General features: G+C 69.2%; 809 protein-coding genes, 6 tRNA genes, 1 other RNA gene, 2 pseudogenes and 1 riboswitch (2 of these 819 cut by a window edge). Of the genes and pseudogenes, 343 read left to right on the top strand and 475 right to left on the bottom strand.

Annotation, left to right across the window (positions count from 1 at the left end):
• From mhpD (SK095_RS20845) to SK095_RS20825, 5 genes are all read right to left on the bottom strand, one after another.
• Positions 1-78 carry the beginning of a 2-keto-4-pentenoate hydratase gene (mhpD, locus tag SK095_RS20845; protein ID WP_320547382.1) on the bottom strand. The gene continues 717 nt to the left of window position 1, outside the view, so the window shows 78 of its 795 coding nt (coding positions 1-78); the start codon lies at positions 76-78; its stop codon lies beyond the left edge, outside the window.
• Positions 79-447: 369 nt separating this feature from the next.
• Complete coding sequence (locus tag SK095_RS20840) at positions 448-1,311, bottom strand: alpha/beta fold hydrolase (protein ID WP_320547381.1); 864 nt, start codon at positions 1,309-1,311, stop codon at positions 448-450.
• Positions 1,312-1,328: 17 nt separating this feature from the next.
• A complete protein-coding gene (locus tag SK095_RS20835) occupies positions 1,329-1,886 on the bottom strand; it encodes a flavin reductase family protein (protein WP_320547380.1) in 558 nt (185 codons plus the stop codon).
• A 63-nt stretch (positions 1,887-1,949) separates the two neighbouring features.
• Positions 1,950-3,146, bottom strand: a complete 1,197-nt coding sequence (locus tag SK095_RS20830) for an acyl-CoA dehydrogenase family protein (RefSeq protein ID WP_320547379.1) — start codon at positions 3,144-3,146, stop codon at positions 1,950-1,952.
• 77 nt (positions 3,147-3,223) lie between these two features.
• Positions 3,224-4,162, bottom strand: a complete 939-nt coding sequence (locus tag SK095_RS20825) for a 3-carboxyethylcatechol 2,3-dioxygenase (RefSeq protein ID WP_320547378.1) — start codon at positions 4,160-4,162, stop codon at positions 3,224-3,226.
• Positions 4,163-4,590: 428 nt separating this feature from the next.
• On the opposite strand from SK095_RS20825, the gene SK095_RS20820 reads away from it, so the two are divergent.
• Positions 4,591-5,406 carry a DNA-binding transcriptional regulator gene (locus SK095_RS20820; RefSeq protein ID WP_320547377.1) on the top strand — a complete coding sequence of 272 codons (816 nt, stop codon included), beginning with the start codon at positions 4,591-4,593 and terminating at the stop codon, positions 5,404-5,406.
• Between the two features lie 194 nt (positions 5,407-5,600).
• Here SK095_RS20820 and metE read toward each other — a convergent pair whose 3' ends face one another.
• Positions 5,601-7,904 carry a 5-methyltetrahydropteroyltriglutamate--homocysteine S-methyltransferase gene (metE, locus tag SK095_RS20815; RefSeq protein ID WP_320547376.1) on the bottom strand — a complete coding sequence of 768 codons (2,304 nt, stop codon included), beginning with the start codon at positions 7,902-7,904 and terminating at the stop codon, positions 5,601-5,603.
• Positions 7,905-8,101: 197 nt separating this feature from the next.
• On the opposite strand from metE, the gene metR reads away from it, so the two are divergent.
• Positions 8,102-9,022, top strand: a complete 921-nt coding sequence (metR, locus tag SK095_RS20810) for a transcriptional regulator MetR (RefSeq protein ID WP_320547375.1) — start codon at positions 8,102-8,104, stop codon at positions 9,020-9,022.
• Between the two features lie 6 nt (positions 9,023-9,028).
• On the opposite strand, the gene SK095_RS20805 is transcribed toward metR, so the two are convergent.
• Complete coding sequence (locus tag SK095_RS20805) at positions 9,029-9,937, bottom strand: prenyltransferase (protein ID WP_320547374.1); 909 nt, start codon at positions 9,935-9,937, stop codon at positions 9,029-9,031.
• Between the two features lie 165 nt (positions 9,938-10,102).
• On the opposite strand from SK095_RS20805, the gene SK095_RS20800 reads away from it, so the two are divergent.
• Positions 10,103-13,240: a transglycosylase domain-containing protein gene (locus SK095_RS20800; RefSeq protein WP_320547373.1), complete on the top strand. Its 3,138-nt coding sequence runs from the start codon at positions 10,103-10,105 to the stop codon at positions 13,238-13,240.
• A gap of 10 nt (positions 13,241-13,250) precedes the next feature.
• Positions 13,251-15,062, top strand: a complete 1,812-nt coding sequence (locus SK095_RS20795; protein ID WP_320547372.1) for a gamma-glutamyltransferase family protein — start codon at positions 13,251-13,253, stop codon at positions 15,060-15,062.
• Positions 15,063-15,069: 7 nt separating this feature from the next.
• On the opposite strand, the gene SK095_RS20790 is transcribed toward SK095_RS20795, so the two are convergent.
• The 3 genes from SK095_RS20790 to putP form a co-directional block, all read right to left on the bottom strand.
• On the bottom strand, positions 15,070-16,662 hold the full coding sequence (locus SK095_RS20790; protein WP_320547371.1) for a sensor domain-containing diguanylate cyclase: 1,593 nt from the start codon (positions 16,660-16,662) through the stop codon (positions 15,070-15,072).
• Between the two features lie 169 nt (positions 16,663-16,831).
• A complete protein-coding gene (locus tag SK095_RS20785) occupies positions 16,832-17,056 on the bottom strand; it encodes a VF530 family protein (RefSeq protein WP_320547370.1) in 225 nt (74 codons plus the stop codon).
• A 166-nt stretch (positions 17,057-17,222) separates the two neighbouring features.
• Positions 17,223-18,716 (bottom strand): sodium/proline symporter PutP, encoded by a 1,494-nt coding sequence (gene putP, locus SK095_RS20780; protein WP_320547369.1) that lies wholly within the window; start codon positions 18,714-18,716, stop codon positions 17,223-17,225.
• Positions 18,717-19,077: 361 nt separating this feature from the next.
• Between putP and putA the strand changes: the two genes are divergently transcribed.
• The 6 genes from putA (at position 19,078) to cmoB (ending at position 28,550) form a co-directional block, all read left to right on the top strand.
• Complete coding sequence (gene putA / locus SK095_RS20775; protein WP_320547368.1) at positions 19,078-23,013, top strand: trifunctional transcriptional regulator/proline dehydrogenase/L-glutamate gamma-semialdehyde dehydrogenase; 3,936 nt, start codon at positions 19,078-19,080, stop codon at positions 23,011-23,013.
• A 184-nt stretch (positions 23,014-23,197) separates the two neighbouring features.
• Positions 23,198-25,597 (top strand): endopeptidase La, encoded by a 2,400-nt coding sequence (lon, locus tag SK095_RS20770; RefSeq protein WP_320547367.1) that lies wholly within the window; start codon positions 23,198-23,200, stop codon positions 25,595-25,597.
• Between the two features lie 107 nt (positions 25,598-25,704).
• Positions 25,705-26,112 (top strand): protease inhibitor I42 family protein, encoded by a 408-nt coding sequence (locus SK095_RS20765; protein WP_136488806.1) that lies wholly within the window; start codon positions 25,705-25,707, stop codon positions 26,110-26,112.
• Positions 26,113-26,198: 86 nt separating this feature from the next.
• Positions 26,199-26,768, top strand: a complete 570-nt coding sequence (locus SK095_RS20760) for a hypothetical protein (protein WP_201485369.1) — start codon at positions 26,199-26,201, stop codon at positions 26,766-26,768.
• Between the two features lie 64 nt (positions 26,769-26,832).
• The gene (gene cmoA / locus SK095_RS20755; protein ID WP_320547366.1) at positions 26,833-27,576 is read left to right on the top strand and encodes a carboxy-S-adenosyl-L-methionine synthase CmoA; all 744 of its coding nucleotides are present in this window, start codon (positions 26,833-26,835) and stop codon (positions 27,574-27,576) included.
• A complete protein-coding gene (cmoB, locus tag SK095_RS20750) occupies positions 27,573-28,550 on the top strand; it encodes a tRNA 5-methoxyuridine(34)/uridine 5-oxyacetic acid(34) synthase CmoB (protein WP_136488803.1) in 978 nt (325 codons plus the stop codon). Before cmoA ends, cmoB begins: the two co-directional genes overlap by 4 nt.
• A gap of 123 nt (positions 28,551-28,673) precedes the next feature.
• Here cmoB and pdxJ read toward each other — a convergent pair whose 3' ends face one another.
• The 11 genes from pdxJ to rpoE form a co-directional block, all read right to left on the bottom strand.
• Complete coding sequence (gene pdxJ / locus SK095_RS20745; RefSeq protein WP_320547365.1) at positions 28,674-29,420, bottom strand: pyridoxine 5'-phosphate synthase; 747 nt, start codon at positions 29,418-29,420, stop codon at positions 28,674-28,676.
• Positions 29,413-30,111: a DNA repair protein RecO gene (gene recO, locus SK095_RS20740; RefSeq protein WP_136488835.1), complete on the bottom strand. Its 699-nt coding sequence runs from the start codon at positions 30,109-30,111 to the stop codon at positions 29,413-29,415. The genes pdxJ and recO overlap by 8 nt, the downstream gene beginning before the upstream one ends.
• 94 nt (positions 30,112-30,205) lie before the next feature.
• The gene (era, locus tag SK095_RS20735; RefSeq protein WP_136488801.1) at positions 30,206-31,108 is read right to left on the bottom strand and encodes a GTPase Era; all 903 of its coding nucleotides are present in this window, start codon (positions 31,106-31,108) and stop codon (positions 30,206-30,208) included.
• Complete coding sequence (rnc, locus tag SK095_RS20730; protein WP_136488800.1) at positions 31,101-31,790, bottom strand: ribonuclease III; 690 nt, start codon at positions 31,788-31,790, stop codon at positions 31,101-31,103. Before rnc ends, era begins: the two co-directional genes overlap by 8 nt.
• A complete protein-coding gene (locus SK095_RS20725; protein ID WP_320547364.1) occupies positions 31,787-32,164 on the bottom strand; it encodes a DUF4845 domain-containing protein in 378 nt (125 codons plus the stop codon). Before SK095_RS20725 ends, rnc begins: the two co-directional genes overlap by 4 nt.
• A 33-nt stretch (positions 32,165-32,197) precedes the next feature.
• Entirely contained in the window at positions 32,198-33,052 is an 855-nt protein-coding gene (lepB, locus tag SK095_RS20720) for a signal peptidase I (RefSeq protein ID WP_201485366.1), read from the bottom strand.
• A 5-nt stretch (positions 33,053-33,057) separates the two neighbouring features.
• On the bottom strand, positions 33,058-34,857 hold the full coding sequence (gene lepA, locus SK095_RS20715) for a translation elongation factor 4 (RefSeq protein ID WP_320547363.1): 1,800 nt from the start codon (positions 34,855-34,857) through the stop codon (positions 33,058-33,060).
• A 156-nt stretch (positions 34,858-35,013) separates the two neighbouring features.
• A complete protein-coding gene (locus SK095_RS20710) occupies positions 35,014-36,438 on the bottom strand; it encodes a DegQ family serine endoprotease (protein WP_320547362.1) in 1,425 nt (474 codons plus the stop codon).
• 45 nt (positions 36,439-36,483) lie between these two features.
• Complete coding sequence (locus SK095_RS20705) at positions 36,484-36,951, bottom strand: SoxR reducing system RseC family protein (RefSeq protein ID WP_136488795.1); 468 nt, start codon at positions 36,949-36,951, stop codon at positions 36,484-36,486.
• 7 nt (positions 36,952-36,958) lie between these two features.
• On the bottom strand, positions 36,959-37,513 hold the full coding sequence (locus SK095_RS20700; RefSeq protein ID WP_136488794.1) for a sigma-E factor negative regulatory protein: 555 nt from the start codon (positions 37,511-37,513) through the stop codon (positions 36,959-36,961).
• A 29-nt stretch (positions 37,514-37,542) separates the two neighbouring features.
• Entirely contained in the window at positions 37,543-38,124 is a 582-nt protein-coding gene (gene rpoE / locus SK095_RS20695; RefSeq protein WP_136488793.1) for an RNA polymerase sigma factor RpoE, read from the bottom strand.
• A 330-nt stretch (positions 38,125-38,454) separates the two neighbouring features.
• On the opposite strand from rpoE, the gene nadB reads away from it, so the two are divergent.
• Complete coding sequence (gene nadB, locus SK095_RS20690; protein WP_136488792.1) at positions 38,455-40,074, top strand: L-aspartate oxidase; 1,620 nt, start codon at positions 38,455-38,457, stop codon at positions 40,072-40,074.
• On the opposite strand, the gene SK095_RS20685 is transcribed toward nadB, so the two are convergent.
• Positions 40,059-40,529, bottom strand: a complete 471-nt coding sequence (locus SK095_RS20685) for a protein YgfX (protein ID WP_320547361.1) — start codon at positions 40,527-40,529, stop codon at positions 40,059-40,061. The genes nadB and SK095_RS20685 overlap by 16 nt on opposite strands.
• Positions 40,513-40,770, bottom strand: coding sequence for a succinate dehydrogenase assembly factor 2 (locus SK095_RS20680; protein ID WP_320547360.1), 258 nt, complete (start codon positions 40,768-40,770; stop codon positions 40,513-40,515). The genes SK095_RS20685 and SK095_RS20680 overlap by 17 nt, the downstream gene beginning before the upstream one ends.
• A gap of 121 nt (positions 40,771-40,891) precedes the next feature.
• Here SK095_RS20680 and SK095_RS20675 point away from each other — a divergent pair, with 121 nt between their 5' ends.
• On the top strand, positions 40,892-41,827 hold the full coding sequence (locus SK095_RS20675) for a folate-binding protein (protein WP_320547359.1): 936 nt from the start codon (positions 40,892-40,894) through the stop codon (positions 41,825-41,827).
• Between the two features lie 6 nt (positions 41,828-41,833).
• Here the strand turns inward: SK095_RS20675 and SK095_RS20670 are convergent, their stop codons facing one another.
• A complete protein-coding gene (locus SK095_RS20670) occupies positions 41,834-43,228 on the bottom strand; it encodes a sensor histidine kinase (RefSeq protein WP_320547358.1) in 1,395 nt (464 codons plus the stop codon).
• Positions 43,221-43,892, bottom strand: a complete 672-nt coding sequence (locus SK095_RS20665; RefSeq protein ID WP_320547357.1) for a response regulator — start codon at positions 43,890-43,892, stop codon at positions 43,221-43,223. Before SK095_RS20665 ends, SK095_RS20670 begins: the two co-directional genes overlap by 8 nt.
• Positions 43,893-44,083: 191 nt before the next feature.
• Here SK095_RS20665 and SK095_RS20660 point away from each other — a divergent pair, with 191 nt between their 5' ends.
• From SK095_RS20660 to SK095_RS20640, 5 genes are all read left to right on the top strand, one after another.
• Positions 44,084-45,349 carry an OprD family porin gene (locus tag SK095_RS20660; RefSeq protein ID WP_320548934.1) on the top strand — a complete coding sequence of 422 codons (1,266 nt, stop codon included), beginning with the start codon at positions 44,084-44,086 and terminating at the stop codon, positions 45,347-45,349.
• Positions 45,350-45,388: 39 nt separating this feature from the next.
• Positions 45,389-46,366, top strand: a complete 978-nt coding sequence (locus SK095_RS20655) for a tripartite tricarboxylate transporter substrate binding protein (RefSeq protein WP_320547356.1) — start codon at positions 45,389-45,391, stop codon at positions 46,364-46,366.
• 87 nt (positions 46,367-46,453) lie between these two features.
• Positions 46,454-46,894, top strand: coding sequence for a tripartite tricarboxylate transporter TctB family protein (locus SK095_RS20650; protein ID WP_320547355.1), 441 nt, complete (start codon positions 46,454-46,456; stop codon positions 46,892-46,894).
• A gap of 4 nt (positions 46,895-46,898) precedes the next feature.
• The gene (locus tag SK095_RS20645; RefSeq protein ID WP_320547354.1) at positions 46,899-48,416 is read left to right on the top strand and encodes a tripartite tricarboxylate transporter permease; all 1,518 of its coding nucleotides are present in this window, start codon (positions 46,899-46,901) and stop codon (positions 48,414-48,416) included.
• On the top strand, positions 48,400-49,416 hold the full coding sequence (locus SK095_RS20640) for an AbrB family transcriptional regulator (protein WP_320547353.1): 1,017 nt from the start codon (positions 48,400-48,402) through the stop codon (positions 49,414-49,416). Before SK095_RS20645 ends, SK095_RS20640 begins: the two co-directional genes overlap by 17 nt.
• A gap of 695 nt (positions 49,417-50,111) precedes the next feature.
• Here SK095_RS20640 and tcuB read toward each other — a convergent pair.
• The 3 genes from tcuB to SK095_RS20625 all read right to left on the bottom strand — a co-directional run bounded on the left by tcuB (position 50,112) and on the right by SK095_RS20625 (position 53,798).
• On the bottom strand, positions 50,112-51,296 hold the full coding sequence (tcuB, locus tag SK095_RS20635) for a tricarballylate utilization 4Fe-4S protein TcuB (protein ID WP_320547352.1): 1,185 nt from the start codon (positions 51,294-51,296) through the stop codon (positions 50,112-50,114).
• Positions 51,283-52,737, bottom strand: a complete 1,455-nt coding sequence (tcuA, locus tag SK095_RS20630; protein ID WP_320547351.1) for an FAD-dependent tricarballylate dehydrogenase TcuA — start codon at positions 52,735-52,737, stop codon at positions 51,283-51,285. The genes tcuB and tcuA overlap by 14 nt, the downstream gene beginning before the upstream one ends.
• Before the next feature lie 116 nt (positions 52,738-52,853).
• Positions 52,854-53,798, bottom strand: coding sequence for a LysR substrate-binding domain-containing protein (locus SK095_RS20625; RefSeq protein ID WP_320547350.1), 945 nt, complete (start codon positions 53,796-53,798; stop codon positions 52,854-52,856).
• A gap of 207 nt (positions 53,799-54,005) precedes the next feature.
• Between SK095_RS20625 and SK095_RS20620 the strand changes: the two genes are divergently transcribed.
• Entirely contained in the window at positions 54,006-54,860 is an 855-nt protein-coding gene (locus SK095_RS20620) for a DUF6279 family lipoprotein (RefSeq protein WP_320547349.1), read from the top strand.
• Positions 54,861-54,862: 2 nt separating this feature from the next.
• Here SK095_RS20620 and ung read toward each other — a convergent pair whose 3' ends face one another.
• Positions 54,863-55,558 carry a uracil-DNA glycosylase gene (gene ung / locus SK095_RS20615; protein WP_320547348.1) on the bottom strand — a complete coding sequence of 232 codons (696 nt, stop codon included), beginning with the start codon at positions 55,556-55,558 and terminating at the stop codon, positions 54,863-54,865.
• Positions 55,559-55,744: 186 nt separating this feature from the next.
• Here ung and SK095_RS20610 point away from each other — a divergent pair, with 186 nt between their 5' ends.
• From SK095_RS20610 to SK095_RS20595, 4 genes are all read left to right on the top strand, one after another.
• Complete coding sequence (locus tag SK095_RS20610) at positions 55,745-56,983, top strand: ABC transporter substrate-binding protein (RefSeq protein ID WP_136488779.1); 1,239 nt, start codon at positions 55,745-55,747, stop codon at positions 56,981-56,983.
• Positions 56,984-57,183: 200 nt separating this feature from the next.
• Positions 57,184-58,431: an ABC transporter substrate-binding protein gene (locus tag SK095_RS20605; RefSeq protein WP_136488778.1), complete on the top strand. Its 1,248-nt coding sequence runs from the start codon at positions 57,184-57,186 to the stop codon at positions 58,429-58,431.
• A 199-nt stretch (positions 58,432-58,630) separates the two neighbouring features.
• A complete protein-coding gene (locus SK095_RS20600; RefSeq protein ID WP_201485358.1) occupies positions 58,631-59,449 on the top strand; it encodes an enoyl-CoA hydratase in 819 nt (272 codons plus the stop codon).
• Between the two features lie 23 nt (positions 59,450-59,472).
• Positions 59,473-60,585 (top strand): enoyl-CoA hydratase/isomerase family protein, encoded by a 1,113-nt coding sequence (locus SK095_RS20595; RefSeq protein WP_320547347.1) that lies wholly within the window; start codon positions 59,473-59,475, stop codon positions 60,583-60,585.
• 39 nt (positions 60,586-60,624) lie between these two features.
• Here the strand turns inward: SK095_RS20595 and SK095_RS20590 are convergent, their stop codons facing one another.
• Positions 60,625-60,855: a hypothetical protein gene (locus SK095_RS20590; RefSeq protein WP_201485356.1), complete on the bottom strand. Its 231-nt coding sequence runs from the start codon at positions 60,853-60,855 to the stop codon at positions 60,625-60,627.
• Positions 60,856-61,042: 187 nt separating this feature from the next.
• Between SK095_RS20590 and SK095_RS20585 the strand changes: the two genes are divergently transcribed.
• The gene (locus SK095_RS20585) at positions 61,043-61,768 is read left to right on the top strand and encodes a pseudouridine synthase (protein WP_320547346.1); all 726 of its coding nucleotides are present in this window, start codon (positions 61,043-61,045) and stop codon (positions 61,766-61,768) included.
• A gap of 49 nt (positions 61,769-61,817) precedes the next feature.
• Positions 61,818-61,891 (top strand) — tRNA-Gly (locus SK095_RS20580).
• A gap of 134 nt (positions 61,892-62,025) precedes the next feature.
• Here the strand turns inward: SK095_RS20580 and SK095_RS20575 are convergent.
• Positions 62,026-62,763 carry an HPP family protein gene (locus tag SK095_RS20575; RefSeq protein ID WP_320547345.1) on the bottom strand — a complete coding sequence of 246 codons (738 nt, stop codon included), beginning with the start codon at positions 62,761-62,763 and terminating at the stop codon, positions 62,026-62,028.
• Between the two features lie 263 nt (positions 62,764-63,026).
• On the opposite strand from SK095_RS20575, the gene SK095_RS20570 reads away from it, so the two are divergent.
• From SK095_RS20570 to SK095_RS20560, 3 genes are all read left to right on the top strand, one after another.
• Positions 63,027-65,510 (top strand): heavy metal translocating P-type ATPase, encoded by a 2,484-nt coding sequence (locus SK095_RS20570; protein WP_320547344.1) that lies wholly within the window; start codon positions 63,027-63,029, stop codon positions 65,508-65,510.
• 70 nt (positions 65,511-65,580) lie between these two features.
• A complete protein-coding gene (locus tag SK095_RS20565) occupies positions 65,581-66,258 on the top strand; it encodes a DUF4197 domain-containing protein (RefSeq protein WP_201485354.1) in 678 nt (225 codons plus the stop codon).
• A gap of 164 nt (positions 66,259-66,422) precedes the next feature.
• The gene (locus SK095_RS20560; RefSeq protein WP_201485353.1) at positions 66,423-67,289 is read left to right on the top strand and encodes a DUF2279 domain-containing protein; all 867 of its coding nucleotides are present in this window, start codon (positions 66,423-66,425) and stop codon (positions 67,287-67,289) included.
• Between the two features lie 214 nt (positions 67,290-67,503).
• On the opposite strand, the gene SK095_RS20555 is transcribed toward SK095_RS20560, so the two are convergent.
• The 3 genes from SK095_RS20555 to SK095_RS20545 all read right to left on the bottom strand — a co-directional run bounded on the left by SK095_RS20555 (position 67,504) and on the right by SK095_RS20545 (position 70,980).
• Complete coding sequence (locus SK095_RS20555; RefSeq protein WP_320547343.1) at positions 67,504-69,003, bottom strand: TAXI family TRAP transporter solute-binding subunit; 1,500 nt, start codon at positions 69,001-69,003, stop codon at positions 67,504-67,506.
• A 2-nt stretch (positions 69,004-69,005) separates the two neighbouring features.
• Entirely contained in the window at positions 69,006-70,196 is a 1,191-nt protein-coding gene (gltS, locus tag SK095_RS20550) for a sodium/glutamate symporter (RefSeq protein WP_320547342.1), read from the bottom strand.
• Positions 70,197-70,272: 76 nt separating this feature from the next.
• On the bottom strand, positions 70,273-70,980 hold the full coding sequence (locus SK095_RS20545; RefSeq protein WP_320547341.1) for a cupin domain-containing protein: 708 nt from the start codon (positions 70,978-70,980) through the stop codon (positions 70,273-70,275).
• A 281-nt stretch (positions 70,981-71,261) separates the two neighbouring features.
• On the opposite strand from SK095_RS20545, the gene SK095_RS20540 reads away from it, so the two are divergent.
• The 3 genes from SK095_RS20540 to SK095_RS20530 are packed head-to-tail and all read left to right on the top strand — an operon-like array spanning position 71,262 to position 76,504.
• Positions 71,262-73,889, top strand: coding sequence for a DUF4118 domain-containing protein (locus tag SK095_RS20540; protein WP_414153898.1), 2,628 nt, complete (start codon positions 71,262-71,264; stop codon positions 73,887-73,889).
• Positions 73,890-73,893: 4 nt separating this feature from the next.
• Complete coding sequence (locus tag SK095_RS20535; protein ID WP_320547339.1) at positions 73,894-74,607, top strand: response regulator transcription factor; 714 nt, start codon at positions 73,894-73,896, stop codon at positions 74,605-74,607.
• Positions 74,600-76,504 (top strand): potassium transporter Kup, encoded by a 1,905-nt coding sequence (locus SK095_RS20530; RefSeq protein WP_320547338.1) that lies wholly within the window; start codon positions 74,600-74,602, stop codon positions 76,502-76,504. Before SK095_RS20535 ends, SK095_RS20530 begins: the two co-directional genes overlap by 8 nt.
• Before the next feature lie 41 nt (positions 76,505-76,545).
• Here the strand turns inward: SK095_RS20530 and SK095_RS20525 are convergent, their stop codons facing one another.
• From SK095_RS20525 to SK095_RS20495, 7 genes are all read right to left on the bottom strand, one after another.
• Entirely contained in the window at positions 76,546-77,937 is a 1,392-nt protein-coding gene (locus SK095_RS20525) for a hypothetical protein (protein WP_320547337.1), read from the bottom strand.
• A 50-nt stretch (positions 77,938-77,987) separates the two neighbouring features.
• A complete protein-coding gene (locus SK095_RS20520; RefSeq protein WP_320547336.1) occupies positions 77,988-80,015 on the bottom strand; it encodes a TonB-dependent receptor in 2,028 nt (675 codons plus the stop codon).
• Positions 80,016-80,234: 219 nt separating this feature from the next.
• Positions 80,235-80,612, bottom strand: coding sequence for a DUF2946 domain-containing protein (locus SK095_RS20515; protein WP_320547335.1), 378 nt, complete (start codon positions 80,610-80,612; stop codon positions 80,235-80,237).
• 105 nt (positions 80,613-80,717) lie between these two features.
• Positions 80,718-81,527: an ethanolamine ammonia-lyase subunit EutC gene (gene eutC, locus SK095_RS20510; protein ID WP_320547334.1), complete on the bottom strand. Its 810-nt coding sequence runs from the start codon at positions 81,525-81,527 to the stop codon at positions 80,718-80,720.
• 108 nt (positions 81,528-81,635) lie between these two features.
• Entirely contained in the window at positions 81,636-83,033 is a 1,398-nt protein-coding gene (locus SK095_RS20505; protein ID WP_320547333.1) for an ethanolamine ammonia-lyase subunit EutB, read from the bottom strand.
• Between the two features lie 51 nt (positions 83,034-83,084).
• A complete protein-coding gene (eat, locus tag SK095_RS20500; protein ID WP_320547332.1) occupies positions 83,085-84,533 on the bottom strand; it encodes an ethanolamine permease in 1,449 nt (482 codons plus the stop codon).
• Positions 84,534-84,607: 74 nt separating this feature from the next.
• On the bottom strand, positions 84,608-86,128 hold the full coding sequence (locus SK095_RS20495; protein ID WP_320547331.1) for an aldehyde dehydrogenase family protein: 1,521 nt from the start codon (positions 86,126-86,128) through the stop codon (positions 84,608-84,610).
• A gap of 356 nt (positions 86,129-86,484) precedes the next feature.
• Here SK095_RS20495 and SK095_RS20490 point away from each other — a divergent pair, with 356 nt between their 5' ends.
• Positions 86,485-87,552 (top strand): AraC family transcriptional regulator, encoded by a 1,068-nt coding sequence (locus SK095_RS20490; RefSeq protein WP_136489355.1) that lies wholly within the window; start codon positions 86,485-86,487, stop codon positions 87,550-87,552.
• A 24-nt stretch (positions 87,553-87,576) separates the two neighbouring features.
• Here SK095_RS20490 and adhP read toward each other — a convergent pair whose 3' ends face one another.
• From adhP to SK095_RS21790, 3 genes are all read right to left on the bottom strand, one after another.
• Positions 87,577-88,605, bottom strand: coding sequence for an alcohol dehydrogenase AdhP (gene adhP, locus SK095_RS20485; RefSeq protein ID WP_320547330.1), 1,029 nt, complete (start codon positions 88,603-88,605; stop codon positions 87,577-87,579).
• A gap of 160 nt (positions 88,606-88,765) precedes the next feature.
• The gene (locus tag SK095_RS20480; RefSeq protein ID WP_136489353.1) at positions 88,766-89,095 is read right to left on the bottom strand and encodes a hypothetical protein; all 330 of its coding nucleotides are present in this window, start codon (positions 89,093-89,095) and stop codon (positions 88,766-88,768) included.
• 528 nt (positions 89,096-89,623) lie between these two features.
• On the bottom strand, positions 89,624-90,238 hold the full coding sequence (locus tag SK095_RS21790) for a PAS domain-containing protein (RefSeq protein WP_136489352.1): 615 nt from the start codon (positions 90,236-90,238) through the stop codon (positions 89,624-89,626).
• Between the two features lie 356 nt (positions 90,239-90,594).
• Between SK095_RS21790 and SK095_RS20465 the strand changes: the two genes are divergently transcribed.
• The 6 genes from SK095_RS20465 to zapE (SK095_RS20440) all read left to right on the top strand — a co-directional run bounded on the left by SK095_RS20465 (position 90,595) and on the right by zapE (SK095_RS20440) (position 98,302).
• Complete coding sequence (locus SK095_RS20465) at positions 90,595-91,965, top strand: flavin-containing monooxygenase (RefSeq protein WP_136489351.1); 1,371 nt, start codon at positions 90,595-90,597, stop codon at positions 91,963-91,965.
• A gap of 157 nt (positions 91,966-92,122) precedes the next feature.
• Entirely contained in the window at positions 92,123-94,462 is a 2,340-nt protein-coding gene (locus SK095_RS20460; protein ID WP_136489350.1) for a DUF1989 domain-containing protein, read from the top strand.
• Between the two features lie 48 nt (positions 94,463-94,510).
• The gene (locus tag SK095_RS20455) at positions 94,511-95,830 is read left to right on the top strand and encodes an ammonium transporter (RefSeq protein WP_136489349.1); all 1,320 of its coding nucleotides are present in this window, start codon (positions 94,511-94,513) and stop codon (positions 95,828-95,830) included.
• A 292-nt stretch (positions 95,831-96,122) separates the two neighbouring features.
• Positions 96,123-96,596: a hypothetical protein gene (locus tag SK095_RS20450; protein ID WP_136489348.1), complete on the top strand. Its 474-nt coding sequence runs from the start codon at positions 96,123-96,125 to the stop codon at positions 96,594-96,596.
• 113 nt (positions 96,597-96,709) lie between these two features.
• Complete coding sequence (locus SK095_RS20445; protein WP_320547329.1) at positions 96,710-97,165, top strand: nucleoside deaminase; 456 nt, start codon at positions 96,710-96,712, stop codon at positions 97,163-97,165.
• Positions 97,166-98,302, top strand: coding sequence for a cell division protein ZapE (gene zapE / locus SK095_RS20440; RefSeq protein ID WP_136489346.1), 1,137 nt, complete (start codon positions 97,166-97,168; stop codon positions 98,300-98,302).
• Positions 98,303-98,458: 156 nt separating this feature from the next.
• On the opposite strand, the gene SK095_RS20435 is transcribed toward zapE (SK095_RS20440), so the two are convergent.
• The 7 genes from SK095_RS20435 to SK095_RS20405 form a co-directional block, all read right to left on the bottom strand.
• On the bottom strand, positions 98,459-98,929 hold the full coding sequence (locus SK095_RS20435) for a hypothetical protein (protein WP_136489345.1): 471 nt from the start codon (positions 98,927-98,929) through the stop codon (positions 98,459-98,461).
• A gap of 163 nt (positions 98,930-99,092) precedes the next feature.
• Positions 99,093-99,437, bottom strand: a complete 345-nt coding sequence (locus SK095_RS20430; RefSeq protein WP_320547328.1) for a multidrug efflux SMR transporter — start codon at positions 99,435-99,437, stop codon at positions 99,093-99,095.
• Between the two features lie 175 nt (positions 99,438-99,612).
• Positions 99,613-100,746, bottom strand: a complete 1,134-nt coding sequence (locus tag SK095_RS20425) for an aminomethyltransferase family protein (protein ID WP_320547327.1) — start codon at positions 100,744-100,746, stop codon at positions 99,613-99,615.
• Positions 100,747-100,873: 127 nt separating this feature from the next.
• A complete protein-coding gene (locus SK095_RS20420) occupies positions 100,874-101,902 on the bottom strand; it encodes a DUF3445 domain-containing protein (protein ID WP_320547326.1) in 1,029 nt (342 codons plus the stop codon).
• Between the two features lie 15 nt (positions 101,903-101,917).
• Entirely contained in the window at positions 101,918-102,874 is a 957-nt protein-coding gene (locus SK095_RS20415; RefSeq protein ID WP_320547325.1) for a PDR/VanB family oxidoreductase, read from the bottom strand.
• Entirely contained in the window at positions 102,871-103,410 is a 540-nt protein-coding gene (locus SK095_RS20410) for a dimethylamine monooxygenase subunit DmmA family protein (RefSeq protein WP_320547324.1), read from the bottom strand. Before SK095_RS20410 ends, SK095_RS20415 begins: the two co-directional genes overlap by 4 nt.
• Positions 103,411-103,679: 269 nt before the next feature.
• Positions 103,680-104,225: a hypothetical protein gene (locus SK095_RS20405; RefSeq protein WP_320547323.1), complete on the bottom strand. Its 546-nt coding sequence runs from the start codon at positions 104,223-104,225 to the stop codon at positions 103,680-103,682.
• 178 nt (positions 104,226-104,403) lie between these two features.
• On the opposite strand from SK095_RS20405, the gene SK095_RS20400 reads away from it, so the two are divergent.
• The 3 genes from SK095_RS20400 (at position 104,404) to SK095_RS20390 (ending at position 107,645) form a co-directional block, all read left to right on the top strand.
• Positions 104,404-105,708 (top strand): ATP-binding protein, encoded by a 1,305-nt coding sequence (locus tag SK095_RS20400; RefSeq protein ID WP_320547322.1) that lies wholly within the window; start codon positions 104,404-104,406, stop codon positions 105,706-105,708.
• 1 nt (position 105,709) lies between these two features.
• Positions 105,710-106,618, top strand: a complete 909-nt coding sequence (locus SK095_RS20395) for a response regulator (protein WP_320547321.1) — start codon at positions 105,710-105,712, stop codon at positions 106,616-106,618.
• A 244-nt stretch (positions 106,619-106,862) separates the two neighbouring features.
• Positions 106,863-107,645: a TorF family putative porin gene (locus tag SK095_RS20390; RefSeq protein ID WP_201487136.1), complete on the top strand. Its 783-nt coding sequence runs from the start codon at positions 106,863-106,865 to the stop codon at positions 107,643-107,645.
• A gap of 63 nt (positions 107,646-107,708) precedes the next feature.
• On the opposite strand, the gene gstA is transcribed toward SK095_RS20390, so the two are convergent.
• Positions 107,709-108,317 (bottom strand): glutathione transferase GstA, encoded by a 609-nt coding sequence (gene gstA / locus SK095_RS20385; RefSeq protein ID WP_320547320.1) that lies wholly within the window; start codon positions 108,315-108,317, stop codon positions 107,709-107,711.
• Between the two features lie 25 nt (positions 108,318-108,342).
• Positions 108,343-108,651: a hypothetical protein gene (locus SK095_RS20380; protein ID WP_320547319.1), complete on the bottom strand. Its 309-nt coding sequence runs from the start codon at positions 108,649-108,651 to the stop codon at positions 108,343-108,345.
• Between SK095_RS20380 and SK095_RS20375 the strand changes: the two genes are divergently transcribed.
• A complete protein-coding gene (locus tag SK095_RS20375; RefSeq protein ID WP_136489333.1) occupies positions 108,650-109,516 on the top strand; it encodes an isocitrate lyase/PEP mutase family protein in 867 nt (288 codons plus the stop codon). The two genes, SK095_RS20380 and SK095_RS20375, sit on opposite strands and share 2 nt — an antisense overlap.
• Before the next feature lie 10 nt (positions 109,517-109,526).
• Here SK095_RS20375 and SK095_RS20370 read toward each other — a convergent pair whose 3' ends face one another.
• Positions 109,527-110,504, bottom strand: a complete 978-nt coding sequence (locus SK095_RS20370; RefSeq protein ID WP_136489332.1) for a hypothetical protein — start codon at positions 110,502-110,504, stop codon at positions 109,527-109,529.
• Between the two features lie 179 nt (positions 110,505-110,683).
• Here SK095_RS20370 and SK095_RS20365 point away from each other — a divergent pair, with 179 nt between their 5' ends.
• Positions 110,684-110,950, top strand: coding sequence for a DksA/TraR family C4-type zinc finger protein (locus SK095_RS20365; protein ID WP_136489331.1), 267 nt, complete (start codon positions 110,684-110,686; stop codon positions 110,948-110,950).
• A 58-nt stretch (positions 110,951-111,008) separates the two neighbouring features.
• On the opposite strand, the gene SK095_RS20360 is transcribed toward SK095_RS20365, so the two are convergent.
• The 5 genes from SK095_RS20360 to glnT all read right to left on the bottom strand — a co-directional run bounded on the left by SK095_RS20360 (position 111,009) and on the right by glnT (position 116,920).
• Entirely contained in the window at positions 111,009-112,283 is a 1,275-nt protein-coding gene (locus SK095_RS20360; protein ID WP_320548933.1) for an ammonium transporter, read from the bottom strand.
• Positions 112,284-112,512: 229 nt separating this feature from the next.
• Positions 112,513-113,835: an FMN-binding glutamate synthase family protein gene (locus SK095_RS20355; protein WP_320547318.1), complete on the bottom strand. Its 1,323-nt coding sequence runs from the start codon at positions 113,833-113,835 to the stop codon at positions 112,513-112,515.
• A gap of 93 nt (positions 113,836-113,928) precedes the next feature.
• Complete coding sequence (locus tag SK095_RS20350; protein WP_320547317.1) at positions 113,929-114,612, bottom strand: protein glxC; 684 nt, start codon at positions 114,610-114,612, stop codon at positions 113,929-113,931.
• Between the two features lie 11 nt (positions 114,613-114,623).
• Positions 114,624-115,526 (bottom strand): glutamine amidotransferase family protein, encoded by a 903-nt coding sequence (locus SK095_RS20345; protein WP_320547316.1) that lies wholly within the window; start codon positions 115,524-115,526, stop codon positions 114,624-114,626.
• A gap of 59 nt (positions 115,527-115,585) precedes the next feature.
• The gene (glnT, locus tag SK095_RS20340) at positions 115,586-116,920 is read right to left on the bottom strand and encodes a type III glutamate--ammonia ligase (protein ID WP_201487154.1); all 1,335 of its coding nucleotides are present in this window, start codon (positions 116,918-116,920) and stop codon (positions 115,586-115,588) included.
• A 253-nt stretch (positions 116,921-117,173) separates the two neighbouring features.
• Between glnT and SK095_RS20335 the strand changes: the two genes are divergently transcribed.
• The 3 genes from SK095_RS20335 to hepT are packed head-to-tail and all read left to right on the top strand — an operon-like array spanning position 117,174 to position 118,581.
• Complete coding sequence (locus tag SK095_RS20335) at positions 117,174-117,773, top strand: helix-turn-helix domain-containing protein (protein ID WP_320547315.1); 600 nt, start codon at positions 117,174-117,176, stop codon at positions 117,771-117,773.
• 3 nt (positions 117,774-117,776) lie between these two features.
• Entirely contained in the window at positions 117,777-118,172 is a 396-nt protein-coding gene (mntA, locus tag SK095_RS20330) for a type VII toxin-antitoxin system MntA family adenylyltransferase antitoxin (RefSeq protein ID WP_320547314.1), read from the top strand.
• Positions 118,162-118,581: a type VII toxin-antitoxin system HepT family RNase toxin gene (gene hepT, locus SK095_RS20325; protein ID WP_320547313.1), complete on the top strand. Its 420-nt coding sequence runs from the start codon at positions 118,162-118,164 to the stop codon at positions 118,579-118,581. The genes mntA and hepT overlap by 11 nt, the downstream gene beginning before the upstream one ends.
• A 118-nt stretch (positions 118,582-118,699) precedes the next feature.
• On the opposite strand, the gene SK095_RS20320 is transcribed toward hepT, so the two are convergent.
• Positions 118,700-122,167 carry a class I SAM-dependent DNA methyltransferase gene (locus tag SK095_RS20320; protein ID WP_320547312.1) on the bottom strand — a complete coding sequence of 1,156 codons (3,468 nt, stop codon included), beginning with the start codon at positions 122,165-122,167 and terminating at the stop codon, positions 118,700-118,702.
• A 311-nt stretch (positions 122,168-122,478) separates the two neighbouring features.
• On the opposite strand from SK095_RS20320, the gene SK095_RS20315 reads away from it, so the two are divergent.
• Together SK095_RS20315 and SK095_RS20310 are read left to right on the top strand one after the other, a co-directional pair.
• The gene (locus SK095_RS20315; protein ID WP_320547311.1) at positions 122,479-124,401 is read left to right on the top strand and encodes an FAD-dependent monooxygenase; all 1,923 of its coding nucleotides are present in this window, start codon (positions 122,479-122,481) and stop codon (positions 124,399-124,401) included.
• Between the two features lie 251 nt (positions 124,402-124,652).
• Positions 124,653-125,651, top strand: a complete 999-nt coding sequence (locus SK095_RS20310; protein WP_320547310.1) for an LLM class flavin-dependent oxidoreductase — start codon at positions 124,653-124,655, stop codon at positions 125,649-125,651.
• 207 nt (positions 125,652-125,858) lie between these two features.
• Here SK095_RS20310 and SK095_RS20305 read toward each other — a convergent pair whose 3' ends face one another.
• From SK095_RS20305 to SK095_RS20290, 4 genes are all read right to left on the bottom strand, one after another.
• Positions 125,859-126,071 (bottom strand): cold-shock protein, encoded by a 213-nt coding sequence (locus SK095_RS20305; RefSeq protein ID WP_320547309.1) that lies wholly within the window; start codon positions 126,069-126,071, stop codon positions 125,859-125,861.
• Positions 126,072-126,476: 405 nt separating this feature from the next.
• Positions 126,477-126,704, bottom strand: coding sequence for a DUF2798 domain-containing protein (locus SK095_RS20300; RefSeq protein ID WP_320547308.1), 228 nt, complete (start codon positions 126,702-126,704; stop codon positions 126,477-126,479).
• Entirely contained in the window at positions 126,701-127,300 is a 600-nt protein-coding gene (locus tag SK095_RS20295; RefSeq protein ID WP_320547307.1) for a flavodoxin family protein, read from the bottom strand. Before SK095_RS20295 ends, SK095_RS20300 begins: the two co-directional genes overlap by 4 nt.
• A gap of 37 nt (positions 127,301-127,337) precedes the next feature.
• A complete protein-coding gene (locus SK095_RS20290) occupies positions 127,338-127,835 on the bottom strand; it encodes a DUF2938 domain-containing protein (protein ID WP_320547306.1) in 498 nt (165 codons plus the stop codon).
• 81 nt (positions 127,836-127,916) lie between these two features.
• On the opposite strand from SK095_RS20290, the gene SK095_RS20285 reads away from it, so the two are divergent.
• The 3 genes from SK095_RS20285 (at position 127,917) to SK095_RS20275 (ending at position 131,297) form a co-directional block, all read left to right on the top strand.
• Positions 127,917-128,342 carry a helix-turn-helix domain-containing protein gene (locus tag SK095_RS20285; protein ID WP_320547305.1) on the top strand — a complete coding sequence of 142 codons (426 nt, stop codon included), beginning with the start codon at positions 127,917-127,919 and terminating at the stop codon, positions 128,340-128,342.
• A 128-nt stretch (positions 128,343-128,470) separates the two neighbouring features.
• A complete protein-coding gene (gene trhA, locus SK095_RS20280; protein ID WP_201485247.1) occupies positions 128,471-129,088 on the top strand; it encodes a PAQR family membrane homeostasis protein TrhA in 618 nt (205 codons plus the stop codon).
• Positions 129,089-129,230: 142 nt separating this feature from the next.
• Positions 129,231-131,297, top strand: coding sequence for an HD domain-containing protein (locus SK095_RS20275; RefSeq protein ID WP_320547304.1), 2,067 nt, complete (start codon positions 129,231-129,233; stop codon positions 131,295-131,297).
• A 58-nt stretch (positions 131,298-131,355) separates the two neighbouring features.
• On the opposite strand, the gene SK095_RS20270 is transcribed toward SK095_RS20275, so the two are convergent.
• From SK095_RS20270 to SK095_RS20260, 3 genes are all read right to left on the bottom strand, one after another.
• Positions 131,356-131,655 (bottom strand): putative quinol monooxygenase, encoded by a 300-nt coding sequence (locus tag SK095_RS20270; protein WP_320547303.1) that lies wholly within the window; start codon positions 131,653-131,655, stop codon positions 131,356-131,358.
• 14 nt (positions 131,656-131,669) lie between these two features.
• Positions 131,670-132,770, bottom strand: a complete 1,101-nt coding sequence (locus SK095_RS20265; protein WP_320547302.1) for an NADH:flavin oxidoreductase/NADH oxidase — start codon at positions 132,768-132,770, stop codon at positions 131,670-131,672.
• 237 nt (positions 132,771-133,007) lie between these two features.
• Entirely contained in the window at positions 133,008-133,688 is a 681-nt protein-coding gene (locus tag SK095_RS20260) for a type 1 glutamine amidotransferase domain-containing protein (RefSeq protein ID WP_320547301.1), read from the bottom strand.
• 107 nt (positions 133,689-133,795) lie between these two features.
• Between SK095_RS20260 and SK095_RS20255 the strand changes: the two genes are divergently transcribed.
• From SK095_RS20255 to SK095_RS20215, 9 genes are all read left to right on the top strand, one after another.
• Positions 133,796-134,716, top strand: coding sequence for a LysR substrate-binding domain-containing protein (locus tag SK095_RS20255; RefSeq protein WP_320547300.1), 921 nt, complete (start codon positions 133,796-133,798; stop codon positions 134,714-134,716).
• A 401-nt stretch (positions 134,717-135,117) separates the two neighbouring features.
• A complete protein-coding gene (gene purU / locus SK095_RS20250) occupies positions 135,118-135,984 on the top strand; it encodes a formyltetrahydrofolate deformylase (protein ID WP_320547299.1) in 867 nt (288 codons plus the stop codon).
• Positions 135,981-136,898, top strand: a complete 918-nt coding sequence (gene folD, locus SK095_RS20245; protein ID WP_320547298.1) for a bifunctional methylenetetrahydrofolate dehydrogenase/methenyltetrahydrofolate cyclohydrolase FolD — start codon at positions 135,981-135,983, stop codon at positions 136,896-136,898. Before purU (SK095_RS20250) ends, folD begins: the two co-directional genes overlap by 4 nt.
• Entirely contained in the window at positions 136,880-138,121 is a 1,242-nt protein-coding gene (locus SK095_RS20240) for an FAD-dependent oxidoreductase (RefSeq protein WP_320547297.1), read from the top strand. The genes folD and SK095_RS20240 overlap by 19 nt, the downstream gene beginning before the upstream one ends.
• Before the next feature lie 10 nt (positions 138,122-138,131).
• On the top strand, positions 138,132-138,440 hold the full coding sequence (locus SK095_RS20235) for a sarcosine oxidase subunit delta (RefSeq protein ID WP_136489306.1): 309 nt from the start codon (positions 138,132-138,134) through the stop codon (positions 138,438-138,440).
• Positions 138,437-141,343, top strand: a complete 2,907-nt coding sequence (locus SK095_RS20230; protein WP_320547296.1) for a 2Fe-2S iron-sulfur cluster-binding protein — start codon at positions 138,437-138,439, stop codon at positions 141,341-141,343. The genes SK095_RS20235 and SK095_RS20230 overlap by 4 nt, the downstream gene beginning before the upstream one ends.
• A gap of 2 nt (positions 141,344-141,345) precedes the next feature.
• A complete protein-coding gene (locus SK095_RS20225) occupies positions 141,346-142,026 on the top strand; it encodes a sarcosine oxidase subunit gamma (RefSeq protein WP_320547295.1) in 681 nt (226 codons plus the stop codon).
• A 100-nt stretch (positions 142,027-142,126) separates the two neighbouring features.
• Positions 142,127-143,512, top strand: coding sequence for an IS4 family transposase (locus SK095_RS20220; protein ID WP_320546382.1), 1,386 nt, complete (start codon positions 142,127-142,129; stop codon positions 143,510-143,512).
• Positions 143,513-143,632: 120 nt separating this feature from the next.
• On the top strand, positions 143,633-144,415 hold the full coding sequence (locus SK095_RS20215) for an IclR family transcriptional regulator (RefSeq protein ID WP_136489303.1): 783 nt from the start codon (positions 143,633-143,635) through the stop codon (positions 144,413-144,415).
• A gap of 221 nt (positions 144,416-144,636) precedes the next feature.
• Here SK095_RS20215 and SK095_RS20210 read toward each other — a convergent pair whose 3' ends face one another.
• The 24 genes from SK095_RS20210 to SK095_RS20095 form a co-directional block, all read right to left on the bottom strand.
• Positions 144,637-145,953 (bottom strand): tetratricopeptide repeat protein, encoded by a 1,317-nt coding sequence (locus SK095_RS20210; RefSeq protein ID WP_320547294.1) that lies wholly within the window; start codon positions 145,951-145,953, stop codon positions 144,637-144,639.
• A gap of 151 nt (positions 145,954-146,104) precedes the next feature.
• Positions 146,105-146,791: a spermidine synthase gene (locus SK095_RS20205; protein ID WP_136490276.1), complete on the bottom strand. Its 687-nt coding sequence runs from the start codon at positions 146,789-146,791 to the stop codon at positions 146,105-146,107.
• Between the two features lie 317 nt (positions 146,792-147,108).
• Positions 147,109-148,023: a transcriptional regulator FeaR gene (feaR, locus tag SK095_RS20200; protein ID WP_136490277.1), complete on the bottom strand. Its 915-nt coding sequence runs from the start codon at positions 148,021-148,023 to the stop codon at positions 147,109-147,111.
• Positions 148,024-148,432: 409 nt separating this feature from the next.
• Positions 148,433-149,920: an aldehyde dehydrogenase family protein gene (locus tag SK095_RS20195; protein WP_320547293.1), complete on the bottom strand. Its 1,488-nt coding sequence runs from the start codon at positions 149,918-149,920 to the stop codon at positions 148,433-148,435.
• Between the two features lie 121 nt (positions 149,921-150,041).
• On the bottom strand, positions 150,042-150,560 hold the full coding sequence (locus SK095_RS20190) for a cytochrome C (RefSeq protein ID WP_320547292.1): 519 nt from the start codon (positions 150,558-150,560) through the stop codon (positions 150,042-150,044).
• 15 nt (positions 150,561-150,575) lie between these two features.
• Positions 150,576-151,097, bottom strand: a complete 522-nt coding sequence (locus SK095_RS20185; RefSeq protein ID WP_136490280.1) for a methylamine dehydrogenase light chain — start codon at positions 151,095-151,097, stop codon at positions 150,576-150,578.
• A gap of 14 nt (positions 151,098-151,111) precedes the next feature.
• Positions 151,112-151,723 carry a methylamine dehydrogenase accessory protein MauD gene (gene mauD / locus SK095_RS20180; protein ID WP_320547291.1) on the bottom strand — a complete coding sequence of 204 codons (612 nt, stop codon included), beginning with the start codon at positions 151,721-151,723 and terminating at the stop codon, positions 151,112-151,114.
• A 3-nt stretch (positions 151,724-151,726) separates the two neighbouring features.
• Positions 151,727-152,266, bottom strand: coding sequence for a MauE/DoxX family redox-associated membrane protein (locus SK095_RS20175; protein WP_320547290.1), 540 nt, complete (start codon positions 152,264-152,266; stop codon positions 151,727-151,729).
• 11 nt (positions 152,267-152,277) lie between these two features.
• Complete coding sequence (locus SK095_RS20170; protein ID WP_414153862.1) at positions 152,278-153,375, bottom strand: amine dehydrogenase large subunit; 1,098 nt, start codon at positions 153,373-153,375, stop codon at positions 152,278-152,280.
• Between the two features lie 477 nt (positions 153,376-153,852).
• A complete protein-coding gene (locus SK095_RS20165; protein WP_136490283.1) occupies positions 153,853-154,332 on the bottom strand; it encodes a MarR family winged helix-turn-helix transcriptional regulator in 480 nt (159 codons plus the stop codon).
• A gap of 241 nt (positions 154,333-154,573) precedes the next feature.
• The gene (locus SK095_RS20160; protein ID WP_320547288.1) at positions 154,574-155,488 is read right to left on the bottom strand and encodes a flavin reductase; all 915 of its coding nucleotides are present in this window, start codon (positions 155,486-155,488) and stop codon (positions 154,574-154,576) included.
• Between the two features lie 48 nt (positions 155,489-155,536).
• A complete protein-coding gene (locus tag SK095_RS20155; protein WP_320547287.1) occupies positions 155,537-156,853 on the bottom strand; it encodes a TRAP transporter large permease in 1,317 nt (438 codons plus the stop codon).
• 4 nt (positions 156,854-156,857) lie between these two features.
• Entirely contained in the window at positions 156,858-157,376 is a 519-nt protein-coding gene (locus tag SK095_RS20150) for a TRAP transporter small permease (RefSeq protein ID WP_136490286.1), read from the bottom strand.
• 11 nt (positions 157,377-157,387) lie between these two features.
• Positions 157,388-158,326, bottom strand: a complete 939-nt coding sequence (locus SK095_RS20145) for a TRAP transporter substrate-binding protein (protein WP_320548932.1) — start codon at positions 158,324-158,326, stop codon at positions 157,388-157,390.
• 173 nt (positions 158,327-158,499) lie between these two features.
• Positions 158,500-159,465, bottom strand: a complete 966-nt coding sequence (locus SK095_RS20140; RefSeq protein WP_320547286.1) for a PDR/VanB family oxidoreductase — start codon at positions 159,463-159,465, stop codon at positions 158,500-158,502.
• Between the two features lie 10 nt (positions 159,466-159,475).
• Positions 159,476-160,231: an SDR family NAD(P)-dependent oxidoreductase gene (locus SK095_RS20135; protein ID WP_320547285.1), complete on the bottom strand. Its 756-nt coding sequence runs from the start codon at positions 160,229-160,231 to the stop codon at positions 159,476-159,478.
• Between the two features lie 11 nt (positions 160,232-160,242).
• Positions 160,243-160,725 (bottom strand): aromatic-ring-hydroxylating dioxygenase subunit beta, encoded by a 483-nt coding sequence (locus SK095_RS20130; RefSeq protein ID WP_320547284.1) that lies wholly within the window; start codon positions 160,723-160,725, stop codon positions 160,243-160,245.
• Positions 160,726-160,728: 3 nt separating this feature from the next.
• The gene (locus tag SK095_RS20125; protein ID WP_320547283.1) at positions 160,729-162,018 is read right to left on the bottom strand and encodes an aromatic ring-hydroxylating oxygenase subunit alpha; all 1,290 of its coding nucleotides are present in this window, start codon (positions 162,016-162,018) and stop codon (positions 160,729-160,731) included.
• Positions 162,019-162,069: 51 nt separating this feature from the next.
• Positions 162,070-162,588: a nuclear transport factor 2 family protein gene (locus SK095_RS20120; RefSeq protein WP_320547282.1), complete on the bottom strand. Its 519-nt coding sequence runs from the start codon at positions 162,586-162,588 to the stop codon at positions 162,070-162,072.
• 10 nt (positions 162,589-162,598) lie between these two features.
• Positions 162,599-162,961, bottom strand: coding sequence for an IacB protein (locus tag SK095_RS20115; RefSeq protein ID WP_320547281.1), 363 nt, complete (start codon positions 162,959-162,961; stop codon positions 162,599-162,601).
• A gap of 25 nt (positions 162,962-162,986) precedes the next feature.
• Positions 162,987-164,135 (bottom strand): acyl-CoA dehydrogenase family protein, encoded by a 1,149-nt coding sequence (locus tag SK095_RS20110; RefSeq protein ID WP_320547280.1) that lies wholly within the window; start codon positions 164,133-164,135, stop codon positions 162,987-162,989.
• 12 nt (positions 164,136-164,147) lie between these two features.
• Entirely contained in the window at positions 164,148-165,287 is a 1,140-nt protein-coding gene (locus SK095_RS20105) for an amidase (RefSeq protein ID WP_320547279.1), read from the bottom strand.
• 586 nt (positions 165,288-165,873) lie between these two features.
• The gene (locus tag SK095_RS20100) at positions 165,874-166,803 is read right to left on the bottom strand and encodes a transporter (protein WP_320547278.1); all 930 of its coding nucleotides are present in this window, start codon (positions 166,801-166,803) and stop codon (positions 165,874-165,876) included.
• Between the two features lie 143 nt (positions 166,804-166,946).
• A complete protein-coding gene (locus SK095_RS20095) occupies positions 166,947-167,495 on the bottom strand; it encodes a VOC family protein (RefSeq protein WP_201485227.1) in 549 nt (182 codons plus the stop codon).
• 379 nt (positions 167,496-167,874) lie between these two features.
• Between SK095_RS20095 and SK095_RS20090 the strand changes: the two genes are divergently transcribed.
• A complete protein-coding gene (locus SK095_RS20090) occupies positions 167,875-169,842 on the top strand; it encodes a sigma-54-dependent Fis family transcriptional regulator (RefSeq protein WP_320547277.1) in 1,968 nt (655 codons plus the stop codon).
• Between the two features lie 81 nt (positions 169,843-169,923).
• On the opposite strand, the gene SK095_RS20085 is transcribed toward SK095_RS20090, so the two are convergent.
• On the bottom strand, positions 169,924-170,640 hold the full coding sequence (locus SK095_RS20085; protein WP_320547276.1) for a lipoyl protein ligase domain-containing protein: 717 nt from the start codon (positions 170,638-170,640) through the stop codon (positions 169,924-169,926).
• 342 nt (positions 170,641-170,982) lie between these two features.
• Here SK095_RS20085 and lipA point away from each other — a divergent pair, with 342 nt between their 5' ends.
• The gene (gene lipA / locus SK095_RS20080; protein ID WP_320547275.1) at positions 170,983-171,912 is read left to right on the top strand and encodes a lipoyl synthase; all 930 of its coding nucleotides are present in this window, start codon (positions 170,983-170,985) and stop codon (positions 171,910-171,912) included.
• 31 nt (positions 171,913-171,943) lie between these two features.
• Entirely contained in the window at positions 171,944-172,120 is a 177-nt protein-coding gene (tatA, locus tag SK095_RS20075; protein WP_320547274.1) for a twin-arginine translocase TatA/TatE family subunit, read from the top strand.
• Between the two features lie 173 nt (positions 172,121-172,293).
• On the opposite strand, the gene SK095_RS20070 is transcribed toward tatA (SK095_RS20075), so the two are convergent.
• The 8 genes from SK095_RS20070 to SK095_RS20035 all read right to left on the bottom strand — a co-directional run bounded on the left by SK095_RS20070 (position 172,294) and on the right by SK095_RS20035 (position 179,782).
• On the bottom strand, positions 172,294-173,004 hold the full coding sequence (locus tag SK095_RS20070) for a 2-oxo acid dehydrogenase subunit E2 (protein ID WP_320547273.1): 711 nt from the start codon (positions 173,002-173,004) through the stop codon (positions 172,294-172,296).
• A gap of 3 nt (positions 173,005-173,007) precedes the next feature.
• Positions 173,008-173,241: a lipoyl domain-containing protein gene (locus SK095_RS20065; RefSeq protein WP_136490303.1), complete on the bottom strand. Its 234-nt coding sequence runs from the start codon at positions 173,239-173,241 to the stop codon at positions 173,008-173,010.
• Positions 173,242-173,244: 3 nt separating this feature from the next.
• Entirely contained in the window at positions 173,245-174,270 is a 1,026-nt protein-coding gene (locus SK095_RS20060) for an alpha-ketoacid dehydrogenase subunit beta (protein WP_320547272.1), read from the bottom strand.
• Between the two features lie 31 nt (positions 174,271-174,301).
• The gene (locus SK095_RS20055) at positions 174,302-175,291 is read right to left on the bottom strand and encodes a thiamine pyrophosphate-dependent dehydrogenase E1 component subunit alpha (RefSeq protein ID WP_320547271.1); all 990 of its coding nucleotides are present in this window, start codon (positions 175,289-175,291) and stop codon (positions 174,302-174,304) included.
• A gap of 22 nt (positions 175,292-175,313) precedes the next feature.
• Positions 175,314-176,894: a GMC family oxidoreductase gene (locus SK095_RS20050; RefSeq protein ID WP_320547270.1), complete on the bottom strand. Its 1,581-nt coding sequence runs from the start codon at positions 176,892-176,894 to the stop codon at positions 175,314-175,316.
• 38 nt (positions 176,895-176,932) lie between these two features.
• Positions 176,933-177,469, bottom strand: a complete 537-nt coding sequence (locus SK095_RS20045; protein ID WP_320547269.1) for a gluconate 2-dehydrogenase subunit 3 family protein — start codon at positions 177,467-177,469, stop codon at positions 176,933-176,935.
• Positions 177,470-177,737: 268 nt separating this feature from the next.
• Positions 177,738-178,709, bottom strand: a complete 972-nt coding sequence (locus tag SK095_RS20040; RefSeq protein ID WP_320547268.1) for a hypothetical protein — start codon at positions 178,707-178,709, stop codon at positions 177,738-177,740.
• Positions 178,710-178,783: 74 nt separating this feature from the next.
• Positions 178,784-179,782 carry an MBL fold metallo-hydrolase gene (locus SK095_RS20035; RefSeq protein WP_320547267.1) on the bottom strand — a complete coding sequence of 333 codons (999 nt, stop codon included), beginning with the start codon at positions 179,780-179,782 and terminating at the stop codon, positions 178,784-178,786.
• Between the two features lie 208 nt (positions 179,783-179,990).
• Here SK095_RS20035 and SK095_RS20030 point away from each other — a divergent pair, with 208 nt between their 5' ends.
• From SK095_RS20030 to SK095_RS20020, 3 genes are all read left to right on the top strand, one after another.
• Complete coding sequence (locus SK095_RS20030; RefSeq protein WP_320547266.1) at positions 179,991-180,542, top strand: histidine phosphatase family protein; 552 nt, start codon at positions 179,991-179,993, stop codon at positions 180,540-180,542.
• A 52-nt stretch (positions 180,543-180,594) separates the two neighbouring features.
• Positions 180,595-181,038: a GNAT family N-acetyltransferase gene (locus SK095_RS20025; protein ID WP_320547265.1), complete on the top strand. Its 444-nt coding sequence runs from the start codon at positions 180,595-180,597 to the stop codon at positions 181,036-181,038.
• A gap of 95 nt (positions 181,039-181,133) precedes the next feature.
• Positions 181,134-181,589, top strand: coding sequence for a hypothetical protein (locus SK095_RS20020; protein WP_320547264.1), 456 nt, complete (start codon positions 181,134-181,136; stop codon positions 181,587-181,589).
• Between the two features lie 13 nt (positions 181,590-181,602).
• Here SK095_RS20020 and SK095_RS20015 read toward each other — a convergent pair whose 3' ends face one another.
• Positions 181,603-182,355 carry a Mut7-C RNAse domain-containing protein gene (locus tag SK095_RS20015; protein WP_320547263.1) on the bottom strand — a complete coding sequence of 251 codons (753 nt, stop codon included), beginning with the start codon at positions 182,353-182,355 and terminating at the stop codon, positions 181,603-181,605.
• Positions 182,356-182,415: 60 nt separating this feature from the next.
• Positions 182,416-183,078, bottom strand: a complete 663-nt coding sequence (locus tag SK095_RS20010) for a hypothetical protein (protein ID WP_320547262.1) — start codon at positions 183,076-183,078, stop codon at positions 182,416-182,418.
• A 164-nt stretch (positions 183,079-183,242) separates the two neighbouring features.
• Between SK095_RS20010 and SK095_RS20005 the strand changes: the two genes are divergently transcribed.
• From SK095_RS20005 to SK095_RS19995, 3 genes are all read left to right on the top strand, one after another.
• Entirely contained in the window at positions 183,243-184,262 is a 1,020-nt protein-coding gene (locus SK095_RS20005; protein ID WP_320547261.1) for a M14 family zinc carboxypeptidase, read from the top strand.
• A gap of 2 nt (positions 184,263-184,264) precedes the next feature.
• Positions 184,265-185,035 carry an alpha/beta hydrolase gene (locus SK095_RS20000; protein WP_320547260.1) on the top strand — a complete coding sequence of 257 codons (771 nt, stop codon included), beginning with the start codon at positions 184,265-184,267 and terminating at the stop codon, positions 185,033-185,035.
• A 241-nt stretch (positions 185,036-185,276) separates the two neighbouring features.
• Positions 185,277-185,711: a hypothetical protein gene (locus SK095_RS19995; protein WP_320547259.1), complete on the top strand. Its 435-nt coding sequence runs from the start codon at positions 185,277-185,279 to the stop codon at positions 185,709-185,711.
• 35 nt (positions 185,712-185,746) lie between these two features.
• On the opposite strand, the gene SK095_RS19990 is transcribed toward SK095_RS19995, so the two are convergent.
• The 4 genes from SK095_RS19990 to purU (SK095_RS19975) form a co-directional block, all read right to left on the bottom strand.
• The gene (locus SK095_RS19990) at positions 185,747-187,351 is read right to left on the bottom strand and encodes a mucoidy inhibitor MuiA family protein (RefSeq protein ID WP_320547258.1); all 1,605 of its coding nucleotides are present in this window, start codon (positions 187,349-187,351) and stop codon (positions 185,747-185,749) included.
• A gap of 137 nt (positions 187,352-187,488) precedes the next feature.
• Complete coding sequence (locus SK095_RS19985) at positions 187,489-188,973, bottom strand: helicase HerA-like domain-containing protein (protein ID WP_320547257.1); 1,485 nt, start codon at positions 188,971-188,973, stop codon at positions 187,489-187,491.
• Positions 188,974-189,052: 79 nt separating this feature from the next.
• Entirely contained in the window at positions 189,053-189,475 is a 423-nt protein-coding gene (locus SK095_RS19980; RefSeq protein ID WP_201485210.1) for a CBS domain-containing protein, read from the bottom strand.
• 44 nt (positions 189,476-189,519) lie between these two features.
• Positions 189,520-190,371, bottom strand: a complete 852-nt coding sequence (gene purU, locus SK095_RS19975) for a formyltetrahydrofolate deformylase (RefSeq protein ID WP_136491314.1) — start codon at positions 190,369-190,371, stop codon at positions 189,520-189,522.
• 358 nt (positions 190,372-190,729) lie between these two features.
• Between purU (SK095_RS19975) and mvaT the strand changes: the two genes are divergently transcribed.
• Complete coding sequence (gene mvaT, locus SK095_RS19970) at positions 190,730-191,116, top strand: histone-like nucleoid-structuring protein MvaT (protein WP_136491315.1); 387 nt, start codon at positions 190,730-190,732, stop codon at positions 191,114-191,116.
• 84 nt (positions 191,117-191,200) lie between these two features.
• On the opposite strand, the gene sbcB is transcribed toward mvaT, so the two are convergent.
• Entirely contained in the window at positions 191,201-192,634 is a 1,434-nt protein-coding gene (gene sbcB / locus SK095_RS19965; protein WP_136491316.1) for an exodeoxyribonuclease I, read from the bottom strand.
• Positions 192,635-192,833: 199 nt separating this feature from the next.
• Between sbcB and SK095_RS19960 the strand changes: the two genes are divergently transcribed.
• From SK095_RS19960 to SK095_RS19915, 10 genes are all read left to right on the top strand, one after another.
• Positions 192,834-193,601, top strand: a complete 768-nt coding sequence (locus tag SK095_RS19960) for a hypothetical protein (protein ID WP_320547256.1) — start codon at positions 192,834-192,836, stop codon at positions 193,599-193,601.
• Positions 193,602-193,698: 97 nt separating this feature from the next.
• Entirely contained in the window at positions 193,699-194,406 is a 708-nt protein-coding gene (locus SK095_RS19955) for an RDD family protein (protein WP_320547255.1), read from the top strand.
• On the top strand, positions 194,403-195,371 hold the full coding sequence (locus tag SK095_RS19950; RefSeq protein ID WP_320547254.1) for a stage II sporulation protein M: 969 nt from the start codon (positions 194,403-194,405) through the stop codon (positions 195,369-195,371). The genes SK095_RS19955 and SK095_RS19950 overlap by 4 nt, the downstream gene beginning before the upstream one ends.
• Positions 195,372-195,445: 74 nt before the next feature.
• On the top strand, positions 195,446-197,029 hold the full coding sequence (locus SK095_RS19945; RefSeq protein WP_320547253.1) for a DUF4129 domain-containing protein: 1,584 nt from the start codon (positions 195,446-195,448) through the stop codon (positions 197,027-197,029).
• The gene (locus SK095_RS19940) at positions 197,026-198,192 is read left to right on the top strand and encodes a DUF4350 domain-containing protein (RefSeq protein WP_320547252.1); all 1,167 of its coding nucleotides are present in this window, start codon (positions 197,026-197,028) and stop codon (positions 198,190-198,192) included. The genes SK095_RS19945 and SK095_RS19940 overlap by 4 nt, the downstream gene beginning before the upstream one ends.
• Positions 198,189-199,277 (top strand): AAA family ATPase, encoded by a 1,089-nt coding sequence (locus SK095_RS19935; protein ID WP_414153861.1) that lies wholly within the window; start codon positions 198,189-198,191, stop codon positions 199,275-199,277. Before SK095_RS19940 ends, SK095_RS19935 begins: the two co-directional genes overlap by 4 nt.
• Positions 199,274-200,602, top strand: a complete 1,329-nt coding sequence (locus tag SK095_RS19930; protein ID WP_320547250.1) for a DUF58 domain-containing protein — start codon at positions 199,274-199,276, stop codon at positions 200,600-200,602. Before SK095_RS19935 ends, SK095_RS19930 begins: the two co-directional genes overlap by 4 nt.
• A 141-nt stretch (positions 200,603-200,743) precedes the next feature.
• A complete protein-coding gene (locus SK095_RS19925) occupies positions 200,744-201,664 on the top strand; it encodes a universal stress protein (protein ID WP_201485201.1) in 921 nt (306 codons plus the stop codon).
• A gap of 110 nt (positions 201,665-201,774) precedes the next feature.
• The gene (gene pyk / locus SK095_RS19920; protein WP_136491481.1) at positions 201,775-203,226 is read left to right on the top strand and encodes a pyruvate kinase; all 1,452 of its coding nucleotides are present in this window, start codon (positions 201,775-201,777) and stop codon (positions 203,224-203,226) included.
• A 209-nt stretch (positions 203,227-203,435) separates the two neighbouring features.
• Entirely contained in the window at positions 203,436-204,959 is a 1,524-nt protein-coding gene (locus SK095_RS19915; RefSeq protein ID WP_136491482.1) for a fumarate hydratase, read from the top strand.
• A gap of 58 nt (positions 204,960-205,017) precedes the next feature.
• Here the strand turns inward: SK095_RS19915 and SK095_RS19910 are convergent, their stop codons facing one another.
• Together SK095_RS19910 and SK095_RS19905 are read right to left on the bottom strand one after the other, a co-directional pair.
• Entirely contained in the window at positions 205,018-206,172 is a 1,155-nt protein-coding gene (locus SK095_RS19910) for a phosphatidylserine/phosphatidylglycerophosphate/cardiolipin synthase family protein (RefSeq protein ID WP_320547249.1), read from the bottom strand.
• 167 nt (positions 206,173-206,339) lie between these two features.
• On the bottom strand, positions 206,340-207,125 hold the full coding sequence (locus SK095_RS19905) for an MBL fold metallo-hydrolase (RefSeq protein WP_136491484.1): 786 nt from the start codon (positions 207,123-207,125) through the stop codon (positions 206,340-206,342).
• A gap of 239 nt (positions 207,126-207,364) precedes the next feature.
• Between SK095_RS19905 and olsB the strand changes: the two genes are divergently transcribed.
• Together olsB and SK095_RS19895 are read left to right on the top strand one after the other, a co-directional pair.
• On the top strand, positions 207,365-208,120 hold the full coding sequence (olsB, locus tag SK095_RS19900) for an L-ornithine N(alpha)-acyltransferase (protein WP_320547248.1): 756 nt from the start codon (positions 207,365-207,367) through the stop codon (positions 208,118-208,120).
• The gene (locus SK095_RS19895; protein ID WP_320547247.1) at positions 208,120-208,890 is read left to right on the top strand and encodes a lysophospholipid acyltransferase family protein; all 771 of its coding nucleotides are present in this window, start codon (positions 208,120-208,122) and stop codon (positions 208,888-208,890) included. The genes olsB and SK095_RS19895 overlap by 1 nt, the downstream gene beginning before the upstream one ends.
• 1 nt (position 208,891) lies before the next feature.
• On the opposite strand, the gene SK095_RS19890 is transcribed toward SK095_RS19895, so the two are convergent.
• A complete protein-coding gene (locus SK095_RS19890; protein ID WP_320547246.1) occupies positions 208,892-209,470 on the bottom strand; it encodes an ACP phosphodiesterase in 579 nt (192 codons plus the stop codon).
• A gap of 71 nt (positions 209,471-209,541) precedes the next feature.
• On the opposite strand from SK095_RS19890, the gene SK095_RS19885 reads away from it, so the two are divergent.
• Positions 209,542-210,591 carry an alkene reductase gene (locus SK095_RS19885; protein WP_320547245.1) on the top strand — a complete coding sequence of 350 codons (1,050 nt, stop codon included), beginning with the start codon at positions 209,542-209,544 and terminating at the stop codon, positions 210,589-210,591.
• A gap of 65 nt (positions 210,592-210,656) precedes the next feature.
• Here the strand turns inward: SK095_RS19885 and SK095_RS19880 are convergent, their stop codons facing one another.
• Positions 210,657-211,565, bottom strand: coding sequence for an ATPase (locus SK095_RS19880; RefSeq protein ID WP_320547244.1), 909 nt, complete (start codon positions 211,563-211,565; stop codon positions 210,657-210,659).
• A gap of 212 nt (positions 211,566-211,777) precedes the next feature.
• Between SK095_RS19880 and SK095_RS19875 the strand changes: the two genes are divergently transcribed.
• Positions 211,778-212,095 carry a hypothetical protein gene (locus SK095_RS19875; RefSeq protein WP_136488170.1) on the top strand — a complete coding sequence of 106 codons (318 nt, stop codon included), beginning with the start codon at positions 211,778-211,780 and terminating at the stop codon, positions 212,093-212,095.
• Positions 212,096-212,106: 11 nt separating this feature from the next.
• On the opposite strand, the gene SK095_RS19870 is transcribed toward SK095_RS19875, so the two are convergent.
• A complete protein-coding gene (locus tag SK095_RS19870) occupies positions 212,107-213,006 on the bottom strand; it encodes a LysR family transcriptional regulator ArgP (RefSeq protein WP_320547243.1) in 900 nt (299 codons plus the stop codon).
• Positions 213,007-213,106: 100 nt separating this feature from the next.
• Between SK095_RS19870 and SK095_RS19865 the strand changes: the two genes are divergently transcribed.
• The 3 genes from SK095_RS19865 (at position 213,107) to SK095_RS19855 (ending at position 216,718) form a co-directional block, all read left to right on the top strand.
• Complete coding sequence (locus tag SK095_RS19865; RefSeq protein WP_136488172.1) at positions 213,107-213,718, top strand: LysE/ArgO family amino acid transporter; 612 nt, start codon at positions 213,107-213,109, stop codon at positions 213,716-213,718.
• A gap of 171 nt (positions 213,719-213,889) precedes the next feature.
• Positions 213,890-214,471: a superoxide dismutase [Fe] gene (gene sodB / locus SK095_RS19860; protein WP_136488173.1), complete on the top strand. Its 582-nt coding sequence runs from the start codon at positions 213,890-213,892 to the stop codon at positions 214,469-214,471.
• Between the two features lie 168 nt (positions 214,472-214,639).
• Positions 214,640-216,718 carry a putative bifunctional diguanylate cyclase/phosphodiesterase gene (locus SK095_RS19855; RefSeq protein ID WP_320547242.1) on the top strand — a complete coding sequence of 693 codons (2,079 nt, stop codon included), beginning with the start codon at positions 214,640-214,642 and terminating at the stop codon, positions 216,716-216,718.
• A 6-nt stretch (positions 216,719-216,724) separates the two neighbouring features.
• Here SK095_RS19855 and SK095_RS19850 read toward each other — a convergent pair whose 3' ends face one another.
• A complete protein-coding gene (locus SK095_RS19850) occupies positions 216,725-217,624 on the bottom strand; it encodes a GIDE domain-containing protein (protein WP_320547241.1) in 900 nt (299 codons plus the stop codon).
• Positions 217,624-218,196, bottom strand: a complete 573-nt coding sequence (locus SK095_RS19845; protein ID WP_320547240.1) for a LemA family protein — start codon at positions 218,194-218,196, stop codon at positions 217,624-217,626. The genes SK095_RS19850 and SK095_RS19845 overlap by 1 nt, the downstream gene beginning before the upstream one ends.
• A 187-nt stretch (positions 218,197-218,383) precedes the next feature.
• Between SK095_RS19845 and SK095_RS19840 the strand changes: the two genes are divergently transcribed.
• The 4 genes from SK095_RS19840 (at position 218,384) to SK095_RS19825 (ending at position 223,535) form a co-directional block, all read left to right on the top strand.
• On the top strand, positions 218,384-219,727 hold the full coding sequence (locus SK095_RS19840; RefSeq protein ID WP_320547239.1) for an imelysin family protein: 1,344 nt from the start codon (positions 218,384-218,386) through the stop codon (positions 219,725-219,727).
• A 202-nt stretch (positions 219,728-219,929) separates the two neighbouring features.
• Positions 219,930-221,357, top strand: a complete 1,428-nt coding sequence (locus SK095_RS19835; protein WP_320547238.1) for a di-heme oxidoredictase family protein — start codon at positions 219,930-219,932, stop codon at positions 221,355-221,357.
• 10 nt (positions 221,358-221,367) lie between these two features.
• The gene (locus tag SK095_RS19830; protein ID WP_320547237.1) at positions 221,368-222,435 is read left to right on the top strand and encodes an imelysin family protein; all 1,068 of its coding nucleotides are present in this window, start codon (positions 221,368-221,370) and stop codon (positions 222,433-222,435) included.
• Positions 222,436-222,437: 2 nt separating this feature from the next.
• Positions 222,438-223,535 (top strand): DUF1513 domain-containing protein, encoded by a 1,098-nt coding sequence (locus SK095_RS19825; protein ID WP_320547236.1) that lies wholly within the window; start codon positions 222,438-222,440, stop codon positions 223,533-223,535.
• A 48-nt stretch (positions 223,536-223,583) separates the two neighbouring features.
• On the opposite strand, the gene SK095_RS19820 is transcribed toward SK095_RS19825, so the two are convergent.
• The 9 genes from SK095_RS19820 to SK095_RS19780 form a co-directional block, all read right to left on the bottom strand.
• Positions 223,584-223,811, bottom strand: a complete 228-nt coding sequence (locus SK095_RS19820) for a hypothetical protein (RefSeq protein WP_320547235.1) — start codon at positions 223,809-223,811, stop codon at positions 223,584-223,586.
• 94 nt (positions 223,812-223,905) lie between these two features.
• Entirely contained in the window at positions 223,906-225,429 is a 1,524-nt protein-coding gene (locus SK095_RS19815; RefSeq protein ID WP_320547234.1) for an ArnT family glycosyltransferase, read from the bottom strand.
• Positions 225,430-225,433: 4 nt separating this feature from the next.
• Positions 225,434-225,712, bottom strand: a complete 279-nt coding sequence (locus tag SK095_RS19810; RefSeq protein WP_136488183.1) for a lipid-A-disaccharide synthase N-terminal domain-containing protein — start codon at positions 225,710-225,712, stop codon at positions 225,434-225,436.
• A gap of 1 nt (position 225,713) precedes the next feature.
• Complete coding sequence (locus tag SK095_RS19805) at positions 225,714-226,496, bottom strand: glycosyltransferase family 2 protein (RefSeq protein WP_136488184.1); 783 nt, start codon at positions 226,494-226,496, stop codon at positions 225,714-225,716.
• Positions 226,497-226,498: 2 nt separating this feature from the next.
• Positions 226,499-227,464 (bottom strand): NAD-dependent epimerase, encoded by a 966-nt coding sequence (locus SK095_RS19800; RefSeq protein WP_136488185.1) that lies wholly within the window; start codon positions 227,462-227,464, stop codon positions 226,499-226,501.
• Positions 227,461-228,804 (bottom strand): UDP-glucose/GDP-mannose dehydrogenase family protein, encoded by a 1,344-nt coding sequence (locus SK095_RS19795; RefSeq protein ID WP_320547233.1) that lies wholly within the window; start codon positions 228,802-228,804, stop codon positions 227,461-227,463. Before SK095_RS19795 ends, SK095_RS19800 begins: the two co-directional genes overlap by 4 nt.
• 102 nt (positions 228,805-228,906) lie before the next feature.
• Positions 228,907-229,506 carry a class I SAM-dependent methyltransferase gene (locus SK095_RS19790; RefSeq protein WP_320547232.1) on the bottom strand — a complete coding sequence of 200 codons (600 nt, stop codon included), beginning with the start codon at positions 229,504-229,506 and terminating at the stop codon, positions 228,907-228,909.
• An 82-nt stretch (positions 229,507-229,588) separates the two neighbouring features.
• Positions 229,589-230,872, bottom strand: a complete 1,284-nt coding sequence (locus SK095_RS19785) for a HAMP domain-containing sensor histidine kinase (RefSeq protein WP_320547231.1) — start codon at positions 230,870-230,872, stop codon at positions 229,589-229,591.
• A complete protein-coding gene (locus tag SK095_RS19780; RefSeq protein WP_320547230.1) occupies positions 230,862-231,545 on the bottom strand; it encodes a response regulator transcription factor in 684 nt (227 codons plus the stop codon). Before SK095_RS19780 ends, SK095_RS19785 begins: the two co-directional genes overlap by 11 nt.
• 164 nt (positions 231,546-231,709) lie before the next feature.
• Here SK095_RS19780 and SK095_RS19775 point away from each other — a divergent pair, with 164 nt between their 5' ends.
• Positions 231,710-233,692 carry an LTA synthase family protein gene (locus SK095_RS19775; protein WP_320547229.1) on the top strand — a complete coding sequence of 661 codons (1,983 nt, stop codon included), beginning with the start codon at positions 231,710-231,712 and terminating at the stop codon, positions 233,690-233,692.
• Complete coding sequence (locus SK095_RS19770; RefSeq protein WP_320547228.1) at positions 233,689-234,432, top strand: phosphatase PAP2 family protein; 744 nt, start codon at positions 233,689-233,691, stop codon at positions 234,430-234,432. Before SK095_RS19775 ends, SK095_RS19770 begins: the two co-directional genes overlap by 4 nt.
• A gap of 68 nt (positions 234,433-234,500) precedes the next feature.
• Here the strand turns inward: SK095_RS19770 and groL (SK095_RS19765) are convergent, their stop codons facing one another.
• The 3 genes from groL (SK095_RS19765) to SK095_RS19755 form a co-directional block, all read right to left on the bottom strand.
• A complete protein-coding gene (gene groL, locus SK095_RS19765) occupies positions 234,501-236,141 on the bottom strand; it encodes a chaperonin GroEL (protein WP_136488192.1) in 1,641 nt (546 codons plus the stop codon).
• Between the two features lie 53 nt (positions 236,142-236,194).
• Positions 236,195-236,488: a co-chaperone GroES gene (locus SK095_RS19760; protein WP_201485190.1), complete on the bottom strand. Its 294-nt coding sequence runs from the start codon at positions 236,486-236,488 to the stop codon at positions 236,195-236,197.
• Between the two features lie 191 nt (positions 236,489-236,679).
• The gene (locus SK095_RS19755) at positions 236,680-237,120 is read right to left on the bottom strand and encodes an FxsA family protein (RefSeq protein WP_320547227.1); all 441 of its coding nucleotides are present in this window, start codon (positions 237,118-237,120) and stop codon (positions 236,680-236,682) included.
• Between the two features lie 281 nt (positions 237,121-237,401).
• Between SK095_RS19755 and SK095_RS19750 the strand changes: the two genes are divergently transcribed.
• Positions 237,402-238,160, top strand: coding sequence for an SDR family oxidoreductase (locus SK095_RS19750; RefSeq protein WP_136488194.1), 759 nt, complete (start codon positions 237,402-237,404; stop codon positions 238,158-238,160).
• A gap of 36 nt (positions 238,161-238,196) precedes the next feature.
• Here the strand turns inward: SK095_RS19750 and SK095_RS19745 are convergent, their stop codons facing one another.
• The gene (locus SK095_RS19745) at positions 238,197-239,201 is read right to left on the bottom strand and encodes a DUF481 domain-containing protein (protein WP_320547226.1); all 1,005 of its coding nucleotides are present in this window, start codon (positions 239,199-239,201) and stop codon (positions 238,197-238,199) included.
• Positions 239,202-239,347: 146 nt separating this feature from the next.
• Here SK095_RS19745 and SK095_RS19740 point away from each other — a divergent pair, with 146 nt between their 5' ends.
• Both SK095_RS19740 and SK095_RS19735 read left to right on the top strand, forming a co-directional pair.
• Positions 239,348-239,680, top strand: coding sequence for an MGMT family protein (locus SK095_RS19740; protein WP_136488196.1), 333 nt, complete (start codon positions 239,348-239,350; stop codon positions 239,678-239,680).
• Between the two features lie 37 nt (positions 239,681-239,717).
• Entirely contained in the window at positions 239,718-241,262 is a 1,545-nt protein-coding gene (locus SK095_RS19735) for an AmpG family muropeptide MFS transporter (RefSeq protein ID WP_136488197.1), read from the top strand.
• 69 nt (positions 241,263-241,331) lie between these two features.
• Here SK095_RS19735 and SK095_RS19730 read toward each other — a convergent pair whose 3' ends face one another.
• A complete protein-coding gene (locus tag SK095_RS19730) occupies positions 241,332-241,811 on the bottom strand; it encodes a YajQ family cyclic di-GMP-binding protein (protein WP_136488198.1) in 480 nt (159 codons plus the stop codon).
• Between the two features lie 143 nt (positions 241,812-241,954).
• On the opposite strand from SK095_RS19730, the gene SK095_RS19725 reads away from it, so the two are divergent.
• Genes SK095_RS19725 through SK095_RS19710 form a run of 4 tightly spaced genes read left to right on the top strand, consistent with a single transcriptional unit; the run spans position 241,955 to position 244,686 of the window.
• Positions 241,955-242,923 carry a response regulator gene (locus tag SK095_RS19725; RefSeq protein ID WP_136488199.1) on the top strand — a complete coding sequence of 323 codons (969 nt, stop codon included), beginning with the start codon at positions 241,955-241,957 and terminating at the stop codon, positions 242,921-242,923.
• Positions 242,920-243,837 carry a putative 2-dehydropantoate 2-reductase gene (locus SK095_RS19720; RefSeq protein ID WP_320547225.1) on the top strand — a complete coding sequence of 306 codons (918 nt, stop codon included), beginning with the start codon at positions 242,920-242,922 and terminating at the stop codon, positions 243,835-243,837. Before SK095_RS19725 ends, SK095_RS19720 begins: the two co-directional genes overlap by 4 nt.
• A gap of 49 nt (positions 243,838-243,886) precedes the next feature.
• Positions 243,887-244,465 carry a cob(I)yrinic acid a,c-diamide adenosyltransferase gene (locus SK095_RS19715; protein ID WP_320547224.1) on the top strand — a complete coding sequence of 193 codons (579 nt, stop codon included), beginning with the start codon at positions 243,887-243,889 and terminating at the stop codon, positions 244,463-244,465.
• On the top strand, positions 244,462-244,686 hold the full coding sequence (locus SK095_RS19710) for a DUF3820 family protein (protein WP_136488202.1): 225 nt from the start codon (positions 244,462-244,464) through the stop codon (positions 244,684-244,686). The genes SK095_RS19715 and SK095_RS19710 overlap by 4 nt, the downstream gene beginning before the upstream one ends.
• A 119-nt stretch (positions 244,687-244,805) precedes the next feature.
• Here SK095_RS19710 and SK095_RS19705 read toward each other — a convergent pair whose 3' ends face one another.
• The 4 genes from SK095_RS19705 to SK095_RS19690 form a co-directional block, all read right to left on the bottom strand.
• On the bottom strand, positions 244,806-245,747 hold the full coding sequence (locus tag SK095_RS19705; RefSeq protein WP_320547223.1) for a Nudix family hydrolase: 942 nt from the start codon (positions 245,745-245,747) through the stop codon (positions 244,806-244,808).
• 52 nt (positions 245,748-245,799) lie between these two features.
• Complete coding sequence (gene argJ / locus SK095_RS19700) at positions 245,800-247,017, bottom strand: bifunctional glutamate N-acetyltransferase/amino-acid acetyltransferase ArgJ (RefSeq protein ID WP_320547222.1); 1,218 nt, start codon at positions 247,015-247,017, stop codon at positions 245,800-245,802.
• Positions 247,018-247,124: 107 nt separating this feature from the next.
• A complete protein-coding gene (gene secA, locus SK095_RS19695) occupies positions 247,125-249,863 on the bottom strand; it encodes a preprotein translocase subunit SecA (RefSeq protein ID WP_320547221.1) in 2,739 nt (912 codons plus the stop codon).
• 115 nt (positions 249,864-249,978) lie between these two features.
• Positions 249,979-250,905 (bottom strand): M23 family metallopeptidase, encoded by a 927-nt coding sequence (locus tag SK095_RS19690; protein ID WP_320547220.1) that lies wholly within the window; start codon positions 250,903-250,905, stop codon positions 249,979-249,981.
• A gap of 74 nt (positions 250,906-250,979) precedes the next feature.
• Here SK095_RS19690 and SK095_RS19685 point away from each other — a divergent pair, with 74 nt between their 5' ends.
• Positions 250,980-251,435: a DUF721 domain-containing protein gene (locus SK095_RS19685; RefSeq protein WP_201485180.1), complete on the top strand. Its 456-nt coding sequence runs from the start codon at positions 250,980-250,982 to the stop codon at positions 251,433-251,435.
• A 73-nt stretch (positions 251,436-251,508) separates the two neighbouring features.
• Here SK095_RS19685 and lpxC read toward each other — a convergent pair whose 3' ends face one another.
• From lpxC to rsmI, 18 genes are all read right to left on the bottom strand, one after another.
• On the bottom strand, positions 251,509-252,420 hold the full coding sequence (lpxC, locus tag SK095_RS19680) for a UDP-3-O-acyl-N-acetylglucosamine deacetylase (RefSeq protein ID WP_136488208.1): 912 nt from the start codon (positions 252,418-252,420) through the stop codon (positions 251,509-251,511).
• Positions 252,421-252,531: 111 nt separating this feature from the next.
• A complete protein-coding gene (gene ftsZ / locus SK095_RS19675) occupies positions 252,532-253,701 on the bottom strand; it encodes a cell division protein FtsZ (RefSeq protein WP_201485179.1) in 1,170 nt (389 codons plus the stop codon).
• Between the two features lie 56 nt (positions 253,702-253,757).
• Positions 253,758-255,002 (bottom strand): cell division protein FtsA, encoded by a 1,245-nt coding sequence (gene ftsA, locus SK095_RS19670; RefSeq protein ID WP_136488210.1) that lies wholly within the window; start codon positions 255,000-255,002, stop codon positions 253,758-253,760.
• A 20-nt stretch (positions 255,003-255,022) separates the two neighbouring features.
• Positions 255,023-255,883, bottom strand: coding sequence for a cell division protein FtsQ/DivIB (locus SK095_RS19665; RefSeq protein WP_136488211.1), 861 nt, complete (start codon positions 255,881-255,883; stop codon positions 255,023-255,025).
• A gap of 4 nt (positions 255,884-255,887) precedes the next feature.
• On the bottom strand, positions 255,888-256,829 hold the full coding sequence (locus SK095_RS19660; RefSeq protein WP_136488212.1) for a D-alanine--D-alanine ligase: 942 nt from the start codon (positions 256,827-256,829) through the stop codon (positions 255,888-255,890).
• A complete protein-coding gene (murC, locus tag SK095_RS19655; protein ID WP_136488213.1) occupies positions 256,826-258,277 on the bottom strand; it encodes a UDP-N-acetylmuramate--L-alanine ligase in 1,452 nt (483 codons plus the stop codon). Before murC ends, SK095_RS19660 begins: the two co-directional genes overlap by 4 nt.
• A complete protein-coding gene (gene murG / locus SK095_RS19650) occupies positions 258,270-259,340 on the bottom strand; it encodes an undecaprenyldiphospho-muramoylpentapeptide beta-N-acetylglucosaminyltransferase (RefSeq protein WP_136488214.1) in 1,071 nt (356 codons plus the stop codon). The genes murC and murG overlap by 8 nt, the downstream gene beginning before the upstream one ends.
• Positions 259,330-260,544 carry a putative lipid II flippase FtsW gene (gene ftsW / locus SK095_RS19645; protein WP_136488215.1) on the bottom strand — a complete coding sequence of 405 codons (1,215 nt, stop codon included), beginning with the start codon at positions 260,542-260,544 and terminating at the stop codon, positions 259,330-259,332. The genes murG and ftsW overlap by 11 nt, the downstream gene beginning before the upstream one ends.
• Positions 260,544-261,905, bottom strand: a complete 1,362-nt coding sequence (gene murD / locus SK095_RS19640; RefSeq protein ID WP_320547219.1) for a UDP-N-acetylmuramoyl-L-alanine--D-glutamate ligase — start codon at positions 261,903-261,905, stop codon at positions 260,544-260,546. The genes ftsW and murD overlap by 1 nt, the downstream gene beginning before the upstream one ends.
• A 5-nt stretch (positions 261,906-261,910) precedes the next feature.
• Positions 261,911-262,993: a phospho-N-acetylmuramoyl-pentapeptide-transferase gene (gene mraY, locus SK095_RS19635; protein WP_136488217.1), complete on the bottom strand. Its 1,083-nt coding sequence runs from the start codon at positions 262,991-262,993 to the stop codon at positions 261,911-261,913.
• A complete protein-coding gene (locus SK095_RS19630; RefSeq protein WP_320547218.1) occupies positions 262,994-264,370 on the bottom strand; it encodes a UDP-N-acetylmuramoyl-tripeptide--D-alanyl-D-alanine ligase in 1,377 nt (458 codons plus the stop codon).
• Entirely contained in the window at positions 264,363-265,829 is a 1,467-nt protein-coding gene (locus tag SK095_RS19625) for a UDP-N-acetylmuramoyl-L-alanyl-D-glutamate--2,6-diaminopimelate ligase (RefSeq protein WP_201485175.1), read from the bottom strand. The genes SK095_RS19630 and SK095_RS19625 overlap by 8 nt, the downstream gene beginning before the upstream one ends.
• A complete protein-coding gene (locus SK095_RS19620; protein WP_136488220.1) occupies positions 265,829-267,565 on the bottom strand; it encodes a peptidoglycan D,D-transpeptidase FtsI family protein in 1,737 nt (578 codons plus the stop codon). The genes SK095_RS19625 and SK095_RS19620 overlap by 1 nt, the downstream gene beginning before the upstream one ends.
• Positions 267,562-267,855: a cell division protein FtsL gene (gene ftsL, locus SK095_RS19615; protein WP_136488221.1), complete on the bottom strand. Its 294-nt coding sequence runs from the start codon at positions 267,853-267,855 to the stop codon at positions 267,562-267,564. The genes SK095_RS19620 and ftsL overlap by 4 nt, the downstream gene beginning before the upstream one ends.
• On the bottom strand, positions 267,852-268,796 hold the full coding sequence (gene rsmH, locus SK095_RS19610; protein WP_320547217.1) for a 16S rRNA (cytosine(1402)-N(4))-methyltransferase RsmH: 945 nt from the start codon (positions 268,794-268,796) through the stop codon (positions 267,852-267,854). The genes ftsL and rsmH overlap by 4 nt, the downstream gene beginning before the upstream one ends.
• Position 268,797: 1 nt before the next feature.
• Entirely contained in the window at positions 268,798-269,253 is a 456-nt protein-coding gene (gene mraZ / locus SK095_RS19605; RefSeq protein WP_320547216.1) for a division/cell wall cluster transcriptional repressor MraZ, read from the bottom strand.
• Positions 269,254-269,572: 319 nt separating this feature from the next.
• An RNA gene (gene rnpB, locus SK095_RS19600) (RNase P RNA component class A) lies at positions 269,573-269,920 on the bottom strand.
• A gap of 40 nt (positions 269,921-269,960) precedes the next feature.
• The gene (gene rsmI / locus SK095_RS19595) at positions 269,961-270,848 is read right to left on the bottom strand and encodes a 16S rRNA (cytidine(1402)-2'-O)-methyltransferase (protein WP_320547215.1); all 888 of its coding nucleotides are present in this window, start codon (positions 270,846-270,848) and stop codon (positions 269,961-269,963) included.
• A gap of 89 nt (positions 270,849-270,937) precedes the next feature.
• On the opposite strand from rsmI, the gene SK095_RS19590 reads away from it, so the two are divergent.
• Genes SK095_RS19590 through SK095_RS19575 form a run of 4 tightly spaced genes read left to right on the top strand, consistent with a single transcriptional unit; the run spans position 270,938 to position 274,263 of the window.
• Positions 270,938-272,746, top strand: coding sequence for a penicillin-binding protein activator (locus SK095_RS19590; RefSeq protein WP_201485170.1), 1,809 nt, complete (start codon positions 270,938-270,940; stop codon positions 272,744-272,746).
• Positions 272,743-273,114, top strand: coding sequence for a YraN family protein (locus tag SK095_RS19585; RefSeq protein WP_136488226.1), 372 nt, complete (start codon positions 272,743-272,745; stop codon positions 273,112-273,114). The genes SK095_RS19590 and SK095_RS19585 overlap by 4 nt, the downstream gene beginning before the upstream one ends.
• Before the next feature lie 25 nt (positions 273,115-273,139).
• Positions 273,140-273,733 (top strand): phosphoheptose isomerase, encoded by a 594-nt coding sequence (locus SK095_RS19580; RefSeq protein ID WP_136488227.1) that lies wholly within the window; start codon positions 273,140-273,142, stop codon positions 273,731-273,733.
• Positions 273,730-274,263, top strand: coding sequence for a BON domain-containing protein (locus SK095_RS19575; protein WP_136488228.1), 534 nt, complete (start codon positions 273,730-273,732; stop codon positions 274,261-274,263). Before SK095_RS19580 ends, SK095_RS19575 begins: the two co-directional genes overlap by 4 nt.
• A gap of 60 nt (positions 274,264-274,323) precedes the next feature.
• Here SK095_RS19575 and SK095_RS19570 read toward each other — a convergent pair whose 3' ends face one another.
• From SK095_RS19570 to SK095_RS19520, 11 genes are all read right to left on the bottom strand, one after another.
• The gene (locus SK095_RS19570; RefSeq protein WP_320547214.1) at positions 274,324-274,725 is read right to left on the bottom strand and encodes a ClpXP protease specificity-enhancing factor; all 402 of its coding nucleotides are present in this window, start codon (positions 274,723-274,725) and stop codon (positions 274,324-274,326) included.
• 11 nt (positions 274,726-274,736) lie between these two features.
• Positions 274,737-275,354: a glutathione S-transferase N-terminal domain-containing protein gene (locus tag SK095_RS19565; protein WP_136488230.1), complete on the bottom strand. Its 618-nt coding sequence runs from the start codon at positions 275,352-275,354 to the stop codon at positions 274,737-274,739.
• Between the two features lie 86 nt (positions 275,355-275,440).
• Positions 275,441-276,223: a cytochrome c1 gene (locus SK095_RS19560; protein ID WP_320547213.1), complete on the bottom strand. Its 783-nt coding sequence runs from the start codon at positions 276,221-276,223 to the stop codon at positions 275,441-275,443.
• Entirely contained in the window at positions 276,223-277,434 is a 1,212-nt protein-coding gene (locus SK095_RS19555) for a cytochrome bc complex cytochrome b subunit (RefSeq protein WP_320547212.1), read from the bottom strand. The genes SK095_RS19560 and SK095_RS19555 overlap by 1 nt, the downstream gene beginning before the upstream one ends.
• Positions 277,434-278,027 (bottom strand): ubiquinol-cytochrome c reductase iron-sulfur subunit, encoded by a 594-nt coding sequence (gene petA / locus SK095_RS19550; protein WP_136488233.1) that lies wholly within the window; start codon positions 278,025-278,027, stop codon positions 277,434-277,436. Before petA ends, SK095_RS19555 begins: the two co-directional genes overlap by 1 nt.
• 250 nt (positions 278,028-278,277) lie before the next feature.
• Positions 278,278-278,670, bottom strand: a complete 393-nt coding sequence (gene rpsI / locus SK095_RS19545) for a 30S ribosomal protein S9 (RefSeq protein ID WP_136488234.1) — start codon at positions 278,668-278,670, stop codon at positions 278,278-278,280.
• Between the two features lie 15 nt (positions 278,671-278,685).
• Positions 278,686-279,114 carry a 50S ribosomal protein L13 gene (gene rplM / locus SK095_RS19540; RefSeq protein ID WP_090211330.1) on the bottom strand — a complete coding sequence of 143 codons (429 nt, stop codon included), beginning with the start codon at positions 279,112-279,114 and terminating at the stop codon, positions 278,686-278,688.
• Positions 279,115-279,361: 247 nt separating this feature from the next.
• Complete coding sequence (locus tag SK095_RS19535; protein ID WP_136488235.1) at positions 279,362-280,183, bottom strand: M48 family metallopeptidase; 822 nt, start codon at positions 280,181-280,183, stop codon at positions 279,362-279,364.
• Between the two features lie 76 nt (positions 280,184-280,259).
• Positions 280,260-280,874: an SOS response-associated peptidase gene (locus SK095_RS19530; protein WP_320547211.1), complete on the bottom strand. Its 615-nt coding sequence runs from the start codon at positions 280,872-280,874 to the stop codon at positions 280,260-280,262.
• Positions 280,875-280,904: 30 nt separating this feature from the next.
• A complete protein-coding gene (locus tag SK095_RS19525; protein ID WP_136488237.1) occupies positions 280,905-281,180 on the bottom strand; it encodes a putative signal transducing protein in 276 nt (91 codons plus the stop codon).
• Positions 281,180-281,362, bottom strand: coding sequence for a CPXCG motif-containing cysteine-rich protein (locus SK095_RS19520; RefSeq protein WP_136488238.1), 183 nt, complete (start codon positions 281,360-281,362; stop codon positions 281,180-281,182). The genes SK095_RS19525 and SK095_RS19520 overlap by 1 nt, the downstream gene beginning before the upstream one ends.
• A gap of 94 nt (positions 281,363-281,456) precedes the next feature.
• Here SK095_RS19520 and SK095_RS19515 point away from each other — a divergent pair, with 94 nt between their 5' ends.
• Positions 281,457-282,617 carry a 1-acyl-sn-glycerol-3-phosphate acyltransferase gene (locus SK095_RS19515; protein ID WP_320547210.1) on the top strand — a complete coding sequence of 387 codons (1,161 nt, stop codon included), beginning with the start codon at positions 281,457-281,459 and terminating at the stop codon, positions 282,615-282,617.
• A gap of 36 nt (positions 282,618-282,653) precedes the next feature.
• On the opposite strand, the gene SK095_RS19510 is transcribed toward SK095_RS19515, so the two are convergent.
• The 6 genes from SK095_RS19510 to SK095_RS19485 all read right to left on the bottom strand — a co-directional run bounded on the left by SK095_RS19510 (position 282,654) and on the right by SK095_RS19485 (position 288,427).
• On the bottom strand, positions 282,654-282,953 hold the full coding sequence (locus SK095_RS19510) for a hypothetical protein (protein ID WP_136488240.1): 300 nt from the start codon (positions 282,951-282,953) through the stop codon (positions 282,654-282,656).
• Between the two features lie 152 nt (positions 282,954-283,105).
• Entirely contained in the window at positions 283,106-284,308 is a 1,203-nt protein-coding gene (locus tag SK095_RS19505; RefSeq protein ID WP_320546462.1) for an ISL3 family transposase, read from the bottom strand.
• Positions 284,309-284,457: 149 nt separating this feature from the next.
• Positions 284,458-285,045 (bottom strand): YajG family lipoprotein, encoded by a 588-nt coding sequence (locus tag SK095_RS19500; RefSeq protein WP_136488241.1) that lies wholly within the window; start codon positions 285,043-285,045, stop codon positions 284,458-284,460.
• 101 nt (positions 285,046-285,146) lie between these two features.
• Positions 285,147-286,244 carry a cell division protein ZapE gene (gene zapE / locus SK095_RS19495; protein ID WP_136488242.1) on the bottom strand — a complete coding sequence of 366 codons (1,098 nt, stop codon included), beginning with the start codon at positions 286,242-286,244 and terminating at the stop codon, positions 285,147-285,149.
• Positions 286,245-286,421: 177 nt separating this feature from the next.
• Entirely contained in the window at positions 286,422-287,768 is a 1,347-nt protein-coding gene (locus SK095_RS19490; protein ID WP_320547209.1) for a tryptophan--tRNA ligase, read from the bottom strand.
• 23 nt (positions 287,769-287,791) lie between these two features.
• The gene (locus SK095_RS19485) at positions 287,792-288,427 is read right to left on the bottom strand and encodes an alpha/beta hydrolase (RefSeq protein WP_136488244.1); all 636 of its coding nucleotides are present in this window, start codon (positions 288,425-288,427) and stop codon (positions 287,792-287,794) included.
• Positions 288,428-288,542: 115 nt separating this feature from the next.
• Between SK095_RS19485 and SK095_RS19480 the strand changes: the two genes are divergently transcribed.
• The gene (locus SK095_RS19480; protein ID WP_136488245.1) at positions 288,543-288,968 is read left to right on the top strand and encodes a YhcB family protein; all 426 of its coding nucleotides are present in this window, start codon (positions 288,543-288,545) and stop codon (positions 288,966-288,968) included.
• A gap of 106 nt (positions 288,969-289,074) precedes the next feature.
• Here the strand turns inward: SK095_RS19480 and cysN are convergent, their stop codons facing one another.
• The 3 genes from cysN to SK095_RS19465 all read right to left on the bottom strand — a co-directional run bounded on the left by cysN (position 289,075) and on the right by SK095_RS19465 (position 292,793).
• A complete protein-coding gene (cysN, locus tag SK095_RS19475) occupies positions 289,075-290,976 on the bottom strand; it encodes a sulfate adenylyltransferase subunit CysN (RefSeq protein ID WP_136488246.1) in 1,902 nt (633 codons plus the stop codon).
• A gap of 12 nt (positions 290,977-290,988) precedes the next feature.
• The gene (gene cysD / locus SK095_RS19470; RefSeq protein ID WP_201485165.1) at positions 290,989-291,906 is read right to left on the bottom strand and encodes a sulfate adenylyltransferase subunit CysD; all 918 of its coding nucleotides are present in this window, start codon (positions 291,904-291,906) and stop codon (positions 290,989-290,991) included.
• A gap of 128 nt (positions 291,907-292,034) precedes the next feature.
• Positions 292,035-292,793, bottom strand: coding sequence for a Nif3-like dinuclear metal center hexameric protein (locus SK095_RS19465; RefSeq protein WP_201485164.1), 759 nt, complete (start codon positions 292,791-292,793; stop codon positions 292,035-292,037).
• Positions 292,794-292,899: 106 nt separating this feature from the next.
• Between SK095_RS19465 and algW the strand changes: the two genes are divergently transcribed.
• Positions 292,900-294,039 (top strand): Do family serine endopeptidase AlgW, encoded by a 1,140-nt coding sequence (algW, locus tag SK095_RS19460; protein WP_201485163.1) that lies wholly within the window; start codon positions 292,900-292,902, stop codon positions 294,037-294,039.
• Between the two features lie 56 nt (positions 294,040-294,095).
• On the opposite strand, the gene hisC is transcribed toward algW, so the two are convergent.
• From hisC to SK095_RS19410, 10 genes are all read right to left on the bottom strand, one after another.
• On the bottom strand, positions 294,096-295,154 hold the full coding sequence (hisC, locus tag SK095_RS19455) for a histidinol-phosphate transaminase (RefSeq protein ID WP_136488250.1): 1,059 nt from the start codon (positions 295,152-295,154) through the stop codon (positions 294,096-294,098).
• A gap of 112 nt (positions 295,155-295,266) precedes the next feature.
• A complete protein-coding gene (gene hisD / locus SK095_RS19450; RefSeq protein ID WP_201485162.1) occupies positions 295,267-296,574 on the bottom strand; it encodes a histidinol dehydrogenase in 1,308 nt (435 codons plus the stop codon).
• A gap of 160 nt (positions 296,575-296,734) precedes the next feature.
• Entirely contained in the window at positions 296,735-297,370 is a 636-nt protein-coding gene (gene hisG / locus SK095_RS19445) for an ATP phosphoribosyltransferase (protein ID WP_136488252.1), read from the bottom strand.
• A gap of 9 nt (positions 297,371-297,379) precedes the next feature.
• Entirely contained in the window at positions 297,380-298,645 is a 1,266-nt protein-coding gene (gene murA / locus SK095_RS19440; RefSeq protein ID WP_136488253.1) for a UDP-N-acetylglucosamine 1-carboxyvinyltransferase, read from the bottom strand.
• A gap of 21 nt (positions 298,646-298,666) precedes the next feature.
• Entirely contained in the window at positions 298,667-298,906 is a 240-nt protein-coding gene (locus tag SK095_RS19435; protein WP_136488254.1) for a BolA family protein, read from the bottom strand.
• A gap of 83 nt (positions 298,907-298,989) precedes the next feature.
• The gene (locus SK095_RS19430) at positions 298,990-299,298 is read right to left on the bottom strand and encodes a lipid asymmetry maintenance protein MlaB (protein WP_256658931.1); all 309 of its coding nucleotides are present in this window, start codon (positions 299,296-299,298) and stop codon (positions 298,990-298,992) included.
• Positions 299,295-299,939 (bottom strand): phospholipid-binding protein MlaC, encoded by a 645-nt coding sequence (locus SK095_RS19425; protein ID WP_136488255.1) that lies wholly within the window; start codon positions 299,937-299,939, stop codon positions 299,295-299,297. The genes SK095_RS19430 and SK095_RS19425 overlap by 4 nt, the downstream gene beginning before the upstream one ends.
• A gap of 12 nt (positions 299,940-299,951) precedes the next feature.
• A complete protein-coding gene (gene mlaD, locus SK095_RS19420; protein ID WP_136488256.1) occupies positions 299,952-300,425 on the bottom strand; it encodes an outer membrane lipid asymmetry maintenance protein MlaD in 474 nt (157 codons plus the stop codon).
• Positions 300,425-301,222 (bottom strand): lipid asymmetry maintenance ABC transporter permease subunit MlaE, encoded by a 798-nt coding sequence (mlaE, locus tag SK095_RS19415; protein WP_136488257.1) that lies wholly within the window; start codon positions 301,220-301,222, stop codon positions 300,425-300,427. The genes mlaD and mlaE overlap by 1 nt, the downstream gene beginning before the upstream one ends.
• The gene (locus SK095_RS19410) at positions 301,222-302,031 is read right to left on the bottom strand and encodes an ATP-binding cassette domain-containing protein (RefSeq protein WP_136488258.1); all 810 of its coding nucleotides are present in this window, start codon (positions 302,029-302,031) and stop codon (positions 301,222-301,224) included. Before SK095_RS19410 ends, mlaE begins: the two co-directional genes overlap by 1 nt.
• A gap of 205 nt (positions 302,032-302,236) precedes the next feature.
• Between SK095_RS19410 and SK095_RS19405 the strand changes: the two genes are divergently transcribed.
• From SK095_RS19405 to SK095_RS19360, 10 genes are all read left to right on the top strand, one after another.
• The gene (locus tag SK095_RS19405; protein WP_320547208.1) at positions 302,237-303,211 is read left to right on the top strand and encodes a KpsF/GutQ family sugar-phosphate isomerase; all 975 of its coding nucleotides are present in this window, start codon (positions 302,237-302,239) and stop codon (positions 303,209-303,211) included.
• A complete protein-coding gene (locus tag SK095_RS19400; protein ID WP_320547207.1) occupies positions 303,211-303,735 on the top strand; it encodes an HAD family hydrolase in 525 nt (174 codons plus the stop codon). The genes SK095_RS19405 and SK095_RS19400 overlap by 1 nt, the downstream gene beginning before the upstream one ends.
• A 10-nt stretch (positions 303,736-303,745) precedes the next feature.
• On the top strand, positions 303,746-304,315 hold the full coding sequence (gene lptC, locus SK095_RS19395) for an LPS export ABC transporter periplasmic protein LptC (RefSeq protein ID WP_320547206.1): 570 nt from the start codon (positions 303,746-303,748) through the stop codon (positions 304,313-304,315).
• Positions 304,302-304,847 carry a lipopolysaccharide transport periplasmic protein LptA gene (lptA, locus tag SK095_RS19390; protein ID WP_136488262.1) on the top strand — a complete coding sequence of 182 codons (546 nt, stop codon included), beginning with the start codon at positions 304,302-304,304 and terminating at the stop codon, positions 304,845-304,847. Before lptC ends, lptA begins: the two co-directional genes overlap by 14 nt.
• Positions 304,844-305,569, top strand: coding sequence for an LPS export ABC transporter ATP-binding protein (gene lptB, locus SK095_RS19385; RefSeq protein ID WP_136488263.1), 726 nt, complete (start codon positions 304,844-304,846; stop codon positions 305,567-305,569). Before lptA ends, lptB begins: the two co-directional genes overlap by 4 nt.
• 193 nt (positions 305,570-305,762) lie before the next feature.
• On the top strand, positions 305,763-307,253 hold the full coding sequence (locus SK095_RS19380; RefSeq protein ID WP_136488264.1) for an RNA polymerase factor sigma-54: 1,491 nt from the start codon (positions 305,763-305,765) through the stop codon (positions 307,251-307,253).
• Between the two features lie 69 nt (positions 307,254-307,322).
• Positions 307,323-307,631, top strand: coding sequence for a ribosome hibernation-promoting factor, HPF/YfiA family (gene hpf, locus SK095_RS19375; RefSeq protein WP_136488265.1), 309 nt, complete (start codon positions 307,323-307,325; stop codon positions 307,629-307,631).
• A gap of 10 nt (positions 307,632-307,641) precedes the next feature.
• On the top strand, positions 307,642-308,106 hold the full coding sequence (ptsN, locus tag SK095_RS19370) for a PTS IIA-like nitrogen regulatory protein PtsN (protein ID WP_136488266.1): 465 nt from the start codon (positions 307,642-307,644) through the stop codon (positions 308,104-308,106).
• 3 nt (positions 308,107-308,109) lie between these two features.
• On the top strand, positions 308,110-308,967 hold the full coding sequence (gene rapZ / locus SK095_RS19365) for an RNase adapter RapZ (protein WP_136488267.1): 858 nt from the start codon (positions 308,110-308,112) through the stop codon (positions 308,965-308,967).
• Positions 308,968-308,986: 19 nt separating this feature from the next.
• Positions 308,987-309,259, top strand: coding sequence for an HPr family phosphocarrier protein (locus SK095_RS19360; RefSeq protein ID WP_201485157.1), 273 nt, complete (start codon positions 308,987-308,989; stop codon positions 309,257-309,259).
• Positions 309,260-309,313: 54 nt separating this feature from the next.
• Here the strand turns inward: SK095_RS19360 and pmbA are convergent, their stop codons facing one another.
• The gene (gene pmbA, locus SK095_RS19355; protein WP_320547205.1) at positions 309,314-310,663 is read right to left on the bottom strand and encodes a metalloprotease PmbA; all 1,350 of its coding nucleotides are present in this window, start codon (positions 310,661-310,663) and stop codon (positions 309,314-309,316) included.
• Between the two features lie 95 nt (positions 310,664-310,758).
• Here pmbA and yjgA point away from each other — a divergent pair, with 95 nt between their 5' ends.
• Entirely contained in the window at positions 310,759-311,280 is a 522-nt protein-coding gene (gene yjgA, locus SK095_RS19350) for a ribosome biogenesis factor YjgA (RefSeq protein ID WP_136488270.1), read from the top strand.
• A 98-nt stretch (positions 311,281-311,378) separates the two neighbouring features.
• Here yjgA and tldD read toward each other — a convergent pair whose 3' ends face one another.
• The 8 genes from tldD to mreB all read right to left on the bottom strand — a co-directional run bounded on the left by tldD (position 311,379) and on the right by mreB (position 322,327).
• Positions 311,379-312,818 (bottom strand): metalloprotease TldD, encoded by a 1,440-nt coding sequence (gene tldD, locus SK095_RS19345; protein WP_320547204.1) that lies wholly within the window; start codon positions 312,816-312,818, stop codon positions 311,379-311,381.
• Positions 312,815-313,669 (bottom strand): carbon-nitrogen hydrolase family protein, encoded by an 855-nt coding sequence (locus SK095_RS19340; protein ID WP_320548931.1) that lies wholly within the window; start codon positions 313,667-313,669, stop codon positions 312,815-312,817. Before SK095_RS19340 ends, tldD begins: the two co-directional genes overlap by 4 nt.
• A 46-nt stretch (positions 313,670-313,715) precedes the next feature.
• Positions 313,716-317,552 (bottom strand): YhdP family protein, encoded by a 3,837-nt coding sequence (locus SK095_RS19335; RefSeq protein WP_320547203.1) that lies wholly within the window; start codon positions 317,550-317,552, stop codon positions 313,716-313,718.
• 14 nt (positions 317,553-317,566) lie between these two features.
• A complete protein-coding gene (rng, locus tag SK095_RS19330; protein WP_320547202.1) occupies positions 317,567-319,024 on the bottom strand; it encodes a ribonuclease G in 1,458 nt (485 codons plus the stop codon).
• A 43-nt stretch (positions 319,025-319,067) separates the two neighbouring features.
• On the bottom strand, positions 319,068-319,658 hold the full coding sequence (locus SK095_RS19325) for a Maf family protein (protein ID WP_136488275.1): 591 nt from the start codon (positions 319,656-319,658) through the stop codon (positions 319,068-319,070).
• A 45-nt stretch (positions 319,659-319,703) separates the two neighbouring features.
• Positions 319,704-320,195, bottom strand: a complete 492-nt coding sequence (gene mreD, locus SK095_RS19320) for a rod shape-determining protein MreD (RefSeq protein WP_136488276.1) — start codon at positions 320,193-320,195, stop codon at positions 319,704-319,706.
• Positions 320,195-321,205 carry a rod shape-determining protein MreC gene (mreC, locus tag SK095_RS19315; RefSeq protein ID WP_201485269.1) on the bottom strand — a complete coding sequence of 337 codons (1,011 nt, stop codon included), beginning with the start codon at positions 321,203-321,205 and terminating at the stop codon, positions 320,195-320,197. Before mreC ends, mreD begins: the two co-directional genes overlap by 1 nt.
• An 84-nt stretch (positions 321,206-321,289) precedes the next feature.
• On the bottom strand, positions 321,290-322,327 hold the full coding sequence (gene mreB / locus SK095_RS19310; RefSeq protein ID WP_136491813.1) for a rod shape-determining protein MreB: 1,038 nt from the start codon (positions 322,325-322,327) through the stop codon (positions 321,290-321,292).
• A 209-nt stretch (positions 322,328-322,536) separates the two neighbouring features.
• Here mreB and gatC point away from each other — a divergent pair, with 209 nt between their 5' ends.
• From gatC to SK095_RS19285, 5 genes are all read left to right on the top strand, one after another.
• Complete coding sequence (gene gatC, locus SK095_RS19305) at positions 322,537-322,824, top strand: Asp-tRNA(Asn)/Glu-tRNA(Gln) amidotransferase subunit GatC (protein ID WP_136491812.1); 288 nt, start codon at positions 322,537-322,539, stop codon at positions 322,822-322,824.
• Positions 322,821-324,275, top strand: a complete 1,455-nt coding sequence (gene gatA / locus SK095_RS19300; protein ID WP_320547201.1) for an Asp-tRNA(Asn)/Glu-tRNA(Gln) amidotransferase subunit GatA — start codon at positions 322,821-322,823, stop codon at positions 324,273-324,275. The genes gatC and gatA overlap by 4 nt, the downstream gene beginning before the upstream one ends.
• Positions 324,276-324,286: 11 nt before the next feature.
• Positions 324,287-325,735, top strand: coding sequence for an Asp-tRNA(Asn)/Glu-tRNA(Gln) amidotransferase subunit GatB (gene gatB, locus SK095_RS19295; protein WP_320547200.1), 1,449 nt, complete (start codon positions 324,287-324,289; stop codon positions 325,733-325,735).
• 111 nt (positions 325,736-325,846) lie between these two features.
• On the top strand, positions 325,847-326,236 hold the full coding sequence (locus tag SK095_RS19290; RefSeq protein ID WP_320547199.1) for a septal ring lytic transglycosylase RlpA family protein: 390 nt from the start codon (positions 325,847-325,849) through the stop codon (positions 326,234-326,236).
• A gap of 99 nt (positions 326,237-326,335) precedes the next feature.
• Positions 326,336-327,421, top strand: a complete 1,086-nt coding sequence (locus tag SK095_RS19285; RefSeq protein WP_320547198.1) for a calcium/sodium antiporter — start codon at positions 326,336-326,338, stop codon at positions 327,419-327,421.
• Between the two features lies 1 nt (position 327,422).
• On the opposite strand, the gene SK095_RS19280 is transcribed toward SK095_RS19285, so the two are convergent.
• The 3 genes from SK095_RS19280 to SK095_RS19270 all read right to left on the bottom strand — a co-directional run bounded on the left by SK095_RS19280 (position 327,423) and on the right by SK095_RS19270 (position 330,302).
• Positions 327,423-328,364 (bottom strand): AEC family transporter, encoded by a 942-nt coding sequence (locus SK095_RS19280; protein ID WP_320547197.1) that lies wholly within the window; start codon positions 328,362-328,364, stop codon positions 327,423-327,425.
• Positions 328,365-328,445: 81 nt separating this feature from the next.
• Positions 328,446-329,006, bottom strand: a complete 561-nt coding sequence (locus SK095_RS19275; RefSeq protein ID WP_201485152.1) for a response regulator transcription factor — start codon at positions 329,004-329,006, stop codon at positions 328,446-328,448.
• A 30-nt stretch (positions 329,007-329,036) separates the two neighbouring features.
• Positions 329,037-330,302, bottom strand: coding sequence for an ATP-binding protein (locus SK095_RS19270; protein ID WP_136489883.1), 1,266 nt, complete (start codon positions 330,300-330,302; stop codon positions 329,037-329,039).
• Between the two features lie 154 nt (positions 330,303-330,456).
• On the opposite strand from SK095_RS19270, the gene SK095_RS19265 reads away from it, so the two are divergent.
• The gene (locus tag SK095_RS19265) at positions 330,457-331,167 is read left to right on the top strand and encodes an SIMPL domain-containing protein (protein WP_320547196.1); all 711 of its coding nucleotides are present in this window, start codon (positions 330,457-330,459) and stop codon (positions 331,165-331,167) included.
• 65 nt (positions 331,168-331,232) lie between these two features.
• On the opposite strand, the gene SK095_RS19260 is transcribed toward SK095_RS19265, so the two are convergent.
• On the bottom strand, positions 331,233-332,624 hold the full coding sequence (locus SK095_RS19260; RefSeq protein WP_320547195.1) for a PhoH family protein: 1,392 nt from the start codon (positions 332,622-332,624) through the stop codon (positions 331,233-331,235).
• Positions 332,625-332,882: 258 nt separating this feature from the next.
• Between SK095_RS19260 and yaaA the strand changes: the two genes are divergently transcribed.
• Together yaaA and SK095_RS19250 are read left to right on the top strand one after the other, a co-directional pair.
• Positions 332,883-333,662, top strand: coding sequence for a peroxide stress protein YaaA (yaaA, locus tag SK095_RS19255; protein ID WP_320547194.1), 780 nt, complete (start codon positions 332,883-332,885; stop codon positions 333,660-333,662).
• Positions 333,663-333,681: 19 nt separating this feature from the next.
• The gene (locus tag SK095_RS19250; protein ID WP_320547193.1) at positions 333,682-334,146 is read left to right on the top strand and encodes a multidrug transporter; all 465 of its coding nucleotides are present in this window, start codon (positions 333,682-333,684) and stop codon (positions 334,144-334,146) included.
• 64 nt (positions 334,147-334,210) lie between these two features.
• Here SK095_RS19250 and SK095_RS19245 read toward each other — a convergent pair whose 3' ends face one another.
• From SK095_RS19245 to SK095_RS19210, 8 genes are all read right to left on the bottom strand, one after another.
• Positions 334,211-334,693: a phosphate-starvation-inducible protein PsiE gene (locus tag SK095_RS19245; RefSeq protein ID WP_320547192.1), complete on the bottom strand. Its 483-nt coding sequence runs from the start codon at positions 334,691-334,693 to the stop codon at positions 334,211-334,213.
• Between the two features lie 189 nt (positions 334,694-334,882).
• Positions 334,883-335,893 carry a lysylphosphatidylglycerol synthase transmembrane domain-containing protein gene (locus SK095_RS19240; RefSeq protein ID WP_320547191.1) on the bottom strand — a complete coding sequence of 337 codons (1,011 nt, stop codon included), beginning with the start codon at positions 335,891-335,893 and terminating at the stop codon, positions 334,883-334,885.
• Complete coding sequence (locus tag SK095_RS19235; RefSeq protein WP_320547190.1) at positions 335,890-336,630, bottom strand: SDR family oxidoreductase; 741 nt, start codon at positions 336,628-336,630, stop codon at positions 335,890-335,892. The genes SK095_RS19240 and SK095_RS19235 overlap by 4 nt, the downstream gene beginning before the upstream one ends.
• Entirely contained in the window at positions 336,627-337,940 is a 1,314-nt protein-coding gene (locus SK095_RS19230) for an FAD-binding oxidoreductase (protein ID WP_320547189.1), read from the bottom strand. Before SK095_RS19230 ends, SK095_RS19235 begins: the two co-directional genes overlap by 4 nt.
• Entirely contained in the window at positions 337,937-339,436 is a 1,500-nt protein-coding gene (locus SK095_RS19225; RefSeq protein WP_320547188.1) for a UbiA family prenyltransferase, read from the bottom strand. Before SK095_RS19225 ends, SK095_RS19230 begins: the two co-directional genes overlap by 4 nt.
• A gap of 94 nt (positions 339,437-339,530) precedes the next feature.
• Positions 339,531-341,189 carry a hypothetical protein gene (locus SK095_RS19220; RefSeq protein WP_320547187.1) on the bottom strand — a complete coding sequence of 553 codons (1,659 nt, stop codon included), beginning with the start codon at positions 341,187-341,189 and terminating at the stop codon, positions 339,531-339,533.
• 163 nt (positions 341,190-341,352) lie between these two features.
• Positions 341,353-343,176 carry a hypothetical protein gene (locus SK095_RS19215; RefSeq protein ID WP_320547186.1) on the bottom strand — a complete coding sequence of 608 codons (1,824 nt, stop codon included), beginning with the start codon at positions 343,174-343,176 and terminating at the stop codon, positions 341,353-341,355.
• 94 nt (positions 343,177-343,270) lie between these two features.
• Positions 343,271-343,669 carry a pilin gene (locus SK095_RS19210; RefSeq protein ID WP_320547185.1) on the bottom strand — a complete coding sequence of 133 codons (399 nt, stop codon included), beginning with the start codon at positions 343,667-343,669 and terminating at the stop codon, positions 343,271-343,273.
• Between the two features lie 228 nt (positions 343,670-343,897).
• On the opposite strand from SK095_RS19210, the gene pilB reads away from it, so the two are divergent.
• The 11 genes from pilB (at position 343,898) to SK095_RS19155 (ending at position 352,049) form a co-directional block, all read left to right on the top strand.
• Positions 343,898-345,598, top strand: coding sequence for a type IV-A pilus assembly ATPase PilB (pilB, locus tag SK095_RS19205; protein ID WP_320547184.1), 1,701 nt, complete (start codon positions 343,898-343,900; stop codon positions 345,596-345,598).
• Between the two features lie 2 nt (positions 345,599-345,600).
• Positions 345,601-346,842, top strand: coding sequence for a type II secretion system F family protein (locus SK095_RS19200; RefSeq protein WP_320547183.1), 1,242 nt, complete (start codon positions 345,601-345,603; stop codon positions 346,840-346,842).
• 3 nt (positions 346,843-346,845) lie between these two features.
• On the top strand, positions 346,846-347,715 hold the full coding sequence (locus SK095_RS19195) for an A24 family peptidase (protein WP_320547182.1): 870 nt from the start codon (positions 346,846-346,848) through the stop codon (positions 347,713-347,715).
• 197 nt (positions 347,716-347,912) lie between these two features.
• A complete protein-coding gene (gene coaE, locus SK095_RS19190) occupies positions 347,913-348,521 on the top strand; it encodes a dephospho-CoA kinase (protein ID WP_320547181.1) in 609 nt (202 codons plus the stop codon).
• Positions 348,521-348,721, top strand: a complete 201-nt coding sequence (gene yacG / locus SK095_RS19185; RefSeq protein WP_320547180.1) for a DNA gyrase inhibitor YacG — start codon at positions 348,521-348,523, stop codon at positions 348,719-348,721. The genes coaE and yacG overlap by 1 nt, the downstream gene beginning before the upstream one ends.
• 5 nt (positions 348,722-348,726) lie before the next feature.
• Positions 348,727-349,032 (top strand): MazG-like family protein, encoded by a 306-nt coding sequence (locus SK095_RS19180; protein ID WP_320548930.1) that lies wholly within the window; start codon positions 348,727-348,729, stop codon positions 349,030-349,032.
• Positions 349,029-349,796 carry a methyltransferase domain-containing protein gene (locus SK095_RS19175; protein WP_320547179.1) on the top strand — a complete coding sequence of 256 codons (768 nt, stop codon included), beginning with the start codon at positions 349,029-349,031 and terminating at the stop codon, positions 349,794-349,796. The genes SK095_RS19180 and SK095_RS19175 overlap by 4 nt, the downstream gene beginning before the upstream one ends.
• 153 nt (positions 349,797-349,949) lie before the next feature.
• Positions 349,950-350,537 carry a DUF4136 domain-containing protein gene (locus SK095_RS19170; protein ID WP_201485141.1) on the top strand — a complete coding sequence of 196 codons (588 nt, stop codon included), beginning with the start codon at positions 349,950-349,952 and terminating at the stop codon, positions 350,535-350,537.
• Between the two features lie 74 nt (positions 350,538-350,611).
• Complete coding sequence (locus SK095_RS19165; protein WP_320547178.1) at positions 350,612-351,178, top strand: DUF4136 domain-containing protein; 567 nt, start codon at positions 350,612-350,614, stop codon at positions 351,176-351,178.
• Positions 351,179-351,181: 3 nt separating this feature from the next.
• The gene (locus tag SK095_RS19160) at positions 351,182-351,544 is read left to right on the top strand and encodes a DsrE family protein (protein WP_320547177.1); all 363 of its coding nucleotides are present in this window, start codon (positions 351,182-351,184) and stop codon (positions 351,542-351,544) included.
• A gap of 25 nt (positions 351,545-351,569) precedes the next feature.
• Entirely contained in the window at positions 351,570-352,049 is a 480-nt protein-coding gene (locus SK095_RS19155) for a glycine cleavage system protein H (protein WP_320547176.1), read from the top strand.
• Positions 352,050-352,061: 12 nt separating this feature from the next.
• On the opposite strand, the gene SK095_RS19150 is transcribed toward SK095_RS19155, so the two are convergent.
• The 7 genes from SK095_RS19150 to fdnG all read right to left on the bottom strand — a co-directional run bounded on the left by SK095_RS19150 (position 352,062) and on the right by fdnG (position 361,395).
• Positions 352,062-352,157, bottom strand: a tRNA-Sec gene (locus tag SK095_RS19150).
• A 62-nt stretch (positions 352,158-352,219) separates the two neighbouring features.
• The gene (selB, locus tag SK095_RS19145) at positions 352,220-354,121 is read right to left on the bottom strand and encodes a selenocysteine-specific translation elongation factor (protein WP_320547175.1); all 1,902 of its coding nucleotides are present in this window, start codon (positions 354,119-354,121) and stop codon (positions 352,220-352,222) included.
• Entirely contained in the window at positions 354,118-355,524 is a 1,407-nt protein-coding gene (selA, locus tag SK095_RS19140; protein WP_136489920.1) for an L-seryl-tRNA(Sec) selenium transferase, read from the bottom strand. The genes selB and selA overlap by 4 nt, the downstream gene beginning before the upstream one ends.
• Entirely contained in the window at positions 355,521-356,444 is a 924-nt protein-coding gene (gene fdhE, locus SK095_RS19135; protein WP_136489921.1) for a formate dehydrogenase accessory protein FdhE, read from the bottom strand. The genes selA and fdhE overlap by 4 nt, the downstream gene beginning before the upstream one ends.
• Before the next feature lie 238 nt (positions 356,445-356,682).
• Positions 356,683-357,300 (bottom strand): formate dehydrogenase subunit gamma, encoded by a 618-nt coding sequence (locus tag SK095_RS19130; protein ID WP_320547174.1) that lies wholly within the window; start codon positions 357,298-357,300, stop codon positions 356,683-356,685.
• Between the two features lie 95 nt (positions 357,301-357,395).
• The gene (gene fdxH / locus SK095_RS19125) at positions 357,396-358,322 is read right to left on the bottom strand and encodes a formate dehydrogenase subunit beta (protein ID WP_136489923.1); all 927 of its coding nucleotides are present in this window, start codon (positions 358,320-358,322) and stop codon (positions 357,396-357,398) included.
• A 1-nt stretch (position 358,323) separates the two neighbouring features.
• A complete protein-coding gene (fdnG, locus tag SK095_RS19120; RefSeq protein WP_320547173.1) occupies positions 358,324-361,395 on the bottom strand; it encodes a formate dehydrogenase-N subunit alpha in 3,072 nt (1,023 codons plus the stop codon).
• A 132-nt stretch (positions 361,396-361,527) separates the two neighbouring features.
• Between fdnG and SK095_RS19115 the strand changes: the two genes are divergently transcribed.
• Positions 361,528-361,980 carry a DMT family transporter gene (locus SK095_RS19115; RefSeq protein WP_136489925.1) on the top strand — a complete coding sequence of 151 codons (453 nt, stop codon included), beginning with the start codon at positions 361,528-361,530 and terminating at the stop codon, positions 361,978-361,980.
• 14 nt (positions 361,981-361,994) lie between these two features.
• On the opposite strand, the gene pbpC is transcribed toward SK095_RS19115, so the two are convergent.
• Entirely contained in the window at positions 361,995-364,286 is a 2,292-nt protein-coding gene (gene pbpC, locus SK095_RS19110; protein ID WP_320547172.1) for a peptidoglycan glycosyltransferase PbpC, read from the bottom strand.
• Positions 364,287-364,330: 44 nt separating this feature from the next.
• Positions 364,331-369,226, bottom strand: a complete 4,896-nt coding sequence (locus SK095_RS19105) for an alpha-2-macroglobulin (protein ID WP_320547171.1) — start codon at positions 369,224-369,226, stop codon at positions 364,331-364,333.
• Between the two features lie 128 nt (positions 369,227-369,354).
• Between SK095_RS19105 and SK095_RS19100 the strand changes: the two genes are divergently transcribed.
• Positions 369,355-370,698, top strand: a complete 1,344-nt coding sequence (locus SK095_RS19100; protein ID WP_320547170.1) for an MATE family efflux transporter — start codon at positions 369,355-369,357, stop codon at positions 370,696-370,698.
• A gap of 46 nt (positions 370,699-370,744) precedes the next feature.
• Entirely contained in the window at positions 370,745-371,992 is a 1,248-nt protein-coding gene (locus tag SK095_RS19095) for a TIGR03862 family flavoprotein (protein ID WP_414153897.1), read from the top strand.
• A gap of 201 nt (positions 371,993-372,193) precedes the next feature.
• Here SK095_RS19095 and der read toward each other — a convergent pair whose 3' ends face one another.
• The 19 genes from der to trmJ all read right to left on the bottom strand — a co-directional run bounded on the left by der (position 372,194) and on the right by trmJ (position 388,886).
• The gene (der, locus tag SK095_RS19090) at positions 372,194-373,678 is read right to left on the bottom strand and encodes a ribosome biogenesis GTPase Der (RefSeq protein WP_136491489.1); all 1,485 of its coding nucleotides are present in this window, start codon (positions 373,676-373,678) and stop codon (positions 372,194-372,196) included.
• A gap of 98 nt (positions 373,679-373,776) precedes the next feature.
• Positions 373,777-374,919 carry an outer membrane protein assembly factor BamB gene (bamB, locus tag SK095_RS19085; protein ID WP_320547168.1) on the bottom strand — a complete coding sequence of 381 codons (1,143 nt, stop codon included), beginning with the start codon at positions 374,917-374,919 and terminating at the stop codon, positions 373,777-373,779.
• A complete protein-coding gene (locus tag SK095_RS19080) occupies positions 374,919-375,563 on the bottom strand; it encodes a YfgM family protein (RefSeq protein ID WP_136491491.1) in 645 nt (214 codons plus the stop codon). Before SK095_RS19080 ends, bamB begins: the two co-directional genes overlap by 1 nt.
• A gap of 28 nt (positions 375,564-375,591) precedes the next feature.
• Entirely contained in the window at positions 375,592-376,881 is a 1,290-nt protein-coding gene (gene hisS, locus SK095_RS19075) for a histidine--tRNA ligase (protein WP_320547167.1), read from the bottom strand.
• 9 nt (positions 376,882-376,890) lie between these two features.
• Positions 376,891-378,000, bottom strand: coding sequence for a flavodoxin-dependent (E)-4-hydroxy-3-methylbut-2-enyl-diphosphate synthase (ispG, locus tag SK095_RS19070; RefSeq protein ID WP_136491493.1), 1,110 nt, complete (start codon positions 377,998-378,000; stop codon positions 376,891-376,893).
• A gap of 1 nt (position 378,001) precedes the next feature.
• Positions 378,002-379,072, bottom strand: a complete 1,071-nt coding sequence (locus tag SK095_RS19065; protein ID WP_320547166.1) for a RodZ family helix-turn-helix domain-containing protein — start codon at positions 379,070-379,072, stop codon at positions 378,002-378,004.
• On the bottom strand, positions 379,069-379,830 hold the full coding sequence (pilW, locus tag SK095_RS19060; RefSeq protein ID WP_136490941.1) for a type IV pilus biogenesis/stability protein PilW: 762 nt from the start codon (positions 379,828-379,830) through the stop codon (positions 379,069-379,071). The genes SK095_RS19065 and pilW overlap by 4 nt, the downstream gene beginning before the upstream one ends.
• Positions 379,831-379,848: 18 nt before the next feature.
• Positions 379,849-380,997: a 23S rRNA (adenine(2503)-C(2))-methyltransferase RlmN gene (gene rlmN, locus SK095_RS19055; protein ID WP_136490938.1), complete on the bottom strand. Its 1,149-nt coding sequence runs from the start codon at positions 380,995-380,997 to the stop codon at positions 379,849-379,851.
• A 24-nt stretch (positions 380,998-381,021) separates the two neighbouring features.
• A complete protein-coding gene (gene ndk / locus SK095_RS19050; RefSeq protein WP_090211713.1) occupies positions 381,022-381,453 on the bottom strand; it encodes a nucleoside-diphosphate kinase in 432 nt (143 codons plus the stop codon).
• A gap of 214 nt (positions 381,454-381,667) precedes the next feature.
• Positions 381,668-381,868, bottom strand: a complete 201-nt coding sequence (gene iscX / locus SK095_RS19045) for a Fe-S cluster assembly protein IscX (protein ID WP_320547165.1) — start codon at positions 381,866-381,868, stop codon at positions 381,668-381,670.
• 15 nt (positions 381,869-381,883) lie between these two features.
• Positions 381,884-382,222 carry an ISC system 2Fe-2S type ferredoxin gene (gene fdx / locus SK095_RS19040; protein ID WP_136490935.1) on the bottom strand — a complete coding sequence of 113 codons (339 nt, stop codon included), beginning with the start codon at positions 382,220-382,222 and terminating at the stop codon, positions 381,884-381,886.
• A gap of 3 nt (positions 382,223-382,225) precedes the next feature.
• Positions 382,226-384,085 (bottom strand): Fe-S protein assembly chaperone HscA, encoded by a 1,860-nt coding sequence (gene hscA / locus SK095_RS19035; RefSeq protein WP_320547164.1) that lies wholly within the window; start codon positions 384,083-384,085, stop codon positions 382,226-382,228.
• Positions 384,086-384,127: 42 nt separating this feature from the next.
• Positions 384,128-384,646 carry a co-chaperone HscB gene (gene hscB, locus SK095_RS19030; protein WP_320547163.1) on the bottom strand — a complete coding sequence of 173 codons (519 nt, stop codon included), beginning with the start codon at positions 384,644-384,646 and terminating at the stop codon, positions 384,128-384,130.
• 8 nt (positions 384,647-384,654) lie between these two features.
• Positions 384,655-384,978 carry an iron-sulfur cluster assembly protein IscA gene (gene iscA, locus SK095_RS19025; RefSeq protein ID WP_320547162.1) on the bottom strand — a complete coding sequence of 108 codons (324 nt, stop codon included), beginning with the start codon at positions 384,976-384,978 and terminating at the stop codon, positions 384,655-384,657.
• Between the two features lie 11 nt (positions 384,979-384,989).
• Positions 384,990-385,376 carry a Fe-S cluster assembly scaffold IscU gene (gene iscU, locus SK095_RS19020; RefSeq protein WP_320547161.1) on the bottom strand — a complete coding sequence of 129 codons (387 nt, stop codon included), beginning with the start codon at positions 385,374-385,376 and terminating at the stop codon, positions 384,990-384,992.
• Positions 385,377-385,406: 30 nt separating this feature from the next.
• Positions 385,407-386,621: an IscS subfamily cysteine desulfurase gene (locus SK095_RS19015; RefSeq protein ID WP_320547160.1), complete on the bottom strand. Its 1,215-nt coding sequence runs from the start codon at positions 386,619-386,621 to the stop codon at positions 385,407-385,409.
• 33 nt (positions 386,622-386,654) lie between these two features.
• Complete coding sequence (gene iscR / locus SK095_RS19010; protein ID WP_136490929.1) at positions 386,655-387,155, bottom strand: Fe-S cluster assembly transcriptional regulator IscR; 501 nt, start codon at positions 387,153-387,155, stop codon at positions 386,655-386,657.
• Between the two features lie 148 nt (positions 387,156-387,303).
• The gene (cysE, locus tag SK095_RS19005) at positions 387,304-388,113 is read right to left on the bottom strand and encodes a serine O-acetyltransferase (protein ID WP_136490928.1); all 810 of its coding nucleotides are present in this window, start codon (positions 388,111-388,113) and stop codon (positions 387,304-387,306) included.
• On the bottom strand, positions 388,113-388,886 hold the full coding sequence (gene trmJ / locus SK095_RS19000) for a tRNA (cytosine(32)/uridine(32)-2'-O)-methyltransferase TrmJ (protein ID WP_320547159.1): 774 nt from the start codon (positions 388,884-388,886) through the stop codon (positions 388,113-388,115). The genes cysE and trmJ overlap by 1 nt, the downstream gene beginning before the upstream one ends.
• A 135-nt stretch (positions 388,887-389,021) precedes the next feature.
• Here trmJ and suhB point away from each other — a divergent pair, with 135 nt between their 5' ends.
• Positions 389,022-389,837: an inositol-phosphate phosphatase gene (gene suhB, locus SK095_RS18995; protein WP_136490926.1), complete on the top strand. Its 816-nt coding sequence runs from the start codon at positions 389,022-389,024 to the stop codon at positions 389,835-389,837.
• 110 nt (positions 389,838-389,947) lie between these two features.
• Here suhB and secF read toward each other — a convergent pair whose 3' ends face one another.
• The 5 genes from secF to queA all read right to left on the bottom strand — a co-directional run bounded on the left by secF (position 389,948) and on the right by queA (position 395,350).
• A complete protein-coding gene (secF, locus tag SK095_RS18990) occupies positions 389,948-390,859 on the bottom strand; it encodes a protein translocase subunit SecF (protein ID WP_136490925.1) in 912 nt (303 codons plus the stop codon).
• An 11-nt stretch (positions 390,860-390,870) separates the two neighbouring features.
• The gene (secD, locus tag SK095_RS18985) at positions 390,871-392,733 is read right to left on the bottom strand and encodes a protein translocase subunit SecD (protein WP_320547158.1); all 1,863 of its coding nucleotides are present in this window, start codon (positions 392,731-392,733) and stop codon (positions 390,871-390,873) included.
• A gap of 63 nt (positions 392,734-392,796) precedes the next feature.
• Positions 392,797-393,135, bottom strand: coding sequence for a preprotein translocase subunit YajC (gene yajC / locus SK095_RS18980; protein WP_136490923.1), 339 nt, complete (start codon positions 393,133-393,135; stop codon positions 392,797-392,799).
• Between the two features lie 38 nt (positions 393,136-393,173).
• Complete coding sequence (tgt, locus tag SK095_RS18975; RefSeq protein WP_320548929.1) at positions 393,174-394,289, bottom strand: tRNA guanosine(34) transglycosylase Tgt; 1,116 nt, start codon at positions 394,287-394,289, stop codon at positions 393,174-393,176.
• Positions 394,290-394,294: 5 nt separating this feature from the next.
• The gene (queA, locus tag SK095_RS18970) at positions 394,295-395,350 is read right to left on the bottom strand and encodes a tRNA preQ1(34) S-adenosylmethionine ribosyltransferase-isomerase QueA (protein ID WP_320547157.1); all 1,056 of its coding nucleotides are present in this window, start codon (positions 395,348-395,350) and stop codon (positions 394,295-394,297) included.
• 273 nt (positions 395,351-395,623) lie between these two features.
• Between queA and SK095_RS18965 the strand changes: the two genes are divergently transcribed.
• The 5 genes from SK095_RS18965 to SK095_RS18945 all read left to right on the top strand — a co-directional run bounded on the left by SK095_RS18965 (position 395,624) and on the right by SK095_RS18945 (position 401,273).
• Entirely contained in the window at positions 395,624-396,811 is a 1,188-nt protein-coding gene (locus tag SK095_RS18965) for an acetate kinase (RefSeq protein ID WP_320547156.1), read from the top strand.
• Between the two features lie 141 nt (positions 396,812-396,952).
• Entirely contained in the window at positions 396,953-399,082 is a 2,130-nt protein-coding gene (gene pta / locus SK095_RS18960) for a phosphate acetyltransferase (RefSeq protein ID WP_320547155.1), read from the top strand.
• An 82-nt stretch (positions 399,083-399,164) separates the two neighbouring features.
• Positions 399,165-399,251 (top strand) — tRNA-Leu (locus SK095_RS18955).
• A gap of 64 nt (positions 399,252-399,315) precedes the next feature.
• The gene (locus tag SK095_RS18950; RefSeq protein ID WP_320547154.1) at positions 399,316-399,810 is read left to right on the top strand and encodes an RDD family protein; all 495 of its coding nucleotides are present in this window, start codon (positions 399,316-399,318) and stop codon (positions 399,808-399,810) included.
• 71 nt (positions 399,811-399,881) lie between these two features.
• Positions 399,882-401,273 carry a hypothetical protein gene (locus SK095_RS18945; protein WP_320547153.1) on the top strand — a complete coding sequence of 464 codons (1,392 nt, stop codon included), beginning with the start codon at positions 399,882-399,884 and terminating at the stop codon, positions 401,271-401,273.
• 43 nt (positions 401,274-401,316) lie between these two features.
• Here the strand turns inward: SK095_RS18945 and lptG are convergent, their stop codons facing one another.
• The gene (gene lptG / locus SK095_RS18940; RefSeq protein ID WP_320547152.1) at positions 401,317-402,378 is read right to left on the bottom strand and encodes an LPS export ABC transporter permease LptG; all 1,062 of its coding nucleotides are present in this window, start codon (positions 402,376-402,378) and stop codon (positions 401,317-401,319) included.
• Positions 402,375-403,493: an LPS export ABC transporter permease LptF gene (lptF, locus tag SK095_RS18935; protein ID WP_320547151.1), complete on the bottom strand. Its 1,119-nt coding sequence runs from the start codon at positions 403,491-403,493 to the stop codon at positions 402,375-402,377. The genes lptG and lptF overlap by 4 nt, the downstream gene beginning before the upstream one ends.
• A 149-nt stretch (positions 403,494-403,642) precedes the next feature.
• On the opposite strand from lptF, the gene SK095_RS18930 reads away from it, so the two are divergent.
• From SK095_RS18930 to SK095_RS18915, 4 genes are all read left to right on the top strand, one after another.
• Positions 403,643-405,133: a leucyl aminopeptidase gene (locus SK095_RS18930; RefSeq protein WP_320547150.1), complete on the top strand. Its 1,491-nt coding sequence runs from the start codon at positions 403,643-403,645 to the stop codon at positions 405,131-405,133.
• 44 nt (positions 405,134-405,177) lie between these two features.
• Positions 405,178-405,597 (top strand): DNA polymerase III subunit chi, encoded by a 420-nt coding sequence (locus SK095_RS18925; RefSeq protein WP_320547149.1) that lies wholly within the window; start codon positions 405,178-405,180, stop codon positions 405,595-405,597.
• Positions 405,598-405,611: 14 nt separating this feature from the next.
• Entirely contained in the window at positions 405,612-406,040 is a 429-nt protein-coding gene (locus tag SK095_RS18920; protein WP_320547148.1) for a DNA polymerase III subunit chi, read from the top strand.
• 223 nt (positions 406,041-406,263) lie between these two features.
• Entirely contained in the window at positions 406,264-409,095 is a 2,832-nt protein-coding gene (locus tag SK095_RS18915; protein WP_320547147.1) for a valine--tRNA ligase, read from the top strand.
• A 54-nt stretch (positions 409,096-409,149) separates the two neighbouring features.
• On the opposite strand, the gene SK095_RS18910 is transcribed toward SK095_RS18915, so the two are convergent.
• Positions 409,150-410,352 carry an ISL3 family transposase gene (locus SK095_RS18910; RefSeq protein ID WP_320546462.1) on the bottom strand — a complete coding sequence of 401 codons (1,203 nt, stop codon included), beginning with the start codon at positions 410,350-410,352 and terminating at the stop codon, positions 409,150-409,152.
• A 224-nt stretch (positions 410,353-410,576) separates the two neighbouring features.
• Between SK095_RS18910 and nhaD the strand changes: the two genes are divergently transcribed.
• The 7 genes from nhaD (at position 410,577) to SK095_RS18875 (ending at position 417,249) form a co-directional block, all read left to right on the top strand.
• Entirely contained in the window at positions 410,577-411,932 is a 1,356-nt protein-coding gene (nhaD, locus tag SK095_RS18905; RefSeq protein ID WP_320547146.1) for a sodium:proton antiporter NhaD, read from the top strand.
• A gap of 13 nt (positions 411,933-411,945) precedes the next feature.
• Complete coding sequence (locus tag SK095_RS18900) at positions 411,946-412,242, top strand: winged helix-turn-helix domain-containing protein (RefSeq protein WP_136490679.1); 297 nt, start codon at positions 411,946-411,948, stop codon at positions 412,240-412,242.
• Positions 412,243-412,244: 2 nt separating this feature from the next.
• A complete protein-coding gene (locus SK095_RS18895; protein WP_320548928.1) occupies positions 412,245-414,074 on the top strand; it encodes an SLC13 family permease in 1,830 nt (609 codons plus the stop codon).
• 72 nt (positions 414,075-414,146) lie between these two features.
• Positions 414,147-414,590 (top strand): NfeD family protein, encoded by a 444-nt coding sequence (locus SK095_RS18890; RefSeq protein ID WP_136490680.1) that lies wholly within the window; start codon positions 414,147-414,149, stop codon positions 414,588-414,590.
• A gap of 25 nt (positions 414,591-414,615) precedes the next feature.
• Positions 414,616-415,476, top strand: coding sequence for an SPFH domain-containing protein (locus SK095_RS18885; RefSeq protein ID WP_201485113.1), 861 nt, complete (start codon positions 414,616-414,618; stop codon positions 415,474-415,476).
• 161 nt (positions 415,477-415,637) lie between these two features.
• Positions 415,638-416,660: a 23S rRNA (adenine(1618)-N(6))-methyltransferase RlmF gene (gene rlmF / locus SK095_RS18880; RefSeq protein WP_320547145.1), complete on the top strand. Its 1,023-nt coding sequence runs from the start codon at positions 415,638-415,640 to the stop codon at positions 416,658-416,660.
• A 4-nt stretch (positions 416,661-416,664) separates the two neighbouring features.
• Positions 416,665-417,249, top strand: coding sequence for a YigZ family protein (locus SK095_RS18875; RefSeq protein ID WP_320547144.1), 585 nt, complete (start codon positions 416,665-416,667; stop codon positions 417,247-417,249).
• 12 nt (positions 417,250-417,261) lie between these two features.
• Here SK095_RS18875 and SK095_RS18870 read toward each other — a convergent pair whose 3' ends face one another.
• Entirely contained in the window at positions 417,262-417,681 is a 420-nt protein-coding gene (locus SK095_RS18870; protein ID WP_320547143.1) for an Lrp/AsnC family transcriptional regulator, read from the bottom strand.
• A gap of 134 nt (positions 417,682-417,815) precedes the next feature.
• Here SK095_RS18870 and yjeH point away from each other — a divergent pair, with 134 nt between their 5' ends.
• The 3 genes from yjeH (at position 417,816) to SK095_RS18855 (ending at position 420,476) form a co-directional block, all read left to right on the top strand.
• Positions 417,816-419,069 (top strand): L-methionine/branched-chain amino acid transporter, encoded by a 1,254-nt coding sequence (gene yjeH / locus SK095_RS18865; protein WP_320547142.1) that lies wholly within the window; start codon positions 417,816-417,818, stop codon positions 419,067-419,069.
• Positions 419,070-419,221: 152 nt separating this feature from the next.
• Positions 419,222-419,767, top strand: coding sequence for a PQQ-dependent catabolism-associated CXXCW motif protein (locus SK095_RS18860; protein ID WP_320547141.1), 546 nt, complete (start codon positions 419,222-419,224; stop codon positions 419,765-419,767).
• A gap of 43 nt (positions 419,768-419,810) precedes the next feature.
• Complete coding sequence (locus SK095_RS18855) at positions 419,811-420,476, top strand: response regulator transcription factor (protein ID WP_136490686.1); 666 nt, start codon at positions 419,811-419,813, stop codon at positions 420,474-420,476.
• A 45-nt stretch (positions 420,477-420,521) separates the two neighbouring features.
• Here SK095_RS18855 and SK095_RS18850 read toward each other — a convergent pair whose 3' ends face one another.
• The 4 genes from SK095_RS18850 to SK095_RS18835 all read right to left on the bottom strand — a co-directional run bounded on the left by SK095_RS18850 (position 420,522) and on the right by SK095_RS18835 (position 426,414).
• A complete protein-coding gene (locus SK095_RS18850; RefSeq protein ID WP_201485107.1) occupies positions 420,522-421,175 on the bottom strand; it encodes a hypothetical protein in 654 nt (217 codons plus the stop codon).
• A gap of 102 nt (positions 421,176-421,277) precedes the next feature.
• Positions 421,278-423,917, bottom strand: a complete 2,640-nt coding sequence (gene nahK, locus SK095_RS18845) for a hybrid sensor histidine kinase/response regulator NahK/ErcS' (RefSeq protein WP_136490688.1) — start codon at positions 423,915-423,917, stop codon at positions 421,278-421,280.
• Positions 423,847-425,010 carry a nitric oxide-sensing protein NosP gene (gene nosP, locus SK095_RS18840; protein ID WP_320547140.1) on the bottom strand — a complete coding sequence of 388 codons (1,164 nt, stop codon included), beginning with the start codon at positions 425,008-425,010 and terminating at the stop codon, positions 423,847-423,849. Before nosP ends, nahK begins: the two co-directional genes overlap by 71 nt.
• 231 nt (positions 425,011-425,241) lie before the next feature.
• Positions 425,242-426,414 (bottom strand): porin, encoded by a 1,173-nt coding sequence (locus tag SK095_RS18835; RefSeq protein WP_136490689.1) that lies wholly within the window; start codon positions 426,412-426,414, stop codon positions 425,242-425,244.
• A gap of 324 nt (positions 426,415-426,738) precedes the next feature.
• On the opposite strand from SK095_RS18835, the gene SK095_RS18830 reads away from it, so the two are divergent.
• Positions 426,739-427,686 carry an AEC family transporter gene (locus SK095_RS18830; RefSeq protein ID WP_320547139.1) on the top strand — a complete coding sequence of 316 codons (948 nt, stop codon included), beginning with the start codon at positions 426,739-426,741 and terminating at the stop codon, positions 427,684-427,686.
• Here the strand turns inward: SK095_RS18830 and pqqF are convergent.
• The 6 genes from pqqF to SK095_RS18800 form a co-directional block, all read right to left on the bottom strand.
• Entirely contained in the window at positions 427,676-430,168 is a 2,493-nt protein-coding gene (pqqF, locus tag SK095_RS18825) for a pyrroloquinoline quinone biosynthesis protein PqqF (RefSeq protein ID WP_320547138.1), read from the bottom strand. The genes SK095_RS18830 and pqqF overlap by 11 nt on opposite strands.
• A gap of 170 nt (positions 430,169-430,338) precedes the next feature.
• Positions 430,339-431,034 carry an OmpA family protein gene (locus SK095_RS18820; RefSeq protein WP_320547137.1) on the bottom strand — a complete coding sequence of 232 codons (696 nt, stop codon included), beginning with the start codon at positions 431,032-431,034 and terminating at the stop codon, positions 430,339-430,341.
• Positions 431,035-431,129: 95 nt separating this feature from the next.
• Positions 431,130-431,771 carry an MBL fold metallo-hydrolase gene (locus SK095_RS18815; RefSeq protein WP_320547136.1) on the bottom strand — a complete coding sequence of 214 codons (642 nt, stop codon included), beginning with the start codon at positions 431,769-431,771 and terminating at the stop codon, positions 431,130-431,132.
• 169 nt (positions 431,772-431,940) lie between these two features.
• Entirely contained in the window at positions 431,941-433,800 is a 1,860-nt protein-coding gene (locus tag SK095_RS18810) for a DUF4105 domain-containing protein (RefSeq protein ID WP_320547135.1), read from the bottom strand.
• A gap of 84 nt (positions 433,801-433,884) precedes the next feature.
• Positions 433,885-434,373 carry a DUF3015 domain-containing protein gene (locus SK095_RS18805; RefSeq protein ID WP_320547134.1) on the bottom strand — a complete coding sequence of 163 codons (489 nt, stop codon included), beginning with the start codon at positions 434,371-434,373 and terminating at the stop codon, positions 433,885-433,887.
• Positions 434,374-434,494: 121 nt separating this feature from the next.
• Positions 434,495-436,084, bottom strand: coding sequence for a DUF1302 domain-containing protein (locus SK095_RS18800; protein ID WP_414153860.1), 1,590 nt, complete (start codon positions 436,082-436,084; stop codon positions 434,495-434,497).
• Between the two features lie 167 nt (positions 436,085-436,251).
• Between SK095_RS18800 and SK095_RS18795 the strand changes: the two genes are divergently transcribed.
• The 5 genes from SK095_RS18795 (at position 436,252) to dauA (ending at position 442,370) form a co-directional block, all read left to right on the top strand.
• Entirely contained in the window at positions 436,252-437,430 is a 1,179-nt protein-coding gene (locus SK095_RS18795; protein WP_320547132.1) for an acetyl-CoA C-acyltransferase, read from the top strand.
• 112 nt (positions 437,431-437,542) lie between these two features.
• Positions 437,543-438,499, top strand: coding sequence for a 2-hydroxyacid dehydrogenase (locus tag SK095_RS18790; protein WP_320547131.1), 957 nt, complete (start codon positions 437,543-437,545; stop codon positions 438,497-438,499).
• A 118-nt stretch (positions 438,500-438,617) separates the two neighbouring features.
• Complete coding sequence (locus SK095_RS18785; protein WP_320547130.1) at positions 438,618-439,616, top strand: class I SAM-dependent methyltransferase; 999 nt, start codon at positions 438,618-438,620, stop codon at positions 439,614-439,616.
• Between the two features lie 328 nt (positions 439,617-439,944).
• Positions 439,945-440,532 (top strand): TMEM165/GDT1 family protein, encoded by a 588-nt coding sequence (locus SK095_RS18780; protein WP_136490520.1) that lies wholly within the window; start codon positions 439,945-439,947, stop codon positions 440,530-440,532.
• Positions 440,533-440,630: 98 nt separating this feature from the next.
• Entirely contained in the window at positions 440,631-442,370 is a 1,740-nt protein-coding gene (gene dauA / locus SK095_RS18775) for a C4-dicarboxylic acid transporter DauA (RefSeq protein WP_320547129.1), read from the top strand.
• A 96-nt stretch (positions 442,371-442,466) separates the two neighbouring features.
• Here the strand turns inward: dauA and SK095_RS18770 are convergent, their stop codons facing one another.
• Entirely contained in the window at positions 442,467-443,024 is a 558-nt protein-coding gene (locus tag SK095_RS18770; protein ID WP_136490510.1) for a hypoxanthine-guanine phosphoribosyltransferase, read from the bottom strand.
• Positions 443,025-443,197: 173 nt separating this feature from the next.
• Between SK095_RS18770 and upp the strand changes: the two genes are divergently transcribed.
• The 4 genes from upp (at position 443,198) to SK095_RS18750 (ending at position 448,661) form a co-directional block, all read left to right on the top strand.
• On the top strand, positions 443,198-443,836 hold the full coding sequence (gene upp / locus SK095_RS18765; protein WP_320547128.1) for a uracil phosphoribosyltransferase: 639 nt from the start codon (positions 443,198-443,200) through the stop codon (positions 443,834-443,836).
• A gap of 79 nt (positions 443,837-443,915) precedes the next feature.
• Entirely contained in the window at positions 443,916-444,632 is a 717-nt protein-coding gene (locus SK095_RS18760) for a VC0807 family protein (RefSeq protein WP_178084073.1), read from the top strand.
• Between the two features lie 74 nt (positions 444,633-444,706).
• Positions 444,707-445,972: an Hsp70 family protein gene (locus SK095_RS18755; protein ID WP_320547127.1), complete on the top strand. Its 1,266-nt coding sequence runs from the start codon at positions 444,707-444,709 to the stop codon at positions 445,970-445,972.
• Between the two features lie 190 nt (positions 445,973-446,162).
• Complete coding sequence (locus tag SK095_RS18750; protein ID WP_320547126.1) at positions 446,163-448,661, top strand: cache domain-containing protein; 2,499 nt, start codon at positions 446,163-446,165, stop codon at positions 448,659-448,661.
• Here SK095_RS18750 and orn read toward each other — a convergent pair.
• On the bottom strand, positions 448,648-449,190 hold the full coding sequence (gene orn, locus SK095_RS18745; protein ID WP_136490505.1) for an oligoribonuclease: 543 nt from the start codon (positions 449,188-449,190) through the stop codon (positions 448,648-448,650). The two genes, SK095_RS18750 and orn, sit on opposite strands and share 14 nt — an antisense overlap.
• Before the next feature lie 105 nt (positions 449,191-449,295).
• Between orn and rsgA the strand changes: the two genes are divergently transcribed.
• The 5 genes from rsgA to SK095_RS18720 all read left to right on the top strand — a co-directional run bounded on the left by rsgA (position 449,296) and on the right by SK095_RS18720 (position 456,241).
• On the top strand, positions 449,296-450,327 hold the full coding sequence (gene rsgA / locus SK095_RS18740; protein WP_136490504.1) for a small ribosomal subunit biogenesis GTPase RsgA: 1,032 nt from the start codon (positions 449,296-449,298) through the stop codon (positions 450,325-450,327).
• A 157-nt stretch (positions 450,328-450,484) separates the two neighbouring features.
• The gene (locus SK095_RS18735) at positions 450,485-451,300 is read left to right on the top strand and encodes a rhodanese-like domain-containing protein (protein WP_320547125.1); all 816 of its coding nucleotides are present in this window, start codon (positions 450,485-450,487) and stop codon (positions 451,298-451,300) included.
• A 10-nt stretch (positions 451,301-451,310) separates the two neighbouring features.
• Entirely contained in the window at positions 451,311-452,174 is an 864-nt protein-coding gene (gene asd, locus SK095_RS18730) for an archaetidylserine decarboxylase (protein WP_320547124.1), read from the top strand.
• A 141-nt stretch (positions 452,175-452,315) separates the two neighbouring features.
• Positions 452,316-454,109, top strand: coding sequence for a molecular chaperone (locus tag SK095_RS18725; protein ID WP_320547123.1), 1,794 nt, complete (start codon positions 452,316-452,318; stop codon positions 454,107-454,109).
• 62 nt (positions 454,110-454,171) lie between these two features.
• Complete coding sequence (locus tag SK095_RS18720; protein ID WP_320547122.1) at positions 454,172-456,241, top strand: EAL domain-containing protein; 2,070 nt, start codon at positions 454,172-454,174, stop codon at positions 456,239-456,241.
• A gap of 61 nt (positions 456,242-456,302) precedes the next feature.
• Here the strand turns inward: SK095_RS18720 and serB are convergent, their stop codons facing one another.
• A complete protein-coding gene (gene serB / locus SK095_RS18715) occupies positions 456,303-457,517 on the bottom strand; it encodes a phosphoserine phosphatase SerB (RefSeq protein WP_320547121.1) in 1,215 nt (404 codons plus the stop codon).
• A gap of 131 nt (positions 457,518-457,648) precedes the next feature.
• On the opposite strand from serB, the gene SK095_RS18710 reads away from it, so the two are divergent.
• Positions 457,649-459,127 (top strand): histidine kinase, encoded by a 1,479-nt coding sequence (locus tag SK095_RS18710; RefSeq protein ID WP_320547120.1) that lies wholly within the window; start codon positions 457,649-457,651, stop codon positions 459,125-459,127.
• 76 nt (positions 459,128-459,203) lie between these two features.
• On the opposite strand, the gene SK095_RS18705 is transcribed toward SK095_RS18710, so the two are convergent.
• The 11 genes from SK095_RS18705 to nudF form a co-directional block, all read right to left on the bottom strand.
• Positions 459,204-459,905, bottom strand: a complete 702-nt coding sequence (locus SK095_RS18705) for a membrane integrity-associated transporter subunit PqiC (RefSeq protein WP_201485089.1) — start codon at positions 459,903-459,905, stop codon at positions 459,204-459,206.
• Between the two features lie 7 nt (positions 459,906-459,912).
• Positions 459,913-460,860: an MlaD family protein gene (locus tag SK095_RS18700; protein ID WP_201485088.1), complete on the bottom strand. Its 948-nt coding sequence runs from the start codon at positions 460,858-460,860 to the stop codon at positions 459,913-459,915.
• Entirely contained in the window at positions 460,857-461,627 is a 771-nt protein-coding gene (locus SK095_RS18695) for an ABC transporter ATP-binding protein (protein ID WP_320547119.1), read from the bottom strand. Before SK095_RS18695 ends, SK095_RS18700 begins: the two co-directional genes overlap by 4 nt.
• 2 nt (positions 461,628-461,629) lie before the next feature.
• A complete protein-coding gene (locus SK095_RS18690) occupies positions 461,630-462,763 on the bottom strand; it encodes an ABC transporter permease (protein WP_320547118.1) in 1,134 nt (377 codons plus the stop codon).
• A 121-nt stretch (positions 462,764-462,884) separates the two neighbouring features.
• The gene (parC, locus tag SK095_RS18685; protein ID WP_201485085.1) at positions 462,885-465,134 is read right to left on the bottom strand and encodes a DNA topoisomerase IV subunit A; all 2,250 of its coding nucleotides are present in this window, start codon (positions 465,132-465,134) and stop codon (positions 462,885-462,887) included.
• A 74-nt stretch (positions 465,135-465,208) separates the two neighbouring features.
• Complete coding sequence (locus SK095_RS18680; protein ID WP_414153859.1) at positions 465,209-466,219, bottom strand: esterase-like activity of phytase family protein; 1,011 nt, start codon at positions 466,217-466,219, stop codon at positions 465,209-465,211.
• On the bottom strand, positions 466,216-468,111 hold the full coding sequence (parE, locus tag SK095_RS18675; RefSeq protein WP_320547117.1) for a DNA topoisomerase IV subunit B: 1,896 nt from the start codon (positions 468,109-468,111) through the stop codon (positions 466,216-466,218). Before parE ends, SK095_RS18680 begins: the two co-directional genes overlap by 4 nt.
• Positions 468,112-468,167: 56 nt before the next feature.
• Positions 468,168-468,752, bottom strand: a complete 585-nt coding sequence (locus SK095_RS18670) for a YqiA/YcfP family alpha/beta fold hydrolase (RefSeq protein ID WP_320547116.1) — start codon at positions 468,750-468,752, stop codon at positions 468,168-468,170.
• A gap of 171 nt (positions 468,753-468,923) precedes the next feature.
• On the bottom strand, positions 468,924-469,739 hold the full coding sequence (cpdA, locus tag SK095_RS18665; RefSeq protein WP_320547115.1) for a 3',5'-cyclic-AMP phosphodiesterase: 816 nt from the start codon (positions 469,737-469,739) through the stop codon (positions 468,924-468,926).
• Positions 469,740-469,826: 87 nt separating this feature from the next.
• On the bottom strand, positions 469,827-470,360 hold the full coding sequence (locus SK095_RS18660) for a DUF1249 domain-containing protein (protein WP_320547114.1): 534 nt from the start codon (positions 470,358-470,360) through the stop codon (positions 469,827-469,829).
• Positions 470,351-470,968, bottom strand: a complete 618-nt coding sequence (gene nudF / locus SK095_RS18655; protein WP_136489691.1) for an ADP-ribose diphosphatase — start codon at positions 470,966-470,968, stop codon at positions 470,351-470,353. The genes SK095_RS18660 and nudF overlap by 10 nt, the downstream gene beginning before the upstream one ends.
• A 177-nt stretch (positions 470,969-471,145) precedes the next feature.
• On the opposite strand from nudF, the gene SK095_RS18650 reads away from it, so the two are divergent.
• A complete protein-coding gene (locus tag SK095_RS18650) occupies positions 471,146-471,898 on the top strand; it encodes an RsiV family protein (RefSeq protein ID WP_136489692.1) in 753 nt (250 codons plus the stop codon).
• 90 nt (positions 471,899-471,988) lie between these two features.
• On the opposite strand, the gene SK095_RS18645 is transcribed toward SK095_RS18650, so the two are convergent.
• From SK095_RS18645 to waaA, 3 genes are all read right to left on the bottom strand, one after another.
• Positions 471,989-472,063, bottom strand: a tRNA-Thr gene (locus tag SK095_RS18645).
• Positions 472,064-472,195: 132 nt separating this feature from the next.
• Positions 472,196-474,082 carry a phosphomethylpyrimidine synthase ThiC gene (gene thiC, locus SK095_RS18640; RefSeq protein WP_320547113.1) on the bottom strand — a complete coding sequence of 629 codons (1,887 nt, stop codon included), beginning with the start codon at positions 474,080-474,082 and terminating at the stop codon, positions 472,196-472,198.
• 70 nt (positions 474,083-474,152) lie between these two features.
• Positions 474,153-474,259, bottom strand: a riboswitch (TPP riboswitch).
• A 67-nt stretch (positions 474,260-474,326) separates the two neighbouring features.
• Positions 474,327-475,601: a lipid IV(A) 3-deoxy-D-manno-octulosonic acid transferase gene (waaA, locus tag SK095_RS18635; RefSeq protein WP_136489694.1), complete on the bottom strand. Its 1,275-nt coding sequence runs from the start codon at positions 475,599-475,601 to the stop codon at positions 474,327-474,329.
• A 142-nt stretch (positions 475,602-475,743) separates the two neighbouring features.
• Between waaA and SK095_RS18630 the strand changes: the two genes are divergently transcribed.
• From SK095_RS18630 to SK095_RS18620, 3 genes are all read left to right on the top strand, one after another.
• Entirely contained in the window at positions 475,744-476,919 is a 1,176-nt protein-coding gene (locus SK095_RS18630) for an NAD(P)/FAD-dependent oxidoreductase (RefSeq protein ID WP_320547112.1), read from the top strand.
• Positions 476,916-477,728, top strand: coding sequence for an aldo/keto reductase (locus tag SK095_RS18625; protein ID WP_320547111.1), 813 nt, complete (start codon positions 476,916-476,918; stop codon positions 477,726-477,728). Before SK095_RS18630 ends, SK095_RS18625 begins: the two co-directional genes overlap by 4 nt.
• A gap of 123 nt (positions 477,729-477,851) precedes the next feature.
• Positions 477,852-478,724: a metal ABC transporter ATPase gene (locus SK095_RS18620; protein WP_320547110.1), complete on the top strand. Its 873-nt coding sequence runs from the start codon at positions 477,852-477,854 to the stop codon at positions 478,722-478,724.
• 91 nt (positions 478,725-478,815) lie between these two features.
• Here SK095_RS18620 and SK095_RS18615 read toward each other — a convergent pair whose 3' ends face one another.
• From SK095_RS18615 to msbA, 3 genes are all read right to left on the bottom strand, one after another.
• Positions 478,816-479,745 (bottom strand): ketoacyl-ACP synthase III, encoded by a 930-nt coding sequence (locus SK095_RS18615; RefSeq protein WP_136489698.1) that lies wholly within the window; start codon positions 479,743-479,745, stop codon positions 478,816-478,818.
• A 115-nt stretch (positions 479,746-479,860) separates the two neighbouring features.
• Entirely contained in the window at positions 479,861-481,285 is a 1,425-nt protein-coding gene (gene hldE, locus SK095_RS18610) for a bifunctional D-glycero-beta-D-manno-heptose-7-phosphate kinase/D-glycero-beta-D-manno-heptose 1-phosphate adenylyltransferase HldE (protein WP_201485077.1), read from the bottom strand.
• 85 nt (positions 481,286-481,370) lie between these two features.
• Positions 481,371-483,149, bottom strand: a complete 1,779-nt coding sequence (gene msbA / locus SK095_RS18605) for a lipid A export permease/ATP-binding protein MsbA (protein ID WP_136489700.1) — start codon at positions 483,147-483,149, stop codon at positions 481,371-481,373.
• Between the two features lie 34 nt (positions 483,150-483,183).
• On the opposite strand from msbA, the gene SK095_RS18600 reads away from it, so the two are divergent.
• Positions 483,184-483,798: a lipopolysaccharide kinase InaA family protein gene (locus SK095_RS18600; protein WP_136489701.1), complete on the top strand. Its 615-nt coding sequence runs from the start codon at positions 483,184-483,186 to the stop codon at positions 483,796-483,798.
• 6 nt (positions 483,799-483,804) lie between these two features.
• Here SK095_RS18600 and SK095_RS18595 read toward each other — a convergent pair whose 3' ends face one another.
• Both SK095_RS18595 and SK095_RS18590 read right to left on the bottom strand, forming a co-directional pair.
• Entirely contained in the window at positions 483,805-484,452 is a 648-nt protein-coding gene (locus SK095_RS18595) for an acyltransferase (protein WP_136489702.1), read from the bottom strand.
• A 32-nt stretch (positions 484,453-484,484) separates the two neighbouring features.
• Positions 484,485-486,497: an acyltransferase family protein gene (locus SK095_RS18590; RefSeq protein ID WP_256659018.1), complete on the bottom strand. Its 2,013-nt coding sequence runs from the start codon at positions 486,495-486,497 to the stop codon at positions 484,485-484,487.
• Between the two features lie 231 nt (positions 486,498-486,728).
• Between SK095_RS18590 and rfbB the strand changes: the two genes are divergently transcribed.
• The 11 genes from rfbB to SK095_RS18535 are packed head-to-tail and all read left to right on the top strand — an operon-like array spanning position 486,729 to position 496,726.
• Positions 486,729-487,793 (top strand): dTDP-glucose 4,6-dehydratase, encoded by a 1,065-nt coding sequence (gene rfbB / locus SK095_RS18585; protein WP_136489703.1) that lies wholly within the window; start codon positions 486,729-486,731, stop codon positions 487,791-487,793.
• Positions 487,790-488,908: a GDP-mannose 4,6-dehydratase gene (gene gmd / locus SK095_RS18580; protein WP_136489704.1), complete on the top strand. Its 1,119-nt coding sequence runs from the start codon at positions 487,790-487,792 to the stop codon at positions 488,906-488,908. The genes rfbB and gmd overlap by 4 nt, the downstream gene beginning before the upstream one ends.
• Before the next feature lie 18 nt (positions 488,909-488,926).
• Positions 488,927-489,853 carry a GDP-L-fucose synthase family protein gene (locus SK095_RS18575; protein ID WP_136489705.1) on the top strand — a complete coding sequence of 309 codons (927 nt, stop codon included), beginning with the start codon at positions 488,927-488,929 and terminating at the stop codon, positions 489,851-489,853.
• Between the two features lies 1 nt (position 489,854).
• Positions 489,855-491,018: a DegT/DnrJ/EryC1/StrS family aminotransferase gene (locus SK095_RS18570; RefSeq protein ID WP_136489706.1), complete on the top strand. Its 1,164-nt coding sequence runs from the start codon at positions 489,855-489,857 to the stop codon at positions 491,016-491,018.
• 3 nt (positions 491,019-491,021) lie between these two features.
• Positions 491,022-491,492 carry a GDP-mannose mannosyl hydrolase gene (locus tag SK095_RS18565; RefSeq protein WP_320547109.1) on the top strand — a complete coding sequence of 157 codons (471 nt, stop codon included), beginning with the start codon at positions 491,022-491,024 and terminating at the stop codon, positions 491,490-491,492.
• Between the two features lie 25 nt (positions 491,493-491,517).
• Positions 491,518-492,933 carry a mannose-1-phosphate guanylyltransferase/mannose-6-phosphate isomerase gene (locus SK095_RS18560; protein WP_320547108.1) on the top strand — a complete coding sequence of 472 codons (1,416 nt, stop codon included), beginning with the start codon at positions 491,518-491,520 and terminating at the stop codon, positions 492,931-492,933.
• A 15-nt stretch (positions 492,934-492,948) separates the two neighbouring features.
• Positions 492,949-493,893, top strand: a complete 945-nt coding sequence (locus tag SK095_RS18555; RefSeq protein WP_320547107.1) for an alpha-1,2-fucosyltransferase — start codon at positions 492,949-492,951, stop codon at positions 493,891-493,893.
• Positions 493,893-494,768 (top strand): glucose-1-phosphate thymidylyltransferase RfbA, encoded by an 876-nt coding sequence (gene rfbA / locus SK095_RS18550; RefSeq protein WP_320547106.1) that lies wholly within the window; start codon positions 493,893-493,895, stop codon positions 494,766-494,768. The genes SK095_RS18555 and rfbA overlap by 1 nt, the downstream gene beginning before the upstream one ends.
• On the top strand, positions 494,765-495,169 hold the full coding sequence (locus SK095_RS18545; RefSeq protein ID WP_320547105.1) for an FdtA/QdtA family cupin domain-containing protein: 405 nt from the start codon (positions 494,765-494,767) through the stop codon (positions 495,167-495,169). The genes rfbA and SK095_RS18545 overlap by 4 nt, the downstream gene beginning before the upstream one ends.
• Positions 495,162-495,626, top strand: coding sequence for an acyltransferase (locus SK095_RS18540; RefSeq protein ID WP_136489711.1), 465 nt, complete (start codon positions 495,162-495,164; stop codon positions 495,624-495,626). The genes SK095_RS18545 and SK095_RS18540 overlap by 8 nt, the downstream gene beginning before the upstream one ends.
• Positions 495,623-496,726 carry a DegT/DnrJ/EryC1/StrS family aminotransferase gene (locus SK095_RS18535; protein WP_320547104.1) on the top strand — a complete coding sequence of 368 codons (1,104 nt, stop codon included), beginning with the start codon at positions 495,623-495,625 and terminating at the stop codon, positions 496,724-496,726. Before SK095_RS18540 ends, SK095_RS18535 begins: the two co-directional genes overlap by 4 nt.
• A gap of 38 nt (positions 496,727-496,764) precedes the next feature.
• Here the strand turns inward: SK095_RS18535 and SK095_RS18530 are convergent, their stop codons facing one another.
• From SK095_RS18530 to glnE, 13 genes are all read right to left on the bottom strand, one after another.
• Positions 496,765-497,334: an acyltransferase gene (locus tag SK095_RS18530; protein WP_136489713.1), complete on the bottom strand. Its 570-nt coding sequence runs from the start codon at positions 497,332-497,334 to the stop codon at positions 496,765-496,767.
• Positions 497,335-497,387: 53 nt separating this feature from the next.
• Positions 497,388-498,236 (bottom strand): glycosyltransferase, encoded by an 849-nt coding sequence (locus SK095_RS18525; protein ID WP_320547103.1) that lies wholly within the window; start codon positions 498,234-498,236, stop codon positions 497,388-497,390.
• Between the two features lie 26 nt (positions 498,237-498,262).
• Positions 498,263-499,225, bottom strand: coding sequence for a glycosyltransferase (locus tag SK095_RS18520; RefSeq protein ID WP_320548926.1), 963 nt, complete (start codon positions 499,223-499,225; stop codon positions 498,263-498,265).
• Between the two features lie 8 nt (positions 499,226-499,233).
• Positions 499,234-500,139 carry a glycosyltransferase family 2 protein gene (locus SK095_RS18515; protein ID WP_320547102.1) on the bottom strand — a complete coding sequence of 302 codons (906 nt, stop codon included), beginning with the start codon at positions 500,137-500,139 and terminating at the stop codon, positions 499,234-499,236.
• The gene (locus SK095_RS18510; RefSeq protein WP_136489717.1) at positions 500,126-501,880 is read right to left on the bottom strand and encodes a carbamoyltransferase; all 1,755 of its coding nucleotides are present in this window, start codon (positions 501,878-501,880) and stop codon (positions 500,126-500,128) included. Before SK095_RS18510 ends, SK095_RS18515 begins: the two co-directional genes overlap by 14 nt.
• A gap of 16 nt (positions 501,881-501,896) precedes the next feature.
• A complete protein-coding gene (locus SK095_RS18505; protein ID WP_320548925.1) occupies positions 501,897-503,336 on the bottom strand; it encodes a lipopolysaccharide kinase InaA family protein in 1,440 nt (479 codons plus the stop codon).
• A gap of 2 nt (positions 503,337-503,338) precedes the next feature.
• On the bottom strand, positions 503,339-504,076 hold the full coding sequence (locus tag SK095_RS18500; protein WP_320547101.1) for a lipopolysaccharide kinase InaA family protein: 738 nt from the start codon (positions 504,074-504,076) through the stop codon (positions 503,339-503,341).
• Entirely contained in the window at positions 504,073-504,888 is an 816-nt protein-coding gene (rfaP, locus tag SK095_RS18495; RefSeq protein WP_136489719.1) for a lipopolysaccharide core heptose(I) kinase RfaP, read from the bottom strand. Before rfaP ends, SK095_RS18500 begins: the two co-directional genes overlap by 4 nt.
• 79 nt (positions 504,889-504,967) lie before the next feature.
• Positions 504,968-506,089, bottom strand: coding sequence for a glycosyltransferase family 4 protein (locus tag SK095_RS18490; protein WP_136489720.1), 1,122 nt, complete (start codon positions 506,087-506,089; stop codon positions 504,968-504,970).
• Positions 506,089-507,147 carry a lipopolysaccharide heptosyltransferase I gene (gene waaC / locus SK095_RS18485; protein ID WP_136489721.1) on the bottom strand — a complete coding sequence of 353 codons (1,059 nt, stop codon included), beginning with the start codon at positions 507,145-507,147 and terminating at the stop codon, positions 506,089-506,091. Before waaC ends, SK095_RS18490 begins: the two co-directional genes overlap by 1 nt.
• Positions 507,148-508,197: a lipopolysaccharide heptosyltransferase II gene (waaF, locus tag SK095_RS18480; RefSeq protein WP_136489722.1), complete on the bottom strand. Its 1,050-nt coding sequence runs from the start codon at positions 508,195-508,197 to the stop codon at positions 507,148-507,150. It abuts the gene before it with no gap.
• Positions 508,198-508,366: 169 nt separating this feature from the next.
• A complete protein-coding gene (locus tag SK095_RS18475) occupies positions 508,367-509,290 on the bottom strand; it encodes a branched-chain amino acid transaminase (protein ID WP_136489723.1) in 924 nt (307 codons plus the stop codon).
• A gap of 49 nt (positions 509,291-509,339) precedes the next feature.
• On the bottom strand, positions 509,340-512,276 hold the full coding sequence (gene glnE, locus SK095_RS18470; protein ID WP_320547100.1) for a bifunctional [glutamate--ammonia ligase]-adenylyl-L-tyrosine phosphorylase/[glutamate--ammonia-ligase] adenylyltransferase: 2,937 nt from the start codon (positions 512,274-512,276) through the stop codon (positions 509,340-509,342).
• Between the two features lie 249 nt (positions 512,277-512,525).
• Between glnE and aceE the strand changes: the two genes are divergently transcribed.
• A complete protein-coding gene (aceE, locus tag SK095_RS18465; RefSeq protein ID WP_136491782.1) occupies positions 512,526-515,174 on the top strand; it encodes a pyruvate dehydrogenase (acetyl-transferring), homodimeric type in 2,649 nt (882 codons plus the stop codon).
• 10 nt (positions 515,175-515,184) lie between these two features.
• Positions 515,185-516,813, top strand: coding sequence for a dihydrolipoyllysine-residue acetyltransferase (gene aceF / locus SK095_RS18460; RefSeq protein ID WP_320547099.1), 1,629 nt, complete (start codon positions 515,185-515,187; stop codon positions 516,811-516,813).
• Between the two features lie 72 nt (positions 516,814-516,885).
• Here aceF and SK095_RS18455 read toward each other — a convergent pair whose 3' ends face one another.
• The gene (locus SK095_RS18455) at positions 516,886-517,473 is read right to left on the bottom strand and encodes a hypothetical protein (RefSeq protein WP_256659204.1); all 588 of its coding nucleotides are present in this window, start codon (positions 517,471-517,473) and stop codon (positions 516,886-516,888) included.
• A 199-nt stretch (positions 517,474-517,672) separates the two neighbouring features.
• On the opposite strand from SK095_RS18455, the gene msrA reads away from it, so the two are divergent.
• Positions 517,673-518,320: a peptide-methionine (S)-S-oxide reductase MsrA gene (gene msrA, locus SK095_RS18450; RefSeq protein WP_136491587.1), complete on the top strand. Its 648-nt coding sequence runs from the start codon at positions 517,673-517,675 to the stop codon at positions 518,318-518,320.
• A 185-nt stretch (positions 518,321-518,505) separates the two neighbouring features.
• On the opposite strand, the gene SK095_RS18445 is transcribed toward msrA, so the two are convergent.
• Positions 518,506-519,354, bottom strand: a complete 849-nt coding sequence (locus SK095_RS18445; protein ID WP_320547098.1) for a 23S rRNA (adenine(2030)-N(6))-methyltransferase RlmJ — start codon at positions 519,352-519,354, stop codon at positions 518,506-518,508.
• A 257-nt stretch (positions 519,355-519,611) separates the two neighbouring features.
• Here SK095_RS18445 and SK095_RS18440 point away from each other — a divergent pair, with 257 nt between their 5' ends.
• The 7 genes from SK095_RS18440 to SK095_RS18410 all read left to right on the top strand — a co-directional run bounded on the left by SK095_RS18440 (position 519,612) and on the right by SK095_RS18410 (position 531,146).
• A complete protein-coding gene (locus SK095_RS18440; protein WP_320547097.1) occupies positions 519,612-521,354 on the top strand; it encodes a potassium/proton antiporter in 1,743 nt (580 codons plus the stop codon).
• Between the two features lie 104 nt (positions 521,355-521,458).
• On the top strand, positions 521,459-524,794 hold the full coding sequence (gene mscK / locus SK095_RS18435; RefSeq protein WP_414153896.1) for a mechanosensitive channel MscK: 3,336 nt from the start codon (positions 521,459-521,461) through the stop codon (positions 524,792-524,794).
• A 55-nt stretch (positions 524,795-524,849) separates the two neighbouring features.
• Positions 524,850-526,313, top strand: a complete 1,464-nt coding sequence (selO, locus tag SK095_RS18430; protein ID WP_320547095.1) for a protein adenylyltransferase SelO — start codon at positions 524,850-524,852, stop codon at positions 526,311-526,313.
• A 191-nt stretch (positions 526,314-526,504) separates the two neighbouring features.
• Positions 526,505-528,295, top strand: a complete 1,791-nt coding sequence (locus SK095_RS18425; protein WP_320547094.1) for an SLC13 family permease — start codon at positions 526,505-526,507, stop codon at positions 528,293-528,295.
• A gap of 99 nt (positions 528,296-528,394) precedes the next feature.
• A complete protein-coding gene (locus tag SK095_RS18420) occupies positions 528,395-529,672 on the top strand; it encodes a bifunctional O-acetylhomoserine aminocarboxypropyltransferase/cysteine synthase (protein ID WP_320547093.1) in 1,278 nt (425 codons plus the stop codon).
• A gap of 123 nt (positions 529,673-529,795) precedes the next feature.
• The gene (gene trxC / locus SK095_RS18415; RefSeq protein WP_320547092.1) at positions 529,796-530,233 is read left to right on the top strand and encodes a thioredoxin TrxC; all 438 of its coding nucleotides are present in this window, start codon (positions 529,796-529,798) and stop codon (positions 530,231-530,233) included.
• Positions 530,234-530,357: 124 nt separating this feature from the next.
• Positions 530,358-531,146 (top strand): universal stress protein, encoded by a 789-nt coding sequence (locus tag SK095_RS18410; RefSeq protein WP_136491029.1) that lies wholly within the window; start codon positions 530,358-530,360, stop codon positions 531,144-531,146.
• A 7-nt stretch (positions 531,147-531,153) separates the two neighbouring features.
• On the opposite strand, the gene SK095_RS18405 is transcribed toward SK095_RS18410, so the two are convergent.
• A complete protein-coding gene (locus tag SK095_RS18405) occupies positions 531,154-531,918 on the bottom strand; it encodes a ParA family protein (protein WP_136491030.1) in 765 nt (254 codons plus the stop codon).
• Positions 531,919-531,981: 63 nt separating this feature from the next.
• Positions 531,982-532,905, bottom strand: a complete 924-nt coding sequence (locus tag SK095_RS18400) for a LysR substrate-binding domain-containing protein (protein ID WP_136491031.1) — start codon at positions 532,903-532,905, stop codon at positions 531,982-531,984.
• A 139-nt stretch (positions 532,906-533,044) separates the two neighbouring features.
• Here SK095_RS18400 and SK095_RS18395 point away from each other — a divergent pair, with 139 nt between their 5' ends.
• Positions 533,045-534,289 carry an MFS transporter gene (locus SK095_RS18395; RefSeq protein ID WP_136491032.1) on the top strand — a complete coding sequence of 415 codons (1,245 nt, stop codon included), beginning with the start codon at positions 533,045-533,047 and terminating at the stop codon, positions 534,287-534,289.
• Positions 534,290-534,416: 127 nt separating this feature from the next.
• Here the strand turns inward: SK095_RS18395 and hemE are convergent, their stop codons facing one another.
• The 11 genes from hemE to SK095_RS18340 form a co-directional block, all read right to left on the bottom strand.
• On the bottom strand, positions 534,417-535,481 hold the full coding sequence (gene hemE, locus SK095_RS18390; RefSeq protein WP_136491033.1) for a uroporphyrinogen decarboxylase: 1,065 nt from the start codon (positions 535,479-535,481) through the stop codon (positions 534,417-534,419).
• 133 nt (positions 535,482-535,614) lie between these two features.
• Complete coding sequence (locus tag SK095_RS18385; protein WP_201485047.1) at positions 535,615-537,033, bottom strand: FAD-dependent oxidoreductase; 1,419 nt, start codon at positions 537,031-537,033, stop codon at positions 535,615-535,617.
• A 100-nt stretch (positions 537,034-537,133) separates the two neighbouring features.
• Entirely contained in the window at positions 537,134-541,579 is a 4,446-nt protein-coding gene (gltB, locus tag SK095_RS18380; RefSeq protein ID WP_201485045.1) for a glutamate synthase large subunit, read from the bottom strand.
• A gap of 234 nt (positions 541,580-541,813) precedes the next feature.
• A complete protein-coding gene (locus tag SK095_RS18375; RefSeq protein WP_320547091.1) occupies positions 541,814-543,451 on the bottom strand; it encodes an AAA family ATPase in 1,638 nt (545 codons plus the stop codon).
• Positions 543,452-543,512: 61 nt separating this feature from the next.
• Entirely contained in the window at positions 543,513-544,610 is a 1,098-nt protein-coding gene (gene aroB, locus SK095_RS18370) for a 3-dehydroquinate synthase (RefSeq protein ID WP_320547090.1), read from the bottom strand.
• 98 nt (positions 544,611-544,708) lie between these two features.
• The gene (gene aroK, locus SK095_RS18365) at positions 544,709-545,227 is read right to left on the bottom strand and encodes a shikimate kinase AroK (protein WP_320547089.1); all 519 of its coding nucleotides are present in this window, start codon (positions 545,225-545,227) and stop codon (positions 544,709-544,711) included.
• Between the two features lie 3 nt (positions 545,228-545,230).
• Positions 545,231-547,354, bottom strand: a complete 2,124-nt coding sequence (gene pilQ / locus SK095_RS18360; RefSeq protein ID WP_320547088.1) for a type IV pilus secretin PilQ — start codon at positions 547,352-547,354, stop codon at positions 545,231-545,233.
• 55 nt (positions 547,355-547,409) lie between these two features.
• Positions 547,410-547,937: a type 4a pilus biogenesis lipoprotein PilP gene (pilP, locus tag SK095_RS18355; RefSeq protein ID WP_320548924.1), complete on the bottom strand. Its 528-nt coding sequence runs from the start codon at positions 547,935-547,937 to the stop codon at positions 547,410-547,412.
• Complete coding sequence (gene pilO, locus SK095_RS18350; protein ID WP_320547087.1) at positions 547,937-548,557, bottom strand: type 4a pilus biogenesis protein PilO; 621 nt, start codon at positions 548,555-548,557, stop codon at positions 547,937-547,939. The genes pilP and pilO overlap by 1 nt, the downstream gene beginning before the upstream one ends.
• Complete coding sequence (locus SK095_RS18345) at positions 548,554-549,144, bottom strand: PilN domain-containing protein (RefSeq protein ID WP_320547086.1); 591 nt, start codon at positions 549,142-549,144, stop codon at positions 548,554-548,556. Before SK095_RS18345 ends, pilO begins: the two co-directional genes overlap by 4 nt.
• On the bottom strand, positions 549,144-550,208 hold the full coding sequence (locus SK095_RS18340) for a pilus assembly protein PilM (RefSeq protein WP_136491091.1): 1,065 nt from the start codon (positions 550,206-550,208) through the stop codon (positions 549,144-549,146). Before SK095_RS18340 ends, SK095_RS18345 begins: the two co-directional genes overlap by 1 nt.
• Before the next feature lie 181 nt (positions 550,209-550,389).
• On the opposite strand from SK095_RS18340, the gene SK095_RS18335 reads away from it, so the two are divergent.
• A complete protein-coding gene (locus tag SK095_RS18335; protein ID WP_320547085.1) occupies positions 550,390-552,801 on the top strand; it encodes a penicillin-binding protein 1A in 2,412 nt (803 codons plus the stop codon).
• 59 nt (positions 552,802-552,860) lie between these two features.
• Here the strand turns inward: SK095_RS18335 and SK095_RS18330 are convergent, their stop codons facing one another.
• The 3 genes from SK095_RS18330 to rpmE form a co-directional block, all read right to left on the bottom strand.
• Positions 552,861-554,129: a malic enzyme-like NAD(P)-binding protein gene (locus SK095_RS18330; RefSeq protein WP_136491093.1), complete on the bottom strand. Its 1,269-nt coding sequence runs from the start codon at positions 554,127-554,129 to the stop codon at positions 552,861-552,863.
• Between the two features lie 181 nt (positions 554,130-554,310).
• Positions 554,311-555,138, bottom strand: coding sequence for a thermonuclease family protein (locus SK095_RS18325; RefSeq protein WP_320547084.1), 828 nt, complete (start codon positions 555,136-555,138; stop codon positions 554,311-554,313).
• Positions 555,139-555,141: 3 nt separating this feature from the next.
• The gene (rpmE, locus tag SK095_RS18320; protein WP_136491095.1) at positions 555,142-555,360 is read right to left on the bottom strand and encodes a 50S ribosomal protein L31; all 219 of its coding nucleotides are present in this window, start codon (positions 555,358-555,360) and stop codon (positions 555,142-555,144) included.
• A gap of 200 nt (positions 555,361-555,560) precedes the next feature.
• Here rpmE and SK095_RS18315 point away from each other — a divergent pair, with 200 nt between their 5' ends.
• The 15 genes from SK095_RS18315 to SK095_RS18245 all read left to right on the top strand — a co-directional run bounded on the left by SK095_RS18315 (position 555,561) and on the right by SK095_RS18245 (position 569,125).
• Positions 555,561-557,780: a primosomal protein N' gene (locus SK095_RS18315; RefSeq protein ID WP_320547083.1), complete on the top strand. Its 2,220-nt coding sequence runs from the start codon at positions 555,561-555,563 to the stop codon at positions 557,778-557,780.
• 96 nt (positions 557,781-557,876) lie between these two features.
• Positions 557,877-559,616 (top strand): arginine--tRNA ligase, encoded by a 1,740-nt coding sequence (gene argS / locus SK095_RS18310; RefSeq protein ID WP_320547082.1) that lies wholly within the window; start codon positions 557,877-557,879, stop codon positions 559,614-559,616.
• Positions 559,617-559,620: 4 nt separating this feature from the next.
• Positions 559,621-560,394, top strand: a complete 774-nt coding sequence (locus tag SK095_RS18305) for an SPOR domain-containing protein (protein WP_320547081.1) — start codon at positions 559,621-559,623, stop codon at positions 560,392-560,394.
• Between the two features lie 118 nt (positions 560,395-560,512).
• Positions 560,513-561,043: an ATP-dependent protease subunit HslV gene (hslV, locus tag SK095_RS18300; RefSeq protein ID WP_090349625.1), complete on the top strand. Its 531-nt coding sequence runs from the start codon at positions 560,513-560,515 to the stop codon at positions 561,041-561,043.
• Between the two features lie 23 nt (positions 561,044-561,066).
• Positions 561,067-562,407 carry an HslU--HslV peptidase ATPase subunit gene (gene hslU / locus SK095_RS18295; protein WP_136491613.1) on the top strand — a complete coding sequence of 447 codons (1,341 nt, stop codon included), beginning with the start codon at positions 561,067-561,069 and terminating at the stop codon, positions 562,405-562,407.
• 124 nt (positions 562,408-562,531) lie between these two features.
• Positions 562,532-562,903, top strand: coding sequence for a DUF971 domain-containing protein (locus SK095_RS18290; protein ID WP_320547080.1), 372 nt, complete (start codon positions 562,532-562,534; stop codon positions 562,901-562,903).
• Positions 562,904-563,078: 175 nt separating this feature from the next.
• A complete protein-coding gene (gene ubiE, locus SK095_RS18285) occupies positions 563,079-563,849 on the top strand; it encodes a bifunctional demethylmenaquinone methyltransferase/2-methoxy-6-polyprenyl-1,4-benzoquinol methylase UbiE (protein WP_136491611.1) in 771 nt (256 codons plus the stop codon).
• A complete protein-coding gene (locus tag SK095_RS18280) occupies positions 563,849-564,463 on the top strand; it encodes an SCP2 domain-containing protein (protein WP_136491610.1) in 615 nt (204 codons plus the stop codon). Before ubiE ends, SK095_RS18280 begins: the two co-directional genes overlap by 1 nt.
• A gap of 4 nt (positions 564,464-564,467) precedes the next feature.
• Complete coding sequence (ubiB, locus tag SK095_RS18275) at positions 564,468-566,048, top strand: ubiquinone biosynthesis regulatory protein kinase UbiB (protein WP_136491609.1); 1,581 nt, start codon at positions 564,468-564,470, stop codon at positions 566,046-566,048.
• Positions 566,049-566,124: 76 nt separating this feature from the next.
• A complete protein-coding gene (gene hisI / locus SK095_RS18270) occupies positions 566,125-566,529 on the top strand; it encodes a phosphoribosyl-AMP cyclohydrolase (protein WP_136491608.1) in 405 nt (134 codons plus the stop codon).
• Positions 566,522-566,869 (top strand): phosphoribosyl-ATP diphosphatase, encoded by a 348-nt coding sequence (locus SK095_RS18265; protein WP_136491607.1) that lies wholly within the window; start codon positions 566,522-566,524, stop codon positions 566,867-566,869. Before hisI ends, SK095_RS18265 begins: the two co-directional genes overlap by 8 nt.
• A 27-nt stretch (positions 566,870-566,896) precedes the next feature.
• A complete protein-coding gene (gene tatA, locus SK095_RS18260) occupies positions 566,897-567,136 on the top strand; it encodes a twin-arginine translocase TatA/TatE family subunit (protein ID WP_090349633.1) in 240 nt (79 codons plus the stop codon).
• A 32-nt stretch (positions 567,137-567,168) separates the two neighbouring features.
• The gene (gene tatB, locus SK095_RS18255; protein WP_201485019.1) at positions 567,169-567,603 is read left to right on the top strand and encodes a Sec-independent protein translocase protein TatB; all 435 of its coding nucleotides are present in this window, start codon (positions 567,169-567,171) and stop codon (positions 567,601-567,603) included.
• Complete coding sequence (tatC, locus tag SK095_RS18250) at positions 567,600-568,418, top strand: twin-arginine translocase subunit TatC (protein ID WP_320547079.1); 819 nt, start codon at positions 567,600-567,602, stop codon at positions 568,416-568,418. Before tatB ends, tatC begins: the two co-directional genes overlap by 4 nt.
• Positions 568,415-569,125: a 16S rRNA (uracil(1498)-N(3))-methyltransferase gene (locus SK095_RS18245; protein ID WP_320547078.1), complete on the top strand. Its 711-nt coding sequence runs from the start codon at positions 568,415-568,417 to the stop codon at positions 569,123-569,125. Before tatC ends, SK095_RS18245 begins: the two co-directional genes overlap by 4 nt.
• On the opposite strand, the gene SK095_RS18240 is transcribed toward SK095_RS18245, so the two are convergent.
• From SK095_RS18240 to SK095_RS18225, 4 genes are all read right to left on the bottom strand, one after another.
• On the bottom strand, positions 569,122-570,321 hold the full coding sequence (locus tag SK095_RS18240) for a YbfB/YjiJ family MFS transporter (protein ID WP_136490857.1): 1,200 nt from the start codon (positions 570,319-570,321) through the stop codon (positions 569,122-569,124). The genes SK095_RS18245 and SK095_RS18240 overlap by 4 nt on opposite strands.
• Positions 570,322-570,415: 94 nt before the next feature.
• A complete protein-coding gene (dtd, locus tag SK095_RS18235; RefSeq protein WP_320547077.1) occupies positions 570,416-570,853 on the bottom strand; it encodes a D-aminoacyl-tRNA deacylase in 438 nt (145 codons plus the stop codon).
• Entirely contained in the window at positions 570,850-571,821 is a 972-nt protein-coding gene (gene pip / locus SK095_RS18230) for a prolyl aminopeptidase (protein ID WP_136490859.1), read from the bottom strand. Before pip ends, dtd begins: the two co-directional genes overlap by 4 nt.
• Positions 571,822-571,920: 99 nt before the next feature.
• Positions 571,921-573,132, bottom strand: coding sequence for a benzoate/H(+) symporter BenE family transporter (locus SK095_RS18225; protein WP_201485260.1), 1,212 nt, complete (start codon positions 573,130-573,132; stop codon positions 571,921-571,923).
• A 130-nt stretch (positions 573,133-573,262) separates the two neighbouring features.
• Here SK095_RS18225 and SK095_RS18220 point away from each other — a divergent pair, with 130 nt between their 5' ends.
• Positions 573,263-574,153 carry a LysR family transcriptional regulator gene (locus tag SK095_RS18220; protein ID WP_136490860.1) on the top strand — a complete coding sequence of 297 codons (891 nt, stop codon included), beginning with the start codon at positions 573,263-573,265 and terminating at the stop codon, positions 574,151-574,153.
• On the opposite strand, the gene SK095_RS18215 is transcribed toward SK095_RS18220, so the two are convergent.
• The 3 genes from SK095_RS18215 to SK095_RS18205 form a co-directional block, all read right to left on the bottom strand.
• The gene (locus SK095_RS18215) at positions 574,154-575,758 is read right to left on the bottom strand and encodes an FMN-binding glutamate synthase family protein (protein WP_136490861.1); all 1,605 of its coding nucleotides are present in this window, start codon (positions 575,756-575,758) and stop codon (positions 574,154-574,156) included.
• A gap of 92 nt (positions 575,759-575,850) precedes the next feature.
• On the bottom strand, positions 575,851-576,369 hold the full coding sequence (locus SK095_RS18210; RefSeq protein WP_136490862.1) for an ATP-dependent zinc protease: 519 nt from the start codon (positions 576,367-576,369) through the stop codon (positions 575,851-575,853).
• Positions 576,370-576,536: 167 nt separating this feature from the next.
• Positions 576,537-577,004, bottom strand: a complete 468-nt coding sequence (locus SK095_RS18205; RefSeq protein ID WP_136490863.1) for an Lrp/AsnC family transcriptional regulator — start codon at positions 577,002-577,004, stop codon at positions 576,537-576,539.
• A 197-nt stretch (positions 577,005-577,201) separates the two neighbouring features.
• Between SK095_RS18205 and SK095_RS18200 the strand changes: the two genes are divergently transcribed.
• The 3 genes from SK095_RS18200 to SK095_RS18190 all read left to right on the top strand — a co-directional run bounded on the left by SK095_RS18200 (position 577,202) and on the right by SK095_RS18190 (position 583,252).
• Positions 577,202-580,669 carry an indolepyruvate ferredoxin oxidoreductase family protein gene (locus tag SK095_RS18200; protein WP_320547075.1) on the top strand — a complete coding sequence of 1,156 codons (3,468 nt, stop codon included), beginning with the start codon at positions 577,202-577,204 and terminating at the stop codon, positions 580,667-580,669.
• Between the two features lie 77 nt (positions 580,670-580,746).
• Positions 580,747-581,790: a Leu/Phe/Val dehydrogenase gene (locus SK095_RS18195; protein ID WP_320547074.1), complete on the top strand. Its 1,044-nt coding sequence runs from the start codon at positions 580,747-580,749 to the stop codon at positions 581,788-581,790.
• Between the two features lie 64 nt (positions 581,791-581,854).
• Complete coding sequence (locus SK095_RS18190; RefSeq protein WP_320547073.1) at positions 581,855-583,252, top strand: sodium-dependent transporter; 1,398 nt, start codon at positions 581,855-581,857, stop codon at positions 583,250-583,252.
• 58 nt (positions 583,253-583,310) lie between these two features.
• Here SK095_RS18190 and SK095_RS18185 read toward each other — a convergent pair whose 3' ends face one another.
• Complete coding sequence (locus tag SK095_RS18185) at positions 583,311-585,269, bottom strand: PhoX family phosphatase (RefSeq protein ID WP_320547072.1); 1,959 nt, start codon at positions 585,267-585,269, stop codon at positions 583,311-583,313.
• 197 nt (positions 585,270-585,466) lie between these two features.
• On the opposite strand from SK095_RS18185, the gene SK095_RS18180 reads away from it, so the two are divergent.
• Complete coding sequence (locus SK095_RS18180; RefSeq protein WP_320547071.1) at positions 585,467-585,898, top strand: CBS domain-containing protein; 432 nt, start codon at positions 585,467-585,469, stop codon at positions 585,896-585,898.
• Between the two features lie 3 nt (positions 585,899-585,901).
• Here SK095_RS18180 and bamE read toward each other — a convergent pair whose 3' ends face one another.
• Together bamE and SK095_RS18170 are read right to left on the bottom strand one after the other, a co-directional pair.
• A complete protein-coding gene (bamE, locus tag SK095_RS18175; RefSeq protein ID WP_136490869.1) occupies positions 585,902-586,159 on the bottom strand; it encodes an outer membrane protein assembly factor BamE in 258 nt (85 codons plus the stop codon).
• A 170-nt stretch (positions 586,160-586,329) separates the two neighbouring features.
• Positions 586,330-587,337 carry a class 1 fructose-bisphosphatase gene (locus SK095_RS18170; protein ID WP_136490870.1) on the bottom strand — a complete coding sequence of 336 codons (1,008 nt, stop codon included), beginning with the start codon at positions 587,335-587,337 and terminating at the stop codon, positions 586,330-586,332.
• Between the two features lie 185 nt (positions 587,338-587,522).
• Here SK095_RS18170 and SK095_RS18165 point away from each other — a divergent pair, with 185 nt between their 5' ends.
• The gene (locus SK095_RS18165) at positions 587,523-587,930 is read left to right on the top strand and encodes a YkgJ family cysteine cluster protein (RefSeq protein ID WP_136490871.1); all 408 of its coding nucleotides are present in this window, start codon (positions 587,523-587,525) and stop codon (positions 587,928-587,930) included.
• Positions 587,931-587,978: 48 nt separating this feature from the next.
• Here SK095_RS18165 and hpaD (SK095_RS18160) read toward each other — a convergent pair whose 3' ends face one another.
• Complete coding sequence (hpaD, locus tag SK095_RS18160) at positions 587,979-588,830, bottom strand: 3,4-dihydroxyphenylacetate 2,3-dioxygenase (RefSeq protein WP_320547070.1); 852 nt, start codon at positions 588,828-588,830, stop codon at positions 587,979-587,981.
• Positions 588,831-589,110: 280 nt separating this feature from the next.
• On the bottom strand, positions 589,111-590,154 hold the full coding sequence (locus SK095_RS18155; protein WP_320547069.1) for an AraC family transcriptional regulator: 1,044 nt from the start codon (positions 590,152-590,154) through the stop codon (positions 589,111-589,113).
• A gap of 236 nt (positions 590,155-590,390) precedes the next feature.
• Here SK095_RS18155 and SK095_RS18150 point away from each other — a divergent pair, with 236 nt between their 5' ends.
• The 4 genes from SK095_RS18150 to SK095_RS18135 are packed head-to-tail and all read left to right on the top strand — an operon-like array spanning position 590,391 to position 595,135.
• Complete coding sequence (locus SK095_RS18150) at positions 590,391-591,896, top strand: efflux transporter outer membrane subunit (protein ID WP_320547068.1); 1,506 nt, start codon at positions 590,391-590,393, stop codon at positions 591,894-591,896.
• Complete coding sequence (locus SK095_RS18145; RefSeq protein WP_320547067.1) at positions 591,893-594,031, top strand: FUSC family protein; 2,139 nt, start codon at positions 591,893-591,895, stop codon at positions 594,029-594,031. Before SK095_RS18150 ends, SK095_RS18145 begins: the two co-directional genes overlap by 4 nt.
• A 4-nt stretch (positions 594,032-594,035) precedes the next feature.
• Positions 594,036-594,236: a DUF1656 domain-containing protein gene (locus SK095_RS18140; protein WP_201485258.1), complete on the top strand. Its 201-nt coding sequence runs from the start codon at positions 594,036-594,038 to the stop codon at positions 594,234-594,236.
• Between the two features lie 17 nt (positions 594,237-594,253).
• Entirely contained in the window at positions 594,254-595,135 is an 882-nt protein-coding gene (locus SK095_RS18135) for an HlyD family secretion protein (protein ID WP_320548923.1), read from the top strand.
• Here SK095_RS18135 and SK095_RS18130 read toward each other — a convergent pair.
• Positions 595,123-596,058 (bottom strand): LysR family transcriptional regulator, encoded by a 936-nt coding sequence (locus SK095_RS18130; protein ID WP_320547066.1) that lies wholly within the window; start codon positions 596,056-596,058, stop codon positions 595,123-595,125. The two genes, SK095_RS18135 and SK095_RS18130, sit on opposite strands and share 13 nt — an antisense overlap.
• A 256-nt stretch (positions 596,059-596,314) precedes the next feature.
• Complete coding sequence (locus SK095_RS18125) at positions 596,315-596,569, bottom strand: DUF2790 domain-containing protein (protein ID WP_136491248.1); 255 nt, start codon at positions 596,567-596,569, stop codon at positions 596,315-596,317.
• Between the two features lie 260 nt (positions 596,570-596,829).
• On the opposite strand from SK095_RS18125, the gene SK095_RS18120 reads away from it, so the two are divergent.
• The 6 genes from SK095_RS18120 to SK095_RS18095 all read left to right on the top strand — a co-directional run bounded on the left by SK095_RS18120 (position 596,830) and on the right by SK095_RS18095 (position 601,131).
• A complete protein-coding gene (locus SK095_RS18120) occupies positions 596,830-596,985 on the top strand; it encodes a hypothetical protein (RefSeq protein ID WP_320547065.1) in 156 nt (51 codons plus the stop codon).
• 15 nt (positions 596,986-597,000) lie between these two features.
• Complete coding sequence (locus SK095_RS18115; RefSeq protein ID WP_320547064.1) at positions 597,001-597,210, top strand: hypothetical protein; 210 nt, start codon at positions 597,001-597,003, stop codon at positions 597,208-597,210.
• Between the two features lie 116 nt (positions 597,211-597,326).
• Positions 597,327-598,424: a WYL domain-containing protein gene (locus SK095_RS18110; RefSeq protein WP_320547063.1), complete on the top strand. Its 1,098-nt coding sequence runs from the start codon at positions 597,327-597,329 to the stop codon at positions 598,422-598,424.
• Positions 598,425-598,429: 5 nt separating this feature from the next.
• Entirely contained in the window at positions 598,430-598,573 is a 144-nt protein-coding gene (locus SK095_RS18105) for a hypothetical protein (RefSeq protein ID WP_320547062.1), read from the top strand.
• A gap of 78 nt (positions 598,574-598,651) precedes the next feature.
• Entirely contained in the window at positions 598,652-600,325 is a 1,674-nt protein-coding gene (locus SK095_RS18100; RefSeq protein ID WP_320547061.1) for a hypothetical protein, read from the top strand.
• A gap of 59 nt (positions 600,326-600,384) precedes the next feature.
• Positions 600,385-601,131 carry a hypothetical protein gene (locus SK095_RS18095; protein WP_320547060.1) on the top strand — a complete coding sequence of 249 codons (747 nt, stop codon included), beginning with the start codon at positions 600,385-600,387 and terminating at the stop codon, positions 601,129-601,131.
• A gap of 113 nt (positions 601,132-601,244) precedes the next feature.
• On the opposite strand, the gene typA is transcribed toward SK095_RS18095, so the two are convergent.
• Both typA and thiI read right to left on the bottom strand, forming a co-directional pair.
• Complete coding sequence (gene typA / locus SK095_RS18090; RefSeq protein WP_136491253.1) at positions 601,245-603,065, bottom strand: translational GTPase TypA; 1,821 nt, start codon at positions 603,063-603,065, stop codon at positions 601,245-601,247.
• A 141-nt stretch (positions 603,066-603,206) separates the two neighbouring features.
• Entirely contained in the window at positions 603,207-604,664 is a 1,458-nt protein-coding gene (gene thiI / locus SK095_RS18085; protein WP_320547059.1) for a tRNA uracil 4-sulfurtransferase ThiI, read from the bottom strand.
• A 325-nt stretch (positions 604,665-604,989) separates the two neighbouring features.
• Here thiI and glnA point away from each other — a divergent pair, with 325 nt between their 5' ends.
• The 6 genes from glnA to SK095_RS18055 all read left to right on the top strand — a co-directional run bounded on the left by glnA (position 604,990) and on the right by SK095_RS18055 (position 611,854).
• Positions 604,990-606,396 (top strand): type I glutamate--ammonia ligase, encoded by a 1,407-nt coding sequence (gene glnA / locus SK095_RS18080; RefSeq protein WP_320547058.1) that lies wholly within the window; start codon positions 604,990-604,992, stop codon positions 606,394-606,396.
• A gap of 171 nt (positions 606,397-606,567) precedes the next feature.
• Positions 606,568-607,113, top strand: a complete 546-nt coding sequence (locus SK095_RS18075) for a DUF4124 domain-containing protein (RefSeq protein WP_201485000.1) — start codon at positions 606,568-606,570, stop codon at positions 607,111-607,113.
• A 4-nt stretch (positions 607,114-607,117) separates the two neighbouring features.
• On the top strand, positions 607,118-607,732 hold the full coding sequence (locus SK095_RS18070; protein WP_320547057.1) for a DUF4124 domain-containing protein: 615 nt from the start codon (positions 607,118-607,120) through the stop codon (positions 607,730-607,732).
• 293 nt (positions 607,733-608,025) lie between these two features.
• The gene (gene glnL, locus SK095_RS18065; RefSeq protein WP_320547056.1) at positions 608,026-609,111 is read left to right on the top strand and encodes a nitrogen regulation protein NR(II); all 1,086 of its coding nucleotides are present in this window, start codon (positions 608,026-608,028) and stop codon (positions 609,109-609,111) included.
• Positions 609,108-610,538, top strand: coding sequence for a nitrogen regulation protein NR(I) (gene ntrC, locus SK095_RS18060; RefSeq protein ID WP_201484998.1), 1,431 nt, complete (start codon positions 609,108-609,110; stop codon positions 610,536-610,538). The genes glnL and ntrC overlap by 4 nt, the downstream gene beginning before the upstream one ends.
• 113 nt (positions 610,539-610,651) lie before the next feature.
• Positions 610,652-611,854: an ISL3 family transposase gene (locus SK095_RS18055; RefSeq protein WP_320546462.1), complete on the top strand. Its 1,203-nt coding sequence runs from the start codon at positions 610,652-610,654 to the stop codon at positions 611,852-611,854.
• A gap of 115 nt (positions 611,855-611,969) precedes the next feature.
• Here the strand turns inward: SK095_RS18055 and SK095_RS18050 are convergent, their stop codons facing one another.
• From SK095_RS18050 to hpaC (SK095_RS18040), 3 genes are all read right to left on the bottom strand, one after another.
• Positions 611,970-613,229: an MFS transporter gene (locus tag SK095_RS18050; RefSeq protein WP_320547055.1), complete on the bottom strand. Its 1,260-nt coding sequence runs from the start codon at positions 613,227-613,229 to the stop codon at positions 611,970-611,972.
• Between the two features lie 166 nt (positions 613,230-613,395).
• Positions 613,396-613,905, bottom strand: coding sequence for a 4-hydroxyphenylacetate 3-monooxygenase, reductase component (gene hpaC, locus SK095_RS18045; protein ID WP_320547054.1), 510 nt, complete (start codon positions 613,903-613,905; stop codon positions 613,396-613,398).
• Between the two features lie 141 nt (positions 613,906-614,046).
• A complete protein-coding gene (gene hpaC / locus SK095_RS18040) occupies positions 614,047-614,556 on the bottom strand; it encodes a 4-hydroxyphenylacetate 3-monooxygenase, reductase component (RefSeq protein ID WP_201484995.1) in 510 nt (169 codons plus the stop codon).
• A gap of 490 nt (positions 614,557-615,046) precedes the next feature.
• Here hpaC (SK095_RS18040) and tyrS point away from each other — a divergent pair, with 490 nt between their 5' ends.
• A complete protein-coding gene (gene tyrS / locus SK095_RS18035; RefSeq protein WP_320547053.1) occupies positions 615,047-616,285 on the top strand; it encodes a tyrosine--tRNA ligase in 1,239 nt (412 codons plus the stop codon).
• Positions 616,286-616,378: 93 nt separating this feature from the next.
• Here the strand turns inward: tyrS and SK095_RS18030 are convergent, their stop codons facing one another.
• Together SK095_RS18030 and SK095_RS18025 are read right to left on the bottom strand one after the other, a co-directional pair.
• Positions 616,379-616,906 (bottom strand): hypothetical protein, encoded by a 528-nt coding sequence (locus tag SK095_RS18030; RefSeq protein ID WP_320547052.1) that lies wholly within the window; start codon positions 616,904-616,906, stop codon positions 616,379-616,381.
• A 241-nt stretch (positions 616,907-617,147) separates the two neighbouring features.
• Positions 617,148-618,647 carry an aldehyde dehydrogenase family protein gene (locus SK095_RS18025; protein ID WP_136491175.1) on the bottom strand — a complete coding sequence of 500 codons (1,500 nt, stop codon included), beginning with the start codon at positions 618,645-618,647 and terminating at the stop codon, positions 617,148-617,150.
• Positions 618,648-618,963: 316 nt separating this feature from the next.
• Here SK095_RS18025 and SK095_RS18020 point away from each other — a divergent pair, with 316 nt between their 5' ends.
• Positions 618,964-620,025 carry an extracellular solute-binding protein gene (locus tag SK095_RS18020; protein ID WP_320547051.1) on the top strand — a complete coding sequence of 354 codons (1,062 nt, stop codon included), beginning with the start codon at positions 618,964-618,966 and terminating at the stop codon, positions 620,023-620,025.
• Between the two features lie 15 nt (positions 620,026-620,040).
• Here SK095_RS18020 and SK095_RS18015 read toward each other — a convergent pair whose 3' ends face one another.
• The 9 genes and pseudogenes from SK095_RS18015 to SK095_RS17975 all read right to left on the bottom strand — a co-directional run bounded on the left by SK095_RS18015 (position 620,041) and on the right by SK095_RS17975 (position 630,361).
• Positions 620,041-620,733 (bottom strand): SDR family oxidoreductase, encoded by a 693-nt coding sequence (locus tag SK095_RS18015; RefSeq protein WP_320547050.1) that lies wholly within the window; start codon positions 620,731-620,733, stop codon positions 620,041-620,043.
• A gap of 111 nt (positions 620,734-620,844) precedes the next feature.
• A complete protein-coding gene (locus SK095_RS18010; RefSeq protein WP_320547049.1) occupies positions 620,845-622,191 on the bottom strand; it encodes a hypothetical protein in 1,347 nt (448 codons plus the stop codon).
• Positions 622,192-622,321: 130 nt separating this feature from the next.
• The gene (locus SK095_RS18005) at positions 622,322-624,637 is read right to left on the bottom strand and encodes a cytochrome c3 family protein (RefSeq protein WP_320547048.1); all 2,316 of its coding nucleotides are present in this window, start codon (positions 624,635-624,637) and stop codon (positions 622,322-622,324) included.
• A gap of 61 nt (positions 624,638-624,698) precedes the next feature.
• Positions 624,699-626,384: an arylsulfatase gene (locus SK095_RS18000; RefSeq protein WP_320547047.1), complete on the bottom strand. Its 1,686-nt coding sequence runs from the start codon at positions 626,382-626,384 to the stop codon at positions 624,699-624,701.
• A gap of 80 nt (positions 626,385-626,464) precedes the next feature.
• The gene (locus SK095_RS17995) at positions 626,465-627,793 is read right to left on the bottom strand and encodes a hypothetical protein (RefSeq protein WP_320547046.1); all 1,329 of its coding nucleotides are present in this window, start codon (positions 627,791-627,793) and stop codon (positions 626,465-626,467) included.
• Between the two features lie 174 nt (positions 627,794-627,967).
• A pseudogene (locus SK095_RS17990) lies at positions 627,968-628,165 on the bottom strand (MoaF N-terminal domain-containing protein); the annotation flags it as partial.
• A gap of 85 nt (positions 628,166-628,250) precedes the next feature.
• A pseudogene (locus SK095_RS17985) lies at positions 628,251-628,424 on the bottom strand (helix-turn-helix domain-containing protein); the annotation flags it as partial.
• A 245-nt stretch (positions 628,425-628,669) separates the two neighbouring features.
• Positions 628,670-629,029, bottom strand: coding sequence for a cupin domain-containing protein (locus tag SK095_RS17980; RefSeq protein ID WP_136489359.1), 360 nt, complete (start codon positions 629,027-629,029; stop codon positions 628,670-628,672).
• 33 nt (positions 629,030-629,062) lie between these two features.
• Positions 629,063-630,361 (bottom strand): FAD-binding oxidoreductase, encoded by a 1,299-nt coding sequence (locus SK095_RS17975; RefSeq protein ID WP_320547045.1) that lies wholly within the window; start codon positions 630,359-630,361, stop codon positions 629,063-629,065.
• Positions 630,362-630,691: 330 nt separating this feature from the next.
• Between SK095_RS17975 and SK095_RS17970 the strand changes: the two genes are divergently transcribed.
• Together SK095_RS17970 and feaR (SK095_RS17965) are read left to right on the top strand one after the other, a co-directional pair.
• Entirely contained in the window at positions 630,692-632,107 is a 1,416-nt protein-coding gene (locus tag SK095_RS17970) for an APC family permease (RefSeq protein WP_320547044.1), read from the top strand.
• A gap of 221 nt (positions 632,108-632,328) precedes the next feature.
• On the top strand, positions 632,329-633,279 hold the full coding sequence (gene feaR, locus SK095_RS17965; RefSeq protein ID WP_320547043.1) for a transcriptional regulator FeaR: 951 nt from the start codon (positions 632,329-632,331) through the stop codon (positions 633,277-633,279).
• Positions 633,280-633,368: 89 nt separating this feature from the next.
• On the opposite strand, the gene SK095_RS17960 is transcribed toward feaR (SK095_RS17965), so the two are convergent.
• Positions 633,369-634,580, bottom strand: a complete 1,212-nt coding sequence (locus tag SK095_RS17960; protein ID WP_320547042.1) for an aspartate aminotransferase family protein — start codon at positions 634,578-634,580, stop codon at positions 633,369-633,371.
• Positions 634,573-635,277: an MOSC domain-containing protein gene (locus SK095_RS17955; protein ID WP_320547041.1), complete on the bottom strand. Its 705-nt coding sequence runs from the start codon at positions 635,275-635,277 to the stop codon at positions 634,573-634,575. Before SK095_RS17955 ends, SK095_RS17960 begins: the two co-directional genes overlap by 8 nt.
• 100 nt (positions 635,278-635,377) lie before the next feature.
• Here SK095_RS17955 and SK095_RS17950 point away from each other — a divergent pair, with 100 nt between their 5' ends.
• Positions 635,378-636,256, top strand: coding sequence for a LysR substrate-binding domain-containing protein (locus tag SK095_RS17950; RefSeq protein ID WP_320547040.1), 879 nt, complete (start codon positions 635,378-635,380; stop codon positions 636,254-636,256).
• Positions 636,257-636,574: 318 nt separating this feature from the next.
• Here SK095_RS17950 and SK095_RS17945 read toward each other — a convergent pair whose 3' ends face one another.
• Complete coding sequence (locus SK095_RS17945; protein WP_320547039.1) at positions 636,575-638,380, bottom strand: acyl-CoA dehydrogenase C-terminal domain-containing protein; 1,806 nt, start codon at positions 638,378-638,380, stop codon at positions 636,575-636,577.
• Positions 638,381-638,524: 144 nt separating this feature from the next.
• On the opposite strand from SK095_RS17945, the gene SK095_RS17940 reads away from it, so the two are divergent.
• The gene (locus SK095_RS17940) at positions 638,525-639,415 is read left to right on the top strand and encodes a hypothetical protein (protein WP_320547038.1); all 891 of its coding nucleotides are present in this window, start codon (positions 638,525-638,527) and stop codon (positions 639,413-639,415) included.
• 4 nt (positions 639,416-639,419) lie between these two features.
• Here the strand turns inward: SK095_RS17940 and bioD are convergent, their stop codons facing one another.
• The 5 genes from bioD to bioB all read right to left on the bottom strand — a co-directional run bounded on the left by bioD (position 639,420) and on the right by bioB (position 644,165).
• Positions 639,420-640,103: a dethiobiotin synthase gene (gene bioD / locus SK095_RS17935; protein WP_320547037.1), complete on the bottom strand. Its 684-nt coding sequence runs from the start codon at positions 640,101-640,103 to the stop codon at positions 639,420-639,422.
• A 131-nt stretch (positions 640,104-640,234) separates the two neighbouring features.
• The gene (gene bioC / locus SK095_RS17930; protein WP_320547036.1) at positions 640,235-641,032 is read right to left on the bottom strand and encodes a malonyl-ACP O-methyltransferase BioC; all 798 of its coding nucleotides are present in this window, start codon (positions 641,030-641,032) and stop codon (positions 640,235-640,237) included.
• A 90-nt stretch (positions 641,033-641,122) separates the two neighbouring features.
• Positions 641,123-641,845, bottom strand: a complete 723-nt coding sequence (locus SK095_RS17925; protein WP_320547035.1) for an alpha/beta fold hydrolase — start codon at positions 641,843-641,845, stop codon at positions 641,123-641,125.
• A gap of 5 nt (positions 641,846-641,850) precedes the next feature.
• Positions 641,851-643,023, bottom strand: coding sequence for an 8-amino-7-oxononanoate synthase (gene bioF / locus SK095_RS17920; RefSeq protein ID WP_320548922.1), 1,173 nt, complete (start codon positions 643,021-643,023; stop codon positions 641,851-641,853).
• A gap of 86 nt (positions 643,024-643,109) precedes the next feature.
• On the bottom strand, positions 643,110-644,165 hold the full coding sequence (bioB, locus tag SK095_RS17915; protein ID WP_201486444.1) for a biotin synthase BioB: 1,056 nt from the start codon (positions 644,163-644,165) through the stop codon (positions 643,110-643,112).
• Positions 644,166-644,276: 111 nt separating this feature from the next.
• On the opposite strand from bioB, the gene SK095_RS17910 reads away from it, so the two are divergent.
• The 8 genes from SK095_RS17910 to SK095_RS17875 all read left to right on the top strand — a co-directional run bounded on the left by SK095_RS17910 (position 644,277) and on the right by SK095_RS17875 (position 653,794).
• A complete protein-coding gene (locus tag SK095_RS17910) occupies positions 644,277-645,020 on the top strand; it encodes a ComF family protein (protein WP_414153858.1) in 744 nt (247 codons plus the stop codon).
• A 60-nt stretch (positions 645,021-645,080) separates the two neighbouring features.
• On the top strand, positions 645,081-645,260 hold the full coding sequence (locus SK095_RS17905) for a hypothetical protein (RefSeq protein ID WP_136489373.1): 180 nt from the start codon (positions 645,081-645,083) through the stop codon (positions 645,258-645,260).
• A 47-nt stretch (positions 645,261-645,307) separates the two neighbouring features.
• Positions 645,308-646,282 (top strand): serine/threonine protein kinase, encoded by a 975-nt coding sequence (locus tag SK095_RS17900; protein ID WP_136489374.1) that lies wholly within the window; start codon positions 645,308-645,310, stop codon positions 646,280-646,282.
• A gap of 129 nt (positions 646,283-646,411) precedes the next feature.
• Positions 646,412-647,308, top strand: coding sequence for an EamA family transporter RarD (gene rarD / locus SK095_RS17895; RefSeq protein WP_136489375.1), 897 nt, complete (start codon positions 646,412-646,414; stop codon positions 647,306-647,308).
• A gap of 825 nt (positions 647,309-648,133) precedes the next feature.
• Entirely contained in the window at positions 648,134-650,308 is a 2,175-nt protein-coding gene (locus SK095_RS17890) for a malate synthase G (protein ID WP_320547034.1), read from the top strand.
• 199 nt (positions 650,309-650,507) lie between these two features.
• Entirely contained in the window at positions 650,508-651,056 is a 549-nt protein-coding gene (locus tag SK095_RS17885; protein ID WP_320547033.1) for a glutathione peroxidase, read from the top strand.
• Positions 651,057-651,137: 81 nt separating this feature from the next.
• The gene (locus SK095_RS17880) at positions 651,138-653,072 is read left to right on the top strand and encodes a putative nucleotidyltransferase substrate binding domain-containing protein (RefSeq protein WP_320547032.1); all 1,935 of its coding nucleotides are present in this window, start codon (positions 651,138-651,140) and stop codon (positions 653,070-653,072) included.
• Positions 653,069-653,794, top strand: a complete 726-nt coding sequence (locus SK095_RS17875) for a PolC-type DNA polymerase III (protein ID WP_201486437.1) — start codon at positions 653,069-653,071, stop codon at positions 653,792-653,794. Before SK095_RS17880 ends, SK095_RS17875 begins: the two co-directional genes overlap by 4 nt.
• Before the next feature lie 21 nt (positions 653,795-653,815).
• Here SK095_RS17875 and SK095_RS17870 read toward each other — a convergent pair whose 3' ends face one another.
• From SK095_RS17870 to SK095_RS17855, 4 genes are all read right to left on the bottom strand, one after another.
• Positions 653,816-655,657 (bottom strand): putative nucleotidyltransferase substrate binding domain-containing protein, encoded by a 1,842-nt coding sequence (locus tag SK095_RS17870; protein WP_320547031.1) that lies wholly within the window; start codon positions 655,655-655,657, stop codon positions 653,816-653,818.
• Positions 655,658-655,763: 106 nt separating this feature from the next.
• Positions 655,764-656,282 carry a hypothetical protein gene (locus SK095_RS17865; protein WP_136489381.1) on the bottom strand — a complete coding sequence of 173 codons (519 nt, stop codon included), beginning with the start codon at positions 656,280-656,282 and terminating at the stop codon, positions 655,764-655,766.
• A 100-nt stretch (positions 656,283-656,382) separates the two neighbouring features.
• The gene (locus SK095_RS17860) at positions 656,383-658,152 is read right to left on the bottom strand and encodes a sodium:solute symporter family protein (RefSeq protein ID WP_201486435.1); all 1,770 of its coding nucleotides are present in this window, start codon (positions 658,150-658,152) and stop codon (positions 656,383-656,385) included.
• A 6-nt stretch (positions 658,153-658,158) separates the two neighbouring features.
• A complete protein-coding gene (locus tag SK095_RS17855) occupies positions 658,159-658,419 on the bottom strand; it encodes a DUF4212 domain-containing protein (protein ID WP_201486434.1) in 261 nt (86 codons plus the stop codon).
• Between the two features lie 546 nt (positions 658,420-658,965).
• Between SK095_RS17855 and dbpA the strand changes: the two genes are divergently transcribed.
• Positions 658,966-660,429, top strand: coding sequence for an ATP-dependent RNA helicase DbpA (gene dbpA, locus SK095_RS17850; protein WP_201486433.1), 1,464 nt, complete (start codon positions 658,966-658,968; stop codon positions 660,427-660,429).
• A 145-nt stretch (positions 660,430-660,574) separates the two neighbouring features.
• Complete coding sequence (locus tag SK095_RS17845; protein WP_320547030.1) at positions 660,575-662,491, top strand: diguanylate cyclase; 1,917 nt, start codon at positions 660,575-660,577, stop codon at positions 662,489-662,491.
• A gap of 3 nt (positions 662,492-662,494) precedes the next feature.
• Here the strand turns inward: SK095_RS17845 and SK095_RS17840 are convergent, their stop codons facing one another.
• Complete coding sequence (locus SK095_RS17840; protein WP_320548920.1) at positions 662,495-663,265, bottom strand: slipin family protein; 771 nt, start codon at positions 663,263-663,265, stop codon at positions 662,495-662,497.
• A 4-nt stretch (positions 663,266-663,269) separates the two neighbouring features.
• A complete protein-coding gene (locus SK095_RS17835) occupies positions 663,270-664,670 on the bottom strand; it encodes a nodulation protein NfeD (protein ID WP_320547029.1) in 1,401 nt (466 codons plus the stop codon).
• 139 nt (positions 664,671-664,809) lie between these two features.
• Here SK095_RS17835 and yccS point away from each other — a divergent pair, with 139 nt between their 5' ends.
• The 5 genes from yccS (at position 664,810) to SK095_RS17810 (ending at position 669,169) form a co-directional block, all read left to right on the top strand.
• Positions 664,810-667,005, top strand: a complete 2,196-nt coding sequence (gene yccS / locus SK095_RS17830; RefSeq protein WP_320547028.1) for a YccS family putative transporter — start codon at positions 664,810-664,812, stop codon at positions 667,003-667,005.
• 69 nt (positions 667,006-667,074) lie between these two features.
• The gene (locus tag SK095_RS17825; RefSeq protein ID WP_136489387.1) at positions 667,075-667,383 is read left to right on the top strand and encodes a DUF883 family protein; all 309 of its coding nucleotides are present in this window, start codon (positions 667,075-667,077) and stop codon (positions 667,381-667,383) included.
• Positions 667,384-667,387: 4 nt separating this feature from the next.
• On the top strand, positions 667,388-667,780 hold the full coding sequence (locus SK095_RS17820) for a phage holin family protein (RefSeq protein WP_320547027.1): 393 nt from the start codon (positions 667,388-667,390) through the stop codon (positions 667,778-667,780).
• Positions 667,777-668,127 (top strand): hypothetical protein, encoded by a 351-nt coding sequence (locus SK095_RS17815; RefSeq protein ID WP_320547026.1) that lies wholly within the window; start codon positions 667,777-667,779, stop codon positions 668,125-668,127. Before SK095_RS17820 ends, SK095_RS17815 begins: the two co-directional genes overlap by 4 nt.
• Before the next feature lie 94 nt (positions 668,128-668,221).
• Positions 668,222-669,169 (top strand): p-hydroxyphenylacetate 3-hydroxylase reductase component, encoded by a 948-nt coding sequence (locus tag SK095_RS17810; protein WP_320547025.1) that lies wholly within the window; start codon positions 668,222-668,224, stop codon positions 669,167-669,169.
• A gap of 1 nt (position 669,170) precedes the next feature.
• On the opposite strand, the gene SK095_RS17805 is transcribed toward SK095_RS17810, so the two are convergent.
• The 3 genes from SK095_RS17805 to SK095_RS17795 all read right to left on the bottom strand — a co-directional run bounded on the left by SK095_RS17805 (position 669,171) and on the right by SK095_RS17795 (position 672,089).
• The gene (locus SK095_RS17805) at positions 669,171-670,997 is read right to left on the bottom strand and encodes an SEC-C metal-binding domain-containing protein (protein ID WP_320547024.1); all 1,827 of its coding nucleotides are present in this window, start codon (positions 670,995-670,997) and stop codon (positions 669,171-669,173) included.
• A gap of 76 nt (positions 670,998-671,073) precedes the next feature.
• The gene (locus SK095_RS17800) at positions 671,074-671,580 is read right to left on the bottom strand and encodes a M48 family metallopeptidase (RefSeq protein WP_320547023.1); all 507 of its coding nucleotides are present in this window, start codon (positions 671,578-671,580) and stop codon (positions 671,074-671,076) included.
• 59 nt (positions 671,581-671,639) lie between these two features.
• Positions 671,640-672,089, bottom strand: coding sequence for a hypothetical protein (locus SK095_RS17795; RefSeq protein WP_320547022.1), 450 nt, complete (start codon positions 672,087-672,089; stop codon positions 671,640-671,642).
• Positions 672,090-672,258: 169 nt separating this feature from the next.
• On the opposite strand from SK095_RS17795, the gene SK095_RS17790 reads away from it, so the two are divergent.
• Positions 672,259-672,600 carry an FKBP-type peptidyl-prolyl cis-trans isomerase gene (locus SK095_RS17790; protein ID WP_320547021.1) on the top strand — a complete coding sequence of 114 codons (342 nt, stop codon included), beginning with the start codon at positions 672,259-672,261 and terminating at the stop codon, positions 672,598-672,600.
• A gap of 221 nt (positions 672,601-672,821) precedes the next feature.
• Here the strand turns inward: SK095_RS17790 and fba are convergent, their stop codons facing one another.
• The 4 genes from fba to tkt all read right to left on the bottom strand — a co-directional run bounded on the left by fba (position 672,822) and on the right by tkt (position 678,428).
• On the bottom strand, positions 672,822-673,886 hold the full coding sequence (gene fba, locus SK095_RS17785; protein ID WP_256014139.1) for a class II fructose-bisphosphate aldolase: 1,065 nt from the start codon (positions 673,884-673,886) through the stop codon (positions 672,822-672,824).
• A gap of 172 nt (positions 673,887-674,058) precedes the next feature.
• Positions 674,059-675,222, bottom strand: a complete 1,164-nt coding sequence (locus tag SK095_RS17780; protein ID WP_320547020.1) for a phosphoglycerate kinase — start codon at positions 675,220-675,222, stop codon at positions 674,059-674,061.
• A 12-nt stretch (positions 675,223-675,234) separates the two neighbouring features.
• Positions 675,235-676,287 carry an erythrose-4-phosphate dehydrogenase gene (epd, locus tag SK095_RS17775; RefSeq protein ID WP_320547019.1) on the bottom strand — a complete coding sequence of 351 codons (1,053 nt, stop codon included), beginning with the start codon at positions 676,285-676,287 and terminating at the stop codon, positions 675,235-675,237.
• A 140-nt stretch (positions 676,288-676,427) separates the two neighbouring features.
• Complete coding sequence (gene tkt / locus SK095_RS17770; RefSeq protein ID WP_320547018.1) at positions 676,428-678,428, bottom strand: transketolase; 2,001 nt, start codon at positions 678,426-678,428, stop codon at positions 676,428-676,430.
• A gap of 192 nt (positions 678,429-678,620) precedes the next feature.
• Here tkt and SK095_RS17765 point away from each other — a divergent pair, with 192 nt between their 5' ends.
• Positions 678,621-679,601: an ArsR/SmtB family transcription factor gene (locus SK095_RS17765; RefSeq protein ID WP_136489398.1), complete on the top strand. Its 981-nt coding sequence runs from the start codon at positions 678,621-678,623 to the stop codon at positions 679,599-679,601.
• Between the two features lie 62 nt (positions 679,602-679,663).
• Positions 679,664-680,854 carry a methionine adenosyltransferase gene (metK, locus tag SK095_RS17760; RefSeq protein WP_136489399.1) on the top strand — a complete coding sequence of 397 codons (1,191 nt, stop codon included), beginning with the start codon at positions 679,664-679,666 and terminating at the stop codon, positions 680,852-680,854.
• 54 nt (positions 680,855-680,908) lie between these two features.
• Here the strand turns inward: metK and SK095_RS17755 are convergent, their stop codons facing one another.
• Entirely contained in the window at positions 680,909-681,286 is a 378-nt protein-coding gene (locus SK095_RS17755; protein WP_320547017.1) for a BON domain-containing protein, read from the bottom strand.
• A gap of 229 nt (positions 681,287-681,515) precedes the next feature.
• Between SK095_RS17755 and SK095_RS17750 the strand changes: the two genes are divergently transcribed.
• Positions 681,516-681,968, top strand: a complete 453-nt coding sequence (locus SK095_RS17750; RefSeq protein ID WP_320547016.1) for a thioesterase domain-containing protein — start codon at positions 681,516-681,518, stop codon at positions 681,966-681,968.
• A gap of 112 nt (positions 681,969-682,080) precedes the next feature.
• Here SK095_RS17750 and cysQ read toward each other — a convergent pair whose 3' ends face one another.
• Both cysQ and nudE read right to left on the bottom strand, forming a co-directional pair.
• Complete coding sequence (gene cysQ, locus SK095_RS17745) at positions 682,081-682,899, bottom strand: 3'(2'),5'-bisphosphate nucleotidase CysQ (protein ID WP_320547015.1); 819 nt, start codon at positions 682,897-682,899, stop codon at positions 682,081-682,083.
• An 8-nt stretch (positions 682,900-682,907) separates the two neighbouring features.
• Positions 682,908-683,474 (bottom strand): ADP compounds hydrolase NudE, encoded by a 567-nt coding sequence (gene nudE / locus SK095_RS17740; RefSeq protein WP_136489403.1) that lies wholly within the window; start codon positions 683,472-683,474, stop codon positions 682,908-682,910.
• Between the two features lie 122 nt (positions 683,475-683,596).
• On the opposite strand from nudE, the gene yrfG reads away from it, so the two are divergent.
• The 3 genes from yrfG (at position 683,597) to SK095_RS17725 (ending at position 685,704) form a co-directional block, all read left to right on the top strand.
• The gene (gene yrfG, locus SK095_RS17735) at positions 683,597-684,268 is read left to right on the top strand and encodes a GMP/IMP nucleotidase (RefSeq protein WP_136489404.1); all 672 of its coding nucleotides are present in this window, start codon (positions 683,597-683,599) and stop codon (positions 684,266-684,268) included.
• Between the two features lie 160 nt (positions 684,269-684,428).
• Positions 684,429-684,920, top strand: coding sequence for a glycine zipper domain-containing protein (locus tag SK095_RS17730; RefSeq protein ID WP_201486416.1), 492 nt, complete (start codon positions 684,429-684,431; stop codon positions 684,918-684,920).
• A gap of 118 nt (positions 684,921-685,038) precedes the next feature.
• Positions 685,039-685,704, top strand: a complete 666-nt coding sequence (locus tag SK095_RS17725; protein WP_136491358.1) for a YceH family protein — start codon at positions 685,039-685,041, stop codon at positions 685,702-685,704.
• Between the two features lie 111 nt (positions 685,705-685,815).
• Here SK095_RS17725 and SK095_RS17720 read toward each other — a convergent pair whose 3' ends face one another.
• From SK095_RS17720 to SK095_RS17710, 3 genes are all read right to left on the bottom strand, one after another.
• A complete protein-coding gene (locus SK095_RS17720; protein ID WP_136491359.1) occupies positions 685,816-687,360 on the bottom strand; it encodes a phosphoenolpyruvate carboxykinase in 1,545 nt (514 codons plus the stop codon).
• Positions 687,361-687,486: 126 nt separating this feature from the next.
• On the bottom strand, positions 687,487-688,374 hold the full coding sequence (hslO, locus tag SK095_RS17715; RefSeq protein WP_320547014.1) for an Hsp33 family molecular chaperone HslO: 888 nt from the start codon (positions 688,372-688,374) through the stop codon (positions 687,487-687,489).
• Between the two features lie 105 nt (positions 688,375-688,479).
• Entirely contained in the window at positions 688,480-688,872 is a 393-nt protein-coding gene (locus SK095_RS17710) for an RNA-binding S4 domain-containing protein (RefSeq protein ID WP_136491361.1), read from the bottom strand.
• A 142-nt stretch (positions 688,873-689,014) separates the two neighbouring features.
• Between SK095_RS17710 and SK095_RS17705 the strand changes: the two genes are divergently transcribed.
• The 3 genes from SK095_RS17705 (at position 689,015) to rimK (ending at position 691,904) form a co-directional block, all read left to right on the top strand.
• A complete protein-coding gene (locus tag SK095_RS17705) occupies positions 689,015-690,475 on the top strand; it encodes a diguanylate cyclase (RefSeq protein ID WP_320547013.1) in 1,461 nt (486 codons plus the stop codon).
• Positions 690,476-690,549: 74 nt separating this feature from the next.
• Complete coding sequence (locus SK095_RS17700; protein WP_256659191.1) at positions 690,550-691,002, top strand: ATP-dependent zinc protease; 453 nt, start codon at positions 690,550-690,552, stop codon at positions 691,000-691,002.
• Positions 690,999-691,904, top strand: coding sequence for a 30S ribosomal protein S6--L-glutamate ligase (gene rimK, locus SK095_RS17695; protein WP_201486412.1), 906 nt, complete (start codon positions 690,999-691,001; stop codon positions 691,902-691,904). The genes SK095_RS17700 and rimK overlap by 4 nt, the downstream gene beginning before the upstream one ends.
• 34 nt (positions 691,905-691,938) lie before the next feature.
• Here rimK and SK095_RS17690 read toward each other — a convergent pair whose 3' ends face one another.
• The 12 genes from SK095_RS17690 to bcsE all read right to left on the bottom strand — a co-directional run bounded on the left by SK095_RS17690 (position 691,939) and on the right by bcsE (position 708,591).
• Positions 691,939-692,583, bottom strand: a complete 645-nt coding sequence (locus tag SK095_RS17690; RefSeq protein ID WP_320547012.1) for a hypothetical protein — start codon at positions 692,581-692,583, stop codon at positions 691,939-691,941.
• Positions 692,584-692,696: 113 nt separating this feature from the next.
• Positions 692,697-694,010 (bottom strand): ATP-binding protein, encoded by a 1,314-nt coding sequence (locus SK095_RS17685; protein WP_201486411.1) that lies wholly within the window; start codon positions 694,008-694,010, stop codon positions 692,697-692,699.
• The gene (gene ompR, locus SK095_RS17680) at positions 694,007-694,750 is read right to left on the bottom strand and encodes a two-component system response regulator OmpR (RefSeq protein WP_136491367.1); all 744 of its coding nucleotides are present in this window, start codon (positions 694,748-694,750) and stop codon (positions 694,007-694,009) included. The genes SK095_RS17685 and ompR overlap by 4 nt, the downstream gene beginning before the upstream one ends.
• A gap of 112 nt (positions 694,751-694,862) precedes the next feature.
• On the bottom strand, positions 694,863-698,315 hold the full coding sequence (gene bcsC / locus SK095_RS17675) for a cellulose synthase complex outer membrane protein BcsC (protein WP_320547011.1): 3,453 nt from the start codon (positions 698,313-698,315) through the stop codon (positions 694,863-694,865).
• On the bottom strand, positions 698,303-699,406 hold the full coding sequence (gene bcsZ, locus SK095_RS17670; RefSeq protein WP_320547010.1) for a cellulose synthase complex periplasmic endoglucanase BcsZ: 1,104 nt from the start codon (positions 699,404-699,406) through the stop codon (positions 698,303-698,305). Before bcsZ ends, bcsC begins: the two co-directional genes overlap by 13 nt.
• Positions 699,407-699,408: 2 nt before the next feature.
• Entirely contained in the window at positions 699,409-701,727 is a 2,319-nt protein-coding gene (gene bcsB / locus SK095_RS17665) for a cellulose biosynthesis cyclic di-GMP-binding regulatory protein BcsB (protein WP_320547009.1), read from the bottom strand.
• Positions 701,724-704,345 (bottom strand): UDP-forming cellulose synthase catalytic subunit, encoded by a 2,622-nt coding sequence (gene bcsA, locus SK095_RS17660; protein ID WP_320547008.1) that lies wholly within the window; start codon positions 704,343-704,345, stop codon positions 701,724-701,726. Before bcsA ends, bcsB begins: the two co-directional genes overlap by 4 nt.
• Positions 704,342-705,088, bottom strand: coding sequence for a cellulose biosynthesis protein BcsQ (gene bcsQ, locus SK095_RS17655; RefSeq protein WP_320547007.1), 747 nt, complete (start codon positions 705,086-705,088; stop codon positions 704,342-704,344). The genes bcsA and bcsQ overlap by 4 nt, the downstream gene beginning before the upstream one ends.
• Positions 705,085-705,276 (bottom strand): cellulose biosynthesis protein BcsR, encoded by a 192-nt coding sequence (gene bcsR / locus SK095_RS17650; protein ID WP_320547006.1) that lies wholly within the window; start codon positions 705,274-705,276, stop codon positions 705,085-705,087. Before bcsR ends, bcsQ begins: the two co-directional genes overlap by 4 nt.
• A gap of 2 nt (positions 705,277-705,278) precedes the next feature.
• Positions 705,279-706,907, bottom strand: a complete 1,629-nt coding sequence (bcsG, locus tag SK095_RS17645) for a cellulose biosynthesis protein BcsG (RefSeq protein ID WP_414153857.1) — start codon at positions 706,905-706,907, stop codon at positions 705,279-705,281.
• The gene (locus SK095_RS17640) at positions 706,904-707,086 is read right to left on the bottom strand and encodes a hypothetical protein (protein ID WP_320547004.1); all 183 of its coding nucleotides are present in this window, start codon (positions 707,084-707,086) and stop codon (positions 706,904-706,906) included. The genes bcsG and SK095_RS17640 overlap by 4 nt, the downstream gene beginning before the upstream one ends.
• Positions 707,083-708,591, bottom strand: coding sequence for a cellulose biosynthesis protein BcsE (bcsE, locus tag SK095_RS17635; protein WP_320547003.1), 1,509 nt, complete (start codon positions 708,589-708,591; stop codon positions 707,083-707,085). The genes SK095_RS17640 and bcsE overlap by 4 nt, the downstream gene beginning before the upstream one ends.
• A gap of 449 nt (positions 708,592-709,040) precedes the next feature.
• Here bcsE and SK095_RS17630 point away from each other — a divergent pair, with 449 nt between their 5' ends.
• From SK095_RS17630 to SK095_RS17615, 4 genes are all read left to right on the top strand, one after another.
• A complete protein-coding gene (locus tag SK095_RS17630) occupies positions 709,041-711,368 on the top strand; it encodes a Tex family protein (protein ID WP_320547002.1) in 2,328 nt (775 codons plus the stop codon).
• Position 711,369: 1 nt separating this feature from the next.
• Positions 711,370-711,753 carry a PaaI family thioesterase gene (locus SK095_RS17625; RefSeq protein ID WP_136489803.1) on the top strand — a complete coding sequence of 128 codons (384 nt, stop codon included), beginning with the start codon at positions 711,370-711,372 and terminating at the stop codon, positions 711,751-711,753.
• A gap of 185 nt (positions 711,754-711,938) precedes the next feature.
• Positions 711,939-713,522, top strand: coding sequence for a glutamate--cysteine ligase (gene gshA / locus SK095_RS17620; RefSeq protein ID WP_320547001.1), 1,584 nt, complete (start codon positions 711,939-711,941; stop codon positions 713,520-713,522).
• Between the two features lie 308 nt (positions 713,523-713,830).
• Entirely contained in the window at positions 713,831-714,805 is a 975-nt protein-coding gene (locus SK095_RS17615) for a LysR substrate-binding domain-containing protein (protein WP_320547000.1), read from the top strand.
• Positions 714,806-714,816: 11 nt separating this feature from the next.
• Here the strand turns inward: SK095_RS17615 and SK095_RS17610 are convergent, their stop codons facing one another.
• The 8 genes from SK095_RS17610 to SK095_RS17575 form a co-directional block, all read right to left on the bottom strand.
• Positions 714,817-718,158 (bottom strand): hypothetical protein, encoded by a 3,342-nt coding sequence (locus SK095_RS17610; RefSeq protein ID WP_320546999.1) that lies wholly within the window; start codon positions 718,156-718,158, stop codon positions 714,817-714,819.
• A 3-nt stretch (positions 718,159-718,161) separates the two neighbouring features.
• Positions 718,162-723,993 (bottom strand): SdrD B-like domain-containing protein, encoded by a 5,832-nt coding sequence (locus SK095_RS17605; protein WP_320546998.1) that lies wholly within the window; start codon positions 723,991-723,993, stop codon positions 718,162-718,164.
• Positions 723,994-724,115: 122 nt separating this feature from the next.
• Positions 724,116-726,785 (bottom strand): hypothetical protein, encoded by a 2,670-nt coding sequence (locus SK095_RS17600; RefSeq protein ID WP_320546997.1) that lies wholly within the window; start codon positions 726,783-726,785, stop codon positions 724,116-724,118.
• 205 nt (positions 726,786-726,990) lie between these two features.
• Complete coding sequence (locus tag SK095_RS17595) at positions 726,991-727,485, bottom strand: DUF11 domain-containing protein (RefSeq protein WP_136489809.1); 495 nt, start codon at positions 727,483-727,485, stop codon at positions 726,991-726,993.
• Positions 727,486-727,694: 209 nt separating this feature from the next.
• Complete coding sequence (gene argA / locus SK095_RS17590; protein ID WP_136489810.1) at positions 727,695-728,993, bottom strand: amino-acid N-acetyltransferase; 1,299 nt, start codon at positions 728,991-728,993, stop codon at positions 727,695-727,697.
• A 142-nt stretch (positions 728,994-729,135) separates the two neighbouring features.
• On the bottom strand, positions 729,136-730,305 hold the full coding sequence (gene argE, locus SK095_RS17585) for an acetylornithine deacetylase (RefSeq protein ID WP_136489811.1): 1,170 nt from the start codon (positions 730,303-730,305) through the stop codon (positions 729,136-729,138).
• 91 nt (positions 730,306-730,396) lie between these two features.
• Positions 730,397-731,662: an inorganic phosphate transporter gene (locus SK095_RS17580; RefSeq protein ID WP_320546996.1), complete on the bottom strand. Its 1,266-nt coding sequence runs from the start codon at positions 731,660-731,662 to the stop codon at positions 730,397-730,399.
• A 42-nt stretch (positions 731,663-731,704) separates the two neighbouring features.
• Positions 731,705-732,382: a TIGR00153 family protein gene (locus SK095_RS17575; protein ID WP_320546995.1), complete on the bottom strand. Its 678-nt coding sequence runs from the start codon at positions 732,380-732,382 to the stop codon at positions 731,705-731,707.
• A 113-nt stretch (positions 732,383-732,495) separates the two neighbouring features.
• Here SK095_RS17575 and SK095_RS17570 point away from each other — a divergent pair, with 113 nt between their 5' ends.
• Positions 732,496-733,857 (top strand): inorganic triphosphatase, encoded by a 1,362-nt coding sequence (locus SK095_RS17570; RefSeq protein ID WP_320546994.1) that lies wholly within the window; start codon positions 732,496-732,498, stop codon positions 733,855-733,857.
• A gap of 175 nt (positions 733,858-734,032) precedes the next feature.
• Positions 734,033-735,808, top strand: a complete 1,776-nt coding sequence (locus tag SK095_RS17565; RefSeq protein ID WP_414153856.1) for a GspE/PulE family protein — start codon at positions 734,033-734,035, stop codon at positions 735,806-735,808.
• Positions 735,809-735,944: 136 nt separating this feature from the next.
• On the opposite strand, the gene SK095_RS17560 is transcribed toward SK095_RS17565, so the two are convergent.
• The 10 genes from SK095_RS17560 to SK095_RS17515 form a co-directional block, all read right to left on the bottom strand.
• A complete protein-coding gene (locus tag SK095_RS17560; RefSeq protein WP_136489817.1) occupies positions 735,945-736,376 on the bottom strand; it encodes a GlcG/HbpS family heme-binding protein in 432 nt (143 codons plus the stop codon).
• 46 nt (positions 736,377-736,422) lie between these two features.
• Positions 736,423-736,878 (bottom strand): homoprotocatechuate degradation operon regulator HpaR, encoded by a 456-nt coding sequence (hpaR, locus tag SK095_RS17555; RefSeq protein ID WP_136489818.1) that lies wholly within the window; start codon positions 736,876-736,878, stop codon positions 736,423-736,425.
• An 86-nt stretch (positions 736,879-736,964) separates the two neighbouring features.
• Positions 736,965-738,419, bottom strand: a complete 1,455-nt coding sequence (gene gabD, locus SK095_RS17550) for an NADP-dependent succinate-semialdehyde dehydrogenase (protein ID WP_136489819.1) — start codon at positions 738,417-738,419, stop codon at positions 736,965-736,967.
• Positions 738,420-738,440: 21 nt separating this feature from the next.
• Positions 738,441-739,244: a 4-hydroxy-2-oxoheptanedioate aldolase gene (gene hpaI / locus SK095_RS17545; RefSeq protein WP_136489820.1), complete on the bottom strand. Its 804-nt coding sequence runs from the start codon at positions 739,242-739,244 to the stop codon at positions 738,441-738,443.
• 10 nt (positions 739,245-739,254) lie between these two features.
• A complete protein-coding gene (gene hpaH / locus SK095_RS17540) occupies positions 739,255-740,058 on the bottom strand; it encodes a 2-oxo-hept-4-ene-1,7-dioate hydratase (RefSeq protein ID WP_090349862.1) in 804 nt (267 codons plus the stop codon).
• A gap of 32 nt (positions 740,059-740,090) precedes the next feature.
• A complete protein-coding gene (locus SK095_RS17535; RefSeq protein ID WP_320546992.1) occupies positions 740,091-740,498 on the bottom strand; it encodes a 5-carboxymethyl-2-hydroxymuconate isomerase in 408 nt (135 codons plus the stop codon).
• An 11-nt stretch (positions 740,499-740,509) separates the two neighbouring features.
• Positions 740,510-741,430, bottom strand: a complete 921-nt coding sequence (hpaD, locus tag SK095_RS17530; RefSeq protein WP_320546991.1) for a 3,4-dihydroxyphenylacetate 2,3-dioxygenase — start codon at positions 741,428-741,430, stop codon at positions 740,510-740,512.
• A 136-nt stretch (positions 741,431-741,566) separates the two neighbouring features.
• Positions 741,567-743,027 (bottom strand): 5-carboxymethyl-2-hydroxymuconate semialdehyde dehydrogenase, encoded by a 1,461-nt coding sequence (gene hpaE, locus SK095_RS17525; RefSeq protein ID WP_136489823.1) that lies wholly within the window; start codon positions 743,025-743,027, stop codon positions 741,567-741,569.
• A 10-nt stretch (positions 743,028-743,037) separates the two neighbouring features.
• Positions 743,038-743,817 carry a fumarylacetoacetate hydrolase family protein gene (locus SK095_RS17520; RefSeq protein WP_320546990.1) on the bottom strand — a complete coding sequence of 260 codons (780 nt, stop codon included), beginning with the start codon at positions 743,815-743,817 and terminating at the stop codon, positions 743,038-743,040.
• 11 nt (positions 743,818-743,828) lie between these two features.
• On the bottom strand, positions 743,829-744,578 hold the full coding sequence (locus tag SK095_RS17515; protein WP_320546989.1) for a fumarylacetoacetate hydrolase family protein: 750 nt from the start codon (positions 744,576-744,578) through the stop codon (positions 743,829-743,831).
• A 203-nt stretch (positions 744,579-744,781) separates the two neighbouring features.
• On the opposite strand from SK095_RS17515, the gene hpaA reads away from it, so the two are divergent.
• Positions 744,782-745,720: a 4-hydroxyphenylacetate catabolism regulatory protein HpaA gene (hpaA, locus tag SK095_RS17510; RefSeq protein WP_320546988.1), complete on the top strand. Its 939-nt coding sequence runs from the start codon at positions 744,782-744,784 to the stop codon at positions 745,718-745,720.
• A 30-nt stretch (positions 745,721-745,750) separates the two neighbouring features.
• Here the strand turns inward: hpaA and SK095_RS17505 are convergent, their stop codons facing one another.
• Positions 745,751-747,037, bottom strand: a complete 1,287-nt coding sequence (locus SK095_RS17505; RefSeq protein ID WP_320546987.1) for an OprD family porin — start codon at positions 747,035-747,037, stop codon at positions 745,751-745,753.
• Between the two features lie 598 nt (positions 747,038-747,635).
• On the opposite strand from SK095_RS17505, the gene SK095_RS17500 reads away from it, so the two are divergent.
• From SK095_RS17500 to SK095_RS17485, 4 genes are all read left to right on the top strand, one after another.
• Positions 747,636-748,658, top strand: coding sequence for a TRAP transporter substrate-binding protein (locus SK095_RS17500; protein ID WP_136489828.1), 1,023 nt, complete (start codon positions 747,636-747,638; stop codon positions 748,656-748,658).
• Positions 748,659-748,666: 8 nt separating this feature from the next.
• Positions 748,667-749,194, top strand: coding sequence for a TRAP transporter small permease (locus SK095_RS17495; RefSeq protein ID WP_201485779.1), 528 nt, complete (start codon positions 748,667-748,669; stop codon positions 749,192-749,194).
• On the top strand, positions 749,191-750,513 hold the full coding sequence (locus tag SK095_RS17490) for a TRAP transporter large permease (protein WP_320546986.1): 1,323 nt from the start codon (positions 749,191-749,193) through the stop codon (positions 750,511-750,513). Before SK095_RS17495 ends, SK095_RS17490 begins: the two co-directional genes overlap by 4 nt.
• Positions 750,514-750,580: 67 nt before the next feature.
• Entirely contained in the window at positions 750,581-751,774 is a 1,194-nt protein-coding gene (locus SK095_RS17485; protein WP_136491270.1) for a Bcr/CflA family multidrug efflux MFS transporter, read from the top strand.
• A gap of 264 nt (positions 751,775-752,038) precedes the next feature.
• Here SK095_RS17485 and SK095_RS17480 read toward each other — a convergent pair whose 3' ends face one another.
• The 19 genes from SK095_RS17480 to SK095_RS17390 form a co-directional block, all read right to left on the bottom strand.
• Complete coding sequence (locus tag SK095_RS17480) at positions 752,039-756,085, bottom strand: DUF6701 domain-containing protein (protein ID WP_320546985.1); 4,047 nt, start codon at positions 756,083-756,085, stop codon at positions 752,039-752,041.
• 2 nt (positions 756,086-756,087) lie between these two features.
• On the bottom strand, positions 756,088-756,522 hold the full coding sequence (locus tag SK095_RS17475) for a hypothetical protein (protein ID WP_320546984.1): 435 nt from the start codon (positions 756,520-756,522) through the stop codon (positions 756,088-756,090).
• Positions 756,512-757,354, bottom strand: a complete 843-nt coding sequence (locus SK095_RS17470) for a type II secretion system protein (protein WP_320546983.1) — start codon at positions 757,352-757,354, stop codon at positions 756,512-756,514. The genes SK095_RS17475 and SK095_RS17470 overlap by 11 nt, the downstream gene beginning before the upstream one ends.
• Before the next feature lie 113 nt (positions 757,355-757,467).
• Positions 757,468-757,965, bottom strand: coding sequence for a prepilin-type N-terminal cleavage/methylation domain-containing protein (locus tag SK095_RS17465; RefSeq protein WP_320546982.1), 498 nt, complete (start codon positions 757,963-757,965; stop codon positions 757,468-757,470).
• Positions 757,962-758,405: a GspH/FimT family protein gene (locus tag SK095_RS17460; protein ID WP_320546981.1), complete on the bottom strand. Its 444-nt coding sequence runs from the start codon at positions 758,403-758,405 to the stop codon at positions 757,962-757,964. Before SK095_RS17460 ends, SK095_RS17465 begins: the two co-directional genes overlap by 4 nt.
• 7 nt (positions 758,406-758,412) lie before the next feature.
• A complete protein-coding gene (locus tag SK095_RS17455; RefSeq protein WP_320546980.1) occupies positions 758,413-758,862 on the bottom strand; it encodes a type II secretion system protein in 450 nt (149 codons plus the stop codon).
• A 129-nt stretch (positions 758,863-758,991) separates the two neighbouring features.
• A complete protein-coding gene (locus SK095_RS17450; RefSeq protein WP_320546979.1) occupies positions 758,992-759,456 on the bottom strand; it encodes a type II secretion system protein in 465 nt (154 codons plus the stop codon).
• 79 nt (positions 759,457-759,535) lie between these two features.
• Positions 759,536-759,997 (bottom strand): type II secretion system protein, encoded by a 462-nt coding sequence (locus SK095_RS17445; protein ID WP_320546978.1) that lies wholly within the window; start codon positions 759,995-759,997, stop codon positions 759,536-759,538.
• A gap of 35 nt (positions 759,998-760,032) precedes the next feature.
• Positions 760,033-760,542: a prepilin-type N-terminal cleavage/methylation domain-containing protein gene (locus SK095_RS17440; RefSeq protein WP_320546977.1), complete on the bottom strand. Its 510-nt coding sequence runs from the start codon at positions 760,540-760,542 to the stop codon at positions 760,033-760,035.
• Positions 760,539-761,084 carry a hypothetical protein gene (locus SK095_RS17435; RefSeq protein WP_320546976.1) on the bottom strand — a complete coding sequence of 182 codons (546 nt, stop codon included), beginning with the start codon at positions 761,082-761,084 and terminating at the stop codon, positions 760,539-760,541. Before SK095_RS17435 ends, SK095_RS17440 begins: the two co-directional genes overlap by 4 nt.
• Complete coding sequence (locus SK095_RS17430; protein WP_320546975.1) at positions 761,081-762,325, bottom strand: type II secretion system F family protein; 1,245 nt, start codon at positions 762,323-762,325, stop codon at positions 761,081-761,083. The genes SK095_RS17435 and SK095_RS17430 overlap by 4 nt, the downstream gene beginning before the upstream one ends.
• Positions 762,325-764,046 (bottom strand): GspE/PulE family protein, encoded by a 1,722-nt coding sequence (locus SK095_RS17425; RefSeq protein WP_320546974.1) that lies wholly within the window; start codon positions 764,044-764,046, stop codon positions 762,325-762,327. The genes SK095_RS17430 and SK095_RS17425 overlap by 1 nt, the downstream gene beginning before the upstream one ends.
• A complete protein-coding gene (locus SK095_RS17420) occupies positions 764,046-765,539 on the bottom strand; it encodes a tetratricopeptide repeat protein (RefSeq protein ID WP_320546973.1) in 1,494 nt (497 codons plus the stop codon). Before SK095_RS17420 ends, SK095_RS17425 begins: the two co-directional genes overlap by 1 nt.
• Entirely contained in the window at positions 765,536-766,474 is a 939-nt protein-coding gene (locus SK095_RS17415) for an ExeA family protein (protein ID WP_136491830.1), read from the bottom strand. Before SK095_RS17415 ends, SK095_RS17420 begins: the two co-directional genes overlap by 4 nt.
• A 4-nt stretch (positions 766,475-766,478) precedes the next feature.
• The gene (locus SK095_RS17410; RefSeq protein WP_320546972.1) at positions 766,479-768,089 is read right to left on the bottom strand and encodes a secretin N-terminal domain-containing protein; all 1,611 of its coding nucleotides are present in this window, start codon (positions 768,087-768,089) and stop codon (positions 766,479-766,481) included.
• The gene (locus tag SK095_RS17405) at positions 768,089-768,418 is read right to left on the bottom strand and encodes a Type II secretory pathway component (protein ID WP_320546971.1); all 330 of its coding nucleotides are present in this window, start codon (positions 768,416-768,418) and stop codon (positions 768,089-768,091) included. Before SK095_RS17405 ends, SK095_RS17410 begins: the two co-directional genes overlap by 1 nt.
• Positions 768,411-769,112, bottom strand: a complete 702-nt coding sequence (locus SK095_RS17400) for an MSHA biogenesis protein MshJ (protein ID WP_320546970.1) — start codon at positions 769,110-769,112, stop codon at positions 768,411-768,413. The genes SK095_RS17405 and SK095_RS17400 overlap by 8 nt, the downstream gene beginning before the upstream one ends.
• Positions 769,109-769,735, bottom strand: coding sequence for an MSHA biogenesis protein MshI (locus SK095_RS17395; protein WP_236574637.1), 627 nt, complete (start codon positions 769,733-769,735; stop codon positions 769,109-769,111). The genes SK095_RS17400 and SK095_RS17395 overlap by 4 nt, the downstream gene beginning before the upstream one ends.
• Positions 769,732-770,652, bottom strand: coding sequence for an MSHA biogenesis protein MshI (locus tag SK095_RS17390; protein ID WP_320546969.1), 921 nt, complete (start codon positions 770,650-770,652; stop codon positions 769,732-769,734). Before SK095_RS17390 ends, SK095_RS17395 begins: the two co-directional genes overlap by 4 nt.
• 105 nt (positions 770,653-770,757) lie before the next feature.
• On the opposite strand from SK095_RS17390, the gene trmL reads away from it, so the two are divergent.
• Positions 770,758-771,219 (top strand): tRNA (uridine(34)/cytosine(34)/5-carboxymethylaminomethyluridine(34)-2'-O)-methyltransferase TrmL, encoded by a 462-nt coding sequence (trmL, locus tag SK095_RS17385; protein WP_320546968.1) that lies wholly within the window; start codon positions 770,758-770,760, stop codon positions 771,217-771,219.
• A gap of 172 nt (positions 771,220-771,391) precedes the next feature.
• Here the strand turns inward: trmL and secB are convergent, their stop codons facing one another.
• From secB to SK095_RS17370, 3 genes are read right to left on the bottom strand one after another with little or no spacing between them, the layout of a single operon-like run.
• Positions 771,392-771,865, bottom strand: a complete 474-nt coding sequence (gene secB, locus SK095_RS17380; protein WP_136491759.1) for a protein-export chaperone SecB — start codon at positions 771,863-771,865, stop codon at positions 771,392-771,394.
• Between the two features lie 31 nt (positions 771,866-771,896).
• Complete coding sequence (gene grxC, locus SK095_RS17375; protein ID WP_136491758.1) at positions 771,897-772,151, bottom strand: glutaredoxin 3; 255 nt, start codon at positions 772,149-772,151, stop codon at positions 771,897-771,899.
• Position 772,152: 1 nt separating this feature from the next.
• Positions 772,153-772,566, bottom strand: coding sequence for a rhodanese-like domain-containing protein (locus SK095_RS17370; RefSeq protein WP_136491757.1), 414 nt, complete (start codon positions 772,564-772,566; stop codon positions 772,153-772,155).
• A gap of 146 nt (positions 772,567-772,712) precedes the next feature.
• On the opposite strand from SK095_RS17370, the gene gpmI reads away from it, so the two are divergent.
• The 3 genes from gpmI to SK095_RS17355 all read left to right on the top strand — a co-directional run bounded on the left by gpmI (position 772,713) and on the right by SK095_RS17355 (position 776,954).
• Positions 772,713-774,251: a 2,3-bisphosphoglycerate-independent phosphoglycerate mutase gene (gpmI, locus tag SK095_RS17365; protein ID WP_320546967.1), complete on the top strand. Its 1,539-nt coding sequence runs from the start codon at positions 772,713-772,715 to the stop codon at positions 774,249-774,251.
• A gap of 83 nt (positions 774,252-774,334) precedes the next feature.
• Complete coding sequence (locus SK095_RS17360) at positions 774,335-775,615, top strand: murein hydrolase activator EnvC (RefSeq protein WP_320546966.1); 1,281 nt, start codon at positions 774,335-774,337, stop codon at positions 775,613-775,615.
• Between the two features lie 28 nt (positions 775,616-775,643).
• Entirely contained in the window at positions 775,644-776,954 is a 1,311-nt protein-coding gene (locus SK095_RS17355; RefSeq protein ID WP_201485762.1) for a S41 family peptidase, read from the top strand.
• Between the two features lie 185 nt (positions 776,955-777,139).
• Here the strand turns inward: SK095_RS17355 and hisF are convergent, their stop codons facing one another.
• The 5 genes from hisF to hisB form a co-directional block, all read right to left on the bottom strand.
• Positions 777,140-777,910: an imidazole glycerol phosphate synthase subunit HisF gene (gene hisF / locus SK095_RS17350; RefSeq protein ID WP_136491690.1), complete on the bottom strand. Its 771-nt coding sequence runs from the start codon at positions 777,908-777,910 to the stop codon at positions 777,140-777,142.
• 188 nt (positions 777,911-778,098) lie between these two features.
• Complete coding sequence (gene hisA / locus SK095_RS17345) at positions 778,099-778,836, bottom strand: 1-(5-phosphoribosyl)-5-[(5-phosphoribosylamino)methylideneamino]imidazole-4-carboxamide isomerase (protein WP_320546965.1); 738 nt, start codon at positions 778,834-778,836, stop codon at positions 778,099-778,101.
• A gap of 36 nt (positions 778,837-778,872) precedes the next feature.
• On the bottom strand, positions 778,873-779,133 hold the full coding sequence (locus SK095_RS17340) for a DUF2164 domain-containing protein (protein WP_136491693.1): 261 nt from the start codon (positions 779,131-779,133) through the stop codon (positions 778,873-778,875).
• Positions 779,133-779,771, bottom strand: a complete 639-nt coding sequence (hisH, locus tag SK095_RS17335; RefSeq protein WP_320546964.1) for an imidazole glycerol phosphate synthase subunit HisH — start codon at positions 779,769-779,771, stop codon at positions 779,133-779,135. The genes SK095_RS17340 and hisH overlap by 1 nt, the downstream gene beginning before the upstream one ends.
• A complete protein-coding gene (hisB, locus tag SK095_RS17330; protein WP_136491695.1) occupies positions 779,771-780,364 on the bottom strand; it encodes an imidazoleglycerol-phosphate dehydratase HisB in 594 nt (197 codons plus the stop codon). The genes hisH and hisB overlap by 1 nt, the downstream gene beginning before the upstream one ends.
• A 138-nt stretch (positions 780,365-780,502) precedes the next feature.
• Between hisB and SK095_RS17325 the strand changes: the two genes are divergently transcribed.
• The 6 genes from SK095_RS17325 (at position 780,503) to SK095_RS17300 (ending at position 784,967) form a co-directional block, all read left to right on the top strand.
• Positions 780,503-780,907 (top strand): acetyl-CoA sensor PanZ family protein, encoded by a 405-nt coding sequence (locus SK095_RS17325; protein ID WP_320546963.1) that lies wholly within the window; start codon positions 780,503-780,505, stop codon positions 780,905-780,907.
• Positions 780,908-781,024: 117 nt separating this feature from the next.
• Positions 781,025-783,250, top strand: a complete 2,226-nt coding sequence (locus tag SK095_RS17320; protein WP_320546962.1) for an AsmA family protein — start codon at positions 781,025-781,027, stop codon at positions 783,248-783,250.
• 86 nt (positions 783,251-783,336) lie between these two features.
• The gene (gene mutY / locus SK095_RS17315) at positions 783,337-784,422 is read left to right on the top strand and encodes an A/G-specific adenine glycosylase (protein WP_201485757.1); all 1,086 of its coding nucleotides are present in this window, start codon (positions 783,337-783,339) and stop codon (positions 784,420-784,422) included.
• Positions 784,419-784,691: an oxidative damage protection protein gene (locus SK095_RS17310; protein WP_136491668.1), complete on the top strand. Its 273-nt coding sequence runs from the start codon at positions 784,419-784,421 to the stop codon at positions 784,689-784,691. The genes mutY and SK095_RS17310 overlap by 4 nt, the downstream gene beginning before the upstream one ends.
• A 96-nt stretch (positions 784,692-784,787) precedes the next feature.
• Positions 784,788-784,863 (top strand) — tRNA-Phe (locus SK095_RS17305).
• Positions 784,864-784,891: 28 nt separating this feature from the next.
• Positions 784,892-784,967: transfer RNA gene (locus SK095_RS17300), tRNA-Phe, on the top strand.
• A 66-nt stretch (positions 784,968-785,033) separates the two neighbouring features.
• Here the strand turns inward: SK095_RS17300 and SK095_RS17295 are convergent.
• On the bottom strand, positions 785,034-785,564 hold the full coding sequence (locus SK095_RS17295; protein WP_136491669.1) for a DUF3617 domain-containing protein: 531 nt from the start codon (positions 785,562-785,564) through the stop codon (positions 785,034-785,036).
• 208 nt (positions 785,565-785,772) lie between these two features.
• On the opposite strand from SK095_RS17295, the gene SK095_RS17290 reads away from it, so the two are divergent.
• Positions 785,773-786,252 carry a hypothetical protein gene (locus SK095_RS17290; protein WP_320546961.1) on the top strand — a complete coding sequence of 160 codons (480 nt, stop codon included), beginning with the start codon at positions 785,773-785,775 and terminating at the stop codon, positions 786,250-786,252.
• On the opposite strand, the gene SK095_RS17285 is transcribed toward SK095_RS17290, so the two are convergent.
• Entirely contained in the window at positions 786,249-788,693 is a 2,445-nt protein-coding gene (locus tag SK095_RS17285) for a cation-transporting P-type ATPase (protein WP_320546960.1), read from the bottom strand. The genes SK095_RS17290 and SK095_RS17285 overlap by 4 nt on opposite strands.
• Before the next feature lie 191 nt (positions 788,694-788,884).
• On the opposite strand from SK095_RS17285, the gene SK095_RS17280 reads away from it, so the two are divergent.
• Positions 788,885-789,745, top strand: coding sequence for a neutral zinc metallopeptidase (locus SK095_RS17280; protein ID WP_320546959.1), 861 nt, complete (start codon positions 788,885-788,887; stop codon positions 789,743-789,745).
• Between the two features lie 18 nt (positions 789,746-789,763).
• On the opposite strand, the gene SK095_RS17275 is transcribed toward SK095_RS17280, so the two are convergent.
• Together SK095_RS17275 and tesB are read right to left on the bottom strand one after the other, a co-directional pair.
• Positions 789,764-790,354, bottom strand: coding sequence for an HAD family hydrolase (locus tag SK095_RS17275; RefSeq protein WP_320548919.1), 591 nt, complete (start codon positions 790,352-790,354; stop codon positions 789,764-789,766).
• Positions 790,355-790,371: 17 nt separating this feature from the next.
• A complete protein-coding gene (gene tesB / locus SK095_RS17270; RefSeq protein ID WP_320546958.1) occupies positions 790,372-791,247 on the bottom strand; it encodes an acyl-CoA thioesterase II in 876 nt (291 codons plus the stop codon).
• Between the two features lie 253 nt (positions 791,248-791,500).
• Here tesB and SK095_RS17265 point away from each other — a divergent pair, with 253 nt between their 5' ends.
• Positions 791,501-792,415 (top strand): histone deacetylase, encoded by a 915-nt coding sequence (locus SK095_RS17265; protein ID WP_320546957.1) that lies wholly within the window; start codon positions 791,501-791,503, stop codon positions 792,413-792,415.
• 25 nt (positions 792,416-792,440) lie between these two features.
• Here the strand turns inward: SK095_RS17265 and SK095_RS17260 are convergent, their stop codons facing one another.
• Positions 792,441-792,968: a dihydrofolate reductase gene (locus SK095_RS17260; protein ID WP_320546956.1), complete on the bottom strand. Its 528-nt coding sequence runs from the start codon at positions 792,966-792,968 to the stop codon at positions 792,441-792,443.
• A gap of 98 nt (positions 792,969-793,066) precedes the next feature.
• Between SK095_RS17260 and SK095_RS17255 the strand changes: the two genes are divergently transcribed.
• Positions 793,067-794,446 carry a DUF2868 domain-containing protein gene (locus SK095_RS17255; protein ID WP_320546955.1) on the top strand — a complete coding sequence of 460 codons (1,380 nt, stop codon included), beginning with the start codon at positions 793,067-793,069 and terminating at the stop codon, positions 794,444-794,446.
• Entirely contained in the window at positions 794,439-795,809 is a 1,371-nt protein-coding gene (locus SK095_RS17250) for a DUF3482 domain-containing protein (protein ID WP_320546954.1), read from the top strand. Before SK095_RS17255 ends, SK095_RS17250 begins: the two co-directional genes overlap by 8 nt.
• 2 nt (positions 795,810-795,811) lie before the next feature.
• Here SK095_RS17250 and SK095_RS17245 read toward each other — a convergent pair whose 3' ends face one another.
• Complete coding sequence (locus tag SK095_RS17245) at positions 795,812-796,555, bottom strand: hypothetical protein (protein ID WP_320546953.1); 744 nt, start codon at positions 796,553-796,555, stop codon at positions 795,812-795,814.
• Between the two features lie 174 nt (positions 796,556-796,729).
• On the opposite strand from SK095_RS17245, the gene SK095_RS17240 reads away from it, so the two are divergent.
• Entirely contained in the window at positions 796,730-797,356 is a 627-nt protein-coding gene (locus tag SK095_RS17240; RefSeq protein ID WP_136491616.1) for a 2OG-Fe(II) oxygenase, read from the top strand.
• Between the two features lie 58 nt (positions 797,357-797,414).
• On the opposite strand, the gene serA is transcribed toward SK095_RS17240, so the two are convergent.
• Positions 797,415-798,647 (bottom strand): phosphoglycerate dehydrogenase, encoded by a 1,233-nt coding sequence (gene serA / locus SK095_RS17235; RefSeq protein ID WP_136491617.1) that lies wholly within the window; start codon positions 798,645-798,647, stop codon positions 797,415-797,417.
• 183 nt (positions 798,648-798,830) lie between these two features.
• Here serA and SK095_RS17230 point away from each other — a divergent pair, with 183 nt between their 5' ends.
• From SK095_RS17230 to SK095_RS17220, 3 genes are all read left to right on the top strand, one after another.
• Complete coding sequence (locus tag SK095_RS17230) at positions 798,831-800,225, top strand: FAD-binding oxidoreductase (RefSeq protein WP_320546952.1); 1,395 nt, start codon at positions 798,831-798,833, stop codon at positions 800,223-800,225.
• 102 nt (positions 800,226-800,327) lie between these two features.
• On the top strand, positions 800,328-800,993 hold the full coding sequence (locus SK095_RS17225; protein WP_320546951.1) for a fumarylacetoacetate hydrolase family protein: 666 nt from the start codon (positions 800,328-800,330) through the stop codon (positions 800,991-800,993).
• A gap of 115 nt (positions 800,994-801,108) precedes the next feature.
• On the top strand, positions 801,109-802,014 hold the full coding sequence (locus SK095_RS17220; RefSeq protein ID WP_320546950.1) for an SdiA-regulated domain-containing protein: 906 nt from the start codon (positions 801,109-801,111) through the stop codon (positions 802,012-802,014).
• On the opposite strand, the gene SK095_RS17215 is transcribed toward SK095_RS17220, so the two are convergent.
• Positions 802,011-802,352, bottom strand: coding sequence for a YegP family protein (locus tag SK095_RS17215; protein WP_320546949.1), 342 nt, complete (start codon positions 802,350-802,352; stop codon positions 802,011-802,013). The genes SK095_RS17220 and SK095_RS17215 overlap by 4 nt on opposite strands.
• 129 nt (positions 802,353-802,481) lie before the next feature.
• Positions 802,482-803,153 carry a ribose-5-phosphate isomerase RpiA gene (gene rpiA, locus SK095_RS17210; protein ID WP_320546948.1) on the bottom strand — a complete coding sequence of 224 codons (672 nt, stop codon included), beginning with the start codon at positions 803,151-803,153 and terminating at the stop codon, positions 802,482-802,484.
• 142 nt (positions 803,154-803,295) lie between these two features.
• Here rpiA and ilvA point away from each other — a divergent pair, with 142 nt between their 5' ends.
• The 3 genes from ilvA to SK095_RS17195 all read left to right on the top strand — a co-directional run bounded on the left by ilvA (position 803,296) and on the right by SK095_RS17195 (position 806,612).
• Entirely contained in the window at positions 803,296-804,810 is a 1,515-nt protein-coding gene (ilvA, locus tag SK095_RS17205; protein ID WP_320546947.1) for a threonine ammonia-lyase, biosynthetic, read from the top strand.
• A 72-nt stretch (positions 804,811-804,882) separates the two neighbouring features.
• Positions 804,883-806,148 carry a DoxX-like family protein gene (locus tag SK095_RS17200; RefSeq protein WP_320546946.1) on the top strand — a complete coding sequence of 422 codons (1,266 nt, stop codon included), beginning with the start codon at positions 804,883-804,885 and terminating at the stop codon, positions 806,146-806,148.
• On the top strand, positions 806,145-806,612 hold the full coding sequence (locus SK095_RS17195) for a DUF2269 domain-containing protein (protein WP_320546945.1): 468 nt from the start codon (positions 806,145-806,147) through the stop codon (positions 806,610-806,612). Before SK095_RS17200 ends, SK095_RS17195 begins: the two co-directional genes overlap by 4 nt.
• Positions 806,613-806,665: 53 nt before the next feature.
• On the opposite strand, the gene SK095_RS17190 is transcribed toward SK095_RS17195, so the two are convergent.
• Entirely contained in the window at positions 806,666-807,322 is a 657-nt protein-coding gene (locus tag SK095_RS17190) for an HAD family hydrolase (protein WP_320546944.1), read from the bottom strand.
• A 143-nt stretch (positions 807,323-807,465) separates the two neighbouring features.
• On the opposite strand from SK095_RS17190, the gene SK095_RS17185 reads away from it, so the two are divergent.
• From SK095_RS17185 to SK095_RS17165, 5 genes are all read left to right on the top strand, one after another.
• Positions 807,466-807,945 (top strand): RNA pyrophosphohydrolase, encoded by a 480-nt coding sequence (locus SK095_RS17185; RefSeq protein ID WP_136491543.1) that lies wholly within the window; start codon positions 807,466-807,468, stop codon positions 807,943-807,945.
• 48 nt (positions 807,946-807,993) lie between these two features.
• The gene (gene ptsP / locus SK095_RS17180; protein WP_136491548.1) at positions 807,994-810,273 is read left to right on the top strand and encodes a phosphoenolpyruvate--protein phosphotransferase; all 2,280 of its coding nucleotides are present in this window, start codon (positions 807,994-807,996) and stop codon (positions 810,271-810,273) included.
• An 82-nt stretch (positions 810,274-810,355) separates the two neighbouring features.
• On the top strand, positions 810,356-811,138 hold the full coding sequence (locus SK095_RS17175; protein WP_320546943.1) for a sulfite exporter TauE/SafE family protein: 783 nt from the start codon (positions 810,356-810,358) through the stop codon (positions 811,136-811,138).
• A gap of 9 nt (positions 811,139-811,147) precedes the next feature.
• Positions 811,148-811,948: a prolipoprotein diacylglyceryl transferase gene (lgt, locus tag SK095_RS17170; RefSeq protein WP_320546942.1), complete on the top strand. Its 801-nt coding sequence runs from the start codon at positions 811,148-811,150 to the stop codon at positions 811,946-811,948.
• A 158-nt stretch (positions 811,949-812,106) separates the two neighbouring features.
• Positions 812,107-812,901, top strand: coding sequence for a thymidylate synthase (locus SK095_RS17165; RefSeq protein ID WP_201485737.1), 795 nt, complete (start codon positions 812,107-812,109; stop codon positions 812,899-812,901).
• 66 nt (positions 812,902-812,967) lie between these two features.
• On the opposite strand, the gene SK095_RS17160 is transcribed toward SK095_RS17165, so the two are convergent.
• Genes SK095_RS17160 through SK095_RS17150 form a run of 3 tightly spaced genes read right to left on the bottom strand, consistent with a single transcriptional unit; the run spans position 812,968 to position 815,864 of the window.
• On the bottom strand, positions 812,968-814,290 hold the full coding sequence (locus SK095_RS17160) for a TRAP transporter large permease (protein WP_201485736.1): 1,323 nt from the start codon (positions 814,288-814,290) through the stop codon (positions 812,968-812,970).
• Positions 814,287-814,814 carry a TRAP transporter small permease gene (locus SK095_RS17155; RefSeq protein ID WP_201485735.1) on the bottom strand — a complete coding sequence of 176 codons (528 nt, stop codon included), beginning with the start codon at positions 814,812-814,814 and terminating at the stop codon, positions 814,287-814,289. The genes SK095_RS17160 and SK095_RS17155 overlap by 4 nt, the downstream gene beginning before the upstream one ends.
• 6 nt (positions 814,815-814,820) lie before the next feature.
• On the bottom strand, positions 814,821-815,864 hold the full coding sequence (locus SK095_RS17150; protein ID WP_201485734.1) for a TRAP transporter substrate-binding protein: 1,044 nt from the start codon (positions 815,862-815,864) through the stop codon (positions 814,821-814,823).
• Between the two features lie 494 nt (positions 815,865-816,358).
• On the opposite strand from SK095_RS17150, the gene SK095_RS17145 reads away from it, so the two are divergent.
• The 3 genes from SK095_RS17145 (at position 816,359) to SK095_RS17135 (ending at position 821,062) form a co-directional block, all read left to right on the top strand.
• On the top strand, positions 816,359-818,506 hold the full coding sequence (locus SK095_RS17145) for a type I secretion system permease/ATPase (RefSeq protein ID WP_320546941.1): 2,148 nt from the start codon (positions 816,359-816,361) through the stop codon (positions 818,504-818,506).
• Positions 818,503-819,927, top strand: coding sequence for an HlyD family type I secretion periplasmic adaptor subunit (locus tag SK095_RS17140; RefSeq protein ID WP_320546940.1), 1,425 nt, complete (start codon positions 818,503-818,505; stop codon positions 819,925-819,927). The genes SK095_RS17145 and SK095_RS17140 overlap by 4 nt, the downstream gene beginning before the upstream one ends.
• A 247-nt stretch (positions 819,928-820,174) precedes the next feature.
• On the top strand, positions 820,175-821,062 hold the full coding sequence (locus SK095_RS17135) for a hypothetical protein (protein WP_320546939.1): 888 nt from the start codon (positions 820,175-820,177) through the stop codon (positions 821,060-821,062).
• On the opposite strand, the gene SK095_RS17130 is transcribed toward SK095_RS17135, so the two are convergent.
• The gene (locus tag SK095_RS17130) at positions 821,048-821,458 is read right to left on the bottom strand and encodes a hypothetical protein (RefSeq protein ID WP_320546938.1); all 411 of its coding nucleotides are present in this window, start codon (positions 821,456-821,458) and stop codon (positions 821,048-821,050) included. The two genes, SK095_RS17135 and SK095_RS17130, sit on opposite strands and share 15 nt — an antisense overlap.
• 150 nt (positions 821,459-821,608) lie before the next feature.
• On the opposite strand from SK095_RS17130, the gene SK095_RS17125 reads away from it, so the two are divergent.
• Positions 821,609-827,503, top strand: coding sequence for a calcium-binding protein (locus SK095_RS17125; RefSeq protein ID WP_320546937.1), 5,895 nt, complete (start codon positions 821,609-821,611; stop codon positions 827,501-827,503).
• Between the two features lie 58 nt (positions 827,504-827,561).
• On the opposite strand, the gene paaX is transcribed toward SK095_RS17125, so the two are convergent.
• On the bottom strand, positions 827,562-828,488 hold the full coding sequence (gene paaX, locus SK095_RS17120) for a phenylacetic acid degradation operon negative regulatory protein PaaX (RefSeq protein ID WP_320546936.1): 927 nt from the start codon (positions 828,486-828,488) through the stop codon (positions 827,562-827,564).
• Positions 828,489-828,715: 227 nt separating this feature from the next.
• On the opposite strand from paaX, the gene SK095_RS17115 reads away from it, so the two are divergent.
• From SK095_RS17115 to SK095_RS17095, 5 genes are read left to right on the top strand one after another with little or no spacing between them, the layout of a single operon-like run.
• A complete protein-coding gene (locus tag SK095_RS17115; RefSeq protein ID WP_136491748.1) occupies positions 828,716-829,858 on the top strand; it encodes an amine dehydrogenase large subunit in 1,143 nt (380 codons plus the stop codon).
• A 10-nt stretch (positions 829,859-829,868) separates the two neighbouring features.
• A complete protein-coding gene (locus SK095_RS17110) occupies positions 829,869-830,408 on the top strand; it encodes a MauE/DoxX family redox-associated membrane protein (RefSeq protein WP_201487723.1) in 540 nt (179 codons plus the stop codon).
• 4 nt (positions 830,409-830,412) lie between these two features.
• Positions 830,413-831,030 carry a methylamine dehydrogenase accessory protein MauD gene (gene mauD, locus SK095_RS17105; RefSeq protein WP_136491525.1) on the top strand — a complete coding sequence of 206 codons (618 nt, stop codon included), beginning with the start codon at positions 830,413-830,415 and terminating at the stop codon, positions 831,028-831,030.
• Positions 831,031-831,051: 21 nt separating this feature from the next.
• Positions 831,052-831,576 (top strand): methylamine dehydrogenase light chain, encoded by a 525-nt coding sequence (locus SK095_RS17100; RefSeq protein ID WP_320546935.1) that lies wholly within the window; start codon positions 831,052-831,054, stop codon positions 831,574-831,576.
• A 14-nt stretch (positions 831,577-831,590) separates the two neighbouring features.
• The gene (locus SK095_RS17095) at positions 831,591-832,130 is read left to right on the top strand and encodes a cytochrome C (protein ID WP_201487724.1); all 540 of its coding nucleotides are present in this window, start codon (positions 831,591-831,593) and stop codon (positions 832,128-832,130) included.
• Between the two features lie 259 nt (positions 832,131-832,389).
• On the opposite strand, the gene peaD is transcribed toward SK095_RS17095, so the two are convergent.
• The 4 genes from peaD to peaA all read right to left on the bottom strand — a co-directional run bounded on the left by peaD (position 832,390) and on the right by peaA (position 836,946).
• A complete protein-coding gene (gene peaD, locus SK095_RS17090; RefSeq protein WP_320546934.1) occupies positions 832,390-833,514 on the bottom strand; it encodes a quinohemoprotein amine dehydrogenase subunit beta in 1,125 nt (374 codons plus the stop codon).
• 28 nt (positions 833,515-833,542) lie between these two features.
• Complete coding sequence (gene qhpC / locus SK095_RS17085) at positions 833,543-833,866, bottom strand: quinohemoprotein amine dehydrogenase subunit gamma (RefSeq protein ID WP_320546933.1); 324 nt, start codon at positions 833,864-833,866, stop codon at positions 833,543-833,545.
• 1 nt (position 833,867) lies between these two features.
• Entirely contained in the window at positions 833,868-835,298 is a 1,431-nt protein-coding gene (gene peaB / locus SK095_RS17080; protein ID WP_320546932.1) for a quinohemoprotein amine dehydrogenase maturation protein, read from the bottom strand.
• A gap of 73 nt (positions 835,299-835,371) precedes the next feature.
• The gene (peaA, locus tag SK095_RS17075; RefSeq protein WP_320546931.1) at positions 835,372-836,946 is read right to left on the bottom strand and encodes a quinohemoprotein amine dehydrogenase subunit alpha; all 1,575 of its coding nucleotides are present in this window, start codon (positions 836,944-836,946) and stop codon (positions 835,372-835,374) included.
• 398 nt (positions 836,947-837,344) lie between these two features.
• Here peaA and SK095_RS17070 point away from each other — a divergent pair, with 398 nt between their 5' ends.
• Positions 837,345-838,838 (top strand): aldehyde dehydrogenase family protein, encoded by a 1,494-nt coding sequence (locus SK095_RS17070; protein ID WP_320546930.1) that lies wholly within the window; start codon positions 837,345-837,347, stop codon positions 838,836-838,838.
• Positions 838,839-838,893: 55 nt separating this feature from the next.
• Positions 838,894-840,240 (top strand): hypothetical protein, encoded by a 1,347-nt coding sequence (locus SK095_RS17065; RefSeq protein ID WP_414153855.1) that lies wholly within the window; start codon positions 838,894-838,896, stop codon positions 840,238-840,240.
• A gap of 158 nt (positions 840,241-840,398) precedes the next feature.
• Here SK095_RS17065 and SK095_RS17060 read toward each other — a convergent pair whose 3' ends face one another.
• Genes SK095_RS17060 through SK095_RS17045 form a run of 4 tightly spaced genes read right to left on the bottom strand, consistent with a single transcriptional unit; the run spans position 840,399 to position 846,007 of the window.
• Complete coding sequence (locus SK095_RS17060; protein ID WP_320546929.1) at positions 840,399-841,715, bottom strand: NAD(P)/FAD-dependent oxidoreductase; 1,317 nt, start codon at positions 841,713-841,715, stop codon at positions 840,399-840,401.
• Complete coding sequence (locus SK095_RS17055; protein ID WP_320546928.1) at positions 841,712-842,386, bottom strand: S8/S53 family peptidase; 675 nt, start codon at positions 842,384-842,386, stop codon at positions 841,712-841,714. Before SK095_RS17055 ends, SK095_RS17060 begins: the two co-directional genes overlap by 4 nt.
• Positions 842,376-844,109, bottom strand: coding sequence for an ABC transporter ATP-binding protein (locus SK095_RS17050; protein ID WP_320546927.1), 1,734 nt, complete (start codon positions 844,107-844,109; stop codon positions 842,376-842,378). The genes SK095_RS17055 and SK095_RS17050 overlap by 11 nt, the downstream gene beginning before the upstream one ends.
• Positions 844,103-846,007, bottom strand: a complete 1,905-nt coding sequence (locus tag SK095_RS17045; RefSeq protein ID WP_320546926.1) for a sigma-54-dependent Fis family transcriptional regulator — start codon at positions 846,005-846,007, stop codon at positions 844,103-844,105. Before SK095_RS17045 ends, SK095_RS17050 begins: the two co-directional genes overlap by 7 nt.
• A gap of 350 nt (positions 846,008-846,357) precedes the next feature.
• Between SK095_RS17045 and SK095_RS17040 the strand changes: the two genes are divergently transcribed.
• Both SK095_RS17040 and SK095_RS17035 read left to right on the top strand, forming a co-directional pair.
• Positions 846,358-848,451: a TonB-dependent siderophore receptor gene (locus SK095_RS17040; RefSeq protein ID WP_320546925.1), complete on the top strand. Its 2,094-nt coding sequence runs from the start codon at positions 846,358-846,360 to the stop codon at positions 848,449-848,451.
• A gap of 14 nt (positions 848,452-848,465) precedes the next feature.
• Positions 848,466-849,194, top strand: coding sequence for a DUF4198 domain-containing protein (locus tag SK095_RS17035; protein ID WP_136488653.1), 729 nt, complete (start codon positions 848,466-848,468; stop codon positions 849,192-849,194).
• A gap of 49 nt (positions 849,195-849,243) precedes the next feature.
• Here the strand turns inward: SK095_RS17035 and SK095_RS17030 are convergent, their stop codons facing one another.
• The 4 genes from SK095_RS17030 to paaN all read right to left on the bottom strand — a co-directional run bounded on the left by SK095_RS17030 (position 849,244) and on the right by paaN (position 854,197).
• Positions 849,244-850,734: an aldehyde dehydrogenase family protein gene (locus tag SK095_RS17030; RefSeq protein WP_136488654.1), complete on the bottom strand. Its 1,491-nt coding sequence runs from the start codon at positions 850,732-850,734 to the stop codon at positions 849,244-849,246.
• Positions 850,735-850,889: 155 nt separating this feature from the next.
• Positions 850,890-851,804: a transcriptional regulator FeaR gene (gene feaR / locus SK095_RS17025; RefSeq protein WP_320546924.1), complete on the bottom strand. Its 915-nt coding sequence runs from the start codon at positions 851,802-851,804 to the stop codon at positions 850,890-850,892.
• A gap of 48 nt (positions 851,805-851,852) precedes the next feature.
• A complete protein-coding gene (gene paaY, locus SK095_RS17020) occupies positions 851,853-852,446 on the bottom strand; it encodes a phenylacetic acid degradation protein PaaY (protein WP_136488656.1) in 594 nt (197 codons plus the stop codon).
• Positions 852,447-852,514: 68 nt separating this feature from the next.
• Positions 852,515-854,197 (bottom strand): phenylacetic acid degradation protein PaaN, encoded by a 1,683-nt coding sequence (paaN, locus tag SK095_RS17015; protein ID WP_320546923.1) that lies wholly within the window; start codon positions 854,195-854,197, stop codon positions 852,515-852,517.
• A 421-nt stretch (positions 854,198-854,618) separates the two neighbouring features.
• On the opposite strand from paaN, the gene paaF reads away from it, so the two are divergent.
• The 12 genes from paaF to paaZ all read left to right on the top strand — a co-directional run bounded on the left by paaF (position 854,619) and on the right by paaZ (position 867,186).
• Positions 854,619-855,392: a 2,3-dehydroadipyl-CoA hydratase PaaF gene (gene paaF / locus SK095_RS17010; protein WP_320546922.1), complete on the top strand. Its 774-nt coding sequence runs from the start codon at positions 854,619-854,621 to the stop codon at positions 855,390-855,392.
• A gap of 68 nt (positions 855,393-855,460) precedes the next feature.
• Positions 855,461-856,252 carry a 2-(1,2-epoxy-1,2-dihydrophenyl)acetyl-CoA isomerase PaaG gene (paaG, locus tag SK095_RS17005; RefSeq protein WP_320546921.1) on the top strand — a complete coding sequence of 264 codons (792 nt, stop codon included), beginning with the start codon at positions 855,461-855,463 and terminating at the stop codon, positions 856,250-856,252.
• A gap of 1 nt (position 856,253) precedes the next feature.
• Positions 856,254-857,771 carry a 3-hydroxyacyl-CoA dehydrogenase PaaH gene (paaH, locus tag SK095_RS17000; RefSeq protein ID WP_136488660.1) on the top strand — a complete coding sequence of 506 codons (1,518 nt, stop codon included), beginning with the start codon at positions 856,254-856,256 and terminating at the stop codon, positions 857,769-857,771.
• A complete protein-coding gene (gene paaI, locus SK095_RS16995; RefSeq protein WP_136488661.1) occupies positions 857,764-858,237 on the top strand; it encodes a hydroxyphenylacetyl-CoA thioesterase PaaI in 474 nt (157 codons plus the stop codon). Before paaH ends, paaI begins: the two co-directional genes overlap by 8 nt.
• Positions 858,234-859,439, top strand: a complete 1,206-nt coding sequence (pcaF, locus tag SK095_RS16990; protein WP_320546920.1) for a 3-oxoadipyl-CoA thiolase — start codon at positions 858,234-858,236, stop codon at positions 859,437-859,439. Before paaI ends, pcaF begins: the two co-directional genes overlap by 4 nt.
• Before the next feature lie 122 nt (positions 859,440-859,561).
• Positions 859,562-860,887 (top strand): phenylacetate--CoA ligase PaaK, encoded by a 1,326-nt coding sequence (gene paaK, locus SK095_RS16985; RefSeq protein ID WP_136488663.1) that lies wholly within the window; start codon positions 859,562-859,564, stop codon positions 860,885-860,887.
• A gap of 322 nt (positions 860,888-861,209) precedes the next feature.
• Complete coding sequence (paaA, locus tag SK095_RS16980; RefSeq protein ID WP_136488664.1) at positions 861,210-862,202, top strand: 1,2-phenylacetyl-CoA epoxidase subunit PaaA; 993 nt, start codon at positions 861,210-861,212, stop codon at positions 862,200-862,202.
• Positions 862,203-862,229: 27 nt separating this feature from the next.
• Positions 862,230-862,511 (top strand): 1,2-phenylacetyl-CoA epoxidase subunit PaaB, encoded by a 282-nt coding sequence (paaB, locus tag SK095_RS16975; protein WP_090212460.1) that lies wholly within the window; start codon positions 862,230-862,232, stop codon positions 862,509-862,511.
• 11 nt (positions 862,512-862,522) lie between these two features.
• Entirely contained in the window at positions 862,523-863,287 is a 765-nt protein-coding gene (gene paaC / locus SK095_RS16970; protein ID WP_090352409.1) for a 1,2-phenylacetyl-CoA epoxidase subunit PaaC, read from the top strand.
• A gap of 88 nt (positions 863,288-863,375) precedes the next feature.
• On the top strand, positions 863,376-863,921 hold the full coding sequence (paaD, locus tag SK095_RS16965; protein WP_136488713.1) for a 1,2-phenylacetyl-CoA epoxidase subunit PaaD: 546 nt from the start codon (positions 863,376-863,378) through the stop codon (positions 863,919-863,921).
• A 43-nt stretch (positions 863,922-863,964) separates the two neighbouring features.
• Complete coding sequence (paaE, locus tag SK095_RS16960) at positions 863,965-865,050, top strand: 1,2-phenylacetyl-CoA epoxidase subunit PaaE (protein WP_320546919.1); 1,086 nt, start codon at positions 863,965-863,967, stop codon at positions 865,048-865,050.
• 99 nt (positions 865,051-865,149) lie between these two features.
• Complete coding sequence (gene paaZ, locus SK095_RS16955) at positions 865,150-867,186, top strand: phenylacetic acid degradation bifunctional protein PaaZ (RefSeq protein WP_320546918.1); 2,037 nt, start codon at positions 865,150-865,152, stop codon at positions 867,184-867,186.
• Positions 867,187-867,449: 263 nt separating this feature from the next.
• Here the strand turns inward: paaZ and SK095_RS16950 are convergent, their stop codons facing one another.
• Positions 867,450-867,806 carry a diacylglycerol kinase gene (locus tag SK095_RS16950; RefSeq protein ID WP_320546917.1) on the bottom strand — a complete coding sequence of 119 codons (357 nt, stop codon included), beginning with the start codon at positions 867,804-867,806 and terminating at the stop codon, positions 867,450-867,452.
• A gap of 229 nt (positions 867,807-868,035) precedes the next feature.
• Here SK095_RS16950 and ppk2 point away from each other — a divergent pair, with 229 nt between their 5' ends.
• The 4 genes from ppk2 to SK095_RS16930 all read left to right on the top strand — a co-directional run bounded on the left by ppk2 (position 868,036) and on the right by SK095_RS16930 (position 872,538).
• Positions 868,036-868,842: a polyphosphate kinase 2 gene (ppk2, locus tag SK095_RS16945; protein ID WP_320546916.1), complete on the top strand. Its 807-nt coding sequence runs from the start codon at positions 868,036-868,038 to the stop codon at positions 868,840-868,842.
• A gap of 40 nt (positions 868,843-868,882) precedes the next feature.
• Complete coding sequence (locus SK095_RS16940; protein WP_320546915.1) at positions 868,883-870,604, top strand: sulfate permease; 1,722 nt, start codon at positions 868,883-868,885, stop codon at positions 870,602-870,604.
• Positions 870,605-870,741: 137 nt separating this feature from the next.
• Positions 870,742-872,070, top strand: a complete 1,329-nt coding sequence (locus tag SK095_RS16935; protein ID WP_201487746.1) for a hemolysin family protein — start codon at positions 870,742-870,744, stop codon at positions 872,068-872,070.
• A 54-nt stretch (positions 872,071-872,124) separates the two neighbouring features.
• Complete coding sequence (locus tag SK095_RS16930; RefSeq protein WP_320546914.1) at positions 872,125-872,538, top strand: archease; 414 nt, start codon at positions 872,125-872,127, stop codon at positions 872,536-872,538.
• A gap of 12 nt (positions 872,539-872,550) precedes the next feature.
• Here SK095_RS16930 and SK095_RS16925 read toward each other — a convergent pair whose 3' ends face one another.
• Positions 872,551-873,024: an ATP-dependent zinc protease gene (locus SK095_RS16925; protein WP_320548917.1), complete on the bottom strand. Its 474-nt coding sequence runs from the start codon at positions 873,022-873,024 to the stop codon at positions 872,551-872,553.
• Between the two features lie 197 nt (positions 873,025-873,221).
• Here SK095_RS16925 and groL (SK095_RS16920) point away from each other — a divergent pair, with 197 nt between their 5' ends.
• On the top strand, positions 873,222-874,847 hold the full coding sequence (groL, locus tag SK095_RS16920) for a chaperonin GroEL (RefSeq protein WP_320546913.1): 1,626 nt from the start codon (positions 873,222-873,224) through the stop codon (positions 874,845-874,847).
• Between the two features lie 4 nt (positions 874,848-874,851).
• Positions 874,852-875,061, top strand: a complete 210-nt coding sequence (locus tag SK095_RS16915; protein WP_320546912.1) for a hypothetical protein — start codon at positions 874,852-874,854, stop codon at positions 875,059-875,061.
• A gap of 1 nt (position 875,062) precedes the next feature.
• Here the strand turns inward: SK095_RS16915 and SK095_RS16910 are convergent, their stop codons facing one another.
• From SK095_RS16910 to mhpB, 28 genes are all read right to left on the bottom strand, one after another.
• Positions 875,063-875,500, bottom strand: a complete 438-nt coding sequence (locus SK095_RS16910; protein WP_201487754.1) for a lipocalin-like domain-containing protein — start codon at positions 875,498-875,500, stop codon at positions 875,063-875,065.
• Entirely contained in the window at positions 875,497-876,354 is an 858-nt protein-coding gene (locus SK095_RS16905) for an alpha/beta fold hydrolase (protein WP_320546911.1), read from the bottom strand. The genes SK095_RS16910 and SK095_RS16905 overlap by 4 nt, the downstream gene beginning before the upstream one ends.
• Positions 876,351-877,310 carry a VOC family protein gene (locus SK095_RS16900; RefSeq protein ID WP_201487756.1) on the bottom strand — a complete coding sequence of 320 codons (960 nt, stop codon included), beginning with the start codon at positions 877,308-877,310 and terminating at the stop codon, positions 876,351-876,353. Before SK095_RS16900 ends, SK095_RS16905 begins: the two co-directional genes overlap by 4 nt.
• 20 nt (positions 877,311-877,330) lie before the next feature.
• Positions 877,331-878,779: an indoleacetamide hydrolase gene (gene iaaH / locus SK095_RS16895; RefSeq protein WP_320546910.1), complete on the bottom strand. Its 1,449-nt coding sequence runs from the start codon at positions 878,777-878,779 to the stop codon at positions 877,331-877,333.
• Positions 878,776-879,537, bottom strand: a complete 762-nt coding sequence (locus tag SK095_RS16890; protein WP_320546909.1) for an aspartate/glutamate racemase family protein — start codon at positions 879,535-879,537, stop codon at positions 878,776-878,778. The genes iaaH and SK095_RS16890 overlap by 4 nt, the downstream gene beginning before the upstream one ends.
• Before the next feature lie 14 nt (positions 879,538-879,551).
• On the bottom strand, positions 879,552-880,880 hold the full coding sequence (locus tag SK095_RS16885; RefSeq protein WP_320546908.1) for an acetylornithine deacetylase: 1,329 nt from the start codon (positions 880,878-880,880) through the stop codon (positions 879,552-879,554).
• Between the two features lie 10 nt (positions 880,881-880,890).
• Positions 880,891-881,919 carry a ring-hydroxylating dioxygenase ferredoxin reductase family protein gene (locus SK095_RS16880; protein ID WP_320546907.1) on the bottom strand — a complete coding sequence of 343 codons (1,029 nt, stop codon included), beginning with the start codon at positions 881,917-881,919 and terminating at the stop codon, positions 880,891-880,893.
• 481 nt (positions 881,920-882,400) lie between these two features.
• Positions 882,401-882,892 (bottom strand): flavin reductase family protein, encoded by a 492-nt coding sequence (locus tag SK095_RS16875; protein WP_320546906.1) that lies wholly within the window; start codon positions 882,890-882,892, stop codon positions 882,401-882,403.
• 15 nt (positions 882,893-882,907) lie between these two features.
• Positions 882,908-884,110 (bottom strand): OmpP1/FadL family transporter, encoded by a 1,203-nt coding sequence (locus SK095_RS16870; protein ID WP_320546905.1) that lies wholly within the window; start codon positions 884,108-884,110, stop codon positions 882,908-882,910.
• A gap of 11 nt (positions 884,111-884,121) precedes the next feature.
• Complete coding sequence (locus SK095_RS16865) at positions 884,122-885,345, bottom strand: styrene monooxygenase/indole monooxygenase family protein (RefSeq protein ID WP_320546904.1); 1,224 nt, start codon at positions 885,343-885,345, stop codon at positions 884,122-884,124.
• 174 nt (positions 885,346-885,519) lie between these two features.
• The gene (locus SK095_RS16860; protein WP_320546903.1) at positions 885,520-886,494 is read right to left on the bottom strand and encodes an AraC family transcriptional regulator; all 975 of its coding nucleotides are present in this window, start codon (positions 886,492-886,494) and stop codon (positions 885,520-885,522) included.
• Positions 886,495-886,562: 68 nt separating this feature from the next.
• Entirely contained in the window at positions 886,563-887,966 is a 1,404-nt protein-coding gene (locus tag SK095_RS16855; RefSeq protein WP_320546902.1) for an amidase, read from the bottom strand.
• Positions 887,963-888,826, bottom strand: a complete 864-nt coding sequence (locus SK095_RS16850; protein WP_320546901.1) for an alpha/beta hydrolase — start codon at positions 888,824-888,826, stop codon at positions 887,963-887,965. Before SK095_RS16850 ends, SK095_RS16855 begins: the two co-directional genes overlap by 4 nt.
• Positions 888,827-888,889: 63 nt before the next feature.
• Positions 888,890-890,224, bottom strand: a complete 1,335-nt coding sequence (locus SK095_RS16845) for a Rieske 2Fe-2S domain-containing protein (RefSeq protein ID WP_320546900.1) — start codon at positions 890,222-890,224, stop codon at positions 888,890-888,892.
• A gap of 152 nt (positions 890,225-890,376) precedes the next feature.
• Positions 890,377-891,135 (bottom strand): glucose 1-dehydrogenase, encoded by a 759-nt coding sequence (locus SK095_RS16840; protein ID WP_320546899.1) that lies wholly within the window; start codon positions 891,133-891,135, stop codon positions 890,377-890,379.
• 216 nt (positions 891,136-891,351) lie between these two features.
• Positions 891,352-892,356 (bottom strand): AraC family transcriptional regulator, encoded by a 1,005-nt coding sequence (locus SK095_RS16835; protein WP_320546898.1) that lies wholly within the window; start codon positions 892,354-892,356, stop codon positions 891,352-891,354.
• A gap of 324 nt (positions 892,357-892,680) precedes the next feature.
• The gene (locus tag SK095_RS16830) at positions 892,681-893,226 is read right to left on the bottom strand and encodes a cupin domain-containing protein (protein WP_320546897.1); all 546 of its coding nucleotides are present in this window, start codon (positions 893,224-893,226) and stop codon (positions 892,681-892,683) included.
• Between the two features lie 77 nt (positions 893,227-893,303).
• Positions 893,304-894,410, bottom strand: a complete 1,107-nt coding sequence (locus SK095_RS16825) for an alcohol dehydrogenase catalytic domain-containing protein (RefSeq protein ID WP_320546896.1) — start codon at positions 894,408-894,410, stop codon at positions 893,304-893,306.
• A 108-nt stretch (positions 894,411-894,518) separates the two neighbouring features.
• Positions 894,519-895,787 (bottom strand): DUF1329 domain-containing protein, encoded by a 1,269-nt coding sequence (locus tag SK095_RS16820; RefSeq protein ID WP_320546895.1) that lies wholly within the window; start codon positions 895,785-895,787, stop codon positions 894,519-894,521.
• Between the two features lie 20 nt (positions 895,788-895,807).
• Entirely contained in the window at positions 895,808-897,415 is a 1,608-nt protein-coding gene (locus SK095_RS16815) for a DUF1302 family protein (RefSeq protein ID WP_320546894.1), read from the bottom strand.
• A 62-nt stretch (positions 897,416-897,477) separates the two neighbouring features.
• Entirely contained in the window at positions 897,478-899,853 is a 2,376-nt protein-coding gene (locus SK095_RS16810) for an efflux RND transporter permease subunit (RefSeq protein ID WP_320546893.1), read from the bottom strand.
• Positions 899,854-899,890: 37 nt separating this feature from the next.
• The gene (locus tag SK095_RS16805) at positions 899,891-900,937 is read right to left on the bottom strand and encodes a WD40/YVTN/BNR-like repeat-containing protein (protein ID WP_320546892.1); all 1,047 of its coding nucleotides are present in this window, start codon (positions 900,935-900,937) and stop codon (positions 899,891-899,893) included.
• A 217-nt stretch (positions 900,938-901,154) separates the two neighbouring features.
• Positions 901,155-901,547: a globin gene (locus SK095_RS16800; protein ID WP_320546891.1), complete on the bottom strand. Its 393-nt coding sequence runs from the start codon at positions 901,545-901,547 to the stop codon at positions 901,155-901,157.
• Between the two features lie 88 nt (positions 901,548-901,635).
• Positions 901,636-902,667 (bottom strand): 4-hydroxy-2-oxovalerate aldolase, encoded by a 1,032-nt coding sequence (dmpG, locus tag SK095_RS16795; protein ID WP_320546890.1) that lies wholly within the window; start codon positions 902,665-902,667, stop codon positions 901,636-901,638.
• Positions 902,668-902,678: 11 nt separating this feature from the next.
• Entirely contained in the window at positions 902,679-903,614 is a 936-nt protein-coding gene (locus SK095_RS16790; RefSeq protein WP_320546889.1) for an acetaldehyde dehydrogenase (acetylating), read from the bottom strand.
• Positions 903,615-903,646: 32 nt separating this feature from the next.
• Positions 903,647-904,441 (bottom strand): 2-keto-4-pentenoate hydratase, encoded by a 795-nt coding sequence (gene mhpD / locus SK095_RS16785; protein WP_320546888.1) that lies wholly within the window; start codon positions 904,439-904,441, stop codon positions 903,647-903,649.
• 47 nt (positions 904,442-904,488) lie between these two features.
• A complete protein-coding gene (locus tag SK095_RS16780) occupies positions 904,489-905,358 on the bottom strand; it encodes an alpha/beta fold hydrolase (RefSeq protein ID WP_320546887.1) in 870 nt (289 codons plus the stop codon).
• 26 nt (positions 905,359-905,384) lie between these two features.
• Entirely contained in the window at positions 905,385-906,341 is a 957-nt protein-coding gene (mhpB, locus tag SK095_RS16775; protein WP_320546886.1) for a 3-carboxyethylcatechol 2,3-dioxygenase, read from the bottom strand.
• Positions 906,342-906,712: 371 nt separating this feature from the next.
• On the opposite strand from mhpB, the gene SK095_RS16770 reads away from it, so the two are divergent.
• Entirely contained in the window at positions 906,713-908,143 is a 1,431-nt protein-coding gene (locus SK095_RS16770) for an RtcB family protein (RefSeq protein WP_320546885.1), read from the top strand.
• 64 nt (positions 908,144-908,207) lie between these two features.
• On the opposite strand, the gene SK095_RS16765 is transcribed toward SK095_RS16770, so the two are convergent.
• Complete coding sequence (locus SK095_RS16765; RefSeq protein WP_201487781.1) at positions 908,208-908,816, bottom strand: DedA family protein; 609 nt, start codon at positions 908,814-908,816, stop codon at positions 908,208-908,210.
• Between the two features lie 88 nt (positions 908,817-908,904).
• Positions 908,905-909,837, bottom strand: a complete 933-nt coding sequence (locus tag SK095_RS16760) for an alpha/beta hydrolase (RefSeq protein ID WP_320546884.1) — start codon at positions 909,835-909,837, stop codon at positions 908,905-908,907.
• Between the two features lie 110 nt (positions 909,838-909,947).
• On the opposite strand from SK095_RS16760, the gene SK095_RS16755 reads away from it, so the two are divergent.
• Positions 909,948-910,049, top strand: partial view of a DUF6436 domain-containing protein gene (locus SK095_RS16755; RefSeq protein WP_320546883.1) — the 5' portion only. It continues 465 nt past the right edge of the window; the window shows 102 of its 567 coding nt (coding positions 1-102); its start codon is at positions 909,948-909,950; its stop codon lies beyond the right edge, outside the window.

Below are 910,049 nucleotides of genomic sequence, written 5' to 3'. Positions count from 1 at the left end.
CTCGACGGCCTCCCCGCTCGCCTCGGCGCCGCGCAGGGCGGCGGCCAGTTGTTCCAGGGTCTGTTGGGTCACGCTCATGACTTAACCTCGGGTGCGCGCAATTCGGGGGGCCGCCGGCGACTCGCATGGCTAATCGAGGCCGGAAGCTGTCGGTGGCCGACAGGAAGGCCGCGGTCAGACCTGCTCAGGTTGTCCGCAGCAGCCGTGGGGCCTTTGTTGTCGCGCCGAGTATAGGAACGGCCGAAAAACCCCGACAATGAAAAACCGCCCGAACGTGCACTATGTGCACATCGTTGTTTTAAAAGGATTTTTCACAATAAAAAGCCTGTACCGGCCCGCGCCCCGGTGTGCCGGCGGACGGGTGGTACAGGCAGGAAACCCGGCTTCAGCCAGAGGCCGGGTAGACCGATAACCGTGGCCGGCGGCGAGGCGCCGGCGAGAAGCGGATCAGTGGCTCAGGAAGTCCAGCACCATGCGGTTGAACTTGTCGGCGTGCTCCCACTGCGCCCAGTGGCCGCAGCCGTTGAACACGTGCAGCTGCGAGTTGGGGATGCCGGCGATCAGGCGCAGGCCGGTGTCCATCGGCACGAAGCGGTCGTTGCGGCCCCAGATGACCAGGGTCGGCGCCTTGATCTCGGCCAGGCGCGGACTGAAGTCGGGGAACTGCTTCGGGTTGGCGTCGAGGCTCTTGACGAAGTTTTCCAGGTGGTCGCGACGCGCCAGCATGTTGTCCAGGCGCGCCTGGAACAGTTCCTCGGTGAGGTCGCTGGGGTCGTAGACGAAGATGTTCATCATCTTCTTCAGGTTGTCGATGGTCGGCTCGCGGTACAGGCCCTGCAGCAGCTTGATGCCTTCGGTCGGCATCGGCACGAACGGGCTCATTCCGCCGGTACCACCCCCCATCAGCACCAGCTTGCCGACGCGCTGCGGGTTGGCCAGGGCGAAGGCCACGGCGCTGTGACCGCCCATCGAGTTGCCGAGGATGTGCACGCGGTCCAGATCCAGCGCATCGACCAGGCCCTTGAGCACGCGGGCGTTGAGGTCGGAGCGCGAGCCGGTGCAGACGATCGAGTCGCTCTTGCTCCAGCCCGGGCAGTCCATGAGGATCACCCGGTAGCCGGCGGCCACCAGCGGCTCGATGTTGCGGTTGAAGTTGGCCCAGCCGCTGGCACCGGGACCGGAGCCGTGCAGCATGACCACGGTTTCCGCACCGGCACCGCAGTCGTTGTAATGGATGTTGAGGTCGAGCTCGCCGTCCTGGATGCGCACGAACTTGCTGGTGGAGGCTTCGCTCAGGGTGGTGCTGGTCATCAACTGATTCCTCGAATTCAGGCTTGGGGGGCGAGACGGCGGAAGGCGCCGTTCAGGTACAGGAGCGGCTCGCCGCCCTGCTGGCCGCGGGTGGCCAGCACCTCGCACAGGAAGGCGTGGTGGGTGCTCTCGTCGAACACCTTGACCACCCGGCAATCGAAGTTGGCCAGGGCGCCGTCGAGCACCGGCACGCCGCTGGCCAGGTCGCGCCACTGGCCGTGCTGGAAGCGCGCCTCGCCGTGCACGCTCTCGACCATGCCGGCGAACACCTTGGCCTCGTGCTCCTGCTCGGCGGACAGCACGTTCACGCACAGCGCGCCACTCTTCAGGATGGCCTCGCTGGCGGCGACCTTCTTGTTGACGAACACCACCAGGCGCGGCGGTTCGGCGGTCACCGAACACACCGCGGTGGCGGTCAGGCCCAGGTGGGTGTCGCCGTCGCGGGCGGTGATGATGGTCACCGCGGCGGCCAGGTTGCGCATGCCGACGCGATGGTCGTCGGGGCTGACCACCGGCAGGCCGGCCAGCTCGGCGTTGGGCACCCAGTCGAGCAGTTGGTTGATCTGTTGGCTCATGATCGGTTTCTCACGCAGCAGGCAGAAGTGGGCGGGGTCGCTGCCCCGCCCTTCTTTGACAAATCAGACCTTGACGCCGAACGGGTTGGCCGCCGGCATCGGGTTGCCGAGCAGCTGGCCGCCGAGCAGGTCGCCGATGTTGTCCTGGTTCTGGGTGATGTGGTTGGCGCCGACCAGGATGTCGCGCATCTGCCGCTGCATCGGGCTGCTCAGCCACACGCCACGGGTGGCGGTCTTCTTGAAGATCATGTGCGCCGCGTCGAAGCACTCGCCGCCGGTGAACTGGTTGGTGGCGAAGTGGCGCACGCGCACGTCCAGCGGCACCAGCTCGCCGCGCGAGGCGTACTGCCAGGCCTCGTCGGTGTTCTGCAGCACGCGTGCCTGGCAGGCGACGATCTTGGCGTAGGCCTCGCCCAGGCGGTTCTTGATGAACGGGTCGTTGACCGCGGCGCCGACCGCCTGGTTGAGGTTCTGCCGCGGCATCATGTGCTCGATGTACAGGTCGACCATGCCGCGCGCCATGCCGATGATCACCGAGGACACCGCGGCGTAGAACACGAAGAAGAACGGCATCTTGAACAGGTTCTCGACGTGGCCGTGGGACTCCTGGTCGTAGGCCGCGATCACGTGGCTGCGGTACTCGGGTACGAAGACTTCCTTGATGATCAGCTTCTTGCTGCCGGTGCCGGCCAGGCCGACCACGTGCCAGTCGTCGACGATCTCGAAGTCGCTGCGCTGCACCCAGAAGGAGCGGAACTCCAGCTCGCCCTTGTCGTTGGCCACCCGGCCGCCGAGGAAGGCGCCGCCGGCGGCGTGGTCGCAGCCGCTGGAGGTCAGCCACTCGCCGTTGAGCACGTAGCCGCCCTCGGCGCGCTTGACGGTGCCGAACGGCGCGTAGGAGGAGGACACCAGGCGGGTGTTGTCCTCGCCCCACAGCTCGTCACCGCAGCGCGGATCGAGCAGGCCCACCTCGAAGGGATGCACGCCGAGCACCATCACGTTCCAGGCGCTGGACGGGCAACCGCGGGCCAGTTCCATCAGCACCCTGTTCAGCACGTTGGGGCTCATCTCGTAGCCGCCCCAGCGCTTGGGCTGCAGGATCTTGAAGAAGCCGGCTTCCTGGAAATCGGCGATGGTTTCCTTCGGCACCATGCGCGCCTTCTCGCAGGCCTCGGCACGCTCGCGCAGGCGCGGGATCAGCGCTTCGGCGCGGGCGACGATTTCGGCTTCGCTGGGGATCTGGGTTTCGATGTGGCTCATGTCTCTGACCTCTTTCGCGCCGCGACACACGCAGCGGCTGACGCACTCTTGTTGTGGATGGCGTTGACCCGGCGGGGTCAGGCCTGCTCGGCGCTCACCACGCCATAACCGGCAATCCATTCGTTGATCGCCCGGTAGTAGTCCAGGCGGGCGGTGTAGGCACCGGTGGCGGCCAGTGCGGCGAAGGCGGCGACCCAGGTGCGCACCTCGTGGGCCGAGCGGCCGGCGGCCCTGGAGATCTCCTCGATCCTGAACTCGTCGATCTCCTCGAGGCGGCCGCTGAGCAGCAGGTCGACGAAGCCCAGGTCCCAGTCGGCATTGAGCGGGGTCTGCTGCGACAGCTCGGTGCCGTAGATCTTGCCGGCGGCGATGGTGCGTTCCTGGCGGGCGGCACGCGCCTCCGGAGTCGGATTGCGGCCGGCGATCAGGAACTCGGCGATGGCTTCCGGGGCGCTATCCAGCAGCGGTACCGGCGGCTCGTGGGACAGCCCGCCGGTGCCGAGGATCAGCACGCGCTTGTTCAGCGTGGTGAGGAAGCGACCGACCACCTCGCCCAGCTTGCGCACGCGGCGATAGGGGGCGAACGGCGGGGCCACCGAGTTGATGATGATCGGGATCACCGGGTAGCGGTCGATGGCGCCGGTCATCTCCTCGAGGGTCTGCGTGCAGCCGTGGTCGACCTGCAGGCGGTGCGACAGGGCGATGTCCACGTCGTTGTCGAGGATGAAGCGGGTCAGCTCCATGGTCAGGTCACGCGGGATCGACAGCGGACCGGCGAGGCTCTGGTAGTCGCCGACGCCTTCGGCGGCGGTGGCGATCACGAACGGAGGCATCAGGTCGTAGAACAGGCCGTTGTAGTGATCGGGGGCGAAGATCACGATCAGCTCGGGATCGAAGGCCTCGACCTCGGCGCGCGCCTTGGCCAGTGCGGCATCGACTTCGGCGACCACCTCGGCACCCGGATCGTTGAGACCGCGCAGGGGGGTGTGCGACAGGCATTTGAGTTTTACAGTCATGAAACCTCCGTGATCGCGGGAGACCAGGGCGTCTCCGCAGACCAAAGCGCAACGAGTCAGGTGGGTTGCCGTGGCTGGCCGCGCTTGCCCGCTGGGCTGCGCCGCTGCCACTCGCCGGCTGGCAGGCAGCTCACCTGGTTGTTTTTTGTTCAGAACCTACGGCGGCCATTCTAGGGGCGTGCCCCGGGAAGGAAAAAAACTATCTGCCCTTGTGTGCACTATGTGCACGTTATTGTTTTGAAAGGATTTTTCATCGAAAGGCGGGGATTTTCGCGGCCTGCAGCCCCGGGCGCGGCGCCTGCCGGCGGCGCAAAGCCCCTTTTTTGGCTGGGGAAATCCGCCGGCGCGACGCGCCCGGACGCTGGGCCGGCACGCGGCCGGCGTGGTTGAATATCGGCAAACCGGACCGGCCTCCTGGTAACCGCAAGATGAGCAGCACGCGCGAAACCGAATACAAGACCGTCCGCGGCCTGACCCGCGGCCTGCAGATCCTCAACGCCCTCAACCGGGTGGACGGCGGCGCCAGCCCGGCGAAGCTGGCCGAGCTGACCGGCCTGCACCGCACCACCGTGCGCCGCCTGCTGGAGACCCTGCAGGACGAAGGCTACGTGCGGCGCAGCGAGTCGGACGACAGCTTCCGCCTCAACCTCAAGGTGCGCGAACTGAGCGAGGGCTTCCGCGACGAGCAGTGGATTTCCGAGCTGGGCGCGCCGCTCTTGGCCGAGCTGCTGCAGGAGGTGCACTGGCCGACCGACCTGTGCACCCTGGACGTCGACGCCATGGTGGTGCGCGAGACCACCCACCGCTTCAGCCGGCTGTCGTTCCACCGCTCGATGGTCGGCCGCCGCCTGCCGATGCTGATCACCGCCACCGGCCTGGCCTACCTGGCGTTCTGCCCGGAGGCCGAGCGCGAGCGCATCGTCGAGCTACTGGCCAAGCGCGACGACGAGGAAAGCTGTCTGGCGCGCAACCCGGTGGCGCTGGACAACCTGCTGCGCCGCACCCGTCACCGCGGCTACGGCGAGAACTATGGCAGCTGGAACACCGAGGAGCGCATCGCCTCCATCGCCGTGCCGATCTGCGGCGAACAGCGGGTCTACGGCTGCCTCAACCTGGTCTACGTGCTCAAGGCGATGACCATCGAGCAGGCCGCCCAGCGCTACCTGCCGGCGCTGCAGCGGGTCGCCGCCACCATCGAACAGGGCATCCGCGAACGCGAGCAGGCCGGGCCGGTGCTGTCCTGAGCCCAGCGCTGGAGACTGGTAGAAGATCGCTGCGCGAGTCTTCTACCCTACGAATCGGGGCCAGGCGCAGGCTGGACAATCGCGCAGCGTTGTCCACCATCAGCCGGCGCGTGCATCCGTCGTGATCGACCGGGGCGCAGGAGCGCCCGGCATGTCGTTCCCACGCTGGAGCGTGGGAACGATCGAGTCGGCTCCTACGCCGCCGCCTGCGCCTTGCCGCGCAGCTGCTGCGCCGCACTGACCATGTGCTCCAGCGCCTTGAGGGTCTCCGCCCAGCCGCGGGTCTTCAGGCCGCAGTCGGGGTTGACCCACAGCCGCTCGGCGGGGATGCGCTCCGCCGCCTTCTCCAGCAGCGCGACCATCTCCGCCACCGTCGGTACCCGCGGCGAGTGGATGTCGTAGACGCCCGGGCCGATCTCGTTGGGATACTCGAACGCCTCGAAGGCCTCCAGCAGCTCCATCTGCGAGCGCGAGGTCTCGATGGTGATCACGTCGGCGTCCATCGCCGCGATGGCCTCGATCACGTCGTTGAACTCGCTGTAGCACATGTGGGTGTGGATCTGCGTGGCGTCATCCACCCCGCTGGCGCACAGGCGGAAGGCCTCCACCGCCCAGTCCAGGTAGTGCTGCCAGGCACCGCGGCGCAGCGGCAGGCCCTCGCGGAACGCCGCCTCGTCGATCTGGATGATCCGGATGCCGGCCGCTTCCAGGTCCTGCACCTCGTCGCGGATCGCCAGCGCCAGCTGGCGCGCCTGCACCTCGCGGCTGACGTCCTCGCGCGGGAACGACCACATCAGCATGGTCACCGGGCCGGTCAGCATGCCCTTCATCGGCTTGGCGGTCAGGCTCTGCGCGTAGCGGATCCACTCCACGGTCATCGGCCGCGGCCGGCTCAGGTCGCCATAGATGATCGCCGGCTTGACGCAGCGCGAGCCATAGCTCTGCACCCAGCCGAAGCGGGTGAAGGCGTAGCCGTCGAGCTGCTCGGCGAAGTACTCGACCATGTCGTTGCGCTCGGCCTCGCCGTGCACCAGCACGTCCAGCCCCAGCTTCTCCTGTACGCTCACCGCATGGCGGATCTCGGCCTGCATGGCCTCGGTGTAGTCGGCCTCGCCGAGCTTGCCCAGCTTGTACGACTGGCGCGCCAGACGGATCGCCGCGGTCTGCGGGAAGGAGCCGATGGTGGTGGTCGGGAACGCCGGCAGATCGAGGCGCGCACGCTGCTGCACGATGCGTTCGGCGAACGGGCTGGCGCGGCGGCTGTCGGCCGGCACCACCTGCGCCAGACGGGCCTGCACCGCCGGATCGTGGATGCGCGGCGACTGGGCACGCGCCTGCTGCACCGCGCGACTGTCGCCCAGCGCGGCCTGCACCAGGGCATCCTCGGGATGGTTGATGGCGCGGGCCAGCAGCGCCACCTCCTCGCACTTCTGCACGGCGAAGGCCAGCCAGCCCTTCAGCTCGGCATCCAGGCGGTCCTCGCGGTTCAGATCCACCGGGCTGTGCAGCAGCGAGCAGGACGGAGCCACCCACAGGCGCTCGCCCACTCGCGCCTGCGCCTCGCGCAGCACCTCAAGAGCTTGCTCCAGGTCGCAGCGCCAGACGTTGCGGCCGTTGACCACGCCGAGCGACAGCACCTTGTAGGCCGGCAGGCGGTCGAGAATCGCCGGGAACTGCTCGGGTGCGCGCACCAGGTCGATGTGCAGGCCGGCCACCGGCAGGTTGGCGGCCAGGCCGAGGTTGTCCTCCAGGCCGGCGAAGTAGGTGGTCAAGAGCTTCTGCGGAGTCGGCGCCTGCAGCAGGTTGTAGGCGCGCTCGAAGGCGCTCTTCCAGTCCTGCGGCAGGTCGAGACCGAGGATCGGCTCGTCGATCTGCACCCACTCCACACCGAGGCCGGCCAGGCGGCCGAGCACCTCGCCGTACACCGGCAGCAGGCGCTCGAGCAGTTCCAGCTTGTCGAACTCGTCGCCGCGCACCTTGCCCAGCCACAGGTAGGTCAGCGGGCCGATCAGCACCGGCTTGACCGCATGGCCCAGTTCACGGGCCTCGGCGACCTCCTCGAACAGCTGCTCCCAGCTCAGGCGGAACTCTTGGTCGCGGCTGAACTCGGGGACCAGGTAGTGGTAGTTGGTGTCGAACCACTTGGTCATCTCCAGTGCCTGCGCACCGCCACCGCCGCAGCAGCCGCCACTGGCGCCGCGGGCCATGGCGAACAGGGTGTCGAGGGTGACGCGGCCGTCGGCGCCACGGAAGCGCTCGGGCACCACGCCGAACATCAAGGAGTGGTTGAGCACCTGGTCGTACCAGGCGAAGTCGCCGACCGGCAGCAGCTCGATGCCGGCGTCCTGCTGCAGCTGCCAGTGCGCGGCGCGCAGCTGGCGGCCCACCGCGCGCAGCCCGGCCTCGTCCAGCTCGCCCTTCCAGTAGGCCTCGAGGGCCTTCTTCAGCTCGCGGTCGCGGCCGATACGCGGGAAGCCGAGGGTGTGCGCCAATGCCATTTGTCTGTCTCCGTGTTGGTGATGACGGTCATTGTCGACAGCCACCACCACATGAGACAAACTCAATATATTCGTGATGATCTACAATTTTACTCACGACACCCACAGGTCAGACTGGTGCGCATGGCGCACCCTACGCCCAACGCCGCCACTCTGTAGGGTGCGCCGTGCGCACCTCCCACCCCGCCGAGGCCGCCATGATCGAACTGCGCCACCTGAAGACCCTGCACGCCCTGCGCGAATCCGACAGCCTGGTGGAGGCCGCCGAGCGCCTGCACCTGACCCAGTCCGCCCTCTCCCACCAGTTCAAGGAGCTGGAGGAGCGCCTCGGCCTGCCGCTGTTCGTGCGCAAGACCAAGCCGGTGCGCTTCACCAGCGCCGGCCTGCGCCTGCTGCAGCTGGCCGACGCGGTGCTGCCGCAGCTGCGCAGCGCCGAGCGCGACCTGGCGCGTCTCGCCGGCGGCACCGCGGGTCGGCTGCACATGGCCATCGAGTGCCACAGCTGCTTCCAGTGGCTGATGCCGACCATCGACCAGTTCCGCGACGCCTGGCCCGAGGTGGAGCTCGACCTCGCTTCGGGCTTCTCCTTCGCCCCGCTGCCGGCGCTGGCGCGCGGCGATCTGGACCTGGTGGTCACCTCCGATCCGGTGGAGCTGGCCGGCATCACCTACGTGCCGCTGTTCACCTACGAGGCGCAGCTGGCGGTGGCCAACCAGCACCCGCTGGCCGGCAAGCCGTATGTCACCGCGGAAGACCTGTCTGGCGAGACGCTGATCCACTACCCGGTCGAACGCGACCGCCTGGACATCTTCACCCGCTTCCTCGACCCGGCCGACGTCGAGCCAGCCGGGGTGCGCACCGCCGAGCTGACGGTGATGATGCTGCAGCTGGTGGCCAGCGGCCGCGGCGTGTGCTGCCTGCCCAACTGGGCGCTGCACGAGTACAGCTCGCGCGGCTACGTGACGGCGAAGAAGCTCGGCGAAAAGGGCCTGTACGCCACCCTCTACGCCGGCATTCGCGCCGACATGCTGGATGCGCCGTTCATGCGCGATTTTTTGCTCACCGCCAAGGACACCTCGTTCGCCACCCTCGAGGGGGTGAGTGCGGCGCGCGGCTGAGGCGGGTCAGAAGACCAGCATCCCCACCGCCATCAGCAGCGGCGTCGCCACGCTGACCGCCACGTTCAGCCCCATCGCCGGCAGCAGGCTGTCCGGGGACTCGGCATCGCGGCGCAGCAATCGCCAGGCGCGCAGCGCCGGCACGGCGCCGAGCAGACCGAGGGCGGCGCCGGCCGGCACCCATCCGGCCAGCACACAGCCCAGCAGGCCGGCGAAGGCCAGCAGCCACTGCGCGCCGAGCACGTTCACCGCGCGCTGGCGACCGAGCAGCATCGGCAGGGTCAGGCGGCCGACGCTGCGGTCGGCGTCGATGTCGGGGAACTGGTTGAGCAGCAGCAGGTTGTTGCACAGGCAGAACGGCACCAGCGCGAGCAGCGCGGCGCTCGTGCCGAGCTGTCCGGCGAGGACACTCTGGGTGCCGAGCACCATCAGCGGGCCGAAGCCCAGGCCCGGCGCCAGCAGGCACAGCCAGGGCCGGCGGGTCAGCCAGGGGGTGTAGGCGAGCACCAGCGCCAGGCCCACCGCGCCGAGCGGCGCCAGCTGCCAGAGCAGCGCCGGCTGGCGCAGCAGGAAGTACAGGCCGATGGCGGCGCTCAGCGCCACGCCGCCGAGGCCGAGGCCCAGCGCCCGGCCCAGGTGCTGCGGAGCGGCGACCAGGGTGCCGCTGCCGCCGCTGAACGGGGTGCGTTCGGTGCGCAGGTCGAGGCCGCTGCGGTAGTCGCCGTACTCGTTGAGGGCGTTGACCGCGGCATGGGCGGCCAGGGCGCCGAGCAGCACCAGCAGGGCGTCGACCACGAAGGCGCCATCCAGCATGCGCGACTGCAGCGCCACGGCGATGCCGAGGGCCACGCAGGTCAGCGCCAGGACCAGGAAACGCCCGCGAATCACCCCCAGCCAGTCCCACCTGCCTGCCATCCCTGCTCTCCTGTCGGTCGATAGGCTCCCGGCCCGGCGAGGCCGCCCGGGATGCCAGAAGGCCGGCATCATAGCGTGCTGTGCCGCACCTCGCAGGCGCATGGTGGCGAATGCGACTAAGCTTTTGCTCGTACGCGATATAACCTCTTCACGGACAGTACCGCCATGGGTGCCCCCGAGCAGTCCTCATCCGCAGTTGCTGAAGTTGCAGACGCGGTGGCGTCGCCTCAGCGTTACCGGGCCCCGGCGGCGAGCAGACGCCGCATCTGGCGCGTACGCGCAGGCTTTTCCGTGCTGCTGCTGGCCGCGGCTGTGGGTATCGGCTGGCTGGCGGCGCGCGAGGCGCGCACCTCCGAATGGCAGGCGCGCCTGCTCGGCGACTGGTCGGCGCGACTCAAGTATCAGGTCGAGCCCGGCCCCAGCGACGCCATCCGCTTTCCCTCGCAAGGCCCCTTCGACCAGCGCCTGGGCTACGTCGGCCTGCCCGAGTTCATCCGCCGCCTGAGCGCCCAGGGCTTCGTGGTGGAGCGCCAGGCACGCTTCTCGCCGGCGCTGCTGGACTACACCGACCGCGGCCTGTACCCGCCCTACCGCGAGAAGACCCACGCCGGGCTGGACATCACCGACTGCCGCGGCCAGCCGATGTTCGGCTTCCGCCACCCGCAGCGCCACTATGACCGCTTCCGCGACATCCCGCCGCTGGCGGTGGCCAGCCTGCTGTTCATCGAGAACCGCCACCTGCTCGATACCGACCAGCCGCAGCAGAACCCGGCGGTGGACTGGCCGCGCTTCGCCATGGCGGCCTGGACCCAGCTGGCCAGCCGGCTGCACGCCGACACCGACAGCGCCGGCGGCAGCACCCTGGCCACGCAGATCGAGAAGTTCCGCCACTCGCCGGAGGGGCGCACGCCCAACGCGCCGGAGAAACTGCGCCAGATGCTCTCGGCGAGCATCCGCGCCTACCGCGACGGCAGCTCGACCCTGCCGCTGCGCCGGCAGATCGTCCACGACTACATCAACAGCGTGCCGCTGTCGGCCGCCGCCGGCTACGGCGAGGTGCACGGGCTGGGCGACGGGCTGTGGGTATGGTTCGGCGCCGACTTCGCCCAGGCCAACCGCGCGCTGGCCGGCGGCGAGGACGTCACCCTCGCCGAACAGGGCCTGGCCCTGCGCCAGGTGCTGGCCCTGATGATCGCCCAGCGCCGGCCGTCCTGGTACCTCACCGACGGCCGCGCCGAACTGGCCGAGCTGACCGACAGCCATCTGCGCGTGCTGGCCGGCGCCGGGGTGATCACCCCGGCGCTGCGCGATGCCGCGCTGGGCCAGCAGCTGAGCTTCCGCAATCCGGCCACCGACCCGGCGCTGCCGCCGGTGGCCTCCGACAAGGGCATCAACGCCATCCGCACCCGCCTGGTGCGCAGCCTCGGCCTGCCGCTGTACGACCTCGACCGCCTCGACCTGTCGGTCGACGCCACGCTGAATCAGCCGCTGCAGCAGGCGGTCAGCGACTACCTCGAGAAACTCGCCGACCCGGCCGTCGCCGAGCAGGTCGGACTGTTCGGCGAGCGCCTGCTCAGCCCCGAACTGACCGCCGACGTGCGCTACAGCTTCACCCTGTTCGAGCGCGGCGCCAACGGCAACCGCGTGCGCGTGCAGACCGACACCACCGGCCAGCCGTTCGACATCAACGAGGGCAGCAAGCTGGAGCTGGGCTCCACCGCCAAGCTGCGGGTGCTCGCCACCTACCTGGAGATGGTCGCCGAACTGCACCAGAAAAATTCCGGCAAGACGCCCGCCGAGCTGCGCCGGCTGTACCAGGAAGCCAACGAGCGCGACAACCTCAGCCTCTGGGCGCTGGACTGGCTGCGGGCCAATCCGCAGGCCAGCCTGACGCAGATGCTCGACGCCGCACTGGATCGCAAGTACTCGGCCAGCCCCGGCGAGACCTTCTTCACCGGCGGCGGCGCCCATGTGTTCAGCAACTTCCGCCGCGAGGACAACGGCCGCATGGCCACGGTGCGCGAATCGCTGCGCGAGTCGCTCAACCTGCCGTTCGTGCGCATCCTGCGCGACGTGGTGCGCTACAGCACCTACCAGATGCCCAACAGCGTGCAGATGCTCACCGACGACCAGTACCCGCCGCGCCAGGAATACCTGACCCGCTTCGCCGACAAGGAGGGCACGGTGTTCCTGCTGCGCTTCTGGCGCAAGTATCGCGACAAGGCGCCCCAGGAGATGTTCGACACCCTGATCGAGGGGCTCAGCCTGTACCCGTCGCGCCTGGCCGCGATCCACCGCTACCTCTACCCCGATGCCAGCCTGGAGGAGTTCCGCCAGGTGATGAAGACCCACCTCGGCAAGCAGATGCCGCCGCCGAAGAAGCTCGAGGAACAGTACTACCGCTACGGTCCGGACGCCTTCAACCTGCCGGACCAGGGCTACATCGCCCGGGTGCACCCGCTGGAGCTGTGGCTGATCAGCTATCGCATGCAGAACCCGCAGGCCAAGTTCGACGAGGTGGTCGCCGCCAGCCGCGACGAGCGCCAGGAGGTCTATGGCTGGCTGTTCAAGAGCCGCCACCGCAGCGCCCGCGACAGCCGCATGCGCACCATGATCGAGGTCGAGGCATTCACCGACCTGCACCAGCGCTGGGCCAGGCTCGGCTTCCCGTTCGACCACATGGTGCCGTCGCTGGCCAGCGCGCTGGGCAGCTCGGGCGACCGCCCGGCGGCGCTGGCCGAACTGATGGGCATCATCCAGAACGACGGCATGCGCCTGCCGACCGTGCGCATCGACAACCTCGACTTCGCCATCGCCACGCCCTACGAGACCCGCCTGGAGCGCCAGCAGACCAGCGGCGAACGGGTGATGCGTCCGGAAGTGGCCGCCGCCCTGCGCAGCGCACTCGCCGACGTGGTGGAGAACGGCACCGCTCGCCGGCTCAAGGGCGTGCTGCAACAGCAGGATGGCCAGCCGATGGTGGTCGGCGGCAAGACCGGCACCGGCGACAACCGCATCGAGACGGTGACGCGCAGCGGCTGGGTGACCAGTTCGACGGCACGCAACCGCACCGCCACCTTCGTGTTCTTCCTCGGCCCGCGCCACTTCGGTACCCTCACCGCCTATGTCGCCGGCGAGAAGTCCGCGCGCTTCCGCTTCACCTCGGCGCTGCCGGTGCAGGCCCTCAAGGGCATGCTGCCGCTGCTGCAGCCCTACCTGCTGGCCGAGGCCACCGCCTGCCACGCACCGGAGCGAGAGGCCAGCGTCGAACCGCGCCTGCACGCCCTGCAGAACCACCGATAAGGAAGCCTCCGTGATCCCCAGCCTTCCCGGGCTGCGCCGTGCGCTCGGCCTGAGCCTCGGCCTGCTCGTCGCAGCCTGCACCCACCAGCCGAGCCCCGAACCCTTGCCCCGCCCGTCCCAGCCGGAGGCGGCCAGCGGCTGGCAGGCCAAGCCGGGCTGGCAGCTGCAGCGCCAGGCGGTGGCCGCCGCCAACCCGCTGGCTGCCGAGGCCGGCCGGCAGATCCTCGCCGCCGGTGGCAGTGCGCTGGACGCCGCGATCGCCGTGCAGATGGTGCTCGGCCTGGTCGAGCCGCAGTCCAGCGGCCTGGGCGGCGGCGCCTTCCTGCTGCACTGGGACGGCCAGCGGCTGGACGCCTGGGACGGCCGCGAGACCGCCCCGCAGGCCGCCGACGAGGCACTGTTCCTGACTGCCGGGGGCCGGCCGATGGCCTTCATGGAGGCGGTGGTCGGCGGCCGCGCGGTGGGCGTGCCCGGCGTACTGAAGATGCTCGAGGCGGCGCACCGCGCCCATGGCCGCCTGCCCTGGGCAACGCTGTTCGCGCCGGCCATCGAGCTGGCCGAGCAGGGCTTCGCGGTCAGCCCGCGCCTGCACCAGTTGCTCGCCGCCGACGCGCACCTGCGCCGCGATCCGGCCGCGGCTGCCTTCTACTACCGGGCCGACGGCTCGCCGCTGCCGGTCGGTCACGTCCTGCGCAATCCGGCACTGGCCGCGGTGCTGCGCGACATCGCCCGCGACGGCAGCGCGGCCTTCTACCAGGGGGCGGTCGCCCGCGACATCGTCCGGCGGGTGCGCCAGCATCCCGGCAACCCCGGCCGCCTGCAACTGGCCGACCTGCAGGCCTACCGGCCGCTGCGCCGCGAGGCGCTGTGCCAGCTGTGGCTGGCGCAGTACCGGGTGTGCGGCTTTCCGCCGCCCTCCTCCGGGCTGATCACCCAGATGCAGATCCTCGGCCTGCTCGAACAGTTGCCGAAGCCTGTTCCGCCGCTGGAAGACGGCCGCCCCTCGGCCGAATTCCTGCACCGCTACAGCGAGGCGGCCAAGCTGGCCTTCGCCGACCGCGCCCAGTACCTCGCCGACCCCGCCTTCGTGCAGCCGCCGGCCGGCGACTGGCGCAGCCTGCTGGCCCCCGCCTACCTCAAGCAGCGCGCCAGCCTGATCGGCGAGCGCAGCATGGCCAGCGCCAGCCACGGCGTGCCCGGCGGCGCGCCGCTGGCCTGGGCGCCGCAGGCGGATCAGGAGGAGTACGGCACCAGCCACATCAGCATCGTCGACGCCCGCGGCAACGCGCTGGCGATGACCAGCAGCATCGAACAGGCCTTCGGCGCCCGCCTGCTCAGCGACGGCGGCAGCGGCCTGCCCGGCGGCTTCCTGCTCAACAACCAGCTCACCGACTTCGCCCTGGCCCCGCGCGACGGCGAAGGCCGGCCGGTGGCCAACCGCGTCGAGCCGGGCAAGCGCCCGCGCTCGAGCATGAGCCCGACCCTGGTGTTCGACGCGAAAGGCGGCCGACTGCTGGCCAGCCTGGGCGCACCTGGTGGCGCGGGGATCATCCACTTCAATGCCAAGACCCTGCTCGGCCTCTACCAGTGGCGGCTGGACGCCCAGCGCGCCATCGACCTGCCCAACTTCACCAACTTCAACGGCCCGACCGTGCTGGAGGCCGGGCGTTTCCCCCCGGCCACCCTCGACGCCCTGCGCGCCAGGGGCCACCAGGTCAGCGAAGGCGAGCTGCCCAGCGGCCTGCAGGCCATCCAGCGCAATGCCCGCGGCTGGTTCGGCGGCGCCGATCCACGCCGCGAGGGCGTGGTGCTGGGCGAGTGAGGCGCCTTCAGGCCTGCGTGGTGGACGACTGCCGCGCGCCGGCCGTCTCGACCCGGTTGCGACCCTGCTGCTTGGCGCGGTAGAGCATTTCGTCGGCGCACTTGAGCACCTGATCGATGCCGCTGCCGTCCTGCGGCCAGTGCGCAACGCCGAGAGAGATGGTGATCCGGCCGACCGGTTCGATCAGCGTTTGCTCGACCAAGGCACGCAGGCGCTCGGCCACCTGCGTGGCCACCTCGACGCTGGCGTTGGGTAGCAGCATCAGGAACTCCTCGCCGCCGACCCGGCACAGCACGTCGCTCTCGCGGGAAGACTCGCCCATCAGGCGTGCCAGCTCCTGCAGCACGCGGTCGCCGACATCGTGGCCGTGGTTGTCGTTGACCCGCTTGAAGTGATCGATATCCAGCGCCACCACAGCGAAGGGGCGCTGCTCGCCGCGCCACAGCGCGACGGCCAGTTCCAGCCCGCGGCGGTTGTGCAGCCCGGTCAGCGGATCGGTCTGCACATCGCGGCGCAGCCGGCCGATAGTGCCGTGCAGCAGGCCGATGCCGACCAGCATGGCGCGCTTGAGTTCGGATGATTCGAAATACCAGGAGCGCACCCCCTCGATGCGCGCGGCGGTGCCAGGTCGATCCATGTCTCGGGCGCTATCGGCCAGTTGCCACAAGGGCCGCGAGATCAGCCGGGCGAACCACCAGATGCACAGTGCGGTCAGCAGCGCCAGCGGCAGGATATTGCGCAGTACGCCGAGCATCAGGCCATCGAGCCCGGCCAGGGTCGCCGCGGTCGGGCGCTGGGCGACGATGCCCCAGCCCGCCTGCGGTACGCCGGCATAGCCGGCCAGCACATCGATGCCCTGGCTGTTATACACGCGCATGTTCCCCTCCCCACCGGCGATCACCGCATCGATCACCGGGTTGTCGCCCACCTGGGTGCCGACTCGCTCGGGCTGCGGGTGGTAGAGCAGGCGCCGGTTGGCATCGACCACGTACAGGTAGGAGCCGTCGCGATGGTAGTGCTCGCCGATCAGCCGGTTGAGGATGCTGGTCTGCTTGAGGTAAATGGTGCCGCCGATGTAACCCAGGTAGCGGCCGGCAGGATCGCGCACCGGATGGGAAATGAACACCAGCAGGTTGCCACGTAGCGACAGGTAGGGCGCGCTGACCAGCGGCCGGCGCTCGCGCAGCGCCTCGACGGCGCCGGGCGTATCCAGCTGGCGCCCGAGGATCTGCAAGGTATCGGGCGAGGTGGCCAGCACCCGCCCCGTGGCATCGACGAACGCTACAGAGTTGAAGCTGTCGGTCTGCAGGCGCAGCCTCTGGGCCTCGGCATCCAGGTAGGCCGCATCGTCGTAGCGCGTGGCCAGCAGCTCGGCGCTGTAGGCCAGTTGCTGCTGGGCAGAGTCGAGGAAGTCGCCGACGCTGCCGGCCAGCTTGGCCGCATAGGCGTGGTTACTTTCCAGCGTGTTGTCGATCAGCATCTGGCGCTGCACGCGGTAGCTGGCATACAAACTATTGGTCAGAGTCACCAGCGCGCTGAGGATTGCCAGCAGCAGGATCAACCGGCGCAGATCCACACGAAATAAAGGTGCAACGGACATGCGCGAAGCCTCCAAGTCCCTGGCAATGGAAAGGGGCGGCATTCTACGCGCAATAAAGCACCTTAAAAAATGTGCCAACAACATAGCAGCGAAGGTCGGTCATGCCCCCCGCACCTGGATCATCGCCTGCATACCCTACGGCACCGTGAAATATGCGGCAGCACCGCCCTCAGCGCTTTTCGCGCGGCAGGCGCACGTAGAGCGCCTCGACCTTCTCCCGCGCCCAGGGCGTGCGGCGCAGGAAGGTCAGGCTCGACTTGATGCTGGGATTGGCCTTGAAGCAGCGGATGTCGATGCGCTGGGCGAGACCGTCCCAGCCGTAGTGCGCCACCAGTTCGGTGAGCAGGGCTTCGAGGGTGACGCCGTGCAGCGGATTCTTCGGGGTGTCGGTCATGGTCGGCCCGTGCAGAGGAAAGGAGCCGCGCAGCATAGCGCAGGGGCCTGGCGGCGAATAAAAAAAGCCCGCGTCTGCCATAACGCGGGCTGAAAACACGGACAGGGTCCGTGCCTGGTTGACGGTTCCGGCCGCACTGAGGGGAGCGACCGGGTCCGCTAGCTAATCAGATGTGGGCGTCGCGGTATTCCTTCTCGGCCTCGTCGAAGCGCTTGAGCATGGCGGCCGACGGCGCGCTGCCGATGCGGCTGAAGATCAGGATGCCCAGGGTGCAGAGGATGAAGCCCGGGATGATCTCGTACAGGCCGGTCCAGCCGAAGAAGTTCTTCCACAGCACCACGGTCACCGCGCCGAGCAGCATGCCGGCCAGCGCGCCGTTGCGGGTCATGCCCTTCCACAGCAGGGAGAAGATCACCACCGGGCCGAAGGCGGCGCCGAAGCCGGCCCAGGCGTAGGACACCAGGCCGAGCACCTTGCTCTCCGGGTTGGAGGCGATGGCGATGGCGATCACCGCGACCAGCAGCACCATGGCGCGGCCGACCCAGACCAGCTCGGTCTGGCTGGCGCCCTTGCGGAAGAAGGCCTTGTAGAAGTCCTCGGTCAGGGCACTGGAGCAGACCAGCAGCTGGCAGCTGAGGGTCGACATCACCGCGGCGAGGATGGCGGAGAGCAGCACGCCGGCGACCCACGGGTTGAACAGGATCTTCGCCAGTTCGATGAACACGCGCTCGGGGTTCTCGTTGACCGCCACGCCCAGCTCCGGATGGGCGGAGAAGTAGGCGATGCCGAAGAAGCCCACGGCCACCGCGCCGGCCAGGCAGAAGATCATCCAGGCCATGGAGATGCGGCGGGCGTTGGGGATCGACTTGACCGAGTCGGCAGCCATGAAGCGCGCCAGGATGTGCGGCTGGCCGAAATAGCCCAGGCCCCAGGCCATCAGCGAGATCACGCCGATGAAGCTGGCGCCCTTGAGCATGTCGAAGCTGGTGGCGTCCTTCAGCTCGATGGCGGCGAAGGTCGGATCGATGCCGCCGGTGGCGACCATGACGATGATCGGGGTGAGGATCAGCGCGAAGATCATCAGGCTGGCCTGCACGGTGTCGGTCCAGCTCACCGCGAGGAAGCCGCCGACGAAGGTGTAGGCGATGGTGGCGGCGGCGCCGGCCCACAGCGCGGTCTCGTAGGAGATGCCGAAGGTGCTCTCGAACAGGCGCGCGCCGGCGACCACGCCGGAGGCGCAGTAGATGGTGAAGAACACCAGGATCACCACCGCGGAGAAGATGCGCAGCACGCGGCTGTTGTCCTCGAAGCGGTTGGTGAAGTAGTCCGGCAGGGTCAGGGCGTTGCCGTTGTGCTCGGTCTGCACGCGCAGGCGGCCGGCGACGAACAGCCAGTTGAGGTAGGCGCCGACGATCAGGCCGATGGCGATCCAGCTCTCCGACAGGCCGGACAGGTAGACCGCGCCGGGCAGGCCCATCAGCAGCCAGCCGCTCATGTCGGAGGCGCCGGCGGACAGCGCGGTGACGAAGCTGCCGAGGCTGCGCCCGCCGAGGATGTAGTCGGAAAGGTTGTTGGTGGAGCGATAGGCGATGAAACCGATCAGCACCATCGCCGCGATGTAGATCACGAAGGTGATCAGGGTCGGGTTGGTCATGCTCATGAGGGGGATCCCATGCGGTTGTTATTGGTCTGGAACTCGTTCGACTGCCACCCCGGATAACCGGGTTGCACCCTCGATGACGATAATCTAGGCAAAGCCCAGTGAAAGGTGCAACCAATTTCCGGCAGAAGGTTTTACTTTTTTGCCGATTCGAGGAAGAAAAGCCTAAATTGCTCCTTTTTGTAGCATTTTCATCCCGCCTCACCCCGCCGCAGTGCAGAAAAGTAACACTCCACACCCCACCAACCACTACGCTCGTCGCCTTGAAAGGCCTACAGGTTGCACCGGGTTGCACCTTGCATTTTTTCGTGTTTAATCTTCCATGTGCTTTGCAGCGCTTCACCCAAATATAGGACAAGCCATGGCCACCACCACTCTCGGCGTCAAACTCGACGAAGCCACCCGCGAACGCCTCAAGCAGGCCGCCCAGCGCATCGACCGTACCCCGCACTGGCTGATCAAGCAGGCGATCTTCAGCTACCTCGAGCAGATCGAGAGCGGCATGACCCCGGCCGAGCACAACGGCCTCGCCGTCGCCGCCGGCGAGGAGCCGCTGGAGGCGCTGACCGAACAGGGCCTGCAGGTGTTCCTCGACTTCGCCGAGAGCATCCTGCCGCAGTCGGTGCTGCGCGCCTCGATCACCGCCGCCTACCGCCGCCCGGAAACCGAGGCGGTGCCGATGCTCCTCGAGCAGGCGCGCATGCCCCGCGAGCTGTCCGAGGCCAGCCAGAAGCTGGCGCTGAACCTCGCCGAGAAGCTGCGCAACCAGAAGAGCGCCGGCGGTCGTCAGGGCCTGGTGCAGGGCCTTCTGCAGGAGTTCTCGCTGTCCTCGCAGGAGGGCGTGGCGCTGATGTGCCTGGCCGAGGCGCTGCTGCGCATCCCCGACAAGGCCACCCGCGACGCGCTGATCCGCGACAAGATCAGCAACGGCAACTGGAGCCAGCACCTGGGCCAGAGCCCGTCGATGTTCGTCAACGCGGCGAGCTGGGGCCTGCTGATCACCGGCAAGCTGGTGTCCACCCACACCGAGAGCGGCATGACCGCCGCCCTGAACCGCATCATCGGCAAGAGCGGCGAGCCGGTGATCCGCAAGGGCGTGGACATGGCCATGCGCCTGATGGGCGAGCAGTTCGTCACTGGCGAGACCATCGCCGAGGCGCTGGCCAACGCCGCCAGCCTGGAGGCCAAGGGCTTCCGCTACTCCTACGACATGCTCGGCGAGGCGGCGCTGACCGAGGAGGACGCCAAGCGCTACCTGGCGTCCTACGAGCAGGCCATCCACGCCATCGGCAAGGCCTCCCACGGCCGCGGCATCTACGAGGGCCCGGGCATCTCCATCAAGCTGTCCGCGCTGCACCCGCGCTACAGCCGCGCCCAGTACGAGCGGGTGATGGAGGAGCTGTACCCGACCCTGCTCGGTCTGACCCAGCTGGCCAGGCAGTACGACATCGGCATCAACATCGACGCCGAGGAGGCCGACCGCCTGGAGCTGTCGCTGGACCTGCTCGAGCGCCTGTGCTTCGAGCCGTCGCTGGCCGGCTGGAACGGCATCGGCTTCGTCATCCAGGCCTACCAGAAGCGCTGCCCGTACGTGATCGACTACGTCATCGACCTGGCCAAGCGCAGCCGCCACCGCCTGATGATCCGCCTGGTCAAGGGCGCCTACTGGGACAGCGAGATCAAGCGCGCCCAGGTCGAGGGCCTGGAGGGCTTCCCGGTGTACACCCGCAAGCCGTACACCGACCTGTCCTACATCGCCTGCGCGCGCAAGCTGCTGGCGGTGCCGGAGGCGATCTACCCGCAGTTCGCCACCCACAACGCCCACTCGCTGGCGGCCATCTACAACCTCGCCGGGCAGAACTACTACCCCGGCCAGTACGAGTTCCAGTGCCTGCACGGCATGGGCGAGCCGCTCTACGAGCAGGTGGTCGGCAAGGTCGCCGACGGCAAGCTGAACCGTCCGTGCCGCATCTACGCGCCGGTGGGCAGCCACGAGACGCTGCTGGCCTACCTGGTGCGCCGCCTGCTGGAGAACGGCGCCAACACCTCGTTCGTCAACCGCATCGCCGACCACAGCATCTCGCTGAAGGACCTGGTCGAGGACCCGGTGGTGCAGGTCGAGCAGATGGCCGCCCAGGAAGGCACCCTCGGCCTGCCGCATCCGCGCATCCCGCTGCCGCGCACTCTGTACGGCGAGGCGCGGGTCAACTCCAGCGGCATCGACCTGGCCAATGAGCACCGTCTCGGCTCGCTGTCCTCGGCGCTGCTGGCCAGCGTCAACAACGAATACCGCGCCCAGCCGCTGCTCGGCTGCGACGCCGCGGCGCCCGGCGAGGCGCAGCCGGTGAGGAACCCCGCCGACCACCGCGACGTGGTCGGCCAGGTGTTCGAGGCCAGCGTGGCGGACGTGCGCAGCGCCGTGCTGTGCGCGGTGTCCAGCGGGCAGATCTGGCAGTCCACCCTGCCGGCCGAGCGCGCCGCCGTGCTGGAGCGCGCCGCCGACCAGATGGAGGCCGAGATCCAGCAGCTGATGGGCCTCTTGGTCCGCGAGTCCGGCAAGACCTTCGCCAACGCCATCGCCGAGGTGCGCGAGGCGGTCGACTTCCTGCGCTACTACGCCGCGCAGGCGCGCAACCACTTCTCCAACGACAGCCACCGCCCGCTGGGCCCGGTGGTGTGCATCAGCCCGTGGAACTTCCCGCTGGCGATCTTCAGCGGTCAGGTGGCCGCGGCGCTGGCCGCCGGCAACACCGTGCTGGCCAAGCCGGCCGAGCAGACCCCGCTGATCGCCGCCCAGGCGGTGCGCATCCTCCTCGAGGCCGGCGTGCCGGCCGGCGCCGTGCAGCTGCTGCCGGGCCGCGGCGAGACCGTGGGCGCCGCACTGATCGCCGACGAGCGCATCCGCGGGGTGATGTTCACCGGCTCCACCGAGGTCGCCGGGATCATCCAGCGCAACCTCGCCGGCCGTCTCGACGCCCAGGGCCGCACCATCCCGCTGATCGCCGAGACCGGCGGACAGAACGCCATGATCGTCGACTCCTCGGCGCTCACCGAGCAGGTGGTGGTCGACGTTATCGCCTCCGCCTTCGACAGCGCCGGCCAGCGCTGCTCGGCGCTGCGCGTGCTGTGCGTGCAGGAGGACGTCGCCGACCGCGTGCTGGCGATGCTCAAGGGCGCCATGGCCGAGTACAGCCTGGGCAACCCGGAGCGCCTCGACACCGACATCGGTCCGGTGATCGACGAAGAGGCCAAGGCCAACATCGAGCGGCACATCCAGGCCATGCGCGACAAGGGCCGCAAGGTGCACCAGCTGTCTCGCGCCAACGGCGCGGACATCCGGCGCGGCACCTTCGTGATGCCGACCCTGATCGAGCTGGAGAGCTTCGACGAACTCAAGCGCGAGATCTTCGGCCCGGTGCTGCACGTGGTGCGCTACCCTCGCGCCGAGCTGGCCACCCTGCTCGATTCGATCAACGCCAGCGGCTACGGCCTGACCCTGGGCGTGCACACCCGCATCGACGAGACCATCGCCCAGGTGGTCGACTCGGCCCGCGTCGGCAACCTCTACGTCAACCGCAACATGGTCGGCGCAGTGGTCGGCGTGCAGCCGTTCGGCGGCGAGGGCCTGTCCGGCACCGGCCCGAAGGCCGGCGGCCCGCTGTACCTGTACCGCCTGCTCGCCACCCGTCCGCAGGACGCGGTCAGCCGCCAGCTGCAGGACGGCGAGGGGCAGCGCGCGGACGCCCGCGGCCCGGCCTTCCCGGCCCTGCTGGAATGGGCGCGCAAGCAGCAGCCCGAACTCGCCGCGCTGGCCGAGCGCTACGCCAGCCTGGCGCAGAGCGGCCTGACCCAGGTGCTGAGCGGCCCGACCGGCGAGCGCAACACCTACAGCCTGCTGCCGCGCGAGCGGGTGCTGTGCCTGGCCGACGACGAGGGCGACCTGCTCGCCCAGCTGGCCGCCGTGCTCGCGGTGGGCTGTCGCGTGCTGTGGGCGGACAACGCCGCCAGCCGCAAGCTGCTCGCCCAGCTGCCCCTGGCGGTCCAGCAGCGCATCCAGCTGGTCGGCGACTGGGCCTCCTGCGAGCTGGGCTTCGACGCCATCCTCCACCACGGCGACTCCGACCAGCTGCGCGAGGTCTGCCAGCTGGCCGCCAAGCGCCCGGGGGCGATCGTCGGCGTCAACGGCCTGGGCCGGGGCGACACCGACATCCCGCTGGAGCGCCTGCTGATCGAGCACGCCCTGAGCGTCAACACCGCCGCCGCCGGCGGCAACGCCAGCCTGATGACTATCGGCTGATCCCTCCCTGCCCTGCTGACGACCGCCGGCCTTGCGCCGGCGGTCGCACTTCCGGCCCGGCCCCGCCGCGCCGCACCGGCGCCCTCCGCCCCTCCCCGATGCCCCGCGCCGCCCGCCGGCACGGTTGAAATGCCCTCCCGCGGCCCCATGTAGGCACAAATCCCGACTGTGCAGGAACCCCTTCATGAGCGAGCAGGACATCCCTCACGAGATCGTCGACGACGACAGCGCGGCCAGCACCGGCCTGGTGCTGCAGGGCCAGACGCTGCCGGACAAGCTGTACATCATGCCGGTGCACAACCGGCCGTTCTTCCCCGCCCAGGTGCTGCCGATCATGGTCAACCCCGAGCACTGGGCGGAAACCCTCAAGCGCGTGGCGAAGACCGACCACCACTGCGTGGCGCTGTTCTACATGGACAATCCCCCGGAGAGCGCCGAGGACTTCGACCCCGACAGCCTGCCCGAGCACGGCACCGTGGTGCGCGTGCACCATGCCAGCAAGCAGGACGACAGCCTGCAGTTCGTCGCCCAGGGCCTGGCGCGGGTGCGCATCCGCGGCTGGCTGAGCCGCAAGCCGCCCTACCTGGTGGAGGTCGACTACCCGCGCACGCCGGCCGATCCCAGCGACGAGGTGAAGGCCTACGGCATGGCGCTGATCAACGCGATCAAGGAGCTGCTGCCGCTCAATCCGCTGTACAGCGAGGAGCTGAAGAACTACCTGAACCGCTTCAGCCCCAACGACCCGTCGCCCTTGACCGACTTCGCCGCGGCGCTGACCACAGCGCCGGGCAGCGACCTGCAGGCGGTGCTGGACACCGTGCCGGTGCTCAAGCGCATGGAGAAGGTGCTGCCGCTGCTGCGCCGCGAAGTGGAGGTGGCGCGCCTGCAGAACGAGATCAGCGCCGAGGTCAACAGCACCATCGGCAAGCGCCAGCGCGAGTTCTTCCTGCGCGAGCAGCTCAAGGTGATCCAGAAGGAGCTGGGCATCACCAAGGACGACAGGAGCGCCGATGCCGAGGAGTTCCGCAAGCGCCTGGAGGGCAAGACCCTGCCGGCGCAAGCGCAGAAACGCATCGACGAGGAGCTGAACAAGCTGTCGGTGCTGGAGACCGGCTCGCCGGAGTATGCGGTGACGCGCAACTACCTGGACTGGGCCACCAGCGTGCCCTGGGGCGTGCTGGGCAAGGACAGGCTCGATCTGGCGCGCGCGCGCAAGGTGCTGGACAGGCACCACGCCGGCATGGAGGACATCAAGCAGCGGATCATCGAGTTCCTCGCCGTCGGCGCCTTCAAGGGCGAGATCGCCGGCTCCATCGTCCTGCTGGTCGGCCCGCCCGGGGTGGGCAAGACCAGCATCGGCAAGTCGATCGCCGAATCCCTCGGCCGGCCGTTCTATCGCTTCTCGGTCGGCGGCATGCGCGACGAGGCGGAGATCAAGGGCCACCGCCGCACCTACATCGGCGCGCTGCCCGGCAAGCTGGTGCAGGCGCTCAAGGAAGTCGAGGTGATGAACCCGGTGATCATGCTCGACGAGATCGACAAGATGGGCGCCAGCTACCAGGGCGACCCGGCCTCGGCGCTGCTGGAGACCCTCGATCCGGAGCAGAACGTCGAGTTCCTCGACCACTACCTGGACCTGCGCCTGGACCTGTCCAAGGTGCTGTTCGTCTGCACCGCCAACACCCTCGACTCGATCCCGGGCCCCCTGCTCGACCGCATGGAGGTGATCCGCCTGTCCGGCTACATCGCCGAGGAGAAGCTGGCCATCGCCAAGCGCCACCTGTGGCCGCGCCAGCTGGACAAGGCCGGCGTGCCGAAGCAGCGCCTGGCGATCAGCGATGCCGCACTCAAGGCGGTGATCGAGGGCTACGCCCGCGAGGCCGGGGTGCGCCAGCTGGAGAAGCAGCTCGGCAAGGTCGTGCGCAAGGCGGTGGTGAAGCTGCTGGAGGATCCGGTGGCCAGGGTCAGGGTCGGCCCGAAGGATCTCGAGGACTACCTGGGCATGCCGCTGTTCCGCCGGGAGAAGCACCTGGAAGGCGTCGGGGTGATCACCGGGCTGGCCTGGACCAGCCTGGGCGGCGCCACCCTGCCGATCGAGGCGACGCGCATCCATACCCTCAACCGCGGCTTCAAGCTGACCGGCAAGCTCGGCGAGGTGATGAAGGAGTCGGCGGAGATCGCCTACAGCTACGTCAGCTCGCACCTGAAGAAGTTCAAGGGCGACCCGACCTTCTTCGATCAGGCCTTCGTCCACCTGCACGTGCCGGAGGGCGCCACGCCCAAGGACGGCCCCAGCGCCGGCATCAGCATGGCCAGCGCCCTGCTCTCCCTGGCGCGCCACCAGCCGCCGAAGAAGAACGTGGCGATGACCGGCGAGCTGACCCTCACCGGCCAGGTGCTGGCCATCGGCGGGGTGCGCGAGAAGGTGATCGCCGCGCGGCGGCAGAAGATCTGGGAGCTGATCCTGCCCGAAGCCAACCGCGGCGATTTCGAGGAATTGCCGGACTACCTCAGGGAAGGCCTGACCGTGCACTTCGCCGAGCGCTTCGCCGACGTCGCCAGGGTGCTGTTCCCCGCCGAGTGAGCCGTGCCGCGGCGCGGTTGCACGCCACCGCGCCGCGATGCCCGCAAGCGGAAGTGCATATCCATCGGCTAGGCTATGCCCAAGCACACTGCCACGGGAACCTGCCCATGCCGCCCCGCTTCTCCCTGCACCTGCTGCCGCTGGCGGCGACCACCCTGCTCGCCGCCTGCGCGCACCAGGCGCCGGGCACCCTGGAACTGGACGACCAGCAGCGCCACTGCGATCCGCTCGAACTGCGCGCCGGCCAGACGTTCGACCTGCGCCTGCCGAGCAACCCCACCACCGGCTTTCGCTGGGTGCTGCGCGACAGCGGCGCGCCGGCGCTCCGCCTGCTCGGCCCGGAGGTCTACACCACCCCCGAGGACGCCGGCCTGGTGGGCAGCGCCGGGGTGTCGACCTGGCGCTTCCGCGCCGTCAGCCGCGGCGAGGGCCAGTTGACCCTGGACTACCGACGGCCCTGGGAAGAGGGCGTGGCCGCGGAGCGGACCTTCGCCTGCCGGATCAGCATCCGCTGACCTTCGCCGCTCGTCCCGCCAGGCAGCGCCCCCCTGCCAGATCGCCTATAGGAATAGGGACAGGCTTCATCATGTGGGGGTGCAATATGAACCTGTACGGGCGGCCGCATGCACTGGCCCTGCTGGTGCTGCTTTCCGGTTGCAGCGGCCTGCTTCCCAGCGAGCGCGCCGAGATCGTCTCACCGTTTCGCGACTATCTGGATGCCGAGGGGCGCTACCAGCAGGCGCAGCCCGGAGTCACCAGGCGTCCCGAACTGTTCTCCCTCGGCTTCGACCCGGTGATCAACGGCAACGGTCGCACCCTGTCGTTCCTCGATGTGCGCATGATGTTCGTGCAGCCGAACGTGCCCATCGACTACCTGCCGGACAGCCTGGTGACCTGCCTGCAGGCCAAGGAGCGCTGCAGCGGCTACGCCTTCGAGTTCAACCAGACCGACACCCAGCGCACCGGCAGCTTCTGGGCCGACGTGCTCAACTTCCGCAAGAACCGCGAGGTGCGGGGCTGGGCGTTCCGCGCGGTGTTCGTGCTGGTGGACGACACCCTGGTGCACAAGGTCAGCAACGGCGAGCCGCAGATCCGCCGCCTGCAGGTCGAGCGCAACCCGCTGGGACCGCTGCAGGGCGCCGGCGAGTACTTTTCCGACCAGCTGAGGTGACGGGGCTGCGAGCGACCCGGCCGCTCCGCTAGAATGGCCGGCTTTCCCATGCCGGAAGCCTGCCGTGAAGCAGACCCCAGACCGCATCTACGCCACCCCCCAGGAACAGGTCGCCGACTTCGTGTTCAACGAGGCGGTGGTGCGCGTGTTCCCCGACATGATCAAGCGCTCGGTGCCGGGTTATCCGACCATCGTCGAGAACCTCGGGGTGATCGCCGGGCAGTTCGCCCAGCCGCACAGCGCCCTCTACGATCTGGGCTGCTCGCTCGGCGCAGTCAGCCAGGCGCTGCGCCGCCACGTGCAGGCCGAGGGTTGCCGGGTGGTCGCGGTGGACAACTCCAGCGCCATGGTCGAGCGCTGCCGCGAGTACCTGCACGCCCAGGACTCGATGTTCCAGGAACTGCTGCCGGTCGAGGTGCTCGAGGCCGACATCTGCCGGCTCGAGTTCCAGAGCGCCTCGGTGGTGGCGCTGAACTTCACTCTGCAGTTCATCCCGCGCGAGCAGCGCCTCGACCTGCTCACCCGCATCCGCCAGGCGCTGCTGCCCGGCGGCGCGCTGATCCTCTCGGAGAAGCTGCGCTTCGAGGATGCCGAGGAACACGCCCTGCTCGGCGATCTGCACATCGCCTTCAAGCGCGCCAATGGCTACAGCGAGCTGGAGATCGCCCAGAAACGCAGCGCCATCGAGAACGTGATGAAGCCGGACAGCCTCGCCGAGCACCGCGAGCGCCTCGCCGCTGCCGGCTTCTCGACAGTCATTCCCTGGTTCCAATGTCTCAACTTCGCCTCGCTGATCGCCCTGCCATGACCGACCTCGCCACCCGCGCCGACCTTCCCGCCCTGCTCGACCGCCTGCGCGGCACGCCGCTGGCCGCCTGGGCCGCCACCCTGCCCGACCTGCTGGCCGCCAAGCTGGCCGCCGGCCATGGCGACCTGCCGCGCTGGCAGGCGGCGGTGGATGCCCTGCCGCCGCTGGCGGTCGAGCGCCGCGAACTGGCCGAGGCGTTCTTCCTCGACGGCACCTGCAGCGCCGGGCAACGCGCCATGCTGGAACAGGCGCTCAGGGGTCTGATCCCCTGGCGCAAGGGGCCATTCGAGCTGTTCGGCGTGCACGTCGACACCGAGTGGCATTCGGACTGGAAGTGGACGCGCGTGGCCCCGCACCTGGACCTGGCCGGCAAGCGCGTGCTGGATGTCGGCTGCGGCAACGGCTACTACCAGTGGCGCATGCTCGGCGCCGGCGCCGACTGCGTGGTGGGCGTCGACCCCAACTGGCTGTTCTTCTGCCAGTTCCTGGCGATGAAGAACTACCTGCCCGAGCTGCCCGCCTGGCATCTGCCGCTGGCCCTGGAGGAGCTGCCGGAAAAGCTGGAAGGCTTCGACACGGTGTTCTCCATGGGCGTGCTCTACCACCGCCGCTCGCCCATCGACCACCTGCTGGCGCTCAAGGACTGCCTGGTGCGCGGCGGCGAGCTGGTGCTGGAGACCCTGGTGGTGGACGGCGACGTGAACACCGTGCTGGTCCCCGAGGACCGCTACGCGCAGATGCGCAACGTCTGGTTCCTGCCCTCGGTGCCGGCGCTGGAGCTGTGGCTGCGCCGCGCCGGCTTCAGTGAAGTGCGCTGCGTCGACGTCAGCGTCACCAGCGTCGAGGAACAGCGCTCCACCGAGTGGATGAAATTCCAGTCGCTGCCCGAGTTCCTCGATGCGCAGGACCGCAGCCGCACCGTGGAAGGCCTGCCGGCGCCGACGCGCGCCGTGCTGCTGGCGCGCAAGCCGTAGAAGAGGTTGATGGCTCCCACGCTCCCGCATGGGAACCCGGGCCTGGGCGCTCCGCACCCATGAGACGCAGAGCGTCCCCGGATGCGTGCCCACGCCGGAGCGTGGGCACGATCAACCCAGGTCTCAGCGACGCTCAGCCGCCGCGACGATCAGCGCCTTCATCTCCGCCACCGCCTGCTTGAAGCCGACGAACAGCGCATGGGCGACGATGGCGTGGCCGATGTTCAGCTCGTTGATGCCACGGATGGCGGCGACCGCCTCGGCGTTGTGGTAGTGCAGCCCGTGGCCGGCATTGACGATCAGGCCGTGACTCAGGCCGCACTCGACGCCGTCGCGGATGCGCGCCAGCTCGGCGGCCATCTCCGCCTGCGTGTGGGCATCGGCGTAGCGGCCGGTGTGCAGCTCGATGGCCGGCGCGCCGATGCGTGCGGCCGCCTCGATCTGCCGCGGGTCGGCGTCGATGAACAGCGACACCTCGCAGCCGACCGCCGCCAGGCGCTCCACCGCCGCCCTGATGCGCGCCTCCTGGCCGAGCACGTCGAGACCGCCCTCGGTGGTCAGCTCCTGGCGGGTTTCCGGCACGAAGCAGGCGTGCGCCGGGCGGATCTGCTCGGCGAAGGCGAGCATCTCCTCGGTGACGCCCATCTCGAAGTTCATCCGCGTCTGCAGCACCTCGGCCAGCACGCGCACGTCGCGGTCCTGGATGTGCCGACGGTCCTCGCGCAGGTGCACGGTGATGCCGTCGGCGCCGGCTTCCTCGGCGTCCAGCGCGGCCTTCACCGGGTCCGGATAGCGGGTGCCGCGCGCCTGGCGCAGGGTGGCGATGTGATCGATGTTGACACCCAGCAGGATGCGGTTGGCTTCAGTCACGACGGGACTCCTTGCGATTGATGAACAGCTCGCGGCTGGCCAGCGGCCGACCGCCCAGATGCGGCGCCAGCGCCTGGCGCATCAGCCGCTTGGCCGCGGCCAGGGCTCCCGGCGTCTGCCAGTCGGCCGCCGCCAGCGCCAGCAGCTCGCGGCCGTGGAACAGGCCGGGCTGCCACTGCGCGATGACCTGGAAACCGACCTCCGGCAGCCACTGGTACAGCGCCGCGGCCTCGACCGGCTGCCCCCGGCAGTCGCGGTCGAGGGCGAAACCATAGCCCAGATCGTCCAGCAGGCGCCATTCGAAGGCGCGCAGCAACGGCTCCAGCGGCCGCCCGGCAGCCAGCGCGGCCAGGGTCGCGGCATAGTGCTCGAACAGCGCGGGATGCGGATCTTCCGCCGGCAGCAGGCGCACCAGCAGTTCGTTGAGGTAGAGGCCACTGAACAGCGCGTCGCCGCTCAGCAGATGGGGAATGCCGCCCGCCTCCAAGCGCGCCACCGTCTTCAGCTCGCCCAGCCCGCGCAGCTCCAGCTCCAGCGCCAGGAACGGCCGCGCCAGGCTGCCGCTCTTGCCGCGCGCACCGCGCAGCACCGCGCGCAGGCGACCCTCGGCGGTGAGGAAGTCCACCAGGGCACTGGTTTCCTTGTAGGGGCGGGAGTGCAGGACGAAGGCGGGACGAGAGGCGGCGATCATGTCGACCGTAGGGTGCGCCATGCGCACCGGCGAAAGCGAGGACAACGGTACAGGTGCGCAGGGCGCACCCTACCGGAACGGTGGCAATCGTCGGTCAGAGATCGCCGTAACCGAGAGAACGCAGGGCGCGCTCGTCGTCGGACCAGCCGCTCTTCACCTTGACCCACAGGTTGAGCATGACCTTGCTGCCGAACAGCTCTTCCATGTCGCGGCGGGCGTCCTGGCCGATGCGCTTGATGCGCTCGCCCTTGTCGCCGATGATGATCTTCTTCTGCCCGTCGCGCTCGACCAGGATCAGCGCGTGGATGTGCAGCACGCGGCCCTGCTGCTGGAACTGCTCGATCTCCACGGTGACCTGGTAGGGCACCTCGGCGCCGAGCTGGCGCATGACCTTCTCGCGTACCAGTTCGGCGGCGAGGAAGCGCGAGCTGCGATCGGTCAGCTGATCTTCCTCGAAGAAGTGCTCACCTTCGGGCAGGTGCTTGGCCACCAGTTGCTCAAGGGTGTCGAGGTTCTGCCCGTGCTGCGCGGAGATCGGCACGATCTCCGCGTTGGGCAGCTGCTCTTCCAGCCACTTGAGGTGCGGCAGCAACTCGGCCTTGTCCTCGAGGCGGTCGATCTTGTTGACCACCAGCAGCAGCGGGCCTTCGACGAACTTGACCCGGTCGAGCACCATCTGGTCCTCGTCGGTCCAGCGCGTACGGTCGACGACGAAGATCACCACGTCCACGTCCTTCAGCGCCGCGCTGGCGCTGCGGTTCATGTAGCGGTTGAGCGCCTTGTCGTTGTCCTTGTGCATGCCGGGGGTGTCGACGTAGATCGCCTGCACCGCACCCTCGGTCTTGATGCCGAGCAGGGTGTGGCGGGTGGTCTGCGGCTTGCGCGAGGTGATCGCCAGCTTCTGGCCGAGGATGTGATTGAGCAGGGTCGACTTGCCGACGTTCGGCCGTCCGACGATGGCCACGTAGCCGCAGCGGCTGGCCTGGGATTCAGTCATTGCCATTCTCCACGCCCAGGGCCACCAGTGCCGCCGCGGCCGCCACCTGTTCGGCGATGCGGCGGCTGGCACCCTGGCCACGGGTCTTTTCATTGAGCAGGGCAATTTCGCATTCGACGAAGAAGGTACGACAATGCGGTTCGCCCTGGATATCCACCACATCGTAGCGCGGCAGTTCGCAGCCACGCGATTGCAGGAACTCCTGCAGGCGGGTTTTCGGATCCTTGTTGGTGTCGACCAGGGTCAGCTCGTCGAAGTAGGGCTCCAGCCAGGCCAGCACGCGGTCGCGCGCCGAATCCATGCCGGTGTCCAGGTAGATGGCGCCGATCAGCGCCTCGGTGGCGTCGGCGAGGATCGACTCGCGACGGAAACCGCCGCTCTTCAGCTCGCCGGAGCCCAGGCGCAGGTACTCGCCCAGGTCGAAGGCCCGGGCCAGCCGGGCCAGGGTCTCGCCCTTGACCAGCCGCGCGCGCAGGCGCGACAGCTGGCCCTCGCGGGCCTGCGGGAAACGCTTGAACAGCGCCTCGCCGACCACGAAGTTGAGGATGGCATCGCCGAGGAATTCCAGCCGCTCGTTGTTGCGGCCGGCGAAACTGCGGTGGGTCAGGGCCACGACCATCAGGTTCTGGTCCTGGAATTGATAGCCGAGCTGGCGCTCGAGTCGTTGCAGAGGGTTACTCACGGGGCACGGACACGGTATTCGCGGTCGAAGTGGACGACCAGGTCAAGGTTCTCGATCAGCGGTTCGCGCTTCTCGTATTTGAGATGGACATAGAACTCGTTGTTCTCCATGCGCACGTCCATCACCTCGCGCAGGTCGAGATCGCGGATGTTGTTGACCTGGGTGCCGCGGCTCACGTGTGCGTAGAAGTCGCCGGGCGAGCGGATCTCCAGAGCCTTTTCGCTCTCCACCCCGGTGACGATCTTCTGCAGGGAAAGGAAGTCGAAGTAGTGCGGCAGGACCTTGAACGCCACGCTGGCGAAGAACGCCGCCACGCAGAAGACCACCAGCCAGCTCACCATCGACAGACCTTTCTGCGAACGCGCAAATCCCATGATCAACCTCGTATCCGTGAACTGTTCAGTGCATCAGTGGATCAGCCCGACACGCTCGAAGGTCGGCAGATGGCCGACCTTGGGAGCTGGCCAGCTCATCCACACGGCGAACGCCTTGCCGACGATGTTGCGGTCGGGAACCATGCCGTGCAGCTCGGGCGCGATGGCCGGATCATCCCAGTAACGGCTGTCGTTGGAGTTGTCGCGGTTGTCGCCCATCATGAAGTAGTGCCCCGCGGGCACAACCCACTCGCGGTCCGGTTCGATACGGTAGCGGCGCATTTCCTTGCGGATCAGGTGCTCCGCCGCGCCCAGCTTCTCGCTGAACAGGCGGGCGCTGCCGAGGCTGCCCGGCTCGTCGCCGATCAGCTGCTCGGCCACCGGCTGGCCGTTGACGAACAGACGCTTGTCGCTGCTGTAGCGCACATGATCGCCGGGCAGGCCGACCACGCGCTTGATGTAGTTCACGTTGGGATCGCTGGGGAAGCGGAACACCATCACATCGCCGCGCTGCGGCTCGCCGATCTCGATCACCTTGGTGTCCACCACCGGCAGGCGGATGCCGTAGGAGAACTTGTTGACCAGGATGAAGTCGCCGACCTCGAGGGTCGGCTTCATCGAGCCGGAAGGGATCTGGAACGGCTCGACCAGGAACGAGCGCAGCACCAGCACCAGCGCCAGCACCGGGAAGAACGACTTGCCGTATTCCACCAGCACCGGCTCGCGGGCCAGCTTCTGCAGCACCTGCGGGTCGGTCTGGCTCACGCTGCCCTGGTAGGCGGCGATGGCGGCACGGCGACGCGGGGCGAGGAACAGCAGGTCGAGCAACGCCAGCACGCCGCACACGGCGACGGCCAGCACCAGCAGCAACGGAAAGTTCAGAGTCATGATCCTCAGCTGTCCACCTTGAGCACGGCAAGGAAGGCTTCCTGCGGAATTTCCACACTGCCCACCTGCTTCATCCTTTTCTTGCCGGCCTTCTGCTTCTCCAGCAGCTTCTTCTTGCGGCTGACGTCACCGCCGTAGCACTTGGCCAGCACGTTCTTCCTGAGCGCCTTGACCGTCGAGCGGGCCACCACCTGACCGCCGATGGCCGCCTGGATCGCCACGTCGAACATCTGCCGCGGGATCAGTTCCTTCATCTTCTCCACCAGCTGGCGGCCCTTGTAGGCCGCGTTGTCGCGGTGGACGATCAGCGCCAGGGCATCGACCCGCTCGCCGTTGATCAGCACGTCCAGGCGCACCAGGTTGGCGGCCTGGAAGCGGTCGAAGCCGTAGTCCAGCGAGGCATAGCCGCGGCTGGCCGACTTCAGGCGGTCGAAGAAGTCGAGCACCACCTCGTTCATCGGCAGATCGTAGCTGACCTGCACCTGGCTGCCGAGGAAGTGCATGTCGCGCTGCACGCCGCGCTTCTCGATGCACAGGGTGATCACACTGCCCAGGTGATCCTGCGGCACCAGGATGTTGGCGCGGCAGATCGGCTCGCGCATCTCGGCGATAGACGCCAGGTCCGGCAGCTTGGACGGGTTGTCGACGTAGACGATGTCGCCGTTCTTCAGCACCACCTCGAACACCACGGTCGGCGCGGTGGTGATCAGGTCCAGGTCGTACTCGCGCTCGAGGCGCTCCTGGATGATCTCCATGTGCAGCATGCCGAGGAAGCCGATGCGGAAGCCGAAGCCCAGCGCGTCGGAGCTTTCCGGCTCGTACTGCAGCGCGGCGTCGTTGAGGGTCAGCTTCTCCAGCGCGTCGCGGAAGTCCTCAAAGTCGTCCGAGCTGACCGGGAACAGGCCGGCGTAGACCTGCGGCTTGACCCGCTTGAAGCCCGGCAGGACGTCGACGTCCGGGGTGTTGGACAGGGTCAGGGTGTCGCCTACCGGCGCGCCCTGGATGTCCTTGATGCCGGCGACGATGAAGCCCACTTCGCCGGCCTTGAGGTCGGCGGTGGCGGTGTGCTTGGGGGTGTACACGCCGACGCTGTCGACCTGGTGGACCTTGCCGGTCGACTTGACCAGGATCTTGTCGCCCTTCTTGACCCGGCCGTGGCGCACGCGCACCAGCGACACCACGCCCAGGTAGTTGTCGAACCAGGAATCGATGATCAGCGCCTGCAGCGGCGCATCGATCTCGCCCTCGGGCGGCGGGATGACCTCGACCAGGCGCTCGAGCACGTCGACCACGCCCATGCCGCTCTTGGCGCTGCAGGCCACGGCGTCGGTGGCGTCGATGCCGATGATGTGCTCGATCTCTTCCTTGACCCGCTCTGGCTCGGCCTGGGGCAGGTCCATTTTGTTCAGCACCGGCATCACCTCGAGGCCCTGCTCGATGGCGGTGTAGCAGTTGGCCACAGACTGCGCCTCGACGCCCTGGCCGGCGTCCACCACCAGCAGCGCGCCCTCGCAGGCGGCCAGCGAGCGGCTGACCTCGTAGGTGAAGTCGACGTGGCCGGGGGTGTCGATGAAGTTCAGCTGGTAGGTCTTGCCGTCCTGCGCCTTGTAGTGCAGGGTCACGCTGTGTGCCTTGATGGTGATGCCGCGCTCGCGCTCGAGATCCATGGAGTCGAGCACCTGCGCCTCCATCTCGCGGTCGGACAGGCCGCCGCAGATCTGGATGAAGCGGTCGGCCAGGGTCGACTTGCCATGGTCGATGTGGGCGATGATGGAGAAGTTGCGGATATGACTCAGATCACTCACGGGCTCAACACTCAAAAGGAGAGCGCGGGCTGTGCCCGCCGAAAATAGCCGTGAATTCTAGCGTATCGCCTCGGCGGGCGTCACCCACGGCTTGACACCCGGCAGCACATACGCAACGGGGGCGCCGAAGCGCCCCCGCAGCCACTGCAGTGTCGATCACTCGGACAGCTTGAAGGTGATGAAGCTGGCGCGTCCCTGGCGCAGCACGCGCATCGACACGCTGCGATTCTTCGGCAGCGCCTCGGCGACCTTGGCGAAGGTCTTCGCCGAGTTGATCGACTCGTTGTTCAGATGGGTGATCACGTCGCCCGGTCGCAGCCCGATCAGCGCCGCCGGGCCGTTCTGCACCTCGCGGATCAGCGCACCGCCCTCCACTTCCAGGGCCTTCTTCTGCTCGGCGCTGAGGTCGACCACGGTCACCCCCAGGCGGTTGCTGCTGCGCGCTGCATCGTCCTTGCCCGTGGAGGCGATCGCCTCGCCCTCTTCCGGCAGCGCGCCGACGGCCAGCTTCAGGCGCTTGCGCTCGCCTTCGCGGACCACGTCCAGCTCCACCTCGGTGCCCGGCTTGAGGGTGCCGACCAGGTGCGGCAGGTCGGCGGACACCACGATCGGCTGGCCGTTCAGCGCCAGGATCACGTCGCCCACCTGCAGGCCGCCCTTGGCTCCCGGGCTGCCTTCCAGCACCTGGGCCACCAGCGCACCGGCCGGCTTGTCCAGACCGAAGGACTCGGCCAGGTCCTTGTTCACTTCCTGGATCACCACGCCCAGCCAGCCGCGACTGACCTTGCCCTCGGCCTTGAGCTGCTCGGCCACGTTCATCGCCACGTCGATCGGGATGGCGAACGACAGGCCCATGAAGCCGCCGGAGCGGGTGAAGATCTGCGAGTTGATGCCGACCACCTCGCCGTCCAGGTTGAACAGCGGACCGCCGGAGTTGCCCGGATTGATCGCCACGTCGGTCTGGATGAACGGCACGTAGTTCTCGTCGGGCAGGCTGCGCCCCTTGGCGCTGACGATGCCGGCGGTCACCGAGTGGTCGAAGCCGAACGGCGAGCCGATGGCCACCACCCACTCGCCGACCTTGAGTTCGTCCGACTTGCCGAGCTTGACGGTCGGCAGGCTCTTGCCCTCGACCTTGAGCAGGGCCACGTCGGTGCGTGGATCGGCGCCGACCAGCTTGGCTTCCAGCTCGCTGCGGTCGGACAGGCGCACGATGATCTCGTCGGCGTCGGCCACCACGTGGTTGTTGGTCAGCACGTAGCCGTCACTGGAAATGATGAAGCCCGACCCCAGCGACTGCGCCTGACGCTTGCGCGGCGCCTGTCCCGGCGGCACCTGCGGGATGCTGCGCTCGAAGAATTCACGGAACATCGGCGGCAGGCCTTCCAGGTCCGGCATCATCTGCGGCGGCAGGCCGGCGGCCTGGGCCGGCATGCTCTGCCGGGTGCTGATGTTGACCACGGCCGGCGAGGCCTGCTCGACCAGCTCGGTGAATTCCGGCAACTGCGCATGGGCCACCAGTGCCTGGGCCATCGCCAGCAGCGCAGCCAGCGACAGCATGGCGCGTTTCAGGGTACGCATGAATCTTGGACTCCCTTTGAGATCAACCTTCAAGACCAACCGGGATCAGCCGTTCTCCGCCGGCGGCACCGCACAGACCGCCAGCTCGGCACGCAGCACGACCGGCTGTCGGGCCGGATCGTCCACGTCCTGCCGGCTGTGCCTGCGCACCAGCCACCAGACCGCGAGGAATCCGCCCAGAGCGGCGAGAATGACAAAAGACTCGGCCAGCGCCAACCACTGTGCCAGCATTGCACCGGCAAACAGCCCCAGCAACGGCAGCAGGTAGACCCGCAGGGAGCTCTGTACCAGCAGATCCTCGCGAATGCCGATCACCACCCCGTCACCCACCGCCAACCGCAGATCGGTCAGTGCGCGCACGTAGCCGCGCTTCTGGCCGACCCCCAGTTTTTCCATCAGGCCCTGCCCGCAGCCGGCGTTCGCCGAGCACGCGCTGCAGGTGCTGCGGCGCAGGGTCTCCACCCACACCGCTCCGTCCTCGACCGCGACGACCCGCCCCGGCTCCTCGAGCATGCCGACCTCAGCGCCCGGCGCCCGCAGCCTCGGCAGCCGGCTGCGGCGGCACGCTGCGAATCAGGTCGTCCGGCTGGGCCGGCTTGGCGGGCTCGGCCTGCACCGCGCCGGCCGGGTAGCTCACCAGCTGCGCGTCCGTCGGCGCTGCGGCGATCGGCGCCAGCTTCTGCTGGGACGATTGTACCGGCACGCTCTGCTCGGCCATCTGCGGCGCCATGCCGGTTTCGTCCTGGTTGTTGTAGAAGCGCACGCCGGCCAGCACCGCCAGGGTCACCGAGGCAGCCACGGCGAAGCGGCCCAGATGGCGCCAGGAGCGCGCCGGCCTGGCGACCGGTGCCGCGGCGTCTTCGGCGTCGATGGCAGCCGACACCGCGGCTGCCAGATCCAGCTTCGGCAGCACGGCCTGCCTGTGCATCACGTCACGGGCCAGTTGGTAGCGCGCCCAGCGCTCGCGCAGGGCCGCATCCTCGCCGGCTGCCGCGAGCACGCGCCGCAGTTCCAGCTCATCAGCCTCGCCATCCATGACGGCGGACACCGACTCATCCAGGACTTCACGACTCATGGTATTACCCTCTTGGCTTTCGCCGGCTTTCAGCCCTCGTGCAGCAGCGGCTGCAGGGCCTTGTCGATCGCTTCACGCGCGCGGAAGATCCGCGAGCGCACCGTACCCACCGGACATTGCATGGCGGTGGCAATGTCCTCGTAGCTCAGCCCCTCGAACTCGCGCAGGGTCAGCGCCGTGCGCAGGTCCTCGGGCAGCTGCTGGATGGTCCGGTGCACAGTGGCCTCGATCTCATCGCGCAGCAAGGCGCGCTCCGGCGTCTCGAGATCCTTGAGGGCGTGATCGCCTTCGAAGAACTCGGCATCCTCGGCGCTGACGTCAGTGTCCGGCGGGCGCCGCCCGCGCGCCACCAGGTGATTCTTCGCCGTGTTCACGGCGATGCGGTACAGCCAGGTGTAGAAGGCGCTGTCGCCGCGGAAGTTGCCCAGCGCGCGATACGCCTTGATGAAGGCCTCCTGCGCCACGTCCTGGGCTTCCTGGGGATCGTGCACGAAGCGCACGATCAGCCCGAGAATCTTGTGCTGGTACTTGAGCACCAGCAGATCGAACGCGCGCTTGTCACCACGCTGGACCCGCTCGACCAGTTGCTGATCCGGTTCCTGGGTTTGCATTCAAGCTCCTTCAAACGTCCGCGGAGAGCTGTGCGGCCCAGTACATCCGGTCTGGTTGAATAGACCCGGGCCCTGCACAAAAGTTCGCCTTCGCGGACACCTTTCCCGCGACCGCTCGGCCCGGGGACGAAAAAAACGGACGCGGCGCCGATGGCGCCGCGCACGGCTGACTCTGCCACGCGAGGAACGCAGGCCCAGGCAGCGACAGCCAGTGGCGCGCGCGGGCAGGGCAACCTCGGTAAGAACGCAGATAATTGCTCAAGTTCACTTATATTGTGCCGCCGGGGGCTTCTATATACTAGGGAGCGATCTACCAGCGGAACGGCGCACATGAGCCAACACTTTCAGCACGACGTACTGGTCATCGGCAGCGGCGGCGCCGGCCTGTCCCTCGCCCTCAACCTGCCGGACCACCTGCGCATCGCCGTACTGAGCAAGGGCGACCTCGCCGGCGGCTCCACCTACTGGGCCCAGGGCGGCGTGGCCGCGGTGCTGGACGACAGCGACGACATCGAGTCGCACGTGCAGGACACCCTGACCGCCGGCGCCGGCCTTTGCCGCGAGGACGCGGTGCGCTTCACCGTCGAGCACAGCCGCGAGGCGATCCAGTGGCTGATCGACCAGGGCGTGCCCTTCACCCGCGACGAGGAGCACCACGACGGCGAGCGCGGCTTCGCCTTCCACCTGACCCGAGAGGGCGGCCACAGCCACCGGCGCATCATCCATGCCGCCGACGCCACCGGCACGGCGATCTTCAACACCCTGCTCGCCCGCGCCCGCCAGTGCCCGAACATCGAATTGCTCGAGCAGCGCGTGGCGGTCGACCTGATCACCGAGCGCAAGCTCGGCGGCAAGGGCCGCCGCTGCCTCGGCGCCTACGTGCTCAACCGCAACAGCGGCGAGGTCGACACCTACCGCGCACGCTTCGTGGTGCTGGCCACCGGCGGCGCGGCCAAGGTCTACCTGTACACCAGCAACCCGGACGGCACCTGCGGCGACGGCATCGCCATGGCCTGGCGCGCCGGCTGCCGGGTCGGCAACCTGGAGTTCAACCAGTTCCACCCCACCTGCCTGTACCACCCGCAGGCGAAGAACTTCCTGATCACCGAAGCACTGCGCGGCGAGGGCGGCCTGCTGCGCCTGCCGGGCGGCGAACGCTTCATGGACCGCTTCGACGCCCGCGGCGAACTGGCCCCGCGCGACATAGTCGCGCGCGCCATCGACCACGAGATGAAGCGCCTCGGCATCGACTGCGTGTACCTGGACATCAGCCACAAGCCGGCCGAGTTCATCAAGACGCACTTCCCCACCGTCTACGAGCGCTGTCTGGGCTACGGCATCGACATCACCCGCCAGCCGATCCCGGTGGTGCCGGCGGCGCACTACACCTGCGGCGGCGTGGTGGTCGACAGCCGCGGCCACACCGACGTGCCCGGCCTGTACGCCATCGGCGAGACCAGCTTCACCGGCCTGCACGGCGCCAACCGCCTGGCCAGCAACTCGCTGCTGGAGTGCTTCGTCTACGCCCGCGCGGCCGCCGCCGACATCGTCAGCCAGCTGGAACGGGTCGGCATGCCGCATGCGCTGCCGAGCTGGGACGCCAGCCAGGTCACCGACTCCGACGAGGACGTGATCATCGCGCACAACTGGGACGAACTGCGGCGCTTCATGTGGGACTACGTCGGCATCGTGCGCACCAACAAGCGCCTGCAGCGCGCCCAGCACCGCGTGCGCCTGCTGCAGAGCGAGATCCACGAGTTCTACAGCAACTACCGGGTCAGCCGCGACCTGATCGAGCTGCGCAACCTGGCGCTGGTCGCCGAGCTGATGATCCAGTCGGCCATGCTGCGCCGCGAGAGCCGCGGCCTGCACTACACCCTCGACTACCCAGGCCAGTTGCCCAAGGCCGGCGACACCATCCTGGTGCCGCCGGGCTACCTGCCCGACTGAGCCTCGCCCACCGGCGCCCAGCGCCGGCGGGCGAACTTCAGGCGCACGCGCAGGCGGCGATGCCGGTCGCGGCACAGGCTGTCGGCCGGAATGCACAGTCCGCGGGCGAACCACTGTCCAGGCCGGCGGAACTGCAGCACCACCGCCTGCGGCAGCGCCAGGCTGCCCGGGCGCAGCTGCACCGCCACCCAGCCCTCGGCGGCATTGCGCAGTTGCCAGCCACGCCCGTCATGGCGCAGGGCGGTGAAGGCACTCAGGTGGCTGAGCAGGATCGCGCGCGGCAGGGTCCAGGCGGCGTGGACCAGGCAGAGCAGCAGGCCGGCGGCCTGCGCCCAGCCCGGGATGGCGGCGAGCGCCAGGGCCAGCACGGCCAGCCCCAGGCTCAGCAGATAGAGCGCCAGCAGGCGCCGCGACGGGCGCCAGTGGCACTCGAAGGGCTCACTTCGGCTGGACACGATCCAGGATCATGCGCACCATGCGCGCGTGGTCGGCGTTCTCGGGCTGGCTGTAGCCCATGAACCAGCTGAACAGGTCCGGGTCCTCGCACTTGAGCAGGTTGCGGAAACGCTCCTGGTCGACCGCCTCCAGTTGGGCGTAGGCCTCGTCGAGGAACGGCTTGAACAGCACGTCCAGCTCCAGCATGCCGCGCCGGCATTCCCACTGCAGTCGTTTCAGTTCGATGTTTTCTTCGGTCATCTCGGCCTCCTCGGCAATCGCGGCATTATAGCGAGGGCCTCCGACGCCGCCAGCCCGCTGACAAGAGTCGGCGGGGCGCTCTATGATGACCGCCCCGACCTTCGCACCGGCAACCGACACGATGTCCGCATTCTTCTGCTCGCTCGACCACGAGGGGGTTCTCGCCGTCCACGGCGTGGATGCCGCCAAGTTCCTCCAGGGTCAGCTGACCTGCAACCTCAACTACCTGAACGCCGAGACCAGCAGCCTGGGCGCGCGCTGCACGCCCAAGGGCCGCATGCTGTCGAGCTTCCGCATCGTGCCGCTGGCCGACGGCTTCGCCCTGGCCATGGCCCGCGAGCTGATCGAGCCGCAGCTGGCCGACCTGAAGAAGTACGCGGTGTTCTTCAAGGCTCAACTGGCCGACGAGAGCGCGGCCTGGGTGCGTTTCGGCCTCAGCCAGGGCGACGGCGCCCTGCTCGCCCTCGGCGTCGACCTGCCGAGCGCCGACGGCAGCGTCGCCCGACACGACGAGCTGCTCGCCGTGCGCCTGCCGGGCGAACGCGCCGAGCTGTGGGTGCCCGTCAGCGCGGCCGACGGCCTGCACCATCGCCTTGCCGCCCACCTGCCCGAGGGCAGCCTCAACGACTGGCTGCTGAGCCAGGTGCGCGCCGGCGTCGCCCAGGTGTTCGGCGCGACCCGCGAGCTGTTCATCCCGCAGATGCTCAACCTGCAGAGCCTCGGCGGCGTCAGCTTCAAGAAGGGCTGCTACACCGGCCAGGAAATCGTCGCGCGCATGCAGTACCTCGGCCGCCTCAAGCGCCGCCTGTACCGCCTGCGGCTGGACGGCGGCGAACTGCCGGCGCCCGGCAGCGAGCTGTTCTCGCCGGTGCACGCCAGCTCGGTGGGCGAGGTGGCGCTGGCCGCGCGCAGCGACGACGGCATCGAGCTGCTCGCCGTGCTGCAGGACAACGCCGTCGAGGACGGCCGCCTGCACCTGGGCAGTCTGGAAGGCCCGGCGCTGCAGCTGCTCGAGCTGCCCTACACGATCGACGCCGACCGCGACATCCAGCGCTGAGCCGCCCTACTCCACCGCCGCGAACTCCACCCGCACGCGCAAGCCGCCCGCCGCGCCGTCCTCCAGACTGATGCGTGCGCGGTGGGCGCGGCAGATCTCGCCGACGATCGCCAGGCCCAGCCCCGCCCCCGTGCCGCCGGCGCTGCGCCGGTAGAAGCGCTCGAACACCTTCTCGCGCTCCTCCGGCGGAATGCCCGGACCGTCGTCCTCCACCTCGAGGATCGCCGGTGCCAGCACGCGCAGGATCACGTTGCCGCCCGCAGGTGTGTGCGCCAGGGCGTTGTCCAGCAGGTTGCACAGCAGCTCGCTGAGCAGGGTCGGCTCGCCGTCGATCCACACCGCCTCCTCCGCCTCCAGCGCCAGCGCCACGCCGCGGCCATGGGCCAGCGGCGCCAGCGCCAGGCCCAGCTCGCGGGCCAGCGCGCCCAGCTCCAGGCGCTGCGCGCCGCCCTCGGCGATGGCCCGCGCACCGCTCTCGATGCGCGCCAGCGACAGCAGCTGGTTTGCCAGCTGGGTCAGCCGCTCGGTGCTGCCGGCGGCCTCGTCGAGCGCCTGGCGCCACTGCGCGGCATCCTCGCTGCGCCGGCCCAGCTCCAAGCGCGCCTTGAGCGCGGCCAGTGGGGTGCGCAGCTCGTGGGCGGCCTCGGCGATGAACTGCGCCTGGCGCTCGAACAGCCCGCGCAGGCGCGCGTTGAACTGGTTGAGGGCGTCCACCAGCGGGCGCAGCTCACGCGGCAGGCCGGCCTCCGGCAGCGGCTGCAGGTCGTCGCTGTCCCGCGCCGCCACCGCCTGGCGCAGCTGCTCCAGCGGGCGCAGCGCCAGGCTGACCGCCAGCCACACCAGCCCCAGGGCGGTGAGCGCCAGCAGGCCCATGCGCCACAGGGTTCCGACCAGCAGCTCGCGGGCCATGCGCTCGCGGGCGCCGCGGGTCTCGGCCACGCGGATCTCGGCCATGCCTTCCAGCTCCGCTTCGCTGACCGGCTGCAGCAGGCTGACCACGCGCACGTCCTGCTCGCGGTAGACGCCGTCGTAGAAGCGCGCCAGCGCCGGGTAGTCGTCGGTGCGCTTCACCTTCGGCCCCGCCGCCGGCAGCGCCTCGTAGCCGGAGACCAGGCCGCCGTGCGGGTCGAGCACCTGGTAGTAGATGCGCCCGGCGCTGTCGTAGGCGAAGGTGTCCAGCGCCACGTAGGGCACGTTGGCGCGCAGCTTGCCGTCGCTGCTGTACAGGCCGTCGGCCACCGCGCGCGCCGAGGCCAGCAGGGTGCGGTCGTAGGCGGTATCCGCCGCGCGGCGCGCACTCCAGTAGCTGCTCAGCCCGCCGAACGCCAGGATCAGCGCCAGCAGCAGGGCCAGGCGGCGCAGCAGCCGGCCGCGCAGGCTGCTGCCCGGCAGCTCAGCCATCGCAGGCCTCCAGCAGGTAGCCGAGGCCGCGGAAAGTGACGATGCGCACGCCGCGGCCTTCCAGCTTCTTGCGCAGGCGGTGGATGTAGATCTCGATGGCGTCGGGACTGGCCTCCTCGTCGAGGCCGAACACCTGGTCGGCGAGCTGCTCCTTGCTCATCACCCGCCCGGGGCGGGCGATCAGCGCCTGCAGCACCGCCTGCTCGCGCGAGGTCAGGCTGAGCACTTCGGCGCCGAGGCTGAAGCGCCGGGTGCCGAGGTCGAAGACCAGCGCGCCGCAGCGCTGCTGCTGCTCGCCGCCCTGCACGCTGCGGCGCAGCAGCGCCTTGACCCGCGCCTCCAGCTCGGACAGCTCGAAGGGCTTGGCCAGGTAGTCGTCGGCGCCGAGGTTGAGGCCGTGCACGCGGTCGGCCACCTCGCCGCGGGCGGTGAGCATCAGCACCGGCAGGGTCTTGCCACGCTCGCGCAGGCGCGCCAGCACCTGGAAGCCGTCCAGGCGCGGCAGGCCGACGTCGAGGATGGCCAGCGCGTAGTCCTCGCTGGCCAAAGCCAGGTCGGCGGCCACGCCGTCGGTCAGCAGGTCCACGGTCCAGCCGGCGCCACGCAGCGCCTGGGCCACGCTGGCGGCCAGCGGGGGATGGTCTTCGACCAGCAGGATTCGCACGGGGAAGTCTCCGAAGTCTTGTCGTTATGCGCCGAGTGTAACGGCAGCCGCCGCGCAGCCAATGCGCCGGGAACTTTCTTTCAGGCTGAAAGCCAGGCGAAAGCTTCGCCCCCTAGCATCGCACCTGGGCCATCCCAGCCCCCACGGCAGCCCGACTGCCGACGACAACAACAATGACTGGAGATACCGCGATGCCGACTGCCGCCTGGCAGGCCCTGCCGCCTGTCCGCCGCCTGGCCCTGGCCATCACCGCCTGCACCCTCGCCCCGCTGGCCCACGCCGAGTTCGTGGAAGACAGCAGCGCCAGCCTGACCACCACCAACATCTACCTCAACCGCGACTTCCGCGAAGGCGCCGGACAGAACAAGCGCGAGGAATGGGGCCAGGGCTTCCTGCTCGACATCAGATCCGGCTACACCGAAGGTGGCGTCGGCGTCGGCATCGACGCCCTGGGCATGCTCGGCGTCAAGCTCGACTCCGGGGGTGGGCGCACCGGCACCGACCTGCTGCCGGTACAGGACGACGGCGGCACCCCGGACCAGTTCGGCCGCCTGGGCCTGACCGCCAAGGTCAAGGTGTCCGAAACCGAGCTGCGCTACGGCTCGCACATCCCCGAGCTGCCGGTGGTCAAGGCCAGCGACAGCCGCCTGCTGCCGCAGGTGTTCGAGGGCGGCCTGCTCACCTCCAGGGAGATCGCCGGTCTGACCTTCACCGGCGGGCGTCTGGACCAGGTGATCGACCGCGCCTCGACCAACTCCGAGGACCTGGTGCTCAACAGCAAGAACCGGCGCTTCCCCGGCGGCGTCACCAGCGACCACCTGGATCTCGCCGGCCTCGACTACCAGTTCGGCAAGAGCCTGAGCGGCCGCTACTTCTTCGCCGACCTCGACGACGTCTACCGCCAGCACTACTTCGGCCTGCTCGCCAAGCAGCCGCTCGGCGCCGGCACCCTCAGCTCCGACCTGCGTCTGATGCTCAGCGACGACAGCGGCGCCGCCCGCGCCGGCGAGATCGACAACCGAGCGCTGAGCGGCATGCTCGGCTATGGCCTGGGGGCCCACAAGTTCAGCCTCGGCTACCAGCAGATGAGCGGCGACACCGGCTACGCCTACATCGACGGCAGCGACCCGTTCCTGGTCAACTTCGTGCAGATCAACGACTTCGCCAACGCCGACGAGCGCTCCTGGCAGGCGCGCTATGAGTACGACTTCGCCGGCCTCGGCGTGCCCGGCCTGGGCTTGCTCGCCCGCTACGTCAGCGGCGATGACGCCGAGATCGTCGGCAGCAGCGCCAAGGGCAGCGAATGGGAGCGCGACCTCGAGCTCAAGTACGTGGTGCAGAGCGGCCCGCTCAAGGACCTCTACGTGCGCCTGCGCAACGCCAGCTTCCGTTCCGACTTCGCCCGCGACGCGGACGAGAACCGAGTGATCGTCGGCTACAGCCTGCCGATCTGGTAACCCCTGCCGCACTATAAGAATCGACCGGAGAAACACGTCATGAACACTGCTATCACCCGCATCGCCCTCGCCGCCGCCGGCCTCGCCTTCGCCGGCCAGCTGCTCGCCGCCGAGCCCAAGCGCCCGGAGTGCATCGCCCCGGCCAAGCCCGGCGGCGGCTTCGACCTGACCTGCAAGCTGGCGCAGAGCGGCCTCAAGGACGGCGGCCTGCTCAAGGCGCCGATGCGCGTCACCTACATGCCCGGAGGCATTGGCGCGGTAGCCTACAACGCCGTGGTCGCCCAGCGGCCCAAGGACCCGGGCACCATCACCGCCTTCTCCTCAGGATCCCTGCTCAACCTGGCGCAGGGCAAGTTCGGCCGCTACGACGAAAACGCAGTCAGGTGGCTGGCCGCCATCGGTACCGACTACGGCGCCGTCATCGTCCGCGAGGACTCCCCCTACAAGACGCTCAACGATCTGCTTGACGTCTTGAAACAGGATCCGGGCAAGCTGGTGATCGGCGCCGGCGGCACCATTGGCAGCCAGGACTGGATGCAGACCGCGCTGATCGCCCGCGCCGCCGGAGTCGATCCGCAGAAGCTGCGCTATGTCGCCTTCGAGGGTGGGGGTGAGCCGATGACTGCCTTGCTTGGCAGCCATGTACAGGCGGTCATCAGTGGCCTCAGCGAAGGTACGGCACAGCTGGAGGCAGGCAAAGTACGGGTCCTCGCCGTGATGTCCGAGGACCGCCTGCCCGGCAAGCTGACGAACATCCCCACCGCGAAAGAACAGGGCTATGACATCACCTGGCCTATCGTTCGCGGTTTCTACATGGGCCCGGAGGTCAAGGACGAGGACTATGCCTGGTGGAAAGGCCAGTTCGACAAGATGCTGGCCAGCGAGGACTTCGCCCAGCTACGTGAAAAGCGCGACCTGTTCCCGCTGGCCATGACCGGCGATGAGCTGCGCGAGTTCGTGCTCCAGCAGGTCGCCCAGTACAAGCAGCTGGCCGGCGAGTTCGGACTGGTCCAGTAAGCGGTCTGGCCGGAAGGGATCCCCTGCCCTTCCGGCTGTCCCTCTCCCCGGCGGAGAGACCTCCGCCCCCCACCCAGGTAAATCGCCATGTATGACCGCCTGTTCGGCTCGGTCTGGTTGCTGCTGTGCGCCGGACTGGCCCTGATCGCCTGGGGGTTCCAGGCCCCCTTCTCCTACGACCCGGTCGGGCCTCGCTCCTACCCTCTGCTGCTGCTCGGCCTGCTCGGTGCCGGCGCCCTGTGGCTGGTGATCCGCCCGGCCGTGCACCAGCACCTGCTGAGCCGCCCGCAGACCCTGCGCGCTGCGCTGTGCGTCGCCGGCCTGCTGGCCTATGCCTTCCTGTTCGACCCGCTGGGCTTCGTTCCGGCCACTGCGCTGGCTACCGCCGGCCTCGGCCTGCTGTTCGGCGGCCGGCCGCTGCCCTGCGCGCTGTCCGGCGTGCTGATGGGCGTACTGCTCTACGTGCTGTTCGACCTGCTGCTCGACGTGCCCCTGCCGCTGGGCGTGTTCGCCTTCCTCGTGGAGTGACACCATGGAAACCTTGAACTTCCTGCTGCAGGGCTTCGATGTCGCCCTGCGCCCCGACAATCTGCTGATGGCGTTGTTCGGCGCCATCGTCGGCACCATCGTCGGCATGCTGCCGGGCCTCGGTCCGATCAACGGCGTCGCACTGCTGCTGCCACTGGCCTTCGCCCTCGGCCTGCCGCCGGAAACCGCGCTGATCCTGCTGGCCGCCGTGTATCTCGGCTGCGAGTACGGCGGACGCATTTCCGCCATCCTGCTCAACGTGCCGGGTGATGCCGCGGCGATCATGACCACCATCGACGGCTATCCGCTGGCCAAGCAGGGCAAGGCCGGCATCGCCCTGTCGCTGTCGGCGATGAGCTCGTTCATCGGCAGTACCATCGCCACCATCGGCGTGGTGCTGTTCGCTCCGATCCTCGCCAACTGGGCGGTGGCCTTCGGTCCGGCCGAGTACTTCGTGCTGATGGTGTTCGCCATCACCTGCCTGGGCGGCCTGGTCGGTGACAAGCCGGCAAAGACCCTGATGGCCGCGCTGATGGGCCTGGCGCTGGCCACCGTCGGCGTCGATGCCACCACCGGCGTGTACCGCTTCACTTTCGGCAGCCTCAGCCTGTCCGACGGCATCCAGTTCGTGATCGTGGTGATCGGCCTGTTCAGCGTCAGCGAGATCCTGCTGATGCTCGAGCAGACCCACAGCGGCCAGCAAGCGGTCAAGGCCAGTGGACGCCTGCTGTTCAACTTCAAAGAGTTCTGCCAGGTTGGCTGGGCCACGGTGCGCAGCGCCCTCAGCGGCTTCGTAATCGGTACCCTGCCGGGCGCCGGGGCGACCATTGCCAGCGCCATGGCCTACATCAACGAGAAGCGCATCGCGGGCAGCTCCGGCCGTTTCGGCCAGGGCGACCTGCGCGGCCTGGCCGCCCCGGAAGCAGCCAACAACGCCTCGGCCTGCGGCTCGCTGATCCCCATGCTGACCCTCGGCGTGCCGGGCTCGGGCACCACCGCGGTGATGATCGGCGCACTGACCCTGTACAACATCACCCCCGGCCCACTGCTGTTCGAGCAGCAGCCCGACGTGGTGTGGGGCCTGATCGCCTCGCTGTTCATCGGCAACGTCATCCTGCTGGTGATGAACATCCCGCTGGTCGGCCTGTTCTCGCGCATGCTCAGCGTGCCGAACTGGATCCTGGTGCCGGCAATCATCGTCGTCAGCCTGGTCGGCGTCTGGGCCGTGCACAGCACCACCTTCGACCTGGTGCTGATGATCGCTCTCGGCGTGTTCGGCTACATCCTGCGCAAGCTGGACTTCCCGCTGTCGGCGCTGATCCTCGGCTTCGTCCTCGGCGACCTGATGGAGGACAACCTGCGCCGCGCCCTGTCGATCTCCAGCGGCGAACTGGGCATCCTGTGGTCCAGCCCGATCACCCTGGTGCTCTGGGCGCTGGTGGCGCTGATGCTGGCCATGCCGGGCATCCGCTGGTGGCGTGCGCGCGGCAAGGCCCAAACCGCAGATGCGACTGCGCACTGAACTCCTCGCCACCCCCATCGTCGGGGCCGGCGGCGGCTACCTGGCCAGCCTCATGGGTTGGCCACTGCCGTGGCTGGTCGGCGCTCTGCTGGCGGTCATGCTGGTACGCTGCAGCGGCTGGTTGCTGGCCGAGATGCCGGGGGGCCGGCAGACCGGCCAATGGCTGATCGCCAGCGGCCTCGGCCTGCACTTCACCACCGAGGTTCTGGCGCAGATGGTCGAGCATTTCGCCATCATCCTGCTGGGAGCTCTGGGGACACTGCTGCTCAGTCTGATCGGAATCACCCTGCTTAGGCAGGCTGGGGTGGACCGGGCAACGGCTTTCTTCTCCAGCATGCCCGGAGGCGCCAGCGAGATGGTCAATCTCGCCCGCCGCAATCAGGCCCATGCCGCACAGGTGGCTGCGGCGCACAGCCTGCGGCTGTTGCTGGTGGTTCTGCTGATTCCGGCATTGTTCAATTGGGGTCTGCCGACCCCATCCGCCCCGCCAGCCACGCCAGTGGACTGGCGCTGGCTCGCGCTTCTCCTGCCAGCCGGGGCTTTGCTGGCCCTGCTCTGGAAGCATCTGCACCAGCCGAACCCCTGGATGCTGGGACCTCTGCTGACCTGCGCAATAGCTGCCAGCAGCTTCGACCTGCACATCGGCCTGCCCCCGCTGGCGGGCCCGACAGGCCAGTGGCTGATCGGCTGCGCACTGGGTTGCCATTTCGACCGCGGCTTCTTCCGTTCTGCCCCTGCATTTCTCGCCCGCATATTGCTGTTCAGCCTGCTGGCCATGCTCTGCGCTGCCGCTCTGGCGAGCGGCCTGGGCTGGCTGGCAGGAAAGGACCACCTCTCCCTGATGCTGGGCATGATGCCCGGTGGCATCACCGAGCTGTGTCTGACCGCCGAGGCCCTGCAGCTGTCGGTGGCAATGGTCACCGCGCTGCAGGTGTTGCGCCTGTTTCTCGTGATGTTTCTCGCCGAACCGCTGTACCGGCTCTGGCAACGCCGGAGCTGATTGCATCGCAACGACCAAGACTTGGCCCGCCTCGTGCGGGTCTTTTTTATGCTTCTGCGCAGCTGCTTATCCTGAATGCGCGACATCCTCAAAGCATCCGCCACCGGCACCATCCTGCACATCCAGGCTCGGGGTACATCTCCTGCTGCTGCAGCGACCGTAGCCGCTCGCTGTGTACGCTGCCGGCCGGGAGCCGACGCCCAGCGCCCGCTCACTCGATCAGCCACTGCTTGTCACTCGGGCGACCTGGCGGAGCAGCCACAGCCCTCGCAGCTCACGCAACGTACGCACATGCAGCCGGAACACCCCGACCATCGTTAGCCGGCCCCTGGCCGCTCAGGAAAGCGGACTGCTTGCCCGGTCTGGTGTCGTCTCTAGCGCAGCACGGCCCCAGGTCCCAGTGCGCACCATTGCGCAGCGTCGTAGCGATACGAAGTTACTGCTCAGGATGGTCCGACTGACGTGCTGACGGCGCCACCGAATCAAGTGGCAAGAACATGCAAAGCACCCCGCTGCGGCTCAAAAGCAAGCCGCTTCAGACACAGGTGTGTCGAGAGGCAGGAGGGAACGATTGCCGGACGCAGGACGGGAATCGACGCCCCAGCAAAAAGACGACACCCCGGCGGATCCATGACCCGTCGGGGTGTCTCAGGTAGATGCCCGGCTTCAGCAGGCAGCCGGACCAAACTCCTTGATCAATCGCCGCCCAGCTTGAGCGTATTGGGCTGGCGCTTTTCGATCGCCGACTTGAGCAGTGCCGCACTGCGGAAGATACCGTGGGCAAACTTGCTGTAGGGCATGGTCAGGAAGAAGGCCATCACCAGCCCCAGATGGGTTGCCAGCAACAGGGCCATGGCACTGGTTTCCCGGAAGGCGAGCAGCGCCAGGCCACTCAGGCTGACCAGGAACAGCAGGGCAATGAAACCACGATCCATCGGCCGCTGCTTGACATCGCCATGCTCAGGGTGACGACGGTAGTTCAGCCACAACAGACCAGCCGGACCGATCAGCAGGCCGACACCACCGACAATCCCCAGCAACACCGGCAAGCTGGTCACCGGATAGGGCGCCTCCCAGCCGAACAGGTAGTGGTAGAGCGTCGCCACACTGGTAGCGGCAAAGCACAGCATGAACCCGTAGAAGGTCAGGTGGTGGAAACGCCGGCGCCACAGGGTGAACTGGTCGTCTGCGTTGTTGCAGCCCTGGCCATGTCCACCATCCAGGTACTTCAGCTCGAGCACTGCCTGAGTCGCCTCGAGAGCCGCCGCATTCACGTTGACCTCAGGCGCTCCGGGCGGTGAGACGTTCCGCCAGAAACGACGCACGCCAAGCGCCAGCGCCAGCACGGCAAAACCGAACACCGAGCCGAACATCAGCACCAGCGTGTTGTGCGGGAAAATGGCGTAGAAATTGCCACCCACTACCGGCGCGAACAGGTTGCCGCTGGCTGCCACGGTCAGGATCAGGAAGAGCACCAGGGCGGCCGCACTGGCCAGCGCCAGGGTCAGACCGTTGCGCTTGTAGAGCTTGCCGAGCGGAGCCGGCCAGGCGTATTCGGCATAGGTTTCCATCCGCACCTTGGCCATGGCCTGAGGCACGTTGACCGCGAAATCGTGGGGTGCTGCGTATTGGCAGGCATGCAGGCAGGCGCCGCAGTTGTGGCACAGATTGGCCAGGTAATGGATATCGGCCCGGCCGAACTCCAGTCGGCGGGTCATCGCCGGAAACACTGCGCAGAAGCCCTCGCAGTAGCGGCAGGAGTTGCAGATGGTCATCTGCCGCTCGACCTCGGTTTCCGCCAGATTGAGGATGGGGATCAACTGGCCTGCTTTACCCTCCGGGCCTTGCCCCTGAGGGGCGTGGGGATCAAACATTTGCATGGTCGTGTCCTGCTGTCACTGCGTGTGAACGGTATCCGGCAGCAGCAGCCGCCTCGGTTCCGGCGATACGCCCGAAGGCGGTGCCGATGGCCATGCCGATGCCCGCCGTATAGCCCTTGCCAAGCACGTTGCCGGCCATCATCTCGCCAGCCACGAACAGATTGGCGCAGGGCTTGCCGGCGAAATGCACCGCAGCGGTTGCGTCGGTCCTCAGGCCGAGATAGGTGAAGGTGACCCCCGGGCGCAGCGGGTAACCGTAGTAGGGCGGCGTATCGAGCGGCCGTGCCCAATGCGTCTTGGCGGGAGTGATCCCCTCGGTGTGGCAGTCGTCCAGCGCCGTGTGGTCGAAGGTGCCGACACGACAGGCCCGGTTGTAACTCTCGATGGTCTTCACGAACTCGGCCTCAGGCAGTCCGAGCAGTCGCGCCAGCTCATCGAGACTGTCGGCCTTGGTGCCTGGAAATACCGGCGGCATGAAGCTGCCGACCGACTTGCGGTCGATGATGGAGTAGCCGATCTGCCCCGGCTGCTGGGCCACCAGACGCCCCCAGATGGCGTAGCGCTTGGGCCAGAAGTCTTCGCCTTCGTCGTAAAAGCGCTGCCCTTCGCGGTTGACGACGACACCCAGCGACACACAGTCGATGCGCGTGCAGATACCGCCGTCATACAGCGGCGCGCGCGCATCGATCGCCACCATATGGGCCTGGGTCGGATCGCCGATGGAATCGGCCCCCAGTTCGATCATGCGGCGCAGCAAAACGCCCTTGTTGAAGCGCGTACCGCGGATCAGGAAATTGTCCGAAGGCCACTCGCCGCGCTCATTCTGCCCCCATGCCTCACGCAGCCACTCGCGGTTGGACTCGAAACCACCGGCTGCCAGCACGCAACTACGCGCAGTGATACGTTCGGCGGGCAAGCGCTGCCCGTTGACCGTGCGCTCAGCGACATGCGCCGCCACGAAACGACCGTCCTGCAGCTCGATATCGACCACTGGCATGTCGTAGCGGATCTGCACACCCAGGCGCTCGGCACTCCGGTAATAGGCATTCACCAGCGCCTTGCCACCGCCCATGAAGAAGGCGTTAGTGCGCGCCACATGCAGGGCCCCCGACAGTGGCGGCTGAAAATGCACGCCATGACTGCGCATCCAGTCGCGGCAGGATGACGAGGCACGGATGGCCATGCGTGCAAGCTTCTCGTTGGTAATGCCGCCGGTGACCTTCAGCAGGTCCTGCCAGTACTCCTCCTCCGGATAGGCATCGACCAGTACATCTTGAGGCTTCTCATGCATGCAGCGCAGGTTGCGAGTGTGCTGGGAATTGCCGCCACGCCATTCGCGCGGCGAACTCTCCAGCAGCAGGACACTGGCTCCTGCTTCCCGGGCCATCAGGGCGGCGCAAAGCGCTGCATTGCCGCCACCCACTACCAGTACATCGATCATGTTGTCTCCCCATCGGTGAGGAGACAGATTGGAAGAGACTCCTCACGCTTGGGGCGACTCTAGGGAGCAATGCGCTTGGCCGACAGGAGGCGTTGCCGCAGAGGTATTCAGTTTTTCTAAAGGGCCGGAACCGCAAACTCCTCGATCCAGCTGGCCCCAGGCCACTGCCCGGAACGCACCAGCTCACGAGCCACATCGACGATGACCACCCGTGCAGCCAAGGCAGCCGGAGACAGCTCGTCATCAGACAGACTGGCCAGCAGGTTGCGCCGTCCCGCGTGAGGATCAGCGATTGGCAGCACCCGCAGACCATCCTCTGCAGCGTGGGCCGCCGCGCCCCCCGGCTGTATGGTGGCGGCATGCCCGGCACGGACAGCATCCATCAAAATTGCCAGGCCATCGATGTCCATCACCACGTTCGGCCGGATACCCGAACTCTCGAATGCGGCCATCACGCTGGTACGCAGGCCATGCTGGGCACTCGGCAGGATCAAGGGCAGCTCGCCCAGGTCTGCCAGCCGGACAGCCCCTTCCTGAGGCAAGCCAGGCAAGTCAAGAGGCGCGATGACGAACAACTGCTCGTCCACCAGCGGCCGGACGCACCAGCGCCGACCAACGTCAACCTGGAAAAGCACGGCCAGATCCAGCTGACGAGCATTGAGCTGACTGGCCAGATAGCCGGAGAGCATCTCCACCAGATGCAGCTGAATGTCCGGGTAGCGCGTACGCATCGCGGCAATCAACGGCAGAGCCAGCACCTTTGCCGTGGTCGGAGCAAGGCCGACACTGACCTGACCGCTCATGCGCCCACGCTGGGCAGCACTTATCGCCAGCTCGGCCTGACGCAGCGCCAGCTGCGCATGATGCAGGAAGGCAATGCCGGCACCGGTTGGTACTACGCCCGTGCTGGTGCGATTCAGCAGACGGGTGCTGAGCTCGCTCTCCAGCTTGCTGATCTGCTGACTCAGTGCCGAAGTGCTCACCTCAAGCTCCAAGGCCGCCCGCCCAAGGCTTTTGCACTCGACTACCTTGAGAAAATAACGAAACTGCCTCAGCTCCATAGCCCTCGAGCCTCGATAAGACTTGAAAAATGGTTAGCACCCTCGCGCCAGAGGGCGTAAGCGCAATCAGCTTGTGAGTGCAGCCGGCTGTTCTGGTGAAAAACCGGCACTACGAAGCGCACCGCACCATCTAGCGCCGTACCCATACGGCACAGGGCTTCTCGCTAGCTTATCCTCAAAGCAGTCCAGCACGCCGCCGGAGCGTCCATGTTCCGTCTCGCTCTCTCCCCCCGCCTGCTCGCCCTGCTGCTCGCCCTGCTGGTGCTGGCGGCCTGCAGCCGCCTCGAGCTGGTCTACCGCAACCTCGACTGGCTGATTCCCTGGAAGCTGGACGACTACCTGAGCCTCGACGCCACGCAGAGCGCCTGGCTCGACGCGCGCCTCGACGAACACCTGGCCTGGCACTGCCGCCACGAATTGCCGCGCTACCTGGACTGGCTCGAGCGCCAGCGCCCGCTGCTCGCCGGCAGCCCCGGCGCCGACCGGCTCAAGGCGCCGCTGCTGGAGGCGCGCAGCCTGCTGCAGCCGACCCTCGAGCGCGTCGCTCCGGACGCCGCCCATCTGCTCGCCCGGCTCGACGCCGCGCAGGTCGACGAGCTGGACGAAAACCTCGCCGCCGAACGGGCCGAACTGCACGAGCGCTTTCTCGGCGGCACGCCGCAGGAGCGCCTGCAGCGCCGCGTGGAGCGCATGGAGCAGCGCCTGGAGAGCTGGCTGGGCCCGCTGTATCCGCAGCAGCGCGCCTATCTGCGCTTCTGGGCCGCGCGCCAGGAAGCCGGCGTGCGCCCCTGGCTGGAGTTTCGCCAGCGCTGGCAGGCGCAGTTGCTGACCGAGCTGCGCCGGCCGTCAGGCGACCGCGCCGCACGCCTCCTGCCGCTGCTGGGCGACCCCGAGCGCTACGGCGGCGAGGATTACCGCCAAGCGGCGGAGCGTGCCCGACAGGCGCTGGCCGATCTGCTCAGCGAACTGTGGGCCAGCGCCACCGCGGACCAGCGCGTACACCTCATGCAGCGGCTGGACCGCCTGCGCGACGACCTCGCCGGGCTGCCCTGCCGAAGCTGAACTCAGCGCGCCGGCAGGCGCCAGTCGATCGGCGCCAGGCCGTGCTGCTCGAGGAACTTGTTGGTGCGGCCGAAATGGCCGTTGCCGATGAAGCCGCGGTGCGCCGACAGCGGCGAGGGATGCGGCGAGCGCAGGATCAGGTGCTTGGTCGGATCGATCAGGCGCTCCTTGCTCTGCGCGTGGGCGCCCCACAGCAGGAACACCAGGTGCGGCCGCTCCCGGCTGACCACCTCGATCACCCGGTCGGTGAACGGCTGCCAGCCTGCCGCGGCGTGCGAACCGGCCTTGCCCTGCTCGACGGTCAGCGAGGTGTTGAGCAGCAGCACGCCCTGCTCGGCCCAGTGCTGCAGGCAGCCATGGTTGGGCGGATCGATGTTCAGGTCGCGCTTGAGTTCCTTGAAGATGTTCAGCAGCGACGGCGGCACCGGTACCCCCGGCTGCACCGAGAAGCACAGGCCGTGGGCCTGGCCCGGGCCGTGGTAGGGGTCCTGGCCGATGATCACCACCTTGACCCGCTCCAGCGGGGTGGAGTTCAGCGCGTTGAAGATCAGCCCGCCGGGCGGAAAGATCTGCTTGCCGGCGGCCTTCTCGCGGCGCAGGAACTCGCCCAGCGCCTGCATGTAGGGCTTGTCGAACTCCTCGCCGAGGGCCGCCTTCCAGCCCGGTTCGAGTTTGATGCGATCCTGCGCGGCGCTCATGCCAGCCCCCTGTGTGCGAAACAAAGCGGCACCGTAGAGAGCGCTTCCCGGCAAGTCAAGGCGCGACCTTGGTGGCGGGCGGGGATGACGACCGAAGTCGCGCTCCTTCCCGCGCAAAGGTGCATGGGCGCCTGCTCCCTACGGGCGTACAAAGCCCGCTTCCCCCAGCCACAAGGAAAGGTGTCCATGCGTCGACTCGTCTGTCTCGGCCTGCTGCTCGCAGGCTTCGCCGTCCACGCCGCGCCGGCCGGCGATCCGCTGAAGATCGGCCTCAGCTATCCGCGCACCGGCAACGACAAGGCCGAGGGCCTCGAGCAGATGCGCGGCGCCCTGCTCGCCGTCGCCCAGGTCAATGCCGAAGGCGGCGTGCTCGGCCGGCCGCTGCAGCTGGAAACCGGCAACAGCGCCTCGCGCGCGGAAACCGCGGTGAACACCGTCGACCGCCTGCAGGCCAAGGGCGTGGCCATGGTCTTCGGCGGCGCCACCAGCGAAGAGGTGGTCGCCGCCAGCCGGCGCGCTCGCGAGCACGGCCTGCTGTACTTCGCCACCCTCGCCTATGCCAACGAGGTCACCGGCCAGCACGGCCACCGCTACCTGTTCCGCGAGTCCGGCAGCGCGCACATGAGCGCCCGGGTGCTCGGCGAGTACCTGGCGATCCACCAGCCGCGCCGCCGCTACTTCCACATCACCCGCGACGATGCCTGGGGCAACAGCATGGAGCGCGCCCTGCGCGACAGCACCGCCACCCAGGACAAGGCCCGCCACGGCCGGCGCAGCCTGGCCGCCAGCGGCGCGCGCCTGGTCGACATGCGCGCCGCCCTCGAGGCGGCGGCGAAGAGCGAGGCGGACGTGCTGGTGCTCAACCTGCTCGGCAACGACCTGGTGCAGATCATGAGTCTGGTCGACCAGCAGGGCCTCAACCGCCGCCTGCAGATCATCGTCCCGCACCTGACCAAGCCGCTGGTCGAGCAGATCGGCCCGTCGATCATGGCCGGGGTGATCGGCACCGAGACCTGGACCTGGCGCATTCCCCGCCTGGAGAACAGCCCGGCCGGCGCGGCCTTCGTCAGCGACTTCATCGCCCAGCACCAGGAGTACCCGGGCAGTACCGCGGCCTCCACCTACGCCATCGTCCGCGAGTGGGCCGACGCCGTGGCGCGCGCCGGCAGCAGCGACAGCGAGGCGGTGATCGCCGCACTGGAGGGGCACCGCTACCAGCTGCTCAAGGGCGAACAGGAGTGGCGCGCCTTCGACCACCAGAACGTGCAGGGCGTCTATGCCGTGCGGGTGCGCCCGCGCGAGGAGATCATGCAGGATGCGCTGAAGCAGGACTACTTCGAGATCATCCACCGCATGGGCGGCGAACAGGCCGCCGTGCCACAGGAGGACTGGGAGCAGGAGCGCGACAGCCTGACCCTCGAGTGATCCGCCGCCCGGTGCCGACGCTGCCCGCGGGAGCGGCGCCAGGGTCGCCGCCGGCACGGGGCGCGCATCAGCCGGCATTTCCCCGCGCTTGCGAACTGGATCACAAAACGATGACGCCGCTAGACCAAGAGCTAATGCCCGTCAAACACGCCGGCGCGTAAAACAAGCTCGGGCAAACATAACAATGACCAGGAGGCCCCATGAAGCGCACTCTCACGGCTCTGGCCCTGTGGGCCGGACTTTGCACTACTGCCAGTGCTGTCGATCCGATCACCCTCGGCCTGAACTACCCCCGCACCGGCAGCTACAAGGAAGAAGGGCTGGCACAGATGCGTGGCGCCCTGCTGGCCATCGACGAGATCAACGCCGAGGGCGGCGTGCTCGGCCGCCCCCTGCGTCTGATCAGCCGCGATACCGCCTCGCGTCCGGAGAAGGCGGTGAACAACGTCGACCGCCTGGTCGGTGACGGCGCGGTGATGCTGTTCGGCGGCGCCTCCAGCGCCGTGGCCATCGCCGCCAGCAAGCGCGCCAAGGAGCGCGGCGTGCTGTACTTCGGCACCCTCACCTACTCCAACGACACCACCGGTAAGAACGGCCACCGCTACATGTTCCGCGAGTGCAACAACGCGTGGATGAGCGCGCGCGTGCTCGGCGAGTACCTGGCCAAGGAGCTGCCGAACAAGCGCTACTTCTACGTCACCGCTGACTACACCTGGGGCCACACCAGCGAAAGCTCGCTGCGCCAGACCACCCACAGCACCGACGCCAGCAAGCATCCGGGCCTCAAGGTGCCCTTCCCCGGCGCGCGCCTGGCCGACTACCGCGATGCGCTGACCCAGGCCGCCGGCAGCGACGCCGAGGTGCTCGCCCTGGTGCTGTTCGGCGAGGACCTGGTGCGCGCCATGCGCATCGCCGAGGACCTCGGCCTGACCAAGCGCATGCAGATCGTCGCCCCCAACCTGACCCAGAGCATCGTCGAGCAGGCCGGCCCCGGCCTGATGGAAGGCGTGATCGGCACCGAGCCGTGGACCTGGCGCGTGCCGGAGCTGGAGAAGTCCGAAGCCGGCATGACCTTCGTGAAGAACTTCTCCGAGCGTTACGAACTGATGCCGTCGAGTTCGGCCGCCTCGGCCTACAGCATCGTCCACCAGTGGGCCGACGCCGCCGAGCGCGCGCGCAGCCTGGACAGCGAGAGCCTGATCAAGGCCCTGGAAGGCCACAAGTACCAGCTGCTCAAGGGCCCGCAGGAGTGGCGCACCTTCGATCACCAGAACGTGCAGACCGTCTACGCGGTGAAGGTCAAGTCGCGCGACGAGATCATGAAGGACCGTTCCAGGCAGGACTACTTCGAGATCGTCGGCCGCCTCGACGGCACCCTGGCCGCACCGACCCTCGACGAGTGGAAGCAGGAACGCCTGACCGCCGGCCAGCCGCCCCAGCTGCAGTAAACCCCTCCCACCTCCCGGCGGGGCTGGACAAGCCCCGGTCGGGACGGCTAAAAGAAGTTCATCCCGGCGGCCCGCGGGTCCGGTCAGACGACCGACGCGGGCCTCCACTGACGTACCAGACTGAGCATCCGCCTGCCGGGTGGGCGCGGCTGGAGACTCCGGCAGAGCGCGGCCACCCGCCCGAAGCCCGAGGACCGTCATGAGCAACGCCGTCGAACCCTACAAGTCCGCCCCCTTCGACCTCACCCACAAGCTGACCGTCGAGAAGCACGGCCACACCGCGCTGGTCACCATCAACAATCCGCCGGCCAACACCTGGGACCGCGACTCGCTGATCGGCCTGCGCCAGCTGGTCGAGCACCTCAACCGCGACGACGATATCTACGCCCTGGTGATCACCGGCCAGGGCGCCAAGTTCTTCAGCGCCGGCGCCGACCTCAAGCTGTTCGCCGACGGCGACAAGGCCCGTGCGCGCAGCATGGCACGGCTGTTCGGCGAAGCCTTCGAGGCGCTGCGCGACTTCCGCGGGGTGAGCATCGCCGCCATCAACGGCTACGCCATGGGCGGCGGCCTGGAGTGCGCGCTGGCCTGCGACATCCGCATCGCCGAACGCCAGGCGCAACTGGCCCTGCCCGAGGCCGGCGTCGGCCTGCTGCCCTGCGCCGGCGGCACCCAGCACCTGGCCTGGCTGGTCGGCGAGGGCTGGGCCAAGCGCATGATCCTCTGCGGCGAGCGGGTCGATGCCGAGACCGCGCTGCGCATCGGCCTGGTCGAGCAGGTGGTCGACAGCGGCGAGGCGCGCGGCCACGCCCTGCTGCTCGCCGCCCGCGTCGCCCGGCAGAGCCCGGTGGCGGTGCGCGCGATCAAGCCGCTGATCCAGGGCGCCCGCCAGCGCGGCCCGAGCAGCTGGCTGGCCGAGGAGCGCGAGCGCTTCGTCGACCTGTTCGATGCCGACGATACCCGCGAGGGCGTCAACGCCTTCCTGGAGAAACGCGACCCGCACTGGCGCAACCGCTGAGGCGCGCTGCGCCGGAGGCCCGCATGAACCTGATCTTCGAAGAGCGGCCATGCCGCCACGGCTTTCGCCTCGGTCTCGCCAGCCTCGACGCCGGGGCGAGCCTCAACGCCCTGTCGCTGCCGATGATCGAGGCACTCGCCCACCGCCTCGCGATCTGGCAGGACGATCCGGAAATCGCCTGCGTGGTGCTGCGTGGCAACGGCGCCCGGGCCTTCTGCGCCGGCGGCGACGTACGCGCCCTGGCCGAGGCCTGCCGTGCCGACCCCGGCACGGTGCCGGCGCTGGCGCGGCGCTTCTTCGCCGACGAGTACCGCCTGTTCCACCGCCTGCACCACTACCGCAAGCCGCTGCTGGGCTGGGCCCACGGCTACGTGATGGGCGGCGGCATGGGCCTGCTGCAGAGCACCGGCCTGCGCATCGTCACACCGTCCAGCCGCCTGGCCATGCCGGAAATCGGCATCGGCCTGTACCCCGATGTCGGCGCCAGCTGGTTCCTCGGCCGCCTGCCCGGCCGGCTCGGCCTGTTCCTCGGCCTCGGCGCCAGCCAGCTCAACGCCCGCGATGCCCTCGACCTCGGCCTGGCCGACCGCTTCCTGCTCGACGAGCAGCAGGAAGCCCTGCTGCACGGCCTGGCGCAGCTCAACTGGAACGAGCAGAGCGCCAGCCAGCTGCACAGCCTGCTGCAGGCCCTGGAACGCGAGGCCCTGGCCCGGCTGCCCGGTGCCGAACTGCTGCCGCGCCGCGAGCGCATCGACCGCCTGCTCGACGTCGCCGACCTGCCGGCCGCCTGGCACGCTCTCACCGCCCTGCAGGGCGACAGCGATCCGCTGCTGGCCCGCGCGGCCGCCACCCTGGCCAGCGGCTGCCCGCTCACCGCCCACCTGGTCTGGGAACAGCTGCGCCGCGCGCGCCGGCTGTCGCTGGCCGAGGCGCTGCGCATGGAATACGCGATGAGCCTGAACTGCTGCCGCCACCCCGAATTCGCCGAGGGGGTGCGCGCCCGGCTGATCGACAAGGACAACCGCCCCCGCTGGCACTGGCCGCAGGTCGCCGCCATCCCGCCGAGCGTGGTCGAGGCCCACTTCGCCCCGACCTGGGAAGGCGAGCACCCGCTGGCGCAGCTCGGCGACAGCTGAGTACCGCCGCCGGAGCGCTACGGGGTGCCGGCGACGGAATCAGTCGTCGTAGTAGCGATAGCCGTCGCGTCGATCCTCCCAGCGCTCACGGCGCTGGCCGCGGTCATCCCAATGATGGTGACGATGGCCGCGTCCCTCCCACTGGCGATGCCGATCGCCGCCATCCCAGTGACCATGCCCGCCGCGGTAGCCGTGGTCATGGTCGTCATCGTAGACCACGCACCCGGACAGCCCGAGCAGCATTCCCAACAGCAACACGGCAACACGCATGGATCGATTCCTCCGCGGCACGGGCCCGATTGGCCCATTGCTGAGACGCCGAAGCGCCTGCACAAGTTCAGCGCGCCAGGCGAACGCGCACCGGCACCTGCGGCGCTGCCCCGCGCGCGCTAACATGCCACGCCACCCGCCCGAACGGGCTGGCAACGACCGCCCCGCCACATCGAGAGCCTTCCCCATGCGCCTGGACCGCTTCCTCAGCAAGCGCCCCGAACTCAATCGCCAGCAGGTCCGCCAGTTGCTGCTCGCCGGCCGGGTGCAGGTCGACCGCCTGGCCGAGTGCGACGGCCATCGCGAGATCAACGGCTTCAACCGCATCGAGCTGGACGGGCAACTGCTGCAGGCCGGCCAGACCGCCCGCTACCTGATGCTGCACAAGCCGGCCGGGGTGGTCAGCGCCACGAGCGATCCGCAGCACCGCACCGTGCTCGACCTGCTGCCGGCAGCCGAGCGCGCGGGGCTGCACATCGCCGGGCGCCTGGACGGCAACACCACCGGCCTGCTGCTGCTGACCAACGACGGTCAGTGGTCGCGGCGCCTGACCCTGCCGGGCAGCAAGCTGCCCAAGGTCTACCGGGTGGAGACCGCCGAGCCGATCGACGCCGAGTACGTCGACACTTTCGCGCGCGGCATCTACTTCGCCTTCGAGGATCTCACCACCCTGCCCGCGCACCTGGAGATCCTCGACAGCCACAGCGCCCGTCTCACCCTGGTCGAGGGCCGCTACCATCAGGTCAAGCGCATGTTCGGCCACTTCCGCAACCGGGTGACCCGCCTGCACCGCGAGAGCATCGGGCCGATCCGCCTCGACCCGATGCTGCAACCCGGCCAGTACCGCCCGCTCGATGCCGCGGAAATCGCCTGCTCCGGCCCCTTGCCGGCGGCTCAGAGCGATTCGGCATAAAACGAGCTTCACCTCGTTCGCATCTTCTGGTAAAAAGACGGCCTGAAAAGCGGGCGTCGTATAATGGTAATACCCTAGCTTCCCAAGCTAGAGCCGTGGGTTCGATTCCCATCGCCCGCTCCAGATCTCGAAAGGCCCTCGGAAGAGGGCCTTTTTCTTTGCCGCCGAGCGTTGCGGCTTCCCCGCGCGGTGCTACGCCGCGCCCACGCGCGATCATCGACCCTCCCCGCCGCCCGGCAACACCCGGTTCCGCTCGCTCAGCCCGGTTCGCGCTCGGCGAACACCTCGGCCATGCTGCGCTGGCGGGCATGGCGCTCGCTGCGCCGGACGATCTCCTCGAGATCCTCCGCCGTCACGTCGACGAACTCACCGAACTCCTTCAGGGCCTGTTGCAGGTCGGCGGCGGTGATTCCTGCCTGGATCTCGGGCGGCGACACGGCGAGCGACACCGGCTCCGCGCTCGGTGCCTTGGGGTAGCGCACGCCGGTCAGGTTGTTGAACAGCAGCGCGCAGACGAGCAGGCCCGCGGCCGCCAGCAGCACCGGCAGCAGTATGCCGAAGCCCAGCGCGGACACCTGCGGATGTCCCTGTGCCAGGCACAGCGCCAGCGCCGCACCCGGCGGATGCAGGCAGCGCAGCGCGCACATCGTCAGCAGGGTGCCACCGAGGGCCAGCAACGCCGTGGCCAGGACCGGCAGGTGCAGCAGGCCGACCGCGGTCGCCACCAGCGCCGCGCACAGGTAGCTGCCGAGGATCGACCAGGGCTGCGACAGCGCCCCGGACGATACCGCGAACAGCAGCACCGCCGAGGCGCCGAGCGGGCCGAGCATGCTCAGGGCCAGCTCGCGGCCGAACAGGGCGCCGCACAGCAGCAGGGGCAGCAGTACGCCGAGCCCGGCGCCGAGCGCAGCGCGCGTCCATTCGAGGGGGTGGGTGTGCAGGGCGGGCGGGAGAAGGCGGGCAACCCGCGCAACGAGTTGTCTGGCAGGAGTCATGGCAGTTCCGGAGGGACAAGGTTGTTCGCCCCGCCACCGTCCACCGCAGCGGCTTCCCTCTGGCGGGGCATGCGCGCTGCCGGCTTCGTCCGGCGCACAGGGCGGATACAGTCTGTCCGCCCCCGAGGGCCGGAACAAACGAATAATCCTGCAGCATCGGTGCAATTTTATTGATTGATGGCCGCGGCCGGCGCCGGGGCTTGACCTTGCCACCATTGGAAGCCCTAAGGTGGCGGCATGCCTCAGCCGGATCAGGAGCCCCCATGAACACGCCCGCCCCCCTCCGCCAGGACGGTCCGCCGCCGCTCACCCTGAGCATCGACGGCATGACCTGCGCCTCCTGCGTCGGCCGCGTCGAGCGCGCCCTGCGCAAGCTGCCCGGGGTGACGGACGCCAGCGTCAACCTGGCCACCGCACGCGCCGAGGTCAGCTTCGCCGGCGCCCCCGACGTCGCCGCCGCCATCGCCGCCGTGCAGCAGGCCGGCTACGCGGTGGCCGAGGAAACCGTCGAGCTGGACGTGCGCGGCATGACCTGCGCCTCCTGCGTGGCTCGGGTCGAGCGCGTGCTGGGCAGGGTGCCCGGGGTGACCGAGGCGCGCGTCAACCTGGCCAGCGAGCGCGCCCAGGTGCGCGTGCTGCGTGGCGTGCCGGTCGGCGCGCTGGTCGCCGCCATCGAGCGCGCCGGCTACGCCGCCGAGCCGCTGGCCGCCGCCGGCGCCCAGGCCGACGCCGAGGAGGCGCGCCGCGCGGCCGAGCTGGCCGAACTGCGGCGCTCGCTGCTGCTCGCCGCCGTGCTCACCCTGCCGGTGTTCGTGCTGGAGATGGGCGCACACCTGATCCCCGCCCTGCACCACTGGATCCTCGCCACCCTCGGCCAGCAGACCAACTGGCTGGTGCAGGGCGTGCTCACCACGGCGGTGCTGTTCGGCCCCGGCCGGCGCTTCTTCCGCCTCGGCGTGCCGGCGCTGCTGCGCGGCGCGCCGGACATGAACTCGCTGGTGGCGGTCGGCACCAGCGCCGCCTGGCTGTTCTCGCTGGTCGCCACCCTCGCCCCGGGCCTGCTGCCGGCCGGCACCGTGCACGTCTACTACGAGGCGGCGGCGGTGATCGTCAGCCTGATCCTGCTCGGCCGCTTCCTTGAGGCGCGCGCCAGGGGGCGCACCTCGGAGGCGATCCGCCGGCTGGTCGGCCTGCAGCCGCGCACCGCGCGGGTGCGCCGCGACGGCCAGGCGCTGGAGCTGGCCATCGACGCGGTGCGCGTCGGCGACCTGGTCGAGGTGCGCCCCGGCGAGCGGGTGCCGGTGGACGGCGAGGTGGTCGAGGGCGACAGCTTCGTCGACGAGTCGATGATCACCGGCGAGCCGCTGCCGGTGGCCAAGGCGCCCGGCGCCGCGCTGGTCGGCGGCACCGTCAACCAGAACGGCGCGCTGACCCTGCGCACCACGCGCATCGGCGGCGACAGCGTGCTGGCGCAGATCATCCGCCTGGTCGAGCAGGCCCAGGGCGCCAAGCTGCCGATCCAGACGCTGGTCGACCGCGTCACCCTGTGGTTCGTGCCGGCGGTGATGCTCGCCGCCCTGCTGACCTTCGCCGCCTGGCTGCTGTTCGGCCCGGCGCCGGCACTGACCTTCGCCCTGGTCAACGCGGTGGCCGTGCTGATCGTCGCCTGCCCCTGCGCCATGGGCCTGGCCACGCCCACCTCGATCATGGTCGGCACCGGCCGCGCCGCCGAGCTGGGCGTGCTGTTCCGCCAGGGCACCGCCCTGCAGTCGCTCAGGAACGCCCGCGTGGTGGCGCTGGACAAGACCGGCACCCTGACCCGCGGCAAGCCGGCGCTGACCGACCTGCTGCTCGCCGAAGGCTTCAGCCGCGAGTCCGTGCTGGCCGCGCTCGCCACGGTCGAGGACAGGTCCGAGCACCCCATCGCCCGCGCCATCGTCGCCGCGGCGCAGGCGGAGGGCCTGCCGCTCGGCCGGCTGGAATGCTTCGAGGCGGTCACCGGCCTCGGCGTGCGCGCCACGGTGGACGGCGTGCGCGTGGAGATCGGCGCCGACCGCTTCATGGCGCAACTGGGCCTGGACGTCGCCATCTTCTCCGACGCGGCGCAGCGCCTGGCCGACCAGGCCAGGACCCCGCTGTACGCCGCCATCGACGGCCGCCTGGCGGCCATGCTGGCGGTGGCCGACCCCATCAAGGACGGCACCCCCGAGGCGATCCGCGCGCTGCACAGCCTGGGCCTCAGGGTGGCGATGATCACCGGCGACAACCGCCGCACCGCCGAGGCCATCGCCCGGACGCTCGGCATCGACGAGGTGATCGCCGAGGTGCTGCCGGACGGCAAGGTCGCCGCGGTCGAGCGCCTCAGGGCCGCCCACGGCCAGTTGGCCTTCGTCGGCGACGGCATCAACGACGCTCCGGCACTGGCCGCCGCCGACGTCGGCCTGGCCATCGGCAGCGGCACCGACGTGGCCATCGAGGCGGCCGACGTGGTGCTGATGTCCGGCGACCTGCGCGGCGTGCCGGGTGCCATAGCCCTGTCGCGGGCGACCCTCGGCAACATCCGCCAGAACCTGTTCTGGGCCTTCGCCTACAACACCGCGCTGATCCCGCTGGCCGCCGGTCTGCTCTACCCCTTCAACGGCATGCTGCTGTCGCCGGTCTTCGCCGCCGGCGCCATGGCGCTGTCCAGCGTGTTCGTGCTGGGCAACGCCCTGCGCCTCAAGCGTTTCCGACCGCCGGCGCTGTAGCGGCGGTCGCAGCGTGACGGCTCGCCGAGCTGCTAGGATGAAGAACACTCACCAGCCAAGGATCGCCCCCATGCGCCGTATCGCCACCCTGCTCGCCGGCCTCGCGCTCAGCGCCAACGCCCTCGCCCTGTCCCTCGCCGACCTCACCCAGCAGGACGCCAGCGGCGGCCTCAAGGACGCCCTCAGCCAGGGCGCGCGGATCGCCGTGCAGCAGCTCGGCAAGCCCGGCGGCTTCAGCAACGATCCCGACGTGCGCATCGGCCTGCCGGGCAACCTCGGCAAGGTGGCCAAGACCATGAAGATGATGGGCATGGGCACCCAGGTCGAGCAGCTCGAACTGACCATGAACAAGGCTGCCGAGGCCGCGGTGCCCGAGGCTCAGGCGCTGCTGCTGGATGCGGTGAAGAAGATGACCATCAGCGACGCCAAGGGCATCCTCGCCGGCCCGCAGGACGCCGCCACCCAGTACCTCAGCCGCACCAGCCGCGAGCAGATCCGCGCGCGCTTCCTGCCTATCGTCAAGCAGGCCACCGACAAGGTCGGCCTGGCCCAGCAGTACAACGCCTTCGCCGGCAGCGCCGCCAATTTCGGCGTGCTGGACGCCAAGAGCGCCAACCTCGAGGGCTACGTCACCGAGCAGGCCCTCGACGGCCTGTTCGAGGTGATCGCCGAGCAGGAAGCCGGCATCCGCCAGAATCCGGCCGGCGCCGCCACCAGCCTGGCCAAGAAGGTGTTCGGCGTGCTCTGACCCGCGCCAGCCGACGCGCCGCTCCCGCAGGAAACCCACAGGAAGCCCGCCCCGTGCGGGCTTCCTGCCGTCCGGGCTGTGCCGCGCCGCCGACACCGCGACTACGCTTGGAGGACCTGGCGCAGCCGCGCCAGCCGCATCCTGCCCAACGGGGAGGCACCGAGTTGCCTGCATCGTCCACACCGCCTCGCCTGCTGGCCTGCCTGCTCGGCGCGCTCGCCACCTCGTCGCTCGCAGCCCAGGCCACGCCGCCCGACGACAGCGGCGAGCGCACCGCGCACGGGTGGAGCCGCGAACGCAAGGCCCAGGCGCTCAACTTGGGCATCGTCGCCGGCGTCACGGCCTACGGCTTCGCCAAATGGGACTGGGGCGAAACCTCGTTCCGCAGCTCAAGCGAGGGCTGGTTCGGCAGCCACACCGACTACGGCGGCGCCGACAAGCTCGGCCACGCCTACACGGGCGCGGTGGCCACCGCGCTCACCGCCGGCCTCTATCGCCGCTGGGGCTACGACGAGGCCCAGGCGGCACGCCTCGGCGCGTTCAGCGGCCTGCTGCTGACCAGCGCAGTGGAACTGGGCGACGGTTTCTCGCCCGAGCATGGCTTCAGCTGGGAAGACCAGGTCGCCAACCTGGCCGGCGTGGGCCTGGAGTATCTGCGCCAGCGCCATGCCGGCTGGCGCGAGCGCGTGCAGTTCCGCTGGGAGTACTTCCCGTCGCCCGCCGTGCGCCACGGCCAGCACAGCGACCTCACCACCGACTACTCCGGCTCGCGCTGGATGCTCGCCTTCACGCTGCGCGCCTGGGGTGCGCGCGACTCGGCGCTCAGGCATTTCGACCTGCTGGTGGGCTATGGCACCCGCGGCTATGGCGACGACGACCGGGAGTTCTTCGACGACACCGAGCGGTATCCCTTCATCGGCGTCGGCATCGACCTGTCCCTGCTGCTCGACACCCTGGGCGCCTCGCCATCCACGCAACGGCTGTTCGAGTACCTGCAGATCCCCGGCACCGCTCTGCCGCTGCCACCGTAGAGACGACGGGCCTGCCACCACGCCCCCGCTTGCGGGCATGGCGCACGCTCGGCGACCGCTGCACCTGGCCGCCGGTCGGCGGCGGCGGAGCGCCCCGGGCTCTTCACGCTTTTTTCACCTCGGCCCCTGCACTATCGAACCAGCTGAAGGACCAGCGCCCCAGTGAGAAGCCCGCCATCGGCGGGCTTTTTGCTGTCCGGGCGACGCCCCTGGCCTAGCGCGCCCCGGCGCCTGCCGGGCCAGCGTCGAGGGCGCGCAGCGCCCCCTCGTGCAGGGGCACGGTGAGGGCTCGCCGGGCGTTGGCAGGCGACAGCTGCTCGCCCTGGATGCTGCCCCACGCCAGCCAGCGATTGCTCGGGGCGAACAGCGCCCGCACCAACTGCTCGGCCTCCGCGGCACTGAACTGCTGGTCGCACAGCAGCAGGCTGCTCACCGCCAGGGTGGCGACAGGGGCCGGCTGGCGGGGATAGCTGCCGGCAGCCAACGACATGGCGAAGGTGCCCGGACGGCTGGCCACCAGTTGGCGGACGGCCGGCTCGTCGAGGGGCAGCAGGCGCAGATCGAGCGCCTCGCTGGCGGCGCGGATCTGGTCGGCCGGCGCACCTATCACCTGGATCACCGCATCGAGCCGACCGTCGCGCAGCGCCGCCAAGGCCTGCTGCAGGTCGAGGCTGGCCGCTTCGCCGAGATCCTCCGGCTTGAGCCCATGGGCCGCCAGTACCGCCAGCGCGGTGTCGCGCGAAGCCGAGCCCGGCTGACCGAGATTGACGCGCTGGCCGCGCAGGCCGGCGATGGCGCGGATCGGCCCGGCGCCGCGCACCAGCACATGGAGCGGCTCCGGGTAGAGGCTGGCCAGGGTGCGCAGCTGGCTGTACGGACCTTCCCCGGCGAAGGGGCCGCTGCCGGTGCTGGCGTAGTGCACCGCGTCGCTCTGCGACAGGGCCAGCACGACATCGCCGCGGCGCAGCATGCGCAGGTTGGCCACCCCGCCCTCGGTGGTCAACGGCACGACGTGCAGGCCCCGCTCCCCGAGCAGGCTGCCCAGGGCCACGGCGAAGCGTGCGTACTGTCCGCCGGCGGGACCGCCGGCCAGCGGATAGCCGTGGTGCAGGCGGCTCAGTCGTCCCTGGATGCTGGCCAGCGAGCGCTGCATCTCGTCGCGGATGATCTGCCGCTCGCTCACGCCCGCGCCGGTGGGCGAGAGTTTCAGGGCGGTGCCGACCGCGGCGATCAGCAGCTCGTCGGGCGAGCCGGTGCCGCCCTCGCTGGGCTGCGGGGCACGCGGTGCGCTGAAGCCCTGCGGCACCACAACCTGCCAGCCGCCCTCGACCTGCCGGTAGATCAGGCTGCCGTGCGCTTTGAGCCGGTCGCCTCGGCGGTTGCCGCCGCTCTGCACGCCGGACAGCCCGCGCGGCCCGGCGCCGAGGGCGCTGATCAGGCTGGCCACCCCGGGCGACTCCCAGGAACCGAAATCCTGGTCGCGCAGCAGCTCCAGCTCGCTGTCGAAATACACCACCACGCGCGTTTCCTCGGGCGGCGCCTTGGCATCGCTGGCCGAGCCGCGCCGCTGCAGCTCGGCGATACCCAGGACGCCCTCGCCGAACGCCTGGGTCAGGCGTCGCTGCAGGTCGCCCTCCAGCGTCGCCTGGTCGGGGCCGCGCGAACAGGCGCCCAGCAGCAGGGCCAGCACGACGACCAGCAAGGTGCGCAACATGATCAGCCCCCCATCCACGGCAGCGTCAGGAATCCGGTCAGCACCAGGGCGTTGAGCAGATCGATGAGGAAGGCGCCGACCAGCGGCGTGACCACCATGGCCTGCGGCGCCGCCCCGTGCTTGCGGGTGATGGCCTGGATGTTGGCCATCGCGGTGGCGGTGGAGCCGATGGCAAAGCCGCAGAAGGACGCCGAGAGCACCGCACTCTCGTAGTCGCGGCCGACGAGGCGGTACACCACCCAGGCTCCGTAGAGCACGGCCAGCACGGTCTGGGCGACCACCATGAGCAGCAGCGGGCCGGCCAGGCCGACCACCTGGGCGAGGTCCAGGGCCATCATGGTCATCACCAGGAACAGCGACAGGGTCAGCGACGCCATCAGGTCGATCGCCCCGTCGTTGAGGCGCAGCCCCAGCAACGGCGCCAGGTTGCGGATCGCCACGCCGAGCAGCAGGCACCAGAGAAACCCCGGCACGGTCACCGTGCCCTCGCCGACCCAGGCGGCCAGTTGCTGCCCGCCGACCAGCGCCAGCAGCGTGGCGGCCAGCACACCGAGAAAGTTGGCGAGGTTCACCGGCGCCTCGGCTGACCCGCCGTCCGCCTCGGTCGCGTGGTCATGTGCGCCGCCGGCCAGCCGGTGGCGACGGATCAGCCACTGGGCCAGCGGGCCGCCGACGATGCCGCCGAAGACCAGACCGAGCGTGGGCGCGGTCATCGACAGTTCCATGATCGACTGCAGGTTGTTCACCTCGGCGAAGCGCTCGGCGTAGGCCGCGCCGGTGCCATGTCCGCCGACCAGGGTGATGGTGCCGCCGACCAGCCCCATCAGGGGGTGCATGTCCAGCCCCAAGGCGATCAGCAGGCCGAGGATGTTCTGCAGGAACAGGAAGGGGATCATCACGATGACGAACTGCACCAGGCGCCTGCCGCCCTGCCTGAGCATGCCGAGATTGGCCGACAGCCCCACCGCGGCGAAGAAGGCCAGCAGCAGGCCGGGCTTCATCACCGTGTCGAACTGCGGCTGGAAGGCGGCGAGGTGGCCGGACAGGGTCAGGCCGATGGCGAACAGCAGCCCGCCGGTGATCGGGTCGGGAATGTTGTAGTGGGAAAGTACCGGGATCAGGCGGTTGACCAGGCGGCCGAGCAGCAGCGCCAGCACCGCGACCAGCAGGGTTTCCAGGGGTTGCAGGGTCACTTCGGTGCTCCTCCGCCGAGAACGGGCAACGACCGATGACCCGCACCGGTCGAGGCGGGACGGCGCGCAAGCGCCCTCAGGAGAGGATAGTCGAAGACAGCTCCTTGCCCGCCACATCCCAGCAGGTCGGCGCGCCGACATGCCCGGTCTTGACGAAGACCACCGCGCCCTCGCGGGAATGGCGCCGCACGCAGCTGCCACGCGGATTGCGCAGCCAGGTGCCGGCCGGGTAGTCGCCGGCCTCGTCGCTCAGCTGGCCGAACAGCACGAACAGCTCCTCGCCGCCCGGGAAGCACTGACTCGGACACTCCGTGCCGGGCTCCAGGCGCTGCAGGGCGGTGCGCACGTCGCCATGCTCGTGCAGCGCCAGCTCGGCCAGGCCGGCGATCCCGCTGCGCTGCCAGGGCAGGCGTCGGGTATCGAGGCTGACGCTGGCCTGGTCGTCCGGGGCGAACTGCCAGAGCTTGACCAGCAGGGTGCAGCCCTCGACCGAGGCCGGCGCGTGCCGGCTGCCCGGCGGGTTGCGCAGGTAGCAGCCGGCCGGATAGTCGCCGCTTTCGTCGCTGAACACCCCGGCCAGCACGAGGATCTCCTCGCCGCCGCCATGCACATGGGCGGGGAAGTGGCTGCCGGCGGCGAAGCGCACCAGGCTGGTGGCGCGCGCCACCTCGTCGCCGACGCGATCCAGCGCAATGCGCTGCACGCCTGGCTGCGGCGAGTCCTGCCAACGCGCGGTGGCGGTGTGCAACACCACACGCCGTTCGAAATCGTCATTCAGGTTCATCGCCGCCACCTCAAGACAGGCCCCGGGGCACCCGCGGCGCACCCCGTGCGCCGGGTCGGATGTCCATCATACGTCCGCCGCCGCCCCGCGGCGACCACCGCTCGGCCGCGCGCCCGCCCGCGGTCTAGACTGGACGGGCCGCGATCTGCTCGGCGGCTGAGCCCCGGCGTTTTTACTGATTCTTTACGCCCTGCCGCTGCCGGGCGGAGGAAAATCGCCCCTGCCGGTTTCATCCTTGTGCAGGCAGCGATTCCCCCATGACTTCCAGCGATGGTCTTGCAATGAACGACAGCGGCGCAACCGCCAGCCGGGCCGGCAACCCGCCCGGCCGGGAAAGACGCGGCCAGGCCGGTCGCCTCAAGGTTTTCCTCGGCGCCCCGGGGGCAGGCCAGACCCTGGCCATGCTGCAGGACGCCCAGGCGCAACTGCGCAGCGGCATCGCCCTGCGCGCCGGACTGGTCGCCGCCCGCGACGCCGCGAGCGCGGCCCTGCTCGCCAGCCTGCCGCAACAGCCGCCGCGCCGCGACGGCGCCCAGCGCGCCACGCTGGACCTCGACGGCCTGCTGGCCGACCCGCCGGCGCTGACCCTGATCGACGACCTCGCCCGGGCCAATCCGCCCGGCAGCCGCCATGCCCGGCGCTGGCAGGACGTGCAGGAGCTGCTCGCCGCCGGCATCGACGTGTACGCCACGCTCGATGTGCAGCATGTGGAAAGCCTCAACAGCCAGGTGCGCGAGCTCACCGGCCTGCAGGTGCACGAGACGCTGCCCGACTGGCTGCTGCTGGAGGCCGACGAACTGGTGCTGGTCGACCGCCCGCCGCGCGAGCTGCTGGAGCGCCTGCAGCACGGCGAGGCCCGCCTGCCGGACAGCCTCGCCAGCCTGGAGCGCCTCACCGCGCTGCGCGAGCTGGCCCTGCAGTTCGCCGCCAGCCGCGTCGACGCCGACCTGCAGCGCTGCTACCGCCAGCACGGCCAGGAAGCGCCGGCCGTGCTCGGCCGCCTGCTGGTCGCAGTCGACGGCAACGCGCTGGCCGAGCATCTGGTGCGCCATGCCTGCCGTCTGGCGCAGCGCCGCCAGCTGCCGTGGAGCCTGGTGCATGTGGACACCGGCGCGGTGCTCGACGAGACCGCGCGCCGCCAGCTGCAGGCGGCCCAGCAACTGGCCGAGAACCTCGGCGGCGAGGTGGTCAACCTGCGTGCCGGCGATGTCGTCGGCACCCTGGTGCAGCACGCCGTCGAGCGCCGCGCCAACGTGCTGCTGGTCGGCCCCAGCCGGCCCTGGCTGCTGCGCCCCGGCTTCTCCCGCGGCGTGGTCGGCCGTCTGCTGCGCCTGGGCCGCAACCTGGAGATCAGCATCCTCAACACCGGCGGCGAGCCGTCGCCGAGCGCGCCGCTGCCACGGGCGGGGCGCCTGACCGACTACCTGCTCGCCGCGCTGGCCACCCTGCTCGCCACGGCGGCGGCCTGGAGCGTCTCCCACGTGCTGGCGCTGCCGAACATCTCCCTGGTGTTCCTGCTCGGCGTGCTGCTGGTCGGCGTGCGCAGCAGCCTGGGCCCGGCGCTGCTGTGCGCGGCGCTGTCGTTCATCGCCTACGACATCCTGTTCATCTCGCCGACCTTCTCGCTGACCATCCACCGCCAGGAGGACATCCTCACCCTGCTGTTCTTCCTGGTGATGGCGGTGCTCACCGGCAACCTGGCCGCGCGCCAGCGCCGGCAGATGGACGCCCTGCGCGATGCCCAGGCGGAAACCGCCACGCTGCTCGAACTGTCGCGCAAGCTCGGCGCCGCCAGCGAGCGCCAGGCGGTGCTCGACGCCGCCCTGCAGCAACTCGCCGGCTGGCGCGACCTCGAGTTCTGCCTGCTCGGGCGCAGCGGCAGCGGCGCGCTGCTCGTCGAGGCCGGCTGCGCGGCCCACCTCGACGAGCAGGAGCGGAATGCCGCCGAATGGGCCTGGCGCCACAACCAGCCGAGCGGCCTGGGCACCCACACCCTGGCCGGCGGGCGCTGGTGGTGGCTGCCGCTGTCCAGCCATGCCGGGCCGCTGGCCCTGCTCGGCGTGCGGGCGAAGGCCGGCGGCGCCGTGCCGGCCGCGCGCCGGCGCCTGCTCGCCGCCCTCGGCCAGCCGCTGGCCCAGGCCCTGGCCCGCGTGCAGCTGGCCCGGGAACTGGAGGCGGCGCGCCTGCAGACGGAGACCGAACAGCTGCGCAGCGCCCTGCTCGCCTCGGTGTCCCACGACCTGCGCACGCCGCTGACCGTGATGCACGGCGCCATCGACAGCCTGCTCACCCTCGGCGAGCAGATCGGCGCGGCGGATCGCCGCGAGCTGCTGGAAGGCACGCGCAACGAGGCCGAACGGCTCGACCGCTACATCCAGAACCTGCTCGACATGACCCGCCTGGGCCACGGCGAGCTCAAGCTGGAGCGCGACTGGGTGGCGCCGGCCGACATCGTCGCCAGCGCGCTGCAGCGCCTGCACCCGGTGCTCGCGCCGCTGCGCCTGGAGACCGTGCTGGCCGACGAGCTGCCGCTGCTGCACGTGCACGCCGCGCTGATCGAGCAGGCGCTGGTCAACGTGCTGGAGAACGCCGCGCGCTTCTCGCCGCAAGGCGGCCGCCTGCGCCTGACGGTGGAGGCCGACGCCAACGAGCTGCGCCTCGCGGTCAGCGACGAGGGGCCGGGCATTCCGCCGGACGAGCGGGACAGGATCTTCGACATGTTCTACACCGCGGCGCGCGGCGACCGCGGCGGCAAGGGCACCGGCCTGGGGCTGGCGATCTGCCAGGGTATCCTCGGCGCCCACGGCGGTGCGGTGACGGTGGCCGACGGCCTGGACGGGCGCGGCGCGACCCTGTGCCTGCACCTGCCGCGGCAGGCGCAGCCGGGCGAAGCCGATGGGGAGGGCTGACGGCATGCCGGGAGCGCAGCAGAGCATCCTGATCATCGACGACGAGGCGCAGATCCGCATGATCCTGCGCATCAGCCTGGCCGCCCAGGGCTACCGGGTGCTGGAGGCCGGCAGCGGCCGCGCGGGCCTGGCGCTGGCCGCCGAGGCCCGCCCCGACCTGCTGGTGCTCGATCTGGGCCTGCCGGACCTGGACGGCCGGGAGGTGCTGGCCGAGCTGCGCCGCTGGTCGGCGATGCCGGTGCTGGTGCTGTCGGTGCGCGCCGGCGACAGCGAGAAGGTGCTGTGCCTGGACGGCGGCGCCAACGACTACGTGACCAAGCCGTTCAGCATCCCCGAGTTCCTCGCCCGGGTGCGCGTGCTGCTGCGCCCGCCGCCGCTCGCCGGGCAGGTGGCCGGGCCGGTGCGCTGCGGGGCGCTGCAGGTCGACCCCGGCGCCCGGCGGGTCAGCCTGCACGGGCAGGAGATCGCCCTGACACCCAAGGAGTACGCCGTGCTGGCCGCCCTCGCCCGCCAGCCGGGCCGGGTGGTCACCCAGCAGCAGCTGCTCAGGGACATCTGGGGGCCGACCCACCTCGAGGACAGCCACTACCTGCGCGTGGTGGTCGGCCACCTGCGCCAGAAGCTCGGCGACGACCCCGCCGCACCGCAATTCATCGCCACCGAGGCCGGCATCGGCTACCGGCTGCGCGAACATCCCCCGGAGCCGCTCCATGACTGACACCACCCTGCCCGCCAACCACGAACGGCCGCACGCGCCGTCCTCGCAGATCAGCCTGCTGGTCGCCGCCACCGGGGTGGTCTACGGCGACATCGGCACCAGCCCGCTGTACACCCTCAAGGAGGTGTTCGCCGGCCACTACGGCGTGCAGGTCAACCACGACGGCGTATTCGGCACCCTCTCGCTGATCTTCTGGTCGCTGCTGTGGGTGGTGTCGCTCAAGTACGTGCTGTTCATCCTGCGCGCCGACAACGAGGGCGAAGGCGGGGTGATGGCGCTGACCGCCCTGGCCCGCCGGGCGACGGCGGCGCATCCACGGCTGAGTTCGGGTCTGGTGCTACTCGGCCTGTTCGGTGCCGCGCTGTTCTATGGCGACAGCATGATCACTCCGGCGATTTCGGTACTGTCGGCCATCGAAGGCCTGGAAATCGCCTACGAGGGCGTCAGCCATTGGGTGATTCCCCTGTCGGTCGCGGTACTGGTCGGCCTGTTCCTGATCCAGAAGCACGGCACCGCGCGCATCGGCATCCTGTTCGGCCCGGTGATGGTGGCCTGGTTCTTGGTGCTCGGAGCGCTGGGGGTGTACGGCATCAGCCGCAACCCCGAGGTGCTGCAGGCGCTCAATCCCTGGTGGGCACTGAACTTCTTCCTCGCCCACCCGGGCATCGGCGTGGCCATCCTCGGCGCCGTGGTGCTGGCACTGACCGGCGCCGAAGCGCTGTACGCCGACATGGGCCACTTCGGCCGCAAGCCGATCGCCCGCGCCTGGTTCGCCCTGGTGCTGCCGGGGCTGGTGCTCAACTACTTCGGCCAGGGCGCACTGCTGCTGGGAACCCCCGAGGCGGCACGCAACCCCTTCTACCTGCTGGCACCGGAGTGGGCGCTGCTGCCGATGGTCGCCCTGGCCACCCTGGCCACCATCATCGCCTCGCAGGCGGTGATTTCCGGGGCCTTCTCGCTGACCCAGCAGGCCATCCAGCTCGGCTATGTGCCGCGCATGCAGATCCAGCACACTTCCCATGCCGAGCAGGGACAGATCTACATCGGCGTGGTGAACTGGGCGCTGATGGTCGGCGTGGTGCTGCTGGTGGTCGGCTTCGAAAGCTCCGGCGCGCTGGCCGCCGCCTACGGCGTGGCGGTGACCGGCACCATGCTGATCACCACGCTGCTGGTGGCGGCAGTGATGCTGATGCTGTGGCGAGTCCCGCGCGGGCTGGCGATCCCGCTGCTGCTCGGCTTCCTGCTGGTCGACAGCCTGTTCTTTTCCGCCAACATCGCCAAGATCTTCCAGGGCGGCGCCTTCCCCGTACTGGCCGGTATCGCCCTGTTCACCCTGATGACCACCTGGAAGAGCGGCAAGAAGTTGCTGTTCGCGCGCCTGGACGAAACCGCCCTGCCGCTGCCGGTGTTCATCGACAGCATCTGCCTGCAGCCGCCGCACCGGGTCGACGGCACCGCGGTGTTCCTCACCGCGCGGCCGGACGCCGTGCCGCATGCCCTGCTGCATAACCTGCTGCACAACCAGGTGCTGCACGAGCAGGTGATATTGCTCACCGTGGTCACCGAGGACAGCCCGCGGCTGCCCGAGGATCGCCGCTTCGAGGTGGACAGCTACGGCGAGGGCTTCTTCCGCATCATCCTGCACTTCGGCTTCATGGAGGAGCCCGACGTGCCCGCCGCCCTGCGCCAGCTGCGCCGCGATGGCCTGGATTTCAGCCCGATGCGCACCACCTACTTCCTCAGCCGGGAAACCGTGATCCCCAGCAAGCGCATCGGCATGGCCAACTGGCGCGAGAAGCTGTTCGCCTTCCAGCAGCGCAACTCCAACAGCAGCATGCGCTACTTCAAGCTGCCGGTGAACCGGGTGATCGAGCTGGGCACCCAGGTGGAGATCTGACGGCGACCTGCCGCGCCGCACGGCGCGGCAGGTCCGCCCCCTCAGCCGGGCCGGCGCCGGCGCAGCAGCCACAGGCCGAGCCCGGCCAGCAGCAGATGGGCCAACGCCAGGCCGCTGACCAGAACGTCCTTGGCCGGCTTGCCGAAGCGCCCCAGCACCTCCCACTTGTGCAGGTAGGCGAAGCTCCAGCCTTCGGCGCGGTCGCCGTCGGCCACCCGCGCCGCCAGCGCGCCGTCGAGCGGATCGACGTACAGCGCGGTGCGCGCTCCGTCGGCATAGCGGGCCCTGAGCACCGGCAGGCGCTTGAAGACGAAGCCGTAGTCGTGGTCGAAGCGCTCCTGCACCTCGACCGCCTGCGGCTGGCCGAGGCCCAGCGCTGCGGCGTAGTGGCCGAGGCGCTGCTCGCCGTAGCGGCGCGCAGCGCCGTCATCCAGCGCCTGTCCCGCACCGCTCAGGTAGCGCACGCCAACCATGCCGTCGGCGGACAACTGCTCCAGCCGCCAGGCCGGCGCCCCGTCCAGCAGCACCAGATCGAGCCGGCGCGCGCCCGCGCCGTAGTCCGGCCAGCCTGCCTGCGGCGCCGCGTCCAGCCCGGCGACCGGGTAGCTCGGCTGGAACGGCGCCGGCAGCGGCACCGCGTTGACCTTGTGCCACAGATGCCAGCCGCCGCTGACCGCGAAGCTGCCGGTGACCAGCGCCAGCAGCAGGCCGAGCCAGCCGTGCGCCCGCCGCCGCCACGGCGCGCGGGACTGCCGCGGGCGGGCGAGGAACAGCGCGACGCCCAGCGCCGCCGTGGCCAGCAGCGCCGCCAGCAGCAGGCTCATCAGCAGCGGGCGCAGCAGGCCGGCGCCGTCCAGCCAGCGGAAGCTGTGCACGGCCTGGAACAGCCGGCCGAACCAGGCCTTGCGCTCGTCCACCAGGGTGCCGAGGCGGTCCTGGTAGAGATCCAGATACAGACGCAGGCCATCCTCGCGCGCCGTATCCACCCGCGCCACCGGCAGCAGGCGGTTGACGAAGGCGTACTCGCCGTCGAACCCGCTCAGGCTGCCGGCATAGCGCAGCGGCTCGGTCGTCCCCAGATAGTGCTGCGCCAGGCGCTCGGCATGGCGGGCCAGCAGATCGGCCGGCGCCCCGCTGCGCGCGTGCCAGTAGCGCGGCTCGGCGGCGCCGGGCAGGCGCGCCTGATAGTAGGGTTCGCCATCCAGCACCAGCAGGCGCAGGGCCTGCACTTCGCCGAGGCCCGCCGCGCCGAGCACCGTGGCCGGTGCCTGCAGCCCCTGCAGCGGCAACAGGTCTGCCGGCGGTAGGAACACCGCCGGGCGCGGCTGCAGGTTGCTCATCAGCGGGTGCAGCACGCCACTGGCGGCCCAGCCGAGCACACCGAGACAGGCCAGCAGCGCCAGGCGCCGGTGCCACGGCAAGAGCCGTAGCACGCGCTGGCGCCAGCTCGGCCGCAGCCTGCGGCCGATCCCCTGCGCGGCGGTCACAGCCGCCACTCCAGGCCGACGTACAGGCTGCGGCCGTCGCCGGGGAGGAACTGCGCGCTGTCCTGGCCACGGGCGTCGGCGATCACCCCGGTGGTGGCGGCATAGGTCTTGTCGGAGAGGTTGCGGCCCTCGACGAAGAAGCCCCAGCCCTCGCCCGCCCGGTAGCCGCCCTTCAGGCCCCAGATCGCGTAGCTGTCGGCGTACAGGCTTTCTGCCTGGTCGACGTTGTAGTGCGTCGGCACCCACTCGAAGGTCGGCCCGGCGTACCAGCCGCCCTGCTGCCACAGCGCCTCGCCCTTGACGAACTGGCGCGGCGCGCCGGCCAGGCGGTTGTCGCCGTAGACGGCATCGTCGTCGAAACGGAAGTCGTTGAACAGGTACTGGCCGCGCAGGACGATCCGGCCGAGGGTCCAGGCGCCGCCCAGCTCGATGCCCTGGTGGATGGTGCGCTCGGCGTTGACCGTGCCCAGCGGCTGGCCGTTGCCGTCGTTGAGCGCCAGCAGTTCGTCGCGGATCTCGCTGCGGTAGATCGCCAGATCCAGGTCGAGATCGCCGCGCGCCCAGCGCAGGCCGGCTTCCCAGGTGTTGGCGCGCTGCGCGTCGTTGCGGGTGATCACCTGGCCGCCGGTCAGCTCGCTGAAGGTCGGCGGCTCGTAGCTCTGGCTGAGGTTGGTGAACAGCTGCACGTCCGCGCTCAGGTCGTGGCGCAGGCCGATGCGGCCGAGGCGGCCGACGTAGGTGGCGTCGAACGACTCGTCGCGCGCGGTGACCAGGCGGTCGTCCACCTCGCGCTGCTGGTGCAGCCAGGCGACCCCGCCGATCAGCGCCCAGCGCTCGGCCAGCGGCACCTCCAGCTCGGCGAAGGCGTTCAGGTTGCGCGCGGTCTGCTGCAGCTCGTTGACCTTGGCGCCCTTGTGGCCGCCGACGTTGAGGTAGCGCGAGTCCCGGTTGCGCCCGTGGCTGACCTCGACGCCGCCGGTCCAGCGCCAGCCGTCGCCGCTCGCCCACTTGTGGCTCAGGCGCAGGCCGTAGTCCTCGCTGTCGATATCCAGTACCTGGAAGATCGGGTGGAACAGCGACTTCTCGCTGTAGTAGCTGGCCAGCTCCAGGCGATGGCCGTTGCCCAGCTGCAGGGTGCTGATGTTGCCGACCCGGTCGAGGGTGAAGTCGCGGCGCTGGTCGCCGCTGAGGCTGCCCGCCGCGGCCTGCTCCGGGTCGCGGCGCATCTGCGCCTTGGTCAGGCTGCCGGGCAGCTCGGAGTCGGTTTCCACATGGGTCAGGTAGAACCGGGTGGCCAGGCGCTCGCTGATCTGCCCGCCGAGGTTGGCGAAGTAGCGCTGGTTGTCCTGGCGGGCGTGATCGCGAAAGCCGTCCTGGGCGTAGTCGCTGACGCTCAGGTAGGCGTCGGCCGCGCCGAAGTCCTCGGCCACGGCGCCGAACAGCCGGCGATAGCCGAAGCTGCCACCTTCGACGCGCAGGTCGAGCGGCGCGGCCGTCTGCCCGGTGGGGGCGACGAAGTTGATCGCGCCACCGAGGTTGGCCGCACCGTAGCGCCAGGCGTTGGCGCCGCGCAGCACCTCGATGTGGTCGGTGGCCAGCGGCTCGATGGTCTGGAAGTCGAAGCTGCCGTCGGCCAGATTGACCGGCGCGCCGTCCTGCATCAGCAGCAGGCCGCGGCCATGGAAGGTGCGCTGCAGGCCGGAGCCGCGGATCGACAGGCGCGCCTCCTCGGCGCCGAAGCGCGGCTGGACGAACACCCCGGGGGCAAGGCCCAGGGCGTCCTGCAGGGTGCTGCTGCGCCCGCTCTTGTAGGTCTCGGCGTCGACGACCGTGGCGCCGCCGGGAATCTGCGCGAACTCGACGCGCTTTTCCGTCAGCGTGGGCGCGGTCGGGTCGGTCTTCCGGCCCTTGCTGATGACGATGGGCTGCAGCTCGACTTCCTCGGGCCGGGTTTCCTCGGCATGGGCGGTCGAGGCCAGTGCAATGGCGAGGGCGAGCAGACTCGGAATGGGATAATGGCGCATGGCGATCTCCTGATGCTTGTTCTTCTGGTTCCATGGACTTGCGTGGCCTTCCCCGGCGAGCGGGCGGCGGATCATCCGCGCGCCGGCACTCCCCGGCCGGGGCAAGGCGGTCAAGCTGGGCAAGGACTTGCAGGGCGGCGGCACAGACGGCGCACAGGCCCGCCGCGGCTCAGCCCGAGGCTGGTCCGCAGGGGAAACGGTGGCGTCTGTGCGCGGAGATCAGGGCGCGCGGGGATTGGCCGGGGGCCAGGTGTTACGGGGTGCGGGCCGTTCGTCGCGGCTCGCCGGGCGCAGCCAGCGGCGCTGCGGCCGCAGCCACTGGCCGAGGGCGAACAGCAGGGGCAGTACGACGAGGACGAAGGAGCTGCAGCAGGAGCAGCCGAAGACGCCGAGCGCGTCGCCGGGCGCGGGGTCGCTGAAACCGCTGTCCAGCGTCGGGCCGGCATCGTCCTGCAGCGAACAGAAGGCGCCGCCGAGACCGTTGAGCTTGAGGCCGGCCATCTGGCCGTGGCCCAGGCTGCAGGCGAACACGCCCAGCAGGAGGCTGCAGTACAGCACCCAGGCGGTCAGCATGCGGTCGGTCGGCGAGAGTTTCATGTGTTCCAGAGTAGCCCGGCAGGCCAGTCACAGCGCGCTGGCGGCGCGCGATTATCAGGAGCTCGGCGAAACCGGCGAATGCGACAAGGTGCCGCACCCGAAACCTCAGCGCCCCCCTTGCAGCAGGAAGTTGCCCTTGCCACCGCCGTCCAGGCTCGGCACCTCGGCCTCGTCCTTGAGCTCCACACCGGACAGCTGGCGGCGGCAGGCCTCGCGCATCAGGTACAGCAGGCGGAAAGCGGCCATGCCGTAGCTGAGGCCTTCCAGACGCACGTTGGAGATGCAGTTGCGGTACGCATCGGTGAGGCCGACCTTCGGCCCGTAGGTGAAGTACAGACCGAGGCTGTCCGGCGAGCTGAGGCCGGGGCGCTCGCCGATCAGGATCACCGTCATCTTCGCGCCGAGCAGCTCGCCCACCTCGTCGGCCACCGCCACCCGGCCCTGTTCGACCAGGCTCACCGGCGCCAGCGTCCAGCCTTCGGTCTGCACCTGCTCGAGCAGGCGGTCGAGAAACGGCAGGCTGTGGCGCTGCACCGCCAGCGCGGACAGGCCGTCGGCGATGACGATGGCCAGATCGCAGCCGCCGCCATGCGTGGCGGCGTGCTCGCGCAGGAGCTGCGCGGAGTCGGCGTGCAGGCGCCGACCGAGGTCGGGGCGCTGCAGGTAGGTGTCGCGGTCCCTGGCGGCGCTGCGCAGGTGCAGGCAGTCGAGACCGAGCGAGCCGAGCGATTCGCCCAGCGCCGCGACGTCGAGCGGGGTATGCACGGCGTCGCGCGCCTGGGCGTGGGCGAACTGGAAGTCCAGCTGCGCGGCAGTCGGCAGGCTGGTGCCGGCGCGGCCGAGGGCGATGCGCGCCGGGGTCAGGCCACGCAGCTGCTGCCAGGGGTTTTCGGTGGCGGGGGATTTTTCGGGCATCGGAAACCTCCGGGTGCCGTTGTATTGGGTAGTCCACCTGTAGGGGCGAATTTATTCGCCTTGACGGGTGGCATGGCGAATGAATTCGCCCCTACGGGCATGGAACGGTCAGGGACCGAGCTGCGCCAGCGCCTGGCGAAACGCCGGCGGCAGCTCGTCGCCCAGGCGTACGCGGCCGCCCTGCTGGTGCAGGATGCCCATGCGCGCCAGCCACTCCTCGAACTCCGGCGCGGCGCGCAGGCCGAGCACCTGGCGGGCGTAGAGCGCGTCGTGGAACGAGGTGGTCTGGTAGTTGAGCATCACGTCGTCGGAGCCGGGGATGCCCATGATGAAGTTGATCCCCGCCGCGCCGAGCAGGGTCAGCAGCATGTCCATGTCGTCCTGGTCGGCCTCGGCATGGTTGGTGTAGCAGATGTCGCAGCCCATCGGCACGCCGAGCAGCTTGCCGCAGAAGTGGTCCTCGAGGCCGGCGCGGATGATCTGCTTGCCGTTGTACAGGTATTCGGGGCCGATGAAGCCGACCACGGTGTTGACCAGGAACGGCTTGAAGTGGCGCGCCACCGCGTAGGCGCGGGTCTCGCAGGTCTGCTGGTCGACGCCGTGGTGGGCGTTGGCCGACAGCGCGCTGCCCTGGCCGGTCTCGAAGTACATCAGGTTGCTGCCGAGGGTGCCGCGCTTGAGGCTGAGGCCAGCCTCGTAGCCCTCCTGCAGCACCTTCAGGTTGATGCCGAAACTGGCGTTGGCCGCCTCGGTGCCGGCGATCGACTGGAACACCAGGTCGAGCGGCGCACCGCGCTCGATGGCGGCGATCGAGCTGGTGACATGGGTCAGCACGCAGGACTGGGTGGGGATCTCGTAGCGCTGGATCACCGCGTCGAGCATCTCCAGCAGGGTGCAGATCGAACCCATGCTGTCGGTGGCCGGGTTGATGCCGATCATCGCGTCGCCGTTGCCGTAGAGCAGGCCGTCGAGGGTGCTGGCGGCGATGCCGGCCGGGTCGTCGGTCGGATGGTTGGGCTGCAGGCGGGTCGACATCCGTCCGCGCAGGCCCAGGGTGTTGCGGAAACGGGTGACCACACGGATCTTCTGCGCCACCAGGATCAGGTCCTGCACGCGCATGATCTTCGACACCGCGGCGGCCATCTCCGGGGTCAGCCCCGGCGCCAGGGCGCGCAGACTGGCCTCGTCGGCCGCATCACCGAGCAGCCAGTCACGCAGGCCGCCGACGGTCAAGTGGCTGACCGGGGCGAAGGCGGCGGCGTCATGAGTGTCGATGATCAGGCGGGTGACTTCGTCGGCCTCGTAGGGGATCACCGCCTCGACCAGGAAGTGCTTGAGCGGCACCTCGGCCAGCGCCATCTGCGCGGCCACCCGCTCGGCGGCGCTGGCGGCGGCGACGCCGGCCAGGTAGTCGCCGGAGCGCGCCGGGGTGGCCTTGGCCATCAGCTCGCGCAGGCTGTCGAAGCGCCAGGTCTGGCCGCCGACGGTGTGGACGAATTGAGCCATCTGTTGGTTCTCCTCGCGGCGACCGCCGGGCGGCGGTCGCCGTATCAAGCGTTAGCGCAGGGCCTTCTCAGCGGCCTGGATCGCCGCGAATTCTTCCTCCGGCGTGCCGGACACCAGGTGGTGGCGGCTGTACAGGGCGAAGTAGGCGATGAACAGGGCATAGATCGCTGCGGCGCCGATCACCACCCGCGGGTCGACCAGGAAGCCGGCGACCAGCGCCACCGCCGCCAGCAGCAGGGCCACCGCCGAGGTGACGATGCCGCCGGGCGTGCGGTACGGGCGCGGCATCTCCGGACGACGCAGGCGCAGGGTGATGTGCGCGGCCATCATCAGCACGTAGGACAGGGTCGCGCCGAACACCGCCACCAGGATCAGCAGGTCGCCCTGGCCGGTCAGCGACAGGCCGAAGCCGATGATCCCCGGCACCACCAGCGCGGCCACCGGCGCCTTGTTGCGGTTGGTCACCGAGAGGCTGCGCGGCAGGTAGCCGGCGCGCGACAGGGCGAAGATCTGCCGCGAATAGGCGTAGATGATCGAGAAGAAGCTGGCGATCAGCCCGGCCAGGCCGACCAGGTTGACGAACTGGCTCATCCAGGTCGAACCCTGGTAGGCCGCCTCCAGCGCCTCCACCAGCGGGTTGCCGGAGCCCATCAGCGCCTTGGCACCAGCGGCGCCCGGGCCGACCAGCAGGATCAGCCCGGCGAAGGTCAGCAGCACCAGCATGGCGCCGATCAGCCCGCGCGGCAGGTCGCGCTTGGGATTCTTGGTTTCCTCGGCGGCCAGCGGCACGCCCTCGACGGCGAGGAAGAACCACATGGCGTAGGGAATCGCCGCCCAGATGCCGACGTAGCCGAACGGCAGGAAGGCGCTGGCGCCGGCGGCCTCGCTGACCGGGATGTCGAACAGGTTGGCCGCCTCGAAGTGCGGCACCATCGCCACGATGAACACGCCGAGGGCGATGGCCGCCACCGCGGTGATGGCGAACATCAGCTTGAGCGCCTCGCCGGCACCGAGCACATGGATGCCGATGAACACCACGTAGAAGGCCAGGTAGACCATCCAGCCGCCGACGCCGAACAGCGACTCGCAGTAGGCGCCGATGAAGCAGGCGATGGCCGCCGGGGCGATGGCGTACTCGATGAGGATCGCCGTGCCGGTGAGGAAGCCGCCCCAGGGGCCGAAGGCGGTGCGGGTGAAGCCGTAGCCGCCGCCGGCGGTGGGGATCATCGACGACAGCTCGGCCAGCGAGAAGCACTTGCACAGGTACATGGTGGCCATCAGCAGGGTGGCGACGAACATGCCGCCCCAGCCGCCCTGGGCCAGACCGAAGTTCCAGCCGGCGTAGTCGCCGGAGATCACGTAGGCGACGCCGAGGCCGACCAGCAGCACCCAGCCGGCCGCGCCCTGCTTGAGCTGGCGGTGGGCGAAGTAGTCGGCATCGACGCTTTCGGTTTCCACGCCCTGGGCGTGGGAAACGATGTGGGATTGTTGAGTGGACATGCGCAAGGCCCCTTTCCCCGCCACCCCTGCCGAGACAGGGGTGGCGTCATGTGGATGGAATCATTTATGGCAGATCAGAAGAAGCCCAGCGGCTTGATGTCGTAGCTGACCAGCAGGTTCTTGGTCTGCTGGTAGTGGTCGAGCATCATCTTGTGGGTCTCGCGGCCCACGCCGGACTTCTTGTAGCCACCGAAGGCGGCGTGCGCCGGGTACAGGTGGTAGCAGTTGGTCCACACGCGGCCGGCCTTGATGCCGCGGCCCATGCGGTAGGCGCGGTTGATGTCGCGGGTCCACACGCCGGCGCCCAGACCGAACTCGGTGTCGTTGGCGATCGCCAGCGCCTCGGCCTCGTCCTTGAAGGTGGTCACGCCGACCACCGGGCCGAAGATCTCCTCCTGGAACACGCGCATGTCGTTGCTGCCCTTGATCAGGGTCGGCTGCACGTAGTAGCCGCTGGCCAGGCTGCCTTCCAGCTTCTCGGCGGCGCCGCCGGTGAGAATCTCGGCGCCTTCCGCGCGGGCGATGTCCATGTAGGAGAGGATCTTCTCGAACTGCTGGCTGGACGCCTGGGCGCCGACCATGGTCTCGGTGTCCAGCGGGTTGCCGCGCTTGATCTGCTTGACCTTCTTCATGACCTCGGCCATGAACTCGTCGTAGATCGACTCCTGGATCAGCGCGCGCGACGGGCAGGTGCACACCTCGCCCTGGTTGAAGAAGGCCAGCACCAGGCCCTCGGCGGCCTTCTCGATGAACGCAGGCTCCGCCTGCATGATGTCTTCGAAGAAGATGTTCGGCGACTTGCCGCCCAGCTCGACGGTGCTGGGGATGATGTTCTCGGCGGCGCACTTGAGGATATGCGACCCCACCGGAGTCGATCCGGTGAAGGCGATCTTGGCGATGCGCTTGCTGGTGGCCAGCGCCTCGCCGGCTTCGCGGCCGAAGCCCTGCACCACGTTGAGCACGCCCTTGGGCAGCAGGTCGCCGATGATCTCCAGCAGCACGGTGATCGACAGCGGAGTCTGCTCGGCCGGCTTCAGCACGATGCAGTTGCCGGCGGCCAGCGCCGGGGCCAGCTTCCAGGCCGCCATCAGCAGCGGGAAGTTCCACGGGATGATCTGGCCGACCACGCCCAGCGGCTCGTGGAAGTGGTAGGCGGCGGTGGTGTCGTTGATCTCGGCGGCGGCGCCTTCCTGGGCGCGGATGCAGCCGGCGTAGTAGCGGAAGTGATCGACGGAGAGCGGCACGTCGGCGTTGAGGGTCTCGCGCACGGCCTTGCCGTTGTCCCAGGTCTCGGCGACGGCGAGCACTTCCAGGTTCTGCTCGATGCGGTCGGCGATCTTCAAGAGGATGTTGGCGCGGTCCTGCACCGAGGTACGACCCCAGGCATCGGCGGCGGCGTGGGCGGCGTCCAGCGCCAGCTCGATGTCGGCGGCATCGGAGCGCGGGAATTCGGCGATCGCTTCGCCGGTGACCGGCGTGGTGTTGGTGAAGTAGCGGCCGTTGACCGGCGCGACGAACTCGCCGCCGATGTAGTTGCCATAGCGCGGCTTGAGGGAAAGGATGGCGCCTGCGCTGCCCGGTTGTGCGTAGATCATGCTGACTCTCCGAAACGACGATTCTTGTAGTTGTGGCACTGCGCACTGACGGCGGGGCGCGGCGGCCTGGAGACGATCATGCGCCGCCCGTCCCCGCCTGACTTGACCGTCGCGGAGAGGTGCTGTCGTGCGAAGTCAACTTTTGCGTCGCCGCCGGCCGCGTGTCACCCGCGGTCAAATCGCCCGTGGCGTTGCGCTGCGGGTGTTTCCAAACCACCCGCCTTGCGCACCGTCCCGGTGCGGAACGCTTCCGGCGCCGGCCTGTGAACCGCGCCAGCGCTGGGGTGGCGCGGCATGCGAGAGCCCGGCGCGGAACTTGCTTGGGATTGCCGGTTGTTCCTGCGGAGAGTTCCACCATGAGCCCGTTGCTCGCCCCTCCTGCCGGCCTGGCCGGCCTGCCGGAGTTGTCCGCCCAGCGCCACAGCGGCGTGCTGGCCGCGGCCGCCAGCGGCCTGTGCAGCTTCATCGACCGGCACGGCGGCGATCCCGACCGTATCCTCGGCGTCTCGGGCATCGACCCCGAGCAATTGCAGCACCCGACCCTGAGCCTGGCGCTGCCCAACTACTGCCAGGTGCTGGAAGAAGCGGCGCGGCAGTCCGGCTGCGACAATTTCGGCCTGTACTACGGCCAGCAGTTCAGGCCGCAGGAACTCGGCCTGCTCGGCTACATCGGCCTGTGCTCGGCGACCCTCGAGCAGGCGCTGATCAACTTCGCCCGCGCCTTCCCGCTGCACCAGCGCAACAGCCTGATCCGCCTGGTCGACGAGGGCGAGTGCTACCGCTTCGACTACCAGGTGCGCCACGGCGCCATCCTGGTCCGCCGCCAGGATGCCGAGCTGACCCTGGGCATGGCTCTCAACCTGATCCGCCACGTGCTGGGCAGCCAGTGGGCGCCGCGCGCCGTGCACTTCGAGCACCCGCGCCCGGAGCACTGGCACGAGCACTGCAAGGTGTTCGACGCCCCGGTGTACTTCGAGCAGCCGTGCAATTCGCTGCTGATCCCCAAGCGCGACCTCGGCCGCGCCATGCCCGAGCACAACCCGACCCTGCTGCTGGTGATGCAGGACTCGCTGCGCCAGCTCAGCCTGGCCGGCCGCGAGGCACCGAACATCGTCGACGACACCCGCGCCCGGGTGCGCCAGCAGCTGCTGGCCGGCGAGCCGAGCCTGGAGGATGTCGCCGAGCAGATGGGCCTGGCCAGTTGGTCGCTGCAGCGCCGCCTGCGCGAGCAGGGCCTCACCTTCAGCCAACTGGTCGACAAGGTGCGCTGCGAGCTGGCCACCCACTACCTGCGCCAGCAGCAGCTGCCGATCTCCGAGCTGGCGCCGCTGCTCGGCTACTCGGAAACCAGCGCCTTCTCGCGCGCCTTCCGCCGCTGGTTCGGCGTCAGCCCGCGGCAGTGGCGCCAGGGCGGCGCGCACTGAGCGACGCCCGCCCCGGCGGCTGGCTCAGGCGCCGAAGTCGAGGACGATGCGCCCCTCGATCTGCCCCCTGTGCATGCGGGCGAAGATGTCGTTGATGTTTTCCAGCGGCTCGCTGGCGACCGTGGCGTGCACCTTGCCCTGGCCGGCGAAGTCCAGCGCCTCCTGCAGGTCCAGACGGGTACCGACGATGGAGCCGCGCACCGTGGTGCCGTTGAGCACCATGTCGAAGATCGACAGGCTGAACTCGCCGGGCGGCAGGCCGTTGAGGGCGACGGTGCCGCCGCGGCGGGCCATGCCCAGGGCCTGCTCGAAGGCCTTCGCCGAGACGGCGGTGACCAGCACGCCGTGCATGCCGCCGACCTCCTGCTGCAGGTAGGCCGCCGGGTCCTGCTGGCGGGCGTTGACGGTGAGGCTGGCGCCGAGCCGCCGGGCGAACTCGAGCTTGGCGTCGTCGACGTCCACCGCGGCGACGTTCAGGCCCATGGCGCAGGCATACTGCACGGCCATGTGACCGAGGCCGCCGATGCCGGAGATCGCCACCCACTGGCCCGGACGGGTATCGGTCATCTTCAGGCCCTTGTAGACGGTCACTCCGGCGCAGAGGATCGGCGCGATCTCGACGAAGCCGACGTTGTCCGGCAGACGGCCGACGTACTCGGCCTCGGCCAGCGCGTATTCGGCGAAGCCGCCGTTCACCGAGTAGCCGGTGTTGTGTTGCGCGAGGCAGAGGGTTTCCCAGCCGCCCAGGCAGTGCTCGCAATGGCCGCAGGCGGAGTGCAGCCAGGGAATGCCGACCCGGTCGCCTTCCCTGATGTGGGTGACCCCGGCGCCCACGGCGACCACGTGGCCGACGCCCTCGTGGCCGGGAATGAACGGTGGCTGGGGCTTGACCGGCCAGTCGCCATGGGCGGCGTGCAGGTCGGTGTGGCAGACGCCGCAGGCGGCGATCTTCACCAGCAGTTGGCCGGGACCGGGGGTGGGTACCGGTACTTCGCGGATCTCCAGCGGCTTGCCGAATGCGGCGACAACCGCCGCTTTCATCGTCTTGGCCATGATGATGGCCCTCGTCGAGCGGATGGATGACCCATTCAGTAAAGACCGCCCGGTGTGGCTCGCCAGACCAGGGGACGGAAGGCGGATGAGCGCGCAAAAAAAAAAGCCTGACCCGCGAGGGTCAGGCAAAACTGAGGGTTGTTGCTCGTTTCAGCCGCGATCAGCAGTAGCGATCGATGTAGGCGATCTCGGGCTGGCTGCGAACCGCCGGCCATTCCTGTTGCAGGGTCTGGTACACGCGGCCGATGAATTCCTTGTCGGCGGCGGCCTTCTTGCCCACGTAGCCCTTGCCGCGGTGGTAGGTGCGCAGGCGGGCGCGCATGCCGGGGGTGCGCTTCTCGAATTCGTCCTCGCCGAGTTCCGGTGCCAAGGTGTCCAGGTGCACCTCGCCGCACTCGCTGATCCACAGGATGTGGCTGCCGTGGGTGTCCTTGCGGGTGGCGAACAGCTTGGCCAGGTCTTCGGGAGTGTGCTGGTTGTTCAGATTCATGGTGTGAGCCCCTTAATTGTCGGTCGAAAACGTCGATTCTGAATTTGGGTGGACCCGGATACCGTCGGCGGTAGGCCGACGAGTGCACGCTGGGTCGCCTCTCAACCTGAGCCTGATGTAGCGCTGATCCAAGCGAGCTACAGAAGGCGGCAGAGCGTTGAAGCCTGCGGCGGGATCGCAGGGTCGGGGAGCAGGAGGTGGACGTTCGAAGATGCGGGAAGGCTCAACCGAGCAGCATACGGCCTTGGCCAGCATCATGAAGACGTTTCACCAGCGCTTCTCGTCCGCAGACGAACTTGCCAGTCAACTTCATCAGTCTGCCTTGTGGGCAGTACAAGCACGGGAGTCCGGCTGGTGGGCCGGAGAGACGCTGGAACCCCTTGCCAGGGCCCCCGCGTCTGGGAGTGGCTTCATCCTGCAATGCGGGATGGGCCCTCGTCAACAGTTTTGTAGCGTTTTTTTTGCCGCACTACAAAAGCACTACGGAAAGCCAGTACCAAGGTAGCGAGTCGGCCTGGATGAATGCCGCTAACGCGCCATCACCACCCCCTCCAGCTCCAGCACCTCGCCGCTGCCTGCGTAGATGCCGCAGCCGCGCTCCTGCACCGGACGCTCGCTGCCGTCGGCGCACAGCAGGCGGTAGTCGACGCTGAAGGGGCGGCCTTCCTGCAGGCCGCGCTGCACCGCCAGCCACACCCGCTGGCGGTCGGCGGGATGGATCAGGCTGTTCCAGCTCAGCCGCCGGCTGCCGACCAACTGCGCGGGGCTGTAGCCGGTCAGCGCCAGGCAACCGCCGCTGACGTAGGCCATGCTCCAGTGCGGGTCGTTGCGGCAGCGGTAGAGCATCAGCGGCAGGTCGTCGAGCAGGTTGCCCAGATCCTGCGGGCCGACCGCCAGGTGACGCACCTCCGGCAGCGACGCCTCCCGCTGCTCGCCGGAACGATGGGCCCAGGCCGCCAGCTCCAGGCGCGAATGCAGGCCGAGCTTGCTCAGCAGGTGGCGGACGTGAACCTTCACCGTGCCGTCGCTGATGCCCAGCTGGCGGGCGATCAGCTTGTTGCTCAGGCCCTCGGCGATCAGCGCCAGGGTCTGCCGTTCCCGTTCGGTCAACTCGGGCGCGCCCGGCCCCGGGGCGCCCATCATCCCCGCTCTCCCAGCCGGCGGGTGGGCATGTTCGCGTGCGACGCCATGGGTAGTCCCTCGCAGAAAGGATCGCCGGAACCACGCAGCAAGTTCCGTGCCCCAGGCGCGTCGCCGCGCGAAACCTGCAGGAAACCATCTTTCCCTCCAGGCATATCACCCCCCCCTGCACCAACGCGAAGCAGAGCGTCCGTTGCCCGCCTGTTCGCGGTGCTTCAGCGCCGATCAGCCACCGATCTACCTCCAACGGCGTATCTCCACCGGCAGAGTTTCGCCGCGGCGCGGTCACGGTAGCGTAATTCGCAACGGGAAATTTTGTTTCCCAAGAATCCGCCACTCACCGTTCCCAGGAGCTGACCATGACCACTCGCATCGCCATCATCGGCGCCGGCCCCTCGGGCCTTGCCCAGCTGCGCGCCTTCCAGTCCGCCAGGGCCAAGGGCGCCGAGATCCCCGAACTGGTCTGCTTCGAGAAGCAGCAGGACTGGGGCGGCATGTGGAACTACACCTGGCGCACCGGCCTCGACGAGAACGGCGAGCCGGTGCACGGCAGCATGTACCGCTACCTGTGGTCGAACGGGCCCAAGGAGTGCCTGGAGTTCGCCGACTACACCTTCGACGAGCACTTCGGCCGGCCGATCGGCTCCTACCCGCCGCGCGAAGTGCTGTGGGACTACATCAAGGGCCGCGTGGAGAAGGCCGGCGTGCGCGACTACATCCGCTTCAACAGCGCGGTGCGCCAGGTCAGCTTCGATCCGGCCAGCGGCCTGTTCACCGTCAGCGTGCACGACTACACGAAGCACGAAACCTACGCGGAAACCTTCGACTACGTGGTCTGCGCCAGCGGCCACTTCTCCACCCCCAACGTGCCCTACTTCCCGGGCTTCGAGAGCTTTGCCGGCCGGGTGCTGCACGCCCACGACTTCCGCGACGCGCTGGAGTTCAAGGGCAAGGACGTGCTGATCGTCGGCGCCAGCTACTCGGCCGAGGACATCGGCTCGCAATGCTACAAGTACGGCGCTCGCTCGATCACCAGCTGCTACCGCAGCGCGCCCATGGGCTACCGGTGGCCGGCCAACTGGGAGGAGAAGCCGCTGCTGGAGCGCGTCGAGGGTCACAGCGCCTGGTTCGCCGACGGCAGCCACAAGCACATCGACGCGGTGATCCTGTGCACCGGCTACAAGCACCACTTCCCCTTCCTGCCCGAGGAACTGTGCCTGAAGACCGACAACCGCCTGTGGCCGCTGAACCTGTACAAGGGCGTGTTCTGGGAGCCCAACCCGAAGCTGATCTACCTGGGCATGCAGGACCAGTGGTACAGCTTCAACATGTTCGACGCCCAGGCCTGGTACGTGCGCGACGTGCTGCTCGGCCGCATCGCCCTGCCCGGGCGCGAGGAAATGCACGCGGAGAACCTCGCCTGGCGCGCCGAGGAGGAAACCCTGCAGGACGCCAGGGAAATGTTCGAGTTCCAGGGCAAGTACATCCAGCAGCTGATCGACGCCACCGACTATCCGCGCTTCGACATCGCCGCGGTGAACCAGACCTTCCTGCAATGGAAGAAGGACAAGTACGCGGACATCATGGGCTACCGCGACAAGTGCCATCGCTCGCTGATGACCGGCACCCTGGCCACCCCCCACCACACCCCCTGGCTCGACGCGCTGGACGACTCGATGGCCGCCTACCTGTCCGACCAGCCGGAGCAGTCGCTCAAGGCGGTCGGCTGACACCCGTAGGGTGCGCCATGCGCACCACGCGCGTGCCCGATGGTGCGCACGGCGCACCCACCGGACCTCGACGGCGCCACCACACGGTGCGCGCGGCGCACCCCACGAGACCTGTCCTCCCGGAGACTTCCGCCGCGCCCTCGCGCAGGAGCCTTGCATGCACACGCCCGTGATTTCCCGACCGCGCGAACCCGCGCTGTTCGCCCGCGCCCCGGCGCTGGAACGCCACCGCGTCGCCCCCGGCGGGCTGACCGTGGTCGCCCTCGAGCCCGGCGACCGTCTCGAGGTGATCGACCTCGAAGGCCGGCAGAGCGCCGAGCTGCTGGCCTTCGCCGGCGGCCGTGCCGCCCTGAGCGCCCTCGGCCTGAGCGCCAGCCCCGGCGCGCGCTTCATCGCCGAGCTGCTCGGCGAGGCCAGCGCCGCATCGCTGCAAACCCGTCTCGGCCTGGCCCGGCGCGACATCGACTGCCGCCAGTTGCCCGACGCCGCCCGCCTGTGGGACAGCGACACCGCGGCCGGCTTCTCCCGCAGCCTCACCGCCAGCGCCGAACTGCTGGTGATCGTCGCCGCCCCCGGCGGTCGGGTCGCGGTGGACTGCCAGCAGCGCGCCAGCGAACTGCGGCTGGTCATCCAGCGCGTCAACCCGCGCAGCGTGCTGGCGCCGCCGCTGCCGGCACCGCTCGGCGAAGTGATCGACGAGTTCACCATCAGCCCCGGCACGGCCCGCGACTACGTGGTCGAAGCCGGCCAGTACCTCCAGGTGCTCGACGTGGCCGGGCGGCAGTGCTCGGACTTCGTCGCCTTCGACCGCCGCGGCCTCGACGCCGGCCGCGAGATCGACCTCGACCCAACGGTCACCCGCACCCTCAACGGCAACGCCTACCCCGGGCCGGGGCTGTTCTCCAGGTTCTTCGACCGCAACCTGCAGCCGATGCTCGAGGTGGTGCGCGACACCGTCGGCCGCCACGACACCTTCGCCCTCGCCTGCACCGCGCGCTACTACGAAAGCCAGGGCTACTTCGGCCACGCCAACTGCAGCGACAACCTCAGCCGCGCGCTGGCTGCCCATGGCGTCGGCGCCCGGGCCGGCTGGCCGGCGATCAACTTCTTCTTCAACACCGGCATCGACGCCCACCAGCAGCTGACCGTCGACGAGCCCTGGTCGCGCCCCGGCGACTACGTGCTGCTGCGCGCGCTGACCGACCTGGTGTGCGCCAGCAGTTCCTGCCCGGACGACATCGACCCGGCCAACGGCTGGCAGCCGACCGACATCCACATCCGCGTGTATTCCGCCAAGGAGCGCTTCAGCATGGCCATGGCCACCCGCAAGACCGCCGACGCCGACCCGGTGCTGACCCGCGAGAGCGGCTTCCATCCCGGCACCAGCGCGCTGACCGGCAACTTCGTCGACTACCGCGGCTGGTGGACGCCGACCCACTACGCGGGCTTCGGCGCCATCGAGGAGTACCACGGCTGCCGCGAACGGGTGGCGGTGATGGACCTCTCCGCGCTGCGCAAGTTCGAGGTGCTCGGCCCGGACGCCGAGGCGCTGCTCAACCACTGCCTGACCCGCGACGTGCGCAAGCTGGCGGTGGGCCAGGTGGTCTACTCGGCGCTGTGCTACGAGCACGGCGGCATGCTCGACGACGGCACCCTGCTGCGTCTGGGCCCGGACGCCTTCCGCTGGATCGGCGGCGAGGACTTCGCCGGCGACTGGCTGCGCCAGCAGGCCGAACGGCTCGGCATGAAGGTGTGGGTGAAGTCGGCCTCCGAGCAGGTCCACAACGTCGCCGTGCAGGGACCGCGCTCGCGCGAACTGCTCAGCCAACTGATCTGGACGCCACCCAGCCAGCCGCAACTGGAGGAACTCGGCTGGTTCCGCTTCCTGGTCGGTCGCCTGGGCGACTACAACGGCTGCCCGCTGATGGTCTCGCGCACCGGCTACACCGGCGAGCTGGGCTACGAGATCTGGTGCCACCCCAGCGACGCCATGCAGGTCTGGCAGCGCCTGTGGCAGCTCGGCGAGCCCATGGGGCTGGTGCCGCTCGGCCTGCACGCGCTGGACATGCTGCGCATCGAGGCCGGGCTGATCTTCGCCGGCTACGAGTTCTGCGACCAGACCGACCCGTTCGAGGCCGGCATCGGCTTCTGCGTGCCGCTGAACAGCAAGCAGGACGACTTCATCGGCAGGGAAGCCCTGCTGCGCCGCAGCGCCCACCCGCAGCGCAGGCTGGTCGGCCTGCAGCTGGAGGGCAACGAACAAGCCCAGCACGGCGACTGCGTGCACGACGGCCGCGCGCAGATCGGCGTGGTCACCAGCGCCACCCGCTCGCCGATCACCGGCAGGAACGTCGCCCTGTGCCGGCTGGACATCGGCTACTGCACGCCCGGCACGGCGGTGGAGATCGGCAAGCTCGACGGCCAGCAGAAGCGCATCGCCGCCACGGTGTGCGCGCCGATCTTCTACGACCCGGACAAGAGCCGCGTGCGCGCCTGAGCGCCGCTCCCCCGCTCATCGCTTACCACTCAACCAGAGGAACAGACCATGAAGCGATTCGGACTTCTGCGTCGCAGCCTGATCGGCACGCTCCTGCTATCGGGCTCCATCGGAGCATGGGCGGATGACGCCGCCCCGACATTGAACAGCGGCGACACGGCCTTCGTGGTGGTGTGCGCGCTGGTGGTGCTGCTGATGACCCTACCCGGCCTGGGCCTGTTCTACGGCGGCATGGCGCGCAGCAAGAACGTGCTGTCGGTGCTGATGCAGGTGTTCTCCGGCGCCGCGCTGATGGCGCTGCTGTTCGCCGTCTACGGCTACAGCCTGACCTTCACCGACGGCGGCGAGCTGCAGGCGTTCATCGGCGGCACCGACAAGCTGTTCCTGCAGGGCGTCGGCCCGGACTCGATGCAGGGCAGCATCCCCGAGCTGCTGTACTTCCTGTTCATGCTGCTGTTCGCCGCCATCACCCCGCCGATCATCGTCGGCTCCTTCGCCGAGCGCATGAAGTTCTCCGCCGTGATGGTGTTCATGGCGCTGTGGCTGACCCTCAACTACATCCCCATGGCGCACATGGCCTGGGGCGGCGGCTGGGTGTTCGCCCTCGGCGTGCAGGACTTCGCCGGCGGCAACGTGGTGCACCTCAACGTCGGCATCGCCTCGCTGGTCGGCGCCTGGCTGATCGGCCGGCGCCGCGGCTTCGGCACCGCGACCCTGTCGCCGCACAACATGACCATGACCGTCACCGGCGGCTGCCTGCTGTGGGTCGGCTGGCTGGGCTTCTGCGGCGGCTGCGTGCTGGCGGCCAACGGCTTCGCCATGCTGGTGATGGTCAACACCATGCTGGCCAGCTGCGCCGGCGCGCTGGCCTGGCTGCTGGCCGAATGGAGCTACCGCGGCAAGCCGAGCATGTTCGGCGCGGTGTCCGGCGCCATCGCCGGGCTGGTCGCGGTCACCCCGGCGTGCGGCTTCGTCGGCCCGATGGGCGCCATCGGCCTGGGCCTGATCGCCGCACCGATCTGCGTCTGGGCCGTCGACAGGCTCAAGCCGCTGATCGGCCTGGACGACGCCTTCGACGTGTTCGGCGTGCACGGCGTCGCCGGCATCGTCGGCGGCCTGCTCACCCCGGTGTTCGCCATGAGCGTCCTCGGCGGCCAGGGCTTCGCCGCAGGACGCGGACTGCTCGACCAGCTGGCGGTCAACGGCGGTGCCATGCTGTTCAGCATCCTCTACTCGGCGCTGAGCAGCTGGCTGGCGTTCAAGCTCGCCGCGCTGCTGTGCCGGGGCCTGCGCGTCGACGAGGAGCACGAGGTCTACGGCCTGGATCTCTCCAGCCACGGCGAGGTCGGCTACAAGTACGCCAACTGAGTTCCCCGCCCCGCGGCCCGTCCGGCCGCGGGGCGGGGCGTGCCGGCCAGCGGCGACGGCTCCCGGATGGCGGCATGGCCGGGCCACGCCCTGCGGCACCGTGTCACGCACGGGAATGTGACGCAACGCACAAAGCGCGCGCGCCGCCGCCATCGCCGCGTAAGACCTTGATCGACTTCGACGCTGCCGCCGCCTTGGGCATACTCCCGCCGCTCGACGCGCGAGCGGTGCGCCCCGCCGCTCACGGCCCCATGGGGGGTTTCTTGGCCAATAACGAAAGAAAACTAGAAAAATGAAAATTCGCTGCTTTGCACCCGCTGTCGCTCTCCTCGTCGTCGCCCACCAGGCCGTCGCCCAGGGCGATCCCGCCCAACAGCCGTTCAAGTACCTCGACCTGCCGGTGAAGGAAGCCGCCAGCCGCGCCGGCGTGCAGCCCAACCAGGCCAACAACGTGGTGTTCGACACCGCCAGGCACCATGTCTTCCTCGAGGCCGACGGCACCAGCATCGGCTACGCCGACGTCGAGTTCCGCGGTACTCCCCCGTGCAGCCCGAAGCAGCCGCTCGACTCGGTGGCGGCGCTCAAGGAACTGGGCGTCGACGCCAGCGCGCTCGAACTGGCCATCGACAAGCCCGACAACCACACCTACTACGACCACCAGCAGGGCATCAAGGTGAGCGTCACCTGCAACTACGAAGGTGCCCCGCTGACCGCCGGCTTCAGCCGCAAGCAGTACGGCGTGCTGATGGGCAGCACCAACCGCTGATGTCCCGCCCCCGGGCTGCCGCGGCCCGGGGCGCAGATTTCCGGCAACACATCGGCCAACGCGCCGGACAGGGTTATGATGGCTTCCCGACCGTTCCATCGCGAGGAAGCCCCATGGATCCGTTCATGCAAGCCGCCATCGAGGAAGCCCGAGCGGGCCTCGCCGAGGGCGGCATCCCCATCGGCTCGGTGATCGTCCACCGGGGCCGCATCATCGGCCGCGGCCACAACCGCCGGGTGCAGCAGGGCAGCGCCATCCGCCACGGCGAGATGGACGCCTTCGAGAACGCCGGCCGCCAGCCGGCCAGCGTCTACCGCGACGCGGTGCTCTACACCACCCTGTCGCCCTGCCCGATGTGCAGCGGCGCCATCCTGCTCTACGGCATCCCGAAGGTGATCGTCGGCGAGAACCGTACCTTCATGGGCGAGGAGGAGCTGCTGCGCACGCGCGGCGTGCAGGTCGAGGTGCTGCAGGATGAAACCTGCATCGCCCTGATGCGCGAGTTCATCGCTGCGCGTCCCGAGCTGTGGAACGAGGACATCGGCGTCGACGACGCGGGGCAGGCCTGAATGCCGCACGGCGCCACCGAGCACCGCCCCCTGGCGCCGCTGGCCGCCTGGCAGGCCGCCGTCGCCGCCGGCTTCCAGGCCGACGAGGCCCAGCGCCAGGCCGCGCAGCTGCTGGACGACTGCCATGCGGCGCTGCACCGCAGCGGCCCGCCGCCACGCGGGGTGTACCTGTGGGGGCCGGTCGGCCGCGGCAAGACCTGGCTGATGGACCAGTTCCACGCCAGCCTGCAGGTGCCGGCGCGGCGCCAGCACTTCCACCATTTCATGCGCTGGGTGCACCGCCGCCTGTTCCAGCTCACCGGCACCGCCGACCCGCTGCCGGCGCTGGCCCGCGAACTGGCCGCCGAGGTGCGCGTGCTGTGCTTCGACGAGCTGTTCGTCAGCGACATCGGCGACGCCATGCTGCTCGGCCCGCTGCTGCAGGCGCTGTTCGTCGAGCAGGTCACCGTGGTCGCCACCTCCAACCAGCCGCCGGCGCAGCTGTACGCCGATGGCTTCAACCGCCAGCGCTTCCTGCCGGCGATCGCCGCCCTCGAGCGGCACATGCAGGTGGTGGCGGTGGACGGCGGCACCGATCACCGCCTGCATCCCGGCGCGCTGCAGCAGCGCTACTGGATCGCCGAGACCGGCCAGCCCAGCGCGCTGGAGGCGGTGTTCGCGCAGCTGAGCGCCGGCCTGCCGGTGTCCACCGAGCCGGTCGAGATCGGCCCGCGCCGGATCGGCGCGCTGCGCCACAGCCCGGCGGCGCTCTGGTGCCGCTACGCCGACCTCTGCCAGCAGCCGCTGGCGGCCTTCGACTTCATCGCCCTGTGCGACCGCTTCCCGGCGATCCTGCTCGGCGAAGTGCCCAACCTCAGCGCCCGCCGGCGCGCCGCGCGCATCGCCCGCGGCACCGAGGACGGCGTGGAACGGGTGGTCGCCGGCGACCGCCAGTTGCCCGAGCTGTCGGTGCTCGACGACAGCGTGCGGCGCTTCATCGCCCTGGTCGACGAGTGCTACGACCGCCGCGTGCCGCTGTACCTGGAAGCGCAGGTGGCGCTGGAGCAGCTGTACACCGAGGGCGGCCTGGCCTTCCCGTTCCGCCGCACGCTGAGCCGCCTGCGCGAGATGCAGCTGGCGCGCTTCGCCAGGCCCTGAACGCCTCGCGCGAGCGCCGGGCAGGCGCAACCTGCGCCAGTCCGGGCGCGCCATCGCAGCCGGGAAGTCGGTCTGCTGCGGCGACCGCGCGCGTCAGGCGGCAGCAAGGGCAGGAGTGCGATCCTGCCTTGCCGCCTGCGGGGAAAACCTCATGCGTCAGGCCGAGGCGCGACGCGCCTGCAGCCGCTGCTCGCCCTCGCGGATCCGCTCGGCAAGGCCCAGCAGATCGCCGGGGCTGAAATACAGCCTGCGCGACAGCGCGCCGAGGCTCATGCGCCAGACCCCCTCCTCCCGGCCGGGACGCCCCTGCTCGGCCTCGTACACCCAGACGCTCCCGTATACCACCACGCTGCCGCTGACGGTCAGCATGCCGGAGGCGCCCGCCCCGCTCCACTCGCCACCATCGAGCAGCTGGCAGCAGCCAATGCCGCGGACCCGCCGCACGAACATCTGTTCGGCGTCGACCACGCCATGGGCGAAGGAGCAATCGATGAAGACCCGGCACAGCTCGGCCTGGCACAGGGTCAGCAACTGCCGGCTGCCCAGGGACAGGCCGGTCAGTTCACGCAAACGATCCAGAGCCTGCGACGCATCCAGCCACGACTCCGGGCAATACGCCATGTCCATCCCTTGCCTCCTTATGGCTGTTGTTCTTGTAGGAATAAGGCTAGCAGCCACGCTGGAGGGCGTCGCTGCGACTTTCCGCAGAAGCGGAAAATATCCGACCGGCATGGTGGGACGACTGGCGGCATGGCGCCGGCCCGCCGGCGCAGATGAGCCGCTGCGCGGCTCAGGTCAGTTGCGGCGAGAACAGCTTGAGCCCCACCACCCCGGCGACGATCAGCAGCAGGCAGGCGATACGCCCGGCGTTGGCGGCCTCGCCGAGGAAGGCGATGCCGTAGATCGCCGTGCCCACCGCACCGATGCCGACCCACACCGCATAGGCGGTGCCCACCGGCAGGGTGCGCATGGCCAGGGCCAGCAGGTACAGGCTGAGGCCGATGAACAGCGCGCAGTAGAGCGTCGGCCACAGGCGGGTGAAGCCTGCGGTCCTCGGGATGACGGCGGCGTAGCAGATCTCGCAGATGCCGGCGCTGATCAGGAACCACCAGCCGGCGCTGGTACCGGTGAACATGTCTCCCCCCTTGCAATGAAAATCAGGCGGCACGTCCGTGTGCCGCCCGGTTCCTGCCCCAGGAACGCGTTGACGGACGCCGCCCATCGTGCGGGCGGCGCCGGTATCTATTCGCAGGGTTCGCCATGCGCACCGCCCCGACGTGGAGAGCGGTGCGCACGGCGCTCCCTACTGATCAGCCCTTGGCCGTGCGCTTCTTCTTCTCCGGATCGTCGAACGGCATGCTGTGGGCGATGGCCTTGACCTCCAGGCTGCCGCGCACCTCCAGCGGGCAACCCTGCTCGGCGTAGGGCACCTCCATCCGCGCGATGGCCATCGACTGGCCGGTCAGACGCGAGTACATGGCGCAGGTGATCACCCCGACCTGGCGGCCGTCGGCCCACAGGCTGTCGCCGCCGGCGGCGGCCTGCTCGCCCTCGAGCAGCACGCCGAAGATCCGGAAACGCTCCTTGCCCTTGAGCCTTGCATGTTCCAGGCCACCGCGGAACTCGCCCTTGGTCGGCGACACGGTGAAGTCCAGGCCCAGCTCCCACAGGGTGTCGCCGGCGGCCTGGTCGGCGAAGGGGTACATCTCCGAGTTGTCGTAGGGGAAGAACAGCAGGTAGCTCTCCACCCGCAGCCAGTCCAGCGCGGTGAAGGCGCAGGGGATGATGCCCAGCGCCTTGCCCTTCTCCAGGATGGTGTCCCAGAGCAGCGGGGCGTCGGCGGCCTTGCAGAAGATCTCGTAGCCGCGCTCGCCGGTGTAGCCGGTGCGCGAGATCATCACCGGGCAGCCGAACAGCCTGGTCTGCAGGTGGTGGAAGTACGGCAGCTCGCGGATGCCCGGCACGTGCTCGGCGAGGAAGTCCACCGCCAGCGGGCCCTGCAGCGACAGGTCGTGCAGGTCGTCGTCGAACAGCACCGCCACCTGGCGGCCCTGGGCCGAGCGCACCAGCATCTCGTAGCCCTGGCCTGCGCCGTGCACCACCATGAAGGCGTTGGGGCCGGTGCGGTAGATCACGCAGTCGTCGACGAACTTGCCGCTCTCGCTGAGCATGGTCGCGTACACCGACTTGCCCGGATACAGCCTGGAAATGTCGCGGCTGGTGGCGTATTCGAGCAGCGATTCGGCGTGCGGGCCGACGTAGTGGACCTTCTTCAGCCCGGACACGTCCATCAGTCCCGCACGGGTGCGGATCGCCTCGTGGGCCTCGGCCAGCGAGGTGGCGCCGTAGGTCCAGGCGGTGCCCATGCCGTTCCAGTCCTCGAGGGCCGAGCCGAGGGCGCGATGGCGGGAAGCCAGGGCGGAAATTCGCCAGGAATTGGCCATGTCGTTCTCCTTGATCTTTCGGGCGCGCGCCGGCCCATCCGGCGCACGCAAGGCGGTCGGGGTATTCGGGTAATCGCAGGGTGGATGACGCCGCCTGCGGCTTATCCACCGGCCATGGTGGGTAACGCTACGCAGCGACCTCGGCGTCGGGGTCGTACTGGCGCAGCCAGTCCACCACCGTCTGCCGGTAGCGGGTCAGGCCCTTGTAGTCGGCGATGGCCTCGGGCAGGTCGCGCAGCACGCGGTGCAGGCGCCGCGCCCAGACCGGGTTGCTCGCCAGCTCCTCGAGGCTGATCAGGTAGGTGCGGATGCCGAACAGCAGCGCGTTGCTGCGCGGCAGGCGCGCCATGTGCTGCAGCTCGACGCGCAGGTGCACCAGTTTCGCGACGTTGTCCGCGGTGACCAGGCCGCGCTCGTGGCCCCACTCGTGGAAGGTTTCCGAGGAAGTGTCCAGACGCGGGTTGACGGTCATGGTCCAGTTCAGCCGGCGCGCCGGGCGCTCGACCGGGATGTTCAGCAAAAACTTCAGCGCGCGGTCGAACACGCCCAGCTGGTGGGCCATCGGCACCGGCGCATGCCACTGCCTGAAGCTCATGCCGGCGTCGAAGGCCAGCGACCAGTCGGCCGGCCCGGTGACCAGGCCGGCGTCCATGAACAGGTCGCCGTCGCGCTGGTCGAGCAGGGCGAAGTCGCCCTGCACCTGGCGGCCGATGTACTCCAGCGGCTCGTAGGGCAAGGTGTCGGCGTCGCCGAAGGTGAAGCGCTGGCGGATGTCGAGGGCGTGGTTCTCCCAGGTCCACTGGTCGCCGTCGCGGGTCAGGCGGAACAGCTCCGGGTAATCGGCGGCCAGGTGGGTCATCAGCATTTCCAGCGCGTCCCAGCAGGCCTCGTGCATGTGCGGCATGACCACGCAGCGCAGCGGATCGCGGGCCAGCACCCGCGCGCGCTCGGCGGTTTCCGAGCGGTAGTGCTCGTCGATGTCGAAGCAGTGCTCGAACACCGAGCCCGGCGCGCCGCAGCCGGCCGGCTCGATGTTGACCGAGTACATGTACTGGTCTTCGGGGAACGGGAAGGGAAAGCGCGCGATGGCCTGCGGGCTGTTGCGGAAGGTGAAATCGTCCCGGTAGCTTTCCAGCGGCTTGAGGGTGACGGGCATGACGGACTACTCCTCTCAGAGATCGAGCAACAGGGTGCTGCCGCAACGGCCGCGGGAAACGCAGGGCATCAGCTGGCGGGTGCGCTCGGCGGCGCCGAGGCATGCGTCGCGATGCTCGACCTCGCCGGCGAGATGGCGCGTCGCGCACTGACCGCAGACCCCGCCGCGGCACAGGCTGGGCACCGCCACCCCGGCGGCTTCCAGCGCCTCCAGCAGGCTGACCTCGGCGGGCACCGCGATGCGCCGGCCGCTCCCCGCCAGCTCGGCGACGAAGGGTTCGGCCGGCGCACCGGCACCGGGCGCGGCGGCGAAGGCTTCCCAGTGCACCCGCTGCGCCGGCCAGCCGAGAGCGGCGGCCGCCTCGCGCACGCCGTCGATCAGCCGCTGCGGACCGCAGACGTAGACGTGGCTGCCGAGCGGCTGGCCGGCCAGCACGGCCGCCAGGTCGAGGCGCGCGCCGGCGCCGGCGTCGTAAGCGTGGAAGCGTGCGCCGAGACGTGCGGTCAGCTCGTCGCGATAGGCATCGGTGAGCCCGCCGCGGCAGGCATGGTGCAGCTCGAAGCTGGCGCCGCGGCGCTGCAGTTCGGCGCTCTGGGCGAGGAACGGGGTGATGCCGATGCCGCCGGCGATCAGCAGGTGATGCTGCGCCTGGGAATGCAGGGCGAACAGGTTGGCCGGCGGCGACAGCTGCAGGCGGTCGCCCTCACCCACCTGTTCGTGCAGGAAGCGCGAGCCGCCGCGCGAGTCCTCCTGCAGGCGCACGGCGATGCGGTAGCGCTGCGCATCGGCCGGATCGCCGAGCAGCGAGTAGGCGTTGCGCAGGGTGCGCTGCGCCGTCGGCAGGTGCACCAGCACATGGCTGCCGGCGGAAAAGCCGGGCAGCATGCCGTGCGCGGCCTCGAAGGTGAATTCGCGCACCAGCGGGGTCAGCTGGCGCACCGCGGCCACCCGCACGTCGAGCAGTCCGTTCATGGCCGGGCCTCCGCGAAGGGCTGGTCCGGGTCCAGGCACACGCCCATGTAGGCGCCCAGGCGCCGGGAGAAATGCTCGCGCACCAGCAGGCGCACGCCGCAGCCCTGGCAGGTCACCTCACCCTCGCCGCCGATACTCTGCAGGTGCGCGCAGTGCACGCAGTACAGCTCGCGGCGGCTACCGGCGCGCACCAGTTCGATCTCCTCGGCGAGCAGGCCGCTGCTGCGCGCCAGGCGGTAGACGCGCCAGAGGAAGCTCTCGTCGCCGCAGACGTACAGGCGGCTGCCGACCGGCGCCGCCGACAGCAGGGCGAGCACGCGCACCTGCAGCAGCTCGAAATCGCCGCCGCCGGCTTCGCCGTGCAGGGCGACCCGCTCCACCGCCCGGCCGTCGGCCGTCAGTTGCCCGTGCAGACGGGCAGCCTCCTCCGCGCCGGCATCCTGGATCACCAGCAGGCGTCGCCCGCTGGCGAGGATGGAAACCTCCGGTGCGTACACCGGCTTGCTGGGCATCGCGCCCGTGACCGCGCCACTCATCCGCCACCCCTCCCGTGCTCCCGCCGGGCAACGCGGCCGGGGGCCGCTGCACGACGGATAAAATTACCCAAGAGAACATTTTGTTCTCAAAGGGAAAGCACATGGCATGCCAGACTCTTTCAATCCGTTGATTTGACGAGGGTTTCAGCGGGAGCAGGGAAATTCGCTTCGTCCAGCGGGAGCCCGGCCGACGACCGCGTGCACAGCCCTTGCGCACGCGGGGCGAAAATGGGGCGGCGGGAGACGCCGACAGGGCGCGGCCGGGACGCTTACTCGTCCTCGCCGCCTTCCTCGAGCTGCGCCAGCAGGCTCTCGTAGGCCGGCGCGGCGTAGATGCCCACCTCCACCGCCAGCTCCAGCACCCGCGGCAGGTCGGCGGTGTACACCAGCACGCACTGCAGCTCGTCGTCCAGCGGCTCGCTGAAGTCAACCAGCACGTAGCCGCCCTTCTCCGGATACAGCGCGCTCAGCTGCACCTGGATGCGGCGCAGGCCGGCGAGCAGGTCGGCCTTGGCCAGCTGCTTGGCGGTCAGCACGAAGGGCACGCCAGGGCCGAAGGAGTCGCGGATCTGCTGGAACAGCTCGCTGGGGCTGTCGCCCAGGAACAGCACGGTGTCCGGCAGGCTGCCGACCACCACCCATTCGCCCAGCGGGATGGGGAAGTCGTCGTCGTAGTTGATGTCGGGATTGGCGGCGAGGAACGCCTGCGGATCGGCATAGGCCTGGGCGGCTTCGTCGGCGATGCGGGCGATCTCGTCGTCGCGCATGCAGCCCGAGCTGATCAGGGTGATCAGCTCAACCAGCTGGTCTTTCATGGGGAGGTCCTGTTGGGAGCCAAGGAAATTCGCCGGCATTTTCGCCGATGCCGCCGCCGGCGGATACGCCATTCGCCGGCCGGCGGAAAACCGCCGGCGCCAGCGGGCCGCGTTCACACCATCGCAACCTTGCGCTGTTTCAATGGCGGCCTCTCGCAACCGGAGGCCGGGAGCTGCCATGACCCACCAGAGAGTCCTGAACTACCTGCTGATGCCCGTGGCGCCGCTGGAGGCCGAGATGAGCATCGCCGACGTCGCCGACCGCCTGCTCACCCCGGAGTGCAAGGCGTTCCTGTCACTGCCGGTGGTCGACGCCGATGGCCGCCCGCTGGGCCTGATCAGCCGCTACACCCTGCAGGACATCTTCATGCTGCGCTTCGGCCGCGACCTGCACGGGCGCAAGCCGGTGCGCGAGGTGATGAACCCGGCGCCACTGGTGGTCAGCCTGGAAAGCGGTCTCGAGGAGGCCGCCCAGGTGGTCACCTCGCAGCTCAGATACCCGATCACCGAGGACTTCATCCTGGTCGACGGCGAGGGCCGCTACCGGGGCCTGGGCACCGTGCTCGACCTGCTCAAGGCCATGGAGAAGCGCGTCGCCCAGCGCAACGCGGTGCTGCGCCGCACGCTGATCGACCTCAAGGAATCCCAGGCGCAGCTGGTGCAGTCGGAGAAGATGGCCTCCCTCGGCCAGATGGTCGCCGGCGTCGCCCACGAGCTGAACACCCCGCTCGGCTACGTGAAGAACAACGTGCAGCTGCTGCGCGAGCTGCAGGCGCCGCTGCTGCAGCTGGCCGAGGCGCAGCGCGAGCTGATCGCCTGCCTGCACGACCCGGACTGCGACGAGACCCGCCTGGCCAGCGCGCTGGACAACGCCAGCCGCAACCGCGAGGCCGCTGCCGCCGACGGCCTGGCCGAGGACCTCGAGCAGCTGTTCGACGACACCCTCTACGGCCTCGGCCAGATCGGCGAACTGGTGGCCGGCCTCAAGGACTTCGCCCGCCTCGACCGCGCAATGAGCGAGGAGATCGACCTCAACGACTGCGTGCGCAGCGCCCTGCTGATCGCCCGCAACAACCTCAAGGAGCGTGCCGAGGTGACCACCCGCCTCGGCGAGCTGCCGCGCATCCCCTGCGCGCCGTCGCAGATCAACCAGGTGCTGCTCAACCTGCTCAACAACGCCGCCCAGGCCATGGACGGCTTCGGCCGCATCCTGGTGAAGACCTGGGCCGACGACGCCGCGGTGTTCGTCTCCGTGCAGGACAGCGGCAAGGGCATGCCGCCCGAGGTGCTGGCGAAGATCTTCGACCCCTTCTTCACCACCAAGCCGGTCGGCCAGGGCACCGGCCTCGGCCTGTCGATCAGCTTCAAGATCATCCAGGACCACGGCGGCAGCATCCGCGTCGCCTCCGAACCGGGGCGCGGCACGCGCTTCCTGATCCGCCTGCCGCGCCCGCAAGCGTCCCAGCTCAAGGAGAGTGCCTGACATGACCGCACCGATCCGCATCCTGTTCGTCGACGACGAAGAACGCATCCTGCGCAGCCTGGCCATGCAGTTCCGCCGCCAGTACGAGGTGCTCACCGAGAGCGACCCGCAGCGCGCGCTGGAGCGCCTGAAGAGCGAGGCGGTGCAGATCATCGTCAGCGACCAGCGCATGCCGCAGATGAGCGGCGCCGAGCTGCTCGAACAGGCCAGCGCCATCGCCCCGCAGACCCTGCGCATCCTGCTCACCGGCTACTCGGACCTCGACGCCGCGGTCGATGCGCTCAACAACGGCGGCATCTTCCGCTACCTGACCAAGCCCTGGGACCCGCAGGAGATGGCCTTCACCCTGCGCCAGGCGGCGGAGATCGCCGCCCGCCAGATGCCGGCGGAGGCGCGCGACGAAGCCCCGGCGCTGCCGCTCAACGTGCTGCTGCTCGACGACGACGCGCAGACCCTGTCCAGCGTCGCCGGCTTCTGCGACGCCGGCGGCCACCGCCTGCTGCGCGCGCGCAACCTGCCCGAGGCCCTGCACCAGCTCAACACCGAGAGCGTCGACCTGCTGATCAGCGACCTGCGCCTGGCCGGCGAGGACACCGCGCCGCTGCTCAAGACCCTGGCCCAGGCCCACCCGCGCCTGCTCAGCCTGGTGGTCACGCCGTTCCGCGACACCCAGTCGCTGCTGCGCCTGATCAACGAGGCGCAGATCTTCCGCTACCTGCCCAAGCCGATCCGCCCCGGGCTGTTCGAGAAGGGCCTGAGCGCCGCCGCGCGCCAGGCGCAGAGCTGGCGCGCGCAGCCGCAGGCCGTGGTGAGCCGCGTGGCCGAGGTGCCCAGGGAGGAGCCCGAGCGGCACAAGGTCGGCAACCTGCTGGGCATGCTGGGGCGCCTGCGCGAGCGGCTGACCGCCTGAGCAGCCGGGCCCCAGTTGAAGGCCCGGCCGCCGCCAGCGCGCCCCACGCTGGTGCATGGCCTTCCCTGCCCGGCACGCTCGGGAGTCCCGGAAAGATCCGCCATTTACATGCAAATCATTGATTTTCAAGGTCTTTCCAGAGTTGGCAAAGCAAATGCATAAGCCTGATCAGCTTATTCCAAAGCTGTATCAGAACTTAGAAGCCGGGGACCGAACCCTCGCTGCCAACTTAGGGACCAAGACCATGCTCAAGAAACTGACCCTCGCCATCGCCGCCGCCAGCGCCGTATCCGCCACCAGCTTCGCCGTCGCGGAAACCGTGCAAAGCCCGGTGGGCGACTTCGACATCAGCATGAACGTCGGCCTGACCACGGACTACATCTTCCGCGGCGTCTCCCAGACCCAGGGCAAGGGCGCCATCCAGGGCGGCCTGGACGTGGCCCACGACAGCGGCCTGTACATCGGCACCTGGGCCTCCAACGTCGACTTCATCGCCGCCGACGGCAACGACGCCAACGTCGAGTTCGACTACTACCTGGGCTTCGGCAACGACATCACCGAGAACGTCTCCTACGACCTGGGCTGGATCAAGTACGACTACCCGGGCGCCAGCGCCGCCAACTTCAGCGAGTTCTACGGCAGCGTCACCGCCTACGGCTTCAAGGTCGGCGCCGCCTACTCCGAAGACTTCCCGATGTTCGGCGGCAACGGCATCGCCGACGACAACAGCACCCTGTACTCCTACGTCGGCTACGAGTACACCCTGCCCTACGAGATCGGCCTGGCCCTGCAGTACGGCAACTACGACTTCAAGGACGACATCTTCCTCGACAGCGCCGGCGTCGCCAGCGAAGACTCCTACAACGACTGGTCGATCGGCCTGACCAGGACCCTGGCCGGCCTGGACTTCGGCCTGACCTACACCGACACCAGCCTCAGCGACAGCGAGTGCAAAGGCTTCGCCGCCGGCGGCAAGTCCGACTACTGCGACGCCAACTTCGTGCTGTCGGTATCCAAGACCCTGTAAGCCGCTTTCGCCACCGACAGCACAAGGGGCGCCCGCAGGCGCCCCTTGTGCATCTGCACAGCGCTACTTGAGCAAGCCCTCCTCGCGCATCGCCTGCTGCACCGCCGGGCGCTCCGCCATCCGCGCCTGGTAGGCCGCCAGATCCGGCCAGGGCGCCAGGTCGATCTTCATGAAGCCGGTCCAGCTGACGATGGTGAACAGATAGGCATCGGCGACGGTGAAATGCCGGCCGCAGAGGAAGGCATTGCCCTTCAGCGCCTGGTTGACCAGGTCCAGGCGCTGGCCCACCCGCTCCAGCACCGCCTGCTTCCACTCCGGGGTGACCGCCGGGTTGAACAGCGTCCCCAGCCCCTTGTGCAGCTCGCTGCTGATGAAGTTGAGCCACTCCAGTACGCGCCAGCGCTCCATGCTGCCGGCCGGCGGCAGCAGGCCGGCGCCCGGCCTGAGTTCGGCCAGGTACTGCAGGATGACCGCATCCTCGGTGAGCACCTGGTCGTACTCCAGTTCCAGGGCCGGCACGTAGCCCTTGGGGTTGATGGCGTAGAAATCGCCGCCCCCGGCGACGGTGTGCGTCTTCAGGTCGACCCGGACCAGTTCGTGCTCCAGGCCCAGCTCGCACAGCACGATGTGCGCCGCCAGCGAGCAGGCGCCGGGGGTGTAGTAGAGCTTCATGCAGGTGTCCTCGAAGGTGGGCGACCTAAACACCATAGAAGTCGCTGGCGCTTTGCGCGAGGCGCGCAGGCAAGGTGCCGTTGTCGCGCCGCCATCCGTCGCCCCACCCACGCCCGCTCCGCGGCGAAAGCTCGCTGAAAGCCTGACGCCCTAGCATGCCCCGGTAGCGGCGGATTTTCGCCACCGCCGAACCGGGTAGCGGCGCCCGTTCGCCACTCCAGCGCGCCAGCCGCCCAGCAAAGCGAGGAAAACCACGCAATACGACCTTCGGGTACAGGATTTGCAATACTTGAAAGGTACAAGACAAGACAAAGACACAAGGGATAACAAGCATGCAGAAATCCTGTCACCACCAGCTGCGCAAAGCCTTCCGTGCCCTGCTGGCCAGCAACGCCTGCTACCACACTGCCTCGGTGTTCGACCCGCTGTCCGCACGCATCGCCGCCGACCTCGGCTTCGAGGTCGGCATCCTCGGCGGCTCGGTCGCCTCCCTGCAGGTGCTCGCCGCCCCCGACGTGGCGCTGATCACCCTCAGCGAATTCGCCGAGCAGGCCACCCGCATCGGCCGCGTCGCCCGCCTGCCGGTGATCGCCGACGCCGACCACGGCTACGGCAACGCGCTCAACGCCATGCGCACCGTCATCGAGCTGGAGCGCGCCGGCGTCGCCGCGCTGACCCTCGAGGACACCCTGCTGCCGGCGCAGTTCGGCCGCAAGTCCTACGACCTGATCAGCGTCGAGGAAGGCATCGGCAAGCTGCGCGCCGCCCAGGAAGTGCGCGACGACAAGGCGCTGGCGATCATCGCCCGCACCCATGCCGGCGTGCAGTCGCTGGAAGACGTGATCCACCGCACCCAGGCCTACCAGGCCGCCGGCGCCGACGGCATCTGCCTGGTCGGCGTGCAGGACTTCGCCCACCTGGAAGCCATCGCCGAAGGCCTGCACGTGCCGCTGATGCTGGTCACCTACGGCAATCCGGAGCTGCGCGACGACAACCGCCTGGCCGACCTCGGCGTGCGCATCGTGGTCGACGGCCACGGCGCCTACTTCGCGGCGATCAAGGCCACCTACGACAGCCTGCGCGAGCAGCGCGGCATCGCCAGCGACAACGGCCTGAGCGCCTCGGAGCTGGTGACCAAGTACACCCACCCGGACGACTACATCGCCTGGGCGCGCGAGCACATGAACGTCAAGGAGTGAGGCGCGTCGCTCAGGCGATCGGCCGCCCGCTGACGGCTCCCGACAGCTCGTCGTGCAGCCACTGCACGCGGGCCACTGCCGGCGCCACCACGCCGCTGCCGAGCACCTCGAGGAAGCTGCAGGCCGCATAGCCGCTGGCCGCCGCCTCGTAGCGCTCGACCCAGTCGCGGCGCATGTGCAGGCGCTCCGGCGCCACCGGCCAGACGCCGGGGCGCGGCTTCAGGTGGTGGGCGATGCCCATGCGCCAGGGCTTGGCGCTGAGCCGCGCGCGGAAGCATTTCTGCCGCTGACACATGCGTGCATACAGCGGGTCGACCCCCAGCGCGGCGAAGCAGCGCGCCACCGCCGGATCGTCCGGGGCGAAGGTGGCGTGGGTGGCCAGTGCGCGCAGGCCGGCGGGGGTGCGGTACAGGCGGAAGCTCCAGCCGGGATGGCGCTCGAGGAAGCGCAGGATGCGCTGGCGGGCCAGCGCCGGCGCGCCGCCATGCCAGTCCAGGTACAGGCGGTGCACCCGTCCGGCCAGCACGCCCGAGGCGCCCAGGGCGACCAGCAGCAGCGCCGCCAGCAGCAGTACCGAGCCAGTCAGCCAGCTGGCCAGCAGACCGAGCGCGGCCAGGGCGGCGAACACGCCGACGGCGAAGCGCAGGCTGGGCCGGCAGGCGAAGTCGATGTCGGCGAACAGCACGTCCGCCGTGTTCAGGCAGCGCGCACCGTAGCCGTTGCGGGTGATCAGCACGTCGTCGTGGCGCGCGACTATCTCCTCGCGGATCGGCACGCCGTCGGCGCCGTTGTAGGCCACCTTCGGCTCGCGGCGCGGCAGCTTCTCGCCGTCGCGCAGGCCATCCAGCGCATCCTGCGCGCGCCGCTCGGCGTGGGCCTGCGCCTCCGCCTGGCTGACGTCGGACCAGCCGAAACGCCGCACGGTGATCTGCCGGTTCTTGCGCCGGTACTGCACCCGGGCCTCGGCCCAGTACTGTGGAACGATCAATTGCTGCCACCCCATTGTTGTTCTTGTTCGCTCGGGCGCTCAGCGGCGCCCGTGACGCAGAGCATAGGGGCAGCGACGGGGCGCAGTCACCCCGCAGGCTCCGCCAGTCGCACGCCCCTTGCATTGGCGCAGGCGGGGGCGCATATCTGCGGATATCCCCCCACCCCTGCGGAGGCGACATGGCCGGCGGCTGGACCAGCGACGGAGCGGTACAGGAGCAGATCGACAGCACCATCGAGGACGCCATCGCCCGCGCGCGCAGCCAGCTGCCGCGCGGCGAGAGCCTCGCGCACTGCGAGGAATGCGACGCGCCGATCCCCGAGGCGCGCCGCCAGGCGATCCCCGGCGTGCGCCTGTGCGTCGCCTGCCAGAGCGAGCACGACAAGCAGCAGGCGGTGTTCAGCGGCTACAACCGGCGCGGCAGCAAGGACAGCCAGCTGCGCTGAACCACAAAGCGAAACGCCGGGCAGATGCCCGGCGTTTCGCTTGCGGCGTGACAGCCGATCAGTGGCTGTACGCCCGCTCGTTGTGCTCGGCGAGATCGAGGCCGAGATCCTCGGCTTGCTCGTCCACGCGCAGGCCGACCAGCTTGTCGACCAGCTTGAGCAGCACCCAGCTGACCACGAAGCAGTAGACGAAGGTGAACGCCACGCTCTTCACCTGCGCCCAGACCTGGGTGGCGATCTCGCTGCCCTCGACGTAGCCGCCCAGCTCAGGCACGCAGAACACGCCGGTGAGGATGGCGCCGACCACGCCGCCGACGCCGTGCAGGCCGAACACGTCGAGGCTGTCGTCATAGCCCAGGCGCTGCTTCAGCGAGGTGACCGCCAGGTAGCACAGCACGCCGCTGAGCAGGCCGATGGCCAGCGCACCGCCCGGACCGACGTAGGCGCAGGCCGGGGTGATGCCGACCAGGCCGGCGATGGCGCCGGAAGCCAGGCCCATGGCGCTCGGCCGGCCGGCCTTGATCAGCTCGGTGACCATCCAGCCGACGATGCCGGCGCAGGCGCCCAGCTGGGTGTTGAGCATGGTGATGCCCGACACGCCGCCGACCCCGGCGGCCGAGCCGACGTTGAAGCCGAACCAGCCGACCCACAGCAGCGCCGCGCCGGTCATCGCCAGCGGCAGGTTGTGCGGACGGATCTCGACGTGCGGATAGCCCTTGCGCTTGCCCAGCAGCAGGCAGGCGGCCAGCGCGGCGACGCCGGCGTTGATGTGCACGGCGGTGCCGCCGGCGAAGTCCAGCGCACCCCAGTTGTGCATCAGTGCACCGGGACCGCCCCACACCATGTGCGCCATCGGCGCATAGACGAAGGTGAACCACAGCGCCATGAACAGCACCGCGGCGACGAACTTCATGCGCTCGGCGAAGGCGCCGGCGATCAGCGCCGGGGTGATGATGGCGAAGGTCATCTGGAAGGTGATGAACACTCCTTCCGGCATGCCCAGCACCAGACTGTCGCCCTTGAGGCCGGCGAGCATGGCGCGCTCCAGGCCGCCGACGAAGCTGTTGAAGCTGTATTCGCCGGCCGCCATGCCGGTGGTGTCGATCACCAGGCTGTAGCCGTAGAGCACCCAGAGCACGCCGATCACCCCGGCGATGGCGAAGCACTGGGAAAACAGCGAGAGCATGTTCTTGGCGCGCACCAGGCCGCCGTAGAACAGCGCCAGACCGGGCAGGCACATGCACAGCACCAGCACGGTGGCGGTCATCATCCAGGCGGTGACGCCGGTATCCAGCGTGGCCTCCTCGGCCAGCGCCAGCGGGGCGAAGGACATCAGCAACAACGGCAAGCCGAACTTCAGTGAGCGATGCAGCGGGGTGGAACCTGATGCTGTGGTCGACATGGTGAAGTACCTCGAACGGTCATGGAGGATTCCTGGCAGGTGGGATGATGCAATGCAAAATTCTGGCCGGGACGCAGGCCTGCCTGGCGAATGAACTCGCCCCCACAGGGTCCGGGCCGAAGGGCGGGCGCCGGTACGCTGCCGGCGCCCGCCCGCCAGGTCAGAACTGCTGGCCGGGAATCCAGCCGGTACCAGCCAGCGGCACACGGGCCATGGCGGCGGATTCCACGGTCAGCGCCACCAGATCCTCGGGGTCGAGGTTGTGCAGGTGCGACTTGCCGCAGGCGCGGGCCATGGTCTGCGCTTCCAGCACCAGCACGCGCAGGTAGTTGGCCAGGCGGCGGCCGCCCTCCACCGGGTCGAGGCGCTTGGACAGCTCCGGGTCCTGGGTGGTGATGCCGGCCGGGTCGCGGCCGTTCTGCCAGTCGTCGTAGTAGCCGGCGGCCGAGCCGATCTGCTTCAGCTCGTCGTCCAGGCGCGGGTGGTTGTCGCCGAGGGCGATCAGCGCGGCGGTGCCGATGGCCACCGCGTCGGCGCCCATGGCCATGGCCTTGGCCACGTCGGCGCCGGTGCGGATGCCGCCGGAGACGATCAACTGCACCTTGCGGTGCATGTCCATCTCCTGCAGCGCCTGCACCGCCTGCGGGATGGCGCAGAGGATCGGGATGCCGACGTGCTCGATAAACACTTCCTGCGTCGCGGCCGTACCGCCCTGCATGCCGTCGAGGACGATCACGTCGGCGCCGGCCTTCACCGCCAGCTTGACGTCGTAGTACGGGCGGCTGGCGCCGATCTTCACGTAGATCGGTTTTTCCCAGTCGGTGATCTCGCGGATCTCGGCGATCTTGATCGCCAGGTCGTCCGGGCCGGTCCAGTCCGGGTGGCGGCAGGCGGAGCGCTGGTCGACGCCGATCGGCAGGGTGCGCATGCCGGCGACGCGCTCGGTGACCTTCATGCCCAGCAGCATGCCGCCGCCGCCCGGCTTGGCACCCTGGCCGAGGACGATCTCGATGGCGTCGGCCTTGCGCAGGTCGTCGGGGTTCATGCCGTAGCGCGACGGCAGGTACTGGTAGACCAGGTGCTGCGACTGGCCGCGCTCTTCCGGGGTCATGCCGCCGTCGCCGGTGGTGGTGCTGGTGCCGGCGATGGTGGCACCGCGGCCGAGGGCTTCCTTGGCGTTGGCCGACAGCGCGCCGAAGCTCATGCCGGCGATGGTCACCGGGATCTTCAGGTGGATCGGCTTCTTGGCGAAGCGGGTGCCGAGCACCACGTCGGTGCCGCACTTCTCGCGGTAGCCCTCCAGCGGGTAGCGCGACATGCTGGCGCCGAGCAGCAGCAGGTCGTCGAAGTGCGGGACCTTGCGCTTGGTGCCGCCGCCGCGGATGTCGTAGATGCCGGTCTCGGCGGCGCGCTGGATTTCCTGGATGGTCAGGCGGTCGAAGGTGGCGGACTCGCGCAGTACCGGGGTGTGTTTCTCGCTCATGGGGCTACTCCTCGTGGCTGGCCGGCGCAGGGCGCCAGCGAGCCGGAATCGGGTGGCCGGGCCGCGCGCGGCAAGCCCGGACGATGGTCTCGATCAGTAGGCGGACGCGTTGTCGACCTTGAAGTTGTACAGCTGGCGGGCCGAGCCGTAGCGCTTGAAGCTGGCCGGGTCCTCGTCGAAGCCGGCGCGGTTCAGCAGCTCGGCCAGCTCCTCCAGGTGCTCGGCGCGCATCTCCTTCTCGATGCAGTCCGAGCCCAGCGACTTGACCGTGCCCTTCACGTAGATGCGCGTCTCGTACAGCGAATCGCCCAGCGCATCGCCGGCATCGCCGCAGACGACGAGCCTGCCCGCCTGGCCCATAAAGCAGCTCATGTGGCCGATGCTGCCGCCGACCACGATGTCGACGCCCTTCATCGAGATGCCGCAGCGCGCGCCGGCGTCGCCCTCGATCACCAGCAGGCCGCCGTGGGCGGTGGCGCCGGCCGCCTGGGAGGCGCTGCCCTTCACCCGCACCGAGCCGGACATCATGTTCTCGGCGACGCCGACCCCGACGTTGCCGTGCACGGTGATGGTGGCCTTCTGGTTCATGCCGGCGCAGTAGTAGCCGGCATGGCCCTGGATATCGATGCTCAGCGCTTCGTTCACGCCGACGGCGAGGTTGTGCTTGCCGTCCGGGTGGGTGACGACCCACTCGCGTTCTTCGAGGGTCTTAACCTGGTCGTGCAGGGCCTGGTTCAGTTCGCGCACTTCAGCTTTGGAAAGGTCGATGGTCTTCATGTGTGCGCTCCTCAGGCAGTCTTTTCCCAGATGTACATGGTCGCCGGCTCGGGTTCCCAGACCTTGGCCTTGTCGATGCCCGGCAGGCTGGCCAGTGCCTGGTACTCGGAGGCCATGGCCACGTAGTCGTCGGTTTCGGCGAGGATCGCCGGCTTGCAGGCGATCGGGTCGCGGATCACCGCGAAGCCGTTGCGGGTGCCGATGGCGAAGGTGAAGAAGCCGTCGAGGTCTTCCAGGGCATGGTCGAGGGCCTCCTTCAGCGAGTCGCCCTCGCGCAGACGCCAGGTCAGGTAGCCGGCGGCCACCTCGGTGTCGTTGAGGGTCTCGAAGGCGATGCCCTTGCGCTGGAGTTCCTGGCGCAGGCGGAAGTGGTTGGACAGCGAGCCGTTGTGCACCAGGCACAGGTCGGCGCCGGTGGAGAATGGGTGGCTGCCCTCCATGGTCACCGCGCTCTCGGTGGCCATGCGGGTGTGGCCGATGATGTGGCTGCCCTTCATGTTGGCCAGCTTGAAGCGCTGGGCGATTTCCACCGGCAGGCCCATGCCCTTGAGGATCTCGATGCTCTGCCCGGCGCTCATGATGCGTACGTCCGGGGCCAGCTCGGCCAGCGCCGTGCGCACCACGGCTTCCTCGGCGGCGACCTTGAGCACCGCGGCGCTGGCGTTCTGGAACCAGTCCAGCGAGCAGCCCAGGCGGCCTTCCAGCGCGCCCATCAGCGCCTTCCAGTCGTACTCGCCGACCGTGCTCTGCAGGGTCAGCTTGACCCAGCCGTCCTTCACTTCGTCACCGTAGATGGCGAAGCCGGCGCTGTCCGGACCGCGGTCGGTCATGGCCAGCAGCATCGGCTCGAACAGCTTGCCGAGCTGGGATTCCAGCGCCGGGTTCTTCAGGTAAAGACCTACGATTCCACACATGTTCACTCTCCTTCGGAGTCAGATGGCCGCCGCCCACGCGGGCGACGGCCCGAAGCGGGTCAGAAAAATTCGGTGTAACGCTGGATTTCCCAGTCGGAGACGTGGCGGCTGTACTCCACCCACTCCATGCGCTTGAGCTTGATGAACTCGCCGACGATCTGCGGGCCGAGCACTTCGGCGAACAGCGGGTCGGCCTCCAGCGCGTCGCAGGCCTCCTTGAGGCTCTGCGGCAGGGTCTGGATGCCGCGCGCGGCGATCTCCTCCAGGCTCAGCTTGTAGAGGTTCTCGTTGCACACCTGGCCCGGATCGAGCTGGCGGTCGATGCCGTCGAGGCCGGCGGCGATGATCGCGGCGCTCACCAGATAGGGGTTGCAGCCGGCGTCCGGCAGGCGGAACTCGATGCGCCCGTAGGGGATGCGCACCATCGCCGAGCGGTTGTTGGCGCCGTAGGTGATGAACGCCGGCGCCCAGGTCGCCCCGGACAGCGAGCGGCCCACCACCAGGCGCTTGTAGGAGTTGACCGTCGGCGCGGCGAAGGCGCACAGCGCCGGGCCGTGGGCCAAGAGGCCGGCCATGAAGTGGTAGGCCAGCTTCGACAGGCCCATGCCGCTCGGGTCGCTGGCGTCGTGGAACAGGTTCTTGCTGGTGGCGCTGCTGATCGACAGGTGGAAGTGCATGCCGTTGCCGGCGCGCTTGGGGTCCGGCTTGGGCATGAACGAGCAGATCATCCCCAGCTCGTTGGCGATCTCGCCGGCGGCCATGCGGAAGAAGGTGAAGCGGTCCGCCGAGGTCATGGCGTCGCTGTAGGTGTAGTTGATCTCGAACTGACCGTTGGCGTCCTCGTGGTCGATCTGGTAGATCTCGAAGCCCACCGGCTGCAGCGCCTCGGTCAGCCGCTCGAGGAATTCGCGGGAGCGCGACAGGCCCTTGTAGTCGTAGCAGGGCTTGTCGAGGTTGTCGGAGGCGTCGACCAGCTGCAGGGTGCCGGCCGCGTCGCGGCGGAACAGGCTGAACTCCGGCTCCAGGCCGGTGTTCAGCGTCCAGCCCTTGTCGGCCAGGCGCTGCACCTGCTGCTGCAGCACGTAGCGACTGTCGTAGGGCCACGGCTGGCCGTCGACGTGGCCGATGCACAGCACCCGGCCGTAGCCCGGCTGCCAGGGCACCGGAGTCAGGGTGGAGAGGTCGCCGCGGGCCATGAAGTCCGGACCGTGGGGCTCCATGCCCATGCCGCTGATCGCGAAGCCGGCAAAGCCGGCGCCGGCTTCGGCCACCGCCTCCAGGCCGCAGACCGGCACCGACTTGGTCTTGGCGGCGCCATGGATGTCGACGAACTGCGCCAGCACGTACCTGATGCCGTGCTGGTCGATGATTTTCTGGGTTTCGCTGGGCAACATGGGCGGTGGGCTCCTCGGCTGCAGGCTGTCTATTCCGCAAGGGAAATTTACTTTCACCAAGGGAAATGCAAACAGCTTGCCAACCTGAGCCAGGTCAAGCGCCAGCCCACGCCGGGGCCCGAATCCTTCTATCTATATGGGAAAGATGCTTTCATAACGCGAAAGCGTCGCACCGGGAGCCCGAACGCCGGCCCCGCGCCGTACATTCTTGGTGCGAAAATTAAATTCTTGAACTGAAAAAGTGCAGCGACGCATGAAAGACACCGCCGACAGCCAGCACCGCCTCAAGCTCGAGCAGTACCTGGGCATGCAGATCAAGCGCCAGCGCCTGGCCCAGGAACTGAAGATCGCCGACGTCGCGCGCATCGCCGGCATCAGCCAGGGCATGCTCAGCAAGATCGAGAACGCCCAGGTCTCCACCAGCCTCGACACCCTCAGCCGCCTGTGCGACGCCCTCGGCATGCCCATGTCCAAGCTGTTCAGCCAGTACGACCAGCAGGGCGGCAGCGCGCTGCTGGTCAAGGCCGGCGAAGGCATGGAAGTGGTCCGCCGCGGCACCGAGAAGGGCCACACCTACCACCTGCTCAACCACGTGCGCGGCCCGAAGAAGAACTTCGAGGCCTACATGGTCGACATGGGCGACGCCAGCGAGGAATTCCCGACCTTCTCCCACCCCGGCACCGAGTTCCTCCATCTACTGGAAGGCGAACTGGTCTACCGCCACGGCAACCAGCTCTACCACATGCAACCCGGCGACAGCCTGACCTTCGACGGCGAAGTGCCGCACGGGCCGGAGCAGCTGGTGAAGGTGCCGATCAGGTTGTTGTCGGTGGTGAATTATGGGAAGGAGTAAGGCATGAACCGCGCAGCCATCCTGCATGCCCTGCGAGCCCGGGTGCCGAACCTGCTGGCGGTGTACGCCTTCGGCAGCCGCATCCAGGGCACCGCGCGCCCCGACAGCGACCTCGACCTCGCCGTGCTGGTGGCCGGCTATGCCGAACCGCTGGAGCTGTGGAACCTGTCCGGCGACCTGGCCGACCTCGCCGGTTGCCCCGTCGACCTGCTCGACCTGCGCGCCGCCAGTACCGTCATGCAATACCAGATCGTCACCACCGGCCAGTGCTGGTGGGCCAAGGATGCTCAGGCGGCAATCTACGAAGCAGCCGTGCTCAGCGAAAAAACCGCACTCGACAGCGCCCGCGCCGGGCTGCTGGCCGACATTGGCAAGGAGGGAACCGTGTATGGCCGATGACGTACTGATCAACAAGGCGGCGACCATCGAGCGCTGCGTCAAGCGCGCCCGCGAGGAATACCAGCGCGGCCCCGACACCTTCGCCACCGACTACACCCGCCAGGACGCCGCCATCCTCAACATCCAGCGCGCCTGCGAAGCCGCGCTGGACATGGGCCAGCACCTGATCCGCCGCGAACGCCTCGGCGTGCCGCAAAGCGCCCGCGACGTGTTCACCCTGCTCGCCCAAGGCAGCTGGATCGACGCCGCGCTGGCCGACAGCCTCAAGCGCATGGTCGGCTTTCGCAACATCGCCGTGCACGACTACCAGGCCCTGCAACTGCCGATCACCGTGGCGATCATCGAGAAGCATCTGGACGAGTTTCTGGATTACAGCAAGGCCGTGCTGTTGAAGGATGCGGGCGCTTAAAGGCGTAGGGTAGAAGACTCGCGCAGCGATCTTCTGCCGTTACCCACGGTGCGGCCAGCCAGGCAGGTAATCGCTGCGCGAGTTACCTACCCTACCCGGCTTCCTGCCCGCCGCCCCCTCAACCGGCAAACCGGTAACGCCCCTCCTCCCGGTAGGCCATGCCCAGTTCCTCCAGCGCGGCCAGGGCGTCGGCGATCAGCGGGGTGGTCTTCTGCGGCGCGGTGAAGCGGGCGGTCAGGTCTTCCAGGGTCATGGCCTCGCTGCCGAGGGTGCTGCGCAGTGTGGCGATCTGCTCGCGCATGCCCTTGGGCCAGGCGAGCTTCTTGGCCTTGGCGGCCGGCGCGGCGGCAACCTCACCATCGGTTTCCAGCTCGGCTTCGGCCTGCTGCGGCGCGGCTGCTGTGCTGGCGTTGGGGTTCTGGTAGTCCGGGCGCAGCCAGCGGATCAGGCCACGGGCTTCCTCGGCGGCGCGCTGGGCGTTGAGTTCGACCAGCCGGCGCAGCAGTTCCTCCTCGGCCTCGGCCTGTTCTTCCGGCTTGTCCGCCAGCGGCGTGGTGGCGCCGGGCAGGCCGACCAGCCGGTCGGCCAGATCGTCCCAGCCGTAGGCGGCGAACACCGCGCGGTCCAGCTCGTCGTGCAGCTCGCGCAGCAGCGACACCAGGCCCTGGGCGTGGATGACCTTGTCCTTGGCATTCAGCTCCTCACCTGTGCGCAGCTTTTCCAGCACGTTGTACATGCCGGTCAGGGTCAGCTCGGGGAACATCGCCTGCTGCCGCTTGCGGTGGGCATCGAGCTGCTCGGCCAGGCTGCGGATCCTCTCCTGTTGCTCGGGGGTGGTGTCGGGGAAAGGGAAGGTTTCGAAGCAGCGGGTATTGTTGTAACGAGGGTCATTGCCAACGCCGAGGCGGCCGCCCGTGGCCTGCGCCCACAAGACATGCACGCGAGACGACAGAACACCAAGAGACTTCGCGCCCGGCAGTGCAATGGAGACCAGCCCTTGATCTGGAAGAATTCCCTGATTCAGAAATTGAAAAGTCCGATGCTTCGCCGTCATGGAGGTCACGATAAACCGCGGCAATCCAGCGAGACTCGCCCGCAAGCGTGGATTAGGCTCTCCGAACAACCACCAGTTCTCACGGCGACCAGGGCGAGGATTCAGATCGCGTTCAGGCTTGACGCGCTCTAAAAGCCATTGATACACGGCAGGATGAAGCTCCCGAAGTTGATCCCGCGAGAGACTATACGCATCGAGTACAAATACACCGCGCGGTTTGTCCGTGATGTCCTTGCCATTTCTGTATGGACGAATGACTTTCTCAGCCCCCACAACATGACCCAGGCCAAGCTCCCCTGCCTGTTGCTCATCAACAACGAACCCGGCCCCCATCAGCACCAAACCTCTCACACTGATACCGCGATTGGCTCCAAGCGCTGCGGCGGCGGCCACGTTGGCACCCATGCGCAAGTCTGCGTGTAAGACGCCACGCTTCTCCGCCAATGTGACATGGCGCTCATCACTGTCGGTTTCTCGCTCGTCGAGTGAGGTTAGCAAACGCCCTTCCTCGGCATCGTTCGCGCCAACGGTCATTGCAATGCGTACCGCCGCGCCGTCCGTCGCATCCACCCACGGATGGTCGGGAATGGCAAAAGCTAGCACCAGCGGATTTTTCGCACCGAGCTGGGTTTCGATCACGCGGCGGTTGAAAGTCTGCTTGATGCTGTTGGTGGTGATGAAGCCGAACTGCCGCACCTTACCGGCACGCACGCTTTCCGCCGCGATATGCCACCAGTGCATGACGAAATCCGCCGACTCTGGCACTTCCGGCCAGGTGCCGCGCACCGCATCCACATAACCGTCGCCCAGGGCGCGGCGCATGGTGGAGGCACCGATAAACGGCGGATTCCCCACGATGTAATCCGCCTGCGGCCATTCGGCCTTGCGCGGGTTGAGGTAGCGGTACTGCTCGACCTGCGCCGCCTCGTCGGGGATCGGCTCGCCGGTGATCGGGCTGGGCTTGTAGCTAATGCCGTCCCAGCGGGTCAGCGGCTTGCCGCTTTCATCGGTGACCAGCTCCACGGCGTCGTAGGCGATCAGCGCGTCGCGGTGCTCGATGTTGTGGAAGTCGCGCAGCACCGGCTCGGGCGGGTTGACCTTGCCGTAGGTGCGGAAGTGCCATTGCAGGTAGCCGATCCACAGCACCATCTCTGCGATCTTCGCCGCGCGGGGGTTGATCTCCATGCCGAGGAACTGGTGCGGGTCGACGGTCAGGCCCTCCAGCTCGAAGGAGCCGGACTTGACCAGGCTGCCGAGCACTTCCAGCACCTCGCCCTCCAGGCGCTTCATGTGTTCGAGGGTGACGTAGAGGAAGTTGCCGCTGCCGCAGGCCGGGTCGAGTACGCGGGTCTGGCACAGCTGGTGCTGGAAGGCGCGGATCTCGGCGACCGCTTCCTTCTCCTTGCCCTGCTGCTTGTAGGTCAGCGCCGCGGCCTGCACGTCCGCCCATTCGGCGCGCAGCGGCTCGATGATGGTCGGCAGCACCAGGCGCTCGACGTAGGCGCGCGGGGTGTAGTGGGCGCCGAGCTTGTGCCGCTCGCGCGGGTTGAGGGCGCGCTCCAGCAGGGTGCCGAAGATCGCCGGCTCGACGTAGCGCCAGTCGGCCTTGGCGGCCTGGGCGAGCAGTTCGACCTGTTCGGCGTTCAGCTCGATGACCTCGGCGGCGGCGAACAGCCCGCCGTTGAACCTGAGCACGTCGGCATCCAGCGCCGGGGCGAAGCCGCCGCTGTTCATGGTCTGCCACAGGCTGCGCAGCTGGCGGCAGAAGGATTCGGGCTTGGTCTTGAGGCGCTCCAGCAGCTCAGTGAAGCCGCGCGCCGGCAGCAGTTCCACGTCCTCGGCGAACATGGTGAACAGGCAGCGCATCAGGAAGCCGGCGACCTGCTCGGCGCTGTGGCCGCTGTCCTCCAGCGACTTGGCCAGCCGGGCGAGCTGGTCGGCGATGGCGCGGGTGACCTTGCCGGCGTAGCGGGTCGGGTCGAGGCCGAGCGGCTCCAGCCAGACCTTGCGCAGCAGCTCGCGGGTGTCCGCATCGCGCAGCTTCTCCAGGGCGATCTTGTGGCTGCGTGCGTCGGGGAAGGCCACGTAGTTGCCGCCCGAGCGGCTGAACTCGGAGTACAGGGCGAAGGACTTGCCGACGTCGACGACGATGACGAACGGCGGGCGGCCCTCCTCGGCCGGCAAGGCGCGGGCGTAGTTCTCGGCCTGCTTGCGCGCCTTGTCGATGGCGGCGTCCCAGCCGTCGCTGCCGGTCTGCTTGCCGGTGTCCTTGCCTTCGAGGATGAAGCAGCCGCGCCGGTAGAGGTCGAGCGAGCGGGTGGTCCTGCCGCCGTCGGCGAACAGCTCGGTGACGCTGCGCTCGAACACGTAGGCGTTGTCGCTGCGCTGCGCGCCGGCCGGGTCGGGCTGCGGCAGGTCGAGCAGGGTGCACAGCTCGGTGACGAACATCTGCAGGTTGGCGCGCTCGTTGCCGCCATGACTGATCCCGCCACCCCAGCGCGCGATGTACGCCTCGACTTTTGCCTCGATCACTTCCCTGTACTCCCTGAGTGCGCAAAAGCGGCGATTCTAGCGCACCGGCCGCTCCCGCGGCTGGACGCGGAGCGTCTGGGGTTCAGGCGCAGGGGCGAAGACTCGCGCAGCGGTTTTCCAGCAATCCCGGTGCCCTGTTCCGGACCGGGCCAGTGATTCGCTACCGGCAAACCACTCCCCCACCCCGTGTCCCCATTTTCAGGGGACACGGCAGTGTCTCTTGTCGACCTATGCTGTTGCTCAGTGTCAAAACAGCGTAACGGCGTCCTGACGTGCGCTCAGTCGACAACAACGACAAGAGGATTCTGCTCATGCAATACCATCTGAACGGCTTCAAGCCCGGCAACTACCAGATTCCCGATGCAGCGCGTGAGCCTGCAGCGCCGCCGCCGATGGTCGATCTGCCGAAAGAGGTCGATGTGCTGATCGTCGGTTGTGGCCCGGCGGGTCTGGCGCTGGCGCGGCAGCTGGCGGATTTTGCCGATATCAGGACCTGCATCGTCGAGCAGAAGTCCGGGCCCATGCTGTTTGGCCAGGCGGATGGTATTTCCTGCCGCACCATGGAAATCATGGAAGCCTTCAACAGCAGCGAGCTGCTGGCGAAGGAAGCCTACCAGCTGCACCAGAACGCCTTCTGGGAGCCGGATGCGCAGAATCCGCAGCACATCAAGCGCACCCACAAGGTGCCGGATGCGCGGCTGGGGCTGTCCGAGTTCACCCACTGCGTGGTGAACCAGGCGCGCCTGCACGACATCCTGCTCGACGGCATGGCGCATTCGGTCACCCATCTGGTGCCGCATTACAACCGCCGCCTGCTGGAGCTGGTGGTGGATCAGAGCCTGACCCAGGATCTGCACGCCTATCCGATCACCGCGACCTTCGAGCGCAACGATGCCGGCCAGTCGGGCAAGGTCGAAACCATCAAGGCCCGCTACGTGGTGGGTTGCGATGGCGCCCGCAGTGCGGTGCGCAAGAACCTCGGCATCGAGCTGCAGGGCGACTCGGCCAACAAGGCCTGGGGCGTGATGGATGTGCTGCTGGCCACCGACTTCCCGGATATCCGGGTGAAGAGCTTCATCCAGTCGAAGGACAACGGCGCGGTGATGCTGGTGCCGCGCGAGGGCGGCTATCTGGTGCGCCTGTATGTCGAGCTCGACCTGCTGGGCAAGGATCAGCGGGCTTCGCAGCTGAACATGAGCGTCGATGACGTCATCGCCAAGGCCAAGCTGATCATGAATCCGTACCAGGTGGACGTGAAGGAAGTCGCCTGGTGGTCCATCTATGAAGTCGGCCAGCGCGTGGCCGAGCGCTTCGACGACACCCCGGTGGGCAATCCGGACAACCTGATTCCGCGTGCCTTCGTCGCCGGCGACGCCTGCCATACCCACAGCCCGAAAGGCGGCTGGGGCCTGAACACCTCGCTGCCGGACACCTTCAACCTGGGCTGGAAGCTGGCGGCGGTGCTGCAGGGCAAGGCGCAGCCGAAACTGCTGCAGACCTACGCCACCGAGCGCCGCAAGGTGGCCTTCATGCTGATCAACGCCGACCGCGAAATGTCGGCGCTGGTCGCCACCCGCGCCAACAAGGACGCCACCGCGGCGAAGACCAGCACTGCCGAGATCGAGAAGTTCATCGCCCGGCAGAACGGCTTCATCGCCGGCACCTCGATCGGCTACGACGAATCCTGGCTGTGCACGGGGCATGCGCACCAGGCGCTGGCGACCGGCTTCCCGATCGGGCAGCGCTTCCATTCCGCCCAGGCCGTGCGCGTGGCGGATGGTTGCCCGGTGCATCTGGGGCACCTGAACAAGGCCGATGGCCGCTGGCGCATCTTCATCTTCGCCGATGCGCCCAGCCCGCTGGATGCGACCTCCAAGTCGGCCAGGCTGGTCGAGTTCCTGGCCAACGCGGACAGCTCGCCGGTGAAGCAGTACACCCCGGCCGGGGCGGATGTCGACGCGGTGATCGATGTCTACGCGGTGTTCCAGCAGCAGGATCTGGCCATCGACGCCCTGCCGGACTTTCTCTGGCCCGCCAAGGGCAAGTACGGCCTGCGCGATTACGAAAAGGTCTTCCAGACCAGCGCGGCGCACGACGTCTTCGCGCAGCGCGGCATCGACCGGGCGCAGGGCTGCATGGTGGTGGTACGTCCGGACCAGCACATCGCCAACATCCTGCCGCTCGATGCCCATGCCGAGCTGAGCCAGTTCTTTGCCGGGTTCATGCTGAAGTAGGTCTGCGCGCCCGTTTGCAATAACGACACGGCCCGCGCAAAGCGGGCTGTGTCGCGCAGGTAGGGTAGAAAACTCGCGCAGCGATTTTCTACCGCGGTGCCGGGCACAACCTCCAAGGTGGGCAATGCCTGCGGCAGTTGCCCACCCTGCGGCTGGCGAAACCGTGGCCTGTCCCTGATTCCTGCGCTTCCCCCCAGCCTTGCCTTTCCCCCATCCGCCCCCATAAAGCTGGGACGACTTCTGGAGGCTGTATGAGCAAGCTGTCCACCACCCCGTTTTCCATCCTCGACCTGGCGCCGCTACGCGACGACGACGTCGGCCCGGGACCGGCGCTGCGCCGTTCGCTGGCGCTGGCGCAGCACGCCGAGCGGCTCGGCTTCTCGCGCTTCTGGGTGGCCGAGCACCACAACATGGAGGGCATCGCCAGCTCGGCGACCGCCGTGCTGCTCGGTTATCTGGCCGCTGGCACCTCGACCCTGAAGCTGGGCTCCGGCGGGGTCATGCTGCCCAACCATGCGCCGCTGGTAGTGGCCGAGCAGTTCGGCACCCTCGCCGCGCTCTATCCGGGGCGCATCGAGCTGGGCCTCGGCCGCGCGCCGGGCGCCGATCCGCAGACCGCCCGCGCCCTGCGCCGCGAGCGCAGCGGCAGCGCCGACGACTTCCCCGAGGACGTCGCCGAACTGCAGATGCTGCTCGGTCCGCGCCAGCCGGGGCAGGCGGTGATCGCCATGCCCGGCGTGGACAGCAACGTGCCGCTCTGGCTGCTCGGCTCCAGCCTGTTCAGCGCCCAGCTGGCGGCGCAGATGGGCCTGCCCTACGCCTTCGCCGCGCACTTCGCGCCGCGCTACCTGCACCAGGCGCTGCGCATCTACCGCGACAACTTCCAGCCCTCGGCGGCGCTCGACAGGCCCTACGCCATGGTCGGCGTGCCGCTGATCGCCGCGCCGAGCGACGAGGAGGCCGAGTTCCTCGCCACCACCGCCTACCAGCGCGTGCTGGCGCTGATGCGCGGCGAGAGCCTGGTGCTGCGCCCGCCGGTGCAGAGCATGGCCGGCCGCTGGCAGCCCCGCGAGCAGGCGGCGGTGGGCGACTTCCTCGGCCTGGCGGTGATCGGCGGACCGGAGAAGGTGCGCGCCCGCCTGGAGGTGCTGCTGGAGCAGACCGGCGCCGACGAGCTGATCTTCACCGGCGACATCTACCAGCCCGAACACCGCCTGCGCAGCTTCGAGATCGTCGCCGGGTTGCGCTGATGCCGCTGGCCTTCCTCGGCTGACGACAAATAAAGGCACACAAGCAAAGGGACAGATTCAATTGCCGGGCTGACCGCCAGCAAAGTGCAGGCTGGCGGTCGGTCGTGCTCCAGAAAGTTCTGTCCATCCTGCTCTTCCCGGCAGGGTTCAGATTATTCCAGACGAAAAAAAGCCCCGCATTGCGGGGCTTTTTTTAAATCAGGCGTCTTAGTTGACTTGAACCTGATCAGCCTGCATCCCTTTCTGGCCTTTGGTCGGCACGAAAGAGACGGATTGGCCTTCGCTCAGGCTTTTGAAGCCTGCGCTTTCGATCGAGCGGTAGTGAACGAACAGGTCGGCGCTGCCATCAGCCGGGGTGATGAAGCCGAAACCTTTTTCATCGTTGAACCACTTGACGGTACCAGTTTGACGAGTAGACATGCTGTATCTCCAGGGTAAATTAAGACTGCGACGCTGAAAAATTCAGGCCGAGACTGAGAAGCTAATAGCAAAACGAACCAGGGAGATGAGGCGTTGAAGCATCAAACTGAGTATCGAAGTGGCAATCGCAAAGCAGTGAGGCGAATATACGCTACTTCCTGAGAATGTATAGTTTTATTTTCATAAAACTCCTCCCGAAAGGGAAATATCGCCTGTCGGCGAGATTATCATTCCGCAATCAATTCTCAAGCCGTTGATTTCATTCAATTTAAAACCGCAACTTGCAGACTGGTCCGAATTGATCGAATCGCCGTGACCGTCCGCGCCAGCCGGGGCAGACGGTGATAGCCATGCCCGGCATGGAGGTGCTGCTGGAGCAGAGCGCAGATCCCGCCGGGCTGTGCCCTACGGCTTCGCTACCAGCGACTCGACCGCCCGCCGCGCCAGCGGCGCGATGACCAGCACCAGCGGAAAGGCGAACAGCCAGGCGGTCAGCCAGGCGCTGATCCACAGCGCGCCGAAGTCGGCAACCGGCCCCACGGCGCGCAGGGTGGCGATTCCCGACACCATCAGCGACATGAGTCCGGAGAGGATCAGGGCGAACAGGACCTGGCTGTATTTTCTGGGAATCATCGGGCGGCCTCCGGGTTCTGGCCGCACGGCTCAGCGCGGCGCAGACGGTGCAGCGTTTCGGCGAAGTTCCTGCCGAACATCCGCGCCGTCTTGATGTCGCCGGGGGCGAACGCCTGGGCGGGCGACGCCTTCTCGGCCTGGGCCATCAGGCCGGACCAGGAGCCGAGCCGGTTGGCCGCTTCGTCGTAGGGCACACCCAGGTGCTGTTCCGGCAGGATCGGATTGCCGACCCAGAGCATGCCGTGCTGCATGCAGAACACGAACATCGACATCAGCGTCGACTGCTTGTCGCCGGCCGGCAACGCCGACACGGTGAAGCCCGCCGCCAGCCGTCCGCGCAGCCGCTGGGCGCGCCACAGGCCCCCGGTGGCGTCCATGAAGGCCTTGACCGGGGCGGACACGCCACCCAGGTAGGTGGGGGAGCCGAGGATGAAGCCGTCGAAGCCGAGCAGTTCGTCCGGAGCCGTGGCGAGCTGCTGCGCCTGCAGCAGCTGGACTTCGGTATTGGCAACGCTGCCGGCTCCCTCGGCAACGCTGCTGGCGATGTATTCGGTATGACCGTGGGCACTGTGGTAGATGACTGCGATCTTGTTCATTGCTCGCTCTCCAGTAGGGGGGTGATGGTGTTCGGCTTCAGCGCAGGAGCCAGGCCAGCAGGACGGCGCTCAGGTAGAGCCCCAGGCCGAAGACCGCGTGATTGGCCAGGCTTCTGATGCAGTTCTTCAGCGGGGTGGGCGTTCTGGCGGCGGCGAAGCCGGCGCCCATGGCGGGCTGGATCACGAACAGGGGGACGATTACCGTGCCGACGCCGACCAGCAGTGCGGGCAACAGGGTCGGGCTGCGAGCCCAGTCCATGCCGGCGATGCCGAGCAGCAGGCCGGCGAAGGCGATGCCGGTGACGTAGTGCATCAGCCAGCCGAGGGCGAGTTCGCCGCTGATCGGTTGCGCTTTGGCAATCGCTGCGTGCCTCAGCCTGCCCCGTGCCAGATGCCCGACCCAGCGGCCGATGAAGGCGAAGTCGAGCGTCTTGACGCCCCTGGACTTGAGGAACGTCAGCCAGATGTCCATGACCGCGGTGGCGCCGATACCGATTCCGGCGGCCAGGATGATGTCGTGCAACAGGTGTCCCATGATTACCTCGCTCAGATTGACCGGTGAAGGGTTCAAGGCGACTATAGAAGTTCAAGCGAACTTGAGGTCAAGGGGGTTTCCGTGGATATCGCTGACGTGGCCAAACGCTCCGGCGTGCCGGCATCGACGCTGAGGTTCTACGAGGAAAAGGGGCTGATCGCATCGCTCGGCCAGCCCGGCGAGCGGCGCCGCTTTGCGCCGCAGATACTCGACCAGCTGGCGCTGATCTCCCTCGGGCAGTCGGCGGGCTTCACCCTGGAGGAAATACGCTCGATGTTCGGCGCCAACGGCGAGCCCGATATCGACCGGCAGTTGCTCGCGGCCAAGGCCGACGAACTCGACGCGACCATCAAGCGCCTGCAGGCCATGAGCCGGGGCCTGCGCCATGCCGCTGCCTGCCCGGCCCCCAGCCATGCCGAATGCCCCACCTTCCAGCGGCTGGTGAAAGCCGCGGCGGCCGGTGCGCACGCACGCAAGCACAGCACGCGCGGGCGCCTGCGCAAATGAGACGACCGCCGGCCCTCCTCCGTCCCTGGCACGCCGCCCGGCTTGTGCTGAACTTGTAGCTACGGCCCGCAGTGCATGGCCGCAACTGCGGAGCCCTCATGCAGGTCTGGATGCGTGAGGGAGGGACCATGTACCACGGTGAACGCTTCAATGCCTGGACCCATCTGGTCGGCGCGGTGCTGGCCAGCATCGGCGCGCTGTGCCTGCTGGTGCAGGCGCTGTGGGAGGGCGAACCGCTGAAGATCGGCAGCGTTGCGGTCTACGGCGGCAGCCTGGTGCTGCTATACGTCGTCTCCACCGTCTATCACAGCGTGCGCGGCCGGGCGAAGGCGGTGCTGCGCAAGCTCGATCACCTGTCCATCTACCTGCTGATCGCCGGCAGCTACACGCCGTTCTGCCTGCTCAGCCTCGGCGGCCCGCTGGGCTGGACGCTGCTCGGGCTGGTGTGGGGCATGGCGCTGGTCGGCATGCTGCAGGAACTCAGGCCGCGCTCCGAGGCGCGGGTGCTGTCGCTGGTGATCTACGCGCTGATGGGCTGGATTGCCGTGGTGGCGATCAAGCCGCTGGCCGCATCGCTCGGCCCTGCGGGCTTTGCCTGGCTGCTCGCCGGCGGCCTCTGCTACACGGTCGGCATCGTCTTCTTCGTGTTCGACGACCGCTTCCACCACTGGCACGGCATCTGGCACCTGTTCGTGATCGGCGGCAGCACCCTGCACTTCACCGCGGTGCAGCTCTACGTGGTGTGAGACCGAGTGGCACCGGCCGGGAATGCCGCCCGCGAGGGACCGCAAACCGCCGCTTGCCGCATCGCCGGACGGCTCGCCGCGACAGCCTGCGCGCTGTGCTAGCTTTCTGATTCGCCTCCCCCAAAACCACCACGGCGCGCCCATGACCACAGCTGCCAGCCTGTCCTGGAGTGAAAGCACGACCGCCAGGGATGCCGACCTCGCCGCCTGGCTCGACGCCACCGCCCGCGATCCGCTGGTGATGGCGCTGATGGCGACCGATGCCTTCCGCCGCCTGCACGACGTCGCCTTCCTCGGCGCGCTGGACTACAGCCACCGGCCGTTCCCGCCCGCCGCCCAGCGCAGCCGCGCCGCCCATTCCCTGCACGTCGCCGCGCTGGCCAGCTACGTCGCCAGCGCCCGCGGCTACGATGCCGACCTGCGCCGCCATCTGCTGATCGCCGCCCTGCTCCACGACATCGGCCACCCGCCGCTGTCGCACAGCGCCGAGCCGGTGCTGCGCGCATGCTGCGGCTACGGCCACCACGAGCTGGGGGCGCGGATCATCCGGGGCGAGGCCACCATTGGCCGCGAGCTGCACGCCCTGCTGCGCGGGGTGGCCGACCTGCCGTTCCTCCTCGACCTGCTGGGCGGCAGGGTCGCCGCCACGGCGGGCGGCGACCTGTTCGCCAGTGCGCTGAACGTCGACACCCTCGATGCCATCGCCCGTACCCTCGACTGCCTGGCGCCGGAGCTGCCGCCGCTGTGCCGGCTGGCCTGCACGCGCGCCGCGCTGCTCGACAGCCACCGCGATGCCGCGGCGCTGGCACTGCTCGACGAGTTCTGGGAGCGCAAGAACCTGGTCTACACCCAGTTCATCGGCCAGCCGCTGGGCATCCTCGCCGACCGCGCCTGCCGGCAGTTCTTCGCCGCCGCGCCGGCGCTCGCCGAGGAGGATTTCCTGGTCGGCGAGCGCTGCTGGCAGGAGCGCCATCCGGCGCTGTTCGCCGGCCTCGCCCGGCTCAGGCACGGGCAGCTGCCCGCCTGGCTGGACGACGGGCCGTTCGAGATCGAGTTCCGCGGCTACTTCGTCGACCACGAGCAGCCGCTCGCCAGCCGCTACCGCCAGGTGCGCGGCCGCCAGCAGGCGCAGGCCGGGGCGCTGCTGGCGAAGCTGTCGGCGGACGCGGCGCCGCCCGAGCAACGCGCCCCGGGCTATGGCGACTTTCTCGCCGGCTATCCGCATATCGCCCGCGCCCGCCGGCACAGCGGGGAGGTGCTGCGCCAGCTGCGCGCCGAGCTGCACGCGGCACTGGCCGGCAGCCCGCAGTGCGAGCGCCTGTGCGTGGTGGCCACCGGCTCCTACGGGCGCGACGAGGCCTGCGCGGAGTCCGACCTCGACTGGTTCATCCTGCTCGACGGTTGCAGCACAGTGGAGATAGTCGAGGAACAGGCGGAGATCAGGCAGGTGATCGAGCGCCACATCGCCCGTCCGACCGGCGACTCGGGCATGTTCGGCGGCGCGGCGACCCAGGACTTCCGCCAGCTGGTGGAGCACATCGGCGGCAGCCAGGACAGCAACCAGTCGCTGACCCGGCGCATGGCGCTGCTGCTGGAGGGGCGCAGCCTGTTCGGCGACGTGTCGTTCGCCCGCCTGCGCCGGCAGCTGATGGAGGCGTACATCTGCAAGGGCAGCCCGGACAAGTCGATCTCGCGCTTCCTGCTCAACGACGTGATCCGCTACTACCGGACCATCACCACCGACGTGCAGCACAAGGCCTGCGTGGACCAGAAGGCCTGGGGGCTGCGCAGCATCAAGCTGAAGTTCTCGCGCAAGCTCTTGTACTTCGCGGCGATCATCGCCATCGCCGAGACCGCCGGCGAGCCGGCCCGCGATGCGCGCATCGAGCGGCTGCTCGCCCTGCTCGAGCTGCCCGCGCTGGAGCGCCTGCACGCCATCGCCAGCGCCAGCGGGCCGCTGCAGAAGTCGTGCGCGGAGGTGGAGCGCAGGACGCGGGAGATCTTCGCCCTCTACGAGGGCTTCCTGCGCCAGCTCGCCGAACCGGCCAACCGCCAGGAGCTGGCCGCGCTGCGCGAGGACGACCGCGCGGAGTGCGAGCTGTACATGGAGCTGCGCGCCGGCAGCAAGACCTTCACCCGCACCCTGTTCGACTGGCTGCGGGTGAAGTACGCGGAGGAGCATCCCATCCATCACGCACTGGTGTTCTGACCCGGCCGGGCAGGCGCCGGATCAGCCGCCGCCCAGCCCGGCCATTGCCTGCCGCGCGTTACGCGCAGGCATCCAGCGCCTGCAGCACCTGCACGCTGGTCGGCGTCGCCAGCCAGTCGCCGGTGCGGCCACGGTAGGCCTGGTAGTGGGCGCTGGCGCGGTGAGCTTCCAGCGCGGCTTCGTCGCGGTAGGCCTCGACCAGCGAGAAACCGGCGCCGCCGCCTTGGTCGGCGAACAGGTCGTAGCGCAGGCAGCCCGGCTCGGCGCGGCTCGCCGCGACCATGCGGCGCAGCTCGGCTTCCACCTCGGCACGGTGCTCGGTTCTGGCCTGCACGCGGGCGATCACATAGACGGTCATCGCTTGCCCTCCCCTCACTCGGCGACCCGGTAGCGTTCCAGCCAGTGCGCATAGGGCGCCGGCAGCACCCAGGTCGGCCGCTCGACACCGAGCTGCTGGGCGGCCTTGAGCGGCCAGTGCGGGTTGGCCAGGTGGGCGCGGCCGACCATCACCAGGTCCATCTGCCCCTCGGCGACCACGCGCTCGGCGTTGGCCGGGCTGTCGATGCCCCAGGACGAGGCCACCGGCAGTTCCGCCTCGCGGCGCACGCGCTCGGCGATCGGCGCGAGGAAGGCCGGCCCCCACGGGATGCGGGCCTCGGGAATGGTGAAGCCGACGCTGACGTTGAGCAGGTCCAGGCCGCCGCGGCGGAAGCCCTTGGCCAGCTCGATGGACTCCTCGAGGGTCTGTTCGTCCTGGCCGTCGTACTCGATCACGCCGAAGCGCGCGGTCAGCGGCAGGTGCTCCGGCCACACCTCGCGCACCGCGGCGAGGGTTTCCAGCAGGAAGCGGCTGCGGTTGGCCAGGCTGCCGCCGTACTGGTCGTCGCGCTGGTTGGAGTGCGGCGAGAAGAAGCTCTGCGCCAGGTAGCCGTGGGCGAAGTGCAGCTCCAGCCACTCGAATCCGGCGTCGCGGGCGCGGCGCGCGGCGGCGACGAAGTCGGCCTGCACGCGGGCGATGTCGCCCTGGCTCATCGCCTGCGGCACCTTGGGCAGGTGGGCGCCGAAGGGGATCGCCGAGGGGGCGATGGTCTGCCAGCCGCGCTCGTCACCTTCGGCGATGTGGTCGTCGCCCTCCCACGGGCGGTTGGCGCTGGCCTTGCGCCCGGCGTGGGCGATCTGGATGCCCGGCACCGCACCGGCGGCCTTGATGGCGCGGGCGACCGGGGCGAAGGCTTCGGCCTGGGCGTCGTTCCACAACCCGGCGCAGGCCGGGGTGATGCGCCCCTCGGGGGCGACGGCGGTGGCCTCGACGATCACCAGCCCGGCGCCGCCGCGGGCGATGCTGGCGTAGTTGTGCAGGTGCCAGTCGTTGATCAGGCCGTCGGTGGCGCTGTACTGGCACATCGGCGGCACGGCGATGCGGTTGCGCAGGGTGACGTCTTTGAGCTGGAACGGGGAAAACAGTGCGGACATGCGGAAACGTCTCGTGAACCGGGATGAACGGGGGATGGAGCGGAGCGCCGGCCCGGTGGCGGGGCCGGCGCGAAGGGCTAGAACCTGCTCACGATCTCGCGAGCTAGAGCCAGGCAAGGCCTCGGCGGCGCCGCGAAATCGGTTGAGGAAGCGGAGTTTGCTGGCTGCAAATGAGCATTCCGAAACCGATTTCAACGCAGCATGGCCGACGCGCAGCAGATCGTGGGCAGGTTCGAGTCAGTGGCCGAGCAGCTTCAGCAATGCCTCGGCGCTGGCGTCCGAGGAGGCCGGGTTCTGCCCGGTGACCAGCAGGCCGTCGACGGCGACGTGGCTGTGCCAGTCGGCGGCCTTGCTGTAGTGGCCGCCATTGGCCTTGAGCATGTCCTCGACCAGGAAGGGCACCACGTCGGTGAGCTGCACGGCGTCCTCCTCGCTGTTGCTGAAGCCGGTGACCTGGCGGCCCCTGACCAGCGGCTGGCCGTCGGCGCCCCTGGCGTGGCGCAGCACCGCCGGGGCGTGGCAGACCGCGCCGACCGGCTTGCCGAGCGCCTGGAAGCGCTCGATCAGCGCCACCGAGCGGGCATCCTCGGCGAGATCCCACAGCGGGCCATGGCCGCCGGGATAGAACAGCGCGTCGAAGTCCTCGGCGCGTACCTGATCGAGGCTCAGGGTGCTGGCCAGTGCGGCACGCGCCGCGGCGTCCTCAGCGAAGCGGCGGGTGGCGGCGGTCTGTGCGCCGGGATCACTGCTCTTCGGGTCGATGGGCGGCTGGCCGCCCCTGGGCGAGGCCAGGACGATTTCGGCGCCGGCGTCCCTGAACACGTAGTAGGGCGCGGCGAATTCCTCCAGCCAGAAGCCGGTCTTGTGGCCGGTGTCGCCCAGCCGGTCGTGGGAGGTGAGCACCATCAGGATCTTCATCGAGGTCTCCAGTGCGGGCCATGGGGCCGGTGGATCGTGTGGTGGGCATCATAGGCCGCCGGCTAAGATTCGATAATTCGAAAGCTTCGATCTGAGGTATTCAACAAATGAATATCGCCAACAAGGACCTTAACCTGCTGCTGGCCTTCCATGTGCTCTACCAGGAGCGCAACGCCTCGCTGGCCGCGGCGCGCATGGCGCTCAGCCAGCCGGCGCTGAGCCACAAGCTGAACAAGCTGCGCCACGAGTTCGGCGACCCGCTGTTCGTGCGCGCGCCGCGCGGGCTGACGCCGACGCCGCGCGCCCATGAGCTGGCGCCGACCGTGCAGCGCCTGGTCGGCGAGCTGGAAGCCTTCTACGACCACTGCGCAGGCCGCGACTTCCTCGCCCGCGCCGAGCGCATCCACCTGTACACCACCGACTTCATCGAGCAGACCCTGCTGCCGCGCCTGCTGCCGCAGCTGCGCGCCCAGGCGCCCAACCTGGTGCTGATCACCCACAACACCCGCGGCCAGCTGCCGCGCGAGGAGCTGGAGAAGGGCACCTGCGACCTGGCCATCGCCGGCTTCTACGCCAACCTGCCGGACACCTTCCGCCAGCAGCGCCTGTTCGGCGAGGACTTCGTGGTGCTGGCCTCCAGGCACAACAGCCGGCTGGCCGGCGGCCTCGACCTGGCCGCCTTCGTCGCCTGCGAGCACCTGCTGACCACCCTGACCGGCGACCTGCACGGCGTGGTCGACCGCGCCCTGGAGGCGCGCGGCCTGAGTCGGCGGGTGGCGGCCGGGCTGTCCAGCTTCATCGCCCCCTCTCGGCTGATCCGCGGCACCGACCTGCTGCTCACCTGCCTGCGCCCCATCGCCGAGGAAGCCGCCGAGCGCGATCCCGACCTCGTCATCCACCCGCTGCCCATCGAGCTGCCGCGCGTCGAGCTGATGCAGATCTGGCACGAACGCACCGACGCCGACCGCCTGCGCCGCTGGCTGCGCCAGCAGATCCAGCAGGTGGCGGGGGAGTTGCAGCGGCGCTGATCCCGCTGCTCGCCCAGGGCCGGCGCATGAGGCCGACCAGGTAACCCCACGCACGACAGAACATCTGCCCTCCCCTGCCGGAGCGAATTCATTCGCTCCTTGCCGTTGCTGCTCCAGCCGTTGCTGCGCCTGCCCTGGCCGCGTCCCCTTCCCCGCCTCGTCTCCACCCGACTTTGCTTGCCCCGCGCACTCCTGGCAGGGCCGGCAGGCCTCTCGAATAAAATTCCCTTCAAGATAAAAAATTTCACAGCAGCTATGGACGGCCCCATCCACCTTCGCTTATAAAAACACCACAGAGAAAAATATATTCCCCACAGTCAAAAATATTCAGGAATGAAATCGGGCTTCACCGACGAACTTTTCGCCTTGCAACCGCTGCCTCCATACCCCGAGGACTCGACATGCAACACGCTCCGAACCAGTACGTGATCAAGATCAGCTGCCCGGCGACGTCCGGGATCGTCGCCGCGGTGACCACCTTCCTCGCCGACCACGGCTGCTACATCAGCGAGATGGCGCAGTTCGACGACGAGGTCAGCGGCACCTTCTTCATGCGTGCGGTGTTCCGCTTCAACGCCGGCCTCAAGGGCGATATCGCGGTGATCGAGCAGGGCTTCGTCGATGTCGCTGGCAAGTTCGCCATGAACTGGGAACTGCACGACACCAGCCAGCCGATGCGCGTGCTGCTGATGGTCAGCAAGTTCGACCACTGCCTGTCCGACCTGCTGTACCGCCACCAGAAGGGCGAGCTGCACATGCAGATCACCGCCGTGGTCTCCAACCACCTCGACCTGCGGCCGATGGCCGAGCGCGAGGGCATCCGCTTCATCTACCTGCCGGTGACCAGAGAGACCAAGGCCCAGCAGGAAGCCGAGCTGATGAAGATCGTCGACGAGACCAGGACCGAGTTGGTGGTGCTGGCGCGCTACATGCAGATCCTCTCCGACGATCTGTGCAAGCAACTATCGGGCCGCGCCATCAACATCCACCACTCGTTCCTGCCCGGCTTCAAGGGCGCCAAGCCCTACCACCAGGCCTTCGAGCGCGGCGTGAAGCTGATCGGCGCCACCGCCCACTACGTCACTGCCGACCTCGACGAGGGCCCGATCATCGAGCAGGAAGTGCAGCGCGTGGACCACAACTACGCACCGGACGACCTGGTCGCCGTCGGCCGCGACACCGAGACCGTGGCCCTGTCCAAGGCGGTCAAGTACCACCTGGAGCACCGCGTGTTCCTCAACCACGACAAGACGGTGATCTTCCGATGAGCACGCCCGGCCAACTGATCGACGGCAAGGCCGTCGCCGCCCAGGTCCTCGCCGAAGTGACCGCCGATGTCATCACCCTCAAGGCCCGGGGCATCGAGCCGGCGCTGGCGGTGGTGCTGGTCGGCGACGATCCGGCCAGCCACGTCTACGTGCGCAACAAGGTGCTGCGCGCCGGCGAGGCGGGCATCCGCTCGCTGGAATATCGCCTGCCGGCCTCGGCATCCGCCGCCGAAGTGCTGGCGCTGGTCGCCGAGCTGAATGCCGATGCCGGCGTGCACGGCATCCTGGTGCAGCTGCCGCTGCCCAGGCACATCGACGAGACCGCGGTGCTGCAGGCCATCGACCCGGCCAAGGACGTCGACGGCTTCCACAGCGAGAACGTCGGCGGCCTCAGCCAGGGCCGCGACGTACTCACCCCGTGCACCCCGGCCGGCTGCATGCGCCTGCTGCGCGACACCCTGGGCGATCTGTCCGGCAAGCACGCGGTGGTGATCGGCCGCTCCAACATCGTCGGCAAGCCGATGGCCGCCCTGCTGCTGGCCGCCGACTGCACGGTGACGGTGCTGCACTCGCGCAGCAGGAACCCGCAGGCGCTGTGCCGCAAGGCCGACATCGTGGTCGCCGCGGTCGGCCGGCCGCGGATGATCGACGCCGAGTGGATCAAGCCCGGCGCGGTGGTGATCGACGTCGGCATCAACCGCATCGAGGAAGACGGCAAGAGCCGGCTGGTCGGCGACGTCGACTTCGCCAAGGTGCAGCCGCTGACCGCGGCGATCACCCCGGTACCCGGTGGCGTCGGGCCGATGACCATCGCCCTGCTGATGCAGAACACCGTGACCGCGGCGCGCCAGCAACAACCCAAGCATGCGGCCCCTGCGGCCGGTGAGGAGGCCACATGCCGTTCAGCCTGCTGAAATACGGCCTGTCTTCGGACTACCCGGTGGATGTCGATCTGCCGGCGCCGAAGGAACTGAAGTCGTCCTACGACGTGGTGATCATCGGCGGTGGCGGCCACGGCCTGGCCACCGCCTACTACCTGGCCAAGTACCACGGCATCACCAACGTGGCGGTGCTGGAGAAGGCCTACCTGGGCGGCGGCAACACCGCGCGCAACACCGCGGTGATCCGCTCCAACTACCTCACCTCGGAAGGCGTGAAGTTCTACGCCGAGTCGGTGCGGCTGTTCAAGGAGCTGTCCAACGAGTTCGACTTCAACATCATGTACTCCGAGCGCGGCCAGCTGACCCTGGCGCACACCGATGCCACGGTGCGCGCCTTCCGCCAGCGCGCCGAGGTCAACAAGCACTTCGGCGGGCGTACCGAGATGATCGACCGCCAGCAGATCCGCGAGCTGGTGCCGACCCTCAACCTCGACCCCGGCCACCTGCCGGTGCTCGCCGGTCTGTGGCACATCGACGGCGCCACCGCGCGCCACGACGCGGTGGCCTGGGGCTACGCCAAGCAGGCGGCCAAGCGCGGCGTGGAGATCCACCAGCTCACCGAGGTGCAGGACTTCGTGGTCGAGCGCGGCAAGGTGGTGGCGGTGAAGACCAACCGCGGCACGGTGAAGTGCGGCTGCGCGGTGCAGGCCATCGCCGGGCACAGCTCGCTGCTGCTCAACAAGCTGGGCATCCGCGCGCCTATCCACAGCTACCCGCTGCAGGCGATGGTCACCCAGCCGTTCAAGCCGTTCCTCGACCCGCTGGTCAGCTCCTCGGCGCTGCACTGCTACGTGCAGCAGACCGGTCGCGGCGAGGTGGTGATCGGCGGCGGCTCCGACCCCTACCCGCTGTACAACACCCGCTCGACCCTGGACCTCAAGGAAGGCCTGCTGGCCCACGCCATCGAGATGTTCCCGTTCCTGGCCAACGCCAGGCTGATGCGCCAGTGGGCGGGGATCACCGACATGACCCCGGACTACAGCCCGATCATGGGCCGCTCGCCCATCGACAACTACTACCTCGACGCCGGCTGGGGCACCTGGGGCTTCAAGTCGACGCCGATCTGCGGCAAGACCATGGCCGAACTGGTGGCCAGCGGCGGCAGGACGCCGGAGCTGATCGCACCCTTCGCCCTGGAGCGTTTCTCGACCTTCCAGCAGGTCAACGAAATGGGCGCCACCGCCGCCAGCCACTGAGGAACCCGCGATGAAGATCATGCCCTGCCCCCTGAACGGTCCGCGCAACATCAGCGAATTCACCTACGGCGGCGAATTCAAGCAGATGCCCGACCCGGCCACCTGCAGCGACGCCGAGTGGGCCGACTACGTGTTCAACAGCGACAACCGCGCCGGCCTGGTGGTCGAGTGGTGGATGCACAACGCCTCCAGCTACTGGTTCCTCGCCGAACGCCACACCGTCACCGACGAGATCGTGCGCACCTTCGATCCCAAGGAAATCTTCACCAGCCGGGTCGACTTCGCCGCGCCCGCCAAGCCCCAGGAGGTCGTCGCATGACCGCTTACAGCCGCCTGCCCGCACCCATGGGCCTGCTGATCGACCGCGATCAGCCGCTTCGCTTCGACTTCGACGGCAAGCCGTACCAGGGCTTCGCGGGCGACAGCATCGCCAGCGCCCTGGCCGCCAACGGCCGCTGGCTGCTGTCGCGCTCGTTCAAGTACCACCGCCCGCGCGGCCCGCTGACCATGGCCGGCCAGGACGCCAACACCCTGGTGCAGCTGCCCAGCGAACCCAACGTGCTGGCCGACCTGCAGCCGCTGGCCGAGGGCCTGAGCGTGACCGGGCAGAACTTCGCCGGTTCGCTGGACAACGACCGCGACGCCCTGCTCGGCAAGTTCTCCAGGTTCATGCCGGTCGGCTTCTACTACCGCTCCTTCTACAAGCCCAAGGGCATCTGGAAGGTGTGGGAGCCGATCATCCGCAAGAAGGCCGGTCTCGGCGTGCTGGATCTGCAGTTCCAGCCCGAGTACCACGACAAGGCCTTCCTGTTCGTCGACGTCGCCGTGGTCGGCGCCGGCCCCGCCGGCCTCACCGCCGCGCTGCACGCCGCCAACGCCGGCGCCAAGGTGCTGCTGGTCGAACAGCAGAGCTACCTGGGCGGCGCCCTGGCCTGGGCACGCTTCGACATCGAGGGCCAGCGCGCCGGCGAGCTGCGCCGCGAGCTGGTCGACGCGGTGGAGAACCACCCGAACATCCGCATCCTCAAGGACGCCACCTGCAACGCCTGGTTCACCGACAACTTCCTGCCGGTGATCCAGGGCAACCGTCTGTACAAGGTGCGCGCGAAACAGTGCATCGTCGCCGCCGGCGCCTTCGACCAGCCGGTGGTGTTCCGCAACAACGACCTGCCGGGCGTGATGCTGGCCAGCGCCGCGCAGCGCCTGATCAAGCTGTACGCGGTCAAGCCGGGCCAGCGCGCAGTGGTACTGACCGGCAACGACGATGGTTATCTCGCCGCCCTCGACCTGCTGGATGCGGGCGCGGTGGTGGCCGCTCTGGTCGACATGCGCACCCAACCGGACGATGCCGCCCTCGCCGCCACGCTGAAAAAAGCCGGCGTCGCGCTGCACAGCGGCAGCACCGTGTACGAGGCGCTTCACGAGAAGGGAATGCGCCACGTCAGCGGCGTCGACGTGCGGCGCATCGTCGGCAAGGGCCAGGTGGCCGGCAAGGGCATGCAGCTCAACTGCGACCTCTTGTGCATGTCCGCCGGCTACATGCCGGTCTACCAGTTGCTCTGCCAGGCCGGCGGCAAGCTGAGCTACGACGACGCCCAGGCCGCCTTCACCCTCAGCGGCCTGCCGCAGAATCTGAGCGTGGCCGGCTCGGTCAACGGTCGTCACGCCCTCGACAACGTGCTGCGCGAAGCCGCCCAGGTGGCCAACGCCGCCTGCGCCAGCCTCGGCCTGCAGGCGGACGCGGCGCCGGCCAGCTTCGTCGCCGAGCCGCGGGTCAACTACGACTGGCCGATCTTCCCGCACCCGGACGGCAAGGACTTCGTCGACTTCGACGAGGACCTGCAGGTGCGCGACATCGTCAACGCCACCCGCCACGGCTATCGCGACGTGCAGCTGGTCAAGCGCTTCTCCACCGTCGGCATGGGCCCGTCGCAGGGTCGCCACTCGGCGCTGCCCACCGCGCGCCTGGTCGCCCAGGCCACCAACCGCAGCGTCAGCGAAACCGGGGTGACCACCGCACGCCCGCCGTTCGTCGCCGAGAAGCTGGCCCACGTCGCCGGCCGCGGCTTCGACCCGTACCGGCAGACCGCCATGCACCAGCGCCACGTCGAGCTGGGCGCGAAGATGATGCCGGCCGGCGTCTGGCAGCGCCCGGCCTACTACGGCAAGCCGGAGGAGCGCGAGGCGTGCATGCAGGCCGAAGCGCGCCACGTGCGCGAGAAGGTCGGCATCATCGACGTCTCCACCCTCGGCGGCCTCGACGTGCGCGGCCCGGACGCCGCCGAGCTGCTCAACCGCCTGTACACCTTCGCCTTCGCCAAGCAGCCGGTCGGCCGCTCGCGCTACGCGCTGATGACCAACGAGCACGGCGTGGTGATCGACGACGGCGTGTGCGCGCGCTTCGCCGACAACCATTTCTACGTCAGCGCCACCACCAGCGGCGTCGACCGCATCTACCAGCAGATGCTCAAGTGGAACGCGCAGTGGCGCCTCGACGTCGACATCACCAACGTCACCGCGGCGCTGGCCGCGGTCAATCTGGCCGGGCCGCGCGCGCGCAACGTGCTGCGCAAGCTGTGCCAGGACGTCGACCTCAGCGCCGAGGGCTTCCCCTACCTGGCCGTGCGCCAGGGCACGGTCGCCGGCATCCCGGCGCGCCTGCTGCGGGTCGGCTTCGTCGGCGAACTGGGCTACGAGATCCACGTACCGGCGCGCTACGGCGAGTACCTGTGGGACGCGCTGATGCAGGCCGGCGAGAAGGACGAGATCCGCCCGTTCGGCGTCGAGACCCAGCGTCTGCTGCGCCTGGAGAAGGGCCACGTGATCATCGGCCAGGACACCGACGGCATGACCCACCCGGCCGAGATCGACATGGGCTGGGCCATCGCGCGCAGCAAGCCGTTCTTCGTCGGCAAGCGCTCGGTGGAAATCCTCGAGGCGCAGCCGCTCAAGCGCAAGCTGGTCGGCTTCGTCCTGCCGGCGACCTCGACCAAGCCGCTGGAAGGCCACCTGGTCCTCAACGGGCCGGACATCAGCGGCAACGTGACCTCCTGCGAGTACAGCGCCACCCTCGGCCAGATCATCGGCCTGGCCTACTGCGCCTTCGAGCAGAGCGCGCCGGGCAGCCAGATCCCGATCCGCGTCGAGGGCGGCCAGGTGGTGCAGGCGACGGTGGTCAAGCTGCCGTTCTTCGATCCCGAAACCCAACGTCAGGAGCTGTGATCATGGCCTCTCTGCAAGCCCAGCAATGCATCGAACGCAGCCCGCTGTACCGCCAGCAGGCCGGTGCCACCCTCGGCCGCCTGGGCGACAGCGTGATAGTCGCCCACTACGGCGAGCATGACGAAAGCGCCCAGCTGCAACGCTGCGCGCTGCTCGACCTGACCAACCTGGCGCGCGTCGGCTTTCGCGGCGCCGCGGCCGCCGAGTACCTCACCGCGCGCGGCTATGCCCTGCCGGAGGCGCCCAACCGGGCGCTGACCCAGGCCGACGGCAGCCACGTGGCGCGCCTGTCGCAGACCGAGTACCTGCTGCTCGGCAGCCTGCGCGACGCCGGCGCGCGCATCGCCGCCGAGGAGGCCAACTGGCAGTTCGGCGCGACGGCCAACTACCTGCTGCCGCGCCAGGACAGCCACGCCTGGCTGCTGCTCACCGGCGCGCACATCGCCGAGGTGATGGCCAAGCTCTGCGGCGTCGACCTGAGCCCCGCGGCCTTCCCGGTCGGTGCGGTGGCGCAGACCTCGGCGGCGCGGATCAACGTCATCATCGTCAATCTGCCGGAAGGCGAGCTGCCGTGTTTCCACATCCTCTGCGACCGCGCCTCGGCGAACTACTTCTGGGACGCGCTGCTGGATGCCATGGACGAGTTCGGCGGCCAGCCGGCGGGGATCGACGCGCTGCTGTGAGGCGCCAAATCTGCCCCGCCTCTGATCGCTCCCACGCTCACGCGCTCGTCGTTATACACAAGTTCAGTCACCATCTTAGGTTTTCCGAGGGAGTACAGGGATGTCATCCGCGAGCTGGGCTGAGGAAGAGATGCGCACGGCAAACCTGGGCGATGAGCGATTGAATGCGCGTGTCGCCAAGCTGCTGGAGCAGTTGGGTGCAGATCCACGCAACAGCATTCCTACCGCTTGCCGGAGCTGGGCGGAGACGATGGCGGCCTACCGTTTCTTCGATAACGAGAAGGCCACTTTCGAAACAGTTTTGGCCCCCCATCGGGATGCCACCTTGCAGCGCATGGAGTGCTGCCCCGTGGTGCTGTTAGCCCAGGACACGACCGAGCTAGACAAGTGGGTGAATCTGGGCCCCAAGGGAGTGGGCACCATCAAGGAGAGGCAGAAGCATCCCCGCCGACTCCATCCGACCGTGGCATTCACACCGGAGCGGGTTTGTCTGGGCGTGGTGGCGGCCGAGTGGTGGCAGCGTGATGAGCCAAGCCCACGCAAGGAGCGGCGCGGAAAAGGAGTGGACGAGAAGGAAAGTCGACGCTGGATCGACAGCTACCAGAGCAGTTGTGCGCTACAGGGGCAGCTCCCGCAAAGCCAGGTCGTCAATCTCGCCGACGCCGAAGGTGATCTGTACGAGTGGTTCGTCGAGTATGAAGACGTCGCTGCGACGACACGGGCGCAATGGATTGTGCGCGCAGCACAGGATCGCCGCGTGCTGGGCGGTGCTGCCGACAAGCTGTGGGCCTCTGTGGCGGCGACGCCAAGCCTGGGGCAAGTCGAGGTTGAGGTACGGGCGCGCCCGAAACGTCCCGCCCGCCTGGCGCAGGTCACTCTGCGCTCTGCCAGTCTCACGCTGCAACCACCGTCCCGCGTCGGGCATCGCTTGCCTGAGGTCATGATCAATGCCGTCCTGGCTTGCGAGGAGCACCCGCCGGAGGGCGTCGAGCCGTTGGAGTGGTTGCTGCTGACAAGCCTGCCGGTGGAAGGCCTGGCCCAAGCCGTTACAGTCGTCGAATGGTATGCCGTGCGCTGGTGTATCGAGGTTTACTTCCACGTTCTGAAGAATGGTTGCCAGATCAATCGACTGCAGCTGGAGACCGAAGAGCGACTACTGCCCTGCATCGGGCTTTACCTGGTCGTGACATGGCGGGTGCTGTACAGCCTGATGTTGGGGCGAAGCTGTCCAGGTCTGAGCTGCGAGCTGGTGTTCGAGGCTCGGGAGTGGCGGGCCGCCTACATGGTGGCCAAGCGTTGCATGCCGCCACAGACTCCCCCCTCGCTGGGTGAGGTCGTGATGCTGATAGCCAGCCTGGGCGGCTATTTGGGGCGCAAGCACGATGGGCCACCCGGGCCCAAGGCAATGTGGACCGGGCTGCAGCGGTTGCGGGACTTTGTCATCGCTTTTGAGGCCCGCGACGCGCTCACCGGGACTTGTGTATAACGACGAGCGCTCACGCGTGGGAGCGCAACGCCCGGGACGCTCCGCGTCCCCGGACACCGGCGCCTGGGTTCCCACGCAGGAGCATGGGAACCATCAAATGCCCCCGCCCGGAGAACAACCATGACCATCGCCGAAGACCTCGACAGCGGCCGCGACACCGATTACATGGTCCCCGCCCTGCAGCGCGGCCTCTCCATCCTGCAGATGTTCAACGCCCAGCAGCGCACCCTCGGCACCAGCGAGATCGCCGAGCGCCTCGGCGTCAGCGTCTCGGCGATCTACCGCATCGTCCACACCCTCGAGGAGATGGGCTACCTGCGCAAGCTCGCCAAGAACACCTGGGAACTCGGCCCGCAGGTGGTGTCCGCCGGCTTCAGCTACCTGGCCAGCCGCGACCTGGTCGACCTGGCCCTGCCGCACCTCAACGCCCTGCGCGACCGCACCTCGCTGTCCTGCCACCTGAGCATCCGCGAGCACACCGACAGCCTGTACCTGTACCGCGCCTTCGCCGCCCAGCGCCTGTCGGTGAACATCCCCATCGGCACGCGCCTGCCCTGCCACTGCACCGCCATGGGCCGCATCCTGCTCACCGGCCTGACCCCGCCGGTACTCGACGCGCTGTACCTGCACGTGCGCCTCGACGACCACCCGCCGCCGGCCCCCAAGACCCTGCCCGAGCTGCAGGAACTGATCGCCGGCGACCGCCAGCGCGGCTGGGTGCTGCACCGCTCCGACTACTCCACCGCCATCGCCACCGGCATCCGCAACCACCTCGGCGAAGTGGTCGCCGCCATAAACCTCTCCGGCCCGGATGCGGTGATGGACAGCGCGGAATCGCAGGCGCGCTTTCGCGAGGCGCTGCTGCTGACGGCGGCACGGATTTCGGCGGAGCTGGGCGGTTGAGGCGTCAGAAGGCGGAGGATGCCGATCCGCGAATCGAGCCCCGGCAAGCCGGCCAGGCGACTGCGCCTCGCCCCAGCCGCCGCTGGCGCAAGGCACCCGGCATCAGCGCGCTGCACACTCCTGGCAATCGGCCAACGCCAGGCGCATGAGCCCGGCGTGGACCGCGGAGGCCGTCAGCCTCATGGCCATAGGAATGGTCGCGCCGGCTGCTCGCGACCGTATCAGCCCGCCGCGCGGCGCAGCAGCACCCGCGCGGCCGGGCTGCCCGGCTTGGCGTCGACGCGCTCGGCAGCCAGGCCGCGGGCCAGCGCCAGCTGGCCGTCACGCAGGGCGGCCTCGAGCAGCGTCAGGTCGATGAGGTCGCGCTGCGCGTGGCTGCCGCCGAAACGGTGGGCGATGCCGCGCAGCGGCCTCAGCAGTTCCACCGTGCGGGCCGGATGCCCCTCGACGAAGGCGAGCAGCGCCTGGCACAGCGGTGCGCCGACGTCTCGGGTGAACCGCGCGTTGTCGCCATCGCCCTGCATCGCCCGTTGCTGGGCGGCCTGCAGGGTCCGGATCGCCTCGCTGCGCCCGGCGCAGGCGAAGGCCATCATCGCGTGGGCGTCGTTGAAGGCGTAGTGGCCGCTGTCGGCGAAGGCCTGCCAGCGCTCCGCCACCCCCTGCCAGCGGGCGCCGACATCGGCGCCGAGCAGGTGCAGGCGCCAGAGCAGCGCCGAGGCGTCCACCAGGTCGAGCGCCAGCGGCGACTGGCTGGCGGCTATGGCGCTGTCGAACAGCTCCAGCACGCTGGCGGTATCGCCGAGGTCGAGATGGAACAGCGCCAGGTGCCACCAGTTGTGGATGGCGAAGAAGTTGTCCTCGGCCCACTGCCGCTGGCGGTCGCGCATCCAGGCGATGCCTTCGTGCTGGCGGCCCTGCATCTCCAGCACGTGGGTCACGGCGTGGTGCGCCCAGGCATCGCGCGGCTCCAGCAGCAGGGCGGCGTGGCCGCTGGCCGAGGCACGGGCGTAGGCACCGCACTCCTCCAGGCCGAAGGCGTGCATGCCAAGCAGCGCGTGGTAGCCCGGCATCGCCGGCGACCAGGCGGGAAAGGCGCGGGTGATGCGGTCGCGCAGCATGCGCGCATCGCCGACGTAGAAGTCGAGGACATGGCCGGCCAGCAGGCCGAGGCCGTCGAGGGGATGGTCGAGGGTCAGGTCCTCGAGGATGCGCCGCGCCGCATGCCAGTGCCCGTCGACCAGCCGGCCGATGGCGGCCAGATGCGCCTGCTCGCGCGGGTTGGCCGGCCACTGGCGCGCCTGCTCCAGGTCGTCGCGCGCCACCGGCAGCCCGAGTGGCTCGGTGCCCAGCAGATGGAGCCAGGCGTGCAGTACCCGGCCCATGACGAAATCGGGACGCTCGGCGATGGCGGCGTCGATCGTCGCCAGCGGATCGCCGCAGTAGCACTGGAACTGGTGCAGCGCCTGCTCGTAGTGCTGCACGCTGGATGGCTGCGCCCCGCTCAGCGGGTTGCCGAGGCTGTCTTTGCGGACATTCATCGTCACACCTCCGGGCCGTGCACGGCCCCGGTTCGCCTGGCGTCCGGATACCGCGGCCAGACGGCATGGCCGGTCGCAGGCCACGCCCCGGGAAGTAAAGTCGCGGATCGCCCGACACGAAAGCCGACAGGACCAGCGGCGCCGCGCCCGCTCAGCCCTGGCGCTTTTCCGCTATCCAGATGGTGTGGCGGGTGCCCTTGTTGCCGTGGGCGTAGACCTTGACCTCCTCGGCCTTGAAGCCGGCCTTGCCCAGGCGGGCGGAGAAGGCACGGTCGGCGCTGGCCGACCACACGGCAAGGATGCCGCGCGGACGCAGGGCGCGGGCGCAGGCGTTCAGGCCGTCGAGGGAATACAGCCAGTTGTTGGCCTGCTGGGTCAGCCCCTCGGGGCCGTTGTCGACGTCCAGCATGATCGCATCGAAGCCCTGCGGCTCGGCCTGCAGCACTCTGGCGACATCCTCGTTGACCACCCGGGCGCGCGGGTCGCGCAGCGGGTAGCCGGACTTCTCGCCCAGCGGGCCGCGGTTCCACTCGATCACCCCGGGCACCAGCTCGGCCACCACCACCTCGCCGTTGTCGCCCAGGTGCCTGAGCGCGGAGGCCAGGGTGAAGCCCATGCCCAGGCCGCCGATCAGCACCCGCGGGCTGGGCCGCGCGGCGACCTTCTTGCAGGGGATCTCGGCCAGGGCGTCTTCCGAGCCGTGCATGCGCGTGTTCATCAACTGGCCACCGTGGCCGCCCTGGATCTTGATCACGAAGTCGTCGCCGTGCTCGAACAGGCACAGGGCGCCGCCGTTGTCGGGAATCGCGGCGGTGTCGAGCAGGACAAAACGTTTCATGGGCAGCCTCGCAAGAGGGTCGATCGGCTCGACCCGAAGGGGGACAGGCAACGGCGGCGAGCACCATTGCCCAGGCCCGGCATTCTAGCGGTTATCCGCCGGGCGATACCGACTAGACGCGCCATGGCCACCGCCCGACAGCCCCTAATCCGCACTCAGAACGCGTAGAGCAGACGCAGGTTGACCCGGCTGTCCTCGCGGAAACCGTTGTCCACCGTCAGGTCGCGGCCGAAGGTGGCGGCCGGACCGGCTGGTTCGCCTCCGGCCGGCGGATTTAGGCGGCATGGCCAAAAACACCGGAGCCCATTCAGAAAAGCTCAGATATGACGCCGGCGATACTCTCCTGGAGTAATCCCGAAACGCCCCTTGAAAGCATTGATGAAGTGACTGACGTCCGAAAAGCCCCAAGCATAGGCATGAGACGAAATTTTCTGCCCATTACCCGCGCTACGAATGCTTTCCGCACAGAGATCCAGGCGGCGACTCCTGATATACGCCCCAACGCCCATACCCTTCCCGGCGAATATTCGATACAAGCCCCGAACGGAAACCCCCACCTCCCGTGCAAGCGACTCCGGGCACAGTGTCTCGGAGCGGATGTTCTGCTCGATATACCGAATGGCTTTCTGATACATCCGCTCATGCACATCGGTATCCAGCTCGGAGCTCCTTATGACCGGACGCAGCAGATTCACCAGTGCGCCCAGAGCAGCTTCGCTCTCCTTCTCGTCCATGCTCTCCTGGCGACTCGACTCAAGCACCAGGCGCGCAGCCAACACAGCTAGTGGAGAGTCCGCGGAGATGTGCAGGCCACCGAGAGCATCTGCGGGCCCCAGGCCCTGCTCGACACAATGCCTGGGAAGGACCAGGGAAAGCTGCCGGGAGTGGTCCCCATAGATAAAGCTGCTTGGCCGAGTGGAGTCGATCAGGATGATGTCTCCCGGCATGAGCGTGACGATTCTGCCGGCCTGCTGCATGCGGGCAGAGCCCTGCAACTGGAAACCCGCGTAATAGATATCGGTACCTCCGCGCATCACCTCATGCTCGCCGCGATACAACTGGGCTTGTGCGGCGTCGACAATGCTCAGGTTGAGCGCGCCGTTCCTGTGCGTACGCACGGCCCCCTGAAAACCCACTCCCAGGGGCTTTGCGGCAAAGCAGCCGCATGCCTGATTGATGCGACCGCACCACTCTTCAAAGCCGGCAATATTTGTTTTTCTTGTAGTGCCCATAAAAGACTCGCGAACCTTGTTTGCCTCCCCAGACAATGGCTCCCACTACGACCAGTCCCTGGTTGGCCGTGAGGACTGCCTGCCGGGTCGTCACACCGGGAAAACTTGCGCATCCTGACGGGGCATGCTCGCGGGCAGAATCTTCGTCCAAGTGCTAACCGCCGTCTGCAAGTCTGCATCGCTCCAGTAGCGGCATCACCCTTTCTGTCTGGCCAGCCACGTCCTGCCAAGGAGTCCCGGTCCTCGAGCGCATGTGCGTGAACAAGGCTCTCCAGAGAGCCCTGCGCACCACACCGCCCAACAGAAGCTAGACCAATCACATGAAATGTCAAGCTTTTAGCCTTCCCCCCCCCAGGGCGCCACTCATGCAGGAGCGCTACAGCTCAAGCCGGAACGCCGTGAGCAATCATCAATACCTCAATATCACGGACTTCAGCTCGGTATAGTCATCAATGAACGCCCCGCCGAACTCACGACCGATTCCAGAACCCTTGACCCCACCGAAGGGAACCGCCGGATCCAGGAAGGTGTGCATGTTGATCCAGACCGTACCCGCCTCGATTCGCGGAACCATCCGGAAGGCCTTGGACAGGTTATTGGTCCAGATGCTTGCCGTCAGGCCAAACGGGCTGTCATTCATCAAGTCCACGAGCTCTTCATCATCATCAAACGGCAGGAAACAGGTCACCGGCCCGAATGTCTCCTCATGCAGCAGTCTGTCGTCACGATTCCCGGCCAGAACAATCGTCGGCTCGACAAAGTAGCCGGGGCGCTCGATTGCCCTCCCACCGCAAATCACGCTGCTTTCAGCGTGCGCACAGTTGAAGAACCCCAGGACCTTTTCATAATGCGCCCGGTTGGCCAGCGGACCGAAATTGACGCTCTCATCGAGCGGCGAGCCGATCTTCATCTGCTGAAGACCTTTCGCCATCTTGTCGATCACTTCGTCGATACGCGACCGGTGCACGAAGATTCTTTCCGGGGACGCACAGATCTGCCCCTGATGGGTATAGGCACCAAGGATCAACCCGGCAACAGCCAGATCCGCATCCACGTCCTGCAGCAGGCCAGCGGGATTCTTCCCGCCCAACTCCAGGGTGACGCGCTTGAGGTTCGCATCCATGGCGCTTTTTCCAACCGCCTTTCCCGTGGCCACTGAGCCCGTCAGAGAGACCTTCGAAATCCCGGCATGTGCCGTCAGACGCTGTCCGACGGCGCCATCGCCAGTCAGCACATTGATGACACCCGCCGGTATCCCCGCCTCGATTGCCAGCTCGGCAATTCTCAGCAGCGTCAGCGGCGTATATTCGCTGGGCTTGAGCACCACGGTGCAGCCGGTGACCAGGGCCGAGGCAATCTTCCAGATGCCGATCATCACCGCGAAATTCCAAGGCACGATCCCGGCCACGACGCCGACCGGCTCGCGCAGGGTGAAGGCGCTATAGCGCTCGCCGGCCATGGACGGGAACGACGGGCTGATCGTTTCGCCATTGATCTTGCTCGCCCATCCGGCGTAATAGCGCAGGAAGGCCGCGCTCTGCCCTACCTCGATCGCTCGCGAGACATGGATCGACTTGCCCGAGCACAGGCTCTCGAGCTGGGCCAGCTCCTCTCCATGCGCCTCCAGCAAATCGGCGAGCCTGCTCAGGAGATAGCCTTTCTGGCTGGGAGGGGTATCCGCCCAGACGCCGTGGAATGCCTTTCGGGCACTTGCCACGGCCGCATCGACGTCCTCTGCCGAAGCAGAGTGGACCGAAGCCATGGTCTGCCCGGTTGACGGATCGATTACCGGAAGGCAAGCAGCAGCCGCCGAAAACTGCGTCTGTCCATCGATGAAACTGCCGTGGCCTTTGGCGATGAATGCCTTGACCACAGGCAAGAGAGTGACCTGACTCATAAATAAACTCGCATTTTCCCTACAACCAGATTCAACTCACCCTCGAGCCCGCCGAAGGTTCCTGTCAGCCCCGCAGAGGCCGACCAGGCTTTGCCTTCGGCAGCCAGGAGCCCGACCGAACTCAATTGATGACCCCATCGTCGATGGCAATTCCCTGCACGCGCATCTGCTCGATCATGCCGGCTCTGGCCTGAGGCAGATCGAGGATCGGCTTGCCCCGGATTTCTGCCACTTCAGCCTCGCTGTAGGGCCGGTAGTCCTGCGGAGCGCTGCCGCCCGCAATGCCGTCGGCGCGCATCATCCAGTTCAACAGATCAGCCACCTGGGCATTGTTCAGCGCCGACTGGGACACGCCCGGCACCCGCACCAGGAACTCGCGCCCGCCGTCCACCTTGAGGAAATTGCCGACGAAGCCCTTCATCTTCGGCGTGTCATTGGCCGCCGAGCCCGTCCCATCGCCGAGGTGACATCCCTCGCACTGCAGTTGGTAATTGACCGCGGAACTGTAGCCGGCTACGGCAATGGGCGTTTGTGGCGCCTCGTTGCCGGGAGCAGGCTTTTGCGCAGGATCGGGAATCGCACGGGCGAGAGCCAAGGGGGCGGCCATGATGAAAACGAGCCCTAATGCCAGGTAACGCATGGTTGCCCCTCCGCATCAGGCAGCAACGCCGCGAATCGCCGCGACCGTGCAGTGATAGATCTTCGAAGCGGAACCCAGGCACCAGTTCACGTCGTTGTTGTTGAACGGACGGTAAGCGGGCTCCTCGCTGTCGTTACGGGTACAGGCGCACTGGCCGCAGCTTTGCTTACCGCAACAATCGTTGTAGGAAATGATGTAGTCCTTGCCGTCAGCCGGGTTGCGACAGGTGCCGATCCAGCTCACCTGGGACACCTCGGTACCGGGCGGGCAGGAGGTGGCGGAGCCGCCGCAGCAGCTGCACAGGAAGCCATCGACGGAGCAGTAGCGCCAGTAGTCGCAGCTGTTGGGATCACCCGGGTCGCCGGCCCTGGGCGCCTCGGCGGCGAGAGCCTTGGAGGTGCGGTCGATGGGCAGCAGGACAGGCAGAGCCGCACCGACCACCATCAGCGATCCGATTCGGCCGAGGAAGTTGCGGCGCGAAGTGGTGTCGGCGACGTGACGCGCGGAGCGTTCGAACAGACGGTCAAGCAGTTTCATTGAATGCTCCCTTTTCAGTGGCTGTGTGCGCCGTTGGCGTGCGCATGGTCGTTCAGGTACTGCTGCAGGGTGGCACTACCCAGATGCTCGGTCTCGAACAGGCTGTCCAGGTGCTCACGGGAGTTCACCAGGCCCTTGGCGCGCAACACGCCCGCCTTGTCGATCAGGGCGGCATAGGGCAGCTTGCCGATCTGGTAGGTCATGCCCACTTCCGGGCCCACCACGTAGGTGGCGTTTTCCAGCTGGTGTTCGGCAATCAGCCTCTGCTGGGCCGCCAGGTCGCCGTCGCTGACGTAGATCACCTCGAGGCGGTCGGCCTGGTCCCTGGCGATGGACTTGACGGCCGGCAGCAGGGACTTGCAGATCGGGCAGGTGGGCGAGAGGAAGAACAGCAACTGGGCCTTCTCGCCGGCATAGCCGAAGTTGACCGGGCGACCCTGGCGGTCGGCTGCGGTCACCTGGGGGGCGGGCTCGTTGACCGCGACGCCCTTGTCGACCATCAGCGCCCCGGCGGGAGCCAGGCGACCGTGGAGTACGCCGATCTGGCGCACCAGCCCCATGACGGCGAAGGCCAGCGCGATGAGGAGAAGCCAGAGCAGGATGTTGGAAACGAACAGAGCTTCCATGATTCACCTTCCAATGAGTTTGAGCAGACGGGGACCGTTGGCCAGCAGGCCCTCGGCAGTGGCATAGAGGAGCAGGGCTGCGGCACTGGCGGCGATCGCGACGAAGCCGTCGAAGCCCCCAAGCTCACGGCCGTGCGGGACGAGGCTGGCGAGCAGCGCCAGGCCCACCAGCGCCGCGTTGCGCAACAGCAGTACCGGGCGGATCGGCTGGGCCTGGTTCGGCCCGGCGCATCCGCAGTCGATGTCGTGACGGCCGCGCCGCAGGTTGATGGCGATCGCCAGCCCGTAGCCGGCCAACAGCGCGGCGGCGGCCAGGGCGGCCAGTTGGCGACTGGCGGGCACCAGCAGGGCGATGGCCACTGCCGCTTCGATGACTGGCAGCAGTCGCGACACCGGGCGCACCAGGCCCCGGGGCAGCAGCTGATAGTCATCCACCTGGTTGGCGAAGCGGGCGGGGGCGCGCAGCTTGTGGCTCGCGGCGCTGGCCAGGATCACCGCCACCGCGAGGGCGGCAGCTATGACGAAGATCGGATCAGGCTGCATGGCACACCTCGTCAGTGGCTGAGAACCTGGCTCGGTGTCTTGGTGATCTTGTCCATGGTCCCGGTGTGCTTGCCACTGAGCAGGTCGAAGATCTCCAGACCACCCTCGACGTTGGTGCCCAGCAACAGCGGCCGGTCGTCGGTGGTGGCGCGCAGACTCCACACGGGGATGGGCGCTTCCAGAGTGCCGATCTGCTTGTGGGTCTTGAGGTCATAAGCCCAGATGATCGGGCTCGGGTCTTCCCACTTCATCGGCTCGTGGGCGTCATGCATCAACACGTAGAGGCGATTCAGCTTCGGAGCGACTGCCATCAGTTGCCAGCCACCAGGCGCCCAGCCGGCCTTCTTGTCGGCTTCCCGCTGCACCAGCTCCCAGGCCGGGAGAATCCTCGGCTCCTTGCCAGACAGGTCGACCGCACGAATGGTGCCGGTAGTAGTCGTGTAGTAATACGTGTCACCAACGTTTACCGCACGTTCAACCAACTTTTCGGCATCCGGATCGAAGAACCTGGTCTGACTGCGCGCCACCTCCTTGCCGGCGTCATCCAGCGTGATCAGCTGAATGCTCCCATTCCCGCACAACGACGCAAGGCGGCGCTTGCCAACAGGCTGACTGAGAACACAGCCAGGAATCGCCAGCTCACCGACCACAGACCTGCTCTCGGCGTTGACCACGGTGATCGAAGTCGAGGGCGTGAAGTTGTAGATATAAACGAAGCGATCGTCTGCGCTGGTCCCGATGCTGTAGCGCTGAGTCAGCGACATGGAACGCTTGGAAGGAATAACAACTTCCCAGGACGGCGACAGAGTGCTGGTATCCCAGGCAGTCAGCACATCAGTGCGAGTTCCACGGGTGCCACGAGAGTAGAAAAGGTCGGCGGTGTACAACAGCTTGCCGTCGCGACTCAATGTGGACGGTGCCGTGAAACCGGTGCTGACCATGCCAAGCATGCGCTTCTGATCCGGATCGACCACCACTACACGCCCGGCGACCATGCTCTCGAATTCGACGTCGACAATGTAGGCGCGATGAGGCTCAGGCGGAAAAGCAAGTTTCTCCTGACCAATATTATCCGCAGGCAGGTCAGCGCATGCATGACCAATCCCCATCAGAGACACGCCAAGAAGCGTTACGCTCCGCGCAAGATTTCGGACTATCCGCATTTTTTATACCTATTGTTATTAAGCCAAGTCGAAGATCCCTTCCTCTGATCCAAGAATGTATTCGGCATTCCCCCCGGAGGCACTGCCGATTCCTGCCAAACGATTGCGGGTTCGTGCCAGGCGTTCGACGAGGCCCATCAGGAGGGCAACGCTGCCCTGCCCGGCTTGCTGATCCCCACGCCTGGCATGTCGATCGACCGGGCGTGGCCGGAAGCTGCGGGCATCTAGGGTTGACGGATGATCAGGTGGACTTGCGCGAGCCGGGCGGATGCCGGCGCACAGATGACGTGGCACGCGAACGAAGTATCGGGAGGAGGATCGGCCGGGATGCGAGGGCGCCCCGCCGGCTCGCCCGGCAAGGCAGCGACGGAGCGCCGTACCTGCGGCGGGCGCGGCCTCAGGCGGAGGGCGGGACAGCGGTCGTCAGTCGGAAAGCGCCTTGAGGTTATCGAACAGCTTCGACAGCAGCACATTGGTGCGCTGGATCTCGGCCGAACTCACCCCCTCGAAGCTGCGGCGGAACAGCTTGCTGACCGAGCCGCGAATCAGCTCCAGGCTTTCCAGTCCCTTGTCGGTCAACGAAACCAGGGTAACCCGGCCATCCTCGCTGGAGGTCACCAGATTCACCAACCCCTCATCCCGCATGCGGTAGACGATCTTGGTGGTCGTCGGCAACTTCGCCACGGCCTGGCTGGCTATGTCGGATATGCTCAGTTCGGAATGCTCCTTCAGGATCATGATGATGCGCCAGCGCGGCACATCCATCCCAATCCGCTTCAGCAGCCGTTCCATCTCCTGGCTGTAAAGTGCATTTATCTGGGCAATCCAGTAGAAGGGAAACTCGCGGCGCTTGAAGTTTTCGCTCAGCGGGTCGTACATGTCGGCTTTGCGTTTATTGGTCATCAGGCACCTAGGTCTCCGGCCGCATCCGACCATTCGGGCCGGGTAAGAATCGAGCTGAAATTCTAGAGTGATTCCCGGGGAGGTGCGAGCATTTTCAGACCTTGGGAAAAGCAACTGGATCCGCTCTTGGTGGGTTAATAACCGCACGAATTGTCCAATGACAAGGGACACCCCGAAAACTCACTTACCGCCGCTCCTGCCTGTGCGGGAGCGGCGGTAAGTGGCTGATTTCAAAACCTGCCTAGATCGAGCTGTAGATTTTCCTCAGCATCGCCTTCAAGCCGGCCTGTTCATCGGGCTCAAGCAGCGACAGCATCTTCTGCTCATGCTCGATCGCGGTATCCAGAAGCTGAGTTGCCAGCCGCTGGCCATTTTCGGTGAGCAAGAAACAACTTCCCTCCACCTGCAGCAGACCTCTTTCCTGCAACCACTCGCCAGTCGAGGCCAGCTCCTTCAGGGGCTGGGACACGATACGGCAGATCTGCTCCTGCTCCATCGGTTCGCCATCGGCCAGCAGGGTGAGCACCCGCCACTCCTCGGCGCTGACGCCGAAGTGACTCAGCCGCGGATAGAAATCGCTGGCGTAGGCGTTGAGTGTCTGGCGCAACTGGTACAGCAGGTAGTCGCCGAGAAGACCACGGGCTTCGAGCGCCTCGGTCGGCGCCTGCACGGCCGGATGGGTTTCCGGCACCGCATAGCGGCCATTGTGGAACACCAGCGAGCTGACGTTATCCTCGTAGGCGTAGTCAATGACCTCACCCACGATGATGAGGTGGTCGCCGCCCTCGTAGACACTCCAGGTCCTGCACGCGAACGCGGCCGAAGTGCCGGGCAGCAGCGGGCAGCCATTGGCATCGTCCCGCGTGTGCAATCCGGCGAACTTGTCCTCGCCGCGGCGGGCGAAGCGGTTGGAAATGTCCACCTGGTCGTTGCGCAGCACGTTGATGGCGAACGCCTTGCCCCGGGTGAAGGCTTCGAGACTCCAGGCCCCCTTGTCGATGCTCCAGAGCACCAGAGCCGGCTCGATCGACAGGGTGTTGAAGCTGCTGGCGGTCATGCCGATCGGCTTGCCCTCGGCATCGCGGGTAGTGATTACGGTGACGCCGGTGGGGAACTTGCCCAATGCCCGGCGGAAGTCCTTGGGATCGAATTTCATGGGTGGCTCCGATTCAATTCAAGACGGCAGGAAACTTTCGCCTGCCCATCAGCCCAGCGAATGGGGCAGCAGCAGCGACAGCGCGGGAATGCCGACGATCAGTCCCAGGCGCACCACATCGGCCACCACGAACGGGGCCACCCCCCGGAAGATGGTCGACAGCTTCACGTCGGGAACCACCCCGCGCAGCACGAACACGTTCATGCCGACCGGCGGCGTGATCAGGCTGATCTCGGTCACCACCACCACCAGGATGCCGAACCAGATCAGATCCATGCCCATGGCCTGCACCATCGGATAGAACACCGGCACGGTCAGCAGGATCATCGACATGCTCTCCAGCACGCAGCCGAGCAGCAGATAGATGGCGATCAGGACCAGGATCACCCCGAACAGGCTGAAGCCTTGCCCCATCACCCAGTCGCGCAGGAGCATGGGCAGGCCGGTCATGTTGATGAAGTTGGAAAAGACCAGCGCACCGATCACCAGGAAGAACAGCATCGCGGTGGTCCGCACGGCGTTGCTGAGCGAGCGGTACAGCATGGTGGGGCCGAGCTTGCCGCTGAACAGCGCGATCAGGAAGGCGCCGGCGGCACCGATACCGGCCGCTTCGGTGGGGGTGAAGATGCCGGCATAGATGCCGCCCATCACGATGATGAAGATCAGGTTGATGCCCCAGACCCCCTTGAGGGAGATCAGCCGCTCCTTCCAGCTGGAGCGGGCACCGGCAGGACCGCTGCCCGGATTCAGCCGGACAGTGACCATCACCGCCGCCATGTAGAGCAGGATGCCGACCGCCCCCGGCAACAACCCGGCGATGAACAGCTTGCCGATATCCGTCTCGGTGATCAGGCCGTACACCACCAGGATCACGCTCGGCGGAATCAGGATGCCCAGGGTGCCGCCGGCGGCGATGGCGCCGGTCGCCAGGCTGTCGGAGTACTTGTACTCGCGCATGGACGGCATGGCCACCTTGGACATGGTGGCCGCAGTGGCCATGGAGCTGCCGCACACGGCGGAGAAGGCACCGCAGGAGACCACGGTGGCCAGCGCCAGCCCGCCTTGGAAGTGCCCGAGAAACGCATTGGCCGCGCGGTACAGCTGCCTGGACATGCCCGACTCGGTGATCAGGTTGCCCATCAGCAGGAACAGCGGCACCACCGACAGCCCGTAGGCCAGACCGGTATCGAAGGCGGTCGAGGCCACCATGTTCAGGGCCGTGCTCCAGCCACGCGGATTGCCGTAACCGATCTGCTGCATCAGGGCAAAACCGACCACGCCGACGATCCCCATGGCCACTCCCAGCGGAACCCGGGCGAGGATCAACACCATCAGGGCTGCAAAGCCGATCAGACTAGCTTCCATCTGGTTATTCTCCTTGGGCAACGGGAGCGCTGCTGCCGAACAGCGCGCGGATGATCAGGGCGAGGGTCGCAAGACCGGTGGTCAACGCCATCAGGAAGGCCAGCCAGGCCATGGGGATCTGCAGCACCGCCGTGGTATCGGCAAAACGCTGCACCTTCAGCGCGTGCTGCCACAGCACCCAGGTGAAGGTGCCGAAGGCCAGGACATTGATCAGCTCGATCAGCCGGGACTGGATGCGCCGGAGCCGAGGGCCGATGGAGGAGTCCAGCAGATCCACCACGATATGCCCATCCTCCGCCGTGACCAGCGCCAGGCCGAGAAAGATCACCGCTGCCAGCATCAGCTCCGTCAGTTCGAAGGCGCCATTCAACGGGGCGGAGAACAGATAGCGGCCCAGTACATCGATCAAGGTCATGGCCATCATCAGGAACATGACAACTGCGGCAGTTCCACCGAGCAGGTGGCGGTACAGCAGTACCACCACCCCCCGGCTGCCGACTGAAGCTCTGAGAGATGCTTTCATCGGCTTCCCCGTCAGTTTTTGACCAGCTCACGGCTCAGCTGGCGGAACTCCGCCAGGGCCGCCGCACCATCCACGCCAGCCGCTTCGGCCTGCTTCAGCCACTCCTGCTCCATCGGCAGGCTGGCGGCGCGGATTTCGCCCACGAAGGCATCGCTGGCGGTCAGCACCTCGTTGCCGTTGGCCTTGATCGCCTCGAGTCCCTTGGCATCCTGGACATCCCACATATGGCCGGCCAGGCGCGCCAGGGCTTCGCCGGAAACCCGCTCGATGGCGGCCCGATCCTGTTCCGGCAGACCTGCGAAGCGCTCCTTGTTCATCACCACGAAGAAGCTGAAGTTGTAGAGCCCGTCCGGCACCAGGGTGGTGTGGGTGGCCTTCTGCACGATGTTGAAGGCGGGCACCGACTCCAGCGGGAACAGGGTGCCATCGGCCACGCCACTGGAAAGCAGCTCGTAGGTGCTGGAGGAAGGCTGCTGCAGCGGGACGTAGCCCAGGCCCCTGGACAGGTCGTTCATCACGCCGCCGCCGACGCGCAGCTTCAGGCCCTTCAGATCGGCTGCGCTGCCGACACTGCGGCGACTGTTGTGGATATGGCCCGGTCCATGGGTGAACAGGCCCAGCAGCTTGGTGTCCTCGTGCTCGCCGGCCTTGGCCAGGTACTTGTTGTAGACCTGCCAGTAGGCGACCGAGGTGGCTTCGGCGCTGTGCCCGCCGAAGGGGAACTCGACCATCTTGTACAGGCCGAAGCGCCCCGGCGTGTAGCCATGCGCGCCGTAGGTGATATCGGCCTGCCCTTCGGCGGCAATGTCGTAGTGAACGCGCGGATGCCCCAGGGCCGACGGCAGCATCACCACCTTCACCCGGCCTTCGGTTGCCTGTTCCACGCTCCTGGCCCAGGGTTCCATCACGTCCCGGACCAGCGGATGTCCCGAGGGCAACCACGAAGACATGGTCAGCCGGGTCTCCGCCTGCACGCCCGAAGCCAGGACAGCCATCGTCGTCATTACCGCCACGCGCCAGATCTTTTTCATTGTTATTGTCTCGCTTCTTGTTTTGAGTTCTGCCCGAACGAGGAGATCGGGCAGGGCAATGAACCACTCCAACCACCAACGCCAACTGCCTTTCAGATATCCACCACCAGACGCGCGCTCTTCGCCCGCGAGCAGCACAGCGCGATCTGGTCGTTGTCCGCCTTTTCATCGTCAGTGAGGAAGCGATCGCGATGGTCGGGAGTGCCTTCGAGCACATCGCAGATGCAGGTTCCGCAGACCCCCTCCTCACAGGACATCCGCACCTTGACCCCCACTGCCTTCAGCGCCATGGCGATGCTTTCGTTCGGCCCTACCTGCACGGTCACGTCACTGGTCCGGGCGTACACCTCGAACGCCTCGCCACTGACATCCACCTCGGCACTGAAGTACTCGAAGTGGATCTGCCGCTCAGGCAGGCCGGCAGCCCCGGCCTGCTCGATCACCCAGTCCATGAAGCCGCCCGGGCCACAGACGTACAGGTGGCTGCCCGCACGCGCCGCGCTGCACAGCCCGTGCGGGTCGAGACGCGCGGCGTCGCCGGCATCGTCGAAGTGCAGCACCAGGCATTCGCCGAATTCGCGCTGGAGTTCGCCGAGGAACGCCGCCTTGCTCTCGCTGCGACTGCAGTAGTGCAGCTCGAACGACTTGCCGGCGGCCTTGAGCGCATAGGCCATGGCGATCATCGGCGTGATGCCGATGCCACCGCCGATCAGCAGGCTGTGTTCGGCACTCATGTCCAGGGGAAAGTGGTTGCGCGGGGCACCGATCTGCACCCGGCTGCCCTCCTCCAGACGGGCATGAATCTCCCTGGAGCCGCCGCGGGAGCCGGGATCGTTGAGGATCCCCAGCCGGTAGCCCGCACTGCCCGGCGCATTGCTGAGGGAGTACTGGCGGATCAGCTCCGGCCCCACGATCACGTCGATGTGGGCGCCGGCCTCGAATGCCGGCAGCGGGCTGCCATCGGCCGCGGCCAGATCGAACACCGCGATCTCGTCGGTCTGGTCTTCGCGCCGGGTCACGATGGCGTCGATAACGCTATTGCTAGTACTGCTTGTCATGGGAAGTGCCTCAGCGCATGAATAGGCCGCCGTTGATGTCCAGGGTCGTGCCGGTGGTGAAGTAGGCTTCCGGCCGGGCCAGTTGCACGACCATGTCGCCGATGAAATCGGCATCGCCCAGCCGCCCGACCGGAATGGCGCCGAGCAGGCCCGGCAGGCGTTCCTCGGGAACCAGGGCCTTGACCATCGGCGACTCGATCGGCCCCGGAGCTATCGCGTTGACGGTCACGCCCCGCCCGGCCAGCTCCTTGGCGAACACCTTGGTCAGGGTGACGATGGCGCCCTTGGAGGCGGCATAGTGGGCACCGGTCGAGGTGCCGCCGTTCTGCCCGGCAAGGGAGGCCATGTTGACGATGCGACCGTAGCCCCTGTCGGCCATGTGCCGTCCGATCACCTGGCAGCCGGCGAAGGTGCCGCCCAGGTTGATGTTCACCACCTCGGCGAACTCCTCCGGCGAGATCTCCATCAGCGGCGTCGCCCGGGTGACCGCCGCGTTGTTCACCAGCACCTGCAGCTCGCCCCAGCGCTCCAGCACGGCAGCCAGGGCGGCCTCGAAAGCGGCCTTGCTGGCCACGTCCAGCGCCAGCGGCATGACCCGCTCGCCGCTGGCGTCCATGGCCTGAGCGGCCGTCTGCGCCGCCGACAGCGAGCGATCGGTCAGCACGACCCGATAGCCCGCCGCCAGCAGGCGGGCGGCGATATGGTTACCCAGGCCCTGGGCGGCACCGGTGACCAGCGCGATATGAGACTGCATTGGGTTACCCATGCGGCCACTCCTCAGAAGATGAAGCTGACAGTGCGCAGGAAGCCGTCGGCGTGCAGCAGCTTCACCACCTTCTGCTCCATCCGGAAGCCATCGGCGCTCGGTTTCAGGATGTACTCCACGTTGGCCGGATAGGTCACCAGCTGGCCGTGGCGCAGTTCGTTGAGGGTCATGGCGCAGCGGGCGATGACCACCTCGTCACTGGCTTCCAGAATGCGCACCCGCGACATCATGCGTACCGTATCGCCCACGGACAGGGCCGATACCGACTCGCCGTTCTCCAGCCGGGCCACACGCAGACGACGCATTGCGGCATCATCCAGTGCCAGGTTCAGGGTATTGAGGTAGTCGGTTTCCTTCAGATCGGTCGGCACTATGTACAGGCCGGTTTCGCTCCACAGGGAGAGCCATTCCTGATAGCCCTTGTGGTCCAACAGGTCCGCTTCATAGCCGATGAATTCGGTGACCTGTGCGAGCAGTTGAGTGTTGGATTTCATCGCTTAGACCTCCTCTCCAGCGGCCATCATCTTCTTGTACTGGCGGTAGGCACCGCGCATGCCGGTTTCCGAACACACGGCGCCGGCGACGTTGCCATCGGGGGAGGTGTGCAGGTTGTTCAAGCCCCGGTTGACCAGGATCCAGCCGTCGGGGCCGGCCATGGAGCCTTTCTGGACCCGCTCCCAGGCCTCACCGTCGTCCGGGGTGCCGAAGCCCATCGGCCCCTGGAAGTGCTCGTGCAGACGCATGCGCTTGCGATTGAATGCCGCCGGAGCCCCCTCGCCGCCCAGCGCCACATGCTGGATCTCGGTTACGCCGACACTGACGGGGCGCAGCACGCGGAAGAACGCCATGGAGCAGGACACGTTCGGGAACAGGTTCAGGTTGAAGCCGGTACCATGGGCGGCACGCACCAGCTTCCTGACTTCCTCTTCGGACTTGCCTTCGTCTCGCAACTCCATCGCCAGCTGCTCGAAGCGCGGCGGAATCGGCTGATCCAGATCCGCCTCCAGATCCACCAGCTGCGGAATCATCACCATCACGCTGTGGCCGTTGCCCAGGTCCTCCACGAAGCCTTCGCCGTCGAGGAAATCGAAGATATCGGCCGTCGCCTCGTCCAGAGAGGTCACGAAGGACTTGTGCACGATCGGGAAGTGGTAGGCGTCGGTGGTGTTCTCCAGCTGGATCTTCCAGTTGCCCGGGAAGTTGAAGCGGTGCTCGCCCAGCACCTTCACCGGATAGCCACCGCCCTGCTTCATGAACAGGTCGATCCACTTCCTGGCAGCACCGAGGAAGTCTTCCAGCGGCTCGATGTCGTCCTTGAGGGTGGCGAACACCATGCCCCGATAGGTTTCCACACGCAGGCTTTCCAGCGGCATTTCGCTCTTGTCGAACACGCCGTCATATTCTTCCGGCTTCGGCAACGCGCGCAGACTGCCGTCCAGGCCGTAACCCCAGCCGTGGTACGGGCAGGTGAAGGCCTTGGTCTTGCCCTTGCGGGCCTCGCAGACGGTGGCACCACGGTGGCGGCAACGATTCTGCAGTACATGCAGATTCATCTGACGGTCACGGCTGAGGATCACCGGCTGGCGGCCGATGTACGCCGTCTTGAAGCTGCCGGCTTCCGGCACTTCGCTCTCGTGGCCGACGAACACCCAGGTGCTGTTGAACACCTTGTCCAGCTCTTCCTCGAAAATCGCCGGATCGGAGTAGAGGGACTTGTGCACGCGACCCTCTTCTACAAGCTCGGCCGCCTTCAGGCTGATGTTCTGCATGTCGATCAGTTCACTCATGGCTTTGTTCTCTTTATTCATTCTTGGCAAACGGACGCATCCGTCGGGCAGTCATTCCTTGGGGACCGGCAGTGGTTGCGGGTAATCCCAGGGGCTATGTACCGGGCGGTTGAAACGGCTGGTGGTGCAGAAGCGGGCGATCTTCCAGCGCCCCTTTTCCCGACGGAAATCCACGCTCAGCAACGCAGAGCTGAGCTGGGAGCGACCATCGGCAAAGGTCGCGGTCTGCAGAAGCACCCAGGTACCTGCAGCCTCGGTCTCGCTGTGCACTTCCACCTTTTCCGAGGTCAGGAAGTGCACGTTGAGGGCGAAATGTGCCGGCGGCAGGGTGTATTTCTCGAACATGGCACGGATCGCTGCGCATCCTTCACGACGACCGAAGGTCGCCGCATAACGCTTGCCCTTGCCTTCCCAGATGGCGTCCTCGGTGAACAGCTCCATCAAGGGGGCGAGATCGAAGCCTTCGTCGAGGTGGTCACACAGCTGCATGTACTCGTGCATGCAGCCACTGACCTCGCGGGCCGCCTCCAGGGCACTCACCCGCTGCCGCAATTGCTCCAGCTCATTCATCGGACCGCTCTCAGGCACGCTGCACGATCAGTTCACGACCGATGCGCGCCTCGACCTTGGCGTAGCGCCACAGCTTGTAGGGGCCCTTGCCCACCGCGGTGCTGCGGAACAGGTTGCAGCAGGCCACGACGGTGTCGTAATCCGCCACGTCGGCCAGCAGGTAGGTGGTCCAGGGATAACCGCTGGACGGGCCGACCATGCTCTGGTCATCGTCCATGTTGCCGATCACCTCGACGCCCTCCATGTCGTGGATGCCGTTCCACATCTCGCCGAAAGCCGCCCAGACGGCGAGCTGCTCGTCGCGCGGGGCATCCATGAAGTTCTGGTTGATGCCCATGCAGAACAGGACGCGCAGGGGTTTCTTGTCACTCATGGCGCTTCTCCTTCTTATTGTTCGGTTACAGGTAGCCCGGCAGCGGATCGTGGCCGAAGAACATGGCACCGGCGTTCTTCAGGGTGATCGCCCCCATGAAGGCGTGCTGGGTGCACATCATCGAGTCGCGGACGATGCGCGACAGCGGATGGTCGTTGTAGGTCCCGGTCATGCCGGTCACCTGGTAGGTGGAGCGGATCGCCTCGGCGCACTCATGCGCCAGATTGGTGGTCGCCAGACGGATCAGGTTGACCTGCTCGCGAGTGGGCTCGCCGCCGGCCAGGATGCTGTTCCAGGCCTCCTCGGTCGCGCCGTAGAAGAAGGCGCGGGAGGCGCGCACCTTGGCTTCGGCCCTGGCGATCTCGATCTGCACGTATTCGCGATCGCCCAGGTTCGGCGCCCCGGTCACCGACTGGCGACCCGCCGCCATCGCCTGCACCACATCCAGCGCCTCGCGCGCCAGGCCGGCGGTGGTCACCGACAGCACCTGGGCGGCGAAGGCCAGCGTCGGGTAGCGGAAGAAGGGCGCATCGACATTGGGCTTGCCGCCACGGACGAAGGTCCACTCTTCCGGCACGAACACCTCCTCCACGACCAGGTCATGACTGCCGGTGCCGACCATGCCGATCACGTCCCAGTTGGGCTCGATCTTCACCTTGTCGGCGGACATGACCGCCATGCGCGGCAGCGGCTCGCCGTTGTCCGGCTGGATGCCAACGCCGATCAGCGAAGCTCCCATGCAGCCGCTGCCGAACTTCCAGCGGCCGCTGACGATGTAGCCACCGTCGACCTTCTTCGCCGGCTGGGTCGGAAAGATCCCCCCGGCGAACACCACATCCGGCGTCCCGGACCAGACCTGGTCGATGGTCTGCGGCGGCAGTGCCGCCAGGTAGGCCGGGTTCATGCCGAAGCTGGCGACCCAGCCGGCCGAACCGTCGGCCGCGGCCATCGCCTCGACCATCTGCAGGAACTCGAGCGGCGAGCGCTCGTCCCCTCCCATCGCCCTGGGGACCATGGCGCGGTAGACCCCCACCCGCTTGAAGGAGTCGATGATGTCCGGCGAGATGAACTGCTGATCCTCGAACTCCTGACGGCGCTTGCGTACTTCGGCAAGCAGGGCATCGAACACGGTCTCCCCGCCCCAGAGGGATTTGTCGATCTGATAACCAGGCATTCGCCCGCCTCCCTAGTTGTTGTCTTTATTGTTACGGGCGGCATCAGCCGCTCTGAGCAACTGCTGTGCCGCCGCAAAGACCACCTCATCGGCATGCTTGCGACCCACCAGTTGAATTCCGACCGGACGGCCGTCGACCTCGAAGGGGATGACCAGCGCCGGATGACCGGACAGGTTGAAAGGCCGCGCCAGCGCGGTCATGTTCAGGTCCGTCTGCCCGGCCAGTGCGTCCTGCAGGGCCATCGGCCCCTTTGGCAAAGCCGGCATGACCAGCACCTCGCAGTTCTCCAGCAGCCGATCCACTTCGGCGCCGAAAGCCGTGCGCACCTGCTCCGCTGCATGCACCTCTGCAGCCGAGGTTTCACCGGCCCTCCTGAGGCGCGCAGCCACATCCGCCCCCAGCTTGCCGCTGGCCAGCAAGTCGGCGCCCGCCAGCGCGGTTTCCGCGTTGATCACTGCCAGCCCGGCAGCGAAGGCCTCGGCCAGCAGCGGCAGTTCGACCCGACTCAGGTCCAGGGCCAGTGGCGCCAGGTACCGATCCAGCGCCGCGGCCACAGACGGCTGGGCGCAGGTATTGGTGGCCAGCGCGAAGCGCATCGGCGCGTTGACTGCACCGGGCTTGAACGAGGGATCGATCGCCTGCTCGGCGAGTTGCAGGGTCTGCAGGTCCGCAGCGAAGGGACCAACGCAGTCCAGCGACGAGTTCTGCGGCCAGACACCGGCGCGGCTGACGCGGCCGAAGGTCGGCTTGAAGCCGAATACGCCGCAGCAGGCAGCCGGCACGCGAACCGAGCCGCCGGTATCCGTGCCCAGCGCGTAATCGGCCAGTCCGGAAGCCACGGCAGCGGCAGAGCCACTGGAGGAGCCACCCGGGATCAGCTCCGGATAGCGTGCATTGATGGGGGTACCTGCATGCAGGTTGATGCCGGTGACGCCGAAGGCCAGCTCATGCATCGCGGCCTTGCCGACAATCCGGTGGCCGGCCGACAACAGACGCTCGACCACCTCCGCGTGCAGCTCGGCGGGACGGACCTCGTCACATGCTCGGCTACCCAGACGGGTCGGCATGCCGGCGATATCGATGGAGTCCTTGATGACGACCTTCAGCCCTGCGGGGGCGCCCAGCTCGCACCGGGAGATCAGCGTTGTCATAGCGAGTCTCTTGCAGAAATTGTTTTTGTTAGCGGGGCCTCCGCTCGACTGGAGACCGCTCAAGAGCTGGAACAAAAATTACATCATTCACTTGAATCGTCAACTAATTTTCGAGTGCAAAACCACGCCATGCCGAATCAGCCCGCAGCCATTCTGAGCCCGGCGACGCTCGCAAAATCAGAGGAAAACTGGAGAAAACGCGGACAAAAACCAACCTCGTCGGCCTTCGCCAGCGCCCTGGACCCGGTGTCCATGAAGGAGCTCAAGTGTCTCGAAGGGCGGGGCGAGGTGGTCTGCCACGCGCCCTCCCCCTTCTCCCCGGCCTGCGCGACGACATCGTTCCCGGCCTGCGCTGGATCGAATCACTGAGCATCGAGTAGCGCCGGCAGCCCCTCGGTTGTGGTCAATTCCACGGCCAGCCGCCTGGCTGCCGCCCAGGCGCCTTGCGCAAACCGGGATGAGGGGAAATCGATGGGGTCGAGCCGCTACTCGGGGCATTGCTGGCCGGCGGCATCAAGCGGGCCTGGCGGCAGGCCTGCGCCCGGGAGGACATCAGCCGGCGCCGCCGCCGCAGCCGAGCCGGCGCTCAGAATGCGTACAGCAGGCGCAGGTTGACCCGGCTGTCCTCGCGGAAGCCGTTGTCCACCGCCAGGTCGCGGCCGAAGGTGGCGGCCAGCTGGGCATCCGGGCGGAAGAACCAGGCGAAGCCCGCCGACCACTTGCCGGTGCGCTGGCTGTCATTCAGCCAGGAACTGTCCAGGCAGTTCTCGCCGCCGTGCTGCCAGGACAGCCCGGCGCGCAGGTCGAGGGTGTCGCCGAGCGGGTAACGCAGGAAGCCCTGGTACTGGTAGCTGGGCTTCTGCTCGTGGTTCAACCTCAGCGGTCCATAGCTGTCGTTGTCGCCGTAGAAGGTCACGTCCGCCGCCAGGTCCAGCGCCAGCCTGTCGCCGAGGCCGGTGACGTAGCCGGCCTGCAGGGTCAGCTTCCAGCGGTTCTCGCCGAGGTTGAGCGGCTGGTCGTGGTCATAACGGCCGACGGGGACGAACAGGTAGGGGGTGATGGCGAAGAAGCGCCGCCGCTGCGGCTGCTCGAGCAGCCACACCGGCATGGCCAGGATCGGGTCGGCCAGGCCGCTGCTGTCGCCCAGCGCGTTGCCGTCGTGGCGACCGTCGAGGCGGCCGAACGGCAGGAGGATCTGTGGCGCGACGCGGTAGCCGCCGAGGTCGGCGTAGTGCACCAGGCGCAGGATGCCGATCTGCGAATCGAGTCCCGGCGAGCCGGCCAGGCGGTGGCCGTCGCGGTACAGATGGTCGCGTTCGGCCTGCTGCAGGTAGAGCAGACCGAGGGTGGTGCCGGCGGCGGCAGGCACGTAGTCGCCGGCGTCGAGGTCCAGCGCGCTGGCCGGCCGGCTGCAGGACAGGCCGGCGCCGAGCAGGACCAGGCCCCACAGGATGATCCACAGCCGCGCATCGAGTTCGGGGGCGCGGCGAAGGGACAGCAGGCAGATGGGCAACATGGTGGCTCCTCTCTCTTGTTGTTTTCTCACCGGCGCACGGCTGGCCGCGCGGGCCTGTCGCTCGCGTCCGGAGATGGATTCGGAAAATGGTGGGTGGGGCGGACGCCGCGACCTGCGCCCTGGCAGGTCGCGGCCCGGCGCGGCTATTGCGCGGGGAAGCGCGGGTCCCAGAGCAGGCGGGTGTGCGCCTCCTCGTACTGCATGCCATCGGGGAAGCTGACCAGCTCCAGCTGCAGACCCCAGGGCGCGAGGAAATACACCCAGGTCAGCCCGGCGGCCGGACCGTCGGTGAAGGTGCTCGGCGTGTCGAGCACGGTGACGCCCTTGTCCTTGAGGTAGGCGACCGCCTGGTCCATGTCGTCGACGTAGAAGGCCAGGTGGTGGCCGCCGACATCGCTGTTGCGCGGCAGACGGCGATTCTGGTCCGGCGCGCTGTACTCGAAGATCTCCAGGTTGGTGCCGTTGCCGCAGCGGACCATCTGGAAGTCGCGGATGGCGGCGCGCGGGTGCACGTTGAGGTGGCGTTCCATCCAGTCGTCGTCGAACCGGAACTCGCCGAAGGTGAAGTACGGCTCGCAACCGAGCACCTCGACGAAGAAGGCCACCGCCTCGGCCAGGTTGGGGACGGTGATGCCGATGTGCTGCAGGCCGCGCATGCCGGGCAGGCCGCGCGCTGGGGTCGCGAAAGTCATGGGAATGCTCCTGAGTCAGTGTTCTTGTTGTGGGCGTGCCCACCGGCCTGGCGGCGGGCTACCGGCTCTTTCGCAGGAGCCGTGCCAGGCCCGGCGGATTCGTTCAGGGCACTGATTTCCCGGGAGTTTTCGCCAGCGCGCGGCGACCGGCGCAGCCCGTGCCGAGACAGTCGACCGTCAAACCGGCTTACAGCTGTAATGCCCGCCGTTACAGGCTTTACAGACTTCGCAGCAGCGTCGCGGCAGGGGTACACTGGCCCTTCAGAACTCACTCGCACGGCACGCCACAGGGCGTGCCGCCACAAGAACAAGATCGTCACTGCGGATACCGACGGCCTGCGGCCAGGCCAGTGCAGCACCGGTGATCCGAGGAGGCCGCATGCGTATCACCCTGCCCGGCAGTGCCCACGTCGACACCGTCCTCTCCCTTGCCGCCGACGCCGCCCCGGCCCTCGCTGGTCCCGGCTTCGACCCGCTGATCTCCCGCTCGTGGAAACGCTGCATTGAGGACTACGGCCTCGACCCGGCCAAGCCTGCGCCGCCGCGCTTCGTGCCGCGCCAGGTGCTGCTCGACCATCAGGACCAGGCCGACGAGCTGCTCAACGTGGCCCGCGCCGGCGTCGAGCAGCTGTACCGGCACATCGCCGAACTGGGCTACGTGGTGCTGCTCACCGACAGCCGCGGCATCACCGTGCAGTTCCTCGGCAACCCCGACGACGAGGCGGCGCACCGCAAGACCGGCCTGTACCTCGGCGCCGACTGGAGCGAGGACCACGCCGGCACCTGCGCGGTGGGCACCTGCATCAAGGAGCAGCAGGCGCTCACCTGCCACCATCGCGACCACTTCAGCGCCCACCACATCAGCCTGACCTGCACCGCGGTGCCGATCTTCAACCCGCAGGGCCAGCTGCTCGCGGTGCTGGACATCTCAGCGCTGCACTCGCCGCCGTCGAAGGACTCGCAGACCTTCGCCCTGCAGCTGGTGCGCCAGTACGCGCGGATGATCGAGGACGCCTACTTCCTGCGCCGCTACCGCGAGCAGTACATCCTCTGCCTGGACAGCTCGCGCGAGTTCGTGCTGATCAACCGTCACTACCTGCTGGCGATGGCCGAGGACGGCACCCTGCTGGCCGCCAACACCGCCGGCCGCCAGTTGCTCGCCCAGTGCGGCCTGGAGCTGCCCGTCAGGCCCTCGGCAATGGCGCCCAGGGTCGGCGTGCAGCAGCTGTTCGACTGCGAGCTGGAAGACATCCTCGGCATCCCCTACGCCAGCGCCGACCACGTGCGCGCCTTCCGCACCCACCGGCAGAACGCGCTGTACTTCGCCGCGCTGATGGAGCCGCGCCGGGCTGCGCCTACCGCGACGGCCCCCAGCACCGAGACGCCACGCTGCGCCCTCGACGAACTGGCCGACGACGACCCGCTGATGCGCAAGATGCTCGCCCGCGCCAGGCGCCTGTGCGACGAGCCGCTCAACGTGCTGCTCAACGGCGAGACCGGCACCGGCAAGGAGCGCCTGGCCCGCGCCCTGCACGACAGCAGCCGGCGCGCCAGGGCACCGTTCGTGGCGATCAACTGCGCGGCGGTGCCGGAGTCGCTGATCGAGAGCGAGCTGTTCGGCTACCAGCCGGGCACCTTCACCGGCGCGCGCAGCAAGGGCATGCGCGGGCTGATCCAGCAGGCCGACGGCGGCACCCTGTTCCTCGACGAGATCGGCGACATGCCGCTGCACCTGCAGACCCGCCTGCTGCGCGTGCTGGCCGAGCAGGAGGTGATGCCGCTGGGCGCCGACAAACCGGTCAAGGTCGACATCCGGGTGGTCGCCGCCAGCCACCGCGACCTGCGCCAGATGATCGACGCCGGGCAGTTCCGCGAGGACCTGTTCTACCGCCTCAACGGCGCCGTGCTGCGCCTGCCGCCGCTGCGCGAGCGGGCCGACAAGGGCTACCTGATCGAGAAGGTGTTCGCCGAACTGAGCCAGCAGCGCCAGCGTCCGGCACGCATCCGCGGCGACGCCATGAGCGCCCTGCTCGGCTACGCCTGGCCGGGCAACATCCGCGAACTGCGCAACGTGCTGCAGTACGCGCTGGCCACCTGCGAGAACGGCGAAATCACCGCCGCCGACCTGCCCGAGGAATGCCTGCAGGGCGTCGGCGCGCGCCAGCCCGCAGCGCCGGCGCCGGTGCTCGAGGTGGCCGCTGGCGATCCGGCCGCGCAGCTCGCGGAAATCCTGCGCCGCCATCGCTGGAACGTCAGCGCGGCCGCCCGCGAACTGGGGCTGTCGCGGCCGACCGTGTATCGCTGGATGAAGGTCTACGACATCGTGCCGCCCAACGCCCAGGGTTGAGGCGGGCGGCACCGTTTTTTCGTAGGGTGCGCCGTGCGCACCCGCCCATCGGGTGCGGGCATCAGGTGCGCGCGGCGCACCCTACCGGACCGGCTCCGGCAAGCCTGCCGCCAATAGGCTGCGCCGGTAGCAGCCCTCCAGTACCTCCGCCGCCGCCCAGGCGTCCTCCACGCACTCGTCCAGCGCCACATGACTGGCCGCCCGGCAGCGGGTGTCCAGTGCGCAGTCGCGATAGAAGGCGTTGACCACGTCCACCATTTCCTCACGCAGGTTTTCCATGAGGATGGCGCCGTGCGCCAGGGCCACGTGGCGGCCGTCGCTGCCGCGCTTGCGCCAGCGCTGGGCGGTGCCGACCAGCTTGCGCCCGGCCAGGGTGACGTTGAAGCGACCATCGCAGAACGCTCCCTCCACCGCACCGAGATCCGGCGCCAGGCCCTGTTCGAGCAGCCACTCGCAGAGCGGATCGCACAGGTGCCGGTAGGCGTTCTCGATGCGCTTCTGCTCGGCCTCGCCGGCCGGCACGGCCCAGGCGAGGGCGACATTGAGCACCGCCGGCGACTGCGGTACCGGCTCGCCGCCGGTGTCGCGCAGGGCCACCGGCCAGCCCAGTTCGGCGCAGCTCGCCGCCGCGGCGGCGAAACCAGCCAGCCGCTCGAGGCGCCGTGGCATCACCAGCGCGGCGTCCTGCGGGCGCCACAGCAGCAGCGTGCAGTCGATGTCGCCGGCGTGCACCCGCTCCAGCAGCGCACGCTCGGCATCCAGGCCGGCCTCGACCGGCAGGCGTTGTATCAGGGTCATAGCACCTCGCTGTTGTCGATTGAACGCCACGGGCTGACTGTAAGCCGGCCTGGGCAGTTCGCTACCCCGTAGGCAGGATGCGTGCCATGGACCGAAAGTGCGCTGCAGCCGCGTCAGCGCTGGTCGATCCCGCGCAATCGCCCGCAATCTGTCCGACGCGTCTGACAACGCAGCTGTAAAGGCGCTTACAGGTGTAACGCAGCCAGCCCGTCGAAATCGCCGCCAATGCCCGTATTCCGGGCATCTGGCGGCTGGCCCGCGTCTTGCTGAGTCCAGGGCACAGTTCCCCAACCAGCGGAGATCGACGTGGAGTTCCAGCACACTGCCGGCCAATCGGCCGCAATGGCAAGCGGCACCAAGCTACGCGGCGCCGACAAGGTGGCACGCATCCCGGTAAAGATCATTCCCACCGAGGAGCGGCCGCACAAACCGAACTGGCTCCGCGTGCGCGCCCCGCTCGGCCCCGAGGTCGAGCGCATCAAGCAGTTGCTGCGCCAGCACAAGCTGCACAGCGTCTGCGAGGAAGCCTCCTGCCCGAACCTCGGCGAGTGCTTCTCCGGCGGCACCGCCACCTTCATGATCATGGGCGACATCTGCACCCGCCGCTGCCCGTTCTGCGACGTCGGCCACGGCCGGCCCAATGCGCTCGACCCCGACGAGCCGAACAACCTGGCGCTGGCCATCGCCGACCTGCGCCTGAAGTACGTGGTGATCACCTCGGTGGACCGCGACGATCTGCGCGACGGCGGCGCCCAGCACTTCGCCGACTGCCTGCGCGAGATCCGCGCGCTGTCGCCCAGCGTGCAGCTGGAGACCCTGGTGCCGGACTACCGCGGGCGCATGGAGATCGCCCTCGACATCACCGCGACCGAACCGCCGGACGTGTTCAACCACAACCTGGAAACCGTGCCGCGCCTGTACAGGTCGTCGCGCCCGGGCTCGGACTTCGAGTGGTCGCTGGACCTGCTGCAGGAGTTCAAGCAGCGCGTGCCCGGCGTGCCGACCAAGTCGGGCCTGATGCTCGGCCTCGGCGAGACCGACGAGGAAGTCATCGAGACCATGCAGCGCATGCGCGAGCACGACATCGACATGCTGACCCTCGGCCAGTACCTGCAGCCGTCGCGCAGCCACCTGCCGGTGCAGCGCTTCGTCCATCCGGACACCTTCGCCTGGTTCGCCGAGGAAGGCGCCAGGATGGGCTTCAGGAACGTCGCCGCCGGCCCGCTGGTGCGCTCGTCCTACCACGCCGACCGGCAGGCGCACGGCCTGTGAACGGCACCCACTCCACAGAGGAGCAGCAACCATGGGTATTTTCGACTGGAAACACTGGCTGGTGATCCTGCTGGTCGTCCTGGTGGTCTTCGGCAGCAAGCGCCTGCGCAGTCTCGGCAGCGATGTGGGCGAGGCGATCAAGGGCTTCCGCAGCTCGGTGGCGGACGACAAGGATCGGCAGCTGCCCTCCCCCGAGGACCGCCCCTGAGCCATCCCCGGCGGCGTGGCTGCCTGCAAGGGTAGCCGCGCCGCTCATCGCCCCATCCCAAGCCCCGCACCGCGCCCCTGCGCGGCGCCGGCGTTCGCAGCAAATGCCGAGGCCGGCATGCAAGCCGGCCTCGGGAGCGTGGTGGGCAGCCGCCATCCATGGCGGTGCGCAGCTCAGTTACCGGCGCCCTCGCCACCCTCGATGCGCCGGCACAGCGCATCGAGGAAGTCGGCCGCCGGCGCGCCGTTGACCGCGCGGTGGTCGAAGGTCAGCGACAGGCCGAGGAAGTCGGCCTCGACCAGGCTGCCGTCGGCGGCGCGCTGCAGGCGCCGCTGGCTGCAGCCGATGCCGACGATGGCCACCTGCGGTACGTTGATGATCGGCGTGAAGTGGTGCACCCGCGACAGCCCCAGGTTGGACACGGTGACGGTCGCCCCGGTCAGCTCGCGCACCGACAGCTTGCCGGCCAGCGCCTTGCCGGTGAGCACGCGGCGCGCCTCGGCCAGGCCGTCGACGTCGAGCGCCTCGGCGTCGAACAGCGCAGGCGCCACCAGCAGATCGTCCGGCAGCGGGATGGCCACGCCTAGGTGCACGGCGGCGTGGCGGGTGATCACGTCGTTCTCTAGGGTGGCGTTGAGCGCCGGATGCTCGCGCAGGGTCTGCACGATGGCGTGCAGCAGCAGGTCCTGCAGCGAGGCCTGGCTGCCGGCCGCCTTGAGGCGCGCGCGGCGCGCCTGCAGGGCGGTCAGCTCGCACTCGGCGTGCAGGGTCAGTTGGGCGGCGCTGCGCAGGCTCTCGCTCATCTTCGCCGCGATCATCTTGCGCATGCCCTTGAGCGGCAGGCTGGTGGCGCCCGCCACGGGCGGCGTGTGCATCTGGCCCATGGGCTACTCCACCACGCCGATGGTGGCGCCCTTGGCGATCACCGCGTCTTCGCCTTCGACGATCTTCAACACGCCGGCCACCGGCGCCTCGATCTCGAACTGGGCCTTCTCCGACATGATCTCGGCGACCAGGTCGCCCGGCGCCACCTCGGCGCCATCGCTGACCAGCCACGAGGTGATCACCGCTTCGGCGTCACCGTCCCACAGGTCATCGGCAATCACGATTGGGGTCGTCATGGGTCATTCCTCGCTGTTCAGGTTCTGGTAGGCGGCCACGATCTTCTCGGCACTGGGCAGCGCCCACTGCTCCATGACCGGGGTGAAGGGAATCGGGATGTCGGGGAAGGCCACCCGCTGCGGGGACGCCTTGAGCATGCCGAGGTCGTGCTCGACCACGCTGGCGATGATCTCGCCGCTGACGCCATAGCTGTGGTAGTCCTCGTCGACCACGATCAGCCGACCGGTCTTGCGTACCGAGGCGATCACGTGTTCGCGGTCCAGCGGCACCAGGCTGCGCAGGTCGACCACCTCGGCGCTGACGCCGTCCTGCTCCAGCTGCTGGGCGGCGCGCAGGGCGTGGTGCACACCGGCGCCGAGGCTGACGATGGTCACGTCCGTGCCCTCGCGCACGGTCCTGGCCTTGCCGATCTCGACGACGTAGCTCTCTTCAGGCACCGCCACGGTGGCGCCCTTCTCGGTGCCCAGCCAGCCCATGCCCTGCAGGGCCTTGTGGAACAGGAAGATCACCGGGTTGTCGTCGCGGATCGCCGCGGTCATCAGGCCCTTGGCGTCGTAGGCGTTGCTCGGCACCACCACCTTCATCCCCGGCAGGTGGGCGAAGGTGCCGTACAGGCACTGCGAGTGCTGGCCGGCGTCCGAGTAGCCGGCGCCGGTGGAGGCCATCAGCACCATCGGCACGCGCACGTTGCCGCCGGAGAAGTAGGTGTTCTTCGCCATCAGGTTGTAGATGGCGTCCATGCACACGCCGAAGAAGTCGACGAACATCAGTTCGACGATCGGCCGCATGCCGTCGGAGGCGGCGCCCACCGCCGCGCCGATGAAGGCGGTCTCCGAGATGGGGGTATCGCGCACCCGCGCGCCGCCGAACTCCTCGAATAGGCCGCGGGTGTTGCCGAACACCCCGCCGAGCTGGCCGATGTCCTCGCCCATCACGAACACGCGCGGGTCGAGGCGCATTTCCTGGGCCACCGCCTCGGCCATGGCGCGGGCGACGGTGAGTTTTCTTTCTTTCACTGGGCTGCTCATGCTGCAACTCCTGGCAATTCGGTGGGGGAAATCAGACGAACACGCAGTCCATGGCATCTTCCGGCGCCGGATAGGCGCTGTCGCGGGCGAACAGCACCGCCTCGTCGACCCGGCCGCGGGCGCGCGCGGCGATTTCCTCGGCCGCCGCCTCGCTCAGCACGCCGGCGTCGAGCAGGCGCTGGCGGTAGGCCGGGATCGGGTCGCGCGCCAGCAGCGCTTCCTTCTCGCCGGCCGGGCGGTACTGCTCGCCGTCGCCCATGAAGTGGCCGGCCAGGCGCGAGGTCTCGATCTCGATCAGGCTCGGGCCGCCGCCGGCGCGCGCCCGCTCGATGGCCTCACCGGCGGCGGCGAAGATGGCGTCGGCGTCGTTGCCGGGGACGAACACCCCGGGCATGCCGTAGGCGGCGGCGCGCACGTAGTTGCGCTCGATCGGGGTGGAGGCCTGCTTGGCCACCGAGATGCCCCAGGCGTTGTCCTCGATGACGAACACCACCGGCAGCTTCCACAGCGCGGCCAGGTTCAGCGTCTCGTGGAAGGCGCCCTGGTTGGCGGCACCCTCGCCGATGTAGGCCACCGCGACACCCGGCTTGCCCTGCAGCTGGCGCGACAGCGCCGCGCCCACCGCCGGGCCCATGCCCTGGGCGATGATCCCCGAGCAGCAGAAGTTCACCCGCGCATCGAACAGGTGCATGTGCCCGCCGCGGCCGCCGGACAGGCCGGTCTTCTTGCCGAAGATCTCGGCGACCATCTCGTTGAGGTGGACGCCCTTGGCCACGGCGATGTGGTGGGGGCGGTGGGTGGCGGTGACCACGTCCTCGGCATTCAGGTGCGCACAGACGCCGACGGCGCAGGGCTCCTGGCCGTTGGACAGGTGCATCTCGCCGGGAATCGGGCCCTTGGCCATGTTGAAGACCGGGGTCTTGCCTTCCATGTAGATGCGCTCGATGGACTCTTCCAGGTAGCGGCTGACGAGCATCTGCTCGAACATCCACAGACGCTGCGCATGGTTCGGTGCGGTCATGTGATCGGCTCCGTATCGGGATTCAGAGGGCGCGCTGGCTGAACAGCTTGCCGATGTGGTCGGCCTGGCGCAGGGCCAGCGCGACTATGGTCAGGGTCGGGTTCTGTCCGCCGCTGGTGGTGAACTGGCTGCCGTCGGAGACGAACAGGTTGGGGATGTCGTGGCTCTGCCCCCACTTGTTGACCACCCCGTCGGCGGCCCTGGCGCTCATGCGGTTGGTGCCCATGTTGTGGCTGGCCGGGTAGGACGGCAGGCGGATAACCTCGGTGGCGCCGACCGCCTCGTAGCACTTGCGGGTCTGCTCGACGCCGTGGTCGCGCATGGCGTTGTCGAACGGGTGGTCGTCCTTGTGCACCACCGGCACCGGCAGGCCGTATTGGTCCTTCTCGCTGGCGTGCAGGGTGATGCGGTTGCTCTCCACCGGCAGGTCCTCGCCGCACAGCCACACGCCGGACATGTGGTCGTAGCGCTCCATGCGCGAGGCGTAGGTGCGTCCCCAGCCCTGCGGGGTCGGGTCGAGGAAGGCGGACATGAACGGCAGGCCGAGGGAGAGGATCTCCAGCCGGTAGCCGCCGACGAAGCCGCGCTCGGGGTTGTTGTAGGACTCGTCGGAGATGATCCCGGCGACCGTGGTGCCGCGGTACATGTGCACCGGCTTGGGCATGATCGCGTAGATGCCGGCGGTGGTATGGCACATGTAGTTGCGCCCGACCTGGCCTGAGGAGTTGGCCAGGCCGTCCCTGAAGGTCGACGACTCGGAGTTGAGCAGCAGGCGCGGCGACTCGATGGAGTTGCCGGCCACGCACACCACCCGCGCCTTCTGCCGCTGCTGGCGGCCCTCGGCGTCGGCGTAGACCACCGCATTCACCCGGCCGCGGGCGTCGTGCTCGATGCGCAGCGCCATGGACTGCGGGCGCACCTCGCAGTTGCCAGTGGCCTCGGCGCGCGGGATGTCGGTGTACAGGGTCGACCACTTGGCGCCGATGCGGCAGCCCTGCATGCAGAAGCCGACCTGCATGCAGCCGGGACGGTTGTCGTAGGGCTGGGTGTTGATCGCCATCGGCCCGGAGAGGATCTCCTTGTAGCCGATGCGCTGGGCGCCGGCGGCCAGTACCTTGAACGAGTTGTGCCACTGGTGGTACGGCATGCCGGTGCTCGGGCCGGTCACCCCCATGTGCTGCTCGGCCTTGACGTACCAGGGCTCCAGCTCGGCGTAGTCGAGCGGCCAGTCGAGCAGGTTGGCGCCCTTGATGGCGCCGTTCTCGCTGCGCATGCGGAATTCGAAGTCGCGGAAACGCAGGGCCACGCCGGCCCAGTGCATCGAGCTGCCGCCGACCGCCTTGACGATCCAGGCCGGCAGGTTCGGGTGGTTGCGCGCCACGTCCCAGCTGCCGGTGGCGATGCGCTTGTCCAGCCAGGAGATCTTGTTGAACATCGCCCACTCGTCGTTCTCGATGTCGGACATCTCGAAGCGCTTGCCGGCCTCCAGCACGACGACGCGGATGCCCTGCTTGGCCAAGGCGTTGGCCAGGGTGCCGCCGCCGGCGCCCGAACCGATGATGACGACGACGTCGCCGTCGTCCTGGGAGAATTTCGCTGCCATGGAGTCAGCCCTCGTTGTTGGAGTTGTGATGAGGAGGCTCAGAGCCAGTCGATGTCGTTGAAGCCGCGGTTGACGTAGCCGCCCTTCTCCACCGAGGAGCCTTCGTAGCCGAACAGCGGGAACAGCGCCTTGTTGTCGTAGATGCCGAACATCAGCGCAGTGCGCACCTCGCGGAAGAACGGCCCGGTCTCGATGGCGCGCAGCAGGGCGACGCGGTCGTTCTCGGCGAGCGCCTCGAAGGCCTTGCCGTGACGTTCGCGGGCGCTGGCCTGCAGCGCCTGCAGACCCTGGCGGACCAGCGCGCCCTGCTTGTCGAGCAGCGCGGCGAGCGGCTTGGCGTAGTGCAGGTCGGCGAGGCGGTCGTGGGGGAAGATGTCGCGGCCCATCTGCAGCAGGCCGGCGGGCAGCTCGGGCAGCTCGGGCAGCGCAACGGGCCGCGCCTCGTCGGCGAGCAGGGTGACCGGGATCAGCTGGCTGCTGACCGCGGTGGCGCCGAGCAGCGCCAGCGACTGGGCGGACAGGGACATGAAGCGCCGGCGGCTGAGGCCGGCACCCGGGGCGGAAGAGTCGTGCATGGCAGCGCTCCAGACTGTTGCCGGCGCGCCCGCAGGGTGGGGGTCAGACAGGGCCGGCGTTCATTGTTCTGTTGTCGGGAGAGCCTGTTGCGACTCCCCGAACGGAGCAGAGCAGCTTGCGTGCCAATCCCGAGAGATACGCATAAGCTGTTGTTTTTATTGATTTTCTCAGCGAAACAGTGGGTTTGAACGGCTGCCCACCGGACAGGCCGGCTGTAAATGCCCGGCCTTACACCTGTAAAACGGCTGTAAGGGTTTTACAGGTGGATCACCGCTCCTCGACGAACCAATGCCCGTCGCCCATCAGCACCAGCGGCCGCCGGCGGAAGGCAGCCGGCATCGTCCGGCTGGACTCGAACCGCCAGTCGACCAGTTCCTGGTGCCAGAATCCCTGGTCGGCGGTGGCGTCGATCTGCAGATAGCTCACCTCTCCCGCCCGGCAGCTCAGGCCATGGAACTGCCGGCCATCCAGATGGCGGGCGGAAAACTGCAGCCTGTGCTCGCCCGGCGGGAGTCGCAGCGCCACCAGGGTATCCAGCCAGGATGGCGCGGCCTCGCCCGCCGCCGGCAGCATGCCGCGCAGCCAGGTCTGCTGCTCGCCCTCGCGATACCAGTAGGCATCGCTCAGGCGCAGCGGCAGGGGTTGCGCGGGCTGGCCGTCGAGCGCCAGCCGGTCGGGGCAGCCCTGGGCGCCGCAACCGAGCACCAGGGTGCAGTCGGTCGCGCCGTGCGCGCGTTCGAGCCAGGTGTCGCGCAGCGCGGGGGCGGCCAGCAGGTTCTCGCGCCGCTCGCCGTCCGGAACGACGAAGAACAGCAGGTCGCCGCTGCGCAGGTGCAGCGCCGGAAAGTCGGTCTCGATGGGCGACATGCTGCGCCAGTCGGTCGGCCGCCGGACCAGCCCGCTGTCCACCGCGACGACGCGCGCCTCGTCGTCGTAAGCCACCAGGCTGTAGCGCAGCAGGCGATCCTTGATATGGGCGAAGGGCACCGGCCAGGGGGCGATCACCAACATCGTGGCGGCCTGCTCGGTGTCGGCGCGGAACAGCTCGAAGCCCCAGTAGTCGCTGGCCAGCAGCGGCGGCCCCAGCCGCTCGTGCACCTGGGAGCGCCGCGTCAGCCCGGGCTCGATCTGCGCCGAGCGATCCGGCAGCAGCGCCTCGGGATGCTCGGGGGAAACGTGCTGGACGCAGCCGCCCAGCAGGGCCAGCGTCAGGGCCAGCAGGGAAAGTCGTCCGGCCATCCTCGATCTCCGCGCACACCGCCTCGGACAAGGCTAGCAAGGGCGCCCGCCGGGCGCCTTGCCGGCGGCCGAAATCAGCGGTCGCTGCGCAGCGGGCCGTACTCCACCGGCACCCAGGCGTAGCCCTCGCCTTCGGTGCGCACGTGGCCGATGCCGGGGAACGGCAGGTGCGCTCCGGCCACCCACAGCCGGTCGAGCGCCGCATCGGCGAGCACGCGCTGCCGAGTGGCGACGGCTCGGGTGCTGTCGACATCGAACTCGATGGCCACGTCCGGGCGGGCGAACTGCACCGCGTGGCTGTGCACGATGTCGCCCCACACCAGCAGGCGGCGGGTGCCGGAGCCGAACAGGTAGCCGCTGTGCCCCGGGGTGTGGCCGGGGCTGGGCGCGGCGCTCACCCCGGCGATGCCCGGACCTTCCTCGCCGTGGGGCTGCAGGCGGCCGGCGGCGACGTAGGGCGCCAGGGCCGCCTGGGCCATCCTGAACATGCCCTGGCGGTCCTCCGGCGCCTTGGCCGCCAGCTCGGCGCTCAGCCAGTAGTCCGCCTCGGCCTTGGGCACATGCACGCTGGCGTTGGGGAAGGCCATGCCGCCCTCGCCGTCGAGCAGGCCGCAGGCATGGTCCGGATGCAGGTGGGTGAGCAGCACGTGGTCGACCTGCGCCGCCTGGTAGCCCGCCGCCGCGATGTTGGCCTGGATCGCGCCGAGCGTCGGCCCGAAGCACTGCGCCGCGCCGGCATCCACCAGCAGCAGCTGGCTGCCGGTGTTGACCAGATAGGCGTTGACCGCGGTCTGCACGCCCTTGTCCGCCTCGACGAACATCCGCGCCAGCAGGCGCTGGATATCCTCGGCGCTGGCGCCCTTGAGCAGCTTGGGATCGAGGTCGACATAGCCGTCGTACAGCGCGGTCACCTCGAACTCGCCCAGCGCCATGCGGAAGAAGCCCGGCACCTGGGTGCGCTGCTGGGCCACCGGCGCGGCGCTGGCCGCCAGCGGCAGGCCGGCGAGCACGGCGGAGCAGCCCAGCGCCATGGCCAGCAGTGCCGAGCGGGCGAAGGTGGGGGAAGTTGCCATTCACGAATCTCCATTCAGGGGGAAGCGTCGCCCTCGTGGCGCCGCGCGACTGCCACAGCCGCACCAGCGTTATGCGCAGCAGCCGGCGATTTGTCCAGCAGCGGCGCGAGCCGGTCGGGACTACTGCCGGGGCCGCCCTCGGCTCGCCGGCCGAACGGCGCACACGCCGGCTATAGTGGCTGGAGGAAACCGCCGCACGGAAGGCGCCATGCAGATCATTCTCGCCCGCCACGGCCAGCCGGAGCTGCGCCTCGACTCCTGGTTCAGGCCGATGGCGCTGCAGGAATGGCTGCGCCTCTACGACGCGGCCGGCCTGGCGCCCGGCGCGGTGCCGGCGGCGATCCGGGCGCAGGCGGCTGCCGTCGGCGTGCTGGCCTGCAGCGACCTGCTCCGCTGCACGGAGTCGGCGCAGCGCCTGGCGCCGGGGCGGGCGGTGCTCGGCGAGGCGCTGTTCCGCGAGGCCGAGCCGCCCTGGCCGGCCTGGCTGGACACCCGGCTGCCGCCGCTGGCCTGGGCGGCGATGTTCCGCCTGGCCCGCTTCCCCGGCCCCGCCCGGCCCGCCCCCGCCACCGCGCTGCGCGCCCGCCAGGCCGCGCAGCGGCTGGTCGAACTGGCCCGCCGGCACGGCTCGGTCCTGCTGGTCGGCCATGGCCTGATGGGCCAGCTGATCGCCCGCGAACTGCGCGCCCTCGGCTGGCAGGGACCGCGCCAGCCGGCCAGCGGCTACTGGCAGTGCAGCGTCTACCGGGCGCCGGACTAGGATTGGCGCGCTTCCTGCTGGGACTTGCGCTCCCCCCTCCGGAGCCACGCCCATGACCATCCGCCCCGCCACCCCCGCCGACCTCCCGGCCCTGTGCGACCTGCTCGCCCAACTTTTCGCCCAGGAAGCCGAGTTCAGCCCCGACCGCGCCGCCCAGCAGCGCGGTCTGGCGGCGATCCTCGCCGATCCCGGGCTCGGCGCCATCCTGGTCGCGGTCGAGGGCGGCCGCGTCGTCGCCATGGTCAACCTGCTGTACACGGTGTCCACCGCGCTCGGCGCGCGGGTGGCGCTGCTCGAGGACATGGTGGTCGACGCCGGCGCGCGCGGCGCGGGGATCGGCTCGGCACTGCTGGAACACGCCATCGCCCATGCGCGGGCCAGCGGCTGCCGGCGCGTCACCCTGCTCACCGACGACGACAACGTGGCGGCGCAGCGCTTCTATGCCCGCCACGGCTTCGCCCGTTCGCCGATGCGGCCGCTGCGCCGGGCGCTGTAGCGCGCGCCGTCGACTACGCTGCACAGGCTGGCGTGGCCGGCAGCCCGGCGGCTCGCCGGGCGACCACGCCGGTCACAGGGCGGAGGAGACGAGCGATGTCCATCAGGTACTGGCTGCTGGCCGGCGCGATGCTGGCCGGGACGGGTTGCACCCCGTGGTCCGGCACCACGCAGGAGCGCGAGCTCCTCACTGTGCCGCTGGCGGCGACCCACCACAATGCCGGCAAGATCGCCCAGGCCACCCTGGTGGCCGAGGGCGAGCGCACCGGCATCTCCTTCATCATCGGCGGCGTACCGGACGGCACCAGCCGGCCGGTGCATCTGTACACCTACATCTACCCCGGCCGCTGCGACCGCCTCGGCCCCGAGCCGGCCTGGGAGATGAACCAGATCGTGCTCGCCGACCGCATCGGCCGCGCCCAGGCCGGCTGGCGGCTGTCGAAGCGGGTGGAGGTGCCGCTGGAACAGCTGCGTGGCGGCGGCTACAGCCTGCTGGTGCGCAACAGCCCCGCCGATGGCAGCTGGGACCTGTTCTGCGGCGAGATCGAATAGCCCGGGCACACGCTCAGGCTTGCCCGCCGCGCGCCAGCAGCGGTCCGAGCAGCGCGCACATGTTGCGCCAGTGCGAACCCTCCCAGTAGATGCGCTGGCAGGCATCGCAGCCGAGAAAGCGCGAGTACAGCCAGGCGGCGCGCGGCGGCACGCGCGCACGGGCCTGCTCGGTGTCGAGTTCGTGCAGCGGCAGGTTGCAGTGCACGCACAGGGTGAACGGCCGCGCGCTGCGCGCCAGGTCGAGGCGCTCGAACAGCTCGCGCAGCTGCAGCGCCGGCTTGAGCGCGTGCACGTAGCAGCCGTGGCTGACGATGCGCCGCTTGAGCAGCTCGCGGTCGCGGGTCAGCACGATGCGCTGCTCGGCGGCGGCCAGCGCGGCGATCTGGCCGTCCTCGAAGTCGTTGTCGTAGAGGGTGTCGAAGCCGCTCATGCGCAGCAGGCGGGCCAGGCCGCCGAGGTGGGCGTCGGCGATGAAGCGCAGCACGCGCAGCGGCCGGGCACGCACGCGCAGCAGCGGCGTGATGTCCAGGCTCTCGAAACGCGGGTAGACCGCCACCCGGTCGCCGTCGGCGAGCTGCCGGGCGAAGTCCACCGACTCGCCGTTGACCAGCACCAGCTCGACCTCGGTGTGCGGCACGCCGAGCGCCTCGATCATGTGCTTGACGGTGGCCGCCCGCGCGCATTCGCAGCTGAACGCCTGCCGCCGGCGCTCGGCCGGCAGGAAGTCGTTGAGTTCCTCGTAGAAGCGGAAGGTGGCGCTGACCATGGCGACGGAATGGCAGGCAGCGCGCAGCGGCGGGCCGGAAAGAAACCGCCGGGTCGGCCCCTAGCGCCGGGCCGTGTCGGCCTGCCAGAGCAGCGCCGACGACTGCCCGCTGCGGGCGATCTCGCCGCACCAGTCGTGGCCGGCGAAGACCTGCTGCGCCCGCCGCGCGGCGGTCGGCACCCAGGGCACGCTGAGGCTCGCGTAGTCGCGGGTGTTGGACTGGCGGCCATTGGCGTCGTCGCGCTCGGCAAAGGCCAGCGTCACCGGCTGGGCCTCGCCGTCGGCCGCCTTCCAGCTGCAGATCATCAGGTAGCGCGGCAGCTCGCCGAGCGCGCGGATCGGCATCGCGCTTTCCACTTCCCGCTCGCTGCGCGCCCGGGCGACGGCGGAGGGATAGGGGCCATGGCTCATCAGCAGGACCTCGCCGGTCGCCTCCAGCCAGCCGAAGGTGGCGCTGGCCCCGGGCTCCTCCGGCGCCGTGGCGAACTGCAGGGCCGTGGACAGCCGGGCCCGCTGATACTCGGGGCTCACCGCCGACATGGCGAGAAAGCTGGCGTGGGCCTGCGGCGCCGCGGCCTCGGGCAAGGCATCGGCACGGACCTGCGCGGCCTCCGCCAGGGCAACCAGCAACGCCGCGCCCAGCAGGAGGTGCGACAGGCGCTGGGCAGGCGCGCTGACGGCGATGGCGCGGGGACGGACGGACGACGGCAGGGAACGTGGCATGACAGGCACCTCGCCAGCGGGACTCTTCGAGGAACGGTACCTAGGCAAGTAAAGTCGCCGCCGCAGGGGCCTGCAAGGACGCCGCGCGCACCGATCGCCCGAGACTCCGGCAGCCGGCGCCTAAACTGAGCAAGAGATGTCCCGCCCTGTGCCCCGGAGGTCGCATGCCTGCCAGCGAGCCCAGCGAACTGGTCGAACTCGAACGCCTGATCGACAAGCTCGGCAACCCGCTGCAGGTGCGGGAGCTGTGCCGGGTCGAGGTCGAGGCGCGCAGCCTGCCGGTATACGCGATCAGCCTGGGCAATCCCGCCCCCGGGGCACCGGCGGTCGGCTACTTCGGCGGCGTGCACGGCCTCGAGCGCATCGGCGCCAGCGTGGTGCTGGCCTTCCTGCGCAGCCTGGCGGCGCGCCTGCGCTGGGATCCGCTGCTGCAGCAGCAGCTCGAGCGCATGCGCATGGTGTTCATGCCGGTGGTCAATCCCGGCGGCCTGTGGCGCGGCACCCGCGCCAATCCGCAGGGCGTCGACCTGATGCGCAACGCGCCGGTCGAGGCGCAGCAGCGCGTGCCCTTCCTGGTCGGCGGCCAGCGCCTGAGTGCGCGCCTGCCCTGGTACCGCGGCCCGCACGGCGCGCCGATGCAGGCGGAAAGCCAGGCGCTGTGCAACCTGGTCGAGGAGGAGCTGCTCAGCCACCGCTTCAGCATCGCCGTGGACTGCCACTCCGGCTTCGGCCTCTGCGACCGCATCTGGTTTCCCTATGCCAGCACCCGCGCGCCCATCCCGCACCTGGCGGAGATGCACGCGCTGAGCGAGATCCTCGACCAGACCCACCGCCACCACACCTACCTGTTCGAGCCGCAGAGCTGCCAGTACCTCGCCCACGGCGACCTGTGGGACCACCTCTACCAGCGCGCCCTGAGCGATCCCGGGCGCGTGCACCTGCCGTTGACCCTGGAGATGGGCTCCTGGCTGTGGGTGAAGAAGAACCCGCGCCAGTTGCTGTCGATGCAGGGCCTGTTCAACCCGTTGCTCGGCCACCGCGAGGCGCGCGTGCTGCGACGCCAGGTGGAATGGCTGGACTTCGTCGGTCGCGCCGCCTGCGGCCACCAGGGCTGGTGCCCGGTCGGCGAGGCGCGCGAACAGCATCGCCAGCAGGCCCTGCGCCGCTGGTATCCGTGGTGCTAGCCATGGCCACCTGGATCCTGCTGCGCGGCCTGACCCGCGAGAGCGGCCACTGGGGCGAGTTCCCTGCCCTGCTGGCGGCTCGCCTGCCGCAGGCGCGCATCCTCGCCCTCGACCTGCCCGGCAACGGCGTGCGGCACCGGGAGCGCAGCCCGCTGCAGGTCGCGGCGATGGTCGACGACTGTCGCGCCCGCCTGGCCGCCGAGGGCGTCGACGGCCCCCTGCACCTGCTGGCCATGTCGCTGGGGGCGATGGTGGCGCTGGCCTGGGCCGCCGCCCATCCCGCCGAGGTGGCCGGCGCGGTGCTGATCAACGCCAGCTTCGCCGGACTCAGCCCCTTCTACCGGCGCCTGCGCCCGGCCGGCTACCCGCGACTGCTCGGCGTGCTGGCCGGCGGCGATGCCCGCGACAAGGAGGCGGCCATCCTGCGCCTGACCAGTGCGCGCGCCGACCCGCGGGTGCTGGACGACTGGGTGGCGCTGCGCCGCCGCCATCCGGTCGCTCCCGGCAACGCCCTGCGCCAGCTGGCGGCGGCAGCGCGCTTCCGGCTGCCGGCGCAGCGCCCGGAGCCACCGCTGCTGCTGCTCAGCGGCGAGCGCGACGCGCTGGTCGATCCGCGCTGTTCGGCGCAGCTGGCGGCCCGCTGGCAGCTGCCGCACGCCCGGCATGCCGCCGCCGGCCACGACCTGCCGCTGGACGACGGCCCCTGGGTGGTCACGCGGATCGCCGAATGGCTTGACGCGCACGGCATGCCCATGCCGGAAATGCGACATTAAAACGCCGCCCATATAGCGTCACCAGATCACGAAATCTGTCAATTCCACCATCCCCGTGGGGACATCGCGGTTTCGACCTTGATAAAATCACCTCGCTCAAGCCAGCTGTTCGTTGAACGTCAATTTTCAGTCGTCAACTTGACTTGAAAGCGATTCTCAGCAGACTTGTCTGAGTTGTTCCCCGAAGGCCGAGGCGACAGGCGATATTCGCACCACCATCGGCCGGGGAAGGGAGGTTCACATGAGCAACGAAAGGATAGTTCCCCTCCCGATCAAGCGCCCGGCCAACGATATAGAGCGCGCCCGCCGCGCCCGCGAGGAAGCCGAGATCGAGCGTGTCATTGCGGCACGCATGGCGCGCCACGAGCGCTGGAATGCCCAGCAAAGCGCACAGGTTCCCCAGGCCCAGGAGGCCCTGGTCAGGCTGCTGCAAGCGGCCCTGCACGGCACCGGCGACGGGCAGAGCGAAATCTGCCGAGACTTCCTGCTCGCCCTGTGGAAGGGCCAGGAACATCCCTTCAACCTGTCGAAGCTGCGGCGCCTGGAAATCGAGCAGTGGCAGGACTGCATGGCGGTGCTGCAGCTGCACCAGTTCTCCCTGTCGCCGATCCACCTCGCCATCCAGGACGGCGAACAGATCTGGCAGCGCCTGAAGATCGCCGAGCCGCCGGGCTGAACACCGAGCGGAGGCGTCCCCGCGACGCCGCCCCCCTACTCCAGCCCGCCGACGTAGCCGTCCAGCGGATATTCGATGCGGTAGTCGACACCGAAGCGGGCGCTCTCGCCGGCGGCCAGCCTGCGCTCCCAGGCGACCACGCCGCGGCGCTGCTGCCAGGCCTGCTGCGTGGGCGCGGGGTCGAAGGCCGTGCGCACGCGCACTTCCTCGGAGCCGCTGACCGGCGAGGATTCGAGCAGCAGCACCTCCACCGGACGCTTGTGGGTGTTGGTGAGGGTGAACACCTCGGCGACCCGCCGCTCGCGGCGCTTGTCGAACACCCCGGTGCTGCCCGCCTGTCCCTCGACCTGGTCGACGGCCACGCGCAACTGGTCGTCGCGACCGAAGGAGAACACGAAGCGCTCGTTGCCGGCCGGATTCCAGTGGGCGCGGCCCACGTAGCTGCCATCGCGGAACAGCTGGACATCGCCGGGCAGCCAGACGCCCTCGGGACGCTCGGCCTCGGCCACCACCACCGCCGCCTGCTCGACGCGCGGCGCGATGCGCAGGTACTGGCGGGCGACGAGGCTCTCCGTGCCCAGGCTGACCGCCAGCGCACGACCGTCGGCCGGCAGGCTGACCGGCGTCGGCACTTCGAATTCGCTGGCGAAGGCACCGTGACTGACGAAGCTCGGCGGCTGGAACCCCTCCTCGTCAGCGAGCGCCTCGCGCGCGGCGACGCCGGCCAGCGGCGCGGCGGGGGCCGGCATGACCCGCGACTCGGCCCTGGACAACTGCGCCGGCACCGGCGGCTGCCAGGTGAGCAGCCAGGGCTGCGGCTCGGGGGCGGCGGGCGACAGCCGCGGCTGGGTGGTGGACAGGGTCAGGCGCACGCCCTGCCAGTCCTCGCCGGTCCGCTGCGCCACGCTGGCCAGGCGCTCCAGCTCCAGGCGCGAGGCCGCGCTGTCCAGGCTCACCCGGTAGGCCGGCTGCCAGCCGGCATTCGCCACCTGATAGCTGAGGCGCAGCTCGCCGGGGCGCTGCGCGCTGAGCTGCACGGTGACGCTGCGCGTGTCGCGCGCCCCGCTGCGCAGGCCCTCCAGCTCGCGCTGCAGCACCTCGATCTGCTTGCCGAACTCGCGCTTCTCCACGTTCAGCCGCTGGATGGCGGCCAGCGATTCGCGCGCGCTCTGCCCGAGGGTCTGCACCAGTCCGGCGAGAATCTTGGGATCGTCGGGCAGGGCAGATGCCTCGCCTTCGCCGGAGCCGCCCGCACCGAAGCGCTCCAGGTAGCGCCCGACCAGCTCGGCCGCGGCGATCTCGGCATCGACTGCCGCCTGCCGGTCCTGCAGGGCGAGGATGCGCCCCTCCAGATCGGCCTCCGCCGGATTGAAGGCGTCGCCGCGCGCGGCATCGCGGGTGACCACCTGACCCACCCGCACGTGGGCGCCGGCCTCGGCGCGCAGGGTCTGCAGGTCGAACTGGGCCGGCAGGCCGGCGAACACCACCTCGGTCATCCCGGGGGTGACCTGCGCGGTCCGCACCACGGTGGCACTGCCCGGATGCAGCACCACCGCCGTGATCGGCGGCGCGCCCTCGGCCAGCACGCCGGTGCTGAGGCAGGCGGGAAACAGCAGGACTACGGCAGCTCGCAGACGCATGGCGGGGCTCCTCCCCTGGCGGACGATGGCGGGCAGCACGCAGCACGGGTGGCCCCACCCCGCCCACGCGCCTGCCCGGCCGCCGGAGGCTATGCCAGACGGCGCCGGGCTGTCCATGCGCCAGGTCGCAGCCGTGCTCAGCGCCGCTTGCCGAGCAGCGAGCCCATCAGCCCGCGCACCAGCTCGCGGCCGATCTGGTTGGCGGCCTGGCGTACCGCGCTCTTCATCGCCTGGCCGACCGCGCTGCCGAGCAGCTCGCCGGCCATGTCGCCCAGCGACCTGTCCTGCGCCGCGGCCTGGCCTCTGCCGGCCGGCGCGGGCGCTTCGGCCTGGGCGGCGCGGGCGCTGAGCAGCTCGTAGGCCGACTCGCGGTCCACCGGCCGGTCATAGCGCCCGGCCAGCGGCGAGGCACGCAGCAGCGCGGCGCGCTCGCTCTCGCCGAGCGGGCCGATGCGCGACTGCGGCGGGGCGATGGCCACCCGCTGCACCATGGCCGGGGTGCCCTTGTCCTCCAGGGTGCCGACCAGCGCCTCGCCGATGCCCAGCTCGGTGAGCACGGCCAGGCTGTCGAAAGCCGGGTTGGGGCGGAAGCCGTCGGCCACCGCGCGCAGGGCCTTCTGCTCCCTGGCGGTGAAGGCGCGCAGGCCGTGCTGCACGCGCAGGCCGAGCTGGGCGAGGATGTCGTCGGGCAGGTCGCCCGGCGACTGGGTGACGAAGTAGACGCCGACGCCCTTGGAGCGGATCAGCCGCACCACCTGCTCGAGGCGCTCCTGCAGCGCCTTCGGCGTGCCGGCGAACAGCAGGTGCGCCTCGTCGAAGAACAGCGCCAGCAGGGGCTGGTCGGCGTCGCCGCGCTCGGGCAGTTGCTCGAACAGCTCGGCCAGCAGCCAGAGCAGGAAGGTGGCGTAGACCTTGGGCGCCTCGTGCACCAGGCGGCTGGCGTCGAGCAGGTGGATGCGCCCGCGGCCGTCGGCCGCCGGCTGCAGCAGGTCCTCCAGCTGCAGTGCCGGCTCGCCGAACAGCGCCTCGGCGCCCTGCTGCTCGAGGGTCGCCAGCTTGCGCAGCAGGGCCTGGGCGGACGGCCCGGTGAACAGCGCGCGGTCCTCGCCGAGCAGTTCCGGGTTGCCCTGCAGGTGGTTGAGCAGCGCCTTGAGGTCCTTGAGATCGAGCAGCAGCAGGCCCTCGCGGTCGGCCACCCGGAAGGCGGCGTAGAGCGCGGCCTGCTGGCTGTCAGTGAGCTCCAGCAGCGCGCCGAGCAGCAGCGGGCCCATCTCGCTCAGGGTGGTGCGCAGCGGGTGGCCGCCCTGCCCGGCCACGTCCCACAGGGTCACCGGATAGGCCTGCGGCCGGTGGCCCAGCCAGGGCATGGCGGCGATGCGTTCGGCGATCTTGCCCTGCGGCGCGCCGGCGGCACCGAGGCCGCACAGGTCGCCCTTGATGTCGGCGGCGAACACCGCGACGCCGGCGTCGCTGAACTGCTCGACCAGGTGCTGCAGGGTGACGGTCTTGCCGGTGCCGGTGGCGCCGGCGATCAGGCCGTGGCGGTTGGCCAGGCGCAGCGCCTGGCCGACGGGCTGCCCGGCCGGATCGGCGCCGAGCAGCAGTTGACGATGTTCAGGCATGGTCCATTTCCCCCGCGGGTGATGGCGGTCGCGACCTGCCATCACCCGCGGGCGACCGGCCGCGCCTGCCGGTCGTCGTTCAGTCGTTCGACTTGCCCTTCTCGTGCTGGGCGAACTCCTTGACCGCGCGCAGCACGTCGTGGCGGCTGAGCATGCCGACCAGGCGGCCCTCCTCGAGCACCGGCAGGCGCTGGCGCTGGTCGAGCAGGAAGCCTTCGGCGGCCTTGATGATGTCGGCATCGGCGTCGATGGTATCCGGCACCACCGTCATGAAGCTGCCGACGGCACCGTGGGCATCGTCGAAGTAGGCGCCGGCCAGGATCGCGCGCAGGCAGTCGGCCTCGGACAGGATGCCGACCAGCTGGCCCTCGGCGTCCAGCACCGGCGCTCCGGCCAGTCCGTGTTCGAGCAGGCGGTTGATGGCGGTGAACAGGTCCATGTCCGGGCGGAAGGTCACCGGGTGGCGGGTCATGTAGTCGCGCACCTTGATCGACTTGAGCATGGTGTTTCTCCTCTGGTTCCTTGAAGGGTCGCGGCGGTGGCCTGTCAGTCGAACACCACGGTCTTGTTGTCGTGCACCAGCACCCGGTCCTCCAGGTGATAGCGTAGCCCGCGGGCCAGTACCCGCCGCTCCACGTCCTTGCCGATGCGCACCATGTCCTCGGCCTGCTGGCGGTGGGTGACCCGCGCCACGTCCTGCTCGATGATCGGGCCGGCGTCCAGTTCCTCGGTGACGTAGTGGCAGGTGGCGCCGATCAGCTTGACGCCGCGCTTGGCCGCCTGATGGTAGGGCTTGGCGCCGGCGAACGAGGGCAGGAAGCTGTGGTGGATGTTGATCACCCGCCCGGCGTAGTCCTGGCACAGGGTCGGCGGCAGGATCTGCATGTAGCGCGCCAGCACCACGCAGTCGGCCTGGTGCTCGGCGATCAGCCGGCTGACCTCGGCGAAGGCCGGAGCCTTGTCCTTCGGATCGACCGGCACGTGGAAGTAGGGAATGCCGTGCCACTCGACCATGCTGCGCAGGTCGTCGTGGTTGGAGATCACACAGGGGATCTCGCAGTCCAGCTCACCGCTGTGCCAGCGGTGCAGCAGGTCGGCCAGGCAGTGCGATTCGCGGCTGGCCATCAGCACCACGCGCTTCTTCACCGCCGAGTCGTAGACCTGCCAGCGCATGCCGAACTCGCGGGCGATGGGCGAGAAGGCATGGCGGAACCCCTCGAGATCGAACGGCAGCGAGTCGGCGCGGATCTCGTGGCGCATGAAGAACCAGCCGTTGTCCAGGTCCGAATGATGGCTCGCCTCGGTGATCCAGCCGTTGTAGGTAGCCAGCAGGTTGCTGACCTTGGCCACGATGCCGACGCGGTCGGGGCAGGCGATGACCAACCGGAAAGTACGCATGGGGTAACTCCGCAAACATCGAAAGGGGGCATTCTATCCAGCCGCACGGAAAACTACAGCCGCGCCGCGGTCACGCCTTGCGCCCGTTGGCCGCAGACAAGGCAGCCCGGCAGCACCGGCAGATACATGCGAGAACTTGCAAGAGTTGCCGCACTTGTCTTTCCCGGCACTAAGCCATGCCCTCGGAGGCCCCCTCTACATGCCTCGCCAATATCTCCGCCCGCCCGCGACAACTTCGCCCGTTATTTTTACCAAATATTCCGCGAGGCGCTCCGCGCTATTTACTTGGCATTGAGCTGTGCCTATTATCCATTCACCGCCGTAGTTCCTGCAGACCCGTTTCCCAAGGAAAAAGACAATGTCCCTGATCAACGAATATCGCACGACCGAAGCTGCCATCAAGCAACTGCAGGAGCGCCTGCAAGCCCTCAAGCTGGACGACAAGCTGCAGAAGGAACTGGACTTCGAAGCCAAGCTGCGCGAACTGATGGCCGAATATGGCAAGTCGCTGCCGGACATCCTCGCCCTGCTCGACGCCGAAGGCAAAGTTGCCAAGGCCGGCCGCCCGGCCCGTGCCGCCAAAGTTGAAGCCCCGGCCAAGCGCACCCGCAAGGTCAAGCAGTACAAGAACCCGAACACCGGTGAAACCATCGAGACCAAGGGCGGCAACCACAAGACCCTGAAGGAGTGGAAAGCCACCTGGGGCAACGATACCGTGGAAAGTTGGGCGACCATCCTCGACTGATTGCCGGCACTTCCTGCAGGGCAATAAAAAACGCCAGCCGAGCTGGCGTTTTTTATTGCCGCGAAATCGTCCGCCCGCTGCCGCTCAGGCCACTGCGTAGCGCTGGCGCAAGCCCTGCGCATGGGCCTGCCAGGCCGCGAGCAGGGCCTGCTGGCGCGGATCGCAGGCCGGCAGCAGTTCCGTCACGGCCTGTTCGAACTCGGCCAGGGTATTGGGCGCCCCGGCGCGACTGTCGCTCAGCCGCCGGCGACAGAACTCCTGCCAGCGCTGCTGTTCGGGCGTGCTCAATGTCTGCGGAAAGTTGCGCGCGCGATAACGGAACAGCAACTCCTCGAGACGCTCGTCGGCAAACAGCCCATGGCGTTCGGCGAGTCGCGCCGGGTCACTTTCGCGCACCTGGATACACAGGCCGCGGTCGCGGTCGCCAATAAAGCCGTCATACAGGCGCTGCTCCGGATCCTCGCTGGCGGCAAAACCGTTTTCCGCATAGATCGCCGGCAACTTTTCACGCCATGCCGCCTGCCGCTGTTCCAGCACGCGGCCCCGATCCAGACAGGCCGACATATCCAGCGCCAGGCGCTGGCAGTCCTCCTCGCGCAACACCTTGAGCGGCGCCAGCACCGGGCAACGATTGATCTGTACCAGTTTCAGCGGTACCGGCAGTTCGCCATCGCCCAGTTCTTCGCGGCGGGTATACAGGCGCGTGGCGAGAACTTCCGCCGGCAACTCCAGCAGCGGGGCGATATCGGCCTGCAGATCGCAGACGATCAGTGCATTGCGATTGCGCGGATGCCAGGCCAGCGGCATTACCACGGAGAGGAAATGGCGCTCGGCGGAAAAGCGCCCGGATATGTGCACCAGCGGTTGCAGCAGGCGGATCTGTTCCATCACCCGCTGCTTGCTGCGCAACTGATAACACCAGTCGTACAGGCGCGGCTGGCGTTCGCGCAGCAGCCGCGCCAGGGCGATGGTGGCGCGCACGTCGGCCAGGGCGTCGTGGGCCTGGCCGTGGTCGATGCCGTTGGCTGCGGTCAGCCGCTCCAGCTTCAGGGTCACCCGCCCGTCCTCCTGCGGCCACTCGATGCCCTGCGGGCGCAGGGCATAGGCGCTGCGCAGCAGGTCGATCAGGTCCCAGCGGCTGTTGCCGCCCTGCCACTCGCGGGCGTAGGGATCGAAGAAGTTGCGGTACAGGCTGTAGCGGGTGACCTCGTCGTCGAAGCGCAGGCTGTTGTAGCCGGCGGTGCAGGTGCCGGGGCGCGCCAGCTCGGCGTGCAGGCGGGTCATGAACTCGGCCTCGCCGAGGCCGTGGCGCTCCAGGTGGCCGGGGGCGATGCCGGTGATCAGGCAGGACATCGGGTGCGGCAGGATATCGTCGCTCGGCCGGCAATACAGGTTGAGCGGCTCGCCGATCTCGTTGAGCGCCTCGTCGGTACGGATCCCCGCCACCTGCAGCGGCCGGTCGCGGCGCGGGTCGATGCCGGTGGTTTCGTAGTCGTACCAGAAGATGCTTGCGGTCACGGGATCGGCTCCAATTGGCAGGGGCGCGCAGTCTAGCGCGAATCGTCCGGCGGTCGGGACCGTTGCGACGCGGCGGCGCCACACCGGGAAAGCCGACCTGGCTCGCAAAGCTGCGCACCTGCGCGCCAGCCGCCTTGCCGGGGCCGGGACGGCCGACTAGCATCCCGGCGTTCCCATCACGCCTCGCAAGGACCCTGGCATGAACAGCATCCCCGCCGCCAATCCGTTCGCCCCGCCGCGCAGCGACCTGCTGCACAGGCCCGCCCCTGCGCAGCCGGCCCCCAGCATCGAGGAGGCCCTCGCCCGCGGCTACGACTTCTCCATCGGCGGCCTGCTCGGCGAGGCCTGGGGCAACACCCGCGGCATCAAGTGGCCGATCATCGCCGGCTTCCTGGCCTTCTACGCGGTGCTGTTCGCCGCCGCCTTCGTGCTGGCGTTCATCCTCGCCGGCGCCGGGCTGATCGGCCACGACAGCCTGCTCGCCGGGGTGGCGGGACAACTGCTGCTCAGCCTGCTGATCGGCGTGCTCACCTATCCGTTCTTCGCCGGCATCCTGATGATCGGCATCCGCCGGGCGGCGCAGCAACCGGTCGGCGTCGGTCTGGTGTTCGGCTACTTCGGTCATACCCTGGCGCTGGCCATCACCGGCATGCTGGTCACCGTCCTGGTCTACCTCGGCACCCTGTTGCTGATCCTTCCCGGCATCTATCTGGGCGTCGCCTACCTACTGGCCATGGCCCTGGTGGTCGAGCGCGGCCTGAGCCCCTGGCAGGCCATGGAAGCCTCGCGCCAGGCCATCAGCCAGCACTGGTTCAAGGTGTTCGGCCTGCTCCTGCTGCTCGGCGCGATCCTGCTGGTCAGCGCCCTGCCGCTGGGCATCGGCCTGATCTGGAGCCTGCCGCTGTCGGTGGCGGCGCTCGGCGTGCTGTACCGGGAGATCTTCGGCGTGCTGCCGGCCGCCGACTGAACGCGCCCGCGCCGCGCGGCACCCGGACGCAGGCGGTTGCCTCGCGCCGCCGCGCCTCGCTAGCATCGCCAATCCCAGCCCCGAGCAGCCCGCCGCCATGCCCCCAGCCACATCCGCCAGCCCGCTGCTGGACACCCGCCTGCGGGTGGAAACCCCGGAGGGGGTCGACCTGCTGCTGTCGCCCGCCGGCCCGCTGGTGCGCGCCCGCGCCTTCGGCGTCGACCTGGTCCTGCGCGCCGCCCTGTCGCTGCTGGTCGTCAGCCTGCTCGGCCGCCTCGGCGAACTGGGCGTCGGCCTCGGCCTGATCCTGCTGTTCCTGCTCAACTGGTGGTACATGGTGCTGTTCGAAGTGCTCAACCAGGGGCGCTCGCCCGGCAAGCAGCTGCTCGGCCTGCGCGTGGTGCACGAGGACGGAACCCCGGTCGGCTGGGGCGCCGCGCTGCTGCGCAACCTGCTGCGCTTCGTCGACATGCTGCCGCTGGGCTACTGCTGCGGCCTGCTCGCCAGCCTGGCCAGTCCACGCTTCCAGCGCCTCGGCGACCTCGCCGCCGGCACCCTGGTGATCCACCGCCAGCGCCCGCCGGCGCCGCTGCCGGGCGAGCCGGTGGCGCCGCTGCCGGCGCCCTTCCCCCTGCGTGCCGAGGAGCAGCGCGCCCTGCTCGCCTTCGACGAGCGCCGGCGCCAGCTGTCGCCGGCGCGCCGCGAGGAGCTGGCCGGCCTGCTCGCACCGGTACTCGGCGTGTCGCCGGACGAGGCCCCGCTGCGCCTGCAGCGCATCGCCGCCGGCCTGCGGGGCGAACCATGAGACAGGCGCAGTTCGAGGCCCTGCACCGGAGCCAGTGGCAGGCCCTCGAGGGCCAGCTCAGGCTGCTGGAGCAAGGCAAGTCACTCGAGTCCCTGGCCGGCGCCTTCGCCGCCGACTATCGGCGCCTGTGCCAGCAGCTGGCCCTGGCGCAGAGCCGCGCCTACAGTCCCAACCTGGTCGAATACCTGCAGCAGCTGGTCCTGCGCGCCCACCAGCAGCTGTACCGCCCCCCTCGCGGCCTCGGTCCGCGCCTGCTCGGTTTCCTGCTCGGTGGCTTCCCGCGCCAGGTGCGCGCCGCCTGGCGCAGCATCCTGCTCGCCAGCCTGCTGTTCTACGGCAGCCTGCTGGGCATGGGCCTGCTGGTCTACCTGTTCCCCGAACTGATCTACAGCCTGCTGTCACCGCAGCAGGTGGCGAAGATGGAGCTGATGTACGACCCCGACTCCAGCCGCCTCGGCCCCTGGGCCGGGCGCGGCAGCGGCGACGACTGGCTGATGTTCGGCTACTACATCATGAACAACATCGGCATCGCCTTCCAAACCTTCGCCAGCGGCCTGCTGCTCGGCATCGGCTCGCTGTTCTTCCTGCTCTACAACGGCCTCAACATCGGCGCCATCGCCGGCCACCTGATCCGCATCGGCTACGACGAAACCTTCCTCGGCTTCGTCGTCGGCCATGGCGCTTTCGAGCTGACTGCCATAACCTTCGCCGGCGCCGCCGGCCTGCAGCTGGGCGGCGCCCTGCTGATGCCCGGACCACGCAGCCGCCGCGCCGCCCTGCGCAGTGCCGCGCGCGGCTGCGTCGGCCTGCTCGCCGGAGTGATCGGCCTGCTGCTGATCGCCGCCTTCGTCGAGGCCTACTGGTCGTCGGTCACCCGCTTTCCGGTGACCGTCAAGTACACCGTCGGCATCGCGCTGTGGCTGCTGGTCGGCGCCTACTTCGGCCTCGGCGGGCGCCGCCGCTGACTGGATCGATCGAACCGAACACAGGGAGTCGTCGTGATCACCGAGCCACTCGCCAGCCTCCCGCGGAGCCGCGCATGTCGCTGAGCGCCGCCGAGGCCGCCCTGCGCCCGCGCAGCGCGTGGGAAGCCGTCGACCTGGGCGTGCACCTGGTGCAGCGCCACGCCGGCCTGCTGCTGGGCAGCTGGGCGCTGCTCACCCTGCCGCTGCTGGCGCTGCTCGGCCTGCTGTTCCGGGAACAGCCGAGCATCGCCCTGCTGCTGTTCTGGTGGCTGAAGCCGGCCTTCGAACGCCTGCCGCTGCACATCCTCTCGCGCGCCCTGTTCGGCGCCACGCCGACCCTCGGCCAGGCCCTGCGCGCCTGGCCCGCGCTGCTGCGCGGCGAGCTGCTGGCCAGCCTGACCTGGCGGCGCTTCAGCCTGAGCCGCAGCTTCACCCTGCCGCTGACCCAGCTGGAGAACCTGCGCGGCAGCGCGCGCCGCCAGCGCCTGCACGCCCTCGGCCGGCGCAGCGGCGTGGCGCGCTGGCTGACCCTGCTCGGCATGCACGTCGAACTGCTGCTGTGGGCCGGCCTGCTGGTGCTGATCTACCTGATGCTCCCCGAACAGCTCCGCGATCCGCTCACCCTGGCCAGCGCGGTGTTGCGCCCGCCGCAGGAATGGCTGTGGCTGGAGCACCTGAGCAACGCCTGCTACGCCCTGGTGCTGGTGGTCTGGGAACCGGTCTACGTCGCCTGCGGCTTCAGCCTCTACCTCAACCGGCGCAGCGAGCTGGAGGCCTGGGATCTCGAACTGGCCTTCCGCCGCCTGCTCGAACGCCTCGGCCAGACCGGCCTGGTGGTGCTGCTCGGCCTCGCCCTGCTGCTGCCCGGGCGCACGGCACTGGCCGAAACGGCGCCGCCCGAAACTGCCGCGGCAGTCCTGGAGAGCGCCGCCTGCCCGCTGCCGGTGACGGACGCCGCAGGGCCCGAGGCGCCGCGCCTCACCCACCAGCCGCTGAGCAGCGCCGAGGCGCAGCGCGAGATCCACGCCCTGCTCGACGCGCCGCCGTTCCGCCGCCACGAGGAGCGCCTCGACTGGGGCTGGCCGGATACCGACCAGCCCGACGCGGCGGACCGCTCCCTGCCCGATGCGCCGCCGGCCTGGACCGGCGGCTTCGCCGAACTCCTCGAGGCGCTGCTGTGGAGCCTGCTGGCCGGCGGCATCGCCGTGCTGGTCTGGCGCTATCGCGACTGGCTGGCGCTGTTCGTCCGCCGCGCTCCGGCCGCCGAGACGCCCGCGGCGGAAACGCCGGTCGAGCTGTTCGGCCTGGCCGTCGATCCGCGCAGCCTGCCGGACGACCTGCCGGCCAGCGTCGAGCAGCTGTGGCCGCACGACCCGCGCGCCGCTCTCGGCCTGCTCTATCGCGGCCTGCTCAGCCACCTGCTGCACCAGCGCCGCCTGCCGCTGACCCCGGCACACACCGAGGGCGAGGTGCTGGTGCTGCTGCAGCGCCTCGACGATGCACCGCTGGCGCGCTTCGCCGCCCGCCTGCTGCAGGCCTGGCAGGCGCTCGCCTACGGCAGTCGCCCGCCGCCGGCCGAACTCGGCCCCGAGCTGTGCGCCGCCTGGCGCGCGCTGGAACTGAACAGCCGCGCCCGCAGCGCGGAGGTGACCCCATGACCTCCCGCCAACGCCTGTGGGGCGCTCTCGCCGGCCTGTCGCTGCTCGCCGCGCTGGCCTTCCTGCTGCTCGGCAACCTCGACCCGCAGTGGCGCAGCGTCGAACTCGGCCCGGCGCCGGAGGCGCGCAGCAATCCCTGGCTGGCCGCCGAGCGCTTCCTGCGCCAGCGCCAGGTCGAAGTCGGCCGCGCCGACAGCCTGGCCGGGGTGCTCGAAGACACCCCGCCCGCCGGCCACACCCTGGTGCTGCTCGGCCCGCGCCGCGAACTGACCGCCGCCCAGAACCAGCGCCTGCTCGACTGGGCCGCCGCCGGCGGCCACCTGCTGGTGATCGCCCAGGCCAACTGGAACGAACAGCGCCAGCGCAGCGACGACCTGCTGCTCGACCTGCTGCAGGTGCACCGCCTGCCCAGCGCCAGCCTGGCGGAGACGCCGGAAACCGCCGCCGAGGAGCCCTGGCCCGAGCTGACCAAGCTGTACCTGGAGAACGAACAGGCGCCGGCCTACTTCGCCTTCGATACCCGCTACCACCTCGAGGACGCCGGCAACCGCGCCCATGCCTGGGCCAACAGCGCCAGGGCCACCCACCTGCTGCAACTCGGCCACGGCGACGGCCTGGTCACCGTGCTCAGCGACGGCAACCTGTGGCGCAACAGCCACATCGGCGAGCACGACCACGCCTGGCTGCTCTGGTACCTGACCCAGGACAGCCAGGTCGTGCTGCTCCAGCGCCTCGCCAGCGAATCCCTGCCGTCCCTGCTGCTGCGCCACTTCCCCGAGGCGCTGGCAGCCCTCGCCCTGCTGGTCGCCCTGCTGCTCTGGCGCTTCGGCCTGCGCCACGGCCCGCTGCAGGCCGACCCGCCACCGGCGCGCCGCCAGCTCGGCGAGCACCTGCAGGCCAGCGCCGATTTCCTCTGCCGGCAGAGCGGCCACGCCGCCCTGCTCGCCCGCCTGCAGGCCGAGGTGCGCCAGCGCGCCCGCCAGCGCCACCCCGGCTTCGAGCGCCTGCCGGTCACCGAACAGTGGCAGTTGCTCGGCCGTCTCGCCCGCCTCACGCCCAGCCAGATCGGCCAGGCCATGCGTCCGCTCGGCGAGCAGCGCATCGATGCCGCCCAGTTCACCCGCCAGGTCGCCCACCTGCAACGACTCAGGAATGCCCTATGATGAGCGAAGAATCCGACGCCCAGCCCATCGCCCCCGCGACCGCCACCCCGGACGACCGGGACGCGCCGCCGGCGGATACCGTGGCCGCGGCCGCACCGCCGGTCGGCGACGACAGGCCCGCCGTCAACCAGCACCAGCGCGCCGTGCAGCTGATCCAGGCGGTGCGCGCCGAGCTCAGCCTGGCGCTGATCGGCCAGCAGCAGGTGATCGACGACGTGCTCTGCGCCCTGCTCGCCGGCGGCCACGTGCTGATCGAGGGCGTCCCCGGCCTGGGCAAGACCCTGCTGGTGCGCGCCCTGGCGCGCTGCTTCGGCGGCCGCTTCGCGCGCATCCAGTTCACCCCCGACCTGATGCCCAGCGACGTCACCGGCCACGCCGTCTACGACCTGGCCAGCGAGCAGTTCAAGCTACGCCAGGGGCCGGTGTTCACCAACCTGCTGCTCGCCGACGAGATCAACCGCGCGCCGGCCAAGACCCAGGCGGCGCTGCTCGAGGTGATGCAGGAGCGCCAGGTCACCCTGGAGGGCAACGCCCTGCCGGTGCCGCGGCCGTTCATGGTGCTGGCCACGCAGAACCCCATCGAGCAGGAAGGCACCTACCCGCTGCCCGAGGCCGAGCTGGACCGCTTCATGCTCAAGCTGCGCATGGACTATCCGGCGCATCTCGAGGAGCTGGAGCTGGTGCGCCTGGTGACCCGCACGGCGCGCGGCGACATGCTCGACGTCGCCGCCCTGCGCCCGCTGCTGCGCGAGCGCGACGTGCCGGTGCTGCAGCGCATCTGCGCCGAGCTGCCGATCGACGACCAGGTGCTCGACTACGCCGTGCGCCTGGTGCGCGCCACCCGCGACTGGCCGGGGCTGGCCTTCGGCGCCGGTCCCCGCGCTTCCATCGCCCTGGTGCGCTGCGCCCGCGCCCGCGCCCTGCTGCACGGCGGCGAGTTCGTCACCCCGGACGACCTCAAGGCCTGTGCGCCGGCGGTGCTGCGCCACCGCGTGCGCCTGGCGCCGGAGCTGGAGATCGAGGGCCAGGACGTCGACCGGGTGCTCGCCCAGCTGCTCGCCCAGGTGGCCGCGCCGCGCTCATGAAGCCCACGCCCCGCCTGCTCGGTCTCGCCGCCGCCCTGCTGCTGGCGGCCATCGCCCTCGGCGCCGCGGCGCCGCTCGGCCTCGCCCTGCCCGCCTGGCTGCACGGCCTGTGGTGGGCGGCGCTGCTGGCGCTGGCCGGCGCGGCGCTGTTCGACGCCCTGTGGCTGCGCCGCCTGCCCTCGCCGGCGCTCGAGCGCCAGCTGCCCGGCCACCTGGCGCTGGACCGCTGGAGCGAGGTGGTCCTGCGCGTCACCCCGGCGGCGGCCACGCCCTGGCTGGAGCTGTTCGACCACGTGCCGGCGGAGCTGGAGTTCCAGGGCCTGCCGCAGCGCCTCGCCCTGCCGCCCGGCCAGGGCGGCGAGCTGCGCTACCGCATCCGCCCGCGCCAGCGCGGCGACAGCGCCTTCGCGCGCTGCGAGGTCGGCCTGCCCAGCCGCCTGGGGCTGTGGCAGGCGCGCCGCCATCTGCCACTGCCCGGCAGCACGCGCATCTATCCCGACTTCGCCCGCCTGCACGGCGCCCGCCTGATGGCGGTGGAGAGCTGGCTCGGCCGCCTCGGCGTGCGCCAGAAGCCGCGCCGCGGCAGCGGCCGCGAGTTCCACCAGCTGCGCGAGTTCCGCGATGGCGACAGCCTGCGCCAGATCGACTGGAAGGCCACCGCACGCAAGCACCAGCCGATCGCCCGCGAATACCAGGAGGAACGCGACCAGCAGATCCTCTTCCTGCTCGACGGCGGCCGGCGCATGCGCAGCCAGGACGGCGAACTCAGCCACTTCGACCACGCCCTCAACGCCTGCCTGCTGCTGGCCCACGTCGCCCTGCGCCAGGGCGATGCCGTCGGCCTGCTGGCCTTCGGCGGCGACACGCCGCGCTACCTGCCGCCGGCCAAGGGCCAGCAGCAGCTCAACGCCCTGCTCAACGGCGTCTACGACCTGCAGCCCGGCCAGTTGCCCGGCGACTACCTGGCCGCCGCCGGCGAACTGCTCGCCCGCCAGCCGCGCCGCGCCCTGGTGGTGCTGCTCGGCAACCTGCGCGACGAGGACGACCAGCAGCTGCCGCTGGCCGCGGCGCAGATCGCCCGCCACCACCGCCTGCTGATCGCCAGCCTGCGCGAGGAAGTGCTCGACCGCCAGCGCCAGCAGCCGGTGGACAGCTACGAGCAGGCGCTCGCCTACTGCGGCGCCGTCGACTACGCCGCCGCGCGCAGCGCCCTGCACGAGCGCCTCGCCGCCCAGGGCCTGCCGGTGCTCGACCTGCGCCCCGGCGAACTGGGGCCGGAACTGGTCAACCGCTACCTGCAGTGGAAGGCGGCGGGGGCCTTCTGAGCCCTGCCGCCACCCGCTCTGCCACGCCCGTCACGCCCCGGTAACCGGTTTGCATGTGTAGTGGCGCTGGCGCTAGGCTGAGTCCATCAAGCCGAGCCTGGCATCACGCGGGCCATACCCCATCCGGCCAAGGAGTCCGACATGCAACTCAAGCAGCTGCTGGTGATCATCGATCCCACCCAAACCCCGCAACCGGCGCTGGCGCGCGCGGCCTGGATCGCCCGCCGCAGCGGTGCCGCCCTCGAGCTGCTGATCTGCGAGTTCAACAGTGCCCTGGACAACGGCCTGCTGTTCGAGGCGCCGGCGCTGGACAAGGCGCGCGACTCGCTGCTCCGCCAGCGCCGCGAATGGCTCGAGCAACTGGCCGCGCCGCTGCGCCAGGAGGGCCTGGCGGTGACCTGCGAGGTGCGCTGGGGCAAGCCGCTGCACCGGATGGTCATCGCCCGCGCCGAGGAACTGAAGCCCGACCTGGTGCTGAAGACCGCGCACAGCCACGGCCTGATCCGTCGCCTGCTGCTGAGCAACACCTGCTGGCAGCTGATCCGCTACTGCCCGGCGCCACTGTGGCTGGTCAAGCCGGAAGGCGAGTGGCGCAGCCAGCGCCTGGCCGTGGCCCTCGATCCCACCCACAGCGCCGACAAGCCGGCCAGCCTCGACCACCAGCTGATCGAGGCGGCGCAGACCCTGGGTCAGACCCTCGGCCTGGAGGACCACTACCTGCACAGCTACGCACCGCTGCCGCGCACCTTGGTGTTCGATGCCGAACTGATCGCCGATTACGAGTACTATGTCGAGCGCACCGGCGAACGCCACCGCGAGGCCTTCGAGCAACTGCTCGGCCAGCATGCGGTAGCCAAGCCGCGCAGCCACCTGCTGCAGGGCTTCGCCGAGGAGACCCTGCCGCGCTTCGTCGAGGAAAATGCCGTCGACCTGCTGGTGATGGGCGCCATCGCCCGCGGCCACCTCGACACCGCGCTGATCGGCCACACTGCCGAGCGCGTGCTCGAAGGGGTCGACTGCGACCTGCTGGTGCTCAAGCCGCAGGGCGCACCCGCCCACTGACCGACTCCCGCCACGGATGGCGCAGGCTCACCGCGAGCCGACCAAGACCGGTCCGCCCAGCCACAAGCGGGCGCGCCGGCGCTGTTCAGACCTTACCCAGGAGCAACCTGATGCCCTTTCGCCGTACCAAGATCGTCGCCACTCTCGGCCCGTCCAGCAGCTCGCCGCAGGTGCTGGAGCAACTGATCCTCGCCGGGATGAACGTCGCCCGCCTCAACTTCTCCCACGGCACCCCCGAGGAGCACAAGGCCCGCGCCCGCCTGGTGCGCGAGCTGGCCGCCAAGCACGATCGCCACGTCGCCCTGCTCGGCGACCTGCAGGGTCCGAAGATCCGCATCGCCAAGTTCGCCAACAAGCGCATCGAGCTGCAGGAAGGCGACGCCTTCCGCTTCTCCATCAGCCACCCGCGCGACGCCGGCACCCAGGAAGTGGTCGGCATCGACTACCCGGACCTGGTCAAGGACTGCAAGGTCGGCGACGAGCTGCTGCTCGACGACGGCCGGGTGATCATGCAGGTCGAGCAGGTCACCGCCAGCGAGCTGCTGTGCAAGGTCACCGTCGGTGGCCCGCTGTCCGACCACAAGGGCATCAACCGCCGCGGCGGCGGCCTGACCGCGCCGGCGCTGACCGACAAGGACAAGGCCGACATCAAGCTGGCCGCCGAGATGGAGCTGGACTACCTGGCGGTGTCCTTCCCGCGCGATGCCGAGGACATGCACTACGCCCGCCGCCTGCGCGACGAGGCCGGCAGCGACGCCTGGCTGATCGCCAAGATCGAGCGCGCCGAGGCGGTGGCCGACGACGAATCGCTGGATGCGCTGATCCGCGCCAGCGACGGCGTGATGGTCGCCCGCGGCGACCTCGGCGTGGAGATCGGCGACGCCGAGCTGGTCGGCATCCAGAAGAAGATCATTGCCCACGCCCGCCGCCTCAACAAAGTGGTGATCACCGCCACGCAGATGATGGAGTCGATGATCCACAGCCCGATGCCGACCCGCGCCGAGGTGTCCGACGTGGCCAACGCCGCGCTGGACTATACCGACGCGGTGATGCTGTCGGCCGAGAGCGCCGCCGGCGACTACCCGGTGGAAGCGGTCAAGGCCATGGCGCGCGTCTGCGTCGGCGCCGAGAAGCACCCGACCAGCCAGAAGTCCGGCCACCGCATGGGCCTGACCTTCGAGCGCTGCGACGAGAGCATCGCCCTGGCGGCCATGTACACCGCCAACCACTTCCCTGGCGTCAAGGCGATCATCGCCCTCACCGAGAGCGGCTACACCCCGCTGATCATGTCGCGCATCCGCTCGGCGGTGCCGATCTTCGCCTACTCGCCGCACCGCGCCACCCAGGCCCGTGCGTCGCTGTTCCGCGGCGTGCAGACCATCCCCTTCGACGCCGCAGCGCTGCCGCCGGAGCAGGTCAGCCAGGCCGCGGTCGACGAGCTGCTCAAGCGCGGCGTGGTGCAGCCGGGCGACTGGGTGATCATGAGCAAGGGCGACAGCTACGACACCATCGGCGGCACCAACACCCTGAAGGTCCTCCACGTCGGCGAATCGCTGGCCTGATCGGCGGAGTGTGAACCGGGAGGCCGCTCATTCGAGCGGCCTTCTGCTTTCTGGGCGAGCCTGCCGGCCGCGCCACTGGCCGCCAATCGACCAAGGTCGACGGCGGGCGGGTGTCCGCCACGCCCCCTGCGCGCTATACTGCCGCGCCGATTTTTGCGCCGCCCATGGTGGCGCGCCGTGAAGTTCCGCCTGACAGAGGACCGCGTTCCATGGCCGTGATCAAGCAAGACGACCTGATCCAGAGCGTCGCCGACGCCCTGCAGTACATCTCCTACTACCACCCCGTCGACTTCATCCAGGCCATGCACGAGGCCTACCTGCGCGAGGAGTCGCCGGCGGCCCGCGATTCCATCGCCCAGATCCTGATCAACTCGCGCATGTGCGCCACCGGCCACCGTCCGATCTGCCAGGACACCGGCATCGTCACCGTGTTCGCCAAGGTCGGCATGAACGTCCAGTGGGACGGCGCCACCATGAGCCTGGACGACATGATCAACGAGGGCGTGCGTCGCGCCTACAACAACCCGGACAACGTCCTGCGCGCCTCGATCCTGGCCGACCCGGCCGGTGCCCGCAAGAACACCAAGGACAACACCCCGGCGGTGATCCACTACCAGATCGTCCCGGGCGACACCGTGGAGATCGACGTCGCGGCCAAGGGCGGCGGCTCGGAGAACAAGTCGAAGATGGGCATGCTCAACCCGTCCGACTCGATCGTCGACTGGGTGCTGAAGACCGTGCCGGAAATGGGCGCCGGCTGGTGCCCGCCGGGCATGCTGGGCATCGGCATCGGCGGTACCGCCGAGAAGGCCGCCCTGCTGGCCAAGGAATCGCTGATGGAAGAGATCGACATCCATGAGCTGAAGAAGCGCGGCCCGCAGAACCGCATCGAGGAGCTGCGCCTCGAGCTGTTCGACAAGGTCAACCAGCTGGGCATCGGTGCCCAGGGTCTCGGCGGCCTGACCACCGTCCTCGACGTGAAGATCAAGGACTACCCGACCCACGCCGCCTCGCTGCCGGTGTGCATCATCCCCAACTGCGCAGCCACCCGTCACGCCCACTTCGTGCTGGACGGCTCCGGCCCGGCCGAGCTGACCCCGCCGCCGCTGGACGCCTACCCGGAAATCGTCTGGGAAGCCGGCCCGAGCGCCCGCCGCGTCAACCTCGACACCATCACCCCGGAAGAAGTGCAGAGCTGGAAGCCGGGCGAAACCGTCCTGCTCAACGGCAAGATGCTGACCGGCCGCGACGCCGCGCACAAGCGCATGGTCGACATGCTCAACGCCGGCCAGGAGCTGCCGGTGGACCTCAAGGGCCGCTTCATCTACTACGTCGGCCCGGTCGATCCGGTGCGTGACGAAGTGGTCGGCCCGGCCGGCCCGACCACCGCGACCCGCATGGACAAGTTCACCCGCCAGATCCTCGAGCAGACCGGTCTGCTGGGCATGATCGGCAAGTCCGAGCGCGGCCCGATCGCCATCGACGCGATCCGCGACAACAAGGCCGTGTACCTGATGGCCGTCGGCGGCGCCGCCTACCTGGTCGCCCAGGCGATCAAGAAGGCCGAGGTGCTGGCCTTCCCCGAGCTGGGCATGGAAGCGATCTACGAGTTCGAGGTCAAGGACATGCCGGTCACCGTGGCGGTCGATGCCAACGGCGAGTCGGTGCACATCACCGGCCCGCAGATCTGGAAGCAGAAGATCGCCGACAGCCTGGCAGTGGAAGTGAAGTAAGCTTCCGCGAGCGCGAAGAAAACCCCGGAGCGGCCCTGCCCTCCGGGGTTTTCCTTTTTCAGCGCCAGCGGTCGAGCAGGTTGACCACCAGGCGATCCAGCCAGCCCCACAGGCGCTGCGAGACGCGCATGACCAGCGGCCGGGCGCGCCAGTCGTCGAGGTCGATCTCGCGGCTCTGCGCGAAGTCGGCGACGAAGCTCTCCTCGAGATCGGCGGTCAGCTGCGGGTCGTGCGCCTCGAGATTGGCCTCCAGGTTGAAGCGCAGCGTCCAGTGGTCGAAGTTGCACGAGCCGATGCTCAGCCAGTCGTCGACCAGCACCGCCTTGAGGTGCAGGAAGCGCGGCTGGTACTCGAAGATGCGCACCCCGCTCCTCAGCAGCCGCGGGTAGTAGCGCTGTCCGGCGAAGCGCACCGGCGCATGGTCGGTGATGCGGCTGGACAGCAGCAGGCGCACGTCGACGCCGCGCTCGGCCGCCTTGCGCAGCGCCTTGCGCACCCGCCAGCTGGGCAGGAAATAGGGCGTGGCCAGCCAGATGCGCGTACGCGCATGGCCGAGGTTGCGCAGCAGCGAGTGCAGGATGTCGCGGTGCTGCACGGCATCGGCGTAGGCCACCCGGCCGAGGCCGGCGCCCGGCAGCGGCCTCGGCGGCAAGTGCGTCGACGGACGCACATGGGGGCGCCAGGCGCAGTCGTCGTCGCAGGCCTTCCACAGGCGCTCGAACAGGGTCTGCCAGTCGGCCACCAGCGGCCCGGCCATCTCCACCATCAGCTCGTGCCAGCGATCGCCGGCCGGCTCGGGCCGCCAGAAGTCGTCGGTGGCGCCGGTGCCGCCGACCCAGGCGCGCTGCCCGTCGACCAGCAGCAGCTTGCGGTGGTCGCGGTAGCAGTTGGCCACTCCACGCCGCCAGCCGAGCGGGTTGTACAGACGCAGCTGCACGCCGGCCTGGCGCAGCTGCGTGCTCAGGCGTGCGCCGAGGCGCCGGCTGCCGAAGGCGTCGAACAGACAGCGCACCACCACGCCGCGGCGGGCGGCGGCGCTCAGGCAGGCGACCAGATGCTCGGCGCAGGCGCCGGCCTCGACCAGATACAGCTCCAGTTCCACCTGCCGCTCGGCGCCCTCGATGGCGGCGAGCAGGCGGGGGAAGAACTGCTCGCCGTCGATCAGCAACTCGAAACGGTTGCCGCCGCGCCAGGGAAAGACGGTCTGGGTCATGGCGCGCCGGGATGGGGCAGGATGGTCGGGCTGGGCATCGGCTCCTCGGACGACAGTGGCTCAGCGCACCATAGCCGTCCGTTCGTCGGGGCTCAAGACACCCGTCCCGCAAACGACGACGCCGGCGGGCCCGAAGGCGCCGCCGGCGTCGGTCTGGCCGCAGAGACTCAGCGCGGCAGGGTGTAGTCGGCCGGCCCCATCAGGTCCATGCCGCACTCGAGCTGGCCGATCCAGTCGAGGAAGGTGTTGATCATCGCCTTGCCGACGAAGGGACGGCCGTGCTGCGGCACGATCATCTCGACATCCATCTTGCGCACCATGTCGGCCCACAGGCGGCAGACCTTGTTGCTGGCCATGTAGCGGCGGTGGAAGCCTTCCATGCTCGACAGGTGGGCGGCGAAGTCGGTGACCGGCTGCGCATCCTCGACCAGCGAGGCGCCCATGTCGCCGGAGAACAGGATCTTGCTGATCGGATCGTAGAGCTGGAAGTTGCCCACCGAGTGCAGGAAGTGCGCCGGCACCGCCTTGAGCTGGCAGTTGCCCAGCGGCAGCGACTGGCCGCGATCGGGCAGCGCGATGATGCGGTCGTAGGTGGAGATGCCATGGCTGACGGCCAGGTAGTTGGCGGTCAGGTGCGGCAGGAAGCGCGCCCACAGGCGCGAGCAGATGACCTTGGCCTTGGTGTGCAGCAGCCACTTGTCCAGGGCGGCGATGATGTCCGGGTCCTGGTGCGAGGCGAAGATGTAGGTCAGGTCCTGCACCGGAATGTGCTTGGACAGCTCCAGCGACAGGGGGGTGTAGGTCAGGTCGCCGCCCGGATCGAGCAGCATGTATTGCTCGTTGTCGACGATCAGGAACTGGTTGGTCTGTACACCTTCGCCGGTGACCAGATCATCGAAACACAGGCACTGGTGGGCGCCGTTATCAAACAGGACTATGGGCTCGCGACGCATGGCTACCTCGAATTCTCGGTTTGGCGGAGCTTAACGGAGCCGGGTTGCAACTTCACTGATTTGCATCAAGCGCGCCAGCGCCGCCGCAGGCGCTGCCACTCTACGCCGCGGGCGACGGGCAGGTTGCGCGGGCGGTCACAGAAGCATCACCGCCGCGTCACCGGGTAGCAATGCGCGCTTGCCAGCATGGCCGTGCACACAACAAGCCAGCGGCCGCCACGGCTGCCCGGAGGTTCTGCATGTCCGCCACTGCACTATCCCGCGACGCCAGCCCCACCCGCCGCCTGCAGGCCGAGCGCCTGCACGGCACCGAAGCCCTGTTCGAGGCCCAGGCCCTGCGCTACCGCGTGTTCGGCGAGGAGTTCGGCGCGCGCCTGGAAGGCGCCGAGCTGGGCCTGGACTGCGACGGCTTCGACGTCCACTGCAGCCATCTGGGCGTGCGCGACCTGGCCAGCGGCGAGCTGGTCGCCACCACCCGCCTGCTCGACCACCACACCGCGCGCAAACTGGGCCGCTACTACAGCGAGGGCGAATTCCGCCTGCACGGCCTCGGCCGGCTCGAGGGGCCGACCCTGGAGATCGGCCGCACCTGCGTCGCCGCCGCCTACCGCAACGGCGCCACCATCGCCGTGCTGTGGGGCGCACTGGCGGAGATCCTCAACGAGGGCGGCTACCGCTACCTGCTGGGCTGCGCCAGCATCCCCATGCGCGACGGCGGCATCCAGGCCCGTGCGGTGATGCAGCGCCTGCGCGAGCGCCACCTGTGCACCGAGCACCTGCGCGCCGAACCGCGCCAGCCGCTGCCGGAGCTGGCGGTGCCGGACAACCTCATCGCCGAGCTGCCGCCGCTGCTCAAGGCCTACATGCGCCTGGGCGCGAAGATCTGCGGCGAGCCGTGCTGGGACCCGGACTTCCAGGTCGCCGACGTGTTCATCCTGCTCAAGCGCGACGAACTGTGCCCGCGCTACGCCCGCCACTTCAAGGCGGCCGGCTGATGCACCGCCTGCGCCTGTATGCACGCCTGCTGCGCCTGTTCGCCGTGCTCGCCGAGGGCGCACTGCTGGGCGCCTGGGTCGGCCTGCGCGAGCGCCTCGGCGGCGCGCCCATGGCACTGCGCCAGCGCCTGACCTGGCGCCTCATGCGCCGCCTGCAGGCCGCCCTGCCGTTCAGCGTGCAGGTGCGCGGCTGGCTGCCGGACACGCCGGTGCTGTGGCTGGCCAACCACGTGTCCTGGGTCGACATCGCCGTGCTCGGCGCCCTGCGCCCGCTGTCGTTCCTCGCCAAGGCCGAGGTGGCCGCCTGGCCGCTGGCCGGCTGGCTGGCGCGCCAGGCCGGCACCCTGTTCATCCGCCGCGGCGGCGGCGACAGCCTGGACCTCGGCCGCCAGCTGGCCGGCCACCTGCAGCACGGCCACCACCTGGCGATCTTCCCCGAGGGCACCAGCTCCGACGGCAGCGGCGTGCTGCGCTTCCACCCGCGCCTGCTCGCCGCCGCCGTCGACAGCGGCGCCGCCGTGCAGCCGGTGGCGCTGCGCTACCGGCGCGCCGGCGCCCGCGACGCGCTGGCGCCCTTCGTCGGCGACGACGAGCTGCCGGCACACCTGCTGCGCCTGCTGAGCGCCGAACGGGCGGTGGTGGAAGTCACCCTGCTGGAACCGATCGCCGTGGCCGGACTCACCCGCAGCGAACTGGCGCGCCGCGCCCATTCGGCGATCGCCGCTGTAGTCTGCCCCGCCGAGGCGCAGGACGAGCGGGAGGCGGCCTGAGTCAGGCCGTGCGCGCGGCGCGGGCGAAGGCGATCAGTTCGGGATAGAAGGCGCGGAAGTCGTCGAGCAGCCAGGGATACAGGCGCGCCAGCTCGGCCAGCGCGCCGTCCAGGCTTTCCGGGCGCGACAGGCGCCGCTGCATGTTCAGCAGCACCCGCTCCAGCACGGCGAACTCGCGGTAGCTGCCCAGCCAGTCCTGTTCGGCCATGCGCGGGGCGATCAGCGCCAGGCGCCCGGGCAGCTCGGCCTCGGCGGCCAGCACGCCGTACACCCGCGCGCTGAAGCACTGCAGCGGCTCGTCGGCGTAGTCGCCCCAGTGGCTGGCCAGACAGTGGTCGAAGAACAGGTCGAGGAGGATGCCGGCGTAGCGCCGCCGCTCGGCGGGAAAGCGCGCCACCGCCAGCCGCACCTGCGGATGGCGGTCGGTGAAGGCGTCGATGCGCCGGTGCAGGCCGATGGCGGCCTCGACCTCCGGGGCGAAGCACCCGCCCAGCGGCCCCTTGACGAAGTCGCCATACAGGCTGCCGAGCAGCTGCGCCGGCTGCGCGCCGCCGAGGTGCAGGTGGGCAAGGTAGTTCATGCCCCCAGCTTAACCCCCTGCTCCGCCAGCCGGTAGTATGGGAGCCCCTTCCCCGCGCAAGGACACCGACAATGCCGACCCTGTTCGATCCCCTCCAGGTGGGCGACCTGCAGTTGCCCAACCGCATCATCATGGCCCCGCTGACCCGCTGCCGCGCCGAGCCCGGTCGGGTGCCCGGTGCGCTGATGGCCGAGTACTACGTGCAGCGCGCCAGCGCCGGGCTGATCATCAGCGAGGCCACCGCGGTGACGCCGACGGGCGTCGGCTACCCGGACACCCCCGGCATCTGGTCGGCGGAGCAGGTGCTGGGCTGGAAGAACGTCACCTCCGCGGTGCATGCCGCCGGCGGGCGCATCTTCCTGCAGTTGTGGCACGTCGGACGCATCTCCGATCCCTGCTACCTGGACGGCGCACTGCCGGTGGCGCCCAGCGCGGTGCAGCCCAGGGGCCACGTCAGCCTGGTCCGTCCCAAGCGCGAGTACGTCACCCCGCGCGCGCTGGAGACGGCGGAAATCGCCGGCATCGTCGCGGCCTACCGCCAGGGCGCGGAGAACGCCAGGGCCGCCGGCTTCGACGGCGTGGAGATCCACGGCGCCAACGGCTACCTGCTCGACCAGTTCCTGCAGGACAGCACCAACCGGCGCAGCGACCAGTACGGCGGCTCGCTGGAGAACCGCGCGCGGCTGCTGCTGGAAGTCACCGACGCCTGCATCGGCGTGTGGGGGCCGGGCCGCGTCGGCATGCACCTGGCACCGCGCGCCGACGCCCACGACATGGGCGATTCCAACCGCGCCGCGACCTTCACCTACGTCGCCCGCGAGCTGGGCAGGCGCGGCATCGCCTTCATCTGCGCCCGCGAACACGAGGCCGCCGACAGCCTCGGCCCGCAGCTCAAGCAGGCGTTCGGCGGCGTGTACATCGCCAACGAGCGCTTCACCAGGGCGCAGGCCGAGCGCTGGCTGAACGAGGGCAAGGCCGATGCGGTGGCCTTCGGCATCCCGTTCATCGCCAACCCCGACCTGCCGGCGCGCCTGGCCGCCGATGCGCCGCTGAACGCGGCGGACAGCAGCACCTTCTACGCGGCCGGCCCGGCCGGCTACATCGACTACCCGACCCTGTAATACCCACGCCGACGAAAAAGCCCCGGTTGCCAGCGGCAGCCGGGGCTTTGTTCTGCACGCCGCACTCAGCGGGCGTTGAGCTGCTGCTGCAGGTTCTGCACCTGCGCCTGCAGGGTGGTGATGTTGCGGGTCATCTGCGCGCGGAAGGCGTCCAGTTCGGCAGTGCCAGCTACCGCGGCGGCCGGGCGGCTGTCCAGCTGGCTGCGCAGCACCAGCAGGTCGTCCTCGAGGCGCTTGATCGCCGGCGCGGGATTGCCCTGCTTCTTCAGCAGTGCGACGTCGCCGGCCAGGCCCTGCAGGCGCCCTTCCAGCTGGTTCGCCTGGCCTTGCGCCGCCTTCAGCGCCGCCTGCTCCTCGGCCAGCCCCTTGAGCCGGCCATCCAGGCTGCTCAGCCCGCCCTGCTGCTCCTTCAGAGCCGCGGCCAGCTGGCTGGCGCTGCCCTGCTGCTCCCTGAGCGCGGCAGCCAGCTGCTCGGCAGCCCCGCGCTGGCTCTTCAACTCGCCGCGCAGCTGCTCCAGCTTGCGCTCCTGGCCGTCGAGCTGCTCGCTCGCGCTCTGCTGCTGCTTGCCGAGCTGGGCCAGACGGCCCTCCATCTGCTTGATGCGCAGCTTGAGCGCCTCGCTCTCGCTGGTGACGCTGGACTCGGTGGCCACCACCTTGCCGGAGATGTCCTTCAGGCGCCCGGCGGCATCCTCGCTGATCCGCGCGAAGCTCTCCTGGGTCGCCACCAGCTGCTGCTCCAGACGCGCCAGCTGCTGCTGGCTCCACCAGCCGAGGCCGGCCAGCGCGGCCAGCAGCAGGGCGGACAGCAGCCACGGGGCGCGGCTGCCGCGCCCGCGCGGCGCGGCCGCGGCCAGCTGCGGTGCTCGCGCCTCGGCGCTGGCCGACGCTTCGCGCCGGCTGTCCGGCGGCATCCGGACATCGGGGGTCAGGCTGGGAAGTTCGTCCAGCTCGTCGAGGGCATCGTTACGCATACCGGCACAACCTGTGGGGAAAGGGAAATCGGCTCGCCCATTATACGGCGCCCCGGCAGCCACCGGCTGACGCTCGCTTACGGTGCATGTTGCACCGCAACGAAGCTTGCCCGGCCCGGCCGGCGGCGGCAAAGCGCAGAGTTGCGCTCGGGAATTCTGGTATGGGGCTTGCTTGATCCCGGGAAACCCCGGACCGCGTCAAGGAGACCCCCATGGAACTGAACAAGGCCACCCTCGATTGCATGCAGAAGCTGCGCCGCCGCCTGCGCGAGGAACTGGGGACCGACATCCACCTCAGCCAGAGCGACGTGATCAGCGCCCTGCTCGCCGCCTGCGAGCGCAGCGACTCGATGGAAACCCGCCGCCTCGGCGCGCAGCTGGCCGAACTGGCCGGCACGCCGGAAGGCGAGGAAGCGGCCCGCAAGCGTCCGCTGTACCGTGGCCAGATTCCGACGCCGGAAGCCGACGCACCGGGCCCGACCGAGGAGCGCCAGGTGCGCATCTACCGCGGCCAGCGCATCTACGTCTGACCCCCGGCGCCTCAGGCGCCCGGCAGGGCCACCAGCCAGTGCCGCGCGGTGCGCTCGACATGGCGGGTGAGGCTGTCCAGGCGCTCGCCGCCCAGGCGCCAGCTGTGCCAGTACAGCGGCACGTCGACCGGCCGCTCCGGCAGCACCTCCCGCAAGCGTCCGCTGGCCAGCTGTTCGGCCACCTGCAGCTCGGGGATCAGCCCCCAGCCGAGCCCCGCCTCGGCCATGCGCACGAAGCCTTCCGACGACGGGCACAGATGGTGGAGGAAGCCGCCCTCCACGCCGAGTGCGGCCAGGAAGCGGTGCTGCAGACGGTCGTCCGGGCCGAAGACGATGGCCGGCACCCGCGCCAGCCGCTCGCCGCTGACCCCGCCGGCCAGATGACGGGCGATGAACGCCGGGCTGGCCATCGCGCGGTAGCGCATCGCCCCCAGCGCCAGGGCGCGCGCGCCGGCCACCGGCCGGGGGCTGGAACACAGGCAGGCGGCCACCTCGCCGGCGCGCATGCGCTTGAGGCCCACCGCCTGGTCCTCCACCAGCAGGTCGAGGAGCACGCCGGACTCGCTGCAGTAGTCGCTGACCGCCTCCGCCCACCAGGTCGCCAGACTGTCGGCGCTCAGCGCCACGCGCAGGCGCTCCGCCCCGCCCTCCTCGTCCAGCGCCGGCACCAGCTGCTGCAGGTCGCCCTCGAGCAGGCGCACCTGCTGCACGTGGTTGAGCAGCCGCTGGCCCAGCTCGGTCGGCTGCGGCGGCGTGCTGCGCACCAGTACCGGCTGGCCGAGGCGCATCTCCAGCAGCTTGATGCGCTGCGACACCGCCGACTGCGACAGCCCCAGGCGCTGCGCGGCGCGCTCGAAGCCGGCCTGCTCCACCACGGTGGCCAGGGCAGCGAGCAGCTTGTAGTCGAACATATCGATTTACCTAATGCCTGATCAGCAGTATTCGTTTCTCTTATACATCCGCGCTGCCTAGAGTGGCCACATCCTTGTCTACCCTGGTGGAGTTCCCGAGATGTGGCAGAGTTACAGCAACGGCCTGCTGGTCACGGCCGGCCTGATCGTGGCCATCGGCGCGCAGAACGCCTTCGTCCTCGCCCAGAGCCTGCGCCGCGAGCACCACCTGACGGTGGCCGCGCTCTGCGTGCTGTGCGACGCCCTGCTGATCACCGCCGGGGTGTTCGGCCTGGCCAGCCTGCTGGCACAGAGCCCGCTGCTGCTGGCCGTCGCCCGCTGGGGCGGCATCGCCTTCCTGCTCTGGTACGCCAGCCAGGCGCTGCGCCGCGCCTGGACCAGCCAGGGCCTGGCCGGCGCCGGCGACGCCCTGCCGCGCTCGCGCCGCGCGGTGCTGCTCGCCGCCCTCGCCGTGACCCTGCTCAACCCGCACGTCTACCTCGACACCGTGCTGCTGATCGGCTCGCTCGGCGCCCAGCAGGCAGTCCCCGGCGCCTACGCCCTCGGCGCCGCCAGCGCCTCGCTGCTGTGGTTCGCCACCCTCGCCCTCGGCGCCGCCCGCCTGGCTCCCTGGCTGGCGCGACCGACCACCTGGCGGCTGATCGACCTCGGCGTGGCGAGCATGATGCTGGCGATGGCGGTGCAGCTGGCGCGGCCGCTCTGGGCCGCATAACCCCACGGCTGCTGCGTGGATAAGGCAGGGGGTGGGTGCTATGATTCGGGGCCGACGGCGCGCCATAGCGCTGCGGCAGCTCCGTTGCAGGGGAGCTGCCAGACCGGCCCACGAGCCGGGTCGCGCGCACCTTGCGCTCGCACATACCTGATGATGATAGGGAGAGAAACCATGGCTTTCGAACTGCCGCCGCTGCCTTACGAGAAGAACGCCCTCGAGCCGCACATTTCCGCCGAGACCCTGGAATACCACTACGGCAAGCACCACAACACCTACGTGGTCAACCTGAACAACCTGATCCCGGGTACCGAATTCGAAGGCAAGACCCTGGAAGAGATCGTCAAGACCTCCACCGGTGGCATCTTCAACAACGCGGCCCAGGTGTGGAACCACACCTTCTACTGGAACGGCCTGAAGCCCAACGGCGGTGGCCAGCCCACCGGCGCCCTGGCCGACGCCATCAACGCCACCTTCGGCTCCTTCGATAACTTCAAGGCCGAGTTCACCAAGGTCGCCATCGGCACCTTCGGTTCCGGCTGGGCCTGGCTGGTGAAGAAGGCCGACGGCTCCCTGGCCCTGGCCAGCACCATCGGCGCCGGCTGCCCGCTGACCAGCGGCGACACCCCGCTGCTGACCTGCGACGTCTGGGAACACGCCTACTACATCGACTACCGCAACCTGCGTCCGAAGTACGTCGAGGCGTTCTGGAACCTGGTCAACTGGGACTTCGTGGCCGCCAACTACGCCGCCTGAGTCACCTGACCGTCACGCAGAAGCCCGGCCCCGGCCGGGCTTCTGCGTTTTTGCCCGGCGCCCGCCGGCACGCCGTCGGCCCCGCCCCCTTTGACGCTCGCGCGGCAAATCCGAATACTCTGTGCGGCTTCGCGCAACCGGAAGCGCCAAACAAGGAAACGTCCTCCCGTGCCGCCAGACGTCCAGAAAAGCCTCTCGCAGCGCCTGCTCGGCTTCATCCTGCTGGCGGCAGTCGCGCTCGGCCTGCTGTTCAGCAGCGCGCAGATCGCCCACGACCTGCAGCTGAGCCGCCAGGCCATCCGCGCCGAGGGCCGGCAACTGCTCGGCATGTTCCGCGAGGGCGCGGCCCTGGCCAGCTTCCGCGAGGATCGCCGCCTCGCCGAACAGCTGGTGGCCGGCCTGCTGCAACACCCGGGCGTGCTGCGCGCCAGCCTGCGCGACGGACACGGCACCCCGCTGGCCGGCGAGCAGCGCACCCAGCCGGCACCTGCCGCGCCCGGCTTAGCCGCCGAGCTGTTCGGCCCGCCGCAGCCCTTCAGCCTGCGCCTGCGCTGCCCGACGCTCAGGCAGGAGCCCTGCGGCGAGCTGGCCCTCACCCTCGACAGCAGCCACCTGGCCGAGCGCTTCGTCGCCGGCGTGCGCTTCCAGCTCGCCAGCAGCCTGGTGTTCATCCTGCTGCTGGGCCTGACGCTGTTCTGGCTGTGCCGCCGCCAGTTGACCCTGCCGCTGGCGCGCCTGCTCGGCAACCTGACGCGCATCGACCCGGAGCGCCCGGGCGAGCACCAGTTGCCGCCGCTGCGCGGCCACGAATGCGACGAACTCGGCCAGTGGGTCGCGCGCGCCAACCAGTTGCTCGCCGCCATCGCCCACCACCAGAGCCGGCGCCGCGAGGCGGAGAGCAACCTGCAGCGCATGAGCCAGCTCGACCAGCTCACCGGGCTGCCCGGCCGGCCGCTGCTACAGCAGCAGCTCGGCCGCCTGCTGCGCGAGGCCAACCGCAGCCAGGGACGCGTGGCGGTGCTGTGCCTGGGGCTCGACGACTTCAACAGTCTCAACGAGAAGTACGGCTACCAGGCCGGCGACCGCCTGCTGGTCACCGTCGCCGAGCGCCTGCGCACCCTCGACAACCGCCTGGCCGGCCTGGCGCGCCTGGGCGGCGACCAGTTCGCCCTGGTGCAGATCGCCTTCCAGCACGGCTACGAGGTCGCCGAACTGGCCCAGCAGGTGCTCGATGCGCTGTCCAGCCCGCAGACCATCGGCGACCAGCAGATCCGCCTCGGCGCCACCATCGGCATCACCCTGTATCCGGACGACGGCGACGACGGCGAGCGCCTGCTGCAGCGCGCCGAGCAGACCCTGACCCTGGCCAAGCAGGGCAACCGCCAGCGCTACCAGTTCTTCATCGCCAGCCTCGACCGCGAGATCCGCCGGCGCCGCCAGCTCGAGCAGGACCTGCGCCAGGCCCTGCACAGCGAGCAGCTGGAGCTGTACTACCAGCCGCAGGTCGCCGGGGCCGCGCAGCGGGTGGTCGGCGTCGAGGCGCTGCTGCGCTGGCGCCATCCGCAGCTGGGCTTCGTGCCACCGGACCAGTTCATCCCGCTGGCCGAGCAGAGCGGGCTGATCCTCGAGATCGGCGACTGGGTGCTGGAGCGGGCCTGTCGCCAGTTGCGCGACTGGCACGCCCAGGGCCTGGAAGGGCTGCGCGTGGCGATCAACCTGTCCACCGCGCAGCTGCGCAGCGAGAAACTGCCGCGCCAGGTGCTCGGCCTGATCCAGCGCTACGGCCTGCCACCCTACAGCCTCGAGCTGGAAGTGACCGAGACCGGGCTGATGACCAACGTCGCCCAGGCCGCCCAGCAGCTCAACAGCCTGCGCCTGGCCAAGGTGCTGCTGGCGGTCGACGACTTCGGCACCGGCTACTCGTCGCTGAGCTACCTGAAGAGCCTGCCGCTGGACAAGATCAAGATCGACCGCAGCTTCGTGCGCGACCTGCCACGCAACCAGGACGACGCCATCATCGCCCATGCCATCATCCAGCTGGCGCACAACCTGGACATGCAGGTGATCGCCGAGGGCGTGGAAACCGCGGAGCAGGAGGCCTACCTGCTCGCCCACGGCTGCGACGAGGGCCAGGGCTACCTGTACTGCCGGCCGCTGCCGGCCTTCGAGGTGACCCAGTACCTGAGCAACGCCCTGCGCCGCGCGGCCCAGGGGGCAACCGGCCGGCCGCTGGGCCGCCTGTGCTGAGCGACCTCAGCCGCCCTGGCGCAGCAGCCAGGTCACGGCCAGCGCCCCGCCCAGGCAGAGCAGCGCGCCGCCCAGCGCCTGCCAGCGGAAGGTGCGCGCCAGCTCGTCCTCGCCCTTGCAGGAGAGCAGGAACGGCAGGCCCTCCGGCGGGCGGCGCAGGTGGTTCTGCTCCGGCGCCCGGCTGGCCTGGGCGTGGCGATCCTCCGCCTCCAGCTGCGCGGCCAGGCGCACCAGGCGCCACTCCTGCTCACTCAGCCGGCCGTCGCCATCGCGGTCGAAGCGCCCCAGCAGGCCCTGGAAATCCTGCTTCCACTCGCGCACCAGCGCCGCCTGGGCCGCGGCCAGGTCGAGCCCCTGGCGACCGCCGCCGCTGGTGCGGAACTCGCCAAGGGCGTACAGCGGATCGCCGGCGTGCAGGCGCTCCTCGACATAGCGGTAGCGCCGCCCCATGTTCAGCAGGCTGCCGAGCAGGCCGTGCGCCGGGGCGTGGCGCGGGTGGCGCTGGTCGCCGTGCCATACCTGGCGGTGCAGCGGCCGCACCTCGGCGCCGAGCGGATTGATCAGACACTGCCCCGAAGCATCCTCGAGGGCCAGCCAGCCCTCGCTGCTGGCCGACTCCACCACCCGCCAGGACTTGTGCTTGCCGTTCTCGCGGTACTCCTCGATGCGATAGCGCCACCAGCGGCACGGCATGCCGGTCAGCGGGGCCACGAGCGGCTCGCCCGGGCCGTCGCGCAGCACGCCGTACAGCTCGACGTAGCCCTGCGCCGCCGAGCGGATCCGCGAGGTCGGCATGTCCTCCAGCAGGCGCGCCTGGCCGAGGCGGCGCAGGCACCACCAGCCACCGCCGACGCTGGCCGCGCCGGCCATGCCGAGGGCCAGCAGCTGGCCCGGATCGACGGCCATCAGCCGAACAGCTGCCTGAGGTCGACGTCGGCCTTCTCCGCCTCGCTGAACTGCAGCAGCTCGGCGGCCCCGAAGCCGAACAGGCGGGCGACCAGCACGTCGGGGAACTGCTCGATGCGCACGTTGTTGAGGTTGACCGACTCGTTGTACAGCTCGCGGCGATCGGCGATGCCGTTCTCCAGCCCGGTGATGCGCTGCTGCAGGTGCTGGAAGCTCTCGTTGGCCTTGAGCTGCGGGTAGTTCTCCACCAGCGCGAACAGCTGGCCGAGGCCCACGCGCAGGCCGCTCTCGGCGCGGCCGAGGGCGGCGACGTCGCCCTGCTCGCGCGCCGCGGCCACCGCGCTGCGCGCGGCGATCACCGCCTCCAGGGTGCCACGCTCGTGCTGCATGTACTGCCGGCAGGTCTCCACCAGCTTGGGCAGCTCCTCGTGGCGCTGGCGCAGCAGCACGTCGATGTTCGACCAGGCCTTGCCCACCCCGTGCTTGAGGCGCACCAGGGCGTTGTAGATCTGCACGGCGTAGCCGGCCAGCAGGACGATGACCACCAGAATGGCGACGGTACTCGGACTCATGCGCGGGACTCCCTGTGAAGTGGCCGCCAGTATAACGGGAGCCCACCGGGCACGGCGCGCGGCGCCGCACAGCCGCGCAGCATCGCCCGACGGCGCACGACAGCCCTTCCCATCGATGCGAATATTTCGCATTATGTTTCGAAACCATCTCTCAGCTGCTACCCGCTGCCCACACAAGGATCGCTCCATGCCCCGTTTCCCCCTGGTCGCCACCAGCCTGCTCGCCCTGTCCATCGCCCTCGCCGGCTGCGGCGAGGACAAGAAAGTCGAGGCGCCGGCGCAGAGCGCCGCCCCGGCCGCTGCCCCGCAGGTGTCGGCCGCCGCACCGGTCGCGAATGTTGACCCGGCCGCGGCCAAGGCGGTGGTCGGCCACTACGCCGAGCTGGCCTCCGCGGTGTTCAGCGACGCCCTCGGCACTGCCAAGGCCCTGCAGCAGGCGGTCGACGCCCTGCTCGCCACCCCGAACGAGGCCACCCTCAAGGCGGCCCGCGAGGCCTGGATGGCCGCGCGCACGCCCTACATGCAGAGCGAGGTGTTCCGCTTCGGCAACCCGGTGGTCGACGACTGGGAAGGCCAGCTCAACGCCTGGCCGCTGGACGAGGGCCTGATCGACTACGTGGCCAAGGACTACCAGCACGCCCTCGGCAACCCCGGCGCCACCGCCAACCTCATCGCCAACCCCGAAATCCAGGTCGGCGAGGACAAGCTCGACGCCAGCACCATCACCGGCGAGCTACTGGCCAGCCTCAACGAACTGGGCGGCTCGGAAGCCAACGTCGCCACCGGCTACCACGCCATCGAGTTCCTGCTCTGGGGCCAGGATCTCAACGGCAGCCAGCCGGGTGCAGGCAACCGCCCGGCCAGCGACTACCTGGTCGGCGAAGGCGCCACCGGCGGCCACAACGAGCGCCGCCGCGAGTACCTCAAGGCCGCCACCGCCCTGCTGGTCAGCGACCTCGAATACATGGCCGGCCAGTGGCAGGCCGGCGTGGCCGACAACTACCGCGCCAGGCTGGAGGCCGAACCGGCCGACAACGGCCTGCGCAAGATGCTGTTCGGCATGGGCAGCCTGTCGCTGGGCGAGCTGGCCGGCGAGCGCATGAAGGTGGCGCTGGAGGCCAACTCCACCGAGGACGAGCACGACTGCTTCAGCGACAACACCCACAACTCGCACTTCTTCAACGCCCTGGGCATCCGCAACGTCTACCTCGGCGAGTACCGCCGCGTCGACGGCAGCCTGCTGGGCGGCCCGAGCCTGTCCTCGCTGGTGGCCCAGGCCGACGCCGCGGCCGACAGCGCGCTGAAGGCCGACCTGGACGCCACCCAGGCCGCCCTGCAGAAGCTGGTGGACAGCGCCGAGAAGGACGGCGTGCACTTCGACCAGCTGATCGCCGCCGACAACACCGCCGGCCAGCAGATCATCCGCGACGGCATCGCCGCGCTGGTCAAGCAGACCGCCAGCATCGAGCAGGCCGCCGGCAAGCTGGGCATCAGCGACCTCAACCCGGATACCGCCGACCACCAGTTCTGAGCCGCCTCCGGCGGGAGCGCGGGGCTCAGGCCCCGGCTCCCGCCGCCTCCTGCCTCGGTAGCGGCGCGGCAGCCCCCGACAGCTCCAACGGCCGTGCCCTGGCGCCCGCCAGGCTGCCGGCCAAATGAAAAAAACTCTTATTTGCACCGAAACGCGCTGTTACACTATCGCACCGTTCGGTCCCCCCGGGAGTTTCACCGCCATGCCCGTCCTGCCTGTCCTGCGCCCCCTCGGCGCACTGGCCCTGAGCCTGCTGCTGGCCGGCTGCGAGCAACCCGAGACGCCACGCTTCAGCGCCGCCGAACCCGGCGAGGCGCTGTCCGGCGGCGCCGCCACGGTCCGCAAGGCCGACCAGAACGCCTTCTCGCTGCCCTCGGCCAACCTCTCGCCCAGCCGCCGCCTGGACTTCAGCGTCGGCAACAGCTTCTTCCGCAACCCCTGGGTGATCGCCCCGGCCTCCACCGACGCCCGCGACGGCCTCGGCCCGCTGTTCAACACCAACGCCTGCCAGAACTGCCACATCAAGGACGGCCGCGGCCATCCGCCGGGCAGCGCCGCGGACAACGCGGTGTCCAGCCTGGTGCGCCTGTCGATCCCGGCGCAGAGCGGCCAGGAGGCCCTGCTCGAGCGCCAGGGGCTGATCCCCGAGCCGGTCTACGGCGGCCAGCTGCAGGACGCCGCCATTCCCGGCATAGCGCCGGAAGGCAAGGTGCGGGTGCGCTACACCACCGAGTTGGTCACACTCAGGGACGGCAGCCGCGTCGAGCTGCAGCGCCCCGAGCTGCAGCTCAGCCAGCTGGGCTACGGCGCGCTGCATCCCGATACCCTGTTCTCCCTGCGCGTGGCGCCGCCGATGATCGGCCTGGGCCTGCTCGAGGCGATCCCCGAGGCGGCAATCCTCGCCAACGCCGACCCCGACGATCGCGACGGCGACGACATTTCCGGCCGGCCCAACCGGGTCTGGGACCACGAGACCCAAAGCACCCGCCTCGGCCGCTTCGGCTGGAAGGCCGGCCAGCCGTCGCTCAACCAGCAGAACGCCGACGCCTTCTTCAACGACATGGGCCTGTCCACCCCGCTGCTGGCCGGCAGCAGCTGCACCGAGAGCCAGCTGGACTGCCGGGCGCTGCCCGACGGCGGCACACCGGAAGTCAGCGCGCACATCCTCGCCCAGGTGCTGTTCTATACCCGCAACCTCGCGGTGCCGGCGCGGCGCCAGGTCGACGACCCGCAGGTGCTCGCCGGCAAGGGCCTGTTCCACCAGGCCGGCTGCCAGGCCTGCCACACGCCGAGTTTCACCACTGCGGCGGACGCCGCCGAGCCGGAGCTGGCCGGCCAGCTGATCCGCCCCTACAGCGACCTGCTGCTGCATGACATGGGCGACGGTCTGGCGGACAATCGCCCCGAATTCCAGGCCAGCGGCCGCGAATGGCGCACCCCGCCGCTGTGGGGCATCGGCCTGACCGAGACGGTCAACGGCCACACCCGCTTCCTCCACGACGGCCGCGCGCGCAACCTGCTGGAGGCCATCCTCTGGCACGGCGGCGAGGCCGAAGGCGCCCGCCAGGCGGTGATCGCCTTCGACGCCGGCCAGCGCGCCGCCCTGCTGGCCTTCCTCAATTCCCTCTAAGGAGCAATCGATGCTGCGCCCCGCCCTGCTCTCCCTGTCCCTGCTGGCCCTGCTGGCCGGCTGCTCGAACGGCGAGCCGCCCAAGCCGAAGGCCGAGCCCTTCGCTGCCGCCAGCGCCGCGCTCACCGACGGCGTACTGCTGCCCGCCTACACCCGCTGGACCGACAGCGACCGCCAGCTGGCCGACAGCGCCCGGGCCTTCTGCGCCGGCGAGCAGGACCTGGCCGCCGCCCGCCAGGCCTACCTCACCGCCCACGGCGCCTGGGCCGCCCTGCAGCCGCTGGCCGTCGGCCCGCTCGGCGAGGGCAACCTGGCCTGGCAGGTGCAGTTCTGGCCGGACAAGAAGAACCTGGTGGCCCGCCAGGTCGAAGCCCTGCTCGACAAGACCCCGCAGCTCAGGCAGGCCGAGCTGGAGAAGGCCAGCGTGGTGGTGCAGGGGCTGAGCGCCTACGAATACCTGCTGTTCGACCAGGACATCGACCTCGCCAACCTCGAGCAGAAGCGCCGCTACTGCCCGCTGCTGCTGGCCATCGGCAGCCACCAGCAGGCCCTCTCGGCCCAGGTGCTGGGTAGCTGGCTGGGCGAACAGGGGCTGGCCGCGCAGCTCAAGAGCTTCCCCAACACCCGCTACGCCGAGGGCCGCGAGGCCGTCGCCGAGCTGCTGCGCGCCCAGGTCGGCGCCCTCGACGGCCTCAAGCGCAAGCTCAACACCCCGCTGCCGCTCGGCGGCAAGCCGCCGCAGCCCTACCAGGCGGAAGCCTGGCGCAGCGGCGCCTCGCTGGCGCTGATCGACGCCAGCCTGGCCAGCGCCGAGAGCCTGTGGCGCGAAGGCGTGCGCGGCCTGCTGGGCAAGGAGCAGGCCGACCTGGCCACCCGCATCGACGCCGCCTACCACGAGACCCGCCAGCGCATCGCCGCCCTCGGCCAGCCGCTCGGCGTGCTGCTCGCCGACGAGGCCGGCCGCGCCAGCCTCGGCCAGCTGTACGACAGCCTCGGCACCCTGCACCGCCTGCACGAGGCCGAGCTGGCCAAGGCGCTGGGCATCCAGCTGGGCTTCAACGCCCACGACGGCGACTAAGCATGCACAGGCGCACCTTCCTCGGCCTCGGCGGCGCCCTGCTCGCCGCCTCCGCCCTCGGCGGCTGGACCCTCGGCCGCGGCGCCGGCCAGGCGCCGCTGCTGCTGTCGGCGCGCAACGACGCCGACGGTCGCCACTACGCGGTCGGCTACCGCCTCGACGGCAGCCGCCAGTTCGCCACCCCGGTCAGCGAGCGCTGCCACGACGTGGTGCCGCACCCGGCGCTGCCGCTGGCGCTGTTCGTCGGCCGCCGGCCGAGCCGCGACAGCTACCTGATCGACACCCGCGACGGCCGTCTGCTGCAGACCGTGGGCACGCCGTCCGACCGGCACTTCCAGGGCCATGCGGTGTTCCACCGCGGCGGACAGTGGCTGTACAGCACCGAGAACGACACCGGCGAGCCGGGGCGCGGGGTGGTCGGCGTCTGGCGTCTGGACGGCCAGCGCCTGGTGCGCCACGGCGAACTGTCGAGCCACGGCGTCGGCCCGCACCAGCTGCTGTGGCTGCCCGACGGCGAGACCCTGGTGGTGGCCAACGGCGGCATCCGCACCGAGGCCGACAGCCGCGCGGCGATGAACCTCGACGCCATGGAGCCGAGCCTGGTGCTGCTGCGCCGCGACGGCACGCTGCTCAGCAAGGAGCAACTGCCCGAGTCGATGAACAGCGTGCGCCACCTGGCGGTGGCCAGCGACGGCACCGTGGTCAGCGGCCAGCAGTACGAGGGCGACCCGGGCGACGCCGTGCCGCTGGTGGCGATCAAGCGTCCCGGCCAGGCCTTCCAGGCGTTCCCGCTCGGCGAGGCGCAGCGCCTGGCGATGCACCAGTACACCGCCAGCGTGGCGATCCACAGCGGCCTGCGCCTCTTGGCGATCACCGCGCCGCGCGGCAACCGGGTGTTCATCTGGGATCTGGACAGCGCCGAACTGCGCCTGGATGCGCCGCTGCCCGACTGCGCCGGCGTCGCCGCCTGCGCCGAGGGATTCGTGGTCAGCTCAGGGCAGGGCCGCTGCCGCCTGTACGACTGCCGCCAGGCGGACATCGCCATGCAGGCGCTGCAGCTGCCGGCCGGGCTGTGGGACAACCACCTGCGCCTGGCCTGAGCCAGGGCGCGGGTTGCCCCCCCGCCCAGCCCGGGCCGCCCGGCCGATTCAGCCGCGCATGCCCTGCACGATCTGGTAGAGCATCAGCAGCCCCTGCGGGTCGGTACTGCTCCGTGCCCGCTGTCGCTCGCTCGGAATGCTGTGGGCGAGCGGCTGCTGGGCCAGCTGGCTGCTGCGGATCACTGTCACGCCCGGATTCCACCAGCTGGCCGCGGCCTGCGCGACCACTCCGAACGCCGCCACCAGGAAAAGGCCGCGAACCACATACGGTTTCATCTTGGTCACCTCCTGACATCCTCACCGGAGATACACAGATAACCGTAGTCGAGGCCATTCCCCTCCCGGATCAGCTGCGACGAATGGCGGCCGGTCATGGCAGCGGCCGGCGCCAGGCGAAGCGATAGGCCTTGGCCGGCTGCGAGCTCCGGCACTGGCCGTTGTCCGCCGCGGCGCCCACCAGGTACCAGACTTCCCGCGAGGTCTCGCCCAGCTGGCGGGCCTGCTCCGGATCGAAGCAGCGCGCCAGCTCCGTGGAGGGAATCAGCGCGAAGGCCTGCGGATGGCCGCGCAGCCACTCGGCCGCCCGATCCACCGACTCCGGCCGGGCGAAGCCGAAATGCACGATCGGCTGGCGCGCATACAGCCAGTGGCCCTCGCGCCAGGTGGTCAGCACCAGATCGGCGCCGCCGCTCAGCTCGGCCGTCTGGGCCATGATCGCGTCGTGGGGATTGGCGCCCTCCTTGAGCGGCTCGATCCAGCCGCGGGCGAACCACAGGGCGAACCACACCAGCGCGAGGCCGACGAAGACCTGACGCCCACGCGGCCGCCGGGCGAACCAGCGGCGCAGCAGCCAGGGCACCAGCGGGGCGACCAGCAGGACCAGCCCCGGCAGCGCCGGATAGATGTACAGCTTGCGCTTGCCGCTGCTCAGCGAGAAGAACAGCAGGACCAGCACCACCCAGCCGAGCAGCACCAGCACCCGGCCGTCGCGCTTGGCCAGTTGGCGGCGCCAGGCCGGCACCAGCCACGGCAGGGCGAGGAACATCGGCAGCCAGTACTTGGGAATCACCTCGGCGAAGAAGTACCAGAACGGCTCGCGGTGGTGCCAGGCGTCGGCGTAGCGCTTGGCGGTCTGCTTGAGGAGGATCTCCTGCACATAGGCGACGCTCTCGGCATTGCCCTGCAGCGCGACCATCACCAGCAGCGGCAGCAGCCAGACCGCGATGGCCGCCAGCATTGCTGCCAGGCCCAGCCACCAGCGCCGCCCCTGTCCCGGCATCGCCACCACGCCCGTCCAGCCCCGGCGCGCGGCGTAGAAATAGGGGATCAGCAGCAGGATCGGCAGGAAGCCGACGCCCTTGCTGATGATGCCGAACCCCATCGCCGCGCAGCCCAGGTAGAACCAGCCCCAGGCCGGCCCCAGCAGCAGGTGGCGGAGCAGGCCGTAGACGCCGAGGATGATCCACAGGCAGAGGAAGCCGTCGATCTGCCCGGCGCGCAGGATGCTGTGGGTCTGGTAGGTGGCGAGGAACAGCAGCGCGGCGATCACGCCGATGCGCGGATTCCACAGCCGCCGCCCCAGGTCGTACAGGCACAAGGTGGCCACCGCGCCGGCCAGCAGCGCCGGCAGGAACAGCGCCAGGATGGGCGCATCGGTGAGCCGGACGAACAGCGCCACCGCCCACATGAACAGCGGCGGCTTGTCCGGATAGATTTCCGCGGCGCGGTGCGGGATGAACCAGGAACCGCTCTGCAGCATCTCCATGGCGACGCCGAGGAAGCGCTCCTCGTCGACATTGAGCGGCTGGCGCAGGCCCAGACCGGCGCCGAGCATGAGCAGCGCCAGGGCCAGCAGCCACAGCGGGGCGCGCCGCGGCGAGATCGGCAGACGCATCGGCTCAGTCCCCCTTTTCCTTGTCCTTGTGCCGCGCGATCAGTTGCAGGTTGCGCAGGTAGACGACGAAGCCGAACGACTGGCCGAGGATGAACACCGGGTCCTCGCGGTAGATGGCATAGGCCAGCAGCAGCGCGCTGCCGACGATGCTCAGGTACCAGAAACCGACCGGAATGATGCTGCGCTTCTTGTACTCGCTGTACAGCCACTGCAGGGCGAAGCGGCCGGTGAAGGCCAGTTGGCCGGCGAAGCCGACCACCAGCCAGAGAGTCTCACGCCCCATGTCAGCCCTCGACCTCGTGCGCCGCCAGATCCAGGCGGGTGCGCCGGATCAGCCACCACACGCCGAACAGGTCGAGGATGCCGACCAGCGCGCGATCCAGGTTGCCGTACTTGGAGACGCCGGCGCCGCGCGGACGGTGATTGACCGGATGGACGATCATCCGCCCGTTGTGGCGCTTGATCAGCGCCGGGATGAAGCGGTGCATGTGGTCGAAATAGGGCAGCTGCAGGAAGGCGGCGCGCTCGATCACCTTGATGCCGCAGCCGGTGTCCGGCGTCTCGTCGCGCAGCAGGCGGCTGCGCAGGCGGTTGGCGAAGCGCGAGGCCCAGCGCTTGCTGGCGGTGTCGCGGCGGTTGACGCGGTGGCCGGCGACCAGCTTGACCGCATCGGCATGCCCCTCGGTGCCGCGCACCAGCGCCAGCATGCCGGGCAGGTCGGCCGGATCGTTCTGCCCGTCGCCGTCGAGGGTGGCCAGCCACTGGCCACGGGCGACCTGGGCGGCGTGGTAGATCGAGGTGCTCTGCCCCAGCGAGTGGGTGTGGCTGAGGATGCGCAGCTGGTCGAAGCCCTCGCGCTTGAGCGCGCGCAGGGCGGCGGCGGTGCTGTCGGTGCTGCCGTCGTCCACCACGATCACCTCGTAGGCTTCGTCGGCCAGCGCGGCGCGCACCTCGCCGAGCAGGCTCGGCAGGTTGTCGGCCTCGTTCTTGGCCGGGATCACCACGGAAACGTAGATGTCGCCGGACGCGGCGGTGCCGGCCGGGTTGGAAATGGTCTGTTGGGTCATTGTTATACCGCGTAGTAATCCCGATACCAGTTGACGAAGTGGCTCACGCCGCTCTGCAGCGTGGTTGCCGGACGGAAGTCGATCAGTTCGGCCAGCTCGTCGACATCCGCCCAGGTGCGCAGCACGTCGCCGGGCTGCAGGGGCAGGAAGTTCTTCTGCGCCTCGACGCCGAGGGCGGCCTCGAGACACTCGACGAAGTCGAGCAGGCGCACCGGCTCGCCGCGGCCGATGTTGTACACCTTGCTCGGCACCGCGCCGGCCGGCGGCAGGGCCTGCAGGCGCAGGATGCCCTCGACGATGTCGTCGATGTAGGTGAAGTCGCGCGACATCTGCCCGTCGTTGTAGATGTCGATGGGCCGACCATGGAGGATGGCGTCGGTGAACTTGAACAGCGCCATGTCCGGGCGGCCCCAGGGGCCGTAGACGGTGAAGAAGCGCAGGCCGGTGGCGCGCACGCCGTACAGGTGCGCGTAGGTGAAGGCCATCAGCTCGTTGGCGCGCTTGCTGGCGGCATACAGCGAGGCCGGCTGCTCCACCGGATCCCGGGTGGCGAACGGCAGCTTGTCGTTGAGGCCGTACACCGAACTGCTCGAGGCGTAGAGCAGGTGCTCGACCGGAAAATGCCGGCAGGCCTCGAGGATGTTCAGGTAGCCGCTCAGGTTGGACTCGACGTAGACCTCCGGATGGTCCACCGAATAGCGCACCCCGGCCTGCGCCGCCAGGTGGATGACGCGCTGGAAGCGCTGTGCCTCGAACAGCGCCAGCAGCCCCGCCTTGTCGACGATGTCCAGCCGCTGGAAGCTGAAGCCGGGCAGCTCCGCCAGGCGGGCGAGGCGCGCTTCCTTGAGCGCCACGCTGTAGTAGTCGTTGAGATTGTCGATGCCGACCACTTCGTGGCCTTCGGCGCACAGCCGGCGGGCGACATGGAAGCCGATGAACCCGGCGGCTCCGGTGACCAGGAACTTCATGCCGCCCCCTCGACGCTGCAGCCGCGGCCGATGCCGTAGTAGGTGATGCCGGCAGCCGCCAGGGTGGCCGGCTCGAACAGGTTGCGGCCGTCGAAGATCACCCGGTCGGCGAGCTTGGCCTTGACCAGTTCCTCGTCCAGCACGCGGAAGTCCTGCCACTCGGTGACGATCAGCAGCGCATCGGCGCCCTCCAGCGCTTCCTCCTTGCTGGCGGTCAGCCGCAGGTCGTCACGCGCGCCGAACAGGCGCCGCGCCTCGTCCATCGCCTCGGGATCGAAGGCCTGTACCCGCGCGCCGGCCTGCCACAGCGCGGCGAGCAGCTCGCGGCTGGGGGCATCGCGCATGTCGTCGGTGTTGGGCTTGAACGCCAGGCCCCACAGGGCGAAGGTCCTGCCGCGCAGGTTGCCGCCGTAGTGGGCGCTGACCTTCTCGAACAGCCGCTGCTTCTGCGCGGCGTTGACCGCCTCCACCGCCTGCAGCAGGCGCGGCTGGTAACCCAGGCCCTGGGCGATCTGCTGCAGGGCCTGGATGTCCTTGGGGAAGCACGAGCCGCCGAAGCCGCAGCCGGCGTAGATGAAGTCGTAGCCGATGCGCGAGTCCGAGCCGATGCCGCGGCGCACCATCTCGATGTCGGCGCCCAGGCGTTCGGCCAGGTTGGCGATCTCGTTGATGAAGGAGATCTTGGTCGCCAGCATGCAGTTGGCGGCGTACTTGGTCAGCTCGGCGCTGCGCGCGTCCATGACCATGATCTTCTCGTGGTTGCGGCTGAACGGCTGGTACAGCTCGCGCAGCACGGCGACCAGCTCGGGGCTGTCGGTGCCGATGATGATCCGTTCCGGACGCATGCAGTCGTCCACCGCGCAGCCTTCCTTGAGGAACTCGGGATTGGAGGCGACCCGGAAGTCATCGGCCCACGGCTTGCCCGCCGCGGCCTCGCGCAGGTGCGCGGCGATGCGGTCGACGGTGCCCACCGGCGAGGTGGACTTGTTGACGATCAGCTTGGCCTGCTCGCTGTGCGCGGCGATGCTGTCGACCACCGCGAACACCTGGCGCAGGTCGGCGCTGCCGTCCGCCAGCGGCGGGGTGCCGACGGCGATGAAGATCAGCCGGGCGAAGCGCACGGCCCGCTCGGCGTCGACGGTGAACTGCAGGCGGCCGGCGGCCAGGTTCTTGGTGATCAGCGAGGCCAGTCCGGGTTCGTAGATCGGCGACTGCCCGGCGTTGAGACGCTCGATGCGCGCCGTGTCGATATCCACGCAGCAGACCGAGTGCCCCACTTCCGCCAGGCATACCGCCTGGGTCAGTCCCACATACCCCGTACCGAAAACCGTGACTTTCATGGATGTCTCACACCGTAACGGAAACTGCGACCCTCGGGTCGTCGATCGGCAAGCAGGAGAGCCGGGGGCACTGGCCGCGCGAGCACTCCGCTCATGTTCTAATTAGTCTTCCTTGCGCACCACGTATATCCACGAAGTGGAATAACCTGGCAAAAGGCCATAACGCCCAAGAATATCAAAGCCGGCCTGCACCAACTCGCCCTCGATGGCCTTGCCGGCGGGGAAACGCCCGGCCGGCAGCGACAGGATCAGGGTGTCGCGGGTGACGCGACGCAGCTCGCGCAACTGCTGGCGGAGTTGCAGCGCCTCGGCGCCGCACGGCAGCAGGCCGATGACGAGAATGCAGTCGACCGCGTTGTCCGGCAGCAGCAGAGCCGCCGCGGTCCCCTGGAAGACCCTGACTCGCTCCGCCAGCCCGGCAGGCTGGGCGGCCAGCACGGCATCGAGGCGCTGCTGCGAAGGTCCGGCGGCGAGGATGACCCGGTTGTCATGCTCGGCCAGCAGCGGCCAGCAGCGGCCAGCCTCGGGCGACAGGTCGAGGAGCAGGTTCGGCTCGCCGGCCAGTTTCAGCGCCCGGCGCAGCAGCTGCGCCTCGCGCCAGAGCAGCAGTCGCCGGCGCAGGGCGCCCCCCTGCCCTGCCGCGCAGGAGTGATCGCGCGAGTGCGCCAGTTGCTCGGGCTCGGCCGGACGAGGTCGTTCCATACGCGGAGATCCACAGGAAAGATGGCGCGTGACCCTAAGGTCCGAGCCATCAAGGGCGGGTGAACAGTATGTGAAGAAAACGTCAAGCGCCATGATCCAGGTCCACCTCGAAGCGACAGCCATGGGGCTCGACCGGCAGCAGGGCGATCCGCCAGCCCTCCTGGGCGCAGATCCGCTGCACCAGCGACAGGCCGAGGCCGAGACCATCGCCACGCTCGCGGTCGCCGCGCACGAAAGGCTCGAACACCGACGCGCGCATCTCCTCGGGTATTCCGGCGCCGCTGTCATCGACGCTGAAGCCACGGGCCGACAGGCTCAGGCAGATCCGCCCGCTGTCGGTGTAGTGCCAGGCGTTGCGCAGCAGGTTGCCCAGTACCGCGCGCAGCAGCGGCGCGTTGTAGGGGTGGCCGGCCGGCGCCTCCGGGCCCGGCCGATAGTCGAGCTGCAGGCCCTTGGCCTCGATCGGCTCGCGCCACTGCGCCACCAGTTCGTCGGCCACCTCGCGCAGGCTCGCCCGCGGTGCGCCGCCGCCCTGGGCGGACTGCGCGCGGGCCAGTTGCAGGAAGGTCTGCACCAGCTCGCGCATCTCGGCCGTGGCCCGGGCGATGCGCTGCACCTGACGACGCCCCCGCTCGTCCAGCGCCGGACTCTCCAGCAGCAGCTCGCAGGCGCCGGCCAGCACCATCAGCGGAGTGCGCAGTTCGTGGCTGACGTCGCTGGTGAACAGCTGCTCGCGGCTGAGCGCCTGACGCAGCTGGCTGAGGGTGCCATCGAAGGCCGCCGCCAACTGGCCGACCTCGTCGGGCGCGTAGTCGGGCGCCAGCGGCGGCGCCAGCGCCAGCAACTGGTCGCGATGACGCACCTGGCGCGCCAGGCGGCTCACCGGCGCCATCACCCGCCGCGCCAGCAACCAGCCGAGTCCCATGGCCAGCAGCACGCTGGACAGGAAGCCCACCACCACCACCACGTAGATCAGTTGCTCGCGCCGCTCGAAGTCGCTCTGGTCCTGCAGCAGCACATAGCGGCGGCCGTCCACCTGACGCACCATGGCGTGCCAGGCCTGCTCGCCGCGGAAGACCTCGTGGAACCCCTCGCCCAGCGCGGCGACATCTACCGGCAGGGCGAACTCCTCGACGCCGCCGGTGAAGTGGAACTGCTGGTCCGGGCGCGGCTGCGCGCGCCACTCGTCCATGGTCTCCATCTTCAGCAGACGGTCGAGGTCGCGCCCCAGCTGGGCAGACAGCAGGCGCTCCTCGACCACGTGGATGGTGGCCACGGTGCCCACGGCGAAGGTGCCGGCCACCAGCAGGCTCATCAGCGCGAAGGCGATGACGATGCGCTGCGCCAGGCTGGGCTTAAAGCGCATCGACACTCTCGGCCAGGCGGTAGCCGACACCGTGCACGGTGTGCAGCAGCGGGGCCGGGAAAGGCTTGTCGATCACCTGGCGCAGCTGGTGGATGTGGCTGCGCAGGCTGTCGCTGTCCGGGCAGTCGTCGCCCCACAGCGCTTCCTCCAGCGCCTCGCGGCGCAGCACGTGGGGGCTCCTCTGCATCAGCAGGGCGAGCAGCTTGAGGCCCAGCGGATTGAGCTTGAGGCGACGGCCGGCGCGGGCCACCTCGAGGGTGTCGAGGTCGTAGCTGAGATCGGCCACCTGCAGCAGCCGGCGCGCCGCGCCCTGGCTGCGGCGCAGCACCGCCTCGATGCGCGCGGCCAGCTCGCTCATGGCGAACGGCTTGACCAGGTAGTCGTCGGCGCCGGCCTTGAAGCCCTGCAGACGGTCGTCGAGCTGGTCGCGGGCGGTGAGCATGATCACCGGCACGCTGCTGCGGCCCTCCTCGCGCAGGCGCCGGCACAGGCTGTAGCCATCCAGGCCGGGCAGCATCACGTCGAGCACCAGCAGGTCGTAGTGCCCGCTGGTGGCCAGGTTCAGCCCCGACAGGCCGTCCTGCGCACAGTCGACGCTGTAGCCCTTGAGTTCCAGATAGTCGGCCAGGTTGGCCAGGATGTCGCGATTGTCTTCGACCAGCAGGATACGCATGCAGTCACCTCTACCGCCAGGATCGCACGGGCGGGTTAGGAAAATCTTAAGAGCCGGAAAGTTACCGCACGCCGCTCGCTTTGACACATTTTTCATGCGCCGCTCACGTCGGCATGACGTCCGCGCGCGCAGTCTGCGCGCGCTCAACCGCTTCGGACCCCGTCATGCCACAACTCCTACGCTCCGCGCCCCTGCGCTACCTGTTCCTGCTGCTGGCCTGCTGGCTGGCCCTGTTCACCCTGACCCGTGCCGCGCTGCTGCTCGGCCACTGGAGCGAGGCCGCCCTGGCGCCGCTGCAGGTCGCCGCGCTGTTCGGCACTGGCCTGCTCTACGACCTCGGCTTCCTCGCCTTCGCCGCCGTGCCGCTGGCCCTCTACCTGCTGCTGTGCCCGCCATTCCTGTGGCGCCGCCCCGGCCACCGCCTGTGGCTGCAGGCGCTGTTCGCCGTCAGCCTGTTCGCCATGCTGTTCGGCGCGCTGGCCGAATGGCTGTTCTGGGACGAGTTCGGTGTGCGCTTCAACTTCATCGCCGTCGACTACCTGGTGTACTCGGAGGAAGTGCTGCACAACATCCTCGAGTCCTATCCGGTGTTCCGCCTGCTCGGCGCCATCGCCGTCCTCGCCATCGGCCTGACCATCGCCCTGCGACCGTTCCTGCGCCGCGCGCTGGACGCCGAAATGCCGCCATTGCCCCGCCGCCTGGCCGCCTTCGTCCTGCTCGTCGCCTGCAGCGGCCTGGGTTTCGCGCTGCTCGACCAGCAGTCCCCGCGCGGCCTGGGCGGCAATGCCTACCAGCGCGAACTGGCGAGCAACGGCCCGTACCAGTTCTTCGCCGCCTTCCGCAACAACGAGCTGGACTACCCGCAGTTCTACCCGACCCTGGGCATGGACAAGGTAGCCAGCATCCTGCGCGAGGAGCTGCAGGCGCCCAACGCCCGCTTCCACGCCGGCGAACCGCTGAATATCCGCCGGCAGATCGACAACCCCGGCCCGCCGGCCCGGCTCAACGTAGTGCTGGTCACCATCGAGAGCCTGTCGGCCAGGTACCTCGGCAGCTTCGGCGACAGCCGCGGCCTGACCCCCAATCTCGACGCCCTGCGCAAGGACAGCCTGACCTTCAGCAACTTCTACGCCACCGGCACCCGCACCGACCGCGGCCTGGAAGCCATCACCCTGTCGGTGCCGCCGACCCCGGGGCGCTCCATCGTCAAGCGCATCGGTCGCGAGAGCGGCTACGCCAGCCTCGGCCAGCAGCTCAAGGCCCACGGCTACGACAGCGTGTTCGTCTACGGCGGACGCGGCTACTTCGACAACATGAACGCCTTTTTCGGCGGCAACGGCTACCGCATCGTCGACCAGAGCAGCGTGCCCGACAGCGAGATCCACTTCGCCAACGCCTGGGGCATGGCCGACGAGGATCTCTACGCCCAGGCGATGAAGATCGCCGACGCCGACCATGCCGCCGGCAAGCCGTTCCTGCTGCAGCTGATGACCACCTCCAACCACCGCCCCTATACCTATCCGGACGGGCGCATCGACATCACTTCCGGCGACGGCCGCGAGGGGGCGGTGAAATACACCGACTGGGCCATCGGCGACTTCCTCGCCAAGGCGCGGCAGAAACCCTGGTTCGACGACACGCTGTTCGTCTTCGTCGCCGACCACTGCGCCGGCAGCGCCGGCAAGGAAGACCTGCCGGTGGCCAACTACCACATCCCGCTGTTCATCCACGCGCCCAAGTGGATCCAGCCGCGCGAGGACGGCCAGTTGGCCAGCCAGGTCGATCTGGCGCCGACCCTGCTCGGCCTGCTCGGCCTGGACTACCAGTCGACCTTCTTCGGCCGCGACCTGCGCGTGCCGGCCAGCAACCCGCCGCGCGTGCTGGTCGGCAACTACCAGCACCTCGGCCTGTTCGACGGTACCGACCTGGCGATCCTCAGCCCGCCGAAGCAGATGCGCCGCCACGACGATGCGCTCGGCGCCAGCCGTGAAAGCGCAGCCGCGCTCGACGATCCGCTGATCGAGCGCGACATCGCCTACTACCAGGCCGCCAGCTACGCTTTCCGCCATGGCCTGCTGACCTGGAACGGCCAGTTGCCGCCGGCGGAGTTCGGCCTGGGACAGCACACCGAGAGCGCGCGCCGATGAACCACTCGACTCCGGGCGCCTCGCGCCCGCTGCGCATCGGGCTGGCCCTCGTCCTGCCCGCGACGCTGATCGCCCTGCTCCTGCTGGTCGAGCCGACCCGGCTCGACTTCGCCATCTCCGACCTGTTCTACCAGCCGGGCGTCGGCTTCGCCGGCAAGCACAGCTACTGGCTGGAGAACGTCCTCCACGACCGCGCCAAGCAGGGGGTGATCCTCATCGGCGTGCTGGCCATCGCCGGCCTGCTGGCCAGCTGGCTGCACCGGCCGTGGGCCGCCTGGCGGCGGCCGCTCGGCTATGTGGTGCTGGCCATGGCGCTGTCCACCGCCATCGTCAGCCCGGTGAAGACCCTCACCGGCGTGCATTGCCCCTGGGATCTGACCCGCTACGGCGGCGCGGAAACCTACACGCCGCTGCTCGCCGAGCGCGCCCCGGTGGTCGACAGCCCCGGCCGCTGCTGGCCGGGCGGCCACGCCAGCAGCGGCTTCACCCTGTTCGCCCTGTACTTCGTCCTGCGCGACCGCCGGCCACGCCTGGCCCGCGCCGCCCTGCTGTTCGCCTTGGGCCTGGGTTCGCTGTTCTCCGTCGGCCGGGTCATGCAGGGCGCACACTTCCTGTCGCACAACCTGTGGACCGCGCTGTTCGACTGGATGATCTGCCTGGGCTGCTATCGCCTGCTGCTCTACCGTCCCGCAGCGGCGCTGCAGCCGGCGATCGCGCTCGAGGCGGCGCCTCGCCGCTGACTGACGGGCAATAAAAAACCCCGCGCCAGAGGCGCGGGGTTTTCGTTACAGGCGGAAGGCCGGTCGGCTTACATCATGCCGCCCATGCCACCCATGCCGCCCATGTCCGGCATGGCCGGAGCGGCCTTGTCTTCCGGAATGTCGGCGACCATGGCTTCGGTGGTGACCATCAGGCCGGCGATGGAGGCAGCCGACTGCAGGGCAGTACGGGTGACCTTGGCCGGATCGAGGATACCCATCTCGATCATGTCGCCGTACACGCCGGTGGCGGCGTTGTAGCCGAAGTTGCCGCTACCCTGCTTGACCTTGTCGACCACCACGCTCGGCTCGTCGCCGGCGTTGGCGACGATCTGGCGCAGCGGCGCCTCGACGGCACGACGCAGCAGGGCGATGCCGACGTTCTGGTCTTCGTTGTCGCCCTTCAGGCCTTCGATGGCCTGCAGGGAACGCACCAGGGCGACGCCGCCGCCAGGCACCACGCCTTCTTCCACGGCAGCGCGGGTGGCGTGCAGGGCGTCTTCGACGCGGGCCTTCTTCTCCTTCATCTCGACTTCGGTGGCAGCGCCGACCTTGATCACGGCAACACCGCCGGCCAGCTTGGCCAGGCGCTCTTGCAGCTTCTCGCGGTCGTAGTCGGAGGTGGTTTCCTCGACCTGCTTGCGGATCTGCGCCACGCGGGCTTCGATGTCGGCCTGGGCGCCGGCACCGTCGATGATGGTGGTGTTTTCCTTGTTCAGGACCACGCGCTTGGCGTTGCCCAGGTGCTCCAGACCGGCGCCTTCCAGCGACAGGCCGACTTCCTCGGAGATCACGGTGCCGCCGGTCAGGATGGCGATGTCCTGCAGCATGGCCTTGCGGCGATCGCCGAAGCCCGGAGCCTTGACGGCGGCGACCTTGACGATGCCGCGCATGTTGTTGACCACCAGGGTGGCCAGGGCTTCGCCCTCGACGTCCTCGGCGACGATCAGCAGCGGACGGCCGGCCTTGGCGACGGCTTCCAGCACCGGCAGCATTTCGCGGATGTTGGAGATCTTCTTGTCGACCAGCAGCAGCAGCGGGTTTTCCAGCTCGGCGGACATGGTGTCCGGCTTGTTGACGAAGTACGGCGACAGGTAGCCGCGGTCGAACTGCATGCCTTCGACGACCGACAGCTCGTTCTCCAGGCCCGAGCCTTCCTCGACGGTGATCACGCCTTCCTTGCCGACCTTGTCCATGGCTTCGGCGATGATGTTGCCGATGGACTCGTCGGAGTTGGCGGAGATGGTGCCGACCTGGGCGATGGCCTTGGTGTCGGTGCACGGCTTGGCCAGGTCCTTCAGCTGGGCGACGATGGCGATGGTCGCCTTGTCGATGCCGCGCTTCAGGTCCATCGGGTTCATGCCGGCGGCGACGGCCTTCAGGCCCTCGTTGACGATGGCCTGGGCCAGCACGGTGGCGGTGGTGGTGCCGTCACCGGCCTGGTCGTTGGCCTTGGAGGCCACGTCCTTGACCAGTTGGGCGCCCATGTTCTCGAACTTGTCCTTCAGCTCGATTTCCTTGGCCACGGACACGCCGTCCTTGGTGATCAGCGGAGCGCCGAAGCTCTTGTCCAGCACCACGTTGCGGCCTTTCGGGCCGAGGGTGGCCTTGACGGCGTCGGCCAGGATGTTCACGCCGACCAGCATCTTCTTGCGAGCGGAATCGCCGAATTTGACTTCTTTAGCAGCCATGTTCTTCTAAACCTCGGATGGAATTCAGGAAATGCGCGAAAAGCGGCGGGAAATCAGTCTTCCAGGACGGCGAGGATTTCGTTCTCGCCCATCACCAGCAGGTCTTCGCCGTCGACTTTGACGGTGTTGCTGCCCGAGTACGGGCCGAACACCACCTTGTCGCCGACCTTGACGGCCAGCGGGCGCACTTCGCCGTTGTCCAGAACGCGACCGGCGCCGACAGCGACGACTTCACCGCGATTCGGTTTCTCGGCAGCGGAACCCGGCAGGACGATGCCGCCTGCGGTCTTGGTTTCTTCTTCGCTGCGACGAATCACGACGCGGTCATGCAGAGGACGAAGCTTCATTGTCGATCTCTCCTAACAGGTTGTTTCCAGCTGCCGGTGAAGTTCACCGGCGGGTTGGTAGATTCCGGCGTTGCCGGGAGCGACGCGCGGGGCACGTCGCGAAAGTCTGGGCGGTGATTGCTCGGCAATCCTGCGCTGACCGCTAGATGAGGGCCGGCCAGGGCATTTCAAGGGGCAGGACAAAAAAAATTTCAGTCGTCGTGGCGCTGCCACTCGCCCTCGATGACCTGCGGGCGCGACTGGGCTGGCTCGTGCTCCGCCTGGCCGGCCTGCGGGCGACGGCGGGCGGCGCTGCGCAGCAGACGCTGGCGCAGCGCGTGGCGGGTGAACGGCAGCAGGCAGAGGATGCCGAGAACGTCGCTGATCAAGCCGGGCAGCAGCAGCAGGAAGCCGCCGAGGGCCAGCAGCAGGCCGTCGAGCATCTCCTGCTCCGGCGCCTCGCCGGCGAGCAGGCGGGCTCGGGCGCGCCAGGCGGTGGCCGGTCCGGCGATGCGCAGCAGGAAGCCACCGGCCAGGGCGCTGGCGACCACCAGCAGCAGGGTGGCCAGCACGCCGATGTGGCTGCCGACCGCGATCAGCACGGCCAGCTCGAGCAGTGGGAAGAGGATGAAGGCGGACAGCAGTAGGCGCATCGAATCGGTTTTCCGGAACGGGCGGGACAGCCCAATGTGACACGAGATGGCGCCCGCGTCAGGCGAATTCAAGCCCGCCGCCCGCCACCCGTCGACCGAAACGCATCCGGACGCGCACCGCCACCGAGAAAATTCTTGACTATCAAGCCCGCCGATGCTGCACTGCAAAAGACGCTCAGGGAATGAATCCTCGCAGAGAATCCGTCGCAACGGACAGGGGCTCCGGAACCTCCGCAGCCACCGGCGAGGCCAACAAACAATACAAGCAGGGGGATTCCCTCATGCAACTCAAAGACAAGGTCATCATCATCACCGGCGGCGGCCAGGGCCTCGGCCGGGCCATGGCCGAATACCTTTCCTGCCGCGGTGCAAAACTGGCATTGGTCGACCTCAACCCGGAAAAACTGGACCAGGCAGTGAGCGCCTGCCAGGCCAACGGTGTCGAGGCGCGCGCCTATGTGTGCAACGTCGCCGACGAGGCGCAGGTCGAGGGCATGGTGCAGCAGGTGGCCGCCGACTTCGGCGCCATCCACGGCCTGATCAACAACGCCGGCATCCTGCGCGACGGCATGCTGCTCAAGGTCAGGGACGGCGTCATCGAGAAGCTGCCGCTGGCGCAGTGGCAGGCAGTGCTCGACGTCAACCTGACCGGCCCCTTCCTGTGCACCCGCGAGGTGGCGGCGAAGATGATCGAACTCAAGTGCGCAGGCGCCATCGTCAACATCTCCTCGGTGTCGCGCGCCGGCAACATGGGGCAGAGCAACTATTCCGCGGCCAAGGCCGGGGTGGCCTCGCTGACCGTGGTGTGGGCCAAGGAGCTGGCGCGCCACGGCATCCGCGTCGGCGCCATCGCCCCCGGCTTCATCGGCACCGAGATGGTCGCCAGCATGAAGCCCGAGGCCCTGGAGCGCATGACCTCGGCGATCCCGCTCCGGCGTCTGGGCCAGCCCGAGGAGATCGCCCAGGCTGCCGCCTTCATCTTCGAGAGCGACTACTTCACCGGTCGCGTGCTCGAGCTGGACGGCGGCATCCGCCTGTAAGGCCGACAGCGGCGGGCGGACGCTCCGGCGTCCGCCCTACCAGCCGACGCCGAAACCGAGGCTGTAGGTCGCCTCGTCGACGTCGCCCTGCTCGCCGCGCAGCTGGTCCCACTCGCCCTTGAGGTGCAGCGAGGCCCAGCTGTTGAGCTTGTAGCGCAGCCCCAGGTCGCTCTCCAGCTTGTAGTCGATGGCGTCGACGAAGGGCGCGCCCAGCTCGCCATGGCTGAACAGCTCGAAGCGCTTGCCCAGCAGGAAGCGGTTGTAGTCCCACTTGAAGCCCAGCGCGTAGAGGTGTTCCTTGCCGCCGGCGGCGAAGGCCAGGTCGTGGCGATTGAGCAGCGACACCAGCGAGAAGGCGCCCAGCTCGTTGTCCCAGAACTGGTAGCCGGGACCGCTGCCCAGGGTGCGCTGGATCGCCACCTCCTCGATGCGGTCGCGCTCGTACTCGAACTTGCCCTGCCAGAACCAGTGCTCGTCGAGGAAGCGGTCGAGGGCGTACTCGCCGCCGATGCTGTCCTCGGTCTCCACCTCGTCCTTCGACTCGCGGTCGTAGCTGGCGCTGAGATTGTGCCGCCAGTCGCCGTGACGGGCCTTGGTGCGCAGATCGACGTCGAACTCCTCGACATCCTTCTCGGCCCGCTCGTACTCGACGGCGAAGTCCGCGCTGCCGCTCCACACCCAGTCTTCCACCAGCGGCCGCGGCGGCAGGATCTGCTGCACCGCAGCGAGTTCGACGCTGCGCGCCGCACCGTTGACCAGCTCGACCCGGCCGTCGGCGGCGCGACGCAGGCCGCGGGCGTGCTCGCCCTCGCTGTCGTCCAGCTTGACCAGCAGGGCCTGGTCGCTTTCCAGGCTGGCCACCTGCCGCCAGTCCAGAGTCACGCTGCCGGCGTAGTCGGTCTTGAGCAGCAGCTTGCCGCCATCGAACAGCTGAATCCGCCCGCTCAGGCGGTCGCCGTTCTTCAGCCAGACGGTATCGGCCAGGGCCGGAGTGACCAGCAGGGACAGGATGACGGACAGCAGCAGGGTCGGCAGGCGCATGGGAACGAGGGTCGACGAGCGGAAAGCGCGCCATTATCCGGAGCCGTGCCTGGCGGGCAAGCCACGACCGTCGTACGGTAGCGGACGCTGCAGGCGGACCGGACCGGGAGTATGCTCCATGCCTTCGCCCCCACCGAGGACCGCCCATGCCTGTCCCTGCCGACCCGCGTCGCGCCGCGCTGTACGCCGTGCTGGCCCAGGTGCCGCCCGGACGGGTGGTCAGCTACGGCCAGCTCGCCGCCCTGGCCGGCCTGGGCCGCGCGGCCCGCTGGGTGGGCCGCTGCCTCGCCCAGCTGCCGCAGGACAGCGCCCTGCCCTGGCACCGGGTGGTGGCTGCCGGCGGACGCCTGAGCCTGCCGGCCGGCTCGCCCGCCGGCGACGAGCAGCGCCGCCGTCTCGCCGCCGAAGGCGTGGTGCTGCTCGGCGGACGCCTCGACATCCGTCGCCACGGCTGGCATCCCGCTGGCCAGAGCGGTTAGAGTGCAGGTTTTGCCCCGGATCTCCATGCAGCGCTCCATGCCCCGTCGAACCTGGCGCGAAGCCTTCGCCACCTATGCCAGCCCCTCCGCCCTCGCGCTCCTGCTGCTCGGCTTCGCTGCCGGCCTGCCGATGGTGCTGGTGTTCTCCACCCTGTCGGTATGGCTGCGCGAGGCCGGCGTGGCGCGCGAGACCATCGGCTACGCCAGCCTGATCGGCCTGGCCTACGCCTTCAAGTGGGTGTGGTCGCCGCTGCTCGACCAGTGGCGCCTGCCGCTGCTCGGCCGCCTCGGCCGGCGCCGCTCCTGGCTGGCGCTGTCGCAGCTGATGGTGGCCGTCGGCCTGGCCGGCATGGCGCTGTTCGACCCACAGACCCACCTGGCCTGGCTGATCGCCGTCGCCGTGCTGGTGGCCTTCGCTTCCGCCACCCTGGACATCGCCCTCGACGCCTACCGCCTGGAGATCGCCGAGGATACCCAGCAGGCCGCGCTGGCGGCCTGCTACACCACCGGCTACCGGGTGGCCATGCTGCTGGCCACCGCCGGCGCGCTGTTCGTCGCCGAGGGCTTCGGCTCGACCGGCGGCAACTACCTGTACCCGGCCTGGGCCAGCACCTACCTGCTGTTCGCCCTGCTGATGCTGCCCGGCCTGCTCACCACCCTGTGGATGCGCGAGCCGCCGCTGCCGGCACCGCTGCAGCAGGCGGCCAGCCGCTACGGCCTGAGCCACCAGCTGATCTCGGTGCTGGTGCTGATCGTGCTGCTGATCTCGGTGCCGGCGATGTTCACCCAGCTCTACCACAGCGGCGTGGACGGAGTGTTCAGCAGCCAGGTGACCCTGCTCGACCTGCTGCTCGACGACCGCGCCTTCCTGCGCTTCACCCTGTACACCGTGCTCACCCTGCTGTGCCTGTCGCCGTTCGGCCGCCGCGGCCTGGCGCCGGTGCTCACCCCGATCAGCGACTTCATCCACCGCTACCGCTGGCAGGCGCTGGTCCTCCTCGGCCTGATCGCCACCTACCGCATGTCGGACACCGTCATGGGCGTGATGGCCAACGTGTTCTACGTCGACCTCGGCTTCAGCAAAGACCAGATCGCCAGCGTCAGCAAGCTGTTCGGCCTGGTGATGACCCTGCTCGGTGCCGGTGTCGGCGGCGTGCTGATCGCCCGCTTCGGCATCCTGCCGATCCTGTTCGTCGGCGGCCTGGCCTCGGCGACGACCAACCTGCTGTTCGCCCTGCTCTCCGGCATGGGCCCCAACCTCGAGATGCTGATGCTGACCATCTCGGTGGACAACTTCAGCGGCGGCCTGGCCACCGCGGCCTTCGTCGCCTACCTGTCGAGCCTGACCAACCTGCAGTTCTCCGCCACCCAGTACGCGCTGCTCAGCTCGATCATGCTGCTGCTGCCGCGCCTGATGGGCGGCTACTCCGGGGTGCTGGTCGAGAAGCTCGGCTACGCCGACTTCTTCCTGGTCACCGCGCTGATCGGCATCCCCACCCTGCTGCTGATCGGCCTGCAGTGGGGCCGCGAGCGCCGCCAGCCGGCCACCGCCTCCGCCGGCGAGCCGCCGCAGGGCTCCTGACCGGCAGAAACGCCGAGGGCCAGCCCTGCGGCTGGCCCTCGGACAACGGACCACCGGAAGCGCGGCCGATCAGTCGCGGAAGTTGTTGAACTGCAGCGGCATGCCCAGCTCCTGGGTGCGCAGCAGGGCGATGGCCTCCTGCAGGTCGTCGCGCTTCTTGCCGGTGACGCGCACCTGCTCGCCCTGGATGGCGGCCTGGACCTTGAGCTTGGCATCCTTGATCAGCGCGACTATCTTCTTGGCCAGCTCCTTGTCGATGCCTTCGCGCATGGTCACTTCCTGCTTGACCACCTTGCCGGACGCATAGGGATCCTTGTACTCCAGGCACTGGATGTCGATCTTGCGCTTGACCAGCGCCAGCTTGAGGATCTCGATCATCTGCTCGAGCATGAACTCGGCCTCGGCGGTCAGGGTGACCGTCTTTTCCTTGAACTCGAAACTGCCCTTGCCGCGCAGGTCGTAGCGGCGATCCAGCTCCTTGATGGCATTGTCGACGGCGTTGGTGACTTCGTGCTTGTCCAGCTCGGACACGATGTCGAACGAGGGCATGGTTACTCTCCGATGAACGGCGCGACCGGGTTCACGGATGCGTCGCGCCTGGCTTGACGTAAAAAATGGAGGGTCATTATAACTGAGCTCCCGTTCGGTGCCGCTCGCAAGCACCGCCCCGACGATCAGCCGAGCCCCAGGCCATGCCCAATCCCAATCTCAGCATCATGGTGGTGGACGATGCCCGGTTTTCCAGCGCCCTGATCTGCCGCGTACTGCAGCAGGCAGGCTATCGCGACATCCGCATCGCCGGCAGCGCCCGCGAGGCCCTCGAAGCGCTCCAGCAACGGCCGGCCAACGTGCTGCTGGTGGACTGGATGATGCCGGAGATGGACGGCCTGCAGATGACCGCACAGGTCCGCCAGCTCGACGAGTCCGGCGAGCACTACACCTACGTCATCCTGCTCACCGGCAGCGACGCCAAGAACATCCTCGGCGCCGCCTTCGGCCGCGGCGTCGACGACTTCGTCAGCAAGTCCACGGTCAGCGAGCAGCTGCTGCCGCGGGTTCTGGCCGCCGAACGCCTGTGCGCCACCCTGCAGCGCCTGCTGCAGGAAAAGCGCCAGCTGGCGCACAACCTCAGCCATCTGGAACAGCGCAACGTGATCGACCCGCTGACCGGCCTCGGCAACCAGCGCTTCCTGCAGCAGCACCTCGGCAGCGCCCTGCGCCAGCTCGAGTCGCGCGGTGGTGCGCTGTGCTACCTGCTGATCGGCCTGGAGAATCCCGGCAACGGCCACGGCGAGGGCCTGCAGCGCGAGCTGCTCTATCACGTCGCCCGCCGTCTGCAGCAGATGCTGCGCCCGCTCGACGCGGTGGCACGCCTCGACGACCGCCACTTCGCCGTGGTCGCCATGGTCGACGACCTGCGCGAATGCGGCCACGGCAGCTTCCGCCGGCTGCACGAGGGACTCAACCGCAAGGCGCTGAAGACCAGCGAGGGCTTCATCACTCCGCAGGCCACCATCGCCATGATCGGCGTCGAAAGCCGCGACTGCCCGGTAGGCGTCGAACAACTGATGCGCCAGGCCGCGGCGCAGCTGGAGGAGGCCCGCGGCAGCGGGCGCATCGCCTGCAGCCGCCTGCAGCGCTCGGCCGCCGCCAGCCCGTGACCAGCACCTGGCATGTGCTCGGCAGCGGCAGCCTCGGCGGCCTGTGGGCGGCCCGCCTCGCCGCAGCCGGCCTGCCGGTCGAGCTGCTGCTGCGCGATCGCCAGCGGCTCGCCGAGTACCGGGCAGCCGGCGGCCTGACCTTCGAGCGCGACGGCCACTGCCGGCAGCTCGCCCTGCCGGCGCAACCCCTCGACGAACCCGCGCCGATCCGCCGCCTGCTGCTGGCCAGCAAGGCCTATGACGCAGCCGCGGCTGCGCGCGCCCTGCGCCCGCGCCTGGCTCCCGGCGCCGAAGTGATCCTGCTGCAGAACGGCCTGGGCAGCCAGGACGCTGTCGCGGCGCTGCTGCCGCAGGCACGCTGCATCTTCGCCTCCAGCACCGAAGGCGCCTTCCGCCGCCGCGACTTCCATGTGGTGTTCGCCGGCAGCGGGCATACCTGGCTCGGCACGGCGCCGCCCACGCCCCCCCCCGGCTGGCTGGGAGAACTGGCCCAGGCCGGCATCCCGGCCAGCTGGAGCGACGACATCCTCGCCCGCCTGTGGCGCAAGCTGGCGCTGAACTGCGCGATCAATCCGCTGACCGTGCTGCACGACTGCCGCAACGGCGGTCTGCAGGCGCATGCCGTGGAAGTGGCCGCACTGTGCCGCGAACTGGTCGAGCTGCTGACCGCATGCGGCCAGGCCGCCGCGACCGATGGCCTGCAGACCGAGGTGGAGCGGGTGATCGCCGCCACCGCCGCCAACTACTCATCGATGTACCAGGACGTCGCTGCCGGGCGGCGCACCGAGATCGCCTACCTGCTCGGCCACGCCTGTCGCGAGGCGCAGCGCCGCGGGCTCGAGCTGCCGCGACTGGAAGATCTCGCCCGCCGCCTGCGCGCCCATCTGGCCGCGCGCGGATTGCCGCAGGACTGACGGCCAGCTACCCTGCCGGCTCGCGCTTGCAGCCAACAGGACCAGCACCATGGGCTACCGTCTGTCGAAGATCTACACCCGCACCGGCGATGCCGGCGAGACCGGCCTGGCCGACGGCCGCCGGGTGACCAAGGACCATCCGCGCATCGAGGCCATGGGCGAGGTCGATACCCTCAACAGCCAGCTCGGCCTGCTGCTCGCCGAACTGGCCGAGCAGGCAGCCTTGCGGCCCGGGCTGGCGGAAGTCATCGAAATTCTGGCGCCCTGCCAGCACCGCCTGTTCGATCTTGGCGGCGAGCTGGCGATGCCCGAGTACCAGGCGCTGAATGTCGCGGAAGTGGCGCGCCTGGAGCAGGCCATCGACGCCTGGAACACCGAGGTCGGGCCGCTGGAGAACTTCATCCTGCCCGGCGGCTCGCGCCTGGTGGCCCAGGCCCATGTCTGCCGCAGTTTCGCGCGCAGCGCCGAGCGTCGCTGCCAGCACCTCAACGCGGTGGAGCCGCTGCGCGGCGAGTGCCTGGCCTATCTCAACCGCCTGTCCGACCTGCTGTTCGTCGGCGCGCGGCTGATCGCCCGCCGCCAGCAGGTCGACGAGGTGCTCTGGCAGGCGGCGGAGCGCGACGCGTGAAGCCCGAGGACCTGTTGCTGCTGGTCAGTCGGCCGATGCCGTTCGGCAAGTACCAGGGACGGCTGATCAGCGAGCTGCCCGGCCACTATCTGGCCTGGTTCGCCCGCGAGGGCTTCCCGCGCGGCGAACTGGGCCGCCTGCTGGCGCTGATGCACGAGATCGACCACAACGGCCTGCGCGCCCTGCTGGAGCCGCTGCGCCGGCCAATGCAGCAGCCGTAGGGCAGGAAAACCGCACAGCGGCTTTCTACCGACGCACCTCGTCAGCGTGCCGCACGGTGGGCAATCGCTGCGCGAGTTGCCCTACCGCAACCGCCCGACATGGCTGCCGGCTCCGCCACTCAATCCGGCCAGAACGCGCGGATGCCGGCCACGCCCTGGGCGCCGGCCTGCCAGGCCCGCGCCTGCTCGGCCGGGCCGACCCCGCCGAGCAGGTACACCGGCTGGCTGAAGCCGCGGATCAGCTCGGCGGCCGAATCCCAGCCCAGCGGCGCGGCCTCGGGATGGGTCTGCGTCGCCTGCACGGGCGACAGGGTGACGAAGTCGACCCCCATCTGCGTCGCCAGCGCCAGCTCCTCGGCATCGTGGCAGGACGCTGCCAGCCAGCGCTCGCGGGGGAACGGCCGGCCGTTGGCCGCGTACTTGCGCAGCTGCGCGGCGGTCAGGTGCCAGCCGGCGGCGGGGAAGTCGCCCAGCCACTCCAGCGGCCCCTTGAGCATCAGCTGCGCCTTGCCGGCGCACAGACCCTGGATGTCGGTGGCCAGGTCGCGGTACTCGGGGCTGTACATGTTCGGCGCGCGCAGCTGCAGCAGGCGGATGCCGTCGGCCAGTGCCCGGCGCACGCCACGCAGCAGCTCGGCGGGCTCCAGGTCGTCGGGCGTGATCAGGTAGTGTGCCGGCAGACGCGCGGCGGCGACGATCGGCCGGTTGGCTTCGGGAAACTCGTAGTCGGGCAGCTCGCGCGGTGCCACCCAGGCCAGCGGCTGGCCCTCGCGGCCATGCGGCTCGCCGGTGAAGGCGCCGACCTCGTGGACGTCGAGCAGCACCGCCAGGTCGGGATAGTCGTGACGCACCTGGATCAGCGGGCGCGAGGCGATCACGTCGATGCCCAGCTCCTCGTGCAGCTCGCGCGCCAGCGCGACCTCCACCGCCTCGCCGGCCTCGACCTTGCCGCCGGGGAACTCCCACAGGCCGCCCTGATGCTTGTGTTCGGGACGCCGGGCGATCAGCACCCGGCCGTCGGTGCCGCGGATCACCGCCGCGGCCACGTGCAGTCGTTTCATCTCGGAATGGCTCCGCGCAGCGCGCCGCCGGGCGGCGGCGCGCTCCTGCAGGTCAGGAACGGTACTCGGCGTTGATGCGCACGTACTCGTGGGACAGGTCGGTGGTCCAGATGGTCTCGCTGCAGTCGCCGCGGCCCAGCTCGATGCGGATGCCGATTTCCTCCTGCTTCATCACCGCCGCGCCCTGCTCCTCGGTGTAGGTGGCGGCACGGCCGCCCTTGCTGGCGATGCACACCTCGCCGAGGAACACGTCGATCAGGCTGACGTCGAGGTTGGGCACTCCGGCGTAGCCGACCGCGGCGAGGATGCGCCCCCAGTTGGGGTCGGAGGCGAACAGCGCGGTCTTGATCAGCGGCGAGTGGGCCACGGCGTAGGCCACGTCCAGGCACTCCTGGTGGTTGGCGCCGCCGTTGACCTGCACGGTGACGAACTTGGTGGCGCCCTCGCCGTCGCGGACGATGGCCTGGGCGACTTCCATGAACACCTCGAACACCGCCTGCTTGAGCTTGGCGTACAGCTCGCCGCTCTTCTCGGTGATTTCCGGCAGGGTGGCCTGGCCGGTGGCGATCAGCATGCAGCAGTCGTTGGTGGAGGTGTCGCCGTCGATGGTGATGCGGTTGAACGACTTGTTGGCCGCATCGCGTACCAGGTCCTGCAGCACGTCGCGGGCGACCCTGGCGTCGGTGGCGATGTAGCCGAGCATGGTGGCCATGTTCGGGCGGATCATGCCGGCGCCCTTGCTGATGCCGGTGACGGTGACGGTGACGCCGTCGTGCTGGAACTGGCGGCTGGCGCCCTTGGGCAGGGTGTCGGTGGTCATGATGCCTTCGGCAGCCTGCGCCCAGTGGTCGACGCTGAGGTCGGCCAGCGCAGCCTCCAGGGCGGCCTCGATCTTCTCCACCGGCAGCGGCTCGCCGATCACCCCGGTGGAGAACGGCAGCACGGCGCTCTCGCTCACCCCGGCCAGTTCGGCCAGCTTGGCGCAGGCGCGGCGGGCGCGCACCAGGCCGTCCGGGCCGGTGCCGGCGTTGGCGTTGCCGGTGTTGGTCAGCAGGTAGCGCACCTCGCCCGCCAGGCGCTCGCGGGTGATCAGCACCGGCGCGGCGCAGAAGGCGTTGGTGGTGGTCACGCCGGCGATGGTCGAGCCCTCGGCGCAGCGCATCACCACCACGTCCTTGCGGCCGGGGCGCTTGATGCCGGCCGAGGCGATGCCGAGTTCGAAACCGGGAACCGGGTGCAGGGTGGGCAGGGGGCCAAGACCGACAGCCATGGGACAGACTCCTTGAGATGCGCGCGGCGCGTAATGAAGAGGGGACACAGTATCAAAAACGCCGCGAGCGGCAAGGCCGGTCGCGGCGCGGGCACGGCGTCAGCCGATCAGTTGATCTGGCCGTGGCAGTGCTTGTACTTCTTGCCGGAGCCGCACGGGCACGGCTCGTTGCGGCCGACCTTGGGCTCCTGACGCACGGCCACCGCCACCTGGGCCGCCTCGCCTTCCTCGTCGGCGGCCTCCAGCGGCTGGTCGAGCGCCGGCGCGGCGGCGTGCTGGAACTGCATGCGCGCGGCCAGGGCCTCGGCCTCGCGGCGCAGGCGCTCCTCTTCCTCGGCCGGGTCCTCGCGGCGCACCTGCACGTGGCAGAGCACACGGATGGCGTCGCGCTTGATGCTTTCCAGCAGCTCCTGGAACAGGGCGAAGGACTCGCGCTTGTACTCCTGCTTGGGGTTCTTCTGTGCGTAGCCGCGCAGGTGGATACCGTGGCGCAGGTGATCCATGGTGGACAGGTGCTCCTTCCACAGGTCGTCCAGCACGCGCAGGAGGATCTGCTTCTCGAAGCTGCGCAGCGCCTCGGCGCCGGCCAGCTCTTCCTTCTCCTCGTAGGCCTTGACCAGCTCGGCGAGGATGCGCTCGCGCAGGGTTTCCTCGTACAGCTTGTCGTCCTCGTCGAGCCACTGCTGCACCGGCAGGTGCAGGCCGAAGTCGGCCTGCAGGGCGGCCTCCAGCCCGGCGATGTCCCACTGCTCGGGCAGCGACTGCGGCGGGATATGGGCATCGATGGTGCGGGCGAGCACTTCCGCGCGGAACTCGGCGATGGTCTCGCCGACGTTCTCGGCGGCCAGCAGGCTGTTGCGCATGTGGTAGATCACCTTGCGCTGCTCGTTGGCCACGTCGTCGAACTCGAGCAGCTGCTTGCGGATGTCGAAGTTGCGTCCCTCGACCTTGCGCTGCGCCTTCTCGATGGCGTTGGTGACCATGCGGTGCTCGATGGCCTCGCCCGACTGCATGCCGAGGGCCTTCATGAAGTTCTTCACCCGGTCGGAGGCAAAGATGCGCATCAGGTTGTCTTCCAGCGACAGGTAGAAGCGGCTGGAGCCCGGGTCGCCCTGGCGGCCGGCGCGGCCGCGCAGCTGGTTGTCGATGCGCCGCGACTCGTGGCGCTCGGAGGCGATCACGTGCAGGCCACCGGCCTCGATGACCTGCTGGTGGCGCTTCTGCCACTCGGCCTTGATCTTCGCCACCTGCTCGTCGCTGGGGTTCTCCAGCGCGGCGATCTCCACCTCCCAGTTGCCGCCGAGCAGGATGTCGGTACCGCGGCCGGCCATGTTGGTGGCGATGGTCACCGCGCCGGGGCGACCGGCTTGGGCGATGATCTCGGCCTCCTTGTCGTGGTACTTGGCATTGAGCACCTTGTGCTCGATGCCGGCCTTGACCAGCAGCTGGGAGACGTACTCGGAACTCTCGATCGAGGCGGTGCCGACCAGCACCGGACGGCCTTCGGCCTGGCACTGCTTGATGTCCTCGATGACCGCCGCGTACTTCTCCTCCTGGGTCAGGTAGACCAGGTCGTTGAAGTCCTTGCGCGCGATCGGCTTGTTGGTCGGGATCACCACCACGTCGAGGCCGTAGATCTGCCGGAACTCGAAGGCCTCGGTGTCGGCGGTACCGGTCATGCCGGCCAGCTTGCCGTACAGGCGGAAGTAGTTCTGGAAGGTGGTCGAGGCCAGGGTCTGGCTCTCGGCCTGGATCTGCACCCCCTCCTTGGCCTCGATGGCCTGGTGCAGGCCCTCGGACAGGCGCCGGCCCGGCATGGTGCGCCCGGTGTGCTCGTCGATCAGCAGGATCTGGTTGTCCTGCACGATGTATTCGACGTTGCGGTGGAACAGCGTGTGCGCACGCAGCGCCGCATGGACGTGGGTCAGCAGGCTGAGGTTGTGCGCCGAGTAGAGGCTCTCGCCCTCGGCCAGCAGGCCGGCCTGGCTGAGCATGTCCTCGATGACCTGGTGGCCCTGCTCGGTGAGTTCGACCTGGCGGGCCTTCTCGTCGATGCTGTAGTGGCCCTCCTCCTGCACCTCGCCGTCTTCCGAGTTCAGCTGACGCTTGAGCCGCGGAATCAGCTGGTTCATCTGCAGGTACAGGCGCGAGCTGTCCTCGGCCGGACCGGAGATGATCAGCGGAGTACGCGCCTCGTCGATGAGGATGGAGTCCACCTCGTCGACCACGGCGAAGTTCAGCTCGCGCTGGAACTTGTCCTCCAGGCTGAAGGCCATGTTGTCGCGGAGGTAGTCGAAGCCGAACTCGTTGTTGGTGCCGTAGGTGATGTCGGCGGCATAGGCCGCGCGCTTGTCGGTCGGATCCTGGAACGGGCTGACCACTCCCACCGACAGGCCGAGGAACTCGTACAGCGGGCGCATCCAGTTGGCGTCGCGGCGGGCCAGGTAATCGTTGACCGTGACCACGTGCACGCCCTTGCCGGCCAGGGCGTTGAGGTACACCGCCAGGGTGCCCACCAGGGTCTTGCCCTCGCCGGTACGCATCTCGGCGATCTTGCCCTCGTGCAGGGTCATGCCGCCGATCAGCTGCACGTCGAAATGCCGCATGCCCATCACCCGCTTGCCGGCCTCGCGGGCCACCGCGAAGGCTTCCGGCAACAGCTTGTCGAGACTCTCGCCCTGGGCGAAACGCGCCTTGAACTCTTCGGTCTTGCCCCTGAGCTGCTCGTCGGACAGCGCGACCATCTGCTCTTCCAGGACGTTGATCGCCTGGACAGCCTTGGTCATGCGCTTGACTTCACGCTCGTTCTTGCTTCCAAAGAGTTTTCTCAACAAAGGCGCAAACATAGGGGGAGGGTCTTCCATCTGTGGAAATGGAGGGCACCCCAGCGGAGCGCCCAGTGCCGTCTGCACGGCAGCGAAGGAGGCATTCTACCCGGAAATGCCCGCATGAAAAGTCGCCTCATTCATCACTGGCGGCACGGGCGATGTAGGTCTCGGGATTGACCTGGCGACCGTTCTTCTTGACCTCGAAGTGCAGGTGCGGGCCGGTGGAACGCCCGCTGCTGCCGACCAGGGCGATGGCCTGGCCACGCTGCACCAGGTCGCCGACCTGCACCAGATTGCGCTGATTGTGGCCGTACAGGGTGGTATAGCCGTCGGCATGACTGACCTCGACGGTCCAGCCGTAGCCCGACTTGCGACCGGACCAGGTGACCACCCCGGTGGCCACCGCGACTATCTCGGTACCGCGCTTGGCGGCGAAATCCACGCCCTTGTGCTGGCGTGCACGCCCATGGAAGGGGTCGCGGCGCAGCCCGAACGGCGAGGACTGGTAGCCGCTGGCCACCGGCAGCCCGGCGACCTGGCGCGCATCGTCGAGGCGGCGCTCGGCGAGCAACTGCTCGAGCACCTCCAGCTGCTGCTCGCGCCCGTCGATGCGGGCGGCCAGGGCGTCGAGGCTGCCGAGCACGTCGCTGCCGGAGAAGGTCTCGGCGTCCAGCGGCTCGTCCGGCCCGCCCTGCCCTACCGGCTGGGAGAAGTCGAATTCGTCGGCGTCGAGCTTGGCCAGCTCGGCCAGACGTTCGCCCAGCGCATCCAGGCGAGTCAGGCGGGCCTGCAGCTCGGCGAGGTGCACGCCGAGCGCGTCCAGCTGGCGCTGGGCGACGGCGCGCGCCTCGATCAGTTCCTCGGGCTGCACACCGCTCGTCGCGGCGACCGACTCGTCGGGAACCGCGACAGGGGCCTCGGGTCTGATCCAGGCGCCGAGTACCATTCCGGTGGCCAGCGTACAGCCGAGCAGGAGAGTGGCCAGCAGCAAGCCGCGGCGGGGAGTGAGGGTGAGTGCGCGCGCCGCACCGTGGCGACGGCTCATGAAAATGATATGCATGGAACATCCCGCAAGAAGAATCGGCGCGGCCGTTCTGCTACGATGGCCGCTCGGTTGTTTCCAGGCGTCCTGCCATGACTTTTCGCCCCCTGCCGGCTCGAGCGCCCGCGACCCTGCTGCGCGGAACCAAGACGCTCAAGAACCTGTTCGGCGAGGCGCAGCGCCTCGCCCACCTGCAGCAACTGGTGGAAAGCCAACTGCAGCCGGCGGCCCGCGCGCACTGCAAGGTCGCCTCCTGGCGCGAGGACTGCCTGCTGCTGATCGTCACCGACGGCCAGTGGGCCACCCACCTGCGCTACCAGCAGAAACGCCTGCTGCGTCAGCTGCGGGGCCTCAGGGAGTTCGCGAACTTAGCGAAAATCCATTTCAAGGTGCAACCGGCACCAGCCGAAAGGCGTGTCACCGGTCGAAATCCCACCCTGTCCGCCAATGCCGCGGACACCCTGCGCGCCGCCGCCAGCGGCATCGAGGATCCACGCCTGCGCGCCGCCCTCGAGCGCCTGGCCAGCCACACGACCCCGCACGACTGAGCCCACCGCAAAAGGCGCGGACGAAAAAAAGGCCACCGCAGGGGTGGCCTCAAGAGAAAGGGAGGGTCTTGCCTCAGACGGCAGCTGCCGGGCGCATGTAGGAGATCGGCGCGGTGCTGGCATCCTCGAAGGTCACCACTTCCCAGGCATCCCGCTCGGCGAGCAGGGTGCGCAGGAGACGGTTGTTCAGGGCGTGGCCGGACTTGTGCCCGCGGAACTCGCCGATCAGGCTGGTGCCGAGCAGGTACAGGTCGCCGATGGCGTCCAGGATCTTGTGCTTGACGAACTCGTCCTCGTAGCGCAGGCCGTCTTCGTTGAGCACGCGAAACTCGTCGACCACGATGGCGTTGTCGACGCTGCCGCCGAGCGCCAGGTTCTGCGAACGCAGGAACTCGATGTCGCGCATGAAGCCGAAGGTGCGCGCACGGCTGACTTCCTTGACGAACGAGGTACTGGAGAAGTCGACGCAGGCGGTCTGCGTACGGCCGCGGAACACCGGATGGTCGAAGTCGATCTCGAAGCTCACCTTGAAGCCATCGAACGGCAGGAAGGTGGCGCTCTTGCCGTCTTCCTCCACGGTCACCGGCCGCTTGATGCGGATGAACTTCTTCGCCGCCTCCTGTTCCTGCAGTCCGGCGGACTGGATCAGGAACACGAAGGGACCGGCACTGCCATCCATGATCGGCACTTCCGGCGCCGACAGCTCGATGTAGGCGTTGTCGATACCCAGGCCAGCCATGGCCGAGAGCAGGTGCTCAACCGTATCCACCTTGACGTCACCCTTGACCAGCGTGGTCGACAGGGTGGTATCACCGACGTTCTCGGCCCGGGCCGGAATTTCCACCATCGGGTCGAGATCGGTGCGACAGAACACGATCCCGGTATCCACCGGAGCCGGCTTCAGGGTGAGGTAGACCTTCTCCCCCGAATGCAGGCCGACGCCGGTGGCGCGGATGATGTTCTTCAAAGTGCGTTGTCTGATCATGGCTTTGGCCGTATCTGCACAAGTTGTGAACTGTTCTCAGCAATGGCAGGCATGATAGCAGAGCCCGCCCTTACTGAACACCAATCACGGCTATGCCGCTGATATAGCGCGTCAATCGGCCTGACGACGCAGGAACGCCGGAATATCCAGGTAATCCAGATCCTCCTGGGTGGCGATCTTCGGCGCGGGCGCGGCACCGCCGGCGGTCGGGCGCGGTTCGCGCATCACGGTCGGGCGCTCGAGATCGCGGTAATTGACCGAGGCGGCCTGGGGCGCAGGAGCGGCGACCGGCGTGTTGTCGACCACCTTGGTCGGCTTCTCCATGCGCGCGCCGAGGCCGGTGGCGACCACGGTGACATGCAGCTCGTCGCGCATCTCCGGATCGATCACCGCACCGATCTTCACGGTGGCGTGCTCGGAGGTGAACTGCTCGATGATGCTGCCCACCTCGGTGTACTCGCCCAGCGACAGGTCGAGGCCGGCGGTGATGTTGACCAGGATGCCGCGGGCGCCCTGCAGGTTGATGTCCTCCAGCAGCGGGTTGCGGATCGCCGCCTCGGCCGCCTCGCGGGCGCGGTTCGGGCCGCTGGCGTGGCCGGTGCCCATCATCGCCATGCCCATCTCGCTCATCACGGTGCGCACGTCGGCGAAGTCGACGTTCATCAGGCCCGGGCGCTGCATGATGTCGGAGATGCCGCGCACGGCGCCGGCCAGCACGTCGTCGGCCTTGGCGAAGGCGGACAGCAGGCTGGCATCCTTGCCGAGGATGGTCAGCAGCTTCTCGTTGGGGATGGTGATCAGCGAGTCGACATGCTCGGACAGGGCACGGATGCCCTCGTCGGCGATCTGCATGCGGCGACGGCCCTCGAAGGGGAACGGGCGGGTGACCACGGCCACGGTGAGGATGCCCATCTCCTTCGCCACTTCGGCGATGATCGGCGCTGCACCGGTGCCGGTGCCGCCGCCCATGCCGGTGGTGATGAACACCATGTTGGCGCCTTCCAGCACCTCGGCGATGCGCTCGCGGTCTTCCAGCGCAGCCTGGCGGCCGACGTCCGGATTGGTGCCGGCGCCCAGGCCCTTGGTGACGTTCATGCCCAGCTGCAGGATGGTCTTGGCGTCGACCTTCTTCAGCGCCTGGGCGTCGGTGTTGGCACAGATGAAATCGATGTCGTCGATGTTGCAGCGCAGCATGTGGTTGACCGCATTGCCGCCACCGCCGCCGACGCCGATGACCTTGATTACCGCGTTCGATTGAACGTTATCGACCATTTCAAACATTTTCCCTCTCCTTTCCCTTTTCTGCCCAAACAGTTGCCGTCTCGCGCGGCCGTCTGTCAGAAGTTGCCCTGTACCCAGCGCTTGAAGCGCACGAATACCGGCGGTTTGCTCTCTTCACTGCTGCTGCCCGGGCCGACATAGCTCGGAGTCCCCTGCTTGCGCAGGCCGTACAGCAGCAGCCCGACCCCGGTCGCATAGGCCGGGTTGCGCACGACATCCTCGAGGCCCTTGACGCCTTGCGGCAGGCCCAGGCGTACCGGCATGTGGAATACCTCTTCGGCCAGCTCGACGGCACCTTCCATCTTGGCGGTGCCGCCGGTGAGGACGATCCCGGCCGGGAGCAGGTCGGCGTAGCCGCTGCGGCGCAGCTCGCCCTGCACCAGGCAGAACAGTTCCTCGTAGCGCGGCTCGACCACCTCGGCCAGCGCCTGGCGCGACAGCTCGCGCGGCGGCCGCTCGCCGACGCTGGGAACCTTGATGGTCTGCCCGGCGCCGGCCAGCTTGGCCAGGGCGCAGGCGTAGCGAATCTTGATTTCTTCAGCATACTGAGTCGGCGTACGCAGGGCCATGGCGATATCGTTGGTCACCTGGTCGCCGGCGATCGGGATGACAGCCGTGTGACGGATCGCACCTTCGGTGAAGATGGCGATGTCGGTGGTGCCGCCACCGATGTCCACCAGGCACACGCCCAGCTCCTTCTCGTCGTCGGTCAGCACCGAGTCGGAGGAAGCCAGCTGTTCGAGGATGATGTCATCCACCTCGAGGCCGCAGCGGCGCACGCACTTCTCGATGTTCTGCGCCGCGTTGACCGCGCAGGTGACCACGTGCACCTTGGCCTCCAGACGCACGCCGGACATGCCCAGCGGTTCGCGCACGCCATCCTGATGGTCGATGGCGTAGTCCTGGGCCAGGGTGTGCAGCACCCGCTGGTCGGCGGGAATGGCCACCGCCTGGGCGGCATCCAGCACCCGCTCGATGTCGGCCGGGCTCACCTCGCGGTCGCGGATGGCGACTATGCCGTGGGAGTTCAGGCTGCGGATGTGGCTGCCGGCCACCCCGACGAAGGCCGAGTGGATGCGGCAGCCTGCCATCTGCTGCGCCTCGTCGATGGCGTGCTGGATGGCCTGTACGGTGGACTCGATGTTGACCACCACCCCCTTCTTCAGCCCCCGCGACGGATGGGTACCGACGCCGACGATTTCCAGCTGGCCATCGGCCGCCACCTCGCCGACCAGCGCCACCACCTTGGAGGTGCCGATATCCAGACCGACGATCATCTTGCCGCTCTGCGCGCTTGCCATGATCCAGTTCTCTCCTCAAGTCACTGCAGGGCCCCGGCGCTGTCGCCGGGGACCGGCGCCGCCGGCATCTCGCGCCACGCCACGGCCAGGCCGTTGGGATAGCGCAGATCGACGCGCGCAATGTTCGCGTTGTGTTCTTTCAGGGCCTTTTCGTAGACGCTGACGAAACGGCGCATCTTTTCCACCACATGGTCGCGGCCGAGCAGCAGCTCCAGCCCCTGTCCGGTGGTGAGGTACCAGCTGCCGCGCTCGCGCAGCTCCAGGCGCGTCACGGTGAAGTCCAGCGGCCGCAGCAGTTGGCTGAGCAACTGGTACTGGCGCATGATCTGCTGCTGCGCACGCTGCGGCCCCCACAGCTTGGGCAGGTGCTCGTAGCCGGCCAGCTCGCCCGGGGCGAAGGCCTGCCCCTGGTGGTTGAGCAGCGCCTCGTCGCCCCAGCGGGCTACCGGCAGTTGCTCCTCCAGGCGGATCAGCACCTGATCGGGCCACACCCGGCGCACCTCGGCCTCGGCGATCCACGGCATCTGCTCCAGCGCGCTGCGCATCGCCTCCAGGTCGACGCTGAAGAAGCGGGCGTCGGCGAAGGGCTCCACCTGCTTGGCCACCGCCACCCGGCTGACGTAGTGCAGGTCGCCCTGCACGCTGATCCGGGCGATCGGCTGGTCGGCGTAGGGCAGCAGGCGCTGGCCGAGGTCGTGGGCTCCCACGCCCAGAGCGAGCAGCAGCAGCGGCCATGCCAGCCGCTTGAGGCCGCTCAGCGACGGGCGCGGCAGGCGCTTGCGCAGGGGTTCGCGCACCACCAGACGGCTGGCCCCGCGGGGGACCGGCTTGCGCAGCGGGCCCGCCGGGCCCGGACGCTGGTGACGCAGCAGCGCGATCATGGGATCAGCTCCTTGCCTCGAGGCTGTCGGCGAGGATTTCCAGCACCAGTTGCTGGAAATCCAGGCCAGCCGCCCGTGCGGCCATCGGGACCAGGCTGTGGTCGGTCATCCCCGGAACGGTGTTGACCTCCAGCAGCCAGAACTGCCCGTCGGCATCCTGCATCACGTCGGCGCGGGCCCAGCCGCGGGTGCCGACCGCTTCGCAGGCGCGTGCGACGAGCGCCTTGAGTTCCTCTTCCTTGTCCGCCTCCAGGCCGCAGGGGATCTGGTAGCGGGTATCGTCGGCCAGGTACTTGGCCTCGTAGTCGTAGAAGCTGTGGGTGGTGCCCAGGCGGATCGGCGGCAGCACTTCGCCACGCAGCACGGCCACGGTGAACTCGGGACCGCTGATCCACTGCTCGACCAGCACCTGCGGGTCGTAGCGGCGGGCGTCCTGCCAGGCGGCCAGCAGCGCCTCCAGGCTCTCCACCCGCGCCATGCCGATGCTCGAGCCCTCGTGGGCCGGCTTGACGATCAGCGGGAAGCCCAGCTCGACGGCGGCGCGCTCGCAGTCGGCGGCCGAGGCCAGCACCGCGTGGCGCGGCGTCGGCAGGCCGAGGCTCTGCCACACCTGCTTGGTGCGCAGCTTGTCCATCGCCAGCGCCGAGGCCAGCACGCCGCTGCCGGTGTAGGGGATCTCCAGGCACTCGAGCAGGCCCTGCATGCTGCCGTCCTCGCCGCCGCGGCCATGCAGGACGATGAAGGCGCGGTCGATGCGCTCGCCGGCCAGGCGCTGCAGCAGGTCGCTACCGACGTCGATGCCGAAGGCGTCCACCCCGGCGCCCTGCAGGGCCTCCAGCACGGCCGCGCCGGACTTCAGCGATACCGCGCGCTCGGCGCTGCGGCCACCGTAGAGGACGGCGACACGACCGAAGGCCTGGAGATCGAGGTTGGATGGCTGACTCATTTCGACTCACCTTGCACAGCGAACAGCGGATGGTTGATCAGTTGCGGAGCGACGCCGCCGATGTCGCCGGCGCCCTGGCAGAGCAGGATGTCGTTTGGGCGCAGCAGCGGCTTGAGCAGCGGCGCCAGGTCGGTGCCGCGCTCGACGTAGATCGGGTCGAGCACGCCGCGCTGGCGGATGCTGTGGCACAGCTGGCGGCTGTCGGCACCGGGGATCGGCTCCTCGCCGGCCGGGTAGACCTCCATCAGCAGCAGCACGCTGGCCTCGCCGAGCACCTGCACGAAGTCGTCGTAGAGGTCGCGGGTGCGGCTGTAGCGGTGCGGCTGATAGACCATCACCAGCCGCCGCTCCGGCCAGCCGTCGCGCACCGCCTTGATCACCGCGGCAACCTCGCGCGGGTGGTGGCCGTAGTCGTCGACCAGCATCACGCTGCCGCCTTCGGCCGGCAGCTCGCCGTAGACCTGGAAGCGCCGACCGACGCCCTGGAAGCCGGACAGGCCGGCGAGGATGGCGTCGTCGCCGATGCCCTCGTCGGTGGCGATGGCGATGGTGGCCAGCGCGTTGAGCACGTTGTGCCGGCCGGGCATGTTGACCACCACGGCGAGCGGCTCGCGGTCCTTGCGCAGCACGGTGAAGTAGGTGCGCATGCCCTGCTGGCGCACGTCGATGGCGCGCAGGTCGGCGCCCTCGTCGAAGCCGTAGGTGACGATCGGCCGGCTGACCTGCGGCAGGATCTCGCGCACCACCGGGTCGTCGACGCAGAGCACCGCCAGGCCATAGAACGGCAGGTTGTGCAGGAAGTCGACGAAGGTCTTCTTCAGCTTGTTGAAGTCGCCGCCGTAGGTGCTCATGTGGTCGGCGTCGATGTTGGTGACCACCGAGACCATCGGCTGCAGGTGCAGGAAGCTGGCGTCGCTCTCGTCGGCCTCGGCCACCAGATAGCGGCTGGCGCCGAGCTGGGCGTTGGTGCCGGCAGCGGTCAGCTTGCCACCGATGACGAAGGTCGGATCGAGGCCGGCGGCGGCGAACACCGAGGCGATCAGGCTGGTGGTGGTGGTCTTGCCGTGGGTGCCGGCCACCGCGATGCCGTGGCGGTAGCGCATCAGCTCGGCGAGCATCTCGGCACGCGGCACCACCGGGATGCGCCGCTCCAGGGCATGGGCGACTTCCGGGTTGGCCGGGTTGATGGCGCTGGACACCACCAGCACGTCGGCCTGCTCGACGTTCTCGGCGCGGTGGCCGATGAAGATCTGCGCACCGAAGCTCTCCAGGCGCGCGGTCACCGGCGAGGCCTTGAGGTCGGAGCCGGACACCTGGTAGCCGAGGTTGAGCAGCACCTCGGCGATGCCGCACATGCCGACGCCACCGATGCCGACGAAGTGGATGCGACGGATGCGGCGCATGCGCCGTACCTCGGCCGGATTGTTGCCGCGCAGGGCATCAGCCATGGGCCACCTCCAGGCAGATATCGACCACCTCGCGGGTGGCTTCGGGCTTGGCCAGGCGGCGGGCAGTAGCGCCCATGGCTTCGAGTTTTTCGCTGTGCATCAGGACCTCGGTCAGCTGCGCGGCCAGCGCGGCCGCGTCAGTGGCATGTTGCGGCAAGAGCACGGCGGCACCGGCCCTGGCCAGATATTCGGCATTGCGCGTCTGGTGATCGTCGATGGCGTGCGGCAGCGGAATGAGCAGCGACGGCAGGCCGGCGGCGGCCAGCTCGCAGACGGTCAGCGCGCCGGCCCGGCAGATCACCAGGTCGGCCCAGGCATAGGCCGCGGCCATGTCGCGGATGAACGGCAGCACCTCGGCGTCGACGCCGGCCTCGGCGTAGCGCGCACGGGTTACCTCGGCGTGCTGCCGGCCAGCCTGGTGGCGCACCTGCGGGCGCAGCTCGGCCTTCACCTGTGCCAGCGCCGCCGGCAGCAGCTTGTTGAGCGGCTCGGCGCCCAGGCTGCCGCCCAGCACCAGCAGGCGCACCGGGCGCGCGGCCGGGCTCTGCCGGGAGGCGGCGAGGAACAGCTCCGGGCGCACCGGATTGCCGGTGGTGCGGCGCTTGGCGCTGGCGGCGAAGGTATCCGGGAAGGCCTCGCAGACCCGCGCCGCGAAGGGCACCAGGGCCCGGTTGGCGGTGCCGGCCACGGCGTTCTGCTCGTGGATCACCAGCGGCACGCCGGCCAGGCGCGCGGCCCAGCCACCGGGGCCGGTGACGAAGCCGCCCATGCCCAGCACGCAGACCGGGCGCAGCTCGCGCAGCACGCGGCGCGCCTGCCACAGCGCCCTGGCCAGCAGCAGCGGCGCCTTGAGCAGCGACAGCAGGCCCTTGCCACGCAGGCCGCTCATCTCGATGCGGTGCAGCGGCAGGCCGGCCTGCGGCACCAGTTCGTTCTCGATGCCTCGCGGGGTGCCCAGCCAGTGCACGTTGTAGCCACGCGCCTGGAACTCGCGGGCGCAGGCCAGCGCCGGGAACACGTGCCCGCCGGTGCCGCCGGCCATGATCAGCACGTTAGCGGGCATGGCGCGGTTCCTCCTCGGCAAAATCCTCTTCGGTAAACTCCATCTCTGCATTTCCCAGCAGGTTGCGCCGCTCCCAGTCGATGCGCAGCAGCAGGGCCAGGCTGACGCAGCAGACCACCAGCGAACTGCCCCCGTAGCTGAGGAACGGCAGGGTCAGGCCCTTGGTCGGCAACAGGCCGACGTTCACGCCGATGTTGATCAGGAACTGGCCGATCCACTGGATGGCCACTCCGTAGGCCACGTAGGCCGAGAAATACTGCTGGTCCTTTTCCGCCTGCAGGCCGATGTGCAGCGCGCGCAGGGTGACCAGCACGAACAGCGCCACGGTGGCCAGTGCGCCGATCATGCCCAGTTCCTCGGCGAGCACGGCGAACACGAAGTCGGTGTGCGCCTCCGGCAGGTAGAACTGCTTCTGCACGCTGTTGCCCAGACCGACGCCCAGCCACTCGCCGCGGCCGAAGGCGATCAGCGCCTGGCTGAGCTGGTAGCCGGCGCCGAACTGATCGGCCCAGGGGTCGATGAAGTTGGTCAGGCGCTTGAGACGGTAGGCCTGGCTGGTCATCACCACCACGCCGAGCGCCAGCACACCGATCACCATCGGCAGGAAGCGCAGCAGGCTGACGCCACCGAGGAACAGCATGGTGATGCCGGAGCCGACCAGCACCACGGTGGCACCGAAGTCCGGCTCGGAGAGCAGCAGGCCGGCCATCAGGCCGAGCACGATCAAGGGCATGAGCAGCCCCTTCCAGCTGTTGTGCACGTCGGCCTGGCGGCGCACCAGGTAACCGCCCAGGTAGATCACGGTGAACAGCTTGGCCAGCTCCGAAGGCTGGATGTTGATGCCGCCGAAGCCGATCCAGCGCCGCGCGCCGTTGACCTCGCGGCCGATGCCCGGCACCAGCACCAGCACCAGCAGGATGAAGGCGGCGATCAGCAGCTTGCCGCCGTTCTTCTGCCAGGTCGCCACCGGCACCAGCAGGACCACGCCGGCGGCCGCGCAGCCGACGGCGAGGAACAGCAGCTGGCGGACCATGAAGTACAGCGAGTTGCCCGACAAGGCACCGGCCACCTCGGAGGACGCCGAGGAGACCATCACGAAGCCGAGGCCGAGCAGCGCCAGGCAACCCGCCAGCAGCGGGAAGTCCATGTCGACGCCGCGCCGACTGCGCAGCGGCGACGGGCTCAGGCGCAGCAGCGCGCGCATCAGGGCAGCTCCCTCGCGGCCGCGGCGAACAGACGGCCGCGCTCCTCGAAGTTCCTGAACATGTCCAGGCTGGCGCAGGCCGGCGACAGCAGCACGGCGTCGCCCGCCTCGGCCAGTTCGGCGCAGCGCTGCACCGCCTCGTCGAGACTGGCGACACGCACCAGCGGCACCACCGGCTGCTCGTCGCTGCCGGTCAGCGCGCCAGCGATCAGTTCGGCATCGCGGCCGAGCAGCACCACCGCCCGGCAGTAGCGCGCCACGCTGGCACGCAGCGGGTTGAAGTCGGCGCCCTTGCCGTCGCCGCCGGCGATCAGCAGCAGCTTGCCGTCGATCTCGGCGCCCAGGCCGTCGATGGCCGCCAGCGCGGCACCGACGTTGGTCGCCTTGGAATCGTCGTAGAAGGTCACCCCGTCACGCTCGCGCACCCACTGGCAGCGGTGCGCCAGGCCGGTGAAGCGGCGCAGGGTGTCGAGCATCGGCGCCAGCGGCAGGCCGACGGCATGGCCGAGGGCCAGCGCGGCCAGGGCGTTGGCCTGGTTGTGCGCGCCGCGGATCTTCAGCTCGCGCACCGGCATCAGCTTGCTGAACTGGAAGGCGAGGTACTTCTCGCCGTTCTCCTCGAGGATGCCGAACGACTTGAAGTCCGGCTTGTCGAGGCCGAAGCTCCAGCACGGCACCTGGTCGGCGATCAGCGGCCGCGACAGCGGGTCCTGGCGGTTGACCACTACCTGGCGGGCGCCACGGAAGATGCGGTGCTTGGCCAGGTGATAGCTTTCCATGCCGCTGTAGCGGTCCATGTGGTCGTCGCTGACATTCAGGCAGGTGGCCACCTCGGCGCTCAGCCGCTCGGTGCTCTCCAACTGGAAGCTGGACAGCTCCAGCACGTACAGCTCGATGTCGTCAGCCAGCAGATCCAGCGCCGGGGTGCCGAGGTTGCCGCCCACCGCCACCTTCTTGCCGGCGGCCTGCGCCATCTCGCCGACCAGGGTGGTCACGGTGCTCTTGGCGTTGGAACCGGTGATGGCGACGATCGGCGCCCGGGCGTGGCGTACGAACAGGTCGATGTCGCCGGACAGCCTGACTCCGCGCGCCCGGGCCTCCTGCAGCGCGGCGGTGGCCAGCGGCAGGCCGGGGCTGACGTACAGCTCGCTGGCGCGGCAGAGAAAGTCGACGTCCAGCGCGCCGCAGCGTACCTCGACCTGCGGGTACTCGGCCTCGAGGGTGGCCAGTTCCGGCGGATTGGTACGGGTGTCGACCACAGCGAAGGGCACGCCCTGGCGGGCGAGGAAGCGCACCAGCGACATGCCGCTCTTGCCGAGGCCGACAACGATGCGGAACTGGTCGGAAGCGATCAGCGTCATCTCTCTTACCTCAGCTTCAGGGTGGACAGGCCGACCAGCACCAGCACCACGGTGATGATCCAGAAGCGCACGATGACCCGCGGCTCCGGCCAGCCCTTGAGCTCGAAGTGGTGGTGGATCGGTGCCATACGGAACACGCGGCGTCCGGTGAGCTTGAACGAGGCGACCTGGATCACCACCGACAGGGTCTCCATGACGAACACCCCGCCCATGATGAACAGCACCACTTCCTGGCGGACGATCACTGCGATGGTCCCCAGTGCGGCACCGAGCGCCAGGGCACCGACGTCGCCCATGAACACCTGCGCCGGGTAGGTGTTGAACCACAGGAAGCCGAGGCCGGCGCCGATCAGCGCGCCGCAGAACACGATCAGCTCGCCGGAGCCGGCGACGTAGGGAATCAGCAGGTATTCGGCGAACTTGGCGTTGCCCGACAGGTAGCAGAAGATGCCCAGCGCGCCGCCGACCAGCACGGTGGGCAGGATCGCCAGACCGTCGAGGCCGTCGGTCAGGTTGACCGCATTGCTCGAGCCGACGATGACGAAATAGGTCAGCACGACGAAGAAGATCCCCAGCGGGATCTCGATGTTCTTCAGCAGCGGCAGGAACAGGGTGGTCTCCACCGGGGTGGCGGCGGTCATATAGAGGAACACCGCCGCGGCGAGGCCGAACACCGACTGCCAGAAGTACTTCCAGCGGCTCGGCAGACCACGCGAGTTCTTCTCGATCACCTTGCGGTAATCGTCGACCCAGCCGATGGCGCCGAACAGCAGGGTGACGCCGAGCACCACCCACACGTAGCGATTGGACAGGTCGGCCCACAGCAGGGTGCTGATGGCGATGGCGGAGAGGATCAGCGCACCGCCCATGGTCGGCGTGCCCTTCTTCGACAGGTGCGACTGCGGGCCGTCGTCGCGCACCGCCTGGCCGATCTGGCGGGTGCGCAGGGTCTTGATCATCCACGGCCCCAGCCACAGTGCCAGGGCCAGGGCGGTGAGCACGCCGAGGATTCCGCGCAGGGTCAGGTACTGAAAGACCGCGAAGCCCTTGTGGAACTGTTGCAGAAACTCGGCCAACAGCAGCAGCATTTAGTGTTCTCCAGCACAGGCACAGAACGCAGCCACGACGTTTTCCATCGCCGCGCTGCGCGAGCCTTTGATCAACAGGGTGGTTTCCGGAGACTGTTCGGCAGCGAGGACGGCGATCAGTTCAGCCTGACTGGCAAAATGCCGCGCACCCTCGCCGAAGGCAGCGACGGCATGGCTCATCAGCGGGCCCACGGCGTACAGCGCGTCGACCTTGCCACGGGCATAGGCGCCCACCTCGCGGTGGCCAGCCTCGGCCCAGGCACCCAACTCGCCCATGTCGCCCAGCACCAGGACGGTGCGTCCGGAAAAGCCCGCCAGTATATCAATCGCCGCCTTGATTGCGGCGGGATTGGCGTTGTAGCTGTCGTCGATGACCCGCATTCCAGACGGAGCGAGCTGCGCGCAGGCACGCCCCTTGACTGGCTGCAGGGCCTCCAGCCCGGCGCGGATCGCCGCGCCGCCGACACCCAGGGCGTGGGCGGCGGCGGCGGCGGCCAGGGCATTGGCCACGTTGTGCTCGCCGAGCAGGTTGAGCTGGATGCGCACCTCACCGCCCGGGCCGACCAGGGTGAAGGCCGGGCAGCCGCGGGCGTCGCGGGCCAGTTCGCGGGCGCTGAAGTCGGCGGCGGCGTGCATGGCGAAGCTCAGCACCTGGCGCCCGGCGGCGCGCCTGGACCACACCTCGAAGGCCGGATCGTCGCGGTTGAGCACGGCCACGCCGTCGGCGTCCAGGCCCTCGAGGATCTCGCCCTTGGCCTCGACGATCTTCTCCGGGCCGCCGAACTCGCCGACGTGGGCGCTGCCAGCGTTGGTGATGATCGCCACCTGCGGCCTGCTCAGGCCGACCGTGTAGGCGATCTCGCCGACATGGTTGGCGCCCAGCTCGATCACCGCGCTGCGGTGCTGCGGCGCCAGCTCGAGCAGGGTCAGCGGCACGCCGAGGTCGTTGTTGAGGTTGCCGCGGGTGGCCAGCACCGCGGCGGCGTCGCCGCCGTGGTCGGCACGCAGGATGCTGGCGAGCATCTCCTTGACCGTGGTCTTGCCGCTGGAGCCGGTGACCGCCGCGACCCGGCCGCGGAAGGCGGCGCGGTTCAGCGCGCCGAGCTGACCGAGAGCCAGGCGGGTGTCGGCCACCACCAGCTGCGGCAGCTCGACTTCCTCCTGCTCGCGCTCGACCAGCGCGGCGGCGGCGCTCTTGGCGGCGACCTGCTCGAGGTAGTCGTGCCCGTCGAAGCGCGCGCCGGACAGGGCGACGAACAGCTGGCCCGGCTCGATCCGGCGGCTGTCGATGCTCACCCCGTTGAAGAAGGCATCCGGCCCGGCCAGGCGGCCCCTGAGGGCACCCAGCACCGTGCTCAGCATCCAGGCTTCAAGCATCCTGCACCTCGCGTTCGGCCAGCGCGGCGGCGGCCTGTTCGATATCGGAGAAGGGATGGCGCACCCCGGCGATTTCCTGGTAGTCCTCGTGGCCCTTGCCGGCCAGCAGGATCACGTCGTCCGGCGCCGCGCCGGCGATCAGCCGGCGGATCGCCTCGCCGCGCCCGGCGACGAAGGTCACCCGCTCCGGCTCGCGGAAGCCGGCGCGGATGTCGGCGACGATCCGCTGCGGATCCTCGCTGCGCGGATTGTCGTCGGTGACCCAGACGCCGTCGGCCAGCCCCTCGACGGCCGCAGCCATCAGCGGGCGCTTGCCGCGGTCGCGGTCGCCGCCGCAGCCGAACAGGCACAGCAGGCGGCCACGGGTGTGCGGGCGCAAGGCCTCGAGGACCTTCTCCAGGGCATCCGGAGTGTGCGCATAGTCGACCACCACCAGCGGCCCGGCGCCGCCGCCGAGGCGCTGCATGCGTCCGACCGGGCCCTTGAGCTGCGGCAGCACGCGCAGGATCTCGTCCAGCGGATGATTCAGCCCCATCAGCGCACCGACCACCGCCAGCAGGTTGCTCAGGTTGAAGCGGCCGAGCAGCGGGCTGACCAGCAGGCCGTCGCCCTGGGCGGTGATCAGCCGGGCGCGCACGCCCGCCTCGCCGAACTCGGCCTCGGTGCAGTAGAGGGTGGCGGCGGGATCGATCTGGCTGTAGCTGATCAGCCGCGACGGTGCCGGGCGAGCGGCCAGCTCGCGACCGAACAGGTCGTCGAGGTTGATCACCCGGGTGCACAGGCCCGGCCAGGCGAACAGCCGCGCCTTGGCCTCGCCGTAGGCAGCCATGTCGCCGTGGTAGTCGAGGTGGTCGCGCGACAGGTTGGTGAACACCGCCACGTCGAAGTCCAGCGCCTCGACCCGGCCCTGGTCGAGGCCGTGGGAGGACACCTCCATGGCCACCGCCCGGGCGCCGGCCTGCTTGAGGCGCGCCAGCTCGGCCTGCACGGCGAGCGGATCGGGAGTGGTATGGCGGCCGCACTGCAGGTCGTCGTGGAAGCCGACGCCGAGGGTGCCGATCAGGCCGCAGCGCTGGCCGAGCAGGTCGAGGGCCTGGGCCAGCAGCTGGCTGACGCTGGTCTTGCCGTTGGTACCGGTGACGCCGATCAGGTCGAGGCTGCGGCTGGGATCGCCGTAGAAACGCCCGGCGATGGCCGACAGCTGGCCGGCCAGGCCCTTCACCGGGATCAGCACGGTCGCCGCGGAGTCGGGTATGTCGAGCGCGCCCTCGGCCTCGTAGGCCACCGCAGCGGCACCGCGGGCGATGGCGTCGGCGACATAGGCCCGGCCATCGCTGTGATGGCCGGGGATGGCGAGAAACAGGTCGCCCGGGCGCAGCGCCCGACTGTCCAGGCTCAGTTCGCGGATCAGCGCGTCGCGACGCGCCTGGGGAAACATCTTCAGCAGACTCATCGGCATCAGCCGCGTCCTCCATTGCCGGGCACCGCCACCGCCTGCTGCGCTTCGGGCAGCGGCGGCAGGTTGTCCGGGGCTATGTTCATCAAGCGCAGGGTGCCGGCCATCACCTTGCTGAAGACCGGCGCGGAAACCAGGCCACCGAAGTAGCCCTCGCCGCCCGGCTCGTCGATCACCACGACGGCGGCGAAGCGCGGGCTGCTGGTCGGCGCGAACCCGGCGAACAGGGAGCGATAGGCGTTCTGCTTGTAGCCCTTGCTGCCCACGCTGTTCTTGCGCGCCGTGCCGCTCTTGCCGGCCACGTGATAGCCGGGCACCTGCGCGCGGTGGGCGCCACCCGGGGCCTCGACCACCTGCTGCAGCATGCCCTGCATGGTCCTGGCCACCTCGTCGGGGATTACCTGGCTGACCGCCGCCGGCTGGTCGACGCGCGCCAGGCTCAGCGGCACCATGCGCCCGTGGTTGGCGATGGTCGCGTAGGCATGGGCCAGCTGGATCGCCGTCACCGACAGGCCATAGCCGTAGGAGAGTGTCGCGGTCTCCGCCTGCGGCCACTTGCGGTGGTTGGGCAGGTTGCCGACCTGCTCGCCGGGGAAGCCCAGACCGGTGTCCTGGCCGAGGCCGAGCTGCTGCATCTTGTGGTAGATCGCCTCGCCGCCGATGTCGAAGGCGATCTTGCTGATGCCGACGTTGCTGGAACGGATCAGGATGCCGGTAAGGTCGAGCACCGGGCCGCCGCCGCGCGACACGTCGCGGATGGTGTAGCGGCCGATGCGCAGGCTGTGCGGCCAGACCTCGACGGTGTCGGTGGGCTTCCAGCGCCCGCTCTCCAGGGCCGCCATCATCGAGATCGGCTTCACCGTCGAGCCCGGCTCGAAGACGTCGATCAGCGCGCGGTTGCGCATCGCTTGCGGTTGCAGGGTGCGCTTGTTGTTGGGGTTGTAGGTGGGGTGGTTGACCATGGCCAGCACCTCGCCGGTCTGCACGTCGAGGATCACCAGACTGCCGGCCTTGGCCTTGTTCTCCACCAGGGCGTTGCGCAGCTCGCGGTGCGCCAGGTACTGCAGGCGCAGGTCGATGGACAGCGCCAGCTCCTTGCCCGGCTTGGCGTTGCGCGCCACGCCGACGTCCTTGATCAGGCGGCCGCGGCGATCCTTGAGCACCTCGCGCTGGCCGGGCATGCCGGCCAGCCACTGCTCGAAGGCCAGCTCGACCCCCTCGCGTCCGCGATCGTCGATGTCGGTGAAGCCGATCAAATGGGCAGTCACCTCGCCGGCCGGATAGAAGCGGCGGAACTCCTCGATGCTGTAGACCCCGGGAATCTTGTGCGCCAGCACCGCCTCGCCCTGCTCGGGGGTCAGACCGCGGGCCAGGTAGAGGAACTCGCGCCCGGCATTCTGCTGCAGCTTCGCGCTGAGCGCCTGCGGATCCAGGCCCAGCGCCGCGGCCAGGGTCGGCCAGTGCTGGCGCGCGCCCATCAGCTCCTTGGGGTTGCCCCACAGGGTGGTGACCGGGGTACTGACCGCCAGCGGCTCGCCGTTGCGGTCGGTGATCAGCCCGCGGTGCGCCGGGATCGGAATGTGCCGCACGCTGCGTGCATCGCCATGGGCCTTGAGGAAGTCATGGTCGAACACGTGGAGATCGACGATGCGCCAGACGATCACCGCCACCATGGCGAACAGGACGCCGAGCACCAGACGAAAGCGCCAGGGGTAGAGGGCCCCCTCGAGACTGATCATGGCGCCACCATCCGCACTTCACCAGGCTCGGGGATGCGCATCTGCAGCTGCTCGCTGGCCAGCGCCTCGATGCGGCTGTGCGCGGTCCAGGTGCTCTGCTCGAGGATCAGCCGGCCCCATTCGGCCTGCGCCTTGTCGCGCACGCTGAGTTCGGCATACAGCTGGTTGAGCAGCTTGCGATTCCAGTGCGCGCTCCACGACACGGCCACGGCCGAACACAGCACGAGGCCGAACAGCACCAGCATCAGCAGACTGCCGCTGGGCATGCCGTCGCGGGCGCCGCGGATCATCTCAGCTTCTCCGCCACGCGCATGACCGCGCTGCGCGAGCGCGGGTTGGCCTTGAGTTCCTCGGCCGACGCGTACTGAGGCTTGCCCAGCAGCTTCAGGCGCGGCTCGAAGCGGGCCACCTGCACCGGCAGATCGCGCGGCAGGTTGTCGGCCTCGCCCTTCACCTGGCGGCGCATGAACTGCTTGACGATGCGATCCTCCAGCGAGTGGAAACTGATCACCACCAGGCGGCCGCCGACGGCGAGCGCCTCGAGGGCCGCCCCGAGGCCCCGCTCGAGATCGCCCAGCTCGTTGTTGATGTGGATGCGCAGGCCCTGGAAGGCACGGGTGGCCGGGTTTTTGCCCTTCTCCCAGGCCGGGTTGGCGGCGGCGATCACCTCGGCGAGGTCGGCGGTACGGGTGAACGGGCACTCGCCGCGGCGCTGCACGATGGCGCGCGCCATGCGCCGCGAGAAGCGCTCCTCGCCGTACTCGTAGAACACCCGGGCAATCTCTTCCTCGCTGGCGGAGGCGATCCAGTCCGCGGCGCTGACCCCGGCATCCGGGTTCATGCGCATGTCCAGCGGGCCGTCGTTCATGAAGCTGAAACCGCGCTCGGGGTCGTCCAGCTGCGGCGAGGACACGCCGAGATCGAGGAGGACGCCGTCGACCTTGCCGTTCAGGCCGCGCGCGGCGACCTCCTTGCCCAGTTCGGCGAAACTGCGCTGGACGATCTGGAAGCGCTCATCCGCCGCCGCCAGTTCGCGACCGGTGGCGATCGCCAGCGGATCCTTGTCGAAGCCCAGCAGGCGGCCGGCCGGGCCGAGTGCGCGGAGCACTTCGCGGCTGTGACCTCCGCGACCGAAGGTGCCATCCAGATAGCAGCCGTCGGCGCGCACGGCGAGCGCCTCGACGGCTTCGCGGAGCAGGACGGTCACATGGCTGAAGGTGGCTGCATTCATATCAAAGTATCAGGTTGCGTAATTCTTCCGGCAACGCGCCGGGTTCCTTGATGGCCTGGAGGTCCTGCGTACAACGCAGGGCCCAGGCCGCCTCGTCCCACAACTGGAACTTGTTGAGCTGGCCGACCAGCACCGCACGGCGGTCCAGCCCGGCGTAATCGCGCAGACGCGGCGGCACGAGGAAACGTCCGGCTGCATCCAGTTCCAGATCCACCGCATTGCCGATCAGCAGGCGCTGCAGGCGACGGTTTTCCTCGCGCAGCGACGGCAGTTCGCGCAACTTGGCTTCGATCAGTTCCCATTCATCGAGGGGATAGACACACAGGCAGGAGTCGATGGTGTCGATGGTCACCACAAGCAGACCGGCGCAGCGCGCCATGAACTCGTCGCGATACCGGCTCGGCATCGTCAGGCGGCCCTTGGCGTCAAGACTTATGACATTGGCTCCGCGAAACACGGCTGCGCATCCCCGTTGTGCTCAGCCGCCAAGAGCTGTGTTACACGGCTGGAATCCCCACTTTCACCCACTTTCCCCCACCCTTACACACTATAGGAACGCCCCAGCGACCCAGTCAAGGCGAGCCCGACAGGAAAAATCCTTACTGGACCGCAACTTAGAGAAGAGACCGACAGGCGGGAATTAGGAGTGGTAAACCGGGAGAAAAAATCGAGGGATATCGGCATGCCAGCTCTCGAACTTAAAGTTCTTTATCAAGAGCAATAGCAATTCGAAATTAAAAACTGCCGCCGATAATGAAAGAGAAGAAAGCGGAAGGAAGGAGAGCCGGCCTGTAAGCCGGGTTTTGTCGAGGACAGTCATTCCTCTAGGATCGCCATCGCTGACGACCTCAAGCAACCTACCCGGATCCAGCGCGGGCCACGCCAATGGATCCCTATTTGGTCTTGCTCCGAGTGGGGTTTACCTAGCCACGAACTGTTGCCAGTCGTGCGGTGCGCTCTTACCGCACCTTTTCACCCTTACCGGCGCTTGCGCGCTTAGGCGGTTGTTTTCTGTGGCACTTTCCGTAGGCTCGCGCCTCCCAGGCGTTACCTGGCACTCTGCCCTGTGGAGCCCGGACTTTCCTCCCCCCTGCAAGCAGGGCAGCGACTGTCCGGCCGACTCTCCGGCGCGCAGGGTACTCACTGCGCGCCCGGATAACAAGCTCAATCCTCGGCTTTCTGTCGCCCCAGCGCCTGCTGGTAGAGCAGATTCTTGCGCACCCCGGTGATCTCCGCCGCCAGCGCCGCCGCCCGCTTGAGCGGCAACTCGGCCAGCAGCAGGTCAAGCACGCGCAGCGCCTCGGCACTCAGCGCCTCCTCGCCCTCCGGCGCCTGCCAACCCTCCACCAGCAGCACGCATTCGCCACGCTGCTGGTTGCTGTCAGCCGCCACCCAGTCGTGCAGCTCGCCGAGCGGCGCCCCCTTGATGGTCTCGAAGGTCTTGCTCAGCTCGCGCGCCAGCACCGCAGGACGCTCGACGCCGAACAGCTCGCTAAGGTCGGCGAGACACTCCAGCAGGCGGTGCGGCGCCTCGTAGAGGATCAGCGTGCGCGGCTCCTCGAGCAGCACCTGCAGACGCTGCCGCCGCGCCGTCGCGCGCGCCGGCAGGAAGCCCTCGAAGACGAAGCGGTCGGAGGCCAGCCCGGAAGCCGACAGCGCGGCGATCAGCGCACAAGCGCCGGGCACCGGCACCACACGCACCCCGGCGGCCCGCGCGTTGCGCACCAGGTGATAGCCGGGATCGGAGATCAGCGGCGTGCCGGCGTCGGAGATCAGCGCCAGGTCGTCGCCGGCCAGCAGGCGCTGCACCAGGCGCGAACCCTGCTCGCGCTCGTTGTGCTCGTGGCAGGCGGCCAGCGGCGTATTGATGCCGAAGTGCTGCAGCAGGCGGGCACTGTGGCGGGTGTCCTCGGCGGCGATCAGCGCGACCTCGCGCAGCACCCGCAGCGCCCGCGCGCTGATGTCCTCGAGGTTGCCGATCGGCGTAGCCACCACATAAAGAGTCCCCGGAGTGTTCACATCGCCATCCCGCTGCCAGCCCAAATGCGGCATTGTAGCGGGTTTCGCCGTGCCAAGATCGCACCGCCGCCGGGGCTTGGGTACAATTGCCCCTTTCCAGCCTGCGAATCGGAATTACTGACATGATCGCCCGACTGCGCCCCCTTTCCGTCCTTTGCCTGGTCGGCCTGCTGACCGCCTGCGCCGGCCAGCAGACGTCCGGCCTCGGTGAGCTGCCGGTCCCGTCCCAGGCCAGCGCCGAGCAGCTGCTGCAGCAGGCGGCGCAGGTCAAGCCGGCACAGGCCACGCTGCTGCGCCTGTCCGCCGCCGATCAGTCCCTGCGCCAGGGCAATCTGGCGCAGACCCAGCAGATCCTCGACCTGCTCAAGCTCGACGAGCTGCTGCCGGCCCAGCAGGTTTTCGCCAGCACCCTGCAGGCCGAGCTGGCCCTGGCCCGCGGCAAGCCCAAGGCCGCCCTGCAGGCGCTGCAGCACCCCAGCTTCGAGCGCCTCGGCGAACTGCCGGTCGGCCAGCAGGTGCGCAGCCAGCTGACCCGCGCCAAGGCCCTGCAGGCCGACGGCCAGCCGCTGGCCGCCGCCCGCGAGCGGGTGTACGTCGCCCCGTTGCTGGAGGGCCAGAGCGCTGCCGCTAACCACGAGGCGATCTGGAGCCTGCTCGGCAACCTGTCCGCCAGCCAGCTGGCCAGCGCCAGCAGCCCCGAGGCCGACCTCGGCGGCTGGCTGGAGCTCGCTCGCCTGGCGCGCAGCAACGCCACCCCAGCGCAGCAGGTGACGCGCATCGCCGAATGGCAGGCCCAGCACCCGCAACACCCCGCAGCCCGCCAGCTGCCGCAGGCACTGGTCCAGCTGCAGGAAATCGCCGCCCGCCCGCTGACCCGCGTCGCCCTGCTGCTGCCCCAGCAGGGGCAGCTGGCCAGTGCCGCCCAGGCCCTGCGCGACGGATTCCTCGCCGCGCACTACCAGAGCGGCAACAGCGAACTGCACATCAGCCTGCACGACAGCAGCCAACTGACCGATCTCGATGCCTTCTATCGCCAGGCCCAGGCCGACGGCGTGCAACTGGTGGTCGGCCCGCTGGAGAAGCCGCTGGTCAACCAGCTCAACCGTCGCGAACAGCTGCCGGTCGCCACCCTGGCGCTCAACTACAGCGAGAACGTCGGCGAGGGCCCGGCCCAGCTGTTCCAGTTCGGCCTGGCCGCCGAGGACGAAGCCCGCGCGGTCGCCGAACGGGCGTGGCAGGACGGCATGCGCCGCGCCGTGGCGCTGGTGCCCAGCGGTGAATGGGGCAACCGCGTCCTGGCCGCCTTCAGCAAGGACTGGCAGGCGCGCGGCGGCAGCCTGATCGCGGCCGAGCACGTCGATCAGCCGGTGCGCCTGGCCCAGCAGATCGCCGACCTGCTCAAGCTGCGCGACAGCGAAGCACGCGCCAAGCGCCTGCGCGACAGCCTCGGCAGCGAGGTAGAGGCGCAGCCGGCACGCCGCCAGGACGTCGACTTCGTGTTCCTCGCCGCCACCCCGGCGCAGGCCCGGCAGATCAAGCCGACCCTGGCCTTCCAGTACGCCGGCGACCTGCCGGTGTACGCCACCTCGCACCTGTTCACCGGCAGCAACGACCCGAGCCAGGATCTCGACCTCGACGGCATCCGCTTCTGCGAAACCCCCTGGCTGCTGGGCGAGGCCGACCCGCTGCGCGAGCAGGTGGTCGGCCAGTGGCCGGCCGCCGCCGGCAGCCTCGGCCGCCTGTACGCCATGGGTGCCGATGCCTATCGCCTGGCGCCGCGCCTCGGCCAGCTGCAGACCCTGCCGGGCACCCGCCTGGAGGGCCTGTCCGGCAGCCTGCAGCTGGCTCCCGGCCAGCGCGTCGCGCGCAGCCTGCCGTGGGCGGAGTACCGCAACGGCCAGGTCTATCGCCTGGAGGCAGCCGCCCAGTGAGCGACACACGCCAGAGCGCCGGGCAGGCCGCCGAAGGCTGGGCGCTGACCCACCTGGAGGAGCACGGCCTGCGCCTGCTGGCGCGCAACTGGCGCTGCCGCCTCGGCGAGCTGGATCTGGTCATGCTCGACGGCGATACCGTAGTATTCGTCGAAGTGCGTTACCGGCGCCACAGCGCCTGGGGCGGCGCCGAAGGCAGCGTCGACGCACGCAAGCGCGCCCGCGTCAGCGCCGCCGCCCAGGTTTTCCTGCAACAGCAGTCGCGCTGGAGCCAGTGCCCCTGCCGCTTCGACGTGATCGCCATCGGCCCCGCCGAGCACAGCGCTCCTGCGCGACTGAACTGGATCCGCAGCGCGTTCGACGCCTGAACAGCGCCCAACCGAAGGTCACCCCATGGACATGCAATCCCGTATCCGCCAGCTTTTCCTGGACAGCATCGAAACCAAGCGCCAGGCCATGGAAGTGCTGATCCCGCACATCGAACAGGCCAGCCAGGTGATGGTCCATGCCCTGCTCAGCGAGGGCAAGATCCTCTCCTGCGGCAACGGCGGCTCCGCCGGCGATGCCCAGCACTTCTCCTCCGAGCTGCTCAACCGCTTCGAGCGCGAACGCCCGAGCCTGCCGGCGGTAGCTCTGACCACCGACAGCTCGACCATCACCTCGATCGCCAACGACTACAGCTACAACGAGGTGTTCTCCAAGCAGATCCGCGCCCTCGGCCAGCCCGGCGACGTGCTGCTGGCGATCTCCACCAGCGGCAACTCCGGCAACGTGATCCAGGCCATCCAGGCCGCCCACGACCGCGAGATGACCGTGGTGGCGCTGACCGGCCGCGACGGCGGCGGCATGGCCTCGCTGCTGCTGCCCGAGGACGTCGAGATCCGCGTGCCGGCGCGCGTCACCGCGCGCATCCAGGAAGTCCACCTGCTGGCCATCCACTGCCTGTGCGACCTGATCGACCGTCAACTATTCGGGAGTGAAGAATGAAGCGTTCCCCCCTGCTCCTCGCCGCCCTCGGCCTGAGCCTGCTGCTGGCCGGCTGCGGCGCACGCAGCATCGGCAACAAGATCGACGACCAGTTCATCCCCGGACGGGTGGCCAGCGAGATCCGCAGCAGCCATGCCGACCTCAACGACACCACCTCCCACGTGGTGGTGACCAGCTACAACGGCGTGGTTCTGCTCGCCGGCCAGACGCCGCGCGCCGACCTGAAAGCCCTGGCCGAGCAGGCTGCCCGCCGCGCCCAGGGGGTGAAGCTGGTGCACAACCATCTGCAGGTCCTTCCGCCCTCCTCGCCGCTGGCACGCAGCACCGACGCCGCACTGACCACCCAGATCAAGACCGCCATGCTCGCCGACAACACCGTGCCGAGCACCAAGATCAAGGTGGTCACCGAGAACGGCATGGTCTACCTGCTCGGCCTGGTCACCCGCGCCGAGGCCAACCGCGCCACGGCCGTGGTCCAGGGCGTCGGCGGCGTGCAGGGCATCGTACGCCTGTTCGAGTACGTCGACTGAGCGGACAGCCAGCGACAAAAAAGGCGATCCGAGGATCGCCTTTTTTGTTTACCGCGCAGTCTACTTGACCACCTTGAGGCTGGGCCGCCCGCTGGGACGCGGCGGCTCGTCGTCACCGGACGGCTCCTCGTCGAGCTCCTCGCCCTCCTCGGGTTCGTCCAGCTCGAAGGCCATGCCCTGGCCGTTCTCGCGAGCGTAGATGGCCAGCACGGCGGCGACCGGGACATACAGGCTCTGCGCCACACCGCCGAAGCGACCCTCGAAGGTCAGCGCCTCGCTGCCCATCTCCAGATAGCGCACCGCGTTGGGCGAGATGTTCAGCACGATCTGTCCATCCTTGGCGTAGCCCGCCGGTACGCGGGTATTGGGGTACTCGGCGGCGACCAGGATGTGCGGAGTGCAGTCGTTGTCGACGATCCACTCGTAGAGCGCACGCAGCAGATAGGGGCGACTGGAATTCATCATCGGGCTCCTCAGCGCATCGCGCGCTCGGTGGCAGTCAGGCTGGCCTGGAAGGCGGGGCGGGCGAACAGCCGCTCCATGTAGTCCAGCAGCGGTTTGGCCTGGCGCGGCAGCTCGATGCCGAGCAGCGGCAGACGCCAGAGAATCGGCAACAGGCAGCAGTCGACCATGCTGAACTCCTCGCTGAGGAAGAACGGCTGGCCGCCGAACAGCGCCGCTACGCCGGTCAGGCTCTCGCGCAGTTCCTTGCGCGCCTGCGCCCGGGCAGCTTCCGGCGTGCGCGCATCGAGCACGCGATCGACCAGAGTGCACCAGTCGCGCTGGATGCGGTGCATCAGCAGGCGGCTGTTGCCACGCGCCACCGGATACACCGGCAACAATGGCGGATGCGGATAGCGCTCGTCCAGATACTCCATCACCACGCCCGGCTCGTACAGGGCCAAGTCGCGATCGACCAAGGTCGGCAGACTCGCGTAGGGGTTGACCTCGGCCAGCTGCACCGGCAGCTGGCCGGGCAGCACCTCGATGATCTCGGCCTCCACGCCCTTCTCGGCGAGGACGATGCGCACCCGGTGCGAGTAGTGATCGGCGGGATCGGAATAGCAGGCCAGGCGATTGAGCGCAGCCATGGGCTCCCTCCAGTCAGGACATTTTCATGCGGCAGAAACACATGCGCGCCCCGGAGGGCGCGCATGCTTCAGACAGGAAAGGGTGCTCAGTGCACGTCTTTCCAGTACTCACGCTTGAGCAGGTAGGCGAACACGAAGAAGAACGCCAGGAACAGCAGCACGTAGGTACCGATACGCTGGCTTTCCAGCTTCACCGGGTTGGCCGAGTAGGCCAGGAAGCTGACCAGGTTCTTGACCTTCTCGTCGAACTCGGCCTCGCTCAGCTCGCCGGTCTTCGGCACGATGGTCAGCTGGTCGCAGCCTTCCTCGGTCACCGGGGTACCGGTCAGCGGATCGAACACCTTCTTGCCGTGCTCGACCACCTGGACCTGCTTGCAGCCGATGACCTGACGGCCCTGCAGGCTGCTCAGCACGTTGGGCATGCCGACGTTCGGGAACACCTTGTTGTTCACACCCCACGGACGCGCCGGATCTTCATAGAAGGTGCGCAGGTAGGTGTACAGCCAGTCTTCGCCACGCACGCGGGCCACCAGGGTCAGGTCCGGCGGCGCGGCGCCGAACCAGACCTTGGCATCCTGCGGCTGCATGCCGGTCTTCATGTGCTCGCCGATCTTGGCGCCGGTGAAGACCAGGTTCTCCATCATCACCTGCTCGGGGATGCCGAGATCCTTGGCCACGCGCTCGTAACGCTGGAACTGGGCGCTGTGGCAACCCATGCAGTAGTTGGCGAAGGTACGCGCGCCATCCTGCAGGGCGGCCTTGTCGGTGAAGTCGACCTCGACCTTGTCCAGCGGGTATTCCAGCGGAGCGGCAGCGAAGCCGAGGGCCGGCAGTACCGCAAGAATCAATGCAGCGAATTGCTTTTTCATCAGCCAGTCACCCTTTCCGGAACCGGTTTGGTCTTCTCCATCCGGGTGTAGAACGGCATCAGGATGAAGAAGGCGAAGTACAGAATGGTGCAGACCTGGGACAGCAGGGTGCGGCCCGGGGTCGGCGCCAGCACGCCCAGCACGCCGAGGATCACGAAGGACACGCAGAACACCAGCAGCCAGATCTTGCTCAGCCAGCCCTTGTAGCGCATCGAGCGCACCGGGCTGCGGTCCAGCCACGGCAGCACGAACAGTACGGCGATGGCCGCGCCCATGGCGATCACGCCGAGCAGCTTGTCCGGAACGGCGCGCAGGATGGCGTAGAACGGGGTGAAGTACCACACCGGGGCGATGTGCGCCGGGGTCTTGAACGGGTTCGCGGTCTCGAAGTTGGGCTTCTCGAGGAAGTAGCCGCCCATCTCCGGGAAGAAGAAGATCACGGTGCAGAACACGAACAGGAACACCACCACACCGACGATATCCTTGACGGTGTAGTACGGGTGGAACGGGATGCCGTCCAGCGGAATGCCGTTGGCGTCCTTCTTCTTCTTGATGTCGATGCCATCCGGGTTGTTCGAGCCCACTTCGTGCAGCGCGATGATGTGCATCACGACCAGGCCGAGGATGACGATCGGCAGGGCGATCACGTGCAGCGCGAAGAAGCGGTTCAGGGTGATGCCGGAGATCAGGTAGTCACCGCGGATCCACTGGGTCAGGTCGGCACCGATCACCGGGATCGCACCGAACAGGGAGATGATCACCTGGGCGCCCCAGTAGGACATCTGACCCCACGGCAGCAGGTAGCCCATGAAGGCTTCGGCCATCAGCGCCAGGTAGATCAGCATGCCGAAGATCCACACCAGCTCGCGCGGCTTCTGGTAGGAGCCGTACAGCAGGCCGCGGAACATGTGCAGGTACACCACCACGAAGAACGCCGAGGCGCCGGTGGAGTGCATGTAGCGCAGGATCCAGCCGTACTCCACATCACGCATGATGTATTCGACGGAGGCGAAGGCGCCTTCGGCGGAGGGTTCGAAGCTCATGGTCAGCCAGATGCCGGTGAGGATCTGGTTGACCAGCACCAGCAGCGCCAGGGAGCCGAAGAAGTACCAGAAGTTGAAGTTCTTCGGAGCGTAGTACTTGCTCAGATGATCTTCCCACATCTTGGTTGCGGGGAAGCGGGCGTCCACCCATTCCATGAATTTGCTCATCAGGCTTTCTCCTGATCCACGCCGATGATGATGACGTCATCGGTCTCGAAGGAGTACGGCGGCACCGGCAGGTTCAGCGGCGCCGGCTGCGCCTTGTACACGCGGCCAGCCAGGTCGTAGCGGGAACCATGGCAGGGACAGAAATAGCCACCCACCCAGTCGGCACCCAGATCGGCCGGGGCGACTTCGGGACGGAAGGACGGCGCGCAGCCCAGGTGGGTGCACAGGCCTTCGACGACCAGCAGTTCTGGCTTGATCGAGCGAACCTTGGGGTCCACGTAGGTCGGTTGCACGGAGGCCTTGGACTCCGGATCCGCCATGGAGCCTTCGATCTTGACCAGGTTGGCCAGGATCTCGTCGGTGCGGCGAACGATGAACACCGGCTTGCCGCGCCATTCGGCAACGATCTGTTGCCCCGGCTCGATCTTGCCCACGTTCACCTTCACCGGAGCACCAGCGGCCTTGGCCTTGGCACTGGGGAACCATGACCCCACGAACGGGACCGCAGCACCGACAGCTCCCGCCGCCCCCACCACCGAAGTGGCGGCGACGAGGAACCGACGCCGGCCCACATTCACGCCGTCATTACTCATTCAGTCGTCTCCCATCAGCTTTCTGTGACCTGCCCGGGCAGGCACTCTAGTTAAAACCAGCTGCGCAAAAAATCCGCCAGATGGTAATGAAAAGCCCCTTTTCTGACAAGGCAATAACTGGCAACAAATACCGGCAAACCCTTGCAGCACAAGACTTTCCGGACTGCGACAGACTGTCGCAGACAAATCCGACACATAAAAAAACGCCCAGATCCCTGGGGAATCTGGGCGTTCGCTGAAGCGTAGTCGATTAACGCTTCGAGTACTGCGGACGCTTGCGCGCCTTGCGCAGACCGATCTTCTTACGCTCGACCTCGCGGGCATCGCGAGTGACGTAGCCGGCCTTGCGCAGCGGGCTGCGCAGGGTCTCGTCGTACTCGATCAGTGCGCGGGTGATGCCGTGGCGGATCGCACCGGCCTGACCGCTGACACCACCACCGGCGACGGTGACGTAGATGTCGAACTTTTCGGTGTTCTCGGTCAGCTCGAGCGGCTGACGAACCACCATGCGGGCGGTCTCGCGGCCGAAGAACTGCTCCAGGCTGCGGTTGTTGATCGAGATCTTGCCAGTACCCGGACGCAGGAATACACGCGCGGTAGCGGTCTTGCGACGGCCGGTGCCGTAGTTTTGAGTCGCCGACATATTGAGCCTACTCCGTTAAATCTTCAGTTCTTGGGGCTGCTGAGCGGTGTGCGGGTGGCTGGCACCGGCATAGACCTTCAGCTTGCGATACATGTCGCGACCCAGCGGGTTCTTCGGCAGCATGCCCTTGACGGCGGTCTCGATCACGCGCTCGGGAGCACGGGCGATCAGCTTCTCGAAGTTGATCGACTTGATGCCGCCCGGGAAACCGGAGTGATGGTAGTACATCTTGTCGGAGCTCTTGGCACCGGTGACACGCACCTGCTCGGCGTTGATCACGACGATGTAGTCGCCGGTATCCACGTGCGGGGTGTACTCGGGCTTGTGCTTGCCGCGCAGACGGCTGGCGATTTCAGTGGCAAGACGACCCAGGGTCTTGCCAGCAGCGTCGACAACGTACCAGTCGCGCTTGACGGTTTCCGGTTTCGCAGAGAAAGTTTTCATTGGTTATAGCCTCAGAGGCCGCCTGATAATCAAGCGGCGAATCTTACTGGACAGTACTTGCCTCTTTCAAGGCAACGGCAGCCTCTGCAGACACTAAATCGGGGGGGGCTCGGGTCAGTGCGTCTGCTTCGGCAAAATCGGCAGGTTAGGCATTCCCGCCGAGCAGGACGGGCTAGGCATCCCCCGTCACGAAAGCTGGCGAATTTTACCGAGTTCGCCGAAAAACACAAGCCGCATTCTACACATCTCAGCGCTGCCCGCGCGCCTGCTGGTACAGCGGCATGACCCGCGGAATCGCTGCGCGCAGATTGGCCATGCGGGTCGACGACGAGGGGTGGGTGCTCATGAACTCCGGCGGTGCTCCGTTGCCCGCCCGGGCCATCTTGTCCCACAGGGTCAGCGCCGCATTGGGGTCGTAGCCGGCACGCGCCGCCAGCTCCAGGCCGATCAGGTCGGCCTCGTTCTCGTTGCCGCGACTGTTGGGCAGGGTCATGCCGTACTGCACCGCGGCGTCGGCGAGCTGGCCACCGGCCTGGCCCAGGCCGAGCAGGGCCACCGCGGTCTGCTTGGCCAGCTCGGCGCCATAGGCCTTGGACATGGCCTCGCGGCTGTGCTCGCGCAGGGCATGGGAAATCTCGTGGCCGAGCACCGCCGCCAGCTCGTCATCGGTCAGGGCGAGCTTCTCGACCAGACCGCTGTAGACGATGATCTTGCCGCCCGGGCCGACGTTGGCGTTCAGCTCGTCGCTGCGGATCAGAGCGGTCTGCCAGTTCCAGCTGGCGGCGTCCGGACGGAACACCGGGGTCTGCGCGATCAGCCGGCGGGTGATGTTGTTCACCCGCTGCGCCAGGGCGCTGCTCTTGTCCAGCTTGCCGGCCGTGGCGGCATTGCTCAGGGTCTGCTGGTAGGACTTGGCGTACATCTGGTCCAGCTCCTGGCTGGACAGCATGGTGAACATGTACTGCTGGCGATTCACGCCGACCGCTCCGCCGCTGGTGGTATTGACCGCCTGACAGCCGGCCAGCAGCAGCGCACCCGCCAGAGCGGCAAGACGAAAGACACGACTCATGCAAGGACACTCCCGAAAGCACAGGGGATTCATCGTAACACCGGCCCAGCATCAGACCAGCCTGGCGCAGCCGAGTTCACGCCGGAGTCAGACACTGCGGCCCCTCCTCCCGCGGACTGTTGCCCAGCCCGGCGAGCAGCCGCTCGCGCAGCGGCAGCGGCGGCGCCGCCAGCAGCGCCTGCAGGTCCTCCGGCGCGGCTGCCGGGTCCAGCCACAACGCCTCGCCGGCGGCATCCAGCAGCAGCGGCCGGCGCTGCTGCCCGGCCGCCACGGTGACCACCGCGGCGCTCAGATAAACCCGCTCGCCGACCGGATAGGCTTCCCACAGCGCCGCCAGCGACAGCAGCGGCTGCTCCGCACTCATCCAGAACGGCCGGCGGCGCGGCCCGCGCCACTCGTAGAAGCCGTTGGCCAGCAGCAGGCCGCGGCGGCTGGCGAAGGCCTCGCGGAACAGCGGCTGCTCGGCCAGGGTTTCCGCGCGGGCCTGGGCCGGGGCGCGCGACAGGTCGCGCAGCCAGGCCGGCGTCAGCCCCCAGTGCACCTGCGCCGCCACACGCCGGCCAGCCTCGGCGCGCAGCAGCAGCACCTGCTGGCCCGGGGCGATGTTCCAGCGCGGCTCAAGGCGCTCGGGAAAGCCGGGCAGCGCGGCGAGCGTCGGCGGCCAGCGAAACAGGGCAAAACGTCCGCACATGGGAAAGGAGCTACCTGCAGCAGAAGAGGGTCAGCACAACAGCACATCCGGCAGACTGCCGGACGCATCCTCGAGCGGCGGCTCGCCCGCCAGGGGCTGCGCGGCATTGTACGCGGCAATCAGCGCCCGCGCCCGCGGCGCATCCGCATCCTCCACGCCGATCGCCAGCAGGCCGGCCACCGGCAGCTCGCCCAGCGCCCCCAGCAGGTGCTGACCGAACAGGTGGGCGCGGATGCCCTCGCTGGCCAGCATGGCGACCAGCAGTTCGCCCTCGCCCAGGTTCACCGGCTCGTGAATCCGCTGCATCAGTCGCCCTCCCGGCGCAGCTCCAGGGTCCAGCGGACCCCGTCGGTATGCAACTCGAAGACGATCGGCTGGCAGCACACCGCGCAATCCTCGACGTAGCACTGGTCGCCGCCCGACAGGTCGAGCAGCGCCTCGCCCGGCTCGCCGCACCAGGGACATTCGTAGGGCTCGCTCTGCAGCATCCACGTCCCTCCATGCTCTTCGTTTATAATTGTCGCCCCACCCGGCGGAAGTTCCAGTTGCCGCCCTCACCGATTCCCTGGTCAAGAGACACCAATGGGCGAGTTCGAAGCCATCCGACCCTATGCCGACGCGGAAGTGCGTCCCGTCCTCGAGCGCCTGCTCGCCGACGAGGCCTTCCTCTCCACCCTCACCCATTACCGCTTCCCGCGCCTGGCCGGGCCACTCGGCTGGCTGCTGCGGCCAGTCCTCGCCCACTATCTGCGCCGCGAGATCCAGGGTGTGGACAGCGTCGCCGCCCTGCAGGCGCGCATCGAGCCCTACGTCGACCGCAGCATCGAGAAGGCCAGCGACGGCATCAGCTACTCGGGCCTGGAGAACCTGCACAAGGGCCGCGCCTACCTGTTCCTCAGCAACCACCGCGACATCGTGATGGACCCGGCGTTCGTCAACTACGCGCTGTACCATGCCGCGCACCCCACCCCGCGCCTGGCCATCGGCGACAACCTGCTGCAGAAGCCCTTCGTCAGCGACCTGATGCGCCTGAACAAGAGCTTCATCGTGCACCGCTCGATCAGCGGCCGACGCGAGAAGCTGGCGGCCTTCCAGACCCTGTCCGCCTACATCAACCACTCGATCCGCGACGAGCAGGCCTCGATCTGGATCGCCCAGGCCGAGGGCCGCGCCAAGGACGGCGACGACCGCACCGATTCGGCGATTCTCAAGATGTTCCACATGAGCCGCAAGGACGAGGAATTCGCCGCGGTGATGGCCGACCTGCACCTGGTGCCGATCTCGATCAGCTACGAGTACGACCCCTGCGACCTGGCCAAGGCCCGCGAGCTGTACATCCGCGCCAGCACCGGCAGCTACAGCAAGGCGCCGGGCGAGGACGACGCCAGCATCGCCCAGGGCATCACCGGCCACAAGGGCCGGGTGCACCTGCACTTCTGCAACGAGATACGGACCCCGGACAACGACGCCAGGCAACTGGCCCAGCGCATCGACGGCGAGATCCTCGGCCACTACCGGCTGTTCCCGGTCAACTACCTGGCCTACGCCATGTGGGAGGAGCGCGATGCGCAGCTGGCGGTGCCGGCGGCCGGCGAGCTGTTCGACGCCGCCGAACTGGCACGCGCCCAGGCCGAATGGCAGCGCCGCCTGGACGCCTGCCCGGCCGAGCAGCGCCCGTACCTGGTCATGCAGTACGCCAACCCGGTGCGCAACCAGTACCGCAGCCGCGCCGGAGCGCTGTAAGGAAGGAAGCGGCGCGCCCCAGGCGCGCCGCAGGCTTCAGAGCGCGGCCTGCAGGCCGGTGCTCAGCCAGGACAGCCCCAGCGCCGCCGCCAGGCAGGCGCTGCCGAAGGCGTAGAAGAAGCGGTTCAGACGGGCGACCTGGACATCCCCCGCCAGCGCATCCGCCGTCATCCCGGACAGCTCGCCCTCGAGCAGCGGGCGCGCCTGCGCGCGCTGCTCGCGCAGCCGGGTGGCCAGCAGCAGCCAGCCACCGGCCAGCGCGAGGAACAGCGCCAGACCGTTGACCACCTGCGCCGGATAGCTCTGGCACAACGACCACAACACCTGCAACGACATCCACGACCTCCCGCACAGAAGAGTTGGCAATCGGGCGCTGCGCGCCCTCTTCGGTGACGGCAGCCGCAGCAAACGCCGCAGTCTACTCCCTCGCCCCCGCCCCGCTCAGCGCCTTTCCGACCGGCGCACCGACCGCCGGGCAGAAAAAAGGTTCATCGCATTTTCCCGGGGAAGGCGGCCTTGATTTTCAGGAAGAAGTAATCGGCGTCCCTGAAGCCATAGGCCATGCGCTTGATCACCTTGATCCGGTTGTTCACCCCCTCCAGCAGGCTGGTGTGCATGTGGAATCGTGCACTGGCGAGGATGCCCCGGGCATAGCGCTGGAGGTTGCGGGCAAAGCGTTGTAGCGGCGCCAAGCCGCTCTCCCGGACATGCCTCAGCCAGGTTCGCCAGCGCCGCCAGCCCTCCCGCACGCTGGGTGCGTACCAGACCTCCTTCAACGCATCCTTGAGCACATAGACCGTGGCCAGTGGCTGGTTGGCTGCCAACAACTCCTGCAGTCGAACGGCATGATCCTCCTTCAGGTTCTCCCGGTTGCGCAGCAGCAGCCAACGGCTCTGCTTGACCACTTGGCGAGCGGGCTTGTCATGGCGCAGGGCATTGGCCTGGTCTACCCGGATGCGGTCGATCACGTCACGTCCGTAGCGGGCGACCACATGGAACAAGTCGTACACAACCTCGGCCTGAGGGCAGTGCTGTTTCACTTCCAGGTCGAAGGCCGTATTCATGTCCATCGCCACAGCCTCGATCTGCTGGCAGCGCTCACCGAGTTGCTCGAAGAACGGGCGTATGGCCTTGCGGCTGTTACCCAGGCCAACCCACAGAACGCGGGTACGCTCGGCATCCATGATCACCGTCGCGTAACGATGGCCTTTGTGCAGGGCGAACTCGTCCATCACCAGACGGCGCACATCGCCCGGCTCGAAGGTGCCGAATGCGGCCTGGAGACGCCGCTTGTCCAGCGTCTTGATGGTGTGCCAGTGCAGCCCGGTGAGCTGGCTGACATGGCTGATGGGCATGAACCGCAGCAGGGTTTCGACCCAGGAACACAGCCGGCGGGTCAGCCGCGAGGCCGGGGCCAACCAGGAAATGTGCTCGGTAACTCGCCCACACGTCAGGCAGTCCACTCGGCGTATGGGGAGTCGCAACTGGACGCGCTGATCGAACAGATCCCGGTCGCGAACGAGGCGAATGCGTCGGTCATGGATCAGGGGGCTGGGCTGCTGACAGCGACCACAGCGTGGAAGGTCGGCCGCTCGGGGTTCGAGGGTCAGCGTGAGGTTTTTTTCGACGGAATGGCTGCAGGCTACAACGTCGTAGCCTGGCCAGAAAGCAGCAAGATCAATAGGATGCACGGTGACAGCAGGGGGCAGGCGTTGGCGTGTTTGGCGACTGCCAATTTACCTGCTTCCCTGTCTGTCAATCCGCTCTTCCCCACGATCCCGCGAAGAACCAGAAAAAAGGCGGTGGCAATGCCACCGCCTTTTTTCGTCTGCCGCTCAGCTCACTGGTTGTTGAGCAACTGGCCGATGGTCGGATCCTTGAACACCCGGGTCAGCGCATCGCTGAGCACGTCGCTGACCAGCTTGGTGTTGGTCTGCTGGTTGGGCGCCATGCCGAAGCGCTGGTTGAGGGTCGCGCCGTAGCGGCCGCTGTAGCGGCGCACGCTGTTCTGCACATCGGCGCGGATGGTGGCGCTGATGTTGGCCTCGGTGACATAGCTGCCATCCTTCGGCGACTGGTACTTCATGTCGGTCACGGTCAGGGTCAGCTGCGGCGCATTGTAGGCATTGGGCGTCGGGGTGAAGCCGAGCAGGCGCACGGCGGCCTCGGCCTGACCCTGCAGCTTGGGCAGCAGATCCTGGCTGGCCACGCTGATCGCACTGGTCTCCGGATACAGGCCGCCGCGGGTGCCGAGCACCGGCGAGGGACGACCGTCGACCACGCGCACCACCACCGGCTGGCCCTGGCCGACCGGGTTGAGCTGGGCGGTGACCATCGGTTGCAGGCTCAGGTGTTGCGGGCTGTGGGCACAGCCGGCCAGGGTCAGGCTGGCAGCGGCGAACAGGCCAAGCAGCAGGCGGGGCAGCATGTCGATCTCTCCGGGAGTTGGACGGGAAATGCGCGGCAGTATACCCAGCCGCGGCGGCCGCGGAAACGACGAGGGCGCCGCCGGCGCCCTCCTCTACTCGATCACGGCTTGTGCGGCCGGCTGAGGAACTCGTGGGACTGCATCTCCAGCAGGCGGCTGAGGGTACGCTGGAACTCGAACTCCAGGCGACCGCCGGTGTACAGGTCCTTGAGCTCGACCTCGGCGGAGATGATCAGCTTGACGTTGCGGTCGTAGAATTCGTCCACCAGGTTGATGAAGCGGCGGGCGATGTCGTCCTTGGTGACGTTCATCTGCTCGACGTTGGCCAGCAGCACCGCGCCGTAGATCTTGCCCAGCTCGATGTAGTCGTTCTGGCTGCGCGGGCCGTCGCACAGCTCGCGGAACTCGAACCAGGCGACGTCGTTGGCGGTCTTGCGCGCGCGGATCTCGCGGTTCTCGATCAGCAGCACCTCGTTCTCCACCACGTGGCAGTTCTCGGTGAGCAGGCTCTGGAAGCTGCGGCTCAGGCTCTCTTCGGCCTCGGCGTCCAGCGGGAAGTGGTACAGCTCGGCCTGCTCGAGGGCGCGCAGACGGTAGTCGATGCCGCTGTCGACGTTGACGATCTCGGTGTGCTCCTTGAGCAGGGCGATCGCCGGCAGGAAGCGTGCGCGCTGCAGGCCGTCGCGGTACAGGCCGTCGGGCACGATGTTGGAGGTGGCCACCAGGCTGACGCCGTTCTTGAACAGCTCCTCGAGCAGGGTGGCGAGGATCATCGCGTCGGTGATGTCGGAGACGAAGAACTCGTCGAAGCAGATCACCCGCGCCTCGTCGGCGAAGCGCCTGGCGATGATGGTCAGCGGGTTCTTCTCGCCCTTGAGGGTCTTCATCTCCTCGTGCACGCGCTTCATGAAACGGTGGAAGTGCGTGCGCATCTTCTGCTTGAACGGCAGCGCGTCGAAGAAGGTGTCGACCAGGTAAGTCTTGCCGCGGCCCACGCCGCCCCAGAAGTAGATGCCCTTGATCGGCCCCTGCGGCTTCTTGCGGCCGAACAGCTTGCCCAGCAACCCGGAGTCCTGCTGACCGCCATTGACCAGGTCGTCGTACAGGCGCTGCAGGTGACGCACGGCGTTTTCCTGCGCGGCATCGTGGAAGAAGTCGGGACGTTTCAGATCGGCCTGGTAGCGTTCGAGCGGAGTCATGGCGGCGTCGGGTTAGGCAAACGGGGTCGACACTTTAGCGGCGGCCTCGGCGGTTGGCAATTTACTCGGAGCGTTCAGCACGGACGCCCTCTTGCGGGGACCGAAGGCAGGCAGGCGCCTCCCCCGGGCGTAGCGGTTGCGCCCGGCGGCAGGCCGCCGCCGGGCGGATGGCACGACTCAGGCGTCCTGCGGTGCCAGCGCCTCGGCCAGGCGCGCCATGGCGGCCTCGCGCTCGGCACCCTCGGCGAAGGCCGGGCTGTGCGCCACCGGCGCGTCGTCCAGCCACAGGGCAAACCCTTCGCCCTCGGCGCGCAGGTCCAGCTCGCCGGCCTGCAGGCGCTTGCTCGCCGCACCGGCGCTCTTGCCGTCTGCGAAGCTCACCGAGAGCAGCAGCTGGCTGCCGTCGGCGTCCAGCAGGCGGAAGCGGAAGCTGCCGTCGTCGTCGCGGAAGCTGACGAAGCGGGCGCCCTTGGCGGCCTTCTTCTTCGCCCCGCCGGCCACCTGCACCTCGTTGCGGAACGAGCGCAGCCCCACCGCCTCGCGCAGCTCGCCGAGGAACGGCGTGGCGACCTTGCGCGCCTTGGCGGCGCCGGCCAGCAGGATGTCCTCGAGATCGGCCGGGCGGGCGATCAGCGCGTTGTAGCGCTCGCGGGCCTCGCCCAGCTCGCCCTCCAGCAGCTCGCTCAGGCGCTGCTTGGCCTCGCCCCAGGCCAGGCCGCCTTCCAGCGCGGCGCGGAACTCGGCGCTCTGCGCGGGCGTGGCGAAGGCCTGGTAGAGGGTGAACAGGTGCGAGCCCTCGGCATCCTTGGGCTCGCCCGGCAGGCGCGAGTCGGTGACGATGCGCGCCACCGCTTCCCGGAGCTGCTTGCTGGTGCCGAACAGCGGGATGGTGTTGTCGTAGCTCTTGCTCATCTTGCGCCCGTCGAGGCCCGGCAGGGTCGCCACGCTCTCCTCGATCAGCGCCTCGGGCAGGGTGAACAGCTCGCGGCCGTTGCCGAACAGGTGATTGAAGCGCTGGCCGATGTCGCGCGCCATCTCCACGTGCTGGATCTGGTCGCGGCCGACCGGCACCTGGTGGGCGTTGAACATCAGGATGTCGGCGGCCATCAGCACCGGATAGCTGAACAGGCCCATGGTCACCCCGGCGTCCGGGTCCTCACCCTTGGCCACGTTCTGGTCGACCGCGGCCTTGTAGGCGTGGGCGCGGTTGAGCAGGCCCTTGCCCGCCACGCAGGTGAGCAGCCAGGTCAGCTCGGGAATCTCGGGGATGTCCGACTGGCGGTAGAAGGTCACCCGCTCCGGGTCCAGGCCGCAGGCCAGCCAGGTGGCGGCGATCTCCAGGCGCGAGCGCTGGATGCGCTGCGGGTCGTCGCACTTGATCAGCGCGTGGTAGTCGGCGAGAAAGTAGAAGGAGTCCACGTTGTCCGCGCGGCTGGCAATGATCGCCGGGCGGATGGCACCGGCGTAGTTGCCCAGGTGCGGGGTGCCGGTGGTGGTGATGCCGGTGAGAATACGGGTGGTCATGGTCGATCGCTTGTCGTGCTGCATCAGGATTGGAGGCGCGGCAGGACCAGTGCTTTCAGCTCGGTCAGCCGGCCGTGGAAGAAGTGCCCGCATTCTGCCACTTCGAGCAGCTCGTGGGGACGCGAAAGCTGCGCCGACCAGGCATGCACGGCCGCCGGCTCGACCACCTCGTCGCTCGCAGGCTGGATCACCGTCAGCGCGCCCTGCCGGGGCAGCCGGCCATCCACGGCGAAACGCATCACCGGCGGCGCCAGCATGAACAGCCGCTCGACGGCGACGCCCTGCGCTTCCAGACGCCCGCCCAGACAAGCCGCCACGCAGGCGCCGAAGGAAAAGCCCATCAGGGTCAGCGGCAGGCCGGGGTGCCTGGCCAGCAGCCAGCGTGCGGCGGCCTCGGCGTCGTCGATCTCGCCCTCGCCGTGGGCGTGCTCGCCCACGCTCTGGCCGACGCCGCGGAAGTTGAAGCGCAGGGTGGCGTAGCCGGCGTCGCGCGCCGTGCGCTGCAAGGTGGCCACCACCTTGTTGAGCATGCTGCCAGCGTGCAGCGGGTGCGGATGGCAGATCAGCGCCACACCGCGGGCCTCGGGATGATCGAGATGGAGGGCCTCGAGGGCGCCGCAGGGCCCGTCGAGCAGCAGGGGAATTTCGGTCAAAGACACAGGGACTCCGTGACCCCGCCGCGCGGGGACTCGTCTAGCATTGCACCGCCGGCGCTATACAGCGCAGGCACAAGCCGTTAACGTAATGCAAATCCCGTCTATAGAGGAAGGATTCGTGGAACAGTCATTCGCTGCCTGGCTGCTGCCAGCCCTGGCCCTGGTCGTCGGTGTGGCCATCGGTTTCCTGCTGGCCCGCCTGCTGCCCGGCGCCGCCCCCGGGGGCGTCCAGCACAAGCTGGACGAGATGCAGGAGCGCTTCGAGAGCTACCAGAGCGAAGTGGTCAGCCACTTCAACACCACCGCCAGCCTGATGCAGAAGCTCACCCAGAACTACCAGGACATCCAGTCGCACCTCTCCGAGGGCGCCAACCGCCTGGCCCTCGACGAGCTGACCCGCCAGCGCCTGCTGGCCGCCCTCAGCGAGTCCGCCCAGCCGGCCCGCGAGCGCATCGCCAGCGTCGCCAGCACCGAGCCGCCGAAGGATTACGCCCCCGGCCACTCCGGCGTACTGAGCGACGAGGAAGTGCTGAAGAAGGCCTGACCCCGACGTCAACGAGCAGCCCCGCCCAGGCGGGGCTTCTTTTTGCCTGCCGAAAACAGCAAGGCCCCGGCAGTTGCCGGGGCCTTGCTGTTTCAGTCTGCCGGGATCAGATCGCGCCGCGCGAACGCAGCAGCGCCAGCACCTGCCTGACCCCCTCCTCCACCGGAGTGGACTGGGTGTCGATCACCAGGTCGGCATCCAGCGGCACGTCGTAGGCGAAGGACTCGCCGGGGATGTTGTCCTCGCCGGCGGCGTACAGGCCCTGCGGATCGCGCTCGCGGCAGGCCTGCGGCGAAGCCTGCACGTAGACGGTGATCAGCCGCTCGGCACCGACGATGGCCCGGGCCTGCTCGCGGCCCTCGGCGTCCGGGGCGACGAAGGCCGCCAGGGTCAAGAGGCCCGCCTCGTTGAACTGCCGGGCCACCTGGGCGGCGCGGCGCCAGTTCTCGGCGCGGCCGGCACGATCCAGCGGCAGGCCCTTGTTGAGGTCGTGGCGCAGGTTCTGGCCGTCCAGCACGTAGACCGCGCGGCCGCTGTCGAACAGCTTGCGCTCGACGGCGTAGGCCAGGGTGCTCTTGCCGGCGCCGGAGAGGCCGGAGAACAGCACGGTGGCCGGCAACTGGCCAAAGCGCGCGGCACGCTCCTCGGCACTGACGTGGGCCAGGCGGCCGTGGTGGCCGACGGTGTTCTGCCCGGCCAGCGGCTCGGCGATGATCATGCCGGCGCCGACGGTGCCGTTGGTCAGGCGGTCGATGACGATGAACGCGCCGGTGGTGCGGTTGTGCGCGTAGCCGTCGAGGGCGATGGGCGCATCCAGGCTGACGCGCACCTTGCCGATCTCGTTGAGCTTCAGCTCGCTGGCCGGCAGCTGCTCGAGGCTGTTGACGTCGACGCGGTGCTCGATGGCGGCGATGTTGCCCGGCACGTAGCTGGTGGCGCGCTTGATGTCGTACTTCTTGCCCGGCAGCATCGGCTCCTCGGCCATCCACACCAGCATGGCGTCGAAGCTGTCGGTGACCTGCGGGCGGTTGTCGGCGTGCACCAGCATGTCGCCGCGCGACACGTCGATCTCGTCTTCCAGGGTCAGGGTCACCGCCTGGCCGGGGATCGCCTGCTCCAGCTCACCGTCGAAGGTGACGATGGACTTGACCTTGCTGGTCTTGCCCGACGGCAGCACGGCGACCTCGTCGCCCTTGTGCACGATGCCGCTGGCCAGGGTGCCGGCGAAGCCGCGGAAGTTCAGGTTCGGCCGGTTGACGTACTGCACCGGGAAGCGCATGTCGGTCAGGTTGCGGTCGGCGGCGATCTCGACGGTCTCGAGGATCTCCATCAGCGTCGGCCCCTGATACCAGGGCGCGCGCTCGCTCTTGTTGACCACGTTCTCGCCCTTGAGCGCCGACATCGGCACGAAGTGCAGCGAGCTGGGCTTGAGGTTGATGCGCTCGGCGAACTGCAGGTAGTCGGCCTTGATCGCCTCGAACACGCCCTGGTCGAAGTCCATCAGGTCCATCTTATTGACGGCGACGACGATGTGCCTGATGCCCAGCAGGGAGGCGATGAAGCTGTGTCGGCGGGTCTGGGTCTGCACGCCGTAGCGGGCGTCGATCAGGATGATCGCCAGGTCGCAGGTCGAGGCGCCGGTGGCCATGTTGCGGGTGTACTGCTCATGGCCGGGGGTGTCGGCGATGATGAACTTGCGCTTGGCGGTGGAGAAGTAGCGGTAGGCCACATCGATGGTGATGCCCTGCTCGCGCTCGGCCTGCAGGCCGTCGACCAGCAGCGCCAGGTCGACCTCGTCGCCGGTGGTGCCGACCTTCTTGGAGTCGCGGGTGATCGCCTCGAGATGGTCCTCGTAGATCATCTTGGAGTCGTGCAGCAGGCGGCCGATCAGGGTGCTCTTGCCGTCGTCGACGTTGCCGCAGGTCAGGAAACGCAGCAGTTCCTTGCGCTCGTGCTGGGCCAGGTAGGCGAGGATATCCTCGCTGATCAGTTCGGATTGGTGCGACATGATGCGGAAACCTTAGAAGTAGCCCTGACGTTTCTTTTCTTCCATGGAGCCGGCGCCATCGTGGTCGATGACGCGGCCCTGGCGCTCGGAAGTGCGGGTCAGGAGCATTTCCTGGATGATCTCGGGCAGGGTGGCGGCGGTGGACTCCACGGCGCCGGTCAGCGGGTAGCAGCCGAGGGTACGGAAGCGCACCATCTTCTTCTGGATGCGCGCCTTCTCCTCATCGCTGAGATGCTCGAGGATGCGCTCGTCGTCGATCATGATCAGGGTGCCGTTCTTCTCGATCACCTCGCGCTCGGCGGCGAAGTACAGCGGCACGATCGGGATGCCTTCCAGGTAGATGTACTGCCAGATGTCCAGCTCGGTCCAGTTGGACAGCGGGAACACGCGGATCGACTCGCCCTTCTTGACCTTGCCGTTGTAGACGTTCCACAGCTCGGGACGCTGGTTCTTCGGGTCCCAACGGTGCTTGCTGTCGCGGAACGAGTAGACGCGCTCCTTGGCGCGCGACTTCTCCTCGTCGCGGCGCGCACCGCCGAAGGCGGCGTCGAAGCCGTACTTGTCGAGCGCCTGCTTGAGACCCTCGGTCTTCATGATGTCGGTGTGCTTGGCGCTGCCGTGGGTGAACGGGTTGATGCCCTGCGCCACGCCTTCCGGGTTGACGTGGGTGATCAGGTCCAGGCCCATCTCCGCAACCATCTTGTCGCGGAAGGCATACATCTCCCGGAACTTCCACTGGGTGTCGACGTGCATCACCGGGAACGGCAGCTTGCCGGGGAAGAACGCCTTGCGCGCCAGATGCAGCATCACGGCGGAATCCTTGCCGATCGAGTACAGCATCACCGGGTTGTCGAACTCGGCGGCCACCTCGCGGATGATGTGGATGCTTTCCGCCTCCAGCTGTTTCAGATGCGTCAGTTTGTCGACCATGGCTACTCACAAAGGACAAGAGCGGCCTACGGGCCGCGGACGTTGGCGCACGATACCATGCTGTCCCGCTTCTAATAAGGCGCCAGCATAGACCCAATCATTCTATAAATATGCCCAACCGTTGCCGGTCAGACCGGGTTGTCGCAGTCGACGAAACGGTGCTCGACGCCGAAACGACTGGCGATCCACTCGCCCAGCGCCTGCACGCCGTAGCGCTCGGTGGCGTGATGACCGGCGGCGAGGAAGCTGATGCCGTTCTCCCGCGCACTGTGCACGGTCGACTCGGACACCTCGCCGGTCAGGTAGGCATCCACGCCGGCGGCGATCGCCTGCTCGATGTAGCCCTGCGCCGCGCCGGTGCACCAGCCGACCCGGCGGATCGGCCGCGTGCCGGCGACCAGCAGCGGCTCGCGGCCCAGCGCCTGCGCGACACGGGCGGCGAACTCGGCGGGCGCCAGCGGCTCGGCCAGGCTGCCGAGCAGCCCCACCGAGCGCGGATTGCCCGGCTCCAGCGGCCCCTCGACGCTCAGGCCGAGACGGCGGGCGAGCTGCACGTTGTTGCCCAGCTCGGGATGCAGGTCCAGCGGCAGGTGGTAGGCGAGCAGGCTGATGTCGTGGCTCAGCAGGGTCTTCAGGCGGCGCTGCTTCATGCCGACCACGCAGGGATTCTCGCTCTTCCAGAAGTAGCCGTGGTGCACCAGCACCAGGTCGGCGCCCCACGCCACCGCCGCATCCAGCAAGGCCTGGCTGGCGGTCACCCCGCTGACGATGCGGCGCACCTCGGCCCGCCCCTCGACCTGCAGGCCGTTGGGGCAGTAGTCGCTGATGCGCGCGGCATCCAGATGGCGGTCGATCTCGGCGACCAGGGTATTGAGGGCAATGGCCATGGTGATGCTCCGTAACAGTTGGCGACTGCGCCTGGCGCGCCGGCCTCGTATAATGCCGGCCACCTTAATGGCCGCCCCCGGCCCCCGCAACCCCAAGGATTCCCCGATGTACAAGGCGCTGCGCTTTCTCGGCTGGCCGGTGATCGCCGGCCTGCTGCTGGCCCTGCTGCTGATCCAGCTGTTCCCGCAGTGGGTCGGCCGCGACCGCCAGGATCTCGAGCTGCGCCAGGCGCCGGCCATCGGCCTGCCGGCACTCGGCCCGGTGTCCTACAGCGATGCCGTGGAGCTGGCCGCCCCGGCGGTGGCCAACCTGTACACCACCAAGGTGGTCGACAAGCCCAGCCATCCGCTGTTCGACGACCCGCAGTTCCGCCGCTTCTTCGGCGACAACCTGCCGCGCCAGCGGCGCATGGAGTCGAGCCTGGGCTCGGCGGTGATCATGAGCCCGAAGGGCTACCTGCTGACCAACAACCATGTGGTCGCCGGCGCCGACCAGATCGTGGTGGCGCTCAAGGACGGCCGCGAGACCCTGGCGCGGGTGGTCGGCAGCGATCCGGAGACCGACCTCGCCGTACTCAAGATCGACCTGGCCGAGCTGCCGGCGATCACCCTCGGCCGCTCCGACGAGATCCGCATCGGCGACGTCGCCCTGGCCATCGGCAACCCGTTCGGCGTCGGCCAGACGGTGACCATGGGCATCATCAGTGCCACCGGACGCAACCAGCTCGGCCTCAACACCTACGAGGACTTCATCCAGACCGACGCGGCGATCAACCCGGGCAACTCCGGCGGCGCGCTGGTCGACGCCCACGGCAACCTGATCGGCATCAACACGGCGATCTTCTCCCGCTCCGGCGGCTCGCAGGGCATCGGCTTCGCCATCCCCACCAAGCTGGCCCAGGAAGTGATGGAGGCGATCATCGCCCACGGCCAGGTGATCCGCGGCTGGCTGGGCCTCGAGGTGCAGCCGCTGACCGCCGAACTGGCCGAGTCCATCGGCCTGCAGGGTCAGGGCGGCATCATCGTCGCCGGCATCTACCGCGACAGTCCGGCGCTGCGCGCCGGCCTACAGCCGGGCGACGTGATCCTCGCCATCGACGGCGAACCGGCCAGCGACGGCCGCCGGGCGATGAACCAGGTGGCACGCAAGCGCCCGGGCGAAACCCTGCGCATCAGCGTGGTGCGCGGCGGCGAGCGTCACGAACTGCAGGCCGAGGTCGGCCTGCGTCCACCGGCGAGCAGCTGAGATCCCCGAAACGACGACGGCGCCCGCGGGCGCCGTCGTCGTTCATCCTGCCGCGCTCACTGCACCAGCGGCGTCAGCGCTTCCTGCAGCGCCATGTTCTGCTCGGCGGTGCCGATGGTGATGCGCAGGAACTGGTCGATGCGCGCCTGCCGGAAGTGGCGGACGATCACCCCCTGCTCGCGCAGGGCCGCGGCCAGGGTGGCGGCATCGTGGCGCGGGTGGCGGGCGAACACGAAGTTGGCGGCCGACGGCAGCACCTCGAAACCGAGGCCCTCCAGCTCGCTGACCAACTGCTCGCGGCTGGCGATCACCGCCTGGCAGGTCTGCTCGAAGTAGTCCTGGTCCTCGAAGGCCGCCACAGCGCCGGCCAGCGCCAGGCGATCCAGCGGGTAGGAGTTGAAGCTGTTCTTGATCCGCTCCAGCGCCTCGATCAGATCCGGATGACCGACCGCCAGGCCGACGCGCAGGCCGGCCAGCGAGCGCGACTTGGACAGGGTCTGGGTGACCAGCAGGTTGGGATACTGGTCGACCAGGCTGATCGCGCTCTCGCCGCCGAAGTCGACGTAGGCCTCGTCGACCACCACCACCGACTCGGCGTTCGCCTCCAGCAGGCGGCGGATCGCGGCGAGCGGCAGCAGGCAGCCGGTCGGCGCGTTGGGATTGGGGAAGATGATCCCGCCGTTGGGCCGCGCGTAGTCGTCGACATTGATGCGGAAGCGCCCGTCCAGCGGCACGGCCTCGAAGGGAATGCCGTACAGGCCGCAGTACACCGGATAGAAGCTGTAGGTGACGTCGGGGAACAGCAGCGGCCTGCCGTGCTGGAACAGGCCGTGGAACACGTGGGCCAGCACCTCGTCGGAGCCGTTGCCGAGGAACACCTGGCCCGGCTGCACGCCGTAGTAGTCGGCAACGGCCTGCTTGAGGCGCTCGCCGCTGGGATCGGGGTACAGGCGCAGGCTGTCGTCCAGCTCGGCGCGGATCGCCTCGAGCACCTTCGGCGACGGGCCGTAGGGATTCTCGTTGGTGTTGAGCTTGACCAGTCTGGCCAGCTTGGGCTGCTCGCCCGGCACGTAGGGCACCAGGTCCTTGACGAAGGGGCTCCAGAATTTGCTCACGCCCTTCTCTCCTCGAATTCGATCTGCTTGGCGTAGGGTGGAAAACCGCGCAGCGTTTTCCACCGAGTGACGTCGGGTGGAAAAGGCCGACGGCCGTTTTCCACCCTGCGGCTTACTTGATGCGGTACTCGGCGCTGCGCGCGTGGGCGGTCAGCGACTCGCCGCGCGCCAGCACCGAGGCGGTCTTGCCCAGCGCGGAAGCGCCCTCGGCCGAACAGAAGATGATCGACGAGCGCTTCTGGAAGTCGTAGACCCCCAGCGGCGAGGAGAAGCGCGCGGTGCCGGAGGTCGGCAGCACGTGGTTGGGGCCGGCGCAGTAGTCGCCCAGCGCTTCCGCGGTGTAGCGGCCCATGAAGATCGCGCCGGCGTGGCGGATCTGCGGCAGCCACTGCTGCGGGTCGGCCACCGACAGTTCGAGGTGCTCGGGAGCGATGCGGTTGGCCACGGCGATGGCCTGCGCCATGTCGGCGACCTGGATCAGCGCGCCGCGGCCTTCCAGCGAGGTGCGGATGATCTCGGCGCGTTCCATGGTCGGCAGCAGCCTGGCGATGCTCTCGGCCACCCGGTCGAGGAAGGCGGCATCCGGGCTGACCAGGATCGACTGGGCGTCCTCGTCGTGCTCGGCCTGGGAGAACAGGTCCATGGCGATCCAGTCCGGATCGGTCTGGCCGTCGCAGACCACGAGGATCTCCGAGGGACCGGCGATCATGTCGATGCCGCACTGGCCGAACACGTGGCGCTTGGCGGTGGCCACGTAGATGTTGCCCGGGCCAACGATCTTGTCCACCTGCGGCACGCTCTCGGTGCCGTAGGCCAGCGCGGCCACGGCCTGGGCGCCGCCGATGGTGAACACGCGGTCGACGCCGGCCACGCAGGCGGCGGCCAGCACCAGCTCGTTGAGTTCGCCGCGCGGGGTCGGCACCACCATCACCACTTCGGCGACGCCGGCGACCTTGGCCGGAATGGCGTTCATCAGCACCGAGGACGGGTAGGCGGCCTTGCCGCCTGGCACGTACAGGCCGGCGCGGTCCAGCGGAGTGACCTGCTGGCCGAGCACGGTGCCGTCGGCCTCGGTGTAGGTCCAGGAGTCCTGCTTCTGCCGCTCGTGGTACAGGCGCACGCGCTCGGCGGCCTTTTCCAGCGCCTCGCGCTGCTCGGCGCTGATGCGGGTCAGCGCCAGCTCCAGGCGCTCGCGCGGCAGGATCAGTTCGGCCATCGCGGTGGCCTCGACACCGTCGAAGCGCCGGGTGAACTCCACCACCGCCGCATCGCCGCGCTCGCGCACGCCCTTGATGATCTCCAGCACGCGCTGGTTGACCGCATCGTCGGACACGCTTTCCCAGCTCAGCAGATGATCCAGGTGGCGGGCGAACTGGGGATCGGCGGCGTCGAGTCGGCGGATGGCGAACGGTGCGGTCATAACGGGCCTCATGATTGGCAGATTCGGGCGCCGCTAGATTATCAGGCCTTCCGCGCGGGCACCCGGCAATTGTGGCTATGACGCGGATAGACGATCGCGACCGGCGGTCGCAGGACTTGCGCAGGAGACCGACAGTCGCAACCGGCCTCCTGCGCCCGCATCAGGCGCTCTGGCGGGCAGCCACGGCCTGGCGCAGGGTATCGATCAGCGCCTGGATGCGCGCATGCTGCATCTTCATCGACGCCTTGTTGACCACCAGCCGCGAGGTCACGTGGCAGATCAGCTCCTGGGGCTCCAGACCGTTGGCACGCAGGGTGTTGCCGGTGTCGACCACGTCGATGATCTTGTCGGCCAGGCCCACCAGCGGCGCCAGCTCCATGGAGCCGTAGAGCTTGATGATGTCGACCTGGCGGCCCTGCTCGGCGTAGTAGCGCTTGGCCACGTTGACGAACTTGGTGGCCACGCGCAGGCGCCCGGAAGGCTCCGGCGCGCCGACCTTGCCGGCGGTCATCAGCTTGCAGCGGGCGATCTGCAGATCCAGCGGCTCGTACAGGCCCTGGCCGCCGTACTCGAGCAGCACGTCCTTGCCGGCCACGCCGAGATCGGCGGCGCCGTGCTCGACGTAGGTCGGCACGTCGGTGGCGCGCACGATCAGCAGGCGCACGTCTTCCTGGGTGGTCGGGATGATCAGCTTGCGGCTCTTGTCCGGATTCTCGGTCGGCACTATGCCGGCCGCGGCGAGCAGCGGCAGGGTGTCGTCGAGGATGCGGCCCTTGGACAGCGCGATGGTCAGCATGACTTGCCCCTAGCCCGGCACGCGACGGATCTTGGCGCCGAGGAGCTGCAGCTTCTCCTCGATGCACTCGTAGCCGCGGTCGATGTGGTAGATGCGGTCGATCAGGGTATCGCCATCGGCGACCAGGGCGGCGATCACCAGGCTGGCCGAGGCGCGCAGGTCGGTGGCCATCACCGGTGCGGCCTTCAGGCGCGGCACGCCGGTGACGATGGCGGTGTTGCCCTCGATCTGGATCTGCGCCCCCATGCGCTGCATCTCCAGCACGTGCATGAAGCGGTTCTCGAAGATGGTCTCGATCACCGTGCCGGTGCCCTCGGCCACCGCATTCATGGCGATGAACTGCGCCTGCATGTCGGTGGGGAACGCCGGGTAGGGCGCGGTGCGGATGTTGACCGCCTTCGGCCGCTTGCCCTTCATGTCCAGCTCGATCCAGTCGTCGCCGGTGGTGATCTCGGCGCCGGCTTCCTGCAGCTTGAGCAGCACGGCCTCGAGGATGGTCGGATCGGTGTCCTTGAGCTTGACCCGGCCGCGGCTGGCGGCGGCCGCCACCAGGAAGGTGCCGGTCTCGATGCGGTCGGGCATCACCGCGTAGCTGGCACCGCCCAGGCGCTCGACGCCGTCGACGGTGATGGTCGAGGTGCCGGCACCCTGGATCTTCGCGCCCATGGCGATCAGCATGTTGGCCAGATCGACCACCTCAGGCTCGCGCGCGGCGTTCTCGAGCACGCTGCGGCCGTTGGCCAGGGTGGCGGCCATCAGGATGTTCTCGGTGCCGGTGACGCTGACGGTGTCGAAGCAGAAGTGCGCGCCGCGCAGGCCGCCCTCGGGAGCGCGGGCCTTGATGTAGCCGCCCTCGACGTCGATGACCGCACCCATGGCCTCGAGGCCGCGGATGTGCAGGTCGACCGGACGGGTGCCGATGGCGCAGCCGCCGGGCAGGGCCACCTCGGCCTGGCCGAAGCGGGCGACCATCGGGCCGAGCACCAGGATCGAGGCGCGCATGGTCTTGACCAGCTCGTAGGGCGCCACCAGGGTCTTGATGGTGGTGGCGTCGACCTCGACGTCGAGCTTCTCGTTGATCACCGGCTGCACGCCCATGCGACCGAACAGCTCGATCATGGTGGTGATGTCGTGCAGGTGCGGCAGGTTGCGCACGGTGACCGGCTCGTCGGCCAGCAGGGTGGCGGCGAGGATCGGCAGGGCCGAGTTCTTCGCGCCGGAGATGCGGATCTCCCCGTCGAGCGGGGCACCACCGGTAATGATCAGTTTGTCCATGGGGTATCTCGGGCGGGGCGCTCAGGCGCGCTCGGCCCAGGCGGCCTGGGAGAAGAATTTCATGGTCACGGCGTGGATGCTGCCATTGGCGATCCAGTCGTTGAGGTGGGCGTAGACCTGCTGCTGGCGCTTGACCGGGCTGAGGCCGGCCAGCTCGTCGCTGATCAGGTTCAGCTGGAAGTCGCAGCCCTGGCCTTCGACCACCACGGTGGTGCCGGGCAGGTTTTCTTCAAGATGGCGTTTGACGTCTTCGGCCTGCATAACTCAACCTCGCTTGGGGACCGGCATGGGAGCCGGCCATCATACAAAAAAGCCCTTGGCCTGCGAACCCTGCGCCCGCCCGCTCAGCCGGCGAGCGGCAGCAGCTCGAGCACCCCGTAGACCTCGGCGATCTGCCGCATGTCCTCGGGCAGGTTGCGGATCTGCAGGGTCTTGCCGGTCGCCCGGGCATCGCGCAGCAGGCACAGCAGCAGCGAGAGGCCGACGCTGCTGCTGTGGGTGATGCCGGCACAGTCGATCCAGACGCGGCCGGCCGGGCTGTCGGCCAGCAGGCGGCGGCCGGCGGCGCGCAGCTCGCTGCCCACGTGCATGTCGATCACGCCGTCCAGGGCCAGCCCGTCCGGCGGCACCGCCCGCAGCGCGCCCGGACTCACTGCTGGTCGCCCTTGACGTTGACGGACTCCTGGGCGCGCGCCACGGCGTCGCCCCAGGTGGAGATGACCTTGTCCAGATCGTTGCCGTTGCTGCGCATCGACTCGGCGAACTGGTCGCGGAACAGCTTGCCGATGTTGATGCCGTTGATGATCACGTTGCGCACCTTCCAGGCGCCGTCCTTCTGCTCCAGGGTGTAGGTCACCGGGTAGATGGCGCCCGTGCGACCGACCACCTCCATGTTCACCGAGGCGCGCCCCGGCTCGCGGGACGCCACCGCCGGCAGCATGCGGATCTCCTGGTTGTCGTACTCGAGCAGGGCGCCGCCGTAGAACTTCACCAGGCTGCGCTTGAAGTTGTCGACGAAGGCCTGCATCTGCTGCGGCGAGGCCTGGCGGCTGTAGCGCACGGTCATCACCCCGCGGGCGAAGCCGTCGAAGTCGACCACCGGGCCGAGAATGCCATCGAGGGCCTGGTAGAAGGCCTCCGGGTCCTGCCTGAACTGCTCGCGCTTGCTGTTCAGCTCGCCCAGCACCTTGTCCGTGGTGGCCTGCACCACCTGTTGCGGAGTGGCGGCGGCATGGCCGGCGAAGGGCAGGCAGGCCAGCAGCACCAGCAGGCTGCGTCGCAGGATCTTGAGCATGACGGATGTCCTTTATTGCTTGGCGGGTTCTTTGTTGACGGAGTTGAGCAGGAACTTGCCGATCAGATCCTCCAGCACCAGGGCCGACTGGGTATCGCGGATCACCCCGCCGTCGGCCAGCACCTGCTCCTCGCCACCGATGCTGATGCCGATGTACTTCTCGCCGAGCAGCCCGGCGGTGAGGATCGACGCGGTGGAATCGGTAGGTAGATTGTTGACGCGCCCGTCGAGTTCCATGGTCACACGCCCCATGAAGCTGTCGTGGTCGAGATCGACGGCCACCACCTTGCCGATGGTCACCCCGGCCATGGTCACCTTGGCGCGCGGGCTGACCCCGGCGGTGTTGTCGAAGTAGGCGTAGACGCGGTAGGTGTCCTGCGCCGAGCCGATGGTCAGACCGCTGACGCGCAGGGCCAGCAGCAGCAGGGCCAGCAGGCCGGCGAGGAGGAACAGGCCGACGCCGATTTCCAGGGAGCGGGATTGCATCAGAAGTCTCCAAACATCAGAGCGGTAAGGATGAAGTCGAGGCCGAGCACGGCCAGCGAGGCGTAGACCACGGTGCGGGTGGTGGCGCGACTGATGCCCTCGGAGGTCGGCTCGCAGTCGTAGCCCTGGAACACCGCGATCCAGGTCACCACCACGGCGAACACCAGGCTCTTGATCACGCCGTTGAGCACGTCGCCCTGGAGCTCCACGCTGCGCTGCATGTTGCCCCAGTAGGAGCCCTCGTAGACGCCGAGCCAGTCCACCGCGACCATCGCCCCACCCCAGATGCCGACCACGGTGAAGATCGCCGAGAGCAGCGGCATGGAGATGAAGCCGGCCCACAGGCGCGGGGCGATGATGTACTTGAGCGGGTCGACGCCGATCATCTCCAGGCTGGACAGCTGCTCGGTGGACTTCATGTTGCCGATTTCGGCGGTCAGCGCCGAGCCGGCACGCCCGGCGAACAGCAGCGCGGTGACCACCGGGCCCAGCTCGCGCAGCAGGGTCAGGGCGACCATCTGGCCGACCGCCTCCTCGGAGGCGAAGTCCACCAGGATGTTGTAGCCCTGCAGGGCCAGCACCATGCCGATGAAGATGCCGGAGACGATGATGATCGCCAGCGACAGCACGCCGACCGCATACAGCTGCTTGACCAGCAGCTGCAGGAAACTGCCGGCGCCGTTGCGGCCGAACAGGGCATGGCCGAGGAACAGGGTCGAGCGGCCGAGGGCCTCGAGCACGTCGAGGCCGGAGCGACCGAGCAGGCGCACGCGCTCGATCAACGGAGTCCTGCGCATCAGGGCTCTCCCAGCAGGTCGCGGCGGTAGTCGGCCGCGGGATAGTGGAAGGGTACCGGCCCGTCGGCGATGCCCTGCATGAACTGGCGGATGCGCGGGTTATCGGACTCCATGAGTTCGGCCGGAGTGCCCTGGCCGAGCACCTGGCTGTCGCCGACCACGTACAGGTAGTCGGCGATGCTGGCGGTCTCGGCCAGGTCGTGGGACACCACGATACTGGTCAGCCCGAGGGCATCGTTGAGCTGGCGGATCAGGCGCACCAGCACCCCCATGGCGATGGGATCCTGGCCGACGAAGGGCTCGTCGTACATGAGGATCTGCGGGTCCAGGGCGATCGCCCGCGCCAGCGCCACGCGGCGCTTCATGCCGCCGGACAGCTCGTCGGGCATCAGTTCGATGGCGCCGCGCAGGCCGACCGCCTGCAGCTTCATCAGCACGATGTCGCGGATCATCTCCTCGGGGAGGCGGGTGTGCACGCGCAGCGGGAAGGCGACGTTCTCGAACACGTCGAGATCGGTGAACAGCGCGCCGCTCTGGAACAGCACGCCCATCTGCTTGCGCATGTCGAACAGTTCGCGGCGCGACAGCTGCGGCAGATTGTGGCCGTTGACGATCACCTGGCCGCTGGCCGGGCGCAGCTGGGCGCCGATCAGGCGCAGCAGGGTGGTCTTGCCGCAGCCGGAGGGGCCCATGATGCCGGTGACCTTGCCGCGCGGGATGCTCAGGTTCACATTATCGAAGATGGTGCGCGTGCCGCGCCTGAAGGTCACCCCCTTCAGCTCGACGGCATACGCGTTGTCGCTAGTCATCGGAACTCCTTGCGTGCCGGCCTTCCGTGCAGACGCCCGAACCCTAGGCAGGGACATCCGGCAGCCGCTGGCCGAATAGGCGCGCACTATACACCGCCGGCCGGACGCGCCCAAGCACCGCGCCGCCGAGGCAACGGCAGATGATGAGCGGTCGCCGGTTTGTCGGTATAATCGTTCGCTTGATCAGCCAACCGTGCCTGCGCCCATGACCCAGACGCCGTCCTTCATCCAATCCGCCCAGCGCACCATCCGTATGGAACTGGACGCCGTGAACGACCTGCTTGCGCGGATCAACGGCGACTTCGTGCGCGCCTGCGAACTGCTGCTGGCCTGCAAGGGCCGCGTGGTGGTGGTCGGCATGGGCAAGTCCGGCCACATCGGCCGCAAGATCGCCGCGACCCTGGCCAGCACCGGCACCACCGCCTTCTTCGTCCACCCCGCCGAGGCCAGCCACGGCGACATGGGCATGATCACCCGCGACGACGTGGTGCTGGCGCTGTCCAACTCGGGCAGCACCGCCGAGATCGTCACCCTGCTGCCGCTGATCAAGCGCCTGGGCATCACCCTGATCAGCATGACCGGCAACCCCGACTCGCCGCTGGCCCAGGCCGCGGCGGTCAACCTGGATGCCGGCGTGGCCCAGGAGGCCTGCCCGCTGAACCTGGCGCCGACCTCCTCGACCACCGTCTCGCTGGTGCTCGGCGACGCCCTGGCCATCGCCCTGCTGGAAGCGCGCGGCTTCACCGCCGAGGACTTCGCCTTCTCCCATCCGGGGGGCGCCCTGGGCCGCCGCCTGCTGCTCAAGGTGGAGAACATCATGCACGACGGCGAGCGCCTGCCCTGCGTGCCGCGCGGCACGCCGCTGCGCGAGGCACTGCTGGAGATGACCCGCAAGGGCCTGGGCATGACCGTGATCACCGAGCCCGACGGCCGCCTGGCCGGGATCTTCACCGACGGCGACCTGCGCCGCGCCCTGGACCGCGGCGTCGACGTGCGCCAGGCGTCGATCGACGAACTGATGACCGCCGGCGGCAAGACCGTGCGCCCGGACATGCTCGCCGCCGAGGCGCTGAAGATCATGGAGGACAACCGCATCAGCGCCCTGGTGGCGGTGGACGCGGACCAGCGCGCCGTCGGCGCCCTGAACATGCACGACCTGCTGCGCGCCGGAGTGATGTGATGAACGACGAACTGCTGCAACGCGCCCGCGCCATCCGCCTGGCGATCTTCGACGTCGACGGCGTGCTGACCGACGGCAAGCTGTACTTCCTGCCCGAGGGCGGCGAGTTCAAGACCTTCAACACCCTCGACGGCCACGGCATCAAGATGCTGATCAACTCCGGGGTGCGCACCGCGATCATCAGCGGCCGCAGCGCTCCGGTGGTCGAGCGGCGGGCGAAGAACCTCGGCATTCAGCACCTGGTGCAGGGCCGCGAGGACAAGCTGGTGGTACTCGATGAACTGCTGGCCGAACTGGGACTCTCATACGAGCAGGTCGCCTATCTGGGCGACGACCTGCCCGACCTGCCGGTGATCCGCCGGGTCGGCCTCGGCATGGCGGTGGCCAGCGCCGACGCCTTCGTCCGCCAGCATGCGGCGGCGGTGACCCAGGCCCGCGGCGGCGAAGGCGCCGCCCGCGAGTTCTGCGAACTGATCATGCGCGCCCAGGGCACGCTGGAGGCGGCCCAGGCCGCCTACCTGTGACGGATCCCCGATGAATCCCACCCTGCGCACCTTCCTGCCGTTCGCCCTGCTGGCCACCCTGCTGGCGGCCATCGGCTACTGGAACATCCGCCCGGAAAGCTTCATGACCCGCAGCGTCTCGGCGCCGGCCGAGGACGCCATCGACTTCTATGCGGAGAACGCCCGCAGCGTGCAGTTCCAGGCCGACGGCGCCCTGCACTACCGCCTGAGCGCCGAGCACCTGGAACACCTGCAGAGCAGCGACGTCACCCGCCTGACCCGCCCGGAACTGCGCCTGTACCGCGGCAGCGCCTACCCCTGGCACGTGCTGAGCGAGCGCGGCGAGGTGTCGCCCGGCGGCGTGCAGGTCGACCTGCTCGACGGCGTGCGCGTGGAGCGCAGCGACGCCAAGGGCCGCCCCATCCTGCTCACCACATCCCGTCTGAGCGTGTTTCCCGAGCGGGAGTACGCCGAGACGTCCCAGCCGGTGCGTATCGAGGCCGCCAACGGCGTGACCACCGCCTCCGGCCTGCAGGCCTATCTCAACGAAAGCCGGATGCTCCTGAAATCCAATGTGCGAGGACAGCATGAGGTTCGCTAACCCCCTTCCCCTCCTCTTCGGTCTGGGCATCCTGCTGGCCGGCGCGCCGGCCTGGTCCCTGCCGAGCGACCGCAACCAGCCGATCCGCGTGCAGGCCGACAGCGCCGAGCTGGACGACGCCCAGGGCGTCGCCGTGTACCGCGGCGGCGTGGTGATCACCCAGGGCAGCCTGAAGATCACCGGCGACACCGTGACCATCACCCAGGACAAGAGCGGCGACATCGAGGTGTTCACCGCGACCGGCAAGCCGGCCTACTACGAGCAGCAGCCGGCCGCCGACAAGCCGCTGGTCAAGGCCTACGGCCTGACCATCCAGTACTTCGCCGCCAACGAGCGCATCGTGCTGATCGACCAGGCCAAGGTGGTCCAGGAAGGCAACACCTTCGAAGGCGAGAAGATCGTCTACGACACCCAGCGCCAGATCGTCAACGCCGGGCGCGCCACCGGCAGCAAGGTGACCACGCCGCGCGCGCGCATCGACATGGTCATCCAGCCGCGCAAGAAGGCCGAGCCGGAGCAGAACACCCCATGAGCACCCTGATCGCCCAGCACCTGGCCAAGAGCTACAAGGGACGCGCCGTGGTGCGCGACGTCAGCCTGTCGATCGACAGCGGGCAGATCGTCGGCCTGCTCGGCCCCAACGGCGCCGGCAAGACCACCTGCTTCTACATGATCGTCGGCCTGGTGCATGCCGACCAGGGTCGCGTGCTGATCGACGAGCAGGACGTCACCCACCTGCCGATGCACGGCCGCGCCCGCGCCGGCATCGGCTACCTGCCGCAGGAGGCGTCGATCTTCCGCAAGCTGACGGTGGCCGACAACATCATGGCCATCCTCGAGACGCGCAAGGACCTCGACCGCGCCGCACGGCGCGAGGCGCTGGAAAGCCTGCTGCAGGAGTTCCACATCAGCCACATCCGCGACAGCCTGGGCATGAGCCTGTCCGGCGGCGAACGCCGCCGGGTGGAGATCGCCCGCGCCCTGGCCAGCGATCCCAAGTTCATCCTCCTCGACGAACCCTTCGCCGGGGTCGACCCGATCTCGGTGGGCGACATCAAGCAGATCATCCACCACCTCAAGGAACGCGGCATCGGCGTGCTGATCACCGATCACAACGTGCGCGAGACCCTGGACATCTGCGAGACCGCCTACATCGTCAATGCCGGCCAGCTGATCGCCGAAGGCGATGCCGAGAGCATCCTCGCCAACCAGCTGGTCAAGGACGTCTACCTGGGCCACGAGTTCCGCCTGTAGGCCGCCGGCAGCGCACCCCGTCCGCGCCCGCCCTCTGCCGGGCGCCCCCACCCGACTGCGCCTTTTCGGGCGACTGTCAAGCCTAGGCAAAGCCGCAAATATCGGGCATATAATTTGCTAACCGCGGCGCCCCGGCGCCCAGCAGTGGACAGCGCGCAGGCGCTGGCAGACCCAAGGTGCCAACTCCCAAGCCATGAAACACTCGCTAGTCCTCAAGATGGGCCAGCAGCTGACGATGACACCGCAGCTGCAACAAGCCATTCGTCTGCTCCAGCTGTCGACCCTCGACCTGCAGCAGGAAATCCAGGAAGCCCTCGACTCCAACCCGATGCTCGAGCGACAGGAAGACGGCGACGACTTCGACAGCAGCGACCCGCTGGCGGAGAGCGAAGGCCCCTCCTCCGGCGCCAGCCACGACAGCACGGTCGCCACCACCGAGCGCGACCCCGACAGTCTCGACGAGGGCCAGTGGGAGGAGCGCATCCCCAGCGAGCTGCCGGTGGATACCGCCTGGGAGGACATCTACCAGACCAGCGCCAGCAGCCTGCCGAGCAGCGAGGACGACGAGTGGGACTTCACCGCCCGCACCTCCTCCGGCGAGAGCCTGCACAGCCACCTGCTCTGGCAGCTCAACCTGGCGCCGATGAGCGACAGCGACCGGCTGATCGCCATGTCGATCATCGACGCCATCAACAACGACGGCTATCTCGAGGAAAGCCTCGAGGAGATCCTCGACTCCCTCGACCCTGAACTGGGCATCGAGCTGGACGAGGTGGAAATGGTCCTGCACCGCGTGCAGCAGTTCGAGCCACTGGGCATCGGCGCACGCGACCTCAGCGAGTGCCTGCTGCTGCAGCTGAAGCAGCTGCCAGCCGACACCCCCTGGCTGGACGAGGCGCGCCGCGTCGCCCGCGACCACCTCGACCTGCTCGGCAGCCGCGACTACGCCCAGCTGATGCGGCGCCTGCGCCTGAAGGAGGACGAGCTGCGCCAGGTGGTCGAGCTGATCCAGCGCCTCAACCCGCGTCCCGGCGCACAGATCGAGGCCGGCGAGGCCGAGTACGTGGTCCCCGACGTGATCGTGCGCAAGGACAACGAGCGCTGGCTGGTCGAGCTCAACCCCGACGCCATGCCGCGCCTGCGGGTCAACCCGCACTATGCCGGCCTGGTACGCCGCGCCGACTCCAGCGCCGACAACACCTACATGCGCAACCAGCTGCAGGAAGCGCGCTGGTTCATCAAGAGCCTGCTCAGCCGCAACGAGACGCTGATGAAGGTCGCCACCCAGATCGTCGAGCAGCAGCGCGGCTTTCTCGAGTACGGCGAGGAGGCGATGAAGCCGCTGGTGCTGCACGACATCGCCGAGGCGGTGGGCATGCACGAGTCGACCATCTCGCGGGTCACCACGCAGAAGTACATGCACACCCCGCGCGGCATCTACGAACTCAAGTACTTTTTCTCCAGCCACGTCAGCACCGCCGAGGGCGGCGAATGCTCGTCGACGGCGATCCGCGCCATCATCAAGAAACTGGTGGCGGCGGAAAACCCGAAAAAGCCATTGAGTGACAGCAAGATCGCTGGTTTACTGGAAGAGCAGGGGATTCAAGTGGCCCGCCGGACCATCGCCAAATACCGGGAGTCCCTCGGCATTGCACCCTCCAGCGAGCGCAAGCGACTGGTGTAGCGTTCGAGCAGCAGAATTCAGGTGGCGGGGAATATCCCGCCAGCAACGTAGGTAATAAGGAGAAGCGGTATGCAAGTCAATATCAGTGGCCAACACCTGGAAGTGACCGACACTCTGCGTGACTACGTCAACGAGAAATTCGAGCGCCTGGCGCGCCATTTCGACAAGATCACCAACGTCCAGGTGATCATGCAGGTGGAGAAACTGAAGCAGAAGATCGAAGCGACCCTGCATATTGCCGGCGGCGAAGTGGTCGCCAACGCCGAGCACGAGGACATGTACGCCGCCATCGACCTGCTGGCCGACAAGCTGGACCGCCAGCTGATCAAGCACAAGGAAAAACAGATCGAACGCGAACAGGGCGCCGCTGCCCGCTGATCATTCCCCGATGATTCGACTAGAGCACATCCTGACCCCCGGCCGTTCCCAGGTGAACGTGCCGGGAGGCAGCAAGAAGCGCGTTCTCGAGCAGATCGCCAACCTCGTAGCCCGGGACATTCCCGGGCTCGACGCACATGACATCTTCGAAAGCCTGGTGGCCCGCGAGAAGCTCGGCTCCACCGGCTTCGGCAATGGCATCGCCATCCCCCACTGCCGCCTGGCCGGCTGCTCGGTGCCGGTCAGCGCCCTGCTGCGCCTGGATGCCCCGGTAGACTTCGACGCCCTCGACGGCGCGCCGGTGGACCTGCTGTTCGTCCTCTTGGTGCCGGAAACCGCCACCGAGGAACACCTCGAGCTGCTGCGCCAGATCGCCGGCCTGCTCGACCGTGCCGACGTGCGAGAGCGCCTGCGCCAGGCCAGGGATGGATTCGACCTCTACCAGGTGGTGCTCGATACCGTGGACGGACGCTGAGCCATGCGCCTGGTGATCGTCAGCGGCCGCTCCGGCTCGGGCAAGAGCACCGCCCTGGCCGTACTTGAGGACAACGGCTTCTACTGCATCGACAACCTGCCCGCCAGCCTGCTGCCCGACCTCGGCGAGCGCGCCCTGCTGCAGACCGAACTGCTGCAGCCCAAGGTCGCGGTGTCCATCGACGCACGCAACCTGCCCAGCCAGCTCCGCCGTTTCCCCGAGCTGCTCGACCAGCTGCGCCAGCGCAACATCCAGTGCGACGTGCTGTACCTGGACGCCGACAACGCCACCCTGCTCAAGCGCTTCTCGGAAACCCGCCGGCGCCACCCGCTGACCAGCGATGAGCGCTCGCTGAGCGAGGCGATCGATGACGAACGCCAGCTGCTGGCGCCGATCGCCGACCTGGCCGACCTGAAGATCGACACCGCCAACCTCAACCTCTACCAGCTCAGCGATACCCTCAAGCTGCGCCTGCTGGACAAGCCGCAGCCGGGCACCGCCTTCCTGATCGAGTCGTTCGGCTTCAAGCGCGGCATGCCGGTGGACGCCGACCTGGTGTTCGACGTGCGCTGCCTGCCCAATCCCTACTGGAAGCCGGACCTGCGCGAGTACAGCGGCCTCGAGGCGGTGGTGCGCGACTACCTGGACGCCCAGCCGGACGTCGAGGAGATGTACCAGGACCTGCTCGCCTACCTCAGCAAGTGGCTGCCGCGCTTCGCCGCCAGCAACCGCGCCTACGTCACCGTGGCCATCGGCTGCACCGGCGGCCACCACCGCTCGGTGTACCTCGCCGAGCGCCTGGGCGCCGCGCTGCGCGACAGCCTGGGCAACCTGCAGATCCGTCACCGCGACCTCAAGTAACCAGGACACTTCCCGCCCGATGCCAGCCTGCGACGTCACCATCATCAACAAGCTCGGCCTGCATGCCCGCGCCGCCGCCAAGTTCGTCGGCGTGGCCGGGCGCTTCCCCTGCCAGGTGCGGGTCGGTCGCTCGGCGGACAGCCTGGTGGACGGCAAGAGCATCATGTCGGTGATGATGCTGGCCGCCGGCAAGGGCACCCCGATCCACCTGCGTACCGAGGGAGAGCAGGAGCAGGAAGCCCTGCAGGCCCTGCTCGAACTGATCAACAACTACTTCGACGAAGGCGAATAGCTCCGCCCCCCCGAGGAACGGGCAGGAAACCTCCTGCCCTCCCCCGCAGCGACCTCAGCTGCCACCCACCGTCATCTTCTCGATCAGCACCGAGCCGCTGCGCACGTTGCCGCGCGTCTCCAGGTCGCTGCCCACCGCCACGATGCCCCTGAACATGTCGCGCAGGTTGCCGGCGACGGTCACCTCCTGCACCGGGAACTGGATCACCCCGTTCTCCACCCAGAAGCCCGCCGCACCGCGCGAGTAGTCGCCGGTGACCAGGTTGAGGCCCTGCCCCATCAGCTCGGTGACCAGCAGGCCGCGATCCATGCGGCGGATCAGCGCCGCCTGATCCTCGCTGCCGTGGCTGACGAACAGGTTGTGTACGCCGCCGGCGTTGGCGGTGCTCGGCATGCCCAGCTTGCGTCCGGAATAGGTGCCGAGGGCATAGGAGACCAGCTTGCCGCCTTCGACGAAGGGCTTGGCATAGGTGGCCAGGCCGTCGCCGTCGAAGCTGGCGCTGCCCATGCCGCGCGACAGGTGCGGACGCTCGTCGAGGCTCAGCCAGTCGGGGAACAGCGTCTGGCCCAGCGCGCCCTCGAGGAAGGAGGCCTTGCGGTACAGGCTGCCGCCGGAGATCGCCGCGAGGAAGTGGCCGAACAGCCCGGTGGCCAGTTCGGCGGCGAACAGCACCGGCACCTCGCAGGTCGGCACCGGCCGCGCGCCCAGGCGCGCCACCGCGCGCTCGGCGGCGCGCCGGCCGATCGACTCGGCACTGGCCAGCTCGCTGCCGATGCGGCTGACGTCGTACCAGTAGTCGCGCTGCATCTGCCCTTCGCCCTCGGCGATCATCACGCAGCTCAGGCTGTGCCGGCTGGAGGCGTAGCCGCCGACGAAGCCGTGGCTGTTGCCGTACACCCGGCAGCCCAGGTGGGTGTTGAGGGTGGTACCGTCGGCGCGGGTGACCCTGGGATCGGCGGCGAAGGCCGCCGCCTCGCAGGCCAGCGCCTGCTCGATGGCCTGCTCCGGATCGATCGCCCAGGGATGGTACAGATCGAGATCGGGCAGTTCGCGGGCCATCAGTGCGGCGTCGGCAAGGCCTGCGCAGTCGTCCTCGGAAGCGTGACGGGCGATGGCCAGCGCCGCCGCCACGGTCTCGCGTATCGCGCTCTCGCCCTGCGCCGAGGTGCTCGCCGAACCCTTGCGCTGGCCGAGGTAGAGGGTGATGCCGAAGCCACGGTCGCGGTTGAACTCGACCGTCTCCACCTCGCCCTGGCGCACGCTGGTGGACAGCCCCTGCTCCAGCGACACCGCCACCTCGCAGGCGCTGGCGCCCTGGCGGCGCGCCTCGGCGAGGATCGCCTCGACCTGCTCCTGCAATCCCGGCAGGGCCTGCGGCCCCACGCTTTCCACGGCTGAATTCATGTCCTGCTCCTGTTTTCCCGCCGGCGTGCCGGCCGGGCCGGACAAGCGGCCCCTTGAGTGGTTATCATGGCGGCGTTTCCCAGCGGACCCACCCCATGTCTGAACAATTCGACGACGACTTCTCCGGAGAGAAGAGCAAAACCCAGGTCAAGCGCGAACTGCATGCGCTGCAGGACCTCGGCGTGCGCCTGACCACCCTCAAGCCCGAGCAGCTCGAGCGCCTGCCGCTCTCCGACATGCTGCTCAAGGCACTGCTCGAGGCGCCCAAGCACAAGGCCCACGCCGCGCGCAAACGCCACATCCAGTACATCGGCAAGCTGATGCGCAGCCAGGACCTCGAAGCCATCACCGGTCTGCTCGACCAGATGGACGCCTCCACCCGCCAGTACAACGAGCGCTTCCACGCCCTCGAGCGCTGGCGCGACCGACTGGTCGGCGGTGGCGACAGCGACCTCGAGGCGCTGCTCGGCGAATATCCCGAGGCCGACGTCCAGCACCTGCGCCAGCTGATCCGCCACGCCCAGCACGAGGCGGCGCACAACAAGCCGCCGGCGGCGGCGCGCAAGGTGTTCAAGTACCTGCGCGACCTCGACGAGGTCAAGCGCGGCCTGCGCTGAGCACCCTCCCCAGTCATCGCAGGGTGGGCAACTCGCGCAGCGATCTTCCACCGCTCCATCCGCTGGGCAATCGCTGCGCGAGTTGCCCACCCCACGTGTCAGCCGCCGGTGCCGCCGACGGTGATCGCCTCGATCTTCAGGGTCGGCTGGCCGACGCCCACCGGCACCGACTGGCCGTCCTTGCCGCAGGTGCCGACGCCGCTGTCCAGCGCCAGGTCGTTGCCGACCATCGACACCCGGCTCATCGCCTCCGGACCGGTGCCGATCAGCGTCGCGCCCTTGACCGGCGCAGTGATGCGGCCGTCCTCGATCAGGTAGGCCTCGCTGGTGGAGAACACGAACTTGCCGCTGGTGATGTCCACCTGGCCGCCGCCGAGGCTGGCGCAGTACAGGCCGCGCTTCACCGAGGCGATGATCTCCTCCGGCTCGCTCTGCCCGGCCAGCATGTAGGTGTTGGTCATCCGCGGCATCGGCAGGTGCGCGTAGGACTCGCGCCGGCCGTTGCCGGTCGGCCTGACGCCCATCAGGCGGGCATTGAGCTTGTCCTGCATGTAGCCCCTGAGCACGCCGTTCTCGATCAGCGTGGTGCACTGGGTCGGCGTGCCCTCGTCGTCGAGGCTCAGCGAGCCGCGACGGCCCGCCAGGGTGCCGTCGTCGACGATGGTGCACAGGCTCGAAGCCACCTGCTGGCCGACCCGGCCGCTGTAGGCCGAGCTGCCCTTGCGGTTGAAGTCGCCTTCCAGGCCGTGGCCGACCGCCTCGTGCAGCAGCACACCGCTCCAGCCGTTGCCGAGCACCACCGGCAGGCTGCCGGCCGGCGCCGGCATTGCCTCCAGGTTGACCAGCGCCTGGCGTACCGCCTCGCGGGCATAGTCCATGGCGCGGTCGTTGTCGAGGAAGTAGCGGTAGTCGGTGCGCCCGCCGCCGCCGTGGGCGCCGCGCTCGCGGCGACCGCCCTGCTCGACGATCACGCTGACGTTGAAGCGCACCAGCGGACGCACGTCGGCGCCCAGGCTGCCGTCGGCAGCAGCCACCAGCACCTGCTCCCAGGTGCCGGCCAGGCTGACGGTGACCCGCGAGATGCGCGGATCGAGGGCGCGGGTGGCCTGGTCGACGCGCTTGAGCAGCTCGACCTTCTCGGCGCGGCTGAGCACTTCCAGCGGGTTGTCGGCGCCGTACAGGCGCGGCGGCACCTGCACCGCCGGGGTGTGCACGCGGCCCTGCTGGCCGGCACGGGCGATCGAGCGGGCGGCGCCGATGGCCTGGCGCAGGGCATGCTCCTCGATGCTGTTGCTGTAGGCGAAGCCGGTCTTCTCGCCGGACTGGGCACGCACGCCGACGCCCTGGTCGAGGTGGAAGCTGCCTTCCTTGACGATGCCGTCCTCGAGCAGCCACGACTCGGACACCTGGCTCTGGAAGTACAGGTCGGCGGCATCGATGCCGGGACCGGCCAGCTCGCCGAGCAGCACCGGCAGGCGCTCGAGGCCGAGGCCACCGGGAGTCAGCAGCTGGGCGCTGACGGAGGACAGGGTGTTCATGGGGACTCCTTGGTCTTGGTTTGCAGCGCCCCGGGATGCAGGCGGCGATGGGCATGCACCGGCATGCGCCGGCGGATGGCCGCCTGCGCCGGGCGGTCGAGATCGGCCAGCAGCACCGCCTCGCCGCGCGGCTGGCGGGCCAGGGGCTCGCCCCAGGGATCGACGATCAGCGAATGGCCGAAGGTTTCCCGCGGCCCCGGGTGCAGGCCACCCTGGTTGGCAGCCAGCAGGTAGCACTGGGTTTCGATGGCCCGCGCGCGCACGAGGATCTCCCAGTGCGCCGCGCCGGTCACCGCGGTGAACGCCGAGGGCGCGCTGATCAGCTCGGCGCCGGCCGCGCGCAGGGCGCCGTACAGTTCGGGAAAGCGCAGGTCGTAGCACACGGTCAGGCCCAGGCGCCCCACCGGGGTGTCGGCCAGCACCAGGCGCTCGCCGTGGGCGAAGTCGTCGGACTCGCGGTAGCTGCCGCGGCTGTCGGCCACCTCGACGTCGAACAGGTGCAGCTTGTCGTAGCGCGCGGCGACCTGGCCGTCGCTGTCGATCAGCAGCGAGCAGGCGTGCGGCTTGCCGTCGCGCTGCCCTTCCGGCAGCAGCGGCAGGGTACCGGCCACCAGCCACAGGCCCAGCTCGCGGGCGCAGGCCACGAGCCAGGGCAGCAGCGGCCCCTCGCCGGCGGCCTCGGCGCGACCGAGTTCGGCCAGATCGCGCCGGCCCATGGCGGCGAAGTTCTCCGGCAGCACGGCCAGCCGCGCCCCCTCCTGCGCCGCCTGCTCGAGCAGCATCCGGGCGCGCGCCAGATTGCTCGCCACGTCGGCCTGACTGACCATCTGGATGACTGCCACCCGGCCCATGCTCGTCTCCTGCTGCCTCATGATTTCATCCTAACCCGGATTCGCCTCAACGTGCGTCCCTCGCCGGCCTGCCGAACAGGCTGATCTGCGGGTCCTGCCAGGGGCCATCGACCCGGTAGTCGACGCTGGCCACCCGGGATAGGCGGTCGCCGACCAGCTGGTCGACGATGAACAGCGCGCCGGCGACCGGCGCCGCGCCAGCAAGCAGCGCGGCCAGCGGCAGGTTGTTGGACAGCGGCAGGGTCACCCGCAACTTGGCGGCGATGCGGTCCTGGGCCATGTCCAGCTGGCCGTCCAGCTCCAGGCGGGTCGACGGCCCGTCGAGCACCAGCGGCTCGCGGGTCAGCAGCACGCCGTCGGTGCCCGCCAGACTCCCCCCGATGCGATCGTAGGCCAGCCCGCGGCCGAGCAGGTCGGAGAAGTCAAGGCGCAGGCGCCGGCCGAGGGCGTTGAAGTTGAGCAGGCCGAACACCCGCAGCGCCGCGGCGCCGCCCTCCACCTCCAGCAACTGGCCCTGGCGCGCCTGCGCCACCAGGCTGCCGCTGAAGTGCCTGAGCCCGGCCATGGCCGGCGAGCCCGGCCAGCTGCCGTCGATGTCGACCTGGAAGTCGCGACTGGTGATGCTCGGTGCATAGCCCCAGGCCAGCAGCACGTCGCTCAAGTCGCCGCCGCTCAGACGACCGCGATACGCGGTGCGGCTGGCCATGCCCGTGCCCTGCCAGTCGAGGCTGCCGTCCAGGCGCAGGCCCTTGAGATCGAGGTCGAGCTGGTCGAAGCGCGCGCCGCTGCCGCTCGGGCGGCTGCGGAAATGCCAGCGGCCGAGGCGCTCCTCACCGAGGTAGAGGGCCTGGATGCTCACGTCCATCGCCGGCAGGCTGCGCGGGTCGAGCGCGGCCAGCGGGTCGCTGGCGGCGATACCGGCCGCCTCGCGCCGGGCCTTCTCCACCGCCGACTCGCGCGCCGGCAGGCGCAGGCGCTGCAGCTCGATGCGCAGCGGCGCGCTGGCGGCCGGCGGAATCACCACCTCGCCGAGCAGCTGCGGATTCTCCAGACGCAGACGCCAGTTGCGTCCGCCGCGCCGCAGGCCGACCCTGAGCTGCTCGAGGCTCAGGCTGCCGGCCGTGAAGCGCGCCAGTTCCAGCTCGGCCGACTGCAGCAGCTCGCCCGCCTGCCCGCCGCCCCGGCGCGCCTGCAGCGCCTGCCAGGCCGGCCAGTCGAATTCGCTCAGCCGGCCGCGGACGTGCAGGCCCAGCTCGCGGGGGATCTGCGCGGCCTCGCCGCCCAGACGCAGCTCGCCACGCCCACCGGCCAGCCGGCCGGGCGGCGCGACCAGGGCGAGGCTGGCCAGTCCCGCGTAGCTCAGCTCGTAGCGGCGCTCGGCGCCGCCCAGGGTCATGCTCCAGCTGGCGCTGCGCGTCTCCTCGGCCGGCTTGCCCAGCGGCGCCGGCAGATCGATGCGGGTGCCGCGCAGGTCGGAGCTGACCCGCAACTGGCTGGCTTCGCCGAAATCGAGATCCAGCCACAGCCGATAGGGCAGCTCGCCACTGGCGGGAACCTCCGCCGGCGCAGCGCCCAGCCAGCTGGCCAGACGCTCGACGGCGATGCTGCTGCGCACGTCCAGCCGTGACAGCGGCTTGCCGGGCTGGCCGCGCGCCTCGATCGCCGCCCGCAGCGGGCGGTCGAAGGCGCGGCCGCGGATATCCGCCGCACTCAGGCCGCGGGCCGTGTCGTAGCGGAAGCTGCCGCGAAGCTGCTGCAGCTCCAGCGCCGGCTGCGGCAGCTGCAGGCGCGCATCCTCGGTGGCGAAGTCGACCACCGCACGCAGGGCGCCGGCCTGGCGCGCCAGCGGGATGTCCAGCTGCAGGCGGCCGTCCAGCGGACCCTCGCCCTGCCAGCCGGCGAAGGTCTGCCGCTCGCCCAGCGGGGTGTCCTGGAGGATCTTCAGGCCATCGCCGAGGCTGGCGTGCACCTGGCCGTCGACCGTCAGGCGCGGCCCGCGCCGGCTGCCCAGCTTCACCTGCGCCTGCACGTCGCGCAGCCGACTGTCGAGCACCCGAGCGGTCGGTGCACGCACGCGCACGCCGCTGTCCTCGACGAACACCTCGCCGTCGAGCTGGCGCAGCGGCGGCCAGGCGGGCTGGTAGGCCAGCTCGGCATCGCGCACCTGGAAGTACAGACCCAGCGCGCGCGCCTGCGGCGAGGCGCCCTTGTTCAGCGAGCCCTGGTAGACGAACAGCCCCTGCTCGATCGCCCCGCCCTTGATCGCCGTCTGCAGCCACTCGGCCAGCGGCGCACTCAGGCCCGGCGAACGGGTCGGCAGGTAGCGCCCGGTGTAGCGCGCATCGCCCTGGCGCAGACCGACCTGCAGGTCCATGTAGTCCTCGGCAGCCGGGTCGCGGCGCAGACGGATCAGCATGTTGCCGGCCAGCTCGCCCTCCTCGCCCGACAGGCGCATCAGCGCGCTGGACAGGGTGAAGGCCTCGGCATCCAGGCGCCACTCCAGCCGCGCCCGGGCTCGCCGGTAGCGCCAGGGCTCGGGGAACAGGGTGTCGAGGTGCAGCATGAAGTCGTTGGCGTCCAGGCGCAGCTCGCCGCCGGCGAGACTGCCACTGAGGCTGCCGCTGACGTTTTCCAGCGCCGGCACGCCGTGCCAGGCGCTGACGCCGACCCGGTCCAGGCGCAGGTCGTACTCGACCTCCGGCAGCCCCTCGCCCCGCGGGCGAACTTCGGCGCGCAGGTCGCGCAGCCGGCCGTGCGGCGCCAGACTGGCGAGGATCTCCACCGCCTTGTCCGGCAGCGGCGCCAGGCCGCGGACCAGGCTGGCCAGCGGCGCGAGGTTGAGCCGCTCGGCCTGCAGCAGCCAGGTATCGTCCGCCGCGAGACGACGCAGCTGCAGCTGGCCGGGATTGAGCCGCTCGCCGGCGAAACTGCCGGCCAGCTCCTCGACCAGCAGGCGCCAGCCCTGCGCCTCGCGCGCGAAGTGGGCGGTCAGCGCCAGGTCGCGGAATTCGGCCAGGCTGCGCGGCGCAGGCCGCACGTCGAGCTGCGGGGCATGCAGGCGCAGCGCGGCGCGCTGGGCCTGGCCGGCGGCCCAGTCCAGCCACAGCTCGCCGCCGAGCTGCAGGCGCGGCAGCTGCCAGCCGGCAGGCAGGCGCTCGGCCAGCCAGGGCGCCCAGTCGCTCTGCGGCAGGCTGAGGTAGAGCTGCGCGGAGGCCGCGCGCCAGTCCTCGGCGCGCAGGCGGCTGTGCAGTCGCCAGCTCAGCGGCTGGCCGTCGGGCAGCAGCAGGCGGCCGTCGAGCCGCTGGGCGCTGCCCCGGTTCTCGAGAGTGAAGCCGAGGTAGTTGAGGGCAAGCACCTCGCCGCTGCGGGTCTCGATGCTCAGCCGGCTGTCGAGCAGGCGCACCTCGCCCGGCGCCAGCAGCAGGGCGAGGATCTTCGCCGGATCGAGCGGCGGCGCCGCCGGATCGAGCGGGCGCAGCCCCTTGAGCCGCCAGCGGCCGTCGGCCTGCTCCTGCAGGCCGAGCTGCAGCCCCTCCAGCTCCAGGCGGGCGATGCGCAGGCTGCGCGTGCGCAGGCTGGCCAGCACGTCCGGCACCACGCGCAACTGGTCGAGGTGCAGCGCCTCGCCGTCCAGCTGCAGCTGCAGGTCGCGCAGCACCAGCAGCGGCGCCAGTCCCTGCCAGCGGCCCTCGAGGGTGCCGACGTGCAGCGGCTGGCCGAGCGCGGCGCCGGCCCGGCGCTCCAGCTCGCCGCGGTATTCGGCCACCAGCGGCACCAGCGCGCGGCCGAGGCTGACGTAGAGCGCGGTCAGCAGCAGCGCCAGCGCTACGCCGACGAACAGGGCGTCGAGCAGCCGGGCCAGCCAGCGGCCGCTGACGGACATGTCAGGTGTTCCCCTCAGAGCAGCACCACATCGAACTGCTCCTGGGAATACTCGCTTTCCACCTGGAAGCGGATCGGCCGGCCGATGAAGGCCTCCAGATCGGCGACGTTACCCGACTCCTCGTCGAGCAGGCGGCCCACCACCTTGTCGTTGGCCAGCACCAGGTAGCCTTCGGCCTGGTAGGCGCGCGCCTCGCGCAGGATCTCGCGGAAGATCTCGTAGCACACGGTCTCCGCGGTCTTCAGCTGGCCGCGTCCCTGGCAGCTCGGGCAGGGCTCGCAGAGCACCTGCTGCAGGCTCTCGCGGGTGCGCTTGCGGGTCATCTGCACCAGGCCCAGCTCGGTGATGCCGATGATGTTGGTCTTGGCATGGTCGCGCTCGAGCATCTTCTCCAGGGTGCGCAGCACCTGGCGGCGGTGCTCCTCGTCTTCCATGTCGATGAAGTCGATGATGATGATCCCGCCGAGGTTGCGCAGGCGCAGCTGGCGGGCGATGGCGGTGGCCGCCTCGAGGTTGGTCTTGAAGATGGTTTCCTCGAGGTTGCGATGGCCGACGAAGGCGCCGGTGTTGACGTCGATGGTGGTCATCGCCTCGGCCGGGTCGATGATCAGGTAGCCGCCGGACTTGAGCAGCACCTTGCGCTCCAGCGCCTTCTGGATCTCGTCCTCGACGCCGTACAGGTCGAAGATCGGCCGCTCGCCGGGATAGTGCTCGAGGCGGTCGGCCACCTCCGGCATCAGCTCGCCGACGAACAGGCCGACCCTCTGGAAGGTCTCCCGCGAGTCGATGCGGATCTTCTCGGTGCGCGGGCTGACCAGGTCGCGCAGGGTGCGCAGGGCCAGCGACAGGTCCTCGTAGATCACCGAGGGCGCGCCGGCGCTCTGCATCTGGCTGGAAATCTGCTCCCACAGGCGGCGCAGGTAGCGGATGTCGGCGAGGATCTCGTCGTAGCCGGCGCCCTCGGCGGCGGTGCGCAGGATGAAACCACCCTGCTCCTCGATGCCCTCGGCGGCCACGCAGCTGGCCACCACCTGCTTGAGCCGCTCGCGCTCGGCCTCGCCCTCGATCTTCAGCGAGATGCCGACGTGGCTGGTGCGCGGCATGTACACCAGGTAGCGCGAGGGGATCGACAGCTGGGTGGTCAGCCGCGCGCCCTTGGTGCCGATCGGGTCCTTGGTCACCTGCACCACCAGGCTCTGCCCCTCGTGGACCAGGGCGCTGATGCTCTCCACCGCATGGCCCTCGCGGCTGGAGATTTCCGAGGCGTGGATGAAGGCGGCGCGCTCCAGGCCGATGTCGACGAAGGCCGCCTGCATGCCCGGCAGCACGCGCACCACCTTGCCCTTGTAGATGTTGCCGACGATGCCGCGGCGCTGGGTGCGCTCGACGTGCACTTCCTGCAGCACACCGTTTTCCACCACCGCCACGCGGGACTCCATCGGGGTGATGTTGATCAGGATCTCTTCGCTCATGTAGTTGTCGTTCTCGTGGCGGGAAAGGGGAGCGGTCGGCGGCTCACGCGTCGGCGGCGGACTGCCAGCAGGCGATGCCGAACTCGGCGAGCAGCGCCGCGCTCTCGGCCAGCGGCAGGCCGACCACGGCCGAATAGCTGCCCTCCAGGCGCTCGACGAAGATCGCCGCCAGGCCCTGGATCGCGTAGCCGCCGGCCTTGTCCTGCGGCTCGCCGGTATTCCAGTATGCATCGCCTTCGCCGGCGGTGATTGGGCGAAAGTGCACACGGCTGCTCACCACCCGGGCCAGGCAGCGGGTCGCGTCGGCCACCGCCACGGCGGTGAGCACCTCGTGGCTGCGCCCGGACAGCGCGGCGAGCATGGCCAGGGCGTCGGCGCGGTCCGCCGGCTTGCCGAGGATGCGTCCGTCGAGCACCACCGCGGTATCGGCGCCCAGCACGCAGCCCTGGCCGTCCAGCGCGGCCAGGCCGGCGGCGGCCTTGGCCCGCGCCAGGCGCTCGACATAGGCGGTCGGCGCTTCGCCGGGCAGCACGCTTTCGTCGACGGGCGCGTCGACGCGGCGGTGGGGAACGCCGATCTGCAGCAGCAGTTCGCGGCGGCGCGGCGAGGCGGAAGCGAGATGGAGCTGGCTCACGTGCGAAATCCTCCGGGAGCGTGGCGGATGGGCGCCCGGCCGGCCTCAGTGGATGTGCAGACGCACGCTGAACCAGCGCATGACGGTGAACACCCAGGGCCAGAGCAGCGCGCTGACCAGCGCGGGAAACAGGAACAGCAGGGTCGGCGGCCGGTTGCCGGTCAGGGTGTTGAGCCACAACTGGACCAGCTGGACCAGGCCGAACACCACCAGCAGCACCAGGCTCTGCTGCCAGACCGGGAACATGCGCAGGCGCTGGTGCAGCGACATCAGCATGAACACGATCAGCGCCAGCACCAGGGCATTCTGCCCCAAGGGCGTGCCATAGAGCACGTCGGCGGCCAGGCCGAGCAGCCACAGGCGGGTCATGCCGATGCGCTGCGGCGCCGCCAGCGACCAGTAGGCCACCAGCAGGCCGATCCACAGCGGCCGGCCGACCTGCATGAACTCGGGCATCGGCGCCACGCTGAGCAGCAGGCCGAGCAGCAGGGTGAACCAGACGAACCAGCCGTTGCGCGAACGGGCGACCACCACCATCAGCGGGCTCCTCCAGCGGGGGCCGCCGGGGCGGCCGGGGGCACCGAAGCGGCGCGGGGCGGGCTGGCCGGCGCCGGCGGCGCGGCGGGCTCGCTCGCGGGCGGCTGCGGGGCGGCGCCCGACTGGGCCGCCTCGCGATCAGCCGCCTCCTGGGCCAGCGCGGCGTCCACCGCACGCTGCTCGGGGGTGCGCTGGTCGCTGAACACCAGCAGCAGGTAGCGGCTGCGGTTGAGGCGCGCGGTCGGCACCGCGCGGACCACGGCGAACGGCTGGCCGGAGTCGTGGATCACTTCCTTGACCGTGGCCACCGGGTAGCCGGCCGGGAAGCGCTGGCCGAGGCCGGAGCTGACCAGCAGGTCGCCTTCCTTGATGTCGGCGGTGTCGGCGACGTGGCGCAGCTCGAGCTGTTCGGGATTGCCGGTGCCGACGGCGATGGCGCGCAGGCCGTTGCGGTTGACCTGCACCGGAATGCTGTGGGTGGTGTCGGTGAGCAGCAGCACGCGGGCGGTATAGGGCATCACCTCGACCACCTGGCCCATCAGGCCGAGGGCGTCGAGCACCGGCTGGCCGAGGGTGACGCCGTCCTTCTCGCCCTTGTCGATGAGGATGCGGTGGGTGAAGGGATTGGGGTCGATGCCGATCAGCTCGCCGACCAGCACCTGCTCGTCGACCAGCGCGGCCGAGTTGAGCAGCTCGCGCAGGCGCACGTTCTGCTCGGTGAGGGTGGCCAGCTTCTGCAGGCGGCGTTGCAGCAGCAGGGCCTCGGCCTTGAGCTTCTCGTTCTCGGCGATCAGCTCGTCGCGGCTGCTGAACCGCTGGCCGACGCTTTCCCACAGGCGCACCGGACGCTCGGCCAGCCAGTACAGCGGCGTGAGCACCTGGCCCAGCTGGCTGCGCAGCGGCTTGAGCGCGTCGAAACGGGCGTCCACCACCATCAGCGCCACCGACAGCACGGTGAGCACCAGCAGGCGCACGCCCAGCGAGGGCCCCTTGGCAAAAAGCGGTTTGATGGCGAGCCCCCTCGCAACGTCAGACAGGACGCGCCAGGCGACGGGCGCGCAGCAACGCCGCGCCGGCCGCCTGGCGCTGGCCGGTTACTCGGTCGACAGCAGGTCCATGGCGTGGCGGTCGATCATCTCCAGGGCGCGACCGCCGCCGCGGGCGACGCAGGTCAGCGGATCCTCGGCGACGATCACCGGCAGGCCGGTTTCCTGGGCCAGCAGCTTGTCCAGGTCGCGCAGCAGCGCGCCGCCGCCGGTCAGCACCAGGCCGCGCTCGGCGATGTCCGAGGCCAGCTCCGGCGGCGACTGCTCGAGGGCGCTCTTCACCGCCTGGACGATGGCCGCCAGCGATTCCTGCAGCGCCTCGTGCACCTCGGCGGAGTTGAGGGTGAAGCTGCGCGGCACGCCCTCGGCCAGGTTGCGGCCACGCACGTCGATCTCGCGCAGTTCGCTGCCCGGGAAGGCGGTGCCGATTTCCTGCTTGATGCGCTCGGCGGTCGCCTCGCCGATCAGGCTGCCGTAGTTGCGGCGCACGTAGGTGACGATGGCCTCGTCGAAGCGGTCGCCGCCGACGCGCACGGATTCGGCGTAGACCACGCCGTTCAGCGAGATCAGGGCGATCTCGGTGGTGCCGCCGCCGATGTCGACCACCATCGAGCCGCGCGCCTCGTCCACCGGCAGGCCGGCGCCGATGGCCGCGGCCATCGGCTCCTCGATCAGGAACACCTCGCGGGCGCCGGCGCCGAGGGCCGACTCGCGGATCGCGCGGCGCTCGACCTGGGTCGACTTGCACGGCACGCAGATCAGCACGCGCGGCGACGGCTGCAGGAAGCTGTTCTCGTGCACCTTGTTGATGAAGTACTGCAGCATCTTCTCGCAGACGCTGAAGTCGGCGATCACGCCGTCCTTCATCGGCCGGATGGCGGAGATGTTGCCCGGGGTACGCCCCAGCATGCGCTTGGCGTCGGTCCCGACAGCCACCACGCTCTTCTGATTGCCCTGGTTGCGGATGGCGACCACGGAGGGTTCGTTGAGCACAATCCCGCGCTCACGCACATAAATAAGGGTGTTGGCAGTACCCAGGTCGATCGACAGATCGCTGGAAAACATGCCGCGCAGTTTTTTCAACATGGGACAGAAAACCCTGGGGGGAACGCGTGGCTAAAAGTGCGGCGAACTCTAACAACGGCAGGGATTTTGGGCAAGGCGCACATATGTTAGATTGCTCGCTTTTCCGGGCCTGCATGGCCCTCAATCGCGGCCTTTGACCGCCGTTTGGCGGCCTTCGTTCCATGCCATCGCCTGCCGGTCATTCGTCGCTTTTCCGCTGGAGACACCCGATGGCGCTCGAACGCTCCGACGTGGAAAAGATCGCCCACCTGGCCCGCCTGGGGCTGGACGAGGCGGAGATTCCGCGCACCACCGAGACCCTCAACAACATCCTCGGCCTGATCGACCAGATGCAGGCGGTGAACACCGACGGCATCGAACCGCTGGCCCACCCGCTGGAAGCCACCCAGCGTCTGCGCGCCGACGTGGTGAGCGAGGAAAACCACCGCGAAGACTACCAGGCCATCGCCCCGGCGGTGGAAAACGGCCTGTATCTGGTTCCCAAGGTGATCGAGTGATGCATCGACTGACTCTGGCGCAAATCGCCCGCGGCCTGGCCGCCAAGGACTTCTCCTCCGTCGAGCTGAGCGACGCCCTGCTCGCGCGCATCCAGCAGCTCGACCCGCAGCTCAACAGCTTCATCAGCGTCACCGCCGACCAGGCGCGCGCCCAGGCGGCGGCCGCCGACGCGCGGCGCGCGGCCGGCGAGACCGGCGCCCTGCTCGGCGCGCCGATCGCCCACAAGGACCTGTTCTGCACGAAAGACGTGCTGACCACCTGCGCCTCGAAGATCCTCGCCAACTTCAAGGCGCCCTACGACGCCACCGTGGTCGAGAAGCTGGCCGCCGCCGGCGCGGTCAGCCTCGGCAAGCTGAACATGGACGAGTTCGCCATGGGCTCGGCCAACGAATCCAGCCACTTCGGCGCGGTGAAGAACCCCTGGGACCTGTCCCGCGTGCCCGGCGGCTCCAGCGGCGGCTCGGCGGCGGCGGTCGCCGCCGGCCTGATCCCGGCCGCCACCGGCACCGACACCGGCGGCTCGATCCGCCAGCCGGCGGCGCTGACCAACCTCACCGGCCTCAAGCCCACCTATGGACGGGTATCCCGCTGGGGCATGATCGCCTACGCCTCAAGCCTCGACCAGGGCGGCCCCATCGCCCGCACCGCCGAGGACTGCGCCCTCCTGCTCGGCGCCATGGCCGGCTTCGACGCCAAGGATTCCACCAGCGTCGACGCCCCGGTGGACGACTACCTGGCCGCGCTGAACCAGCCGCTGGCCGGCCTGCGCATCGGCCTGCCGAAGGAGTACTTCGGCGCCGGCCTCGACGCGCGCATCGCCGCGCAGGTGCTGGCGGTGGTCGAGGAGCTGAAGAGGCTCGGCGCCACGGTCAAGGACATCTCGCTGCCGAACATGCAGCACGCGATTCCCGCCTACTACGTGATCGCCCCGGCCGAGGCCAGCTCCAACCTGTCGCGCTTCGACGGCGTGCGCTTCGGCTACCGCTGCGAGAACCCGGTCAACCTCGAAGACCTCTACAAGCGTTCGCGCGGCGAGGGCTTCGGCGCCGAGGTCAAGCGCCGCATCATGGTCGGCACCTACGCGCTGTCGGCCGGCTACTACGACGCCTACTACCTGAAGGCGCAGAAGATCCGCCGGCTGATCAAGAACGACTTCGTGCAGGCGTTCGGCGAGGTCGACGTGATCCTCGGCCCGACCACCCCGAACCCGGCGTGGAAGCTCGGTGCGAAGAGCGCCGATCCGGTGTCGGCCTACCTGGAAGACATCTACACCATCACCGCCAACCTCGCCGGCATCCCCGGCCTGTCCATGCCGGCCGGCTTCGTCGACGGCCTGCCGGTGGGCGTGCAGCTCTTGGCGCCGTACTTCCAGGAGGCGCGCCTGCTCAACGTGGCGCACCAGTACCAGCAGGTCAGCGACTGGCACACCCGCACCCCGGCCGGATTCTGAGGACGACACACATGCAATGGGAAACCGTGATCGGGCTGGAAATCCACGCCCAGCTCAGCACCCGCTCGAAGATCTTCTCCGGCAGCGCCACCACCTTCGGCGCCGAGCCCAATACCCAGGCCAGCCTGGTCGACCTGGGCATGCCCGGCACCCTGCCGGTACTCAATGAAGAAGCCGTGCGCATGGCGGTGAAGTTCGGCCTGGCGATCGACGCCGAACTGGGCCGCACCAACGTGTTCGCGCGCAAGAACTACTTCTACCCGGACCTGCCCAAGGGCTACCAGACCAGCCAGATGGACCACCCGGTGGTCGGCAAGGGCCACCTGGACATCACCCTCGAGGACGGCACCGTCAAGCGCATCGGCATCACCCGCGCGCACCTGGAAGAAGACGCCGGCAAGAGCCTGCACGAGGACTTCCACGGCATGTCCGGGATCGACCTCAACCGCGCCGGCACCCCGCTGCTGGAGATCGTCTCCGAGCCGGACATCCGCTCGGCCAAGGAGGCGGTCGCCTACGTCAAGGCGATCCATGCGCTGGTGCGCTATCTGGGCATCTGCGACGGCAACATGGCCGAAGGCTCGCTGCGCTGCGACTGCAACGTCTCGGTGCGCCCCAAGGGCCAGGAAGCGTTCGGCACCCGCGCCGAGATCAAGAACGTCAACTCGTTCCGCTTCATCGAGAAAGCGATCAACCACGAGATCCAGCGGCAGATCGAGCTGATCGAGGACGGCGGCAAGGTGGTGCAGGAAACCCGCCTGTACGACCCGAACAAGGACGAGACCCGCTCGATGCGCGGCAAGGAAGAAGCCAACGACTACCGCTACTTCCCCTGCCCCGACCTGCTGCCGGTGGTGCTGGAAGACAGCTTCATCGAGCAGGTGCGCGGCGAGCTGCCGGAACTGCCGGGCGAGAAGCGCGCGCGCTTCGAGAGCCAGTACGGCCTGTCCGCCTACGACGCCAGCGTGCTCTCCGCCAGCCGCGAGATGGCCGAGTACTTCGAACAGGTACAGGCTGCCTGCGGCGACGCCAAGCTGGCCGCCAACTGGGTGATGGGCGAGCTGTCCAGCCTGCTCAACAAGGAAGACCTGGAGATCGAGCAGTCGCCGGTATCGGCCGCCCAGCTCGGCGGGATGATCCTGCGCATCAAGGACAACACCATCAGCGGCAAGATCGCCAAGATGGTGTTCGAGGCCCTCGCCGCCGGCGAAGGCGACTCGGCCGATGCCGTCATCGAGGCCAAGGGACTCAAGCAGGTCACCGACTCGGGCGCCATCGAGGCGATGCTGGATGAAGTGCTGGCCGCCAACGCCGCCCAGGTCGAGCAGTATCGCGCCAGCGACGAGGCCAAGCGCGCCAAGATGTTCGGCTTCTTCGTCGGCCAGGCCATGAAGGCCTCCAAGGGCAAGGCCAACCCCGGCCAGGTCAACGAGCTGCTGAAGAAGAAGCTCGAGGGCTGAGGCGCAGCGGCGGCGAACCAAACGCCGCCGCCACGCTCAAAGGCAGACCAGACAACGCCGGAGCGACCTGCCCGGGCATGCCCGGCGTTGTGCCATTCACGGGGACCCTCGATGAAACACCTGCTCCTCGCCACCCTCCTCGTCCTGCTGGCCGGCTGCGCCGGCCATGCGCCGCAGCCGGCTCCCGCCCCGACCGAGGCCGGCGGCTATCGTGCCGAAGGCAAGGCCTCCTGGTACGGCAGCCGCCACCACGGCCGGCGCACCGCCAGCGGCGAACGCTTCGACCAGCACGCGCTGACCGCCGCCCATCGCCAGCTGCCGTTCGGCAGCAAGGTCAAGGTCACCAACCTGCGCAACCAGCGCAGCGTGGTGGTGCGCATCAACGACCGCGGCCCGCACGCACGCGGCAGGATCATCGACCTGTCGCGCGCCGCCGCCGAACGCATCGGCATGCTGCGCAGCGGTACGGCACCGGTGCGTCTGGAGCGGGTGACGGACTGAGAGCGCGGCGCAGCATGCGGTAACAATCGGCTCTGGGCCGGGGCTGGCAGCCGGCCGACAAACGGCTAAGCTGGCGCAGATTTTTACCGGAGCCTTCCCATGACCCTGATGACCTTCGTCTACCTGATCGCCGGCCTGGTGCTGCTGGTCGCCGGCGCCGAGGTGCTGGTGCGCGGCGCCGCCCGCCTGGCAGCGCAGTTCGGCATCCCGCCGCTGATCATCGGCCTGACCGTGGTCGCCTTCGGTACCAGCGCGCCGGAAATGGCGGTCAGCGTGCAATCGGCCTTCGACGGCCAGGGCGACATCGCCGTGGGCAACGTGGTCGGCAGCAACATCTTCAACGTGCTGTTCATCCTCGGCCTGTCGGCGCTGATCACGCCGATGCTGGTGTCGCGCCAGCTGATCCGCTTCGACGTGCCGATCATGATCGGCGCCAGCCTGCTGGCCTGGTTCCTCGCCATGGACCAGCAGTACGGCCGGATCGACGGCGTGCTGCTGTTCGGCGGCGTGCTGGCCTACACCGCCTTCCTGATCGTCGGCAGCCTGCGCGCACGCAACGAGGGCGCCAGCGAGGAGTTCGAGGACGAATACGGCATCCAGGCGCCGGCCGGGCGCTTCGCCAGCCTCAAGCACCTGGCCTTCATCGCCGTCGGCCTGGCCCTGCTGGTGTACGGCTCGGGACTGCTGGTGGACGGCGCGGTGAGCCTGGCCAAGGCGCTCGGCCTGTCCGAGCTGGTGATCGGCCTGACCATCATCGCCGCCGGCACCTCCCTGCCGGAGGTGGCCACCTCGGTGATCGCCGCCCTCAAGGGCGAGCGCGACATCGCCGTGGGCAACGTGGTCGGCAGCAACATCTTCAACCTGCTCTGCGTGCTCGGCCTGGCCTCGCTGGTGTCGCCGATACCGCTCGACGTGTCGGCCAACGCCGTCGCCTTCGACTACCCGGTGATGATCGCCGTGGCCATGGCCTGCCTGCCGATCTTCTTCGCCGGCTACTGCATCCGCCGCTGGGAGGGCGCGCTGTTCTTCGCCTACTACCTGATCTACACCACCTGGCTGGTGATGCACAGCACCGACGCACCGGGGCTGGCCATGTTCAGCCAGGCGATGACCTGGTTCGTCCTGCCGCTGACCCTGGTCACCCTGGTGGTGATCGGTTTCCGCGCCTGGCAGCAGCAGCGCTGACTCAGATCCAGCCGCCCCACTGCAGCACGAACAGGCCGAGGTTGGTGGTCAGCACCGCCAGCAGGGTGGTGATCACGATGATCGCCGCCGCCAGCTGGTGGTTGGCACCGGCGGCGCGGGCCATGACGAAACTGGCCGCCGCCGTCGGGCTGGCGAAGAACAGGAACAGGATGCCCAGCTCGGCCTGGCGGAAGCCGCACGCCCAGGCGCCGGCGGTGGCCAGCGCCGGCAGCCAGAGCATCTTCATCAGGCTGGCACTCAGCGCCAGGCCGCTGCTGGCACGCAGCGAGGCCAGCGACAGGGTGCCGCCGATGCAGATCAGCGCCAGCGGCAGGGCCAGCCGGGCGAGGTATTCGCCCGAGGTGGTCAGCCAGACCGGCAGGCGCAGCTGCCACCAGGCAAAGGGCATCGCCGCCAGCACGCCGAGGATCAGCGGATTGCGCAGGATGCCCCTGAGGATCTTCCAGAGGCTGGTCCGGCTGTCGGGGTTGTAGACCTCCAGCACCAGCACGGCGAGGCTGTTGTAGAGCAGGATCACCAGCCCGCCGAGCACCCCGCCCAGCGACAGGCCGTAGTCGCCGTACAGGCTGGTGGCCAGCGCCAGGCCGACGATGCCGTTGTTGCCGCGGAACGCCCCCTGCACGTAGACGCCGCGCTCGGCGCGCGGGCAGCGCCACAGCGCCCAGCCCCAGGCGAGCGCGAACCCCACCAGGGTGGCCAGGGCGAAGTAGCCGAGCAGCGCCGGCTGCAGCGCCGCCTCGAGGTCGGCGTGGAGAATGGCGAGGAACAGCATGACCGGCATGCTGACGTTGAACACCAGGCCGCTGGCGCTGTGGATGAAGCGGTCGTCGATCTGGCCGAAACGCTTGAGCAGCACGCCGAGGAACAGCATGGCGAATACCGGCAGCGTGACGGACAGGGTCTGCAGGAACAGCGAGAGCATGGGGCGCCCGGGGCAGCGAGGGGCGCCCATGTTAACCGGCCCGTAGCGGAAAGGCTTTCCCGCTATCGGGCCGCAGCGCCCTCAGCGCCGCACGGGGCGTTTCTGCAGCTTGCGCTGCAGGGTACGGCGGTGCATGCCGAGGGCGCGGGCGGTGGCGGAGATGTTGCCGTCGTGCTCGGCCAGCACGCGCTGGATGTGCTCCCACTGCAGGCGGTCCACCGACATCGGGTTGTCCGGCACCAGACTATCGAGGTCGGCATGCTCGGAGAGCAACGCGGCCAGCACGTCGTCGGCATCGGCCGGCTTGCACAGGTAATTGCAGGCGCCGCGCTTGATCGCCTCCACCGCGGTGGCGATGCTCGAGTAGCCGGTGAGGATCACCACGCGCATCTCGCTGTCCAGCGCCAGCAGCTTGGGCAGCAGCACCAGGCCGGAATCGCCGTCCATCTTCAGGTCGAGCACCGCATAGTCGGGCGTGTCGCGCTCGGCCAGGGCCAGACCCGCGTCGGCCGAGTTGGCCACCGACACGCGCAGGCCGCGGCGGCTCATGGCCCGCGCCAGCACGCGGGTGAAGGTCTCGTCGTCGTCCACCAACAGCAGGTGCGGCTGTTCCTCCGCATCGAACAGGACTTCTTCGCTCATTTCATTCCTCGCACAAGGCAGAACCGGCGCTCAGGCGACGCCGTAATTGCGCGGCAGTCGCAACTCGGTCAGCGTGCCGCCCTCTTCGTGGTTGTAGAGCTTCACTGTACCACCGAGTCGGGTGACGCTGGCCTGACTGAGGAACAGACCGAGGCCGAAGCCCTTGCCGCCCTTGCCCTTGGTGGTGAAGAACGGCTTGCCGAGCTGCTCGGCGATGGCCAGCGGCACGCCGACGCCGTGATCGCGGATGCTCAGGCAGATCTCCCGCGCGTCCCAGTCCAGGCGGATGTCGAGATTCTCCGGACAGGCGTCGGCGGCGTTGTTGAGCAGGTTGAGCAGCGCCTGGCTGAGGTCGGTCGGCGGCATCAGCCGCGGCGGCGCACCGACGCCCAGGCACTGGTAGCGGTAGGTGGCTTCCGGGCGCATCAGGTGCCAGCGGCGCAGCACCGCCTCCAGCCACTCGCTGACGGTCTGCTCGACGATCGACTGGCGGCGCTCGGCCTCGGCGGCGCGCACCAGTTGCTGTAGGGTGTCCTTGCACAGCCTGACCTGCTCCTGCAGCAGGGCCAGGTCCTCCTGCAGCGCCGGCTGGTCGCGGTGCTCCTGGCGCAGCTCCTTGAGCAGCACGCTCATGGTCGCCAGCGGCGTGCCCAGCTCGTGGGCGGCGCCGGCGGCCTGGGTGGCCACGGCGAGCAGCTGCTGGTCGCGCATGCCTTCCTCGCGGCGCTGGGCGCGCAGCTGCTCCTGGCCGCGCAGCTCCTCGGCCATCTTGGCGACGAAGAAAGTGATCAGCCCGGCGGCCAGGGCGAAGCTCAGCCACATGCCGTAGACCAGCAGGGTCTCCCGCGGCTCGGCGGGGATGTCCAGCGGATGCGACCAGAACAGCAGCAGGGTGTAGCTGGCCAGCGCCAGGCCGGCCAGCGACAGGGTGTGCAGCCAGGGCAGGGTCGCCGCGGCGATGGTCAGCGGCACCAGGTAGTAGGAGACGAAGGGGTTGCTCGAACCGCCGGTGTAGTACAGCAGCACGCTGTGGATCACCAGGTCGCAACCCAGCTGCACCGCGTACTCCAGCTCGGTGACCGGCCAGGAGGCACGCAGGCGCAGGGCAGTGAAGATGCTCAGCAGGCCGGAGACGGCGAGGGTGATGCCCAGCTCCGTCCACGGCAGCGGCAGGCGGTCGGACCACCAGGCGAAGCCCACCGAACCGGCCTGGGCGGCCAGCACGAGCAGGCGGATGAGGACCAGCCGACCGAGGTTCTGCAGGCTGGCGGAGAGTAACTGGACGGGCGCTTGCATGGAATATTCCGGAAACTTCGCGGAGTATAACCAGATTGCCCCTCGCCCGGCTGCGGCAAATGGGCACGCGAGCGCGCCGGGAACCCGCCCGGCCGCGCTCAGTCACAGCTGGACGACCGGCGTCCCCGCCGGCCGAACCGACAGGAGTCCCCCGATGCCCGCACTTTCCCGCTGCACTCCCCTGCTCGCCCTCGCCGCCGGCCTGTGGCTGCTGCCACCGGCCCAGGCCGAGGAGCCGCGCTACAACCAGATCGGCCTGCGTGCCGAGGTCAACCGCGAGGTGGCCCACGACCGCATGCACGTGCTGCTCTACAGCGAAGCCCAGCACAGCGACCCGGCCAGACTGTCGGCGCAGACCACCGAGACGCTCAACCGCGCCGTGCAGCGCGCCCGCGCCGCCAAGGGCGTGGAGGTCAGCCTGGGCAGCCGGCACAGCAGCCCGGTCTACGACGACAAGGGCCGCAAGATCGTCGCCTGGCGCGAGCGCGCCGAGCTGCGCCTGGACAGCGCCGACTTCGCCACCCTCGCCCAGCTCAGCGCCGGGCTGCTCGACGAGCTGCAGATGGCCGACATGCACTTCAGCCTGTCGACGGACAGCCGCAAGCGCAGCGAGGACCAGTTGCTCCAGGAAGCCGTGGCCGCCTTCAAGGCTCGCGCCCAACTGGTCAGCGAAGCCATGGGCGCACGCAGCTACCGCGTGGTGCGCCTCGACCTCAACGCCGGCGGCGGCCCGCGCCCGCCGCTGCTGCGCAGTATGGCGGCCAAGACGATGAGCATGGACAGCGCGCCGGCGCCGGAGATCGAAGCCGGCTCCAGCGAGCTGACGGTCAATGCCGACGGCGTGATCGAGGTGCAGCTGCCCTGATGCTCGCGTAGGGGCGAATTCATTCGCCGACGGCGCCCGGACAGGCGCCGCCGTGCCCCTGTACGCTACAGATGCGCCTCCGCATACTCCGCCAGCAGCGAGCGCGGCACGCCCTGCAGGGTGATGTGCACGCCGTGGGGGAAGTCCTTGAAGCGCTCGGTCAGGTAGGTCAGCCCGGAACTGGTCGCCGACAGGTAGGGCGTGTCGATCTGCGCCAGGTTGCCCAGGCAGATCACCTTGGAGCCGTTGCCGGCGCGGGTGATGATGGTCTTCATCTGGTGCGGCGTGAGGTTCTGGCACTCGTCGATGAGGATCAGGCTCTGCTGGAAGCTGCGCCCGCGGATGTAGTTGAGCGACTTGAACTGCAGCGGCACGCGCTGGAGGATGTAGTCGACGCTGCCGTGGGTGCTCTCGTCGTCCATGTGCAGCGCCTCGAGGTTGTCGGTGATGGCGCCCAGCCAGGGCTCCATCTTCTCCGCCTCGGTGCCCGGCAGGAAGCCGATGTCCTCGTCGAGCCCCTGTACGCTGCGGGTGGCGATGATGCGCCGGTAGCGCTTGCTGACCATGGTTTGCTCGATGGCCGCAGCCAGGGCGAGGATGGTCTTGCCCGAGCCGGCGGCGCCGGTCAGGTTGACCAGGTGGATGTCCGGATCGAGCAGCGCATAGAGCGCCAGCGCCTGGTAGATGTCGCGCGGACGCAGGCCCCAGGCCTCCTGGTGCATCAGCGGCTCCTGGTGCAGGTCGAGCAGCAGCAGGTGACGCTTGTCGACCTCCTTGACCCAGCCGACGAAGCCCTGCTCGTCGACCACGAACTCGTTGACGTGCATGTTCGGCAGGCTGTTGCCGTTGAGCGGCACGCGGTGCAGGGTGCGACCGATCTCCTGGTGGGTATCGACCTTGCTGACCTTCTGCCAGAACGAGCCGGGGAAGCTGTGGTAGCCGCGCGGCAGCAGCGCCACGTCGTCGACCAACTGGTCGGTGTGGTAGTCCTCGGCGGCCACCCCGCAGGCGCGCGCCTTGAGGCGCATGTTGATGTCCTTGCTGACCAGCACCACCTCGACGTCCGGGCGACGGCCCTGCAGCTCCACCAGCTGGTTGATGATCTTGTTGTCGTTGAGGTGTTCGGGCAGGCCGCTGAGGCTGGTGTCCAGGCGGCTCATGAGGATCGACAGGCTGCCCCGCGGCGCACTCTTGCCGCGCTGGATCGGCACGCCCTGCTCGACCTGCGGCGGCGTCGCCTCGCCGAGCAACTGGTCGATCAGGCGGATCGCCTGGCGGCACTCGGCGGCCACGCCGTGCTTGCCGCTCTTGAGATGATCGAGCTCCTCGAGCACGGTCATCGGGATGGCCACCTGATGCTCCTCGAAATTCAGCAGGGCATTGGGGTCGTGAATCAGGACGTTGGTATCGAGCACATACAGTCGGGGATGCGTGGTCTTGCTGGCGCTTTTGTCCATGGTCGGTCACCTCGATCCTGTCGGTCATGCGACGGAATGCCCGCAGGCGCTCCGCCCTCAGGGGCCGCCCTCGCGCTCGTGCGTCGCGCGGCGGCCTGTCTCCCAGATAGCGTCCCAACGATTACCGCAAAGTTACTGCACCGAACCGACCTCCTCTGCATTGAGTCTAGCCACCGGCCCGGCCCCCGTGCCAACCCGCGAGGACCCCGCACCCTGAGCCTACTGCTAGAATCGCCCGACAGCCAGAGGAGAGCTGCAATGCTGATGGTGATTTCCCCCGCCAAGACGCTCGACTACACCACCGCGCCGGTGACCGCGCGCCATACCCTGCCCGAGCATCTCGACCACGCCGCCGAGCTGATCGCCCAGCTGCGCGAGCTGACCCCGGCGCAGATCGCCGAGCTGATGGGCCTGTCCGACAAGCTCGCCGGCCTCAACGCCGCACGCTTCGCCCAGTGGACTCCCGCGTTCAGCCCCGAGAACGCCAAGCAGGCCCTGCTCGCCTTCAAGGGCGACGTCTACACCGGACTGGATGCGGACAGCTTCGACGAGGGCGACTTCGACTTCGCCCAGCGCCACCTGCGCATGCTCTCCGGCCTCTACGGCGTGCTGCGCCCGCTCGACCTGATGCAGCCCTACCGCCTGGAGATGGGCACCCGCCTCGCCAACGCCCGCGGCAAGGACCTCTACGCCTTCTGGGGCGAACGCATCAGCCAGTGGCTTAACCAGGCGCTGGCCGAACAGGGCGACGACGTCCTGCTCAACCTCGCCTCCAACGAATACTTCGGCGCGGTCAGGCGCCAGGCGCTCGCAGCCCGGGTCATCGACACCGAATTCCGCGACCTGAAGAACGGCCAGTACAAGATCATCAGCTTCTACGCCAAGAAGGCCCGCGGCCTGATGGCCCGCTACGTGATCAGGAACCGCCTGCGGGATGCCGAGGCGCTCAAGGACTTCGACCTGGCCGGCTACCGCTACGCCGCGGCGCAGTCGAGCGCGGACCGGCTGGTGTTCCTGCGCGACCATCCCGAGGACTGAACACCGCGAGGAATCCCGCATGCTGATCGGCGCCCTGATCGTCCTCACCTGGCTGGTCCTGCTGGTCCGCTACCCGACCCGCGCCGTGCCGATCAACCTGCTGGCGCTGTTCGCCCTCGGCCTGGTGGCGCTGGGCGTGATCTGGCAGGAGCAGCGCGAACAGGGGCGCCTCGACCGCCTCGAGCTGGACCTGCAGTGGGACGCCGGCTGCCCCGCCGACCGCCCGCTGCGCGCCCGCCTGCGCAATGGCAGCGAGCGACCGCTGGCCGAACTGACCTGGCGGATCGGCGCCTACCAGAGCGGCGATACCATCGATCTCGCCGACGACCGCTACGACAGCCCGCACTACCGCATCCTGCACCGCCTGCTGCCCGGCAGCGAGTGGCGCGACTGCCTGCCGCTGCCGCCGCTGCGGCCGGGCTACCGCGCCAGCAGCCTGGAATACCGCGCCGAGCGGCTGCGCGGGCACTTCGCCAGCCCGTAGGCTGGGTCAGCCGCCAGGCCGCGCAACCCTGCGGCGCAGCCAGCGGGCATCGCCATGGCCGCCCTCAGGGCCGGTCGCCATGGCTCTCGAGCGCTTCGCCGCCCTTGCGCCCCGAGGTCTCCACCGCCGGGAACCTGGCCGAACTGAAGCGCACCACCAGGTTGGCCAGCGCCAGCAGCAGGATGGCCCCGCAGACCATGACGATGCCCATGTTCGGCTTGTGGGTGTGCTGGATGTCGCCGATCAGCAGGCGGGTCAGCGCGGTGATCGACACGTAGATCAGGAAGCGCACCGGCATGTGGTTGGTCTTGAAGTAGATGCCGACCATCGCGCCCAGCTCGAGGTAGATGAACAGCAGCAGGATGTCGTCGATGGTCGCCTGGCCGCGTTCGAACATGCCGAGGAAGGTATGCCCCGCCGCCCAGGCCACCGCCCCGCCGATGGCGAACAGCGCCAGATAGTGGAAACCCTCGACCAGGAGGTTGCCGAGGGAATCAGCGTGGCGGTGCATGGCGTGGCGCAGGCGTTCGGCGCGGTGGGGGGGCATGCTGGTGGCTCCGAGTAAGCAGGAAGACCTATCAAGCCATGACCGCGAGCGACAGGGCAAGCCGGAAGCTGCCTAGCAGAGCAATCGCTCGAGAGACCGAAGCCACCGCGGGCCAGTCCCAAGAATTGCATCCAGGCTCTTCAAGGCCAGTCACTACGCCCCCCCTTGGGCCATCTATCCAAAAGGCTCTCAGAAGTCAGGGTTGTGTTGGCTTCGGCGCTTACGGTTGTGGCGAGCCCAAGGGGGGGGACAGGGGACTTTCAACGGTCTGGGGGCGAGCATGCCCATCCCGATGCAGACTGCAAACCACAGGGTAGCCACTCGTATGAGTACGGTCGCGGCGACAGCATCGGCAGCGGGCATGCCTTTCCAGATCAGCAGGGCGCTCATGATCGCCTCGGCTCCCCCCAATCCTCCCGGCATGAAGCTGAGGGCCCCGCCCAGCATTGCTAGTGCGTAGACGAACACCGCGAATACCAGCGGGATATCCGTGCCCATCCATAGCAGTATCCAGTGAAATGCCAGCGCCTCGGCTGCCCAGGCAATCACGCTCAGCAGCATGGCTATGCTCAGTGTGCCGGGATGGTGGCAGCGCTGGGCTTCCAGCAGAATCTGCAGCAGGTGTCTGGCCAGCGCCATGATCTTGCCTGGCCGCATTGAGGTTCGCCTTTCTAACCAGGTGATCAATTGGCGTTGCGACAGCAGGAGCAGTGTGCCGACGACGAGGGCAATGCCGACCGCGATCAACGGGCGTGCGTCCGGATAAAGCGTCAGGCCGAAAAGAGTAAGCAGCACCACGGCAAACAGGTCGGAAAGGCGCTCGCTGAAGAAGGCAGCAAAGCTCTTGGGATAAGGCACCGCCCATGGCTTGAGCAGCACCCCGCGCAGCGCTTCGCCAGCCTTGCCGGGTGTCGTTGTAAGGGCGAAGCCGGCCAGATAGATCCTCAGGCTGGGGCGCCATGGGACGGGATGCCCCAATACCCTGAGATAGAGCTGCCAGCGCAGAAAACGCAAGCCGTAGTTGAGCAGCGACATCAGCAGGGCTATGAGGATGCCGACTGCACCCACCTTGACAACGGCAGTGCAGACATCTTGCCAGCCGCTCCACAGGGAAAAGCCTAGATATCCCAGCACCGAGAGGATCACCGACAGGATGACGGCGCGATAGCGCCAGCCGGACAGATGGGGGGCATCGCTCACAGGTTCAGCCTCTTGAACAGCGGCTGCGGGATGCTGCGGATGATCTGCATGATCAACATCCAGAATCCTGGTGCATAGAGAACGGCTGTCCTGCGTTCGATCCCCGAGAGAACGCGCTGGGCGACCTGTTCGGGTTTGGCCAGCAGCAAGACTGGCAGGGGGAGTCCCTGGGTCATCGGCGTATCGACAAAGCCCGGCCTGATATCGATTACATGTGCTCCGACCTTGAACATTCGGGCTCGCAGTCCTTCGCAGAAGGTGGAAACGGCTGCCTTGGCGCTGCCATAGAGGTAGTTCGAGGGGCGGCCGCGGTCGCCGGCTACCGAGGAAATCACCGCCAAGGTTCCGCAACGCTGGGTTTCAAGCTGCATGGCCAGGAGAGTCAGCAGGGCAATGGTGGAGGTGCCGTTGTTGGCGAACTCTCGCAGGGCCATGGCAACATCCCGCTCGCAGGCTGGCTGTTCGGGCAGGGTACCGTGGGCGATCAGGGCGATATCGATCTGTTGCAGGCGGGCCATGCAGCGCTCGAGCATCGTCGGGTGGGCTGCCAGGTCGACTGCGTCCATTCTGTGGGTGGTTACTGCCTTGGCGCCTCGCGCCTCGAGGTCGGCACCAACTTGGGCGAGCTTTTCGGTGTTGCGGGCCACGAGGAAAAACTCGCAGCCCTGTTCGGCCCACAGACGTGCGCAGGCGGTGGCGATGGCGGAGGTGGCGCCAATGATCAGAATGCGTTTCATGCGGTGACTCTTGTCCAGAAGCGGGAGTTCATGGCCGGATCGCGCAGGGTCTCGAGCTTTTCCCAGGCCGGGTAGGCTCGGCGGAAGTCCTCGGCCGCCATGTGGGCGTCCTTGGCAGGATACAGGCGCCCTCCCGCTTCGTGCACGATGGCATCGAGGCGTGCGAACAGGCTGCCCAGTTCGGCCTTCTGTGGGAAGTCCAAGGCCAGCGAGCTGCCGGCGAGCGGGAAGGACAGCAGGCCGGGTGAGGCGATATTGCCGCAGCGCTTGAGTACGGCGAGGAAGGATCCTTGGCCGGAGCTAGCGATGGAATTCAACAATTCATGCAGCGCAGGTTGCGCCACAGCCTCTGGAATTACGCATTGATATTGCTGGAAGCCTTTGCGGCCGTAGATCCGATTCCAGTGCAGTATCCGATCCAGTGGATAGAAGAAGGGCTCGTAGCTGATGCGCTGTCTGCCGAGTGCACGAGGATGAATTCGCCAGTAGATTTCGTTGAAAGCTCGCAGCGAGAGGTGATTGATCAGGGAGAGTGGCGGTGTCAGTGGAACGCTCAGTTTGCGGCGCTCGTCAATCTTCAGAGATCCGTAGGGCGCATGGTCGCCAAGCATGAATACGCCTCGCCCAGTGCGTTTGCCTCGGGCAAGACAATCGATCCACGCCACGCTGTACTCGTGCTGGTGATCCAACTCGTCGGATAAGATAAAGAACTCGGCGAGACTCTCGAAGCGCACCACGCTGGTGTCGATCTGGCTGGAGCGTATGGGCATCAGCTGGATCTCTGCCCAAGTGATCACTCCCGTGAGTCCGAGACCACCAATGGTGGCGTTGAACAGTGTGGCGTTTTCCTGCGAAGAGCAGCACATCGGTGGCTCGTTGTGACGCTGAAGGCCGAGGCGCAGGACATGAGTGCCGAAGGTGCCGCGTACATGGTGGTTCTTGCCATGCACATCGTTGGCGATGGCTCCGCCCAGGGTGACGAACTGGGTTCCGGGCGTGATGGCGAGAAACCAGCCCCGAGGTATGGCAAGGGTGAGAATCTCTGCGAGGGTCACACCCGCTTCGGCCGTTATGACGCCGCGCTGCCAGTCGGTGGCCATAAAGCGATCCAGCGTGCGCAGATTCAGAACATGGTCGCTTGCGGCCAGACAGCTGTCGCCATAGCTGCGGCCGTTGCCGAAGGGCAGGGTGTTGCCATGCAGTTCGACGAGCCGCTTCAGGCACACCGGCACATCCGCGCGCCAGGTGCAGGGCTGGGCTGTCTGAGGAGCATTGGGGTGGCGTCCCCAGGAATGAAGCTTCTCGGTCATGCCGCCCCCCAGAAAACCAGGCAGAACAGGATGCCGACCATCAGGCTGGTACGGTCGCGAATGGCGAACACCACCGGATCCTCGTTCACTTCGCCTCGGTGAGCGAGCATCCAGATACGAGTGATCCAGAACAGCAGTAGTGGGCATGCCAGCCAGATGAGCTCCGGATAGCTGTACATGAGCACGGTTGCCTGATCATGTATGTACAGGGCTAGAACCATCACTGCCAGATATCCGGAGGCCGAACCGAGCGAGGCAATCATCTCCAGATCGCTAGGGTAGTAGCCGCGGCCTCTGGTCTTGTCGGTCCTGCCCTTTTTTCTTGACTCGCGTAGCTCAGTGTAGCGCTTGACCATTGCAAGGCTGAGGAACATGAACATCGAGAATGCAAGGATCCAGAAAGTCAGCGGCAACTTGCATGCGGCTGCTCCGGCGATGATGCGAATGGTGTAAAGCAGCGCCAAGGCGATGACGTCAACAGCCATCTGACGTTTCAGTGCAAGTGAATAGCCAAGTGTCAGTATGTAGTAAGTGGCCAGAACTGCAGAAAACTCCCAAGGGAGCAGGAGAATGGCACCTGCAAAGGAGCCAGCCAGCAGGGCAGGAAAAGCCATGATGCCTGATTTGATTGCTAGTCGTCCCGAGGCGAATGGGCGATGCCGCTTTGTGCCATGGTGGCGATCGTCTGTCAGGTCGAGCAGATCATTGAGCAGGTAAACGCTGGAGGCACATAGCCCGAAAAAAAGGAAGGCCAGCAGTCCCTGCCAAAGCAGTTGGGGAACGCCCAATTGATGAGCTGTCAGCAGTGGCGTGAAGATCAACAGATTCTTCATCCATTGATGCAGTCGCAGCGCCTTCGCCCAGTCCTTGATACTTGGAGAGTTAGAGCGAATGACCTGTTTGACGTTGCCGTGGGCGCGCGCGCGCGGCTCCACGCCCGCATCCGGATTGACTAGGTAGGCCTTTCGGGCGGCAGCCCATACCGGAAGGTCGTCGTGCGAATTGCCTGCATAGTCGAATCCGTGCTCGCCGAAGTGCCCTACCAGCAAATCACGCTTGCGTTCGGCTGACAGGTTGCGTGAGGAGTCGGATGCCAGAACCTGATCAAACAGTTGGAGATGTTCGGCAATACGCTCAGCCAGCGAGTGATGGCTGGCTGTAGCCAGGATTACAGTGCGTCCGTTGCTGCGCTCTGCTTGGATGAGTTCGATGACTGCGGGGTCATAGGGGAGCACCCTGACATCTATGTGGGTGGCGCGTGCCAGTCGATCCTTCAGGACGGTCTTGCCTTTGCTCAGCCAGCCCAGTGGCTTGAGCAGTCGCAGGGGATGGCTGCGCATGAATGCCAATCCGGTTTCCAGAAGCAAGTCAGAACGCAGCAGGGTGCCGTCCAGGTCGATGACGAGGGGGAGGGGATCAACGTCCGCGCTCAAATGTGACAATTTTTGACTGGCTCGAGGATTGTGCAATGGGGGGCGAGGTTTGACTGTACTCATATAAGGCATTGCTTTGGTGGCGAAGGGCGTGGGCTGGGATGCTGTTAACGGACAACCCGCCATAGCCAGGATGGGGGAGCAAGATGATCCTTGTCTATTGCTGAGAGAGTCCGTCTTGCACCATCACCTTCGAGACCCTCGCAGGATCCCCGTCAATCCTCCAGAACCCATCCCAGCCATAGGGCAAACCAAAACAGGAAAGAGGAGCACGGGTCTGCACGGGAACCCCCGGCAGCCCGATAGCCTCCCGATCGAAGCCCCCCAACCGCCCGGAATAGGCACCGGAGTTCAATCTCCAGATGGCCGCCAAGCGCCCTTCACTAAGCAGGGGAGCACGCACCGCGATATCCACGTCGCGGTACAGGTCTCTCAGAACTGGATCCTCTACCTTGTTGACACGAGAAGTTTCAGACTCAAGGAAGCCTTTGGGGAAGGCACGCTCGTAGTGCCCGACCCGGACGTTCGTGCGAGCAGGCAACCGCGCCAGAAATGGCTCCGTCAACGCCAGCGGATCAATCCAGCGCACAGCCGGACCAGCGGCAAATGCACTCATACCTATCGCGCAACGGGCGTAGAGCCCGGGCCTGGAGCCGATGGCAGCCCCCTCCGCTAGCCAGGGATGAGCGAACCAGGTGCCGCGCTGCAGGCTCGGCCACAAACCCAGAGCCTGGTAGTAGAAACCTCGCTCATCCGCAATACCGGAAGACGATATGAGCTGCTGCGAAAAGCCCAAAGGCGAAAATACCGTCCTGCTCAGGGCCCCGGCATTGAAAACGAGGAACACCAATACCGCCGCTACCAGAGAAAAACTGGCATTACGCGAAACAAATACGGCGCAGACAACCACGGCAAGGAGAACGGCAGCACTGAAGAACCGCCCCCCCATGTAGTCAGCACCGACGTAAAACAGATACAAGAACCAGGCAACGATCCCCAGTCCCAAGGAAGCCAGTACTCGATCCCTGCTCGAACAACCCAACACTACACCCAGAAGCAACAAAGCCAGCGTTACCAGATCCGTCTCGGCGGTCCAGACCAGATAATTCCAGGCCTGCACAGCGCTCTGCCACGAATCAATCCCCGTAGCGACCTTCGCAAGAGCCGTGTTCGGAACCGGCACCCCATAATAGAAAACGGAAAAGGCAACCCACAGCAGCGCAGGAATCCCACCAACGGCCAAACCGAGGATCAGTCTGAAAAGGTTTTGCCTCTCCCGCCAGCATACATAGACGAAGCTCGGGAAGATCAGGACCAGGACATCCGGCCGCGTCAGGAAAAGTGCAGAAGCAAGCAGCGTTAGAAGCAGCGGACCCCATCCCGAGCCCGCCCCCCTCAGGCACACCAATGCATAGAGCACCAGAAGCGCATGAACCAGAGGATTTTCAAGCCCGGAACTCGAGTAGTCGACAAATGCGCGAGACCATAGCAAAGCACAAACCAGAACAATACCACCCAGAGCCCAACGCTCCTTGGCGACGCGCCCGAGGAGAAGCAAGGTAGCAATCAGCAGAACATAACTCAACCCAAGACTGAAATAGTAAGGATCATCGAATATTGCAACACCGGAGAGAACCAGAAAGAACCATAACGGATGAGTATAAACTTGAACCCGCTCCCCCGGATTCCAGACAATCCCATAGCCGTTCAGAGCGTTATCGACGACCCTGAAAGTTATGAACGCATCCTCACTGACCCATGCCGTATGCATGAACGCAAAAGAAAATGCCAGCGCCACCCCCAGAAACAGAGCCAATCGCTTCCATGACACTCGCACATTACTCATACCGTTCCCAGACCGACCGCAGAGACCATTTCGAAAACAAAGCAGAATAAAATCCAAAAACCACCACAATGCAAAAGCGGAGTGCCCCAGAAAACTCTGCCCCCCTGCAGCAGAGCTCACATCGGCATCTTACTCAGTATCCGGCCAGGCAGAGCTGCTCCGCGGCTTTCCCTGACTCACAGAGCCTACGGACGAAACTGCTGCGCACGGAAATGGAGCGCTCGCCAGCATCGGCACTCAACTGCACGGCCTTCTCAAAAGCTGCATCGCCGAGAGCGACCTCCCCACGTCCATATCGCGCCAGCGCCTCCAGCAAGTATGAGACGGAGAAGTTTTTCTCATAGAATCTGAAAATTTCCACATTCTCGAGAACCTTCTCATAGTCCCCCAACTGCAGATGGGCTTCCGCCAGTAGGCTGTAGGAAATCCGCAGGATCCAGAGATTCGGCGCACGCTTATTGTCCAGAGAAACCTCCGACACATCGATGCCTTGGGCAAGCATCTCGTCCCGCATGCGATACAGTTGAGACAAGGCCTTTTCAATCGCCTCGATCGCCTCCCGACTATTCCCCTCGAGAACATGGAGGTAGCCCTTCATGACCAGAAAATCCTCCGGCGCATCCTGCTCGGCGACGGCAAACAACTCCTGTCTCGCCAGGTCCAGGCGCCCCGCATTCAACGCCGACAGGACATAAAGCGACTGCGCATACTCGAAATCCGGATGCTGCCCATGCGCCCAGCTCCACAGGGCAAGATCCGACTGCCACACCGGTAGATAGATCTTAAGGTTCAGCCCCGAGTAGAGACAGAGCAGGGCGATACTGCCACACAGCACAGCCTTGGCAACTCGTTGCCGCAACACACCGTACAGTCCGAAAAGCCAGTGCGCACAGGCCATGACGAAGAAGACCAACGGCAAGGCCATGAAGCGTTCATGACCGATGTTCCCGCCGATGGTCAGCGGCAGTATCTGCAATACCGGCAGCAATGCGACAACGGAAAGGACCAGCAGTATTGCTGCACGACCGCCACGCCACAGCACCCATACCAGGCCCAGCGACACCCCGGCAACAGCCAGCCAGCCATCGCGGATATCGGCCGCGGTCAAGCCGGTCACGTCCAGCGGGTGCAGCGGTCCGAGGAAGGGAAATGGCCAGACCAGCATCTTCCCATAGAAGATCAGGGCCTGCCCCACATAGCCGACATGCCCGACCCAGTCCAGACTGACCGCAGCCTTGCGCTCCAGATGCACCAGTCCCGAGTGCACCTGGTAACGCAGGGCAAGGTAGGCGGCTCCTGCCAGCAGGATCATCCCCAGCAGACGCAGCGTGGAAGGAGAAACCAGAAGACGCAGGCCGTCCCAGACCGACCCCGTGGGCGCCTGTCGCGTCCACAGCAGACCACAGAGCAGGATGGGAAAGGTCGCTGCCATCTCCTTCGACAGGCAGGCAAAGGCAAAGGCCGTCGCCGCGCCCAGGGCGCCCGGCCACCCCTGCCAGCGCAGGGCGATATTCAGGCCCAGCAGCACGAAACTGGTGACCATCAGGTCGAACCGCCCGGCCACCCAAGCCGTGGACTCCACCAAGGCCGGATGCAGGCCGTACAGCAACATGACCACGGCGGACATGATCCAGCACCGCGACCCGGCGCAGCCACAGACGGCAGCGGCCAGCCAGCCGGCCATGCACACGTTGAACAGAAACAGCAGCAGGTTGACCAGATGGGAATAGAACGGATCCACCCCGAGCGCCCCGAACTCGAACCAGAAGCTGCTGAGCACCGCCGGCCGGAAGTAGGTCGTCGCCGGCAGGACGGGCTGGCTGACAGCGGTCCACCAGTCTCCCGCCCCACGCAGCAGCGGGGAGCTGACGAACAGATCGATGTCATCCCAGACATAGGCAAAACCCAGCACGCTGCCATAGAGAGAGAGCAGCACCGCCAGCACGACCAGCGGCATCAACCTTGAAGCATGCACAGCCACCACCACATTTCAGGCTCAAAAAAATAGGCGGCTGTCCGCCGCCTATTCGCTCCGTCAACCGGCCAGCAGGTTACTGGCAGGTCTTGGGATCGTACTTGTTGTCAGCCGAGGATGCGCAGCTCCACTCGCCGGTGGTGGAGTTACGGGTCCAGGTGATGGTCGCGCCATTGACCTGGCTCGGAGCATTGACCAGGGCGCACTGGATGGTGGTGCCAGTAGTCGAGATGGTGCAGTTGCCGGTGCTCGCCTGCAGGCCGATATCGGAAACCCCGGAAACGGTCTCGCCGTTGTTCAGGCGGGTTTCAAAGGCGGTCTTGCCTGCGGAGATCTCAGCGAGGCCGGCGCTCACCTTGGCGCGGGCCTGGTAGTCCGAGTAGGCCGGAATGGCCACGGCAGCCAGAATGCCGATGATCGCAACCACGATCATCAGTTCGATCAGGGTAAAGCCCTTCTGCATTTGTGCTTTCATAGTCGTGCTCCTTGAAAGAGGGGAAAGGTCCTTTGACCTGAAAATACCCAAGCAGATAGCGTGCCAACTCCGCGAAAGCCGCATTTCGCGCGCTCCAGGCCTAACCATCCCGGCAGTGCGCGCCCCCTGCGGCAGGATGTGCCGTTTTTTGTCACACGCTTTGCAGGGATTTGGCACCGGCACGCCAGTACGCTATAAGGCGGCCAACGGACTCTCAGGTTGCCCCCCATGAACGACTCCATCGCCCTCACCGGTCTGGCCCGCCAACTGGTGCTTGCCGAGCTGCTCGATGCGAAGACTGCCCAGCAGGCACAGGCCGAAGCGCTGCGCAACAAGATCCCGCTGGTCAGCCATCTGGTACAGAACAAGCTGGTCAAGCCACGTGCACTGGCAGAAATGGCCGCCGAGCAGTTCGGCCTGCCGCTGCTGGAGCTGAAGGCGCTGGACAAGGAGGCGCAGCCCAGGGAACTGGTCAGCGAGAAACTGATCCGCCAGCACCGCGTGCTGCCGCTGCTCAAGCGCGGCAACCTGCTCTTCGTCGGCGTCTCCGATCCCACCAACCAGCAGGCGATCCGCGACATCCAGTTCAGCACCGGGCTGACCGTCGAAGCCCTGCTGGTCGAGGACGACAAGCTCGGTGAAGCCATCGACAAGTTCTTCGACAACAGCACCAGCGGTATGGAGGATCTCGGCGATGTCGACCTGGACGGGGTGGATGTCGAGCAGGGGGGCGAGAAGAAGGAGGAGGCCGTCGCCAACGAAACCGACGACTCCCCGGTGGTCAAGTTCGTCAACAAGATGCTGCTGGACGCCATTCGCGGCGGCTCCTCCGACCTGCATTTCGAACCCTATGAGAAGAGCTACCGGGTACGTTTTCGTACCGACGGCATCCTCCACGAGGTGGCCAAACCGCCAATCCAGTTGGCCACCCGCATCGCCGCGCGCCTCAAGGTGATGGCCGCCATGGACATCTCCGAGCGGCGCAAACCCCAGGACGGACGGATCAAGCTGAAGATCTCCGCCAACAAGGCCATCGACTTCCGGGTCAACACCCTGCCAACCCTGTGGGGCGAGAAGATCGTGATGCGGATCCTCGACCCGTCCAGCGCCCAGATGGGTATCGATGCCCTCGGCTACGAGGAGAACCAGAAGGAGCTGTACCTGAAGGCGCTCAGCCAGCCGCAGGGCATGATCCTGGTAACCGGCCCCACAGGCTCGGGCAAGACGGTTTCCCTATACACCGGCCTGAACATCCTCAACACGCCGGACATCAACATTTCCACTGCCGAGGACCCGGTGGAGATCAACCTGGAGGGCATAAACCAGGTCAACGTCAACCCCAAGCAGGGCATGGACTTCACCCAGGCCCTGCGCGCCTTCCTGCGCCAGGATCCGGACGTGATCATGGTCGGCGAGATCCGCGACCTGGAAACCGCCGAGATCGCCGTCAAGGCCGCGCAGACCGGCCACATGGTGATGTCCACCCTGCACACCAACAGCGCCGCGGAAACCCTCACCCGCCTGCGCAACATGGGCGTACCCTCGTTCAACATTGCCACTTCGGTCAACCTGATCATCGCCCAGCGCCTGGCCCGCCGCCTGTGCCCGCAGTGCAAAAAGATCCACGACATCCCTCGCGAGGCGCTGCTCAAGGAGGGCTTCCCCGAGGAGCAGATCGGCAAGTTCAAGATCTACCAGCCGGTCGGCTGCGACGCTTGCAAGAAAGGCTACAAGGGCCGCGTGGGTATTTATGAAGTGGTTAAAATCACTCCGGCCCTGCAACGGATTATCATGGAGGACGGCAACTCCATCGAAATCGCGACCAAGGCTCGCGAGGAAGGCTTCAACGACCTGCGCACTTCGGGACTGCTCAAGGCCATGCAAGGCCTGACCAGCCTCGAGGAAGTCAACCGCGTGACCAAGGATTAAGCATGGCGGCAAAACTGGCGGCAAAAGCGGCGGCAAAAGCGCCACAGAACAGCCCTTACATCTGGGAGGGGGTCGATCGTCGCGGCACCAAGATCAAGGGCGAGATCAATGCATCGAACTCGGCCATGGTCAAGGCGCAACTGCGCAAGCAGGGCATCAATCCAATCAAGGTACGCAAGAAGGCTGGCTCTCTGCTCGGCAAGGGTAAAGCGATCAAACCTATCGATATCGCCCTGTTTTCTCGTCAGTTGGCTACCATGATGAAGTCCGGCGTGCCACTGCTGCAGTCGTTCGACATCATCGCCGACGGGGTGGAAAACCAGAACATGCGCGCCCTTGTTCTGGAGATCAAGCAGGAGGTCGCTGCCGGCAATAGCCTGGCCTCGGCGCTGCGCAAGAAGCCGCGCTACTTCGACGACCTCTACTGCAACCTGGTGGAGTCAGGCGAGCAGTCCGGCGCCCTGGAAACCCTGCTGGACCGCATCGCCACCTACAAGGAAAAAACTGAGGCGCTCAAGGCCAAGGTCAAGAAGGCCATGACCTATCCGATTGCAGTGATCGTGGTTGCGGTGATCGTTTCTGCGATCCTCCTTATCAAGGTGGTGCCTCAGTTTCAGAGTGTCTTCGAAGGCTTTGGTGCCGAGCTGCCCGCCTTCACCATGATGGTGATCAATATTTCCGAAGTCCTGCAGCAATGGTGGCTCATTGCCCTGGCGGGAATTGTCGCAGCAGTTTTCATCTTCAAGCAGATACATCGGAGCTCGGAAAAATTCCGCAATCAGGTGGACCGCACCATGCTGAAAATTCCGCTGGTGGGTGATATCAGTTACAAGAGTGCGGTGGCCCGCTATGCACGTACACTGTCCACCACCTTCGCAGCTGGTGTGCCCTTGGTCGAGGCGCTGGACTCGGTTGCCGGCGCAGCCGGCAACGTGGTATTCCGCAATGCGGTCAACAAGATCAAGCAGGACGTTTCCAGCGGTATCCAGCTGAATTTCGCCATGCGCACCGCCGCCATCTTCCCCGCCATGGCCATCCAAATGACCTCCATCGGCGAGGAGTCCGGCTCGCTGGACAGCATGCTGGACAAGGTTGCCGAATACTACGAGGCCGAGGTGGACAACATGGTCGACAACCTCACCACCCTGATGGAGCCGCTGATCATGGCCGTGCTCGGCGTGCTGGTCGGCGGCCTGATCATTGCCATGTACCTGCCGATCTTCCAGCTGGGCCAAGTCGTCTAATCCATGAATATCGTCGACTTCCTGGCCAGCAACCCGCTGGCCTTCGTTTTCTGCGCTACCGTCATCGGCCTGCTGATCGGCAGTTTCCTCAACGTGGTGGTCTACCGCCTGCCGATCATGATGCAGCGCGACTGGCAGGCGCAGGCGCGCGAGGTGCTGGAGCTGCCGGGCGTCGAGCACGAGCGCTTCGATCTGCTGCTGCCGGACTCCAGTTGCCCGCACTGCGGGCACCGGATCAGGCCTTGGGAGAACATCCCGCTGCTCAGCTGGCTGGCCCTGCGCGGGCGCTGCTCGGGCTGCCAGGCGCCGATCAGCAAGCGCTATCCGCTGGTGGAGCTGGCCTGCGGCATGCTGTCGGGCTATGTCGCCTGGCACTTCGGCTTCGGCTGGCAGGCAGGTGCCGCGCTGCTGCTGAGCTGGGGCCTGCTGGCGATGAGTCTGATCGATGCCGATCATCAGCTGCTGCCCGACGTGCTGGTGCTGCCGCTGCTGTGGCTGGGGCTGATCGTCAACCAGTCCGGGCTGTTCGCTAGCCCGGCCGATGCCTTCTGGGGGGCGGTGGCCGGCTATCTCAGCCTGTGGTCGGTGTACTGGCTGTTCAAGCTGGTGACCGGCAAGGAGGGCATGGGCTACGGTGACTTCAAGCTGCTGGCCATGCTCGGCGCCTGGGGTGGCTGGCAGATCCTGCCGCTGACCATCCTGCTGTCCTCGCTGGTCGGCGCCGTGCTCGGCATCGTCATCCTGCGCCTGCGCCGCGCCGGGAGCGGTACGCCGCTGCCCTTCGGCCCCTACCTGGCCATCGCCGGCTGGATCGCCCTGCTGTGGGGCGACGAGATCACCGGCAGCTACCTGCGCTTTGCAGGGATGGGTTGATCGCAACGGGCCTGCGGTTGAAGATCCGCGCAGCGAGTTTCCAGCACAGGCCCGCTGCGTAGCGGCGCGCCATGGTGGCCATTCGCTGGCGCAAGTTCCCATCACACGGCGCCCTCCCTGCAATCCGCACTCGCCGAGTGGAGCCCTTCGCCCAACCGGGCGATAATGCGCCATCGCGGCTACGGACCTCCTTTCCCATGAAACCCTGGATTCTCGGCCTGACCGGCGGCATCGGCAGCGGCAAGAGCGCGGCGGCCGACCATTTCGCCAGCCTCGGCGTGCACCTGGTCGATGCCGACCAGGCGGCGCGCTGGGTGGTCGAGCCCGGCCGGCCGGCGCTGGCCCACATCGTCGACCGCTTCGGCGCACAGATCCTCCGCGAGGATGGCGCGCTGGACCGCGCGGCGCTGCGCGCGCGGATCTTCGACTCCCCCGAGGAGCGCCAGTGGCTGGAGCAGCTGCTGCATCCGCTGATCCGTGCGGAGATGCGCGACGCCCTGGAGGAAGCCCGCTCGCCCTACGCCATCCTGGTCTCGCCGCTGCTGGTGGAGTCCGCTGCACAGCGGCAGATGAGCCAACGCGTGCTGGTGGTGGACGTGCCGGAGCAGGTGCAGATCGAGCGCACCGTGCAGCGCGACCGTGTCCCCGAGGCGCAGGTGCGCGCCATCCTGCAGGCCCAGGCCAGCCGCGAGGAGCGCCTGCGCCATGCCCACGACGTGCTGGTCAACGACCGCGACCTGGCCTGGCTGCACGGCGAGGTGGAGCGCCTGCACGACTTCTATCTGACCCTGCGAGGAGGCCAGTGATGAACAAGCCCCTGACCGTCGCCTGCCCGACCTGCGCTGCGCAGGTGGAGTGGACGGCCGACAACCCCTACCGCCCCTTCTGCTGCGAGCGCTGCAAGCTGATCGACCTCGGCGCCTGGGCAGCCGAGGAGCACGCCATCCCCGGCGACGATCTGGAAGACGAGCTGTTCAGCGGCGATCTGGAAGGACGCCGGCACTGATGCCCATGGACATCGAGGAACTGACCCGCCGCCTGCACGCCATCCGCGACCACAACGACTGGCGGCGCTTCCACAGCCCGAAGAACCTGGTCATGGCCGCCAGCGTGGAGATGGCCGAGCTGGTGGAGATCTTCCAGTGGCTGAGCGAGGACGAGGCCCGGCGGCTGCCGGGCGACACGCTGGAGCACGCCGGCCAGGAGATCGGCGACGTGGTGCTCTACCTGTTGCTGCTGTGCGGCGAACTGGGCCTGGACCTGGACGCCGTGGTGCGCGCCAAGCTGGCCGACACCGAACGGCGCTACAAGCGATGAGCGAATCCGGACAGCAGGACCGTCATTTCGACGAACTGGCCACCCGCTTCGCCGAGAAGATCTACGGCGGCGCCAAGGGTGCCATCCGCCTCGCCGTACTGCAGGCCGATCTCAAGGAGGCGCTGCCCGAGCGGCCGCTGCGGGTGCTCGACGTCGGCGCCGGCCTCGGCCACATGAGCCTGTGGCTGGCCGGCCAGGGCCATGCGGTGACCCTGGCCGAGCCCGCCGCACCGATGCTGGAGGGCGCCCGCGCGCGCTTTGCCGAAGCGGGCCAGCAAGCCACCTTCATCCAGGCGCCCTGGCAGGAGCTGCTCGACCAGCTGGATACCCGCTTCGATCTGGTGCTCTGCCATGCGGTGCTGGAGTGGCTGGCCGAGCCGCCGGCGATCCTGCCGGTGCTGCATCAGCTCACGGCCCCCGACGGCTGGCTGTCGCTGGCCTTCTACAACCGTGACGCGCTGATCTACCGCAATCTGCTCAAGGGTCACTTCCGCAAGCTGCGCAGGGAGCGCTTCGCCGGCGAGGGGCAGAGCCTGACGCCGCAGCGCCCGCTCGACCCGCGCGAGCTGGCCGTGCAGCTGGACGACTGGTTCCGCGTCGAGCAGCGCAGCGGCGTGCGGGTGTTCCACGACTACATGCCGGCCGAGTTCCAGGCCCGCGCCGAGCTGACCGACCTGCTGGAGATGGAACTGGCCTACCGCCGCCACCCGGCCTTCGCCGGGCTCGGCCGCTACCTGCACTGGATCTGCCGACCGCAGCCCTGATGCCAGCGGCGGGGCTCGCCCAGCCTGCCGCCAAGCGGCACATGGCGGCGGATCGCCCCGCCCCTGCAGGACAATGCCGCGCACGGGCATTGATAAATGGCGGTCTTCGGTCGCAAGCTGTGCATGATCGCCCCGTTACTCGCAGGTGCCGCCATGTCCGCCCGCGTCCCGCTCCTGCTGCTGCTCGCCGCCCTCGCCGGCTGTCAGACCAGCAACCCCTACACGGCCAGCCACCAGCCCTATCCGCCGGCGCCCCTCGACCCGGCGACGGCGCGCCATGCCGACCCGGGCAGCTATCCGCCGGCGACGCGCGACTTCGGCCAGTATCGCCACTGGCAGTGGGCCGAAGAGGTGGACGAACTGCTGGCCGGCATCGTCAGCGCCGAACTCGATCAGCGCGGCCTGCGCCCGGGGAGCGCGCAGAGCCCGGCCACCCTCAGCCTGCGCGCCTACCAGCGCAGTGCGATCCGCCAGCGTCAGACCTACGACGATCCCTATCTCGGGGCCGGCCTGGGTTACTACCATCACCACTACGGCTACTGGGGGGGCATGCCCATCCCGCTGGTCCGTACCGTAACCTATCGGGTCGAGGAGGTGCAGCTGGACTTCTTCGATGCCCGCAGCGGCGAGCGGGTCTGGCAGGCCGTCGGCGAAGCCGAGCAGAGCGGCCGTGGCGCCGCCAGCGCCGATGCCCTGCGCCGCGCCGTGCGCCAGGCGCTGGACGGCTTCCCGCCGCCTTGACCGCGGCACCGGACGCGACCACTCTCATCGGTACGACGCCAATCCCGGCGCCTTTCTGCCTCCGGGAGATCACCATGTTCCGCCGTACCCTCCTCCTCGTCGTCCTGCTCGGCCTGGCCGCCTGCCAGAGCATCCAGGTCGACAGCGACTACGACCCCAACCGCGACTTCGCCGCCCTGCAGACCTGGAGCTGGCAGGAGCCGGCCGTGCAGTACCGCCCGAACGACCCGCGCCTGACCAGCGACCTCACCGAGCAACGGGTACGCGCCGCGGTCGCCCAGCAACTCGAGCGGCGCGGGCTGCGCCAGTCAGCCCCTGGCGCGGCAGCCGACTTTCGCGTGCAGGCATTCCTGATCGTCGACACCCGCCAGCAGCAGGTCGCCACCTACTACGGCAGCGACCTGGTGACCGACCGCCATGGCCGACTGTGGGCCTCGCCCGGCTTCACCGAGGTACGCACCCTCGACTACCAGGTCGGCACCCTGCAGCTGGACTTCCTCGACCAGGACGGCAAGCTGATCTGGCGCGGCAGCGGTGCGCAGATGGTTCGCCGCAGCCCCGGCTCGCCCCAGGAGCGCAGCGCCGCCATCCACGAAACGGTGGCGAAGATCCTCGAACATTACCCGCCGCGGCGGCGCTGAAGCATGGCGCAGCGCATCCTGATCCTGGTCGCCAGCGGCCCGAGCACGCCGATGCGCTGCGCCGCGCCCTTCCACATCGCCACCCTGCTGGCCTGCATGGACGCCGAGGTGACCCTGTTCCTCACCGGCGAGGGCGTGCAGCTGGCGCGCGCGGAGATCGCCGACACGCTGTGCGCCGTCGACGGCGGCGAGCCGCTGCGCCACTTCATCCGCCAGGCCAGAAGCGCCGGGGCGCGCCTGCTGATGTGCTGCGCCCCCGGTGTGCCGCTGCACGCATACCGGCTGATCGAGGAAGTCGAGACGGCCACCAGCGGCGGCGAGCTGGCGCAGATGATCCTCGAATACGACCGTGTGCTGACCCTGTAACGATAGTGCCGAGCATGGAGCGCCCATGAGCGACATCCTCACCCTCAACGGCCTGCCCTTCCCCGCCGGGCTGCTCTACGCCCCGGCCTACAACCTGTGGCTGCGCGAGGAGCCCGATGGCAGCGTCACCCTCGGCCTGAGCGCCTACGGCTGTGCGCTGTACGGGCAGATCTTCGCCTTCACCCCCAGGCGCGCCGGCCTGCACATCGACGCCGGCCGCAGCTTCGGCGTGGTCGAGTTCGCCAAGGCCGCCAGTTCGGCGCGCAGCCCGCTGGCCGGCGAACTGGTCGAGGGCAATGCGCGCGTGCAGGAGCAGCCGGCGCTGATCAACCGCGACTGCTATGGCGAGGGCTGGCTGGCAAGGATCAGGCCCGACGACTGGCCGGCGGCGCGCGCCAGCTTCGTCAGCGGCGCGGCGGCGCTGGCCGCCTTCGCCGAGCAGATGCGTCTGGACAATTTCGACCCGCATGCGCCGGGAGTGCAGGCGCTGCAGTGGAAAACCTGAAGGGACAGAAAGTGGCGGAAGGCAGTGAGAGTCGAACTCACCCGGGAACGGCTGCCGTCCCCAACCGGGTTTGAAGCCCGGCCGCGCCACCGGGCGCGATTGCCTTCCCTGTCTCGCGGGCGGCGTGCCGGATGGCACGCCAGTCGAACTCATGCGGCGACCGCGGTGGCCTACTGCGCCAGCGCGTTGTCGTGACGCACCCGGCGCTCGTTGCCGCAGCGCCGGGTCAGGCCGACCCTGTCGAAGTGCTCGAGGATCTGCACGCAGCGCTTGCGGCCGATGCCGAGGCGGTCGCGGAAGTCGATGACCCGGATCATCCCCATCTGCGCCTCCAGCTGCAAGACCACCTGCGCCAGCTGCTGCAGGGTTTCCAGTGGATAGAACAGGTCCCTGACCACCTGCTGCAGCAGGCCGAGGCGCGCCAGCTTGCGCAGCAGCAGGCGCATGGCGCCCTCCTCCACCGCCAGTTCGGCGGCCAGCTCGCGCACCCAGGGCGGGTCGTAGCCGCCCTCCAGCAGCAGCGGCCAGACCTGGGCACGCAGCTTCTCGTCGGCGGCGGCGAGCTGCACGCGATGCTCCGGCAGGTGCAGCCAGGGGCCGCTGGCCTGCACTGCGCCGTGCGCCAGCGCCTGCTCCAGCAGGGCGACGAACAGCGGCCGCTCCAGCTCGGCGAAGGCGTAGCGGCGCAGGCGGTCACGGTCGGGACCGAGCTCGTCGGGCTGCTCTTCGTGGAAGCGCGTCAGCGCCGCCTGCAGCCGCTCGCCCAGCGCCTGCCAGCGCGCCGCCGGCAGCAGGCGCACGCCGCCACGGGTGGCGATCTCCACCACCTGCTCCGGCACCTGCCACAGCGTGCGCGGGCGGTTGAACTGGCGCTCCAGCGCCTGCGGGTCGATGCCGTTGAGCGCCGTCGCCAGCAGGCTCGGCAGCGCCTGCTCCAGGCCGCCCGCAGCCAGCGCGTGCAGCTGGGCGAGCCGCTGCGGCGTGCGCCGCGCCCGCGCCGGAGCGAGTGGATCGAGCACCTGCCCGCCGCCCAGGGTGCGCTGCGCCGACTGGTCGCGCAGCACCAGGGCATCGCCGTGCACGGCGTGCAACGGTGCGTTGAGCACCAGCTGGGCGAATGCCCGGCCACCCGGCGCCAGGCTGTCGCCCTCGAGCAGGGCGACCCGACCGGTGACATCGCTGGCGCCCAGATGCACGTGCACCGGCGTCCAGTGCTGCAGCGCGCGCGTCTCGCCGGGCAGCAGGCGCAGGTCGATGTCGAGGCGGGTGGTCGGTGCATGCAGCGCGGCGCCGAGCAGCCAGTCGCCGCGATGCAGCAGCTCCACCGCCAGACGCTCGCCGGCGAGGTTCAGCGCCACCCGCTGGCCGGCGTGGGCCTGCTGCGCCTCGCGGTTCTGCGCGTGCAGGCCGCGCACCCGCACGCGGCGCCCGCTCGGGCTGAGCAGCAGCTCGTCGCCGACCGTGACCCGCCCGGCCAGAGCCGTGCCGGTGACCACCACGCCGGCGCCGGCGACGCTGAAGGCGCGGTCGATGGCCAGGCGGAAGTGGCCGTCGGCGGCACGCGCCACCACCGCCCGCGCCTCGGCGAGCAGCGCCGCGCGCAGGGCGTCGAGGCCTGCGCCGCTGACACTGGACACCGGCAGCAGCGGTGCTCCGGCGAAAGGTCCCGCGGCCAGCAGGCCGGCCACCTGCTCCGCCACCACCTGCAGGCGCGCGTCGTCGACCCGATCGATCTTGGTCAGCACCACCAGGGCGCGGGGAATGCCGAGCAGCGTGACTATGGCCAGATGCTCGCGGGTCTGCGGCATCACCCCGTCGTCGGCGGCCACCGCCAGCAGCACGCAGTCGATGCCGCCGGCGCCGGCCAGCATGTTGTGCACGAAACGCTCGTGGCCGGGCACGTCGATGAAGCCGGTCAGCTCGCCGTTGCCCAGATCGGCATAGCTGTAGCCGAGGTCGATGGTGATGCCGCGTTCGCGTTCCTCGCGGCGGCGGTCGCCGGCCGTCCCGGTCAGCGCGCGCAGCAGCGCGGTCTTGCCGTGGTCGATGTGCCCGGCGGTGCCGACGATCACGATACGGCTCCGGCCAGCTGCGCCAGTTGCTCGACGAAGGCCGGCTCGTCGTCGAGCTGGCGCAGGTCGAGCCACAGGGCGTCGTCGTCGAGGCGGCCGATCATCGGCAGCGGCAGCAGGCGCAGCGCCTCCTCCAGCTGGCGCAGGGCGCGGCCGCGCAGGCGCTTGGGCTGCTGCGGGCGCAGGCACAGCGCGGCGCTGGGCAGGCGCGCCACCGGCTGGGCGCCGCTGCCGATCATGCCCAGCGCGTCCGCGACGCTCACCTGCCAGCTCGGCCCCAGGGCCTCCTGCAGCTGCGGAGCCAGGCGCTCGGCCTGGGCGCGGATCTCATCCTGCGGGCGGCTGAGCAGGCGCAGGGTCGGCAGGCGCTCGGCGAGTCGCTCGGGATCGCGGTACAGGCCGAGCACCGCCTCCAGCGCGGCGAGGGTCAGCTTGTCGACGCGCAGAGCGCGCTTGAGCGGGTGTTTCTTGATCTTCGCGATCAGCTCGCGGCGGCCGACGATGATCCCCGCCTGCGGGCCGCCGAGCAGCTTGTCGCCGCTGAAGGTGACGATATCGGCGCCGGCGGCCAGCGCCTCTTGCACGGTCGGCTCGGCCGGCAGGCCCCAGCGGGTCAGGTCGACCAGGGTGCCGCTGCCCAGATCCTCGAGCAGCGGCAGACCGTGGCCGCGGGCGATGGCTGCCAGTTGCCCGGTGGCCACGCTGGCGGTGAAGCCCTGCACGCTGTAGTTGCTGGTGTGCACGCGCATCAAGAGGCCCGTGCGCGGGCCGATGGCCGCCTCGTAGTCGCGCGCATGGGTGCGGTTGGTGGTGCCGACCTCGACCAGCTTGACCCCGGCGCGGGCCATGATGTCGGGGATGCGGAAGGCGCCGCCGATCTCGATCAGCTCGCCGCGCGAGATGATGCCTTCCCTGCGCGCGCCGAGGGCGGCCAGCGCCAGCAGCACGGCGGCGGCGTTGTTGTTGACCACGGTGACCGCCTCGGCGCCGGTCAGCTCGCGCAGCAGGCCCTCGACCAGCTCGTCGCGGTCGCCACGCCGGCCAGTGGCCAGGTCGTATTCGAGGTTGAGCGGATAGCGCGCGGCCTCGACCAGCGCGTCGATGGCCGCCTGCGGCAGCAGGGCGCGGCCGAGGTTGGTGTGCAGCACGGTGCCGGTGAGGTTGAACACCCGGCGCACGCGGCTGCGGTGCTGGGCGGCCAGCCGCTCGCCGGCGCGCCCGGCGAGCACCGCCTCGCTCAGCTCGATTTCCGCCAGCTGGCCGTGGCGGGCCGGCTCGCGCAGCTCGTCGAGCAGGTCGCGCAAGGTGGCGAGCAGCGCCTCGCGACCGTAGCGGCGCTGCAGCGGTTCCACCGCCGGGCTGCGCAGCAGCCTGTCCACCGAGGGCAGGCGCAGGGCGGTCATCCCTCGCCTCCCGGGATCAGCAGCAGGTCGGGCGCCTGGCGCAGGTAGCCGGCGCCGTCCAGCAGCAGATCGAGGTCGAGGCTGGCCAGGTCGGCGGACAGCGCCTCGCCGCCCGGCTCCAGCTCCAGGTAGAGCTGCTTGAGGTAGTGGCGGCACTCCGGACAGGCCTCGGCACGTACGCCGTGCGGCGAGTGCTCGAGATGCAGATGGTCGAGGCGCTTGGTGCTGCGGCAGTGGCTGCACTTGAGGCGCACGTAGTGCCATTCGCAGGCGCACAGCGAGCAGACCAGGTAGCGCAGGCCGTTGCGCGCGCCGTGGCCGTGGATCACCCCGGCCACCGGCAGCGAACCGCAGGCCGGACAGGTCTGCTGATCCTCGGCCTCGACGATGGCAGACAGGTCGAGGCCGAGCAGCCAGTGGCTCCAGGCCAGTTGCAGGGCGGCACCGACGAAGGGCGCCACGCCGGCCGGCACGCCGGCGAACTGGCCGCTGACCAGCGCCACGCCCCAGGCCTTGCGCTGGCCGGCGTCGGCGCCGCGCAGCTGCTCCAGCGCAGCGACGAGGGATGGATTGACCGGTTCAGGAGGCACGAAGGCGTCCAGCCAGGCGTCGAGCAGCGCCAGCCAGGCGTCCTCGCGCACTAGGCTGTCGGCGGCCAGCGGCGGCATGCCGTGGGCGATGGCCTGGGCGCAGCGCTGCGGGTCGGGAGCGGCAACGGAAGGCGGCGCATCCAGCACCTGCTGCTGGGCGCGGCACGCGGCGGCGAGCAGGCGCAGGTAGTCGCCCAGCGCATGGCCTTTGGCGAGCTGGGCGAGACGCTCGGCGCGCAGGGCGAACAACTGGCGCGGCGGCAACTGGAGGAACACGGGCTTGCTGGCGGCAGCGGCGATCTGGCCGGGCTCGAGAATGGTGCCTGACACGCAGGACTCCTTCTGGGCTTGTTGTGGTTTTTCGGGGCCTGAAGGGAAGCGTAGTCGCTGCACTCGGGAATGCACGTCTGCGGCATTGGCCATGGTGACAGGGTTGGCCTGGGAATGGTGCGCACGGCGCACCCTACCCCCACCGCAGGGTGCTTCGTGCTCAGCGCTGGCGCGCGCGGCGCCCCCTGCGCAGCGGATTGCCCCGCCGTAGGGTGCGCCGTGCGCACCGCTGGCCGAGCTACTTGCGGCCGATCTCCTTGAGCCAGCCCGGATGGTGCTTGCGCGCCCAGGCGCGGCTGACCTTGCCGGTGAGCATGGCGCCCACCGAGCCCTTGACCCAGATGGCGGCGTAGATGTGCACGATGATGCTGGTCACCAGCACGAAGGCGGCGGCGGCGTGGGCCAGCGCGGCCAGGCGGATCAGTTCGATGCCGAACAGGTGGCCGAAGTACTGGCGCCAGATGACGATGCCGCTGGCCAGCAGCACCAGCATGCACAGCACCAGCACCCAGAACAGCAGCTTCTGTCCGGCGTTGTAGCGGCCGACTTCAGGCAGCCGGTCCTCGCGGTTGCACAGCACGTCGCCGATCTGCCCGAGCCAGCGGCGGTCGTTGGCGTCGAGACGGTTATGCCCGGCGAAGCGCAGCGCCATGATCAGGAACAGCACGAACATGGCCAGGCCGAGAAAGGGGTGCAGGATGCGCGTCCACGGGCCGCCGCCGAACAGCCCGGACAGCCCGAACAGCGCCGGATGGAACAGCGCCAGCCCGGACAGCCCGGCGAGGACGAAGAGGATGGCCACGGCCCAGTGGTTGGACCGCTCCGAAGGGGTGTAGCGCTGGATCTCGTGTTTCATGCTGGGCTCCCGGAGGCGGCGGCCTGGTTGCCGCCCCCTCATCCCGCGAGGGGAGAATGCGTGGTTCGTGGCTGAATCGACCCGCGGCGAGCGCCTCAGGGCCGCTTGTTCGGATCGACCACATGCACCGACGGATCCACCTCATGCACCGTCGGCTCGCCGGGGTCCTCCTCCTCGTCCACCTTGTTCGGGCCGACCCGCACGTAGTGGAAGAAGCCGGCCAGCACGGTGGCGCCCATCGCCAGCAGCGCCAGCGGCTTGGTGATGCCCTTCCACAGGCTGACCAGCGGGCTGATCACCGGCGCATCGGGCAGGCCGGCGTACAGCGACGGCTGGTCGGCGTGGTGCAGCACGTACATCACGTGGGTGCCGCCGACGCCGTCCGGGTCGTACAGCCCGGCCTGGTCGAAGCCGCGTTCCTTGAGGTCCTTCACCCGCTCGGCGGCATGCGCCTGCATGTCCTCCTTGCTGCCGAACACGATGGCGCCGGTCGGGCAGGTCTTCACGCAGGCCGGCTCCAGGCCCACCGCCACGCGGTCGCTGCACAGGGTGCACTTGTAGGCCTTGTGGTCCTTCTGCGAGATGCGCGGGATGTCGAACGGGCAGCCGGTGATGCAGTAGCCGCAGCCGATGCACTTGTCCTGGTTGAAGTCGACGATGCCGTTGGCGTACTTGACGATGGCGCCGGGGCTCGGACAGGCCTTGAGGCAGCCGGGGTCGGCGCAGTGCATGCAACCGTCCTTGCGGATCAGCCATTCGAGGTTGCCGCTGGCGGGGTTCTCGTACTCGGTGAAGCGCATCAGCGTCCAGGAGTCGGCGCTGAGGTCGTTGGGATTGTCGTAGGTGCCGGCGTTGCCGCCGACCTGGTCGCGCAGCTCGTTCCACTCCGAGCAGGCGACCTGGCAGGCCTTGCAGCCGATGCACTTGGAAGTGTCGATCAGCTTGGCCACCTCGCCGGACTGGCGTACCTGCGGCATCGGCGTGGTGGTGGCGGAACGGGCGATGATGTCCTGGCTGGCCATGTCACACCTTCTCCACGTTGACGAGGAACGACTTGAACTCCGGCGTCTGCGTGTTGCCGTCGCCGACGAAGGGGGTCAGGGTGTTGGTGATGAAGCCGTTCTTCGCCACCCCGGTGAAGCCCCAGTGGATCGGGATGCCGACGTGGTGCACGGTCCTGCCGTCCACCGTCAGCGGCCGCAGGCGCTTGGTCACCACCGCCACCGCCTTGATGTAGCCGCGGTTGGAGCTGACCCTGACGCGGTCGCCGGCCTTGATGCCCAGCTCCTTGGCCAGAGTCTCGCCGATCTCGACGAACTGCTCGGGCTGGGTGATGGCGGCGAGCCGGCAGTGCTTGGTCCAGTAGTGGAAGTGCTCGGTCAGCCGGTAGGTGGTGGCCGCGTAGGGGAATTCCTCCGCCTTGCCGAACAGCTCCAGGTCGTTCTTGAACACCCGTGCCGCCGGGTTGCTGACCGCCTGGGCGTTGTCGTGCAGCGGGTTGCGCCCGATCGGCGTCTCGAACGGCTCGTAGTGCTCGGGGAACGGCCCCTCGGCCATCTTGTCGACGGCGAACAGGCGCGCCACCCCTTCGGGGTTCATGATGAACGGGTTCATGCCCTCCTCCGGCGCCGAGTCGGCCTTGAAGTCGGGCACGTCGGTGCCGCCCCAGCTCTTGCCGTTCCACCACACCAGGCGCTTCTTCACCGGGTCCCACGGCTGGCCCGAGGGGGCGGCCGAGGCGCGGTTGTAGAGGATGCGCCGGTTGGCCGGCCACGCCCAGGCCCAGCCGAGGGTCTGGCCCATGCCGTAGGGGTCGGCGTTGTCGCGCCGCGCCATCTGGTTGCCGGCCTGGGTCCAGCTGCCGCTGAAGATCCAGCAGCCGCTGGCGGTCGAGCCGTCGGCGCGCAGTTGGGCAAAACCCGCCAGCTGTTCGCCGGCCCTGGCCAGCACGGCGCCGGAGGCGGGATCGACGACGTCGGCCAGCGCCTTGCCGCTGAACTCGCGGGCCAGCTCGTCCGGCCCCGGCTCGTCCGGGCGCAGGTAGGGCCAGTCGAGGCCGAGGATCGGCTCGGGGAAGGCGCCGCCCTCCGTCGTGTACAGCGCGCGCAGGCGATGGAACAGCCCGGCCATGATGGCGATGTCGGTGCGCGCCTCACCCGGCGGCTCGGCGGCCTTCCAGTGCCACTGCAGCCAGCGCCCGCTGTTGACCAAGGATCCGTCCTCCTCGGCGAAGCAGGTGGTCGGCAGGCGGAACACCGTGGTCTGGATGCTCGCCGTGTCGACGTCGTTGAACTCGCCGGCGTTGCGCCAGAACTCCGAGGTGTCGGTGACCAGCGGGTCCATGATCACCAGGTACTTGAGCCTGGCCAGCGCCGCGCCGACCTTGGCCTTGTTGGGGAAGGCGGCGATCGGGTTGAAGCCCTGGCAGAAGTAGCCGTTGACCTGCCCCTGGAACATCATGTCGAACACCTTGAGCACGTCGTAGCCGGGCACGTCCAGCTTGGGCAGCCAGTCGTAGGCCCAGTCGTTCTCAGCGGTGGCGCTCTTGCCGAACCAGGCCTTCATCAGGCTGACGTGGAACTTCTCGTAGTTCTGCCAGTAGGACAGCTGCCCCGGACGCAGTGGCTTCTGCGTGCGTTTGGCGATGTAGGCGGGATAGTCCTGCTCGGCGTCGCCGGCCAGGGTCAGGTAGCCGGGCAGCAGGTTGGACAGCAGGCCCAGGTCGGTCAGGCCCTGGATGTTGGAGTGACCGCGCAGGGCGTTCATCCCGCCGCCGGGCATGCCGATGTTGCCGAGCAGCAGCTGCACCATGGCGCCGGTGCGGATCATCTGCGAGCCCACCGTGTGCTGGGTCCAGCCCAGCGCATACATGATGGTCATCGCCTTGCCGGGCGCCGAGGTCTCGGCGATGGCCTCCCAGACCTTGAGCATGGTGTCCTGCGGCGTGCCGCAGATGCGGCTGACCAGTTCCGGGGTGTAGCGGCTGTAGTGCTGCCTGAGCAGGTTGTAGACGCAGCGCGGATGGCTCAGCGTCGGGTCGACCACCGCGTAGCCGTCCGCGCCGATCTCGTAGCCCCAGGTGGACTTGTCCGGGTAGCTGCGCCTGTCCGCGTCGTAGCCGTTGAACAGGCCGTCCGCGAAGCCGAAGCCTTCCTTCACCACGAAGGACACGTCGGTGTAGTTGCGCACGTACTCGTGCTGGATCTTGTCGTTGCTGATCAGGTAGTTGATCAGCCCGCCGAGGAAGGCGATGTCCGTGCCGGTGCGGATCGGCGCGTACAGGTCGGCCACCGAGGCGGAGCGGTTGAAGCGCGGGTCGACCACGATCAGGCGCGCCTTGTTGTGCGCCTTCGCCTCGGTCACCCACTTGAAGCCGCAGGGGTGGGCTTCGGCAGCGTTGCCGCCCATGATCAGCACCAGGTCCGCATTCTTGATGTCGGACCAGTGGTTGGTCATGGCGCCACGGCCAAACGTCGGGGCAAGACCTGCCACCGTCGGGCCGTGTCAGACACGCGCCTGGTTGTCGAACGCCAGCATGCCCAGCGAACGCACCACCTTGTGGGTGATGTAGCCCGCCTCGTTGGAGGACGCCGAGGCGGCCAGGAAGCCGGTGCTCAGCCAGCGGTTGACCGTCTGCCCGGCGGCGTTCTTCGCGACGAAGTTGGCGTCGCGGTCATCCTTCATCAGCCGGGCGATGCGCTCCAGCGCCTCGTCCCAGCCGATCCGCCGCCACTCGTTGCTGCCGGCCTCGCGCACCTCGGGGTACCTGAGGCGGTTGGGGCTGTGCACGAAGTCGAGCAGCCCCGCGCCCTTCGGGCACAGGGTGCCGCGGTTGACCGGGTGGTCGGCGTCGCCCTCGATGTGGATGATCTCCTGGACGACGTTCTTGCCGCCGTCGCCGCGGCTGTACATGATCAGGCCGCAGCCCACCGAGCAGTACGGGCAGGTGTTGCGCGTCTCGCGGGTGCTGGTCAGCTTGAAGTGGCGGATCGTCTCGGCGTAGGCCGCAGGTGGCGCCATGCCCAGAGCCGCCAGGCTCGAGGCGCCGAGGCCGACACCGCAGACCTTGAAGAATTGCCGACGGTTCATGTCCATCGTGCGCTCCTCGTCAGGCAGGGAAAGGTCGTCCGGCGAGCCGGGCGACCGCTTCGCCTTAACCATAGTCCAGCCGGCGGGCACCGCCAGTTGCGGCATACTATGCCCCGTTCCCGCTCACCGGAGTCCCCCATGTCGTTGCCCAGCTGGTTCCTGCTCGCCCTGCCCCTGCTCTCCGGCGCCATGATGCCCGTGCAGGCCGGCGTCAACGGCCAGTTGGCGCAACGCATCGACAGCGTGCTGACCGCCTCGCTGATCTCCTTCGTGGTCGGCAGCCTGGCGCTGCTGTTCATCACCGCCGCCCAGCGCGAGCTGCCCAGCGGCATCGCGCCGTTCCGCGGGCTGAGCTGGTGGCACTGGACCGGCGGCCTGCTCGGCGTGCTGTTCGTGGTCAGCGCCGCCTTCGCCGCGCCGCGCATCGGCGCCCTGCTGTTCATGTCGCTGATCCTCGCCGGCCAGCTCAGCGCCGCGCTGCTGCTCGACCACTTCGGCTGGGCCGGCTTCCCGCAGTCCTCGATGACCCTCGGCAAGGTCGCCGGACTGCTGCTGATCGTCGCCGGGGTGTGGCTGATCCGCCGCGGCTGAGCCGGTCTGCCGCCTCAGGGCTCCACGACGAACTCCAGCCGCGCGGTCCGCCCGCTCTCGTCCAGCACGCCGAGCTGGTGCCGACCAGGCGCGAAGGCGTGGCTGAAGGAGGCGTCGGCGCCGGCCTCGCCCACCGGGCGGCCGTCGACGAACCACCAGCGCTGCCCGCTGCCGCCCAGCGTCGACAGGCTCAGGCGCAGCGGCTCGCCGCTGCCCGGCGGGCGGCGCAGCCGCTCCCCTTCGCGCACGCCAACGATGCTCAGCGGCGCCGCCGGCAGATCGGCCGGAGGCGGGCAGTCGGCATCCGCCGCCGGCAGGCGCGCGGCGCGCCGCTCGCGGCGCGGCAGCCAGGGCTCCAGCGGCGCCGGCCAGAGCGCCAGCTGGCGGGCCTCGGCGCCCGGGCAGCCGGGCGCCACGCGGCGGCCGCGGGCATTCACCCAGAAGGTTTCCAGCAGCCCGCTGCCCAGCGGCTGGTCCGCCGCCGGCAGGGTCGGCGGCACGGTGCCGTCGAGGGTCCAGGCGAAACGCTGGCGCCGACAGTTGGCATCGTCGCGGGCCATGGGCTGGCCGAGCGGCCAGCAGACCGCGGCCACGCCGACTTCCGGCGGGCGCACCTGCGCCGGTGCCGCGATGCCGCGCTGGCGGTCGCGTTCGACCAGCAGCGCGTGCACCTGGTGCAGCAGCGGCGCTGCCGAGGCCAGGCCGAACTGGCCGGGCACCGGAGTGCCGTCGGGCCGGCCGATCCACACGCCGATCAGGTGGCGCGGGCCGACGCCCAGCGCCCAGGCATCGCGGAAGCCGTAGCTGGTACCGGTCTTCCAGGCCAGGCTGCTCCGCGGATCCGTGCCTCCCTGCGACTCGCCCTCCGGGCGCGCCTGGCCGGCGAGGATGCGCCGCACGATCCAGGCCGCACCGGGCGACAGCAGGCGCCGCTCGCGCAGCGCCTCCTCCGGGCGCAGGCGCGGGCGCGCCGCCAGACCGCCGCGGGCGAAGGCGCTGTAACCGGCGACCAGCGACTCCAGGCGGGTGCCGCCGCCACCGAGGATCAGCGCCAGACTGGGCTCGGCCAGCGCCGGCAGGTGGATCGGCAGGCCGGCCGCGCGCAGCTCGCCGGCGAAGCGCCGGGGACCGTAGGCCTCCAGCAACTGCACCGCCGGCAGGTTGAGCGAGGTGGCCAGCGCCTCGCTGGCGGCGACCGCACCGCTGAAACCGGCGGCGAAGTTGCCCGGCCGATAGTCGCCGTAGTGGCGCGGCACGTCCTGCAGCAGCGACTCGGAGTGGATCAGCCCGGCATCCAGGGCCAGGCCGTAGAGGAACGGCTTGAGGGTCGAGCCGGGCGAGCGCAGCGCCCGCACCATGTCGACATGGCCGAAGCGCGCATCGTCGCCGACATCCACTGAACCGAGATAGGCGCGCACCGCCATGCCCGGATGCTCGACCACCAGGATGGCCGCCGAGGTGCGCTCCGGCAGACGCGCCCGCCAGCCCAGCAGCAGGTCCTCCAGGCGCAGCTGCAGGCCGGCGTCGAGGGTGGTGCGGATCAGCGGCGGGCTGCCCGGACGGTTCAGGCGCCGCGCCAGCAGCGGCGCCAGGCTCGGCTCGCGGCGCGGGGCGAGGAAGATCGGCTCCTCGAGGGCCTCGCCGACCTGTTGCGCCGGCCATACCGCGAACGCGCCCAGCCGGCGCAGCACCTTGTCGCGCGCGGCCCGGGCGCGCTCGGGATGGCGGTCCGGGCGCAGCCGGCTGGGCGCCTGCGGCAGCACCGCGAGCAGCGCTGCCTCGGCGCGGGTCAGCTGGCTCGGCGGCTTGCCCAGGTAGCTCCAGCTGGCCGCCGCCACCCCCTGCAGGGTACCGCCGAAGGGCGCGCGATCGAGATAGAGGGCGAGGATCTCGTCCTTCGAAAGGTGCCACTCCAGCTGCAGGGTTCGCCACAGCTGGCGGGCCTTGCCCGGCAGATCGCGGCCGTGCGGCTCGAGCAGGCGCGCCACCTGCATCGACAGGGTGCTGCCGCCGGACACCACCCGTCCGCCGGCTAGGTTCTGCCAGGCGGCGCGGGCCAGGGCCACCGGGTTGATGCCCGGATGCTGGCGGAACCAGCGGTCCTCGTAGGTCAGCAGTGCCTCCAGGTAGTAGGGCGAAACCTGCTCGGGACGCACCGGATAGCGCCAGACGCCATCGCGGTCGGCGAAGCGCCACAGCGGCGTGCCATCCTCGGCCAGCACCACCCGGGCCTGGTCGTCCGCGGGCAGCGGCAGCGGGAACAGCCGGTCGGCCAGCCAGAGGCCGCCCAGCAGCAGCGCAAGCATCGCGAGCCACGGGCGCAGCCGGCTCGCCGGGCGGGTTCCGCCGCTCAAGGAGCCCTCACCACCATGCGCTCCGGCGCGCTGCCCAGCGCCTGCCAGCTCGGCCGGTACATGGACTCCACCTGCGGCAGCGGTATCCGATAGTGGCCCGGGGTGACCGCGCGCGCCAGGTAGAGCAGGTGGGTGGTGTCGTAGGCATCGACATCCACCGCCGCCACGTAGCGGTCGCCGCGGTACTCCTGGTGACGGACCCGCCCGGCCTGCATGGCGCGCAGCCAGTCGCCGACCTGGCTGCCGGCGTCCGCCAGGCTGGCGGCGCTCTGCGCCAGGTTCTGGTTCTCCAGCTCGAGACCGGCGGGCAGCAGGTCGACCACCAGCGCATCCGGCACCCGCTGGCGGGCGCGTACCGCCAGGTGCACCAGCACCAGCTCGCCGCTGCGCAGCCGGGTGACGTCCAGCGGCTGGCCATCCGGCTGCAGGTACTCGCGCTCGATGCTCAGGTTCTCGCCACCGGCCGCCGGCGCCCGCGCCGGGTAGCCGGACAGGGTGAGCTGCTGGTACAGCGGCATGCCGGCCGCACCGTGCAGGGTCAGCGGCTCGGCCAGCTCGCCGTCCGCCAGATGCAGGTTCGGCCGGACGTCGCTCAGTTCGATGCGCCGCTCGCCGCTGGCCAGCTGCGCCGTCCAGGTCCCCTCGGGCCGGCCGAGCAGGCCGCGGCCGGCGAGGAACAGGGCGTTGCGCTCCTGGGTCGACAGCCACGACCGGCCGGCCAGCTCCTCGGCCAGGCCGAACAGGCGCTGCTCGCGCTGGCCGGCCGCCAGGTCGTGTTCCTCGAGCAGGGCGAGGATCAGCGCCTGGTCGCGCAGCGGGCTGCCGTAGTCGGCCAGCCACTGCTCGCCGTCGCGGGCCAGGACCAGCCCCTGGGACAGCGCCTGCGCGGCGCGCGGGGCATCGCCCATCAGTTCGAGCGCCGCCGCCAGTTGCACCAGCGGCAGGCCGGAGCGTGCCTCGCCGCGACGCTCGAACAGGCTGCGCAAGGCGCCCAGCGGCGCCTGGCGGCTGCGCGCCAGCACGTAGCCGGCATAGGCCTGCACGGCGAAGCGGGTATGGGCGAAATCCTCCGTGTAGTGGGCGTCGATCAGGCCGGGCTGCTGCAGGTAGGCCAGCAGCCGGTCGGTGGCGCGCTCGAGCGCCGCCTCCGGCACGGCGAAGCCCTGCTCGCGGGCGCGCAGCAGGAAGTCGCCGACGTAGGCGGTGAGCCAGTGCTCCTCCTCGCTCTCGGCGCTCCACAGGCCGAAGCTGCCGTTGTGCCGCTGCATGCCGAGCAGACGCTCGATGCCCCGCTCGATGCTGCGCCGACGCTGCTCGTCGGACTCGCCCTCCAGGCCGAGGCGGCGCAGGCTGGCGGTATCGGCGTAGAGCGAGGGGAACAGCCCGCTGGTGGTCTGCTCCAGACAGCCGTACGGATAGGCCTTGAGTGCGCGGAGCTGCTCGCCGAGATTCAGCGGCGGCCGGCTGGACAGCGCCAGCACGGCCTCCCGGCCGGCCGGCGCGAAGTCCGCCAGGGTGCCGGCCGGCAGGCTCCAGGGCTCGGCACCGAGCACCGTGCGGAACTGCCGCTGCTGCGCCGGCCAGGCCGGGCGCACGCCCAGCGTCCACTCGCGGCGCAGGGGCGGCGCCTCCTCGCCGGGCAGCGCCAGTCCCGCCACCTCGACGCGGATGCGCCCCTGGCCGAGGCCGCCCTCGGCGCGCACCGGGATGCGCAGGGTGACGCGCTGGCCGGCGGCCAGCTGCAGCTCCGCCGCGGCGTCCCCCAGCAGGCGCAGCTGCCCCTCGGCGTCCAGGCGCACGGCGAGGGTCTGCGCGCTGCCGGAGCGGTTGTCCAGGTCCAGGGCCAGCGTGGTCTCGTCGCCGCCGGCGAGGAAACGCGGCATGGCCAGCTCGGCGACCAGCGGTGCGGCCACCACCGTCTTCGCCTCGGCCATGCCGTAGCGCTCGTCGCTCCAGGCCTGCGCCATCAGGCGCAGCTCGCCGTTGAAGTCGGGAATGTCCAGGCTGACCTCGCCCTCGCCCTGATCGTCCAGCGCCAGCGCCTCGCTCTGCCGGGCGACGATCAGCACGCCGGTTTCCGGGCGCTTGCCGCCGGCCTCCAGCCCGGCGTCGCCGCCGTAGGCCAGGCTGGCGAGCCGGCCGCGGCCGGCCTCGATCAACTGGCCGTAGACGTCGAACTGGTCGGCGCCGTAGGCCTTGCGGCCGAAGAAGGCGGCGAAGGGATCGGGCGTGGCGTACTCGGTGATGTTGAGGATGCCCACGTCCACTGCGGCGACCAGCACGTGCGCCCGGGCGGGAATGCTGCCGTCGGCGTTGCGCGCGCGCATCCTGACCGTGAGCGGCTGGCCGGGACGCATCCGCTCGGGCGCCTGCAGGCTGAGCGCCAGCTTGCGCGGGGCGCGCTCGAGCGGCAGGTGCAGCAGGCCGACCGCCCGCTTGGGGGTGACCTGCGCCTTGCGCTCGCCGGGACGCACCACCTGGGCGCTCAGGTACAGGTCGTGGCGCAGCCAGTCGCTGGCGATGGGCACCTCGAAGGTCTTGCCCTCGGCCGGCACCTCGATCTCCTGCCACCACAGCGGACCGTCGGCGGACTCCACCAGCAGGTAGCCGTTGCCGGCGGCCGGCGGGGTGACCGTGACCCGGGCGGTGTCGCCCGCGCCGTAGGCCGGCCTGTCCAGCGCCAGCTTGACCTGGTCCGGGCGCACCGCGCCGCCCTCGGCGTTGTCCTGCCAGCGGTAGCCGGCCCAGAAGCGCAGGCTGCTGCGCAGGCCGCTGGCGTTGTCCACCAGTTCGACGCGGTAGGGCCCCCACTCCACCGGGAAGCTCACCTTGGCGGTGCCGCCGGCCGGGATGCTGAGCGGCTCCTCGCTGAGGGTGAGGAATTTCTCGGTGAAGTCGTGGCTCCAGCCGTCGCTCTCGGAAAAGCTCCAGAAGTAGTCGCGCCGCTCGCGCACCAGGCGCACGCTGAGATTGTCGGCGGCCAGCTTGTTGCCGGCCGCGTCGGCCACCAGCAGCTCGAACTCGGCCTGGCCGTCGGCATCCACCTCCTCGCCGTCGAACAGCGCGCGCAGGCCCGGCAGGCGTTCGCCCGGCCAGACCGGCTGCTCCAGCCGGCGGGTGACCGGGCGGCCGCCGGACTCCTGCAGGCTGGCCTGGAGGATCAGGCGCAGCGGCGAGCGCGCCTCGCTCCAGCGGTTCTCCACGCGGATCGACGCCCGCCCCTCGCCATCCAGGGCCAGCTCCTCCAGCTCCTGCTGCTGGCTGAGATCGGCCTCGGTGATGTCGCCGAACTGGTAGCCCGGCAGATTCGCCACCGCCTCGCGCAGCGGGCGCACGTAGAGCTGGCCGGACAGGCGATTGCCGGCAGCCGGCGCGCCGTACAGGTAGCGGCCGCTGACGGCGAACTCGACCTGCGCGTCCGGCGCCAGGGGCCGCTCGCTGCCGGCCAGCTCCAGGGCCAGACGCTCGGGGAGGAAATCCTCGACCAGGAATTCGTGGAGTTGCGGCTCGCCGGCGCCGAGGTCGAGGCGCAGCTGCCAGCGTCCGGTGGGCGCCTGCTCGGCCAGCTCGAGGCGGTACTGGTAGAGGCCGGCGGCGTCGGCGTTCCAGACGAAGCGGCGGCTGGTCTGCCCGTCCGGGCGGCGCACCTCGACGCTCACCGGCTGGGCCGCGATCGCGCGGCCGTCGGCGTCGCGCAGCAGGGCGTTGAGCAGCACGGTCTCGCCCGGCCGGTAGAGATCGCGCGGGCCGAACACGAAGAACTGCAGCGGCTGCGCGCGGGGCCCGGCGATGGTGAATTCGGCCAGGTCCAGCGCCGCGCCGTCCAGGCGCAGCAGGCTGGTCTGCGCGCCCTGGCGGGCCAGCAGCAGGCGGGCCTTGGCCGGCAGCGGCAGCTGGGCGTGGCCGCGCGCGTCGGTCTCGCCACCGGCGAGCAGCGCGCCGTTGCCGTCGAGCAGCTCCAGCGTCACCCCGGCCCGGGCCTTGCCGCCCTCCAGTGCCTGGGTGAATACGTCCAGGCGGTCGCGGTAGCGGTGCGCGGACAGGCCGATGTCGCTGAGGGTGAACAGCGTCGCCGGCAGCGTATGGGCGTAGCGGCCGGCCTCGCGCATCACCGCCAGGTACACCCCCGGCTGCTTGAACGGCTCGAGGCCGGCGATCGGCAGCAGCAGCGTCTCGCGGGTGTTGCGCGCCGGCTTGAGGTCGAAGCGGCCGCCGTAGACCAGCTCGGCCATCGGCAGCAGCTCCTCCGCCTCCCAGACGTCGAGGCTGCTGCTGCGTCCCCAGCGCGCCAGGAAGGCCGGCAGCGCCTGCGGACGGATGCGGAAGAACTCGACGTTGACCCGCTCGACGTTCAGCGCGAGCACCGGCAGGCCCTCGGCCAGGCGGGTCGGCAGCAGCGAGCCGCGGCTGGCGAAGCCGACGCTGGGCTGCAGGTCGCGGGTCTCCAGGCGGCTGACGTGCTCGCGGGCCAGCTGCGCGCCGTTCACCGCGCGCAGGCCGGCATCCACGGTCAGCACCAGCTTGCGCTGCGGCTCCAGGTGGCGCAGGCGCAGCTCGCTGAGGTTGTCGGTGAGCTCCCAGGCGCCATCCACCTTGCCGTCCTTGCTGTCGACCAGGTGCAGGCGCTCGGCGAACGGCTGGTCGGGATCGAGGGGCACGGAGAAGGTCACCGACAGCGCGCTGGCGCCGTCCAGCTGCACCTCGGAGACATCCACCACGCTCAGCTCGCGACCGGCATGCCGTGCGGCCAGCGCGGCGCGATCCGGCGGCGCGGCCGCCTGGCGCTCGGCCGCCGGCGTGGCGGCGCGGCCCGGCTCCGGGGCGGAATCGCGGGAATCGCAGGCACTGAGCAGGCTCAGCGCGAGAGCCAGAAGCAATCCTTTGTTCAACATGGCGGGCTCGCAGATCGGGGACGCGGGAGCTGCGACTATAGCCGAAGGGCCTGGCGCTCAGGGGCGGCCTGCGCGCAAGCGTCGAGTCGTGCACACCTTTATACTGGCGCGCCTGCCATGGAGCCGCGATGAACGCCCTTGCCGACGCCTGGCGTCACGCCCCCACCCGGCAGCGGGTGGGGGCGCTGGCCGCCCCGATGATCCTCTCCAACCTGTCGGTGCCGCTGGTGGCGCTGGTCGACAGCGCGGTGGTCGGCCACCTGCCGCACGCCCACCAGCTCGGCGCCGCCGCGGTCGGCGGCAGCCTGTACAGCCTGCTGGTGTGGACCTTCGGCTTCCTGCGCATGGGTACCACCGGCTTCGCCGCCCAGGCCAGCGGGCGCGGCGACGGCGGCGCCCTGCGCGCCCTGCTCGCCCAGGGCCTGCTGCTCGCCGGCCTGTTCGCCCTGCTGGCCGGCCTGCTGGTGGTGCCGCTGCTGCCGCTGCTGCTCGGCCTGATGCAGGCGGGCGCGGAGCTTGACGCCCTGGCCCGCGACTACCTGCACATCCGCCTGTTCGGCCTGCCGGCGGCACTGGCCAGCTACGCGCTGATCGGCTGGCTGCTCGGTAGCCAGAACGCCCGCGCACCGCTGGCCATGCTGCTGACCACCAACCTGCTCAACGTGGCCCTGGTGGTGTGGTTCGTCCATGGCCTCGACTGGGGTGTGGCCGGCGCGGCGCGCGCCTCGGTGCTGGCCGAATGGAGCGGCGCGCTGCTCGGCCTGTATCTCGCCCGCCGGCGCCTGGGCGAATACGCCGGGCGCGCCGACTGGCCGGCGCTGCGCCGCTGGGCCGGCTGGCGGGCGCTGCTGGCGGTCAACCGCGACATCTTCCTGCGCACCCTGGCGCTGCAGGGGGTGTTCCTGCTGGTCACCGTGCAGGGCACCCGCCTGGGCGACGCCACGGTGGCGGCCAACGCCCTGCTGCTCAACGGCCTGCTGCTCACCGCCCACGCCCTCGACGGCCTGGCCCATGCGCTGGAGGCGCTGTGCGGCCACGCCCTGGGGGCGCGCGACCGTCTGGCGCTGCGCCGCAGCCTGTGGCTGGCCGGCAGCTGGTCGCTGCTCGCCAGCCTCGGCTTCGCCGCCTTCTTCCTGTTCGCCGGCACCTGGTTCGTCGACCTGCAGACCGACATCGCCGCGGTGCGCGCCATCGCCCACGCCCACCTGCCGTACCTCGCCGTCCTGCCGCTGCTGGCGGTATGGAGCTACCTGCTCGACGGCCTGTTCATCGGCGCCACCCGCGCCCGGGAAATGCGCGACGCCATGCTGCTGGCGCTGGCCCTCGCCCTGCCGCTGGCCTGGTGGCTGCAGGGCCTCGGCAACGCCGGACTGTGGCTGGCCTTCCTCGCCTTCATGGCGCTGCGCGGCCTGATCCTCGGCGCCAGCGCCTGGCGCATCGAGCGGCGCGACGGCTGGATCGCAGCGACCTGAGCCCGGCGCGGCGAGCTGCTAGAATGCCGCCCCGTTTCCCTGTCCGCTGCCCGCCATGTCCAGCTCCCCGCTTCCCGCCTCCCCCCGCGTCGCCGTGATCGGCGGCGGCCCCGCCGGCCTGATGGCCGCCGAAGTGCTCGCCGCCGGCGGCGCGCAGGTGGAGCTGTTCGACGCCATGCCCTCGCTGGGCCGCAAGTTCCTGCTCGCCGGCGTCGGCGGCATGAACATCACCCACGCCGAGCCGAAGGCGGCCTTCGTGCAGCGCTACGGCGCGCGCGCCGCCGAGATCGGCCGCCTGCTGGAGGAGTTCGACGCCGACGCCCTGCGCGCCTGGATCCACGCTCTCGGCATCGACACCTTCGTCGGCAGCTCCGGGCGGGTGTTTCCCAGCGACATGAAGGCCGCGCCGCTGCTGCGCGCCTGGCTGCGTCGCCTGCGCGAGCAGGGCGTCGCACTGCACCCCCGTGCGCGCTGGCTGGGCTGGGACGCATCCGGCGCGCTGCGCATCGCTACGCCCGAGGGCGCGCGCAGCGTCGAAGCCGGTGCCGTGGTGCTGGCCCTCGGCGGCGGCAGCTGGGCGCGCCTGGGCTCGGACGGCGCCTGGGTGCCGCTGCTGGAGCAGCGCGGCGTCGCGGTGGCGCCGCTCAAGCCGAGCAACTGCGGCTTCGAGGTGGCGGGCTGGACGGCATTCTTCCGCGACAAGTTCGCCGGCGCGCCGGTCAAGCCGGTGGCGATCAGTCTCGATGGCAGCGCCCCGCGTCAGGGCGAGTTCGTGGTCACCGCCAGCGGCGTGGAAGGCAGCCTGATCTATGCGCTGTCGGCGGCGATCCGCGAACAGATCGACAACGCTGGCCGCGCCGTGATCCATCTGGACCTGCTGCCCAACCGCACGCATGAGCAGGTCGCCGCCGCGCTCGCCAGGCCGCGTGGCTCGCGCTCGCTGGCCAGGCATCTGGCCGGACAGCTGGGCATCGACGGCGTGCGCGCCGGCCTGCTGCGCGAGCTGACCGACGCCGCCACCTTCCAGGACATGACTCGCCTGGCCGCAGCGATCAAGGCGCTGCCGCTGGAACTGGTCCGCGCGCGCCCGCTGGACGAGGCGATCAGCAGCGCCGGCGGCGTGCCGTTCGCGGCGCTGGACGCCAACCTGATGCTGAGTGAACTGCCGGGGGTGTTCTGCGCCGGCGAGATGCTCGACTGGGAGGCGCCGACCGGCGGCTACCTGCTGACCGCCTGCTTCGCCAGCGGCCGGGCGGCCGGACTGGGCGCGCTGCGCTGGCTGGCGCGGCGCTGAGCACTGCGTCGTGATCGTGCCCACGCTCCGCGTGGGCACGACTCCCGGGACGCTCCGCGTCCCCTAGCCACGGCGTCGGGGCGCGGGAGCGCCCCGTACAGCATTCCCACGCGGGAGCATGGGAACGATCAAATCTGACGCAGCATGAAAAACGCCGCCGCCCTCTCGGGCCGGCGGCGTTCTGCACTGCGGGACAGGACCTCAGCGGCGCTTGTCCTTCTTCTTCTTCTCGGCCTTCTTGTGGTGGCTCATCAGGCGGCGCTTCTTGTTCACCTGGCGCACCGTGAGGGTGTTCTTCTTGCCCTCGTAGGGGTTCTCGCCGCCCTTGAACTCGATGCGGATCGGCGTGCCGACCAGCTTGAGTACCCGGCGGTAGGTGTTCTCCAGGTAGCGCGAGTAGGCGCGCGGCACCGCGTCGACCTGGTTGCCATGGATCACGATCAGCGGCGGGTTGGCACCGCCGAGGTGGGCATAGCGCAGCTTGATGCGCCGGCCGTTGACCAGCGGCGGCTGGTGGGTGCTGACCGCATCCTCGAGGATCTGGGTCAGGTAGCTGGTCGGCCAGCGGGTCACCGCCGAGCGGAACGACTCCTGCACCGACTTGTACAGGTGGCCGACGCCGGTGCCGTGCAGCGCGGAGATGAAGTGGATGTCGGCGAAGTCGACGAACTGCAGGCGGCGCTCCAGCTCGGTCTTCACCCGGTCGCGCTCGTGGCTGTCCATGCCGTCCCACTTGTTCAGCGCGATGACCAGCGCGCGGCCGGTCTCCAGCACGAAGCCGAGCAGGTTGAGGTCGTGGTCGACCACCCCCTCGCGGGCGTCCATGACGAAGATCACCACGTTGGCGTCCTGGATCGCCTGCAGGGTCTTCACCACCGAGAACTTTTCCACCGCCTCGAAGATCTTGCCGCGGCGACGCACGCCGGCGGTGTCGATCAGGGTGTACTTGGCCTCGTCGCGCTCGAAGGGGATGTAGATGCTGTCGCGGGTGGTGCCGGCCTGATCGTAGACGATCACCCGCTCCTCGCCGAGCATGCGGTTGACCAGGGTCGACTTGCCGACGTTAGGCCGGCCGATGATGGCGATCTTGATCCCGGAGTGCTCGTCCGGGCCGGGAATGCGCTGCTTCGGCTCGGCCGGAGCGCCCTCCTCGCCAGCTTCGCCTTCGGCGAACTCGTCCTCCTCGCCCTCGTCCCTGGGGAACTCGCCCAGCGCGGCCTGCAGCAGGGCGTTGACGCCACGGCCGTGGGCGGCGGCGACCGGGAAGGCGTCGCCGATCGCCAGCGGGCTGAACTCGGCACGGGCGATGTCCGGGTCGACGGTGTCGACCTTGTTGGCGACCAGGAAGGTGCGCTTGTTGTTCTTGCGCAGGTGCTCGGCGATCATCTGGTCGGCGGCGGTCATGCCGGCGCGCGAGTCGACCATGAACAGCACGGCGTCGGCTTCCTCGATGGCCTGCAGCGACTGCTCGGCCATCTTGGCGTCGATGCCTTCCTCGTCGCCGGAGATGCCCCCGGTGTCGATGACGATGTAGGTGCGACCCTGCCACTTCGCCTCGCCGTACTTGCGGTCACGGGTCAGGCCGGCGTAGTCGGCGACGATGGCGTCGCGGCTCTTGGTCAGGCGGTTGAACAGGGTGGACTTGCCGACGTTGGGGCGTCCCACCAGAGCGATAACGGGAACCATGCGGCTCTCCATGGGTAATTCGTGAAAAACACAACGGCCGCTGCAGTCTAGTCAGTTGCAGCGGCCGCTCACAGGTGTACCGCCTCCCGGCGGTACGTTCAGCGCAGGGTGTAGGCCACCAGCTTGCCGCTGTTGCCGTAGGCATACAGCCAGTCGCCGACCACCAGCGGGCGGGCGCGCAGGCCGTCGCTGTCGACCCGCACGCGACCGACGAAGCGGCCGTCCACCTGGCTCAGCAGGTGCAGGTAGCCTTCCAGGTCGCCCACCGCGACGTTGCTGGAGAACACCGCCGGGCTGGTCAGCTGGCGACGCGCCAGGGCGTCGTTGCTCCACAGCGCCGAGGTCGAGCGCTCGTCGATGCCCTCGACGGTGCCGCCGGCCTGGCTGACGTAGATGTTGCCGAAGCCGGTGGCCACGCCGACGTAGCTGGACGCCTGGCGCTGCCACAGCGGACGGCCGCTCATCAGGTCGAGCGCGGCCAGCTGGCCCTGGTAGGTCACCACGTAGAGGGTGCCGCCGGACAGCAGCAGGCCGCCGTCGATGTCGACCATGCGCTCCAGTTCGGAGCGACCCTGCGGCACGGCCACCCGCTGCTCCCACACCGGGATGCCGCGCTGCACGTCGAGGGCGATCACCTTGCCGCTGGACAGGCCGGCCACCGCCAGCTGGTTGGTCACCACCGGCGCACCGGTGCCGCGCAGGGTCAGCACCGCCGGGGTGCTCTCGTAGCTCCACAGGCGCTCGCCGCTGGTGGCGTCGAGGGCGACCAGGCGGTCGTCCTGGGTCTGCACCACCACCACGTTGCCGTTGCTGGCCGGCGCGGCCAGCACCTCGCTGCCCACCGGGGCGCGCCACTTCACTTCGCCGCTGGTGCTGTCGAGGGCGATCACCTGGCCCTTGAGGGTGCCGACCAGCACCAGGCCGTAGCCGGCGCCGACGCCACCGGAAACCGGCTTGTCCAGCTCGGTCTCCCACAGCACCTTGCCGGTCTCGCGGTTCATCGCCACCACCAGGCCTTCGATGTCCGCGGCGAACAGGCTGTCGCCCTCGGCGGCCAGCTCCAGCTGGTTCCAGGTCTCACCCTGGCCTTCGCCGATGGAACGGCTCCACTGCTTGTCCAGGCGCACTTCCTCGGCGAACTTCTCCAGCTCGGCCGGCGGCAGCTCCTTGGTCGAGTTGCTGCTGCAGCCGGCGGCGAGCACCGCCGTGGCCAGCATTACCGCATGAGTCCAGCGCATCATCAGGCGTCTCCGTCGGCCAGGTCGTCCAGCTTGATCTGCAGCGTGCCGAGGCCCGCCTCCTGCGGCAGCGCGGCACGCGCCTTCTCGTAGGCGCTGCGCGCCTCGGCGCCGCGGCCCAGACGGACCAGCAGGTCGCCGCGCAGTTCCTCGCGGCCGGCGACGAAGGCCGGCGCGGCCTCGCCGGCCAGCAGGCCGAGGGCTTCCTCGGCCTTGTCCTGGGCGGCCAGCACGCGGGCCAGACGCTGGCGCGCGACTTCGCCGAGGGTGGCGTCGACAGGCTTGTCGAGCACCTTGCGCAGCTCGCCGGCGGCCTCGTCGAGGCGGCCGTTGTCCACCGCCACCTTGGCCACCAGCAGGCTGGCGTACTGGGCGTAGTGGCTGCCGGCGAAGTCCTTGTTCAGCTTGCCGGCCAGGTCGCTGACCTTGCCGGCATCCGGCTCGCCCGGAGCGCTCAGGGTGACGTCCACCAGCTGCTGGTAGAGCGCGGAGGCGGCGTAGCTCTGGTTGGCCTGGTGGTTCTGCCAGGCCTGCCAGCCGAACACGCCGACCAGCGCCAGGGCGCCGCCGACCAGCAGCGGCTTGCCGTTGCGCTGCCACCAGTCCCTGATTACCGCCAGTTCTTCTTCTTCGGTACGCGAGGTCACCGCGGTCACTCCCTAGATCGATTCAGGTTCAGGCTTGCGCCAGGCAAGCCGCGAGATGCGCGCTCAGCGCATCCCAGGCAATGGTTTGCTGGGCGGCATCGCCGCGCAGCGGCTTGACGCCGACCACCTGCTGGTTCAGCTCGTCCTCGCCGAGGATCAGGGCGAACAGCGCACCGCTCTTGTCGGCCTTCTTCAGCTGGCTCTTGAAGCTGCCGGCGCCGGCGTTGACCACCAGGCGCAGGCCCGGCACGGCGTCGCGCAGTTGCTCGGAGAGCTTCAGCGCGGCCAGTTCGGCGGCCTCGCCGAAGGCGGCCAGGTAGACGTCGACCTGGCGGGCCAGTTCGGCCGGCACCTTGTCGAGGGTCTCGATCAGCAGCACCAGGCGCTCGACGCCCATGGCGAAGCCCACCGCCGGGGTCGGCTTGCCGCCGAGCTGCTCGACCAGGCCGTCGTAGCGGCCGCCGGCGCACACGGTGCCCTGGGCGCCGAGCTTGTCGGTGGTCCACTCGAACACGGTCTTGCCGTAGTAGTCGAGGCCGCGCACCAGCTTGGGATTGAGCACGTAGGGGATGCCAGCGGCGTCCAGACGCGCCTTCAGGCCCGCGAAGTGCACGCGCGACTCCTCGGACAGGTAGTCGGCCAGCTTGGGGGCGTCGACCAGCAGCGCCTGGGTATCCGGATTCTTGCTGTCGAGGATGCGCAGCGGGTTGCTGGCCAGACGGCGCTGGCTGTCCTCGTCGAGCTGCTCGAAGCGCGCCGACAGGTACTCGACCAGCGCCTCGCGGTAGCGCGCGCGGTCGTCGCTGCTGCCCAGGCTGTTGAGCTCCAGCTGCACCGCGTCGCGGATGCCCAGCACGCCCCACAGGCGCCAGGTCAGCACGATCAGCTCGGCGTCGACGTCCGGGCCGTCGAAGTTGAACAGCTCCACGCCGATCTGGTGGAACTGGCGGTAGCGGCCTTTCTGCGGGCGCTCGTGGCGGAACATCGGGCCGATGTACCACAGCTTCTGCGGCTGGCCGCCGCCGATCAGGCCGTGCTCCTGCACCGCGCGCACGCAGGAGGCTGTGCCTTCCGGGCGCAGGGTCAGCGAGTCGCCGTTGCGGTCCTCGAAGGTGTACATCTCCTTCTCGACGATGTCGGTGACCTCGCCGATGGAGCGCTTGAACAGGTCGGTGAACTCGACGATCGGCATGCGGATCTGCCGGTAGCCGTAGCCGTCGAGCAGGCCGGCGACGCTGTTCTCGAGATGGCGCCAGAGCGGGGTCTGCTCCGGCAGGATGTCGTTCATGCCACGGATGGCCTGGATGTTCTTGCTCACGGAAATTCCTTAGCTGCGGGCGATCAGGCTGGCGTCGGCCGCAGCCTTCTCCGCCGCCTTCTGGCGGATCAGCTTCTCCAGCTCGTCGACCAGGTTGTCGTTGTCCAGCTTGTGCGCCGGCTTGCCGTCGATGTAGACCAGGTTCGGGGTGCCGCCGGTGAGGCCGACGTGGGCCTCCTTGGCTTCGCCCGGGCCGTTGACCACGCAGCCGATCACCGCCACGTCGAGCGGCACCAGCAGGTCCTCGACGCGCTGCTCCAGCTCGTTCATGGTCTTGACCACGTCGAAGTTCTGCCGCGAGCAGCTCGGGCAGGCGATGAAGTTGATGCCGCGCGAACGCAGGTGCAGCGACTTGAGGATGTCGAAGCCGACCTTGATCTCCTCGACCGGATCGGCGGCCAGCGACACGCGGATGGTGTCGCCGATGCCCTCGGCGAGCAGCATGCCCAGGCCCACCGCCGACTTCACGGTGCCCGAGCGCAGGCCGCCGGCCTCGGTGATGCCCAGGTGCAGCGGCTGCTCGATCTGCCCGGCGAGCAGGCGGTAGGCACCGACCGCCATGAACACGTCGGAGGCCTTGACGCTGACCTTGAAGTCCTGGAAGTCCAGACGGTCGAGATGGTCGACATGGCGCAGGGCCGACTCGACCAGCGCCTCGGGAGTCGGCTCGCCGTACTTCTTCTGCAGGTCCTTCTCCAGGGAACCGGCGTTGACGCCGATGCGGATCGGGATGCCCTTGTCGCGGGCGGCATCGACCACCGCGCGCACGCGGTCCTCGCGGCCGATGTTGCCCGGGTTGATGCGCAGGCAGTCGACGCCCAGCTCGGCAACGCGCAGGGCGATCCGGTAGTCGAAGTGGATGTCGGCGACCAGCGGCACGCGGACCTGCTGCTTGATGCGGCCGAAGGCCTCGGCGGCGTCCATGTCGGGCACCGAGACGCGCACGATGTCGGCACCGGCGTCTTCCAGGCGGCGGATCTGCGCCACGGTGGCGGCGACGTCGCAGGTGTCGGTGTTGGTCATGCTCTGCACCGAGATCGGCGCATCGCCGCCGACCAGTACCGAGCCGACGCGGATCTGCCGCGACTTGCGGCGCACAATCGGGGAATGGCAGTGCATGTTACTGTCCCAGCTTGATGCGGGCGGTGCCGCTGGCGGTCATGTTCTTGCGGTGCTCGACCGGCTCGCCGTTGTAGCGCACCTGGGCGACCCGGGCATTGCCCAGGCGCAGTTCGAGCGGCGCCTTGCCGGCCAGCTGCAGGCTGTCGCCGGCGCGCTTGACGGTGCTGACCAGCACCCGGCCGTTGGCGTCGGTGACCTGGGTCCAGCAGTCGGCGGTGAAGCTGAGCTGCACCAGGCCCTCGCCGGCAGCGACCTGCGGCGCAGGCGCCGCGGGCTCGGCCGCGGGCGGGGCCTCGGCAGCGGGGGCGACGGCGGGCGCGGGCAACGCGCCGGCGACCGGGGTCGGCGCCACGGCCTGGGCGGCGACCGCGGTCGGCTGGGTGGCCGACGCGCTTTCGCCGGCCGGGGCCGGCGGAGTCGCCGTCAGGGCGGGCGGGGTCGCCGGCAGGGCCGGAGCCGCCGGATCGGCGGCGGCTGGCTCGGCACCCTCGCCGCCGGCCTCGGCCGGGATCGGCGCCAGCGTCGGCTCGCCCTGCAGGGCCTCGGCCACCGCCTGGTCTTCGGGTTCGTCGAGCGGGTGCAGCTCGGTGGTGCCGTCGGCGCTCTCCACCTCGATGTGCTTGAGGCCGAGCGCGCCGAGGTCGGCCAGACGCTCCGGACGCTCCTGCCACCAGAAGTAGCCGAGCACCAGCAGCAGCAGCAGCAGCACGGCGCTGGCCAGGCGCAGCACGGTGCGCGACAGGCGCAGCGGCTCGGGCACATGGCCGAGGCTGTGCACGGTGCTGCCGGTGGCGTCGGTGCCGGTGTAGTGGTCGAAGATGCCGACCAGTTCGGCCTGGTCGAGGCCGAGCAGCTTGGCATAGGCCCGCACGTAGCCGCGGGCGAAGGTGTGCCCGGGCAGGCGGTCAAACTCGCCGGCTTCCAGCTGGGCCAGGGAATGAGCGGTCAGGTTGAGCTGGGCGGCCACCTCGGCCAGCTGCCAGCCCTTCTCCTCCCGCGCCTGGCGGAGGATTTCGCCAGGATTGCTGCGCGAGGACGCGCCCACCGCTTCGATGTGCGACATGGTCATTGTTGCTCCGCGAGATATTGCCGGTATTCAGCGGTGCCCGGGTACAGGCGACGCAGCTGCATGGCGTAGTTGGAAGCGCGGTCGCGATCCTCGAAGACCTTGGCCAGGCGGATGCCGAGCAGCAGGCTGCGGGCGTCCTGCGGCCCCTTGAGGGCCAGGTAGCGCTCGTAGTAGCCGCGCGCCGGCACGTACTGGCGGTCCTCGAACGACAGCTGGGCCATCTCCAGCAGCACGCGCGGCTGGTTGCGGTTCAGGCGCAGCGACTTCTCGAAGTGCTGCAGCGCCTGCGGGCGCTGGCCGAGCCGCAGCGAGGTCAGGCCGAGGTTCTCGTAGACCCGCGAGCGCTCCGGATAGAGGTTGTCCTCGGCGGCCTCCTGGAAGCGCGCGTAGGCGTCCTGGTAGCGCTGCTGCTCGAACAGGAAGCTGCCGTAGTTGTTGAGGATGCGCGCGTCGCGGCGCGCCGACAGCGCCTTGCGGTAGTGCTCGTCGGCCAGCGTGGGCTCCATCTCGGTCTGGAACACCAGGGCCAGCGCGGCGTGGGCGTCGGCATTGGAGGCGTCCAGCTCCAGCGCCTGCTTGAGCGGCACCTTGGCCTGCTCGGTATTGCCCTTCTGCAGGTAGCCGATGCCCAGCTTGACATAGGCATCGCGCGCCGCCTCACGCCCCTCGGCGGTCTTCAGCGGGTCCTGATGCCCCGTCGACACGCAGGCAGTCAGCAGGCCGCCGAGCAGCAGGACCATCGTGGTACGCAACAGCATCATGCACGAACTCCCTCGTCAGTTTCCCGGTGCGACGGAACGGGGCTGGTCGCCTTCGCTCTCCAGCTGGCGCACCGCGATGTAGCGCTCGCTGCGCCGGGTGCGATCCTGCACCTGGCCGACCAACTGACCGCAGGCGGCATCGATGTCGTCGCCGCGGGTAGTGCGCACGGTGACGTTGTGCCCGGCGTGGTGCAGCAGGTCCTGGAAGCGGCGGATGGCATTGTTGCTCGGCCGCTCGTAACCGGAATGGGGGAACGGATTAAACGGAATCAGGTTGATCTTGCAAGGAAAATCCTTGAGCAGCGCGATCATCTGCGCCGCATGCTCGGGCTGGTCGTTGACGTCCTTGAGCAGGGTGTACTCGACGGTGAGCACGCGCTTCTCGCCGAGGCCGGAGATGTAGCGCTTGCAGGCGTCCAGCACCACGGCCAGCGGGTACTTCTTGTTGATCGGCACCAGCTGGTTGCGCAGCTCGTCGTTGGGCGCGTGCAGCGACAGCGCCAGGGACACGTCGATCACCTTGGCCAGCTCGTCGATCATCGGCGCGACGCCCGAGGTGGACAGGGTCACCTTGCGCTTGGAGATGCCGTAGCCGAGGTCGTCCATCATGATCTGCATGGCGGCGACCGCGTTGTCGAAGTTCAGCAGCGGCTCGCCCATGCCCATCATCACCACGTTGGTGATGGCGCGGTCGATCTTGGCCGGCACGGTGCCGAAGGATTTGTTGGCGATCCACACCTGGCCGATGATCTCGGCGCTGGTCAGGTCGCTGTTGAAACCCTGCTTGCCGGTCGAGCAGAAGCTGCAGTCCAGCGCGCAGCCGGCCTGCGAGGACACGCACAGGGTGCCGCGGCCGCCCTGCGGGATGTACACGGTCTCGACGCAGCTGCCGGACGCCACGCGCACCACCCACTTGCGGGTGCCGTCGCTGGAGATGTCCTCGCTGACGATCTCGGGACCGCGGATCTCGGCACAGGCCTTGAGCTTTTCGCGCAGGGCCTTGCCGAGATTGGTCATGGCGTCGAAGTCTTCGGCGCCAAAGTGGTGAATCCATTTCATCACCTGGCCGGCACGGAAGCGCTTCTCGCCGATGGACTCGAAGAACCGTTCCAGCTGCGGCTGGGTCAGCCCCAGCAGGTTAACCTTGCCAGTCGTTGCAGTCATGGATTCACCCTCACCGTTCCGCGCTTAGCGGATGCGGTTGCACAGCTCGGTAGCGGAGAAGAAGTAGGCGATCTCGCGGGCAGCGGAAGCCTCGGAGTCGGAACCGTGCACGGCGTTCTCGTCGATGGAGACGGCGAAGTCGGCGCGGATGGTGCCGGCAGCGGCTTCCTTCGGGTTGGTGGCGCCCATCAGCTCGCGGTTCTTCAGGACGGCGTCTTCGCCTTCCAGCACCTGGACGATGACCGGACCGGAGGTCATGAAGGCGACCAGATCCTTGAAGAAGCCGCGCTCGCTGTGCTCGGCGTAGAAGCCGGCGGCTTCGCGCTCGGACAGCTGGACCATCTTGGAAGCGACGACGCGCAGGCCGGCCTTCTCGAAACGGGTGGTGATTTCGCCGATCACGTTCTTGGCGACGGCATCGGGCTTGATGATGGAGAAGGTGCGTTGCAGGGCCATGGAATAACTCCGGAAGGCAGGGTTGACGGTTAAACCGGAGCGCGCCGCCATCGGCAGGCGAGGCAGCGCGCAGGAAGTCCGATAAACGAAACCCGCGGATTATACGCGGGTTGCTGTGAAATGCGTACCGGCGCGCCGGGTGGTGCCCCTGCGCGGGGGCAGCGGTGGAAAATCGCGGTGCGCGTTTTCCACCCTGCCGCCTGGAGCCCGGCGCTTACTCGGCCTCTTCGATCCAGGCCGCCTGGATGGCCTCCAGCACCTTCTCGCCGCCGCGCTGGGGATCGTCGGCGAACTCCGGCAGGGCCATCACCCAGCGGTGCAGGTCGACGAAGTTGACGTAGCGCGGATCGACCTCCGGCTTGCTGTCGGCCAGTTGGATGGCGATCTCCAGCACATCGGTCCATTTCAGGCTCATGGGGCGGCTCCGCAGTCAGTGGCTCTCGTTGACCTGGTTGATGGTGTACTTGGGAATCTCCACCACCAGATCCTCCTTGCCGACCCGCGCCTGGCAGGACAGCCGCGATTCCGGCTCCAGCCCCCAGGCCTTGTCGAGCATGTCGTCCTCCAGTTCGTCGGACGGTTCCAGCGAATTGAAGCCCTCGCGCACGATCACGTGGCAGGTGGTGCAGGCGCAGGACATCTCGCAGGCGTGCACGATGTCGATGTCGTTGCGCAGCGCGGCCTCGATGATGGTCTCGCCGGTCTTGGCCTCGACCACCGCGCCCTCCGGGCAATGCTCGGCGTTGGGCAGAAAGACGATCTGCGGCATGGCTTATTCCTCGATTTCGTTGAGCTGGCGACCGGCCAGGGCGGCCTTGACGCTGGCGTCCATGCGCCGGGCGGCGAAGGCGTCGGTGACCTGGGACAGGCGGCGCACCTGGCGCTCGATGGCAGCGGTATCGCTGCTGGCGGCCAGTTCGCGCAGCACCTGCATTTCGTGGTCGATCATGGCGCGCTCGTCGGCCTCCAGCAGGCGCTCGCCATCGGCGGCCAGCGCCGCCTGCACGGCCTCGAGCAGGCGCTCGGCCTCAACCTGCTGCTCGCGCAGGGCGCGGGCGGCCTTGTCCTCGCCGGCGTGGGCGAAGGAGTCCTGCAGCATGCGGGCGATCTCGGTGTCGCTGAGACCGTAGGACGGCTTGACCTGGATGCTCGCCTCGACGCCGGAGCTCAGCTCGCGGGCGGTGACCCCGAGCAGGCCGTCGGCGTCGACCTGGAAGGTCACGCGGATCTTCGCCGCGCCGGCGACCATCGGCGGGATGCCGCGCAGCTCGAAGCGCGCCAGCGAGCGGCAGTCGCTGACCAGCTCGCGCTCGCCCTGCAGCACGTGGATCATCATGGCCGTCTGGCCATCCTTGTAGGTGGTGAACTCCTGGCCGCGCGCCACCGGGATGGTGGTGTTGCGCGCGATCACCTTCTCCATCAGCCCGCCCATGGTCTCGAGACCCAGCGACAGCGGGATGACGTCGAGCAGCAGCAGTTCCTCGCCCTGCTTGTTGCCGGCCAGGGTGTCGGCCTGGATGGCGGCGCCGATGGCCACCACCTCGTCGGGGTCGATGTCGGTCAGCGGGGTGCGGCCGAACAGCTCACCCACCGCCTCGCGCACGCGCGGCACGCGGGTCGAGCCGCCGACCATGACCACCGCCTCGACCTCGTCCAGCTCGATGCCGGCGTCGCGCACCGCGCGGCGGCAGGCCTTGAGGCTGCGCGCCAGCAGCGGCTCGATCAGCGCGTCGAACTGCGCGCGGCTCAGCGTGCCGGACCAGTCGCCGTGACTGACGGTCACTTCCCCGGCATCGGTCAGCGCTTCCTTGGCGGCGCAGGCGACCTGCAGCAGGTGGCGCTGGGCGCCCGGATCGAGGTCGGCGGACAGCCCGGCCTGCTCGATGATCCAGCCGGCGATGGCGTGGTCGAAGTCGTCGCCGCCGAGGGCGCTGTCGCCGCCGGTGGCCAGCACCTCGAACACGCCGCGGGTCAGGCGAAGGATGGAGATGTCGAAGGTGCCGCCACCCAGATCGTAGATGGCGATCACCCCTTCGGCGCCCTTGTCGAGGCCGTAGGCCACCGCCGCGGCGGTCGGCTCGTTGAGCAGGCGCAGCACGTTGAGGCCGGCCAGGCGCGCGGCGTCCTTGGTGGCCTGGCGCTGGGCGTCGTCGAAGTAGGCCGGCACGGTGATCACCGCGCCGACCAGCTCGCCACCGAGGGTCGCCTCGGCACGCTCGCGCAGGGCGCGCAGGATGTCGGCGGAGACTTCCACCGGACTCTTCGGCCCCTGCACGGTGTCAAGGAACGGCATCTGCGAGTCGCCGGCGACGAAGCGGTAGGGCAGCTGCTGGCCGAGCTGCTTGACGTCGGCCAGGCCGCGACCCATCAGGCGCTTGACCGAGATGATGCTGTTCAGCGGATCGCTGGCGGCGGCGGCAACGGCAGCGTGGCCGACTTCGAGGCCGCCAGCCAGGTAGCGCACCGCGGAAGGCAGGATGACCCGCCCCTGCGCATCCGGCAGCGGCGCGGTCCGGCCGCTGCGCACGGCAGCGACCAGGGAATTGGTGGTACCGAGGTCGATGCCCACCGCCAGGCGACGCTGGTGCGGCTGGGGGCTCTGTCCCGGTTCGGCAATCTGCAGTAGGGCCATGGTCTTCGCGTTATCAGGCACCTCCCTCGCAGGAGGCGCGGGTTAATCGTCGAGGCGCTCTTCCAGCTCGCGGACCTCGAGGGCCAGCTTGTCGAGGAACTGCATGCGGCGCATCAGGCGCTCGGCCTGCTCGCGTTCGGCGGGGTCGTCCCAGCAGGCGGCGAAGCCCTGCTCCAGCTCGCCCTGGGCGGCCTTGAGGCGGCGCTTGAAGGCGGCCACCCCCGCCAGGTCGGCGCTGTCCTGCAACTCCTCCAGCTCCTCGCGCAGCTGCATCTGCTGCAGGAGGAACTCGGGATCCTGCACGGTGGCTTCCAGCGGCAGGACCTCGCCGCGCAGGCCGAGCAGGTAGCGGGCGCGCCGGCTCGGGCTCTTCAGCGTCTGGTAGGCGTCGTTGAGCTGGGCGGCGCGCTCCAGCGCCTGGCGCTGCTCGCGCGGCGCGGCATCGGCGAAGCGGTCCGGATGGGTCTCGCGGGCCAGCTCGCGGTAGCGCACGCCGAGCTGGTCGAGATCGAGGACGAAGGCCGGCTGCAGGTCGAACAGGGCGAAGTGGCAGGTGCTCACGGCGATCCTCAGACGTTGAAGCTTTCGCCGCAGCCGCACTCGCCGCGCACGTTGGGGTTGTTGAACTTGAAGCCTTCGTTCAGCCCCTCGCGGGTGAAGTCGAGTTCGGTGCCGTCCAGGTAGGCCAGGCTCTTCGGGTCGATGAACACCTTGACCCCGAAGTTCTCGAACACCAGATCCTCGGGCGCCTGCTCGTCGACGAACTCCAGCACGTAGGCCAGACCGGAGCAGCCGGTGGTGCGCACCCCGAGACGGATGCCCTCGCCCTTGCCCCGCCCTTCCAGCGAACGGCGAACGTGCTGTGCGGCGGCTTCGGTCATGCTGATGGCCATGGGCGTGCTCCTCAGATCAGGCCTTTCTTCTGCTTGTAGTCGCGCACGGCCGCCTTGATGGCGTCCTCGGCGAGCACCGAGCAGTGGATCTTCACCGGCGGCAGGGCCAGTTCCTCGGCCAGCTGGGTGTTCTTGATGCTTTCCGCCTCGTCCAGGGTCTTGCCCTTCATCCACTCGGTGGCCAGGGAGCTGGAGGCGATCGCCGAACCGCAGCCGTAGGTCTTGAACTTGGCGTCCTCGATGACGCCCTCGTCATTGACCTTGATCTGCAGGCGCATCACGTCGCCGCAGGCCGGCGCGCCGACCATGCCGGTACCGACGTCCGGGTCCTCGGCGTCGAGCTTGCCGACGTTGCGCGGGTTTTCGTAGTGGTCGATGACCTTGTCACTGTATGCCATGGCGGTAATCCTCGCTGAATCGGTACGGCGTCAGTGCGCCTGCCACTCGACCTTGGACAGGTCGACGCCTTCTTTGAACATGTCCCACAGCGGCGACAGCTCGCGCAGCTTGGTCACCGCCTCGCGCACCTTGGCGGCGGCGTAGTCGACTTCCGCCTCGCTGGTGAAGCGGCCGAAGGTGAAGCGGATCGAGCTGTGCGCCAGTTCGTCGTTGCGGCCCAGGGCGCGCAGCACGTAGGACGGCTCCAGGGAGGCCGAGGTGCACGCGGAGCCGGAGGACACGGCGAGGTCCTTGAGCGCCATGATCAGCGACTCGCCCTCGACGTAGTTGAAGCTCAGGTTGAGGTTGTGCGGCACGCGCTGCTCGCGGCAGCCGTTCAGATAGACCTCTTCCATGCCTTCCAGGTGGGCCAGGAAACGCTCGGCCAGCGCCTTGATGCGCACGTTCTCGGCGGCCATCTCTTCCTTGGCGATGCGGAAGGCCTCGCCCATGCCGACGATCTGGTGGGTGGCCAGGGTGCCCGAGCGCATGCCGCGCTCGTGACCGCCGCCGTGCATCTGCGCCTCGAGGCGCACGCGCGGCTTGCGGCGCACGTAGAGGGCGCCGATGCCCTTGGGACCGTAGGTCTTGTGCGCGGAGAAGGACATCAGGTCGACCTTCATCGCTTCCAGGTCGATCGCCACCTTGCCGGTGGACTGCGCCGCGTCGACGTGGAACAGGATGCCGCGGGCGCGGGTCAGCTCGCCGATGGCGGCGATGTCGTTGATGGTGCCGATCTCGTTGTTGACGTGCATCACCGAGACCAGGATGGTGTCGTCGCGCAGCGCCGCCTCGACCATCGCCGGGGTGATGATGCCGTCCTCGCCCGGCTCCAGGTAGGTGACCTCGAAGCCTTCGCGCTCCAGCTGGCGGGTGGTGTCCAGCACCGCCTTGTGCTCGATCTTCGAGGTGACGATGTGCTTGCCCTTGCTGGCGTAGAAGTGCGCGACGCCCTTGATCGCCAGGTTGTCGGACTCGGTGGCGCCGGAGGTCCAGACGATCTCGCGCGGGTCGGCGTTGACCAGTTCGGCCACCTGACGGCGGGCGTTCTCCACCGCCTCCTCGGCCTTCCAGCCGAACAGGTGGGAGCGCGAGGCCGGGTTGCCGAAGTTGCCGTCCATGGTCAGGCACTCGCACAGCTTCTGCGCCACGCGCGGATCGGCCGGCGTGGTCGCGGAATAATCCAGGTAGATCGGCAATTTCATCAGGTCTCTCCTGTCAGGCTGGCAACCGCGGCATCAGTCGATGGCGGACGCTTCGATCTTTTCAAGCGGGCTGGACGGCATCCCCTTGCCTTGCAGGCAACGCTGATCCTGGCGCTGCGCGACGCTCTGCACTTCCTGGTTGCGCACCAGGTCGGCCAGGCTGATGCCGCTGAGGAATTCGTGGATCCGGTCGCTCAGGCCGCACCACAGGTGGTGGGTCAGGCAGGTATCGCCTTCGTGGCAGCCGCCGAGCCCCTGGCAGCGGGTGGCGTCGACCGACTCGTTGACGGCGTCGATGACCTGGGCCACGTCGATGCTGGCCATGTCGCGCGACAGCTGATAGCCGCCGCCCGGGCCGCGCACGCTGGTGACCAGACTGCCGCGCCGCAGCTTGGCGAACAGCTGTTCGAGATAGGACAGGGAAATGCCCTGGCGCTCGGAAATGTCGGCGAGGGACACCGGCCCGTTCTGCGCATGCAGCGCGAGATCGAGCATGGCTGTCACGGCGTAACGGCCCTTGGTGGTCAGTCGCATGGGCTTGCACCACGATGATTCGGAAAGTGCGCAGAGTATGCAGTTTTCCGAGCAAAGCAGTCAACTAAAAGACCGAGCGTTTCAGTCGGAATAGCCTGACCGCATAGCGGAGCCGGGGATCTTATAGCAGTTCCCCGGCCCGCGCACCTCAATCGTGCGCCCGCGGCGGTGCCGGCTCGGCCTGGCCGGCGGCATCGACGGCCGCCGGCTTGACCCCGGCGAAGTCCTCGTCGCGCAGCGCCGGCAGCTCCTTGGCGCAGTAGTCGCTGCCCAGCGCGGTGAGCGCCTTGCACATGCCTTCCAGGCGCCCGTCGACCGCCTGCAGGTGATCGAGCAGCTGGCCGATGGCGCGCGCCACCGGATCGGGCATGTCCTCGCTGACGCCGTAGGCATCGAAGCCGATCTTCTCGGCCATCGCCTTGCGCCGCGCTTCCTGCTCGTCATCGGCCTTGACGATGATCCGCCCGGGAATGCCCACCGCGGTGGCGCCCGCCGGCACGGCGCGAGTGACCACCGCATTGGAGCCGATCTTGGCGCCGGCGCCGACGGTGAACGGACCGAGGATCTTCGCCCCGGCGCCGACGATCACGCCGTCCTCCAGGGTCGGATGGCGCTTGCCCTTGTTCCAGCTGGTGCCGCCCAGGGTCACGCCGTGGTAGAGGGTGACGTCGTCGCCGATCTCGGCGGTCTCGCCGATGACGATGCCCATGCCGTGATCGATGAAGAAGCGCCGGCCGATCCGCGCCCCCGGATGGATCTCGATGCCGGTCAGCCAGCGGCTGAGGTGCGAGACGAAGCGCGCCAGCAGCTTCCAGTCGGCGCTCCACAGCCAGTGCGCCACGCGATGCAGCCAGATGGCGTGCAGGCCGGGGTAGCAGACCAGCACCTCGAGGGTGTTTCGTGCCGCCGGGTCGCGATGGAACACGCTCTGGATGTCTTCTCGCATGCGCTCGAACATCAGTCATTTCTCCGCTTGTGCGACTCGCCGCGGGCCGCCTTCTGGGTTTCGGTGAGGATACCGCGCAGGATGTTCATTTCCAGCTTGCTGATGCCGGCCCGGCCGTACAGGCGCCGCAGGCGCGCCATCAGGTGGCGCGGCTTCTCGGGATCGAGGAAGTCGATCGCCACCAGGGTCTCCTCGAGGTGCCTATAGTACAGCTCCAGCTCGTCGGCGGTGACCGGCACCGCATCGAGCATGGCGGTGGTCTCCAGCTTCTCCACCTTGGTCGGCCGCCCCTGGCGGGCCAGCCAGTCCATGCGCACCTCGTAGGCCAGCACCTGCACCGCGGTGGCCAGGTTCAGCGAACTGAACTCGGGATTGGAAGGGATGTGCACGTGGTACTGGCAGCGCTGCAGCTCCTCGTTGGTCAGCCCGGCGTACTCGCGGCCGAACACCAGCGCCACCTCGCCGCCCAGCTCGACGTGCTCGAGGCTCTTCTGCGCGCACTCGCGCGGATCGAGGAGCGGCCAGGGAATGCGCCGGTCGCGCGCGCTGGTGCCGAGCACCAGACTGCAGCCGGCCAGCGCCTGCTCCAGCGTGTCGACCACCACCGCCGCCTCGAGGATGTCGGTGGCGCCGGAGGCCCGTGCGTTGGCCTCGCCGCTGGGAAATTCCTCGGGCTGCACCAGCACCAGTTTCGACAGCCCCATGTTCTTCATGGCCCGCGCCGTCCCGCCGATGTTGCCCGGATGGCTGGTATTGACCAGCACCACGCGAATCCTGTCGAGCACGCTCGCTCTCCCACCATGAACCTGAAAAGGAGCCGAATCTTACCCAAGCGTCGCCGCCGGCGCCACGCGCCCTTCATGGCGAGGGCTTTTCTGCTAGAATGGCCGGCTTTCTTTAACAGCCCAGGTGACCCCTCCATGCAGCCCATGCTGAATATCGCGCTGCGCGCGGCCCGCAGTGCCGGCGAACTCATCTTCCGCTCGATCGAACGCCTGGATGCACTCTCGGTCAACGAGAAGGACGCCAAGGACTACGTGACCGAGGTCGACCGCGCGGCCGAGCAGACCATCATCAGCGTGCTGCGCAAGGCCTACCCCAACCACGGCATCCTCGCCGAGGAAAGCGGGCTGCAGCCGGGCCAGGGCGACGGCGCCGACTACCTGTGGGTCATCGACCCGCTGGACGGCACCACCAACTTCATCCACGGCCTGCCGCACTTCGCGGTGAGCATCGCCTGCAAGTACCGCGGCCGCGTCGAGCACGCCGTGGTCCTCGACCCGGTGCGCCAGGAGGAGTTCACCGCCAGCCGCGGCCGCGGCGCGGCGCTCAACGGCCGGCGCATCCGCGTCAGCAACCGCAAGGGCCTGGAAGGCGCCCTGCTCGGCACCGGCTTCCCGTTCCGCGACAGCCAGCTCGACCACCTGGACAGCTACCTGGGCATGTTCCGCAGCCTGGTCGGCCAGACCGCCGGCATCCGCCGCGCCGGCGCCGCCAGCCTGGACCTGGCCTACGTCGCCGCCGGGCGCTTCGACGCCTTCTGGGAGTTCGGCCTGTCCGAGTGGGACATGGCGGCCGGCGCCCTGCTGGTGCAGGAAGCCGGCGGCCTGACCAGCGACTTCACCGGCGGCCACGAGTTCCTCGACAAGGGCCACATCGTCGCCGGCAACACCAAGTGCTTCAAGGCCGTGCTGACCGCCATCCAGCCGCACCTGCCGCCGGCGCTCAAGCGCTGAGCGCGCTGCGCCAGAAAAACCCGGCCCTGGTGCCGGGTTTTTTATCGCCGGCAGAAAGCCGGACATGAAAAAAGCGCCCAAAGGCGCTTTCTTCATGGGCGAGGCGCAGCTTACGGCCGCTCGTCGACCGCGTCCTCGACCACCGGCGGGATCAGGTCCTCGCGGGTCAGCTTCAGCCAGATCAGGCAGATGCTGGCGATGTACACGGAGGAGTACGTACCCGCACCCACGCCGATCAGCAGCGCCAGGGAGAAACCCCACAGGTTCTCGCCGCCGAACACCATCAGCGCCACCACCGCCAGCAGGGTGGAGATCGAGGTGGCCAGGGTGCGCAGCAGGGTCTGCGTGGTGGAGATGTTGATGTTGTCGATCAGCTCGGTCTTGCGCAGCAGGCGGAAGTTCTCGCGGATGCGGTCGAACACCACGATGGTGTCGTTCAGCGAGTAGCCGATGATCGCCAGCACCGCCGCCAGCACGGTCAGGTCGAAGGGGATCTCGAAGAAGCTGAACACCCCGAGGGTGACGATCACGTCGTGGATCAGCGAGACGATGGCGCCGAAGCCGAACTTCCACTGGAAGCGGAAGGCCACGTAGACCAGGATGCCGCCGAGCGCCAGCAGCATGCCCAGGCCACCCTGGTCGCGCAGCTCCTCGCCCACCTGCGGGCCGACGAACTCGACGCGCTTGAGGGTGAAAGGCGTATCGGCACTGACCTTGCGCAGGCCTTCCGCCAGCTGGTTGCCCAGCAGCGGATCATCGCCCTGCAGGCGCACCAGCACGTCGGTGGTGGCGCCGAAGCTCTGCACCACCGCATCCGGATAGCCGGCCTCGCGCAGCTGGCCACGCACCTTGTCGAGCTGCGCCGGCTGCTCGTAGGCCAGCTCGACCAGGGTGCCGCCGGTAAAGTCGAGGCCGAAGTTCAGCCCCTTGATCGCCAGACTGGCCAGCGAAGCCAGGGTCAGCAGCACGGTCAGCGCGAAGGCGACGTGCCGGATGCCCATGAAGTTAATCACACGTTTCATTCAGGCAGTCCTCAGATCCACAGCTTCTTGAGATTGCGGCCACCGTAGAGCACGTTGACCATCGCACGAGTCACATAGATCGCGGTGAACATGGAGGTCAGGATGCCCAGCGACATGGTCACGGCGAAGCCCTTGATCGGACCGGTGCCCATGGCGAACAGGATGGCGCCGACCAGCAGGGTGGTCAGGTTGCCGTCGAGAATCGCCGAGAAGGCGCGGTCGAAGCCCTCGTGGATCGCGCGCTGGATCGCCATGCCGTTGGCGATTTCCTCGCGGATACGCGAGAAGATCAGCACGTTGGCGTCCACCGCCATGCCCATGGTCAGCACGATACCGGCGATGCCGGGCAGGGTCAGGGTCGCTCCGAGCAGCGACATCAGCGCCAGCAGCACCACCATGTTGAAGCCCAGCGCCACGGTGGCGAGGATGCCGAAGAACTTGTAGATAGCAACGATGAACAGGGCGACGAACAGGAAGCCCCACAGCGAGGCCTGGATGCCCAGCTCGATGTTCTCCGCGCCCAGGCTCGGGCCGATGGTGCGCTCCTCGGCGAAGTACATCGGTGCGGCCAGGCCGCCGGCGCGCAGCAGCAGGGCCAGCTCGGAGGACTCGCCCGGACCGTCGAGGCCGGTGATGCGGAAGCTGTTGCCCAGCGCCGACTGGATGGTCGCCAGGCTGATCACCTGCTTCTCCTCCTTGAAGGCGGAAACCGGCACTTCCTTCTCCACACCGTCGACCATCTGCTTGACGTAGCGGGTCACCGGCTTCTGCTCGATGAACACCACCGCCATGCTGCGGCCGACGTTGTTGCGGGTGGCGCGGTTCATCAGCTCGCCGCCGTGGCCGTCGAGGCGGATGTTGACCTGCGGCCGGCCGTTCTCGTCGAAGCTGGCCTGGGCGTCGGTGACCTGGTCGCCGGTGATGATCACGCTGCGCTCCAGCTGGACCGGCGGACGGCCCTCCTGGCGGAAGTCGAAGGATTCGGTGCTGGCGCGCGGGGCGTCGGCCTCGGCGGCCAGGCGGAACTCGAGGTTGGCGGTCTTGCCGAGGATACGCTTGGCTTCGGCGGTGTCCTGCACGCCCGGCAGCTCGACGACGATGCGGTTGGCGCCCTGGCGCTGTACCAGCGGCTCGGCGACGCCCAGCTCGTTGACCCGGTTGCGCACGGTGGTGAGGTTCTGCTTGATCGAGTACTCGCGGATCTCCGCCAGCTTGGCCTGGGTCAGCGCCAGACGCAGCACCTGCAGGCCGTTGCGCTCGCTGCGCTGCACGTCGAAGTCCGGGAAGTCCTTGCGGATCACGCGCTCGGCCTGCTCCACAGCAGCGGCGTCGCTGAAGCCGAGCTGGATGGCACCGTCCTGCTGCGGCAGCGAGCGGTAGCGCTGGCGCTCCTTGCGCAACAGGCTCTTCACCTCGCCCTCGTAGACCTTCATGCGCGCGCTGACGGCCTTGTCCATGTCCACTTCGAGGAGGAAGTGCACGCCACCGGACAGATCCAGACCCAGCTTCATCGGGCTGGCGCCCAGGCTGCGCAGCCAGTCGGGGGTGGTCTGCGCCAGGTTCAGCGCCACCACGTAGTCGTCGCCGAGAGCGCGGCGCACCACGTCCTTGGCCGGCAGCTGGTCTTCCTGGCGGGTCAGGCGCAGCAGCGCCCCCTTGTCGCCGAGACTGCTGGCCTTGACCGCGATGCCGGCGTCCTTGAGCGCCTGCTCGGCGCGGGCGACATCGGCCTGCTCGATCTTCAGCGCGGTGCTGGCGCCGGTGAGCTGGATGGCCGGATCGTCGGGATACAGGTTGGGCGCGGAATAGATGAAGCCGATCCCGAGCACCACGAGGATCAGCAGATATTTCCACAGGGGATACTTGTTGAGCATGACACAGCCCGTTTGCAACACGGGGCACCTTGCGTGCCCCGTGAATTTAGGAAGGAGGAAAACTCAGATCGCCTTCAGAGTGCCCTTGGGCAGGGTGGCGGCAATGGCCATCTTCTGGAACTTCAGCTCGACGCTGTCGGAAACCTCGAGCACCACGAAGTCGTCGGCGACCTTGACCACCTTGCCGGCGATGCCGCCGGAGGTCACCACCTCGTCACCCTTCTGCAGGCCGGCGAGCAGGTTCTTGTGCTCCTTGGCGCGCTTGGCCTGGGGACGCCAGATCAGCAGATAGAAGATGACCACGAAGCCGGCCAGCATCAGGAACTGCATGTACTCGCCACCCGGCGGGGCTCCGGCCGGAGCGGCGTCGGCGGCATGGGCGGCGGCGATCAGAAAGCTCATGTACTACTCCTGTAGCAAGATCTGCAAAAGGGTGGAAATCAGTCCAGCGGCGGAACCGGCAGGCCGCGTCGCGCATAGAAGTCGGCGACAAAGGCGGCCAATGTACCTTGGGCGATGGCATCGCGTAAACCGGCCATCAGGCGCTGATAATGTCGCAAGTTGTGAATGGTATTCAGCATGCTACCCAGCATTTCGCCGCATTTATCCAGATGATGCAGGTAGGCGCGGGAGAAATTGCGACAGGTGTAGCAGTCGCAGGCCGGATCCAGCGGCGAGTCGTCCTGCTTGTGCACGGCGTTGCGGATCTTGATCACCCCGGTCTCGGTGAACAGGTGGCCGTTGCGTGCGTTGCGCGTCGGCATCACGCAGTCGAACATGTCGACGCCGCGGCGCACGCCCTCGACCAGATCCTCGGGCTTGCCGACGCCCATCAGGTAGCGCGGCTTGTCGGCCGGCAGCTGCGGGGGCAGGAAGTCGAGGATGCGGATCATGTCCTCCTTGGGCTCGCCCACCGACAGGCCGCCGATGGCCAGACCGTCGAAGCCGATCTCCAAGAGGCCTTCCAGCGAGCGCAGGCGCAGCTCCTCGTGCATGCCGCCCTGGACGATGCCGAACAGCGCCGAGGGGTTGCCCTCGTGGGCGTTCTTCGAGCGCTTCGCCCAGCGCAGCGACAGCTCCATGGACTTGCGGGCGGTGTCGAAGTCGGCGGGGTACGGCGTGCATTCGTCGAAGATCATCACGATGTCCGAGCCCAGCTCGCGCTGCACCTGCATCGACTCCTCGGGCCCCATGAACACCTTGGCGCCGTCCACCGGCGAGGCGAAGTACACGCCCTCCTCCTTGATCTTGCGCATCGCGCCCAGGCTGAACACCTGGAAGCCGCCGGAGTCGGTGAGGATCGGCCCGTGCCACTGCATGAAGTCGTGCAGATCGCCGTGCTTCTTGATCACCTCGGTGCCCGGGCGCAGCCACAGGTGGAAGGTGTTGCCGAGGATGATCTGCGCGCCGATCGCCTCGACGTCGCGCGGCAGCATGCCCTTGACCGTACCGTAGGTGCCGACCGGCATGAACGCCGGGGTCTCGACCACCCCGCGGGGGAAGGTCAGGCGGCCGCGACGGGCCTTGCCGTCGGTGGCCAGCAGCTCGAAGGACATGTGGCTCATGGGGTTTCCTCGGGGCCGCGCGGGGCGGGATTGCGGGTGATGAACATGGCGTCGCCGTAGCTGAAGAAGCGGTAGCCCTCTTCCACCGCCGCGCGGTAGGCGGCCATGGTCTCGGGGTAGCCGGCGAAGGCCGACACCAGCATCAGCAGGGTCGACTCGGGCAGGTGGAAGTTGGTGACCAGGGCGTCGACCACGTGGAACGGCCGCCCGGGGTAGAGAAAGATGTCGGTGTCGCCGGAAAACGCCTTCAGCTCGCCATCGCGCGCCGCGGATTCCAGCGAGCGCACGCTGGTGGTGCCCACCGCGACCACCCGGCCGCCGCGCGCCCGGCAGGCGTTCACCGCATCCACCACGTCCTGGCCGACCTGCAGCCACTCGCTGTGCATGTGGTGGTCCTCGATGCGCTCGACGCGCACCGGCTGGAAGGTGCCGGCGCCGACGTGCAGGGTGACGAAGGCGGTGTCCACGCCCTTTTCGCGGATCGCGGCGAGCAGACCATCGTCGAAGTGCAGGCCGGCGGTGGGCGCGGCCACCGCACCGGCCTTGCCCTTGTCGGAGTAGACGGTCTGGTAGCGCTCGCGGTCGGCGTCCTCGTCGGGGCGGTCGATGTACGGCGGCAGCGGCATGTGGCCGACGCGCTCGAGCAGCGCCAGCACCGGCTCGGCGAAGCGCAGCTCGAACAGCGCGTCGTGGCGGGCGAGCATCTCGGCCTCGCCGCCGCCGTCGATGTGGATCAGGCTGCCCGGCTTGGGCGACTTGCTGGCGCGCACGTGGGCCAGCACGCGCCGCTCGTCGAGCAGGCGCTCGACGAGGATCTCCAGGCGACCGCCGGAGGCCTTCTGGCCGAACAGCCGCGCCGGGATCACCCGGGTGTCGTTGAACACCATCAGGTCGCCGGGACGCAGGTAGTCCAGCAGGTCGGGGAACTGGCGGTGGCGGATCTCGCCGCTCGGGCCGTCCAGCACCAGCAGGCGGCTGGCGCGGCGCTCGGCCAGCGGGTGGCGCGCGATCAGCCGGTCGGGAAGCTCGAAATGGAAGTCTGCAACACGCATCGGGGGACTCTCGAAAGGCCGCACAGCTTACCGGAAATGCCCCCGGCCCGCCACGCACCGGGGCCGTGCCAGAGCGCGCAAAGCCCCCTACTTAGCGAGGGTTTTGATTCGACTAAAGAAGAACGGCAGCTGCAAACCCCGCATGTCAGGATAACGACATCCCTGATCAGTCCATGTTCCACAAGAACGCCGGGCACCCCAACCATAAAAAGTTAACTTGAGGTGACCCACGCGTGCGCGTGGCTCCCTCGCGACACGATTTCAGGAGCCCCAATGTCCGCCCGCAACATTCTGGTGATCAACTGCGGCAGCTCGTCCATCAAGTTCGCCCTGGTGAACGAAGCGCAGAGCAGCTTCCCGCTGCAGGGCCTGGCCGAACGCCTCGGCAGCCCGGAAGCCGTCATCCACTTCGAGAGCGCCGCCGGCAAGGAGAGCGTGAACGTTCCGGATGCCGACCACCAGGCCGCCCTCGCGCAGATCCTGCCGCGCGTCGAGGAGGCCGCCGGCGGCCATCTGGACGGCATCGGCCATCGCGTGGTGCACGGCGGCGAGAAGTTCTTCGCCTCCACCCTGCTCAACGACAGCACCCTGGCCGGCATCGAGGCCAACATCCAGCTGGCGCCGCTGCACAACCCGGCCAACCTGAGCGGCATCCACGCGGCGATCAACCTGTTCCCCGAACTGCCGCAGGTCGGCGTGTTCGACACCGCCTTCCACCAGAGCATGCCGGCACACGCCTATCGCTACGCGGTGCCGGAGTTCCTCTACACCGAGCACGGCGTGCGCCGCTACGGCTTCCACGGCACCAGCCACCGCTACGTCAGCAAACGCGCCGCCGAGCTGGCCGGCCTGCCGGTGGAGAACAGCAGCTGGCTGGTCGCCCATCTGGGCAACGGCTGCTCGACCTGCGCGGTGGTCAACGGCGAAAGCCGCGACACCAGCATGGGCCTGACCCCGCTGGAAGGCCTGGTGATGGGCACCCGCAGCGGCGACGTCGACCCCAGCCTGCACAACTTCCTGCACAACACCCTGGGCTGGGACCTGGCCAAGATCGACGCCATGCTCAACAAGGAAAGCGGCCTGAAGGGTCTGTCCGGCCTGTCCAACGACATGCGCACCCTGGCCGAAGCCCGCCAGGCCGGCCACCCGGGCGCCGTACTGGCCTTCGAGGTGTTCTGCTACCGCCTGGCCAAGTCGCTGGCCGCCATGTCCTGCGCCCTGCCGCAGCTGGACGGCCTGGTGTTCACCGGCGGCATCGGCGAGAACTCCGCCGCCGTGCGCGAGCGCACCCTGGACCATCTCAAGGTGTTCGGCTTCAAGGTCGACGCCGAGGCCAATGCCCGCTGCACCCGCGGCGTGGCCGGCGAGATCCAGGCCGAGGGCAGCCCGCGCATCATGGTCGTGCCGACCAACGAGGAGCGCCAGATCGCCCTCGACACCCTCGCCCTGCTCGACGCCTGAGCCCGAGCGACTCCGTATGCCGAGCGGAGATTGAGCAAGCGCCGAAACCCGACTGCCTCCCGGCGTCGGGTTTCGTCTTGCTGGCCCCCGCCCGAACCCGCCTTCTAGAGTCTGAGCACCCAGCTCCCCCAAGGAGAAACCATGCACACTCTGTTCCTCGCTCCCACCGGCTTCGGCGGTGGTCTCAACTCCGTCAGCCTCGGCCTGATCCGCGCCCTCGAGCAGGCCGGCCTGAAGGTCGGCTTCTTCAAGCCGATCGCCCAGCCCTTCCCGATCGACCAGGGCCAGGAGCGCTCCTGCCTGCTGGTCGAGCGCACCCTGAACCTCGCCAGCCCCGAAGCGCTGCCGCTGGCCCAGGTCGAGCGCCAGCTGGCCGACGGCGAGCTGGACCTGCTGCTCGAGGAAGTGGTCAAGCGCTTCCAGCAGGCCGCCGCCGGCAAGGACGTGGTGATCGTCGAGGGCATGGTGCCGACCCGCGACTCCGACTACACCGCACGCATCAACGCCCAGCTGGCCAAGAGCCTCGACGCCGAAGTGATCCTGGTCGCCGCCCAGGGCAGCGAGAGCCTCAAGCAGCTGGCCGAGCGCATCGAGATCCAGGCCCAGCTGTTCGGTGGCGCCCGTGATCCCAAGGTGCTCGGCACCATCCTCAACAAGGTCAACAGCGACGAGGCCGTGCCGGCCTTCGTCGAGGCGCTCAAGCAGCAGCTGCCGCTGCTCGGCAGCGAGACCTTCCAGCTGCTCGGCGCCGTGCCGTTCAACGCCGAACTCAACGCCCTGCGCACCAGCGACATCGCCGGAGCCCTCGGCGCCCGCGTGCTGAGCGCTGGCGAGGCCACCCAGCGCCGCGTGCAGAAGATCATCCTGGCCGCCCGCACCGTGCCGAACATGACCCACCTGCTGCAGCCGGGCGTGCTGGTGGTGACCCCGGGCGACCGCGACGACATCATCCTCGCCGCCTGCCTGGCCGCGCTGAACGGCGTCAAGCTGGCCGGCCTGCTGCTGACCGGCGACTTCGGCCCGGACCAGCGCATCCTCGACCTGTGCAAGGCGGCGCTGGACAGCGGCCTGCCGGTGCTCAGTGTCGCTACCGGCTCGTTCGAGACCGCCAGCAACCTGTCCGGCCTCAACAAGGAAACCCCGGCCGACGACATCGAGCGCGCCAGCCGCGTCACCGAGTTCGTCGCCCAGCATCTGCACCCGGAGTTCCTGCACACCCGCTGCAGCCTGCCGCGCGAGCTGCGCATGTCGCCGGCGGCGTTCCGCTACCAGCTGGTCAAGCGCGCCCAGGACGCCGACAAGCGCATCGTCCTGCCCGAGGGCGACGAGCCGCGTACCGTGCGCGCCGCGGCGATCTGCCAGGAGCGCGGCATCGCCCGCTGCGTGCTGCTGGCCAAGCCCGAGGCGGTCGCCGCGGTGGCCCGCGAGCAGGGCATCGTCCTGCCGGAAGGTCTGGAGATCCTCGATCCGGAGGTGATCGCCGAGCAGTACGTCGCGCCGATGTGCGAACTGCGCAAGTCCAAGGGCCTCACTCCCGAGCAGGCCCGCGAGCAGCTCAAGGACACCGTGGTGATCGGCACCATGATGCTGGCCCTCGACGAGGTCGACGGCCTGGTCTCCGGCGCGGTGCACACCACCGCCAACACCATCCGCCCGGCCCTGCAGCTGATCAAGACCGCGCCGGGCTACAACCTGGTGTCCTCGGTGTTCTTCATGCTGCTGCCCGACCAGGTGCTGGTCTACGGCGACTGCGCGGTGAACCCCAACCCGAGCGCCACCGAGCTGGCCGAGATCGCCCTGCAGAGCGCCGAGTCCGCCGTGGCACTGGGCGTCAACCCGCGCGTGGCGATGATCAGCTACTCCACCGGCAGCTCCGGCGCCGGCGCCGAGGTGGAGAAGGTCGCCGAAGCCACCCGCATCGCCCAGGAGCGCGCCCCGCAGCTGCCGATCGACGGCCCGCTGCAGTACGACGCCGCCTCGGTGCTCAGCGTCGGCAAGCAGAAGGCGCCGAACAGCAAGGTCGCAGGGCAGGCCACCGTGTTCGTGTTCCCCGACCTGAACACCGGCAACACCACCTACAAGGCGGTGCAGCGCAACGCCAACTGCCTGAGCGTCGGCCCGATGCTGCAGGGCCTGGCCAAGCCGGTGAACGACCTGTCGCGCGGCGCGCTGGTGGACGACATCGTCTTCACCATCGCCCTGACCGCCCTGCAGGCCGCCAGCCAGGCCGCGCAGAAGGCCGCCGCCCAGGGCGAGCTGATCGAGGCCTGATCCGCCCCGACCGGCGGAGCCCGGGGTTGGCGCAACGGTCGATTGACCGCCCGTCGCGCCAACCCTATACTCCGCGGCCATTGCCTCGATGGCGGAATCGGTAGACGCAGCGGATTCAAAATCCGCCGCTGGCGACAGCGTAAGAGTTCGAGTCTCTTTCGGGGCACCACATAGTGAAGAAACCCGCTCAGGCGGGTTTTTTTACGCCTGAAATCCTTGCAAGCGAGCCTGCCATGTCCAAACACCAGCTGCGCCCGCAGGGCGATTTCCCCCGCGCCGGCCTGATCCGCCGCCTGGCCGCGATGTTCTACGACTTCCTGCTCTGCGTGGCGCTGATCATGGTGGTCGGTCTGATCTACCAGCAGGGCATCCTGCGCCTGGTCTACGGCAGCGAGCAGCTGCTGGCCCTATCGCAGGCCGGTGCGCTGGACAACGACCCGATCCTCGGCAGCCTGCTGCTGATCACCCTGTTCGCCTTCTTCGCCAAGTTCTGGACCCACAACGGTCAGACCCTCGGCATGCAGGTGTGGGGTGTGCGCATCCAGAACCGCGACGGCAGCGCCATCGACCTGTGGCAGGCGCTGCTGCGCTTCTTCATCGCCATCGGCTCCTGGCTGCCCTGCGGCCTCGGCTACCTGTGGATGCTGTGGGACAAGGACCAGCTGACCTGGCACGACCGCTACTCGGAAAGCGTGGTGGTGCAGTTGCCCAAGCGCAAGAAGACCTGAGCACGGGGCGCTAGACTGCCAGCACGCCCCGGCCGCTCCACGGCGCTGCGGGCGCGCCGGGAGGCTCCGTCATGCACCGTCCGCCGTCCTGGCTGCTCGCGCCAGGGCTGATCCTGCTCAGTGCCTGCGCGCAGCAGCCGCCCGCCCCCACCGACAGCTGCGCGGCACTGTTCGCCGCCTTCCACGCCGCCACCGCCGCCAACCGCGACGCCCAGCAGCACCGCCTCGCCGCCTTCCCCGGCCTGCGCAGCGACCGCCTGCTGGCGGCCCTCGGCCCCGCGGCCGCCACGCCCGCCGCGCGCCGGCTGTGGCTGCAGCGCCTGGCCGCCAGCGACCGCGAGGCCAGCGCCATCGAGCGCGGCAACCTGCCCGCCGCGCAACGCGGCGCGCTGCCGGACGAAGCCGGACTGGAGGCCTGCCGCCGCCGGCAGGTCGAGCGCCTGGCCGCCGACCGCCTGGCCTTCGCCCGCGCCGTCGAGGCCGCCCGGGTGCCGGCGGACTACCGCGGCTGGGCCCGGGCCCTCGGCCTCTACCCGCTGGCCCGCCCCTTCTACCGCCGGGCGATCGCCGCCTGGCAGGGCGAGGCGCTGGCGCAGCAGGCACCGACCGACAGCCCGCGCTGGCGGGCCTACCGGCCGCAGGCAGACGTGACGCCGGCCGGGCCGCCAGCGCTCGACGACGATGCCCTCGGCCTGCCGCAGGCCAGTCCCACGCAGCTGGCCGCGCTGTTCGCCCGCCATGCGCCGCAACTGCGCATCGAGCAACGCAGCGCCGCCGACCACCCCGGCACGCCGCGCTTCGCCGCCGACGGACGGCGCACCTTCGCCACGCAGCCCACTGCCTACCGCCGGCACACCTGGAGCCGGCTCGACGGCCGCTGGCACCTGCAGCTGGTCTACCAGTGGTGGTTCCGCGAGCGTCCCGCCCGTGGCACGCTGGACATCTACGCCGGCGAACTGGACGGCCTGCTGTGGCGGGTGACCCTGGACGCGCGGGGCAACGCCCTGCTCTACGACGCCATCCATCCCTGCGGCTGCTGGCACGCCCTGTTCCTGCCCGCCGACTCGCCGCTGCGTTTCCGCCAGCCGGCGGATGCCGAGCAGCGCCTGGCGCGCCGCCTCGCCGTGGACGGGCGGCAGGCGCCGACCCTGTGGCTGCGCGGCGGCGACCATGCCCTGCTGTGGGTAGACGGCCGCGACTCGCCGTGGCCGGCCGACGGCTACCGCTTCGCCGCCCTCGACGAGCTGCGCCGCCTGCCCCATCCCGACGGCCGGCGCAGCCTCTACGGCCCCGACGGCCTGGTGCCCGGCAGCCAGCGCCTGGAGCGCTGGCTGCTGTGGCCCTCGGGAGTGATCTCGCCGGGTGCCATGCGCCAGTGGGGGCGGCATGCCACGGCCTTCGTCGGCCAGGCGCACTTCGACGACCCCGACCTGCTCGGGCGCTATTTCACGCTGCCGAAATGAACGGGGCCGGCAAGTGCCGGCCCCGGGGGTAACGCCTGCGCGATCAGCCCACCCGCCTGAGCAGCCAGACCCCGGCCAGCGCGCAGATCCCCGCCGGCACCAGTACCGCAACCAGCGGCGAGAAGCCGAACACCAGGCTGGACGGACCGAGCAGATCCTGGGCGATGCGGAACACGAAGCCGACCAGCACGCCGGTGAAGATGCGCTGGCCGAGGGTCACCGAGCGCAGCGGGCCGAAGATGAAGGAGATCGCCAGCAGCACCAGGCTTATCGTCACCAGCGGCTGCAGCACCTTGGTCCAGAACGCCAGCCAGTAGCGGGCATTGTTCAGGCCCTGCTCGCCGAGGTAGCTGGTATAGCGCCACAGCCCGGTCAGCGGCAGGGCCTCCGGCGCGACCGACACTGTGCCGAGCAGCTGCGGCGTGAGCTCGACGTCCCAGCGCTCGCTGGGGCTCTTCACCACCTCGCTGCGATCCTCATGCAGCAGGGTGGTGGACACGTTCTCCAGCTGCCAGTGGTCGCCCTGGTACTGGCCGCGGCGGGCGAAGCTGGCGCTGAGCAGACGGCGCTCGCCGTCGAAGCGGTAGCGGGTCACGCCGAACAGCACGCCGCTCGGCTGCACCGCGTTGATGTGCACGTACTCGTCGCCCTGGCGGTGCCACAGGCCGCGCTTGGTGGTCTGCGCCGCGCCGCCACCCTGGGCCAAAGAGCGGCCGCTCTCGGCCTGCTCCTGGGTCCAGGGCACCACGTACTCACCGATCAGCAGGCCGGCCAGCATCAGCACCAGCAGCGGCTTCATCACCGCCCAGACGATGCGTCCCAGCGACACCCCGGCGGCGCGCATGACCGTCAGCTCGCTGCTGCTGGCCAGGGTACCGAGGCCGATCAGGCAACCGACCAGGGCCGCCATCGGCAGCAGTTCGTAGAGCCGCGCCGGCGAGCTGTAGAGCACGAAGCGCGCCGCCTCGGCGACGCCATAGTCAGCATGCAGGTCGCCCAGTTCGTCGATGAAGGCGAACAACAGGGCCAGACCGACGAGCACCCCCAGCACGGCGAGAGTGCTGACGAACACACTGCGGCCAATGTAGCGATCCAGGCGGGTCACGGGCGACTCTCCTTCAGGGCGCGGCGCGCCTTCCACTTGAGCCGCAGCGGCTCCCAATACAGCAGCAGCAGGCCGATGGCGAGAAACATGCCGTGCACCCACCACAGGCCGAGCCACATCGGCAGGCGGCCCTTGTCGAGCTGGCCGCGCATGGAGATCAGCAGGGCCAGATAGGCCATGTACAGGAGGATCGCCGGCAGCAACTTGAGGAAGCGCCCCTGCCGGGGGTTGGCCCGAGCCAGCGACACCGCCAGTACGGCGACCACGAACGCCAGCAACGGCAGCGACAGGCGCCACTGCAGCTCGGCCTGCAGACGCGGGTTATCGCTGCCGAACAGGGTCGCGGTGGGGATCCCGTCGCGCTCGGTCAGTTCGCCGGCCACCTCGGGCTTGGGCAGCAGCACGCCATAGCGGTCGTACTGGATCGCCCGGTAGTCGGCCTGCCCCGGCTGGCCGTCGTAACGGTAGCCGTTCTCGAGGATCAGGTAGCGACTGCCGTCGGGACGAATCTCCTGGTAGCCCTTCTCGGCCACCAGCATGCTGATGCCGCGCTGCTTGTCGCCGTCGCGCGACAGGCGCAGTTCGGTGATGAACACCCCGCCCAGTTCGCGGCCGTCCTCGGACAGGCGCTCGGTGTAGGTCACCCGCGAGCCGCTTCTCAGGGCCTGGAAGCGCCCCGGCACCAGGGTATCGAACTCGGTGAGGGCATCCTGGCTGTTGATGACCTGCTCGGAACGGGCGACACCCAGCGGCGCCAGCGACAGGCTGAGCCAGCCGACCAGCAGCGCCACCAGCGCGGCCGGCGCCAGGGTATAGACCATCAGGCGCTGGCGGCTCATCCCGGAGGCGGCCAGCACGGTCATTTCCGACTCGAGATACAGACGGCCGTAGGCCAGCAGGATGCCGAGGAACAGGCCCAGCGGCAGGATCAGTTGCAGGAAGCCCGGCAGGCGGTAGCCCATGATCAGGAACAGCACACCCGGATCGAGCGCGCCCTGGGCGGCCTGAGCGAGGTACTTGATGAAGCGGCCGCTCATGGTGATCACCAGCAGCACGGCGCTCACCGCGCTGAGGGTCACCAGCACTTCGCGGAACAGATATCGGAAGATGATCAAACCGGGACTACTCCAGGGTTGTCAGGCTCGGGCGGCAACGCTCAAACTAGCCGCCAGCCGCGCCGGCCGCGGAGGCATTGCGCCCGATGAAGTAAAGTAGGCCGGCATTATCCTGCAATACCGCCTGTTTGTCTTGGGGACCCCCGTCCATGCAATTCCTGGTCAAGAGCGCTCGTCCGGAAACCCTGAAAACCGCCACCCTGGTGCTCGCCGTGGGCGAGGGCCGCAAGCTCGGCGCCGCCGCCCGCGCCGTCGACGCCGCCAGCGATGGCGCCCTGAGCGCCCTGCTCAAGCGCGGCGACCTCGCCGGCAAGCCCGGCCAGACCCTGCTGCTGCACAACCTGCCGGGGGTCAAGGCCGAACGTGTGCTGCTGGTCGGCTGCGGCAAGGAGCGCGAACTCTCCGACCGCAACTACCGCAAGGTAGTTTCCGCCACCCTCGCGGTGCTCAAGACCTTGGGCGGCAGCGACGCCGCGCTGACCCTCGGCGAACTGATGGTCAAGGGCCGCGACCTGTACGCCCGCACCCGCCTGCTGGTGGAAGTGCTGGCCGACGGCCGCTACCTGTTCGACCGCTTCAAGAGCGAGAAGGCCGATGCCCCGGCCCTGAAGAAGATCACCCTGCTGGTCGAGGACACCGAGATCGCCGAGACCGAGCGCGGCGCCGCCCACGCCCAGGCCATCGCCAACGGCATGGCGCTGACCCGCGATCTGGGCAACCTGCCGCCCAACCTGTGCCATCCGAGCTTCCTCGCCGAGGAAGCCAAGGCCCTGGCCAAGCAGCACAAGAACCTCAAGGTCGAGGTGCTCGACGAGAAGAAGCTCAGGGAACTGGGCATGGGCGCCTTCCTCGCCGTCGCCCAGGGCAGCGACCAGCCGCCGCGGCTGATCGTCCTCGAATACAGGGGCGGCAAGAAGGACGAGGCGCCCTATGCGCTGGTCGGCAAGGGCATCACCTTCGACACCGGCGGCATCAGCCTCAAGCCGGGCGCCGGCATGGACGAGATGAAGTACGACATGTGCGGCGCCGCCAGCGTGCTCGGCACCTTCCGCGCCCTGGTCGAGATGCAGCTGCCGATCAACGTGGTGGGCCTGCTGGCCTGCGCCGAGAACATGCCCAGCGGCGGCGCCACCCGCCCCGGCGACATCGTCACCACCATGAGCGGGCAGACCGTGGAGATCCTCAACACCGACGCCGAAGGCCGCCTGGTGCTGTGCGACACCCTGACCTACGCCGAACGCTTCAAGCCGCAGGCAGTGATCGACATCGCCACTCTCACCGGCGCCTGCATCGTCGCCCTCGGCAGCCAGACCTCCGGCCTGCTGGGCAACCACGACGGTCTGATCAAGCAGATCCTCAAGGCCGGCGAGACGGCCGCCGACCGCGCCTGGCAGTTGCCGCTGTTCGACGAATACCAGGAGCAGCTGGACAGCCCGTTCGCCGACATCGCCAACATCGGCGGGCCCAAGGCCGGCACCATCACCGCCGCCTGCTTCCTGTCGCGCTTCGCCAAGCAGTTCCACTGGGCGCACCTGGACATCGCCGGCACCGCCTGGATCAGCGGCGGCAAGGAGAAGGGCGCCACCGGCCGCCCGGTGCCGCTGCTCAGCCAGTTCCTCCTCGACCGCTGCAAGGCCTGAGCGAATCCGGCCGGCACGCCAGGCGTGCCGGCCGGCGCCGAGCGATGAAACGCATCGACTTCTACATCCTGCCGGGCAACGACGCCGGAGCACGGCTGACCTACGCCTGCCGCCTGGCCGCCAAGGCCTGGCGCGAGGGGCACCGCATCTACCTCAACTGCCAGGACCAGGACCAGGCCGAGGCACTCGACCAACGGCTGTGGCGCTTCAGCGCCGCCAGCTTCGTGCCGCACCAACTGGCCGATGCCGGCAGCGATGCGCCGCTGCTGCTGGCCTGGGGCGCCGACGCCGGCGGCCAGCAGAGCCTGCTGATCAACCTGGCCAGCACGGTGCCGGCGTTCTTCGAGCGCTTCGCGCGCATCGCCGAGGTGGTCGACCAGGACCCGCAGACCCGCGACGCCCTGCGCGCCAGTTACCGCTTCTACCGCGAACGCGGCTATGCTCCCCAGCACCTGCACCTGTAATGCGCGAGCCGCCGATGGACACTCCGCCCAAGCCCACCCATCTGCCCGACTGGGCCAGTGACGAACTGCCGCTGCTGACCGAAACGGTCGACGAACCGGCCATCCCGCTGCTGTCCGACCCGCTGCCCGAGGCGCCGCTGCTCCGCGAGCCGGCGCTCCGGGAGCCGGCGCTCCGCGAGCCGCTGCTCCGCGAGCCGCAGCTCGCCGAACCGCCGGAGTCGCTGCCGCCAGCTGCCGGGCGCGAGCAGCCCCTGCCGACACTACGCCCCGCCGGCGATGCCCTCAGGCACGAGCCGCTGGCGCAGATCGAGCGCGAACTGCACGCCGCGGCGCAACTGATCATGCAGGAAGTGATCGACGACTACATGCTGCAGATCGAGGCCGAGCTGCACCGCCGCCTGGAAGAGCACCTGGCCAGCATCCTGCGCGCAGGAAGGCGCTGAGCGGGGCCACCAATCCCCCCAGCCCCCCTTTTGCAAAGGGGGGAGTGGGTCCGGTGGGTTGCTGATGCTCTGCTGGACACCGGCCCGCCAAACACCACCAGACCATCCCCCCCCCTTTGCAAAAGGGGGGTCAGGGGGGATTCCGCTCCGCCCTACGCCCCCGCAACGATCCCCGTTATACTTCGCGGTTTTCCGATCAGCCGCCGCAGGGGTCCCGCCGCGCATGGACAAGACTTACCAACCCCACGAAATCGAATCCCGCTGGTACGCCGAGTGGGAGGCGAAGAACTACTTCGCGCCGCAAGGCTCCGGCGAGTCCTACACCATCGCCCTGCCGCCGCCCAACGTCACCGGCAGCCTGCACATGGGCCACGGCTTCAACAACGCGATCATGGACGCGCTGATCCGCTTCCGCCGCATGCAGGGCCGCAACACCCTGTGGCAGCCGGGCACCGACCACGCCGGCATCGCCACCCAGATGGTGGTGGAGCGTCAGCTGGCCGCGCAGAACCTGTCGCGCCACGACCTCGGCCGCGACAAGTTCCTCGAAAAGGTCTGGGAGTGGAAGGAACAGTCCGGCGGCACCATCACCCGCCAGATCCGTCGCCTCGGCTCCTCGGTGGACTGGTCGCGCGAGCGCTTCACCATGGACGAGGGCCTGTCCGAAGCGGTCAAGGAAGCCTTCGTGCGCCTGCACGAGGACGGTCTGATCTACCGCGGCAAGCGCCTGGTCAACTGGGACACCAAGCTGCACACGGCGATCTCCGATCTGGAAGTGGAGAACCACGACGAGAAGGGCTCGCTGTGGAACCTGCGCTACCCGCTGGCCGACGGAGAGAAGACTGCCGAGGGCCTCGACTACCTGATCGTCGCCACCACCCGTCCGGAAACCATGCTCGGCGACTCCGCCGTGGCGGTGAACCCCAATGACGAGCGCTACCAGGCTCTGATCGGCAAGTTCGTCGAGCTGCCGCTGGTCGGCCGGCGCATCCCGATCATCGGCGACGACTACTGCGATCCCGAGTTCGGCACCGGCTGCGTGAAGATCACCCCGGCCCACGACTTCAACGACTACGAAGTCGGCAAGCGCCACCACCTGCCGCTGATCAACATCCTCGACAAGGACGCGGCGATCCTCGCCAAAGCCCAGGTGTTCAACCTCGACGGCAGCGTCAATAGCGATTTCGACGCCAGCCTGCCGGCGCAGTTCGCCGGGCTGGACCGTTTCGAGGCGCGCAAGCAGATCGTCGCCGCCTTCGACGCCCTCGGCCTGCTGGAGAAGATCGACGACCACGCGCTGAAAGTGCCCAAGGGCGACCGCTCCGGCACCGTCATCGAGCCGTGGCTGACCGACCAGTGGTACGTCTCCACCAAGCCGCTGGCCGAGAAGGCCATCGCCGCGGTGGAAGACGGCTCCATCCAGTTCGTGCCCAAGCAGTACGAGAACATGTACTTCTCCTGGATGCGCGACATCCAGGACTGGTGCATCAGCCGCCAGCTGTGGTGGGGCCACCGCATTCCGGCCTGGTACGACGAGGCCGGCAACGTCTACGTCGGCCGCGACGAGGCGGAGGTGCGCGCCAGGCACAACCTGGGCGACATCGCCCTGCGCCAGGACGACGACGTGCTGGACACCTGGTTCAGCTCGGGCCTGTGGACCTTCTCCACCCTCGGCTGGCCGGAGCAGACCGACTTCCTGAAGACCTTCCACCCCACCGACGTGCTGGTCACCGGCTTCGACATCATCTTCTTCTGGGTCGCCCGGATGATCATGATGAGCCTGCACCTGACCGGGCAGATCCCGTTCAAGACCGTCTACGTCCACGGCCTGGTACGCGACAGCCAGGGCCACAAGATGTCCAAGTCCAAGGGCAACGTGCTCGACCCGCTGGACATCGTCGACGGCATCGACCTGGAAACCCTGGTGGCCAAGCGCACCAGCGGCATGATGCAGCCCAAGCTGGCCGAGAAGATCGCCAAGCAGACCCGCGCCGAGTTCCCCGAGGGCATCGCCAGCTACGGCACCGATGCCCTGCGCTTCACCTTCTGCTCGCTGGCCTCCACCGGCCGCGACATCAAGTTCGACATGGGCCGCGTCGAGGGCTACCGCAACTTCTGCAACAAGCTGTGGAACGCCACCAACTTCGTGCTGGAGAACACCGACGGCCAGGACTGCGGCGCCAACGACGAAGCGGTGGAGCTGTCGCCGGTCGACCGCTGGATCATCTCCGCCCTGCAGCGCTGCGAGCAGGACGTCACCCGCCACCTCGACCAGTTCCGCTTCGACCTGGCCGCGCAGTCGCTCTACGAGTTCGTCTGGGACGAGTACTGCGCCTGGTACCTGGAGCTGGTCAAACCGGTGCTGTGGGACGAAACCGCTTCCGTCGAGCGCCAGCGCGGCACCCGCCGCACCCTGGTGCGCGTGCTGGAGGTCATCCTGCGCCTGGCCCACCCGTTCATGCCGTTCATCACCGAGGAGATCTGGCAGCGCATCAAGGCGCTGGCCGGCAAGGAAGGCCCGACCCTGATGCTGCAGCCCTGGCCGGTGGCCAATGAGGCGCGCATCGACGCGGCGGCCGAGGCCGACATCGGCTGGGTCAAGGACTTCATGCTCGGTGTACGGCAGATCCGCGGCGAGATGAAGATCTCCATGGCCAAGCGCATCGACGTGGTGCTGGCCAACGCCAGCGACGAGGACCAGCGCCGCCTGGCCGCCTTCGAGCCCCTGATCGCCAAGCTGGCCAAGCTGGAATCGGTGCGCGTGCTGCAGGCTTCCGAGGAAGCGCCGCTGGCCGCCACCGCGCTGGTCGGCGACATGCAGGTGCTGGTGCCGATGGCCGGGCTGATCGACAAGAACGCCGAGCTGGCGCGCCTGGACAAGGAGCTGGCGCGCCTGGAAGGCGAGGTCAAGCGCGTCGGCGGCAAGCTGGCCAACGAGGGCTTCGTCGCCAAGGCGCCGGCCGAGGTGCTCGACAAGGAGCGCGCCAAGCTGGCCGAGGCCGAGCAGGCGCTGGCCAAGCTGGCCGAGCAGCGCGCGCGCATCGCCGCCCTCTAAACCGCGCCTCCCGAAAAAGGCCCGGCACCGCAAGGTGCCGGGCCTTTTTTCGGTTCATCGCATTTTCCCGGGGAAGGCGGCCTTGATTTTCAGGAAGAAGTAATCGGCGTCCCTGAAGCCATAGGCCATGCGCTTGATCACCTTGATCCGGTTGTTCACCCCCTCCAGCAGGCTGGTGTGCATGTGGAATCGTGCACTGGCGAGGATGCCCCGGGCATAGCGCTGGAGGTTGCGGGCAAAGCGTTGTAGCGGCGCCAAGCCGCTCTCCCGGACATGCCTCAGCCAGGTTCGCCAGCGCCGCCAGCCCTCCCGCACGCTGGGTGCGTACCAGACCTCCTTCAACGCATCCTTGAGCACATAGACCGTGGCCAGTGGCTGGTTGGCTGCCAACAACTCCTGCAGTCGAACGGCATGATCCTCCTTCAGGTTCTCCCGGTTGCGCAGCAGCAGCCAACGGCTCTGCTTGACCACTTGGCGAGCGGGCTTGTCATGGCGCAGGGCATTGGCCTGGTCTACCCGGATGCGGTCGATCACGTCACGTCCGTAGCGGGCGACCACATGGAACAAGTCGTACACAACCTCGGCCTGAGGGCAGTGCTGTTTCACTTCCAGGTCGAAGGCCGTATTCATGTCCATCGCCACAGCCTCGATCTGCTGGCAGCGCTCACCGAGTTGCTCGAAGAACGGGCGTATGGCCTTGCGGCTGTTACCCAGGCCAACCCACAGAACGCGGGTACGCTCGGCATCCATGATCACCGTCGCGTAACGATGGCCTTTGTGCAGGGCGAACTCGTCCATCACCAGACGGCGCACATCGCCCGGCTCGAAGGTGCCGAATGCGGCCTGGAGACGCCGCTTGTCCAGCGTCTTGATGGTGTGCCAGTGCAGCCCGGTGAGCTGGCTGACATGGCTGATGGGCATGAACCGCAGCAGGGTTTCGACCCAGGAACACAGCCGGCGGGTCAGCCGCGAGGCCGGGGCCAACCAGGAAATGTGCTCGGTAACTCGCCCACACGTCAGGCAGTCCACTCGGCGTATGGGGAGTCGCAACTGGACGCGCTGATCGAACAGATCCCGGTCGCGAACGAGGCGAATGCGTCGGTCATGGATCAGGGGGCTGGGCTGCTGACAGCGACCACAGCGTGGAAGGTCGGCCGCTCGGGGTTCGAGGGTCAGCGTGAGGTTTTTTTCGACGGAATGGCTGCAGGCTACAACGTCGTAGCCTGGCCAGAAAGCAGCAAGATCAATAGGATGCACGGTGACAGCAGGGGGCAGGCGTTGGCGTGTTTGGCGACTGCCAATTTACCTGCTTCCCTGTCTGTCAATCCGCTCTTCCCCACGATCCCGCGAAGAACCCTTTTTTCTGCCTACTGCGACAGAGCGGCGCTTTTCAGCGCCGCCCGGGATCAGGCATGCTCCGCCGCCAGTTGCGAAAAAGCGCCAAACAAAAATCCGTCCACTGACCCACCGGAAGCCCGCCCATGTACGCCTGGATGGCCCTGATCTTCATCGTCGGCTACCTCTGCATCGCCCTCGAACACCCGCTGAGAATCGACAAGGCCGCCTCGGCCATCCTCACCGCCGTACTGTGCTGGACTGCCCTGGTGCTGGGCGAAGGCAGCATCCTGCCGGCCGCCGCCAGCGAAGGCCACGGCGTGGTCGGCGAGCTGCGTCACCACCTCGGCGAGATCGCCGAGATCCTGTTCTTCCTGCTCGGCGCCATGACCATCGTCGAGCTGATCGACTCCCACGAGGGCTTCAAGGTCATCACCGACCGCATCCAGACCCGCAAGCGCGTGCATCTGTTGTGGATCGTCGGCCTGATCACCTTCTTCCTGTCCTCGGTGCTCGACAACCTGACCACCACCATCGTCATGGTCTCGCTGCTGCGCAAGCTGGTGCGCGGCCGCCCCGAGCGCTGGCTGTACGTCGGCGTGGTGGTGATCGCCGCCAACGCCGGCGGCGCCTGGTCGCCGATCGGCGACGTGACCACCACCATGCTGTGGATCGGCAACCAGATCAGCGCCTCCGGGGTGATCGCCGGCCTGTTCCTGCCCAGCCTGGTGTGCCTGCTGGTGCCGCTGCTGGTGCTCAGCTTCCGCCTCAAGGGCGAGGCGCCGCGACCGCGGCCGCGCGAGACCGTCGAGGGCCGGCGCAACCCGACCACCGACTTCGAGCGCAACCTGGTGCTGGCCCTCGGCCTCGGCTCGCTGCTGTTCGTGCCGGTGTTCAAGACCGTCACCCACCTGCCGCCGTACATGGGCATCCTGTTCGGCCTCGGCGTGCTCTGGGTGGCCACCGAGGTGATCCACCGCGGCAAGAACGACGAGGACAAGCATCCGCTGTCGGTGGTCGGCGTGCTGCGCAAGGTCGACACGCCCAGCGTGCTGTTCTTCCTCGGCATCCTGCTCGCCGTGTCCAGCCTGGCCACCGCCGGCCACCTGACCCAGGTCGCCAGCCTGCTGCGCGAGGGGCTGGGCAACGTCTACGCCATCAACTACGCCATCGGCCTGCTCTCGGCGGTGGTCGACAACGTGCCGCTGGTGGCCGGCGCCATGAAGATGTACCCGCTGACCAGCGCCGAGGCGGTGGCTGCCGCCGGCGCCGATGCCGGCTGGCTGCAGCACTTCGTGGTCGACGGCACCTTCTGGGAGATGCTCGCCTACTGCGCCGGCACCGGTGGCAGCAGCCTGATCATTGGCTCGGCGGCCGGGGTGGCGGCGATGGGCATGGAGAAGATCAGCTTCGTCTGGTACCTCAAGCGCGTCAGCCTGCTGGCCTTCCTCGGCTACAGCGCCGGCGCCGCCACCTACATGGGCCTGCTGGCCCTCGCCTGACCGGAGACGAGACATGGACGTGAGCAAGACCCGCGCCAGCTTCTACCGCCGCCTGTACGTCGCCTGGCTGATCGACAGCGGCGCCGCCACCAGCGTGCCGGCGCTGATGGCGGCCACCGGCATGCCGCGGCGCACCGCCCAGGACACCCTGGCGGCGCTGGCCGAGCTGGACATCGACTGCGCCTTCGAACAGGAGGACGGCGAGCGGCACAACGCCGGCCGCTACGCGATCCGCGACTGGGGGCCGATCGACCGCCGGTGGGTCGCCGCCCAGCTGCCGCGCCTGAAGAGCGTGCTGGGCTACCCGTGAGCGTGAACCCGCATCTGTGGCTGGTCCTCGGCCTGCTGCTGCTCGCCGTGCTGCTGTTCGTGCGCAACCGCCCGCGCATGGACGCCGTGGGCCTGCTGATGCTGGTCGCCCTGCCGCTCACCGGCGTACTGGAAGTCGGCGAGGCGCTGCGCGGCTTCGCCGATCCGACGGTGGTGCTGATCGCCGCCATGTTCGTGGTCGGCGAGGCGCTGGTGCGCACCGGCATCGCCTACCGCCTCGGCGAGTGGCTGAGCCGCCGCGCCGGGAGCAGCGAGGCGCGCCTGCTGGTGCTGCTGATGCTGTGCGTGGCCGGTCTCGGCTCGCTGATGAGCTCCACCGGCGTGGTCGCCCTGTTCATCCCGGTGGTGCTGAGCATCGCCGCCCGCCAGCGGATCGCCCCGGGCCGGCTGCTGATGCCGCTGGCCTTCGCCGGGCTGATCAGCGGCATGCTCACCCTGGTCGCCACCCCGCCCAACCTGGTGGTGCACGGCGAGCTGCTGCGCGCGGGCCATGCCGGCTTCGCCTTCTTCAGCTTCACCCCCATCGGCCTGGCGATCCTCGCTCTCGGCATCGGCTACCTGCTGCTGGTGCGTCGCTGGCTGGGTGGCGCCGGCCAAGACGCGGCCAGCGGCGAGCCGCGGCGCACCATCGCCGAACTGGTCCGCGACTACCGCCTGGCTGGCCGCGAGCGTCGCCTGCGCCTGCGCCCCGACTCGCCGCTGGCCGGTCGGGCGCTGGACGGCCTGCATCTGCGCCAGCGCCACGGCATCAACGTCATCGCCATCGAGCGCCAGCGCCCGCTCGGCCGCGAGCTGCTGGCCGCCAGCGCCGACAGCGAACTGCGCGCCGGCGACGTGCTGCTGGTCGACCTGGTCAGCCCGGCCATCGCCGCGGCCGGCGAGTACCGCGACCTCGGCCTCGAACCCCTCGCCCTGCAGAACTCCTACTACGCCGAGCACGCCCGCGAACTGGGTCTGGTCGAGGTCATCCTGCCGCCGGAGTCACGGCTGCCCGGCAGGACCATCCAGGAACTGGGCTTTCGCAGCCGCTACCGGCTCAACGTCATCGGCCTGCGCCGCAGGCAGCAGGCCCTCGACGGCCTGCTGGTCGACGAGCGCCTCAAGGCCGCCGACACCCTGCTGGTAGCCGGCAAGTGGCGGGACATCCGCCGCCTGCAGGGGCTCAGCCGCGACTTCCTGGTGCTCAGCCTGCCGGCCGAAGTCGACGAGGTGGCGCCGGCGCAGAGCCGCGCGCCACACGCCCTGTTCAGCCTCGCCGTGATGGTGACGCTGATGGTCAGCGGCCTGCTGCCCAACGTGCTGGCCGCGCTAGTCGGCTGCCTGCTGCTCGGCGCCTTCCGCTGCATCGACCTCGACGGCGCCTACCGCGCCATCCACTGGCCGAGCCTGCTGCTGATCGTCGGCATGCTGCCCTTCGCCCTCGCCCTGCAGAAGACCGGCGGCATCGACCTGGCGGTGCAGGGCCTGCTCGCCGTGCTCGGCGACGCCAGGCCGCGAGTGATCCTCGCCATCCTCTTCGCGGTCACCGCGCTGGTCGGCCTGTTCATCTCCAACACCGCCACCGCGGTGCTGATGGCGCCGGTGGCCATCGCCTGCGCCGAAGCGCTCGGCGCCGCGCCGGCGCCCTTCGCCATGACCGTGGCGCTGGCCGCCTCGGCGGCGTTCATGACGCCGATCTCCTCGCCGGTCAACACCCTGGTGCTCGGCCCCGGCCAGTACCGCTTCGCCGACTTCGTGCGCATCGGCGTGCCCTTCACCCTGCTGGTGATGGCGGTCAGCGTGCTGCTGGTGCCCTGGCTGTTCCCGTTCTGAGCAGCCAGCGCGGGCGCTGCCGGCATGCTCTCTGCTACCCTCGCTTCGACAAGCGCAGCCAAGGGAGGTGCAATGGCTATCGAATGGTGGCACTGGGTGATCGGCGGCATCCTGCTGATCCTGCTGGAACTGGCGATTCCCGCCTTCTTCGTGATCTGGTTCGGCCTCGGCGCCCTGCTGGTGGCCGGCGTGCTGCTGCTCGTCGGCGAGCTGCCTCTGACCGGGCAACTGCTGCTGTGGATCCTCGCCTCGCTGGCGATGGTGGTGCTGTGGTTCCGCGTGTTCAGCCCGCGCCGGCACCGGACCCTGGTCGGCACCGCCAACGGCGAGGTGATCGGCGAGGTGGGCCTCCTGGTCGGCGCGGTGGCTCCCTTCCAGCGCGGCAAGGTGCGCTTCCAGCGGCCGATCCTCGGCGCCGAGGAATGGGCCTGCATGGCCGAGAGCGACATCCCGGCCGGCGAGCGGGTCAAGGTGGTATCCATCGAGGGCAGCTACCTGAAGGTAGCCCGCGCCTGAACAAGCGAGCTTCAAGGAGAAGGACATGAGTGCAGGATTGGCCATCAGCATCGCCCTGCTGGTATTCGTCGTCATCACCATCGCCAAGGGCGTGCGCCTGGTCGCCCAGGGCGAGGAGTGGATCGTCGAGCGCCTCGGCAAGTACCACAGCACCCTGCGCCCGGGGCTGAACATCCTCATCCCCTACCTGGACAGGGTCGCCTACAAGCTGGTGACCAAGGACATCATCCTCGACGTGCAGGAGCAGGAGGTGATCACCCGCGACAACGCGGTGATCCTCACCAACGCCATCGCCTTCGTGAAGGTCACCGACCCGGTCAAGGCGGTCTACGGCGTCACCGACTTCTCCGAGGCGATCCGCAACCTGATCATGACCACCCTGCGCTCGATCGTCGGCGAGATGGAGCTGGACGAGGCGCTGTCCTCGCGCGACAAGATCAAGGCGCGCCTGCGCGAGAGCATCGCCGACGAAGCGGTGGACTGGGGCCTGACCGTCAAGTCGGTGGAGATCCAGGACATCAAGCCCTCGGAGTCGATGCAGCGCGCCATGGAGATGCAGGCCGCCGCCGAGCGCGAGCGCAAGGCCGCGGTGACCAAGGCCGAGGGCGAGAAGCAGGCGGCGATCCTCGAGGCCGAGGCGCGCCTGGAGTCGGCCAAGCGCGACGCCAGCGCCCAGGTGATGCTGGCGGAGGCCTCCGCCGAGGCGATCCGCCGGGTCACCAGCGCGGTCGGCAACGAGCCCGGGCCGATGATGTACCTGCTCGGCGAGAAGTACGTCGCCTCGCTGGAGAAGCTCGGCGCAAGCAACAACGCCAAGGTGGTGCTGATGCCCGCCGACCTGCAGGAAACCCTGCGCGGCCTGCTCGGCAAGCTGGGCGGACGCTGAGGGCCGCACGCCTCCGGCGATCAGCCCACTGTAGGGGCGAATTCATTCGCCAGCATGCCACGCTAGGGCGAATGAATTCGCCCCTACAGGCCGGAAACCGCCCCATCCACTGCACCGCTGTGGGAAAATGCCGGGCTTTCCGCCCGATGCACCGCCCCGCCATGACCCAGCCGCCGAAACGCCCCGCCCGCCCCCGGCCCAGCGCCAGCAAGCCCGCCGCCCAGCCGCGCCCGCCGGTCGCCAAGGGCGAGCTGCACCCGCGCAACCGCCACCAGGGCCGCTACGACTTCCCGGCGCTGATCCAGGGCTGCCCGGAGCTGGCGCAGTTCGTCATCCGCAACCCCTACGGCAAGGACAGCATCGACTTCGCCGACCCGGCCGCGGTGCGGGTGTTCAACCGCGCCCTGCTGCGCCAGTTCTACGGCATCGCCCACTGGGACATCCCGCCCGGCTACCTGTGCCCGCCGGTGCCGGGGCGCGCCGACTACGTGCACGCGCTGGCCGACCTGCTGGCCGAGGACTGCGGCGGCGCCATCCCGCGCGGCGCGCGGGTGCGCGCTCTGGACGTCGGCAGCGGCGCCAACTGCATCTACCCGCTGATCGGCCACCACGAATACGGCTGGCACTTCCTCGGCTCGGACATCGACGCCACCGCGCTGGCCTCGGCGCGCACCATCGTCCGCGCCAACGGCCTCGACAAGGCCATCGAGCTGCGCCAGCAGGCGGATGCCCAGTGCATCTTCCACGGTCTGCTGCAGGCCGGCGAGCGCTTCGCCCTTAGCCTGTGCAACCCGCCGTTCCACGCCTCGGCCGCCGAGGCCAGCGCCGGCAGCCGGCGCAAGTGGAAGAACCTCGGCAAGCTCGACCCCAGCCGCAAGCTGCCGGCACTCAACTTCGGCGGCCAGTCCAACGAGCTGTGGTGCGCGGGCGGCGAGATCGCCTTCATCCGCCGGATGATCAGGGAAAGCCGCGAGGTGGCCGGCCAGGTGCTGTGGTTCACCTGCCTGGTGTCCAAGGGCGGCAACCTGCCGCTGGTCGAGCAGGCGCTCAGGCAGTGCGGCGCGGTGGCAACCCGCACGGTGGCGATGAGCCAGGGGCAGAAGCAGAGCCGCTTCGTCGCCTGGAGCTTCCACGACGCCGCCGCGCGCGCCGCCTGGCTCGCTGGCGGCACCCAGGCGGACTGACGCCATGGCCTTCACCCTGAGCGCGCCCTGCGAGTACCGCGAGGAAATCCGCAAGAGCCGCTTCATCGCCCTCGCCGCCCCGGCGGACAGCCCGCAGGCGGCGCAGGCGTTCATCGCCGCGCACAGCGACCGCGCCGCCTCGCACAACTGCTGGGCGTGGAAGTGCGGCGCGCAGTACCGCTTCAGCGACGACGGCGAACCGGGCGGCACCGCCGGCCGGCCGATCCTCGCCGCCATCGAGGGCCAGGACTGCGACCAGGTGGCGGTGCTGGTGATCCGCTGGTACGGCGGCATCCAGCTCGGCACCGGCGGCCTGGCGCGCGCCTACGGCGGCAGCGCGGCGAAATGCCTGCAGGGCGGCGAACGGGTGGCGCTGGTCGCACGGCTGCACGCGCGCTGCCACGTGCCGTTCGCCGAACTGGCGCGCATCCGCGCGCGGCTGGCCGAGTGGCAGGTGAGCATCGAGGGCGAGGCGTTCGACGCCACTGGCGCCCTGCTGCAGCTGGCGCTGCCGGCCGGACAGCTGGACGCGGTAAGCCGGCAGCTCGCCGACCTCAGCCGCGGGCAGATCGTCCTCGCCGCGGACTGATTGCGCGCGGCGCTACATCGCCCACTCCTGCACCACCACGTGGGTCTTGATCCGCTGGATGCCGGGGAAGCGCTCGATCTCGGCGCGCACTTCGCTGAGCCGGGCCATGCTCGGCGCCTCGACCAGCACGATCATGTCGGTCTCACCGCTGATCCCGCAGCACTGGCGCACCTCGGCGAAGCCGCGCAGGCGCTCGACGTACTCCTGGCAGCGGCTGTCCTTGTAGAACAGTTCGAGATAGGCCTTGACCCCGGTGCCGGCCGGATCGCTCACCTGGGCGTGATAGCCGCGGATCACCCCGCTCTGCTCCAGCTGGCGCACCCGCTCGCCCACCGCCGAGCGCGACAGGTTGACCATACGGGCAATCTGGCTGATGGGGGTGCGCGCATCCTCGCGCAGCAGGGCGATGATCTGGCGATCGAACTTGTCCATGCGGGTATCTCGACAACAGGCAGTTTGACGGGCAAAGGCGGCGATGTGCCGGTCAAACACGGCGGTTCGCCGGCGGCGCCGGAGCGGGCGGACGCCTATGATGGCGCCTCTACCAAGGCGTGCGAGCATACCCCATGAGTCGTCTGAACAAGGAACTGGGCCTGCTGCAGGGCATCGCCCTGCTCAGCACCTCGCTGCTCGGCACCGGCATCTTCGCCGTGCCGGCGCTGGCCGCCACCGCGGCCGGGCCGGCCTCGCTGTGGGCCTGGCTGCTGCTCATCGTGCTGGTGCTGCCGGTGGCCTTCACCTTCGCCCAGCTGGGCCGGCGCTTCCCCCACGCCGGCGGCGCGCCGCACCTGATCGGCCGCGCCTTCGGCGCCCGCCTGGAGCGGCTGGTGGCCTTCATGTTCCTCGCCGTGCTGCCGGTCGGCCTGCCGGCGGCGCTGCAGATCGCCACCGGCTTCTGGCAGGCGCTGTTCGACCTCGACCGCGGCGCGATCCTCGCCATCCAGCTGGCCACCCTCGCCGCCATGCTGGCCCTCGGCCAGCGCCCGGCGCGCGCCTCCGGCATCGTGCAGGGGCTGATCGCCCTGGCCATCCTCGCCACCGTGGCGCTGATCTGGTGGGCCGGCGAGCTGCCGCGCGCCGACCATCCGCTGCTGCCGCCGCTCGGCGAGCATTGGTCGCGCATTCCGGCGGCGCTGGCGGTGATGTTCTGGTGCTTCGTCGGCATCGAGGCCTTCACCCACCTGGGCGAGGAGTTCCGCAACCCGCGCCGCGACTTCCCGCTGGCGCTGCTGCTCGGCGTGCTGCTCGCCGGCCTGGTGTACTGGGCCTGCTCGGCGGCGGTGCTGAGCTTCGACGCCTACGGCGACGCGCAACGCAACGCCACCTCGCTGCCCTGGCTGCTGGAGCGGCTGCTCGGCCCGCAGGCCAAGCTGCTGGTCGCAGTGGTCGGCTACCTGGCCTGCTTCGCCTCGATGAACGTCTACGTGCAGGGCTTCGCCCGGCTGATCTGGAGCCTGGCCGACGAGGGCAAGCTGCCCGCCGCCCTGGCGCGGCGCAACCGCCACGGCATGCCCGGCACCGCGCTGCTGCTGGTGGTGCTGGCCTGCGCGCTGTGCGCGGTCGGCGCCGCCCTGCTGCAGCTGTCCACCGACGAGCTGATCCGCTATGCCAACGGCAACTTCGTGCTGGTCTACCTGCTCAGCATGGCCGCCGGCGTGGTGCTGCTGCGCGGCGTCTGGCGGATCGTCGCCGCGCTCGCCGGCCTGCTCTGCGCGGCGGTGCTGGCCATGCTCGGCACGGATGCGCTGTACGCGCTCGGCCTGCTCGCCGGGCTGGCGCTGCTCGACGCCGGGCGCCGACAGGCCACGCCGTCGACCTGAATCCACGGCGGCAAGGCCGTCACCGGGCGCTTCCTGGGAGCGGGCCTGCCCTGATTACTACTTTGGTAGCGCCCCTTGCCCCCTATCGCAGGATTCCCAAAGCACTGCGCCTGACCGATAAATAGTCGCAAACAACAAGGGATAACCCTGCCATGTCGCGACTGCTCGCCGCCATGCTCTGTCTGCCGCTGCTTCTGGGCCTGCTGCCCGCCCAGGCCGGCGAGGAAGCGCTGTTCTCCACCGATGGCTACCGCCTGGACCGCTACCGCAGCCCCACGCCGGCCAGCGTGAAAGGTGCGCAGACCATCGATACCGCCACCCTGCAGCAGCTGCTCGCCAGCGACCAGCCGCCGGTGCTGATCGACGTGTTCCGCCGTCCCTGGCTGCATGGCCGCTTCGCCAGCGACGAACCCCACCACAACATCCCCGGCAGCCTGTGGCTGGCCAACGTCGGCGAGGGCCGGCCCGAGGCGCAGTGGCTGGACTACTTCGCCCACTACCTGGAGCGGGCCAGCGGCGGCGACCGCGCCCGGCCACTGGTGCTCTACTGCAAGTCCGACTGCTGGCTGTCGTGGAACGCCAGCAGGCGTGCCGCCGCGCTGGGCTACACCCGGCTGTACTGGTACCGTGACGGCATCGACGCCTGGCAACAGGCCGGACTGCCGGTGCAGGCCGCCACCCCCGAGCCGCTGCCCTGAGCCGGCACCCCATTCGACAACGACAAGAATCCAGGTGAAGGCCATGTACAAGATCCTCATCGCCGATGACCACCCGCTGTTCCGCGAGGCGATCCACAACGTCATCGCCGACGGCTTCCCGGACAGCGAGGTGATGGAAACCTCCGACCTCGACAGCGCCCTGAGCCTGACCCAGGAACACGACGACCTCGACCTGATCCTGCTCGACCTCAACATGCCCGGCATGCACGGCCTCAACGGCCTGATCACCCTGCGCAACGAGGCGCCGACCATCCCGGTGGTGATCGTCTCCGCCGAGGAGGACAAGCAGATCGTCCTGCAGGCGATCACCTACGGCGCGGTCGGCTTCATCACCAAGTCCTCGCCGCGCGCGCAGATGACCGAGGCCATCGAGCAGATCCTCAACGGCAACGTCTACCTGCCCTCGGACATCATCCGCTCTAGCAAGCAGAGTCCGCGGCGCACCAGCCACGAGGAGCCGGGCATCCCGCCGGAGCTGTTGCAGGCGCTGACCCGCAAGCAGCTGCTGGTGCTCGAACGCATGACCAAGGGCGAGTCCAACAAGCAGATCGCCTACAACCTCGACATCGCCGAGACCACGGTCAAGGCCCACGTCTCCGCCATCCTGCGCAAGCTCGGCGTGCACAACCGCGTGCAGGCCATCCTCAGCGCCGGCGACATCGACTTCAGCGCCTACCTGCGCCGCTGAGACCTCCCCGCCTTCCTCCCTGCCACACGGACGTGGCGCCCTTCCTCAATCCGCCGCGAAGCAGTACAGCAGTCCCGCCCCGCCCGACGACGCCAGCGCCTCGTTGCTGCAGCCGCCCCGCGAGGGGTGCGAGGAGTTCCACGAGCGCGCTGGCGCACTGTCGTCCAGGCCCTTGCGATCGTGGTGGCCGACCATGGCCGCGCCGGTGGTGCTGCTGGTCCAGTTGCCGCAGGTGCGGTCCTCCGCGCCGGCGAAGGCGGTGCCGTCGGCCTGCGAACCGGTGAGGATGTCGTGCATGTTCGGTGCATCGCCACGGCCCTTGACCGGCATGCCGCGCTCGTCCAGGCCGGTTTCCTTGTTCAGGTGGTTGTCGCCGTGCAACTGGGCGACGTCCTGGGCGATCAACTCGCCCTTGGCGTTGTGCCAGGGGCCCGTGCCGATGCGGTCGCGGGCGTTCACCGCCGGCTGGCCGTCACGGGCGCTGGCGCTGAGGTAGGCGCGCCAGGTGTGGCCGCCGGCACCGACGGCCTCGGCGAGCTTCTGGCAGTGCGCATCGGCGCCAGCCAGGCCGCCGAGATCGGCGCCCTTGCCCATGCCGGTGCTGGTGATGAAGAAGGTCATCTCGGCCTGGGCGAAGGCGCTGCAGCCGAGGGTCAGGGCGGCCAGCGCCAGGCCGCGCTTGAGGGAGGTCGGGAGCATGGGGCTGCGTCTCCTGTGGACGGTGGAGGAACGACCACCTCAGCCTAGTCGAGGTCCTGCACTGCAGGCGTCTTCCCGTCGCGCTCCGCGTCGACGGCGTCCCTACCCCCTCCCCCGCTCCAGCAGATGGCTCATCGCCGTCTTCAGCTTCATCGGCCGCACCGGCTTGTGCATCAGCACCTGGCCGAGGTCGCGCATCTGCTGCTTGAGGTCGTTGCTGTAGTTGGCGGTGATCATCAGCACCGGCAGCGGAACGCTGCGCCGGGCGTTGAGTTCCTGGACCAGCTCGGCGCCGGTGTGGCCGTTGTCGAGGTGGTAGTCGACGATCAGGATGTCGGCCACGCCCTGCACGGTGTCGACCTGGCGGGCGAGGTCGTCGCCGGACAGCGCGGTGACCACGTTGCAGCCCCAGCCCTCCAGCAGGGTGCGCATGCCGGCGCAGATCGCCGCGTCGTTGTCGACCACCCAGACCCGCGCGCCCTGCAGGTGCTCGCCGGGCGGCGGCAGCAGTTCGCTCTGCTCGCGCGGGCGCGCCACGCTGCGCGCGTAGGGCACCTCGACGGCGAAGCAGGAACCGATGCCCTCGCGCGAGGACACGCGGATGCGGTGGCCGAGCATGCGCACGATCTTCTCGACGATGGCCAGGCCCAGGCCCAGGCCGCGATCCTGGGTGGCGCGCACCGGGGCGCCGCGCTTGAACTCCTGGAATATCTCGCCGAGCTTGTCTGGGGCGATGCCGGCGCCGGTGTCCCACACCTCGATGGACAGCCCGCCGGGACGGCGCCGGCAGCCGAGCAGCACGCGGCCGCTGGCGGTGTAGCGGATGGCGTTGCTGAGGAAGTTGCGCAGCACCCGCGCCAGCAGCTGGGTGTCGCTCTTGACCAGCGCCGAGCTGGGCACGAAGTCGAGGGTCAGCCCCTCGCTGGCGGCGATCTGCCGGTATTCGGCGGCCAGGTTGTCGAGCAGGTCGGCGACGGCGAAGGCACCGACGTCGGGCTTGATCACCCCGGCGTCGAGCTTGGACACGTCGACCAGGGTGCCGAGCAGGCTCTCCACGTCCTCCAGCGAGTTGCTGACGTTGCGGATCAGCCCGGCGCTGGGCGCCGGCACCGGCTGTTCGAGCAGGGCGCTGGTGAACAGCCGTGCGGCGTTGAGCGGCTGCAGCAGGTCGTGGCTGACCGCGGCGAGGAACTTGGTCTTCGACAGGTTGGCCTGCTCGGCCTCGCGCTTGGCCTCGCGCAGGCGCGCCTCGGCGCGGGCGCGCTCGTCGATCTCCTCGCGCAGCTGGCTGTTCACTGCGGTCAGCTCGGCGGTGCGCTCGCGCACGCGCCGCTCGAGGTTCTGGTAGGCCTGGTGCAGCGCCTCGGCGGTGCGCCGACGCTCGGTGATGTCGCGGATCAGCACGAAGATGCCGAGCACCTCGCCGCCCGGCTGGCGGTTGGGCACGTAGGAACGCAGCATGTAGCGCTCCTGGCCGGACTGGTTACGCTCGGCCACCTCGAAGGTGACGCTCTCGCCGGCGAAGGCGCGCTCGATGTACGGCTCGAGCAGGCGGCAGTGCTCGTCGCTGTGCACCGCCTGGATGGCCTGGCCGAGCATGGCGCCGCGCGGCCAGCCGTACCATTCGTCGTAGACGCGATTGGTGAACTCGTAGGTGAGCTCGCCGCTGATGTAGGCGATCAGCGCCGGCACCTGGTCGGTGATCAGGCGCACCCAGCGCTCGCTCTCGCGCAGGGTCTCGGCGTAGCGGTAGCGCTCGGTGATGTCGGTGTAGGTGTTGACGAAGCCGCCGGTGGGCATCGGGTGGGTGCGCACCTCCAGCACGCGGCCGTCGCCGAGGCGCTGCTCGCGCTCGCGCAGCGGGCGGCCGCGCTCGTCGCGGCTGTCGGGGGTGAGCAGGCTCAGCTCGCTGTCGGCCATCACCTCGGCGAACGGCCGGTGCGCCTCGATCGGCGCCAGGCCGGAGAGCTCGAGGAAGCGGCCGTTCCACAGCTCCAGCTCGCCCTCGGCATTGATCACCGCGACGCCCTGGGACAGGTTGTCCATGGTGCGCTGCAGCAGGCGCGACTTCTGCGCCACCGCCTGCTCGCGGCGCGCGGTCTCGTGGATCTTCACCTCGGTGATGTCGGTGTAGAGGATCACCAGGCCGCCCTCGCGGGTCGGCCGCTCGCTGACCTGCACCCAGCGGCCGTCGTGCAGGCGGTAGAGGGTGCGTTCCTGGTCGGCGCCACTGTGCTCCTCGACCACCAGCCCGGAGCTGATCGCCAGGCGGCGCACCTCGGTCAGGCGCATGCCGCGGCGGATGCGCTTCTGCAGGTCGCCCCACAGCGCCTGGAAGCGGCGGTTGAACAGCAGGATACGCTGCTCGCGGTCGAACAGCACGAAGGCGTCGGAGATGCTCTCGATGGCGTCGATCAGGTGCTGGTGGGCGGTCTCGGCACGGCCGCGCGCCTCGCTGAGCAGCGCGTTGCTGGTCTGCAGCTCGGTCATCGCCCGGTTCAGCGCCTCGGTGCGCTCGCGCACCTGCTCGGCGAGCACCACCGAGTGCTGGAAGGCGGCATAGGCGTCGGCGCCCTGCGGGCCGGAGGACTCGACGCGCTCGATCAGCGCGGCGTTGATCCGCTCCAGCTTGCGGTTGCGTGCCTCGAGCTCGGCCAGCCGCTCGCGCAGCTCAGCGACACAGGCCCCGTCCGGGGCGGCCGATGGCGACTCCGGTGAAGGTCTGGTTGATGTGCATGCCATTGAACTGCTCCCCGTAGGTGTTGAAGCCGATCACCCGCTGGTTCACCAGCAGGGCGGCGGTGTCGGCGGCCAGCCCGCGCGCCTCGACCTCCAGGCGGCGCAGGAAGCAGTCGCAGCCGATGGTCAGCAGCAGCGGGCCGAGGCGCTGCTCGAGGCCGTCGAACAGCGCCTGCAGGTTGGGCAGCAGCGGCCCCGGCTGCATGGCGGTGAGGACGATGCCGTTCTCCACCGCGCAGTAGAAGGTCAGGCTGAGATCGGCGTTGACCCGCTGGATCGAACGCACGTAGTACTGCTCGCCGAGGCGCACCGCCAGCGGGTGCAGGGCGAAGGTCTCGAGGTCGAGCTGGCGCGGATCGACGCCGAGCAGGCGCGCGTACTCCAGCGCGGCCGGCTCGGCGTTGAGCTCGAACACGGTGCGGCTGGCCGGGTCGGCGGCGGTGACCACCAGCTTCTCCTCACGCGGCTGGATGTGGTGGGTGGTGAACACCTCGAAGTCCAGCGCGGTGTGCACCAGCACCACCACCGCGGCGCCGGTGTGGAAGCGCCCGTCGTGGTAGACGTGGGTGCGGGTCAGGTGGTTGTCGTCGCCGGCCGAGCCGCCGAAGTGGGGAATGCGTCCGAAGGCGGCGTTCAGCGCCGAGAGCACCAGCTCCTCGCGGCTGGACAGGCCGTCGAGCAGGGTCAGTGCGAAGCTGTGCCCGGCCACCGGCTCCAGGCGGCTGCCGCGGCACTCCTCGACCAGTTGGGCGACCACCTGCTGGGCGTCGAGCAGGCTGAAGCTGTCCAGCGCGTCGATGCGCGCGGCGGCGATGGAGAAGCTGCGGTGGTCGAAGCCGACCGCGCTGACGCAGCCGCGGCCGTAGCCCTGGGGGGTGATCTCGCCGGCGGTGGTGCAGCCGACCAGGCGCACGCCGCCGAAGTACTGCTCCAGCGCCGCGGCCAGCGCCGGCAGGTCGTATTCGGCGCTGCAGAAGAACAGCACGCAGCCCAGGTGCGGATGCATCAGCTGGCGGGCCAGGTCCTGGGCCACGCTTTCCGCATCGCTGGATTCGGACAGGGCCGTGCGGACGACGTCGTTCAGATCTTCTTCCACGTCGCCTCCGGAACGGTAGAACAGACAGACGGGGTCATTCTAGAAAGGCGCGCGCGGGCGGCTAATGCTACTTGGGTACTGGCCGCGCCCCCTCTTTGGTCGGGTCCGCCGCCGTGCGTGACAGGGCTGCCCACAAGCACGAAGAGGAAAGCCTCGCGGCTTTCCTCTTCGGCAGTCGATATGGAGTCCGGGGTGGCGCGGGCGGAGTCTCGCTCCCGCCCGCGCACGGGCTCAGAAGGCCAGTACCGCGCCCACCGCGAAGGTGCGGGTATCCTCGTCGAGGACCGGGTTGCTCTTGCCGTCGATCTCGAACTGGTTGACCTCGGCGACCAGCTTGAGGTTGTCGTTGATGTCGCGGAAGAAGGCGACGCCGCGGGTCTCGTAGTCGGCCGCGGTGCCCAGGCCGTTGCCGTCGTCCTTGGTCTTGCCGTAGGACAGCGCCACGCGGTTCTTGCCGAAGCGGTAGGAACCCTGCAGCAGGTAGCCGTCGCTGTCGACTTCGCGCAGGGTCGGCTCGGTCAGGTTGTTGGTGAAGAACGGGTTGATGCCCTCGGCCTGGAAGCCCGAGGCGCTCAGGGTCAGGCCGCCCATCTTGGCCTGCACGCCGTAGCCGACGCCGGTGGAGTCGACATCCGCGACGGTGTTGTCGGTGTTTTCCGAGGTCTGCTGCATGCCGTTGATCCAGGAGTAGATCTGCGCGCCACCGACCTCGAACTGGTAGGTGATCTCGGTCTCGAAGCGCGGCGCTTCCTGGTAGGCCTTGCCGGTCGGGCTGCTGTCGTTGGTGTCGACCGGGTCCATGATGCCGGCGGCGATGCGCAGGCCGCTCATCAGCGGCGAACGGTAGGTGATCTGCGAGGTCGGGAACGGATACGGGTAGCCGCTGCCGATGTTGCCGAAGGACACGCCGCCGCCGTCGACCAGGCCCAGGGTGTCGCTGACCTGGCCGTAGCCGGCGAGCAGCTCGTCGAGCAGGATGTTGGAGCGGGCGAACAGGCCGAAGTCCTTGCCGAACAGCACCTCGCCCCACTCCGGGCTGGAGGCGGTGGCGTAGAACTGACGCACGTCGATGGCGGTGCCGGTGCCGTTCTGTTCGCTGTCGTTGATGGTCACCCAGAACGAGGAGCGGCCGCCGAGCTTGAGGCCGTCGACCTGCTTGCCGAAGTTGAAGCCGATGTAGTTCGGCAGGAAGCCCATCTTCACGCGCGACTGCTTGCGGTCGAGGTTCAGGCTGTCGTCACGGTCCACGTCGCTGTTGACGTAGAAGGCGTTGAAGTAGCCGTCGGTGGAGAAGGTGGTGTCGTTCTTGTCGTACAGCACGATCTCGGCCGAGGCCGGCAGGCTGATTGCCAGGGCGGTGGCAGCCGCCAGGAGGGAGTAGCAGGCTTTGTTCTTGTTCATCATTGTCTCCGCTTGCGTCAGGACGACTGCCTGATCCAACAGTCGAGCGGATTATCCGGAGCGACCCGCGACGCCCCGTATTCTGCGCAGGCAGCGAAGACCTCATGCTTTGGCAGGCCGCTACGGCGCGCGCCGAAAGCCGCTCATCCCTGTCGGGCGAAGGTCGTGCTACTCCCGCACGCCACATGATGCTTTCGGAGTAAGCGGGCGCTCTCTAGAAACATTTCGTGCGCTGATCGCCCGTCGGGCTTCCCTGCGCCGCGGCGCCCTGCGGATAATGTCCCGGCCGCTCTGCCGCGGCCCTTCCAGCCGCCAGAGACGCCCGCTGTGTTCGACATCCTCACCATCACCGCCCCCATCTTCCTGCTCATCGGCCTCGGCTACCTGTCCGTGCGCGGCGGCCTGCTGGGCAGCGAGCAGATCCGCGGCATCGGCAGCTTCGTCATCCACTTCGCCCTGCCCGCCCTGCTGATCCATTCGCTGGCCACCCGGCCGGTGGAGGAAATCCTCAACGCCGGCTACCTGCTGGCCTACGGCCTGGCCTCGCTGGCGGCCTTCGCCGCGGGCTTCGCGCTGGCGCGCTGGGGCCGCCGGGAGGGCCTGGCCGGCGCGGCGATGAGCGGCCTCGGCATGTCGGCCTCGAACAGCGGCTTCATCGGCTATCCGGTGGTGGTGATGGTGGTCGGCCCGCTGGCGGCGCTGCCGATGGCGCTGTGCATGCTGGTGGAGAGCCTGCTGATGGTGCCGCTGGCGCTGACCCTGGCCGAGGCCGGCCGGCCGAACGGCGGCGGGGCGCGCCGGGTGGCGCTGGAGATCGCCCGCCGCCTGGCGAGGAACCCGGTGCTGATCGGCATCCTCGTCGGCCTCGGCCTGTCGCTGCTGGAGCTGCGCCTGCCGCCGATGCTGCTGCGCCCCGTCGAGATGCTCGCCCAGGCCTCGGCGCCGGCGGCGCTGTTCGTCATCGGCGGCACGCTGTGCGGACTCAGGCCCGCCGGCATGCTGGCGGACGCCGGCCAGATGGCGCTGGGCAAACTGGTGCTGCACCCGCTGGCGGTCTACGTCGCCTTCGCCCTGGTGCCCGGCGTGGCGCCGGAACTGAAGATCGCCGCCCTGCTGTTCGCCAGCGCGCCGATGTTCACCGTCTACCCGCTGCTGGCCCAGCAGTACGGCCTGGGCGAGCGCTGCGCCGCGGCGCTGGTGCTCACCACGCTGCTGTCGTTCTTCAGCATGAGCCTGCTGCTCGGCGTGCTGCCGCAGCTGTTCGTCAGCGGCTGAGCAGCCAGCGCCACTCCGCCGCCGCCAGCTCGGCGGCGGCGCGCTGCAGGTCGGCCGGCGCGAGCCGCTGCAGCGCCGCGTCGACCGCCTGCACGTGCGCGGTGTCGCGCCCGCCCAGCCAGTCGCCGCAGGCCTGCAGCAGGCGCGCGCGGCGGCTACCGCCGTGCAGGGCGTCGAGGGCCGCGCCACGGGCCGGCTCCAGGCGCGCCGCGTCCAGCCCGGCCAGGGCGGCGGCGCTGCCGGCGAGGAAATCACGGATCGCCTGCTGCAGGCGCGCGCCATCGGCATGCGGCGATTGCACGCCGAACTGCAGCTCGGCGCCCTCCTCCCCGGCCAGGAAACGGCTGAACAGCGCGTAGCCCAGCCCCTGCTCGACGCGCAGCGCCTGGTAGAAGGCGCTCTGGCGCAGCACCGCCAGCAGCCGCCAGGCCGCCTCCCGCTCGGCGTCGCCGGGCGGCGCCAGCAGGCGCAGCAGCACGGCGTGCTCGCCCTCGTCCAGCGCCAGGCGCTGCAGGTGTTCGCCACCCAGCCAGCGCGGCGCGGCGACGGGCTGCGCCGCGGCCGGCGCGAAGTCCGCCGGCAGCGGCACTCCGCCGAACGCGCGGGCATGGCGCACGCCGGCGGCGAGGAAGGCGGCCAGCCGGCGGCGCAGTTCGCCATCGTCCCGCCCGTCGAGCGCCGGCGGCGCCAGCTCGTGCTCCGCCAGGCGCCCCTGTGCCGCCGGATGGGCCAGCAGGCGGCGCAGCAGCAGTTGCCGTTGCGCCTCGGCGCGGCGGCGCTGCAGGACGGCCCGCCACTGCGCCGGATCGCCCGCCGCCAGTTCCGCCAGCAGGCGCTCGAGCAGCGCCGGCAGGCCGCTGGCCGGCCCGCTCAGGCACAGCCGCAGCCAGCCCGGGCGCGGCAGCGCCTGCCAGTCGTGACCGAGCCGGGCGGCGCCGTGCAGCGCCTGCTCCCAGCAGGCGGTCAGCGCCGCCTCGGCCAGTTCGGCAGTCAGCCGGTGGTCGCCGCCGTCGCCCGGCCGCCAGGCCAGCAGCAGCGCGGCATGGCCGGGGCGCAGCAGCGCCGGGTCGGCATCGGCCGCTGCCGCCGCGGCGCCACGGGCGAGGAAGGGATTGGCCGGCGGCGCCTGCCAGCGCGGCGCCGCCACGGCCGGCAGGCCGCCCAGCCGGCGCACGCGGCGACGCACCGGAAACCAGGGCGTCGGCTCGCCGCCGTCCAGGCGCGCGCGGGCGACCTGCAGGATCAGCCGCTGCGGGTCCGCCGCCAGCCCGGCCAGCAGCCCGGCGGGCGTGCCCGGCGCGGACCACGGCTGCCAGTCGCCGCCTCCCTGGCGCGGCCAGCGCTCCAGCCACAGCGCGGCGCGCTCCATGGGCGCCAGCTCGAACTCCTGCCAGGCCTGCTCGCAGCACAGCGCCGCCCACTCGTGCGCGTCCGGCGCCAGCGCCGGCGCAGCGGCGAGGCGCTGCAGCCAGTCGCTGCACAGCGCGGCGATCTGCGCCTCGCGGCCCTCGCCGCCGTCCGCCAGCGCGAGGCGCAGGCCCAGCAGGCCCGTGCCGGCGCCGCCGTCCCGCCAGTCGATGCCCACCTGCTGCGCCCAGCCGCGCGCGCGCAGCTCGGCCAGCAGGCCGCCGGCCGCCGGCTGCCCGGCGGCCTCGCGCAGCAGGGCGAGCAGGCCATCCTGCCGCTGCGCGTCCAGCGCCAGCGGCAGCCACAGACTCAGCCGCCGCAGCGCCTGCGGCTGTTCCAGCAGCAGTTCGAGCGCCCCCTGCCCGGCCGGCCACAGCGGCGGCCAGGGCTCCTCCCGCGCCGGCTCCCCGTCCGGCAGCGCGGCGAGCAGCTCGCGGGCCAGGCGCTCCAGCTCGTCGAGCGGCTGCGGCCCGCCGAGCAGCAGGCGCAGTCCGCGACCGCGGTAGTGGCGGGCATGCCAGGTGCGCAGCGCGGCGAGGAAGCGGGGATCGTCGGTGTCCAGGCTGTCGCGGTTGCCGGCCTGGAAGCGCGCCAGCGGATGCGCGGGTTCCAGCAGCGCGGCCAGGGCGCCGTGCAGCTGGCTGTCGGGGTCGGCGCAGCGCGCCCGGTATTCGGCCTCCAGCACCTCGCGCTCGGCGCGCAGGCGCTCGGCGTCCAGCAGCGGCCTGGCCAGCAGGTCGGCCAGCCGGCCCAGCCCCGGCGCCAGCTGGTGCGCCGGCAGTTCCAGGTAGTAGAGGGTCTGCAGTCCCAGGGTGCGTGCGTTGTAGCGGCCGCCGTGGCCGTGCACGTAGTCGGCGAAGGCGCCGACCGCGGGGTGGCCAGCGCTGCCGAGGAACAGCGCATGTTCGAGGAAGTGCGCCAGCCCCGGCCAGTCCGGCGGCTCGTGGCAGCTGCCGGCCGCCACGCTGGCCGCCAGCGCCACGCGACGGGCCTGCGGCTCGTGGTAGAGGGCGACCGTCACGCCGTTGTCCAGCCGCAGGGTGCGCCGCGGCAGTCGGGGGTATTCGCAGTCCATGGGCCTTGGCCTGTCCGGCGGGGATGGCTTGCAGCATCGCCCCGCGCCAGCCGGCCGACAACCCTGCGCAAGTCGCAGGCCCTTGCGACCAAAGTAGCGGACACGAAAAAGGCGCTGCATCGCTGCAGCGCCTCTCCGCCCGCGCGCCGGCGCGGGGCCGGTGCGCAGACTTACTGCTGGTAGCCGCCCTGGGCGCCCGGCAGCGGGCGCAGGTTCACCTCGACGCGGCGGTTCTGCTGGCGACCGGACTCGCTGGCGTTGCTGGCCACCGGCTGGTCCGGGCCGGCGCCGCGGGTGGTCACCCGGCTCGGATCGACGCCCTGGGAGATCAGGTAGTTGGCCACGCTCTGCGCGCGGCGCTGCGACAGGCCCATGTTGTACTGGTAGCCGCCGGTGCTGTCGGTGTGGCCGACGATCTCGATGCTGTTCTGGTTGAACTGCTTGAACGAGCTGGCCAGGTTGTTCAGCGGGGAGTAGAAGCCGCTGGAGATGTCCGCCGAATCGGTGGCGAAGGTGATGTTGCCCGGCATGATCAGCTGGATGTTGTCGCCCTGGCGCTGCACTTCGACGCCAGTGCCCTGCATCTGCTGGCGCAGCTGGGCTTCCTGCTTGTCAGCATAGTAGCCGTAGCCCGCACCGCTGGCGCCACCGACGGCGGCGCCGATCAGCGCGCCCTTGCCACGGTCGTCGTGGCTGATCAGTGCACCGGCGGCGGCGCCGGCCAGGGCACCCAGGCCACCGTACTTGGCGGTCTTGCTCATGCCGGTGTCCGCGCCAGCCGGCTGCTGCTGGTAGGGGTTCTGCGCACAACCGCTCAGCACGGCCAGGGCGGCAGCGGACAGGATCAGACGACTCGACAGTTTCATGGATGGCTCTCCTTACGATGACTCGGGCCCGCCAGCGGCGGGCAGATGACCCTTAGAGGCCGGCGCCGGCGATAAATTCCCGACGACCGGCATCCTCAGGCGCGGATGAACGGATTCTCGCGCATTTCCTCACCCAGCGTAGTCTGCGGGCCATGGCCCGTGATCACGGTCGCCTCCTCGTCGAGGGTGTACAGGCGCTGGCGGATCGAGCGCTCGATGGTGGCGTAGTCGCCGCCCCACAGGTCGGTGCGGCCGATGCCGCGGCGGAACAGGGTGTCGCCGGCGATCAGCAGCTTGGCGTCCTCGAACCAGAAGCTCATCGAGCCCGGCGTGTGCCCCGGGGTGTGCAGCGCCACGCCGCAGCCGCAGGCCAGCTCCTCGTCGTCCTGCAGGTACTGGTCCGGCGCCGGCACCGGGGTGTAGGGCACGCCGAACATGCGGCACTGCAGCTCCAGGCTGTCCCACAGGAAACGGTCGTCCTCATGCAGGTGCAGGGTGGCGCCGGTGCGCTCCTTCATCTGCCCGGCAGCGAGGAAGTGATCGAGGTGGGCATGGGTGTGCACGATGCTGACCAGCTTGAGACCGTGCTTGTCCAGACGCGCCATGATCAGCTCGGGATCGCCGCCCGGATCGACGACGATGGCCTTCTTCGTCAGCGGATCGCCGATGATGGTGCAGTTGCACTGCAGGGGGCCGACGGGGAAGGTTTCGCGGATCAGGGCGGGCTGGACGGTCATGGGGCGGGAGCTCCGAAAGGGGGTCTGCGCGATCCGCCTATGGTAGCGCACAACGGCCCGGCCCCGTCGCGGGGCGGGCCGCCGCTGCCGGAGCCTCGCATGAGTGCCTTGCGGGCCCGGTCAGTCCGCTGTTGGCGCGGGCAATGGGCTGCATGCGCCTGCCTGGCCGTCAGTAGTAGTACCAGCGCAGCTGTACCTGGACCTCGCTCTGCGGCGCGGCGCGCTGGCCGAACTGGCGCTCGGCGGACAGGCGCAGGCCGAGGTTGTGGCCGAGCTCGATCTGCTGCTCGAGCGCCAGTCTGCGGCGCACCTCGCCGTTGTGGAAATAGTCGCCGCGCGCTTCGAGCAGCAGGTTGCCGGCGCGATTGCGCCACAGCAGGCCGCCGTCGAAGCCGGCGGCCGGGCTGAGCCAGGCGGCGAAGTCGCGATTGTGCTCGACGCGCGCCGTGGCCAGGGCGAAGGCCAGCAGCCCGTCGCCCAGTTGCCAGGTGAAGCCGCCGCCGCCACTGAGGTGGCCGACCAGGCGCTGGTCGTCGTCCACGCCGGGTACCCGCTCCAGGCCGCCGGCGATCTGCCAGGACCACGGCTGGAGCAACTGGGTGCGCGGGGTCAGGGAACGGATGCCGGCAAGGTCGAGCTGCTGCAGCTGCCAGTGGTTGCCCTCGTACTGGCGCAGCTTGAGCTGGGCGATCTCGATCTGCGCACCGAGCGGAAAGCCGTACAGGTTGTCGTTGAGGTCGTGGTAGGCCATGCGCAGGCCGTATTCGGCGTAGGCGCGCTCGTCGCGGCTGCCGACGGCGAACTGCAGGGTGCGCGAGTCGTGGCCGTCCTCGGGCAGGCCGGGCCGCGCGATGTCCAGGCGCGGCGGTGGATTGTGGTTGATCGCCTGCAGCAGGCGGTAGCTGCGCGCGGCGCTGTCCGGATCGCGTTCGGCTCCGGCCACCTGGTAGCGCACCAGGCGGTAGGCGCCGTCCTGGATCAGCGCGCGGCGCTCTTCCGGCAGGGCCTGGTAGTCGGCCGCCTGCAGTTGCCCGCTGTCCGCCGCCAGCTGCTGCACCCACAGCTGCTCGGCCGGCGCCAGCGGCGTGGCGCGGGCCAGCAGCTCGCGCTCGCGGGAGGGGCGGTAGTCGATGCGCTCGACCAGCTCGGCGCGCTTGACCGCGCGCACGGTGTCGGCGGGGATCGCGGTGAGCGGGAACTGGGCGGTCAGGCGCAGCCCCGGGCGGGCGATCTCCAGCAGCTCGAGCAGGCGGTAGGAGCAGTTCTCGTCGAAGAAGAAGTAGTCGAACTGGATCTGCCTGAGTTCCCAGACGTGCTCGAGCATGCGCCCGGTCTCCTCGGGCGTCAGGTTGAGGCGGTACTCCCACAGGTCGCGGTTTTCCAGGCGGCTGTATTCGCCGATCTTCTCGCGATAGGGCAGCAGGGCGAACAGTCCCGGGTAACCGCCCATCAGGCCCTTCCAGGCGTACAGGATGCTGTTGTCCATGCCCTCGATGGTGGCGCCGAAGTTCAGCGCGTAGCTGAGCAGCGCAGTGCCGTTGGCCTCGCTGCCGGGCGGGTCGATGCGCAACAGGGTATGGCCGAACATCGACGACGGGCTGTTCAGATAGGCGGCCGGAAACACCAGCACGCTGGAATGCGGGTCGATGTCGGCGTACCAGGCGCGATACTCCGGGCAATCCACCACCGGCAGGTCGGTGAGCGCCAGCCGCTCGCGCAGCCAGCGGGTGCGCGCCGGGTAGACGCATTGCGGATGGCGGTCGCCCAGCGCCGGATCGCGATACAGCGCCTCCAGCGTGGCGCCCAGTTCGGCGGCCGGCTCGGTGGCCCCCGAGGCGGCGAGAAAGAATTCGTCGTCGTCGACGTAGCTGCGCCAGCCGCCGAGCTTGCCGCTCTCGTAGTGGCCGAGGGCGAGCCAGTAGGGATCGCCGGCCAGGGCCGCGAGGCGGACGGAATCGATCTGCGGGGCGGCCTGCGCGGCGGCGGCGCAGGCGACGGACAGCAACAGCGGGAACAGGCGGCGCGGCATGGACAGTCAACGGCGGGAGAATGCGGAGGTGCCCGCCAGCGCGGGCACCCGGGGGAAAGGGGCAGCCAGAGGCCGCCCGCGGGCTCAAGCCTTCCCGGCGTACTGGGCCAGACGCTCGTCGCGCTTGAGCACGGCCAGGGTGGCGGCATGCACCTGCTCGGCGGTCACGTCGGCGGAGGTGAAGATTTCCGCGAAGTGCTCGTGGGTCACCGCGGCGAAGTGGGCACGGTCCTCGGGCTTGACCCCGAGCACCACGGCATAGGTGGTCAGGGCTTCGCCCTCGCCCTTGGCCATGTCCTCGGACAGCTCGGTCATGATGCCGCTCAGCACCAGCATCGACTTGCCGTCGTAGGTCAGGGTGCCCTTGGTGGAGCAGCCGTTGGTACCGGAGGTCATGCCGAAGGTGGCGTTGCCCGAGGTGCCGTTGGTGATCGAGGCGACCAGATGCGACGGCAGGCCCTTCTGGCCCTCGAACAGCATGTTACCCCAGCCGCAACCCGGACCGCCCGGAGCTTCGGCAAAGGCGTTGAGGGAGGCGACGGCGAACAGTGAGCCCAGCAGAATCCGTTTCATGATTTGTCTCTTCTTCACGTGAATGAGCGGGCCGGCATATCCGCGCCGGCCTTCCGTGAGCTTTTTGCAATAAGCCGGTCATGTCAAGGCGGATGCCCGGCACAACGTGCGGCATTTCGCTTCAGAAGCGCAGTCCCAGCTCGAGATCGAGCCGGTCGCGGTCGGCCAGTGTGCTGTAGCGGCCGCCGAAGTAGTTGGTCCAGCTCAGGCCGGCGCGCCAGCTGTCGCGGTAGTCGGCCTCGACGCCCAGGGTCAGCGCCTGGCGCCCCGCGACGAACACCGCCTCGGGCACCGGAGAATGGCCGTCGACGTCGTGGGCCCAGGACAGATGCGGCGCCAGGTCGATACCGGCGATGGCGCGCGGGTACTCCCAGCGCGCCTGCAGGCGGTAGCCCCAGGCGTCGCGCGTGGTGAAGCCGGCATCCTCGCAGTAGCGCGTGGTCGCGCCGGCCGGCAGCGCGCAGCCGGCGGCCTGCGGGCCGGGGCCGAACAGCGGGTCGCGGCCGAGGCGCCCGTCCAGGCTGCCGGTGTGGATCCCTGCCAGTTCGCCGAGCAGGGTCAGCCGGCTGGCGCCCAGCACGCCGTCGAAGGTGTGCTCCAGGCTGCTCTGCAGCTGGCTGACCGCCGCGCGGCGCCAGGCAGGCTGTGTGCCGCCGGCAGCCAGGCCGTCGCCGATGGACGGCTGCAGTGGGGCGTCGGGGCGGTGACTGAATTCGCCGCGCCAGACGCTGCCGGCGGCCAGGGTGGTGGCGAAGCTGAGGCCGTACAGGCGGATGTCCTCCGGCCAGGCGAGGAAGTAGCCGTCCCCCGTCAGCCCGGCCAGCGGCAGGCGGCTGTGGTACTCGAGCAGGTAGGCGGCGAACTCGGTGGCCAGCGGTGCGTGGTGGTAGCGCAGGGCCAGGCCGTACTGGCCGCCGGCGCCGGGTTCGCGGTCGGCGCCGCGCGGCAGCGGCGCGCCCAGCGGGCGGGCCAGGGCGGTGCAGCCGTCGGCCAGGTAGTCGGCCCGGGCGAGAAAGCTGGCGCAGTCGTCCGGGGTGCTCGGCCGCCATTCCAGCGGGTAGAAGGCCTCGACGCTCAGCGCCTCGCCCAGCGCCTGCACGCCGTGCAGCAGGTTGACCGGCAGGCGGCCCTCGGCGAGCGGCGCGTCCGCACGGCGCCAGATCGCCGCGTCGAAGGGGTTGATGACGTCGATGCCGCCGGGGATCAGCACGCCCTCGCCCCAGCGCAGCACCTGGCGGCCGAGACGCAGGCGGCCGGGCTGGCCGGCAATCGCGTGGCGGTGCCAGACAAAGGCCTCCAGCCATTCGGCGCCGGCGGCCTGCGCACCGCGCGCGCCCCCGGCAGCGTCGGCCTCGGCGAACGGCCGCGCCTCGTCCATCAGCTCGAAGTCGTACCAGTAGCGCGCGCTGACGAACGCCCCGGCATTGCCGGACTTCAGCTCCAGGCCGTGCCAGCCGGCGAGGCGCTTGCTGAAGGTCTCGCCGCGCTTGAAGTTGAGCCGGCCATCGTCGCCGCTGGCCGCCGGCGCGCGGCCGCCGTTGGCGGCGCCGATCAGCTCGCGCTCGGCATCCGCGCTGGCCCAGCGCGTGCTCAGCGTCAGTTCGGAGTCGAGCTGTCCCTCCAGCCCCCCGAAATTGAAGGGCAGCGCCTGCGCCGGCCCGGCCAGCGCGGCGGCCAGCGCGGCGGCCAGCCGCTTCCCGTTCGTCGACAACCACGCCACACCCTCTCTCCTCTGCCATTGCGCTGCGCGGGCATTATCCGACAAGCGCGGCCTGCACCGGTTGCTCGCGCCCGTCGGAAGGTTTGCAGTTCGCCGCGCAGGGTGTAGATTCGTCTTTTGTGCACCGCAACAACAAAACCAACAGCGAGGAATACCCGATGTCCGAGATCGTGATCGTCAGCGCCGTCCGTACCCCGATGGGCGGCTTCCAGGGCAGCCTGGCCGCCCTTTCCGCACCGCAACTGGGCGCCGCCGCCATCCGCGCCGCAGTGCAACGCGCCGGGGTCGCGCCGGCCGAGGTCGACGAAGTGATCATGGGCTGCGTGCTGGCCGCCGGCCTCAAGCAGGGCCCGGCGCGCCAGGCGGCGCTTGCCGCCGGCCTGCCGACCGCCACCGGCTGCACCACCATCAACAAGCTGTGCGGCTCGGGCATGAAGGCGGTGATGCTGGCCCACGACCTGCTCAAGGCCGGGACCAACCGGGTGATGGTCGCCGGCGGCATGGAGAGCATGTCCAACGCGCCCTACGTGCTGGACAAGGCGCGCGCCGGCCTGCGCATGGGCCATGCCGAACTCAAGGACCACATGTTCCTCGACGGCCTGGAGGATGCGCGCAGCGGCCGGCTGATGGGCTCGTTCGCCCAGGAGACCGCCGACCAGTACGGCCTGACCCGCGAGGCGATGGACGCCTATGCCATCGAGTCGCTGCGCCGCGCCCAGGCGGCCATCGAGAGCGGCGCGCTGGACGCCGAGATCGTCGCGGTGACGGTGACCACCCGCAAGGGCGAGGTGACGGTCAAGGACGACGAGCAGCCGCTGACCGCCAGCCCGGAGAAGATCCCCGGCCTCAAGCCGGCGTTCCGCAAGGACGGCACCATCACCGCCGCCAACTCCAGCTCGATCTCCGACGGCGCCTCGGCGCTGCTGCTGATGAGCGCCGAGGAAGCCGCACGGCGCGGGCTCAAGCCGCTGGCGCGGATCGTTGGCCACGCCACCCAGAGCCAGGAGCCGGGCGAGTTCACCCTTGCGCCGGTCGGCGCCCTCGCCAAGCTGTTCGCCAGCACCGGCTGGAGCAAAGACGAGGTCGACCTGTTCGAGCTCAACGAGGCCTTCGCCATGGTCACCATGCTGGCGATCCGCGAGCACGACCTGGACCCGGCGAAGGTCAACGTCTACGGCGGCGCCTGCGCCCAGGGCCACCCGATCGGCTCCACCGGCTCGCGGATCATCGTCACCCTGCTCAATGCCCTGCGCCAGACCGGCGGCCGGCGCGGCGTCGCCGCCCTGTGCATCGGCGGCGGCGAGGCCACCGCGGTGGCGGTCGAGCTGCTGGACTGAGGGTTGCGGACGGACGCCGCGGGCTGCACGCCTGCGGCGCTTTCCGCTAGGCTGCGGCGATGACAGCGCGCCGGCTCAGGACGGCGCCCGCCCAGCCTGCAAGGACAGTCCCATGACCCGAGCCGTATTCCTCGACCATCCCTCCCTCGACCTCGGCGATCTCGACCTGGCGCCGCTGCGCGCGGTGTTCGCCGAGCTGGTGCTGCACGAACAAACCGCCCCCGGGCAGGTCGCCGAGCGCCTCGAGGGCGCGCAGGTGGCGATCAGCAACAAGGTCAGGCTGGACGCCGCCACCTTCGCCGCCTGCCCCGAGCTGAAGCTGGTGCTGATCGCAGCCACCGGCACCAACAACGTCGATTTGGCCGCCGCCCGCGCCCACGGCGTCGTCGTGTGCAACTGCCAGGGCTACGGCACCCCGTCGGTGGCCCAGCACACCCTGATGCTGCTGCTCGCCCTGGCCACCCGCCTCACCGACTACCAGGCTGCGGTGCGCGCCGGGCGCTGGCAGCAGGCCAGCCAGTTCTGCCTGCTGGACTTCCCCATCGTCGAGCTGGAGGGCAAGACCCTCGGCCTGCTCGGCCACGGCGAGCTGGGCAGCGCGGTGGCGCAGCTGGCGCGCGCCTTCGGCATGCGCGTGCTGCTCGGCCTGCTGCCCGGCCGTCCCGCCCACGACGGCCGCCTGCCGCTGGACGAGTTGCTGCCGCAGGTCGATGCACTGACCCTGCACTGCCCGCTGACCGAGCAGACACGCAACCTGATCGGCGCGCGCGAGATCGCCCTGATGAAACCCGGCGCCTTCCTGGTCAACACCGCGCGCGGCGGCCTGGTCGACGAGCAGGCGCTGGCCGACGCCCTGCGCGCCGGCCACCTGGGCGGCGCGGCCACCGACGTGCTCAGCGTCGAGCCGCCCAAGGACGGCAACCCGCTGCTCGCCCCGGACGTGCCGCGCCTGATCGTCACCCCGCACAGCGCCTGGGGCAGCCGCGAGGCGCGCCAGCGCATCGTCGGCCAGCTGGCGGAGAACGCCGCGGCCTTCCTGGCCGACGCGCCGATGCGGGTGGTCTCGTAGGGTGCGCTATGCGCACCACCCAGCCTTGATGGTGCACACGGCGCACCCTACGGCTTGCGGATTTGCCAGCCGCCGGGCCTTTGCCTAATCTGCCCGCCCTTTTGTTCCGGAGGTGTCCATGGATCCGCGTAGCGAAGTGCTGTTGCGTCAGGCCGAACTGTTCGCAGGCCCCGTGCTGCTCGCCGGCCTGCCGGCCGACGGCCTGCTCGGCGAACTGCCCGAGGCCCATGGCTGGAGCTGGCACTGGGACGAGCACAGCGCCGTCGCGGCGCGCCATCCGGGGCGCTGCCAGTTCGGCCCCCGGGTGCCGGCGCAGGCGTTCGCCGGCGCGGTGCTGTTCCTGCCCAAGTCGCGCGAGCTGACCGACTACCTGCTCGCCGCGCTGGCCGCACGCCTCCCCGGCGCGCCGCTGTGGCTGGTCGGCGAGAAGCGCGCCGGCATCGAGCGCGCGGCGAAGCAGCTGGAGCCGTTCGGCCGCCCGCGCAAGCTGGACAGCGCGCGCCACTGCCAGCTGTGGCAGGTGACGGTCGAGCAAACCCCGGCGGCGCCGGAGCTGGAGACCCTCGCCCGCCGCTACCCGGTGGCCACGATGGACGGCGAGCTGCAGGTGGTCAGCCTGCCCGGTGTGTTCAGCCACGGCCGCCTGGACGTCGGCTCGCGCCTGCTGCTCGAACACCTCGACGGCCTGCCGCAGGGCGAAGTGCTCGATTTCGGCTGCGGCGCCGGCGTGCTCGGCGCCGCGCTGCAGCGCCGCTATCCGGACAGCCGGCTGCACCTGCTGGACGTCGACGCCTTCGCGGTGGCCAGCAGCCGCCTGACCCTGGCCGCCAACGGCCTGCAGGCCGAGGTGCAGGCCGGCCGCGGCATCATGGATGCGCCGGCCGGGCTGGCCGCCATCGTCAGCAACCCGCCGTTCCACCAAGGCGTGCACACCGACTACCAGGCCACCGAGCAGCTGCTGCGCGACGCCGCCCGCCACCTGCGCCCCGGCGGCGAGCTGCGCCTGGTGGCCAACAGTTTCCTGCGCTACGCGCCGCTGATCGAGCAGCACCTCGGCCCCTGCACGGTGCTGGCCGAACGCGACGGCTTCCGCGTGTATTCGGCGCGCCGCGCGTGACGGGATGGTGCGCATGGCGCACCCTACGGGAAGCACCAGCGCCTGCGTAGGGTGCGCCATGCGCACCGACACTCCGCCGATCCCTTGTCTCTCCCGCCGCCCTTGGGCACAATGCGCGCCGTCCTGAGGGAGTAGTCTGCCGCCGAGCGATTCGGTGGCGTGCGCGTCAACACACTTGGTCCGCAGACCATGGCGCGCACGACCCGCACCGGCCAGCCCGGCGCCGCGGTTCGACAAGACTCATGACACTCACAGCCGACCCGGGGCGGGCAGGCCGTGCGTGTCATGCCGTCGTTGTCCCGCCCCTCTGGAATGTCCGATGGAAGCCCTGCAATCCCTGTTCGTCCCCACCGGCCTGGTGGCCCTCGCCGAGATCGGCGACAAGACCCAGCTGCTCGCCCTGCTCCTCGCCGCCCGCTTCCGCCGGCCCTGGCCGATCATCTGGGGCATCCTGGTCGCCACCGTCGCCAACCACTTCGCCGCCGGCGCCATCGGCAAGTGGGTCGCCTCCTTCTTCAGCGAAGCCACCCTGAGCTGGATCCTCGCCGCCAGCTTCCTCGCCGTGGCCGCCTGGATGCTGGTGCCGGACCAGATCGACGAGGAGGAGGAAGCCTCGCACTTCAAGCGCTTTGGTCCGTTCCTCACCACCCTGGTCGCCTTCTTCATCGCCGAGATGGGCGACAAGACGCAGATCGCCACGGTGATGCTGGCCGCCCAGTACGACTACTTCTGGCTGGTGGTCGCCGGCACCACCCTCGGCATGCTGATCGCCAACGTGCCGGTGGTGCTGGCCGCGCACTTCTCCGCCGACCGGCTGCCGATGACGCTGATCCACCGCATCTCCGCGCTGTGCTTCGTCGCCCTGGCCCTGTACGCCGCCTGGAACGCCGCCAAACTGAGCGGCTGGCTGGGCTGACCGGCCCGCGGGCCGGGACTTCCACCTCCGTCCGATAGCCGTTCACCGGCAAACGGCTTACCCTCTTATGAAGTGGGGAAATATAACGGAGTAGAAGAATGTCCCGGCTCGCGCGCGTTCCGCTGTTCACCGCCTGGCGCCAGGCCCTGCGCGCCGGCTACGACCGCCGCGCCCTGCGCGGCGACATCCTCGCCGGCCTCACCGTCGGCATCATCGCCATCCCGCTGGCCATGGCGCTGGCCATCGCCGTGGGCGCGCCCCCGCAGCATGGCCTGTACACCGTGCTGATCGCCGCGCCGCTGATCGCCCTGACCGGCGGCTCGCGCTTCAACATCTCCGGCCCCACCGCCGCCTTCGTGGTGATCCTGCTGCCCATCGTCCAGCAGCACGGCCTCTCCGGCCTGCTGCTGTGCAGCATGCTCGCCGGCCTGATCCTGATCGCCCTCGGCCTGCTCAAGGCCGGCCGGCTGATCCAGTTCGTGCCCTACCCGGTGACCCTCGGCTTCACCGCCGGCATCGGCGTGGTCATCGCCGGCCTGCAGCTCAAGGACGCCCTCGGCCTGACGGTGACCGGCAGCGCCGCGCACTTCCCCGAGCAGATGTACGACCTGGCGCTGGCCCTGCCCACCGCGCACCTCGGTGACGCGCTGGTCGCCGCCGTCACCCTCGGCGTGCTGATCGCCTGGCCGCGCCTGGTGCCGAAGGTCCCCGGCCACCTCGCCGCGCTGGCGGTCGGCACCCTGCTCGGCCTCTTGCTGGAGCTGGCCGGCCTCGGTGTCGCCACCCTCGGCGAGCGCTTCAGCTACAGCCTCGATGGCGTGACCCACCCGGGCATCCCGCCCTACCTGCCGGGCTTCGCCCTGCCCTGGCAGTTGCCGGACGCCGCGCCGCTGAGTCTCGCGCTGGTCCGCGAGCTGCTGGCCCCGGCGATGGCCATCGCCATGCTCGGCGCCATCGAGTCGCTGCTCTGCGCGGTGGTCGCCGACGGCATGACCGGCAGCAAGCACGATCCCAACGGCGAGCTGATCGGCCAGGGCCTGGGCAACCTGATCGCCCCGCTGTTCGGCGGCATCACCGCCACCGCGGCGATCGCCCGCAGCGCCGCCAGCGTGCGCGCCGGCGCCTTCTCGCCGCTGGCGGCGATCATCCATGCCGGCGTGGTGCTCGCCGCCATGCTGCTGCTGGCGCCGCTGTTCAGCTATCTGCCGATGGCCGCGCTGGCCGCGCTGCTCTTGATGGTGGCGTGGAACATGGCCGAGGCGCCGCACGTGGTGCACACCCTGCGCATCGCCCCGCGCAGCGACGTGCTGGTGCTGCTCACCTGCCTGGTGCTGACCGTGGCCTTCGACATGGTGCTGGCGGTGGGCGCCGGCCTGCTGCTGGCCGCCGGCCTGTTCATCCGCCAGATGAGCGCGCTGACCGACGCGGCGCCGCTGCCGCGGCACTTCCACCAGGCGCTCGGCGACCTGCCCGAGCACGTGGCGGCCTACGCGATCCGCGGCCCGCTGTTCTTCGGTGCGGCGGAGAAGGCGCTGAACACCCTGCGCCGCTTCACCCCGGGGGTGAAGGTGGTGATCGTCGACCTCAGCGCGGTGCCGCTGCTGGACATGACCGCGCTGGCGGCGCTGGACACCGTGCTGCGCGACTTCCGCCACCACGGCGTCGGCCTGATCTTCAGCGGCACCAGCTCGCGGGTGCGCCTGCAACTGCGCCGCGCCGGCATCCACCTGCACAGCCACCAGCTGGCCTACGTGCACGACCTCGACCAGGCGCGCGGCAAGGCGCTGAGGTGGCTGGCGGAGAAGGAGCAAGCGGCAGGCACCACCGCGCCAGCGTAAGGTGCAGTAGGCGGTGGGGGAGCGTAGGGTGCGCCATGCGCACCTGCGCCGTTGCGGTGCGCGCGGCCGCCAGGGGCCAGCCCCCACGAAAGGCAATCACATCCCCTTGACCGCGTAGATCCCCGGCGCGTTGCGCCAGTAGCCCTTGTAGTCCATGCCGTAGCCGAAGATGTAGCGGTCGACGCAGGGCAGGCCGACGTAGCTGGCGTCCATGTCCGGGCTCGCCTTGCGGTCGTGCTCCTTGTCGATCAGCACCGCGGTGTGCACCGCGCGAGCGCCGGCGTGCTTGCAGTAGTCGACGATGGCGGCCAGGGTGTGGCCCTCGTCGAAGATGTCGTCGACGATCAGCACGTCGCGGTCGATCAGCGACATTTCCGGCTTGGCCTTCCAGAACAGCTCGCCGCCACTGGTCTCGCCGCGGTAGCGGGTGGCGTGCAGGTAGGAGACCTCCAGCGGGAAGTCGAGCAGCGGCAGCAGCTTGCCGGCGAAGATCAGCCCGCCGTTCATCACGCAGAACACCAGCGGATTGCGCTCGGCGAGGTCGGTGCCGATCTGTCCGGCCATCCGCGCGATGGCGGCGTCCAGTTGCTCGGCGGTGTACAGGCAGTCGGCTTCCGCCATCACCTGGCGGATATGGGCGAGATCGACGGACATGGCAGGTCTCCGAAGGAAGGTGGGCCCGGACGGGCAAAGGGGCGAAAGGTACCGGCCAGCCGGCCGGCCGGCAAGCCTCGGCGGACGGCCGCCAGTGCGCCGGCACTCGGCCGCCGGCGGCGGATGCTTTACTCTATGCCATCCCTGCCCGCCTGCCGCCGGAGAGCCTGCCCATGCCCGTGCACGAGATTCGTCATCCGCTGATCCGCCACAAGCTCGGCCTGATGCGCCGCGCCGACATCAGCACGAAGAATTTCCGCGAGCTGGCCCAGGAGCTCGGCGCCCTGCTGACCTACGAGGCCACCCAGGACCTGCCGCTGGAGGACCAGATCATCGAGGGCTGGTGCGGCGCGGTCCAGGTCGAGCGCATCGCCGGCAAGAAGATCACCGTGGTGCCGATCCTGCGCGCCGGCATCGGCATGCTCGACGGCGTGCTCAGCCTGATCCCCAGCGCCAAGGTCAGCGTCATCGGCCTGGCGCGCAACGAGGAGACCCTCGAGGCGCAGACCTACCTGGAGAAGCTGGTGCCGGAGATCGACCGCCGCCTGGCGATGATCGTCGATCCGATGCTGGCCACCGGCGGCTCGCTGATCGCCACCATCGACATGCTGAAGAAGGCCGGCTGCCGGGAGATCCGCGCCCTGGTGCTGGTCGCCGCGCCGGAAGGCATCGCCGCGGTGACCGCGGCGCATCCGGAGGTGCGCATCTACACCGCCTCGATCGACGAGCGCCTCAACGAGCACGGCTACATCATTCCCGGCCTGGGCGATGCCGGCGACAAGATCTTCGGCACCCGGCAGAAGGACGCCTGAGCCGCTCTGCGGTATCGTGGCGCTCCTCACCAAGCCGCTGGCCGGCACCCCAAGGCTCCCGATGGACAAGACGCAAAGCATGACCGACGCCTCCCGCCCCACCCACAAGCCGCGCCCACTGGTCGACCTGGCGGTGAGCATCCTGCTGCCCTCGCTGGTGCTGATGAAACTGAGCAGCCCCGAGCGCCTCGGCGCCGACGGCGCGCTGGCGCTGGCCCTGGCCTTCCCGCTGGGCTGGGGCGCCTTCGAGCTGCTGCGCTACCGCAAGTTCAACTTCATCGCCCTGCTGGGCCTGGCCAGCGTGCTGCTCACCGGCGGCATCGGCCTGCTGCAGCTGGACAGCCGCTGGCTGGCGGTCAAGGAGGCGACCATCCCCGGCATCATCGGCCTGGCCGTGCTGTTCTCCACCCGCACCAGCAAGCCGCTGATCTACAGCCTGCTGTACAACAGGAACGTGCTCGACGTGGAACGCATCCAGCAGCAGCTGGATGCCCGCGGGCAGACCGCCGCCTTCGAGCGGCGCCTGCTCAAGGCCACCTGGTGGCTGAGCGGCACCTTCTTCTTCTCCGCGGCGATGAACTACATCCTCGCCCGCTGGCTGGTCACCAGCCCGGCCGGCAGCGAGGCGTTCAACGCCGAACTGGCGCACATGAACCTGCTCAGCTACCCGATGATCGCCATCCCCTCGATGCTGATGATGATGGCGATCCTCTACTACCTGTGGCGCACCATCCACGACCTCACCGGGCTGAGCCTGGAGGAGATCATGGCGGCGCATCACCGCGACAAGCACTGAAATCGACGGAGCGGCGCCCATTCGGCGCCGCTCTCGCATAGAATGCGCGGCCGTTTTTTCCGGAGCCGCTTCCCATGACCCTCGCCTCGCCTGCCCGCGCCTGCGGCATCGACTTCGGCACCTCCAACTCCACCGTCGGCTGGCTGCGGCCCGGTCAGGGCAACCTGATCGCCCTGGAAGACGGCAAGGACACCCTGCCCTCGGTGCTGTTCTTCAACTTCGAGGAGAAGCGCCCGGCGTTCGGCCGCCAGGCGCTGGGCGAATACCTGGACGGCTACGAGGGGCGCCTGATGCGCTCGCTGAAGAGCCTGCTCGGCTCGCCGCTGCTGGGCAGCGCCACCACCGTGCTGGGCAGCGCCCTACCGTTCACCCAGATCCTCGGCCTGTTCCTCGGCGAGCTGAAGCAGCGTGCCGAGGCCGAGGCCGGCCGGCCGTTCGAGCAGGTGGTGCTGGGCCGCCCGGTGTTCTTCGTCGACGACGACCCCGCCGCCGACCGCGAGGCCGCCGACACCCTGATGCAGGTGGCCCGCGACCTGGGCTTCAGGGACATCTCCTTCCAGTACGAGCCGATCGCCGCGGCCTTCGACTACGAGGCCGGCATCGACCGCGAGGAACTGGTGCTGATCGTCGACATCGGCGGCGGCACCTCGGACTTCTCGCTGGTGCGTCTCTCGCCCGCGCGCCGCGCCCTGGCCGAGCGCCAGGACGACATCCTCGCCACCGGCGGCGTGCACATCGGCGGCACCGACTTCGACCGCCAGCTCAGCCTGGCCGGGGTGATGCCGCTGTTCGGCTACGGCAGCCGGATGAAGAGCGACGCGCTGATGCCGACCAGCCACCACATCAACCTGGCCACCTGGCACACCATCAACGCGGTCTACGCGCAGAAGTCGCGGATCGCCCTGGAAAGCATGCGCTACGACATCCAGGACCCGACCGGCATCGACCGCCTGCTGCGCCTGATCGAGCAGCGCGCCGGCCACTGGCTGGCCATCGAGGTGGAGGACAGCAAGATCGCCCTCACCGAGCAGGCCAGCCGCACCATCGATTTCACCCAGGTCGAGGCGGGACTGGCCGCCACCCTGACCCGCCCGCTGTTCGAGGAGTCCATCGCCACCTCGCTGGCACGCATCGACGCCGGCATCGACCGCCTGCTGGCGGACGCCGGGGTGAGTGCCGAACAGGTCGACACCCTGTTCTTCACCGGCGGCTCCAGCGGCATCCCGGCCCTGCGCGCGAGCGTCGCCGCCCTGCTGCCCAATGCCCGCCCGGTCGAAGGCAACCGCTTCGGCGGCATCGGCAGCGGTCTGGCCATCGAGGCGCACAAGCGCTACGGTTGAGCCTGGAAACCTCGACCATTGGCCGCTGGGCGAAATCCGGTGCTCCCACTAGAATGCGAACCCAGCCACAAAACCGCCAGCCGTCGGTCCGAATCGGACTGCGCGGCTGGACAGTTCGACGAACACCGGCTACCGCGCTGAGCTGCGGCTGACCAGGGACTGGAATCCTTCCGAGTAAGGTGCGCGCCCCATGGCGATGACCGACAACAATCTCCTGCGCCTGCAGCTGTTCGGCATGCTGGCGCTGGTGTTCGTCCTGACCCTCGCCCTGGGCAGCTACTTCACCCTGCAGCAGACGCGCAACTTCCGCGCCGACAGCCTGGCCCTCGAGGCCGCCGAACTGCGCCAGCAGGAGGCCATCCTCGAGTCCTCGCTGACCACCCTGCACGACCAGCTCGACCAGTTGCGCCAGAGCAGCGAGGCCGTGCTCAAGCGCGACCTGCGCCAGCAGGTCGACCATGCCGTGCAGATCGCCGAGGCCATCTACCGCCGCGAACGGGGGCGCCGCACGGAAGACGAGATCCGCCGGCTGATCGTCGACACCCTCCGCCCGCTGCGCTTCTTCGACGGCAGCGGCTACTTCTTCATCGACGACCTGGCCGGCAACTGCGTGCTGCTGCCGATCAACCCCGAGCGCGAGGGGCGTTCGCTGCTCGACAACCACGATGTCGACGGCCGCCCCATCATGCGCGACCTGCTGGCGGCGGTGGACAACCCGCAGCAGCACGGCTTCACCCGCTACCGCTGGTACGCCCCGGGCAAGCCCGACGAAATGGCCGAGAAGATCGCCTACGCACGGGTGTTCGAGCCGTTCGGCTGGCTGATCGGCACCGGCGAATACCTCTACAAGGTCGAGCAGCAGCTGCAGCAGCAGGCCCTGCGCCAGCTGCGCGCCACCCGCATCGGCGCCAACGGCTACATCGCGGTGATCCACCGCGACGGCCGGGTGCTGCTGTCGCCGAGCAACCCGGCAGCCGAGGGGCGCTACGTCGACGAGCTGCCGACCGAGGAGCAGGCGGTGATCCAGCGCATCCTCGAGGCCAGCCGCAACGGCGGCGGCCTCACCCGCTACCAGTGGCGCGGCCTCAGCAACCCGCAGCTGAGCAGCAAGCTGGCGCTGGTCAGCAACCTGGAGGCCTGGGACTGGATCCTGGTCAGCGGCGTCTACCTCGACGACCTGGAGACGGGACTGGCCGAGCGCCAGCGCAAGCTCGAACAGAGCCTGCACCAGGACTTCCGCACCACCGCCCAGGCCCTGCTGCTGGTGATGCTGCTGGCCCTCGGCCTGGCAGTCGGCCTGTCGCGCTGGCTGACGCACCGCTTCGCGCGCTACCAGGCGGACATCGCCGCCGGCCAGGTCCGTCTGCGCCAGCAGGCGGAAACCGACCCGCTGACCCATCTGCCCAACCGCGCCCGCCTGCTCGCCCGCCTCACCGAGGCCGTGGCCCGCGCCCGCCGCGACGACCTGCAGCTGGCCGTGCTGTTCATCGACCTCGACCGCTTCAAGAACATCAACGACTCGCTCGGCCACGCCGTCGGCGACGGCCTGCTGATCCAGGTGGCGCAGCGCCTGTCGGGCGCGGTACGCGCCGGCAACACGGTCAGTCGCCTGGGCGGCGACGAGTTCGTCATCCTGCTGGAGGGGCTGACCCAGGCCGGCCAGGCGGCCCAGGTGGCGCAGGCGCTGCTGCAGGCCTGCAGCGGCCACTACAGCGTCGGCGAGCACGAGCTGGCGGTCACCCCGAGCATCGGCATCGCCCTCTGCCCGGCCGATGGCGAGGACGTGGAGACCCTGCTGAAGAACGCCGACACGGCGATGTATCACGCCAAGGCGGCGGGGCGGAACAACTTCCAGTTCTTCGCCGCGGCGATGAACACCCGGGTGCGCGAGCACCTCGAGCTGGAGAACCGCCTGCGCCAGGCGCTGGTGCGCGACGAGCTGAGCCTGCACTACCAGCCGCAGTACGATCTGGCCAGCGGCCGCCTGAGCGGCTGCGAGGCGCTGCTGCGCTGGCACAACCCGGTGCTCGGCCAGGTGCCGCCGGACAAGTTCATCCCCATCGCCGAGGACAGCGGGCTGATCCTGCCGCTGGGCGCCTGGGCGCTCAACGAGGCGTGCCGCCAGGCGATGGCCTGGCAGGCCGCCGGGCTGCCGCCGCTGCGCGTGGCGGTGAACGTCTCGGCGCTGCAGTTCCGCCACGGCGATCTGGCCGAGGTGGTGCAGCGCACCCTGGCGCGCAGCGGCCTGTCGGCGTGGCTGCTGGAGCTGGAACTGACCGAGAGCGTGCTGGCGGAAAACCTCGAACAGGTGCAGGCCACCCTGCAGCGCCTCAAGGCGCAGGGCGTGCGCCTGGCGATGGACGACTTCGGCACCGGCTACTCGTCGCTGAGCTACCTCAAGCACTTCAAGCTGGACACCCTGAAGATCGACCGCTCGTTCATCAGCGACCTGCCGGACTGCGACGACTATGCCGCGCTCACCGTCGCCATCATCGGCATGGCCCACGCGCTGGGCATGACCTGCATCGCCGAGGGCATCGAGACCGCCGCCCAGCACGACTTCCTGCGCTGGCACGGCTGCCGCCACGGCCAGGGTTATCGCCTGTCGCGACCGCTGAACGCGCAGGCGATGGGCGAGCTGCTGGCGCGCACGGCGGCCGCGGCCGAAACGCCGGTCAGCAGCGAATGAAGTGCTCGCGGTAGTGGCGCAGCTCGGCGATCGACTCGCGGATGTCGTCCAGCGCCAGGTGGCTGCCCTGCTTGACGAAGGATTCCTTGACCGCCGGCGCCCAGCGCGCGGCCAGCTCCTTGAGGGTGGAGACGTCGATGTTGCGATAGTGGAAGAAGGCCTCCAGCTGCGGCATGTAGCGGGCGAGGAAGCGACGGTCCTGGCCGATGCTGTTGCCGCACATCGGCGACACCCCGGCCGGCACCCACTGCTGGAGGAAGGCGATGGTCTGCTCCTCGGCCTCGGCCTCGCTCAGCCGGCTGTCGCGCACCCGCTGGGTCAGCCCGCTCTTGCCGTGCTGCTCGACGCACCAGGGATTCATGCCGGCCAGCACCGCGTCGCTCTGGTGGATCACCAGGGCCGGGCCCTCGGCCAGCACGTTGAGCTGGGCGTCGGTGACTATGGTGGCCATCTCGATGATGACGTCGGTCTCGGGATCGAGGCCGGTCATTTCCAGGTCGATCCAGATCAGGTTCTGCGGGTTCTGCATGGCGGGAGTCCTCGGTTGATCCGCGCATTCTAGCAGGCCGCACCCGGCATCCCGCTGCCCACGGGCGTGCTAGACTCGCCGCCGGAATTCACCCACGGACGCATCATGGCCAAACGCCAACTGACCCGCCGGCAGAGCTGGCGCATCGAGAAGATCCAGGAAGAACGCGCCGCCCGCGCCGCCAAGCGCGAGTCGCGCGCGGTCGAGGAGCTGGAGGGCGGCGACCTCGGCCCCGAGCAGAACGGCCTGGTGATCGCCCACTTCGGCGTGCAGGTCGAGGTCGAGGCGCTCGACGGCGAGCTGGCCGGCCAGGTGTTCCGCTGCCACCTGCGCGCCAACCTGCCGGCGCTGGTCACCGGCGACCGCGTGGTGTGGCGCGCCGGCAACCAGGGCATCGGCGTGATCGTCGCCCAGCTGCCGCGCGCCTCCGAGCTGTGCCGCCCGGACATGCGCGGCGTGCTCAAGCCGGTGGCGGCCAACGTCGACCAGATCGTCATCGTCTTCGCCCCGCTGCCCGAGCCGCACGCCAACCTGATCGACCGCTACCTGATCGCCGCCGACCACGCCGGCATCCGCCCGCTGCTGCTGATGAACAAGGCCGACCTGATCGACGAGGCCAACGCGGCCAAGCTGGACGCCCTGCTCGACGTGTACCGCGCCCTCGACTATCCGCTGCTGGAAGTCTCGGCGCACAACGGCAACGCCATGGACGAGCTGCGCGCGGCGCTGGACGGCCGGGTCAGCGTGTTCGTCGGCCAGTCCGGGGTGGGCAAGTCGTCGCTGGTCAACGCCCTGCTGCCGGGCGTCGACCTGCGCGTCGGCGCCCTGTCCGAACTGACCGGCAAGGGCACCCACACCACCACCACCGCGCGGCTGTTCCACTTCCCCGGCGGCGGCGAGCTGATCGACTCGCCCGGCATCCGCGAGTTCAGCCTCGGCCACGTCACCCGCGCCGACGTCGAGGACGGCTTCGTCGAATTCCGCGAGCTCATCGGCCGCTGCCGCTTCCGCGACTGCCAGCACGACCGCGAGCCCGGCTGCGCGCTGCTGCAGGCGCTGGAGGACGGCCGCATCCATCCGCAGCGCCTGGCCAGCTACCGGCATATCCTCGCCAGCCTGCCCAAGGACGAGTATTGAGGACGGGTGGGCGTGCAGCGGCAAAGCCGTAGGGTAGAAAACCCGCGCCGCGGTTTTCTGTCGACTCACGCCGCAGCCTGACTGGTGGACAATCGCCCTACGGCCAGCCGCCGCATTTCAGTACACTCCTGTTTTTCCCACGCCACCGGAGCCCGTCATGTCCGCCTTCTCCGACCTGCCGCTGCTGATCGAGCCGGCCGAACTGGCCAGCCGCCTGAACGCGCCGGAGCTGATCCTGGTCGACCTGACCCCCGCCGCCCGCTATGCCGAGGGGCACATCCCCGGCGCGCGGCACGTCGACACCCGGCGCACCCAGCTCGGCCAGCCGCCGGCGCCCGGGCTGCTGCCGGTGTGGAGCGACTTCCAGGCGCTGCTCGGCGAGCTGGGCCACCGCGCCGACGCCGTCTACGTGCTCTACGACGACGAGGGCGGCCCCTGGGCCGGGCGTTTCGGCTGGCTGCTCGACCTGATCGGCCACCGCCGCTGGCACCACCTGAACGGCGGCCTGCAGGCCTGGCTGGCCGAGGGCCGCGAACTGTCCGGCGCGGTGCCGGCGCCGGTCGGCGCCCCGGTCGCCGTGCAGCCGGTGGCCGACGTGCTGGCCAGCCGCGAGTACCTCCTCGCGCACCTGCACGACGACGACCTGCTGATCTGGGACGCCCGCTCGCCCGAGGAGTACCGCGGCGAGAAGGTGCTGGCGGCCAGGGGCGGACACATCCCCGGCGCCATCAACCTGAACTGGACCGACTGCCAGGATCCGGCCCGCGCCCTGCGCCTGCGCGCGGACCTGCGCGAACTGCTCGCCGCCCGCGGCATCACTCCGGACAAGACCATCGTCACCCACTGCCAGACCCACCGCCGCTCCGGCTTCACCTACCTGGCGATGCGCGCGCTCGGCTACCCGAACATCAAGGCCTACGCCGGCTCCTGGTCGGAATGGGGCAACCATCCCGACACGCCGGTGGAATGCTAAGGACCCGCCCATGACTCCCAAAGAACGCCTGTTTCTCCTCGGCCAGTACCTGCTGCCGCACCACGCCCTGTCGCGACTGATCGGCATGGCCGCCGAGTGCCGCGCCGACTGGTTCAAGAACCCGCTGATCAGCTGGTTCGTGCGTCGCTACCAGGTCGACATGAGCGAGGCCGAGGTCGGCAACCCGCACGCCTACGAGCACTTCAACGCCTTCTTCACCCGCGCCCTGCGCGAGGGCACCCGGCCGCTGGACGCCACCCCCGGCGCCATCCTCAGTCCGGCCGACGGCGCCATCAGCCAGCTCGGCCCGATCGAGCACGGCCGCATCTTCCAGGCCAAGGGCCACAGCTTCAGCGTGCTCGAACTGCTCGGCGGCGACGCCGAGATGGCCGCGCCCTTCATGGGCGGCCAGTTCGCCACCGTCTACCTGTCGCCCAGGGACTACCACCGCGTGCACATGCCGCTGGCGGGGACGTTGAGGGAAATGATCTACGTGCCGGGCCGGCTGTTCTCGGTCAACGGCTTCACTGCCGAAAACGTGCCCGAACTGTTCGCCCGCAACGAGCGGGTGGTCTGCCTGTTCGACACCGAGCGCGGGCCGATGGCCGTGGTGCTGGTCGGCGCGATGATCGTCGCCAGCGTCGAGACGGTGTGGGCCGGCCTGGTCACTCCGCCGAAACGCGCGCTCAGGCACTTCCGCTACGGTCCTGCGGTGCAGCAGCCCATCCACCTGGACAAGGGTGCCGAGCTCGGCCGCTTCAAGCTCGGTTCCACCGCCATCGTGCTGTTCGGTCCCGAGCAGGTACGCTGGGCCGAGGGCCTGAGCGCCGGCAGCCCGCTGCGCATGGGCCAGCAACTGGGCCTGCCGGGCTGAGGCCCGCCCCGGCGCGGCAGGGCGCAGCGACAACCTGCCGCAGATCAACGGCCAGGCAGGCTTTTCGGCTAGACTGAACGCTAGCGCGCCGGCGGCCGCGCCCAGGGTTGAGCCCGCATTCCCTGTTCCGAGCGAGACACCATGGACCTGCACTCCTCCTACGACCTGTTGCGCGTCACACCGCCGGACCTGGCCAGCCTGTCCTTCGCCGCGGCGCAGCCGGCGGCGCTGCGCGGCTGGATCGCCGAGCTGCCCAAGGCCAACCTCGGCGAAACCGCCCGCCGCCTGTATACCGCCCTGCAGGAACTCAACCGCCTGCGTACGCCGCCGGCCAACCGCCAGCAGTTGCTCGAGCTGCTCGAGCCGGAGGTGCTGTTCGTCTGCGGCCAGTTGCAGAAGCACCTGCGCAGCCCGGTGGTGATCCTCGACGAGCGCCGCCAGCAGATCGCCGCCCTGTGCCAGACCCTGCAGCAGCAGCTGGCGCGCGCCGCCAAGCTGACCGCCAGCGAGGCGCTGGCCCTGCCGCCCAGCGATGCCAGCCGCCAGCTGTGCGCCCGCGCCCTGTTGCTGGGCCAGCACGCGCTGTACCAGATGCTCTGCCAGTTCAGCCTGCTCTACATGCCGCCCAGCCAGGGTTTCTGGCTGGAGCTGCACCAGCTCTACCGCGCCGCCGCCGCCCGCCAGCTCCAGCGCCTGCCGCTGCCGGGCATCGACGGCCGCGAACAGACCATCGAGCAGTGCTACCTGGCCAGCCTGCTGCTGGGCAGCGCACGCTGCAACCAGCTGCGCCAGCAGGCCATCCTCCAGCTCGGCGAAGCGCTGCCGGCGTGGAGCTACCGCGCCGTCCTGCAGGACGCGCGCCTGCCCGGCAGCCTGTTCGCCTTCGCCCCGGGCACCGACAGCCCGCCGCGCTACGCCAGCCTGCTGCACAACGAGGACCCCGCGCAACTGCTCGGCCTCGACCCGCAGGCCCTGGTCAGCGAGCTGCGCACCTACCTGCGGCTCGGCACCGTGCAGCGCCAGGGCAGCCGCCTGTCCATGCCCCATGGCGTCGGCGACGACCTGCTGCAGCACCTGTGCACCGCCTGGAGCGCCCCCGCCGAGCGCGCCTTCAGCCGCATGCCCGGCAGCGGCACGCTCAGCGCCTGCCTGGGCATCCGCGCGCTGCACTACCACATCGCCGGCCAGCGCAGCTTCGCCGACACCCTGCAGCTGCCAGCCACCGCCGTCAGCGTCGACTTCCAGCGCCACGAACGCGAGCGCGACCCGTGGAACCGCGCCTTCGACGCCTCGCGCAACGAGGCGCTGCTGCGCCGCCAGCAGCCCAGCATCGACTACACCCCCGGCCGCGACGCCCCCGACGAGAGCGGCCAGTATCCGCGCCACCAGCTGCAGGTGATCAACCACAGCCCCGGCGGCTTCTGCCTGGCCTGGGACGACACGCCGCCCGACCAGTTGCAGACCGGCGACCTGATCGGCCTGCAGCACCCCGGCGAGCGTGGCTGGAACATCGCTCTGATCCGCTGGATCCGCCAGCCCCGCGGCAGCGGCCTGCAGCTCGGCATCGAACTGCTCGCCCCGCGCGCCAAGCCCTGCGGCCTGCGCCCCCAGAACGACGGCAAGCCCGAGGGGCAGTACCTGCGAGGTCTGCTGCTCAGCGCCATCCCGGCACTGGGTCGCCCGGACCTGCTGATCGCGCCGACCCTGCCGTTCCAGCAGGGGCAGAAGATCCTCCTCAACCTCGACGGCAAGGAGCAGGCAGTGCAGCTCACCCGCCGCCACACCCTCAGCGGCAGCTTCAACCAGTTCGAGTACCGCCCGCTCGAGGCACCGGCGCCACGCACCGAACCTGCCGACGGGAAACCGGTCACAACCTTGCGACTGGCCGGCGACAGCGAGCCGGTTGGCTTTGACTCGCTCTGGGAGTCCTTGTAGATTTCCGAGCATTTCCCTCTGCCGCGTTTGTGCGCCCCTGCGGCGCTGGTTCCTGGCCAACCATGCCCACCGAAAAGAAAACCGTCCGCCTGCTGCTCCTCGAGGACTCGCAGAACGAGGCCGAGCGCCTGATCAGCCTGTTCCGCAACGCCGGCCACGCCACCCGCGCCCATCGCCTGACCTCCAGCGACGACCTTGCCGAAGCCCTGCAGCAGACCTGGGACCTGCTGATCGCCGCCCCCCACAGCGAGAACCTCGAGCCCGACGAAGCCCTCGGCGCCATCCGCCGCCTGGGCAAGGACCTGCCCTTCCTGCAGCTGGTCGCCGACAACGACGGCGAGGCGATCACCGAGGCCATGCTGCTCGGCGCTCAGGACGGCGTGCCGGCGAGCGACGAGGAGCGCCTGCTGCTGGTCGCCGAGCGCGAGCTGCGCAACCTCGAGGAGCGCCGCGCCCGGCGCAATGCCGAGGTGGCCCTGCGCGAGGCCGAACGGCGCTGCCAGCTGCTGCTGGACAGCTCGGTGGATGCCATCACCTACGTCCACGACGGCATGCACATCTATGTCAACCGCGCCTACGTCGAGCTGTTCGGCTACAGCGACGCCGACGACATCGCCGGCATGCCGATGATCGACCTGATCCAGGGCAGCGACCAGGCAGCGTTCAAGGACTTCCTCAAGACCTACCAGCAGAACGGCGACGAGCATGCCGAGCTGCTGTGCGGCGGCGTGCGCGACGACGGCAGCCAGTTCCGCGCACGCATGACCTTCTCCCCGGCCAGCTACGACGGCGAGCCCTGCACCCAGGTGGTGATCCGCGCGGAAAGCGACAACAGCGAACTCGCCGAGAAGCTGCGCGAGATCAGCAGCCAGGACCTGGTCACCGGCCTGTACAACCGCGTGCACTTCCTCGAACTGCTCGACCACGCCGTCCAGCAGGCGGTCAAGACCGGCAGCCCGGCCAGCCTGGCCCTGCTGCGCATCGACCGCTATGCCAACCTCCTCGGCGACATCGGCCTGGCCGACAGCGACCTGCTGCTGGCCGACTGCGCCACCCTGCTGCGCCAGCACTTCGGCGAGCAGGCCCAGCTGGCGCGCTTCGCCGACGACAGCTTCGCCGCCCTGCTGCCGCAGCCCCCGGCGCAGGCCGAGGCCTCGCTGCAGGCCCTGCTGAAGAAGGTCGAAGGCCACCTGTTCGACATCGGCGGGCGCAGCGTGCAGGTCACCTTCAGCATCGGCGTGGCCGGCATCAGCGAGCAGAGCGCCCAGGCCCAGCTGGTGGTCGAGCGCGCCCTGCGCTGCACCGACCAGCTGACCGGCGGCAACGCCCTCAACATCTACGACCCGGCCGAGGAACTGGCCGCCGCCGCCAGCCGCGGCAACCTGCTCGCCATGGTCCAGCAGGCCATCGAGGGCAACGGCTTCCAGCTGCTGTTCCAGCCGATCATCAGCCTGCACGGCGACGAACGCGAGCACTACGAAGTGTCCCTGCTGCTGCGCAACCCGCAGGGCGAGGCGGTGCCCCCGGCCGAGTTCCTCGCCGCCGCCGAGCAGACCGGCCTGGCCGCCCGGGTCGACCGCTGGGTGCTGCTCAACGCCATCCGCCAGCTCGGCGAGCATCGCGCCAGGGGCCACAACACCCACCTGTTCATCGGCTTGGGCGCCGCCAGCCTGCAGGACCCGGCGCTGCTGCCCTGGCTCAGCGCCGCCCTCAAGGCCGCCCGCCTGCCGGCCGACAGCCTGATCCTGCAACTCGGCGAGCCGGATGCGATCGCCTACCTCAAGCAGGCCAAGCTGCTGACCAAGGGCCTCGCCGAGCTGCACTGCAAGGTATCGCTCAGCCGCTTCGGCGGGGCGCTCAACCCGTTCAACACCCTGCGCCACCTGAACGTCGACTTCGTCAAGCTCGATAGCGAACTGCTCCGCGACCTCTCCGACGCCGAACAGCAGGACAAGCTCAAGACCCTGATCGCCGGACTGCACAACGAGGCCAAGCTGACCGTGGTGCCCAACGTGGACAACGCCAGCGTGCTGACCACCCTGTGGCAGACCGGGGTCAACTACGTGCAGGGCCTGTACCTGCAGGCGCCCAGCCCGAAGATGGACTACGAGTTCTCCTCCGGCGAAGACTGAAGGCCCCGGCCCCGGAACGAAAAAACCGCCTCACGGCGGTTTTTTCATGGCTGGCCTCCGCTCACTCGAAGCTTTCGCGGTCGCGATAGCCCAGCAGGTAGAGGATGCCGTCGAGGCCGAGGGTAGAGATTGCCTGCTTGGCCGACTGCTTGACCAGCGGCTTGGCGCGGAAGGCCACGCCCAGGCCGGCGATGGCCAGCATCGGCAGGTCGTTGGCGCCGTCGCCGACGGCGATGGTCTGCTCCAGGCGCAGGCCCTCCTGCTCGGTGAGCTGGCGCAGCAGGTCGGCCTTGCGCTGGGCGTCGACGATCGGCTCCACCGCCACGCCGGTGACCTTGCCGTCGACGATCTCCAGCTCGTTGGCGAACACGTAGTCGATGCCGAGCTTCTGCTGCAGCTGGCGGGCGAAGTAGGTGAAGCCGCCGGAGAGGATGGCGGTCTTGTAGCCCAGGCGCTTGAGCTCGGCGAACAGGGTCTCGGCGCCCTCGGTCAGGCGCAGCGAGGCGCCGATGCCTTCCAGCACCTCCTCGGGCAGCCCCTTGAGCAGCGCCAGGCGCTCCTTGAAGCTGGCCCGGAAGTCCAGCTCGCCGCGCATCGCCCGCTCGGTGATCTCGGCCACCTGCGCGCCGACCCCGGCGGCCTTGGCCAGTTCGTCGATCACCTCGGCCTCGATCAGCGTCGAGTCCATGTCGAACACCGCCAGGCGGCGGTTGCGGCGGAAGATGGTGTCCTGCTGGAAGGCGATGTCGACGTTGAGTTCCTGGGCGACGCTGAGGAACTCGGCGCGCAGCGCCGCCGGATCGGCCGCCTCGCCGCGCACCGAGAACTCGATGCAGCCCTTGCCGTGCTCGGCCGGCGTATCCAGCGGCATGCGTCCGGACAGGCGATCGATGTGGTCGATGTTCAACCCGTACTTGGCGGTGATCGAACTGACCCGATGCAGTTGCTCGGCGGTCACCTTGCGGGTCAGCAGGGTGACGATGTGGCGCGCCTTGCCCTGACCGCCGACCCACTGCTGGTAGTCGGCCTCGGACACCGGGGTGAAGCGCACCTGCTGATCCAGCTCGTAGCCGGTGAACAGCACGTCCTTGAGCACCGAGGACGCCTGGCTGCCGTGCGGGATCTCGACCAGGATGCCGAACGACAGGGTGTCGTGGATCACCGCCTGGCCGATGTCGAGGATGTTCACCCCGCCACGGGCGAGCACGCCGGTGATGGCCGCGGTCAGCCCCGGCCGATCCTCCCCGGTGATGTTGATCAGGACGATTTCACGCACGGCGCACCTCCGCGGAACTGAAAGTGCGGCATTCTACCCGGAATGCGCACCATCTGGCAGCGCGCTTTGCCCGTGCGCACGGGGCCCCGCTATACTTCCACTCCCTTTTTCCAGAGCCGAGCCCCCCTCTCGTGAACCGGCCCGCGCCCGTCAAGTCCGACAACTTCTTCATCCTCCTGTTCCAGGCGCTGCGCCGCCGGCGGGTACCCATCGCCCTGCGCATCGCCAGCCAGAGCCTGCTCCTGGTGAGCGTGGTGATGCTGGCCTTCGCCTGGCTGTTCAACCTGCAGGTGCGCGAGGTCATGCAGCAGCAGAGCGAGGCGGTCGGCGAAAGCCTCAAGCGCCAGGCGGTGGCTTCGGCCACCGAGCTGCTGGTGTCCAACGACCTGCTCAGCCTCAAGGTGATGCTCGACAAGCTCGCCGAAAACCCGCTGGTCGCCCACGTGGTGATCCATGGCGTCGACAACCGCATCATCGCCGAGGCCGGCCGCCGTCCGCAGCCGGGCCTGTTCGGCACCGACGAGGGCGTGTTCACCGCCTCCATCGCCTTCCAGGAGGTGGCCGCCGGCCAGCTGCACCTGACCCTCGACATGCAGCAGTTCCGCCAGCCGCTGACCGTCGGCCTGCAGAACTTCGGCCTGCTCGGCCTGATCGTGCTGGTGGCGACCCTGACCCTCAGCCTGCGCCTGGGCGGCAAGCTCAGCATGCCGCTGCTGCAGCTGCGCCTGTGGCTGCGCGATCCCGACGACCCGGCACCGGCCAGCGAGCGCCAGGACGAACTCGGCGACCTGGCCCGCCAGCTGCAGCAGCGCCTGGTGCCGCCGCGCCCCGCCGTCGAGGAGGATCCGATGCTGGACGACGCGGAGGATGGCGAACTGTTCGAGGGGCTGGAAAACCTGCTCGACGAAGGTCGGCCGGCTGCCGCGACGCCCCGCCGCCCCGCGGCGCGGGCTGACGGCGACGAGCTCGAGCTGGACGCCGACGCCCTCGGCCTCGACCCCGACGATCTGCAGCCGGGCACGCCCCCCGGCCTGCCGCCGGTGCACAGCGCCGTGCTGGCGACCCAGCTGGGCGGCCAGGACGAGCTGCAACGGCGCCTGTCGCCGCCGCGTCTGCGCGAACTGCTGCAGCGCTACCGCGACTGCCTGGAGCAGGCAGCGCGCCTGCACCACGGCCACCTGCTGCGCCTGGCCGACGGCAGCAGCCTGATCCTGTTCCACAGCAACCAGTCCGGCGAGGACTACCTGACCCGCGCCCTGTGCTGCGGCGAACTGCTGCGCGCCCTCGGCCATGCCCTGCAGGTCGAGGTGGCCGACAGCGGCCTGACCCTGCAGCTGCAACTCGCCCTCAGCCGCGGCGACGGCCTGTACGGCCTGCCGGCGGAAGCCATCCAGCAGCAGCCGGCCAGCCAGAGCGCACTGACCCTCTGCCGGCACAGCCGCAACCTGCTGCTGCTCGACCAGGCCCTCGGCGCCGACCCGGCGCTGCACAGCCGCGCGCGCCTGCGCACCCTCGCCTCCCCGGCCGGCGCCAGCTGCATCGAGCGCCTGCAGGAGCCGTTGCCGGCGCGTCTCGAACAGCAGCTCGGCCAGATGCTGCAGCACGCCTGACCCTCGCCTGCCCCGAAACGACAAGGCCGCGCCGGAACCCCGGCGCGGCCTTGTCGTTTCGGGCTCGCCCGACCGCTCAGAAGCGGTACACCTCGGCGGCCGGCGCCGGCCGCGGCGCCGCCTGGGGAATGCGCGGCGCCGCCGGGCGGGAGGTCGCCGCCTTGCGCGACGCAGGCTGCGCGGGCGTCGCCGCGACACGCGGCATTCCCCGCACCGCCGTGGCCATCTGCGCCGCCAGGCTCTGCAGCAGCAGGCTCTGCGCGCGCACCTGGTCGGTCAGCTCGCCATTGTGCTTCTCCTCCAGCCGCACCAGGCGACTGTCGAGCATCTTGCCGGTGCCATCGAGCAGGCGCCACTGCGCCTCCAGCACGGCCGGCTGGTAGGGGCCGGAGTCCAGGCGGCTGATGCTCAGCAGCAGCTGCGCCTCGGGTTTGAAGCCGACCCGGTCCGGATACAGCGCCAGGCGGCTGCTGTCCAGACGGCCGGCCAGCTGGCGCAGCAGCAGCTGCGCCACGTCGTCCTGCAGGCTGCCGACCCAGCGCGCCTGCTGGGCGATCACCAGGGTGTCGTCGCCCTGGCGCTGCACCAGGGTCTCGCGCTGCAGATAGTCGGCCAGCTTGAGCGGGCCGAGCAGCACGGCCACGCCGGCGTCGGCCTGCGGCAGGCCGGGATTGCCCTGCTGCAGCTGGTAGAACTGCGCCGGCGGCGTCGCCGCGCAGCCTGCCATGGCGAGCAGCCCGGTCAGGCCCAGCATTCGGATCAGGCGTGGAACACCCATGAAAAGATCACCGTTTCTTGCCAAAAATAAGCGATTCGGGCTGCTGCTCCAGGCCTTCCGCCGTGCGCTGCAGGGCCTTGCTGGCCCGCCCCAGTTCCTCCAGCGCCTGCAGCAGCTGGAACTGCGCCTCGGACTCGGGGCCGAGGCTGCGCCGGGTATCGCCCGCCAGCTGCTGCATCTGCTGCAGGGCGAGCGTGGCGGCCTGCGCCGCCTGGCGCAGATCGCCGATCGCCGCGCGCAGCTCGCCGCCGCCCTGGCGCGCATTATCCAGCATTGGCGGGATTTGTCGCTGCAGTTGTTGAGTCAGGCTCTCAAGATTGTGCAGGGTCTGGCCGAGGCTGAGCAGGCCGTCCTGCAGCTCGGGAGAGGCGCTCAGGCGCTCCAGGGCCTGCAGGGTGTTGCTGGCCGACACCACCATCTCGCGCAGCGGCAGCTCGCGCAGGCTGGCGACCAGATCGCGCAGCACGTCCGCTGCCTGGTCGACCCGCGAGGGCACGCTGGGGATGGTCGGCAGCTCGAGGTCGTGGGGCTCGCGCACGTAGCCGGCCTGGCCGGGGAACAGGTCCAGCGCGACTATCGCCTTGCCGGTGAGCAGGCTCTGGGTCTGCAGCTGGGCGCGCAGGCCGCGCTCGACCAGCCGCTCGACCACCCGGTCGAAGCTCTGCCCCTCGTGGCCGGCCGCGGGGTCGATGCGCAGCACCACCGGGATCACCACATCCCTGAGCTCGCGGTCGTAGGACAGGCGGATCTCGCGCACGGTGCCGACCTTGACGCCGCGGTAGGTGACGTCGGCGCCGACGTCGAGACCATCCAGCGCACCGGTGAAGTACACCACGTAATCGCTGGGCTGGCTGAACCAGCTGTCGCGGCCGAGCAGCAGCAGGCCGCCGGCCAGCAGGGCGATGCCGCCGAGCAGGAAGGCACCGATCCAGAAGGGTTTGCGCGTCTCGCTCATGGGGACTCCTTGTACGCGGGGGCATCGCCGCGGCGCAGGAAGCGCCGCACGCTCGGCGGCCCTTCCTCCAGCAGTTGCCGCAGCGGACCCAGGGCGATCTGGGTGCGCGTGCGATGGTCGAGGAACAGACAGGTGTCGGCCACCCGGTAGATGCTCGGCAGCTCGTGGGTGACCAGCACGATGCTGGCACCCAGGCTGTCGCGCAGCTGCAGGATCAGCTCGTCGAGGGCCATGGAGCTGAGCGGGTCGAGGCCGGCCGAGGGCTCGTCGAAGAACAGCACCTCGGGGTCGAGCGCCAGCGCCCGCGCCAGGCCGGCGCGCTTGCGCATGCCGCCGGACAGCTCGGCCGGGTACAGCTCGTCGCAGCCGGGCAGGCCGACCAGCGCCAGCTTGAGCGCGGCCAGTTCGTCCAGCTCGGCCTGGCCGAGGTGCGGGTGGTAGGCGGCCAGCGGCAGGGTGATGTTCTCGCGCAGGGTCATGCCGCTCCACAGCGCGCCGCTCTGGTAGAGCACGCCGAAACGCTGCTGCAGGACGGCGCGGGCATCCTCGTCGCGGGCCCAGAAGTCCTCGCCGTGCAGCAGCACGCGCCCGGCCAGCGGCGCCTGCAGGCCGATCAGGTGGCGCAGCAGGGTGCTCTTGCCGCAGCCGCTGCCGCCCATCACCACGAACACCTCGCCGCGGCGGATGGCGAAGTTGAGATCGCGCTGGATCACCTTGCGCCCGTAGCCGGCGCTGAGGTTCTCCACGGCGAGGACCACGTCGCTCATGCTCAGATCCCCAGCTGGGTGCAGATCAGGGTGATCAGCGCGTCGCTGACCACCAGCGCGACTATGATGCTGACCACCGCGCGGGTGGTGGCCTGGCCGACCGCCTGGGCGTTGCGTCCGCAGCTCAGCCCGTGATGGCAGCCGATCAGGCCGATCAGCACGGCGAACACCAGGCTCTTGAACAGGCCGAGCAGGAAATCGGCGAGGCCGAGCATCTCCAGGCTCTGCCTGAGGTACAGCGGCGCGGAGATGTCGAACAGCCCGGCACCGATGACGAAGCCGCCGAGGATGCCGAGGGCGTCGGCGAACACGCAGAGCAGCGGCATGCTGACCAGCAGCGCCAGCAGGCGCGGCAGCACCAGGAACTCCAGCGGCGGGAAGCCGAAGGTCTTCAGTGCGTCGATCTCCTCGTTGGCCTGCATGCTGCCCAGCTCGGCGGCGTAGGCCGCGCCGGTGCGGCCGGCCATGATCACCGCGGTCATCAGCGCGCCCATCTCGCGGGTCATGCCGATGGCCACCATGTTGGCGATGTACAGCTGGGCGCCGAACGCCTGCAACTGGGCGGCACCGACGAAGGCGAGGATCAGGCCGACCAGGCTGGCGATCAGCGCGACTATCGGCAGCGCGCCGGGGCCGCACTGCGCCAGCGCCGCCCAGAAGTCGCTGCGGCGCATGCGCGCGCGACCGCGCAGCAGGCGGCCGAGGGCGAGCACCACCTCGCCGCAGAAGGTGCTGGCCTGCACCAGCCCGTCGTGGACCTGCAGCACCAGCAGCCCCAGGCGCGACACCGGCCCGGGACGTGGCGTCTCCTCCTCCTCGCGGGTCACGGGCGTCGCCGCCATCTGCAGCAGGCGCACCACGCCGTCCGGCAGGTCGCGGTGCTCCAGGCGGCGCTGCTCGGCGTCGGCGAGACGCTGCAGACGGCGCAGCAAGGCCAGCAGGCTGCTGTCCCAGGCGTCCAGGGCCGCGACCTGCAGCTGCAGGCGCGCCGGCTTGTCCGCCAGGCTGCGCCACACCGCATCCAGATCGGGCTTGGCCGCCGCCAGGGTCCAGTGACCGGACAGGCGCAGCACCGCCACGCCGTCCTGCTCGCCGGCCCAGGCCAGCTGCGCCTGCGCTTTTTCCGCCTCTGCCATCTGACCTCCCTGATAGCCCGCCACGGTGGAAAACACCTGCGGTGGTTTTCCACCCTACACGATCACACCGCTGCTGCAGGGTGGAAACTCATGCAGCCCTTTTCCATCAGCAGGCGTCCCGTCACTCCACCAGCAGCGCGTCCACCCGCTGGAAGCCGCGCGGCAGCAGGCTGCCGCGGCGTCCGCGCTCGCCCCGGTAGTGGTCGAGGTCGTCGGCGCGCAGCGACAGGGTGCGCTTGCCGGCCTGCAGCACCAAGGTGGCGCCCTGCGGCAGCACGGCGAGGTCGACCAGGTACTCCTCGCGACTGGCGACCCGCTCGGCGGGAATGCCGACGATCTTGTTGCCCTTGCCCTTGGCCAGCTGCGGCAGCTCGGCGACCGGGAACACCAGCAGGCGCCCCTCGCTGGTCACCGCCGCCAGCAGGTCGCTCTCCAGCGCGCGCAGCGGCCGCGGCGCCATCACCCGGGCGCCCTCGGGCAGGGTCAGCAGCGCCTTGCCGGCCTTGTTCTTGGCCTGCAGGTCGTCAGCTCTGACCACGAAACCGTAGCCGGCGTCGGAAGCCAGCACGTAGAGCGCCTCGTCCTCGGGCAGCAGCACGCAGTCGAAGCTGGCGCCGGCCGGCGGGCTCAGGCGCCCGGTGAGCGGCTCGCCCTGGCCGCGCGCCGAGGGCAGCGAGTGGGCCGCCAGCGAGTAGCTGCGCCCGGTGGAGTCGAGGAACACCGCGAACTGGTTGGAGCGCCCGGGCGCGGCGGCCTTGAAGGCGTCGCCGGCCTTGTAGGACAGGCCGGCGGCATCGATGTCGTGGCCCTTGGCGCAGCGTACCCAGCCCTTCTCGGAAAGCACCACGGTGACCGGCTCGGCGGGCAGCAGGTCGGTTTCCGACAGCGCGCGGGCCTCGGCGCGCGCGACCAGCGGCGAGCGCCGCTCGTCGCCATACTTCTCGGCATCGGCCAGCAGCTCCTGGCGTACCAGCTTCTTCAGCTTGCTCTCGCTGCCGAGCAGGGCCAGCAGCTTGTCGCGCTCCCTGGCCAGTTCGTCCTGCTCGCCGCGGATCTTCATCTCCTCGAGACGCGCCAGCTGGCGCAGGCGGGTATCGAGGATGTAGTCGGCCTGCACCTCGGTCAGGCCGAAGCGCTCCATCAGCACCGGCTTGGGCTGCTCCTCCTCGCGGATGATGCGGATCACCTCGTCGAGGTTGAGGAAGGCGACCAGCAGGCCTTCGAGCAGGTGCAGGCGCTTCTCCACCTTGTCGAGGCGGAACTGCAGGCGGCGGCGCACGGTGCCGATGCGGAAGGTCAGCCACTCGGAGAGCAGCTGGCGCAGGTCCTTGACCTGCGGCTTGCCGTCCAGGCCGATGACGTTGAGGTTGACCCGGTAGGAGCTTTCCAGCTCGGTGGTGGCGAACAGGTGCTGCATCAGCTCGTCGAGATCGACGCGGTTGGAGCGCGGCACGATGACGATGCGGCAGGGGTTCTCGTGGTCCGACTCGTCGCGCAGGTCGGCGACCATCGGCAGCTTCTTGGCCTGCATCTGCCCGGCAATCTGCTCCAGCACCTTGGCCCCGGAGACCTGGTGCGGCAGCGCGGTGACGACGATCTCGCCGTCCTCCTTGCGGTACACCGCGCGCATGCGCACCGAGCCGCGGCCAGTCTGGTAGATCTTCAGCAGATCGCTGCGCGGCGTGATGATCTCCGCCTCGGTCGGGTAGTCCGGCCCCGGCAGCATCTCGCACAGGCGCTCGACCGTGGCCTGCGGCTCGTCGAGCAGGTGCACGCAGGCGAAGGCCACCTCGCGCAGGTTGTGCGGCGGCACGTCGGTGGCCATGCCCACGGCGATCCCGGTGGTGCCGTTGAGCAGCAGGTTGGGCAGCCGCGCCGGCAGGGTCGCCGGCTCGTCGAGGGTGCCGTCGAAGTTGGGCACCCAGTCGACGGTACCCTGACCCAGCTCGGCGAGCAGCACCTCCGAGTAGCGCGACAGGCGCGCCTCGGTGTAGCGCATGGCGGCGAACGACTTGGGATCGTCCGGCGCGCCCCAGTTGCCCTGGCCGTCGACCAGGGTGTAACGGTAGCTGAACGGCTGCGCCATCAGCACCATGGCCTCGTAGCAGGCGGAATCGCCGTGCGGGTGGAACTTGCCCAGCACGTCGCCGACGGTGCGCGCCGACTTCTTGTGCTTGGAATCGGCGTCCAGGCCCAGCTCGCTCATGGCATAGACGATGCGCCGCTGCACGGGCTTGAGGCCGTCGCCGATGTGCGGCAGGGCACGATCCATGATCACGTACATGGAATAGTTGAGATAGGCCTGTTCGGTGAACTCGGCCAGCGAGCGGCGTTCGACGCCGTCCAGGCTCAGATCGAGGGATTCGCTCATCTGCGTCCTCTGAAAACTCGTGTGTCCGGGCGCGCCCGCCGGGGGCGGGCGCACCGTATTGTTCGGCGGGCGGCTCAGCCGCTCCAGCCGCCGTCCGGCGCGGCGAACTGCAGGATCAGCGGCCGGCGCTCGCCGGCAGCATTGGCCGCGCCGCCATTGTCCAGGCCGATCCAGGCCGAGCCGTCATCCAGCCACAGCGCCTCGGCCACTCCGTAGGGGGTGGCGTAGCGCAACTGCGGGGCCAGCGCGGCAGCGGCGAACGACCAGCAGCGCTCGACCGTGCCGTGCTCCGGGTCGCGGCGGCAGATGCGGTGCTGCAGGCGCTCCAGGCTGTACAGCTTGCCGGCGTGCCAGCTCAGGCCGGTGAAGTCCAGCGGCTGCGGCTCGCTGCCGGGCGGATCCAGCGGGCGCAGCGCTCGGCCGCTCTCCGCCACCAGCACGCAGCCGCTGCCGGGGCAGCGCCAGCGCTCGCCGCTCCGCTGCACGGCGAGCAGGCCGCGGCCCTCGCGCTCGGCGGCCAGCCACAGGCGGGCACCGTCCGGCGACACCGCCAGGCCCTCGAGCAGGGCGTTGGCGTGCAGCAGCAGGCCGCGGGCACGCGCCTGGCGCAGCAGCTGCGGCGGCAGCGCCAGCCACTGCGGGGAGCCGAGCGACGGCAACATGAGCACGCCGACTTCGCTCTCGCTGAGCAGGTAGCGGTTGCCGGCGGCGTCGCAGGCCAGTCCTTCGAAGTCCAGGGCACCGCCGCGCAGCGGCGCCAGCAGCCGGTTGCCGGTGCTCAGGCCCCAGGGCAGGCCGCTGGGCGGCGGCGGCGGCACCGCGAACGCCTCGGCGGCCGCCTGCCAGCGCCCTTCGGCGGGCTGGAGCCGGGAGAGCTGCGCATCCTCGCGATCGGATACCGCCCACCAGCGCCCGTCGCCACAGCGCGCCAGGCCGGACAGGTTGCCACCGGCCATGCCCTCCACCGGCAGCGCGGCCTGCAGCACCAGTTCCGCCAGCGGCGCCTCGGCGCGGGCCGCCGGGCTGCCGGCGAGCAGCGCCAGCGCGCCAGCCAGGCCCAGCAGCAGACGCCGGCTCGCCGTCAAAGCAGCACCTCGGCCAGGTTGCCCTTGCTCTCCAGCCAGCTCTTGCGGTCGCCCGCGCGCTTCTTGGCCAGCAGCATGTCCATGATTTCCAGGGTGCCCTCGGCGTCCTCGAGGGTCAGCTGCACCAGGCGGCGGGTGTTGGGGTCCATGGTGGTCTCGCGCAGCTGCAGCGGGTTCATCTCGCCGAGACCCTTGAAGCGGGTGACCTGCGGCTTGCCACGTTTCTTCTCGGCGGCGAGGCGCTCGAGGATGCCGTCGCGCTCGGCCTCGTCGAGGGCGTAGTAGACCTCCTTGCCGAGGTCGATGCGGTACAGCGGCGGCATGGCGACGTAGACGTGGCCGGCCTCCACCAGCGGGCGGAAATGCTGGACGAACAATGCACAGAGCAACGTGGCGATGTGCAGGCCGTCGGAGTCGGCGTCGGCGAGGATGCAGATCTTGCCGTAGCGCAGCTGGGTGAGGTCCGCCGAGCCCGGATCGATGCCGACGGCCACGGCGATGTTGTGCACTTCCTGGCTGGCCAGCACCTCGCCGCCGTCGACCTCCCAGGTGTTGAGGATCTTGCCGCGCAGCGGCAGGATCGCCTGGAATTCCTTGTCGCGCGCCTGCTTGGCGCTGCCGCCGGCGGAGTCGCCCTCGACCAGGAACAGCTCGGCGCGCATCGGGTCCTGGCCGGCGCAATCGGCCAGCTTGCCGGGCAGCGCCGGCCCCTGGGTGATCTTCTTGCGCTCGACCTTCTTGCCGGCCTTGAGGCGGCGCCCGGCGTTGCTGATCGCCAGCTCGGCCAGCGCCAGGCCCAGCTCGGGATGCTCGTTGAGCCACAGGCTGAAGGCGTCCTTGACCACCCCGGAGACGAAGGCCGCCGCCTCGCGCGAGGACAGGCGCTCCTTGGTCTGCCCGGAGAACTGCGGCTCCTGCATCTTCATCGACAGCACGAAGGCGATGCGCTCCCAGACGTCCTCGGGCGCCAGCTTGACGCCGCGCGGCAACAGGCTCCTGAACTCGCAGAACTCGCGCATAGCGTCGAGCAGCCCCTGGCGCAGGCCGTTGACGTGGGTGCCGCCCTGGGCGGTGGGGATCAGGTTGACGTAGCTTTCCTGCACGCTCTCGCCGCCTTCCGGCAGCCACAGCAGCGCCCAGTCTACCGCCTCGCGGGTGCCGGCCAGGCTGCCGCAGAACGGCTCCTGGGGCAGGCGCTCGAACTCGCTGACCGCGTCACTCAGATACGAGCGCAGGCCGTCCTCGTAGAACCACTCGACCTTCTCGCCGCTGGCCCTGTCCTCGAAGGACACGCTGAGCCCCGGGCACAGCACCGCCTTGGCCTTGAGCACGTGCTTGAGGCGGCTGATGGAGAACTTCGCCGAATCGAAGTACTTGGCGTCCGGCCAGAACTGCACGCTGGTGCCGGTGTTGCGCTTGCCGACCGTACCGACCACCGCCAGCTCGCTGGCCTTGTAGCCGTCGGCGAAGGCCATGGCGTACTCGTTGCCGTCGCGCCTGACGCGCACCTCGACGCGGGTCGACAGGGCGTTGACCACCGAGATGCCGACGCCGTGCAGGCCACCGGAGAACTGGTAGTTCTTGTTGGAGAACTTGCCGCCGGCGTGCAGCTTGGTGAGGATCAGCTCGACGCCGCTGACGCCCTCCTCCGGGTGGATGTCCACCGGCATGCCGCGGCCGTCGTCGATCACCTGCAGCGAGTTGTCCTCGTGGAGGATCACCTGCACGGACTTGGCGTGGCCGGCCAGCGCCTCGTCGACGCTGTTGTCGATGACTTCCTGGGCCAGGTGATTGGGCCGGCTGGTGTCGGTGTACATGCCCGGGCGCTTGCGCACCGGATCGAGGCCGGAGAGGACCTCGATGGCTTCGGCGGTATAGGAGGTATTGGCCATGGATGGATGTCTGTCTGGCGAAAGGGTCGCCCGCGGATCGGGCCGCGAGCAGGAATTCAGGCGCTGGTCAGGCCGGCGAAGGCCAGCAGCTCGGGGATGCGCGCGGCGAAGCCCCGGTAGCCGTGGTCGCCGCCCTCCTCGATCTGCACCGCGCAGAGCCGGTAGTAGTCGGCGGCATCGCGATAGTCGAGGGTTTCGTCGCCGGTCTGCAGCCAGACCATGAAGCGTGCGGGATCCTGCGGCGGCGGCACCTCGAGTTCGGCCAGCGCGGCGACGTGCGCGGCGGTCAGCTCCCAGCTCTCCCCACTGTAGTAGTTGTGCTGCGGGCCGAGGTAGCGGGCGAAGTAGCGCTGCACGCGCACCGCCGGATTGATCAGCAGGGCCTTGAGGCCGTGGCGTTCGGCGAGATGGGTCGCATAGTAGCCGCCGAGGGAGCTGCCGACCAGCACGGGACGCTCTGCGGCGGCGATCTCCGCCTCCAGCTGGGCGATGGCGCGGCGCGGGTCATGGTGCAGCGCCGGCACGCGCAGGCGCTCGGCCAGGCCCTGGCGCGCGCAGGTTGCCACCAGCTCGCGGGCCTTGAGCGAAGCCGGTGAGCTGTTGAAGCCGTGGATATAGATCAGGGTCGACTGGGGGAGCATCGACGGCGCCTTGTAGCTGTATGGATATACAAGGAAAGCATTATCCTGCCGTCGGATTCAAGTCGGATGAGGCCCGAGTCGTAGGGTGCGCTGTGCGCACCACTAATGCACGTAGACTCCATGGTGCGCACGGCGCACCCTACGGCAAGGGCGTGCCTTGCGCAAATGGCGTCAGTAGCCCTTGATGCTGTAGTCGATCACGAAGTCGATGCCGCTGACCCGCGACACGCCGGTGTCGATCGAGCCGTCGGCGTGCAGGCGCAGCCAGCGGTAGCCGGGCGCCTCGCTGCTGACCTGGAATTCCTCGCTGCCGGGGGCGAACTGCACGCAGGTGGAGGGCGAGGCGAGCAGGCGCACGCCGTTGCGCTGGCCATCGATCTCCTGGTGCACGTGCCCCCAGAGGATGCAGCGCAGGTTCGGGTAGCGGTCGGTCACCGCGAACAGCGCCTCGGGATTGCGCAGGCCGATGGGGTCCAGCCAGCTGCAGCCCACCGCCACCGGATGGTGGTGGAAGCTCAGCAGCACGTGGCGCTCGCCGGCAGACTCCAGGGCGGCATCCAGCTGCTCGAGCTGAGCGGCATCGAGCTGGCCGGGCACGCTGCCGGGCACACTCGAATCGAGCACCACCAGCCGCCAGCGGCCCAGGTCGGTGACCACCGCCAGGCGCTCGGTGCCGGCGCAGGCCAGTTGCAGGGTCAGCGGCTCGTCGTGGTTGCCGGACACCCAGCGCGCGGGGGCGTCGATGGGCGCGGTCAGCGCGGCGAAGCGCTGGTAGGACTCCAGCGAACCATCCTGCGACAGGTCGCCGCTGGCGAGGACCAGGTCGACCCGCGGCTGCTCGGCCAGCACCAGATCGACCACCCGGCCGAGGCTGTCTGCGGTATCCATACCCAGCAGATGGCCGTCCTCCTCGGCGAACAGGTGGCTGTCGGTAAGCTGGACCAGCACCAGGGGTGCGCCAGCGCAATGGGTTTGAGAACTGTGCAAGAGCCGTCTCCTGTCGGCGTCTGGACCGCGGCTGCGGAACGGCAATGGTGGCATGGCCCCGCGGGGGTGACCGCTATGCGGTTCACACTACCGGCGAACGACCGAGCGATCCACTGGGTTTTCCGCCAGATGGCCGCAGCGCAGATAATGACTCAGCCATTCGCCCAGAAACAGGTTGAGCTGGATCTTCTCGTCCGGCTGGTGCATGGCCGGGTTCGGGTAGGCGTAGCGCGGATGCAGACGCCGGCAGTGCTCGGCGCCGGTGACCTCGGCCATCCGCGCGTCGTGGTAGACGCGCACCTCCAGGCGCGGCGCCGGCAGCCAGGCCAGGCCGGGCTCCTCGCGCACCTCCACGGTGCTGGTGTAGGGACCGGCCTCGGTGACCCTGAGCGCCAGCACCGCCAGGGTAGTGTCGCCGGCGCTGAGCGCCAGGCGGCGCAGCATGGGCTGCCCCAGCACGGGCTGCCCCAGCATGGGCTGCCCCAGCATGGGCTGCCGTAGCGCCGCCTGCTCGCGCATGCCCGGCAGCAGGCGCATCAGCCGCGCATAATTGGCCTCGCAGGCTGCCTGCAGCCCGGTCAGGTCGACCCGGTAGCGTTCGGCGAGCTGGCTCAGCGCCATGTCTGCCGCACCCGCTCGCGGTTCAGCGCCAGCCACTGCAGGGCGATGATGCTCGCCGCGTTGTCGATGCGCCCGGCCTCCAGCTCGTCCAGCGCCGCGTCGAGGCTCAGCACCCGCACGCGGATGTCCTCGCCTTCCTCGGCCAGGCCGTGGATGCCGCCGGCGCCGGCGCTGTCGCAGCGGCCGACGAACAGGTGCACGCGCTCGTCGCTGCCGCCCGGCGAAGGATAGTAGGCGGTCACCGGCCACAGCTCGCCCAGACTCAGCCCGGCCTCCTCGACGGCCTCGCGACGGGCCACTTCCTCGGGCGACTCGTCCTTGTCGATCAGCCCGGCGACCAGCTCCAGCAGCCAGGGGTTGGCGCTCTTGTCCAGCGCACCGACGCGGAACTGCTCGATCAGCACCACGGCATCGCGGGCCGGGTCGTAGGGCAGCACGCAGACCGCATCGTGGCGCACGAACAGCTCGCGGCTGATCACCGGCCCCATGCCGCCAGCGAACAGCTCGTGGCGCAGGTGCACGCGGTCGAGGGCATAGAAGCCGCGGAAACAGGCCTCGCGCTCGACGATTTCCACTTTCAGGTCGGCCGTTTTCGGCGACTCGCTCATATACTTCTCCCGCTTGGCTGCAGCGGCCCCGCCGCCCGCCGATCAATGTCCCGAACCGCGTAGATGACTGCCGCAGCGACGGTCACCGCCACGAGGTCGAACCCCTGGCCCGCGCCGGGGTCGAAGCCGGCCGATGCGCCACCCTACCCAGCCTTGCCGTTGCGCTCAAGGAGTCCCATGCGTCTTTACAGCCTTTTCGCCCTGGCCTGCCTGCCGCTGCTCGGCGCCTGCCAGTTTCTCGGCGGCCAGAGCGCGCCGCCGGCGCCACAGCGCATCGTCTGGGAACAGCGCCCGGAGGTCTGCCCGCGCGAGCGCTGCAGCCTGGTCAACGTCGACACCCTGAAGTTCGCCGACGAGCCGCAGCTCAGCGCCCTGATCGAGCAGGCCCTGCTGGCGATGACCCGGGAGGACGCCGACAGCGCGCTGCCCGCCTCGCTGCGCGCGCGCGGCGACGAGCTGCTGCGCCGCCAGCCCGAGGGCTGGGAAACCTGGCTGCAGGCCAAGCTGGCAGACCAGCACGGCGACCTGCTGGTGGTCGAGCTGTCCAGCTACCTGTACCGCGGCGGTGCCCACGGCATGCCGGGGCGCGGCTTCATCAACTACTCGCGCAGCCAGCAGCGCGCCCTGCAACTGGCCGACCTGCTGCTGCCCGGCCAGGAGGCCGCCTTCTGGCAGGCCGCCGGCGAGGCGCACCAGCGCTGGCTCGCGGCGCAGCAGATCGACGACCCGCAGGAGTTCCGGCGCATCTGGCCGTTCCAGCCTACCGCCAACATCGCTCTGCTCAGGGACAAGGTGCTGCTCAAGTACGACGTCTACGCCCTGGCGCCCTACAGCATGGGCCATCCGAACCTGGAGATCCCCTACAGCCGGCTGCGGCAGATCCTCCGTCCAGAATACCTGCCGGAGAGCATGCACGGCGCTGCACGCTGAAGCGTGACGATCGGCGGTCGGACTGAACGAGCGGGACAAGAGAGTTGGCGCAGGATGGCGCCCGGGAACAGCAAGGAGGAGGGAAGAGACTGGAGCCCATGGGCGGACTTGAACCGCCGACCTCTCCCTTACCAAGGGAGTGCTCTACCGCTGAGCTACATGGGCTTGAATCGGCGCGCATTCTAGTCGCAGCTGCAGCGCGCGTCCACAGGAAAATCAACGACTTGCAGAAAATTCCGCAGGCGCGCAAACGCAGAACGGGCCCGCAGGCCCGTTCCTCGCCTCAGCGGCGGCGCATCACACCTTGTGGTACAGCTGCGAGCCCTGGGCCTTGAACTCCTCGGCCTTGGCCTGCATCTCGCGCTCGAGGTCGACGTCCACCGCGTCGATGCGCTCCAGGTTGGCGGCGTAGTCGCGCACTTCCTGGGTGATCTTCATCGAGCAGAACTTCGGCCCGCACATGGAGCAGAAGTGCGCCACCTTGGCCGACTCCTTGGGCAGGGTCTCGTCGTGGTAGCTGCGCGCGGTGTCCGGGTCGAGGCCGAGGTTGAACTGGTCTTCCCAGCGGAACTCGAAGCGCGCCTTGCTCAATGCGTTGTCGCGGATCTGCGCACCCGGATGGCCCTTGGCCAGATCGGCGGCGTGAGCGGCGATCTTGTAGGTGATGATGCCGGTTTTCACGTCGTCCTTGTTGGGCAGGCCGAGGTGCTCCTTCGGGGTCACGTAGCAGAGCATGGCGCAGCCGAACCAGCCGATCATCGCCGCGCCGATGCCGGAGGTGATGTGGTCGTAGCCCGGCGCGATGTCGGTGGTCAGCGGGCCGAGGGTGTAGAACGGCGCCTCGTCGCAGCATTCGAGCTGCTTGTCCATGTTCTCCTTGATCATGTGCATCGGCACGTGACCCGGGCCTTCGATCATGGTCTGCACGTCGTGCTGCCAGGCGATCTTGGTCAGTTCCCCGAGGGTTTCCAGCTCGCCGAACTGCGCGGCGTCGTTGGCGTCGGCGATCGAGCCCGGACGCAGGCCGTCGCCCAGCGAGAAGCTGACGTCGTAGGCCTTCATGATCTCGCAGATCTCGTCGAAATGCGTGTACAGGAAGTTTTCCTGGTGATGCGCCAGGCACCACTTGGCCATGATCGAGCCGCCGCGCGAGACGATACCGGTGACCCGCTTGGCGGTCAGCGGCACGTAGCGCAGCAGCACGCCGGCATGGATGGTGAAGTAGTCCACGCCCTGCTCGGCCTGCTCGATCAGGGTGTCGCGGAACAGCTCCCAGGTCAGGTCCTCGGCGATGCCGCCGACCTTCTCCAGGGCCTGGTAGATCGGCACGGTGCCGATCGGCACCGGCGAGTTGCGGATGATCCACTCGCGGGTCTCGTGGATGTGCTTGCCGGTGGACAGGTCCATCACGGTGTCGGAGCCCCAGCGGATGCCCCAGGTCAGCTTGGCCACTTCTTCCTCGATCGAGGAACCCAGCGCCGAGTTGCCGATGTTGCCGTTGATCTTCACCAGGAAGTTGCGGCCGATGATCATCGGCTCCAGCTCCACGTGGTTGATGTTGGCCGGGATGATCGCGCGGCCGCGGGCGATCTCCTCGCGGACGAACTCGGCAGTGATTTCCTTGGGAATGGCGGCGCCGAAGCTGTGGCCCGGATGCTGGGCAGCCAGCAGGCCGGCCTCGCGGGCCTCCTGCAGCTTCATGTTCTCGCGGATGGCGACGTATTCCATCTCGGGGGTGATGATGCCCTTGCGCGCATAGTGCATCTGGGTGACGTTGGCGCCGGCCTTGGCGCGACGCGGGTTGCGCACGTGGGCGAAGCGCATCTTGGTCAGCTCGGCGTCGTTCAGGCGGCGCTGGCCGAACTCGGAGGACAGCCCCGGCAGCTTCTCGGTATCGCCGCGCTCCTCGATCCAGGCACTGCGCACATCGGCCAGCCCCTTGCGCACGTCGATGGTCACGTTCGGATCGGTGTACGGACCGGAGGTGTCATAGACCAGCACCGGCGCGTTCTTCTCGCCGCCGAAGTCCGTGGGGGTATCGGCCAGCGAGATCTCGCGCATCGGCACGCGGATATCCGGGCGCGAACCCTGGACGTAGACCTTGCGGGAATTGGGCAACGGCTGGACGGACTGCTGGTCGACCTGGGCGGATTCGCTCAGGTTCTTGTATTCGGTGGCGCTCATCGACGGGACTCTCCACGGCACACGGCAGGAAATGTCGGAGCGAACCTGGAGCAGGAGACCCCCCGCCGGACGGCGGGGACATCTTGTTCCCTACGCGGGTACTAACCCGATCAGGTTCAACGGGATTCGGAACTGTCCGATCTCAGCCTGCGACTCCAGGCACCCCGACAAGAAACCCGAGGAGTTTAATCGGCCTCTGCGGATGGGGCCAGTGCCTGGGGACGAGCCGCCGAGAGACCGGCCCTCAGCGAAGCTGCAGAAGCCGCCCGAGCCCGTCGAGCAAGCGGGCCAGCGCGCCCTGGTTGCGCTGCAACACGGCCAGCCCCGCGCGCCCCATGGCCTGGCGGCGGCCCGGCTCGCCGAGCAGTGCGCGCAGCTCGCGGGCCAGGGCCTCGCCGTCGCCCACCTCGAGGCAAGCGCCGGCCTCGCGCAGCTGGGCGGATATCTCGAGGAAGTTGAACAGATGGGGGCCGCTCAGCACCGGCAGGCCCAGCGCCGCCGGCTCCAGCAGGTTGTGCCCGCCGTTGGGCACCAGGCTGCCGCCGACGAAAGCCACGTCGGCCAGCGCATAGAGGAACAGCAGCTCGCCCATGGTATCGCCGAGCAGCACCTGCTCCGCCGCCCCGACCGGCAGGCCGGAGGAGCGGCGCACGCTGCGCAAGCCCTCGTGCAGGCAGAGGGCATGCACGGCGTCGAAACGCTCCGGATGACGCGGCACCAGGATCAGCAGGCTGTCCGGGCGCTCGGCCAGCAGCCGGCGATGGGCGGCGAGGACGATCTCGTCCTCGCCGGCATGGGTGCTGGCGGCGATCCATACCGGGCGCTTGTCGGCGCCCCAGCTGGCGCGCAGGGCCTGGGCACGCGCCTTCAGTTCGGGATCGATGCGCAGGTCGAACTTGATCGACCCGGTGACGGCGACGCACTCGGGACGGGCGCCGAGCCGGTGAAAGCGCTCGGCTTCGGCCGCGGTCTGCACGGCTATCCAGCTCATCTCGGCGAGCATCGGCCGGGTCAGGCCGGCAAAGCGCGCGTAGCCGCGCGCGGACCTCTCCGACAGGCGCGCATTGGCCAGCACGGCGGGGATGCCGCGCCGCGCGCACTGGTGGATGTGGTTGGGCCACAGTTCGGTTTCCATGATCACCGCCAGCTTCGGTCGCACGCGATCGAGGAAGCGCGCCGCGGCCCAGGGCAGGTCGTAGGGCAGGTAGCAGTGCTGCACGCTGTCGCCGAACAGCGCGCGGATGCGCTCGGAGCCGGTGGGGGTCATGCAGGTGACGGTGATCGGCAGGTCGGGATGCCGTTCGCGCAGGGCACGGATCATCGGCGCCGCGGCGATGCTCTCGCCCACCGAAACGGCATGCACCCAGATGCCGCCGGGCCGCATCGCCGGCAGACGCAGCGAGAAGCGCTCGGCGATACGCTGGCGGTAGGCGGGCGCCTTGCGCCCACGCAGGTACAGGCGCAGGGCGATCAGTGGCAGGGCGAGGTGCAGCAGGAGCGAGTAGAGGGCGCGGTTCATGGCCGCGGAGGATATCAGCTTGTGCGCCGCGCGGTCATGGCGCGCACAGGCGGCGCCGGCAACATGCCGCGGGCTTCGACTGGGGGAGAGCGCCGCCCTACGGGTTATACTCTGCGCCGTTCTTCCACAAGGCAGCTCCCTCATGTCCCAAGCCCTGAGCACCGATATCCTGATCGTCGGCGGCGGCATCGCCGGCCTCTGGCTCAACGCCCGCCTGCGCCGGCTCGGCTATGCCACCCTGCTGGTGGAGAACGAGCGCCTCGGCGGCGGGCAGAGCGTGAAGTCGCAGGGCATCATCCACGGCGGCACCAAGTACGCCCTGAGCGGCGCGCTGACCGGCTCCTCCGAGGCCATCGCCGACATGCCGCGGCGCTGGCGCGCGGCCCTCTCCGGCAGCGGCGAACTCGATCTCGCCGGCGTGCGCCTGCTCTCCGACGCCCACTACCTGTGGTCGCCGGGCACCCTGGCCGGCAACCTGACCAGCTTCTTCGCCAGCAAGGCGATGCGCGGGAGGGTCGATGCGGTCAAGGGCGACGCGCTGCCGCCGGCCCTGCAGCACCCGAAGTTCAGGGGCAAGGTCTACCGGCTGGCCGAGCTGGTGCTCGACGTGCCCTCGCTGATCGCCCGCCTGGCCGAGCTGGCCGGCGACAGTCTGCTCGCCGGCCAGCGTATCGAGCCGCTGCACGAGAGCGGCGCACTGGCTGGCCTGGTAGTCGACGGCCGCGAGATCCGCGCCCGCCGCGTGGTGCTCTGCGCCGGGCCGGGCAATGCCGGCCTGCTGGCCGGGCTGGGCATCGAGCAGCCCGGCCAGCAGCTGCGCCCGCTGCACATGGTGCTGGTCAAGGCGTCGACCCTCAAGCCGCTGTACGCCCACTGCCTGGGTGGCGGGCCCAAGCCGCGCATCACCGTCACCAGCCACCCGGCGGCCGACGGCCAGTGGGTCTGGTACCTGGGCGGCGACCTCGCCGAGGCCGATGGCGTGGCCCGCGACGAGGCCGCACAGATCCGCGCCGCGCAGAAGGAGCTGGGCGAACTGCTGCCCTGGCTCGATCTGTCCGCCGCCGAGTGGCGTACCCTGCGGGTGGATCGCGCCGAGCCGGCGCAGTCCGGCCTGGTGCGTCCGGACAACGCCTTCCTCAGCGAGCAGGGCAACCTGCTGGTCGGCTGGCCGACCAAGCTGGCGCTGGCTCCCGACCTCGCCGATCGGGTCATCGCGACTCTCGAGCGCGCCGGCATCCAGCCGGGCGCGCACGCCGCCCAGCCCGAGCTGCCGCGCCCTGGCGTGGCGGCGCCGCTGTGGGAGGAGCTGTTCGCATGAGCACCCTGCATGAGCTGTGGCGGCCGCTGGGCTCGACCGGCCTGATCGTTTCCCCGCTCGGCCTCGGCACCGTCAAGCTCGGCCGCGACCAGGGGGTGAAGTATCCGAGCGGCTTCACCATCCCCGACGACCGCGCCGCGCGCACGCTGCTGGCACAGGCCCGCGAACTGGGCATCAACCTGCTCGACACCGCGCCGGCCTACGGGGTGAGCGAGCAGCGCCTCGGCCCGCTGCTGCGCGGCCAGCGCCAGGCCTGGGTGATCTGCAGCAAGGTCGGCGAGGAGTTCGAGGATGGCGCCTCGCGCTTCGACTTCAGCGCCGCGCACACCCGCCTGTCCGTCGAACGCAGTCTCAGGCGCCTGGAAACCGACTATCTGGATCTGGTGCTGGTCCACTCCGACGGCCACGACCTGGCGGTGCTGGAGCAGACCGGGGTGTACGCCACCCTCGCCGAACTCAAGCGCGAGGGGCTGATCCGCGCCTTCGGCTTCTCCGGCAAGACCGTGGCCGGCGGCCTCAAGGCCCTGGAGTCCGGCGACTGCGCCATGGTCACCTACAACCTGGCCGAACAGGGCGAACGCCCGGTGCTCGACTACGCCGGCGCGCACGGCAAGGGCATCCTGATCAAGAAGGCGCTGGCCAGCGGCCATGCGCTGCTGAGCGGCGAGGACCCGGTGCGCGCCAGCTTCGAGCTGATCTTCGCCCATCCGGCGGTGAGCAGCGTGATCGTCGGCACCATCACTCCGGCGCACCTGGCCCACAACGTGGCCACCGCGGCGCAGATGCTGGGGGCGCGACAATCGGTCTGACCGGCGCGCACAGACAACGGCGGCCGGCTCGTCTAACCTGACCTGAACGCCACGACTGCGCGGCCCGCCGCGCAAGGGGCCTGCTCGACCACATCAAGCCACCTGCCCGCCGAAGGAGTCGCCATGCACAGGATTCTCGCCCGCAAGGACCCGAGCACCTTCAAGACCCAGCCCCTGCATGTCGAAGCCAACGCCCAGCGGCTGATCTACCAGCCGCTCGGCCAGCCGCTCAACTTCGCCCAGATGCTCGAGCGGCGGCGACCGCTGCAGGTCGACAACCCCCAGCACTTCACCTGCGAGCTGGCCAATCTGGGCGTGTCGGTGCGCCTGACCCTCGCCTGGCAGGGGCGCGACTACTGGCTGCTGGTGCGCCAGCAGCGCCGCGACCGCGGCGACTGCGTGCTCAAGCTGATTTCCGGCTACGTGCCCAGCCACGAACTGCACCTGCCGCTGCACGCCGCGCTGCAGGAGGTGGCCGAGGAGTGTCTGGTGGAAACGCCGCGCGGCTGGCTCGGCGGACGCTTCGGCGAACACTGGCTGCCGACCCCGCACGATGCCAGCCTCCCCCATCACGAGCAGTACCACTACCGCCTGAGCCCGCTGTGCGGCGACGCCCGCCGGGTGCATGCTGGCAGCCTGCCGCTGCTGGAGCGTCCGCAGGCCTACGTGCACCTGCCGACAGCCTCCCTGCAACTGGTCTACGACCTGCGCCTCGAACTGCCGGCGGCGCTGCAGGCGCCGAGCCTGTTCCACAGCGACGAGTGCCTGGAGGACGGCGTGCTGGTCAGCCGCCTCGACCGGCACAACCCGGACCTCTACCTGCTGCCGCTGGAAGGCAACCCCGGCGAGCTGTACACCCTGCAGCAGGGCGAGCTGCGCCGTGCGGCCACCGACGGCCTGTGGCTTTCGGAAGGATTCGCCGCACAGGACGGCTGGCTGATCCGCGACGAACGCATCGGCTGGAGCGACTGGCTGCGCCAGCGCCGCTGCGCCTAGAGGTACGGCTGGCACGCCGGGCAGGATCACTCCCTGCCGGCTTGCGGCCCGGGAGCGGACGGGTTGCGGCCGTCGCCGCAACCCGCGACGATCAGCGGCGCAGCAGCACCGCCGAACCCCAGGACAGGCCGACGCCGAAGCCGCTCATCACCAGGTTCTTCCACGCCGAGCCTTCGAAGGCATAGCGCTCCATCAGCAGCGGAATGGTCGAGGACACGGTGTTGCCGGCGCCGAACATGTCCTTCACGACTCTGTCACCATTCTCGCCTAGTCTCTTGGCGATGGCATCGACGATCGCGCCGCTGCCCTGGTGCAGGCAGTAGGCATCCACGCTGTCCAGGCTCAGGCCGGCCTCCTCGAGCACCTCCTGCATGTGCGGGATGATCTTCAGGCTGGCGAAGTTGAACACCTGGCGGCCGTTCATGTGGAAGCAGCCGTCGCGCACGATCAGGTGGTCGGCGCCGCTGCCGTCGGTGCCGAAGCGCGCCGGACCCAGCTCCCAGACCGGGTCCTCGCCGATCCAGGTGGCAGTGGCGGCATCGCCGAACAGCAGGGTGGTCATGCGGTCGCTGCGGTCCATGATCTTCGAGTAGGGATCGGCGGTGACCAGGATGCCGTTCTTCAGCCCGGTGGCTTCCATGAAGCCCTTGATCGCGTAGAGGCCATAGACGAAGCCCGAGCAGCCGAGCGACACGTCGAAGCAGGCGACGCCGGTCGGCAGGCCGATCTTGTGCTGGGCGATGGCCGAGGTGTGCGGCAGGCCTTCGCCGTCGCCGTTCTGGGTCACCACGATCAGCGCCTGGACATCCTCGAGGCGCAGCTCGGGGTTCTTGGCCAGCAGGTTGCGCACGGCGGCGGCACACAGATCCGAGGTTTCCTCGGCGGCATCCTTCACGGAAAGCGTGGCGGTGCCGATCTTGCTCGCGACGAACGCCTCGTCGCGGTCGAAGGACGCGGCCTGGGCGATGTTGTCGATGCGGCCCGCCGGGATGTAGCTGGCGATACTTTTTATTCCGATCATCTGTGCTTTCCACCATTGAACTGATCACGCCAGCTCTCTCGCCGGGGAGCTGACCGAGGCCCGGCAGACCGGGCGTTAACCTGGAGCAGGTGACAGGCGCTGCCAGCCGCCTGCCTCACGAGCGTTCGCGAATCTTCTCGACGATTGCCGTGGTCGAGCAACTATCGACGAAGTTAAGCACCTTCACGTCACCACCATACGTCTGCACGATGCCGGCGCCCACCACCTGGTCGAGGCCGTAGTCGCCGCCCTTGACCAGCACGTCCGGGCGCACTTTCTCGAGCAGCGCCTCGGGCGTGTCCTCGCTGAAGCTGACCACCCAGTCCACCGCCCCGAGGCCGGCGAGCACCGCCATGCGCCGGTCGACGCTGTTGATCGGCCGTCCCGGCCCCTTGAGGCGGGTCACCGAGGCGTCGTCGTTGATCGCCACGATCAGACGGTCGCCGAGGGCACGGGCCTGCTCGAGGTAGGCGACATGGCCGGCATGGAGGATATCGAAGCAGCCGTTGGTGAACACCACCTTCTCGCCGTGGGCGCGGGCGTCCTCGAGGGCCGGCAGCAGCTGGTCGAGGGTCATCACCCCGCGACCTGCGCCCTGCTCGCGCTGCACCGCACGGCGCAGTTCCGGAGCGCTGACGGTGGCAGTGCCGAGCTTGCCGACCACGATGCTGGCGGCCAGGTTGGCCAGCGCCACCGCCTGCGGCAGCTCCTCGCCGGCGGCCAGCGCGGTGGCCAGGGTGGAGATCACGGTATCGCCGGCGCCGGTGACGTCGAACACCTCGCGCGCGCGCGCCGGCAGGTGCAGGGCCGGCTGCCCCTGGCGCAGCAGGGTCATGCCATGCTCGCCGCGGGTCACCAGCAGCGCGCCCAGCTGCAGCTCGGCGAGCAGCGCGAGGCCCTTGGCCACCAGCTCGGCCTCGTCGGCGCAGCGGCCGACCACCGCCTCGAACTCGGCGAGATTCGGCGTGATCAGGCTGGCGCCGCGGTAGATGGCGAAGTCCCTGCCCTTGGGGTCGGCCAGCACCGGCAGGTTGCGGGCACGGGCGGCCTGGATCAGCGCCTGATGGTTCTTCAGCGCCCCCTTGCCGTAGTCGGAGAGGATCACCACCTTGACCCGGTCGAGCAGCGCCGCCACCTCGCCGAGCAGGGCGTCGGCGTCGGTGGCGAAGGGCTCCTCGAAGTCGAGGCGCAGCAGCTGCTGATGACGGCTCATCACCCGCAGCTTGACGATGGTCGGCTGCGCGGCGAGGCGCTGGAAGTGCGCGGCCACCCCGGCGGCCTGCAGGCGCGCGGCCAGGCTGTCGGCCGCCTCGTCCTGCCCGGTGACGCCGACCAGCCAGGCCGGCGCGCCGAGCGCGGCGATGTTCAGCGCGACGTTGGCCGCGCCGCCCGGGCGGTCCTCGACCTGCTCGACCTTGACCACCGGCACCGGCGCCTCCGGCGAGATGCGGTTGGTCGCGCCATGCCAGTAGCGGTCGAGCATGACATCACCGACCACCAGCACGGGGGCCTGATCGAAACGGGGCATGGACAGCTTCATGGGGGCTCCGGGACGAGGAAAACGGCAGGGATCATAGCATGCCGCCGTGTCGAGGTTTGCGGATGCTTCCCGCCTGCCGCAGCGCTCAGGCGATGCCGGCGCCCCCTTCCTCGTCCAGCCCCATGGCGTGCAGGCGGGCATAGTGACCACCCTGGGCCAGCAGCTCGGCATGGCTGCCGCGCTCGACGATGCGCCCCTGGTCCATCACCAGGATCAGGTCGGCCTTCTCGATGGTGGACAGCCGGTGGGCGATCACCAGCGTGGTACGCCCCTGCATGACCCGGTCCAGCGCCGCCTGGATATGCCGCTCGGACTCGGTGTCGAGCGCCGAGGTGGCCTCGTCGAGGATCAGCAGCGGCGCATCCTTGAGCAGGGCACGGGCGATCGCCAGGCGCTGGCGCTGGCCGCCGGAGAGCAGCACGCCGTTCTCGCCGACCTCGGTATCGAAGCCCTGCGGCAGCTTGTCGATGAACTCCCTGGCATAGGCATCGGCAGCGGCCTGCTCGATGGCTTCCCGCGGCGCACCGGCCAGGTCGCCGTAGGCGATGTTGCTGGCCACGCTGTCGTTGAACAGGGTCACCTGCTGGGTCACCAGGGCGATGTGCCGGCGCAGGTTGCGCAGGCGGTACTCCTCGACCTCCACGCCGTCGAGGAGGATCTGACCCTCGCTGTGGTGGTAGAAGCGCGGAATCAGGTTGGCGAGGGTCGACTTGCCGCTGCCGGAGCGGCCGACCAGGGCGACCATCTGCCCCGGCTCGACGCTGAAGCTGATGTCGTGCAGCACCTGCTTGTCGGTTCCCGGATAGACGAAGCTGAGGTGCTTCACCTCGAGGCGGCCGCTGACCCGCTCGCGCTCCACGGCGCCGCGGTCGATCTCCGCCGGCTCGTCGAGCTGCTCGAAGATGCTGTCGGCCGCCGCCAGGCCCTTCTGAATATTGGGGCTGACCTCGGACAGCTGGCGGATCGGCTTGGGCAGCAGGCCGGCAGCGGTGATGTAGGCGATCAGCTCGCCGGCCGTGGCGTCGCCGCGCAGGAACAGCACCATGTACATGAGGACCGCCATCCCCGTGTAGATGACCAGTTGCAGGGTCGGCGTGTAGATGGCCTGGGTGCGGATCATGCTCATCGCCCGGCGCATATCGTCCTGGCTGGCGCGCAGGAAGCGCGCCTGCTCGTAGGCCTCGCCGCCGAAGCTGCGCACCACGCGGTAGCCCTGGATGGTTTCCGAGGCGATATGGGTCACGTCGCCCATGGCCTCCTGGATCTTCCGGCTCTGCTTGCGGAACTTCTTGCTGGCCATCGACACCATCAGCGCGATCAGCGGCAGAATGGCCACCAGCACCAGCGTGAGCTTCCAGTTCATCCACAGCAGGTAGCCGAACAGGAAGATCACCGTCATCCCCTCGCGAATCACCACCTTGATCGCGTCGGTGACCGCGCTGGTGACCATGGTCACGTTGAAGGTGATGCGCGAGATCAGGTGGCCCGAGTTGTGGCTGTCGTAGTAGCGGTTGGGCAGGGTCAGCAGGTTGTCGAACAGGGTGCAGCGCAGGTCGTGCACCACGCCGCGGGCGACCTTGGCCAGGAAGTAGTTGCCGAGGAACGAACCTATGCCCTGGTAGACGGCAATGAGTACAATCGCCAGCGGCACGCCCAGCATCATCGAGATGCCCAGCAACTCGGCACCGTCGGGGTTCTGCAGGCCGTCGAGGAAATACTTGAGCATGTGCGCCAGCATCGGCTGGCTGGATGCGAACAGCAGGAAGCCGACTACGCTGAGCGCGAACACTCCCCAGTAGGGCAGCACGTATTTCAGCAGACGCAGATAGACCTTCAGATCGGATTGCCCGGCGGAACCGGCCATGGCGTGGCCTCTTGTGACTGGCTAGAGAAAACGGATGCGGATTGTAACAGCGAACGAATGGCAGCAGTGGCTCGCCCAGGGCAAGGTGCTGGAGCAGGACGGGCGCGGCCCGAAGGTGATCCGCCTGGCGGACGGCCAACTGCTCAAGGTGTTCCGCCCGCGGCGGCGCCTGTGGCTGGCCCGCCTGCTGCCGCCGGCCCGGCGCTTTGTCGCCAATGCGAACCGCCTCCAGGCCTGCCGGATACCCGTGCCGCAGATGGGCGAGTGCTTCTGGCTGGATCGCGGGCAGGCCGTCAGCGCCTGCCTGTACAGCCCGCTGCCGGGGGAATCGCTGGAGCAGCTGTACCGGGAGGACCGCCGCCGCTTCGAGGCGCTGCTGCCGGAGTTCGCCGCCTTCGTCCACCAACTGCACCGGCGCGGCATCTATTTCCGCTCGCTGCACCTGGGCAACGTGCTGCGCCTGCCCGAAGGCGGCTTCGGGCTGATCGACTTTCTCGACATCCGCTTCCGCCGCGGACCGCTGAGCGACCGGCTGGTGCGGCGCAACCTGGCGCATCTGCGCGGTTATCTGCGCCGCAACCGGATCGACGACTTCCCGTGGGAGGCCATGCTCGGGGCCTATCGCCGCGCCGCAGGCCACGCCGCCTGAGGCGGCTCACAGCATCCGGCGATCCCAGCAGGTATCGCGCTTGACCACCTTGGCCGGTACCCCGGCGACCACGCAATTGCCCTCGTCGAAGGCGCGGCTGACCAGCGAGCGGGTCGCCACCACGGTTTCCGGATGCAGCACCGTCCCCTTGAGCACCACAACGTCCCGCCCGATCCACACCCGGTCGGCGATGCGGACGTCGCGCGAACGGTTGAGACGCTCGCCGCTGTGCACGTCGAGGATCGAGTGCTTGTCGCCGGTGCGGATGATGATGTCTGTGGACAGCATGCAATCCCTGCCGATGTCGATGCTCGCCGCCTCGTCCACCAGCAGGTAGGCCCCCTCCACCGTGGTCTCGCTGCCGATGCGGATGTGCTGGCCGCGAGTGCCGACCAGGTAGATCTTGCCGCTGCTGAAGCGCACGTTGTCGCCGATCTCGATGAGATTGTCCGCACCATCCAGACGGATCTCGCAATGGGTCAGGGTGACGTTCTCGCCGATCACCAGCCGATTGTTGCTGCCACGCAGCTTGATGGTGGTTTTCTTCAGGTTGCGCTCGCTGCTCTCGGGCAGCTCCAGCCGGTTGCCGGGCTTGAGGAGGCGGCGGTTCTTGTAAGCCAGATTGCGCAGTTTCAGGGCCAGGCGTTGCAGCATGGAAAGCCTCTTGCTCGGTTGAAGGGACGGGCTCATCGCCCGCCGGCCTCGGGCATGGCGGGCGCAGTGGATACCGCCGGGGCAGCGGCGAACACCTGCGCGAACATCGGCAGCAGCAGGCGGTTGCCATATTCGCTCAGGTGGTCGTCGTCGACATACAGCGGCATGCCGTCCTTGCTGCCGTAGCAGTACTGGGCGTCGCACAGGTAGGGCAGCGGATCGAGGATCTTCGCCCCGCAGCGCTCGGCCACCTCGTCCTGGACGGCCCAGACCTCGGCATGCCGCTGCCGGTATTCCTCGCGGGAAATGCGGATCTCCTCCACGCGGCCACGCAGCAGGGCGCGCCCCATGGCCTTGGGGACCTCGACGTGCATTTCCGGTACCGGGCGCAGCAGATAGAGCGGATGATGGTCGGCCAGACGACACATGGTGTCCAGGTAGTGCTGGCGGAACTCGGCGAAATACTCGGCGTCGGGCTGCTCCACCTTCCGCGAGAAATAGACCATCGGCGGCAGCGGCTTGCCATCCGCCCCCGGCAGCTCGCCCCTGATGTAGGAGGTGGTGCGGTTGATCAGGAACAGCGGCATGCCCGGATACAGGCCGTCCAGTCGGGACGCGACTTCCTCCAGCAGCTGCTTGCAGTCCACACGCTCGCCCTTGCCCGCCCAGCGCGCGCCGTAGACGAACAGGCAGCCGCTCTCGCCCTTGAAGTACACCCCCTGGCGCGCATCCGGCAGGGCATCGGCCACGGCGCTCACCAGGGCATCGGCATGACTGTCGCCGATCACCAGCGCACGCACCTGATCGCCCCCGTAGGTGCAGGCGGCATCAAACCTCAGGCACTCCTTCAGGCGGGGATTGCGATTCTGGCGCTCGCTCTCGACCTTGGCCACCTCGCTGGGCAGCCGCTCGGGGAAGCCGCTGCGCCGCACCAACTGGGCGGAAACCGCCACGACGACCAGGCAGCCGATCAGCCAGGCGGCGTTGCGCAGGCTGTTGCGCCTCGCCAGCCAGCGCCGTGCCGGCACCTCGACCGCCACATAGGAGAGATGGCCCAGCAGCAGCGAAGCGAGCAGGCCGGCGCCGATCCAGGCGGGATCGTCCTGGCGGTAGAAGTAGACCAGCCCGACCACCAGCGGCCAGTGCCAGAGGTAGATGGAATAGGAACGGGTACCCAGCCACTGGGCGACGACGCTGGCGGTCCAGGGCGAACCGCTGCGGCACGCCAGCAGGACCGCGGCCGCCCCCAGCGTCGGCAGCAGGGCGAGGAAGCCGGGCCAGGCCAGGCTGGCATCGATCAGCGCGATGCTCGCCGCGATCAGGAGGATGCCGCCGCCCTCGAGCAGCCCCCGCCAGCGCGACGACAGCCCTTGCCGGGTGCCCAGCAGGTACACGCAGCCCCCCAGCAGCAACTCCCAGGCCCGGGACTGCAACAGGTAGAAAGCCTGACTGGGCTCGCTGAAGGTGAGGAACACGCAGACGGCGAAGGAGGCCAGCAGGGCCAGCAGATGAGCGGCGAGTATCCCCCGCCGCTGCGGCCAGCAGCGCGCGAGCAGCAGCAGGACCAGCGGGTAGAGCAGGTAGAACTGCCACTCGACCGACAGCGACCAGGTATGCAGCAGCCACTTGTCGTGGGAGGCCGCGTCGAAATAGCCGGACTCGTCGAGATAGCGCAGGTTCGAGCTGAACAGCACGCTCTCGCGGGCATGGCGCCCCAGCATCTGATAGTCGCTGGTCATCAGCAGGAACCAGCCGGCCACCAGGACGACGGCCACCAGGACCAGCAGCGCGGGGAGGATCCGCCGGGCCCGCGCCAGATAGAAGCCGGGCAGACTGAAGCCGCCCCTGTCCAGCCCGCCGACGACGATGCCGGCCATCAGGAAGCCGGAAATCACGAAGAACACGTCGACGCCGACGAAGCCCCCGCCGAACCCCGGCACGCCGAAGTGGTAGAGCACCACGGCCACCACGGCCCACGCGCGCAGGCCGTTGATATCGGTACGGAAGCCGTCAGCCGCCGCACTCGCTGCAGAACCCCTCACCACGCACCCCCTCCATACCCGCCGCACACGGCCTGCACACCTCCGCGGTGGGCGGCATGACGACGCGGAACCCCAGAAAAATTGGCGGCATCATAGCATTCGGCTATCGAACAGGATGCGCCTGAGTGTTGCCGCCCCGATTGCGGGTAATTATCCTGCGACCAGCATCGCAGGCGGCCGGCACGGACCCAGCTGCCTTTCAGCCCACCTCAACAGCCAGCGGGCCACGCCCTCATGAAAATCCTCGTCACCGGCGGCGCCGGCTTCATCGGCTCGGCGCTCATTCGGCGTCTGATCCTCCGCACCGATCACCACGTGGTCAACCTCGACAAGCTGACCTATGCCGGCAACCTGGAGTCGCTCGCCGAGATCGCTGCCAGCGAGCGCTACGTCTTCGAGAAGGTGGACATCTGCGATCGCGCCGAAGTCGAACGGGTCTTCCGCGAACAGCAGCCGGACGTGCTGATGCACCTCGCGGCCGAGTCGCACGTCGACCGCTCCATCGACGGTCCGGCCGAGTTCATCCAGACCAACATCGTCGGCACCTACACCCTGCTGGAAGTCGCACGCCAGTACTGGCAGGCACTGCCCGAACCCCGCCGGGAGGCCTTCCGCTTCCACCACATCTCCACCGACGAGGTGTATGGCGATCTCGACGACACCACCGCGCTGTTCACCGAACAGACGCCCTACGCCCCCAGTTCGCCCTACTCCGCGTCCAAGGCCAGCTCCGACCACCTGGTGCGCGCCTGGCATCGCACCTACGGGCTGCCGGTGCTGATCACCAACTGCTCGAACAACTACGGCCCCTACCATTACCCCGAGAAGCTGATCCCGCACATGATCCTCAACGCCCTGCGCGGCAAGCCGCTGCCGGTGTATGGCGACGGGGCGCAGATCCGCGACTGGCTGTACGTCGAGGATCACGCGCGCGCACTGATCGAGGTGATTACCCACGGCAGGGTCGGCGAGACCTACAATGTCGGCGGCCACAACGAGAAGCGCAACCTGGAGGTGGTCGAGACGATCTGCGACCTGCTCGAAGAGCTGGCCCCCGGGAAGCCGCAGGGCATCGCCAGCTATCGCGAGCTGATCACCTTCGTCACCGACCGCCCCGGCCATGACCGACGCTATGCCATAGATGCCGGCAAGATCCAGCGCGAACTGCATTGGACGCCCGAAGAGACCTTCGAGTCCGGCCTGCGCAAGACCGTCGCCTGGTACCTGAACAATCTCGACTGGTGCAACCATGTGCTGGCCGACGATCACCGAAGCGAACACTTGACTACGAAATCATGAAAAAAGCTCTCATCACCGGCATCACCGGCCAAGACGGTTCCTACCTGGCGGAATTCCTGCTGGAGAAGGGCTACGAGGTCCACGGCATCAAGCGGCGCGCCTCCTCCTTCAACACCCAGCGGGTGGACCACATCTATCAGGACCCGCATGTCGACAACCAGAGATTCATTCTCCACTACGGCGACCTGACCGACTCCTCCAACCTCACCCGCATCATCCAGGAAGTGCAGCCCGACGAGGTCTACAACCTCGGCGCCCAGTCGCACGTGGCGGTGAGTTTCGAGTCGCCGGAATACACTGCCGATGTCGACGCCATGGGCACCCTGCGCCTGCTGGAGGCCATCCGCCTGCTCGGCCTGGAGAAGAAGACCCGCTTCTACCAGGCCTCCACCTCGGAACTGTATGGCCTGGTCCAGGAGATCCCGCAGAAGGAAACCACCCCCTTCTATCCACGCTCGCCCTATGCCGTGGCCAAGCTGTACGCCTACTGGATCACCGTGAACTACCGCGAGGCCTACGGCATGTATGCCTGCAACGGCATCCTGTTCAACCACGAGTCGCCGCGTCGCGGCGAAACCTTCGTGACCCGCAAGATCACCCGCGGCCTGGCCAACATCGCCCAGGGCCTGGAGCCCTGCCTGTATCTGGGCAACCTGGACGCCCTGCGCGACTGGGGGCACGCCAAGGACTACGTGCGCATGCAGTGGCTGATGCTGCAGCAGGAGCAGCCGGAGGACTTCGTGATCGCCACCGGGGTGCAGTACTCGGTGCGCGAGTTCATCCGCTGGTCGGCCGCCGAGCTGGGGCTGACGCTGCGCTTCGAAGGCCAGGGCGTCGACGAGCGGGCCATCGTGGCGCACATCGAGGGCGACAAGGCGCCGGCGCTCAAGGTGGGCGACGTGATCGTGCGCGTCGACCCCCGCTACTTCCGTCCCGCCGAGGTGGAAACCCTGCTGGGCGACCCGGGCAAGGCCAAGCAGAAGCTCGGCTGGGTCCCGGAAATCACCGTTCAGGAAATGTGCGCCGAGATGGTCCGCGAAGACCTCAAGACCGCCCAGAGGCAATCCCTGCTGAAGTCGCACGGTCACGACATCGTGGCCAGCGTCGAGCACTGAGTGGGCGACCCGAAACACATGAAGATTCTACTTACGGGCAGTTCCGGCATGGTGGGGCGCAACATCCTGGAGCACCGGGATGCCCTGCAGCACGAGTGGCTGACCCCCGGCCACGGCGAACTGGACCTGACCGACTACAGGGCGACGCGCGCCTACCTGGACAGACGCCAGCCCGACGCCATCATCCATGCCGCCGGCAAGGTCGGCGGCATCCAGGCCAACATCCTCGAGCCGGTGCAGTTCCTGGTCGCCAACCTCGACATGGGGCGCAACGTCCTGCTCGCCGCCGCCGAGGTCGGCATCGGCAACCTGATCAATCTGGGCAGCTCGTGCATGTACCCGCGCGATCGCGACGATGCCCTCAGGGAGGAAGATGTTCTCGGCGGCCCGCTGGAGCCGACCAACGAAGGCTATGCCCTGGCCAAGATCACCGTCGCCCGCCTGGCCGAGTTCCTGCGCCGGGAGAACCCGCGCCTCGGCTACAGGACGCTGATCCCCTGCAACCTCTACGGCCGGCACGACAAGTTCGACCCGCGCTGGTCGCACCTGATTCCGGCCATCATCCACAAGGTCCATCAGGCCAGGGTGAACGGCGAGCCCAGCGTGGAAATATGGGGCGACGGCACCGCCCGCCGCGAGTTCCTCTACGCCGGCGACCTCGCCGGCGCCATCCTCAAGGCCCTGCCGGACCCGCAGTCGACGCCGGCGACCATGAACATCGGGCTGGGCAGCGACTACAGCGTGAACGAGTATTACGCCGCCGCCGCCGCGGTGATCGGCTATTCCGGCTCGTTCACCCACGACCTGGACCGGCCGGTGGGCATGAAGCGCAAGCTGACCGACGTGAACAGGGCCCGTGCCTGGGGCTGGCAGGCGGAAACCGCCCTGGAAGACGGCATCCGCAAAACCTACGAATTCTATCTTGACACCCTGCATGGCCGATAAAATGAATTACCCTCTTGCAAGCACCACCTGGGATGAGGCGGAGTACTCCGCCATCCAGCGAGTTATCGACTCCGGCATGTTCTCGATGGGGCAGGAGGTTGCCAAGTTCGAACAGCAGTTCGCCGCCTGGGTGGGCAGCCGCTACGCCGTGATGGTCAACTCCGGCTCCTCGGCCAACCTCGCGATGATCGGCGCCCTGTTCTTCCGCAAGGAAAACCCGCTGAAGGCCGGCGACGAGGTCATAGTTCCCGCCGTCTCGTGGAGCACCACCTACTACCCGCTCCAGCAGTACGGCCTGAAGCTGAAGTTCGTGGACATCGACCTCGATACGCTCAACATGGATCTCGAGCAGTTGCGGGGCGCCATCGGCGCGAACACCCGGGCGATACTGACCGTGAACCTGCTCGGCAACCCCAACGACTTTTCGGCGATCAAGAGCATCATCGGCGAGCGCGACATCGTCCTGCTGGAGGACAATTGCGAGTCGATGGGCGCACTGCTCGACGGCAAGCAGGCCGGCACCTTCGGCGCGATGGGCACCTTCAGCAGCTTCTTCAGCCACCACATCTCCACCATGGAAGGCGGCCTGGTGGTCACCGACGACGAGGAGCTGTACCACATCCTGCTCTGCCTGCGCGCCCACGGCTGGACCCGCAACCTGCCGAAGGTCAACCGGGTGTGCAGCGACAAGAGCGACAACCCCTTCGAGGAGTCGTTCCGCTTCGTCCTGCCCGGCTACAACCTGCGCCCCCTCGAGATGAGCGGCGCCATCGGCCAGGAGCAGCTCCGGAAACTGCCGGAGATGATCGCGGCCCGGCGCCGCAACGCGGCACGCTTCCAGGACCTGTTCGAGCAGCACCCATGGCTGCGCATCCAGCAGGAAACCGGCGCCAGCAGCTGGTTCGGCTTCTCGCTGATCCTGAAGGACGAAGCACCGCTGTCGAGGGCGGAGCTGCTGCAGCGACTGAGCGCCGCCGGCGTCGAGTTCCGCCCCGTCGTCGGCGGCAACTTCGCCAAGAACGAGGTCATGCAGTGGTTCGACTACAGCATCCACGGCGAACTGGCCAACGCCAACCGGGTCGACAGCCATGGCTTCTTCGTCGGCAACCATCACTACGACATCGCCGCCCAGATCGAGCTTCTTCACTCGATCTGCAGCGCATAGCCCATGCTGCTCGAACAGGAAAGGTTCCGGACCATCGTCGAGAGCACGCCGCTGCTCTCGATCGACCTGCTGATCCGGGATGCGCAAGGCCGGATCCTCCTCGGCAGGCGTCGCAACCGGCCCGCCCAGGGATTCTGGTTCGCTCCCGGCGGCCGCGTGCTGAAGAATGAAAGCCTGGACGCGGCCTTTCGTCGACTGACCCTGGCCGAACTGGGGCACGCCTTCGAACGCGGGCAGGCGCAATTCCTGAACGTCCACGAGCACTTCTATGCTGACAGCATGTTCGGCGCAGCCGGAGAGGCACCGGACACGCATTACGTGGTCCTGTGCTACGGCCTGAACCTGCCGGCCAGCCTGCAGCTCGCCCCGCCCGCCGACCAGCATGACCGCTACCGCTGGTGGAGCGTGCGCGAGATGCAGGACAGCGCCGAGGTGCATGCCTACACCCGCGCCTATCTGCCAGCGCTCGACTGAGCGATGGCTCCAGAGGATCGATGAGATGATATTCCCGGTGATCATGGCTGGCGGCTCCGGCTCGCGCCTGTGGCCGTTGTCGCGCCAGCTCAATCCCAAGCAGTTCCTCCCGCTGGCCGACCGGGACCTGTCGATGCTGCAGGCCACCATCCAGCGCCTGCAGGGACTGGACGCGGCGCTGCCGCGACTGATCTGCAACGAGCAGCATCGCTTCATCGCCGCCGAGCAGCTGCGCCAGCTCGGCATGGAGGAAGCCGGCATCCTGCTGGAGCCGGTCGGCCGCAACACCGCCCCGGCCATCGCCCTGGCTGCCCTGCAGGCCGTCGCCGAAGCTGAAGCGGAAGACCCCATCCTGCTGGTGCTGGCCGCCGACCATCTGATCCGCGACGTACCGGCCTTCCACGCCAGCATCCGGACCGCCCTTCCGCTGGCGGCCGCCGGCAGGCTGGTGACCTTCGGCATCGTGCCCGGTCACCCGGAAACCGGCTACGGCTACATCGAGCAGGGCGCCCCCGTCGGCGAGGGCGGTTTCGCCGTCACCCGCTTCGTCGAGAAGCCCGACCTGGCCACCGCCCGCAGCTACCTCGCCAGCGGCCGCTACTTCTGGAACAGCGGCATGTTCATGTTCCGCGCCAGCCGCTACCTGGAGGAACTCGAGCGCTTCCAGCCGGCCATGCTGGCCGCCTGTCGCGCCGCGCTGGCCGGCAGCACCCGGGACCTGCACTTCACCCGCCTCGACCGCGAGGCCTTCGCCGCATGCCCCGAGGACTCCATCGACTATGCCGTGATGGAGAAGACCGCCGCCGCGGCGATGGTGCCGCTGGATGCCGGCTGGAGCGACATCGGCTCCTGGTCGGCGCTGTGGGACGTCAGTCCCAAGGACGGCGAGGGCAACGTGCTGCTGGGCGACGTGCTGGCCCAGAACACCCATGACACCTACATCCATGCCGACAGTCGCCTGGTGGCTACCGTGGGCGTCGAGAACCTGGTGATCGTCGAAACCAAGGACGCCGTGCTGGTCGCCCACAAGGACCAGGTCCAGGACGTCAAGCGGATCGTCGACCAGCTCAAGCGCGACGCACGCCACGAGCACATCGACCACCGCGAGGTCTATCGGCCATGGGGCATGTACGACGCCATCGACAGGGGCAGCCGTTATCAGGTGAAGCGCATCACCGTCAAACCCGGCGCCAAGCTGTCGCTGCAGATGCACCACCACCGGGCCGAACACTGGATAGTCGTCAGCGGAACCGCCAGGGTCACCAACGGCAAGCAGACCTACCTGGTCACCGAGAACCAGTCGACCTACATCCCGATCGGCCAGGTTCACACTCTGGAGAACCCCGGGAAGATCCCCCTCGAACTGATCGAGGTCCAGTCGGGTTCGTATCTGGGCGAGGATGACATTGTCCGGTTGCAAGACAAGTACGGGCGGCAGTAGCCCTGGGAGAAGATTGTGGTAGTCGTCAAACTGGTAGGCGGACTCGCCAGCCAACTGCACAAGTACGCCGTGGGCCGAGCCCTGGCCGAACTGTCCGGCAGCGAGCTGCTGCTCGACATCTCCAACTATGTGGGGCCGAAGAAGCGCGAAACCCAGTTCAACTTCGAGCTGGACAAACTGCAGATCAAGGCGCGCCTGGCCAGCGAGGCGGAAATCGCCCGCGCCAAGGGGCTGCCCAACTACATCGGCTTCAGGATCGCCGAAGGCATCGCCGGGACATTCGGCACGCCAAGGAGCGAGTCGCCGGAGAAGCTGCTGCGCAAGCTGTTCGGCCACACGATCTACAAGGCAGACATCACCAAGTCCTCCAGCGCGAACTTCTTCTCCGGCATCGACACCGGCAAGGATGCCTACATCTACGGTGAATGGGGCATGGGATCGGCCCTGTTCGACCACCTGCGGGGGCCGCTGGTCCGCGAGTTCACGCCCAAGATGCTTTCCGCACAGGCGACCGCCCTCGCCGACGAGATCGCGGCGGCCGCCAACGCCACTTCGCTGCACGTGCGCCGCGGCGACTTCGTGTCCATCCCCGAAAACGCCAAGTTCCATGGCTCCTGCTCCCTGCAATACTACCGGAGTGCGGTCGAGCACGTGACGAGACACACCCGGGCGCCGCGCTTCTTCGTGTTCTCCGACGATATCGCCTGGTCCCGGGAGAACCTCGCGGAGTTCCTGCCGGCGGACAGCGTCTTCGTCGAGAACCTGAAGAACTACGAGGACTTCCACCTGCTCGGCAGGTGCGCCCACAACATCACCGCCAACAGCGGCTTCAGTGCGCTGTCGGCCTGGGCCAACGACAACCCGGACAAGATCGTGATAACCCCTCGGCAATGGGTTACCGACGAGAGAATCAACGCGATGCAGCTGTCCCAACTACCTCGAGAGTGGGTCTTCCTCTGATGAAAGGAATAATCCTGGCGGGCGGCTCCGGCACCCGGCTCTACCCCATCACCAAGGGCGTGTCCAAGCAGTTGCTGCCGATCTACGACAAGCCGATGGTCTACTATCCGCTCTCGGTGCTGATGCTGGCAGGCATTCGCGACATCCTGCTGATCAGCACCCCCGAGGACATCGGCAGCTTCCAGCGCCTGCTCGGCGACGGCAGCGAGTTCGGCGTGAGGCTGAGCTACGCCGTGCAACCCAGCCCCGAAGGTCTCGCCCAGGCCTTCATCATCGGCGAGGAGTTCATCGGCGACGACTCGGTGTGCCTGGTGCTCGGCGACAACATCTTCTATGGCCAGGGCTTCAGTCCCATGCTGCGCAAGGCGGCCCAGCGCAGCAGCGGCGCCACCGTGTTCGGCTATCAGGTCAAGGACCCCGAGCGCTTCGGCGTGGTCGAGTTCGACGCCGACAGGCGCGCCATTTCGATCGAGGAAAAACCGCACGCCCCGAAATCGAACTTCGCCGTCACCGGCCTGTACTTCTACGACAACCAGGTGGTGGAGATCGCCAGGCAGGTCAAGCCCTCGGCGCGCGGCGAACTGGAGATCACCAGCATCAACCAGGTCTACCTGCAGCGCGGCAGTCTCAACGTCGAACTGCTCGGCCGCGGCTTCGCCTGGCTGGATACCGGCACCCATGAAAGCCTGCTGGAGGCGGCGCACTTCGTGGAAACCATCGAGAAGCGCCAGGGCTACAAGATCGCCTGCCTGGAAGAGATCGCCTTTCATAACGGCTGGCTCAGCGTCGAGGAACTGCAGCGCATCGGCCACTCCCTGAGCAAGAGCAGCTACGGCCAGTACCTTCTGTCCATCGCCCGGGAGAACAGCAAGTGAGCCTGACCGAGCTGATCGAACTCAAGGTGATGGGCGACGAGCGCGGCAAGCTGGTCGCACTCGAAGGCGGAAGGAACATCCCCTTCGACATCAAGCGGGTCTACTACCTGACCGATACGGTGACGGGAATCTCCCGCGGCTTCCATGCCCACCGGCAGCTGGAACAGATCGCCATCTGCGTGTCCGGCCGCTGCCGCATGCTCATGGACGACGGCGTCAGCCGGGAAGAGGTCTGGCTCGACGCCCCCGACAAGGCGATCCGCATCGGCCGGATGATCTGGCACGAGATGCACGACTTCAGCAGCGACTGCGTACTGCTCGTCCTCGCCAGCGACCACTACGACGAATCCGACTACATCAGAAGCTACCCCGCCTTCCTGGAGCTGACGCGAAATGCCTAAGATCCATCCCCTTTCCGACGTCCAGACTGCCAGCATCGGCAAGGACACCCGGATATGGCAGTACAGCGTCGTGCTGGCGGGAGCCCGCATCGGCGCGAACTGCAACATCTGCGCGCACACGCTGATCGAAGGCGACGTGATCGTCGGCGACAACGTCACGATAAAATCCGGCGTGTTCCTGTGGGACGGCACGCGCATCGAGGACAACGTCTTCGTCGGCCCCAACGCGACCTTCACCAACGATCCCCTGCCGCGCTCCAAGGTCTACCCCGACAGCTTCGCCGGCATCACCGTGAAAAAGGGCGCCAGCATCGGCGCGAACGCCACCCTGCTGCCAGGCATCACCATCGGCTGCAATGCCATGGTCGGGGCCGGGGCCGTGGTGACCAGGGACGTTCCGGACAACGCCGTGGTTGTCGGCAACCCGGCCAGAATCATCAGGTACATCGAGCAATGATCAGTTTCCTGGATCTGCAGAAAATCAATGCCACCTGCCGCGAGGAACTGATCGAGGCCTGCACCCGGGTCATCGACTCGGGCTGGTACATCGCCGGGCAGGAGCTTTCCCGCTTCGAGACCGAGTTCGCCACCTACTGCGGCAGCGGACACTGCATCGGCGTGGCGAACGGCCTGGATGCCCTGACCCTGACCCTGCGCGCCTGGAAGGAACTGGGCAAGCTCAAGGAAGGCGACGAGATCATCGTCCCCGCCAACACCTACATCGCCAGCATCCTGGCCATCACCGAGAATCGCCTGACCCCGGTCCTGGTCGAGCCGGATGCCGGCAGCTACAACCTCTGCCCGCAGCGGACCCGCGCCGCCATCACCGCGAAAACCCGCGCCATCCTCGCCGTTCACCTGTACGGGCAACTGGCCGACATGCCGGCCCTGCAGGGCATCGCCGAAGAGCATGGCCTGCTGCTGCTGGAGGACTCCGCCCAGGCCCATGGCGCCAGCCTGAGCGGCCGCAGGGCCGGCAACTGGGGGCATGCCTCGGGCTTCAGCTTCTATCCGGGCAAGAACCTCGGCGCCCTGGGCGATGCCGGCGCCATCACCACCAGCGACGACGAGCTGGCGCAGACCCTGCGCGCCCTGCGCAACTACGGCTCGCACGAGAAGTACAAGAACCTCTACCAGGGCGTGAACAGTCGCCTCGACGAGATCCAGGCCGCCCTGCTCCGGGTCAAGCTCAAGCACCTGGATGCCCAGACCGAGCATCGCCGGCTGATCGCCCGCCTGTATCGCCAGGGCATCGAAAACCCGGCCATCCGGCTACCGGACTGCGCGGTGGAGGAGCAACACGTCTGGCATCTGTTCGTGGTCCGCTGTGGCGAACGCGAAGCCCTGCAGCGCCACCTTGCCGACCAGGGCATCCAGACGCTCATCCACTATCCGATCCCGCCGCACCACCAGCAGGCCTATCGCGACTGGGGCCCCCTCGAGCTGCCGCTGACCGAAGCCATGCACCGGGAAGTGCTGAGCCTGCCCATGGGGCCGACGCTGAGCCTCGAGGAGGCGGAGCAGGTCATCCGCAGCGTCAACGCGTTCCGCGCCTGAAGCCCCCGGCCCGCAGGGCTCGTCCCTGCAGGCCCGGTCTAGCGATCCGGCTCGTCCAGACGACGAATCAGTCGAGCCGGATTGCCCGCGTACACCGCGTTCGCCTCGACATCGCGCACCACCACCGCACCACTGCCGATCACCGCGCCGTAGCCGACGGAAACTCCCTTGAGCAGGGTCACGTCGTTGCCGATGAACACCTCGTCCTCGATGCGCACATCCGCCGTCGAGTGCACGCCCGAGCGCCGCTCGGCCACACTCAGGCCATGGAAGTCGGAGTCGACCACGCTGAAGTTGCGGCCGATCAGGCAGTTGCGGCCGATATCGATACGCCCTTTCTCGGCGATGATCGCCGCATTGTTGTTGAGAATGGTCCCCGCCCCGATGCTGACCTGCGCGCTCGCCTCGCGCGCCTCGATGTAGATGCAGCCATTGAGAAAGCCGGGCGAAGGCCAGTAGCCGAGCTGCACGCCCTGCAGGGCTATGCGCCCCTTGCCGGCACACATCAGCGGCTGGCGCATCTTGCAGCCCTGCAGATGCGGCCGGTTGGTCGACAGGCGGCGATAAAACCAGATACGCAGGCGCTGGTACCACTTCAATATCTTCATTCCGACCTCGTCAACTCAACGTCGAACAACACGCGTGACGCCGGACACGCCGGTCAGCGGCGCGCCAGCAGGAGACGCAACAGCGCGCGCAGAGTCTTGCGCGTCCAGTGCGCCGGTGGGATCTGCCGGAGAATCTCCCAGGCCAGCGGCTTGTCCAGCTTCGCCGCCTTGAGCAGGATGGAATTGCGATGCGCCATGCATACCCGCCGGTAGGCCGGGTGGTCGGCGAACAGCGCATAGATCTTCAGCCCCTCGTCGAGCATGAAGCGCAGGTTCCTGTGCATGTTCTCCGGGTGAGTGCGGTAGAGCGCCAGCACATCGCCGAGCACGTCCACGAAGTATCCCGCCCTCGCCATCTTGAGCTGCATGGTCAGATCCTCGATGCGGATCGACGGATCGTAGCCGCCCACCGCCAGGGCGACATCGCGGCGCAGCAGCAGCGTGGGCGCCGGTGCGCCGGCCTGGGTCCCCAGGAAGAGGCTGTCGAAATCCAGGCGCCGCGTCGCTCCGGAGGAGCGCGGCTTGCCGACGAGGCGCCCCTCGGGATCGATCGCCTGCACGTTGCCGGCACAGATCGCCACCTCGGGGTGCGCCTGCAGGTGGCGCACCTGGCGCTCGATGCGCTCGGGGAGCATCACGTCGTCGGAGGCAAAGGGCGCGAAATAGACGCCGCGGGCACGCTGCAAGGCGTCGTTCAGCGTGCTCAGCAACCCCTGGTTGCGCTGCACCCGGAAATCGAAACCATGCCGCTCCTGCAAGCGTCGGATCCGCTCGACACTGTCGTCCGTCGAGCCGTCGTCGATCACCAGCAGTTCGATGTTCGGGTAGGTCTGCCCGAGGATGCTCTCGATACAGGCCTCGACGTAGGGAGCATGGTTGTAGGACGGCACTATCACCGTCACCAGCGGATCATCCGTTGCTTGCCGCACTAGGCATTCCCCCCCTTGAGCAATGCGCGCAGCCACGCCCAGCGCGACGGCGCGACAGGCCGTGCCGGCCTGGGCCTGCGCAACTCATCGGCCAGGCGGGCGGCCAGCGCGGGAAAGCCGAGCCGGCTCTCGACGAACTGCCGCCCCTCCAGAGCGATGCGCTCGGCCAGTGCCGGATCGCTCCGCAGCCGCTCCAGATGCCCGCGCAATTCATCGAGGGACGAATAGAGCAGCAGGTGCCGCCCCTCCTCCAGACCGATCGCCTGCTCCTCCTCCCCCTGGCGCCAGGCCAGCAGGACGCAGCCGCAGGCCATGGCCTCGAAGTTCTTGGCCATGTACTCGTTCAGACCGACATCGGCGCTGACGAAAAAGCGGATGCGGTTGAGCAGATGGCGGTAGGCGTCGCCGGGCTCGCTGCGCAGCAACTGCAGCGGCTCGCATGCCGCCAGGCTGTCGAGCAGGGCCTTGCGGCCCGCATAGGCGCCGCTGGACGTCCGCCCGATGAAGCCCAACTCGATATCGCGCGGCCCCCGCTCCTCGAGGAACACATCCTGCGGATCGTAGGCCTTGGGAATGAAGGTGGCATCGAACCCTTCGGCGGCCAGCCGGCGAGCGACCGACGCCCCGGTCACCACGATGCGTGCGCCAGGCAGTCGCCGGTAGAAACGACTGAACTTGCCCTTCCAGCGCGAACTGTCCAGGTAGTTCTGGCAGGCGTCCTGCTCGTAGATCGTGAGATGCGGCAGGCGCGCCAGCAGGCGGGTCTGCCGGTAGACGTTCTTGAACGGCAGATCGAGCAGGATGCGCTCGTAACCGGCCAGGGGAATCTGCCGCAGGTAGCTCTTCAGGTCGCGCTGCTGCTCCTTCTGCAGGATGCGCAGATCGACTTCCAGATGGCTGGCCAGGCTCGCATACAGGGACTTGAAATCCGGCAGCCGCGGCTCGGCGGTCAGGACCAACACTCGCACGCTCACCTCCTCACCAACAGTCGCAACGCCTTGCGCAGGTAGCCCCAGCGCAGGGCCTGCAGCGGACTCAGGCGCAGCGCGCACGCGTAGAAGCGCCGGGCCGCCGCAGGATCGCGGTCGGCCTGGGCGATGCGAAACAGCGACAGATAACGCTGGGCGGTATAGCGACGGCGCAGCGGCTGGCACTCGGCCGGCAGGCTGGCGAACACCTCGCGGACGATGCCGAGGGCATTCTCCTCCTCACGGTCGCGATTGTGCCGCAGGCTGTCGTCATGCTTGTGGATCCGTGCCAGCGGCTGAGCGACGGTGACCACCGGCGCACTCACCAGCAGGTAGGCGAACACGGCGATGTCCTCCCCCTTGCGCAGGCTTTCCGGATAGGGGCGCTGCAGCAGCAGATCGCGCCGGAACAGCGAGCAGCAGTGGGATATGGCTATGCGCTTCTGCAACAGGTAGCGAGCTATCAGCTCCGGCGGTGCGAGCGCGGGCACCGGCGTGGGCTGGCGCAAACGCTCGCGGCCGTCGGCGAACACCGAGACCTGCGCGCCGAGAAACATGCCGGCATCCGGCCGGGCTGCCACGGCGTGGCGCAGTTGCGCCAGCGCCTCGGGCAGCAACTCGTCGTCCGCATCCAGCAGCAGCACATAGCGGCCGGCCGCCTCGCGGATGCCGCGGTTGCGCGCCGCGGCAGGCCCGGCATTGGCCTGGTGGATCGCCCGCAACTGCGGATGGCGCGCGGCATAGCCGGCCAGCACCTCGGCGGTGTTGTCGCGCGAGCCGTCGTCGACGACGATCAGCTCGACGTCGTCAGCGAGCTGTCCCAGCACCGAGTCCAGCGCACGGGGCAGCAGGTGGGCATAGTTGTAGGCCGGAATGACGACGCTGATCAGCGTCTCAGACGGCGTCATACCAGTCCATCCCGTCCTTGACCACCAGCACGTCCTCCATGATCAGGTAGCGCAGGTCCGAACCGTAGAACATGTTCAGCGCATCGGTGGGCGAGCAGACCATCGGCTCGCCGCGGCGGTTCAGCGAGGTGTTCAGCGACACGCCGTTGCCGGTGAGCTTCTCCAGCTCCAGCATCAGCTCGTACCAGCGCGGATTGTGCCGGCGCTCGAGCACCTGGGCGCGCGAGGTGCCGTCCTCGTGGACCACTTCCGGCACGCGCTCCTTCCACTCCTCGTTGACCTCGAAGGTGAAGGTCATGAACGGGCTGGGGTGGTCGACCTTGAGCATCTGCGGCGCCACGGTATCCAGCATCGACGGGCAGAACGGCCTCCAGCGCTCGCGGAACTTGATCTGTTCGTTGATGCGGTCGGCGACGCCCGGCACGCTCGGGCAGCCGATGATCGAACGGCCACCGAGGGCGCGCGGACCGAACTCCATGCGGCCCTGGAACCAGGCCACCGGGTTGCCGTCGGCCATGATCCGGGCGATGCGCCGGGCGGTGTCGTCGATGCGCTGCCACTTCGGCGCGTTGGGATGGCGGGCGCAGGCGGCGATCACGTCCTCGTTGGAGTAGGCCGGGCCGAGGTAGACGTGCTCCATCTTCTCCACCGGCACGCCGCGGGCCACCGAAACGTAGGCGGCGGCGCCCACCGCGGTGCCGGCGTCGCCGGAGGCCGGCTGCACGAACAGCTCCCTGACCTCGTCGCGGGCGATGATCTTCTGGTTGAGCTTGACGTTCAGCGCGCAGCCGCCGGCGAAGGCGATCTTGCCGGTTTCGCGGATGATGTCGCCCAGGTAGAAGTCCATCATCTCCAGCGCCAGCTTCTCGAACAGCGCCTGCATGGCGGCGGCGTAGTGGATGTAGGGATCGTCGGCGATGTCGCCCTCGCGCTTCGGGCCCAGCCACTCGATCAGCTTGGGCGAGAAGTAGTAGCCCTTGCCGTTCTCCTTGTAGCGGCGGAAGCCGATGACGTTGGCGTACTCGGTGTTGATCACCAGCTCGCCGTTCTCGAACTTGGCCAGCCGCGAGAAGTCGTACTTGGCAGCGTCGCCGTAGGGCGCCATGCCCATCACCTTGAACTCGCCGTCGAGCATCTCGAAGCCGAGGTATTCGGTGATCGCGCCGTACAGGCCGCCCAGCGAATCCGGGTCGTAGAATTCCTTGATCTTGTGGATCTTGCCGTTCTCGCCCCAGCCGAAGAAGGTGGTGGCGTACTCGCCCTTGCCGTCGATGCCCATGATCGCGGTCTTCTCGGTGAAGCCGGAGCAGTGGTAGGCGCTGGAGGCATGGGCCAGGTGGTGCTCGACCGGCTCGATCTTGACCTTCTTGAGGTCGAAGCCGAGCTGCTGCAGGCACCACTGGATGCGCTTCTTGTAGCGGTGGTAGCGGCGGTTGCCGAACAGGATGGCGTCCAGCGCCCGGTCCGGGGCGTAGGCGTAGCGCTTGGCGTACTGCCAGCGGGCCTTGTCGAAGAGGCTGATCGGCGCGAAGGGAATGGCCACCACATCGACGTCTTCCGGCCTGATCCCGGCCTGTTCCAGGCAGAACTTGGCCGACTCGTAGGGCATGCGGTTCTTCGCGTGCTTGTCGCGCACGAAACGCTCTTCTTCGACGGCGGCGATCAGCTTGCCGTCGATGTACAGCGCGGCGGACGGGTCATGGCTGAGGGCGCCGGAAAGGCCGAGGACGGTCAGAGCCACAGATGTATCCCTCTATCTATTCAGGGCAGGTGCCGGGCACCTGCGGTAAACGTTGGTCGAGCAACCGGTAGAGGGCCGAATCGGCCGGCCAGTTGCGCAGGAAGCGGGCGCGGTCTTTGGCGTAGGCCCTGGCGAAGCGCCGCGGGCAGCGGTGCTGGTGCATGGCGTCGAGGTCGATCAGCGCCCAGCGGCCGTCCTGCCAGAGCAGGTTGGTGCCCTTGAGGTCGCCGTGGGCGATGCGCTCGCGGCACAGGGCGGCGAACAGTCGCTCGAGTGCCTGCAGCTCGTTCTCCGGCGGCAGACGACTGCCATCGCGCGCGAATCGGCGGAGTATATCCTCTCCGCCGGCATGTTCGGTAATCAGCCAGGCGCGCCCGCGCAGGCCGAAGCGGCGGCTCTCGCGCATGGCCAGCGGCCGCGGGGTGGCGATGCCGAGGAACTCCAGGCGGTTGCCCTCAACCCAGCTGTGCCAGGCGCGGCTGGGCCGCCAGCAGCGCTTGAGCCAGTGGCCCAGGCCCTTGATGTTGTAGCGCTTGATCACCACAGGCCGGCCGGCCAGCTCGACGCGCGCCACGGTGGCGCTGCCGCCCTGCTTCAGGGCAACGCCGGCGCCGATGGCGGCATCCGCCTGCTCCAGCAGCGGCAGCAGCGCCTCGGCCTGGTCGCGACGGACGATGCGCAGGTCGTCGCGGCTGCGCTGCACGCTGAACAGGGTGCAGTCGCGGCCGAGCTTCTTCAGGTAGTCCCTGAGGCGCCAGCGGCGCACGGCGGCGATGGGCTCGCGCAGGTCGCTGGCGTCCAGCGCATGCGCCGGATTGGCCTGCAGATAGGCCGGCAGCAGGCGGTCGATGAAGGGCTCCAGCTCCGCCGGCAGCTGGGCGAAGAACACACCGAGATTCTGCAGCGCCTGGGCGCGGGCCAGCGGCTGCCCGGCCAGCTGGGCGCGGATGCCGCCGCCGTCGATCAGGTACAGGCGCTCGCGGCAGCGCAGCAGGTTGTCCAGGTGCAGATCGTCCTGCCACAGGCCGCGGGCATGCAGGCGGCCGATGGCGCCCAGCGCCTCGCCGAGCAGCGCCTGCTGGGCGGCGGACAGCGGCGGCTGCTCGGCCACCGCCTGCCAGACGCTGCCGAGGCTGACGGCGGCGGCGAGGAACTCGAACAGCAGCCAGCCGCCCTCGCCCGCCACCAGCCCCTCGGCCAGCAGCTCGGGGGTGTCCAGCCCCTGCTCGCGCAGCAGGCGCGCGCCGTCCAGCTCGCGGGCGTGCTGGCGCGCCGCCCTGGCGCCGACCAGCAGCTTGGCCAGCACCCGGCGGCCCTGCCATTCGGCCTCGCCGACGTAGCGCTGCCCCGGCAGCACGCGCAACAGACTCAGCAGGCGCAGTTCGCCGCCGGGCAGCTCGATGCTCAGCGACAGCGCCGGGCGGCGCCCGGCGCTGGCCAGTTCGCTCAGGCGCAGGCTCATTCGCGGCCCTCGAAGAAGGCGAGGATCTTGCGCAGGCGGCACTTGTCGTTGGCCGACAGCCGTTCGCGCCCGCGGTACTGCAGGTAGAAGCGCAGGCGACGGCTGCGCGACAGGTGGTACTTGGCCACCTTGTCCAGGCAGGCGAGATCCTTGACGATCCGGTAGTCGAGCAGCGGCCCCCACCAGAAGCTGCCGGTCGGGCAGTCGATCAGGTAGAGATTGCCGGTCTGGTCGACCAGCAGGTTGCGCCACTTCAGGTCGTTGTGGGCGAAACCATGGCGGTGCATCAGGCGGGTGGCCTCGGCCAGCTGGCGGCTGACCCTGTTCAGCCAGTCGCGCTGGCGCAGGCGCGGGTCGTGGTTGCGCGCCAGGGCGGCGAGATCCGCGGTGCCGGCCAGTTCGGCGGTGATCAGAGCGCCGCGCGCGAAGCAGCCCAGGCGGCGCTCCAGCCCCCAGGCCACCACCGGCGCGGCGGGAATGCCCCACTGGGCGAACAGGCGCAGGTTCTGCCATTCGGCCTCGACCCGCGGCCGTCCCAGCCAGCGGCGCAGGCCCTTGCCGGCGCCCCAGTACTGCTTGACGTAGTAGCGCAGTCCGGCCACCTCGACGCGCAGCACCCGGGACATCTGGTCCTCGGCCACCCACTCGCCGTCCAGGGCGAACACCCGGTCGAGATCGGCGAAGGCCTCCCGCGCGGCGGCGGGCAGCTCGGCAGCCAGCTGCCAGCCACTCACGCCGAGGCCCCCGGTGCGTACTTGCGCAGGTAGCGCTCGCGCAGCCTGGCCGCCTTGGCCTCCAGCCAGGCCAGCAGGCGGGCCTCGTCGCGCAAGGTGTCGCGCAGCGGGCGCTGGAAGTAGCTCCTGAGGAAACGCAGCACGTCGCGGCGGGTCAGGCCGATATCCAGCGCGGAGAAGTACAGCGCGGCCAGGTCCTTGTCGCGCCAGCGGCGCGGCACGGCAGCGCGGGTCTGCGCGCGGTGCAGGTCGATCACCGACAGGCGGAAGTCGTCGGCGGTCACCGCCTGGTCCGTATGCAGCAGGAAATGGCAGATGTAGCAGTCGCGGTGGTTGACCCCGGCGCGGTGCATGGCGCCGACCATCTCGGCGACGCGGCGGATCAGCGCGCGCTTGAGGCGCGGCTCCGGCGGTGCCGAGATCCAGTCGCGGCTGAAGTCCTCGAGGCTGACGGTGGGCGCCAGCTCCTCGGTGACGATGAAGGAGTGCTGCGCGGCGGGATTGGCGCCACGCTCGCCGAAGGCCACCGCGGTCATGGTCGGCACGCCGGCCTCTGTCAGGCGCTGGATCGCCGTCCATTCCTGGCCGGCGCCGAGCACCGGGGCCCTGAGGGTCAGCAGGTTCTTGACGATCTCGCCCCAGCCGATGCCACGGTGGATCTTGACGAAGTAGCCGCGCCCGGCCACCTCGGTGCGCAGGGTGCGGCGGCCTTCCAGTTCGCGGTAGACCTGGCCCTGCAGCTTCTCCACCTCGGTGAAGGCGTCCTTGCCCTGCCACAGGCTCTTGAAAGGTTCGGCGAGGATCAGTTGCATGGCACCGCTCCCGTAGGGGCGAATTCATTCGCCTGCAGAAGTTCGGCAAGGCGAATGAATTCGCCCCTACGGATCGTGTTCATGCTTGCTCCCCGAGGATCACGTCGGCGGCCTTCTGCGGCATGGAGTAGAGATCCGCCGTATCGGCATAGGCCAGGCCGTTGGCGCCCCAGCGCGCACGCGCCGCGTCGTCGGCGAGCATCTCGGCCAGGTACTGGTTGAGGCGCTCCTGCTCGAACGGACTGGGCAGCACCCGGCCGCAGTCGGCATCGGCGATGTAGTGGGCATAGCCGCAGACGTCGGTGACCAGCACCGGCAGGCCGGAGACCAGCGCCTCCAGCAGCACGGTGCCGGTGTTCTCGTTGTAGGCCGGGTGGATCAGCAGGTCGGCGCCGAGCAAAAAGCGCGGGATGTCGCTGCGCCCCTTGAGGATCTGCACCTGCTCGGACAGGCCGAGCGCCTTGACCTGCAGGAGGAACGGCTTGGGATCGTCCTGGCCGATGGCGATCAGCCGGGTGCGTTTCTTCAGCTCGCGCGGCAGGCTGGCCAGCGCCTTGAGGCTGCGGTCCAGCCCCTTGGTCTTGAAGCCGGAGCCGATCTGCACCAGCAGCAGGTCGGCGTCGCCCAGGTCGAACTCGCGGCGGAACTCGGCGCGGATCGCGGCGGCGTTGGCCGGCGCGCGGCGATCCTGGGCGATGCCCGGCGGCAGCAGGTGGAAGCGCCCGGCCGGCGTGCCATAGTGCCTGACGAACAGCGGCTGCTGCACCTCGGAGATCATCAGGATCTCGGTCCTGGCCTCGGCGGCGAACACCGCGTGCTCGTACTCGGCGAAGTGGCGGTAACGCTTGCCGAAACGGTACAGCGGGTTGCGCAGGGTCTGCGCCTTGTCCTCGTAGCAGCCGTCGGCGGCGTAGTAGACGTCGAGGCCCGGCATCTTGTTGAAGCCGACCACCCGGTCGACCGGATCACGGGCCAGATCGGCGGCCAGCCAGGCGCTGAACTTCTCGTTGCGCCGGTGGTTGGACCAGGAGCGGATCTTCGCCACCCGCACGTCGAAGCCGGGCGGCACCTCGCCTTCCCAGATCGGCGTGTAGACGCGGATGGCGTGGCCGCGGCGCTGGCATTCCAGGGCGATGCGCAGGAAGTCGCGCTGCAGGCCACCGAAGGGGAAGTACTTGTACAGCACGAAGGCCAGTTGCATCAGACGATTCTCGCAGGCAGCAGGGCCGCCAGCTCGGCGGCGATCCGTGCCGGGTCGAGACGGGTGAAGCACAGCGGCTGTTCCGTGGCCAGGTCGAAACGCTGGCGATCCTCGGCCGAGGGCTGGTAGGCGCAGGTCTTCTTCAGGCAGGGCGCGCAGGGGAAGTCGCTGGCCAGGTGGATCTGGCCGCGGCCGTAGGCGCCGGTGAAACCGGGGTTGGTCGGGCCGTACAGGGAGATGGTCGGCACGTCCAGGGCGGCGGCCAGGTGGCCGAGGCCGGTGTCCACCGCCACGCAGGCGCGGGCGCCGGCCAGCTCAGTGGCGACGCCGGCCAGATTCAGTTTCGGCAGCACCGTCACGTGCGCCAGCCCGGCGGCGATGCGCTCGGCGCGCGCCTTCTCCTCGGCATTGCCCCACGGCAGGCGGATCGCCCAGCCCTGGGCGCCGAGCAGCTCGGCCAGCTCGCGCCAGTAGCGCTCCGGCCAGTGCTTGGTGGTCCAGGTGGTGCCGTGCAGCAGCAGCAGGTAAGGCTCGGCGCGGCGGCCGGCGAGCAGGCGCTGGCGGTCGAGGGCGTAGTCACCGGTCTCCGCCGGCAGCGGATAGCCGAGCGCCTGGGCGAACAGCTGGCGCAGCCGCTCCACCGCGTGCATGCCCCAGGGCACCGGCAGGCCGCGATCGTAGAAGCGACTGGCCAGCGGCTCGCGGGCGCTGGCGCGATCCAGGCCGGCCACCGGGCCGCGCGCGTAGCGGGTGAGCAAGGCGCTCTTGACCAGGCCTTGGGCGTCGAGCACCAGGTCGTAGTCGCGCTCGGCCAGGCGCGCCTTGAACTGCTGCCACTCGCCGCTGCGCCAGGTCTGCCAGAGGTTCCTGCGCCAGCGGCGCAGGGCCACCGGGATCACCCGGTCGACCGCCGGATGCCAGGTGGGGATCTCGGCGAAGCCCTCCTCCACCACCCAGTCGAAACGGATGCCGGGGATGGCGCGCTGCGCGTCGGTGAGCGCCGGCAGGCTATGGATGACGTCGCCCAGCGAGGACGTCTTGATCAGCAGGACGCGCACTCAGTGCTCCAGCGGCAGCGGGTCGGCCAGCGGGTCGCCGGCCAGGCGCTCGAGCGCCGCCAGCACCGGCTGCGGCTGCAGGTCGCGCAGGCAGTTGTAGTGGCCGAAGCGGCAGGTGCGTTCGAAGCACGGGCTGCAGTCGAGGCCGAGGCGGACGATCTCCACCTGCTCGGCCAGCGGCGGGGTGAACTGCGGCGAGGTGGAGCCGTACACCGCCACCAGCGGGCGGTCCAGCGCGGCGGCCACGTGCATCAGCCCGGAGTCGTTGGACACCACCGCCGCGGCGCAGGACAGCAGGTCGATGGCCTCGGCCAGGCTGGTCTCGCCGGCGAGGTTGACCGCCTCCTCCTGCAGTCCGGGCATCAGCTCCTCGCGGATCGCCTCGCCGACCGGGTGGTCGTTCTTCGAGCCGAACAGCCAGACCTGCCAGCCGGCACGGATCTTGGCGTCGGCCACCGCGGCATAGTGCTCGGCCGGCCAGCGCTTGGCCTCGCCGAACTCGGCGCCGGGGCACAGCGCCAGCACCGGGCGGTCCAGCTCGAGGCCGAACTTGGCCAGCGCCGCGGCGCGGCTGGCCGGGTCGATCTGCAGTTGCGGACGCGGATAGGGTTTGGGCAGCTCCACACCCGGCTCGAAGGCCAGGGCCATGAAGCGCTCGATCATCAGCGGGTAGCGCGCCTTGTCCAGCTTGCGGGCGTCGTTGAGCAGGCCGTAGCGCATCTCGCCGACCCAGCCGGTGCGCTGGCGGATGCCGGCGAAGAACGGCACCAGCGCCGACTTCAGCGAGTTGGGCAGCAGGATCGCCTGGTCGTACTGGCCGGCCAGCGACTTGCCGATGCGCCGGCGTCCGGCGAGGTCGAGCACGCCGTGGCCGAACGGGAAGCTCAGCGCCTGGCGGACTTCGGGCATGCGTTCGAGGATCGGCCGGCTCCACTCGGGGGCCAGCACGTCGATGGCGCAGTCGGGATGGCGCTGCCTGAGACACTGGAACAGCGTCTGCGCCATCACCATGTCGCCCACCCAGCTGGGGCCGATGATCAGGATGTTCATAGAAAAGCCGGAAGCAGGAAATCGTAGGGTGGGTTGGCTGCGCCAGCAGCGTAACCCACCAGGGATGCCGCAGGCATCCGCCGGCGGATCCACCGCTGGCCGGCCCGGCGGGCCGGATGGTGGGTTGCGGCCTGCGGCCTGACCCACCCTACGCGGATCCGGGTCGTGCTTACTTGACCAGGGTGCGCCATTCGGCGTGGGCAGCGGTCTTGCCGGTGACCAGGTCGAAGTAGGCCTTCTGCAGCTTCTCGGTGACCGGACCACGGCGGCCGGCGCCGATCTGGCGGCCGTCCAGTTCGCGGATCGGGGTCACTTCGGCGGCGGTGCCGGTGAAGAAGGCCTCGTCGGCGATGTACACCTCGTCGCGGGTGATGCGCTTCTCGACGATCTCGACGCCCAGCTCGCGCGCCAGGGTCAGCACGGTATTGCGGGTGATGCCGTTCAGGCAGGCGGTGACCTCGGGGGTGTAGATCACGCCGTTCTTGACGATGAACACGTTCTCGCCCGAACCCTCGGCCACGTAGCCTTCCGGATCCAGCAGCAGGGCCTCGTCGGCGCCGGCGGACACGGCTTCCTGCAGGGCCAGCATCGAGTTGATGTAGTGACCGCTGGCCTTGGCGCGGGTCATGGAGATGTTCACGTGGTGGCGGGTGAACGAGCTGGTGCGGATCTTGATGCCGCGCTCCAGGGCCTCGTCGCCCATGTAGGCGCCCCAGTGCCAGGCGGCGATGACCACGTGGACCTTCAGGTTGTCGGCGCGGATACCCATGCCTTCCGAGCCGTAGAAGGCCAGCGGGCGGATGTAGGCGCTTTCCAGACCATTCTCGCGCACGGCGGCACGGGTCGCCTCGTTGATCTCTTCCTTGGTGAAGGGGATCTTCATGCCCATGATGTGGGCGGAGTCGAACAGGCGGTCGGTGTGCGCCTGCAGACGGAAGATCGCGGTGCCATCCGGAGTGTTGTAGGCACGCACGCCCTCGAACACGCCCATGCCGTAGTGCAGGGAGTGGGTCAGCACATGGGTGTTGGCTTCGCGCCACGGCACCAGTTCGCCGTCATACCAGATAACGCCATCACGATCGGCCATCGACATAATTTGCCAGCTCCTAAACCTAACAAGAATTCGGGGTTGTCGGGGCGCCTCAGGCCAGCCCCAGTTCGCGCCAGATCCGCATCACGCCGCGGCGTTCCTCGTGGAAGTGGTCTCCGCTCACACTGCCGGCCTGTTTTTGCAAGGCCAGGCGGTGGGCGGCTGCGCGATAGGCCTTGTAGGCCTCCTGCAGGAGTCGGACGTCGGAGCTCGCGATCAGGCCAGCCCGCTCCAGCCCTTCCAGAATGCGGATGTTGTCGGTGAAACGCAGCAGTTCAGGGTACTGCCGCGACCAGGCGAGAACGGCATATTGCACCATAAATTCGATATCGACGATACCACCGGCATCGTGCTTGAGATCGAAGGCGGCCGCGGCGTCGAAGGCCTCCGCCGCGGTGCCGCCGGCGGTGGCCTTGCTGCCTAGGTTGTCGCGCATCTTGGCGCGCATCTCGCTGACCTCGGCGCGCAGCGCGGCGCCGTCACGCTCGCGGCCGAGCACCTGGGCGCGGATCGCCTCGAAGCGCGCGCCGACCGCGGCGGAGCCGGCCAGCACGCGGGCGCGCACCAGCGCCTGGTGCTCCCAGGTCCAGGCCTCGCCCTCCTGGTAGCGCTCGAAGGCCGCCAGCGAGCTGGCCAGGAGGCCGGCCGCGCCGGACGGGCGCAGACGCATGTCGACCTCGTACAGCGCGCCGGAGGCGGTCTGCGCGGTGAGCAGGTGGATGATGCGCTGGCCCAGGCGGGTGTAGAACTGCGCGCTGTCGATCGGCTTGGCGCCGTCGGTCTCGTGCTGCTGGTCGCCGTTGTGGATGAACACCAGGTCCAGATCGGAACTGTGGCCCAGCTCGATGCCGCCGACCTTGCCGTAGCCGACGATGACGAACTCCGGCTCGCCGGCGCTGCTGCCGTCGCCACGGCGCGGGTAGCCGTGGCGCAGGCCGACCTGGCGCCAGGCCAGCTGCAGCACCTGCTCGAGGATCGCCTCGGCCAGCCAGGTCAGGTAGTCGGACACCTTCATCAGCGGCAGGCTGCCGGCGATCTCCGAGGCGGCCACGCGCAGGCCGTGGGCCAGCTTGAAGTGGCGCAGCGCCTCCATCTGCTGCTCCAGGTCGTCCTCGGGGATGCGGGTGAGGCGCTCGCGCAGCTCGGCGGCCAGTTCGTCCTTGCCCGGCGGGCTGTACAGGCGCCCCTCGTTGAGCAGTTCGTCGAGCAGCAGCGGGTAGCGGGCGATCTGCTCGGCCACCCAGGGACTGGCGGCGCACAGGGTCAGCAGGCGCGCCAGGGCGCCGGGGTTCTCGGACAGCAGCACCAGGTAGGCCGAGCGCCGCGCCACCGCCTCGACCAGCGGCAGCACGCGCTCGAGCAGCAGGTCGGGATTGCCGTGGGCGACCATCGCGGCGAGCAGGCCCGGCATGAAGGCGTCCAGCCGCTCGCGCCCCAGGCGCTGCATGGCGCGCACCTGCGAGCCGTGCAGCAGGCCCTCCAGGCGCTGCCAGGCGCTGGCGGGATCGGCGAAGCCGGCGTCGGCCAGGTGGTGCTGGGCCGCCTCGGGCTCGAGGGCGCCCTGCCACAGCGGCAGCCACTCGTCGCCGACGCCGGCCAGGCTGGCGCCGCCGTCCTCGTCGGGATCGGCGATCACCTGGCGGAAGTGCCAGTCGATGCGCCCGCGCCAGTGCGCCAGCTGGTCGAGCAGCGCATTCCAGCCGGGGAAGCCCATGATGAAGGCCACCCGCGCGCGCTCCAGCTCGCCGTCGGGGAGCATCTGCGTCTGGCGGTCGGCGATCGCCTGCAGGGCGTGCTCCAGGTAGCGCAGGAAGCGGTAGCCGTCCTTGAGTTCGTCGACCACCGGCGGCGGCAGGTAGCCCTGCCCGGCCAGGGTGTCGAGCACCTTGAGCAGCGGCCGCTGCTGCAGGCTGAGGTCGCGGCCGCCGTGGATCAGCTGGAAGGCCTGGGCGATGAACTCCACCTCGCGGATGCCGCCGGCGCCGAGCTTGATGTTCTCGGTCATGCCCTTGCGCCGCACCTCCTGCTGGATCAGCTGCTTCATGCTACGCAGCGCCTCGATCGCCGAGAAGTCCAGGTAGCGGCGGTAGACGAACGGCCGCAGCATCTGCTGCAGCTGCGCGCCGGCGGCCTGGTCGCCGGCCACCACGCGCGCCTTGATCATCGCGTAGCGCTCCCAGTCGCGGCCCTGGTCCTGGTAGTACTGCTCCATGGCGTTGAAGCTGTACACCAGCGGGCCGCCGGAGCCGTAGGGGCGCAGGCGCATGTCGACGCGGAACACGAAGCCGTCGACGGTCAGCGCGTCCAGCGCCTTGATCAGCTTCTGGCCGACGCGGGTGAAGAACTCCTGGTTGTCCAGCGAGCGGCGCGCGCCCGTGGTCTCGCCGCCCTCGGGGTAGGCGAAGATCAGGTCGATGTCCGAGGACAGGTTGAGCTCGAAGGCACCGAGCTTGCCCATGCCGAGGATCACCAGATGCTGCGCCTCGCCGCTGCGCGCGCCGATCGGCGTGCCGGACTGCGCGCACTGCTGGGCGTACAGCCAGCGGTAGGCCAGGTCGATGCTGGCGTCGGCCAGATCGGAGAGGTCGCGGCAGGTCGCGGCCAGGTCGGCCAGGCGGTTGACGTCGCGCCAGATGATCCGCGTCTGCTGGCGGTTGCGGTAGCGGCGCAGGCGCCGGGCCAGATCGTCCTCGCTGGCGCAGCCCTCCAGCGCCGCGGCCAGCTGGTCGCGCAGCTCGCCGGCGCCCAGCGCTCGCTCTAGCTCGCCGCTCTCGGCCAGCTCGAGCAGCATGGCGGCGTCGCGCACGGCCAGCTCGGCGACGAAGTCGCTGGCGCCCAGCGCCCGCGCCAGCGCGGCGTGGCGCGCCGCCGGCCAGGCCGCCAGGGCCTGTTGACCTGCATCATCGAGACGGGCGCGCAGGCCCTGCAAGCTGTGCTCGACCAGGGCATTGAGTTCCGCGGGCAGGTCGATCAGGGAGGGGAGGCTCATGGTCTATCCTTAATCGCGCCCCGGCGGCCGTCGGCGGCGCTGTAGTTTTGCTACTGGACGTTTGTCGCGGGGTGCTGCTTTTGCCGTGAATATGTAGTAAAACTACAAGCGCGACCGGGACACCCCCGGTGCGGACAGGCTGCAACAGCCCTGGTCCGACAAACACAAAATTCGCTGCGGCCGCCCACAAGCCCGGCCGCGCTCTATCCGGCAACCGATTCTGGAAGCCTTTCCGCCCTGGAGCAAGCCATGCAAGATCTCGATCCCGTCGAAACCCAGGAATGGCTGGACGCCCTGGAGTCCGTCCTCGATCGTGAAGGTGAAAACCGCGCCCACTACCTGCTGACCCGCATGGGTGAGCTGGCCTCGCGCACCGGCACCCAGCTGCCGTACGCCATCACCACTCCGTATCGCAACACCATTCCGGTCACCCATGAAGCCCGCATGCCGGGCGACCTGTTCATGGAGCGACGCATCCGCTCGCTGATCCGCTGGAACGCCCTGGCGACCGTGATGCGCGCGAACAAGAAGGATCCGGACCTGGGCGGTCACATCTCCACCTTCGCCTCCAGCGCGACCCTGTACGACATCGGCTTCAACTACTTCTTCAAGGCGCCGACCGAAGAGCATGGCGGCGACCTGATCTACTTCCAGGGCCACGCCTCCCCCGGCGTCTACGCCCGCGCCTTCCTCGAGGGCCGCATCAGCGAAGACCAGCTGAACAACTTCCGCCAGGAGGTGGACGGCCAGGGCCTGTCCTCCTACCCGCACCCGTGGCTGATGCCGGACTTCTGGCAGTTCCCCACCGTGTCCATGGGTCTCGGCCCGATCCAGGCGATCTACCAGGCGCGCTTCATGAAGTACCTGGAGCACCGCGGCTTCATCCCCGCCGGCAAGCAGAAGGTCTGGTGCTTCCTCGGCGACGGCGAGACCGACGAGCCGGAATCCCTCGGCGCCATCGCCCTGGCCGGCCGCGAGAAGCTGGACAACCTGATCTTCGTGGTCAACTGCAACCTGCAGCGCCTCGACGGCCCGGTGCGCGGCAACGGCAAGATCATCCAGGAACTGGAAGGCGTGTTCCGCGGCGCAGACTGGAACGTGGTCAAGGTGATCTGGGGCCGCCTGTGGGATCCGCTGTTCGCCAAGGACACCAAGGGCCTGCTGCAGAAGCGCATGGACGAGGTGGTCGACGGCGAGTACCAGAACTACAAGGCCAACGACGGCAAGTTCGTCCGCGAGCACTTCTTCGGCGCCCGTCCGGAGCTGCTGGAGATGGTCAAGGACATGTCCGACGAGGAGATCTGGGCGCTCAACCGTGGCGGCCATGACCCGTTCAAGGTCTACGCGGCCTACCACCAGGCGGTCAACCACACCGGCCAGCCGACCGTGGTGCTGGCCAAGACCATCAAGGGCTACGGCACCGGTGCCGGCCAGGCGCAGAACATCACCCACAACGTCAAGAAGGTCGACATCGAGAGCCTCAAGGCCTTCCGCGACCGCTTCGGCATCCCGATCCCGGACGACAAGCTGGAAGAGCTGCCGTTCTACAAGCCCGAGCCGGACAGCCCGGAGATGAAGTACCTGCTGAAGAGCCGCGAGAAGCTGGGCGGCTTCGTGCCGCAGCGCCGCAGCAGGAGCTTCAGCATCCCGACCCCGCCGCTGGAGACCCTCAAGGCGATCCTCGACGGCACCGGCGAGCGCGAGATCTCCACCACCATGGCCTTCGTGCGCATCCTGTCGCAGCTGGTCAAGGACAAGGATCTCGGTAGCCGCATCGTGCCGATCATCCCCGACGAGGCGCGCACCTTCGGCATGGAAGGCATGTTCCGCCAGCTCGGCATCTACTCCTCGGTCGGCCAGCTGTACCAGCCGGTGGACAAGGACCAGGTGATGTTCTACCGCGAGGACAAGAAGGGCCAGATCCTCGAGGAAGGCATCAACGAGGCCGGCGCCATGTCCAGCTGGATCGCCGCGGCGACCGCCTACAGCAACCACAACCAGCCGATGCTGCCGTTCTACGTGTTCTACTCGATGTTCGGCTTCCAGCGCATCGGCGACCTGGCCTGGGCGGCCGGCGACAGCCGTGCGCGCGGCTTCCTGATCGGCGGCACCGCCGGCCGCACCACGCTCAACGGCGAAGGCCTGCAGCACGAGGACGGCCACAGCCACATCCTGGCCTCGACCATCCCCAACTGCCGCACCTACGACCCGACCTACGCCTACGAGATGGCGGTGATCATCCGCGAAGGCATCCGTCAGATGACCGAAGAACAGCAGAACGTGTTCTTCTACCTGACCGCGATGAACGAGGCCTACGCCCAGCCGGCCATGCCGCAGGGCGTCGAGGACGGCATCATCAAGGGCATGTACCTGCTCGAGGAAGACCAGCGCGACGCCGCCTGCCACGTGCAGCTGATGGGTTCCGGCGCCATCCTGCGCGAGGTGCGCGAGGCGGCGAAGATCCTCCGCGAGGACTACAACATCGGCGCCGACGTGTGGAGCGTCACCAGCTTCAACGAGCTGCGCCGCGAGGGCCTGGCCGTGGAGCGCCGCAACCGCCTGCACCCGGAACAGAAGCCCGAGCTGACCTACGTCGAGCAGTGCCTGTCCGGCCGCCGCGGCCCGGTGGTCGCCTCCACCGACTACATGAAGCTGTTCGCCGACCAGATCCGCCAATGGGTCCCGGTCAAGGAGTACAAGGTGCTCGGCACCGACGGCTTCGGCCGCAGCGACAGCCGCAAGAAGCTGCGCCACTTCTTCGAGGTGGACCGCTACTGGGTGGTGCTGACCGCGCTGGAGGCCCTGGCCGACCGCGGCGAGATCGACCGTACAGTGGTGGCCGAGGCCATCGCCAAGTTCGGCATCGACACCAACAAAGCCAACCCGCTGGACTGCTGAGGAGCGAGCCATGAGTGAACTGATTCGCGTACCCGATATCGGCAGCGGCGAAGGTGAAGTGATCGAGCTGCTGGTCAAGGTCGGCGACCGCATCGAGGCCGACCAGAGCCTGCTGACCCTGGAATCCGACAAGGCCAGCATGGAAGTCCCGGCACCCAAGGCCGGGGTGATCAAGAGCCTGAAGATCAAGCTGGGCGACAAGCTGAAGACCGGCGACGAACTGCTCGAGCTGGAAGCCGAGGGCGCCACTGCGGCCCCGGCACCGGCCGCCGAAGCCCCCGCCGCGGCGCCCGCCCCCGTGGCCGCCGAACCCGCTCCCGTCGCGGCTCCGGCCGCTGCGGCGGCGGAGAGCCTGCAGCCGGTGCACGTGCCGGACATCGGCTCGTCCGGCAAGGCGCGCGTCATCGAGGTGCTGGTCAAGGCCGGCGACGCGGTCGAAGCCGATCAGTCGCTGATCGTGCTGGAGTCGGACAAGGCGAGCATGGAGATTCCCTGCCCGCAGGCCGGCGTGGTCGACAGCGTGGCGATCGCCCTCAACGACGAGGTCGGCACCGGCGCGCTGATCCTCACCCTGCGCGTGGCCGGCGCCGCGCCGGTGGCAGCCCCGGTAGCCGCTGCAGCTCCGGCTGCCGCCCCCGTCGCTGCTGCACCTGCGCCTGCCGCCGCTGCTCCGGCGGCCCCGGCCAAGGTGCCGGGCCCGGTCGGCGCGCCGAGCGGCAGCGCCGGCAAGGTGCACGCCGGCCCGGCGGTGCGCATGCTGGCCCGCGAGTTCGGCGTCGAGCTGGCCGACGTGCCGGCCACCGGTCCGAAGGGCCGCGTGCTCAAGGAAGACGTGCAGGCCTACGTCAAGGGCATGATGCACAAGGCCAAGGCCGCGCCGGAAGCCGGCGTGAGCGCCGGCGCCGGCATCCCGCCGATCCCGGTCGTCGACTTCGCCAAGTTCGGCGAGATCGAGGAAGTGGCGATGACCCGCCTGATGCAGGTCGGCGCCGCCAACCTGCACCGCAGCTGGCTCAACGTGCCGCACGTCACCCAGTTCGAGTCGGCCGACATCAGCGAGCTGGAGACCTTCCGCACCGCGCAGAAGGCGGTGGCCGAGAAGGCCGGCGTCAAGCTGACCGTGCTGCCGTTCCTGCTCAAGGCCTGCGCCCACGTGCTGCGCGAGCTGCCGGACTTCAACAGCTCGCTGGCCCCCAGCGGCAAGGCGCTGATCCGCAAGAAGTACGTGCACATCGGCTTCGCCGTGGACACCCCGGACGGCCTGCTGGTGCCGGTGATCCGCAACGTCGACCAGAAGAGCCTGCTGCAGCTGGCCGCCGAGGCCGCCGAGCTGGCGGAGAAGGCGCGCACCAAGAAGCTGTCGGCCGACGACATGCAGGGCGCCTGCTTCACCATCTCCAGCCTCGGCCACATCGGCGGCACCGGCTTCACGCCGATCGTCAACGCGCCGGAGGTGGCGATCCTCGGCGTGTCCAAGGCGAGCATGCAGCCGGTGTGGGACGGCAAGGCCTTCCAGCCCCGGCTGATGCTGCCGCTGTCGCTGTCCTACGATCACCGCGTGATCAACGGCGCCGCCGCGGCCCGCTTCACCCGCCGTCTGGCCGACCTGCTGGCGGAGATCCGTTCGCTGCTGCTGTAAGCGCCGCCTACGTCCGCCGCACAAACAGAAACCCCGCCGAAAGGCGGGGTTTCTGTTTGCAGCCCGGGAAACTCAGCCCTTCTGCAGATCACGGATCAGGAAGCTCATCGCCTTGGCCAGCTCGGCCACCCCGGCGTGGTCGCGCACCAGGGTCAGCAGCGGCGAGCCGTCCTGCGGGTTGAGCACCTGGCAGGAGGGCCCGCGGTTCGGGCACTCGTAGCGCACGAACGGATCGACGCCGAACAGCGCCACCGGATGGTTGCGCACCTCGACCCGACTGCCGTCGGCGCTGCGGATTTCCTCGCGCACGTTGAGGCTGCCATCACCGAGGAGGCTCAGCTGGTAGAGCAGATCGTCGCGGCGCGCCTCGCCGACCCGATAGCCGCTGCGCAGCGCGTAGCTTTCCAGCAGGCGGTTGCAGTGCTCCAGCAGCGCCTTGCGCGGCGCCTGGCGCGGATAGAGGTGCTTGAGTTCGGCCAGGTAGCGCGCCTGCTCGGCGCCATCCAGCTGGCTGACCTGATTGCCGGAAGTCTCGCTGCCCTGCTCGTGCTGGCTGTCGTCGTTGCCGGTGGCCTCCGCGGCGGCGCCGGCCGGCAGCGCGGCGCCGAGCAGGGCCAGCAACAGGCCGCGACGCAGCCGCTGCATGAATCCTGTGTGCATGATGGTTACCCTTGGTTCACGTGAAAAATGCCGCCAGCTTAATCCGCACGCATGTTCGGCGCACAGCCCGGCGGCCTGCCAGTATTAACAGGATGTGACAGGACGGACAAAGGTCGCCGACGGCCCGCCAAGGGTTGCAGGCAGAGGCGCAGGCGGGCAAGTTAGACGAACGACTCACCGCCTTGCCGAGGAGGCAGCCATGCCCCTGCGTTCCCAGATTCTCGCCCACAAGCTCGCCCTGCCCAGTGCCGAGCAGGCGCTGCCCGGGCGCGCCAGCGCCATGCCGGTGCCCGAGCGGCACCATGTCAACGGCAATCCGCTGCTGCCGCCGTTCCCCGACGGGCTGGAGGAGGTGCAGTTCGGCCTCGGCTGCTTCTGGGGCGCCGAGCGGCGCCTGTGGCAGCAGCCGGGAGTGTGGGTGACCGCGGCGGGCTATGCCGGCGGCCATACCCCCAACCCGACCTACGAGGAAGTCTGCTCCGGGCTGACCGGGCATACCGAGGTGGTGCGCGTGCTCTACGATCCGCGCCAGACCAGCCTCAAGGCCCTGCTCAAGGCGTTCTGGGAGGCCCACGACCCGACCCAGGGCATGCGCCAGGGCAACGACGTCGGCACCCAGTACCGCTCGGCGATCTACTGCAGCACGGCGGAGCAACTGGCCGAGGCGCGCGCCAGCGCCGAGGCCTTCGCCGCCGAACTGGCCCGCGCCGGCTTCGGGCCAATCACCACCGAGATCCGCGCCGAGGTGCCGTTCTACTACGCCGAGGCCTACCACCAGCAGTACCTGGCGAAGAACCCCGGCGGCTACTGCGGCCTGCGCGGCACCGGGGTGTGCCTGCCCGAATAAGGATATCTCGATGGCTCCCACGCTCCAGCGTGGGAGCCGGAGCCCTGGACGCTCCGCGTCCGGCCCGCGATGCATGCCCACGCCGGACAGCGGCATCGTAGGGGTGCGCCGTGCGCACCACGACACCGCAGGTGCGCACGGCGCACCCTACGGGCGGACACCCGCCTCACCGAGCGCCAACCAACTCAGCCGCCGGCCTTCTCCTCGATCAGCCAGTCCAGCCGCCAGCCGCCCTGGCTCTGCGCCAGTTGCGTCGCCAGATACGGCAGCAGCTCGCGCAGCTCGTCCTCCAGCGGCCACGGCGGGTTGGCGATGACCAGGCCGGAGCCGTTGAGACCGGCCGGGTTGTCGGTGGGGTGCACCCACAGCTCGGCGCGCAGCAGCTTGGGCGCACCGCTCTTCGAGAGGTCCTGGTAGAAGCGCCTGAGCTGGCGCGCATCCTTGATCGGATACCAGATCGCCACCACCGCCTGGCGCATCCGCGCGATGGCGGTGTTCAGCGACTCGACGCAGCGCTCCAGCTCGTCGGCCTGCTCGAACGGCGGGTCGATCAGCAGCAGCGCGCGCTTCTCCGCCACCGGCAGCAGTGCCTTGGCCAGGAGCCAGCCCTCGCCCAGGTGCACGGTGACCCGGCGGTCGCCGGCCATGTTGTCCTTGAGCAGGCGACCGTCCTCGGGGTGCTTCTCGTTGAGCAGCACGCGATCCTGGGCGCGGGTCAGCCGGCGGGCGATCTCCGGCGAGCCGGGGTAGTAGCGCAGCCCGGTGTCCGGGTTGAGCGCGGCGATGGTCGCGCAGTAGTCGTCGAGCAGCGCCGGCAGGTCGTCGCGCCCCCACAGGCGGGCGATGCCCTGCAGCCACTCGCCGGTCTTGCCGGCCTGTTCGCCGGCCAGGTCGTAGAGGCCGACGCCGGCGTGGCTGTCGAGGTAGGCGAAGGGCTTGTCCTTGCGTGCCAGCAGGGCGAGCAGGCGGCAGAGGACGGCGTGCTTGAGCACGTCGGCATGGTTGCCGGCGTGGAAGGCGTGACGGTAGTTCATCGGCGAATCCGCGAGTGGCCGGTCGCGCACGGCGGCCAGCGCTGAGAGGTGGGTCGGGAGTGGCGGCGAGTTTACCAGTTGCCCCCGCCCGGCGCAGGCGCGCCCCGCACGAGCGGCACAGCCCCTGCGCAACGATCGCCGGCCTGACGCAAAAACCCGATATTTTTCCGACCATGCGCCAAATCAACGGGTTAGAATCCCTTGGCACGCCCAGTGCATGATTTCTGCCTGCCCGTCAACCCGCTTCGGAGCCTGCCGTGGATACCGCCGCCGTCAACAGCCTGTTCTTCATCGGCGCACTGCTGGTCGGCGTCAGCATCCTGGTCAGCTCGTTCTCGGCGCGCATCGGCATCCCGGTGCTGGTGATCTTCCTCGCCGTGGGCATGGTCGCCGGGGTCGACGGCATCGGCGGCATCGTGTTCAACGACTATTCGCTGGCCTATACGGTCAGCAACCTGGCGCTGGCGATGATCCTCCTCGACGGTGGCATGCGCACCCGGGTGGCCACCTTCCGCGTGGCGCTGTGGCCGGCCATGTCGCTGGCCACCCTCGGCGTGGTGATCACCTCCGGGCTGACCGGCCTGGCCGCCGCCTGGCTGTTCGACCTCAAGCTGCTGGAAGGCATGCTGATCGGCGCCATCGTCGGCTCCACCGACGCCGCCGTGGTGTTCAACCTGCTCAACGGCAAGGGCCTCAACGAGCGGGTCGGGCCGACCCTGGAGATCGAGTCGGGCAGCAACGACCCGATGGCGATGTTCCTCACCGTGACCCTGATCGGCGTCCTCGCCTCCGGGCAGAGCCTGACCGCCTCCGACGTGCTGATCAGCCTGATCCAGCAGTTCGGCATCGGCATCCTCCTCGGCCTGGGCGGCGGCTGGCTGCTGCTGCAGCTGGTCAATCGCCTGTCGGTAGCCGACGGCCTGTATCCGCTGCTGGCGGTCAGCGGCGGCGTCATGCTCTACGCCCTGTCCGGCGAGATCGGCGGCAGCGGCATCCTGACCGTCTACAGCTGCGGCCTGCTGCTCGGCAACCGGCCGATCCGCAACCGCCACGGCATCCTGCACATGTTCGACGGCCTGGCCTGGCTCAGCCAGATCGGCATGTTCCTGATCCTCGGCCTGCTGCTCACCCCCAGCGAGCTGCTGCCGATCGCCGTGCCGGCACTGGCCCTGTCGCTGTGGATGATCCTGTTCGCCCGCCCGCTGGCGGTGTTCGTCGGCCTGCTGCCGTTCCGCGCCTTCCACTTCCGCGAGCGCCTGTTCATCTCCTGGATCGGCCTGCGCGGCGCGGTGCCGGTGATCCTCGCGGTATTCCCGCTGGTCGCCGGCCTGCCCAATGCCCAGCTGTTCTTCAACGTGGCGTTCTTCATCGTGCTGGTGTCGCTGGTGCTGCAGGGCGGCACCCTCGGCTGGGCGGCGCGCAAGACCCGCGTCGAGGTACCGCCGCAACCGGCGCCGATCTCCCGCGCCGGCCTGCAGATCCACCCCACCAGCCAGTGGGAGCTGTTCGTCTACAAGCTGCGCGCCGACCGCTGGTGCGTCGGCGCCCCGCTGCGCGAACTGAAGATGCCCGATGGCACGCGCATCGCTGCACTGTTCCGCGGCCGCGAACTGCTCCACCCCAGCGGCAGCACCCGCCTGGAGGCCGGCGACATCCTCTGCGTGATCGGCCACGAGAAGGACCTGCCGGCACTCGGCAAACTGTTCAGCGAGGCGCCCAAGCGCGGCCAGGACCTGCGCTTCTTCGGCGACTTCGTCCTCGAGGGCGACGCCGAGCTGGGACCGGTGGCGGCGCTCTACGGCCTCAGGCTGGACGGCACCGACCCCGCCCAGCAGCTCGGCCCGTTCATCGCCCACCTGATCGGCGGCGAACCGGTGGTCGGCGACCAGGTCGAATGGGCCGGGCGCACCTGGACGGTGGCGCAGATGGAAGGCAACCGCATCCGCAAGGTCGGCCTCAAGCTGCCCGCCGGCGGCGCCGGGCCGACCCTGATGTTCTGAGTGCCCGGTCGTCGGGCATGGCCATTTCCGGACCGGCTGCCTTGTCGCGGCGGCGCTGCGCCAGTAGGCTTGCCGATCCCCCAACCGAAACCCTCGCGCTTATGATGTTCCAGTACCGTTCGTTTCTGGTTTCCCTGTTCCTCGGCCTCGTGCTGCTCGCCCCCCTCGCCGGCGCCGCCGGTAACCTGCCCAGCGCCACCGCGGTGCAGAAGCAGCTCGACGGCCTCGAAGGCCGCAAGCTGCCGGAGGCCGAGCACAAGGCCCTGCAGGACACCCTGCAGAAGACCCTCGCCAACCTGCAGACGCTGCAGAGCAGCAGCGACGAGCTGAACCGGCTCAAGCAGCAGCTGGCCGCCGCCCCCAGGCAGACCCAGGAGGCCCAGCGCGAACTCAAGCAGCTGGTGCCGGTGCCCGCCGAGCAACTGGCCAAGCGCTACGCCGGCCTGCCCGTCGCCCAGCTGGAAGGCCTGCTCGCCGAGCGCCTGACCCAGCTCAGCGACAGCCAGACCCAGCTGGCCCAGGCCACCAATGCGCTGATCAACGCGCAGACCCGTCCCGAGCGCGCCCAGTCGGAGATCAGCGCCAACCAGGCGCGCGCCCAGGTCATCCGCGACATCCTCAAGGACGGCAAGGACAACAACCAGCCGCTCGGCGCCGAGCAGCAGGCCATGCTGCAGAGCGAGCTGGCCGCCCTGGAGGCGGTCTCCCAGCTGCGCCGCCAGGAGCTGGCCGGCACCACCGCCCTGCAGGATCTCAGCGCCAGCCAGCGCGCCCTGCTGAGCCAGCGCACCACCCTGCTCGAGGCGGAAATCCTCGCCCTGCAGAACAGCCTCAACGAGAAGCGCCGCGAGGAATCGGCGGAAACCGTGGCCCAGCTGTCGCGCGAGAGCCAGGGCAACCAGGGCGGCAGCCTGCTGGCCACCCAGGCCGACCTCAACCTGGCGCTCAGCGACTACCTGCTCAAGTCCACCGACCGGGCCAACGCGCTGATCCGCAAGAACATCGAGACCAAGCAGCAGCTCGACGGCCTGAAGCAGGCCGAGCAGGCCCTCGACGAGCAGATCGCCGTGCTCAAGGGCAGCCTGCTGCTGACCCGTATCCTCTACCAGCAGAAGAACGCCCTGCCCAAGGTCAGCGCGGACAAGAACCTCGCCAACGAGATCGCCGACCTGCGCCTGTACCAGTTCGAGCTGAACCAGCGCCGCGCCGAGATCGTCAATCCGACCCAGTACGTCGCCAACCTGCTCGCCAGCCAGCCGAGCGAGAGCGTCAGCCCCGAGCTGCGCAGCCAGCTGGAACAGTTGGCCCGCGCGCGCCTGGAGCTGCTCGACCGCCTCAACACCGAGCTGGGCAACCTGCTGACCCAGGCCATCACCCTGCAGCTCAACCAGAAGGAGCTGCTGGCCACCAGCGCCAGCCTCAGCCGCACCCTCGACGAGCAGATGTTCTGGATCGCCAGCAACAAGCCGCTCGATCTGGACTGGTTCAAGGAAGTGCCCGGCCGCCTGCAGCGCCAGCTCGAGGCTCTGCCGATCCGCGACAGCGCCACCGTCATCGGTCACGGCCTGATCGGCCAGCCGCTGCTGTTCCTGCCGCTGGTGGTGCTGCTCGCCGCGCTGATCGGCGGCCGCCCCTGGCTGCGCCGCCAGCTGGCGCACATCGACGACGAACTCTCCCAGCTGCGCCGCTACCGGCAGACGCTCACCCCGCTGGCGGTGCTCTGCCACTTCCTGCTGGTGCTGCCACTGCCGCTGATCGTCGCCGCCTGCGGCGTGGTGCTGATCCGCGACCCGCAGGCCGGCACCACCATCTTTGGCGAGTCGCTGCTCAAGCTGTCCCAGGCCATGCTGGTGTTCGGCGTCAGCTACCGCCTGCTGGCCCGCGGCAGCGTGGTCGAGCGGCATTTCGGCTGGGATTCGGCGCGGGTGCAGAGCCTGTACCGCCAGGTACGCCAGCTGGGCCTGGTGGTGATGCCGATGGTCCTGGTGGTGAGCATCGCCGAGCGCCAGCTGTCCGGCCTGGCCGACGACGTGCTGGGCATCTTCATCGTCCTCAGCGGCTTCCTGCTGATGAGCTGGATCCTGCTGCGCATCATGCTCAGCCAGCCGCCGTTCTTCGGCTCGCGGGTGCTGCACTTCGTCGCCGCGCTGCTGCTGGTCGGCCTGCCGCTGGCCCACGTGGTGCTGGTCGGCTTCGGCTACTACTACACCGCACTCAAGCTCACCGGCCGCCTGCTCGACAGCCTGTACATCATCGCCATCTGGACGGTGGTGCAGTCGGCGGTGCTGCACGGCCTCGACGTCGCCGCCCGCCGCCTGGCCCTGCAGCGCGCCCAGGCGCGCCGCCAGGCCGCGCCGCGCGAGGGCGCCGACGGCGGCGAGCTGATCGAGGAGCCGACCCTGGCGCTGGAGCAGGTCAACCAGCAATCCCTGCGCCTGGTGCGCCTGGGCCTGCTGCTCGGCTTCGTCGGCATCTTCTACTTCGTCTGGGCCGACCTGCTGGCGGTGTTCACCTACCTCGACAGCGTGACCCTCTACCAGTACACCAGCGGCAGTGGCGACACCGCCGTGCGCGTGCCGATCAGCCTGGGCGATCTCATCGGCGCCGGGGTGATCCTGGCCATCACCCTGGCGCTGGCGCGCAACCTGCCGGGTCTGCTGGAAATGCTGGTGCTGTCGCGCCTCAACCTGGCCCAGGGCAGCGCCTACGCCACCACCACCCTGCTGTCCTACGCCATCGTCGCCTTCGGCCTGGTCAGCACCCTGTCGACCATGGGCCTGAGCTGGGACAAGCTGCAGTGGCTGGTCGCGGCGCTGTCGGTGGGCATCGGCTTCGGCATGCAGGAGATCTTCGCCAACTTCATCTCCGGCCTGATCATCCTGTTCGAGCGCCCGGTACGCATCGGCGACGTGGTGACCATCGGCAACCTGTCAGGCTCGGTGAGCAAGATCCGCATCCGCGCCACCACCATCGTCGACTTCGACCGCAAGGAAATCATCGTCCCCAACAAGACCTTCATCACCAGCCAGTTGATCAACTGGTCGCTGAGCGACACGGTCACCCGCGTCACCATCAAGATCGGCGTCGCCTACGGCTCCGACCTCGAGCTGGTGCGCCGCCTGCTGCTGCAGATCGCCCGCGACAACCCGCGGGTGCTCAAGGAGCCGGAGCCGACCGTGCTGTTCCTCACCTTCAACGAGAGCACCCTCGACCACGAGCTGCGCATCCACGTGCGCGAACTGGGCGACCGCAACGCGGCGATCGACGAGATCAACCGCGAGATCGAGCGGCTGTTCCGCGAGCACGACATCGACATCGCCTTTCGCCAGCTCGACGTCTTCCTGAAGAACCTGCAGGGCCAGCAGCTGCAGGTGGTCAGCGGCCAGCCGCTGCCGCCCGCCGCCAGCGTCAAGCCTGCCGAGCGCGCGAACCGGGAGTGACTGGACGGCCTCCGGCAATTCCCAGCACAATGCTCGGGAATTGCCGGAGGCCGCCGTGACCACTCTCGACCAGCTCGAATTCGACAACCGCTTCGCCCGCCTGGGCGACACCTTCTCCACCGCCGTGGCGCCGCAGCCGATCGAGCAGCCGCGCCTGGTGGTGGCCAGCCCGGCGGCCATGGCGCTGCTCGACCTCGATCCGGCCGAGAGCGCACGGGCGGAGTTCGTCGCGCTGTGCGCCGGACAGCAGCTGTGGAGCAGCGCCGAGCCGCGGGCGATGGTCTACTCCGGCCACCAGTTCGGCATGTACAACCCGCAGCTCGGCGACGGCCGCGGCCTGCTGCTCGGCGAGGTGGTCAACGCCGCCGGCGAGCACTGGGACCTGCATCTCAAGGGTGCCGGCTACACCCCCTACTCACGCATGGGCGACGGCCGCGCGGTGCTGCGCAGCTCGATCCGCGAATTCCTCGCCAGCGAACACCTGGCCGCGCTGGGCATCCCCACCACCCGCGCGCTGTGCGTGGTGGCCTCCGACACCCCGGTATGGCGCGAGCGCGCCGAGACCGCCGCCACGCTGCTGCGCCTGTCGCCCAGCCACCTGCGCTTCGGCCACTTCGAGTTCTTCTACTACACCCGCCAGCACGACGCCCTGCGCCAGCTCGCCGAGCACGCCCTGGACTGCCACTTCGCCGAGTGCCGCGCGCAGGAGCAGCCGTTCGCCGCCATGTTCGGCCAGGTGGTCGAGCGCACCGCCGAGCTGATCGCCCTGTGGCAGGCCTACGGCTTCTGCCACGGGGTGATGAACACCGACAACATGTCGCTGCTCGGCCTGACCTTCGACTACGGTCCCTACGCCTTCCTCGACGACTTCGACGCCCGCCACGTGTGCAACCACTCCGACAGCGGCGGGCGCTACAGCTTCGAGAACCAGGTGCCGATCGCCCACTGGAACCTCTCCGCGCTGGGCCAGGCGCTGACTCCGCTGGTGGCGGTGGACGAGCTGCGCGAAGCGCTCGGCCGCTTCCTGCCGCGCTACCAGGCCGCCTGGCTGCAGCGCATGCGTCTGCGCCTCGGCCTGCGCACGGCCGAGGACGGCGACGAGGCCCTGGTGCAGCGCCTGCTGGCGCTGATGCAGATGGGCGGCGTGGACTACCCGCTGTTCTTCCGCCGCCTGGGCGATGCGCCGGCCGCCGAAGCCCTGCGCGTCCTGCGCACGGACTTCGTCGATCTGGCCGGCTTCGACGCCTGGGGCGCCGACCTGCTCGCCCGCCTGGCCCGCGAAGGCAGCGACGACCAGGCCGCGCGATGCGCGCGGATGCACGCGGTCAATCCGCGCTACGTGCTGCGCAACTACCTGGCCCAGCAGGCCATCGAGGCCGCCGAGCGGGGCGACTACAGCCTGGTGCGCGAGCTGCACGCGGTGCTGGCGCGACCGTTCGCCGAACAGCCGGGGATGGAGCGCTACGCCGAACGCCCGCCGGAGTGGGGCAAGCATCTGGAGATCAGTTGCTCGTCGTGAACGGACGCCGACAGACTCAGCGCTGCCGCCAGGCGGCGCAGGCGTCCCCGGCGCGCTTTTTATAGAAAAAATACATATAAACCTTATAAATCATTCTTTGACCGTCTAAACAAACCTTCCTATCGTTGGAGGCCGCCCGCGCCACCGACGCCGGGCCGATACCTCACCCGAGATTCGCCCCAAGGATGTCCATGCTCCCGGACTCGCTGTCGCTCTGGTTCGTCGCCGCCCTGCTGGTCTGGGTGCTGTATGCCTTCGTCCGCGAGAAGTGGAGCCCGGACATCGTCGCCGCCATCGGCGTCGCCGCCCTGCTGGTCGCCGGCCTGCTGGAGCCCAGGGAAGTGCTCGGCGTGCTGTCCAACTCGGCGCCGGTGACCATCGCCTGCATGTTCGTCATCTCCGCGGCGCTGGAGCGCACCGGCTGCATCGACGCCCTCGGCAACTGGCTGGGCGAGCTGGTCGGCAGCAGCCCGACGCGGGTGATGCTCGGCCTGACCGTCACCGCCCTGGCGATCTCCGCCTTCCTCAACAACACCCCGGTGGTGGCCATCCTCACTCCGGTGGCCATCGCCCTGGCCAAGCGCTCCGGCACCCTGCCCTCCAAGCTGCTGATCCCGCTGTCCTACGCCACCATCCTCGGCGGCACCCTGACCATGATCGGCACCTCGACCAACATCCTGGTCGACGGCGTAGCGCGCAAGCTCGGCCTGGCGCCGTTCGGCATGTTCGAGATCACCGCCGCCGGCCTGGCCTTCGCCGCCGCCGGCATGCTGTACATGCTGACCATCGGCAAGCGCCTGCTGCCGGCGCGCGAGAGCCTGTCGCGCCAGCTGCGCCCGGACCTCGACCGCACCTTCATGAGCGAGCTGCTGGTGCCGCACGACTCGCCGGTGATCGGCAAGACCATCAACGAGGCCAACCTCAACGGCGGCAGCGGCCTGCAGGTGCTGCAGGTGAGCCGCGACGCGCAGCAGATCAGCCGCCCCCACCACGACTTCGTGCTGCAGGCCGGCGACCTGCTGGTGCTGCACGGCCAGGTCAGGGACGTGGTCGACCTGCGCGAGAGCGGCCACCTCGCCTTCAACCGCGGCGACGCCTTCGAGACGGTCAGCAGCCATGACGTGATCCTCGCCGAGGCCATCGTCGGGCGCAATTCGCGCTACAGCCACCGGCCGATGCGCGATCTCGACCTCGGCGCGCGCTACGGCATCAACGTGCTGGCCGTGCACCGCCAGGACGAGAACGTGCAGGGCAACCTCGACGACTTCCAGCTGCAGTTCGGCGACGTGATGCTGGTCGAGGGCACCCCTTCGCAGATCAAGCGCTTCGCCGACAACGGCGAGCTGATCAGCCTCAACGCCGTGCAGGAACGCGCCTACCGCCGCGACAAGGCGCCGATCGCCATCCTGGTCACCGCCGCGGTGATGCTGCTGGCCGCCTTCGGCGTGATGCCGATCGAGGGGCTGGCGATCATCGGCGCGGTGGTGGTGCTGGCCACCCGCTGCCTGGACGTCGAGGACGCCTACAAGGCGGTGGACTGGAAGATCCTCAGCCTGATCTTCGGCATGCTGGCGATCAGCATCGCCATGGACAAGGTCGGCCTGGTCCGGCTGATCGTCGAGAACGTGATGGACCTGCTGCCCTGGGCCGGGCCGCTGCTGCTGCTGTCGTTCATCTACCTGTTCACCTCGATCCTCACCGAGGTGCTGTCCAACAACGCGGTGGCGGTGCTGGTCACCCCGATCGCCATCGGCATGGCCCAGCACCTGGGCGTCGACCCGCGTGCCTTCGTCGCCGCGGTGATGTTCGCCGCCAGCGCCAGCTTCGCCACGCCGATCGGCTACCAGACCAACACCTTCGTCTACAACGCCGGCGGCTACCGCTTCAGCGACTTCATGAAGGTCGGCATCCCGCTCAACCTGCTGCTGTGGCTGGTCGCCACCGCCGTGCTGCCGCTGGTCTGGCCGCTGACCCCGGTCTGACCGCCCGGGCCAATGCCCCCATCGCGCATGGTGGCATTGACCATGGCACAGCCCGCTCGGCATGCTGCACACTTTTCCCTGTCTCGAAGGAATGTGTGCATGAAAGCGGAAACCCTGGCCATCCACGCCGGCTACAGCCCCGACCCGACCACCAAGGCGGTGGCGGTGCCGATCTACCAGACCACCTCCTACGCCTTCGACGACACCCAGCACGGCGCCGACCTGTTCGACCTCAAGGTCGCCGGCAACATCTACACGCGGATCATGAACCCCACCACCGACGTGCTGGAGAAGCGCGTGGCGGCGCTGGAGGGCGGCGTGGCGGCGCTGGCGGTGGCCTCGGGCATGGCGGCGATCACCTACGCGATCCAGACCATCGCCGGGGTCGGCGACAACATCGTCTCGGTGGCCAAGCTGTACGGCGGCACCTACAACCTGTTCGCCCACACCCTGCCGCGCCAGGGCATCGAGGTGCGCTTCGCTCCGCACGACGACATCGCCGCGCTGGAAGCGCTGATCGACGCCAACACCAAGGCGGTGTTCTGCGAGTCGATCGGCAACCCGGCGGGCAACATCGTCGACCTCGAAGCCCTCGCGCAGGCCGCGCACCGCCACGGCGTGCCGCTGATCGTCGACAACACCGTGGCCACGCCGGTGCTGTGCCGGCCGTTCGAGCACGGCGCCGACATCGTGGTGCACTCGCTGACCAAGTACATCGGCGGCCACGGCACCAGCATCGGCGGCATCGTGGTCGACTCCGGCAAGTTCCCCTGGGCCGACAACAAGGAACGCTTCCCGCTGCTCAACACCCCGGACGCCTCCTACCACGGCGTGACCTACACCGAGGCCTTCGGCCCCGCCGCGTTCATCGGCCGCTGCCGCGTGGTGCCGCTGCGCAACATGGGCGCCGCGCTGTCGCCGTTCAACGCCTTCCTGATCCTCCAGGGCCTGGAGACCCTGCCGCTGCGCATGGAGCGCCACTGCGAGAACGCGCGCAAGGTCGCCGAGTTCCTGCAGCAGCACCCGCAGGTCAGCTGGGTGAAGTACGCCGGCCTGGTCGATCACCCCGAGCACCAACTGGCGCAGCGCTACATGGGCGGCCAGCCGGCCTCGATCATGTCGTTCGGCATCCAGGGCGGCATCGAGGCGGCGGCGCGCTTCATCGACGCCCTCAAGCTGGTGGTGCGCCTGGTCAACATCGGCGACGCCAAGTCGCTGGCCTGCCATCCGGCCTCGACCACCCACCGCCAGCTCAACGACGAGGAACTGGCCCGCGCCGGCGTGTCCCGCGACCTGGTGCGCCTGTCGATCGGCATCGAGCACATCGACGACATCCTCGCCGACCTCGGCCAGGCGCTGGAAGCGTCCCGCGGCTGACTCCCGCAGGGTGCGCCGTGCGCACCGCCGCCGCTGCGCATCGGTGCGCACGGCGCACCCTGCATTGCCTTGATATCCGCAGCGCCGGCCCCACACTAGGGACATCACCCCGTGGAGCCCGCCATGACCGATTCGCTGATCATCCCCTGCCCGCACTGCCACGGGCTCAACCGCATCCCCGCTGCCCGCCTGGGCGACGCACCGCGCTGCGGGCGCTGCAAGGGCGCCGTGCTGCCGGGCCAGCCGTTCGCCGTCGACGGCGCCGGCTTCGCCGCCCAGCTCAGGGGCGACCTGCCGCTGCTGCTCGACGTCTGGGCCGACTGGTGCGGGCCGTGCAAGGCCTTCGCGCCGGTCTTCGACCAGGCGGCACGCCAGCTGTCCGGGCGCGTGCGCCTGGCCAAGCTGGACAGCGAGGCCGAACCGCAGCTGGCCGGCCAGCTCGGCATCCGCTCGATTCCCAGCCTGATCCTGTTCAAGGACGGCAGCGAGGTGGCGCGGCAGAGCGGCGCCATGGCGCTGCCGCAGCTGCTCGCCTGGCTGCGCCAGCACGGCGTAGCGTAGGGAGCGCCTTGCGCTCCACGCCTCGACTGGCGCGGCGGTGCGCGCGGCGCCCCCTACGCTCGGCAGGACAGCCCGGGACCTGCGCGGCATACTGGCAACCTTCGTTCCCCGCAGTGAGGCCGCCATGCCCCAGCACATCCTCGTCGCCCACGATCTCAGCCCCGAGGCCGACCTGGCCCTGCAGCGCGCCGCCCGCCTGGCCCGCCAGAGCGGCTCGCGCCTGAGCCTGTTGCACGTGCAGTCCGCCCAGCTCGCGGCGGACGCCGACGACCTGCGTCGGCAGCTGGAGGAGCGCCTGGCGGCCTGCGTCCTGCCGCGCGCCGAACTGGTGCTGCGCCACGGCCCGGTCGCCGAGGAGATCCTCCGTCAGGCCCGCGGCCTGGAGGCCGACCTGCTGGTGCTCGGCGCCCACCACCGCGGTTCGCCGGAGGGCTTCGCCGGCACCACCCTGGAGCGCATCCTGCAACGCAGCCCGGCCCCGGTGCTGCTGGCGGTCGGCGACAGCCCCTGGCAACGCGCGCTGGTGGCACTGGACTTCTCGCCCTGCGCCAGCCGCGCCCTGCGCCAGGCGGCCCGGCTGCTGGAGGCGGGTGCCCGCCTGCATGCCCTGCACGTCGAGGAAGTGGCGCCGCTGCACGCCGGCGACGATCCGGAGGAACTGGCCTTCGAGAGCGAGCTGTTCGAGCACCTGGTCGCCGAGGAGCGCGCGCGACTGCCGGGCGGCCTGCAGCTCAGCCACGAACTGCGCGCCGGCGAGCGCAGCGCCTGCCTGCAGGCGGTGCTCGCCGAGCAGCGCCCGCAGTTGCTCGCCCTCGGCAGCCACAGCCGCGGCGAACTGGCCGACGCCCTGCTCGGCAGCCTGACCCTGGAGTGCCTGCGCCACCCGCCCTGCGACGTGCTGGTGGCGCGCTGAAGGAGCCTCAGCCCTCCAGGCAGGCGTGCAGTTCGACGAACTGGCGGGTCAGCTTGTGCCGCGGATCGAGGTGGATCAGCGGCGTGCAAGCCTGGTGCGACTCGCGCATCTTCACCGAGGCGCCCAGGTACACCGGCAGCAGCGGCATGTCCTCGGCGAGCAGTTCGGCGAGCAGCTGCTGCGGCAGCGCGGCGCGCGCCTGGAACTGGTTGACCACGATGCCCTCGACCTCGAGATCCTCGTTGTGGTCCTCGCGCAGCTCGTCGATCTCGGCCAGCAGGCCGTACAGCGCCTGGCGCGAGAAGCTGTCGCAGTCGAAGGGGATCAGCACGCGGTCGGCGGCGATCAGCGCGGAAACCGTGTAGAAGTTCAGTGCCGGCGGGGTATCCAGGTAGATCCGGTCGTAGTCCTCGTCCAGCTCGTCGAGCAGCCTGCGCAGCTTGTTGATCTTGTGCTTCTGCTCCAGCTTGGGCTGCAGCTCGGCCAGCTCGGCGCAGGCGGTGACCAGATGCAGGTTGGCGAAGGGCGTCTCGACCACCTTGACCCGCGCCTTCTTGCCGGCGCTGCCGGCCAGCACCTGCTTGAAGAAGTCAGCAATGCCGGCGGGGATGTCGTCGCCGCTCAGCCCGCTGAGGTAGTGGGTGGAATTGGCCTGGCTGTCGAGGTCGATCAGCAGGGTGCGATAGCCCTGCGCCGCGCTCACTGCCGCCAGGTTGCAGGCGATGCTCGACTTGCCCACTCCGCCCTTCTGGTTGAACACCACGCGCCGCATACCGTCGTCTCCTTGTCGTTCTGCCGTGTGTCCCGCATTTAACCCCATTCCGCCGCCGCGCGCTCAGCCTTCGGGACGAGCACGCTGGCGCCGGGCCTCGGCGGCCTCGTTCTCGAGCAGCTCGGCGAAACGCTGTACCAGCGGCGAGGCATCGCCTGCGCGGCGCACCAGCCACACCGCGGTGCCGGCGCCGGGGTCGCGCAGGGTGCGGCAGACCACGCCGTCGATGCGCATGCGGTTGAACGAGGCCGGCAGCACGGTGACGCCCAGGCCGGTGGCCACCAGGCCGATCAGGGTCATCGCCTCGCTGGCCTCCTGGACGATGCGCGGAGCGAAACCGGCGCCGCGCGCCAGCTCGAGCAACTGGTCGTAGAGGCCGGTGCCGAAGCTGCGCGGGAAGAACACGAAGGCTTCGCCAGCCAGTTCGGCCAGTGCGATGCCGTCATCGCGCGCGGCCAGCGGGTGGCCGGCCGGCAGCACCGCGACCAGCGGCTCGACGAACAGCTCCAGCGCCTCCAGCCCCACCGGCAACGGATCGAGCGGGCGCATCATGCCGACCTGCAGCAGCCCGGCGGCCACCGCCTCGGCCACCCCGCGGCTGCTCAGCTCGCGCAGGTCGAGGTGCACCTGCGGGCAGACCAGGCGGAAGGCCTGGATCGCCCGCGGGATGGTCGAGGTGAAGGGCGCCGAGGAGGTGAAGCCGACCTTCAGCTCGCCCAGCTCGCCCTGGCGGGCGCGGCGGGCGACATCGACCGCCCTGTCCAACTGGGCGAGCACCGCGCGCGCCTCGGGCAGGAACAGCTCGCCGACCGTGCTGAGCGCCACCCGGCGGTTGGTGCGCTCGAACAGGCAGACGCCGAGCTCCTCCTCCAGCGCCTGGATCTGCTGGCTCAGCGGCGGCTGGGAGATGCCCAGCCGCGCCGCGGCGCGGCCGAAGTGCAGCTCCTCGGCGACGGCGACGAAGTAGCGCAGGTGACGGAGTTCCATGGGCAGCCCATTCGATTCGAAATACATATCAGACGAGTCGAATAATATATTGGAACTAACAATCCTGCCTCGCCTATGCTTGCCGGCATCCACCCCGCCCGCTTCCCGGAGCGGCACGACCGTCCGTACCGAGGTCCCGATGCCCAGCCTTGCCGCCAGCCCCGCCGAGGGCGCCGCCACCGAACAACCCGGCCACATCGAGAAGGGCAGCGCCGCCTTCCGCCGCACCAACTGGGCGCTGTTCGCCGGCGGCTTCGCCACCTTCGCCTTGCTCTACTGCGTGCAACCGATGCTGCCGGTGCTGTCGGACGCGTTCGCCGTCAGTGCGGCGCAGAGCAGCCTGGCGCTGTCGGTGGCGACCATCGCCCTGGCCGTCGGCCTGCTGCTCACCGGGCCGCTGTCCGACGCCGTCGGGCGCAAGCCGGTGATGGTCGCCGCGCTGGTCGCCGCCGCCCTGTGCACCCTGCTCGCCCCGCTGGTGCCCGGCTGGCACGCCCTGCTGCTGATGCGCGCGCTGGTCGGCCTGTCGCTGAGCGGCCTGGTGGCGGTGGCGATGACCTACCTCAGCGAGGAGATCCACCCGCAGCACCTCGGCCTGGCCATGGGCCTGTACATCTCCGGCAACGCCCTCGGCGGGATGAGCGGACGCCTGGTCAGCGGCGTGCTGGTCGACCACCTGTCCTGGCAGGCCGCGCTGGGCATCCTCGGCGGCCTGGCGCTGCTCGCCGCGCTGCTGTTCTGGCGCCTGCTGCCGGACTCGCGGCACTTCCGGCCGACGCCGCTGAGCTTCGCCAACCTGGCCGGCGGCCTGCGCCTGCACCTGTCCGACCGCGGCCTGCCGTGGCTGTTCCTCGAGGCCTTCCTGCTGATGGGCGGCTTCGTCACCCTGTTCAACTACATCGGCTACCGCCTGCTGGAAGAGCCCTACCGGCTGAGCATGACCTGGGTCGGCCTGCTCTCGGTGGTCTACCTGTCCGGTACCTACAGCTCGACCCAGGCCGGCGTGCTGGCCGACCGCCTCGGCCGCCACCGGGTGTTCTGGCCGGCGATCCTGGTGATGCTCGCCGGCCTGCTGCTGACCCTGTTCGGCTCGCTGGCGCTGATCCTCGCCGGCATGCTGCTGTTCGCCTTCGGCTTCTTCGCCGCCCACTCGCTGGCCAGCAGTTGGGTCGGCCGCCGCGCCCTCGAGGCGCGCGGCCAGGCCTCGTCGCTGTACCTGTTCAGCTACTACCTCGGCTCGAGCATCGCCGGCACCGCCGGCGGCTTCTTCTGGCAGCACGGCGGCTGGACCGGCGTCGGCCTGTTCATCGCCGCCCTGCTTGCCGTCGCCCTCGGCGTGGCCCTGCACCTGTCGCGCCTGCCGCCCAAGCGGCCGGTGGCCTGAAGCGGTAATCCCGCAGGGTGCGACAACCCGCGCAGCGATTGTCCGCCACTTCGCCGCACGAATTTCCCAATCCCCTGAAACGCAAAAGCCCGATCGATTGATCGGGCTTCTGTGGTTATTGCGCGACTCAGTGGTGGTACTGCGCCGACAGCTCGTGCACCGCCTCGATGAACACCCCGGCATGCGCCGGGTCGACTTCCGGGGTGATGCCGTGGCCGAGGTTGAACACGTGGCCGCTGCCGTGGCCGAAGCGCTCGAGGATGCGCGCCACCTCGGCGCGGATCGCCGACGGATTGGCGTACAGCACGGTCGGGTCCATGTTGCCCTGCAGGGCCACCTTGTCGCCGACGCGGGCGCGGGCGTTGCGGATGTCGCAGGTCCAGTCCAGGCCCAGCGCGGTGGCGCCGGTGTCGGCCATCGCCTCCAGCCACTGGCCGCCGTTCTTGGTGAACAGGATCACCGGTACCTCACGACCTTCGTGCTCGCGGATCAGGCCGTGGACGATGCGCTCCATGTAGAACAGCGAGAACTCGCGGTAGGCCGCATCCGACAGGCTGCCGCCCCAGGTGTCGAAGATCTGCACCGCCTGGGCGCCGGCGCGGATCTGGCCGTTGAGGTAGGTGGTGACCGACTGGGCCAGCTTGTCGAGCAGCGTGTGCATGGCCTGCGGGTTGTCGTAGAGCATCGCCTTGGACTTGCGGAAGTCCTTGCTGGAGCCGCCCTCGACCATGTAGGTGGCCAGGGTCCAGGGACTGCCGGAGAAGCCGATCAGCGGCACGCGGCCGTTCAGCTCGCGGCGGATGGTGCGCACCGCGTCCATCACGTAGCCCAGGTCCTTCTCCGGATCGGGGATCGGCAGCGCGTCGATGTCGGCCATGCTGTCGATGCGCTTCTTGAAGCGCGGACCTTCGCCGCTTTCGAAGTACAGGCCCAGGCCCATGGCGTCGGGAATGGTGAGGATGTCGGAGAACAGGATGGCCGCATCCAGCGGGTAGCGGTCCAGCGGCTGCAGGGTGACCTCGCAGGCCAGCTGCGGATTCATGCACAGGCTCATGAAGTCGCCGGCCTTGGCGCGGCTGGCGCGGTACTCGGGGAGGTAGCGTCCGGCCTGGCGCATCATCCACACCGGGGTGACGTCGACGGGCTGCTTGAGCAGGGCGCGGAGGAAACGGTCGTTCTTCAGGGCGGTCATAACGGCTTCCGACGAAAATTCAGACGGGCATTGTCGCAAAGCACACGGCAAAAGGCACGGCGGGTGCCGTGCCTTTCGTAGCTTGCTTGACCGGGGTCAGCCGCGGCGAGCATCGCCACGGCCGTCGGCCGGATCAGACGCCCAGGTAGTCGAGGATGCCCTCGGCGGCCTGGCGGCCTTCGAAGATCGCGGTGACCACCAGGTCGGAGCCGCGCACCATGTCGCCGCCGGCGAAGATCTTCGGGTTGCCGGTCTGGAACTTGAACTGGCCGGCTTCCGGGGCGATCACCCGGCCGGAGCCGTCGACCCGGATGCCATGCTGCTCGAACCAGGGCGCCGGGCTCGGGCGGAAGCCGAAGGCGATCACCACGGCGTCGGCCGGCAGGATCTCCTCGGAGCCCGGGATCGGCTCGGGGCTGCGGCGGCCACGGGCATCCGGCTCGCCGAGGCGGGTCTCGATCACCTTGACGCCTTCCACGCGGCCCTCGCCGACGATGGCGATCGGCTGGCGGTTGAACAGGAACTTCACCCCCTCTTCCTTGGCGTTCTTCACCTCGCGGCGCGAGCCCGGCATGTTTTCCTCGTCGCGGCGGTAGGCGCAGGTGACGGCCTTGGCGCCCTGGCGGATCGAGGTGCGATTGCAGTCCATGGCGGTGTCGCCGCCGCCGAGCACCACCACCTTCTTGCCGGCCATGTCGATGAAGTCCGCCGGGGACTTCTCGAAGCCGAGGTTGCGGTTGACGTTGGCGATCAGGAAGTCCAGTGCGTCATAGACGCCCGGCAGGTCCTCGCCGGGGAAGCCGCCTTTCATGTAGCTGTAGGTACCCATGCCCATGAACACGGCGTCGTACTCGGCGAGCAACTGCTCCATGGTGATGTCCTTGCCCACCTCGGTGTTGAGGCGGAACTCGATGCCCATGCCGGCGAACACCTCGCGGCGACGGCTCATCACGGTCTTCTCGAGCTTGAACTCGGGGATGCCGAAGGTCAGCAGGCCGCCGATTTCCGGGTTCCTGTCGAACACCACCGGGGTCACGCCGTTGCGCACCAGCACGTCGGCGCAGCCGAGGCCCGCCGGCCCTGCGCCGATCACCGCGACGCGCTTGCCGGTCGGCTTGACCTTGGACATGTCCGGGCGCCAGCCCATGGCGAAGGCGGTGTCGGTGATGTACTTCTCCACCGAACCGATGGTCACTGCGCCGAAGCCGTCGGCCAAGGTGCAGGCGCCTTCGCACAGGCGGTCCTGCGGGCAGACGCGGCCGCAGACTTCCGGCAGGGTGTTGGTCTGGTGCGACAGCTCGGCGGCGGCGAGGATGTTGCCTTCGGAGACCAGCTTCAGCCAGTTGGGGATGAAGTTGTGCACCGGGCACTTCCACTCGCAGTACGGGTTGCCGCAGCCCAGGCAGCGGTGCGCCTGTTCGGTGGCCTGCTGCGGCTTGAACAGGTCGTAGATCTCGACGAATTCCTTCTTGCGCTGGCGCAGCAGCTTCTTCTTCGGATCCTTGCGGCCGACCTCGATGAACTGGAAGTCGTTGTTCAGACGCTCAGTCATATCAGAACCTCTTTGCAGCAGCCCCAGGCCAGGCGCCTGCAGCTGCGAAACTCATCTGGATGACCGGGCCCGCGCGGACGGGCCTCGGTCTGGCTCGGCCTTACTGCGGGTTGGCCCGGGTGCTGGACAGCAGGGTCTTGAGGCTCGCGGCCTTCGGCTTGACCAGCCAGAAGCGGCGGGCGTAGTCGTCGAGGTTGTCGAGCACCTCGCGGCCCCAGACGCTGCCGGTCTCCTCCACGTACTCGACCAGCACGCGGCGCAGGTAGCTGCGGTAGGCCTCCATCGGCTCGCCGCTGATGCGCTGCAGGTCGACCAGTTCGTGGTTGACGCGGTCGAAGAAGCTGTTGTCCAGGTCCAGCACGTAGGCGAAGCCGCCGGTCATGCCCGAGCCGAAGTTGTAGCCGGTCTTGCCCAGCACGCAGACGAAGCCGCCGGTCATGTATTCGCAGCAGTGATCGCCGGTGCCTTCCACCACCGCATGGGCGCCGGAGTTGCGCACCGCGAAGCGCTCGCCGGCGGTACCCGCGGCGAACAGCTTGCCGCCGGTGGCGCCGTACAGGCAGGTGTTGCCGACGATGGCCGACTCCTGGCTCTTCAGCGCGCTGCCGGCCGACGGGGTGATGACGATCTTGCCGCCGGTCATGCCCTTGCCGACGTAGTCGTTGGCGTCGCCTTCCAGATGCAGGTGCAGGCCGCCGGCGTTCCACACGCCGAAGCTCTGCCCGGCGGTACCCTTGAAGCGGAAGCTGATCGGCGCGTCGACCATGCCCTGGTTGCCGTGACGACGGGCGATCTCGCCGGAGATGCGCGCGCCGATGGAGCGGTCGCAGTTGCCGATGTCGAGGGCGAACTCGCCGCCGCGCTTGGCCTCGATCGCCGGCAGGGCCATCTCGACCATCTTCTCGGCCAGCAGGCCCTGGTCGAACGGCGGGTTCTTCTCCACCTGGCAGTACTGCGGCTTGTCGGCCGGGATCAGGTCGCTGCCCAGCAGCGGGGTCAGGTCCAGGTTGCCCTGCTTGGCGGTTTCGCCCGGCAGCACCTCGAGCAGGTCGGTGCGACCGATCAGCTCGCCCAGGCTGCGCACGCCCAGCCTGGCCAGCCACTCGCGGGTTTCCTCGGCGATGAAGGTGAAGAAGTTCATCACCATCTCGACGGTGCCGATGAAGTGGTCCTTGCGCAGTTGGTCGTTCTGGGTGGCCACGCCGGTGGCACAGTTGTTCAGGTGGCAGATGCGCAGGTACTTGCAGCCCAGGGCGATCATCGGCGCGGTGCCGAAGCCGAAGCTCTCGGCGCCGAGGATGGCGGCCTTGATCACGTCGAGGCCGGTCTTCAGGCCGCCGTCGGTCTGCACGCGGACCTTGCCGCGCAGGTCGTTGCCGCGCAGGGTCTGGTGCGCCTCGGCCAGGCCCAGCTCCCACGGGCTGCCGGCGTACTTGATCGAGGTCAAGGGCGATGCGCCGGTGCCGCCGTCGTAGCCGGAGATGGTGATCAGGTCAGCGTAGGCCTTGGCCACGCCGGCGGCGATGGTGCCGACGCCCGGCTCGGCGACCAGCTTGACCGACACCAGCGCCTGCGGGTTGACCTGCTTGAGGTCGAAGATCAGCTGGGCCAGGTCCTCGATCGAATAGATGTCGTGGTGCGGCGGCGGCGAGATCAGGGTCACGCCGGGCACCGCATAGCGCAGGCGGGCGATCAGGCCGTTGACCTTGCCGCCCGGCAGTTGGCCGCCCTCGCCGGGCTTGGCGCCCTGGGCGACCTTGATCTGCAGCACTTCGGCATTGACCAGGTACTCGGGGGTGACGCCGAAGCGGCCGGTGGCCACCTGCTTGATCTTCGAGCTCTTGACGGTGCCGTAGCGGGCCGGGTCTTCGCCGCCCTCGCCGGAGTTGGAGCGCGCGCCCAGGCGGTTCATCGCCTCGGCCAGCGCCTCGTGGGCTTCCGGCGACAGCGCGCCGAGGGAGATACCGGCGGCATCGAAGCGCTTGAAGATGGCGCTCAGCGGCTCGACCTGATCCAGCGGCAGCGGCTGCTCGACCGGCTTGACCTTGAGCAGGTCGCGGATCATCGATACCGGGCGCTGGTCGACCAGCGCGCTGTAGTCGCGGAAGCGGGCGTAGTCACCCTGCTGCACGGCTTCCTGGAGCAGGCGCACCACGTCCGGGTTGTAGGCGTGGTATTCGCCGCCGTGGACGAACTTGAGCAGGCCGCCCTGCTGGATCGGCTTGCGCTGGTTCCAGGCCTCGCGGGCCAGCAGCTGCTGCTCGGCCTCGAGGTCGACGAAGCGCGCGCCCTGGATGCGGCTGGCGACGCCGCGGAAGCACAGCTCGACCACCGCATCGGACAGGCCGATGGCCTCGAACAGCTGGGCGCCGCGGTAGGAAGCCACGGTGGAGATGCCCATCTTCGAGAGGATCTTCAGCAGGCCCTTGGAGATGCCCTTGCGGTAGTGCTTGAACGACTCGTGCAGGTCGCCGAGCACCTCGCCGCTGCGGATCAGGTCGGCCAGCACCTCGTAGGCGAGGAACGGGTAGACCGCAGTGGCGCCGAAGCCGATCAGCACGGCGAAGTGGTGCGGATCGCGCGCGGTGGCGGTCTCCACCAGGATGTTGCAGTCGCAGCGCAGGCCGGTCTCGGTCAGGCGGTGATGCACGGCGCCGACCGCCAGCGCGGCATGCGCCGGCAGCTTGCCGGGGGCGATGTGGCGGTCGGACAGCACCAGCAGCACCTTGCCGGCGCGCACGGCGGCCTCGGCCTGGTCGGCAATGCGCCGCACCGCAGCCTCGAGGCCAAGCGACTCCTCGTAGTTGAGGTCGATGATCTCGCGCTCGAAGCCCGGGCGGTCGAGAGTCATCAGGGTCTGCCACTTGGCCGGCGAGATCACCGGGGTGTTGAGGATCGCCCGGTTGGCGTGATCGGCGGTCTCCTCGAAGACGTTGCGCTCGGCGCCCAGGCAGGTCTCCAGGGACATGACGATGGCTTCGCGCAGCGGGTCGATCGGCGGGTTGGTGACCTGGGCGAACTGCTGACGGAAGTAGTCGTAGGGCGAGCGCACGCGCTGGCTGAGCACCGCCATCGGGGTGTCGTCGCCCATCGAGCCGACCGCCTCCTGGCCCTGCTCGGCCAGCGGACGCAGCACCTGGTCACGCTCCTCGAAGGTGACCTGGAACATCTTCATGTACTGCTTGAGCTGGTCGGCGTCGTAGGCGGAGCTGCCGTGATCGTCGTCCATGCCGGCCTGGATGCGCAGGGCATTCTGGCGCAGCCACTGGCGGTACGGGTGGCGCGATTTCAGGCGGTTGTCGATGTCCGCGGTGTGCAGCACCTGGCCGGTCTCGGTGTCCACGGCGAGGATCTGCCCCGGGCCGACGCGGCCTTTGGCCAGCACGTCCTCGGGCGCGTAGTTCCACACGCCGACCTCGGAGGCCAGGGTGATGTAGCCGTTCCTGGTGGTGACCCAGCGCGCCGGGCGCAGGCCGTTGCGGTCGAGCAGGCAGACCGCATGGCGGCCGTCGGTCAGCACCACGCCGGCCGGGCCGTCCCAGGACTCCATGTGCATGGAGTTGTATTCGTAGAAGCTGCGCAGCTCGACGTCCATGGTCTCGACGTTCTGCCAGGCCGGCGGGATGATCATGCGCAGGCCGCGGAACAGGTCCATGCCGCCGGTGACCAGCAGTTCGAGCATGTTGTCCATGCTCGAGGAGTCGGAGCCGGTGCGATTGACCAGCGGCGCGATGCTTTCCAGATCGGGCAGCAGCTCGTTGGCGAACTTGTTGCGCCGCGCCACCGCCCAGTTGCGGTTGCCGGTGATGGTGTTGATCTCGCCGTTGTGCGCCAGGAAGCGGAACGGCTGGGCCAGCGGCCAGCGCGGCAGGGTGTTGGTGGAGAAGCGCTGGTGGAACACGCAGATCGCGGTTTCCAGGCGCTCGTCGCCGAGGTCCGGATAGAAGCTGGCCAGATCCGCCGGCATCATCAGGCCCTTGTAGATGATGTCCTTGGCCGACAGGCTGCAGACGTAGAAGTCCGCATCGTCCTTGAGCGCCACTTCGGCGCGGCGACGGGCGAAGAACAGCTTGATCGCCATCTGCTGGTCGTCGAGGCCTTCGCCGCTGACGAACACCTGCTCGATGCGCGGCAGGCACTCCAGAGCCAGGCGGCCGAGCACCGAGGTGTCCACCGGCACGGCGCGCCAGCCGACCAGGGTCAGGCCCTGGGCGACGATCTGCGCGTTGACTTCCGCGCGCGCGCGCGCGGCGCGGGCCTCGTCCTGGCTGAGGAACACCATGCCGACCGCGTACTGCTCGGGCAGGTGCACGCCGAACTGCTCGGCGGCCAGCACGCGCAGGAAGCGGTCGGGCTTCTGCAGCAGCAGGCCGCAACCGTCGCCGGTCTTGCCGTCGGCGTTGATGCCGCCGCGGTGGGTCATGCAGGTCAGGGCTTCGATGGCGGTCTGCAGCAGATGGTGGCTGGGCTGCCCGTGCATGTGGGCAATCAGGCCGAAGCCGCAGTTGTCCTTGAATTGTTCAGGTTGGTACAGACCAGCTTTCATAGACACTCTCACCGGCTAGCTTTCTATTCGATTCGGGCGTTTCTTCGCAACTTTGTCCCGCTTTCCTACCACGTTTGCGGCGCTTGCTGCGATCACGGATGCGCCATTGTAGCGTGCACACCATGACCGAAAAAGCAAAAATGACGCGTAAGCGAAAATTCGATGTCGCATTTATAAAAGAAAACCGGCGATGCGCCTAGGCGCATCGCCGGTTTTTTCATCACCTCAGCGAGTCTAGCGACCGGCCTGGCGGATTTCCTGCTGGATGCTGGCGAAGGTCCGCGGCCAGGGCTTGCCGGCCTGCAGGCGTCCCGGCAGGGCGCCCACCGCCGACTTCGCCGCCTCCGGGCTGCTGAAGCGGCCGTAGGTCACCACGTACAGCGGCTTGCCCTGGTGCAGCTTGCGGAAGTAGCGGTATTCGCCGCCACCCTCGCGCACCATGCTCTGCGCCGCCGCCTCCGAACTGGTGCCGAGCAGCTGCAGGGTGTACTGGCCGACCGGCTGCGACAGATACCAGCCGCTGTTGCCGGCGCCGCCAGCCGCCGAGGCTGGTGCAGGAGCCTGGGTCGGAGCCGGCGCCGCCGCGACCGGTTTGGCAGGCGCCGGCAGGGGCGCAGCAACCGGCTTGGCGACCGGCACAGCGGCGACTGCGGCAGACTGGACTGCCGGTGCAGGTGCCGGTGCAGCCGCCGGGGCGGGAGCCGGTGCCGGGATCGGCGCCGGCTTGGCGACCGGCTCGACCGGCGGGAGCGCGACCGGGGCCACCGGCTCCTGCGGCGGCGTGGCGCTGCTCGGGGTGACCGGCTGGCCGGCCGCCGGCAGCGGCATGGCCGCGTTGGCGGCATCCAGCTCCTCGACCGCCGCCTGTCCGGCGGCGCGCGCCAGCGGCTCGCGCGGCACCGGCTGCCCCTGGCCGACCAGCGGCAACGGCACCGCCTTGCCGTCACCGGCGAACTCGATGGACGGCGCGCTCGCCACGCCAGACTCACCAGCCGGAACACCATCCGGCCGAGGCAGCTCCGGGGCGCCCCCCTTCATCACCAGAGCCAGGGCCACACCGGCCACCACCACGCCGAGGGCGACGATGTGCTTCTTCGGCAGGCTCAGGCCACCACCGGCCTGCGCCTGCGGCTGATGCTCGATCAGCATGGCCTCGACCAGCACCTCGCGGGCAACCCGATTGATCGCTCCCGGCCAACCTCCCGACTCGGCGTGGATCTCCTCTATCTGCGCATCATCGAACAGCTCCAGCTCCTGACCGGCACCTTCCAGGCGTTGCGCCAGGTAGGCACGGGTATCGGCCAGAGTGTAGGGCTGCAGCTGCTGTACATGGCAGTTGGCGGCCCTGCCGCGGGCATCCAGACGCGCCAGCAGCTCAGGCTCGCCGAACAGGAACACATGGGCGCGGCCATCGCTGTCCCCGGCCGCCAGGGCCGCCAGGGTATCCAGCGCCTCGTCCTGCAGCTTCTCGGCATCGTCGACCAGCAGGTAGACCTCCTGGCCGACCTGATTGAGGCGGGCGACCTGACCGAGCAGGCCGTCGACATCCTGATAGCTGCCTCCCAGGCCGTGGCTGAAGGCGCGCAGCAGCATGGGACTGCTGGCTGCCTGGCGGGCCGAGACCGGCACGCTGACCACGCTGGTCTTGTTGCTGCTGGCGACCAGCGCCTGGCGCAGCAGCGTCTTGCCGCTGCCCAGAGGGCCGGTCACCACCTGCATCAGTGCGCTGTAGCGCGCCAGCTGGTGCAACTGCGCCAGCACCGGCTTGCGCTGCGCGGGAAAGAACTTGAAGCCCGGCACCCGAGGGGTGAAGGGGTCGTGCGTAAACTGGTAATGCTCAACAAATGCCTCATCGGCCTGCAGGCTGGTCATGAATGCCTCATCCCATTTGCACAAAAAGCCCCGGCGCGAACGCCGGGGCCATCAGCTCACTTCATGCTTGACGGACCAGCGCAGCGTAGTCCGTACGCAACGTCGCCTCGAGAACCTCGCGGGGGTAGTCCGCGGTGACCACGGCCTCGCCGAGCTGGCGCAGCAGCACCAGACGCAACTGGCCATCGAGAACCTTCTTGTCGACCGCCATGTGGCGCAGGAATTCCTCCGGCCCCATTTCCGCCGGGGGCACCAGCGGCAGACCGGCGCGCGCCAGCAGGCGGATACCGCGATCGCGAGCCGCGGCATCGATCCAGCCAAGACGGCAGGACATTTCCAGCGCCATCACCGTGCCGGCCGCCACCGCCTCGCCATGCAGCCAGACCCCGTAACCCATCTCGGTCTCGATGGCATGGCCGAAGGTGTGGCCGAGGTTGAGAGTGGCGCGCACGCCGGACTCACGCTCGTCGGCATTCACCACCCGCGCCTTGGCCGCGCAGGAGCGCTCGACCGCCTCGCTGACCGCCTCGGCGTCCAGCGCGCGCAGCGCATCGATGTGCAGTTCCAGCCAGGCAAGGAACGGCTCATCGCAGATCAGCCCGTACTTGATCATCTCGGCGAGGCCGGCCGACAGTTCGCGCGCCGGCAGGGTTCCCAGGGTCGCCGTATCGATCACCACTGCCTTCGGCTGGTAGAAGGCGCCGATCATGTTCTTGCCCAGCGGGTGGTTGATACCGGTCTTGCCACCCACCGAGGAGTCCACCTGCGACAACAGGGTGGTCGGCACCTGGATGAAATCGACACCACGCTGGTAGCAGGCGGCGGCGAAACCGGCCATGTCGCCGATCACTCCGCCGCCGAGGGCGATCAGGGTGGTGCGCCGGTCGTGGCGCGCCTCGAGCAGGCCGTCGAAGATCAGCTGCAGGGTTTCCCAGCTCTTGAACGCCTCGCCGTCGGGCAGGACGATGGGCGTCACCTGGTAGCCCTGCAGGGTGTCCAGCAGGCGCTGCAGATACAGCGGCGCCACCGTCTGGTTGGTGACGATCGCCACCTGGCGGCCGGCAATGTAGGGAGTGAAGCAGTCGCGCCGGTCGAGCAGACCAGCGCCGATGAAGATGGGATAGCTGCGCTCGCCGAGATCGACGTGAAGAGTCCGCATGTGGCCCCCGCTCATGGAAAAAGACCACTAGGATAGCGCAGTTCGCCCCCCATTCGGAGCGGACTTGCGCCTTGGTCGTAGACGCCGGCCGCCAGCGCTCAACGAGGGGGCAACTGCTCCAGGCGGCCCAGCACTTCCTGCACCACCAGGCGCGGCGGTCGCTGGTCGGTCTCGATGATCACGTCGGCAATCTCGCGATAGAGGGGGTCGCGGAGCGCCATCAACTCACGCAGCACCTGGCCGGGATTGGCCGTGCGCAACAGCGGGCGATTGCGATCCCGCGCAGTGCGCTCCAGCTGCTGCTCCACCGAGGTGTGCAGGTAGACCACCCGTCCACCAGCGCGCAGCGCTTCGCGATTGGCCGGGCGCAACACCGCGCCGCCGCCGGTGGCCAGCACCAGGCCATCCTCATGACAGAGGTCGGCGATCACCGCCTGCTCGCGCTCGCGGAAACCCTGCTCGCCTTCGACATCGAAGATCCACGGGATGTCCGCACCGGTGCGCACCTCGATTTCCTTGTCGGAATCCTTGAACGACAGGTGCAGCTCCTTGGCCAGAAGACGCCCGATGGTGCTCTTGCCAGCCCCCATCGGGCCCACGAGTATCACATTGCGCACGTATCAACGACTCACCGAAATTGCCTGGGTGTCCATGATACGCGGGGTGAGGAAGATCAGCAGCTCGGATTTCGAATCGCTGACCGAATCGCGGCGGAACAAGCGGCCGAGGAACGGCAGATCGCCGAGAAACGGTACCTTCTCCACCGAGCGCGTCTGGGTATTGGAGAACACCCCGCCGATGACGATGGTCTCGCCATCCGCGGCCAGCACCTTGGCGTTGACCTCGTTCTTGTCGATCGGCGGAACGCCGTTGACCGACTTGGAGAAGTCGGGCGCATCCTTGGTCACCTTGACCTCCATGACCACCCGGTTGTCCGGGGTGATCTGCGGGGTCACCTCCAGGGCCAGCGCCGCTTCCTTGAACGCGATGGTGGTGGCGCCGCTGGAGCTGGCCTCCTGATAGGGCACTTCCGAGCCCTTGAGGATCTTCGCCGTCTCCTTGTCCGAGGTGACCACCTTGGGTTGCGAGATCACCTCGCCGTTGCCGCTGGCCTCCATGGCGGACAGCTGCAGATCGAGGATCACGTTGTCGGTGATGAAGCCGATGCCGAGGCCGGACGTGCTGTCCAACACACCCATATCGACAAAGGGAACCGGAGCCGTCCCCTCCTCTGCCTCAAAATTGCCAATCGTGCTGCTTCCAGGAAGCCTCAGGACACCGTCATCATCGATCGTTCTTGCCCCGTCCTTGCCGTAGACGGTCCACTTGTCATCCCCATAGAAGGCCCCCCCCCAGCGTACCCCCAGGCTCTTGTCGTAGCCGACGGTGGCCTCGACGATGCGCGCCTCGATCATCACCTGGCGCACCGGGATGTCCAGCTGGGTGACGATGCGGCGCAGCTCGTCCAGGCGCTCCTCGGTCAGGTGGGCGATCAGGCTGTTGGTGCGATCGTCGTAGATCAGCGAACCGCGCATGTCCTTCTGCTCGGCACTCTCGGAGTATTCCTTGAACAGACCGGCGATATCCGAAGCCTTCGCATAGTTGAGCTGCAGCACTTCACGGCGCAGCGGTGCCAGTTCGGCGATCTGCTTCTGCGCCTCCAGTTCCTGGCGCTCGCGGGCGGCGATCTCGTCGGCCGGCGCCACCAGCAGCACGTTGCCGATCTTGCGCTTGTCCAGGCCCTTGGTCTTCAGCACCAGATCCAGCGCCTGATCCCAGGGTACGTTCTGCAGACGCAGGGTGATGTTGCCCTGCACGGTGTCGCTGGCCACCAGGTTGAGGTCGGTGAAATCGGCGATCAGCTGCAGCACCGAGCGCACGTCGATATCCTGGAAGTTCAGCGACAGTTTCTCGCCGGTATAGGCGAAGCGCTCGCCCTTGCGCTTCTCCACATCCGCCTGGGTCAGCGGCTTGACGCTGATGGTCAGCCGGTTGTCGGTCTGGTAGGCGAGGTAGTCGTAATGGCCGCTCGGCTCGATGACGATGGTGGCCTTGTCGCCGCTGACGGAGGCGTTGACGAACTGCACCGGGGTGGCGAAATCCTTCACGTCCAGGCGCGCGCGCAACTGCTCGGGCAACAGAGTGCGCGGAAACTCGAGGCGGATCCTGCCGCCACTCTCCTGGATGTCGGGCGAGATACCGGCCTCGGACAGGTCGATGACGACGTTGCCTTCGCCCTGCTCGCCGCGCTGGAAATCGATGTTGCGGATCGCCTTGCCGGCCGGCACGAACGGCTGCGGAGCCTGGGCCAGCGGCCGGACTGCCGCCGCCGGGGCCGCACTGACGCTGCCGGCGGCGGCCGCCGACGAGCCGCCGACCACGACGAACAGGTTGTTGCCCTCGACGCGCGTGCTGTAGGGCGCCTGGCTGTTGAGGTTGATGATCAGCCGGGTACGATCCTTGGCCTCGACCACGGTCAGGCTACGGGCATTGCCGACGCCCAGTTCGCGATTGCGCGAACCGAGCCTGTTGCTGACTCCCGGCAGGTCCAGGGCTATGCGCGCCGGCTGGTCGATGGTATAGCCACGCGGGGCGGCCACCGGCTCGTCGAAGGCCAGTTTCAGCTCGACCCGGTCCCCGGGCAGGGCCGCCACATCGAGCCCCTGCAGGTTGGCGGCCAGGGCCACCGGCGAAAGCAGCGCCGCCAGCAGCGACAGGCTGAAGCGCGAAATGCAAGTGTTCATTGTCTGAATCCGTTGTGCAGACCGAATTGGATTGTGCATGCGTGGATGCCCACCCTCAGGAGCGTTCTTTGAGGGTAAGAGTGCGCGGCCGCTCGAGCCAGCCCCCCTCGCCGTCCGGAACAATTTCGACGACCTCGATGCGGTCGTCGGCGATCGTTACGATGCGGCCGTGGTTGCGCCCCAGGTAGTCGCCGACCTTGACCCGGTGCACTCCACCGGCACCGTTGACCAGGGCGAAGCGGCCGTTGCCATTGGCCAGCAGGCCGACCATCTGGAACATCTCGATGTTGAAGCCCTCAAGGAACTGCTTGGGCCGCGTCTCGTCGGGCTTGATTTCCGCCGAGCCCTTCTGCCGCTTCTGCAGGTCGACCCTGACTGGCGGCTGGAACGGACTGCGCATCGCCGCCGCGCTGTAGGTGAAGGCCTCGTAGGGCTGGAACTTGGGCAGCGGCTCGATTTCCCCCTTGGGGCGCGCGCGCACCTCGTTCATGTAGGCCTGCAGGTCGGCGAAGTCTCCCGCGGAGTCGCAGGCGGTGAGGCTGAGCAGCAGCAGGCTGCCGATAATCAGGCGGGAGCCGTTCATCATTTCAGCCCCTTGTCGTTGTAACGGTAGGTCTTGGCCAGGATGCTCATCGCCAGCTTCGCGTCGCCCACCTCGCCCCGCGGCTTGATCTCGAAATCGTGCAGGGTGACGATCCGCGGCAGACTGGCGGCGCCACTGACGAAGGTGGCCAGGTCGTGGTAGCCGCCGACCACGCGGATCTGGATCGGCAACTCGATGTAGAACTGCTGGGTGACTTCCGGCAGCAGCTTGATCTCCTCGAACTCCAGACCGCTGCCAAGGCCGGTGCGGGTGATGTCCTCGAGCAGGCCGGGCACCTCGGTATCGCTGGGCAGCTGCCGCAGCAGGGCGCCGAAGGACTGCTCCATCTCCACCATCTGCTGGCGGTAGGCATCCAGGTTGGCGGCCTGGAAGGCCTTGGTGGCGAACTGCTGCTTGAGAGTTTCCTCCTCGCTGCGCTGCTGGTCGAGCTGCGTCTGCAGATCCATGAGATGGAAGTTGTAGCCCAGCGCCAGTACCGCCACGAACAGCAGGATGCCGGCGATGACCTTGACCGGGCCCGGCCAGGAACCCAGGTTGTTGACATCGAGTTCGTTGAGGTTGACCTTGCGCAGACTTTCCAGGGATTCGGCCAGACTCATTGCTTGGCACCTCCTTGCTGGGCGACGGACTTGTCAACATTCTCGGGCTGGGTCTGCTGCACGCTCAGCTGGAACACGTTGGCCTGGTCCACGGCACCGGCGGTCACCGCCTTGACCTCGGTCAGGTTGGGCGCCTCCAGCCACTCGGAGGCATCCAGGTTGCGCATCAGGGTGGACACGCGATTGTTGGACTCGGCGGCGCCGCCGATGGCGATGTTCTTGCCGGTCATCTTCAGTTCGGTGAAGTGCACGCCATCGGGCAGGGTACGCACCAGTTGATCGAAGATCCGGCCGATGATGGGCCGATTGCCCTGCAGGTCCTGGATGATCTTCATCCGCTCCAGCAACTGCTGACGGCGCTGCCGCAACTCGCTGATCTCCTTGATCCGCCCATCCAGCACGGCGATTTCCTTGCGCACGAAGTCGTTGCGTGCGTTCTGCTGCTCGATGGCCATGTTCAGGTAGCGGTCGCCGGCGAACACCAGCGCAGCACCACCCACCAGCACAGCTCCGAGCGCCACCAGGAAACGCTGCTTGCGCTCCTCGCGGCGCTGCTCGCGCCAGGGAAGAAGGTTGATTCTGGCCATCAGTCGAAACTCCTCATCGCCAGGCCGCAGGCGATCATCAGCGCCGGCGCATCGCTGGCCAGCGCCGCGGCATTCACCTTGCTGCCCAGCGCCATGTCGGCGAAGGGGTTGGCCACCACGCAGGGGGTGCCGATCTTCTGCTGGATCAACCGGTCGAGATCCGGCAGGGACGCCGTACCGCCGGCCAGCAGGATGCAGTCGACGTCGCTGTACTGGCCGGCGGCGAAGAAGAACTGCAGCGAGCGCGACACCTGCTGCACCACGGCCTCCTTGAAGGGCAGCAGCACTTCGCTGTCGTAGTCGTCCGGCAGGCCACCCTGTTTCTTGGCCAGACCGGCCTCCTCGAAGGACAGCCCGTAGCGGCGCTGGATCTCCTCGGTCAGCTGCTTGCCGCCGAACAGCTGCTCACGAATGTAGATGGTCTTGCCGTTGTGCAGCACGCTGAGGGTGGTCATGGTCGCACCGACGTCCACCACCGCCACGGTCAGCTCGTCGCGCTCGCCCGCCAGGCGCGGCTCGAGCAGCGAGTAGGCGCGCTCCAGCGCATAGGCCTCGACATCGACTACCCGAGGGGTCAGGCCGGCGAGAGCCAGGGCGGCCTCGCGCACCTCGACGTTCTCCCGGCGGCAGGCCGCCAGCAGCACCTCGACCCGCTCGGGGTTGCGTGGCGCCGGGCCCTGGACCTCGAAGTCGATGGCCACCTCCTCGAGGGGATAGGGGATGTACTGGTCGGCCTCGATCTTCAGCTGGTTCTCCAGCTCGTCCTCGGACAGCCCGGCGTCCATCTCGATGCTCTTGGTGATCACCGCCGAGCCAGCCACGGCCACGGCCGCGTTCTTGACCCCGGTGCGGGCCTTGACCAGCACGCGGCTCAGCGCCTGACCGACACCCTCGATCTCGGCGATGTTCTTCTCGACGACGGCATTCGGCGGCAACGGCTCGACCGCGTAGGCCTCAACCTTGTAGCGCCCCCCCGAGCGGCTCAGCTCCAGCAGCTTTACCGAGGTGGAGCTGATGTCGATCCCCAATAGCGTATTCGCGGTCTTGTTGAAGAGCCCTAGCACGGCCAATTTCCTATCAGCATCCGATGGTTACGGACGGTTCGCGTATTTCAGCATTAAACACCCCCACTTGACAGAGGGGTAAATGGCTACCTCGGGGAAAAAACACTTATAATGTGAACAGCTTTTGCCTTTTCCCTGCCGCCCAGTCACCGCCTTTCCCCCCGGACAAGCCAGATTCCCAATGCGTCTGTTGAAGCTTCTGTCGTGGACCTGTGTCGCCCTGCTCAGCGCATTGCTGCTCGGCTTCAGCGGCACCTTCCTCTATCTCAGCCCGGGCCTGCCCTCCGTCGAAACGCTGCGCAACGTGCGCATGCAGGTACCGCTGCGGGTCTACAGCGCCGACGCCAAGCTGATCGCCGAATTCGGCGAGATGCGCCGCAGCCCCATCGCCTTCGCCGACATCCCCCAGGACTTCATCGATGCCCTGCTGGCGGCAGAGGATGACAATTTCGCCCGCCATCATGGCATCGACGTCAAGAGCCTGATGCGTGCCGCGGCGCAATTGCTGAAGAGCGGGCAGATCCAGACCGGCGGCAGCACCATCACCATGCAGGTGGCGAAGAACTTCTTCCTCTCCAACGAGAGAAGTTTCTCGAGGAAAATCAACGAGATACTCCTGGCCCTGCAGATCGAGCGGGCGCTCGGCAAGAACGAGATCCTCGAGCTCTACGTCAACAAGATCTATCTTGGCAACCGCGCCTACGGCATCGAGGCGGCGGCACAGATCTACTACGGCAAGCCGATCGGCGAGCTGTCGCTGGCCCAGCTGGCGATGATCGCCGGCCTGCCCAAGGCTCCCTCGCGCTACAACCCGGTGGTCAACCCCGAGCGCGCCAAGATCCGCCGCGACTGGATCCTCTCGCGCATGCACGAGCTGGGCAAGATCGACCTGCAGCGCTATCAGAGCGCACTGGCCGAACCCGTCGAAGTGCGCCAGCAGGCTGCCAGCCCGCCGGAGCTGGAGGCCCCTTACGTGGCGGAGATGGCCCGCGCGGAAATCATCGGTCGCTTCGGCAGCGACGCCTATACCGAAGGCTATCGTGTCCACACCACCGTCAGCAGCAGACTGCAGAGCGCGGCCAACCAGGCCCTGCGCGACGGCCTGATCGAGTACGACCAGCGTCACGGCTACCGCGGCCCGGAGCAACGCCTGCCACAGCTCGACGCGACAGGCTGGCTGGGCAGGCTGGCCGAACAGCGCACTCTCGGCGGCCTGGAGCCGGCGATCGTCAGCGCCATCGACAGCGACGGCATCCGCATCCTGACCCGCGGCGGCAGCGAGGAAGCCGTGGCCTGGGACACCATGCGCTGGGCACGCCCGCGCCTCGGCAACAATAGCCTGGGCCGCCAGCCGAGCAAACCGGCCGACGTGGTGCAGAAAGGCGACCTGATCCGCGTGCAGCGCCAGGCCGACGGCAGCCTGCGCTTCGCCCAGCTGCCGCAGGCCCAGGGCGCGCTGGTCTCCCTGGACCCGGCCGATGGTGCGATCCGCGCCCTGATCGGCGGCTTCGCCTTCGAGCAGAGCAACTACAACCGCGCCACCCAGGCCAAGCGTCAGCCCGGCTCGAGCTTCAAGCCGTTCGTCTACAGCGCCGCCCTGGACAAGGGTTTCACCGCCGCCAGCCTGATCAACGACGCCCCCATCGAGTTCGTCGACCCCTACAGCGGCGAAGTCTGGCGTCCGAAGAACGACAACAATACCTTCCTCGGCCCGATCCGCATGCGCGAGGCCCTGTTCAGGTCGCGCAACCTGGTATCGATCCGCCTGCTGCAGGAGATCGGCATCGACTACGCCCTCGACTACGGCAAGCGCTTCGGCCTGCCCCCGGAGGAGTTGCCGCGCAACTTCTCCCTGGCCCTCGGCACCGCCAACCTCACTCCCCTCGAGGTGACCACCGGCTACGCGGTATTCGCCAATGGCGGCTACCGGGTGCAGCCCTACCTGATCACCCGCATCGACGACCGCGACGGCAAGACCCTGTACCAGGCCAACCCGCCGCGGGTACCGGGCGCGCAGGAGCCGGCGCCGGTGATGGCCAGCGACGCTGCGCCCACCACCGGCAGCCCGCAGGCGGCGCCCGCCCAGCAGGCCCAGCGGGCGATCGATGCACGCACCGCCTACATCATGACCAGCATGCTGCAGGACGTGATCAATCGCGGTACCGGCCGTCGCGCCCTGAGCCTGGGGCGCAGCGACCTGGCTGGCAAGACCGGCACCACCAACGAGCAGAAGGACTCCTGGTTCGCCGGCTACAACGGCGACTTCGTCACCACCGCCTGGGCCGGCTTCGACCAGCCGCAGAGCCTCGGCCGACACGAATACGGCGGCACCGTGGCCCTGCCGATCTGGATCCGCTACATGGACGTTGCCCTCAAGGACCGCCCGATGCACCTGCCGCCGGAACCGGAGGGCCTGCTGCGCCTGCGCATCGACCCGACCACCGGTCGCGCCGCCGCCGCCGGGGCCAGCGGCGCCTTCTTCGAGCTGTTCAACAAGGACGCACCGCCGCAGCCGGCGCAGGAAGTCAGCAGCGACGGCTTCCGGGACCAGTTCGGCAGCGAGCCGGCTGCAGTACCCATCGACCTGTTCTGACCCGCCCGGACATGAAAAAACCCGCCGAATGGCGGGTTTTTTTCTGGCTTGCCGATCGATCAGGCGCCGAACACGTCATCCACCGACTTCAGCGGATAGTGCGCCGGATAGCCCAGGCGCGCCACGCCGGTCTCGATGGCCGCCTTGGCCACCGCATCCGGCACCAGTTGGATCAGGCGCTGATCCATCGGCTTGGGAATGATGTACTCGCGACCGAACTCCAGGCAGTCGACACCGTAGGCTGCACACACTTCCTGCGGCACCGGCAGCTTGGCCAGCTCGCGGATGGCGTTGACCGCGGCGATCTTCATCTCTTCGTTGATGCGGGTGGCGCGCACGTCGAGGGCACCACGGAAGATGAACGGGAAGCCGAGGACGTTGTTGACCTGGTTCGGGTAGTCGGAACGGCCGGTGGCCATGATCACGTCCGGGCGCACCTCGCGGGCCAGCTCCGGCTTGATCTCCGGATCCGGATTGGAGCAGGCGAACACGATCGGATTGGGCGCCATGCGCGCCAGGTCTTCCGGCGGCAGCAGGTTGGCCCCGGACAGGCCGACGAACACGTCGGCACCCTCCATCGCGTCGGACAGGGTGCGCTTGTCGGTCTCGTGGGCGAACACCGCCTTGTACTGGTTCAGATCGTCGCGACCGGCGTGGATCACGCCCTTGCGGTCGATCATGTAGATGTTCTCGATCTTCGCACCGATGGCGACCAGCAGCTTCATGCAGGCGGTGGCCGCGGCGCCGGCGCCGAGGCAGACGATCTTCGCGTCTTCCAGCTTCTTGCCGACGATCTCCAGGGCATTGAGCATGCCGGCGGCGGTGACGATGGCGGTGCCGTGCTGGTCGTCGTGGAACACCGGGATGTCGCACTGCTCGATCAGCGCGCGCTCGATCTCGAAGCACTCGGGCGCCTTGATGTCCTCGAGGTTGATGCCGCCGAAGGTGATGGAAATGCGCTTGACGGTATCGATGAAGGCCTGCGGGCTTTCGGCGTCCACCTCGATGTCGAACACGTCGACACCGGCGAAACGCTTGAACAGCACGCCCTTGCCTTCCATCACCGGCTTGGAGGCCAGCGGACCGAGATCGCCCAGACCGAGGATCGCGGTACCGTCGGAAATCACCGCCACCAGATTGCCCTTGCCGGTGTACTTGAACGCCAGCTCGGGGTCGCGGGCGATCTCGCGCACCGGCTCGGCGACGCCGGGGCTGTAGGCAAGGGACAGGTCGCGCGCGGTAGCCGTGGGCTTGGTCAGCTCGACGCTCAGCTTGCCGGGGCGGGGCTGGGCATGGTACTCGAGCGCGGCGGTTTTCAAATCAGACATGTTGGTGCTTCCGCTTTCTATAGTTATGTAGGTACAGACAGGGATCCCGAGCATACGGCAAGAGCGCGAAGCCCCACAAGAGCATCACCGCAGAGCCTCGAAGCCGCCTGTCAAGGGCCACTTTCGGCCAGCCCCGCAGCCACCTCGCCGGCCCGCCCCGGCGCTGCCCGGGCCCACCTTTTCAGCGCCGCTCGAGCATCGCCGGATGGGTGAGCGGCAACAGCCAGCGCGCCTGCCCCTGCCCGGATGAGCCGCGCCGGCGGCGCTCGATCACCCAGCCACGCGCCTCGACCATCTGTCCCCGCAGCTTCCACAGGGCACGCTCGTCGAACTGCGCCAGCACGCTCGGGGCAACCTGCAGCACCAGGTCGCCCTCCAGCTCCAGCCAGACTCCGCCGCGGTTGCGCTCGATCCGCTCCACCCGCCCGCGCACCAGGGCAAAGCCGGCGCGGCGCAGCTGCGCCGCCTCGATCAGCGGACTGCGCCGCCACACTCCCCGGCCGCCCGCACGGGCTCCCGCCTCGGCGGCGAACTGGCACTGCGCCAGCGCGGTGTTCGGCGCCAGCGCCACGGCGAAGCCGAGACCGGCGGCGAGCTGCTGTGCCTCCCAGTTGCGCCCGTCACGACCGAAGGCATGCGCCAGGAGACGGCCGTAGCGATCGCGCCCCTGCACGCCGGAGACCAAGGCAACCTGCCCACCGCTGGCGGCGACCAGACGCTCGAGATGACGGGTCGCCGCCTCGGCGAACGGCTCGGGTGGGCGGCCATCGCGGCCCCGCTCCGGTGCGTTGAGGCCGATCAGGCGCACGCTGCGGCCATCGCCCAGGCGCAGGGTATCGCCGTCCACCACCCGCACCACCGACGCCTCGCGCAGCGGCCCCGGCGCCCGGCAGCCATCGGCCCGGGCGCCGGGCGGCGCCAGGACAAAAGCGGCACAAACAAAAAAGGCGCCCCAGAGGGACGCCTTTTTGGTGGCTGCGGGAAACGCCTGGCGAGCCCCGCTGCGCATCGCTTACTTCTTGGTGGAACCGAAGCCGGCGAAACGCTGCTTGAAGCGGTCGATGCGGCCGCCGGTGTCCAGCACCTTCTGCTTGCCGGTGTAGAACGGGTGGCACTCGGAGCAGACGTCGAGGCTCAGGTCCTTGCACAGGGTGGAACGGGTCTTGACCACGTTGCCGCAGCTGCAGGTCGCGGTGACTTCTTCGTACGCGGGATGGATTTCCGGTTTCATCTATGGATCCTCAGGGGTGGTGTGCCGCCACCCGACACCATGCCGGGCACCGCACGAGGTAATTCACCGGGGCAGCCAGGCCACCCGGAAAAATAGGGCGGCATGATAACAGACGCCCTATCCGATGCAAGCATCCGGCCGTCACGGCGGCGCAGTGCCTGCGTGCTAAGATCGCCGGCCTTCGCCTGCGGAGCCCCTGCGTGACCCTGCCCATCCTGCGCCTCGCCCTGCCCTCGCCGCTGCGCCGCCTGTTCGACTACCGCGCGCCCACCGATTGCGACCCGACCCTGCTCGTGCCCGGCGTACGCCTGCGCGTGCCGTTCGGCCGCCGCGAGCTGGTCGGCGTACTGGTGGAGAAAGTCGCCCACAGCGAGGTACCCGAGGAACGCCTGCGCGCAGCCGTCGCCCTGCTCGACCGCCGCCCGGTGCTGCCGCCGGCGCTGCTCGAGCTGTGCCGCTGGACCGCCAGCTACTACCAGCACAGCCTCGGCGACACCTTCAGCTGGGCGCTGCCCAACCTGCTGCGCCAGGGCGAATCGGCCGAGCGCGGCGAGGAACGCATCTGGCAGGCCGCGGCCGGCGCCCGTCTCGACGACCCGCGCCTGACCCGCGCGCCGCGCCAGCGTCAGGCGCTGGCCACCCTGGCCCAGCACCCGCACGGCATCAACCAGAGCCTGCTGGAGCAGTTCGGGCTGTCGCGCGACAGCCTCAAGCTGCTGCACGACAAGGGCCTGGTCGAGGTGATCCGCCGCCGCCCGAGCATTCCCGAGCACCACGGCGCCTGGCTGCTGCAGCCGGAGCTGGCGCTCAACGCCGAGCAGCGCAGCGCCTTCGAGGCGGTGCGCGCAGGCGCAGGACGCTTCCACCCCTGCCTGCTGGCCGGGGTCACCGGCAGCGGCAAGACCGAGGTCTACCTGCAGCTGATCCGCGAGACGCTGGAGGCCGGCAAGCAGGCGCTGGTGCTGATCCCGGAGATCAACCTCGGCCCGCAGACCCTCGAGCGCTTCGCCCGCCGCTTCAACGCGCGGATCGCCCTGCTGCACTCGGGACTGACCGACCGTGAGCGCCTGGAAGCCTGGCAGGCTGCCCGCGAGGGCCACGCGCAGATCGTCATCGGCACCCGCTCGGCGCTGTTCACCCCGCTCAGGTCGCCGGGGCTGATCATCGTCGACGAGGAGCACGACGCCTCCTATAAACAGCAGGAAGGTCTGCGCTACCACGCCCGCGACCTGGCAGTGATGCGCGCGCGCCTGGAGCGGGTGCCGCTGCTGCTCGGCTCGGCCACGCCGTCGCTGGAAAGCCTGCACAACGCCGAGCAGGGCCGCTACGCCCTGCTGCGCCTGAACCAGCGCGCCGGCGGCGCCCGCCAGCCGCGCTTCGAGCGCCTCGACGTGCGCAGCCGGCCGCTGGACAGCGGCCTCTCGCCGCCGCTGCAGCGGCTGATCGGCGAGACCCTGGCCGCCGGCCAGCAGGTGCTGGTGTTCCTCAACCGCCGCGGCTTCGCCCCCACCCTGCTGTGCCACGACTGCGGCTGGATGGCCAAGTGCCCGCGCTGCGACGCGCGCCTGACCGTCCACCAGCGCTCCGGCGAGCTGCGCTGCCACCACTGCGACCACCGCCAGCGCCCGCCGGCTGCCTGCCCGCAGTGCCAGCACGTCGACCTGCGCCCGGTCGGCGTCGGCACCGAACGCAGCGAGGAACGTCTGCGCATCCTGTTCCCCGACTACCCGATCCTGCGCGTCGACCGCGACAGCACCGCGCGCAAGGGCGCCATGGAGCAGCTGTTCGCCACCATCGTCCGCGGCGAGCCGTGCATCCTGGTCGGCACCCAGATGCTCGCCAAGGGCCACCACTTCCCGCGGGTCACCCTGGTCGCCATCCTCGATGCCGACGGCGGGCTGTTCAGCGCCGACTTTCGCGCCAGCGAGCGCATGGCCCAGCTGATCGTCCAGGTCGCCGGCCGCGCCGGGCGCGCCGAGGCGCCGGGACGGGTGCTGATCCAGACCCACCTGGCCGACCACCCGCTGCTGGTGCAGCTCACCGAGCAGGGCTACTTCGCCTTCGCCGCCCAGGCGCTCAGCGAACGCCGCGCCGCCGGCCTGCCGCCGTTCAGCCACCTGGCCCTGCTGCGCGCCGACGCCCACCAGATGGCGCAGGCCGAGGCCTTCCTCGACCAGGCCGCCAATCTGGCCGAGCAGCGCCTGGCGGACAGCGGCGAGACCGCCGTGCAGGTGCTCGGCCCGGTGCCGGCGCCGATGGAGCGCCGCGCCGGCCGCCACCGCGCCCAGCTGCTGCTGCAGGCCCCCGGCCGCGCCGCCCTGCACCGCCTGCTCGGCCCCTGGCTGCTCGACCTTGAGAGCCTGCCGGGCAACCGCCAGGTACGCTGGTCGCTGGACGTCGATCCGATCGACCTGTTCTGATCCGGTGGCGGTTGGCAAGCCCCGACGGGCTACGGATAATGTACGGTTTTCGAGCAGCGCCCCGGCGCCCACGCACCCGGCCTGAAGAGCACACCGATGAAAGACAGCATTCGCCACCTGATCCAGCAAGCCCTGACCCGCCTGACCGCCGAAGGCGTGCTGCCGGAGGGACTGACCCCGGCGATCCAGGTGGAGAACACCCGGGACAAGACCCACGGCGACTTCGCCAGCAACATCGCCATGATGCTGGCCAAGCCGGCCGGGATGAAACCGCGCGACCTGGCCGAGAAGCTGATCGCCGCGCTGCCGGTCGATGCCGCCATCAGCAAGGTGGAGATCGCCGGCCCCGGCTTCCTCAACTTCTTCCAGAACAGCGCCGCCCTGGCCGAGCGCCTGGAGGCCGCGCTGGCCGACGCGCAGCTCGGCGTGCGCAAGAGCGGCGCCGCCCAGCGCGTGGTGGTCGACCTGTCCTCGCCGAACCTGGCCAAGGAGATGCACGTCGGCCACCTGCGCTCGACCATCATCGGCGACGCCGTGGCCCGCGTGCTGGAGTTCCTCGGCGATACCGTGATCCGCCAGAACCACGTCGGCGACTGGGGCACCCAGTTCGGCATGCTGCTGGCCTACCTCGAGGAGAACCCGGCCGCCGCCGAGAGCGAGCTGGCCGACCTCGAACAGTTCTACCGCGCGGCGAAGAAGCGCTTCGACGACAGCGCCGAGTTCGCCGACCGCGCCCGCGCCCTGGTGGTCAGGCTGCAGGCCGGCGATGCCGAGTGCCTGCGCCTGTGGCAGCGTTTCAACGACGTCTCCCTGTCCCACTGCCAGGCGGTCTACGACCGCCTCGGCGTCAAGCTGAGCCCCGCCGACGTGCGCGGCGAGAGCGCCTACAACGCCGACCTGCCGACCATCGTCGCCGAGCTGCAGGCCAAGGGCCTGCTGACCGAGAGCGACGGCGCGCAGTGCGTGTTCATGGACGAGTTCAGGAACGCCGAGGGCAACCCGCTGCCGGTGATCGTGCAGAAGGCCGGCGGCGGCTACCTGTACGCCACCACCGACCTGGCCGCCATGCGCTACCGCAGCCAGACCATCAAGGCCGACCGCGCCCTGTACTTCGTCGACCAGCGCCAGGCCCTGCACTTCCAGATGGTCTTCGAGGTCGCGCGCCGCGCCGGCTTCGTCCACGAAGGCATGGACCTCGAGCACATGGGCTTCGGCACCATGAACGGCGCCGACGGCCGCCCGTTCAAGACCCGCGACGGCGGCACCGTCAAGCTGATCGACCTGCTCGACGAGGCCGAGCAGCGCGCCTACGCCCTGGTCAAGGCCAAGAACCCCGAGCTGGACGAGGCCGAGCTGCGAGGAATCGCCCAGGCCGTCGGCATCGGCGCGGTCAAGTACGCCGACCTGTCCAAGCACCGCACCAGCGACTACAGCTTCAACTTCGAGCTGATGCTCAGTTTCGAGGGCAACACCGCGCCCTACCTGCTGTACGCCTACACCCGCGTCGCCAGCATCTTCCGCAAGCTGGGCAAGGGCATCGACGAGATCGGCGGGCAGATCGACCTGCAGGCCGAGCAGGAGCAGGCGCTGGCTGCCAAGCTGGCGCAGTTCGGCGAGGTGCTCAACAGCGTCGGAGCCAAGGGTGTGCCGCACGTCCTGTGCAGCTACCTGTACGAACTGGCCGGGCTGTTCTCCAGCTTCTACGAGAACAGCCCGATCCTCGCCGCCGAGGACCCGGCGGTGCAGCAGAGCCGCCTGCGCCTGGCCGCGCTGACCGGCCGCACCCTCAAGCAGGGCCTCGAGCTGCTCGGCCTGACCACCCTGGAGCGCATGTAAGCCCATGTCCGACAGCAAGAAGGAGGCGCCACGCGGCGCCAGCCGCACGCCACCGCCGTCGACTCGCCAGCCGGTACCCGGCTGGATCTGGCTGGCGTGCGGCGCGGCGATCGGCGGCTTCCTGGTGTTCCTCGCCCAGCTCGAGCCGAAGCGCGACGAGGCCAGGCGTGCGCCGGCGGAGGCCGCCGCCAAGCCGGTTGCGCCTACGGCGCCGCAGCGCCCCAGGTTCGAGTTCTACGAGGAGCTGACCAAGGCCTCGCCGGCCCCCCTGCCCGGCGAGCAACCGACTCCCGAGCAGGTCCAGGCCGCCGAGGCCGCCCGCGCCCAGGCGCTGCTGGAGGGTCGCACCCCGCCGCCGCGCCTGGTGGTCGCGCCGCAGCCGGCGCCCGCCCCCGCACCGACGCCGGCCCCCGTCACCGCGGCGCTGAGCGCCGCGCCGAGCCCGGCACGGCCCGCTGCGGCACCGGCGCAGGTGCAGAGTCCGCCCCCGGCCGCCAGGCCCGCCGCGACGCCGCCGCCCGCCGCCAGGCCGGCCACGGAGCCCGTCAGCCGCTACTACCTGCAGGCCGGCTCCTTCGCCAGCCGCGACCAGGCGGAAAGCGCCCGCGCCAAGCTGATCCTGCTCGGCCAGGATGCGCGCATCGAGTCCGGTCAGGTCGGCGGCAAGACCTGGCACCGCGTGGTGGTCGGCCCGTTCGGCAACCGCCAGCAGGCCGACGGCGCCAAGCAGCAGCTCGGCGCCAATGGCGTCGGCAGCGTGGTGCAGCAGCGCCGCTGATCCGCCTTTCGCCGCCCGCACTCGACCAAGGTCGGGCGGGCGGTTGAAAAGCGCATCGCCCTCCCCCATATCCCCCTGCATCCCGGACGTCCGCGTCCAGCTGCAGGAGATCGCTCCCTTGACCACCATCGTTTCAGTCCGCCGCAACGGCAAAGTCGTCATGGGCGGCGACGGCCAGGTATCCCTCGGCAACACCGTGATGAAAGGCAACGCCAAGAAGGTGCGCCGCCTGTACCACGGCCAGGTGCTGGCCGGCTTCGCCGGCGCCACCGCCGACGCCTTCACCCTGTTCGAGCGCTTCGAGGGCCAGTTGGAGAAGCACCAGGGCCACCTGATCCGCGCCGCCGTCGAGCTGGCCAAGGACTGGCGTACCGACCGTTCGCTGAGCCGCCTGGAAGCCATGCTGGCGGTGGCCAACAAGGATGCCTCGCTGATCATCACCGGCAACGGCGACGTGGTCGAACCCGAGCACGGCCTGATCGCCATGGGCTCCGGCGGCGGCTTCGCCCAGGCAGCGGCCATGGCCCTGCTGCAGAAGACCGAGCTGTCCGCCCGCGAGATCACCGAGACCGCGCTGAACATCGCCGGCTCCATCTGCGTGTTCACCAACCAGAATCTGACCATCGAGGAAGAAGACTGCGCCCAGTGAGCGCGTCTTCCGGAGCCCCACCCATGTCCATGACGCCCCGCGAGATCGTCCACGAACTCAACCGCCACATCGTCGGCCAGGACGACGCCAAGCGCGCCGTCGCCATCGCCCTGCGCAACCGCTGGCGGCGCATGCAGCTGCCCGCCGAGCTGCGCGCCGAGGTGACGCCGAAGAACATCCTGATGATCGGCCCGACCGGCGTCGGCAAGACCGAGATCGCCCGCCGCCTGGCCAAGCTGGCCAACGCCCCGTTCATCAAGGTCGAGGCGACCAAGTTCACCGAGGTCGGCTACGTCGGCCGCGACGTTGAGTCGATCGTCCGCGATCTGGCCGACGCCGCGCTGAAGATGCTCCGCGAGCAGGAAGTGCAGAAGATGCGCTTCCGCGCCGAGGACGCCGCCGAGGAGCGCATCCTCGACGCCCTGCTGCCGCCGGCACGCAGCGGCTTCGGCGACGAGCCGGCCCCGCGCGAGGACTCCAGCACCCGCCAGCTGTTCCGCAAGCGCCTGCGCGAAGGCCAGCTGGACGACAAGGAGATCGACATCGAGGTGGCCGACGCCCCGGCCGGCGTGGAGATCATGACCCCGCCGGGCATGGAGGAGATGACCAGCCAGCTGCAGAACCTGTTCTCCGGTCTCTCCAAGGGCAAGAAGAAGACCCGCAAGCTCAAGGTCGCCGAGGCGCTGAAGATGGTCCGCGACGAGGAGGCCGCGCGCCTGGTCAACGAGGAGGAACTCAAGGCCCGCGCCCTCGAGGCGGTCGAGCAGCACGGCATCGTGTTCATCGACGAGATCGACAAGATCGCCAAGCGCGGCAACGTCAGCGGCGCCGACGTGTCCCGCGAGGGCGTGCAGCGCGACCTGCTGCCGCTGATCGAGGGCTGCACGGTCAACACCAAGCTGGGCATGGTCAAGACCGACCACATCCTGTTCATCGCCTCCGGCGCCTTCCACCTGGCCAAGCCCAGCGACCTGGTGCCCGAGCTGCAGGGCCGCCTGCCGATCCGCGTCGAGCTCAAGGCGCTGAGTCCGCAGGACTTCGAGCGCATCCTCACCGAGCCGCACGCCTCGCTGACCGAGCAGTACTGCGCGCTGATGAAGACCGAGGGCCTGGACATCGCCTTCGCCGCCGACGGCATCCAGCGCCTGGCCGAGATCGCCTGGCAGGTCAACGAGAAGACCGAGAACATCGGCGCGCGCCGCCTGCACACCCTGCTCGAGCGCCTGCTCGAGGAAGTGTCGTTCAGCGCCGGCGACCTGGCCGCCGACCACAGCGGCCGGCCGATCGTGATCGACGCCGCCTACGTCAACGGCCACCTCGGCGAACTGGCGCAGGACGAGGATCTGTCGCGCTATATCCTGTAAGCCGACACCGGGTGGGCAACGCTACGCGCGTGCCCACCGCTCGGCGTAGGGTGCGCCATGCGCACCATGCCGTGCCGCGGTGCGCATGGCGCACCCTACGACCACCCCGCAGAGACCTGCTGCAATGCCCATCCCCACTGCCATCAAGCTGCACAAGGCGTCGAAGACCCTCGAGCTGCACTTCGGCGACCAGCAGTACCGCCTGAGCGCCGAATTCCTGCGCGTGCACTCGCCGTCGGCCGAGGTGCAGGGTCACGGCAACCCCATCCTGCAATACGGCAAGCTCAACGTCGGCTTCAAGGGTGCCGAGCCGGCCGGCCAGTACGCCCTCAAGCTGGTGTTCGACGACGGCCACGACAGCGGCCTGTACACCTGGGACTACCTGTACCAGTTGGCCACCCGCCAGGAGCAGCTGTGGGCCGACTACCTCGCCGCACTGACCGCCGCCGGCAGGTCGCGCGACCCCGACGAATCCGTGGTCAAGCTGATGCTCTGAATAGCCGCCCGGTGCGCACCGCGCACCCTACGCGGGCGCCTGCCGTAGGGTGCGCCGTGCGCACCGCACTCCAGCAGCGCCGAGACAAACTGCCACAGCCCCTGGCAGGCAGCGTCAAGACAAAGCCCGGCGCGGCGATTAGAATGGCCGCCACATTTTTTCAGGTGACTGCGACATGAGCGATCCGCGCAAGCCCGACTCCGCCGAGCCCTCCACCCACTTCGGTTACCAGAGCGTGCCGGAAAGCCAGAAGGCGCAGAAGGTGGCCGAGGTGTTCCACTCGGTGGCCGCCAAGTACGACCTGATGAACGACGTGCTGTCCGGCGGCATGCACCGCCTGTGGAAGCGCTTCACCATCGAGCTGTCCGGCGTGCGTCCGGGCAACCGCGTGCTCGACATCGCCGGCGGCACCGGCGACCTGACCCGCCAGTTCTCGCGCCTGGTCGGCCCGACCGGCGAGGTGGTGCTGGCCGACATCAACGACTCGATGCTCAAGGTCGGCCGCGACAAGCTGCTCGACTGCGGTGTGGCCGGCAACGTCAGGTTCGTCCAGGCCGACGCCGAGAAGCTGCCGTTCCCCGACAACCACTTCGACGTGGTCACCATCGCCTTCGGCCTGCGCAACGTCACCCACAAGGAGGACGCCCTGCGCTCCATGCTGCGCGTGCTCAAGCCCGGCGGCCGCCTGCTGGTGCTGGAGTTCTCCAAGCCGGCCAGCGCCCTGCTCGGCAAGGCCTACGACGCCTACTCGTTCGCCTTCATGCCACTGGCCGGCAAGCTGATCACCAACGACGCCGACAGCTACCGCTACCTGGCCGAGTCGATCCGTATGCACCCCGACCAGGAAACCCTCAAGGGCATGATGGTCGACGCCGGCTTCGACCTGGTCACCTACCACAACATGACCGGCGGCATCGTCGCCCTGCACCGCGGCATCAAGCCCTGATGCTGCCGCTCGCGCTGCTCGCCGGCGTCGAGGCCGGCCTCAACCGCGTGCTGGCGCTGGACGCCACCGCCGGCCCGCGCCTGGCCGCACTGGAAGGCCGGGTGATCGCCGTCGACTGCACGGCACCGGCGCTGCGCCTGTACCTGCTGCCCGGCAGCGACGGCCTGCGCCTGGCCGGCCACTGGGAGGCCGTCCCCGACTGCACCCTGCGCGCTCCGGCCAGCCGCCTGCTGCAGCTGGCCGTGCGCCGCGACAAGACCGCCGTGCTGCACGCGCCCGACGTCGAGCTGGACGGCCACAGCGCCTGCCTGCTCGATCTGGCGGCGATCCTCCAGGATCTCGAACTGGACTGGGAAGGCGCGCTGGCCGAGTGGCTCGGCCCGCTCGGCGCCGTGGCCCTGGCCCGCCCGCTGCATGGCGCCGCCGCCTGGAGCGGCGACGCCCTGGCCAGCCTGCGCCTGGATCTCGCCGACTGGCTGGCCGAGGAGGCCCGTCCGCTGGTCGGCCGCCGCGAGGCCGAGGCGCGCTTCGCCGAACTGGACGACCTCACCCTCGCCCTCGACCGTCTCGAGGCGCGCAGCGAGCGCCTTGCCCGCCGCCTGGAAACCGACTGACCGCATGAAGCTGCTCGCCCTGCGCCGCCTGATCCGCATCCAGCGCACCGCCGTGCGCTACCAGCTCGACGAGCTGCTGCTCGACCTGCCGCTGCCCTGGTGGCTGCGCAGCCTGCTGCGCGCCATGCCCTGGCGCTGGCTGCCGCGCGCCCCCATCCAGATGTCGCGCGGCGAGCGCCTGCGCCGCAGCCTGGAAGACCTCGGCCCGGTGTTCATCAAGTTCGGCCAGCTGCTGTCCACCCGCCGCGACCTGCTGCCGCCGGACATCGCCGACGAGCTGGCGCGCCTGCAGGACCAGGTGCCGCCCTTCCCGCCCGAGCAGGCGGTGGCGCTGATCGAGCAGCAGCTCGGCGCGCGCATCGACCAGGTGTTCAGCCGCTTCGAGCGCCAGCCGCTGGCCTCGGCCTCGGTGGCCCAGGTGCACGCCGCCCAGCTGCGCACGGGCGAGGACGTGGTGGTCAAGGTGGTGCGCCCGGGCCTCGAGCCGGTGATCCGCCAGGACATGGCCTGGCTGTTCGTGCTGGCCAAGATCGCCGAACGCGCTTCCGCCGACGCCCGCCGCCTGCGCCCGGTGGAGGTGGTCAGCGACTACGAGCGGACCATCTTCGACGAACTCGACCTGATGCGCGAGGCGGCCAACGGCACCCAGCTGCGGCGCAACTTCGACGGCTCGCCCATGCTCTACGTGCCGCAGGTGTACTGGGACTGGTGCCGGCCCAAGGTGCTGGTCATGGAGCGCATCTACGGCATCCCGGTCACCGACCTGGCCGCCCTGCGCGACCAGCACACCGACATGAAGAAGCTGGCCGAGCGCGGCGTGGAGATCTTCTTCACCCAGGTGTTCCGCGACAGCTTCTTCCACGCCGACATGCACCCCGGCAACATCTTCGTCAGCACCCGCACGCCGCACGATCCGCAGTACATCGCCATCGACTGCGGGATCATCGGCAGCCTGACCGCCGAGGACCAGGACTACCTGGCGCGCAACCTCCTGGCCTTCTTCAAGCGCGACTACCGCAAGGTGGCGCAGCTGCACATCGACTCCGGCTGGGTGCCGGCCGACACCCCGGTCAACGACTTCGAGGCGGCGATCCGCACCGTGTGCGAGCCGGTGTTCGAGAAGCCGCTCAAGGACATCTCCTTCGGCCAGGTGCTGCTGCGCCTGTTCCAGACCGCGCGGCGCTTCAACATGGAGGTGCAGCCGCAGCTGGTGCTGCTGCAGAAGACCCTGCTCAACATCGAGGGCCTCGGCCGCCAGCTGTATCCGGATCTCGACCTGTGGAGCACCGCCAAGCCGTTCCTCGAGCGCTGGATGCGCCAGCGCATGAGTCCGCTGCAGCTGCTGCGCAACCTGCAGAGCCAGGCCGAGCAGGTGCCGCAGCTGGCCAAGAAGACCCGGCAGGCGCTCGATCGCCTCGGCCAGGGCGGCGCGGCCGCCGCCCCGGCGCGCAGCCCCTGGCTGGAGCGCCTGCTCGGCGCGGTGCTGCTGCTCGGCGCCGCCAGCCAGGGCCTGGCGCCGAGCATGCAGACCTGGCCGGCCTGGGCGATGCTCGCCGGCGGCCTATACCTGATCCTGCGCCGATAGCCAGCGCGCGGCAGCACTGGCAAACTGACCGAATTGTTAACCGGCGCCCCGTGCGCCCCGGACAAGCGAACACGCAATGAGCAACTGGCTGGACGAAATTCACTGGAACGCCGACGGGCTGGTCCCGGCGATTGCCCAGGACCACAAGACCGGACGCATCCTGATGATGGCCTGGATGAACCGCGAATCCCTGCAGCTGACCGTCGACGAGGGCCGCGCCATCTACTGGTCGCGCTCGCGCAGCAAGCTGTGGCGCAAGGGCGAGGAGTCCGGCCACGTGCAGAAGCTGCACGAACTGCGCCTGGACTGCGACGCCGACGTCATCGTCCTGCAGGTCGAGCAGCTCGGCGGCATCGCCTGCCACACCGGCCGCGAGAGCTGCTTCTACCGCGTCTACGAGAACGGCGCGTGGAAGACCGTCGATGCGGTCCTCAAGGACCCGCACGCCATCTACGAACACAAGGGCCACAGCCATGAGTGAAGCCAGCAGCAACGACACCCTCGCCCGCCTGGCCGAGGTGCTGGAGGCGCGCAAGGGCGCCGCGCCGGACAGCTCCTACGTGGCCAGCCTGTACCACAAGGGCCTGAACAAGATTCTGGAGAAAGTCGGCGAGGAATCGGTGGAAACCATCCTCGCCGCCAAGGACGCCGCCACCAGCGGCGACTGCAGCGACCTGATCTACGAGACCGCCGACCTGTGGTTCCACTCCCTGGTCATGCTCGCCGCCCTCGGTCAGCACCCGCAGGCGGTACTCGACGAGCTGGACCGCCGCTTCGGCCTCTCCGGGCACGCCGAGAAGGCCGCCCGCTCGCAATCCTGACTTCCAACCCAATTCGGAGATTCCATCATGGGACTCGGCGGCATCAGCATCTGGCAACTCCTGATCATCCTGCTCATCGTGGTCATGCTGTTCGGCACCAAGCGCCTCAAGACGCTCGGCTCGGACGTCGGCGAAGCGATCAAGGGCTTCCGCAAGTCGGTGAACGCCGGCGAGGAAGAACCCGCCAAGCCGCAGGTGGACGAGCCCAAGGGCCACACCATCCAGGGCGAAGTGCGCAAGGTCGACGAACCGGCGAAGAAGGACTGACGCACCCGCGGGTGCCGGAGCTTGGCTGAATCATGTTCGACGTAGGCTTTTCCGAACTGCTGCTGGTGGCCCTGGTGGCCCTGGTGGTGCTTGGCCCCGAGCGCCTGCCGGGCGCCGCACGCACCGCCGGGCTGTGGATCGGCCGCCTGAAGCGCAGCTTCGCCGCGATCAAGACCGAGGTGGAGCGCGAGATCGGCGCCGACGAGATCCGCCTGCAGCTGCACAACGAGCAGATCCTCGAGCGCGAGCGCCAGCAGCAGGCGGCCCAGACGCCCGCCAGCCCGCCTCCGGCGCCGACCGCCGAGCAGGCCAACGCGCCCATCGCCGCGCACAGCCGCCTGGCCGCACTGCCCGAGCACCAGGCCGGCGCGCAGATCCCGGCCGGCGCCGGCAGCGATGCCGCCTCTCCCGCCGCCCGCCGCGACAGCGCGCCGGCGGCCCCCAGTGAACCGCCGCGCCCGACATGACCGACCAGATACCCCACCCGGACCAGGAAATGCCCCTGGTCGCCCACCTCACCGAGCTGCGCAACCGCATCCTGCGCTGCGTGATCGCGGTGCTGGTGATCTTCGCCGGACTGTTCTACTTCGCCCAGGACATCTACGCGCTGGTCGCCGCGCCGCTGCGCGCCTACCTGCCGGAAGGCGCGACCATGATCGCCACCGGGGTGGCCTCGCCGTTCCTCACCCCGTTCAAGCTGACCCTGGTGGTGTCGCTGTTCCTCGCCATCCCGGTGATCCTCCACCAGATATGGGGCTTCATCGCGCCCGGCCTGTACCAGCACGAGAAGCGCATCGCCGTGCCGCTGCTGGTCTCCAGCATCCTGCTGTTCTACGCCGGCATGGCCTTCGCCTACTTCGTGGTGTTCCCGATCATGTTCGGCTTCTTCGCCAGCGTGACGCCCGAGGGCGTGGCGATGATGACCGACATCGGCCAGTACCTCGACTTCGTCCTCACCCTGTTCTTCGCCTTCGGCGTGGCCTTCGAGATCCCGGTGGCGACCTTCCTGATCATCTGGATCGGCCTGGTCGACGTCGCCACCCTGCGCAAGAGCCGGCCCTACGTGATCGTCGGCTGCTTCGTGGTCGGCATGTTCCTCACCCCGCCGGACGTGTTCTCGCAGACCCTGCTGGCGGTGCCGATGTGGCTGCTGTTCGAGTCCGGCGTGTTCTTCGGCGCCATGGTGCGTCGCCCCGAGGCTGAAGACAGCGGCGAGGCCGGCGACGGCACCGCCCTCGCCACCCGCGATAACGACGACCAGCCACCGGCGCCGCAGCCGTGAACCTGCTGCTGCTGGAAGACGGCGACTTCGTCGCCGAGGGCCGCGCCCTGCTGCGCGGCCGGCGCCTCAAGCACCTGCACGAGGTGCACCGCGCCGAGAGCGGCGACGCCCTGCGCGTCGGCCGCCTCGGTGGGCTGATGGGTGAAGGGCGCATCCTGCGCCTCGATGCCGAGGCGGCGGAAATCGCCGTGGAAAGCCTCGAGCAGAGCCCGCCGGCCAAGCTGCCGGTGACCCTGCTGCTCGCCCTGCCGCGGCCGAAGATGCTCAAACGCACCCTGCAGACCGTGGCCAGCATGGGCGTGGCGCATCTGGTGCTGCTCAACAGCTACCGGGTGGAGAAGAGCTTCTGGCAGACCCCGTTCCTCGAATCCGAGGCGATCCGCGAACAGCTGATCCTCGGCCTCGAGCAGGCGCGCGACACCGTGCTGCCGGAAGTCGTCATCGAGAAGCGCTTCAAGCCGTTCGTCGAGGACCGCCTGCCGCAGCTGGCCGCCGGCAGCCTCGGGCTGGTCGGCCACCCCGGCGACTTCCCGGCCTGCCCGCGCGCGGTGGACAGCGCGGTGACCCTGGCCATCGGCCCGGAAGGCGGCTGGATCCCCTACGAGGTGGACAAGCTGCGCGAGGCCGGTCTCGCCCCGGTGCAGCTCGGCGAGCGCATCCTGCGCGTCGAGACCGCCGTGCCGGTGCTGCTGGCGCGGCTGTTCTAGCAGGCTGCAGCCAGCCCCGCCTTCAGCTGCCGGTCGCGGCGCTCGACGCCCTTGAGCGCCAGCAGCAGCAGGGTGCCGACCACCATCATCGCCGCGGCGAAGTACAGCCCGCCGGCATAGCTGCCCAGGCTCGCCGCCAGCCAGCCGGTCACCGCCGGGCCGACGATCTGCGCCGCACCGTAGGACAGGGTCATCTTGCCCATCATCTTCGCCGGCCGGGTCGGGTAGTAGCGCCCGGCCATGGCCAGCACCAGGCTGACCAGGCCGACGAAGGTGCCGCCGAACAGCAGCGCCCCGGCGAGCGCGCCGCCCAGCCCGCCGGAAAGCGGCAGGAGGATGCCGACCACCTGCAGGGCGGCGGCGAGGATCAGCGCGTTGAGCTCGCCGGTACGCCGGGCGACGAAATCCCAGACGATGCACGCCGGCGCCGCGGCCAGGCCGATGGCGAGGAAGCTCCAGCTGCCCTTGCCGGCCAGCCCGGGCAGGCGGTCGACGATGGCGACGATGAAGGTGGCGCTGACCACGAAACCGACCCCGGCGCAGAAGTAGGCGGCCATGAACAGGCGCAGGAACAGCCGGCTCGGCGGATTGTCCGCCATCGGCTGGCCGCTGGTGGTCAGCGGGCTGGGATCGGGGCGCGGCAGCCAGGCCAGCGCCGGCACCAGCAGCAGGCAGGCCAGCGCGGTCAGGGCGAACCACTGCTCGCGCCAGTCCAGCCACTGGCCCATCGCCGCCACCGCCAGCGAGCAGCCGACGATACCCAGGCCGACCCCGGAGAAGTGGATGCCCAGCTCGCTGCGCTGGCCGTGGCGGATCAGCCAGTTGAGGATCAGCCCGGTGCCCAGCAGCATGCTCGCCGCGCTGCTGAGGCCGGCGACGAAGCGCGCCAGCGCCCACAGGGCGAAGTCGGTGGTCAGGCCCATCACCAGGGTGCTGAGCACGGCGAGGACCATGCCGATGCGGTACAGGCGATCCTTGAGCACCAGGTCGCTGATCAGCGAGGCGATCAGCGCGCCGGACAGGTAGCCGGCGTAGTTGAGCGCGGCCAGCCAGCCGCCCTCGGCCAGACCGAGGCCGGCCTGGGCCTGCATCACCGGCAGCAGCGGGGTATAGGCGAAACGGGCGACGCCCAGGGCAAGGAGGAGACTGAAGATGCCCGCGCCGAGCACCTTCATGCGTTGTCCCTGTGTTGTCATGGCTGGCTTCCCGCGCAGAGGTGGAAGCCACACCATAGTGGGCGCCGCCCGTCGCCTCAAGCGATTCCTGCGACAGGACGCCGCAGGCGGCGTATCAGACCTCGAGCAGGAAGGTCACCGGCCCGTCGTTGACCAGGTGCACCTGCATGTCGGCGCCGAAGCGGCCGCTGGCCACCGGCGCGTGCTGTGCGCCGGCGCGCGCCAGCAGGTAGTCGAACAGCGCCGCGCCCTGCGCCGGCGGTGCGGCGCTGGAAAAGCTCGGGCGCATGCCGCTTCTGGTATCGGCGGCCAGGGTGAACTGCGAGACCAGCAGCAGGCCGCCCTCCACGTCCTTCAGCGACAGGTTCATCTTGCCCTCGGCATCGCCGAACACCCGGTAGTTGAGCAGCCTGTGCAGCAGCTTGTCGGCGCTGGCCTCGCTGTCCTGCGGCTCGACGCCGACCAGCACCAGCAGGCCCCGGTCGATGGCGCCGACCACCTCGCCGGCGACTTCCACCCGCGCGCCGCGCACCCGTTGCAGCAGCGCCTTCACGCGTGGCCCTCCGGCAGGTCGAGCAGGCGCCGGGCGATCTGCCCGGTGGCGCGCACCAGCGCGTCGGTGATGCCGGCCTCGGCGGCGGCGTGGCCGGCGTCGCGGATGATGTTCAGCTCGCTGTTCGGCCAGGCCTGGTGCAGCGCCCAGGCGTTGTCCAGCGGGCAGACCACGTCGTAGCGGCCGTGGACGATCACCCCGGGAATGTGGGCGATCCTGTGCATGTCGCGCAGCAGCTGGTCCTCCTCGAGGAAGGCGTTGTTGATGAAGTAGTGGCACTCGATGCGCGCGATCGACAGCGCGCGCTGCGGCTCGGCGAAGCGCTCGACCACGTGGTTGTTGGGGCGCAGGGTGGCGGTGCGCCCTTCCCAGATCGACCAGGCCTTGGCCGCGTGCATCTGGGCGATCTGGTCGCTGCCGGTCAGCCGGCGGTAGAAGGCGGCGACCAGGTCGTCGCGCTCCTCGGCCGGGATCGGCGCCAGGTAGTCCTCCCAGTAGTCGGGGAACAGGCGGCTGGCGCCGGCCTGGTAGAACCACTGGATCTCCTGCGGGCGGCACAGGAAGATGCCGCGCAGGATCAGCGCGTGCACGCGCTCCGGATGGGTCTGCGCGTAGGCCAGCGCCAGGGTCGAGCCCCAGGAGCCGCCGAACAGCACCCACTTGTCGATGCCCAGGTGCTCGCGGATGCGCTCCATGTCCGCCACCAGGTCCCAGGTGGTGTTGCGGTCGAGGCTGGCGTGCGGGGTCGAGCGGCCGCAGCCGCGCTGGTCGAAGGTGACGATGCGGTAGATGGTCGGATCGAACCAGCAGCGGCTGGCCGCGTCGCAGCCGGCGCCCGGCCCGCCATGGACGAACAGCACCGGCAGGCCGTCCGGGGTGCCGCTCTCGTCGACGTACAGCTCGTGCGGATGGTCCACGGCCAGCTGGTGGCGGGCGTAGGGTTTGATCTCCGGATACAGGGTCAGCATGCTGGGCCTCCGAGGCTGGAACAGGACCGTCCGTCCTGGCGTGGTGCCCGCATCATAGCGGGGATTGCCGGACTGCGGCATGCCCGCGATCGGCATGCCTCAGTCGCGCGGCGCCAGCGCCGGCTGGCGGGCGAAGCGCGGCAGCCGGCCGGAGTGGTGCAGCGCCAGGTAGGCGACGCCGCCGATCACCACGCCCCAGAACGCCGAGCCGAGGCCGAAGAAGCTCATCCCCGAGGCGGTGGCGATGAAGGTGATCACCGCCGCCTCGCGATGTCCGGCATCCTCCAGCGCGCCCTGCAGGTTGGCGGTGATCGCGCCGAGCAGGGCGAGACCGGCCAGCACCGCGACGAAGGCCTGCGGCATGGCGGCGAACAGCAGGATGATCGCGCCGGCGAAGCTGCCGCCGATCAGGTAGAACAGGCCGTTGGCCATGCCGGCGACGTAGCGCCTGCCCGGGTCCTCGTGGGCCTCCTTGCCGGTGCACAGGGTGGCGGTGATCGCCCCGGTGACTATGGTGATGCCGCCGAAGCAGGCCACCGCCAGCGAAGCCAGGCCGCAGCCGGCGATCAGCGGGCGGGCCGACACCTCGTAGCCGGCGTTGCGCAGCAGGGCCAGTCCGGGCAGGAACTGCCCGGTGATGCTGACCAGCAGCAGCGGCACGGCCAGGCTCAGGGTGGCGTTCCAGCTCCACTCGGGGACGATGAACTGCGGAGTGACCAGGCTCAGCTCCAGGCTGGGCAGGCGGGTGCCCTCGACGCCGAGCGACAGCGCCACGCCGACCAGCATCAGCAGCACCAGGCAGTAGCGCGGAAACAGCCGCTTGAGCGCCAGATAGGCGCCGAGCATGCCCAGCGCCAGCAGCGGCGTGCCCTCCACCGCGCGGAAGGCACCGACGCCGAACTGGAACAGGATGCCGGCCATCATCGCGCTGGCGATGCCCCGCGGGATCAACCGGACGATGCGGTCGAAGGCGCCGGACAGGCCGATCAGCAGCACCGCCACGCCGGTGGTGATGTAAGCGCCGACCGCCTCGCCGAGGCTCAGCGCGGGAAACAGCGGGACCAGCAGGGCGGTGCCCGGCGCCGACCAGGCGATCACCGCCGGCACCTTGAGCCACCAGCTCAGCACGATGCTGCCGAGCGCCGCACCGATGGAGATCGCCCAGATCCACGAGGCCATCATCTCGTGGGACACCTGGGCGCTCTGCGCGGCCTGGAAGAAGATCACCGCCGGGCCGGCGTAGGAAATCAGCACGGCGAGGAACCCCGCCGCCACCGCGGAAAGCGAAACGTCTTTGTGCAGCATGACCATCGACCTCTTGTTCTGGTGCGCGCCGGCCAGCGGCCGGAAGCGTGCCGCCATCTTGGCTGTCTTGTCTGGATTGATAAATCCGCTGGCAATGGCAACACTGTTCTGAATTTCAGAACAATGGTCATTCGCCATGGACCGCTTCCAGGCCATGCAGCTGTTCACCCGCATCGTCGAGCTGGGCAGCTTCAGTCGCGCCGCCGAACAGCAGGGCATCTCCCGCGCCGCCGCCACCGCACTGGTCAAGCAGCTGGAGGGCCGCCTCGGCGCCCGCCTGCTGCAGCGCACCACCCGCCAGGTCAGCCCGACCCTGGACGGCCGCGCCTACTACCAGCACTGCCTGCGCATCCTCGCCGACCTCGAGGAGGCCGAGAGCGAGCTGTCGCAGACCGCCCGCCATCCGCGCGGCCGGCTCAAGGCCGACCTGCCGGCCTCGCTGGCGCGCCTGGTGGTGATCCCCGCCCTGCCCGCCTTCCTCGCACGCTATCCGCAGATCAGCCTGGAGATCGGCATCGGCGACCGCATGATCGACCTGGTGCGCGAGGGCGTCGACTGCGTGCTGCGCATCGGCGCGCTGGGCGACTCCAGCCTGGTGGCGCGCAACCTGCCGGCGCTGGAGCAGGTGACCTGCGCCAGCGCCGAGTACGTGGCGCGCCACGGCCGGCCGCTGAATCTGGCCGAACTGGCCGGGCACCGCGGCGTCGCCTACCTGTCGGCCACCAGCGGCCAGCTGCAGCCGCTGGAATTCAGCGCCGGCGGGCGGATCGAGCGCATCGACCTGCCGGCGACGCTGGCGGTCAACAACGGCGAGGCCTACGTCGCCGCCTGCGCCGCGGGCCTGGGCCTCATCCAGGTGCCGCGCTACCACGTCGCCCGCCAGCTGGCCGAGGGCAGCCTGGTCGAGCTGCTGGCGTCCTACCGTCCGCCGGCGCTGCCGATGAGCGTGCTCTACCCCCACCACCGCCACCTGACCCCGCGCCTGCGGGTGTTCATCGACTGGCTGGTGGAGCTGTTCGGCGCCTGATCAACCCATTGCGGGGGCGAAGCTGTCCGCCTGGGCCATGCGCCACATGCGTGCGTAGAACTCGCCCTCGATCTGCCCGCCGAGCAGCTCGCCGGGCTTGAGGTAGACGTGCTTCTGCGAGAACAGGCTGAGTTCGCTGGGCGACACGCGCAGCGCCAGGTGCCTGGGCTCGAGCTGCGACGGATGCTCCAGGCCGGCGGCGGCGAGCATCTCGGCCAGCGCCTTGAGGGTGTTGCGGTGGAAGCTGTGCACCCGCTGCGCCTTGTCCTCCACCACCAGCGCGCGCTGGCGCAGCGGGTCCTGGGTGGCCACCCCGGTCGGGCACTTGTTGGTGTGGCAGGACTGCGACTGGATGCAACCGATGGCGAACATGAAGCCGCGCGCCGAGTTGGCCCAGTCGGCGCCGATGGCCAGCACGCTGGCGATGTCGAAGGCGCTGACGATCTTGCCGCTGGCGCCGAGGCGGATCCTGTCGCGCAGGTTGAGGCCGACCAGGGTGTTGTGCACGAACAGCAGGCCCTCGCGCAGCGGCACGCCGATGTGGTCGGTGAACTCCAGCGGCGCCGCGCCGGTGCCGCCCTCCTTGCCGTCGACCACGATGAAATCGGGGAGGATGCCGGTCCTGAGCATCGCCTTGGCGATGGCCATGAATTCCCACGGGTGGCCCAGGCAGAACTTGAAGCCGACCGGCTTGCCGCCGGACAGCTCGCGCAGGCGGGCGAGGAATTCGAGCAGCTCCACCGGCGTGGAGAACTCGGCGTGGCGCGCCGGCGAGATGCAGTCCTGGCCGAGCGGCACGCCGCGGGTGGCGGCGATCTCGGCGGTCACCTTGTGTTTCGGCAGGATGCCGCCGTGGCCCGGCTTGGCGCCCTGGCTGAGCTTGACCTCGATCATCTTCACCTGCGGGTCGCTGGCCTGCATGGCGAACTTCTGCGCATCGAAGCGGCCGTCGGCCGTGCGGCAGCCGAAGTAGCCGCTGCCCAGCTCCCAGATCAGGTCGCCGCGGTGCTCGCGGTGGTAGGGGCTGATGCTGCCCTCGCCGGTGTCGTGGGCGAAGCCGCCGAGCGCCGCGCCCTGGTTCAGCGCGCGGATGGCGTTGGCGCTCAGCGAGCCGAAGCTCATCGCCGAGATGTTGAAGATCGACGCCGAGTACGGCTGCAGGCACTGCGGGCCGCCGATGGTGATGCGGAAGCTCGCCGGGTCGACGTGCTCGGCCGGCAGCATGGAGTGGCCGATGAACTCGAAGCCGGTCTGGCTGACGTCGCTGAGGGTGCCGAACGGCTTGTCGGCGCCCTCGTTCTTGGCCCGTGCGTAGACCAGCGAGCGCTGCGCGCGCGAGAACGGCAGGCGCTCGTTGTCGCCCTCCAGCAGGTACTGGCGGATCTCCGGGCGGACGAACTCCACCAGGTAGCGGATGTTGCCGAGGATCGGGTAGTTGCGCCGCACCGCGTGGCGGCTCTGGCGCAGGTCGTTGACGCCCACCGCGCTCAGCGCGCCGCACAGCAGGGTCAGCGGCCAGAGGTCGGCGAGGAACGGCAGGCTGACCAGGGTGAGCAGCACGCAGGCGGCGAAGAAGGCGTAACGGCTGAGCAGCGACAGGTTCATCCACATGGCTCCGGGCATCTCCTGATGGGTCGGCCGGCCACTGTACCCGAGCCGGCGGATCAGGACAGTGACGGCGCGCCGGAGCCGGGGCCTCAGGCGCAGCCCGGGCGGCCGTGGGCGTAGGAGCGGGTCGGGTCGACCAGCGCGTCGAACTCGCCGAGCGCGGTCGAGCCGAGCAGCAGCGGGAAGTCGAAGGCGCTGCGGTCGGTGAGGTTGACCTCGATCTGCTGCAGGCTGTCGCCCAGGCACACCGGCATCTCGATCACCGGGCGGGCGGTGTAGGCCTCGGTATCGCCGGGCGCCATGTCGCCGGCGCGGCGCTTGATGTAGCTCATGCGCACCAGCGGGCGCACCAGGGTGAGCGGCTCGGCGTGACCGTCGGCGGCCAGCTGGAAGCGCACCCAGCGCTCGCCATCGCGCTTGAAGGTTTCGATGTTGCGCGCGCTCAGCGAGGCGGTGACGGCGCCGGTGTCCAGCTTGGCCGGCAGCACCAGGTCCAGTTCGGGGAGCAGGGCTTTCTCGTGCAGGCCGTAGACCTGCTTGTCATCGGCCATGGCCTGGGCCGCCAGCAGCGACAGGCCGGAGAACAGGGCGATCAGGGAAGCTTTCATGCGGGGAACAGCGTCTCTACGTTTGCAGCGGCCGGCGCTGCCCGGGGCGGGCCGGCGGGGTGAATGGAACGGTCCGGAGCCATGCCGGGGGACGGAAAGGATAGCCGTCCCCCGGCCGGCGCGGCCAGCCCGGCGCGACGCATGACCGCTTGCCCGCCGAACGTCCCTCACTCCAGCGGCAGCTCGGTGGTGCGCTTCACCTCGCTCATGGTGATGTGCGAATGCGCCTCCTGGACCAGCGGATTCTGCAGCAGGTGGTCGCGCAGGAAGCGCTCGTAGCCGGCGATGTCGCGGGCCACCACCTTGAGCAGGTAGTCGTACTGGCCGGCCATCGAATAGCACTCCAGCACCTCGGGATAGCCCACCACGTCCGCCTCGAAGGCCTCGAGGTTGCGCCGGCCGTGCGTCGACAGCTTGATGTCGACGAACACCGTCATGCCCAGGCCGAGCTTGCGCGGGTCGAGCAGGGCGACCTTGCGCTCGATCACCCCCTCTTCCTGCAGGCGGTTGATCCGCCGCCAGCACGGCGACTGCGACAGCTCGACCTTCTCGGCGATTTCCGCCGCCGACAGGTCGGCGTCGTGCTGCAGCAGGCGCAGGATGCGCCGGTCGAGGGGGCTCAGCTGGTTCTGCATGATCATTTCCCGTTTGGAGTTGTTATGGAAAGAGTCATGCACAACATAGCCATTGCGGACGAAAAATAGAAAGAAAAAGCCTGCTGCCCTGCCCCATATTCTTGTCCACACCGTCTGCCGCGGCGATCCCGCGGACAGGCCGACCGCGGCGCCCACCGGTGCCGCTTCGCTCGCCATAAGAATAAAAGGAGCGCCCCATGTCTCTGGCCGAGATCCGTCTGGACGACAAGTACCGCCTTGCTACCGGTCACCTCTACCTGACCGGCACCCAGGCGCTGACCCGCCTGCCCATGCTGCAGAAGCAGCGCGACGCCGCCTTCGGCCTGAATACCGCCTGCTTCATCTCCGGCTACCGCGGCTCGCCCCTGGGCAACCTCGACAAGAGCCTGTGGGAAGCCAAGCAGTACCTCAGGGACAACCACATCCACTTCCAGCCCGGGGTCAACGAGGAGCTGGCCGCCACCGCGGTGTGGGGCAGCCAGCAGACCAGTCTGTTCCCCGGCGCGCGCTACGACGGCGTGTTCGCCATGTGGTATGGCAAGGGCCCGGGCGTCGACCGCTGCGGCGACGTGTTCAAGCACGGCAACTCGGCCGGGGTGTCCCCGCACGGCGGCGTGCTGCTGCTGGCCGGTGACGACCACGGCTGCAAGTCCTCCAGCATCGCCCACCAGAGCGAGCACGCCTTCATCGCCGCCTCGATCCCGGTGCTCAATCCGGCCAACGTCCAGGAGATCCTCGACTACGGCATCCTCGGCTGGGAGCTGTCGCGCTACAGCGGCTGCTGGGTGGCGCTGAAGACCATCGCCGAGAACGTCGACTCCTCGGCGGTGGTCGAGGTCGACCCGCTGCGCGTGCAGGTGCAGATCCCCGCGGACTTCGAGCTGCCCGAGGACGGCGTGCACATCCGCTGGCCGGACCCGCCTCTGGTCCAGGAGGCACGCCTCAACACCTACAAGATCTACGCCGCGCGCGCCTTCGCCCGCGCCAACAACCTCAACCAGATCAAGCTGGATTCGCCCAACCCGCGTCTCGGCATCATCACCACCGGCAAGTCCTACCTCGACGTGCGCCAGGCGCTCGACGACCTGGGCCTCGACGACGAACTGTGCGCCCGCGTCGGCCTGCGCGTGCTCAAGGTCGGCATGAGCTGGCCGCTGGAGCCGGTGTCGGTGCACGAGTTCGCCGAGGGGCTCGACGAGATCCTGGTGGTCGAGGAGAAGCGCAGCATCATCGAGGACCAGCTCACCGGCCAGCTGTACAACTGGCCGGTGGACCAGCGCCCGCGGGTGGTCGGCGAGTTCGACGAAGACGGCCATTCCCTGCTGCCCAACCTGGCCGAGCTGACCCCGGCGATGATCGCCCGGGTGATCGCCAAGCGCCTGGCGCCGATCTACACCAGTGCGCAGATCGACGAGCGCCTAGCCTTCCTCGCTGCCAAGGAAGCGGCGCTGGCCGCGCCCAGGCACCACACCCAGCGCACCCCGCACTTCTGTTCGGGCTGTCCGCACAACAGCTCGACCAAGCTGCCGGATGGCAGCCGCGCCCTCGGCGGCATCGGCTGTCACTACATGACCCAGTGGATGGACCGCAACACCGACACCTTCACCCAGATGGGCGGCGAAGGCGCCACCTGGATCGGCCAGGCGCCGTTCACCGATACCCCGCACGTGTTCCAGAACCTCGGCGACGGCACCTACTTCCACTCCGGCCAGCTGGCCCTGCGCGCCGCGGTGGCCGCCGGGGTGAACATCACCTACAAGATCCTCTACAACGACGCGGTGGCGATGACCGGCGGCCAGCCGATCGACGGCGAACTGCGCATCGACCAGCTCAGCCAGCAGGTCTATGCGGAAGGGGTGAAGCGTATCGCCCTGGTCAGCGACGAGCCGGACAAGTACCCGAGCCGCGCCGGTTTCGCGCCCATCGTCACCTTCCACCACCGCCGCGAGCTGGACGCCGTGCAGCGCGAACTGCGCGAGTTCAAGGGCGTGTCGGTGATCCTCTACGACCAGACCTGCGCCACCGAGAAGCGCCGCCGGCGCAAGCGCGGCAAGCTGGTCGATCCGCAGAAGCGCGCCTTTATCAACCCGGCGGTGTGCGAGGGCTGCGGCGACTGCAGCGTCAAATCCAACTGCCTGTCGGTGCTGCCGCTGGAGACCGAACTGGGCCGCAAGCGGCAGATCGACCAGAACGCCTGCAACAAGGACTTCTCCTGCGTCGAGGGCTTCTGCCCGAGCTTCGTCACCGTGCACGGCGGCGAGCTGCGCCAGCCGGAGGCGCAGGGCCGCAACGCCGCGTTCGCCGAGCTGCCCGAGCCCGTGCAGCCGAGCCTTGAGCGGCCGTGGAACATCCTGCTGCCCGGCGTCGGCGGCAGCGGCGTGACCACCGTCGGCGCCCTGCTCGGCATGGCCGCGCACCTGGAGGGCAAGGGCTGCACCGTGCTCGACCAGGCCGGCCTGGCGCAGAAGTTCGGCCCGGTGATCAGCCACATCCGCCTCGCCGCCAAGCAGGACGACATCTACGCGGTGCGCATCGCCGCCGGCGAGACCGACCTGCTGCTCGGCTGCGACCTGGTGGTGGCGGCCAGCGAGGAAGCGCTGGCCAAGCTGAATGACAAGATCGCCCACGCGGTGATCAACAGCCACGAGGCCGCCACCGCCGAGTTCACCCGCAACCCGGACGCCGAGGTGCCCGGCGCGGCCATGCGCGAGGCGCTGCTCGAGGCGGTCGGCGCGGCCAAGACCTACTTCGTCGACGCCACCCGCCTGGCCACCGCGCTGCTCGGCGACAGCATCGCCAGCAACCTGTTCATGCTCGGCTATGCGTTCCAGAAGGGCCTGGTACCGGTCTCCGCCGAGGCCATCGCCAAGGCCATCGAGCTCAACGGCGTGGCGATCCAGCTCAACCAGCAGGCCTTCCTCTGGGGCCGCCGCGCCGCCCATGACCTGGTCGCGGTGGAAAAGCTGGCCGCGCCCAAGGTCGCCGAGGCACCGCGCTGCGAGACGCTGGAGGAGATCCTCAATGACCGCGTGCCGCGGCTGACCGCCTACCAGGACGCCGCCTACGCCGCGCGCTACCGGAAGCTGGTCGAGCGCGTACGCGCCGCCGACCGCGATCCGCAGCAGCGCCTCTCCCAGGCAGTGGCGCGCAGCTACCACAAGCTCTTGGCCTACAAGGACGAGTACGAGGTGGCGCGGCTGTACAGCGACGGCGAGTTCGTCCGCCAGCTCGCGTCGCAGTTCCAGGGCGACTACCGCCTGCAGTTCCACCTGGCGCCGTCCTGGCTGTGCAAGACCGACCCCACCACCGGCGAGCCGCGCAAGCGCGAATTCGGCCCGTGGCTGCTCAAGGCCTTCGCCATGCTGGCGCGCGGCAAGTTCCTGCGCGGCAGCGTCCTCGACCCCTTCGGCCACAGCGCCGAGCGCAAGCTGGAGCGCGCGCTGATCGGCGAGTACGAGCAGGACGTCGCCCTGCTGCTCGGCGCCCTCAACCCCGGCAACTACGCCAGCGCCCTGGCCCTGGCCGAGCTGCCCGCCGAGATCCGCGGCTACGGCCACGTCAAGGAGCGCGCGCTGGCCAAGGTGCGCGCACAGGCCGCGGTGCTGCGCGAGCGGCTGAGCACCCGGACGATCCCGGTGGTGCAACTCTGCGAGCCGGCCGTCTGACTTTTTCCTCTGCCCAGCCCCTCGCCACCGAACGGCAGAGGGGCGAACCCCAACAACAAGAAACCCGAGGTGCCCCGATGTCCGTGTTTTCCCACTGCGAGTTCGACCAGCACGAGAAGGTCGTCTTCGGCCACGACCAAGCCAGCGGCCTCAAGGCCATCATCGCCATCCACGACACCACCCTGGGTCCGGCCCTCGGCGGCTGCCGCATGTGGTCCTACGCCAGCGACGAGGAAGCGCTGCGCGACGTGCTGCGCCTGTCGCGCGGCATGACCTACAAGTCGGCACTGGCCAACCTGCCGCTCGGCGGCGGCAAGGCGGTGATCATCGGCCATCCGCAGCAGGGCAAGAGCGACGCGCTGTTCCGGGCGATGGGCAACTTCGTCGACAGCCTCGGCGGGCACTACATCACCGCCGCCGACTCCGGCACCGGGGTGGCCGAGATGCGCCTGATGGCCGAGCGCAGCCGCCACGTGGCCGGCGCCAGCGTGCGCGAGGGCTTCAACGGCGATCCGTCGCCGTCCACCGCCTACGGGGTGTTCGTCGGCCTCAAGGCCGCCGTGCGCCACCGCCTCGGTCGCGACGATCTCAAGGGCCTGAAGGTGGCGATCCAGGGCGTCGGCCAGGTCGGCTTCGGCCTCGCCCGCCACCTCAGGGAAGCCGGCGCCGAGCTGTTCGTCACCGACATCGTCGCCGCCAACGTGCAGCGCGCGGTCGACGAGCTGGGCGCCCAGGCCGTGCGCCAGCAGGACATCTACGGTCTGGACGTCGACGTGTTCGCCCCCTGCGCCCTCGGCGCCATCGTCAACCCGCACAGCCTCGAGGCGCTGCGCGCGCCGGTGATCGCCGGCGCCGCCAACAACCAGCTGGCCAGCCCGGAGCTGGCCGAGGAGCTGCGTAGCCGCAGCTGCCTGTACGCGCCGGACTACGCGATCAACGCCGGCGGCATCATCGACGTCGCCTTCCAGCGCGGCGACGCCACCCCCGCCGAGCTGCGGGCCCACCTCGACGGCATCGGCGCGACCCTGGCGGAGATCTTCGCCCGCGCCGACGCCGAGGGCGCCACCACCACGGCCGTCGCCGACCGCCTGGCGCGCGAGCGCCTGCAGGCCGGCCGCTGATGTACGGGGGCGGTTGCCCGCCCCCTTTCCCTGACCCACTACAAAAACAATGAGGGCAAGCCCCATGAGTCAAGAGAGCATCGCCGCCGGCGCCATCGCCGGCTCCATCCGCAGCGAGGCCGGTCGCGGCCTGTGGTCGTCGCGCTGGGTATTCTTCCTCGCCGCCACCGGCTCGGCAGTCGGCCTGGGCAACATATGGAAGTTTCCCTACATCACCGGGCAGAACGGCGGCGGCGCCTTCGTGCTGGTCTATCTGGCGTGCATCCTGGCCATCGGCATCCCGCTGCTGATGGCCGAGTTCATGATCGGCCGCCGTGGCCGCGCCAACCCCGAGGGCGCCATCGCCGCGGTGGCCCGCGAGGCCGGCGCCAGCAAGCACTGGCGGCGCATCGGCAGCATGGCGGTGCTCACCGGCTTCCTGATCCTCAGCTTCTATGCGGTGATCGCCGGCTGGACCCTGGCCTACACCCCGGCGGCGTTCAGCGGCGGCTTCGCCGGGCTGGACGGCGACAAGAGCGGCGCGCTGTTCAACGCCCTGCTCGCCGATCCGTGGCAGCTCGCCGGCTACGGCAGCCTGGTGCTGGCGGTGACCCTGGGCATAGTCGCGCTCGGCGTGCGCGACGGCCTGGAGCGCGCGCTGCGCTTCATGATGCCGGGGCTGTTCCTGATCCTGCTGGTGCTGGTCGGCTACGCCGCCACCACCGGGTATTTCCAGCAGGCGGTGGAGTTCCTGTTCGCCCCCGACTTCAGCAAGCTGACCGGCAAGGGCGTGCTGGTGGCCCTCGGCCACGCCTTCTTCACCCTGAGCCTGGCCAGCGGCGCGATGATGGCCTACGGCTCCTACCTGCCGGCCGGCACCTCGATCGTGCGCACCTCGCTGATGGTCGCGCTGGCCGACACCGCGGTGGCCCTGCTCGCCGGCCTGGCGATCTTCCCGCTGGTGTTCGCCAACGGCCTGGAGCCGGGCGCCGGCCCCGGGCTGATCTTCGTCACCCTGCCGATCGCCTTCGGCCAGATGCCGCTGGGCGCGCTGGTCGGCGGGCTGTTCTTCATCATGCTGGCGCTGGCCGCACTGACCTCGACCATCTCGCTGATCGAGCCGGCCATCGCCTGGCTCGGCGAGCGCTTCGGCATGGGCCGGGTCAAGGCGGTGCTGCTCAGCGGCGCGGCGGTGTGGGTGCTGAGCCTCGGCTCGGTGCTGTCGTTCAACGCCTGGAGCGAGGTCACCCTGCTGGGCAAGAACTTCTTCGACGCCCTCGACTTCCTCACCAGCAACCTGATGATGCCGCTCGGCGGCCTGCTCACCGTGCTGTTCACCGGCTGGGCGCTGCAGCGCACCGTCGCCGCGCAGGAACTCGGCCTCGAGCAGTCCGGCGCCTTCGGGCTGTGGTGGCTGGCGGTGCGCTGGATCACCCCGCTGGCGATTGCGCTGATGTTCCTGCACAGCCTCGGCCTGTTCTAACTCCGCGCAGTTGACCCACGGGGCGGGACATGCCGGCGCATGTCCCGCCTCGCGCTTTTCAGGCGCCGATAATTCCACCGTCGTCGCGGGTCACCAGCACCGTGGTCGAGCGCGGCCGGCTCTTGCCGTCGCTGGCCGGGTAGCTCAGCCCCGGGTGCTGCACGTTGATCCACATCGCCCGGTAGTCCGGGCTCCAGGTGATGCCGGTGATCTCGCAGCCGCGCGGGCCGACCAGGAAGCGGCGCACCTCGCGGCTCGCCGGGTCGGCGCAGAGCAGCTGGTTGCAGCCCATCGCCTGCATGGCCGGCTCGGCGTCGCCGTAGTCGGTCTGGATCCACAGCCGCCCGGCGCCGTCGAAGGCCAGGCCGTCCGGCGAGGAGAAGATGTCGCCGTTGATCGTGCCGGTCAGATGCGCCGGCAGCGCCTGGCCCTCCGCGTCCTGCGCCCCCGGTCGCTCGCCGGCGAGCAGGAACAGCTCCCAGCGGAACTCGGTGGCGGTCGGATCGCCACCTGCCTCGTTCCAGCGCAGGATCTGCCCGTGCAGGTTTTCCCGACGCGGGTTGGCCGCATCCAGCGGCTGCGCCTCGCCACGCGCGTCGTTGTTGGTCAGGGTGACGTAGACCTCGCGGCTCACCGGATGCACCGCCACCCACTCCGGGCGGTCCATCGGCGTCGCGCCGACCCGGTCGGCGGCGGCGCGGGCGTTGACCAGCACCTCGGCCTGGCTGGCGAAGCCGTGTTCCGCGGTCAGTCCGTTGTCGCCGTGCACCAGCGCCAGCCAGCGCCCCGTGCCGTCGGCGTCGAAGCGGGCGACGTACAGGGTGCCCTCGTCGAGCAGGTCGCGGTTGGCCCCGGGGTTGGCCGCATCGAAGCGCCCGGCCGGGACGAACTTGTAGACGTACTCGCCCTTGGCGTCGTCGCCGGAGTAGAAGGCCATGCGCCCGCCCTCGCCCAGCGACAGCACCGCGCACTCGCGGCTGAAACGCCCGAAGGCGGTGCGCTTGACCGGCGTGCTGTCCGGGTCGAAGGGATCGATCTCCACCACCCAGCCGAAGCGATTGGGCTCGTTGACCTGGCCGCCGTGGGGCTGACCGGCATCGGGGGTGGCGTCGAAGCGCGGGTCGGCGCTTTCCCAGGCGTAGACCTTGCTCTGCGCGCCGTTCGAGATACCGTAGCGACGGTGCGCCACGCGCCGCGCGAAGTCGGCCGGATCGCGGTTGACGAAGTAGTTGTGCCAGTTCTCCTCGCAGGCCAGGTAGGTGCCCCAGGGGGTGACGCCCATCGAGCAGTTGTTGAGGGTGCCGAGCACCTCCCGCCCCTCGGGATCGGCGGCGGTCCGCATCAGCTCGTGGCCGGCCAGCGGACCGCCGATGGTCATCGGCGTCAGCGCCGAGATGCGCCGGTTCCAGCGCGAGGGCAGCACCCGCTGCCAGTGGCCGGCGGCGTCCCGGCGCACCTCGATGATGCTGACCCCGTGGGCCGCCTGCTCCTTCTTCACCTCGGCCAGCGGACGCTTGCCGTCCTCGAAGGTCATGCCGGCAGGATGCAGGGTCGGGTTGACGTACTCGTGGTTGATCACCAGCAGGCCGTGGCGCTCCGGTGCCTCCGCGAAGGGGAAGAAGTGCATGCCGTCGTGGTTGTCGCCGGCCTGCCTGAGCTGCGCCTGCCAGTCGTCGCCGGCGTCGGGGCGCCAGGCCGGCGCATCGGCCAGCACCGCATCGCCCCAGGAGAAGAACGCCCGCGCCGTGTAGCCCGGCGGTACCACGACCCGGTCGAAGTCGGCGGCGGTCTGCACCGGCACGCCTTGGAAGCCGAGCAGGCCGGAGCCGGCGAAGGCCGCGCGGCTGCCGAGCAGGCCGCCGAACAGGCTCAGCGCGGCCAGGCCGAGGCCGCCCTTGAGCAGGTTGCGCCGGCCGCGGTCGACCAGTTGGTCGAGGGTGGGGTTGGCGCTGGGGTTGATCGACTGGTCGTCGTGGGCGGCCAGCGCCGCGTGGAACTGCCGGAAATCCTCGCGCATCGCGACTCCTTGCTGATCGGTGCCCGCCCGCCGGGCGGGGCGTTGTCCGTGTTGTAGGCGTCCGCCGTGACAGGACGGTGACGGCCGGGCACATCCGGCAACATCCGCACAGGTGCGCGCAACGTGACTATCGGTTACATACTGCTTGTGTCTGGCCGCACCCGCGCCGGGCCAGGGAACCGAGACCAGGAGGACGCATGAGAACAGTCGCGCAAATGCTCCGCGCCAAGCCCAACCAGGACATCTACACCATCGCGCCCACGGCGACGGTGCTGCAGGCCCTGCAACTGATGGCGGAAAAGAACATCGGGGCGCTGATCGTCACCGAAGGCGAGCAGGTGGTCGGCATCGTCAGCGAGCGCGACTACGCGCGCAAGATGGTGCTGCAGGGACGCTCGTCGGTGGCCACCCCGGTCAGCGCGATCATGGCCTCGCCGGTGATCAGCGTCACTTCGGCGCAGACCACCCGCGACTGCCTGCGTCTGATGGGCCGCGGCCACCTGCGTCACCTGCCGGTGATCGACGACGGCAAGCTGCTGGGCATGCTGTCGGTGGGCAACCTGGTCAAGGAGGCCCTCGCCGAGCAGGACGAGCTGATCCAGCAGCTGGAGCAGTACATCCGCGGCTGAGGACTACTTGAGTCCCTTGCCGGAGAACACCAGCACCTTGTCGTTGCCGAACTGGATGCTGACGAAGGCGCCCTGCTCCTTGCCCCAGGAGCAGCTGGTGAAGCCCAGGGCGCCGGCGCATTCGGTCGGCGCGCCCAGCAGCTGCTCGACCTCGGCCTTGCTCATGCCAGGGCGGATCTTGGAGAAGTTTTCCTGGTTGACCTTGTTGCAGGCGGCCAGCAGCAGGCAGCAGGCGAGCAGGGCGAAGGAACGCAGCGACATCGGGGAACTCCTGAACGGGGAAAGGGCGGCAAGCATGGCACAGGCGCCGCCCGCCAACCCTGCGTTGGACGGCAAAAGCGCCGCCGCGTTCCGGCCGGACGGCACGACGCCGGCACGGGGCCGGCGTCGGGGATGGCAGGGACGCAGCCCTGCCGGGAGCGGAACGCGGATCAGCCCTGGTGGTAGCCGGTGATGCGCTCGACCTCTTCCTTGGAACCGAGGAACACCGGCACGCGCTGGTGCAGCGAGGTCGGCTGGATATCGAGGATACGCTGCACACCGTTGGTCGCCGCGCCGCCGGCCTGCTCGATGATCATCGACATCGGGTTGGCCTCGTACATCAGGCGCAGCTTGCCGGCCTTGTCCGGCTCGCGGGCATCGCGCGGGTACATGAACACGCCGCCGCGGGTGAGGATGCGGTGCACGTCGGCCACCATCGAGGCGATCCAGCGCATGTTGTAGTTCTTGCCCAGCGGGCCTTCCTTGCCGGCCAGCAGCTCGCCGACGTAGCGCTGCACCGGGGCTTCCCAGTGGCGCTGGTTGGACATGTTGATGGCGAACTCGGCGGTGCTTTCCGGTACGCGGATGTCTTCGTGGGTCAGCACGAAGCTGCCCAGCTCGCGGTCGAGGGTGAAGCCCTTGACGCCGTTGCCGAGGGTCAGCACCAGCATGGTCTGCGGGCCGTAGATGGCGTAGCCGGCGGCCACCTGGCGGGTGCCCGGCTGCAGGAAGGCTTCCTCGCCGAGGTCGCAGCTGTTGTCGCACTCGTCCGGGCAGCGCAGCACGGAGAAGATGGTGCCGACCGAGACGTTGACGTCGATGTTGCTGGAGCCGTCCAGCGGGTCGAACACCAGCAGGTAGGCACCCTTCGGGTACTGGCCGGGGATCTGGTAGGCGTTGTCCATTTCCTCGGAGGCCATGCCGGCCAGGTGGCCGCCCCACTCGTTGGCCTCCAGCAGGATCTCGTTGGACAGCACGTCGAGCTTCTTCTGCACCTCGCCCTGCACGTTCTCGCTGCCGGCGCTGCCCAGCACGCCGCCCAGCGCGCCCTTGGACACCGCGTGGCTGATCTCCTTGCAGGCGCGCGCCACCACTTCGATGAGGAAGCGCAGGTCGGCCGGGGTGTGGTTGCTGCGGGTCTCTTCGATCAGGTAGCGACTGAGGGTAACGCGGGACATGGACGGCTCCGAGGGTGGGGCAGGATAAAATGCCGGCATTTTAACCCGACTCGGCCGCCGCCGCCTCATGCCACGCGTCAATCCGGCCCCATCCAGGCGACCGCCGGACGACAAAAACAGCTGCAGGCGCGCCGCCGTCTGCTTATCATCGCGCGCCTTCCGCCCTGCCACCCTGCGACCCCCCAATGAGCAAACACCTGCTGGTCGGCGCCGATCCCGAGCGCCTGGAAACCTGGATCAAGTTCAGCGGCAACGACATGTGCCACGACTGCCGCGCCACCTGCTGCAGCCTGCCGGTGGAGGTGCGCCTCAAGGACCTGATCCGCCTCGGCGTGGTCGACGAGTTCGAGGCCGGCGAGCCGCCCCGGCAGATCGCCAAGCGGCTGATGAAGGACGGCATCGTCGGCCGCTTCAACCAGAAGTCCGGCATCTTCATCCTGGAGCAGCACTCCAGCGGCGATTGCCTGTACCTGGACCAGAAGACCCGCCTGTGCACGGTCTACGCCAACCGCCCGGACACCTGCCGCAACCACCCGCGGATCGGCCCCAAGCCCGGCCACTGCGCCTTCCGCCCCAAGGCGCTGCACCGCTGAAACGACGAAGGGCGCCGAACGGCGCCCTTCGCTCTTCCCGCCCCCGCCTCAGACGAGCGGGAAGAGCACGTTGCACTGCCCGGTGCCCGAGCTCTCGAAGTACGGGGTGAGCACCTCGGCTTTCCCCTGGTAGTTCTTCCAGCCGAGCAGGCCGTAGAGCATCGCGGTGTCGTGCATGCCGCCCTCGCCGTCGCAGTCGCGGGCGTACTGCGGCAGCATGTCGAGGAAGTCGGCGTGGTCGCCGCGCTGCCACATGTCCATCACCTTGAGGTCGACCTGCTTGTTGAACGGCCGGCTGATCTTCTGCAGGTGGTCGCTGACCTCGCGGTTCGGCGCGATGCGGTGCGACAGCGAGCCGCTGGCGAGGAAAGCCACCCGGCGGTCGGAAGCCTCCACCGCCTGGCGGATCGACTCGCCCATGGTCTTCGAGTCTTCCAGGTGCGCGTCGTACAGCCAGGCGGCGATCGAGACGATCTTCACGCTCTTGTCGATGCCCATGTAGCGCAGCGGCACCAGGGTGCCGTACTGCAGGCCGAGCGACGGCACGTCGGTGTGGCTGCGGGTGAACACGTCGTTGGCGCAGGCCGCGGCGGCGATGGCGTCGCCCAGCTCGGCGTCGCCGACGTAGTCGTAGGGCAGGTCGCGGATGAAGTGCGGGAACTCGGTGCTGGTGTACAGGCCCGAGCAGTCGGTGTTGGCGTTGATGTGGTAGCCGGCGTTGACCAGCCAGTGGGTGTCGGCGACCACGATGGTGTCGACCGCCAGCTCGCGGACCAGCTCGCCCAGACGACGATGCCCGGCGATGGCGGCGGCGCGGCAGCCGTGGTGCGGGCCGGGCTGCTCGGAGATGAACATCGACGGGACGTGGGTGACCTTGGCGGCCAGAACGATCTCACCCATGGCGGCTTCCTCTTGTTGTGGTCTCGGGGACTGGCGCCGGAGTGGCGCCTGGTGCGTCCAGTATCCGCACAGGCCGCAGGGAGAGCATTGCCGCTGGCGGCAAAAGACTAGCCTTTACGCGCAACCTTCTGCATGCAGAGGCTATCCGTAGGGTAGGTAACTCGCGCAGCGATTACCTGCCGATCGGTGCATCGCTAGAAGATCGCTGCGCGAGTGGCCAGCGACTTGTAGGGGCGAATTAATTCGCCAAAAAGTCCCGTAAAGGCGAATGAATTCGCCCCTACAGGGGACCGGCACCCTCGCCAGCCGCCGGGCGCAGCCGCGCCCGGTAGCGGCTCGGCGTCTCGCCGGTCCAGCGCTTGAAGGCGCGGTTGAAGTGGCTCGGCTCGGAGAAGCCCAGCGCGTAGGCCAGCGCGCTGAACGGCTGCTGCGACTGCTGCACGTAGCGCCGCGCCAGGCTGGCGCGCACCTCGTCGAGGATCTCGCTGAACGAGGTGCCCTGGCGCGCCAGGCGGTACTGCAGGGTGCGCGGGCTGCTGCCCAGCTCGGCGGCCACCGCCTCCAGGCTCGCCGTGCCGCCGGGCAGCAGCTCGAGCAGGCGCGCACGCACCTGCAGCGCCGGGTTGAGCAACTGGTGGCGGGCCAGGTACTCGGCCACCAGACGGTCGTTCTGCCGCGCCAGCTCCGGGTTGCCGGTGGGCAGCGGGCGCTGCAGCTCGGCGCCGTCCAGCAGCAGGCTGTTGCCTTCCGCAGCGAACTGCACCGGCGCGGCGAAGTGTTCGCGCCAGGGCGCGGGATCGGCCGGCGCCGCGCGCATCAGGCTGACCGCGCGCGGCGCGAAGCTCGGCCCGCGCATGTCCTGCAGCAGCTTGCTCACCGCGCCGAGGAAGTAGTCCACCCCTTCCGGGGCGATCTGTGGCTGGCCGTCGATCTCCTGCACCAGCATGCGGAAGCGGAAGGCGTCGCCCTCGGCTTCCAGGGTCAGGTCGGCGCCGTCGTTGAGCAGCGCGGCGAAGCGCACCATGCGCTCCAGCGCCTCCAGCAGGGTGCTGCTGGCCCACAGCGAGAAGCCGAGGGCGTGGAAGGTGGTCGGGCAGACGAAGCGTGCGGCGTGCAGGCCGATGTCGGCATGCCCGGTGCGCGCCACCGCCAGCGGCCAGAAGCGCCGGGTCAGCGCCGAGGAGAAGCGCGCCTCCTGGGCGTACTTGGCCGCCGGATCGGCGCCGGCCTCGGCCAGCAGGGCGTCGGCGTCCACCCCCAGCGCCTCCAGGGTGCGGGTCACCGCGGCCAGCCAGCCGGCCACCACCGAGGATGTCTGCGTCATCTGCTGCCCCCACTGCGAGCGATTGCGGACGCGCAGCCTAGCGGGCGGCGCGCCGCTCCATCTTGCGCCGGATCAGTGCGGCCGGCAAAAGGCCACCCCGGCCAGCCGCCGCATTGTTACGGACGGCACAACTGAGCTTCTCCGCCACCACGATTTATCCACTGCCAGCCGCCTCCCTAGAATCCGGTTGCCGCATTTCCCGCCGCGTTTCCCCGTTTTCGCCAGGATCTCCCGCCTTGTCTTCTCGCACCTGCCTCGCCGGCGCCCTGCTCGCCTCCGCGCTCGTCCTAGGCGGCTGCATGAGCACCGGCGGCATCGCCCCGCAGCAGGCGCGCCTGGACGCCAACACCCTGAGCCCCGGCGCCGCCCTCGCCCAGGCGCGGCGCGAGGCCGGCTGGCCGCGGGAAAGCTGGTGGCAGCAGTACCACGACCCGCAGCTCGATGCCTGGATCGCCCGCGCCCTGGAGCACAGCCCGAGCCTGGACGAGGCCGAGGCGCGCGTGCGCCAGGCCATGGCCCTGGCCGAGGTGACCCGCGCCGCCGAGGCGCCGCAGCTCGGCGCCAGCGCCAGCCTCAGGCGCCAGCACTGGCCGGACGACGCCCTGCACGGCCCCGGCGCGCTGGCCGGCAGCAGCCACTGGAACGGCGACGCCGGCCTCGGCCTGCGCTACGCCCTCGACCTCTGGGGCCGCGAGCGCAGTGCCAGCGAGGGCGCCCGGCACGCCGCCTACGCCAGCGCCGCCGCGGGCCGGGTGGTGCAACTGGAGCTGGAGCGCAACATCGTGCTGGTCTACGTGCAGCTGGCGCTGCGCCATGCCGAGCGCGACATCCTCAAAGCCACCCTGGCCCAGCAGGAGCACATCCTCGCCCTCGCCCGCCGCCGCCTGGCCGGCGGCCTGGGCACCGCCTTCGAGGTCAGCCAGGCCAGCGCGCCGCTGCCGGAGACCCGCCGGCAGATCGCGGAGCTGGACGCGCGCATCGCCCTGGCCGGCAACCAACTGGCCGCCCTCGCCGGCCAGGGTCCCGGTGCGGCGGCCCAGCTGCAGCGGCCGAACCTGCAGCTCACCGCCCAGCCGAGCCTGCCGGCGGTGCTGCCCGCCGACCTGCTCGGCCGGCGTCCCGACGTGGTCGCCCGGCGCTGGCAGGTGGCCGCGCGCGCCAGCGGCGTGGACGTGGCGCGCGCCGACTTCTATCCCAACATCGACCTGGTCGCCGGCCTCGGCTTCGGCGCGGTGGGCGGCGGCGCACTGGCGCTGCTGCAGGCCGGCAAGCTCGGCGGCAGCATCGGCCCGGCGCTGTCCCTGCCGCTGTTCGACGGCGGCCGCCGGCGCGGCCGGCTGGGCGCCGCCAGCGCCGCCTACGACGCCGCGGTGGCGCGCTACAACCAGACCCTGATCAGCGCGCTGCGCGAGATCTCCGACCAACTGATCCGCCTGCGCTCGCTGGACGAGCAGCAGCGCCTGGCCGCCGAGGCGACCGCCACCGCCGAAGCCAGCTGGCGCATCGCCGAACAGGCCTGGCGCGGCGGGCTGACCGACTACCTCGCCGTACTCGAGGCGCAGACCCGCCTGTTCGCCCAGCAGCGCGTGCAGCAGCAGGTGTGGGCGGCGCGCCTGGCCGCCCACGCCGAGCTGATGGCCGCCCTCGGCGGCGGCCTGCTCGACCCGCAGCACGGCCCCGCCGAGCGCCTGCTCGAACCGCGCCGCGTGCCGGTGCTGTCTGCCGGAGCCGGCTCACGATGAGCCTGCGCGACGACCTGACCGTGTGGGCGCGCAGCGAGGGCCTCTGCTGGATCTTCATCTTCAAGATGCTGGCGGCGGCGCTGACCACCCTGTGGCTGGCGATGCGCCTGGACATGCCGCAGCCGAGCACCGCGGTGATGGCGGTGTTCATCGTCATGCAGCCGCAGAGCGGCCAGGTGATCGCCAAGAGCCTGCACCGCCTGCTCGGCACGGTGATCGGCCTGCTGGCCATGCTGCCGCTGATCGCCCTGTTCAACCAGGAGCCGGTGCTGTTCCTCGGCGGCATGGCGCTCTGGGTCGCCCTGTGCACCGCCGGCGCGGCGCGCTACCGCGACCTGCGCAGCTACAGCTGCCTGCTGGCCGGCTACACCGCCACCCTGGTCAGCCTCACCGCCATCCAGCATCCGCAGACCGCCTTCATCCAGGCGCTGTGGCGGGTGCTGGAGATCGGCCTGGGCGTGCTGTGCTGCTCGGTGTTCAGCGCCGCGATCCTGCCGCAGAGCACCGGCAGCGCCATGCGCCAGGCCGTCGCCCGGCGCTTCGGCGACTTCGCCGCGCTGGCCGTGACCCACCTGCACGGCGGCGACCGAGCCACCCTCGAGGCCGCCCAGGCGCGCCTCGCCGCGCAGACCGTGCGCCTGGAAACCCTGCGCAGCATGAGCGGCTACGACGACCCGCAGCTCGCCCTGCGCATGGGCCGCCTGAGCCGCCTGAACCACGACTTCATGGCCATCGGCAGCCGCTTCCACGCCCTGCAGCAGCTGCTCGCGCGCCTGCGCAGCCAGGGCGCCAGCCTGGCCCTGGACGCCTTCGTCCCCTGCCTGGACAGCCTGAGCGGCCTGCTCGCCCCCTGGCAGCAGCGGACGCTGGACGAACGCGGCGCCGCCGAACTGGCCACGCAGCTGGAGGACTACCGCGCGCGGCTGCTGCCGCTGATCCGCCAGTGCCGCGCCGGCCTCGGCGGGCTGCCCGCGGACAGCCCGCTGCGCCTGGACTTCGACACCGCCGCCGAGCTGCTCTACCGCCTCGCCGACGACCTGCACGACTACGCGCAGACCCACGCCGCGCTGGCGCCGGCCCGCCATGAGCGCGAGCGCGGGAGCGAGCGCTTCGCGCCACGCGCCAACCGCCTGGCCGTCGGCGTCGCCGCCCTGCGCATGCTGCTGCTGATCGGCCTGGGCAGCGCCCTCTGGCTGCAGAGCGCCTGGCCCAGCGGCCACATGTTCCTGATCACCGCGGTGATCATCGGCTCCCTGTGCTCGGCCTCGGCCAATCCGGCGCGCATGGCCCTGCAGATGGCCGGCGGCACCTTCCTCGCCGCCCTGTTCGGCTTCGTCGAGAGCTTCCTGCTATTCCCGCGCATCGGCGGCTTCCCCATGCTCGCCCTGGCGCTGGCCCCGGTGTTCCTGTTCGGCCTGTACCTGGTCACCCGCCCGCGCTGGGCCGGCTACGGCCTGGGCCTGCTGATCCTGTTCGGCTTCGGCACCCTCCCGGCCAACTTCACCGTTCACGACCCGGCCAGCCTGCTCAACAACTACATCGCCCTGGTGCTGTCGCAGCTGCTGGTGGCGGTGGTGATGGCCTGCGTGCTGCCGCCCAACCGGCCGTGGATGTGGCGCCACCTCGAGCGCGACCTGCGCCGCCGCGTGGTGCATGCGGTGCGTGCGCCGCTCGCCGGGCTGCCCGCGCGCTTCGACAGCTCCACCCGCGACCTGCTGACCCAGGCCCACGACCTCGCCGCCGGCCACCCCGCGGTGCAGCGCGACCTGCTGCGCTGGATGACCCTGGTGCTGGAGATCGGCCACGCGGTGATCGAGCTGCGCCAGGAGAAGGCCGCGCTGCCCGACGAGTCCAGCTACGCCGCGGGCACCAGCTGGCGGCTGGCCTTCGACGCCCTCGCCGCGGCGCTGGTGCGGCTGTTCGCGCGGCCCACGCCGGCGCACCTGAGCCAGGCGCTGGCTCGGGTCGAGCGGGCCATCGACGCCGTGCGGCGCACCCCGGAGGCGCGCGCGCCGCACTTCGCCAGCTCGCCGCTGCGCCGCCTGGAAAGCTACCTGCACTTCATCCGCACCGCCCTGCTCGACCCGCACTCGCCGCTGGCCGAGCGTCTGCCCGGAGCCGCCCATGCTGCCTGATCCCCTGCCGCGCGAGATCGCCTTCCACGGCGTGCTGCTGCCCAGCGTCGCCGCACTGTTCCTGCTCGCCATGCTGCTGACCTGGGGCCTCGACCGCCTGCTCGCCGGCAGCGGCGTCTACCGCCACGCCTGGCACCCGAGCCTGCTGCGCATGGGCCTGTTCGCCTGCGTGTTCGCCGGCCTGGCCCTGACCGTTTACCCCTGAGCCGGAGACCGTCCATGTTGTCCCGCCAATCGATCATCAGCTTTCTCGCCACCCTCGGCGTGGTGCTCGCCGCCCTCTGGCTCGGCCGCAGCCTGTGGGTCAACTACATGGAATCGCCCTGGACCCGCGACGGCCGGGTGCGCGCCGACGTGGTCACGGTGGCGCCGGACGTCGCCGGCCTGGTGCTGGAGGTCCCGGTGCACGACAACCAGACGGTGAAGAAGGGCGACCTGCTGCTGCAGATCGACCCGGCGCGCTACCGGCTGGCCGTCGACGAGGCCCGCGCCCTGGTCGCCGCACGCCGGGCCAGCCTGGCGATGCGCGAGCAGAACGCCAGGCGGCGCCTGGCGCTGGACGAGCAGGTGGTGTCGCGCGAGGACCGCGACGACGCCGCCAACGCCGCCGCCGCGGCGCGCGCCGAGTACCGCCGTGCGCTGGTGCAGCTGGAGCAGGCCGAGCTGGACCTGGCGCGCACCCGCGTGCTGGCCCCGGTGGACGGCTACGTGACCAACCTCGCCGTGCGCCCCGGCGACTACGCCCAGGCCGGTGCGGCGCAGCTGGCGGTGGTCGACCGCCACTCCTACTGGGTCTACGGCTACTTCGAGGAGACCAAGCTGCCGCTGCTCGAGATCGGCGCCAGGGTGGACATGCAGCTGATGAGCGGACAGCGTCTCGAGGGGCATATCGAGAGCATCGCCCGCGCCATCTACGACCGCGACAACCCGCAGAGCCGCGAGCTGATCGCCGACGTCAACCCGACCTTCAACTGGGTGCGCCTGGCCCAGCGCGTGCCGGTGCGCATCGCCCTCGACCGGGTGCCCGACGGCGTGCTGCTGGCCGCCGGCATCACCTGCACGGTGATCGTGCGCCAGGGCGCGGCGGCCGCTCAGGCCCAGTAGGCGGGATTGCCCAGATCGGCCGCATCGCGCGCCAGCAGCCGCGGCAGCTCGGCCTTGAGCAGCTCGATCCAGGTCTTGATCTTGGCGTCGAGGAAGCGCCGCGAGGAGTACAGCGCATACAGGCTGCGCTCCTGCAGCTGCCACTCGGGCAGCACCCGCACCAGGCTGCCCTCGCGCAACGCGCGGGCGGCGACGAAGTTGGGCAGCAGCCCCACGCCCATGCCGGCCACCACCGCCTGCACCATGGCCTCGGAAACGTTGGCCTGGAAGCCATCGCCGGGGCTGATCACCTGCCGCTCGCCGGCGCGCTCGAACACCCAGTCGCCGGGATACACCGGGTCGAGCAGGCGCAGGCAGCGGTGCTCGCGCAGCGCCTCGGGACACGACGGCGTGCCCAGGCGGCGCAGATAGTCGGGCGCGGCGCACACCACGTTGAAGACCTCGCCCAGACGCTGGGCGACCAGTTCGGAATCCGGCAGCTCGCGGCAATGGGTCACCACCACGTCGTGGCCTTCCTCGAGCAGATCGGGGGTGCGCTGCGACAGGCTGAGATCGACGTCGACCTGCGGATACAGCTCGGCGTAGCGCACCACCAGCGGCATCAGGTACTGGGTGCCCAGGCCGGTGAAGGAGTGCACGCGCAGGCGGCCGCGTGGGGTCAGATGCGCGCCGCTGGCCTCGGCGGCGGCCTCGTCGACCTGGACGAGGATCTCCCGGCAGCGCTGCAGGTAGCGCTCGCCGGCCTCGGTCAGGCGCAGGCGGCGGGTGGTGCGATAGAGCAGGCGCGTGCTGAGACTGGCCTCCAGGTCGGAGACCAGCCGCGACACCTGGGCGGTGGACAGCTCGAGCGCCTGGGCGGCCGCGGTGAAGCTGCCGCTGTCGATGACCCGGGCGAACACCCGCATGGCCTGCAATACATCCATGGGAAAGACGACCTCCGCGAACAGGGATGGGGCCGATCCCCACGCGCCGGCCGCCGCTGCCAGCATAACGCAGCCGCGGCGCGCCACCGCATGGGAACGACAGGCCTCCCTGCCTCGGACGGCGGCGCCCTGCCGAACGGCAAAACAAAAAAAGGCAGGCTCAGGGAGCCTGCCTAACAGGGAGCGTTGAGAAGTCAGAAACTTCGCGGGGCACTCCGTGGAGAAACGGGAAAGGAAGCGGATTACGGCAAACGGCTTACTCGCAGTACATGTCCTGCTTGGTGTAGCTGATGGTCTTCACCTGGCCCTGGGAATCGCGGTAGGTCATCTCGGTCGGCACCAGCTCGCAACGCCCGTGGGGGGCTTCATTGATGGCGATCACCTCGGCGACATCCAGATTCATGCCGTAGGTGTAGGCGGTCGCCTGCGCGTCGTTGCCTGCCGAAGCCTCGGCGGCGAAGGCCCCGGTAGAGGCCAGCATGACGGTCAGGAACAGAGCTTTGGATTTCATGAGCAACTCGACCTCTTGGGTGGAAAGCCGCCCGGAGGCTGGTTCGCTGCCGGGCATGGACATATTTTCCGCCCCGCCCGCCGCGGGAAAAATGCCGATGTGGAGAAGCCTGTTTTGCGTGGGGTGCAACAATCCGCGCCGCCCCGCTGACGGCGCAACCTGTGCCGGAGGCGGCTGGGCGCATGCGCTGCGACACAGGCTGTCGCGCCAGCATGGAAGATACGGAAGACCGCCCGATGCCTCCCGCAAGGAGCAACGCCATGCTGAAGAACCTTCTCGCCGCCGTCGGCCTGATCTTCGTCGCCCGGAAGGGCTACGCGCACTACCGGGAATACCGCGCACTCAAGCAGGAAAACGAGGAACTGCAGGAACAGCTGGCCAAGCGCCAGGCCCAGCCCCGCCCTGACCTGCAATGACCCGGGAGCCTCCGCATGCCGATTCCGCCACCGCCCTCCACCTTCCGCTGCACCGACTGCGGCTGGTGCCGCACCGTCATCCCGCGCAGCGATGCACTGGTCCTCGGCGTCGACTGGTTCGAGCACTGCCCGCAGTGCGGCAGCCAGACGCTGCAATGGCGCCCGGCCAGCGCCGCCGAGACCTTCAGGGCCAGGCTGCAGCAGCTCCTTGGCGGCAGGCACTGAGCGCCCGACAAGGCACTGCCCCGCTAGTGGCCAAATGCCCATCCGCCGTCTTACACTCGCCGACAAGCGGACACCGGTCACAGGCCATCCGCCAACGTCGACACGGAAGCCGCACGATGTCCGAAACCAAGGATCCCCTGTTCCGCTACCTCGCCCTGCTGCAGCTGATCCCGCGCTGGCCGGGGCGCATCGCCACCCCTACCCTGCTGGAAAGGCTCAGGGACAAGGGTTTCGAGATCGACAAGCGCTCCCTGCAGCGCGACCTGCGCGACAAGCTGGCCGGGCGCTTCCCGATCCTCTGCGACGACAGCCAGCGCCCCTACCGCTGGAGCCTCGACCGCGACGCCGCCCATGGCCTGCCCGCCCTCGACACCGCCTCCGCGCTGGCCCTGCACCTGGCCGAAAGCCACCTCAACACCCTGCTGCCGCAGAGCGTGCTGGACCAGCTCAACCCGCACTTTCGCAGCGCCCGCGACTACCTCGACGGCATGGAGCGCAACGGCCTGGCCCACTGGGCGCGCCGCGTACGCACCCTGCCCAACGGCAAGGCCCTGCTCCCGGCCCCGCTGCAGCCGGCGATCTGGACGCAGGTCTGCACCGCCCTGCTCGAACGCCGCCAGCTGCGGGTCGACTACCTGAGCCGCAGCAAGGGCGACGCCAGGAGCCTGCGCATCCACCCGGCCGGCCTGGTGTCGCGCCACTCCAGCAGCTACCTGATCGGCACCGCCAACGACTACGCCGACCTGCGCCAGTTCGCCCTGCACCGCATCCGGTCCGCCGAGCTGCTGGACGAACCGGCCCGCGAGCACCAAGGCTTCGACATCGACCGCTACATCGAAGGCGGCGCCTTCGCCTGGCGCCAGTCGCCCGACGAAGTCGAACTGATCGCCGACGTCTCCCCGCAGATCGCCTGGCTGCTCGACGAAACCCCGCTCAGCCGCCAGCAGCACCTCGAAGCGCTGCCCGACAGCGACTGGCAACGCCTGCACGCCCGCGTGCCGCTGGACCAGGAAACCCTGTGGTGGATCTTCGGCCTCAACGACCAGATCCGCGTGCATGCGCCCAAGGTGTGGGTGGAGGAGATCGGGCGGAAGGTGGAGAGGTTGCGGGGGATGTATGCGCAGCCGGCTGGATGCGACACAGGCTGTCGTAGCGCCATGGAAGATGGTGGGCAGACCGAGCAAGCCTCTCGCCAGTACGCCACACAGGAGTGAACGTCATGCTGAAGAACATCCTTGCCGCTGTCGGCCTTTACTTCATTGCGAAGAAGGGCTACGAGCATTATCAGGAGTACAGCGAGTTGAAGCGGGCGAAGGAAAATCTTGAGAAGAAAATTAATCGGGAGCAAGAAATAAATTCTTAAACATAAAAATTTAAAAGCACTAGAAATCCCGAAAATCGCAAAATAGCTCAAGCCACCCGAAAGAAAAGCACGCACCCTATGAAAATCATTGACTGCATTAACTGCAACCAAAAGCTAAACATCCCAGAAAACAAACACCAACTAAAGGTAAAGTGCCCAACCTGCAGTGCCAAATGGCTATGGAAAAATGAATCTATAGCGACCATAACCTGCATATCCTGCCATCAGGTACTACGCATCCCCACAGACAAAGGAAACCTCAAAGTAAAGTGCCCACAGTGTAATTCCTCATGGAACTTTGAGACCAATAAAAGCCAACTGGGAGACCTTGGCAGCCATAGCGGAACAGCTGCCGGCGCAATCGGAAGCGCAGAAAATTTTGCAGAAAATGTCATATTAAACGCAGAAAGGGGGCATGGCTTTGCCGCTGAAAAGGCCAACCACCTTTATGACAAAATGAGGCTGCAGGATGCAAAAATCGTTGGCCATGACAACCAGAAAAATGGCGCCGACCGGCTGGTAGATGGAGTTTACATACAAACAAAATACTGCAGAACAGGCTCAAAGTGCGTATCTGAAGCATTCGATGAATCAGGATACAGATACTGGAACACAAATGGCACACCAATGCAACTAGAAGTGCCATCAGATAAATATGAAGACGCAATAAAAGCCATGGAAGAGAGAATTAAGAAAGGCCAAATAAAAGGCATAAACGACCCCTCCAAGGCAAGAGAAATTGTTCGAAAAGGCAGTTTCACGTATGAACAAGCACGAAACATTGCAAGATTCGGAACAATTGAAAGCCTGACCTACGACGCAGTAAACGGGATAAAACTTTCCGGAACCGCAATGGGTATATCCTCTGCCATCTCTTTCGCTGTCAGGATTTGGAGTGGAGAAGAATGGGAGGTAGCACTAAAGTCGGCATGCTACGACGGCCTGAAGACTGGCGGGATAGCATGGATAAGTAGCATCATCACCGCCCAAGCTGGCAGGACCGGCATTGAGCAGAGTCTGCGAGGGACTACAGACTGGATTGTAAAGCAAGTCGGCCACAAAGCATCCGCATGGATTGCAAATGGAGTTCGCAGCGGAAACAATATTTATGGGGCAGCAGCATCAAACTACGTCAGCAAACTACTACGCGGCAACATCGTAACCGGCGCAATAACGACACTCGTCATATCTTCGGTAGATTTTGCAAGACTCTTCAATGGAAAGATATCCGGAGCCCAAGCATTCAAGAACGTAACAAAAACAGCAGCAGGAGTTGCGGGCGGAACTGGAGGATGGATGGGAGGTGCCGCTGCAGGCGCAGCATTAGGCTCTGCTATCCCAGGAATAGGAACTGCAATTGGCGGAGTTGTTGGAGGAATAATTGGCGGCCTCGCTGGTGGAGCAACCGCAACCAAAGCAACATCACTACTACTTGATGAGTTCATAGAAGACGATGCTAACAAGATGCTGGAGATAGTCAAATCCGTCTTTGGCGAACTCGCCTTCGACTACCTCCTCAGCCAAAATGAAGCAGAAAAAGTAATAGAAAAATTCAAAAAAATAGACATCCCTGACTTTCTAAGGGAAATGCATGCTTCAAAAAACAGAAAAGAGTTCACAGCACAAAAATTCACCCCATGGATCGAAGAAGAAGTAAAGAAACGGGAGAAAGTAAAGCTACCTTCCGAGAAAGCCATTGCGAAATACACAGGACTGCTAATCGAGGAGCTAACTGAAGCGCAGCCCGCCTAACCAATCCACCAATAAATTGACTACGACAACCGCAAAAACCAACAACCAGAAAGCACATTATGCAAAAAGAAAATAAAACACTGCTAGTAATTTATTCTCAAGAATACGAATTCCACGCAAAAAAAATAACAAACAAAGTACGCAACCTCCACAAAGAAACAAAACCAACACCAATACACATAGAGGACATAGATTATCTTGAGAAATTACCAAATTACCACGCTATGATAATAATTGGCGGAGCCGCCGAAAACAAAGCGGCAGAACTTCACGAGACCAGTTTCAACAAGTACTTTATAGACCAATTCTTTGGACACAGCATCAGCAGCGACGGCAAAAAAGCAATAATATTTACAACAGAAGATGCCTCAGAAAAACCCAGAATAATGACAAAAAGCAAACATGCAGACTTTTATACGACCTCTTCAGGAGAAGCCTCACAGTCAACTGACGAAATCATGACAAAAGAGGACAGAATAAGATGCAAAATAGAAAAACCAGAAAGCACCAAAAATAATTTTAGCTCAGAGTTCTTGGAGCAAATAAAAATCGACAAATCGGTATTTAAGGCAAAATATCTTCTTGGCCCAGCATCATCATGGGCACTAGATAAAGCCTACAAAGCCATCACAAAGGACCTTTTAATTGAAATAGAAAAAACGCACGAAGAAAACAAAAAACTAAAACTCCTCCTTCAAAGCCTACAAAATGAAACAATTAAAATTTCCAACGCATTTCACATGAGCGAATCTGTATCACATTTCATGGAAAATGTTTTTCCGATATGGCATTCACGCAGCTTATAACCCGGCATCCGAGCAGCCTATCCTTGGAAATTTCAGCGGAAACGAGGCAAAAAGCCCCGCCTGGCTCTCGCCAGACGGGGCTTTTCATTTCAGCTCAAGGCCGACTCAGCCGATCAGACCTTGCTGCGCTCATACCGCTTGCGGTCGTTCTCGTTGAGCATCTTCTTGCGCAGACGGATCGACTTCGGGGTCACTTCCACCAGCTCGTCGTCGGCGATGAATTCCAGCGCCTGCTCGAGGGTGAACTTGATCGGCGGAACCAGGGCGATGACCTCGTCCTTGCCAGAAGCGCGCATGTTGTCGAGCTTCTTGCCCTTGGTGGGGTTGATCACCAGGTCGTTGTCGCGGCTGTTGATGCCGCACAGCTGGCCTTCGTAGATTTCCTGGCCCGGCTCGAGGAACAGCTTGCCGCGGGCCTGCAGGGTTTCCAGCGAGTAGGTCAGCGCGGTGCCGGTGGCCATCGACACCAGCACGCCGTTCTGGCGGTTGGTCACTTCGCCGGCCTTGATCGGGCCGTAGTGGCTGAAGGTCGAGGTGAGGATGCCGGTGCCCGAGGTCAGGGTCAGGAAGTTGTTGCGGAAGCCGATCAGGCCGCGCGCCGGGATGGTGTACTCCAGGCGCACACGGCCCTTGCCGTCGGGGATCATGTTGGTCAGATCGCCCTTGCGCAGGCCCATCTGCTCCATCACCGGACCCTGGTGCTGCTCCTCGATGTCGATGGTGACGTTCTCGTACGGTTCCTGCTTCTCGCCGGCCTCGTTCTCGATGATCACCACTTCCGGGCGGCCCACGGCCAGCTCGAAGCCTTCACGACGCATGGTTTCGATCAGCACCGACAGGTGCAGCTCGCCACGACCGGAAACCTTGAACTTCTCCGGGGACTCGCCCTGCTCGACGCGCAGCGCCACGTTGTGCAGCAGTTCCTTCTCCAGACGGTCCTTGATGTTACGGCTGGTGACGAACTTGCCTTCCTTGCCGGCGAACGGCGAGTCGTTGACCTGGAAGGTCATGCTCACGGTCGGCTGGTCGACGGTCAGCGGCGGCAGCGCCTCGACGTTGTTCTGGTCGCACAGGGTGTCGGAGATGAACAGCTCGTCCATGCCGGAGACGCAGACGATGTCGCCGGCGGTGGCTTCCTCGACCTCGACGCGCTGCAGGCCGGAGTGGCCCATGACCTTCAGGATGCGGCCGTTGCGCTTCTTGCCGTCGGCGCCGATGGCGGTCACCGGGGTGTTGGTGCGCACCTTGCCGCGGGCGATGCGGCCGATGCCGATGACGCCGAGGAAGCTGTTGTAGTCCAGCTGGGAGATCTGCATCTGGAACGGGCCTTCGACGTCCACCACCGGGGCCGGCACGTGGTCGATGATCGCCTGGAACAGCGCGTCCATGTTGTCGTCCATGGCCTCGTGGTCCATGCCGGCGATGCCGTTCAGGGCGCTGGCGTAGACGATCGGGAAGTCCAGCTGCTCGTCGGTGGCGCCGAGGTTGTCGAACAGGTCGAAGATCTGGTCGATGACCCAGTCCGGACGCGCGCCCGGGCGGTCGATCTTGTTGACCACGACGATCGGACGCAGGCCGGCCTTGAAGGCCTTCTGGGTCACGAAGCGGGTCTGCGGCATCGGGCCGTCCTGGGCGTCGACCACCAGCAGCACGGAGTCGACCATGCTCATCACGCGCTCGACCTCACCGCCGAAGTCGGCGTGGCCGGGGGTGTCGACGATGTTGATGTTGTAGCCGTTCCACTTGATGGCGGTGTTCTTGGCCAGGATGGTGATGCCGCGTTCCTTTTCCTGGTCGTTGGAGTCCATCACGCGCTCGTTCTCGGCTTCCTTGCGGTCGAGGGTGCCGGAGAGCTTGAGCAGCTTGTCGACGAGGGTGGTCTTGCCATGGTCGACGTGGGCGATGATGGCGATGTTGCGCAGTTGTTCGATCACTGGGGTGTCTTCTCGATAGGTAACGCTTGGATTCGGATGCCGGACGGGATTGTTCCCGCCTGCCGGCGACAGCTTGATTAACGCGGGCAGCGCCAATCGGGGGGGCGGTGGCGGATGCTGCCCCCCAGCAGGCCCGGCTGCCTAGGCCGGACGATAAACGCGCACATTGGCATGCCCCTCGCTGAGCAGGTGGTGGGCATGCAGGCGGCTCATCACGCCACGGTCGCAGTACAGGAGGTACTGGCGGTTGGCATCCAGTTCCTTGAAACGGTTGTTGATCGCGTAGAACGGCAGGGTCTGCACCTCGATGCCGGGCAGCAGCAGCGGCTCGTCCTCGGCGGCGTCGGGGTGGCGGATGTCGAGGACGATCTGCCCGGGCAGCGCCTCGCGCACCTCCTCGACCTGCAGGTCCTGACCCAGCTCGTCGATCAGGTTGTCGATGGTCACCTTGCGCGCGCGCTCCAGGGCGCGCTCGAGGATGGCCATGTCGAACTGCGCCTCCTCATGCTCGACGCGGTAGCGCTTGGCGCGGGTGGTCGGGTTGACCGAGATGACCCCGCAGTACTCGGGCATGTTCTTGGCGAACTCGGCGGTGCCGATGCGCGTGGCGGTGTCGATGATGTCCTGCTTGTGCGCGGCGATCAGCGGGCGCAGTACCAGGGTGTCGGTCACCGCGTCGATCACCGACAGGTTGGGCAGGGTCTGGCTGGACACCTGGGAGATCGCCTCGCCGGTGACCAGCGCGTCGATGTGCAGCTCGTCGGCGATGCGCGACGCGGCGCGCAGCATCATGCGCTTGAGCACCACGCCCATCTGGCTGTTGTCGACCTTGCCGAGGATCTCGCCGACCACTTCCTCGAACGGCACGCTGATGAACAGCACGCGGTGCGAGCGGCCGAACTTCTCCCACAGGTAGTGGGCGACTTCCATCACCCCCAGCTCATGGGCGCGGCCGCCGAGGTTGAAGAAGCAGAAGTGGGTGAGCAGGCCGCGACGCATCATCTGGTAGGCCGCCACGGTGGAGTCAAAGCCGCCGGACATCAGCACCAGGGTCTGCTCGATGGAGCCCAGCGGATAGCCGCCGAGGCCTTCGTGGCGGGCGTGCTCGACCAGCAGGCGGTCGTAGCGCGCCTCGAAGCGCACCTCGACCTCGGGATGCTTGAGGTCGATGCCGGAGGCAGAGCACTCGCGGCGCAGGCGGCTGCCGACGTGGGCGGCCAGGTCGACCGAGGAGAAGTCGTGGGTGTTGCCGGAGCGCTTGCAGCGCACCGCGAAGATCTTGCCGGAAAGCTTCGCACCAAAATGCAGCTTGCACTTCTCGGTGACGTCGTCGAAGTCGCCCAGCGGGTACTCGTGCACCTCGAGGAAGTGGGCGATGCCCGGCGTGCAGCGCAGGCGCTCGAGCATCTCGCGCAGCACCTGCGGGTCGCTGACCTGGGTCTGCACCTCGACGTTGTCCCATTCGCCCTCGGTCTGCAGCGCCGGATCGAGATCCCTGAGCACGGTGCGGATGTTCTTGCCGAGCTGGCGGATGAACTGCTTGCGCACCGGCCGGCTCTTGATGGTGATTTCCGCGAAGGGTTTGACGATCAGTTTCATGGGCGAACGGCGCGAAGGCAGGAGCAGCGAAAAGAGGGGCGCGGATTATAGCGGAAATTGCTCAAGCTTTGAGCAGAAATCCGCGCGACGGCAAATTGCACCAAAATGAATCAGTGCAACACTTGAAAGCACCCCCGTGGTGCACGATCCTAGCGCGCATCGCGGGCGACGCCCGGAAAAGCCGCATTTTCCGCGGCTCATGCCCATTTCCGAGCACTGGCACGCTCCTTGCTTTTGAAATCCGGACATTTTCCGGCGGGCCGAGGCCCGATGAAAAACGAATCTCGGGCGCCCCACCGCCCGTGTGTACCCCCTGGAGGACAGCATGTCGAAGGCGCTGCAACTGATTCAAGAACACAACGCGAAGTGGATCGATCTCCGTTTCACCGACCCGAAAGGCCGCCAGCACCACATCACCATGCCGGCGCGTGACGCCGACGAAGACTTCTTCGACGTGGGCAAGATGTTCGACGGCTCCTCCATCGAAGGCTGGAAGGGCATCGAAGCCTCCGACATGATCCTGCTGCCGGACGACAGCACCGCGGTGATGGACCCGTTCACTGAAGAGCCGACCCTGATCCTGGTCTGCGACGTGATCGAGCCGTCCACCATGCAGGGCTACGAGCGCGACCCGCGCGCCATCGCCAAGCGCGCCGAGGAATACCTGAAGACCACCGGTATCGGTGACACCGTGTTCGCCGGTCCGGAGCCGGAATTCTTCATCTTCGACTCCGTGAAGTACAAGTCGGACATGTCCGGCTCCATGTTCAAGATCTTCTCCGAGCAGGCTGCCTGGAGCAGCGACGCCGACATGAACGGCGGCCAGGGCAACAACGGCCACCGCATCGCGGTCAAGGGCGGCTACCTGCCGACCCCGCCGGCCGATCCGGATCACGAGATCCGTACCGCCATGTGCAACGCCCTGGAAGAGATGGGCCAGATCGTCGAGGTGCACCACCACGAAGTGGCCGGCGCCCAGAACGAGATCGGTGTGAAGTTCAACACCCTGGTCGCCAAGGCCGACGAAGTGCAGACCCTGAAGTACTGCGTGCAGAACGTCGCCGCCGCCTACGGCAAGACCGTGACCTTCATGCCCAAGCCCCTGTACGGCGACAACGGCTCGGGCATGCACGTGCACATGTCCATCGCCAAAGACGGCAAGAACACCTTCGCCGGCGAAGGCTATGCCGGCCTGTCCGATACCGCCCTGTACTTCATCGGCGGCATCATCAAGCACGGCAAGGCGCTGAACGCCCTGACCAACCCGTCGACCAACTCCTACAAGCGTCTGGTCCCGGGCTTCGAGGCTCCGGTGATGCTGGCCTACTCGGCCCGCAACCGCTCCGCCTCCATCCGCATCCCGTACGTCGCCAGCCCGAAGGGCCGCCGCATCGAGGCGCGCTTCCCGGATCCGTCGGCCAACCCGTACCTGGCCTTCGCCGCCCTGCTGATGGCCGGCCTGGACGGCATCCAGAACAAGATCCACCCGGGCGATGCCGCCGACAAGAACCTCTACGACCTGCCGCCGGAAGAAGCCGCCAACATCCCGCAGGTGTGCGGCAGCCTGAAGGAGGCCCTGGAGGCCCTGGAAGCCGACCACGAGTTCCTGCTCAAGGGCGGCGTGTTCACCAAGGACTTCCTGGACTCCTTCATCGAGCTGAAGTCCGCCGAGGAAATCAAGGTGCGCACCTTCGTGCACCCGCTGGAGTACGACCTGTACTACAGCTGCTGATCGCTGATCGGTGATGTCGCAAAGGCCTCCTTCGGGAGGCCTTTGTGCTTTTCCTGTCGGCAAGCGCAGCGGATTGCGCCGCCCCGCACAGCCCGGGACGACGACGCTTGCCAGTGCCTCGCAGCGGTGCAAGGCTTGCTGCACCGCCATCCTCTTCGCAAGGATCCGCCCATGCGCCCGCTCTGCGCCTGCCTGCTGCTCGCCCTGGCCCTGCCGGCCAGCGCCGAGATCTACCGCTACATCGACGACCGCGGCAATCCGGTCTACACCAACCAGCCGCCCGAGGGCGTGGCCAGCGAGAGCGTGCAGCTCGGCCCGACCAACACCGTGGCCGCCCCCGCACCGGCCACACCGGCCGCCGCGCCCGCCGCCGCTCAGGCCGCGAGCTACCGCCGCGTGGAAATCACCGGAGTGCCCGACCAGGACGCCACCCTGCGCGCCAATGCTGGCACCTTCAGCGTCGGCGTCAGCCTGGAGCCGGGCCTGCAGGACGGCGACCTGCTGCAGCTACTGCTGGATGGCCAGCCGGTGAGCCCCCCCGGCCGGCAGACCCAGTTCCACTTCGAGAGCCTCGACCGCGGCAGCCACAGCCTGCAGGCGGAGATCCTGCGCGACGGCGAGCCGCTGCAGCGCAGCGCCAGCGTGACCTTCACCGTGCAGCGCGTGCATATCGGCAGCCCGGCCCTGCCCCGCCCGCAACCGAAGCCACAGAACTGACCCAATGCGCGCCCTGCTCTGCCTCCTGCTGCTGACCAGCCTGCCGGCCTTCGCCGGCGTGTACACCTACCTCGACGCCGACGGCAATCGGGTGTTCACCGACAAGCCGCGCAGCGCCAACGCCCAGCGCGTCGAGCTGGCGCCGGCCAACAGCGCCAGCCTGCCGGCGCCGCCGCCCGCCGCGCCGCCGGCGCTGCCCGCCGCCCTGCTGCCGGCCTACCAGCTGCTGCGCATCACCCTGCCCGAGCCGGACGCCACCATCCGCGACAACGACGGCAACCTGCTGGTCACTCTGGAGAGCGACCCCGGCCTGCTCGCGGGACACCGCTACCGCCTGCTGCTCGACGGCCGGGTGCACGGCGCGCCGGCGCGCAGCCCGGTGTTCACCCTCGACAACCTCGACCGCGGCACCCACCAGCTGGCCGCCGAGATCGTCGACGCCGAGGGGCGCATCGTCGAGCGCACGCCCAGCCAGCCGTTCCACCTCAGGCGCACCACCCTGGCCGACAAGCGCCGGGTCAACCCCTGCCAGAAGGGCGACTATGGCGTGCGCCCGGAATGCCCGCTGGCCGACAAGCCGGCCGAGCCGCGCCGCTTCCTCGGCGTGCCCCTCCCCTGAGCACGCGCGCACCACTTTGGTGCGCGCAATGCTCCCGCGACCTATACTGAGCCACGAATCACGCCCGGCTCGCCGCCTGCGGCGCCCCGCAGGCGGCCGCTGCGCACCCTGCCGGTGCCCGCCCCTGGCGGGGCGCAGGCCCTGTGCCACGGGCTCTGCGCCATCCGCGCGCCATCGGCGCAGCCCGCGCGGCCATGCACAAAAAGGCGGCAGACGGCTGCCCGGAGCTGCACCCTCATGTCGCTGGCGCACTTCTTGCAAATACGCTGCACCCACAGGAGCGCATGCTAGCCATGGCCTACGACTCACTGCAGCGCCTGCTGCTCGACAACCTGACCACCGCGGTGATCCTGCTCAACGCCGAGCTGCGCCTGGAGTACATGAACCCGGCCGCCGAGATGCTGCTGGGTGTCAGCGGCCAGCGCAGCCAGGGGCTGTTCATCAGCGAGCTGTGCAACGAGAGTCCCGACGGCCTGCCGGCCCTGCGCCAGGCGGTGGCCAGCGGCCACCCGTTCACCAAGCGCGAGGCGCAGCTGATCACCGCCGCCGGCCAGCAGCTGGCGGTGGACTACGCGGCCACGCCGATCCCCGGCCTGAGCAGCTTCCTGCTGCTGCTCGAGCTGCACCCGCGCGACCGCCTGCTGCGCATCACCAAGGAGGAGGCACAGCTGGCCAAGCAGGAGACCACCCGCCTGCTGGTGCGCGGCCTGGCCCACGAGATCAAGAACCCGCTGGGCGGCATCCGCGGCGCCGCGCAGCTGCTGGCCCGCGAGCTGCCGGACGCCGGCCTCAGGGACTACACCGACGTGATCATCGCCGAGGCCGACCGCCTGCGGAACCTGGTGGACCGCATGCTCGGCTCCAACAAGCTGCCGCAGCTGGCACCGACCAACATCCACGAGGTGCTGGAGCGGGTATGCAGCCTGGTCAAGGCCGAGACCCAGGGCAAGCTGAGCCTGGAGCGCGACTACGACCCGAGCATCCCCGAGCTGCTCGCCGACCGCGAGCAGCTGATCCAGGCGGTGCTCAACGTGGTGCGCAACGCCATGCAGGCGATCGCCGGGCAGAAGCAGCCGCACCCGCCGGGACGCATCCTGCTGCGCACCCGCACCCTGCGCCAGTTCACCATCGGCCACCAGCGCCATCGCCTGGTGTGCCGCATCGAGGTGATCGACAACGGCCCGGGCATCGACCCGGCGCTGCAGGACACCCTCTTCTATCCCATGGTCAGCGGGCGTGCCGACGGCACCGGCCTCGGCCTGGCCATCGCGCAGAACATCCTCAACCAGCACCAGGGCCTGATCGAGTGCGAAAGCCAGCCCGGGCGCACGGTCTTCGCGCTGTTTCTGCCGCTTGAACAAGGAGCACCAACCCCATGAACCGACCGGATACCGTCTGGATCGTCGACGACGACCGCTCGATCCGCTGGGTGCTGGAAAAGGCCCTGCAGCAGGCCGGCCTGCCCAGCCAGAGCTTCGACAGCGCCGACAGCCTGCTCAACCGCCTGGGCCTCGAGCAGCCCAGCGTGATCGTCTCCGACATCCGCATGCCGGGCGCCAGCGGCCTCGACCTGCTGGCGCGCATCCGCGAGCTGTACCCGCGCCTGCCGGTGATCATCATGACCGCCCACTCCGACCTGGAGAGCGCGGTGGCCTCCTACCAGGGCGGCGCCTTCGAGTACCTGCCCAAGCCGTTCGACGTCGACGAGGCGGTGTCGCTGGTCAAGCGCGCCACCCTGCACGCCCGCGAGCAGCAGGCGCTGGCCACCCCCGACGAGCAGGCCGCCACGCCGGAGATCATCGGCGAAGCGGCGGCGATGCAGGAGGTGTTCCGCGCCATCGGCCGGCTGAGCCACTCCAACATCACCGTGCTGATCAACGGCGAGTCGGGCACCGGCAAGGAGCTGGTGGCGCACGCCCTGCACCGCCACAGCCCGCGCGCCAACGCGCCGTTCATTGCCCTGAACATGGCGGCGATCCCCAAGGACCTGATGGAATCCGAGCTGTTCGGCCACGAGAAGGGCGCCTTCACCGGCGCCGCCGCGCAGCGCCGCGGCCGCTTCGAGCAGGCCGACGGCGGCACCCTGTTCCTCGACGAGATCGGCGACATGCCGGCCGACACCCAGACCCGCCTGCTGCGCGTGCTGGCCGACGGCGAGTTCTACCGGGTCGGCGGCCACACCCCGGTCAAGGTCAACGTGCGCATCATCGCCGCCACCCACCAGAACCTCGAGAACCTGGTGCGCGCCGGCAAGTTCCGCGAGGACCTGTTCCACCGCCTCAACGTGATCCGCATCCACATCCCGCGCCTGGCCGACCGCCGCGAGGACATCCCGGCGCTGGCCCGCCACTTCCTCGCCCGCGCCGCCCAGGAGCTGGCGGTCGAACCCAAGCTGCTCAAGCCGCAGACCGAGGAATACCTGCAGAACCTGCCCTGGCCGGGCAACGTGCGCCAGCTGGAGAACACCTGCCGCTGGATCACGGTGATGGCCTCCGGGCGCGAGGTGCACATCGACGACCTGCCGCCGGAGCTGCTGCAGCAGCCGCAGGAGGCTCCGGCCGGCGGCAACTGGGAGCAGGCGCTGCGCCTGTGGGCCGAACAGGCGCTGACCCGCGGCCAGACCGACCTACTCGGCAGCGCCCTGCCGGCCTTCGAGCGGGTGATGATCGAGAGCGCCCTCAAGCACACCGCCGGCCGCCGCCGCGACGCCGCCCAGCTGCTCGGCTGGGGGCGCAACACCCTGACCCGCAAGATCAAGGAACTGAACATGGCGGTGGAAGGCAGCGACGAGGACGAGAGCCTCTAGCCAGGCAAAAAAAGGGTTCTTCGCGGGATCGTGGGGAAGAGCGGATTGACAGACAGGGAAGCAGGTAAATTGGCAGTCGCCAAACACACCAACGCCTGCCCCCTGCTGTCACCGTGCATCCTATTGATCTTGCTGCTTTCTGGCCAGGCTACGACGTTGTAGCCTGCAGCCATTCCGTCGAAAAAAACCTCACGCTGACCCTCGAACCCCGAGCGGCCGACCTTCCACGCTGTGGTCGCTGTCAGCAGCCCAGCCCCCTGATCCATGACCGACGCATTCGCCTCGTTCGCGACCGGGATCTGTTCGATCAGCGCGTCCAGTTGCGACTCCCCATACGCCGAGTGGACTGCCTGACGTGTGGGCGAGTTACCGAGCACATTTCCTGGTTGGCCCCGGCCTCGCGGCTGACCCGCCGGCTGTGTTCCTGGGTCGAAACCCTGCTGCGGTTCATGCCCATCAGCCATGTCAGCCAGCTCACCGGGCTGCACTGGCACACCATCAAGACGCTGGACAAGCGGCGTCTCCAGGCCGCATTCGGCACCTTCGAGCCGGGCGATGTGCGCCGTCTGGTGATGGACGAGTTCGCCCTGCACAAAGGCCATCGTTACGCGACGGTGATCATGGATGCCGAGCGTACCCGCGTTCTGTGGGTTGGCCTGGGTAACAGCCGCAAGGCCATACGCCCGTTCTTCGAGCAACTCGGTGAGCGCTGCCAGCAGATCGAGGCTGTGGCGATGGACATGAATACGGCCTTCGACCTGGAAGTGAAACAGCACTGCCCTCAGGCCGAGGTTGTGTACGACTTGTTCCATGTGGTCGCCCGCTACGGACGTGACGTGATCGACCGCATCCGGGTAGACCAGGCCAATGCCCTGCGCCATGACAAGCCCGCTCGCCAAGTGGTCAAGCAGAGCCGTTGGCTGCTGCTGCGCAACCGGGAGAACCTGAAGGAGGATCATGCCGTTCGACTGCAGGAGTTGTTGGCAGCCAACCAGCCACTGGCCACGGTCTATGTGCTCAAGGATGCGTTGAAGGAGGTCTGGTACGCACCCAGCGTGCGGGAGGGCTGGCGGCGCTGGCGAACCTGGCTGAGGCATGTCCGGGAGAGCGGCTTGGCGCCGCTACAACGCTTTGCCCGCAACCTCCAGCGCTATGCCCGGGGCATCCTCGCCAGTGCACGATTCCACATGCACACCAGCCTGCTGGAGGGGGTGAACAACCGGATCAAGGTGATCAAGCGCATGGCCTATGGCTTCAGGGACGCCGATTACTTCTTCCTGAAAATCAAGGCCGCCTTCCCCGGGAAAATGCGATGAACCAAAAAAGCCCCGGCGGGCGCAAGGCCCAGCCGGGGCGAAGATTGGCAGGAAGAGCGGGCGGGGCAACCGCACCTGTCTCCTGCGCCGACACGGGAAGCACCCCCCGATCCGATCAGCGCGCGGCCTGCTCCTGCAGGTCGTCGCGCACCTGTTCACGCAGCACCCGGCGCTGCGCCAGCAGCCAGACGCAGAACACCAGCAGTACCACCCCTTCCAGCGCCAGGGTCAGCGGCGCGCCGATGCGCGCGGCCAGCAGGCCGGCGAGCAGGCCGCCGATGGCGTCGAAGCCGAAGCGGATGGAGGTGAAGAAGGACACCACGCGGCCGCGCAACTGCTCCGGCGCCAGGCTCTGCAGCAGCATGTTGATGCCGACGTTGCCCACCGAGATGGCGAAGCCGAGCACCGCCATGGCCAGCAGCGCCAGCGGTACCAGGTGGCTGGCGGCGAAGGCCAGCAGGGCCAGGCCGCTGAGCACCGCGCCGACCAGCACGATGCGCACCAGGCCCGGCAGCGCCTGGCGGGTGGCGAGGAACAGGGTGGAGAGGAAGGCGCCGCAGCCGGCAGCACCCCACAGCCAGCCGAGGGTCTGCGCGTCGCCGGCGAAGATGTCGCGGGCGAACACCGGCAGCAGCACCGCGTAGCTGGAGGCGGTGAGGTTGACCATCGCCAGGCTGAGGATCAGCAGGCGGATCGGCTGGTTGCCCCACACGTAGGCCAGGCCCTCGCGGAACACCGCGCCGGTCGAGCCCTTGGCGCGCGGCGGCGCATCGATGCGGATCAGCAGCAGGCCGGCCAGCAGGGCGAGGAACGACAGGGCGTTGAGGGCGAAGCACATCGCCTCGCTGGTCAGCGCCAGCAGCAGGCCGGCCAGCGGCGGGCCGATGAAGCGGCCGATGTTGAACAGCATGGCGTTGAGCGCCAGGGCGTTGGGCAGGTCGTCGCGGCTGCCGACGAAGCTGCCGATCAGCGCCTGACGCAGCGGCGTGTCGAAGGCGTTGAGCACGCCGAGCAGCAGCGACATGGCGACGATCAGCGCCGGGCCGATCCACTCCAGCGCGGTGAGCGCGGCGAGCGCCAGCGCCTGCAGGCCGAGCAGGGCCTGCACCAGGATCAGCAGGCGGCGCTTGTCGTGGCGGTCGGTCCAGGCGCCGGCCAGAGGACCGACGATCAGTTGCGGCAGCAGCGCGGCGAAGGTAGTGACGCCGAGCAGCGCCACCGAGCCGGTGAGGCGGTAGATCAGCCAGGACAGGGCGACCTGCTGGATCCAGCTGCCGAGGATCGACACGGCCTGACCGGCGAAATACAGGCGGAAGTTGGGGTGTTGCAGCGCGCGAACGGCGGCAGGCCAGGAACGCTCGGCGGACGAAGTCATGGCGCCTCCTGCGGCTACGGGGCCACGTCTGGCAGCATCGGGGGGAATTAAAACGCCGCCGCCCCTGAAAGAGGGGAACACCGCAAGGTGCCGGGGCGGCAGCAGATGTTTAACATCTTAACGTTTACCGCTGGAGGATGCCAGCCCCGCCGGGCGGCAATCGCTCTCAGGCCACCTGGTCGCGGCTGACCACGCGGAAGGCGCGGCTGAAGTACACCAGGCTGTCGCCCTCCTCGCGCACGCGGATGTCGTCCAGTTCGACCAGCAGCACCGAGTGGGTGCCGATCTCCTGGGCCTCGGCGATGCGCCCCTGCAGGTTGGCCAGCGCGCCTTCCAGCACCGGCAGGCCGCCCTCGCCCGCCTGCCAGGCGTCGCGGGCGAAGCGCTCGTCCATCGCCACGCCGGTCATCCCGGCGAAGTGGCGGGCGGCCTCTTCCTGCGCGGCGGACAGCACGTTGACGCACAGCCGGCCGTTGGCCTTGAACACCGCGTTCATCTCGCTGTTGCGGTTGATGCAGACCATCAGGGTCGGCGGCGTGTCGGTCACCGAGCACACCGCGGTGGCGGTGATGCCGCAGCGGCCGGCCGCGCCGTCGGTGGTGATGATGTTCACCGCGGCACTCATGTGCGCCATGGCGTTGCGGAAGGCGAGCTGCCTGGGGTCGAGCTGGGACATGGACGAACAATTCCGGTGCAGGGCAAGGCCGCGCAGACTGCCGCTAGCGCGCGCATCAGGCAACCCCCAAACGCATGAGCCCGGGCCACAAACGAAAAGGCCCCGCCATCCGGCAGGGCCTTTTCAGGAGCGGGCAGCCGCTTACGCGGCGCGCTCGACGCGGCGGAAGGCGCGGCTGAAATACACCAGGCTGTCGCCCTCCTCGCGCACATGGATGTCGTCCAGCTCGACCAGCAGCACCGAGTGGGTGCCGATCTCCTGGGTCTCGACGATGCGCCCCTGCAGGTTGGCCAGCGCGCCTTCCAGCACCGGCAGGCCCTGGCTGCCGGTGGTCCACGGGTCGAGGGCGAAGCGCTCCTCCATGGCCACTCCGGTCATCCCGGCGAAGTGCTTGGCGGCCTCTTCCTGCTCGCCGGACAGCACGTTGACGCACAGGCGGCCGTTGGCCTTGAACACCGCGTTCATCGCGCTGTTGCGGTTGACGCAGACCATCACGGTCGGCGGCGTGTCGGTCACCGAGCACACCGCGGTGGCGGTGATGCCGCAGCGGCCGGCCTCGCCGTCGGTGGTGATGATGTTCACCGCGGCGCTCATGTGCGCCATGGCGTTGCGGAAGGCGAGCTGATTCGGGTCGAGCTGCGGCTTGGACATGTTCGGTACTCCTGGCGCAAGGTGGATGGCCGGGGCTGATTCCGGCCCGCGGCATCGCGTGGGGATGCCGTCGAGTGCTTGGCTGCCGTGCGTCGGCAGATGACGATGAGCGAATCATGAACATCGAAACGAAACAGCAGAATACCTTTTCCGCACTTTGCCTTGTACTTTTCGTCGCCCCGGGGCGCCAGCAACGCACGGCACAGCGGCTTCAGGGCGCGCATCGCCCGCCTGCGGCCGGGGGAAACTGGACTTTTCCCCAACTCGCCGCCCGGCCTTTCCCCGGCGGCGGGGCTTGCCCTGCCCCGCCGCCGGCGTGCTAGAGTGGCGACCATGAACCTGTTAACCATTTCCCGCGTCCGCTATTACGCCTATTACCGCACCTCACCGAGGCGGTAGGCGCGTGCGCGCATCCGATCCGCCTGAGGCGGACCGGATCGTTTCTCCACAGTCTCCTCAGGCGTTTCGCCATCCCCCCAAGGAGACTGCAATGCCCCCGATCGACACCGACCTGCTCGCCCTGCTCGAAGAGCGCGGCTTCGTCAACCAGAGCACCGACGCCGACGGCCTGCGCGCCGCCCTCGCACGCGGCCCACTGACCGCCTACCTGGGCTTCGACGCCACTGCCGACAGCCTGCACGTCGGCCACCTGCAGGGCCTGATGCTGATGCGCTGGCTGCAGCACGCCGGCCACCGGCCGCTGCTCTTGATCGGCGGCGCCACCACGCGCATCGGCGACCCGAGCTTCCGCGACAGCAGCCGCCCCATGCTGGACGAGGCGACCATCGCCGCCAACATGCGCGGCATCGAAAGCGCCTTCCAGCGCTACCTGCATCTGGGCGACGGCGCCGCGGATGCCCGGGTGGTGAACAACGCCGACTGGCTGGACGGCCTCGGCTACCTGGAATTCCTCAACCGCGTCGGCCGCCACTTCAGCGTCAACCGCCTGCTGACCTTCGATGCGGTGCGCAGCCGCCTGGAGCACTCGCTGTCGTTCCAGGAGTTCGGCTACACCCTGCTGCAGGCCTTCGACTTCACCGAACTGGCGCGCCGCCACGGCTGCACCCTGCAGATCGGCGGCGCCGACCAGTGGGCCAACATCATCAACGGCGTCGAGCTGTCGCGCCGCCAGGACGGCGCGCAGCTGTACGGCCTGACCATGCCGCTGCTCACCACCAGCGACGGGCGCAAGATGGGCAAGTCCGCGCAGGGCGCGGTGTGGCTGAACGCCGAGCGGCTGGCGCCGTTCGACTTCTGGCAGTTCTGGCGCAACTGCGACGACCGCGACGTCGGCCGCTACCTCGCCCTGTTCAGCGAACTGCCGATGGCCGAGGTGCGCCGCCTCGGCGCGCTGCAGGGCGCAGAGCTCAACGAGGCGAAGATCGTGCTGGCCAACGAGGCCACCCGCCTGGCCCACGGCGCGCGCGCGGCCGAGGCGGCGGCCTTGGCCGCGCGCGGGGTGTTCGACGGCGCCAGCGCCGCCGAGGGCCTGCCGACCCTGCAGGTCGCGCGCGAGCGCCTGGCCGCCGGGGTCAGCCTGGCCGAGCTGGCGGTGGAAGCGGGCCTCGCCCCCTCGCGCAGCGCCGCCCGGCGCCTGGCCGCCGGCGGCGGCCTGCGCCTGGACGGCGTGGCGGTGAGCGACGCCGACCAGCCGCTGGCCGGCGACGGCAACGAGTGGCGCCTGTCGGCCGGGCGCAAGCAGCACGTGCGCATCGCCGTGGGCGAGTGACCACAGGTGCGCGCGGCGCACCCTACCCCGCGTAGTGCATTGGCGCCCCTGCCCCGAGTAGGGTGCGCCATGCGCAGCGTCCGGCGGGAGCGCTCACTCTCGCGCCACGAACCCCTCCAGCGCTTCGGCCGCGACCTCGAAGCGCTGCGCGGCGGCGTGGGCCAGCGCGTCGGCCTGCACGCGCTCCTGCTCGATCATGTAGCGCAGGAAGGCGGCGTCCCCGGCATCCGCCGGCGGCGCGACCGCGCGTAGCCCGGCCAGGTACTTGCCGGTGCCCTCGGCCAGCATGACCAGGAAGCGCTCGGGAAAAAGCCGGGCGAACAGGATCGAGCCCCGCGCCTTGAGCGTGATCCACCAGCCGCCACCGCTCAGGCCGTGGCGCGCGGCGACCGGCGCATAGCGCGGCGCGTTGTACCGCTCGAGGGCGACGTAGGCCGCCCAGAAGCGACCCTGCGGCGTGCCGCGGTGGTGCCCGGCCAGCGCGCCGACCACCTGGCCGGCCAGGGCGCGGTTGTCCAGCTCGCGGGCCAGCGCTTCGCGGAAGGCGTCGTCGGCCGCCTGACTGCCCAGGCTGGCCAGGGCCAGGCCCAGGGCGGCGAACAGGGTCGGGATTCTGCGCATGGGTACTCCTTTTCCGGGCGCGCCCGCCTGGGCAGGCGCGCGGACATAAAAAAGCCCGCCACACCGCTGCCGGGGTGTGGCGGGCAACTCTCGCTCAAGTCGAGAACCTCAAACGACCGACCGTCCATGGTCGCGCGGCGTCACGCCGGCTGCTCGCTGCCAAGCTCGAAACCGCACAGCCGGCGCCGTGCCGCGCCTACCACTCCAAGAACGCAGCGGAGCGGCCGCTCCGCCCGGAATTTCAGTAGGCGATGCACACCGACTTGGTCTCGGTGAACGCCTCCACCGCGCCGCGGCCGAACTCGCGGCCGATGCCCGACTGCTTGTAGCCGCCGAACGGCATGTTGGGATCGAGCACCACGTGGGAGTTGACCCACACGGTGCCCGCCTCGATGCGCGGGATCAGGTCCATGGCCTGGGTCAGATCGTTGGTCCACAGGCTGGCGGCCAGGCCGTACTGGCTGTCGTTGACCAGCTGCAGGGCCTCTTCGACGCTGTCGTAGGCGAGCACCGAGAGCACCGGGCCGAAGATCTCCTCGCGCGCCGCGGCCATGCCGTGGTCGACCCCGGCCAGCACGGTCGGCTCGACGAAGAAGCCGGGCAGCGCGGGCGCCGCGCCGCCGGTGACCACCCGCGCGCCCTGGGCGCGGGCTTTGTCCAGGTGGCCGAGCACGCTGGCCTGCTGCTTGCGCGACACCAGCGGGTTGATCTGCGCGTTCGGGTCCATGCCGGCGCCGATGCTCATGCCCTTCACCGCCGCGCCGAGGGCCTCGACGTAGGCGTCGTGGCGCGAGCGGTGCACGTAGATGCGCGAGGCCGCCGCGCACACCTGGCCCTGGTTGAGCAGGCCGCCCAGCAGCGCGCCGCCCACCGCCTTGTCGAGGTCGGCGTCGGGCAGCAGCAGCATCGGGTTCTTGCCGCCCAGTTCGAGGGAGAAGCGCGTCATGTTCTGCAGCGCGCTGGCGCCGATCTGCTTGCCCACCGCGGTGGAGCCGGTGAACGACACCTTGCTCACCTTGGGGTGGGCGACCAGTGCGGCGCCGGCGCTGGCGCCGCGGCCGACCAGCACGTTGAGCACGCCGGCCGGGATGCCCGCCTCGATGGCCAGCTCGGCCAGGCGCAGGGCGGTCAGCGGCGTCTCGTCGGCCGGCTTGATGACGATGGTGCAGCCAGCCGCCAGCGCCGGGACGATCTTCCAGATGGCGATCATCAGCGGGAAGTTCCACGGCACGATGCCGGCCACCACGCCCACCGGCTCGCGGCGGGTGCTGGCGTTGTAGCGGGTGCCCGGTGGCACCGCGATCGACACGTCGAGGGTCTGGCCTTCCAGCTTGGTCGCCCAGCCGGCCATGTAGCGCATGTACTCGACCGAGGCGCCGACCTCGATGGCGCGGGCGATGTGGATCGACTTGCCCTGGTTGAGGGTTTCCAGCTGCGCCAGCTCCTCGGCGTGGGCCTCGACCACCTCGGCGAAGCGCAGCAGGATGCGCTCGCGGTCGGCCGGGCGCAGGCCGCTCCACACCCCGGAACGGAAGGCGCGGTGGGCGCTGGCCACGGCCTGCTCGACCTGCGCCTCGCCGCCCATCAGCAGCTGGCTGAGCGGCGCGCCGGTGGCCGGGTTGAACACCTCGACGACCTCGCCGGCATGCTCGGCGACGGGCGCACCGTCGATGAAGGAAGTGTGCCGGCGGTTGAGGAAGGCGGTCACCTGGGCGAGCGGTTCGAGGGCGGCGCTGGACATGGCTGTAACTCCGGGCTGATCGGGGAATCCGCGTCCTGCTCCGCCCGGGCGCCGATGGCGCTCCGGAGTCCTGGCAGGACGCCGCAGGGCGGTGGCGACGCGAGGCGCGCCACGGCCCAAAAGCATGCATCGATGATAGTCGGCAGGCCGCAGGCTGCCTTGCCCATGCCTGCCAGCTTGTTGACCGTGCATGCCGGCCTGCAACGCCGGCCGCGCAAACCGGCACGCACAGGCAAGCATCCGGCATCCGCGAGCAAGACCCGCGGCCAGGCTTGCGCCACTAATGGCCGCCCATCATCTGCCCCCGGAGGGATCCATGAAGGCTCTGCCGCTGCTGCTGTCGCTCGCCCTGACCACCTGCGCCGCCCAGGCGGAGGAGGTGCTGCGCGTCTCCAACTGGCCCGACTACATAGCCCCCGCGGTGCTCGCCGATTTCCAGCGCGAGACCGGCGTGCGCGTCGACTATCACGAGCACGCCAGCGCCGACGAGCTGGACGCCGCCCTGCGCCGCGGCGAGCGCTACGACGTGGTGGTGCCGTCGCACTTCCAGCTCGCCGCGCTGATCCGCGAGCAGCGCCTGACGCCGCTGGACCCGCAGCAGCTGCCGCAGCTCGCCGGCGTCGACCCCGACCTGCAGGCCATGCTGTCCGCCATCCAGGCCGCCAACCGCTACGCCGTGCCCTACCAGTGGGGCGTGCTCGGCCTGGCGCTCAACCGCGCGCAGGCCGAGGCGGCGCTGGGCGGTCCCGCCGCGCCGAGCTGGGGGCTGCTGTTCGATGCGCAGCAGAGTGCGCGCCTGGCCGGCTGCGGCATCGGCCTGCAGGACGCGCCGGAGGAGACCTTCTCGGTGCTGTTCACCTACCAGGGACGCAGCCTGGCGCGCAGCGGCCCGCGCCGGGTCGGCCGCGCCGGCGAACAGCTGCTGGAGCTGCGCCGCCAGGCGCGGGTGCTCGACAACACCCGCCACACCAAGGCGCTGCAGGCCGGCGAGCTGTGCCTGACCAGCGCGTGGAGCGGCCAGGCCCTGGCCGCGGCGGCGCAGAGCGCACAGCCGCTGCAGTTCGTGATTCCGGCCGAGGGCGCGCCGCTGACCATCGAGAGCCTGGCGATCCCCAGCAACGCCGCGCGCCCCGACCTCGCCTACCGCTTCATCGACTACCTGCTGCGCCCGGAAAACGCGGTGCGCAACTCGCAGGCCACCTGGTTCTACAGCAGCCTGAAGCCGACGCTCCCCGAGCTGCAGGCGCTGGCCAAGCAGCAGCCGCAACTGCTGCCGGAGCCGGGCAGCCGTCGCCAGCTGTACATCGCCGAGAGCCCCTCGCCGCAGCTCAAGGCCGAGCTGGACCGCCGCTGGCAGGCGCTGCGCCAGGCGCAGTAGAGCCCGCCTGAGCTGCTACCAGGGCAGGGTCTCGCCCTGGTGGTCGACGAAGCGGCAGTCGCGCGTGCCGGCGGCCGCCTCGACCACCGCCACCAGCCCGGCCACGCTCTCCTCCACCGTCAGCGGCGCCGCGGCGCCGCCCATGTCGGTCTGCACCCAGCCGGGGTGCAGCGCCAGCAGGGCGAAGTCGCGCGCATCGCCCAGCTGCGCGGCCCAGCTGAGCAGCAGGCTGTTGAGCGCCGCCTTGCTCGCCGCGTACAGCGGCATGTCGGCGCCGGGGCTGAGCTGCAGGCTGGCCATCACCGAGCTGGTCGCCGCCAGCACCGCATCCGGCTTGAGCCGCGGGCGCAGGGCGCGCGCCAGGCGCAGCGGGGCGACGGCGTTGCTGACGAACAGCTGGCCGATCTCGGCCTCGCTGGCGGTGGCGACGTCCTGCGCCGCCGGGCCGTAGACGCCGGCGTTGAGCAGCACGCGGTCCAGGCGCGCGTCGCCGAGGGCGGCGAGGATCAGGCTGCCGGCCTGCGGGTCGTTGAGGTCGCAGGCGATGGTCTGCAGCCGCGCGCCGAACTGGCCGGCCAGCTCGTTCAGCCCCGCCGAGGCGGCCGGATCACGCGCCACCGCGAACACCCGCGCGCCGCCGTGCAGCCAGGCGCGCACCAGACCCAGGCCGATGCCCCGCGAGGCGCCGGCAATCAGTACGTCGAGCATGTGGATCTCCCGCAGTGAAAGCGGCAGAGGGTAGCACCACACCGGGCCCGAAAAGAAAAAGGCCGGCCCGCCCGTTGCCGCGGGTCGGGCCGGCCGGAGGGTGACAGGGGATCAGAAGAAGGTGACGAACATCAGCTGGCTGTACAGGTTGGTGTCGTCGCCGCCGAGCTGGGTGCCGCCCTCGGCGGCGCTGCGCTCGGGCTGGTAGAAGCCGACCACCGGACTGATCATCAGGTGGTCGTTGACCATCCACTCGGCGTACAGGTCCAGCTCGCGGCCGCCCAGGCTGCCGAGATCGGTGTCGAGGGTGTCGAAGTCGAAGTACAGCGCGCCGACGGTGACGTTCTCCAGCGGCGCGGCCTTGAGGCCGACGTGGTGGACGCGGGTGTTGCTGTTGAACGGGCCGGCGTAGTTGGCCGCCACCTCACCCTGGAACCAGGTGCCGTAGCCGCGGTTGAAACCGTAGAACAGCGGGTCGAAGGTCTCCGAGAAGCGGCTGTAGCGGTAGGTGGCGGTCGGCGACCACGGCAGGCCGGCGAAGGTCCAGCTGCCTTCCAGGTACCAGGCGTTCTCGGTGCCGCTGTCCTTGTCCTGGCTGGCGTACTCGAAGGCCAGGTTGAGGTGCTCCACGCCCAGCCCGCCCGCGCCGCGCAGGCTGACGGTGTCCATGCCGTCGCGCTCGAGCTGCGCCGGGCTGGCGTAGCGCTCGTTGACGTCCAGGCCGCGGATCCAGGTCAGGCCCAGGGTGCCCGGTGCGCCGACGTGCTCGAGGGTGGCGATGGCCAGCTCGGTCTCGGCCTGGGCGCGGTTGTCGGACTTCAGCCACATCAGGTCTCCGCGCAGGCCCTGCTCGCCGCCCAGGCGCAGCACCGCGGTCTGGTCGAAGGCCTTGCGCGCGGCGATGTAGTAGGCGCCGCCACGGTCGTAGTCGGCACCGAGGTCGACGTCGCCGAAGTTCAGCGAGTCGCCGTTGATCAGGAAGCCGTCGCCGACCACCACCTTCTGCCGGCCACCGGAAATGTCCACGCCGTTCTCGCCGAGCGCCGGGAACAGGTCGCCCGAGCGCCAGCCGAGGTAGGCGTCCTCGATGTCGGTCATGCGCTCGCTGCCCAGGCTGAAGCCGGCGGCGTCGCCGTCGCCCCAGGTGCCGGAGCTGACCAGGTTGAGCGCGCCGTACAGGCTGCCGGCGCCGCCGAGGGCCTGGCTGCCGCTCAGGCCGTACTTGACGTAGCCCTCGCGCCAGCTCGAGCTGCCGGCACTGCGGTTGCCGAAGCCCAGCTCGTAGCTTTCCTCGCTGTGCATCAGGCCGAACACCGCCTCGAGGTCGGCGTTGAGCACGCTGCCATCCTGGTTGTACAGCTCGTAGGCGCTGGCCGGGACGGCGGCCAGGGCGGCGAAGGCGCTCGCCAGCGCCAGGGCGAGCGGCGCGCGGCGCGATCCGTGTCGGGTGGAAATCATCGGGGGCAGACTCCGTTGTTCTTCTGGGTCGGTGCCGGCTACGGGCGGCCGGCGTCGGTGACATTAATCCCATGCCCGCCGACCGGCGGTCTTGTGCCTGACTGCCAAGCGATTGCCCCTGACTGCCAACTCATGGCGCCGCCTGCCGCGACTCGAGCAGGATGCGCTGGTGCAGGCGCCGGTAGGCGGCCTCCTGCGGCTGCAGGCGCAGCAGCCGCTCGCTGTAGCCGAGCGCCAGCGGATAGCGCCCGGCGCGGTAGTTGAGATGGGCCAGCGCGTAGAGCAGGTCGCGATCCTCGCCGGCCAGGTCGAGACCGCGCAGCAGCGCGGCATTGGCCTCGTCGATGCGTCCCAGCCGGCCGAGCAGCAGGCCGAGGTTGTAGTGGACGCGCGCCCGCTGCGGCGCGGCCTCGGCGGCGCGGCGCAGCCAGTCGGCCGCCTCCGCGCCCTGGCCGCGCTGCGCCAGCAGCAGGCCGAGGGCGTAGGCCTGGTCGGCCAGGGCGTCGCCTTGCGGCTCCAGGGCCAGACCGGCGCGCAGCAGCGGATCGGCCTCCGCCAGGCGCTGCTGACCGGCCAGCAGCTGCGCCAGGTTGAGCCGCGCCGGGGCGAGGCGGGCATCCTGGCGCAGGGCCATGCGGTAGTCGGCTTCGGCCTCGGCCGGCCGCCCGAGACGCTCGCGCAGCACGGCCAGGTTGAGGCGCGCGCCGGGCAGGTCGGCATTGGCCGCCAGGCGCCGCTCCAGGTCGGCGAGCCGGGCGTCGAGGCGCGCATGCACGTCATCGGCCAGCGGGACAGCGCGCAGGTCGGCAAGGGCGCGGGCGGCCTGGTCGCGCACCGCCAGGCTGGGGTCGTCGAGCAGCGGCGCCAGACGTGCCAGGCGCTGCTCGGCCGGCAGGCTCTCCAGGCCGCGCAGCGCGAGCATGCGCACCTGGGCATCGGCGTCGCCCAGCGCGCGCTGCAGGCTGTCGACCAGCGGCGCGCCGTAGCCGGCGGCCAGCTCGGCGGCGCTGGCGCGGACGATGGCCGGGCGGGTGCGGTCCTCGATCAGCCGGGCCAGCTCGCCGGTCACCTGCGGGTCGTGGCGGCGCGCGGCGGCGAGCACCGTGCCGTAATGCGGCGGGCGCTTGGGCTGGCCGAACTTCGCCTCGATCACCTGCGCCGCCCAGGCCGGGTCACGCTCCTGGTGGCAGGCCGTGCAGGCATCCGGCGCAGCGCTGCTGGCGGCCAGATCGGGTCGCGGGATGCGGAAGCTGTGGTCGCGGCGGGCGTCCACCACCATGTAGTTGCGCGCCGGGGCGTGGCAGTTGACGCACTGCGCGCCGGGACTGCCGGCCGGGTGGAAGTGGTGGGACGGATCGTCGTAGCGCTTCTTCTGCAGGCTGGGGAAGCGCGGGTTGCCCTGCGGGTTGTGGCAGCCGGCGCACAGCGCGTTGCCCTCGGCACGCAGGGTGGCGGAGTGCGGCTCGTGGCAGTCGCGGCAGGTCACGCCCATGGCGAACATCCTGCTCTGCACGAAGGAGCCGTACTCGAACACCTCGTCGAGGATCTGCCCGTCGGCATGGTAGAGGCCGGCGGACAGCGTGGTCGGGCGCATGGCGTCGAGCAGCGGCCGCCCCGGTGCGCTGCCGACCCCCAGGCTCTCGCGCCGGCTATGGCAGCGCGCGCACTGCTCCACCTCGTAGCCGTGGCCGCCGCCGCGGAAGTCGACCGCCAGACCCATGTCGGCGGCCTTGAGCCCGGCCGCCGGCTGCGCGCCGCGCCGCTCGGCCCAGACGACATGTTGCTCGCCCGGCCCGTGGCAGCTCTGGCAGCCCACCGCCATCTCGCTCCAGGTGGTGCGGAAGCTGTCGGCGGCGGGGTCGTAGCCCTTCTTCAGATTGCCGGAGTGGCAGTCGGCGCACATGGCGTTCCAGTTCTGGTAGCGCCCGGTCCAGTGCAGGGCGTCGTCGGGGCTGAAGCGCTGGCCGGGGTACAGGGAGAACCAGCGCTGCCCGCCGGCCTCGCGCGGGCGGCTGTCCCAGGCCACGGTGAGGCTCTGCAGGCGACCGCCAGGACGTTCGATCAGGTACTGCTGCAGCGGAGCGAAACCGAAGGTGTAGGCGATGGGGAAGTCGGCGCGCTGGCCGTCCTCGCCCTCGGCATTGACGAAGAAGCGCTCGCCGCGGCGGAAGAAGCGCATGCTCACCCCGGCCTCGTCGCGGTATTCGGCGTCGGCGAAGTCGCCGAGCACGTTGCCGGCCGTGGCCGCGCGCAGCGACCAGCTGTGGTGCGAGCCGGCCCAGGCCTTGGCCGCCTCGGCATGGCAGGCGCTGCAGCGCGCCTGCTCGACGTAGCCGTCGGCCAGCTGCGGCTGTGGCGCGGCCAGCGTCAGCAGCGGCAACAGCAGCAACAGCAGGCCGAGCCACTGTTCCCGCCAGCCGGGTCTCGGGTTAGTCCGCGCGAGCATCGCTCCTCTCTCTTGTTCTTCAGCCGAGCGGGCCGGCAACGCCCCGCTCGGCTGGCCGCCCTCAGTAACCGCTGACCTGGTCGGGCAGGATCACGTTGTTGTCGCGGGCGTACTGTGCCCACAGCTGCTGCAGCTCGGCCACCTTTTCCGGGTGCTTGCCGCTCAGGTCGTGGCGCTCGGCCAGGTCGCTGCGCAGATCGAACAGCTGCCAGTCGCCGCTGCCCCAGGGCTTGGGCATGTGCACCAGTTTCCAGTCGCCCTGGCGGACGAAACGCTTGCCGAACAGTTCGCCGCCGTGCACCCGCTCGGCGACCTTCTCGCCCTTGAGCAGCGGCAGGATCGACACCCCCGACATCGGCTCGACCGCGCGCCCCTGGTAGCGGTTGCCCGGATGCCTGACGCCGGCCAGCTCCAGCAGGGTCGGCGCGAAGTCCTTGACGGTGACCAGCTCGCGCACGACCTGCCCGCTACGGGTCACGCCGGGGATGCGCAGGATGCCGGCGGTGCGGGTGCCGCCCTCGGTGGCGAAGCCCTTGTGCAGGCTGAGCGCCGGGGCGGACACCCGCGCCCAGTTGGGGCCGTACAGGGTGTAGGAACCGGGACGGCCCATCTGCGCGTAGCTGAAGTCGTGGGTCTCGTCGACCACCTTGCGGATCTGCGGGAACAGCTCGGCCGGCCAGGTCTCATCGAGGTCGTGGCCTTCCGCACCGTTGTCGGAGATGAACACCACGATGGTGTTGTCGTACAGGCCGTTCTTCTTCAGGTAGTCGAAGACCCGCCCGGTATGCGCGTCCATCTGGTCGATCATCGCCGCGTAGACCTCCATCGCCCGCGCCTCGACCTTCTTCTGCTCCGGCGTCAGGCTGTCCCACGCCTGTCCCTTGGGCGGCCGCGCCGCGCCTTCGGCATCGGCGGGGATCAGGCCCAGCTCCTTCTGCTTCTGCAGGCGCTGGGCGAACAGGGCGTCGTAGCCGGCGTCGTAGCGCCCGCGATACTTGGCGATCGCCTCGTCCGGCGCCGCCAGCGGCCAGTGCGGCGCGGTGAAGCTGAGCATGCCGAAGAACGGCTTGCCGCTGTCCTTGTCGGCGGCGATGTAGTCGATGATCTTGTCGGCGTAGAACTGCGACGAGTACTCGAAGTTATCCGGCAGCCTGTCGAGCATCTTGCCGTCTTCGGCATAGGGCGCCTTGGCGTCCGGAGTCGGCGCGTAGGCGGGACGCATGTCCGGCCAGTGGCTGGCCCCGCCGCTGAGCAGGGTGAAGGAGCGCTCGAAGCCGCGGTCGTCGGGGCCGGTGTCCTCGCTCTTGCCGAGGTGCCACTTGCCGGCCAGGTAGGTGTTGTAGCCGGCGTCCCTGAGCAGCGAGGCGACGGTGACCACCCGCTCGTTGAGGTGCCCCTCGTAGCCCGGCTTGCCCTCCTGGTTGGGCGCCAGTTCCTCGGCCATGTTGCCGAGCCCGGCCAGGTGCGGATCGACGCCGGTGAGCAGCGCGGCGCGGGTCGGCGAGCAGGCCGGCGCGGCCTGGAAGTTGCTCATGCGCACGCCCGAGGCGGCCAGGGAGTCGAGGTTGGGGGTGTCGATCTCGCCGCCGAAGCTGCCCAGGTCGGCCTGGCCCATGTCGTCGGCGACGATCAGCAGGATGTTGGGGCGGGCGGGATCGGTGGAAGCGGCCTGCGCGGGCAGGCTGAGCGAAAGCACGGGAATGGCGAGCGCTACGGCCAGCGCGAGGGCGGACAGTGGTTTGCGCATCTTGGCGTCTCCTGCGAATGGGAAGAGCACTGTGGATGTGGGGGCGGCAGGCCGCCGGCGGTTCTGCCGGCGGCGCGGGCTCAGAAGCCGAAGGACACGACCAGCTGGCTGTACAGGTTGAGGTCGTCGCTGCCCTGCTGCGAGCCGCCCTCGGCGTCGCTCTTCTCCGGCTGGTACAGGCCGACCAGCGGGCTGATGGTGAAGTGGCCGACGGTCCAGTCCAGGTAGAGGTCCAGCTCCTTGCCGCGCAGGTCGCCCTGGCTGCGGTCGAGGGTGTCGAAGTCGAAGTACAGCAGGCCCATGGCCACGTCGGGGCGCGGGGTCAGGCCCAGGCTGAGCATGTGGATGCCGGCGTTGCGCTGGAACGGACCGGCGTAGTTGCCGGCCACCTCGCCCTGGAACCAGGTGCCGTAGCCGCGACTGAAGCCGCTGAACAGCGGGTCGTAGCCTTCCGAGTAGCGCGTGTAGCGGTAGCCGACGCGCGGCTGCCAGGCGACATCGGAGAAGGTCCAGCCGCCCTCGAGGTACCAGGCGCTCTCGTCGCCCAGCTTCTTGTCCTGGCGGGCGTACTCGCCGGACAGGAACAGGTCCTTGACCCCGGCGTTGCCCTGGCCGCGCAGGCTGACCACCTCCAGGCCGTCGCGCTGGGCGCTGAACGGGTTGGCCAGCTTGTCGTCGACGTCCAGGCCCTTGACGTAGGTGAGGCCCAGGGTGCCGGCCTCGGCGACGTGCTCGAGCACCGCCACGCCCAGTTCCGGCTTGGCCTTCACCTCGTTGTCCGACTGGATCCAGATCAGGTCGCCGCGCCAGCCCTGCTTGCCGCCCAGGCGCAGCCAGGCAGTCTGATCGAAGGCGTTGCGCGCGGTCAGGTAGTAGGCGCCGCCGCGATCGCGGCTGCCATCGCCGAAGTTCTTGCCGACGCTCAGGCCGTCGCCGTTGATGATGAAGCCGTCGCCGACCTTGACCTTCTGGCTGCCGGCGGAGAAGTCGATGCCGTCCTTGCCGAGCGCCGGGAACAGCTCGCCCGAGCGCCAGCCGGCGTAGGCCTTGTCCACCGCGGTGCGCCGCTCGCTGCCGTCGGTGTAGCCGGCGGCGTCGCCCTGCCCCCAGGTGGCGTTGCTCACCACGTTGAACTCGCCGTACAGCGAGGAGTCGGCGGCGCCGGCGAAGCGCTGCTCGCCGCCCAGGCCGTAGCGCAGGAAGCCCTCCTGCCAGCTAACCGAACCCGGCGCGATGGGCCCGCCCTGGTTGTAGCTCTCGTCGCTGTGGAACACGCCGAAAGCGCCCTGGACGTTGAGATTGACGGTCAGGCCGTCGGCGGAGTGCAGTTCGTAGGCCGACGCGCCGGCCGACGCCATGGCGATCGCCGCGGCCAGTAGCGAGCCGTGCAGGCCCTTGCCCATGATCATGCTTACCTCTGTTCTTGTTGTTGAAATGCCCAGCGTCGCTTGCACGGAAATCCCTCCCGGTCCCCAGGCATGGACCTCGAAGCACTTCGCTGCGGGTTCGCGTTATCCCTGCACGATGCCATTAACCCATGCTCGCGATACGCCAGCTTGCACCTCCCTGCCAGCAGACTTTGCTGAGCGTGCCAGGGCGCCCTGGCAAGAGTGGCCGTCGGCGGCGTGCCAGTGCAGGCGGTCGGTCTCGAAGCGGTGCTCGATCGTCCAGCCGTTGGCGAAGTTCAGGGTCAGGCGCCGGCCGGCCAGGTCGGCCAGGGCGGGGAGGATGAAGCCCTCGGCCAGGGCGCCTACGGTGATCCAGTCGGAGTTGCTGCTCATGGGAGGTTGCCTCGGTGGGCGAAGGACGTCGCCATGCTGGCGGAGCGTTCGCCCGCGCGACATCAACCGGATGGTTGAGTCGCGCCTAGAGGAACAGCCGGGCGACCAGCTCGGTGCGGTTGCGTGCGCCGACCTTGCGGAACAGGTTGAGCAGATGGGTCTTCACCGTCGGCAGGCCGATGCCCAGTTGCCGCGCCAGCAGCTTGTTGCTGGCGCCGTCGCGCAGCAGCAGGGCGATCTGCCGCTCGCGGGCGGTGAGCTGGGGCGGTTCGTCCGCCGGCACGTCGGGCAGGGTCGCGGCGGCCATCTGCATCGGCGCGTGCATGCCCTGCAACAGGAAGTCGCGGGCCTCGAGCGTGGCGTCGATGAGGTAGAACACGGCGCAGCGCGCCGGCACGGCCTGCATGAAGGCCTGCAGGCAGTGCCGGCCGAAGGTGCTGGGAGTCATGGCGTCCTCCCCGGCGGATAGGAAACGGGCCGCCCGCGCGGACGGCCCGGGATGGCTCAGACCACCGCGAGGTAGTGCTTGACGAAGGCCTCGCTGGTCACGTCCCACAGCACCGGGGTGCCCTTCTCGACGAACCAGCTGTCGCCGGCCTTGTAGGTGGTGGTCTTGCCGCTGGCCTCGTCGGTCAGGGTCACCTCGCCGCTGACCACGGTGGCCTGCTCGTTGAACGGGTAGACCATGCGGAACTTGCTCCTGGTCACGCCGAAGTAGGCGGAGCTGACCGGGTCGGTCGGCGCGCCGAAGGTCATCTTGCCGAAGGCCTTGCCCTCGCCTTCGAGAATCTCCGAGCCGAGGTCGGCCACGGTGCCCCAGGCGTCCAGTTCGGCGATGGTGGTGCCTTGCTTGATCGGATACATCAGTCGGTCCTCACACAATGAATGGTTCAACTGTCAGCGGCGGCCGGTCCAGTAGCCGGAGGCCTGGTGCCAGCACTTGCCGCCGGTCAGCAGCAGGGAACGGAAGCGGTCCTTGCCGGGAATGCTCGGCCGGCGCACCGAGCTGATCAGGTCGTAGCGCGCCGAGCCCTCGCTCATGCCCTCGGCCAGCACCTTGCAGACGATGTGGCTGGGGGTGACGCCGAAGCCCGAGTAGCCCTGCACGAAGAAGGCGTTGGGCCGCCCCGGCAGCGCGCCGATCTGCGGGAACAGGTTGGCGCTGCAGGCCATCGGCCCGCCCCAGGCCAGGTCGATCTTCACGTCCTTGAGGTAGGGGAAGATCTTCAGCATCAGGTTGCGGTTCCAGGCCTTCAGGTCGCTGGGGATATGTTCGATCAGCGGGGTCGCCGAGCCGAACAGCAGGCGGTTCTCGTTGGTCACCCGGTAGTAGTCGATCACCGGGCGGATGTCGCTGTAGGCGCCGCGGATCGGGCTGATGCGCTCGATCAGCTCGTCGGACAGCGGCTCGGTCATGATCTGGAAGGCGTAGGTGTTGATGGTGCTGCGGTGCAGCTCGGGCTCCAGCTGGTTGAGGAAGCTGTCGCAGGCCCACAGCAGCTTGCTGGCGCGCACCGAGCCCTTGGCGGTGCGCACCTCGATGCGCTCGCCGTAACGGACTTCCAGCACCGGGCTGTATTCGAAGATCTTCACCCCGTGCCCGGCCAGCGCCTGGGCCTCGCCGAGCAGCAGGTTGAGCGAGTGCACGTGGCCGCCGCCCATGTGCAGCAGGCCGCAGCTGTAGGCGTCGGAGCCGACCAGGCGCCTGACCTCGGCACCGGTGACCAGGCCGATTTCCTGGTGCGGGGCGAGTTTCCTGAACTCGCCTTCCCAGGCGCGCAGGGTCTTCTCCTGGCGGGCGTTGAAGCCCATGTAGCCGTAGCCGTGGCGGAAGTCGGCGTCGATGCCGTACTTCTCGATGCGCGCCTTGATGATCTGCGCGCCCTGGTCGCTGATCTCGAAGATGCGGCGCAGGCCGTCCTCGCCGACGTCCGCCTTGATCGCCTCCAGATCGTGGCCGATGCCGGCCATCACCTGGCCGCCGTTGCGTCCGGAGCCGCCGAAGCCGATGTAGCGGCCTTCCAGCACGACGATGTTCCTGATGCCTTTTTCCGCCAGCTCGAGCGCGGTGTTGATGCCGGAGAAGCCGCCGCCGATCACCACCACGTCCGCGTCGAGATCGGCCGCCAGCGACGGGAAGCTCAGGTCGTATTTCTTGGTCGCCGTGTAGTAGGTCGGCGTTTCGATGTTGATCATGGCGCATTACCAGGGGGCGTTGGGATTGCCGGCCCGGAGCGCTGGGATCGCGCATCCGGATTGCCGCCTCGTTTCGTGAACCTATTAGGCCCCCCGTCCACCCGGGCGTCTTGCCCGGCGCTGCCAGATTTCTTGCCCGAGACTGCCAGCGCGTGCGCCCGGCAAGCACAGTCAAGAAGCTCGGCAGGCAGGAGCAAGACGCGCCCGCCGGGCCTGGCCAATGATCGATACGACTTCGTTCGACCCCACCGTCTGCAGCGATGCAGCAACGCGGCCGACGGGCACGACCGGCGCCAGGCGCCGCCCCCTCACCCGGAACGAGATACGCACATGAACAAGAGCACCGCGAGTGCCTCAGACACTCTTCTCCCCGACGCAGCCGGCAGCCCGGCACTGAAACGCGGCCTCGGCTTCGCCACCATGATCGCCATCTGCATTGGCGTGGTGGTGGTGCAGGGCAGCATGGTCAGCGCCCTGCAGGGCATCGGCTTCGGCGGCGCCGGTTTCCTCGCCGCCGCCGTGGTCGCCTTCCTGCTCGCCCAGTGCAACGCGCTGAGCTTTGCCGAGCTGTCGCTGATGTTCCCGCGCGCCGGCGGCACCCTCGGCAGCTACACCGAGGCGGCGCTCGGCCCGTTCCCGGCGATAGTCGCGGTGTACGCCGGCTACGTGGTGGTGGCGATGTTCGGCCTGTCGGCCGAGCTGCTGCTGGTCGATGCGGTGATCGGCCAGCTGTTCCCGGGCATGGTGCCGGAGCTGGTGGTGCCGCTGGGCATTCTCGGCGTGCTGACCCTGCTCAACATCCTCGGCACCGACGTGTTCGCCCGCCTGCAGAACGTCTTCACCTTCGCCATGGTCTGCGCCCTGCTGCTGGTCGGCCTGACCGCGGTCACCGGCAGCGCCAACCCGGCGCCGGCCGAACTCCCCGGCGCGGTGCAGTGGAGCTGGGACGGCATCCTCGACGGCAGCTTCCTCGGCCTGGTGGCGCTGGCCATGTGGCTGCTGGTCGGCGTCGAGTTCATCTGCCCGCTGATCCAGGAGGTGCGCAACCCCGAGCGCAACGTGCCGCGGGCGATGATGCTGTCGCTGTGCCTGATCTTCGCCATCTTCCTGCTGTTCTGCTGGGGCGCCAGCCGCTATCTGCCGCTGGACACCCTGACCGGCTCGCCACTGCCCTACCTGGACTACGTCGACGCGGTGTTCGGCAAGGCCGGGCTGATCGTCGCCACCGTGATGGCGGTGACCGCCACCTGCAGCACGGTCAACACCGTGCTCGCCTCGGTGCCGCGCATGCTGCACGGCATGGCGCTCAACGGCCAGTCGTTCCCGCAGCTCAAGCGCCTGCACCCGCGCTTCAACACGCCGTGGGTGGCGATCCTGTTCATGGCCGCGATCATCGCCCTGCCCTTCCTGCTGCTGGGCATCGACTCGATCATCCCGCTGCTGATCGCCGCCTCGACCAGCTGGCTGCTGGCCTACATCATCGCCCACCTCGACGTGATCGTCCTGCGCCGCCGCCAGCCCGACCTGGCGCGGCCGTTCCGCACGCCGTTCTACCCGCTGCCGCAGCTGCTCGGCATCCTCGGCATGGGCTACGTGGCGCTGAACAACTCGCCGTCGCCGGAGATGACCCAGACCGTCTACAGCCTGACCGGCGTGGTGCTGCTGATCGTCAGCGTGATCGCCGCGCTGTGGGTCAAGCTGGTGATGAAGCGTGGCCTGTTCCAGCCGGAGATGCCCAGGGGCTGAGTCGCCACACCCCAGAAAGTGTTACCGAAGGGCGCCCGCGGGCGCCCTTCGCGTTTTCGCACGCTTCCGTGAAGACCTCGGCAACGGCTCTGGGACGCGGCTTTGCCCCATACCAAAGGATGATGACCGGGCGTTGGCACGAAAATGGCTAACATGTTAACAATGTTACCGCCAACCATCCCGAGTGGCGGCCACCGCCCACAGTCCCCATGAGGTGCAGCGTGAACGGCTTCCACAGCACATCAGCGACGTTCGACCACTGGCTGCAGGACCTGCACCGCGTGTGCGGCCACTTCGAGGCCAGCCCGCCCGGGCGCGGCGAGCGCTTCGTCGGCGAGATCGCCCGCCACGACCACGGCGGCCTGGAGCTGGCGCACATCCGCACCAACGCGGGGCGCATCGCCCGCCAGCAGTGCCGCAGCGACCGCGGCGACGACCGCCACTGCTTCCTGGTGGTCAACCGCAGCGGCCACTCCGAGGTGCGCCAGGACAACGGCCGCATCCAGCTGGCGCCCGGCGACATGGCGCTGTTCGACTCCACCCGCGCCAGCGAGATCACCAGCGGCGACCTGATCGATCACGTGTCCTTCCACCTGTCGCGCGAGACGCTGTGCCGCCACTTCGCGCCCAACCAGCGACTGTTCGGCAAGCTCGACCTCGGCTCGACCAGCGGCCGCCTGCTGGCCAGCCTGGCCGGACAGATCCTTGCCGACGACAGCGGGCAGACCGCCGCCGACGAAGGCAGCGCCCTCCAAGAGGCGCTGATCGCCCTGCTGCTGCCGACCCTGCGCGGCAACGCGCCGGCGCGCAGCGAGCTGGGCGAGACGCCGCACGCCGCGCTGCTGCGCGACCAGGCGCAGCGCCTGATCGGCCAGCTGCTGCAGGAGGCGCAGCTCTCCCCGCAGTACCTGGCCGAGCGCCTGCACATCTCCATCCGCCAGCTGTACCGGCTGTTCGAGGACCAGGGCGACAGCGTCTGCCGCTACATCCAGCGCCAGCGCCTGCAGCGCAGCGCCGAGGATCTCGGCAACCCGCAGCTGCGCCACGAGTCGATCACCCAGATCGCCTTCAAGTGGGGCTTCGCCGACTCGGCGCACTTCAGCCGCGCGTTCAAGAAGCAGTTCGAGCTGTCGCCCAAGGACTACCGGCTGCAGCGCCAGACCACGCACTGAGCGCCGGGCGGGAATAAAAAACGCCCGGCACAGGGCGGGTGCCGGGCGAACAGGAGCCCGCGGGGAGCCCCTTCAGGGAAAGCTCGTGGTCAGGCGCTCGCCCGCTCCTCGCGCAGGCGCGCCTGGCTGACCCGCACCAGCGCGCGCTCCAGGCGGCGCAGCATCTCGTCGATGTTGGCGTGGCTGACCGTCAGCGCCGGCGAGAAGCGCAGCACGTGCGGCTGCGGTGCGTTGAGCAACAGGCCCTCGTCCAGCGCCGCGCGCACCACCGCCGGCGCCGCCAGGCGCTGCAGCGGCAGCCCCCAGAGCAGGCCCTGGCCGCGCAGCGGGCCGTGGCCATGGCGGCGCGCCAGCTGCGCCAGGCCGTCGCGCAGGTGCTCGCCCAGCTCGCGCACCTGCTCGAGGAAGCCCGGCTCCAGCAGGGTCTTCAGCACCGCCAGGCCCGCCGCCAGCATCAGCGCGTTGCCGTGGTGGGTGCCGCCCTGCTCGCCCGGCTCCAGGCAGCAGGCGTTGCCGCGCGCCAGCACGGCGGCCAGCGGCACGCCGCCCCCCAGGCCCTTGCCGAGGGTGACGATGTCGGCGCGCACGCCGTACAGCTCCTCGGCGAGCAGCGCGCCGCAGCGGCCCATGCCGGTCTGCACCTCGTCGAGGATCAGCAGCACGCCGCGCGCGCGGCACAGGCGCTCGGCGCCCTGCAGGTAGTCGAGGGTCGCCGGGATCACCCCGGCCTCGCCCTGCACCGGCTCCAGCATCACCGCCACGGTATGCGCATCGACCGCCTGGGCCAGCGCCTCCAGATCGTTGTAGGGCACCTTCTCGAAGCCCGGCAGCTTGGGCTCGAACAGCTGCTGGAAGGCCGGCTTGCCGGAGGCGGACATGGCGCCGAGGGTACGGCCGTGGAAGCTGTGCCGGGCGGTGACTATGGTGAAGGCGCCGTCGCGGTGGCGCTGGCCCCACTTGCGCGCCAGCTTGATCGCCCCCTCGCAGGCCTCGGCGCCGCTGCCCACGAAGTAGGCCTGGTCGCTGCCGGTGGACTCGCACAGGCGGCCGGCCAGCTTGAGCAGGCCGGGATGCTGGAAGGCCGAACCGCTGTTGAGCAGCCGCTCGGCCTGGCGCTTGAGCGCCTCGACCACCACGCTCGGACTGTGGCCGAGGCTGTTGGCCGCCCAGCCCTGGGTGAAGTCGAGGTAGGCGCGGCCCTCGCTGTCCCACAGCCAGGAGCCCTGGCCGCGCACGAAGACCTGCTCGGGACGCACCACGCTGGGCATCAGGCGCAGGCTGGCGAGGGCATCGTCACGCATGGTCGGCGCCCTCGGCGGCCGGCTGCGCGCTGGCGCGGCCGTACAGGCGCGGCTGCCAGTCCTCCAGCTCGCCGCTGGCCAGGCGCCGCGCGGCGATCCGCCGCCACTCGCTGCCCAGCGCGTCGCAGGCCAGCATCTGGCGCAGGGCGCTGCGCTGCAGCGGTTCGTGGACGAACCAGGCGAGCAGCCGCGCCACGCTGAGTTCCGGGTAGTGGCGCTGCACCAGCTGCAGCGGCGCCCGGGTGTCGATCAGGCCGGGGCGCCGCACCCGGTAGAACCAGCCGCAGCGACCGCTGTCCTGCAGCAGGGGCGGCAGCTCGGCCAGGTTCCAGCGTTGCGCCAGGCGATAGTCGGGCAGGCACGGCTGGCTGACCTCCAGCAGCGCCTCGCCCCAGCGCACCAGGTCGCCGATGCAGATCTCGGCCTCGCCGACGCCGAAGGTGGAGAGGTTCTCGCCGCAGGCCGCCGGGCGCCACTTGTGCAGCGGGAAGCGCTTGCGCCAGTGGCGGTAGTGCTCGGCCGGGTAGTGCAGCAGGGCGCAATCGGCCGCGCCGGGGTGGCGGCGGCGCGCCAGCTCGTCGCCCGGCAGGCCGTCGCCGGCCAGCCAGCATTCGCCGTCCAGCCGGCGCACCTCGGTGCTGCTGGAAGCCTCTTCGACTTTGCCTATGAAAACTTCCCGAATCCGCAGGCTGTGCATGGTCCTGCAATCCCCTGTTGGCGCTTGATGGACGCTAGACTAGGGCTCGGCTGGCCTGCGGGCCATTTCGATTTGCCAGCATTTGAAATAGGTTTTCCTTATGGATTTCCGCCAGCTTCGCTACTTCGTCGCGGTCTACGAGGAGGGCCATGTCGGCCGCGCCGCCGAGCGCCTGAGCATCTCCCAGCCGGCGCTGTCGCAGCAGATCCGCCAGCTGGAGGGCGAGCTGGAGGTGGCGCTGTTCCAGCGCGGCGGCAAGCGCCTGCTGCCGGCGCCGGCGGCACACACCCTCTACCACCACGCGCTGCCGCTGCTCGACGGCCTGGAGCGCTGCCGCGAGGCCATGCGCGCGTTCCGCGGCCAGGCGCCGCGCAGCCTGGCCATCGGCGTGCTGCAGACGGTCAACGCCAGCCTGGTGCCGCTGCTGCTGGAGCGCCTGCGCGCCCTGCAGCCGCAGCTGGTGGTGCAGATCTACGAGCTGTCGGGGATCGACATCGAGCGGCGCCTGCTCACCGGCAGCCTGGACGTCGGCATCGGCTTCCTGCCGCCGCGCCAACCGGGGCTGCACAGCCTGCTGCTGTACGAGGACGAGCTGCAGCTGGTGATCGCCGCCGACCATCCGCTGCGCGAGTTCCGCAAGGTGTCGCTGGCCCAGGCCGCCGAGCTGCCGATGCTGCTGCTCGGCGAGGAATTCCGCATCCGCCAGATCTGGCAGGAGCAGCTCAGCGCCATCGGCCGCCGGCCGCGGGTGCAGGCCGAGCTGAACCAGATGGGCGGCATCCTCGACAGCCTGCCGCACACCCGGCTGGCCTCGGTGCTGCCCGGCCGCGCGCGCCAGGTGCAGGGCCACGCGCAGCTGCTGTGGAAGCCGCTCAGCGAGCCGCGTATCCCGCTGCAGGTGGGCCTGGTGTATCGCGACGCGCAGCGCCAGCAGGCGACCCTGGAGCTGCTGCGCTCGGTGCTCGAAGGCGGGATCTGAGACGTCCTGCCGACGCTCCGCGCGGGTGCAACAGCGAGTGCAGCGGCAGGTGCAGAGGCGGCGGGCGGAAAAATCGCGGGCAAAAGAAAACCCCGCCGAAGCGGGGTTCTTGCAGACCGTGTCCTGACATCCGTGATCGCCCCACCATCCTGATGGGATCCCTGTTATCCATGTTCTGATTCGCGCTTCCTGCGCCAAGTCCAGATGTGCTTAGGTTAGTTGCCGGGCCGGGGAGTTCCTAGGGCGGTTAGCCCCCACGCTGTGTAAGCCTATGCCTACACATGGCCAGCATCGACCGGCGCAGCAGCCGGGCGATGCTCAATGGCCGAGTTCGAACTCCTCCTCGGCCATCGCCATCAGGCTGCCGGCGCCGGCCTGGATGCAGGCCACGTGGCTGCGGGTGCGCGGCAGGATGCGCTGGAAGTAGAAGCGCGCGGTGTGCAGCTTGGCGCGGTAGAAGGCGGCCTCGTCCGTGCCGGCGGCCAGCTTGGCCTGCGCCACGCGCGCCATGTCGGCCCAGAAGTACGCCAGGCAGGCGTAGCCGGAGTACATCAAATAGTCCACCGCCGCCGCGCCGACCTCCTCGCGGTCCTGCACGGCCTTCATGCCGATCTGCATGGTCAACTCGCCCCACTCCTTGTTCAGCTGGGCCAGCGGCGCGACGAACTCGGCGAGCGCCGCGTCGCCCTCGTGGGCCTTGCAGAACCTGTGGACGACCCTGGTGAAGGCCTTGAGCGTCTCGCCCTGGGTCAGCAGCACTTTGCGGCCGAGCAGGTCGAGAGCCTGGATGCCGGTGGTGCCCTCGTACATCAGCGCGATGCGGCTGTCGCGGGCGTTCTGCTCCATGCCCCACTCGGCGATGTAGCCGTGGCCGCCGAACACCTGCATGCCGAGGCTGGCGCTCTCGAAGCCGGTCTCGGTGGCGAAGGCCTTGGCGATCGGGGTGACGAAGGCCAACAGGGTGTCCGCCTCCTTGCGCGCCGCCTCGTCGCTGCTGTAGCGCACCACGTCGACCAGCCTGGCGGCGTAGTAGATCAGCGCGCGGTTGCCCTCGGCGAAGGCCCTGATGGTCAGCAGCATGCGCCGCACGTCGGGGTGGACGATGATCGGGTCGGCCGGCTTGTCCGGCGCCTTGGGTCCGCTCAGCGCGCGCATCTGCAGGCGCTCGCGGGCGTACTTCACTGCGCCCTGGAAGGCCACCTCGGCGTGCGCCAGGCCCTGCAGGGCGGTGCCGATGCGGGCGGTGTTCATGAAGGTGAACATGCACTTGAGGCCCTCGTTGGCCGGGCCGATCAGCCAGCCGGTGGCGCCGTCGAAGTTCATCACGCAGGTGGCGTTGCCGTGGATGCCCATCTTGTGTTCCAGCGAGCCGCAGGACAGCGCGTTGCGCGGGCCGATTCCGCCATCCGCCGCGGGCAGGAACTTGGGCACGATGAACAGCGAGATGCCCTTGGTGCCGGCCGGGGCGTCGGGCAGGCGGGCGAGGACGATGTGCACGATGTTGTCGGCCAGGTCGTGCTCGCCGGCGGAGATGAAGATCTTGGTGCCGCTGATCTTGTAGGAACCGTCGGCCTGCGGCTCGGCGCGGGTGCGCAACAGGCCGAGGTCGGAGCCGCAGTGCGGCTCGGTCAGGCACATGGTGCCGGTCCACTCGCCGCTCACCAGCCTGGGCAGATAGGCCGCCTTCTGCTCTTCCGTGCCGTGCGCCGACAGGGTGTTCATCGCGCCGTGGGCCAGCCCCGGGTACATGCCCCAGGCCCAGTTGGCCTCGCCGACCAGCTCGCTGACCACCAGGCCGAGCGACTCCGGCAGGCCCTGGCCGCCGTGCTCCGGCTCGTGGGCCAGGCTCGGCATGCCCAGCTCGACATACTGGCGGTAGGCCTCCCTGAAGCCGCTCGGGGTCTTCACCCCCTCCGCCGTCCAGGTGCAGCCCTCGAGGTCGCCGACCCTGTTGAGCGGCGCCAGCACCTCCTCGCAGAACTGCGCGGTCTGCTCGAGGATGGCGTCGACCACGTCGGGAGTGGCGTCCTGGCAGGCGGGCAGGCTCTGGTAGTGCTGCGGGTAGCCGAGCAGCTCGTCGCGGACGAAGCGCAGATCGCGCAGGGGGGCCTTGTAGTCGGGCATGGTGATCGTCCTCTGAAACCGTCTGTCGTTGCTCGACAGTATGGCCGATCGCCCCGCTCGGCAAGCCGTTCGGCGCCGGCGGCCGCTCCGGCCGCGGCGGGCACCTATGCTTTCCGGGCGGCACGGCGCGGGGGAGGCACACCCATGGTCGCGGACCGGGCGCCTCGCGGGGGCGCCGACAAACGGTGGCTGGCGCTGCTGGTCGCCCTGCTGTTCGCCTCGCTGGCGGCGGCGCAGGATGCCGCCAGCCTGCAGGCGCGCCATGCCGCCCTGCGCGAGCAGCTGGACAGCAACCCGTACCGGCGCCCGCTGCACATCGCCTCGCAGGTCGGCGACGGCACCCTGCAGGGCGACGTCCACGCCCGCTTCGGGCAGCCCTTCGCCTTGCTCGGCGCGGCGCTGCAGGACGTCGGCCACTGGTGCGACATCCTTATCCTGCATCCCAACGTCAAGGGCTGCCGGGTGCGGCCCGGCGAGCGGCTCGAACTCAACCTCGGGCGCAAGTTCGAGCAGCCGCTGGACGACACCCAGCCGTTCGCCTTCCGCTTCCGCGTGCTGAGCGCGCGCTCCGACTACCTGGCGCTGGCGCTGGACGCCGACAGCGGGCCGCTGGGCACCAGCGAGCACCGCATGCGCGTGGAGCTGGCGGCCCTCGACGCACAGCGCAGCTTCCTGCACCTGTCCTACGCCCATGCCTACGGCCTGCGCGCGCGCCTGGCCATGCAGGGCTACCTGATGACCCTCGGCCGCGACAAGCTGGGCTTCAGCGTCGTCGGCCGCGACGAGCACGGCCAGCCGATCCACGTCGACGGCCTGCGCGGCGTGGTCGAGCGCAACGTGATGCGCTACTACCTGGCCATCGAGGCCTACCTCGACGCCCTGGCGGCGCCGCCGGCCGTGCAGGCCGAACGGCGCCTGCAGCTGTGGCACGCCGGGGTCAGCCGCTACCCGCGCCAGCTGCAGGAGCCCGCACTGGACGAATACCTGCAGATGAAGCGCCGCGAGATCCAGCGCCAGCAGGTGCCGGCGCGCTGACGACTCAGAGCCGCAGCGGCGCCAGGTCGAGATGCGCGGCGACCGCCGCCGGCGAGGCCTCGGCCAGACGCGGCACGCGGCCCAGGCAGGGTGCCGGCAGGCGCTCGGTCAGCGTGGCGAGGTTCTCGTCGAGCCGCGAGGTGGCCGGATCGACCAGGTTGGCCACCCAGCCGGCCAGGTTCAGGCCGTCGCGGGCGATCGCCTCGGCCGTCAGCACGGCGTGGTTGATGCAGCCCAGGCGCACGCCGACCACCAGAATCACCGGCAGCCGCAGGGCCACGGCCAGATCGGACAGGCTCTCGCGACCGGCCAGCGGCACCCGCCAGCCGCCGGCGCCCTCGACCAGGGCGAAGTCGGCGCTGCGCGCCAGCACCTGGCGCACCGGCGGCAGCAGCGCGTCGACAGTCAGCTCGACACCCACCTCGCGCGCCGCCAGGTGCGGGGCGATGGCCGGCTCGAAGGCGAACGGATTGACCTCGGCATAGTCGAGCGCCAGCGAGCACTCGCCGAGCAGCGCCAGCGCGTCACCGTTGCGCAGCCCCTGCGGGGTGCGCTCGCAGCCGGAGGCCACCGGCTTGGCCGCCGCGGTGGACAGCCCGCGCGAGCGGGCAGCGTGCAGCAGGCCGGCGGCGATGGTGGTCTTGCCGATCTCGGTGTCGGTGCCGGCGATGAAGAAGGCGGCGGTCATGGTGGTGGTCCTCGGTAGTGATCGTGCCCACGCTCCTGCGTGGACACACAGCCAGGGACGCTCCCGCGTCCCGGACGCAGGAGCGCCCGTAGAGTCTGGCTCCCACGCAGGAGCGTGGGAGCCATCATGCATCACACCCGCCGCAGCACCCCATACACCACCTGCCAACTGGCCGGCAGGCCGTGGTCGTCGCGGAAGCGCTCGTAAGCCTCGACCAGTGCGCGCACCCGCGCGCGGCCGGTGAGGCCGCCGGGGCGGCCGGGGTTGAGGTTGTGGGCGCCGAGAGCCTTGAGCTCGTGGGTCAGCTGGCGCAGGTCGGCGTAGTGCAGCACCCGCCGCTCCGTCGCCAACTCGACCACTTCAAGACCGCTGGCGGCGCACAGCGCCCGGTAGTCCTCGAAGCGGCGGAAGCGGTTGACGTGGACGAAGCCGTCCACCGCCTGCCAGCTGTCGCGCAGCTCCTGCAGGGTGCCGACGCACAGGCTGCTGAAGGCGAACACGCCGCCCGGCGCCAGCACGCGGCGCGCCTCGCCCAGCACGGCGGCGAAGTCCGCGCACCACTGCAGGGCCAGGCTGGAGAAGATCATCTGCTGGCTGGCGGAGGCCAGCGGCAGGCGCTCGGCGTCACCGCAGACGAAGCGGCTGGCGCCGCCCAGCGGGCGGGCGTGGCGCAGCATGCCCTCGGCGATGTCCACCGCGGTGCCGCTGGCCTGCGGGAAGCGCGCGGCCAGCGCGCGACTGAAATGGCCGGTGCCGCTGCCCAGATCGACCCAACGCGCGGGCTGGCAATCGGCCGGCAGGCGCGCCAGCAGCTCGGCGCCGACCGCGCGCTGCAGCTCGGCGACGCTGTCGTAGCTGGCCGCGGCGCGCGAGAAGGAGGCGGCGACCTGGCGCTTGTCGGGCAGCGGGGCGCCCTGCGGATCAGTCATGGTCGAACTCTCGATGCCGTAGGGTGCGCCGCGCGCACCGAATGACCCGCAACGCCGGTCGGGATGCACCCAAGGTGCGCACGGCGCACCCTACGCATCTGCGGCCTCGCGGACGAACTCGGCGAGCAGCGCGGCCAGCGCCTGCGGCTGCTCGAGGACGCAGGCGTGGCCGCTGCCCTCCAGCAGGTCGACCTCGCCGGCCGGCAGCAGCGCCAGCAGGGCCGCGGCCGCCTCGGCCGGCACCAGGGCGTCGGCATCGGCCAGCAGGTGCAGTTGCGGGCCGGCGAAACTCGCCAGCGCCGCGCGGTTGTCCAGCGCGGCCAGCACGTCGAGGCCGGCGAGCAGTTGCGCCGGCTCCTGCGCCGGCAGGCCCTGCTGCAGCTGGCGGCCCAGCGCGCGGGCCTCCGCGCCGCCCTGGGCGCAGAGCATGGCGAAGCGCCTGAGGGTGGCGGCGGCATCGGTCGCACAGCCGGCGCGGAAGGCGGCGAAGGTCGCCTCGTCCATGGCGCTCGGCCAGCCGTCGCGGGCGACGAAGCAGGCGTTGCTGGCCAGGGTGACGAGGCCCTGGCAGCGCGCGCCGCGCCGTGCGGCCAGCGCGCCGGCGAGCATGCCGCCCAGCGACCAGCCGCCCAGCCAGCAATCGGCGGGCAGGCGCGCGTCCAGCTCGGCCAGCCAGGCCGCGGGATCGGCGGACTCAAGCGCCGGCAGCTCGGCCAGCTCGGTCGGCAGGCCCTGTTCGTTGAGGGCGGCCACCAGCGGTTGCAGCGCGGCCGGGCCGAGGCCCCAGCCGGGCAGCAGGATCAGTCGGGTCATGGCGTTCATTCCTCCAGCGGCGGCAGCAGCGCCTGACATTCGCCCAGCGCTTCGAGCAGGCGCTCGAGCTGCGCGAAGCTGTGCGCGGCGGACAGGGTCACCCGCAGCCGCGCGGTGCCGGCCGGCACGGTGGGCGGGCGGATGGCGCCGACCATCAGGCCGCGCTCGCGCAGCAGGCGGGAAAACTCGACGGCGCGCGCGCTGTCGCCGATCAGCAGCGGCTGGATCGGCGTCGGGCTGTCCATCAGGGTCAGGCCCAGCTCGGCGGCGCCGGCGCGGAAGCGCGCGATCAGCGCGTTGAGGTGCTCGCGGCGCCAGCCTTCGGCGCGCAGCAGCTCGAGGCTTTTCAGGGTGGCGCAGGCCACCGCCGGCGGCTGGCTGGTGGTGTAGATGTACGGGCGGGCGAACTGGATCAGCGTCTCGATCAGTTCCTCGCTGCCGGCGACGAAGGCGCCGGCGGTGCCGAACGCCTTGCCGAGGGTGCCGACCAGCACCGGCACGTCGTCGAGCCCCAGGCCGAAGTGCTCGACGATGCCGCCGCCGCTGGCGCCCAGCGGGCCGAAGCCGTGGGCGTCGTCGACCATCAGCCAGGCGCCCTTCTGCTTCGCGGCGGCACACAGCGCCGGCAGGTCGGCGAGATCGCCGTCCATGCTGAACACGCCGTCGGTGACCACCAGGCTGTTGCCGCTCGCCTTGGCGAGGCGGCTGGCCAGGCTGGCCGCATCGTTGTGCAGGTAGCGCGAGAAGCGCGCGCCGGAGAGCAGGCCGGCGTCGAGCAGCGAGGCGTGGTTGAGGCGGTCCTCCAGCACGCTGTCGCCCTGGCCCACCAGCGCGGTCACCGCGGCGAGGTTGGCCATGTAGCCGGTGGAGAACAGCAGCGCGCGCGGCCGGCCGGTGAACTCGGCCAGCGCCTCTTCGAGTTCATGGTGCGGCTGGCTGTGGCCGATCACCAGGTGCGAGGCGCCGCCGCCGACGCCCCACTTTTCCGCACCCTGCTGCAGCGCGCGGATCACCTCGGGGTGATTGGCCAGGCCGAGGTAGTCGTTGGAGCAGAAGGCCAGCAGCTTCTGGCCGTCGACCACCACCTCCGGGCCCTGCGGGCTTTCGAGCAGCGGGCGCTGGCGGAACAGGTTGTCGGCGCGGCGGGCGGCGAGACGGGCGGCGAGGTCGAAGGGCACGGCGTGGCTCCAGGCGACAAACGGCATGCAGGGGCGAATTCATTCGCCCAGGGCGCGCCCAGGCGAATGAATTCGCCCCTACAGAATCAGACGGAAGCGGCGGCGTCGGTGAACAGCTGCGAATTGCGCTGCTCGACCAGCGCCTGCTCGATGGCGGCCTGGTGCACCTCGTCGGCGTGCTCCTCGCGGGCCTCGGGCTTGATGCCCAGGCGCTGGAACAGGCGCATGTCGCGCTCGGCCTCGGGGTTGCCGGTGGTCAGCAGCTTCTCGCCGTAGAAGATCGAGTTGGCGCCGGCGAGGAAGGCCAGGGCCTGCATCTGCTCGTTCATCTGCTCGCGACCGGCGGACAGGCGCACGTGCGACTGCGGCATAAGGATGCGCGCCACCGCCAGGGTGCGGATGAAGTCGAACGGATCGACGTCCTCGGCCTCGGCCAGCGGGGTGCCCTGGACCTTGACCAGCATGTTGATCGGCACCGACTCCGGGTGCTCCGGCAGGTTGGCCAGCTGGATCAGCAGGCCCAGGCGGTCGTCCAGCGACTCGCCCATGCCGAGGATGCCGCCGGAGCAGATCTTCATGCCTGCCTCGCGCACGTAGGACAGGGTCTGCAGGCGCTCGCTGTAGGTGCGGGTGGTGATGATGTTGCCGTAGAACTCCGGCGAGGTGTCGAGGTTGTGGTTGTAGTAGTCGAGGCCGGCGTCGGCCAGGGCCATGGTCTGCTCCTGGTCGAGGGTGCCGAGGGTCATGCAGGTCTCCAGGCCCAGCGCCTTGACGCCCTTGACCATCTCCAGCACGTAGGGCATGTCCTTGGCGCTCGGGTGCTTCCACGCCGCGCCCATGCAGAAGCGGGTCGAGCCGATGGCCTTGGCCTCGGCGGCGGCCTGCAGCACCTTCTGCACCTCCATCAGCTTTTCCTTGTCCAGGCCGGTGTTGTAGTGGCCGGACTGCGGGCAGTACTTGCAGTCTTCCGGGCAGGCGCCGGTCTTGATCGACAGCAGGGTCGATACCTGCACCTCGTTGGCGTTGAAGTGCTGGCGGTGCACGCCCTGGGCCTGGAAGATCAGGTCGTTGAACGGCTGGGTGAACAGGGCGCGGACCTCGTCGAGGGTCCAGTCGTGGCGCAGGGAAGCGTTGGCACTCATCGGGCGGTGTTCCTTGTTATGGGGACAGCACACCCCTGCTAGAGTGGCGGGGCGGCACGGATGCCGCATCTTCTCCGGGCAGCGGAGAGGCTGTCAACCGCAGGGAAAGGCATGGTTTACATCTGGACGAAATTCATACAACTCTTGCTGAGCCACGCTGCCGCCCTGCGCCGCCCCGGCGCCTGCATGCTCTGCGATGGCCCCGCCGACACCGCCCACGCCCTGTGCAGCGCCTGCCAGGACGAGCTGCCCTGGCTGGGGCCGCAGTGCAGCGTCTGCGCCCTGCCGCTGCCGGCGGCGGGCCTGACCTGCGCCGCCTGCCTGCGGCGTCCACCGAGCTTCGCGCGGGTCGAGGCGCCGTGGCGCTACGCCTTCCCGGTCGACGCGCTGGTCACCCGCTTCAAGCACCAGAGCGCCTGGCCCTTCGGTCGCCTGCTCGGCGCGCTGCTCGCAGAGCACCTGCGCCACGCCCATCTGGAAGGCCTGCCGCGCCCCGAACTGCTGCTGCCGGTGCCGCTGGCCCGCGCGCGCCTGCGCCGGCGCGGCTTCAACCAGGCGGCGCTGCTGGCGCGCTGGCTGGGCGAGGCCCTGCGCATCGAGGTGCGCGAGGATCTCGTGCTGCGCCCGCAGGACACCGCGGCCCAGCAGGGCCTGGACGCCGCGGCGCGCCGGCGCAACCTGCGCGGCGCCTTCGCCCTGGTCGATGCGCAGGCCCTCGCCGGCCGCCATGTCGCCCTGGTCGACGACGTGCTGACCACCGGCGCCACCGCCGAGGCGCTGGCACGCCTGCTGCGCCGGGCCGGCGCGACGCGGGTCGACGTCTACTGCCTGGCGCGCACCCCGGCGCCGGACTGACGGGCTACGCTGTGTGCAGAGGGAACGCATCAACCACATCAGGTCGGGGGAACAAAAGCCATGAGCATCGCCCACTGCCGGGAGTGTCACCGGGAAGTCGAGCGCCACGCCCGCCGCTGCCCGCACTGCAACGCGGAGATCCCCGGCGAGGGCAAGCTGCTGCTGCTCGCCAAGTACTGCCTGTTCTTCGTGATCCTCGGCGCTCTCATGTACGCCCTGTTCAACTTCATCGGCGGTTGACGCGACCGGCAGGGGGTACACTGCGGGCTCACCGACTGGAGCCCGCCATGAGCCACCCCTTCTCCGCCCTCACCCCCGACCTGGTGCTGGACGCCGTGGAAAGCCTCGGCTTTCTCAGCGACGCCCGCGTGCTGGCGCTGAACAGCTACGAGAACCGCGTCTACCAGGTCGGCATCGAGGGCGAGGTGCCGCTGATCGCCAAGTTCTACCGCCCCGGGCGCTGGAGCGATGCGGCGATCCGCGAGGAGCACGCCTTCAGCTTCGAGCTGGAAGCCCACGAGGTGCCGGTGGTGGCGCCGCTGCTGGTCGGCGGCGACAGCCTGTTCGAGCACGCCGGTTTCCGCTTCGCGCTGTTCCCGCGCCGCGGCGGCCACGCCCCGGAGCCGGGCGACCTGGACCAGCTGTACCGCTTCGGCCAGCTGCTCGGCCGCCTGCACGCCATCGGCGCCAGCCGGCCGTTCCAGCATCGCGAGGCGCTGACGGTGGCCAACTTCGGCCACGAGTCGCTGGCCACCCTGCTCGACGGCAACTTCATCCCGCGCAGCCTGCTGCCGGCCTACGAGTCGGTGGCGCGCGACCTGCTGGCGCGCCTGGATGCGCTGTTCGCCGCCACGCCCTACCAGGCGATCCGCCTGCACGGCGACTGCCACCCCGGCAACCTGCTGTACCGCGACGAGCGCTTCCACATCGTCGACCTCGACGACTGCCGCATGGGCCCGGCGGTGCAGGACCTGTGGATGCTGCTGGCCGGCGAGCGCCAGGAGCGCCTGCGCCAGATCAGCGAGCTGATCGACGGCTACCAGGAGTTCCACGACTTCGCCCCGCGCGAGCTGGCGCTGATCGAGGGCCTGCGCAGTCTGCGCCTGATCCACTACAGCGCCTGGCTGGCGCGGCGCTGGGACGACCCGGCGTTTCCCATGAGCTTTTCCTGGTTCGGCAGCGAGCGCTACTGGGGCGAGCAGGTGCTGACCCTGCGCGAGCAACTGGCGGCGCTCGACGAGGAACCGCTGCGCCTGTACTGAACTGTCAGGAAAAGCTGACGGCGGCGTGCCGGGCGGCCCGTGCCGGCACCGCGCCGCCACAGACAGCCACCCGGCCAGGCCCTAGAATGGTGCACTCATTTACTTAGCTTCCTAAGAATTGGAGCCGCCATGAGCACCGCCACCCCGCGCCGGGGGCTTGTCCTGGGCCTCACCGCCTACCTCATCTGGGGCCTGTTCCCGCTGTACTTCAAGGCCATCGAGCAGATCCCCGCCCTCGAGATCATCGTCCACCGCGTGCTCTGGTCGGCGCTGTGCGGCAGCCTGCTGCTGCTGGCCTGGAAGCATCCGGGCTGGTGGCGCGAGCTGCGCGACAACCCGCGCCGCCTCGCCATCCTCGCCGCCAGCGGCGCGCTGATCGCCACCAACTGGCTGACCTACGTGTGGGCGGTGAACAACGGCCACATGGTCGAGGCCAGCCTCGGCTACTACATCAACCCGCTGCTCAACGTGCTGCTGGCCATGCTGCTGCTCGGCGAGCGCCTGCGCCCGCTGCAGTGGCTGGCGGTGCTGCTGGCTGCCGCCGGGGTGGCCCAGCAGGTCTGGCAGCTCGGCAGCCTGCCGTGGATCTCCCTGCTGCTGGCGCTGTCGTTCGCCTTCTACGGCCTGATCCGCAAGCAGGCGCCGGTGGCGGCGCTGCCCGGCCTGGTGGTGGAGACCTGGCTGATGCTGCCGGCGGCGCTCGGCTGGCTGCTGCTGCATCCGGCCGCGCAGAGCGCCCAGCCCGGCTTCTGGAGCGGCAGCGACGCCCTGTGGCTGGCCGCCGCCGGGCCGGTGACGCTGATCCCGCTGGTCTGCTTCAACGCCGCCGCGCGGCACATGTCCTACGCCAGCCTCGGCTTCCTGCAGTACCTGGCGCCGACCCTGGTGCTGCTGCAGGCGGTGCTGCTGTTCGGCGAGCCGCTGCAGGGCCCGCAGCTGCTGGCCTTCGCCTGCATCTGGCTGGGCCTCGCCGTGTTCAGCCTCGACAGCCTGCGCGGACTGCGCCGCGCCGCCAGCCCCGCCTGATCGTTTTTCGATCAACACCCTGCAGGCCGCGCCAGCCGCGGCCTGCAGCGGACTGCCCCGAGGTTGTCCACAGGGTGGTTCACCTCCACTGTGCACAAGCGCCAGCGGCCGGGCTGTGCAGAAAATCGCCAGATCCCCTGCGCAGCCCGCGGCTGGCGCGGCCTGGCGATCCATCCCGAGCTTATCCACAGGCTGATCCCCCGCCGCTGTGGAAAACCCCGTGCCGACGTGCCCGCCGGGCGCTGATCAAGATTCGACCAATCGCCTGCAGGCCACGCCAGCCGTGGCCTGCAGCCAGCTGCGCGCAGCTTGTCCACACCCTGATCCACCTCCTGTGTGGACAACAATGGCCTGTGCACAGGGCCGCGAAAGCGGCTTTTCCACAGCTTGTGGAAAAAATCCTGCTCAAAAAACAGCCAGATGCCGCCAGGCCCCGCCGGCACTGGGCTGCAGCCAGCGCTCCAGAGGTTGTCCACAGGCGCATCCACGTCCGCCGTGCATAACCCCGGCGGCGCTGATCAAGAATCGACCGATCGCCTGCAGGTCGCGCCGCGCCTGGCCTGCAGCACTGTGCCCCATGCTTGTCCACAGCCCCATCCACGCCAAACGGGGACAAGCGCCGGGAGCCTCCGGCCACGGCCCCGCCGGCGCTGTGGACAACCACCCCGCATCGGCCTTGGGTCGCGGTTTTCCACGACTTTTGTCGAAGTGCGCCCTGCCCTTCATACATTTCTCATCCGGCTTCATGTAGTATCCAGCGACCGAGCACTACATGAACGGCGTGGCCGCAGTCCCAGGCGGCTGCCAAGCAGAGTGAGGCAAGCAATGACTGAACGCGTGCAAGTCGGTGGCCTGCAGGTCGCCAAAGCCCTTTACGACTTCGTCACCAACGAAGCCATTCCCGGTACCGGCGTCAGCGCCGACCAGTTCTGGGCTGGCGCCGACAGCGTGATCCACGACCTGGCGCCGAAGAACCGCGCCCTGCTGGCCAAGCGTGACGAGCTGCAGGCCAAGATCGACGCCTGGCACCAGGAGCGCGCCGGCCAGGGCCACGACGCCGTGGCCTACAAGGCCTTCCTGCAGGAAATCGGCTACCTGCTGCCGGAAGCCGAAGACTTCCAGGCCACCACCGAGAACGTCGACGACGAGATCGCCCGCATGGCCGGCCCGCAGCTGGTGGTGCCGGTGATGAACGCGCGCTTCGCCCTGAACGCCGCCAACGCCCGCTGGGGCTCGCTGTACGACGCCCTGTACGGCACCGACGCCATCCCGGAAACCGACGGCGCCGAGAAGACTGCCGGCTACAACCCGCTGCGCGGCGCCAAGGTCATCGCCTTCGCCCGCGCCTTCCTCGACGAGGCCGCGCCGCTGGAAGGCGCCTCCCACGTCGACGCCACCGGCTACGCCATCGACGGCGGCAAGCTGGTCGTCAGCCTGGCCAACGGCAGCACCGGCCTGCAGAACCCGGCCCAGCTGATCGGCTTCCAGGGCGAGGCCGCGGCGCCCAAGGCCGTGCTGCTGAAGAACAACGGCATCCACTTCGAGATCCAGATCGACCGCAACAGCCAGATCGGCAAGACCGACGCGGCGGGCGTGAAGGACGTGCTGATGGAAGCCGCGCTGACCACCATCATGGACTGCGAGGACTCGGTCGCCGCGGTCGATGCCGAAGACAAGGTCATCGCCTACAAGAACTGGCTGGGCCTGATGAAGGGCGACCTGGCCGAGGAAGTGGCCAAGGGCGGCACCACCTTCACCCGCACCATGAACCCGGACCGCGTCTACACCGCGGCCAATGGCGGCGAGCTGACCCTCCACGGCCGTTCCCTGCTGTTCGTGCGCAACGTCGGTCACCTGATGACCAACGACGCGATCCTCGACAAGGACGGCAACGAGGTGCCGGAAGGCATCATGGACGGCCTGGTCACCAGCCTGATCGCCATCCACAACCTCAGCGGCAACACCAGCCGCAAGAACAGCCGTACCGGCAGCGTGTACATCGTCAAGCCGAAGATGCACGGCCCGGAAGAAGCCGCCTTCACCAACGAGCTGTTCGGCCGCATCGAGGACGTCCTCGGCCTGGCGCGCAACACCCTCAAGGTCGGCATCATGGACGAGGAGCGCCGCACCACCGTCAACCTCAAGGCTTGCATCAAGGCCGCCCGCGAGCGCGTGGTGTTCATCAACACCGGCTTCCTCGACCGCACCGGTGACGAGCTGCACACCTCCATGGAGGCCGGCGCCTTCATCCGCAAGGGCGACATCAAGAACGCCGCCTGGATCAAGGCCTACGAGAACTGGAACGTCGACATCGGCCTGGCCACCGGCCTGTCCGGTCGCGCGCAGATCGGCAAGGGCATGTGGGCCATGCCCGACCTGATGGCCGGCATGCTCGAGCAGAAGATCGTCCACCCGATGGCCGGCGCCAACACCGCCTGGGTGCCGTCGCCGACCGCCGCCGCGCTGCACGCCCTGCACTACCACAAGGTCGACGTGTTCGCCCGCCAGCAGGAGCTGGCCAAGCGCGAGCGCGCCTCGCTGGACGACATCCTGACCATCCCGCTGGCGCCGAGCATCAGCTGGAGCGCCGAGGAGATCCAGAACGAGCTGGACAACAACGCCCAAGGCATCCTCGGCTACGTGGTGCGCTGGATCGACCAGGGCGTCGGCTGCTCCAAGGTGCCGGACATCAACGACATCGGCCTGATGGAAGACCGCGCCACCCTGCGCATCTCCAGCCAGCACATCGCCAACTGGCTGCGCCACGGCGTGTGCTCCGAGGCCCAGGTGCGCGAGACCTTCGAGCGCATGGCCCTGGTGGTCGACCGCCAGAACGCCAACGACCCGCTGTACCGGCCGATGGCGCCGAACTTCGACGACAACATCGCCTTCCAGGCCGCCCTGGAACTGTGCATCGAAGGCACCAAGCAGCCCAACGGCTACACCGAGCCGGTGCTGCACCGCCGTCGTCGCGAGTTCAAGGCTCGCAACGCCCAGTAATACCCCGCCGGCCTGCCGGCAACCCGGGAGCGTCCTGCGCTCCCGGCCACGACGCGCCGCGCTCCCCCGGGAGGCGGCGCGTCGTGCGTTGTGGCCCGGCAAAAACCGGCCGGACACGGCCAATGGCCGATTGCCAGCGACACGACGGGCGGTTAGCGTGGCCCGATGGGTACCTGACAGACCCACTCCGGAGACTGCCATGCGCCGTTTACGTTTTCTCCTCGGCCTGCCCCTGCTGCTGGGCGGCCTCGGTGTCCAGGCCGCCGACTGCGGCCCGCTGCTGCAAGGCAGCCTGCCGCCCCTGCGCGGCAAGGAACCCATCGACCTGTGCCGCTTCGCCGGCAAGCCGCTGCTGGTGGTCAACACCGCCAGCCACTGCGGCTTCACCGGCCAGTTCAAGGGCCTGGAGGCGCTCTACCAGCGCTACCGTGGCCAGGGCCTCGAGGTGCTCGGCGTGCCGTCCGACGACTTCCGCCAGGAGGCCGACGACGCCGCGGAAACCGCCACCGTCTGCTACGTCAACTACGGCGTCACCTTCAGCATGAGCGCCGTGCAGAAGGTCACCGGCAAGGAGGCCATCCCGCTGTTCCGCAACCTCGCCGCGCAGAGCGGGCCACCGCGCTGGAACTTCTACAAGTACGTGATCGACCGCCAGGGCAAGGTGGTGGCCAGTTTCTCCAGCATGACCGGACCGGACGATGCGAAACTGCTCGCGGCCGTGGAACAGGCCATCGCATCGCAGCCCTGAGTGAAGCCAGCCTGGCGCAGATCAGGGGCTGCGCCAGGGTGCCGCGCGAATCATGAACGGACGCCCCCGGAGAACGACAAGATGAGCAAGAACGATGGTTTCGCGGAGGTCGGCAAGACCGCCGTCCTGCAGAACATCCAGGGTACCATGCACTTCCTGCTGCGCTATGCGCCGTTCAACCAGATGGAGCTCAGCCATCTGGCGCAGATGGTCGAGCAGTGCCGGCTGCGCTTCTACGCCGCCGGCGATCCGATCGTCGGTCCCGGCGACGGCAAGATCGAACATGTCTACATCGTCAAGCAGGGCCTGGTGCTGGGCCAGCGGCCGACCCCGAGCGGCGAGGGCATGGAGACCACCCAGGAGATCGCGCCGGGCGAATGCTTCCCGGTGGCGGCCATGGTCAGCGAGCGGGCCACCCGCAGCCACTACATCGCCGCCGAAGACACCTTCTGCCTGCAGTTCAATCGCGCCGCCTTCACCCACACCTACAACCAGTCGGAGGCCTTCCGCGACTTCGCCCTGCGCGGGGTCAGCAGCCTGGTCGGCCAGGTGCAGCAGCAGGTGCAGCTGCAGGCCGCGGAAAGCCTCGGCGCCCAGTATTCGCTGGAAACCCGCCTGAACATCCTCGCCGCCGCCAACCCGGTTACCTGCCGCAGCGGCATCAGCCTGCGCGATGCGGTGAAGCTGATGCACGAGAATCACGTCGGCAGCCTGATCATGGTCGACGACCGCCACTACCCGATCGGCATCTTCACCCTGCGCGACCTGCGCCGGGTGATCGCCGACGGCAGCGGCGACCTGCAGCAGCCGCTCGACGAGCTGATGACCCCCGACCCCATCCACCTGCCGCCGACCGCCACCGCCTTCGATGCCGCGCTGATCATGACCCGGCGGCAGATCGCCCACCTCTGCGTGGTGGAGATGGGCCGGCTGGTCGGCGTGCTGTCCGAGCGCGACCTGTTCTCCCTGCAGCGGGTCGACCTGGTGCACCTGGCGCGCACCATCAGCACGGCCCCGCAGATCGACAGCCTGGTCGAACTGCGCGAGGAGATCGCCCACCTGATCGACAACATGCTCGCCCACGGCGCCAACCCGGAACAGCTGACCCACATCCTCACCCAGCTCAACGACCACACCGTGGAACGGGTCATCGAGCTGATGATCGAGGAGCACGGCGACCCCGGCGTACCCTTCACCTGGCTGGTGTTCGGCAGCGAAGGGCGCCGCGAGCAGGCGCTGCTCACCGACCAGGACAACGGCATGCTGTTCGAGGCCGCCAGCCCCGAGGAAGCTGAGCAGATCCGCCAGCGCCTGCTGCCGCTGGCGCGCAAGATCAACGCCGCGCTGGACCGCTGCGGCTTCACCCTGTGCAACGGCAACATCATGGCCGGCAACCCGGAGCTGTGCCTGTCACGCCAGGAGTGGCTGCGCCGCTTCAGCGGCATGATCCAGAGCCCGACCCGCGACAACCTGATGCACTCGTCGATCTTCTTCGACCTGCGCCCGGTGTGGGGGCCGAGCGAAGGCTGCCGCCAGCTCCAGGAGACGCTGCTCGGGATGATCGAGGGCAACCCCCTGTTCCAGCACATGATGGCGGCCAACGCCCTGCGTCATCCGCCGCCCATCGGCCGCTTCCGCGACTTCATCGTCGCCAGCCGCGGTGCCGACAAGGACACCCTGGACCTCAAGGTGGAGGGCCTGATGCCCTTCGTCGAGGGGGTGCGCATCCTCGCCCTGGCCCACGGCATCAGCGAGTGCAACACCCTCGAACGCCTGCGCCTGCTGGGTGCGCGCGGCGTGCTGAAGCCCCAGGACGCCGCCGCCTACGAGGAGGCCTACCACTTCATCCAGATGACGCGCATGCAGCTGCACCAGCGCCAGGAGCGCGCCGGCCAGCCGCTGAGCAACCGCCTCGATCCCGACACCCTCAATCAACTGGACCGGCGCATCCTGCGCGAGTCCTTCCGCCAGGCCCAGCGCCTGCAGAGCAGCCTGAGCGTGCGCTACCAGCTATGAATCCGATCCGCGCCCTGTTGTCCCGCCTGCAGCGCCGCCACCTGGAACTCGACGACCAGCAGCGCCAGCGTCTGCGGGCGCTGCCGCCGCCTCCGCCGCCCGCGCTGGCGACCCCGCTGCACCGGCAGCGCTTCGTGGTGCTCGACCTGGAAACCACCGGACTGAACCTCAGCCGCGACATCGTCATCTCGATCGGCGCGGTCGCCATCGACGGCGGCGCCATCGACATGGCGCAGCAGTTCGAATGCACCCTGCGCCGCCAGGTCAAGGTCAACGAGGCCGTGCTGATCCACGGCATCGCGCCCAGCGAGCTGGCCGCCGGCCAGCCGCCGGCCGAGGCCCTGCTCAGCTTCATGGAGTTCGCCGCCGACAGCGTGATGCTGGCCTTCCACGCGCCCTTCGACCAGCGCATGCTGGCCCGCGCGCTGAAGCACGAACTGGGCTACAGCCTGGAAAACCCCTTCCTCGACGTCGCCGACCTGGCGCCCATGCTGTTCCCCGAGGTGCTGACCCGGCGCGGCAGCCTGGATTTCTGGATGGACTACTTCGGCCTCGACATCGCCCAGCGCCACCACGCCTCGGCGGATGCCCTGGCCACTGCGGAAATCGCCCTGATCCTGTTCAACCGCGCCCGGCGCATGGGCATCGAGCGGGTCGACGAACTGGCCGAGCGGGTCAGGTACTGGCAGCGCGCCCGCGAGGCCGCGCAGCGCTCCATCTGAGCGCGGCCTCGCGGGCGCGCCTCAGGCGTTGATGTGGTAACGCAACGCGAACAGCTTCTTGAAGTCCTTCACCACGTGCAGGGCATCGCGCAGCAGGTCGCGCTCGAGCTTGTTCAGCTTCTGCAGGTCGATGAGGTTGGGGGTCCGGTCCTGGCCCTTCGCGCTGGCCTCGATACGCTGCATCTGCTGGTTCAGGCGCAACTGGATGAAGATCGACAGGGCCTCGCCGAGGTTCTCGCCCATGGCCTTGTCCATCCGGCCCATCGCCACCAGCGCCTCGATGCGCCTGAAGGTGTTGGTCTCCAGGATGCGCTGCTCCAGCGCCATGGTCCTGACCCCGTGGACGATGGGGAAGATGCCGCCCTTCTTGATGTCCAGCTGCTCCTTGTCGCGCAGGTTGCCGAAGATGGTCAGCGGCGTATCGAAGTTCAGCGCGGCCTTGGCGAAGTGCGAGAAGAAGATGTCGTTGCTCTGCACCCGGCGCAGGAAGGCGTTCCTCGCCACCTTGAACAGGGCGATGTTGCCGGCGATCGGCTTGCTGTCCACGGCGATGGCCAGGTTCATCACCGACGCGCCATCGTAGCTGTGGCTCCAGTGCGTCAGCTTGCGCGCCCACTCCTCGATCGAGTTCACCCACTCGGGATTGGACACCATGATGTTGCCCGGGCAGGGCGGGAAGCCGAAGCTGATCAGGGTCTCGCTGAAGTGGCGCATGGTGTCCATCATCCCGGGCCACTCCAGCCCGTCGCGCACCAGCAGCGCATTGTCCTGGTCGGTCTTCATGATCTGCTCGCCGCGCCCCTCGGAGCCCATCACGATCAGGCAGACGTGCGGGCGCATGTCCTGGGGAATGAGCAGATCGAACAGCCTGGAAATGATCCGTCCGTTCATGGCGGCCAGCAGCTCCATGGTGAAGCGGATCTTCACCCCGGTGGAGATCAGCGCGCGGATCAGGTCGGTGAGCCCCAGCGCCGCCTCGCGCAGTTCCTCGACGGTGTTGGCGCGCTCGACGCGCAGGCCGATGACGTGGGAATGGCTGGAGAAGTGGCTGAGCACATCGGTCAGCTCGACGACCCCGACCAGGGCGCCGTCCTCGCCCATGACCACGACCCGCTCGATCTGATGCTGGGTCATCAGGATCAGTGCATTGAACAGGTAGTCGTCGGGCTCCGCGGTGACCAGGCGGTAGCTGGCGATCTCGGCGACATCCGTGGCCAGCGGCATCCCCTTCAGCACCACCGCATCGAGCAGGTCGGTGCGGGTCACCATGCCGTAGCGGTTGCCCTTCCTCGCCAGCAGGCAGTCCGACTTCATCTCGCGCATCAGGCGGGTCGCCTCGTGCAGACTGGTGCCGCCCGCCACGATCGGCGGCTCGCGCACCATGCCATCGCTGATCCGGGCCAGCATGAACTCGGTCATGTCCTGGCCCTGCCCGTGCTGCGCGACGATCTCCCGCTTGGCCGCCAGGCTCTGCTGGAAGTAGTCGGCAAACCGCGGGTTGCTGGCCATCAGCTCCAGCAGGATCCTGGTCGGCAGCACATGGCCGATGGTTTCCTCGACCGCGATGAAGTTGTGGATCGCCACGCCATTGATCGCGGACCAGCCGCCAAAATAGTCCTCGTCCTCGTAATGCACGAAAACGTGGCTGGCCAGCGGCTTGCCATCGGCATCCGGCTCGGCCACATCGCTTTCCGCGACGCGGCCTCTGGCGATGACGAATACGCCCTGCGGCGGCTTGCCCGCCTCGATGATCGCCTCACCCTTGTGGAAGCTGGCAATCTCCAGGCTGTCGCTCAGCAAGGCCTGCTCCCGCGCATCCAGCAGACTGAAGGGCAGGTTATCCATCTTGAACGAAACCGACATGACAAGCTCTCCGTCCTGATTGTTGTTCCTGTCAGACGCTCGAGGCGGCAAGCCCGGTCCCCGGATGCATCGATTCGACCGGGGGCGCGAAGTCCGCAGCGGCCACTCAGCCGTTGGCGGCACAGATGGCCCGATACAGCGGCGCGTCCTGCTCCAGCCTGGTCATGGTTTCGAACTTCGCCTGACCGGCCTCATTGAGCCTGAACATCGCCTGCTCGCTGCAGAGCAGCTGATAGGTGGCGCTGGTCACGGTGGACATCAGGTGCTGCTTCTCGAAGCGATACAGCACGAAACGGCCCATGCGCCCGCGACTGGTTTCCTCGATCTGCGCATTGGCGGAATCCAGCACCGTATAGGCCAGCGGCATCGGGAACAGGGCCGTCCAGGGGCGCCAGAGCATGTCGCCCTTTTCGCTCGAGACGATCACGGAACCTTCCGGCAGGCGCACCTGCTTGGCATCGAACCAGGTGTATTCATAGTGGATGGTATAGGAAAGCATCCCCAGACCCGCGAATGCCGGAATGATCCACTTCGGCAGCCGCTTGCGCGTCAGGCTGCGTAATACCAATGCGATTCCCGCACCCGCCAGGGCTGCGCAGATTGCGGCAATCAGATGCCAGATCATATATAGCCTCCTCAAAAAACATCGGGCCTCCAAATGGAAGCCCGATGTTTGCTTCAACCGTGGCTCAGATTATTAATCTGGCTTCTGGTCGCATTATTGCTTAGTGGCTGAGTGCGGCACCAGCACCCTTCGGAGTACGCACGCTCTCCACCAGATCCTGGACTGCCTTCGGCGGAGCCTCGGTAGCCAGCGACACGGCGTAGGCCACGGCGAAGTTGATGATCGCACCCACCGAACCGAAGGCCTGCGGGGAGATGCCGAACAGCCAGTTGTCCGGAGTGTTGGCGAAGGTCGCGGTGCCCGGAATGAAGAACCAGCCCAGGTACATGAAGATGTAGACGATGGTGACCAGCAGGCCGACAACCATGCCTGCGATCGCGCCCTTGTCGTTCACGCGCTTGGAGAAGATACCCATCATCAGGACCGGGAACAGGGTCGCTGCCGCCAGACCGAATGCCAGTGCCACTACCTGTGCCGCGAAGCCCGGAGGATTCAGACCCAGCCAGGTGGCCAGCAGGATCGATACCGCCATGGAGATCCGTGCGGCCTTCATTTCGTTCGCTTCGCTGATCTTCGGATTGATCAGGGTCTTGATCAGGTCATGACTCACGGCGGAAGAGATGGCCAGCAGCAGACCGGCAGCGGTGGACAGCGCAGCGGCGATGGCGCCCGCGGCGATCAGACCGATGACCCAGGACGGCAGGTTGGCGATTTCCGGGTTGGCCAGCACGATGATGTCGTTGTTGACGGTCAGCTCGTTGCCGTTCCAGCCACGCTCGGTAGCGGTCGGGGTGAACTGGGCGTTGGCGTCGTTGTAGAACTGCACGCGGCCATCGCTGTTCTTGTCTTCCCACTTGATCAGACCGGTTTCTTCCCAGGTCTTCACCCACTGCGGACGCTCTTCATAGGACAGGGCCGGAGCCTCGGTACCCTGCGGATACACGGTGGTCATCAGGTTCAGGCGCGCCATGGAAGCCACGGCCGGAGCGGTGAGGTACAGCAGGGCGATGAAGATCAGGGTCCAGCCGGCGGACCAGCGGGCATCGGCCACTTTCGGCACGGTGAAGAAGCGGATGATGACGTGCGGCAGACCGGCGGTACCGATCATCAGCGACAAGGTGAACAGGATCATGTTCAGCTTGTTGCTGGCGTCGGCGGTGTAGGCGGCGAAGCCCAGATCGGTGACCACGGCATCCAGCTTGGCCAGCAGCGGCATGCCGGACTCGACGTGGGTACCGATCATGCCCAGCGACGGAATCGGGTTGCCGGTCAGCTGGAAGGCGATGAACACCGCCGGTATGGTGTAGGCGATGATCAGCACCACGTACTGGGCCACCTGGGTGTAGGTGATGCCCTTCATGCCGCCGAATACCGCATAGGCGAACACCACGCCAGCGGCGATCCAGATACCGGCCGAGTTGCTCACTTCGAGGAAGCGGGAGAAGGCGATACCGGCACCGGCCATCTGGCCGATCACGTAGGTCAGGGAGATCAGCAGCAGGCTGATCACCGCCACCAGGCGCGCGCCACGGCTGTAGAAGCGGTCACCGATGAAGTCCGGTACGGTGAACTTGCCGAACTTGCGCAGGTAGGGCGCCAGCAGCATGGCCAGCAGCACGTAGCCACCGGTCCAGCCCATCAGGTAGACCGAGGTGGAGTAGCCGCCGGCAGCGATCAGACCGGCCATGGAAATGAAGGAAGCCGCGGACATCCAGTCGGCCGCAGTGGCCATGCCGTTGGTTACCGGATGCACGCCACCGCCGGCGACGTAGAACTCCTTGGTCGATCCGGCGCGAGCCCAGACCGCGATACCGAAGTAGAGAGCGAAGGACGCCCCTACGAACAGCATATTGATTACAAATTGGCTCATGCTGGCTTACTCCTCGACGCCGAATTCTTTGTCCAGCCTGTTCAGCCTCCACGCGTAGTGGAAGATGAGCGCGATGAACGTGATGATGGATCCCTGCTGAGCGAACCAGAAGCCCAGGTCCGCTCCGCCGACTGAAATACCCATCAGCACCGGGCGTAGAAGAATGCCGATACCATATGAAGCCAGAGCCCAGACCACCAGGCTCCATGTGATAAGGCGAACGTTTGCCTTCCAGTACGCAGCAGAATTGCTCTTATCGTCTGCCATTACCTTTCTCCGTATTGTTTTTATTGCAGGTGAAAGAACCACATCCTGAATCTAACAAAGGGGCTGCGACAAAAGTAATCCCCGACTTTAGTCTGAAGCCCGTCCCAGACGCCTCCCGCTCCGCCGGCTCACGGCGATGGCGAGCCCCTCGACCGGCGCGGCCGGACAGGTCATGGTGCGTTGTCCGGGGCATGTTCTCGACAAGCGCAGTTCCCGGCACATCCCGCCAGGCTCCCGGGCTTGCCGCAGCGGCAAACCTCCGCACCCGGGATGAGCGGCAAGGCGCAGGCGTCGCGCCGGCCCCGGCAATCCCCGGCGATGGAAAAGGCAATCCCGATTTCAGGCCTAGCGGATAGGCCGAATGTGCTGGATGCCATGGCAGCCACAGCAATATTTGGCGACAAATCAGTGTGCCGAAAGTCCCCTACACCGACGCTCCCCATTCGACTCAGGAAAGAGTGTTTCATTCACGACTGCGCACACCGGCAACCGAACGAGCGGATCGCGACAGCCGCAGGCACGACAGCGAAACCGGCATTGGAGCCGATGCAAGAGCCACTCAACCGGCGCTCTGCGGCACCCACACGCCAACCTGCTAGACTGTCCGGCCTTGTTTCCACCCAGGCCCGCCCCGTGACCGACGCCTTCGCCACCCTGCCCCTGCCCGCCCCCCTGCTCGCCAGCCTGGATGCCCTCGGCTACCGGCAGATGACGCCGATCCAGGCGCACAGCCTGCCGATCATCCTCGCCGGGGGCGACCTGATCGCCCAGGCCAAGACCGGCAGCGGCAAGACCTGCGCCTTCGCCCTCGGCCTGCTGGCCCCGCTCAACCCGCGCTATTTCGGCTGCCAGGCGCTGGTGCTGTGCCCGACCCGCGAACTGGCCGACCAGGTGGCCAAGGAAATCCGCCTGCTGGCCCGCGGCCTGGACAACGTCAAGGTGCTGACCCTGTGCGGCGGCGTGCCCTTCGGCCCGCAGATCGGCTCGCTGGAGCACGGCGCGCACATCGTGGTCGGCACGCCGGGGCGGGTGCTCGAGCACCTCAACCGCGGCAGCCTCAGGCTCGACGGCCTCAACCGTCTGGTCCTCGACGAGGCCGACCGCATGCTCGACATGGGCTTCGTCGACGCCATCGCCGCGATCATCGAGCAGACCCCGGCGCGCCGGCAGACCCTGCTGTTCTCCGCCACCTATCCCGAGGGCATCGAACAACTGGCCGCGCGCTTCCTGCGCCAGCCGCAGCGGGTCGAGGTGGAGGCGCTGCACGACGACAGCCAGATCGAACAGCGCTTCTACGAGGTCGATCCCGCCCAACGCCTGGACGCGGTGGCGCGCCTGCTGCTGCACTTCCGCCCGGCCTCCAGCGTGGTGTTCTGCCAGACCAAGGCGCAGTGCCAGGAAGTCGCGGCCGCGCTCAACGCGCGCAAGATCTCCGCGCTGGCCCTGCACGGCGACCTGGAGCAGCGCGAGCGCGACCAGGTGCTGGCGATGTTCGCCAACCAGAGCTGCTGCGTGCTGGTAGCCACCGACGTGGCCGCACGCGGGCTGGACATCGACACCGTGGAGGCGGTGATCAACTTCGAGCTGACCCGCGACCCGCAGGTGCACATCCACCGCATCGGCCGCAGCGGCCGCGCCGGCGCCAAGGGCCTGGCGCTGTCGCTGGTGGCGCCGAGCGAGGCCAGCCGCGCCAGCGCCATCGAAGCGCTGCAGCAGACGCCGCTGAACTGGGCCAGGCTGGACAACCTCAAGCCGCTGGACGACGCGCGCCTGCTGCCGCCGATGACCACCCTGTGCATCAACGGCGGGCGCAAGGACAAGCTGCGCCCCGGCGACATCCTCGGCGCCCTCACCGGCGAAGACGGCCTGCCGGGCGCACGCATCGGCAAGATCGCCCTCTACGACTACAACGCCTACGTGGCGGTGGAGCGCGAGCTGGCCCGCGAGGCGCTGCAGCGCCTGAGCGAACGCAAGGTCAAGGGCCGCCACTTCAAGGCGCGGATCCTCTGAGCCGCAGGCGCCGGCGGACGCCCGCGCCAGCCGACTGACGGCACCCCTGCCCGCGGCCGGCCGCGCCGCCAGTGGCTACAGTTGGAAGACGGCCGCGTGCCAGCCAGGCACGCGGGCGACTGTCCACGGAATTCGCGAGGCTCCCATGCCACAGGACTCCAGCCGGCACCGCGTGCAGGCAACGCGGCGGGCTGCCCGCGGCACGGTCGCGGCGCGGGTCCTGCTGCTCGCCCTGCTGACACTGTTCGCCCTGGCGGTGCGCGCCGAAGAGGCCAGGCCGCTGCTGCGCCTCGACGGCCACGAGCGGGCCCTCGACCTGTACCCCTACCTCGCCCTGTACCGCACGACCGACGATGTCCGGCCGGGCGACCCGGCGCCGCCGCTGCAGGCGCACTTCCAGCCGCTGCTCCGGCGCAGCGAGCTCAACCTCGGCTACACCGCGGACCGCGTCTGGCTGCGCCTGGAGCTGCAGTCGCAGGCCGCGCAGCCCGCCGAGTGGCGCATCGCCTTCAGCTATCCGGCGCTCGATCGCATCGAGCTGTTCAGCCTGGGCGCGGACGGCCTGCAGCGGCAGAGCGCCGGCGACAGCCTGCCGCGCACGCAACGCAGCCTCGACCATCGCGCGCCGCTGTTCGCCGTGCACCTGGCGCCCGGCGAGCGGCGCACCCTGTACTTCCTGGCGCACAGCTCGGGCAGCCTGTCCCTCGATGCCCGCCTGTGGACGGCGGCAGCCTTCCTGCACGACAACCAGAACGCCAGCCTGCTGCTGGCCCTGTACTTCGGCACCCTGCTGGGTCTGGCCGGCTACAACCTGCTGCTGTTCCTCGCCCTGCGCGAGCGCAGCTTCCTGCTCTACGTGCTGTTCGCCGCCAGCGGCGGCCTGGCCATGCTCGCCCTCACCGGCCTCGGCGCCCAGTACCTGTGGCCGCAGGGCGGCGCCTGGGGCACCCGCGCCCTGCCCTGCTTCCTCGGCCTGGCCAACCTCGGCGCCATCCTGTTCAGCCGCAGCTTCCTCGACAGCGCACGTCATGTGCCACGCTGGCATCGCCTGCTGAACATCGCCCTCGCCGTGCAGTTGCCGATCACCCTCGCCACCCTGCTGCTCGCCGCCCCGCTGATGCTGCAGGTGCTGGCCCACGCCAGCCTGGCCAACATCGTCCTGCTGCTCGGCTGCGGCCTGGCCTGTGCGCGCCGCCAGGTGCCGGCGGCGCGGGTGTTCGTCGCCGCCGGGCTGATGCTGCTGGGCGGCTCGCTGCTGCTGGCGCTGCGCAACTTCGGCGTGGCGGCGTCCAACGCCTTCACCGTCAACGCCCTGCTGCTCGGCTCGGCGCTGGAGCTGCTGCTGCTGTCCTTCGGCCTCGCGCAGCGCCTCAGCGTGCTGCGCCAGCGCCAGGCCGACGCCACCCTCGACGCCCAGCAGCAGGACCTGCGCGCCCTGCAGGAGCAGGAGCGGATCCTCGAGCAGCGGGTGGCCGAGCGCACCGAGGCGCTGGCCGCCGCCAACGAACGCCTGCGCGAGCTGGCGCTGCAGGACCCGCTCACCGGCCTGGCCAACCGCACGGCCATGCGCCAGCACCTCGAGCAGGCCTGGCAGCGCGCGCGCCGGCGCCGCGAGATGCTCGCGCTGATCCTCCTCGACCTCGACGGCTTCAAGCCGGTCAACGACTGCCACGGCCACGAGACCGGCGACCGGCTGCTGGTCCAGGTCGCTCACCGCCTGCAGGCCAGCGCGCGCAGCAGCGACCTGGTGGCGCGCCTGGGCGGCGACGAGTTCGTGCTGGTCTGCGAGGGTATCGGCAGCGAACTGCAGGCCGAGCAACTGGCCGGGCGCATCCTCGAGGAACTGGCCCGGCCCTTCCGCCTCGACGGCGTGGAGATCCGCATCGGCGCCAGCATCGGCATCAGCTTCGGCCTCGGCTGCCAGTGCTGCGAGGACCTGCTGCGCGAGGCCGACCAGGCCATGTACCGGGCCAAGGCCGCCGGGCGCAACTGCATGCACCTGGGGCGCCGGCTGGCCGAGGGCGAAACGCTGGACGAGCCGGCGGCGCCGGACGAGCTGTGAGGTTCAACGCTCCGGCTCCGCCGGGGTGCGCCGCTCAGCCAGCCCTTTCAGCAGGTCGATCGGCAGCGGGAAGACGATGGTCGAGCTCTTGTCTCCGGCCAGCGAGGCCAGGGTCTGCAGGTAGCGCAGCTGCATGGCACCGTTCTGCCGGCCGAGCATCTCGGCGGCCTGCATGAGCTTCTCGGAGGCCTGCAGCTCGCCCTCGGCGTGGATCACCTTGGCGCGCCGCTCGCGCTCGGCCTCGGCCTGCTTGGCAATGGCGCGGATCATCGACTCGTCGAGATCGACGTGCTTGATCTCGACGTTGGCCACCTTGATACCCCAGGCGTCGGTCTGGGTGTCGAGCACCTGCTGGATGTCGGCGTTGAGGCGCTCGCGCTCGGCGAGCATATCGTCCAGTTCGTGCTTGCCGAGCACCGCGCGCAGGGTGGTCTGCGCCAGCTGGCTGGTGGCGGCGTGGTAATCCTCGACCTGGATGATCGCCTTCTGCGCATCGAGCACCCGATAGTAGACCACCGCGTTGACCTTCACCGAGACGTTGTCGCGGGAGATCACGTCCTGGGTCGGCACGTCCAGCACTATGGTGCGTAGATCGACCCGCACCATCTGCTGCACACCGGGAATCACCACGATCAGCCCCGGACCCTTGACCTTCCAGAAGCGCCCGAGCATGAACACCACGCCGCGTTCGTACTCGCGCAGGATGCGGAACGCCGAAATCACCAGGCCGATCAGCATGGCCAGCAGGGCGACGAACCCCAGTTCGAACCCCATCATCTCAACCTCCTTCGGCGGCCGGCGCTTGTGTCGCCTCGACCTCCAGCAGCAGACCCTCGCGGGCCGTGACCCGCACCCATTGACCGGCCTGCAGACTGGCCTGGCTGCGCACCTGCCATTGCTCGCCCTGCAGCTGCACCCAGCCACAATGTGGATCGCTCGCCGCGACCCGCACCACTCTGGTCAGACCGCCGACCAACCCGGCATCGCCCGCCGCCGGCGCGCGGCCGCGCGCCTTGAGCGCCATGCCGAGCACCGCGGCGATCATCACCGCACTGCCGATACCGAGTGCGACGATCAGCCCCAGCGGGATACCGAAGCCGGGCACCTCGGTGTCGATCAGGATCAGCGCGCCGACCACGAAGGCCGCCACTCCGCCGATGCCGAGCACGCCGAAGCTGGGCAGGAAGGCCTCGGCCGCCATGAAGGCGATGCCGAGCAGGATCAGCGCCACCCCGGCGTAGTTCACCGGCAGCAGCTGCAGGGCGTAGAGGGCGAGGATCAGGCAGATGGCGCCGAGCACCCCACCGACCCCGAATCCGGGATTGGAGAACTCGAAGATCAGGCCGTAGATGCCGAGCATCATCAGGATCAGCGCCACGCTGGGATTGGTGATCACAGCCAGCACGCGGGTACGCCAGTCCGGCGCGCGCTCGAGCAGCTCGGCGCCGGCGGTGGCCAGGGTCTGCGGCTGTCCGCCCGCCTCCAGGCGGCGGCCATCCAGCTGACGCAACAGATCGGCGAGATCGACGGCCAGCAGGTCGATCACCTTGTGCTCAAGCGCCTCCTCGGCGCTCAGGCTGGCCGCGGAGCGCACCGCCTGTTCGGCCCATTCGGCGTTGCGCCCGCGCAGCTGGGCCAGGCCGCGGATATAGGCGGCGGCGTCGTTGATCTGCTTGCGGCTGAGCACGTCGCCGGGCGCTGGCGTTCCCTCCTCCTCGCGCTTGTCGGAATTCTCCGGCTTGTCGTCCGGCGCCCCGGGCGGCTGCGGCGGCGCACCCGGCAGGCCACCGATCTGCACCGGGGTAGCGGCCCCCAGGTTGGTGCCGGGGGCCATGGCCGCCACATGACTGGCATAGAGGATGTAGGTGCCGGCGCTGGCCGCCCGTGCGCCGCTGGGCGCCACATAGCTGACCACCGGCAGCGGGCTGGCGAGGATCGCGCGGATGATGATGCGCATCGAGGTATCCAGCCCGCCCGGCGTATCGAGCCTCAGCACCACCAGTTGCGCCCCCTCCTCCTGGGCCCAGGCCAGGCCGCGCACCAGATAGTCGGCGACGGCCGGACCGATGGGGTCGTTCACCGTCAGTACCGTGACCGGAGCCGGCGCCGCCAGCGCCCACAGCGGCGCCAGCAGCCAGAGCAGCAGGATTCGGCAGCAGCGCTCAAGGCATGGCGGCATGGCCATTCTCCCGGCGGACTCGCGAAGCGACTCCTAGCAGGATAGACGAGCCGCACGAGCTCCCCCGCGGCAGCCTCGAGCGGCATGCCCGGGCTGCGTTTAGAATGCGCGCATCACGCCCTTCGCTGCAGGACGCTCCATGCCCGCCACCTCGCTCCGCCACTCCCTGCGCCGCCTGTGGGCGCTGGACAAGTTCAGCTACAGCCTGCGGGTGCTGGTCGCCCTCACCGGCAGCATGGCGCTGTGCTGGACCCTGGGCAGCATGGAGCTGCTGATCCCGCTGTTCCTCGGCATTGTCGCCAGCGCCCTGGCCGAGACCGACGACAGCTGGCGCGGCCGCCTGCGCGCGCTGCTGGTGACCCTGGCGTGCTTCGCCACAGCGGCCTTCGCCGTCGAGCTGCTGTTCCCCTATCCCTGGCTGTTCGTCGCCGCCCTGGCGCTGTCGACCTTCGCCCTGACCATGCTCGGCGCGGTCGGCGAGCGCTACGGCACCATCGCCTCGGCCACCCTGATCCTGTCCATCTACACCATGATCGGCGTCGACCAGCGCGGCGGCGAGGTCGCCGACCTGTGGCGCGAGCCGCTGCTGCTGGTCGCCGGCGCCGCCTGGTACGGCGCGCTCTCGGTGCTCTGGCAGGCGCTGTTCAGCCAGCAGCCGGTGCAGCAGGCGCTGGCCCGGGTGTTCCGCGAGCTGGACCAGTACCTGCGCCTGAAGGCGGCGCTGTTCGAGCCGGTGCGCGAGCTGGACGTCGAGCGCCGGCGCCTGGAGCTGGCGCAGCAGAACGGCCGCCTGGTGGCGGCGCTCAACGCGGCCAAGGAAATCATCCTGCACCGCGTCGGCAAGGGCCGCGCCAACCCGCAGGTCAGCCGCTACCTGAAGCTGTACTTCCTCGCCCAGGACATCCACGAACGCGCCAGCTCCTCGCACTACCCCTACACCGCACTGGCCGAGGCGTTCTTCCACAGCGACGTGCTGTTCCGCTGCCGCCTGCTGCTGCGCCAGCAGGGCAAGGCCTGCCAGGCGCTGGCCCGGGCCATCGAGCTGCGCCAGCCGTTCGAGTACCAGCGCGCCAGCGCCCAGGCCCGCGACGACCTCGAGGCCTCGCTGGCCTACCTGCAGGCGCAGGACAACCCGCAGTGGCGCGAGCTGCTGCGCGCCTTGCGCGCGCTGGCCGACAACCTCGGCACCCTCGAGCGCCTGCTCGGCGCGGCGAGCGACCCGGATACCCTGGCCGAGGAGCAGGACAGCACCCTGCACGACCGCGACCCGCACAGCCTCGCCGAGGTCTGGCAGCGCCTGCGCCTGCAGCTCACCCCCACCGCCCTGCTGTTCCGCCACGCCCTGCGCCTGGCCGCGGCGCTGGCCGCCGGCTACGGCGTGCTGCACGCCATCCATCCGACCCAGGGCTACTGGATCCTGCTGACCACCGTGTTCGTCTGCCAGCCCAGCTACGGCGCCACGCGCACCAAGCTGGTCCAGCGCATCGGCGGCACCATGCTGGGCCTGCTGGCCGGCTGGGCGCTGTTCGACCTGTTCCCCGGCGCGCTGGTGCAGTCGCTGATCGCGGTGGCCGCCGGAGTGGTGTTCTTCGCCACCCGCGCCAGCCGCTACACCCTGGCCACCGCGGCGATCACCCTGATGGTGCTGTTCTGCTTCAACCAGGTCGGCGACGGCTACGGGCTGATCTGGCCGCGGCTGGTCGACACCCTGCTCGGCAGCCTGATCGCCGGCCTCGCCGTGTTCCTGATCCTCCCCGACTGGCAGGGCCGCCGCCTGCCCAGCGTGATGGCCAGCACCCTGCACAGCCATGCCAGCTACCTGCGGCAGATCCTCCAGCAGTACGCCAGCGGCAAGCGCGACGACCTCGCCTACCGCCTGGCCCGGCGCAACGCGCACAACGCCGACGCCGCGCTGGCCGCCTGCCTGGCCAGCATGCGCCTGGAGCCGGGCCACTTCCGCCGCGAGGCGGACGTGGGCTTTCGCGGCCTAGCGCTGTCGCACACCCTGCTCGGCTACCTGTCGGCGCTCGGCGCGCATCGCCCCGGCCAGCCCCTCGAACTGCACGGCAGCCTGGTCGAGCAGGCCGCCGCCCACCTGACCGCCAGCCTCGAGAGCATCGCCCGCGGGCTGCAGGCGCGCCAGGCGCCGGAGGCCGCCAGCCGCGACGAGGAGGCGCTGGCCCGCGAGCTGGAGCAGCTGCCGGAGGACGGCGACGAACGCCAGCGCCTGCTGCGCACCGAACTGGCGCTGATCTGCCGCCAACTCCAGCCGCTGCGAGAACTGGCGGCGCGCCTGCTGCGCCCGGGCGAGGACGCACGACCAGCGGCGGCCTGAAGGGCGGCCCGGGAGAATTCCGCGCTGGCGTCCTACACTCAGGGTTCACCCACCCGAGGAGAGCCGTCCATGGCCCGTAAAAACCCCTCCATGGATCCACTGCTCGCCGACTTCCAGGCGCTGGTTCAGGACACCGAGAAGCTGCTGCAGCAGTCGGCCAGCCTGGCCGGCGACCAGGCCGAAGGGCTGCGCGAACAGCTCAGGAGCAGCCTCGCCCGCGCCCGCAGTAGCCTGCAGGTCGGCGAGGAGTCGATGAACAAGTGCTGCAAGGCCGGCGTCGAGGCGACCGAGCACTACGTGCAGGCGCATCCCCTGCAGTCGCTCGGCCTGTGTGCCGGCATCGGCTTCCTGCTCGGCATGCTGATCGCCCGGCGCTGAAGCGATGAGCGCGGGAACGCAGGACGCCCCCGCCAACGACGCCGGCAGCTCGGCGCTGCGCGGAGCAGGAGCCGCCGCCCTCGGCCTGCTGCACGGGCACCTCGAGCTGCTGGGCATCGAGCTGCAGGAACAGAAGGCCGCCAGCCTGCGCCAGCTGCTGTGCGCCGGCCTGGCCCTGGTGTTCGGCCTGCTCCTGCTGTTCGCCCTCAGCGTGCTGGTGCTGCTGCTGTGCTGGGACAGCTATCGCCTGGAGGCGACGGTCGCCCTGTGCCTGTTCCACGGGCTGGGCTGCCTGCTGGCGCTGTGGCGCCTGCGGGCAACCCTGCAGCAGCAGCGCTTCCCCTTCAGCGCCAGCCTCGAAGAGCTGGCGCGCGACCGCGAGCAACTGCTGCCATGATCCCGCCGCCCCCGCCAGAACACGCCTCGCCGCAGCAGATGCGCAAGGCGCTGGTGCGCATGCGTCTGGAGCTGCACCGCCAGGAGCTGCGCTACGAAAGCCTGCGCCTGACCCAGCCGCTGCAGCAGCTGCGATCCTGGCCACAGCGCCTGAACCTGCCGCATGCGCCGCTGTGGGGACTGGCCGGGGCCACCCTGCTCGGCCTGCTCGGCGGCCGGAGCACCGCCAGCCTGCGCCACTGGCTGCGCCTGGCCGGGCCCTACGTGCCGCTGGTCGTCACCGCCCTGCGCCTGTTCGCCACACCGCGCCGGCGGCGCGCGCCGGAGCAGGATCCGCCGGCGCCCTGACGCCCGGGCCGCTGGTCCTGCCCGCCAAGCCGCCCTAGACTGAATCCCATATGCGCCCGCGCGCGCCCCAGCCGCCACGACCGGAGAGTCCGCGATGACCACCAGCAGTGAAACCGCCTTCGACCCCCGCGTGTTCCGCCGCGCGCTGGGCAACTTCGCCACCGGCGTCACCATAGTCACCGCGCGCAGCCCGAGCGGCGAGCAGGTCGGCGTCACCGCCAACAGCTTCAACTCGGTATCGCTCGACCCGCCGCTGATTCTCTGGAGCATCGACAAGCGCTCCGCCAGCCACGCGGTGTTCGAGGCCGCCAGCCACTTCACGGTGAACATCCTCGCCGCCGACCAGATCGAGCTGTCCAACCACTTCGCCCGCCCGCAGGAGGACAAGTTCGCCGGCATCGCCTATGAGGCCGGCCTCGGCGGCGCGCCGCTGCTGCCCGACTGCGCGGCCCGCTTCCAGTGCGAGCGCCACCAACAGGTGGACGGCGGCGACCACTGGATCCTGATCGGCAAGGTGGTGGCCTTCGACGACTTCGGCCGCTCGCCGCTGCTCTACCACCAGGGCGCCTACTCGATGGTCCTGCCTCACCCGCGCGCGCCGCGCAGGAGCGACCCGAACGCCGCGCCGGCGCCGGCCATGCACGGCCGGCTGATGGGCAGCAACCTGTTCTACCTGATGATCCAGGCGGTCAACGCCTACCAGGCCAGCTACGCGCCCAAGCAGCTGTCCACCGGCCTGAGCACCAGCGAGGCACGCATGTTGATGGTGCTGGAGGACAGTGCCCAGCTCGACCTGGTCGCCCTGCAGCGCGAGGTGGCGATGCCGACCCGCGAGATCAAGGAGGCGCTGGCCAACCTACGGCAGAAGGGCCTGGTGAGCGAGAGCGCGGCCGGCCACGCGCTGACCGAGGCCGGCCGCACGCAGACCGAGGCGCTGTGGGACATCTCGCGGCGCCAGCAGGAGGCGGTGTTCGCCGGGCTCAGCGCCGAGGAGCTGGAGACCTTCCGCAAGGTGCTCAAGGTGGTGATGCAGGCGCAGTGACCTACTTGCCCGGACGCTTACCAGGTGCCCCGCGCAGTGCGGGCAACTGGCCCGCCCAGTGCAGGGCGCCGCTGTCGCGCCACAGTTCGAAATGCTCGTCGCGGTAGTGCCAGCCTTCGTTGTCGCTGCCGACGACAATACCCGGACCGCTCAGGTCCGGCCGCCTGGCTCTGGCCGCGACCAGCGCCTTCCACACCTTGGGGAAGCTCGCGACGGCCTGGCGCAGAGCGGTCTCGGCCTCTGCCAGCCGTCCGGATGCGAACAGGGCAAGCACCCGGCCGTACTCGACGAAGGCGAAATCGTCCGGATAGCGTGCAGCCACCGCGACGGCCTCATCAGCTTGTCCAAGGCGGACCAGGTCATGGATCAGGTATTCGCGCATGCCCTGGTTGTCGTACGGGTTGGCGGTCAGCACCAGCCAGCGCATGACCTCCAGCGCCTTCTGCGGCTGCGCCCGCGCCATCTCCAGCGCGTAGTCCCCCGCCAGACGCAGCAACGGCCGGTTGCCGTGGAACCCCCACGGCAGCTCGGTCTCCTGCGCCTGCAGCGTCTCGAGCACGCAGTTGCGCAGCCGCTCGCCGCGTTCGAGCAGAAGTCTACCCAAGGCTTCGCTGCTGCCAGGCAGCACGTCCGGCTCATGATGGAGCTCCTCCACCAGATCGCCCAGCACCAGGAACGACTGTAGCGCCAGCGGTTCCTTGCCCAGTAGAGGCAGCCAGTCGGCAAGCCCGCCCCCCATGGCCTGCGCGCACCAGCGCTGCTCGAGCGCCTGCAGCGCAGTGTCCGGAACCAGCTCCGAGCCGTCCCGGTGGTAGGCACAGGCAACCGGCGGGCAACGCTCCAGCAGCCGGCCGAGCTCGGCCTGCGGACCTTCCGCCATCGGCAGCAGGCGCAGCATGCTTTCACCGCTGTCCGACACCAGGTCGCGCAACACGCCGATCAGCTCGCTGTGATCGTACTTCGGATCACGCGCCAGCTTGGCCGCCCAGAACTGCGCGCGAGCCCGGGCCTCCTCGCGACGCCCCTCGCCGAGCAGCAGCAGGATCTCCAGATGGGACAGTGCCGGCTCGTTCGGCACCAGTCGCTGCGCCTCGCGGAAAGCCCGCCAGGCCGCCGGATAATCGCCACGGTCGCTATCGATAGTGGCCTGGCGCTGCCAGGCGCAGGCACTGAGGGTCCTGTCGGCAGACGCCTTGAGCGCATCGATGAAGCGCTGGCGCTTGCGTGGCGCATGCGCCTTTCGGTAGCAGTCCAGCAACTGGTCGGCAGCGGCCTCCGCGCGTCTGTCCAACTTCGGCAGGTACTCGAACAACCCCTCCAGCAGCGCCAAAGCATCCTTGTCCTGCCCCCAGCTCTCCCAGAGCAGGGCAACCTCGGCCAACAGCCGCGGATCCGCGTCATACAGCGGCAACTCGCGCAGGCCCTTGCGGGGATAGGTTTTCAGCACGCTGGCCAGCAGCATGGCTTCGGGCGCGCCCAGGTCCGGTGCGCCGAGCGCGGCGCAGCACTGCTTGTACTTGCGCCCGGAGCCGCACGGGCACGGGGCATTGCGTTCCGGCTTGACCGGGGAGCGGGGCCGGAAGCGGTTTTCCGGAATGGGCACGGCATTCCAGACGTTGATCGCCAGCTCGGTGGCCATGGCGTTGCGCAGCGGCTCGCTCGCCGACACGGGCGCCACCTCCATGATGGCCAGCAACGGATCGACCATCTCGAGCATCCAGGCCCGGAACGCCGTAAACGATTCACCAGCCAGGATCCTGCGCACCGACTGGTGGCAGAGCATCATCGTGAAGGCCTCCCAGGCCTGCTCCCTTTTATCTGTACTCATGCTCCACCCTTGAGTGACACCACTGAAAGCTGTGGATCAGGCCGGGCAGCCTCGGGCGCTGCCGGCACTCTCCTGTTTAGCGCACCACCGCCCCGTCCAGCTCGCGCCAGGTCAGGTACAGGCGCAGGTCGAACTCCAGCTGCTGGTAGCCCGGCAGCATGTGCTCGCAGAGCTGGTAGAACGCCTTGTTGTGGTCGAACTCGCGCAGGTGCGCCAGCTCGTGGACCACGATCATGTCGAGGAACTCGGGCGCCGCGTCGCGGAACAGCGCGGCGACGCGGATCTCCTTCTTCGCCCTGAGCTTGCCGCCCTGCACCCGCGAGACCGCGGTGTGCAGGCCGAGGGCGTTGCGCACCACGTCGAGCTTGCTGTCGTAGAGCACCTTGTCGATCCCCGGCGCGTTGCGCAGGAAGCGCTGCTTGCGCTCCATCACGTAGGCGTACAGCGCCTTGTCACTCTGCACCGCATGGCGCTCGGGATAGCGCTTGGCCAGGTAGTCGCCGAGGCGTTCCTCGGCGATCAGCCGGCGCACCTGCTCCTGCAGGTGGGGCGGGTAGGCGGCGAGGTATTTGAGCGGGGTCATCGGGCGGCTCTGGACGGAAGAACAGTCGGCATTCTACCCGCTGCCCGGCCCCGTTGCGCTCAGCCCGCCGCCTCGCCAGCCGCGCCGGGCGACAGCCGCCGCACCAGGAAGTACTGGCCGGCGCCCAGGGAGAACAGGTTGGCCAGGGTCATGAACAGGCCGGCGCGATTGAGCACCCCGCTGCCGACGACGTCCTGCAGACAGAACAGCAGCAGGACGCCACTGCCGGCCGCCTGGAACCAGCGCCAGCGCCGAAAGGCCTGCCGGCGCCGGCCGAGGACCAGGGCGAAGCTCAGCAGCGGCGCGAGAAAAATCGCCAGCACCAGCAGGTCGGAGAACTCCGCCTGCAACGTGCCGTTGAGCAGCAGAATGAGCAGCGCCAGCAGCATGACGCCGGCATACAGTCCATTGAGCAGCCGATAGGTGGCGAAACCGGGTGGCTCGCCGGACATGCGGAGGGGAGCGGGATCCCGCGAGCGCGGCGGGGCGTAGGGATTGAACTCATCCATGAGTACGGACCTGGTGGCGGAGGTGCCCCCGACTATAGCGCCGGACGCGGCGCTGGCGCAGCCACGGCAGGCCGCCGGCAACCCGCCCGGAACTTGCGCGACCGCGCGTTTCCTGCGAAAACGCCGCACCCTGCCGGCCACGACCGGCGCAGCCAGCGAGAGACGAGCGATGAGCGAGCAACTGCAGATCGAGGACATCCGGCCGGGCGACGGCAAGGCCGTGGTCAAGGGCGCCCTGATCACCACCCAGTACACCGGCTGGCTGGAGGACGGCACCGAGTTCGACTCCTCCTACGCCAAGGGCCGGCCGTTCCAGTGCGTGATCGGCACCGACCGGGTGATCAAGGGCTGGGACCAGGGGCTGATGGGCATGCAGGTCGGCGGCAAGCGCAGGCTGTTCGTGCCGGCGCACCTGGCCTACGGCGAGCGGCAGATCGGCGCGCACATCAAGCCCAACTCCAACCTGATCTTCGAGATCGAGCTATTGGAAGTGCTGACCCGCGACGACTGAGAACCCGCCCACGATCTGCTGCGCGTCGGCCATGCTGCGTTGAAATCGGTTTCGGAGTGCTCATTTGCAACCAGCAAACTCCGCTTCCTCAACCGATTTTGCGGGGCCGCCGAGGCCTCGCCTGGCTCTAGCTCGCGAGATCGTGGACAGGTTCTGGTCCGGACAGCACAAGGCCCGCACGCGGCGGGCCTTGTGGGACTACTAGAAGCGAACGCGCCGGATCAGTTGACCTTGGCGGCCAGCTCGCCGCGGGCGTAGCGCTGGAACATGCCTTCCAGGGAGATCGGCTTGATCTTCGAAGCATTGCCGGCGGTGCCGAAGGCTTCGTAGCGGGCGATGCAGATGTCGCGCATGGCCTCGATGGTCTTGGCGAAGAACTTGCGCGGGTCGAACTCGCTCGGCTGCTCGGCCATCATGCGGCGCATGGCGCCGGTGGAGGCCAGGCGCAGGTCGGTGTCGATGTTGACCTTGCGCACGCCGTGCTTGATGCCCTCGACGATCTCCTCGACCGGCACGCCGTAGGTTTCCTTGATGTCGCCACCGTACTGGTTGATGATCGCCAGCCACTCCTGCGGCACCGAGCTGGAGCCGTGCATCACCAGGTGGGTGTTGGGGATGCGCTTGTGGATTTCCTTGATGCGCTCGATGGCCAGCACGTCGCCGGTCGGCGGCTTGGTGAACTTGTAGGCGCCGTGGCTGGTGCCGATGGCGATGGCCAGGGCGTCGACCTGGGTGGCCTTGACGAAGGCCGCCGCCTCTTCCGGATCGGTGAGCATCTGGCTGTGGTCGAGGGTGCCCTCGGCGCCGACGCCGTCTTCCTCACCGGCCTGGCCGGTTTCCAGGCTGCCCAGGCAGCCCAGCTCGCCTTCCACCGACACGCCGCAGGCGTGGGCCATGGCCACGGTCTGCTGGGTCACGCGCACGTTGTAGTCGTAGTCGGCCGGGGTCTTGCCGTCGGCCATCAGCGAGCCGTCCATCATCACCGAGCTGAAGCCCAGCTGGATCGAGCGCTGGCAGACGTCCGGGCTGGTGCCGTGGTCCTGGTGCATGCACACCGGAATGTGCGGGAATTCCTCGATGGCGGCGAGGATCAGGTGGCGCAGGAAGGGCGCGCCGGCGTACTTGCGGGCGCCGGCGGAAGCCTGGACGATCACCGGGGAGTCGGTCTTGTCGGCCGCTTCCATGATGGCGCGCATCTGCTCGAGGTTGTTGACGTTGAAGGCCGGCACGCCGTAGCCGTATTCGGCGGCGTGGTCCAGCAGCTGGCGCATGCTGATAAGTGCCATCTGTGTAGCTCCCAGTAAGGGTCGTTTGATCGGTGCCCAGCCTGCCGCAGGGGCAGGTCGGGCGCAATATGCTTACGGTCGGCGTAGGGTGGACAACGCGCGCAGCGCTTGTCCACCAATCGGCGCCCACGGTGGACAAGGCTGCGCCGTTGTCCACCCTACGGTCATGGCCTCAGGCCTTGGCGCGCTCTTCCAGCACCGCCACGGCCGGCAGGACCTTGCCCTCGACGAACTCGAGGAAGGCGCCGCCGCCGGTGGAGATGTAGGAGATGCGCTCGGCCACGCCGTACTTGTCGATGGCCGCCAGGGTGTCGCCGCCGCCGGCGATGGAGAACGCCGGGCTCTCGGCGATGGCCTGGGCCAGCACCTTGGTGCCGTTGCCGAACTGGTCGAACTCGAACACACCGACCGGGCCGTTCCACAGGATGGTCTGCGAGGCCTTGAGCATCTCGCCGAACATGGCGGCGGTCTGCGGGCCGATGTCGAGGATCATGTCGTCGTCGGCCACGTCGCCGATCAGTTTGACCGTCGCTTCGGCGGTTTCGGCGAACTCCTTGGCGACCACCACGTCGACCGGCAGCGGCACGGCGACCTTGGCGGCGATGGCCTTGGCGGTGTCCAGCAGGTCGGCTTCATGCAGCGACTTGCCGACCTTGTAGCCGGCGGCGGCGAGGAAGGTGTTGGCGATGCCGCCGCCGACGATCAGCTGGTCGCAGATCTCGGCCAGGGAATTCAGCACGTCGAGCTTGGTGGAGACCTTGGAGCCGGCGACGATGGCGACCATCGGCCGGGCCGGCTTGTCGAGGGCCTTGCCCAGGGCGTCCAGCTCGGCGGCCAGCAGCGGGCCGGCCGCGGCGACCTTGGCGAACTTGGCGACGCCGTGGGTCGAGCCCTCGGCGCGGTGGGCGGTGCCGAAGGCGTCCATGACGAACACGTCGCACAGCGCGGCGTACTGCTGCGCCAGCTCGTCGGCGTTCTTCTTCTCGCCCTTGTTGAAGCGCACGTTCTCGAACAGCACCACCTGGCCCGGCTGCACGTCGACGCCGCCCAGGTAGTCGCTGACCAGCGGCACTTCGCGGCCGAGGGCCTTGGACAGGTAGTCGGCGACCGGCTGCAGGCTGTTCTCGGCGGAGAACTCGCCCTCGGTCGGACGGCCCAGGTGCGAGCAGACCATGACCGCCGCGCCCTTCTCCAGCGCCAGCTTGATGGTCGGCAGGGAGGCGACGATGCGCGCGTCGCTCTTGACCACGCCGTCCTTCACCGGAACGTTGAGGTCTTCGCGGATCAGCACGCGCTTGCCGGCGAGATCCAGGTCGGTCATCTTCAAAACAGTCATGGGCTCAGTCCTTTACATGGGCTGTGGGCGATGGGCGACGCGCAGGAAGTGTTCCGCCACGTCGAGCATGCGGTTGGCAAAGCCCCACTCGTTGTCGAACCAGGCCAGCAGGTTGACCAGCCGCGGGCCGGAAACCAGGGTCTGGCTGCCATCGACGATGGCCGAGTGGGGGTCGTGGTTGAAGTCGCAGCTGGCGTGGGGCAGCTCGGTGTAGGCCACCAGGCCCTGCAGCGGGCCCTGCTCGGCGGCCTCGCGCAGCACGCGGTTGATCTCGGCCGCCGTGGTGTCGCGGCGGGTCTGCAGGGTGATGTCCAGGCAGGACACGTTGACCGTCGGCACGCGGATCGCCTTGGCCCTGACCCGTCCGGACAGCTCGGGAAGCAGGCGCTCGATGCCGCGGGCGAGCCCGGTCGACACCGGGATCACCGACTGGAACGCCGAGCGGGTGCGGCGCAGGTCCTCGTGGTGATAGGCGTCGATCACCGGCTGGTCGTTCATCGCCGAGTGGATGGTGGTGATGGTCACGTAGTCGAGACCGACCGCCTCGTCGAGCAGCTTGAGCAGCGGCACGCTGCAGTTGGTGGTGCAGGAGGCGTTGGACAGCAGCCGCTCGGCGCCGCTCAGGCTGGCCTGGTTGACGCCGTAGACGATGGTGGCGTCGACGTCCTGCTCGCTGGCCATCGGCTGCGAGAACAGCACGCGCGGCGCCCCGGCAGCGAGGAAGCGTTCGCCGTCGGCGCGGCTGTGGTAGACGCCCGAGCACTCCAGCACCAGGTCGACGCCCAGTGCGGCCCAGTCGATACCCTCCGGCGTCGCCTGGCGCAGCACCTTCACGCAGTCGCCGTTGAGGTGCAGGCAGTCGCCGGCGACCTTCACCTCGCCGGGGAAGCGGCCGTGGGTGGAGTCGAAGCGGGTCAGGTACTCGATGCTGGCCTGGTCGGCCAGATCGTTGAGGGCGACGATTTCCAGGCCGGCATCCGCGCCGCGCTCGTAGAGGGCGCGCAGCACGCAGCGACCGATGCGGCCGTAGCCGTTGAGGGCGACTTTGTAGGGACGGTTGGGCATGGGATCTCGCAGTGTCTGTCGCTCGGCTCGGGGGAGCACCTCGTAGGGTGCGCCATGCGCACCACAGACGAACCGGCGGTGCGCACGGCGCACCCTACCCGAGGATCGGTGGATGGCCGCAGCCATCCACCCTGACGGCATCAGTCTTCCAGCAGCTCTTCGGCGGTGGCCAGCACGTTGTCGAGGGTGAAGCCGAACTCCTCGAACAGCTGCCCGGCCGGCGCGGATTCGCCGAAGGTGGTCATGCCGATGATGCGGCCTTCCAGGCCGACGTACTTGTACCAGAAGTCGGCATGCGCGGCCTCGATGGCGATGCGCGCGCCGACCTGCACCGGCAGCACGGCCTGCTTCCAGGCGGCGTCCTGCTGGTCGAACACGCTGGTCGACGGCATCGACACCACGCGCACCTGGCGGCCCTGGGCGGTCAGCGCCTCGAAGGCCTGCACGGCCAGGCCGACTTCCGAGCCGGTGGCGATCAGGATCAGTTCCGGCTCGCCGGCGCAGTCCTTCAGGACATAACCACCACGGGCGATATCGGCGATCTGCTGCTCGCTGCGCGCCTGGTGCGGCAGGTTCTGGCGGCTGAACACCAGCGCCGACGGACCGTCGTTGCGCTCGATGGCGTACTTCCAGGCCACCGCCGATTCCACGGCGTCGGCCGGGCGCCAGCAGTCCAGGTTCGGGGTGCCGCGCAGGCTGGCCAGTTGCTCGATCGGCTGGTGGGTCGGGCCGTCCTCGCCCAGACCGATGGAGTCGTGGGTGAACACGTAGAGCACGCGCTGCTTCATCAGCGCCGACATGCGCACGGCGTTGCGCGCGTATTCCATGAAGATCAGGAAGGTGGCGCCGTAAGGGATGAAGCCGCCGTGCAGGGCGACGCCGTTCATGATCGCGCTCATGCCGAACTCGCGCACGCCGTAGTGCACGTAGTTGCCGCCGGCGTCGTCATGGGCCAGGCCCTTGCAGCCCTTCCACAGGGTCAGGTTGGAGCCGGCCAGGTCCGCCGAGCCGCCGAGGAACTCGGGCAGCAGCGGGCCGAAGGCGTTGAGGGTGTTCTGGCTGGCCTTGCGGCTGGCGATGGTCTCGCCCTTGGCGGCGACTTCCGCCACGTAGGCGGCGGCCTTCTCGGCGAAGTCGGCCGGCAGCTCGCCGGCCAGGCGGCGCTGGAACTCGGCGGCCAGCTCCGGGAACTCGGCGGCGTAGGCGGCGAAGCGCTCGTTCCAGGCGGCCTCGCGGGCAGCGCCGGCCTCTTTCGCGTCCCACTCGGCCTGGATGTCGGCGGGGATCTCGAACGGACCATGGTTCCAGCCGAGCTGGGCGCGGGTGGCGGCGATCTCGGCATCGCCCAGCGGCGCGCCGTGGCACTCTTCCTTGCCACCCTTGTTCGGCGAACCGAAGCCGATCACGGTCTTGCAGCAGATCAGGGTCGGACGCTCGCTCTCGGCGCGCGCGGTCTCGATGGCCATCTTGATCTCGTCGGCGTCGTGGCCGTCGACGTTGCGGATCACCTGCCAGCCGTAGGCCTCGAAGCGCGCCGGGGTGTCGTCGGTGAACCAGCCCTCGACCTCGCCGTCGATGGAGATGCCGTTGTCGTCGTAGAAGGCGACCAGCTTGCCCAGGCCCAGGGTGCCGGCCAGCGAGCAGACTTCGTGGCTGATGCCTTCCATCATGCAGCCGTCGCCGAGGAACACGTAGGTGTTGTGGTCGACGATGGCGTGGCCCGGGCGGTTGAACTGCGCGCCCAGCACCTTCTCGGCGATGGCGAAGCCGACCGCGTTGGCGATGCCCTGGCCGAGCGGACCGGTGGTGGTCTCCACGCCCGGGGTGTAGCCGTATTCCGGGTGGCCCGGGGTGCGGCTGTGCAGCTGGCGGAACTGCTTGAGGTCGTCGATCGACAGGTCGTAGCCGGTCAGGTGCAGCAGCGAGTAGATCAGCATCGAGCCGTGGCCGTTGGACAGCACGAAGCGGTCGCGGTCGGCCCACTGCGGGTTCTGCGGGTTGTGCTTGAGGAAGTCGCGCCACAGCACTTCGGCGATGTCCGCCATGCCCATGGGTGCGCCGGGATGGCCGCTGTTGGCTTTCTGCACGGCATCCATGCTGAGGGCACGAATGGCATTGGCTCGGTCACGACGGCTGGGCATCGCTGGTCTCCTGCAGGGGGGCTTGACGAAAAAAGGCCGCCATTTTCGCCCACAGGCGGGGGAACGGGCAATCACAGATGGTCGATCCGCGCGAATCGGCCCGCCGTCCGCAGCGTGACCGAGCGCCAATATCAAAACTTTTTGATACAGGCATTGCGCCACCGCGACGCGCCGACTAGACTTCGCCCCCTTATGAGTACGCAGCCCGCCTTCCGCCACGCCCCGAGCGAGCAACTGGCCGCCCTGTGCAAGGCCGCCGGCGACCCGCTGCGCCTGAGCGTGCTGCGCGCGCTGGCCAGCGACTCGTTCGGCGTACTGGAGCTGGCGCAGATCTTCGCCATGCGCCAGTCGGGGATCAGCCATCACCTCAAGGTGCTGGCCCAGGCCGGCCTGGTGGCCACCCGCCGCGAGGGCACCGCGATCTTCTACCGCCGCGCCCTGGCGCACGGCGGCGAGACCGGCAGCGCGCTGCACGCGGCGCTGCTCGAGGAAGTGGACGAACTGCAGCTGCCGGACGCGGTGCAGGCGCGCATCGCCGAGGTGCAGGCGCAGCGCGCCGCCGCGGCGCACGACTTCTTCGCCCGCACCGTGGAGAAGTTCCGCGCCCAGCAGGACCTGATCGCCGGCCTGCCGCAGTACCGCGACAGCCTGCTGGCTCTGCTCGACGCCCTGCACTTTCCGCTCAGCGCCACGGCGCTGGAGGTCGGTCCCGGCGACGGCGCCTTCCTGCCCGAGCTGGCGCGGCGCTTCGCCGCCGTCACCGCGCTGGACAGCAGCCCGGCGATGCTCGAGCTGGCCCGCCAGCGCTGCCAGGCCGAGGGACTGGCCAACGTCGAGCTGAAGCTGGCCGACGCGCTGCATGACGAACAGGCGCCGGCCGACTGCGTGGTGCTGAACATGGTGCTGCACCACTTCGCCGAGCCGGCCGCGGCGATGCGCCAGCTGGCGCGGCTGGTCAGGCCGGGCGGCAGCCTGCTGCTGACCGAGCTGTGCAGCCATGCCCAGGGCTGGGCGCGCGAGGCGTGCGGCGATCTGTGGCTGGGCTTCGATCAGGACGAGCTGGCGCGCTGGGCCGCCGAGGCGGGCCTGGAGAGCGGCGAGAGCCTCTATCTGGGCCTGCGCAACGGTTTCCAGATCCAGGTACGGCACTTCGCCCGCCCGGATCGGAATTGAACACTGCTGTATGACACGGCCGCGAGGCCGACTCACCCACCGGTAATAACAGGAACCGATAGATGAGCGAATATTCCCTTTTCACCTCCGAGTCCGTGTCCGAAGGCCATCCGGACAAGATCGCCGACCAGATCTCCGATGCCGTGCTTGACGCCATCATCGCCGAGGACAAGCACGCCCGCGTGGCCTGCGAGACCCTGGTGAAGACCGGCGTGGCCATCGTCGCCGGCGAGATCACCACCAGTGCCTGGATCGACCTCGAGCAGCTGGTGCGCGACGTGATCGTCGACATCGGCTACAACAGCTCCGACGTCGGCTACGACGGCGCCACCTGCGGCATCGTCAACATCATCGGCAAGCAGTCCCCGGACATCAACCAGGGCGTCGACCGCGCCAAGCCGGAAGACCAGGGCGCCGGCGACCAGGGCCTGATGTTCGGCTACGCCAGCAACGAGACCGACGTGCTGATGCCGGCGCCGATCTGCTTCTCCCACCGTCTGGTCGAGCGCCAGGCCGAGGCGCGCAAGAGCGGCCTGCTGCCGTGGCTGCGCCCGGACGCCAAGTCGCAGGTCACCTGCCGCTACGAGAACGGCAAGGTGGTCGGCATCGACGCGGTGGTGCTGTCCACCCAGCACAGCCCGGAGATCAGCCAGAGCGACCTGCAGGAAGCGGTGATGGAGCTGATCATCAAGCACACCCTGCCGGCCGAGCTGCTGCACAAGGACACCCAGTTCCACATCAACCCGACCGGCCAGTTCATCATCGGCGGCCCGGTGGGCGACTGCGGCCTGACCGGCCGCAAGATCATCGTCGACTCCTACGGCGGCATGGCCCGCCACGGTGGCGGCGCCTTCTCCGGCAAGGATCCGTCCAAGGTCGACCGCTCGGCCGCCTACGCCGGCCGCTACGTGGCCAAGAACATCGTCGCCGCCGGCCTGGCCGAGCGCTGCGAGATCCAGGTGTCCTACGCCATCGGCGTGGCTCAGCCGACCTCCATCTCGATCAACACCTTCGGCACCAACAAGGTCAGCGAAGACACCATCATCAAGCTGGTCCGCGAGGTCTTCGACCTGCGTCCGTACGCGATCACCAAAATGCTCGACCTGCTGCACCCGATGTACCGTCCGACCGCGGCCTACGGCCACTTCGGCCGCACCCCGGTGGAGATGACCGTCGGCGACGACACCTTCACCGCCTTCACCTGGGAGAAGACCGACAAGGCCGAGGCGCTGCGCGCCGCTGCCGGTCTGTAATTCCTCCGCAGCACGAAAAAGCCCCGCCAGCGCACGCTGGCGGGGCTTTTTTCATCAGGGCGTGTCGCCACCATGAGGCCCCCGGATCCGTTCCCGGCGCCTGGCGATCTCGACCTCGTGGTCGGCGCCTTCCTCGGCATTGCCCGCTTCGGGCAGATGGCCGGGAGCGACCATCCAGATTTCCAGCTGCTGGGCATCCACCTCGCTGACGCCGTGCACCGCACGGGCCAGCTCGATGGCCTGCTCGCACAGTCGGTGCGATTCGACCCGCCCGCTCAGGGCCACCACCCCGGCATGGGTCTTGACGTGGATATGCTGACCACGGGTCGGCTTGGCCATTTCCAGGGCGGACTTCACCCTGGCGGTGAGCCACAGGTCGTGAACCGCCATCCCCAGGTCGTGCGAGTACTGATTGAAGGAATGCATTTTCATGGCGAGTACCTCCGCAGGTACGTTCAGCCCCGCCCGGCAGCAACGGCAGCAGACTCGCCCCACCGCCCTGCAGGCGCCGGCATCCGTTCACTATACTCCCGCTGGAAACGCTGGCATCTACGGCCAGCCACCAGCCGATGACCGGCCGAAGCGGCAGCGCGATTGCACTGGCCGCCGCGACGCAGGATCATTGGCCACCTGTTGTCAGCGCACCTGGATCCCCCCGGACATGCATCCCGACTGCCAATACCTGCAAGACCTCCTCCACCGCGACATCCCGCTGACCCGCGCCATGCAGCTGCGCGTGCACAGCTGGGAGAACCACGAACTGCGCCTGGCCATGCCGCTGGCGCCCAACAGCAACCACACCGGCAGCATGTTCGGCGGCAGCCTGTACAGCATCAGCGTGCTGACCGGCTGGGGCTGGCTGACCCTGCGCCTGCGCGAGGCGGGCATCGACGACGGGCATATCGTGATCAAGGGGGGACAGATCGACTACCCGCTGCCGGTGGTCGAGGAGGCCGTGGCGATCTGCGCGGCGCCGGGCGAGGCGGAGTGGAAGAAGTTCGAGACCATGTACCGCCGCCGCGGCCGCGCGCGCCTGTACCTGGACATCCGCATCCCGGCGCCGAGCGGCGAGACGGCGGTGCATCTGCATGGGGAGTACGTGCTGCACAAGTAGGCAGCGCCCGAACCCAGGGCTCTGAGTGCGCATGGCGCACCCTACGGCTAAGCAGCGAGGCGGTACGACGTAGGGTGCGCCATGCGCACCGATGAGCTTAGATGCCCCGCACTCAATCCAGCGCCAGGGCCAGCTGCAGCAGTTCCTCGCGCCACTCCGCCGCCTGCGGCAGGGCGAGGAAGTGCGGGTTGAGGTAGTCCTCGCGCGCCGGGTAGACCAGCGGCCGGCCGTGCAGGTCGAGCACCTCGCCGCCGGCGCCTTCCAGCACGCCCTGCGCCGCCGCGGTGTCCCACTGCGAGGTGGGCGCCAGGCGCGGATAGCAGTCGGCGCTGCCCTCGGCGAGCAGGCAGAACTTCAGCGAGCTGCCGACGCTGGCCAGCGTCAGGTCGCCGAAGCGCGCGCTCAGGCCGCTGAGCAGGCGCTCCTGGGCCGGGCTGGAATGGCGGCGGCTGGCCACCACGGTGAAGGCCTCGGGCGGAGCGATGCGCACGCCGATCGGCTGCTCGCCGGCATCGTCCCGGCGCCAGGCGCCGAGGCCGGCGCCGCCGTAGTAGCACAGCCCGCGCGCGGGTACGCCGACCACGCCGAACAGCACCCGTCCCTGCTCGACCAGCGCCACGTTGACGGTGAACTCCGGGCTGCCGGCGATGAATTCCTTGGTGCCGTCCAGCGGGTCGACCAGCCACCAGCGCGACCAGTGGCGACGCACCGCCAGGCCGATCTCGCAGTCTTCCTCGGACAGTACCGGGATATCGCTCGCCAGCCGCGCCAGACCGTCGGCAAGCAGGCGGTGGGCGGCCAGGTCGGCGGCGGTCACCGGCGAGGCGTCGGCCTTGATCTCGATGGCCACGTCGTCGCGCCAGAACGGCAGGGTAGCGGCGCCGGCCTGGCGCACCAGCTCGACCACGGCGGGCAGCAGCGGATGAGTCATGGCCGGGCTCACGGCTGGTAGTCGCCGCGCTGGGTCAGCAGGTCGCGCACCAGGTACAGTGCCGCCAGGGCGCGCCCCTCGCTGAAGTTGTCGGCCATCGCCAGACGCGAGATGTCGCGCAGGCTGAAGCGCTCGACGCGGATCGCCTCCGGCTCGTCGCCGGGCAGGCGCTCGGGATAGAGGTCGCGGGCCAGCACCACCTGGATGCGCTGGCTCATGTAGCCCGGCGACAGCGACAGGCCGGTGATGTGCTCGAGCTGGCGGGCACCGAAGCCGGCCTCCTCCTTCAGCTCGCGGTTGGCCGCCGCCAGCACGTCCTCGCCCGGCTCGATCAGCCCCTTGGGCAGCGACAGCTCGTAGCCATCGGTACCGGCGCAGTACTCCTCGATCAGCAGCACGGTCTCGGCGTCCTCCATGGCCACCACCATCACCGCCCCGTAGCCCAGCCCGCGACTGAGCAGCCGCTCGTAGGTGCGCTCGACGCCGTTGGAAAAGCGCAGCTGCAGCTCCTCGACGGTGAACAGGCGGCTCTTGGCCACGATGGCGCGGGCGAGAACATCGGGTTTCTGGCGCATAAGCTGGACTCCTTGGCGTGGCCGACACGTTATCATAACGCGCCCTTTTTTCGACTCCCGGCAGAATGCCGCGCCGCCCGGCGGCTGCAGCGGCTGCCGCCCAGCCCGAGCCGCCCGCCCCCATGCCCCAGCTGCCCTGGAACCAGATCGACACCGTCCTGCTCGACATGGACGGCACCCTGCTCGACCTGCACTTCGACAACCATTTCTGGCTGCACCACCTGCCGCAGCGCTACGCCGACAAGCACGGCATCGCCCTCGAGGCCGCGCTGGCCGAGCTGCTGCCGCTGTTCCAGCAGCATGCCGGCCAACTGAGCTGGTACTGCCTGGACTTCTGGAGCCGCGAGCTGGCGCTGCCGGTGCGCGCGCTGAAGGAGGAGATCGCCCACCTGATCGCCCTGCGCCCGGACGCCGACCGCTTCCTCGCCGCCCTGCGCGCCGCCGGCAAGCGCGTGGCGCTGATCACCAACGCCCACCGCGATTCGCTGTCGCTGAAGCTGGAGCGGGTCGAGCTGGCGCCATTCTTCGACCGCCTGATCAGCTCCCACGACTACGGCTTCCCCAAGGAGGACCAGCAGTTCTGGTTCGCCCTGCAGCAGGACTTCGGCTTCGACCCGGCGCGCAGCCTGTTCATCGACGACAGCCTGCCGATCCTGCGCAGCGCCCGCCAGTACGGCATCGCCCACCTGCTCGGCGTGCGCCAGCCGGACAGCCGCGGCGCGCCCAAGGACACCGAGGAGTTCGCCGCCGTCGACAGCTATCTGGCGTTGTGCACGGGGCTGCCCGCGACCTGAGCAAGAGCCCTCTGACCGGGGCATATCCGGCAAAGTTCCCGATAAAAGGCGGCAATGTGCGGAATTTTGCAAAACGCTGCCGCCCATCGGAACGGCTCTTGCCAAATGCCTCGTGCCTGCGCAGGATCGGCGCCGACATCCCCACGGAGTGATAGCCGCGATGAAATACGCCCCCCTCTTCCTGTTGTCCCTGACCCTGGTCGGCAGCTCCGCCTGGGCGGCCGACGGCAATGGCACCGCAGCCGTCGGCGGCGCCCTCGGCGGGGTGCTCGGCTCGGTGGTCGGCCAGGCGGTCGGCGGCAGCACCGGCGCAGCCATCGGCGCCGGCGTCGGCGGCGCGGCCGGCGGCGCAGTCGGCGCCAAGCGCGGCAACAAGACCGAAGCGGCCATCGGCGGTGGCCTCGGCGCCGCCGGCGGCAACGTGATCGGCAAGACGGTCGGCGGCACCACCGGCGGCCTGATCGGCGCCGGCCTCGGCGGTGCCGCGGGCGGCGCGCTGGGCAACCACATGGGCGACGCCAGCCAGGCCGAACGGGAGCGCGACTACTACAGGGACGGTTACCGTGACGGCCGCCGCTATCGCGGCAAGCACTGGCATGACAACGGCCGCCATTACGGCCACCGCAAGCATCGCCATCGTCACGACGACTGACCCCCACGCAACGGGCGCCCCAGGGCGCCCGTTTGCATTGCTGCGCCCGCACCGCTGGAAATGCCGGCGCCGCTTGGGGACACTAGGGCCCTCTCTTCCCCGCTGAGCGCCCCAGTCCATGAGCGAATCCTCCCCCCTCCCCTCGCCGTTCGCCGACGCGCCGCTGTCCGCCGCCGAGGCCCGCGCCCTCGGCTGCCTGATCGAGAAGCAGGCCACCACGCCGGAAAGCTACCCGCTGACCCTCAACGCCCTGCAGCTGGCCTGCAACCAGAAGACCAGCCGCGAGCCGCTGATGAACCTCACGCCCGGCGAGGCCGGCCAGGCCCTGCGCAGCCTGGAGCAGCGCGGCCTGGTCCGCCTGGTGATGGGCAGCCGCGCCGACCGCTGGGAACAGCGCGCCGACAAGTCGCTGGAACTGGTGCAGCCGCAGCTGGCCCTGCTCGCCCTGCTGCTGCTGCGCGGCCCGCAGACCCTCGGCGAGCTGCTGGCGCGCAGCGGCCGCCTGCACGCCTTCGACGACACCGAGGAAGTGCGCCACCACCTCGAGCGCCTGGCCGGCCGTGGCCTGGTGCGCCAGCTGCCGCGGCAGAGCGGCCAGCGTGAGGAGCGCTACGCCCACCAGCTGGGCGATCCGGCCGAACAGGAGGCGCTGCTCGCCGCCCGCCCGCAGGAGAGCGCCGCCCCGGCCGGTGCCGCTGCGCAGGAAGAGCGCTTCGCTGCCCTGGAAGCCCGCATCGCCGAGCTGGAGGCGCGTCTGGCTCGCCTGGAGGGCGACGGCAACTGAGCAGCGGTAGAAAATCGCTGCGCGAGTTTTCTACCCTACTCGTCTGCCCGCCCGCCGCCAGAAATGAAAAAGCCGCCCGAAGGCGGCTTTTTCATGCACGGTCGCGGCTGATTACAGCTGCGGGCCGGCGGCGCGGATGGCGTCGGACACCTCGAACTTGGTGAAGTTCTCGATGAACAGCTTGGCCAGGCCGCGGGCGGCTTCGTCGTAGGCGGACTTGTCGGCCCAGGTGTTGCGCGGGTTGAGCAGCTCGGTCTCGACGCCCGGCACGGCCTTCGGCACGTCCAGGTTGATGATCGGCAGGTGCTCGGTCTCGGCACCGACCAGCGCGCCGCTCTGGATCGCCGCGATCACCGCACGGGTGGTCGGGATGTTGAAGCGCTTGCCGACGCCGTAGCCGCCGCCGGTCCAGCCGGTGTTGACCAGGTAGACCTTGGAGCCGAACGCCTTGATGCGCTTGATCAGCAGCTCGGCGTACTCGCCGGCCGGACGCGGGAAGAACGGCGCGCCGAAGCAGGTGGAGAAGGTCGACTTGATGCCGGTGCCGCTGCCCATCTCGGTGGAACCGACCAGCGCGGTGTAGCCGGACAGGAAGTGGTAGGCGGCCTGCTCGTTGTTGAGGATCGACACCGGCGGCAGCACGCCGGTCAGGTCGCAGGTCAGGAAGATCACCGCGTTCGGCTCGCCGCCGAGATTCTTCTCGGAACGCTTCTCGACGTGCTCCAGCGGGTAGGCGGCGCGGCTGTTCTGGGTCAGGCTGGCGTCGGCGTAGTCCGGCTGGCGCGAACGCTCGTCGAGCACCACGTTCTCCAGCACGGCGCCGAACTGGATGGCCTTCCAGATCACCGGCTCGTTCTTCTCGGACAGGTCGATGCACTTGGCGTAGCAGCCGCCCTCGATGTTGAACACCACGCCCTCGCCCCAGCCGTGCTCGTCGTCGCCGATCAGGTAGCGGCTCGGGTCGGCGGACAGGGTGGTCTTGCCGGTGCCGGACAGACCGAAGAACAGGGTGACGTCGCCTTCTTCGCCGATGTTGGCGGCGCAGTGCATCGGCAGCACGTCGGCTTCCGGCAGCAGGAAGTTCTGCACCGAGAACATGGCCTTCTTCATCTCGCCGGCGTAGCGCATGCCGGCGATCAGCACCTTCTTCTGGGCGAAGTTGAGGATCACGCAGCCGTCGGAGTTGGTGCCGTCACGCTCCGGCTCGCAGACGAAGGACGGCACGTTGAGGATGCGCCACTCGCCCTTGCCGGCCGGGTTGAAGGTTTCCGGGTTGATGAACAGGCAGCGGCCGAACAGGTTGTGCCAGGCGGTCTCGGTGGTCATCTTGACCGGCAGGTAGTGCTCGGCGGCGGAGCCGACATGCACGTGGGAGACGAAGTGGCTGCGCTCGGCCAGGTAGGCTTCGACGCGATCCCACAGGGCGTCGAACTTGTCTTCCGGGAACGGACGGTTGATCTTGCCCCAAGCGATCTTGGCCTCGGTGCTCTGCTCCTGGACGATGAAGCGGTCCATCGGCGAGCGGCCGGTACGGTGACCGGTACGCACGACCAGCGAGCCGTTGGCGGCGAGCTCGCCTTCGCCACGGCGGATGGCCTGCTCGATCAGTTCGGCGGTGCTGATGTCGGTGTACACGGCAGTGTTGGCTTGCGTCATGTGGTCCCCGTCGGCCTGTGGCCGAGTCCTCCAATCATTGTTGTAGCGGTTCTTGATGCGCGCTACAGCGAAAAAATTGCGCGCGATTATGCCAGAGAAAACGGCCTCTGGGCAAAAAACACTCAGTCAGTGCCGGGTCGGCGACGGCTCGGCACTGCCGCCGCCGGCGAACAGCTGGGCGATGTCGGCGGCGTCGAAACGGTAGCTGTGGTTGCAGAACTGGCAGTCGATCTGCACGGATCCACCCTGCTCCTGGACCAGTTGCACGGCGTCGGCCTCGCCCAGGCTGGCCAGGGCATTGGCCGAGCGCTCGCGCGAGCAGCTGCAGCCGAAGCGCAGCGGCTCGGCGTCGAACACGCGCACCGTTTCCTGATGGTACAGGCGGCGCAGCAGGGTCTCGTTGTCGAGGCCGAGCAGCTCCTCGGCGGTCAGGGTATCGGCCAGGGTCAGCAGGTGCTCCCAGCTGGCCGCACGCTCGTCGGGGTCGGTCTGGCGGTCGGCCGGCAGCTGCTGCAGCAGCAGGCCGCGGGCACGACGGCCGTCGGCATTCAGCCAGAAGCGGCTGGGCAGCTGCTGGGACATCTCGAAGTAGCCGGACAGGCAGTCGGCCAGGGTCTCGCCATCGAGGCTGACGATGCCCTGGTAGCGCTTGCCGACCTTCGGATCGACGGTCATCGCCAGCACGCCCTCGGGCATCAGTTCGCGCAGCGTGTGCGCCGTGCCCAGGGCCTCGGCGTCGTAGCGGGCGATGCCGCGGATCTCGCGGTCGCTGGAGCACTCGACCATCAGCAGCGGCACCGGGCCGCTGGAGCGCGCCTGCAGCACCAGCAGGCCGTCGTACTTGAGGATGTCGCTGAGCAGGGTCACCGCGGCGAGCATCTCGCCGAGCAACTCGGCGACCGGCTCGGGGTAGGCGTGCTTGGCCAGCACCTCGGCGAAGCTCTGGTCGAGCTCGACCAGTTCGCCGCGCACATCGGTGTCTTCGAACAGGAAACGTTGGGAAAAATCGGACATGCCAGACCCGCTGGGTTCGCTCGTGAGGGCCAATTTTAGGCGCAAACGGCAGGCATCACCAAGGGGCGCCCGTCTATCGCCGCTGCGGGTCGAATCTATCGATGCTCAGTGGCCGTCGCGGAACTGGTGGATCTGCCGACGCTGCTTCTTGGTCGGCCGCCCGTCGCTCTGCACGCCCAGCGCGCCAGCCTGGCGCAGCGCCGCGGCCTGCTCGCGGCGGGCGATGCTGTCGGCGGTCTCCGCGTAGAGCGACTGCGCCTCGGGCGCGCCGCGGCGCACGCTGGACAGCGCGCGGACGATCACCGTGCGCTCGTCGAAGCCGGCGCGGATGGTCAGCTCGTCGCCGACCTTCGGCTCCCGGGCCGGCTTGCAGCGCTCGCCGCGGCAATGCACCTTGCCGCCCTCGATGGCCGCCTTGGCCAGCGCGCGGGTCCTGAAGAAGCGCGCCGCCCACAGCCACTTGTCCAGGCGCGCCCTGTCGTCGTCTTTGTCGCTCATGCCCTGCTCTCCTCGCTCCGCACTTGCCCGGCGGCGCTGTCGACCGCGTCACGGCAGATGGCGGGCCCGCCTAGGCTTGATCATAATGGTTCGATGCCCACCCGGGCGATCCGGCCGCCGCCGAACAATCAGGAAGTTCATCATGCCCGAGGCCCACGCCCCTTCGCCGCGCCACGCCACATCGGGGCTGGGGCGCCGGCTGGCAGCGCTGCTGCTCGCCGGGCTGCTCGCCTGCCTGCCGCTGGCGGCGGTCGCGGCGAGCGTCGAGCTGAGCGAGTCGGAGCGCGCCTACCTGCAGGCGCGATCGTCGATCCCGCTGTGCGTGGATCCCGACTGGTGGCCGTTCGAGCAGATCGACCCGAGCGGCCAGCATGTCGGCATGGCCGCCGACCTTATCGCCCTGGTGGTCCAGCGCAGCGGCGCATCGCTCAGGCTGCACGCCACCCGCACCTGGGAAGAAAGCCTGGCCGCCGCCCAACGCGGCGAGTGCCTGGCGCTGAGCTTCCTCAACAGCACCCCCGACCGCGACCAGTGGCTGATCTTCACCGAGCCGCTGCTGGTCGACCCCAACGTGATCATCACCCGCGAGGAGCATCCGTTCGTCTCCGACATCGGCGCCCTGAAGGGCAAGAGCATCGCCCTGCCGCGCGGCACCGCCATGGCCGAGCGCATCGCCCGCGACTTCCCCGAGCTGCGCATCGTGCCGACCGAGTCGGAACGCGAGGCGCTCAGTCTGGTGTCGGAGCGCAAGGCCGACATGACCCTGCGCTCGCTGATCGTCGCCGCCGCCACCATCAAGCACGAGGGCTGGTTCAACCTGAAGATCTCCGGGCAGATCCCCGGCTACGACAACCAGCTGCGCATGGGCGTGCTCAAGTCGGAAACCACCCTGCGCGACATCCTCGACAAGGGCATCGCCACCCTCACGCCGGGCGAGCGCCGGCAGATCGTCGACCGCCACGTGCGCCTGGACGTGGTGACCGGCGTGGTCACCGACTACAGCCTGGCCCTGTGGGTCGGCCTGGTGCTGACCGCCATCGCCGGCACCAGCCTGCTGTGGATGACCCGCCTGCGCAAGCTCAACCGCCAGCTCAAGGCACTGGCCGAAACCGACGCGCTGACCGGGCTGCCCAACCGCAACGCCCTCAATCCGTCATTTTCCCTGGATATCCTGCGTGCCCAGCGCTACGACCGGCCGCTGTCGGTGATCCTGCTGGACATCGACCACTTCAAGCTGGTCAACGACGACTTCGGCCATCTCACCGGCGACAAGGTGCTCGAGGCGTTCGCCCGCCTGCTCGGCGACGGCCTGCGCGAGGTCGACACCGTATGCCGCTGGGGCGGCGAGGAGTTCCTGATCATCTGCCACGAGACCGATCTCGAGCAGGCCGCCCTGCTGGCCGGGCGTCTTCTGCAACGGGTGCGCTCGCACGTCTTCCCCTGTCCGCGGCGGCTCACCGCAAGCGCAGGGGTGGCCACGGTGCTGCGCGGCGACACGGTGGCGCGCCTGATGCAGCGCGCCGACGAGTCGCTGTACGATGCCAAGCACCACGGTCGCGACCGCGTGGGAATCAAGCCGCTCGAGTGCACCTGCGCCGACTGAGCGCCCACGCAGCGGCCTCCACCAGGGGAAGTCGAGCCGACGTGAAGACCTTCGACCATCTGGCCGTGATCGGCCTGCGCGAGTGGATCGCCCTGCCCGAGCTGGGCCTGGCCGGCCTGCGCGCCAAGATCGACACCGGCGCTGCCACCTCCACCCTGCATGCCAGCGACATCGAGCCCTTCGAGCGCGACGGCCAGCCCTGGGTGCGCTTCACCGCCCACCTCGGCAGCCTGGTGCAGCGCCGGCACCGCCAGCGCGAGGCGCCGCTGGTGGACATGAAGACCATCCGCAGTTCCACCGGCCATACCCAGACCCGCTACGTGATTCGCACCAACTTGGTGCTCGGCGACCGCCATTGGCCTGTAGAATTCACCCTGGCCTGCCGCAAGACCATGCGCTACCGCGTGCTGCTCGGCGCCAAGGCCCTGATCGCCGGCCAACTGGTGGTCAATCCCGCGCTCACTTATGTCCAGGGCAAGCCGCAACTGCCGCTGCCCGCCAGTCTCTCTCTTTCAGGTGTCCGATGAAGATCGCCGTGCTGTCGCGCAACCCGCGCCTGTATTCCACCCGCCGCCTGGTCGAGGCCGGCCAGCAGCGCGGGCACGAGATGGTGGTGATCGACACCCTGCGCGCCTACATGAACATCGCCAGCCACAAGCCGCAGATCCACTACCGCGGCCAGGCGCTGGAGGGCTTCGACGCGGTGATCCCGCGCATCGGCGCCTCGGTGACCTTCTACGGCTGCGCGGTGCTGCGCCAGTTCGAGATGATGGGCGTGTTCCCGCTCAACGAATCGGTGGCGATCAGCCGCTCGCGGGACAAGCTGCGCTCGCTGCAGCTGCTGTCGCGCAAGGGCATCGGCTTGCCGGTGACCGGCTTCGCCCACTCCCCCGACGACATTCCCGACCTGATCCAGATGGTCAACGGCGCACCGCTGGTGATCAAGGTGCTGGAAGGCACCCAGGGCATCGGCGTGGTGCTGTGCGAGACGGAAAAGGCCGCCGAGTCGGTGATCGAGGCGTTCATGGGCCTCAAGCAGAACATCATGGTCCAGGAGTACATCAAGGAAGCCGGCGGCGCCGACATCCGCTGCTTCGTGGTCGGCAACAAGGTGATCGCGGCGATGAAGCGCCAGGCCAAGCCCGGCGAGTTCCGCTCCAACCTGCACCGCGGCGGCACCGCCAGCCTGATCAAGATCACCCCCGAGGAGCGCATGACCGCGATCCGCGCCGCCAAGGTCATGGGCCTGGGCGTGGCCGGGGTCGACATCCTGCGCTCCAACCACGGTCCGCTGGTGATGGAGGTCAACTCCTCGCCGGGCCTGGAAGGCATCGAGACCACCACCGGCCAGGACGTGGCGGCGATGATCATCCAGCACATCGAGGAGCACGCCCGGCCGAACCAGACGCGCACCAAGGGCCGGGGATAGGCCCGTCACGCCATACCCGGACGACGATTGGCCACTATCGCGGCCACCACCGTCCAGACCGGTATCTATCCGCCAAGGCCGCCATCCTTCGCAGCAGCGGAGCATGGCAGTGCTTGCCGAGCAGGTACATCAGGCTGAACGGCAGCATCAGCGTGAAGGCAAGGCTGCTGTCGAACAGCACCTCGACAAACTGCCCGGGCTCGTCCCGCAGCGGCCAACCGGCGACAGCCCAGACCCAGAGGATGAAGGCGCCGCCATACAGCACGCTGACGAACAGGTAGGCCAGCACCAGCACGGGCAGCAGGGCCAACATCGATTCGGTGATGCGATTGCGGTAGAGGAAATTGATCACCGCCGGCACCAGAGAAACGCTCAGCAGCGCGGCGAAGCCGGGATGGCTGAGGTGACGGCCATGCAGGAAGGCAACGCCCGCCGCCAGACTGGCGAGCACGGTGACCACCAGCAGCTCCCGGCTGGCGTGGCGCCAGGCAACCGCCCACGCCAGGGCCAGCGTGAACGCCGCCGCGCCAAGGAAGGGTGGCCAGGCGAAGACGGCCAAGCGCGGCATGCTGACCTGCAGGAGGATCAGACTGATCACCACCAGCGGCAGGGCCAGCCAGAGCAGGGCGAGCTTGAGGAGCAACGCCAGCGTTGCCTTGATGAGCCGGGTGCGGTCCATGCTTGATACGTCCGTGTATGCGCGCAGCGACGGCTGAATTGTGGCGCAACGGCAGATGTCCTGCCAACGCTGCCGCGTCCGCCAAACAGGCGACCGCTTAGGCCGGGACGCCTTCAGGCCGCATCCCGCGGCAACAGCAACCCGATCGGCAGGCACACCCGCGCCTCCACCCCGCCGCCGGCGCGGTTGCGCAGCTCGACGCTGCCGCCGTGCTGGGCGGCGATGCGCTTGACGATGGCCAGGCCCAGGCCAGTGCCCTTGCTGCTGCGCGCGCGGTCGCCGCGGATGAACGGGTTGAAGATGCTGTCCAGTTCGGCCGGATCGATGCCCGGACCGCGGTCCAGCACGCTGAGCACCACGTAGGGCGCCGCCGCGCTGCCGGACAGGCTGGAGGACACCTCGACGCCGCTGCCGCCGTGGCGCAGGGCGTTCTCCATCAGATTGGCCAGCAGGCGCTTGACCGACACCCGGCGCAGCGGCATGGCCGGCAGCGGCTCCAGGCACAGGCGCACCTGCTCCTGGTTCTGGTTGAGCGGCGCGGCCACCTCGCGGACCAGCTCGTTGAGATCGAGCTCCTCCAGCGGCTCGTCGCGGCCGTCGCGGATGAAGGCGAGGAACTGGTCGAGGATGGCGTCCATGTCCTCGATGTCGCGGACCATGTCCTCGGTCAGCTCGTTGTCGGCCGGCAGCAGTTCCAGCGACAGGCGCAGGCGGGTCAGCGGCGTGCGCAGGTCGTGCGACACCCCGGCGAGCATCAGCTCGCGCTCGCGGGCGGCCTGCTCGACGTCCTCGGACATCTGATTGAAGGCGCGGTACAGCTCGGTCATCTCGCTCGGCGTGTCCCCCACCGGCAGGCGCACGCTGCGGCCGCGGCCGATCTGGCGGGCGGCGAACACCAGGCGCTTGAGCGGCAGGCTGAGCTGGCGCACCAGCAGCCAGGCCGCCGCGGTGGACAGCAGGCCGATGGCGAGGAACCAGCCGAGCACGCTCCAGATGCGCTGGATCTTCAGCGGATAGGGATACAGCGGCACCTCGACCCAGTCCGGGCCGAGCCTGGGCGCCAGCACCCACAGGCGCGGCGAACGGGCCGCGCGCATGCGCAGCTCGGCGTCGGCGCCGAGCTCCTGGCGCATCTGCTCCTGCAGCACCTCGGTGTACGGCCAGTGGTACTCGCCGGCCGGCACCTCGTCGGCCCCGAGCTGGCGCAGCCCGGCGGCGGCGGCGATCGCCTCGCGCGAGGCAGGATCGGCCGCCCAGTAGGCGCGAATGGTCAACGCCGTGCCGTGGCTGTACTGGCGGTCGACCAGCATGTCCTCGTTCATCAGCAGGTAGACCAGCGTCAGCGCCTTGGAGAACAGCACGACGATCAGCACCAGCCAGAGGATGCGGGCGAACACGCTCTGCGGGAACCAGACCGGGGTTCTCACTTGCGCGCGCTGCCGTCCGGCACGAACACGTAGCCGACGCCCCACACCGTCTGGATGTAGCGCGGCTTGGAGGGATCGGGCTCGATCAGCCGGCGCAGGCGCGAGATCTGCACGTCGATGGAGCGCTCCAGGGCATCCCACTCGCGGCCGCGCGCCAAGCTCATCAGCTTGTCGCGGGTCAGCGGCTCGCGAGCATGCTGGACCAGCGCCTTGAGCACGGCGAACTCGCCGGTGGTCAGCATGTGCACCTCGCCGCCGCGCTTGAGCTCGCGGGTGCCGAGGTTCAGCTCGTAGTCGCCGAAGCTCACCGTCTCCTCCTCGACGCCCGGCGCGCCGGGCACCAGCGGCGCCTGGCGGCGCAGCACGGCGCGGATGCGCGCCAGCAGCTCGCGGGGATTGAACGGCTTGGCCAGGTAGTCGTCGGCGCCCTGCTCCAGGCCCTGGATGCGGCTGGCCTCGTCGCCCCTGGCGGTGAGCATGATGATCGGGATGCGGTTGTCCTGCGCGCGCAGGCGGTGGCAGGCGGACAGGCCGTCCTCGCCCGGCAGCATCAGGTCGAGCACCACCAGGTTGAACAGCTCGCGGGCCAGCAGGCGGTCCATCTGCTCGACGTTCTCCACCGTCTTGACCCGGTAGCCCTGCTCGTCGAGGAAGCGCTCGAGCAGGCGGCGCAGGCGCACGTCGTCGTCGACGATGAGGATCTTTTCGCCTTCCGGCTGGCTGCTGGCGGTGCTGTTCATCGGGGGTCCTCGCAAATGTCCGGGGATTATGACGCAGCGGCCGCCCCCGGCCGGACGGCCTTTGTTAGCAGATTTTACGCGAACGGGCGCCCGGCCATCCGCCCCCTCGGGGTCACTTGAACTCGCTGTAGGGCTCCAGCAACTCGCCGCCCAGCGTCAGCGCCCCCTGCCAGGGCTCGAACAGGTAGCGCAGCTGCAGCTGCGCGTAGCTCGGCGCGTAGTCCTCGCTCTGCTGCCAGGTGAAGCCGGCGCCGAGCGCCCAGTGATCGCCCAGGCGCCGCTCGAGCAGCCCGCCCAGACGGTAGCCGACGGCGCTGCCGCTGCTGCCGCGCTGCAACGCCGCGGCGCCCGCGGCCGGCACGCCGAGCGGGTAGACCGGGCTGTCGTCGCTGCGCGACTGCGACCAGCCCAGCGAGCCCTCCAGCGCCAGCGACCAGTCGGCGCTGCGCCAGGCGTAGCTGACCGGCAGGCCGAGGGAGGAGTAGCGCTGCGGGCTGTAGTAGCCGCCCTGGCCGAGGCTGTAGCCGCCGAGGTCCCGCTCGTAGCGCCAGTGCATGGCGTTCAGGCCGACACGCAGGCGCTCGTCGGCGCGCTCGATCAGCCGGTAGTAGTAGCCCGCCATCAGGCGCAGGCGCCGGTTGTCCGCGACATTCTCGCCGCGCAGGCGGTGCAGGCCCAGGTCGGCCCACACGCCATGGTCGCCGCCACGATCATGGCTCAGGCCGAGGCTGACGCCGCTGGCGGTGACCCCGCCCCAGCGGATGCCGGTCACGGGATCGACGGCGCCGGCGTAGGACAGCAGCGAGTTGGACAGCGGCCGGCGCGAGGCGGTCAGCGTCCAGCCGATGCCCGCCAGATCGCCGGAATGGCTCAGCCCGCCCAGCCAGTTGCCGATCTCGAAGCCGTCGGGCGAGCGGCCGAGATCGAAGGCCCAGCGCTCGTCGCGCCAGCCCAGCGCCAACGCGGTGCCGCTCGCCTGCTGGCGGTCGAGCGGGCAGCCGCCCGCCGCGCCAGCCAGGGCGCAGCTGCCGAAGTTCTCGACATGCCCGCCGCCGTCCTCGCTCTCGAAACGCCCGGCGTCCATCGCCACCCGCTCGACGCGCAGGAACGCGCGGCCGCCGGCCAGCGGCTGCGCGTAGTGCAGCATGCTGGTGTCGATGCGCAGATCGGACAGGCCCGGGGTGACGTCGTCGTTGCGCCAGGCATGGTCGTGCTGCAGGCGCAGGCTCGGGTTGTGCTGCTGGTACAGCGCCGCGGTCTCGCCGCGCAGGCTGCGCGCCAGCCAGTCGTCCTCGTCGCTCGGGCGACTGGCGCGGGTCAGCGCGCGGTCGTCGCGCGGCGCCACCGCTCCGGCGTCCAGCTCGCCGAGCGCGTGCAGGCCGCGGGCATACAGGTCGAGGGCGTCCTGCGGCGCGTTCGCCGCCTGCAGGCGGGCCGTATCGCGCAGCAGCTGCGCGTCCTCCGCGCCGCCCTCGGCCAGCAGCCGCTCGAGCTGCGCGCGCGCGCGCACCGCGTCGCCCAGCGCCAGCCAGGCGGCGGCGACCCGCCGGCGGGCCTGGCGCTGCTCGGCGGGGAAGTCCGGCAGCGCCGCCAGGGCGGCGCGCGCCGGTCCGGCCTGGCCGAGGGCCAGCCAGCTCTCGATCTGGCCGAGGCGGGCCTGCGGCCACTCCGGCGCGCCGGCGTCGATGCGCCCCAGATAGCCCAGCGCCCGCGGATGGTCGCCGTGCTCGCCGGCCCAGGCCGCCAGGCGCAGCAGATCCTCGGCAGGCAGCGTGGCCTGCCCTTCGAGCAGGGCGACCGCCTGCGCCTCGCGGCCGGCGGCGCGCAGCTTCTCGGCGCGCGCCAGCAGGCGGCGGCGCTCCAGGCGCACGGCCAGCGCGCGCATGTCGTCGTTCCAGGCGGCGGCGGGCAAGGCCCGCAGGCTGGCCAGGGCGGCGCCGTCGCGCTCGCTGGCGGACAGGTGCAGGGCATGGGCGTAGCGCACCTGCGGATCGGCTCCGCGGCGGCCGAGCAGGTCGGCGAAGGCGGCGTCGGCGGCCTCCGTGCGGCCCTGCTCGCGCAGGCGCTCGGCCAGCCGGTAGGCCAGCCAGGGATCCTCCGGCGCCAGGCGCCGCGCGCTGGCCAGCAGGGTCACGGCCGCCGCCGCATCGCCGCGCTGCGCGGCAGCCTCGGCCTGCTGCTGCAGGCGCGCCACGCGCAGTTCGCGCAGCGGCTCGGCGAAGGCCGGCTGCTGCGCCGCAGGCAGGCCCTCGAGATAGGCCAGCGCGCGCTCCGGCGACTGCAGGCGATACAGCTTGAGCAGCCCCCAGTGCACGGCGCGGCTGTCCGGCGCCAGGCGCTCGGCATGGTGCAGCTGGCGCTCGGCTTCGGCCAGGTCGCCCGCCTCCTCGGCCAGCGCGGCCAGGCCGAGCGCGCCCTCCGGACGCTCCGGGCGCAGCCGCTGCGCCTGCCGGTAGAGCTGGCCGGCCCGCTCCCCGGCGGCGGCCTCGGCCTGCTCGAGCAGCGCCCAGTAGCGGGTGGCCTCATGCAGGTCGCGCCACTTGCCGATCCGCCGCGGATCCTGCTCGCGGCGCTGCGCCGCGGCGAAGGCGGCCAGCGCCTCGCCGTGGCGGCTCTGGCGCAGCAGCGCCAGGCCCAGCGCGCCGTGCAGCCCGGCGTCCGCGGGCCGGCCGCGCAGGGCACGGCGCAGGGCGGCCTCGGCGCCCGCCACATCGCCCTGCTCCAGCAACTGCTCGCCGAGCTGGCCGGCCTGCCAGGCCGGGTCGGCGACCTGCCGGCGCTGCACCGCGAGAGTCTGCTGCGCCTCGGCCTGCAGCGGCGAGTCCGGGTAGCGGCGCACGAACTCCTGCCAGGCGGCGACGCTGGCGTGGCCCAGCGGCAGCTCGGCGAGGTACTGGAACTCGCGCTGCGCCGCCGCCTGGCTGGCCTGCGGCTCCGCGGCCAGCTGGTGCAGCAGGCGCCGCGCCTCGTCGCCGCGGCCCTCGTCGAACAGCAGGTCGGCGAGGGTCTGGCGCAGGCCGACGTGCTCGGGATAGTGGCGCGCCAGTGCATCCAGCGCGGCGATCGCCTGCGCCCGCTGGCCGTCCTGACGGCTGCGCAGGCGCCAGTATTCGAGGCCCAGCTCGAGGGTCGGCGGCGCTCCGCCGAGCAGACGGTCGTAGGCCGCGCGCGCCTCGTCTACCCGGCCGCTGGCCGCCAACAGACGGGCTCCCTGCAGCGCCTGCTGGCCCTGGGCCAGCGACAGCTTGAGCAGGATCTGCGTCTGCAGGGCGAGCGGCGAGTCCGGCGCCTGGCGGTACAGGCGATTGAGATGGCGCCCGGCCGCGCGCGGCTCGCCGCGGCGCAGCGCCAGGCGCGCCGCGGCGGCCTGGGCCTCGGGGCTGTCCGGTTCCAGCAGCTGCAGGCGCTCGAGGGCGCCGCTGACCAGATCGTCGCGCTCCAGCGCCTCGCCGAGGCGCACCTGGCCGAGCAGCCAGGCGCGCTGCTGCTCGACCGGCAGGGCCTGCGCCGCCACCGCTCCCGGCAGCAGCGCGCCGCACAACAGCAGAGCCGTCAATCCGCGCATCGCTGCTCCCAGGCCGGCAGCAGCCGGCCGTCGGCGGCGAAGCGGAAGCGGCCGGCATCCCAGCCGCCGCCGAACAGGCCGAGCACCTGATCGTAGTAGGCCTGCGCCGCCGCCGGCTGCTGCGCCAGCCGCGCACGCTGGCTGGCGTGCGCGGCCGGATCGAGGCTGGCCAGCAGCGGCAGCAGGGCGGCGCTGAAACCCGCACCGCCCTGCCCCTCGGCGCGGCCGTCGCCGGCGTCGATGCGCTCCGGCGGCGCGCCGCGCGCGGCGGTCAGCGCCGCCATGGGCGCGAAATGGCGCTGCAGCTCGGCGCGTCCGGGAGCGTCGGCGGCCAGCATGCCGACCCACAGGTAGACGCGGATGGCGTCGTAGTCGCCCTCGCGGCCGTGCTCGGGGTCGGCCGCCCAGCCCTGTGCGCGCCGCCACAGCAGCCAGTCCGGCGCCAGCCCGCGCGGGGAACCCTCGCGCAGCAGGCGGCGGGCGTTGCCGGCCAGCTCGGCCCACACCGGGGCGATGGCGGCGAAGCGCTCGAGCAGCTGCGGCGGCAGGTAGCTGGGATTGAGCCGCCAGCCGGCCTCCGCGACGAAGCCCTGGTCGCCCGGCAGCAGCATCAGGCCGAGCCCCGGCAGCGGCTGCAGGGTCTGCGCGGCGCTGCGCCAGAGCAGGTCCTGGCCCAGGTGGGCGTAGTCCGGCCGCTGCCACAGGCGCCCGGCCTCCAGCAGGCTGTAGGCCAGCCAGAGGTCGGCGTCGCTGGCGTTGTTGGCGTCGAGCACCCGCCACTGGCCGTCGTCCGCCCGGCCCCACAGCCAGGCCGGCAGGTGCCGGCGCAGGTCGCCGCCGGCCAGGTTGTTCTCGGTCCAGCGCAGCAGGCGGGCGAAGCCGTCGCGGTCGTCGGCCACCAGGGCGAAGAACAGCGCGTAGGCCTGGCCCTCCGAGGTGCTGATGCGCCGCGGCGAGGACGGGTCGATCACCCGGCCGTCGGCGCTGACCAGCGCCGCGCGGAAGGCGTCCCAGGCCGGCCAGGCGCAATCGCCGGCGGCCGCCGGCAGGCTCAGCGCGGCGAGCAGCAGGGCACGGAACAGAAGCCGCATGCTCAGGCCTCCCCGCGCCGGCGGCGGGCCACGCCGCGCAGCAGGTACCAGACCAGGAAGGCGCCGAGCACCACGCTGAGCGCGCTCAGCGCCGCCACCAGCAGCGGATGCTCGGAGAGGTGGAACCACAGCAGCAGCCACCAGGGCAGTTCGCCGACGTAGTAGGGCTCGCCGACGAACTGGCTGTGCACCCCGCTGCTGCGGATCAGCGCCAGCGAGCCGGCCATCCCCTCGCGCGCGCCGGGGTCGGCCAGGGTGTCGCGCAGCAGGGCGTAGTCCTCGGCCCCGCTGGCGAGCAGGGCGACGATGCTGCGCTGGGCATGGAACGGCGACTGCAGGCCGGCCACCGCGGCGATCGGCGCGCTGGCGGCGATCTGTACCGTCGCCTGCGGCGTCACCGTGCCCAGCACCTGCCGGCCGGTGGGCTGCGCGCGCACCGGCTGGCCGGCCAGCAGGCGGTCGTAGGGCGCCGCCAGACGCACGCCGAAGTCGGCGCGCTCGCGCAGCTCCGCCGGCCAGTCGCCGAGCAGCAGCAGGTCGGCGTCGGCCGCGCGGGCCGCCTGCCAGTCGTCGCTCAGGCGCACGCCGAGGGCCGGATAGCCGATCTGCGCGCCCAGCCCGCCGAGCGTCTCGAGCAGGGTCGCCACCTGCGCCTCGCTGGCCTGGCGGGGCACCAGCACCAGGGTCTCGGAAAGGTCGGCCATGCGGCTGAACGGGAAGCCGCTGCGGGCGAAGGCGCGCAGGTCGGGCATCGCCAGATAGTGGTGGTAGCCGGACAGGTCGATGGTCGACGCCTCGTCGATGCTGCCGTGCACCGCCACCGGCAGCATGGTCTGGCAGCGGTCGCGCTGGGCGCTGCCCTGCACGCTGGCGAAGTTGAAGGCGTAGCTCAGGCGGTTGCGGTCGCCGACCTTGAGCGCGGGCACCAGCAGCTTCTCGCGCAGGCCCTCGGCCTCGCCGGTCACCGCCAGGCGCATCTCCTCGACGCCGCTGCGCTGCTCGCGGCCGGGCAGCGCGAGGCTGGCGATGAACTGGTCGTTGAGGTGGACGTCCAGCCGCGACTCGTCGCTGTTGCCCGGCACGCTGTAGCGGAACTGGGTGCGCAGCGGGATGCCCTGGTTGCGCCAGACGAACAGGTCCGGCGGCAGGTGGATGTCGAGGTTGATCGGCGCCGGCTGCAGGCCGCTGACCTGCAGCTGCTGCGGGTAGTCGAGCAGCTCGGCGAGGCGCACCGGACGGTCGGTGGGCGCCCACTTCGGCGCGTCGTAGGGGCGGCGCGGCGTCGGCGGCGGCAGCTCGCCGACCGTCACGCGGGTGCCGCGCAGCAGCGGGCTGCCCAGCGCCAGCGCCTCGACCGCGCGCTGCAGGTCGGCCTCGTCGCGCCCGCGCACCAGCAGCAGGGTGCCGTAGGGGCTGTCGGGGTGGTCGATCAGCTCCAGCACCGGGCCCTCGACCGCCGGGAAGCGCTCGGGGTCGGCCATGAACGCCGGCCGCCGGGTGTTGGTGGCGAACACCAGGGTCGGCTGCGGCGGCCGTTTCCCGGCGACCGCCGGCAGGCGGTCGAACAGCACCGGGAAACGCACGCCGCGCCAGTCGGCGAGGCGGCCGAAGTGCGAGGCGAGCACCGCCGCGGCGCGCTGCTCGCCGACCGTCGGCGCGCCGGCGAACACCACCGGCAGCTCCAGCGGGCCGCTGTCGCGGGGATCGAAGAACGGCGCCGGGAAGTGCGCCAGATCGTTGGGCAGGCTCAGCGCCTGCTCGTCGAGGTGGATCGCGCTGTCGCGGCTGAGGCTCAGCCACAGCGCGCTGTTGGCCGGGTCCTCGCAGATCTCCGCGTAGTGGCCGACGAACTCCAGGCGCAGGCGGTTGAAGTCGCCGAGCAGGCGCGGGTCGAGCGGCAGCTCGCGGCGCACCTGCTGGCCGGGCTGGTCGTGGTCGATGGCCAGCACGCCCATCAGGCGGTCGTTGAGGTAGACGCGCAGGTGCGACAGGGTCGGCAGCAGGGCCGGCGACGGGGTGTACTCCAGGCTCAGCCGCGCGGCGGTGACCAGGCGGTCGCGGCGCAGGCCGAACTCGATCTGCTCGCTGTTGCGGATGCCCAGCAGCAGCACGTCGGCGCTGCGCCCCAGCTCGGCGAAGCGCCGGCTGTCCTGCCAGGCCGGCACCGGCGGCTCGACCGGTTCGGCCAGCGCGAGCGCCGCCGGCGCCTCCAGCGGGGCGGCGGGCAGCGCGCCGGTATCCGCCGCGGCGACGGCCAGCGCGGCCCGGGTCGAGGCGAACAGGATCAGGGCAGCCAGCCAGGGCTTGAACGACAGGGTCATACGGACAGGGCTCGCACGGAAGGTTGGGAAAGGGGGCGCGGCGGATGCGGCAGGAAGCTGGCGCACCAGCGCAGCAGGCGCAGCAGGCCGCCGAGCAGGGTGCGCAGGCCGGGCGGAGCGTGTTCGAGCAGGCGCACGTAGCCGTTCAGGCCCAGCGCCAGCACGTCGAGGAAGCTGCGCAGCGGGCGCTCCTCGAGGTAGCCCTCGTTCCAGCCCAGCCAGGCGTTGGCGCGGGCGAAGGTGCACTGCACCAGGTCGATCTGCTGCTGCAGGGACAGCTCCTCGAAGCGCACGCCGACGTGGCGACCGAGGCAGTGGCTGAGCCGCCCGGCGAAGGCGAACTCGCGCGCGCCGCGGCGCAGCAGCAGGCGCACCGGCGTCTGCGCGTCGAGGCCCAGCTCCAGGGGCAGCTCGATGCCGGCGCCGCCGCTGGAGTAGTCGACCAGCACGCCGCCGTAGACCCGGCCGTCGGGCAGGCGCAGGGCCGCCGGCAGGCGTGCCGGCACCCGGTGGTTCTGGCGCAGCTGGCGCGCCTCGGCCGCCACCGCCACTGCGCCGCCGATGATCAGCAGGTTGTAGAGCACCCACAGGACGCTGACCAGCACCGTGCCGACCTCCTCGGCCGGGCCGTGGTGCAGGCGCCAGACGGCGAAGCCGAGACCGAGCAGGTTGAGGCCGGCGAGCACCAGGTAGGGCCGGGCGATGCGCCAGTCGAACTGGTTCTCCGGCATCAGGCCGCCCTTGGCGGTGACGTTGAACTTGCCCTTCTTCGGCGCGAACAGCGCCACCGTGGTCGGCCAGGCGATGTACCAGGCCAGCACCGTCTCGTAGACCTCGCCCCAGAAGCTGTGCCGCCAGGCGCCCTGCATGCGCGAGTTGGCCAGGCTGGCGTGGACCATGTGCGGCAGCACCTGCAGCAGGATCATCGCCGCCGGCGCGTAGATGATGTAGGCGTGCAGCAGCAGGAAGGCCAGCGGCGCGGTGAGGAACACCAGCCGCGGCAGCCCGGCGAGGAAGTGCAGCATGGCGTTGGCGTAGCAGATGCGCTGGAAGAAGCTCAGGCCGCGGCCCAGCAGCGGATTGTCGGTGCGGAAGATCTGCGCCATGCCGCGCGCCCAGCGGATGCGCTGGCCGATGTGCGCCGACAGGCTCTCGGTGGCCAGGCCGGCAGCCTGGGGGATGCGCAGGTAGGCCGAGTTCCAGCCGCGGCGGTGCAGGCGCAGGGCGGTGTGGGCATCCTCGGTGACGGTCTCCACCGCCACCCCGCCGACCTCCTCCAGCGCGCTGCGCCGCAGCACAGCGCAGGAGCCGCAGAAGAAGGCCGCGTTCCACAGGTCGTTGCCGTCCTGCACCAGGCCGTAGAACAGCTCGCCCTCGTTGGGCCGGCGGCGGAAGATACCGAGGTTGCGCTCGAACGGATCGGGGGAGAAGAAGTGGTGCGGGGTCTGCACCAGCGCCAGCCGCGGATCGCGCAGGAACCAGCCGACGGTGAGCTGCAGGAAGGAGCGCACCGGCACGTGGTCGCAGTCGAAGATCGCCACCAGCTCGGCGTCGGTGCAGGTCAGCGCGTGGTTGAGGTTGCCGGCCTTGGCGTGGCGGTTGTCCGGGCGAACGATGTAGCCGGCGCCGACCTCGGCGGCGAAGCGGCGGAAGCTGTCGCGGCGGCCGTCGTCGAGGATGTGCACGCGCAGCTTGTCCGCCGGCCAGTCGAGGCCGAGGGCGGCGAGCACGGTGTTGCGCACCACCGCCAGATCCTCGTTGTAGGTGGGGATCATCAGGTCCACCGTCGGCCAGCGGGCGAGATCGTCCGGCAGCGGCGCCGGCTCGCGGTTGAGCGGCCAGCTGGTCTGCAGGTAGCCGAGCATCAGGATCAGCCAGGCGTAGGTTTCCGCCAGCAGCAGGATCAGGCCGCAGGTCAGGTCGATGCCGTCGTTCCAGTTGAGGGTCGCGGTGTAGCGCCACCACAGGTAGCGACAGGAGGCGAGCACTGACAGCAGCACCAGTAGCAGCAGGGCGAAGCGCCCCGGCAGCCGGCGCACCAGCATGGCCAGGCCCCACAGCAGCAGGACGAACGCCACCTGGGCGGCGTAGTCGAAAGGCGCGGTGATGCACAGCAGGGCCAGCACGCCGGCGACCAGGCCGACCAGCCCGAGCAGGGTGCGCCGCTGCCAGCTGGCGGCGCGCAGCAGGCCGGCCTCGGCGCGCTGCCAGGGCGCCGTGCGCGGGCGTGGCAGGCGCGCGCTCAGCCGCGTCCAGCCACGCTCGGCCAGCGCGCGCATGGCCGCGCGTCGTCCCTGCAGCCAGCCGCGCAGGCGGACGAGCCGGCGCGGACGGGCGTCCGCGCCGCGCCAGAGCAGCAGCCAGAGGCTCTGCGTCAGGTAGCGCAGCGGATCGCCGATGCGCGGCGGACGCTCGGCCAGATGCGGATACCAGTGATCGTGGCGGCTCAGCAGCGCCTGCCAGGCCGGACTCTCCAGACGCAGCAGCAGCCAGCCGAGCAGCTGCAGCAGGCTGAGCAGCAGCGCCGTCGGTCGGCTGGCGCCGCGCGCGCGGCGCAGCCGGCGGTAGGGCCACAGCCGCGTACGCCAGGTCTGTGCGGCCGGCACGGCACGCCTCATCCACCCACCTCGCGGTGCAACGCTGGCCGCGCCGCGCGCGCAGCCAGACACCAGGTGGCCAGGCTCAGCACATCCTGGGCGGCCAGGCTGTGCGGCGCATGCAGGCCCACCGGCAGCTTGTGCGCCAGCGCCTCGGCCAGCGCCTCGTCGGCGTGCACGCACTGCGGCACCAGGCGCGGGCCGAGGGTCTGCTGCCAGAGCAGCAGCAGGTCGCGCTGCAGCGGGCGGGTCGGATCGAAGCGGTTGACCAGCAGCCATTCGTCGGCGGCGCGCGGCGTCTGCAGCAGCGCATGGCAGGCGGCGTCGGCCTCCAGCACGCGCAGGGTCAGGTCGCGGCGGCCGGTGCGGGCATGGCCGGGCAGGCGCTGCGGCAGGTCGAACAGCAGCCAGTCGAAACGCGCCGCCAGCCCATGCCGGCGCTTCGCCCAGAAGTCCGGCGTGCCGCGCAGGAAGCGCTCCATGCGCTCCTGCTCGTCGGCCGACAGGCGGCCGTAGGGCAACAGGCAGAAGCCCTCCTGCAGCTGCCACAGGGCGCCGCTCCAGCCCTGCTGATCGAGCAGCGCACGTGCCCAGCCGCTGCCGTCGGCGAACGGCAGGCTGACATGCAGGCGCAGCAGGTTCTCCGGGCACAGGTCGACCAGCAGCACCCGCTGGCCGAGACGGTGCAGGGCCTGGCCGAGCGCCGCCACCAGGCTGCTGACGCCGCAGCCGCCGCGCAGGCCGACCAGGCCCAGCGTGGTCATGGCGTCTGCTCCGCGCCGCCCCGGGCGGGCGCGGCCAGCTCCGCCAGCAGCGGCCAGCGCTGCAGCACCTGCTCCAGCTCGCGCCGGGCCGCCAGGTCACGGTAGCCGAGCCGCGCCAGGCCGAGGCTGCGGCGCAGCGCGGCGATGTCGTTGTCGGCGAACGCCGTGGTGCCGTCGGGTGGGGTCATGTTCAGCGTTCCTCCTGCGGATAGGGCAACCACTGGCCACGCTCCTGCAGGCGCACGTAGGGCCTCCCGCCGTATTCGAGCAGCACGCTGTCGGAGTTCTCCGCGACCTTCGCCGTCTGCGGCAGGTCGCGCGCCAGCGCCGCGCGGTCGAAGCCGCGACCATCCGCCGGCGGCCCGCCGTGCAGGCGCACCAGCAGCTCGGCCAGCGCCAGGTAGCTGCTCGGCGCGCTCACCCGCTGCCGGCCCGTGGCGCTGTCCAGCGGCAGGCCGACCAGCTTGACGCCCACCGGGATGTGGGTGATCGACGGCGAGGGGATCTCGCGCATGCCGGCGATTTGCATGCGGTCGCCGTGCAGCGCGGCGCCGTGCTCGGGGATCAGCACCACCACGGTCGGCCGGCCGCTGCGCTCCAGCTCGCCGATGAAGGCATCGAAGTCGTCGAGCAGGTGCTGCGCCCGCGGCCCGTAGCCGGCGCTGCGCGTGCGGCCGTCGGCGAGGACCTCGCGGTTGCCGTCGTGCAGGGTGATGGTCTGGTAGAGCAGGGAAACCCGCTCGGCCGGCTTGTCGCCGCGCAGACGCCACCAGGCCTCGAGCTGGTCGCGGTCGCGGTTGATCGGCGAGGCGTCGAAGCCGACCCAGGTGCGCGGCAGGCTTTCGGCCGGGAACAGCGGCTCGGGCAACCGGCCGGCCGCGCGGATCGACTGCAGGTAGTTGTCGAAGCGGCCGTTGTGGTTGAGCGCCAGGTCGACGCGATAGCCCAGGCGGGCCAGGCTGTCGAACAGCTGGCACTGCTCCGGCGCCGGCTGGTACAGCGCCGAGTGCGAGGTCTGGCCGCAACTGGCGCGTTGCAGGCGCAGGGCCGCCGGCCCGCTATAGGCGGTGGCCGAGTTGAAGTTGTCGAACAGGATGTCCATGCGCTCGAGGAACGGATGACGCTCCAGGCCGACCGCACGCAGGTCGCTCCAGCCCAGCGAGCAGACGTTGAGCAGCAGCAGGTCGAAGGGCGCGCCCTTGGCGGCAGCGCCCAGGTCGACCCGGCGCTCGCTCTCGCTGCGGTAGAAGTCCTGCAGGTAGTTGTCGAGGGTGGCGTTGTCCGGCGGGCCGCTGGCCACCACCGGTGCGCTCGCCGGCGCGGCGGGTGCGCCGGCGACGGCCGGCAGCGGGGGCGCCGGCGGCGACCACAGCGGCGCCAGCGACTGCGCGCCCAGCCACAGCAGTCCGGCCAGGCTGACGGTGGTCAGGCGCAGCCAGGGCGCCAGCAACCCGTAGGCCAGCAGGGCCAGCAGGACGCCGGCCAGCGACCGCCAGTCGAGGAAGCGCCCGCCCAGCTCGAACAGGTAGGCCGGCGAGAAGTCCAGCAGCGCCTGCAGGCGCTCCAGCACCCGGCCGACCGGCGGCAGCCAGGAGTCGTGGTAGAGCAGCGCCAGCCCTGCCGGCAGCGCCAGCGAGGTGCGCAGCAGCGCCGCCCAGCGCGGCAGCGGCAGCAGCAGTACGGCGGCCAGCAGCAGGTTGGGCAGTACCTGGAAGTTGAGCATGCCCTGCCAGAGCAGGGCGAACTTGCCGAGGAAATACAGGTTCCATGCCCCCAGCCCCGGCCAGCGCAGTGCCGCTGTGGTCACGCCGCCGCTCATCGGCGCCCCTCCCCTGCCGGCCGCCGCCGACGCGGCGGATAGGCGCGCAGATGGCGCGACGGCAGGAAGCGCAACAGCCGGCCGGCGAGACGGCGCAGCAGGGCGAACGCCAGCAACGCCAGCGGCACGCTCAGCAGGGCGGTGACGCCCAGCAGCTGCCAGAGCTGCTCCGTCCTCATGCCACCGACTCCAGGGCCGGCCGGCCGATGCGCACCGGCGTCAGCCGTGCGGCCGGCGCCGGCGCGCGCTCCGCCGCGAGCAGCGCCGGCAGGAGCTCGGCGTCGTCTGCGCCCGGCGCCATCTCGTCGACACCGGCGAGCAGGCGCCGGGCGGCGAACAGCTCGCGCCACGGCAGGCGGAACAGGTTGCCAAGGGCACGCTCGAGGGCGTCCAGCCGGCAGCCGAAGAGGAACAGCCACAGGTCCCCGCCGCTGGCACAGGCCAGGTCGCCGGCACGGCGCAGACGGCACTGGCCGAGCACCTGGGTCAGGTTCAGGCCTTCGGCCACCCGCAGGTGCAGCAGCAGGTGGCTGACCTCGCCGTGCCGCTCGGCGGCGAGGATGCCGCCGACCAGGGCCTCGAACTCGCGGCGCGGCAGCAGGCCGCGCTGCGCCGGCGGGCGCAGGCGCGCCAAGATCGCCGGCAGATCCTCCGGCAGGGTGCGCGTCCAGCGGTGGCCGTGCAGGCTGTCCAGCAGGGTGAGGAAGCGCGACAGGCTGGTGCCGCACGGCACGATCAGGCTGGCACCGCAGGCCAGCAGCAGTTGCTCGTCCAGATAGCGCAGGCAGGGCGCCATCTCGCGCACCACCAGGCGCAGTTCCCGGCCGCGGCGCCGCCGCAGGTGGTGGAGGTGCTCGGCCAGTGCCCCGACGCGGGCATTGTCGTCGAGGCTGAAGATCACGCAGGCGGCCGTGGAGCCCTCGGCGGCCGCCAGCAGCGCCGCATCGTCGTCGAACAGCCGCCAGTGCGCGGACAGCGGCGGCGCGCCTTCGAGCACCGCCCGGCGGGCCAGGTGACGGTACTGGTCACTGGCCGCCGCCGGCACACCGGCAGCATCCGCCGTCGGCCGGGCGACGAAGCCGTCCGGCCGGCGCACGAGCGGCATCTCGCCGGCGCCCTGGACGCCGAGCGCGTTGCGCCAGTAGTGCAGCTGGTAATGCGGAGCGCCGCGACTGTGCAGCAGCTGCGCCAGCCCGGCCAGCGGCTCGCTGCAGCCCTGCAGCCGCTCGCACAGCGTCGGCGCGCCGGCGTGGCTGAGCACCAGCAGGGTGCAGCCGTGCTCGGCCAGCCAGGCATGCTGGGCGGTGCACCAGGCTTCCAGGCGGCCGGCGTCGAAGGAATCCCAGATGCTCGCCGGCGCCAGCAGCAGGATCGCCATGCCGCGCGGTGCCCGCAGGCGGCGCAGCTCGCGGCCGAGCACGCGCAGGACGCCGGCGGCGTCCTCCTCGGCGAAGGCATAGGGCCACAGCGTGCCGGGGCCGCGGTCGGCGGCCAGCCCGTCGAGCACGCCGTCCGGCGAGTCGCCGCAGACCACCAGGATCGCCTGTGCCTCGTCGGCCATCCCGGCCAGAACCTGGCGGGCGAGCAGCACGGAATCCTCCGCCCGCTCCCCCGCCAGCCAGTAAAGCGCTCCCTGCCGCATCTGCATCCATTCGTCCCGCAGACCCGGAACAGCCAGGGACATCGCGCCCACTGCCGTACCCCCCTCACGAAACTCCCTGCACCGACTCCGGCGGTGCGCCCTCGCCTGCTCGCGACGGGCACCGCCAAGTCCGCCAAACCAGCGCAACTCGATGAAAATGTGAAACGGCGCATCTCGCGCACGAACGACCGTCGTGCGCTGCGCATGACTGCAAGGCCTGCGCCGCCTGCCTAACGCTCGGCAGACGCCACTTTATTGACGATTTTTATGCGAAAAGCATCACGCTAACACCGGCATTAAATCGCAATTTGTTTACTCGATCCAGACGATGTCGAAAAAATGACGACCAGTCCCTTGCAATGCTGCCGACACCCTCACCCGCACAGGGACCGCCATCGGCGGCGCCCCCTGCGCGGCCGCGCGCCATGGTTATAATCCAGCCCTTTGCGGCCGCCCGTCGGCCACCTTCTCCCGCAGTCGCAGGAAGTCATATGGACAGCATCAACGCCCGCATCGCCGAGGAACTCGGCGTCCGCCCGCAGCAGGTCGCCGCCGCCGTGGCGCTGCTCGACGAAGGCTCGACCGTGCCCTTCATCGCCCGCTACCGCAAGGAGGTGACCGGCAGCCTCGACGACACCCAGCTGCGCACCCTGGAAGAGCGTCTGCGCTACCTGCGCGAGCTGGAGGAGCGGCGCACGGCGATCCTCTCCAGCATCGAGGAACAGGGCAAGCTGACGCCCGAACTGGCCCGCGAGATCCGCCTGGCCGACACCAAGACCCGCCTGGAAGACCTCTACCTGCCCTACAAGCAGAAGCGCCGCACCAAGGGCCAGATCGCCCTGGAGGCCGGCCTCGGTCCGCTTGCCGACGCGCTGTTCGGCAATCCGGAACTGACTCCCGAGGCGGAAGCCGCGCGCTTCGTCGACGCCGAGAAAGGCTTCGCCGACGTCAAGGCGGTGCTCGACGGCGCCAAGTACATCCTCATGGAGCGCTTCGCCGAGGACGCCAGCCTGCTCGACAAGCTGCGCTCCTTCCTCAAGGACAACGCCACCCTGAGCGCGCGCCTGGTCGCCGGCAAGGAGCAGGAAGGCGCCAAGTTCAGCGACTACTTCGAGCACGACGAGCCGCTCAAGGGCGTGCCGTCGCACCGCGCGCTGGCGATCTTCCGCGGCCGCAACGAGGGCGTGCTGAGCGCCAGCCTCAAGGTCGGCGAAGAGCTGTCGGGCGTCGCTACGTCCGGCACCCTGCACCCGTGCGAAGTGATGATCGCCGAGCGCTTCGGACTCGAGCAGCGTGGCCGCGCCGCCGACCGCTGGCTGGCCGAGGTGGTGCGCTGGACCTGGAAGGTCAAGCTGTACACCCACCTGGAGAGCGACCTGCTCGGCGAGCTGCGCGAGGCCGCGGAGACCGAGGCGATCAACGTGTTCGCCCGCAACCTGCACGACCTGCTGCTGGCCGCCCCGGCCGGCCCGCGCGCCACCCTCGGTCTCGACCCGGGCCTGCGCACCGGCTGCAAGGTCGCCGTGGTCGACGCCACCGGCAAGCTGCTCGACACCGCCACCGTCTACCCGCACGCGCCGAAGAACGACTGGAACGGCACCCTCGCCGTGCTCGCCCGCCTGTGCGCCAAGCACCAGGTCGAGCTGATCGCCATCGGCAACGGCACCGCCAGCCGCGAGACCGACAAGCTGGCCGCCGACCTGATCAAGCAACTGCCCGCACTCAGGCTGACCAAGATCATGGTTTCCGAGGCCGGCGCCTCGGTGTACTCGGCCTCCGAACTGGCCGCGCGCGAATTCCCCGAGCTGGACGTGTCGCTGCGCGGCGCGGTGTCCATCGCCCGCCGCCTGCAGGACCCGCTGGCCGAACTGGTGAAGATCGAGCCCAAGGCCATCGGCGTCGGCCAGTACCAGCACGACGTCTCCCAGCTCAAGCTGGCCCGCTCGCTGGATGCGGTGGTCGAGGACTGCGTGAACGCCGTCGGCGTCGACGTCAACACCGCCTCCGCCGCCCTGCTGGCGCGCATCTCCGGCCTCAACGCCACCCTGGCCGGCAACATCGTGCAGTTCCGCGACGCCAACGGCGCCTTCAAGAGCCGCAGCGACCTGAAGAAGGTACCGCGCCTGGGCGACAAGACCTTCGAGCTGGCCGCCGGCTTCCTGCGCGTGATGAACGGCGACAATCCGCTGGACGCCTCGGCGGTGCACCCGGAGACCTACCCGCTGGTCAGGCGCATCGCCGAGGCCACCGGCCGCGACATCCGCTCGCTGATCGGCGACTCGGCGTTCCTCAAGCGCCTCGACCCGGCCAAGTTCACCGACGAGAGCTTCGGCCTGCCCACGGTCACCGACATCCTCAAGGAACTGGACAAGCCCGGCCGCGACCCGCGTCCGGAGTTCAGGACCGCCGAGTTCCAGGAAGGCGTCGAGAGCCTCAAGGACCTGGTGCCGGGCATGGTGCTGGAAGGCGTGGTGACCAACGTCACCAACTTCGGCGCCTTCGTCGACATCGGCGTGCACCAGGACGGTCTGGTGCACATCAGCGCGCTGTCGGAGAAGTTCATCAAGGATCCGTATGAAGTGGTGAAGGCCGGCGACATCGTCAAGGTCAAGGTCATGGAGGTGGACATCCCGCGCAACCGCGTCGGCCTGTCCATGCGCATGTCCGACACCCCCGGCGAGAAGGTCGAGGGCGCACGCGGCGGCAACCGCGGCAACGCACCGCGCAGCGAGCGTCACTCCAAGCAGGACAAGCCGGCGCCGAGCAACCCCGGCATGGCCGCGCTGTTCGCCAACGCCAAGCAGATCAAGAAGCGCTGAGATGACCGACGTCCGCGAAGTGACCACCAGCGCCTTCAGCCACCTGCTCGGCTGCGAGCCCGTGCGCATCGACGGCGGCGAGGCCGAGGTGCGCCTGCCGCTGAAGTCCGAGCTGCGCAACCGCGCCGGCAAGCTGCACGGCGGGGCGATCTTCAGCCTGGTCGACATCGCCATGGGCCTGGCCTGCTCCAGCGCCCACGGCTTCGAGCGCAAGAGCGTCACGGTCGAGTGCAAGATCAACTACATGCGCGCCATCGACGACGGCGAGGTGCTGTGCAGCGCGAAGGTGATCCACCATGGCAGCCGCACCCTGGTGGTGGACGCCGAGGTGCGCCAGGGCGAGGCGCTGGTCGCCCGCGCCCAGGGCACCTTCATGCTGGTCTAGGCTGCTCCCGTAGGGGCGGGAAACGGCCGCAGGCCTTTCCCGCCGCCTGCGCAGTAGCGGTGGAAAATCGCTGCGCGAGTTTCCACCCTACGGGCTGCGCCGGCAGCGCGACACGCTCCTGCCCCCTTGAGACCACCGCCTGTCGCCCCCATAGTGCGGCATATTTGCCAACAGGAATCCGACTTTTGAGCGACCTACTTTCCCGCCGCCTGGCCCTGCTCGCGAGCGCCGAGCAGCTCGACCTGCTGCGCCACTGCCGGCACGGCCTGGAGAAGGAGAGCCTGCGCGTCGACCCCGCCGGCCGCCTGGCACTGACCCCGCACCCCACCGCGCTGGGCGCGGCGCTGACCCACGAGCAGATCACCACCGACTACTCCGAGGCGCTGCTGGAGTTCATCACCGCCGCCTGGGAAGACCCGGCGCGCACCCTCGACGAGCTGGACGCCATCCACCGCTTCGCCTACGCGCGGATGGGCGCGGAGCAGCTGTGGACCCACTCGATGCCCTGCCACCTGCCGGACGAGGCGAGCATCCCCATCGCCGAATACGGCGCGAGCCACATCGGTCGCCTCAAGCACGTCTACCGCAAGGGCCTGGCGGTGCGCTACGGCAAGGCCATGCAGTGCATCGCCGGCATCCACTACAACTTCTCGCTGCCCGAGGCGCTGTGGCCGCTGCTGCAGGAGGCGGAGGGCGACACCAGCACGGCGCAGGACGGGCAGTCAGCACGCTACATCGCGCTGATCCGCAACTTCCGCCGCTACAGCTGGCTGCTGATGTACCTGTTCGGCGCCTCGCCGGCAGTCGACGCCGGCTTCCTCGCGGGCCGCGAGCACGGCCTGGAGACGCTCGGCGAGGGCACCCTGTACCTGCCCTGGGCCACCAGCCTGCGCATGAGCGACCTCGGCTACCAGAACAACGCCCAGGCCAGCCTGCGCCCCTGCTACAACGACCTCGACAGCTATCTGGCCAGCCTGCGCCAGGCGGTATCGACGCCCTATCCGCCCTACGAGGCCATCGGCCTGCACGACCAGGACGGCGAATGGCTGCAGCTCAACACCAACGTGCTGCAGATCGAGAACGAGTACTACTCGAGCATCCGCCCCAAGCGCGTGGTCAACCGCGGCGAGCGGCCGATCCAGGCGCTCGCCGCGCGCGGCGTGCAGTACGTCGAGGTGCGCTGCCTGGACATCGACCCCTTCCTGCCGCTGGGCATCGACCTGCCCACCGCGCGCTTCCTCGACGCCTTCCTGCTGTTCTGCGCGCTGGAGGACAGCCCGCTGCTGTCCGGCGACGAGTGCCGCGCCTGCACCGGCAACTTCGCCCTGACCGTCAAGCAGGGCCGCAAGCCCGGCCTGCAGCTCAGCCGCCGCGGCCAGGAGATCGCCCTCAAGGACTGGGGCCTCGAACTGCTGGAGCGCATCGCCGCCTGCGCCGAGCTGCTCGACGCCGCCCATGGCGACGACCTGCACCGCCAGGCACTGGCCAGCCAGCGCGCCAAGCTGGAGGACGCCCGCCTGACCCCGTCGGCGCGGGTGCTGCAGAGCCTGCGCGAGGACCGGCTGAGCTTCCACGCCTTCGCCCTGCGCCAGTCCGAGCGCCACGCCGCCTGGTTCCGCGGCCGGCCGCTGGACGCCGCGCAACTGGCCGCCTTCGAACAGTCCGCCAGCGCCTCGCTGGCCGCCCAGGCCGAACTGGAAGCCGGGCAGCAGGGCAGCTTCGAAGAGTTCGTCGAGCGTTACATGGCGGCGATCGAGCCGACCCGCTAGCTAGCCCCCGTCGCCCCGCCGTCCGGCGGGGCCACTCCCCTGCCCTCCCCCCGCTCCGCCGGCAATCCGCCGCCGGAAGCACACGCCTGTCCGCCTGTCCGGCACGCCCGTCGAGCGCGTGGCGGCGGCAATCTGCCGCCGCCACCACAAGAACGCCTGTTTTTCGTCGCAACGCATGCGCAAAAAAGAAATATCCAGCATATCGCCAAAATAATGGCGATATGCTATCATTTACATATAACTAAAAACATGCGTGTCGCTGTCGCCTTGCCCCTTGCGATCCGCACGAGGATATTCACGGATAGAAAATGCCCCGCAGCCAGAGCAACCCCCTCGACGCGCCCCGCGCCTCCGTCAGCATCGCCACGACCGACAACCTCACCGACTTCTACCTGCTCGCCCAGGTGATCGAATCCGGCGGCTTCTCCGCCGCCGCCAAGCGGACCGGGATCAGTAAGTCGCGCCTGAGCCGACGCATCATCGAACTCGAGCGGCGCCTGGGCAGCCAGCTGCTGCTGCGCAGCACCCGCACGCTCACCGTGACCCCGGCCGGCGAAGAAGTCTTCCAGCACATCCAGGACATGCTCCGCGCCGCCCGGGCCGCCGAAAGCAGCATCCAGCAGTTCCTCGAGGAGCCCTGCGGGCTGGTGCGCATCTGCACCCCCCCTCTAGTGGAGGAGCTGCTGGCCGAGCCGCTCGCCCGCTTCGCCATGCTCCACCCCCGGGTACGCATCGCCCTCAGCCCGGGCGACGGCGTGCGGGAGCTGCTCAGCCAGCGCGTCGACCTGGCCTTCAACCTCGGCGCAGTGCCCGGCGACAGCCTCGAGCTGGTGCTGCACCCCCTCGCCCAGTTGCGTCTGGTCTGCGTGGCCAGCCCCGCCCTGCTGGAGGAACTTGGCCAGCCGCAGAGCCCCGAACAGGTCGACCAGAGCCGTTTCCTCAGCCTCGGCCTGCCCCATGCGCCGGAAGCCTGGCAGTTGCGCGACGCCACGGAAGCCGGCGGCAATCCGAGCTACGTGTCGCACAGCCTGACGGCGCTGCGCAGCGCCGCCCGGGCCGGCCTCGGCCTCGCCCAGCTGCCGCTGTACGCCTGCCTCGACGATCTGCACGAGGGCCGGCTGCAGCTCGCCCTGGAGCACTTCGAGCCCGCCCCCTGCCCGATCCAGGCCATGACGCCGCCCGCCCGGATGGTGCCCCAGGCGGTGCGCGCGCTGATCCAGTTCCTGCGCGAACAGCTGCCCCACTGCCAGGCGCGCGGCATCCTCGCGCCGCAGCCGGCCTGAGGGGCGGCCGCTCACATCCCCTCCACCCGCACCCGGTACTCGACTCGTCCCTCGGCGCCCGACGGCAGGGCGCCGCCGAGACGCCAGGCCACCGCACCGACGCCGCCCTCGGCAGGCGCCTCGCTGGTCGTGCAGCTGGCGATGCCGGCCGGCAGCGGCAGGCGGCACGCCGCGCTGCCGCCGACGTAGACGGTATAGGCCGGGGTGGCGTCGCGGATCTCCACATCGCTGACGCTGTCGGCGCCGGCATTGCGATAGGTCAGCGTATAGGTCAGCACGTCCCCGGCCATCGCCGTGCCCCGGTCGACCGCCTTGAGCAGGACCAGCGCCTCGCGCTCGCTGGCCGTGACCAGGTCCTGCACGCTGCGTGCGCTGCTGCGCAGGGGCTGGTCCGCCGCGTCGGCATAACTCATCTCGGCACGCAAGGCGGCCCGCCACTGGGCGTTGATCGGCGCTCCCGAGGGCACCAGCACGCGCAGCAGCAGGCAGTGGCGCTGCCCCGCGCTCACCGCCAGCGCGGCGCCCAGCACCGCCTCGCCGGCGTCGAGGCTGCCGTTGCAGTTGGCATCGCCGAACAGCCGGGTATCCCAGCCGGGAATGTCCGGATTCGGCAGCGGGTCGGCCACGGCGAATCGCACGCTGCCGCGGCTGGGCGCGGTGAAGGTGTGCGGCAGGTACAGCGTGCTGCCCGGCGCGGAGGAGCGCACCTGGTCCGGCGCCAGAACCGGCTCGCGCACGTCGCCGAAGTCCACGCCCTGGTAGCTGCCGCCCGCCGGGGTGAAGCGCAGACGGTCGTCGAACGGCGAGGGATTGTCCGGTGCCGCGATGTTGCCGGCGCTTTCGCTGATGGAGAGAAAGCCGGCCGGGGTGTCGGCGACCACTTCGAGATCGCCGCCAGTCGCCGGCAGGATGAAGCGGTAGGAGCCATCCGCCGCGGTCCGGGTCTCGGCGAGCTGCGTGGCCCCGGCATCGAGCAGGCGCACGCCGACGCCGGCCAGGCCGCTCTCGGCGCCATCCGGGATGCCGTTGTGGGCGATGCCGCCTCCCGCGCCGTTGTCCTCGAACACCCGCCCCTCGAGCAGGCTGCCGCCGCGCCGCAGGCCGAAGTCCTGCCCGCTCGCAGCGCCGGCCACGACCAGGTCGAGACGGCCGGAGACCGGGGTGACGAACTGGAAGCCGGCCGGGCTGGCCACGCTCGCCGACAGCTCGGCATCGGTCACCAGCAGCCGGTAGGGGCCGACCGGAACCCCGGCGAAGGCATAGGTGCCGGCCCCCGCGTTCACCTGCAGCGACTCGACGACCTCCCCGGTATCGCGGACCAGGCTGACCCACAGTGGCGCGCCGGCCGCCCAGTCCTCGCCGCCGTCGCGCACCCCGTTGCCCTGCAGGTCCTCGTAGACCTGGCCGGAAATCGCATGGCCCGGCTCGGTGGCGATCACCACCGTGGAAGTGTTGTTGGCCAGCGCCGGGTCGGCGGCATCGGCCGCCCGCGACACCGTGGCGGTGTTGGACAGCGTCGCCCCGGCCGCCGCGGACAGCGTGCCGCGGATGCGGAACACCGCCCGGGCGCCGGCACGCAGGCTGACCAGCGCGTCCAGGTTGCCCGTGCCGCTGGCCGTGGCGCATGCCGATACCTGATCCGCCGGCAGCAGCCCCGGCTCGACGATCTCGCAGCTCCAGCGCAGCCCCGACAGGGTGGCGGCGAAACTGTCCTGCACCCGCGCATCGCGGGCGAAGGTGTCGCTGCTCAGGTTGTCCACGGTGAGGGTGTAGGCCACCGCACCGCCGCGCCCCACCGGGGCGAAATCGGCGGTCTTGACGATGCGCAGGTCGGCGGTGCGCACGGTCACCTCGGAGGAGAACGCCGGCTGGTCGGAAGGCACGTAGGTCCAGGCGTCCAGCCCCTTGTCGTTGCCCCAGTTGCTGCCGTAGCTCATCGCCGGCGAGCCGGTGCTGGATAGTCCCTCGAGATTGTCCAGCGGCGCCGGCTGGCCGGTACCGGGGACCAGCGAGTGGTCCCAGTACAGCAGGTCGTCCGGCCACTGGGCGGCGGACGGCCCGTTCAGGCGGCGCACGGTGAGGCGCTGGCTGCGCTCGACGTCGAAGAACGGGAAGTGGATCTCGCCACCGAACAGGGTGGCGGTGAAGTTGTAGGACAGCGTGCCGCTGGTGTAGATCGGGTTGCCGTCGCCGTCGAGGCCGTCCCACACCAGGCTGCCCTCGCCGGGCGAGGCGACGCCGGTCAGCACCCGGTCGACGTTGACGCCGTTGGCGCTCAGCGGAATGACGATACGCACCGACAGGGTCTCGCTGGACGCGTTGGTGTAGTAGAAGGTGCCGCCGCCGCCGGCCACCCCGGCCGCCTGGCCGGAGGTGCCGTCCTTGCCGACGAAGCGCACGTCCTCGACCTGCGGCGGCAGGATCGGCACCGACAGGCGCAGCCAGTCGTCGCCGCCTGCCCAGTAGCTGGCCTCAGCCGGCAGGTCGCTCGCCGGCGAATTGAAGAAGATCTTGTGGGTGACGTTGATCCCCGAGTCGGGCTGGTGCGGGCGGTGGAAGCTGTAGCCGCTCTGCAGGGTGCCGCCCGGGGAACTCACCGACTTGAACACCGGATTGCCGGTCGACGACGACAGGAAACCGCGGTTGTTGGCGAAGAAGATGTAGCCGAAGGGGTCGACCACCTGCTGCTGGCTGAACAGGTAGCCCTCGTTGCTCAGCACGTAGACGTTCAGGTAGAGGTAGTTGCTGTTGTTGGCGCCGGAGTTCATCGGCAGGTAGTCGGCCCAGACCCGCCCACTCAGCGGCGTGTTGCCGCTGAACACCGTCACATCCCAGGCGGCGATCAGGGCCTTGTCGGTAACCTGCGTCCAGTTGGTATTGGCCAGGAGCGTGGCAGGGTCGCCCGAGGTCGCCACCGGCCCGAGGAACTCCACCCGCCAGATGCCAGTTTCAGTGGCAGTCACTAGGCACGGAGTGAAACCGGCGGGCTTGCTGCCCACCGGGTAGTTCGGCCCGGCCAGCTCCTGGGCCCTGCCGGCAATACGCCCCGGATCGGTAGAGCCCCGCGGACAATTATCGACGTCGCCGCTCGGCGTGGTGTAGCGGATACCACCGGTGCTGCCCAGGCCGTGGGCGCTCGAGCCGAGGGCGATCACCTCGCCGGCCTGGGCATACACCTCGATGGAGTTCCTGCGCGGAATGCCGGCATAGCTGAGCGCAGTCGTCCCTCCGGAGTTGTACTCCAGCCAGGCGCGCAGCCCCGGGGCCCCGCTCGGGTAGAGGTTGCGACTGCCCTCGGCCCAGGCCAGCGTCCCCACGGCCAGCAGCAGCAGGCCCAGCAGCATCCGGTTCATCGCTCACTCCAGCCAGCGCAGGTTGTTTTCGTCGAACTTGAAGCGCAGGCGCAGATAGGGCCCCTGCTGCGTGTAGTCGACATCCTCGAAATCCCGGTCGTGGTAACCGGCGAAGTTGTAGCCGCCCGACACCCACAGGTTCTTCGCCAGCAGGTAGCCGACCTCGGCGCCGTAGCCGTACTGGGTGCTGCCCGGATCGAACAGACGGCTGACGTTGAAGCCCAGGTCCCAGCGCTCGGAGAGGTCGTACAGCACTCGCCCGGACAGCAGGTGGCCGGTGAAGCGGTTGTCGACGTCGCCATTGTCGTCGTTCACCTGCTTGAAGGCATAGCGGCCGGACAGGACCCACTGGCGGTGCGGCTGGTAGTTGACGTGGCTGGACAGCACGTGGGCGTGGCGGCGCTCGTCCTCCTGCTCGTCGCGGTCGTAGCGCGACTCGTAGCGCCCCAGCCAGTTCCAGCGGTTGACCTCGGTCTGCCGCCAGGCCAGACCGAGACGCAGGCGGTTGCGCAGCAGGTCCCCCGAGTCGTCGGTCAGCCGCTCGACCAGCGACACGGTGTTCTTGCCGAGGAAGCTCCAGTCGCTCGACAGCCGGCGCACATAGCTGACCGTGTGCAGCAGGCTGTTCTCGGTGTCGCTCTCGCGCCATTCCAGGCGGGTGCCGCCCTTCCACAGCGGGTTGGCCGTGTAGTGCAGGCCGAGGGCGATGGCACTGTTCTCCTGGGACAGGCCGTCGAGCGGGTGCACCCGCTCGAACTGGGTGGTCAGGCGCAAGCCCGGCTGCAGCGCCCAGCCGTTGCGCAGGCCCATGGCCGCCTGGGCCGAGGGGCCGTCGATGGCGTCGCGCACCCGGTATTCGCTGAACACGTTGCCGTCCTCGCGGTAGTCGTGGTCGAGGCCGAACACCGTGGTGTTCTGCTGCTCGCTCAGCTCGGACAGGCCGAAGGCGCCGCTCAGGCTGGAGATCAGTTCATGGCGGGCATACAGGCGGCCGCGCTGGCTAATCTGGTAGTCGCCGCCGATGCCGAACATGCGGTTGGCGGAGGCGGACAGGTCCTGCTCGTACTCGCTGTAGACGTTGGCGCGCGGCAGGAAGTCGGGATTCCAGCCGAGCTTGCCGTAGGCCGAGGTGACGTCCCGCGCACCGGTGGCCAGGCTCTCGCCGAGAGGCGCGGCCTCGTCCTCGCGGGTGTAGCGCAGGCCGGTGGCCAGGGTGACGCGCGGCGTCAGCGCATACTCGGTGCCGCCGTAGAGGCCCTGGCGACGCCCGCCGGTGTCGAGGCTCTCGGTGTGCAGCGCCTCGGCGTTCAGGCGCAGTTGCTCGGTCACCCGCACCGCCGCGTTGACGCCCAGCTCGCGGCGCCCGGAGCTCAGCGCCGCGTTGGGGTTGTTGAAGGTCTCGTCGCTCTGCGCGGCGAACACCCGCCCCTCGACGTCGCGACCGGTGCGCAGCCATTCGGCGCGCCAGGCGTTGCCGGCGCTCCCCAGGTCCTCCTCGGAGCGGGCGGCCTCCAGGGTCAGGCTGTGGTCCTCGGCCAGGGTCACGGTGGCGTTGAGGCCGAACAGCGAGTAGCCCTCCACCGGATCGTCGTTGCGCACCACCGAACCGCCGACCTCGAGGAACTCGGTGAGCCGGTAGCGGCCATCGGCGCCGTAGACCCAGAACGTCTCGCCGCCGCTGTCCACCTCCCAGGTGATGCGGATGAACACCGGGTTGAGGTTGGCGTCGACGCTGGCCACCGGCCGGCTGAACATGATCGAGCCGGCCAGCTCGTCGACGGTGTAGTCGACGAAGCGGGTCAGCGTGCGGCTTTCCAGGACCACCGAGGGCTGGTTGCGGTCGCGCACGAGGATCTCGATCTGCTCGCTGTTGCGCAGGAAGCCCGAGCCGGGCAGGCGGTAGGGCCCGGAGATGCCCTGGGCACGGAACTCGTTGACCTGCTGGCGGCTGCTGTCATGGCTGGCGAACAGGTTGACCACCACGCGGTCGGTCTCGATGTGCTGCTGCACGCCGGTGAGACTGCGGCTGTAGTTAGCCAGCTGGCGGGCCGGCTGCGGATCGGCGGCGGTGTTGAAGTCGCCGTACAGCAGGTAGGAACGGCCCTTGTCGATGCGCACGTACAGCGGGCTGGTCGACTGCGCGTCGAAGCCCTTGACCGAGCTGTCACCGTAGACCGGATAGAAGCTCTCCGGCTCGATATCGCGGAACAGGCGGTCGCGGGTGTCCTTGTCGGAGTCGTAGGCCAGGGTCAGCAGGTAGTCGCCCTTGACCTTGCCCTTGAGGAACATCGAGCCGCGCGCGCCCACGCGGCTGTCGCCACCGCCCCCGCTGAGGCGGCGGATGTCCTGCTCGAAGGTGTCCTCGGGGCTGACCGCGGCCATGGCATCGGCCGACAGGCGATTGATGCCGACCGCCCCCTCGATCACCCCGGTGGCGACCAGCGGCCGCAGGTAGGGAGTGAAGGCCAGCCGCTCCTCGGCCTCGAGCACCCCGCTGCTGACGCGGACCCGGGCGCTGCCGGGATCGGCCGGCGGAATCAGGTCGAACAGCGCCTCGCCGCCCTGCACCAGGGTCTGCACGCCCGCCTGCAGCGGATCGAGGTCCTCCGCGTCCCAGCGCCCGGCGCTGCTCTCCAGGGTGATCAGGGTGCGCGCGGTCACCGGCACGTCGTCGGCATCGCGCAGGCGCACCATCACCGGGGTCGGCGTCTGGCCGTCGGCGACCCCGCCCGACGGCGGCAGCACCAGCAGGAGCTTGCCGGCGCGACCCGGCGCGATCAGGGTGATCTCGGTGGACTCGCGCAGGTTGCCGAAGGCGTCCAGCGCCTCGGCGCGCAGCCGGTTGCTGCCCGGCTTCAGCTTGACGCCGATGTACTCCCAGGCCAGCAGCTGGCGACTGGGCATGCGCGCCCGCTGGCCGACCCGGCTGCTCGGCACTTCCTCGCCGTTGACCAGCAGGCGGAAGAAGGCGCCATCGCGGCCGACGAGGCGCACCGACAGGTCGGTGCCCGGCAGGGTGTCGCCGTCCGTCAGGTCCAGGAAGCCGAAGCGGTTGTCGCTGCGCTTGAGCAGCAGGCTCTCCAGGCTGACGCTGAGCGAGCGGCTGACCGGCGCCTCGCTCAGGCGTGCCGGGCGCGCGCGCTCCGCCCCGTAGGCCGCCAGCGGCGTCTCGGCGACTATCCGGCCACCGGCATCGAGCACGCCGCTGGCCGGGCGCGCGCGCAGGTCGTAGTTCGGCGCCGCCTCGGTGCGCAGGTGCGCGGTCAGCGCTTCCTCCTCGCTGCGCACCGGCGGCGTCTCGCCGACGCTGCGCCGCCGTTCGATCTCCTCGCGGAGCGGCGCCGCGCAGGAGTCCGTGGCGAAGTCGGCGCGGTGCAGCTCGCCGTTTCGCAGGTCGACGAAGCGGCTCTGCGCATCGCCGGCCTGCCGGTTGGCGATGGTCTCCATCTCGGCGCCCGCCGGCAGGGTGATGGGGTCGAGCTTGAGGCTGTGGGTCCGCGGCGACACGCCGTAGAAGCTGTACTTGCCCTCGCTGTCGGTGATCACGAAGCTGCCGTCGTCGAGGTACAGGCGCACGCCGGGGATCCCCGGCTCGCCGGGATCCTGCACCCGGTTGCGGTCGCAGTCGGCGTACACCTTGCCGAGGATGAAGGCGTCGTCGGCGAACACGCCCTTCTCGATCTGCACGGCAAAGCGCGCCAGGTTGGAGGAAACGTCGCCGCTGTGCGCCTGGGCCTGGTTGATGCCGTCGCCGGCGGTGGCGCCGCTGCCGACGCGGACCGTGTAGTCCAGCTGCAGGCTCCTGCCGCTGGCCAGGCTGCCGACCCGGAACACCAGGCGGCGCCCCGGCAGGCGCGCCGGATCGACCGTCAGCTCGCGGTCCTGGCGGGTACTGCCGGGCAGATAGGTGAAGCCCGCCGGCAGGCGATCCTCGATGATCAGGTCGTCCAGCACCCGGCCGGTGTTGTTGCTCAGGCGCAGGGTGTAGCGCAGCGTCTCGCCGATCTCGACGCTGTTGCGTGCCCCCTGCTTCTGCAGGGCCAGGCCGGACAGCGTGCCGGGGTCGAGGGGAACGTCGAGGAGCACCGCGGCATCGACGCGGAAGCGCCCGCCGAACGAGCCGTCGCCGATGCGCCGGCCCGCCGGCTGCTGCGCCGCCGGCACCTGCGAGGGGAAGCGGTAGCCGTTGGGCGGGGTGACTTCCAGCCGGTAGTCGCCGGCCGCCACCAGGGGGAACTCGTAGCGGCCGTCGGGGCCGGTCACCACGCTGCTCGGCGCCGGCTGGGCATTGAAGTCGAACACCGTGGCCGGCCGCTCGCCGGCCGCGCCGATCTCGATCAGGCGCACCGTGGCCCCGGCCAGCGGCGCGCCGCTCTGCGAGTCGAACACCACGCCGGCCGGGTCGATCAGCACGGCCGCCACCAGCGTCTGCCCGGCGCAGCTCAGGGTGGCGGTCACCGTGTCGCTGGAGGCGACCTGCACGGTGCCGTCGCTGCTGACCTGGCGATTCTGCGGCCAGGGCGCGGTCGGTACGCTGGTCAGCACGAAGATGCCGGTATTGGGGCCGGTCTCGGTGATCGTCAGGGTTTCCAGGTCGCCGGACAGCGCCGTGCTGAGGTTCAGCGGCCAGCTCTCGATGCTGGCGGCGCCGAGGTTGCAGGCGGCAACCTCGGCGCGCAGGTTGAGCGGCAGGCCGCTGCTGCTCAGGGTGACCTTGTCGACCAGGCGCGGGTCGCGGTAATCCAGGACGCCGGGCAGGACCGGCAGGCTGACCCGGGCCGGGTTCGACTCGACGCGCTGCTCCTGCGCGCCGACCAGGCCTTCCACCGTCGCCGTGTTGACGACGGTCCCGCTGGCCGCGGCGCCCAGGCGCAGGTCGAACTCCAGTTCGGCCTGGCTCAGCGCCGCCGGAGCGGGGAAGCCGAAGGCGATGGCGTCGATGCGCCCGCGCTCGGCCGGCGCCTGGCTCTGGTACTCGTCGCGCGGCATGCCGGCCAGGTGGTACAGCGCCTGGGCGCCGCCGCCGGCCACGAAGGCCACGAACTCGGTGTTGGTCGGCAGCGGATCGCGGATCAGCAGCAGCTCCTGCAGGGCGCCATCCACCAGCACCGGCTTCGGCCGCCAGCCGTCGCCGCTGTTCAGCGCCAGGCGATAACGCAGCGTCGCGCCGGGGATCGCGGTCTGCGGGGTGACTTCCTTGTCCAGGCGCGGGGCGACCGTGGAGTCGATGGTGACGCTGTCGTCGACCTGGGCCGAAGCCCCGGCCGCGCCATGCGCCGACAGCTGCAGGAGCGCCTGGCGACCGTAGGCGAGCGCGGCGGGCACGCGGGCGGTGAGGAGCAGGTAGAGGCGCTGGCCCGCGGCCAGCGTCAGGCTGCTGCCCGGCGGCAGCGACGGCTCGCCGGCGTCGGCCAGGCCATTGCCGTTGAGGTCCTGGGTCAGTGCCAGCTCGTTGAGGTCGAAACCGTCGCCACTGCGGTTGGCGAACTGCAGGGTCAGCGTCGTGGCGACGTTGCCCGTGTTGATCAGGGTGTGGGCGAGCGCGACGCTCGCACCGGCAGAACTCCGTACCGCCAGGTCGGGCAGCAGGGCGATGCTCTCCACCGCCGCCACCTCGGTCTCCACGGTGTTGGAGCGCAGGCGCACCAGGCTGCCGTCCGTCTGCCGGTATTCGGCCTGCGCCTGGTTGCTGATCAGGCTGCCCGCCGACGGGGTGGTGCCGGCCCAGGCAGCGACGGCCAGACCGAGCAGCAGCAGGCCGCACAGGATCCCGCGCAGGATGCGGAGGGTGCCATGGGCGAGCGCGACTGCGGGCATGTCGGCGGAAGTCAGCATGGAGGGGCGCGGAAACTCGTGGACGGGATTGCCGGAGTCGGCACCGGGGAAGCCCCCGGCGCCAGATTGTTCGCAAGGGCCGGGCCCGGCGGGCAGCGCCCGCCGGCCCCGGCACCGGGGGCTTACTGGTCGATCTTCACGCGGAAGGTCAGGACCGCGGAGCTGCCGGAAGCCACGCTGGCGAAGTTCGCCACCACCTGGCCGCTGGCGCCGTTGGCCGGAGCACTGTTGACGTTGCCGGCCGGCACGGTGACGGCGCTGTTGCCGACGTAGCTGGTGAAGGTCGGCGTGGTGTCGGAGATGCTCGCCGCGCTGATCGGCTGGGTGCCGAGGTTGCGCAGGGTGACCTCGTAGATCAGGCAGGCACCCGGCCTGGCGTCCAGGCGGCCGGTGGCGGTGAAGCTGCCGTCGGCGGTGCCGTCGCAGGTCGCATCCAGCGCCTGGCGCTTGATGACCTGCACGTCGCCGGACACCACGATGGAGGTGTCGGTGGCCTGGTTGTTGGTGGCGTCCGCGTCGCCGACGGCGGAAACACCGACCGAGGTGGTGTTGGCCGCGCCGTTGTTGGCGCCGGACGGCGCGAACACCTGGATCAGCAGCGGTACCTGGGCTCCGGGCGCCAGGGTGGCGCCCAGCGCCGGATTGGCCGCCAGGATGTCGTCGACGTTGTCGACGCGCACGTCGCCGGCACCGATGGCGCCGTTGCCGTCCAGGTCGTACCAGATCAGCGAACTCCACAGCGCAGCGGAATCGCTGTTGCTCAGGGACGCAGCGCTGACGCCGACGTTGCCGTTGTTGTTCAGGGTGTGGGAGTAGACCACCTGGCCGCCGGCGAACACCTGCGAGGTGTTGTTCGGCGTCACCGACAGGTCGACCACCTGGTCGACGGTCACCGCGTCGTGCTTGACGTCCAGCGCGCCGCTGGTCGGCGACAGCGCACGGAAGAACAGGCTGGTGGTGCCCGGCGTCGCGCCGGCCGGCACGGCCACCTCGGCGGTGATCCGCAGGCTGGCGCCGGCAGCGATGGTGCCGGTGTTGCTGATCACCGCGCCGGTGGCCGCGTTGCGGAAGGTCACGCTCCAGCCGGCCGGCAGGCTCAGCGCGGCGAAGGTGTTGTTGGTGCTGGCCGCCAGGTTGTAGCTGTCGAGCACCGCGCTGTTGTTGTTGACGAACAGGGTGAAGGCCGTGGTCTGGCCCGGCTTCACCGAGTTGGTGGTCACCGCCGCAGCTTCACCGGTCGGCTGCACGCCGGCACCCGGGGCGCCGGCGCCGGCGCTGTCGTTGGTCAGGTCGACCGAGTTGGCGGTGATGGCCAGCAGGCGGTCGGTCACGCTGTCCTTCACGCTCGGGTTGACCTGCGAGGTGGCGGTCTTGGTCACGTCGAACGGACCGCTGCCGGCAGCGCTGTTGGGCAGGATCACGCGCAGGTGCACGTGGAAGCTCGCCCCCGGCGCCAGCGGGCCGCTGTCCGGGATGCCGTTGCCGTTGCTGTCGGTCAGCGGAGTGCCGTCGGCGCCGCGCAGCTGGAAGCTGGTGCCGGCCGGGAAACTGACGTTGCTGTAGGTGATGTCGAAGGTATCGACGCCGTTGCCCTGGTTGACCACGACGTTGTCGAAGGTCAGGGTCGACCCCTGCGGCACGGCGGCGCTGCTGACCACGTCGTTCTGGTTGCCGTCGGAATCGCTGCTCGAGGACTCGTCGGAAAGCTTGACGGCGGCGCTCTGGGTCACGGTGAAGTTGGAGATGTTGGTCTCGTCGCTGACGGTGGTGGCGCCGTTGCCGTATGCGACCGTGGCCTTGTTCGGCACCAGGCCCGGGGCGGTGGCCGCCTTGATGCGCGCCTTGAAACGCACCCAGCCGGACTGGCCCGGAGCGACGCTGGCGATCACCGCCGCGACGCTCTGCCCGCTCACCTCGTAGGCGATGCCGGCCGGATCGGCGCTGTTGTCGTCGGTCAGCGCGGTGCCGGTCCCGCTGACGCTCCAGCGACCGGTGCCGGCCACGTACTCGTAGCGGTTGTCCAGCAGGTCGGTGAGGGTCAGGTCGGTGGCGGCACGGGTACCGTTGTTGGTATAGGTCAGGGTGACTTCGACCTCGCTGCCCACCGGACCGGACTGCAGGCTCAGCGCCTTGGTCACCGGCACCACGGCCACGTCGCCGGAAACGGTCACGGTGTCGGTGTTGGTGTCGGTCACGCTGCCGGTGTACTGGCTGGTGGCGGTGAGGGTCAGCTGGCTGGCCTGGGCAGCCAGGGCGCCGGCCGGCACCTGGGCGGCGATCACGACGTTGTAGCTGCCGCCCGCCGGCAGGGTCGGGGTCACGGCGAGCGCATCGAAGTTGTCCGGCACGCCGTCGCCGTCGGCATCGGCATAGACGGTTATGCTGCCGAAGGCGAAGCCGCCGCCGGCCACCTGGGCCGCGACCAGATCGTAGATGTCGTTGCCGTTACCGGTGTTGGTGACGGTGTGCGGCAGGTAGATGGTCGAGCTGGGCGCCGCGACCTTGTTCTGGTCGGACTCGACGTCCACGCCGGCCACCTGCAGGATGTTGGTTTCGACCAGGTTGGAGGTGGTGGTGCGGGCATTGCCGCCCACGTCCACGTAGCTGGCGGTGGCCTGGTTGCCGATGATCGAGCCGGCCGGCGGTGCGGCGGCGAAGGCCTGCGCCGACAGCAGCGCACTCACCGCCAGGGTCAGCACGACGATCAGGGCGAGCCAGATCCTCTTCTGCCACTCCATCGATCGAATGGTGCCGGCATTCCCGCCGACACCTCCTGGTATTGTTTCTGTCATGGAACACTCTCCTTGATTGCAGGCGCAGAACGCCCTTGGCTCTACTGGGCTGGGAAGTCGCGACGAGCGCAGGGATGGACAGCCTGCCGGGCAGGCCGCCGGAAACCGGTCGACGGGGTCGGATGCGTGGAAAGCGCGCGCAGGCCGGCCGCCATGCCCCGGTGCGGGGGCGCGGCCTGGCTATGGGCGGGCGATCGGCGGGCGGTCAGGGCGTGCCGGGCTTCTCCGGCTCGGCGACCTGGACGCGATAGGAATAGGTCTGCGGCTTGCCCTTCTCGAGGGGCTGTCCGGCAGTCCACTGCACGTGGGAGTAGTGTTCGGGCGGCACCACTTCCTCGCCCTTGCCGTCCGCAGCCTTGCGCTTGAGCGGAGCGGCCTGCCAGGTGACGCCACCGTCGTGGCTGAAGCGCAGGCGTGCGCGCACGTCGCTGCGGGCACTGTCCGCCACGTAGCGGGTGCCGGCGGGCACCGGGCCCTTGACCTTCAGCTGGGAGACCGGGGTGCTTTCGCTGTTCTTGTAGGTGAGGCGGTATTCGATGACTTCGCCGGGACGCGCCGACCTGGCTTCCTCGAAGGTCTCGCGTCCATCCTGATCCTCGATGACCCGCAGGGCCTCCATGAAGCTGTCAACCTCGGCCAGGGCGGGAGCAGCCGGTACTACAGCCACCAGCAGGGGCAGCAACATCCTGAACACAGTCATCGAAGCATCCTCGGCGAAACGCGATCCGTCAAAAAATCACGACCATGTGATTCGGCAATGGCTTCCAGCACTCCGTTTCGTCAAAAACATGGCCTGCTCGTCAAGGATAAGGACGACCATTTCACACAACAAGATAAAACATCAGGAAACACCATCCCGAAATCGGGACAGTCCGCGCGCCGGGACACCGGTCCCGGCGGCGACGGGCGCTACAGCGGCTTCTCGAACACCTTCGACTGCCTCTGGAAGTTGTACAGCGAAGCGCGCGCCGGCGGCAGGCGGTCGACGCTGCACGGCTTGAAGCCGCGCTCCTGGAACCAGTGGGCGGTGCGGGTGGTGAGCACGAACAGGGTCTTCAGGCCCTGGGCGCGGGCGCGCTGCTCGATGCGTTCGAGCAGCTGGTCGCCGCGCCCGCCCTGGCGGTATTCGGGGTGCACGGCCAGGCAGGCCAGCTCACCCCAGTCGGAGTCCGGCACCGGATAGAGCGCGGCGCAGGCGATGATCAGGCCGTCGCGCTCGACGATGCTGAACTGGCCGATCTCGCGCTCCAGCACCTCGCGCGAGCGGCGCACCAGGATGCCCTGCTCCTCCAGCGGGCGGATCAGCTCGAGCAGGCCGCCGACGTCGTCGATGCCCGCCTCGCGCAGCTGCTCGAACTGCTCCTGGGCCACTAGGGTGCCGGCGCCGTCGCGGGTGAACAGCTCGTTGAGCAGCGCGCCGTCCTCGGCGTAGCTGACGATGTGGCTGCGCCGCACGCCGCCGCGGCAGGCCTGGGCAGCGGCGTCGAGCAACTCGCCCTGGTAGTCGCTGCCGAGGCGCGCCAGGTGCGGCGGCACCTGCTGCGGGCGCAGCTCGCGGACCAACTGGCCGGCCTCGTCGAGCAGGCCGCGGGCGGCGCCGAACAGGATCAGCTTCTCGGCCTGCAGGTCGATGGCCGCGCTCATCGCCACGTCCTCGCAGGCCAGGTTGAAGATCTCGCCGGTCGGCGAGTAGCCCAGCGACGACAAGAGGACGATGCGCCGCTCGTCGAGCAGGCGCTCGATGCCCTTGCGGTCGATGCGTCGCACCAGGCCGGTGTGCTGGTAGTCGACGCCGTCGACCACGCCGATCGGCCGCGCGGTGACCAGGTTGCCGCCGGCCACGCGCAGGCGCGCGCCCTGCATCGGCGAGGCGGCCATGTCCATCGACAGGCGCGCCTCGATGCCCAGGCGCAGGCCGCCGACCGCTTCGACCACGCATTCCAGGGTAGGCCCGTCGGTGACCCGCAGGCCGTGGTGGTAGCGCGGCGCCAGGCCGCGGGCGGCGAGGCGCGCCTCGATCTGCGGACGCGAGCCGTGGACCAGCACCAGGCGCACGCCGAGGCTGTGCAGCAGCACCAGGTCGTGGACGATGTTGGCGAAGTTGGGGTGCTCGACCCCCTCGCCCGGCAGCATGACCACGAAGGTGCGGTCGCGGTGGGCGTTGATGTAGGGGGTGGCGTGGCGCAGCCAGTTGACGTAGTCGTGCATGAAGAACCTGCCTGTGGGTACTGGGGGTGCCGATGCTCCGGCGCAGGCACCCGGCCCGGACGCTGGGCGTCCCCGGCCATGGAAAAGCGGACGCCGAGCGTCCCGGGCGACGCACCCACGCGGGAGCGTGGGAGCGATCGGATCAAGTTCGCGCCGGCGGCGTCGGTTGGGCGTCGAGGCAATAATGCCCGATCAGCTGGCGCAGCAGCTCGACGGTCGGCGCGATGCGCGCCAGGTCGAGGTACTCGTCCGGCTGGTGGGCGCAGGCGATGTCTCCGGGGCCGAGGACGATGGTCTCGCAACCGAGCTGCTGCAGGTAGGGCGCCTCGGTACCGAAGGCCACCGCCTCGGCCGCCTGGCCGGTGAGGCGCTCGGCCAGGCGCACCAGCTCGCTGTCCGCCGCCTGCTCGAACGGCGGCACGCCAGGGAAGATCGGCCCGTAGTCGATGCGCACGCCGCGCTGCTCGGCCAGCGGCTGCAGCTTGGCGCGGATCGCCGCGCGCAGCTGCTCGGGGTCCATGCCCGGCAGCGGGCGCAGGTCGAACTCCAGGGCACACTGGCCGCAGATGCGGTTGGGATTGTCGCCGCCGTGGATGCAGCCCAGATTGAGGGTCGGCTGCGGCACGTTGAACAGCGGGTTGCTGAACTCCTTCTGCCACTGGCCGCGCAGGGCGAGCAGCTCGCCGATCGCCGCGTGCATGGCCTCCAGCGCACTGCGCCCGAGCGTCGGGTCGGAGGAATGGCCGCTCTGCCCATGGATGTCGATGCGCTCCATCATCACGCCCTTGTGCAGGCGGATCGGCTTGAGGCCGGTCGGCTCGCCGATCACCGCGGCGCGGCCCAGCGGGCGGCCGGCCTCGGCCAGGGCGCGCGCGCCGCTCATCGAGCTTTCCTCGTCGCAGGTGGCGAGGATCAGCAGCGGCTGGCGGAACGGCCGGTCGAGCAGCGGCTTGACCGCCTCGATGATCAGCGGGAAGAAGCCCTTCATGTCGCACACGCCCAGGCCATACCAGCGGTCGTCGGCCTCGCGCAGGGCCAGCGGGTCGCTCCGCCACAGCGCGGCGTCGAAGGGTACGGTGTCGCTGTGCCCGGCCAGCACCAGGCCGCCGGGACCGGAGCCGTAGGTCGCCAGCAGGTTGGCCTTGCCGGGAGCGATGTCCTGGATCTCGCAGGCGAAGCCGAGGTCGGTCAGCCAGCCGGCCAGGCGCTCGATCAGCGGGCGGTTGGGCTGGTCGAGGCTGGGCTGGGTGCAGCTCACCGTCGGCAGGGCGATCAGCTCGGCGAACTGCTGCTTGAGGCTGGGAAGGGGCATGGCGGCACTCCGGAAACAGTGCCTTGCATGATAGGCCGCGCGGGCCGAGGGGGAAACCGCCGCGCCCGCACGGGCAGGCGCGGCGGCCGGATCAGGCGAAGATCGCCTGGAGGATCTCGAAGAACAGGATCGCCAGGATGGCGCCGGCCGGCAGGGTGATGATCCACGACATGAAGATCCGCCCGATCACGCCGAGGTTCAGCGCGCCGATGCCGCGGGCCAGGCCGATGCCCAGCACGGCGCCGACCAGGGTGTGGGTGGTGGACACCGGCAGGCCGATGGCCGAGGCGCCGACCACGGTGGAGGCGGTGGCCAGCTCGGCGGCGAAGCCGCGGCTGGGGGTCAGCTCGGTGATTTCCTTGCCGATGGTGGCGATCACCTTGTAGCCGTAGGTGGCCAGGCCGACCACGATGCCGATCGCACCGAGCAGCAGCACCCAGCCCGGAACCGCCGACTTGGCGGCGATGTCCGCCGCGCCGCCGGACTGGATCACGCCGACGATCCCGGCCAGCGGACCGACCGCGTTGGCCACGTCGTTGGCGCCGTGGGCGAAGGCCATCGAGCAGGCGGTGAACACCATCAGCACGGCGAACACCTTCTCCACGCTGGCATAGTGGAAGCCCTTGTCCGCCTCGCCATCCACCTGGATGCGGCTGAGGATGGCCATGCCGAGCAGCATCACCAGCACGCCGATGCCCAGCGCCAGCAGGATGCCCTGGTTGCCGGACAGGTGCAGGCCGACGTGCTTGAGGCCCTTGGTCACGGTCATCAGCGCGACCATGAAGCCGGTGAGGAACATGTAGACCGGCACGAAGCGCTTGGCGTTGCGGAACGGCTCGTCGGTGTCGATGATCAGTTTCTGCACGCTCATGAACAGGCCGAAGGCGACCAGGCCGGAGAGGAACGGGGTGACCACCCAGCTGGCGACGATCGGGCCGATGGCGCTCCACTGCACCGCGTCCATCGACACGCCGACCGCGGCGAAGCCGATCACCGCACCGATGATCGAGTGGGTGGTGGACACCGGCCAGCCCTTGGCGGTGGCCACCATCAGCCAGGTGCCGGCCGCCAGCAGCGCCGACATCATGCCCAGCACCATCAGGTCGGGGGTGATCACCGTCGCGTCGACGATGCCGTTCTTGATGGTCTCGGTCACCTCGCCGCCGGCCAGGTAGGCGCCGCAGAACTCGAAGACCATGGCGATCAGGATCGCCTGTTTGATGGTCAGCGCGCGGGAGCCGACCGAAGTGCCCATGGCGTTGGCCACGTCGTTGGCGCCGACACCCCAGGCCATGAAGAAACCGAAGGCGCAGGCGAGCACGAGGAGTACGAACCCGTAATCCGTGATGAGAGACATAAATGATTTCTCGTTGAGATATCAGAAAGAACGCTGGCGCCCTTAGCGCGCCAGCAGTTGCTCCAGACGATTGCCGACGCGCTCGGCGCGGTCGGCCACGTCACCGATCCACTCGATGATCTGGTAGAGGAACATCACGTCGACCGGCGGCAGGTCCTTCTCCAGCGTGAACAGGGTGCGGCGCACCTCGATCTGCAGGCGGTCGGTATCCTGCTCGATGACCTCAAGCTCCTCGACCATGTTTTCCACCAGGGTCGCCTCGCGGCCGGCGAAGCCGGTCTCGAGCAGCTCGTCCAGCTCGTTCATCGCCTTCAGCGCCTGGGCGCTGGCGTCGACGGTGCGCTGCACGTAGGCCAGCATCAGCGGCTGCAGCGCCGCCGGGATGGTCATCTGGCGACCCAGCATCAGGCCGGCGATGTCCTTGGCGCGGTTGGCCACTTTGTCCTGTACACTGAGCAGCTCGAGCAGGTCCGAGCGCGGCACCGGCAGGAACAGGCTTTTCGGCAGATGGATGCGCACGCTCTTCTTGAGCTTGTCGGCTTCCTGCTCCAGTCGCGACATCTCCTGCTGAATCTGCTCCACCCGCGGCCAGTCCTCGGCGACGACGGCCTGGAAGAAGGGCAGGAGATTCGCAGCACACTCATGTGCCTTGGCAATGTGCTGCTGCATCGGCCCGATGGGGGAACGCCCGAACAGGCTGACGAAGGGATTGATCGGCATGGGGTAAAACCCTGTTGAAAAGGACCCTGATTATAAATCCGCCGCCATCACCCCCGCCAGCACGCCATCATTTCGCTGTAACAGTTGTCTGATAAGGCAGGACCCCGTCCGTCATGGTCAAAGAAACCGAAATCAAGCTGCGCGCCAGTCGCGCCACCCTCGCCGCCCTGCGCGAGCACCCGCTGCTGAAGAAGCGCAACAAGAGCGGCTGGCAGCACGCCGAGCTGTTCAACCAGTACTTCGACACCCCCGAGCGCGACCTGGCCCGCGCCCGCGTCGCCCTGCGCCTGCGCCGCGACGGCGAGCAGCACATCCAGACCCTGAAGAGCCGCGGCCAGAGCGTCGCCGGGCTGTCCGAGCGCAACGAGTGGGACTGGTACCTGGACAAGGCCAGGCTGGACCTGAAGAAGCTGACCGACGAGTGCTGGCCGGCCGAGCTGGCCGGGCTGGACAAGAAGAGCCTCAAGCCGATCTTCACCACCGACTTCGTCCGCGACCGGGCCGAGATCGCCTGGGGCCGCGGCAAGGCCAAGGTGGTGATCGAGGCTGCGCTGGATCTGGGCAAGGTGATCGCCGGCAAGCAGGAAGAGGAAATCTGCGAGCTGGAGCTGGAGCTGCGCGAGGGCGACCCCGCCGCGCTGCTGGAGCTGGCCGCCGAACTGGCCGCCACCCTGCCGCTGATGCCCTGCGACATCAGCAAGGCCGAGCGCGGCTACCGGCTGTTCGACCCGGCCTGCTACAGCGTCAGCCTGCCGGAGCCGGCGCTCGACGCGGCCATGACGCTGGACGACGCCTTCGCCGCGCTGGCCTGGCAACTGCTGGGCAACAGCCAGCGGCTGGCCGAGCAGTACCGCTTCAACGGCCACTGGAAGCTGCTGGAGCAGTGGCTGCAGCAGCTCATCGACCTGCGCGCCCTGCTCGGCAGCCTCGGCCAGGCCGCGCCGCGCGCCAGCTCGCGCGAGCTGCGCGAAGCGCTGGATGCCCTGCTCGAGGACTGGCGCCCGCACGTGCAGGCCGGCCAGGACGACGACGCCGTGCGCCAGGCCGCTCCCGAGCAGTTCGCCGAGGAACTCGGGCAGACGCGCTGGGGGCTGTTCTCGCTGCAGGCCTCGCGCTGGCTGCTCAGCCGCGCCTGGACCGAGCAGCGCAACGAGCGCGGCCAGCGTGCCGGCGCCGCCGCCTTCGGCCGCTGGCTGGCCCGCCAGCTGGGCGAGGAGATCGCCGCCCTGCCGCTGGAGCGCTACCAGCGCCAGCCCTACGACCTGACCGAACAGTTGCCGCGCCTGGAGCGCATGGCCGCCTGGCTGCGTCCGGCCCGCGGCGTGCTGGACATCCCCGAGGCCGACCGCCTGTACGGCGAGCTGCACAAGCTGGTCGAGCTGGCCAACCGCCCGGCCGACGAGGAAGTGCTGCAGGCGCGCGCCGCGCAGGTGCAGACCCTGTGGATGCTCAGGGGCTGGAAGGCCCTGAAGTAAGGCTCCGACACCCGTAGGGGGCGCCGCGCGCACCACCCACCGTGCGCGGGTGCGCAGGGCGCCCTACGGCAAGGTCGATCACCCGAAACATGATCCACCCCGGCGACAGCCCTGGCGTTTCCCGGCATGCTGGCGCCCTGCTCCAGCTGCCCGCCCGAGGAATCCGATGACCGCCATGACCACGCCCGTCCAGGACCGCTGGCTCGACCTCAACGACCTGCTGCGCGAACTGATCCAGCGGGGGCGCATCGACCAGGCGGAGGCCGAGCAGTGCCTGGCCATCCGCCGCAGCAGCCTCAACACCCAGCAGCACCCGCTGGAGTTCCTCGCCGCCCAGCAGCTCGACGACCGCGCCCGACCGGGACGCAAGCTCGACCTGGAGAGTCTGACCCAGTGGCTGGCCGAGTACGCCGGGCAGCCCTACCTGCGCATCGACCCGCTGAAGATCGACGTCGCCGCGGTCACCCCGCTGATGTCGCACGCCTTCGCCCAGCGCCACCGGATCCTCGCCGTGGCGGTGGACAGCGAGAGCGTGACCATCGCCAGCGCCCAGCCGTTCGTCACCAGCTGGGAGGCCAACCTCACCCACGTGCTCAAGCGCAGCATCCGCCGCGTGGTGGCCAACCCGGCGGACCTGCAGCGCTTCACCCAGGAGTTCTACCGCCTGGCGCGCTCGGTCAGCGGCGCCTCGGCCTCCGAGCAGAAGATCAGCGGGGTCGGCAACTTCGAGCAGCTGCTCAATCTGGGCGCGGCGGACGGCGAGCCGGACGCCAACGACGCGCACATCGTCACCATCGTCGACTGGCTGTTCCAGTACGCCTTCCAGCAGCGCGCCAGCGACATCCACATCGAGCCGCGCCGCGAGCAGGGCACCGTGCGCTTTCGCATCGACGGCGTGCTGCACAACGTCTACCAGTTCCCGCCGCAGGTGATCATGGCCATCGTCAGCCGCCTGAAGAGCCTCGGGCGGATGAACGTGGCGGAGAAGCGCAAGCCGCAGGACGGCCGGGTGAAGACCAAGTCCCCCGACGGCGGCGAGATCGAGCTGCGCCTCTCCACCCTGCCCACCGCCTTCGGCGAGAAGCTGGTGATGCGCATCTTCGACCCCGAGGTGCTGCTCAAGGGCTTCGACAAGCTCGGCTTCTCCGCCGACGACCTGCGCCGCTGGCAGAGCATGACCGCGCAGCCCAACGGCATCATCCTGGTCACCGGGCCGACCGGCTCGGGCAAGACCACCACCCTGTACACCACCCTCAAGCAGCTGGCGACCGAGGAGGTGAACGTCTGCACCATCGAGGACCCGATCGAGATGATCGAGCCGGCGTTCAACCAGATGCAGGTGCAGCACAACATCGAGCTGACCTTCGCCAGCGGCGTGCGCGCGCTGATGCGCCAGGACCCGGACATCATCATGGTCGGCGAGATCCGCGACCTGGAGACCGCCGAGATGGCCATCCAGGCGGCGCTGACCGGCCATCTGGTGCTGTCCACCCTGCACACCAACGACGCGCCCAGCGCGATCAGCCGCCTGCTCGAGCTGGGCGTGCCGCACTACCTGCTCAAGGCCACCATCCTCGGCGTGATGGCCCAGCGCCTGGTGCGCACCCTGTGCCCGCACTGCAAGGCGCCGCACACGCTCGACGACGCCGACTGGCAGGAGCTGACCCGGCCGTGGAGCGCGCCACTGCCGGGCGGCGCCATGCGCGCGGTGGGCTGCAACGAATGCCGCGACACCGGCTACCGCGGCCGCGCCGGGGTCTACGAGATCATGCTGATGAGCGACGGCCTGAGGCAGCAGATCCACGCCGACACCGACCTCGCCGCGCTGCGCCGCCAGGCGTTCAAGGAGGGCATGCGCAGCCTGCGCCTGTCCGGCGCGCAGAAGGTCGCCAGCGGGCAGACCACCGTCGAGGAAGTGCTGCGGGTCACGCCGCAGAGCGATCAGCGGTAGGTCGGGTTAGCCGCAACGCGGCGTAACCCGACGTGCCGGCCGACAGGCCGGCCATCGGACCCGGGTGATGGGGATGCCTGCGGCATCCATGTCGGGTTACGGCCGGAGGCCTGACCCGACCTACGCCTACGCGGAATTACTGCTTGAGCGCGGCGAGGATCACCGCGACGCCGGCCTGGGCGCACTGCTCGTCCTGCGCCGCGGTGGCGCCGGACACGCCGATGGCGCCGACCACCACCCCGTCGACCTTCACCGGCACGCCGCCGCCGAACATGGCCAGGCGCGGACGCTGCAGCAGGCCGTCGCGCACGCTGGGCGGCATGCTGGCCAGGCGCTCTTCCCAGGCGCTGGTGGCCAGGCCGAAGCCGGCGGCGGTCCAGGCCTTGTCATGGGCGATATCGCGGCTCGGCGCCGGCGCGCCGTCCATGTGCGCCAGGTTGAGCAGCTGGCCGCTGGCGTCGACGATCGACAGGCTGACGCGCACGCCCAGGCGGCGCGCCTCGGCGAGCGCGGCGGGCATGGCCAGCAGGGCCAGGTCGAGGGACAGGGACGGTTGGTTGCGCAGCATCGGACACCTCGGATTCGGCTTGTTGTTGTCGGGAGTCGGTATAGCGTCAGGCGCTCTTGCGCCCGTTGGGCGCGCCGGGCTCGATCCTCGCCAGTTCCTGGAGCAGGCGCATCAGGGTCTGGAAGTTCTCCGGGCCGAACTGGCGCTGGATTTCCTTGTACTGGCGGGCCATCTCGCCGCTCATTTCCTCGAACAGCGCGCTGCCCTTGGGGGTCAGGCTGACGCACAGGCGGCGCTGGTCGTTGACCGGCTTCCAGCGGCGCACCAGGCCGTCGCGCTCCAGGCGCACCAGCACGCCGGTCATGCTCGGACGCAGGATGCAGGCCATCTCCGCCAGCTGGTGGCTTTCCAGTTCGCCGTGCGGGTACTGGCTGAGGATGCGGATCACCCGCCACTGCTGTTCGGTGAGGTCATGCTGGTTGAGCAGCGGGCGGAAGAAGCTCATCGCCGCTTCGCGCGCCTGCAGCAGGGCCAGGGTCAGGGACGGATCTTGTTTGGGCATGGCGGCCATGATGTTCCTACAAAAACGACACGACGCCGCTCCATCCGGAGCGGCGCCATGTTTTACCACAGAAGGCGAACGGGCTCTCAGTTACCGATGCCCAGGCACATGTACTTCATCTCGACATAGTCGTCGATGCCGTACTTGGAGCCTTCGCGACCGGTGCCGGACTCCTTGATGCCGCCGAACGGGGCGATCTCGGTGGAGATGATACCCTCGTTGACGCCGACCATGCCGTACTCCAGCGCCTCGCTGACCCGCCAGGCGCGGCCCAGGTCGCGGGTGTAGACGTAGGAGGCCAGGCCGAACTCGGTGTCGTTGGCCATGGCGATGGCTTCGGCTTCGGTCTTGAAGCGGAAGATCGGCGCCAGCGGGCCGAAGGTCTCGTCGCGCGCCACCAGCATCGCCGGGGTCACCTCGCCGAGCACGGTCGGCTCGAAGAAGCTGCCGCCCAGTGCGTGCGGCTTGCCGCCGGCCAGCACCTTGGCGCCCTTGGCAACGGCGTCGGCGATGTGCTCCTCGACCTTGGCCACCGCCTTGGCGTTGATCAGCGGGCCCTGCTCGGCGCCGGCCTCGTGGGCCGGGGCGACCTTGAGCGCGTTGACCGCGGCCACCAGACGCTTGGCGAACTCGTCGTACACGCCGTCCTGCACCAGGATGCGGTTGGTGCACACGCAGGTCTGGCCGCTGTTGCGGTACTTGGAGGCCATGGCGCCGGCCACCGCGGCGTCCAGATCGGCGTCGTCGAAGACGATGAACGGCGCGTTGCCGCCCAGCTCCATGCTGACCTTCTTCATGGTGTCGGCGCACTGCGCCATCAGCATCTTGCCGATGCCGGTGGAGCCGGTGAACGACAGCTTGCGCACGCTCGGGTTGCGGGTCAGCTCGCCGCCGATGGCGCGGGCGTTGCCGGTGACCACGTTGACCACGCCGGCCGGGATGCCGGCACGGCTGGCCAGTTCGGCCAGGGCCAGCGCCGACAGCGGGGTTTCCGAGGCCGGCTTGATGACGATGGTGCAGCCGGCGGCCAGCGCCGGGCCGGCCTTGCGGGTGATCATCGCGTTGGGGAAGTTCCACGGGGTGATCGCGGCGACCACGCCGATCGGCTGCTTGATCACCACCAGGCGGCGGCCCTGCTTGTCGTGGGGGATCACGTCGCCGTAGATGCGCTTGGCTTCCTCGGCGAACCACTCGATGAAGCTGGCGCCGTAGGCGATCTCGCCGCGGCTCTCGGTCAGCGGCTTGCCCTGTTCCCAGCTGAGCAGGCGGGCCAGGTCTTCCTGGTTGGCCATCATCAGCTCGAACCACTTGCGCAGCAGCGCCGAGCGCTCCTTGGCGGTCTTGGCGCGCCAGGCCGGCAGGGCGGCTTCGGCGGCGGCGATGGCGCGCTCGGTTTCCACGGCGCCCACGGAGGCGACGTTGCAGATCGGCGACAGGTCGGCCGGGTTGGTCACCGCGAAGGTGGCGCCGTCGTCGGCGTCGACCCACTCCCCGCCAATGAAGGCCTGGGTGCGCAGCAGGGTGCTATCGGTCAGTTGCATGGCGAATCTCTCGAAAGGAAGTCAGTAGACGCTGCTGCCGGGCGCGGCCGGCGCCGGTGCAGTACCCTTGAAGTTGGCGGCCAGGGCCTTGAGCGAGCGCATCAAGAGGCTGGTGTCGACGCCCACGGCGACGAAGGCGCAGCCCAGCTCCAGGTAGCGGCGTGCCAGCTTCTCGTCGGCGCTGAGGATGCCGGCGGCCTTGCCGGCGGCGCGGATGCGCGCGATGGCACCCTCGATGGCGGCCTGCACCTCCGGATGGCCCGGGTTGCCGCGGTGGCCCATGGCCGCCGACAGGTCGGCCGGACCGATGAACACGCCGTCGACGCCCTCGACCGCGGCGATGGCGTCGAGGTTCTCCAGGCCCTTGAGGCTTTCCACCTGGACCAGCAGGCACATCTGCTCGTCGGCCTCGGCCAGGTAGGTGGCGATGTTGTTCCAGCGCGAGGCGCGCGCCAGGGCGGCGCCGACGCCGCGGATGCCCTTGGGCGGGTAGTGCATGGCGCGCACCAGCTCGGCAGCCTGCTCGGCCGACTCGACCATCGGCACCAGCAGGGTCTGCGCGCCGATGTCGAGCAGCTGCTTGATGACCACCGAATCGCCGATCGGCGGACGGATCACCGCCTGGCTCGGATACGGGGCCACCGCCTGCAGCTGGCCGAGCAGGCCGCGCAGGTCGTTGGGCGCGTGCTCGCCGTCGAGCAGCAGCCAGTCGAAACCGGCGTTGGCCGCCAGCTCCGCGCAGTACGGATCGGCCAGGCCGACCCACAGGCCGATCTGCTGTTCGGCGCTCAGGCGCTGCTTGAAGGTGTTGACGGGCATCTGCATGACGGGTTCCTCAGACGAAGCGGCAGGAGATGGAACCCAGCATGTCATAGTCGACATGGAAGGTGTCGCCGGCCTTGGCCGCCACCGGGCGGGTGAACGAGCCGCCGAGGATGATCTGCCCCGGCTCCAGGCTCACGCCGTAGGGCGCCAGCTTGTTGGCCAGCCAGGCCACGCCCTTGGCCGGGTGGTTGAGCACCGCGGCGGACACGCCGGACTCCTCGATCACGCCGTTGCGGTAGAGGATCGCCGGCACGCGGCGCAGGTCGACGTCGTGCGGACGGATGGCGCGGCCACCGAGGACGATGCCGGCGTTGGCGGCGTTGTCGGAGATGGTGTCGAACACCTTGCGGGTGATGCCGGTCTCCGGATCGACGTTGTGGATGCGCGCGTCGATGATCTCCAGCGCCGGGATCACGTACTCGGTGGCGTCCAGCACGTCGAAGATGGTGCAGTTCGGGCCGCTCAGCGGCTTGCCGAGGATGAACGCCAGCTCGACCTCGACGCGCGGCACGATGAAGCGGCTCATCGGGATGTCGGAGCCTTCCTCGAACTGCATGTCGTCGAGCAGCACGCCGTGGTCCGGCTCGGTGATGTTGGAGGACACCTGCATGGCGCGCGAGGTCAGGCCGATCTTGTGGCCGATCATCTTGCGGCCGCCGGCGATCTTCTTCTCGACCCAGGCGCGCTGGATGGCGTAGGCGTCGGCGATGGTCATGTCCGGGTTCTCCAGGGAGAACTGGCGGATCTGCTCGCCGGTACGCTCGGCGGTGTCGAGGCGCTCGGCAGCTTGCTGGATCAGTTGGGCGTCAAACATGAAGACCTCGGAACTCTCGATTCTTGGAGCTTTCAATTCTTGGTGAACAGCGGGTGCAGGGTGCTGTGCTTGGCGTCATAGACCTGCGCGCTGCTTTCGTCGATCTGCAGGGTCACGCCGATCGGGCGCTGGGCCAGCAGGCCGTCGAGGCGCGCGCGCAGCACCGCCAGCAGGCTGTCGCCGACCTGCTTATGCACCGCCGCGCTGCGGCCGCAGCCCATGCGCAGGTTGGCGTAGAAGAAGCCGTAGTCGCCCTTGCCGTCGGCGATCGCCGCGTGCGCCGCCGGGTAGGCCAGCACGCGGGTGCCGCCGGTGGGGAACACCTGGCGGCCGTTCTCGTCGCGCTGCTCGAGCATGCAGTCGGCCAGCTCGCGGCACAGGGAACCGACGTCGACATCGCGTTCGAGGTCGGGGCTGTAGTAGAGGACCAGATGGGGCATGGCAGCGCTCCTTACAGGCGGCTGGCGGCGATGAAGTCCGGGTTGGAGGCCTGCGCCGCCGGGATGGTCGAGCCGTCCTGCGGGGTGACCGGGAACACGGCGTTGATCTGCCCGGTGCCGGAGGCGGCGAAGTACGGGGTGATCACCTCGGCCTTGGCGTCGTACTTGCTCCAGCCGAGGGCGCCCATCAGCATCGCGGTGTCGTGCATGAAGCCTTCGCCGTGACCCTTGACCGCGTACTCCGGCAGCATGGCGCAGAAGGTTTCCCAGTCGCCCTCCTCCCACATCTGGATGACGCGGTGGTCGAGGGTCTCGAGGAACGGGCTCCAGATCTTGGTGGCGAATTCCGGCGCCTGGCCGTTCTGCGCGAAGCGGTGCGACAGCGAGCCGCTGGCGAGGAAGGCCACGGTGCCGTCGTAGTGCTCTTCCACCGCCTTGCGCATGGCCCAGCCCAGACGGGCGCTGTCGGCCAGATAGTGGGAGGTGCACAGCGCCGAAACCGAGACCACCTTGAAGTGCTGGTCGGCGTTCATATAGCGCATCGGCACCAGGGTGCCGTACTCCGGCGCCAGGGTGGTGGCGTCGTGGGCCATGGTCTCCACGCCCAGGCGGTTGGCCTCGGCGGCCAGCAGGCGGCCCAGCTCCGGGTTGCCGGGGAACTCGTACTCCATGTTGCTGATGAAGTGCGGCAGCTCGTTGCTGGTGTACAGGCCCTTGAAGTGCGGACCGCAGTTGATGTGGTAGTTGGCGTTGACCAGCCAGTGGGTGTCGAACACCACGATGGTGTCCACGTTCAGCTCGCGGCAGCGGCGGGCGATCTCGATGTGGCCGTCGATGGCCGCCTTGCGGAAGCCCTGGCGCGGGCCGGGCAGCTCGGACAGGTACATGGAGGGAACGTGGGTGATCTTGGCAGCCAGAGCAAGTTTGCCCATGACGATTCTCCTTGCGGCCTCATGCGCGCGGCGCACGCGGCGATGATTCGGGGGTGCATGGCCGAAAACGGGCAGTCCCCGAGGGGAGCTGCCCGTTCCGACGCGGGCGACCGTCAGACGGTCGCTAGTGGCTGCCTCAGACGCCCCAGCGCGGGATGTGGTGGCTGCCCATGGAGATGCACACGTTCTTGATCTCGGCGAACACCTCGAAGCTGTACTCGCCGCCTTCGCGACCGGTACCCGAGGCCTTCACGCCGCCGAACGGCTGACGCAGGTCGCGCACGTTCTGGCTGTTGATGAACACCATGCCGGCCTCGATGCCGCGGGCCAAGCGGTGGGCCTTGCCGATGTCCTGGGTCCAGATGTAGGAGGCCAGGCCGTACTCGACGTCGTTGGCCAGGCGCAGGGCCTCGGCCTCGTCCTTGAACTTGAGCAGGCAGACCACCGGGCCGAAGATCTCTTCCTGGGCGATGCGCATGCGGTTGTCGACGTCGGCGAACACGGTCGGCTGGATGAAGTTGCCCTTGGCCAGGTGGGCCGGCAGGTTGGCCGGACGCTCCAGGCCACCGGCGACCAGGTTGGCGCCCTCTTCCATGCCGATCTTGATGTAGCCGGTCACCTTGTCGTAGTGCGCCTTGGTGATCATCGAGCCGACCTGGGTCTTCGGATCCTGCGGATCGCCGACGATCAGGCGCTTGGCGCGGGCGGCGAACTCGGCGACGAACTTGTCGTAGACGGTTTCCTGGATGAAGATCCGCGAGCCTGCGGTGCAGCGCTCGCCGTTCAGCGAGAAGATGGTGAACAGCGCGGCGTCGAGGGCGCGATCCAGATCGGCGTCGTCGAAGATCAGCACCGGCGACTTGCCGCCCAGTTCCATGGAGTACTTCTTCAGGCCGGCGGTTTCCATGATCTTCTTGCCGGTGGCGGTGCCGCCGGTGAAGGAGATGGCGCGCACGTCGTTGTGGCGGACCAGGGCGTCGCCGGCGGTGGCGCCGTAGCCCTGCACCACGTTGAGCACGCCGGCCGGGATGCCGGCCTCCAGGGCCAGGCGGCCCAGCTCGTTGGCGGTCAGCGGCGACAGCTCGGACATCTTCAGCACCGCGGTGTTGCCCAGCGCCAGGCACGGCGCGGTCTTCCAGGTGGCGGTCATGAACGGCACGTTCCACGGCGACACCAGGCCACACACGCCGACCGGCTGGTACAGGGTGTAGTTGAGCATCTGGTCGTCCACCGGGTAGGTGTGACCGTTCATGTTGGTGCAGACCTCGGCGAAGAACTCGAAGTTGTGCGAGGCGCGCGGGATCAGCACGTTCTTGGTCTGGTGGATCGGCAGACCGGTGTCCAGGGTCTCCAGCTCGGCCAGCTTCGGCACGTTCTGGTCGATCAGCTCACCCAGCTTGCGCATCAGGCGGGCGCGTTCCTTGGCCGGGGTGTTGGCCCACTTCGGGAAGGCTTCCTTGGCCGCAGCCACGGCCTGGGCGATTTCCTCGGCGCCGCCGCTGGCCACTTCGCAGATCACTTCGCCGGTAGCCGGGTTCAGGTTCTCGAAGACTTCTTTGCTCTCGACCTCACGGCCGTTGATCCAATGCTTGATCATTGCTTAACCCTCACTTGGCTACTGCGGCATTCTTGGCAGCGAAGAAATCGGCTTCGCTGACGATGGTGTTGACGAGGCGACCGACGCCCTCCACTTCCACGACCACTTCGTCGCCCGGGACCACGTCGGCCAGGCCTTCCGGAGTGCCGGTGGCGATCATGTCGCCCGGCTGCAGGGTCATGAACGCGGACAGGTATTCGATCAGGAACGGGATGTCGAAGATCATGTCCTTGGTGGAGCCTTCCTGGCGCAGCTCGCCGTTGATCCAGGTGCGCAGCTTGAGGTTCTGCGGATCGGCGATCTGGCTGCGGTCGATGATGTACGGGCCGACCGGAGTGGTGCAGTCGCGGTTCTTCACCCGCAGGTTCGGCCGGTAGTAGTTCTCCAGGTAGTCGCGGATGGCGTAGTCGTTGCAGACGGTGTAGCCGGCGACGTAGTCCAGGGCGTCCTCGCGCTTGACGTTGCGCGCGGTCTTGCCGATCACCGCCACCAGCTCGCACTCGTAGTGCATGTAGGCGACGTTGTCCGGACGCCAGGTGATCTGGCGGTGGCCGGTGTAGGTGTTCGGCGCCTTGATGAACACCAGCGGCTCGGTCGGCGCCTTGAACGCCAGCTCGGCGGCGTGGTCGGCGTAGTTCAGACCGAGGGCGAACATGCTGCCGGTGGCCGGCGGCAGCCACTCGACCTGGTCTTCGGCCAGCAGGGTGCCATCGGCCAGACGGACGGCGTTGTCGTCTTCGACGGCGACGTTGTGGACTTCGCCCTGGTAACGGATGCGTGCGTGTTTCATGTTCCGGCTCCTTATTCCGCGACCACGGTGTTGCTGAGGCGGCCAACGCCGGCGATTTCGACTTCGACCTTGTCGCCGACGGCGATGTCGACGCGACCTTCCGGCACGCCGGTGATGATCAGGTCACCCGGCTCGAAGGTCATGAACTGGCTGAGGAAGCTGATCAGCTCGGGGATCGAACGCACGAAGTTGGCGGTGCTGTTCTGCTGGCGGACTTCGCCGTTGACCAGCAGCCTGATCTCCAGTGCGTGCGGATCTTTGATGTCGGCGGCATCGACCACCACCGGACCGACCGGGCAGAAGGTGTCGCGGCACTTGGCCTTGACCGCCGGGCGGTAGAAGCTGACTTCCGGCAGGGTGACTTCATTGACCGCGGTGTAGCCGCCGACGTAGTCCATGGCTTCGGCTTCGGACACGCGGCTGGCGCGCTTGCCGATCACCACGCCCAGCGCCGGGCCGGCCTGGATGGCGTCGACGCCGGCCGGGAAGACGATGCTGCCTTCGTGGCCGACCACGGTGTTCGGGGTCTTGATGTACAGCACCGGGGTCTTCGGCGGGGTCTTGTACGGATCCTGGTTGAACTCGGCAATCTTGCTGTCCAGCAGGCCCTGGTAGTTCAGCGCGATGCCGAACACGGTGCCGCTGAACGGGGCTTTCCAGGCGTCAGGCTTGACGGCCTGGCCATTCACGGACGGTTGACCGTTGTCGTCGACCGTCGCCTCGAGGACCTTGCCGTCCACTTCAATCATCGCTCGGCGCATGCCAGCTCTTCTCCACAGACCAGTTGGATAAACCGGCCCCTGCGGACAGGACCCGGCACTCACCATGACCACCGTCGCGCGACGGCCAGTTAACATGTGAACTTTATAATTAACATGTTAATCGTGGTCAAGTCCCTCGGCATCGCCCGGTCACGGCGCGGTATCATGAAAAACAGCCCAGAACAGGCGGGAGGCCGCGGATCATGCGGGAACACGAGCCCATTCCGAACATCAACATCGGCCAGGTCTACGACCAAAGATATGCCGACGAGGACGTGCACTACGAGGCCCTCGGCAAGCTGGCCGACTTCTTCGGCCGCAACATGCCGGTGCACCGCCACGACCGCTTCTTCCAGGTCCACTACGTGACCAGCGGCGCGGCGCGGGTCTATCTCGACGACCGGCAGTACAGCGAAAGCGCCCCGCTGTTCTTCCTCACCCCGCCGACCATCCCGCATGCCTTCGTCACTCATCCGGATAGTGAAGGCCATGTTCTGACCGTGCGCCAGCAGCTGGTCTGGCCGCTGCTCGAGGCGCATCTGAGCCAGTCGGGCGAGCCGCGCCTGGTGTCGCCGACCTGCGTGGCACTCGGCTCGCTGGACGCCAGCTACGCCGGCGAGATCGAGCGCCTCGACCGCCTGTTCGCCATGCTCGCCGAGGAGTTCGCCCAGCACCGGGTGGCGCGCCAGGCCAGCCTGCACGCGCTGACCCAGCTGATCTTCATCACCCTGCTGCGCCTGGCCGCCGAGCCGGTGAAGAACCAGCACGTGCGCCACGACAACCTGCAGATCTTCCACCGCTTCAACGCGCTGATCGAGGACCACTATCGCAAGCACTGGCCGCTGTCGCGCTACGCCGAGGCGATGGGCGTCACCGAGGCGCGCCTCAACGACATCTGCCGGCGCATCGCCGACCTGCCGTCCAAGCGCCTGGTCCACGAGCGGCTGATGCAGGAAGCGCGGCGCCTGCTGCTGTTCACCGCCAGCTCGGTCAACGAGATCGGCTACCAGCTCGGCTTCAAGGATCCGGCCTACTTCACCCGCTTCTTCAGTCGCGAGGCGGGCATGACCCCCAGCGAATACCGCAGCCGCGAGGGCGAACGCGAGGAGGCAGGCGCCGGAAACGAAAAGGCCCGCCGGTGAGGGCGGGCCTTTCGGACTACCGGGTGCGGGTTAGAGCAGCGGCAGGGTGTAGCTGACGATCACGCGGTTTTCGTCGACGTCGCGAGCGTTGACTGCCGCAACACCACCCGAACGATAGGTGACGTTGCGCAGATGGAAGCGCAGGCCCTTCAGGCTGCCATCCTGCAGGGTGTACACGATATCGGTATCGCGCTCCCACTCTTTGCCATCGTTCTGACCGGAGCCGGAGGGCTGCTCAATGTTGTAACCGCTGACATAGCGAGTCATGAAAGCCAGACCCGGAACACCCAGCGAGGCGAAGTCGTAGTCGTAGCGAACCTGCCAGGCATCTTCATCCTCGCGGTTGAAGGTCCAGTAGGTGGACAGGTTGGTGCTGTACGGGTCGGCACCGGCGATCAGGCCGAGAACGCCGTCGCCCGACATGTTCTGGAAGCCGGCACCGAACTTGTGGGCACCGACGGCCAGGGTGAACATGCCGTTGACGAACTTGTTGTCATCCAGCTTCGCGGCACCCGGTGCGTCGTAGTCGGTCTGGAAGTAGCGCAGATCGCTGGTCAGGCTGATGCCATCGCCCAGCGGCAGCTTGTGCACCAGGCCACCGAAGTGCTGCTTGTACTGGGTGTCATAGCGACCGTAGTAGTAACTGGCGGTCAGCTGCGGATTGAACGCATAGGAACCACCGGCCAGATCGAAGTGATCGATCTTGTCAGTGAGAGTCGCGGTCGAGTCCTCGAAGTCTTCACGATCGGTCGAGTCACGCAGGCTGTACTCGGTCAGGCGTGCAGCATGCAGGGTCAGACCGGTGACTTCCTGGGAGGTGATCAGGCCACCGGTGTAGGTGCCCGGCAGCAGGCGGGTATTGTTGTACAGCACGACCGGCAGCAGCGGCTGCAGGGTACCGACATGCAGGGTCGACTTGGAGATGCGCGCCTTGGCGGTCAGACCCAGCTGCGAGCTGTTGTCGACGGGGGCGCCGTCGGTTTCGAGGGCCATCATGTTGCCGTCGCGACGACCAGCACCGGAGTCCAGCTTGACGCCAACCAGGCCCAGAGCATCGACACCCACGCCGACGACACCGTCGGTATAGCCGGACTCGAACTTGGCGATGAAGCCCTGCCCCCAAAGCTCGCCGTAGGAACGCGGATTGGCCGGAGTACCAGTGGTTTCGTCACGGAAATCACGGTTCAGATACATGTTGCGCAGCTCGAGGCTCGCCTTGCTGTCTTCGACCAAAGCAGCCTGGGATACGGCAGGGACGGCCATGGCGGCAGCGAGGATGCCAAGGGCCAGTTTCGAGCGCTGAGAGGTCCTGATCATTGTTTTTTTGTCTCCACGGGGACTTATTCGATCAATCGAAGTTTCGTCCGCCAGGCTGGCAGCTTCCTGGCGAACCGGACGCGCCTTTTACCATCCGATTAAGATGTTAACAACCAAATTCTCGATCGGCGATGGGCGACACCCTAACGAACTTCCGCTTCTAAAAACCGCGAAATAACCGTCAAGTCAAGCATGAACGGAATTTTCACAACAACAATCCCCCCCTCCCCCCTCCTTTCGGATGGCTTGACGCTCCACCCCGGCTGTCACACGATTGCAGCGTTAACTTGTTAACGAAACGCGCCCGCGAACGGTCACCACATGGCCCCGGCCATGCCATCCACCTCCCTGGCGGAGGCAGCAACCGCGGGCGCCGCAGATGAAACGACTGTTCGTGCCTCGCGGAGAGGCGCATGCCAGCAGGCTCGGCTACGCTTTCCCGGACCTACGAGGCATGCACGCGCGGCACCGGCACTTCACCTGAGCCATCCGTCACCCAGAGCCCGTAAGCATCCGTCGAATGCCCAGCAGATTTTTGATGCAATCATTCGATTAACATGTTACTAATCTGGGGACAACAAAAACACGGGAGTATCCCATGAGAACCTTGAAACTCGTTGCCCTCGCTGCCGCCATCGGCGCCGCCTCTGCTGCCCAGGCCGCCGACAGCTACACCCTGAAGGTCGGCCACTTCCTGCCGTCCACCTCCAACGCCCAGGTCAACATCATCGAGCCGTGGTGCGAACAGCTGCGCCAGGAGTCCAATGACCGCCTGAAGTGCCAGTTGTACCCGTCGATGCAGCTGGGCGGCACCCCCGCCAAGCTGGCCGACATGGCGCGCAACGGCGTGGCCGACATCGTCTGGACCGCCCCGGCCTACTCCGCCGGCAAGTTCCCGCGCGTCGAGGTTCTCGAACTGCCGTTCATGCTGCCCTACGGCGGCAAGGCCGGTAACGACATCATCTGGAAGTTCTACGAGCAGTACGCCAAGGACGACTTCAAGGGCTACAAGGTGCTCTCCGTGTTCGGCGACGGCGGCATGGACCTGCACACCCGCGGCAAGGCGGTGAAGACCCTCGAGGACCTCAAGGGCCTGAAACTGCGCGCCTCCAGCCGCACCGCGGCCAAGACCGTGGAAGCCCTCGGCGCCACTCCGGTGAGCATGCCGCCGGCGCAGATGACCGAAGCCATCTCCAAGGGCGTGGTCGACGGCGCCCTGGCCTCCTGGGAAGTGGTTCCGGCCACCAAGCTCGACGAAGTTACCGAGTTCCACAGCGTCGCACCGGAAGGCCAGCACGCCATCGGCTACACCGTGCTGACCATGCTGATGAACCAGAAGAAGTTCGACAGCCTGCCCAAGGACCTGCAGGAAATCATCGACCGCAACAGCGGCCCGGCGCTGAACGACCGCTTCGCCACCGCCTGGGACAAGGCGATGGATGCCGCCCGCAACGCCGCTCCGGCCGAAAGCCGCGTGGCCATCGACGCAGACGCCTACAAGGCCATGCAGGACGCCGCTGCCGGCGTCGCCGATGTCTGGGCCAAGGATGCAAGCGAGAACGGAATCGACGGCAAGGCGCTCGTGGAAGGCGCACGCAACCTGTCCTCCGCTACTCGGTAATACACAAAATGAATGAGTCGCTGTCCTTCGAGAGCGGCCTGACCGCAGAACACGGCGTCTTCCGCCGTGTTCTGCATTACGTCGCCCAGGGCTTCGCCCTGGGCGGCGGTCTGGTCCTGCTGCTGCTCATCAACATGTCGCTGATCTCGATCATCGGCCGCAAGCTGTTCAATACGCCGATCCGCGGCGACATCGAGCTGATGGAAATCGGCGCCTCCATCGCCATCGCCGCCTTCCTGCCGCTGTGCGAGCTGCGTGGCACACACATCAAGGTCGACGCCTTCACCATGAAGGCTTCCCCGCTGGTGCAGCGCACCCTGGACGGCTTCGCCCACCTGCTGTGCCTGGTCGCCGCGCTGATCCTGGCCTGGCGCACCGGCCTGCAGATGTTCGACAACATGGAGTACGGCGACGTCTCCACCCTGCTGTCGATCCCGCTGTGGATCCCGCTGATGTGCATCGTGCCCAGCCTGGTCCTGCTGGCGCTGTGCTCGCTGGCCCGCATCATCGACATGTTCCGTGGAGGTCGCGCATGAGCGGTCTGAGTCTCGGCCTGATTGCCCTGGCCATCACCCTCACCCTGCTGGCCCTGCGCGTGCACATCGGCATCACCATGCTGATCGGCGGCGCCGCCTGCTTCTGGGCGGTCAACGACGGCGACCTGTCCTCGCTGCTGTTCACCCTCAACAACCTGGCCTACTCGCGGCTGTCCAACTACGACCTGGCGGTGATCCCGCTGTTCGTGCTGATGGGCCAGTTCGCCACCCACGGCGGCCTGTCGCGCGCCATCTTCCGCTGCGCCGCGGCCTTCATCGGCCACTGGAAAGGCGGTCTGGGCATGTCGGCCATCGGCGCCTGCGCCGGCTTCGGCGCCATCTGCGGCTCCTCGCTGGCCACCGCGGCGACCATGAGCCATGTGGCCCTGCCCGAACTGCGCCGTCACCACTACTCGGGTCGCCTGGCCACCGCCACCGTGGCCTGCGGCGGTACCCTGGGCATCCTCATCCCGCCGTCGGTGCCGCTGATCATCTACGCCGTGCTGACCCAGGAGTCCATCGCCAAGCTGTTCGTCGCGGCGGTGATCCCTGGCATCATCGCGGTGATCGGCTACATGATCGTGCTGCGCATCATGGTCGCCCGCGACAGCGACACCGCCGACAGCATCCCCAAGGCGCCGACCAGCGAACGCGTCAAGGCCTTCGTCAGCGTGCTGCCGGTGGTTGGCGTGTTCCTGGTGGTGATCGTCGGCATCTACGGCGGCTGGGCCAACCCCACCGAGGCAGCCTCGATCGGCGCCGCGGCCTGCGGCATCCTCGCCGTGATCCAGGGCGGCATGCGCTGGGAAGGCATCCGCACCAGCCTGCTCGGCACTGCCGAGACCACCGCGATGATCTTCCTCGTGCTGCTCGGCGCCGACCTGCTCAACTCGGGCCTGGCGCTGACCCAAATGCCCAACGAGCTGGCCGAGTGGGTGAAGAACAGCGGCCTGGCGCCGATGCTGGTACTGGCGGCGATCCTCGTCCTCTACCTGCTGCTCGGCTGCGTGATGGACTCGCTGGCGATGATCCTGCTGACCATCCCGATCTTCTACCCGGTGATCATGGGCCTGGACTTCTTCGGCCTGGACGCCACCGAGAAGTCGATCTGGTTCGGTATCCTCGCCCTGATGGTGGTGGAGATCGGCCTGGTGACGCCACCCTTGGGGATGAACCTGTTCATCGTCCAGCGCGCCGCCGGCGACGTGCCGCTGACCGAGACCGCCAAGGGCGTGATCCCCTTCCTCGCCTCGGACATCCTGCGCATCATCCTGCTGGCGCTGTTCCCCGCCATCACCCTGTGCCTGCTCAGTCTGTAAGCTGTACCCCCAAGGCCGCCTCCGGGCGGCCTTGTTCATTTCCCCCTCGCGACTTACTGGAGATTGCATGGTCGCCGTCGCCAACCCCCAACGCCTGATCGTCCTGCTGGCCGCGCTGGTGGCCTTCGGCCCGCTGTCGATCGACATGTACCTGCCGAGTCTGCCGCTGATCGCCGCGGATCTCGGCGCACCCGAGGCGCAGATCCAGCTGACCATCAGCGTGTTCCTCGCCGGCCTGTGCGCCGGCATGCTGCTCTACGGCCCGCTGTCCGACCGCTTCGGCCGGCGCAGGCTGCTGCTCGGCGGCATCGCCCTGTACGTGCTGGCCAGCCTCGGCTGCACCCTCGCCGCCGAGGCCGAACAGCTGGTGTTCTGGCGCGTGCTGCAGGCGCTCGGCGGCGCCGGCGCCTCGGTGCTGGCGCGCACCATCGTGCGCGACCTGTTCCCGCTCAAGGACGCCGCCCGGGTGCTGTCGCTGATGCACCTGGTGACCATGTTCGCCACCCTGATCGCCCCACTGATCGGCGGCTACCTGATCCTGATCGCCGGCTGGCGCTCGCTGTTCGTGGTGCTGATGGTCTTCGCCGGGCTGTGCCTGCTGGCCGTGGCCTGGAAGATTCCCGAGACCCACCCGGCCGACAGGCGCGGCACCTCGCTCGCCGCCGCCTTCCGCGCCTACGGCCACATCGCCCTGCAGCCGCAGGCGCTCGGCTACATCCTGTGCATGGGCCTGTCGTTCGGCGGCATGTTCGCTTTCATCACCGCTTCGCCGTTCGTCTACATCCAGTACTTCGGCGTATCGCCGCAGCACTACGGCTGGCTGTTCAGCCTGAACGTCGGCGGCATCATCGTCTTCACCCTGCTCAACGCGCGCCTGGTCGGCCGCCTCGGCCCGCAGCGCATGCTGGTGTTCGGCGCCAGCATCGCCGCCCTCTCCGGCCTGGGCCTGGCGATCCTCGGCGCCAGCGGCATCGGCGGCCTGACCGCCATCGTCGCCTGCCTGCTGCTCTACGTCAGCGTCACCGGCCTGCTCGGCGCCAACAGCGTGGCCAGCCTGCTGGCGCGCTTCCCGAAGCAGGCCGGCGCCGCCGCCGGCCTGGCCGTGGCGGGCCAGTTCGGCCTCGGCACCGCCTGCAGCGCCCTGGTCAGCGCCCTGCACGATGGCAGCCCGCTGCCGATGAGCCTGATCGTCGGCGCCACCGGCGTCGGCTGCCTGCTGGCCCTGCTGCTCACCCGGATGCCGGAGCGCGCAGCCGCCTGAGAGGCATTCCCCCGAAATTGGCACGCCACCTGCATCAGGTAAGGTGTCCAGTTTCGGGGACCACGGTACAGGCAGGCCGGGGATTCCCCCTTTTATGCACGAAGCCCCGGATCGCAGCGCGATCCGGGGCTTTTTTGCACCTGCAGGGCGGTTTCTCCCGGTCGCCCGCCGGCCTGGCGGCAGCGCCCCGGGTGTCGGATTGACGCCAAAACCCGCCCTGACGCACGACCGTTGTGCCCTTCGCACCAAAAGCGTGCCGCTCGGCTACTGGCGATAGAGCTCGCGACGGAAGATCAGCGCACGCTGCACGGCCTGTACGCCGAAGGTCGCCCGTGCCGAGGCCGCCTCCGGCGTGCCGTCGCCGTTCCAGTCGAACCACAGCCAGGGCAGCGCCGGCGAGGCGCCGTTCAGACCGGACAGCGTCGCCAGCACGCTGCCCGACTTGTTGGGCGCCGGCAGGCGAACCACTCCGCTCGGCGTCGGCGTGGCAACCGGCGGCGCCTCCAGACTGCCGGGAGGCGTCGGGAAATCGCTGGCCTGCAGGCCGCCGCTGAAGCCGGACAGCACCACCTGCCCCAACGCTGCCGGCGTGGAACAAGTGTCCCCCAGGGTCTCGCCCCAGACGCTGCTGCTGCCCTGGCTCTGCCAGCTCTCCAGCCAGTAGGGCAGGTCCAGCGCCTGGTTCTGCGGGCCGCTGGCCGCGTCGAGGCGCAGGCGGCCCAGGCGCAGCTCGGTGCCGCCGAAGGCATGCTCGAAGTCCTGGCAGGCCGCCGCACTCCCACCACTACCGCGGTAGCAGATGAGGTCGAGATCCCTCAGTTCGCTGGCCTCGACCCCGAGCCGGACATGTTCCCCCGCGGCGGTCAGCACCAACGGCAGGTCCTCGTCCGAAGGCGGCGACGGCAGTTGCCAGCGCAGCGCATCGGCCGGGCGCACGCCATCGGCCCGCCAGTCGAAGGCACGGCGGCCGTCCGCCGCGCCACTGTCGACGATAGCCAGCGACTCCGCATCGCCCAGGCTCTGCAGCCGCGCGGCCAGATCCGGCCTGCCCGCCGCGATCAGGCTGTAGGGCTGACGCTGCGGCGGCGCCAGGCGCCAGAATGCCCCGCGGTCGTAGTTGCGGGTTACCCCGCCCTGGCGGTTGAAGCCGGTCACCGCGATCTGCGGCTGGCCGCCGGCGAAGCCGATGAGCTGGCCCTGGTAGCTGAAGGCACCGCAGGCCGGGGCCAGGCTGGCCGAGCTGGTCACGCCGAGGTAGGCCGGGGTGAAGCGGCCGATCAGGGCGCTGGTGCCGCCGCCGACCGTCTGCCCGTGATAGCTGCCGGCCACAGGCGTTGCAGTGAGTTGGAAGATGCCGACCTCGCCCTGGCTCACCGTCAGGTCGGTGCTGGCGCCCCGGACATGATCGTAGCTGGCGAGCACTGTTCGACTGCCATCGGCATTGTGCCGGTAGAAGGAGCCTGCCACCCCCCCCTCGGCTGGGGTCGGCGCGACCAGGGTGCCAGTCAGGCCGATGCTGGCCAGCTCGAAGTTCGGCGTTGCCTCGTTGTCGCTCAGCGCCGCGGCGGTCAGCGCCTCGCCGTCGGCCTGCCAGGCCACCGCGCGAATGCTCAGCGGGAAGCCGTCGCCCGCCGCACGCAACAGGCCGCACCCCGCCACGCCCGCCGCCGTGCAACTGGCATCGGCGGGCGTGGAGACATGCAGGCCGTAGGGCTTGCTGACGAACTGGTCGGTGCCGGTCATCACCAGACCGCTCTCCAGCCCCGTGCCGTCGAAGCGGGCATTCAGCTGCATCAGACCGGCATCGTCGTAGCGCACCTTCAGCCATGCCGTGGCCTGATTGTCGAAGACGAGCGGCAGAGCCGTCGGTGACGCCAGAATCTCCGTGTCGTTGATCCACGGCCGCATGCTGCCCGAGCCGGGATCGACATGGCCGCTCGAGAACTGCAGCGTGCGGGTGGCCGGGCCGAAGGCCGGTACGCAGCGCTGGGTCGCGTTGTCCTTGCGTACCGCCTGCAGCGCGATGCCGGTCTGCTCCTTCCTGGCCATCAGGGGCGGCACATCGAAGATGAAGCCGCTGTCGGCGAAGACCACGCTGCAGTTGGTCGACAGCGGCGCCGCGCCGACCTTGCACAGCGTCTGGCTCAGTGCCTTCAAGGGCGGACTGGAGTTGCTCACCCCCAGCGTCACCGTCTGCGCCGTGGTGACCCGCAGGTTGTCCACCAGCGTGCCGCCGCTGAACGTGCGGCTGCTGCCGCCCTCCCAGCCGCTCGGCGACAGGGTGACGCTGACCGGGTCGGTATGGCGCTGCGAGCAGTCGGCATTCAGGCAGGCGCGCACCTCGACGCTCAGCGGATTGCAGGTCAGCGCATTGCCGGCATGCACGAACTCGTAGTGATCGATCTGCTGGCCGACCGGATCCATCCTCGTCGCACACACCTGCAGATCATCCAGTTCGTGGATATTGTTCGAGCCGCCGGTAGATCCCGTGAACGTCAGATAGAAATTGGCCGGCAGAGCGGCCTGCCCGCTGCTGGCCAACACGTCGAACGAGGAAACCAGTGTCGTGAAGCCCGCTCCGGTATTGCGCTCGACCTTGAGCATGGCCTTGCCGGCAACCGTGTTGTCCAGCGTGATGCGATAGGTATCCCCCGGCCCCACGCCATTTCCGGAGAAATCGATACCCGGACTGAGGTTGGCCGCGGTGCCCGCCAGATAACGATAGCCCGTCGTGCCGGAGCCGGAACCGCGCACCGAAACCGAGTCGGGCAGTCGCACCGTTCCGGAGCCAGATGCCCCCCCCACCCGCCCCTCCGCAGCGGCGGAGAAGTTGCCGTACTCGTCCAGCGCCACGCCCAGCCAGCCGCCGGCAAATCCGGCGATCCCGGTCTTCTGGGCATAACCCAACGAGCCGCCGTAGGCCCCCGGCTGCGGTGTCTGCGTCGCGTCGGAGAACACTACTGCCACCCCGTCGGCGCCGTTGCCGCCATAGGCGTAGTACTTGAACTGCACCTGCACGAAGTTGGCCGAGGCGGGCACCAGCCGCTGGAGGGTGGCTCCTGTGGCGACATTGCCGGAGTTGTCGGTGAGCCGCAGGCGGTTGTTGACGATCCTCGGCACCCCGAAACTGCCGTTGCGGCTGGTTACCGCCCAGTTGCTGGGGTCCAAGGCTGAGCGATTGAAGTCGTCGGCTAGGCAGGTGGGTGTCGTTACGGTCTGACAGGCGTTGGCCGGTGTCGAGCCGGGCAGGCAAACCCCGGTCACGCGACTACTCCCGTTGACGTAAATAGTCGAATAACTCGGCGCAGTGAAGCTGCCATAGGCCGTCGTATCGTTGAGCGTCACGGCTCCGCTGACCGAGGTCACAGTCACCGAAGCGCTGGTGCTGCCCAATGTGCTGCCGGTAAAGGTGACCGTACTGGCTCCGGACACCGCCCCCGAGGTCATGGTGACCGACTCGAAAACGGCTGCATTGCCCGCCGAATAGAAGTCACCCTGGATCGAGCCACCGCTGATCGACAGCCCCGAGGAGTCGGAGCGTGCGCCATTCTGCAGGTTCGTGTTGCTGGTGGCGACCACACAGCAGCCGCTTCTCACCAGGCCGCCGATGGTTCCGCCGGTCAAGTTGACCGAACCATTGGTACTGGTCAGGCTGCCGGTCACCGAAGAGCCATTGGTGGTGATGTTGCCACCGGCCAGAAGATTACCGCCCACGCTGCCGCCCGTCAGGTTGACCGTACCCCAGTCGGTGGACAGATTGCCGCTGAAAATCGAGCCGCTGGCAGTCAAACTACCCCCGATCTGCGTATCGCCCCCCACGCTGCTGTTGCTGAAGCTTCCTGAGCCCCCCCCCGTTACATTGCCGGCAATCGAACTACTGGCGGAAATCGCGATGGCACCACTGGTACTCTGCACATCGCCGGCAACGGTGGAGCCCGACAGGTTGATGGCACCGCTGCTCGAGGTTACCGAACTGCTGAAGGTATTGCCGTTCCCCAGCACAGTGATATCGCCATAATCCGACACTAGGGCAATCGTCTTCTGACTGCTACCAATAGAATTACTGCCACTCAGCAGGAAGCCGTTATTGGCCTTGAGCGTTATGTCTTGATTGGAATCGAGAATGTCGCCACTCGCCAATAGGACACGGCCGGTGCAGGTATAAAGTCTGCTACCTGACGGGTGCTCCCATGTGCCATTTATACAAGGCGGCATATTGTTGAGATTGTTCTTGATGGTGTACGTTTCCGCCTGCGCGCGCCCCACCAGTAGAAACAGAAGAATAAGCCAGCCGAGCATCGCGCGTTGCATGATCACTTCTCCACCGTCACTTCCAGCCGCCGCCAGGCGTAGTCCACCTGGCTGTCCGGGCTGCCGTTGCTGGCCGTGGCGGTCAGCCGGTACAGGTTGAAGGTACGGCTGCCCTCCGTGTAGCTCTGCGCGCAGGTGGCCGTCGTGCAGGGCAGCTTGATGCAGGCGAGGTTCACGCTGAAATCGGCGAGGCCGCTGCCGGCCATCGACACGCTGCCCTGCGGGCAGACGCCCGCCACGTTGCTCTCCAGCAGCAACTGGTGCAACCCCCACTCCAGGCCGGCGCGGGCGGCCTGATAGGCACGGGCCTGCTGCACGGCAAGGTCGAGGCTCGTGTTCTGGGTGACCGACAGCCGACTCATGGTCGCCACCACCGCGGCAATGACGACCATCACGAACAGCGCCGCCACCAGGGCGAATCCACGTTCAGGGCGCATTGCTCACCTGTACCTGCTGAGCCAGACGGATGCTCTCGCCCGCCGCGCCGATGTCCAGACGCAGGCTGGCCAGACCGTCGGCGAGGCGGAAGTCGCAGCCGGTCACCCGGTCGGCCTGCAGGCGGCCGGTGGACGGCAGGGCGGCGGGCAGCGTGGCCTGCAACTGGTCGTGCTCGTAGCGCAGCAAGCGGCCGTCACCCATGCAGCGATAGCCGACCACCCGGTCGGCGAAATAGATGCGGCGCTGCGTCGAGACGGCGGCGAAGGCGAAGGAACCGCCGGGCGGCGCGACGCGGATCAGGCTGATGCCGGGAAAGTCGACCGAGTCCGCCAGGCGGGTGAAAACGGTCCCGGTGGGGGTGATATTGCCGGGGTTGCTCGGCGTCCAGCTGAACGGCGTGCTGGCGACCACCAGCCAGCCGGAGGCCGGCGGCTGAAAATCCGGGGCGAGCACCTGCAGCACGTTGCAGGCCGGCACGCCGGCCACCAGCGGCCCCCGGCAATCCGCCGAAGGCGAGGTGGCGAAGCTCAGGCTGACGCCGTCGGCACGGTTGGCCAGGTAGCGGCCGGCACTGTGGATCAGCAGCAGCTCCAGCGCCTGGCCGTCGGGGCTCAGGCGCAGCGAGCCGGGCACCGCCATGCGGATGTCGCGCTGCATGCGGTTGAGCGCCGTGGCGCCGATGTCCACCAACTCGGCGCGCCGGCTCTGGGCGACGAAGCCTTCCAGCGGACGCGACAGCACTGTGCTGACCATCACCGCGACGATGGCGGAAAGAACGATCACCAGGATCAGCTCCACCAGGGTGAAGCCGCGCTGGCGGGCCGCAGGCAAGCGTGGGGTGGGTGGCCACCCCGTGGCAAACCGCGCAGCGTTTTCCAGCCGCTCCCCGGTGGATAACGCTGCGCGCCTACCCACCCTACGCTGCATATCGAATGCGCTGCGGGTCAGGGTACGCATGCGTAAGCCCCCGCTCCATCGTGCTCGCCGTAGCAGGAGCGCCAGCCGGACAGGGTCAACTGCTGGCCGTCCGGGGCCTCGACCGTCACCACTACCTGCAGCGCCGCCGCAGCGCTCAAGCCATTGAAGGCCTGCGGGGCGACCGCGACGCGGACCCGGTAGCCCTGCAGGCCGGCAATCGGGACGCCATCGGCACCGTGGGCGCCCGCATCGTCGAGACCGGCGTAGTCGCAGACGTTGTCGAAGTCGGCACGTGCCCCCGGGGGCGCCGGGCACTGCGCGTGGCTGGCCGGATCGAGGAAGTCCCGGGCGAGGATCTCCTCCAGATAGGCCTCGGCGACGGCCAGGCTCTGCTGGCGCAGCATGGGGTCGGCGGAGCGTCCACCGATGCTGGCCATGGCGCTGTACAAGGCCGCCGCGGCGATGCCGACGATGACGATGGCGATCACCAGCTCCACCAGGGTCATGCCGCACTGGCGCTTCACGGCACGAACCCGGTTTCCGCCTCGACGCGCACGGCATGGCCGGCGCCGAGGGTGACGCTGGCCGCCGCACTGGGTCGGCCGAGAGCATCGAAGTCGATGGTGAGCGGCGCGGACAGCGTCGTGCCGGCCGGGGGCGTGCCCGCATAGGGCGTCTGGCCGCTCGCGGGGTCGAGCACGGGCACGAAGGTGGTGCCGCTACCCTCGCAGTCGGTATCGCGCAGCACACGGTAGCCGGTGGCATCCAGGCTGAAGCGGATGCGGCAGCCGCCGGCCAGCGCCAGCTTCTGCGCATGGCGCAGACCGGCGCGGACCTCCTCGGCGTAGAGGCGCTCGTCGAAGGTCGAGCGCTGGAAGAAACGCGGCCCCACCACGGCGGCGAGGATGCCGATGATCACTATCATCAGGATCAGCTCGACCAGGGTGAAGCCGCGGGAGTGCATGGGGAACTCAGCAGCCGCCCGTGTTGACGGTGATGGAAGGCGGCGTATTGACATCGGCGGCATTGCTGTAGCTGACGAAACAGGAAGCCGTGGTAGCGACTCCCCGCGGCAGGATCTTGACCGACGAGTCACTGGGGCCCCCTCCGTCGATCTGGAAATTGCTGCTGTCGATACTGGCGGCCACGAGAATCCCGGGGGCCGCCGCCTGCGGATAACCGTTGTTGATACCCACCGAATTACCCTCGAGGGTCAGGATGGAGTTCCTGCGCACCAGCCAGGCCGAGTGCCCGATGGCTGCTGCCGAGCGGAGCGCCGCCGCAGCCCCCTGAACAGAAGCGATGCGCGCATCCTGACCAAGATTGGCGAAGCGCGGCAGGGCGAAGGCCGCCAGGATACCCAGTACCACGATGACCATGATCAGTTCGATCAGGGTGAAACCACGTTGTTGAGCTTGCATGAAAACGGTCCTTGTCCGTAACTCCCGGCCAACGCCGGGCTGGAAAGCACAAGGAGCGCCCGTCAGCCAAGAGGGCGCCCCCTCGCATCAAGCCTCTGAGAGCGCACACCGGAGTGCGCACGCCCAGAGTCAGCAACCGCTGACAGTACGAGCCGTATAGGTCGGCGCCGCAGTGGTCGAACCAGCCTCGTTGTAGATGAAGGAGCAACTTGCCGGCGTCGGCGCATTCTTCATCTGAATACGGATCGAAGGCGGAGTGGTCGCCGGGGTGACCACAATCGCCTCGAAATCGGCGCTCAGCTGCGCAGCCACTGCGATGCCATCGGCCGCCGCAGTCGGATACCCGTTGGCCATCTTCACTGCCTGCCCTTCCAAGGTCACATCGGCGCCGACGGCAGTACCCTTGGCGAGATGTACCGAGTGAGCGATGGCTGCAGCGGAGCGTACCGTTCCCAGTGCGCCATCCAGAGTGGCAACGCGCGCATCCTGACCAAGATTGGCGAAGCGCGGCAGGGCGAAGGCCGCCAGGATACCCAGTACCACGATGACCATGATCAGTTCGATCAGGGTGAAACCACTTTGCTGTTTTTTCATCACGAATACTCCTTGAAACAATCCAAAAAGAAACTCACGCCGGCAGGCGATCACCTACCGGCATGAGCTTCCATGACCATCAGCAACCGCTTGTATCGACTGCGACACCCGGGGGGTTATCGGCGCTGGTTGCCGCCGTATAAACGACATTGCAGGTACCGGAAGCACCCTTGGCTGCAACAGTCACGGTCGTAGCGGCATATGTAACGGTGAACTCAGAAGCCGAAATACCGGCTGCCTCGATGATGCCCTTCACTGCCGAAGGAGTGCTGGCGCCGACCCCTGGGTAGGTATTGGTCAAGGGAATGGCCTCCCCCTCGACGGTAATACTGGTGAGCGTCGAATTATTCTTCGCCAGATACGCCGCATGCACGATCGCCGAAGCCGACTTCATCGAGGCTGCGACGCCTTCGATGGTGGCCTTGCGCGCATCCTGCCCCAGGTTGGCGAAGCGCGGCAGCGCGAAGGCCGCCAGGATGCCCAGTACCACGATGACCATGATCAGTTCGATCAGGGTGAAACCGCTTTGCTGCTTTTTCATGATTACAGTCCTTGCGGAAAGCCTTTCCGGTGGAATCAGTCGGCGTTGCTGGTCACGACGCCGGTGGTGGCGTCATAGACGATGGTGCGCTGACCTGCGGTACGGCCGTCCAGGCGGTAGGTGTAGGTGCAGACACCGGCAGCAGCCGCTGCCTGGTAGTCGCTGGTAGCAGCGGTCGCCACCGACGGAGCAGAGCCCTGCAGGACGGCGTTCCACACTTCCACACAACGGGCGGGGTTCGGGTTAGCCGCGCTATCGCTGGCAGCGCTGATCGGCCAGCCGTTGGCGTTCACGTCCACGGTGCCGTCACCGAAATTAGTCACGTTGGTGTTCGGGTTGGCGATCCCCTTCACCCGGTTCAGCTCCCACTGCGAACGCACCAGCGCCACGCCGGCCGCCAGCGCGCCGCCGGTGCCGTTGACCGCCGCGGTGTGCGCATCCTCGGTCGCATTCATGAAGCGCGGCAGCGCCACCGCGGCGAGCACGCCGAGGATCACGATAACCACCACCAGTTCGATCAGGGTAAAACCCTTCTGCTGTTTCATCTTTCCATCTCCATTTGCCCTGCGGGCGTTGTCACGGGGTCGGTCCAGTCCACCGCCCGCAGCTCCACGGCGGTCGGCCGCTCGGCCTTTGCGGTTTCCATGGTTTGCAGTGGAAGACGCACCAACTGCCAGACCTGCACGCCTTCCTTCCCGCCGCTGCGCCAGCCGTCGAAGCGGGCGCGGTACAGCACCCGGGCCTGCTGCGGCAGGAAGTACCAGCAGCCCCGGCGCGGCGTCCGGCTCTCGGCCAGCTCGCCACAGTAGTTGCCCTGCTGCCAGCGCAGCAGGGTGAACGGATTGGGCGCGGTCCGGCCCGCGTCCAGCGGGCGGCCCTGCGCCATATTCTCGGCGGCCAGTGCATTGAGGCTGGCCGCAAGGCGCGCCACCGTCGTGTTCGTGGCTGCCCGCTCGCTGTCGGCTGCAATATGCCACAAGGAGATAACGATCACACTGCCCAGCATCAAGGACAGCAGCCATCGACCGCCTCGGCGCAGCGGCGCCACCAGCAGCAGCCGCGCATCCCGCGCCGGCAGCGGCCTCACTGGACGCCCTTGGCCGCCGCCGACAGCTCCCACATCGGCAGGAACACCCCCAGCGCGAGGATCAGCACCATCACGCCCATGGCGACGATGAGGATCGGTTCGATGGCGTCGGCCAGGCGCTTGAGGTCGTAGTCCACCTCCTGCTCGTAGAAGTCGGCGACCTCGACGAACAGGTCGTCCAGCGCGCCGGTTTCCTCGCCGACCGCCATCATCTGCAGCACCAGCGGGGTGAACAGGCCGCTGGCGGCGGCGCCGCGGGTCAGCGCCTCGCCGCGCTCGACCCCGCCGCGCATGGCGGTGATCGCCCGGCCGATGTGGCGGTTGCCCACGGTGTTGCTGTTGATCGCCAGGGTCTGCAGCAGCGGCAGGCCGGCGCGGTACATCATCGCGAAGGTGCGGGTGAAGCGCGCCAGGGCGATGCGCTCGAAGATGGCGCCAACGATGGGCAGGCGCAGCTTGTAGCGGTCCCAGACCAGCGCGCCGGCCTCGGTGGCGGTCCAGCGGCGGAAGCCGAGCAGCGCGCCGACCAGGGCGATGGCCAGCAGCCACCACCAGTGCTGCATGAATTCGGAGAAGCCGATCAGCACGCGGGTCGGCCAGGGCAGCTCGGCGTGGAACTGGGCGAACACCTTGGAGAAGGCCGGGATCACCAGCAGGTTGATCACCGCCAGCGCCACGCCCATGGCGACCATCACGAACAGCGGATAGCGGGTGGCCTGCTTGATGCGCTTGCGCGTCTCGCGCTCCATCTCCAGGTAGCCGGCCAGCTGGCGGAAGGCCTGGTCGAGCTGGCCGGTGTTCTCGCCGACGCTGATCATGCTGACGAACAGCGGGTTGAACACCTTCGGGTGGCTGCCCAGCGCCACCGCCATGGCGTTGCCCCCCTCCAGGTCGCCACGCAGGGCCTGCAGGATCTCGCGGAAGTAGGGGTTGCGGGTCGATTCGGCGAGCCCGCCGATGGCGCGGATGATCGGCACGCCGGCCTTGCTCAGGCTGTACATCTGCCGGCAGAAGATGATCAGCTCCTCCAGCTCGACCCGTTCGCGGCCGAGCAGCCGGCTCAGCGCGCGCAGGGCATCTTGCTCGCCGCCGGCGGACGCCTGCGCTTCGGCCTCGATGTTCAGTGGGGTGATGCGCTCGGCCAGCAGCTCGCCGGCCAGCGCCTCGGCACTGGCCGCCTGGCGGATGCCGCCGATCTTGCGGCCCTGGGCGTCGCGCCCGCTGAAGCGGAAGCTGGCCATCAGACCACCAGCCCGTCACTGAGGCTGGCGCTGACCCGCAGCACTTCCTCGACGCTGGTCAACCCGGCCAGCGCGTAGTCCAGCGCGCTCGCGGCCAGCGGCCGGTAGTGCGGCTGGGTGCGGGCGGCGTCGATGAAGCCCTGCGGGTCGTGGCGGCGCAGGGCGGCGGCCATGGCGCCGTCGACCTCGAGCAGCTCGTAGACGCCGATGCGCCCCAGATAGCCGGTGTTGTGGCACTGGTGGCAGCCGTTGCCGCGCACGAAGCGCCGCCCGGCCAGCGGGGCGCCGTGGATGGCCTCCAGCCAGCGCAGCTCGCGCTCGCCCGGCGCCTCCTCGACGCGGCAGTGCTCGCAGACGCGGCGCACCAGGCGCTGGGCGACCACGGCGTTGAGGGCGTTGGCCACCAGGAACGGCTCGGCGCCCATGTCGATCAGGCGCAACGGCGAGGTCAGGGCGTCGTTGGTGTGCAGGGTGGACAGCACCAGGTGGCCGGTGAGCGCGGCGCGCAGGGCGATCTCGGCGGTTTCCTGGTCGCGGATCTCGCCGACCAGCACGATGTCCGGGTCCTGGCGCAGGGCGGCGCGCAGCACGCGGGCGAAGGTCAGCTCGATCTTCGGGTTGACCTGCACCTGGTTGACCCGCGGCAGGCGGTATTCCACCGGGTCCTCGACGGTGATGATCTTCTTCTCCGGGCTGTTCAGCTCGGACAGCCCGGCGTACAGGGTGGTGGTCTTGCCCGAGCCGGTGGGGCCGGTGACCAGCACCAGGCCGTGCGGGCGCTGCAGCAGCAGGCGCAGGCGCGCCAGCATCTCGGCCGGCATGCCGGTGCCCTCGAGGCGGAACACCCCGGCGCTCTGGTCGAGCAGGCGCAGCACCACCGATTCGCCGAACTGCACCGGCATGGTCGAGACGCGCACGTCGAGGCTGTGGTTCCTCACCCGGATGTTGAAGCGGCCGTCCTGCGGCAGGCGCTTCTCGGAGATGTCCAGGCCGGCCATGATCTTCAGGCGCATGACCAGCGCCGAGGCGATGCGGGTTTCCTTGATCAGTTGTTCGTTGAGCACGCCGTCGATGCGCTGGCGGATGCGCAGCACCTGCTCGTCCGGCTCGATGTGGATGTCCGAGGCCTTCATCTGCACGGCATCCTCGAACAGCATCTGCAGCAGGCGCACCACCGGCGCGTCGCTGTTGTCCAGGCTCAGGCCGCTGAAGTCGAAGTCGCTCTCCTCCAGGCGCTCGTCGAGCTGGCCGGCCAGTTCGGCGATCTCGCCGCTGCGGCGGTAGAAGCGGTCGAGGCAGTCGACCAGGTCGCCCTCGCGCACCACCGCCGGCCTGACCGGCTGGCCGAGCAGGCGGGTCAGTTCGTCGAGGGCGAACAGGTCGAGCGGGTCGCTCATGCCGACCAGCAGGGAGTCGCCCTCCTGCACCAGCAGGATGGCGCGGAAGCGCCGCGCCAGGGCTTCGGGCAGGCGCTGGATCAGCGCCTCGTTGAAGCGGAACTGGCGCAGGTCGACCCAGGGAATGTCGAGCTGGCGCGACAGCGCCTCGAGCAGCTTCTGCTCGCTGATGAAGCCCATGTCGACCACCGCGCGGCCAAGCTTGGCGCCGCTGCGCTTCTGCTCGTCCAGCGCCAGCTGCAGCTGGCCCTCGCTGATCAGACCGTTCTGCACCAGCAGGTCGCCGAGGCGGACCTTGCGCCGGCGCTTGTCGCCACCATCCATCAGGAATCTCCTCCCAGGACCTGCACCCGCTCGCGGGCGTAGCGTCGACTGGCGTCATCCAGGCCCTGCCCCTGCAGCGCCTGGCGGTAGTGTCGGGCAGCCTCGGCGCGCTCGCCGAGCTGTTCGAGGGCGATGCCCAGGCCCAGCTGCCAGCTCGCCTGCGCCGGGCGCAGCAGCACCAGGTTGCGGTACAGCCGCGCGCTTTCGCGCCACTGGCCGGTCTGCTGGTAGGTGGCGGCGAGCAGCGCGTGGTAGGCCGGGTCCTCGGCCAGCGGCGGCAGCCGTCCGGCCAGGGTGGCCGCTGCCGCGGCGCTGTCGCCGGCCTGCAGCTGGGCGCGGGCGAGCAGCACGCGCAGCTCGCCGTCGGCCGGAAAACGCGCCAGCTGCGCCGGCAGCTCGGCGGCCAGGCGCTCCGCCTGCCCGTCGGCCAGCCAGGCCCGGGCCAGCCAGCGCAGCGCCTCGCGGTTGTCCGGCTCCCTGCGCAGCAGCGCCTCCAGCAGGGCGATGGCGCGCGCTCGCTCGCCGGCCAGCAGGGCCTGGCGCGCCTCGCTCAGCGAGTCCGGGCGATGGCTGGCGACGCTGGCCTGCGCGGCGCGGGTCTGCGCGACGCCGGTCTGCGCCGGGGACGCGGCCACCACCACCGGCGCGCTCTGCCGCGGCGCCGCCGCTGCGGCAGGCGGCGAAGCCGGCCGGGCCGCGGGCGCCGCTTGCGCGGGGCGGGCGGGGACGGCAGGCAGCGCGGGATAGTCGTCGGCAGGCGGTTCCTCGCCGGGCGCCGGATCACCGGCCACCGGATCGCCGGCCGCCGGCAGTTGCTCGGGATCGAAGGGGTCGGCGACGAGCGGCACCTCGACCCACAGCTGCCAGCGCTCGCCGGCCGGCTCCAGGCGGTCGAACACCTGCAGTTCGCTGCCCAGGCCGACCAGCAGCAGTTCGGCGCCATCGCCCACGGGCTGCAGGCTCCAGCTCAGGCTGCGGCCGTCGCCGGCGAAACCGCCGGCGCGCGGCCCCTGGTCGTCCAGCTGCAGGCGGGGCAGGCGCAGGCTGACCGCGCCGCTCTGCTCGTTGCGCCGGTACTCGGGGGCGCGGTCGAGCAGCAGCTGCAGGACGAAGCGCTCGCGCCCGTGCTGCGGCAGGGTGGCCAGCAGGCGCACCGGCGGCTCGCCGGCCGCCGCGGTCGCTGGCTCGGGCGCAACCGGCAGCGGCGCGGGCACGGGCGCGGCCGCAGCGGGAGCAGGCTGCGCCACGGCGCCGGCAGGCGGCGGCGCCACGACCGGCGCGGCGGCGGCATCCGTCGCCCAGGGTCGCGCCAGCAGCAGCGCGGCAAGCGCGGCACCGCCGAGCAACGGCAGCGCCAGCAGCAGGCGGCGGCGCCCGGCGCGGCGGGCCGCGGCGCCCTCGTCGGCCGGCAGCAGGCCCTCCAGCGGCGCCCGCTCGAGCGGCGGCGCGTGGCGCGCCTCGAGGTCGCGCAGCATGTCGTTGACCAGACTCATGGCATGCCTCCCGGCAGCCAGGGGCGCAGCCACGGCCACAGGCCGAACAGGAGCAGCAGCACGCCGGCGCCGGCCAGGCCCCAGCCCAGGCGCAGGGCGGCACGCTGCAGGAACGGCCGGGCGCCCTCGGTGTCCTCCAGCGCGCGCTGCACGTGGCCGGCGCGCACCCGGCGGCTGCCGCTGCCGAAGGCGGCCATCAGCGCCTTGTGGGCGAGGATGTTGACCAGCCGCGGAATGCCGCCGCTGCCGGCGACCAGCCGGCGCAGGGCGCCAGCATCGAACAGCGGATCGCCACGGTAGCCGGCATGCACCAGGCGCTCCTCGACGTAGCGGCGGGTGTCGGCCAGGTCCAGCGGGCGCAGGCGGTAGGAGAAGGTGATGCGCTGGCGCAGCTGGCGGAACTCGGCACGCTCGAGCAGCGCGTCCAGCTCGGGCTGGCCGAACAGCACCACCTGCAGCAGCTTGCAGTGTTCGGTTTCCAGGTTGGTGAGCAGGCGCAGCGCCTCCAGGCTGCGCGGCGGCAGGGCCTGGGCCTCGTCGATCAGCAGCACGGTGCGCCGGCCCTGCCCGGCCAGCTCGATCAGCCGGCGGTTGAGGGCGGCGAGCAGGCCGTGCTCGTCGAGCAGCTCGGCATCGGCGATGTGCAGCTCCTGGGCCAGCGCCTGGCGCAGCTCGCGCGGGCCGAGGGCCGGGTTGGGGATCCAGGCCACCTGCCAGCGCCCGCGCTCCTCGCCGAGGAGGTTGAGCAGCGCGCGGCACAGCAGGGTCTTGCCGGTGCCGACCTCGCCACTGACCTTGATGAAGCCCTCGCCCTCGCCCAGCGCCACGCGCAGCAGGTTGAGGCAGGCCTGGTAGGGGGCCAGCCGCACCAGGAAGGCGGTGTTGGGGGTGAGGGCGAAGGGTTTCTCGCGCAGGCCGAAGAAGCTCAGGTACATCCGCCTACCTCAGCGCGCGGAAGCTGGTCGCGCTCTTCTGCAGTTCGTCCAGCCAGGTGTCGGCGCCGATCACCTGCGGACGCAGGAGGATCACCAGCTCGCTGCGCACCAGGTCCTTGCGCTGCTGCTGGAAGAACCAGCCGAGGAACGGCAGCCTGGACAGCCAGGGCACGTTGGCGTCGGTGTTCTCGTTGATGTCCTCGAGCAGGCCGCCGATCACCACCATCTGGCCGTTGCGCGCGCGGACGATGGAATCGGACTGGCGGGTGGTGGACAGCGCCAGCGGCAGGTTGAGTTCCTTGTCCTGGCCCAGGGTGATGACCTTGTTCTGGTCCTGCACGCGGCTCACCGTCGGCCGCACGTGCAGGGTGACCTCCTCGCGCTGGTTGATCTGCGGGGTCACGTCCAGCGAGATGCCGGAGAAGAACGGCGTCAGGGTGACGTCCTGGGTCGGCTCGGAAACCCCGGCCACGGTGGTGGTGTTGGACGAGGAGACGTCGGTGACGAAGTACTCGTCGGTACCGACCTTGATCACCGCCTTCTGGTTGTTCAGCGTGGAGATGCGCGGGCTGGACAGCACGCGCACCTGGCCCTGGGTTTCCAGCAGCTGCAGCAGGCCGCTGAAGTCGCCGACGCCGAGCGCCGCGCTGAACACCCCGCCGATGCCCTGCGCCCCGCTCAGCTGGGCGCCATCGAGGTCGAGCCCGAAGGTGCTGTTGCCCTCCTTGCCCAGCTGGGTCCAGTTGATGCCGGCCTGGAACTGGTCGCTCAGGCGCACCTCGAGGATCTTCGCCTCGAGGATCACCTGGCGCTGCAGGTTGCGCTCGGCCTGCTCGAGGAAGGCCTCGACGTTCTGCTGGTCGCTGCTGGAGGCGCGCACCACCAGCAGGCTGGCCTGCGGGTTGACCACCACCTTGTTGCCCGGCTCGTCGCCGATCAGCGCGCCGACCACGTCGCCCACCTCGCGCCAGAAGTCGACCTGGCTGGTGGTGACCACCTGGCTGGCGTTGACCGTGCTGGCCTGGTTGCTGGTGGTGGTGCCGCCGCTGTCGCTGTCGCTGCTGGCGCTCTCCGAGGTGGTGACCGTGCCGGAACTGACCCGGGTATCGGTTTCGCCGCGGCGCTGCAGGTTCAGGTAGTTGAGGTCGTAGGTGCGGGTCAGCAGCTGGTTGGGCAGGATCCGGTAGCCGTAGCTGGTGCGCTGGAAGTCGTAGCCGTAGCTGTCGCGCACCGCGGCGAGCACCTCGTCGAGGGTGACGTTGCGCAGGCTGAAGGTGATGCTGCCGGTGACGTCCGGATGCACCACCAGGTTCTGCCCGGCGCCGTCCATCAGGCTGAGGAAGAACTCGCGGGCGTCCATGTCGCGCACCGCCACGTCGAAGCGCGGCCCGCCGGCCGCTGCGGCCGCCTCCGGCAGCAGCGGCGGCAGCAGCGCGGCCTGCACCGCCGGCGGCGGCGTCGCGTCCTGGCGGCTCTGCGCCAGGGCTTCGTCGAACAGGCGGTCGCTCTGCTCGCGCAACTGGCGGTCGCCGTCGGTGAAGGTCTGGCAGGCGGCCAGCAGGCAACAACCGGCGAGCAGCGCCAGGCGGGACGGACGGAAAGGCATCGAGGGCATCAACGGCTCGGGCTCCGGGTGGCTGGAGTCACAATGGGTTGGCTCAGGTGCAGCTCGCTGCGCTGCCCCTGGCGTTCGATCAGCACGCTGCGTGCGCGGATGGCCAGCACGCGCCAGTCGCCGTGGCGTTCGCCGACCTCGAGGCTGCGCCCGCCGATCACCGCGCGCGCGCCGGCCGGGCCGCGCAGGATGGCCTGCAGCAGCGGCACCGGCGCCGCCTCGCCGGCGGCTGCCGGCGCGCTGGCAGCCGCCGGCGGCAGGGTCGGGTCGAGGGCGGCGCGCACCGGCAGCGCCAGCAGGCAGGCGATCAGCAGCAGGATCCTAGACACCGACCCACCCCGCATGACGGCTGAGGGTGTACAGCTCGATGACGATGCGCGCCTTGCCGGGGCCGGCCTCGCCGACCTGGTAGTCGAGGCGCTCCCAGAACAGGCGGCGGCCGCCGGGCTGGCGGCTCTGCTGCTCGATGCCGCGCAGGTAGTCGCGCAGCTCGAAGTAGCTGCCCTCCAGGGTCAGGCGCATGCCGTGGCGGTAGAGCACCGGCACGGCGTCCGGCTGCTCCCGCTCGGCGGCGGCCGGCTGGTGCTCGCCCTCCGGCAGGGCGGCGGGCAGCTCGAGCGGCGCGGAGAAACTCTCCAGAGCCAGCAGACGCAGTTGCGGACGGCTCTGCAGCAGTTCCTGCAACACCTGCCGCATGCGCTGCGGGTCGATCAGCGCGGCCGTCTCCTCCTCCAGACCGGCGAGCTGGCGCTCGCGCAGCGCCTGGGCCGCGAGCAGCGCCTGGCGCAGCGCCCGGTCCGGGTCGACGGCGGCGCGCGCCTGCAGTTCGGCATCGGCGCTGCGTGCCTCGAGCAGGCGGGTCTCGGCGCCCTGGCGCTCGGTCTGCAGGCGCGCGAGGCGCTGGGCCAGCGGGTCGTGGCCGAGCAGCAGCCAGGCCATGGCCGGCAGCAGCAGGGCGACGCCGGCGGCCATCCACTGTTCGCGGGCGCTCAGGCCCTGCCAGCGTTGTGCCAGGTCGCTCATCGGGCGGTCTCCTCGCTGGCGGCCGCCTGCGAGGCGAGGCGGAAGCGCAGCACGCCGGCATCGTCGCGGTCGAGATCGAAACGGGCGAACTGCCTGCCGGCGAAGGCCGGGCTGCGGCCGAGGCTGGCGAGGTAGCCCGGCAGCAGTTCGGCCTGCTGGCTGGCGCCTTCCAGCAACAGGTCGCGGCCGCCCTGTTCGAGACGGATGGTATCCAGCCAGACGCCGGCCAGATGGCGCTCGGCGAGGGCATCGAGGGGGCCGCTGAAACCGCTGCTGCGCTCGGCGAGCAAGCCCTGCAGGTGTTCGCCGAGGCGCTGCAGTTGACGGTTCTCCGCCTCCAGCGCGGCCAGCTGCGGCGGCAGGCGCGGGTCGGCCTGGGGCTCGCGGAAGCTGGCGCGACGGGCGGCCAGCGCCGCCTCGGCCTGCTCGGCGGCCTGGCGGCCGGCGTCCACCTCGGCCTGCAGCTGCTGCAGGCGCCAGTAGTGCCAGCCGCCATCGAGGGCGATCGCCAGCAGCAGGGCCAGGCCGGCGAGCGCCAGCAGGCGCGGCGCGGGGCGGCCGTCGACGGCCGCCTGCGCCGGCTGGTAGAGGTTGATGTTCTGCATGGCCCCGGTATCGGTCATCCGCCCCGCTCCTGGCGCAATGCGGCACCGATCGCCGGCAGGAAGGCCGCGCGCTGCGCGGCGGGCAGGCCGAGCAGCGGCGAGCCGGGAAACAGCTGCTCCAGGGCGAGCTGCTCGACCCGCACCGACAGCTGGCGGCCCAGTTCGGCGAGCGTCGCCTCGTCGGCCTCGACCGCCGGCAGCAACAGCAGGCGGCTGAGGTAGCCCTTGCCCAGCTGGCTCTCGAAGTAGTCCAGCGAGCGCTGGATCTCCAGAGCCAGCTGCGCGCCGCCTTCGCCGCGGTTGTCGAGGCCGTGCTCGATGCGCCGCGCCATGTACAGGGCGGCGCCGTGCTGCACGCAGATCAGCCCGGCGCGCGGGCCGAGCAGCACCACGGCGAGGTTCTGCGCGTCGGCACCGGCCAGCAGGCCGAGGTTGCGCAGGGCCATTTCCGGGATGTCGATGCTGTGCAGGCGCAGGCCGGCCCCGGTCACCCAGTCGGCCAGCGCCTGCATGCGCGACTGCGCCAGCACGGCGCAGTAGGCCATCGGCGTGCGCCCGCGGTAGGCGTCGTCGGGCAGGGCGAAGGCATCCACCACCAGGCTGTCCAGCGGCGCACTGACCAGCTCGCGGATGCGCCAGCGCACCGCGGCGCGCAGTTCGGCGGGAGGCACCTCGGGGCGCTCGACCAGCAGCAGCTGGTAGTCGCCGGCGGCCAGCAGCAGGCTGGCCGGGCGGCCCTGCAGGCCGAGCGCCTCGACGCGCTCGCGCAGCGGCTCGACCGCGCCGCCCGGCGCGGTGGCGACCAGCTCGCCGAGCGGCAGCTGCACGGCACCGCCCTGGCGCTGCACGCCGACCAGCGCGCAGCCGCCCGCCACGGGGGCCAGCCCGAGCAGTTGATCGGCAGCTTTGGGGGTTCGCTTCAGCCAGGCCAGCAAAGGCTTTCTCCTTGTCCGCAGGTCCGGGACAGTTCGGCAGGCGGCCCGCTGGCAGGCCGCAAACCGCTAGAATGCGCGACGTCCCGATTCGCACAGGCCCGCCCGATGTTTCATGTTGTGTTGTTCCAGCCGGAAATCCCGCCCAATACCGGCAACATCATCCGACTCTGCGCCAATACCGGCTGCCAGCTGCACCTGATCGAACCGCTCGGCTTCGAGCTCGACGACAAGCGCCTGCGCCGTGCCGGCCTCGACTACCACGAGTACGCGACGGTAACTCGTCATGGCTCGCTGGAGAGCTGCCTCGCGACCCTGGTCGGGGGCAGGATACTGGCACTCACCACCAAAGCCAATAACAGTTACGCGGAGATGGACTACCAGGCCGGCGACGTGCTGCTGTTCGGCCCGGAGAGCCGCGGCCTGCCGGCCGAGGTGCTGGCCAGCCTGCCGCCCGAACAACTGCTGCGCCTGCCGATGCGCCCCGGCTGCCGCAGCCTGAACCTGTCCAACGCGGTGGCGGTGACCGTCTACGAGGCCTGGCGCCAGCACGGTTTCGCCACCGCCTGAGGCTCGATCCCGCCACGCGCCGACCTTGCGACGGCATCATGACAGCCCGACGATAATGCGTAGTGACGCGCATCAAAATAGCCAACCGCGTCACGCTTTTGAACCATCCCTTGGTAGCGGAACCGACAAAAAACCCCGCGCACGGCGGGGTTTCCTGTCGGCGGCGCCGGCTTCAGGCCGTGGCTTCGGCCGCCTGCATGCGCGCCAGTTCCTGGGCGTAGAGGGCGTCGAAGTTGACCGGCGAGAGCATCAGCGCCGGGAACGAGCCGCGCACCACCAGGCTGTCCAGCGCCTCGCGGGCGTAGGGGAACAGCAGGCTCGGGCAGAAGGCCCCGAGGGTGTGGCTCATCGCGGCGGCATCGAGGCCCTTGATCAGGAAGATGCCGGCCTGCTGCACTTCGGCGATGAAGGCGGTGTCGTCGCCGTTCTTCACGGTGACCGAGACGGTCAGCACGACCTCGTGGAAGTCGCCGCCCAGGTCCTTCTGGCGGGTGTTGAGGTCGAGGGTGATGCCCGGCTTCCACTCCTGGCGGAAGATCTCCGGGGTCTTCGGCGCCTCGAAGGACAGGTCGCGGACGTAGATGCGCTGCAGGGAGAACTGCGGCTGGTCGTTCTGCGCGGCGGCGCCATTGGCTTGTTCGGTCATGCTTTGCTTTCCTTGTTCGTTGCGTGGAGGGTTAGCCGCGCAGCAGCGCGTCCAGCTTGCCGGCGCGCTCCAGGGCGTAGAGGTCGTCGCAGCCGCCGACGTGGGTGGCGCCGATCCAGATCTGCGGCACCGAGGTGCGCCCGGCCTTGCGGCTCATCTCGGCGCGCACGTCCGGCTGGCCGTCGACGCGGATCTCGGTGAAGGCGACGCCCTTGTGGCTCAGCAGCTGCTTGGCGCGCACGCAGTAGGGACAGTAGTCGCTGGAGTAGATGACCACCGGCTGCATGTCACTTCACCACCGGCAGGTTGTCGCCGCGCCAGCTGGCGATGCCGCCGCCCAGGCGGGAGACGTCGTAGCCGGCCTTCTTCAGCTTGCCGCAGATGCTGCCGGCGTGCTGGCCCATGGCGTCGACCACGATCAGGGTCTTGGCCTTGTGCTTGTCCAGCTCGGCGATGCGGCTGTCCAGCTTGTCATAGGGGATGTTCAGCGCGCCGGTGATGTGGCCGGTGGAGAACTCCTTGTGCGGACGCACGTCGAGCACCAGCGCCTCGCCGGCGTTGAGCTTGGCGGTCAGCTCGCGGCAGCTCAGGCTGCGCCCGCCGCGCCGGGCCTCGCTGGCGATCAGCAGGGCCAGCAGCACCACGAACAGGGTGCTGAGTACATAGTGGTTAGAGGCAAATTCAATCAGCTGGGCAACCATCGCGAGCATCCGGCACGGTAAAATGGCCCGCAGTATACACAGCCAGTCGACACGGCTGAACCCGCCGGCAGTCACCCCTGCGGTGACGTCCGCCGGGTCGGCCAGTAGACTGGCGCCCCTTTCGAACCTGCTCACGAGTCGGACGCATGCCTGCCACGCCCAAACCCCTGGTCCTGATCATCCTGGACGGCTTCGGTCACAGCGACAGCCCGGATTACAACGCCATCCACCACGCCAGCACGCCGGTGTGGGACAACCTGCGCGCCACCCGCCCGTACGGCCTGATCTCCGGCAGCGGCATGGACGTCGGCCTGCCCGACGGGCAGATGGGCAACTCCGAGGTCGGTCACATGAACCTCGGCGCCGGCCGCGTGGTGTACCAGGACTTCACCCGGGTGACCAAGGCGATCCGCGACGGCGAGTTCTTCGACAATGCCGCGATCAACGCGGCGGTGGACAAGGCCGCGGCCGCCGGCAAGGCGGTGCACATCCTCGGCCTGCTCTCCGACGGCGGCGTGCACAGCCACCAGGAGCACATCGCCGCGATGGCCGAACTGGCCGCCCGGCGCGGCGCCGAGCAGATCTACCTGCACGCCTTCCTCGACGGCCGCGACACCCCGCCGAAGAGCGCCACCCCCTCCATCGAGCTGCTCGACGCCACCTTCGCCAAGCTCGGCAAGGGCCGCATCGCCAGCCTGACCGGCCGCTACTTCGCCATGGACCGCGACAACCGCTGGGACCGCGTCGAGCAGGCGTACCGGCTGATCGTCGACGGCGAGGGCGAGTTCGCCGCCGCCAGCGCCATCGAGGGCCTTGAGGCCGCCTATGCGCGCGGCGAGAGCGACGAGTTCGTCAAGGCCACCACCATCGGCACGCCGGTGCGCGTCGAGGACGGCGACGCCGTGGTGTTCATGAACTTCCGCGCCGACCGCGCCCGCGAGCTGACCCGCGCCTTCGTCGAGGGCGACGAGTTCGCCGGCTTCCAGCGCGCGCGCGTGCCGCAGCTGGCCGGCTTCGTCATGCTCACCCAGTACGCGGCGAGCATCCCGGCGCCCTGCGCCTTCCCGCCGGAGCCGCTGACCAACGTGCTCGGCGAGTACCTGGCCAACAACGGCAAGACCCAGCTGCGCATCGCCGAGACCGAGAAGTACGCCCACGTCACCTTCTTCTTCTCCGGCGGACGCGAGGAGCCGTTCGAGGGCGAGGAGCGCATCCTCATCCCCTCGCCGAACGTCGCCACCTACGACCTCAAGCCGGAAATGAGCGCGCCGGAAGTCACCGACCGCATCGTCGACGCCATCGAGAACCAGCGCTACGACGTCATCGTGGTCAACTACGCCAACGGCGACATGGTCGGCCACACCGGCGTGTTCGACGCGGCGGTCAAGGCGGTGGAGTGCCTGGACCAGTGCATCGGCCGCATCACCCGCGCGCTGGACCAGGTCGGCGGCGAGGCGCTGATCACCGCCGACCACGGCAACGTCGAGCAGATGGAGGACGAGGTGACCGGCCAGGCGCACACCGCGCACACCTGCGAGCCGGTGCCGTTCCTCTATTACGGCCCGCGCCCGCTGGCCATCCGCGAGGGCGGCGTGCTCGCCGACGTGGCGCCGACCATGCTCAGGCTGCTGGACCTGCCGATCCCGGCCGAGATGACCGGCACGCCGCTGGTCGAACTGCAGTGAGGATCACGCCCCGGCTCGCCGGGGCGTTCTTTTTGCGTGCGCCCGGAGGCATACTAGGACGCTCACCCACCGGATACCTGTCCATGCTGCGTGCCGCCCTGTTCGCCCTGCTCGCCTGCTGCCTCGCGCCGGCCTTCGCCGATGAGCGCGCCGACGCCCAGCGCCAGCTGGAAGCCGCGCAGAAGGACATCGCCGAGCTGCAGAAGCTGCTCGGCACCCTGCAGCAGGAGAAGTCCGGCATCCAGAAGCAGCTGCAGGGCAGCGAGCGCGAGATGGGCGAGCTGCAGAAGCAGATCGAGGCCCTCCAGCAGCAGCTCGAAGACGGCGAGCAGGAAATCGAGCGGCTCGACGGGGAGAAAAAAAAACTCCAGAGCCAGCGGGCTGAACAGCAGAAGCTGATCTCCCTGCAGATCCGCGCCGCCTACCAGAGCGGCGGCCAGGAATACCTCAAACTGCTGCTCAACCAGCAGCAGCCCGAACAGTTCACCCGCAACCTCACCTACCACGAGTACCTCAGCCGCGCGCGCCGCGAGCAGCTCGACAGGTACAACGCGATCCTCGAGCAGCTGCATCTCATCGAGGCCGACCTGGCCACCCGCCATGCCGTGCTGGCCGGCCAGCAGGTGGAACTGCAGGACCGTCGCGAGGCGCTGGACAAGGTGCGCAGCGAACACCGCGCGGTGCTGGCCAGACTGAACAGCGAGCTGGGCGACGGCGACAAGCGCCTCAAGGCCCGCCGCCAGGAGCAGGCGCGCCTTAGCGCACTGCTCAAGACCATCGAGGAAACCCTCGCCCGTCAGGCCCGCGAGGCCGAGGCACGGCGTCTGGCCGAGCAGCGTGCCCGCGAGGAGGCCGAGCGCCAGCGCCTCGCCGCCACCGGCACCGGCACCGGCACCGACAAGGCCGCCAGCGCCACACCTGCCGGCCCGCGGGTTTCCAGCGCGGCGCCAGCCGTCGACGGCCCCTTCGCCCAGGCCCGCGGCAGGCTGCCCTGGCCGGTGGACGGCCAGCTGCTGGCGCGCTTCGGCACGCCGCGCGGCGATGCCCGGCTGAAGTGGGACGGCGTGCTGATCGGTGCCGCTGCCGGCACCCGCGTGCGCGCCATCCACGACGGCCGCGTGGTGTTCGCCGACTGGCTGCGCGGCGCCGGCCTGCTGGTCATCGTCGATCACGGCGGCGGCTACCTCAGCCTGTACGGCCACAACCAGACCTTGCTGAAGGCCGCCGGCGACCTGGTCAAGGCCGGCGAGGCCATCGCCACCGTTGGCACCAGCGGGGGGCAGGATACCCCGGCGCTGTACTTCGCCATCCGTCAGCAGGGCCAGCCCAGCGATCCGCTGCGCTGGTGCCGCGCCCAGGGCTGACCGCTCGCCCCATTCAGGAGTTGCTTCCATGTCGTCGCGTTACCGTCTCTCCGCCGTGGCCCTGTCCCTCGCCCTGCTGGGCGCGGCACCGCCGCTGCTGGCCGCGGAGGCGGCCGAGCCCACTGCCACAGGCCGCGCCACCCTGCCGCTCGACGAACTGCGCACGTTCGCCGAGGTGCTCGAGCGGATCAAGACCGCCTACGTCGAGCCGGTCGACGACAAGACCCTGCTGGAGAACGCCATCAAGGGCATGCTCAGCAACCTCGACCCGCACTCCGCCTACCTGGAGCCGGAGGATTTCCAGGAACTGCAGGAGAGCACCAGCGGCGAGTTCGGCGGCCTGGGCGTCGAGGTCGGCCAGGAGGACGGCATGCTCAAGGTGGTCTCGCCGATCGACGACACCCCGGCGGCGCGCGCCGGCATCGAGGCCGGCGACCTGATCGTCAAGATCGACGGCCAGCCGACCAAGGGCTGGTCGCTGATGCAGGCGGTGGACAAGCTGCGCGGCAAGCCGGGCAGCCCGATCGTGCTGACCCTGGTGCGCGAGGGCGGCAAGCCGTTCGACGTGCGCCTCGAGCGCGCGGTGATCAAGGTGCGCAGCGTGAAGAGCGAGCTGCTGGAGAAGGGCTACGGCTACCTGCGCATCACCCAGTTCCAGATCAACAGCGGCGAGGAAGTCGGCAAGGCGCTGGCCAGGCTGAAGAAGGACAACGGCGGCAAGCTCAAGGGCCTGGTCCTCGACCTGCGCAACAACCCCGGCGGCGTGCTGCAGGCGGCGGTGGAGGTTTCCGACCACTTCCTCGACGACGGCCTGATCGTCTACACCAAGGGCCGCATCGCCAACTCCGAGCTGCGCTTCAGCGCCGACAAGGCCGACGCCAGCGAGAACGTGCCGCTGGTGGTGCTGATCAACGGCGGCAGCGCCTCGGCCGCGGAGATCGTCGCCGGCGCCCTGCAGGACCACAAGCGCGGCGTGCTGATGGGCACCGACAGCTTCGGCAAGGGCTCGGTGCAGACCGTGCTGCCGCTGACCAACGAGCGCGCCCTCAAGCTGACCACCGCGCTGTACTTCACCCCCAGCGGCCGCTCGATCCAGGCCCAGGGCATAGTTCCCGACATCGTCGTCGAGCGCGGCAAGGTGACCCGCGAGGACAGCCAGGGCCAGGGCATCAAGGAAGCCGACCTGCCCGGCCATCTGGGCAATGGCAACGGCGGCGCCGACAAGCCCAGCAGCAGCAAGCCGGCCACCCAGCCGGCGGAGAAGCCGCAGGACGAGGACTACCAGCTCAGCCAGGCGCTCAACCTGCTCAAGGGGCTGAACATCACCCGCCGGCCGTGAGTCGACGGAGGCGTCGCCGGGTAGGGTAGGTAACTCGCGAAGAGATTACCTACCATCCAGCCACGCCACCCAAGAGCGGTAGAGGATCGCTGCGCGAGTCCTCTACCCTACCGCCGGTTCCACAACGCAGAAGCCCGGGTCGATGCCCGGGCTTCTGCGTTTACAGCGTTGGCAGTCTTTGCCGCTCAGCGCACCACGATGCCGCGGCTGGCCAGGTAGGCCTTGGCCTCCGGCACGGTGTACTCGCCGAAGTGGAAGATGCTCGCCGCCAGCACCGCGTCGGCCTTGCCCTCGAGGATGCCGGCCGCCAGGTGCTCGAGGTTGCCGACGCCGCCGGAGGCGATCACCGGGATGCCCACCGCCTCGCTGATGGCGCGGGTCACACCGAGGTCGTAGCCGCTCTTCACGCCGTCCTGGTCCATGCTGGTGAGCAGGATCTCGCCGGCGCCGAGGCCTTCCATCTTCTTCGCCCAGGCCACCGCATCCAGGCCGGTCGGCTTGCGCCCGCCGTGGGTGAAGATCTCCCAGCGGTCCGGCTCGCCGGGCCTGGAGACCTTCTTGGCGTCGATGGCCACCACGATGCACTGCGAGCCGAAGCGCTCGGCGGCCTCGCCGACGAACTCCGGGGTGAACACCGCGGCGGTGTTGATCGACACCTTGTCGGCGCCGGCATTCAGCAGGTTGCGGATGTCCTGCACGGTGCGCACGCCGCCGCCGACGGTCAGCGGGATGAACACCTGGCTGGCCATGCGTTCGACGGTGTGCAGGGTGGTGTCGCGCCCCTCGGAGCTGGCGGTGATGTCGAGGAAGGTGATCTCGTCGGCCCCCTGCTCGTCGTAGCGGCGGGCGATCTCCACCGGATCGCCGGCGTCGCGGATGTTCTCGAACTGGACGCCCTTGACCACGCGGCCGTTGTCCACGTCGAGGCAGGGGATGATGCGTTTGGCGAGGGCCATGGCTGTCTCTCTCGTCGGTTGCATGCCGGCTTCGCTGATGGCTCCCACGCTCTGCGTGGGAACCCCGCTCGGGACGCTCGGCGTCCCCGGCTGCGCCCCCACACCGGCGCATGGGGCGATCAATCGTTATCGGGACGCGGAGCGTCCCCGGTTGCGTTCCCACGCAGAGCATGGGAACGATCACTCCCTCAGCGCTTGAAGCCGTCGCACAGCGCCTGGGCTTCGGCCACGTCGAGGGTGCCCTCGTAGATGGCGCGGCCGGTGATGGCGCCGACGATGCCCGGGTTGCGGGTGTCGAGCAGCTTCTGGATGTCGCCGAGGTTATGGATGCCGCCGGAGGCGATCACCGGGATGCGGCTGGCGTTGGCCAGGGCCACGGTGGCCTCGACGTTGCAGCCCTGCATCATGCCGTCCTTGGCGATGTCGGTGTAGACGATCGCCGAGACGCCGTCGGCTTCGAACTTCCTGGCCAGGTCGGTGGCCTGCACGCTGGAGACTTCCGCCCAGCCGTCGGTGGCGACGAAGCCGTCCTTGGCGTCCAGGCCGACGATCACCTTGCCGGGGAACGCCTTGCAGGCCTCGGCGACGAATTCCGGCTGCTTGACCGCCTTGGTGCCGATGATCACGTAGCTGACCCCGGCCCTGACGTAGTGCTCGATGGTCTCCAGCGAGCGGATGCCGCCGCCGATCTGGATCGGCAGGCTCGGGTAGCGCGCGGCGATGGCGGTGACCACCTCGCCGTTGACCGGCTGGCCCTCGAAGGCGCCGTTGAGGTCGACCAGGTGCAGGCGGCGGCAGCCGGCCTCCACCCACTTGGCGGCCATCGCCACCGGGTCGTCGGAGAACACCGTGGCGTCGTCCATCAGGCCCTGGCGCAAGCGCACGCAGGCGCCGTCTTTGAGGTCGATCGCGGGGATAATCAGCATCGGTTGAACCTGCTCAAGTCTTGAATTCGGGAGGGGTCAGCTCTTCTCGAGCGCCCACAAGTCGCTCTCGATGCTCTCGAACCTGTCTTTCAGGTGCGCCTGCACATCGAGGATCGCCTTGTTGTAGTAGTGCGGGGCTATTTCGCGGGCGAACAGGTCCAGCAGCTCCTGCACCTCGAAGGCGCCCAGTTCCAGCTCGAAACGCTCGGCCAGGAAACGCTTGAGGATCTGCTGCGCCGCCTGCTCCTGCGCGCCATCCAGCGCGAGGAGCGGTGCCTTGCCCTTGGCCCGGCTCATTACCAGCGGCCGTCCCAGCCGACGAAGTTCTGCAGCAGCTGCAGGCCGTGGCTGTGGCTCTTCTCCGGGTGGAACTGCACGGCGAAGCGCGAACCGTCGGCCAGCGCCGCGGCGAAGTCCTTGCCGTAGTGGCCGCGTCCGGCCACCTGCGCCGGATTGCCGGCCTCGACGTAGTAGCTGTGCACGAAGTAGAAGCGCCCGCCATCGGGGATCTCGTGCCACAGCGGATGGTCGATGCTCTGCTGCACCTCGTTCCAGCCCATGTGCGGCACCTTGAGGTGCTCGCCGCCTTCGACCATGTCCTTGCCGAAGAAGCGCACCTGGCCGGGGAACAGGCCGATGCAGTCGACGCCGCCGTTCTCCTCGCTATGCTCGAGCAGCGCCTGCATGCCGACGCAGATGCCGAGGAACGGGCGGTCGGCGCTGACCTCGCGCACCAGCTCGTCGAAGCCCAGGCGACGGATCTCGGCCATGCAGTCGCGGATCGCGCCGACGCCGGGGAATACCACGCGGTCGGCCTCGCGAATGGTCTGCGCGTCGCTGGTCACCAGCACCCGGCCGGCGCCGACGTGCTCCAGCGCCTTGGCCACCGAGTGCAGGTTGCCCATGCCGTAGTCGATGACGGCGACGGTCTGCATCACAGGCACCCCTTGGTGGAAGGCATCTGTCCGGCCATGCGCGGGTCCAGCTCGATGGCCATGCGCAGGGCCCGGCCGAAGGCCTTGAACACCGTCTCGATCTGGTGGTGGGTATTGGTCCCGCGCAGGTTGTCGATGTGCAGGGTCACCAGGGCGTGGTTGACGAAGCCCTGGAAGAACTCCTGGAACAGGTCGACGTCGAAGCCGCCGACCGTGGCGCGGGTGTAGGGCACCTGCATGGTCAGCCCCGGGCGGCCGGAGAAGTCGATCACCACCCGCGACAGCGCCTCGTCCAGCGGCACGTAGGAGTGGCCGTAGCGGGTCATGCCCTTCTTGTCGCCGATGGCCTTGGCGAAGGCCTGGCCGACGGTGATGCCGACGTCCTCCACGGTGTGGTGGTCGTCGATGTGCAGGTCGCCCTTGCACTCGATGTCGAGGTCGATCAGCCCGTGGCGGGCGATCTGGTCGAGCATGTGCTCGAGGAAGGGTACACCGATGTCGAATCGGGCCTTGCCGGTGCCATCCAGGTTGATGGAAACCTTGACCTGGGTTTCCAGGGTATTGCGCTCGACGGACGCCTTGCGTTCGGCCATTGCCAGCTCCACAGAATCACGGGCGGATGTGAGCGCGCATTATAGGCCGCGGCCGGGGCGGCGGGCTACCGGCGCCCCGGCGGAGCATCGGCGGTGCAAAAGGCATTAAGATGCGCCCATCGTCCGAAGGAGTGCCCCATGCCCGTAATCGTCGAAGCCGTCACCCAGCCCAGCGCGCAGGACCGTAGCGATCTGGAGAAGATCTACGCCGACGCCCCCGCTTGGCTGCTGGCCCCCTACCCCGACGCCGCCGCCCTGATCGACGCCGGCCTGGCCGAGGGCCGCCTGCTCGCCGGGCGCTTCAACGACCGCCTGCTCGGCGCCGCGCTGCTCGGCGAGGGCGAGGCGGGCTGCATGCTCTCGCACCTGTGCGTGCGCAGGATCACCCGCGGCCGCGGCGTGGCCGCGCGGCTGGTCGCCAAGGCCCGCGAGCGCGCCGAGGCCGCAGGCCGCCCGCTGCACCTGCTCGCCCCGGCGCGCCATCTGGAGGTGCAGGCCTGGGCCCACCGCCTCGGCCTGCCGCTGCTGGACCAGGATGCCTGAGGCCGGGGAACCCCTGCGGCTCCAGCCACTCCAACCCTGCCGACAGCCCCGGCCGCACAGCGGCCGGGATTCCCTATACTTCGCCCTGCCCCCGCACCGCACAAGGACTCGTCCGCCATGAAGACCTTCGGCAAGTTTCTCGGCCTGCTCCTGCTCGGCCTGCTGCTGGCCATAGTCGCGCTGGGCTTCGCCTTCACCCACCTGTTCGACCCCAACGACTACAAGGACGAGATCCGCCAGCTGGCCCGCGACAAGGCCAACCTGGAGCTCGACCTCCGGGGCGAGATCGGCTGGAGCCTGTTCCCCTGGCTCGGCCTCGAACTGCGCGACACCACCCTGGCCAGCGCCGCCACTCCGCAGCAGCCGTTCGCCGAGCTGGACATGCTCGGCTTCTCGGTGCGCGTGCTGCCGCTGCTGCGCCGCGAGGTGCAGATGAGCGACATCCGCATCGACGGCCTCAAGCTCAGCCTCGAACGCGACGCCGAGGGCCGCGGCAACTGGCAGGACATCGGCCGCCCGGCCAAGGCCGCGCCGGCCACCCCGGAGCAGCCCGCTGCCGCCGCCCCGCCCGCCAGCCCGGCCCCGGCGCAGGCAGGCAAGGCCGCCCCGGCGCTGCGCCTGGACATCGACAGCCTGGCGGTGAGCAACTCGCGCATCGACTACCACGACGCCGCCAGCGGCCAGCGCTACACCCTCGAAGGGCTCGACCTGCGCAGTGGCGCGATCCGCGAGGGCGCCAGCATCCCGCTGACCCTCAAGGGCTACTTCGGCACCAACCAGCCGGTGCTGCGCGCGCGCGGCGAACTGACCGGCAAGCTGCGCTTCGACACCGCGCTCGAACGCTACTGGCTGGAGGACGCCCAGCTCAAGGGCGAGCTGTCCGGCGCGCCGCTGGCCAACCAGACCCTGACCTTCGCCGCCCAGGGCCAGCTGCTCGCCGACCTCGCCGCCCAGGTCGCCGAATGGAACAGCCTCAAGCTGACCGCCAACCAGCTCGACCTGCTCGGCGAGCTGAAGGTACGCGGACTGGACAGGACGCCGCAGATCGAGGGCGGCCTGTCGATCGCCGAGTTCGACCTGCGCGCCTTCCTCGAAGGCATCGGCCAGTCGCTGCCGAAGATGGCCGACGCCGACAGCCTGCGCCGCGTCGCCCTGGCCAGCGGCCTGAGCGCCACGCCGGACAGCCTGACCCTGCAGGACCTCAGGCTGCAGCTCGACGGCAGCAACCTCGGCGGCCAGCTGGCCATCGCCGACTTCAGCCGCAACAGCCTGCGCGCCCAGCTCAAGGGCGACCGCCTCGACCTCGACCGCTACCTGCCGCCGCCGGCCAGGGAGGCCGACGCCGCCAGCGCCACGCGCAAGGCCGAGGTGGCGAAAAGCGGTGCCGGCAACGGCACCACCCCGCTGCCGGAGCAGCCGACCAGCCACGCCTGGAGCGAGGAGAAACTGCTGCCGCTGGAGCGCCTGCGCCAGCTGGACGCCGAACTCGCCCTCAGCTTCGGCCAGCTGACCCTGCGCAAGCTGCCGCTGGAGAACGCCAGCCTCAAGCTCCGGGCACGGGACGGGCAGATCCGCCTCGACGAGCTGCGCGGCGAGCTGTTCGACGGCCGCTTCGCCCTCGCCGGCAGCCTGGACGCGCGCAGCGACATCCCGCAGCTGCAGTTCGCCCCGCAGCTCGGCGACATCCCGCTGGAGCGCCTGCTGGAAACCCTCAAGCCCGCGGAGAAGTCGCCGGTACGCGGCAAGCTGCAACTGGAGGGCAACCTCGCCGCCCGGGGCAACAGCGAGAAGGCGCTGATCGACAGCCTGTCCGGCAACGCCAGCTTCATCCTCGACGACGGCGCGCTGGCCGACGCCAACCTCGAGCAGCAGCTGTGCCGCGGCATCGCCACCCTCAACCGCAAGGTGCCGACCCGCGAGTTCGCCGAGAAGGACACCCCGCTGCGCGAGCTGCGCGGCAGCCTGCAGTTCGACCGCGGCGTGGCCAGCAACCAGGACCTGCGCGCGCGCATCCCGGGGCTGACCGTCAACGGCAAGGGCACCGTCGACCTGCGCGTGCTCGGCCTCGACTACCGCATGGGCGTGGTCATCGAGGGCGACCAGCGCGAGATGCCCGACCCGGCCTGCCAGGTCAACGAGCGCTACGTCGGCCTGGAGTGGCCGCTGCGCTGCCGCGGTCCGCTGGAACTGGGCGCCAGGGCCTGCCGCCTGGACCAGGACGGCCTCGGCAAGATCGCCGCCAGGCTGGCCGGCGAGAAGCTGACCGAGAAGCTCGACGAGAAGCTCGGCGACAAGGTCAGCCCGGAACTCAAGGACGCCCTGAAGGGCCTGTTCCAGCGCTGACCGTACGTTCCGTGGGGGCGAATTCGACCGCCGTGGCCTGTACCATGGCGGCCGGATTCCCCCTGCACGCTCCTGCCATCGCCCCTATGACCAGCCTTCCCACCGTTTCCGCCTTCGCCGACCGCGTGCTCGCCTGGTTCGACCGCCACGGCCGCCACGACCTGCCCTGGCAGCAGGACATCAACCCCTACCGGGTCTGGGTGTCGGAGATCATGCTGCAGCAGACCCAGGTCGCCACCGTGCTCGACTACTACCAGCGCTTCATGGCCGCGCTGCCCACGGTGCAGGCGCTGGCCGAAGCCGGCGAGGACGAGGTGCTGCACCTGTGGACCGGCCTAGGCTACTACAGCCGCGCGCGCAACCTGCACAAGACCGCGCGGATCGTGGTCGCCGAACACGGCGGCGAGTTCCCTCGCTCGGTGGAGGCGCTGACCGGGCTGCCCGGCATCGGCCGCTCCACCGCCGGCGCCATCGCCAGCATCAGCATGGGCCTGCGCGCCCCCATCCTCGACGGCAACGTCAAGCGCGTGCTGGCCCGCTACCTGGCCCAGGACGGCTACCCGGGCGAGACCCGGGTGGCGGCGCAGCTGTGGGAGGCCGCCGAGCGCCTGACCCCGCACGCGCGGGTCAACCACTACAGCCAGGCGATGATGGATCTGGGCGCCACCCTGTGCACGCGCAGCAAGCCGAGCTGCCTGCTCTGTCCGCTGGCCGCCGACTGCCGGGCGCACGCGCTCGGCCGCGAGACCGCCTACCCGCAGGCCAGACCGCGCAAGGCGCTGCCGCAGAAACGCACGCTGATGCCGCTGCTGCACGACGGCGCCGGCGCCGTGCTGCTCTACCGGCGGCCGTCGAGCGGCCTGTGGGGCGGACTGTGGAGCCTGCCCGAACTGGACGAGCGCGCGCAGCTCGGCGAGCTGGCCGAGCGCCACGGCCTGGCGCTCGGCGACGCGCAGGAACTGGCGCCGCTCAGCCACACCTTCAGCCATTTCCAGCTGCACATCGAGCCGCTGCTGGTCGCCGCCAGCGCCCGCACCCCGTGCGTGGCCGAAGGCGACTGGCTCTGGTATAACCTCGCCACTCCGCCGCGCCTGGGGCTCGCCGCCCCGGTGAAGAAGCTGCTCAAGCGCGCGGCCACCCTCCTCCACCCGACTCCAGGAGCGCCGCAATGACCCGCATGGTGAAGTGCCGCAAGTACAACCAAGAACTGCCCGGCCTCGACCGTCCGCCCTACCCGGGCGCCAAGGGCGAGGACATCTTCAACAACGTCTCGAAGCAGGCCTGGGACGAGTGGCAGAAGCACCAGACCATGCTGATCAACGAGCGCCGGCTGAACATGATGAACGCCGAGGACCGCAAGTTCCTCCAGGCCGAGATGGACAAGTTCCTCGCCGGCGAGGACTACGCCCAGGCCGAAGGCTACGTGCCACCCGGCGCGTGACCCCTCCACCGTCGCCAAGTGCCTGAAAAAAACGATTTTTTTCGCGGCGACGGTTGACTGTACAACGGGAAAGGCGGTTTAATGCCGCCCGTTGTTGCCCAGGTAGCTCAGTTGGTAGAGCAGGGGATTGAAAATCCCCGTGTCGGCGGTTCGATTCCGTCCCTGGGCACCACTTCCTTCAGGTGCCCGATCCCTGATTTGCCCAGGTAGCTCAGTTGGTAGAGCAGGGGATTGAAAATCCCCGTGTCGGCGGTTCGATTCCGTCCCTGGGCACCACCGAACATCGTCGAGAAGCCCCGCCCGCATGCGGGGCTTCTTGCTTTCCGCCCTCCGCGAATCCCCTCACGACCGCGGCGCCAGTTCGCCGCAGTCGGCGCCCAGCCAGCGTGCATGGGTCTGCATCCGCGAGCTGCCGGCCTGGCCGGCGGCACTGAAGCGGCTGTCGATGCGGGTGACGAACTCGCGTTCGCTGACGAAGCGGGTCTCGCCCTCGCCTTCGGCGTCTGGGCAGCGGAAGCGGAACTTCCACAGCCGCTCGCTGCGCTCGGTGATCTCCTGGGTGCAGCCGGACTGGGCGTCCTGCAACGGCAGCTCCTGGGCCTTGACCTGCGCCTCGCTCAGGCACACGCGCAGGCCCTGGCCGCCGGCCTGGATGCCCTTGCCGGCCATCGCCTCCTCCAGCATCTGCCGCTGCTCGGCCGGCAGCCCCTCCAGCTGGCCGAGCAGCTCCTGCACCGGCGGCAGCTGCTGGCCGTTGACCTGCATGCTGTCGCTGCTCAGCTCCCACAACCCGGGGAGGACTTCCTGGGCCTGGGCCGACGCCAGGCCGCCCAGCAGGCTGACCACTGCGGCCAGGCGGAGCAGAGGTTTCATGGCGCACTCCTCATCGCAATCGACTGCAGCAAGCCTAGCCCCGCCACGGGTCAGCACTCGAGCTCCGCCGAACCACTGGTCGGCCGCGCCTGGCCGGCCGGCGGCGACCTGGAGCGCTGCTGCAGCCGGCCGAAATAACCACACGCTTTTTAAGGCTGGATTCAGCGCGACGCCGGAGGATGGCGCCACATCGCTATCGGAGCCCCTCATGAAACGCATCGGCATCGCCCTGCTCCTCGGCCTGACCAGCTCGCTGGCACTGGCCGACCCCGTGGCCCTGCAGCCGCTCGCGCTACCCGCCGACGCCCCGCAAAGGTGGATGACCGCGTGCGGCAGCTGCCACATGGCCTACCCGCCCGGCCTGCTGCCGCCCAGGGCCTGGGAAATGCACATGGACACCCTGAGCCAGCACTACGGCATCGACGCCTCGCTCGCCCCGGCCGAGCAGCAGACGATCCGCGACTTCCTGCTGCTGGTATCCAGCAACAACCGCCAGCCGCTGGAAGGCGTCGTCGGCACCGGCGAACAGCCGCGGATCACCGCGACCCGCTGGTTCGCGCGCAAGCACCACAGGGTCGACGCGGCGCAGTTCGCCCGCAGATCGGTCGGCGGCGCCGGCAACTGCGGAGCCTGCCACCGCAGGGTCGAGCGCGGCTCGTTCGCCCGGGTGAGGATCCCCCGCAGCTAGCGCTCCAGCAGGCGCAGCACCCAGCGGCCGATCAGCCCGGCGAACAGGCCGGCGCCGGCGGCGATCGCCCAGTCGGCCAGGTGCAGCGGCTGCAGGTGCAGGCGTGCGGCCAGCGCCGGCAGCTGGACGAACAGCAGCAGCGAAGCCAGGCCGAGCAGGCAGACCACCCGCGCCATCGCGCTGCGCAGCCGGCTGAGACTGGCGGTGACGGTCAGGCTGGCGACCACCAGCACGGCGATGGCCATGCTGCGCGCGTGGCTCACCCGCGCCCCGTCCGCCACCCCCTCGCCCAGCGCCTGCCACCAGGCGGCGAGCACCACCAGGCTGATCGCCGCGCCGCCGAGGAGGATCGCCCGCCAGGCGCGCGGCGAGAAGAAGCGCGCCGGGCCGCCGCGCCCGAGCGGTGTCAGGCGGCCGTCCGGCGCCAGCTCCTGAAACACCAGCAGCGCGGTGGGATGGATCAGCAGCTCCAGCCAGACCACGTGGATCGGCAGGTAGAGCAGCGGCGCGCCGGTCAGCGGTACTAGGGTGGCGCTGGCCACCAGCGGGATGTGCACCAGCAGCAGGTAGGCGAAGCTCAGCTGCAGGTTGCGGAACAGCTGGCGGCCCTCGCCGATGGCGCGCACCAGGGTGGCGAAGTCGTCGTCGAGCAGGACGATGGCGGCGGTCTCGCGGGCGCTCTGCGTGCCGCGCTCGCCCATGGCGATGCCGACATCGGCGGCCTGCAGCGCCGGCACGTCGTTGACCCCGTCGCCGGTCACCGCCACCGTCTCGCCGTCCGCCTGCAGGGCGCGCACCAGCTCGAGCTTCTGCGCCGGCACCGCGCGCGCCACCACGTCGACGTCGCCCTCCCAGGCGCAGCCCGGCTCGGCCACCAGCACCCTGGGCGCGCCGTCGCCGAGGCCCAGCTCGGCGGCGATGGCCCGCGCGGTCAGCGGATGGTCGCCGGTGACCATCACCACGCGGATGCCCGCCGCCCGGCACTCGGCCAGCGCCTCGCGCACGCCAGCGCGCAGCGGATCCTCGAAGGCCAGCAGGCCGGCGAACACGAAGCCCTGCCCCGGCTCCCGATCGAGGCGCGCGTCCGCGTCCAGCCGGCGGCTGGCGACGGCGATCACCTTGTGGCCGCCGGCGGCGTAGCCGTCGGCCTGGCGACGCCAGTCGGCCAGCGCCACCGCGTCGAGGTCGCAGAGCGCGAACAGGGTTTCCGGCGCGCCCTTGCTCACCGCCAGCCACTGTCCCGCCGCGGCCGGCCACAGCGCCGTCTCGCGGCGGCGCTGCTCGGTGAAGGGAAACAGCGCGACGCGCTGCGCCGGATCGGGCGCCGCGCCGCCGGCCGCCAGCAGGGCGGCATCCAGCGGGTCGTCGGCCTCGCCGCGCACCGCGTGCAGGGCGAGCTGCAGCAGGCCGGCGTCGTCGAGACCCGCCGCAGGCGCGCGGTGGGTGAGCAGCAGGCGGCCGGCGGTGAGGGTGCCGGTCTTGTCGGTGCAGATGCAGGACACCCGGCCGATGTTCTCCACCGCCACCGCGCGGCGCACCAGCGCCTGGCGCCGCGCCAGGCGGTAGACGCCGACGCCGAGGAAGAAGGTGAACACCACCGGGAACTCCTCCGGCAGCGCCGCCACCGCCAGGGTCACCGCGCTGAGCAGGGCGTCGACCGCACCGAAGCCCTGGGCCAGGCGGATCGCGGCGAGCAGCAGGCAGGTCGCCAGCGCCGCCCACAGCAGGGTCACCACCAGACGGGCGATGGCGAGCTGCAGCGGGGTGCGCGCCTGGCGGCCGCTGCGGGCGACGCGCACCAGCTCGCCGTAGCGCGTCTCCGCCCCGGTGTAGAGCACCCGCAGCACCGCGCGTCCGCCGAGCAGGCGGGTGCCGGCGCAGGCCCAGTGCTCCTCGCCGGCGCTGTCCGGGAAGGGCGCCGCCAGCACCTGCTTGCGCACCGGGAAGGACTCGCCGGTCAGGCTCGACTCGTCGGCGAGCATCTGCGCGCCGTCGACCAGCACGCCGTCGGCGGGGAAGTAGTCGCCGGGGCCGACCAGGGCCAGGTCGCCGGGCAGCAGCTCGCGGGCGGCGATGCGCTGCTCCACGCCGTCGCGCAGCACCCGCGCCGTGCCGGCCAGACGGCTGGCCAGGCCGGCGGTGGAGGCCTGCGTGCGACGGTGCAGCCAGGCGTCCATGCCCAGCAGCGGGACCACCGCCAGCAGCAGGGTCAGCGCCTCGGCGCGGTCGCCGAGCAGGGCGAACAGCAGCGCGGTGCCGAGCAGGAACCACAGCATCGGGTCGCCGAGGGTCTCGCCGAGCAGCGCGCGCCAGCGGCCGGCGTCCTCGGCAAGGATGTCGTTGGCCCCGTAGCGGCGCCGCTCGGCGAGTTCGGCGCCGTTCAGGCCGCGCGCGGGCGACTCCAGCCCGGCCAGGCGCTCGCCGGGAATGGCGCGGCGCATCGTTCAGCCGCGCCGCGGCACGGCGGTGGGGAGGACATGCGGCATGGGCGATCTCCGGAGCGGCCTGTCACGAGCATAGGCAGCGGCCGGGCACCTGCGCGAGGGGGCGGACGATCGGCCTGGCCAGCGCGGCGAGCTGCGGCGACACTGCAGGGAATGCGGCAGGCGCCGCGCACGACGGGAGAAAGGCGATGCGCTGGAAACGGGCACGACGCAGCGACAATGTGGTGGACGCCCGCGGCGGCGGGCGCATCGGCGGCGGCAAGCTGAGCCTCGGCGGCATCGCCGCCATCGTGGTGCTCGGCCTGCTGATGGGCAAGGACCCGCTGCAGATCCTCGGCCAGCTCGGCGGCGAGCTGATGCAGCAGCAGCTGCCGGCGCCGGGCGCGGACGGCGGCCAGCCGGGCGACGAGGCCAGCGAGTTCGTCCGCGCCGTGCTCGGCGACACCGAGGACACCTGGCACGCGCTGTTCCAGGCCGGCGGCCGCCAGTACCAGGAGCCGCGCCTGGTGCTGTTCAGCGGCAGCGTGAACTCGGCCTGCGGCTTCGCCAGCGCGGCGGTCGGCCCCTTCTACTGCCCGGGCGACCGTCAGGTGTATCTCGACCTCGAGTTCTTCCGCGAGCTGGAGCAGCGCTTCGCCGCCGCCGGCGACTTCGCCCAGGCCTACGTGATCGCCCACGAGGTCGGCCACCACGTGCAGACCCTGCTCGGCGTCTCGGCGCGGGTCAATGCCGCCCGCCAGCGCGGCGAGCGGGTCGAGGGCGCCAGCGGCCTGCTGGTGCGCCAGGAGCTGCAGGCCGACTGCCTGGCCGGGGTCTGGGCGCACCACGCCCAGCGTCGCCTCGACTGGCTGGAGCCGGGGGATCTGGAGGAGGCGCTGAACGCTGCCAACGCCATCGGCGACGACCGCCTGCAGCACCAGACGCAGGGCCAGGTGGTGCCGGACGCCTTCACCCACGGCACCTCGGCGCAGCGCGTGCGCTGGTTCCGCATCGGCTTCGACACGGGCGAGCCGGGGCGCTGCGACACCTTCCAGAGCGCGCGCCTGTAGCGCCGGCGGCCGCCGCCGTCAGCCGAGCAGGCGCTGCAGCTCGGCGCAGTCGCGGGCGAACAGGTCGGTCAGCTCCGGCCAGGGGTTTTCCGGGTGGTTGACCAGCACGCTGCGCGCGCCGGCGGCGCGGGCGCAGGACAGGTCGTGGAGGTAGTCGCCGACCATCGCCAGCTCGGCCGGCACCACCGCCCAGCGCGCCGCCAGCTGCAGCAGGCCGTGCGGCTGCGGCTTGGGCGGCGCCTCGTCGCGACCGAGGATGTCGTCCACCGCGAAGCAGTCGAGCAGGCCGACCGCCTCCAGGGTGACCAGCGCCAGCGGTCGCGCATTGCGGGTGAGGATGCCCAGGCGGCAGCCGCGCCCGTGCAGGCCGCGCACCAGCTCCAGCGCGCCCGGCGCCGGGCGCGCGGCCTCGGCCAGCTCGCGCTCGTGGGCCAGCAGCCAGGCGTGCTTGGCCGCCGCCTCCGACGCCGGCAGCGCGGCCAGGTGGGCGAGGATGTCGTCGCCGGGCGGAATGTCCAGGGCACGACGGATCGCCGCGAAGTCGTGCACGGCGACGGTCAGGGTGCCGTCCATGTCGAACACCCAGTGGCGCAGCCGCGCCAGGCGCATCGCGCTGCCGGCCACGTTCAGGCCCAGTCCGGGCGCTGGCGGATCAGGCCTTCCTGGACCACCGAGGCGAGCAGCTCGCCCTCGCGGCTGAAGATGTTGCCGCGGGTGAAGCCGCGACCGTTGCCGGCCCACGGGCTGTCCAGGGCGAACAGCAGCCACTGGTCGGCGCGCAGGTCGTTGCGGTGGAACCACAGCGAGTGGTCGAGGCTGGCGATCTGCATCGAGCGCTGCCAGAAGGACACCCCGTGGGGCAGCAGCGCGGTGGTCAGCAGGCCGAAGTCGCTGGCGTAGGCCATCAGGTACTTGTGCAGCGCCGGGTTGTCCGGCAGCGTGCCGGCGGCGCGTACCCACAGGTACTTGTAGGGCGCGCGCGGCTGCGGGTGGCCGACGTCGGCCGGCTCGACCGGACGGATCTCGATCGGCATCTCGAAGTGCAGGCGCTCGCGCATGCCCTCCACCGGCTCCGAGCCCAGCGCGCCGCACAGCTCCTGCTCGGAGAGCAGTTCCTCCGGCCCCGGCACGTCGGGCATCGTCGGCACCTGGTGGCTGAAGCCCTCCTCCTCCTGCTGGAAGGACACGCTGCAGCTGTAGATCGGCCGGCCCTTCTGGATCGCCAGCACGCGGCGGGTGGTGAAGCTGCCGCCGTCGCGCACCCGGTCGACCTGGTAGACCACCGGCTGGGTGGCATCGCCCGGGCGCAGGAAGTAGGCGTGCATGGAGTGCATGTGCCGGTCCGCCGCCACCGTCTGGCTGGCCGCCGACAGCGACTGGCCGATCACCTGGCCGCCGAACAGCTGGCGGAAACCGAGGTCCTGGCTGACGCCGCGGAACAGGTTTTCCTCGATGGTTTCCAGGCTGAGCAGGGCCACCAGCTCGTCGAGCACTTGGGTCATGCTGTATCTCCTTCAGATGCGGGGAGGCCGGCGCCCCGGGCGCGGGCCGGAATGATCGCCCGGGCGGTCGGAGCCGCGTCACGGGACCGTGCAATGGTGACGATGGTAACGATTTTCCCGGTGGCTGTCGGCTGCGCCGAGGGCCGATGTTGCAGCGCAGGACGCGCCGACCGACGGCAGGCCGAGCCTCTCTCCCCGGCGCGTCGCGCCACGGCGCATAATGCCGTTCCGTCCCGCCCGCTGGCCGCCGCCCATGCCCCTGCCGCTGGTCTACCACCCCGACTACAGCCCGCCGCTGCCGGCCGGGCATCGCTTCCCGATGGAGAAGTATCGCCTGCTCCACGAGCACCTGCGCGCCAGCCTGCCGGCGGCCGCCTGGCACAGCCCGCAGCCCTGCCCGCTCGACATCCTCGCCCTCACCCACGCCGCGGACTACATCGAGCGCTTCGTCGCCGGCGCGCTGCCGCGCGAGCTGGAGCGCCAGCTCGGCCTGCCGTGGAGCGAGGGCCTGGTGCGCCGCACCCTGCGCGCCCAGGGCGGCTCGCTGCTGACCGCCGAGCTGGCCCTGCAGCACGGCCTGGCCTGCCATCTGGCCGGCGGCACCCACCACGCCCATCGCGAGCGGCCCTCGGGCTTCTGCGTGTTCAACGACCTGGCGGTGGTCGCCCGCCAGTTGCTGGAGAGCGGCCGGGTGCACCGCCTGCTGATCTTCGACTGCGACGTGCACCAGGGCGACGGCACCGCCACCCTGCTGGAAGACTGCCGCGACGCGGTGACCGTGTCGCTGCACTGCGAAGGCAACTTCCCGCCGCGCAAGGCACGCAGCGACTGGGACTTCGACCTGCCGGCGGGAATGGGCGACGCCGCCTACCTGCAGACGGTGGACGAGGCGCTCGGCTACCTGCTGCACCTCTACCAGCCGGACCTGGTGCTCTACGACGCCGGGGTGGACGTGCACAAGGACGACGTGCTCGGCCTGCTCGCACTCAGCGACGCCGGCATCGCCGCGCGCGACCTGGCGGTGCTGCGCCACTGCCTGTCCCGCGACATCCCGGTGGCCTGCGTGATCGGCGGCGGCTACGACCGCGACCGCCAGGCGCTGGCGCGCCGCCACGGCATCCTCCACCACGGTGCGGCGCAGGTCTGGGAAGAATTCGGCCTGGGCTGAGCGTCCCTTGAGCCGCGGTGCGCCATCACGCCAGCGGCTGCGCGCGCTCCCAGCGCTCGTAGGCGTGCGCCGGCGTCTCGCCGTCGGCCGCGTGCGCCTCGCGCCCGGCCAGCCGCCAGTCGTCCTCGGCGAACGCGGGGAAGAAGGCATCGCCCTGCGGGGCGAGGTGCACCCGGGTCAGGTACAGGCGCTGCGCCAGCGGCAGGCCCTGGGCGTACAGCTCGGCGCCGCCGATCAGCATCAGCTCGTCGACGCCCTGCGCGCGCGCCCACTGCTCGGCGCGGGCGATGGCCGCCGCGAGCGAGGGCAGCACCTCGGCGCCGTCCAGCGCGAGGCCGGCCTGGCGGCTGACCACCAGGTTGAGCCGGCCCGGCAGCGGGCGGCCCAGCGAGTCCCAGGTCTTGCGGCCCATGATGATCGGCTTGCCGAGGGTCAGGGCCTTGAAGTGCCTGAGGTCCGCCGGCAGGCGCCAGGGCAGGCGGTTGTCGATGCCGATCACGCGGTTGTCGGCCAGCGCGGCGATCAGGGCGAGGGGGAGCGTCGGAGTGTTCATGGGGCGCGAGGATAGCAGCCGACAGCGGCCCTGACGATGCCGGCGCCGGCGCGCAGCGGTTATCCTCTGCCCATCAGCCCCGCCGACATGGAGTCCCCTTGCCGCTCGAGTCCATCCCCGAAGCCCTCTGGCTCGCCGAAACCCTGCGCCTGACCGAGGAGCAGGCCGGCCCGCTGGAGGACGCCGAGGCCTGCCGCCAGGCGCGCGCCGGCGGCGGCGACCTGCGCCGGCGCATCCTCGCCCGCGCCGAACGGCTGGCCGGCCGCGACGGCCTCGACCTGGCCGTGGCGCACTGGCGCCAGGGCGCGCGCCTGGCCCTGCTGCTGCTCGCCGTGCTGGCGCTGGCCAGCGGCGCCGGGCTGGCCCTGGCGGCGCTGGGCGACGGCGCACGCCCGGTCAACCTGCTGTGGGCGCTGGGCAGCCTGCTCGGCCTGCATCTGCTCAGCCTCGCCGCCTGGGCGCTCGGCGCGCTGCTCGGCGGCGACGCCGGCAGCGCCCTCGGCCGCCTGTGGCTGGACCTCGGCGGCCGCCTGGCCCGCGACAGCCGCAGCGCCCGCCTCGGCCCGGCGCTGACCCTGCTACTCGCCCGCGCCGGCCTGCAGCGCTGGGCGCTCGGCCTGCTCAGCCACGGTCTGTGGCTGCTCGCCCTGCTCGCCGCGCTGGCGGTGCTGCTGGCCCTGCTCGCCAGCCGCCGCTACGGCTTCGTCTGGGAGACCACCCTGCTGCCGGCGGACGGCTTCGCCGCGCTGATCCACGCCCTCGGCGCCCTGCCCGCCCTGCTCGGCTTCCCGCAGCCGGATCTCGAGCTGCTGCGTGCCAGCGGCGAGGCGGTGGTCGGCGGCGAGGCGGCGCGGCAGACCTGGGCCGCCTGGCTGCTCGGCGTCTTCGCGGTCTACGGCCTGCTGCCGCGCGCGCTGCTCGCCCTGCTCTGCCTGTGGCGCTGGCGGCGCGGCCTCGCCCGCCTCGACCTGGACCTCGCCCAGCCCGGCTACAGCCGCCTGCGCGAGCGCCTGCTGCCGTCCAGCGAGCGTCTCGGCGTCGGCGATCCGGCGCCGGCGCAGCTGCACCAGCCGCGCGCCGGTCACGCCGAACGCCCGGCCGGTGGCGCGCTGCTGGTGGCGGTCGAGCTCGATCCGCGCCGGCCCTGGCCACCGGCGCTGCCGCCCGGCGTCGAGGACGCCGGCCTCCTCGACGACGGCGCCAGCCGCCGCGCCCTGCTCGAACGTCTCGCCATGCGCCCCGCGGCGCGCCTGCTGGTCGCCTGCGACCCGCGCCGCTCGCCGGACCGCGGCACCCTCGGCCTGCTCGGCGAGCTGGCGCGCAGCGTTGGCGAGGCGCGCGTCTGGCTGCTGCCGGCGCCGCCGGACGAAACCCTCGACCCCGCGCGCCTGGGCGACTGGCAGGCGGCCCTCGCCGCGCTGCAGCTGCCCTGCGCCACCGAGGCCCCCTGGCGCTGGCTGGAGAGCGGCCATGACTGAAGCGCTGAAACTGGCCGTGGTCGGCCACACCAACGTCGGCAAGACCTCGCTGCTGCGCACCCTGACCCGCGACGTGGATTTCGGCGAGGTGTCGCACCGGCCCAGCACCACCCGCCACGTCGAGGGCGCGCGCCTGTCGGTGGACGGCGAGGCGCTGCTCGAGCTGTACGACACCCCGGGCCTGGAGGACGCCATCGCCCTGCGCGACCATCTCGACGCCCTCGCCCCGGCCGCCGCGCGCCTCGACGGCCCGGAACGCCTCGCCCGCTTTCTCGCCGGCCCCGAGGCCAGCGGGCGCTTCGAGCAGGAGGCCAAGGTGCTGCGCCAGCTGCTGGTGTCCGACGCCGGGCTGTACGTGATCGACGCCCGCGAGCCGGTGCTGGCCAAGTACCGCGACGAGCTGGCGGTGCTGGCCGACTGCGGCCGGCCGCTGCTGCCGGTGCTCAACTTCGTCGCTGCCCCCGGCCACCGCGAGGACGACTGGCGCGCCGCGCTGGCCCGCCTCGGCCTGCACGCGCTGGTCGCCTTCGACAGCGTGGCGCCGCCGGCCGACGGCGAGCGGCGCCTGTACCAGAGCCTGGCGCTGCTGCTGGAGCGCGCGCGGCCGCAGCTGGAGCGGCTGATCGCCGACCACCAGGCGCAGCGCGGCGCCCGGCGCACGGCGGGCGCGCGGCTGATCGCCGAGCTGCTGGTCGACGCCGCCGCCTGCCGGCGCCTGGTGGACGGCGACCCCGCCAGCCTGAGCGCCGCCGTCGAGCGCCTGCGTGGCGAGCTGCGCGGGCGCGAACAGCGCTGCGTCGAGGCCCTGCTCGCCCTGTACGCCTTCCGCCGGGGCGATGCCGCCGCCGGCGAGCTGCCGCTGCAGGACGGGCGCTGGGGCGACGACCTGTTCCATCCGGAAACCCTGAAGCAGCTGGGGGTGAAGGTCGGTGGCGGCATGGCCGCCGGCGCGGCGGCCGGGGCCGGCATCGACCTGCTGGTCGGCGGCCTGACCCTGGGCGCCGCCGCGGCGCTGGGTGCGCTGGCCGGCGGCACCTGGCAGACCCTGCGCAACTACGGCGAACGCCTCAAGGGCAGGCTCACCGGCCAGCGCGAGCTGAGCGTCGACGACGCCGTGCTGCGCCTGCTGGCCCTGCGCCAGCGCCAGCTGCTGACGGCGCTGGAAGGCCGCGGCCATGCCGCACAGCAGCCGATCCGCGTGGACACCCCGCAGCAGCAGGCCTGGCGCGAAGGAAAGCTGCCGGAGGTGCTGCAGCGGGCCCGCGCCCATCCCGAGTGGTCGACGCTGAATGCAGGCGCCCGCCCGCAGCAGGCCGAACGCCAGGAGGAAATCCGCCGGCTGGCGGCGCAGCTGCAGGAATAGGGCTACTGCCCGCCCTGCAGTCCGGCGCGGATCGCCTGCAGCGCCGCGCGGTAGTAGACCTGCCCCTCGACCGACTCGGCGAAGGCCACGTACTCGGCCAGCTGGGCGTCGTCGAGGTCGCGATAGACGTACAGCAGGGTGTTCTCCAGCTGGCCGGCGATCTGCTGCATCACCCGCTCGCGCTGGCCGCCGAGCAGCTCCTGCGGCATGCCGTCGCCCAGCAGCGTGCCGGACAGCCCGGGCAGCATCTGGCTGAGGCTGTCGGCGGCCACCCCGGCCAGCGCCACGCTGACCTCGGCGCCGGCCTCGCGCGCCGGCAGCGCCTTGCCCAGGCGCTGCACCAGGGCGCGCCGCGCCGCAGCGGCACTCACCTGCGGCAGACCGTCGGCATGGCGGTTCAGCTCGGCGGGCGCGGTGGCGCGCACCTCGCGCTCGACCACGGCGCGGCCCAGCGGGCTGTCGAAGAAGCGGATCGCCGGCAGCGGGTCGGGCAGCTCCTGGCGCAGGCTGGCCAGCGCCCGCTGGTCCATCGCCTGCGGCGCGAAGCGGCGGTTGCTGTTGTCCACCAGCGTCTGGTACACCGCCGGCGGCAGGCTGCCCTGGTAGCGCTGCTGGGCGGCGAGCAGGGCGGCGCTGAAGTGCTCGCGCTGCTGCGGCCAGCCGGCCAGTTCGTAGAGCAGGTCGTGCTCGTCGGCCCGGCTCAGCAGGCTGACGACGCAGAGGACGAGGGCAATCAGGACACGCATGGCAACTCCCGCGAAACAGGCTCGTATTGTCGGTGCCGGGCCCGGGGCTTGTCGAGGCGCGACTGCGGCCGGACGTCGCACCGCGCCCGCCGGGACCGCACGGCAGCGGCGCGGCGCACGACGAATGGGCGGCGCCCACTTCTGTAGGCGGGGGCGGCCCCGCTAGAATGGGCCATGGACATCGATACCGCCTCCCCGCCGCTCCTCGAGCGGATTCTCGACGATCTGGCCAGCCAGGGCTGGTCGGTGCAGCCCCTCGCCCTGCCGGCCGGGCTGACCGCCGAGCTGGCCGCCGAATGCCGCCGCCGCCACGCCGCCGGCAGCCTGGCGCGCGCCTCGGTGGGTCGCGGCAGCGGCCAACTGATCGACGACGGCATCCGCGGCGACCACATCCAGTGGCTGGTGCCGGGCGAGTCCGCGGTCACCGACCGCTACCTCGGCGTGCTCGATGCGCTGCGCGAGCGCCTCAACCGCGAGCTGTTCCTCGGCCTCGAGGACTACGAGTGCCACTTCGCCCTGTACCCGCCGGGCAGCTTCTACCGCCGCCACCTCGACCGCTTCCGCGACGACGACCGGCGCACGGTGACCACGGTGTTCTACCTCAACGACGACTGGCAGGCGCAGCACGGCGGCGCGCTGCGCATCGCGCTGCCGGACGGCGAGGAGCGCGACGTGCTGCCCGCCGCCGGCACCCTGGTGGTGTTCATGTCGGGCGACTTCCCCCACGAGGTACTGCCGGCCAGCCGCGAGCGCCTGTCGCTGACCGGCTGGTACCGCCGGCGCGGCAGCGGGCCGCTGTAGGCGTGCAGAAACGAAGAAGGGAGGCCTCGGCCTCCCTTCTTCGTTCATCCGGCTGCGCTTAGAACAGCACGCGGCAGCGGATGGTGCCGTTGACTTCCTGCAGCTTCTGCTGCGCCAGGTCGGAGTATTCCTTGTCGACGTCGATCACCACGTAGCCGACCTTCTCGTTGGTCTGCAGGAACTGGCCGGCGATGTTGATGCCGTTGTCGGCGAACACCTTGTTGATCTCGCTCATCACGCCCGGGATGTTCTGGTGGATGTGCAGCAGGCGGTGCTTGCCCGGGTGCGACGGCAGGGCCACTTCCGGGAAGTTGACCGAGGACACCGAGGTGCCGTTGTCGCTGTACTTGACCAGCTTCTCGGCTACTTCCAGGCCGATGTTGGCCTGCGCCTCGGCGGTGGAGCCACCGATGTGCGGGGTGAGGATCACGCGATCCAGGCCGCGCAGCGGGCTGACGAAGTCTTCATCGTTGGATTTCGGCTCGACCGGGAACACGTCGATGGCGGCGCCGATCAGGTGCTCGTCCTTGATCGCCTCGGCCAGGTGGTCCAGCTCGACCACGGTGCCGCGCGCGGCGTTGATCAGGATGCCGCCCTTCTTCATCGCGCGGATTTCCTTCTCGCCGATCATCCACTGGGTGGACGGCAGCTCCGGCACGTGCAGGGAGACGATGTCGGCCATGCCCAGCAGCTCGTGCAGCGAGCCGATCTGCTGCGCGTTGCCCAGCGGCAGCTTGGTCACCACGTCGTAGAAGTACACCTGCATGCCCATGGCCTCGGCCAGCACGGAGAGCTGGGTGCCGATCGAGCCGTAGCCGACGATGCCGAGCTTCTTGCCGCGGATCTCGAAGGAGTTGGCCGCCGACTTGATCCAGCCGCCGCGGTGGCAGGAGGCGTTCTTCTCGGGGATGCCGCGCAGCAGCAGGATGGCTTCGGCGAGCACCAGCTCGGCCACCGAGCGGGTGTTGGAGTACGGCGCGTTGAACACGGCGATGCCGCGCTCGCGGGCGGCGTTGAGGTTGACCTGGTTGGTGCCGATGCAGAAGCAGCCGACGGCGACCAGCTTCTTGGCGCAGTCGAAGACTTCCTCGGTCAGCTGGGTACGCGAGCGGATGCCGATGAAGTGCACGTCGGCGATCTTCTCCTTCAGCTCCTCCTCGGACAGCGCGCCCTTCAGGTACTCGATGTTGGTGTAGCCGGCGGCCTTGAGGGTATCCACGGCGTTCTGGTGCACACCTTCGAGAAGAAGGAACTTGATCTTGCTCTTGTCGAGAGAGGTCGTCTTGCTCATCTGCGTAAACCTGTTGTCCCGGGGGTTGTCTGGGCGGTGGACAGCGCGGGCTGTGCCGACCCGCAAGTCGGCGGCGGGCGCGATCGGCGGGGTGCGTATGCTACCATAGCGCCCCCGCGAAGCGCCCATCCCCGAGCATGAAGCCTGCTCAGGGTGACCATGAACCGCCCGAGATTTCCGCAGATGAGCCAAGCTGCCCTGATCGAAGAACTGAAGACCCTGGTCGAGCCCGGCAAGGTGCTGACCGACGCCGCCTCCCTGGACGCCTACGGCAAGGACTGGACCAAGCAGTTCGCCCCGGCGCCGCTGGCCATCGCCTTCCCCAAGTCCATCGAGGAAGTGCAGGCCATCGTGCGCTGGGCCAACGAACGCCAGGTCGCCCTGGTGCCCTCGGGCGGCCGCACCGGCCTGTCCGCCGGCGCCGTCGCCGCCCACGGCGAGGTGGTGGTGGCCTTCGACTACATGAACAAGGTTCTCGAGTTCAACGCCTTCGACCGCACCGTGCGCTGCCAGGCAGGTGTGGTCACCGAGCAGCTGCAGAACTTCGCCGAGGAGCAGGGCCTGTACTACCCGGTGGACTTCGCCTCGGCCGGTTCCAGCCAGATCGGCGGCAATATCGGCACCAATGCCGGCGGCATCAAGGTGATCCGCTACGGCATGACCCGCAACTGGGTGGCCGGCCTCAAGGTGGTCACCGGCAAGGGCGACATCCTCGAGCTGAACCGCGACCTGATCAAGAACGCCACCGGCTACGACCTGCGCCAGCTGTTCATCGGCGCCGAGGGCACCCTGGGCTTCGTCGTCGAGGCGACCATGCGCCTGGAGCGGGCGCCGAACAACCTCACCGCCATGGTCCTCGGCGCCGCCGACCTCGACTCGATCATGCCGGTGCTGCACGCCTTCCAGAGCAAGCTCGACCTGACCGCCTTCGAGTTCTTCTCCGACAAGGCGCTGGCCAAGGTGCTGGCCCGCGGCGACGTGCCGGCGGCCTTCGAGACCGAGTGCCCGTACTACGCGCTGCTCGAGTTCGAGGCCAGCAGCGAGGAGGTGTCCAACGCCGCGCTGGAGCTGTTCGAGCACTGCGTCGAGCAGGGCTGGGTGCTCGACGGCGTGATGAGCCAGAGCGAGCAGCAGCTGCAGAACCTGTGGAAGCTGCGCGAGTACATCTCCGAGACCATCAGCCACTGGACCCCGTACAAGAACGACATCTCGGTCACCGTGTCCAAGGTGCCGGCGTTCCTCAAGGAAATCGACGCCATCGTCGGCGAACACTACCCGGACTTCGAGATCGTCTGGTTCGGCCACATCGGCGACGGCAACCTGCACCTGAACATCCTCAAGCCCGACGCCATGGCCAAGGAAGACTTCTTCGCCAGGTGCGCCACCGTCAACAAGTGGGTGTTCGAGACCGTCGAGAAGTACCACGGCTCGATCAGCGCCGAGCACGGCATGGGCATGACCAAGCGCGACTACCTGGGCTACAGTCGCTCGGCCGAGGAAATCGCCTACATGAAGGCGGTCAAGGCGGTGTTCGATCCCAACGGGATCATGAACCCCGGCAAGATCTTCCCGGCCTGATTCGCCCGGGGTGGCAGACCGCAGCGCGTCTGCCACCCCGACCGCGAACGGTGGAGCCAGCCTGCGGCCGTTTTCCGCGCCAAGGATCATCAGGAGTCAGTCATGAGCTACCAGCACCAGTACGTCGACGGCACCCGCATCCACTTCCCGCTGGGCAAGGTGGTCTGCGTCGGCCGCAACTACGCCGAACACGCCAGGGAACTGAACAACCCGGTACCCAGCGAGCCGCTGCTGTTCATCAAGCCGGCCACCGCGGTGGTCGACCTCGAGGGCGGCTTCGCCATCCCCGAGGGGCGTGGCGAGGTGCACTACGAGACCGAGATCGCCGTGCTGATCGGCAAGCCGCTGTCGACCCAACCGGACGACGAGGAAGTCCGCGGCGCCATCTCCGGCTTCGGCGTGGCGCTGGACCTGACCCTGCGCGAGGTACAGGCGCGCCTCAAGGACAAGGGCCATCCGTGGGAGATCGCCAAGGCCTTCGACGGCGCCTGCCCGCTGTCGCCCTTCGTCCCCGCCGACGCGGTGGAGGATCTGGCCGACATCGGCGTGCGCCTGACCGTCAACGGCGAACTGCGCCAGGACGGCAACAGCCGCGACATGCTGACCCCGATCCTGCCGCTGATCCGCTACATCAGCGGCCACTTCTCCCTGCAGCCGGGCGACGTGGTGCTCACCGGCACCCCGGCCGGCGTCGGCCCGCTGGGCCGCGGCGACCAGCTGCTGCTCGAACTGCCCGGCCTGTGCGCCTTCGAGAGCCGCGTGCTCTGAAGCCGGCCGCCGCGGGCGGACCCGCCGGGTCCGCTCGCGCCTTCACGCTTTTTTCATAACCCACCGCCGCGCCTCTGGCATCCTGTCGCGCCCGACCAACGGAGTGCGTCACCCCATGCCTGCTTCCCGCCGCCGGCGCCTGCTGTCCGCCAGCCTGCTGCTGGCCCTGGCCACCGGACTGATCGCCGCCCACCTGCTGCACCTGGACGACCGCCTCGGCCTGTACTGGCAGGAGCAGTCGGTCAGCGAAGCGGACCGCGCCGCCGGCATCTGGCTGCCGGACTACCGTCTGGTGCTGGAAACGGAACTGGCCGGCCTCGCGGAGGACGAGACCTCGGGGCTGACCTGGAACCCGCTGACCGGCACCCTGTTCACCGTCACCGGGCAGAACCCGCAGCTGGTCGAGTTCACCCCCGGCGGGGTGATCCTGCGGCGCATCCGCCTGGAGGGTTTCTCCGATCCCGAGGCCGTCGAGGCCCTCGGCGACGGCCGTCTGGCCATCGTCGACGAGCGCCGCCGCCTGCTGGCGGTGTTCCATCTCGAACCGGGCATCGAGCATCTCGACCTGGCCACGCTGCCCAGCTACGACCTGGGCTTCGCCGCGGCCGGCAACAAGGGCTTCGAGGGGCTGGCCTGGAACCCGCACACCCGGCGCCTGCTGCTGGCCAAGGAGCGCGACCCGCTGGGCCTGTTCAGCCTGCCGTTCCCCGGCGAGGACGGCGCCGCCGGCATCCTCGAGCCGGTCCCCGGCGCCCACCTGCTGGTGCACGACCTGTCCTCGGTGACCATCGATCCGCGCAGCGGCCACACCCTGCTGCTCTCCGACGAGTCGCGCCTGCTGGTCGAGCTCGACCTGGAGGGCAAGCCGCGCAGCTTCATCAGTCTGTTCGGCGGCCTGCACGGCTTGGTACGCGGCATCGCGCAGGCCGAGGGCGTGGCCATGGACGCCGCCGGCAACATCTACGTGGTCGGCGAGCCGAACCGCTTCTACGTGTTCAGTCGCCGACCGCAGCAGCACTAGCCGGCCAGGGTTTCGTCGACCAGCTCCGCCTCGGGTGCATGCTTCTTCACCGACTCCATGCCCTGCTTGCAGCTGGCGGCGCTGGCGTACAGCTGGCTCTGGCCGATCACCTGGCCGTTGCTGGCCTTGAGCACGAAGTAGGGCCGCCCGTCCTTGGCGGTCAGCGGCTCGAAGGCGCCCTCGCGCAAGGCGTTGCGGCGCACCGAGGCGATGCCGTTGAGCGCCGAATCCTTGGCCTTGTACTGCTCGCCGGACAGGATGACCTGACCGTTGCCGGCCTCGAGATGGAAGTGGAACTGGCCGTTGGCGGCCTTGCTCAGACGGAACTTGCCGGACATGGTCTGTCTCCTCGCATGACGCTGTGCCTGCGATAAAGCTAGACGGCATGCGCGCCGGCTGCCGGCCGCGCAGAAAAAACGCCGGCCTGCGCGAGGCAGGCCGGCGTCGGGATCAGCCGGGGACGGGGCTCAGCGCTCGAGGCGGCGCACGCCCTCGGCGGTGCCGAGCAGCAGCAGGTCGGCCGGGCGGGCGGCGAACAGGCCGTTGGTGACCACGCCGACGATGTTGTTGATCTCGCGCTCCAGAGCCACCGCATCGGTGATGTACAGGTTGTGCACGTCGAGGATCAGGTTGCCGTTGTCGGTGACGAAGCCCTCGCGGTACACCGGGTCGCCGCCCAGCTTGACCAGCTCGCGGGCCACGTGGCTGCGCGCCATCGGCAGCACCTCGACCGGCAGCGGGTAGGCGCCGAGACGCTCGACCAGCTTGCTCTGGTCGGCGATGCACACGAAGGTGCGCGCCACCGCCGCGACTATCTTCTCGCGGGTCAACGCGCCGCCGCCGCCCTTGACCAGCTGCAGGCGGGCGTCGGCCTCGTCGGCGCCGTCGACGTAGAACTCCAGCTCGGCGATGCCGTTGAGGTCGTAGACCGGGATGCCGTGGCTCTTCAGACGCGCCGCGGTGGCCTCGGAGCTGGCCACGGCGCCGTCGAAGTCGTGGCGGATCCTGGCCAGGGCGTCGATGAAGCAGTTGGCGGTGGAGCCGGTGCCGACGCCGACGATGCTCTTGCCATCGAGACGCGGGCGAATGAAGTCGACGGCGGCCTGGGCGACTGCCTGCTTGAGCTGATCCTGGGTCATGACGGATTCCGCGAAGAAGGAGGGAGAAAACGGCCGGCATTATAGCGCCAAGCCGCGCAAAGTGCGGCCTTTGCCTTGGCCGTCCGGCGCGTGCAGGAGTAGACTCGGGCCTATTGTGCCAGCCCGCCTGCGAACCCTTCCGATGCTCGAACAGTACGTCAAGAAGATCCTCACCTCGCCCGTCTACGACGTGGCGGTGGAAACCCCCCTGCAACCGGCGCGCAGCCTCTCCGAGCGGCTGAACAACCAGATCCTGCTCAAGCGCGAGGACCTGCAGCCGGTGTTCTCCTTCAAGATCCGCGGCGCCTACCACAAGGCCGCGCTGCTCAGCGAGGAGGAGAAGGCGCGCGGGGTGATCGCCGCCTCGGCCGGCAACCACGCCCAGGGCCTGGCCCTGGCGGCGAAGAAGCTCGGCATCAAGGCGGTCATCGTCATGCCCAGGACCACCCCGGATATCAAGGTGCAGGCGGTGCGCGCCCGCGGCGCGCGCGTGGTGCTGCACGGCGAGGCCTTCCCCGAGGCGCTGGCGCACTGCCTGAAGCTGGTCGAGGAGAAGGGCTACACCTTCGTGCATCCCTACGACGACCCCGAGGTGATCGCCGGGCAAGGCACCGTGGCCATGGAGATCCTCCGCCAGCAGCCGGGGCGCCTGGACGCCATCTTCGTGCCGGTCGGCGGCGGCGGCCTGATCGCCGGCATCGCCGCCTACGTCAAGTACCTGCGCCCGGACATCAAGGTGATCGGCGTCGAGCCGGAGGAGTCCGACTGCCTGCGCGCCGCCCTGGCCGCCGGCGAGCGCGTGGTGCTCAGCCAGGTCGGCCTGTTCGCCGACGGCGTGGCGGTGGCGCAGATCGGCGCCGAAACCTTCCGCATCTGCCGCGAGCACGTCGACGAGGTGGTCACCGTGACCACCGACGAGATATGCGCGGCGATGAAGGACATCTACGACGACACCCGCTCGATCACCGAGCCGGCCGGCGCCCTCGGCGTGGCCGGGATCAAGCGCTACGTGCAGCGCGAAGGCGTGTCCGGGCAGACCCTGGTGGCCATCGATTCCGGCGCCAACGTCAACTTCGACCGCCTGCGCTACGTCGCCGAGCGCGCCGAGCTGGGCGAGCAGCGCGAGGCGATCATCGCGGTGACCATCCCGGAGAAGCCGGGCAGCTTCAAGGCGTTCTGCCAGGCGCTGGGCAAGCGCTCGATCACCGAGTTCAACTACCGCTTCAACCGCCCGGACCAGGCGCACATCTTCGTCGGCGTGCAGACCCACCCGGAGAACGACCCGCGCGAGCAGCTGGTCGCCGGCCTGCGCGAGCAGGGCTTCCCGGTGCTCGACCTGACCGACAGCGAGCTGGCCAAGCTGCACATCCGTCACATGGTCGGCGGCCACGCCCCGGGCGCGGAGAACGAGCGGGTCTATCGCTTCGAGTTCCCCGAGCGCCCCGGCGCACTGTTCAACTTCCTCAACAAGCTGGGCGGGCGCTGGAACATCTCGATGTTCCACTACCGCAACCACGGCGCCGCCGACGGCCGCGTGCTGGTCGGCATGCAGGTGCCGGACGCCGACCTGGCGCTGCTCACCGAGGCGCTGGACGGCATCGGCTATCCGTACTGGTGCGCCAGCGACGATCCGGCCTACCGCCTGTTCCTCGGCTGACGCCGCGCACGATCACAGGGAGGTGATCGCCATGCCCTGCCCGCTCCCCCTGCCGACCCGGAGGACGCACTGATGCGCATCCTGCTGGTCGGCGCCGGCGGCTTCCTCGGCCGCCACCTGCATGTCGCGCTGCGCGCGGCCGGCCACCAGGTCCTCGCCACGTCGCGCCAGCCCGATCCGGCCGCCAGCGGCGACTGGCTGGTGCTGGACCTGGCCGAGCTGGCCCGCGACCCGCGCAGCTTCGCCTGGCCGGACGGCATCGAGCTGGTGATCAATGCCGCCGGCCTGCTGTCCAGCGACCGCACGCAGCTGGACGAGGTGCAGCACCTCGGCGCCTGCGCGCTGTTCGAGCTGGCCGCCGCCCATGGCGCACGGGTGCTGCAGATCTCCGCACTCGGCGCCGAGGACGGCCCCGACACCGCCTTCCTCGCCAGCAAGGCCGCCGCCGAACGCCACCTGCTCGGCCTCGGCATCCCCGCCGTGGTGCTGCGCCCCTCGCTGGTGCTCGGCCCCGGCGCGGCCAGCAGCCGCTGGCTGCAGCGCCTGTCGCCCTGGCCGTGGACGCCGCTGCTGGACAACCGCGCGCGCCTGCAGCCGCTGCACGTCGACGACCTGTGCGCCGCGGTGCTCGCCCTGCTGGCCAGCTGGCCGGCGCAGCCGTGCAGCCTGGCGCTGGTCGGCCCCGAGGCGCTGACCATGGGCCAGATCGTCGACCGTCTGCGCGCCGCCCAGGGCTGGGGGCCGGGGCGCTACTGGACGCTGCCGCGCCCGCTGGCCGCCCTCGGCGCGCTGCTCGGCGAGCGCCTGGGCTGGCGCGCGCTGAACCGCCAGACCCTGCGTCTCGCCCGGCGCGACAACCTGGCCTCGCCCGAGCCGCTGGCCGCCGCCTGCGGCCACCGCTGCCTGCCGCTGGAGGCACGCCTGCACGACTGGCCGCAGGCGAGCGAGAGCCTCGGCCTGATCATGCAGCCGCTGCTGCTCGCCCTGCTGGTGCTGGTCTGGCTGGGCACCGCGCTGGCCTGCCTCGGTCCCGGCTTCACCTGGGGCCTGCGCATCCTCGCCGAGGCCGGCATCGACGGCTGGCCGGCGCGCATCGCGGTGGCCGGCGGCGCCCTGCTCGACGGCGCCCTCGGCCTCGGCCTGCTGTGGCGACGCTGGCGCCGCCGCGCGCTGCAGGCGCAGGTCGCCCTGATGCTCGCCTACACGGCGCTGATCTCCTGGCTGCTGCCGCACTACTGGTTCGATCCCTTCCAGGGCGTCGGCAAGAACCTGGTGCTGCTGGCGGTCAGCCTGTGGCTGCTGTGGCTGCCACCCGCTCACGGACGGAGCGAAGCATGACCCTCTACCTGCTGCTCAAGACCCTGCACATCCTCTCCTCCACCCTGCTGTTCGGCACCGGCCTCGGCTCGGCGTACTACGCCTGGCGCGCCTGGAAAAGCGCCCAGGTGACGACCATCGCCACCACCTTCCGCCACCTGGTCGCCGCCGACTGGCTGTTCACCACGCCCACCGCCATCCTCCAGCCGCTCAGCGGCCTGGCCATGGTCCACCTGGGCGGCTGGCCGCTCGGTCAGCACTGGCTGCTGGTGACCCTCGTCCTCTATGCGCTGGCCGGGCTGTGCTGGCTGCCGGTGGTGTGGCTGCAGATCCGCGTGCGCGACCTGGCCGTGCAGGCCGAGCGCGACGGCACGCCGCTGCCGGCGCTGGCCGGGCGCTACATGGCCTGGTGGTTCGCCCTCGGCTGGCCGGCGTTCGCCGCCTTCGTGGTGATCTTCGGCCTGATGGTGGTCAAGCCCGCCTGAAGCCGGAAACGAAGACGGCGCCCGCAGGCGCCGTCGGCATTGCTCCGTGGGCATCAGCCGCGCAGCGAGATCACCGGCCAGCCGCGCTGTTCGGCGACGGAGCGCAGCTCCGCGCAGGGGTCGACCGCCACCGGCTGGTCGACCTGCTCGAGCAGCGGCAGATCGTTGCGCGAGTCGCTGTAGAAGGTGCTGCCGGCCAGGCTCATGCCGTTCTCCAGCAACCAGCGCTCCAGGCGGGTCACCTTGCCCTCGCGGAAGCAGGGGATGTCTGTGGTGCGCCCGGTGTACTGCCCGTCCTGCATCTCGCACTCGGTGGCCAGCAGGGTGTCGACGCCCAGGCGCGCGGCGATCGGACCGGTGACGAAGCGGTTGGTGGCGGTGATGATCACCAGCCGGTCGCCGGCGGCGCGGTGCTCGGCGAGCAGCGCCTCGCCCCTGGGCAGGATGATCGGCTCGATGCACTCGGCCATGAACTCGCGGTGCCAGGCGTCCAGCTGCGCGCGATCGTACTGGCCGAGCACAGCCAGGCAGAAGTTCAGGTAGGCCTGGATGTCCAGGCGGCCGGCCAGGTAATCCTCGTAGTACTCGTCGTTGCGCGCCTTGTAGGTGGCTGCGTCGAGGATGCCGCGCCGGCACAGCCAGTCGCCCCAGGCATGGTCGCTGTCGCCGGCCAGCAGGGTGTTGTCGAGGTCGAACAGCGCCAGACGCACGGTGGGAATTCTCTTCGGACAGGGATGGGAACGACCAAGCCTACCCCGTTTTGTCGGGGCTGCCCACGCGCCGCCGCATCCGCGTTGCCGCTGTGACGGGCTTTGTGGAACAATCCGGGCATATATGTTTCGAGGTATCCGCCGTGATCGATCCCGATGGTTTCCGACCGAATGTCGGCATCATCCTGGCCAATGAAGTCGGTCAGGTGCTGTGGGCGCGACGCATCAACCAGGATGCCTGGCAGTTTCCCCAGGGTGGCATCAACCCGCAGGAGTCGCCGGAAGAGGCACTGTTTCGCGAATTGAACGAGGAAGTCGGCCTGGAGCCCCAGGATGTGCGCATCCTCGCCTGCACCCGCGGCTGGTTGCGCTATCGTTTGCCGCAGCGCCTGGTGCGCACCCACAGCCAGCCGCTGTGCATCGGCCAGAAGCAGAAGTGGTTCCTCCTGCACCTGACCGGCGACGAGCAGCGGGTGCGCATGGACCTGACCGGCAAACCGGAGTTCGACGGCTGGCGCTGGGTCAGCTACTGGTATCCGCTGGGCCAGGTGGTGTCCTTCAAGCGCGAGGTGTACCGCCGCGCCCTGAAGGAACTGGCGCCGCGCCTGCCGATCCGCGACTGAGTCCTTTAATCCGAGGCCGACCTGTAGAGGAGCGCCCAACCTTTGACCATGCTCCACACGCTGCGCAAGATCATCCAGGAGGTCAACGCCGCCCGGGATCTCGATACCGCCCTGGCGATCATCGTCGAGCGCGTGCGTGCAGCCATGGGCACCCAGGTCTGCTCGGTGTACCTGCTCGACCCGCAGAGCAACCGTTTCGTGCTGATGGCCACCGAAGGCCTCAACAAGGACTCCATCGGCCAGGTCAGCATGGCGCCCAGCGAGGGCCTGGTCGGCCTGGTCGGCACCCGCGAGGAGCCGCTCAACCTCGAGGACGCCTCCAGCCACCCGCGCTTCCGCTACTTCGCCGAGACCGGCGAGGAGCGCTACGCCTCCTTCCTCGGCGCGCCGATCATCCACCACCGCCGGGTGATGGGCGTGCTGGTGGTGCAGCAGAAGGAGCGCCGCCAGTTCGACGAGGGCGAGGAAGCCTTCCTGGTCACCATGAGCGCCCAGCTCGCCGGGGTGATCGCCCACGCCGAAGCGACCGGCTCGATCCGCGGCCTCGGCAAGCAGGGCAAGGCCACTCCCGACACCCGCTTCCTCGGCGTACCCGGCTCGCCCGGCGTGGCCCTCGGCAGCGCCGTGGTGGTGCTGCCGCCGGCCGACCTCGAGGTGGTGCCGGACCGCCCGGTCGACGACATCGACGGCGAGATCGCCTACTTCTACAACGCCGTCGAGGCGGTGCGAAAGGACATGCGCGAGCTGTCCGCGCGGCTGGCCAGCCAGCTGCGTCAGGAGGAGCGCGCGCTGTTCGACGTCTACCTGATGATGCTCGACGACGCCTCGATCGCCGGCGAAGTCATCAAGGTCATCGAGACCGGCCAGTGGGCCCAGGGCGCCCTGCGCCAGGTGGTCAACGGCCATGTGCAGCGCTTCGAGCTGATGGACGACGCCTACCTCAGCGAGCGCGCCTCGGACATCAAGGACATCGGCCGGCGCATCCTCGCCTACCTGCAGCAGGCCCGCCAGCAGAAGCTGGTCTACCCGGACAGCACCATCCTGGTCAGCGAGGAGCTGTCGCCGGCGATGCTCGGCGAGGTGCCGTCCGGCAAGCTGGCCGGCCTGGTTTCGGTGACCGGCTCGAGCAACTCGCACGTCGCCATCCTCGCCCGCGCCATGGGCATCCCCACGGTGATGGGCGCGGTCGACCTGCCCTACACCATGCTCGACGGCATCGAGCTGATCGTCGACGGCAACCGCGGCGACGTGTTCACCAACCCCTCTCCCGGCCTGCGCCGCCAGTTCAGCGAGATCGCCGAGGAGGAGCGCCAGCTCAACCGCGGCCTCGATGCCCTGCGCAGCCTGCCCTGCGAGACCACCGACGGCCACCGCATGCCGCTGTGGGTCAACACCGGGCTGTTCGCCGACATCGCCCGCGCCCAGGAGCGCGGTGCCGAGGGCGTCGGCCTGTACCGCAGCGAAGTGCCGTTCATGACCAACGAGCGCTTCCCCAGCGAGAAGGAGCAGGTGGCGATCTACCGCGACCAGCTCAGGGCCTTCCACCCGCTGCCGGTGACCATGCGCACCCTCGACATCGGCGGCGACAAGGCGCTGTCCTACTTCCCGATCAAGGAAGAGAACCCCTTCCTCGGCTGGCGCGGCATCCGCGTCACCCTCGACCACCCGGAGATCTTCCTGGTCCAGGCGCGCGCCATGCTCAAGGCCAGCGAGGGCCTGGAGAACCTGCGCATCCTGCTGCCGATGATCAGCGGCCTGCCCGAACTGGAGGAGGCGCAGCGCCTCTTGCACCGCGCCTGGAGCGAGGTGCGCGAGGAAGGCGTCGACGTGCCCATGCCGCCGGTGGGGGTGATGATCGAGATCCCCGCCGCGGTGTTCCAGACCCGCGAACTGGCCCGCCAGGTCGACTTCCTGTCGGTCGGCTCCAACGACCTGACCCAGTACCTGCTGGCGGTCGACCGCAACAACCCGCGAGTGGCCAACCTCTACGACTACCTGCACCCGTCGATCCTGCAGGCGCTCAAGCGCGTGGTCGACGATGCACACAGCGTCGGCAAGCCGGTGAGCATCTGCGGCGAGATGGCCGGAGACCCGACGGCCGCCCTGCTGCTGATGGCCATGGGTTTCGACTCGCTGTCGATGAACGCCACCAACCTGCCCAAGGTGAAGTGGCTGCTGCGCCAGCTGTCGCTGGAGCAGGCGCGCGAGCTGCTCGACCTGGTGCTGGCCCTCGACCACGCCCCGCTGATCCACAGCACCCTGCAGCTGCACCTGCGCAACCTCGGCCTGAGCCGCATGCTGGCGCCGGGCGGCAGCGTGCAGGGCTGAGTCCGGCGCGCGATTTCACCCGGAGCCTAGAGCCGCGGGCGGCCAATCCGGTACCATGCCGCTTTGCCTGCGGGGAGTGGCAATGGAGTTCGTCATCTATCTGATCCTGGGCGCCGCGGCCGGCGTGCTGGCCGGGCTGTTCGGCGTCGGCGGCGGCATGATCATCGTGCCGGTGCTGGTCTACAGCTTTCAGGCCCAGGGCTTCGCCCCCGAGGTGCTCACCCACATGGCGGTCGGCACCTCGCTGGCCACCATCGCCTTCACCTCGATCAACTCGATCCGCGCCCACCACAAGCGCGGCGCGGTGCGCTGGGAGATCGTGCGCTGGCTGACCCTCGGCATCCTCGGCGGCAGCGTGCTCGGCGGCCTGACCGCCTCCTTGCTGCAGGGCGAGTGGCTGCAGAAGATCATCGGCGTGTTCGCCATCAGCATGGCCGCGCAGATGGCCTTCAACCTGCAGCCCAAGGCCAGCGGCGGCGTGCCCGGCAAGGCCGGTCTCGGCGGCGCCGGCACGGTGATCGGCTGGGCCTCGGCGATCATCGGCATCGGCGGCGGCTCGCTGACCGTGCCCTTCCTCAGCTGGCGCAGCGTGCCGATGCAGCAGGCAGTGGCCACCTCGGCGGCCTGCGGCCTGCCCATCGCCGTGGCCAGCGCGCTGAGCTTCATGTGGCTGGGTCACGGCGAAGCCCAGCTGCCGGACTGGAGCCTCGGCTTCGTCTACCTGCCGGCGGTAGTCGGCATCGCCGCCACCTCGATGTTCTTCGCCCGCTTCGGCGCGCAGCTGGCGCACAAGCTGTCGCCGCTGGTGCTCAAGCGCCTGTTCGCCCTGCTGCTGCTTGCCGTCGGCCTGAATTTCCTGCTCTGAGGACCTGACATGCTGGTTTTCCCGCAGATCGACCCGGTGGCCGTCGCCCTCGGCCCGCTGAAGATCCACTGGTACGGCCTGATGTACCTGGTCGGCATCGGCGGCGCCTGGTGGCTGGCCTCCCGCCGCCTGGCGCGCTTCGATGCCGCCTGGACGCGCGACACCCTCTCCGACCTGGTGTTCTGGGCCGCCTGCGGCGTGGTCCTCGGCGGCCGCTTCGGCTACGTGGTGTTCTACAACTTCGAGCAGTTCCTGGCCGACCCGCTGTGGCTGCTGCGCATCTGGGAAGGCGGCATGTCCTTCCACGGCGGCTTCCTCGGCGTGATGCTGGCGATGTGGTGGTTCGGCCGGCGCACCGGCAAGCACCTGTTCGAGCTGCTCGACTTCATCGCCCCGCTGGTACCGCTGGGCCTCGGCGCCGGGCGCATCGGCAACTTCATCAACGCCGAGCTGTGGGGCAAGCCCACCGACCTGCCGTGGGCGATGCTGTTCCCGGCCTGGAGCGATCCGGCGCAGCTCGCCCGCCATCCCTCGCAGCTGTACCAGTTCGCCCTCGAGGGCGTGGCGCTGTTCGTCATCCTCTGGCTGTACTCCAACAAGCCGCGGCCGACCATGGCGGTGTCCGGGCTGTTCGCCGCCTGCTACGGCTGCTTCCGCTTCATCGTGGAGTTCGTCCGCGTGCCGGACGCCCAGCTCGGCTACCTGGCCGGCGGCTGGCTGACCATGGGCCAGCTGCTCAGCCTGCCGATGATCCTCGGCGGCATCGGCCTGATGGTCTACGCCTACCGGCGCCAGGCGCAGGCGGCCTGAACCGCCATCCTGCCGGACACACCCTGTAGGGGCGAATTCATTCGCCAGCGTGGCCCCGGTCAGGCGAATGAATTCGCCCCTACGGTCATCCGGGAATCCTTGAAGGCAAGGCGTGCGGCTCTTACCATTGGCCGCTTTCGCCTGCCCCGGTGTTCCCGATGAAACAGTACCTCGACCTGATGCGCCGCGTGCGCGAGACCGGCACCTTCAAGGCCGACCGTACCGGCACCGGCACCTGGTCGGTGTTCGGCCACCAGATGCGCTTCGACCTGGCCGACGGCTTCCCGCTGGTGACCACCAAGAAGTGCCACCTGAAATCCATCATCCACGAGCTGCTGTGGTTCCTCAGGGGCGAGACCAACATCCGCTACCTCAAGGAAAACGGCGTCTCCATCTGGGACGAGTGGGCCGACGAGAACGGCGAGCTGGGCCCGGTGTACGGCTACCAGTGGCGCAGCTGGCCGGCGCCCAACGGCGAGTCGATCGACCAGATCGCCAACCTGATCGAGATGATCCGGAAGAACCCCGACTCGCGCCGGCTGATCGTCTCCGCGTGGAACCCGGCGCTGGTCGAGCAGATGGCCCTGCCGCCGTGCCACGCGCTGTTCCAGTTCTACGTCGCCGACGGCAAGCTCTCCTGCCAGCTGTACCAGCGCTCGGCGGACATCTTCCTCGGCGTGCCGTTCAACATCGCCAGCTACGCCCTGCTGACGATGATGGTGGCGCAGGTCTGCGACCTCGAGCCCGGCGAGTTCGTCTGGACCGGCGGCGACTGCCACCTGTACGCCAACCATCTGGAGCAGACCGACCTGCAGCTGTCGCGCGAGCCCCTGCCGCTGCCGCAGATGAAGCTGAACCCGACGGTGAAGGACCTGTTCGCCTTCCGCTTCGAGGACTTCGAGCTGGTCGGCTACCAGAGCCACCCGCACATCAAGGCGCCGGTGGCGGTCTGACCCCCCGAATGCACGAGGCCCCGCGCGGCAGTTGCCGGGCGGGGCCTCGTGCCGTTCAGCGGCCGATCAGAGGCTGAGCAGCCACAGGCTTATGCCGGGGAACAGCGTCAGCAGGACGATGCGCAGGATGTCCGAGGTGATGAAGGGCACCACGCCCCTGGCGGTTTCGGTCAGCGCCACGTTGCCGGCGGCGCGCTGGACGATGAACAGGTTCATCCCCAGCGGCGGCGTCACCAGGCCGATCTCCACCACCATCAGGGCGAGGATGCCGAACCAGATCGACTTCTCGGAAGGATCCAGGCCGAAGAAGTCCAGGCCCATGATCACCGGGTAGAAGATCGGGATGGTCAGCAGGATCATCGCCAGCGAGTCCATCACGCAGCCGAGCAGCAGGTAGAGGATGAGGATCGCCGCCAGTACCAGCATCGGTGCCAGACCGCTGTTCTTCACCCACTCGGCCAGCTCGTTGGGCATCTGGGTCAGCGCCAGGCCCGAGTTGAGCAGATCGGCGCCGAGCAGCACGAGGAAGATCATCGCGGTGGTCTCGGCAGTGCCGAGCAGGCTGGTGCGGATGCCTTCCCAGCGCATGCCGCCCTGGATCACCGCGAGGATGCCGCAGGCCGCGGCGCCGATGGAGGCCGCCTCGGTGGGGTTGGACCAGCCGCCGTAGATGCCGACGATCACCACGATGAACACGCCGACCACCGGCAGCACGCCGATCGTGGCCTTGATCCGCTCGCTGGCGGTGGCCTTGCGCTGCTCGTTGGCATGGCCGCCTTCACGGGCGACCATGATGCGCAGCACGATCATGTAGCCGATCACCGCGAGGATGCCGGGGATCACCGCCGCGACGAACAGCTTGGCGATGGACTCCTGGGTCAGCACGGCGTAGATGATCAGCGGCACCGACGGCGGGATGAGGATGCCCAGGGTGCCGCCGGCGGCCACGGTGGCGGTGGCCAGGCGGCCGGAGTAGTTGTAGCGGCGCAGCTCGGGCAGGGCCACGTGGCTCATGGTCGCCGCGGTGGCCAGCGAGGAGCCGCAGATGGCGCCGAAGCCGGCGCAGGCGCCGATGGCCGACATGCCCAGACCGCCCTTCCAGTGGCCGATGAAGGCCGCGGCGCAGCGGAAGATGGCGCGCGACAGGCCGCCGTGGGTGGCGAACTGGCCCATCAGCACGAACAGCGGGATCACCGCCAGGTCGTAGTTGGACAGGCGCGAGTAGGCCAGGTTGTTGAGGGTGAACAGCAGCGAGGACAGGTCGCCGTCGTTGACCGCCCAGAAGCAGGCGGCGCCGCCGATCAGCATGGTGATGCCGATGTGCACGCGCAGGGCCAGCAGGGTCAGGGTGATGGCCAGGGCGATCAGGCCGAGACTCAGACCGCTCATGGACGACCTCCGGACAGACAGACGGAAACCCGGTAGGCGCTGGCCAGTGCCAGCAGGATCAGGCTGGGCACGATCAGCCCCAGCGGGATCCACATCGGGATCGACAGCAGGGTGGACACGTCGCCGTACTCCAGGTTGTCGCGCAGCTGCAGCGCGGTGCGCCAGGCCAGGATCAGCGCCCCGCTCATGCACAGCAGATGGGCCACGGCATCCAGCAGGCGCTGGGCGCCGGCGGGCAGCTTCATGGTGAAGGTATCGACCTTGATGTGGGTGGCGCGCACCTCGCACAGCGGCAGGAAGGCGGCGATGGCGATGGACGCACCGATCTCCATCAGCTCGATGTCGCCGCGGATCGGCGTGTTGAACAGCTTGCGGCCGATGATCGACACCAGCGACATGTTGATCAGCGCCAGCAGCACCACGCCGCCGGCAAGTGCGAAAGCTTGGCAGGCCAGATAAAGAACGCGGCCCAGAGGGCCGCGTTGCAGTTCCAGGCCGCCTTCGAGGGAAAGCGACTCAGCCATGATGGATTACCGGGCCTGGGCCTGAACCTGGGCCTGAGCCGCGGCGATCTCGCGCACGCCCTTGAGCATGGCGTCGCCGTCGACGCCCTTGGCGGCGACTTCCTTCACCCAGTTCTGCGCCACCGGCTCGGCGGCCTTCTGCATGGCCGCGTAGTTCTCGGCGCTGATGTTGACGATCTGCTCGGCCGGGGTGGCCTTGACCGCGCCTTCCATGTGCTTGTCCCAGACGTTGCTGATCATGTCGTTGAGCGCCGGGCCGCTGTTGCGCTCGATGACCTCTTGCAGGTCCTTGGGCAGGCTGGCGAACTTCTTCTCGTTCATCAGCATGGTCAGCACGGTGCTGGTCAGCGACGGCGAGCCGGCCGGCGGCTCGCTGTGGAAGCTGGTCACTTCGTCGACCTTGACGTCGCGGATGGTGCTCCAGGTGAACAGCACGCCGTCGATCACGCCCTTGGACAGCGACTCGGTCATCTGCGGCGGCGGCATGCTCACCGGCGCGGCGCCGAGCGACTCGACCAGCAATGCCGAGGCGCGGTGCGAGGCGCGCAGCTTCATGCCCTTGAGGTCGTCGAGGCTGGTGATCGCCTTGCTGCGGGTGTGGAAGCCCATGCCACCGTCGCCGTGCATGGCCAGCACCTTGTAGCCCTTGAAGTCGTCCTTGGCGTACTGCTCGTAGAACTTCCAGATGATCGGGTCGCTGTTGCGCGCACCGTAGGGCATCAGGAACGGCTGCTCGACCGCCTCGATGCGCGGGAACTTGCCGGGCGAGTAGGACGGTGCGGTCCAGACGATGTCGGCCACGCCGTTGCGCACCATGTCGGCCAGCTTGGCCGGGGTGCCACCGAGCTGCATGGACGGATAGATCTGGCACTCGAGTCGACCGGCGGACTCCTCCTTCAGCTTGGCGCACCAGGGCTCGAACATCTCGCGCTGCTGGTAGGAGGTGGAAGGCAGGAAGTGGCCGAACTTGAGGGTATAGGTCTCGGCGGCCTGGGCGGAGGCGGCGCAAGCGAAGGCGGTGACCAGTGCGGCCAGCTTGAGGCGTTTCATGTGATGCTCCCGAATTATTCTTGTATCGGCTTGTAGGGCTCTGAGGCTCTGATCAGCACGCGGCAGCGCGGGGCGGATAGCGAGCCCTTGTCGCCGAGCATACCCAAAAAGAGACACAGATCAACAAGCAAAAAGTCTATTTCGGTATCCCTTGCCGACATGCGCAGGCCTCGCAGCACCCCGCACAAACCGCATGACCAGCCACATTACCGCATGAAACCTGCATTCCAGAGCCATCGCAGGAAACAAGAGCAGATTCACGAGCAGCCGGCAAACGATACAAAAATCATGAAAACCACCTCCGCACCTGAACAAATATTCTGAGCCCGGCCCCTCCTCCCCTGCGGCGAAACGCCCGTCCCCTCCGCCCGCGGCCCCGCGGCAGGATTTTTCCGAAAGTGTGGCGGGCATCGAGGAGCGGCGGGCCGCCATCGCGCAGAATCCGCAACCCGGTGCAGGAGCGCATCGACTCCTGAGCATTGCATGGACGCTACATGGACGCACGAGGAATGGGCGCCGCCTCTCCGGCGCTCGATACGGGCCTGGCCTGCCTGGTCATGCTCGCCCGCTTTCACAACCTGGCCGCCTCGCCCGAGCAGCTGGCCCACGAGTTCGCCGAGGACGGCCGCGCCTTCGGCCGGGCTGAGCTGCTGCTGGCGGCCAGGAAACTGGGCCTCAAGGCCAAGACCGCACGCAGCCGGGTCGGGCGCCTCGCCCATACCCCGCTGCCCGCCATCGCGCTCGACAACGACGGGCGCTTCTTCATCATCGCGCGCATCGACGACGGCAAGGCGCTGATCCACGCCCCGCAGGCCCAGCGCCCCGAGGTGCTGGACTTCGCGGAACTCGAGGCGCGCTGGAGCGGCGAGCTGGTCCTGCTCCGCTCCGAGGCGTCGCTGGCCGGCGAGCTGGCGAAGTTCGACTTCACCTGGTTCATCCCGTCTATCGTCAAATACCGCAAACTGCTCGGCGAAGTGCTGCTGGTGTCCTTCGTCCTGCAGATCTTCGCGCTGCTCACGCCGCTGTTCTTCCAGGTGGTGATGGACAAGGTGCTGGTGCATCGTGGCCTCAGCACCCTGGACGTGATCGCCATCGGCCTGCTCGGCATCATGCTGTTCGAGACGCTGCTCAGCGGCCTGCGCAGCTACGTGTTCGCCCACACCGCGAGCCGCATCGACGTCGAGCTGGGATCGCGGCTGTTCCGCCATCTGGTCAGCCTGCCGCTGGCCTGGTTCCAGGCGCGCCGGGTCGGCGATTCGGTGGCGCGGGTGCGCGAGCTGGAGAACATCCGCAGCTTCCTCACCGGCAACGCCATCACCCTGCTCCTCGACGTGCTGTTCTCGGTGGTGTTCATCGCCGTGATGTTCCACTACAGCGGCTGGCTGACCCTGGTGGTGGTCCTCTCGCTGCCGCTGTACTTCCTCATTTCCCTGCTCGTCACCCCGCTGCTGCGCGCCCGCCTGCAGGAGAGCTTCAACCGCGGAGCGGAGAACCAGGCCTTCCTGGTCGAGACGGTCAACGGCATCGACACCCTCAAGGCGATGGCGGTGGAACCGCAGATCGGCCGCAAGTGGGACAACCAGCTCGCCGGCTACGTGGCAGCCAGCTTCAAGACCCAGACCCTGTCGACCATCGCCAACGAGAGCGTCGGCCTGGTCGGCAAGCTGGTGACCGTCGCCACCCTCTGGCTGGGCGCGCGCCTGGTGATCGACGGCGACCTCACGGTGGGCCAACTGATCGCCTTCAACATGCTCGCCGGACGCGTCGCCCAGCCGATCATGCGCCTGGCCCAGCTGTGGACCAGCTTCCAGCAGACCGGGGTGTCGGTGCAGCGTCTCGGCGACATCCTCAACACGCGTACCGAGCTGTCCCAGGCCACGCGCAGCGCCCTGCCGCCGCTCAAGGGCGAGATCGAGTTCGACCAGGTGCACTTCCGCTACCGCCCGGACGGCTCGGAGATCCTGCGCGGCATCGGCCTGCACATCCGTCCCGGCGAGGTGATCGGCGTGGTCGGCCGCTCCGGCTCCGGCAAGAGCACCCTTACCCGCCTGCTGCAACGCCTCTACGTGCCCGAGCGCGGGCGCGTGCTGGTCGACGGCATGGACCTGGCGCTGGCCGACGTCTCCTCGCTGCGCCGGCAGATCGGCGTGGTGCTGCAGGACAACATGCTGTTCGCCCGCAGCATCCGCGAGAACATCGCCCTGACCGACCCCGGCGCGCCCATCGAGGCGGTGATCCAGGCCGCCCGCCTGGCCGGCGCCCACGAGTTCATCCTCGAACTGCCGGAAGGCTACGACACCGTGGTCGGCGAGCACGGCGCCTCGCTGTCCGGCGGCCAGCGCCAGCGCATCGCCATCGCCCGCGCGCTGATGGGCAATCCGCGCATCCTGATCTTCGACGAGGCCACCAGCGCACTGGACTACGAGTCGGAGCGGATCATCCAGCAGAACATGAAGGCCATCTGCCAGGGACGCACGGTGATCATCATCGCCCACCGGCTGTCCGCCGTGCGCGACGCCAACCGCATCCTGGTCATGGACCGCGGGCAGATCGTCGAGCAGGGCAGCCATGCCGAACTGCTGACCCACCAGGCCGGCCACTACTCGCGGCTGTACCGCCTGCAACAGGGGGACGCCGCATGAGCCAGCCATCCGCCACCCGCGCCTTGCTGCGCCGCTACCGCAGCGTCTGGCGCCACGCCTGGCGCCACCGCAAGGAGATGGACGCACCGCAGCGCCTGAGCCATGAAGTGCAGTTCCTGCCCGCCGCCCTGGCCCTGCAGGAGCAGCCGGTGCACCCGGCGCCGCGCTACATCCAGTGGGCGATCATGGCCTTCGCCGCCCTGGCCCTGCTGTGGGCCTGTCTCGGCGAAATCGACGTGGTCGCCACCGCCAGCGGCAAGATCGTGCCCAGCGGCAAGAGCAAGGTCATCCAGCCCAGCGAGGTCGCGGTAGTCAAGGCCATCCACGTGCGCGATGGCCAGGCGGTGAAGGCCGGCGAACTGCTGGTCGAGCTGGATGCGCAGATCACCGGCGCCGACGTCGAGCGACTGAAGAATGACCTGCTGGCCGCTCAGGTCGACAGCGCCCGCGCCGGCGCCCTGCTGGATGCGATCCAGAATCGCCGCGAGCCGCCGTCGCTGGCCGAGCGCCTGGCGCAGGCCAGCGCCGAGCAGCAACTGGCCGCCCAGCGCTGGCTGCAGGGCCAGTACCTGGAGCTGCGCAGCACCCTCGCCCAGGTCGAGGCGGAGATCGAGCAGCGCTCCGCGGAAATCCGCGCCGCCCAGGCCAGCGTGGCCTCCCAGCAGAAAACCCTGCCGATCACCCGCGAGCTGGCGGCGGACTACCACAACCTGCTGGAGCGCAAGTTCATCTCCAAGCATGCCTGGCTGGAGAAGGAGCAGCAGCGCCTCGACCAGGAGCGCGAACTGGCGGTCCAGCAGGTGCGCATCGCCGAGCTGAACGCGGCGCGAAAGGCCGCCGAGAGCCGCCATGCCGGCGTTCTCGCCCAGACCCGCCGCGCCATGCTCGATCTGCAGCACGAATCCGAACAGCGCGCCGCGGCGCTGACCCAGGAACTGAAAAAGGCCGAACAGCGCAACCGCCTGATGGCCCTCACCGCCCCGGTGGACGGCACCGTCCAGCAACTGGCCATCCACACCCAGGGCGGCGTGGTCACCGAGGCCCAGCCGTTGATGGTCATCGTGCCCAGCGACGCGCCGGTGGAAGTGGAGGCCATGCTGGAGAACAAGGACATAGGCTTCGTCCGCCCGGGGCAGGAGGTCGAGATCAAAGTCGAGACCTTCACCTTTACCAAGTACGGGGTGGTGCACGGCGTGGTGACCAGCATCTCCAACGACGCCATCGAGGACGAAAGGCTCGGACTGGTGTACAGCGCGCGGATTCGGCTCGAGGAGAACCGGCTTCGCGTGGGGGATCGGGATATTGCGCTGTCGCCGGGGATGGCGGTGCGGGCGGAGGTCAAGACCGACAAGAGAAAGGTGATCGACTACTTCCTGAGTCCGCTCAAGAAATATCAGAACGAGAGCTTGATCGAAAGGTAGCCCCACCCAGCAAACCAGCAAGACAGCCCTGAATATCCGGCACAAATGAAATCACTGACAACCACGAAGAACATACATCCATCATCCGCACTGCATGTCTGTCTTGTTCAAAAACAGCATGAACATGGATTTTTGAATCCATCGAACATACCACGACCTGCAGAGCAAATCCCGGAACACCCCTGAATCAGAGCTTACCAACCAGCCATTCACACTCAAGAAATTTCATCCCTCTGAGACTATGGGCATGGCGCAGAAAACACCTTGGCGAACCTTACGACAGAGCGCTTACTTTCTAATTGGCCTGACAGTACCTGCCAGCTATCTTGCCTGGAAAACCCAAGCAGCCGAGAGTTTGACAGCCGGCGCTCACTCGCCGCAAAGGGGTCTTGACCAACACGCCCAGAACTATTTCATTGGGGATCTTGGAGGAATGAAGGTCCATATCCCGAAATACTGCGCAGAGCATGTTGAATACGATGCAGACCCGGGCTTTGGCGAACGCCGGAAAGGACCTGAACCAGAGCGCACCGTCGACTCAAGGCTACGCAGCTTTGGAATTGACGCGCGTTTTCCAGAAATGGAATGCAAGCAGAGCAAGGCAATGCAGGAGGATTACCGTCATCAGTTTTTGAACCAGAACAACAACTGGGTCAGCATCGGCATAAATGCCGGCGAAATATATCCTGGCGCAGAGGCTGCGAACAGGCATGCAGGATATGTCACGCGCAGCATTGAAAAGCCAACCGAGTTCTGGTTCGAGAACTACGAACGAATTCCTGAATTGATCTATGGGCTGGATGCTTACGTAGTGAAGGGCATCGATCCCTACTCTGGCAGTCCAGCCAGGGAAAGCGAAAAAACCAACGACAAATTCTTCAGTTACGACAAGTCTGGTGCTGCCGACACATACATCTCGTGCAGCAAGACAAATGTATCTGGCGGCGTATCAACCTGCGCCATGAAATTCAGCATGGAGCCGACCGCCAAAGCCCTCGTCAACATTCGTTTTGCCAGATCACTACTTCCACAATGGCGCAACATCCGGCAGTCGACCATTGACCTGCTAACGAGCTTTGCCACCCCAAAAGAGGACCTTGATCGATCAGCCAGACAGAATTCAAACAGGAATTGACTCCACACTTACACGAATAGAAGGAACTGGACCATGCCACAAGCAGTAACGAGTACCCAACTCAACAACCTTCAACAATCCGTTCAATCCGGCGGGGTAGGTGCCGCCGCGCAAGCATATGGCAACCTCTATGCGCAAGGATACAACTATGCCGGCTGGGCAGGAGGCGTTGCCACAGGAGACACCATCAGCGGACAGGCCGCCTTGAGCTATCTGCAAGGAACAGCCATGATGGGCATGGGCGGTGACCAGTGCCGAAATCTGACTCAGCAGCAGATCGACAAGATCCGCACCGACATGGCAAATCAGACTTTGGAAAAATACAAAGAGATTGCCAGAGACAATGGCGGCATCCTTGATCGCGACTTGACATACCAAGAGACAAAAGATATCCACGACAAGGTCTTTCGGGAAAACTCCCTGAGCCTTGACAACTGGACTCTGAATACCCCCATGGAACTCATCCGCGAAAAGTATGGAGACCAAGCGGTTGAGAACCTGTGGAAACAAATACGCGATACTGGCGGAGATGGTGCCGACGCAGCAATGATCAACTCCATCTTGCTGACATTCATGAAGGGTGCGCAGGACTCGCAAAACCCCGAAACACGACAGAAGGCCGATTCATGGCTGGATCAATTCGATGAACTCTCCGAATGGTGGGACGTAATCAGCGATTTCGTCTCCACAAACTTCACTTCTGCCCTGAACTTCATCCAACGCAGCGACCCTCTAACCCTTGATGTTGACGGCGATGGCATCGAAACTGTCTCTGCAAACTCAGGCATCACCTTCGACTTCGACGGCGACGGCCTGAAAACCGGCACCGGCTGGATCAAGGGTGACGACGCCCTGCTGGTTCGCGACCTCGACGGCAACGGCCGGATCGACAACGGCAGCGAGCTGTTCGGCGTCGACACCATCAAGCGCGACGGCAGCAAGGCCAGGGACGGCTTCGACGCCCTGCGCGAACTGGACAGCAACGCCGACGGCGTGTTCGACGCCCAGGACGAGCACTTCGCCAGCGTACGGGTCTGGCAGGATCGCAACCAGGATGGCGTATCCCAGAGCAACGAACTGAAGACGCTGAACGAGCACGGCATCGCCTCCATCAGTCTCGGCTCGACGGCCGCCAGCCAGAACTCCAACGGCAACCTGATCAGCGCGACCGGCAGCTACACCCGCAACGATGGCACGCAAGGCTCGCTGGCCAATCTGGACTTGGCAGCCAACGCCTTCTATCGCCAGTTCACCGACCGCATCGCCCTCGACGACACCGCGAAAGCCCTGCCCAACATGCAAGGTTCCGGCGCCGTACGCGACCTGCGCGAAGCCAGCATGCTCAACGCCGGCCTAAAATCCGTCCTTGGCGAATACGGCGCGGCCGAAACGCGTCAGGAACAGCTCGCGCTGCTCGATCGGCTGATTGCCGAATGGGCGGGTAGTTCGGGCTATCGGACCTTCGACCAGCGGGTCAGCGATCTCGGCACCGATGCCTACAAGGTCGAATTCGCCTACTCCTGGGAAAAGCCGACTGCCAGCTTTGCCGTAGGCAGCACCAGCGGCGGCAGCGGAAGTGGCGGCTCGATAGCCATCACCGAAGGATTGACGTCCACAGGACCCACGGCAGCGCAACTCGAGAAGGCGGCGCTGCTGGAGAAGATCAAGTTCCTGGAGGTTTTCAACGCCCAGAACTTCTTCAACTTCACTCGGCCCGCCAGTACCAGCGACAACGACGGCCTCAGGTTCAGCGCCAGCATCTCCAGCGGAAGCATGAACGGCGGCAGCGTCGGCGGGAGCATCAGCATCGCCGGACAGACCTTCTACATCACCGAGCAAGACATCTCCATCAATGCCGGGCAGGCAGCGCTCATCAATCAGGCCTATGCCGCCCTGCGCGAATCCATCTATCAAGGACTTCTGCTGCAGACCCGCCTCGAGCCATACATCAAGGAGATTTCGCTCGACCTCGGCGAGAACGGCTTCACCTTCGACTTCAGCGGCATTCTTGCAAAGCTGGAAGAAACTCGCGCAAGCGACCCGGTCAAGGCGACCGTCGACCTGTTCGAGTTGAGCAAGGAAAAATTTGCCGGCGTCAGCGTTGCCATCCACGAATCGGCCCTGATCGGCGAGTGGATACAGCAACTCACCTCCGCGCAAATCGAAGAACTCAAGGCTCAATTCGGTCCTGAAAGCCGGGTCGTGATCGATACGGCGAATGCTGGAAGCCTGCAAGGCGGCAACGGCACCGACTTCCTGCTCGGGATCGGCGGCAACGACACCCTGCGCGGCGGCGAAGGCAACGACTATCTGGACGGCGGCGCCGGCAACGACTCCCTGCAGGGCGGCAACGGTAACGACCTGCTGCTCGGCGGCGAGGGCAACGACTACCTCTACGGCGAGAACGGCAACGACGTCCTCGACGGCGGCGCCGGCAACGACTACCTCAGCGGCGGCGCCGGCTCCGACGTCTACCGCTTCGCCCGCGGCTGGGGGCAGGACACCATCAGCGACTACGACACCAGCGCCGGCAAGCTCGACGCCATCGAGTTCGCCGCCGACATCGCCCCGGACGACATCCGCATCACCCGCTCCGGCGACAGCCTGGTGCTCTCGCTGGCCGGCAGCACCGACCGGGTCACCGTCTCCAGCTACTTCCACCAGGACGCCAGCGGTCCCTACAAGGTCGAGGAGATCCGCTTCGCCGACGGCACCGCCTGGTCGGTCGAGCAGGTCAAGGTCATGGCCCTGCAGAGCACCGACGGCAACGACACCCTCTACGGCTACGCCAGCGACGATGCCATCGCCGGCGGTCTGGGCAACGACACCCTCTACGGCCGCGCCGGCAACGACGCCCTCGACGGCGCAGCCGGCGACGACCGCCTCTACGGCGAGGACGGCAACGACGCGCTGAGCGGCGGCGCCGGCAACGACTCCCTGCAGGGCGGCAACGGCAACGACCTGCTGCTCGGCGGCGAGGGCAACGACTACCTCTACGGCGAGAACGGCAACGACGTCCTCGACGGCGGCGCCGGCAACGACTACCTCAGCGGCGGCGCCGGCTCCGACGTCTACCGCTTCGCCCGCGGCTGGGGGCAGGACACCATCAGCGACTACGACACCAGCGCCGGCAAGCTCGACGCCATCGAGTTCGCCGACGACATCGCCCCGGACGACATCCGCATCACCCGCTCCGGCGACAGCCTGGTGCTCTCGCTGGCCGGCAGCACCGACCGGGTCACCGTCTCCAGCTACTTCCACCAGGACGCCAGCGGCCCCTACAAGGTCGAGGAGATCCGCTTCGCCGACGGCACCGCCTGGTCGGTCGAGCAGGTCAAGGTCATGGCCCTGCAGAGCACCGACGGCAACGACACCCTCTACGGCTACGCCAGCGACGATGCCATCGCCGGCGGTCTGGGCAACGACACCCTCTACGGCCGCGCCGGCAACGACGCCCTCGACGGCGCAGCCGGCGACGACCGCCTCTACGGCGAGGACGGCAACGACGCGCTGAGCGGCGGCGCCGGCAACGACTCCCTGCAGGGCGGCAACGGCAACGACCTGCTGCTCGGCGGCGAGGGCAACGACTACCTCTACGGCGAGAACGGCAACGACGTCCTCGACGGCGGCGCCGGCAACGACTACCTCAGCGGCGGCGCCGGCTCCGACGTCTACCGCTTCGCCCGCGGCTGGGGGCAGGACACCATCAGCGACTACGACACCAGCGCCGGCAAGCTCGACGCCATCGAGTTCGCCGACGACATCGCCCCGGACGACATCCGCATCACCCGCTCCGGCGACAGCCTGGTGCTCTCGCTGGCCGGCAGCACCGACCGGGTCACCGTCTCCAGCTACTTCCACCAGGACGCCAGCGGCCCCTACAAGGTCGAGGAGATCCGCTTCGCCGACGGCACCGCCTGGTCGGTCGAGCAGGTCAAGGTCATGGCCCTGCAGAGCACCGACGGCAACGACACCCTCTACGGCTACGCCAGCGACGATGCCATCGCCGGCGGTCTGGGCAACGACACCCTCTACGGCCGCGCCGGCAACGACGCCCTCGACGGCGCAGCCGGCGACGACCGCCTCTACGGCGAGGACGGCAACGACGCGCTGAGCGGCGGCGCCGGCAACGACTCCCTGCAGGGCGGCAACGGCAACGACCTGCTGCTCGGCGGCGAGGGCAACGACTACCTCTACGGCGAGAACGGCAACGACGTCCTCGACGGCGGCGCCGGCAACGACTACCTCAGCGGCGGCGCCGGCTCCGACGTCTACCGCTTCGCCCGCGGCTGGGGGCAGGACACCATCAGCGACTACGACACCAGCGCCGGCAAGCTCGACGCCATCGAGTTCGCCGCCGACATCGCCCCGGACGACATCCGCATCACCCGCTCCGGCGACAGCCTGGTGCTCTCGCTGGCCGGCAGCACCGACCGGGTCACCGTCTCCAGCTACTTCCACCAGGACGCCAGCGGTCCCTACAAGGTCGAGGAGATCCGCTTCGCCGACGGCACCGCCTGGTCGGTCGAGCAGGTCAAGGTCATGGCCCTGCAGAGCACCGACGGCAACGACACCCTCTACGGCTACGCCAGCGACGATGCCATCGCCGGCGGTCTGGGCAACGACACCCTCTACGGCCGCGCCGGCAACGACGCCCTCGACGGCGCAGCCGGCGACGACCGCCTCTACGGCGAGGACGGCAACGACGCGCTGAGCGGCGGCGCCGGCAACGACTCCCTGCAGGGCGGCAACGGCAACGACCTGCTGCTCGGCGGCGAGGGCAACGACTACCTCTACGGCGAGAACGGCAACGACGTCCTCGACGGCGGCGCCGGCAACGACTACCTCAGCGGCGGCGCCGGCTCCGACGTCTACCGCTTCGCCCGCGGCTGGGGGCAGGACACCATCAGCGACTACGACACCAGCGCCGGCAAGCTCGACGCCATCGAGTTCGCCGCCGACATCGCCCCGGACGACATCCGCATCACCCGCTCCGGCGACAGCCTGGTGCTCTCGCTGGCCGGCAGCACCGACCGGGTCACCGTCTCCAGCTACTTCCACCAGGACGCCAGCGGTCCCTACAAGGTCGAGGAGATCCGCTTCGCCGACGGCACCGCCTGGTCGGTCGAGCAGGTCAAGGTCATGGCCCTGCAGAGCACCGACGGCAACGACACCCTCTACGGCTACGCCAGCGACGATGCCATCGCCGGCGGTCTGGGCAACGACACCCTCTACGGCCGCGCCGGCAACGACGCCCTCGACGGCGCAGCCGGCGACGACCGCCTCTACGGCGAGGACGGCAACGACGCGCTGAGCGGCGGCGCCGGCAACGACTCCCTGCAGGGCGGCAACGGCAACGACCTGCTCCTCGGCGGCGAGGGCAACGACTACCTCTACGGCGAGAACGGCAACGACGTCCTCGACGGCGGCGCCGGCAACGACTACCTCAGCGGCGGCGCCGGCTCCGACGTCTACCGCTTCGCCCGCGGCTGGGGGCAGGACACCATCAGCGACTACGACACCAGCGCCGGCAAGCTCGACGCCATCGAGTTCGCCGCCGACATCGCCCCAGACGACATCCGCATCACCCGCTCCGGCGACAGCCTGGTGCTCTCGCTGGCCGGCAGCACCGACCGGGTCACCGTCTCCAGCTACTTCCACCAGGACGCCAGCGGCCCCTACAAGGTCGAGGAGATCCGCTTCGCCGACGGCACCGCCTGGTCGGTCGAGCAGGTCAAGGTCATGGCCCTGCAGAGCACCGACGGCAACGACACCCTCTACGGCTACGCCAGCGACGATGCCATCGCCGGCGGTCTGGGCAACGACACCCTCTACGGCCGCGCCGGCAACGACGCCCTCGACGGCGCAGCCGGCGACGACCGCCTCTACGGCGAGGACGGCAACGACGCGCTGAGCGGCGGCGCCGGCAACGACTCCCTGCAGGGCGGCAACGGCAACGACCTGCTCCTCGGCGGCGAGGGCAACGACTACCTCTACGGCGAGAACGGCAACGACGTCCTCGACGGCGGTGCCGGCAACGACTACCTCAGCGGCGGCGCCGGCTCCGACACCTACCTGTTCTGCAAGGGCGCGGGCCAGGACACCGTCTACAACTACGACACCAGCCCGGACAGCCTGGATACCCTGCTGTTCGGCGGTGACGTGGGCGTGGAGGACATCTGGTTCCGCCGCAGCGGCTCGAACCTGGAGGTGAGCATCATCGGCTCAGGCGACAAGGCCACCATCAGCAACTGGTACTCGGGCGGCAGCTACCACCTGGACCAGTTCAAGACCGCCGATGGCAAGACCCTGCTGGAAGGCCAGGTGCAGAGCCTGGTCGACGCCATGGCCGCCTTCGGCGTACCGGCCGGCAGCGAGGGCAACCTCGGTGCCGAGCAGAAGCTTCAGCTGGAGACGGTGATCGCCGCCAACTGGCAGTGATCGTTCCGATCTGAACAGCGGCCGGGGCATTCGCTGCGAATGCCCCGGCCGTTCCGTTTCAGCCCTGCAACCCGCCAAAACGCCGGTAGAAGCTCTCGCCGGCCTCCGGCAGCGGACCGTCGGCGGTTTCCAGCACCTGGTTCAGCCACTGCTCGGCCGGCGCGCAGATCAGCCGGTAGATGTTGCGGCACAGCTGGCGCGCGGCGCGGCCTTCCCAGTCGCCGGGGAGCAGTTCGTCGGGCAGCTGCGGGTCGCGCAGCAGCAGCTTGCGGTATTCGTGGATCAACAGGGTGCGGGCGAGGAAGCAGTCCTGCGGCTCGAGCCGCTCCTGCTCGCGCAGCGCCTGCCACAGCGGGCGGAACAGCTGGATGAACTCGCTGTAGTGCTGGCCGAGCACGTCGATCTTCCAGCTCTCCTTGACCTGCAGGCGCAGCGCCCGCGAGGCCAGCACCTCCTGGGCGGTGGTCTCGAACAGGATGGTGTCGTCCAGCGCCTCCAGTTCCTGCAGGGTCGCCGCCACGTCGGCGCGGTCGCAGCGCGGGCTGGCCAGCACGGTCGGCGCCAGCGCGCCGAAGCCCTGCCACTCCAGCTCCTCGCGCACCTGCTTGCGCTTGTCCGCCTCCAGCTGCGACAGCACCGCCAGGCACCAGGCGCCGTCCCAGGCCGGCACGCTACTGCTGTAGACCCGCTTGAAGGCCTTCTCGAAGCGCCGCCGGCCGGGACCGGTCAGGCTGTAGTAGCTGCGCCGGCCGACCTTGTCGGCCTTCAGCCAGCCGTCCTTGGTCAGGCGGAACACCGAGGTGCGGATCAGCCGCTGGTTGATGCCCATCGGCTCGAGCAGCTGGATCAGGCTGCCCAGCCACACGGCGCCGCCATGCGGCTCGATGGCGTCGCCGTAGACGGTGACGATCAGCGAGCTGGCGCGGATGGGGGTCTGCTGCTGGAAGCGCTGGATCAGGTTTGCCAGAGGAGCGAGGGAAGTCATGGATACGGGATTGGCCGGAAAATCGCGACTATACCTAGGGGATCGGGCGTAAGGCTACCGTCCTACCGTGCCACTCGGGCATTCGGCCGACGCGCCGCGCATGGCACTGGCAGACAAGTGCTTGGCAGGCACAGCCATGCAGGTCGACGGCAGCCCCGGCAGACTCGGGGACGCCAACCGCTGCGCTCGCCATCGCGGCCCAATACCCAGAACAAGGGAGCCATCCCATGCGAATAACACACCTCCTTGCACGCACCACGCTGGCCCTCGGCATCGCCCTGGCCGGTGCGGCCCAGGCCGAGCTGCCGGTGGAAAAGGAAGGCCAGGTCACCCTGCCCTTCCCGCCGGAGCCGCACCGCGCCTACATCGTCGACGTCGAGTTCACCAACATGATCGCTACCCGCGTGGTGGTGGTCGATCCGGACGCCAAGCGCATGCTCGGCATGCTCAGCACCGGCGGCATGGCGCCGATGGTGCCGGCGCACGACCAGAAGACCCTCTACACTGCCGACACCTACTGGTCGCGCTACGTGCGCGGCACCCGTACCGACATGCTGACCGCCTGGGACAGCTCGACCCTGTCGCCGCTGTGGGAGGTGGAGATTCCGCCCAAGCGCACCAACAGCATCACCGAGCGCTACGCGCTGAACACCAGCAGCGATGACCGCTTCGTCTACATCTACAACTTCACCCCGTCGACCTCGGTCACCGTGGTCGATGCCAAGGCACGCAAGACGGTCAACGAGATCGCCATCGGCGGCTGCATCCTCAACTACCCGGTGGGCGCGCGGCGCTTCGCCTCGCTGTGCGGCGACGGCAGCCTGCAGGTGGTCACCCTCAACGACGAGGGCAAGGAGATCGGCCGCCACCAGACGCCGATGTTCGACCCCAACCAGGTCAAGATGGTCGAGCGCGCGGTGGCCAAGGGCGACGTCTACTACTTCACCACCACCGAAGGCGAGATCCATCCGGTCGACCTGTCCGGCGACAAGCCGAAGTTCCTGCCGACCTGGTCGCTGGTCAGCGCGGAAGAGAAGAAGGCCGGCTGGGCCCCCGGCGGCTGGCAGACCATGGCGCTGGCGCCCAAGCTCGACCGCCTGTACGTGCTGATGCACCCGGACCATAAGCCGCTCAACTGGGAAGACCCGAGCAACACCGTGTGGGTCTTCGACCTGAAGACCGGCAAGAAGATCGGTACCCTGGAAGCGCCCGGCCTGATGTGGAGCCTGCACGCCACCAGCGACGACAAGCCGCTGCTGCTGGCCAGCACCGTCACCGGCGACCTCGAGGTGTTCGACCTGAACAGCGGCAAGCACACCGGCACCATGACCGGGATCGCCAAGACGCCGACCCTGGTGCAGAGCCACTGAGGAGGTTGCCATGCCACTCGATCCGATCCTGATCTACGCCTGTGCCCTGGCGCTGGCGGCGATCCTGGCGACCGCGGCGACCCACAAGCTGCGCGCGCCGCGCTGGTTCGCCGCGCAGCTGGAGGCCTACGCCCTGCTGCCGACGGCGCTGATCAGGCCGGCCGCGCGCGCCCTGCCGCTGCTCGAGGGCGCCGTCGCCCTCGGCCTGCTGCTGCCGTTCAGCCGTGGCGGCGCGGCAGTGGCCGCCGGCGCGCTGATGGCGCTCTACGCCGGCGCCATCGCCGTCAACCTGTGGCGCGGCCGCCGCGACATCGACTGCGGCTGCGCCGGCCCCGGCGAAAGCCAGCCGCTGCGCCCGCTGCTGCTGCTGCGCAACGCCGCACTGCTCGGCCTCGCCGTGCTCGCCGCACTGCCGCCGCTGGCCCGTGAACTCGGTGCCTTCGACGGCTTCGTCGCCATCGCCGCCGCCGCGGTACTCCTGCTGCTCTACGCGGCGGCCGACGGTCTGCTGACCAACGCCCCGCGCCTGCTCAAACTGACTGGAAGGTGAAACCATGGAAGCTCTGATCGTTTCCAACATCCTGCTCTGGCTGCTCCTCATCGCCCTGGCCTTCGTCCTCATGGGCCTGGTGCGCCAGATCGGCGTGCTGCACGGCCGCCTCGCGCCGGCCGGCGCACTGATGATCGACAAGGGCGTGGCGGTCAACGAACCGGCGCCCAGGGTCACCGCCGCCGACCGCAACGGCCGTCCGGTGAACTTCGGCTACCCGGCCGACAAGGGCCAGCTGCTGTTCTTCCTCGCCCCCAGCTGCCCGGTGTGCAAGTCGCTGCTGCCGGCGATCAAGGCGGTGGCCAAGGAGCGCCCCGACCTCGAGGTGATCTACGTCAGCGACGGCGAGCCGGAGGCCCAGGCCGCGCTGATCCGCGAGTTCAAGCTGGAGGACGCGCGCTACGTGGTCGGCCCGGAAGTCGGCATGACCTACCAGATCGGCAAGCTGCCCTACGCCGCGCTGATCGATGCCGCCGGCATCCTGCGCGCCAAGGGCCTGGTCAACTCCCGCGAGCACCTGGACAGCCTGTTCGAGGCCGAACGCATGGGCATCGCCTCCCTGCAGGACTACCTGCACACCCCTGCCCACGCGCACGACAGCGCCGTGAAGATCCACCAATAACAAGGTCCGAGGAGACACCCCATGAAACTGCTGGACATCCTGTTCGAACGCTCCGCCCGCCGGATCGCCGACGTCACCTCGCGCCGCCAGGCACTTTCCCGCATCGGCTCCTGGCTGGTGGCCGGCGCCGCCCTGCCGCTGCTGCTGCCCATCGACCGCGCCTCCAAGGCGCACGCCGGCGAAACCGGCAACCCCGGCGATCCGGGCGACCCGAACAGCTGCGACTACTGGCGCTACTGCTCGGTGGACGGCTTCCTGTGCAACTGCTGCGGCGGCACCGCCACCAAGTGCCCGCCCGGCACCGAAGTCTCCCAGGTGACCTGGATCGGCACCTGCCGCAACCCGGCCGACGGCAAGAACTACATCATTTCCTACAACGACTGCTGCGGTAAGCAGGCCTGCGGCCAGTGCGCCTGTACCCGCAACGACAGCGAGGAGCCGATGTACCGGCCGTTCAACAACAACGACGTCAACTGGTGCCTGGGCGCCAAGTCCAACAGCGTCTACAACTGCACCATCTCGGTGATCCGCGGCGTCGCCCAGTGAAGGAGAGAGCCGTCATGCGCCTGCTGATCCTCGCCGGACTGGCCACCGCACTGTCCGCCGTACTGGCGGCTCCCCCGGCCCTGGCCCGCGCCTTCCCCGATCCGCACCAGAAGCCGGCGCCGGGCAACGAGGCGCCACAGACGCCCATCGCCCAGGCCGGCTACAGCGTGGCCACCAACTACCAGCTGCAGTGCGCCGGCTGCCACCTGGGCAGCGGCGAGGGCTCGGCGCGCAACGACACGCCGAAGATGAGCGGTTTCGTCGGCAACTTCCTGCGCGTCGAGGGCGGCCGCGAGTTCCTCGTCCGCGTCCCGGGCGTGGCCCAGGCCGCGCTCAGTGACGCGCAGATCGCCGAACTGCTCAACTGGATCCTCGATCCGCAGCACGGCATGGCCGGCGCCAGCACCCCGGCCGGCTTCCAGCCGTACACCGCCGAGGAAGTCGCCCGGGTACGCCACAACGCCCTGCTCAACCTGCCCGGCACCCGCGCCGGGCTGATCGCGCGGATGCGCGCGCAGGGCATCGCCATCGACGACGGCATGGGCCAGCCCTGACCGCCAAGGGCCGATGCGCGGGCCGGCAGCGATGCCGGCCCGTTTCTTTTCCGGCCAGCCGCCCGCCCTGCCCGCCAGCCCCCAGAACGCCCCCTGCCCCACGCCCGGGTACCCGCCTGGCGCCCCCGACATGCCCGAATCCCGCAAGCCGCGCAGCCGTTGCGCGTCAGCGAAAGCGACTCCTGCACCGACGTGCAGACGCAAGAAGGCCGCTCCCCACCGGAGCGGAGAGCGGCCTCGTCTGTCAGCCGAATAGCGCTTAGCGGGTGAACACCTGGGTGGTGGCGATGGCCATGTCGCCGCCGGGCAGCTCGATCTTGCCGACAGGCTCCAGGCTGTCGGCGTCGAACACCGCCAGCTCGTTGTAGGTGCCGCCCAGGTAGACCTTGCTGCCAGCCTTGTTCAGCGCGATGCAGTAGTAGGAATGATCGAGCTTCGCCGTCTTCAGCAGCTTCTGCTCCCTGATGTCGTACTTGGCCAGACGGTTGAGCACGCCGAACATCAGGTTCGGGTCCTTGGGCGAGCGCATGCCGGTGAAGTAGATCTCGGTGAGCGGCGCGAAGTCCTGCACCGTGGTCTTGCCGGTCTTCAGGTCGATGCTGAAGTAGCCGTAGACGAAGTCGGCGGTCGCCAGGTCCTGCTTGTCGTCCTTGAACTTGGCCGCGGTGTAGAGCATCGAGAAGTCGCCCAAGTGGGTCTGCTGCGGCCAGGCGTAGAGCACGTCCGGCGGGCTGTACAGCGGCCGCTGCCAGTTGCGGCTGGCCAGCGCCACCTCGTACTTGCCGGTCTGCACGTCGAGCTTGTAGACGTCGGCGCCGGCCATGTACAGGCTGCCGTCGGCACCGGCCTGCATGATGCTGATCTGCCGCGGCACCTCGAAGCTGCGCACGGGCTTGGCGTCGAGGCCGGCGTCGGTGGCGTAGACCTGCAGGCGCGGCGCCTTGACCACGTAGTGGTCGCTCTTGCGCTCGGTCGGGTTGGCGACGCTGTAGATCTCCTTGCCGTCCGGACTCAGGGCGATGGAGAACAGCGCCTTGGCCTTCTCGGTCGGCCCCTGCGCCAGGCGCGCGTGGAACACCGTCCTGCAGCTGTCCAGGTCGATGCCGTAGAGGTCGCCGTAGTGGTTGTTGAGCACGTAGGCGGTCTTGCGGTCGGGGCCGATCTGCGTGGTGCCCGGGCCGTAGGCGTCGGGCATCTGGCAGGTCTTGTAGACCTTGTCGCTGGCCAGGTCGACCACGTGCAGGTTGTTCGGGTAGTTGGTGGCGATCAGGTATTCGTGGCCGGGCTTGAGCGCCGGGCCGGCCTCGCCGGCGGCGTGCGCCGGCAGGCCCAGTACGACGCCGGCGATGGCGGCCGCCAGGCCGCTGATGGTGTGCAGCTTCATGTCGGTTCCCCTGTTGGTCTGCGGCCGTTCACTGGTCTTTCGGGAATACGGTGCCGAGGTTGCGCCAGTCCTCGGCCGAGGCCTGCGCGTCCTTGTTCCAGTCCGGGTAGGTGCTCATCATGTCCGGCACCTGGGCCGGCCACCAGCAGGGGTCGGAGCAGCCGTACAGGTCGGACTCCATCGGCTGGCACAGCGAGGCGACGCCGCCGAAGGCGTCGATCTCCCAGCCCGGGTCGGTGGTGGCGGTGCAGCCGGCCACGGCACTCATGGCGATGACTTCCTCGACGCGATCCTCCGCGGCGGCCTGGTCGAGCAGCTGGGCTTTCTGGTTGAGCGGCTTGAGATGTTTCATGTCAGTGGGCCTTTCTCGGTGCGATGAAGCGGCTGAAGAAGGCTGGGTTCTCGGCCATGATCCGGTGGTAGACCTCGATGCCGAAGTCGACCCAGTCGCGCATCAGTTCGCAGTAGTGATAGGTGGGGTGGGCCGGGTCGCCGTAGCGGGCGTAGCTCTCGTGGTAGCAGCCGCCCGAGCACAGGTTGCGGATGCGGCAGCTGTCGCAGCCGGTGCCGCTGCGGTCCAGGCGCTGGGAGAGGAAGTCGTTGAGCTCGGCCTGCTTCACCCCCTCGCGCACGTTGCCGAAGGTCGGCAGGCTCGAGCCGGTGAAGCGGTGGCAGAGGTTCAGCTCGCCCTGGTGGTCGACCGCCAGCATCTTCAGCCCGGCGCCGCACGGCAGGGCCTTCTTCTGCCCCTCGTGAATGTCGGTGAGCAGCTGGTGCAGGTTGGAGAAGCCGATGTTGCGCCCGACCAGCGCCTCGGCGAGGTAATGGCGGCCGAGCGCCTTCATGTTGGCGAACACCGCAGCCAGCTCTTCGCCGCTCAGGTTGTAGTCGCTGACATCGCCGGAGGTGACCGGGGCGAAGCCGACCTCGGCGAAGCCCAGCTCGTTGAACAGGTGGTTCCAGATCGTCTCGACGTCGGTGATGCCGCGGGTCAGGGTCACCCGCGCACCCACCGGGCGGCTGTCGTAGCGCGCCAGCAGCATGTCCACCTTCTTCCTCACCACGTCGTAGGTGCCCTGGCCGCCCACGGTGATGCGGTTGCGGTCGTGCACCGTCTTCGGCCCGTCGATGCTCACCGACAGGCCGAAGCGATGGGCGTTCAGCCAGTCGACGATCTCCTCGGTGAGGAGGGTGGCGTTGGTGGTCATCACGAAGTCGACCGCCTTGCCCGCCGCCGCGAAGCGCGCCTCGCACCAGTCCACCATCGCCTCGATCAGCGGCCGGTTGGACAGCGGCTCGCCGCCGAAGAACACCACGGTGTAGCGCGCCTCGTCCGGCGACTCCCTGAGCAGCATCTCCACCGACGCCTGGGCGGTGTCGAGCTGCATCTTCCTGCCGGCCGACGGCTTGTCGAGGTCTTCCTTGTAGCAGTAGGTGCAGCTCAGGTTGCAGCCGGTGTTGACGTTGAGCACCACGGTGTTCAGCGCGGTGCGCTCGACCCGGCGCACGGCGATCTCCGGGGTCAGCGGCGAGCCGTCGCTGACCAGCTCCAGCGCGATCAGCTCGCGCAGGGTCTCGTCGATCTCGCTACCCGCGAAGCGCCCGGCCAGGCGCTGCGCCAGCGCCTCGGGCGAGCAGCCTTCATGGCGCAACGCGTCGATGATGCCGCCGGTCAATTCATCGGCGGCGAACAGCGAGCTGCTCGGGATATGGAACAGCAGACGGTCGGCGTTGACCTGCACCTCGTGCAGGTTGCGCTCGACCAGATTCAAGATTGCGCCCATGGCGACCTCCCGGAATTCATGCTCATCGTGGAATCGCATCTGGGCGAGCCAGGCTCGCCCGAGTCACGGTCGGTTACGGCAGCGGCGGGTTGTTCCAGCGCTGCACGGTGACGATCATCTGGCCCTCGCCCTCGAGCGGCTTGCCGCCGTCGTCGACCTGGGCGATCACCTTGAGATTGCCGGCGTTGTTGGTGGACATCTTGCGCGCCGGGTTGGGGCCGGCGTCGCCCGGCACGAACACGCCGTCGGCCTGCATGCGCCCGGCGTACTTGACGTCCTCGTCCTCCTCGGCCTGCTCGTTGAACGCTGCCACCGACCACTGCGCCGGCAGGTAGCCGATACGGAAGGCCTGGCCGGCGGCGTCCTGGCCCCAGGCCTCGGCGTCGAAGCGGCCCTGCACCTTGGGCGTCGAGCCGCCGTTGTCGCCGATGCGGGCGACCGAGAAGGCCGGCACCACCTTGACCTCGCTGACCGACTGGTACACCGCCAGGTTCACGCCCTCGAGCGAACCCAGCGCGACCTTGCGGCTGCCGGCGGCGGCATCGGCCGCGGCCCTGACCCTGACGCGCATCCGCTCGGGGCTCTGCTCCAGCACCTTGACCACCGCGACGCCCGGGCCGAAGTCCGGCTTGCCGGAAAGGTCGCTGCCCACCAGGGTCAGCTCGGCCTCGCTGCCCGCCTTCAGGTAGCCCGGCTGCACGGCGAGCAGCCGCGGCGTGCCGGCCTTGGCGGCGACGAAGTCGAGGCCGCGCTCGTCGTGCTCGCTCTCGAACATGCGCCCGCGCATCTCGCCGTCCAGTGCGCTGAACACCTGGCGCATGGCCACGCCGTCGACCTCGAGGGTGCCGCGCCACTCGTAGCCGTTGTAGAGGATCGCCGAGCCGCTGCCCTTGAGCGGCTTGCCGTCGGCGTACTGGCCCTCGAGGCTGACCTTGAAGCTGTCGCCCTCGGCGGCGCTCACCGTCATCACTCCGCGCACGTCGCCGCGGGCCGGCAGGTGGCCGCTGAAGCTCCACTGTCCCGGCAGTGCCGCGGCGCCCGGTCTGGCCTTCTGCCACTCGCTCCACGCCGGGTTGTCCAGCGGATATTTGCTGGCCAGCGCCGGCACCATCTCCTTGAGGGCGATCGGCAGCCAGTCGCGGTCGCGCGACTGCGCCTGGTACTCCAGCGACGGCCACTGGCCGAGGTGGAAGTTGACCAGGTGCTCCCATTCCTTGGCCGGGCGGCGCTGCAGGGCCACCCGTGCGCCGGAGTGGCAGCGCGCGCACATCTGGGCAAACTGGTCGTCGAACTGCTCCACCGTGTTGAGGCGGCGCTCCATGGCGTAGCGCACGCCCTCGGTCTCGCTGGGCGCCAGGCCCTGGCGGTCGGCCAGGTACTTGACCAGGGTGCGGCGGTCGGCGTCGTCGATCTGCACGCCGTGCATCACCTGCATGCGCGCGATGCTCATCAGCCAGCCTTCCGGCGTCTTGCGCTGGTGGCTGATGCGGCTGAACTGCTGGTCGCCTTCCCTGGCGTGGCAGGCCGCGCAGGTCTCGCCCAGGATCTGCTCGCCGGTGCGCCCGGCGGCTAGCGCCGGCTGCGCCAGACTGGCGGCGGCCGCGGCCAGGCTGGCGGCCCCGACGTAGTAGCGGAGTCTTGTCATCATGGATATCGGCTCTCCTCGCTGTTGTTCTGATCGGCACCGCGGCACGGCGGATGCGCCCCTGCGACGGACCGATACACATTGCGTGCCATTCATCGGAAAGCCTTTTTAAAACAACGGGATGGCGTCTTTTTTCGGCCTCCTGGCGAGGCCGGGGAAACAGCCGCGGCGTCACATTTCGAGACAGCGGTTGCAAACTGAGACAGCCGCGCGACGCCCGGCAGCAGGGCCGGCGGCGACTGTCGCAACGCCGTGGCGCGGCGTCTCAAACTGCGACAGACGGATGCCCCGCTGCCGCCGTAATCCTGAAAAAATCCCATTTATTTCAGTTACTTAAGTTAAACAAGCGAGTTGGCACGGCGGTTGTACCGGGATGGGCAAACAACCCGAGAGGTCCCCCCATGTCCGCTTCCCTGCCCATCCATCCCCGTACCCGCGAATTCCTCGACCGCCCGCAGCGGATGCTGATCGGCGCCGAATGGGTCGACGCCATCGCCGGCGCGCGCATGCCGGTGTACAACCCGGCCAGCGGCGAGCCGCTGTGCCAGGTGCCGGCGGGCGGCGCCGAGGACATCGAGCTGGCCGTGCAGGCCGCCCGCCGCGCCTTCGACGACTCGCCGTGGAGCCGCATGCGCCCGCGCGAGCGGCAGAACCTGCTGTGGCGCCTGGCCGAGCTGATGGAGCGCGACGCCCAGGTACTCGCCGAGCTGGAGTGCCTGAACAACGGCAAGAGCGCCGCGGTGGCGCGGGTGATGGACGTGCAGCTGGCCATCGACTTCCTGCGCTACATGGCCGGCTGGGCGACCAAGATCGAGGGCAGCACCGTCGACGTGTCGATGCCGCTGATGCCCGATGACCAGTTCCACGGCTACATCCGCCGCGAGGCGGTCGGCGTGGTCGGCGCCATAGTCGCGTGGAACTTCCCGCTGCTCTTGGCCTGCTGGAAGCTCGGCCCGGCGCTGGCCACCGGCTGCACCGTGGTGCTCAAGCCGGCCGACGAGACGCCGCTGTCGGCCTTCAAGCTGGCCGAACTGGTGCTCGAGGCCGGCTACCCGGAGGGCGTGTTCAACGTGGTCAGCGGCACGGGGGCGCAGGCCGGCGCCGCGCTGACCCGCCACCCGGGCGTCGACAAGCTGACCTTCACCGGCTCCACCGAGGTCGGCAAGCAGATCGGCAAGGCCGCCATGGACTCCATGACCCGGGTGACCCTGGAGCTGGGCGGCAAGTCGCCGACCATCGTGCTGGCCGACGCCGACCTGCAGCAGGCCGCCGCCGGCGCCGCCGGGGCGATCTTCTTCAACCAGGGCCAGGTGTGCTGCGCCGGCTCGCGCCTGTACGTGCAGCGCAAGCACTTCGACAACGTGGTGGCCGACATCGCCGGCATCGCCAACGGCATGAAGCTCGGCAACGGCCTGGACGCCAGCGTCGACATGGGCCCGCTGATCTCGGCGCGCCAGCAGCAGCGCGTGCACGACTACATCCAGCTCGGCCGCGAGCTGGGCGCCACCGTCGCCTGCGGCGGCGAGCGCTTCGGCCCCGGCTTCTTCGTGCAGCCGACGGTGATCGTCGACGTCGACCAGCAGCACCGCCTGGTGCAGGAGGAGATCTTCGGCCCGGTGCTGGTGGCGATGCCCTTCGACGAGATCGACGAGGTGGTCAAGCTGGCCAATGACAACCCCTACGGCCTGGGCGCCAGCATCTGGTCCAACGACCTGGCCGCCGTGCACCGCCTGGTGCCGCGCATCAAGTCCGGCTCGGTGTGGGTCAACTGCCACAGCGCCCTCGACCCGGCGCTGCCGTTCGGCGGCTACAAGATGTCCGGCCTCGGCCGCGAGATGGGCGCGGCGGCCATCGAGCACTACACCGAGCTGAAGTCGGTGCTGATGCGCCTGTGAATCCCTCGGCGGCCGGCACCCGACCGGCCGCTCCATCGACCAAATGGAGTTGCCCATGCAGCGAACCATCCATCGCGCGCCACGCGCACCCCTGGCCGTGGCGCTGGCGAGCGCCGTCGCCGCCCTGGCCGCCGTCCCGGCCAGCGCCTACGAGCTGTACAACCGGGACGGCAGCGTACTCAACGCCGACCTCGAGGCGGTGTTCGGCCTGATGCACAGCGAGGAGAGCTACGAGCTCGGCTTCGGCAACCGCAGCGCCGGCAGCTCGAGCTGGCGCGAGGGCTACGTCAAGTACGGCCTGAGCGGCAGCCAGGCCCTGGGCGGCGCCGGCAGCCTGTACGGCGCGCTCAACCTGCTCAGCTCCGGCACCTGGGGCGACGGCGACGCCGCCGGCTTCACCCTGGGCAGCGAGCGCATGACCGACGTCGAGGACGCCTACCTGGGCTGGCGCTCCGGCGACCTGTTCCCGGCGCTAGGCGAGAACGGCGTGGACCTCTCCTTCGGCCGGCAGAACCTCAGCGTCGGCGACGGCTTCCTGGTCAACGGCGACTCGCTGAACTTCGGCGACGTCGACCTCGGCGCCGACTACGACCGCGGCGGCGCCTACTACCTGGCGGCGCGCAAGGCCTTCGACCAGACCGCCGTGCTGCGCCTGGGCGGCGAGCAGGGCCTGCGCGGCGACCTGATCTGGCTGAAATCCGACAACCGCGCCCAGGCCGAGACCGAGCTGGCCATCGCCACCTTCGAGCACGTCGCCGAAGCGGGCACCCTGGGGCTGACCTGGATCCGCGGCCTCGACGTCAACGAGCGTTTCGCCAGTGCAGCCCAGGCCGAGCGCGACGGCATGGACACCGTCAGCCTGCGCGGCGCGGGCGGGCTGGGCGTGGAGAACCTCAACCTGGCCTTCGAGTACGCCAGCCAGGACAAGGACAGCGGCACCGAGAACGCCTGGTACCTGGAAGGCAGCTGGACCTTCGCCGCCCTGCCCTGGACACCGACTGCCACCTACCGCTACAGCCGCTTCTCCGAGGCCTTCGACCCGCTGTTCTACGGCCTGAGCCGCGGCTACGGCACCTGGTTCCAGGGCGAGGTGGCGGCCAACTACGCCGGCCCGTTCAACAGCAACTCCCGCGTCCACCACCTCGGCCTCAAGGCCACGCCCGTGGAGAACCTGACCGTCGGTGCGCTGTACTTCGACTTCGACACCCTCGACACCGACCTCGGCAACCTCGGCGGCCGCGAGCTGGACCTGTACATCGAGTGGATGGTCAACGACCACCTGCTGATCAGCCCGGTGCTGGGCCTCTACCGGCCCGAGCGCAGCGCCGCCGAGGGCGGCACCCAGCTCGGCGGCGACGACACCAACCTGTACAGCCAGCTGGTCTTCGCCACCTTCTTCTGACCGGTCACCCTCCCTGGCCGGACCGCCCGGGGCAACGGGCGGCCCGGCATTTTTTTGCCGACGGCATAAGAAGACTCGCGCGGCGATCCTCTACCGCCGCTGCGGGTGCAAGCTGCCCGGTGGGCAATCGCTGCGCGAGTTGCCCATACGCCCCCGCCCTACGCCCCCGAATAGCCCTGACTGTGCAACCAGCCACGCAGCATCGCCTGCTGCGGCGCAGGCAGGTCGGCAGCCATCTGGGCGAGCGGCTCGCCGGCCTGCAGGCGGCGCAGGCGCGGCGCCAGCTCGATGCCCTGCAGGTGCCAGATGCCCAGCGGCTGGTCGGCGCTGACCACCACCTCGGCCTCGGCCACCAGGTTGTCGCGCAGCACCGGCGCGCGTTCCACCCTGAGGCTGGCAAAGTCGGCCGGCGCGTGCAGCGGTTCCCTGTCCGGCCAGTTGGACCGCGCCGCCCAGAACGGCTGCTCCGTCCAACGTTCTTCGAGTGCATAGAAGTCGCGGCCGGTGCGGGCGAAGCGCTGGAACAGCTGCTCGACGCGGCGCTGGTGGAAGGCCAGCGCCAGCCCGGCGCGCTCGGGACGGGTGAGCAGGGTGTTGATCACCGCCGGCGCCTGCAGCGCCGAGGACAGCGCCTGGAAGATGCCGTTGCCGGACAGCGGATCGACCGCCATCGCCGCATCGCCGACCCGCAGCCAGTTGGCGCCGCCGGTCTCCAGGGCGAGGATCGCCGTGCTGCTGCGCGCGTGCAGGGCGGCCGGCTGCAGCGCCTCGGCGCCGAACAGCTCGGCGACCCGCACCGACTGCGCCCGGCGCTGCGCGCACCATTGCGGCAGGGCATCGCGCGCCGGCAGCGCACCGCTGGCCGCGCCCAGGGTGATCTGCCAGTAGCAGCGGCCGTCGGCCAGACGCGCCATCCACGCCCAGCCGTCCGGCAGGCTCTCCACCGCTGAGCCGCCGCGCCCCGGTTCCTCCTGCCACTGGTTGAGCAGGCTGACCGTCTCCGGGCCGCGCTGGCGGCGGCTGCCGAGCGGCGCCTGGCGGCCGCGCGCCTCGACCAGGAACTGCGCCTGCAGTTGCTGCTCGCCGCCGCTGCCTTCCAGCAGCAGGCGGTGGCCGCTCGCGTCGCTGTGCAGCTCGCGCACCCGAGCCTCGAACAGCGGCACGCCGGCCGCGCGCAGGTCCTCGCGCAGCGCGGCGTCGAAGCGCGGGCGGTCGAGGAGGAATTCCTGGTTGAGCGCGCTCTCCGTACCGTTCCACAGCACCCGCCGCGGCGAGGCCAGGTCGGCGCAGGCCAGCGCGTGCTGCAGGCCGGCCTGGCGCAGGCCGTCGAGCACCCGTGCCGAGACGCCCTCCACCGCGGCGAAGCGCCGCCACTCGCCGATCACGCACACCTCGAAGCCGAGGCGGCGCAGGCCGATGGCCACCGCCACGCCGGCCGGGCCGGCGCCGAGCACCGCGATGGTCGTTGAATTCATGCTGGCCTCCCGCGCCGCTCCGGGCCGACGAACGCCGCGCCGCCGCGCAGATGATCGAGCAGCGCCGCGCGGTCGCTGCCCGGATGGGCGTGCAGGTAGCGGGCGATCTGCCCGCTGAAGTTGGCGCAGGCCAGGCTGGCACCGGCCAGGCCGCCGGCGCTCACCGGCGCGCCGAAGTCGGCCTGGGCACTGCCCAGCCAGGACCACTGCCCCGGCGCGCAGCGTGCATCGCCGCTGATGCGCAGCACGCCCGGGTAGCTGGCCGGATACACCGCCTCGCCCTGTGCCGGACTGGCCGCGCACAGCACCACCCCGGCGGCCAGCGCGCGCTCGCAGGCTTCGCGCAGCAGCGGGCGGTCGTGGCGCAGACCGAGGCTGAGGTTGATCAGCGCCACGCCCTGCTCGACCAGCCAGTGCACCGCGGCGGCGACCTGCAGCGGGCTGGTCTGCCAGCGCTCGGCGAATACCTGGGCGACACAGCCGCGCACCACGCCCGGTTGCAGCGCCAGCGCCTCGACCACCGCCGTGCCGTGGCCAAGGCGGTCGGCCTGTGCCGGCTCCTCGCGCAGCGTTTCGCCGTCCAAACGGAAGGCCCGTGCGGCGTGCACCAAGGCGGCCTGGTGCGGCGCGTGGCCGCTGTCGACTACACCAACCAGCAACTCAGGTTTCATGGTCCAGCTCCTTCGCGCTGCGCGCCTGCAACTGGCCGTCGACCAGCTCGAGGCGCAGGTCGACTTCGGCCAGGGTCGAGGCGCGGTGGCTGATCAGGATGCGCGTGCGCCCGGCGAACAGCTGGTCGATGGAGGCGATCACCTCGCGCTCGGTGGCCTCGTCGACCGCCGAGGTGGCCTCGTCGAGGACCAGGATGCGCGACTGCTGGAGCAGCGCGCGGGCGATGGCGATGCGCTGCTTCTGGCCGCCGGAGAGCTGCTGGCCGCGCTCGCCGAGCGGGCTGTCGAGGCCCTGCGGCAGGCTGGCGAGCAGCTCGTCGAGGCGCGCCAGCTGCGCCACCTGCTCGATCTCGGCGCGACTGGCCTGCGGCGCGGCGTAGGCCAGGTTGTCGGCCAGGCTGCCGCGAAACAGCACGATGTCCTGGCTGACCACGGCGATGGCGCGGCGCAGCTCGGCCAGATCCAGCTCGCGCAGGTCGACGCCGTCGAGCCGGATGCGGCCGCGCTCGGGGTCGTGGAAGCGCTGCAGCAGGTCGATCAGGGTCGACTTGCCGACCCCGGAGGGGCCGCTGAGCGCCACCTTCAGCCCGCCGGGCAGGCAGGCGCTGGCGCCGCGCAGCACGGCGTCCTGGCGGCCGTCGTGACGGAACCACAGCGCTTCCAGGCGCAGCTCGCCGGGGCCTGCGGGCAACGGCCGCGGCGTGGCCGGCGCGAGGATGACCGAGGGTTCGGCGCGCAGCTCCATGACCCGGCCGAGGCTGACGGTCATCCGCTGCAGGGCGACGTACAGGCCGAGCAGGCTCTGCACCGGGCCCACCGCCATGCCCAGGTAGGTGGAGAAGGCGATCAGCGCGCCGAGCTGCCAGGTGCCCTGCACCACCCAGTAGCCGCCGACGATGAAGGCCGCGGCACGCGACAGCGAGGTCAGGGTGCCGGGCACCGCGTGGGTGAAGAATTCGATGACCTGCAGGCGCAGCAGCTGGCTCATGTAGCCCGCACCGAGACGTTCCAGGCGCTGCGCCTCGCGCTCCTGCTGGCCGGCGGCCTGGATGAACTTCATCGCCGGCAGGGTCTCGACCAGGAACGAGGAGACGTCCGCCGAACGCTCGCGCAGCGCGCGGCTATGCCGCTCGACCTTGCGCCGCATCCAGCGCAGCCAGAGCACCTCCAGCGGCACCAGTACGGCGAGCAGCAGCGACAGCTGCCAGGACAACGCCAGCATCAGCGCCACCGCCCCACACAGGCCGATAACGCTGGACAGCGCGGAGAACAGCGCATCGACGGCGAAGCGCTGGATCTCGGCGACGTCGCCGTCGAGGCGCGACAGCAGGTCGCCGATCCGCCGCCTGGCGTAGAAGGTCGGCGGCAGGCCCTGCAGGTGGCGGTACAGGGCGTCGCGCAGGGCGAACAGGATGCGTCCGGACAGCCGGGTGTGCAGGTAGCGATTGATCCCGCCGAGCAGGGTGCCGAGCACGCCGACGCCGATCATCGCCAGCGCCACCTGCAGCAGGCGGTCGAAGTCGCGCGCCAGCAGGCCCTCGTCGATCAGCGTCTTGGTCAGCCAGGGCTGCGCCAGCACCAGCAGCGAAGCGCACAGCGACAGGCCGAGCAGGCCGGCGATGGCCCGCCCGTGCGGACGCACGAAGGAAAACAGCCAGCGCAGCGAACGCTCCAGCAGCGCGCGGTCGGGGCTGTCGATCAGGCGGACCAGCAGACTCAGCATGCCGGTCCGCCGCGCAGCTGCTTGAGCTTGCGGTACAGGGTCGCCCGGCTGATGCCCAGCGCCTCGGCTGCGGCGGAGACGTTGCCCTGGTGACGGTCGAGGGTGTCGCGGATCAGTTTCAGCTCGTTCTCGCGGATGCTGCTGGCCTGGCGGGTGCTGGCGGTCAGCTCGTCGAGCAGGCTGTCGCTCAGGTGGTCGAGGCCGAGCAGGCTCTCGTCGCCCTCGCGCATGGCCAGCGCGGCGCGCAGCACCATCTCCAGCTGGCGGATGTTGCCCGGCCAGTCGTACTGCTCGAACAGTTCGGTGAGGTCGGCGTCCAGGCGCACCTGCGGCGCGCCGAGCTTGGCCAGCAGGCGTTCGATCAGCGCGGCGAGGTCGTCGCGCTCGCGCAGCGCCGGCAGGCGCAGGCTGATGCCGTTGATGCGGTAGTAGAGGTCCTCGCGGAAGCCCTTGTCCTGCACCTGGGTGCGCAGGTCGCGGTGGGTGGCGCAGACGATCGCCACGTCGATGTCCTGCTCGGCGCCGCCGCCCAGCGGCAGCACCTTGCGCTCCTGCAGCACGCGCAAGAGGCGCGCCTGCAGGGCCAGCGGCATGTCGCCGATCTCGTCGAGGAACAGGGTGCCGCCGTGGGCCTGCTGCAGGCGGCCGACCATGCCGCCGCGGCGCGAGCCGGTGAAGGCGCCCTCGCGGTAGCCGAACAGCTCGGACTCGATCAGCCCCTCGGGGATGGCCGCGCAGTTGACCGCGACGAACGGCTTGTCGGCCCGTGCACTGGCCTGGTGCAGCGCCTGGGCGACCACCTCCTTGCCGGTGCCGGTTTCGCCCAGCAGCAGCACCGGCAGGCCGCCGGCCAGGCCCTGGCGGGCCATGCGCAGGGCGCGGGCCAGGCGCGGATCGTCGCCGGCCAGGGCTTCCAGGCAGCCGGTGCGCGCCGGCGTCGGCCGCGCCGCCGACCACAGGCCGGCGCCCGCGGCCGCCGGCAGCTGCAGGGTGCGGCAGCAGAACTCGCCGCGCGCGGTCTGCACGCTGAGCGGGGCGCCCTGCTGCAGGCGGCGCAGCAGGTGCTGGCTGTCGCCGCCGAGCAGCTCGGCGCAGCGCCGGCCGAGCAGCAGCTCGCGCGGCAGCTCGAGCAGCGCACAGGCCTGGTCGTTGGCGGCCAGCAGCGTGCCGTCGAGGTCGAGGGCCAGCAGGCCCTGCCAGGGCGAGTCGAGGTACTGGCGGCGGCAGTGGAAGGCCATCACCAGTTGCTCGGGATGCAGGCTGGCGAACAGCCGGCTCTCGATCTGGCTGGCGGCCAGCATCAGGGTGGCGAGGTTGTCCTGCGGCTGCGCCATCAGGCCGACGCGGGTCAGGTCGAGCACCCCGACCACGCCACCCTGCGGGTCGCGGATCGGCACCGAGGTGCAGGAGAACTGGCTGAGGCGGTCGAGGTAGTGCTCGCCGCAGTCGATCAGCGTCGGCCGCGCCTCGACCAGCGCGGTGCCGAGGGCGTTGGTGCCGCGCAGCGCCTCGCTCCAGCAGCTGCCGACGCGCAGGTCGTGCAGGCCGAAGCGCGCCAGTTGGGCGGTCTGCCCCTCGATGGCCAGCACGCGCGCCTCGCTGTCGCCGAGGATGATCAGCCCGCTGTCGCCGAGCTGGCGGGTCAGGTAGTCAAGCTGCGGGGTCGCGGCATCCAGCAGCAGGCGATTGACGGCGAGCACCTGCTCGGCGTCGGGCGCGGCGTCGCTGGCCAGCGCCGGCTCGTCGCAGCTCACGCCGAAGTCGAGGCTGCGCCGCCAGGAGGCGTCGATCTCGGCACGCAGGACGCCTTCGGGCAGTCGCCCGCCGGACCGCAAGGTCTGGCGGATCCTGCGCGAAGCCCCGATGAAGTCTTCTGTTGTTCTTGTCGACAGGGCCATGGGTACTCCAGCGAATCACGACTCGGAAGCCCGCCCCGGCAGGCGCCGGAGTGAGTGGAAACCACCCGCCGGCGCACCAGGTGTGGCCGGGGGAAACCATCGCCCGGGGAGCGGATGGCCGTCGTTCACTGCGCCCCCGGCGCCGGCTGGGCGCAGGGGAGCGGGCGGACAGCATTGCACGGCACCCCGTTGACGTAAAGGTCAACCCGGTAGCCGTCCGGACTGCCCGAGTTGCAGCAAGTTCCGCGCCAGAGCGGCGATGCAGGGTGCGCGGAGCGGCACATCGACATTGTCTTTTATTTGATAATATTTATCATTAGATACATTATTACATCACCAAAGAGACCGCCATGCCGTTCACCCCACGCGCCGGACTGCTGCTGACACTGTTCGCCAGCGCCCTCCCCGTCCACGCCGCCACCCCACTGGAGCTTGACAGCCTGACGATCGAGGACACCTGGGAAACCGCCGACGGCCCGGTGCAGGGCTATCGCGCCGGCCGCTCGGCCAGCGCCACGCGCACCGACAGCGCCATCGAGGAAATCCCCCAGGCGATCAGCGTGATCCCCGCCCAGGTGCTTGCCGACCTCGACAGCACCAGCGTGGAGCGCGCCCTGGACTTCGCCGGCGGCGTCGCCCGGCAGAACAACTTCGGCGGTCTGACCCTGTACGAGTACAGCGTGCGCGGCTTCGCCACCTCGGAGTTCTACAAGGACGGCTTCAGCGCCAACCGCGGCTACCCCAGCGCCCCGGACGCCGCCAACATCGAGCGCATCGAAGTGCTCAAGGGGCCGGCCGCCAGCCTCTACGGCCGCGGCGACCCGGGCGGCACGGTGAACATCGTCACCAAGAAGCCACAGGCCGAAACCTTCGCCCGCCTGCAGACCAGCGCCGGCAGCTGGGATCGCTACCGCACCAGCCTGGACGCCAACGCGCCGCTGGACGAGGCCGGCAATCTGCTCGGCCGTCTCAACCTGGCGGTGGAGGACAACGGCAGCTTCCGCGATCACGTCGACAACAGCCGCCAGTTCGTCGCCCCCAGCCTGGCCTGGCAGCTCGGTGCCGACACCCGCCTGCTGGTCGAGGGCGAGTTCTCGCGCAGCAACGTGGTGTTCGACCGCGGCATCGTCGCGCCGAACGGCCGGCTGGGCAGCGTGTCGCGCTCGACCTTCCTCGGCGAGCCAAGCGACGGCCACATCGACAACGACAACGACCAGCTGCAGGCCAGCCTCGAACATGTGCTCGACGACAACTGGCACCTGCGCCTGGCCAGCCACTACAAGACCGGGCGCATCGCCGGCTTCGCCTCGGAGAACCAGTCCCTGGCCGCCGACGGCCGCACCCTGACCCGGCGCTTCCGCGAGCGCGACACCACCTGGCACGACAGCATCAGCCAGCTGGAGCTGCACGGCCGCCTGGATCTCGCCGGCATCGAGCACCGCCTGCTGATCGGCGGCGAGTACGAGAACTTCCGCAAGAACGAACGGGTTACCGAGATCCGCCCGCGCAGCGCCATCGACATCTACCAGCCGGTCTACGGCCGTCCGCGCCCGGATGGTGCCCGCTCGGGCAGCGACTTCCACGAACGGGTGACCAGCCAGGCCCTCAACCTGCAGGATCAGCTCGACTTCGGCAACGGCCTGCACGGCCTGCTCGGCGTGCGCCTGGAGCGCTACGAGCAGACCATCGACAACCGGGTCAGCGGCAACAGCACTGACCAGCAGCAGGATGCCGTCACCTGGCGCAGCGGCCTGCTCTATCAACTGACCCCGCAGGTCGGCCTGTTCGCCAACGCCTCGACCTCGTTCAAGCCCAACAGCGGGCTGGACGCCAGTGGCCGCGCCTTCGACCCCGAGGAGGGCATCGGCTACGAGAGCGGCGTCAAGCTGGACCTGTTCGACGGCCGCCTCGGCGCCACCCTGGCCGCCTTCCATCTGACCAAGGAGAACGTGCTGACCGCCGACCCGGCCGACCCGAGCTTCAGCCACGCCGCCGGCGAGGCGCGCAGCCAGGGCATCGACCTGCAGTTCAGCGGCCAGTTGAGCGATGCCCTGCGCCTGATCGGCGCCTGGGCCTGGATCGACGCCGAGGTCACCAAGGACAGCAGCCTGCCCAGCGGCAGCCGCCTGCTCGGCGTGCCCGAGCACAGCGCCAGCCTGCTCGGCGTCTACGAGTTCCGGGACGGCTGGCTCAAGGGCGGCGATCTCGGCGCGGCGCTCACCCACGTCGGCACCCGCCTCGGCCAGAGCGGCAGCGACTTCGAGCTGCCCGCCTACACCACCGTCGACCTGCTCGCCCACTACCCGCTCGGCGAACGCGCACGGCTGGGCGTCAACCTCAACAACGTCTTCGACGAGAAGTACTACGAGCGGTCCTACAGCGCCCTGTGGGTCGCCCCCGGCGCACCGCGCAACCTGACCTTCAACCTGACACTCGACCTCTGACTAAGGAGTCCGCCATGCCCCGTACCCGCCACCTGCTGCTCGCCACCCTGCTCGGCAGCCTGATCGCCGGCCCCGTCGCCGCCCACGGCCTGTGGACCGAGCAGCGCCGCGGCCAGATCGAAACCATCTACGGCCACGGCGCCGAGGACAACGCCTTCAAGGCCGAGAAGATCAGCGGCGCCTGGGCCTTCGACCGCCAGGGTCGCCCGCTCGCCGTGGAGATCCAGCGCCTCGACGACCACGCCCGCCTCAAGCCCGCGGCCGCACCGGCGGTGCTCGCCGTGGCTCTGGACAACGGCGCCTGGTCGCAGACCCCGGAGAAGAAGTGGATCAATGCCGGGCGCAGCCAGGTGCCGGAATCGGTGCGCTCGCTGCACACCTGGAAGTACAGCCTGGCGATCCACGAGGAAGGCGCGCAGTTGCCGGACCTCGCCCCGCTGAAGATGGTCATCGTCCCCGAGCGCGACCCGCTCAGCGTCGGCGCCGGCCACAGGCTGCCGGTGCGCGTGCTGGTGGACGGCAAACCGGCCGCCGGCGTGAAGCTGATCGGCGACTATCGCTGCGCCCCGGACAGCGTCAGCGCGGAAACCGACGCCGAGGGTCGCGCCGAGGTGACGGTGCGCAACGAAGGCCTCAACGTCATCGCCGCCGAAGTCAGCCTGCCGGTGAAGGGCGACAAGGACATCGAGGAACGCGGCCTGTTCGCCTCGCTGACCTTCGTCGGCCAGGCCCATCACGAGTGAGCCCGCCTGCCGGCCCGCCACTGCACGGGCCGGCAGTCTCCAGCACCGATCAGTGCGCGATGCACACCGACTTGATCTCGGTATAGGCCTCGACCGCCGCGCGGCCGAACTCGCGGCCGACGCCGGACTGCTTGACCCCACCGAACGGCATGTTGGGGTCGAGCAGCACGTGGGCGTTGACCCACACGGTGCCGGCCTCGATGCGCGGCACCAGGTTCATCGCCTTGCTCAGGTCGTTGGTCCACAGGCTGGCGGCCAGGCCGTATTCGCTGTCGTTGGCCATGGCGATGGCCTCGTCCTCGTCGTCGAACGGCAGCACCGCGAGCACCGGGCCGAACACCTCGTCGCGGGCGATGCCCATGTCCTGGCGCACGTCGGCCAGCACGGTCGGCTGCACGTAGAAGCCGTCGAGCGCCGGCGCCTGGCCGCCGGTGACCACGCGGGCGCCCTCGGCGCGCGCCCTGTCGATGTGCTCGAGCACGCTCTGCTGCTGCTTGCGCGACACCAGCGGGTTGATCGCCGCGTCGGGGTCGAGGCCCGGACCGAGCGGCAGGCTGGCCACCGCGGCGCCCAGCTTGTCGACGAACTCGGCGTAGCGCGAGCGCTGCACGTAGAAGCGCGAGGCGGCGGCGCACACCTGGCCCTGGTTGAGCAGGCCGCCGAGCAGCGCGCCCTGCACCGCCTTGTCGAGGTCGGCGTCGGCCAGCACGATCATCGGGTTCTTGCCGCCCAGCTCGAGGGCGAAGCGGGTCATGTTCTGCATGGCGGCGATGCCGACGCCGCGGCCCACCTCAGTGGAGCCGGTGAACGACACCTTGCTGACCAGCGGGTGGCCGGCCAGGGCGTTGCCGATGCGGCTGCCGCGGCCGGTGACCAGGTTGAGCGCGCCGGCCGGCACGCCGGCCTCATGGGCCAGCTCGACCAGGCGCAGGGCCGACAGCGGCGTCTCGCTGGCCGGCTTGAGCACCACGGTGCAGCCGCAGGCCAGCGCCGGCATGGCCTTCCACAGGCTGATCATCAGCGGGAAGTTCCACGGGATGATGCCGGCCACCACGCCGACCGGCTCGCGGCGGGCGAAGGCGGTGTAGCGCGCACCCTGCGGCACCGGGATGGACACGTCGAGGGTCTGGCCCTCGATCTTGGTCGCCCAGCCGGCCATGTAGCGCATGAACTCGACGCTGGCGCCGACGTCGAGCATGCGCGAGATGTTGATCGACTTGCCCTGGTTGAGGGTCTCTAGCTGCGCCAGCTCCTCGCCGTGTTCCTCGACCAGCGCGGCGAAGCGCAGCAGGATGCGCTCGCGGTCGGCCGGACGCAGGCCGGACCACACGCCGTTCCTGAACGCGGCGTGCGCCGACTGCACGGCACGGTCGAGCAGCGCCTCGTCGGCCTCGGCGACCTCGGCGATGCGCTCGCCGGTGGCCGGGTTGACCACCGGGCTGCGCGGACTGTCGTCGACCAGCCACTGGCCGTCGATGAAGCAGCCGTGGCGGCGCTGGAGGAAGGCCGCGACCTGCGGCAGGACGTTGACGAGACTCATGCGGGTACCTCGATTCCGGAAATGCGCTGGCGCGCAGGAACGGACGGGCAGCCGCGGGCCGGCCCATCCTCATGGACGGGCCATTGTGCGCAGGCGTCGGCGGCGAAGCTGGTCCGTGCGTGCCAGGCACATTGCCGAGGCTGCCAGGTCGAGCGCTACTGGTAGCGCTTGCGGTACTCGCCGGGGGAAACCCCGAAGCGCGCCTTGAAGGCGCTGGAGAAGTAGCTGGCGTCGGAGAAGCCGAAGTCGTAGCCGAGCGCCGACAGCTTGAGTTCGCCGCCGCCATGGCGCAGCGCCTCGGCGCACAGGTCGAGGCGGCGGTTGCGGATGTACTGCGCCACCACCAGCTGGTGGCGGGCGAACAGCCGGTACAGGCCGCGCAGCGACACGCCGATCTCGCGGGCGATCAGCTCGGGGCACAGCTCGGCCTCGCAGATGTGCCGTTCGATGAACGCCTGGGCGCGGCGGAACAGCCGCGCATGCGGATCGTCGTCGCTGTCGCCGCCGGCCAGCGCCGGGCGCAGCAGGTTGACCAGCGCGTCGAGGGTCGCCTCGCTCTCCGCCAGGCTCAGCCCCTCCTGGCGCGCCGATTCGCGCACCAGGCCGTGGGCCAGCACCGCCACCGGGGTGTGCGCGGCGATCCGCGCGCAGCTGCGCACGCTGGAGAAGCGTAGGCTGCGCTCGACCACCTCGCGCGGCAGGATCAGGCTGAGCTGGCGCGAACCCTCGCCGTACTCGAACTCGCTGGGCCGCGCGGCGTCGATCAGGGTGATGTCGCCGGGGGCGAGGACGATGCGCTGGGTGTCCTGGGCCATCTGCGCGCGGCCCTCGAGCTGGAACACCGCGAAGTAGCCCTTGTCCTCGCCGGTGGCCAGTTCGCGCTCGGTACGGTACAGGCGCGCGTGGGCGATGTCGTTGAACGACATGCGCAGCGCGCCACCCTGGTACTGCTCGATGCGCCCGGCGAACTCCTCGCCCAGCGCCTTGGCGCAGAAGCGCCCGCACAGCTCGTTGACGCGCTGCAGCCAGCCGTCGAGCGCCTGGTCCACCGCCATGTGCTTCATGTTCATTCGCCACCTCCCGGCATGCCCAGCATATCGCACGCCAAGAATCGCCGGTCAGGATGCGCCCTTGGGCTTGACCTCGGAGGCCGGCAGGCTCGGCCGGTCGGCCTCCAGCTCGGCGAGCGGCGCGCACTCCTCCATCGCCTCGCGGCAGCGCTGCGCCAGTACCTGGTACTCGCGGGTGCCGGCCTGCTTCCAGCGCACTTCCTTGTCGGTGAGCTGGCGGCTGACCCGCGCCGGCGCGCCCATCACCAGCGACTGCTCCTCGCAGGCGAAGCCGGCCTTGACGAAGGCGCAGGCGGCGACGATCGAGCGTGGCGCGATCTGCGCATCGTCCATCACCACGGCGTTCATGCCGACCATGGCGTCCTCGCCGATCTGGCAGCCGTGCAGCACCGCGCCGTGGCCGATGTGGCCGTTGCGGGCGACGCGGGTAACGCTCTCCGGGAAGCCGTGGATCACGCAGGTGTCCTGCAGGTTGGCGCCCTCATCGAGGACGATGCGGCCGAAGTCGCCGCGCAGGCTGGCCAGCGGGCCGACATAGCAGCCGGGACCGACGATCACGTCGCCGATCAGCACGGCGGTGGGATGGACGAAGGCGGTGGGATGGACCACCGGGGTGACCCCGGCGTAACGGTAGCAGGGCATGGGTATTCCTCTTCTTGTTGTTGTTCCCCCGTAGGGGCGAATTCATTCGCCCCTACGGGAAGGTCCGGTTATTCGACGGCGACGTGGCGGCGGCTCTGCACCACCACGAAGCGCCGCGCGACGAAGGCCGCGTCGGTCAGCGCGGCATTGGCCGCCGGGTTGGCGCCGGTGCCGTGGAAGTCGCTGAACGCTGCCGACTGGTTGACGAACAGGCCGTTGTCCAGGTTGACCGACAGCGCCACGCCGACATCCTGCGCCAGCTCCTCGGCCTGCGCCAGCACCGCCTCGTCGGTGGAGTACACCGCCAGGGTCAGCGCGCCCTTCTCGGCGAGGGTCTCGCGCACCAGCTGCAGGCTGTGCGCGGTGTCGTCGCTGGCGATGACGAAGCTGATCGGGCCGAAGCGCTCCTCCGCATAGGCTTCGCGCTGGCTGGCGTCGACCTTGAGCAGCAGCGGGGTGCGCACGCGCGCCGCGGGGTACTCGGGATGCACGCGCGCCTCGCTGTCCAGCAGCACCTCGCCCAGTGCGCGGCAGGCGTCGATGCGCGCCAGGGTGGCCTCGGACTGGATGCAGCCGAGCACCGCGCAAGCGCGCTCGTTGTCGGACAGGAACTTGCTCACCGCCGTCGCCAGGGCCTGCGCGACTTCATCGAAGCCGAGCACGCCCTCCGGGGTGCGGATGCCGCCGCGCGGCACGTAGATGGCCTGCGGGGTGGTGCACATCTGCCCGGAGTACAGGCTGAGGCTGAACGCCAGGTTGCGCGCCACCGCCTTCAGATCGGTCACGCTGTCGATCACCACGCTGTTGAGGCCGGACTTCTCGGTGAACACCTGGGCCTGGCGGGCGTTATCCTCCAGCCAGTTGCCGAAGGCGCTGGAGCCGGTGAAGTCGATCACCTTGACCCGCGGGTCGAGGGCCAACTGCTTGGCCACCGGCGCATCGGCCGTGTCCGGCACTAGGCTGACCAGCGCCGGGTCGAAGCCGGCCTCGGCGAGCACCTCTTGGGCGACGCGCACGGTCATCGCCACCGGCAGGATGGCGCCGGGGTGCGCCTTGACCAGCACCGGGTTGCCGGTGGCCAGGCTGGCGAACAGGCCCGGATAGGTGTTCCAGGTCGGGAAGGTCGAGCAGGCGATCACCAGGGCGATGCCGCGCGGCACGATGTGGAAGCGCTTGTCCACCACCAGCGGGTCGAGCTTGCCCTGCGGCTTGGTCCAGCGCGCCGTATCCGGCACCTCGCGCAGCAGCTTCCAGGCCTGCGCCACCGCCTCCAGGCCGCGGTCCTGGGAATGCGGGCCGGCGGCCTGGAAGGCCATCGGCAGGCCCTGGCCGGTGGTGTGCACGGCGGCGTGGGCGATGTCGAAGCTCTGCGCGTTGAGGCGCTGGAGGATCTCCAGGCACACGCCGATCCACGCCCTGGGGCCGGCAGCGCGCCAGCTCGGCAGCTGCGCCTGCAGGTGGCTCAGCAGGGCGTCGAGGTCCGGCTGGTCGTAGGTGATGCCGAGGTCGAAGCCGTAGGGCGAGCGCTCGCCGCCGACGCGGGTCGAGGCCACCGGGCAGTGCAGCTCGAAATGGCGGTCACGCAGCGCGGCGAAGTTGGCCGGGCCGGCAGCCGCGGCCTCCTCGCCGTAGGGACGCTGGCTTTCCGGATAGGGCGTCCAGTGGTCGCGGCTGGCGATGGCCAGGGTGGCGCGCTCGAGCAGCGGCTGGTGGCGGGCGAACAGGTCGAGTGCGGAGACGGTTGCGGGCACGGCGGCTTCCTCGTGGGGTGACGGGCCGGCCCGACAAACACGACATTTGTCTAATGCGCGACCACTTTCTTGTATCACATCACCTTAACCGCGCCCGGCGGAGAAATCCATACGCTGGGCAAAGCCCTTGCAAATCAAGGGAATGGCAGTAAATCCGGCCTGTCCGGCGGCATTCCGGGCCGCCACGAGCGGCCATCGCCCACCCCTTCCGCTCGTCGGCCGGGGCACGGAATGCGATAAAACAGACACGGGAAAGCAACTTTGCATTAGTTGATCTGTATCACTTTATGGGTATACTCGGCTCAAACGGCTGCCCCGTTAAAGTCCCGTCCTCCGCGCAGGAACGGGCCCCGGCAGCGACAACAATTCCAAGAACGAGCCCGGCGCCATCTGCCGGCGTGCACCGCGAGGATGTGCCTCCATGCCTCAGACCCTCAGCGTCCTGCCTCCCGAACAGGGCGTGCGCCTGATCACCCTGCAGCGCCCCGAGGCGCTGAATGCCCTCAACACCCAGCTGCTCGGCGAACTCGCCGCCGAACTGGATGCCGCCGAAGCCTGCGCCGACACCCGCGCCGTGGTCATCACCGGCAGCCGCCGCGCCTTCGCCGCCGGCGCCGACATCAAGGAGATGGCCGAGCGCGACCTGGTCGGCATCCTCGAGGACCCGCGCCTGGCCCACTGGCAGCGCATCACCCGCTTCTCCAAGCCGCTGATCGCCGCGGTCAACGGCTTCGCCCTCGGCGGCGGCTGCGAGCTGGCCATGCACGCCGACATCCTCATCGCCGGCGAGGACGCCCAGTTCGGCCAGCCGGAAATCAACCTGGCGATCATGCCCGGCGCCGGCGGCACCCAGCGCCTGCTGCGCGCGGTGGGCAAGTCGCTGGCCATGCAGATGGTCCTCACCGGCGAGCCGATCAGCGCCCGTCGCGCCCTCGAGGCGGGCCTCATCAGCGAGATCACCCAGCCCGAGCTGACCGTCGAGCGCGCCGTGGCCATCGCCCGCAAGATCGCCGAGAAGGCGCCGCTGGCCGTGCGCCTGGCCAAGGAAGCCCTGCTCAAGGCCGAGGACACCGACCTGGCCAGCGGCCTGCGCTTCGAGCGCCACGCCTTCACCCTGCTGGCCGGCACCGAGGACCGCAACGAGGGCATCCGCGCCTTCCAGGAAAAGCGCAAGCCGGCCTACAAGGGCCGCTGAGCACGCCTGCCGCCCACCTCTGCACCGGGGGCGCGCCGCGCGCCCTCCTCTAATAAGAGAGAGCCTTCATGAGCTTCGAACACATCCTCTTCACCATCGAGCAGGGCGTCGCCACCCTGACCCTGAACCGCCCGGCGCAGCTCAACAGCTTCAACGCGCAGATGCACAAGGAAGTCCGCGAGGCCCTCAAGCAGCTGCGCCAGAGCCCCGAAGCGCGCTGCCTGCTGATCACCGGCAACGGCCGCGGCTTCTGCGCCGGCCAGGACCTCAGCGACCGCAACGTGGCGCCGGGCGCCGCCATGCCGGACCTAGGCGAGTCGATCGAGAAGAACTACAACCCGCTGATCCGCACCCTGCGCGACCTGCCGATGCCGGTGGTGTGCGCGGTCAACGGCGTGGCCGCCGGCGCCGGCGCAAACATCGCCCTGGCCTGCGACATCACCCTCGCCGCCCGCTCGGCCAGCTTCATCCAGGCGTTCTGCAAGATCGGCCTGGTGCCGGACTCCGGCGGCACCTGGACCCTGCCGCGCGCGGTCGGCATGGCCCGCGCCAAGGCCCTCGCCCTGCTGGGCGACAAGCTCAGCGCCGAGCAGGCCGAGCAGTGGGGCATGATCTGGCGCTGCGTCGACGACGAGTCCCTGCAGGACGAGGCGCTCAAGCTGGCCCGCCACCTGGCCGCCCAGCCGACCTACGGCCTGGCGCTGATCAAGCGCGCGCTGAACGCCAGCGCCAGCAACAGCTTCGACGAGCAGCTCGACCTGGAGCGCGACCTGCAGCGCCTGGCCGGGCGCAGCGAGGACTATCGCGAGGGCGTCGCCGCCTTCATGGAAAAACGCACCCCCGAGTTCAAGGGCCGCTGAAATGACCGCACTGAATAAAGACGCCGCCGTCGCGGTGATCGGCGCCGGCGCCATGGGCGCCGGCATCGCCCAGGTGGCCGCCCAGGCCGGCCATCCGGTCGCCCTGTTCGACACCCGCGAAGGCGCCGCCGCCCAGGCCATCGCCGGCATCGCCAAGCAGCTCGGCAAGCGCGTCGACGCCGGCAAGCTGGACGCCGCCGAGCGCGACACCGTGGTCGCCCGCCTGACCCCGGCCGCCCGCCTGGAAGATCTCGAAGGCAGCGCTCTGGTGGTCGAGGCCATCGTCGAGAACCTGGAGGTCAAGCGCGGCCTGTTCGCACAGCTGGAAGCGATCTGCGGCGACGCCTGCATCCTCGCCAGCAACACCTCCTCGCTGTCGATCACCTCGCTGGCCGCCACCCTCAAGCGCCCCGAGCGCGTCGCCGGCCTGCACTTCTTCAACCCGGCGCCGGTGATGGCGCTGGTGGAGATCGTCGCCGGCCTGGCCAGCGACAAGGCAGTGGTCGACTGCCTGTACGCCACCGCCAGGGCCTGGGGCAAGAAGCCGGTGCATACCAAATCGACGCCGGGCTTTATCGTCAACCGCGTGGCCCGGCCGTTCTACGCCGAGAGCCTGCGCCTGCTGCAGGAAGGCGCAGGCGACTGCGCCAGCCTCGACGCCCTGCTGCGCGACGCCGGCGGCTTCCGCATGGGCGCCTTCGAGCTGACCGACCTGATCGGCCACGACGTCAACTACGCGGTGACCTGCTCGGTGTTCGACGCCTACTACGGCGACTTCCGCTTCCAGCCCTCGCTGATCCAGAAGGAGCTGGTCGACGCCGGCCGCTTCGGCCGCAAGAGCGGCCGCGGCTTCTACGACTACGCCGAAGGCGCCGAGCGTCCGGCTCCGCAGAGCCTGCCGGCCGCCGCCAGGCCCGAGTGCGTGGTGGTGGAAGGCGACCTCGGCCCGGCCAGCGCGCTGATCGAGCGCATCGAAACCTGCGGCGTGCAAATCGTCCGCCGCGACGGCGCCGGCCTGATCCGTGTCGGCGAAGCGGTGCTGGCGCTCAGCGACGGCCGCCTGGCCGCCGAGCGCGCCCGCGACGAGGGCCTGCGCAACCTGGCCGTGTTCGACCTGGCCCTCGACTACGCCAAGGCGACCCGCCTGGCCGTGGCCTTCGCCGCCGGCAGCGACAGTGCCGCCCGCGAAGCGGTCGCCGGCCTGCTGCAGGCCGCCGGCCTCGAAGTCACCGAAGTGACCGACAGTCCGGCGCTGGTGGTGCTGCGCACCGTGGCGATGCTCGCCAACGAGGCCGCCGACGCCGTGCTGCAGGGCGTCGGCACTGCCGCCGACATCGACCTGGCCATGTGCGCCGGGGTCAACTATCCGAAGGGCCCGCTGGCCTGGGCCGACGCCATCGGCGTGGGCACCGTGCTGAGCGTGCTCGACAACCTGCAGCGCAGCTACGGCGAGGACCGCTACCGCCCGTCCCTGCTGCTGCGCCGCCTGCACTGCGCCGGGGAGCGTTTCCATGGCTGAGCATCTTCATAACGACGACAACGGCCAGCTGCCGCCGCAGGAACTGGCCGAGGCCTGCGCCGCCGCCATGTACGAGCGCGACCTGGCCGTGCGCCACCTCGGCATCGAGGTGCTGCGCATGGCGCCGGGCGAGGCCGACCTGCAGATGACCGTCAGCGAGATCATGATCCAGGGTCACAACAGCTGCCACGGCGGCTACCTGTTCACCCTCGCCGACTCGGCGTTCGCCTACGCCTGCAACAGCTACGACGACGCCTGCGTGGCGCTCGGCTGCAGCATCGACTACATCGCCCCCGGCCGCCTCGGCGACGTGCTCACCGCACGCGCCACCCAGGTCAGCCGCAGCGGCCGCACCGGCAACTACGACGTGCGCATCGAGAACCAGCACGGCCAGCTGATCGCCGTGTTCCACGGCAAGTCCTACAAGATCCGCGGCACCGTCCGCCAGCAGGAGAACCAGGCATGAGTGAAGCCCTGATCATCGACGCCATCCGCACCCCGATCGGCCGCTACGCCGGCGCGCTGTCCGCCGTGCGTGCCGACGACCTCGGCGCCGTGCCGCTGCGCGCCCTGATGGCCCGCAACCCGCAGGTCGACTGGACCGCCGTCGACGACGTGATCTTCGGCTGCGCCAACCAGGCCGGCGAGGACAACCGCAACGTCGCGCGCATGTCCTCCCTGCTCGCCGGCCTGCCGATCAACGTGCCGGGCACCACCGTCAACCGCCTGTGCGGCTCGGGCATGGACGCCATCGGCAGCGCCGCCCGCGCGCTGCGCTGCGGCGAGGCCCAGCTGATGATCGCCGGCGGCGTGGAATCCATGTCGCGCGCGCCGTTCGTGATGGGCAAGGCCGAGAGCGCCTTCTCGCGCTCGGCGGAAATGTTCGACACCACCATCGGCTGGCGCTTCGTCAACGCCATCATGAAGAAGGAGTTCGGCATCGACTCGATGCCGGAGACCGCCGAGAACGTCGCCGAGCAGTTCAACGTCTCGCGCGCCGACCAGGACGCCTTCGCCCTGCGCAGCCAGCAGAAGACCGGCGCGGCCATGGCGCGCGGCCGCTTCGAGCGCGAGATCGTCCCGGTGGAGATTCCCCAGCGCAAGGGCCCGGCCAAGGTCGTCGCCCAGGACGAGCACCCGCGTCCGGACACCACCCTCGAGATGCTGGCCAAGCTCGGCACGCCGTTCCGCGACGGCGGCAGCGTCACCGCCGGCAACGCCTCGGGCGTCAATGACGGCGCCTGCGCCCTGCTGCTGGCCAGCCCGCAAGCCGCCCAGCGCTTCGGCCTCAAGGCCCGCGGCCGCGTGGTGGCGATGGCCAGCGCCGGCGTCGAGCCACGCATCATGGGCATCGGCCCGGTGCCGGCCACCCGCAAGGTGCTGGAGATCGCCGGCCTGAGCCTGGCCGACATGGACGTGATCGAGCTCAACGAGGCGTTCGCCGCCCAGGGCCTGGCCGTGCTGCGCGAGCTGGGCATCGCCGACGACGACGCCCGCGTCAACCCTAACGGCGGCGCCATCGCCCTCGGCCACCCGCTGGGCATGAGCGGCGCGCGCCTGGTGACCACCGCGCTCAACGAACTGGAGGAGCGCCAGGGCCGCTACGCGCTGTGCACCATGTGCATCGGCGTCGGCCAGGGCATCGCCATGGTCATCGAACGCCTGTGATACCCGGCGCAGCGCGCCCCGCCCCGTGAGCGCGCTACGCTGATCGACGATTCGCAATAACAAGAAGAACGGGCGGCCTCGCCAGTCGCCCGTGGCTCCACACAAGAACAAAGAGAGACGCCATGAACGCCATGCACAATGCCTCTGCGCACACCGCCATCATCGACCCGATGGAAACCGCCAGCCTCGACCACCTGCGCGCTCACCAGCTCGAGCGCCTGCGCTGGACCCTGCAGCACGCCTACGACAACGTGCCGGTGTACCGCCAGAAGTTCGACGCCCTCGGCGTGCACCCGAGCGACCTGAAGTCGCTGGCCGACCTGGCCAAGTTCCCCTTCACCGGCAAGTCGGATCTGCGCGAGAACTATCCGTTCGGCATGTTCGCCGTGCCGATGGAACAGGTGTCGCGCATCCACGCCTCCAGCGGCACCACCGGCCAGCCCACCGTGGTCGGCTACACCGCCAACGACATCGACACCTGGGCCAACCTGGTGGCGCGCTCGATCCGCGCTGCCGGCGGCCGTCCGGGCGACCGCATCCACGTCGCCTACGGCTACGGCCTGTTCACCGGCGGCCTGGGCGCCCACTACGGCGCCGAGCGCCTGGGCTGCACGGTGATCCCGATGTCCGGCGGCCAGACCGAGAAGCAGGTCCAGCTGATCAAGGACTTCCAGCCGGACATCATCATGGTCACCCCGTCGTACATGCTGAACATCGCCGACGAGCTGGAGCGCCAGGGCATCGACCCGCACAAGCTGGCGCTGCGCCTGGGCATCTTCGGCGCCGAGCCGTGGACCGGCCAGCTGCGCGGCGAGCTGGAGAGCCGCCTGGGCATCCAGGCCATGGACATCTACGGCCTGTCCGAGGTGATGGGCCCGGGCGTGGCCATGGAGTGCGCCGACTGCAAGGACGGTCCGACCATCTGGGAAGACCACTTCTACCCGGAGATCATCGACCCGGTGACCGGCGAGGTGCTGCCGGACGGCCAGATGGGCGAGCTGGTGTTCACCTCGCTGTCCAAGGAAGCGCTGCCGATGATCCGCTACCGCACCCGTGACCTGACCCGCCTGCTGCCGGGCACCACCCGTGCCATGCGCCGCATCGACAAGATCACCGGGCGCAGCGACGACATGCTGATCATCCGCGGCGTCAACGTGTTCCCGACCCAGATCGAGGAGCAGGTGCTGAAAGTCAAACAGCTTTCCGCCCAGTACGAGCTGCACGTGTATCGCAACGGCAACCTCGACGGCATGGACGTGCACGTCGAGCTCAAGCCCGAGTTCGAGCAGCTGGGCGACGCCGAGCGCAGCGCGGTGAGCCGCGAGCTGGCCCACCACATCAAGAGCAGCGTCGGCATCAGCACGCGCATCGAGCTCAAGGCGCCGTTCGCCCTCAAGCGCTCGGAAGGCAAGGCCTGCCACGTCTACGACAAGCGCAAGAGCGCCTGATCCGCAACACCCCAGAGCCCCGCTTCGGCGGGGCTTTTTTTCGCCTGCTGGAAGCCCGCTGCACCGATCGTGCCCACGCTCTGCGTGGGCATGCCGCCACGGGCGCTCCAGCGCCCAGGGACGCGGAGCGTCCCGTCCCGGGCTCCCACGCCGGAGCGTGGGAGCCATCAGGCTCAGCGGCTCTGAAAACCCCTCCACTCATCGCCAAAACGCACAAAGCGACACTGAAAATATTTTCTTGCATGTGATTTGTGTATCATATAAAAATACTCAACGCCCAGGCCCTGCCCTGCCTGCAACCCCGGCTGGAGAAAACAAGAAAATGTACGCACAACTCGTCGAAACCGGAGTCAAGCGCGTCAAGAGCCTCGAGGAGATGACTCCCGAGGAGCGCGCCTTCCAGGAACGCATCGATGCCGAGATCAAGATCGAGCCGAAGAACTGGATGCCGGACGCCTATCGCCAGACCCTGATCCGCCAGATCTCCCAGCACGCCCACTCGGAAATCGTCGGCATGCTGCCGGAAGGCAACTGGGTCACCCGCGCGCCGACCCTCAAGCGCAAGCTGCAGCTGATGGCCAAGATCCAGGACGAGGCCGGCCACGGCATGTACCTGTACAGCGCCATGGAGACCCTCGGCGCCGACCGCGACGAGGAGATCGACAAGCTGCACGCCGGCAAGGCCAAGTACTCGAGCATCTTCAACTACCCGACCCTGAACTGGGCCGACATGGGTGCGGTGGGCTGGCTGGTCGACGGCGCCGCCATCGTCAACCAGGTGGTGCTGCAGCGCACCAGCTACGGCCCCTACTCGCGCGCGATGATCCGCATCTGCAAGGAAGAGAGCTTCCACCAGCGCCAGGGCTACGAAATCCTCCTGACCATGATGCGCCACGGCAACCAGGCCCAGAAGGACATGGTCCAGGACGCCATCAACCGCCTGTGGTGGCCGGCGCTGATGATGTTCGGCCCGAGCGACGCCGACTCGCCGAACAGCGCCCAGTCGATGGCCTGGAAGATCAAGCGCATGAGCAACGACGACCTGCGCCAGCGCTTCATCGACCAGACCGTGCCGCAACTCGAATTCCTCGGCTGCACCGCTCCCGACCCGGACCTCAAGTGGAACGAGGAGCGCGGCCACTACGACTTCGGCCAGATCAACTGGCAGGAGTTCTACGACGTGCTCAAGGGCAACGGCCCGTGCAACCGCGAACGCATCGCCACCCGCCGCAAGGCGCTCGAGGATGGCAAGTGGGTCCGCGAAGCCGCCGTCGCCCACGCCGCCAAACGCCAACAAAAACAAAACGCTGCCTGATCGGCGCCTGAATCGGAGAACCCCGCCATGTCCGAATGGATCCTTTTTGAAGTCTTCGTCCGCTCCAAGCACGGCCTGAACCACAAGCACGTCGGCAGCGTGCACGCCGCCGATGCCAACATGGCCCTGGAGAGCGCCCGCGACCTGTACACCCGCCGCAACGAAGGCGTGAGCATCTGGGTCGTGCCCTCGGCGCAGATCACCGCCACCGCCGGCGACGAGAAAGAGCCGTTCTTCGACCCGTCCCAGGACAAGGTCTATCGTCACGCCAGCTTCTACGAGCTGCCCGACGAAGTCGGTCACATGTGAGGAAGCCGGTCATGACTGACAACAAGAACGACCTGATCGAATACCTGCTGCGCCTCGGCGACAACGCCATGATCAACGGCCAGCGCCTGTGCGAGTGGTGCGGCCACGCGCCGGCCCTGGAAGAGGAAATGGCGCTGATGAACGTCGCCCTCGACCTGGTCGGTCAGGCGCGCAACTGGTACGAGTACGCCGCCGAGCTGCTGGCCGATGGTCGCGACGCCGACCAGCTGGCCTTCACCCGCGACGAGCGCGACTTCCGCAACACCCTGCTGGTCGAGCAGCCCAACGGCGACTACGCGGTGACCACCGCCAAGCTGTTCCTGTTCGACGCCTGGCACCTGCACACCCTGCAGGCGCTGTCCGCCTCCAAGGACGAGCGCATCGCCGCCATCGCCGCCAAGGCCCTCAAGGAAGCGACCTACCACCTGCGCCGCTCCGGCGAGTGGGTCGAGCGCCTGGGCGACGGCACCGAGGAAAGCCGCCAGCGCATGCTCGCCGCCATCGACGAGCTGTGGCGCTTCACCGGCGACCTGCTGGCCGGCGACGAGATCCAGCAGCGCCTGGCCACCGCCGGCATCGCCGCCGACGCCGAGGCCGTGGCGAGCGCCTGGCAGGCCACCGTCGAGCAGGTGTTCGGCGCCGCCAGCCTGCCGGTGCCGCAGCCGGCCAGCTACTTCTACCTGGACGGCAAGCGCGGCCTGCACACCGAGCACCTGGGCATCCTGCTGGCGGAGATGCAGTTCCTGCAGCGCGCCTACCCGGGTGCGACCTGGTAAGCCCGGTCCGCAACCGACGATCCGCGGAGGAGCCATGAGCAAAGATTCCGAGCTCGACGCCCTGTTCGGCGGCAGCCCCGTCGCCGGCATGGGCAGCAGCGATCAGCCCTCCGGGCTGATCGCCTCCGACGGCGGCGCCCGCGAGGCGGACGAGTCCGACCTGCCGCGCGCCTGGCAGGTGCTGGAGCAGGTGATGGACCCGGAGGTGCCGGTGGTCAGCGTGATCGACCTCGGCATCATCCGCGACGTCGCCTGGGTCGACGGCCACCTGCAGGTGGCCGTGACGCCGACCTACTCCGGCTGCCCGGCCACCGAGCTGATCGAGAGCGAGGTGAGCAAGGCCCTGGAGCGCGCCGGCTTCCGCGCCCCGCGCATCGAGCGCCGCCTGGCGCCGGCCTGGACCACCGACTGGATCAGCGAGCAGGGCCGCGAGCGCCTGCGCGCCTTCGGCATCGCCCCGCCGTCCGGCAGCACCAGCAAGCGCAGCCTGCTCGGCGAGAAGGACGAGATCAGCTGCCCGCACTGCGGCAGCCACGACACCGAGGTGGTCAGCCAGTTCGGGTCCACCGCCTGCAAGGCCCTGTACCGTTGCCGCTCCTGCCTGGAGCCCTTCGACTATTTCAAGTGCATCTGAACGGCTCGCCCACCGCCGCGACGCGGGCCTGGAGAATAACAAGATGAGCAAGTTCCATACGCTGACCATCCGCGAAGTGCGCCCGGAAACCCGCGACACGGTGTCCGTGGCCTTCACCGTGCCCGCCGAGCTCAGGGACAGCTTCCACTACACCCAGGGCCAGCACCTGGTGATGCGCACCCAGATCGACGGCGAGGAAGTGCGCCGCACCTACTCGATCTGCAGCGCGGTGAGCGAGGACGACCTGCGCGTGGCGATCAAGCGCGTGGACGGCGGCCTGTTCTCCAACTTCGCCAACGACCAGCTCAAGGCCGGGCAGACCCTGGAAGTGATGCCGCCGGCCGGCCACTTCTCCATCCCGCTGGATCCGGCGCGCGCCGGCAACTACCTGGCAGTGGCCGCCGGCAGCGGCATCACGCCGATCATGTCGATCGTCAAGACCACCCTGGAAACCGAGCCGGACAGCCGCTTCACCCTGATCTACGGCAACCGCTCCAGCGCCAGCACCATCTTCCGCGAGCAGCTCGAGGACCTGAAGAACCAGTACCTCGACCGCCTCAACCTGATCTTCGTGTTCAGCCGCGAGCAGCAGGACATCGACCTGTACAACGGCCGCATCGACGCCGCCAAGTGCGACGCGCTGTTCGCCCGCTGGGTCGACGCGCCGAACCTCGACGCCGCCTTCATCTGCGGCCCGGTGGAGATGACCGAGTGCGTGCGCGACGCCCTGCGCCGCCACGACCTGATCAACGAGCGCATCCACTTCGAGCTGTTCACCGCCGGCACCCCGGGCGCCGCCGCCGAGAAGCGTGCCGCCCGCGAGGCCGCCGCCAGGACCGGCGGCGCAGTCAGCCACGTCACCGTGACCAGCGACGGCCGCAGCATGAGCTTCGACCTGGCGCGCAACACCCAGAGCCTGCTCGACGCCGGCAACGCCCACGGCATGGAGCTGCCCTACTCGTGCAAGGCCGGCGTGTGCTCGACCTGCAAGTGCAAGGTGGTCAAGGGCGAGGTGGAGATGGACGCCAACTTCGCGCTGGAGGACTACGAGGTGGCCGCCGGCTACGTGCTGTCCTGCCAGGCCTTCCCGGTCAGCGACGAGGTGGTGCTGGACTTCGACCAGCTCTGATCCCTCGTCTACTCCTGCGGCGCCAGCGTGGCGCCGCAGGACAGAACAATCACGGGCGGCCATGACCGCCCGTTCTGCCTTGCTTCAGGAGATTCCCTGATGACCACCCTGCAAAGTTTCATCGGCGGCCGCTGGATCGGCGCCGACGCCGCCCAGGCGCTGAAGAGCGCCATCGACGGCCACATCGTCGCCCACACCCACGCCGACAAGCTCGACTTCGCCGAGGCGGTGAGCTTCGCCCGCACAAGCGGCACCCCGGCGCTGATGAAGCTGGACTTCCAGAGCCGCGCGCAGATCCTCAAGGCGCTCGGCAAGTACCTGATGGAGCGCAAGGAGCAGCTCTACGCGATCAGCCACCACAGCGGTGCGACCCGCATGGACAGCTGGATCGACATCGAGGGCGGCGCCGGCACCCTGTTCGCCTACGCCAGCATGGGCACCCGCGAGCTGCCCTCCGGCAACCTGGTCCACGAAGGCCCGGCCATCCCGCTGGGCAAGCAGAACCACTTCGCCGGCACCCACATCCTGGTGCCGCGTGGCGGCCTGGCCGTGCACATCAACGCCTTCAACTTCCCGATCTGGGGCATGCTCGAGAAGTTCGCGCCGACCTTCCTCGCCGGCATGCCGTGCATCGTCAAGCCGGCCACCGCGACCAGCTACGTCACCGAGGCCTGCGTGCGCCTGATGCACGAATCCGGCCTGCTGCCCGAGGGTAGCCTGCAGCTGATCGTCGGCAGCACCGGCGACCTGCTCGACCGTCTGGAAGGCCCGGACGTGGTGACCTTCACCGGCTCGGCCGACACCGCCGCCAAGCTGCGCGTGCACCCCAACCTGATCCGCAACTCGATCCCGTTCAACGCCGAGGCCGACTCGCTGAACTGCGCGATCCTCGCCCCGGACGTCACTCCGGACGACGAGGAGTTCGAGCTGTTCGTCAAGGAAGTCGCCCGCGAGATGACGGTCAAGGCCGGCCAGAAGTGCACCGCGATCCGCCGCATCATCGTCCCCGAGAGCCGCATCGACGCCGTCGCCGAGCGCCTGGCCGCGCGCCTGGCCAAGGTGGTGGTCGGCGATCCGAGCAAGGAAGGCGTGAAGATGGGCGCGCTGGCCTCCCACGACCAGTTCGAGGACGTCTCCGGCCGCGTCGACGCCCTGCTGGCCAGCAGCGAGCTGCTGTTCCGCGGCGAGGCGCAGTTCGTCGGTGACCAGGTCGCCGAGGGCGCGTTCTTCGCCCCGACCCTGCTCAAGAGCCGCGATCCGCACGCCGCCGGCGGCGCCCACGACATCGAGGCCTTCGGCCCGGTCAGCACCCTGATGGGCTACGCCGAGATCGACGAGGCCCTGGCCCTGGCCGCCCGCGGCAAGGGCAGCCTGGTGTCCACCCTGGTGACCCGCGACCCGCGCGTCGCCGCCCGGGTGGTGCCGGCAGCCGCCGCCTGGCACGGCCGCGTGCACGTGCTGGACGCCGAGGCCGCCAAGGAGTCCACCGGCCACGGCTCGCCGCTGCCGATGCTCAAGCACGGCGGCCCGGGCCGCGCCGGCGGCGGCGAGGAGCTGGGCGGCATCCGTGCGGTCAAGCACTACCTGCAGCGCACCGCGGTGCAGGGTTCGCCGACCATGCTCAGCGCCATCACCGGCGAGTACGTGCGCGGCGCCAAGGTCATCGAGACCGAAGTGCACCCGTTCCGTCGCCACTTCGAGGACCTGCAGATCGGCGAGTCGCTGCTGACCCACCGCCGCACCGTCACCGAGGCTGACCTGGTCAACTTCGGCTGCCTGTCGGGCGATCACTTCTACATGCACTTCGACGAGATCGCCGCCAAGGAATCGCAGTTCGGCAAGCGCATCGCCCACGGCTACTTCGTGCTGTCGGCGGCCGCCGGCCTGTTCGTCTCCCCGGGCGTCGGCCCGGTGCTGGCCAACTACGGCCTCGACACCCTGCGCTTCGTCAGCCCGGTGGGCATCGGCGACACCATCCAGGCGCGCCTGACCTGCAAGCGCAAGATCGACCAGGGCAAGCAGTCCAGCCTCGGCACCCCGCAGGGTGTGGTGGCCTGGGACGTGGAAGTCACCAACCAGAACGGCGAGCTGGTGGCCAGCTACGACATCCTGACCCTGGTGGCCAAGCGCGGCTGAGCCCTTCGCCAGACTTCGCCGCGCCCCACCGGCGCGGCGTCACTGCAGGACGGTTTGCGGCGCGGCCCAGGGCCGGCGCTCCGCCACAAGCGGGGCCCGTTCCTCGGCCCGCCCCAAGCCCCTCGCGCTGCCTCCCGGCAGCGTTTCGGTTGGACTCCAGATCTGTCTCTCCGCGCCGGCCACAAGCCGGCGTCTTTTTGTCCGCGCCGCCAGCCCGACACCTTGTTCGGCTTCCTGAATTCAGGCGTCTCTGCACGCGCGCCTCAGCCCGCCAGCCAGTCCAGCACGAAGGCCACTCCCACCACCACGGCGATGCCGCTGGCCACCAGCGCCGCGCCGGCGGCGATGTCCTTGGCCGCGCCGATCTCCGGATGGCGCTCGGGATGCAGGTGGTCGATCAGCGCCTCCAGCGCGCTGTTGACCAGCTCGGCCACCAGCACCAGCCCCACCGCCAGCGCCAGCAGCGCCCACCACAGCGGCGCCGGTCGCGTCGCCAGCAGCACCGCCAGCACCGCCGCCGCGGCCAGTAGATGGCTGCGCAGGCTGCCCTCGCGCTGCACCGCCAGGCGCAGCCCGTGCAGGGCGAAGCCCACGCGCCTGATGAACGGCTGTCCCTTCATCCCCACTCCTCCCCATGTCCCTGAACTTCAGGGTAGCCAAGCCGTGGCAGCCCCTGTGGCCAGTTCAATGCCGGTGCCCGGGCACCCAGCGGCAGGGCCCTTCCCGATGGACCGCGGCAGGCGACAAGCAGCCGCCCTCTCCCCGGCGCCCATTTCCACGAGCGGACATCCTGGGCTTAACTGGCATGACGGGCAGCGGCTGCTGGCCGTAGTGGATGAGGAAGCCGATATGGGCAGGCAAGGCGATCAGCCGAAGCCGGGCGGTGCTCTGCCGCCGGTCTCGAAGAAGACCTACAAGAAGGCCCTGCGCAAGCTGCAGGTCGAACTGGTCAAGCTACAGCACCACTTCATCGCATGCGACGACAAGATCCTGATCATCCTCGAGGGCCGTGATGCGGCCGGCAAGGACGGCACCATCAAGCGCATCATCCAGCACCTCAGCCCGCGCGAGACGCGCGTGGTCGCCCTCGGTCGGCCCTCGGACCGCGACCGCTCGTCGTGGTATTTCCAGCGCTTCGCGCCGCACCTGCCGTCCGCCCAGGAACTCGTGCTGTTCAACCGCAGCTGGTACAACCGCGCCGGCGTAGAGCGGGTGATGGGTTTCTGCAGCGAGGCCGAATACGAGGAGTTCATGGGCTCGGTGCAGGAGTTCGAGAGCATGCTGGTCCGCTCCGGGATCAAGCTGTTCAAGTACTACCTCGACATCAGCAAGGAGGAGCAGAAGAGGCGCCTGGCGGAGCGCAAGGCGAACCCGCTCAAGCAATGGAAGTCCAGCCCGATCGACGACCAGGCGCTCAAGCAGTGGAAGGCCTACAGCCAGGCCCGCAACGAGATGCTGGCGCGCACCCATACCCTCACGGCGCCCTGGACCCTGGTGCGCGCCGACAACAAGCGCCTGACCCGGCTCAACCTGATCAAGGACCTGCTCAGCCGGCTGCACTACGCCGGCAAGGATGAGCGCCTGCTGCGCGCCGACCCGGGGATCGTCTTCACTTACGCCTACTCGAACATCGGCGACGGCCAGCTGGAGCCCTGACCCGGGGCTCGCCTGCCGGCCACTGGCAGAGAGACGCAGCATGGGCAAAGCGCAACGCACAGGCTCCTCCCGCTGGCTGCAGCGCCTGGCCCCCGGGCTGGCCGCGCTGCTCGCCTACCGACGCAGCGATCTGCCGCGCGACCTGGTCGCCGGCGTGTCGGTGGCCGCGGTCGCCCTGCCGGTCGGCGTCGCCTATGCCCAGCTCGCCGGCTTCAGCCCGGTGGTCGGCCTGTATGCCAGCATCCTGCCGCTGCTGGTCTATGCCCTGTTCGGCACCTCGCGCCAACTGATCGTCGGCCCCGACGCGGCGACCTGCGCGCTGGTCGCCTCGGCAGTGGCGCCGCTCGCCGCCGGCGACGGCGCACTCTACCTGTCGCTGTCGGTCGCCCTCGCTGCGCTGGCCGGGCTGTTCTGCATCCTGGCCAGCTTCATCCGCCTCGGCGCGCTGGCCGACTTCCTCTCCAAGCCGATCCTGGTCGGTTTCCTCAACGGGGTGTCCCTGCACATCCTCGCCGGCCAGCTGGGCAAGCTGGCCGGGGTGCCCGTCGATGCGCCCGGCGTGGTGCCGGCGACCCTGCAGCTGATCGAGCAGCATGCCGACTACCACTGGCCGACCCTGCTGGTCGGTCTGGGTGCCTTCGCCGTGCTGCTGCTCGCACCCCGCCTGCTGCCGCGCCTGCCGGCCGCGCTGCTGGCGCTGGTGGTCAGCGCGGTGGTGGTGGCCGGCCTGGGCCTCGACCAGCACGGCGTGGCGGTGGTCGGCGCGGTACCGGCCGGCCTGCCGGAGCTGAAGCTGCCGAGCGTGCCCTGGGACATGCTCGACGAGCTGATGGCGGCCGCCCTGGGCCTGGCGCTGGTCAGCTTCTCCAGCATGATGCTGACGGCGCGCAGCTTCGCCGCCAAGAACCACTACGACATCGATGCCGACCGCGAATTCGCCGCCCTGGGCGCGGCCAACCTGGCCGCCGCCCTGACCCAGAGCTTCGCCATCAGCGGCGCCGACTCGCGCACCGCGGTGAGCGACGCCGCCGGCGGCCGCAGCCAGCTGACCGGAATCATCGCCGCGCTGTCGATCGGCCTGGTGCTGCTGTTCCTCAGCGAGCCCCTGCGCTTCGTGCCGATCGCCGCGCTGGCCGCGGTGCTGGTCATGGCCTCGATATCGTTGCTCGACCTGCGCGGCCTGCTGCGCCTGTACCGCTTCAGCCGCATCGAGTTCGCCTTCGCCATGCTGGCCACCCTCGGGGTGATCTGGGTGGGCGCCATCAAGGCGATCCTGGTGGTGCTCGTCCTCTCGCTGATCCGCTTCGTCATGCTCTCCTCGCGGCCGCGCGTCGATGTGCTCGGCAAGGTCGAGGGCATCTCCGGATTCCACCCGCTGGCCAACCATCCGGGGGCGACCACCTGGCCCGGCCTGCTGCTGCTGCGCTTCAATGCGCCGCTGGTGTTCTTCAATGCCAACTACTTCCGCCAGCAGGTGGAACGCGCCGTCGAGCGCGCCGGCGATGGCCTGCGCTGGCTGGTGGTGGACGCCATGCCGATCACCCAGTCGGATGTCACCGGCTACTTCGCGGTCGAGAGCCTGAAGGCGACGCTGCGCGAGAAGGGCGTGCAGCTGGTGGTCGCCGGGCGCTACAAGGAGATCGCCGAATGGCGCAGGGCGCATGCGCTGGAGAAGGACGACACCCTGTACTTCCCGACCATGCGCAAGGCGGTGAAGGCCTTTCTCGACCACCAGGCGGATGGCGATGCCGGGGAGACATGATCGCCGCGCGGGACCGTGCCCCGACCTGCGCCGACGAGGCCGACAGCGGCATCCCTGCCCGGGTCATGTCCCCGTCAGGCGCGCATGCTACCCTCCAGCGGGTATCCATTCTTCATGCGTAATGGCATGCACTCCCCATGAACTTCAGTCAAAGCCTGCTGCTCCTCGCGCTGCTCATCCTGGTCAGCGCGTTCTTCTCCCTCGCCGAAATCGCCCTGGCCGCCTCGCGCCCGGTGCGACTGCGGCAGATGGCCGATGAAGGCAGCGTCAATGCCCTGCGGGTCATGCAGGTCCAGGAAAAGCCCGGCCACTACTTCACCGTGGTACAGATCGGCATGAATGCTCTGGCCATCCTCGGCGGCATCGTCGGCGAGGGCATGTTCAGTCCGCTGTTCACCGAGCTGTTCGCCCTGCGTCTGGAGGCGCAGCAGGCGGCCACCCTGGGCTTCGTGGTGTCCTTCATCCTCACCACCTCGCTGTTCATCGTCATCACCGACCTGATTCCCAAGCAGGTCGCCATGGCGGTTCCCGAACAGCTCGCCATCCGCGTCATCGGCCCGATGCGCGTACTCTCCACGCTGCTCAAGCCGCTGGTGCTGGTCTACGCCTGGCTGGTCGGCAGCCTGATCAACCTGCTCAAGCTGCCCAAGCAGCGCGACGACAGCGTCACCCCCGAGGACATCATGGCCATGACCCAAGCCGGCGCCCAGTCCGGCACCCTGGCGGCCAGCGAGCACCAGGTCATCGAGAACATCTTCGAGCTGGAAACCCGCACCCTGCCCAGCGCCATGACCCACCGCGAAGGCATCGTCTTCTTCCTGCGCGACGACCCCGATGCGCTGATCCGCTCGCGGATCGCCGACGAGCCCTACTCCGCCTACCCGGTCTGCGACGGCGACATCGACCACATCGTCGGCTACGTCACCATCAAGGACCTGTTCCAGCGGGTGCTGCACAACCAGCCGATCTCCCTCGAAGACCCCGCGCTGATCCGCAAGCCGCTGGTGGTGCCGGATCGCCTGACCCTGGCCGAAGTGCTCAGGCAGTTCCGCCAGGCCGGCGAAACCTTCGCCCTGATCGTCAACGAATACAGCCTGGTGGTCGGCCTGATCAGCCTCAACGACGTGATGAGCATCGTCATGGGCGACATGGTCTCGCCCTGGTACGAGGAGCAGATCGTCCGCCGCGACGAGAACTCCTGGCTGATCGACGGCGTCACCCCGATCCAGGACGTGCGCCGCGCGCTGGATATCGACAGCGTGCCCCACGAGGACGAGTACGAAACCCTCGCCGGCTTCCTGATGACCATGCTGCGCCGCGTACCCAAGCGCACCGACAGCGTGACCTGGGGCGGCTACACCTTCGAGGTGATGGACGTCGACAGCTACCGCATCGACCAGGTGATGGTCACCCGCACCACACCGCAGGCTGGCGCGGAGGCTGCCGGCCCGGCGCACAAGGGCTGATTGGGCTACTCCATAGGTAGCGAGCCCATTTCCCTGTCGATCACGGAGCCGCCCATGCCCTCCCAGACCTTCCCCCACGAAGCCGACATCGGCGTACGCGGCAGCGGCGCCACGCTGGAGGAGGCGTTCGCCGGCGCGGCGCTGGCCTTGACCTCGGCGATCTGCGACCCGGCCACCGTGCTGCCGAAGCAGTCGTTGACCATCGACTGCGCCGCCCCGGACCTGGAGCTGCTGCTGGTCGACTGGCTCAACGCGCTGATCTACCGCATGGCCACCCGCCACCTGCTGTTCTCGCGCTTCGAGGTAAGGATCGACGGCACGCGCCTGCACGCCACCGCCTGGGGCGAGCCGGTGGACGTGGCGCGCCACCAGCCGGCGGCGGAGGCCAAGGGCGTGTCGTACTGCGAGCTGAAGGTCGCCCGGCAAGCGGACGGCCAGTGGCTGGCACAGGCGGTAGTGGATGTCTGAGGCCGCGCGGCGCTACCTGCCCTGAGCCTTGGTTGCCGGGCAGTCCGGCTTGTGGGTGAAGGTGCGCGAGACGTCCACCGCACCGAGGTGCTCCAGGGTGCGCCGGCCGATCAGCACCGGGTAGAGCATGTCGCCGCGATCGTTCAGGGAGAACTGCTCGTCGAGCAGTTGGCTGCCGATGCACATCCGCATCAGCACCACCGGGCGCCGCTCGGCACCGCCGGCGCCGCGCACCTTGACGTCGCGCTCGACGCGGCGCTCGAAGGGGATGCTCACCTGCTGGCCGGTGTCGCTGTCCTTGACCTCGACCTTGAAGCGCACCCACGGCTCGCCGTTCCTGTCGAAGCGCTCCAGCGCCCGGGCGTCCAGCGACGAGGTCAGCGCGCCGGTGTCGAGCTTGCTCTTCACCGTGACGTTCTCCGGCAGCAGCCGGCTCTCCTCGACCCAGCCATAGATCTCCGGCGTCCCCGCCTGCGCGATGGGCATGCCGGCCAGCAGCACCAGTGCTGCGGCGGCGAACGAACCTGTCAGTCTGCAAGGCACGGCGAATCCTCCGGAGATGAGATGGCTCCAGTATGGACCGTCCGGCGTGAACGATCCGTCAAGCCGGCCGGCGAACTCCCCGGCCCCTCGCTACGCTGATAGGACTTCGCCGCCGCACCACGATGAGGGAGGGTCCGCCCATGCCCCACACCAAGCTGCTGTTCCGCAACGCCGCGCGCGAGAAGGTGCTGCGCGGCGCCACCCAGCTGGCCGACGCGATCCGCGTGACCCTGGGGCCGAAGTCCAAGTCGGTGCTGATCCAGAAGAAGTGGGGCACGCCGACGGTGTGCAACGACGGGGTGACCATCGCCAAGCAGGTCGAGCTGGAGGACCCCGAGGAGAACCTCGGCGCGCAGATGCTGCGCCAGGCCGCCGAGCGCACCGGCGAGGCGGTCGGCGACGGCACCAGCACCGCCACCGTGCTGGCCCACGCCATCCTCGCCGACGGCGTGCGCAACGTGGTCGCCGGGGCCAGCGCCATCGATCTCAAGCGCGGCCTGGACCGCGGCCTGCAGGCGGCGGTGGCGTCGCTGAAGGCGCAGTCGCGTACCGTGCAGACGCGCAAGGAGAAGGCCCAGGTGGCGGCCATCTCGGCGCACAACGACGCGCCCATCGGCGAGCTGGTGGCCGACGCCCTGGAGCGGGTCGGCGGCGAGGGGGTGATCACCGTCGAGGAATCCAAGACCACCGAGACGGTGGTCGACGTGGTCGAGGGCATGCGCTTCGACCGCGGCTACATCTCGCCCTACTTCATCACCGACGCCGACAAGATGCAGGCGGTGCTCGACGATCCCTTCCTGCTGCTCTGCGACCACAAGATCGGCCTGCTCAAGGAGCTGGTGCCGCTGCTCGAGCAGATCGCCAAGAGCGGCCGCCCGCTGCTGTTCATCGCCGAGGACATCGAGGGCGAGGCGCTGGCCACCCTGATCGTCAACCAGATCCGCGGCGTGCTGCGCGCGGTGGCGGTCAAGGCGCCGGGCTTCGGCGATCGCCGCAAGGAGATGCTGCAGGACATCGCCGTGCTCACCGCCGGCCAGGTGATCTCCAGCGAGCTGGGCCTGCGCCTGGAGCAGGCCGAGCTGCGCCAGCTCGGCCGCGCCAAGCGGGTGGTGGTCGACAAGGAGAGCACCACGCTGATCGGCGGCGGCGGGCGCAAGGACGCCATCGAGGCGCGCATCGCGCAGATCCGCACGCAGATCGAGGCGGCGAGCAGCGACTACGACCGCGAGAAGCTGCAGGAGCGCCTGGCGCGGCTGGCCGGCGGGGTCGGGGTGATCCGCGTCGGCGCGCCCACCGAGGCGGAGATGAAGACGAAAAAAGATGCCCTCGACGACGCCATCGCCGCCACCCGCGCGGCCATCGAGGAAGGCATCGTGCCCGGCGGCGGCATGGCCCTGCTGCGCGCGGTGCCGGCGCTCACCGCGCTGGAGGAGCAGTGCGCCGGCGACGAGAAGACCGGCGTGCAGATCCTCCGTCGCGCCCTGGAGGCGCCGACCCGCACCATCGCCGAGAACTCGGCGGTGGACGCCGGCGTGGTGGTGGCGCGCATCCTCGGCGAGGCCGGGCCGGTGGGCTTCGACGCGGCGACCAACCAGTACGTCGACATGTACGACGCCGGCATCGTCGATCCGACCAAGGTGGTGCGCATCGCCCTGGAGAACGCGGTGTCGGTGGCCAGCGTGCTGCTGCTCACCGAGGCGACCCTGACCGAGGTGCCCGGCAAGGACGAGCACGAACACGAGCCGCCCATGCCGGGCATGGAGTGACGCCATGCGCCAGGCCATCGCCGCGGCGCTGGACTGGCTCGCCGCCTACAACGCCGAGCTGCCGCCCACTGCGCGGCGAGGTCAACCTCGATGGCTGCGCTTCCTCGCCGCCCTGCACCAGCGCCTCGGGGTGAACATCCCCGAGGCCGACTACCAGCAGCTCACCACCCTGGATGTGCTGCTGGCCTACCTGTACCGGCGTCTGGCGGAGTGACTCAGCCCTGCGCCGGCAACGCGCGGGTCCACACCAGCTTGGCGGTGCGCGCCTCCGGGGTGCCCTCCTCCAGGCGCGCGGTGAGCGACAGCACGCCGCCGTCCAGCACCGCGACGCGCTTCTGCGAGCCGCCTTCCCAGTTGGGGAACAGGCTGTGGCGCACATGGTGGCGGACGGTGTCGCCCTCGACGTCGTAGGGCCCGGCATAGGTCAGGTAGCTGCCGTAGGCGGCGGCCTTCTCGGCGTCGCTGGCCGACCACTGGCCGCCCGTGGTGAAGGCTTCGCGGTCCTTGCGGGCGATCACGCAGAACATGCCGTAGGGGCCGTACTCGATGAAGCCTTCCAGCTCGGTGCCCATCGGATGGACGACGCGGCCGTCGTCGTACAGCTGTTCCCAAGACAGGATGTTCCAGCGTCCGCGGATGGTTTCCTTGTTCATGCCGGGTTCTCCTCGCGCGCCGCGCACAGGAAGTCGATGAGCAGTCGGGTGAAGTCGGCGGCCTTCTCGATCTGCACCCAGTGGCCGCACTCGCCGAACACGTGCAGCTGGGCGTGAGGGATCAGGCGGAGCAGCCGCTCGGAAGCCTCCAGCGGGATCACCTGGTCGTCGCGGCCATGGATGATCAGGGTCGGCTGCGGCAGCTGGCGCAGCGCGGCCTCGTCCACCGCGAGCATCTCGATGCCCTGCTGGCGCGGCGCCGGGAACAGCTGGGCGAAGCGGCTCTGCACGTCGTCGCGGATGCTCGCCTCGTAGCGCATGCGCACCAGGTCGTCGGTGATGATGCCGTGGTCCCAGGCGAACACCTGCATCAGCTCGCGCATCGCCTGCAGCGACGGCTGGTAGCCCCACACCTTGTCCAGCCCTTCGGTGAGCGGGAACGACAGGCCGGCCGAGCCCATCAGCACCAGGCGGCTGACCCGCTCGGGATGGCGCAGGGCGAAGGCCAGGGCGATGGCGCCGCCGAACGAGTTGCCGACCACCGCCACCCTGGGGATGTCCAGCGCATCGAGCAGGCCGACCAGCTGCGCCACCCAGGCCTGCGGATCGAGCGGACGATCCATCGGGCAGCGGGTGTAGCCGAAGCCGAGCATGTCGGGGGCGATCACCCGCGCCTTCTCGGCGAGCGCCGGGATCACCCCGCGCCAGTTGGCCCAGGCGGTGACGCCGGGACCGGAGCCGTGGATCAGCAGGATAGGCTCGCCCTGGCCGCGGTCGTGGTAGTTGATCGTGCAGTCGCCGACCTGGAGGCTGTTGGCCACCTCCGGGGAGGCGGCGGGGTTGAGGGTCGTCATTGGCTCACCTTGGCGGTTTGGCTGTTGGTTACTACGGGGGCGCGCAGCCCGCGCTTGGACAGGTCCTTGAGAATCTGCCGGGCATGCTCGCGCTTGTCGGCCGGCAGCCAGGTGCGGTCGTGACCCCACAGGCTCATGCCGGACAGCTCCTCGACCTGCCAGTCGGGGCCGATGGTGCGTCCCGCCCAGCCCAGCTCGAGCATCCAGTCGTCGGGGTTCTTCAGGTAGAACGAGGTCATGTGGTCGTTGATGTGGCGGCCGAAGGTGACGCCGATGGAGTCGGGATTCTCCAGCGCCAGGTCATGGGCGCGACCGAGGTCGTCGAAGTCGTTGTACTCGATCATCAGGTGGTACAGCTTGCGCGGTCCGCCGGTGTAGGCGATGCCCAGGGTATGGTGGCGCGGGTTGACGTGGAGGAACTCGACGCGGAACGGCACGCTGGTGTAGTCGCTGAGGCGGAACTGCAGCACCTCCTTGTACAGGTGGCACATCTCCTCGAACTTCGGGGTGATGAAGGCGACGTGGCCGAGGCCCAGCTCGCCGGTGCGGAAGCCGCCCAGCGGGCGGCCGGGGACGAAGGGCGTGGCGGCATCCTGCAGGCCCAAGGCGACCTCGACGCGGCAGCCGTCCGGATCGTCGAAGTGGAACAGGTCGTCCACTGCGCGCAGCTCGCACTCGGCGCGGCTGCCTTGGCGGGTCTGGTAGCCGGCCTCCTGCAGCGCCTGGCGTGCCTGGGCGAAGGCGGCCGCATCGCTGGCCTCCAGGCCCATGACCATCGAGGACTCGCCGTCGACGGCCTGCAGCACGAAGCGCTGGGCCTTCTCGTCCACGCGCAGCCGCGCACACTCGCCCGGCTGCACGATCTCGACCTGCATGCCGATGTGCTCGCCGGCCATCTTCAGCCACTCCGCCAGGTGCGGGGTGTGCACCACCACGTAACTCAGTGCCTTGATCATCTGTCTGCTCTCCAATGGTTTCAGGCGCGGGGGATGCGGCCCAGCACCGCCTCCAGGGCGATGCCGATGGCCAGCAGGCGGCGGTCGCTGCCGGCCGGGCCGTCCAGCTCCAGGCCGACCGGCAGGCCGCTGGCGGCGCCGAGGCCGGCCGGCAGCTGGATGCCCGGCAGGCCGGCGCTGGCCGACGGCTCGGTGTTGCTGATCAGCCGCTCGAAGCAGGCCGGCTCGTTGACCTCGGGGCCGGCCGCCGGCGCCACCACCGGGGTGGTCGGGAAGATGAAGGCGTCCAGCGCATGGCGTTCGAACAGCTCGGCGTAGTGCGCCTGCAGCGCCGGACGGCCGCTGGCCATGGCCTCTGCATACAGCGGCGCGGAGTCGACCAGGCCTTCAGCCGTGGGCACCTGGCTCGGCAGCACCAGCTGCTGGTAGATCGCCTGCACGTCCGGGCTGGCGATGCCGCGGGCCAGTTCGTCGATGTCGATGCCCGGCCCCTGCTCGCGCAGCCAGGCCTGCATCGCCGGACGGGCCTCGTGGATCACCACCAGCGTGCCGATCGGCTGGGTGAGTTCCTGCAGGCGCTCCTCGCCGACCTCCACCAGGGTCACCCCGGCGGCGCGCAGCTTGTCCAGCGCCGCCTCGGCGACCGCGCGGGTGTCGGCGTCGAGGTCGCGCCAGAAGCCCGGCGCGATGCCCAGGCGCAGGCCGGCCAGGGTCACCGGCGGCAGCGCGGCCTCGCCGCTGATCAGGCCGTCGAGCAGGGCGACGTCGGTCATGCACAGCGCCATCGGCCCGACGGTGTCGCGGCTCGGCGCGATGGGGATCACCCCGCGCCCCGAGTAGCGGCCGTGGCTGGGGCGCAGCGAGGCGCAGCCGTTCAGCGCGCAGGGGATGCGCATCGAGCCGCCGGTGTCGGTGCCCAGCGCCGCCAGCGCCATGCGTGCACCCAGCGCCGCCGCGCTGCCGGAGGACGAGCCGCCGGCGATGCGGGTGAAGTCGTAGGGGTTGCGCACGCCGAGCAGCTCGCCGGTGTTGAACGCCGGGTTGTAACCGGTGGCGCCGAAGGCCAGCTCGTGCATGTTGGTCTTGCCCAGCACGATGGCGCCGGCCTCGCGCAGCGGGCGCAGGCTCGGCGCGTCCTCGCCGGGCACGAAGTCGGCCAGCGCCGGGGTGCCGGCGGTGGCCGGCAGGCCGGCGGCGTGGATGTTGTCCTTGACCACGATGGGGATGCCGGCCAGCGGCTTGAGCGGCAGGCCGGCACGGCGCGCCGCGTCGGCGGCATCGGCGGCGGCCAGCGCGCCGGCGGCGTCGAGGGTGACGAACACGTTCAGCTCGCGAGCGGCCTCGGCACGGGCGAGACAGGCCTCGACCAGCTGGCGGCTGCTCAGGCGGCCGCTGCGCAGGGCGTCGAGCGCCTCGGCGATGGTCAGGTCGGTGGCGCAGGCGGCCTGCGCGAACACGGGCAGTTTCATGGGCGGCTCCCGGTAGCGGAGAAGGAATCGAAGGCGGCGTCCTTGAACGCCTCGGGGCTCGGATAGGCGAACTTGCTGTGCGCCAGGCCCAGGTCGAGGAACAGCTCGCAGAGCTTGTAGGCGACCTGGCCGGGGTTGAGCACCGGCACCGGCAGGCGCTCGGCGAGGAAGGCGTGCGACTGGTGCATGGTGGTCGAGCCGAGCACGATCACGTCAGCGCCGTCCTCGGCGATGGCGCGCTTGGCCTCCTCGAACAGGCGGCCGAACACCACTTCCTCCTTGCCCTGCAGCAGCGCCTCGGTGTCCGGGCGCACGTCGATCGCGCGGATCGACGCCAGCCGCGACTCCAGGCCGTACTCCTTGAGGGTCTTGCGGTACAGCGGGAACCAGCGCGGCCACATGGTCAGGATGCTGAACCTGTGGCCGAGCATGCTGGCCAGGTGGAAGGCGCCCTGCCCCGGCGCCAGCACCGGGATGCTCAGGCGCGAACGCAGGGCGGCGAGACCGGAGTCGCTGACGGTGTTGATGCACACCGCGTCGAAGCCCTCCGCCTCGGCCTGGATGCCGGCGGCGATCACCGCCTGCTCCATGATCGCCATGTCGTAGTAGCTGTCGGCCAGGGTCAGCACCTGGCCGGCGCCGACGAAGCTGACCTCGATGTCCGGGCGGATCAGCTCCGCCGGCAGCTGCGACTCCACCAGCGGGCGGGTCGCCTCGCTCATCGGCACCGGGAAGATCATCTTGATGCGCTTGCTCATCGTCGCGGTGCTCCTCACAGGCCCAGCTCGTGGCGCGGGCGGGTCAGGGTGTCGATCAGCGCGTACATGATCTTCTTCGCGCAGGGGATCAGGTCGGGAATGTAGGTGGCGCCCATGCCGCCGAGGCCCTCGGCCACCGGCAGCGGCGCGCCCTGCGCCGGCCACGGCCAGCCGATGCGCGCAGTGGGGATGCCCAGGCGGCGCAGCGCGGCGCCGTCGGTCTGCCCGCCGAGCAGGTCGGCCTGGCCGTGCGGACGGTGCTCGATGTGCTCCCAGCCGCGCCGACACGACTGGATGATCCAGTTCTGCGGGTCGGTGCTGCCGCCGGCCACCGAGCCGTACATTTCCCAGTCCAGCTCCAGTTCGGGGCGCTGCGCCTGCAGCTCGCGGACGAAGGCGGCGAACTGCGCCTTCACATCGGCCGGGCTGCTGCGCGGATTGACGCGCACGTCGAAGAAGATCTCGGTGACCGCCGAGGGGAAGGCCGGACGCTGCACGTCGCCGCCACGCACCCCGGCGATCCAGCCGTGCGGCTTGATCTGCCCGGAGGTGTTGCGCTCGGCGTAGTCGATGATCCAGCGCTCCAGCTCCTGGATAACCGTGGCCGCCGGCACCACCGAGCTGCGGAAGCCCGGGATGTCGCGCGGCACGCCGGCGTAGCCGAGGGTGCCGTGCACGCGCAGCTTGAACCAGGCCATGCCCGGCTCCTCGTGGTAGACCCAGTTCCACGGCTTCATGATCACCGCGAAGTCCGGCGAGCCGCCGCGATTGAGCAGGTGGAACACGCCGTTGGACATGCCGGCGTGATCGCGTCCGGCAATGTCCACCGGCATGCCGCCGTCGGCCATGCCGACCAGCAGGTCGCCGACCAGCGGCACCTCGGCCTCGATCAGCGCGGTGGCCACCTCGGTGAGGGTCGCGACCATGCCCTTGGGGTTGGAAGCGCCGAGGCCGAACACCCAGTCGTCGATCATCCGCGCCGTGATCTGCATGTCGGCCTCGGGCGCCTTGCCGGTGAGGATCTCCTGGGCCTCGTCGCCCTCCTCCAGGTGGGTGTCGATCGGCGCGTAGAGCAGCACGCTGGCACCGCCGCCGCTGCCGCGGCGCTCGGCCAGCACGTTGCCGCTGGTCGCGCTCATCGGCTGGTAGCGCGCCGACAGGCCGACCGACTCCAGGTGGCGGGCCATGAACTGGCTGGCCGCGCCGGCCGCGCCGGTCGGGCTGTGGATGTTGGTCAGGTCGAACAACAGGTACTGCAGGCGCTTGGGGTCGATGCGCGCGCAGGCCTGCTCGTACCACTTCATCTGCTCGGCCGAGAACGGCACGGACACGGTCGGTTGCATGGGAGGCTCCTCAGTGGCTGGCCACGAACTGTTCGCTGAAGATGTTTTGCGGGGCGACGCCCAGCTCGACCAGCCGCGCGGTGGCGGCATCGATCATCGGCTGCGGGCCGCACAGGTAGGCGACGGTGTCCGGGCTGACCACATCGCCCTCGCGCAGGGCGCTGACCGGGCTGCCGTGGTGCAGGCCCTCGGTCGGCTCGCGGTCGACGCAGATGCGCGCCTCCAGGCTCGGCAGCCACTGCTGGCGCAGCTCGATGTCGTCGAGGCCGAACAGCACCTCCGGGGTGGCGCAGCCGAAGCTGAGCAGCATCGGCGGCTTCTTGCCGCCGTTCTGGCGCAGGGTGTCGATCATCGACAGGATCGGCGCCAGGCCGGTGCCGCCGGCGACGAAGATGTGCGGCGCGCGGCGGTGCTCCTCGCGCAGGAAGAACGCGCCGTAGGGGCCGCGCAGAGTCAGCACGTCCTCGACCTGGGCCTTCTCCTCCAGGTAGCTGGACATCGCCCCACCCGGCAGCAGGCGCACCAGCAGCTGCAGCCGGGGCAGGTCGGCTAGGGTGCTGGACGGCGAGTAGCTGCGCAGCACGCCGAAGCCGGGCACCTCGATCTGCACGAACTGGCCGGGGCGGAACTCCAGCCAGTCGCCGTCGGCCAGCTCCAGGGTCAGGCGCACCACGTTGACGGCGATGCGCTCGATGGAATCGATGAAGGCGTGCACTTCCTTCGCCGCGCTGGAACCGACCTCGCTGCCGTAGGGCACCTCGAAGGTGCAGTCCGACTGCGCCTGGCACAGGCACAGCAGGCGCTGGCCGGCGGCGTACTCGCTGGCCAGCAGTGACGAGCTGGCGCCGGGACGGGTGCGCGCGTCGCCGTCGGCGAGCTGGGCCATGCAGCTGGAGCAGCCGCCCGAGCGGCACTGGTAGAGCAGCGGGATCTCCGCCTTGATGGCGGCATCGAGGATGCTGGCCTCGGCGGGCACGGCGAAGCTGCGGCTGACGCCGTCGGCGAAATTCACGGTGACCTGGTGGATTGCGTCGTTCATGATCGGTTGCCTCCGTCTTACAGGCATCGGCGACCAGCAGCGGTGGCGTGCTGGGCGCCTGGATTGGATGGCGGCTGGAACGGCCGCCCGGTTACTGCTGACTTGCCCCGATCATAGGAAGCGGGTAGCGGCCGAGCGCTCCCGCGAGTTACCGGCTTATCCCGCCAGTGCAAATTCCTGCTGCCGTGGTCGGATATCGCGACGGGCAGCAGACACGGGGGCTGGAAGGCGAATCGCGGGCAAAAAAAACCCGTGCCGCAACGGCACGGGCAAACATGGGACAGTCAGCGCGAGACTGTCGGGACGAAACTGGAGCCGGTCGGCGACCGGGCCCGGCCAGGCCAGGCCGGACCAGGCCGGGCAGCGAGTCTTCGCTGCCATGGCCCGATCTTAGGAAGCGGGGACGGTGCCGGCACTCCAATGGGTTGCGCGCTTATCCCGCCACCGCAGGAAACGCCCGCGGCAGACGGCCCAGGCGGCGTCACGCGGTTTCCGGGCAGACCAGTTCCGCATAGCGCCCGCGGTGGAACAGCAGGGGTTGCGCCGCGCTGCGCGCCACTTCCATGCGCAGCACCCGGCCGACCAGGATCAGGTGGTCGCCGCCCTCGTAGCGGTGCTCGGTGCTGCACTCGAACGACGCCAGGCAGCCGGGCAGCAGGGGCACCTCGCCGAGGCCGCTGCCGAGCTCGAGGCCGGCGAACTTGTCCGTCGCGGCCTGGGCGAAACGGTCGGACAGCCCGCGCTGCCCGGCGTCCAGCACGTGCACGGCGAAATGCCCGGCCTCGGCGAACGCCGGGTAGCTGAAGGCGTTCCGGCCGATGCTCCACAGCACCAGCGGCGGCTCCAGCGATACCGCGTTGAAGCTGCTGGCGGTGACGCCGATGGGCTGGCCCTCGCCGTCGCGGGTGGTGACTATGGTGACGCCGGTGGCGAACTGGCCGAGCGCCTGGCGCAATTGTCTGCTTTCGATCATCGCTGTCGCTCCTGCTCAGAAGTCCACGCCATAGCCCACGGACAGCCAGTGCTGGCCCATGTAGGGCGAGGTGACGGCATTCGGCCCGGGACCGTCGCCGTGCACCTTGTCCTTGAACGAGCGGGCGTAGGCCAGCGACAGCTCGTGACCGTTGCCCAGCCGGTAGCTGGCGCCGGCCGTCACGTGGCGGTGGTTGGCCGACGGCGCGAGGATGCCCAGGTAGGTATCGCGGCTGTCGAGCAACTGGTTGGCGTCGTTGTAGCCGGCGCGCAGGGTCAGCCGCTCGTTCAGCGTCCAGGCGGCGCCGACCCGCCAGACCGTCTGGTCGCGCCAGCCGAAGCCCGGCCCGTCGGAGTCGCCCGGCGCGCCCGTGGCACGGCCCACGCCGGGGTTGCCGAGCGAGCGGACGTCGCTCCAGAGGATCTTCTGCACGTCGGCGGCCAGGGTCAGCGGCCCGCGCTGCCAGGCCACGCCGAGGGCCCAGGTGGACGGCAGGTCGAGGTCGCCGCCTTCGGCCAGCAGCCTGTCGAACTTGTCCATCTTCGACATGTAGCCGCGGGTGGAATAGCTGGCGCCGAGGCTCAGCTCCGGGGTCAGGCGGCCGATCCAGCCAATGCGCAGGCCGGCACCGTGGGCCTCGTCGCGCCCCTGCGGCAGGCCGATACTGGCGGTGCCGTCGATGTCCAGCACCTGGCGCACCAGGATCAGGCCCAGGCCGACGCTGTGCCGCTCGTCCAGCTGGCGGGCGTAGCTGAGGGTGGCGACCATCTGCTGGAACTCGGCCCCCGGCTCCTGCAGCCCGCCGAAGTTGGCGTCGTCGCCATAGGCGGTGCCCACGCCGTTGCCGACCAGCGACAGGCCGAGGCTGCTGTGCTCGTCGAGCATCCGGTTGGCACCGAACTGCGGGATGACGTAGAGGTCGCGGTCCTCGACGCCGCTGACGGTGCTGCCGGCGAACTCCGCGCCGTTGTCGACCTTGAGCAGGGCCACGCCGAGATCCAGGCGGTCGCCGACCAGTACCATGCCGGCCGGGTTGGAGGCGCCGGCCAGGGCATCCTGGGGCAGGGCGATGACCACCCCGCCCATGCCTTCGGACTTGACCCCGTAGCCATGGGGCATGGTGCCCTGGGTCGCCTGGGCGATCTGCAGGGGCAGCAGGCACGCGGCAAGGACGCCGAACGCGGCTGCAGAGTGCCGCTTGTGGTTGTGTTCGAGCATGACGGCGTCCTTCAGGCAGCGGCGAACGAGGCGATGAAGCGATCCGCCGCGGCGGAGTCGTAGTACCAGGGCGTGAGGATCTTCGGGTCGTTGAAGGCATTGGCGAAGGTCGCGGCCAGCTCCGGCCGGTCGGCGCAGGCGCCGTGCACCTTGAGCACCGGCTCGGTCAGCGGCAGCAGGTGGGTGTTGGTGAAGCGCGCGACCCACTGCGCGTAGTCCCAGTAGCGCTCGAAGGTCGCCGTCTTCCAGGCATCGTCGAACGCCGCGCCGTCCTGTTCGAGGATGGCGTTCATGTAGATGTTGGCGCACTTGCTGGCGTTGTTCGAACCCTGTCCGGTGATCGGGTCGTTGAGCACCAGCACGTCGGCCATGCCCAGCACGGTGCGCCCGGACGGCAGGTAGCCGATCGGCTTGCGCACGGTGGGGGTGACGCGGCCGACCAGGGTGCCGAGTTCGTCGGTCAGGCGCAGGTCGCGGCAGCGCCAGGCTTCCCAGGGGAAGAAGCGCTCGATCAGCTCGACGGCCAGGGCCAGGTGCTGCTCGGGCGTGGTGACCTCGTCCCAGCGGTCCATCGGCCCGCCTTCGACGCACTCGAGGTTGATGATGTCGCCCGCGCCGCTGTGGGTCAGGCAGGGGAAGTTGACGTACTCGCCGATGCCCGGATTGACGCTGATGTTCAGCGCGCTGTAGTCCTCGCGCGGCAGCATGCCGTGCACGTAGGTCAGCGAGATGGTGCGCAGCGGACGGTCGAACACACTGCGCTCGGCGTCGCGCTCGAACAGCTTGCCGATCTCGCCCTTGCCGCTGGCGACTATCACCAGGTCGCTGGCGGCGGCGTAGCGCTCCAGCTCGGCGAGGCCCGCCTCCTCGATCACCAGGCGGCCGCCGAGGCGCTCGAACTCGGCCATCCAGCGCGGCATCTTGATGCGCTGGTCGACCGACTGGCCGGGAGCCGGCATGCGCGCCCGCCAGTCGATCAGCAGCCCCTGCTCGTTGCCGGCGCGCAGGTGCACGCCCGTGGTGGGCGGACAGCTGTCGTCCCAGAACGACAGCCCCAGCTCGCGTTCGAATTCCAGTGCCATGTCGTACATCGACTGGCTGGACAGCACCCGGCCGGCAGCAATCTCCGCGCCGGTGCGGTTGGAGATCAGGGTGACGGCGTAGCCCTGCTTGAGCAGGCCGATGCCCAGTTGCAGGCCGGCCTGTCCGGCGCCAACGATCGTTATCTTTCTCATGCGCTCCAGCTCCATTATCAGGTTTGCCAAGGACTGCGGGTGCAGTCGGCTGCCAATGTGGAGCAAGGCGTGCGGGGCGAATATGCAGTTCCCGCAGCCAGCATGCGGAAATTGCAGAAATATGAAACGCACCATTTTCGGGCAGAAATGCCGCCCTAACGGCGGCAAAAGGCACTAGATGCGGGCCTTGAGCAAGGTCTCCCGGGGTGTCTCGCCATAGCGCCGGCGGTATTCGATGGCGAACCGCCCCAGCTGGAAGAAGCCCCAGCGGGTGACGATCGCGGTGACGCTGCGCGGCTGGCGCGGATCGAGCAGATCCTCGCGCACCCGCTCCATGCGCAGATCGCGCAGGTAGCGCATGGGGCTGACGCCGAGGAACTGCTGGAAACCGTTGTACAGCGAGCGGCCGCTGACCCCGCTGATGGCCGCCAGGCTGGCCACGCTGATCGACTGCTCGGGATGGGCGCGCATGAAGTCCACCGCCAGCTTGACGTGGCGCGGCAGTACCCTGGCCGCCGGCTCGCCCAGCCGTGCGCTCAGGCTGTTGGGCTGCCAGGCCAGCAGGGTGGTCATCAGCGTCTGCTCGAACTGCGTGCGCACCAGCGGCAGCTCGAACAGCTGCGGGGCGCGCTGCAGCTGGTCGAACAGCTGCCGGGCGGTGTGGCCCCAGGCGGCGCCGTGGGCGCAGCCCAGATCCATCGGGTTGGCGAAGGTCAGCGGATCGTGCAGCGCGCAGCCAAGCAGCGCGACGGCATGCTGTTCGAGCGCGCCCCGCTCGATGCGCACGACCAGCTTGTGGCAGTCGGCGCTCCAGTGCATCGCCAGATGCTCGTCCGGCCCGTGCACGCTGCCGCAGCGGCTGTCGCTGAGCAGCTCGTGCCGCCCGACCCGCTGCCGGTCATGCCCGGCCAGCGGCAGCTGCACCAGATAGAACGAGCCCAGCTCGCCGGGCGAGACGCGCACCTCGGCGCCATAGCCCATGCGGCTGAAACTGAGGTGCCCGGTGCGCAGGTGATGATGCCGGTAGTCGAGGCCGTCCGGCGCCTGGCGGACCTCCAGGCGATGCTCGCAGAACACCGACGCCACCAGCTGGCGGGTCTCGTCGGGATCCTGCGAACACAGCTCTTCGACCCGGTTGGTGGCATTCATGACCGGCGCCCCTCCCCCCTGTTGGCAACCTGAATGCTACGCCCCCTGCGCCGGCCCCGGCCCGGCCGTTATAGCCCGGCCGGACGCACCCGATGCCAGTCGCTGACCTTCTGCAGCGCCATGCCAGCGCGGCACAGCACGCCCTCGCCGCCCTTGCCGGCGATGAACTGGCCGCCGATCGGCAGGCCGCCGGTGGTGAAGCCGATCGGCACACTCAGGCACGGGTGGCCGCTGACATTGAACGGCGCGGTGAACTGGATCAGCCGGCGGTTGGCTTCCGGGTCCTGGGCCAGCGCGCCGAGCTGGGCGTGGGTCGGCGCGGCATACGGCTGCACCGGGGCGAGCAGCAGGTCGACCTCGCCCAGCACGCACTCCAGTTCGCCGGTGAAGCGCTGCGCGTCGAGCAGCACGCGCTGGTAGTCCATGCCGGACAGTGCGCGGCCGCCGTCGATCAGCCGGCTCAGCGCCGGGCCGTATTCGCCGGCGCGGCTCGGGTAGGTGGCGGCGTGCGCCACCGCGGTCTGCACGCCGCAGTGCTTCTCCCAGTTGGCGCTCACCGCGCGGGTGTCCGGCATGCGCACGCGCACCAGGCTGCCGCCGCCGGCGCGGATCATGGTCAGCACCTCGTCGAGGGCCTCGACGATCTCCTCGTCGACGCCGTCGCTCAGCCAGGCCTCGTCGACGCCGATGCGCAGGCCGTGGAACGACTCCTCGATGCCGGGGATCTCCAGGCACACGCTGGGCAGCGAGGTGGGGTCCAGCGGATCGTGGCCGGCGATGGTCGACAGCAGGAACAGCGCGTCGCGCGCGCTGCGGGTGAGCGGCCCGACGTGGTCGAGGCTGGCGGCCAGCTCGAAGGCGCCGTGGCGGCTGACCCGCCCCCAGGTCGGCTTGAGGCCGGTCAGCCCGTTGGCCGCGCAGGGGAAGCGGATCGAGCCGCCGCTGTCGGTGCCCAGCGCGGCGTAGCACAGCCCGGCGGCGGTGGCCACGCCGCAGCCGCTGGACGAGGCGCCGGCCCAGTGCCCAGCGCCCCACGGATTGACCGGCGCGGCGAACGCCGGGTGATGGGTGGCGAAGGCGCCCTCGGTCATCTGCAGCTTGCCGAGCAGCACGCTGCCCGCCTCGCGCAGGCGCGCCACCACGGTGGCGTCTTCCTTGGGGATGAATTCGCGATGGATCGCCATGCCCGCCGCGGTGGGGATGCCGGCGGTGTGGAACAGGTCCTTCACTGCCAGCGGGATGCCGTGCAGCGGGCTGCGGCACTGGCCGCGCATCAGCTCCTGTTCGGCCTGGCGCGCCTGCGCCATGGCCTGCTCGGCCGCCACGTGGGCGTAGCTGTGCAGCGCGCCGTCGAGGCGTTCGATGCGCGCCAGCTGGGCCTCGGCGACCTCGACCGGCGACAGCTTGCGCGTACGGATCAGCAGCGACAGCTCGTGCATCTCCAGGTAGTGCAGATCGCTGGGAGTGTTCATGCGTAGCCTCCGATGAAGGCCGTCGCCACGGCGTTGAATTCGTCCGGGCACTCGCTCTGCAGGTGGTGGGCGGCGTTGCCCATGACGTGCAGGCGCGCGTCGGCGAAGCGGTTGAGCATCAGCATCGGCACGTCGATGCCGCCGAACCAGTCGTGCAGGCCCCAGAGGATCAGCGTCGGTGCCTGCACGCAGGCGAACACCGCGGTCAGGTCCTCCCACTCGCCGAAGGCGCCGGGGGTGTTGAGCAGCTCGAGCAGCGCCGGGTTGGCGCTGGCCTCGTAGCGCAGGCGCAGGGTCTCCTCGTCGAGCTTGGCGTCGTCGTGCAGCTCGTAGCGGCAGATCAGCTCGCGCATCTTCGCCAGGCTCGGTCCGCCGCCGGCGAAGTAGTAGTCGCTCATCAGGGTCGCGGCATGCTTGCTGAACAGCGGCAGCGGCTGCAGCACGCCGCGCGCCACCGGCTGCGAGCCGATCATGACCAGGCGGCCGACCCGCTCGGGATGGTCGGCGGCGAAGCGGGTCGCCACGCAGCCGCCGAACGACTGGTTGACCAGATGGGCGCGCGGGATGCCCAGCGCGTCCATGAAGCCCAGCAGTTTGCGCGCGTGCCAGGCGAGCGCCGGCCCCTCGACCGGCACCATGTCGGAGCCGCCGTACTGGGCGAAGTCGAGGAAGTAGCAGGTGTGGTTGGCGGCGAAGGCCTGCGCGCTGAGGCGGAAATTGCTCCAGGCGGTGCTGCCGGGGCCGCCGCCGTGGGTGAAGATCACCGGCAGGCTGCCCGCCGGGCCGTCGACCATACGGTAGTGCAGGCGCACGCCATCCACGGTGACGAAATGGCTGCGAGATAAGACGTCGTTATGCATGCGACAGGCTCCCGGTTGCCCGCAGCCCGGCGCGAGGGGCGCGCGCCGGACTGCGAAGCGGACTTACTCTTCGATCTTCTTGACCTTGTAGCCCGGGCGGTGGCCGTCGGCGGTCTGCTTGAAGATCAGGCTGAGATCCTTGACCGAGCCCTGCACGCCGCGGCCGGGTTTGGCGATGCCGCGGTTCCAGCGCGAGGACAGCTTGCGCCAGGTGATCGGCGAGATGTCGGTGGCCACCAGTTGCTCGTCGTCCCAGCCGGTGCCGTCGGCGTAGAAGTTCTGCATCGCCTCGCGGGCGTACAGGTCGCAGTCGTTGAAGCCGTGCAGACACAGCGGCTTGTACACGGTCTCGTAGCGGTACTCGTGCTTGGCGCGCTCCTCGGGGGTGTTGCACACGCGCACCAGGACTTCCCAGTATTCGTGGGTGTCGTCGGTGATCGGCACGTACCACTCGTACTGCACCACGTGGTCCTGCGGCCAGTTCTCCACCATCAGCACGCCCGGCAGCACCACCGAGGTGCGGTAGTAGCGGCCGTTGACGCCGTCGACCTTGAGACCGAGTTCCTCGTTCTCCAGCACCGGCTGCCAGTTCTCGGTGAACATCATCTGCATCATGCCCTTCGGGCCGTTGTCGTCCTCGACCAGCTGGATGGCGTCGTCACCGACCGGCAGCAGGCCGAGCGGCAGCACCCAGTTGTTGACGTGGACGATGCTGTTGTCCTTGTGGACGAAGATGTGCGCGTTGTCGAAGCCGTTCTCGCAGGCGATCCGCCAGTTGCCGAAGCCGGTGCGGTGCATGCCGAGCACCACGGCGTTGTCGTCGAGCACGCTCGGCGAGGCCGGCCACAGCGGGTGCGGGAAGCGGTCGCTGTTCTCCGGGAAGCGGAACGGCAGGTCGGAGGACAGCGGCGGCACGTCCTCGTCCGGGAAGTCGTCCTCGCGGACGAACACGAAGATCATGCCGTTGACCTCGTGCACCGGGTAGGTGGTGATGCCGGTGGTGCCGACCAGCTTGTCGTCCGGGTTGGCGACGATGGTCGCCAGCTTGCCGCTCTCCAGGTCGAAGGTGAAACCGTGGTACCAGCAGGAGATGGTGCTCTTGTTGAAGCACATCGGCTTCTCGGACAGGCGCACGCCGCGGTGCAGGCACTGGTCCTTGAGGGCGAACACCTTGCCGTCGACGCGGCGCAGGACGATCGGGATGCCGCAGATCTGGATGCCCTCGACCTGGTCCTCGCCCAGCTCGTGGGTGAACAGCGCCGGGTACCAGTGGTTGATGAAGCCCCAGGCGGCGTCCTTGTACGGCTGGTACTGGCTCTGGGTCTTGGCGTTGTTGGCGCGGGCATCGCTGATGCCGGTCTTGACTTGGCGGCGACGGACGATGGGTTGCTCGGACATTGGAAACCCCCGGAAGGCTGACTTGGAGAGTGGGTGCCGCCCTGTGCGGCACCCTTGAGAGTCATCCTAAGAAGCAGGGACTTGCCTGACGCTCCAATGACCGAGGGGGTTATCCCGGCAGTGCAGAAAAGAAGAAAGAGGGGGCTCCATGCCTACTCGGCCGACATTCCGCCGTCCACCGACAGGGTGGCGCCGGTGATGTAGGAGGAGTGCCCGGAGAGCAGCCAGAGCACCGCCGCGCTGACCTCCTGCGGCTGGCCGACGCGATGCATGGGCACCCCGTCGTCGTACATGTGCGCGTCGCCGCCGGTGACGCGGTCGAAGCTCGGCGTCTTGATCGGCCCCGGGCAGATCGCGTTGACGCGGATGCCGCGGGTGGCGTAGTCCAGCGCGGCGGCGCGGGTGGCGCCGACGATGCCGTGCTTGGAGGCCACGTAGTAGGCGGTCTTCGGCATCGCCTTGAGACCGAAGATCGAGGCGTTGTTGACGATGGCGCCGCCGCCGCTCTGCAGCATCGCCGCCGTCTCGTACTTCATCATGTACAGGATGCCCTTGAGGTTGATGTCGATGACATCGGAGAAGTCCTCCACCGGCGTCTCGTGCACGTCGGTGAACTCGCGCTGCAGGCCGGCGTTGTTGAACGCCCCGTCGACCCGTCCGTACTTCTCCATGGCCAGCGCCACCAGCGCCTGGCAGTCGGCCGGCCGCGACACGTCGGTGGCGCGGAACAGCGCCTGCCCGCCGGCGGCGACGATTTCCTCGAGCAGATCGGCGCCGGCCCGGGCGTTGCGGTTGCCGATCACCACCCGGGCGCCGGCCCTGGCCAGGGCCAGGCTGGCATCGCGGCCCATGCCGCTGCCGCCACCGGTCACGATGATCACTTTGTCCTGCAGTTGGTAGTCAGGGTTCATCTAGCGAGCCTCCTGGAATGGGAAATGAGCCGGGCCGCGCGGAAGGCGCCCCGGCTCGATCATAGGAAGGAGGCTCCCCGCCAGCGCTCCGAGAAGTCACGCGTCTATCCCGACAGAGCAGATTCCTGCCGCGGCGCGGCCCGGGAAGGCGAAGGAGTGCTTGCGCCAGATGAGCGCCGAAAGCCGAGGAGGGCCGGCGCCCTCCTCGTCGCGGCGTCAGCGCGCCAGGGTTTCCGACGGGCTCTCGCCGAAGCGGCGCTTGTAGTCGGTGGTGAAATGGCCGAGATGGCTGAAGCCCCAGCGGAAGGCCACCGCCGTCACCGTGGTGCTGCCGGCGCTGCCCTGCTGCAGCTCCTCGTGCACGCGGCGCAGGCGCACTTCCTTCAGGTACAGCATCGGCGAGGTGTTGCGGAAGCGGCGGAAGCCGGCGAACAGCGAGCGGCTGCTGACCCCCACGTGCTCGGCCATCTCGACGATGGAGATCGGCTCGTGGGCGTGCTCCTCGATGTAGCGCTCCACGCGCTTGACGAACGACGGCGCGATCGACTGCGTCTCGTCGGCGCACAGCTCGGCGCTGTAGTTGTTGGGCTGGCAGGTCAGCAGCGCGGTGACCATCGCCTGCTCGAACTGCGCGGCGAGCAGCGGCGGCAGGCTGCCCTCGTCGTGGGACAGGTTGTCGTAGATCCAGCCGACCATGCGCATCCAGCGCTGCCCCTCGGCGGTGTCCAGCGGCATGTCCGGCTGGAACTCCACCGGCTTGGCCAGGGTGCGACCGAGGTGCTGCTGGCAGATGCGCTCGAGCAGGCTGCGGTCGACGCGCATGATCAGCTTTTCGGTGTCCTTGCGATGGTGGATGCGGCACGGCAGGTGGGCGTTGAGCACCGAGGCCTGGGTGGGGGTCGAGCACACCTGGCGGCTGCCGAACTCGATCACTTCCTGGCCACGGATCGGCATCATGACCAGGGAAAAGGTATCGAGCACGCCGGGGTCGATGGTGATGTCGCTGCCGTAGCTCATGCGCCCCACGCCGATGCCGCCAAGGCGCCGGTAGTAGATGCGCGTGTCGACCGGCGCCTGGCGATCCTGGTGGCGCAGGCGGTTCTCGCAGAAGATGCGTTCGCCCCAGCGGCGCGCTTCTTCGAGATCCTGGGTGTGGCATACCTCGAACTTGGCCAGCACGGCGTCCGGGGGCGTCGCCGTGGCAAACATCAGACTATTCATACTTCGTTCAGCCTCTATCTTTTTTCTTATAAGGCGCATGGTCGTTGTTCATCACCGCTACCCTCACTCCGCTCGCTGAACTGGCACGCATGCGGCTCCGGAGTGATCCCTGTTGGTGCAAACGCTCTCCCTGTCTGTCGTCCCACCATGCGCAGAGTCCGCCGTTACCGGTAAAACCGCGTAACACAACCGGAAAATCGAACGCTCCACACACTTCAAAGCAAGAAAGATACCAGTTACGAAAAACCCTCCTGTTTCAGAGCATTCGCTTCCAGATAAGCGCCGAATCGCTCTGTAAAGTCGAAAAATTAGACTATTTAGAAATTACGCAACTGACTTCCCGCGCGCCGCGCCCACCATCACGAACAGCATCCGCGCCGGGCTGTTACCGGTGTTACGCCAGGCATGCCGGGTTCCCATCTGCACCACCACATCGCCCTGACGCAGCACCCGCTCGCCGTCGTCCAGCTCGAGGGTGAGTTCGCCCTCCAGCAGCACGCCGTAGTCGATGGTGTCGGAGCGGTGGAAACCGGGGGCGTCGGCCTCGAACAGCTCGCCCAGCCCGGGCAGCCGTTCGCACAGTTCGCGGGCGGCCACCTGCGGATCGAAGTCCGCCGCGATGGCCGCGTGCTGGGGTGGAAAGGTGACGCGCATCGCGCAGCTGCCGCCGGCGGCCGGCAGCACCGAGTGCGGCGGGCAGGCGGGATCGACTGGATGCGCGGGAATGGGCCCGGGGGCGGTCTGCCAGATCAGCTCGACGGCGAAGCCGGGGAACTGGCGGAATTCGCCGACGCTGGGCAGCGGGCCGCTGCTGGCGACGGTCGAGCGGCCGGCCTGATCGTGGCCGGTGACGATGCGCTGCGTTTGCATGCCGTGGTGCTCCGTTGTGGTGCGGGCGCGGGCCGTCCGCTCACGCCGACGGCCCGCGTCGCCGCAGGGGCTGAGGGTCAGCCGTGGACGATGTGGAAGTTGGTGAAGCCGTTGGCCTGGCTCTGGATGTCCTCGAGCGCCTGGTTGAGCTGCGCCAGCGGATAGGCGCGCTCCTCCAGCAGCGACAGGTCGAGGAGGCCCGACTCGACCATGCGGGCCATCTCGTCGCCCTCGGCGGTGGTGAACCACAGCGAGCCGATGTACTGCAGCTGCTGGCACATGAACGGATGCGGGTCGATGGGGATCGGCCCGGCGACGCCGCCGATCTGCACGATGCGCCCGCCGCGGCCGACCGCGCCCATGGCGTCCACCGACAGCGCGGCCGGCGCCTTGGCGCCGAGGGTGTCGAGCATGGCGTCGACGCCGTCCGGCAGCAGTTCCAGCACCTGCTCGCGGATCGGCCGCGCGCCGATCGGCACGATCTCCACCCGCCGCGGGTCCAGCTCCTTGAGGCGCTCCAGCGCCGCGCGGTCGCGGGCGGCGACCACCACCCGGGCGGCGCCGAAGGCCAGCGCCAGCAGGGTGGCGCCGACGCCGAGGGTGCCGCTGGCGCCGAGGATCAGGATGCTCTGCGCCGGGCGCAGGGCGGCCTTGCGGATCGCCGAGTAGGCGGTGCCGAGGTAGCCGAAGCGGGTGGCCTGGGCGCTCGACAGGTTGTCCGGCAGGCGCACCAGGTTGCTGGCCGGCGCGGTCAGGTACTCGCCGTAGCCGGCGTAGGGATACTTCGCGAAGATCGCCTGCGAGCCGGGGCCGAAGCCGAAGTAGCCGAGGAAGGTGTAGGCCGCACAGCGCGGCGTCTCGCCCTGCTTGCAGTGGCGGCACTCGCCGCAGCCGATGCCGGGATTGACGTAGACGCGGTCGCCCGGCTTGAAGGAAGTGACCGCCGAACCGACCGCGGCCACGGTGCCGGCCGAGTCGAGGCCGAAGATCGCCGGCAGCGCCGGCAGCGGCAGGAACGGGTACCACTCGGGGAAGTGGGTGGTGACGTTCTTCAGGTTGGGGATCACCGTGCTGGCCTCGACCTTCACCAGCACGTCGTGGGCGCCGGGTGCCGGAACCGGCACCTCGTCGAGGACGAATTGCGCGCCGATCTGGTGCAGGCGCGCGGCTTTCATGGTCGGCATCTTGTTGTTCTCCGCTGACCGGACAGCCCGCCAGGGCTGCCGGACGGCTCTGTCTGGAAGGGAATGGCGGGACCGGCGCGAACCGGTCCCGCCAGACGTGGCGCTGAATCAGCGGCCAACCCGCTGCAGGGTCTGCAGGGAGAAGTCGCTGGCCTTGGCGTCGAAGTTGGTCTTCCACGACTTGGTGTCGATCATCGACAGGGTGGCGTGGTTGCGCTGGAAGTCGATGACCGCCCCGGCGGTGGTACGGATGTCGCCGTCGGCGGTGTTGGAGTAGGAATGGAACTCCATGAACTTCCAGAACTCGCCTTTGCGGTCGTAGGCCTCGGCGTAGTAGAAGCGCGGGTACTTCGCGTCGATGTACAGCACCTTCTTGCTGTACGGGTGCGCCGACGGGGTGATCGCCTCGATGACGTAGACCTCACGCGGTTCGAAGTCGTTGTTGTTCATGTTCCAGAAGGGCGCGGCGTCCTCCACCACCGGGTACTTCTCGGCGAAGCTCTTGCCCTGCGGATTCCACAGGCCGGTCTTGCTGTTGGCCACGGCGAGCACCCAGCGCTTGCCGAGCAGCTTGTACTCGGGGTACCAGCACGGCCGGGCGTTGAAGATCTCCAGGTCGTCCTGCAGCTGGTCGGAGGAGCCGACCGGATCCATCCAGGCGCCGCCGGACAGCTGGCGCACCCGGCGCACGGCGGGGATGTAGGCCCACACGCTGTTGACCTTGTCCGAGTCGTACATCACGGTGTAGGTGCCGAGGCCCTTCATGTCGGAGGGCGACTTGAAGTACAGCAGCTGGCGGCCACGCTCGCTGCCGTCCCCTTCCACCGCCTGCTCGCTGGTCAGGCGACCCTTCATGCTGTAGCGGCTGAACTCGGCGACCGGCTCGGCGTGCACGCCCTTCTTGCCGTCGATCAGCAGCTGGGTGTACTGCGGCACCTGGGAGACGTCGCCGACCAGCTGGCCGAGGTGCCAGTTCCACACCAGCTTCTCGGCGGCCTGCGGGTCCTTCATGTCGATGTTCGGGAAGGGCGCGCCGGCGCCCCAGTTGTCCACCCGGCAGGCTTCCTTGTTGAGCACGGCCTTGCCCTCGTTGGCCTGCGAGGCCTTGACCCAGCGCGGGTCGAGCGGCACTTCCCTGGACTTGGCCAGCGGCAGCTTCCAGCCGTTGTTGCGGATGCGCCATTCCATCTTCTCGGTGAGCAGGCTGGCGATGCTGTGGCCCTCGAAGGTGTCGTTCTTGACCTGGTCGAGGTTGGCGGCGGAAATCACCGTGCCCGCCGGCAGTTCGGCGGCCATGGCGAGGGTCGACAGGCTGCCGGCCGCCGCGAGGAGACCGACCGTCAGGGTGTGGCGCAGGGGGAAGCGGAGTGCGTTCATGTGGGTCTCTCCGGTGGGGATCAGAACAGGTAGGTCAGGCTGGTGTAGAGCTGGTCGCGGTTGTTGAAGTAGTCGAACAGCGTGGCGTTGTCGCAGGAGGCCGCATTCGGGAAGCCGCACTTGTCGCCGTCGCGCGCGTCGCTGCCCCAGAAGGCGTCGTACTCGACCTTCCAGCGCAGCTTGCTGGACAGCTCGAAGGTGACCGAGGGCACGGCGAAGCCGCCGCCGTTGCTGAGGTCGGCGCCGACCACCAGGTTGGGGCGGATGCGTCCGCTGTTGTAGCTGAGGTCGAAGATCCCGGTGGCGAGCACCGAGTGCTCCTTGACCTTGCCGCCCCAGCCGACGCTGTAGAGCAGCGCGTCGTCCTCGTCGTAGTTCTGCACCCACTTGTCGAACAGCTGCACCGAGAAGAACATCGGCTTCTCGGTACCCAGCCAGTCCTGGGTGGCGGCGATGTTCTTGTCCATGCGCAGCATCAGCGCGACCACGTCCTTGGTGGCGTAGCCGTCGAAGCCGGGGGCCACGGCCTGGCTGATCAGGGTCGGCGGCGACTGCAGGATCTGGTAGGGCGCATCCTTGATGTACGCCATCTCGGTGCTGAACACCGCGTCCGCCCACTCCGAATAGCGGCTGGCGGTGAAGCCGAAGATGTCGACCATCGGGTAGATGATCTCGCCGGCCGGGCCGCGGGTCTGCTCGGTGCCCTTGGTTTCCGCCCCGGACGGCACGCCCGGCTGGCCGAACAGCGCGAGGTTGTTGGAGGCGTTGAGGATCGGCGACGGGTAGAAGGTCTTCAGGTAGGAGACCGAGTAGTTGGTGTCGCCGTACAGGCCGTTCCAGCGGATGCCGCCGGTGACGTCGCGGTAGTCGCCCTCGTCGTTCTCGAAGTTGTACGGGTCGATGTTGCGGAAGTCGACGCCGGCGTACGGCTGGCTCGACCAGCGTCCGCCGTAGATGTCCAGCTCGGTGCCGATGTCCTCCTTGCGGTCCCAGCCCGGGCGCACGAACACTTCCAGGCCGCCGTCCAGCTCCGGCACGTCGATGTTCATCTTGGCGATGATGTTGGCCTTGCGCAGTTCCTCGTTGGCCGGCTCGAGGAAGCTGCGCCAGGTGTAGTCGAAGCCGTGCACCAGGTCGTTGGCGGCGAAGAAGTCGGTCTCGCCCCAGGCGATCTGCTGCTTGCCGAGGCGGAACTGCAGGCGCTCGCCGACCGGGAAGTCGACGTACAGCTCGCGGATCTCCTCGTCGTTGTAGAGATCCATGATGTCGCCCTGACCGTCGGCCGCGCGGTAGTTGTAGGCGCCCATTTCCTCGAGGTGCTCGAGGAAGTTGGTCTTCACCTCGCGGGAGGCGCGCAGCTTGGCCACCACGGCCACGTCCTCGGTGGCCTTCCACTCCAGGTTGAGGCGCGCGGTGCTGCGCGCCATCGACAGCTTGCCCTTGTCGTCGTAGCCGGGGGTGTCCTCCCAGTTCTTCATATTCCAGGACATTTCCTGGCGCAGGTAGCCGTCGACCTTGAGGCGGTCTTCGGCGAAGGCCGGGGTGGTCGCGGTGGCCAGGGCGATCGCCAGGGCGAGCTTGTCCAGAGGGGTGCGCGAGCGCGCACCCGGAATGCCGTGCTTGTTCATGTGTTATCCCCAGAGTGGTTGGCAGCGAGGAACCGATGGTTTCTTGTTGTTGTTATCCCGTCTCAGGCCGGCTGGAACGGGGCGGGTTGGGCACTGGCCGCCGGCTCCGGCGCGCGCTCGCCGAAGATGAAGCGCGGGCGGCAGACGTAGATCAGCGCGGGCATGACGAACAGCGCGGAGAACGCCGACACGCTCAGCCAGATGGCCATCAGCAGGCCCATCTCGGCCTGGAAGCGCAGCGAGGACACCCACCACAGCAGGGTGGCGAGGATCAGTACGCTGGCGGTGACGATGACCCCCATGCCCGAGCTGTGCAGGGCCTGGCGGATGGCGTGTTCGGGGCTGCTGCCGGCGGCGATCTCTTCCTTGACGCGGTCGGCGATGTAGAAGGCGTAGTCGACGCCCAGGCCGATGCCGAGCGCGGCCACCGGCACGGTGTTGATGTTCATGCCGATGCCCTTCCAGGTCATGAAGGCGAAGGTCAGCATGTTGGAGATGATCACCGGGACCATGAACAGCATGCCGGCGACGCTGGAGCGGTAGACGATGGTGCACAGCACGGCGAGCACCAGCAGGGCCAGGGCGATGGCCTCGATCTGGCTGGACAGGATGATCTCGTTGACCGCGGCCATCACCCCGATCAGGCCGCCGGCCAGGTGCCACTGGCCTTCGCTCAGCGGATGGCTGGCGATGAACTCCTTGATGCGCGCCACCGCGGTGCGGATGGTCTCGCCCTGGCGGTCGCGGAACATCAGGGTCACCGAGCCGTTGGCGTAATGCTCGTCGGCGAAGCGCGAGATGTCGCCGGGCTCCGACACCGAGTCGAGCATGGCCATCAGGCTGCCGTTGAGGTTGCCCGTGTCGCCCAGCTCCAGATAGCGCGGGTTGCCCTCGCGCAGGCTGGCGTTGACCTGCGGCAGCACGTCGGCGATCGACACCGAGCCGCCGACCTCGGGCTGCGCCTCGATGAAGCGCTGGAAGCTGTTCATCGCCTGCAGGGCCTCGTTGCCCTTGATCAGGTCGGGGCGGCTGTCGTCGCCGAGCACCACGAACATGCGGTCGACGCCCTCGAAGCGCGCATTGATCGCCGCCGAGTCCTGGTTGTACTGCGCCTGCGGCCAGAGGATCGGCGAACCGGGATTGGCGTCGCCGATCTTCAGGTTCAGCGAGTACAGGCCGGCGCCGACCACCACCAGCAGGCTGACGCCGAGCACCGCGTAGCGGGCCCGCGACAGGCTGACCGCCACGGCCAGGTCGAGCACCTTGCGCAGCACCGGCAGGCAGTCGAGCGGATGGGCCATGCCGTGCGGCTTGCGGATGAACGACAGCAGCACCGGGGTGAGGATCACCGCGCTGACGGTCAGGGTCGACACCCAGACCACCGACAGCACGGTGAGCTTCTGCAGCATCGGGATCGGGCTCAGCGCCACCACCGCCATGCACGCGGCGTCGGCGATCACTCCCAGCATGCCGGGACGGAACAGGTCGGCCAGGGCGATGCGCGCGGCGATCCGCGCGGTGTCGGTGCCCGGCGGCAGCAGCTCGATCTCGTCGTCGAAGCGGTTGACGATCTGCACCGAGTGCGACACCGCCCGCGAGGTGATCAGCATGGCCACCACGATGACCAGCGGCTCGAAGTGGATGCCCAGCAGGCGGCAGATGCCCAGCGCCCAGACCGCGCTGACCACGCCGGCCAGCAGCGGCAGGAACAGCCCGCGCCAGGTGCGCAGCAGGACGAACAGCATGACCAGGGTCACCGCCAGGGCGGCCAGCACCAGCTGGATGGTCTCCGGCAGGTAGTGGTTGACCCAGCCGTAGAGGATCGGGTCGCCGACCACGCGGATCTTCACGCTGCCGTCGTCGACCTTGGCGATCAGCGCGCGGACCTCGTGGAACACCTTGCTGTAGTCGACCTGCTGGTCGATGAAGTCGACGGTGACCAGGGTGGCCTGCAGGTCCTTGGACACGTAGGGCCCGTAGACCATCGGGTTGCGCAGCACCGAGCGCTTCAGCTCGGCCATCGCCTCGGCGTCGGCCGGCAGGTCGGGCCACATCAGCGGGCGGCTCTCGATGCCCGCGGTGGAGGCGCGCACCTCCTTGAGCTTCTTCGAGGCCAGCGAGGTGATCTGGTACTGGTTGACCGCCGAGACTTCGCGCAGGCCGAGGGTGACGCTGCGCACCTTGTCGAGCACGGCGGTCTGGAAGATGTCGCCCTCCTCCACCTCGAACATGATGGTGACCATGTTCGAGCCGCCGAAGGTGTCCTTGAACTTCTCGTGGGTCTCAACGTACTCGTGGCGCGAGGGGAGCATGTCCTCGAACACGGTGCGCACCTCGATGTGCAGCGCGAACCAGCTGAGGATCAGGGTCAGGCAGAGCAGCACGCCGGTCACCCAGGCGCGCCGACGGATGCAGAATTCGGCTATGCGTTCGATCATGGTCGTATCTCGCAGAAGAGGGGCCAGGTCAGGCGATTCAGGGGTTCACGGGCGACCACTGGCGGCCGTCCCAGCGACCGACGTCGGCGCCGGCCAGCCAGATGCCCGTGCCGACCAGCAGGGCGCGGGTGTGCCAGGCCAGGTTGCGCTCGTCGAGAGCGCCGCTCTGCCAGCCGCCGTCGGCGCTGCCGCTCACCCAACGGCCCAGCGCGCCGCTGGCGAACCAGCGGCCGTTGCCGGCATCCCAGAGCACGTCGAACAGGTGATCGTTGATGCCCAGGTCGACGCTGTCCCACTGCCGGCCGCCGTCGCGGGTGACCAGCAGGGCGCCTTCCAGGCCGACCGCCACGCCGTTCAGCGCGTCGCGGAACTGCACCGACATCAGCGAGGCCGGCACCGGGCTGGCGATCTCCTCCCAGTTCTGGCCCTGCACGTCGCCGAGCAGGATGCGGCCGAACTCGCCGACCACCAGCAGGCGGCCGTCGTCGAGGATGGCCACGTCGTTCCAGGCCACGTCCTCCTCCTCGCGCAGACGCTGCCAGTTCTGCCCGAAGTCGCGGCTGACCAGCAGCGCGCCCATCTCGCCGGTGGCGATGGCCTGGCCGCCCGGCGCGACGCGCACCCGGTTGAGCTTGTTGGCGACTTCCGAGCGCGGCACGTCCTGGGCGGTCTGCCAGCTCTGCCCGCCGTCGGCGCTGAACAGGATCACCCCGTCGTTGCCGACCGCCACCGCATGCTGGGCATCCCACACGGCGATGTCCTGCAGGGTGCGCTGGGTCGGGGTGGCCAGGCGGCTGACCCTGCCGTCCTCGGCGATGGCGAGGATCTTGCCGCCGGAGCCGCTGACCCAGACGTCGCCGGCCGGCGACAGGGCCAGGCCGTAGAAGTGGTCGCGGCGCTCGAGCAGCGGCGGCGTCACGGTGGCGCCCACCGGCTGCGGCTTGATGAACAGGCCCGCCCACAGCAGGCCGCCGATGATGGCCCAGGGCAGTACCGTCATGAGCACCTTTGTGCCGCGCTGGACGAGGCCCGGACGGGACACCACCTGGGATGTGGCTTGGTCGATATTGATCAGTGTTGACATGGGTCAAGTCCGCTGGGTTGACGTTGACCTCACTTTATGGAGACCCCGGAGGAGCAACTATCCGCCCACCGCGCGGCTTGTCCCGTTGGTGCAGATTAATTTCCGCCCGTGCACTCCCCGGACAAGCGTCCCCTGCCGGCAAGAAAATGGCCGATGCTCCGGCAGCGAAGCATCGGCCCAAACCTCCTCGGGCAGCGCCGGGAGGACCCTGCCACCTTCAGTAGCACGACTTGATCAGGGCAATCCCCTTGCCGAGGACCTCGCGCCAGGCCGTCAGGTCCTCGGCACGCACCTCCCGGTCATGCTCTGCGACCGTCTGCAGCAGCGCATCCAGCCACAGGTCGTAGAGCTCCGGGCGGATGTCGAACCCCTCTCGCGAGTGGCTCTGCCCCAGCGCGCGCAGCTTGGAGTCGGACATCCCCCGCGCATGGAGCACCAGGTTGAGGATGCCGGCGCGCAGCAGATGCTTCTGCGCAAGCATGTCGGTGGCGGCGAACTTGGCGCGGATCACCGGCGAGCTGGCGAGAAACCGCTGGTAGAAGTCATCGAAAAAGCCCGGGCTGGCGCAGCAGCGCCCGTAGCTCTGCATCACACGACTGGTCGGCAGCATGCGCCTCTCTCCTCTCTCATGTACCCCGGCAAGGCGGGCACGGCGGGCCCCGCAGCACGGCCCGCCAGCCCGCATGCAGCCGGGCCGCTCAGTGGCCCTTGCCGGCCGCCAGCAGATCCAGCGCGACGTCGACGATCATGTCTTCCTGGCCGCCGACCATGCGCCGGCGGCCCAATTCGACGAGGATGTCGAGGGTCTTCAGGCCGTACTTGGCCGCCGCCACTTCGGCGTGGCGCAGGAAGCTCGAGTACACCCCGGCGTAGCCGAGGCCGAGGGTCTCGCGGTCGACGCGCACCGGACGGTCCTGCAGCGGACGCACCAGGTCGTCGGCGGCGTCCATCAGGCGATAGAGGTCGGTGCCGTGGTTCCAGCCCAGGCGCTCGGCAGCGGCGATGAACACCTCCAGCGGCGCGTTGCCGGCGCCGGCGCCCATGCCGGCCAGCGAGGCGTCGATGCGATCGCAACCTTCCTCCACCGCGGCGATGGAGTTGGCCACGCCGAGCGACAGGTTGTGGTGGGCGTGCATGCCGGTCTGGGTGGCCGGATCGAGCACGGCCTTGAAGGCGCGCATGCGGTCGCGGATGTCCTGCATGTTCATGGCGCCGCCGGAGTCGGCCATGTAGATGCACTGCGCGCCGTAGCTCTCCATCAGCTTGCCCTGGGCGGCGAGCTGCTCGGCGGGGATCATGTGGCTCATCATCAGGAAGCCGACGGTGTCCATGCCCAGGCTGCGCGCGTATTCGATGTGCTGCTTGGAGACGTCCGCCTCGGTGCAGTGGGTGGCCACGCGTACCGAACGGGCGCCGGCGTCGTAGGCGGCCTTGAGGTCGTGGACCGTGCCGATGCCGGGCAGCAGCAGCACGGTGATCTTCGCCTGCTTGATCACCTCGGCGGCGGCCTCGATCCACTCCAGGTCGGTGTGCGCGCCGAAGCCGTAGTTGAACGAGGAACCCTGCAGGCCGTCGCCGTGGGTCACCTCGATGGAATCGACGCGCGCCTCGTCCAGGGCGCGGGCGATGTCCTGCACGTTCTGGATCGAGTACTGATGGCGCACGGCGTGGCTGCCGTCGCGCAGGGTCACGTCGGAGATGTACAGCTTCTTGCTCGGGTCGAAGGTCATGGCACGTCTCCTCAGGCGTTCAGCATCGACAGGGCCATGCGCTCGGCGGTAGCCAGCGCGGCGGAGGTCATGATGTCGAGGTTGCCGGCGTAGGCCGGCAGGTAGTGGGCGGCGCCTTCGACTTCGAGGAACACCGAGGTCTTCAGTCCGGAGAAGGTGCCGTGGCCGGGGATGGTCAGCGGCTTGTCCTCGGGGATGACGTCGAACTGGACCTTCTGCTTGAGGCGGTAGCCGGGCACGTAGGCCTGCACGGCCTGGGCCATTTCCTCGACCGAGGCCTCGACCTTGGCCTGGTCGACCGCTTCGGAGAGCACGAACACGGTGTCGCGCATGATCAGCGGCGGCTCGGCCGGGTTCATGACGATGATCGCCTTTCCCTTGGCGGCGCCGCCGATCACTTCGATGGCTTTCGACGTGGTCTCGGTGAACTCGTCGATATTGGCGCGGGTGCCGGGACCGGCGGATTTCGAGGCGATCGAGGCGACGATCTCGGCGTAGTGCACCCTGGCCACCCGCGACACCGCGGCGACCATCGGGATGGTGGCCTGGCCGCCGCAGGTGACCATGTTGACGTTGGTCGCGGCGAGGTTTTCTTCCAGGTTGACCACCGGCACGCAGTACGGGCCGATGGCCGCCGGGGTCAGGTCGATCAGGCGGATGTTCGGCTTGAGCGAGCGCAGGAAGGCGTCGTTCTTCACGTGGGCGCCGGCCGAGGTGGCGTCGAAGACGAAGTCGATGTCCTTGAACACGTCCATGCGGGTCAGGCCCCCGACACCCTCGTGGGTGATGGCCACGCCCATGCGGGCGGCGCGGGCCAGACCGTCGGAGGCCGGGTCGATGCCGACCATGGCGCCCATTTCCAGATTCTGGCCGTGACGGAGGATCTTGATCATCAGGTCGGTGCCGATGTTGCCGGAGCCGATGATGGCGACTTTGAGTTTTTTCATGATGTCGTTCTCTTGTGCACGCAGCGCGCCGATCACTCGGCCGAGAAGTTGACGGCGACCTGGCCGAGGCCTTCGATCACCGCCTCGAAGCGGTCGCCGGCGGCCACGCCGACCATCGGGCCGAGGGCGCCGGTGAGGATGACGTCGCCGGCCTTGAGCGGCTCGCCCAGGCCGGCCATGGTGCGCGCCAGCCATACCGCGGCGTTCAGCGGATGGCCGAGGCACTCGGCGCCGCTGCCGCTGGAGACTTCCTCGCCGTTGCGGGTCATGCGCATGGCCGCCTGACGCAGGTCGACGTCGGCAATGCGCCGCGCCGGACCACCGAGCACGTAGCAGCCGCTGGAGGCGTTGTCGGCCACGGTGTCGACGAAGCGGATGTTCCAGTTCTGCACACGGCTACCGACGATCTCCAGCGCCGGCAGCACCCAGCCGGTGGCATCGACCAGTTCGGCGAAGGTGGTGTCGACGCGCGGCAGGTCGCGCTCGAGGATCAGGGCGATCTCGGCCTCGATCTTCGGCTGCAGCACGCGGCCGAACGGCACCACCTCGTTGTCGCCGTAGCCCATGTCGGCGAACAGGGTGCCGAAGTCCGGCTGGTCGACGCCGAGCTGGGCCTGCACCTTGGGGTTGGTCAGGCCGATCTTGCGGCCGACCACGCGACGGCCGGCGGCGACGCCGTGGGCGACGTTGAGGCGCTGGATGACGTAGGCGGCCGCGCCGTTGTCCTCGCCGATCAGAGCGCGCAGCGGCTCGACGGCCGCCCCGCTCGCCTCGGCGCCGCGCAGGGCAGCGGCCAGTTGTTCCAGGGTCTGTTGGGTCACGCTCATGAGTTGCCTCGAATAGTGACGAAGGAAGGAAAAGCGCCGCAGCCGGCTCAGTGGCCGAGGAAGTCCAGCACCAGGCGGTTGAACCTGTCGGCGTGCTCCCACTGCGCCCAGTGGCCGCAGCGGTTGAACACGTGCAGCTGCGCGTCGGGGATGCCGGCGAGCAGGCGCAGGCCGCTGTCCAGCGGCACGAAGCGGTCGTTGCTGCCCCAGACGATCAGGGTCGGCGCGCTGATCTCGGCCAGGCGCGGGCCGAAATCGGGGAACTGCTTGGGGTTGGCCGCCAGGCTCTTGACGAAGTTGTCGAGGTGGTCGCGACGGCCCAGCATGTTGTCCAGGCGCGCCTGGAACAGCGCCTCGGTCAGCTCGCTGCTGTCGTAGACGAACACGCTCATCATCTTCTTCAGGTTGTCGATGCTCGGCTCGCGGTACAGGCCCTGCAGCAGCTTGATGCCCTCGGTGGGCATCGGCACGAACGGGCTGGCGCCGCCGGTGCCGCCGCCCATCAGCACCAGCCTGCCGACCCGCGCGGGGTTGGCGAGTGTGAAGGCCACCGCGCTGTGCGCGCCCATGGAATTGCCGAGGATGTGCACGCGGTCGATGTCGAGGGCATCGAGCAGGCCCGCGAGCACGCGGGCGTTGAGGTCGGAACGCGAACCGCTGCAGACGATCGAATCGCTCCGACTCCAGCCCGGGCAGTCCATGAGGATCACCCGGTAGCCGGCATTCACCAGCGGCTCGATGTTGCGGTTGAAGTTGGCCCAGCCGCTGGCGCCGGGACCGGAGCCGTGCAGCATGACCACGGTTTCCGCACCTTCGCCGCAGTCGTTGTAGTGGATGTTGAGGTCGAGTTCGCCGTCCTGGATGCGCACGAAGCGGCTGCTGGCCGCTTCGCTCGGGGTCTGGGGTGGGGTCGTCATGGGCTGTTTTCCTTGCTCGGGTGGGGTCAGGCGTCGGCCTGGCCGACCGGCCGGGCGCTGAGCGCGCCGAAGCCGGCGATCCATTCGGGAATCGGCCGGTAGTAGCGCGCGCCGGCCCGGTAGGGGCCGAAGGCCGACAGGGCGGCGCAGGCGGCCACCCAGGTCTTCACCTCGTGGGTGGAACGGCCGGCCAGGCGCGACAGCTCGGCGTTGCCCAGGCGATCCAGTTCGGCGATGCGGCCGTCGGCCAGCAGGTCGAGGAACGCCTGGTCCCATTCGGGGTTGAGCGGGTGCAGCGACTGCGGGTCGTCGACGAAGCCGCGCGCCGCATCGATCACCCGCTGCTGGCGCGCCGCGCGCTCGTCGGCCGGCAGGTTGCGGCCGCCGCCCATGAGCCGTTCGGCCATGCGCGCGTCCACCTTGGCCAGCTCGGGCACCGGCGGCTGGTGCGAGAGGCCGCCGGAAGCCAGCAGCAGCACGCGCTGGTCCAGCGTGCGGGCGAAGCAGCCGATGGCCTCGCCGAGCAGGCGGGCGCGCTGGAAGCTCGGCAGCGGCGTGGCGACCGCGTTGATGAACACCGGAATCACCGGGCAGCGCTCCAGGCCGCCGAGCAGCAGCTCGAGCGGCTGGGCGAAGCCATGGTCGACCTGCATGCGGTAGGACACCGCGGCGTCCACCCCGGCTTCCAGCACCGCGCTCGCGCAGGCCTCGGCCAGCTCGCGGGGCACGGCCAGCGGGCCGGCGGCCGTGCCGTAGTCGCCGATGGCGTGGGCGGCCATGCCGATGCAGAACGACGGCATCAGGTCGTAGAAGAAGCCGTTGTAGTGATCCGGCGAGAACAGGATGACCAGCTCCGGGTCGAAGCGCGCGATGCGCTGGCGGGCGTCGCTCACCACGGCGTCCACCTCGGCCAGCACCTCCGCCGCCGGATCGACATGGCCCACCAGCGGCGTGTGCGACAGGCACTGCAGGTAGACGCTCATCTCAGCGCCTCCCGCATGACGGCAGCGACGGGGCGGTACGGGACAGGGTTGCGCGGGGGCATCGCATCGATCATGGGCCGGTGACTCCGTGGCGGGCTCGGGCAACGCCGCCCGCGCGACGGCCCGCACGGGCGGCACGCCAGAAGCGTTGCGGCTGCAATGATCCGATTATGCGAAGCGCCCCGCTGCGCAGCGCTCCGCCGAGTCACGGCGTTATCCCGGCAGTGCAGGATTGTGCGCTGGCCGAGTTGCCTACCCAGCGCGCCCGGCGGGCGGATGACCGGCCCGCCCGCGCGAGCGCCACAGGCCTATAGTGACTCGACGACATCCACGCCAGCGCCGGCGGCCCTGCACCGCCGGCAGGAGGCTCCATGAACCTCGCCCAGTTCCGCCAGCGCGGCCCCTTCGAGTGGGAAATGCCCCGGCACGGCGCCATGCGCGTGCCGGGGGTGATCTTCGCCTCGCGCGAGCTGCTCGAGGCGATGGACGCCAAGGTCGGCGAGCAGCTGGCCAACGTCGCCGCCCTGCCGGGCATCGTCGACGCCGCCTACGCCATGCCCGACGCCCACTGGGGCTACGGCTTCCCGATCGGCGGGGTGGCCGCCTTCGACGCCGAGCAGGGCGGCGTGGTGTCCGCCGGCGGGGTCGGCTTCGACATCTCCTGCGGGGTGCGCAGCCTGCACACCGGCCTGAAGGAAGCCGACATCGAGGCGGTCAAGGAGCGTCTGGCCGACCTGCTGTTCCGCCGCATCCCGGCTGGTCTCGGCAGCACCGGCGCGCTGCGCCTGAGCGGATCGGAGATGGGCGCCATGCTGCGCGGCGGCGCCAAGTGGGCGGTCGAGCAGGGCTTCGGCACGGTGGCCGATCTCGCCCATATCGAGGAAGGCGGCTGCATGGCCGGCGCGGTGCCGGCCGAGGTCTCGGCCGAGGCCAAGCACCGCCAGCGCGACGAGATGGGCACCCTCGGCTCCGGCAACCACTACCTGGAGCTGCAGGTGGTCGACGAGCTGTTCGACTTCGAGGCGGCAGAGGCCTACGGCCTGGCGGTGGGCGACGTGCTGGCCACCATCCACTGCGGCTCGCGCGGCATGGGCCACCAGATCGGCACCGATTTTTTGCGCGAGATGGTGATCGCCGCGCCGCGCGCCGGCATCCAGCTCGCCGACCGCGAGCTGGCCTGCGCGCCGCTCGACTCCGAGCTGGGCCGCAGCTACCTCGGCGCCATGCGCGCGGCGATCAACTGCGCGCTGGCCAACCGGCAGATCCTCACCCAGCTGGCGCGCGAGGCGTTCGCCGAGCTGTTCCCCGGCATCGCCATGCCGCTGCTCTACGACGTGTCGCACAACACCTGCAAGGAGGAGAGCCACATCGTCGGCGGCGAGCGCCGCCGCCTGTTCGTCCACCGCAAGGGCGCCACCCGCGCCTTCGGCCCCGGCCACCCCGAGCTGCCGGCGGAGTACCGCGCGGTCGGCCAGCCGGTGCTGATCGGCGGCAGCATGGGCACCGGCTCCTGGATTCTGGCCGGCGCCGGCGGTGCGCCGGAGCACGCCTTCGCCTCGGCCTGCCACGGCGCCGGGCGGGCGATGAGCCGCCACGAGGCGCTGAACCGCTGGCAGGGCCGCGGCGTGGTCGACGAGCTGGCACGGCGCGGCATCCTGATCCGCAGCCCGAGCCTGCGCGGCGTCGCCGAGGAGGCGCCGCTGGCCTACAAGGACGTCGGCGCGGTGGTCGAGGCCGCCGAGCAGGCCGGCCTCGCGCGGCGGGTGGCGCGGCTGCGCCCGCTGGTGTGCGTCAAGGGCTGAGGCGCGGCGCCAACAAAAAGCCCGAGGATGGCCTCGGGCTGTGTTGGCGAACGCGGACGGCGCTTCAGGCCTCGCCGTTGGCGCCCTTGTGGGTGATCAGCCGGTACAGGTACACGCCGACCACCACCAGCACCACCACCTTGGACAGCGGATCGACGTAGTCGGCGACCAGCGCATACTGGCCGTGCAGCAGGTAGCCGGCGGCGGTCAGCGCGCCGGTCCACACCAGCGAGCCGAGCGTCGAGTAGAACAGGAAGGCGCGCAGCGGCATGGCGACCATGCCGGCAGGGACCGAGATCAGCGTGCGCACCGCCGGGACCAGGCGGCCGAACAGGGTGGCCTGCCAGCCGTGGCGCTCGAACCAGGCGCAGGCGGTATCCACGTCGCGCGGCGACAGGGTCATCACCCGGCCGAAACGCCCGGCCAGCCGCTTCAGCCGCGCGCTGCCGAAGAAGTAGCCGGCGTAGTACCAGGGCAGCGCGCCGAACACCGATCCGGCGGTACCCGCCAGCAGCACGCCGGCGACGCTCAGCTCGCCCTTGGCGGCGGCGAAGCCGGCCAGCGGCATGATCAGCTCGGAGGGGATGGGCGGGAAGACGTTCTCCAGGACCATCAGCAGGAACACGCCGAGGTAGCCCGTCTGCGCGATGAAATCGACTATGCCTTCAAACATGGGGTGAAACTCTCTCGCGCCGGCGCGCCCGGGTTGCCTGTGCCGCCGTCGCGGCGGATCGAAACGGCCGCCATGCTAGCAGCGCCGCTCAGGCGAAGCGCTCGCCGAGCAGGGCGAACAGCCGCCGGCGCTGCTCCTCGTCCTCGTTGACCAGGTGATGCCGCGCGCCGGGCAGGATCAGCTGCTCGGCGCCGCGGAACTTGTCCTGCAGCACCTCGAGATTGTGCTGCCAGTCCACCGTCATGTCGGCGTCGCCCTGGATGATCAGCGGCGTGCGCGCCGAAGGCGCAGCCTCCTCGATGCGCGGAATCCAGCGCGCCAGCGCGCCGACCCAGGCGGTGGGCAGCACCTGCGCCTGCAGGGGATCGCGCCGCACGAAGTCGAGGAAGGCCGCGTCGCCGGAGTTGTCGCTGAAGCGGCGGGCGATCCGGCTGACGAAGGGGTTGAGCAGGTGGTAGCTGAGCCGTGAGCGCAGCCAGGCGCGCGGGCGCACCAGCGGGGCGAGCAGCACGGTCTGGCCGAGATCCGGGCGCGGCGCACCGGTCAGCAGATAGTCGAGCAGGATGGCGCCGCCGGTGCTCTGGCCGAACAGGTGCCAGGGCTGCGGCAGGTTGAGCAGCTCGGCGGCCTGGAACAGCGCGGCGAGCACCGCCTGATACTCGGCGAAGTCGCCGATGCTCGCCGGCTCGCCCTCGGACAGGCCGTGACCGGGCAGGTCGCAGGACAGCACGGCGAAGTTCATCGTCAGCGCCCAGTCGAACACGTGGCGGTACAGGCCCATGTGGTCGTAGTAGCCGTGCAGCAGCAGCACGGTGGCCCGCGCATCGTCGCGCCACCAGCCCTGCACGGCGACCCGCCGCCCCTCGACCTCCACCCAGCCGAGGCGGCTGTGGATGTCGGGACGGTGCTGCAGGCCGTAGTAGCGGCGGTAGGCCTGCACCTGCGGGCCGCTCTCGGCCGCGGCGGCGGCCAGCGGCGGCAGTTGCCGGCGCAGGCGCTGGGGATCGAAGGTTTCGTTCATGGGTTTCGGCCGCTGTTATCGGAGCAGTGCGCTGATCGGCCGCCTCTGCTGATCTTTAGGCCAGCGCGCCGACATGGCAAGCTTGACCGTCATTTTCCGCAGGTAACCCCATGCCCCGCCGCAAGCCCCTCGTCCTCAGCCTGGTCGCCCTCGCCTGCGCGGTGGCACTGTGGAGCCTGTACCAGTGGTACCAGGCGCGCTACATCCGTCCG

The sequence above is a fragment of the Pseudomonas sp. AN-1 genome (genome assembly GCF_034057115.1).
GTDB lineage: Bacteria > Pseudomonadota > Gammaproteobacteria > Pseudomonadales > Pseudomonadaceae > Geopseudomonas.
The sequence above is the reverse complement of the archived record's forward strand: the minus strand, read 5'-3'. Positions and strand labels throughout refer to the sequence as shown.

Bases quoted from the DNA above. Each gene is read 5' to 3' on its own strand.
- SK095_RS20840 (WP_320547381.1), bottom strand. From the start codon at position 1,311: ATGACCAGCACCACCCTGAGCGAAGCCTCCACCAGCAAGTTCGTGCGC.
- SK095_RS20835 (WP_320547380.1), bottom strand. From the start codon at position 1,886: ATGAGCCAACAGATCAACCAACTGCTCGACTGGGTGCCCAACGCCGAG.
- SK095_RS20830 (WP_320547379.1), bottom strand. From the start codon at position 3,146: ATGAGCCACATCGAAACCCAGATCCCCAGCGAAGCCGAAATCGTCGCC.
- SK095_RS20825 (WP_320547378.1), bottom strand. From the start codon at position 4,162: ATGACTGTAAAACTCAAATGCCTGTCGCACACCCCCCTGCGCGGTCTC.
- SK095_RS20820 (WP_320547377.1), top strand. From the start codon at position 4,591: ATGAGCAGCACGCGCGAAACCGAATACAAGACCGTCCGCGGCCTGACC.
- metE (WP_320547376.1), bottom strand. From the start codon at position 7,904: ATGGCATTGGCGCACACCCTCGGCTTCCCGCGTATCGGCCGCGACCGC.
- metR (WP_320547375.1), top strand. From the start codon at position 8,102: ATGATCGAACTGCGCCACCTGAAGACCCTGCACGCCCTGCGCGAATCC.
- SK095_RS20805 (WP_320547374.1), bottom strand. From the start codon at position 9,937: ATGGCAGGCAGGTGGGACTGGCTGGGGGTGATTCGCGGGCGTTTCCTG.
- SK095_RS20800 (WP_320547373.1), top strand. From the start codon at position 10,103: ATGGGTGCCCCCGAGCAGTCCTCATCCGCAGTTGCTGAAGTTGCAGAC.
- SK095_RS20790 (WP_320547371.1), bottom strand. From the start codon at position 16,662: ATGTCCGTTGCACCTTTATTTCGTGTGGATCTGCGCCGGTTGATCCTG.
- SK095_RS20785 (WP_320547370.1), bottom strand. From the start codon at position 17,056: ATGACCGACACCCCGAAGAATCCGCTGCACGGCGTCACCCTCGAAGCC.
- putP (WP_320547369.1), bottom strand. From the start codon at position 18,716: ATGAGCATGACCAACCCGACCCTGATCACCTTCGTGATCTACATCGCG.
- putA (WP_320547368.1), top strand. From the start codon at position 19,078: ATGGCCACCACCACTCTCGGCGTCAAACTCGACGAAGCCACCCGCGAA.
- lon (WP_320547367.1), top strand. From the start codon at position 23,198: ATGAGCGAGCAGGACATCCCTCACGAGATCGTCGACGACGACAGCGCG.
- SK095_RS20765 (WP_136488806.1), top strand. From the start codon at position 25,705: ATGCCGCCCCGCTTCTCCCTGCACCTGCTGCCGCTGGCGGCGACCACC.
- SK095_RS20760 (WP_201485369.1), top strand. From the start codon at position 26,199: ATGAACCTGTACGGGCGGCCGCATGCACTGGCCCTGCTGGTGCTGCTT.
- cmoB (WP_136488803.1), top strand. From the start codon at position 27,573: ATGACCGACCTCGCCACCCGCGCCGACCTTCCCGCCCTGCTCGACCGC.
- recO (WP_136488835.1), bottom strand. From the start codon at position 30,111: ATGATCGCCGCCTCTCGTCCCGCCTTCGTCCTGCACTCCCGCCCCTAC.
- era (WP_136488801.1), bottom strand. From the start codon at position 31,108: ATGACTGAATCCCAGGCCAGCCGCTGCGGCTACGTGGCCATCGTCGGA.
- SK095_RS20725 (WP_320547364.1), bottom strand. From the start codon at position 32,164: ATGGGATTTGCGCGTTCGCAGAAAGGTCTGTCGATGGTGAGCTGGCTG.
- lepB (WP_201485366.1), bottom strand. From the start codon at position 33,052: ATGACTCTGAACTTTCCGTTGCTGCTGGTGCTGGCCGTCGCCGTGTGC.
- SK095_RS20710 (WP_320547362.1), bottom strand. From the start codon at position 36,438: ATGCGTACCCTGAAACGCGCCATGCTGTCGCTGGCTGCGCTGCTGGCG.
- SK095_RS20705 (WP_136488795.1), bottom strand. From the start codon at position 36,951: ATGCTCGAGGAGCCGGGGCGGGTCGTCGCGGTCGAGGACGGAGCGGTG.
- SK095_RS20700 (WP_136488794.1), bottom strand. From the start codon at position 37,513: ATGAGTCGTGAAGTCCTGGATGAGTCGGTGTCCGCCGTCATGGATGGC.
- rpoE (WP_136488793.1), bottom strand. From the start codon at position 38,124: ATGCAAACCCAGGAACCGGATCAGCAACTGGTCGAGCGGGTCCAGCGT.
- nadB (WP_136488792.1), top strand. From the start codon at position 38,455: ATGAGCCAACACTTTCAGCACGACGTACTGGTCATCGGCAGCGGCGGC.
- SK095_RS20680 (WP_320547360.1), bottom strand. From the start codon at position 40,770: ATGACCGAAGAAAACATCGAACTGAAACGACTGCAGTGGGAATGCCGG.
- SK095_RS20675 (WP_320547359.1), top strand. From the start codon at position 40,892: ATGTCCGCATTCTTCTGCTCGCTCGACCACGAGGGGGTTCTCGCCGTC.
- SK095_RS20670 (WP_320547358.1), bottom strand. From the start codon at position 43,228: ATGGCTGAGCTGCCGGGCAGCAGCCTGCGCGGCCGGCTGCTGCGCCGC.
- SK095_RS20660 (WP_320548934.1), top strand. From the start codon at position 44,084: ATGCCGACTGCCGCCTGGCAGGCCCTGCCGCCTGTCCGCCGCCTGGCC.
- SK095_RS20655 (WP_320547356.1), top strand. From the start codon at position 45,389: ATGAACACTGCTATCACCCGCATCGCCCTCGCCGCCGCCGGCCTCGCC.
- SK095_RS20650 (WP_320547355.1), top strand. From the start codon at position 46,454: ATGTATGACCGCCTGTTCGGCTCGGTCTGGTTGCTGCTGTGCGCCGGA.
- SK095_RS20645 (WP_320547354.1), top strand. From the start codon at position 46,899: ATGGAAACCTTGAACTTCCTGCTGCAGGGCTTCGATGTCGCCCTGCGC.
- SK095_RS20640 (WP_320547353.1), top strand. From the start codon at position 48,400: ATGCGACTGCGCACTGAACTCCTCGCCACCCCCATCGTCGGGGCCGGC.
- tcuB (WP_320547352.1), bottom strand. From the start codon at position 51,296: ATGCAAATGTTTGATCCCCACGCCCCTCAGGGGCAAGGCCCGGAGGGT.
- tcuA (WP_320547351.1), bottom strand. From the start codon at position 52,737: ATGATCGATGTACTGGTAGTGGGTGGCGGCAATGCAGCGCTTTGCGCC.
- SK095_RS20625 (WP_320547350.1), bottom strand. From the start codon at position 53,798: ATGGAGCTGAGGCAGTTTCGTTATTTTCTCAAGGTAGTCGAGTGCAAA.
- SK095_RS20620 (WP_320547349.1), top strand. From the start codon at position 54,006: ATGTTCCGTCTCGCTCTCTCCCCCCGCCTGCTCGCCCTGCTGCTCGCC.
- ung (WP_320547348.1), bottom strand. From the start codon at position 55,558: ATGAGCGCCGCGCAGGATCGCATCAAACTCGAACCGGGCTGGAAGGCG.
- SK095_RS20610 (WP_136488779.1), top strand. From the start codon at position 55,745: ATGCGTCGACTCGTCTGTCTCGGCCTGCTGCTCGCAGGCTTCGCCGTC.
- SK095_RS20605 (WP_136488778.1), top strand. From the start codon at position 57,184: ATGAAGCGCACTCTCACGGCTCTGGCCCTGTGGGCCGGACTTTGCACT.
- SK095_RS20600 (WP_201485358.1), top strand. From the start codon at position 58,631: ATGAGCAACGCCGTCGAACCCTACAAGTCCGCCCCCTTCGACCTCACC.
- SK095_RS20595 (WP_320547347.1), top strand. From the start codon at position 59,473: ATGAACCTGATCTTCGAAGAGCGGCCATGCCGCCACGGCTTTCGCCTC.
- SK095_RS20590 (WP_201485356.1), bottom strand. From the start codon at position 60,855: ATGCGTGTTGCCGTGTTGCTGTTGGGAATGCTGCTCGGGCTGTCCGGG.
- SK095_RS20585 (WP_320547346.1), top strand. From the start codon at position 61,043: ATGCGCCTGGACCGCTTCCTCAGCAAGCGCCCCGAACTCAATCGCCAG.
- SK095_RS20575 (WP_320547345.1), bottom strand. From the start codon at position 62,763: ATGACTCCTGCCAGACAACTCGTTGCGCGGGTTGCCCGCCTTCTCCCG.
- SK095_RS20570 (WP_320547344.1), top strand. From the start codon at position 63,027: ATGAACACGCCCGCCCCCCTCCGCCAGGACGGTCCGCCGCCGCTCACC.
- SK095_RS20565 (WP_201485354.1), top strand. From the start codon at position 65,581: ATGCGCCGTATCGCCACCCTGCTCGCCGGCCTCGCGCTCAGCGCCAAC.
- SK095_RS20555 (WP_320547343.1), bottom strand. From the start codon at position 69,003: ATGTTGCGCACCTTGCTGGTCGTCGTGCTGGCCCTGCTGCTGGGCGCC.
- SK095_RS20545 (WP_320547341.1), bottom strand. From the start codon at position 70,980: ATGAACCTGAATGACGATTTCGAACGGCGTGTGGTGTTGCACACCGCC.
- SK095_RS20540 (WP_414153898.1), top strand. From the start codon at position 71,262: ATGAACGACAGCGGCGCAACCGCCAGCCGGGCCGGCAACCCGCCCGGC.
- SK095_RS20535 (WP_320547339.1), top strand. From the start codon at position 73,894: ATGCCGGGAGCGCAGCAGAGCATCCTGATCATCGACGACGAGGCGCAG.
- SK095_RS20530 (WP_320547338.1), top strand. From the start codon at position 74,600: ATGACTGACACCACCCTGCCCGCCAACCACGAACGGCCGCACGCGCCG.
- SK095_RS20520 (WP_320547336.1), bottom strand. From the start codon at position 80,015: ATGCGCCATTATCCCATTCCGAGTCTGCTCGCCCTCGCCATTGCACTG.
- SK095_RS20515 (WP_320547335.1), bottom strand. From the start codon at position 80,612: ATGAAACTCTCGCCGACCGACCGCATGCTGACCGCCTGGGTGCTGTAC.
- eutC (WP_320547334.1), bottom strand. From the start codon at position 81,527: ATGCCCGAAAAATCCCCCGCCACCGAAAACCCCTGGCAGCAGCTGCGT.
- SK095_RS20505 (WP_320547333.1), bottom strand. From the start codon at position 83,033: ATGGCTCAATTCGTCCACACCGTCGGCGGCCAGACCTGGCGCTTCGAC.
- eat (WP_320547332.1), bottom strand. From the start codon at position 84,533: ATGTCCACTCAACAATCCCACATCGTTTCCCACGCCCAGGGCGTGGAA.
- SK095_RS20495 (WP_320547331.1), bottom strand. From the start codon at position 86,128: ATGATCTACGCACAACCGGGCAGCGCAGGCGCCATCCTTTCCCTCAAG.
- SK095_RS20490 (WP_136489355.1), top strand. From the start codon at position 86,485: ATGAGCCCGTTGCTCGCCCCTCCTGCCGGCCTGGCCGGCCTGCCGGAG.
- adhP (WP_320547330.1), bottom strand. From the start codon at position 88,605: ATGGCCAAGACGATGAAAGCGGCGGTTGTCGCCGCATTCGGCAAGCCG.
- SK095_RS20480 (WP_136489353.1), bottom strand. From the start codon at position 89,095: ATGAATCTGAACAACCAGCACACTCCCGAAGACCTGGCCAAGCTGTTC.
- SK095_RS21790 (WP_136489352.1), bottom strand. From the start codon at position 90,238: ATGATGGGCGCCCCGGGGCCGGGCGCGCCCGAGTTGACCGAACGGGAA.
- SK095_RS20465 (WP_136489351.1), top strand. From the start codon at position 90,595: ATGACCACTCGCATCGCCATCATCGGCGCCGGCCCCTCGGGCCTTGCC.
- SK095_RS20460 (WP_136489350.1), top strand. From the start codon at position 92,123: ATGCACACGCCCGTGATTTCCCGACCGCGCGAACCCGCGCTGTTCGCC.
- SK095_RS20455 (WP_136489349.1), top strand. From the start codon at position 94,511: ATGAAGCGATTCGGACTTCTGCGTCGCAGCCTGATCGGCACGCTCCTG.
- SK095_RS20450 (WP_136489348.1), top strand. From the start codon at position 96,123: ATGAAAATTCGCTGCTTTGCACCCGCTGTCGCTCTCCTCGTCGTCGCC.
- SK095_RS20445 (WP_320547329.1), top strand. From the start codon at position 96,710: ATGGATCCGTTCATGCAAGCCGCCATCGAGGAAGCCCGAGCGGGCCTC.
- zapE (WP_136489346.1), top strand. From the start codon at position 97,166: ATGCCGCACGGCGCCACCGAGCACCGCCCCCTGGCGCCGCTGGCCGCC.
- SK095_RS20435 (WP_136489345.1), bottom strand. From the start codon at position 98,929: ATGGACATGGCGTATTGCCCGGAGTCGTGGCTGGATGCGTCGCAGGCT.
- SK095_RS20430 (WP_320547328.1), bottom strand. From the start codon at position 99,437: ATGTTCACCGGTACCAGCGCCGGCTGGTGGTTCCTGATCAGCGCCGGC.
- SK095_RS20425 (WP_320547327.1), bottom strand. From the start codon at position 100,746: ATGGCCAATTCCTGGCGAATTTCCGCCCTGGCTTCCCGCCATCGCGCC.
- SK095_RS20420 (WP_320547326.1), bottom strand. From the start codon at position 101,902: ATGCCCGTCACCCTCAAGCCGCTGGAAAGCTACCGGGACGATTTCACC.
- SK095_RS20415 (WP_320547325.1), bottom strand. From the start codon at position 102,874: ATGAACGGACTGCTCGACGTGCGGGTGGCCGCGGTGCGCCAGCTGACC.
- SK095_RS20410 (WP_320547324.1), bottom strand. From the start codon at position 103,410: ATGAGTGGCGCGGTCACGGGCGCGATGCCCAGCAAGCCGGTGTACGCA.
- SK095_RS20405 (WP_320547323.1), bottom strand. From the start codon at position 104,225: ATGAAAGACCAGCTGGTTGAGCTGATCACCCTGATCAGCTCGGGCTGC.
- SK095_RS20400 (WP_320547322.1), top strand. From the start codon at position 104,404: ATGACCCACCAGAGAGTCCTGAACTACCTGCTGATGCCCGTGGCGCCG.
- SK095_RS20395 (WP_320547321.1), top strand. From the start codon at position 105,710: ATGACCGCACCGATCCGCATCCTGTTCGTCGACGACGAAGAACGCATC.
- SK095_RS20390 (WP_201487136.1), top strand. From the start codon at position 106,863: ATGCTCAAGAAACTGACCCTCGCCATCGCCGCCGCCAGCGCCGTATCC.
- gstA (WP_320547320.1), bottom strand. From the start codon at position 108,317: ATGAAGCTCTACTACACCCCCGGCGCCTGCTCGCTGGCGGCGCACATC.
- SK095_RS20375 (WP_136489333.1), top strand. From the start codon at position 108,650: ATGCAGAAATCCTGTCACCACCAGCTGCGCAAAGCCTTCCGTGCCCTG.
- SK095_RS20380 (WP_320547319.1), bottom strand. From the start codon at position 108,651: ATGCTTGTTATCCCTTGTGTCTTTGTCTTGTCTTGTACCTTTCAAGTA.
- SK095_RS20365 (WP_136489331.1), top strand. From the start codon at position 110,684: ATGGCCGGCGGCTGGACCAGCGACGGAGCGGTACAGGAGCAGATCGAC.
- SK095_RS20360 (WP_320548933.1), bottom strand. From the start codon at position 112,283: ATGTCCTTCGCCCCGCTGGCGCTGGCCGAGGAGGCCACGCTGGATACC.
- SK095_RS20355 (WP_320547318.1), bottom strand. From the start codon at position 113,835: ATGAGCGAGAAACACACCCCGGTACTGCGCGAGTCCGCCACCTTCGAC.
- SK095_RS20350 (WP_320547317.1), bottom strand. From the start codon at position 114,612: ATGAAGACCATCGACCTTTCCAAAGCTGAAGTGCGCGAACTGAACCAG.
- SK095_RS20345 (WP_320547316.1), bottom strand. From the start codon at position 115,526: ATGTGTGGAATCGTAGGTCTTTACCTGAAGAACCCGGCGCTGGAATCC.
- glnT (WP_201487154.1), bottom strand. From the start codon at position 116,920: ATGTTGCCCAGCGAAACCCAGAAAATCATCGACCAGCACGGCATCAGG.
- SK095_RS20335 (WP_320547315.1), top strand. From the start codon at position 117,174: ATGAAAGACACCGCCGACAGCCAGCACCGCCTCAAGCTCGAGCAGTAC.
- mntA (WP_320547314.1), top strand. From the start codon at position 117,777: ATGAACCGCGCAGCCATCCTGCATGCCCTGCGAGCCCGGGTGCCGAAC.
- hepT (WP_320547313.1), top strand. From the start codon at position 118,162: ATGGCCGATGACGTACTGATCAACAAGGCGGCGACCATCGAGCGCTGC.
- SK095_RS20315 (WP_320547311.1), top strand. From the start codon at position 122,479: ATGCAATACCATCTGAACGGCTTCAAGCCCGGCAACTACCAGATTCCC.
- SK095_RS20310 (WP_320547310.1), top strand. From the start codon at position 124,653: ATGAGCAAGCTGTCCACCACCCCGTTTTCCATCCTCGACCTGGCGCCG.
- SK095_RS20305 (WP_320547309.1), bottom strand. From the start codon at position 126,071: ATGTCTACTCGTCAAACTGGTACCGTCAAGTGGTTCAACGATGAAAAA.
- SK095_RS20300 (WP_320547308.1), bottom strand. From the start codon at position 126,704: ATGATTCCCAGAAAATACAGCCAGGTCCTGTTCGCCCTGATCCTCTCC.
- SK095_RS20295 (WP_320547307.1), bottom strand. From the start codon at position 127,300: ATGAACAAGATCGCAGTCATCTACCACAGTGCCCACGGTCATACCGAA.
- SK095_RS20290 (WP_320547306.1), bottom strand. From the start codon at position 127,835: ATGGGACACCTGTTGCACGACATCATCCTGGCCGCCGGAATCGGTATC.
- trhA (WP_201485247.1), top strand. From the start codon at position 128,471: ATGTACCACGGTGAACGCTTCAATGCCTGGACCCATCTGGTCGGCGCG.
- SK095_RS20275 (WP_320547304.1), top strand. From the start codon at position 129,231: ATGACCACAGCTGCCAGCCTGTCCTGGAGTGAAAGCACGACCGCCAGG.
- SK095_RS20270 (WP_320547303.1), bottom strand. From the start codon at position 131,655: ATGACCGTCTATGTGATCGCCCGCGTGCAGGCCAGAACCGAGCACCGT.
- SK095_RS20265 (WP_320547302.1), bottom strand. From the start codon at position 132,770: ATGTCCGCACTGTTTTCCCCGTTCCAGCTCAAAGACGTCACCCTGCGC.
- SK095_RS20260 (WP_320547301.1), bottom strand. From the start codon at position 133,688: ATGAAGATCCTGATGGTGCTCACCTCCCACGACCGGCTGGGCGACACC.
- SK095_RS20255 (WP_320547300.1), top strand. From the start codon at position 133,796: ATGAATATCGCCAACAAGGACCTTAACCTGCTGCTGGCCTTCCATGTG.
- purU (WP_320547299.1), top strand. From the start codon at position 135,118: ATGCAACACGCTCCGAACCAGTACGTGATCAAGATCAGCTGCCCGGCG.
- folD (WP_320547298.1), top strand. From the start codon at position 135,981: ATGAGCACGCCCGGCCAACTGATCGACGGCAAGGCCGTCGCCGCCCAG.
- SK095_RS20240 (WP_320547297.1), top strand. From the start codon at position 136,880: ATGCCGTTCAGCCTGCTGAAATACGGCCTGTCTTCGGACTACCCGGTG.
- SK095_RS20235 (WP_136489306.1), top strand. From the start codon at position 138,132: ATGAAGATCATGCCCTGCCCCCTGAACGGTCCGCGCAACATCAGCGAA.
- SK095_RS20230 (WP_320547296.1), top strand. From the start codon at position 138,437: ATGACCGCTTACAGCCGCCTGCCCGCACCCATGGGCCTGCTGATCGAC.
- SK095_RS20225 (WP_320547295.1), top strand. From the start codon at position 141,346: ATGGCCTCTCTGCAAGCCCAGCAATGCATCGAACGCAGCCCGCTGTAC.
- SK095_RS20220 (WP_320546382.1), top strand. From the start codon at position 142,127: ATGTCATCCGCGAGCTGGGCTGAGGAAGAGATGCGCACGGCAAACCTG.
- SK095_RS20215 (WP_136489303.1), top strand. From the start codon at position 143,633: ATGACCATCGCCGAAGACCTCGACAGCGGCCGCGACACCGATTACATG.
- SK095_RS20210 (WP_320547294.1), bottom strand. From the start codon at position 145,953: ATGAATGTCCGCAAAGACAGCCTCGGCAACCCGCTGAGCGGGGCGCAG.
- SK095_RS20205 (WP_136490276.1), bottom strand. From the start codon at position 146,791: ATGAAACGTTTTGTCCTGCTCGACACCGCCGCGATTCCCGACAACGGC.
- feaR (WP_136490277.1), bottom strand. From the start codon at position 148,023: ATGGGCACTACAAGAAAAACAAATATTGCCGGCTTTGAAGAGTGGTGC.
- SK095_RS20195 (WP_320547293.1), bottom strand. From the start codon at position 149,920: ATGAGTCAGGTCACTCTCTTGCCTGTGGTCAAGGCATTCATCGCCAAA.
- SK095_RS20190 (WP_320547292.1), bottom strand. From the start codon at position 150,560: ATGCGTTACCTGGCATTAGGGCTCGTTTTCATCATGGCCGCCCCCTTG.
- SK095_RS20185 (WP_136490280.1), bottom strand. From the start codon at position 151,097: ATGAAACTGCTTGACCGTCTGTTCGAACGCTCCGCGCGTCACGTCGCC.
- mauD (WP_320547291.1), bottom strand. From the start codon at position 151,723: ATGGAAGCTCTGTTCGTTTCCAACATCCTGCTCTGGCTTCTCCTCATC.
- SK095_RS20175 (WP_320547290.1), bottom strand. From the start codon at position 152,266: ATGCAGCCTGATCCGATCTTCGTCATAGCTGCCGCCCTCGCGGTGGCG.
- SK095_RS20170 (WP_414153862.1), bottom strand. From the start codon at position 153,375: ATGGGGATTGGTCATGCATGCGCTGACCTGCCTGCGGATAATATTGGT.
- SK095_RS20165 (WP_136490283.1), bottom strand. From the start codon at position 154,332: ATGACCAATAAACGCAAAGCCGACATGTACGACCCGCTGAGCGAAAAC.
- SK095_RS20160 (WP_320547288.1), bottom strand. From the start codon at position 155,488: ATGAAATTCGATCCCAAGGACTTCCGCCGGGCATTGGGCAAGTTCCCC.
- SK095_RS20155 (WP_320547287.1), bottom strand. From the start codon at position 156,853: ATGGAAGCTAGTCTGATCGGCTTTGCAGCCCTGATGGTGTTGATCCTC.
- SK095_RS20150 (WP_136490286.1), bottom strand. From the start codon at position 157,376: ATGAAAGCATCTCTCAGAGCTTCAGTCGGCAGCCGGGGGGTGGTGGTA.
- SK095_RS20145 (WP_320548932.1), bottom strand. From the start codon at position 158,326: ATGTCTTCGTGGTTGCCCTCGGGACATCCGCTGGTCCGGGACGTGATG.
- SK095_RS20140 (WP_320547286.1), bottom strand. From the start codon at position 159,465: ATGACAAGCAGTACTAGCAATAGCGTTATCGACGCCATCGTGACCCGG.
- SK095_RS20135 (WP_320547285.1), bottom strand. From the start codon at position 160,231: ATGGGTAACCCAATGCAGTCTCATATCGCGCTGGTCACCGGTGCCGCC.
- SK095_RS20130 (WP_320547284.1), bottom strand. From the start codon at position 160,725: ATGAAATCCAACACTCAACTGCTCGCACAGGTCACCGAATTCATCGGC.
- SK095_RS20125 (WP_320547283.1), bottom strand. From the start codon at position 162,018: ATGAGTGAACTGATCGACATGCAGAACATCAGCCTGAAGGCGGCCGAG.
- SK095_RS20120 (WP_320547282.1), bottom strand. From the start codon at position 162,588: ATGAATGAGCTGGAGCAATTGCGGCAGCGGGTGAGTGCCCTGGAGGCG.
- SK095_RS20115 (WP_320547281.1), bottom strand. From the start codon at position 162,961: ATGAGTGACAAGAAACCCCTGCGCGTCCTGTTCTGCATGGGCATCAAC.
- SK095_RS20110 (WP_320547280.1), bottom strand. From the start codon at position 164,135: ATGCCTGGTTATCAGATCGACAAATCCCTCTGGGGCGGGGAGACCGTG.
- SK095_RS20105 (WP_320547279.1), bottom strand. From the start codon at position 165,287: ATGACAACGCTGATCTCCCGGTGCGAGCTGGGCGCCCCCGCAGGGCTG.
- SK095_RS20100 (WP_320547278.1), bottom strand. From the start codon at position 166,803: ATGTTGCCCATCTGCCTGCTGTCCCTTCGCCGCGCCCCCGAACTCGAT.
- SK095_RS20095 (WP_201485227.1), bottom strand. From the start codon at position 167,495: ATGACTTTCGCGACCCCAGCGCGCGGCCTGCCCGGCATGCGCGGCCTG.
- SK095_RS20090 (WP_320547277.1), top strand. From the start codon at position 167,875: ATGCGTATCACCCTGCCCGGCAGTGCCCACGTCGACACCGTCCTCTCC.
- SK095_RS20085 (WP_320547276.1), bottom strand. From the start codon at position 170,640: ATGACCCTGATACAACGCCTGCCGGTCGAGGCCGGCCTGGATGCCGAG.
- lipA (WP_320547275.1), top strand. From the start codon at position 170,983: ATGGCAAGCGGCACCAAGCTACGCGGCGCCGACAAGGTGGCACGCATC.
- tatA (WP_320547274.1), top strand. From the start codon at position 171,944: ATGGGTATTTTCGACTGGAAACACTGGCTGGTGATCCTGCTGGTCGTC.
- SK095_RS20070 (WP_320547273.1), bottom strand. From the start codon at position 173,004: ATGGGCCAGATGCACACGCCGCCCGTGGCGGGCGCCACCAGCCTGCCG.
- SK095_RS20065 (WP_136490303.1), bottom strand. From the start codon at position 173,241: ATGACGACCCCAATCGTGATTGCCGATGACCTGTGGGACGGTGACGCC.
- SK095_RS20060 (WP_320547272.1), bottom strand. From the start codon at position 174,270: ATGAGCAGCCCAGTGAAAGAAAGAAAACTCACCGTCGCCCGCGCCATG.
- SK095_RS20055 (WP_320547271.1), bottom strand. From the start codon at position 175,291: ATGACCGCACCGAACCATGCGCAGCGTCTGTGGATGTTCGAGCAGATG.
- SK095_RS20050 (WP_320547270.1), bottom strand. From the start codon at position 176,894: ATGGCAGCGAAATTCTCCCAGGACGACGGCGACGTCGTCGTCATCATC.
- SK095_RS20045 (WP_320547269.1), bottom strand. From the start codon at position 177,469: ATGCACGACTCTTCCGCCCCGGGTGCCGGCCTCAGCCGCCGGCGCTTC.
- SK095_RS20040 (WP_320547268.1), bottom strand. From the start codon at position 178,709: ATGGCCGGACGACTTTCCCTGCTGGCCCTGACGCTGGCCCTGCTGGGC.
- SK095_RS20035 (WP_320547267.1), bottom strand. From the start codon at position 179,782: ATGGCAACTTCCCCCACCTTCGCCCGCTCGGCACTGCTGGCCATGGCG.
- SK095_RS20030 (WP_320547266.1), top strand. From the start codon at position 179,991: ATGCAGATCATTCTCGCCCGCCACGGCCAGCCGGAGCTGCGCCTCGAC.
- SK095_RS20025 (WP_320547265.1), top strand. From the start codon at position 180,595: ATGACCATCCGCCCCGCCACCCCCGCCGACCTCCCGGCCCTGTGCGAC.
- SK095_RS20020 (WP_320547264.1), top strand. From the start codon at position 181,134: ATGTCCATCAGGTACTGGCTGCTGGCCGGCGCGATGCTGGCCGGGACG.
- SK095_RS20015 (WP_320547263.1), bottom strand. From the start codon at position 182,355: ATGGTCAGCGCCACCTTCCGCTTCTACGAGGAACTCAACGACTTCCTG.
- SK095_RS20010 (WP_320547262.1), bottom strand. From the start codon at position 183,078: ATGCCACGTTCCCTGCCGTCGTCCGTCCGTCCCCGCGCCATCGCCGTC.
- SK095_RS20005 (WP_320547261.1), top strand. From the start codon at position 183,243: ATGCCTGCCAGCGAGCCCAGCGAACTGGTCGAACTCGAACGCCTGATC.
- SK095_RS20000 (WP_320547260.1), top strand. From the start codon at position 184,265: ATGGCCACCTGGATCCTGCTGCGCGGCCTGACCCGCGAGAGCGGCCAC.
- SK095_RS19995 (WP_320547259.1), top strand. From the start codon at position 185,277: ATGAGCAACGAAAGGATAGTTCCCCTCCCGATCAAGCGCCCGGCCAAC.
- SK095_RS19990 (WP_320547258.1), bottom strand. From the start codon at position 187,351: ATGCGTCTGCGAGCTGCCGTAGTCCTGCTGTTTCCCGCCTGCCTCAGC.
- SK095_RS19985 (WP_320547257.1), bottom strand. From the start codon at position 188,973: ATGCCTGAACATCGTCAACTGCTGCTCGGCGCCGATCCGGCCGGGCAG.
- SK095_RS19980 (WP_201485210.1), bottom strand. From the start codon at position 189,475: ATGCTCAAGTCGATCAAGGTGCGCGACTACATGACCCGCCACCCGGTG.
- purU (WP_136491314.1), bottom strand. From the start codon at position 190,371: ATGCGTACTTTCCGGTTGGTCATCGCCTGCCCCGACCGCGTCGGCATC.
- mvaT (WP_136491315.1), top strand. From the start codon at position 190,730: ATGTCCCTGATCAACGAATATCGCACGACCGAAGCTGCCATCAAGCAA.
- SK095_RS19960 (WP_320547256.1), top strand. From the start codon at position 192,834: ATGAACAGCATCCCCGCCGCCAATCCGTTCGCCCCGCCGCGCAGCGAC.
- SK095_RS19955 (WP_320547255.1), top strand. From the start codon at position 193,699: ATGCCCCCAGCCACATCCGCCAGCCCGCTGCTGGACACCCGCCTGCGG.
- SK095_RS19950 (WP_320547254.1), top strand. From the start codon at position 194,403: ATGAGACAGGCGCAGTTCGAGGCCCTGCACCGGAGCCAGTGGCAGGCC.
- SK095_RS19945 (WP_320547253.1), top strand. From the start codon at position 195,446: ATGTCGCTGAGCGCCGCCGAGGCCGCCCTGCGCCCGCGCAGCGCGTGG.
- SK095_RS19940 (WP_320547252.1), top strand. From the start codon at position 197,026: ATGACCTCCCGCCAACGCCTGTGGGGCGCTCTCGCCGGCCTGTCGCTG.
- SK095_RS19935 (WP_414153861.1), top strand. From the start codon at position 198,189: ATGATGAGCGAAGAATCCGACGCCCAGCCCATCGCCCCCGCGACCGCC.
- SK095_RS19930 (WP_320547250.1), top strand. From the start codon at position 199,274: ATGAAGCCCACGCCCCGCCTGCTCGGTCTCGCCGCCGCCCTGCTGCTG.
- SK095_RS19925 (WP_201485201.1), top strand. From the start codon at position 200,744: ATGCAACTCAAGCAGCTGCTGGTGATCATCGATCCCACCCAAACCCCG.
- pyk (WP_136491481.1), top strand. From the start codon at position 201,775: ATGCCCTTTCGCCGTACCAAGATCGTCGCCACTCTCGGCCCGTCCAGC.
- SK095_RS19915 (WP_136491482.1), top strand. From the start codon at position 203,436: ATGGCCGTGATCAAGCAAGACGACCTGATCCAGAGCGTCGCCGACGCC.
- SK095_RS19910 (WP_320547249.1), bottom strand. From the start codon at position 206,172: ATGACCCAGACCGTCTTTCCCTGGCGCGGCGGCAACCGTTTCGAGTTG.
- SK095_RS19905 (WP_136491484.1), bottom strand. From the start codon at position 207,125: ATGCGTCGCGAGCCCATAGTCCTGTTTGATAACGGCGCCCACCAGTGC.
- olsB (WP_320547248.1), top strand. From the start codon at position 207,365: ATGTCCGCCACTGCACTATCCCGCGACGCCAGCCCCACCCGCCGCCTG.
- SK095_RS19895 (WP_320547247.1), top strand. From the start codon at position 208,120: ATGCACCGCCTGCGCCTGTATGCACGCCTGCTGCGCCTGTTCGCCGTG.
- SK095_RS19890 (WP_320547246.1), bottom strand. From the start codon at position 209,470: ATGAACTACCTTGCCCACCTGCACCTCGGCGGCGCGCAGCCGGCGCAG.
- SK095_RS19885 (WP_320547245.1), top strand. From the start codon at position 209,542: ATGCCGACCCTGTTCGATCCCCTCCAGGTGGGCGACCTGCAGTTGCCC.
- SK095_RS19880 (WP_320547244.1), bottom strand. From the start codon at position 211,565: ATGCGTAACGATGCCCTCGACGAGCTGGACGAACTTCCCAGCCTGACC.
- SK095_RS19875 (WP_136488170.1), top strand. From the start codon at position 211,778: ATGGAACTGAACAAGGCCACCCTCGATTGCATGCAGAAGCTGCGCCGC.
- SK095_RS19870 (WP_320547243.1), bottom strand. From the start codon at position 213,006: ATGTTCGACTACAAGCTGCTCGCTGCCCTGGCCACCGTGGTGGAGCAG.
- SK095_RS19865 (WP_136488172.1), top strand. From the start codon at position 213,107: ATGTGGCAGAGTTACAGCAACGGCCTGCTGGTCACGGCCGGCCTGATC.
- sodB (WP_136488173.1), top strand. From the start codon at position 213,890: ATGGCTTTCGAACTGCCGCCGCTGCCTTACGAGAAGAACGCCCTCGAG.
- SK095_RS19850 (WP_320547241.1), bottom strand. From the start codon at position 217,624: ATGGCCGTCGATCCGGGCCAGCTGCTGGCCCTCGGCATGGCCGGCGCG.
- SK095_RS19845 (WP_320547240.1), bottom strand. From the start codon at position 218,196: ATGAGTCCGAGTACCGTCGCCATTCTGGTGGTCATCGTCCTGCTGGCC.
- SK095_RS19840 (WP_320547239.1), top strand. From the start codon at position 218,384: ATGCCCCGTTTCCCCCTGGTCGCCACCAGCCTGCTCGCCCTGTCCATC.
- SK095_RS19835 (WP_320547238.1), top strand. From the start codon at position 219,930: ATGCCCGTCCTGCCTGTCCTGCGCCCCCTCGGCGCACTGGCCCTGAGC.
- SK095_RS19830 (WP_320547237.1), top strand. From the start codon at position 221,368: ATGCTGCGCCCCGCCCTGCTCTCCCTGTCCCTGCTGGCCCTGCTGGCC.
- SK095_RS19825 (WP_320547236.1), top strand. From the start codon at position 222,438: ATGCACAGGCGCACCTTCCTCGGCCTCGGCGGCGCCCTGCTCGCCGCC.
- SK095_RS19820 (WP_320547235.1), bottom strand. From the start codon at position 223,811: ATGAAACCGTATGTGGTTCGCGGCCTTTTCCTGGTGGCGGCGTTCGGA.
- SK095_RS19815 (WP_320547234.1), bottom strand. From the start codon at position 225,429: ATGCGTCTGCCGATCTCGCCGCGGCGCGCCCCGCTGTGGCTGCTGGCC.
- SK095_RS19810 (WP_136488183.1), bottom strand. From the start codon at position 225,712: ATGGGGCGTGAGACTCTCTGGCTGGTGGTCGGCTTCGCCGGCCAACTG.
- SK095_RS19805 (WP_136488184.1), bottom strand. From the start codon at position 226,496: ATGACCCAACAGACCATTTCCAACCCGGCCGGCACCGCCGCGTCCGGC.
- SK095_RS19800 (WP_136488185.1), bottom strand. From the start codon at position 227,464: ATGAAGTTCCTGGTCACCGGAGCCGCCGGGTTCATCGGCTTCCATGTC.
- SK095_RS19795 (WP_320547233.1), bottom strand. From the start codon at position 228,804: ATGAAAGTCACGGTTTTCGGTACGGGGTATGTGGGACTGACCCAGGCG.
- SK095_RS19790 (WP_320547232.1), bottom strand. From the start codon at position 229,506: ATGGAACGACCTCGTCCGGCCGAGCCCGAGCAACTGGCGCACTCGCGC.
- SK095_RS19785 (WP_320547231.1), bottom strand. From the start codon at position 230,872: ATGCGCTTTAAGCCCAGCCTGGCGCAGCGCATCGTCATCGCCTTCGCG.
- SK095_RS19780 (WP_320547230.1), bottom strand. From the start codon at position 231,545: ATGCGTATCCTGCTGGTCGAAGACAATCGCGACATCCTGGCCAACCTG.
- SK095_RS19775 (WP_320547229.1), top strand. From the start codon at position 231,710: ATGCCACAACTCCTACGCTCCGCGCCCCTGCGCTACCTGTTCCTGCTG.
- SK095_RS19770 (WP_320547228.1), top strand. From the start codon at position 233,689: ATGAACCACTCGACTCCGGGCGCCTCGCGCCCGCTGCGCATCGGGCTG.
- groL (WP_136488192.1), bottom strand. From the start codon at position 236,141: ATGGCTGCTAAAGAAGTCAAATTCGGCGATTCCGCTCGCAAGAAGATG.
- SK095_RS19760 (WP_201485190.1), bottom strand. From the start codon at position 236,488: ATGAAGCTTCGTCCTCTGCATGACCGCGTCGTGATTCGTCGCAGCGAA.
- SK095_RS19755 (WP_320547227.1), bottom strand. From the start codon at position 237,120: ATGCGCCTACTGCTGTCCGCCTTCATCCTCTTCCCACTGCTCGAGCTG.
- SK095_RS19750 (WP_136488194.1), top strand. From the start codon at position 237,402: ATGCAACTCAAAGACAAGGTCATCATCATCACCGGCGGCGGCCAGGGC.
- SK095_RS19745 (WP_320547226.1), bottom strand. From the start codon at position 239,201: ATGCGCCTGCCGACCCTGCTGCTGTCCGTCATCCTGTCCCTGCTGGTC.
- SK095_RS19740 (WP_136488196.1), top strand. From the start codon at position 239,348: ATGCCTGTCCCTGCCGACCCGCGTCGCGCCGCGCTGTACGCCGTGCTG.
- SK095_RS19735 (WP_136488197.1), top strand. From the start codon at position 239,718: ATGCCCCGTCGAACCTGGCGCGAAGCCTTCGCCACCTATGCCAGCCCC.
- SK095_RS19730 (WP_136488198.1), bottom strand. From the start codon at position 241,811: ATGCCCTCGTTCGACATCGTGTCCGAGCTGGACAAGCACGAAGTCACC.
- SK095_RS19725 (WP_136488199.1), top strand. From the start codon at position 241,955: ATGCCCAATCCCAATCTCAGCATCATGGTGGTGGACGATGCCCGGTTT.
- SK095_RS19715 (WP_320547224.1), top strand. From the start codon at position 243,887: ATGGGCTACCGTCTGTCGAAGATCTACACCCGCACCGGCGATGCCGGC.
- SK095_RS19705 (WP_320547223.1), bottom strand. From the start codon at position 245,747: ATGAAACGACTGCACGTGGCCGCGGCGGTGATCCGCGGCACCGACGGC.
- argJ (WP_320547222.1), bottom strand. From the start codon at position 247,017: ATGGCTGTCGGTCTTGGCCCCCTGCCCACCCTGCACCCGGTTCCCGGT.
- secA (WP_320547221.1), bottom strand. From the start codon at position 249,863: ATGTTTGCGCCTTTGTTGAGAAAACTCTTTGGAAGCAAGAACGAGCGT.
- SK095_RS19690 (WP_320547220.1), bottom strand. From the start codon at position 250,905: ATGCATATCATTTTCATGAGCCGTCGCCACGGTGCGGCGCGCGCACTC.
- SK095_RS19685 (WP_201485180.1), top strand. From the start codon at position 250,980: ATGACTTTTCGCCCCCTGCCGGCTCGAGCGCCCGCGACCCTGCTGCGC.
- lpxC (WP_136488208.1), bottom strand. From the start codon at position 252,420: ATGATCAGACAACGCACTTTGAAGAACATCATCCGCGCCACCGGCGTC.
- ftsZ (WP_201485179.1), bottom strand. From the start codon at position 253,701: ATGTTTGAAATGGTCGATAACGTTCAATCGAACGCGGTAATCAAGGTC.
- ftsA (WP_136488210.1), bottom strand. From the start codon at position 255,002: ATGGCAAGCGCGCAGAGCGGCAAGATGATCGTCGGTCTGGATATCGGC.
- SK095_RS19665 (WP_136488211.1), bottom strand. From the start codon at position 255,883: ATGATCGCGCTGCTGCGTCACCAGCGTCCGGGCCCGGCGGGCCCGCTG.
- SK095_RS19660 (WP_136488212.1), bottom strand. From the start codon at position 256,829: ATGAGTCAGCCATCCAACCTCGATCTCCAGGCCTTCGGTCGTGTCGCC.
- murC (WP_136488213.1), bottom strand. From the start codon at position 258,277: ATGGCTGATGCCCTGCGCGGCAACAATCCGGCCGAGGTACGGCGCATG.
- murG (WP_136488214.1), bottom strand. From the start codon at position 259,340: ATGCCCGCTAACGTGCTGATCATGGCCGGCGGCACCGGCGGGCACGTG.
- ftsW (WP_136488215.1), bottom strand. From the start codon at position 260,544: ATGCGCGCGCTGCTGCGCCTGAGCCCGTCGCCGCTGCGCAGTCGGCGC.
- murD (WP_320547219.1), bottom strand. From the start codon at position 261,905: ATGACGCTGATCGCTTCCGACCAGTTCCGCATCGTTGTCGGCCTCGGC.
- mraY (WP_136488217.1), bottom strand. From the start codon at position 262,993: ATGCTGCTGCTGTTGGCCGAGTTTCTGCAACAGTTCCACAAGGGCTTC.
- SK095_RS19630 (WP_320547218.1), bottom strand. From the start codon at position 264,370: ATGCTTGAAGCCTGGATGCTGAGCACGGTGCTGGGTGCCCTCAGGGGC.
- SK095_RS19625 (WP_201485175.1), bottom strand. From the start codon at position 265,829: ATGCCGATGAGTCTGCTGAAGATGTTTCCCCAGGCGCGTCGCGACGCG.
- SK095_RS19620 (WP_136488220.1), bottom strand. From the start codon at position 267,565: ATGATCAGTCTCGAGGGGGCCCTCTACCCCTGGCGCTTTCGTCTGGTG.
- ftsL (WP_136488221.1), bottom strand. From the start codon at position 267,855: ATGATCCGCGGCGCCCGCGACGGCATGCCCAGCGGCAGTCTGCTGATG.
- rsmH (WP_320547217.1), bottom strand. From the start codon at position 268,796: ATGAATGCAGCCACCTTCAGCCATGTGACCGTCCTGCTCCGCGAAGCC.
- rsmI (WP_320547215.1), bottom strand. From the start codon at position 270,848: ATGCCGCATTTGGGCTGGCAGCGGGATGGCGATGTGAACACTCCGGGG.
- SK095_RS19590 (WP_201485170.1), top strand. From the start codon at position 270,938: ATGATCGCCCGACTGCGCCCCCTTTCCGTCCTTTGCCTGGTCGGCCTG.
- SK095_RS19580 (WP_136488227.1), top strand. From the start codon at position 273,140: ATGGACATGCAATCCCGTATCCGCCAGCTTTTCCTGGACAGCATCGAA.
- SK095_RS19575 (WP_136488228.1), top strand. From the start codon at position 273,730: ATGAAGCGTTCCCCCCTGCTCCTCGCCGCCCTCGGCCTGAGCCTGCTG.
- SK095_RS19570 (WP_320547214.1), bottom strand. From the start codon at position 274,725: ATGAATTCCAGTCGCCCCTATCTGCTGCGTGCGCTCTACGAGTGGATC.
- SK095_RS19565 (WP_136488230.1), bottom strand. From the start codon at position 275,354: ATGGCTGCGCTCAATCGCCTGGCCTGCTATTCCGATCCCGCCGATCAC.
- SK095_RS19560 (WP_320547213.1), bottom strand. From the start codon at position 276,223: ATGAAAAAGCAATTCGCTGCATTGATTCTTGCGGTACTGCCGGCCCTC.
- SK095_RS19555 (WP_320547212.1), bottom strand. From the start codon at position 277,434: ATGAGCAAATTCATGGAATGGGTGGACGCCCGCTTCCCCGCAACCAAG.
- petA (WP_136488233.1), bottom strand. From the start codon at position 278,027: ATGAGTAATGACGGCGTGAATGTGGGCCGGCGTCGGTTCCTCGTCGCC.
- rpsI (WP_136488234.1), bottom strand. From the start codon at position 278,670: ATGTCGGCGACTCAAAACTACGGCACCGGCCGTCGCAAGACCGCTACC.
- rplM (WP_090211330.1), bottom strand. From the start codon at position 279,114: ATGAAAACTTTCTCTGCGAAACCGGAAACCGTCAAGCGCGACTGGTAC.
- SK095_RS19535 (WP_136488235.1), bottom strand. From the start codon at position 280,183: ATGAGTCGTGTCTTTCGTCTTGCCGCTCTGGCGGGTGCGCTGCTGCTG.
- SK095_RS19530 (WP_320547211.1), bottom strand. From the start codon at position 280,874: ATGTGCGGACGTTTTGCCCTGTTTCGCTGGCCGCCGACGCTCGCCGCG.
- SK095_RS19525 (WP_136488237.1), bottom strand. From the start codon at position 281,180: ATGCAGCGGATTCACGAGCCGGTGAACCTGGGCGAGGGCGAACTGCTG.
- SK095_RS19520 (WP_136488238.1), bottom strand. From the start codon at position 281,362: ATGCTGCAGAGCGAGCCCTACGAATGTCCCTGGTGCGGCGAGCCGGGC.
- SK095_RS19515 (WP_320547210.1), top strand. From the start codon at position 281,457: ATGGGCGAGTTCGAAGCCATCCGACCCTATGCCGACGCGGAAGTGCGT.
- SK095_RS19510 (WP_136488240.1), bottom strand. From the start codon at position 282,953: ATGTCGTTGCAGGTGTTGTGGTCGTTGTGCCAGAGCTATCCGGCGCAG.
- SK095_RS19500 (WP_136488241.1), bottom strand. From the start codon at position 285,045: ATGCTGCCCCGCCTGCTGCTTGGCCTGTTCGCCGCTGCCAGCCTGACC.
- zapE (WP_136488242.1), bottom strand. From the start codon at position 286,244: ATGACTCCGCTCGAACGCTACCAGGCCGATCTGAAACGTCCCGACTTC.
- SK095_RS19490 (WP_320547209.1), bottom strand. From the start codon at position 287,768: ATGACCACCCGTATTCTCACCGGCATCACCACCACCGGCACCCCGCAC.
- cysN (WP_136488246.1), bottom strand. From the start codon at position 290,976: ATGTCGCACCAATCCGAACTGATCAGCGAGGATATCCTCGCCTACCTG.
- cysD (WP_201485165.1), bottom strand. From the start codon at position 291,906: ATGGTCGACAAACTGACGCATCTGAAACAGCTGGAGGCGGAAAGCATC.
- SK095_RS19465 (WP_201485164.1), bottom strand. From the start codon at position 292,793: ATGGCCATTGCCCTCAATACCCTGGTCGCCGAGATCGACCGCCATCTG.
- algW (WP_201485163.1), top strand. From the start codon at position 292,900: ATGTACAAGGCGCTGCGCTTTCTCGGCTGGCCGGTGATCGCCGGCCTG.
- hisD (WP_201485162.1), bottom strand. From the start codon at position 296,574: ATGACCGCACCGTTCGCCATCCGCCGACTCGACGCCGCCGATCCCCAG.
- hisG (WP_136488252.1), bottom strand. From the start codon at position 297,370: ATGCTGACCATCGCGCTGTCCAAGGGCCGCATCCTCGACGACACCCTG.
- murA (WP_136488253.1), bottom strand. From the start codon at position 298,645: ATGGACAAACTGATCATTACCGGTGGTGCCCCGCTCGACGGGGAGATC.
- SK095_RS19435 (WP_136488254.1), bottom strand. From the start codon at position 298,906: ATGCAGGCCGAAGACGTCAAACGCCATCTTGAAGAAAACCTGCCCGGC.
- SK095_RS19425 (WP_136488255.1), bottom strand. From the start codon at position 299,939: ATGCTCAAGATCCTGCGACGCAGCCTGCTGGTGCTGCTGGCCTGCCTG.
- mlaD (WP_136488256.1), bottom strand. From the start codon at position 300,425: ATGCAATCCCGCTCCCTGGAAATCGGCGTCGGCCTGTTCCTCCTCGCC.
- mlaE (WP_136488257.1), bottom strand. From the start codon at position 301,222: ATGCGCAGGACTCCGTTGATCGAGCGCGTGCGCCTGCTCGGTCGCTCC.
- SK095_RS19410 (WP_136488258.1), bottom strand. From the start codon at position 302,031: ATGACTAGCGACAACGCGTATGCCGTCGAGCTGAAGGGGGTGACCTTC.
- SK095_RS19405 (WP_320547208.1), top strand. From the start codon at position 302,237: ATGACCCAGACGCCGTCCTTCATCCAATCCGCCCAGCGCACCATCCGT.
- SK095_RS19400 (WP_320547207.1), top strand. From the start codon at position 303,211: ATGAACGACGAACTGCTGCAACGCGCCCGCGCCATCCGCCTGGCGATC.
- lptC (WP_320547206.1), top strand. From the start codon at position 303,746: ATGAATCCCACCCTGCGCACCTTCCTGCCGTTCGCCCTGCTGGCCACC.
- lptA (WP_136488262.1), top strand. From the start codon at position 304,302: ATGAGGTTCGCTAACCCCCTTCCCCTCCTCTTCGGTCTGGGCATCCTG.
- lptB (WP_136488263.1), top strand. From the start codon at position 304,844: ATGAGCACCCTGATCGCCCAGCACCTGGCCAAGAGCTACAAGGGACGC.
- SK095_RS19380 (WP_136488264.1), top strand. From the start codon at position 305,763: ATGAAACACTCGCTAGTCCTCAAGATGGGCCAGCAGCTGACGATGACA.
- hpf (WP_136488265.1), top strand. From the start codon at position 307,323: ATGCAAGTCAATATCAGTGGCCAACACCTGGAAGTGACCGACACTCTG.
- ptsN (WP_136488266.1), top strand. From the start codon at position 307,642: ATGATTCGACTAGAGCACATCCTGACCCCCGGCCGTTCCCAGGTGAAC.
- rapZ (WP_136488267.1), top strand. From the start codon at position 308,110: ATGCGCCTGGTGATCGTCAGCGGCCGCTCCGGCTCGGGCAAGAGCACC.
- SK095_RS19360 (WP_201485157.1), top strand. From the start codon at position 308,987: ATGCCAGCCTGCGACGTCACCATCATCAACAAGCTCGGCCTGCATGCC.
- pmbA (WP_320547205.1), bottom strand. From the start codon at position 310,663: ATGAATTCAGCCGTGGAAAGCGTGGGGCCGCAGGCCCTGCCGGGATTG.
- yjgA (WP_136488270.1), top strand. From the start codon at position 310,759: ATGTCTGAACAATTCGACGACGACTTCTCCGGAGAGAAGAGCAAAACC.
- tldD (WP_320547204.1), bottom strand. From the start codon at position 312,818: ATGAACACCCTGTCCTCCGTCAGCGCCCAGCTGCTGACTCCCGGTGGC.
- SK095_RS19340 (WP_320548931.1), bottom strand. From the start codon at position 313,669: ATGGGCCGGGTGGCAGTCATCCAGATGGTCAGTCAGGCCGACGTGGCG.
- SK095_RS19335 (WP_320547203.1), bottom strand. From the start codon at position 317,552: ATGTCCGTCAGCGGCCGCTGGCTGGCCCGGCTGCTCGACGCCCTGTTC.
- rng (WP_320547202.1), bottom strand. From the start codon at position 319,024: ATGAGCGAAGAGATCCTGATCAACATCACCCCGATGGAGTCCCGCGTG.
- mreD (WP_136488276.1), bottom strand. From the start codon at position 320,195: ATGGTGGTGGTCGCCCGTTCGCGCAACGGCTGGTTCGTCTGGTTCACC.
- mreB (WP_136491813.1), bottom strand. From the start codon at position 322,327: ATGTTGAAAAAACTGCGCGGCATGTTTTCCAGCGATCTGTCGATCGAC.
- gatC (WP_136491812.1), top strand. From the start codon at position 322,537: ATGGCGCTCGAACGCTCCGACGTGGAAAAGATCGCCCACCTGGCCCGC.
- gatB (WP_320547200.1), top strand. From the start codon at position 324,287: ATGCAATGGGAAACCGTGATCGGGCTGGAAATCCACGCCCAGCTCAGC.
- SK095_RS19290 (WP_320547199.1), top strand. From the start codon at position 325,847: ATGAAACACCTGCTCCTCGCCACCCTCCTCGTCCTGCTGGCCGGCTGC.
- SK095_RS19285 (WP_320547198.1), top strand. From the start codon at position 326,336: ATGACCCTGATGACCTTCGTCTACCTGATCGCCGGCCTGGTGCTGCTG.
- SK095_RS19280 (WP_320547197.1), bottom strand. From the start codon at position 328,364: ATGCTCTCGCTGTTCCTGCAGACCCTGTCCGTCACGCTGCCGGTATTC.
- SK095_RS19275 (WP_201485152.1), bottom strand. From the start codon at position 329,006: ATGAGCGAAGAAGTCCTGTTCGATGCGGAGGAACAGCCGCACCTGCTG.
- SK095_RS19270 (WP_136489883.1), bottom strand. From the start codon at position 330,302: ATGCAAGCGCCCGTCCAGTTACTCTCCGCCAGCCTGCAGAACCTCGGT.
- SK095_RS19265 (WP_320547196.1), top strand. From the start codon at position 330,457: ATGCCCGCACTTTCCCGCTGCACTCCCCTGCTCGCCCTCGCCGCCGGC.
- SK095_RS19260 (WP_320547195.1), bottom strand. From the start codon at position 332,624: ATGGACAAAAGCGCCAGCAAGACCACGCATCCCCGACTGTATGTGCTC.
- yaaA (WP_320547194.1), top strand. From the start codon at position 332,883: ATGCTGATGGTGATTTCCCCCGCCAAGACGCTCGACTACACCACCGCG.
- SK095_RS19250 (WP_320547193.1), top strand. From the start codon at position 333,682: ATGCTGATCGGCGCCCTGATCGTCCTCACCTGGCTGGTCCTGCTGGTC.
- SK095_RS19245 (WP_320547192.1), bottom strand. From the start codon at position 334,693: ATGCCCCCCCACCGCGCCGAACGCCTGCGCCACGCCATGCACCGCCAC.
- SK095_RS19235 (WP_320547190.1), bottom strand. From the start codon at position 336,630: ATGAAACGCATTCTGATCATTGGCGCCACCTCCGCCATCGCCACCGCC.
- SK095_RS19230 (WP_320547189.1), bottom strand. From the start codon at position 337,940: ATGACCGAGAAGCTTCATTCCTGGGGACGCCACCCCAATGCTCCTCAG.
- SK095_RS19225 (WP_320547188.1), bottom strand. From the start codon at position 339,436: ATGAGTACAGTCAAACCTCGCCCCCCATTGCACAATCCTCGAGCCAGT.
- SK095_RS19215 (WP_320547186.1), bottom strand. From the start codon at position 343,176: ATGCCGCTGGTCGTGCTGGCGGTGCTGCTCTCTCTCTATGGCAGCGTG.
- SK095_RS19210 (WP_320547185.1), bottom strand. From the start codon at position 343,669: ATGAAAGCACAAATGCAGAAGGGCTTTACCCTGATCGAACTGATGATC.
- pilB (WP_320547184.1), top strand. From the start codon at position 343,898: ATGAACGACTCCATCGCCCTCACCGGTCTGGCCCGCCAACTGGTGCTT.
- SK095_RS19200 (WP_320547183.1), top strand. From the start codon at position 345,601: ATGGCGGCAAAACTGGCGGCAAAAGCGGCGGCAAAAGCGCCACAGAAC.
- SK095_RS19195 (WP_320547182.1), top strand. From the start codon at position 346,846: ATGAATATCGTCGACTTCCTGGCCAGCAACCCGCTGGCCTTCGTTTTC.
- coaE (WP_320547181.1), top strand. From the start codon at position 347,913: ATGAAACCCTGGATTCTCGGCCTGACCGGCGGCATCGGCAGCGGCAAG.
- yacG (WP_320547180.1), top strand. From the start codon at position 348,521: ATGAACAAGCCCCTGACCGTCGCCTGCCCGACCTGCGCTGCGCAGGTG.
- SK095_RS19180 (WP_320548930.1), top strand. From the start codon at position 348,727: ATGGACATCGAGGAACTGACCCGCCGCCTGCACGCCATCCGCGACCAC.
- SK095_RS19175 (WP_320547179.1), top strand. From the start codon at position 349,029: ATGAGCGAATCCGGACAGCAGGACCGTCATTTCGACGAACTGGCCACC.
- SK095_RS19170 (WP_201485141.1), top strand. From the start codon at position 349,950: ATGTCCGCCCGCGTCCCGCTCCTGCTGCTGCTCGCCGCCCTCGCCGGC.
- SK095_RS19165 (WP_320547178.1), top strand. From the start codon at position 350,612: ATGTTCCGCCGTACCCTCCTCCTCGTCGTCCTGCTCGGCCTGGCCGCC.
- SK095_RS19160 (WP_320547177.1), top strand. From the start codon at position 351,182: ATGGCGCAGCGCATCCTGATCCTGGTCGCCAGCGGCCCGAGCACGCCG.
- SK095_RS19155 (WP_320547176.1), top strand. From the start codon at position 351,570: ATGAGCGACATCCTCACCCTCAACGGCCTGCCCTTCCCCGCCGGGCTG.
- selA (WP_136489920.1), bottom strand. From the start codon at position 355,524: ATGACCGCCCTGCGCCTGCCCTCGGTGGACAGGCTGCTGCGCAGCCCG.
- SK095_RS19130 (WP_320547174.1), bottom strand. From the start codon at position 357,300: ATGAAACACGAGATCCAGCGCTACACCCCTTCGGAGCGGTCCAACCAC.
- fdxH (WP_136489923.1), bottom strand. From the start codon at position 358,322: ATGGCCAGCCAGGACATCATCGCCCGTTCCGCCACCACCACGCCGATG.
- SK095_RS19115 (WP_136489925.1), top strand. From the start codon at position 361,528: ATGTCGTTGCCCAGCTGGTTCCTGCTCGCCCTGCCCCTGCTCTCCGGC.
- pbpC (WP_320547172.1), bottom strand. From the start codon at position 364,286: ATGCTTGCGCTGCTGCTGGGCGGCCTCTGGCTGGCCGACCGGCTGTTC.
- SK095_RS19105 (WP_320547171.1), bottom strand. From the start codon at position 369,226: ATGTTGAACAAAGGATTGCTTCTGGCTCTCGCGCTGAGCCTGCTCAGT.
- SK095_RS19100 (WP_320547170.1), top strand. From the start codon at position 369,355: ATGAACGCCCTTGCCGACGCCTGGCGTCACGCCCCCACCCGGCAGCGG.
- der (WP_136491489.1), bottom strand. From the start codon at position 373,678: ATGGTTCCCGTTATCGCTCTGGTGGGACGCCCCAACGTCGGCAAGTCC.
- bamB (WP_320547168.1), bottom strand. From the start codon at position 374,919: ATGATGCGCTGGACTCATGCGGTAATGCTGGCCACGGCGGTGCTCGCC.
- ispG (WP_136491493.1), bottom strand. From the start codon at position 378,000: ATGCACTGCCATTCCCCGATTGTGCGCCGCAAGTCGCGGCAGATCCGC.
- SK095_RS19065 (WP_320547166.1), bottom strand. From the start codon at position 379,072: ATGACCATGTCGCACATCGAAGCGGTGGGCGCGTCCTCGCGCAGCAAT.
- pilW (WP_136490941.1), bottom strand. From the start codon at position 379,830: ATGCTGTTGCGTACCACGATGGTCCTGCTGCTCGGCGGCCTGCTGACT.
- rlmN (WP_136490938.1), bottom strand. From the start codon at position 380,997: ATGACTGCAACGACTGGCAAGGTTAACCTGCTGGGGCTGACCCAGCCG.
- ndk (WP_090211713.1), bottom strand. From the start codon at position 381,453: ATGGCCCTGCAACGCACCTTCTCCATCATCAAGCCCGATGCCGTCGCC.
- iscX (WP_320547165.1), bottom strand. From the start codon at position 381,868: ATGAGCCTGAAATGGACCGATGTGCTGGAGATCGCCATCCAACTGGCC.
- fdx (WP_136490935.1), bottom strand. From the start codon at position 382,222: ATGCCGCAGATCGTCTTTCTGCCCAACGCCGAGCATTGCCCGGAGGGC.
- hscA (WP_320547164.1), bottom strand. From the start codon at position 384,085: ATGGCCCTACTGCAGATTGCCGAACCGGGACAGAGCCCCCAGCCGCAC.
- iscA (WP_320547162.1), bottom strand. From the start codon at position 384,978: ATGGCCATCAGCATGACCGAAGCCGCCGCACAGCACGTTCGCCGTTCG.
- iscU (WP_320547161.1), bottom strand. From the start codon at position 385,376: ATGGCATACAGTGACAAGGTCATCGACCACTACGAAAACCCGCGCAAC.
- SK095_RS19015 (WP_320547160.1), bottom strand. From the start codon at position 386,621: ATGAAATTGCCGATCTACCTGGATTATTCCGCGACCACGCCGGCCGAT.
- iscR (WP_136490929.1), bottom strand. From the start codon at position 387,155: ATGCGACTGACCACCAAGGGCCGTTACGCCGTGACAGCCATGCTCGAT.
- cysE (WP_136490928.1), bottom strand. From the start codon at position 388,113: ATGTTCGAGCGCATGCGAGAAGACATCCAGAGCGTGTTCCATCGCGAC.
- suhB (WP_136490926.1), top strand. From the start codon at position 389,022: ATGCAGCCCATGCTGAATATCGCGCTGCGCGCGGCCCGCAGTGCCGGC.
- secF (WP_136490925.1), bottom strand. From the start codon at position 390,859: ATGAAACGTGTGATTAACTTCATGGGCATCCGGCACGTCGCCTTCGCG.
- secD (WP_320547158.1), bottom strand. From the start codon at position 392,733: ATGCTCAACAAGTATCCCCTGTGGAAATATCTGCTGATCCTCGTGGTG.
- yajC (WP_136490923.1), bottom strand. From the start codon at position 393,135: ATGAGCTTTCTGATCGCCGCCGCCCATGCCGCCGACGCCGCTCCGGCC.
- tgt (WP_320548929.1), bottom strand. From the start codon at position 394,289: ATGTCCTTCGAGCTGCTGGCCACCGACGGCAAGGCCCGTCGCGGCCGC.
- queA (WP_320547157.1), bottom strand. From the start codon at position 395,350: ATGCGTGTTGCAGACTTCCATTTCGAGCTTCCCGACCGGCTGATCGCG.
- SK095_RS18965 (WP_320547156.1), top strand. From the start codon at position 395,624: ATGTCCGCCCGCAACATTCTGGTGATCAACTGCGGCAGCTCGTCCATC.
- pta (WP_320547155.1), top strand. From the start codon at position 396,953: ATGCACACTCTGTTCCTCGCTCCCACCGGCTTCGGCGGTGGTCTCAAC.
- SK095_RS18950 (WP_320547154.1), top strand. From the start codon at position 399,316: ATGTCCAAACACCAGCTGCGCCCGCAGGGCGATTTCCCCCGCGCCGGC.
- SK095_RS18945 (WP_320547153.1), top strand. From the start codon at position 399,882: ATGCACCGTCCGCCGTCCTGGCTGCTCGCGCCAGGGCTGATCCTGCTC.
- SK095_RS18930 (WP_320547150.1), top strand. From the start codon at position 403,643: ATGCAATTCCTGGTCAAGAGCGCTCGTCCGGAAACCCTGAAAACCGCC.
- SK095_RS18925 (WP_320547149.1), top strand. From the start codon at position 405,178: ATGAAACGCATCGACTTCTACATCCTGCCGGGCAACGACGCCGGAGCA.
- SK095_RS18920 (WP_320547148.1), top strand. From the start codon at position 405,612: ATGGACACTCCGCCCAAGCCCACCCATCTGCCCGACTGGGCCAGTGAC.
- SK095_RS18915 (WP_320547147.1), top strand. From the start codon at position 406,264: ATGGACAAGACTTACCAACCCCACGAAATCGAATCCCGCTGGTACGCC.
- nhaD (WP_320547146.1), top strand. From the start codon at position 410,577: ATGTACGCCTGGATGGCCCTGATCTTCATCGTCGGCTACCTCTGCATC.
- SK095_RS18900 (WP_136490679.1), top strand. From the start codon at position 411,946: ATGGACGTGAGCAAGACCCGCGCCAGCTTCTACCGCCGCCTGTACGTC.
- SK095_RS18890 (WP_136490680.1), top strand. From the start codon at position 414,147: ATGGCTATCGAATGGTGGCACTGGGTGATCGGCGGCATCCTGCTGATC.
- SK095_RS18885 (WP_201485113.1), top strand. From the start codon at position 414,616: ATGAGTGCAGGATTGGCCATCAGCATCGCCCTGCTGGTATTCGTCGTC.
- rlmF (WP_320547145.1), top strand. From the start codon at position 415,638: ATGACCCAGCCGCCGAAACGCCCCGCCCGCCCCCGGCCCAGCGCCAGC.
- SK095_RS18875 (WP_320547144.1), top strand. From the start codon at position 416,665: ATGGCCTTCACCCTGAGCGCGCCCTGCGAGTACCGCGAGGAAATCCGC.
- SK095_RS18870 (WP_320547143.1), bottom strand. From the start codon at position 417,681: ATGGACAAGTTCGATCGCCAGATCATCGCCCTGCTGCGCGAGGATGCG.
- yjeH (WP_320547142.1), top strand. From the start codon at position 417,816: ATGAGTCGTCTGAACAAGGAACTGGGCCTGCTGCAGGGCATCGCCCTG.
- SK095_RS18860 (WP_320547141.1), top strand. From the start codon at position 419,222: ATGTCGCGACTGCTCGCCGCCATGCTCTGTCTGCCGCTGCTTCTGGGC.
- SK095_RS18855 (WP_136490686.1), top strand. From the start codon at position 419,811: ATGTACAAGATCCTCATCGCCGATGACCACCCGCTGTTCCGCGAGGCG.
- SK095_RS18850 (WP_201485107.1), bottom strand. From the start codon at position 421,175: ATGCTCCCGACCTCCCTCAAGCGCGGCCTGGCGCTGGCCGCCCTGACC.
- nahK (WP_136490688.1), bottom strand. From the start codon at position 423,917: ATGGCATGCACATCAACCAGACCTTCACCGGAGTCGCCATCGGCCGCC.
- SK095_RS18835 (WP_136490689.1), bottom strand. From the start codon at position 426,414: ATGATGAACAAGAACAAAGCCTGCTACTCCCTCCTGGCGGCTGCCACC.
- pqqF (WP_320547138.1), bottom strand. From the start codon at position 430,168: ATGGACTGCGAATACCCCCGACTGCCGCGGCGCACCCTGCGGCTGGAC.
- SK095_RS18820 (WP_320547137.1), bottom strand. From the start codon at position 431,034: ATGAAACTGTCGAGTCGTCTGATCCTGTCCGCTGCCGCCCTGGCCGTG.
- SK095_RS18815 (WP_320547136.1), bottom strand. From the start codon at position 431,771: ATGACCGTCCAGCCCGCCCTGATCCGCGAAACCTTCCCCGTCGGCCCC.
- SK095_RS18810 (WP_320547135.1), bottom strand. From the start codon at position 433,800: ATGCCGCGCCGCCTGTTCCCGCTGTTGCTGTCCGTCGCCTGCGCCGCC.
- SK095_RS18805 (WP_320547134.1), bottom strand. From the start codon at position 434,373: ATGAAACGGATTCTGCTGGGCTCACTGTTCGCCGTCGCCTCCCTCAAC.
- SK095_RS18795 (WP_320547132.1), top strand. From the start codon at position 436,252: ATGTCCGAGATCGTGATCGTCAGCGCCGTCCGTACCCCGATGGGCGGC.
- SK095_RS18790 (WP_320547131.1), top strand. From the start codon at position 437,543: ATGACCCGAGCCGTATTCCTCGACCATCCCTCCCTCGACCTCGGCGAT.
- SK095_RS18785 (WP_320547130.1), top strand. From the start codon at position 438,618: ATGGATCCGCGTAGCGAAGTGCTGTTGCGTCAGGCCGAACTGTTCGCA.
- dauA (WP_320547129.1), top strand. From the start codon at position 440,631: ATGTCCCGGCTCGCGCGCGTTCCGCTGTTCACCGCCTGGCGCCAGGCC.
- SK095_RS18770 (WP_136490510.1), bottom strand. From the start codon at position 443,024: ATGTCCGTCGATCTCGCCCATATCCGCCAGGTGATGGCGGAAGCCGAC.
- upp (WP_320547128.1), top strand. From the start codon at position 443,198: ATGCCCGTGCACGAGATTCGTCATCCGCTGATCCGCCACAAGCTCGGC.
- SK095_RS18760 (WP_178084073.1), top strand. From the start codon at position 443,916: ATGACCGACGCCTCCCGCCCCACCCACAAGCCGCGCCCACTGGTCGAC.
- SK095_RS18755 (WP_320547127.1), top strand. From the start codon at position 444,707: ATGACCCTCGCCTCGCCTGCCCGCGCCTGCGGCATCGACTTCGGCACC.
- SK095_RS18750 (WP_320547126.1), top strand. From the start codon at position 446,163: ATGGCGATGACCGACAACAATCTCCTGCGCCTGCAGCTGTTCGGCATG.
- orn (WP_136490505.1), bottom strand. From the start codon at position 449,190: ATGCAGAACCCGCAGAACCTGATCTGGATCGACCTGGAAATGACCGGC.
- rsgA (WP_136490504.1), top strand. From the start codon at position 449,296: ATGGCCAAACGCCAACTGACCCGCCGGCAGAGCTGGCGCATCGAGAAG.
- SK095_RS18735 (WP_320547125.1), top strand. From the start codon at position 450,485: ATGTCCGCCTTCTCCGACCTGCCGCTGCTGATCGAGCCGGCCGAACTG.
- asd (WP_320547124.1), top strand. From the start codon at position 451,311: ATGACTCCCAAAGAACGCCTGTTTCTCCTCGGCCAGTACCTGCTGCCG.
- SK095_RS18725 (WP_320547123.1), top strand. From the start codon at position 452,316: ATGGACCTGCACTCCTCCTACGACCTGTTGCGCGTCACACCGCCGGAC.
- SK095_RS18720 (WP_320547122.1), top strand. From the start codon at position 454,172: ATGCCCACCGAAAAGAAAACCGTCCGCCTGCTGCTCCTCGAGGACTCG.
- SK095_RS18705 (WP_201485089.1), bottom strand. From the start codon at position 459,905: ATGGGTGTTCCACGCCTGATCCGAATGCTGGGCCTGACCGGGCTGCTC.
- SK095_RS18700 (WP_201485088.1), bottom strand. From the start codon at position 460,860: ATGAGCGAGACGCGCAAACCCTTCTGGATCGGTGCCTTCCTGCTCGGC.
- SK095_RS18695 (WP_320547119.1), bottom strand. From the start codon at position 461,627: ATGAGCGACGTGGTCCTCGCCGTGGAGAACCTCAGCGCCGGCTACGGG.
- SK095_RS18690 (WP_320547118.1), bottom strand. From the start codon at position 462,763: ATGGCAGAGGCGGAAAAAGCGCAGGCGCAGCTGGCCTGGGCCGGCGAG.
- parC (WP_201485085.1), bottom strand. From the start codon at position 465,134: ATGAGCGAATCCCTCGATCTGAGCCTGGACGGCGTCGAACGCCGCTCG.
- parE (WP_320547117.1), bottom strand. From the start codon at position 468,111: ATGGCCAATACCTCCTATACCGCCGAAGCCATCGAGGTCCTCTCCGGC.
- SK095_RS18670 (WP_320547116.1), bottom strand. From the start codon at position 468,752: ATGCTCCCCCAGTCGACCCTGATCTATATCCACGGCTTCAACAGCTCA.
- SK095_RS18660 (WP_320547114.1), bottom strand. From the start codon at position 470,360: ATGGCGCTGAGCCAGCTCGCCGAACGCTACCGGGTCGACCTGACCGGG.
- nudF (WP_136489691.1), bottom strand. From the start codon at position 470,968: ATGAGCGAGTCGCCGAAAACGGCCGACCTGAAAGTGGAAATCGTCGAG.
- SK095_RS18650 (WP_136489692.1), top strand. From the start codon at position 471,146: ATGCGTCTTTACAGCCTTTTCGCCCTGGCCTGCCTGCCGCTGCTCGGC.
- thiC (WP_320547113.1), bottom strand. From the start codon at position 474,082: ATGAGCGCCACCGAATACAAGAACCTGAGCGAATCCGCCCAGGTCGAC.
- waaA (WP_136489694.1), bottom strand. From the start codon at position 475,601: ATGAACCGCGCCCTCTACTCGCTCCTGCTGCACCTCGCCCTGCCACTG.
- SK095_RS18630 (WP_320547112.1), top strand. From the start codon at position 475,744: ATGTCCCAAGCCCTGAGCACCGATATCCTGATCGTCGGCGGCGGCATC.
- SK095_RS18625 (WP_320547111.1), top strand. From the start codon at position 476,916: ATGAGCACCCTGCATGAGCTGTGGCGGCCGCTGGGCTCGACCGGCCTG.
- SK095_RS18620 (WP_320547110.1), top strand. From the start codon at position 477,852: ATGCACAGGATTCTCGCCCGCAAGGACCCGAGCACCTTCAAGACCCAG.
- SK095_RS18615 (WP_136489698.1), bottom strand. From the start codon at position 479,745: ATGATCGGAATAAAAAGTATCGCCAGCTACATCCCGGCGGGCCGCATC.
- hldE (WP_201485077.1), bottom strand. From the start codon at position 481,285: ATGAAGCTGTCCATGCCCCGTTTCGATCAGGCCCCCGTGCTGGTGGTC.
- msbA (WP_136489700.1), bottom strand. From the start codon at position 483,149: ATGGCCGGTTCCGCCGGGCAATCCGATCTGAAGGTCTATCTGCGTCTG.
- SK095_RS18600 (WP_136489701.1), top strand. From the start codon at position 483,184: ATGCGGATTGTAACAGCGAACGAATGGCAGCAGTGGCTCGCCCAGGGC.
- SK095_RS18595 (WP_136489702.1), bottom strand. From the start codon at position 484,452: ATGCTGCAACGCCTGGCCCTGAAACTGCGCAATCTGGCTTACAAGAAC.
- rfbB (WP_136489703.1), top strand. From the start codon at position 486,729: ATGAAAATCCTCGTCACCGGCGGCGCCGGCTTCATCGGCTCGGCGCTC.
- gmd (WP_136489704.1), top strand. From the start codon at position 487,790: ATGAAAAAAGCTCTCATCACCGGCATCACCGGCCAAGACGGTTCCTAC.
- SK095_RS18575 (WP_136489705.1), top strand. From the start codon at position 488,927: ATGAAGATTCTACTTACGGGCAGTTCCGGCATGGTGGGGCGCAACATC.
- SK095_RS18570 (WP_136489706.1), top strand. From the start codon at position 489,855: ATGAATTACCCTCTTGCAAGCACCACCTGGGATGAGGCGGAGTACTCC.
- SK095_RS18565 (WP_320547109.1), top strand. From the start codon at position 491,022: ATGCTGCTCGAACAGGAAAGGTTCCGGACCATCGTCGAGAGCACGCCG.
- SK095_RS18560 (WP_320547108.1), top strand. From the start codon at position 491,518: ATGATATTCCCGGTGATCATGGCTGGCGGCTCCGGCTCGCGCCTGTGG.
- rfbA (WP_320547106.1), top strand. From the start codon at position 493,893: ATGAAAGGAATAATCCTGGCGGGCGGCTCCGGCACCCGGCTCTACCCC.
- SK095_RS18540 (WP_136489711.1), top strand. From the start codon at position 495,162: ATGCCTAAGATCCATCCCCTTTCCGACGTCCAGACTGCCAGCATCGGC.
- SK095_RS18535 (WP_320547104.1), top strand. From the start codon at position 495,623: ATGATCAGTTTCCTGGATCTGCAGAAAATCAATGCCACCTGCCGCGAG.
- SK095_RS18530 (WP_136489713.1), bottom strand. From the start codon at position 497,334: ATGAAGATATTGAAGTGGTACCAGCGCCTGCGTATCTGGTTTTATCGC.
- SK095_RS18515 (WP_320547102.1), bottom strand. From the start codon at position 500,139: ATGACGCCGTCTGAGACGCTGATCAGCGTCGTCATTCCGGCCTACAAC.
- rfaP (WP_136489719.1), bottom strand. From the start codon at position 504,888: ATGCAACTGATCCTCGCCGAACCTTTCAAGAGCCTGTGGCAGGGCAAG.
- SK095_RS18490 (WP_136489720.1), bottom strand. From the start codon at position 506,089: ATGCAACTGGCCTTCGTGCTGTACAAGTACTTCCCCTTCGGTGGCCTG.
- waaF (WP_136489722.1), bottom strand. From the start codon at position 508,197: ATGAACATCCTGATCATCGGCCCCAGCTGGGTGGGCGACATGGTGATG.
- SK095_RS18475 (WP_136489723.1), bottom strand. From the start codon at position 509,290: ATGTCGATGGCCGATCGTGATGGCGTTATCTGGTATGACGGCGAACTG.
- glnE (WP_320547100.1), bottom strand. From the start codon at position 512,276: ATGAGCCTCCCCTCCCTGATCGACCTGCCCGCGGAACTCAATGCCCTG.
- aceE (WP_136491782.1), top strand. From the start codon at position 512,526: ATGCAAGATCTCGATCCCGTCGAAACCCAGGAATGGCTGGACGCCCTG.
- aceF (WP_320547099.1), top strand. From the start codon at position 515,185: ATGAGTGAACTGATTCGCGTACCCGATATCGGCAGCGGCGAAGGTGAA.
- SK095_RS18455 (WP_256659204.1), bottom strand. From the start codon at position 517,473: ATGCACACAGGATTCATGCAGCGGCTGCGTCGCGGCCTGTTGCTGGCC.
- msrA (WP_136491587.1), top strand. From the start codon at position 517,673: ATGCCCCTGCGTTCCCAGATTCTCGCCCACAAGCTCGCCCTGCCCAGT.
- SK095_RS18445 (WP_320547098.1), bottom strand. From the start codon at position 519,354: ATGAACTACCGTCACGCCTTCCACGCCGGCAACCATGCCGACGTGCTC.
- mscK (WP_414153896.1), top strand. From the start codon at position 521,459: ATGTTCCAGTACCGTTCGTTTCTGGTTTCCCTGTTCCTCGGCCTCGTG.
- SK095_RS18425 (WP_320547094.1), top strand. From the start codon at position 526,505: ATGCTCCCGGACTCGCTGTCGCTCTGGTTCGTCGCCGCCCTGCTGGTC.
- SK095_RS18420 (WP_320547093.1), top strand. From the start codon at position 528,395: ATGAAAGCGGAAACCCTGGCCATCCACGCCGGCTACAGCCCCGACCCG.
- trxC (WP_320547092.1), top strand. From the start codon at position 529,796: ATGACCGATTCGCTGATCATCCCCTGCCCGCACTGCCACGGGCTCAAC.
- SK095_RS18410 (WP_136491029.1), top strand. From the start codon at position 530,358: ATGCCCCAGCACATCCTCGTCGCCCACGATCTCAGCCCCGAGGCCGAC.
- SK095_RS18405 (WP_136491030.1), bottom strand. From the start codon at position 531,918: ATGCGGCGCGTGGTGTTCAACCAGAAGGGCGGAGTGGGCAAGTCGAGC.
- SK095_RS18400 (WP_136491031.1), bottom strand. From the start codon at position 532,905: ATGGAACTCCGTCACCTGCGCTACTTCGTCGCCGTCGCCGAGGAGCTG.
- SK095_RS18395 (WP_136491032.1), top strand. From the start codon at position 533,045: ATGCCCAGCCTTGCCGCCAGCCCCGCCGAGGGCGCCGCCACCGAACAA.
- hemE (WP_136491033.1), bottom strand. From the start codon at position 535,481: ATGACCGCCCTGAAGAACGACCGTTTCCTCCGCGCCCTGCTCAAGCAG.
- SK095_RS18385 (WP_201485047.1), bottom strand. From the start codon at position 537,033: ATGACTGAGCGTCTGAACAACGACTTCCAGTTCATCGAGGTCGGCCGC.
- gltB (WP_201485045.1), bottom strand. From the start codon at position 541,579: ATGAAAGCTGGTCTGTACCAACCTGAACAATTCAAGGACAACTGCGGC.
- SK095_RS18375 (WP_320547091.1), bottom strand. From the start codon at position 543,451: ATGACCAGCCTGCAGGCCGATGAGGCATTTGTTGAGCATTACCAGTTT.
- aroB (WP_320547090.1), bottom strand. From the start codon at position 544,610: ATGCGGACTCTTCACGTCGATCTCGGCGAGCGCAGCTATCCCATCTTC.
- pilQ (WP_320547088.1), bottom strand. From the start codon at position 547,354: ATGAACACTTGCATTTCGCGCTTCAGCCTGTCGCTGCTGGCGGCGCTG.
- pilP (WP_320548924.1), bottom strand. From the start codon at position 547,937: ATGAACGGCTCCCGCCTGATTATCGGCAGCCTGCTGCTGCTCAGCCTC.
- pilO (WP_320547087.1), bottom strand. From the start codon at position 548,557: ATGAGTCTGGCCGAATCCCTGGAAAGTCTGCGCAAGGTCAACCTCAAC.
- SK095_RS18345 (WP_320547086.1), bottom strand. From the start codon at position 549,144: ATGGCCAGAATCAACCTTCTTCCCTGGCGCGAGCAGCGCCGCGAGGAG.
- SK095_RS18335 (WP_320547085.1), top strand. From the start codon at position 550,390: ATGCGTCTGTTGAAGCTTCTGTCGTGGACCTGTGTCGCCCTGCTCAGC.
- SK095_RS18330 (WP_136491093.1), bottom strand. From the start codon at position 554,129: ATGTCTGATTTGAAAACCGCCGCGCTCGAGTACCATGCCCAGCCCCGC.
- SK095_RS18325 (WP_320547084.1), bottom strand. From the start codon at position 555,138: ATGCGCAGCGGGGCTCGCCAGGCGTTTCCCGCAGCCACCAAAAAGGCG.
- rpmE (WP_136491095.1), bottom strand. From the start codon at position 555,360: ATGAAACCGGAAATCCATCCCGCGTACGAAGAAGTCACCGCGACCTGC.
- argS (WP_320547082.1), top strand. From the start codon at position 557,877: ATGAAAGACAGCATTCGCCACCTGATCCAGCAAGCCCTGACCCGCCTG.
- SK095_RS18305 (WP_320547081.1), top strand. From the start codon at position 559,621: ATGTCCGACAGCAAGAAGGAGGCGCCACGCGGCGCCAGCCGCACGCCA.
- hslU (WP_136491613.1), top strand. From the start codon at position 561,067: ATGTCCATGACGCCCCGCGAGATCGTCCACGAACTCAACCGCCACATC.
- SK095_RS18290 (WP_320547080.1), top strand. From the start codon at position 562,532: ATGCCCATCCCCACTGCCATCAAGCTGCACAAGGCGTCGAAGACCCTC.
- ubiE (WP_136491611.1), top strand. From the start codon at position 563,079: ATGAGCGATCCGCGCAAGCCCGACTCCGCCGAGCCCTCCACCCACTTC.
- SK095_RS18280 (WP_136491610.1), top strand. From the start codon at position 563,849: ATGCTGCCGCTCGCGCTGCTCGCCGGCGTCGAGGCCGGCCTCAACCGC.
- ubiB (WP_136491609.1), top strand. From the start codon at position 564,468: ATGAAGCTGCTCGCCCTGCGCCGCCTGATCCGCATCCAGCGCACCGCC.
- hisI (WP_136491608.1), top strand. From the start codon at position 566,125: ATGAGCAACTGGCTGGACGAAATTCACTGGAACGCCGACGGGCTGGTC.
- SK095_RS18265 (WP_136491607.1), top strand. From the start codon at position 566,522: ATGAGTGAAGCCAGCAGCAACGACACCCTCGCCCGCCTGGCCGAGGTG.
- tatA (WP_090349633.1), top strand. From the start codon at position 566,897: ATGGGACTCGGCGGCATCAGCATCTGGCAACTCCTGATCATCCTGCTC.
- tatB (WP_201485019.1), top strand. From the start codon at position 567,169: ATGTTCGACGTAGGCTTTTCCGAACTGCTGCTGGTGGCCCTGGTGGCC.
- tatC (WP_320547079.1), top strand. From the start codon at position 567,600: ATGACCGACCAGATACCCCACCCGGACCAGGAAATGCCCCTGGTCGCC.
- SK095_RS18240 (WP_136490857.1), bottom strand. From the start codon at position 570,321: ATGACAACACAGGGACAACGCATGAAGGTGCTCGGCGCGGGCATCTTC.
- pip (WP_136490859.1), bottom strand. From the start codon at position 571,821: ATGCTGACCCTGTATCCGGAGATCAAACCCTACGCCCGCCACCAGCTG.
- SK095_RS18225 (WP_201485260.1), bottom strand. From the start codon at position 573,132: ATGGTCATGCTGCACAAAGACGTTTCGCTTTCCGCGGTGGCGGCGGGG.
- SK095_RS18220 (WP_136490860.1), top strand. From the start codon at position 573,263: ATGGACCGCTTCCAGGCCATGCAGCTGTTCACCCGCATCGTCGAGCTG.
- SK095_RS18215 (WP_136490861.1), bottom strand. From the start codon at position 575,758: ATGAACCTGTCGCTGCTCAGCCGTTACGCCTTCTTCGCCGCCTGCGTG.
- SK095_RS18210 (WP_136490862.1), bottom strand. From the start codon at position 576,369: ATGAAAGCTTCCCTGATCGCCCTGTTCTCCGGCCTGTCGCTGCTGGCG.
- SK095_RS18205 (WP_136490863.1), bottom strand. From the start codon at position 577,004: ATGCAGAACCAGCTGAGCCCCCTCGACCGGCGCATCCTGCGCCTGCTG.
- SK095_RS18200 (WP_320547075.1), top strand. From the start codon at position 577,202: ATGTCTCTGGCCGAGATCCGTCTGGACGACAAGTACCGCCTTGCTACC.
- SK095_RS18195 (WP_320547074.1), top strand. From the start codon at position 580,747: ATGTCCGTGTTTTCCCACTGCGAGTTCGACCAGCACGAGAAGGTCGTC.
- SK095_RS18190 (WP_320547073.1), top strand. From the start codon at position 581,855: ATGAGTCAAGAGAGCATCGCCGCCGGCGCCATCGCCGGCTCCATCCGC.
- SK095_RS18185 (WP_320547072.1), bottom strand. From the start codon at position 585,269: ATGCGCGAGGATTTCCGGCAGTTCCACGCGGCGCTGGCCGCCCACGAC.
- SK095_RS18180 (WP_320547071.1), top strand. From the start codon at position 585,467: ATGAGAACAGTCGCGCAAATGCTCCGCGCCAAGCCCAACCAGGACATC.
- bamE (WP_136490869.1), bottom strand. From the start codon at position 586,159: ATGTCGCTGCGTTCCTTCGCCCTGCTCGCCTGCTGCCTGCTGCTGGCC.
- SK095_RS18170 (WP_136490870.1), bottom strand. From the start codon at position 587,337: ATGTCCCGCGTTACCCTCAGTCGCTACCTGATCGAAGAGACCCGCAGC.
- SK095_RS18165 (WP_136490871.1), top strand. From the start codon at position 587,523: ATGAGCAAACACCTGCTGGTCGGCGCCGATCCCGAGCGCCTGGAAACC.
- hpaD (WP_320547070.1), bottom strand. From the start codon at position 588,830: ATGGGTGAGATCGTTCTGGCCGCCAAGGTCACCCACGTCCCGTCGATG.
- SK095_RS18155 (WP_320547069.1), bottom strand. From the start codon at position 590,154: ATGACGCAGACATCCTCGGTGGTGGCCGGCTGGCTGGCCGCGGTGACC.
- SK095_RS18145 (WP_320547067.1), top strand. From the start codon at position 591,893: ATGAGCCTGCGCGACGACCTGACCGTGTGGGCGCGCAGCGAGGGCCTC.
- SK095_RS18130 (WP_320547066.1), bottom strand. From the start codon at position 596,058: ATGGATGTATTGCAGGCCATGCGGGTGTTCGCCCGGGTCATCGACAGC.
- SK095_RS18125 (WP_136491248.1), bottom strand. From the start codon at position 596,569: ATGAAATCCAAAGCTCTGTTCCTGACCGTCATGCTGGCCTCTACCGGG.
- SK095_RS18120 (WP_320547065.1), top strand. From the start codon at position 596,830: ATGCTGAAGAACCTTCTCGCCGCCGTCGGCCTGATCTTCGTCGCCCGG.
- SK095_RS18115 (WP_320547064.1), top strand. From the start codon at position 597,001: ATGCCGATTCCGCCACCGCCCTCCACCTTCCGCTGCACCGACTGCGGC.
- SK095_RS18110 (WP_320547063.1), top strand. From the start codon at position 597,327: ATGTCCGAAACCAAGGATCCCCTGTTCCGCTACCTCGCCCTGCTGCAG.
- SK095_RS18105 (WP_320547062.1), top strand. From the start codon at position 598,430: ATGCTGAAGAACATCCTTGCCGCTGTCGGCCTTTACTTCATTGCGAAG.
- SK095_RS18100 (WP_320547061.1), top strand. From the start codon at position 598,652: ATGAAAATCATTGACTGCATTAACTGCAACCAAAAGCTAAACATCCCA.
- SK095_RS18095 (WP_320547060.1), top strand. From the start codon at position 600,385: ATGCAAAAAGAAAATAAAACACTGCTAGTAATTTATTCTCAAGAATAC.
- thiI (WP_320547059.1), bottom strand. From the start codon at position 604,664: ATGAAACTGATCGTCAAACCCTTCGCGGAAATCACCATCAAGAGCCGG.
- glnA (WP_320547058.1), top strand. From the start codon at position 604,990: ATGTCGAAGGCGCTGCAACTGATTCAAGAACACAACGCGAAGTGGATC.
- SK095_RS18075 (WP_201485000.1), top strand. From the start codon at position 606,568: ATGCGCCCGCTCTGCGCCTGCCTGCTGCTCGCCCTGGCCCTGCCGGCC.
- SK095_RS18070 (WP_320547057.1), top strand. From the start codon at position 607,118: ATGCGCGCCCTGCTCTGCCTCCTGCTGCTGACCAGCCTGCCGGCCTTC.
- glnL (WP_320547056.1), top strand. From the start codon at position 608,026: ATGGCCTACGACTCACTGCAGCGCCTGCTGCTCGACAACCTGACCACC.
- ntrC (WP_201484998.1), top strand. From the start codon at position 609,108: ATGAACCGACCGGATACCGTCTGGATCGTCGACGACGACCGCTCGATC.
- SK095_RS18050 (WP_320547055.1), bottom strand. From the start codon at position 613,229: ATGACTTCGTCCGCCGAGCGTTCCTGGCCTGCCGCCGTTCGCGCGCTG.
- hpaC (WP_320547054.1), bottom strand. From the start codon at position 613,905: ATGTCCCAGCTCGACCCCAGGCAGCTCGCCTTCCGCAACGCCATGGCG.
- hpaC (WP_201484995.1), bottom strand. From the start codon at position 614,556: ATGTCCAAGCCGCAGCTCGACCCGAATCAGCTCGCCTTCCGCAACGCC.
- tyrS (WP_320547053.1), top strand. From the start codon at position 615,047: ATGCCCCCGATCGACACCGACCTGCTCGCCCTGCTCGAAGAGCGCGGC.
- SK095_RS18030 (WP_320547052.1), bottom strand. From the start codon at position 616,906: ATGCGCAGAATCCCGACCCTGTTCGCCGCCCTGGGCCTGGCCCTGGCC.
- SK095_RS18025 (WP_136491175.1), bottom strand. From the start codon at position 618,647: ATGTCCAGCGCCGCCCTCGAACCGCTCGCCCAGGTGACCGCCTTCCTC.
- SK095_RS18020 (WP_320547051.1), top strand. From the start codon at position 618,964: ATGAAGGCTCTGCCGCTGCTGCTGTCGCTCGCCCTGACCACCTGCGCC.
- SK095_RS18015 (WP_320547050.1), bottom strand. From the start codon at position 620,733: ATGCTCGACGTACTGATTGCCGGCGCCTCGCGGGGCATCGGCCTGGGT.
- SK095_RS18010 (WP_320547049.1), bottom strand. From the start codon at position 622,191: ATGATTTCCACCCGACACGGATCGCGCCGCGCGCCGCTCGCCCTGGCG.
- SK095_RS18005 (WP_320547048.1), bottom strand. From the start codon at position 624,637: ATGCTCGCGCGGACTAACCCGAGACCCGGCTGGCGGGAACAGTGGCTC.
- SK095_RS18000 (WP_320547047.1), bottom strand. From the start codon at position 626,384: ATGCGCAAACCACTGTCCGCCCTCGCGCTGGCCGTAGCGCTCGCCATT.
- SK095_RS17995 (WP_320547046.1), bottom strand. From the start codon at position 627,793: ATGATCATGGGCAAGGGCCTGCACGGCTCGCTACTGGCCGCGGCGATC.
- SK095_RS17980 (WP_136489359.1), bottom strand. From the start codon at position 629,029: ATGTATCCGATCAAGCAAGGCACCACCATCGCCGAACTGGACGCCTGG.
- SK095_RS17975 (WP_320547045.1), bottom strand. From the start codon at position 630,361: ATGATCAACATCGAAACGCCGACCTACTACACGGCGACCAAGAAATAC.
- SK095_RS17970 (WP_320547044.1), top strand. From the start codon at position 630,692: ATGAACAAGAGCACCGCGAGTGCCTCAGACACTCTTCTCCCCGACGCA.
- SK095_RS17960 (WP_320547042.1), bottom strand. From the start codon at position 634,580: ATGCGTGACGATGCCCTCGCCAGCCTGCGCCTGATGCCCAGCGTGGTG.
- SK095_RS17955 (WP_320547041.1), bottom strand. From the start codon at position 635,277: ATGCACAGCCTGCGGATTCGGGAAGTTTTCATAGGCAAAGTCGAAGAG.
- SK095_RS17950 (WP_320547040.1), top strand. From the start codon at position 635,378: ATGGATTTCCGCCAGCTTCGCTACTTCGTCGCGGTCTACGAGGAGGGC.
- SK095_RS17945 (WP_320547039.1), bottom strand. From the start codon at position 638,380: ATGCCCGACTACAAGGCCCCCCTGCGCGATCTGCGCTTCGTCCGCGAC.
- SK095_RS17940 (WP_320547038.1), top strand. From the start codon at position 638,525: ATGGTCGCGGACCGGGCGCCTCGCGGGGGCGCCGACAAACGGTGGCTG.
- bioD (WP_320547037.1), bottom strand. From the start codon at position 640,103: ATGACCGCCGCCTTCTTCATCGCCGGCACCGACACCGAGATCGGCAAG.
- bioC (WP_320547036.1), bottom strand. From the start codon at position 641,032: ATGACTGATCCGCAGGGCGCCCCGCTGCCCGACAAGCGCCAGGTCGCC.
- SK095_RS17925 (WP_320547035.1), bottom strand. From the start codon at position 641,845: ATGACCCGACTGATCCTGCTGCCCGGCTGGGGCCTCGGCCCGGCCGCG.
- bioB (WP_201486444.1), bottom strand. From the start codon at position 644,165: ATGAGTGCCAACGCTTCCCTGCGCCACGACTGGACCCTCGACGAGGTC.
- SK095_RS17910 (WP_414153858.1), top strand. From the start codon at position 644,277: ATGGTTTACATCTGGACGAAATTCATACAACTCTTGCTGAGCCACGCT.
- SK095_RS17905 (WP_136489373.1), top strand. From the start codon at position 645,081: ATGAGCATCGCCCACTGCCGGGAGTGTCACCGGGAAGTCGAGCGCCAC.
- SK095_RS17900 (WP_136489374.1), top strand. From the start codon at position 645,308: ATGAGCCACCCCTTCTCCGCCCTCACCCCCGACCTGGTGCTGGACGCC.
- rarD (WP_136489375.1), top strand. From the start codon at position 646,412: ATGAGCACCGCCACCCCGCGCCGGGGGCTTGTCCTGGGCCTCACCGCC.
- SK095_RS17890 (WP_320547034.1), top strand. From the start codon at position 648,134: ATGACTGAACGCGTGCAAGTCGGTGGCCTGCAGGTCGCCAAAGCCCTT.
- SK095_RS17885 (WP_320547033.1), top strand. From the start codon at position 650,508: ATGCGCCGTTTACGTTTTCTCCTCGGCCTGCCCCTGCTGCTGGGCGGC.
- SK095_RS17880 (WP_320547032.1), top strand. From the start codon at position 651,138: ATGAGCAAGAACGATGGTTTCGCGGAGGTCGGCAAGACCGCCGTCCTG.
- SK095_RS17875 (WP_201486437.1), top strand. From the start codon at position 653,069: ATGAATCCGATCCGCGCCCTGTTGTCCCGCCTGCAGCGCCGCCACCTG.
- SK095_RS17870 (WP_320547031.1), bottom strand. From the start codon at position 655,657: ATGTCGGTTTCGTTCAAGATGGATAACCTGCCCTTCAGTCTGCTGGAT.
- SK095_RS17865 (WP_136489381.1), bottom strand. From the start codon at position 656,282: ATGATCTGGCATCTGATTGCCGCAATCTGCGCAGCCCTGGCGGGTGCG.
- SK095_RS17860 (WP_201486435.1), bottom strand. From the start codon at position 658,152: ATGAGCCAATTTGTAATCAATATGCTGTTCGTAGGGGCGTCCTTCGCT.
- SK095_RS17855 (WP_201486434.1), bottom strand. From the start codon at position 658,419: ATGGCAGACGATAAGAGCAATTCTGCTGCGTACTGGAAGGCAAACGTT.
- dbpA (WP_201486433.1), top strand. From the start codon at position 658,966: ATGCAAGAGCCACTCAACCGGCGCTCTGCGGCACCCACACGCCAACCT.
- SK095_RS17845 (WP_320547030.1), top strand. From the start codon at position 660,575: ATGCCACAGGACTCCAGCCGGCACCGCGTGCAGGCAACGCGGCGGGCT.
- SK095_RS17840 (WP_320548920.1), bottom strand. From the start codon at position 663,265: ATGGGGTTCGAACTGGGGTTCGTCGCCCTGCTGGCCATGCTGATCGGC.
- SK095_RS17835 (WP_320547029.1), bottom strand. From the start codon at position 664,670: ATGCCGCCATGCCTTGAGCGCTGCTGCCGAATCCTGCTGCTCTGGCTG.
- yccS (WP_320547028.1), top strand. From the start codon at position 664,810: ATGCCCGCCACCTCGCTCCGCCACTCCCTGCGCCGCCTGTGGGCGCTG.
- SK095_RS17825 (WP_136489387.1), top strand. From the start codon at position 667,075: ATGGCCCGTAAAAACCCCTCCATGGATCCACTGCTCGCCGACTTCCAG.
- SK095_RS17820 (WP_320547027.1), top strand. From the start codon at position 667,388: ATGAGCGCGGGAACGCAGGACGCCCCCGCCAACGACGCCGGCAGCTCG.
- SK095_RS17815 (WP_320547026.1), top strand. From the start codon at position 667,777: ATGATCCCGCCGCCCCCGCCAGAACACGCCTCGCCGCAGCAGATGCGC.
- SK095_RS17810 (WP_320547025.1), top strand. From the start codon at position 668,222: ATGACCACCAGCAGTGAAACCGCCTTCGACCCCCGCGTGTTCCGCCGC.
- SK095_RS17805 (WP_320547024.1), bottom strand. From the start codon at position 670,997: ATGAGTACAGATAAAAGGGAGCAGGCCTGGGAGGCCTTCACGATGATG.
- SK095_RS17800 (WP_320547023.1), bottom strand. From the start codon at position 671,580: ATGACCCCGCTCAAATACCTCGCCGCCTACCCGCCCCACCTGCAGGAG.
- SK095_RS17795 (WP_320547022.1), bottom strand. From the start codon at position 672,089: ATGGATGAGTTCAATCCCTACGCCCCGCCGCGCTCGCGGGATCCCGCT.
- SK095_RS17790 (WP_320547021.1), top strand. From the start codon at position 672,259: ATGAGCGAGCAACTGCAGATCGAGGACATCCGGCCGGGCGACGGCAAG.
- fba (WP_256014139.1), bottom strand. From the start codon at position 673,886: ATGGCACTTATCAGCATGCGCCAGCTGCTGGACCACGCCGCCGAATAC.
- SK095_RS17780 (WP_320547020.1), bottom strand. From the start codon at position 675,222: ATGACTGTTTTGAAGATGACCGACCTGGATCTCGCCGGCAAGCGCGTG.
- epd (WP_320547019.1), bottom strand. From the start codon at position 676,287: ATGCCCAACCGTCCCTACAAAGTCGCCCTCAACGGCTACGGCCGCATC.
- tkt (WP_320547018.1), bottom strand. From the start codon at position 678,428: ATGCCCAGCCGTCGTGACCGAGCCAATGCCATTCGTGCCCTCAGCATG.
- SK095_RS17765 (WP_136489398.1), top strand. From the start codon at position 678,621: ATGAGTACGCAGCCCGCCTTCCGCCACGCCCCGAGCGAGCAACTGGCC.
- metK (WP_136489399.1), top strand. From the start codon at position 679,664: ATGAGCGAATATTCCCTTTTCACCTCCGAGTCCGTGTCCGAAGGCCAT.
- SK095_RS17755 (WP_320547017.1), bottom strand. From the start codon at position 681,286: ATGAAAATGCATTCCTTCAATCAGTACTCGCACGACCTGGGGATGGCG.
- SK095_RS17750 (WP_320547016.1), top strand. From the start codon at position 681,516: ATGCATCCCGACTGCCAATACCTGCAAGACCTCCTCCACCGCGACATC.
- cysQ (WP_320547015.1), bottom strand. From the start codon at position 682,899: ATGACTCATCCGCTGCTGCCCGCCGTGGTCGAGCTGGTGCGCCAGGCC.
- nudE (WP_136489403.1), bottom strand. From the start codon at position 683,474: ATGCGCCAGAAACCCGATGTTCTCGCCCGCGCCATCGTGGCCAAGAGC.
- yrfG (WP_136489404.1), top strand. From the start codon at position 683,597: ATGCCCCAGCTGCCCTGGAACCAGATCGACACCGTCCTGCTCGACATG.
- SK095_RS17730 (WP_201486416.1), top strand. From the start codon at position 684,429: ATGAAATACGCCCCCCTCTTCCTGTTGTCCCTGACCCTGGTCGGCAGC.
- SK095_RS17725 (WP_136491358.1), top strand. From the start codon at position 685,039: ATGAGCGAATCCTCCCCCCTCCCCTCGCCGTTCGCCGACGCGCCGCTG.
- SK095_RS17720 (WP_136491359.1), bottom strand. From the start codon at position 687,360: ATGACGCAAGCCAACACTGCCGTGTACACCGACATCAGCACCGCCGAA.
- hslO (WP_320547014.1), bottom strand. From the start codon at position 688,374: ATGTCCGATTTTTCCCAACGTTTCCTGTTCGAAGACACCGATGTGCGC.
- SK095_RS17710 (WP_136491361.1), bottom strand. From the start codon at position 688,872: ATGAGCGACAAAGACGACGACAGGGCGCGCCTGGACAAGTGGCTGTGG.
- SK095_RS17705 (WP_320547013.1), top strand. From the start codon at position 689,015: ATGCCCGAGGCCCACGCCCCTTCGCCGCGCCACGCCACATCGGGGCTG.
- rimK (WP_201486412.1), top strand. From the start codon at position 690,999: ATGAAGATCGCCGTGCTGTCGCGCAACCCGCGCCTGTATTCCACCCGC.
- SK095_RS17690 (WP_320547012.1), bottom strand. From the start codon at position 692,583: ATGGACCGCACCCGGCTCATCAAGGCAACGCTGGCGTTGCTCCTCAAG.
- ompR (WP_136491367.1), bottom strand. From the start codon at position 694,750: ATGAACAGCACCGCCAGCAGCCAGCCGGAAGGCGAAAAGATCCTCATC.
- bcsC (WP_320547011.1), bottom strand. From the start codon at position 698,315: ATGCGCGGATTGACGGCTCTGCTGTTGTGCGGCGCGCTGCTGCCGGGA.
- bcsZ (WP_320547010.1), bottom strand. From the start codon at position 699,406: ATGCGGCTTCTGTTCCGTGCCCTGCTGCTCGCCGCGCTGAGCCTGCCG.
- bcsB (WP_320547009.1), bottom strand. From the start codon at position 701,727: ATGACCCTGTCGTTCAAGCCCTGGCTGGCTGCCCTGATCCTGTTCGCC.
- bcsA (WP_320547008.1), bottom strand. From the start codon at position 704,345: ATGAGGCGTGCCGTGCCGGCCGCACAGACCTGGCGTACGCGGCTGTGG.
- bcsQ (WP_320547007.1), bottom strand. From the start codon at position 705,088: ATGACCACGCTGGGCCTGGTCGGCCTGCGCGGCGGCTGCGGCGTCAGC.
- bcsR (WP_320547006.1), bottom strand. From the start codon at position 705,276: ATGACCCCACCCGACGGCACCACGGCGTTCGCCGACAACGACATCGCC.
- bcsG (WP_414153857.1), bottom strand. From the start codon at position 706,907: ATGAGCGGCGGCGTGACCACAGCGGCACTGCGCTGGCCGGGGCTGGGG.
- SK095_RS17640 (WP_320547004.1), bottom strand. From the start codon at position 707,086: ATGAGGACGGAGCAGCTCTGGCAGCTGCTGGGCGTCACCGCCCTGCTG.
- bcsE (WP_320547003.1), bottom strand. From the start codon at position 708,591: ATGTCCCTGGCTGTTCCGGGTCTGCGGGACGAATGGATGCAGATGCGG.
- SK095_RS17630 (WP_320547002.1), top strand. From the start codon at position 709,041: ATGGACAGCATCAACGCCCGCATCGCCGAGGAACTCGGCGTCCGCCCG.
- SK095_RS17625 (WP_136489803.1), top strand. From the start codon at position 711,370: ATGACCGACGTCCGCGAAGTGACCACCAGCGCCTTCAGCCACCTGCTC.
- SK095_RS17615 (WP_320547000.1), top strand. From the start codon at position 713,831: ATGCCCCGCAGCCAGAGCAACCCCCTCGACGCGCCCCGCGCCTCCGTC.
- SK095_RS17610 (WP_320546999.1), bottom strand. From the start codon at position 718,158: ATGAACCGGATGCTGCTGGGCCTGCTGCTGCTGGCCGTGGGGACGCTG.
- SK095_RS17605 (WP_320546998.1), bottom strand. From the start codon at position 723,993: ATGCTGACTTCCGCCGACATGCCCGCAGTCGCGCTCGCCCATGGCACC.
- SK095_RS17600 (WP_320546997.1), bottom strand. From the start codon at position 726,785: ATGACAGAAACAATACCAGGAGGTGTCGGCGGGAATGCCGGCACCATT.
- SK095_RS17595 (WP_136489809.1), bottom strand. From the start codon at position 727,485: ATGACTGTGTTCAGGATGTTGCTGCCCCTGCTGGTGGCTGTAGTACCG.
- argA (WP_136489810.1), bottom strand. From the start codon at position 728,993: ATGCACGACTACGTCAACTGGCTGCGCCACGCCACCCCCTACATCAAC.
- argE (WP_136489811.1), bottom strand. From the start codon at position 730,305: ATGCCCCTTCCCAGCCTCAAGCAGCAGTTCGCCGAGCTGATCGCCCTG.
- SK095_RS17580 (WP_320546996.1), bottom strand. From the start codon at position 731,662: ATGTCTCTCATCACGGATTACGGGTTCGTACTCCTCGTGCTCGCCTGC.
- SK095_RS17575 (WP_320546995.1), bottom strand. From the start codon at position 732,382: ATGCCGATCAATCCCTTCGTCAGCCTGTTCGGGCGTTCCCCCATCGGG.
- SK095_RS17570 (WP_320546994.1), top strand. From the start codon at position 732,496: ATGGTCAAAGAAACCGAAATCAAGCTGCGCGCCAGTCGCGCCACCCTC.
- SK095_RS17565 (WP_414153856.1), top strand. From the start codon at position 734,033: ATGACCACGCCCGTCCAGGACCGCTGGCTCGACCTCAACGACCTGCTG.
- SK095_RS17560 (WP_136489817.1), bottom strand. From the start codon at position 736,376: ATGCTGCGCAACCAACCGTCCCTGTCCCTCGACCTGGCCCTGCTGGCC.
- hpaR (WP_136489818.1), bottom strand. From the start codon at position 736,878: ATGCCCAAACAAGATCCGTCCCTGACCCTGGCCCTGCTGCAGGCGCGC.
- gabD (WP_136489819.1), bottom strand. From the start codon at position 738,419: ATGCAACTGACCGATAGCACCCTGCTGCGCACCCAGGCCTTCATTGGC.
- hpaI (WP_136489820.1), bottom strand. From the start codon at position 739,244: ATGCAGATGCCCGTCAACACCTTCAAGCAGCGCCTGAGCGCCGAACAG.
- hpaH (WP_090349862.1), bottom strand. From the start codon at position 740,058: ATGTTTGACGCCCAACTGATCCAGCAAGCTGCCGAGCGCCTCGACACC.
- SK095_RS17535 (WP_320546992.1), bottom strand. From the start codon at position 740,498: ATGCCCCATCTGGTCCTCTACTACAGCCCCGACCTCGAACGCGATGTC.
- hpaD (WP_320546991.1), bottom strand. From the start codon at position 741,430: ATGGGCAAACTTGCTCTGGCTGCCAAGATCACCCACGTTCCCTCCATG.
- hpaE (WP_136489823.1), bottom strand. From the start codon at position 743,027: ATGATCAAGCATTGGATCAACGGCCGTGAGGTCGAGAGCAAAGAAGTC.
- SK095_RS17520 (WP_320546990.1), bottom strand. From the start codon at position 743,817: ATGAAACACGCACGCATCCGTTACCAGGGCGAAGTCCACAACGTCGCC.
- SK095_RS17515 (WP_320546989.1), bottom strand. From the start codon at position 744,578: ATGCGCCGAGCGATGATTGAAGTGGACGGCAAGGTCCTCGAGGCGACG.
- hpaA (WP_320546988.1), top strand. From the start codon at position 744,782: ATGCGGGAACACGAGCCCATTCCGAACATCAACATCGGCCAGGTCTAC.
- SK095_RS17505 (WP_320546987.1), bottom strand. From the start codon at position 747,037: ATGATCAGGACCTCTCAGCGCTCGAAACTGGCCCTTGGCATCCTCGCT.
- SK095_RS17500 (WP_136489828.1), top strand. From the start codon at position 747,636: ATGAGAACCTTGAAACTCGTTGCCCTCGCTGCCGCCATCGGCGCCGCC.
- SK095_RS17495 (WP_201485779.1), top strand. From the start codon at position 748,667: ATGAATGAGTCGCTGTCCTTCGAGAGCGGCCTGACCGCAGAACACGGC.
- SK095_RS17490 (WP_320546986.1), top strand. From the start codon at position 749,191: ATGAGCGGTCTGAGTCTCGGCCTGATTGCCCTGGCCATCACCCTCACC.
- SK095_RS17485 (WP_136491270.1), top strand. From the start codon at position 750,581: ATGGTCGCCGTCGCCAACCCCCAACGCCTGATCGTCCTGCTGGCCGCG.
- SK095_RS17480 (WP_320546985.1), bottom strand. From the start codon at position 756,085: ATGCAACGCGCGATGCTCGGCTGGCTTATTCTTCTGTTTCTACTGGTG.
- SK095_RS17475 (WP_320546984.1), bottom strand. From the start codon at position 756,522: ATGCGCCCTGAACGTGGATTCGCCCTGGTGGCGGCGCTGTTCGTGATG.
- SK095_RS17460 (WP_320546981.1), bottom strand. From the start codon at position 758,405: ATGCACTCCCGCGGCTTCACCCTGGTCGAGCTGATCCTGATGATAGTG.
- SK095_RS17455 (WP_320546980.1), bottom strand. From the start codon at position 758,862: ATGCAAGCTCAACAACGTGGTTTCACCCTGATCGAACTGATCATGGTC.
- SK095_RS17450 (WP_320546979.1), bottom strand. From the start codon at position 759,456: ATGAAAAAACAGCAAAGTGGTTTCACCCTGATCGAACTGATCATGGTC.
- SK095_RS17445 (WP_320546978.1), bottom strand. From the start codon at position 759,997: ATGAAAAAGCAGCAAAGCGGTTTCACCCTGATCGAACTGATCATGGTC.
- SK095_RS17440 (WP_320546977.1), bottom strand. From the start codon at position 760,542: ATGAAACAGCAGAAGGGTTTTACCCTGATCGAACTGGTGGTGGTTATC.
- SK095_RS17430 (WP_320546975.1), bottom strand. From the start codon at position 762,325: ATGGCCAGCTTCCGCTTCAGCGGGCGCGACGCCCAGGGCCGCAAGATC.
- SK095_RS17425 (WP_320546974.1), bottom strand. From the start codon at position 764,046: ATGGATGGTGGCGACAAGCGCCGGCGCAAGGTCCGCCTCGGCGACCTG.
- SK095_RS17420 (WP_320546973.1), bottom strand. From the start codon at position 765,539: ATGAGTCTGGTCAACGACATGCTGCGCGACCTCGAGGCGCGCCACGCG.
- SK095_RS17415 (WP_136491830.1), bottom strand. From the start codon at position 766,474: ATGTACCTGAGCTTCTTCGGCCTGCGCGAGAAACCCTTCGCCCTCACC.
- SK095_RS17410 (WP_320546972.1), bottom strand. From the start codon at position 768,089: ATGCCCTCGATGCCTTTCCGTCCGTCCCGCCTGGCGCTGCTCGCCGGT.
- SK095_RS17400 (WP_320546970.1), bottom strand. From the start codon at position 769,112: ATGAGCGACCTGGCACAACGCTGGCAGGGCCTGAGCGCCCGCGAACAG.
- SK095_RS17395 (WP_236574637.1), bottom strand. From the start codon at position 769,735: ATGACCGATACCGGGGCCATGCAGAACATCAACCTCTACCAGCCGGCG.
- trmL (WP_320546968.1), top strand. From the start codon at position 770,758: ATGTTTCATGTTGTGTTGTTCCAGCCGGAAATCCCGCCCAATACCGGC.
- secB (WP_136491759.1), bottom strand. From the start codon at position 771,865: ATGACCGAACAAGCCAATGGCGCCGCCGCGCAGAACGACCAGCCGCAG.
- grxC (WP_136491758.1), bottom strand. From the start codon at position 772,151: ATGCAGCCGGTGGTCATCTACTCCAGCGACTACTGTCCCTACTGCGTG.
- SK095_RS17370 (WP_136491757.1), bottom strand. From the start codon at position 772,566: ATGGTTGCCCAGCTGATTGAATTTGCCTCTAACCACTATGTACTCAGC.
- gpmI (WP_320546967.1), top strand. From the start codon at position 772,713: ATGCCTGCCACGCCCAAACCCCTGGTCCTGATCATCCTGGACGGCTTC.
- SK095_RS17360 (WP_320546966.1), top strand. From the start codon at position 774,335: ATGCTGCGTGCCGCCCTGTTCGCCCTGCTCGCCTGCTGCCTCGCGCCG.
- SK095_RS17355 (WP_201485762.1), top strand. From the start codon at position 775,644: ATGTCGTCGCGTTACCGTCTCTCCGCCGTGGCCCTGTCCCTCGCCCTG.
- hisF (WP_136491690.1), bottom strand. From the start codon at position 777,910: ATGGCCCTCGCCAAACGCATCATCCCCTGCCTCGACGTGGACAACGGC.
- hisA (WP_320546965.1), bottom strand. From the start codon at position 778,836: ATGCTGATTATCCCCGCGATCGACCTCAAAGACGGCGCCTGCGTGCGC.
- SK095_RS17340 (WP_136491693.1), bottom strand. From the start codon at position 779,133: ATGAGCCGGGCCAAGGGCAAGGCACCGCTCCTCGCGCTGGATGGCGCG.
- hisH (WP_320546964.1), bottom strand. From the start codon at position 779,771: ATGCAGACCGTCGCCGTCATCGACTACGGCATGGGCAACCTGCACTCG.
- hisB (WP_136491695.1), bottom strand. From the start codon at position 780,364: ATGGCCGAACGCAAGGCGTCCGTCGAGCGCAATACCCTGGAAACCCAG.
- SK095_RS17325 (WP_320546963.1), top strand. From the start codon at position 780,503: ATGCCCGTAATCGTCGAAGCCGTCACCCAGCCCAGCGCGCAGGACCGT.
- SK095_RS17320 (WP_320546962.1), top strand. From the start codon at position 781,025: ATGAAGACCTTCGGCAAGTTTCTCGGCCTGCTCCTGCTCGGCCTGCTG.
- mutY (WP_201485757.1), top strand. From the start codon at position 783,337: ATGACCAGCCTTCCCACCGTTTCCGCCTTCGCCGACCGCGTGCTCGCC.
- SK095_RS17310 (WP_136491668.1), top strand. From the start codon at position 784,419: ATGACCCGCATGGTGAAGTGCCGCAAGTACAACCAAGAACTGCCCGGC.
- SK095_RS17295 (WP_136491669.1), bottom strand. From the start codon at position 785,564: ATGAAACCTCTGCTCCGCCTGGCCGCAGTGGTCAGCCTGCTGGGCGGC.
- SK095_RS17290 (WP_320546961.1), top strand. From the start codon at position 785,773: ATGAAACGCATCGGCATCGCCCTGCTCCTCGGCCTGACCAGCTCGCTG.
- SK095_RS17285 (WP_320546960.1), bottom strand. From the start codon at position 788,693: ATGCGCCGCGCCATTCCCGGCGAGCGCCTGGCCGGGCTGGAGTCGCCC.
- SK095_RS17280 (WP_320546959.1), top strand. From the start codon at position 788,885: ATGCGCTGGAAACGGGCACGACGCAGCGACAATGTGGTGGACGCCCGC.
- SK095_RS17275 (WP_320548919.1), bottom strand. From the start codon at position 790,354: ATGCGCCTGGCGCGGCTGCGCCACTGGGTGTTCGACATGGACGGCACC.
- tesB (WP_320546958.1), bottom strand. From the start codon at position 791,247: ATGACCCAAGTGCTCGACGAGCTGGTGGCCCTGCTCAGCCTGGAAACC.
- SK095_RS17265 (WP_320546957.1), top strand. From the start codon at position 791,501: ATGCCCCTGCCGCTGGTCTACCACCCCGACTACAGCCCGCCGCTGCCG.
- SK095_RS17260 (WP_320546956.1), bottom strand. From the start codon at position 792,968: ATGAACACTCCGACGCTCCCCCTCGCCCTGATCGCCGCGCTGGCCGAC.
- SK095_RS17250 (WP_320546954.1), top strand. From the start codon at position 794,439: ATGACTGAAGCGCTGAAACTGGCCGTGGTCGGCCACACCAACGTCGGC.
- SK095_RS17245 (WP_320546953.1), bottom strand. From the start codon at position 796,555: ATGCGTGTCCTGATTGCCCTCGTCCTCTGCGTCGTCAGCCTGCTGAGC.
- SK095_RS17240 (WP_136491616.1), top strand. From the start codon at position 796,730: ATGGACATCGATACCGCCTCCCCGCCGCTCCTCGAGCGGATTCTCGAC.
- serA (WP_136491617.1), bottom strand. From the start codon at position 798,647: ATGAGCAAGACGACCTCTCTCGACAAGAGCAAGATCAAGTTCCTTCTT.
- SK095_RS17230 (WP_320546952.1), top strand. From the start codon at position 798,831: ATGAGCCAAGCTGCCCTGATCGAAGAACTGAAGACCCTGGTCGAGCCC.
- SK095_RS17225 (WP_320546951.1), top strand. From the start codon at position 800,328: ATGAGCTACCAGCACCAGTACGTCGACGGCACCCGCATCCACTTCCCG.
- SK095_RS17220 (WP_320546950.1), top strand. From the start codon at position 801,109: ATGCCTGCTTCCCGCCGCCGGCGCCTGCTGTCCGCCAGCCTGCTGCTG.
- SK095_RS17215 (WP_320546949.1), bottom strand. From the start codon at position 802,352: ATGTCCGGCAAGTTCCGTCTGAGCAAGGCCGCCAACGGCCAGTTCCAC.
- rpiA (WP_320546948.1), bottom strand. From the start codon at position 803,153: ATGACCCAGGATCAGCTCAAGCAGGCAGTCGCCCAGGCCGCCGTCGAC.
- ilvA (WP_320546947.1), top strand. From the start codon at position 803,296: ATGCTCGAACAGTACGTCAAGAAGATCCTCACCTCGCCCGTCTACGAC.
- SK095_RS17200 (WP_320546946.1), top strand. From the start codon at position 804,883: ATGCGCATCCTGCTGGTCGGCGCCGGCGGCTTCCTCGGCCGCCACCTG.
- SK095_RS17195 (WP_320546945.1), top strand. From the start codon at position 806,145: ATGACCCTCTACCTGCTGCTCAAGACCCTGCACATCCTCTCCTCCACC.
- ptsP (WP_136491548.1), top strand. From the start codon at position 807,994: ATGCTCCACACGCTGCGCAAGATCATCCAGGAGGTCAACGCCGCCCGG.
- SK095_RS17175 (WP_320546943.1), top strand. From the start codon at position 810,356: ATGGAGTTCGTCATCTATCTGATCCTGGGCGCCGCGGCCGGCGTGCTG.
- lgt (WP_320546942.1), top strand. From the start codon at position 811,148: ATGCTGGTTTTCCCGCAGATCGACCCGGTGGCCGTCGCCCTCGGCCCG.
- SK095_RS17165 (WP_201485737.1), top strand. From the start codon at position 812,107: ATGAAACAGTACCTCGACCTGATGCGCCGCGTGCGCGAGACCGGCACC.
- SK095_RS17160 (WP_201485736.1), bottom strand. From the start codon at position 814,290: ATGAGCGGTCTGAGTCTCGGCCTGATCGCCCTGGCCATCACCCTGACC.
- SK095_RS17155 (WP_201485735.1), bottom strand. From the start codon at position 814,814: ATGGCTGAGTCGCTTTCCCTCGAAGGCGGCCTGGAACTGCAACGCGGC.
- SK095_RS17150 (WP_201485734.1), bottom strand. From the start codon at position 815,864: ATGAAACGCCTCAAGCTGGCCGCACTGGTCACCGCCTTCGCTTGCGCC.
- SK095_RS17145 (WP_320546941.1), top strand. From the start codon at position 816,359: ATGGACGCACGAGGAATGGGCGCCGCCTCTCCGGCGCTCGATACGGGC.
- SK095_RS17140 (WP_320546940.1), top strand. From the start codon at position 818,503: ATGAGCCAGCCATCCGCCACCCGCGCCTTGCTGCGCCGCTACCGCAGC.
- SK095_RS17135 (WP_320546939.1), top strand. From the start codon at position 820,175: ATGGCGCAGAAAACACCTTGGCGAACCTTACGACAGAGCGCTTACTTT.
- SK095_RS17125 (WP_320546937.1), top strand. From the start codon at position 821,609: ATGATCAACTCCATCTTGCTGACATTCATGAAGGGTGCGCAGGACTCG.
- paaX (WP_320546936.1), bottom strand. From the start codon at position 828,488: ATGACTTCCCTCGCTCCTCTGGCAAACCTGATCCAGCGCTTCCAGCAG.
- SK095_RS17115 (WP_136491748.1), top strand. From the start codon at position 828,716: ATGCGAATAACACACCTCCTTGCACGCACCACGCTGGCCCTCGGCATC.
- SK095_RS17110 (WP_201487723.1), top strand. From the start codon at position 829,869: ATGCCACTCGATCCGATCCTGATCTACGCCTGTGCCCTGGCGCTGGCG.
- mauD (WP_136491525.1), top strand. From the start codon at position 830,413: ATGGAAGCTCTGATCGTTTCCAACATCCTGCTCTGGCTGCTCCTCATC.
- SK095_RS17100 (WP_320546935.1), top strand. From the start codon at position 831,052: ATGAAACTGCTGGACATCCTGTTCGAACGCTCCGCCCGCCGGATCGCC.
- SK095_RS17095 (WP_201487724.1), top strand. From the start codon at position 831,591: ATGCGCCTGCTGATCCTCGCCGGACTGGCCACCGCACTGTCCGCCGTA.
- peaD (WP_320546934.1), bottom strand. From the start codon at position 833,514: ATGAAGCTGCACACCATCAGCGGCCTGGCGGCCGCCATCGCCGGCGTC.
- qhpC (WP_320546933.1), bottom strand. From the start codon at position 833,866: ATGAAACATCTCAAGCCGCTCAACCAGAAAGCCCAGCTGCTCGACCAG.
- peaB (WP_320546932.1), bottom strand. From the start codon at position 835,298: ATGGGCGCAATCTTGAATCTGGTCGAGCGCAACCTGCACGAGGTGCAG.
- peaA (WP_320546931.1), bottom strand. From the start codon at position 836,946: ATGATGACAAGACTCCGCTACTACGTCGGGGCCGCCAGCCTGGCCGCG.
- SK095_RS17070 (WP_320546930.1), top strand. From the start codon at position 837,345: ATGTCCGCTTCCCTGCCCATCCATCCCCGTACCCGCGAATTCCTCGAC.
- SK095_RS17065 (WP_414153855.1), top strand. From the start codon at position 838,894: ATGCAGCGAACCATCCATCGCGCGCCACGCGCACCCCTGGCCGTGGCG.
- SK095_RS17060 (WP_320546929.1), bottom strand. From the start codon at position 841,715: ATGAATTCAACGACCATCGCGGTGCTCGGCGCCGGCCCGGCCGGCGTG.
- SK095_RS17055 (WP_320546928.1), bottom strand. From the start codon at position 842,386: ATGAAACCTGAGTTGCTGGTTGGTGTAGTCGACAGCGGCCACGCGCCG.
- SK095_RS17050 (WP_320546927.1), bottom strand. From the start codon at position 844,109: ATGCTGAGTCTGCTGGTCCGCCTGATCGACAGCCCCGACCGCGCGCTG.
- SK095_RS17045 (WP_320546926.1), bottom strand. From the start codon at position 846,007: ATGGCCCTGTCGACAAGAACAACAGAAGACTTCATCGGGGCTTCGCGC.
- SK095_RS17040 (WP_320546925.1), top strand. From the start codon at position 846,358: ATGCCGTTCACCCCACGCGCCGGACTGCTGCTGACACTGTTCGCCAGC.
- SK095_RS17035 (WP_136488653.1), top strand. From the start codon at position 848,466: ATGCCCCGTACCCGCCACCTGCTGCTCGCCACCCTGCTCGGCAGCCTG.
- SK095_RS17030 (WP_136488654.1), bottom strand. From the start codon at position 850,734: ATGAGTCTCGTCAACGTCCTGCCGCAGGTCGCGGCCTTCCTCCAGCGC.
- feaR (WP_320546924.1), bottom strand. From the start codon at position 851,804: ATGAACATGAAGCACATGGCGGTGGACCAGGCGCTCGACGGCTGGCTG.
- paaY (WP_136488656.1), bottom strand. From the start codon at position 852,446: ATGCCCTGCTACCGTTACGCCGGGGTCACCCCGGTGGTCCATCCCACC.
- paaF (WP_320546922.1), top strand. From the start codon at position 854,619: ATGCCTCAGACCCTCAGCGTCCTGCCTCCCGAACAGGGCGTGCGCCTG.
- paaG (WP_320546921.1), top strand. From the start codon at position 855,461: ATGAGCTTCGAACACATCCTCTTCACCATCGAGCAGGGCGTCGCCACC.
- paaH (WP_136488660.1), top strand. From the start codon at position 856,254: ATGACCGCACTGAATAAAGACGCCGCCGTCGCGGTGATCGGCGCCGGC.
- paaI (WP_136488661.1), top strand. From the start codon at position 857,764: ATGGCTGAGCATCTTCATAACGACGACAACGGCCAGCTGCCGCCGCAG.
- pcaF (WP_320546920.1), top strand. From the start codon at position 858,234: ATGAGTGAAGCCCTGATCATCGACGCCATCCGCACCCCGATCGGCCGC.
- paaK (WP_136488663.1), top strand. From the start codon at position 859,562: ATGAACGCCATGCACAATGCCTCTGCGCACACCGCCATCATCGACCCG.
- paaA (WP_136488664.1), top strand. From the start codon at position 861,210: ATGTACGCACAACTCGTCGAAACCGGAGTCAAGCGCGTCAAGAGCCTC.
- paaB (WP_090212460.1), top strand. From the start codon at position 862,230: ATGTCCGAATGGATCCTTTTTGAAGTCTTCGTCCGCTCCAAGCACGGC.
- paaC (WP_090352409.1), top strand. From the start codon at position 862,523: ATGACTGACAACAAGAACGACCTGATCGAATACCTGCTGCGCCTCGGC.
- paaD (WP_136488713.1), top strand. From the start codon at position 863,376: ATGGGCAGCAGCGATCAGCCCTCCGGGCTGATCGCCTCCGACGGCGGC.
- paaE (WP_320546919.1), top strand. From the start codon at position 863,965: ATGAGCAAGTTCCATACGCTGACCATCCGCGAAGTGCGCCCGGAAACC.
- paaZ (WP_320546918.1), top strand. From the start codon at position 865,150: ATGACCACCCTGCAAAGTTTCATCGGCGGCCGCTGGATCGGCGCCGAC.
- SK095_RS16950 (WP_320546917.1), bottom strand. From the start codon at position 867,806: ATGAAGGGACAGCCGTTCATCAGGCGCGTGGGCTTCGCCCTGCACGGG.
- ppk2 (WP_320546916.1), top strand. From the start codon at position 868,036: ATGGGCAGGCAAGGCGATCAGCCGAAGCCGGGCGGTGCTCTGCCGCCG.
- SK095_RS16940 (WP_320546915.1), top strand. From the start codon at position 868,883: ATGGGCAAAGCGCAACGCACAGGCTCCTCCCGCTGGCTGCAGCGCCTG.
- SK095_RS16935 (WP_201487746.1), top strand. From the start codon at position 870,742: ATGAACTTCAGTCAAAGCCTGCTGCTCCTCGCGCTGCTCATCCTGGTC.
- SK095_RS16930 (WP_320546914.1), top strand. From the start codon at position 872,125: ATGCCCTCCCAGACCTTCCCCCACGAAGCCGACATCGGCGTACGCGGC.
- SK095_RS16925 (WP_320548917.1), bottom strand. From the start codon at position 873,024: ATGCCCATCGCGCAGGCGGGGACGCCGGAGATCTATGGCTGGGTCGAG.
- groL (WP_320546913.1), top strand. From the start codon at position 873,222: ATGCCCCACACCAAGCTGCTGTTCCGCAACGCCGCGCGCGAGAAGGTG.
- SK095_RS16915 (WP_320546912.1), top strand. From the start codon at position 874,852: ATGCGCCAGGCCATCGCCGCGGCGCTGGACTGGCTCGCCGCCTACAAC.
- SK095_RS16910 (WP_201487754.1), bottom strand. From the start codon at position 875,500: ATGAACAAGGAAACCATCCGCGGACGCTGGAACATCCTGTCTTGGGAA.
- SK095_RS16905 (WP_320546911.1), bottom strand. From the start codon at position 876,354: ATGACGACCCTCAACCCCGCCGCCTCCCCGGAGGTGGCCAACAGCCTC.
- SK095_RS16900 (WP_201487756.1), bottom strand. From the start codon at position 877,310: ATGATCAAGGCACTGAGTTACGTGGTGGTGCACACCCCGCACCTGGCG.
- iaaH (WP_320546910.1), bottom strand. From the start codon at position 878,779: ATGAAACTGCCCGTGTTCGCGCAGGCCGCCTGCGCCACCGACCTGACC.
- SK095_RS16890 (WP_320546909.1), bottom strand. From the start codon at position 879,537: ATGAGCAAGCGCATCAAGATGATCTTCCCGGTGCCGATGAGCGAGGCG.
- SK095_RS16885 (WP_320546908.1), bottom strand. From the start codon at position 880,880: ATGCAACCGACCGTGTCCGTGCCGTTCTCGGCCGAGCAGATGAAGTGG.
- SK095_RS16880 (WP_320546907.1), bottom strand. From the start codon at position 881,919: ATGAACGACGCAATCCACCAGGTCACCGTGAATTTCGCCGACGGCGTC.
- SK095_RS16875 (WP_320546906.1), bottom strand. From the start codon at position 882,892: ATGATCGAAAGCAGACAATTGCGCCAGGCGCTCGGCCAGTTCGCCACC.
- SK095_RS16870 (WP_320546905.1), bottom strand. From the start codon at position 884,110: ATGCTCGAACACAACCACAAGCGGCACTCTGCAGCCGCGTTCGGCGTC.
- SK095_RS16865 (WP_320546904.1), bottom strand. From the start codon at position 885,345: ATGAGAAAGATAACGATCGTTGGCGCCGGACAGGCCGGCCTGCAACTG.
- SK095_RS16860 (WP_320546903.1), bottom strand. From the start codon at position 886,494: ATGAATGCCACCAACCGGGTCGAAGAGCTGTGTTCGCAGGATCCCGAC.
- SK095_RS16855 (WP_320546902.1), bottom strand. From the start codon at position 887,966: ATGAACACTCCCAGCGATCTGCACTACCTGGAGATGCACGAGCTGTCG.
- SK095_RS16850 (WP_320546901.1), bottom strand. From the start codon at position 888,826: ATGCATAACGACGTCTTATCTCGCAGCCATTTCGTCACCGTGGATGGC.
- SK095_RS16845 (WP_320546900.1), bottom strand. From the start codon at position 890,224: ATGTCCGAGCAACCCATCGTCCGTCGCCGCCAAGTCAAGACCGGCATC.
- SK095_RS16840 (WP_320546899.1), bottom strand. From the start codon at position 891,135: ATGAACCCTGACTACCAACTGCAGGACAAAGTGATCATCGTGACCGGT.
- SK095_RS16835 (WP_320546898.1), bottom strand. From the start codon at position 892,356: ATGAATAGTCTGATGTTTGCCACGGCGACGCCCCCGGACGCCGTGCTG.
- SK095_RS16830 (WP_320546897.1), bottom strand. From the start codon at position 893,226: ATGCAAACGCAGCGCATCGTCACCGGCCACGATCAGGCCGGCCGCTCG.
- SK095_RS16825 (WP_320546896.1), bottom strand. From the start codon at position 894,410: ATGCCGACCATGAAAGCCGCGCGCCTGCACCAGATCGGCGCGCAATTC.
- SK095_RS16820 (WP_320546895.1), bottom strand. From the start codon at position 895,787: ATGAACGCACTCCGCTTCCCCCTGCGCCACACCCTGACGGTCGGTCTC.
- SK095_RS16815 (WP_320546894.1), bottom strand. From the start codon at position 897,415: ATGAACAAGCACGGCATTCCGGGTGCGCGCTCGCGCACCCCTCTGGAC.
- SK095_RS16810 (WP_320546893.1), bottom strand. From the start codon at position 899,853: ATGATCGAACGCATAGCCGAATTCTGCATCCGTCGGCGCGCCTGGGTG.
- SK095_RS16805 (WP_320546892.1), bottom strand. From the start codon at position 900,937: ATGTCAACACTGATCAATATCGACCAAGCCACATCCCAGGTGGTGTCC.
- SK095_RS16800 (WP_320546891.1), bottom strand. From the start codon at position 901,547: ATGCTGCCGACCAGTCGTGTGATGCAGAGCTACGGGCGCTGCTGCGCC.
- dmpG (WP_320546890.1), bottom strand. From the start codon at position 902,667: ATGACCTTCGACCCGAGCAAGAAGCTGTACATCTCCGACGTGACCCTG.
- SK095_RS16790 (WP_320546889.1), bottom strand. From the start codon at position 903,614: ATGAAAAAACTCAAAGTCGCCATCATCGGCTCCGGCAACATCGGCACC.
- mhpD (WP_320546888.1), bottom strand. From the start codon at position 904,441: ATGAGCGTGACCCAACAGACCCTGGAACAACTGGCCGCTGCCCTGCGC.
- SK095_RS16780 (WP_320546887.1), bottom strand. From the start codon at position 905,358: ATGACGACCCCACCCCAGACCCCGAGCGAAGCGGCCAGCAGCCGCTTC.
- mhpB (WP_320546886.1), bottom strand. From the start codon at position 906,341: ATGAGCGTCTACCTGCAGTGCCTGTCGCACACGCCGCTGGTGGGCCAT.
- SK095_RS16770 (WP_320546885.1), top strand. From the start codon at position 906,713: ATGAACCTCGCCCAGTTCCGCCAGCGCGGCCCCTTCGAGTGGGAAATG.
- SK095_RS16765 (WP_201487781.1), bottom strand. From the start codon at position 908,816: ATGTTTGAAGGCATAGTCGATTTCATCGCGCAGACGGGCTACCTCGGC.
- SK095_RS16760 (WP_320546884.1), bottom strand. From the start codon at position 909,837: ATGAACGAAACCTTCGATCCCCAGCGCCTGCGCCGGCAACTGCCGCCG.